At 53.6% G+C, this 922,746-nt stretch carries 842 protein-coding genes, 16 tRNA genes, 1 other RNA gene, 16 pseudogenes, 1 CRISPR repeat array, 1 riboswitch and 1 other annotated feature (2 of these 878 cut by a window edge); of the genes and pseudogenes, 392 read left to right on the forward strand and 483 right to left on the reverse strand.

Going from position 1 to position 922,746, the window contains the following annotated elements; translation table 11 throughout:
- Both RHJ31_RS00550 and RHJ31_RS00555 read left to right on the forward strand, forming a co-directional pair.
- Positions 1–1,920 carry the 3' portion of an ATP-dependent Clp protease ATP-binding subunit gene (locus RHJ31_RS00550; RefSeq protein ID WP_149817189.1) on the forward strand. The gene continues 555 nt to the left of window position 1, outside the view, so the window shows 1,920 of its 2,475 coding nt (coding positions 556–2,475); its start codon lies off the left edge, out of view; it ends in the stop codon at positions 1,918–1,920.
- Positions 1,921–1,934: 14 nt separating this feature from the next.
- On the forward strand, positions 1,935–3,656 hold the full coding sequence (locus RHJ31_RS00555) for a transglutaminase domain-containing protein (RefSeq protein ID WP_302676971.1): 1,722 nt from the start codon (positions 1,935–1,937) through the stop codon (positions 3,654–3,656).
- A 6-nt stretch (positions 3,657–3,662) separates the two neighbouring features.
- Here the strand turns inward: RHJ31_RS00555 and RHJ31_RS00560 are convergent, their stop codons facing one another.
- Positions 3,663–3,818, reverse strand: a complete 156-nt coding sequence (locus RHJ31_RS00560) for a hypothetical protein (protein WP_206201713.1) — start codon at positions 3,816–3,818, stop codon at positions 3,663–3,665.
- Between the two features lie 10 nt (positions 3,819–3,828).
- Positions 3,829–5,640 (reverse strand): translation elongation factor 4, encoded by a 1,812-nt coding sequence (gene lepA, locus RHJ31_RS00565; protein WP_181496686.1) that lies wholly within the window; start codon positions 5,638–5,640, stop codon positions 3,829–3,831.
- 103 nt (positions 5,641–5,743) lie between these two features.
- Here lepA and RHJ31_RS00570 point away from each other — a divergent pair.
- Together RHJ31_RS00570 and RHJ31_RS00575 are read left to right on the forward strand one after the other, a co-directional pair.
- Positions 5,744–5,817, forward strand: a tRNA-Pro gene (locus tag RHJ31_RS00570).
- 87 nt (positions 5,818–5,904) lie between these two features.
- Positions 5,905–7,266: a TrkH family potassium uptake protein gene (locus tag RHJ31_RS00575; RefSeq protein ID WP_315862967.1), complete on the forward strand. Its 1,362-nt coding sequence runs from the start codon at positions 5,905–5,907 to the stop codon at positions 7,264–7,266.
- On the opposite strand, the gene RHJ31_RS00580 is transcribed toward RHJ31_RS00575, so the two are convergent.
- Both RHJ31_RS00580 and RHJ31_RS00585 read right to left on the reverse strand, forming a co-directional pair.
- On the reverse strand, positions 7,263–8,339 hold the full coding sequence (locus RHJ31_RS00580; RefSeq protein WP_206200615.1) for an isocitrate/isopropylmalate dehydrogenase family protein: 1,077 nt from the start codon (positions 8,337–8,339) through the stop codon (positions 7,263–7,265). The genes RHJ31_RS00575 and RHJ31_RS00580 overlap by 4 nt on opposite strands.
- 198 nt (positions 8,340–8,537) lie before the next feature.
- Positions 8,538–8,837 carry a 30S ribosomal protein PSRP-3 gene (locus tag RHJ31_RS00585; RefSeq protein ID WP_149817201.1) on the reverse strand — a complete coding sequence of 100 codons (300 nt, stop codon included), beginning with the start codon at positions 8,835–8,837 and terminating at the stop codon, positions 8,538–8,540.
- A 91-nt stretch (positions 8,838–8,928) separates the two neighbouring features.
- Between RHJ31_RS00585 and RHJ31_RS00590 the strand changes: the two genes are divergently transcribed.
- Positions 8,929–9,726, forward strand: a complete 798-nt coding sequence (locus RHJ31_RS00590) for a TIGR01548 family HAD-type hydrolase (protein WP_302676973.1) — start codon at positions 8,929–8,931, stop codon at positions 9,724–9,726.
- Here the strand turns inward: RHJ31_RS00590 and rnhA are convergent.
- From rnhA to secE, 7 genes are all read right to left on the reverse strand, one after another.
- Positions 9,659–10,138, reverse strand: coding sequence for a ribonuclease HI (rnhA, locus tag RHJ31_RS00595; RefSeq protein WP_302676974.1), 480 nt, complete (start codon positions 10,136–10,138; stop codon positions 9,659–9,661). The genes RHJ31_RS00590 and rnhA overlap by 68 nt on opposite strands.
- A 79-nt stretch (positions 10,139–10,217) precedes the next feature.
- Complete coding sequence (rplL, locus tag RHJ31_RS00600; RefSeq protein WP_149817205.1) at positions 10,218–10,616, reverse strand: 50S ribosomal protein L7/L12; 399 nt, start codon at positions 10,614–10,616, stop codon at positions 10,218–10,220.
- 75 nt (positions 10,617–10,691) lie between these two features.
- The gene (gene rplJ / locus RHJ31_RS00605) at positions 10,692–11,219 is read right to left on the reverse strand and encodes a 50S ribosomal protein L10 (protein WP_149817208.1); all 528 of its coding nucleotides are present in this window, start codon (positions 11,217–11,219) and stop codon (positions 10,692–10,694) included.
- 18 nt (positions 11,220–11,237) lie between these two features.
- Positions 11,238–11,370 (reverse strand) — a sequence feature (ribosomal protein L10 leader region).
- 27 nt (positions 11,371–11,397) lie between these two features.
- A complete protein-coding gene (gene rplA / locus RHJ31_RS00610; protein WP_190278287.1) occupies positions 11,398–12,114 on the reverse strand; it encodes a 50S ribosomal protein L1 in 717 nt (238 codons plus the stop codon).
- Between the two features lie 84 nt (positions 12,115–12,198).
- A complete protein-coding gene (gene rplK / locus RHJ31_RS00615; protein ID WP_206200619.1) occupies positions 12,199–12,624 on the reverse strand; it encodes a 50S ribosomal protein L11 in 426 nt (141 codons plus the stop codon).
- Positions 12,625–12,638: 14 nt separating this feature from the next.
- The gene (nusG, locus tag RHJ31_RS00620) at positions 12,639–13,322 is read right to left on the reverse strand and encodes a transcription termination/antitermination protein NusG (RefSeq protein ID WP_302676975.1); all 684 of its coding nucleotides are present in this window, start codon (positions 13,320–13,322) and stop codon (positions 12,639–12,641) included.
- A 30-nt stretch (positions 13,323–13,352) separates the two neighbouring features.
- On the reverse strand, positions 13,353–13,568 hold the full coding sequence (gene secE / locus RHJ31_RS00625) for a preprotein translocase subunit SecE (RefSeq protein WP_149817217.1): 216 nt from the start codon (positions 13,566–13,568) through the stop codon (positions 13,353–13,355).
- Positions 13,569–13,663: 95 nt separating this feature from the next.
- On the opposite strand from secE, the gene RHJ31_RS00630 reads away from it, so the two are divergent.
- The gene (locus RHJ31_RS00630; RefSeq protein WP_302676976.1) at positions 13,664–14,545 is read left to right on the forward strand and encodes an alpha/beta fold hydrolase; all 882 of its coding nucleotides are present in this window, start codon (positions 13,664–13,666) and stop codon (positions 14,543–14,545) included.
- 6 nt (positions 14,546–14,551) lie between these two features.
- Here the strand turns inward: RHJ31_RS00630 and RHJ31_RS00635 are convergent, their stop codons facing one another.
- Positions 14,552–15,346: a hypothetical protein gene (locus RHJ31_RS00635; RefSeq protein ID WP_302676977.1), complete on the reverse strand. Its 795-nt coding sequence runs from the start codon at positions 15,344–15,346 to the stop codon at positions 14,552–14,554.
- A gap of 128 nt (positions 15,347–15,474) precedes the next feature.
- On the opposite strand from RHJ31_RS00635, the gene RHJ31_RS00640 reads away from it, so the two are divergent.
- Entirely contained in the window at positions 15,475–18,531 is a 3,057-nt protein-coding gene (locus RHJ31_RS00640; protein WP_310445711.1) for a glycoside hydrolase family 38 C-terminal domain-containing protein, read from the forward strand.
- 157 nt (positions 18,532–18,688) lie between these two features.
- Here the strand turns inward: RHJ31_RS00640 and RHJ31_RS00645 are convergent.
- The 11 genes and pseudogenes from RHJ31_RS00645 to pseF all read right to left on the reverse strand — a co-directional run.
- Positions 18,689–19,027 (reverse strand): annotated as a pseudogene (locus RHJ31_RS00645) (transposase); the annotation flags it as partial.
- Positions 19,028–19,095: 68 nt separating this feature from the next.
- Positions 19,096–19,839: pseudogene (pseI, locus tag RHJ31_RS00650) on the reverse strand (pseudaminic acid synthase); the annotation flags it as partial.
- Between the two features lie 53 nt (positions 19,840–19,892).
- Positions 19,893–20,717, reverse strand: coding sequence for an amidohydrolase family protein (locus tag RHJ31_RS00655; protein ID WP_302676979.1), 825 nt, complete (start codon positions 20,715–20,717; stop codon positions 19,893–19,895).
- Between the two features lie 30 nt (positions 20,718–20,747).
- A complete protein-coding gene (locus tag RHJ31_RS00660) occupies positions 20,748–21,410 on the reverse strand; it encodes a class I SAM-dependent methyltransferase (protein ID WP_302676980.1) in 663 nt (220 codons plus the stop codon).
- On the reverse strand, positions 21,397–22,116 hold the full coding sequence (locus tag RHJ31_RS00665) for an RraA family protein (RefSeq protein ID WP_302676981.1): 720 nt from the start codon (positions 22,114–22,116) through the stop codon (positions 21,397–21,399). Before RHJ31_RS00665 ends, RHJ31_RS00660 begins: the two co-directional genes overlap by 14 nt.
- Positions 22,109–23,299, reverse strand: a complete 1,191-nt coding sequence (locus RHJ31_RS00670) for an ATP-grasp domain-containing protein (protein ID WP_302676982.1) — start codon at positions 23,297–23,299, stop codon at positions 22,109–22,111. Before RHJ31_RS00670 ends, RHJ31_RS00665 begins: the two co-directional genes overlap by 8 nt.
- On the reverse strand, positions 23,296–24,336 hold the full coding sequence (locus tag RHJ31_RS00675) for an N-acetylneuraminate synthase family protein (RefSeq protein WP_302676984.1): 1,041 nt from the start codon (positions 24,334–24,336) through the stop codon (positions 23,296–23,298). The genes RHJ31_RS00670 and RHJ31_RS00675 overlap by 4 nt, the downstream gene beginning before the upstream one ends.
- Entirely contained in the window at positions 24,327–25,058 is a 732-nt protein-coding gene (locus RHJ31_RS00680) for a PIG-L deacetylase family protein (protein ID WP_302676985.1), read from the reverse strand. Before RHJ31_RS00680 ends, RHJ31_RS00675 begins: the two co-directional genes overlap by 10 nt.
- On the reverse strand, positions 25,051–25,704 hold the full coding sequence (locus tag RHJ31_RS00685; RefSeq protein WP_310445827.1) for a formyltransferase family protein: 654 nt from the start codon (positions 25,702–25,704) through the stop codon (positions 25,051–25,053). Before RHJ31_RS00685 ends, RHJ31_RS00680 begins: the two co-directional genes overlap by 8 nt.
- A gap of 38 nt (positions 25,705–25,742) precedes the next feature.
- Positions 25,743–26,798: a UDP-2,4-diacetamido-2,4,6-trideoxy-beta-L-altropyranose hydrolase gene (gene pseG, locus RHJ31_RS00690; protein ID WP_302676987.1), complete on the reverse strand. Its 1,056-nt coding sequence runs from the start codon at positions 26,796–26,798 to the stop codon at positions 25,743–25,745.
- A gap of 269 nt (positions 26,799–27,067) precedes the next feature.
- Positions 27,068–27,775 (reverse strand): pseudaminic acid cytidylyltransferase, encoded by a 708-nt coding sequence (pseF, locus tag RHJ31_RS00695; protein WP_302676988.1) that lies wholly within the window; start codon positions 27,773–27,775, stop codon positions 27,068–27,070.
- A gap of 86 nt (positions 27,776–27,861) precedes the next feature.
- Here pseF and RHJ31_RS00700 point away from each other — a divergent pair, with 86 nt between their 5' ends.
- A complete protein-coding gene (locus RHJ31_RS00700; RefSeq protein WP_302676989.1) occupies positions 27,862–28,794 on the forward strand; it encodes a histone deacetylase in 933 nt (310 codons plus the stop codon).
- Here the strand turns inward: RHJ31_RS00700 and RHJ31_RS00705 are convergent.
- The 5 genes from RHJ31_RS00705 to RHJ31_RS00725 are packed head-to-tail and all read right to left on the reverse strand — an operon-like array spanning position 28,791 to position 33,617.
- Entirely contained in the window at positions 28,791–29,645 is an 855-nt protein-coding gene (locus RHJ31_RS00705; protein ID WP_286626157.1) for a hypothetical protein, read from the reverse strand. The genes RHJ31_RS00700 and RHJ31_RS00705 overlap by 4 nt on opposite strands.
- Positions 29,646–29,700: 55 nt before the next feature.
- Positions 29,701–30,510, reverse strand: coding sequence for a class I SAM-dependent methyltransferase (locus tag RHJ31_RS00710; RefSeq protein WP_286626159.1), 810 nt, complete (start codon positions 30,508–30,510; stop codon positions 29,701–29,703).
- A gap of 18 nt (positions 30,511–30,528) precedes the next feature.
- Positions 30,529–31,467: a glycosyltransferase family 2 protein gene (locus RHJ31_RS00715; protein WP_302676990.1), complete on the reverse strand. Its 939-nt coding sequence runs from the start codon at positions 31,465–31,467 to the stop codon at positions 30,529–30,531.
- Positions 31,457–32,503, reverse strand: coding sequence for a glycosyltransferase family 2 protein (locus RHJ31_RS00720; RefSeq protein ID WP_310828497.1), 1,047 nt, complete (start codon positions 32,501–32,503; stop codon positions 31,457–31,459). The genes RHJ31_RS00715 and RHJ31_RS00720 overlap by 11 nt, the downstream gene beginning before the upstream one ends.
- Before the next feature lie 46 nt (positions 32,504–32,549).
- Complete coding sequence (locus tag RHJ31_RS00725) at positions 32,550–33,617, reverse strand: hypothetical protein (protein ID WP_302676992.1); 1,068 nt, start codon at positions 33,615–33,617, stop codon at positions 32,550–32,552.
- A gap of 146 nt (positions 33,618–33,763) precedes the next feature.
- On the opposite strand from RHJ31_RS00725, the gene pseB reads away from it, so the two are divergent.
- The 6 genes and pseudogenes from pseB to RHJ31_RS00755 all read left to right on the forward strand — a co-directional run bounded on the left by pseB (position 33,764) and on the right by RHJ31_RS00755 (position 40,708).
- The gene (gene pseB / locus RHJ31_RS00730) at positions 33,764–34,792 is read left to right on the forward strand and encodes a UDP-N-acetylglucosamine 4,6-dehydratase (inverting) (RefSeq protein ID WP_302676993.1); all 1,029 of its coding nucleotides are present in this window, start codon (positions 33,764–33,766) and stop codon (positions 34,790–34,792) included.
- Complete coding sequence (gene pseC / locus RHJ31_RS00735) at positions 34,793–35,956, forward strand: UDP-4-amino-4,6-dideoxy-N-acetyl-beta-L-altrosamine transaminase (RefSeq protein WP_302676994.1); 1,164 nt, start codon at positions 34,793–34,795, stop codon at positions 35,954–35,956.
- Positions 35,957–36,119: 163 nt separating this feature from the next.
- A pseudogene (locus RHJ31_RS00740) lies at positions 36,120–36,224 on the forward strand (IS630 family transposase); the annotation flags it as partial.
- A gap of 102 nt (positions 36,225–36,326) precedes the next feature.
- On the forward strand, positions 36,327–38,069 hold the full coding sequence (locus RHJ31_RS00745; protein WP_302676995.1) for a M48 family metalloprotease: 1,743 nt from the start codon (positions 36,327–36,329) through the stop codon (positions 38,067–38,069).
- A 24-nt stretch (positions 38,070–38,093) separates the two neighbouring features.
- The gene (locus RHJ31_RS00750) at positions 38,094–39,521 is read left to right on the forward strand and encodes a YdiU family protein (protein WP_302676996.1); all 1,428 of its coding nucleotides are present in this window, start codon (positions 38,094–38,096) and stop codon (positions 39,519–39,521) included.
- Positions 39,518–40,708, forward strand: a complete 1,191-nt coding sequence (locus RHJ31_RS00755; protein ID WP_302676997.1) for a lipid-A-disaccharide synthase-related protein — start codon at positions 39,518–39,520, stop codon at positions 40,706–40,708. Before RHJ31_RS00750 ends, RHJ31_RS00755 begins: the two co-directional genes overlap by 4 nt.
- Before the next feature lie 76 nt (positions 40,709–40,784).
- Here RHJ31_RS00755 and psbC read toward each other — a convergent pair whose 3' ends face one another.
- From psbC to RHJ31_RS00770, 3 genes are all read right to left on the reverse strand, one after another.
- Complete coding sequence (gene psbC / locus RHJ31_RS00760; protein ID WP_190278038.1) at positions 40,785–42,170, reverse strand: photosystem II reaction center protein CP43; 1,386 nt, start codon at positions 42,168–42,170, stop codon at positions 40,785–40,787.
- The gene (gene psbD, locus RHJ31_RS00765) at positions 42,154–43,212 is read right to left on the reverse strand and encodes a photosystem II D2 protein (photosystem q(a) protein) (RefSeq protein ID WP_206199695.1); all 1,059 of its coding nucleotides are present in this window, start codon (positions 43,210–43,212) and stop codon (positions 42,154–42,156) included. The genes psbC and psbD overlap by 17 nt, the downstream gene beginning before the upstream one ends.
- 400 nt (positions 43,213–43,612) lie before the next feature.
- Entirely contained in the window at positions 43,613–43,747 is a 135-nt protein-coding gene (locus tag RHJ31_RS00770) for a hypothetical protein (RefSeq protein ID WP_302676998.1), read from the reverse strand.
- Between RHJ31_RS00770 and rbfA the strand changes: the two genes are divergently transcribed.
- Positions 43,746–44,132 (forward strand): 30S ribosome-binding factor RbfA, encoded by a 387-nt coding sequence (gene rbfA / locus RHJ31_RS00775; RefSeq protein WP_149820016.1) that lies wholly within the window; start codon positions 43,746–43,748, stop codon positions 44,130–44,132. The two genes, RHJ31_RS00770 and rbfA, sit on opposite strands and share 2 nt — an antisense overlap.
- Here rbfA and RHJ31_RS00780 read toward each other — a convergent pair.
- The 3 genes from RHJ31_RS00780 to RHJ31_RS00790 all read right to left on the reverse strand — a co-directional run bounded on the left by RHJ31_RS00780 (position 44,129) and on the right by RHJ31_RS00790 (position 46,324).
- Complete coding sequence (locus RHJ31_RS00780; protein ID WP_302676999.1) at positions 44,129–45,016, reverse strand: sulfite exporter TauE/SafE family protein; 888 nt, start codon at positions 45,014–45,016, stop codon at positions 44,129–44,131. The two genes, rbfA and RHJ31_RS00780, sit on opposite strands and share 4 nt — an antisense overlap.
- Positions 45,017–45,019: 3 nt before the next feature.
- The gene (locus tag RHJ31_RS00785) at positions 45,020–45,562 is read right to left on the reverse strand and encodes a rhodanese-like domain-containing protein (protein WP_302677000.1); all 543 of its coding nucleotides are present in this window, start codon (positions 45,560–45,562) and stop codon (positions 45,020–45,022) included.
- 63 nt (positions 45,563–45,625) lie between these two features.
- Positions 45,626–46,324, reverse strand: a complete 699-nt coding sequence (locus tag RHJ31_RS00790; RefSeq protein WP_024124642.1) for an MBL fold metallo-hydrolase — start codon at positions 46,322–46,324, stop codon at positions 45,626–45,628.
- 186 nt (positions 46,325–46,510) lie between these two features.
- Between RHJ31_RS00790 and RHJ31_RS00795 the strand changes: the two genes are divergently transcribed.
- From RHJ31_RS00795 to RHJ31_RS00815, 5 genes are all read left to right on the forward strand, one after another.
- Positions 46,511–47,974, forward strand: a complete 1,464-nt coding sequence (locus RHJ31_RS00795) for an FAD-linked oxidase C-terminal domain-containing protein (RefSeq protein ID WP_302677001.1) — start codon at positions 46,511–46,513, stop codon at positions 47,972–47,974.
- A gap of 4 nt (positions 47,975–47,978) precedes the next feature.
- Complete coding sequence (gene cobW, locus RHJ31_RS00800) at positions 47,979–48,995, forward strand: cobalamin biosynthesis protein CobW (RefSeq protein WP_302677002.1); 1,017 nt, start codon at positions 47,979–47,981, stop codon at positions 48,993–48,995.
- Positions 48,996–49,001: 6 nt separating this feature from the next.
- The gene (locus RHJ31_RS00805) at positions 49,002–51,338 is read left to right on the forward strand and encodes an NAD-binding protein (protein WP_302677003.1); all 2,337 of its coding nucleotides are present in this window, start codon (positions 49,002–49,004) and stop codon (positions 51,336–51,338) included.
- 276 nt (positions 51,339–51,614) lie between these two features.
- Entirely contained in the window at positions 51,615–52,268 is a 654-nt protein-coding gene (locus tag RHJ31_RS00810) for an FHA domain-containing protein (protein WP_302677004.1), read from the forward strand.
- Positions 52,268–53,170 (forward strand): tRNA (5-methylaminomethyl-2-thiouridine)(34)-methyltransferase MnmD, encoded by a 903-nt coding sequence (locus tag RHJ31_RS00815; RefSeq protein WP_302677005.1) that lies wholly within the window; start codon positions 52,268–52,270, stop codon positions 53,168–53,170. Before RHJ31_RS00810 ends, RHJ31_RS00815 begins: the two co-directional genes overlap by 1 nt.
- Here RHJ31_RS00815 and RHJ31_RS00820 read toward each other — a convergent pair.
- Together RHJ31_RS00820 and infC are read right to left on the reverse strand one after the other, a co-directional pair.
- Positions 53,163–53,906 carry a M50 family metallopeptidase gene (locus RHJ31_RS00820; RefSeq protein WP_302677006.1) on the reverse strand — a complete coding sequence of 248 codons (744 nt, stop codon included), beginning with the start codon at positions 53,904–53,906 and terminating at the stop codon, positions 53,163–53,165. The two genes, RHJ31_RS00815 and RHJ31_RS00820, sit on opposite strands and share 8 nt — an antisense overlap.
- Before the next feature lie 17 nt (positions 53,907–53,923).
- Positions 53,924–54,418 carry a translation initiation factor IF-3 gene (infC, locus tag RHJ31_RS00825; RefSeq protein WP_225901679.1) on the reverse strand — a complete coding sequence of 165 codons (495 nt, stop codon included), beginning with the start codon at positions 54,416–54,418 and terminating at the stop codon, positions 53,924–53,926.
- 277 nt (positions 54,419–54,695) lie between these two features.
- Between infC and RHJ31_RS00830 the strand changes: the two genes are divergently transcribed.
- The 3 genes from RHJ31_RS00830 to RHJ31_RS00840 all read left to right on the forward strand — a co-directional run bounded on the left by RHJ31_RS00830 (position 54,696) and on the right by RHJ31_RS00840 (position 61,544).
- On the forward strand, positions 54,696–55,904 hold the full coding sequence (locus tag RHJ31_RS00830; RefSeq protein WP_206200649.1) for an efflux RND transporter periplasmic adaptor subunit: 1,209 nt from the start codon (positions 54,696–54,698) through the stop codon (positions 55,902–55,904).
- A 6-nt stretch (positions 55,905–55,910) separates the two neighbouring features.
- Positions 55,911–59,045 (forward strand): efflux RND transporter permease subunit, encoded by a 3,135-nt coding sequence (locus RHJ31_RS00835; RefSeq protein ID WP_302677007.1) that lies wholly within the window; start codon positions 55,911–55,913, stop codon positions 59,043–59,045.
- Positions 59,046–59,108: 63 nt separating this feature from the next.
- Entirely contained in the window at positions 59,109–61,544 is a 2,436-nt protein-coding gene (locus tag RHJ31_RS00840) for a DNA topoisomerase (ATP-hydrolyzing) subunit A (RefSeq protein ID WP_302677008.1), read from the forward strand.
- Here the strand turns inward: RHJ31_RS00840 and tilS are convergent.
- Together tilS and ccsB are read right to left on the reverse strand one after the other, a co-directional pair.
- On the reverse strand, positions 61,465–62,499 hold the full coding sequence (gene tilS / locus RHJ31_RS00845; RefSeq protein WP_302677009.1) for a tRNA lysidine(34) synthetase TilS: 1,035 nt from the start codon (positions 62,497–62,499) through the stop codon (positions 61,465–61,467). The genes RHJ31_RS00840 and tilS overlap by 80 nt on opposite strands.
- Before the next feature lie 13 nt (positions 62,500–62,512).
- Positions 62,513–63,472 (reverse strand): c-type cytochrome biogenesis protein CcsB, encoded by a 960-nt coding sequence (ccsB, locus tag RHJ31_RS00850; RefSeq protein WP_302677010.1) that lies wholly within the window; start codon positions 63,470–63,472, stop codon positions 62,513–62,515.
- Positions 63,473–63,655: 183 nt separating this feature from the next.
- Here ccsB and RHJ31_RS00855 point away from each other — a divergent pair, with 183 nt between their 5' ends.
- On the forward strand, positions 63,656–64,438 hold the full coding sequence (locus tag RHJ31_RS00855; RefSeq protein WP_190278036.1) for a YaaW family protein: 783 nt from the start codon (positions 63,656–63,658) through the stop codon (positions 64,436–64,438).
- Here RHJ31_RS00855 and RHJ31_RS00860 read toward each other — a convergent pair.
- The 4 genes from RHJ31_RS00860 to RHJ31_RS00875 form a co-directional block, all read right to left on the reverse strand.
- Positions 64,435–67,434 (reverse strand): DEAD/DEAH box helicase, encoded by a 3,000-nt coding sequence (locus RHJ31_RS00860; protein ID WP_302677011.1) that lies wholly within the window; start codon positions 67,432–67,434, stop codon positions 64,435–64,437. The two genes, RHJ31_RS00855 and RHJ31_RS00860, sit on opposite strands and share 4 nt — an antisense overlap.
- 9 nt (positions 67,435–67,443) lie before the next feature.
- Positions 67,444–71,241, reverse strand: coding sequence for an EAL domain-containing protein (locus RHJ31_RS00865; RefSeq protein WP_310445714.1), 3,798 nt, complete (start codon positions 71,239–71,241; stop codon positions 67,444–67,446).
- Between the two features lie 251 nt (positions 71,242–71,492).
- Positions 71,493–72,215, reverse strand: a complete 723-nt coding sequence (gene trmD / locus RHJ31_RS00870) for a tRNA (guanosine(37)-N1)-methyltransferase TrmD (RefSeq protein WP_302677013.1) — start codon at positions 72,213–72,215, stop codon at positions 71,493–71,495.
- Positions 72,215–73,324 carry a S49 family peptidase gene (locus tag RHJ31_RS00875; RefSeq protein WP_302677014.1) on the reverse strand — a complete coding sequence of 370 codons (1,110 nt, stop codon included), beginning with the start codon at positions 73,322–73,324 and terminating at the stop codon, positions 72,215–72,217. Before RHJ31_RS00875 ends, trmD begins: the two co-directional genes overlap by 1 nt.
- 159 nt (positions 73,325–73,483) lie before the next feature.
- Here RHJ31_RS00875 and pipX point away from each other — a divergent pair, with 159 nt between their 5' ends.
- Entirely contained in the window at positions 73,484–73,765 is a 282-nt protein-coding gene (gene pipX, locus RHJ31_RS00880; protein WP_302677015.1) for a transcriptional coactivator PipX, read from the forward strand.
- Between the two features lie 47 nt (positions 73,766–73,812).
- Entirely contained in the window at positions 73,813–75,198 is a 1,386-nt protein-coding gene (gene gor, locus RHJ31_RS00885; protein WP_302677016.1) for a glutathione-disulfide reductase, read from the forward strand.
- Here the strand turns inward: gor and ctpA are convergent.
- The 3 genes from ctpA to RHJ31_RS00900 form a co-directional block, all read right to left on the reverse strand.
- A complete protein-coding gene (gene ctpA / locus RHJ31_RS00890; RefSeq protein WP_302677017.1) occupies positions 75,185–76,423 on the reverse strand; it encodes a carboxyl-terminal processing protease CtpA in 1,239 nt (412 codons plus the stop codon). The two genes, gor and ctpA, sit on opposite strands and share 14 nt — an antisense overlap.
- 65 nt (positions 76,424–76,488) lie before the next feature.
- On the reverse strand, positions 76,489–77,352 hold the full coding sequence (gene truB, locus RHJ31_RS00895) for a tRNA pseudouridine(55) synthase TruB (protein ID WP_302677018.1): 864 nt from the start codon (positions 77,350–77,352) through the stop codon (positions 76,489–76,491).
- Positions 77,352–78,791: a TolC family protein gene (locus tag RHJ31_RS00900; RefSeq protein WP_302677019.1), complete on the reverse strand. Its 1,440-nt coding sequence runs from the start codon at positions 78,789–78,791 to the stop codon at positions 77,352–77,354. Before RHJ31_RS00900 ends, truB begins: the two co-directional genes overlap by 1 nt.
- 147 nt (positions 78,792–78,938) lie before the next feature.
- Here RHJ31_RS00900 and RHJ31_RS00905 point away from each other — a divergent pair, with 147 nt between their 5' ends.
- From RHJ31_RS00905 to RHJ31_RS00930, 6 genes are all read left to right on the forward strand, one after another.
- Entirely contained in the window at positions 78,939–79,577 is a 639-nt protein-coding gene (locus RHJ31_RS00905) for a class I SAM-dependent methyltransferase (protein ID WP_302677020.1), read from the forward strand.
- A 164-nt stretch (positions 79,578–79,741) separates the two neighbouring features.
- Positions 79,742–80,617, forward strand: coding sequence for a class I SAM-dependent methyltransferase (locus RHJ31_RS00910; RefSeq protein WP_302677021.1), 876 nt, complete (start codon positions 79,742–79,744; stop codon positions 80,615–80,617).
- A gap of 231 nt (positions 80,618–80,848) precedes the next feature.
- The gene (gene gcvP / locus RHJ31_RS00915; protein WP_302677022.1) at positions 80,849–83,719 is read left to right on the forward strand and encodes an aminomethyl-transferring glycine dehydrogenase; all 2,871 of its coding nucleotides are present in this window, start codon (positions 80,849–80,851) and stop codon (positions 83,717–83,719) included.
- Positions 83,720–83,821: 102 nt separating this feature from the next.
- The gene (locus tag RHJ31_RS00920; RefSeq protein ID WP_315862968.1) at positions 83,822–85,267 is read left to right on the forward strand and encodes a cytochrome ubiquinol oxidase subunit I; all 1,446 of its coding nucleotides are present in this window, start codon (positions 83,822–83,824) and stop codon (positions 85,265–85,267) included.
- 11 nt (positions 85,268–85,278) lie between these two features.
- Positions 85,279–86,292, forward strand: coding sequence for a cytochrome d ubiquinol oxidase subunit II (gene cydB, locus RHJ31_RS00925; RefSeq protein WP_206200665.1), 1,014 nt, complete (start codon positions 85,279–85,281; stop codon positions 86,290–86,292).
- 176 nt (positions 86,293–86,468) lie between these two features.
- The gene (locus tag RHJ31_RS00930) at positions 86,469–87,299 is read left to right on the forward strand and encodes a Tab2/Atab2 family RNA-binding protein (RefSeq protein WP_302677024.1); all 831 of its coding nucleotides are present in this window, start codon (positions 86,469–86,471) and stop codon (positions 87,297–87,299) included.
- 1 nt (position 87,300) lies between these two features.
- On the opposite strand, the gene RHJ31_RS00935 is transcribed toward RHJ31_RS00930, so the two are convergent.
- The 4 genes from RHJ31_RS00935 to RHJ31_RS00950 all read right to left on the reverse strand — a co-directional run bounded on the left by RHJ31_RS00935 (position 87,301) and on the right by RHJ31_RS00950 (position 92,220).
- Positions 87,301–88,791, reverse strand: coding sequence for a hypothetical protein (locus RHJ31_RS00935; protein WP_302677025.1), 1,491 nt, complete (start codon positions 88,789–88,791; stop codon positions 87,301–87,303).
- Between the two features lie 9 nt (positions 88,792–88,800).
- Positions 88,801–89,847 (reverse strand): PstS family phosphate ABC transporter substrate-binding protein, encoded by a 1,047-nt coding sequence (locus RHJ31_RS00940; RefSeq protein WP_302677026.1) that lies wholly within the window; start codon positions 89,845–89,847, stop codon positions 88,801–88,803.
- Between the two features lie 80 nt (positions 89,848–89,927).
- Positions 89,928–91,292, reverse strand: a complete 1,365-nt coding sequence (locus RHJ31_RS00945; protein WP_302677027.1) for a glycosyltransferase family 2 protein — start codon at positions 91,290–91,292, stop codon at positions 89,928–89,930.
- Complete coding sequence (locus RHJ31_RS00950; RefSeq protein WP_302677028.1) at positions 91,213–92,220, reverse strand: radical SAM protein; 1,008 nt, start codon at positions 92,218–92,220, stop codon at positions 91,213–91,215. Before RHJ31_RS00950 ends, RHJ31_RS00945 begins: the two co-directional genes overlap by 80 nt.
- Positions 92,221–92,513: 293 nt before the next feature.
- Between RHJ31_RS00950 and RHJ31_RS00955 the strand changes: the two genes are divergently transcribed.
- The 3 genes from RHJ31_RS00955 to RHJ31_RS00965 all read left to right on the forward strand — a co-directional run bounded on the left by RHJ31_RS00955 (position 92,514) and on the right by RHJ31_RS00965 (position 97,481).
- Positions 92,514–92,789: a Mo-dependent nitrogenase C-terminal domain-containing protein gene (locus RHJ31_RS00955; RefSeq protein ID WP_310445828.1), complete on the forward strand. Its 276-nt coding sequence runs from the start codon at positions 92,514–92,516 to the stop codon at positions 92,787–92,789.
- A gap of 66 nt (positions 92,790–92,855) precedes the next feature.
- Positions 92,856–95,645: a preprotein translocase subunit SecA gene (gene secA / locus RHJ31_RS00960; protein ID WP_302677030.1), complete on the forward strand. Its 2,790-nt coding sequence runs from the start codon at positions 92,856–92,858 to the stop codon at positions 95,643–95,645.
- 102 nt (positions 95,646–95,747) lie between these two features.
- Entirely contained in the window at positions 95,748–97,481 is a 1,734-nt protein-coding gene (locus RHJ31_RS00965) for a phosphodiester glycosidase family protein (RefSeq protein ID WP_302677031.1), read from the forward strand.
- On the opposite strand, the gene RHJ31_RS00970 is transcribed toward RHJ31_RS00965, so the two are convergent.
- The gene (locus tag RHJ31_RS00970; protein WP_302677032.1) at positions 97,478–98,632 is read right to left on the reverse strand and encodes a M23 family metallopeptidase; all 1,155 of its coding nucleotides are present in this window, start codon (positions 98,630–98,632) and stop codon (positions 97,478–97,480) included. The two genes, RHJ31_RS00965 and RHJ31_RS00970, sit on opposite strands and share 4 nt — an antisense overlap.
- 45 nt (positions 98,633–98,677) lie before the next feature.
- Complete coding sequence (locus tag RHJ31_RS00975; RefSeq protein WP_302677033.1) at positions 98,678–100,003, reverse strand: cobyrinate a,c-diamide synthase; 1,326 nt, start codon at positions 100,001–100,003, stop codon at positions 98,678–98,680.
- 156 nt (positions 100,004–100,159) lie between these two features.
- On the opposite strand from RHJ31_RS00975, the gene RHJ31_RS00980 reads away from it, so the two are divergent.
- Together RHJ31_RS00980 and RHJ31_RS00985 are read left to right on the forward strand one after the other, a co-directional pair.
- The gene (locus tag RHJ31_RS00980; protein ID WP_206200674.1) at positions 100,160–102,358 is read left to right on the forward strand and encodes a phosphoketolase; all 2,199 of its coding nucleotides are present in this window, start codon (positions 100,160–100,162) and stop codon (positions 102,356–102,358) included.
- Between the two features lie 6 nt (positions 102,359–102,364).
- Positions 102,365–103,555: a Coenzyme F420 hydrogenase/dehydrogenase, beta subunit C-terminal domain gene (locus tag RHJ31_RS00985; protein ID WP_302677034.1), complete on the forward strand. Its 1,191-nt coding sequence runs from the start codon at positions 102,365–102,367 to the stop codon at positions 103,553–103,555.
- Between the two features lie 74 nt (positions 103,556–103,629).
- On the opposite strand, the gene psbA (RHJ31_RS00990) is transcribed toward RHJ31_RS00985, so the two are convergent.
- Both psbA (RHJ31_RS00990) and psbA (RHJ31_RS00995) read right to left on the reverse strand, forming a co-directional pair.
- Positions 103,630–104,712, reverse strand: coding sequence for a photosystem II q(b) protein (gene psbA / locus RHJ31_RS00990; protein WP_181494996.1), 1,083 nt, complete (start codon positions 104,710–104,712; stop codon positions 103,630–103,632).
- A 312-nt stretch (positions 104,713–105,024) separates the two neighbouring features.
- The gene (gene psbA, locus RHJ31_RS00995) at positions 105,025–106,107 is read right to left on the reverse strand and encodes a photosystem II q(b) protein (protein ID WP_149819936.1); all 1,083 of its coding nucleotides are present in this window, start codon (positions 106,105–106,107) and stop codon (positions 105,025–105,027) included.
- A 263-nt stretch (positions 106,108–106,370) separates the two neighbouring features.
- Between psbA (RHJ31_RS00995) and RHJ31_RS01000 the strand changes: the two genes are divergently transcribed.
- Positions 106,371–107,558 carry a TRC40/GET3/ArsA family transport-energizing ATPase gene (locus tag RHJ31_RS01000; RefSeq protein ID WP_302677035.1) on the forward strand — a complete coding sequence of 396 codons (1,188 nt, stop codon included), beginning with the start codon at positions 106,371–106,373 and terminating at the stop codon, positions 107,556–107,558.
- Between the two features lie 19 nt (positions 107,559–107,577).
- Positions 107,578–108,279, forward strand: coding sequence for an ABC transporter ATP-binding protein (locus RHJ31_RS01005; RefSeq protein ID WP_315862957.1), 702 nt, complete (start codon positions 107,578–107,580; stop codon positions 108,277–108,279).
- Here RHJ31_RS01005 and RHJ31_RS01010 read toward each other — a convergent pair.
- Positions 108,276–108,569, reverse strand: a complete 294-nt coding sequence (locus RHJ31_RS01010) for a DUF3082 domain-containing protein (protein ID WP_206200680.1) — start codon at positions 108,567–108,569, stop codon at positions 108,276–108,278. The two genes, RHJ31_RS01005 and RHJ31_RS01010, sit on opposite strands and share 4 nt — an antisense overlap.
- Positions 108,566–109,870, reverse strand: a complete 1,305-nt coding sequence (purD, locus tag RHJ31_RS01015; RefSeq protein WP_302677037.1) for a phosphoribosylamine--glycine ligase — start codon at positions 109,868–109,870, stop codon at positions 108,566–108,568. The genes RHJ31_RS01010 and purD overlap by 4 nt, the downstream gene beginning before the upstream one ends.
- 601 nt (positions 109,871–110,471) lie before the next feature.
- Between purD and RHJ31_RS01025 the strand changes: the two are divergent.
- Positions 110,472–111,090 (forward strand): annotated as a pseudogene (locus RHJ31_RS01025) (transposase).
- A 260-nt stretch (positions 111,091–111,350) separates the two neighbouring features.
- Here RHJ31_RS01025 and RHJ31_RS01030 read toward each other — a convergent pair.
- A complete protein-coding gene (locus RHJ31_RS01030) occupies positions 111,351–114,194 on the reverse strand; it encodes a UPF0182 family protein (protein ID WP_302677038.1) in 2,844 nt (947 codons plus the stop codon).
- 102 nt (positions 114,195–114,296) lie between these two features.
- Between RHJ31_RS01030 and RHJ31_RS01035 the strand changes: the two genes are divergently transcribed.
- Positions 114,297–114,836 (forward strand): peroxiredoxin, encoded by a 540-nt coding sequence (locus RHJ31_RS01035; RefSeq protein ID WP_302677039.1) that lies wholly within the window; start codon positions 114,297–114,299, stop codon positions 114,834–114,836.
- Between the two features lie 4 nt (positions 114,837–114,840).
- Here the strand turns inward: RHJ31_RS01035 and RHJ31_RS01040 are convergent, their stop codons facing one another.
- Positions 114,841–115,686, reverse strand: a complete 846-nt coding sequence (locus RHJ31_RS01040) for a lipopolysaccharide assembly protein LapB (RefSeq protein ID WP_206200691.1) — start codon at positions 115,684–115,686, stop codon at positions 114,841–114,843.
- Positions 115,687–115,821: 135 nt separating this feature from the next.
- Between RHJ31_RS01040 and RHJ31_RS01045 the strand changes: the two genes are divergently transcribed.
- The 3 genes from RHJ31_RS01045 to RHJ31_RS01055 all read left to right on the forward strand — a co-directional run bounded on the left by RHJ31_RS01045 (position 115,822) and on the right by RHJ31_RS01055 (position 117,604).
- Positions 115,822–116,049, forward strand: a complete 228-nt coding sequence (locus tag RHJ31_RS01045; protein ID WP_302677040.1) for a hypothetical protein — start codon at positions 115,822–115,824, stop codon at positions 116,047–116,049.
- Between the two features lie 21 nt (positions 116,050–116,070).
- On the forward strand, positions 116,071–117,096 hold the full coding sequence (locus tag RHJ31_RS01050) for an ABC transporter permease (protein WP_302677774.1): 1,026 nt from the start codon (positions 116,071–116,073) through the stop codon (positions 117,094–117,096).
- Positions 117,097–117,166: 70 nt separating this feature from the next.
- Positions 117,167–117,604, forward strand: coding sequence for a peroxiredoxin (locus RHJ31_RS01055; RefSeq protein WP_206200694.1), 438 nt, complete (start codon positions 117,167–117,169; stop codon positions 117,602–117,604).
- A gap of 68 nt (positions 117,605–117,672) precedes the next feature.
- On the opposite strand, the gene RHJ31_RS01060 is transcribed toward RHJ31_RS01055, so the two are convergent.
- A tRNA-Ser gene (locus RHJ31_RS01060) sits at positions 117,673–117,759 on the reverse strand.
- A gap of 70 nt (positions 117,760–117,829) precedes the next feature.
- Here RHJ31_RS01060 and RHJ31_RS01065 point away from each other — a divergent pair.
- From RHJ31_RS01065 to RHJ31_RS01075, 3 genes are all read left to right on the forward strand, one after another.
- Positions 117,830–118,123, forward strand: coding sequence for a hypothetical protein (locus RHJ31_RS01065; RefSeq protein WP_302677041.1), 294 nt, complete (start codon positions 117,830–117,832; stop codon positions 118,121–118,123).
- A gap of 83 nt (positions 118,124–118,206) precedes the next feature.
- Positions 118,207–118,536, forward strand: a complete 330-nt coding sequence (locus RHJ31_RS01070) for a class I SAM-dependent methyltransferase (protein WP_302677775.1) — start codon at positions 118,207–118,209, stop codon at positions 118,534–118,536.
- 357 nt (positions 118,537–118,893) lie between these two features.
- On the forward strand, positions 118,894–119,856 hold the full coding sequence (locus RHJ31_RS01075; protein ID WP_310828359.1) for an IS4 family transposase: 963 nt from the start codon (positions 118,894–118,896) through the stop codon (positions 119,854–119,856).
- Positions 119,857–120,024: 168 nt separating this feature from the next.
- On the opposite strand, the gene cbiD is transcribed toward RHJ31_RS01075, so the two are convergent.
- From cbiD to RHJ31_RS01095, 4 genes are all read right to left on the reverse strand, one after another.
- Complete coding sequence (cbiD, locus tag RHJ31_RS01080) at positions 120,025–121,128, reverse strand: cobalt-precorrin-5B (C(1))-methyltransferase CbiD (protein ID WP_302677042.1); 1,104 nt, start codon at positions 121,126–121,128, stop codon at positions 120,025–120,027.
- A gap of 5 nt (positions 121,129–121,133) precedes the next feature.
- Positions 121,134–121,814, reverse strand: a complete 681-nt coding sequence (locus RHJ31_RS01085; RefSeq protein ID WP_302677043.1) for a HEAT repeat domain-containing protein — start codon at positions 121,812–121,814, stop codon at positions 121,134–121,136.
- 107 nt (positions 121,815–121,921) lie between these two features.
- Complete coding sequence (ppsA, locus tag RHJ31_RS01090; RefSeq protein ID WP_302677044.1) at positions 121,922–124,360, reverse strand: phosphoenolpyruvate synthase; 2,439 nt, start codon at positions 124,358–124,360, stop codon at positions 121,922–121,924.
- A 360-nt stretch (positions 124,361–124,720) separates the two neighbouring features.
- A complete protein-coding gene (locus tag RHJ31_RS01095; protein WP_302677045.1) occupies positions 124,721–126,016 on the reverse strand; it encodes a glutamate-5-semialdehyde dehydrogenase in 1,296 nt (431 codons plus the stop codon).
- Positions 126,017–126,137: 121 nt separating this feature from the next.
- Between RHJ31_RS01095 and glgA the strand changes: the two genes are divergently transcribed.
- The 5 genes from glgA (at position 126,138) to RHJ31_RS01120 (ending at position 132,193) form a co-directional block, all read left to right on the forward strand.
- Complete coding sequence (gene glgA, locus RHJ31_RS01100) at positions 126,138–127,562, forward strand: glycogen synthase GlgA (RefSeq protein WP_302677046.1); 1,425 nt, start codon at positions 126,138–126,140, stop codon at positions 127,560–127,562.
- A 20-nt stretch (positions 127,563–127,582) separates the two neighbouring features.
- Positions 127,583–128,881 carry a recombinase family protein gene (locus RHJ31_RS01105; protein ID WP_206200702.1) on the forward strand — a complete coding sequence of 433 codons (1,299 nt, stop codon included), beginning with the start codon at positions 127,583–127,585 and terminating at the stop codon, positions 128,879–128,881.
- 136 nt (positions 128,882–129,017) lie between these two features.
- Positions 129,018–130,076 carry a heat-inducible transcriptional repressor HrcA gene (gene hrcA / locus RHJ31_RS01110; RefSeq protein ID WP_302677047.1) on the forward strand — a complete coding sequence of 353 codons (1,059 nt, stop codon included), beginning with the start codon at positions 129,018–129,020 and terminating at the stop codon, positions 130,074–130,076.
- A 93-nt stretch (positions 130,077–130,169) separates the two neighbouring features.
- Positions 130,170–131,318: a glutamine-hydrolyzing carbamoyl-phosphate synthase small subunit gene (gene carA, locus RHJ31_RS01115; protein ID WP_206200704.1), complete on the forward strand. Its 1,149-nt coding sequence runs from the start codon at positions 130,170–130,172 to the stop codon at positions 131,316–131,318.
- Positions 131,315–132,193 (forward strand): carbohydrate ABC transporter permease, encoded by an 879-nt coding sequence (locus tag RHJ31_RS01120; RefSeq protein ID WP_302677048.1) that lies wholly within the window; start codon positions 131,315–131,317, stop codon positions 132,191–132,193. The genes carA and RHJ31_RS01120 overlap by 4 nt, the downstream gene beginning before the upstream one ends.
- On the opposite strand, the gene RHJ31_RS01125 is transcribed toward RHJ31_RS01120, so the two are convergent.
- The 8 genes from RHJ31_RS01125 to RHJ31_RS01160 all read right to left on the reverse strand — a co-directional run bounded on the left by RHJ31_RS01125 (position 132,186) and on the right by RHJ31_RS01160 (position 141,770).
- Complete coding sequence (locus RHJ31_RS01125; protein ID WP_302677049.1) at positions 132,186–134,213, reverse strand: IMS domain-containing protein; 2,028 nt, start codon at positions 134,211–134,213, stop codon at positions 132,186–132,188. The genes RHJ31_RS01120 and RHJ31_RS01125 overlap by 8 nt on opposite strands.
- 226 nt (positions 134,214–134,439) lie before the next feature.
- On the reverse strand, positions 134,440–134,898 hold the full coding sequence (locus tag RHJ31_RS01130; protein WP_302677050.1) for a hypothetical protein: 459 nt from the start codon (positions 134,896–134,898) through the stop codon (positions 134,440–134,442).
- 25 nt (positions 134,899–134,923) lie between these two features.
- Positions 134,924–135,454, reverse strand: coding sequence for a hypothetical protein (locus RHJ31_RS01135; RefSeq protein ID WP_302677051.1), 531 nt, complete (start codon positions 135,452–135,454; stop codon positions 134,924–134,926).
- Between the two features lie 42 nt (positions 135,455–135,496).
- Positions 135,497–136,090, reverse strand: coding sequence for a 2OG-Fe(II) oxygenase (locus RHJ31_RS01140; protein ID WP_206200709.1), 594 nt, complete (start codon positions 136,088–136,090; stop codon positions 135,497–135,499).
- 33 nt (positions 136,091–136,123) lie between these two features.
- Positions 136,124–137,353: an LPS export ABC transporter periplasmic protein LptC gene (gene lptC, locus RHJ31_RS01145; RefSeq protein ID WP_310445716.1), complete on the reverse strand. Its 1,230-nt coding sequence runs from the start codon at positions 137,351–137,353 to the stop codon at positions 136,124–136,126.
- Positions 137,340–138,035, reverse strand: a complete 696-nt coding sequence (locus RHJ31_RS01150; protein WP_149821272.1) for an NYN domain-containing protein — start codon at positions 138,033–138,035, stop codon at positions 137,340–137,342. The genes lptC and RHJ31_RS01150 overlap by 14 nt, the downstream gene beginning before the upstream one ends.
- Before the next feature lie 65 nt (positions 138,036–138,100).
- On the reverse strand, positions 138,101–139,690 hold the full coding sequence (gene metG / locus RHJ31_RS01155) for a methionine--tRNA ligase (protein ID WP_302677054.1): 1,590 nt from the start codon (positions 139,688–139,690) through the stop codon (positions 138,101–138,103).
- A gap of 13 nt (positions 139,691–139,703) precedes the next feature.
- Entirely contained in the window at positions 139,704–141,770 is a 2,067-nt protein-coding gene (locus tag RHJ31_RS01160) for a hypothetical protein (RefSeq protein WP_302677055.1), read from the reverse strand.
- Between the two features lie 60 nt (positions 141,771–141,830).
- Between RHJ31_RS01160 and pxcA the strand changes: the two genes are divergently transcribed.
- The gene (gene pxcA, locus RHJ31_RS01165; RefSeq protein ID WP_302677056.1) at positions 141,831–143,216 is read left to right on the forward strand and encodes a proton extrusion protein PcxA; all 1,386 of its coding nucleotides are present in this window, start codon (positions 141,831–141,833) and stop codon (positions 143,214–143,216) included.
- Here the strand turns inward: pxcA and RHJ31_RS01170 are convergent, their stop codons facing one another.
- Entirely contained in the window at positions 143,217–143,633 is a 417-nt protein-coding gene (locus RHJ31_RS01170; protein WP_302677057.1) for a heavy metal-responsive transcriptional regulator, read from the reverse strand.
- 123 nt (positions 143,634–143,756) lie between these two features.
- Here RHJ31_RS01170 and RHJ31_RS01175 point away from each other — a divergent pair.
- Positions 143,757–143,837 (forward strand) — tRNA-Leu (locus RHJ31_RS01175).
- Positions 143,838–143,842: 5 nt separating this feature from the next.
- Here RHJ31_RS01175 and cax (RHJ31_RS01180) read toward each other — a convergent pair.
- Entirely contained in the window at positions 143,843–144,913 is a 1,071-nt protein-coding gene (cax, locus tag RHJ31_RS01180) for a calcium/proton exchanger (protein WP_206200715.1), read from the reverse strand.
- A 12-nt stretch (positions 144,914–144,925) separates the two neighbouring features.
- Here cax (RHJ31_RS01180) and folB point away from each other — a divergent pair, with 12 nt between their 5' ends.
- Genes folB through RHJ31_RS01200 form a run of 4 tightly spaced genes read left to right on the forward strand, consistent with a single transcriptional unit; the run spans position 144,926 to position 148,990 of the window.
- Positions 144,926–145,309, forward strand: coding sequence for a dihydroneopterin aldolase (folB, locus tag RHJ31_RS01185; RefSeq protein ID WP_255521478.1), 384 nt, complete (start codon positions 144,926–144,928; stop codon positions 145,307–145,309).
- Complete coding sequence (locus RHJ31_RS01190) at positions 145,293–147,329, forward strand: thioredoxin domain-containing protein (RefSeq protein WP_302677058.1); 2,037 nt, start codon at positions 145,293–145,295, stop codon at positions 147,327–147,329. The genes folB and RHJ31_RS01190 overlap by 17 nt, the downstream gene beginning before the upstream one ends.
- Positions 147,322–148,398, forward strand: coding sequence for a glycine cleavage system aminomethyltransferase GcvT (gene gcvT / locus RHJ31_RS01195; protein WP_302677059.1), 1,077 nt, complete (start codon positions 147,322–147,324; stop codon positions 148,396–148,398). The genes RHJ31_RS01190 and gcvT overlap by 8 nt, the downstream gene beginning before the upstream one ends.
- Before the next feature lie 49 nt (positions 148,399–148,447).
- Complete coding sequence (locus RHJ31_RS01200) at positions 148,448–148,990, forward strand: hypothetical protein (RefSeq protein WP_302677060.1); 543 nt, start codon at positions 148,448–148,450, stop codon at positions 148,988–148,990.
- Here the strand turns inward: RHJ31_RS01200 and RHJ31_RS01205 are convergent.
- The 9 genes from RHJ31_RS01205 to RHJ31_RS01245 all read right to left on the reverse strand — a co-directional run bounded on the left by RHJ31_RS01205 (position 148,987) and on the right by RHJ31_RS01245 (position 157,786).
- Positions 148,987–149,454, reverse strand: coding sequence for an EVE domain-containing protein (locus RHJ31_RS01205; RefSeq protein ID WP_302677061.1), 468 nt, complete (start codon positions 149,452–149,454; stop codon positions 148,987–148,989). The two genes, RHJ31_RS01200 and RHJ31_RS01205, sit on opposite strands and share 4 nt — an antisense overlap.
- Positions 149,455–149,477: 23 nt before the next feature.
- Positions 149,478–150,425, reverse strand: a complete 948-nt coding sequence (locus RHJ31_RS01210; protein WP_302677062.1) for an NAD(P)-dependent oxidoreductase — start codon at positions 150,423–150,425, stop codon at positions 149,478–149,480.
- Entirely contained in the window at positions 150,425–151,456 is a 1,032-nt protein-coding gene (hemE, locus tag RHJ31_RS01215; RefSeq protein ID WP_206200720.1) for a uroporphyrinogen decarboxylase, read from the reverse strand. Before hemE ends, RHJ31_RS01210 begins: the two co-directional genes overlap by 1 nt.
- Positions 151,457–151,613: 157 nt before the next feature.
- A complete protein-coding gene (locus RHJ31_RS01220) occupies positions 151,614–152,192 on the reverse strand; it encodes a hypothetical protein (RefSeq protein ID WP_302677063.1) in 579 nt (192 codons plus the stop codon).
- A gap of 105 nt (positions 152,193–152,297) precedes the next feature.
- Positions 152,298–152,897 (reverse strand): hypothetical protein, encoded by a 600-nt coding sequence (locus RHJ31_RS01225; RefSeq protein ID WP_302677064.1) that lies wholly within the window; start codon positions 152,895–152,897, stop codon positions 152,298–152,300.
- 304 nt (positions 152,898–153,201) lie between these two features.
- On the reverse strand, positions 153,202–154,905 hold the full coding sequence (locus tag RHJ31_RS01230) for a R3H domain-containing nucleic acid-binding protein (protein ID WP_302677065.1): 1,704 nt from the start codon (positions 154,903–154,905) through the stop codon (positions 153,202–153,204).
- The gene (gene ldpA, locus RHJ31_RS01235) at positions 154,898–155,926 is read right to left on the reverse strand and encodes a circadian clock protein LdpA (protein WP_302677066.1); all 1,029 of its coding nucleotides are present in this window, start codon (positions 155,924–155,926) and stop codon (positions 154,898–154,900) included. The genes RHJ31_RS01230 and ldpA overlap by 8 nt, the downstream gene beginning before the upstream one ends.
- A 19-nt stretch (positions 155,927–155,945) precedes the next feature.
- Positions 155,946–156,731: an RNA polymerase sigma factor SigF gene (locus RHJ31_RS01240; RefSeq protein WP_302677067.1), complete on the reverse strand. Its 786-nt coding sequence runs from the start codon at positions 156,729–156,731 to the stop codon at positions 155,946–155,948.
- Positions 156,732–156,964: 233 nt separating this feature from the next.
- Complete coding sequence (locus tag RHJ31_RS01245; RefSeq protein WP_286668757.1) at positions 156,965–157,786, reverse strand: undecaprenyl-diphosphate phosphatase; 822 nt, start codon at positions 157,784–157,786, stop codon at positions 156,965–156,967.
- A gap of 134 nt (positions 157,787–157,920) precedes the next feature.
- On the opposite strand from RHJ31_RS01245, the gene RHJ31_RS01250 reads away from it, so the two are divergent.
- From RHJ31_RS01250 to folE (RHJ31_RS01265), 4 genes are all read left to right on the forward strand, one after another.
- Entirely contained in the window at positions 157,921–158,769 is an 849-nt protein-coding gene (locus tag RHJ31_RS01250; RefSeq protein WP_302677068.1) for a hypothetical protein, read from the forward strand.
- A 15-nt stretch (positions 158,770–158,784) separates the two neighbouring features.
- Complete coding sequence (gene recG / locus RHJ31_RS01255; protein WP_302677069.1) at positions 158,785–161,172, forward strand: ATP-dependent DNA helicase RecG; 2,388 nt, start codon at positions 158,785–158,787, stop codon at positions 161,170–161,172.
- Between the two features lie 61 nt (positions 161,173–161,233).
- A complete protein-coding gene (gene ftsH2, locus RHJ31_RS01260) occupies positions 161,234–163,129 on the forward strand; it encodes an ATP-dependent zinc metalloprotease FtsH2 (protein ID WP_302677071.1) in 1,896 nt (631 codons plus the stop codon).
- A 183-nt stretch (positions 163,130–163,312) separates the two neighbouring features.
- Positions 163,313–163,963: a GTP cyclohydrolase I FolE gene (gene folE, locus RHJ31_RS01265; protein WP_310437911.1), complete on the forward strand. Its 651-nt coding sequence runs from the start codon at positions 163,313–163,315 to the stop codon at positions 163,961–163,963.
- An 87-nt stretch (positions 163,964–164,050) separates the two neighbouring features.
- Here the strand turns inward: folE (RHJ31_RS01265) and RHJ31_RS01270 are convergent, their stop codons facing one another.
- From RHJ31_RS01270 to psaA, 3 genes are all read right to left on the reverse strand, one after another.
- Entirely contained in the window at positions 164,051–165,658 is a 1,608-nt protein-coding gene (locus RHJ31_RS01270; RefSeq protein WP_302677072.1) for a mechanosensitive ion channel, read from the reverse strand.
- Positions 165,659–165,974: 316 nt separating this feature from the next.
- The gene (gene psaB / locus RHJ31_RS01275) at positions 165,975–168,200 is read right to left on the reverse strand and encodes a photosystem I core protein PsaB (protein ID WP_302677073.1); all 2,226 of its coding nucleotides are present in this window, start codon (positions 168,198–168,200) and stop codon (positions 165,975–165,977) included.
- Between the two features lie 23 nt (positions 168,201–168,223).
- On the reverse strand, positions 168,224–170,431 hold the full coding sequence (psaA, locus tag RHJ31_RS01280; RefSeq protein WP_399364942.1) for a photosystem I core protein PsaA: 2,208 nt from the start codon (positions 170,429–170,431) through the stop codon (positions 168,224–168,226).
- Between the two features lie 414 nt (positions 170,432–170,845).
- Here psaA and RHJ31_RS01285 point away from each other — a divergent pair, with 414 nt between their 5' ends.
- Entirely contained in the window at positions 170,846–171,244 is a 399-nt protein-coding gene (locus RHJ31_RS01285; protein WP_302677075.1) for a RidA family protein, read from the forward strand.
- On the opposite strand, the gene RHJ31_RS01290 is transcribed toward RHJ31_RS01285, so the two are convergent.
- The 6 genes from RHJ31_RS01290 to RHJ31_RS01315 all read right to left on the reverse strand — a co-directional run bounded on the left by RHJ31_RS01290 (position 171,231) and on the right by RHJ31_RS01315 (position 175,504).
- Entirely contained in the window at positions 171,231–171,749 is a 519-nt protein-coding gene (locus RHJ31_RS01290; RefSeq protein WP_302677076.1) for a DUF4330 domain-containing protein, read from the reverse strand. The two genes, RHJ31_RS01285 and RHJ31_RS01290, sit on opposite strands and share 14 nt — an antisense overlap.
- Before the next feature lie 49 nt (positions 171,750–171,798).
- Positions 171,799–172,806: a WD40 repeat domain-containing protein gene (locus RHJ31_RS01295; protein ID WP_302677078.1), complete on the reverse strand. Its 1,008-nt coding sequence runs from the start codon at positions 172,804–172,806 to the stop codon at positions 171,799–171,801.
- A gap of 486 nt (positions 172,807–173,292) precedes the next feature.
- Positions 173,293–173,676, reverse strand: a complete 384-nt coding sequence (locus RHJ31_RS01300) for an FHA domain-containing protein (RefSeq protein WP_302677080.1) — start codon at positions 173,674–173,676, stop codon at positions 173,293–173,295.
- Positions 173,677–173,745: 69 nt separating this feature from the next.
- Complete coding sequence (locus RHJ31_RS01305) at positions 173,746–174,375, reverse strand: response regulator transcription factor (RefSeq protein WP_302677081.1); 630 nt, start codon at positions 174,373–174,375, stop codon at positions 173,746–173,748.
- A gap of 18 nt (positions 174,376–174,393) precedes the next feature.
- The gene (locus RHJ31_RS01310; RefSeq protein WP_206200739.1) at positions 174,394–174,741 is read right to left on the reverse strand and encodes a YbaB/EbfC family nucleoid-associated protein; all 348 of its coding nucleotides are present in this window, start codon (positions 174,739–174,741) and stop codon (positions 174,394–174,396) included.
- A 61-nt stretch (positions 174,742–174,802) separates the two neighbouring features.
- Positions 174,803–175,504 carry a lipid-binding SYLF domain-containing protein gene (locus RHJ31_RS01315; RefSeq protein WP_302677082.1) on the reverse strand — a complete coding sequence of 234 codons (702 nt, stop codon included), beginning with the start codon at positions 175,502–175,504 and terminating at the stop codon, positions 174,803–174,805.
- Positions 175,505–175,776: 272 nt separating this feature from the next.
- Between RHJ31_RS01315 and RHJ31_RS01320 the strand changes: the two genes are divergently transcribed.
- From RHJ31_RS01320 to RHJ31_RS01340, 5 genes are all read left to right on the forward strand, one after another.
- Entirely contained in the window at positions 175,777–177,756 is a 1,980-nt protein-coding gene (locus tag RHJ31_RS01320; RefSeq protein ID WP_302677083.1) for an NAD(P)H-quinone oxidoreductase subunit 5, read from the forward strand.
- Between the two features lie 49 nt (positions 177,757–177,805).
- Positions 177,806–179,389 carry a photosynthetic/respiratory NAD(P)H-quinone oxidoreductase subunit D1 gene (gene ndhD1 / locus RHJ31_RS01325; protein ID WP_302677084.1) on the forward strand — a complete coding sequence of 528 codons (1,584 nt, stop codon included), beginning with the start codon at positions 177,806–177,808 and terminating at the stop codon, positions 179,387–179,389.
- Complete coding sequence (locus RHJ31_RS01330) at positions 179,386–180,207, forward strand: alpha/beta hydrolase (protein ID WP_286649692.1); 822 nt, start codon at positions 179,386–179,388, stop codon at positions 180,205–180,207. The genes ndhD1 and RHJ31_RS01330 overlap by 4 nt, the downstream gene beginning before the upstream one ends.
- An 84-nt stretch (positions 180,208–180,291) precedes the next feature.
- Positions 180,292–181,881 carry a glucose-6-phosphate isomerase gene (locus tag RHJ31_RS01335; protein ID WP_302677085.1) on the forward strand — a complete coding sequence of 530 codons (1,590 nt, stop codon included), beginning with the start codon at positions 180,292–180,294 and terminating at the stop codon, positions 181,879–181,881.
- On the forward strand, positions 181,881–182,927 hold the full coding sequence (locus RHJ31_RS01340) for an extracellular solute-binding protein (protein ID WP_310445830.1): 1,047 nt from the start codon (positions 181,881–181,883) through the stop codon (positions 182,925–182,927). The genes RHJ31_RS01335 and RHJ31_RS01340 overlap by 1 nt, the downstream gene beginning before the upstream one ends.
- Here the strand turns inward: RHJ31_RS01340 and RHJ31_RS01345 are convergent.
- Both RHJ31_RS01345 and RHJ31_RS01350 read right to left on the reverse strand, forming a co-directional pair.
- Positions 182,924–184,204 carry a CCA tRNA nucleotidyltransferase gene (locus RHJ31_RS01345; protein ID WP_302677087.1) on the reverse strand — a complete coding sequence of 427 codons (1,281 nt, stop codon included), beginning with the start codon at positions 184,202–184,204 and terminating at the stop codon, positions 182,924–182,926. The genes RHJ31_RS01340 and RHJ31_RS01345 overlap by 4 nt on opposite strands.
- The gene (locus RHJ31_RS01350) at positions 184,204–185,511 is read right to left on the reverse strand and encodes a pentapeptide repeat-containing protein (RefSeq protein WP_302677088.1); all 1,308 of its coding nucleotides are present in this window, start codon (positions 185,509–185,511) and stop codon (positions 184,204–184,206) included. Before RHJ31_RS01350 ends, RHJ31_RS01345 begins: the two co-directional genes overlap by 1 nt.
- Before the next feature lie 92 nt (positions 185,512–185,603).
- Here RHJ31_RS01350 and RHJ31_RS01355 point away from each other — a divergent pair, with 92 nt between their 5' ends.
- Positions 185,604–185,876 (forward strand): YciI family protein, encoded by a 273-nt coding sequence (locus RHJ31_RS01355; RefSeq protein ID WP_302677089.1) that lies wholly within the window; start codon positions 185,604–185,606, stop codon positions 185,874–185,876.
- Here RHJ31_RS01355 and RHJ31_RS01360 read toward each other — a convergent pair.
- From RHJ31_RS01360 to RHJ31_RS01370, 3 genes are all read right to left on the reverse strand, one after another.
- Entirely contained in the window at positions 185,873–187,078 is a 1,206-nt protein-coding gene (locus RHJ31_RS01360) for an argininosuccinate synthase (RefSeq protein WP_302677090.1), read from the reverse strand. The two genes, RHJ31_RS01355 and RHJ31_RS01360, sit on opposite strands and share 4 nt — an antisense overlap.
- Before the next feature lie 84 nt (positions 187,079–187,162).
- Positions 187,163–188,161, reverse strand: coding sequence for a 2-hydroxyacid dehydrogenase (locus tag RHJ31_RS01365; RefSeq protein ID WP_302677091.1), 999 nt, complete (start codon positions 188,159–188,161; stop codon positions 187,163–187,165).
- A gap of 212 nt (positions 188,162–188,373) precedes the next feature.
- Entirely contained in the window at positions 188,374–189,528 is a 1,155-nt protein-coding gene (locus RHJ31_RS01370; RefSeq protein ID WP_302677092.1) for a DegT/DnrJ/EryC1/StrS aminotransferase family protein, read from the reverse strand.
- Between the two features lie 119 nt (positions 189,529–189,647).
- On the opposite strand from RHJ31_RS01370, the gene RHJ31_RS01375 reads away from it, so the two are divergent.
- The gene (locus RHJ31_RS01375) at positions 189,648–190,997 is read left to right on the forward strand and encodes a pentapeptide repeat-containing protein (protein ID WP_302677093.1); all 1,350 of its coding nucleotides are present in this window, start codon (positions 189,648–189,650) and stop codon (positions 190,995–190,997) included.
- On the opposite strand, the gene malQ is transcribed toward RHJ31_RS01375, so the two are convergent.
- The 7 genes from malQ to RHJ31_RS01410 form a co-directional block, all read right to left on the reverse strand.
- A complete protein-coding gene (gene malQ, locus RHJ31_RS01380) occupies positions 190,994–192,550 on the reverse strand; it encodes a 4-alpha-glucanotransferase (RefSeq protein ID WP_302677094.1) in 1,557 nt (518 codons plus the stop codon). The genes RHJ31_RS01375 and malQ overlap by 4 nt on opposite strands.
- Positions 192,551–192,573: 23 nt before the next feature.
- Positions 192,574–192,906 carry a DUF3007 family protein gene (locus RHJ31_RS01385; protein WP_206200753.1) on the reverse strand — a complete coding sequence of 111 codons (333 nt, stop codon included), beginning with the start codon at positions 192,904–192,906 and terminating at the stop codon, positions 192,574–192,576.
- Positions 192,907–192,911: 5 nt separating this feature from the next.
- On the reverse strand, positions 192,912–193,142 hold the full coding sequence (gene ndhL, locus RHJ31_RS01390; RefSeq protein ID WP_181495109.1) for a photosynthetic/respiratory NAD(P)H-quinone oxidoreductase subunit L: 231 nt from the start codon (positions 193,140–193,142) through the stop codon (positions 192,912–192,914).
- Between the two features lie 31 nt (positions 193,143–193,173).
- A complete protein-coding gene (gene ndhK, locus RHJ31_RS01395) occupies positions 193,174–193,887 on the reverse strand; it encodes a photosynthetic/respiratory NAD(P)H-quinone oxidoreductase subunit K (RefSeq protein WP_302677095.1) in 714 nt (237 codons plus the stop codon).
- A 120-nt stretch (positions 193,888–194,007) separates the two neighbouring features.
- The gene (locus RHJ31_RS01400; protein ID WP_302677096.1) at positions 194,008–194,934 is read right to left on the reverse strand and encodes an isoaspartyl peptidase/L-asparaginase; all 927 of its coding nucleotides are present in this window, start codon (positions 194,932–194,934) and stop codon (positions 194,008–194,010) included.
- A gap of 76 nt (positions 194,935–195,010) precedes the next feature.
- Positions 195,011–196,162: a hypothetical protein gene (locus RHJ31_RS01405; RefSeq protein WP_302677097.1), complete on the reverse strand. Its 1,152-nt coding sequence runs from the start codon at positions 196,160–196,162 to the stop codon at positions 195,011–195,013.
- A gap of 249 nt (positions 196,163–196,411) precedes the next feature.
- Positions 196,412–197,911 carry a cryptochrome/photolyase family protein gene (locus RHJ31_RS01410; protein WP_302677098.1) on the reverse strand — a complete coding sequence of 500 codons (1,500 nt, stop codon included), beginning with the start codon at positions 197,909–197,911 and terminating at the stop codon, positions 196,412–196,414.
- 101 nt (positions 197,912–198,012) lie between these two features.
- On the opposite strand from RHJ31_RS01410, the gene trpC reads away from it, so the two are divergent.
- Positions 198,013–198,939 (forward strand): indole-3-glycerol phosphate synthase TrpC, encoded by a 927-nt coding sequence (gene trpC, locus RHJ31_RS01415; RefSeq protein WP_206200758.1) that lies wholly within the window; start codon positions 198,013–198,015, stop codon positions 198,937–198,939.
- 11 nt (positions 198,940–198,950) lie between these two features.
- Complete coding sequence (locus tag RHJ31_RS01420) at positions 198,951–199,664, forward strand: HAD family phosphatase (RefSeq protein WP_302677099.1); 714 nt, start codon at positions 198,951–198,953, stop codon at positions 199,662–199,664.
- Here the strand turns inward: RHJ31_RS01420 and RHJ31_RS01425 are convergent.
- The 4 genes from RHJ31_RS01425 to RHJ31_RS01440 form a co-directional block, all read right to left on the reverse strand.
- Positions 199,661–201,061: an NAD(P)(+) transhydrogenase (Re/Si-specific) subunit beta gene (locus RHJ31_RS01425; protein WP_302677100.1), complete on the reverse strand. Its 1,401-nt coding sequence runs from the start codon at positions 201,059–201,061 to the stop codon at positions 199,661–199,663. The two genes, RHJ31_RS01420 and RHJ31_RS01425, sit on opposite strands and share 4 nt — an antisense overlap.
- A 5-nt stretch (positions 201,062–201,066) precedes the next feature.
- Positions 201,067–201,345, reverse strand: coding sequence for an NAD(P) transhydrogenase subunit alpha (locus tag RHJ31_RS01430; RefSeq protein ID WP_206200761.1), 279 nt, complete (start codon positions 201,343–201,345; stop codon positions 201,067–201,069).
- Positions 201,346–201,369: 24 nt separating this feature from the next.
- Positions 201,370–202,524 (reverse strand): Re/Si-specific NAD(P)(+) transhydrogenase subunit alpha, encoded by a 1,155-nt coding sequence (locus RHJ31_RS01435; RefSeq protein ID WP_302677101.1) that lies wholly within the window; start codon positions 202,522–202,524, stop codon positions 201,370–201,372.
- A gap of 369 nt (positions 202,525–202,893) precedes the next feature.
- The gene (locus RHJ31_RS01440; protein ID WP_302677102.1) at positions 202,894–203,226 is read right to left on the reverse strand and encodes a hypothetical protein; all 333 of its coding nucleotides are present in this window, start codon (positions 203,224–203,226) and stop codon (positions 202,894–202,896) included.
- Between the two features lie 85 nt (positions 203,227–203,311).
- Here RHJ31_RS01440 and RHJ31_RS01445 point away from each other — a divergent pair, with 85 nt between their 5' ends.
- Entirely contained in the window at positions 203,312–203,743 is a 432-nt protein-coding gene (locus RHJ31_RS01445) for a universal stress protein (protein WP_181495099.1), read from the forward strand.
- A gap of 3 nt (positions 203,744–203,746) precedes the next feature.
- Complete coding sequence (locus RHJ31_RS01450) at positions 203,747–206,227, forward strand: HAD-IC family P-type ATPase (protein WP_302677103.1); 2,481 nt, start codon at positions 203,747–203,749, stop codon at positions 206,225–206,227.
- Here the strand turns inward: RHJ31_RS01450 and RHJ31_RS01455 are convergent.
- Together RHJ31_RS01455 and gpmI are read right to left on the reverse strand one after the other, a co-directional pair.
- Positions 206,224–208,035: an ABC transporter ATP-binding protein gene (locus tag RHJ31_RS01455; RefSeq protein ID WP_302677104.1), complete on the reverse strand. Its 1,812-nt coding sequence runs from the start codon at positions 208,033–208,035 to the stop codon at positions 206,224–206,226. The two genes, RHJ31_RS01450 and RHJ31_RS01455, sit on opposite strands and share 4 nt — an antisense overlap.
- Before the next feature lie 76 nt (positions 208,036–208,111).
- A complete protein-coding gene (gpmI, locus tag RHJ31_RS01460) occupies positions 208,112–209,707 on the reverse strand; it encodes a 2,3-bisphosphoglycerate-independent phosphoglycerate mutase (RefSeq protein WP_302677105.1) in 1,596 nt (531 codons plus the stop codon).
- Between the two features lie 282 nt (positions 209,708–209,989).
- Between gpmI and chlP the strand changes: the two genes are divergently transcribed.
- Positions 209,990–211,198 carry a geranylgeranyl reductase gene (gene chlP, locus RHJ31_RS01465; RefSeq protein ID WP_206200768.1) on the forward strand — a complete coding sequence of 403 codons (1,209 nt, stop codon included), beginning with the start codon at positions 209,990–209,992 and terminating at the stop codon, positions 211,196–211,198.
- A gap of 25 nt (positions 211,199–211,223) precedes the next feature.
- On the opposite strand, the gene RHJ31_RS01470 is transcribed toward chlP, so the two are convergent.
- From RHJ31_RS01470 to rpsD, 3 genes are read right to left on the reverse strand one after another with little or no spacing between them, the layout of a single operon-like run.
- Positions 211,224–211,493 carry a YciI family protein gene (locus tag RHJ31_RS01470; protein WP_302677106.1) on the reverse strand — a complete coding sequence of 90 codons (270 nt, stop codon included), beginning with the start codon at positions 211,491–211,493 and terminating at the stop codon, positions 211,224–211,226.
- A gap of 9 nt (positions 211,494–211,502) precedes the next feature.
- Positions 211,503–212,597 (reverse strand): peptide chain release factor 1, encoded by a 1,095-nt coding sequence (prfA, locus tag RHJ31_RS01475; protein WP_149821148.1) that lies wholly within the window; start codon positions 212,595–212,597, stop codon positions 211,503–211,505.
- Positions 212,598–212,615: 18 nt separating this feature from the next.
- Positions 212,616–213,224: a 30S ribosomal protein S4 gene (gene rpsD, locus RHJ31_RS01480; RefSeq protein ID WP_181495092.1), complete on the reverse strand. Its 609-nt coding sequence runs from the start codon at positions 213,222–213,224 to the stop codon at positions 212,616–212,618.
- A 186-nt stretch (positions 213,225–213,410) separates the two neighbouring features.
- Between rpsD and RHJ31_RS01485 the strand changes: the two genes are divergently transcribed.
- From RHJ31_RS01485 to pgl, 9 genes are all read left to right on the forward strand, one after another.
- Complete coding sequence (locus RHJ31_RS01485; RefSeq protein WP_225901682.1) at positions 213,411–213,587, forward strand: transposase family protein; 177 nt, start codon at positions 213,411–213,413, stop codon at positions 213,585–213,587.
- A 243-nt stretch (positions 213,588–213,830) separates the two neighbouring features.
- Complete coding sequence (locus RHJ31_RS01490; protein ID WP_310445831.1) at positions 213,831–214,001, forward strand: hypothetical protein; 171 nt, start codon at positions 213,831–213,833, stop codon at positions 213,999–214,001.
- 29 nt (positions 214,002–214,030) lie between these two features.
- Positions 214,031–215,002: an L-histidine N(alpha)-methyltransferase gene (gene egtD, locus RHJ31_RS01495; protein WP_302677108.1), complete on the forward strand. Its 972-nt coding sequence runs from the start codon at positions 214,031–214,033 to the stop codon at positions 215,000–215,002.
- A gap of 92 nt (positions 215,003–215,094) precedes the next feature.
- Entirely contained in the window at positions 215,095–215,691 is a 597-nt protein-coding gene (locus tag RHJ31_RS01500; protein WP_225901614.1) for an ATP-dependent Clp protease proteolytic subunit, read from the forward strand.
- Between the two features lie 46 nt (positions 215,692–215,737).
- Positions 215,738–216,148: a hypothetical protein gene (locus tag RHJ31_RS01505; RefSeq protein WP_302677109.1), complete on the forward strand. Its 411-nt coding sequence runs from the start codon at positions 215,738–215,740 to the stop codon at positions 216,146–216,148.
- A 12-nt stretch (positions 216,149–216,160) separates the two neighbouring features.
- A complete protein-coding gene (locus RHJ31_RS01510) occupies positions 216,161–216,634 on the forward strand; it encodes a Tic20 family protein (protein WP_206200775.1) in 474 nt (157 codons plus the stop codon).
- Between the two features lie 64 nt (positions 216,635–216,698).
- On the forward strand, positions 216,699–216,815 hold the full coding sequence (locus RHJ31_RS01515; RefSeq protein WP_011056917.1) for a photosystem II reaction center protein I: 117 nt from the start codon (positions 216,699–216,701) through the stop codon (positions 216,813–216,815).
- A gap of 68 nt (positions 216,816–216,883) precedes the next feature.
- Positions 216,884–218,833 (forward strand): DUF3769 domain-containing protein, encoded by a 1,950-nt coding sequence (locus RHJ31_RS01520; RefSeq protein WP_302677110.1) that lies wholly within the window; start codon positions 216,884–216,886, stop codon positions 218,831–218,833.
- 12 nt (positions 218,834–218,845) lie between these two features.
- Positions 218,846–219,571: a 6-phosphogluconolactonase gene (gene pgl / locus RHJ31_RS01525; RefSeq protein WP_302677111.1), complete on the forward strand. Its 726-nt coding sequence runs from the start codon at positions 218,846–218,848 to the stop codon at positions 219,569–219,571.
- Here the strand turns inward: pgl and mutY are convergent.
- Positions 219,568–220,674, reverse strand: coding sequence for an A/G-specific adenine glycosylase (mutY, locus tag RHJ31_RS01530; RefSeq protein WP_302677112.1), 1,107 nt, complete (start codon positions 220,672–220,674; stop codon positions 219,568–219,570). The two genes, pgl and mutY, sit on opposite strands and share 4 nt — an antisense overlap.
- Before the next feature lie 3 nt (positions 220,675–220,677).
- Positions 220,678–221,004 (reverse strand): DUF760 domain-containing protein, encoded by a 327-nt coding sequence (locus RHJ31_RS01535; protein ID WP_024124133.1) that lies wholly within the window; start codon positions 221,002–221,004, stop codon positions 220,678–220,680.
- A 185-nt stretch (positions 221,005–221,189) separates the two neighbouring features.
- Between RHJ31_RS01535 and deoC the strand changes: the two genes are divergently transcribed.
- Positions 221,190–221,843 carry a deoxyribose-phosphate aldolase gene (gene deoC, locus RHJ31_RS01540; protein WP_302677113.1) on the forward strand — a complete coding sequence of 218 codons (654 nt, stop codon included), beginning with the start codon at positions 221,190–221,192 and terminating at the stop codon, positions 221,841–221,843.
- Here the strand turns inward: deoC and RHJ31_RS01545 are convergent, their stop codons facing one another.
- On the reverse strand, positions 221,844–223,136 hold the full coding sequence (locus tag RHJ31_RS01545) for a TldD/PmbA family protein (RefSeq protein ID WP_302677777.1): 1,293 nt from the start codon (positions 223,134–223,136) through the stop codon (positions 221,844–221,846).
- A 191-nt stretch (positions 223,137–223,327) separates the two neighbouring features.
- On the opposite strand from RHJ31_RS01545, the gene RHJ31_RS01550 reads away from it, so the two are divergent.
- Together RHJ31_RS01550 and RHJ31_RS01555 are read left to right on the forward strand one after the other, a co-directional pair.
- Entirely contained in the window at positions 223,328–223,657 is a 330-nt protein-coding gene (locus RHJ31_RS01550; RefSeq protein ID WP_302677114.1) for a hypothetical protein, read from the forward strand.
- 14 nt (positions 223,658–223,671) lie between these two features.
- Positions 223,672–224,307, forward strand: a complete 636-nt coding sequence (locus tag RHJ31_RS01555; RefSeq protein WP_302677115.1) for a ribonuclease H-like domain-containing protein — start codon at positions 223,672–223,674, stop codon at positions 224,305–224,307.
- Here RHJ31_RS01555 and RHJ31_RS01560 read toward each other — a convergent pair.
- Genes RHJ31_RS01560 through RHJ31_RS01570 form a run of 3 tightly spaced genes read right to left on the reverse strand, consistent with a single transcriptional unit; the run spans position 224,272 to position 227,508 of the window.
- Complete coding sequence (locus RHJ31_RS01560; protein WP_302677116.1) at positions 224,272–225,042, reverse strand: PD-(D/E)XK nuclease family protein; 771 nt, start codon at positions 225,040–225,042, stop codon at positions 224,272–224,274. The genes RHJ31_RS01555 and RHJ31_RS01560 overlap by 36 nt on opposite strands.
- A 3-nt stretch (positions 225,043–225,045) precedes the next feature.
- A complete protein-coding gene (locus RHJ31_RS01565; protein ID WP_302677117.1) occupies positions 225,046–227,109 on the reverse strand; it encodes a zinc metalloprotease HtpX in 2,064 nt (687 codons plus the stop codon).
- 18 nt (positions 227,110–227,127) lie between these two features.
- Complete coding sequence (locus RHJ31_RS01570; RefSeq protein WP_149821117.1) at positions 227,128–227,508, reverse strand: DUF2237 family protein; 381 nt, start codon at positions 227,506–227,508, stop codon at positions 227,128–227,130.
- A 134-nt stretch (positions 227,509–227,642) separates the two neighbouring features.
- Between RHJ31_RS01570 and clpS the strand changes: the two genes are divergently transcribed.
- From clpS to RHJ31_RS01585, 3 genes are all read left to right on the forward strand, one after another.
- Entirely contained in the window at positions 227,643–227,927 is a 285-nt protein-coding gene (gene clpS, locus RHJ31_RS01575; RefSeq protein ID WP_206200784.1) for an ATP-dependent Clp protease adapter ClpS, read from the forward strand.
- Positions 227,928–228,036: 109 nt separating this feature from the next.
- Positions 228,037–229,752 (forward strand): diflavin flavoprotein, encoded by a 1,716-nt coding sequence (locus RHJ31_RS01580; protein ID WP_302677118.1) that lies wholly within the window; start codon positions 228,037–228,039, stop codon positions 229,750–229,752.
- A gap of 43 nt (positions 229,753–229,795) precedes the next feature.
- Positions 229,796–229,877: transfer RNA gene (locus RHJ31_RS01585), tRNA-Leu, on the forward strand.
- 130 nt (positions 229,878–230,007) lie between these two features.
- Here the strand turns inward: RHJ31_RS01585 and RHJ31_RS01590 are convergent.
- The 6 genes from RHJ31_RS01590 to RHJ31_RS01615 form a co-directional block, all read right to left on the reverse strand.
- Positions 230,008–230,081, reverse strand: a tRNA-Val gene (locus tag RHJ31_RS01590).
- 29 nt (positions 230,082–230,110) lie between these two features.
- The gene (locus tag RHJ31_RS01595; protein WP_206200786.1) at positions 230,111–230,599 is read right to left on the reverse strand and encodes a Ycf51 family protein; all 489 of its coding nucleotides are present in this window, start codon (positions 230,597–230,599) and stop codon (positions 230,111–230,113) included.
- Positions 230,599–231,084, reverse strand: coding sequence for a Fe-S cluster assembly sulfur transfer protein SufU (gene sufU, locus RHJ31_RS01600; protein ID WP_206200787.1), 486 nt, complete (start codon positions 231,082–231,084; stop codon positions 230,599–230,601). Before sufU ends, RHJ31_RS01595 begins: the two co-directional genes overlap by 1 nt.
- A gap of 50 nt (positions 231,085–231,134) precedes the next feature.
- Positions 231,135–231,545 carry an MAPEG family protein gene (locus RHJ31_RS01605; protein ID WP_302677119.1) on the reverse strand — a complete coding sequence of 137 codons (411 nt, stop codon included), beginning with the start codon at positions 231,543–231,545 and terminating at the stop codon, positions 231,135–231,137.
- Between the two features lie 3 nt (positions 231,546–231,548).
- Positions 231,549–232,421: a 6-carboxytetrahydropterin synthase gene (locus RHJ31_RS01610; RefSeq protein ID WP_206200789.1), complete on the reverse strand. Its 873-nt coding sequence runs from the start codon at positions 232,419–232,421 to the stop codon at positions 231,549–231,551.
- Between the two features lie 93 nt (positions 232,422–232,514).
- A complete protein-coding gene (locus tag RHJ31_RS01615; protein WP_206200790.1) occupies positions 232,515–233,570 on the reverse strand; it encodes a phytoene/squalene synthase family protein in 1,056 nt (351 codons plus the stop codon).
- Positions 233,571–234,057: 487 nt separating this feature from the next.
- Between RHJ31_RS01615 and RHJ31_RS01620 the strand changes: the two genes are divergently transcribed.
- Positions 234,058–234,708, forward strand: coding sequence for a hypothetical protein (locus RHJ31_RS01620; RefSeq protein ID WP_302677120.1), 651 nt, complete (start codon positions 234,058–234,060; stop codon positions 234,706–234,708).
- A 28-nt stretch (positions 234,709–234,736) separates the two neighbouring features.
- Positions 234,737–236,149, forward strand: a complete 1,413-nt coding sequence (locus RHJ31_RS01625) for a serine/threonine-protein kinase (RefSeq protein ID WP_302677121.1) — start codon at positions 234,737–234,739, stop codon at positions 236,147–236,149.
- Here RHJ31_RS01625 and RHJ31_RS01630 read toward each other — a convergent pair.
- On the reverse strand, positions 236,115–236,612 hold the full coding sequence (locus tag RHJ31_RS01630; protein ID WP_206200793.1) for a GNAT family N-acetyltransferase: 498 nt from the start codon (positions 236,610–236,612) through the stop codon (positions 236,115–236,117). The genes RHJ31_RS01625 and RHJ31_RS01630 overlap by 35 nt on opposite strands.
- A gap of 11 nt (positions 236,613–236,623) precedes the next feature.
- Positions 236,624–236,857 (reverse strand): preprotein translocase subunit SecG, encoded by a 234-nt coding sequence (secG, locus tag RHJ31_RS01635; protein ID WP_149821094.1) that lies wholly within the window; start codon positions 236,855–236,857, stop codon positions 236,624–236,626.
- Between the two features lie 109 nt (positions 236,858–236,966).
- Between secG and RHJ31_RS01640 the strand changes: the two genes are divergently transcribed.
- The 3 genes from RHJ31_RS01640 to radA are packed head-to-tail and all read left to right on the forward strand — an operon-like array spanning position 236,967 to position 239,179.
- Positions 236,967–237,287, forward strand: coding sequence for a phasin family protein (locus RHJ31_RS01640; RefSeq protein WP_149821092.1), 321 nt, complete (start codon positions 236,967–236,969; stop codon positions 237,285–237,287).
- Entirely contained in the window at positions 237,281–237,769 is a 489-nt protein-coding gene (locus RHJ31_RS01645; RefSeq protein WP_302677122.1) for an FKBP-type peptidyl-prolyl cis-trans isomerase, read from the forward strand. The genes RHJ31_RS01640 and RHJ31_RS01645 overlap by 7 nt, the downstream gene beginning before the upstream one ends.
- A gap of 18 nt (positions 237,770–237,787) precedes the next feature.
- On the forward strand, positions 237,788–239,179 hold the full coding sequence (gene radA, locus RHJ31_RS01650) for a DNA repair protein RadA (RefSeq protein WP_302677123.1): 1,392 nt from the start codon (positions 237,788–237,790) through the stop codon (positions 239,177–239,179).
- Between the two features lie 39 nt (positions 239,180–239,218).
- On the opposite strand, the gene cobU is transcribed toward radA, so the two are convergent.
- The 13 genes from cobU to cutA all read right to left on the reverse strand — a co-directional run bounded on the left by cobU (position 239,219) and on the right by cutA (position 251,649).
- Positions 239,219–239,776 carry a bifunctional adenosylcobinamide kinase/adenosylcobinamide-phosphate guanylyltransferase gene (cobU, locus tag RHJ31_RS01655; RefSeq protein WP_302677124.1) on the reverse strand — a complete coding sequence of 186 codons (558 nt, stop codon included), beginning with the start codon at positions 239,774–239,776 and terminating at the stop codon, positions 239,219–239,221.
- 16 nt (positions 239,777–239,792) lie between these two features.
- The gene (locus RHJ31_RS01660) at positions 239,793–240,623 is read right to left on the reverse strand and encodes an ABC transporter permease (RefSeq protein WP_302677125.1); all 831 of its coding nucleotides are present in this window, start codon (positions 240,621–240,623) and stop codon (positions 239,793–239,795) included.
- 7 nt (positions 240,624–240,630) lie between these two features.
- A complete protein-coding gene (gene argF, locus RHJ31_RS01665; RefSeq protein WP_302677126.1) occupies positions 240,631–241,545 on the reverse strand; it encodes an ornithine carbamoyltransferase in 915 nt (304 codons plus the stop codon).
- Positions 241,546–241,698: 153 nt separating this feature from the next.
- Entirely contained in the window at positions 241,699–242,334 is a 636-nt protein-coding gene (gene plsY / locus RHJ31_RS01670) for a glycerol-3-phosphate 1-O-acyltransferase PlsY (protein WP_302677127.1), read from the reverse strand.
- A 10-nt stretch (positions 242,335–242,344) separates the two neighbouring features.
- Positions 242,345–243,313 (reverse strand): DUF3086 domain-containing protein, encoded by a 969-nt coding sequence (locus RHJ31_RS01675; protein WP_206200799.1) that lies wholly within the window; start codon positions 243,311–243,313, stop codon positions 242,345–242,347.
- The gene (locus tag RHJ31_RS01680; RefSeq protein ID WP_206200800.1) at positions 243,303–243,707 is read right to left on the reverse strand and encodes a DUF3119 family protein; all 405 of its coding nucleotides are present in this window, start codon (positions 243,705–243,707) and stop codon (positions 243,303–243,305) included. Before RHJ31_RS01680 ends, RHJ31_RS01675 begins: the two co-directional genes overlap by 11 nt.
- Before the next feature lie 9 nt (positions 243,708–243,716).
- Positions 243,717–245,060, reverse strand: a complete 1,344-nt coding sequence (locus RHJ31_RS01685; protein WP_302677128.1) for a hypothetical protein — start codon at positions 245,058–245,060, stop codon at positions 243,717–243,719.
- 70 nt (positions 245,061–245,130) lie between these two features.
- Positions 245,131–245,835: a biotin--[acetyl-CoA-carboxylase] ligase gene (locus tag RHJ31_RS01690; protein WP_302677129.1), complete on the reverse strand. Its 705-nt coding sequence runs from the start codon at positions 245,833–245,835 to the stop codon at positions 245,131–245,133.
- 9 nt (positions 245,836–245,844) lie between these two features.
- The gene (locus RHJ31_RS01695; RefSeq protein ID WP_302677130.1) at positions 245,845–247,371 is read right to left on the reverse strand and encodes an NYN domain-containing protein; all 1,527 of its coding nucleotides are present in this window, start codon (positions 247,369–247,371) and stop codon (positions 245,845–245,847) included.
- Between the two features lie 75 nt (positions 247,372–247,446).
- Positions 247,447–248,916 (reverse strand): glycosyl hydrolase family 57, encoded by a 1,470-nt coding sequence (locus RHJ31_RS01700; protein ID WP_302677131.1) that lies wholly within the window; start codon positions 248,914–248,916, stop codon positions 247,447–247,449.
- A 3-nt stretch (positions 248,917–248,919) separates the two neighbouring features.
- Positions 248,920–250,101, reverse strand: coding sequence for an ABC transporter permease (locus RHJ31_RS01705; protein ID WP_302677132.1), 1,182 nt, complete (start codon positions 250,099–250,101; stop codon positions 248,920–248,922).
- Positions 250,102–250,171: 70 nt separating this feature from the next.
- Positions 250,172–251,338, reverse strand: coding sequence for a DarT ssDNA thymidine ADP-ribosyltransferase family protein (locus RHJ31_RS01710; RefSeq protein WP_302677133.1), 1,167 nt, complete (start codon positions 251,336–251,338; stop codon positions 250,172–250,174).
- A gap of 2 nt (positions 251,339–251,340) precedes the next feature.
- Entirely contained in the window at positions 251,341–251,649 is a 309-nt protein-coding gene (gene cutA, locus RHJ31_RS01715; protein ID WP_315862970.1) for a divalent-cation tolerance protein CutA, read from the reverse strand.
- A gap of 84 nt (positions 251,650–251,733) precedes the next feature.
- Between cutA and RHJ31_RS01720 the strand changes: the two genes are divergently transcribed.
- On the forward strand, positions 251,734–252,828 hold the full coding sequence (locus RHJ31_RS01720; protein WP_302677135.1) for a beta-ketoacyl-ACP synthase: 1,095 nt from the start codon (positions 251,734–251,736) through the stop codon (positions 252,826–252,828).
- Here the strand turns inward: RHJ31_RS01720 and dxs are convergent.
- The 3 genes from dxs to RHJ31_RS01735 all read right to left on the reverse strand — a co-directional run bounded on the left by dxs (position 252,825) and on the right by RHJ31_RS01735 (position 256,014).
- Entirely contained in the window at positions 252,825–254,738 is a 1,914-nt protein-coding gene (gene dxs, locus RHJ31_RS01725; protein WP_302677136.1) for a 1-deoxy-D-xylulose-5-phosphate synthase, read from the reverse strand. The two genes, RHJ31_RS01720 and dxs, sit on opposite strands and share 4 nt — an antisense overlap.
- A gap of 104 nt (positions 254,739–254,842) precedes the next feature.
- Complete coding sequence (locus tag RHJ31_RS01730) at positions 254,843–255,421, reverse strand: hypothetical protein (RefSeq protein ID WP_206200810.1); 579 nt, start codon at positions 255,419–255,421, stop codon at positions 254,843–254,845.
- Between the two features lie 77 nt (positions 255,422–255,498).
- Positions 255,499–256,014: a cofactor assembly of complex C subunit B gene (locus tag RHJ31_RS01735; protein WP_302677137.1), complete on the reverse strand. Its 516-nt coding sequence runs from the start codon at positions 256,012–256,014 to the stop codon at positions 255,499–255,501.
- Between the two features lie 147 nt (positions 256,015–256,161).
- Here RHJ31_RS01735 and RHJ31_RS01740 point away from each other — a divergent pair, with 147 nt between their 5' ends.
- Complete coding sequence (locus RHJ31_RS01740; protein WP_315862971.1) at positions 256,162–257,580, forward strand: sugar transferase; 1,419 nt, start codon at positions 256,162–256,164, stop codon at positions 257,578–257,580.
- On the opposite strand, the gene RHJ31_RS01745 is transcribed toward RHJ31_RS01740, so the two are convergent.
- Positions 257,533–260,061, reverse strand: coding sequence for an EAL domain-containing protein (locus RHJ31_RS01745; protein WP_302677139.1), 2,529 nt, complete (start codon positions 260,059–260,061; stop codon positions 257,533–257,535). The genes RHJ31_RS01740 and RHJ31_RS01745 overlap by 48 nt on opposite strands.
- Positions 260,062–260,377: 316 nt before the next feature.
- Here RHJ31_RS01745 and RHJ31_RS01750 point away from each other — a divergent pair, with 316 nt between their 5' ends.
- Positions 260,378–261,871 carry a pitrilysin family protein gene (locus RHJ31_RS01750; RefSeq protein ID WP_302677140.1) on the forward strand — a complete coding sequence of 498 codons (1,494 nt, stop codon included), beginning with the start codon at positions 260,378–260,380 and terminating at the stop codon, positions 261,869–261,871.
- Between the two features lie 118 nt (positions 261,872–261,989).
- A complete protein-coding gene (locus RHJ31_RS01755; RefSeq protein WP_302677141.1) occupies positions 261,990–262,352 on the forward strand; it encodes a hypothetical protein in 363 nt (120 codons plus the stop codon).
- 154 nt (positions 262,353–262,506) lie between these two features.
- On the opposite strand, the gene RHJ31_RS01760 is transcribed toward RHJ31_RS01755, so the two are convergent.
- The 5 genes from RHJ31_RS01760 to RHJ31_RS01780 all read right to left on the reverse strand — a co-directional run bounded on the left by RHJ31_RS01760 (position 262,507) and on the right by RHJ31_RS01780 (position 267,964).
- Entirely contained in the window at positions 262,507–263,313 is an 807-nt protein-coding gene (locus tag RHJ31_RS01760) for an ABC transporter substrate-binding protein (protein ID WP_302677142.1), read from the reverse strand.
- Positions 263,314–263,546: 233 nt separating this feature from the next.
- On the reverse strand, positions 263,547–266,432 hold the full coding sequence (gene infB, locus RHJ31_RS01765; protein ID WP_302677143.1) for a translation initiation factor IF-2: 2,886 nt from the start codon (positions 266,430–266,432) through the stop codon (positions 263,547–263,549).
- Positions 266,433–266,632: 200 nt separating this feature from the next.
- Positions 266,633–267,184, reverse strand: coding sequence for a ribosome maturation factor RimM (rimM, locus tag RHJ31_RS01770; RefSeq protein WP_302677144.1), 552 nt, complete (start codon positions 267,182–267,184; stop codon positions 266,633–266,635).
- Positions 267,165–267,779 (reverse strand): precorrin-8X methylmutase, encoded by a 615-nt coding sequence (locus RHJ31_RS01775; RefSeq protein ID WP_302677778.1) that lies wholly within the window; start codon positions 267,777–267,779, stop codon positions 267,165–267,167. The genes rimM and RHJ31_RS01775 overlap by 20 nt, the downstream gene beginning before the upstream one ends.
- Complete coding sequence (locus RHJ31_RS01780; RefSeq protein WP_302677145.1) at positions 267,779–267,964, reverse strand: hypothetical protein; 186 nt, start codon at positions 267,962–267,964, stop codon at positions 267,779–267,781. The genes RHJ31_RS01775 and RHJ31_RS01780 overlap by 1 nt, the downstream gene beginning before the upstream one ends.
- A 1-nt stretch (position 267,965) precedes the next feature.
- Between RHJ31_RS01780 and RHJ31_RS01785 the strand changes: the two genes are divergently transcribed.
- The 3 genes from RHJ31_RS01785 to mtnA all read left to right on the forward strand — a co-directional run bounded on the left by RHJ31_RS01785 (position 267,966) and on the right by mtnA (position 270,593).
- Entirely contained in the window at positions 267,966–268,457 is a 492-nt protein-coding gene (locus RHJ31_RS01785) for a CGLD27 family protein (RefSeq protein ID WP_302677146.1), read from the forward strand.
- A gap of 43 nt (positions 268,458–268,500) precedes the next feature.
- The gene (locus RHJ31_RS01790; RefSeq protein WP_302677147.1) at positions 268,501–269,448 is read left to right on the forward strand and encodes an asparaginase; all 948 of its coding nucleotides are present in this window, start codon (positions 268,501–268,503) and stop codon (positions 269,446–269,448) included.
- 77 nt (positions 269,449–269,525) lie between these two features.
- Complete coding sequence (gene mtnA, locus RHJ31_RS01795) at positions 269,526–270,593, forward strand: S-methyl-5-thioribose-1-phosphate isomerase (RefSeq protein ID WP_302677148.1); 1,068 nt, start codon at positions 269,526–269,528, stop codon at positions 270,591–270,593.
- Here mtnA and RHJ31_RS01800 read toward each other — a convergent pair.
- Positions 270,590–270,937: a hypothetical protein gene (locus RHJ31_RS01800; RefSeq protein WP_206200820.1), complete on the reverse strand. Its 348-nt coding sequence runs from the start codon at positions 270,935–270,937 to the stop codon at positions 270,590–270,592. The genes mtnA and RHJ31_RS01800 overlap by 4 nt on opposite strands.
- 88 nt (positions 270,938–271,025) lie before the next feature.
- Here RHJ31_RS01800 and RHJ31_RS01805 point away from each other — a divergent pair, with 88 nt between their 5' ends.
- From RHJ31_RS01805 to ilvD, 3 genes are read left to right on the forward strand one after another with little or no spacing between them, the layout of a single operon-like run.
- A complete protein-coding gene (locus RHJ31_RS01805) occupies positions 271,026–271,331 on the forward strand; it encodes a hypothetical protein (RefSeq protein WP_206200821.1) in 306 nt (101 codons plus the stop codon).
- Positions 271,321–272,298, forward strand: coding sequence for a stage II sporulation protein M (locus tag RHJ31_RS01810; protein ID WP_302677149.1), 978 nt, complete (start codon positions 271,321–271,323; stop codon positions 272,296–272,298). Before RHJ31_RS01805 ends, RHJ31_RS01810 begins: the two co-directional genes overlap by 11 nt.
- Positions 272,299–272,339: 41 nt before the next feature.
- Positions 272,340–274,022, forward strand: coding sequence for a dihydroxy-acid dehydratase (gene ilvD, locus RHJ31_RS01815; protein WP_302677151.1), 1,683 nt, complete (start codon positions 272,340–272,342; stop codon positions 274,020–274,022).
- Here ilvD and RHJ31_RS01820 read toward each other — a convergent pair.
- The 9 genes from RHJ31_RS01820 to RHJ31_RS01860 all read right to left on the reverse strand — a co-directional run bounded on the left by RHJ31_RS01820 (position 273,985) and on the right by RHJ31_RS01860 (position 280,477).
- Positions 273,985–274,776, reverse strand: coding sequence for a cobalt-precorrin-6A reductase (locus tag RHJ31_RS01820; RefSeq protein WP_302677152.1), 792 nt, complete (start codon positions 274,774–274,776; stop codon positions 273,985–273,987). The two genes, ilvD and RHJ31_RS01820, sit on opposite strands and share 38 nt — an antisense overlap.
- A complete protein-coding gene (locus RHJ31_RS01825) occupies positions 274,777–274,953 on the reverse strand; it encodes a hypothetical protein (RefSeq protein ID WP_206200825.1) in 177 nt (58 codons plus the stop codon). It abuts the gene before it with no gap.
- A 21-nt stretch (positions 274,954–274,974) separates the two neighbouring features.
- The gene (locus RHJ31_RS01830; protein WP_302677153.1) at positions 274,975–275,937 is read right to left on the reverse strand and encodes an aldo/keto reductase; all 963 of its coding nucleotides are present in this window, start codon (positions 275,935–275,937) and stop codon (positions 274,975–274,977) included.
- Between the two features lie 24 nt (positions 275,938–275,961).
- Entirely contained in the window at positions 275,962–276,228 is a 267-nt protein-coding gene (locus RHJ31_RS01835; protein ID WP_302677154.1) for a diguanylate cyclase domain-containing protein, read from the reverse strand.
- Positions 276,225–276,782 (reverse strand): 16S rRNA (guanine(966)-N(2))-methyltransferase RsmD, encoded by a 558-nt coding sequence (gene rsmD / locus RHJ31_RS01840; RefSeq protein ID WP_302677155.1) that lies wholly within the window; start codon positions 276,780–276,782, stop codon positions 276,225–276,227. Before rsmD ends, RHJ31_RS01835 begins: the two co-directional genes overlap by 4 nt.
- 171 nt (positions 276,783–276,953) lie before the next feature.
- Positions 276,954–277,484 carry a non-heme ferritin gene (gene ftnA, locus RHJ31_RS01845; protein WP_206200829.1) on the reverse strand — a complete coding sequence of 177 codons (531 nt, stop codon included), beginning with the start codon at positions 277,482–277,484 and terminating at the stop codon, positions 276,954–276,956.
- Positions 277,450–277,698, reverse strand: a complete 249-nt coding sequence (locus RHJ31_RS01850; RefSeq protein WP_206200830.1) for a FeoC-like transcriptional regulator — start codon at positions 277,696–277,698, stop codon at positions 277,450–277,452. Before RHJ31_RS01850 ends, ftnA begins: the two co-directional genes overlap by 35 nt.
- Positions 277,699–277,700: 2 nt before the next feature.
- Entirely contained in the window at positions 277,701–279,998 is a 2,298-nt protein-coding gene (gene feoB, locus RHJ31_RS01855; protein ID WP_302677156.1) for a Fe(2+) transporter permease subunit FeoB, read from the reverse strand.
- 14 nt (positions 279,999–280,012) lie between these two features.
- The gene (locus tag RHJ31_RS01860) at positions 280,013–280,477 is read right to left on the reverse strand and encodes a ferrous iron transport protein A (RefSeq protein ID WP_302677157.1); all 465 of its coding nucleotides are present in this window, start codon (positions 280,475–280,477) and stop codon (positions 280,013–280,015) included.
- Positions 280,478–281,598: 1,121 nt separating this feature from the next.
- On the opposite strand from RHJ31_RS01860, the gene RHJ31_RS01865 reads away from it, so the two are divergent.
- The 3 genes from RHJ31_RS01865 (at position 281,599) to RHJ31_RS01875 (ending at position 282,604) form a co-directional block, all read left to right on the forward strand.
- Positions 281,599–281,672, forward strand: a tRNA-Pro gene (locus RHJ31_RS01865).
- A gap of 57 nt (positions 281,673–281,729) precedes the next feature.
- On the forward strand, positions 281,730–282,383 hold the full coding sequence (locus RHJ31_RS01870; protein ID WP_149821016.1) for a DUF3318 domain-containing protein: 654 nt from the start codon (positions 281,730–281,732) through the stop codon (positions 282,381–282,383).
- 2 nt (positions 282,384–282,385) lie between these two features.
- A complete protein-coding gene (locus RHJ31_RS01875) occupies positions 282,386–282,604 on the forward strand; it encodes a hypothetical protein (protein WP_206200833.1) in 219 nt (72 codons plus the stop codon).
- 69 nt (positions 282,605–282,673) lie between these two features.
- On the opposite strand, the gene RHJ31_RS01880 is transcribed toward RHJ31_RS01875, so the two are convergent.
- The gene (locus RHJ31_RS01880) at positions 282,674–283,765 is read right to left on the reverse strand and encodes a chlorophyll a/b binding light-harvesting protein (protein WP_302677779.1); all 1,092 of its coding nucleotides are present in this window, start codon (positions 283,763–283,765) and stop codon (positions 282,674–282,676) included.
- A 228-nt stretch (positions 283,766–283,993) separates the two neighbouring features.
- Here RHJ31_RS01880 and RHJ31_RS01885 point away from each other — a divergent pair, with 228 nt between their 5' ends.
- Together RHJ31_RS01885 and RHJ31_RS01890 are read left to right on the forward strand one after the other, a co-directional pair.
- On the forward strand, positions 283,994–285,670 hold the full coding sequence (locus RHJ31_RS01885; protein WP_302677158.1) for a diguanylate cyclase: 1,677 nt from the start codon (positions 283,994–283,996) through the stop codon (positions 285,668–285,670).
- Positions 285,671–285,738: 68 nt separating this feature from the next.
- On the forward strand, positions 285,739–286,383 hold the full coding sequence (locus RHJ31_RS01890) for a response regulator transcription factor (RefSeq protein WP_206200835.1): 645 nt from the start codon (positions 285,739–285,741) through the stop codon (positions 286,381–286,383).
- 48 nt (positions 286,384–286,431) lie between these two features.
- On the opposite strand, the gene RHJ31_RS01895 is transcribed toward RHJ31_RS01890, so the two are convergent.
- From RHJ31_RS01895 to RHJ31_RS01905, 3 genes are all read right to left on the reverse strand, one after another.
- Entirely contained in the window at positions 286,432–288,858 is a 2,427-nt protein-coding gene (locus RHJ31_RS01895) for a sucrose synthase (protein WP_302677159.1), read from the reverse strand.
- A gap of 82 nt (positions 288,859–288,940) precedes the next feature.
- Entirely contained in the window at positions 288,941–290,371 is a 1,431-nt protein-coding gene (locus RHJ31_RS01900; RefSeq protein WP_302677160.1) for a sodium/glutamate symporter, read from the reverse strand.
- A gap of 54 nt (positions 290,372–290,425) precedes the next feature.
- Positions 290,426–291,346, reverse strand: coding sequence for an alpha/beta fold hydrolase (locus tag RHJ31_RS01905; RefSeq protein ID WP_302677161.1), 921 nt, complete (start codon positions 291,344–291,346; stop codon positions 290,426–290,428).
- A gap of 83 nt (positions 291,347–291,429) precedes the next feature.
- Between RHJ31_RS01905 and sat the strand changes: the two genes are divergently transcribed.
- Positions 291,430–292,626: a sulfate adenylyltransferase gene (gene sat, locus RHJ31_RS01910; RefSeq protein ID WP_302677162.1), complete on the forward strand. Its 1,197-nt coding sequence runs from the start codon at positions 291,430–291,432 to the stop codon at positions 292,624–292,626.
- 756 nt (positions 292,627–293,382) lie between these two features.
- Here sat and RHJ31_RS01915 read toward each other — a convergent pair.
- On the reverse strand, positions 293,383–293,526 hold the full coding sequence (locus RHJ31_RS01915; RefSeq protein ID WP_181495457.1) for a hypothetical protein: 144 nt from the start codon (positions 293,524–293,526) through the stop codon (positions 293,383–293,385).
- A gap of 349 nt (positions 293,527–293,875) precedes the next feature.
- Between RHJ31_RS01915 and RHJ31_RS01920 the strand changes: the two genes are divergently transcribed.
- The 3 genes from RHJ31_RS01920 (at position 293,876) to rlmB (ending at position 297,741) form a co-directional block, all read left to right on the forward strand.
- Entirely contained in the window at positions 293,876–295,435 is a 1,560-nt protein-coding gene (locus RHJ31_RS01920; RefSeq protein WP_302677163.1) for a glycoside hydrolase family 3 N-terminal domain-containing protein, read from the forward strand.
- Positions 295,436–295,520: 85 nt separating this feature from the next.
- Entirely contained in the window at positions 295,521–296,831 is a 1,311-nt protein-coding gene (locus RHJ31_RS01925) for an META domain-containing protein (RefSeq protein WP_302677164.1), read from the forward strand.
- Positions 296,832–296,859: 28 nt separating this feature from the next.
- Positions 296,860–297,741 (forward strand): 23S rRNA (guanosine(2251)-2'-O)-methyltransferase RlmB, encoded by an 882-nt coding sequence (rlmB, locus tag RHJ31_RS01930; RefSeq protein WP_302677165.1) that lies wholly within the window; start codon positions 296,860–296,862, stop codon positions 297,739–297,741.
- On the opposite strand, the gene RHJ31_RS01935 is transcribed toward rlmB, so the two are convergent.
- The gene (locus RHJ31_RS01935) at positions 297,738–298,946 is read right to left on the reverse strand and encodes a 4-hydroxy-3-methylbut-2-enyl diphosphate reductase (RefSeq protein WP_302677166.1); all 1,209 of its coding nucleotides are present in this window, start codon (positions 298,944–298,946) and stop codon (positions 297,738–297,740) included. The genes rlmB and RHJ31_RS01935 overlap by 4 nt on opposite strands.
- Positions 298,947–298,988: 42 nt before the next feature.
- The gene (locus tag RHJ31_RS01940; protein ID WP_302677167.1) at positions 298,989–300,176 is read right to left on the reverse strand and encodes a 1-deoxy-D-xylulose-5-phosphate reductoisomerase; all 1,188 of its coding nucleotides are present in this window, start codon (positions 300,174–300,176) and stop codon (positions 298,989–298,991) included.
- Between the two features lie 116 nt (positions 300,177–300,292).
- On the opposite strand from RHJ31_RS01940, the gene RHJ31_RS01945 reads away from it, so the two are divergent.
- Entirely contained in the window at positions 300,293–301,471 is a 1,179-nt protein-coding gene (locus RHJ31_RS01945) for a DNA double-strand break repair nuclease NurA (RefSeq protein ID WP_302677168.1), read from the forward strand.
- A 2-nt stretch (positions 301,472–301,473) separates the two neighbouring features.
- Here RHJ31_RS01945 and RHJ31_RS01950 read toward each other — a convergent pair whose 3' ends face one another.
- Positions 301,474–302,964, reverse strand: coding sequence for a hypothetical protein (locus tag RHJ31_RS01950; protein ID WP_302677169.1), 1,491 nt, complete (start codon positions 302,962–302,964; stop codon positions 301,474–301,476).
- A 117-nt stretch (positions 302,965–303,081) separates the two neighbouring features.
- On the opposite strand from RHJ31_RS01950, the gene RHJ31_RS01955 reads away from it, so the two are divergent.
- Both RHJ31_RS01955 and RHJ31_RS01960 read left to right on the forward strand, forming a co-directional pair.
- Positions 303,082–303,783, forward strand: a complete 702-nt coding sequence (locus RHJ31_RS01955; RefSeq protein ID WP_206200846.1) for a YggS family pyridoxal phosphate-dependent enzyme — start codon at positions 303,082–303,084, stop codon at positions 303,781–303,783.
- Between the two features lie 83 nt (positions 303,784–303,866).
- A pseudogene (locus tag RHJ31_RS01960) lies at positions 303,867–303,971 on the forward strand (IS630 family transposase); the annotation flags it as partial.
- 23 nt (positions 303,972–303,994) lie between these two features.
- Here the strand turns inward: RHJ31_RS01960 and RHJ31_RS01965 are convergent.
- The 5 genes and pseudogenes from RHJ31_RS01965 to RHJ31_RS01985 all read right to left on the reverse strand — a co-directional run bounded on the left by RHJ31_RS01965 (position 303,995) and on the right by RHJ31_RS01985 (position 309,194).
- A complete protein-coding gene (locus RHJ31_RS01965; RefSeq protein WP_302677170.1) occupies positions 303,995–304,375 on the reverse strand; it encodes a GxxExxY protein in 381 nt (126 codons plus the stop codon).
- Positions 304,372–305,313, reverse strand: coding sequence for a GDP-L-fucose synthase (locus tag RHJ31_RS01970; protein ID WP_302677780.1), 942 nt, complete (start codon positions 305,311–305,313; stop codon positions 304,372–304,374). Before RHJ31_RS01970 ends, RHJ31_RS01965 begins: the two co-directional genes overlap by 4 nt.
- A 2-nt stretch (positions 305,314–305,315) precedes the next feature.
- A pseudogene (locus RHJ31_RS13205) lies at positions 305,316–305,825 on the reverse strand (GDP-mannose 4,6-dehydratase); the annotation flags it as partial.
- Between the two features lie 1,032 nt (positions 305,826–306,857).
- A pseudogene (locus tag RHJ31_RS01980) lies at positions 306,858–307,433 on the reverse strand (GDP-mannose 4,6-dehydratase); the annotation flags it as partial.
- A 3-nt stretch (positions 307,434–307,436) separates the two neighbouring features.
- Entirely contained in the window at positions 307,437–309,194 is a 1,758-nt protein-coding gene (locus RHJ31_RS01985) for a TolC family protein (RefSeq protein WP_302677171.1), read from the reverse strand.
- A 225-nt stretch (positions 309,195–309,419) separates the two neighbouring features.
- Here RHJ31_RS01985 and RHJ31_RS01990 point away from each other — a divergent pair.
- From RHJ31_RS01990 to RHJ31_RS02000, 3 genes are all read left to right on the forward strand, one after another.
- Positions 309,420–309,511 (forward strand) — tRNA-Ser (locus tag RHJ31_RS01990).
- A 137-nt stretch (positions 309,512–309,648) separates the two neighbouring features.
- Entirely contained in the window at positions 309,649–309,855 is a 207-nt protein-coding gene (locus RHJ31_RS13130) for an NAD(P)H dehydrogenase subunit NdhS (protein ID WP_315862972.1), read from the forward strand.
- Between the two features lie 3 nt (positions 309,856–309,858).
- Complete coding sequence (locus RHJ31_RS02000; protein ID WP_302677172.1) at positions 309,859–310,461, forward strand: HAS-barrel domain-containing protein; 603 nt, start codon at positions 309,859–309,861, stop codon at positions 310,459–310,461.
- Positions 310,462–310,544: 83 nt separating this feature from the next.
- Here RHJ31_RS02000 and RHJ31_RS02005 read toward each other — a convergent pair whose 3' ends face one another.
- The 13 genes and pseudogenes from RHJ31_RS02005 to RHJ31_RS13140 all read right to left on the reverse strand — a co-directional run.
- The gene (locus tag RHJ31_RS02005) at positions 310,545–310,670 is read right to left on the reverse strand and encodes a hypothetical protein (protein WP_302677173.1); all 126 of its coding nucleotides are present in this window, start codon (positions 310,668–310,670) and stop codon (positions 310,545–310,547) included.
- A 2-nt stretch (positions 310,671–310,672) separates the two neighbouring features.
- Complete coding sequence (locus tag RHJ31_RS02010) at positions 310,673–311,503, reverse strand: M48 family metallopeptidase (protein ID WP_302677174.1); 831 nt, start codon at positions 311,501–311,503, stop codon at positions 310,673–310,675.
- 204 nt (positions 311,504–311,707) lie between these two features.
- Complete coding sequence (locus RHJ31_RS02015) at positions 311,708–315,688, reverse strand: DNA-directed RNA polymerase subunit beta'' (protein WP_302677175.1); 3,981 nt, start codon at positions 315,686–315,688, stop codon at positions 311,708–311,710.
- 19 nt (positions 315,689–315,707) lie between these two features.
- Positions 315,708–317,576, reverse strand: coding sequence for a DNA-directed RNA polymerase subunit gamma (locus RHJ31_RS02020; RefSeq protein WP_302677176.1), 1,869 nt, complete (start codon positions 317,574–317,576; stop codon positions 315,708–315,710).
- Between the two features lie 77 nt (positions 317,577–317,653).
- Entirely contained in the window at positions 317,654–320,980 is a 3,327-nt protein-coding gene (gene rpoB, locus RHJ31_RS02025) for a DNA-directed RNA polymerase subunit beta (RefSeq protein ID WP_302677177.1), read from the reverse strand.
- Positions 320,981–321,215: 235 nt separating this feature from the next.
- On the reverse strand, positions 321,216–321,860 hold the full coding sequence (locus RHJ31_RS02030; protein WP_302677178.1) for a Uma2 family endonuclease: 645 nt from the start codon (positions 321,858–321,860) through the stop codon (positions 321,216–321,218).
- Between the two features lie 41 nt (positions 321,861–321,901).
- Positions 321,902–322,597, reverse strand: a complete 696-nt coding sequence (locus RHJ31_RS02035; RefSeq protein WP_302677179.1) for a DevA family ABC transporter ATP-binding protein — start codon at positions 322,595–322,597, stop codon at positions 321,902–321,904.
- 9 nt (positions 322,598–322,606) lie between these two features.
- Positions 322,607–323,761 (reverse strand): ABC transporter permease DevC, encoded by a 1,155-nt coding sequence (gene devC / locus RHJ31_RS02040; protein ID WP_302677180.1) that lies wholly within the window; start codon positions 323,759–323,761, stop codon positions 322,607–322,609.
- A 9-nt stretch (positions 323,762–323,770) separates the two neighbouring features.
- Positions 323,771–324,934 (reverse strand): ABC exporter membrane fusion protein, encoded by a 1,164-nt coding sequence (locus RHJ31_RS02045; RefSeq protein ID WP_302677181.1) that lies wholly within the window; start codon positions 324,932–324,934, stop codon positions 323,771–323,773.
- Between the two features lie 91 nt (positions 324,935–325,025).
- Positions 325,026–325,625 (reverse strand): pseudouridine synthase, encoded by a 600-nt coding sequence (locus RHJ31_RS02050; RefSeq protein WP_302677182.1) that lies wholly within the window; start codon positions 325,623–325,625, stop codon positions 325,026–325,028.
- A gap of 10 nt (positions 325,626–325,635) precedes the next feature.
- A non-coding RNA gene (gene ssrS, locus RHJ31_RS02055) (6S RNA) lies at positions 325,636–325,822 on the reverse strand.
- Positions 325,823–325,859: 37 nt separating this feature from the next.
- Positions 325,860–327,938: a helix-turn-helix domain-containing protein gene (locus RHJ31_RS13135; RefSeq protein WP_315862973.1), complete on the reverse strand. Its 2,079-nt coding sequence runs from the start codon at positions 327,936–327,938 to the stop codon at positions 325,860–325,862.
- A gap of 21 nt (positions 327,939–327,959) precedes the next feature.
- Positions 327,960–330,350, reverse strand: a pseudogene (locus tag RHJ31_RS13140) (ATP-binding protein); the annotation flags it as partial.
- A 126-nt stretch (positions 330,351–330,476) separates the two neighbouring features.
- Here RHJ31_RS13140 and miaA point away from each other — a divergent pair.
- Positions 330,477–331,379, forward strand: a complete 903-nt coding sequence (gene miaA, locus RHJ31_RS02065; RefSeq protein ID WP_302677184.1) for a tRNA (adenosine(37)-N6)-dimethylallyltransferase MiaA — start codon at positions 330,477–330,479, stop codon at positions 331,377–331,379.
- Here miaA and RHJ31_RS02070 read toward each other — a convergent pair.
- Entirely contained in the window at positions 331,358–332,101 is a 744-nt protein-coding gene (locus RHJ31_RS02070) for a type 1 glutamine amidotransferase (RefSeq protein ID WP_302677185.1), read from the reverse strand. The genes miaA and RHJ31_RS02070 overlap by 22 nt on opposite strands.
- A gap of 6 nt (positions 332,102–332,107) precedes the next feature.
- Complete coding sequence (locus tag RHJ31_RS02075; RefSeq protein ID WP_302677186.1) at positions 332,108–333,703, reverse strand: DUF6930 domain-containing protein; 1,596 nt, start codon at positions 333,701–333,703, stop codon at positions 332,108–332,110.
- Positions 333,704–333,745: 42 nt separating this feature from the next.
- Between RHJ31_RS02075 and RHJ31_RS02080 the strand changes: the two genes are divergently transcribed.
- The 5 genes from RHJ31_RS02080 to RHJ31_RS02100 all read left to right on the forward strand — a co-directional run bounded on the left by RHJ31_RS02080 (position 333,746) and on the right by RHJ31_RS02100 (position 338,859).
- Entirely contained in the window at positions 333,746–334,177 is a 432-nt protein-coding gene (locus RHJ31_RS02080) for a resolvase (protein ID WP_302677187.1), read from the forward strand.
- Positions 334,178–334,215: 38 nt separating this feature from the next.
- Positions 334,216–336,252, forward strand: a complete 2,037-nt coding sequence (locus RHJ31_RS02085) for a ribonuclease catalytic domain-containing protein (protein WP_302677189.1) — start codon at positions 334,216–334,218, stop codon at positions 336,250–336,252.
- 5 nt (positions 336,253–336,257) lie between these two features.
- A complete protein-coding gene (locus tag RHJ31_RS02090) occupies positions 336,258–336,641 on the forward strand; it encodes a YkgJ family cysteine cluster protein (RefSeq protein ID WP_302677190.1) in 384 nt (127 codons plus the stop codon).
- A 67-nt stretch (positions 336,642–336,708) separates the two neighbouring features.
- Complete coding sequence (locus RHJ31_RS02095) at positions 336,709–337,062, forward strand: hypothetical protein (protein ID WP_302677191.1); 354 nt, start codon at positions 336,709–336,711, stop codon at positions 337,060–337,062.
- A 27-nt stretch (positions 337,063–337,089) separates the two neighbouring features.
- Positions 337,090–338,859 (forward strand): ABC transporter ATP-binding protein, encoded by a 1,770-nt coding sequence (locus RHJ31_RS02100; RefSeq protein WP_302677192.1) that lies wholly within the window; start codon positions 337,090–337,092, stop codon positions 338,857–338,859.
- A 113-nt stretch (positions 338,860–338,972) separates the two neighbouring features.
- Here RHJ31_RS02100 and RHJ31_RS02105 read toward each other — a convergent pair whose 3' ends face one another.
- Entirely contained in the window at positions 338,973–339,116 is a 144-nt protein-coding gene (locus RHJ31_RS02105) for a hypothetical protein (RefSeq protein WP_206200871.1), read from the reverse strand.
- Positions 339,117–339,265: 149 nt separating this feature from the next.
- On the opposite strand from RHJ31_RS02105, the gene RHJ31_RS02110 reads away from it, so the two are divergent.
- A complete protein-coding gene (locus RHJ31_RS02110; protein ID WP_302677193.1) occupies positions 339,266–340,015 on the forward strand; it encodes a pseudouridine synthase in 750 nt (249 codons plus the stop codon).
- Here the strand turns inward: RHJ31_RS02110 and RHJ31_RS02115 are convergent.
- The gene (locus RHJ31_RS02115; RefSeq protein WP_302677194.1) at positions 339,985–342,321 is read right to left on the reverse strand and encodes a heavy metal translocating P-type ATPase; all 2,337 of its coding nucleotides are present in this window, start codon (positions 342,319–342,321) and stop codon (positions 339,985–339,987) included. The two genes, RHJ31_RS02110 and RHJ31_RS02115, sit on opposite strands and share 31 nt — an antisense overlap.
- 226 nt (positions 342,322–342,547) lie before the next feature.
- On the opposite strand from RHJ31_RS02115, the gene eno reads away from it, so the two are divergent.
- Together eno and rsmA are read left to right on the forward strand one after the other, a co-directional pair.
- On the forward strand, positions 342,548–343,828 hold the full coding sequence (gene eno, locus RHJ31_RS02120) for a phosphopyruvate hydratase (RefSeq protein ID WP_206200874.1): 1,281 nt from the start codon (positions 342,548–342,550) through the stop codon (positions 343,826–343,828).
- 3 nt (positions 343,829–343,831) lie between these two features.
- The gene (gene rsmA / locus RHJ31_RS02125) at positions 343,832–344,668 is read left to right on the forward strand and encodes a 16S rRNA (adenine(1518)-N(6)/adenine(1519)-N(6))-dimethyltransferase RsmA (protein ID WP_315862974.1); all 837 of its coding nucleotides are present in this window, start codon (positions 343,832–343,834) and stop codon (positions 344,666–344,668) included.
- On the opposite strand, the gene RHJ31_RS02130 is transcribed toward rsmA, so the two are convergent.
- Genes RHJ31_RS02130 through pheT form a run of 3 tightly spaced genes read right to left on the reverse strand, consistent with a single transcriptional unit; the run spans position 344,603 to position 348,937 of the window.
- On the reverse strand, positions 344,603–345,391 hold the full coding sequence (locus tag RHJ31_RS02130; RefSeq protein ID WP_302677196.1) for an E3 ubiquitin ligase family protein: 789 nt from the start codon (positions 345,389–345,391) through the stop codon (positions 344,603–344,605). The two genes, rsmA and RHJ31_RS02130, sit on opposite strands and share 66 nt — an antisense overlap.
- A 60-nt stretch (positions 345,392–345,451) precedes the next feature.
- Positions 345,452–346,462, reverse strand: coding sequence for a biotin synthase BioB (gene bioB / locus RHJ31_RS02135; RefSeq protein WP_302677197.1), 1,011 nt, complete (start codon positions 346,460–346,462; stop codon positions 345,452–345,454).
- A gap of 9 nt (positions 346,463–346,471) precedes the next feature.
- Positions 346,472–348,937, reverse strand: coding sequence for a phenylalanine--tRNA ligase subunit beta (pheT, locus tag RHJ31_RS02140; RefSeq protein WP_302677198.1), 2,466 nt, complete (start codon positions 348,935–348,937; stop codon positions 346,472–346,474).
- Positions 348,938–349,256: 319 nt separating this feature from the next.
- Between pheT and RHJ31_RS02145 the strand changes: the two genes are divergently transcribed.
- A complete protein-coding gene (locus RHJ31_RS02145; RefSeq protein WP_302677200.1) occupies positions 349,257–349,814 on the forward strand; it encodes a transposase in 558 nt (185 codons plus the stop codon).
- 201 nt (positions 349,815–350,015) lie between these two features.
- On the opposite strand, the gene RHJ31_RS02150 is transcribed toward RHJ31_RS02145, so the two are convergent.
- The 4 genes from RHJ31_RS02150 to RHJ31_RS02165 all read right to left on the reverse strand — a co-directional run bounded on the left by RHJ31_RS02150 (position 350,016) and on the right by RHJ31_RS02165 (position 354,423).
- Complete coding sequence (locus RHJ31_RS02150) at positions 350,016–350,660, reverse strand: ribonuclease HII (protein ID WP_206200878.1); 645 nt, start codon at positions 350,658–350,660, stop codon at positions 350,016–350,018.
- A gap of 2 nt (positions 350,661–350,662) precedes the next feature.
- On the reverse strand, positions 350,663–352,042 hold the full coding sequence (locus RHJ31_RS02155) for a UDP-glucose/GDP-mannose dehydrogenase family protein (protein WP_206200879.1): 1,380 nt from the start codon (positions 352,040–352,042) through the stop codon (positions 350,663–350,665).
- Positions 352,043–352,056: 14 nt separating this feature from the next.
- Entirely contained in the window at positions 352,057–353,013 is a 957-nt protein-coding gene (locus tag RHJ31_RS02160) for a UDP-glucuronic acid decarboxylase family protein (RefSeq protein WP_149820594.1), read from the reverse strand.
- A gap of 99 nt (positions 353,014–353,112) precedes the next feature.
- Positions 353,113–354,423, reverse strand: coding sequence for a dihydroorotase (locus RHJ31_RS02165; protein ID WP_302677201.1), 1,311 nt, complete (start codon positions 354,421–354,423; stop codon positions 353,113–353,115).
- Between the two features lie 190 nt (positions 354,424–354,613).
- Here RHJ31_RS02165 and nuoH point away from each other — a divergent pair, with 190 nt between their 5' ends.
- The 11 genes from nuoH (at position 354,614) to RHJ31_RS02220 (ending at position 362,691) form a co-directional block, all read left to right on the forward strand.
- Positions 354,614–355,732, forward strand: coding sequence for an NADH-quinone oxidoreductase subunit NuoH (gene nuoH, locus RHJ31_RS02170; RefSeq protein WP_302677202.1), 1,119 nt, complete (start codon positions 354,614–354,616; stop codon positions 355,730–355,732).
- 29 nt (positions 355,733–355,761) lie between these two features.
- Positions 355,762–356,352, forward strand: a complete 591-nt coding sequence (gene ndhI, locus RHJ31_RS02175) for an NAD(P)H-quinone oxidoreductase subunit I (protein ID WP_302677203.1) — start codon at positions 355,762–355,764, stop codon at positions 356,350–356,352.
- Between the two features lie 11 nt (positions 356,353–356,363).
- Positions 356,364–356,966, forward strand: coding sequence for an NADH-quinone oxidoreductase subunit J (locus RHJ31_RS02180; RefSeq protein ID WP_302677204.1), 603 nt, complete (start codon positions 356,364–356,366; stop codon positions 356,964–356,966).
- Between the two features lie 9 nt (positions 356,967–356,975).
- On the forward strand, positions 356,976–357,281 hold the full coding sequence (gene nuoK / locus RHJ31_RS02185; protein ID WP_011056517.1) for an NADH-quinone oxidoreductase subunit NuoK: 306 nt from the start codon (positions 356,976–356,978) through the stop codon (positions 357,279–357,281).
- Positions 357,282–357,356: 75 nt separating this feature from the next.
- Positions 357,357–358,526, forward strand: a complete 1,170-nt coding sequence (locus RHJ31_RS02190) for an HhoA/HhoB/HtrA family serine endopeptidase (RefSeq protein WP_302677205.1) — start codon at positions 357,357–357,359, stop codon at positions 358,524–358,526.
- 1 nt (position 358,527) lies between these two features.
- Positions 358,528–359,541, forward strand: coding sequence for a DUF3326 domain-containing protein (locus RHJ31_RS02195; protein ID WP_302677206.1), 1,014 nt, complete (start codon positions 358,528–358,530; stop codon positions 359,539–359,541).
- Positions 359,542–359,571: 30 nt separating this feature from the next.
- On the forward strand, positions 359,572–359,856 hold the full coding sequence (locus RHJ31_RS02200) for a DUF2887 domain-containing protein (protein WP_206200886.1): 285 nt from the start codon (positions 359,572–359,574) through the stop codon (positions 359,854–359,856).
- Positions 359,857–359,859: 3 nt separating this feature from the next.
- Entirely contained in the window at positions 359,860–360,054 is a 195-nt protein-coding gene (locus tag RHJ31_RS02205; protein WP_206200887.1) for a hypothetical protein, read from the forward strand.
- A gap of 116 nt (positions 360,055–360,170) precedes the next feature.
- Positions 360,171–360,881, forward strand: a complete 711-nt coding sequence (gene cysH / locus RHJ31_RS02210; protein ID WP_255521485.1) for a phosphoadenosine phosphosulfate reductase — start codon at positions 360,171–360,173, stop codon at positions 360,879–360,881.
- A gap of 4 nt (positions 360,882–360,885) precedes the next feature.
- Complete coding sequence (gene glyQ / locus RHJ31_RS02215; protein WP_302677207.1) at positions 360,886–361,773, forward strand: glycine--tRNA ligase subunit alpha; 888 nt, start codon at positions 360,886–360,888, stop codon at positions 361,771–361,773.
- Positions 361,774–361,797: 24 nt separating this feature from the next.
- A complete protein-coding gene (locus tag RHJ31_RS02220) occupies positions 361,798–362,691 on the forward strand; it encodes a polysaccharide deacetylase family protein (protein WP_302677208.1) in 894 nt (297 codons plus the stop codon).
- Here RHJ31_RS02220 and RHJ31_RS02225 read toward each other — a convergent pair.
- On the reverse strand, positions 362,688–363,194 hold the full coding sequence (locus RHJ31_RS02225; protein ID WP_302677209.1) for a hypothetical protein: 507 nt from the start codon (positions 363,192–363,194) through the stop codon (positions 362,688–362,690). The two genes, RHJ31_RS02220 and RHJ31_RS02225, sit on opposite strands and share 4 nt — an antisense overlap.
- Before the next feature lie 103 nt (positions 363,195–363,297).
- Between RHJ31_RS02225 and RHJ31_RS02230 the strand changes: the two genes are divergently transcribed.
- The 11 genes and pseudogenes from RHJ31_RS02230 to RHJ31_RS02285 all read left to right on the forward strand — a co-directional run bounded on the left by RHJ31_RS02230 (position 363,298) and on the right by RHJ31_RS02285 (position 380,716).
- A complete protein-coding gene (locus RHJ31_RS02230; RefSeq protein WP_286625515.1) occupies positions 363,298–363,918 on the forward strand; it encodes a flavin prenyltransferase UbiX in 621 nt (206 codons plus the stop codon).
- Entirely contained in the window at positions 363,918–364,433 is a 516-nt protein-coding gene (locus RHJ31_RS02235) for a hypothetical protein (RefSeq protein WP_302677211.1), read from the forward strand. The genes RHJ31_RS02230 and RHJ31_RS02235 overlap by 1 nt, the downstream gene beginning before the upstream one ends.
- A 30-nt stretch (positions 364,434–364,463) precedes the next feature.
- Positions 364,464–365,126: an SDR family oxidoreductase gene (locus RHJ31_RS02240; protein WP_302677212.1), complete on the forward strand. Its 663-nt coding sequence runs from the start codon at positions 364,464–364,466 to the stop codon at positions 365,124–365,126.
- A gap of 10 nt (positions 365,127–365,136) precedes the next feature.
- Positions 365,137–365,805: a glycoside hydrolase family protein gene (locus tag RHJ31_RS02245; protein WP_302677213.1), complete on the forward strand. Its 669-nt coding sequence runs from the start codon at positions 365,137–365,139 to the stop codon at positions 365,803–365,805.
- Positions 365,806–366,468: 663 nt separating this feature from the next.
- Positions 366,469–370,020, forward strand: coding sequence for a methionine synthase (metH, locus tag RHJ31_RS02250; RefSeq protein WP_302677214.1), 3,552 nt, complete (start codon positions 366,469–366,471; stop codon positions 370,018–370,020).
- A gap of 241 nt (positions 370,021–370,261) precedes the next feature.
- Positions 370,262–371,593 (forward strand): four-carbon acid sugar kinase family protein, encoded by a 1,332-nt coding sequence (locus RHJ31_RS02255; RefSeq protein WP_302677215.1) that lies wholly within the window; start codon positions 370,262–370,264, stop codon positions 371,591–371,593.
- A 125-nt stretch (positions 371,594–371,718) separates the two neighbouring features.
- Positions 371,719–372,093 carry a cytochrome c gene (locus tag RHJ31_RS02260; RefSeq protein ID WP_302677216.1) on the forward strand — a complete coding sequence of 125 codons (375 nt, stop codon included), beginning with the start codon at positions 371,719–371,721 and terminating at the stop codon, positions 372,091–372,093.
- 92 nt (positions 372,094–372,185) lie between these two features.
- On the forward strand, positions 372,186–372,401 hold the full coding sequence (sipA, locus tag RHJ31_RS02265) for a regulatory protein SipA (RefSeq protein ID WP_302677217.1): 216 nt from the start codon (positions 372,186–372,188) through the stop codon (positions 372,399–372,401).
- A 37-nt stretch (positions 372,402–372,438) separates the two neighbouring features.
- Positions 372,439–373,455, forward strand: a pseudogene (locus RHJ31_RS13210) (glycosyltransferase); the annotation flags it as partial.
- A 61-nt stretch (positions 373,456–373,516) separates the two neighbouring features.
- A CRISPR array of direct repeats spans positions 373,517–377,336; the repeat unit is 36 nt; unit sequence GTGCTCAACGCCTTACGGCATCAGAGGTAGAGGCAC.
- Positions 377,337–377,801: 465 nt separating this feature from the next.
- Positions 377,802–378,815, forward strand: a complete 1,014-nt coding sequence (rlmN, locus tag RHJ31_RS02280; RefSeq protein WP_302677782.1) for a 23S rRNA (adenine(2503)-C(2))-methyltransferase RlmN — start codon at positions 377,802–377,804, stop codon at positions 378,813–378,815.
- 59 nt (positions 378,816–378,874) lie between these two features.
- Positions 378,875–380,716 (forward strand): NYN domain-containing protein, encoded by a 1,842-nt coding sequence (locus tag RHJ31_RS02285; RefSeq protein WP_302677219.1) that lies wholly within the window; start codon positions 378,875–378,877, stop codon positions 380,714–380,716.
- Here the strand turns inward: RHJ31_RS02285 and RHJ31_RS02290 are convergent.
- On the reverse strand, positions 380,713–381,441 hold the full coding sequence (locus tag RHJ31_RS02290; protein WP_302677220.1) for a response regulator transcription factor: 729 nt from the start codon (positions 381,439–381,441) through the stop codon (positions 380,713–380,715). The genes RHJ31_RS02285 and RHJ31_RS02290 overlap by 4 nt on opposite strands.
- 482 nt (positions 381,442–381,923) lie before the next feature.
- Here RHJ31_RS02290 and RHJ31_RS02295 point away from each other — a divergent pair, with 482 nt between their 5' ends.
- Positions 381,924–383,591 (forward strand): DUF3370 domain-containing protein, encoded by a 1,668-nt coding sequence (locus tag RHJ31_RS02295; RefSeq protein WP_302677221.1) that lies wholly within the window; start codon positions 381,924–381,926, stop codon positions 383,589–383,591.
- Between the two features lie 11 nt (positions 383,592–383,602).
- Positions 383,603–384,358 carry a metallophosphoesterase gene (locus RHJ31_RS02300; protein ID WP_302677222.1) on the forward strand — a complete coding sequence of 252 codons (756 nt, stop codon included), beginning with the start codon at positions 383,603–383,605 and terminating at the stop codon, positions 384,356–384,358.
- On the opposite strand, the gene lspA is transcribed toward RHJ31_RS02300, so the two are convergent.
- On the reverse strand, positions 384,355–384,831 hold the full coding sequence (gene lspA / locus RHJ31_RS02305; protein ID WP_302677223.1) for a signal peptidase II: 477 nt from the start codon (positions 384,829–384,831) through the stop codon (positions 384,355–384,357). The genes RHJ31_RS02300 and lspA overlap by 4 nt on opposite strands.
- A complete protein-coding gene (locus RHJ31_RS02310; protein WP_149820305.1) occupies positions 384,828–385,907 on the reverse strand; it encodes an Mrp/NBP35 family ATP-binding protein in 1,080 nt (359 codons plus the stop codon). The genes lspA and RHJ31_RS02310 overlap by 4 nt, the downstream gene beginning before the upstream one ends.
- On the opposite strand from RHJ31_RS02310, the gene RHJ31_RS02315 reads away from it, so the two are divergent.
- From RHJ31_RS02315 to RHJ31_RS02330, 4 genes are all read left to right on the forward strand, one after another.
- Positions 385,906–386,118: a hypothetical protein gene (locus RHJ31_RS02315; RefSeq protein ID WP_302677224.1), complete on the forward strand. Its 213-nt coding sequence runs from the start codon at positions 385,906–385,908 to the stop codon at positions 386,116–386,118. The two genes, RHJ31_RS02310 and RHJ31_RS02315, sit on opposite strands and share 2 nt — an antisense overlap.
- Complete coding sequence (guaA, locus tag RHJ31_RS02320; RefSeq protein ID WP_302677225.1) at positions 386,115–387,722, forward strand: glutamine-hydrolyzing GMP synthase; 1,608 nt, start codon at positions 386,115–386,117, stop codon at positions 387,720–387,722. The genes RHJ31_RS02315 and guaA overlap by 4 nt, the downstream gene beginning before the upstream one ends.
- Positions 387,723–387,783: 61 nt before the next feature.
- The gene (locus RHJ31_RS02325) at positions 387,784–389,589 is read left to right on the forward strand and encodes a hypothetical protein (RefSeq protein WP_302677226.1); all 1,806 of its coding nucleotides are present in this window, start codon (positions 387,784–387,786) and stop codon (positions 389,587–389,589) included.
- Positions 389,534–389,758 carry a hypothetical protein gene (locus RHJ31_RS02330; RefSeq protein WP_302677227.1) on the forward strand — a complete coding sequence of 75 codons (225 nt, stop codon included), beginning with the start codon at positions 389,534–389,536 and terminating at the stop codon, positions 389,756–389,758. The genes RHJ31_RS02325 and RHJ31_RS02330 overlap by 56 nt, the downstream gene beginning before the upstream one ends.
- A 67-nt stretch (positions 389,759–389,825) precedes the next feature.
- Here the strand turns inward: RHJ31_RS02330 and RHJ31_RS02335 are convergent, their stop codons facing one another.
- The 5 genes from RHJ31_RS02335 to RHJ31_RS02355 all read right to left on the reverse strand — a co-directional run bounded on the left by RHJ31_RS02335 (position 389,826) and on the right by RHJ31_RS02355 (position 393,343).
- Positions 389,826–390,584 carry a ChaB family protein gene (locus RHJ31_RS02335; RefSeq protein ID WP_302677228.1) on the reverse strand — a complete coding sequence of 253 codons (759 nt, stop codon included), beginning with the start codon at positions 390,582–390,584 and terminating at the stop codon, positions 389,826–389,828.
- A gap of 102 nt (positions 390,585–390,686) precedes the next feature.
- The gene (gene dnaB, locus RHJ31_RS02340) at positions 390,687–392,036 is read right to left on the reverse strand and encodes a replicative DNA helicase (RefSeq protein WP_302677229.1); all 1,350 of its coding nucleotides are present in this window, start codon (positions 392,034–392,036) and stop codon (positions 390,687–390,689) included.
- Positions 392,037–392,050: 14 nt separating this feature from the next.
- Positions 392,051–392,509 (reverse strand): 50S ribosomal protein L9, encoded by a 459-nt coding sequence (rplI, locus tag RHJ31_RS02345; RefSeq protein WP_149820295.1) that lies wholly within the window; start codon positions 392,507–392,509, stop codon positions 392,051–392,053.
- Between the two features lie 176 nt (positions 392,510–392,685).
- A complete protein-coding gene (psaJ, locus tag RHJ31_RS02350; RefSeq protein ID WP_011058244.1) occupies positions 392,686–392,811 on the reverse strand; it encodes a photosystem I reaction center subunit IX in 126 nt (41 codons plus the stop codon).
- Positions 392,812–392,848: 37 nt separating this feature from the next.
- On the reverse strand, positions 392,849–393,343 hold the full coding sequence (locus RHJ31_RS02355) for a Photosystem I reaction center subunit III (protein ID WP_206200909.1): 495 nt from the start codon (positions 393,341–393,343) through the stop codon (positions 392,849–392,851).
- A gap of 344 nt (positions 393,344–393,687) precedes the next feature.
- Here RHJ31_RS02355 and RHJ31_RS02360 point away from each other — a divergent pair, with 344 nt between their 5' ends.
- The 5 genes from RHJ31_RS02360 (at position 393,688) to RHJ31_RS02380 (ending at position 398,710) form a co-directional block, all read left to right on the forward strand.
- The gene (locus tag RHJ31_RS02360) at positions 393,688–394,857 is read left to right on the forward strand and encodes an adenylate/guanylate cyclase domain-containing protein (RefSeq protein ID WP_302677230.1); all 1,170 of its coding nucleotides are present in this window, start codon (positions 393,688–393,690) and stop codon (positions 394,855–394,857) included.
- Positions 394,858–395,094: 237 nt separating this feature from the next.
- On the forward strand, positions 395,095–395,499 hold the full coding sequence (gene psbU, locus RHJ31_RS02365; RefSeq protein WP_302677231.1) for a photosystem II complex extrinsic protein PsbU: 405 nt from the start codon (positions 395,095–395,097) through the stop codon (positions 395,497–395,499).
- 31 nt (positions 395,500–395,530) lie between these two features.
- Positions 395,531–397,171: an L-aspartate oxidase gene (gene nadB / locus RHJ31_RS02370; protein ID WP_302677232.1), complete on the forward strand. Its 1,641-nt coding sequence runs from the start codon at positions 395,531–395,533 to the stop codon at positions 397,169–397,171.
- A 41-nt stretch (positions 397,172–397,212) separates the two neighbouring features.
- Complete coding sequence (locus RHJ31_RS02375; RefSeq protein ID WP_302677233.1) at positions 397,213–398,421, forward strand: MlaD family protein; 1,209 nt, start codon at positions 397,213–397,215, stop codon at positions 398,419–398,421.
- 103 nt (positions 398,422–398,524) lie between these two features.
- The gene (locus RHJ31_RS02380) at positions 398,525–398,710 is read left to right on the forward strand and encodes a hypothetical protein (protein ID WP_302677234.1); all 186 of its coding nucleotides are present in this window, start codon (positions 398,525–398,527) and stop codon (positions 398,708–398,710) included.
- An 83-nt stretch (positions 398,711–398,793) separates the two neighbouring features.
- Here RHJ31_RS02380 and RHJ31_RS02385 read toward each other — a convergent pair whose 3' ends face one another.
- From RHJ31_RS02385 to RHJ31_RS02400, 4 genes are read right to left on the reverse strand one after another with little or no spacing between them, the layout of a single operon-like run.
- On the reverse strand, positions 398,794–399,477 hold the full coding sequence (locus RHJ31_RS02385; RefSeq protein ID WP_302677235.1) for a hypothetical protein: 684 nt from the start codon (positions 399,475–399,477) through the stop codon (positions 398,794–398,796).
- 10 nt (positions 399,478–399,487) lie between these two features.
- The gene (locus RHJ31_RS02390; protein WP_302677236.1) at positions 399,488–401,317 is read right to left on the reverse strand and encodes a hypothetical protein; all 1,830 of its coding nucleotides are present in this window, start codon (positions 401,315–401,317) and stop codon (positions 399,488–399,490) included.
- A gap of 27 nt (positions 401,318–401,344) precedes the next feature.
- Positions 401,345–404,545 (reverse strand): tubulin-like doman-containing protein, encoded by a 3,201-nt coding sequence (locus RHJ31_RS02395; RefSeq protein ID WP_302677237.1) that lies wholly within the window; start codon positions 404,543–404,545, stop codon positions 401,345–401,347.
- A gap of 55 nt (positions 404,546–404,600) precedes the next feature.
- The gene (locus tag RHJ31_RS02400; RefSeq protein ID WP_302677238.1) at positions 404,601–405,668 is read right to left on the reverse strand and encodes a hypothetical protein; all 1,068 of its coding nucleotides are present in this window, start codon (positions 405,666–405,668) and stop codon (positions 404,601–404,603) included.
- 128 nt (positions 405,669–405,796) lie between these two features.
- Here RHJ31_RS02400 and RHJ31_RS02405 point away from each other — a divergent pair, with 128 nt between their 5' ends.
- A complete protein-coding gene (locus RHJ31_RS02405; RefSeq protein ID WP_206200915.1) occupies positions 405,797–406,330 on the forward strand; it encodes a tetratricopeptide repeat protein in 534 nt (177 codons plus the stop codon).
- A 109-nt stretch (positions 406,331–406,439) separates the two neighbouring features.
- Here RHJ31_RS02405 and RHJ31_RS02410 read toward each other — a convergent pair whose 3' ends face one another.
- The 6 genes from RHJ31_RS02410 to pyk form a co-directional block, all read right to left on the reverse strand.
- Positions 406,440–406,556 (reverse strand): photosystem I reaction center subunit VIII, encoded by a 117-nt coding sequence (locus RHJ31_RS02410; protein WP_149820283.1) that lies wholly within the window; start codon positions 406,554–406,556, stop codon positions 406,440–406,442.
- Positions 406,557–406,606: 50 nt separating this feature from the next.
- Positions 406,607–407,074: a photosystem I reaction center protein subunit XI gene (locus RHJ31_RS02415; protein ID WP_302677239.1), complete on the reverse strand. Its 468-nt coding sequence runs from the start codon at positions 407,072–407,074 to the stop codon at positions 406,607–406,609.
- Between the two features lie 162 nt (positions 407,075–407,236).
- The gene (gene moeB, locus RHJ31_RS02420; protein WP_302677240.1) at positions 407,237–408,409 is read right to left on the reverse strand and encodes a molybdopterin-synthase adenylyltransferase MoeB; all 1,173 of its coding nucleotides are present in this window, start codon (positions 408,407–408,409) and stop codon (positions 407,237–407,239) included.
- Between the two features lie 70 nt (positions 408,410–408,479).
- Positions 408,480–409,832, reverse strand: coding sequence for a DUF3370 domain-containing protein (locus RHJ31_RS02425; RefSeq protein WP_206200918.1), 1,353 nt, complete (start codon positions 409,830–409,832; stop codon positions 408,480–408,482).
- 9 nt (positions 409,833–409,841) lie between these two features.
- Positions 409,842–410,564 (reverse strand): SIMPL domain-containing protein, encoded by a 723-nt coding sequence (locus RHJ31_RS02430; RefSeq protein ID WP_310828515.1) that lies wholly within the window; start codon positions 410,562–410,564, stop codon positions 409,842–409,844.
- Between the two features lie 67 nt (positions 410,565–410,631).
- The gene (pyk, locus tag RHJ31_RS02435) at positions 410,632–412,065 is read right to left on the reverse strand and encodes a pyruvate kinase (RefSeq protein ID WP_310445724.1); all 1,434 of its coding nucleotides are present in this window, start codon (positions 412,063–412,065) and stop codon (positions 410,632–410,634) included.
- A 127-nt stretch (positions 412,066–412,192) separates the two neighbouring features.
- Between pyk and RHJ31_RS02440 the strand changes: the two genes are divergently transcribed.
- From RHJ31_RS02440 to RHJ31_RS02450, 3 genes are read left to right on the forward strand one after another with little or no spacing between them, the layout of a single operon-like run.
- Positions 412,193–413,917, forward strand: coding sequence for an ABC transporter permease subunit (locus RHJ31_RS02440; RefSeq protein WP_302677243.1), 1,725 nt, complete (start codon positions 412,193–412,195; stop codon positions 413,915–413,917).
- A gap of 9 nt (positions 413,918–413,926) precedes the next feature.
- Complete coding sequence (locus RHJ31_RS02445; RefSeq protein WP_302677244.1) at positions 413,927–415,063, forward strand: anhydro-N-acetylmuramic acid kinase; 1,137 nt, start codon at positions 413,927–413,929, stop codon at positions 415,061–415,063.
- Positions 415,060–416,565 carry an NAD(P)H-hydrate dehydratase gene (locus tag RHJ31_RS02450; protein WP_302677245.1) on the forward strand — a complete coding sequence of 502 codons (1,506 nt, stop codon included), beginning with the start codon at positions 415,060–415,062 and terminating at the stop codon, positions 416,563–416,565. The genes RHJ31_RS02445 and RHJ31_RS02450 overlap by 4 nt, the downstream gene beginning before the upstream one ends.
- On the opposite strand, the gene gatB is transcribed toward RHJ31_RS02450, so the two are convergent.
- Entirely contained in the window at positions 416,548–418,050 is a 1,503-nt protein-coding gene (gene gatB / locus RHJ31_RS02455; RefSeq protein WP_302677783.1) for an Asp-tRNA(Asn)/Glu-tRNA(Gln) amidotransferase subunit GatB, read from the reverse strand. The two genes, RHJ31_RS02450 and gatB, sit on opposite strands and share 18 nt — an antisense overlap.
- Before the next feature lie 272 nt (positions 418,051–418,322).
- Positions 418,323–419,471, reverse strand: coding sequence for a citrate synthase (locus tag RHJ31_RS02460; RefSeq protein ID WP_302677246.1), 1,149 nt, complete (start codon positions 419,469–419,471; stop codon positions 418,323–418,325).
- 199 nt (positions 419,472–419,670) lie between these two features.
- On the opposite strand from RHJ31_RS02460, the gene bchB reads away from it, so the two are divergent.
- The 10 genes from bchB (at position 419,671) to RHJ31_RS02510 (ending at position 432,929) form a co-directional block, all read left to right on the forward strand.
- Complete coding sequence (bchB, locus tag RHJ31_RS02465; protein WP_302677784.1) at positions 419,671–421,197, forward strand: ferredoxin:protochlorophyllide reductase (ATP-dependent) subunit B; 1,527 nt, start codon at positions 419,671–419,673, stop codon at positions 421,195–421,197.
- Positions 421,198–421,269: 72 nt separating this feature from the next.
- Positions 421,270–421,653, forward strand: coding sequence for a hypothetical protein (locus RHJ31_RS02470; RefSeq protein WP_302677247.1), 384 nt, complete (start codon positions 421,270–421,272; stop codon positions 421,651–421,653).
- A gap of 51 nt (positions 421,654–421,704) precedes the next feature.
- A complete protein-coding gene (ahcY, locus tag RHJ31_RS02475) occupies positions 421,705–422,994 on the forward strand; it encodes an adenosylhomocysteinase (protein WP_302677248.1) in 1,290 nt (429 codons plus the stop codon).
- A gap of 354 nt (positions 422,995–423,348) precedes the next feature.
- The gene (locus RHJ31_RS02480; protein WP_302677249.1) at positions 423,349–424,911 is read left to right on the forward strand and encodes a ferredoxin--nitrite reductase; all 1,563 of its coding nucleotides are present in this window, start codon (positions 423,349–423,351) and stop codon (positions 424,909–424,911) included.
- A 22-nt stretch (positions 424,912–424,933) separates the two neighbouring features.
- Positions 424,934–426,253, forward strand: a complete 1,320-nt coding sequence (locus RHJ31_RS02485; protein WP_302677250.1) for a CmpA/NrtA family ABC transporter substrate-binding protein — start codon at positions 424,934–424,936, stop codon at positions 426,251–426,253.
- Between the two features lie 12 nt (positions 426,254–426,265).
- Entirely contained in the window at positions 426,266–427,111 is an 846-nt protein-coding gene (gene ntrB, locus RHJ31_RS02490; protein ID WP_302678762.1) for a nitrate ABC transporter permease, read from the forward strand.
- Between the two features lie 65 nt (positions 427,112–427,176).
- Entirely contained in the window at positions 427,177–429,171 is a 1,995-nt protein-coding gene (locus RHJ31_RS02495; RefSeq protein WP_302677251.1) for a nitrate ABC transporter ATP-binding protein, read from the forward strand.
- 19 nt (positions 429,172–429,190) lie between these two features.
- Positions 429,191–430,006, forward strand: coding sequence for an ABC transporter ATP-binding protein (locus tag RHJ31_RS02500; protein ID WP_302677252.1), 816 nt, complete (start codon positions 429,191–429,193; stop codon positions 430,004–430,006).
- Positions 430,007–430,013: 7 nt separating this feature from the next.
- Positions 430,014–432,437 carry a molybdopterin oxidoreductase family protein gene (locus RHJ31_RS02505; RefSeq protein ID WP_302677253.1) on the forward strand — a complete coding sequence of 808 codons (2,424 nt, stop codon included), beginning with the start codon at positions 430,014–430,016 and terminating at the stop codon, positions 432,435–432,437.
- Positions 432,438–432,473: 36 nt separating this feature from the next.
- The gene (locus tag RHJ31_RS02510; RefSeq protein WP_206200933.1) at positions 432,474–432,929 is read left to right on the forward strand and encodes a nitrate reductase associated protein; all 456 of its coding nucleotides are present in this window, start codon (positions 432,474–432,476) and stop codon (positions 432,927–432,929) included.
- Positions 432,930–432,933: 4 nt separating this feature from the next.
- On the opposite strand, the gene RHJ31_RS02515 is transcribed toward RHJ31_RS02510, so the two are convergent.
- The 12 genes from RHJ31_RS02515 to gltB form a co-directional block, all read right to left on the reverse strand.
- The gene (locus tag RHJ31_RS02515; protein WP_302677254.1) at positions 432,934–434,073 is read right to left on the reverse strand and encodes a putative sulfate/molybdate transporter; all 1,140 of its coding nucleotides are present in this window, start codon (positions 434,071–434,073) and stop codon (positions 432,934–432,936) included.
- On the reverse strand, positions 434,074–435,126 hold the full coding sequence (locus RHJ31_RS02520) for an anthranilate phosphoribosyltransferase family protein (RefSeq protein ID WP_302677255.1): 1,053 nt from the start codon (positions 435,124–435,126) through the stop codon (positions 434,074–434,076). It lies immediately after the preceding gene.
- The gene (locus RHJ31_RS02525) at positions 435,107–436,015 is read right to left on the reverse strand and encodes a LysR family transcriptional regulator (RefSeq protein WP_206200936.1); all 909 of its coding nucleotides are present in this window, start codon (positions 436,013–436,015) and stop codon (positions 435,107–435,109) included. Before RHJ31_RS02525 ends, RHJ31_RS02520 begins: the two co-directional genes overlap by 20 nt.
- Positions 436,016–436,381: 366 nt before the next feature.
- Positions 436,382–436,885 carry a molybdenum cofactor biosynthesis protein MoaE gene (locus tag RHJ31_RS02530; protein WP_225901625.1) on the reverse strand — a complete coding sequence of 168 codons (504 nt, stop codon included), beginning with the start codon at positions 436,883–436,885 and terminating at the stop codon, positions 436,382–436,384.
- 7 nt (positions 436,886–436,892) lie between these two features.
- Positions 436,893–437,147 carry a molybdopterin converting factor subunit 1 gene (moaD, locus tag RHJ31_RS02535; protein ID WP_206200937.1) on the reverse strand — a complete coding sequence of 85 codons (255 nt, stop codon included), beginning with the start codon at positions 437,145–437,147 and terminating at the stop codon, positions 436,893–436,895.
- A complete protein-coding gene (gene moaC / locus RHJ31_RS02540) occupies positions 437,131–438,189 on the reverse strand; it encodes a cyclic pyranopterin monophosphate synthase MoaC (protein WP_206200938.1) in 1,059 nt (352 codons plus the stop codon). The genes moaD and moaC overlap by 17 nt, the downstream gene beginning before the upstream one ends.
- 4 nt (positions 438,190–438,193) lie before the next feature.
- Positions 438,194–439,159, reverse strand: a complete 966-nt coding sequence (gene moaA, locus RHJ31_RS02545) for a GTP 3',8-cyclase MoaA (RefSeq protein ID WP_302677256.1) — start codon at positions 439,157–439,159, stop codon at positions 438,194–438,196.
- A 5-nt stretch (positions 439,160–439,164) separates the two neighbouring features.
- The gene (locus tag RHJ31_RS02550) at positions 439,165–440,340 is read right to left on the reverse strand and encodes a molybdopterin molybdotransferase MoeA (protein ID WP_206200940.1); all 1,176 of its coding nucleotides are present in this window, start codon (positions 440,338–440,340) and stop codon (positions 439,165–439,167) included.
- A 13-nt stretch (positions 440,341–440,353) separates the two neighbouring features.
- Positions 440,354–441,031, reverse strand: coding sequence for an urease accessory protein UreF (locus tag RHJ31_RS02555; RefSeq protein WP_206200941.1), 678 nt, complete (start codon positions 441,029–441,031; stop codon positions 440,354–440,356).
- Positions 441,021–441,455 carry an urease accessory protein UreE gene (ureE, locus tag RHJ31_RS02560; RefSeq protein ID WP_302677257.1) on the reverse strand — a complete coding sequence of 145 codons (435 nt, stop codon included), beginning with the start codon at positions 441,453–441,455 and terminating at the stop codon, positions 441,021–441,023. The genes RHJ31_RS02555 and ureE overlap by 11 nt, the downstream gene beginning before the upstream one ends.
- Positions 441,455–444,637, reverse strand: a complete 3,183-nt coding sequence (locus tag RHJ31_RS02565; protein WP_302677259.1) for an ATP-binding protein — start codon at positions 444,635–444,637, stop codon at positions 441,455–441,457. Before RHJ31_RS02565 ends, ureE begins: the two co-directional genes overlap by 1 nt.
- 61 nt (positions 444,638–444,698) lie before the next feature.
- Positions 444,699–449,324 carry a glutamate synthase large subunit gene (gltB, locus tag RHJ31_RS02570; protein WP_302677260.1) on the reverse strand — a complete coding sequence of 1,542 codons (4,626 nt, stop codon included), beginning with the start codon at positions 449,322–449,324 and terminating at the stop codon, positions 444,699–444,701.
- 380 nt (positions 449,325–449,704) lie between these two features.
- On the opposite strand from gltB, the gene gyrA reads away from it, so the two are divergent.
- From gyrA to RHJ31_RS02590, 4 genes are all read left to right on the forward strand, one after another.
- Positions 449,705–452,266, forward strand: a complete 2,562-nt coding sequence (gene gyrA, locus RHJ31_RS02575) for a DNA gyrase subunit A (protein ID WP_302677261.1) — start codon at positions 449,705–449,707, stop codon at positions 452,264–452,266.
- Complete coding sequence (hpnA, locus tag RHJ31_RS02580; protein WP_302677262.1) at positions 452,263–453,252, forward strand: hopanoid-associated sugar epimerase; 990 nt, start codon at positions 452,263–452,265, stop codon at positions 453,250–453,252. The genes gyrA and hpnA overlap by 4 nt, the downstream gene beginning before the upstream one ends.
- 49 nt (positions 453,253–453,301) lie before the next feature.
- The gene (locus tag RHJ31_RS02585; protein ID WP_302677263.1) at positions 453,302–454,384 is read left to right on the forward strand and encodes a class I SAM-dependent methyltransferase; all 1,083 of its coding nucleotides are present in this window, start codon (positions 453,302–453,304) and stop codon (positions 454,382–454,384) included.
- Between the two features lie 119 nt (positions 454,385–454,503).
- Positions 454,504–454,953: a hemerythrin family protein gene (locus RHJ31_RS02590; protein ID WP_302677264.1), complete on the forward strand. Its 450-nt coding sequence runs from the start codon at positions 454,504–454,506 to the stop codon at positions 454,951–454,953.
- Between the two features lie 9 nt (positions 454,954–454,962).
- Here the strand turns inward: RHJ31_RS02590 and RHJ31_RS02595 are convergent, their stop codons facing one another.
- The 6 genes from RHJ31_RS02595 to RHJ31_RS02620 form a co-directional block, all read right to left on the reverse strand.
- Complete coding sequence (locus tag RHJ31_RS02595; RefSeq protein ID WP_302677265.1) at positions 454,963–456,699, reverse strand: diflavin flavoprotein; 1,737 nt, start codon at positions 456,697–456,699, stop codon at positions 454,963–454,965.
- A gap of 141 nt (positions 456,700–456,840) precedes the next feature.
- Positions 456,841–457,296 (reverse strand): hypothetical protein, encoded by a 456-nt coding sequence (locus RHJ31_RS02600; protein ID WP_302677266.1) that lies wholly within the window; start codon positions 457,294–457,296, stop codon positions 456,841–456,843.
- Complete coding sequence (locus RHJ31_RS02605; RefSeq protein WP_302677267.1) at positions 457,274–458,143, reverse strand: DNA adenine methylase; 870 nt, start codon at positions 458,141–458,143, stop codon at positions 457,274–457,276. The genes RHJ31_RS02600 and RHJ31_RS02605 overlap by 23 nt, the downstream gene beginning before the upstream one ends.
- Positions 458,143–458,436, reverse strand: a complete 294-nt coding sequence (locus RHJ31_RS02610; protein ID WP_315862959.1) for a YggT family protein — start codon at positions 458,434–458,436, stop codon at positions 458,143–458,145. The genes RHJ31_RS02605 and RHJ31_RS02610 overlap by 1 nt, the downstream gene beginning before the upstream one ends.
- A 27-nt stretch (positions 458,437–458,463) precedes the next feature.
- Positions 458,464–458,787, reverse strand: coding sequence for a metal-sensing transcriptional repressor (locus RHJ31_RS02615; RefSeq protein WP_149820521.1), 324 nt, complete (start codon positions 458,785–458,787; stop codon positions 458,464–458,466).
- Between the two features lie 11 nt (positions 458,788–458,798).
- Positions 458,799–459,566, reverse strand: coding sequence for a transposase (locus RHJ31_RS02620; protein WP_302677269.1), 768 nt, complete (start codon positions 459,564–459,566; stop codon positions 458,799–458,801).
- A 323-nt stretch (positions 459,567–459,889) separates the two neighbouring features.
- On the opposite strand from RHJ31_RS02620, the gene RHJ31_RS02625 reads away from it, so the two are divergent.
- The gene (locus RHJ31_RS02625; RefSeq protein ID WP_206200953.1) at positions 459,890–460,345 is read left to right on the forward strand and encodes a hypothetical protein; all 456 of its coding nucleotides are present in this window, start codon (positions 459,890–459,892) and stop codon (positions 460,343–460,345) included.
- Here the strand turns inward: RHJ31_RS02625 and holA are convergent.
- Positions 460,282–461,289, reverse strand: coding sequence for a DNA polymerase III subunit delta (gene holA, locus RHJ31_RS02630; RefSeq protein WP_302677270.1), 1,008 nt, complete (start codon positions 461,287–461,289; stop codon positions 460,282–460,284). The two genes, RHJ31_RS02625 and holA, sit on opposite strands and share 64 nt — an antisense overlap.
- A gap of 60 nt (positions 461,290–461,349) precedes the next feature.
- Here holA and RHJ31_RS02635 point away from each other — a divergent pair, with 60 nt between their 5' ends.
- Genes RHJ31_RS02635 through RHJ31_RS02650 form a run of 4 tightly spaced genes read left to right on the forward strand, consistent with a single transcriptional unit; the run spans position 461,350 to position 464,780 of the window.
- Positions 461,350–461,796, forward strand: coding sequence for an LptA/OstA family protein (locus tag RHJ31_RS02635; protein ID WP_302677271.1), 447 nt, complete (start codon positions 461,350–461,352; stop codon positions 461,794–461,796).
- On the forward strand, positions 461,756–462,544 hold the full coding sequence (lptB, locus tag RHJ31_RS02640) for an LPS export ABC transporter ATP-binding protein (protein ID WP_302677272.1): 789 nt from the start codon (positions 461,756–461,758) through the stop codon (positions 462,542–462,544). Before RHJ31_RS02635 ends, lptB begins: the two co-directional genes overlap by 41 nt.
- A gap of 2 nt (positions 462,545–462,546) precedes the next feature.
- Positions 462,547–463,683, forward strand: coding sequence for an LptF/LptG family permease (locus RHJ31_RS02645; RefSeq protein WP_206200956.1), 1,137 nt, complete (start codon positions 462,547–462,549; stop codon positions 463,681–463,683).
- Between the two features lie 35 nt (positions 463,684–463,718).
- Entirely contained in the window at positions 463,719–464,780 is a 1,062-nt protein-coding gene (locus RHJ31_RS02650; protein WP_310437983.1) for a 3-deoxy-7-phosphoheptulonate synthase, read from the forward strand.
- Between the two features lie 27 nt (positions 464,781–464,807).
- On the opposite strand, the gene RHJ31_RS02655 is transcribed toward RHJ31_RS02650, so the two are convergent.
- Positions 464,808–465,146 (reverse strand): STAS domain-containing protein, encoded by a 339-nt coding sequence (locus RHJ31_RS02655; RefSeq protein ID WP_206200958.1) that lies wholly within the window; start codon positions 465,144–465,146, stop codon positions 464,808–464,810.
- Positions 465,147–465,347: 201 nt separating this feature from the next.
- On the opposite strand from RHJ31_RS02655, the gene RHJ31_RS02660 reads away from it, so the two are divergent.
- Together RHJ31_RS02660 and RHJ31_RS02665 are read left to right on the forward strand one after the other, a co-directional pair.
- Entirely contained in the window at positions 465,348–465,578 is a 231-nt protein-coding gene (locus RHJ31_RS02660) for a photosystem I reaction center subunit IV (protein WP_011057407.1), read from the forward strand.
- Positions 465,579–465,589: 11 nt separating this feature from the next.
- Positions 465,590–466,444 (forward strand): DNA-formamidopyrimidine glycosylase, encoded by an 855-nt coding sequence (locus tag RHJ31_RS02665; RefSeq protein ID WP_302677274.1) that lies wholly within the window; start codon positions 465,590–465,592, stop codon positions 466,442–466,444.
- Here RHJ31_RS02665 and RHJ31_RS02670 read toward each other — a convergent pair.
- The 3 genes from RHJ31_RS02670 to RHJ31_RS02680 form a co-directional block, all read right to left on the reverse strand.
- On the reverse strand, positions 466,414–467,652 hold the full coding sequence (locus RHJ31_RS02670) for a sensor histidine kinase KdpD (protein WP_302677275.1): 1,239 nt from the start codon (positions 467,650–467,652) through the stop codon (positions 466,414–466,416). The genes RHJ31_RS02665 and RHJ31_RS02670 overlap by 31 nt on opposite strands.
- Positions 467,653–467,728: 76 nt before the next feature.
- On the reverse strand, positions 467,729–469,051 hold the full coding sequence (rimO, locus tag RHJ31_RS02675) for a 30S ribosomal protein S12 methylthiotransferase RimO (protein ID WP_302677276.1): 1,323 nt from the start codon (positions 469,049–469,051) through the stop codon (positions 467,729–467,731).
- Positions 469,052–469,070: 19 nt separating this feature from the next.
- A complete protein-coding gene (locus tag RHJ31_RS02680; protein WP_302677277.1) occupies positions 469,071–469,727 on the reverse strand; it encodes a Mo-dependent nitrogenase C-terminal domain-containing protein in 657 nt (218 codons plus the stop codon).
- A gap of 127 nt (positions 469,728–469,854) precedes the next feature.
- Here RHJ31_RS02680 and RHJ31_RS02685 point away from each other — a divergent pair, with 127 nt between their 5' ends.
- From RHJ31_RS02685 to RHJ31_RS02710, 6 genes are all read left to right on the forward strand, one after another.
- Positions 469,855–470,490 (forward strand): chorismate lyase, encoded by a 636-nt coding sequence (locus RHJ31_RS02685; RefSeq protein WP_302677278.1) that lies wholly within the window; start codon positions 469,855–469,857, stop codon positions 470,488–470,490.
- A 98-nt stretch (positions 470,491–470,588) separates the two neighbouring features.
- Positions 470,589–472,022: a 15-cis-phytoene desaturase gene (gene pds, locus RHJ31_RS02690; RefSeq protein ID WP_302677279.1), complete on the forward strand. Its 1,434-nt coding sequence runs from the start codon at positions 470,589–470,591 to the stop codon at positions 472,020–472,022.
- The gene (locus RHJ31_RS02695) at positions 472,006–472,941 is read left to right on the forward strand and encodes a phytoene synthase (RefSeq protein ID WP_206200965.1); all 936 of its coding nucleotides are present in this window, start codon (positions 472,006–472,008) and stop codon (positions 472,939–472,941) included. Before pds ends, RHJ31_RS02695 begins: the two co-directional genes overlap by 17 nt.
- Before the next feature lie 5 nt (positions 472,942–472,946).
- Positions 472,947–473,465, forward strand: a complete 519-nt coding sequence (locus RHJ31_RS02700) for a phosphoribosyltransferase (RefSeq protein ID WP_149820490.1) — start codon at positions 472,947–472,949, stop codon at positions 473,463–473,465.
- Positions 473,462–474,457, forward strand: coding sequence for an aspartate carbamoyltransferase catalytic subunit (locus tag RHJ31_RS02705; protein WP_302677280.1), 996 nt, complete (start codon positions 473,462–473,464; stop codon positions 474,455–474,457). Before RHJ31_RS02700 ends, RHJ31_RS02705 begins: the two co-directional genes overlap by 4 nt.
- Entirely contained in the window at positions 474,454–474,699 is a 246-nt protein-coding gene (locus RHJ31_RS02710) for a 2Fe-2S iron-sulfur cluster binding domain-containing protein (RefSeq protein WP_302677281.1), read from the forward strand. Before RHJ31_RS02705 ends, RHJ31_RS02710 begins: the two co-directional genes overlap by 4 nt.
- Before the next feature lie 17 nt (positions 474,700–474,716).
- Here RHJ31_RS02710 and RHJ31_RS02715 read toward each other — a convergent pair whose 3' ends face one another.
- Positions 474,717–476,066 carry an ArsB/NhaD family transporter gene (locus tag RHJ31_RS02715; protein WP_302677282.1) on the reverse strand — a complete coding sequence of 450 codons (1,350 nt, stop codon included), beginning with the start codon at positions 476,064–476,066 and terminating at the stop codon, positions 474,717–474,719.
- Positions 476,067–476,153: 87 nt separating this feature from the next.
- Positions 476,154–476,292: riboswitch (cyclic di-AMP (ydaO/yuaA leader) on the reverse strand.
- A 115-nt stretch (positions 476,293–476,407) separates the two neighbouring features.
- On the opposite strand from RHJ31_RS02715, the gene RHJ31_RS02720 reads away from it, so the two are divergent.
- Both RHJ31_RS02720 and RHJ31_RS02725 read left to right on the forward strand, forming a co-directional pair.
- Positions 476,408–477,355: a bifunctional riboflavin kinase/FAD synthetase gene (locus tag RHJ31_RS02720; protein WP_310828523.1), complete on the forward strand. Its 948-nt coding sequence runs from the start codon at positions 476,408–476,410 to the stop codon at positions 477,353–477,355.
- Entirely contained in the window at positions 477,348–478,256 is a 909-nt protein-coding gene (locus RHJ31_RS02725; protein WP_302677284.1) for a MoxR family ATPase, read from the forward strand. Before RHJ31_RS02720 ends, RHJ31_RS02725 begins: the two co-directional genes overlap by 8 nt.
- Before the next feature lie 343 nt (positions 478,257–478,599).
- Here the strand turns inward: RHJ31_RS02725 and RHJ31_RS02730 are convergent.
- The 3 genes from RHJ31_RS02730 to serS form a co-directional block, all read right to left on the reverse strand.
- Positions 478,600–478,671 (reverse strand) — tRNA-Asn (locus tag RHJ31_RS02730).
- 48 nt (positions 478,672–478,719) lie between these two features.
- Positions 478,720–480,063, reverse strand: a complete 1,344-nt coding sequence (murF, locus tag RHJ31_RS02735; protein ID WP_302677285.1) for a UDP-N-acetylmuramoyl-tripeptide--D-alanyl-D-alanine ligase — start codon at positions 480,061–480,063, stop codon at positions 478,720–478,722.
- Positions 480,060–481,352 carry a serine--tRNA ligase gene (gene serS, locus RHJ31_RS02740; protein ID WP_302677286.1) on the reverse strand — a complete coding sequence of 431 codons (1,293 nt, stop codon included), beginning with the start codon at positions 481,350–481,352 and terminating at the stop codon, positions 480,060–480,062. Before serS ends, murF begins: the two co-directional genes overlap by 4 nt.
- 197 nt (positions 481,353–481,549) lie before the next feature.
- On the opposite strand from serS, the gene apcD reads away from it, so the two are divergent.
- Entirely contained in the window at positions 481,550–482,035 is a 486-nt protein-coding gene (gene apcD, locus RHJ31_RS02745; RefSeq protein WP_190278062.1) for an allophycocyanin subunit alpha-B, read from the forward strand.
- A 1,252-nt stretch (positions 482,036–483,287) separates the two neighbouring features.
- Here the strand turns inward: apcD and RHJ31_RS02755 are convergent.
- The 4 genes from RHJ31_RS02755 to RHJ31_RS02770 form a co-directional block, all read right to left on the reverse strand.
- Positions 483,288–484,427, reverse strand: coding sequence for an AI-2E family transporter (locus tag RHJ31_RS02755; protein ID WP_399375672.1), 1,140 nt, complete (start codon positions 484,425–484,427; stop codon positions 483,288–483,290).
- A gap of 84 nt (positions 484,428–484,511) precedes the next feature.
- Complete coding sequence (locus RHJ31_RS02760; protein ID WP_302677288.1) at positions 484,512–485,606, reverse strand: metallophosphoesterase; 1,095 nt, start codon at positions 485,604–485,606, stop codon at positions 484,512–484,514.
- 9 nt (positions 485,607–485,615) lie between these two features.
- Positions 485,616–487,172, reverse strand: a complete 1,557-nt coding sequence (purH, locus tag RHJ31_RS02765; protein ID WP_302677289.1) for a bifunctional phosphoribosylaminoimidazolecarboxamide formyltransferase/IMP cyclohydrolase — start codon at positions 487,170–487,172, stop codon at positions 485,616–485,618.
- Between the two features lie 45 nt (positions 487,173–487,217).
- Positions 487,218–488,252, reverse strand: coding sequence for a ribose-phosphate pyrophosphokinase (locus RHJ31_RS02770; protein WP_149820465.1), 1,035 nt, complete (start codon positions 488,250–488,252; stop codon positions 487,218–487,220).
- Positions 488,253–488,325: 73 nt separating this feature from the next.
- Here RHJ31_RS02770 and RHJ31_RS02775 point away from each other — a divergent pair, with 73 nt between their 5' ends.
- Complete coding sequence (locus tag RHJ31_RS02775) at positions 488,326–489,222, forward strand: sugar ABC transporter permease (protein WP_315862960.1); 897 nt, start codon at positions 488,326–488,328, stop codon at positions 489,220–489,222.
- On the opposite strand, the gene RHJ31_RS02780 is transcribed toward RHJ31_RS02775, so the two are convergent.
- The 5 genes from RHJ31_RS02780 to RHJ31_RS02800 form a co-directional block, all read right to left on the reverse strand.
- On the reverse strand, positions 489,219–489,338 hold the full coding sequence (locus tag RHJ31_RS02780; RefSeq protein ID WP_315862977.1) for a photosystem II reaction center protein J: 120 nt from the start codon (positions 489,336–489,338) through the stop codon (positions 489,219–489,221). The two genes, RHJ31_RS02775 and RHJ31_RS02780, sit on opposite strands and share 4 nt — an antisense overlap.
- A gap of 44 nt (positions 489,339–489,382) precedes the next feature.
- Positions 489,383–489,496, reverse strand: coding sequence for a photosystem II reaction center protein L (locus RHJ31_RS02785; protein WP_149820459.1), 114 nt, complete (start codon positions 489,494–489,496; stop codon positions 489,383–489,385).
- Between the two features lie 12 nt (positions 489,497–489,508).
- Entirely contained in the window at positions 489,509–489,646 is a 138-nt protein-coding gene (gene psbF, locus RHJ31_RS02790) for a cytochrome b559 subunit beta (protein ID WP_099798824.1), read from the reverse strand.
- 7 nt (positions 489,647–489,653) lie between these two features.
- The gene (gene psbE, locus RHJ31_RS02795) at positions 489,654–489,908 is read right to left on the reverse strand and encodes a cytochrome b559 subunit alpha (protein ID WP_149820457.1); all 255 of its coding nucleotides are present in this window, start codon (positions 489,906–489,908) and stop codon (positions 489,654–489,656) included.
- Positions 489,909–490,047: 139 nt separating this feature from the next.
- Positions 490,048–493,128, reverse strand: coding sequence for a CHASE2 domain-containing protein (locus RHJ31_RS02800; protein ID WP_302677292.1), 3,081 nt, complete (start codon positions 493,126–493,128; stop codon positions 490,048–490,050).
- Positions 493,129–493,333: 205 nt separating this feature from the next.
- Here RHJ31_RS02800 and chlG point away from each other — a divergent pair, with 205 nt between their 5' ends.
- A complete protein-coding gene (gene chlG / locus RHJ31_RS02805; protein WP_302677293.1) occupies positions 493,334–494,329 on the forward strand; it encodes a chlorophyll synthase ChlG in 996 nt (331 codons plus the stop codon).
- 9 nt (positions 494,330–494,338) lie between these two features.
- Complete coding sequence (locus RHJ31_RS02810) at positions 494,339–495,268, forward strand: RluA family pseudouridine synthase (RefSeq protein WP_302677294.1); 930 nt, start codon at positions 494,339–494,341, stop codon at positions 495,266–495,268.
- A 127-nt stretch (positions 495,269–495,395) separates the two neighbouring features.
- On the opposite strand, the gene RHJ31_RS02820 is transcribed toward RHJ31_RS02810, so the two are convergent.
- The 8 genes from RHJ31_RS02820 to RHJ31_RS02855 form a co-directional block, all read right to left on the reverse strand.
- The gene (locus tag RHJ31_RS02820; RefSeq protein ID WP_206200981.1) at positions 495,396–495,815 is read right to left on the reverse strand and encodes a type II toxin-antitoxin system VapC family toxin; all 420 of its coding nucleotides are present in this window, start codon (positions 495,813–495,815) and stop codon (positions 495,396–495,398) included.
- Complete coding sequence (locus RHJ31_RS02825) at positions 495,812–496,807, reverse strand: hypothetical protein (RefSeq protein ID WP_310828524.1); 996 nt, start codon at positions 496,805–496,807, stop codon at positions 495,812–495,814. Before RHJ31_RS02825 ends, RHJ31_RS02820 begins: the two co-directional genes overlap by 4 nt.
- 335 nt (positions 496,808–497,142) lie before the next feature.
- On the reverse strand, positions 497,143–497,550 hold the full coding sequence (locus RHJ31_RS02830) for an N-6 DNA methylase (RefSeq protein WP_302677296.1): 408 nt from the start codon (positions 497,548–497,550) through the stop codon (positions 497,143–497,145).
- Between the two features lie 23 nt (positions 497,551–497,573).
- Positions 497,574–500,108 carry a GIY-YIG nuclease family protein gene (locus RHJ31_RS02835; protein WP_302677297.1) on the reverse strand — a complete coding sequence of 845 codons (2,535 nt, stop codon included), beginning with the start codon at positions 500,106–500,108 and terminating at the stop codon, positions 497,574–497,576.
- Positions 500,109–500,365: 257 nt separating this feature from the next.
- The gene (locus tag RHJ31_RS02840) at positions 500,366–500,707 is read right to left on the reverse strand and encodes a GIY-YIG nuclease family protein (protein WP_302677298.1); all 342 of its coding nucleotides are present in this window, start codon (positions 500,705–500,707) and stop codon (positions 500,366–500,368) included.
- Positions 500,708–501,065: 358 nt separating this feature from the next.
- Positions 501,066–502,688, reverse strand: a complete 1,623-nt coding sequence (locus tag RHJ31_RS02845) for an Eco57I restriction-modification methylase domain-containing protein (RefSeq protein ID WP_302677299.1) — start codon at positions 502,686–502,688, stop codon at positions 501,066–501,068.
- On the reverse strand, positions 502,672–503,328 hold the full coding sequence (locus RHJ31_RS02850) for a DNA methyltransferase (protein ID WP_315862961.1): 657 nt from the start codon (positions 503,326–503,328) through the stop codon (positions 502,672–502,674). The genes RHJ31_RS02845 and RHJ31_RS02850 overlap by 17 nt, the downstream gene beginning before the upstream one ends.
- A gap of 207 nt (positions 503,329–503,535) precedes the next feature.
- Positions 503,536–503,608: transfer RNA gene (locus tag RHJ31_RS02855), tRNA-Ala, on the reverse strand.
- Positions 503,609–503,804: 196 nt separating this feature from the next.
- On the opposite strand from RHJ31_RS02855, the gene RHJ31_RS02860 reads away from it, so the two are divergent.
- From RHJ31_RS02860 to RHJ31_RS02870, 3 genes are all read left to right on the forward strand, one after another.
- Complete coding sequence (locus RHJ31_RS02860; protein WP_302677301.1) at positions 503,805–505,115, forward strand: PrsW family glutamic-type intramembrane protease; 1,311 nt, start codon at positions 503,805–503,807, stop codon at positions 505,113–505,115.
- Between the two features lie 97 nt (positions 505,116–505,212).
- Positions 505,213–506,463, forward strand: a complete 1,251-nt coding sequence (locus RHJ31_RS02865; RefSeq protein WP_302677302.1) for a branched-chain amino acid ABC transporter permease — start codon at positions 505,213–505,215, stop codon at positions 506,461–506,463.
- Positions 506,453–507,265, forward strand: coding sequence for an ABC transporter ATP-binding protein (locus tag RHJ31_RS02870; RefSeq protein ID WP_310445728.1), 813 nt, complete (start codon positions 506,453–506,455; stop codon positions 507,263–507,265). Before RHJ31_RS02865 ends, RHJ31_RS02870 begins: the two co-directional genes overlap by 11 nt.
- A gap of 118 nt (positions 507,266–507,383) precedes the next feature.
- On the opposite strand, the gene RHJ31_RS02875 is transcribed toward RHJ31_RS02870, so the two are convergent.
- From RHJ31_RS02875 to RHJ31_RS02890, 4 genes are read right to left on the reverse strand one after another with little or no spacing between them, the layout of a single operon-like run.
- Entirely contained in the window at positions 507,384–508,217 is an 834-nt protein-coding gene (locus RHJ31_RS02875; RefSeq protein ID WP_302677303.1) for a YwiC-like family protein, read from the reverse strand.
- A 14-nt stretch (positions 508,218–508,231) separates the two neighbouring features.
- The gene (locus RHJ31_RS02880) at positions 508,232–508,678 is read right to left on the reverse strand and encodes a CopD family protein (protein WP_302677304.1); all 447 of its coding nucleotides are present in this window, start codon (positions 508,676–508,678) and stop codon (positions 508,232–508,234) included.
- The gene (ric, locus tag RHJ31_RS02885) at positions 508,678–509,394 is read right to left on the reverse strand and encodes an iron-sulfur cluster repair di-iron protein (RefSeq protein ID WP_302677305.1); all 717 of its coding nucleotides are present in this window, start codon (positions 509,392–509,394) and stop codon (positions 508,678–508,680) included. Before ric ends, RHJ31_RS02880 begins: the two co-directional genes overlap by 1 nt.
- A gap of 34 nt (positions 509,395–509,428) precedes the next feature.
- Positions 509,429–511,720 (reverse strand): nitric-oxide reductase large subunit, encoded by a 2,292-nt coding sequence (locus RHJ31_RS02890; protein WP_302677306.1) that lies wholly within the window; start codon positions 511,718–511,720, stop codon positions 509,429–509,431.
- Positions 511,721–511,832: 112 nt separating this feature from the next.
- Between RHJ31_RS02890 and RHJ31_RS02895 the strand changes: the two genes are divergently transcribed.
- Positions 511,833–512,510, forward strand: coding sequence for a Crp/Fnr family transcriptional regulator (locus RHJ31_RS02895; protein ID WP_206200993.1), 678 nt, complete (start codon positions 511,833–511,835; stop codon positions 512,508–512,510).
- A 98-nt stretch (positions 512,511–512,608) separates the two neighbouring features.
- Here the strand turns inward: RHJ31_RS02895 and dnaG are convergent, their stop codons facing one another.
- Positions 512,609–514,687, reverse strand: coding sequence for a DNA primase (dnaG, locus tag RHJ31_RS02900; protein ID WP_302677307.1), 2,079 nt, complete (start codon positions 514,685–514,687; stop codon positions 512,609–512,611).
- A gap of 192 nt (positions 514,688–514,879) precedes the next feature.
- On the opposite strand from dnaG, the gene RHJ31_RS02905 reads away from it, so the two are divergent.
- Positions 514,880–515,989 (forward strand): ATP-dependent 6-phosphofructokinase, encoded by a 1,110-nt coding sequence (locus tag RHJ31_RS02905; RefSeq protein ID WP_302677308.1) that lies wholly within the window; start codon positions 514,880–514,882, stop codon positions 515,987–515,989.
- Between the two features lie 11 nt (positions 515,990–516,000).
- Here the strand turns inward: RHJ31_RS02905 and miaB are convergent, their stop codons facing one another.
- On the reverse strand, positions 516,001–517,353 hold the full coding sequence (gene miaB / locus RHJ31_RS02910; RefSeq protein ID WP_206200996.1) for a tRNA (N6-isopentenyl adenosine(37)-C2)-methylthiotransferase MiaB: 1,353 nt from the start codon (positions 517,351–517,353) through the stop codon (positions 516,001–516,003).
- Positions 517,354–517,368: 15 nt separating this feature from the next.
- The gene (grpE, locus tag RHJ31_RS02915; RefSeq protein WP_302677309.1) at positions 517,369–518,055 is read right to left on the reverse strand and encodes a nucleotide exchange factor GrpE; all 687 of its coding nucleotides are present in this window, start codon (positions 518,053–518,055) and stop codon (positions 517,369–517,371) included.
- 326 nt (positions 518,056–518,381) lie between these two features.
- Between grpE and RHJ31_RS02920 the strand changes: the two genes are divergently transcribed.
- The 8 genes from RHJ31_RS02920 (at position 518,382) to cobJ (ending at position 525,579) form a co-directional block, all read left to right on the forward strand.
- The gene (locus RHJ31_RS02920) at positions 518,382–518,828 is read left to right on the forward strand and encodes a hypothetical protein (RefSeq protein WP_302677310.1); all 447 of its coding nucleotides are present in this window, start codon (positions 518,382–518,384) and stop codon (positions 518,826–518,828) included.
- A gap of 147 nt (positions 518,829–518,975) precedes the next feature.
- A complete protein-coding gene (locus RHJ31_RS02925; RefSeq protein WP_149820418.1) occupies positions 518,976–519,671 on the forward strand; it encodes an aldehyde oxygenase (deformylating) in 696 nt (231 codons plus the stop codon).
- 44 nt (positions 519,672–519,715) lie between these two features.
- Positions 519,716–520,744: a long-chain acyl-[acyl-carrier-protein] reductase gene (locus RHJ31_RS02930; protein ID WP_302677311.1), complete on the forward strand. Its 1,029-nt coding sequence runs from the start codon at positions 519,716–519,718 to the stop codon at positions 520,742–520,744.
- A gap of 23 nt (positions 520,745–520,767) precedes the next feature.
- Positions 520,768–521,742, forward strand: a complete 975-nt coding sequence (locus RHJ31_RS02935; RefSeq protein ID WP_206201000.1) for an acetyl-CoA carboxylase carboxyltransferase subunit alpha — start codon at positions 520,768–520,770, stop codon at positions 521,740–521,742.
- Positions 521,739–522,446 carry an SDR family oxidoreductase gene (locus RHJ31_RS02940; protein ID WP_206201001.1) on the forward strand — a complete coding sequence of 236 codons (708 nt, stop codon included), beginning with the start codon at positions 521,739–521,741 and terminating at the stop codon, positions 522,444–522,446. The genes RHJ31_RS02935 and RHJ31_RS02940 overlap by 4 nt, the downstream gene beginning before the upstream one ends.
- Before the next feature lie 47 nt (positions 522,447–522,493).
- Positions 522,494–523,168 (forward strand): GTP cyclohydrolase I FolE, encoded by a 675-nt coding sequence (gene folE, locus RHJ31_RS02945; protein WP_225901689.1) that lies wholly within the window; start codon positions 522,494–522,496, stop codon positions 523,166–523,168.
- A gap of 89 nt (positions 523,169–523,257) precedes the next feature.
- The gene (locus RHJ31_RS02950) at positions 523,258–523,746 is read left to right on the forward strand and encodes a TM2 domain-containing protein (RefSeq protein WP_302677312.1); all 489 of its coding nucleotides are present in this window, start codon (positions 523,258–523,260) and stop codon (positions 523,744–523,746) included.
- 3 nt (positions 523,747–523,749) lie between these two features.
- On the forward strand, positions 523,750–525,579 hold the full coding sequence (gene cobJ, locus RHJ31_RS02955) for a precorrin-3B C(17)-methyltransferase (protein WP_302677313.1): 1,830 nt from the start codon (positions 523,750–523,752) through the stop codon (positions 525,577–525,579).
- Here the strand turns inward: cobJ and RHJ31_RS02960 are convergent.
- Both RHJ31_RS02960 and RHJ31_RS02965 read right to left on the reverse strand, forming a co-directional pair.
- Complete coding sequence (locus tag RHJ31_RS02960; RefSeq protein ID WP_206201004.1) at positions 525,576–525,935, reverse strand: phage holin family protein; 360 nt, start codon at positions 525,933–525,935, stop codon at positions 525,576–525,578. The genes cobJ and RHJ31_RS02960 overlap by 4 nt on opposite strands.
- Positions 525,936–525,952: 17 nt before the next feature.
- The gene (locus RHJ31_RS02965) at positions 525,953–526,165 is read right to left on the reverse strand and encodes a hypothetical protein (RefSeq protein ID WP_302677314.1); all 213 of its coding nucleotides are present in this window, start codon (positions 526,163–526,165) and stop codon (positions 525,953–525,955) included.
- 140 nt (positions 526,166–526,305) lie between these two features.
- Here RHJ31_RS02965 and RHJ31_RS02970 point away from each other — a divergent pair, with 140 nt between their 5' ends.
- On the forward strand, positions 526,306–527,553 hold the full coding sequence (locus tag RHJ31_RS02970) for a site-2 protease family protein (protein WP_302677315.1): 1,248 nt from the start codon (positions 526,306–526,308) through the stop codon (positions 527,551–527,553).
- Between the two features lie 11 nt (positions 527,554–527,564).
- On the forward strand, positions 527,565–528,248 hold the full coding sequence (locus RHJ31_RS02975) for a type I restriction endonuclease subunit R (RefSeq protein ID WP_206201007.1): 684 nt from the start codon (positions 527,565–527,567) through the stop codon (positions 528,246–528,248).
- Here the strand turns inward: RHJ31_RS02975 and RHJ31_RS02980 are convergent.
- The 3 genes from RHJ31_RS02980 to RHJ31_RS02990 form a co-directional block, all read right to left on the reverse strand.
- Positions 528,249–528,321 (reverse strand) — tRNA-Trp (locus RHJ31_RS02980). It lies immediately after the preceding gene.
- Positions 528,322–528,329: 8 nt separating this feature from the next.
- Positions 528,330–528,692, reverse strand: coding sequence for a 50S ribosomal protein L19 (rplS, locus tag RHJ31_RS02985; protein ID WP_302677316.1), 363 nt, complete (start codon positions 528,690–528,692; stop codon positions 528,330–528,332).
- A gap of 65 nt (positions 528,693–528,757) precedes the next feature.
- On the reverse strand, positions 528,758–529,354 hold the full coding sequence (locus RHJ31_RS02990; RefSeq protein ID WP_302677317.1) for a nucleoside triphosphate pyrophosphatase: 597 nt from the start codon (positions 529,352–529,354) through the stop codon (positions 528,758–528,760).
- Between the two features lie 113 nt (positions 529,355–529,467).
- On the opposite strand from RHJ31_RS02990, the pseudogene RHJ31_RS02995 reads away from it, so the two are divergent.
- The 5 genes and pseudogenes from RHJ31_RS02995 (at position 529,468) to RHJ31_RS03015 (ending at position 535,061) form a co-directional block, all read left to right on the forward strand.
- Positions 529,468–531,445, forward strand: a pseudogene (locus RHJ31_RS02995) (long-chain fatty acid--CoA ligase).
- 5 nt (positions 531,446–531,450) lie between these two features.
- Complete coding sequence (locus RHJ31_RS03000; RefSeq protein WP_399375675.1) at positions 531,451–531,897, forward strand: YlqD family protein; 447 nt, start codon at positions 531,451–531,453, stop codon at positions 531,895–531,897.
- A gap of 65 nt (positions 531,898–531,962) precedes the next feature.
- Entirely contained in the window at positions 531,963–533,237 is a 1,275-nt protein-coding gene (locus RHJ31_RS03005; RefSeq protein ID WP_302677320.1) for a dihydrolipoamide acetyltransferase family protein, read from the forward strand.
- 3 nt (positions 533,238–533,240) lie between these two features.
- The gene (locus RHJ31_RS03010) at positions 533,241–533,888 is read left to right on the forward strand and encodes an energy-coupling factor ABC transporter ATP-binding protein (protein ID WP_302677321.1); all 648 of its coding nucleotides are present in this window, start codon (positions 533,241–533,243) and stop codon (positions 533,886–533,888) included.
- Positions 533,889–533,891: 3 nt separating this feature from the next.
- The gene (locus RHJ31_RS03015; protein WP_302677322.1) at positions 533,892–535,061 is read left to right on the forward strand and encodes a glycoside hydrolase family 10 protein; all 1,170 of its coding nucleotides are present in this window, start codon (positions 533,892–533,894) and stop codon (positions 535,059–535,061) included.
- Here RHJ31_RS03015 and ilvB read toward each other — a convergent pair.
- From ilvB to efp, 3 genes are all read right to left on the reverse strand, one after another.
- Complete coding sequence (ilvB, locus tag RHJ31_RS03020; protein ID WP_302677323.1) at positions 535,058–536,866, reverse strand: biosynthetic-type acetolactate synthase large subunit; 1,809 nt, start codon at positions 536,864–536,866, stop codon at positions 535,058–535,060. The genes RHJ31_RS03015 and ilvB overlap by 4 nt on opposite strands.
- A gap of 176 nt (positions 536,867–537,042) precedes the next feature.
- Positions 537,043–537,522, reverse strand: a complete 480-nt coding sequence (gene accB / locus RHJ31_RS03025; RefSeq protein WP_302677324.1) for an acetyl-CoA carboxylase biotin carboxyl carrier protein — start codon at positions 537,520–537,522, stop codon at positions 537,043–537,045.
- Positions 537,523–537,533: 11 nt separating this feature from the next.
- Positions 537,534–538,091: an elongation factor P gene (gene efp / locus RHJ31_RS03030; RefSeq protein ID WP_149820380.1), complete on the reverse strand. Its 558-nt coding sequence runs from the start codon at positions 538,089–538,091 to the stop codon at positions 537,534–537,536.
- Positions 538,092–538,274: 183 nt separating this feature from the next.
- Here efp and RHJ31_RS03035 point away from each other — a divergent pair, with 183 nt between their 5' ends.
- The 5 genes and pseudogenes from RHJ31_RS03035 to RHJ31_RS03055 all read left to right on the forward strand — a co-directional run bounded on the left by RHJ31_RS03035 (position 538,275) and on the right by RHJ31_RS03055 (position 543,649).
- Complete coding sequence (locus tag RHJ31_RS03035; protein ID WP_206201015.1) at positions 538,275–538,517, forward strand: NifU family protein; 243 nt, start codon at positions 538,275–538,277, stop codon at positions 538,515–538,517.
- A 29-nt stretch (positions 538,518–538,546) separates the two neighbouring features.
- Positions 538,547–539,029 (forward strand): CRR6 family NdhI maturation factor, encoded by a 483-nt coding sequence (locus RHJ31_RS03040; protein WP_206201016.1) that lies wholly within the window; start codon positions 538,547–538,549, stop codon positions 539,027–539,029.
- 15 nt (positions 539,030–539,044) lie between these two features.
- The gene (locus tag RHJ31_RS03045) at positions 539,045–540,304 is read left to right on the forward strand and encodes an FGGY-family carbohydrate kinase (protein ID WP_302677325.1); all 1,260 of its coding nucleotides are present in this window, start codon (positions 539,045–539,047) and stop codon (positions 540,302–540,304) included.
- A 186-nt stretch (positions 540,305–540,490) separates the two neighbouring features.
- Positions 540,491–541,174 (forward strand): annotated as a pseudogene (locus RHJ31_RS03050) (IS630 family transposase).
- A gap of 186 nt (positions 541,175–541,360) precedes the next feature.
- Positions 541,361–543,649 (forward strand): hypothetical protein, encoded by a 2,289-nt coding sequence (locus RHJ31_RS03055; protein ID WP_310445731.1) that lies wholly within the window; start codon positions 541,361–541,363, stop codon positions 543,647–543,649.
- 1 nt (position 543,650) lies between these two features.
- Here RHJ31_RS03055 and RHJ31_RS03060 read toward each other — a convergent pair whose 3' ends face one another.
- Positions 543,651–544,082: a YcjF family protein gene (locus RHJ31_RS03060; RefSeq protein WP_302677785.1), complete on the reverse strand. Its 432-nt coding sequence runs from the start codon at positions 544,080–544,082 to the stop codon at positions 543,651–543,653.
- On the opposite strand from RHJ31_RS03060, the gene RHJ31_RS03065 reads away from it, so the two are divergent.
- The 4 genes from RHJ31_RS03065 (at position 544,063) to RHJ31_RS03080 (ending at position 546,648) form a co-directional block, all read left to right on the forward strand.
- Positions 544,063–544,599, forward strand: coding sequence for an HD domain-containing protein (locus RHJ31_RS03065; protein WP_302677327.1), 537 nt, complete (start codon positions 544,063–544,065; stop codon positions 544,597–544,599). The genes RHJ31_RS03060 and RHJ31_RS03065 overlap by 20 nt on opposite strands.
- Positions 544,600–544,693: 94 nt before the next feature.
- Complete coding sequence (locus tag RHJ31_RS03070) at positions 544,694–544,897, forward strand: DUF751 family protein (protein ID WP_149821311.1); 204 nt, start codon at positions 544,694–544,696, stop codon at positions 544,895–544,897.
- Positions 544,898–544,906: 9 nt separating this feature from the next.
- Entirely contained in the window at positions 544,907–545,509 is a 603-nt protein-coding gene (locus RHJ31_RS03075; RefSeq protein ID WP_302677328.1) for a DUF3038 domain-containing protein, read from the forward strand.
- On the forward strand, positions 545,509–546,648 hold the full coding sequence (locus RHJ31_RS03080) for a DUF4335 domain-containing protein (RefSeq protein ID WP_302677329.1): 1,140 nt from the start codon (positions 545,509–545,511) through the stop codon (positions 546,646–546,648). Before RHJ31_RS03075 ends, RHJ31_RS03080 begins: the two co-directional genes overlap by 1 nt.
- Positions 546,649–546,652: 4 nt before the next feature.
- Here the strand turns inward: RHJ31_RS03080 and RHJ31_RS03085 are convergent, their stop codons facing one another.
- The 7 genes from RHJ31_RS03085 to RHJ31_RS03115 form a co-directional block, all read right to left on the reverse strand.
- Positions 546,653–548,071 (reverse strand): protein kinase domain-containing protein, encoded by a 1,419-nt coding sequence (locus RHJ31_RS03085; RefSeq protein ID WP_302677330.1) that lies wholly within the window; start codon positions 548,069–548,071, stop codon positions 546,653–546,655.
- A gap of 42 nt (positions 548,072–548,113) precedes the next feature.
- Positions 548,114–548,758 carry an FHA domain-containing protein gene (locus RHJ31_RS03090; RefSeq protein ID WP_302677331.1) on the reverse strand — a complete coding sequence of 215 codons (645 nt, stop codon included), beginning with the start codon at positions 548,756–548,758 and terminating at the stop codon, positions 548,114–548,116.
- Positions 548,759–548,932: 174 nt separating this feature from the next.
- Complete coding sequence (locus RHJ31_RS03095; RefSeq protein ID WP_302677332.1) at positions 548,933–549,730, reverse strand: phosphate ABC transporter ATP-binding protein; 798 nt, start codon at positions 549,728–549,730, stop codon at positions 548,933–548,935.
- Positions 549,731–549,788: 58 nt separating this feature from the next.
- Positions 549,789–552,980, reverse strand: coding sequence for an efflux RND transporter permease subunit (locus RHJ31_RS03100; RefSeq protein ID WP_302677333.1), 3,192 nt, complete (start codon positions 552,978–552,980; stop codon positions 549,789–549,791).
- Positions 552,981–553,071: 91 nt separating this feature from the next.
- Positions 553,072–554,406 carry a GGDEF domain-containing protein gene (locus RHJ31_RS03105; protein ID WP_302677334.1) on the reverse strand — a complete coding sequence of 445 codons (1,335 nt, stop codon included), beginning with the start codon at positions 554,404–554,406 and terminating at the stop codon, positions 553,072–553,074.
- Between the two features lie 3 nt (positions 554,407–554,409).
- Positions 554,410–555,240 (reverse strand): alpha/beta fold hydrolase, encoded by an 831-nt coding sequence (locus RHJ31_RS03110; protein WP_206200477.1) that lies wholly within the window; start codon positions 555,238–555,240, stop codon positions 554,410–554,412.
- Positions 555,241–555,395: 155 nt separating this feature from the next.
- Positions 555,396–556,031 (reverse strand): Uma2 family endonuclease, encoded by a 636-nt coding sequence (locus RHJ31_RS03115; protein ID WP_302677335.1) that lies wholly within the window; start codon positions 556,029–556,031, stop codon positions 555,396–555,398.
- A gap of 136 nt (positions 556,032–556,167) precedes the next feature.
- On the opposite strand from RHJ31_RS03115, the gene RHJ31_RS03120 reads away from it, so the two are divergent.
- The 3 genes from RHJ31_RS03120 (at position 556,168) to RHJ31_RS03130 (ending at position 558,837) form a co-directional block, all read left to right on the forward strand.
- Positions 556,168–556,983: an FAD-dependent thymidylate synthase gene (locus RHJ31_RS03120; RefSeq protein ID WP_302677336.1), complete on the forward strand. Its 816-nt coding sequence runs from the start codon at positions 556,168–556,170 to the stop codon at positions 556,981–556,983.
- Positions 556,984–557,047: 64 nt separating this feature from the next.
- Positions 557,048–557,182 carry a hypothetical protein gene (locus tag RHJ31_RS03125; RefSeq protein WP_255451743.1) on the forward strand — a complete coding sequence of 45 codons (135 nt, stop codon included), beginning with the start codon at positions 557,048–557,050 and terminating at the stop codon, positions 557,180–557,182.
- Between the two features lie 32 nt (positions 557,183–557,214).
- Positions 557,215–558,837: an MBL fold metallo-hydrolase gene (locus RHJ31_RS03130; RefSeq protein WP_302677337.1), complete on the forward strand. Its 1,623-nt coding sequence runs from the start codon at positions 557,215–557,217 to the stop codon at positions 558,835–558,837.
- On the opposite strand, the gene RHJ31_RS03135 is transcribed toward RHJ31_RS03130, so the two are convergent.
- The 3 genes from RHJ31_RS03135 to RHJ31_RS03145 form a co-directional block, all read right to left on the reverse strand.
- The gene (locus tag RHJ31_RS03135; protein WP_302677338.1) at positions 558,834–560,252 is read right to left on the reverse strand and encodes a hypothetical protein; all 1,419 of its coding nucleotides are present in this window, start codon (positions 560,250–560,252) and stop codon (positions 558,834–558,836) included. The two genes, RHJ31_RS03130 and RHJ31_RS03135, sit on opposite strands and share 4 nt — an antisense overlap.
- A gap of 73 nt (positions 560,253–560,325) precedes the next feature.
- Entirely contained in the window at positions 560,326–561,501 is a 1,176-nt protein-coding gene (locus tag RHJ31_RS03140) for a SpoIIE family protein phosphatase (protein ID WP_315862934.1), read from the reverse strand.
- A 47-nt stretch (positions 561,502–561,548) separates the two neighbouring features.
- Positions 561,549–562,685 (reverse strand): ABC transporter permease, encoded by a 1,137-nt coding sequence (locus tag RHJ31_RS03145; protein ID WP_302677340.1) that lies wholly within the window; start codon positions 562,683–562,685, stop codon positions 561,549–561,551.
- 421 nt (positions 562,686–563,106) lie between these two features.
- Between RHJ31_RS03145 and RHJ31_RS03150 the strand changes: the two genes are divergently transcribed.
- From RHJ31_RS03150 to RHJ31_RS03160, 3 genes are read left to right on the forward strand one after another with little or no spacing between them, the layout of a single operon-like run.
- On the forward strand, positions 563,107–563,508 hold the full coding sequence (locus tag RHJ31_RS03150; protein WP_302677341.1) for an AbrB family transcriptional regulator: 402 nt from the start codon (positions 563,107–563,109) through the stop codon (positions 563,506–563,508).
- The gene (locus RHJ31_RS03155) at positions 563,489–564,253 is read left to right on the forward strand and encodes a pantothenate kinase (RefSeq protein ID WP_302677342.1); all 765 of its coding nucleotides are present in this window, start codon (positions 563,489–563,491) and stop codon (positions 564,251–564,253) included. Before RHJ31_RS03150 ends, RHJ31_RS03155 begins: the two co-directional genes overlap by 20 nt.
- The gene (locus tag RHJ31_RS03160) at positions 564,253–565,014 is read left to right on the forward strand and encodes a carbon dioxide-concentrating mechanism protein (RefSeq protein WP_206200469.1); all 762 of its coding nucleotides are present in this window, start codon (positions 564,253–564,255) and stop codon (positions 565,012–565,014) included. Before RHJ31_RS03155 ends, RHJ31_RS03160 begins: the two co-directional genes overlap by 1 nt.
- On the opposite strand, the gene RHJ31_RS03165 is transcribed toward RHJ31_RS03160, so the two are convergent.
- The 3 genes from RHJ31_RS03165 to RHJ31_RS03175 form a co-directional block, all read right to left on the reverse strand.
- Positions 564,948–566,225, reverse strand: a complete 1,278-nt coding sequence (locus RHJ31_RS03165) for an NAD(P)/FAD-dependent oxidoreductase (RefSeq protein WP_302677343.1) — start codon at positions 566,223–566,225, stop codon at positions 564,948–564,950. The two genes, RHJ31_RS03160 and RHJ31_RS03165, sit on opposite strands and share 67 nt — an antisense overlap.
- Positions 566,225–567,958: a mechanosensitive ion channel family protein gene (locus RHJ31_RS03170; RefSeq protein ID WP_302677344.1), complete on the reverse strand. Its 1,734-nt coding sequence runs from the start codon at positions 567,956–567,958 to the stop codon at positions 566,225–566,227. Before RHJ31_RS03170 ends, RHJ31_RS03165 begins: the two co-directional genes overlap by 1 nt.
- 83 nt (positions 567,959–568,041) lie before the next feature.
- On the reverse strand, positions 568,042–568,278 hold the full coding sequence (locus tag RHJ31_RS03175; RefSeq protein WP_206200467.1) for a hypothetical protein: 237 nt from the start codon (positions 568,276–568,278) through the stop codon (positions 568,042–568,044).
- A gap of 260 nt (positions 568,279–568,538) precedes the next feature.
- Here RHJ31_RS03175 and aspS point away from each other — a divergent pair, with 260 nt between their 5' ends.
- Positions 568,539–570,344, forward strand: a complete 1,806-nt coding sequence (gene aspS / locus RHJ31_RS03180; protein ID WP_206200466.1) for an aspartate--tRNA ligase — start codon at positions 568,539–568,541, stop codon at positions 570,342–570,344.
- On the opposite strand, the gene RHJ31_RS03185 is transcribed toward aspS, so the two are convergent.
- From RHJ31_RS03185 to RHJ31_RS03200, 4 genes are read right to left on the reverse strand one after another with little or no spacing between them, the layout of a single operon-like run.
- Positions 570,341–570,763: a gamma-glutamylcyclotransferase gene (locus tag RHJ31_RS03185; protein ID WP_302677345.1), complete on the reverse strand. Its 423-nt coding sequence runs from the start codon at positions 570,761–570,763 to the stop codon at positions 570,341–570,343. The two genes, aspS and RHJ31_RS03185, sit on opposite strands and share 4 nt — an antisense overlap.
- A gap of 39 nt (positions 570,764–570,802) precedes the next feature.
- Positions 570,803–571,444: a MarC family protein gene (locus tag RHJ31_RS03190; RefSeq protein WP_206200464.1), complete on the reverse strand. Its 642-nt coding sequence runs from the start codon at positions 571,442–571,444 to the stop codon at positions 570,803–570,805.
- A 25-nt stretch (positions 571,445–571,469) separates the two neighbouring features.
- Positions 571,470–571,889 (reverse strand): hypothetical protein, encoded by a 420-nt coding sequence (locus tag RHJ31_RS03195; RefSeq protein WP_206201709.1) that lies wholly within the window; start codon positions 571,887–571,889, stop codon positions 571,470–571,472.
- A 34-nt stretch (positions 571,890–571,923) separates the two neighbouring features.
- Positions 571,924–573,969: an NAD(P)/FAD-dependent oxidoreductase gene (locus tag RHJ31_RS03200; protein WP_302677346.1), complete on the reverse strand. Its 2,046-nt coding sequence runs from the start codon at positions 573,967–573,969 to the stop codon at positions 571,924–571,926.
- A gap of 112 nt (positions 573,970–574,081) precedes the next feature.
- Here RHJ31_RS03200 and RHJ31_RS03205 point away from each other — a divergent pair, with 112 nt between their 5' ends.
- Positions 574,082–574,351 (forward strand): hypothetical protein, encoded by a 270-nt coding sequence (locus RHJ31_RS03205; protein ID WP_206200462.1) that lies wholly within the window; start codon positions 574,082–574,084, stop codon positions 574,349–574,351.
- On the opposite strand, the gene ruvC is transcribed toward RHJ31_RS03205, so the two are convergent.
- Genes ruvC through psb29 form a run of 4 tightly spaced genes read right to left on the reverse strand, consistent with a single transcriptional unit; the run spans position 574,301 to position 577,386 of the window.
- The gene (ruvC, locus tag RHJ31_RS03210) at positions 574,301–574,780 is read right to left on the reverse strand and encodes a crossover junction endodeoxyribonuclease RuvC (RefSeq protein WP_302677347.1); all 480 of its coding nucleotides are present in this window, start codon (positions 574,778–574,780) and stop codon (positions 574,301–574,303) included. The two genes, RHJ31_RS03205 and ruvC, sit on opposite strands and share 51 nt — an antisense overlap.
- A 5-nt stretch (positions 574,781–574,785) precedes the next feature.
- Positions 574,786–575,973, reverse strand: coding sequence for an NAD(P)/FAD-dependent oxidoreductase (locus tag RHJ31_RS03215; RefSeq protein ID WP_302677348.1), 1,188 nt, complete (start codon positions 575,971–575,973; stop codon positions 574,786–574,788).
- Between the two features lie 11 nt (positions 575,974–575,984).
- Positions 575,985–576,731: an HAD family hydrolase gene (locus RHJ31_RS03220; protein ID WP_206201708.1), complete on the reverse strand. Its 747-nt coding sequence runs from the start codon at positions 576,729–576,731 to the stop codon at positions 575,985–575,987.
- Complete coding sequence (gene psb29, locus RHJ31_RS03225; RefSeq protein ID WP_302677349.1) at positions 576,718–577,386, reverse strand: photosystem II biogenesis protein Psp29; 669 nt, start codon at positions 577,384–577,386, stop codon at positions 576,718–576,720. The genes RHJ31_RS03220 and psb29 overlap by 14 nt, the downstream gene beginning before the upstream one ends.
- Positions 577,387–577,457: 71 nt before the next feature.
- Here psb29 and RHJ31_RS03230 point away from each other — a divergent pair, with 71 nt between their 5' ends.
- A complete protein-coding gene (locus tag RHJ31_RS03230; RefSeq protein WP_302677350.1) occupies positions 577,458–577,823 on the forward strand; it encodes a DUF309 domain-containing protein in 366 nt (121 codons plus the stop codon).
- 13 nt (positions 577,824–577,836) lie between these two features.
- On the opposite strand, the gene RHJ31_RS03235 is transcribed toward RHJ31_RS03230, so the two are convergent.
- The 5 genes from RHJ31_RS03235 to RHJ31_RS03255 all read right to left on the reverse strand — a co-directional run bounded on the left by RHJ31_RS03235 (position 577,837) and on the right by RHJ31_RS03255 (position 582,629).
- Entirely contained in the window at positions 577,837–579,642 is a 1,806-nt protein-coding gene (locus tag RHJ31_RS03235; protein WP_302677351.1) for a DNA polymerase III subunit gamma/tau, read from the reverse strand.
- A gap of 125 nt (positions 579,643–579,767) precedes the next feature.
- Positions 579,768–580,028, reverse strand: a complete 261-nt coding sequence (locus tag RHJ31_RS03240) for a TM2 domain-containing protein (protein WP_206200456.1) — start codon at positions 580,026–580,028, stop codon at positions 579,768–579,770.
- Positions 580,029–580,158: 130 nt separating this feature from the next.
- On the reverse strand, positions 580,159–580,611 hold the full coding sequence (gene ndhN / locus RHJ31_RS03245) for a photosynthetic/respiratory NAD(P)H-quinone oxidoreductase subunit N (protein WP_149821379.1): 453 nt from the start codon (positions 580,609–580,611) through the stop codon (positions 580,159–580,161).
- Positions 580,612–580,680: 69 nt separating this feature from the next.
- Positions 580,681–581,352: a DUF1614 domain-containing protein gene (locus RHJ31_RS03250; RefSeq protein ID WP_206200455.1), complete on the reverse strand. Its 672-nt coding sequence runs from the start codon at positions 581,350–581,352 to the stop codon at positions 580,681–580,683.
- A 32-nt stretch (positions 581,353–581,384) separates the two neighbouring features.
- Positions 581,385–582,629: a protein kinase domain-containing protein gene (locus tag RHJ31_RS03255; protein WP_302677352.1), complete on the reverse strand. Its 1,245-nt coding sequence runs from the start codon at positions 582,627–582,629 to the stop codon at positions 581,385–581,387.
- Positions 582,630–582,887: 258 nt separating this feature from the next.
- Between RHJ31_RS03255 and RHJ31_RS03260 the strand changes: the two genes are divergently transcribed.
- From RHJ31_RS03260 to RHJ31_RS03275, 4 genes are all read left to right on the forward strand, one after another.
- A tRNA-Thr gene (locus tag RHJ31_RS03260) sits at positions 582,888–582,960 on the forward strand.
- 99 nt (positions 582,961–583,059) lie between these two features.
- On the forward strand, positions 583,060–584,556 hold the full coding sequence (locus RHJ31_RS03265; protein ID WP_206200453.1) for a serine/threonine-protein kinase: 1,497 nt from the start codon (positions 583,060–583,062) through the stop codon (positions 584,554–584,556).
- 10 nt (positions 584,557–584,566) lie between these two features.
- A complete protein-coding gene (locus tag RHJ31_RS03270) occupies positions 584,567–585,322 on the forward strand; it encodes an MBL fold metallo-hydrolase (RefSeq protein ID WP_302677353.1) in 756 nt (251 codons plus the stop codon).
- A gap of 2 nt (positions 585,323–585,324) precedes the next feature.
- A complete protein-coding gene (locus RHJ31_RS03275; RefSeq protein ID WP_302677354.1) occupies positions 585,325–585,816 on the forward strand; it encodes a phosphate-starvation-inducible PsiE family protein in 492 nt (163 codons plus the stop codon).
- On the opposite strand, the gene RHJ31_RS03280 is transcribed toward RHJ31_RS03275, so the two are convergent.
- A complete protein-coding gene (locus RHJ31_RS03280; RefSeq protein WP_315862978.1) occupies positions 585,793–586,653 on the reverse strand; it encodes a prephenate/arogenate dehydrogenase in 861 nt (286 codons plus the stop codon). The two genes, RHJ31_RS03275 and RHJ31_RS03280, sit on opposite strands and share 24 nt — an antisense overlap.
- A gap of 155 nt (positions 586,654–586,808) precedes the next feature.
- On the opposite strand from RHJ31_RS03280, the gene RHJ31_RS03285 reads away from it, so the two are divergent.
- Both RHJ31_RS03285 and RHJ31_RS03290 read left to right on the forward strand, forming a co-directional pair.
- Positions 586,809–587,936, forward strand: a complete 1,128-nt coding sequence (locus RHJ31_RS03285) for an HhoA/HhoB/HtrA family serine endopeptidase (protein ID WP_149821393.1) — start codon at positions 586,809–586,811, stop codon at positions 587,934–587,936.
- Position 587,937: 1 nt separating this feature from the next.
- Positions 587,938–589,200, forward strand: a complete 1,263-nt coding sequence (locus RHJ31_RS03290) for a phospholipid carrier-dependent glycosyltransferase (RefSeq protein ID WP_302677356.1) — start codon at positions 587,938–587,940, stop codon at positions 589,198–589,200.
- Between the two features lie 2 nt (positions 589,201–589,202).
- Here RHJ31_RS03290 and RHJ31_RS03295 read toward each other — a convergent pair whose 3' ends face one another.
- The 5 genes from RHJ31_RS03295 to RHJ31_RS03315 form a co-directional block, all read right to left on the reverse strand.
- Positions 589,203–589,565 (reverse strand): response regulator transcription factor, encoded by a 363-nt coding sequence (locus tag RHJ31_RS03295; protein ID WP_206200447.1) that lies wholly within the window; start codon positions 589,563–589,565, stop codon positions 589,203–589,205.
- A 116-nt stretch (positions 589,566–589,681) separates the two neighbouring features.
- Positions 589,682–590,557, reverse strand: a complete 876-nt coding sequence (locus RHJ31_RS03300) for an energy-coupling factor ABC transporter ATP-binding protein (RefSeq protein WP_302677357.1) — start codon at positions 590,555–590,557, stop codon at positions 589,682–589,684.
- On the reverse strand, positions 590,544–591,332 hold the full coding sequence (gene cbiQ, locus RHJ31_RS03305; protein WP_302677358.1) for a cobalt ECF transporter T component CbiQ: 789 nt from the start codon (positions 591,330–591,332) through the stop codon (positions 590,544–590,546). The genes RHJ31_RS03300 and cbiQ overlap by 14 nt, the downstream gene beginning before the upstream one ends.
- 7 nt (positions 591,333–591,339) lie before the next feature.
- Positions 591,340–591,645, reverse strand: coding sequence for an energy-coupling factor ABC transporter substrate-binding protein (locus RHJ31_RS03310; RefSeq protein WP_206200444.1), 306 nt, complete (start codon positions 591,643–591,645; stop codon positions 591,340–591,342).
- Positions 591,638–592,414 carry an energy-coupling factor ABC transporter permease gene (locus tag RHJ31_RS03315; RefSeq protein WP_225901591.1) on the reverse strand — a complete coding sequence of 259 codons (777 nt, stop codon included), beginning with the start codon at positions 592,412–592,414 and terminating at the stop codon, positions 591,638–591,640. The genes RHJ31_RS03310 and RHJ31_RS03315 overlap by 8 nt, the downstream gene beginning before the upstream one ends.
- Positions 592,415–592,651: 237 nt before the next feature.
- Between RHJ31_RS03315 and RHJ31_RS03320 the strand changes: the two genes are divergently transcribed.
- Both RHJ31_RS03320 and RHJ31_RS03325 read left to right on the forward strand, forming a co-directional pair.
- A complete protein-coding gene (locus RHJ31_RS03320) occupies positions 592,652–592,957 on the forward strand; it encodes a cell division protein SepF (RefSeq protein WP_149821405.1) in 306 nt (101 codons plus the stop codon).
- Positions 592,958–592,964: 7 nt separating this feature from the next.
- Complete coding sequence (locus tag RHJ31_RS03325) at positions 592,965–593,351, forward strand: hypothetical protein (protein WP_302677359.1); 387 nt, start codon at positions 592,965–592,967, stop codon at positions 593,349–593,351.
- On the opposite strand, the gene recF is transcribed toward RHJ31_RS03325, so the two are convergent.
- The 4 genes from recF to RHJ31_RS03345 are packed head-to-tail and all read right to left on the reverse strand — an operon-like array spanning position 593,290 to position 596,845.
- Positions 593,290–594,429 (reverse strand): DNA replication/repair protein RecF, encoded by a 1,140-nt coding sequence (recF, locus tag RHJ31_RS03330; RefSeq protein ID WP_302677360.1) that lies wholly within the window; start codon positions 594,427–594,429, stop codon positions 593,290–593,292. The genes RHJ31_RS03325 and recF overlap by 62 nt on opposite strands.
- Positions 594,430–594,439: 10 nt before the next feature.
- Positions 594,440–594,928, reverse strand: a complete 489-nt coding sequence (locus RHJ31_RS03335; RefSeq protein ID WP_302677361.1) for a DUF427 domain-containing protein — start codon at positions 594,926–594,928, stop codon at positions 594,440–594,442.
- Between the two features lie 47 nt (positions 594,929–594,975).
- Complete coding sequence (locus RHJ31_RS03340) at positions 594,976–595,629, reverse strand: response regulator transcription factor (RefSeq protein WP_302677362.1); 654 nt, start codon at positions 595,627–595,629, stop codon at positions 594,976–594,978.
- 7 nt (positions 595,630–595,636) lie between these two features.
- Positions 595,637–596,845: a M20 family metallopeptidase gene (locus tag RHJ31_RS03345; RefSeq protein ID WP_302677363.1), complete on the reverse strand. Its 1,209-nt coding sequence runs from the start codon at positions 596,843–596,845 to the stop codon at positions 595,637–595,639.
- A gap of 268 nt (positions 596,846–597,113) precedes the next feature.
- Between RHJ31_RS03345 and RHJ31_RS03350 the strand changes: the two genes are divergently transcribed.
- Positions 597,114–597,335, forward strand: coding sequence for a DUF4327 family protein (locus RHJ31_RS03350; protein ID WP_024123956.1), 222 nt, complete (start codon positions 597,114–597,116; stop codon positions 597,333–597,335).
- 44 nt (positions 597,336–597,379) lie between these two features.
- On the opposite strand, the gene RHJ31_RS03355 is transcribed toward RHJ31_RS03350, so the two are convergent.
- Both RHJ31_RS03355 and RHJ31_RS03360 read right to left on the reverse strand, forming a co-directional pair.
- Positions 597,380–597,733 carry a hypothetical protein gene (locus RHJ31_RS03355; protein ID WP_302677364.1) on the reverse strand — a complete coding sequence of 118 codons (354 nt, stop codon included), beginning with the start codon at positions 597,731–597,733 and terminating at the stop codon, positions 597,380–597,382.
- 58 nt (positions 597,734–597,791) lie between these two features.
- Positions 597,792–599,333, reverse strand: a complete 1,542-nt coding sequence (locus RHJ31_RS03360; protein ID WP_302677365.1) for a bifunctional pantoate--beta-alanine ligase/(d)CMP kinase — start codon at positions 599,331–599,333, stop codon at positions 597,792–597,794.
- Between the two features lie 349 nt (positions 599,334–599,682).
- On the opposite strand from RHJ31_RS03360, the gene RHJ31_RS03365 reads away from it, so the two are divergent.
- The 4 genes and pseudogenes from RHJ31_RS03365 (at position 599,683) to cobO (ending at position 603,820) form a co-directional block, all read left to right on the forward strand.
- Positions 599,683–600,003 carry a hypothetical protein gene (locus tag RHJ31_RS03365; RefSeq protein WP_206200436.1) on the forward strand — a complete coding sequence of 107 codons (321 nt, stop codon included), beginning with the start codon at positions 599,683–599,685 and terminating at the stop codon, positions 600,001–600,003.
- 71 nt (positions 600,004–600,074) lie between these two features.
- A pseudogene (locus RHJ31_RS13145) lies at positions 600,075–601,911 on the forward strand (flotillin family protein).
- A 355-nt stretch (positions 601,912–602,266) separates the two neighbouring features.
- The gene (locus RHJ31_RS03380; protein WP_302677368.1) at positions 602,267–603,214 is read left to right on the forward strand and encodes an RNA polymerase sigma factor, RpoD/SigA family; all 948 of its coding nucleotides are present in this window, start codon (positions 602,267–602,269) and stop codon (positions 603,212–603,214) included.
- Positions 603,215–603,217: 3 nt separating this feature from the next.
- Positions 603,218–603,820: a cob(I)yrinic acid a,c-diamide adenosyltransferase gene (cobO, locus tag RHJ31_RS03385; protein ID WP_206200433.1), complete on the forward strand. Its 603-nt coding sequence runs from the start codon at positions 603,218–603,220 to the stop codon at positions 603,818–603,820.
- Here cobO and RHJ31_RS03390 read toward each other — a convergent pair.
- Positions 603,817–604,614 carry a PhzF family phenazine biosynthesis protein gene (locus tag RHJ31_RS03390; RefSeq protein WP_302677369.1) on the reverse strand — a complete coding sequence of 266 codons (798 nt, stop codon included), beginning with the start codon at positions 604,612–604,614 and terminating at the stop codon, positions 603,817–603,819. The two genes, cobO and RHJ31_RS03390, sit on opposite strands and share 4 nt — an antisense overlap.
- A gap of 55 nt (positions 604,615–604,669) precedes the next feature.
- Between RHJ31_RS03390 and ndk the strand changes: the two genes are divergently transcribed.
- The gene (ndk, locus tag RHJ31_RS03395) at positions 604,670–605,122 is read left to right on the forward strand and encodes a nucleoside-diphosphate kinase (RefSeq protein WP_302677370.1); all 453 of its coding nucleotides are present in this window, start codon (positions 604,670–604,672) and stop codon (positions 605,120–605,122) included.
- Here ndk and RHJ31_RS03400 read toward each other — a convergent pair.
- A complete protein-coding gene (locus tag RHJ31_RS03400; protein ID WP_206200430.1) occupies positions 605,097–605,837 on the reverse strand; it encodes a TerC family protein in 741 nt (246 codons plus the stop codon). The two genes, ndk and RHJ31_RS03400, sit on opposite strands and share 26 nt — an antisense overlap.
- A 389-nt stretch (positions 605,838–606,226) precedes the next feature.
- Here RHJ31_RS03400 and RHJ31_RS03405 point away from each other — a divergent pair, with 389 nt between their 5' ends.
- Positions 606,227–607,216: an FkbM family methyltransferase gene (locus RHJ31_RS03405; protein ID WP_302677371.1), complete on the forward strand. Its 990-nt coding sequence runs from the start codon at positions 606,227–606,229 to the stop codon at positions 607,214–607,216.
- Here the strand turns inward: RHJ31_RS03405 and RHJ31_RS03410 are convergent.
- On the reverse strand, positions 607,213–608,100 hold the full coding sequence (locus tag RHJ31_RS03410) for a Sll0314/Alr1548 family TPR repeat-containing protein (protein WP_302677372.1): 888 nt from the start codon (positions 608,098–608,100) through the stop codon (positions 607,213–607,215). The genes RHJ31_RS03405 and RHJ31_RS03410 overlap by 4 nt on opposite strands.
- 25 nt (positions 608,101–608,125) lie before the next feature.
- On the opposite strand from RHJ31_RS03410, the gene RHJ31_RS03415 reads away from it, so the two are divergent.
- From RHJ31_RS03415 to cysW, 6 genes are all read left to right on the forward strand, one after another.
- The gene (locus tag RHJ31_RS03415; protein ID WP_206200427.1) at positions 608,126–608,791 is read left to right on the forward strand and encodes an ABC transporter ATP-binding protein; all 666 of its coding nucleotides are present in this window, start codon (positions 608,126–608,128) and stop codon (positions 608,789–608,791) included.
- A gap of 128 nt (positions 608,792–608,919) precedes the next feature.
- Positions 608,920–612,900 carry a magnesium chelatase subunit H gene (locus tag RHJ31_RS03420; RefSeq protein ID WP_206200426.1) on the forward strand — a complete coding sequence of 1,327 codons (3,981 nt, stop codon included), beginning with the start codon at positions 608,920–608,922 and terminating at the stop codon, positions 612,898–612,900.
- Between the two features lie 123 nt (positions 612,901–613,023).
- Complete coding sequence (locus tag RHJ31_RS03425) at positions 613,024–613,350, forward strand: hypothetical protein (protein WP_190278112.1); 327 nt, start codon at positions 613,024–613,026, stop codon at positions 613,348–613,350.
- 115 nt (positions 613,351–613,465) lie between these two features.
- Positions 613,466–614,482: a sulfate ABC transporter substrate-binding protein gene (locus tag RHJ31_RS03430; protein WP_255451678.1), complete on the forward strand. Its 1,017-nt coding sequence runs from the start codon at positions 613,466–613,468 to the stop codon at positions 614,480–614,482.
- Entirely contained in the window at positions 614,482–615,333 is an 852-nt protein-coding gene (gene cysT / locus RHJ31_RS03435) for a sulfate ABC transporter permease subunit CysT (protein ID WP_206200424.1), read from the forward strand. Before RHJ31_RS03430 ends, cysT begins: the two co-directional genes overlap by 1 nt.
- Positions 615,320–616,159 carry a sulfate ABC transporter permease subunit CysW gene (gene cysW, locus RHJ31_RS03440; RefSeq protein WP_206200423.1) on the forward strand — a complete coding sequence of 280 codons (840 nt, stop codon included), beginning with the start codon at positions 615,320–615,322 and terminating at the stop codon, positions 616,157–616,159. Before cysT ends, cysW begins: the two co-directional genes overlap by 14 nt.
- Here cysW and RHJ31_RS03445 read toward each other — a convergent pair.
- Together RHJ31_RS03445 and RHJ31_RS03450 are read right to left on the reverse strand one after the other, a co-directional pair.
- Positions 616,156–617,442 (reverse strand): homoserine dehydrogenase, encoded by a 1,287-nt coding sequence (locus RHJ31_RS03445; protein WP_255521468.1) that lies wholly within the window; start codon positions 617,440–617,442, stop codon positions 616,156–616,158. The two genes, cysW and RHJ31_RS03445, sit on opposite strands and share 4 nt — an antisense overlap.
- Before the next feature lie 45 nt (positions 617,443–617,487).
- Positions 617,488–619,011, reverse strand: coding sequence for a bifunctional aminoglycoside phosphotransferase/ATP-binding protein (locus RHJ31_RS03450; protein ID WP_302677373.1), 1,524 nt, complete (start codon positions 619,009–619,011; stop codon positions 617,488–617,490).
- A 121-nt stretch (positions 619,012–619,132) separates the two neighbouring features.
- On the opposite strand from RHJ31_RS03450, the gene panB reads away from it, so the two are divergent.
- On the forward strand, positions 619,133–619,918 hold the full coding sequence (gene panB / locus RHJ31_RS03455) for a 3-methyl-2-oxobutanoate hydroxymethyltransferase (RefSeq protein ID WP_310445842.1): 786 nt from the start codon (positions 619,133–619,135) through the stop codon (positions 619,916–619,918).
- 1 nt (position 619,919) lies between these two features.
- Here panB and RHJ31_RS03460 read toward each other — a convergent pair whose 3' ends face one another.
- Positions 619,920–620,861: a DnaJ C-terminal domain-containing protein gene (locus tag RHJ31_RS03460; RefSeq protein ID WP_302677375.1), complete on the reverse strand. Its 942-nt coding sequence runs from the start codon at positions 620,859–620,861 to the stop codon at positions 619,920–619,922.
- A gap of 114 nt (positions 620,862–620,975) precedes the next feature.
- On the opposite strand from RHJ31_RS03460, the gene RHJ31_RS03465 reads away from it, so the two are divergent.
- Positions 620,976–622,076 (forward strand): histidinol-phosphate transaminase, encoded by a 1,101-nt coding sequence (locus RHJ31_RS03465; protein WP_302677376.1) that lies wholly within the window; start codon positions 620,976–620,978, stop codon positions 622,074–622,076.
- Here the strand turns inward: RHJ31_RS03465 and RHJ31_RS03470 are convergent, their stop codons facing one another.
- A complete protein-coding gene (locus RHJ31_RS03470) occupies positions 622,077–622,490 on the reverse strand; it encodes a pentapeptide repeat-containing protein (protein ID WP_302677377.1) in 414 nt (137 codons plus the stop codon). It lies immediately after the preceding gene.
- Positions 622,491–622,630: 140 nt separating this feature from the next.
- On the opposite strand from RHJ31_RS03470, the gene RHJ31_RS03475 reads away from it, so the two are divergent.
- Genes RHJ31_RS03475 through RHJ31_RS03485 form a run of 3 tightly spaced genes read left to right on the forward strand, consistent with a single transcriptional unit; the run spans position 622,631 to position 625,647 of the window.
- Positions 622,631–623,362 carry a PspA/IM30 family protein gene (locus RHJ31_RS03475; RefSeq protein ID WP_206200417.1) on the forward strand — a complete coding sequence of 244 codons (732 nt, stop codon included), beginning with the start codon at positions 622,631–622,633 and terminating at the stop codon, positions 623,360–623,362.
- Between the two features lie 9 nt (positions 623,363–623,371).
- Entirely contained in the window at positions 623,372–624,274 is a 903-nt protein-coding gene (locus RHJ31_RS03480) for an energy-coupling factor transporter transmembrane protein EcfT (RefSeq protein WP_302677378.1), read from the forward strand.
- Positions 624,172–625,647, forward strand: a complete 1,476-nt coding sequence (locus RHJ31_RS03485) for an anthranilate synthase component I (RefSeq protein WP_399375693.1) — start codon at positions 624,172–624,174, stop codon at positions 625,645–625,647. The genes RHJ31_RS03480 and RHJ31_RS03485 overlap by 103 nt, the downstream gene beginning before the upstream one ends.
- Here the strand turns inward: RHJ31_RS03485 and RHJ31_RS03490 are convergent.
- The 3 genes from RHJ31_RS03490 to RHJ31_RS03500 are packed head-to-tail and all read right to left on the reverse strand — an operon-like array spanning position 625,644 to position 628,047.
- A complete protein-coding gene (locus tag RHJ31_RS03490; RefSeq protein WP_302677380.1) occupies positions 625,644–626,120 on the reverse strand; it encodes a DUF3122 domain-containing protein in 477 nt (158 codons plus the stop codon). The genes RHJ31_RS03485 and RHJ31_RS03490 overlap by 4 nt on opposite strands.
- A gap of 12 nt (positions 626,121–626,132) precedes the next feature.
- On the reverse strand, positions 626,133–626,708 hold the full coding sequence (locus RHJ31_RS03495) for a DUF3365 domain-containing protein (protein WP_302677381.1): 576 nt from the start codon (positions 626,706–626,708) through the stop codon (positions 626,133–626,135).
- A 40-nt stretch (positions 626,709–626,748) separates the two neighbouring features.
- On the reverse strand, positions 626,749–628,047 hold the full coding sequence (locus tag RHJ31_RS03500; protein WP_302677382.1) for an NAD(P)/FAD-dependent oxidoreductase: 1,299 nt from the start codon (positions 628,045–628,047) through the stop codon (positions 626,749–626,751).
- Between the two features lie 178 nt (positions 628,048–628,225).
- On the opposite strand from RHJ31_RS03500, the gene RHJ31_RS03505 reads away from it, so the two are divergent.
- Both RHJ31_RS03505 and RHJ31_RS03510 read left to right on the forward strand, forming a co-directional pair.
- Positions 628,226–628,663: a single-stranded DNA-binding protein gene (locus RHJ31_RS03505; RefSeq protein WP_206200411.1), complete on the forward strand. Its 438-nt coding sequence runs from the start codon at positions 628,226–628,228 to the stop codon at positions 628,661–628,663.
- Between the two features lie 530 nt (positions 628,664–629,193).
- Positions 629,194–629,999, forward strand: a pseudogene (locus RHJ31_RS03510) (IS630 family transposase).
- On the opposite strand, the gene RHJ31_RS03515 reads toward RHJ31_RS03510, so the two are convergent.
- A complete protein-coding gene (locus RHJ31_RS03515) occupies positions 629,952–630,338 on the reverse strand; it encodes a HEAT repeat domain-containing protein (RefSeq protein ID WP_302677383.1) in 387 nt (128 codons plus the stop codon). The pseudogene RHJ31_RS03510 and the gene RHJ31_RS03515 sit on opposite strands and share 48 nt — an antisense overlap.
- A 63-nt stretch (positions 630,339–630,401) precedes the next feature.
- Between RHJ31_RS03515 and RHJ31_RS03520 the strand changes: the two genes are divergently transcribed.
- Positions 630,402–630,475 (forward strand) — tRNA-Asp (locus RHJ31_RS03520).
- A 19-nt stretch (positions 630,476–630,494) separates the two neighbouring features.
- Here the strand turns inward: RHJ31_RS03520 and RHJ31_RS03525 are convergent.
- Positions 630,495–631,073 carry a M23 family metallopeptidase gene (locus tag RHJ31_RS03525; RefSeq protein ID WP_206200409.1) on the reverse strand — a complete coding sequence of 193 codons (579 nt, stop codon included), beginning with the start codon at positions 631,071–631,073 and terminating at the stop codon, positions 630,495–630,497.
- A gap of 107 nt (positions 631,074–631,180) precedes the next feature.
- Between RHJ31_RS03525 and RHJ31_RS03530 the strand changes: the two genes are divergently transcribed.
- Complete coding sequence (locus RHJ31_RS03530; RefSeq protein ID WP_149819902.1) at positions 631,181–631,444, forward strand: DUF3493 domain-containing protein; 264 nt, start codon at positions 631,181–631,183, stop codon at positions 631,442–631,444.
- Here RHJ31_RS03530 and prmC read toward each other — a convergent pair.
- The gene (gene prmC / locus RHJ31_RS03535; RefSeq protein WP_302677384.1) at positions 631,441–632,316 is read right to left on the reverse strand and encodes a peptide chain release factor N(5)-glutamine methyltransferase; all 876 of its coding nucleotides are present in this window, start codon (positions 632,314–632,316) and stop codon (positions 631,441–631,443) included. The genes RHJ31_RS03530 and prmC overlap by 4 nt on opposite strands.
- A 78-nt stretch (positions 632,317–632,394) precedes the next feature.
- Between prmC and RHJ31_RS03540 the strand changes: the two genes are divergently transcribed.
- The gene (locus RHJ31_RS03540) at positions 632,395–632,754 is read left to right on the forward strand and encodes a hypothetical protein (protein WP_302677385.1); all 360 of its coding nucleotides are present in this window, start codon (positions 632,395–632,397) and stop codon (positions 632,752–632,754) included.
- Here RHJ31_RS03540 and RHJ31_RS03545 read toward each other — a convergent pair.
- On the reverse strand, positions 632,744–633,658 hold the full coding sequence (locus tag RHJ31_RS03545) for a DMT family transporter (RefSeq protein WP_225901586.1): 915 nt from the start codon (positions 633,656–633,658) through the stop codon (positions 632,744–632,746). The genes RHJ31_RS03540 and RHJ31_RS03545 overlap by 11 nt on opposite strands.
- The gene (locus tag RHJ31_RS03550) at positions 633,645–635,444 is read right to left on the reverse strand and encodes an aspartate kinase (RefSeq protein ID WP_206200405.1); all 1,800 of its coding nucleotides are present in this window, start codon (positions 635,442–635,444) and stop codon (positions 633,645–633,647) included. The genes RHJ31_RS03545 and RHJ31_RS03550 overlap by 14 nt, the downstream gene beginning before the upstream one ends.
- Positions 635,445–635,580: 136 nt before the next feature.
- Between RHJ31_RS03550 and ftsH the strand changes: the two genes are divergently transcribed.
- The 4 genes from ftsH to purB are packed head-to-tail and all read left to right on the forward strand — an operon-like array spanning position 635,581 to position 642,136.
- Positions 635,581–637,509 (forward strand): ATP-dependent zinc metalloprotease FtsH, encoded by a 1,929-nt coding sequence (gene ftsH, locus RHJ31_RS03555; protein WP_206200404.1) that lies wholly within the window; start codon positions 635,581–635,583, stop codon positions 637,507–637,509.
- A 14-nt stretch (positions 637,510–637,523) separates the two neighbouring features.
- Positions 637,524–639,668 carry an ATP-binding protein gene (locus tag RHJ31_RS03560; protein ID WP_206200403.1) on the forward strand — a complete coding sequence of 715 codons (2,145 nt, stop codon included), beginning with the start codon at positions 637,524–637,526 and terminating at the stop codon, positions 639,666–639,668.
- Between the two features lie 31 nt (positions 639,669–639,699).
- Complete coding sequence (locus RHJ31_RS03565) at positions 639,700–640,788, forward strand: LOG family protein (protein ID WP_206200402.1); 1,089 nt, start codon at positions 639,700–639,702, stop codon at positions 640,786–640,788.
- Between the two features lie 52 nt (positions 640,789–640,840).
- A complete protein-coding gene (gene purB / locus RHJ31_RS03570) occupies positions 640,841–642,136 on the forward strand; it encodes an adenylosuccinate lyase (RefSeq protein WP_206200401.1) in 1,296 nt (431 codons plus the stop codon).
- Here the strand turns inward: purB and pyrE are convergent.
- Both pyrE and cysS read right to left on the reverse strand, forming a co-directional pair.
- Positions 642,133–642,702, reverse strand: coding sequence for an orotate phosphoribosyltransferase (gene pyrE, locus RHJ31_RS03575; protein ID WP_302677386.1), 570 nt, complete (start codon positions 642,700–642,702; stop codon positions 642,133–642,135). The genes purB and pyrE overlap by 4 nt on opposite strands.
- A gap of 14 nt (positions 642,703–642,716) precedes the next feature.
- Positions 642,717–644,183 (reverse strand): cysteine--tRNA ligase, encoded by a 1,467-nt coding sequence (gene cysS / locus RHJ31_RS03580; protein ID WP_302677387.1) that lies wholly within the window; start codon positions 644,181–644,183, stop codon positions 642,717–642,719.
- A gap of 98 nt (positions 644,184–644,281) precedes the next feature.
- Between cysS and rpsN the strand changes: the two genes are divergently transcribed.
- From rpsN to RHJ31_RS03595, 3 genes are all read left to right on the forward strand, one after another.
- The gene (rpsN, locus tag RHJ31_RS03585) at positions 644,282–644,584 is read left to right on the forward strand and encodes a 30S ribosomal protein S14 (RefSeq protein WP_011057663.1); all 303 of its coding nucleotides are present in this window, start codon (positions 644,282–644,284) and stop codon (positions 644,582–644,584) included.
- A gap of 43 nt (positions 644,585–644,627) precedes the next feature.
- The gene (locus tag RHJ31_RS03590; RefSeq protein ID WP_206200398.1) at positions 644,628–644,915 is read left to right on the forward strand and encodes a 4a-hydroxytetrahydrobiopterin dehydratase; all 288 of its coding nucleotides are present in this window, start codon (positions 644,628–644,630) and stop codon (positions 644,913–644,915) included.
- Positions 644,916–645,001: 86 nt separating this feature from the next.
- Positions 645,002–646,639 carry an acetolactate synthase large subunit gene (locus RHJ31_RS03595; RefSeq protein WP_206200397.1) on the forward strand — a complete coding sequence of 546 codons (1,638 nt, stop codon included), beginning with the start codon at positions 645,002–645,004 and terminating at the stop codon, positions 646,637–646,639.
- Here the strand turns inward: RHJ31_RS03595 and RHJ31_RS03600 are convergent.
- From RHJ31_RS03600 to RHJ31_RS03620, 5 genes are all read right to left on the reverse strand, one after another.
- A complete protein-coding gene (locus RHJ31_RS03600; protein WP_302677388.1) occupies positions 646,636–648,375 on the reverse strand; it encodes an FAD-dependent oxidoreductase in 1,740 nt (579 codons plus the stop codon). The genes RHJ31_RS03595 and RHJ31_RS03600 overlap by 4 nt on opposite strands.
- A complete protein-coding gene (gene lepB, locus RHJ31_RS03605) occupies positions 648,372–649,019 on the reverse strand; it encodes a signal peptidase I (protein ID WP_302677389.1) in 648 nt (215 codons plus the stop codon). The genes RHJ31_RS03600 and lepB overlap by 4 nt, the downstream gene beginning before the upstream one ends.
- 132 nt (positions 649,020–649,151) lie before the next feature.
- On the reverse strand, positions 649,152–650,009 hold the full coding sequence (locus RHJ31_RS03610) for a fructosamine kinase family protein (protein WP_302677390.1): 858 nt from the start codon (positions 650,007–650,009) through the stop codon (positions 649,152–649,154).
- A gap of 11 nt (positions 650,010–650,020) precedes the next feature.
- A complete protein-coding gene (locus RHJ31_RS03615) occupies positions 650,021–650,248 on the reverse strand; it encodes a Calvin cycle protein CP12 (RefSeq protein WP_011057657.1) in 228 nt (75 codons plus the stop codon).
- A 127-nt stretch (positions 650,249–650,375) separates the two neighbouring features.
- The gene (locus tag RHJ31_RS03620) at positions 650,376–651,977 is read right to left on the reverse strand and encodes an NAD(P)H-quinone oxidoreductase subunit 4 (RefSeq protein ID WP_302677391.1); all 1,602 of its coding nucleotides are present in this window, start codon (positions 651,975–651,977) and stop codon (positions 650,376–650,378) included.
- Between the two features lie 312 nt (positions 651,978–652,289).
- On the opposite strand from RHJ31_RS03620, the gene RHJ31_RS03625 reads away from it, so the two are divergent.
- The 9 genes from RHJ31_RS03625 to RHJ31_RS13215 all read left to right on the forward strand — a co-directional run bounded on the left by RHJ31_RS03625 (position 652,290) and on the right by RHJ31_RS13215 (position 656,936).
- Positions 652,290–652,631 carry a cation:proton antiporter subunit C gene (locus tag RHJ31_RS03625; RefSeq protein ID WP_149819866.1) on the forward strand — a complete coding sequence of 114 codons (342 nt, stop codon included), beginning with the start codon at positions 652,290–652,292 and terminating at the stop codon, positions 652,629–652,631.
- Positions 652,632–652,640: 9 nt separating this feature from the next.
- A complete protein-coding gene (locus RHJ31_RS03630; RefSeq protein ID WP_302677392.1) occupies positions 652,641–654,065 on the forward strand; it encodes a cation:proton antiporter in 1,425 nt (474 codons plus the stop codon).
- Positions 654,062–654,451 carry a Na+/H+ antiporter subunit E gene (locus tag RHJ31_RS03635; RefSeq protein WP_206200391.1) on the forward strand — a complete coding sequence of 130 codons (390 nt, stop codon included), beginning with the start codon at positions 654,062–654,064 and terminating at the stop codon, positions 654,449–654,451. The genes RHJ31_RS03630 and RHJ31_RS03635 overlap by 4 nt, the downstream gene beginning before the upstream one ends.
- Positions 654,448–654,708 (forward strand): hypothetical protein, encoded by a 261-nt coding sequence (locus tag RHJ31_RS03640; RefSeq protein ID WP_181495024.1) that lies wholly within the window; start codon positions 654,448–654,450, stop codon positions 654,706–654,708. Before RHJ31_RS03635 ends, RHJ31_RS03640 begins: the two co-directional genes overlap by 4 nt.
- 14 nt (positions 654,709–654,722) lie before the next feature.
- Positions 654,723–655,001 carry a monovalent cation/H(+) antiporter subunit G gene (locus RHJ31_RS03645; protein ID WP_181496944.1) on the forward strand — a complete coding sequence of 93 codons (279 nt, stop codon included), beginning with the start codon at positions 654,723–654,725 and terminating at the stop codon, positions 654,999–655,001.
- On the forward strand, positions 654,994–655,524 hold the full coding sequence (locus RHJ31_RS03650; protein ID WP_302677393.1) for a DUF4040 domain-containing protein: 531 nt from the start codon (positions 654,994–654,996) through the stop codon (positions 655,522–655,524). Before RHJ31_RS03645 ends, RHJ31_RS03650 begins: the two co-directional genes overlap by 8 nt.
- A complete protein-coding gene (locus RHJ31_RS03655; RefSeq protein ID WP_302677394.1) occupies positions 655,521–656,180 on the forward strand; it encodes a Na(+)/H(+) antiporter subunit B in 660 nt (219 codons plus the stop codon). Before RHJ31_RS03650 ends, RHJ31_RS03655 begins: the two co-directional genes overlap by 4 nt.
- A gap of 11 nt (positions 656,181–656,191) precedes the next feature.
- The gene (locus RHJ31_RS03660) at positions 656,192–656,683 is read left to right on the forward strand and encodes a DUF2887 domain-containing protein (protein ID WP_302677395.1); all 492 of its coding nucleotides are present in this window, start codon (positions 656,192–656,194) and stop codon (positions 656,681–656,683) included.
- Positions 656,684–656,843: 160 nt separating this feature from the next.
- Positions 656,844–656,936: an IS630 transposase-related protein gene (locus RHJ31_RS13215; protein WP_399373406.1), complete on the forward strand. Its 93-nt coding sequence runs from the start codon at positions 656,844–656,846 to the stop codon at positions 656,934–656,936.
- 49 nt (positions 656,937–656,985) lie between these two features.
- Here the strand turns inward: RHJ31_RS13215 and hisH are convergent, their stop codons facing one another.
- Positions 656,986–657,603: an imidazole glycerol phosphate synthase subunit HisH gene (gene hisH / locus RHJ31_RS03665; RefSeq protein ID WP_399375694.1), complete on the reverse strand. Its 618-nt coding sequence runs from the start codon at positions 657,601–657,603 to the stop codon at positions 656,986–656,988.
- Between the two features lie 65 nt (positions 657,604–657,668).
- Positions 657,669–658,280: a cation diffusion facilitator family transporter gene (locus tag RHJ31_RS03670; protein WP_302677397.1), complete on the reverse strand. Its 612-nt coding sequence runs from the start codon at positions 658,278–658,280 to the stop codon at positions 657,669–657,671.
- 149 nt (positions 658,281–658,429) lie between these two features.
- Between RHJ31_RS03670 and RHJ31_RS03675 the strand changes: the two genes are divergently transcribed.
- The 5 genes from RHJ31_RS03675 (at position 658,430) to fumC (ending at position 670,656) form a co-directional block, all read left to right on the forward strand.
- Positions 658,430–662,068 (forward strand): helicase-related protein, encoded by a 3,639-nt coding sequence (locus RHJ31_RS03675; protein ID WP_302677398.1) that lies wholly within the window; start codon positions 658,430–658,432, stop codon positions 662,066–662,068.
- 143 nt (positions 662,069–662,211) lie between these two features.
- Positions 662,212–665,451 carry a DUF1156 domain-containing protein gene (locus tag RHJ31_RS03680; RefSeq protein WP_302677399.1) on the forward strand — a complete coding sequence of 1,080 codons (3,240 nt, stop codon included), beginning with the start codon at positions 662,212–662,214 and terminating at the stop codon, positions 665,449–665,451.
- 71 nt (positions 665,452–665,522) lie between these two features.
- Positions 665,523–665,774, forward strand: coding sequence for a Uma2 family endonuclease (locus RHJ31_RS03685; RefSeq protein ID WP_302677400.1), 252 nt, complete (start codon positions 665,523–665,525; stop codon positions 665,772–665,774).
- Between the two features lie 53 nt (positions 665,775–665,827).
- Positions 665,828–669,145: a Swt1 family HEPN domain-containing protein gene (locus tag RHJ31_RS03690; protein ID WP_302677401.1), complete on the forward strand. Its 3,318-nt coding sequence runs from the start codon at positions 665,828–665,830 to the stop codon at positions 669,143–669,145.
- Between the two features lie 107 nt (positions 669,146–669,252).
- Positions 669,253–670,656 (forward strand): class II fumarate hydratase, encoded by a 1,404-nt coding sequence (gene fumC / locus RHJ31_RS03695; RefSeq protein ID WP_302677402.1) that lies wholly within the window; start codon positions 669,253–669,255, stop codon positions 670,654–670,656.
- Here the strand turns inward: fumC and RHJ31_RS03700 are convergent.
- From RHJ31_RS03700 to psbB, 4 genes are all read right to left on the reverse strand, one after another.
- A complete protein-coding gene (locus RHJ31_RS03700; RefSeq protein ID WP_302677403.1) occupies positions 670,608–671,873 on the reverse strand; it encodes a dihydroorotase in 1,266 nt (421 codons plus the stop codon). The two genes, fumC and RHJ31_RS03700, sit on opposite strands and share 49 nt — an antisense overlap.
- Before the next feature lie 3 nt (positions 671,874–671,876).
- On the reverse strand, positions 671,877–673,169 hold the full coding sequence (locus RHJ31_RS03705; RefSeq protein WP_302677404.1) for a histidine phosphatase family protein: 1,293 nt from the start codon (positions 673,167–673,169) through the stop codon (positions 671,877–671,879).
- A gap of 260 nt (positions 673,170–673,429) precedes the next feature.
- Positions 673,430–673,528: a photosystem II reaction center protein T gene (locus RHJ31_RS03710; RefSeq protein WP_011057371.1), complete on the reverse strand. Its 99-nt coding sequence runs from the start codon at positions 673,526–673,528 to the stop codon at positions 673,430–673,432.
- Between the two features lie 19 nt (positions 673,529–673,547).
- Complete coding sequence (gene psbB, locus RHJ31_RS03715) at positions 673,548–675,080, reverse strand: photosystem II chlorophyll-binding protein CP47 (protein ID WP_149819834.1); 1,533 nt, start codon at positions 675,078–675,080, stop codon at positions 673,548–673,550.
- A gap of 189 nt (positions 675,081–675,269) precedes the next feature.
- On the opposite strand from psbB, the gene RHJ31_RS03720 reads away from it, so the two are divergent.
- On the forward strand, positions 675,270–675,596 hold the full coding sequence (locus tag RHJ31_RS03720) for a 2Fe-2S iron-sulfur cluster-binding protein (protein WP_302677405.1): 327 nt from the start codon (positions 675,270–675,272) through the stop codon (positions 675,594–675,596).
- A gap of 28 nt (positions 675,597–675,624) precedes the next feature.
- Here RHJ31_RS03720 and RHJ31_RS03725 read toward each other — a convergent pair whose 3' ends face one another.
- The 3 genes from RHJ31_RS03725 to RHJ31_RS03735 are packed head-to-tail and all read right to left on the reverse strand — an operon-like array spanning position 675,625 to position 678,242.
- The gene (locus RHJ31_RS03725; protein ID WP_302677406.1) at positions 675,625–676,752 is read right to left on the reverse strand and encodes a DUF4350 domain-containing protein; all 1,128 of its coding nucleotides are present in this window, start codon (positions 676,750–676,752) and stop codon (positions 675,625–675,627) included.
- Entirely contained in the window at positions 676,749–677,372 is a 624-nt protein-coding gene (locus RHJ31_RS03730) for a DUF4129 domain-containing protein (protein ID WP_302677407.1), read from the reverse strand. Before RHJ31_RS03730 ends, RHJ31_RS03725 begins: the two co-directional genes overlap by 4 nt.
- Positions 677,373–677,387: 15 nt before the next feature.
- Positions 677,388–678,242 (reverse strand): universal stress protein, encoded by an 855-nt coding sequence (locus RHJ31_RS03735; protein ID WP_302677408.1) that lies wholly within the window; start codon positions 678,240–678,242, stop codon positions 677,388–677,390.
- Between the two features lie 278 nt (positions 678,243–678,520).
- Here RHJ31_RS03735 and RHJ31_RS03740 point away from each other — a divergent pair, with 278 nt between their 5' ends.
- From RHJ31_RS03740 to RHJ31_RS03750, 3 genes are read left to right on the forward strand one after another with little or no spacing between them, the layout of a single operon-like run.
- Complete coding sequence (locus RHJ31_RS03740) at positions 678,521–679,042, forward strand: photosystem I assembly protein Ycf3 (RefSeq protein ID WP_149819824.1); 522 nt, start codon at positions 678,521–678,523, stop codon at positions 679,040–679,042.
- A 10-nt stretch (positions 679,043–679,052) separates the two neighbouring features.
- Positions 679,053–679,346 carry an Asp-tRNA(Asn)/Glu-tRNA(Gln) amidotransferase subunit GatC gene (gene gatC / locus RHJ31_RS03745; protein WP_302677409.1) on the forward strand — a complete coding sequence of 98 codons (294 nt, stop codon included), beginning with the start codon at positions 679,053–679,055 and terminating at the stop codon, positions 679,344–679,346.
- A gap of 11 nt (positions 679,347–679,357) precedes the next feature.
- The gene (locus RHJ31_RS03750) at positions 679,358–679,828 is read left to right on the forward strand and encodes a hypothetical protein (RefSeq protein WP_302677410.1); all 471 of its coding nucleotides are present in this window, start codon (positions 679,358–679,360) and stop codon (positions 679,826–679,828) included.
- A gap of 3 nt (positions 679,829–679,831) precedes the next feature.
- On the opposite strand, the gene RHJ31_RS03755 is transcribed toward RHJ31_RS03750, so the two are convergent.
- Complete coding sequence (locus tag RHJ31_RS03755) at positions 679,832–680,791, reverse strand: ARPP-1 family domain-containing protein (RefSeq protein ID WP_302677411.1); 960 nt, start codon at positions 680,789–680,791, stop codon at positions 679,832–679,834.
- Between the two features lie 162 nt (positions 680,792–680,953).
- Here RHJ31_RS03755 and RHJ31_RS03760 point away from each other — a divergent pair, with 162 nt between their 5' ends.
- Positions 680,954–681,553, forward strand: coding sequence for a hypothetical protein (locus RHJ31_RS03760; RefSeq protein ID WP_302677412.1), 600 nt, complete (start codon positions 680,954–680,956; stop codon positions 681,551–681,553).
- On the opposite strand, the gene folP is transcribed toward RHJ31_RS03760, so the two are convergent.
- Genes folP through RHJ31_RS03775 form a run of 3 tightly spaced genes read right to left on the reverse strand, consistent with a single transcriptional unit; the run spans position 681,550 to position 685,336 of the window.
- On the reverse strand, positions 681,550–682,392 hold the full coding sequence (folP, locus tag RHJ31_RS03765; RefSeq protein ID WP_302677413.1) for a dihydropteroate synthase: 843 nt from the start codon (positions 682,390–682,392) through the stop codon (positions 681,550–681,552). The genes RHJ31_RS03760 and folP overlap by 4 nt on opposite strands.
- Positions 682,389–683,822 carry an MFS transporter gene (locus RHJ31_RS03770; protein WP_302677414.1) on the reverse strand — a complete coding sequence of 478 codons (1,434 nt, stop codon included), beginning with the start codon at positions 683,820–683,822 and terminating at the stop codon, positions 682,389–682,391. Before RHJ31_RS03770 ends, folP begins: the two co-directional genes overlap by 4 nt.
- 35 nt (positions 683,823–683,857) lie before the next feature.
- Positions 683,858–685,336 carry a phosphoglucomutase/phosphomannomutase family protein gene (locus RHJ31_RS03775; RefSeq protein ID WP_302677415.1) on the reverse strand — a complete coding sequence of 493 codons (1,479 nt, stop codon included), beginning with the start codon at positions 685,334–685,336 and terminating at the stop codon, positions 683,858–683,860.
- 192 nt (positions 685,337–685,528) lie between these two features.
- Here RHJ31_RS03775 and RHJ31_RS03780 point away from each other — a divergent pair, with 192 nt between their 5' ends.
- From RHJ31_RS03780 to cofG, 5 genes are all read left to right on the forward strand, one after another.
- Entirely contained in the window at positions 685,529–686,131 is a 603-nt protein-coding gene (locus RHJ31_RS03780) for a superoxide dismutase (protein WP_149819807.1), read from the forward strand.
- A gap of 203 nt (positions 686,132–686,334) precedes the next feature.
- Positions 686,335–687,327, forward strand: coding sequence for a CHAD domain-containing protein (locus tag RHJ31_RS03785; RefSeq protein WP_206200371.1), 993 nt, complete (start codon positions 686,335–686,337; stop codon positions 687,325–687,327).
- Positions 687,328–687,446: 119 nt separating this feature from the next.
- The gene (locus RHJ31_RS03790) at positions 687,447–687,692 is read left to right on the forward strand and encodes a ferredoxin-thioredoxin reductase variable chain (protein WP_302677416.1); all 246 of its coding nucleotides are present in this window, start codon (positions 687,447–687,449) and stop codon (positions 687,690–687,692) included.
- A gap of 11 nt (positions 687,693–687,703) precedes the next feature.
- Positions 687,704–687,937: a hypothetical protein gene (locus RHJ31_RS03795; protein WP_149819801.1), complete on the forward strand. Its 234-nt coding sequence runs from the start codon at positions 687,704–687,706 to the stop codon at positions 687,935–687,937.
- Between the two features lie 58 nt (positions 687,938–687,995).
- Positions 687,996–688,943, forward strand: a complete 948-nt coding sequence (gene cofG, locus RHJ31_RS03800; RefSeq protein WP_302677417.1) for a 7,8-didemethyl-8-hydroxy-5-deazariboflavin synthase subunit CofG — start codon at positions 687,996–687,998, stop codon at positions 688,941–688,943.
- On the opposite strand, the gene rsmI is transcribed toward cofG, so the two are convergent.
- Genes rsmI through RHJ31_RS03815 form a run of 3 tightly spaced genes read right to left on the reverse strand, consistent with a single transcriptional unit; the run spans position 688,924 to position 690,875 of the window.
- On the reverse strand, positions 688,924–689,769 hold the full coding sequence (gene rsmI, locus RHJ31_RS03805; RefSeq protein WP_302677418.1) for a 16S rRNA (cytidine(1402)-2'-O)-methyltransferase: 846 nt from the start codon (positions 689,767–689,769) through the stop codon (positions 688,924–688,926). The genes cofG and rsmI overlap by 20 nt on opposite strands.
- The gene (cbiT, locus tag RHJ31_RS03810) at positions 689,769–690,371 is read right to left on the reverse strand and encodes a precorrin-6Y C5,15-methyltransferase subunit CbiT (RefSeq protein ID WP_302677419.1); all 603 of its coding nucleotides are present in this window, start codon (positions 690,369–690,371) and stop codon (positions 689,769–689,771) included. Before cbiT ends, rsmI begins: the two co-directional genes overlap by 1 nt.
- An 18-nt stretch (positions 690,372–690,389) precedes the next feature.
- Positions 690,390–690,875 carry an RNA-binding protein gene (locus RHJ31_RS03815; protein ID WP_302677420.1) on the reverse strand — a complete coding sequence of 162 codons (486 nt, stop codon included), beginning with the start codon at positions 690,873–690,875 and terminating at the stop codon, positions 690,390–690,392.
- A 341-nt stretch (positions 690,876–691,216) separates the two neighbouring features.
- Between RHJ31_RS03815 and bchI the strand changes: the two genes are divergently transcribed.
- Positions 691,217–692,284, forward strand: coding sequence for a magnesium chelatase ATPase subunit I (gene bchI / locus RHJ31_RS03820; protein ID WP_302677786.1), 1,068 nt, complete (start codon positions 691,217–691,219; stop codon positions 692,282–692,284).
- Between the two features lie 13 nt (positions 692,285–692,297).
- Here bchI and RHJ31_RS03825 read toward each other — a convergent pair whose 3' ends face one another.
- Together RHJ31_RS03825 and ylqF are read right to left on the reverse strand one after the other, a co-directional pair.
- Positions 692,298–693,806 (reverse strand): hypothetical protein, encoded by a 1,509-nt coding sequence (locus RHJ31_RS03825; protein WP_302677421.1) that lies wholly within the window; start codon positions 693,804–693,806, stop codon positions 692,298–692,300.
- A complete protein-coding gene (ylqF, locus tag RHJ31_RS03830; RefSeq protein ID WP_302677422.1) occupies positions 693,806–694,663 on the reverse strand; it encodes a ribosome biogenesis GTPase YlqF in 858 nt (285 codons plus the stop codon). Before ylqF ends, RHJ31_RS03825 begins: the two co-directional genes overlap by 1 nt.
- A 413-nt stretch (positions 694,664–695,076) precedes the next feature.
- Here ylqF and RHJ31_RS03835 point away from each other — a divergent pair, with 413 nt between their 5' ends.
- From RHJ31_RS03835 to RHJ31_RS03845, 3 genes are read left to right on the forward strand one after another with little or no spacing between them, the layout of a single operon-like run.
- On the forward strand, positions 695,077–696,504 hold the full coding sequence (locus tag RHJ31_RS03835) for a form I ribulose bisphosphate carboxylase large subunit (protein WP_149819787.1): 1,428 nt from the start codon (positions 695,077–695,079) through the stop codon (positions 696,502–696,504).
- Between the two features lie 53 nt (positions 696,505–696,557).
- Complete coding sequence (rcbX, locus tag RHJ31_RS03840) at positions 696,558–696,938, forward strand: RuBisCO chaperone RbcX (RefSeq protein ID WP_302677423.1); 381 nt, start codon at positions 696,558–696,560, stop codon at positions 696,936–696,938.
- A gap of 30 nt (positions 696,939–696,968) precedes the next feature.
- Positions 696,969–697,325, forward strand: coding sequence for a ribulose bisphosphate carboxylase small subunit (locus RHJ31_RS03845; protein ID WP_206200361.1), 357 nt, complete (start codon positions 696,969–696,971; stop codon positions 697,323–697,325).
- 134 nt (positions 697,326–697,459) lie between these two features.
- On the opposite strand, the gene RHJ31_RS03850 is transcribed toward RHJ31_RS03845, so the two are convergent.
- From RHJ31_RS03850 to RHJ31_RS03870, 5 genes are all read right to left on the reverse strand, one after another.
- Positions 697,460–700,189, reverse strand: coding sequence for a valine--tRNA ligase (locus RHJ31_RS03850; protein WP_302677424.1), 2,730 nt, complete (start codon positions 700,187–700,189; stop codon positions 697,460–697,462).
- Between the two features lie 25 nt (positions 700,190–700,214).
- Positions 700,215–700,952 (reverse strand): 3-oxoacyl-[acyl-carrier-protein] reductase, encoded by a 738-nt coding sequence (fabG, locus tag RHJ31_RS03855; protein WP_302677425.1) that lies wholly within the window; start codon positions 700,950–700,952, stop codon positions 700,215–700,217.
- Positions 700,953–701,081: 129 nt separating this feature from the next.
- Positions 701,082–702,083, reverse strand: a complete 1,002-nt coding sequence (locus tag RHJ31_RS03860) for an Rpn family recombination-promoting nuclease/putative transposase (RefSeq protein ID WP_302677426.1) — start codon at positions 702,081–702,083, stop codon at positions 701,082–701,084.
- A gap of 3 nt (positions 702,084–702,086) precedes the next feature.
- Entirely contained in the window at positions 702,087–702,980 is an 894-nt protein-coding gene (locus RHJ31_RS03865; RefSeq protein ID WP_302677427.1) for an Rpn family recombination-promoting nuclease/putative transposase, read from the reverse strand.
- Between the two features lie 3 nt (positions 702,981–702,983).
- Positions 702,984–703,853 carry an Rpn family recombination-promoting nuclease/putative transposase gene (locus tag RHJ31_RS03870; RefSeq protein ID WP_302677428.1) on the reverse strand — a complete coding sequence of 290 codons (870 nt, stop codon included), beginning with the start codon at positions 703,851–703,853 and terminating at the stop codon, positions 702,984–702,986.
- Positions 703,854–703,985: 132 nt separating this feature from the next.
- Between RHJ31_RS03870 and RHJ31_RS03875 the strand changes: the two genes are divergently transcribed.
- Positions 703,986–704,306: an MgPME-cyclase complex family protein gene (locus RHJ31_RS03875; protein ID WP_302677429.1), complete on the forward strand. Its 321-nt coding sequence runs from the start codon at positions 703,986–703,988 to the stop codon at positions 704,304–704,306.
- Here RHJ31_RS03875 and RHJ31_RS03880 read toward each other — a convergent pair.
- Complete coding sequence (locus RHJ31_RS03880) at positions 704,303–707,794, reverse strand: AAA-like domain-containing protein (RefSeq protein WP_302677430.1); 3,492 nt, start codon at positions 707,792–707,794, stop codon at positions 704,303–704,305. The two genes, RHJ31_RS03875 and RHJ31_RS03880, sit on opposite strands and share 4 nt — an antisense overlap.
- 10 nt (positions 707,795–707,804) lie before the next feature.
- Positions 707,805–708,611 carry a helix-turn-helix domain-containing protein gene (locus RHJ31_RS03885; protein ID WP_302677431.1) on the reverse strand — a complete coding sequence of 269 codons (807 nt, stop codon included), beginning with the start codon at positions 708,609–708,611 and terminating at the stop codon, positions 707,805–707,807.
- Positions 708,612–708,751: 140 nt separating this feature from the next.
- Between RHJ31_RS03885 and purC the strand changes: the two genes are divergently transcribed.
- Complete coding sequence (gene purC, locus RHJ31_RS03890; RefSeq protein WP_302677432.1) at positions 708,752–709,483, forward strand: phosphoribosylaminoimidazolesuccinocarboxamide synthase; 732 nt, start codon at positions 708,752–708,754, stop codon at positions 709,481–709,483.
- A gap of 13 nt (positions 709,484–709,496) precedes the next feature.
- Positions 709,497–710,480 carry a glucokinase gene (locus RHJ31_RS03895; RefSeq protein ID WP_206200352.1) on the forward strand — a complete coding sequence of 328 codons (984 nt, stop codon included), beginning with the start codon at positions 709,497–709,499 and terminating at the stop codon, positions 710,478–710,480.
- Positions 710,481–710,483: 3 nt separating this feature from the next.
- Here the strand turns inward: RHJ31_RS03895 and RHJ31_RS03900 are convergent, their stop codons facing one another.
- Positions 710,484–711,419: a DUF1517 domain-containing protein gene (locus RHJ31_RS03900; RefSeq protein WP_302677433.1), complete on the reverse strand. Its 936-nt coding sequence runs from the start codon at positions 711,417–711,419 to the stop codon at positions 710,484–710,486.
- Positions 711,420–711,582: 163 nt separating this feature from the next.
- On the opposite strand from RHJ31_RS03900, the gene RHJ31_RS03905 reads away from it, so the two are divergent.
- Both RHJ31_RS03905 and RHJ31_RS03910 read left to right on the forward strand, forming a co-directional pair.
- Positions 711,583–712,050: a DUF4079 domain-containing protein gene (locus RHJ31_RS03905; protein WP_206200350.1), complete on the forward strand. Its 468-nt coding sequence runs from the start codon at positions 711,583–711,585 to the stop codon at positions 712,048–712,050.
- Positions 712,051–712,317: 267 nt separating this feature from the next.
- On the forward strand, positions 712,318–713,388 hold the full coding sequence (locus RHJ31_RS03910; RefSeq protein WP_302677434.1) for an ABC transporter ATP-binding protein: 1,071 nt from the start codon (positions 712,318–712,320) through the stop codon (positions 713,386–713,388).
- Here RHJ31_RS03910 and RHJ31_RS03915 read toward each other — a convergent pair.
- From RHJ31_RS03915 to glgP, 17 genes and pseudogenes are all read right to left on the reverse strand, one after another.
- Positions 713,385–715,619: a transglycosylase domain-containing protein gene (locus RHJ31_RS03915; RefSeq protein WP_302677435.1), complete on the reverse strand. Its 2,235-nt coding sequence runs from the start codon at positions 715,617–715,619 to the stop codon at positions 713,385–713,387. The two genes, RHJ31_RS03910 and RHJ31_RS03915, sit on opposite strands and share 4 nt — an antisense overlap.
- A gap of 54 nt (positions 715,620–715,673) precedes the next feature.
- Positions 715,674–716,036, reverse strand: coding sequence for a single-stranded DNA-binding protein (locus RHJ31_RS03920; protein WP_302677437.1), 363 nt, complete (start codon positions 716,034–716,036; stop codon positions 715,674–715,676).
- Positions 716,037–716,169: 133 nt separating this feature from the next.
- Positions 716,170–717,177, reverse strand: a complete 1,008-nt coding sequence (locus RHJ31_RS03925) for an ABC transporter permease (RefSeq protein ID WP_302677438.1) — start codon at positions 717,175–717,177, stop codon at positions 716,170–716,172.
- Positions 717,178–717,180: 3 nt separating this feature from the next.
- Positions 717,181–717,474, reverse strand: a complete 294-nt coding sequence (locus tag RHJ31_RS03930; RefSeq protein ID WP_190278328.1) for a DUF2103 domain-containing protein — start codon at positions 717,472–717,474, stop codon at positions 717,181–717,183.
- 1 nt (position 717,475) lies between these two features.
- Complete coding sequence (locus tag RHJ31_RS03935; RefSeq protein WP_302677440.1) at positions 717,476–719,011, reverse strand: hypothetical protein; 1,536 nt, start codon at positions 719,009–719,011, stop codon at positions 717,476–717,478.
- Positions 719,012–719,023: 12 nt separating this feature from the next.
- Positions 719,024–720,160 (reverse strand): 5-(carboxyamino)imidazole ribonucleotide synthase, encoded by a 1,137-nt coding sequence (locus tag RHJ31_RS03940; RefSeq protein ID WP_302677441.1) that lies wholly within the window; start codon positions 720,158–720,160, stop codon positions 719,024–719,026.
- A 72-nt stretch (positions 720,161–720,232) separates the two neighbouring features.
- On the reverse strand, positions 720,233–722,950 hold the full coding sequence (locus tag RHJ31_RS03945) for a bifunctional acetate--CoA ligase family protein/GNAT family N-acetyltransferase (protein WP_302677442.1): 2,718 nt from the start codon (positions 722,948–722,950) through the stop codon (positions 720,233–720,235).
- 78 nt (positions 722,951–723,028) lie between these two features.
- Positions 723,029–725,215: a glycogen debranching N-terminal domain-containing protein gene (locus RHJ31_RS03950; protein ID WP_302677443.1), complete on the reverse strand. Its 2,187-nt coding sequence runs from the start codon at positions 725,213–725,215 to the stop codon at positions 723,029–723,031.
- 160 nt (positions 725,216–725,375) lie between these two features.
- Positions 725,376–727,841: an ATP-binding cassette domain-containing protein gene (locus RHJ31_RS03955; protein ID WP_302677444.1), complete on the reverse strand. Its 2,466-nt coding sequence runs from the start codon at positions 727,839–727,841 to the stop codon at positions 725,376–725,378.
- A gap of 124 nt (positions 727,842–727,965) precedes the next feature.
- Positions 727,966–728,565 carry an efflux RND transporter periplasmic adaptor subunit gene (locus tag RHJ31_RS03960; RefSeq protein ID WP_302677445.1) on the reverse strand — a complete coding sequence of 200 codons (600 nt, stop codon included), beginning with the start codon at positions 728,563–728,565 and terminating at the stop codon, positions 727,966–727,968.
- A gap of 113 nt (positions 728,566–728,678) precedes the next feature.
- Positions 728,679–729,365 (reverse strand): annotated as a pseudogene (rppA, locus tag RHJ31_RS03965) (two-component system response regulator RppA).
- Between the two features lie 12 nt (positions 729,366–729,377).
- Positions 729,378–730,232 carry a hypothetical protein gene (locus RHJ31_RS03970; protein WP_302677446.1) on the reverse strand — a complete coding sequence of 285 codons (855 nt, stop codon included), beginning with the start codon at positions 730,230–730,232 and terminating at the stop codon, positions 729,378–729,380.
- Positions 730,229–730,450 carry a hypothetical protein gene (locus tag RHJ31_RS03975; RefSeq protein ID WP_302677447.1) on the reverse strand — a complete coding sequence of 74 codons (222 nt, stop codon included), beginning with the start codon at positions 730,448–730,450 and terminating at the stop codon, positions 730,229–730,231. Before RHJ31_RS03975 ends, RHJ31_RS03970 begins: the two co-directional genes overlap by 4 nt.
- 35 nt (positions 730,451–730,485) lie before the next feature.
- A pseudogene (locus RHJ31_RS03980) lies at positions 730,486–731,358 on the reverse strand (efflux RND transporter permease subunit); the annotation flags it as partial.
- Between the two features lie 59 nt (positions 731,359–731,417).
- Positions 731,418–731,900 (reverse strand): hypothetical protein, encoded by a 483-nt coding sequence (locus RHJ31_RS03985; protein WP_302677449.1) that lies wholly within the window; start codon positions 731,898–731,900, stop codon positions 731,418–731,420.
- Complete coding sequence (locus RHJ31_RS03990; protein ID WP_206200334.1) at positions 731,894–732,199, reverse strand: nucleotidyltransferase domain-containing protein; 306 nt, start codon at positions 732,197–732,199, stop codon at positions 731,894–731,896. The genes RHJ31_RS03985 and RHJ31_RS03990 overlap by 7 nt, the downstream gene beginning before the upstream one ends.
- A 12-nt stretch (positions 732,200–732,211) precedes the next feature.
- Complete coding sequence (gene glgP / locus RHJ31_RS03995; protein WP_302677450.1) at positions 732,212–734,803, reverse strand: alpha-glucan family phosphorylase; 2,592 nt, start codon at positions 734,801–734,803, stop codon at positions 732,212–732,214.
- A gap of 38 nt (positions 734,804–734,841) precedes the next feature.
- Between glgP and RHJ31_RS04000 the strand changes: the two genes are divergently transcribed.
- Complete coding sequence (locus RHJ31_RS04000; RefSeq protein ID WP_302677451.1) at positions 734,842–735,969, forward strand: hypothetical protein; 1,128 nt, start codon at positions 734,842–734,844, stop codon at positions 735,967–735,969.
- Here the strand turns inward: RHJ31_RS04000 and RHJ31_RS04005 are convergent.
- Both RHJ31_RS04005 and RHJ31_RS04010 read right to left on the reverse strand, forming a co-directional pair.
- Positions 735,873–736,877 carry an RsmB/NOP family class I SAM-dependent RNA methyltransferase gene (locus RHJ31_RS04005; RefSeq protein WP_302677452.1) on the reverse strand — a complete coding sequence of 335 codons (1,005 nt, stop codon included), beginning with the start codon at positions 736,875–736,877 and terminating at the stop codon, positions 735,873–735,875. The two genes, RHJ31_RS04000 and RHJ31_RS04005, sit on opposite strands and share 97 nt — an antisense overlap.
- Positions 736,855–737,595: a DUF561 domain-containing protein gene (locus RHJ31_RS04010; protein WP_302677453.1), complete on the reverse strand. Its 741-nt coding sequence runs from the start codon at positions 737,593–737,595 to the stop codon at positions 736,855–736,857. The genes RHJ31_RS04005 and RHJ31_RS04010 overlap by 23 nt, the downstream gene beginning before the upstream one ends.
- A 109-nt stretch (positions 737,596–737,704) precedes the next feature.
- On the opposite strand from RHJ31_RS04010, the gene RHJ31_RS04015 reads away from it, so the two are divergent.
- The gene (locus tag RHJ31_RS04015) at positions 737,705–738,649 is read left to right on the forward strand and encodes a GTP-binding protein (RefSeq protein ID WP_302677454.1); all 945 of its coding nucleotides are present in this window, start codon (positions 737,705–737,707) and stop codon (positions 738,647–738,649) included.
- Here RHJ31_RS04015 and RHJ31_RS04020 read toward each other — a convergent pair.
- Complete coding sequence (locus tag RHJ31_RS04020; protein WP_302677455.1) at positions 738,646–740,235, reverse strand: iron uptake porin; 1,590 nt, start codon at positions 740,233–740,235, stop codon at positions 738,646–738,648. The genes RHJ31_RS04015 and RHJ31_RS04020 overlap by 4 nt on opposite strands.
- A gap of 136 nt (positions 740,236–740,371) precedes the next feature.
- On the opposite strand from RHJ31_RS04020, the gene recJ reads away from it, so the two are divergent.
- Entirely contained in the window at positions 740,372–742,660 is a 2,289-nt protein-coding gene (recJ, locus tag RHJ31_RS04025) for a single-stranded-DNA-specific exonuclease RecJ (RefSeq protein ID WP_302677456.1), read from the forward strand.
- Positions 742,661–742,679: 19 nt separating this feature from the next.
- Here the strand turns inward: recJ and psb30 are convergent, their stop codons facing one another.
- Complete coding sequence (gene psb30, locus RHJ31_RS04030; RefSeq protein WP_149819710.1) at positions 742,680–742,820, reverse strand: photosystem II reaction center protein Ycf12/Psb30; 141 nt, start codon at positions 742,818–742,820, stop codon at positions 742,680–742,682.
- Positions 742,821–742,973: 153 nt separating this feature from the next.
- Here psb30 and larE point away from each other — a divergent pair, with 153 nt between their 5' ends.
- Positions 742,974–743,786: an ATP-dependent sacrificial sulfur transferase LarE gene (gene larE / locus RHJ31_RS04035; protein WP_302677787.1), complete on the forward strand. Its 813-nt coding sequence runs from the start codon at positions 742,974–742,976 to the stop codon at positions 743,784–743,786.
- On the opposite strand, the gene RHJ31_RS04040 is transcribed toward larE, so the two are convergent.
- On the reverse strand, positions 743,758–745,254 hold the full coding sequence (locus RHJ31_RS04040; RefSeq protein WP_310828529.1) for a helicase C-terminal domain-containing protein: 1,497 nt from the start codon (positions 745,252–745,254) through the stop codon (positions 743,758–743,760). The two genes, larE and RHJ31_RS04040, sit on opposite strands and share 29 nt — an antisense overlap.
- A gap of 17 nt (positions 745,255–745,271) precedes the next feature.
- Entirely contained in the window at positions 745,272–746,765 is a 1,494-nt protein-coding gene (locus tag RHJ31_RS04045; protein WP_302677458.1) for a UDP-N-acetylmuramoyl-L-alanyl-D-glutamate--2,6-diaminopimelate ligase, read from the reverse strand.
- Between the two features lie 347 nt (positions 746,766–747,112).
- Here RHJ31_RS04045 and RHJ31_RS04050 point away from each other — a divergent pair, with 347 nt between their 5' ends.
- Positions 747,113–747,418 (forward strand): hypothetical protein, encoded by a 306-nt coding sequence (locus RHJ31_RS04050; RefSeq protein WP_302677459.1) that lies wholly within the window; start codon positions 747,113–747,115, stop codon positions 747,416–747,418.
- A 37-nt stretch (positions 747,419–747,455) separates the two neighbouring features.
- Positions 747,456–749,336, forward strand: a complete 1,881-nt coding sequence (gene glmS / locus RHJ31_RS04055; RefSeq protein WP_302677460.1) for a glutamine--fructose-6-phosphate transaminase (isomerizing) — start codon at positions 747,456–747,458, stop codon at positions 749,334–749,336.
- A 129-nt stretch (positions 749,337–749,465) separates the two neighbouring features.
- Here glmS and RHJ31_RS04060 read toward each other — a convergent pair whose 3' ends face one another.
- Together RHJ31_RS04060 and RHJ31_RS04065 are read right to left on the reverse strand one after the other, a co-directional pair.
- Positions 749,466–749,792: a 2Fe-2S iron-sulfur cluster-binding protein gene (locus RHJ31_RS04060; protein ID WP_206200323.1), complete on the reverse strand. Its 327-nt coding sequence runs from the start codon at positions 749,790–749,792 to the stop codon at positions 749,466–749,468.
- Positions 749,793–749,999: 207 nt separating this feature from the next.
- Complete coding sequence (locus tag RHJ31_RS04065; RefSeq protein WP_302677461.1) at positions 750,000–750,740, reverse strand: FHA domain-containing protein; 741 nt, start codon at positions 750,738–750,740, stop codon at positions 750,000–750,002.
- Between the two features lie 315 nt (positions 750,741–751,055).
- Here RHJ31_RS04065 and RHJ31_RS04070 point away from each other — a divergent pair, with 315 nt between their 5' ends.
- Positions 751,056–751,193 (forward strand): hypothetical protein, encoded by a 138-nt coding sequence (locus RHJ31_RS04070; RefSeq protein ID WP_024125599.1) that lies wholly within the window; start codon positions 751,056–751,058, stop codon positions 751,191–751,193.
- Here the strand turns inward: RHJ31_RS04070 and RHJ31_RS04075 are convergent.
- Positions 751,190–753,952: an SMC family ATPase gene (locus RHJ31_RS04075; protein ID WP_302677462.1), complete on the reverse strand. Its 2,763-nt coding sequence runs from the start codon at positions 753,950–753,952 to the stop codon at positions 751,190–751,192. The two genes, RHJ31_RS04070 and RHJ31_RS04075, sit on opposite strands and share 4 nt — an antisense overlap.
- 442 nt (positions 753,953–754,394) lie before the next feature.
- Here RHJ31_RS04075 and RHJ31_RS04080 point away from each other — a divergent pair, with 442 nt between their 5' ends.
- Complete coding sequence (locus RHJ31_RS04080) at positions 754,395–754,754, forward strand: hypothetical protein (protein ID WP_206200320.1); 360 nt, start codon at positions 754,395–754,397, stop codon at positions 754,752–754,754.
- Positions 754,755–754,765: 11 nt separating this feature from the next.
- On the opposite strand, the gene menD is transcribed toward RHJ31_RS04080, so the two are convergent.
- The 3 genes from menD to ftsH3 form a co-directional block, all read right to left on the reverse strand.
- Positions 754,766–756,454 (reverse strand): 2-succinyl-5-enolpyruvyl-6-hydroxy-3-cyclohexene-1-carboxylic-acid synthase, encoded by a 1,689-nt coding sequence (gene menD / locus RHJ31_RS04085; RefSeq protein WP_302677464.1) that lies wholly within the window; start codon positions 756,452–756,454, stop codon positions 754,766–754,768.
- Positions 756,455–756,616: 162 nt separating this feature from the next.
- Positions 756,617–756,687 (reverse strand) — tRNA-Gly (locus RHJ31_RS04090).
- Between the two features lie 55 nt (positions 756,688–756,742).
- A complete protein-coding gene (gene ftsH3, locus RHJ31_RS04095) occupies positions 756,743–758,581 on the reverse strand; it encodes an ATP-dependent zinc metalloprotease FtsH3 (protein ID WP_302677465.1) in 1,839 nt (612 codons plus the stop codon).
- Between the two features lie 110 nt (positions 758,582–758,691).
- On the opposite strand from ftsH3, the gene RHJ31_RS04100 reads away from it, so the two are divergent.
- Positions 758,692–759,519 carry a pentapeptide repeat-containing protein gene (locus RHJ31_RS04100; protein ID WP_206200317.1) on the forward strand — a complete coding sequence of 276 codons (828 nt, stop codon included), beginning with the start codon at positions 758,692–758,694 and terminating at the stop codon, positions 759,517–759,519.
- Here RHJ31_RS04100 and hisB read toward each other — a convergent pair.
- Both hisB and RHJ31_RS04110 read right to left on the reverse strand, forming a co-directional pair.
- Entirely contained in the window at positions 759,516–760,148 is a 633-nt protein-coding gene (gene hisB, locus RHJ31_RS04105) for an imidazoleglycerol-phosphate dehydratase HisB (protein WP_206200316.1), read from the reverse strand. The genes RHJ31_RS04100 and hisB overlap by 4 nt on opposite strands.
- Positions 760,149–760,154: 6 nt before the next feature.
- A complete protein-coding gene (locus RHJ31_RS04110; protein ID WP_302677466.1) occupies positions 760,155–760,775 on the reverse strand; it encodes a hypothetical protein in 621 nt (206 codons plus the stop codon).
- Positions 760,776–760,902: 127 nt separating this feature from the next.
- On the opposite strand from RHJ31_RS04110, the gene RHJ31_RS04115 reads away from it, so the two are divergent.
- Complete coding sequence (locus RHJ31_RS04115; RefSeq protein ID WP_302677467.1) at positions 760,903–761,817, forward strand: cell division protein FtsQ/DivIB; 915 nt, start codon at positions 760,903–760,905, stop codon at positions 761,815–761,817.
- 49 nt (positions 761,818–761,866) lie between these two features.
- Positions 761,867–762,598: a peptidylprolyl isomerase gene (locus tag RHJ31_RS04120; RefSeq protein WP_206200313.1), complete on the forward strand. Its 732-nt coding sequence runs from the start codon at positions 761,867–761,869 to the stop codon at positions 762,596–762,598.
- Here the strand turns inward: RHJ31_RS04120 and RHJ31_RS04125 are convergent.
- A complete protein-coding gene (locus RHJ31_RS04125; RefSeq protein WP_302677468.1) occupies positions 762,558–763,094 on the reverse strand; it encodes a DUF2062 domain-containing protein in 537 nt (178 codons plus the stop codon). The two genes, RHJ31_RS04120 and RHJ31_RS04125, sit on opposite strands and share 41 nt — an antisense overlap.
- A gap of 78 nt (positions 763,095–763,172) precedes the next feature.
- On the reverse strand, positions 763,173–764,384 hold the full coding sequence (locus tag RHJ31_RS04130; protein ID WP_310445737.1) for an MFS transporter: 1,212 nt from the start codon (positions 764,382–764,384) through the stop codon (positions 763,173–763,175).
- A gap of 309 nt (positions 764,385–764,693) precedes the next feature.
- Between RHJ31_RS04130 and RHJ31_RS04135 the strand changes: the two genes are divergently transcribed.
- A complete protein-coding gene (locus RHJ31_RS04135) occupies positions 764,694–766,097 on the forward strand; it encodes a BCD family MFS transporter (protein ID WP_149819674.1) in 1,404 nt (467 codons plus the stop codon).
- A 6-nt stretch (positions 766,098–766,103) separates the two neighbouring features.
- Here RHJ31_RS04135 and RHJ31_RS04140 read toward each other — a convergent pair whose 3' ends face one another.
- Complete coding sequence (locus tag RHJ31_RS04140) at positions 766,104–767,354, reverse strand: hypothetical protein (protein WP_302677470.1); 1,251 nt, start codon at positions 767,352–767,354, stop codon at positions 766,104–766,106.
- Between the two features lie 296 nt (positions 767,355–767,650).
- Positions 767,651–768,055 (reverse strand): hypothetical protein, encoded by a 405-nt coding sequence (locus RHJ31_RS04145; RefSeq protein ID WP_302677471.1) that lies wholly within the window; start codon positions 768,053–768,055, stop codon positions 767,651–767,653.
- A gap of 139 nt (positions 768,056–768,194) precedes the next feature.
- Here RHJ31_RS04145 and RHJ31_RS04150 point away from each other — a divergent pair, with 139 nt between their 5' ends.
- The 3 genes from RHJ31_RS04150 to cobA all read left to right on the forward strand — a co-directional run bounded on the left by RHJ31_RS04150 (position 768,195) and on the right by cobA (position 770,195).
- On the forward strand, positions 768,195–768,635 hold the full coding sequence (locus RHJ31_RS04150) for a DUF29 domain-containing protein (RefSeq protein ID WP_302677472.1): 441 nt from the start codon (positions 768,195–768,197) through the stop codon (positions 768,633–768,635).
- 103 nt (positions 768,636–768,738) lie between these two features.
- Positions 768,739–769,380: an L-threonylcarbamoyladenylate synthase gene (locus RHJ31_RS04155; RefSeq protein ID WP_302677473.1), complete on the forward strand. Its 642-nt coding sequence runs from the start codon at positions 768,739–768,741 to the stop codon at positions 769,378–769,380.
- A 53-nt stretch (positions 769,381–769,433) separates the two neighbouring features.
- Positions 769,434–770,195 carry a uroporphyrinogen-III C-methyltransferase gene (cobA, locus tag RHJ31_RS04160; protein WP_302677474.1) on the forward strand — a complete coding sequence of 254 codons (762 nt, stop codon included), beginning with the start codon at positions 769,434–769,436 and terminating at the stop codon, positions 770,193–770,195.
- On the opposite strand, the gene RHJ31_RS04165 is transcribed toward cobA, so the two are convergent.
- Positions 770,175–772,055: a chloride channel protein gene (locus RHJ31_RS04165; RefSeq protein WP_302677475.1), complete on the reverse strand. Its 1,881-nt coding sequence runs from the start codon at positions 772,053–772,055 to the stop codon at positions 770,175–770,177. The genes cobA and RHJ31_RS04165 overlap by 21 nt on opposite strands.
- Before the next feature lie 77 nt (positions 772,056–772,132).
- Positions 772,133–772,813 carry an NnrU family protein gene (locus tag RHJ31_RS04170; RefSeq protein ID WP_399375696.1) on the reverse strand — a complete coding sequence of 227 codons (681 nt, stop codon included), beginning with the start codon at positions 772,811–772,813 and terminating at the stop codon, positions 772,133–772,135.
- 175 nt (positions 772,814–772,988) lie between these two features.
- On the opposite strand from RHJ31_RS04170, the gene RHJ31_RS04175 reads away from it, so the two are divergent.
- Positions 772,989–774,056, forward strand: coding sequence for an AI-2E family transporter (locus tag RHJ31_RS04175; protein WP_302677476.1), 1,068 nt, complete (start codon positions 772,989–772,991; stop codon positions 774,054–774,056).
- Between the two features lie 114 nt (positions 774,057–774,170).
- Here RHJ31_RS04175 and RHJ31_RS04180 read toward each other — a convergent pair whose 3' ends face one another.
- The 7 genes from RHJ31_RS04180 to accC all read right to left on the reverse strand — a co-directional run bounded on the left by RHJ31_RS04180 (position 774,171) and on the right by accC (position 779,762).
- On the reverse strand, positions 774,171–774,359 hold the full coding sequence (locus tag RHJ31_RS04180; RefSeq protein WP_302677477.1) for a nucleotidyltransferase substrate binding protein: 189 nt from the start codon (positions 774,357–774,359) through the stop codon (positions 774,171–774,173).
- 3 nt (positions 774,360–774,362) lie between these two features.
- Positions 774,363–775,025 (reverse strand): Uma2 family endonuclease, encoded by a 663-nt coding sequence (locus RHJ31_RS04185; protein ID WP_302677478.1) that lies wholly within the window; start codon positions 775,023–775,025, stop codon positions 774,363–774,365.
- A gap of 15 nt (positions 775,026–775,040) precedes the next feature.
- Positions 775,041–775,721, reverse strand: a complete 681-nt coding sequence (locus tag RHJ31_RS04190) for a Uma2 family endonuclease (protein WP_302677479.1) — start codon at positions 775,719–775,721, stop codon at positions 775,041–775,043.
- 79 nt (positions 775,722–775,800) lie between these two features.
- Positions 775,801–776,826: a phosphoribosylformylglycinamidine cyclo-ligase gene (gene purM, locus RHJ31_RS04195; protein ID WP_302677480.1), complete on the reverse strand. Its 1,026-nt coding sequence runs from the start codon at positions 776,824–776,826 to the stop codon at positions 775,801–775,803.
- Complete coding sequence (locus RHJ31_RS04200) at positions 776,826–777,320, reverse strand: low molecular weight protein-tyrosine-phosphatase (RefSeq protein WP_206200300.1); 495 nt, start codon at positions 777,318–777,320, stop codon at positions 776,826–776,828. The genes purM and RHJ31_RS04200 overlap by 1 nt, the downstream gene beginning before the upstream one ends.
- A 10-nt stretch (positions 777,321–777,330) precedes the next feature.
- Positions 777,331–778,401: an undecaprenyldiphospho-muramoylpentapeptide beta-N-acetylglucosaminyltransferase gene (gene murG, locus RHJ31_RS04205; RefSeq protein WP_302677481.1), complete on the reverse strand. Its 1,071-nt coding sequence runs from the start codon at positions 778,399–778,401 to the stop codon at positions 777,331–777,333.
- On the reverse strand, positions 778,401–779,762 hold the full coding sequence (gene accC, locus RHJ31_RS04210; RefSeq protein WP_286625194.1) for an acetyl-CoA carboxylase biotin carboxylase subunit: 1,362 nt from the start codon (positions 779,760–779,762) through the stop codon (positions 778,401–778,403). Before accC ends, murG begins: the two co-directional genes overlap by 1 nt.
- Before the next feature lie 135 nt (positions 779,763–779,897).
- Here accC and speA point away from each other — a divergent pair, with 135 nt between their 5' ends.
- The 7 genes from speA (at position 779,898) to RHJ31_RS04245 (ending at position 786,829) form a co-directional block, all read left to right on the forward strand.
- Complete coding sequence (gene speA / locus RHJ31_RS04215) at positions 779,898–781,832, forward strand: biosynthetic arginine decarboxylase (RefSeq protein WP_399375680.1); 1,935 nt, start codon at positions 779,898–779,900, stop codon at positions 781,830–781,832.
- 8 nt (positions 781,833–781,840) lie between these two features.
- A complete protein-coding gene (locus RHJ31_RS04220; protein WP_302677482.1) occupies positions 781,841–782,227 on the forward strand; it encodes a hypothetical protein in 387 nt (128 codons plus the stop codon).
- A gap of 49 nt (positions 782,228–782,276) precedes the next feature.
- A complete protein-coding gene (locus tag RHJ31_RS04225; protein WP_302677483.1) occupies positions 782,277–783,395 on the forward strand; it encodes an S-layer homology domain-containing protein in 1,119 nt (372 codons plus the stop codon).
- A gap of 60 nt (positions 783,396–783,455) precedes the next feature.
- On the forward strand, positions 783,456–784,280 hold the full coding sequence (sppA, locus tag RHJ31_RS04230) for a signal peptide peptidase SppA (RefSeq protein WP_302677484.1): 825 nt from the start codon (positions 783,456–783,458) through the stop codon (positions 784,278–784,280).
- Between the two features lie 30 nt (positions 784,281–784,310).
- Complete coding sequence (gene aroH / locus RHJ31_RS04235) at positions 784,311–784,742, forward strand: chorismate mutase (protein WP_149819637.1); 432 nt, start codon at positions 784,311–784,313, stop codon at positions 784,740–784,742.
- Positions 784,743–784,744: 2 nt separating this feature from the next.
- Positions 784,745–785,215, forward strand: a complete 471-nt coding sequence (locus RHJ31_RS04240) for a CBS domain-containing protein (RefSeq protein WP_302677485.1) — start codon at positions 784,745–784,747, stop codon at positions 785,213–785,215.
- A gap of 96 nt (positions 785,216–785,311) precedes the next feature.
- Complete coding sequence (locus RHJ31_RS04245) at positions 785,312–786,829, forward strand: CapA family protein (protein WP_302677486.1); 1,518 nt, start codon at positions 785,312–785,314, stop codon at positions 786,827–786,829.
- Between the two features lie 710 nt (positions 786,830–787,539).
- Here the strand turns inward: RHJ31_RS04245 and RHJ31_RS04250 are convergent.
- A complete protein-coding gene (locus tag RHJ31_RS04250; RefSeq protein ID WP_310445850.1) occupies positions 787,540–787,734 on the reverse strand; it encodes a hypothetical protein in 195 nt (64 codons plus the stop codon).
- 225 nt (positions 787,735–787,959) lie between these two features.
- Between RHJ31_RS04250 and RHJ31_RS04255 the strand changes: the two genes are divergently transcribed.
- Positions 787,960–788,364 (forward strand): NIL domain-containing protein, encoded by a 405-nt coding sequence (locus RHJ31_RS04255; RefSeq protein WP_206200291.1) that lies wholly within the window; start codon positions 787,960–787,962, stop codon positions 788,362–788,364.
- 1 nt (position 788,365) lies between these two features.
- Here RHJ31_RS04255 and RHJ31_RS04260 read toward each other — a convergent pair whose 3' ends face one another.
- The gene (locus RHJ31_RS04260) at positions 788,366–788,947 is read right to left on the reverse strand and encodes a Uma2 family endonuclease (RefSeq protein WP_302677489.1); all 582 of its coding nucleotides are present in this window, start codon (positions 788,945–788,947) and stop codon (positions 788,366–788,368) included.
- A gap of 62 nt (positions 788,948–789,009) precedes the next feature.
- Here RHJ31_RS04260 and RHJ31_RS04265 point away from each other — a divergent pair, with 62 nt between their 5' ends.
- The 3 genes from RHJ31_RS04265 to RHJ31_RS04275 all read left to right on the forward strand — a co-directional run bounded on the left by RHJ31_RS04265 (position 789,010) and on the right by RHJ31_RS04275 (position 791,733).
- Positions 789,010–789,663, forward strand: coding sequence for a TIGR02281 family clan AA aspartic protease (locus tag RHJ31_RS04265; RefSeq protein WP_302677490.1), 654 nt, complete (start codon positions 789,010–789,012; stop codon positions 789,661–789,663).
- Positions 789,664–789,666: 3 nt separating this feature from the next.
- Entirely contained in the window at positions 789,667–790,251 is a 585-nt protein-coding gene (gene rdgB, locus RHJ31_RS04270) for an RdgB/HAM1 family non-canonical purine NTP pyrophosphatase (RefSeq protein WP_302677491.1), read from the forward strand.
- A gap of 282 nt (positions 790,252–790,533) precedes the next feature.
- Complete coding sequence (locus tag RHJ31_RS04275) at positions 790,534–791,733, forward strand: hypothetical protein (protein ID WP_302677492.1); 1,200 nt, start codon at positions 790,534–790,536, stop codon at positions 791,731–791,733.
- Here the strand turns inward: RHJ31_RS04275 and RHJ31_RS04280 are convergent.
- The 11 genes from RHJ31_RS04280 to RHJ31_RS04330 all read right to left on the reverse strand — a co-directional run bounded on the left by RHJ31_RS04280 (position 791,730) and on the right by RHJ31_RS04330 (position 804,191).
- Complete coding sequence (locus RHJ31_RS04280; RefSeq protein ID WP_310445738.1) at positions 791,730–793,856, reverse strand: glycosyltransferase family 2 protein; 2,127 nt, start codon at positions 793,854–793,856, stop codon at positions 791,730–791,732. The two genes, RHJ31_RS04275 and RHJ31_RS04280, sit on opposite strands and share 4 nt — an antisense overlap.
- Positions 793,857–794,375: 519 nt before the next feature.
- The gene (locus RHJ31_RS04285) at positions 794,376–796,583 is read right to left on the reverse strand and encodes a glycosyltransferase family 2 protein (protein WP_302677494.1); all 2,208 of its coding nucleotides are present in this window, start codon (positions 796,581–796,583) and stop codon (positions 794,376–794,378) included.
- 3 nt (positions 796,584–796,586) lie between these two features.
- Positions 796,587–797,840, reverse strand: a complete 1,254-nt coding sequence (locus tag RHJ31_RS04290; protein WP_302677499.1) for an HlyD family secretion protein — start codon at positions 797,838–797,840, stop codon at positions 796,587–796,589.
- Positions 797,837–798,337 carry a gamma-glutamylcyclotransferase family protein gene (locus RHJ31_RS04295; protein ID WP_206200283.1) on the reverse strand — a complete coding sequence of 167 codons (501 nt, stop codon included), beginning with the start codon at positions 798,335–798,337 and terminating at the stop codon, positions 797,837–797,839. Before RHJ31_RS04295 ends, RHJ31_RS04290 begins: the two co-directional genes overlap by 4 nt.
- Complete coding sequence (locus tag RHJ31_RS04300; protein ID WP_302677500.1) at positions 798,337–798,798, reverse strand: tRNA (cytidine(34)-2'-O)-methyltransferase; 462 nt, start codon at positions 798,796–798,798, stop codon at positions 798,337–798,339. The genes RHJ31_RS04295 and RHJ31_RS04300 overlap by 1 nt, the downstream gene beginning before the upstream one ends.
- 27 nt (positions 798,799–798,825) lie before the next feature.
- On the reverse strand, positions 798,826–799,632 hold the full coding sequence (gene lpxA / locus RHJ31_RS04305; protein WP_315862932.1) for an acyl-ACP--UDP-N-acetylglucosamine O-acyltransferase: 807 nt from the start codon (positions 799,630–799,632) through the stop codon (positions 798,826–798,828).
- Between the two features lie 12 nt (positions 799,633–799,644).
- Positions 799,645–800,106 (reverse strand): 3-hydroxyacyl-ACP dehydratase FabZ, encoded by a 462-nt coding sequence (fabZ, locus tag RHJ31_RS04310; protein WP_206200282.1) that lies wholly within the window; start codon positions 800,104–800,106, stop codon positions 799,645–799,647.
- 62 nt (positions 800,107–800,168) lie between these two features.
- Positions 800,169–801,026 (reverse strand): UDP-3-O-acyl-N-acetylglucosamine deacetylase, encoded by an 858-nt coding sequence (lpxC, locus tag RHJ31_RS04315; protein WP_302677502.1) that lies wholly within the window; start codon positions 801,024–801,026, stop codon positions 800,169–800,171.
- Between the two features lie 11 nt (positions 801,027–801,037).
- Complete coding sequence (locus tag RHJ31_RS04320; RefSeq protein ID WP_302677503.1) at positions 801,038–803,074, reverse strand: BamA/TamA family outer membrane protein; 2,037 nt, start codon at positions 803,072–803,074, stop codon at positions 801,038–801,040.
- A 116-nt stretch (positions 803,075–803,190) separates the two neighbouring features.
- A complete protein-coding gene (locus tag RHJ31_RS04325) occupies positions 803,191–803,772 on the reverse strand; it encodes a thioredoxin family protein (RefSeq protein ID WP_302677505.1) in 582 nt (193 codons plus the stop codon).
- A 182-nt stretch (positions 803,773–803,954) separates the two neighbouring features.
- A complete protein-coding gene (locus tag RHJ31_RS04330; protein WP_225901576.1) occupies positions 803,955–804,191 on the reverse strand; it encodes a hypothetical protein in 237 nt (78 codons plus the stop codon).
- A gap of 173 nt (positions 804,192–804,364) precedes the next feature.
- Between RHJ31_RS04330 and surE the strand changes: the two genes are divergently transcribed.
- A complete protein-coding gene (surE, locus tag RHJ31_RS04335; RefSeq protein WP_302677506.1) occupies positions 804,365–805,168 on the forward strand; it encodes a 5'/3'-nucleotidase SurE in 804 nt (267 codons plus the stop codon).
- On the opposite strand, the gene xth is transcribed toward surE, so the two are convergent.
- Positions 805,154–805,939 (reverse strand): exodeoxyribonuclease III, encoded by a 786-nt coding sequence (gene xth, locus RHJ31_RS04340; RefSeq protein WP_302677507.1) that lies wholly within the window; start codon positions 805,937–805,939, stop codon positions 805,154–805,156. The two genes, surE and xth, sit on opposite strands and share 15 nt — an antisense overlap.
- 102 nt (positions 805,940–806,041) lie before the next feature.
- On the opposite strand from xth, the gene RHJ31_RS04345 reads away from it, so the two are divergent.
- Together RHJ31_RS04345 and cax (RHJ31_RS04350) are read left to right on the forward strand one after the other, a co-directional pair.
- Positions 806,042–807,481 (forward strand): DUF3084 domain-containing protein, encoded by a 1,440-nt coding sequence (locus tag RHJ31_RS04345; RefSeq protein WP_206200276.1) that lies wholly within the window; start codon positions 806,042–806,044, stop codon positions 807,479–807,481.
- 97 nt (positions 807,482–807,578) lie between these two features.
- Positions 807,579–808,646 (forward strand): calcium/proton exchanger, encoded by a 1,068-nt coding sequence (gene cax / locus RHJ31_RS04350; protein ID WP_206200275.1) that lies wholly within the window; start codon positions 807,579–807,581, stop codon positions 808,644–808,646.
- Here cax (RHJ31_RS04350) and RHJ31_RS04355 read toward each other — a convergent pair.
- Positions 808,643–809,488, reverse strand: a complete 846-nt coding sequence (locus tag RHJ31_RS04355; RefSeq protein WP_206200274.1) for a transglutaminase family protein — start codon at positions 809,486–809,488, stop codon at positions 808,643–808,645. The two genes, cax (RHJ31_RS04350) and RHJ31_RS04355, sit on opposite strands and share 4 nt — an antisense overlap.
- A gap of 244 nt (positions 809,489–809,732) precedes the next feature.
- Entirely contained in the window at positions 809,733–810,038 is a 306-nt protein-coding gene (locus RHJ31_RS04360; protein ID WP_149819587.1) for a DUF3155 domain-containing protein, read from the reverse strand.
- A 272-nt stretch (positions 810,039–810,310) separates the two neighbouring features.
- Here RHJ31_RS04360 and RHJ31_RS04365 point away from each other — a divergent pair, with 272 nt between their 5' ends.
- Both RHJ31_RS04365 and RHJ31_RS04370 read left to right on the forward strand, forming a co-directional pair.
- Positions 810,311–810,484: a hypothetical protein gene (locus RHJ31_RS04365; protein WP_149819585.1), complete on the forward strand. Its 174-nt coding sequence runs from the start codon at positions 810,311–810,313 to the stop codon at positions 810,482–810,484.
- A complete protein-coding gene (locus RHJ31_RS04370; RefSeq protein ID WP_302677508.1) occupies positions 810,485–811,687 on the forward strand; it encodes an anion transporter in 1,203 nt (400 codons plus the stop codon).
- On the opposite strand, the gene RHJ31_RS04375 is transcribed toward RHJ31_RS04370, so the two are convergent.
- Together RHJ31_RS04375 and RHJ31_RS04380 are read right to left on the reverse strand one after the other, a co-directional pair.
- Entirely contained in the window at positions 811,684–811,962 is a 279-nt protein-coding gene (locus tag RHJ31_RS04375; protein ID WP_149819581.1) for a hypothetical protein, read from the reverse strand. The genes RHJ31_RS04370 and RHJ31_RS04375 overlap by 4 nt on opposite strands.
- A 68-nt stretch (positions 811,963–812,030) precedes the next feature.
- Positions 812,031–812,255, reverse strand: a complete 225-nt coding sequence (locus tag RHJ31_RS04380) for a replication restart DNA helicase PriA (RefSeq protein ID WP_149819579.1) — start codon at positions 812,253–812,255, stop codon at positions 812,031–812,033.
- A gap of 553 nt (positions 812,256–812,808) precedes the next feature.
- Here RHJ31_RS04380 and RHJ31_RS04385 point away from each other — a divergent pair.
- A complete protein-coding gene (locus RHJ31_RS04385) occupies positions 812,809–814,494 on the forward strand; it encodes an N-acetylmuramoyl-L-alanine amidase (protein WP_302677509.1) in 1,686 nt (561 codons plus the stop codon).
- Here RHJ31_RS04385 and rfaE1 read toward each other — a convergent pair.
- Positions 814,491–815,513, reverse strand: a complete 1,023-nt coding sequence (gene rfaE1 / locus RHJ31_RS04390) for a D-glycero-beta-D-manno-heptose-7-phosphate kinase (protein WP_302677510.1) — start codon at positions 815,511–815,513, stop codon at positions 814,491–814,493. The two genes, RHJ31_RS04385 and rfaE1, sit on opposite strands and share 4 nt — an antisense overlap.
- 183 nt (positions 815,514–815,696) lie before the next feature.
- Between rfaE1 and glmM the strand changes: the two genes are divergently transcribed.
- On the forward strand, positions 815,697–817,067 hold the full coding sequence (gene glmM / locus RHJ31_RS04395; protein ID WP_206200268.1) for a phosphoglucosamine mutase: 1,371 nt from the start codon (positions 815,697–815,699) through the stop codon (positions 817,065–817,067).
- Between the two features lie 55 nt (positions 817,068–817,122).
- Positions 817,123–818,055 carry a methylenetetrahydrofolate reductase gene (locus RHJ31_RS04400; protein WP_302677511.1) on the forward strand — a complete coding sequence of 311 codons (933 nt, stop codon included), beginning with the start codon at positions 817,123–817,125 and terminating at the stop codon, positions 818,053–818,055.
- Here the strand turns inward: RHJ31_RS04400 and RHJ31_RS04405 are convergent.
- A complete protein-coding gene (locus tag RHJ31_RS04405) occupies positions 818,009–818,293 on the reverse strand; it encodes a DUF427 domain-containing protein (RefSeq protein ID WP_302677512.1) in 285 nt (94 codons plus the stop codon). The two genes, RHJ31_RS04400 and RHJ31_RS04405, sit on opposite strands and share 47 nt — an antisense overlap.
- A gap of 28 nt (positions 818,294–818,321) precedes the next feature.
- On the reverse strand, positions 818,322–819,044 hold the full coding sequence (locus RHJ31_RS04410; protein WP_302677513.1) for an ABC transporter ATP-binding protein: 723 nt from the start codon (positions 819,042–819,044) through the stop codon (positions 818,322–818,324).
- Between the two features lie 111 nt (positions 819,045–819,155).
- Here RHJ31_RS04410 and RHJ31_RS04415 point away from each other — a divergent pair, with 111 nt between their 5' ends.
- Together RHJ31_RS04415 and RHJ31_RS04420 are read left to right on the forward strand one after the other, a co-directional pair.
- Positions 819,156–820,277 carry a polysaccharide biosynthesis/export family protein gene (locus tag RHJ31_RS04415; RefSeq protein WP_302677514.1) on the forward strand — a complete coding sequence of 374 codons (1,122 nt, stop codon included), beginning with the start codon at positions 819,156–819,158 and terminating at the stop codon, positions 820,275–820,277.
- Positions 820,278–820,293: 16 nt separating this feature from the next.
- Positions 820,294–822,522 carry a polysaccharide biosynthesis tyrosine autokinase gene (locus RHJ31_RS04420; RefSeq protein WP_302677515.1) on the forward strand — a complete coding sequence of 743 codons (2,229 nt, stop codon included), beginning with the start codon at positions 820,294–820,296 and terminating at the stop codon, positions 822,520–822,522.
- Between the two features lie 7 nt (positions 822,523–822,529).
- On the opposite strand, the gene RHJ31_RS04425 is transcribed toward RHJ31_RS04420, so the two are convergent.
- The 7 genes from RHJ31_RS04425 to RHJ31_RS04455 all read right to left on the reverse strand — a co-directional run bounded on the left by RHJ31_RS04425 (position 822,530) and on the right by RHJ31_RS04455 (position 829,279).
- On the reverse strand, positions 822,530–823,600 hold the full coding sequence (locus tag RHJ31_RS04425; RefSeq protein WP_302677516.1) for a RuBisCO accumulation factor 1: 1,071 nt from the start codon (positions 823,598–823,600) through the stop codon (positions 822,530–822,532).
- Between the two features lie 52 nt (positions 823,601–823,652).
- Entirely contained in the window at positions 823,653–824,558 is a 906-nt protein-coding gene (gene thrB, locus RHJ31_RS04430; protein ID WP_286625156.1) for a homoserine kinase, read from the reverse strand.
- 3 nt (positions 824,559–824,561) lie between these two features.
- Positions 824,562–825,224 (reverse strand): uracil phosphoribosyltransferase, encoded by a 663-nt coding sequence (gene upp / locus RHJ31_RS04435; protein ID WP_149819559.1) that lies wholly within the window; start codon positions 825,222–825,224, stop codon positions 824,562–824,564.
- A gap of 58 nt (positions 825,225–825,282) precedes the next feature.
- On the reverse strand, positions 825,283–826,032 hold the full coding sequence (uppS, locus tag RHJ31_RS04440; protein ID WP_206200260.1) for a polyprenyl diphosphate synthase: 750 nt from the start codon (positions 826,030–826,032) through the stop codon (positions 825,283–825,285).
- A gap of 22 nt (positions 826,033–826,054) precedes the next feature.
- Positions 826,055–826,933 (reverse strand): diadenylate cyclase CdaA, encoded by an 879-nt coding sequence (gene cdaA, locus RHJ31_RS04445; protein ID WP_206200259.1) that lies wholly within the window; start codon positions 826,931–826,933, stop codon positions 826,055–826,057.
- 20 nt (positions 826,934–826,953) lie between these two features.
- Positions 826,954–828,306: a diaminopimelate decarboxylase gene (lysA, locus tag RHJ31_RS04450; protein ID WP_302677517.1), complete on the reverse strand. Its 1,353-nt coding sequence runs from the start codon at positions 828,304–828,306 to the stop codon at positions 826,954–826,956.
- Positions 828,307–828,439: 133 nt separating this feature from the next.
- A complete protein-coding gene (locus RHJ31_RS04455) occupies positions 828,440–829,279 on the reverse strand; it encodes a prohibitin family protein (protein WP_302677518.1) in 840 nt (279 codons plus the stop codon).
- Between the two features lie 106 nt (positions 829,280–829,385).
- Here RHJ31_RS04455 and RHJ31_RS04460 point away from each other — a divergent pair, with 106 nt between their 5' ends.
- Entirely contained in the window at positions 829,386–830,042 is a 657-nt protein-coding gene (locus RHJ31_RS04460) for an ATP-dependent Clp protease proteolytic subunit (protein ID WP_206200256.1), read from the forward strand.
- On the opposite strand, the gene RHJ31_RS04465 is transcribed toward RHJ31_RS04460, so the two are convergent.
- The 5 genes from RHJ31_RS04465 to RHJ31_RS04485 form a co-directional block, all read right to left on the reverse strand.
- Positions 830,039–831,400, reverse strand: a complete 1,362-nt coding sequence (locus RHJ31_RS04465) for an LCP family protein (protein WP_302677519.1) — start codon at positions 831,398–831,400, stop codon at positions 830,039–830,041. The two genes, RHJ31_RS04460 and RHJ31_RS04465, sit on opposite strands and share 4 nt — an antisense overlap.
- A gap of 190 nt (positions 831,401–831,590) precedes the next feature.
- Entirely contained in the window at positions 831,591–832,562 is a 972-nt protein-coding gene (gene sds / locus RHJ31_RS04470) for a solanesyl diphosphate synthase (RefSeq protein ID WP_011057594.1), read from the reverse strand.
- Positions 832,563–832,656: 94 nt separating this feature from the next.
- Entirely contained in the window at positions 832,657–833,730 is a 1,074-nt protein-coding gene (locus tag RHJ31_RS04475; protein ID WP_302677520.1) for an ABC transporter ATP-binding protein, read from the reverse strand.
- Positions 833,731–833,733: 3 nt separating this feature from the next.
- Positions 833,734–833,892, reverse strand: coding sequence for a chlorophyll a/b-binding protein (locus RHJ31_RS04480; protein WP_206200252.1), 159 nt, complete (start codon positions 833,890–833,892; stop codon positions 833,734–833,736).
- A 57-nt stretch (positions 833,893–833,949) separates the two neighbouring features.
- On the reverse strand, positions 833,950–834,939 hold the full coding sequence (locus tag RHJ31_RS04485) for a succinate dehydrogenase/fumarate reductase iron-sulfur subunit (protein WP_302677522.1): 990 nt from the start codon (positions 834,937–834,939) through the stop codon (positions 833,950–833,952).
- Positions 834,940–834,993: 54 nt separating this feature from the next.
- Here RHJ31_RS04485 and RHJ31_RS04490 point away from each other — a divergent pair, with 54 nt between their 5' ends.
- The 5 genes from RHJ31_RS04490 to RHJ31_RS04505 all read left to right on the forward strand — a co-directional run bounded on the left by RHJ31_RS04490 (position 834,994) and on the right by RHJ31_RS04505 (position 837,203).
- The gene (locus tag RHJ31_RS04490) at positions 834,994–835,326 is read left to right on the forward strand and encodes a YnfA family protein (RefSeq protein WP_206201697.1); all 333 of its coding nucleotides are present in this window, start codon (positions 834,994–834,996) and stop codon (positions 835,324–835,326) included.
- A 261-nt stretch (positions 835,327–835,587) separates the two neighbouring features.
- Entirely contained in the window at positions 835,588–835,941 is a 354-nt protein-coding gene (locus RHJ31_RS13220) for a sodium-dependent bicarbonate transport family permease (protein ID WP_399372920.1), read from the forward strand.
- A gap of 11 nt (positions 835,942–835,952) precedes the next feature.
- Positions 835,953–836,705 (forward strand): sodium-dependent bicarbonate transport family permease, encoded by a 753-nt coding sequence (locus RHJ31_RS04495; protein ID WP_399375682.1) that lies wholly within the window; start codon positions 835,953–835,955, stop codon positions 836,703–836,705.
- A 40-nt stretch (positions 836,706–836,745) separates the two neighbouring features.
- Positions 836,746–837,078, forward strand: a complete 333-nt coding sequence (locus tag RHJ31_RS04500; RefSeq protein WP_181494899.1) for a P-II family nitrogen regulator — start codon at positions 836,746–836,748, stop codon at positions 837,076–837,078.
- A gap of 53 nt (positions 837,079–837,131) precedes the next feature.
- Positions 837,132–837,203: transfer RNA gene (locus RHJ31_RS04505), tRNA-Gly, on the forward strand.
- Positions 837,204–837,255: 52 nt separating this feature from the next.
- Here the strand turns inward: RHJ31_RS04505 and uvrC are convergent.
- From uvrC to RHJ31_RS04560, 11 genes are all read right to left on the reverse strand, one after another.
- Positions 837,256–839,142 (reverse strand): excinuclease ABC subunit UvrC, encoded by a 1,887-nt coding sequence (gene uvrC, locus RHJ31_RS04510; RefSeq protein WP_302677523.1) that lies wholly within the window; start codon positions 839,140–839,142, stop codon positions 837,256–837,258.
- Positions 839,143–839,155: 13 nt separating this feature from the next.
- Positions 839,156–840,931: a M61 family metallopeptidase gene (locus RHJ31_RS04515; RefSeq protein WP_302677524.1), complete on the reverse strand. Its 1,776-nt coding sequence runs from the start codon at positions 840,929–840,931 to the stop codon at positions 839,156–839,158.
- A gap of 30 nt (positions 840,932–840,961) precedes the next feature.
- Positions 840,962–841,276, reverse strand: a complete 315-nt coding sequence (gene rpsJ / locus RHJ31_RS04520) for a 30S ribosomal protein S10 (RefSeq protein ID WP_149819531.1) — start codon at positions 841,274–841,276, stop codon at positions 840,962–840,964.
- A 99-nt stretch (positions 841,277–841,375) separates the two neighbouring features.
- The gene (gene tuf / locus RHJ31_RS04525) at positions 841,376–842,605 is read right to left on the reverse strand and encodes an elongation factor Tu (RefSeq protein WP_149819529.1); all 1,230 of its coding nucleotides are present in this window, start codon (positions 842,603–842,605) and stop codon (positions 841,376–841,378) included.
- Between the two features lie 17 nt (positions 842,606–842,622).
- Positions 842,623–844,698: an elongation factor G gene (fusA, locus tag RHJ31_RS04530; protein WP_302677525.1), complete on the reverse strand. Its 2,076-nt coding sequence runs from the start codon at positions 844,696–844,698 to the stop codon at positions 842,623–842,625.
- Between the two features lie 74 nt (positions 844,699–844,772).
- Positions 844,773–845,243 carry a 30S ribosomal protein S7 gene (rpsG, locus tag RHJ31_RS04535; RefSeq protein WP_149819525.1) on the reverse strand — a complete coding sequence of 157 codons (471 nt, stop codon included), beginning with the start codon at positions 845,241–845,243 and terminating at the stop codon, positions 844,773–844,775.
- A 71-nt stretch (positions 845,244–845,314) separates the two neighbouring features.
- Positions 845,315–845,719, reverse strand: coding sequence for a 30S ribosomal protein S12 (gene rpsL / locus RHJ31_RS04540; protein WP_149819523.1), 405 nt, complete (start codon positions 845,717–845,719; stop codon positions 845,315–845,317).
- A gap of 56 nt (positions 845,720–845,775) precedes the next feature.
- Positions 845,776–846,510 (reverse strand): 16S rRNA (uracil(1498)-N(3))-methyltransferase, encoded by a 735-nt coding sequence (locus RHJ31_RS04545; protein ID WP_302677526.1) that lies wholly within the window; start codon positions 846,508–846,510, stop codon positions 845,776–845,778.
- A gap of 11 nt (positions 846,511–846,521) precedes the next feature.
- Positions 846,522–848,012 (reverse strand): leucyl aminopeptidase, encoded by a 1,491-nt coding sequence (locus tag RHJ31_RS04550; protein ID WP_302677527.1) that lies wholly within the window; start codon positions 848,010–848,012, stop codon positions 846,522–846,524.
- A 55-nt stretch (positions 848,013–848,067) separates the two neighbouring features.
- Positions 848,068–848,487 carry a VOC family protein gene (locus RHJ31_RS04555; protein ID WP_315862980.1) on the reverse strand — a complete coding sequence of 140 codons (420 nt, stop codon included), beginning with the start codon at positions 848,485–848,487 and terminating at the stop codon, positions 848,068–848,070.
- A 9-nt stretch (positions 848,488–848,496) separates the two neighbouring features.
- On the reverse strand, positions 848,497–849,783 hold the full coding sequence (locus RHJ31_RS04560) for an efflux RND transporter periplasmic adaptor subunit (protein WP_302677529.1): 1,287 nt from the start codon (positions 849,781–849,783) through the stop codon (positions 848,497–848,499).
- Between the two features lie 145 nt (positions 849,784–849,928).
- Between RHJ31_RS04560 and RHJ31_RS04565 the strand changes: the two genes are divergently transcribed.
- The 5 genes from RHJ31_RS04565 to RHJ31_RS04585 all read left to right on the forward strand — a co-directional run bounded on the left by RHJ31_RS04565 (position 849,929) and on the right by RHJ31_RS04585 (position 854,905).
- The gene (locus RHJ31_RS04565) at positions 849,929–851,230 is read left to right on the forward strand and encodes a valine--pyruvate transaminase (RefSeq protein ID WP_206200242.1); all 1,302 of its coding nucleotides are present in this window, start codon (positions 849,929–849,931) and stop codon (positions 851,228–851,230) included.
- A 36-nt stretch (positions 851,231–851,266) separates the two neighbouring features.
- Positions 851,267–852,172: an Rpn family recombination-promoting nuclease/putative transposase gene (locus tag RHJ31_RS04570; protein WP_302677530.1), complete on the forward strand. Its 906-nt coding sequence runs from the start codon at positions 851,267–851,269 to the stop codon at positions 852,170–852,172.
- Positions 852,173–852,175: 3 nt separating this feature from the next.
- The gene (locus tag RHJ31_RS04575) at positions 852,176–853,141 is read left to right on the forward strand and encodes an Rpn family recombination-promoting nuclease/putative transposase (RefSeq protein ID WP_302677531.1); all 966 of its coding nucleotides are present in this window, start codon (positions 852,176–852,178) and stop codon (positions 853,139–853,141) included.
- A gap of 103 nt (positions 853,142–853,244) precedes the next feature.
- Positions 853,245–854,525, forward strand: coding sequence for a glutamyl-tRNA reductase (locus RHJ31_RS04580; protein WP_149819508.1), 1,281 nt, complete (start codon positions 853,245–853,247; stop codon positions 854,523–854,525).
- Between the two features lie 5 nt (positions 854,526–854,530).
- On the forward strand, positions 854,531–854,905 hold the full coding sequence (locus RHJ31_RS04585) for a YraN family protein (protein ID WP_206200237.1): 375 nt from the start codon (positions 854,531–854,533) through the stop codon (positions 854,903–854,905).
- A 5-nt stretch (positions 854,906–854,910) separates the two neighbouring features.
- On the opposite strand, the gene RHJ31_RS04590 is transcribed toward RHJ31_RS04585, so the two are convergent.
- The 5 genes from RHJ31_RS04590 to queC all read right to left on the reverse strand — a co-directional run bounded on the left by RHJ31_RS04590 (position 854,911) and on the right by queC (position 859,887).
- Positions 854,911–856,338 (reverse strand): mechanosensitive ion channel domain-containing protein, encoded by a 1,428-nt coding sequence (locus RHJ31_RS04590; protein ID WP_302677532.1) that lies wholly within the window; start codon positions 856,336–856,338, stop codon positions 854,911–854,913.
- Between the two features lie 125 nt (positions 856,339–856,463).
- Positions 856,464–856,763, reverse strand: coding sequence for a TMEM165/GDT1 family protein (locus RHJ31_RS04595; RefSeq protein ID WP_206200235.1), 300 nt, complete (start codon positions 856,761–856,763; stop codon positions 856,464–856,466).
- A gap of 10 nt (positions 856,764–856,773) precedes the next feature.
- The gene (locus RHJ31_RS04600) at positions 856,774–856,938 is read right to left on the reverse strand and encodes a hypothetical protein (protein WP_011057571.1); all 165 of its coding nucleotides are present in this window, start codon (positions 856,936–856,938) and stop codon (positions 856,774–856,776) included.
- 205 nt (positions 856,939–857,143) lie between these two features.
- The gene (gene dnaK, locus RHJ31_RS04605) at positions 857,144–859,060 is read right to left on the reverse strand and encodes a molecular chaperone DnaK (protein WP_302677534.1); all 1,917 of its coding nucleotides are present in this window, start codon (positions 859,058–859,060) and stop codon (positions 857,144–857,146) included.
- A gap of 125 nt (positions 859,061–859,185) precedes the next feature.
- Positions 859,186–859,887, reverse strand: coding sequence for a 7-cyano-7-deazaguanine synthase QueC (queC, locus tag RHJ31_RS04610; protein WP_206200233.1), 702 nt, complete (start codon positions 859,885–859,887; stop codon positions 859,186–859,188).
- A gap of 143 nt (positions 859,888–860,030) precedes the next feature.
- On the opposite strand from queC, the gene RHJ31_RS04615 reads away from it, so the two are divergent.
- The 3 genes from RHJ31_RS04615 to RHJ31_RS04625 are packed head-to-tail and all read left to right on the forward strand — an operon-like array spanning position 860,031 to position 862,152.
- Positions 860,031–861,065 (forward strand): Gfo/Idh/MocA family protein, encoded by a 1,035-nt coding sequence (locus tag RHJ31_RS04615; RefSeq protein ID WP_149819497.1) that lies wholly within the window; start codon positions 860,031–860,033, stop codon positions 861,063–861,065.
- A 60-nt stretch (positions 861,066–861,125) separates the two neighbouring features.
- Positions 861,126–861,563, forward strand: a complete 438-nt coding sequence (locus RHJ31_RS04620; RefSeq protein ID WP_225901575.1) for a hypothetical protein — start codon at positions 861,126–861,128, stop codon at positions 861,561–861,563.
- Positions 861,564–861,573: 10 nt separating this feature from the next.
- A complete protein-coding gene (locus tag RHJ31_RS04625; protein ID WP_310445742.1) occupies positions 861,574–862,152 on the forward strand; it encodes a 4'-phosphopantetheinyl transferase superfamily protein in 579 nt (192 codons plus the stop codon).
- A 54-nt stretch (positions 862,153–862,206) separates the two neighbouring features.
- Here RHJ31_RS04625 and ribBA read toward each other — a convergent pair whose 3' ends face one another.
- Positions 862,207–863,850 carry a bifunctional 3,4-dihydroxy-2-butanone-4-phosphate synthase/GTP cyclohydrolase II gene (gene ribBA / locus RHJ31_RS04630; RefSeq protein WP_302677790.1) on the reverse strand — a complete coding sequence of 548 codons (1,644 nt, stop codon included), beginning with the start codon at positions 863,848–863,850 and terminating at the stop codon, positions 862,207–862,209.
- Positions 863,851–864,082: 232 nt separating this feature from the next.
- Here ribBA and RHJ31_RS04635 point away from each other — a divergent pair, with 232 nt between their 5' ends.
- Positions 864,083–865,057, forward strand: coding sequence for a methyltransferase domain-containing protein (locus RHJ31_RS04635; protein ID WP_302677536.1), 975 nt, complete (start codon positions 864,083–864,085; stop codon positions 865,055–865,057).
- Here RHJ31_RS04635 and RHJ31_RS04640 read toward each other — a convergent pair.
- On the reverse strand, positions 865,054–865,689 hold the full coding sequence (locus tag RHJ31_RS04640) for a YqiA/YcfP family alpha/beta fold hydrolase (protein WP_302677537.1): 636 nt from the start codon (positions 865,687–865,689) through the stop codon (positions 865,054–865,056). The genes RHJ31_RS04635 and RHJ31_RS04640 overlap by 4 nt on opposite strands.
- A gap of 380 nt (positions 865,690–866,069) precedes the next feature.
- Between RHJ31_RS04640 and RHJ31_RS04645 the strand changes: the two genes are divergently transcribed.
- On the forward strand, positions 866,070–866,489 hold the full coding sequence (locus RHJ31_RS04645) for a photosystem I reaction center subunit II PsaD (protein ID WP_149819488.1): 420 nt from the start codon (positions 866,070–866,072) through the stop codon (positions 866,487–866,489).
- 30 nt (positions 866,490–866,519) lie between these two features.
- On the opposite strand, the gene RHJ31_RS04650 is transcribed toward RHJ31_RS04645, so the two are convergent.
- The 5 genes from RHJ31_RS04650 to RHJ31_RS04670 all read right to left on the reverse strand — a co-directional run bounded on the left by RHJ31_RS04650 (position 866,520) and on the right by RHJ31_RS04670 (position 873,798).
- Positions 866,520–867,608 (reverse strand): patatin-like phospholipase family protein, encoded by a 1,089-nt coding sequence (locus tag RHJ31_RS04650; RefSeq protein WP_302677539.1) that lies wholly within the window; start codon positions 867,606–867,608, stop codon positions 866,520–866,522.
- 2 nt (positions 867,609–867,610) lie between these two features.
- Positions 867,611–868,552 carry a diguanylate cyclase regulator RdcB family protein gene (locus tag RHJ31_RS04655; RefSeq protein ID WP_302677540.1) on the reverse strand — a complete coding sequence of 314 codons (942 nt, stop codon included), beginning with the start codon at positions 868,550–868,552 and terminating at the stop codon, positions 867,611–867,613.
- A 160-nt stretch (positions 868,553–868,712) separates the two neighbouring features.
- A complete protein-coding gene (locus RHJ31_RS04660) occupies positions 868,713–870,143 on the reverse strand; it encodes a dynamin family protein (protein ID WP_302677541.1) in 1,431 nt (476 codons plus the stop codon).
- A 168-nt stretch (positions 870,144–870,311) separates the two neighbouring features.
- Positions 870,312–871,274, reverse strand: a complete 963-nt coding sequence (locus RHJ31_RS04665) for an IS4 family transposase (protein ID WP_302676102.1) — start codon at positions 871,272–871,274, stop codon at positions 870,312–870,314.
- A 121-nt stretch (positions 871,275–871,395) separates the two neighbouring features.
- Positions 871,396–873,798, reverse strand: a complete 2,403-nt coding sequence (locus tag RHJ31_RS04670; protein WP_302677542.1) for a dynamin family protein — start codon at positions 873,796–873,798, stop codon at positions 871,396–871,398.
- Positions 873,799–874,126: 328 nt separating this feature from the next.
- On the opposite strand from RHJ31_RS04670, the gene RHJ31_RS04675 reads away from it, so the two are divergent.
- The gene (locus tag RHJ31_RS04675) at positions 874,127–874,429 is read left to right on the forward strand and encodes a DUF3181 family protein (RefSeq protein ID WP_206200224.1); all 303 of its coding nucleotides are present in this window, start codon (positions 874,127–874,129) and stop codon (positions 874,427–874,429) included.
- Between the two features lie 2 nt (positions 874,430–874,431).
- On the opposite strand, the gene acsF is transcribed toward RHJ31_RS04675, so the two are convergent.
- Complete coding sequence (acsF, locus tag RHJ31_RS04680; protein ID WP_302677543.1) at positions 874,432–875,496, reverse strand: magnesium-protoporphyrin IX monomethyl ester (oxidative) cyclase; 1,065 nt, start codon at positions 875,494–875,496, stop codon at positions 874,432–874,434.
- A 274-nt stretch (positions 875,497–875,770) separates the two neighbouring features.
- Between acsF and RHJ31_RS04685 the strand changes: the two genes are divergently transcribed.
- The 3 genes from RHJ31_RS04685 to RHJ31_RS04695 all read left to right on the forward strand — a co-directional run bounded on the left by RHJ31_RS04685 (position 875,771) and on the right by RHJ31_RS04695 (position 878,876).
- Positions 875,771–876,499 carry a heme oxygenase (biliverdin-producing) gene (locus RHJ31_RS04685; RefSeq protein ID WP_302677544.1) on the forward strand — a complete coding sequence of 243 codons (729 nt, stop codon included), beginning with the start codon at positions 875,771–875,773 and terminating at the stop codon, positions 876,497–876,499.
- 38 nt (positions 876,500–876,537) lie between these two features.
- Positions 876,538–877,920 (forward strand): oxygen-independent coproporphyrinogen III oxidase, encoded by a 1,383-nt coding sequence (gene hemN, locus RHJ31_RS04690; protein WP_302677545.1) that lies wholly within the window; start codon positions 876,538–876,540, stop codon positions 877,918–877,920.
- A 107-nt stretch (positions 877,921–878,027) separates the two neighbouring features.
- Positions 878,028–878,876, forward strand: a complete 849-nt coding sequence (locus RHJ31_RS04695; RefSeq protein WP_302677546.1) for a fatty acid desaturase — start codon at positions 878,028–878,030, stop codon at positions 878,874–878,876.
- On the opposite strand, the gene RHJ31_RS04700 is transcribed toward RHJ31_RS04695, so the two are convergent.
- A complete protein-coding gene (locus RHJ31_RS04700; RefSeq protein WP_206200219.1) occupies positions 878,868–879,617 on the reverse strand; it encodes a DUF928 domain-containing protein in 750 nt (249 codons plus the stop codon). The genes RHJ31_RS04695 and RHJ31_RS04700 overlap by 9 nt on opposite strands.
- A 370-nt stretch (positions 879,618–879,987) precedes the next feature.
- Between RHJ31_RS04700 and RHJ31_RS04705 the strand changes: the two genes are divergently transcribed.
- From RHJ31_RS04705 to RHJ31_RS04735, 7 genes are all read left to right on the forward strand, one after another.
- Positions 879,988–881,667, forward strand: coding sequence for an alpha/beta hydrolase (locus tag RHJ31_RS04705; RefSeq protein WP_206200218.1), 1,680 nt, complete (start codon positions 879,988–879,990; stop codon positions 881,665–881,667).
- Positions 881,668–881,681: 14 nt separating this feature from the next.
- Positions 881,682–883,163, forward strand: coding sequence for a cobyric acid synthase (locus RHJ31_RS04710; protein WP_302677548.1), 1,482 nt, complete (start codon positions 881,682–881,684; stop codon positions 883,161–883,163).
- Positions 883,164–883,259: 96 nt separating this feature from the next.
- Positions 883,260–883,613, forward strand: a complete 354-nt coding sequence (locus RHJ31_RS04715) for a hypothetical protein (protein WP_302677549.1) — start codon at positions 883,260–883,262, stop codon at positions 883,611–883,613.
- Between the two features lie 38 nt (positions 883,614–883,651).
- A complete protein-coding gene (gene trpD, locus RHJ31_RS04720) occupies positions 883,652–884,671 on the forward strand; it encodes an anthranilate phosphoribosyltransferase (protein WP_302677550.1) in 1,020 nt (339 codons plus the stop codon).
- Between the two features lie 10 nt (positions 884,672–884,681).
- Positions 884,682–885,539, forward strand: coding sequence for a carboxylating nicotinate-nucleotide diphosphorylase (nadC, locus tag RHJ31_RS04725; protein WP_302677551.1), 858 nt, complete (start codon positions 884,682–884,684; stop codon positions 885,537–885,539).
- 53 nt (positions 885,540–885,592) lie between these two features.
- Positions 885,593–887,236 carry an iron ABC transporter permease gene (locus RHJ31_RS04730; protein ID WP_302677552.1) on the forward strand — a complete coding sequence of 548 codons (1,644 nt, stop codon included), beginning with the start codon at positions 885,593–885,595 and terminating at the stop codon, positions 887,234–887,236.
- A gap of 72 nt (positions 887,237–887,308) precedes the next feature.
- A complete protein-coding gene (locus tag RHJ31_RS04735) occupies positions 887,309–887,890 on the forward strand; it encodes a DUF1997 domain-containing protein (RefSeq protein ID WP_206200212.1) in 582 nt (193 codons plus the stop codon).
- Between the two features lie 7 nt (positions 887,891–887,897).
- Here RHJ31_RS04735 and RHJ31_RS04740 read toward each other — a convergent pair whose 3' ends face one another.
- Both RHJ31_RS04740 and RHJ31_RS04745 read right to left on the reverse strand, forming a co-directional pair.
- On the reverse strand, positions 887,898–889,073 hold the full coding sequence (locus RHJ31_RS04740; protein ID WP_302677553.1) for a hypothetical protein: 1,176 nt from the start codon (positions 889,071–889,073) through the stop codon (positions 887,898–887,900).
- Between the two features lie 13 nt (positions 889,074–889,086).
- Entirely contained in the window at positions 889,087–889,506 is a 420-nt protein-coding gene (locus RHJ31_RS04745; RefSeq protein WP_206200210.1) for a hypothetical protein, read from the reverse strand.
- 203 nt (positions 889,507–889,709) lie between these two features.
- Between RHJ31_RS04745 and RHJ31_RS04750 the strand changes: the two genes are divergently transcribed.
- Positions 889,710–890,615 (forward strand): polyphosphate kinase 2 family protein, encoded by a 906-nt coding sequence (locus RHJ31_RS04750; RefSeq protein ID WP_302677554.1) that lies wholly within the window; start codon positions 889,710–889,712, stop codon positions 890,613–890,615.
- A 43-nt stretch (positions 890,616–890,658) separates the two neighbouring features.
- Here RHJ31_RS04750 and radC read toward each other — a convergent pair whose 3' ends face one another.
- A complete protein-coding gene (gene radC, locus RHJ31_RS04755; RefSeq protein WP_302677555.1) occupies positions 890,659–891,408 on the reverse strand; it encodes a DNA repair protein RadC in 750 nt (249 codons plus the stop codon).
- A gap of 309 nt (positions 891,409–891,717) precedes the next feature.
- On the opposite strand from radC, the gene RHJ31_RS04760 reads away from it, so the two are divergent.
- The 5 genes from RHJ31_RS04760 to RHJ31_RS04780 all read left to right on the forward strand — a co-directional run bounded on the left by RHJ31_RS04760 (position 891,718) and on the right by RHJ31_RS04780 (position 897,469).
- Positions 891,718–893,478 (forward strand): iron uptake porin, encoded by a 1,761-nt coding sequence (locus RHJ31_RS04760; protein ID WP_302677556.1) that lies wholly within the window; start codon positions 891,718–891,720, stop codon positions 893,476–893,478.
- A 162-nt stretch (positions 893,479–893,640) separates the two neighbouring features.
- Positions 893,641–893,949 (forward strand): hypothetical protein, encoded by a 309-nt coding sequence (locus RHJ31_RS04765; RefSeq protein ID WP_149819447.1) that lies wholly within the window; start codon positions 893,641–893,643, stop codon positions 893,947–893,949.
- Positions 893,936–894,616, forward strand: coding sequence for a 16S rRNA (guanine(527)-N(7))-methyltransferase RsmG (gene rsmG / locus RHJ31_RS04770; protein WP_302677557.1), 681 nt, complete (start codon positions 893,936–893,938; stop codon positions 894,614–894,616). Before RHJ31_RS04765 ends, rsmG begins: the two co-directional genes overlap by 14 nt.
- Positions 894,617–894,790: 174 nt before the next feature.
- Positions 894,791–895,081 carry a DUF1816 domain-containing protein gene (locus tag RHJ31_RS04775; protein WP_302677558.1) on the forward strand — a complete coding sequence of 97 codons (291 nt, stop codon included), beginning with the start codon at positions 894,791–894,793 and terminating at the stop codon, positions 895,079–895,081.
- 102 nt (positions 895,082–895,183) lie between these two features.
- Positions 895,184–897,469: a ComEC/Rec2 family competence protein gene (locus RHJ31_RS04780; protein ID WP_302677559.1), complete on the forward strand. Its 2,286-nt coding sequence runs from the start codon at positions 895,184–895,186 to the stop codon at positions 897,467–897,469.
- Here RHJ31_RS04780 and RHJ31_RS04785 read toward each other — a convergent pair.
- The 3 genes from RHJ31_RS04785 to RHJ31_RS04795 are packed head-to-tail and all read right to left on the reverse strand — an operon-like array spanning position 897,466 to position 899,284.
- A complete protein-coding gene (locus tag RHJ31_RS04785; RefSeq protein ID WP_302677560.1) occupies positions 897,466–898,674 on the reverse strand; it encodes a GTPase family protein in 1,209 nt (402 codons plus the stop codon). The genes RHJ31_RS04780 and RHJ31_RS04785 overlap by 4 nt on opposite strands.
- Entirely contained in the window at positions 898,643–898,924 is a 282-nt protein-coding gene (locus RHJ31_RS04790) for a DUF2973 domain-containing protein (protein WP_149819439.1), read from the reverse strand. Before RHJ31_RS04790 ends, RHJ31_RS04785 begins: the two co-directional genes overlap by 32 nt.
- Positions 898,925–898,960: 36 nt before the next feature.
- On the reverse strand, positions 898,961–899,284 hold the full coding sequence (locus RHJ31_RS04795) for a DUF2605 domain-containing protein (RefSeq protein WP_286625093.1): 324 nt from the start codon (positions 899,282–899,284) through the stop codon (positions 898,961–898,963).
- 184 nt (positions 899,285–899,468) lie between these two features.
- On the opposite strand from RHJ31_RS04795, the gene RHJ31_RS04800 reads away from it, so the two are divergent.
- Complete coding sequence (locus tag RHJ31_RS04800) at positions 899,469–900,005, forward strand: phycobiliprotein lyase (protein WP_206200202.1); 537 nt, start codon at positions 899,469–899,471, stop codon at positions 900,003–900,005.
- Positions 900,005–900,358: a VOC family protein gene (locus RHJ31_RS04805; RefSeq protein ID WP_302677561.1), complete on the forward strand. Its 354-nt coding sequence runs from the start codon at positions 900,005–900,007 to the stop codon at positions 900,356–900,358. The genes RHJ31_RS04800 and RHJ31_RS04805 overlap by 1 nt, the downstream gene beginning before the upstream one ends.
- On the opposite strand, the gene sfsA is transcribed toward RHJ31_RS04805, so the two are convergent.
- Entirely contained in the window at positions 900,355–901,080 is a 726-nt protein-coding gene (gene sfsA / locus RHJ31_RS04810) for a DNA/RNA nuclease SfsA (RefSeq protein WP_302677562.1), read from the reverse strand. The two genes, RHJ31_RS04805 and sfsA, sit on opposite strands and share 4 nt — an antisense overlap.
- A gap of 346 nt (positions 901,081–901,426) precedes the next feature.
- Between sfsA and RHJ31_RS04815 the strand changes: the two genes are divergently transcribed.
- Genes RHJ31_RS04815 through RHJ31_RS04835 form a run of 5 tightly spaced genes read left to right on the forward strand, consistent with a single transcriptional unit; the run spans position 901,427 to position 905,642 of the window.
- Positions 901,427–901,762: a rubredoxin gene (locus tag RHJ31_RS04815; protein WP_302677563.1), complete on the forward strand. Its 336-nt coding sequence runs from the start codon at positions 901,427–901,429 to the stop codon at positions 901,760–901,762.
- A 25-nt stretch (positions 901,763–901,787) separates the two neighbouring features.
- Positions 901,788–902,795: a photosynthesis system II assembly factor Ycf48 gene (locus tag RHJ31_RS04820; protein ID WP_302677564.1), complete on the forward strand. Its 1,008-nt coding sequence runs from the start codon at positions 901,788–901,790 to the stop codon at positions 902,793–902,795.
- Between the two features lie 39 nt (positions 902,796–902,834).
- On the forward strand, positions 902,835–903,908 hold the full coding sequence (locus RHJ31_RS04825; RefSeq protein ID WP_302677565.1) for an aromatic ring-hydroxylating dioxygenase subunit alpha: 1,074 nt from the start codon (positions 902,835–902,837) through the stop codon (positions 903,906–903,908).
- Positions 903,909–903,965: 57 nt separating this feature from the next.
- Entirely contained in the window at positions 903,966–904,745 is a 780-nt protein-coding gene (fabI, locus tag RHJ31_RS04830) for an enoyl-ACP reductase FabI (RefSeq protein ID WP_206200197.1), read from the forward strand.
- A gap of 51 nt (positions 904,746–904,796) precedes the next feature.
- Positions 904,797–905,642: a PspA/IM30 family protein gene (locus RHJ31_RS04835; RefSeq protein WP_206200196.1), complete on the forward strand. Its 846-nt coding sequence runs from the start codon at positions 904,797–904,799 to the stop codon at positions 905,640–905,642.
- Between the two features lie 6 nt (positions 905,643–905,648).
- On the opposite strand, the gene RHJ31_RS04840 is transcribed toward RHJ31_RS04835, so the two are convergent.
- The 6 genes and pseudogenes from RHJ31_RS04840 to RHJ31_RS04865 form a co-directional block, all read right to left on the reverse strand.
- Positions 905,649–905,720: transfer RNA gene (locus tag RHJ31_RS04840), tRNA-Lys, on the reverse strand.
- A gap of 54 nt (positions 905,721–905,774) precedes the next feature.
- Positions 905,775–906,557, reverse strand: coding sequence for an HAD family hydrolase (locus RHJ31_RS04845; RefSeq protein ID WP_302677566.1), 783 nt, complete (start codon positions 906,555–906,557; stop codon positions 905,775–905,777).
- Between the two features lie 17 nt (positions 906,558–906,574).
- A tRNA-Gln gene (locus RHJ31_RS04850) sits at positions 906,575–906,646 on the reverse strand.
- Positions 906,647–906,716: 70 nt separating this feature from the next.
- Positions 906,717–907,727 carry a sulfate/molybdate ABC transporter ATP-binding protein gene (locus RHJ31_RS04855; RefSeq protein ID WP_206200194.1) on the reverse strand — a complete coding sequence of 337 codons (1,011 nt, stop codon included), beginning with the start codon at positions 907,725–907,727 and terminating at the stop codon, positions 906,717–906,719.
- A gap of 217 nt (positions 907,728–907,944) precedes the next feature.
- A pseudogene (locus RHJ31_RS04860) lies at positions 907,945–908,563 on the reverse strand (transposase).
- Between the two features lie 98 nt (positions 908,564–908,661).
- A complete protein-coding gene (locus RHJ31_RS04865) occupies positions 908,662–909,048 on the reverse strand; it encodes a hypothetical protein (RefSeq protein WP_149819415.1) in 387 nt (128 codons plus the stop codon).
- 448 nt (positions 909,049–909,496) lie between these two features.
- On the opposite strand from RHJ31_RS04865, the gene RHJ31_RS04870 reads away from it, so the two are divergent.
- From RHJ31_RS04870 to RHJ31_RS04890, 5 genes are all read left to right on the forward strand, one after another.
- A complete protein-coding gene (locus RHJ31_RS04870) occupies positions 909,497–910,036 on the forward strand; it encodes a spore coat U domain-containing protein (protein WP_206200193.1) in 540 nt (179 codons plus the stop codon).
- Positions 910,037–910,218: 182 nt separating this feature from the next.
- Positions 910,219–910,794 carry a spore coat U domain-containing protein gene (locus RHJ31_RS04875; RefSeq protein WP_206200192.1) on the forward strand — a complete coding sequence of 192 codons (576 nt, stop codon included), beginning with the start codon at positions 910,219–910,221 and terminating at the stop codon, positions 910,792–910,794.
- A 1-nt stretch (position 910,795) separates the two neighbouring features.
- On the forward strand, positions 910,796–911,566 hold the full coding sequence (locus tag RHJ31_RS04880) for a molecular chaperone (protein WP_302677567.1): 771 nt from the start codon (positions 910,796–910,798) through the stop codon (positions 911,564–911,566).
- Between the two features lie 10 nt (positions 911,567–911,576).
- Complete coding sequence (locus RHJ31_RS04885) at positions 911,577–913,841, forward strand: fimbria/pilus outer membrane usher protein (RefSeq protein WP_302677568.1); 2,265 nt, start codon at positions 911,577–911,579, stop codon at positions 913,839–913,841.
- Positions 913,814–914,305, forward strand: coding sequence for a spore coat U domain-containing protein (locus tag RHJ31_RS04890; RefSeq protein WP_302677569.1), 492 nt, complete (start codon positions 913,814–913,816; stop codon positions 914,303–914,305). Before RHJ31_RS04885 ends, RHJ31_RS04890 begins: the two co-directional genes overlap by 28 nt.
- A 14-nt stretch (positions 914,306–914,319) precedes the next feature.
- On the opposite strand, the gene RHJ31_RS04895 is transcribed toward RHJ31_RS04890, so the two are convergent.
- From RHJ31_RS04895 to RHJ31_RS04925, 7 genes are all read right to left on the reverse strand, one after another.
- On the reverse strand, positions 914,320–914,553 hold the full coding sequence (locus RHJ31_RS04895) for a DUF370 domain-containing protein (RefSeq protein ID WP_149819402.1): 234 nt from the start codon (positions 914,551–914,553) through the stop codon (positions 914,320–914,322).
- Positions 914,547–917,849, reverse strand: a complete 3,303-nt coding sequence (gene carB, locus RHJ31_RS04900) for a carbamoyl-phosphate synthase large subunit (protein WP_302677570.1) — start codon at positions 917,847–917,849, stop codon at positions 914,547–914,549. Before carB ends, RHJ31_RS04895 begins: the two co-directional genes overlap by 7 nt.
- 120 nt (positions 917,850–917,969) lie before the next feature.
- Positions 917,970–918,476, reverse strand: coding sequence for a DUF6790 family protein (locus RHJ31_RS04905; protein WP_149819398.1), 507 nt, complete (start codon positions 918,474–918,476; stop codon positions 917,970–917,972).
- A gap of 186 nt (positions 918,477–918,662) precedes the next feature.
- Positions 918,663–919,310 (reverse strand): type II secretion system protein J, encoded by a 648-nt coding sequence (locus RHJ31_RS04910; RefSeq protein WP_206200187.1) that lies wholly within the window; start codon positions 919,308–919,310, stop codon positions 918,663–918,665.
- A gap of 12 nt (positions 919,311–919,322) precedes the next feature.
- Positions 919,323–919,829: a GspH/FimT family pseudopilin gene (locus RHJ31_RS04915; RefSeq protein ID WP_302677571.1), complete on the reverse strand. Its 507-nt coding sequence runs from the start codon at positions 919,827–919,829 to the stop codon at positions 919,323–919,325.
- Positions 919,807–920,598 (reverse strand): prepilin-type N-terminal cleavage/methylation domain-containing protein, encoded by a 792-nt coding sequence (locus RHJ31_RS04920; RefSeq protein ID WP_302677572.1) that lies wholly within the window; start codon positions 920,596–920,598, stop codon positions 919,807–919,809. The genes RHJ31_RS04915 and RHJ31_RS04920 overlap by 23 nt, the downstream gene beginning before the upstream one ends.
- Before the next feature lie 17 nt (positions 920,599–920,615).
- Complete coding sequence (locus RHJ31_RS04925) at positions 920,616–922,337, reverse strand: hypothetical protein (protein WP_302677573.1); 1,722 nt, start codon at positions 922,335–922,337, stop codon at positions 920,616–920,618.
- 382 nt (positions 922,338–922,719) lie between these two features.
- Between RHJ31_RS04925 and RHJ31_RS04930 the strand changes: the two genes are divergently transcribed.
- A protein-coding gene (locus tag RHJ31_RS04930) for an NCS2 family permease (RefSeq protein ID WP_302677574.1) crosses the window boundary here: on the forward strand, positions 922,720–922,746 show its 5' end (the start). Its footprint extends 1,278 nt past the window's final position; the window shows 27 of its 1,305 coding nt (coding positions 1–27); the start codon lies at positions 922,720–922,722; its stop codon lies off the right edge, out of view.

Raw genomic sequence — 922,746 nt, forward strand, 5'->3', positions numbered from 1 at the left:
AAAGAAATTGAGCGGGTGATTCAAATCCTTGGCCGCCGCACCAAAAATAACCCTGTGCTGATCGGTGAACCGGGGGTAGGTAAAACCGCTATTGCTGAAGGCCTTGCCCAACGCATTGCCAATAAAGATGTCCCCGATATTCTGGAAGACAAGCGGGTGGTCACCCTCGATATTGGCCTGTTGGTGGCGGGCACGAAGTACCGCGGTGAGTTTGAAGAGCGGCTGAAGAAGATCATGGATGAGATCCGCCAAGCCGGTAATGTGATCTTGGTGATTGACGAGGTACACACGTTGATTGGGGCTGGGGCCGCTGAGGGTGCCATTGATGCGGCGAATATCCTCAAACCCGCCTTGGCTCGTGGTGAGTTGCAGTGCATTGGTGCCACCACGTTGGATGAGTACCGCAAACACATTGAGCGGGATGCTGCCTTGGAGCGCCGCTTCCAACCGGTGATGGTGGGTGAACCCTCCGTTGAGGAAACCATTGAGATCCTCTACGGCCTGCGGGAACGCTACGAGAAGCACCACAAGCTGAAAATTTCCGATGAAGCCCTTGAGGCGGCAGCGAAGCTGTCTGATCGCTACATTAGCGATCGCTACCTGCCCGACAAAGCCATTGACCTCATTGACGAAGCTGGCTCACGGGTGCGCCTGATTAACTCGCAACTACCGCCTGCGGCCAAGGAATTGGATCGCGAATTGCGGCAAGTGCTCAAAGAAAAAGATGATGCTGTGCGTGCCCAAAACTTTGACAAAGCGGGTGAATTGCGCGATCGCGAGATGGAACTGAAAGCGCAAATCCGTGCCATTGCCCAGCAGAAAAAATCCGAAAGCGCCAATGGTGAAGAGGAAACCCCCGTCGTTACCGAAGAGGACATTGCCCACATTGTTGCCTCTTGGACAGGTGTGCCTGTCAGCAAGCTCACCGAAAGCGAATCGGAAAAACTGCTGCACATGGAGGAGACCCTGCACCAGCGGGTCATTGGCCAAGATGAAGCGGTGAAAGCCATCTCCCGTGCCATTCGCCGTGCCCGTGTCGGTCTAAAAAACCCCAACCGTCCCATTGCTAGCTTTATCTTCTCTGGGCCAACCGGTGTGGGTAAAACCGAGCTAACGAAAGCCTTGGCCGCCTACTTCTTTGGTTCTGAAGAGGCGATGATCCGCTTGGATATGTCCGAGTACATGGAGCGGCATACCGTCTCCAAGCTCATTGGTTCGCCCCCTGGCTATGTCGGCTACAACGAGGGCGGTCAACTGACCGAAGCCGTGCGGCGGCGTCCCTACACGGTGGTGCTCTTTGACGAAATCGAGAAAGCCCATCCCGATGTCTTTAACCTGCTGCTGCAAATCCTTGAGGATGGTCGCCTCACTGACTCTAAGGGGCGTACCGTTGACTTCAAGAACACCCTCTTGATCATGACCTCGAACATTGGCTCGAAGGTGATTGAGAAAGGCGCTGGCGGTCTTGGCTTTGAGTTTGGCACTGAGGATGCTGCTGAATCGCAATACAATCGCATTCGGTCCTTGGTGAATGAGGAACTGAAGCAGTACTTCCGTCCAGAGTTCCTCAACCGCGTGGATGAGATTATTGTCTTCCGCCAGCTGACCAAAGACGAGGTCAAGCAAATTGCTGACATCCTCTTGAAGGAGGTCTTCTCACGCCTGACCGAGAAAGGAATCACCCTAGAAGTGACGGATCGCTTCAAGGAGCGACTCATTGAAGAAGGCTACAATCCCAGCTACGGTGCGCGACCCCTGCGGCGGGCCATTATGCGCCTCTTAGAGGACACCTTGGCTGAGGAAATGCTCTCTGGCCGTATTCGTGAAGGGGATACTGCCCTCATTGATGTGGATGAATCAGGTCAAGTGAAGATCCAAGCTCAACCTCGGCGTGAGCTACTGCCCCAAGCGGTTGAGTAGGGTATTGACTTCCTATGCCAGACACACCGCAAGAGGTTTATGGGGACTCCCTCAGCTCCCGAGCGCTGGATCACGACTGGCGCACCATTTATCCCTTGGGTGCTTACCAAATCCACGGTCTGGCATGGGTCGATCCCCAAGCCCTGTGGCTACGTCAATTGCCCCGTTTGCCCTTTTGCCAAGCAACCCTTGGCGCCAGTTTTTTGGCCTTGGACCGGGTACGGGGCTTTATTTTGCTCATCAATGGCGAAAATGACCACAGTGAGATTCTCAATCCCTACGATCTAGAGCCATTTCTCGATGCCGATGGCCTCTGTCTCCATCGCGAAACCCTCTGGTTTTGCCGGGACACATGGCTCTATCGCTGTCATCTGCCTGACTGGCATGTAGAAAAGGTGTTGGCGTGCCGCTATCCCATTTACGGTGTGGCGGTGGATGACACAGGCATCTATGTGGCCTGTCAAAAATCGGGTTACATTCACTGTTTTGACGAGACGGGTCGAGAGCAGTATCGCCTCAGTGCGCCGGGCATTGGCTGTGAAAATTTAGCCCTTAAGGATGGCTATCTGTGGGTGAGCGATCGCTTAGAGCAATCCATCTATTGTCTCGATCGCCAGAGTGGCCGTGTTGAATGGGTGGCCTTGACGCCCTTTGCCCAGCCAACGGCGTTTACCTTTGATGCGACGGGGCGACTGTGGGTGGCCTATGGCGGCGAAGAACCCTATTTGCGGGATAATCCCAACAACCGCGAAGCCCCCCTCGAAATTGATCATCGCGATATTTGCCTGATTCATCCTCTGCTCTATCAGACCCACAAAGAGCAGCATTATACGGTCTCCAATGGCTATCTGATTGAGATGGCCTACGTGGAGGAAATGTCTCCCCTTGATGCGCTGCACCTAGATAACCTAGAGTGGCGAATTGCTCTGCCCGCCAATTCCCTGCGCCAAAAATTGCTGCGGGTTGAACCCGTCGGTACCCCCTTTCACTTGGAAACCGTGGGTGATCAGCAGGTGGCGGTGTTTGATTTTCCTGAAGTGCGTCCCTACGAAGCCCGTCTTTTTGGTTGGCGTGCTTGGCTAGAAGTGAGAGGTATCAAGTACCATCTCAGCTTTGACGACATTGATGAGACGCTACCGCTGCCACCAGAATTTGCAGCACAGTATCTAGTGGATAACGATGAGTTGGCGATGGATCAACCCATTGTCCAGGAGGCGGCACGGCAAGCTGTGGGCACAGAGACCAATATCCTGCGTAAGATGCTCAAGATTCGTAACTATGTGTACGATCGCCTGAGCTATGCCATGCGACCCACGATTGAAACCCCCGATTTGGTTTTGAAACGGGGAACGGGGTCTTGTGGTGAGTACGTGGGGGTGCTCCTTGCCTTGGCGCGATTAAATGGCATTGCCTGCCGTACGGTGGGTCGCTACAAATGTCCCCCCCATCCCCAAAAGCGGGGTATTCCCCTCCAACCCACCTATAACCACGTTTGGTTGGAGTTTTATGTGCCGGGGGTTGGCTGGTTGCCCATGGAGTCCAATCCCGATGATGTCGTAGAGCGCGGCCCTTATCCAACGCGGTTCTTTATGGCACTGCCTTGGTACCACGTGGAAGCGGGTAAAGGGATTCGCTTTGAGAGCATGAATTATCGCGATCGCGGGCTACGCCTTGGAGATTTAGCCCTCAATCATGTGCGCTTTACCATTCATAGTGAGCTGCCCCCAATTGCCTAAACAGTTCTAAGACAGGAGCACTCGCAGTAATCCCAAAGGAGCCGGCTGCCAATCGCCGCGCCAATCCAAAAGCTGTACTAACACCAAGTAGCCAATTCCCAATAACAGGGAAATGACACCGGTGACGATCGCCACCCATTTGCCCGATGACCGTTGAGACACCCTGAGCCTCCTATTCATTCTTGAGTCGCAATACTGCCATAAAGGCCTCTTGGGGGACATCCACCCGCCCGATCGCCTTCATCCGTTTTTTACCCGCTTTTTGTTTTTCGAGGAGCTTGCGTTTACGGGTCACATCGCCGCCGTAGCACTTGGCCAAGACATCTTTGCGTAAGGCGGGAATACTTTCACTGGCAATCACCCGTGAGCCAATGGCCGCTTGAATGGGAATTTTGAACTGGTGGCGTGGGATCAAATCCTTGAGTTTGCTGACAAGGGCACGTCCCACATAGTAGGCCTTATCGCGGTGAACAATCGCTGCCAAGGAATCCACTGGGTCGTTATTGATCAGGATATCCAGTTTCACCAGATCATTAGGACGGTAGCCAATCAGGTGGTATTCCATACTGGCATAGCCCCGCGATCGCGACTTCATTTCATCGAAAAAGTCCGTCACAATTTCCGCCAAGGGCATTTCATAGACCAAGGTGGTGCGCCCTTGGGTGAGGTAGCGCATATCCTTAAAGATGCCCCGCCGCGACTGCGCCAATTCCATCAGCGTTCCCACATAGGTTTCGGGGGTAATCATTTCCAGTTGAACGTAGGGTTCCTCAATTTTTTCGCGGTATTGGGGTTCCGGTAGCAGGCTGGGGTTATCAATCGTCAGCACTTCCCCTTTGATGGTGGTGACGCGATAGACCACCGAAGGGGCAGTAATGATTAAGTCCAGATTGTATTCCCGCTCTAGCCGCTCTTGGATAATTTCCATGTGCAGCAGCCCCAAAAAGCCACAGCGGAACCCAAAGCCCATGGCACTGGAGGTTTCCGGCTCGTAGTGGAGCGAAGCATCGTTGAGCTTCAATTTTTCAAGGGCTTCCCGCAGATCCTCAAACTGATCGGCATCGGTGGGAAAAAGACCACAAAAGACCATCGGTTTGGCCTCGGTGTAACCCGGAAGAGGTTCCTTGGCTGGGTTTTGTGCCAATGTAATCGTGTCGCCGACACGGGCATCGCCAACGGCTTTAATGGCGGCTGCGAGGTAGCCCACTTCCCCGGCATGGAGACTGTCCACGGGTTTTTGGTTGGGGGCGAGGACGCCGAGTTCATCAATTTCGTATTCTTTGCCAGAGGCCATCAAGCGAATGCGATCGCCCTTGCGAACCACACCATCCATGACCCGAAAATAGACAATCACCCCTCGGTAGGCATCGTAGTAGCTATCAAAAATCAATGCCCGCAGGGGTTGATCTACCGTATCGCGGGGGGGTGGCACCAAATGCACAATCGATTCCAGAATTTCCTCAATGCCAATCCCTTCCTTGGCAGACGCTAGAACCGCTTGGGAGCAGTCGAGGCCAATAATCTCTTCAATTTCGGCCTTCACGCGATCGGGCTCGGCGCCGGGTAGGTCAATTTTGTTGAGGACCGGAATAATCTCTAAATTATGCTCCAATGCCAGATAGACATTGGCCAGTGTTTGCGCTTCTACCCCTTGGGAGGCATCCACAACGAGGAGTGCCCCTTCACAGGCAGCCAGCGATCGCGACACCTCATAGGAAAAATCCACGTGGCCGGGGGTGTCAATCAAATTCAAAATATATGTTTCGCCATCGCGACTGGTGTAGGTCATGCGGGCAGCTTGCAGCTTAATCGTAATTCCTCGCTCCCGCTCCAGCTCCATATTGTCAAGAAACTGTTCCTTCATTTCACGGGGATCCACCGTGCCTGTAAATTGCAGCAGGCGATCGGCAAGGGTCGATTTGCCGTGATCAATGTGGGCAATGATCGAGAAATTGCGAATGTGGGAAACGGGGACGTCGGTCATACCAGCGAGGGCAACCTTAACAAAATGAAAAACTCCTTTCTTGATTCTAAGCGTCCCTGTCCGATTGTGCTGAGAATTCAGTGGTAGGATAGAAATTAACTGCCGGGATGTAGCGCAGCTTGGTAGCGCATCTGCTTTGGGAGCAGAGGGTCGCAGGTTCAAATCCTGTCATCCCGATTCGGAACCGTAAACCTAGAACGATTGTTGCCCATACAATCCTGCGGTAGATTAACCTCAGGCCTTTTGGATACGTATTCATTGATGCTGACGGTTCCACGGACAATTTGCCTTGGATTTTTGGCGGTGATTACGCTGGGGACGCTGCTGTTGTGGCTGCCTTGGTCCACTAGTAATGGGGAATGGAACCCCTTTATCGTTGCGCTATTTACCGCAACATCGGCCGTTTGTGTGACCGGCCACATTATTGTGGATACGGCAACCCACTTTTCTCCCTTTGGTCAACTGGTGATTCTGCTGTTGATCCAAGTGGGTGGTCTGGGGTACATGACGGCGACCACCTTTTTGATTATTTTGCTGGGACGCAAGTTTAACCTGCGGCAAAAAATAGCGGTACAGCAAGCCTTGGATCGGCGGGGCATGCAGGGGGCACGGCAATTGGTGCGCTCGATTTTGGGTCTCACGTTTCTCTTTGAACTGACGGGTGCCTTGTTGCTGTGGCTGATTTTTCGCCAAGACTTTAGTGATCCACGGGCACTGTGGCTCGCGGTGTTTCACAGTATCAGTGCTTGGAATAATGCCGGGTTTAGTCTGTTTAGTGACAGCTTGATGGGGTATCAAACCTCTGTGCCCCTGAATTTCGTGATTTCACTGCTGATTATTTTTGGCGGCATTGGCTATGAGGTGATCTTTGAATTTTATCTTTGGCTGCGGGAGCATCTGCGCCACTGGGGTAAACCCGCCTATCTAATCCGCAAGGCGAGCCAGATGACGTTTAGCCTCAATTTCAAAATTGTGACGAGTACAACGGCGATTCTCCTCATCTTGGGAACGGCGATGCTGTTTGCGACGGAGATGCGATCGCCAGAACGGTTTGGTCTTTTTTCCTTTGATCAGAAGCTCCTCTTGGCGTGGTTTCAGTCGGTCACGGCGCGCACGGCTGGCTTTAATACCGTCAACATTGGTGAATTCAATAATGGCGGGCTATTTATTATGATTGCCCTGATGTTTATTGGTGGTAGCCCCGGTGGCACGGCAGGGGGCATTAAAACAACCACGTTGCGGATTTTGGCAGGGATTACCAAGTCAGCTCTGCAAGGGAAAGAGGTGGTGCTGCTCTACCGCCGTCAGGTGCCCCCCTCGCTGATCATGAAAGCGGTCGCTGTCGCCTTTGGCTCAATGTTTACGGTGCTGGTTTCCACTACCCTCATCGCGATCGCTGACCCCGAAGAGAATTTCATTAACATTCTCTTTGAAACCGTTTCCGCCTTTGCCACCGTTGGTCTCTCCACCGGTATTACCAGTGGGCTAACCGCCTTTTCCAAGTTGGTCTTGATTGTAACGATGTATGCCGGACGGGTGGGTATCCTGCTGCTGATGGCGGCAATTATCGGTGACCCCCAGCCTTCTAGCGTCCAATATCCTGAGGAAAACCTGCTGGTGGGTTAGGGGGCGGCGTACTCGGCAATGGCGGCAGCCATCTCTTGGGTACCCACGGGTTCTTTGCCCGCTGCAGCCAAATCATAGGTGACAAAGCGCCCCTCAGCAATGACTTTTTCCACAGCTGCCTGAAGACGCCGTGCCGCTTCCATTTCACCCAAGTGTTGCAACATCAACACACCAGAGAGAATCAATGCCGTAGGATTGGCTTTATTTTGGCCGGCATATTTAGGTGCTGAACCATGAATCGCCTCAAAAACGGCATATTCATCGCCAATATTGGCGCCGGGAGCCACCCCAAGGCCACCAATCATCCCTGCACAAAGGTCAGAAAGAATATCGCCGTAGAGGTTGGGCATCACCATCACATCATAGAGTTCAGGCTTCTGCATCAACTGCATGCACATGTTATCGACGATGCGATCCTCAAATTCAATTTCCGGATAGCGGCGGGCAATCTCACGGGCGCGCTCTAGGAAGAGGCCATCGGTAAATTTCATGATATTGGCCTTGTGAACGGCGGTCACTTTCTGGCGATGGTTGGCCTTGGCATATTTGAAGGCAAACTCAATGATGCGATCGCTCCCCAGCACAGAAATCGGCTTGACACCAATGGCAGCATCCTCACGGATCGGCTTACCCGCTAGATCACTCAAAAAGGCACGGGCTTTGGCCGCCTCGGGACTGGTGTATTCAAACTCAATCCCGGCATAGAGGTCTTCGGTATTCTCGCGAACAATGACAAGGTCAATGTTTTGAAAATAGCTTTTCACCCCAACAATGGATTTAGCCGGCCGTAGGTTCGCATAGAGATTGAGCCGCTTGCGGATCTCAACATTCACAGAACGAAAGCCGGTACCCACGGGGGTGGTAATCGGCCCTTTGATGGCAGTTTTCGTGCTTTTGATCGCATCGAGAACGTGTTCGGGCAAGGGGGTACCATAGCGTTCCATCATGTCCACGCCGGCATCCACCACCACCCAATCAATTTTGACGCCCGTAGCATCAATGGCCGTGCGAGTGGCAGCGGCAACCTCAGGACCAATACCGTCGCCGCGAATTAAGGTAACAGCGTGGGACACGAGTTCTCTCTCCCTATGCAGAACTGAAAGACAAGGTATTAGGAGGGTATGATGCCGCTAAATGAGCTTCACCGTACGTAGCGTGTGAAACAAAATTGTCGCCAAGGCGATCGCGCCCGCAACAATGACAAAGTACAAAACAATTCCCATCATGTTTCTCCTCAACAGGTAGTGATTTACTTCGGAATTCAGAATACCCTAGGCTGTGCCTACAAAACTAACATCACTAAAGCGCTTTTGTGCCTCGCTGACAGGACGATTTTTGCCTTCCTCTTGCCAGTAGTTAATAATTTCGGTGGCACGGTTGAGGAGTTCAATCCGCTCGGCTTCCGTAATCCAAGATTTCTTCTCTAACTCCGCCTTCAGGAGTTCCCAAGCATCGGTGCGCGGCCAAAAGAAGTAGGAGGTGAGGGGGCTTGTCCCTTTGCCAACAATTTGATCGACAGCGATCGCCACGTCTTTTTCTAACCAAAGTACTCTCAGGGTAAAGCGGGACAATTCTAACCTCCTAAAACTCGTTTTTCACAAAAAGCCATCCTTTATAATAACCAATCAGGCCAACTGCATACAAGTTTCTGGAGAGCTACCGTTGAGTACCCCCTGCGCCTGTGTCTTTTTTGATATTGATGGCGTGATTCGCGATGTCAGTCGTTCCTATCGCCGTGCCCTAGCGGATACCGTCGAGCATTTTACGGGGGGTGCCTATCGTCCCAGTCAAAAGGAAATTGACAACCTCAAGGCGGAAGGCTGCTGGAATAACGACTGGGAAGGGTCGCGTGAACTCATTTATCGCTACTTTGAACGCCAAGGGAAACCCCGCTGCCAAGTGCCCTTGGACTATGAACGCCTAGTGATCTTTTTTGAGGAGCGCTATAGTGGCGAAAATTGGTGCGGCTATATTCAAGATGAGCCACTGCTGGTGGATGCTGCCTATTTTCAGGCTCTTGATCAGGCACAAATCCGCTGGGGGTTTGTCAGTGGTGCGACGCGGGACTCGGCAGAATATGTTCTGAAACACCGCTTGGGTCTCGATCAGCCCCTTTTGATCGCCATGGAAGATGCCCCCGGCAAACCCGACCCCACAGGACTCCGCATGGCCTACCGTCAGGCCGCGGCTCAGGAAACCATTCCTGCCTTTTATGTGGGGGATACAGTGGCGGATATGCAGACCGTTGTCAATGCCCGCAAAGAACAAGCAACAACGCCGTGGATTGCCTTAGGGGTGATTCCTCCCCATGTCAAAGGGGCAGATCGCAGAGAATATGGCGATCGCTTGCGCTCAGCGGGAGCCAGTGCAGTTTTTGAACACACGCGCGACATTACCCCAGCGATGGTGGCAGCGTTCTTAGGGCAATTGGCTGCCCACGACTCAAACTGCGGGCAATAAGATCACAGCGTTCATTGCCGACATCGCCACTATGGCCACGCACATGGTGCCACTGGACTAAGGGATCATTGAGGGCATCTAGCTCCTGCCACAGGTCTTGGTTGAGAACAGGCTTTTTGGCGGCTGTTTTCCAGCCCCGCCGTTTCCAGTTGTGGATCCACTCCGTAATTCCCTTGAGGACATATTCGCTGTCGGTGTAAAGGGCGATCGCGCTCCCCGGAGCCAGTTGGCGCCATACCTTGAGGGCTTCAATGGCCGCCTGCAATTCCATGCGATTATTTGTGGTCGCGGGGTGATGTCCTCCCAGTTCCTGCACAGAGCCGTCGGCAAAGTAAATGACCACGCCCCAGCCCCCCGGTCCCGGATTGCCTTCGCAGGCACCATCGGTATAAATGGCACGAATCTCGGTCATGAGTCTCTATGCTCTCCAAAGGTTGCAAATAAAAAAGGGTGGCCACAAGACCACCCCCGAAGCAAATGGATACCAAAGACTATTTGATGCTGACTTTGGCGCCGGCTTCCTCGAGTTCTTTCTTAGCGGCTTCGGCGTCTTCTTTGGTGGCACCTTCTTTCACGGGTTTGGGCGTGGATTCCACCACTTCCTTGGCTTCCTTGAGACCCAAGCCGGTCAAAGAGCGCACCACTTTGAGCACGGCAATCTTCTTGTCGGCGGGGACTTCTTCGAGAATGACATCGAAGGCGGTTTTCTCTTCGACTTCTTCTGCGGGAGCAGCAGCCCCACCACCCACAGGAGCGGCGACCATCATGCCACCGACCGGCGCAGCGGCACTGACACCAAAGGCCTCTTCAATTTGCTTGACCAGCTCAGCGGCTTCCAGCAGGGTCAAGGATTTCAACTTTTCGAGAATTTCATCGGTTGCAGCAGACATTGTCAACTCCTATCGTTTCAAGGTTGGAAAACAAGAACAGGTGGCTTCCCAAGGGAAACCGAAAACAGGATCGATCTATGCCGCACCTTTGTCGGCGATCGCCTGGGTTGCCCGCGCCAAGGAAGCAGGAACCTCCTTGATGCCAATGGCAATCTTCGCTGTGACGGCATTGAGGGCACCAGCAATCTGCGCCATGAGTTGTTCTTTTGAGGGCAGATCACCAATGGCCTTCACTTGCGCTTCATCAAGGGCCCGTCCCTCCATGACCCCACCGCGTAGGGTGGTTTTTTTCGTGGCCTTTTGGAATTCTTGGTAGGCCTTGATCGTGCCGCCAATGTCGTCCTTGACCAAGAGGAACGCCGAAGGTCCCTTGAGGAATTGGGTCATGGGTTGCCAAGTGTCACTTTCTTTGACCGCCAATTCCATCAGCGTATTTTTAGTGACCTTGCAACTGGCATTGCACTTGCGCAAGCGTTGCCGCAAATCCTTCATCTCAGCATCGGTGAGACCTTGGTAGTCAATCACCAGTGCCATTTGTGACTCGCTCAGGCGTTCCTTTAGCTCCGCCACAATTTCTTTTTTGTTTGCTAGCGTGCGTCCCACGCGCATCACCTCCTGTAGTCAGTGAAAGAAAAACCCCAGCAGTGGTGCCGGGGCGATCGCCCAATCCCAACGGATGGACTTCGCAAACCTCGGCAGGAAGATTATGTCTGAGCCAGACCCCTGCGGTCTTCGGTTTCAGTCTTGAGTTGTCCAGTATTGGGCAATAGACAAGTCCTCCTTAGGCGGCTTCGGCCAGTTTTAGCTCCCGCAGGGCGTTGATGTCCACTTGAATGCTCGGCCCCATGGTGGCGGCCACATAGACACTGCGCCAGTAGCGACCCTTGGCACCACTCGGGCGGTTGCGGTCAATACTCTCTTGTAGTGCCTTGAGGTTAACGAGCAAGTCTTCGGCGCTGAAGCTAGCTTTGCCAAAGAGCACATGGACAATCCCGGTGCGATCGGCGCGGAATTCCACTTTCCCCGCCTTGAACTCTTGAATCGCTTGGGGCAAGTCAAAGGTCACCGTACCGGCTTTGGGCGATGGCATGAGCCCCCGCGGACCCAAAATCCGACCCACTTTGGCCACTTGGGGCATCATATCGGGGGTGGCAATGAGGAGATCAAAGTCCATCCGCCCCTTTTGAATTTCGTCAATGAGTTCCTCTGAACCCACAACATCGGCACCGGCGGCACTGGCTTCAGTCACTTTTTCACCCCGAGCAATGACCGCCACGCGAATCGTTTGACCGGTGCCTTTGGGGAGCGCCACAGTGGTTCGCAATTGTTGGTCGGTATATTTGGGATCAATGCCCAAGCGGATGTGGGCTTCTGCCGATTCAGGAAATTTGGCTGTGGCCGTTTCCTTCAGCAGTTGCAAGGCCTCGAGGGGAGCGTAGGGACGATCCTCCACCTTGGCATAGAGTTCGCGCAGTCGTCGCGAGAGTTTACGCATCAGAATTTACCTCCACGGGGTACTAACGAAACGCAGTTTCTCCCCCAACACAACAACGGACTCAACAGGAACACACGAAGGCAAGCTTTAGTCGGCAATGGTCACGCCCATATTGCGAGCGGTGCCTTCGATAATCCGCATGGCCGCTTCAATATCGTTGGCATTAAGATCCGGCATTTTCTTCTCAGCAATTTCCCGCAGTTGGGCACGGGTGATCCTGCCCACTTTTTTCTTGTTGGGTTCGCCGGAGCCTTTTTCAATGCCCGCAGCTTTTTGAATCAGCACGGAAGCGGGCGGCGTTTTCAAAACAAAGGTGAAACTGCGATCTTCATAGACCGAAATTTCAACGGGAACCACCATCCCCACTTGATCGGCGGTGCGAGCATTGTACTCTTTGCAGAACATCATGATGTTCACACCGTGCTGACCAAGGGCTGGACCAATGGGGGGAGCAGGGTTGGCTTTACCCGCTTGAATGGCAAGTTTAATAACTGCGACGACCTTTTTCGCCATAGTGAGTTAGCGTCCTAATCTACTTTTTCCACTTGAGTCACTTCGAGTTCGACCGGCGTTTCGCGGCCAAAAATCGAGAGTAATGCTTTCAGTTTGCTGCGCTCAGCACTGACTTCAATCACCTCTCCCTCAAAGTCCTTAAAAGGACCATTGAGAACTTTGATTTTATCACCACTATTGAGATCAATGCGGTGAACCGGTTCTTGTTCTTGGGCTTTGCGGAAGATGCGATCCACTTCGGCCGCACTCAGGGGCATGGGCTTGACGTGACCGCGGCCGCGGCCTGTACTGCGGCGTTGCTCGGCACCCACAAAGTTAATCACATTGGGGGTGTTTTTAATCACCTGCCAAGCTTCATCATCAATTTGCCATTCACCCGTTTCGGGGGACTGCTGTGCCCGCACTTGGACAAGAACATAACCGGGAAAAACTTTTTCCTCAATGGTTTGCCGCGAGCCATCTTTTTTGATTTTGATGACGGGGGTTTGGGGAATTTCAATGCGAAAGATGCGATCGGCCACATCCAGCGTATGGAGCCGCTGCTCGATGGTGCTTTTCACTTTTTTTTCGCAGCCAGAGGCCACCTGCACGGCATACCAAAACCGTTTGACCTTACCCGCTTGATCCCCTTCGGCCACTTCAACGGTGTCGTCAAGAGGATCGTTCAGATCAGAATGATCAGTAAATTCACTCACCATAGGCGCGTACTCGTAGGAATCTTTGGCTGTCTAGAAAATCAGTGTGGCCAGCCAACGAAAGAGTTCATCCACTAGGTAGATGACCGCAGCCGAAAGGGAAACGATGAGAATGACTGCCGCAGATTCGCCAATCAGACGCTGGCGATCGGGCCACACCACTTTGCTGAGTTCTTCCTTGGTTTCGCGGAAAAACTCGGTTAGATTAAAGCCACTAGTGGGCTTTTCGCCTTCGGTACTCTTGGTCACGGCGGCACTCCTTAGGGCGGGGGCAGCCCGTTGCTACCCGTTTAATTCAGCGCGATTTATTATCATAGCAGGTTTCTTCTTTTTAGGAAATCCCAATGTTTGATTGCTTGCGATCGCGCACCCTCACGACGGCTATGGGTGAGGTGGCCTACGTTACCAATGATCTCGGCAATGTTAACCCTGCTCGGCCGCCTTTATTTTTTTGGCATGGTTTTGGTGGTGGCTCGAGCCGCTATGAATGGTCGGCAGTTTATCTGGCCTTTTCAGCCGAGTATCCCCTTTTTGCTTTGGATTTGCCCGGTTGGGGCGCCTCTGAGCATCGCGATCAACCCTATACGGTGGCGGCTTATGTGGATCATTTGCTAGAGTGCCTTGGTCAATTGACGGCAGAACCAGCGGTGGTGATCACGTCGTCACTGACGGCAGCCTTTGCCATCCAAGGGGCGATCGCCCATCCCCAACGCTTCCGTGGCCTGATTCTCACCTGCCCAACGGGGTTGAGTGATTTTGGTCAAGATTACCGCCAGACCCCCCTTGCCCAGATTGCCCGCCAGTCCTATGTGGATATCGCCTTTTATCGCCTCGGCGTGGCCAATTCCCTGAGTGTGCAATCCTTTATGGCCAATCAACAGTTTGCCCGACCTAGCCGCATCAGCCCGGAAATGGTTGCCACCTATACGCAAGTAGCGCAGTCGGCGGGGGCAGAATTTGCCGCGTTGGCCTTTGTGCGGGGTGATCTCTGCTGCGATCTCAGTCGCTTTTTACCCCATTTGACGGTGCCGACCTATATCGTTTGGGGAGAGCAGGCAAAACTCCCTCCCGTGGCCGTGGGTCAACGCTTGGCACTGTTAAACCCCGAGGCGATTCGTGCCTTTGATGTGATGCCAGAGGTGGGACTAACGCCGCAGTTGGAGTGCCCTGCGGTGATGATTGGCTGGATTGATCGCTACCTTGGCCAGTTGCTGGCCTCCCCTTGAGGTGATCTAACGCTGGGCATTGGCAGTGGCGGGTAGGGTTGTGCCATAGACACGGGGGCGATCGCCCTGGGCCAATTGGGTGCTGCCTTGAGTATCCACTGCCCAAATGGTGGCTTTGGGGTTCCCCATGGTTTGGGTTTGAAAGAGCACCCGCTGCGGATCCGTTGTGCTCCAGCCCAAGAGGGTGGCAAAGTCGTATTCATCAGCGGTGGGATAAACCGTGGCCACATGACCCACCCCCGCCTGCCAAATCCACGCGCCATCGCTAATTAAATCAGTGGCAAACAAGCCGCCAAGCTGGCGCACCAAGAGACGATTGCCCGTTTCTGACCAGCCAACTGGAACCAGTACTGCAATCAGACCTTGAGCTTGGGGCACCTCTGCCAAAAACTCAGGCGGCATTTCTTTGAGGCTTTCAATGCGCTGCTGACTGCCGCTCTGGCGATCGCGAATTTCAAGAACGCTCACCAGTTGTTGCCGTTGCGCCTCGGGATCAGCCGTGAAGTAGAGGGTGGCCTGTGCCACATAGCGGCCATCGGGAGAGAGATATTGGGGCGTCTGCTGAGTCAAGCGGAGAGATTTCTTAGCCTTTAGAGCAGCGGCGTGGCCGTCGTCAATCCATTTCCAAGGGAGGGGGAAAGGACTCTGAAGCGGATCTGTGACTACTGTTTCTACGGGTTGATCGGGGGCTGAGGGTCGCTGGGCTTGGGCAGGCGTTACTGGGGCGATCGCAAGGGCTGTCAATATCCCACAGACTGAGGAGATCAAAAAGCCCCGCCACGGCGCAAATCGGGTTACCATGAGGTCACTCCTCTGAAATAAAGTTTGCTTATTTTATTGACAGTTTGGTTAAACGAATGATGACGGCTCCTCACACCTCTAGCATAGCAATTGGCCTAGGCCGATCGCAGGAAAATTAACGAAGTTTTATGCTCTTGACAGAATTAGTCAAAAAATCTCGTGACTATTTGCAGTCATTGGCAGTCATTGAGATTCATTCCCAGTGGTTTCCCCTCAGTTCCCCCTCGCTCAAAGATGCGGCGACGACCCCCTATGCAGTGAATGCTAAAGGGCATTTGGCGTGGCCCAAGGGTCGGCACTCCCTCTGGTTGGGGCAGCGAATCACGGTACCCGCGACGGTTCAAGGCTATAGTGTGGCGGGTTTAACTCTACGCCTTGATCTCACGTGGTGGGCGGATCAGGCAACGGTGTATGTCAATGGTCAGGCGGTGCGTCAGGGGGATTTATTTGATCATTCGGTGAGTCTGTGCCTAGGGGAGGCGGTGACCCCCGGCCAAGCGTGGGAGGTGGTGTTGCATCTTGTGAGTCCCGGCCACGATGACGGTGCTTTGGTGAGATCAGGCCTGCGGTTTGAATCGCCAACGGGGATTGATCCGGACTTTGTTGCCACTGAGTTGGACATTTTGGCGATCTTTGGTGAAACCCTCAACCTGCAACCCCTTGAACCCCTGCTGAAGGACGTTTTAGAAAGTCATGGACAGCGCCCCATCTTAGATCCGTTGCTGGCGGAGATCCACGAGAAAATGCAGGCGATCGCCACCCCCTTGCGGGACTTCACCATGCACCTGTGTGGCCATGCCCATCTGGACTTGGCGTGGCTCTGGCCGATCGCTGAAACGTGGCAAGTGGCACAGTCCACTTTTCGATCTGTCTTGCAGCTTAAGGAACGCTATCCCGAACTCACCTTTACCCACTCCACTCCCGCCCTCTATGCCTATTTGCAGATCCATGCCCCAGAACTTTTTGGGCGGATTCAGGAAGCCGTGGCAGCGGGTTGGTGGGATGTAGCGGCAGGCCTTTGGGTCGAACCGGAACTGAATCTGATTAACGGTGAATCTATTGCCCGCCAGATTCTCTATGGCCAGCAGTACGTACAGGAGGCCTTTGGTGGCATTAGCCCCATTGCTTGGTTGCCCGATACCTTTGGCTTTCCAGAACGGCTCCCCAGTTTCTTGGCTCAGGGGGGCATTCGCTACTTTGTCACCCAAAAATTGCGCTGGAATGACACCACGCGCTTTCCCCACGGTTGGTTTGTCTGGCGGGATCTGGCGGGGGCGGAGGTGAATGCCCTGATGTCAGCACCCATTGGCGAGGGGATTGCTCCCGTGAAAATGGCTGCCTATGCCCAAGAGTGGTGGCAACAAACGGGATCGCGGCGCAGTCTCTGGCTCCCTGGTGTCGGCGATCATGGCGGTGGACCAACGGCAGACATGTTAGAACGGGTGCGACGCTGGCAACACCTCGGTGGTATTGGGCCGCAGTGGCAATGGACAACCGTGCAGCAGTATTTGGATCAACTTGCCCACGAAACACCGCCGACTCCCCATTGGCAAGGGGAACTCTACTTGGAATTCCATCGCGGCTGCTACACCAGCCATGGCGATCAAAAAGCTGCCCACGATCGCGCCCAACGCCAACTGCAAGAGGCGGAACGCTGGTGTGCCCTCGCGGCAATCACAACTTCTTTTTCCTATCCTAGAGAAGAACTCAAAGCCTGTTGGCAACAACTTCTCTTTAACCAGTTTCATGATATTCTCCCCGGCTCCTCGATTCCAGAGGTCTATGCGGAGGTGGCACCAACGTGGCAGCAACTCCTGACCACGACAGAGACAGTCCTAAGGGAAGCACAAACAGCGCTGTGCCAGTCCATTGACGGCGGTGAACCGCCGGTGACAGAGGCAATTCCCGTTGTGATTTTCAATGGATTGGTGGGCGATCGCGCCGGGGTTGTCCACATTGACTTGGCGCAGCTACCGCAGGAGGTTTCCTCTTGGCGGGTTTATTGTCCACGGGGCGACTACGATTTACCAGCGCAGTTGAATGCTCCCCAAGGTTGCTTGACGTTTCGTACCCCTGAGGTGCCGGGAATTGGCTACACACTGCTGTGGCTCTGCCCGCGATCGCGCCCTGATACCTTACCAACCCCACCCTTGGGCTATGTCTTAGAAAATAACTATCTCCACGTTGAAATTGATCCGTCAACAGGGGAAATCACCAATCTGTATGACAAGTTGAATCATCGTCCCTGCTTGGGCGATCGCGGTAATCAACTGCAATTTTTCCGTGATCAGGGGCAATACTGGGATGCTTGGAACATTGACCCCAACTATGGGCAGCATCGACTGCCGGGGGCGACCCTAGAGGCTATTGAATGGGTGACGTGGCATCAACTGGAGCAGCGACTACGGGTCAGATGGCGCTTTCAGTCCTCGCAGATTCAGCAGGAGTATGTGTTGCAGTATCAAACCCCGTGGCTGCGCATTGATACGGTGATTGACTGGCAGGAGGAACATATTCTCCTCAAGGCGGCTTTTCCCTTGGCAATCAGTGCTGAGCAGATCACCTGTGAAACTCCCGGCGGCGTTACGCTGCGCCCGACCCTTCCCAATCCCCACCTCAGCGCCCATGAGCAAACAAAATGGGAGGTGCCCTTTTTAACGTGGGTGGATCTGAGTACCCCAGAGTATGGGGTGAGTCTTTTCAGCGACTGCAAGCATGGCCTTGATGCCCAAGCGAATCAACTGCGATTGACCCTGTTGCGATCGCCCACTTGGCCGGATCCGACGAGCGATCGCTGTCAGCACCGCTTTAGCTATGGTGTGTTTCCCCACAGTGACTCGTGGCAAGTGGGCGGTGTCCCGCAGCAGGCAGCTCAGTTTAATCAACCTCTGAGGGGAGAAATTGCCCCCGCCAACCCATCAGGATCATTACCGCCCCACGCTCAGCTTCTCCATTGGTCGGATGCCCGCATTCAATGCCTTGCCCTCAAACAAGCAGAGGATGGACAGGGTTGGCAATTGCGAGTCGCAGAAGTGGCTGGGGAAGGGGGCACCTTGGAACTGCACTCAACGCTAATCCCATGGCAGATCAAAGCATCGCAAACACTCTTGGAGACGCCCACAGAGAATACCAACACAGTGACCCTCAGCCCATGGCAAATTCAAACCTTCCGACTACACCCTTGACCTACAATTGCGCCTTGAGGATTCTTGGCGATTCTCAGACAAATCTCCCTCACTCAAGCAGGGCAGCTTGTTGACATTACAGCACATCAATCGTCGGGAAAGCTGTTGAAACATGACTCAAGTCTAAACTATAGCTATTCCAATAAAGAATGAGATATCATCCAGCACAATACTTGCGAATCACTTCATCAATCGAACTGTTTGACCCTGCATACATCCGCGCTCGCTTCAGCGCACTAAAGTCGTGCTCAATCACATTCAAATCAGGAGAGTATTTCGGTAAAAATAACACCTCGTGACCCGCCGCTTTCACCACTGCCTGAATCACCCCTTTTGGATGAATCGGTACATTATCCATCATCAACAACGAACGTTTCTCTAACGCCGGCAAACAGTACTGACTCAGTCAGCTTACAAACCCTACCGCATTCAAATATCCGCAAAACAGCATTGGGGCGATGAAGTCTTTCTGGTGTCTATACCGTCCTGCTACTAATACTAATATCATCTAAAAAACCATATTATTTGCTTATTATGGCCAATACTACAACAGATAGTACAAACTCAGCCAATATGCTCCCATGAAACAGCCGTACCCCGCTCAATGGCCTGATTCACTCGCTTGCCCAGCAGTACCTCATAGTATTTAGGAGGCAACCCATACCCGGGGCGAATGGAACGAATACACTCTGGCGTAATCACTTCCCCCGCCACCATATCTTTGACAAAGTACAGTGAGCGGCGATACACCAGCGACTTTTTCTCCGCCTCCGTAGGCCCATAGTGCACCCGCCCCAGCGCTTGATAAGCCCGCTGCGTTTCCTCCACCAGCAGTTTCATTTCGTGGGGTTCCAAACTAAAGGCGGCATCTACCCCGCCCTCAGCACGACTCAGCGTAAAGTGCTTTTCAATGACCGTTGCCCCTAGAGCCACCGCCGCTACTGCGACACCGATGCCCAGCGTGTGATCCGATAGCCCCACTTCACAGCCAAAGAGTTCCCTTAGGTGCGGAATTGTCCGTAAGTTAGAATCCGTTGGACTCGCAGGATAAGTGCTAGTACATTTGAGCAAGACAATCTGATCATTGCCGGTTGCCCGAATTGTTCGCACCGCTTCATCCAGTTCCGCAAGAGTTGCCATACCCGTGGACATAATAATCGGCTTACCCGTTTGGGCAATTCTTTGAATTAGGGGTAAATCAACTATCTCAAAGGAAGCAATTCTGTACATCGGTACATTGAAACTTTCTAGAAAATCTACTGCCGTTAGATCAAAAGGAGTGCTAAATGCGATTAAACCTAATTCCTTAAATTATTTGTCGCAAGGTATAGCCTTGCCAAACTTTTTTGCCAAACATGAAATTAATCTTTGCAATCAACAATGCGAGCGGCGTTGTAATAAAATACATTCTGTTTCTCCGAATCACTAAAGTAGGCCTTACCTAAGACTCTATCAAGGACAGATATTGCTTCCTCAATGCGTACATAGGGAAAATCACTAGCAAAGAGAACTCTCTCTGAACCAAGTTTACGATAGGTGAAGGCAAATAAATCCTCATACACAGACTCGGCAAGATAGTTTAGTGAGAAGGAAGTCTCTAGATAAATATTAGGACAATAATCAGCAAGGACTAAAGCCTCTTTAAAGCGCATTCCACCACTATGTAGAAGAATAACAGGAGTATTTTTAACAAAATCACAAATTTGAGCAGCCAATTTCAAATTGTCATAATCAAATAACTTGGTTGTGCCATAACTTGTATCTATACATATATAAAATCCCATTTCAGATGCTCGTTTTGCGATCGCAACCACATCAGTAAATAAAGATTCTGATATTTTTTGGTTATAGCAATGAAACTTAATTCCTTTGACGCCAAATTGCTTAAGATTATCAAGATAACAAAAAGCTAGCGCCTTGCTTATTGGAGTTGTTGCCGTAATAGAAGCTAGGTTAGGACATACATTGTATAAACTTTTAAGGAATTCTTGAATTCCATTTGTCATGAAGAAGTAATCGTTTAGGATCATCAAGTTAATTGAAGTTGCACTTGCTAGACTTGGCTTGTAGCTGTCAAGAGTGGCTAAAACTGACTCTGGAGTTACCTCCGTTTCTGAAAGATGAATCGAATGTAGATTGTACTGTAAAGAGACAGCGTGAACATTAAAGTCAAAAATTCTACTCATACTTAATTGTCGTAAGGGTACATAGCAATCCTATTTTAGCAAAGCAACCATAAACTCTTTTTGAGGTATACAAGGATAGTCATGCGCCAAAATAAAGTTTTGCGTATGTGTGGATACTAACTGAATTACTTCAGAAGGATCGTGATAAAAAACGTTGGCTTCAGGAGGATAAGAAGGATCAAGATTCGAAGAAAGAAAGTCAACAATACACATATATCTAGATAGAAGAAAAGCTTTGTTTATCATAAATTTAGTAAATTGAATGTTTTTTTCTTTGCTGCCTAAATTCCAATTTAATAACCCTAACATAATGGAAACATCAGCTATCGGTTGAGAATTTATCGGTAAAGTGATGATGTCGCATACTTCAAATCTACTCTTGCTGTTACTGTGTCTAGACTTAGCTTCTGCAATAAAGTAATCAACAGTATCCCATCCTATATAGTAGCTATAACTGATTAAACGATTATCCAAAAAGCTGAGAAAGTCACCAAAGCCACATCCAATATCTAATACTTGTTTTCCATTGAGATTAGCTATTTTAGTAACCTTTTCAAATCTAGTAATTTGATGATCTCTGGAATCCCAGCCCAAACTAAGAGGTGAGTAGCCGTGCGTTTTGTACCTAGTGGAATACCTTTCTCGAACATCCTTCGATATTTGTTCTAAGTTCAATAAACTATTCTGATTCATCGGGCATAACCTCCTTTAGTTTTGTTTGCAAGTTTGCAGGAAGGACGAGTGAGTTATTCATATATGATTTTCTACAAATCGTTTCATAAGTTGACCATTTTAGAGTATCTATACAGTAAAACCATATGTCTTCTTGCAGTTCAACAAATTGAAGCCTCTGTTTTAGACTTTCATTGATCTTCTCCTTTTCTATCAGAACAACACCGGAATCATCTGCTACGATGATGGCATTTTCAAACCTAGCTCTTGATTGATTTACTTGCTCATTGACATAGTCGTTTGACTCTGGTAGGCTGTTCGAGCAACCGATTGGAGTAATACCAAAAGACCAAATTGGATATCTTTCCTTTAACAAGGAATGAACATCGCGAACTAAGCCACCCACTATGATAGCTTTACACCGTTTGTAGAGAAGCAAGTATTTAGCAACTAATTCTCCGAAGAGAGCCTTGCCTTCACAGTTAAAGGCTTCGATATATACAATCGATCCTTCTGGTACATTTTCTATTTGTTGATGTAAATGATAGTTTGAGTTTGAATGGGTATATACATAGCTAACTAAACCCACTTTATGATAGCCATATACTAGAGGGCGAAAATTATTAAGAACTCCTGCCTTATTCAGAGCATCAGAAACTTGGCTGGTCGATATTCTATTTCTTTCAATAATGTTTATTACTTCTAGTACGACAGAAGAATCATTCATAGTCTATACTTATACCCCGATGTAGTGTTTCAATGAAGATGTTTTCGTCTTCTGACTCATCCAATTGAATTATAGCAAAACCATGCCTATGAGCATCGCTTTTGACAGGCGAAACTGCTTGTGATGGTTTTACAAACAGCTTTAACTTGACTAATCTAGGATCATTAACCACCTTAGGATCAATTCTAATATCCTTTATCACTCCTAAAGGAAAAGAAAAAAAATAAAGTATGACCTTTTTTGCACCACGAGGAAAATAATCAACTAAGTTATTATCTTGTGTTTGTCCCAAGCAATCATTAATGTAAATACTGGGCAAATCAATTCCAGTAAACAAAGGTACAATTAATGAAGATGTATAAACTCCTCCACCTCGGTTAGCCATTTCTATAAGATAGATATTATCATATTTGTCAATAATATATTCAGCATGAATCATTCCAAAGTTAAATCCTAATTTCTGGGCAACTAGTGAGTTATATCTAAAAATCTCCTTACAAACATTAATTTTTGAAGAATACTTTATAACATTTGCCACACACTGATTATCTTTATAATGAGATTTTTTAGCTACTGCTAATGATGTAGGATGACCGTTAAAGCAGTAACCATCAACAGTGTATTCTTCCCCTTCAATATACTGCTCAACTAAAACAAGTCTCGAGTGAGACATCATAAGCGATTTATAGAATAGCTCTTTCAGATAGCTTTCGTTTTCAACCTTGAATACACCAAAAGAACCTCTATTATCTATAGGTTTTAGTACTAGAGGGTAAAGGATTTCTTTTGATGCATAAAGTGCTTCTTCATATGTAGAAGCAAGAGAAAACTGCGGTACTTTTAGCCCACTGTCTTGGGCTTTACGTCTTTGGTAATATTTATTTGTTGCAACCTGAGCTTGATGTAGTTTAGGTCCGGGAATTGAAAGAAGCTCAGATAAAAAAGCTTGTGCAAAATAAGAGTAATCACATGCATCTGATACAACAGCATTTATAGAATTCTTCTCTGCAAATTCGCTTATTCTGTATAAATCTCTTATGTCACCGATACAGATATCCTCGTAAGTAAAATCAGCTTCGTAATCATTACTGAAGTGATAACCATATATTTTGTGACCTTGATCTGCAAGCTTTGCCAAGAGAGGTTTTTGTTCCCAGCCTAAGTTAATAAATAGAATATTCATTCTCTAAAACCTCCTTCTAAACAACTTTGTAGCATTGGGAATTCAAGAAGGCTCTCAGATTCTATATCGCAGCCTGCAACAAAATTCTCTATAATTATTGGCTCTAGAGAACAATCTATACCTCCTTCAGCTCTCTTATAACTGAAATCGGAATGTAAAAAAATGTCTCCCTTTTTCTTTGGTTTATTAATTACTAACTTATACCTAACTTTATCTAACAAATCTATTTCTTCATTCTCAAGATGCGTTCTTGGATTGCTTTGAGATGCAATTTCTATATCTCTTATTGATTTTGTCATATTTAAAAACTCATTTGGAGTCAGTGAAACACAAGCATCAGGTGTGCTGATTTTTCTATCTAAAATAAAATGCTTCTCGATAGCTTTGGCGCCCATAGCTACTGCTGCAAGTGATATGTGTATTCCTTGAGTATGATCAGAGAACCCAACAAATGCGTTAAACATTTTTTCATAAATCTTTATTCTTCCTAAATTAACTAACTTTGCAGGGGTAGGATAAATGGTATTGCAGTGCAGTATGATATACCTGTTGTGAAACTGAGTTATTATATTAACAGCTCTTTGCACTTCGGAATAAGTGGCAAGTCCAGTCGAAAAAAGTATTGGCTTTCCTGTTTGAGCGACTTTTTCAATCAATTGAGGAAAGCAAGCAACCTGAGGCGATGCTATTTTGTATAAATTTACGTTTTTCTTTTCAAGAAAGTCAACAGCACTCAAGTAAGTAGGAGCCGTAAATATTTCTATACCTATAGCATCGCTAAATTCTTTAATTTCTTCAAAAAAGTTGTTAGATATGTCTATAAGCTTATGCAGAGCAATTATTTCCTGACTCGGACAATGATAAACATGTCCTAAACTTAAGGTCTGAAACTTTACAGCATCTGCACCGCTTTCTTTAGCGGCATGAATAGTTTCCTTGGCAATATCAATATTCTGACAATGATTAGAGCCAATTTCAGCTACAATGAATACCTTACTTTGACTTTCCTTATTATCATTAAATAGATTTAAAGCCATTTAACCAACCTCCCAACCTGAAATGCTTCCGCACTAAAAAGACCCACAGATGAGCCACGAATATAGGCTAGGTACTTTACCACATCTATAGAGCGATAGTGAGGATATTGACGCATCTCTTTAGAATATATGTCCAATGCTCTCAACTTAAGGTCAAGTGCATTTTCAGTATCATTAACTTTCTCGGATAAATTCACAAAGTACTGCGGAATAAAAGTATTAGAAGCCGTTGGTGTATTCCATCCAGTGGCAGAGGGTACCTCAAAGAACAAAATCTGCTTTACTGAACTACCGGGCAAGGGGCGTGCTGCTGTCATAACTGCTTCATGGGTAATACGGTGATCAATATTGAGATCGCCATAGTGATGAGTATAGATTATTTCTGGGCGAATGTCATCTATTACTCCCTCAATTACTTTCACAACATCCAGCAAGTCCACGCTGTCCATCCGATTATCTGGAAAGCCACCAAAGCGCACATCCCTACACCCTACCACTTCCCCAGCCCTTCGTGCTGTTTCCTTCAGTTGCTCCAGTCCCTCCTCCCATTCTTCAATATCTCGCTTGGTACTTCGACTGGTTAGGCCTTCGGCCAAGATTAGAGTAGTCACTTTATCCCCGTGGGCAGCATGTAAAGCTATCGTGCCACCACAGCCAAGAATTTCATCATCAGGATGGGCAGCAACGACTAATACCGATCTTTCTCTAAAATAACTAGTCATTTTTCATTGGACTAAATTTTGATATTTTTAAGATGTAACGCTGGCCTCTATAATTAAAAAAAGCAGGATACTTTTCATTATCTACAATTCTAAAAAGATTAAATTGCTCATGAAGCGTTTTCGATATATCCAAACGAGAATCCTCTGGTGTTCTCTTCCTATAATATGTTACCTCTCCTTTTTGAGGAATTCCCTTTTCTAAAATATCTGGATAGGATTCGATAAATTTTTTACATAGTTCTATTGTTTTCCTTGCTTGCTTCTCCCTTATTTCATCAATAAGTTCATGCCCTTCTAATTCTATTTGATCCCTCAAGTAAATCTCACCTGAGTCAACTTTCTCAGCTGCCCTAAACAAAGTGATTGGAATTATATTCTTGCCTTCTAAGATTTGCCAAGCTACCGGAGACCATCCACGACCTTTTGGTAAATCACTTTCATGAACGACAACAGCTGAGGAAAATTGTTCAATATACCTACGAGCAACTATGCCCCAAAAAGATAATATAAAAAGAATATCACCCCCCTTCAGTGCATCCTGCTGATGCACCCAACTAATCTCATGTTCACCAGATAAATCCAATACCCACCTACTTAAGTAATCATTAATCCATGATTCTTTCTGAGATAAGATACTAATCTTCATAACCCACAACTAGTTTTTTTCAAGAATTTATCATTATTTTAACTATAGCTTATTACCTTAGCTGAACGGTAACATCCTTTTGCATCTACAAATTCACACCTCTTTCCCAGTCTTTCAAAACTACTTTTATCTTTGATCATTTGATTAAAAAATTCTAAAACAGCACAAGATGATAAATGGAAGCACAGTTTATGGAAGTCTTTCTCCCATAAAGCTTCACAGAACTCTACTTGGTCATCAGACGTCACAACAACAATTCCCGTCAAACCAAGGCACATTCGCTCCCATGTAATAGAACCTCCAGACCCCAAGTACCATGAGCACCTTAACATAATGTCGGGCATTTGATCTGTTTGAACATGCAACTGTCCTTCAGGGAAATACTGCATTTGCGATTCCACTTCCGCACGGTGAGGGTTGGCTCCACCAATCACCACTTCAGGGGCAAAATCCCCAATTTCCCGCAGGATTTGCAGGGCTCGGGTTGTGTAGTTCTGGGGATCCATCCCGCCAAAAAAGACCAGTACCTTACGTGGATCAAACGGTGGGCGTCCTTGTCGCTCCAATTTTTCGCGGGCAGCAATGAACTCTGATCTGAGGAGAGCGTACTCAGGCCCTAGCAACTGGCAACAGTGCGGAGGAACTAAACCGACGTAGCGATCCCAGCGATGCGTATAGTTTTGATCCAGCAAGACATCACAATCATGGAAGCGGTTGGCAAGGTCATCAATGACAAAAATTTGCTTGACCACTGGGCGCAACTGCTGCTCCCACGCTTTGTCAATGCCGTAGTGATCGACAACCAGCCAGTCAGGGGTTGCCTCTAGACTTTCGATAATTTGCTTGGTTTGTGCTGCATCCACTTCTTGAGGGACGCCTAGGTCAGCCGCTGTTGTGGGTTCAGCTCCCCTTGGCAGCTCATAGACTCTAAAGCCCTTTTTCTGCACAAGGGCGATGATATTGTTTGGATGGTTGCGACAAACGAAAATACAGGTTGCTCCTTGCTCACGGAGCGCTGTTGCTAGTGTCATACACCGCATGATGTGCCCAGTGCCAATGTGGGTTGCCGAGTCGGTGCGGAAAACAATGAGCATTTCCTAGCCATCCTCCCTAGTTGAGTCTTCGCATCCTTGCATGGCAGACTGGTTCTTTCAATTACTTCTTAGCAAGCATGAAATCAGGATACTTGCTTGCCCAAATTCCATTCTCAATTCGTAAACAGTGTCCTAGGCCGATCTCTGAGTTAGCCTCTACTCTAATCGCAATATTACCTAATCTTCGCATATAAATAATGTTTCCTGAACAATGGTATTAGTTTTGTTTTTCAAACAGCCTAGATAAGAAAAGCACTAGTAGAAAATGACTACCATGAATCTTGCACCACTTCAGTAGAGTACAGTACTTTATACAGGAGTTCGGCACGCTGCCAATCCTCCAAAGTGTCAATATCTACAACCCGCCACTGGGGAATAACAAGACCAATACCTTGCTGATGAATACTGATGTCTGCAAGCCATGCTTGAGTTCTGCCCCAGTAGAACTGACCTGCATCATAATAAGCAGGCTCTAAATCCTGAGTACGTTCTTGCTCATACTCTGGATAAAAAGGCTCCATCTGACCAGATGGATGTCGTCGTAAAGCTCGCTGTATGGAAGAGGGAAAGCTCGTCACGGGAAAAACATAGGGAGCATTAGAACTCAGTAGTATGTTTAAGGCAGCTTTGAGATCATCAGCCTGTAGCAAAGGAACAGCGGGGTAAATGCAGCACACTAGTTCAGGATGACAACCCTGCTCTTGCAATACTTGAATACCATGAGCAATGACTTGTGTGGTGCCTGTATAGTCATCAGCTAGGGAAGCTGGCCGCACAAAAGGAACCTCTGCACCCCATTGAGAAGCAACAGTGGCAATCTCTGGGTCTTCAGTAGAAACAACGATGCGATCAAATAAGCAGGAGTCTTGAGCGATCGCGATCGCGTAAGCAATCATTGGCTTTCCACAGAAATTACGGATGTTTTTACGAGGAATTCGCTTGCTTCCTCCTCGCGCAGGAATAATCGCGACTTTCATTATGTTAGGGTTGCGGTATAGTTCGTCAGTAGTTTACTGGTTCTCTTTATGAGCCATCCTGCGCTCTACGATACCAACTTCTATGCATGGACGCAACAGCAGTGCCAACTCCTGTCTTTATCTATAGCGATCGCTTCCTAGAACACCGCTGCCGCCAGTTTCACTTTGAGCGACCCGAACGGTTAGTGGCCATCCGTCAACATTTACAGGTGGCATTTCCACGAGCTGAGTGGCGAGAACCTACCCCTGTCGGAGAAGGATTGACACCTTGGCTAGAAAAGGTTCATAGTCGCGTGTATTTAGACCAGTTAGGGCGGATTGCAGCAGAAGGGGGCGGCTGGCTAGATCCCGATACCTACCTCAATGACCAGAGCGATCGCGTGGCGCGGTTAGCAGTACAGGCGTGGCTCGATGGGGTGGATTTAGCTGTGCAGCGGCAGCAACCGATTTTTGTTTTGGCACGCCCCCCCGGCCACCATGCGTTGCGGGAGCGGGGAATGGGCTTTTGCCTACTAGCGAATGCAGCCATTGCTGCCCACTATGCCCTCAGTTTGCCAAGGATAAGACGAGTCGCAATTCTCGATTGGGATGTCCACCACGGCAATGGTACCCAAGCACTGGTTCAAGATCATCCTCAGATTGCCTATTGTTCACTTCATGAGTTTCCTGCCTATCCCTGTACGGGGGATGGGGGCGATCGCGGGCACCACAACAACGTCCTCAACTTACCCATGCCCACAGGCTCCACTGGAGCGGCCTATCGCACTGCTTTTCAAGATCAAGTCATGCCCTTTTTGCAGCAATTTGGCGCAGATGTGCTCATCATCAGTGCGGGCTACGATGCCCACCGCGATGATCCCCTTTCTAGCATTGAATTACAGGAGGCAGACTATGGCTGGATGATGCACCAATGCTTGCAGATCACTCACTGTATTGTCATTGGCTTGGAGGGAGGGTACAACCTTAATGCCTTGGGGCGATCAGTAGTCAGTGCTGTCGAGGTAGTTGCTCGCCTCTAAAATCGTCCAAAAAATAAAGCCATTACAGACTTAATAAAATCCTTAAGCCAAAGCCTAACCAAGCCCAAATGAGTTGCATAAATTGAATGTTCAATAACTCTAGCATTAATAAACCTAGGATTAATAAAAATACGTCCCCCTTTTTGTTTTATTTGCCTGTGAAGCTCAACATGTTCACATACTTCTTCGTTATTTTCATTTGTTCCACAATATAAAACATCTAGCAAAATATGTTTCTTATAAATTGCACATCCACCAAATGCAGAATCGACTTCTATCCAATCCTTGCATTTAGATATGTTTAACATTCGGCTATATACAGCAGAGGTTAAAGCTGTATACCTACTAGAGCCGTGGTTTATTAGGAATTGGTAACTCTTCCAGCAGTCATTGGGAGACCATAAATAATGACGCAATGCCCAAATGTCATAATAGGGTCCATTTTGGCAAGCACAACAAACATCCCAATCGCTTCTCTCGAAGCAACTAGAAATAGATTCTTGGGTTAGTTGATCACCTACTTCATCTAGATCAATAACCATGATATATTCAATATTCTCATACTTAGGTGATTCTTTTAGCTTCTGTAGGTATAAATTTCTGCAGTAAGCAAGTCGTTGTGTTCTAAGAGGTATCTTTTCCTGTAGTCTTCCTAAACTAATAAATTCGAAATTTGAAACCAGTTGTTTTAGTTTCAATAACTCAACAATAGTGTCATCTTCACTATCCGATTCAATAATTAACCATTTTGTATCAAAAGCAGATTTTAGATTCTTTTCTAGTTTTAATACTCTTTTTAAGATACTATTTCCAACGTTACGGACTGTTCCAGTGATTAACAGGTTTATCATTGCTGATCACCTTAGTTAGAATTCTTAAAGTTTGAATTAGTTTTCTTGAGGTTATTTAATCATTAAGCATTAAGTAATGATCAGGTAAAGTTCTTGACTGCATTAGTTTCTTGATTATTAAGAATGATGCAAGGCTGATAAATCTAGTTGTTAGAAGGTGAAAAGCAAGTCTATTCAAATTTTTACGAGTAAACATATGTATACCGTTTGAGCTATAAAAGTTCATATTAAGTAAACTTGCTAATTTAGCAAGAGTTTTTGCTTGAAAAAAGCTAATATGCTGGCCTGTTTTAAATACATAATACCACCAGCTGATTGGTGGAGGTGAATCTCCGGAAAAAAGCTCAGTTGTGAAAATAATTGTTTCGGCAGAACTCATTGCAATTGTTTCCTTCATGAAAGTTAATGGATCAACCAAATGTTCCATTACTTCAATAGCTATGACAGCCTTACAACACCCTAGCTCACTAGTATATTCAAAACCGCGTGCAAATAAATTTTGGCAGTACTTATCATTCCAATAGCAATCAAAACCAATATCACGCATTAAGCGAGTTAGTATACCATATCCACCAGCAATATCTAGATACCTGCCTTCCCCTCTTTCATTAAAAAGCCAGTATAAAATTGATGCAACTTTAGGAAGTAAAGATAAATTACGGATCAGAATTCCTGTATCTGCTTTACTTATGGCTGATGAATATGCTTCACCTAACCAAAAGGGATCATCAGCTTTTAGATAGCCACATGTTTTACAGAAGTAATATTTAGCAAAATACTTATCTAATACTTGATGAGAAAAGCAAAACTCTAGGCTACTCCCACAAATAGGACATATTTTATTAAGCTGATAATATGTACTCATTTTTACAATTACTACTCCCTAAGAACTTGATTTAAAAAATAAAAAACGATAAAGTTTTTCCTTGAATAGCCTAATTACACTCAATGGCGAGTGTATAAACTTACCACCAAAATGCTCATTGAAGGTATACTTATCTGCTTCTACATCAACAGCCACTTCACTTGGATGTTGAATCTCTCCTATTGGAAAAACGGGCAAGTTTGCATGAATATGACCTGCAGTCTTTGTATGAGTTGCATCAGAACCAAAACCAATATTACTTACAAGATTAACATTGGGTGTTGCCGTTAACCCGCCATGATACCAGACACAGGCCGTCCATTGATAGTCCCATGTATTAATCTCACTTGAATACACTCGATTAAAAATCTTACGCCAGTATCCCTCCTCAACAGAGTTAAAGTGAAGATTTTGCCACGCTGATGATTTGCTCCACGCCGGCCAAAATGAGATGTTTACGTCGTATTTAGACCATGCCCGTTTCCACGTAGCCCAACCCCAGCAGTGATTATATTTAGAGAAATAATAGCTAGCTTTTCCACGCCACTGCCCATCCTGAAAGTTGTTTCCCGTGATAACCCAAACCCGTTCGTCTTGTTCGTAGTATTCAAGCAATTCATCACAAAATCTAAAAAAGTCAAGATGGGGCAAACAGTCATCTTCCAGAATAATCCCCTTTTCTTCGTGCTCAAAAAACCAAGTAATAGCACTACTGACCGCTACCTTGCATCCTAGGTTCTTCTCTCTAAAAAGAGTTTTAACTTCACAAGGCCAATCTACTTGCGTAACAATCTCCCTGACCTGTCTAACTTTCTCTGCTTCACCGTCATAGTTAGGTCTAGGACCATCTGCAGCTATATATAACCTTCTGGGTTTCACTTGACAAATCGCTTCAAACACTTTTGCAGTGGTTTTGGGGCGATTAAACACTACAAGTAATACCGGGCTACTTACCATAGGTCAAGACTCGTAAATTCCGAATAAATTTTAAGATAAATCGAAATAAAATCAAATCAATGTAGCTTATCACGACTGCTAAACGAAATGTCAACCTTTGCTTTGTAAGGTCATTGACATTCCTTATATCTACTAGAGATAGACCGGAACGGATAACATTCTTAATTTGGTTTCGGTAATTCTTAGTTTCTTCTATAAGGATAAAGATTTTTTTAAGGTAATGAATATAAGTACTTGTAGTTCTTTTGTCATAATCAATAGATATATTAGTGCAAATAGTAATAGCCTTCATGTAGTCGGTGTACAGCCGGATTTTCCTTTCGTAATCTGTTGTTCCCCACGCTTCCCAGTGACACCTATTAAGAACTGTATGAACAAACCAATTTCTATTAATGAAGAAGCAATTATATTTTAATAGTAAATCAAAAAAATAAATGACTGGAAAATAAGCATTTTCAATATTTTCATTCCACAAACTAAAGTTTATCAGTTTGGGCTTGAAGAAAAGCCCAGTTAATATAAATCCATTATGTAAATAGCGAATTGAGTTTATGGTTCCACATGGTATTAAGGTATCTCGCTCAAATGGCTTACACACTACACAATGAAGAGAACCATCTTCTAAGTATGAATATCTTGGCACAAAAAATGAACCTATTTGTACATTTGTGTTATTTTCGTAGCTAGTTAAGTTATCTATGAAATTAATTATATCAATTAAGACGTTCGGCTGTAAGTAGTCATCATCAGTTAGGATGCACGCGAAGTCAGCAGAAGATTCAAAGACCATATCACGAATATTTAGGCTCATACCTTTGTTATAAGTATTAGTCCTTATATCAACTATTTCTGGTAATATATTGATTTGCTTTCTTATGTCATCACAGCTAAAGTTTGGAGTACAGTCATCAACAACTACAATACTTACTTTGTCAGCTAATTCAAATTGTTTGACTTGAGTTGTTATAGACTGTATCGCTCTTACTAGTGTTTGTGGTCTTTTATATGATGGAATAAGAAACTCAAGTTTTTTCATTGGATACATGGCTACTATAGATAAACTTACAGTTAACATTTAAGAATCAAAATAGGGATTTTATCCTAAAAAATAACTTAGATTTCAGCCTGAGTAGGATATTTAGATATGCTATCGGTAGAAGCCTGATCATCTCAACAACAAATATTGTCCTTAGTGTTTTAGCGATTGCTGGCAAGTCCAATTCTAACCCTAATACATCACTTACAAATTGCTTTTTCTCGTAACTGTTTTCTGGAGGTAAGCTAGAGAATAATTCTTTCTTGATTTGATGCGATATCATTGCCACTTCATCTCTTGGCTTAATCACACCCAATGGATTTTGAGGATGAGAAAAATTGTAGTAGACTGGCTCTTTACCAAGTATAAAGTATTTAACTCCTATTTCTTCACAATAAAACAACTCACTACCACCTGTTGGTGATGTTGCATAAAGAAAATTGGAGACTAAGTCATAAAACCTATCTACAAACAGCGGACTTAGTGTTTCGCCTGCGCTGACTATTGGTATATTGTACTTTCTAAGCTTCTTATGGTAACCCTTTTTCACATCATGCATATGCATACATATAACAAATGGTTTATAGCGATCTTCTAATGATTCCAGATTGTGGAAGTACTCATCCCAATCATAATCTATGATCTCAATTCCATCATTGGAATGTGGATAAAAAATCAAAGTGCCTTTTGCTTTTTCCTTTAGATTATAACCAGCTATTTTTCTATAGATCACCCATGGATGTGTTATATGAACCACCTTCTTAATTTGGTATCTTTCAATACCAATAACTCTCTGTTTATACCAAGATAGGTAGTAAGCAGCTTTATTATTTATCTCATGTTCCTGAAGCTCCCCTGAAAGTGCTACACCATGATCTCCGTAGACCGGTATTGGTAATATATCAGGCCACTTTAACCATAAACGATAGCAACGACCAAAACTATAAAGCTCTGTAGGCCAAAATAAAGCAGGAAGTCTTGCAAAATTACTCTTAATTCCAGTATCTACTTTTTCCGAACAGATATATTCGAGATATGCATCATCAAAACCCTCGAAAGGATTTATATCCTCATAGTTTGGCCAAATTTTTTGAGGTTTGATAGGCTTCTTCATGCTTTATTTACGTTATGATAATTAAAATAACTCGATTTAACCAATTTTCAAGGCAGTTGTCAAGAGCAAGCTCGCCGTGGTCGCTCGATGGGATTTTTTGCGATTGATGGATTGAAGCATAGAAGTAGTGGAGAGGATCTACAAGAATGCCTGAAGGATTAACGAAAGAGAGCAGCGTACTTGTGACGGGGGGCACAGGGTCGTTTGGCCGTGCGTTTGTCAAGGAGGTGTTGCGGCAGTTCCCTGATATTCGACGTCTCGTCATTTTCAGCCGTGACGAGCTAAAGCAGTTCGAGATGGCTCAGGAGTTCCCCTACCAAAAGTATCCAGGTATCCGCTACTTCATTGGCGATGTTAGGGATCGCGATCGCCTACGCCGGGCTCTGAACAAGGTCGATATTGTGGTTCATGCGGCTGCCCTGAAGCAAGTGCCAGCGGCTGAATATAATCCCATTGAGTTTATTCGCACCAATGTCATGGGGGCCGAAAACGTCATTCAAGCCTGCCTCGACACCGGTGTCAAGCAAGTCATTGCCCTCTCCACCGACAAGGCGGCTGCCCCCATCAACCTCTACGGGGCAACAAAGCTCTGTAGTGACAAACTCTTCATTGCTGCCAATAACTTTGCGGGTCGTGATCTGCGGTTCAGTGTGGTTCGCTACGGCAACGTTATGGGGTCACGGGGGTCAGTGATTCCTTTTTTCTTGAAAAAGCGCTGTGAGGGCTGCCTACCAATTACGGATCCAGCCATGACTCGCTTTAATATCTCCCTCCAAGAGGGGGTAGAAATGGTACTGTGGGCACTGCAGCACAGTTGGGGGGGCGAAATCTTTGTGCCGAAAATTCCCTCCTACCGCATTCTCGATGTTGCAGAGGCCATTTGCCCGGAATGTGAGCAACAGTTTGTGGGTATCCGTCCAGGGGAAAAGATCCACGAAGAGATGATTACCACTTCCGATTCTTACACTACGGTTGATTTAGGCCAGTACTATGCCATTTTGCCCATTCAAGGGCGCTTCACGCTAGAAGAGTACTGTGCCCAAACAGGGGCAACACGGGTTAAACCGGGCTTCAGCTATAATTCTGGCACCAACGATCGCTTCCTTAGTGTCGAGGAGCTGCGCACTCTGATTCGCCAACACGTTGACCCGAACTTTATCCCAGGCAGGGGCTAAATGGGCACAATTCCCTACGGTCGCCAAGACATTACGCCAGAGGATATTGCGGCTGTCGTTGACGTCCTGCAATCGGACTGGCTGACCCAAGGCCCCAAGGTTCCCGAGTTTGAAGCAGCACTGGCCAGTTGTTGTGGTGCACGGTATGCCGTTGTGGTTAGTAGTGCCACAGCAGCGCTTCACCTCGCCTGTATTGCAGCGGGGCTACAAGGGGGCGATCGCCTGTGGACCTCGCCGATTACCTTTGTTGCCTCGGCAAATTGTGGCCGCTACTGTGGTGCCACGGTGGATTTTGTTGATATTGACCCCCACACCTATAACCTGAGTGTTTCTGCCCTTGCCGACAAGCTAGCAATTGCCAAAAAGCAAGGGACGCTTCCCAAGGTTGTCATTCCTGTTCACCTCGCCGGACAATCCTGTGAGATGGCTGCCCTTGCTGAACTTGCACAGACCTATGGCTTTATACTCATTGAAGATGCCTCCCATGCCCTTGGGGGTCAGTACCGTGGCCGACCCATTGGCTGCTGTGAATTCTCGACGATGGCGGTTTTTAGCTTTCATCCCGTCAAGATTATCACCACGGGTGAGGGCGGTGCCATTCTCACCAATGATCCAGACCTCTATCAGCAACTCATCCGTCTGCGCAGCCACGGGATTACCCGCGATCCCCAACAAATGGTGAGCGACGCCCACGGCCCTTGGTATTACCAACAACTGGAACTGGGCTTTAACTACCGCATGACCGACCTGCAAGCGGCCCTCGGCCTACAGCAACTGCAACGCCTCGATCAGTTTGTCGAGCGGCGGCGTTTTTTAGCCCAACGCTACCATCAATCTCTTGCGGATTTGCCCCTCACGCTCCCCTTTCAGCATCCTGATACCCGCTCCAGTTGGCATCTCTACATCATTCGCCTGAAGCGAGACCAAATTCAAGCTTCCCATCGCGAAGTCTTTGAAGCCCTTCGTTCCCTTGGAATTGGGGTGAATCTCCACTACATTCCTGTGCATACCCAACCCTACTATCAGCAATTGGGCTTTCAATGGGGAGACTTTCCCAAGGCCGAGGCCTACTACCAAGAAGCGATGAGCTTGCCTCTGTACTATGGCCTGACCCTTGCCCAACAGGATCAAGTCATTCAGGCGCTCAAGCAAGTCTTGGCTTAAGACCGCAACGCAAACAGCCCCTCCCCTATGCGAAAGTAAGCCTGCATCAACCGCTCAAAGCGATCGCCCAAGTCCCGTTTTGACTCTGCTGGCGATCATCTCGCCCTAGGGGCTTTTAAGGTTTGAGGCCTCTTGCCTTCAAGAATTGTAGGAGGTCACTCCTTTGAATGTGATTGAGCACGACTTCAGTGCGTTGAAGCGAGCGTGGATGTATGCAGGGTCAAACAATTCTATTGATGAAGTGATTCGCAATTATTGTGCCGAATAGCGTCTCATTCTTTATTGGAATAGCTATAATTCTAACGAAGACCCAATTCACCCATGCCTAGTGATTAGACTATAAAGCATCAGGTGGCTTGAGGACAGTTTCATGGTGCAAGATGGGTTACGCTACTGGCCGCTGGGTATTGTTCTTCTTTTAGGGGTGGCTCTTGAACCGGTTAGAGCAGCAGAGATGTCCCTACCCCAAACGGGTGTAGCAGAGGAGGAGTTGATTGCTCTCATTAAAGAAGACCCCTTTGCCCAAGCTCGCCTGCCGCAATCTGAAGGCTCTGCTGTCGATCTATTGCCGCTGCCACCCCAACCCCCCCCAGCAGTCGTTCCGCCTGTAGAATCCCCTGCTCCCCTACCCACGAGCACTGAGATCAAGGATGATTCAGCAGCCCCCTCTGTGGAACCTGCACCAAGAACGACTGACAATTCTTCAGGAGCTCCAACAACAGTGGAACTGACCGCAGAGCAAGCCGCACAGGAGGCGCGGTTAGCACTTCTACGGGAGGGCGATCGCCACTGGCAATTAGGAGACACCGTCACAGCCCAAACCTATTACCAAAAGGCCAAGGCTGACCTAGATTTGCCACCCCCTCGTGTCACCCCCCCCGCTGTACTGGAAATTAGTCAACTGCCCCCCGCTGCCCAAGTCTATTGGCGAGAAGTTCAAGGGGGTTCCCAACTCTACAGTGCCCAAGCCGTGCCCCTGCGGCTGTTGGTGGAGCAATTCCCAGAGTTTATCCCCGGCCAAGTGCGCTTCGCTGAGTTTCTAGCGCAGCAGGGTTCCCTCAAAGAGGCCTATGCCCATCTCGAAAAAGCCGCCAGCCTCTATCCTGATCAACCCGATATTCAACGTAGCCTCGTCACCCTCTACGATCGCCAGCAACAGTGGCTAGAAGCGGCCCTTGCCGCCCAACGTTTTGCCCTACTGAATCCTGACCACCCCGCCACACCCGAATTTCAGCAACTAGCCGCAGAGCGAATGCAACGGTTCCGTCGTCGCCTTCAGGGACAACTGCGCGAAGGCATGATTGTCGGCGCCCTCACTGGACTGGTGGGTGTGGCACTCACGGGCAATCCCTTACTATCCTTGGACTCGATTCAAATGATGGCCTTGATGATGCAGGGAGAATCTCCCCTAGGCCGTTCAGCAGCACAGCAAATTAGCCGCCAAGTCAAGCTCCTTGAGGATCCTGAGGTTCAAGCCTATGTCAATGAAGTGGGGCAACGCCTCGCCAAAGTGGCCGGTCGCAATGAGTTTGAGTATGAGTTTTTCGTGATAAAAGATAATGATCTCAATGCCTTTGCCCTGCCAGGAGGCAAGATTTTTATCAATTCCGGTGCAATTCTCAAAGCCAATACGGAGGCAGAACTTGCAGGCTTACTGGCTCACGAAATTGCCCACGCGGTGCTCTCCCACGGTTTTCGCTTGGTCACCCAAGGCACGGCCACTGCCAACTTGACGCGGTTATTACCTGCTGGTGGCTATGTGACAGGGATTCTCGTGACTAGCTATAGTCGAGAAATGGAGCGAGAGGCGGATATTTTGGGCACACGGATTCTGGCGAAGGCAGGCTATGCCGCTGATGGCCTACTTAACCTCATGCACACCCTCAAGAAGGAATACCGTCATCAGGAGCCACCGTTACCATGGTTTTCTACCCACCCGCCGACCAATGAGCGCATTCGCTATATCCGTGGTTTGATGCGCGATCGCGGGTACACCCCCTTTGCCTTTGAGGGGGTCGAACGCCATCAACAAATTCAAGCGCGCTTGCGTACCCTTGTGGATCCCCCCAATCCCAAAAAGTCCAAACGGGAAACTGCCAAGACGCCGCAATAGCTGAGTCCGCTTTGAATGTTCTGAATGTCTCGACATTGCTTTCAAACCCTTGAGTACGAACCCGCATTTCTCTCCCTAGGGGAAGAGTACTGGGACGAGGTACAGGCGGCAACTTTTCCGCAGCATATTCTGCGTTTTCGCAATGATGCCCTCTTACCCCTGATGGGTCTGAATCCCGCCAAGGTAACCGATGCTGACTTTATTGCGGCCTTTGGCCAGTTTCAGGGGCGTGAACCTTTTTTAGCGATGCGTTACCACGGCTACCAATTTGGGGAATACAATGCTCGCTTGGGGGATGGCCGAGGGTTTCTCTATGGTCAGTTTCGCGGTGTGGATGGTCAACTGTATGACCTTGGCACGAAAGGATCTGGCACCACACCCTATTCGCGGGGGGGAGATGGTCGGCTGACGCTCAAAGGCGGTGTCCGTGAGGTTTTGGCCAGTGAACTGCTGCATCGCTTGGGGGTGAGCACCTTTCGCAGTCTCAGTTTGGTGGAAACGGGAGAATCCCTCTGGCGGGGGGATGAGCCATCGCCGACGCGATCGAGTGTCTTAGTGCGCCTTGGCCGTTCCCATATTCGCTTTGGTACCTTTGAGCGGCTCCACTATCTGCGGCGACCGGACTTGATTCGACGGTTACTCGACCACGTCATTTACTACTACTACCCCCACTTGCTAGAGATTCCAGACCCCAAGGAACGGGATTGTACCTTTTATCGTGAGCTAGTGGCACGCACAGCGGATCTGGCGGCGCAGTGGTTGGTGGCGGGGTTTTGCCACGGTGTTTTGAACACCGATAATATGGCCATTACGGGCGAGAGCTTCGACTATGGTCCCTATGTCTTTTTGGAGCACTATGATTTGGGGTTTACAGCCGCCTACTTTGACTACTATGGCCGCTACGCCTACGGCAATCAACCAGCAATTTGTGCTTGGAATTTGGAGAAGCTGCAAATCCCTCTGTCTTCAGTAATGCCCCTTGAGGAAATGCAAGCTGCCCTAAAGACCTTTGGCGATCGCTGCCAAACCACCTACTTGAAACTCATGCTCAAACGCCTCGGTTGGGCAGACCTTCCTCTAGAAATTGGCCATCCCTTGGTGGCAGAAACCCAAGCTTTTCTCAGCCGCAGCACCATCAGTTATCCCCAATTCTTTGTCAGCCTACGGCAGGAATTTTCCCCCCAATGGGCCGTAGATGTGGGTTACATCTTTTGTGAAAGCCCAACACTCCCACCCGCAGATCAGAAATTGCTAGAGGTTTGGAAAAGAACCTATTTTGAGCTACTTCAGCAAGCCAGCCCACGGCAGCGGGCGGCAATTCCCCAAACCCTACAGGCAGCCAATCCCCTTGTCATCCTCACTCGTTCCCAGATCGAACACATTTGGCAGGCCATTGATCAGGCGGATGATTGGTCACGATTTACTACAGCCCTTGAGTTGATGCAGGCATGAAGCGACTCCTTTGCCTGAGTAATGGCCACGGTGAGGATGCGATCGCTAGCTCGATTTTGCAGGCCTTGCGGCAGCGGTGTCCACACTTAGACCTAATGGCGTTGCCCTTGGTGGGCTTAGGGTCTGCCTATACGCGGCTGGGAATTCCTGTATTGCAGCCTGGAAAAATACTCCCCTCTGGGGGCTTTATCTACATGGATCTGCGACAGCTATGGCGAGATCTCAAGGCAGGTTTGCTGGGACTCTTGGGATCACAGATTCGCGCCATTCAAGCTTGGCAGCAATCGGGAGGACATCTGTTGGCGGTGGGGGATATTGTGCCCCTACTGCTGGCCTATGGCACAGGGGGAACCTATAGTTTTATCGGCACTGCTAAGTCTGACTACTACCTATATGACACGACGGGGCGTCCCTATCGTTGGGGCATGGGCTGGGCGGGGAGTGACTACCTGCCTTGGGAGCGATGGTTGTGGCGATCGCCCCGCTGTCGAGGCATTTTTGTCCGCGATCAGTTAACCGCCAGCAGCCTGCAGAAGCTGGGCTATGCCGTCTCCTACTGTGGCAATCCCATGATGGACTTAGTGATGCCACCCCCTGAGCGATCGCCTTTTACGACTAGAACCATTGTGCTACTGCCGGGGTCTCGTGCCCCTGAGGCCTACCGCAATTGGCAACAGATCCTACGGGTACTGGCGCCCTATCCCGATCAGCCGCTGACCTGTCTTGCCGCTGTCAGTCCCAACCTTGATTTACGGATGCTTGAGCAAAGCCTTGAGGGTTGGCAACCCATCGCCAGTGCATTACCCCAGACCAGCGCATGGCAGTTGGGTCAGCAACAACTGATTTTAAGTTCACATCACTTTCGTGAATTTCTGCATTGGGCAGAAGGGGGCATTGCCCTCGCCGGCACAGCCACAGAGCAGTGTGTGGGCTTAGGAAAACCCGTGATCACCTTTGCGGGTGCAGGCCCCCAGTTTACCCGTGAGTTTGCTAGTCGCCAAAAACGCCTTCTCGGAGACTCGATTTTCCTACTCGATGATCCTCAAGAGGCCATCCCGACCCTTTGGCAGATTTGGGAAGATGCGACTTTACTTGCGCGAATTGCCGCCAATGGCAAAGAACGCATGGGCGACCCCGGAGCGAGCGATCGCATTGCTGAGCAACTGTTAAAAATACTCGGCAATTGAGTCCTGCTAAAAAAAGACCCCCATCTGTAGATGGGAGCCTAGGAGGATTGAGTTTGGTTAGATGAGGTCAGTGACTCTAATCAAGGCTCGGCATCGAGAGTACGGGTTCAGACTCACGGTCAATCCCCTTTTCGAAACCAGCCGCCGCCGCACGGGCACGACCAGCATGCCACAGGTGACCCACTAGGAAGAAGAAGGCCAAGACAAAGTGGGACGTAGCCAGCCAAGAGCGGGGTGACACGAAGTTCACCGAGTTGATTTCGGTGGCCACACCACCCACGGAGTTCAAAGAACCCAGAGGGGCATGGGTCATGTACTCAGCGGCACGACGCTCTTGCCAAGGCTGAATGTCATTTTTGATCTTGTTGAGGTCAAGACCATTGGGACCGCGCAACGGCTCCAACCAAGGACCACGGAAATCCCAGAAGCGCATTGTTTCACCACCGAAGATAATTTCACCCGTGGGAGAGCGCATCAGGTATTTACCAAGACCGGTGGGGCCTTGAGCCGAACCGACGTTCGCACCCAATTTTTGGTCACGGATCAAGAAGGTCATTGCCTGAGCCTGAGAGGCCTCTGGACCCGTAGGACCATAGAATTCACTGGGATAGACCGTGTTGTTGAACCAAACAAAGCAGGTGGCAATGAAGCCCATCATGGACAGGGCGCCCAAGCTATAGGACAGATAGGCTTCCCCAGACCAGATAAAGGCACGGCGTGCCCAACCAAAGGGCGTCGTCAGAATGTGCCAGATACCACCAGCAATGCAGATCAAACCGATCCAAATGTGACCACCGACAACGTCCTCAAGGTTGTTGACGCTGACGATCCAGCCCTCACCGCCAAAGGGAGACTTCAGCAGGTAGCCAAAGATCACTGTGGGGTCAAGGGTGGGGTTGGTAATGACGCGGACATCGCCACCGCCGGGTGCCCAAGTGTCATAGAGGCCACCAAAGAACATGGCTTTGGCCACCAACAGCAGGGCACCAATACCGAGAACGATCAGGTGGAAACCGAGGATCGTCGTCATTTTGTTTTTATCTTTCCAGTCGTAGCCAAAGAAGGAGGAGTATTCCTCAAGGGTTTCAGGGCCACGAATGGCATGGTAAACCCCACCAAAGCCGAGAACAGCAGAGGAAATCAGGTGCACCACCCCGACCACAAAGAAGGGGAAGGTGTCCACGACTTCACCCCCAGGGCCAACGCCCCAACCAAGGGTGGCAATGTGGGGAATGAGGATCAGCCCTTGCTCGTACATTGGCTTCTCAGGAATGAAGTGAGCCAACTCGAACAGGGTCATGGCACCGGCCCAGAAAACGATCAGGCCAGCGTGGGCGACGTGAGCACCCAAGAGTTTGCCGGAGAGATTAATCAGACGAGCATTACCGGCCCACCACGCGAAACCGGAGGATTCTTGGTCGCGATTGGTGGCAAAAATCGAGTTACTAGAGAGCGTTACCACGGGGGAGTACCTCTTCTGGGAAGACAAAGTTTTCATGGGGTTGGTCTTGGGGCGCCATCCAAGCGCGAATGCCCTCGTTCAAGAGCAGGTTCTTCGTGTAGAACGTCTCAAACTCAGGGTCTTCCGCTGCCCGAATCTCCTGCGAAATAAAGTCGTAAGACCGCAGGTTCAACGCCAGACCCACCACGCCAATCGCACTCATCCACAGCCCCGTCACGGGCACAAACAACATGAAAAAGTGCAACCAGCGCTTGTTCGAGAAGGCAATGCCAAAAATTTGGCTCCAGAACCGGTTGGCCGTCACCATCGAGTAGGTCTCTTCCGATTGGGTGGGGCTAAAGGCACGGAAAGTGCTGGCGCCTTCGCCATCTTGGAAGAGGGTGTTCTCCACTGTGGCACCGTGGATGGCACACAACAGGGCACCGCCGAGCACACCGGCCACCCCCATCATGTGGAAGGGGTTCAAAGTCCAGTTGTGGAACCCTTGGAAGAACAGGAGGAAGCGGAAGATGGCAGCCACGCCAAAGCTGGGGGCAAAGAACCAACTGGATTGCCCCAAGGGATACATCAAGAAGACGCTGACAAAAACGGCAATGGGGGCACTGAAGGCAATGGCGTTGTAGGGACGGATGCCCACCAAGCGAGCAATTTCAAATTGCCGCAGCATGAAGCCAATGAGGCCAAAGGCGCCGTGGAGGGCGATAAAGGTCCACAGACCGCCCAGTTGGCACCAGCGGGTGAAGTCCCCTTGGGCTTCAGGCCCCCAGAGGAGCAGGAGGGAGTGCCCCATGCTGTTGGCGGGGGTGGAAACGGCAACGGTGAGGAAGTTGCAGCCTTCGAGGTAGCTGGAGGCGAGGCCGTGGGTGTACCAAGAGGTCACAAAGGTGGTACCGGTCAGCCAGCCACCGAGGGCAAGGTAGGCGCAGGGAAACAGCAGGATGCCTGACCAGCCGACAAAGACAAATCTGTCACGCTTGAGCCAGTCGTCGAGGATGTCGAACCATCCCCGTTCTGCTGGCGCTCGTCCAATTGCGATCGTCATGGAATTAAATCCTCTTGCAGATATAGATGCCAGATTTAGAACCTTACAGTTGCTGGTAGGGCGTGATCGGCTCTCTAAAACTTAGGAGCGATCGCTCCAGCATCCTGTTAATTTGGCTTCATAAATAAGAAACCCATCCCTCGCTAACGCTTGAGCTAGTAGGTGGTTTTACCTAGTTGCTGTTGGCGTTCACCAAGGGTAGGTTAAGCTTCCCATCAGCATTTGCTGCGGGAGAACTATATTAACGTGATAGCGGAATTCTTACGAAATATCAAGGTGATTGTTGCCTAGCTTCTCAGCTTTCTCATTTTTGAGCAGGGGTGGCAATCTGGCAAGAGAGCAGGAAATTCAGGCCTCAACTGGCAGAGAACGTCAGCAAGAAATGTTAACTTTTGTAACACTACTGCCAGCGGTTGCTGCCATAAAAGTCTTGAGCGATCGCCCACCCGCCAGAAACAGAGGGATAGCTGTCTTGATAAGATAGGAGAGGTGCAGGATAGTCTTTGCCAACAACCGAGAAAAGGAGGCCCGCCATGGCGACCGAACGACGGGTGGCACGGGTAGCAGAATTAATCAAACGGGAAGTGAGCCAGTTGTTAATGTATGAAATCCGCGATGAGCGCGTGGGGGCGGGCATGGTCAGTGTCACCGATGTGGAAGTTTCCGGTGATTTGCAGCACGCCAAGATCTTCGTCAGTATCTACAGCACCGATGAGGTACGGCGCTCAACCATGGCCGGCTTGAAAGCGGCTTCAGGCTTTGTGCGACGGGAATTGGGGCAGCGCATTCGCCTGCGGCGGACACCGGAGGTCGTCTTTATTGAGGATCGATCGCTGGAACGGGGCAGTCGCGTTCTTTCGCTACTGAATCAAATTGGGCAACAGCAGAGTGCTGCAGAGACTCCTGAAACAGCGTCTTAGGTGCGGCTTGGTCTTGCGGGAACCGATGCAGTAAGGTAGTGCCTCGGCGGTAGGGAGGAGCTTTTGCTGCGCTGGGGAGGTGCCAGTAGGGTTTTCAGGATCACAAAGGCCGCAATGCCAATTAAGAAGTAACCAAAGCCCTGCTGAAGTCGCTTGGCAGAAATGCCGTGACTGAGATAGCTACCGATAACAGAACCGCTAGCGGCGGCTAAGGTGAGGGTCAGGGTTAAGCGGGGATCCAAGCTAACCGTGCCCAGATAGCCCCAAACCGCAGCCACGGAATTGGCGGTGATAATCAGCAGTGAGGTGCCGATCGCCTGCCGCATTGGAATTTTGCCCAATAAAACAAGGGCAGGCACAATGGCAAAGCCCCCACCAACCCCCACCAACCCCGTCAGAATACCCACACCAATGCCTTCGGTGGGTAGCCACAGCCAACAGTACTTACAGACTGGAGGAGCATAGAGCTGGCTCTCAAGGGAACGTTCCGGCGGGGTGAGTTCAGGGGCAGGGGGACGCTGTTGCCGCCGAATCATTAAAATAGCCGCCACCATCATGGCAACGGCAAAAAGTAAGAGTTGCACCGTATCGGTAATCCAAGGCAAGGCTGCCAGTCGTGCCCCAAGATAGGCACCCATCATGGTTGCCGAACCAAAAATCAGTGCCAGACGCAAATTAACGTAGCCGCGCCGCCACTGGGGAATGACTGCCAGTAAACTGACGCTGCCGACAATCACAAGCGTCATCGGGATCGCGACCTTGGTTTCAATGCCCATGACATAGACCAGCACTGGCAGGGCAAGGACAGAACCGCCGCCCCCCAATAGACCCAGACTCAAGCCGATGGCGATCGCCAGCCCATGCCCTATCCAGTAGCTCAGCATGGGTTATTTCACCTGTGGGCGATTGAAGGGCAGCAGTGCCAAAACCCGCGCTAGGGCACAGGTACCGGTGACACCGGCAAAGACCAAACCGGCACCGACAAAGCCCGACAGGAAGAAGAATCCCGGATTGACGGTAAAGCCCAAGATCACTCCCGTGAGAATCAGACTGCCGGCCACAATTTGCACCTGCCGCATCAGGCTGATGGGCGCACTAACCGCACCCGTGATCGGATAGCCCCCCTGTTTCCAGCGTTGAATGCCCCCTTCAAGGTTTTTCAGATTTGCGAACCCCCGACTGGCAAGGATTTCGCAGGCCATGCGCGATCGCCGGCCAGATTCACAGTAGAGCACCACCGGGGTGTCAGAATTACAGGCGGGTTCAAGTTCCTTCACATTGGCCAAAGGACAGAGCAGCGCTCCCGGAATGTGGGCATTGTTGTATTCGCTTGGCTCCCGCACATCAATGAGCAGTACCTGCTGGCGTTGCAGGGCATCGTGCAGTTCAGCCGCAGAAATGAGGGGAGACTCAGTCGTTGTTGTGGTCATCGTCGTTGGTTCTCAAGTGGTTACTCAAGGTTGGCTAGACAGGAGCGATCAGGGGTCAAAGGACTAGACGGCAGCGGCAACCATGCCACACTGTTGGTTAGCGGGCACCGCTTCCATAATTTTCTTAGGATCCGGCAAGTTCAGGTTGGCCATGAACTCAATGAACTGCTGGCGATCGCGACCGACAAAGCGGGGATTAAAGCGTTTTTCTTCACCAATGGTGGAAACGGTGTGACCGCGATAGTCATGGCCGGGATAGACCAATGTGGTGTCTGGGAGCGTAAAGAGCCGCTGTGTTACCGCATCGTACATTGCGCCTGCATCGCCACTTTGGAAGTCAGTGCGCCCACAGCCACGGATAAAGAGGGAATCCCCCGTCAGCAGGTGGGTACCATTCACGAGGAAGGCCATGTGGCTATCGGTGTGCCCCAAGGTGGCGATCGCCTGAATCGGAATGCTACCGACGTGAATCACTTCACCGTCTTTAATATAGCCATCGGCGCAGTCCACATGGGCATTTTCGGGCACAAGGGTTTTGCAGCCTGTGCGTTCGCGGACTTTGCCCGCCCCGGTAATGTGGTCGGCGTGGACATGGGTTTCGAGGCAGTAGCGCAGTTTCAACCCCAATTGCTCAATTAACTGCACATCCCGATCCACCTGCTCAAGGACACTATCCACCAAGGCGGCCTCACCCGTGGCTTCATCGGCAATCAGGTAAGAATAGGTCCAAGTGTCGTAGTCAAAAAGTTGGCGAAACAGCATAACGGACTCCTTATGGGGTATCGCGTGAGGGGACTCGTTCAGACTTAAAACGGTGACGACTTTAGCCTAGTCAATCTAAATATAATTTTATAACTATCTAGTAAATAAATGTCAAATGCCCCCTAGTCCCATTCCTGAGGCAACAGACCCATTTACGATAGGAGAAGGCGGTTTAGAGCACTGGGGATGTCCACACTACAGCAAATTACCCCTTGGCAGCGGGTCACAGAGGAGCTAACAGCCATTGTCGGCAAGGGGAGCGTCATCAGTGATGCAGCAGAAGCCCTTGTGTATGAGTGCGATGGGCTATCCATGTATCGGCAACGACCCAAACTGGTCGTGCTACCGCAAACCACTGCCCAAGTCTCTGCCATCCTCAAGGTGTGCGATCGCTATCGGATTCCCTTTGTTGCCCGCGGTTCAGGGACAGGGCTATCGGGGGGAGCCTTACCCCACACTGAGGGGATTCTCATCGTCACCTCCCGCATGAACCAGATTCTAGAGATTGATCTGGCCAACCAGCAGGTGGTTGTGCAGCCAGGGGTAATCAATGCTTGGGTAACGCAAGCCGTTGCCGATCAGGGCTTTTACTATGCCCCGGATCCCTCCAGTCAAATTATTTGTTCCATTGGCGGCAATGTCGCTGAAAACTCTGGGGGCGTCCACTGCCTGAAGTATGGCGTGACCACGAATCATGTGCTGGGACTGACGGTGGTGTTGCCCAATGGTGAGATTGTTGAACTGGGGGGTGCGGCTCCAGAAATGCCCGGCTACGATCTCATGGGTGTCTTTGTTGGCTCCGAAGGGACGCTGGGAATTGCCACAGAAATTCGGCTGCGGATTCTCAAACAGGCGGAGGCGATCGCCGTGCTATTGGCGGACTTCACCACGATTGAAGCAGCGGGAGAAACGGTTTCCGCGATTATTCGGGCGGGGATTATTCCCGCTGGCATGGAAATCATGGACAACCTCAGTATCAATGCCGTTGAGGATGTGGTGGCCACCAATTGCTACCCCCGCGATGCTGGCGCCGTACTCCTAGTGGAAGTGGATGGCCTAGATGCCGAAGTGCCCATTTTGCAGGAGCGCGTCACACGCATTTGCTATGAACAGGGGGCACGCCAAGTTACCGTGGCCACAGAGGCTGAAGATCGCCTCCGCCTTTGGAAAGGGCGCAAAGCGGCTTTTGCGGCTGCTGGTCGTCTCAGTCCCAATTATTTTGTCCAAGATGGGGTGATTCCTCGCAGTCAACTGGCCACCGTCCTCAAGGAAATTGAACAACTGAGTCAGCGCAGTGGCTATCGCATTGCCAATGTTTTCCACGCTGGGGATGGCAATCTGCATCCCTTGATTCTCTACGATCAGGCAGTGCCGGGCGCCCTTGCCGAGGTGGAGGCTCTAGGCGGTGAAATCCTCAAGCTCTGTGTGCGCTTGGGGGGCAGCATTTCCGGTGAACACGGGATTGGTAGCGATAAGGCCTGTTTCATGGGTGAGATGTTTAGCCCAGCAGATTTAGAAACGATGCAGCAGGTGCGCTCCGCTTTTGATCCCAAACGCCTTGCCAACCCCGAAAAGGTGTTTCCCACACCCCGCACCTGTGGCGAAGCCGCCCATCAACTTCAAGATTTTGCCGGTATTGAGGCCTTTTAGCAAAATGAGTGCAAAAATTCCAGTCACGATTATCACGGGTTTTCTAGGGAGCGGTAAAACCACCCTAATTCGGCAGTTGCTTCAGAATGCAGCGGGCAGGCGCATTGCCGTGATTGTGAATGAATTTGGTGATGTCGGTATTGATGGCGAACTTTTGCAGTCCTGTTGCGATCGCACAGCGGGCATCTGGGAACTCACCAATGGGTGCCTCTGTTGCACAGTGCAGGAGGAATTTTTGCCCACCATGCAAACCCTCTTGGCACGGCGGCAGGAGATTGATCACATTGTCATTGAAACCTCTGGACTTGCCTTACCCAAGCCGCTCGTGATGGCTTTTCGTTGGCCGCAGGTGCGCCATGCCGCAACCGTCGATGGAGTGGTGACAGTGGTAGATGGCGTTGCCTTGGCAGCCGGTCAAGTGAGTGCTGATCTGGAGGCGCTCTTTGCCCAAAAGGCAGCCGATCCTAGCTTGGCGCATGAGGACACCCCCCTTGAGGAACTCTTTAACGATCAACTGGCCTGTGCCGACTTGGTCATCCTCAGCAAGGCGGATCAACTGACTCCCGATCAGGTAGAGCTGCTCATCGCTGAACTGCGCACTCAATTGCCCCCACGGATTAAGCTGCTGGCGGCTCACCAAGGACAGGTGCCGGCGGATCTGCTGCTGGGATTTAATGCAGCGGTGGAGGAAGACTTGGGGCAGCGACCCAGTCACCATGATTTTGAGGAGGATCATGAGCACGATGCAGAGATTCAAGCCATTTGTTTAGAGCTGGGCAGTTGCGATCTTCAGCGCCTGCGGCAATCCCTAGAGCGCTTGCTGCAAGTACCTGACATTTACCGCATTAAGGGATTTGCGGCCATTGAGGGCAAACCCATGCGTCTGGTGGTGCAAGGGGTGGGTCAACGGTTAGACTTGTTTTACGATCGCCTGTGGCAAGTGGCAGAGCCACGCCAAACCCGTGTGGTGGTGATTGGTCGTCAGTTGGATCAACAGGAGTTGCTGTCCCATTTTGGCTAGGAGGCTATGGCCAGCCTTGAGGATGTCATTGACCGCCAACTGCACCAACTATTGGGTAGCAGGGCAACGTGGTTCATTGATATCGGCGATCGCCACCTCAGCATCTGGGTTGAATCGACCACTTTAGAGCCAACAGATTTAGATCGCCTATCTAGGTGGGGCAAGACCCTTTGGCAGCAGTGGCAACGGGGTAGTGTTCTGATTTTTGCTGCTGAGCCTCGTCAACCGTTTCCCTACTGGTGGACATCTTGGTCTGTTGCCTCAGCCACACCGCAGGCCACTCAAATAGGTGAAACGACTGCGGGCGATCGCTTTATTATCTGCGGCCTTGGCAGTTTGGGGCAATTTTGTATCCAAAGTCTGCGCCGCTTTGCCGGTGAGCATTTGGCTCTAGAGATTCGTGCCATTGAACGCCACGCCAACATTGAGTGGGAAATTCCGCAGTTGACGGAGTTGCTCAGTGAACCTGTGATCATCGGTGATTGCCGGCAGGAGGCGGTTCTGAAAGTGGCTGGGATTGATCGCTGTCGTACCTTACTGGCGGTGACCAGTGATGAGGCCACCAATATTGCGACGGCGATTGTGGCTCGGCGCTTAAATCCCGATGTCCATCTTGTGGTGCGCTCTAGTCGCGATAATCTCAATGCCCTCCTAGAGAAAAAACTAGGGAGCTTTGTGGCGCTCAATCCTACCGAACTACCAGCTCCTGCCTTCGCCCTTGCAGCCCTTGAGGAAAATATCCTTGCTGCGTTTACGATTGAGGGGCAGCAGTTTCGCGTCTTTCAACAACCCATCACCGCCGACAGTCCTCTGGTGGGTACCCCTGTCCATCGCTGGCAACGCCGTCACCAACGCCTCATTAGTGTGCGCTCGTGCCATGCCCAATCCTCAATCTTCCAGCCAACGCGCCCCCACCGCCTCTTTAACCATTGGCCGCCGGATTTGTGCTTTGCGGTGGGCGATCGCCCGATTTGGATTGAACGGGTAGAAGTGGTGAAATCCTTGCCCATCCCTGACCCCAATCCCATCCAGCGCCGCATTCAGCAGGTGCGCCAACTGCCTGAGCAGGTAGAACAATTCTGGCAGTGGCTCCATGGCGATCGCTCTCGTGAGTTGATCTTCAATGGCCTTTGGATGGGCAGTGGTCTGTGGCTTGTGACCGCGATCCTGCTGCGCTACAACGTCCCCGAACTCACATGGCAAAAGGCCTTTGCTGCCGGCTTTATTCTCCTGCTGGGGGGCTTTGGCGATGTCTTTGGCGGGCTAGAAAACGATCCGATTCCCCCTTGGCTGCTGGTGGTCTGTATTTTGGTGGCGATCGTCAGCCTCCTCTTTATTGTCGGTGTCTTGGGACTTTTGGCGGAAAAGCTGCTGCAAGCGCGGTTTGACTTTCTCAAGAAACGTCCCCCCCTGCCCACGGCGGATCACGTGATTGTTGTTGGCTTAGATCGCATTGGTCAACAGGTGGTGCAAATCCTACGTGCCTTCCGTCAACCCCTTGTGCTACTGGTGGACAACCCAGAGCAAACTCAGCTTTTTGAAGACCTGCCCATGCTCCTTGGCAACATTCCAGAAAAGCTTCCCCAAGCCCATTTGGAGACCGCCAAAAGTGTGGTTCTCACCACTGCCGATGAAATGTTGAACCTAGAGGCAGCCCTCATTGCTCGTCAAGCCACGGAGCAGCGGGAATCCCCCATTGGGTTGGTCATTGGCATCTATGATCCCAGCCTCACTAATGATCTGCGGGATCTCCTACCGCGTGCCCGCCCCCTCTGTGCCTATGCCCTTGCTGCTGAGGCCTTTGCCGGTGCCGCCTTTGGCGAAACAATGTTGGGTCTGTTTCAAATTGACCAGCAGACGGTACTGATTGCCGATTACACCGTTACTGCCGGCGACACCCTTGAGGGCAAGTTGATTGGTGAGGTGGCCTATGGTTATGCAGTCATCCCCATTTTCTACAATCGCCATGAGCAGTTTCTCGGCGGTGAGATCAGTCATCAGTTTTTGCCCAGTGATACGCTGCAACTCACGGTGGGCGATCGCCTGATTGTTTTAGCAACCATTGATGGCCTACGGCGCATTGAACAGGGCAAAATGGCGCCCCGCCGTCTCTGGCGGCTTTGGGTCGGTCATCCTCGCAACGCGGAAGCTGCCCTAGAAATTGGCAATCTGATCACCAAGATTACGGGTCTGCCCCTGCCGCGATCGCGCACCTTTATCCAGCAACTGCCTGCGACACTGACTCTTGTACTTTATGAACCCCAAGCCTTTCGCCTCGGTCAACAATTGCAAGCCCTCGCCCCCGTGCGCCTCTTTCCCTTGGTGGATCAGGAAACCGCGTAGGTGAAAATCGGCTTCACCTTTTCACCCCAACCGATGCCATGGGGGAGGGCTCATGCGTTTGTTGTGTTGGTTAGGACACTATGCGCCGTCAGCCCCTCTATCTTGAAGGCACAACCATTGGCACAGCGGCGTTAATGCCACACCGTAGGTTCTAGTTTCTGAGCCTCTTATTGATACGGGATGATCGTTGCCCTTAGCTTTTGTAGTATCTTTGGGAATTCTAGCCCTCAGGCTAAGATATTGATTAACAATCGTCAATTAATCTAAGTTGTTCCCATGAGTGGTAACCGTCAGCACCATCTACTCAACATTGAGGACGAAACAGGTAAGCGCACGATCCCTTTGGAGGCGGCAACCTACTCCATTGGCCGCGATGTCACCAATGCGATCGTGATTCATGGTCACGGTGTCTCACGGCAACACGCGCTGCTGCTGCGGATTCCTTCACCAAATGGCTATCGCTACCGCGTCGTGGATGGCAATGCTGAGGGTAGACCCAGTGCCAACGGTATCCTAGTGAATGGCCAGCGGGTGCAAAGTCATGAGCTAAAAGATGGAGATGAGATTAACTTTGGCGGTTCCGTTAAGGCGCACTATGCCACTGTGTCCATGGGGGAGGCGGAGTTTATCAAGTATTTGAAGAGCGTCAACTATCACAGCATTAAGGCCGTGCCCATGACCTCAACGATTACCCAAGCTGAGGAAGGTGCAGACGATAAAAAATCAGAAGAAGAAACGGAATTTAATGCCACGCCCCCATCGCTGCCAGCCAATGCTACCCCAGCGTCAGCACCCGCCCCTAAATCCTCTCCCCCTTGGTTACTGATTGTTGGCGGCATCGTCGTTGTTCTTTTGATCGCGGGAATTGGCGTTGTGATCATAAATCGACCACCTGCCCCCCAACCGGAAACTCCCACGCAAGTGCAGTGATGGCCTATTCCCAAAACTTAGCTCCTGCCCTAAACTCAATCTGGCAGCCGCAACCAACGGCGGATGGTTCTTTTACGTTTTTTTCTCCAGAGTTTGGCGAAACGTTCCATAGCCTTGGGGGAGCGCGTCAAGAAGCCTTTGAAAAGTTCGCGATCGCCACCGATTTGCCCCGCAAAGCCCAAGCGTCTCATCTGCGCCTTTTGGACATCTGCTATGGTTTGGGCTACAACACCGCCGCTGCGTTAGAGGTGATTTGGCAGCACAATCCCACCTGTCAAGTTACAGTTATTGGCTTAGAACTGGATCTGGGCGTTCCCCAAGCAGCCTTAGCAGTCATGCCCCCTTGGCCAGCATCGGTTCAAACGATTCTTGAGGGATTGGCTCAGCAACAGCAGGTGACCACCCCCCACTGTGAGGCACAGCTTTTAATTGGGGATGCTCGCCAAACCATTCAAGAGCTTGTTCGCCAAGGATTCCAAGCAGATGCCATTTTTCTTGATCCCTTTTCACCCCAGCGCTGTCCGCAACTCTGGACAGTGGAATTTCTGCGTCTGGTGGCTCAGTGTCTGGCACCAACGGGGCATTTGGCCACCTACTGTCGTGCCGCAGCCGTCCGTGCCGCTTTACAGGCAGCGGGGTTACACATTGGAACGCTACCACTTGTTGCCCCCCAGCAGAGTCATGAGTGGGCACAGGGCACCGTGGCTCGCTGGCAAGCCGATCAGCTTATTCCGCTGTCGCTGATGGAGCAGGAACATTTGCAAACCCGTGCGGGTATTCCCTACCGCGATCCCCACCTGCGGGATAGTGCGGAGATGATTCGATCGCGCCGCCAAGCGGAGCAACAAACCGCTAACCGTGAATCCACCAGTCGTTGGCGACACCGCTGGGGCATTACTTAGGGCGAGTATAGGCCACCTTGAGACTCCACAGCAGCAACCCCAAGGTCATCACAGAAATCAGCGCCCCCCACAGCCAATAGGGGAGCCAGAGGTACCGTTGGAGAAGCCCTGTATCGGAAAGCTGCCCCCCCGGCATGGCATAGGTAAAGAGGTAGTCCACCTGCTGAAATGTGCTAATACAGGCTTGCACCCCAAGGAATTGAATCGAAATCCCCTTGAGCCAGCGATTGCCGCGATAGGCCACCAGCAGAATGGCAATCCCCACCAATGTCATGAAGACAATGCCAAAGAGCGATCGCACCCACAGCAGCACTGAGGCGAGAATAATGATTCCTAGGGCTTTGAGGCAAATATCTGTGGCGCGATGAGAGCGGCTCGACAAAATAAAGACACTGCCAGCGATCGCGGGTCCTAGAGGTCCGCCAATGGCGACTAAGCCATGTCCCAAATTGCCCAGCAGCACCTCGCCCCCATAGCGCGCAAATCCTGAACCACTGGGATAGATGACTAATTCGCGAAAGTAGCCCCCCAACAGAATCGCCGTGAGGCCATGCCCCATCTCGTGGAACCATGTGGCCAAGATTGTAAAGGGATACAGCAGATAGTTCCCCAAGGGAATCTGCCAAAGAAGAATCGTGACAAGGGCGGCGATCGCTAGCAGCAGTGCCGAACGAGGTTTCTCAGGGTCTGAAATATCCAGCGGGGTAGATTTGGGGTCTGGACGATAGCCAAACATACGCTCCCCAGCATGGATTACCGCTTCGGTGCCAAAAACATGATCATATTGCGCCCCTCTTGCTTGGGTGCCTGCTGCACTTCGGCCACCGCTTGCAGGTCATTGGCCATACGGTTGAGGAGTTCTTCGGCTAGGTGGGCGTGTTGAATTTCCCGCCCGCGAAAGGTCACAGTGGCCTTCACCTTGTCTCCAGCCTTAAGGAAACGCTCGGCGCGGTTGATGCAAACGTTGTAATCGTGTTCTTCGATTTTGTAGCGCATCTTCACCTCTTTGACATCGGAGGTGTGCTGCTTTTTGCGGGCTTCCCGCGCCTTCTTCTCCTGCTCAAAGCGAAACTTGCCGTAGTCAATAATTTTGCAAACGGGTGGATCTGCCTTGTCACTGACGAGAACAAGATCAAGCTCCTTTTCACGGGCGATCGCGATCGCCTCTTGAGACGACATAATCCCCAATTGGGAACCATCACTATCCACCACCCGCACCCGAGGAAAACGGATGCGCTCATTAATCATGGGTTGTTCTTGCTGTGTTTTCTTGGTAAGAGCCACTGGTACCTGTACTGTCGTTGATAAAGGTTGGTGCAAGGACTGTCCTAGCCTCTAAGGTGAGCCAGCAATGACCCCCTGCCCCTTGCTCTACATCTTAGCGGAGGATTGCCAATAGGAGCTATTCTCGATTTCGCCTAGATACACAGAAACTAATTATTAAAGCAGCACTCGCCATAGGGGCCTCTAGGCTAGACTGAGGATATTTATTGCCCACTCTGGGTGACATTGTAAGGTCTGAGGTATGGTGCAACGGCAACTGTTCACGTCAGCTCTCCTAGGCAGTCTTTGCTTCCTTGCTACCGCCTGTGGCCAACCAAAGGCAACGGCTCCCCCACCAGCGGCACGGGTGAAACTTGCGGCGGTTCAAACGGAAACCCTTTCGCAAACCGCTGTTTACAATGCCTCTTTGCAATCCCGTGAGTCGATCACGCTACAACCCCAAGTTTCGGGTCGAATCGCCCAAATCAATGTTCAAAACGGCCAGTTTGTCACTCAAGGCCAGCCCCTCATTCTTATTGACCCCTCAGAACAGCAAGCCGTTGTGGCCAGCAATTTAGCCGCAATTCAATCTGCCCAAGCCAATGTAGAGAATGCCCGCTCGATCCTCCGCGCCCTTGAAGCCCAGCGCCGCTCCAATCTGGCCACCGTAGAGTTCAATCGGATTCAAGCGCAACGCTATACAGCACTCTTTGAAGAAGGGGCTGTTTCCAAAGAACAAGCGCAATCCTTCATCACCAGCTTTCGCACTGCCCAAGCAGCACTCCAACAAACCGAGGCGGATATTCGTGCCCAACAGGCTACCATTGCCCAGTTAGAAAAAGCTCTCTTGGCTGCCCAAGCCAATGCCCAGCAGCAGGCCGTTGTCCTGAATTGGTTTCAGGTGCGTGCTCCCTTTAGTGGTGTTGTCGGCAATATTCCCCCCAAAGTGGGCGATTTTGTAACGCCCCAAACCGACCTCCTTACCCTGACTTCAAATCAACCCCTAGAAGTCTATATCCAAGTGCCCATTGAGCAAATCCCCCGCATTCGGATGGGGACGCCGGTGGAATTAATAGACATGAATGGCAATGCCGTCGGTACGAGTTCTGTCTTTTTCATTGCCCCCAATACCACAAACAATACCCAAACCATTTTAGTGAAAGCGCTCTACGACAATACGCGGAATAATCTCCGTGCCGATCAACAAATTCAAGCCCGCATTATTCTCGATCAGCAACCGGGGATTTTGGTGCCGACCACGGCGGTATCCAATCTTGCCGGGCAAAACTTTGTCTTTGTGGCCGAAAAAGACGCCGAGGGCAAAATGATTGCCAAACAAAAGCCCATTCAAGTGGGGGCAATCCAAGGAAATAGATATCAAGTTTTTGAAGGCCTCAAACCGGGAGAGCAAATTGTTGTCTCGGGAATTCAGCGCTTGCGCGATGGTGTGCCCATTACTCCTGAGTCCTAAAAGAGCATGATTAGCGATTTTTTTATTAAGCGCCCGGTTTTTGCCACGGTTTGTTCTCTGCTGATTATTTTGGTGGGGACGATCGCGCTGCCAACGCTGCCCATTGAGTATTACCCTAACGTTACACCGCCAACAATTCAGGTGTCTGCCAACTATGCAGGTGCCAACGCTGAAACCGTTGAAACGAATGTCACCACGATCTTAGAAACGCAAATTAATGGCGTGGAGGGGATGGATTACATTGACTCCACCAGTGACAGCTTTGGCAACAGCAATATCACGATCACCTTCACTGAGGGCTATGACCAAAACATTGCAGCGGTGGATGTGAATAACTTAGTGGCATCAGTCACCTCCCAACTGCCACCAGAGGTCATCAACACTGGGGTAAATGTCAGCAAATCCACAAATCAGATTGTTTTGGCCTTAGCCCTATACCCAGGGGAGGGATACAACTACGACGCCACATTCATTAGTAACTACGCGACCCTCTACGTGGTGCAACCCCTGCAACGTCTGAACGGGGTAGGGCAGGTTCAGGTCTTTGGTCAACGCACCTATGCCATGCGGATTTGGCTTGATCCCAATCGCTTAGCCAGTCGCGGTCTGACGGCTCAGGATGTGGTGCGTGCCCTCTCCGATCAAAATGTCCAAGTGGGAGCCGGGATTATTGGTGCCCCCCCAGCACCAGAGGGACAGGAGTTTCAAATTTCCATTCAAGCCCAAAGTCGCTTGGCCTCAGAAGAAGAGTTTGCCGACATTATTATTCAGCGCGGCGACGATGGTTCTGTGATTCGCATTCGCGATGTCGGTCGCACCGAGCTAGGGGCACAAAACTACAACACCAACTTTCAGTTTGATGGCCGTGACGCCGTTGGGATTGGTATCTATCAACTCAGTGGTGCTAATGCCCTCGACATTGCCCGCGCTGTCGAAGCGGAGATGGCTGTTTTAGCTGAGAAATTTCCCCCCGGTCTGAAGTGGAGCGTGGGATTTAGCACCACGGATGCGGTACAGGAATCAATCAAAGAGGTGGTCATTACACTCATTGTAGCCATCATCCTTGTCATTGCCGTGATCTTTTTGTTCTTGCAGGATTGGCGTGCCACGATCATTCCCTCGATCACGATTCCCGTTTCCTTGGTGGGCACCTTTGCCTTTATGAAGGCTTTTGACTTCTCAATCAATAGCTTGACCATGTTTGGTCTGGTGTTGGCCACGGGGCTGGTGGTGGATGATGCCATTGTGGTCGTGGAAAATGTCACCCGTCTCATGGAAGACGAGGGCATGACCCCCCAAGAAGCTGCCAGTCGCTCGATGGAGGAAGTGACAGGGGCACTGATTGCCACCTCGTTGGTAATGATGGCGGTCTTTATCCCTGTGGCCTTTTTTCCGGGGGTCACTGGGCGGCTCTATCAGCAGTTTGCTTTGACGATTGTTTTTGCGATCGCCCTTTCTACGTTTAATGCTTTAACCCTCTCTCCCCCTTTGTGCGCCCTGCTCCTGCGGCGGGAACGCCCCCCGATGGCGAACTTTATTTTGTTTCGCTGGATTAACCGCTTTCTCGATACAATGCGGCGGGGCTATGAACGCAACCTGACTGTGGTCGTGCGCCTAAAATACTGGGTGCTGGCAGGCTTTGTGGCACTGCTGGGGGTGACCTACGGGCTATTTCAGATTGTTCCCGGTGGCTTTGTCCCCCAAGAGGATCAAGGTTATTTTGTTACCCTTGTGCAATCGCCTCAGGGGGTGTCCCTCGAATACACGAGCAATATTGTCTTCAAAGCAGCGGACGCGATCGCCCAAAATCCAGTGGTCGAACATACCTTTGCCATTGGCGGCTTTAGCTTCTTCGGCATAGGTTCAGACAAGGGGATTATCTTTACGAGTCTCAAGCCTTGGTCACAGCGGCCAACCCTTGATCAGTTGCTGCCCCAGTTTCAGAAGGCCGTCGTGGGTGAACTCGGAGCAGTGGTGTTTTCATCCAATGTGCCGACCATTAACCTTGGTGGCAGCGGCCTTGGCGGCTTTGATATGCAGGTGATGGATCAGCAGGGTATCGGCCTTGAAGCCCTTGCGAGTTCAGTGAACGAGCTAATCCTCAAAGCCAATGCAACCCCCGGCCTTGTGTCAGTGAATACCCCCTTTGCCATTAATGCCCCCCAGTTAAATGTAACGGTCGATCGCACCCGCGCCCTTGCCTTGGGGATTCCCCTCAAGGACATTTTTAATGCCATGCAGATTTACTTGGGGTCGTTATACGTTAACCAATTCACGATTTTTGCCCGCAGTTACCAAGTGATTGTGCAGGCGGATAAGCAGTTTCGCGCGAATCCCGATGACATCAACCGCATCTATGTACGCTCGGAGCAAAATGCGCTCATTCCCCTCAGTAATCTTGTCACGATTGAACAGGTCTCGGCACCGCCGATTATTTATCACCATAACTTGTTCCGTTCGGCGGAGGTGACTGGTCAAAATGTGCCACCCCTCAGTGATAGTCAAGCGATGATGACAATGGCATCCTTGGCTCAGGAGGTTCTCCCCAATGGCATCGGCTATAGCTGGACGGGGTTATCCCTAGAGTCCACCCGCTCCGCAGGCCAAGCACCGTTGATTTTTGGCCTTGGTCTCGTGTTTGTGTTCCTCGTGCTCTCGGCGCAGTACGAAAGCTATATTGACCCCTTGATCATTATCCTTTCGGTGCCTTTGGCGATCATGGGCGCTTTGTTGGCACAGTGGTTGCGGGGGCTGAGTAATGATGTATTTTGCCAAATTGGTTTGGTGATGCTGATTGGCCTCGCCAGTAAGAATGCAATTCTGATTGTGGAGTTTGCCAACCAAATTCGCGAAAGCAAGGGCACGTCCATTGTCAAGTCGGTGATCTATGCCGCCGAGGAACGGCTGCGCCCCATTTTGATGACGGCCATCTCCTTTATTCTGGGCATCTTCCCGCTGGTCATTGCTACGGGTGCTGGGGCAAAATCCCGTCACTCCTTGGGAACAAGTGTCACAGGCGGCATGCTTGCAGCCACATTTCTCAGTTTCTTTGTGGTGCCGATCATTTACATCCTCATTAAGGAACTAGTGGCGCGGCTGACCAAGGAGAAGCTTGAGGAAGCAACCCCAACGGAGTCTTAACTTACTTTACAATTCGCAAAACTCTTGTATCGTGGGGAATGATCCTTTGGCTCGCTCGTGATCATGCCCAAACAACTGGATTTGCTGACCTCTGGACAGGTGATCCCAACACCACTGCACAGTGAAATGCAACGCTCCTATCTGGAGTACGCCATGAGTGTGATTGTGGGGCGGGCACTACCAGATGTGCGGGATGGGCTAAAACCAGTGCATCGGCGGATTCTCTATGCCATGTATGAGTTGGGGTTGACGCCCGATCGCCCCTTTCGCAAGTGTGCACGGGTGGTGGGGGATGTGCTGGGGAAATATCACCCCCATGGGGATCAAGCGGTCTATGAGGCACTGGTGCGCTTGGTGCAGCCCTTTAGCAGTCGCTATCCCCTCTTGGCAGGGCATGGCAATTTTGGCTCCATTGATGATGATCCTGCGGCGGCAATGCGCTACACGGAAACGCGCTTGGCAGCGATCGCCCACCGCACGCTACTGGAGAATATCAGCGACGCCATTGTGGATTTTGTCCCCAACTTTGACAGTTCCCAAGAGGAGCCATTGGTGCTGCCGGCGCAACTGCCGATTTTGCTGTTGAATGGCGCAACGGGAATTGCTGTGGGCATGGCCACAAACATTCCACCCCACAATCTGGGGGAAGTGGTGGATGCTCTGATTGCGCTTATTGACCGTCCCCATCTCTCCCTAGAGGAACTGCTCACCCACCTGCCGGGACCGGACTTTCCCACGGGGGGTGTGATTGTGGATGGGGCAGCATTGCTGCGCGCCTACGCCACGGGTCGAGGGACGATCACCCTGCGGGGGGTGGCCACCCTTGAGGATATTCAGCCCGGACGCGGCCGCCACCGTCGCCAAGCCATTGTGGTGACAGAGCTACCCTATCAGGTGAATAAGGCGGCATGGATTGAGAAGGTGGCGGATTTGGTGAATCAAGGTCGCCTTGAGGGCATTGCCGATCTGCGGGACGAAAGCGATCGCGAGGGGCTGCGGGTGGTCATTGAACTGAAGCGGGATGCCTCAGCGGCACAACTCTTGGAGCAACTCTACCGCCTGACGGCCCTACAAGTAACCTATGGCATCAACTTGATGGCACTGGTGGGCAATCAACCCCGCCAACTCTCCCTCAAGGAGATTCTCAGTGAGTTTCTGCAATTTCGCGAGCAGACCCTGCTACGGCAATATCGCCATGATCTCGAAACAGCTCAAGCCCGCCAGCATGTGGTGACGGGACTCTTAATCGGCCTCAATGCCGTGGATCAGGTGATTGAGATTTTGCGATCGGCAGCGGATGGCAGTACTGCTCAGCGGGAATTGATGACCCGCTTGGGTTTGAGCGATCGCCAAGCCAGTGCCCTGATTGCCATGCCCCTACGCCGCCTCACTCAACAGGAGCGCCAAGACCTAGAACGGGAACAGGCGGAGCTACAAGCGCGGATTGCCCAGTTGGCAACCCTGATTAGCCAGCGTCCTGAGCGCCTCAAGGCACTGAAGAAAGAATTGCGGCAGTTAAAGAAAGCCTTTGCCGATCCCCGCCGCACTCAAATCCTCACGGCAGCGTCGCCGCCCCCCACCGCCGTGGAGACCAATGATCGTGACGATACGCCCCTCTGGGTCGAAGTGAATCATCGCGGTTACGGGCGCTGTCTGTCCCAGCGCAGTCGGGGGAGTCTCCAGTGGCAAACGTGGCTACCGTGGTCAGAGCCATTGCCCTTGGCCTTCTCGGTACAGGCTAGCGATCGCCTGTGGGTGTTTACGGAAAGTGGCAAGGTGTATCCATTGCCCGTAGAGCGATTACCCGTTACCAGCCGCCGTGAGAGCGATCGCGGGCAACCGCTGCTGACTCTCTTGCCGGAGTCGGCGCAAGGGGAAACCCTCCTGACGGTCGTGCCCAGTCAACCCCCAGCAGAGAAGCTGATTTTGCTGACGCATCAAGGCCGCATTAAGGTCATTCCAATCTCAGATCTGCAAGACCTGAGCGGACGGGGTCTGCAACTCACAAAACTTAAGGCGGGGGATGCCCTCGGTTGGGTACTGCCTGCAGATACGGATCACTTAGTGTTGGCCACCTCGCGGGGGCGGGTCTTTCACTTTTTCATCCCCGACATTCCCGCTTTGGGGCGGCTGAATCCAGGTCAAGCGGCGGTGCGCCTCAGTGGGCAAGAAACCTTGGTGGGGGCGATCGCCCTGTCGGAACTGGAGAATGTGATCCTCATTACTGCTTCAGGCCTTGGTAAACAAGTGCCGCTGCCCCTAATGGAAGTTGTGCCCCTTGGTCATTTAGGCCAGTTGGCGATGCCCCTGCGGCAAAAAGCGGATCGCTTGGCGGGCATTGGCCGTGGCGGTAGCCCCCTGGCACTGGTGACGAACCAAGAGCGAGCTTGGATCACCAACGGCGAGGAGATCCCCATCCTCAATAAAGAGGCGGTGGGGGTGGCGATCGCTCCCCTTGATCCGCAGGAACAGATTCAGGCGGTGGTGCCGTTGGCCTGATCAGTTCAAGCCACTGACCACAGACCCGCAGGTGGTACCCCCCCGGCAGCGTTGAGGTTTGGCTGCCATTACCTGCCGTGATCAGAGGACGCACCGCTTCAATTAGGCTGAAATCAATGCCCCGTTTCAGGTGCTGACGCAAAAATTGCTGGATCAAGCGGCGTTGCAGCGCAAGGGGCAATTCCCGTAGGCGCAGCCGCTCCAAGGCAGGGGGATGCTCGCGGATCACGGTGGGGGAAAGACGCTCCACCTCAGCTTCGAAATAGGCGCGATCGCTAGCCAGCAGTTCAGCGGTTTGGGCAAGCACCTCTTCCACATTCGGATTAAAGTGCGCTTGCAGATAGGGAATTAACTCCAAACGCAGCCGATTGCGGCGATAGTTGAGATGGTGGTTCGTTGCATCCTGCCAGACGGGTAACCCGTAGGTTTGGCAAAAGGCAGCCGTTTCCGCTCGCGTCATCCCTAGGAGTGGACGTACTAACCGAATCGCACCCAAAGCACGGCTAGGTAAGAGGGTGGCTAGGCCATCGGGGCTGGTGCCGCGCAGTAGATGTAGTAGGAGACTTTCGGCGCGATCGCTCTGGGTGTGGGCGGTCACCACATGGGTGCAATCCAACGCCTTGGCCACGGTCTCAAAGACTTGGTAACGCCATGAACGGGCTGCGGCCTCAGTTTTGGGCATCTCAGGGGCACTCACCACCTCACAGGGCAGGTGCCATTGCTGCGCTAGCGCTTGGACAAAATTTGCATTGGCAGCGCTATCTGCCCGCCAGCGGTGATCACAGTGGACAACCACCAAAAACCACTGCCAGTAGGGCTGTAGATCCAATAGCAGGCGCGTTAAACAAACGGAATCTTGCCCCCCCGATAGAGCAATCAGAATTCGTGACCCCACAGGGAGCCATTGTTGGGTTTTTAAGGTGGTATGCAGGCGGGCGTGGTAGATGCCCCACACGGGCAAAAAACCGCTAGAAAAACCAACCGTAGGAGTGCAGACCTTTCCCCAGCAGGTTCACCCCCAAGTAGCACACCCAGACCACCCCAAAGCCAACGGTGGCGAGAATCGCCGGCTTGCGCCCCTGCCAATCACGGGTAATACGGGCATGGAGATAAGCAGCATACACCAGCCAGACAATCAGTGCCCAAGTTTCTTTGGGATCCCAACTCCAAGGCGCCCCCCAAGCCTCATTTGCCCAGACCGCACCAGAGATAATGCCGATGGTTAGCAGTGGGAAGCCAAGACCAATCATGCGGTAGCTCAAGTTATCGAGGGTCTCAGCCAAGGTGAGGCGTTGCAAACTCAATTGCAGGGTGGGTTGGGTGAGTACCGTGGTGCCGCCGCCCCCAGTCGAGGGTTCTAAGGAAGGTTCTGGCGCGCGACTGCGGAAGCTGCCTGTGCCCACAGAGCTGCCCTTAAGGCTGACGGGTTTGCCCCATGTGACCACTAGGAAGGCGATCGCCAGCAGTGACCCCACCATCAACGTGGCATAGCTGAGCATCATCACACTGACGTGCATCATTAACCAGTTCGACTTCAGGGCAGGCACCAGAGGCGCTGACTGCTGCATTTCCGGGGGGAGCGAGAGAGCCGCAAAGGCAGTAATTCCCATGGCAACGGGTGCAGTAACAACCCCCACAAGGCGCTGGCCACTGATGGACTCGGCGACAAAGTGCATGGCTGTCAAACCCCAGCACAGGAAAAAGAGGGATTCATAGAGATTGCTGATGGGAAAGTAGCCCCCCTCAATCCAACGCGCCGCCAGCAGGCCCGTAATACAGAGATTGGCGATCGCCATCCCCGTGCGACCCGCAGCCGTGAGAACAGGCCATTGGGGAAACGCTGCCCCACACCAGTAGAGCAACATCGTGATCAAAAGCACCGCAAAGGCACTGTTATCGAGCCAACCTTCTAGGGTTAATAAATCCATAGCTTTTTATTTTGCCAGCCTGCTACTCTTTTGTATTGTACTGTCCGAACCGTGCTTTTCTGGGATAGTGGCGCATTTCCCATTCTTGTGAAAAGGGCTGTACCACAATTTCAGCCTGAATCCCTATAATCAGGGGTGAAGAATCATCATGTTCTATTGTGCTGCTGCTGGAGCGAGAACCCCATGAACGAGCTACGGGCTGCGCTGGAATTGGCGACGGAGGAGGAGTTGCAAGACCTAACAGAAATTCTGTTTCGTCGTCGGCTCAATCCCTTGGACTATCTCACAACGCCGGATCCCATTGCCGTCCAAGCTCAGGATCGCCAAGCATGGCTCGATGATATTGAGGAGCGGTTTCGCTTTTTGGCGGCAGATGGTCTGACAGTACTCAAGGGCAAAGCACAGCAAATCAGCTATCGGCAAACGTTGATGCGGGTCTGTCGCTATCTGAAAATTAAGTTTTCCCCCAGTTGGACAGTCCCCGAACTGGAAATGGAAATCTTCTTGAATGTGTTGCAGCGGATGTGGAAAAAGCTGGGGGATGAGGATCGCAAGGTCTTGGCTGCCCAAATCCAAGATAGCTTGCCCGAACTGCGCAACGGCCACCCGATTTCTATGGAAACTGTACGCCTGATCCTAGAGGGAGGCGCGGCGATCGCCATCAGTTCTGTTGTCCGCTCCATGGTGGTGCAGCAGGTGGCTCGTCAATTTGCCATTCACTTTGCTGGGTACAAGCTCTCCATCACTCCCTTGGTGTCTCGGGGCGCTGCCGTGGGAGCCGCTAAATTTGCCCTCGGTCGCAGCGTCTTAGCCTTTGCCAGTACAGCTTTGTGGGTGTGGTTTATTGCCGACTTGGGTTGGCGTGCCATTTCCACCAACTATGCGCGCATTATTCCCACCATTTTCGCGATCGCCCAAATTCGCCTCCTACGCGGTGAGCAGGCATCCCAGTGGGCAATGGCCTAGAGTGTGATCATCCGCTCTTTGTCCAGGGTGAGCAGTTGCCGCAGTTGATCGAGGTTGAGTTCGGTTAACCACTGTTCGCCACTGCCCACAATCATGTCCGCAAGCGCTTTTTTCTGCTCAATTTGCTCGTGGATCTTTTCTTCAAGGGTACCCGTGCAGACAAATTTGTGGATTTGGACAGTGCGGGCTTGGCCAATGCGGAAGGCGCGATCGCTGGCCTGATTTTCAACCGCGGGGTTCCACCAGCGATCGTAGTGAAAGACATGATTGGCACGGGTGAGATTTAAGCCCACGCCCCCCGCTTTTAGGGAAAGGATAAAGACCGTGGGTGCCTCAGGATCGTGCTGAAAGCGTTCCACCATGAGTTCTCGCTGCGCTTTGGGGGTGCGTCCCGACAGGAAAAAGATCTCCTGCTGTAGCGCCTTTTCGAGATAGGTTTTCAGGTGGGTGCCAAATTCGGCAAATTGGGTAAAGACAAGGGCGCGATCGCCCACTTCCTGAAGCTCTTGCAACATTTCTATCAGGCGTTGCAACTTGCCCGAGCGATCGGGGGCATAGTCTTCCTGCTTGAGATACTGGGCGGGATGGTTACAGATTTGCTTGAGTTTGGTCAGCGTAGCCAAGATATGGCCGCGCCGCTGGATACCTTCACTATTTTCAATGGCAGCAAGGGAGTCTTCCACCACCGCAGTGTAAAGCTGCATCTGCTCTAGGGTGAGACCGCAATAGACCAGCATCTCCTGTTTTTCGGGCAGGTCTTGGATAATGCTGCGGTCAGTTTTCAGGCGCCGTAGAATGAAGGGCTGAACATAGGTGCGCAGGGCGTTGAGGGAGGTAGTGTCACCATAGCGTTCAATGGGTCGCACATAGCGGTGCTGAAAGTAGGTGCGATTGCCCAAGTACCCCGGATGCAGAAAGTCCATAATCGACCAGAGTTCAAGGAGACGGTTTTCTAGGGGGGTTCCCGTCAGGGCAATGCGAAACTGGGCGGAGAGTTCCCGTGCCGCTTGGGACTGCTGGGTGTTGGCATTCTTGATGTTTTGGGCTTCATCGAGGACCAGATGCTGCCATGACACCTGTTGCAAGGTGGCGCGATCGCGCTGCAGGAGGGCATAACTGGTGAGAATCAGATCGTGAGTTTCGACGTTTTTCAGAAATGCCTTGCCCTTGGGGCGATCGCTGCCGTGGTGGACGTAGGCACGCAATGTCGGTGCAAATTTTTGGCACTCCCGTAGCCAGTTGCCCAGTACCGAGGTGGGACAAATCAACAGTGTCGGTCGGTAGGCACGTCCTGCTTCCTTGAGGTGGAGCAAAAAGGCCAACAGTTGAATCGTTTTCCCTAAGCCCATATCATCGGCCAAGCAAGCCCCCAACCGCCAGCGTTCCAAGAAACTCAACCACGCCACCCCTCGCGCTTGGTAGGGACGCAGTTCACCACAAAATTCCTGCGGTGTCGGCACTGGATCAAGGGTTTGTTTACCCGTGAGGCCATCGAGTAGTGCCTGAAGGGCAGCATTGGCGTCTAAACCAAGAATGGGTAACTTGGCCACCGTTACCGTATCCCCGGTGGCAATGCGCAGCGTATCGGCAAGGGAGAGCTGGGTCTTTTGGGGAGACTGGAGAAACTCTTGAGCGGCCTTGACCTCTTGGGGACGCAGCAGCACCCACTCACCATTGAGATAAACAAGGGGACTCTCTTGGCGGCGCAGTTGATCAAAATCTGCTTCCGAGAGGGGATGCTGCCCCAACTGTAATTGCCACTGAAACTGCATCAAGCTCTCAATACTCAAGCCGCTGGTGGCGGTGGGCGGCAATGAAGCAATCATCCTCAGACCCAAGCGATGCTGGGCGCTATTGCGGCGCAAACTCGGCGGCACAATAATTGCAACCCCCTGCTGCTCAAGGAGCGGAATGGCACTTTGCAAGAAGGCATAAACTTCCGTGGTTTGCAGCGTCAGACCCACAGGGGAGGGTTCTTGGAGACTGCGATCGAGGGGACGATAAATGCGTGAGGCCAAACCCAGTCCCCGCAGCAGGGTTTCTTGGGGCTGCCAGAGCACTTGTCCGTGATAGAGGAGGGACTCTTGCGTACATTGCCAAATCTCGGCTGCCGCCAGCATCGTTTCCGTTTCGCCCTCCGTTTGTAGGCCAAAGGCCAAGCGCCAATCACCCTCGGCAGTATCTGGGGGCACCAGTTGCAGTGCCAAGCGCCATTGGGGGCGCAGATCCAACTGCTCGCGGTAGGGTTCTTGCCAACGTTGGAGCCGTTCCACAAAAGAAGGCGGCAGTTCCGTTGCTTGCCCTGTTTTGAGGAAAGTCAGCCAGTGACTATGCTCCTTAGCCAAGCCCACTTTGGGTAACTCTAGGGCGGCAAGGGCAGTGTGGAGATAGCCCTGCAAGGTGTGGTGCAGAAAATCTGCCAATAGATCGGTGGCATGGGGCGGAAACCGCAGCGCCGTGGCATCAGTTTGATAACAGCGACATAAATGCGGCATCCGTTGGCTAAATTGCCGAAAGCGATCGCGATCGCCCCCATGGGTGAGCAGAATCCGCCACCCTTCAGCCGTAGGCAAGTATTGGCCGCGCACAATTAAATCCAGTAACCAGCGACTAACGTGCAGCCAATAGCGCAGATCATCGCCAATAGCAGCGCTTTCGCGACCCTGAAGACCCAGTTGATGTAGTTGCTCTAAAACCCCTGAGGCAGGAATCGCCCAACCCGGCACCTGCCAGAGAAACAGCGGTTCGCCGTTGACTTCCGCTAGGGGAGGCGGTAATAGGTGATGCTCCTGAATCTGTGCGGGCAAAGCAGCATAGGCAACACTCGGACTGGCCTTGACCAGCGGAGGTGTCTTCAGTTGGGTGGCATAGGGATAAACAGGCACAGCAGTCGGAACCCAAGGCGTGATTGCCTGAGTGAGCGATCGCCATTCTTCTGCCCATACAAAAAAGCGCGGCGTCGGCGTTGCCAGCCACGTCCCATGGAAAACAGCCATGCCAATATTTTAGTGGGCTTTCAAGAGGGATGCGAGTGCTTCAGCAGGCATGGGTCGGGCAAAGAGATACCCTTGACCATAATCACACCCCAGTCGCTGCAGGATGTGCAGTTGGTCGCGGGTTTCAATCCCTTCGGCAATAACGCGGTAGCCCAACTCCTGAGCAAGGACTAAAATCATCTTGGTAATTTTGAGGTTGCGCTGGTTGTCTTCCAATTGCTGGACAAAGGCGCGATCCACCTTGAGGTGGTGAATCGGTAGGCTGTGGAGATAACTCAGGCAGGAATAGCCCGTTCCAAAATCGTCAATACTAATTTCAATGTGGCGCTCCCGCAGTGACTCTAGGAGACTCAGCATTTCACTGCCCAATTCAAGGGCGATGCTTTCGGTGAGTTCTAGAACCAACTGTCCTCTGCCCAAGGGATACTGTTGCTGAATGCGGCTAAGGTGGTGGAGGAAACTGGGGTGCTTCAGTGTCTTGGCCGAGACATTCACACTCAGGATCAAGTTGGCTGCCCCTTGGAACTGCTGTTGCCACAACCAAAACTGTCGACAAGCCTGCTCCAAAACCCACTTGTCAAGGTCAACAATCAGCCCTGTATCCTCAGCAATTGAGATGAAAGCACCCGGCAGAATCAGTCCGCGTTCAGGATGTTGCCAACGCACTAGGCTCTCCATGCCCACCAGTTGTTGATCTGCCAAATTAAAAAAGGGCTGATAAAACAGCTGCAGTTCTCCATGGCTGAGGGCATGGCGCAGATCGTGTTCAAGGTGGAGGCGCTCTAGCACCTGTTCGTACATCTGGGCGTTAAAGATGGCGTAGCGTCTTGTGGAGTGGGCTTTCGCTTGATACAGGGCAATATCGGCATCCCTAAGGACAGCAAAAGCCGTTTTATACTCATTTTGGGCAAAGACGACACCAATACTACTGCTGAGGAAAATTTGCCGCTCCTCTACGACCAAGGGTTCTTGGAGGCAACGGGTAATTTGCTCGCAAAGAGCAATGGCACTCTCCAAGTTGGGTAAAGCGGTTGCCAAAATCACAAACTCATCTCCGCCGAGGCGAGCCACAATATGCCTATTTTCGATGAGACGCCGCAGCAAAGTGGCAAAGGCAATGAGCAGGCGATCGCCCACTGCATGGCCGAGGCTGTCATTGATCACCTTAAAGCGATCCACATCCAAAAACAGCACGGCATAGTGAAGCTCAGGATTCCTTTGAGCTGCGGCAATTGTGGCTGCCAACTGCTCCATGAAGTAGAGGCGGTTGGGCAACCCTGTCAGGGGATCGTGATAGGCCTCATGCTCTAGCTGCAATTGCACCTGTACCCGACTGGTGACATCGCGGGAACTGGTCTGCAACTGTTGCAATTGTCCCTGACTGTCGTAGCGGGGCTTGAAGAGGGTTTCTAGCCAGAGCAACTCCCGATTCGCTGTACAGGCTCGATGGGTGATGGGCCAAAACCGCTGCTGCTGAATCATCTGTTGCAGTTCCTGCTTGACCCGCGATCGCTCATCGGGATGGCACAACTGCGTAAAATGCTGACCAATGAGCCTCCCAGAAGACCAACCCAATAGGGTTTCATAGGAGGGACTAACATACAAACACCGGCCTTCCCGATCTAAAAGGCACACAATATCGGTCATGTTTTCCGCCAGCAGTCGATAGCGTTCTTCGCTTTCGCGCAGCGCCAGTTCAGCAGCTTTGCGGTCTGTAATATCAATATGGGTACCCACCACCTTAGAGGGGCGACCTTGGGCATCCCGAATTAACACGGCATTGCTGTGGAACCAGCGGTAGGTTCCATCGTGGTGGCGCAGGCGAAAATCAATGTCATAGTCCGCTTCACCGCGCAGAAATTGCTCGTAGGCCGCAAGGGCGCGATCGCGATCCTCGGGATGGAGTTGCTCCTGCCAATCTGCGCAACTGAACGCTTCAGTCCTAGGCAGGTCGCCCAGCTGGGCTCTGTGGGTTGGCGAAACAAGCATGGTTCCCGTAGAGAGGTCATGAAAATAAAAGCCAATCTTGGAAGCACGGATAGCCACCTCTAGCTGGGCCTGCTGCTCCTTGAGGCGCTCTTCGGCCAAATGGCGCTCAGTGACATCCAAGATCACGGTGTACCAGACCACGACCCCATTAGCCGCCAGTGTGGGCTGTCCGGCACCCTCTAGCCAGCGCACTTCACCGCTGGTGGGATGAATAATGCGCCATTGCCAAAACCATGGCGTCAAATTTGCCGCAGAATAGAGAACCGATTGCCATGTGGCTTCCCGATCCTCTGGATGTACCAGCTGCCACAAACTTTCACCATCCTCAGCAGCCACCGCCGCCGGGATGCCCCAAAGACGTTCGCACATTGGATTCAGATAAAATACCCGATTGCGACCATCGGGGTACTGTTCATAGCGAAACAGGGCACCAGGTAGGTGAAGAGCTGTCAAACGAAACCGTTCTTCACTCTTGCGCAATGCCGCGGCAAGACGGGAACGTTTAGCCAGTTCTTTGCGGGCTTGGGCGTATAGATTGGCCTGGTAAACCGCCACCTCCAGTTGGGTGGCAATGGTACGCATAAAATTGATTTCCACTTCTGACCACGCATGGGTTTGGTGCGGCACAAACAAACTCAGGCTGCCCCAAGGGCGCTCTTTAACAATCAAAGGCACCAGTAACCATGCCCCCGGCAATTGTTCCGCAAGGGCTCGATTCACTGCATCGGTCAGTTGGCAGGTGTCGGCGATGGCAACCACTTCTCCTGCCTTCAGCCGTGTGGCCAAGGGATTGTCCTGATCTGGGATTTCAAAGCCCAGAAACTGGGGGGTATTGGGATCGCTGTGATATTCAGCAACCGGCTGCCACACCTGCCTTTGCGGAAGGTAGCGAACCACACAGGCATCCCATCCCAGCCCTATTTCCACAATTTCCCGCACAGCGGTGTCAAAGATGGTTTCAAGGTCAAGGGAATTGCGGATGGCTTGGATGACACGATTGAGAGCCTGCTCGCGCAGTAGTTGATTTTTGAGCGTGGTCACATCTCGGCCAACGGATTGAATCCCACTGAGGGAACCATCAGCCGTAAAAACCCCTGAATTCAGCCACTGGATCCAGCGACTCCCTTTTTGGGGATGAGGTAGGCAACTTTCGCAGGTAAATAGGGGCGCAGCGGGTGTAAGCTGCATCACCTGCGCTTGGAAACAAACGGCATCTTCACAGCAGACGAACTCCCCTAAGGGGCGACCAATGACTTCAGCAGCAGAACAGTTAAAGAAGCGGCAAAAGGCCTCATTGGCAAATAGGATGGTGGTATCTGGGTGCAGGGATAGAAGAAAGTCACCTTGGTCTTGGAAGATGCCGGAGTCACACTGCCTAGAATCAGGCTGCTGCTGACAAGAACAGGCAAGCCCTTGGGGCTGTATTTTCTGAGGTTGGCGCCCAGTAATGTCCTGAAACGTGAGCACAATGCACTGCAGATTGCCGCTGGGATCAACAATGGGGCAGCCTTGGATTGCTAGGGTTAATCGCCGATCGCTCAACAGCAGATCTACGGCCACAGAACAGGGTTCTAAACGCTGGTGGACTTGCCTATTGGGCAACTCTTCCTTGGGATAGGGGCGATCGCTACCGCAGTAGTAAACCTGCAGATTTGCCCAAATGTCGGCTGCCGCCGCTTGGGGATCCGTCACCGCCAAGAGTCTTTGGCCAAAGGGGTTAATGTAGCTAATTTCCCCCGCGGGATCAGCAAGAGCCACAGCAATTGGTAACGCCCCTAGGATTGCTGTTAGGTAGTGCCCCCCATCACTTTTCCCCATTCCATCTGACCGGTCGATCACTGAATCTGCACCGCCACTGGCATTGGGGGTGGCAGGCCTTAGGAAAGTGGGGAACAAACTATCCATAGGATTAATCGTAGGAAGTTACTGGGGCTCCTGACTAAAGCTAAGCGCAGCAGCTTTCTGATTACATATTCGTAATAATTACGATGGTACTTGCTATTATTTTTTTTTTTTTTGACATATAACTGATTTATAACTGATTTTCTTAAGAAGTATAAAGTAATTTCCTATTCTCCTTCCTTGGTTTTGAGTGTGGCTTCCCGCTGAGCCAGCCAGCGCGCATACAGATCTGGGCGGCGTTGGCGAGTGCGTTCAATTTGCTGTGCCCGCCGCCAAGCAGCAATTTCCCCATGGTGACCAGAAAGTAAGACCGGCGGTACCGTCCACCCCCGAAACTCTGCGGGTCGAGTGTAGTGGGGATAGTCCAATAAACCGTCCTCAAAACTGTCTTGATGCAGGGAAGCCGCTTTGCCCACCGTGCCGGGCAGCAGTCGCAGCACACCATTGAGAATCACCAGAGCTGGAATTTCCCCACAAGTGAGAACAAAGTCGCCAATGGAGATCTCTTGGGTCACCAAATGCTCGACGACCCGCTCATCCACGCCCTCATAGTGACCACAGAGAATCACTAGTTGATCTCGCTCCTGCGACCAATGCCAGAGGTGCTGTTGGGTCAGGGGTTGCCCTTGGGGGGTGACATAGATCACTTCACGGCGGGGCAAGGAGGGCAGCGATTCCACCGCCGCAAAGAGGGGTTCAGGCTTCATCACCATGCCCACACCCCCCCCGTAGGGTTCATCATCCACCCGCTGGTGCTTATCAGTACTAAAGTCACGCGGATTCGTCAGGACGACCTCGGCAATCCCGCGTGCCAAGGCTTTGGCCATTAAGCCACTGCCGAGGGGGGAGGCAAAGAACTCTGGAAAGAGGGTAATAATATCGAAACGCATTACTGGCGGTGGCAAGAGAGGGAACCATAGTAGGCAAGGGCGCGCAATTGGCTGAGGGCACACAGTTGCTCTTGTTTCCACACCTGCTGGGTTTCTGGTGCTGGGGGAGGTGACTGGACACCAAAGAGTTGATTGATCAAAGGGGAGCGATCGCGCCGAAAACGTACGACCGCATACTCTCCTTCTTTGAGCTTGGCAGCACTAGCAAGGGCACTGAGGGTGTCTGGACGGCTGCGGGTACCATCAATGAGGCGGTAGCGCTGCGCCTGCTCATTACTGAAAATCATTGCTCCCATTTTGTTGCGAATAACACTGGGATCAATGCCCCGTGCCTGCGCCACATGATTAATAAACTTGCTGTACTCCTGTTCAAGGCCGGCTTGGAAGACCTCAATTTCTTGGGGGGTGAGGCGACGGAAGGGATTGCCAATATCTTTGCTACGACCGGCGCTCAGTGTCCGTTCTTCGATACTGTTGGCAGTAACGCCTCCCATCAATAGGCCATTATCGAGACTGGTGGGGCGATCGTAGTAGAAAACACTAGGGCCGAGAATGCCAATACTGCCAATCATGCTGCCGTGATCAGCGTAGATCCGATCCGCTGTCACCATAGCCCAAACGCCACCGGAGGCAGAAATGCCCTCAATAAAGGCATAGACCGGTTTTTGGGTGGCTGCGCGGTAGCTCCTAATGCCTTCGGCGATCGCCTGCGAGCCAAAGATCGTGCCGCCGGGAGTGCTGATATTGACAAAGACAGCCTTAATCGTTTCGTCCTTAGCCGCCTCTGCCAACTGCCGCTGCACTTCATAGCCGTAGGTGACACCGACAAGGGGCGCAAAGAAGCTATCTTCTTCGTTTTGCGGGCTGCCGAGAATTGGCCCAGTAATGTCAATTCTGAGAATGCGATCGCGACTGCCCTCCTTGCCGCTGACGTGCTCGTAGGGACTGGTTTCACTGGCGGGCGCCAACAAGACCCCGAGGAGGGCAAAGAAGATCGTGGCACTGAAGCCCACCACCCCCAATGTGAAAAAAAAGGTTAGCGTGCCAAAAAAGATCACACCGCAGCGGTGAAACACACTGGGCCAAAAGGGGGGAAGGGAGCGCGTCATAGAGGAGGAAAGGGTTGAGTATAATCTGAAAAGTTTTCAGTCAAATGTTTTACTTATTTTAGCCGCCCCCTGCGGTTTTCTCCTGTTTTTGCCCCTCACAAGCCACCCTTGCCGTGTTGACCTGTCACGATCCTTTTGCGAGGTAGGTTCTCTCTACGAATGAAACCCTCGATGACCGCTGAGCAGTATCTCAATCACCCCACCTTTGGCTTGCTTTATGGGGTGTGCCCTATTGATGAGCATCGGCACCTTTTTACCACGTTGTATGCACAGCGGCTGTTCTTCATTGTCAGCCAACGGCCGGCAGGGATGGCGTTTGAGTCTATTAGTCGCACCGATGCGCGGATGCTCATTGAACAGCGGTTGCGATCGCTGCGCCGTCTTGGCAAAACTGCTGAATACCAAGCCCTACAAGCGATTCATCGCCAAGCCTTCATGTAACCCGATCCAGATTTCGCTAGACTGAGGCTAGGTTTTGGGGAGCAAGGATGAGCTACGACTATGACCTATTTGTGATTGGTGCCGGCTCCGGTGGCTTGGCGGCCTCAAAGCGGGCAGCTTCCTACGGCGCTAGGGTGGCCATTGCCGAAGGGGATAAAGTCGGCGGTACCTGTGTGATTCGGGGGTGTGTCCCTAAAAAGCTCATGGTCTATGGCTCCAAGTTTAGCCACCTCTTTGAAGACGCTGTCGGCTATGGCTGGCGCCCCGTTGCAGCCAAGTTGAACTGGGAGCGACTGATTCAAGCAGTGAACCAAGAGGTAAATCGCCTCAGTCAACTGCACATTAGCTACCTTGCCAAAGCCGGGGTCGAACTGCTGCCCTTTTTTGCCCGCTTTGCTGACCCCCACACCCTAGAACTCGTGGATCGCCAAGGACAGGTGCAACGGCGAGTGAGAGCGGCGAAAATCTTAATTGCTGTCGGGGGCGAAGCGATTAAGCCCAATGTGCCGGGCATTGAACACAGCATTACCTCGCGGGAGATGTTTTTGTTGCCCAAGCAGCCAAAGCGCATGGCTATCCTTGGGGGCGGCTACATCAGTGTTGAGTTTGCCGGCATTATGCAGGGACTCGGCACGGAGGTCATTCACTTTCTGCGGGGCGATCGCCCCCTGCGCGGCTTTGATCAAGACATTCAAGATGGTGTCTATGAGGGGATGATTCGCCACGGCATTGATGTCCGTCCCCAGTGCCACATTACGGGCTTGAAGCTCACCAAGAAGGGCAATATCCGCATTCGCTACGAACAGCAGGGGCAAGCCTGTGAAACTAAAGTTGATACAGTGCTGTGTGCCGTGGGGCGTGCGCCCAACTTGCAGGGGCTAGGTCTTGATCAGGCGGGGGTGCATCTTACGGCCAATAGTCAAGGGATTGTCGCCATTGCTGTGGATGAATACTACCGCACCAATCAAGAACACATTTTTGCTGTCGGGGACTGCACTAACCGCGTCAACCTCACTCCCGTAGCCATTGCCGAAGGACGCGCCTTTGCTGATACACAATTTGGTAATCTACCGCGCACCCTCAGCTATGAGAATATTCCCTCGGCGGTGTTTTCCCAGCCGGAGGCGGCTTCGGTGGGGCTGTCTGAGGCGCAGGCCAAGGCGAAATTGGGGGAAGAGAATGTGGCAATCTACCGTGCGGCCTTTCGCCCGATGTACCACAGTCTCACGGGTCGAGATGAAAAGGTGATCGTCAAATTGGTGGTGGAGAAAAATACGGAGTGGGTGCTCGGTGCCCACATGGTGGGGGATCATGCGGCTGAGATTATTCAAGGGATCGCGATCGCCCTCAAAATGGGCGCCACCAAGAAGGACTTTGATGCCACGATGGCCATTCATCCCTCGACGGCGGAGGAGTTTGTCACCCTGCGTTAGTGGCCACTTGCACCGGACTGTGGAGCAGCTCTAGGGCCGCCAGATATTGGGGATCTGCTGCTGTACCCATAGCCATGAGACTCTCGGGAGCATCGAGAACCCGCCGATCTGGCTCAATCCCCACTTTGTTGATGTTGTGGTGATTAGGGGTTTCGTAGTGGGCAATGGTAACCGCAAGGCCAGAGCCATCACTGAGGTTAAAGAGGGACTGAATCGAGCCTTTACCAAAGGTGCGATCGCCCACCAGTCGAGCACGGCCATGATCTTGCAGGGCACCGGCTAAAATCTCGCTGGCACTGGCGGTTCCGCCATTCACGAGGACGACGAGCGGATCATGGGTGAGGGCACCGCCACTGGCATTGAGGCTATCCACAATCCCTTGGCGATCGACGGTATAGACAATGACCCCCGAATCCAACCACAGTTGAGCAATTTCCACCCCCGCCTGCAACAGTCCCCCCGGATTATTGCGCAGATCAAGAATGTACTCCTCCGCTCCCTGCTGCTCTAGCATTTGAATGGCTTTGCGCATTTCTGTGGCCGCCATAGCGCTAAATTGACCAAGGCGAATATAGCCAATGGTGTGTCCCTGCACTTGGCGAACCTCAGCCATAACCGGATTAATCTCAATGTGTCCCCGTTTCAGGGTGATTTCTTGAGGAGCTTCACTGCCCCGTTGTAACAACAAATGCACAGCAGAACCGGCGGCTCCCCGCATTCTTTCGGCGGCTTCATCAAGGCTGAGCTGGGTGGTGGAGACGCCATCAATGGCAAGAATGCGATCGCGGGGTTGAATCCCCACTTGGGCAGCAGGGGAGCCATCAATCGGGGCAATGACTTCGAGGATACCGGTTTCAGGGTCAGTGCTAATTTGCAAGCCGACACCAGTGAGTTCCCCAGCCGTGGTGGTTTGCAGGCTACGAAATTGGGCGGGGCGCAGCAGCCGTGTAAAGGGATCCTCTAAACTCGCCAACATGGTTTGAATGGCCTCATAGGTCGCCTCGCGATTGGGTAGGGGACGTTTCAGCGCCTTTTCGCGCACCAGCCACCAGTTTTGGCCATTAAAAGAGGGATCCACGTAGGCTTGGTTGACAATGCGCCATGCCTCGTTAAAGAGTTTTTGTTCCTCCGTTAGGGCGATCGCCGAGTCAGTGGGGAAAATGCCCCAGACCCCCACAAGGACAACTAAAAAACAAGTGAGACGTTGCAGCCAACGAACCCCCATTCCTTCACCTGCTGATTGCTTCTTTTTCCTAAGCTAGCACTAGAAAAATGCTTCGCAAGACACCGTTATGCCTTGAGAACCACCTTGGGATGCAGGCGATCGCCCCCACTCACTCCGATCCCCACACAGGTAGCGGCAAAGGTGACGCCCACGAACCTCTCCGCCGGCGGTAGCCCCTCACCAATCACGGCGCGGCCATGATACCAGTCGTTGAGTTGTACTTCATTGAGTTCAAGCCACGGTAGATGTGAGAGAACCGCTTGGGGCGGGCGCAGTGGTAAATGCTCTGGCGAAATGCTTTCTAGGGAATGGCTCTCCTCAATCCTCAGGCCACCACTTTCAATCCGTTGCAGGGCTGCCAGCGTTCCCCCTACCCCCAGTGCCGCCCCCAAATCGCGGGCAAGGGCGCGAATATAGGTGCCACCGCCACAGGTAATGCGCAGGGTCAATACTGGGTAGCATCCTGCTTGCCAATCTAAGACATCAATGCTGTACACCTCAACGATCCGCGGCGGCACGCTCACGACTTCACCCGCACGGGCACGGGCATAGAGCCGCTGGCCATCCACTTGAATCGCACTATAGGCGGGGGGATATTGCTCAATCTGGCCAATGAATTGGGGAAGCTGTTCCTCAATGGCCTCAAGGGTGAGGTGACTGGCAGATTGTTCTTGGCAAATGTCACCCGTAATGTCATCCGTGGTTGTGGTGATGCCAAAGCGCACCGTGCCAATATAGGCCTTGCGATCGCTCAAATAGGGGAGGAGTCGCGTCGCTGCACCAAGGGCGATCGGCAACACCCCTGTGGCCATTGGATCTAATGTGCCCCCATGACCAATGCGCTTGAGCCGCAGCCGCTTTCGCAGTTCGTTAATGCAGTCGTGGGAAGTGCAGCCGGGGGGTTTATTGAGATTCAAAAAACCAAACATCAAGGCGTTGCCGTCAAGGGTAAGCCACTCACAAAGCGTTGCAGGGCAGCGATCGCTCGGTTGTAGTCAATGGTAGAACTCAACAGGTTGCTCTGGGCTTGAATCAGAGCCGTTTCTGCATTGCTCACCTCCGCTTGCGTGCCAATCCCTGCTTGGAAACGCAGACGGGCAAGGCGCAGTCCCTCCGTGGCTTGGCGCACTGCCACTTCATTGGTGCGGATATTTTCCTGACTGGATTTGAGCGTGTAGTAGGCCTGCTCCACTTGAAAGCGAATTAAGTTGCGAAAGGCGGCATACTGGGCTTCAGCGATCGCGGCAGCGCTTTCCTGCTGGGCGGCACTGGCACGGGAGACCCCGCCATCAAAGAGGGTCAGGTTCATTTGACCCCCAACGGTATATCCCCAACGGGGTGCCCTCCCATCTGTGAGGCTATCAAGGGTGTTAAAACTTCCGCCGGCCACCAACTGCGGCCCTAGATTCCCCAAGGCCACCCGGCGCTGCTGCAGTGCTGCATTCCGTTGGGTCAGTTGCTGTTCCAATTCCACACGATTCCGAAACGCCAAGGCAATGCTCTCCTCAAGGGAGAGTTTCCATTCCCCAACTACCCGAATGGGGTCAGCGGCGCGCACATTGACCTTGTCATTGAGACTGATCAGCTGTGCCAGTTGGCGTTGAGCGGTTTGCAGTTGGCTTTGGGCTTGCACGAGTTGCTGTTGGTTATTGGCCAGTTGCACCTGTGCTGTGAGGACATCAAATTGTGTGCCTAAGCCAGCCCGTTCGCGGGCGATCGCATCCCGTAAGCTGATTTGGGAGTTTTGTACCGCTGCTTCACCAATGCGCACCAGCGCCTCCGCCTGTTGAATGTTGTAGTAGGCATTGGTGACATCCTGCCGCAGTTGTTCAAATTCTCGCTGCAGATCCAGTTCGGCATTGCGCACCTGTTCCTGTGCTGCTTTGATACTGCCATCCCGTTGGCCAGAGGTGAAAATGTTGTAGCCCAGTTGCACCGTGCTGGTCCAAGTATTGCTGGTGGGATTGGCCTGCAAGGGGGGTGGTAGTTGGGCATTTTGCAGGCGAATCGCCGCTGAATCCGTGCGACTAATCCCCAATTGCAAGGAGATGCTGGGATAGAGAGCCGCCTCCGCTTGGCGCAGAACCGCCCGACTTTGTTGCAGTTGCGCCTCAAGGATTTGCAGTTGGCGATTATTCCGCCGCGCCAGTTCAATCGCTTCATTGAGGGTAATGGGGCGATCCAAATCAATTTTTACTTGATCGGGACGACTCGGGAGATAGAGGGGATCGGGATTGGGATTGAAGGGCAGGAGATCGGTGGCCGTAGGGTTGGGTTGGGCGATCGCCCCCCCGCTCATGGTGATCAAGACCCCCACAAGGCTCCCCAGCAGCCGACTGCTTTGCTGGCAGATGGATTGTTGACCCATGCTCACTCCCGACACCGTTACAACTACGGATTCTCGCTACCACATAAGACTATAACAGTCCTTTCTCAAGGAATCGTTGCCAAAAAGGCGGTACACTGACACTCAACTGGTTCCAATTCTGCAAAATTCAAGGCTTGATCCAGCGCTGTGGCAACCATTTTACGCACTTGGAGCTATCAATATCCGTGGCTCTACGACACCATTAGTGCCCTCGCAGCAATAACGGTGGGGGGGAGCGATCGCCTGCATCGGTTGGCTTGGCAAGATTTGGACTTACCCCGCAGTGCCGTGGTTTTAGATCTCTGCTGCGCCCATGGCATTGTGACTCAAGCCTTAACTCAAGCCTTTGATCAGGTCACGGGACTAGATGCTTCCCCGAAGGCGATCGCCCGTGCTCGGCAGCGCGTGCCCCAAGCCACCTATGTGGAAGCCTTTGCGGAGAAGATGCCCTTTGCCGATGCCACCTTTGATCTGGTACACACCAGCATGGCGCTGCACGAAATGACTGCGGAGCAACTGCGTGCCATCGTGGCGGAAGTGTGGCGGGTTCTCAAGCCCGGTGGCTGGTTTGCCCTGATTGATTTTCATCGTCCCCAAGTGCCCCTCTTTTGGCCGGGGATGGCCCTCTTTTTCTGGCTCTTTGAAACGGAAACCGCTTGGCAACTGCTGCAAACGGACTTAGCTGAGCAGCTACGGTTACAGGGCTTCACTGTGGAGCGGCAGACCTACCACCTCGGGCGCAGCTTGCAGGTTCTCCATGCCCGCAAACCCTGCCCAAAGAATTAAGATATATGAACGATTTGCAACACGAGTGCGATAGCGATGGTGGTATCAATTTATCTGAAGATAATGCTAGTATAACCCTTTTCAGGAGAATTGAACTTTCTCAGAAAGGTCAAAGGCTCTGTATAATATAATCAACACTATTTTAGGAAGGTCTATAAATATCTATGAAAACCCATTCTTATTGTTTACTTTGTCAATCTTCTAACATTCAAAAAATGAGAAGATACTACACTACACACAGACTTATAAAGTGCCAAGAATGTGGTTTTATTTTTATGGAGAGGGTTCCATCAGAGAATGAACTGAAAGAATACTATTCTACATATAGCTACGCAGAAGACAGGCCAATTTCACCAATTACGCTTAAACGATATCAAGAGCTTCTCAAAGAATTTGAAATTTATCGTCAGAGTAATCGAATTCTTGAGGTGGGATGTGGCAAGGGTGATTTCTTGATAGAAGCAAAGAAAAATGGTTGGGAAGTAGAAGGCACTGAACTTTCAGAAAAGGGAGTAGAATGGTGCATTCGCAAAGGAATCAAAGCTCAATACACTGATTTGAATGAAAGACTGTTTCCTCGCGATTATTTTGATATCATCATTGCTATAGAGGTAATTGAGCATATCAATAAGCCTAGAGAGTTTGCTCGTCAGATTGCTAGTTTTTTACGCCTAGGGGGTCTTTTCTACTGCACCACTCCTAACTTTAATTCGTTGGCAAGGTATTTTCTTCAGGAGAACTATTCAGTAATTCATTATCCAGAACACTTATGTTACTACACGCCAAAGACTCTTAAAAAGCTAATGTCTGAACATTCTCTTTTTCCTAAAAAAATAAAAACAACAGGAATTGACTTTGATAGACTATTTCCAAGAAAGGAAGCAGCACCTCTAAAGTTTGATAATGAAACTATTAGACACCACACGGAAAGTAGTTGGATTCTGAAGATGACCAAACGAACCGCTAATTTTATGTTAAATATCACACGCTTAGGTGCGACAATTAGAGGCTACTTTATAAAATCCTACAGTTCAGAATAGATTTTAATCATAAAATACTTTGAGATACAATAAAAACCGTGAAAATCTATTGTACAGCGATCTTATCCATTTTAATGTGTTTAATTCATGGGAAAAAGGCTGTGACATACGTTTGAAGCAGACCTACCACCTCAGGCGCAGCTTGCAGGTTCTCCATGCCCGCAAACCCTGCCCAAAGAATTAAGAAAGAATTAAGATATATGAACGATTTACAACACGAGTGCGATAGCGATGGTAAGTTCACTGCCCCAACTGGAGATCAACTTAGAGACCGATGCTGAATTTGTCGCGCGGCACATTGGCATTACGCCCACCGATCTACCCAAAATGTTGAGCCTGTTGGGGTATGGCAGCCTCAAGGAGCTGATCACTGCCGTCATTCCCCCGGAAATTCGCTTGCAACGCCCTCTCGCTCTGGGTGAAGGTCTCAGTGAAACAGCAGCCCTGCAAAAATTACGCACCCTTGCCCAGCAAAACCAAGTTTGGCGCAGCTACATCGGCATGGGCTATTACAACTGCATTACGCCGGCAGTGATTCAGCGCAACATTCTGGAAAACCCCGGCTGGTACACCCAGTACACCCCTTACCAAGCGGAAATTGCCCAAGGACGCCTCGAAGCCCTCCTCAACTTTCAAACCCTTGTCAGCGATCTAACGGGCTTGCCCATTGCCAATGCCTCTCTCCTTGATGAGGCGACGGCTGCCGCTGAAGCCATGACGCTGAGCTTGAATGCCTGCCGTCAAAAGGGAGCCAACCGCTTCTTGGTGGCGCAGGATAGCCATCCCCAAACCCTAGCAGTGCTGCGCACCCGTGCCCTGCCCCTTGGCATTGAGATTGTACCCATTGACCCGATCGCCAGTGAATTGCCTTGGGAGAATGCCTTTGGCCTGCTCTTGCAATATCCCGCCAGCGATGGTGCGGTGCGATCGCCCGAAGCCCTGATTGCCGCTGCCCATGAACGGGGACTCTTGGTGACGGTGGCCACTGATTTGCTGGCCTTGACATTGCTGACACCGCCGGGAGAATTGGGGGCAGATATTGCCGTCGGCAGCTCCCAGCGTTTTGGTGTGCCCTTGGGCTATGGGGGGCCTCACGCCGCCTTCTTTGCCATCCGGGAAGACTTTAAGCGGCAATTACCCGGACGACTAGTGGGGGTTTCCCACGATGCTCTTGGTCAAAAAGCATTGCGCCTTGCCCTGCAAACCCGTGAGCAGCACATCCGCCGCGAAAAGGCCACCAGTAACATCTGCACTGCCCAAGTCCTGCTGGCGGTGGTGGCCAGTATGTACGCCGTCTATCATGGAGCCGCGGGGCTGCGGCAAATCGCTGAGCGCATCCATCAACGGGCAGTGACCCTAGCAGCAGGCTTAGCAGCAGCGGGCTATCCACTCTACCATTCTGAGTTTTTTGACACCCTACGCATTGGCTTGGGGAACCTGCCAGTACAGGTGCTCAAGGAGCGGGCAGCAGCGGCGCAAATCAACCTGCGTTACTTTGAGGATGGCAGTGTCGGCATCAGCCTCGATGAGACCACCACCGAGCAAGATGTGGCGGATTTACTGGCGCTCTTTGGCACAAGTCCTGCGGCAGTTGCCGCGGGCGATCGCCTACCGCCAACCCTAAAACGCCAATCTGCTTACCTGCAGCACCCCGTCTTTCAGGACTACCACAGCGAACACGCCCTGCTGCGCTACATTCACCGCCTTCAGGCCAAGGATCTCTCCCTCACCACCTCGATGATTCCCCTTGGCTCCTGCACCATGAAGCTCAATGCCACGGCGGAAATGCTGCCCATCAGTTGGCCAGAATTCAATCAACTGCATCCCTTTGCCCCTGCCGAGCAAGCCCAAGGCTATCAGCAGCTGTTCCGTGAGCTAGAGGCAATGCTGGCAGAAATTACCGGCTTTGATGCCATTTCCCTACAACCCAATGCCGGTTCCCAAGGGGAATATGCGGGACTCCTAGTGATTCGCCAGTACCACCACAGCTGCGGCGAAAGCCAGCGCAATGTGTGTTTGATTCCCACCTCTGCCCATGGCACCAACCCTGCCAGTGCGGTCATGGCTGGCATGCAGGTGGTGGCAGTCAATTGCGATGCCCAAGGCAATATTGATGTGGCGGATCTGGCGGCCAAGGCCGAAACCTATGGCGATCGCCTAGCGGCCTTGATGATCACCTATCCCTCGACCCACGGCGTCTTTGAAACGGGAATTCGCCAAATTTGTGAGATCATCCATCGCTACGGCGGTCAAGTCTATATGGATGGTGCCAATATGAATGCCCAAGTGGGGCTGTGCCGTCCGGCGGACTTTGGTGCCGATGTCTGCCATCTCAACCTCCACAAAACCTTTTGTATTCCCCACGGCGGCGGTGGGCCGGGGGTGGGACCCATCGGGGTCAAGGCGCATTTAGCCCCCTTCTTGCCAACCACGCAGCTGATTCCCCAAGGATCGGAAATTGGCCCGGTGACTGCCGCCCCTTGGGGCAGTGCCAGTATTTTGCCGATTTCGTGGATGTACATTACCCTGATGGGGGGGGTGGGGTTGACACGCGCCACCGCAATTGCCATCCTCAATGCTAACTACATTGCCAAACGCCTTGAACCCTACTACCCGGTTCTCTACAAAGGTGCCCACGGTTTGGTGGCTCACGAGTGTATTCTCGATCTGCGTCCGCTGAAAAAATCCGCGGGAATTGAGGTAGAAGATATTGCCAAGCGGCTGATGGACTATGGCTTCCATGCCCCCACCATTTCTTGGCCGGTGCCAGGCACGCTGATGATTGAACCGACAGAAAGTGAAACCAAGGCGGAATTGGATCGCTTTTGTGAGGCGATGATTGCCATTCGCGCCGAAATTGCTGAAATTGAGGCGGGCGTCAGCGATCGCCAGCAAAACCCCCTGAAAAATGCCCCCCATCCCGCCCTGATGCTGGCCACAGAGCCATGGCCTTACCCCTATTCACGGCAAGTGGCTGCCTACCCCGCCCCTTGGCTGCGGGAGTACAAATTTTGGCCAGCGGTTGCCCGCATTGACAATGCCTATGGCGATCGCCACCTCGTGTGTAGTTGCTCAGTGCCCATCACTTCACCAGAGTCTTAAGCAAAGCTGAAATTTTTGCGGCAGTTGCCGATTTGCCTTGTCGAAGCCAAAAAGGGGTTGCTAAAAGTAAGGCAGATCAACCCCTAGGGTGGTGTTATGACACTGGATAGCCTCGATACCATTGTTCTCTCCCGTTGGCAATTTGCCCTCACGGCCATTTTCCATATGCTCTGGCCGGTCTTGACGACGGGCATGAGTATTTACCTCGTGGTCATTGAGGGGCTATGGCTGAAAACCAAGAACCTGACCTACTATCACCATGCTCGCTTTTGGTCAAAGCTGTACATCCTCAACTTTGGTATTGGCGTGGCTTCGGGGTTGCCCATGGCCTTTCAATTTGGCCTCAACTGGGCACCCTTCTCGGAAGCAGTGGGGGATTTCTTCGGCACTGTCTTGGGGTTTGAGGGCACCATGGCCTTCATGCTGGAAGCCAGCTTCTTGGGCATTATGATTTTTGGCTGGCAACGGGTACCGCCAGTGATGCACTGGATTTCGACCATCTGTGTCGCCTTTGGTGCCAATCTCTCCACCTTCTGGATTCTCTCGGCCAACTCATGGCTCCAGACACCAGCGGGGGGCGTCTTTGTCGAGGGTAAGTTCCGCGTTCAAGACTACTTCCAAGCCATTGCCAACCCCTTTATGGTCAAGAGTTTTTTCCACATGTTCTTTGCCACCCTAGAAACCTCGCTGTTTGTTATTGGCGGCATTAGTGCTTGGTATCTACTGCAAAATCGCCTGCCCAATTTCTTCACCAAATCCCTGAAGGTGGTGTTGGTGATGGCCTTGGTGATTGCTCCCCTACAGGTGTTTGTTGGCCACCTCAGTGCTGAGCAGGTCTATCATTACCAACCCGCCAAATTAGCCGCCATGGAAGCCCTGTGGGAAACGATACCCGCAGGCACCCCTGCCGATTGGAGTGTGATTGCCTTACCCAATGAGGCCGCCCAAGCAAATACCTTGGAAGTGAAAATTCCTGGCCTGCTGAGCTACCTACTGGAGTTGAAACCGCAGTTAGACACACCGATCTTGGGCTTGAAGGAGTGGAACGCTAGCGATCGCCCCCATTTGATTGGCCTGATTTACTATTCTTTTCGCCTGATGGTGGCCATTGGTCTGTACCTCGCGGCTCTCGCGATCGTCACCGTTTTTGTCTGGTGGCGCACAGGCCTCGAGGGCGATCGCCTACGCAATTACCAGTGGCTCTGGTGGGGCTGGATCTTTGCAGGACCCTTGGGATACCTTGCCGTCGAAGCCGGTTGGATTGTCCGCTGTGTCGGGCGTCAACCGTGGATTGTCTATGGCCAGTTGCGGACGGCAGAAGCGGCCTCCAATTTACCGCCCCAAGTGGTGCTCTTTTCCCTTAGTGGCTTGGTTGCCCTGTACACCATTTTCTTCTTTGCTGCCCTCTTCTTTGGCAGTCGCATCATCCAAAAAGGCCCCAATGTTGCCTTGCCGGTGCCGGGGCTGCACAATGCTGAACAACTGGAAATCCGCATCAAACTAGCAGAGCACCAACCGGATCGCCGTCCCCTAGAAACTCAACAATAAGGGAGTACACCATGGAACCGAATCCCCTTGCACCCTTGGAGCACTTTTTGCCGCAGGTATGGTTTTTTATCCTAGGGTTGTTTCTCTTTCTCTACATTCTCCTAGATGGGTTTGACCTGGGCATTGGCATTCTTTCTCTCACCAGCAGTAACGAACGGCGCCGCAATATCCTCATGACCAGCCTTGGCAATGTTTGGGATGCCAATGAAACATGGCTGGTGCTGATGGGGGGGTCGCTGTTTGGTGCTTTTCCCTTGGCCTATGCCACCATCCTCAATGCCCTTTACCTACCCGCAGTGATTATGGTGGTGGGGCTAATTTTGCGGGCAGTGTCCTTTGAGTTTCGCGAGAATGCCAATAATAAACGGGTGTGGAACCTTGCCTTTGGCATTGGCAGTTTTTTGGCTGCCTTGGGGCAGGGCTTTGCGGTGGGCACTGTTTTTGAGGGCATCAAAGTAGATGCTGCGGGTCACTTTGCTGGAGGCATGTGGGATTGGTTGACGTGGCACTCGGTGTTAGTGGCACTGACGCTGATTCAGGGCTATGTGCTGATTGGGTCAACCTATCTGATTTACAAAACCACGGGTGAGTTGCAGCAAACCCACTACCGCACGGCCACGATTGCAGCTTGGACAACGTTTATCGGTGCTGTGTTGATTACCATTAGCGCCCCCATTTTCCATGAGCACCTGCGTGCCCAACTGTTTCAGCCACCGCTGTTCTACATTTTTGCCGCCATTCCCATTTTGGGTATCTTGCTGATTTTTCTATTGCTGCGTAGTTTACAAAAACGGGAAGAAGTCATGCCCTTAGTGTGGACGTTTTTACTGTTTCTCCTGTCATTTATTGGCTTGGGCTTTGTCATTTTTCCAAACATCATTCCCCCCAGCGTCACCATTTACGAAGCCGCTGCCTCTCCTAGCGCTCAAGTCTTTATGCTGATTTTCGTCGCTTTCTTAATTCCAATTATGCTGGCCTACAATCTCTACAATTACTTAGTGTTTCGTGGCAAAGTTGTGGCCTAGGTATTGAAAAAATTCAGGCCTAAAACACCCTAGCAGAGGAGGCAAAACAAGGCACAATAGCAACAGATAGCCTTTTTCTCTCGCTTGAGGACGCATCAGCAGAATTAGCGGCAAGCTTAGCGGCTTTCAATGGTTGTGAAAAGGCTGTTAACTTCCTTTGCTGCTCATTTCCGTCCATGTCCTGTTGGCAAGTTGACCTTTACCGTCGGCCGTTGCGTACCCCCAGTGGTCTTGATCTGTGGGAACTTGTGATTTGTGACCCTGAGGAAAATTTTTACTACACGGCTTTTTGCCCAGAACCCCTCGTGAGCAGTTCATGGCTGGCCACAGAGTTTAAAAGTTGCGGGCAGCCCCTGCCGCAGCGAGTGCAGGTTTTTCGTCCCCAGAGTTTAGGCCTCGTGGAAGTGGCTTGCCAAGAACTCAACCTTCCCCTCGAAGCCACCCGCCGCACTCCGGCTCTGAAGCACTACCTGTGCCAACGCACTCAGGAATACCAAAGCCTGAAAACCTACACCGGTGAAGCCTATGATCCATTGGCCATTGAGCAGCCGCCGCCATTGCCCCTGCCCGATGATATTTGGGGAGATTCTTGGCAGTTTGCAGCAATTACCCCCCCCGACTTGGCACAACTGATGCAATATCCACTGCGGATTCTGGCCTTTGAAATGGCAATGTTGCCAGAGGCTTTGGGCTTGGCTCCCGATACGCTGATTCCAGGCATTATTCTCTATGGCGGTCGCAAGTCCCTGAAGCTGGCGCGGTGGTTCCAAGAGCAGGTGCCCTATCGCTTAGAGTTTGTGCCGGGGCGACCCTGTGGGGTGGTGTTGCACAGTGGCTTGCGCGATCGCTGGGTCTTTTTGACGTTTGAAGATACTGACATTGCTCGGGCAGGGGAAGTGTTTCGCGATCGCCTGCGCTCCACTCAGGGTCTGCACTTTCTCCTCATTCAACCGACTCCCAATGACACCACCTACACGGCTCTCTGGCTGCTCCAACCTCTTGAATAGCCTAAGGTTTGAGCCGTCCCTGTTCTAAGCTTTCCTGCAGGGCACGGGTTTCATCCAAAACCGTTTCAATGCCTTCAATGTGGGTCTGGCGCACAAAATTAATTTTGATTTCCTCTAGCCACATCACCAACAGATCTTGAATCACCTTGCCCACCTGTTCCTCTTGGAGTTCGGCAGTCAGGGTTTGGCCAAATTTTTGCGCCAGTTGACTCGCCAGTAATGCGCCTTCGCGGGGTGGATTGCCTTGGTGTTTGCTCGCTTGCTCCAATAGCAGAAAGAGGCGATCGCTAATCTCCTTGGCAAGGGATTGGTGCCAGTGGCGCGGTAAGGCCTCAAGGGATGGAATTTCCAATAACCGCCGATAGGGGGGCGCTTGCCGTAGGACTTGATCGACACTGTAGGCCACTAAGCCTTCCACTTCTGGTCGCAGTTGGGGGATCACGCGGTAAATGACTACCTGCACAACTAAGGCTGCCAGTTCCCCCAGTTCATCAATGTCATTGAGCGTCTTGCTCCCTTGGCCGCCAGAGACACGCGGTAGCCAGCGACTCAATTGGCCGCGACGGATTGCTTTTTGCAGTTGGGTGAGGACTTGCAGGACAACCACTTCCGAAATATCGGTGGCGATCGCTGCCACAACCCCCTGCGACGCCTGCCGCTCAAGGGTATCAAGGCAGATAATCTCCGCTTGATCCAAGCGAATGGTCACTGGGATAATCCGCAGCCATGCCCACGTCGGTGCCAACCACCAAAAGGGAAAAAAGAGAAGCACATCATACCAGCGCCAAAACATGGCATCTCGCCAGTGATAAGCGCGATACTGGCGACTCAGCCAAAACGTCCGCCCCAAAAATTCAACAAAGAACAGGAGAGTGAAGGGAAGATCAATGGCATCAAAGCGGTCAATAAAATTTCCATCCTCACCGTAGCGGCGCCAATAGTTGGTAGCCATCAGGGGAATGATCTGCGCCTCAAACCAAGCAAGGCTGGTCTGCCAGTCCCGTTCATTGATGTACTCCGGACTCCAAAAGCGCTCAAAGGACTGTTTAGAGGAGGCATTGCGATCGCCAAAGACCCGCAACCGCATCAGGTTCTTGATTCGCTCAAGGGTGCCGGTTTTATTGGCAAGGGCAAAGGGGTCGGTGTCTACCATGGTTTTACTCTGCTCGCGCAACTGAGCTAGGAGTGCTTGCGTCGCCGCGGCATCCACCCCTTCAGTGGTAATCGTTTGCCGGAGTTGGTTGACCGTGTTGATGTACCGCTCCGTTGTCCGGTGGGGTTCGATTCCCTTAATGGGGTCATAAAGGGCAGTCATCGGCAAGGGCTGGGGCAGATAAATCACCCGCTGAATCAGGGGAATGCGGACCTTTCCCAAAAGCCAGAAGTCCCGTAGGGGAATATAGGTGAGATCAAAGAGCACCAACAGAAAATTGGTGCTGGCAATGGCCACCATGATCCGCTCATAGGTTCGATTCAATGGTTTATCAAACATCTGGCTCCTCTAGCGCAAGCGGACATAGCCGGCTTTTTCAATTGCGGCTTGACCCTGATCCGTTAATAACAGGTCTGCATAGGCACGACCGGCTTGGGCATCCGGGCTATTGTCATCCTTAGTAATGACAAACAGACGACGGGTGAGGGGGTAACTGCCCTCCTGAAAGGCGCGATAGTTCAGCGTATTCCGTCGCTGTGGACATTGAGACGGATCCACATAGGGCTCCTGATAGGGGGGAACATACTGATTGGGCTGCCGTCCCAAGGGCAAGGGTCGCACACTACACTGACCAACAATTTCCGGTGCCGAGGCATAGTAAATGCCGCCGGGGGTCGCCCCCACCCGCCGTAGGGCATCTGTGGTATCCCGCACCATCACCACCTTGGGACTGAATGGCTGGTTCCCCAAGACATCTTGGACGAAAAACTCTACCGTTCCGCCATCTTCCAGCCGCCGTGAAAAGGGAGTAATGGCTAGATTCGGACCGCCCACTTGGCTCCAGTTCGTGAGTTTTCCGGTATAAATATCAACCACTTGCTGTACCGTGAGGCCAGGAATCTGGAGGTTGGGATTGACAGCGATCGCGATGCCATCGATCGCCACCGGTAGTTCCAGCAATTTTATCCCTTGGCTCTGCGCCTGCTGCCGCTCCTGTGGATTGAGGGAGCGCGAGGACTGGGCAAAGGCAAGTTGATTATTGAGAACCATGCGAATGCCACTGCCTGAGCCTGGCGTGCCGGTGGGGGGATTGGTGTAGCGCAGGCGAAAATTCGGCCAAGCTAACTGAATCAGGGGATCGACATCGCGGCGAATCGGTGCCCACGTCGTACTGCCCCCGTATTGAAACGTACCACTGGGAACATTGCTGACATCGCTGAAATTCGCAGCCGCCATCTCTGGCGTACTCTGGGGTACCCCCAAGTTTTCAGTCACCTGTTCAAGGGGATTTTGATTGCCCAGTAACCGAACCACGAGCACCGCCCCCACCCCCAATAGACCACAGGTGAGGACAAGAGACACCAGCAAAGGCAGCAGGTTGCTATTGCGAGACATGGCAGAATCAGTCAAAACTCTGACCCTAGCCTAGCTCAAGGTTGTCCCCGCACGGATCTTTTTTTAGCCAATGTTTAGGTTTAGACGCCGTGGTGCACGGTTTTTACCCACTTGAGACGCTTCGCCCGTACGGCCATACGCAGCGTCGTCGTACTCACCACTGGTAACCAATGGAGCATATAGAGGGTTCCCCGCAAACTTTGCCAAAAGAGTTGCCAGATGCTCACCGATTGTGCCTGCGGAATGCCCCGCAACATCCCCACCATCGAAATCGTAAAGCTCAGTGTCGTCAGGGGTACTAGCATCGGGCTGCGGTGACGCAGTAGAGCCATCAGCAGGTCGGGAATTGTGGCCGTGGGAATGGCGTATTTGAGCAAAAACCAGCAGAGCACATCCCAACTTTTTTGCCAGCCAAGGCGATTGCGCAGCAGCGGTTGCCAGTAGTCCAAGTAGCTTTGATAGCCCCCTTCAGCCCAGCGGTTGCGTTGGTGCCACAGCGCCACGAGTGTGGTCACCCCCTCCTCCTGTACCGCTGGATTCATCAGCACGTCAATCTGCCAGCCATGGAGATGCAGCTTCAGACTGAGATCCAGATCGTCAGTAATGGTTTCTTCATTCCAGCCGCCACAGCGCTCTAGAGCTTGCCGCCGCACAAATTGGCCATTGCCCCGCAATTCCCCCATACCCCCGCAGGCGACCCGCTGCTGTTGATAGTAGGCATCGAGGATCATTTCTGCCGCTTGGCCTTGGGTCAGCAAATTGATGTCGGCATTACTAATTGCTTTGCGCACTTGCACCGCGCCAACGCTGGCCACCTGAAAGCGGTTGACCACCTCTTGCAATAAATCTTGAGGGACGGTGGCATCGGCATCAAAGACACCAATAATCTCCCCCCGCGTCAGGGGCAGGACTTGATTGAGGGCACCGGACTTACCCCCGCCCGCCCCCGGCAGCCGCCGCAGCACTTTGAGGTGAGGATATTGCTTTTGTAGTTCACTCAAAATATCGGGGGTGCGATCGCTACTGTTGTCATCAATAATCCACACCTCGTAGTGGGGATAATCCAAGCGGCAAAGGTTTTTGACGAGGCGACCAATCACCGCCTCTTCATTTTTCGCCGCTACCACCAAAGACACCATTGGCTGCACACTTTCTGTGGCCTCTAATGCAGGTAGCGTTTGTGGCTTGGCTCGCCAGTAGCGCAGTGTTTGCAAGCTCATTAGCAGCGTTAGGGCATAGATCAGCCAAATGCCACCCACAATCAGATGCAGGGCGATCGTGCTCCCCCAAATCAGAGAAAGCGCTAGGAAAGCCTTGCGACGGCGACCCTCAGAACGCGGTTGTAATGGAGGACTCTCTGGGGCATCAACCCACTCCGACAGGAGTTCGTCGAGGGGATCGGCTTCGTTGTAGAAACTGTTTTCGGGCCAGGAATTCTCCGGCATAGGTCACCTGATTGAGAAACCAGTACTTATCCACTCCCTTAAAGAAGCTGGGAATGAGATAACACCACACTGTGCAGCCTTCGCAGACGGAGAGTCGGCCTTGGGAGCGGCGATACTCCTCTACCACCTCGGAGGACTTGTACAGCTCGTACAGGCGACCATTGATGGGGACTCCCTTCTGCGCAAAGTGGTAGCACGGTAGCAGCAACTCATCGTTGGGGGAAATGGCAATGACTGCATCCACCGCCTTGCAACGGGGATTTTGGGTATGGTTTCCCCCCGCACGGATGAGGGCTAATGCTGCCTTATTGTAACCAACATTGTTATACTTCTTCGCATTTTGTTCAATGTGGTCGGCAATTTCAGGGGTGGGGTTCTTCTTGTCGTTGTAGTGTTCATGGGCGGTAAAAGCGGGATTCAACCAAACCCGTACCCCTAGACTTTGGGCAAATTCGGCCACCTCACCAATCCGTTCATAATTTTGGGCAGTGACGGTGTGATTCAGCACTGGATATTCACCAAGCTCAAGGGCAATTTTGACGGACTCCACCAACGTGTCAAAAATTTTCACGCCCCGCGACTGATCATGGGTGGCCGCATCAGGCCCATCGAGGGAGAAGTTCAAGAAATCCACCAAGCCCTGAATTTCCCTAGCACGGCGGGGGTAGAGAATCGTGTTGGTCGTCATACTGGTGATGAAACCCAGACGCTTGGCTTCACGGTAGATGGCTGGGGCATCAGCACGCAGCAGCGGTTCACCCCCCGTAAAGTCCACATATTTGACCCCCAAACGTTTCAAATCGCGGAGATTGGTTTGGATGGCACTAAAATCAGCTTCTTTGCCCGGTTCCAGTGCCCAAATGTCGCAAAAGTGGCAGCGGGCGTTACAGCGGTAGGTCAGGTAGTAGTTAGCAACCAGTGGACGCATTGAGTCTCTTCCTTAACGAATTCAAGCAAGGCCAAAATGAATAAAGCAGTCAATGAGTTTATGCAAGCAATTGAAAAATTTCTAGACAAAACTTCATCAGAGTTTGAGTTGCTGAACAGTTTAGCACTCTGCTGAGCTGAGGAATGGAGATCTATCCCTGAAGCGGCTGCAAGTTTAGCAATGCTTATTATTGATAAAGATTTTTTATATTAAAAGCGTGTTTCTATTTGCCTAGATTATTTTTTACCGTGAGGGTATGCGCAATTGTGAGGATAGCCCCATGAATCAACGCCTTGCCCAACGCACGTCTACTTCATTTAACGACCAAAATCCGTCAGTGGCTAATGACTTATCCGATCACAACGCCAGCGATCGCCCACCGCATTTGCCGCCTTATTCCAGCCCAATCTCCCTATGCCCGCACCCTCTCCCTCTTTGGTCGGCCAGTCATCACCATTCCCTCTCTGTGTAAACTCAATCCCTTTTATGAAGAAGTCGTGATGCTGCGGTTTCGTGCCCTCACCGACCTCAGCAATGTCTGCCAAGAGGACATCAGCCAATACGTCTAGGCAGCGAGGAACTTGCAATTGCTATACGATTAAAATGTATAGCTTTGTATCCATGGTGCCCGTCGCATGCTGAAAGCCCTATTTGGCGATCCCAATCAGCGCAAGGTTAAAAAGTATCAACCCCTTGTGGTCGAGATCAACCTGCTGGAGGAGCAAATTCAGCCCCTAAGCGATAGTGAGCTACAGGCAAAAACGGCTGAGTTTCGGCAGCGACTCGACAATGGCGAGACCCTCGATGATTTACTGCCCGAGGCCTTTGCCGTGGTGCGCGAAGCCTCACGACGGGTACTGGGGATGCGCCACTTTGATGTCCAGCTCATCGGTGGCATGATTCTCCACGATGGCCAGATTGCCGAAATGAAAACGGGGGAAGGGAAAACCCTCGTGGCCACGCTGCCAGCCTACCTGAATGCCCTGACGGGGAAAGGGGTGCACATTGTTACAGTCAACGACTATCTGGCACGGCGGGATGCGGAATGGATGGGGCAGGTGCATCGCTTTCTGGGTCTGACGGTCGGGCTGATTCAGCAGCACATGGCTCCCCAAGAGCGGCAGAAAAGCTATGCCTGCGATATCACCTATGCCACCAACAGCGAGATTGGCTTTGACTACCTGCGGGACAATATGGCTACGTCCATGGCTGAGGTGGTGCAGCGTCCCTTCAACTACTGCATCATTGACGAGGTGGATTCGGTACTGATTGACGAAGCCCGCACGCCCCTGATTATTTCAGGTCAAGTGGAGCGTCCCACCGAGAAGTACCTCAAGGCGGCTGAAGTTGCCCGCCTCCTGAAAAAGGACGAGCACTACGAGGTGGATGAAAAGGCTCGTAATGTCCTCATGACCGATGAGGGGTTTATCGAAGCTGAAAAACTATTGGGGGTGAGCGATCTCTATGACCCCCAAGACCCTTGGGCACACTATATCTTTAATGCCATCAAGGCCAAGGAACTCTTCCAGCGGGATGTGAACTACATCGTCCGCAATGGTGAAGTGGTGATTGTCGATGAATTCACGGGACGAGTCATGGTGGGTCGCCGCTGGAGTGATGGCCTGCATCAGGCGATTGAAGCCAAGGAAGGCCTAGAGATTCAAAATGAGTCCCAAACCCTCGCCACAATTACCTACCAAAATCTCTTTTTGCTCTATCCCAAGTTGGCGGGGATGACGGGGACAGCCAAGACCGAAGAGGCAGAATTTGAGAAAATTTACAAGCTGGAAGTGACGGTGGTGCCCACCAATCGCCCCAGTCAGCGGCGGGACTTTCCCGATGTGGTCTATAAAACGGAGCGGGGTAAATGGCTGGCCGTGGCCTCTGAATGTGCCGAGATTCACGCTACGGGTCGCCCAGTGCTCGTGGGTACCACCAGTGTTGAAAAGTCGGAGCTATTGTCCCAACTGCTGCGGGAGTTGGACATTCCCCATAACCTGCTGAATGCCAAACCTGAAAATGTGGAGCGAGAGTCGGAGATCATTGCCCAAGCCGGCCGCAAGGGCGCAGTGACGATCTCAACCAATATGGCAGGCCGCGGCACCGACATTATCTTGGGGGGGAATGCCGACTACATGGCACGCCTCAAGGTGCGGGAATACTTTATGCCTCGCATTGTCATGCCCCCCAGTGACGACCCGATGATGCTGTTGGGGCTGAAAATGGATCGTGGCGGTGGCCAAGGCTTTAGTCAGGCGGCGCAGAAAAACTGGAAAGCCTCACCGGGACTCTTCCCCTGCGAAATTAGTAAGGATGCGGAAAAGCTGCTGCGCCATGCGGTGGATGTGGCGGTCAAGACCTATGGTGAGCGCAGTCTGCCCGAGTTGCAGGCGGAGGATATGCTGGCGATCGCCTCGGAGAAAGCACCGACCCAAGACCCTGTGATTCAAGCCCTGCGGGATGCCTTTAACCGTATCCGCGAAGAATATGAGTTGGTCACCAAGAAAGAACATGAAGAAGTGGTCGCCCTCGGTGGTTTGCACGTGATTGGGACAGAACGCCATGAATCGCGGCGGATTGACAACCAGTTGCGGGGACGGGCAGGACGCCAAGGTGACCCCGGATCCACACGCTTTTTCCTGAGCTTGGAGGATAACCTACTGCGCATCTTTGGGGGCGATCGCGTCGCCAGTATCATGAATGCCCTGCGCGTTGACGAGGATATGCCCATTGAGTCGGGACTCCTTACCCGCAGCTTGGAAAATGCCCAGCGCAAGGTGGAAACCTACTACTATGACATCCGTAAGCAGGTCTTTGAATACGACGAGGTGATGAATAACCAGCGGCGTGCCATCTATGCTGAGCGGCGGCGGGTGCTGGAAGGGGAAGACCTCAAGGATCGGGTGCTGGAGTACGCCGAAAAAACCATGGACGACATCATTGCCGCCTATGTCAATCCCGATCTGCCGTCAGAGGAATGGGATTTAGAGGGCTTGGTGGCCAAGGTGCAGGAATTTGTCTATTTGCTGTCGGATCTGCGCCCTGAGCATCTTGCCCAACTGAGTGTACCGGAGATGCAGGCCTTTTTGCATGAGCAAGTGCGCACCGCCTACGAGCAAAAAGAAGCAGAAATTGAGCGCATTCAAACGGGTCTGATGCGACAAGCGGAGCGGTTCTTTATCCTGCAGCAGATTGATCTCCTTTGGCGGGAGCACCTACAACAGATGGATGCCCTGCGGGAGTCGGTCGGCCTACGGGGCTATGGTCAAGAGGATCCCTTGGTGGAGTACAAACGGGAGGGCTATGAATTGTTCTTGGACATGATGGTGATGATTCGCCGCAATGTCGTGTATTCTCTCTTCCAGTTCCAGCCCCAAGTGGCACCGCCCCCAGAGGAGGTGTCCTCGTCCTCAGATCAGGCCTAGCCGAGTTGCCCAAAATTGATCCTTGTTGCTCTGGAGCAATCTGTAGCGCTACGGGGTCAACTATACTGGCAGAGTTTCAGTGGGCAGGGTGTGGCGTTAAGCGTGTTGGCAAGATCGGCTTCTCGGGTTGTTGGCAGTGGGATTGCACTTGCGATCGCTAGCTCCAGCGCCAATATCGCATTACCTCAGGAAATTCAAGGCGATCGCCTGAACTTAAATGGCCGCGACTACCCCGTGGCTTGGCAGCAGTGGCGTGATAACCAAAATCAACTGCGCATAGGGATTAGCGATGGTGGCCTTGCCAATCGCTTGGGGGTGCTCCTTGGGGATACTACAGACCCGTTTCAGCAACCAGTGGCTTGGTTTCAGCCGCAATTTAGCCCCTTGGCGGTGCGCTTTAGCCCCAACGGCATGTATCGCTACTTGGACATTACACCGTGGATTGAGCAATATCAGTGGCAGGTGCAACCCCAAGGGAATACGCTCCAGATCAGTACCCCCCCGGCACGGATTCTCAGTTGGCGGCAGGGACGACAACCTTGGGGCGATCGCTGGGTCTTTGAATTAGACCGCCCCACCCCTTGGCAAGTGAATCGGCTCACCTTTAGCCGCACAGGTCTTACCCCTCGCGATCTTAGCCTGACGATTGAGGCGACGGGACAGTTGGCCACGATTCCCAATGTCAAAATTACCGCTACCCCCAATCGCACAGTACTGGAAACACAAATTCCTAGCACGGCTCGCCCAGTGGCCTCAATGCTGCTCAATCCACCGCGTCTGGTGATTGATTTTCGCAGGGATGCGCCCCCCCCGCGTACGATTCAATGGGCACCGGGGCTACGTTGGCAACAGCAAACCGTGACCCTCGGCAGTCGTCAGTTTCCTGTGGATCTGCTGATCATTAACCCTCAGCAGCCGGGGCTGCGTCTGCGTCCCCTCGGCATGACCCCCACAACCTTGGTGGGCTTAGCAACGGTGCCCGAACTGGCTCAACGCTGGCAAGCCGCCGCCGCCATTAATGCTGGATTCTTTAATCGCGATCGCCAAGCTCCCTTGGGGGCCATTCGCAGTGAGGGCAACTGGCTCTCAGGCCCGATTCTCAATCGCGGTGCCATTGGCTGGGACGATCGCGGCCAGATGGTTGTCGGTCGCCTGAGTTTGCAGCAGCGGGTGAGGACGCCGGCCGGTACGGTGCCCATTGTCACGTTCAATTCTGGCTATGTCCAAGCCGGTCTTGCCCTTTATACCCCCAGTTGGGGCGCGAGCTACCAAGGGAAAACGGGCAGTGAAGTGGTGATTACGGTGCGCAATCAGCAGGTGGTGGGGCAGCAACCGATCCATAACAATCAAGCGATTCCTATTCCCGCAGATGGCTTTCTACTGGTGGCGCGTAACTTTAATTCCGCCTTGGCCAACTTCCCACCGGGAGCTTCCGTGCAACTGGAAACCACGGCTGTGCCCGCTGTGTTTAATAGCCTTCCCAATATTGTTGGTGCAGGTCCCCTACTGGTGGATCAGGGGCGAGTGGTCTTGAATGCGGCACTGGAGCAATTTGGAGCAGGTTTAGATGCGCAGGCAGCCCCCCGCAGTGCCATGGGCAACCGCAGTGATGGCAGCATTGTCTGGGTCACCACCCACAACCGTATTGGGGGTATGGGGCCAACCCTCGCCGAATGGGCACAAATTGTGCGGCAGTTGGGCTTGATCAATGCCGTCAATCTGGATGGTGGCAGTTCCACGGCTCTCTACATTGGTGGGGTCTTGGTGGATCGCCATTCGGTGACAACAACGCGGGTCAATAATGCCATTGGGGTCTTTTGGCAGCCAACCCCCTAAAGATAGGCCAAGGGATCGCTGGGTTCGCCATTGACGCGCACTTCAAAGTGGAGGTGGGGGCCTGTTGAGAGTCCCGTCGAGCCAACTTCAGCAATGGGCTGCCCCTGTTGCACGAATTCACCTTCTCGTACGAGCAATCGCTGGGCATGGGCATAGAGGGTCGTCATGCCGCCGCCATGATCCAAAATCACGGTTTGGCCGTAGCCCCCTGACCAACCGGCAAAGATCACGGTGCCTGCTTCAGCAGCAAAGATGAGGGTGCCAAAATCTGCCCCAAAATCCACCCCAGCATGAAATCGCCGTGTGCCTAAAATTGGGTGAATCCGCCAACCAAAGGGACTGGTCAGCGGTGCTTGAATGGGGTAGGCAAGACGACCACTGCGGGGAAGGGGTGGGGCGCCCCTAGGGACATAACCGAGGCGTTGGTTAATGAGCTGCTGAATGGCGGCACTATCACGGGCGAGTTGGGCTTCAATGGAGGCAAGGGCTTGGCGATCGCTCCGTAGGCGAGCAATGAGTTGCCGTTGGTTTGCAGCTTCGCGCTCATAGATGGCCTGTTGCTGTTGCAGTTGTTGGCGTAGGGCTTGAATGAAGCGCTGTTGCACTTGAATTTGTCGCTCCTGCTGCTGAAGTCGCTGGCGATCGCGAACCAAGGCGGCCAAGTGCTGGCGATCGCGCTCATAGACCTGACGCAGACGCCCCTGCTGCTCAAACCAATCGTTAAGGGTTTCCGCCTCAAAGACCATTGCCCACTGCGGAATCTCGCGGTAGCGTTGGAGCCGCCGCAGGCGATCGCTAATCACGGCCACGCTGGCTTCGTAGCGCTGGCTGAGGGTTTGTTGCTGTTCCTTGAGGTCTTTGAGCAGTTTTTCCGCTGCTTGCAGGCGATCGCTGGCCGCCATTAATTGCTGCGTTGTTGTGTCCACATTGGTTTCCAAACTCTCAAGGCGATCGCTCGCCGCTGCCTCAAGGCGTTCGAGTTGTTGACGCTGCTGACCCACCGCCTGCTGGTGCTGCTGATGTTGTTGGATCACCCGCTGCCAATACGCCAAGTTTTGGGAGGGCGCCGTTGCCCAAGCCACTAAAGTGGCGCTGAGGGTCACAAGTACCCCAAGGCAAACGTAGAGGCTATAGCGGTATCGCATCGGCATTGAGCGCCCTCAAATACTGCAAACATTACGTTGCCGTGAGTGGCATTATCCAACCTTTGCTGCCTGCTGCAGAAAGCGAATCGCCCACTGTGGATGGCCGCCCCAATGGAGATGGAGATAACTGGCGTGGAGTTGAGAACTGCCCCAGCCCTCGGCTTGACCGTCCAATTGCCACAGCGGCGTTGGCGGCGGCACACTCAAACAGGAATAGTGAAATTCATGGCCTTGAACCGTCTCTCCTGCCCGCAGACACACCGTTGTTTGTAAAGCCGTGGCTTGGCGATAGCCGAGGGTGAGTTTTTTACCCATGCGGGCAACCGTCGGCAAGTATCCCACCAAAGGATAGTAGTGTCCCTCGCAGGTTTGGATGCCTTGGCTGAGGTACATGAGGCCACCACACTCGGCATAGAGAGCTAAGCCCCCTTCAATGGCCTGCCGCAGTGATTCAAGAAACGAGTGATTCGCCGCTAGCTCTGGGGCAAACACCTCTGGAAAGCCACCCCCCAAGATCAACCCCTGTAGACCGGTGGGCAAGGGGGCATCCCGCAGGGGTGAGACCGGAATTAACGTTGCCCCTAAAGCGTGGAGCAGATCAAGAGTGTCAGTGTAGTAAAACTGAAAGGCGGCATCTTGGGCAACGCCAAGGGTGACTGGGGTCAGGGGGGAAACGCTAAAAGGGGGGGCTGCGGGGGTGGGGGCTGGGGCAAGGAGTGGCGTGAGGCGCTCCCAGTCAAAACAGGTGTTTCCTAAATGGGCAAGGCGATCGCCGAGGTGATGAAATTCCCCTGATTCGTGGGGCGGCACTAAGCCGAGGTGGCGACTGGGGAGTGCCAAGGCCTGATCGCGATAGATGATGCCGAGAATGGGCACCCCAAGGGGGGCAAGGGCAGCTTCTAACATTTGCCGATGGCGATCGCTGGCCACCCGATTCAAGACCACGCCAGCAATCTGGAGGGAGGGATCATAGTGGCAAAAGCCATAGACCAAGGCCGCCACGGAAGCTGCCTGTTTTTGCACATCCAAAACCAGTAGGATGGGAGCCTGCAAGAGTTGGGCAATGTGTGCCGTACTGCCCTCATGGCTGCCCCCTCGGCCATCAAATAGCCCCATCACTCCCTCAATGAGCACTGCATCCATCCCCTGACTGTAATAGCCCACACAGGCGCGGACATAGTCAGCACTGGTCAAGACCACGTCAAGGTTACGGCAAGGCCGGCCACTGATAGCACTGTGAAACAGGGGATCAATGTAGTCAGGCCCCACCTTAAATGTTTGGACGCGCTGCCCCCGTGCCGTTAAGGCTGCATTCAAGGCCAAAGCAACCGTTGTTTTGCCGACACCACTGCGATCGCCCGCTATCACCAATGCCATCGTTAATCCCGTTCCCCAAGAAAAATCAATCTATGGCCACAATCCATCGCAATGCCTGCATTTCAGGGAGATTCCCTGCCCCAGCCGCCGTGAGAGCGCCCCCCACCCCTGTAAGATAGGAGACTAAGCGTGCAGTCAACAGTTGGGTCAGGGTCTATGACAGCGGTAACTTCGGTGCCCAGTTTCTGTGAAGGAATCCAGTATTTTGGCGACGATTGGCCAGACTGGGATCGCTATGGTCAAACACCGCTTCTGAATGCCCAACAGCCTGCCCTTACCGACTTAGACGCCACCGAGGCCGCTTATCAAACGCTGCTCTATGCCGATGCCCTCCGCTATCTGATCTTACAGATGACCGGCAGTAAAGCCTCAGGTCACCCCGGCGGGTTTGCCAGCCAAGCGGAAGCCTATGCCGCCCTAGTGATGTTGGGGCACAAGAATATCATCACGGAAGTGGGGCACCATGCCCCCGGCTTCTATGCCGCCATGTTCTTGGATCGCTCCCTCGAAAAGATGGGCATTTATACGGTTCAAGACCTGCGCGATCGCTTCCGCGAAAAACATGGCCTTCTGGGTCATCTCTCTGGCTATATTCCGGGGATTCTTGCCCCCGCCGGCCCCCTCGGACAGGGGCAGCATTTTGCCATGGCCGCTGCTTGGTTGCACCGCCAGACCCTCTTTCCCTTCACCTTAGGCGATGGCGGTCTGGGGGAACCCTACGTCATGAGCAGTATGGCCCACTTCCACACGGCTTTCCCAGAGGTGACCAACTTCCTGCCTGTCCTCGTGTGGAATGGCTTTAGCCAAGAGCACCACAGCATGGTCTCCCGCAAAACCAATCCCGAAATGATGGCCTACTGGCACGGCAATGGCTTCCAAGAGGTGGTGCTGGTGGATGCCAAGGACTTTGATGATAGCGACCAAGAGGGGGATTACGTTGATAGCACGCTCTTTTCCTTTGGTCAGCGATTGGCCTTCATGCAGGCGGTGCTCAAGGGGGTACAGGAGGCGGCGCGATCGGCTCTCTCCGGCAAGTTAACGGTCTTTATCCTCAAGCAACTGAAAGGCGCCGGCGTGCATGCCAAGGGGGCAAAATCCCATAACCTCTATGCCCAGCACACCCTCGACAACCCCGATATTGTCAATGCCCTGAAAGCCCGTGCCCTGTCTCCCGCTGCTTGGGAACTGGTGCGCCAAAACTGTGTTGCTGCGGCCGGTGGGCCTGCGGCAGAGGTGGTGGTCACTGAGCAGGTCTTAGATTTACCGCCCCTTGGGGAGATTTCCCTTGAGGCCTATGCCTTGGGGGAAAACAAAGTAGCCACAACGGCGATGGGGCGCATGGTGGCAGAAGTGGGACAGCGCGATCGCCGCTATCTGGTCACGAATGCCGATGGCAATGAGGCCTCTGGCATTGGCAACATCAACCAAGCCCTGAAGATCATTCACCCGACCACGGATCCCCTCTACAATCAAGTGCCCAATGGCCAAGTCTATGAACCCCTCAGCGAAGATGCCTGTGCCGGTCTAGCGGCAGGGCTTTGCTTGATGGGCAGCCGCAGTCTTTGGTGCTCCTATGAGTCCTTTGCCATTAATGGTCTCCCCATTTGGCAAACCGTCACCCAAGCCATGGCAGAGCTGCGCCGTCCGACACCAGCCACAGTAACCCTCTTTACCGCCGGTGCCCTTGAGCAGGGGCGCAATGGCTGGACGCACCAACGCCCAGAAATCGAAGCCTACTACGCTGCCCTATTGCGCAATGGCAATGTCTTTGTCCTCTTTCCGCCGGATGCCAACAGCATTCAAGTGTGCTACCGCTGGGCACTCACAGCACAAAACAAGGGGATTGCCATCTTTGCCAGTAAAACACCGCTGCCGGTGCGCACCACGTTTGCCCAAACCGAACAGGCCCTTGATGAGGGCGCGGTAACCCTCTACGAGTCTGCTAGTGGTCGTGCCACATTGGTGCTAGCGGTGCTAGGGGATATGATTTTGCAGCCCGTGTATAGTGCCCTACCCCAGTTGGAACAGCTCGGCTATCGGGTGCGCATTGTCTCGGTCATTAACCCCCGCCGCCTATATCGGCCTACGGATGTGGCTTGGCAAACCTGTGCCGAACCCGATGGTGGCTTTGCCGATGAGGCCACCTTCCAACGACTTTTTGGTGGTGATGCCCTTTTGGGAGTCACGGGCGGGCCTGCGGCACTGTTGGAGCCAATTCTTTTGCGTGCCACCTGTCCCCGCGATGTCTTGGCTTGGCAACGGGGAGAAACGACGGCTAGCCCCGCCGAACTCATGGCCTACAATGGCCTCACTCCCGAAGCGATTTGCGATCGCGCCCGTTCACTGCTGAAGTAAGTGCCCATGACTGCTGCCCATCAAAAAGCCCGTGCCCTCAAGCCCGGCAGCCCTCGCCCCGCCAAAGCCCTCTGTAGCGAGTGTGGTCTTTGCGACACCTACTATATCCACTACGTCAAAGAGGCCTGTGCCTTCCTCAATCAGCAGTTTGAGACTCTCGAGCAGCAAAGTCATGGCCGTGCCCGTGATCTTGACAATTGGGATGAGTGCTACTTTGGCGTTCACCAGCAGATGATGGCGGCTCGCAAAACCGAACCCATTGCGGGGGCGCAGTGGACGGGCATCGTCAGCAGTATTGCCATTGCCATGCTGGAGTCGGGGCGGGTTGAAGGGGTGGTCTGCGTTCAAAATAGCGAGAGCGATCGCTTTACCCCCAAGCCCGTGATTGCCCGCAGCCGTGAAGAGATTCTCGCTGCTCGCGTCAATAAACCGACCCTGTCTCCCAATCTATCGGTTCTCGAGCAGGTGGAACAATCTGGACTCAGGCGGCTGTTGGTGATTGGGGTTGGCTGTCAAATTCAGGCGCTGCGAGCCGTACAGGACAAACTGGGTCTTGAAAAGCTCTACGTCCTAGGCACTCCCTGCGTGGACAATGTCACCCGTGCCGGTCTGCAAAAATTCCTAGAAACCACCAGCCGATCGCCGGAAACCGTCATTTACTACGAGTTCATGCAAGACTTTCGGGTGCATTTCAAGCACAGCGACGGCTCCACGGAAACCGTGCCCTTCTTTGGCCTCAAGACCAATCAACTCAAGGATGTCTTTGCCCCCTCCTGCATGAGTTGCTTTGACTACGTGAATGGCCTTGCCGATCTGGTCGTGGGCTACATGGGCGCCCCCTTTGGTTGGCAGTGGCTGGTGGTGCGCAACGAGCTTGGCCAAGAAATGCTTGACCTCGTGCGCGATCAGTTAGACATTCAGCCTGTTACGAGTGCCGGCGATCGCCACGCTGCCGTGCAACAAAGCATTCCTGCCTACGATAAAGGCGTCACGCTCCCCATGTGGGCGGCGAAACTAGTCGGCCTAGTAATTGAGCGCATTGGTCCCAAAGGGCTTGAATATGCCCGCTTTTCCATTGACTCCCACTTCACCCGCAACTATCTCTATGTGCGGCGCAACTATCCCCAAAAACTGGCCGCTCACGTGCCCGCCTTTGCCAAAAAAATTGTTGATCAGTATCAACTCCCTGCTCAATAATCGCAACAAAAAAAGCCCCCCCTGTGGGGAGCGATATTTGGACTTATCACTAGAGCGGTTTAGGAGCGACCTGTTTAGGCTTCAATGCTTGGGGCAATCATCGCCACAGGAGCCGATTCACCGCTTGCCAAGTCGAGGGGGAAGTTGTGGGCATTGCGTTCGTGCATCACCTCAATACCAATGTTGGCGCGGTTGATGATGTCAGCCCAAGTATTGATGACATTCCCTTGCGCATCCACAACGGAGTGGTTGAAGTTGAAGCCATTGAGGTTAAAGGCCATCGTGCTAATGCCAAGGGCAGCAAACCAGATACCCACCACTGGCCAAGCCGCGAGGAAGAAGTGCAGCGAGCGGCTGTTGTTGAAACTGGCGTATTGGAAGATCAGGCGCCCAAAGTAACCGTGAGCCGCCACGATGTTGTAGGTTTCTTCCTCTTGACCAAACTTGTAGCCGTAGTTGGTGGATTCGGTTTCGGTGGTTTCACGGATCAGGCTGGAGGTTACCAGAGAACCGTGCATAGCGGCAAACAGGGCACCACCAAAGACACCCGCCACACCCAGCATGTGGAAGGGGTGCATGAGGATGTTGTGCTCAGCTTGGAACACAATCATGAAGTTGAACGTACCGGAAATGCCCAGCATCAGGCCATCGGAAAAGCTGCCTTGACCAATGGGGTAGATCAACAGCACAGCCGTTGCCGCTGCCACGGGAGCCGAGAAGGCCACGGGAATCCAAGGCCGCATCCCCAGACGGTAGCTGAGTTCCCATTCCCGACCCATGTAGCAGAAAATGCCGATCAGGAAGTGGAAAACAATCAGTTGATAAGGACCACCGTTGTAGAGCCACTCATCGAGGGAAGCAGCATCCCAGATCGGGTAGAGGTGTAGCCCAATGGCATTAGAGGAGGGCACCACTGCCGCTGTAATGATGTTGTTGCCATAGAGCAAGGAGCCAGAGACAGGCTCACGGATACCATCAATATCCACGGGGGGTGCCGCAATAAAGGCAATGACAAAGCAAATCGTTGCGGCAAGGAGCGTCGGGATCATGATCACCCCAAACCAGCCAATATAAAGGCGGTTTTCTGTGCTGGTAATCCAATCACAAAAACGCTCCCACAGATTCGCTGTCTGACGACGTTGCAGAACTGTAGTCATAGTCGTTATGAATCCATGAATAACAACAGAACTTAAGCAGCAGCAATGAACGCTGCAAGCTCCTATTTATTGATTATATGGTTATATTTCTGAGCGGCAAGGGGTTTGAGGTCAGCTTTTATAGAATCAAAAAACCTTTATCTATCCATTGACTTTTATCAATCTTTTAGATTGACGTTGAGCGGGTAGCAGCGTCTCTGAGACTTGGTTTTTTACCGTGTTGAGCGTGTTAATGCCTGTGGGCTATAACGCAATAAAAAACCGCCCCTAGTGCAGGAGCGGCTGTGTCAAAGTTCAGCAGATGAGCGTTACTTAGCCGTTGATGCTGGGAGCAATCATGGCCACAGGAGCAGACTCAGCGCTGGCCAAGTCGAGGGGGAAGTTGTGAGCATTACGCTCGTGCATCACTTCCATACCCAAGTTGGCACGGTTGATGATGTCTGCCCAAGTGTTGATCACGTTGCCCTTGGCATCAATGACCGAGTGGTTGAAGTTAAACCCGTTGAGGTTGAAGGCCATCGTGCTGATACCCAGAGCGGTGAACCAAACCCCGACCACCGGCCAAGCGGCGAGGAAGAAGTGCAGCGCACGGCTGTTGTTGAAGCTGGCGTATTGGAAGATCAAGCGACCAAAGTAACCGTGGGCAGCCACGATGTTGTAGGTTTCTTCCTCTTGACCGAATTTGTAGCCGTAGTTGGTGGATTCCGTTTCGGTGGTTTCACGGATCAGGCTGGAGGTCACCAGAGAACCGTGCATGGCGGAGAACAGTGCGCCACCAAAGACACCGGCCACACCCAATTGGTGGAAGGGGTGCATCAGGATGTTGTGCTCAGCTTGGAACACAATCATGAAGTTGAAGGTACCGGAGATACCGAGGGGCATCCCGTCAGAGAAGCTACCTTGACCAATGGGGTAGATCAAGAAGACCGCAAAGGCAGAGGCCAAGGGAGCGGAGTAGGCCACGCAAATCCAAGGCCGCATACCGAGGCGGTAGCTGAGTTCCCACTGGCGCCCCATGTAGCAGGAGGCACCCAACAGGAAGTGGAAGACAATCAACTGGTAGGGGCCACCGTTGTAGAGCCACTCATCGAGGGAAGCAGCTTCCCAAATGGGGTAGAAGTGCAAGCCAATGGCGTTGCTGGTGGGCACCACTGCACCAGTGATGATGTTGTTGCCATAGAGCAAGGAGCCAGAAACAGGCTCACGAATGCCATCGATGTCCACAGGGGGAGCAGCGATGAAAGCAATCACAAAGCAAATGGTTGCGGCCAGCAGGGTGGGGATCATGATCACACCGAACCAGCCCACATAGAGGCGGTTATCGGTGCTGGTCACCCAGTTACAAAACCGCTCCCACAAATTCGCGCTTTCGCGACGTTGGAGAGTTGTGGTCATAGTCGTGATAAGTCCAAATATATTTCCCGTTACAAACCCTTGAAAACAGTTATAAACTGCAAGGGCTTAAGCATTAACTTAATATTTGCCCCAAGGGATCGGGGAGAGGCCTAAATTATTGTTAATAAAGCTAAATAAGCAGTTGTATTTATTTATTTTTCTTAATGATTTTATTTCCATTGATTGCGAGCGATCGCCCCCCCTGAGGACAAGCTCAACGGTTAAGATATTTTAAGCAACCGTGTTTAGGGCAGGGCCTTCCCATGCGCGTAATTTTAATGACTGGCAAAGGTGGCGTTGGTAAAACCTCAGTGGCGGCAGCAACGGGGTTACGCTGTGCTGAGTTGGGGTACAAAACGCTGGTGCTGAGCACCGATCCCGCCCACTCCCTTGCCGATAGTTTTGACCTTGAATTGAGGCATGTCCCTGTGCCCGTCGCCGAAAATCTCTGGGGAGCGGAACTCGATGCCCTCATGGAACTGGAGGACAACTGGGGTGCGGTGAAGCGCTACATTACCCAAGTCTTGCAGGCGCGCGGGCTAGAGGGCGTTCAAGCTGAAGAATTGGCGATTTTGCCGGGGATGGATGAAATTTTTGCCCTTGTGCGCATGAAACGCCACTATGACGAAGGCCAATACGATGTCTTAATTATTGACTCTGCCCCCACAGGTACGGCACTGCGGCTGTTGAGCCTACCCGAGGTCAGCGGCTGGTACATGCGCCGCTTCTATAAACCCCTACAGCGGATGTCCGTGGCCTTGCGACCGATTGTGGAGCCAATTTTCAAGCCCTTGGTGGGGTTCTCTTTGCCCGATCAAGAGGTGATGGATGCGCCCTATGAATTCTATGAGCAGATTGAAGCCCTCGAAAAAGTCCTCACCGACAACACGCAAACCTCAGTGCGCTTGGTCACCAATCCAGAAAAGATGGTGATTAAGGAGTCGCTGCGCGCCCATGCCTATCTTAGCCTCTATAACGTGGCCACCGACTTAGTCATTGCAAACCGTATTCTGCCGAACACGGTACAGGATCCCTTCTTTGCCCGCTGGAAAGAAATGCAGCAGCAATACCGTCAAGAAATTCACGACAATTTCCGCCCGCTACCGGTGAAGGAAGTGCCCCTGTTTGCTGAGGAACTCTGTGGTTTGGCGGCACTGCACCGCCTGAAGGAGACCCTCTACGCTGATGAAGATCCAGCTCAGGTTTATTACCAAGAGCAAACGATTCGGGTGGTGCCCAGTGATGGCCAGTACAGCCTTGAACTCTATCTACCGGGGGTACCCAAGGAAAAAATTGAACTGAACAAGACGGCAGATGAGTTGAATATCCGCATTGGTAACCATCGTCGTAATATGGTGCTCCCCCAAGGATTAGCAGCACTGCAACCGGTGGGCGCGAAAATGGAGGCGGACTACCTGAAAATCCGCTTTGCTAGTGCCACCAGTAGCTAATTCGGCTAATCAATGACTGATGAGACTTGCCACTGTGACAACAACTGGGCTGGCGATCGCCACCACCAATCTGACTAAAGTTTATCGTTCTGGCCATCACGAGACCCCTGTTCTTCAGGGCATTAACCTGCAAGTCCAGCGCGGTCATATCCATCTGCTGATGGGACCTTCGGGTTCAGGGAAAACCACCCTGCTCTCGATTTTGGCCGGCATTCTTGCCCCCACCAGTGGCCAAGTGGTTGTCTTAGGCCAAGAGATTACGCAACTGTCCAAGGCTGCACTGGCAAAATTCCGGCTGCAAAATATTGGCTTTGTCTTTCAGAGTTTTAATCTTTTCCCCGCCTTGACCGCACTGGAAAATGTGGAACTGGCGCTCAATCTCAAGGGAATCAAAGGCAAACAGGCCAAGGAACAGGCGGCAGCCCGTCTAGAGGAAGTGGAGTTGGGTCATCGCCTCGACTTTGTGCCCGCAAATCTCTCTGGGGGTCAGAAACAGCGGGTGGCCATTGCGCGTGCCCTAGCGGGTGAGCCGCAGATCATTTTTGCCGATGAACCGACGGCTTCCTTGGATTCCCAAAATGGCCAACAGGTGATCAAAATTCTCTACAAGCTAGCAAAGCAAAAAGGCTCCACAGTGTTGATTGTTACCCATGATCCACGGATTACAGCCATTGCCGATCGCATCACCAAAATCGAAGATGGCAAAATTAGCGACGGTTAAGCCTGCTCCCGTTGTACCCAGCGTTCCCAAAGCAGTTGCAGCGTCAGCGCCACCAGACCCACGGCAATAATGCTAAAGACCCCCGTTGCGAGGGTACACAAGCCCACCACAAGGGTGCGCACGGCCACCGCCAAGCTATAAACCAGTTGATTGTGGTAGCTCACTGCGTGAGTGGCAAAGACGTAGGCGATCGCCCCTGTTAGCCGATAAAGGAGAATCCCAAGCGTGCCAGCAATCAGCGCACCAGTTAAACAGCGTAATGGGTTAGTTTTTGGGGGGAGGAGGGTCATGGATGGTATTCACCTTTGTGAGCCGATGATTCCAGAATACGGTAGCCAATGTCACGACGATAGTAGCAGTCGGCAAATTCAATGGCGCTGACGCCCGCATAGGCCTTGGCTTGAGCCGTGGCAAAATCAGGAGCCAAAGCGGTAATGTTCAATACCCGACCGCCATTGGTGTACCATTGCCCCTCTTGCCAGCGCGTTCCAGCATGGAAAACGAGAACCCCTTGGGCGATCGCTGCGGGAATACCCTGAATCACATCCCCCTTGCGGTAACTCCCCGGATAGCCCCCCGCCGCCATCACGACGGATAGAGCTACCTCATTGCGCCATTGCAACGCTCCCAAACTGGCTAAGCGTCTCTCGACACAGGCCAAGAGCACCTCAATCAGAGGGGTTTCCAAGAGGGGGAGGACGACTTGGGTTTCAGGATCACCAAAGCGACAGTTAAATTCCACCACGTAGGGATCCCCTGCGGACGTCACCATCAGACCGGCATAGAGCACCCCACAGTAGTGGATTCCCCGATCCTGCAACGCCCCAAGGGCAGGTTCAAGAATCGTCTGTTGAATTCGTTGCATTAACTCTGGTGTCACCCAAGGGACAGGGGCATAGACCCCCATTCCTCCAGTATTTGGACCTGTGTCCCCTTCGCCAATGCGCTTGTGGTCTTGGGCGGGCAGCAGCGGCAGAATGGTTTTGCCATCCGTAACGGCGAGTACGGAGACCTCTTGCCCCTCTAGTACTGATTCAATGACCACCTGTTGACCAGCGGCGCCAAATTCACCCCCAAAAATCCGCTCGAGGGCAGCGATCGCCTCCCCTTCTGTGGCCGCTACCGTCACTCCTTTACCTGCCGCTAAACCATCGGCCTTAATGACAATGGGTGCCCCTTGGGCTTGAACATAACGAGAGGCCGCCTCATAATTGTCAAACACTGCTGCTTTGGCCGTAGGAATCTGAGCCGCCTGCATGAGCGCCTTTGCCCAAGCTTTACTGGCTTCAATTTGTGCCCCTGCTTGGCTAGGACCAAAGACAGGAATCTTTAGTGCCTGTAGGCGATCGCTTAAGCCGGCGGCAAGGGGAACCTCTGGCCCGACAACCACTAAATCAACGTTATTCTCTTTGGCAAATTCACCAATACCCGTGAGGTCGGTGGCTGCAATGGCCACATTCTCACACCGCTCCAGGCAGGCTGTGCCCCCATTACCGGGGAGACAATAGACCTGTGTCACGCGAGGAGAATCGAGTAATTTCCAAGCGATCGCGTGCTCTCGACCACCACTGCCAACGACAACGACCTTCACAGATGCACTCCAAAAAGATAAGCCATATTTTGAAATCAATCTTCAGGAGACTATCAAGTTTATCAGTCAATAGGCAACGTTCTCTCCAAAGGTAAAATGATTGGCTTATTCCTTTGCAGAAGTATTGAACAACAGTTTGAAGAGGTAGGAAAAAGAGAAGAAATATTGTATTCTTCCCTTAAAAGATTAAAAAACAGTCAATTTACTATGGCATCTTTTGGAGCTATTGTCAAGTCTATTCTCAGGCGCCTCAGCCCTTGCGACTATCCCGTCCTGAACTCACAACTGCTCTTCAAAATCTGGCTGACGTACATTTTGGACGCCAGCTTAAACAGTATGAGAGCCTTGTTTTATCGGCTCAATCAGTCAGGAATAACAGCCGTTTTCACAAGGATGACGAGAAACAGTAGTCTGGCTATGGCGTAAAGTTACGTCCTATCAAGATATTGACCCGAATAGGAAACGGCTGTTCAGGTAGATATAGCTATTTCGAAAGGGAGTGAGATATTTTCAAGAGGGATAGGCTATACTCAAAGCGTCATGAATGTTACTCAAGAATATGAGCTATAGCTTGGACTGACGAGAGCGGGTTGTCTCCTATATCAAGCAAGGTGGCAAAATCAGTGAAGCGACTCAAATTTTTCAGGTCAGTCGCGCCACCATCCATCGCTGGCTGAAGCGAGAGGACTTAGCGCCCACGGTTGTCCCCCGTCGTCCTTGGAAACTGGATTGGGCGGCCTTAGCAGCGGATGTTGCTACCCATCCCGATGACCGTTTAATCGACCGTGCCCAGCGATCGAGTGGAGTCTGAGTATGGGTGGTCAGCGCGAGGCGAACGAATTGATGGAGAGCGAGCGGGGAAGCGTCAGAAAAGAGAGAGTTTAGTTGCAGGACGGTATAGACACCAGAAAGACTTCATCGCCCCAATGCTGTTTTGCGGATACTTGAATGCGGTAGGGTTTGTGAGCTGGCTGAGTCAGTACTGTTTGCCGGCATTAAAGAGACCTTCGTTGTTGATTATGGATAATGCACCGATTCATCCGAAAGGGGCGATTCAGGAAGCGGTCAAAGCGGCGGGTCACGAGGTGTTATTTTTACCGAAATACTCTCCTGATTTGAATGTGATTGAGCACAACTTTAGTGCGTTGAAGCGAGCGCGGATGTATGCAGGGTCAAACAGTTCGATTGATGAGGTGATTCGCAAGTATTGTGCTGGATAATGTCTCATTCTTTATTGGAATAGCTATATGAGTCGGATTCTGGCAGCCTGCACTAGCTTCCAAGAGACAGACGGTGAAATAACAGGCTGAAGCCCAGCAGTCGATTGGTTATTACAGACCCCTCCTCTCGCCATTTAGTCAACCAAGGGGAAAAGCCCACTCCGAAACCATGGAATCTGTCACTGCTGATGAGAAATCAGGTGCTCCCATTACGGAAGTAATACCAATTAAACTATCTTTCAACGTTTCTGCGATGAAAGTTAATCAGGAAACAGTTTTTGCAAAGCCTCCTCTAGGGTAGGTGCCATCACAATCCGCTGGTTATCCATAACAATGACCCGTGCCAAGGTGGGCAGTTGATTTTGATCGGCTTCGAGGTAAATGGGTTCGACGTAGAGGAGCGATCGCTCGATGGGAATAATGAGGAGATTGCCCTGCACCGATCTTGACCCTTGGCGATTCCAGAGGGAAATTTGCTGTGAAATCATTGGGTCTTGATTGATCCGCGCCTCCATTTGTTCAGGGCCAAAGACCAGTTCTTGCTTGGGAAAGACGTACAGCAGGAGCTTGCCATAGTTTTGACCATCGGAGCGAGCCGCTAGCCAACCAATGAGGTTGGGACGATTCACGGGCGTAAAAGGAACAAGCAGAATAAACTCCTCAGTGTAGCCAATGGGCAGCTTGGTAATGAGATAGTAAGGGGCAACGGCTTGGGGCTTTTCGCGGTAAATCTCCTTGGGAATTTGCCAGAGGTCTTCGCGGTTGTAAAAGACCACGGGATCCGTCATGTGGTATTTCAGGAGTTGTTCCGACTGCACCTGCATCAAATCAATGGGATAGCGAATGTGGCGGTAGAGGCGGTGGGGCATGGCACTCAGGGGATGAAAGAGGGTTGGAAAAACCCGCTGCCACGTGCGAATTATGACATCGTCGGGTTCCACCACATAAAACGTGACATCGCCGTTATAGGCATCCACCACCACTTTGACAGAGTTGCGAATGTAGTTAAAGGAGTGCTCGCCGGGATCGCCATAGGGATAGTAGCGACTGACGGTATAGGCATCAATAATCCAGTAGAGATAGCTCACCCCTGTGGCGCTAGGACTGGCGGCAATGTCCTGTTCAGAGCGTGGATCGGCGACCACAAGGTAGGGTTCACTGTCAAAACGTAAAAAGGGGGCGATCGCCCGCACCCGCTCTTGAATTAAGCGACGAAAAAGTACCCGTGAGTCCGGTCGTAAATTGGGGGTCAACAGCAGTTGCCAGTCACCAAAATAGACACCGTAGACCAAGCGCCGCCACCAACTGGCAATGGGAACCCCCCCCGTACCGTCGTAGTGGTTATAGACATTTTCGGCGCCACGGGGAAAATCCAGCTCTGGAACCGCCGAAGGGGCAAAGACATAGGTATGGGTGAGTTCACCGTAGTAGATCCGGGGGTAGAAAAAGGGAATGCTTTCACGGATTTGCGGCGGATCGACCAGTAGCTCACCCGTATCGCCAATATCGCGGACAAAGTATTTGGGCAGACCATTGGCTTCGGCGGTATTCACGGGACTCATGGTGAAGCCATAGCCGTGGGTAAAGACCAAGTGCTCGTTAATCCAAGTACGGGCAAAGCGCTGAACCGCACTGTAGTCCACTTCGCGAGCGGCAATGAGGACTTGGCGAATTTCTGATTGGTCTTGCTCAGGGGATAGTTTGAGATAGTAGCGATCCAAAAAGGCCGCTGGAAACCGATAGTAGGAGCGCAGTTGTTGCAGTTGCCGGTTCGTTTCTAAAAGGGGGCGGGTATCCCAAAGGCGGATATTGCGGGTGGTGGCGGCGTTGGCAGCAATGATCTCGGCGTTGAGGTTATTTTCCGGCTGAAAGGGTTCGACCCGCATTTTTTCAAGGTTAAAGCCTTCGCGGGTGTGGGTAATGGTGCGTTGAATGTAGGGGAGTTCCCGTTGCAGTTGATTGGGTTGAACAATGGCCGCTTCAATGGCTGTGGGCAGGAGCCAATCGGCAATCAGGATGACCACCAAATAGCCCAATGTAAAGCCAAAGAGGCCGGGGGCGATCGGTCCTAGCCGCCGCTGCCCTTCACCGCCCCGTCGAATTGCTGACCAAGCCAGTAAACAGGCGACGCCAAAGGCCGAGGCTGAAAGCCAACCATAGAGGGGTAAGCGTACAGTGACGTCGGTATAGCCGGCGCCAAAGGCAGCCCCATTGGTCGAATAAAGAAGTTTGTAGCGTTCTAGCCAGAAGCTAAAGGCCACTGTGGCAAAGACAAAGGCACTTAAGCCCTGTAAATGCCGCCGTTGCGATCGCACGAAGCCGAGGAATTTGCCATGACTGAGACTTTCATTGGCAAGGAGATAACCCAAGGCCGTTCCCCCTAAGCCGACAACACTGAGGTTCACCAGCCATAGGCGCAACAGTTCCCACAGGGGGATTTCAAACAGGTAAAAGCTAATGGAATGGCGAAATAGCGGTTCCGTATGGGGATCACTGGCGGCAAACAGTCCCTTGAGCACCACCGGCCAGCTCAGGCAGGCGATCGCCCCCATGGCAACGCTCAAGAGAATTGCAACCCCCTGAAAGAGGCGCAGGGGCAACCACAACCCCAGTACCAATGCCGCCAAACTCGGCACGAGTAGCCAAGGATTCTGCACCACTAGCAGTGATAGCTCTGCCACCCGCCAGACACTCAATTGCGGCAGCAGAGGGCTGTTAAAGGTGATTTCTGAACGCTGTTGCCACAGTTGCAGCGCGATCGCCCCAATGTGGTAAGTAGCAACAATTAGCAGCCAAATGAGACCACTGGCACACAACAAAAGCCGCCACAGCCCCAGCCCCCGATAGGTACTCTGGGCGGTCAGGGTGGGATCGAGGGTCACGGTGCGTTGCCGCAGGAGCCAGTGTTGCTGCCAGCCATAGAACAGTGCCGATGCCCCCGCAACCGCCAGAAACAGTAAAGCTTGGACACTCCAGCGCTGCCAGACCACCGCCAAATAGCCCAGTTGATCAAACCAGAGGCTTTCGGCAATGAAGCGACACAAGCCAACCCCAAGGGCGATCGCTAGAACCAGACCACCCAGCCAGCGCAGCCAGCGGGGCATCAACTGTACAAGAGGGAGTGACGGCATCAACCTCGAAAAATCGTTAAAACTACGGTACAGTGCAGCTAGATGCTTTCCTAAGGCCAGTTTAGCGATTTAACCATGTTCTTGCGCTCACTACTTGTTGCCCTTTTGAGTTTGATTCTGTTTCTGAGCCCATCAGTTCCCAGTTGGGCTCTCGGGGGTGAATTGCCGCCCCTCAATGCCCCAGCACCCGACTTTTCTCTTCCCAGCAGTGTCGATGGCCAGCCGATTTCCCTGAAGGATTATCGCGGCAAGTGGGTGGTGCTGTACTTTTACCCCAAGGACTTTACCTCTGGCTGTACCCTCGAAGCCCAACGCTTTCAGCGGGATATTGAGCAATTTCATGCCCACAATGCTGAAGTCATTGGCGTCAGTGCCGACTCCGTGGACTCCCACGAAGATTTCTGTGACAGTGAAGGCTTGACCTTTCCCCTCCTCTCTGACCCCGATGGCCGCGTCAGCAAGGCCTATGGCTCTTGGTTGGGGTTTGTCTCGCTGCGCCACAGTTTCATCATCGATCCTGAGGGGATATTGCGCGAGCGGTTTGTCAAAGTGAATCCCGCGATCCACAGTCAGGAGGTACTGGCTCGCCTAGAGGAACTGCAACAGCAAGTTTAGGCCTCTATTGCTGTGGCGGGGGTTCAGGGGTTGCTGGAGATTCCTTTTGCACCTGCTGCGCCGCCTGCTGAATGGCATCTTTATACTTGGCGGGTGCAAGTTCCACGGCTTTGGCATACAGAGGCGCAGCTTCTGTCTTTTTCCCCTGTTCCGTCAGTGCCATCGCTTGGGCAAGCACCGGGCGAAAATCGTTGGGGTTTTCTTTGCCCAGATTTTGGAAGAGGGTCAGCGCCTCATCGTAGCGTTTTTGCGCCATATAGACATCGCCAAGGAGAAGTTGTACCGCCGTGACATCGACGCTCCCTGGTTGGACTTTGTTGGCTTGCTCTGCCCCTTGCAGGGTCTCTTCAATGAGGCCAATGGCCGCTTGGGGGCGATTTTCCTTCAAGTAGAGATCCACTAAAGCCCGCAGGGCATTGAGATTGCCGGGGGATTTGGCCAGAACCCCTTGAAAGGTTTGGGCAGCCCCCTCGCGATCGCCCGTTTGCTGCTGTGCCTGTCCCAGCAGAATCGCATAATCGGTTTGTTCGGGGCGCTGAGCAGCTAAGCGGCGCAGGGGGTCAATGACGCTAGCAATTTCTCCTTTGCCCAGTTGAATCAGTTGCAGCCGAGCCAGCACCAACCCTTCTAAGGCTGTGGCATTGTTGGGTTCACGTTCCAGCACCAGTTGGTAGCCTTTTTCTTGGGCTTGCAGTTCGGCAACTTTGTCAGTGGCGGCAGGACTGGTCACGGGGCTTGGCGTGGGTTGCGCTGGGCTAAAGGCACTGCTGAGCAGGGGCATCACCGAAATGGCAATGAAAGGAACCACGCCCAACAGCAAAACCAAAAGGGTGAGCCACTTCTTGCGCATTGTGCCTCCTTGAGGGTGCCCAGCATTTCCAGTGCCAGTATGATTCTAGCCTAGGAGCCGAGGGGAATCACGGCCAATTTTCAGGTCGGCCACCTTCCCCCTGTTAAAATTTGAGCAATTCCTCGGAGAGCTGCCATGGGTGAACTAACGCCAGAAACCATCAATTGTGCAGAGGCCTGTGTCAATGGCTGTGTCTTGGGCGATCGCTGTCCCAACCGTGAGTACATTGCTGCCGCCAGCAAGTTTATGAATGATACGCCCCTCGATCAAATTCTGCAAATTGCAGCGGATAGCTATCCCAAACGTCTTTTGGCCGCGATTGAGCGCGATCGCCAGCGAGCGGCGAACCCACCCCAAGAATAGCTATTTCCAGATGCTGTGATCATGTCTCGTCTGCGGGCATTGCAGGGGTACCTGCTCCTGCGGCTTTTACTTGCGCCGCTGATGCTGTGGACGATTGTCACCGTCGTCTTTTTGCTGCTGCGAGCCACGCCGGGGGATCCCGTGGATGCGATTTTAGGTCCCCGTGCCCCGGTGGCTGTCAAGGAAGCCTTGCGAGAACAATTGGGCTTGGCTCAACCCCTGTGGCAGCAATACTTGACTTACTTAGGGCAACTCCTGCGATTTGATCTGGGAACCTCCCTCACCAGTCAAGGGGAAGCCGTCACGAGTATCATTGCTCAGCATTTCCCTGCAACGGCAGAATTAGGCCTTGCGAGTCTGGCGATCGCCTTTGGTTTAGGGGTGCTCATTGGCAGTCTGGCTGCGGTCAAATCTGGCACTGCTTGGGATATCGGAGGGCGTCTCTTTGGCATCATCACCTATGCCTTGCCCCTCTTTTGGCTGGGGATGCTTTTGCAACTGCTCTTTGCGGTGAATCTGCGTTGGCTTCCCTTGGGTACCCGCTACCCAATCACGGAAACACCCCCCCAAGGTCCCACAGGGCTGTACCTGCTGGATGCGCTCCTGAATGGTAATCTCCACCAACTGGGAACTGCTTTTAGTTACTTGCTCCTGCCTGCGTTGACGCTGGCGATCGTCCTCAGTGGTATCTTTGAGCGCATTGTGCGGGTGAATCTCAAGCAAACCCTAGTGGCCGATTATGTGGAAGCCGCCCGTGCCCGTGGTATCCCTGAGCATCGGATTCTCATTCACCATGCCCTCAAGAATGCCTTGATTCCAGTGATCACGGTTTTGGGGCTGACCCTTGCCAGCCTCTTGGGGGGAGCCGTGTTGACAGAGGTGACGTTTTCTTGGCCGGGGCTGGGTCAGCGACTCTACGAGGCCATTGCTCTGCGGGACTATCCAACCGTACAGGGCATTGTGGTTTTCTTTGCCGTGATTGTGGTTGCCGCCAGTATTCTCATTGACTTGCTCAATGCTTGGATTGACCCCCGCATCCACTACTAACTTTTTGGCATCTGCCGATAAAATAAAGAACAAGCACGTAATAAAACTTAACATTAGGAGGTTATCCCCCATGGCTTTAGCCGTTGGTACACCCGCCCCTGCCTTTACTGCCAAAGACACCCATGGCAATACGGTGTCCCTCAGCGACTTTGCGGGCAAAACTGTGGTGCTCTACTTCTACCCTAAGGATGACACCCCCGGCTGCACCAAAGAGGCCTGTAGCTTCCGTGACAACTATGCTGCCTATCAGGGCAAAGAGATTGTCGTTTTGGGGGTGAGTACCGACGACGAAACCTCGCACCAAAAGTTCACTGAAAAATACAACCTCCCCTTTCCCCTCTTGGCAGATGTGGATAAATCCATTATCAAGGCCTACGACGTGGATGGTGGCGGCTACGCCAAGCGAGTCACCTATGTCATTGACGGCAATGGCATCATTTCCCATGTCTATACCAGCGTCAAAACCGATACCCACGCCACCGACATTTTGGCGGATCTCGGCTTATAGGTGACTCTAAAAAGTCATCATTGGGTCAGGCGGCTGGAGAGGTTCTGGCTGCCTTTTTGTTGATTGAACGGAGAGAGAGGGATTCGAACCCTCGGTGACATCACTGCCACACTCGATTTCAAGTCGAGCGCATTCGACCACTCTGCCATCTCTCCCAGTATCCTATATTGTAACCTCAGCTAGGATAAGGTAGAGCCACAAGAAGTCGCTGCCGGAAATACTCCCATGAGTTTTAGCCCAGAATATTTCATGACAACAGAAGCCTTAGCCCATAACCAGAAAAGAATGGACGGCTATTTTGGGGATTTTTTTGGCCTGATGCGGAAGGCACTCGTTGCTGGTGGCTCAGAGCTGGGGTTAGGAATGACCCTATTTTCTCTAGCCGTAAGTATTCGCGCTACTCGGATCATTGAAATTGGACGTTTTAAGGGCTTTTCAACACTGTGTTTAGCAAGTGCACTAAGATTTATTGATATTGCTGGCAGGAACCGCAACAGCACAAGCAGCGACCTGACATAGACTACAGGGAGTTCGAATCACCCAAAAAGCGACAACTCCTCTCAATTGATCCTTTTCCAACTCGGGAAGCTGAGCAGTTAATCATTGAAGCAAACCTTGAAAGTTATGTTGATTTTATTAATGCCCGTTCAGATGAAGTCACGATTGACGGTTTAGTTGATCTCATTTTCATTGATGGTGATCACAGTTATGAAGGGTGCAAAGCGGATGTCTTCAATTATGTACCGTCGTATTTACGACCGGGTGGCTACTTTATTTTGCATGATTACTATGGCTGGTATGATGCTGAAGGTAATAATAACTCACCCGTGAAGCAAGTTATCGATGAATTGATTGCAGAGGAACTATTTGAGCATATCTTAATTGATACTGGCTATCAATCTTTTACCGTCTTTAGAAACTCCAATCCTTAGTAGACTACTTTTCTTAGCTTCTATGAGATCAACCCTAACTCTGAGATAGATATTCGTTAATGTTCAGTTCATCACTAACATTGATATTGGGATTTTCCTCATCGGGATAGAATACAATTTCTAATCGCACTCTACCCTTATGCCAACCCGTCTTATCGAGCATCATAACTCTTGCTGAGCAACCTCTAACTAATGGTGGAATCAATCTAGCATCATTAAAAATAAGATTTAGAAATTCTTCTAGATAAGTAATATCAGTATTACGCAGAAGTGTTGAAAGATAGTTTGAGAGGCTAGAAAAAAGGGAAGAAATGTCATATTCTTCCCTTAAAAGAAGAAGAAAACAATCAACTTACTATGGCATCTTTTGCAACTCTTGTCAAGTCCATTCTCAACCGGCTCAGCCCCTGTGACTACCCCGTGCTGAACTCTCAATTGTTCTTCAAAATCTGGTTGACCTATGTTCTCGACCAAGGGTTAACCAGTATGAGAGCCTTATTTTATCGCTTGAATCATGCAGGGATTACAGTGGATATGTCCACTTTTTCCAAAGCCAACAAAACTCGGACAACCCGCTTATTGGAGGGGATTTACACTCAACTGATGTCTCAAGCTCAAAAGAGACATCGTACTTCAAGCATGACGCTGTTTCCTATCGATTCAACCATCATTACCCTGACCAGTAAACTCTTTTGGTTCTATAAATATCATCAAGTGAAGTTACTTACGGGATTTGATTTAACAGAGAACATCATAGGTAAAGCGGTGATTTCTTTTGGGGAGAGACATGACTTGAGCTTTCAAGAGGAGATTCTAGAAATGATCCCTGAGAATGCTGTTGTAATCATGGATAGAGGGTTTGCGAGCTGGCAATTTTTAGAGCGACTGAGTGAGAGGAAGTGCTCATTTGTTGTACGTATCAAGAATAACATGAGAATGAAGCTCAATCATGAGAGATATCGCGTGGTTCAATTTTTTGACGAGAATCAAACGGAGTTTCGTATAGCGACAAATCTAAAGGAGCTGAGTGATGAGGAAGTGAGTGAGTTATATCGGCATCGGTGGGCGATTGAGAACCTATGGAAATTTCTGAAGATGCATTTATCATTAGACAAGTTGATTACGAAGAGTTTGAACGGGGTGATAAATCAGATTTATATGGTTTTAATTGCCTATTTAATTTTAGAGCTGGTGGAGATACCTGAATACTTTGGGAAGAAGCTATTAGACAAATTGCGATATTTGCAACTGGAACTCAGTCGTCGCTGCTCGATAGTGCATTGGAGCTTTGATTGGCAGCCAGAGCTACTGGTCACTTAAAATGTTAAGTTTTGTTGCAGGATTCAACACTTCTGCAGTATTACGGTGTTTGTAAATAATTCTTGAGTTATCATCTTCATTCGGGATAAAACGAATGACCTCTTCGCGATCAAGAACATGGCAGTTTGTATTCATAAGTACTGGTACACATTTTATTGAGTCTTTCACTTAGTATAGCCTAATCCTTGTCAAAATTAGGTTTCCTGCCTCGCTGATGGCAACAATTTGGCGATCGCGCCCAAACAAGGCACATCCCACCTGTAATGACCGCCCCATGGGAGCAGCACAATGGGCATGGATATAGGTAATGGCGCGCTCATCAATGCGGTTGGCAATGTGGCTGAGAATCTCAGGTAAGGCTTGGGGAGCCATTGTTGCTAAAAATTTGAGGGCAGCCTCAACCGTTGGTGCTTGCCACACCTGATGCAGAGTCTCTGGGTCTAAGCCTGCAAGGGCACAAAAGGCGGTGAGAATTTCGTGGCGAGCATCCGCAAGGTGGTGATGGGTATGGAAAATGCCGCCAGCGAGTTTAATTAATTTGCCGTGGTAACCCAAGAGGAGCAACTGTTGAACCTTGTGTTGAGCAGCGGCCACCAGCATTGGCCCTAGCCAATTGGCAGTTTTTACACACAGGGAAGGGGGAATCTGGAGTTGCTGCGCCACCTGAAGGCCGTTCTCGCCAATACAAAAGACGAGGATGGGAGATTTTGCTGCCTTCTGGGCTAAGTCCTCGCGATAGCGATCCAGTTGCTCCGAGGCTGTGAGGGGTTGGGCTAAGGCAGTGGTTCCCAGTAGGGAGAGTCCCTCAACAATGCCAAAAGCCGCATTCGAGGTGCGCTCTGCCAAATCTCGCCCTTGGGGCAGGAGAATCGTGACGGCGATCGCCCGCTCCTTAGGACAATAGAGCAACAGGTTAGTGGTTAACAACAAGCGGGCATAGCGGTAGATAGCTGCCTCGCCCGTGGCGCGATCGCGCCCAACCCCAAAGCCTCCCTCAATGTGAATTTTGGGAGCAGTTGCAGGGTCTTGCCAGCGCACCCAAGCCCAGATCGGGGTATGGCGGGTGAGATCAAGGGGATCACTGGGTTCACTGTAGGTAATGGCCAAAGCCTGTTGGTCATCTAAGCATGCCCCTTGGGCAATCCTAAAGGTTTCACAGCGATTGGGGCGCAGCAGCGCAAGGGTGATTTCCTTAGGACAGGTTCCTTCCGTAAGGCAACGCAATGCCGCCACCGCCGCCGCCGCCGCAAAAACTGGTAGCGTATAACCCACGGGTGTTAAGTAGTTAACTGAGCCAAACTAGTGCGAGCCGCTTCGGCAACCGCTTCCGCAGAATCAGTGGTCAACTGTTCCAGCAGGGGGCGAGTCTCTGGAGTGCCAATTTGGCCAAGGGCGATCGCTAGCCGATGGCGGACTTGCCAATCGGGATACTCGACAAACTGCCGCAGCTGGACAATGCTTTCTGGTTGTTTCAGTTCACCCAAGGAACCAATGGCGGCTAATTTCACCAATTCTTGGGGATTATTGAGGGCTTCCGTGAGCAGCCCAACAGCAGCAGGATTGCCTAGGGCACCCAAGGCGGCAATGATACTAAACTGCAACAGCCAATCATCGGTACTGTGGTAGGCCGTTTCTAAATCTTCAAGGGCAAAGGGAACTTGTAGGGCAGCCATCGCATCCGCTGCAGCAGCACGGACATCCGTTTCGCTGTCATGGAGCAGGCGATCGCGCAACAGGTCATGGGCTTGATTGAGATTGACGTGCCCAAGGCTGGCAATTTGACTCACCGCAGCGTAGCGGACACGGGAATTTTCATCTTGGCTGAGGGGTTGAATGAGCCGAAAGGCATCGTTGGGGTCAAGGCTACGCAGTTGATTGATGCCCCGCAGGCGATCGCCCACATCCGCTGAGGTAATGAGTTCCTGAATTGCTGCTGTGTCCACGCCAATATTCTCCACCTGATTCCTTTGATCCTACTGGGTTGCGTCACCCACAGAAAAGGGCAGAGCGATCGCGGCTTCGATTCCCTGCCCTCAGCTTAGACGTTGTCACTGGGTTGTGCACTCTAGGTCTGTTTTTCAGCCTCAGCAATTTGCAGCAGGGTCTTCAGGACGGAGTCGGGGTTGAGGCTAATGGAGTCAATCCCTTGCGCCACCAAGAATTGAGCAAACTCAGGATAGTCACTGGGGGCTTGACCACAGATGCCAATTTTGCGCCCCTTGGCCTTCGCCGTTTGAATCGCTTGCGCCACCATGCGTTTGACCGCTTCATTGCGTTCATCAAACAGGTGCGCCACCAAGGCCGAATCGCGATCCAACCCCAGTGTGAGTTGCGTCAGGTCATTGGAGCCAATGGAGAAGCCATCAAAGACCTCGGCAAAGGCATCCGCCAACACCACGTTGCTGGGGAGTTCGCACATCACATAGACTTGCAGACCATTTTCCCCTTGCTTCAGCCCATGTTTGGCCATCTCTGCCAGTACTCGCCGTCCTTCCTCTGGGGTACGACAGAAGGGAATCATCAGAATCACGTTCGTCAGCCCCATCTCATCGCGGACTTTCTTCATGGCGCGGCATTCAAGGGCAAAGCCTTCGGCATAGTTGGGGTCGTAGTAACGGGAGGCGCCCCGCCAGCCAATCATTGGGTTTTCTTCATGGGGTTCAAACTGGCGACCGCCCAAGAGGTTGGCGTACTCATTGCTCTTGAAGTCGGACATGCGCACGACCACAGGCTTGGGATAAAAGGCAGCCGCGATCGCCCCAATCCCCTGAGCCAACTTATCGACAAAGTATTCCGCCTTGTCGGTGTAGTTTTGAGTCAGCTCGGCAATTTTCCGTTTTGCCCCTTCATCAGTCAACTCATCGTAGTGCAACAGCGCCAAGGGATGGGTCTGAATGTGGTTAGCAATAATAAACTCCATGCGTGCCAACCCCACCCCATCATTGGGGATTGCCGCCAAGCTGAAGGCTTCCTCGGGGTTACCGACATTCATCAGGATTTGGGTGCGGGTACGCGGCAGATTTTCCAGAGCCACTTCCTCCACATGGAAGGGCAGCAATCCCTGATAGACATGCCCCTCTTCCCCTTCTGCACAGGAAACTGTGACCTCAACACCATTGGGGATGGTTTCGGTGGCATCGCCACAACCGACAATGGCAGGAATGCCCAACTCACGGGCAATAATCGCCGCATGGCAGGTGCGTCCCCCCTGATCGGTGACAATGGCACTGGCTTTTTTCATGATGGGCTCCCAATCAGGATCCGTGCGGTGGGTCACCAGCACTTCCCCCGCTTGGAACTGATCGATATTGCGGACATTGAGAATGACGCGGGCACGGCCTTGGCCAATCATTTCGCCAACTGCCCGACCTGTGGCAAGGAGCGTTCCTTTTTCTTTGAGATGGTAGCTGCGCAGCACGTTCGTGGCTTTTTGGGATTGGACGGTTTCGGGGCGTGCCTGCACGATAAAGAGTTCACCTGTGAGGCCATCCTTTGCCCACTCAATATCCATCGGGGTGTAGGTTCCCCGCAGAGCAGAGTAGTGCTCCTCAATGAGGCAGGCCCAGCGGGCTAGGGTGAGGATTTCTTCGTCGCTGAGGGCAAATTGTTTCCGCAGTGGCTCAGGCACGGGTTCATTGCGGGTGAGCTTCGTTCCGCCAAGGGCGTAGACCATGCGAATTTCTTTGGTGCCGAGGGCTTTTTTCAAGATGGGTTTATAGCCCGCCTTCAAGGTTGGCTTAAAGACCAAGTATTCATCGGGGTTGACGGCGCCTTGAACAACGTTTTCACCCAAGCCATAGGCGGCCGTGATCAGGGCAGTGTCCTTAAAGCCCGTTTCTGTGTCAATGGAGAACATCACCCCAGAGCAGGCCAAGTCGGAGCGCACCATTTTTTGCACCCCCACCGACAGGGCCACATTGAAGTGGTCAAAGCCTTTGATCTGGCGGTAGGAGATCGCCCGATCCGTAAAGAGTGAGGCAAAGCAGCGATGACAGGCGTCGAGAACGCCCTTGAGACCATGGACATTGAGGTAGGTTTCCTGCTGACCGGCAAAGCTAGCATCGGGCAAATCTTCAGCGGTGGCACTGGAGCGAACCGCCACGTCCGTATTCGGGCCATAGCGATCGCACATTTTTTGGTAGGCGGCAGCAATCGCATCCGTCAATTCTTGGGGAAACGGCGTGTGCAAAATTAGCGAGCGAATCGCTTGCCCCACGCGGTGGAGTTCTGTGACATCCTCGACATCGAGACCTTCAAGGAGCCGCCGCAGTTGGGTATCAATATTTCCCGCTTGGATAAAGTAACGGTAGGCATAGGCTGTGGTCGCAAAACCATCGGGGACATTAATGCCTTTGGGCGTCAGTTGTTGGAGCATTTCCCCCAAGGAAGCGTTTTTGCCCCCCACTAGGGGCAGGTCTTTGCAGCTCAAGGAATTCAGTTCTAAAACAAACGCTGTTTCCCGATGGGTCACTTCACTGGTTGGTCTAGGGATGGATTGAGTCATTGTTATACTCCCAAACATTAAGTTTCATTGATTAAATTGCCGTTTGCTGTCCCTCTGGGGATGCAACAGCAGTGCTTGAGCCGTTAAAGTTTTGAGTGTCTTTGGCTCCCTTTGCTATCGTGAATCTGTGAATCACCTAACTGCACGCAATTCCCAAGTCAGACTTGTCCGTTGACAAACGCAGGCTGCTCCTTTGCTCAGACACTGGGTAAAGCACGCAATACATTTCCAACGGAGACTGGATAGGCAAAGTTTGCAGCGGTCATCATCTGCACGGTGGTTAAATCACTATTGCCCTATATCTCCATTCTGAAACAGAAAAATTGGCTGTGTTTGTTGCTTAACAATCCCTTAAATTCGTTAGGATTCCAAATCACGATGGGTAAAGGGTTTGGCATTGGCGCCGCTATAGGTTGCCACAATGTGACCATTCCCCACCAGTTGGTATTTGTAGGTAACTAATCCCTCTAGCCCCACCGGGCCTCGCGGCGGTAGTTTGTGGGTACTGATACCGACTTCAGCGCCAAAACCATAGCGGAAGCCATCAGCAAAGCGGGTGGAGCAATTGTGAAAAACGCCAGCGGCATCCACCTCTTGCAGAAAACGGGCGGCGGCGGCAGCATCCTCGGTAACAATGGCTTCAGTGTGCCCCGATCCATAGGTGGCAATGTGATCCAGCGCGGCATCGAGATCGGGAACAACTTTGATGGAGAGGATCAAATCGCAGTATTCTGTCGCCCAGTCGGCTTCACTGGCAGGGGTCATGGGCACAAGGTGGCAGGCGATCGCGTCCCCCCGCAATTCCACCCCTGCTTTCTCAAGGGCAGCAGCCACTTTGGGTAAAAAGGCCTCGGCAATGCCCCGATGGACAAGAAGCGTCTCAATGGCGTTACAGGCAGCCGGGTACTGGGTTTTGGCGTCGAGGGTAATGGCGATCGCCTTCTCCAGATCCGCAGCGACATCCACATAGAGATGACACAGACCATCGGCGTGCCCCAGCACAGGAATCCGCGTGTTGTTCTGGATATAACGTACAAATTCATTGGAACCCCGCGGAATGATCAGATCAACCCATTGATCCAGTTGCAGCAATTCCGTAATTTCTGCCCGCCGCATCAGGAGGGCGATCGCCCCAGCGGGCACTGCCGACTTTTCTAGCCCTCTGTGAATGGCCTGCATAATCGCTTGGCACGAGCGACTCGCCTCCTGTCCTCCCTTGAGAATGGCGCCATTCCCCGATTTAATTGCCAAGGAAGCGATCTGCACGACGGCATCGGGACGCGCTTCAAAAATTACCCCCAGCACCCCCAAAGGGCAGGTGACGCGACTGAGAATTAAGCCTGTATCCAATTCGCGATGGAGTTGGCGCTGACCTAGAGGATCCGCAAGGGTCGCCACTTGACGCACCCCGGCGATCGCCGCCGCTAGCTTACTGGGACTCAGTTCCAACCGCGCATAGAGAGAAGGATTGAGCTGATTGGCCTTGGCCTGCTCACAGTCGGCAGCATTGGCCGCCAGAATCTCCTCCCGCGCCGCTTCAAGGGCACAGGCCACCTGCTCTAGGGCATCATTGCGGGCAGTGGCATCCAGCTGAGCCAACAGACGCGCCTGCTCATGAACTTCTTTGACCCGTTGCACGAGGGGAGAATCTGCCATAGGGGTTGCCAATTCCAAAGACGTATAAGAGCGATCGTACGCCAAATTGTCCCGCACTTGTGGTAGGTTAACGGCAATTGCGTTGCCCTAGAATTGGCCAAAAAACAGGTTCAGGAGGATCATGCGAATTCTATTTGTTGCTGCTGAGGCGGCACCGCTGGCGAAAGTGGGGGGCATGGGAGATGTGGTGGGTTCCCTGCCCAAGGTGTTACGCCGCATGGGACATGATGTGCGCATCTTTATGCCCTACTATGGCTTCTTGCCCGACAAGGTGGAGATTCCCAAGGATCCGATCTGGATTGGCCATGCCATGTTTCAGACGTTCCATGTCTATGAAACGGTGTTGCCGGGGTCGGACGTGCCCCTTTACCTGTTTGGCCATCCCTGCTTTAATCCCCGCCGCATCTACTACGGGGAGGATGAGGACTGGCGGTTCACCTTCTTTGCCAATGGGGCAGCAGAATTTGCTTGGAACTACTGGAAACCCCAGATTATCCATTGCCACGATTGGCACACGGGAATGATCCCAGTGTGGATGCATCAGGATCCCGACATCACCACTGTGTTCACCATTCACAACTTGGCCTATCAAGGGCCCTGGCGGTGGCGCCTCGAGCAAATTACTTGGTGTCCGTGGTACATGCAGGGGCACAATACGATGGCAGCAGCACTGCAGTATGCCGATCGCGTCAATACGGTTTCGCCCACCTACGCCGAACAGATTAAAACCCCCGAATATGGTGAGAAATTGGAAGGGCTGCTGTCGTTTATTAGTGGCAAGCTCTCCGGCATTCTCAATGGCATTGATACAGAGGTCTTTGATCCCAGTACCGATCGCGCCCTTGTGCAAAACTACACCGTAGATACCCTTGAGCGGCGTAAGGCCAACAAAATTGCGCTCCAAGAGGAACTGGGGTTGGAGGTGAATTCCGGTGCTTTCTTGGTGGGGATGGTCACCCGCTTGGTGGAGCAAAAGGGGTTGGATCTGTTGATTCAGGTGCTGGATCGCTTTTTGGCCTACACCGATAGCCAGTTTGTCCTCTTGGGAACGGGCGATCGCTACTACGAAACCCAAATGTGGCAAATTGCCTCACGGTTTCCGGGGCGCTGTAGTGTCCAGTTGCTCTACAGTGATGTCCTCTCACGGCGGATCTATGGCGGTGCCGATGCCTTCATCATGCCGAGTCGCTTTGAACCCTGTGGCATTGCTCAGATGATTGCCCTGCGCTATGGCTGTGTGCCGATTGTCCGTCGCACGGGTGGCCTTGTGGATACCGTCTCTCACCATGATCCAGAGCGGCAAACGGGAACGGGCTACTGCTTTGACCGCTATGAACCCCTTGACTTCTACACCTGTCTAGTGCGGGCTTGGGAAGGGTATCGCTACAAACGGGAGTGGCACACCCTCCAGCAGCGGGGTATGCGCGAGGACTTTAGCTGGACAAAATCAGCACTAGCCTACAATGCCCTCTATAACTCCATTTATGGCTTGCCGCCGCAGACCATGCCCAATCCTAGTCCAACCCTAGTACCGGCAACGACCTGATCCTCAGGACGATGTAATGTGTGGTCATTATTGCCTACGAGTACATTGATCCCCTCTGGCAGCCCCTCCCCGATCCCCAAGGGTGGGGGCAGGAGATTGACCACTGGGTACTGGATGTGGAGGCTGCTCGGCCGCAGTTGCGGTACTGGTTGCAGCGGTTAGCACCGGGCTATTGGCTGTTGCACCAATTAAGTGCCCTTGGCCAAACGGTGATGGAAGTGAGCGATCGCCTGCGGCAACTGGAGGCAGCGGGTATTATGGTGATTGCCCTAGCCGAAGGCTACGTGAGCGATCGCCCCCCCAGCGGAGATCAGCTGCTATCCCTTTGGGATCAAGTAAAGCAGCAACTCCATCACCACACTCTCTGCCATGGCCATGCCCGCAATCGCCTCAAGCACCGTCCGCCGCCGGGTCGTGCTCCCTATGGCTATCGCCGGGGCAAAGAGCACTATGTCATTGATCGAGCGGCAGCCGTTGTCGTCAAGGATTTTGTCGAGCATTTTCTCCTTTATGGCTCCCTCAGTGCAGCGGTGCGCTTTATTGCCACCACCCACCACAAGCAGATTAGCGTAGCGACCGGTCGGCGCTGGTTGACCCACCCCGTCTATCGCGGCCATCTGTACTACCAAGGGAAAACGGTGATTCCTCAGACCCATGCCCCCCTGATTGCCCCCGATGAAGCGGCTCAGGTGGATCGGCTGTTGCGACGCCAACGCTCTCTGCCTCGTCGCAGTGCCAGTGCCCCCCATCCTCTGGCAGGATTGGTGATTTGCCGCCAATGTCAGCAACGCTTTGGCCGGACTCAGGTGCAGCCTTACCGCCAACCGAGCCAATATGCCTACTTGCGTCCCCTGCACTGTCCCCTCTCCCCCAAGTGTCGCAGCATTCCCTACGACGCGGCCTTGGCTGCTGTGATTGATCAAATTGCTGAGCGCCTGCCGCCCGCGATCGCCCAACTGTCGCTGCCGCCGCCACCGTTGACGGCTCAACTGCAAGCAATTGAAACCCAACTGCACCGCCTTGCCGAACTAGAAGCCCAAGGCCTCTTGGATCCCGAAACCGCTCAACTGCGCCGCTATAAACTGGCTGGGGAACGGGCACAAATTGAGGCACAGCAGGCCCAATTGCCCCCTAGTAATCTTTTGCAACTGGCGGTGACCCTTGGTCAGCCACAATTTTGGTACCAACTCTCGGCAGCAGAGCAACGGTTCTATCTACGGGAGTTTTTACATGCCATAGCGGTCACCAGCCGCCCGCCACAGCCTTGGTCGATTCATCTGCAATTTATTTGGGAATCCCCCATTGGCAGTACTGCTTAGCCATTTCTAGCTGAGTTTTTAGTCACAAAAGACCAATCGCCATAGCCGCAAGTTGCAACTCAGAATTGCTGAAATACAAAGGCTAGTTTATAGATAGATAAAAAACACAGATAACAAGTCACAGGTGTAAGGGGTTATGACGATTGAACTCAGCGATCGCCAAAAACAAATTCTTGGCGCCACGATTAACCATTACATTGCCACGGCAGAACCCGTCGGCTCAAAAGCGATCGCCACGGAATACAACCTCAACGTCAGCCCGGCCACGGTGCGCAATACGATGCTGCTCCTCGAAAAAAGTGGCCTGCTTTACCAACCCCACACCTCCGCAGGGCGGGTGCCCTCTGATTCTGGCTATCGCGTCTATGTGGATGAACTGATCCAGCCCATTCCCGATGTGGCTCGCAAAGCCGAGAGTCTCTTGAGTGAGCGGTTTATCTGGGGACAACAACGCCTTGAGGTGATCTTGCGGCAAGCGGCGCAGTTGCTCTCGGATCTCAGTGGTTACATTACCCTGATTACGCTCCCCAATCGTTTGGAGCGGCAGATTCGGGTGATTCAACTGGTCGCCTTGGATTCCCAGCAGGTGATGGTGATTCTTGTGCTCGATACCTACGAAACCCAGTCGGCACTGATCCAATTGGGGCAAGGGGAAGAGGATCCTGAGCTACGGGAGCGCACCCTCCAGGTACTGACTAACTTCCTCAATCATCAGTTGCAGGGGCGATCGCTGGTGGAACTCAGTGCCATTGACTGGCAAAAACTGGATTTGGAGTTTCAGACCTACAGTCAGCAGCTTCAGACCCTACTGCGGCAGTTGAGCGATCGCTACAGCCACCAAGGCACTTCCTTTGTCATCAGTGGTCTTGCCGATGTTCTGCAGCAGCCGGAGTTTTCCCAAGTGGAGCAGGTACAAATGCTACTGCATCTTCTCGAAGACCAACAGGATCAACTGGCTCCCTTGATCAGTAGCGATAGCCAAGCCCCCTCGCAGGTGCAAATCCGCATTGGCAGTGAAAATACCTTAGCGCCGATGCAGTCCTGTACACTGGTTTATTCCTGCTATTGCTATGGGGACTCCCCCGTGGGCAGTATTGGCATTCTAGGGCCGACGCGGATGCCCTATGCACGGATTATTCCCCTAGTGGCCACAGCGGCAGATTATCTAACCGAACAGGTGAGTCGCCGCAAGTAAGAAAATCAAAACATCCGAGAATTCTTGTGCAGTCAACGGCCGGCTTTATCATGCACAATAAACTATTGGGCTTTCCCAGTTGGAGATATTGAAATGCCGACACCCGCCTTGCTGGTTCTTGCCGATGGTTCAGTCTTTCGCGGTTTTTCCTTTGGGGCACCGGGAACAGCCATTGGCGAAGTGGTCTTTAATACCGGCATGACGGGTTATCAAGAGGTACTCACTGACCCAAGCTATTGTGGTCAAATCGTGACATTCACCTACCCTGAGTTGGGCAATACTGGAACCACGCCCGAAGACGATGAATCCGATCGCCCCCAAGTGCGCGGTGCGGTTGCTCGCCATATCTGTGACATTCCCAGTAACTGGCGATCGCAACAATCCTTACCTGATTACCTCAAAGCCCATCGCATTCCGGCCATTTACGGGATTGACACCCGCGCCCTCACCCGCAAAATTCGTACTGTCGGTGCCATGAATGGCGGCATCTCCACGGAAATCCTTGATCCCGTTGAACTGCTGCAAAAAGTCCTTGCCGCTCCCAGTATGCAGGGACAAAATCTAGCCAAGGTGGTGACCACCCGCACCCCCTATGAATGGACAGAACCGACGCCCCCGGCTTGGGAATTTCGTCCCCAAACAGCCACCGAAGAGCCACCCTTGACGGTTGTGGCCATTGACTTTGGCGTGAAGCGCAACATTCTCCGTCGCTTGGCTAGTTATGGTTGCCGTGTGATTGTTGTGCCGGCGGATACCCCAGCGGAAACGATTCTCAGCTATGACCCCGATGGCATTTTCCTCTCCAATGGCCCCGGCGACCCTGCGGCGGTTCAGGAAGGCATTGAAACCGCACGCAAATTACTGGCGGCTCAGCGTCCCATGTTTGGCATTTGTCTGGGGCATCAGTTGTTGGGACTTTCTTTGGGGGCGGAAACCTTCAAGCTGAAATTTGGTCACCGCGGGTTGAACCAGCCCGCTGGCCTGACCCGGCAAGTGGAAATTACCAGCCAAAACCACGGCTTTGCCATTACTGAAGAATCCCTTGCCCAAACCCCCGTTGAGATTACCCACTTTAACCTCAATGACAAAACCGTTGCCGGTCTGAAGCACCAAACATTGCCGATTTTCTCAGTGCAGTACCACCCTGAGGCCAGCCCCGGCCCCCACGATGCTGATTATCTCTTTGGCGACTTTGTGGCGCAAATGCGTGCCTATCGTCAACAACACCCCCGCAGCCAATGAAAGGGCGATCGCTCACCCCCTATCTCTTTCTTGCCCCTGCCTTGGGGCTACTCACACTGACGGTCTTTTGGCCAGCCCTACAGGCCTTTTTCCTGAGTTTCACCCGCTATGAGATGGATCTCCTGAGTCCGCCTGTGTGGGTGGGATGGGCCAACTTTGCGCAATTGTGGCGCGATGGTGTTTTCTGGAAAACCTTGGCCAATACTTTCCTCTATTTAGTGGTCGTGGTGCCGATTCTGGCGATCGCCCCCCTGCTGTTGGCGATTCTGGTCAATCAACCCCTGCGGGGCATCCACTGGTTTCGTGCTGCCTACTACAGCCCCGTGATTATCTCAATGGTGGTGGCGGGGATTGCTTGGCGCTGGCTCTATGCCCCCAATGGCCTCTTCAATCAACTGGTACAGGGTCTGCATCTGCGGGACACCCCGATTCCTTGGCTGACAAGTCCCCAACTCGCCCTCTTGAGTGTCATGGCCGTCACGATTTGGAAAGGCTTGGGCTACTACATGGTGATCTATCTGGCGGGACTTCAGGGGATTAGTGGTGAACTCTACGAAGCGGCAGCACTCGATGGCAGTGACGGCTGGCGACAGCATTGGGATATTACCCTACCGCTGATGCGTCCCTATATTCTTTTGGTGAGCATTATCTCAGCAATTTCTGCCACGAAGGTCTTTGAAGAGGTCTATGTCATGACCCAAGGGGGGCCGCTCAATAGCTCCAAGACCATTGTTTATTACATCTATGAGAATGCCTTTCAGCGCTTAGAGATCAACTACGCCTGTACGATGGGATTGGTCTTATTCCTATTTATCCTGTCGTTGTCTCTCTTGAATCTCAAGTTTGGCCGACAGGTGGAAATGCCCCTTAGCTAACCACTTGCATGCGTTGAATCAACCATTGATTGCCGCGACGGGTAAAGGTGTAAATGACGCGGTAGGGATCGCTATAGGAAATATCATTGCGTAGGGTTCCCTGTTCATAAAAACGGGCATCCTCATTGACTTCCGCCAATACATCCACGCGATCGCTGCCTCGGGGACGGACTTCCTTCACCTCTAGGTTCCGCAGGGTATAGACCCAATGGCTGCCCTCAGATTTTAAGCTCTGTGCCCGCGATCGCCAGCGGCTGAGTTCTGGCTCCGCCAAAATCGTTGCTAGTTTGTCCATCTCAAATGCCGTGCCAAGGGCTTGGGCTTTAATTTGCTGCCACCTGCGGAGGCGATCGCGTGCCATCTCCGGCGTTAAGGTGGTGGCTAAGGTCGTTGGTTGTGGCGTTGGGGTTGGCGTTGCCACAGGAGTTGGCGTCGGGGTCACTGGCGGTGGTGGTGGGGGGGCTTCAGCCGTTTTGGCTGGCCAATAGACTTTTGCCAAGGCGCCTAACCCAACAAGAACAACCCCTGCACCCATCCAAAACCAAGTCTGACGTTTTTTGTGGTGACTGGTTGGAGGGCGGCGCCGTTTGCGAGTGGATGCTGGGGGCGTGTCGGTCTCCGTTGCGGTTGAAGAGCGGGTAGCAGCCGCTGCCGAAAAGCCTTGACCCAGCCCAGTATGATACTCCAAGGGCAACGTTTCCGCTGTGAAGGAGACGGGCGGCGGCACGGCCACCGTTGGTCTAATGACTTCGGGGAGGGCAGAGGCAGTGGTGCTGGGCGGTTCAGGGGCAAAGGAGTCGTCACTGAGAGCCTCTAAGTAGGTTTGGATATCGGGATCCGCAAAGTAGGCATCCAAGGCCACCGGCGTTTCCCCTAAATCCCGAAAAGCAGGATAAATTTCTTCCCGTAGCCATTGCTCTGTGTAGTAGTACAGGCCCGGCAGCAGATCGCTGGAGTCATGGGAATGACGGCGGATAAAGGCGAGACTCTGCTGATCTTGAGATTTATCGAGAGCGGCCAAGGCCTCAGCAGGTTGTCCCAACAGCAGTAAACAACTGGCCAGTTCGAGGTAGATGTCTTGATTGGGGGAGAGTCGCTCTAGTAAATCCTTGGCGCGGCGAATATAGCTCGGCTGAAGTTCCTGTACACCCCGTGCCACCAGCGCATGCACTGCCAGATAGGTCGCTACTGCTGAGGGACGGCGGGATTCTCGTTCAAAGAGTTCCTGTTGCTCTGCTACGGTGAGATGACTGCGCAGTTGCAAAATAAATTTGAGAAAATCCTCAACCCCTAGGCCAGAGTGATCGTCATGGCGACCTTCAATGCCCCCGCGATCGCTGAGCATCTCCCGCAGCAATAAAATACCCCGCTGCCGATTCACACTATCGGATAGCGGCAGTGCCAGTAACTCCAGAATGTGGTAGGGACGTAGGCGATTCAGTTCCGTCTGAAACTGCTCTTGGAGTTCAGGAAACAGGTTCGCCCGCTGAAGTACCCCTAGACCGGCTTCGAGGCGAGAGGCGGCTGCTTGGTAGGACTGCCGCTGCCATTCCTCGCGTCCCAATTCCAAATAGGCCAAAGCGACGGTGAGGGTAATGTCAGCAACGACGGCAGAGGAAGTATAGGGGCGGTTGAGATCAAAAGCATCCCCCTTTAGGAATTGTTCTCCCAGTTTGACCACTTGGGAGTAGTTCCCCAGTTCATAGAGCAGGAGGAGCGCCCCCGAAAATTGCTGATCACTAATTTCAAGGTGGGGAGCGGTGGTATCGGGATCCAACTGGGCAATTAAATCATCGGGGTCAACGGCACGGCGGTGGCGATCGTAGGCATGGCGCTGCTCAGGTTCTCGCAAAACCGCATAGGCTTGCTCAATGAGTTCACGACGGGTGGCAACGGTGGTGGGGGAGTGTTGATGGGTGGGCAGTTGCAACAGCCGATCCTGAAACGCTTGCTCGATTTGCTCCGGCGTTGCCTGAATTGGCACACCCAGCACTTGGTAATAGTCGAGGGGAATGCGCACCTGAACCCAAACCTCTAGAGATAAACCAGTCCATCAACCGCAACACGTGCCTTGATTTAGGAAGAACAGGGAACCCCTCCAAAAATGGCTAAGGGTTTAGAAATGACACCAGAACCCTTTGGGAATAACGCTACAGAGGATTCCCAGAAAAAAGGGAGCATCAAGCGTTCTAGGGTATCACAATTTTTGCTCCTCAGTGCGAGTTTGCGCAGAGAGACTTGGTGGCTTAGCCGCGCACTTTTGCCGTAAAACCAGAGGCCTTAAATTGCTCCAACTGCAAAGGTGTTGGTTGGTCGTAGGGCACGCTAATGCGAATTTCAAAATCGCTAATGCCGGGTGGAATCACATCAATTGCCCCAACCCGTGTGCGGTTTTGCAACACTGGATTGCCATTGGCATCGTAGATGCGGCCAAAGACATCGGCATCCACCACTGTTTTGCCGGATTTATTCTCTGCTTTGCCAGTAATCAGGTAGCAGTTGGCCTTGAGGGTCGTGCCCCCGGGTGTGACTGAACCTTCACCAATTTCTGGCGGGCATTCGTGGTAACTGAGGTCAAAGAGCCGCACTTGAATAGCGGCGATCGCCGGCAGCGGGGCGATACTTGACCAGCACAGGACACTCAGGAGCAAACACACCACTCCTCGACGCAGATATGCCACAAACCGATTCGCACTCATGGTCATCGCTCAGCACTTCAACACGCCCCTATTATCCCACAGTGGTCAAAATCCACAGATCAACCGCTCCCAATAGCAGCGTAAAGACGGCCAAAATACCGTACATCCAAGGCTGAGCAAGGGGCTTAATCACCTCTGTGGGCAATCCCGTATGAGCTTCAATGGCACGCATCATTTGGGCAAACCCCGCCACTCGCATCGGCAGAAGATACCCCTGACCTGTGGCAGTGACTAGATAATAGACCAAGCCCCCTTGGCTGGTACTGCGGGGCTGAAGCCCTTGAATCTCTGACCAAGCCAGTTGCCACTGCCGCCGCAGGAAGGGGGGCACCCAACCGGGATAGGTGAGGCAAATCCCTTGCGCGTCCAGTTCTACCCGCTGACTCAGTGCCCCCCAGAGCAAAATGCCCCCACAGGCGATCGCCCCCCAAAGCAGCAGGGGTGAAACAGGCGCCGCCGTCTGTGCCGCCAAAAAGGGGAGAGGAAGTGTGAGTGCGCCATAGAGGGCAATGAGCGTTCCAGAAATCAGGGGCGAGGTTTTGAAGCGCAGAGGTTCAGTCATGGTTGTTGCTGAGTTATTGCCTCAAGGGTTCATGATCATCCATCAATAGAATAGCCAAGTGGCAAAGGCATATTTAGTCCCCTGCACCACGGGCAAAGCCGTATGGGGATGGGTGTAGTAGGCGGGAAAGACAACGACATCACCGGTGCGGGGTGTGACCTTCACCCCTTGGCGATCGAAATAGGTTTCTCCCCCCTGAAAGTCCTCGTTGAGATAGCCCACTAAACTCACATCCCGTGTTGGGATACCTTGCGCCAGTTCCATTTGCCGACTGGCCAGCAGCAGGTTGTCCACATGGCGGCGATAGCCCTCGCCCACGCGATAGCGCAGGATCGAGAAGTTCTCAATTTCAGGAAAGCGAATGCCATAGTGCTGGTAGAGAACAATCTGAATCGTTTGTGTGGCTTGAAGCAGAATCTGCCGCATTGTCGCCTGTTGGGGATCTTGGGGATCAAAGCGGAGCAAACTGCCGCCGCGCACTGAGCGATCGACCGTCCCCATGAGAATTTGTGCATCCTCAAACCCCACCTTCTCAGCCGTAGCAATCACCTGCTGACACTGGTGAGCCGGAATCAAACGCTGAAAAAGGAGAATCTCACCCCCCAAGTCAAGAATTTGCAATGGTGCAGCACTCATAGGGCAAAGATTGTTGCTATCTCTACCATCGGTTTAGGGGAGGCGTAGTTGCAGCGGTACTTCACTTCGGGCATTGCCACTGACAATCACCTCTTGGCGATCGAGCCACCCCTTTGCCCGCTGTCCCTGAATTTGAATGCGGGGATTGCGCTGGCGGTAAAAGACGCCCCCTTGGGCTTCCACTTCCTGTTGAGGAATCCGCCAAATCAGTTGAGCCGTGCGCAGGTGGGCATTGGGGCGCTGAATTTCCACTTGACCGCTGGCTTCCACCCGCTCTTGGGGAATCCACCAATTGAGGCGTTGGGCACGCAGTTGTGCCTGTTGAGGTTGGCTATTGATCTGGGCATTGTCAAAGATGGCGCGGTTTTCAGCCATCAGGAAGACACCACGATTGGCCTGCCCTTGAATGCCTTGAGTGGAGTACTGCACCCGCACCGGGCGATCGCTCACCAATTGCTGCTGCGGAATCAACCAGCGTACCGTTTCTCCTTCAACCCGTAGGGCAGGGTTGGGAAGCTGCACTTGAACACCCCCCTCAAGGGTAACTACCTGATCGCTAATCGACCAGATGGCTCTTTGGGCTTGCAGCCGCTGCCCTTGGCGATCGCCCGCCACACCGCGGACGGTGACCCCCCCTTGACCAATCACCCCTGCCAACAGTCGATTGGGTTGCTGCTGCCACACTAGACTCTCCGTACTGAGTTGCAAATCCTTGGCCTCCTTGGCTGACGAGGTCACCTGAACGGCATTGAGGGCACGCAGTTCTTGGCGTTGGCTATCGGCTTCGAGGCGCTTAGCAGTAACAGTGACTTGGGGATAGCGGGCTTGCAAGTTTTTCTGGGCAATGAGAACGCCGCGATCGCCCTGCCAGACCAATTGATCGGCCACAATCGTCCCCTTTTGCTGGAGATCAGTGACGGTGGTGCGGCCTTCAATCCAGAGTTGCCCATCCCGCTGCCGCACATTGACTGCCTTAGCTTGCACCTTGTAAGCAGTTTTGCCCTCTGCCTTTAATTCCCCCGTCAGGTTTTGAATCTCCAATTGCTGGCGATCGTCATCGCGATAGCGCGCTCCCGCCGCTTGTAATAACCAGAGAAGTTCACCTTTGGCATTGGTTTGCCGTAGGGTCAGATTTTGCAGCTTGACATCCCCCGTGATTTCTGGTTCTGGTGAGGGTTCCTCGCCCACCCATTGATCCACCCAGCCGCAGCCTGTCAAGGCCAGTACAAGGCAAAGGGGGAGGAGGGGTCTAGGCAGAGGCATTGTTGTCTAGGTTCTCTAGGGTCTCGGGTGACTTATTGGGCGCAGCTTCATCTTTCCCTTCGGCGGTATCTTGCTCCCAATGGGGAGTCACAATGGGGGGCGGCGTCAGGCTACCCGTGACGGGGCGATAGGTATAGGTTGGGCGGGGTGCTTTTTGGATTTCTTCGCGGATGCTTTCGAGATCAATGTAGCGATCGGCAACGTTAATCAGGCTATCGCTCGTCATCGATCGCAAGCTCACCACCTCGACCCGTGCCCCCCGATAACTCACAGCATCCACCGCATAGGCCAAATCCCCATCGCCGCTAACCAAGATGGCCGTATCATAGCAGCCCACCAGTGCCATCATATCGACGGCAATTTCCACATCAAGGTTGGCCTTTTTCGAGCCATCCGGCAGCTGCACCAGTTCCTTGGAGACGACACGGTAGCCATTGCGGCGCATCCACAGCAAAAACCCCTGCTGTTTTTCATTGGTGGGGTCAACCCCTGTATAGAAGAAGGAGCGAAAGAGACGGGAACCTTGGGTCAAGTAGCAGAGGAGTTTTGAATAGTCAATTTCAATGCCCAGTTGCAGTGCTGCATAGAAGAGGTTGGAGCCATCAATAAAAATGGCAACGCGCCCGCGATTTTGTAACACCTGTTCTGGCGTGTAAATAGCTGAAGACGAAGATGTAACCATGTAGAAATCATCTCAAAAAAAGTGTGTTATCGAAATATGAAGTCATACCTCTAGCGTATCGCGCGTCAAGGGGAATCAGCGACAGTTGCAGGCAGCGACAGTTTTTGGAAAATCGGCTCTGGATTGGCCAGAGGTTGTGACGCAGGTAAAACACCCCACTGGGCTTGGCGATCGCCCAAAAGGTCGGGGGCAACTGATCCGTTAAATTTAATACTATAGCCCAACTGCCTATAGATAGCCTCACTCAGTTGGGGGATAATCGGGGCAAGGACATAGGCCACAAGGCGCACTGACTCCAATACACAGTAGAGAATCTCCGCCACCGCTTGCGTTTCCCCAGCCTTATAGCGTTTCCACGGTGCCTCTTCATCAAGGAACTTATTCCCCGCCCGTGCCAGCGTCAGTGCCTGTTGACACACCTCATGGAAGGCCAGTTGCCGATACCCTTGGCCATAGGTTTGGCAGAGGTGCTCCGCCAGTTGCCGCAGGGGATGCTCGCGCGGAATCGCTGACCCTTGGACATTGGGTACTTTCCCATCGGTATATTTCCAAGCCATTTTCAGCGTGCGATTGAGCAAATTGCCCAGATCATTGGCCAGATCCGCATTGAGGATATTGACAAAGCGGGTCTCGCTAAAGTCACCATCGCGGCCAAACTCCACCTCTTTCATGAAGTAGTAGCGCACGGCATCGGCACCGTATTGCGCCACCAAGGCAAAGGGATCAAGGGTATTCCCCAGACTTTTGCCCATTTTTTGACCATCCTTGGTGAGAAAGCCATGAACAAAGATCTGCTCTGGCAACGGCAAGCCCGCCGACATCAACATTGCTGGCCAAGAGATGGCATGGAAGCGAAGAATATCCTTACCGATCATGTGCAGGTTAATCGGCCACCAAGTTTTGAGGGCATTGGCTAAGGTTGGCTCATCTTCTGGTTCCAAGAGGGCAGTGACATAGCCCAAGAGGGCATCAAACCAGACATAGAGGGTCTGATCTGGATCCGTGGGCACGGGAAACCCCCATGCCAGATTCACCCGCGAAATGGAAAAGTCCTGCAGCCCCCGCTCAATAAAACTCAGCACCTCATTGCGACGGCTAGGGGGCTGGACAAAGTCAGGATGTTCAGCGTAGTAGTCCAAGAGCGCCGGCTGATACTTCGAGAGGCGGAAAAAATAGTTGCGCTCATCTCGCCATTCCACCGTCCGATTCACATGGATCGGGCAGCGCCGACCCTCAAGCAGTTCGCGTTCCTCCTTGAATTCTTCGCACTCGACACAGTACCAACCCTGCTGCTGACCGAGGTAAATGTCGCCGTTGTCCCATACCCGCTGAAAAAACTCGTTGACAATGGCGTGGTGGCGAGGACTGGTGGTGCGGCTAAAGCGATCGTAGTGGATATTCAATTGTTGCCACAGGGCTTGAAAACCAGCGGCAATCTCATCGCAGTGGGCTTGGGGACTGAGACCCCGCTGTTGGGCGGTGCGCTCAATTTTTTGGCCATGCTCATCGGTACCGGTAATGAACCGCACCTGATAGCCCTGCAAACGATAGAAGCGAGCGAGCACATCGGCAGCAATGGTTGTGTAGGCACTGCCAATGTGGGGAAGGGCATTGACGTAGTACAGGGGAGTAGTGAGTGAAAAGTGCGGTGACAAGCAGTGTTTCTCCCTAGGAGGACGAGCAAATCGCGTTATTTATCATAGTGCCATCGGTAACAGCTTGGAGGCGATCGCCCACCGCCAGATCTACCCATACGCTGAGGGTGCCCTCCTGTTCCCGGCCATTGGCTGCCAAATCACTGTGGCAGAGGTACAGGCGATCGCTCACCCGTGAACATAGATCCACCAGTAAATGCTCCAGACGTTCTGACTCCAATTGCCACACCCGTGCACTGGGACTCGCCGCCCCCTGCCGCAAAAAGATCGGCGCCTGCCAAAGGCATTGCAAGCCGCCATCCTGCCAACGCGGACTGCCGACATCTAACCAAAAATGCCAGCGATGAGCCAGCTGGGCACTGCGGTATTGAAATGTGGTGGCAAGGAGCACCCCTTGGGATTGCCGCAGGGGTGGAGCGGGATCAGCGGTTACAATTCCCCGCCGCAGTAGGGCGATCCATTCCCGTAGTCGCTCAGCCGTTGGCGTAGCTCGGTGTTCTGGGAGGTGATCATAAATTTGCCAGTAGGCGGCTGTGCCCTCAAGGAGCGATCGCAGGGGTGCCAATTCACTGGCTGTCAGGTTGTGTGGCCAGAGATAGCGTTGAATCGCCGCCTCTAGGAGATACACAGGCATTTGGCTAGGATCTAGCGTGCTCAGCCAATGACGCAAGTTCTCATAGGCGTCCGTGGCACGATGGCCAAAGCGATCCCAATGGCTGTACTGGGTTGTGCTCAGCAGTTCAGCTTTCTCCAGCCCCGGCTGAAAACAATAGCAAGAGAGCAGGCCTGCCCGCACAGGGTCAATCGCTCGCGGCAGCAAAACCGTTAACATCTCCGCAACCGCCGTTGCCTCTGGGATCATTCCCGTTCGCGGATAAACAAACAGCAACAGCGTCAAAAGGGCACGCACAAAGGGGGATTGAATCAGAGGGCGCTGCTCATTCCAGATCACCAAGGGAATGCCGCGTTTTTTTAGCTCAGTGCTAAAGACATGGCGGGCAACGCTATCTAAACCAGGGGCAAGGATGGCGATCTCGTTTGGTTGCACCATCCCTTGATGAATGGCGGTGGCGATCGTTGCAACCACTTCCTGCAACAGTTGCATCCGCGAAGTGGTTTGAATAGCCGCGATGTTTTCGGGCAGCGTGGCTTGGGGCGTAGTGAGGCGTTCTTGAATCTCAGTTTGGAGAGGGGTGTTGCCAAAAATCGTTTCGGCAGGGCAGGGTTGCTCAATGACGGTGGCTTGGTTTTTCAGGCTGAGAAACGCATCGGGATCAGCTCCCAGACCGAGACGGACAGCGCCAATGGGTTGGTGAGTCAGGACAATCTTGATCCCCTGTTGGTTGAAGCGGGCGATCAAATCCGCCATCACCGCTGGATAGTTGTGGGTGTTGTCAGCCAAAAGACACTGAAACCGTTGCCCCAAGGAGGCTTGGTATCGAGGATGGTCAAGGAGAACTCGGCCAAATAAATCCGTGGTGATGCCGTAGGTGAGAAGGCTGTGGGCAGTACACCAACTTTGCCACTGTTTCAGGGCAGTGACGATCGCCCCCACGGTTTCTGAAGGCATCTCAAGCGGATGATCCCAAATGAGTTGGGGTAGATCATCGAGGCTGAGGCGGGCAAAGGCAGCCAATTGAAAAATATCAAGCAGATGGCGAGTGGCGCGATCGCGATTTTCACTGAGGACAGCAAACGTCTGGTTGGCAAGCCAAGGCTGCCACAACCGCTGTGCCCATACCAACTCCGTTTCTGGTTTCAGACGCAAAGGGGGATGCGGATCAACGGCCTTCGCCTGCACCAGTAGTGGCCAAAAAAGTTCCACCTCATCCTGCATGAAGCCCACTGGCGTGGTGATATAAGGTCTGTAGCCACTGCCCAACTGTGACTCAATTTCCCGTTGGATGGCTTGGCGGCCTTCTACGCTATCCGTCAAAAAGAGGAGCGATCGCTCACGGGGAATCACGGACTTGTCCTGCCCGACCCACTGGGCAAATTCCCTTACCAGTGCACAGGTCTTGCCACTGCGACTACCGCCACTGATCCACTGCAACACCGCCACAAAAGCCTGCAAAGTCAATTTGCTACGATTCTATCTATCCTATCGATTTATTGCTGCTGCGGTAAGAGAACAATAGCAATGTCCAGCAACCCCTTTATTCGCCTCAGAGACTGGATCAAGCGTGCAGAGCAGTGGTATCGCACAACTCCGAACCGCGCCCTACAGGAAGCCTATGAAGCCGCTCTGAAAATTCGCGCCATCGAACTGGAACACTTTGACGGTCAACCCATTAGTCCCCTCAATCTACCCGTGGGAGAAGTCTCTAGCTATTTCGAGACAGAGCTAAAACAACTGCTAAAAACCATTCGTATGCGGATGATGGAGTTTCGCGCCAGCCGTCAAATTTTGCCCCTTGCTCCCCCCCAAAGCCCCCCCACTCCGGTCAATGGCAGTATGGATGACGCAACAGCAACCTATACGGTGACGGCTACCGTCAGTAGCACGACCGAGGAACCCAGCGTTTATGAAAAGCTGCGGGTGATTGATGCCACCCTCAACCGCTATAAACGGCAGCGTGAAAAGGAACTCAATGCCCTTGCCCGTCCCAGCCTCAGTCGCCAAGATCCCCAACAACGCCAGCAGGCGGCTGCCCTCGACAAAATTGAGGATGATTCCCTTTATCTCTCGGAATATATCAGTGATGATCTCACCGATGATTCCAAGCTGGACAGCAGCAGCTTTATTCCGCGCTCGATTTTGCGCACCGCCGATCGCTTTCGCCGTGAACTCAATTCCGATGAAACCACCGAAGCTGAAGTCGTTCGTGATTTTCGCACCTCAAAGCTGCGCACCCGTCTGGCGGTTCGTTTTATGCTCTTGCTGGTGATTTTGCCCCTGTTGACCCAGCAAATTTCCAAGGCACTGATTGTGAGTCCCTTGGTCAACCACTTTAAGGCGGTAGGGCAGATTGAACGCATCATTAACTCACAATTGGAAGACAACATTCTCGATGAACTGGCTCGCTTTGAAAATAAAATTCGCTTTGAAAGTCTGGTGAGCAATGTTCCTGTTTCTGCAGAGGAAATTCAAGCCCGCATCCGCGAGAAGGCGATCGAGCTATCCACGGAATACCAAAAGGAACTGATTGAACCCCTGAAAAACATCCTTTCCGATGCCTTGGGCTTTACGGTCTTTTTGGGCCTGGTGTTTACGGGTCAACGGCAACTGGCGATTGTCAAAGCCTTTTTGGATGAAGTGGTTTATGGCCTCAGTGACAGTGCCAAAGCCTTTATCATTATCTTGTTTACAGATGTATTTGTCGGATACCACTCCCCCCACGGCTGGGAAGTGTTGGTGAACAATGCCCTCGAGCACTTTGGCTTTCCGCGCAATGAGGACTTTATCAATATGTTTATCGCCACCTTTCCCGTGATGCTCGATACGGTATTTAAGTATTGGATTTTCCGTTATCTCAACCAGATTTCCCCTTCGGCAGTGGCCACCTACAAGAATATGAACGAGTAGTTAGGAGCGCACCACTGGCTGGAGAATGGGACAGATCCTGCCCTGTTGGAGTTGCGCGGGCGATCGCCAGCCGGAGAGGAGGCCTTGCAATTCCTGTTTAAGAATCTGCAACTGCTGAATTTGTGCCTCAATGGCCGCCAATTTTTCCTCTAACTTTTCCTTGATGTGATCACAGGGAATCTCACCGCGATCGTATACCTCAAGCAAGGCTTTGATGTCGCTCAGGGTGAGGCCAAGGGACTGGGCACGTTTGATAAAACTTAGGCGAGCAAAGACATCCTCAGCAAAGAGGCGATAGCCCCCACTGGTTCTGCCAACAGTTCGCAACAGCCCCAATTCCTCGTAATAGCGAATAGTCTTGACGGGCAGGCCACTACTGTGGGCAACGGTACCAATCAAGTAAGCGGCTGCATTCATGGCAGTTCTCCCAAGATCAGCAAGACAGCGATTTTAGAGAAGGGCACTTTAATTTTCTGCCATCGAGAGGCCAGATCACCACTTTCAGAAATTCAGCCATCTGCGCTATAATCATAAAGCTACGCGGATGTGGCGGAATTGGTATACGCGCACGTTTGAGGGGCGTGTGGCTTTGCCTTGCGAGTTCGAGTCTCGCCATCCGCATTTTTTTATGGGTGAATAAAGAAGGCGATCGCTAGCACGAGGTAAGTCATTATTAGCAGGACGCCCTCTAGCCAATTGCTGCGCCCATCACTACTAATGGAGTTAGTGATCGCGACAGCAGCCACAACTGCCAGCAGCTCAAAGAGGTTAAAGCTCAGGTTCATCTCCCGTTGTCCCAAGAGCCAGCCCACCAGCACAAGCACCGGCGCCACAAAAAGGATAATCTGCAAGCTAGACCCAATCGCCACCGCCACTGCCCCTTCCATACGATTATTGAGGGCAAACTTGATACAGGTGATGAACTCAACCACACTGCTGAAAATGGGAATGAGAAACACACCTGTAAACAATTGGGTCAACCCGATTTCACTAATGCTGTCCTGCAAACTATCCACGAGGATGTCGGAAACAAAGACCAGCAAAATCGTACCCACCAGCAGAATGGCAACGGGCACCTTGAGATTGACAGTGGGGGAGGGTTCCTGACCAGCGATCGTCTCATCCATCAGGTAGAGGTGACGATGGGTTTTCATAGAAAAGAGCAACATCAGACCGTAAAAAATCAGCAGCAAAATCGCCGACGCATAGGAGAAGTGATCAATCAAGTGAAGCGGCACACTGGGCGCCGCCGCCTGAATCGCGGTCGGGGTCATCAGCACAATCACCGATAGGGTGAGGGCAGAGGCATTAATGCGTGCCACAGGTGCTGAGAACTGCTGCTCTGGAAATCGGATGCCCCCAACAACAATGGCCAGACCCAATCCCAAAAGCAAATTGGCAATAATGGCACCGCTGAGACTGGCTTTTACCACCTCTGCCAGACCCTGACGCAGGGCGACAATGGCGATAATCATCTCAGTGACATTGCCAAAGGTGGCATTCAAGAGTCCGCCAAGGGCAGGGCCAATGACTTCGGCGATCGCCTCTGTGGAATTGGCAATCCCAGCCGCAAGGGGCACAATGGCGAGACCACTGAGGATAAAGCTCACCATTGGCGGCATTTTGACGATAAAGTTAAGGAGGGCAAGGGGCACAAAAATCAGTAGGCCCAGCAGAATTTTTTCCTGTGTTGTCATGGATCGATCCCCTTGAGCGAATCATCAACTGACTGTCTCCACCTCTCGGGAATTCGCTACTACGGCTATACGGGCGCCCTACCAGAGGAACAAATTCTCGGCCAGTGGTTTGAGATTGATATTAAGCTCTGGTTGGATATGGCACAAGCGGCGGCCAGCGATCGCCTCGAGGACACCCTTGACTATCGCCCCCTCTTGCAAGCCATCGAGCAGTTAATGCAGCAGCAACGCTTTCACTTAATTGAGACCCTAGCAGCAGCAATTATGAAACTGTGCCTAGCGCCCCCCCAAGTGCAGCGAGCTGCTGTGCGTGTAACCAAACTTGCCCCCCCCGTGCCCAATTTTACGGGTCAAATTAGTGTTGAAATGGTGCGCTGCCATGCCGAATCGCCTTAGCCAGTGCCAAAGTCTCTATTTGCGCAAGCATGCCGAAAACCCCATTGACTGGTGGCCGTGGTGTGATGAAGCCCTTGCCAAAGCAGCGGCAGAGGATCGGGTGATTTTTCTCTCGATTGGTTACTCCAGTTGCCACTGGTGCACTGTCATGGAGGGGGAAGCCTTTTCGGATCTGGAGATTGCCGCCTATCTCAATGCCCATTTCCTGCCGATTAAGGTGGATCGCGAGGAGCGACCCGATCTGGACAGTATTTACATGCAGGCACTGCAACTGATGACGGGTCAAGGAGGCTGGCCGCTCAATGTGTTCCTGACGCCGCAGGATCGCCGTCCCTTTTATGGTGGTACCTACTTTCCTGTGCAGCCGCGCTATGGCCGTCCGGGCTTTTTACAGGTGTTGCAGGCGGTGCGCCGCTTCTATGACCAAGAAAAGGACAAGCTCGCTGCCCAACAGGCCACGCTCTGGCAATATCTCGCTCCCCCCCCTGAGATGGGAGAAGCCGTCCCCTTGACTGAAGAACTCCTAAGGGCAGGGATTCGCCAAGTGACGCCGATTTTGCGCGATCGCCCCCAAGGTACTTGCTTTCCGATGATGCCCTATGCCCAAATGCTCCTACAGGGGCTGGCGTTTAGTCCCGATCCCCCAGAACTGTTGCAGCTGTGTCAGTTGCGGGGACACAACCTCTTGCGGGGGGGGATCTATGACCATGTGGGCGGTGGTTGGCATCGCTACACCGTGGATCCGCAGTGGACAGTGCCCCACTTTGAAAAAATGCTCTACGACAATGGCCAAATTGTGACCTATCTAGCGCGGCTGTGGCAGCAGGGCGATCGCGCCCCCCAGATTCCCGCTGCAATTGCCCAAACAATTCAATGGCTTGATCGCGAAATGACGGCCCCTGAGGGGTACTTCTATGCAGCACAGGATGCCGATAGCTTTATCAGTGCCAATGATCCTGAACCCGAGGAGGGCGCCTTTTATTGCTGGCAATATGCAGAGCTAGAGCAGACCCTAACCCCAACGGAATTGGCACAACTGCAAGCCCACTTTGACATCTCTCCCAGGGGCAACTTCGAGGGCAAGATTGTGCTCAAGCAAGTGCGCCCGCCGGCGAATCCTGAGGTGCTAGCACCGATTCTGCGTAAATTCTTTGCTCGCCGCTATGGTGCCGATACGCCCATGGATCAACCCTTTCCCGTGGCCACGGATAATGCAACCGCAAAGGGACAGGCTTGGCCGGGACGGATTCCGCCGGTCACTGATACAAAAATGATTTTGGCTTGGAATAGCCTGATGATCACTGGCTTAGCAACGGCAGCCCAAGTCTGGAGAGAGCGCACCTACTGGCAGCGAGCGGCTAAAGCGGCACAATGGCTCCACGAGCATCAATATCAAGAAGGCAAACTCTACCGCCTCAACTATGGCGGCACCGTGGCCGAAGTGGCGCAGGCCGAGGATTATGCCTACTGGATCCAAGCCCTGCTTGCCCTGCATCAAGCCAGTTTAGCGGTGGGGGAGGCGGCTCAGCCGTGGTTGGAATTGGCCACGCAGTATCAAACCCTCTTTGATCAGGAATTGGCGGCAACAGAGGGGGGCTACTACAATGCACCGGAGCGCGCCGATTTGATTGTGCGCCAGCGGGAAGGTCTCGATAATGCTACACCTTCTGCGAATGGGGTGGCGATCGCCAACTTGGTGCAACTCTTTTTGCTTACAGAGAATCCTGCCTACCTCGAACAGGCAGAAAAGGGATTGCGTTTCTTTAGCCCGTTGATGAAGGAGTCTCCCCAGAGTTGTCCGAGCCTTTTGGCGGCGTTGCAGTGGTATCTACGTCCTGTCTGTGTGCAAGCGCGGCCTGATCAGGTTACAACCCTCTGGGAGCGCTACTTGCCAACGGCTGTCCTCAAAGTTCGCGATGACCTCGAGCCAGTCGCCCTTGTCTGTGAAGGCTTGCGCTGCCGCGAACCGGCACTGACCCCCACCCAACTACAACAACAACTGGATAATCTCTATGGCTGAAGCGTTGCGTCGTACGCCCCTCTATTCCCTGCATCAAGGGGCACGGTTTACCCCCTTTGGCGAGTGGGAGATGCCCTTGCAGTACAGCAGCATTTTGCAGGAACACCAAGCGGTGCGGCAGCGGGTGGGGATGTTTGATATTTCCCACATGGGCAAGTTTCTGCTGCGCGGTTCTGAGGCGATCGCGGCACTCCAAGAACGGGTACCCACCAATCTCAGTCGTCTCCAGCCCGGCCAAGCGAAATACACCGTTCTCCTGAATGAGGCCGGGGGCATTGTCGATGATGTCATTCTCTACATAGGCGAGGGTCAAGTGCGTTGTATTGTCAATGCAGCCACCACTGCCAAGGACTGGGCATGGTTGCAGACGTATTTACCCGCCAGTATTGAGTTCATTGATGAGTCAGCGACACAGGTACTGATTGCCCTTCAAGGCCCTGCCGCGACAGCGACCTTAGCTCCCCTGTGCGATCGCCCCCTAAATGACCTCAAGGCCTATCGCCATGCTCAAGTGAACCTGCTGGAACAGCCCGCTTGGATTGCGCGTACGGGCTACACCGGCGAAGACGGTTGGGAAATTCTTGTGGCACCAGAATTGGGGCAACAGTTGTGGCAAACCCTGCTGGCGGCGGGTGTGACTCCCTGTGGCTTGGGGGCGCGGGATACCCTGCGCTTGGAGGCGGCCATGCTCCTTTACGGCCAAGACATGGATGAGCAAACCACCCCCCTAGAGGCGGGTCTCGATTGGCTGATTGATTGGCAAAAGCCCGATTTTGTGGGTCGTGCGGCTCTCTTAGCCCAAAAGCAGCAGGGGATTGAGCGGCAATTGGTGGGGTTAGAACTGGTGGGCAAAGGCATCGCTCGCCACAGCTATCCTATCTATGCGGGGGCACAGGCTGTGGGGGAGGTTACCAGTGGCACCCTATCTCCCACCTTGGGGAAGGCGATCGCCCTTGGCTATGTCTTTCCAGAGTTTGCCCACATCGGTCGGGAACTGGCGGTACAGGTGCGCGATCGCCAAGTCCCAGCCGTGGTGGTTCCTCGCCCCTTCTATCGCCGTCCTCGGTAGCCGCTGCAATTCCGCTAAAATTTGATTCATCAGTCGTAAAGTGCAACGAATGCTGGAAATTTGCCCTCGCTGTGGTGCTCGTTTAGGAAAGCCCTTGTCCTCTGGCCGCCAAGTGTGTAGTGCCTGCGGTTGGAGTACAGTGGTTATTGAGCGATCGCCGCCACCGCCCCCCACGGGATTACCCCTGCTTTTGAGTCAAATCGGGCGGTTGGTCAAGCGTTTTTTCCAGTATCTAGGAGGACAACTGCAACGCTTGTGGCGATCGCTGACCGCTCGTTCGCAGCAGCAACAACCGCGCCGCAATCTCTGGGAAAGCCTCGTCACCAAGCTCAAACACCTCGAGGAAAAAATTCCCACCGGTGATCCCAGTAAGGAGTGGCTGACTCCTGAAGAGGCCTTTCAACTCTTGGGCGGCAACCCAGATAACCCCAACTCCAAGGTGAGTACCCTCGATGGCAAGCGGCGGATTGGCTTATCGGCCTTTCGGCGACTGGTGAATACCGCCGAATATGCGGATTTTGGCTTTCAATACTCTAGCGATCGCCACCTGAAAAATTTACCCTATTTGCGCCGTCTGCCTCGCCAACCCTAGGGCGATCGCAAACCGAGAATAATCTGCCACTCCTGTTCGGTGACCGGTTGTACTGAGAGACGGCAGCCCTTTTGCAACAGCAGCATCCCCTCTAGGCCGGGCGTTTGCCGCAGTTCTGGAAGTGTAATTGGCGGTGAAAAATCGCGGCGATACTGAATATCCACCATGAACCAGCGGGGATTGTCAGGCGTGCTTTTGGGGTCAAAGTAGCGACTGTCCGGATCCCAAGCAAAGTGGTCGGGATAGGCGGCCTTGACGACTTCGGCAATGCCCATGATGGCTGGTGGGTTGGCATTACTGTGGTAAAAGAGCACGCGATCGCCCACCTGCATGTGATCGCGGATAAAATTGCGAGCTTGGTAGTTGCGTACCCCTTCCCAACAGGTGGTTTGTTGTGGGGCTGCCTGCAAATCCTGCCAAGAAAAAACGCTTGGCTCTGACTTCAGTAACCAAATCCCTGCCATCAAAGATTCCGCAATGGTTAAGTTTAGAGGTCTGCCGTGCCCAAGCTACAGCGTAGCAAATCCTCAACGGTTGCACAGTAGGGAGTTAGCCCCAAGGTTTGAGGATTAAGCACGGTGTCATAGGTGAAGTTACGATAGTTCAAGCAAAAATAATCCCACGGCGACATTTGCACTCGAAATACCCGCACAAAGAAGTTGATCACTGGCAGCGTCAAGGGGACTTGCAAATAGATGGGCAGCTTTGCCGCAGCGCACAACTGCGCCAACATCTCATTGACAGTAATTGGCGGGTTACCCAGAGCCACCCGACGCGGTACGGGATACTCAGGATGCTGCAACAGGTAGAGAACCACTTGGGCAATATCGCGGGCATGGACAAAGTGAAAACTGGCATCAGCACGGAAAAAGCGAGCCAACCACAGCCACTTGAGCACTTCGCGCATGCCCTCAGTGATGAACGAGGGTCGCTTGCCATCGGCGCCACCACCAAAGACCATCGTGGGAAACAGTTCAATCACGCGATCGCCCACCGGCAACTGCTCAATGGCATGGAGACACTCATACTTAGAGCGAATATAATCCGTTCCCAAGGTGCCTGCTTCCGGCAGCGGTTCCATTTGATGATTGAGGATACTTGCCGTTGAAAAATAAAAGACCCGCTGGCAGCGTTGCGGATCCAGTTGCTTGAGGAGATGGCAGGTTTGCTCGTAGTTGATGGCAAAGACATTATTCCCTCCCCAAGCGGTTGCCGTTAGGATCGCAAGATCGAGGGTGGGCAGTAGCGGTTCCAAGGGGGTCAAATCCATGAGATCCGCCTGAATCACGTTCACCCCGGCCCTTTGGTGAGGATCAATCTGCAACCGTGCTGGATCCCGCACCAGCAAAAAGAGTTCATGATCCGTCTCTTGGATCAGCGCCTCAGCGATGTACTGGCCAATGCAACCACTGGCACCCGTGATTAAGATGCGCATTAGCCGAGGGACTTCACCAGATCAAAGAGAAAACCCACATTCTCCTCAGGGGTTCCTTGGAGAACGCCATGGCCAAGGTTAAAGATATATTTGCCCTTGCGACCCGCTTCGATAATGGCTAGCGCTCGTTCCTTGAGCACTGGCTGGGGGGCAAAGAGCGTAACGGGGTCTAAATTCCCCTGCAGACCGACACTGGCAGGAAACTGCTGGCGAATCGTGCCAATGTCCACAGTCCAGTCAAGGCTGACAATATCTGCCCCAGTTGCTGCCATGCGATCGACCACTGCGGCACTGCCATTGATATAGAGGATGATTGGCACATCGGGATAGACGGCTTTGACCTGCTGAACCACCTGCTTTTGGTAGGGGAAGGCAAAGGTATCGTAGTCCTGACGGCTGAGTTGACCCGCCCACGAATCAAACAGTTGCACCACTTGGGCACCACAGTCAATTTGATAGCACAGGTAGTCGGCAATGGCAGTGGCCAAATGGTTTAAAAACTTGTGGAGCAACTCTGGCTCACGGTAGGCCATAGTTTTGATTTCAATGTAGTCCTTGGAGCTTTTGCCCTCAATGGCATAGGCGGCAAGGGTCCAAGGGGCACCGGCAAACCCCAGCACCGTGGCGCGATCGCCCACCTCTTGGCGCAGGGTCGAGAGAATTGGACGAATAAAAGGACAGGCTACTTCCGGTTCCAAGGGATGGAGTTGTTGCACCTGCTCAAGGGTACGGATGGGTGGATCAATGATCGGCCCTTTACTCTCGACAATGTCAAAGGGAATACCAATCCCCGGCAAGGGCGTGAGAATATCCGAAAAGAGAATCACACCGTCGGGGGCAAAGGCACGAAAGGGTTGGAGTGAAATTTCAATGGCCAGTTCGGGGATTTCCGATCGCTCACGAAACGAGGGATAGCGATCGCGCAGGTCACGGTAGACCTTCATGTAGCGTCCAGCTTGCCGCATCAACCAAATGGGGGGACGCTCAACACTTTCACCACGGGCAGCACGTAGGAGTAAAGGGGTGGTCATCCTAAAATGTGTAATTCCAATCGTTTTCAATGGCTCTGGAAGACTCGCTCAGCAAGCCCTATTGAGTCAGGTGTTGCCTGCGATTCACAGAGTTTAACCCTACAATCATACCCTAGGGGGCGATCGCTCCCACACCTCAGAGGAAAATTCCCTTGCTTTACCACGCGCGGGGCTGAAACTGGGCATCATTGAGAATGATCACCCCATCCCCCGACTGTGCCAACACAAATAGACCCTGCCGATAGGCATAGCGAGCCACCTCAGGCGGCACAATCATCCCCGCCACGGCTCCCAAGAGTTTTGTACCCCGATACTGATGGGCCAAACGGCGAAATTTGGCAATCCGCTCTAGGTGTTCATCCACATCACTTTGGCTGAGCTTGGTTTTCACCTCAACGAGAACGGCTTCATCGGTGTTAACGACCAACAGATCAATCTCTAGGCTCTCGTTCCCATCTTGGAGAATCACATCGCTGTAGAGTTGAGAGACAGCAATGCCCCGACTCTGAAATAAGCGCAGCACGGCTGGACGTACTTGCCATTCCACAAATTCCCCAAGACGGTTGCCCAGTTTGCCAATTTGTTGGTTAAGTTGGCGAGCTTCTTCTCGCAGTAACCGTTCAGTCTCTTGAAAACGCCGCTCAGTTTCTTGAAATCGGCGTTCTGTTTCCTTTTGAGCTTCCAGCAGCTCTCCCAATAACCGCCAAACATCCTCAGGGGTATGGGCTTGTGTCATGATCTTGGTCGGGTTTTCTAGGCTACAGCTAACCCTCTCATCATAGCCTAGGAGGCGCTCAGAGAATTTCCATCATAAACTGCGCAAGGGCACTGCCACTGTGCTTTACCACGCGCGGGGCTGAAACTGCAGGTCGTTGAGAATTGCCACGCCATCTCCCGACTGCGCCAACACAAATAGACCCTGCCGATAGGCATAGCGAGCCACCTCAGGCGGCACAATCATCCCCGCCACGGCTCCCAAGAGTTTTGTGCCCCGATACTGATGGGCCAAACGGCGAAATTTAGCAATCCGCTCTAGGTGTTCATCCACATCACTTTGGCTGAGCTTGGTTTTCACCTCAACGAGAACGGCTTCATCGGTGTTAACGACCAACAGATCAATCTCTAGGCTCTCATTCCCATCTTGGAGGATCACATCGCTGTAGAGTTGGGAGACAGCAATGCCCCGACTCTGAAATAAGCGCAGCACGGCTGGACGTACTTGCCATTCCACAAATTCCCCAAGACGGTTACCCAGTTTGCCAATCTGTTGGTTAAGTTGGCGAGCTTCTTCTCGCAGTAACCGTTCAGTCTCTTGGAAACGGCGGTCAGTTTCTTGAAAACGCCGCTCAGTCTCCTGAAATCGACGTTCTGTTTCCTTTTGGGCTTCCAGCAACTCCCCCAATAACCGCCAAACATCTTCAGGGGTGTATGCTTGTGTCATTGACTTGATTATTGACTTGATTATTGACTTGATTGAGGATTGCCGCCAAGCTCAGGTATTTTCTATACGATCATAGCCTAGGGAATAGAACCCATGAATGATCCACTACTCGCACAATTTCTAAACCTCAGCCGCTGACAAACAGGAACCTGCATTCATGCCCAAACTATACTTACTGCGCCCAAGATGCGGCCACCCGTGTCATTTTTGGCGTCCTCAAGCAGGCCATTGCCCTTGGCGGTTGCAGCATATTTTGCCCATTGAGCGCAGAGGTGCCTTTTTGCAGGCACTGGTCAATCCCTGATTAGCGTGATAGATTCGGGTAAATCCGCAGCCGCCGATTCGGCTCTTCACCAAAGCTACAGGAGGTCAACTGGTAGTGCTCAATCAACTCATGTTGCATTCGCCGAATGTTGGCCGATCGCGGGAGTAGCTCCACCACTTGACCCTTGGGAATCACAATTTCTTCCACAGCTAAACGCGCCTCCTCAAGGGCTTCCAATTCATCATCGCTGCCCGTTGGACTAAAGAGGGAGAGATCTGCTGACTCGGCTGGACTGGGGTCTTCCATGCCAAGCAAATGCCGTAACCCCCGCACAATTTGCGCCATACTATTTGTCTTAATGGCATGGACGGGGAGATGGTGAATATGGGCAAGGTGCCGCAGCTTGCTTTCCCCCTTGAGATGGGAGCGCAGCGTCAAAATCACATCCGCTTGATCAATATCCTTAGTGACAATAATGGGTAGGTTGAGAGTGCGAATGGCTTGCTCTAAATGATGGCGGCTGACGGCATAGGGAAAGACGTGGAGGGGGAGTTCTTCGCCATTCGGCCCAACCGTGGGGGCATCCAATGTGGCTTCGAGCAGTTGGGCAAAGTTGGCTCGCAGAGGTTCTTTGTTGGCATCGACGACGGGTAGCATCTGGCCACTCTCACGCCAAGAGGGACGCTGAGGCACAGATTTGACCTCCGATCGCTGGGAAGGAGGCTCAGGACGACTAATCACCACTGAGCCATCGGCAGCAACACTGCGAATTTCAGGTGAGGGTTGGCGACCCCGCAGTAGGAGATCCACACTGGCGGCCACATCGAGATGCACAACCCAGCGATCGCGCTCCAGCATTTCCACTGCCATTTGAAACGTGGGTGGAGCTTTGCGTTCAAGAACACTCTTTTGGGTGCCGCGCCGCCGTGCTTCTTCATCCCCAAGGGTGACCGATTGAATGCCCCCCACCAAATCCGCGAGGGTCGGGTTTTTCATCAGGTTCTCAATTTGGTTGCCGTGGGCAGTACCAATCAGTTGTACCCCCCGCTCGGCGATCGTCCGTGCAGCAAGCGCCTCTAGCTCTGTGCCAATTTCATCAATGACAATCACCTGCGGCATGTGGTTTTCCACCGCCTCAATCATCACCTGATGCTGAAGTTCCGGACGCGCCACCTGCATTCGTCGTGCCTTGCCAATCGCTGGATGGGGAATATCACCGTCGCCCGCAATTTCATTAGAGGTGTCAATAATCACTACCCGTTTGTGCAACTCATCGGCCAAGACGCGGGCAATTTCCCGTAGTGCCGTTGTTTTACCAACACCGGGGCGACCTAAAAGCAAAATAGACTGGCCACTTTCGACCAAGTCGCGAATCATACCAATCGTGCCAAAGACGGCTCGCCCCACCCGGCAGGTCAAGCCAATAATCGTTCCTTGGCGATTGCGCAGGGCACTAATGCGGTGCAGCGTACGCTCAATCCCAGCGCGATTGTCACCACTAAACTCACCCACCCGATCCACGGCATATTGCAACATCTCACGGCTGACGGGCGTCTCGGCAAGGTATTGGGTGCTGTGGATAAACCGTGCTTCCGGCAATCGCCCCAAATCGAGAACGATTTCTAAGAGTTCTTCCCGCTGTGGATGATCGGTGAGGGACTGTCCAAGGGGCGGCGGTAGGATCGCCAATAATTGATCGAGATCGTCAGTGACTTGGCGTTGTCCAGCAGTCAATTCAACCATAGGGTACAGAGGGTGACGGGACAGATTTCAAAGGAGACACAAGGGTAGCTGCTTCAGCAACAGCCGCTGCAAGGACGGCAGGAACAGTTTGCCAGGGTTGGTCGGCGATCGCGTGGAAAGGGGCAAGGCGTTTGCGAGCATAACTACCATAGGCAACACCAGCAATTCCCTGTGGATCTAGCAATCCCATTGCCCTGAGTTTAGCAACCGTATGGCCATTTGTGCCGCCCGCCAACTGCACAAATCCGGGTAAATTTGCCCCTAAAATGGCTTGACCCAATTGAATGGTGGCTCGTGTTGCACCATCGCCAATATCGCCACTCATGGGACGACCATCCGCCTGCCAAATGAGGGCACACTGCAACGGTTGAATCTGCCCATTGATCCAGCGCAAATAGTCAATTACTCCCTCGCCTTGGGGACAACTGATGGCTAGCACCTGTAAATAGCGCACCCAAGGCCGCACTCGCTGCCAAAGCTGGGTAAAGGCACTGTAGCGCTGGGGTTGGGTGTGGATTTCTAGGGCTTGAATGGTGCCTTGGGCAATGAGGGGAGTGATCTGCTCAAACACCGCTGGCTGCTCATAGGTGGAAATCAAACCCAAGGGGCACAGGGGTAAACAGCGGCCACAACCATAACAGCGATCGCGCACCACCCCCTGCACCTGTTCATCAAAGCGAATGGCGGCAGCAGGACAAATGCGTTCACAGGGGCGATCGCACCTTGGGGGACAGCGACTCGGATCAAACGTGGCCTTACGAAAATGCGGGTCAGCCCCATCATTAATACTCACCATCAGCAGGGGGCGAGTGGCCCCAAGGCTTGCCGCAACTGTCAAAGCGTGATTAGCCGCGTAAATCACGGCAGGGTCGGCGGCCACATCAATACAATCAGCCCCTGCCAGTGCATAGGCCAACGTCAAGTTATAAATTTGGGCAACATCTTGGAAACTGGCACCGTTAATGAGTTTGAACCAACGATGTGCCGCTAAAGCCGCTAGGGGGGCAGCAAAATTAACCATAAATATATTTTATGCGTTTTCAGGATTCAGCGTCGTCGTGACTCATCATCCGTTGTAGGGCTTGCAGGCCTTTTTTAATCTGGCGAGAAACTGTGACCGCACTTAGACCCAAGAGTTCAGCAGTTTCTTTTTGACTCAAATCGTGCAAAAAGACAAATTCCAGAATCTGACAGGTGCGGGCTTCTAGTTTTTGCAGACACTGCTGCAAACGAATGCGATCTTCTTGGGCGAGTTGAAAACTTTGGTACCGTTGATCGGGCACGATGTCACCGAGGGAAACGGCATCTTCCTCACCCTCAAAGGCGGGGGCATCTAGGCTGACCGGGGTGGTGTGGTAGTTGGCAAATTTTGCCGCTTGCCATTCTTCAAGGGGGACATCGAGCGCTTGGGCAATTTCGTTATCGGTGGGGGGGCGATGCAGTTGTTGGCGGAGTTCTTGAATCACCCGCTTTCCTTGGCTTTGGAGGGTTTGCCAACGGCGGGGGACGCGAATTTGCGGACTTTTATCCCGCAGGTAGTGTTGAATCTCACCGCGAATGTAGGGAATGGCAAAGGAACTGAAGGCCACTCCCTTACTTGGATCAAAGCGTTCAATGGCGTGAATGAGGCCAAGGGTGCCCACTTGCATCAGGTCGTCAAAGCTTTCTTGGGTGCACTGTACCCAGCGATGGGCTTCCTTGCGTACCAGTCCCATGTTCAACTCGACAAGGCGATTCCGCAATTCGCGTGCAGGGTTGTCTTGGTATGCCTGCAACAGCGAGAGGGTGGAATGCTTGAGGTCAGTATTGGCTGTCGTGCTGAACATAGAACACACCGTACCTTAAATCCCCCACAGCTTCAAAATGAGCAGATCAATGAGCACATCCTACGGTCTTCTTGGGTTATTGAACAACAACTTAAATAGATACCTGAACTAGATATCAACTGCGACTATGAAATCGCCTATTCTTACGATTCCACATCTAGTATGGCAAGGCATCCGTAGTTTCCCTGTGATCTCGACCACAGGTTAGGTTAAATTTTGCTAAATGTTGTTCCTTAGGTTCGCAGACTACCGAGGGCGATCGCGCCCCACAATGCAGTTCCCAAGCCAATGCGATACCAGATAAAGACCCAAGTGGAATGGCGTTGCAGGAATCGCAGCAGCCAAGCGATCGCCAAATAGGAAAAAAACATGCTCGAGAGTGTGGCAATCACAAGAGGAATAAACAGCGTCCCCTCATCAAAAACATCTTTGGCTTGGACAAGGGTGGCGATCGTCAGTGTGGGAATGCCCAACAGAAAAGAAAAGCGCGCCGCTGTTTGCCGCTCCAGCCCTAAAAATAAAGCTGTTGTTAGCGTGGAGCCTGAACGCGAAGCCCCCGGCAGCAGGGCAATCATCTGGCCACAACCCACTAGAAAGCCATCTAAAATGCCAATGTCTTGATAGGTGCGTTTGCGGGAACCCCATTTTTCTGCGAGTCCCAAAAGAATTGCCATGGCGATCGCCATCGTGGCAATGATCTGAGGCCGATCCAACTCAACTTTGGCCCATTTCAGAAGAAGTCCTGCCGCTAGTGCGGGAATCGTGCCCACCGTGATCCCAACCAACAGTTTCCATTCTTCCCGCTGCCAATCCCGCTGTTGCCATGCCTGCCAAGCCCCTTGGACAATTTGGCGAATATCCTGCCAGAAATAGCCAAAAACCGCGATCACGCTACCAAATTGCATCGCATCTAGGGCAGTTTTATGCCAGACACTTTTCCACCCCAAGAGGTCACTAAAGAGAATCAAGTGAGCGGTACTGCTAATGGGCAAGAACTCTGTAATACCTTGCACGAAGCCGAGGATGACTGCTTGCAGCCAGAGAATAATATCCACGTTTCTGTCTCACCTTTGCAACCTCACCATCTTGCCATGAGTCGGTGAACAGGCTATCCTCGCCAAGATGTTGTAATAGATTGTAGAAACAGTCTTCTTAAACGCAGCAGCACTGTTTTGCCAGTTAGGCGTGTATGTCGGGTAACTTAGAAGCCGTTGAGCGGGAAATTTTAGGGTTACAGGGGATGCTATTGGCCGCCTTGGCGGAAATGCGTCAGCTTTATGATGTTTATCTAGAAATGCTCGCCCCCATTGCCCGCCAGCAGTTGATCACCGTCAGTTATCAGGTGTGCACTCAAGTCTTTCCAGAGAAATTTTTGACCCTTGAAGACCCAGAGCGACAGGACCTTCAGCGTCAGATTGTTGAACTGGCGATCGCCTTGGAAACCACAATTTTAGGCCTACAGCCCCGTCGCCAAGAAGACTCAACTGCAAGGCAAGAGGCGACGAATGGGGAAGAAGACGCAACCAAGGAACAGGAACCCCCCTCCCTATCGGAGCAATTGAGCCAAGTTCTTTATCAAAGTTCGCTCAAGATGAACCATCTACTGCAACGGGCGGCTATCTTACCGCCTGCCCCAATCGCGGTCATTTTAGAGATTGCCAGTAAGGCGGAAAATCGTCCCCTTGGGCGGATTCCCCATTTGTTGACGATGATGCTAGATGAGCAGAAACTACAAGAGGAGGGCGAAGAGGAGCGAGACACCAGTGAGTCCCCAAGGGAATCTTCCAGTCATCACCCCATGGCAGCCATTTACCTGCAACTTGAGGAACTGGAGTTTCAGCATCCTCCCCTCGGCAATCAGCGCAGTCAAATTCGCCAACTGGAAGCACGTCTGGCCACCCTCCAGAAGCAACTGCATAAAAAACAGCGGCAATATCTGGTTCTCAAGGCCAGTCGGGCATGGTGGCAAACGTGGAAAGCCAATGAAGCCGCAGACGCGACCGCCAGTGTCCCCGAAGCAATGGATGGTGAGCAATAGGGAAGGAGGCCTGCTGTGTCCCTTGACTGGCCACGCCTACAACGCGCCCTTGCCATTGAAACAGAGCGGGGTTTTTGCAACCTTCAGGGCAATACCTATCGGTTTAATGAGTATTTACACGCAGCGTTAACGCAAGCCCCTCTGCAACAACTCCCCCTTCAGGTGCGCGATCGCTGGCAGGAAACGGCGGCAGCCTATGCCCACTACAACGATCTCTCCCCCAGCCAACGACAACACCTCGTGGTGAAAACGCGCCAACTGCTCCACGATGTCCACAAACAACTCACAAGTCCGCCCCCGCGCCCCCGTCCCCTCGATCAAGCGCTCAAAACAGTGAATGGGATTGGTGAGCGCACTGCGGCGAAACTGGAAAAACTCGGGCTTTATACGGTTGCGGATCTCATTTACTACTTCCCCCGCGATCACATTGACTATGCCCGCCAAGTGCCGATTCGGCAACTCCAAGCTGGGGAGACCGTCACCCTTGTGGGTAAAGTCCGCCGTTGCAACTGTTTTACCAGTCCCCGCAATGCCAAGCTGACGATCTTAGAAATTGTTCTTCAAGATCGCACCGGGCAAATTCGCCTGAGTCGCTTCTATGCGGGTGCCCGCTATGCCCAACGGGGGTGGCAAGAGCAGCAAAAACGCCTCTATGCCCCCCAGACCATCGTTGCTGCCTCTGGCCTCGTGAAACTGACGAAGTATGGCCTTACCCTTGAAGATCCGCAGTTGGAAGTGCTGGATCATGCTGGGGCAGAAATAGACTCCCTCACCATTGGCCGTATTGTGCCGGTCTATCCCTTAACGGAGGGAGTATCTCCCGATGTGATTCGCCGTGCGGTCGATCGCGTTCTGCCCTTGGTGCAGGGCTATCCTGATCCCCTACCGCAGGCGCTGCGCCAACGTCATCAACTCATGCCCCTAGATACGGCGCTGCGTCACATTCACTTTCCGCCAGATCAAACGCAACTGAGTCTGGCACGGCGGCGGCTGATTTTTGATGAATTCTTTTACCTGCAACTGGGGTTACTGCAACGGCGGCGCCAGCAGCAACAGCAGGCCAGTGCCCCCCTCAATCCCCAAGGGGAACTGATTGAGCAGTTTTACCAAGGGCTGCCCTTTCAACTCACAGGGGCGCAGCAGCGGGTGGTGGCCGAAATTTTGGCAGACTTAGAGCGATCGATTCCCATGAATCGCCTTGTCCAAGGAGATGTGGGGTCCGGCAAAACCGTTGTTGCCGTGATTGCCCTATTGGCGGCAGTGCAGTCCGGCTATCAAGGGGCACTAATGGCACCCACAGAGGTTCTGGCAGAGCAGCACTATCGCAAGCTCTTGGAATGGCTCACCCCTTTGCATGTGCCGGTGGAATTGCTCACAGGATCGATACGTACAGGCAAGCGCCGCCAGATTCTGGATCAATTGGCAACGGGGGAATTGCCGGTGCTGGTGGGCACCCATGCCCTGATCCAAGAGGGGGTGACGTTTCAGCAGTTGGGTCTGGTGGTGATTGATGAACAGCACCGCTTTGGGGTGGCACAACGGGCAAAGCTGCAAGCCAAGGGACTCCTGCCCCATGTGTTGACCATGACGGCGACACCGATTCCCCGCACGCTTGCCTTGACCCTCCATGGAGATTTGGATGTGAGTCAAATTGATGAATTGCCCCCCGGTCGGCAGCCGATTCAAACCACGGTGTTGGGACGGGGCGATCGCTCCTGCGCCTACAATTTAATCCGCCGTGAAGTGGCCCAAGGGCGGCAAGCGTACATTGTCTTACCTTTGGTTGAGGAATCGGAAAAACTGGATCTGAAATCCGCCATTGCCGAGCACGAGCGATTACAAACGGAGGTTTTTCCCAATTTTCGCGTCGGGCTGCTCCACGGTCGCATGGCATCGAGTGACAAGGATGCCACGATTCAAGCCTTTGCCAAGGGGGAATTGGATATTCTGGTGGCTACCACGGTGGTTGAGGTGGGGGTAGATGTCCCCAATGCCACGGTGATGCTCATTGAACATGCTGAACGCTTTGGCCTATCCCAACTCCATCAACTGCGGGGGCGGGTGGGGCGGGGTGCCCAACAATCCTATTGTCTGCTGCTCAATAGTTCTCGCAATGATGCTGCCAAGCAACGGCTGAATGTGCTGGCGCAGTCTCAGGATGGCTTCTTTATTGCAGAGATGGATCTGCGGCTGCGCGGTCCGGGGGAGGTTTTGGGGACGCGGCAATCGGGATTACCGGACTTTGCCCTCGCTAGCCTCGTTGAGGATCAAGATTGCCTAGAGGCGGCGCGATCGGCGGCCAGTGAACTGATCGCCCAGGATCCTGAGTTACGGGGCTATCCTCTGCTGCAAGCAGTTCTCCAGCAACGGCGCGATCGCCTGCTTGAGGGCATGATGAACTAATACTCCCCCTTTGGGAGGGATATGTTAAATTTAGTTAAGAACCTGATAAAAAGCGCCGCCAATGAAAGTCTCTTGGAAAACTGTTCTCCTTTGGTCAATCCCCCTACTGCTCATGGGGGTTCTCCTCTGGCAGGGGGCGAGCAACTTTATGCTCAATCAAAGTCAGCCTCCTCTGAATACCGCCAGTACGCGCATGAGCTATGGGCGATTCCTCAACTATTTAGATGCGGGTCGCATTAGTAAAGTGGACATTTTCGATAATGGTCGCACCGCCATTGTGGATGTCTCTGATCCGGAACTGATTAACGGTCGCCCCCTGCGGGTACGGGTAGATATGCCGGGGACGGCTCCAGAAGTCATTAGTAAACTGCGGGAGCAGCACGTAGAAATTGATGTCCATCCCGCTCGCAATGATGGTGCCCTGTGGGGACTCTTGGGTAATTTACTCTTCCCCGTCTTGCTCTTGGGAGGACTCTTTTTCCTCTTCCGCCGCTCCAGCAACGTGCCCGGAGGCCCAGGTCAGGCGATGAACTTCGGTAAGTCTCGCGCCCGCTTCCAAATGGAGGCCAAAACGGGTGTCATGTTTGACGATGTTGCTGGTGTCGATGAAGCCAAGGAAGAACTACAAGAGGTGGTCACCTTCCTGAAGAAGCCCGAGAAATTTACAGCGGTGGGTGCTCGCATTCCCAAAGGGGTTCTCCTAGTAGGTCCCCCCGGCACGGGGAAAACGATGCTCGCCAAGGCGATCGCGGGTGAGGCAGGGGTACCCTTCTTCTCCATCTCGGGTTCAGAATTTGTCGAGATGTTTGTTGGTGTTGGTGCCTCCCGCGTCCGGGACTTGTTCCGCAAGGCCAAGGAAAATGCTCCCTGTCTCATCTTTATTGATGAAATTGATGCTGTGGGTCGCCAACGCGGGGCTGGCATTGGCGGCGGTAACGATGAGCGGGAGCAAACCCTCAACCAACTGCTGACCGAAATGGATGGCTTTGAGGGGAATACCGGCATCATCGTGATTGCGGCAACCAACCGTCCGGATGTCTTGGATGCGGCTCTCCTGCGTCCGGGTCGCTTTGACCGACAGGTGGTGGTGGATGCGCCGGATATTAAGGGTCGCTTGGCGATTCTCAAGGTGCATGCCCGCAACAAGAAATTGGCGCCCGAAGTTTCCCTTGAGGCGATCGCTCGCCGTACCCCCGGCTTTACGGGTGCCGATTTGGCCAACCTCCTCAATGAAGCGGCGATTCTCACGGCCCGGCGGCGGAAACCCGCGATCACAATGCTGGAAATTGACGATGCCGTGGACCGGGTTGTTGCTGGTATGGAGGGCACACCGCTGATTGACGGCAAGAGCAAGCGCCTCATCGCCTACCACGAAGTGGGTCATGCCATTGTCGGTACGCTGCTCAAGGATCACGATCCTGTGCAAAAAGTGACATTAGTGCCTCGTGGTCAAGCCCGTGGCCTGACTTGGTTCATGCCTTCAGAGGATTCCGGATTGATCTCGCGATCGCAACTGATGGCGCGGATGGCTGGTGCCTTGGGCGGTCGGGCTGCTGAATACGTCGTCTTTGGCGATGCTGAAGTCACGACTGGTGCTGGCAATGACCTGCAGCAAGTGACAGCGATGGCACGGCAAATGGTGACCCGCTTTGGTATGTCAGATCTAGGGCCTCTCTCCTTGGAAACCCAAAACGGTGAAGTGTTCTTGGGGCGGGACTTGGTGTCTCGAACAGAATACTCCGAAGAAATTGCGGCTCGCATTGATGCCCAAGTGCGGGAGTTGGTGCAGCACAGCTACGAACTGGCCATCAAGATTATCCGGGACAATCGCGTGGTCATTGACCGCCTCGTCGATCTCCTAGTAGAGAAAGAAACCATTGATGGTGAAGAGTTCCGGCAAATTGTTGCTGAATACACCGTTGTTCCCGATAAAGAGCGCTTTGTACCGCAGCTTTAGATAAGCTAAATTAGTAGATTCAATCGCCCTAACCCCTCTCCCAATGCGGATGAGGGGGATTTTATTTTGACTGCTTTTCCTCTGTAAATTCTATGCTCAACTAAACCGACTTTCATATCAGTTTCCTTGACACCATTTCCACCAGTAAATAGAATGATAATCGTTATTATTTTTAGGTACCCTATGTCCCAGCAATCCCGTAACCAGTTGTTAACCGTGCAAAGCAGCCTTGAAAGTATACCCACCTGCGTCTCGACCCAGGTGTCAGATGCTGAGATGGAGCAGGCGGTTCGCACACTCCTCATCGGGCTAGGGGAAAATCCTGATCGCGAAGGCCTGCGGGATACCCCCAAACGGGTTGTTCAAGCCTTGAAGTTTTTAACCAGTGGCTACCGCCAATCCTTGGATGAGTTGCTGAATGGTGCCGTTTTTTACGAAGACACCAATGAGATGGTCTTGGTGCGCGACATCGATCTCTTTAGTTGTTGTGAGCACCATATTCTGCCAATCATTGGGCGAGCCCATGTCGCCTACATTCCCAATGGCAGGGTCATTGGCCTGTCAAAAATTGCCCGCATTTGCGAGATGTATGCGCGGCAGCTACAGGTGCAGGAGCGCCTGACCCAACAAATTGCAAATGCTTTGCAAGGACTCCTGAAACCGCAAGGGGTGGCTGTGGTTGTTGAGGCCACCCATATGTGTATGGTGATGCGAGGCGTACAAAAACCGGGCTCTTGGACGGTCACCAGTTCAATGCAAGGGGTGTTTGCTGAAGATGCCCGTACCCGCCAAGAGTTCCTAGATCTGATCCGCCACCAACCCTCCTTCCGCTAGTCTGATTACCAGACGAGGGGGAGAGGACACCTTTCTCCCCCTTTTGTGGGAAAAACTGAATCCCTAGGCCAGCTCTTGCTACTTGCCTCAATTATTTTCAGAATTTCTGCCTTTGAGCAAATTCAGCCATTCCTCAACTTGAGCCGCTGCAATTTGCCGGCATCCCAAGCCAAAGGCAAGGGCGATCGCCACCGCAATAGAACCAAAGAGCAAGCCAAAGGCTAAATTGACAATGCTCGTTGCAATGCCCATCTGCTGCAGAGCCATTGCCCCCACAAACGTCATCGTTGCTAGCCGTGCCGCCTGAGCGAGAAAACGCCCTTGGGAGGTGCCAGAACTAGCAACAAGCCGAAATACTAAATTGGCAAAGTACAACCCTACCGCTAAGATCAGCGTTCCGACCAACACCCGACCAATCACCACTACTAGGGCAGTGACAAAAGCACTGAGAGCAGGAATATCCAGTACATCAACGGCAGCGATCGCTCCAAATAACAAAACGCCAACAAGGGCAACGATGCCCATCACTTCTGAGGGCTGTCGCCAGCGCTGCTCGGGTGCCTCCGCAGGCTGAGACTCCTGAGAATCCACCATCGGACGCTCTAGACCTAGCCAGACCAACACTTGATCAAAGCCGATGGTTTGCAGGAAATTGGTAACCGTCTCCGCCACAAAGCGGCCAATTACATAGGCCAGCAGCAGAATAATGGCTGCAGTAAAAATTTTCGGCAATGCCGTCAGCACTTGGTTTAGCATTGCCGTTGCCGGTTCCGTAATGGCCACGATTTGTAGCGCATCAAGGCTAGCGATCGCCGTCGGAATCAAGATTAAGACATAGACAATCGTACCGATGACCGTTGCTAGGGATTCCCCTAAACTGGTTTGCCCTAGACCGAGGCGCTGACCAATGCGCTGAATTCCCATGGCCGTCATTAAGTTAATGACTAAACTGCGGACAATACGGGCAATAAACCAACCGACAACCGCGATAATCACCGCCTTAAAGACAAAAGGCAGTGCTCCTAGAATATCATTCAAGAGATTTTGTACAGGCTGCAATGAGCCTTGCAGATCAAGCACCCCCAAAATTAGGGGCAGGAAGAAAAGAAAAACAAACCAATAGAGGGTATTTCCCAACATCTCAGCCACAGACATGGTGGCCGGCCCCTCTGAGGAACCATTCCCCTCAGATTCGAGGGGGAGTTGACGATCCAAATTCAAAGAACGGGCAGACTGAGTGACCACCATTTTCGATATAGTTGCTACTACCCAAGCTACATCCGCCAGCAGGATCGCTGCCCCCAGCTTTGGCAGGAAACTAAAAACTTGATTGAGAAACGCATTGAGGGGCTGTGACACTGTCGTCAAGCGCAGGGCATCTAAAAAGGCCACCACCGCCAGCAAAAGAATGACCCAGAAAACTACTGCTGCCAGAATCGCAGTCACTGATATGCCTTGGAGCGACTCATTTCCACCAAAGAATTGGGTCAATCGTTCATCAACCCGCATTCGTTTCAAAACCGAGCGTGTTATCTTTGCCAGAATAGTGGCAACAATCCAGCCAATGAGCAGCAAAGCAACTGCAATAATGACTTGCGCTAAAAGGCTCCCCAAATTGTTGAGATCAAAAGCTGGATTCACTGAATTTTCACCGACAATTTGGGAAGTTTCTTCAGTATTAACTTGAGCCAACAAGCCTTCAATAGGGTTCTTAGATGAAAACCTTAAAATAGCTAGGTTAAATGTATCACGCATTACAACCGTCCTCAATTCAGACACACCCTTATCAATGCAAAATTCAGTCCTAGGATATCTAAAAAGTAGCGTGATGTCATTGAAAAACGTTTTTAGGTACTGAGATATTGAGATATGTTAAAAAATCCTAACTGTGGTCACTAGCAAGGAATCAGTTGGCTCGCTCTGAAACAAGCAGCTACAACTTGTTATCAAACACAAAAATCCCCCACCTAGAGGCAGGGGAGCTGACAAAATTTAACTTAACTTAAGTAGATCAACCGAACTTGGCTGCGGTTGAGGCAATCAGGAAGGCCGCATAGGTCAAGATGTAGCCAACGCTGAAGTGTGCCAGACCCACCAAACGGGCTTGCACAATCGACAGCGCCACCGGCTTGTCTTTCCAACGCACCAAGTTGGCCAAGGGAGTGCGCTCATGCGCCCACACCAAGGTTTCAATCAGCTCTTGCCAGTAACCACGCCAGCTAATCAGGAACATGAAGCCTGTTGCCCACACAAGGTGACCAAAGAGGAACATCCATGCCCATACCGACAGGTTATTGGTGCCGAAGGGGTTGTAGCCATTGATGAGCTGGGAGGAGTTCAACCAGAGGTAATCCCGCAGCCAACCCATGAGGTAGGTAGAGTTTTCGTTGAACTGAGCCACATTGCCTTCCCAGACACCAAGGTGTTTCCAGTGCCAGTAGAAGGTAACCCAGCCAATGGTGTTCAGCATCCAGAACATGGCCAGATAGAAGGCATCCCATGCAGAAATATCGCAGGTACCGCCACGGCCGGGGCCATCGCAGGGGAAGGCATAGCCGAAGTCTTTCTTATCTGGCATCAGTTTGGAGCCACGGGCATCCAACGCACCTTTGACCAAAATCAAGGTGGTGGTGTGCAGACCCAAGGCAATGGCGTGGTGCACCAAGAAGTCCCCAGGGCCAATCGTCAAGAACAGAGAGTTGGTGCCACTGTTGATGGCATCGAGCCAGCCGGGTAGCCAGACATTGCCGTAGTTCGGCCAAGCGGTGCTAGCAATGCTATCGGGGTTCGACAGCAGCGTATCAAAGCCATAGAGCAGTTTGCCATGGGCCGCTTGAATGAACTGAGCAAACACCGGCTCAATGAGGATTTGCTTTTCGGGGGTACCAAAGGCCACCACGACATCGTTGTGGACATAGAGACCCAAGGTGTGGAAGCCCAAGAAGAGGGACACCCAGCTTAGGTGGGAAATGATCGCCTCTTTGTGTTGTAGTACCCGATCCAACACATTGCCTTTGTTTTGGGCTGGATCATAGTCCCGCACCAAGAAGATAGCCCCATGGGCAAAGGCACCCACCATCAAGAAGCCAGCAATGTACTGGTGATGGGTATAGAGGGCAGCCATCGTGGTGTGGTCTTGGGCAATGAAGGCATAGGGTGGCAGCGAGTACATGTGCTGTGCTACCAAGGAGGTGATCACGCCCAAGCAGGCCAAGTGCCAACCCAACTGGAAGTGTAGCGAGTTGTTATAGGTTTCATAGATGCCTTGGTGAGGCATGTTGAAGGGACCTTCCACCTTCGTGCCAAAGAAGTCCTTGGCATCCATCATCTCTTTAATGCTGTGGCCAATCCCAAACTGGGTGCGGTACATGTGACCCGCCACAATAAAGAGCACCGCGATCGCAAGGTGGTGGTGCGCCATATCCGTGAGCCACAGGGACTCCGTTTGGGGATGGAAGCCACCCAAGAAGGTGAGAATCGCCGTTCCAGCACCCTGTGCTGTGCCAAAGATGTGGCTAGCCGTGTCAGGGTTTTGGGCATAGACACCCCAGTTGCCCGTAAAGAAGGGCGCCAAACCAGCGGGGTGGGGCATGGTGCTCAGGAAGTTATCCCAGCCCACGTGCTGACCACGGGACTCGGGAATGGCCACGTGAATCAGGTGACCGGCCCAAGCCAAGGAGCTAACCCCAAACAGACCCGCCAAGTGGTGGTTCAACCGCGATTCGGCATTTTTGAACCAAGAGAGGCTAGGACGGAATTTGGGTTGTAGGTGCAGCCAGCCAGCAAAGAGGGCCAGCGAAGCCAGAATCAGTAGGAAGATGGCACCTTGGTAAAGGTCACCGTTGGTGCGCATACCGATGGTGTACCACCAGTGATAGACACCAGAGTAGGCAATGTCCACAGGGTTAGAAGCCCCCGCTTGGGTGAAGGCATCCACTGCGGCTTTGCCAAATTGAGGATCCCAGATCGCATGGGCGATGGGACGGGTGTTGACAGGGTCTTGAATCCATTGTTCAAAGTTCCCCTGCCACGCAACGTGGAATAGGCTACCAGACACCCACAGGAAGATGATGGCCAGATGCCCAAAGTGGGAGGCAAAAATCTTCTGGTAAAGATTTTCCTCGGTCATGCCATCGTGGCTTTCGAAGTCGTGAGCCATGGCGATGGCGTACCAAATCCGGCGTGTGGTCGGATCCTGTGCGAGGTCTTGGCTAAACTTCGGAAATTTAGTTGCCATAGTTGGTTATCTCCTCCTCGCCCCTATCCTACAGAAATAATCCGAGCTAGGAAGAATGCCCAAGTAGTGGCAATCCCCCCTAGGAGGTAATGGGCTACACCGACGGCACGGCCTTGAATAATGCTCAGGGCACGGGGCTGAATGGCCGGTGCAACTTTCAGCTTGTTGTGGGCCCAAACAATGGACTCAATCAGCTCTTGCCAGTAGCCACGACCACTGAAGAGGAACATGAGGCTGAAGGCCCAAATGAAGTGAGCACCCAAGAACAACAAACCATAGGCGGATAGGGCTGAACCATAGGAGCCAATCACCTGAGAAGCTTGTGCCCACAGGAAGTCCCGTAGCCAGCCATTGATGGTGATGGCACTTTGGGCAAAGTTACCGCCCGTGATGTGAGATACCGTGCCATCGGGAGCAACAGTACCCCAGACATCCGACTGCATCTTCCAACTGAAGTGGAAAATCACAACAGAGATGCAGTTGTACATCCAGAACAGACCCAAGAAGACGTGATCCCAACCGGAGACTTGGCAGGTACCGCCACGACCGGGACCATCGCAGGGGAAGCGGAAGCCCAAGTTGGCTTTATCGGGAATGAGGCGAGAGCTGCGGGCAAAGAGGACGCCCTTCAGCAGAATCAGCACTGTCACGTGGATCGTGAAAGCGTGAATATGGTGCACCATGAAGTCGGCCGTTCCCAGAACAATGGGCATCATGGCGACCTTGCCACCGACTGCAACCACATCACCACCAAAGGCAACACTAGCGGTGGCAGCAGCATTGGGAGCCGTACCACCGGGGGCTAGGGTGTGCAGGTGTTGTACCCATTGGGCAAAGACAGGCTGAAGCTGAATGCCAGTGTCGGAGAACATATCTTGGGGACGACCAAAGGCACGCATCGTGTCGTTGTGGACGTACAGACCAAAGCTGTGGAAGCCCAAGAAGATGCACACCCAGTTCAGGTGGGAAATGATGGCATCGCGATGGCGCAGTACCCGATCCAGAACGTTGTTTTGATTCATGGCCGGATCGTAATCACGCACCATGAAGATGGCACCGTGGGCAGCACCACCCACAATCAGGAAGCCGCCAATCCACATGTGGTGGGTAAACAGCGACAGTTGGGTTGGATAGTCGGTGGCCAAGTAAGGATAGGGGGGCATTGCATACATGTGCTGCGCCACAATAATGCTCAGCGAACCCATCATGGCTAGGTTGATCGCCAGTTGGGCATGCCAAGAGGTGGTCAGCACTTCGTACAGACCTTTGTGGCCGGCACCGGTGAAGGGGCCTTTGTGGGCTTCAAGAATCTCTTTGAGGCTGTGGCCAATCCCCCAATTGGTGCGGTACATGTGACCGGCAATGATGAAAAGGACAGCGATCGCCACGTGATGGTGAGCCGTATCCGACAGCCACAGGCCACCGGTAACAGGGTTCAAGCCGCCGTTAAAGGTCAGGAAATCCGAGTAGGCAGCCCAATTAAGGGTGAAGAAGGGAATGACGCCACTCAAAAAACCCCAATCCACTTTGGGATATAGGTCGGCCATCAAGCTGGGGTTAAGGATAAACTCGTGGGGCAAGGGAATATCCTTAGCAGCAACCCCTGCATCCAAGAGTTTGTTGATGGGTAGCGAGACGTGGATCTGGTGACCTGCCCAAGCCAAAGACCCCAAGCCAAGCAAGCCGGCGAGGTGGTGGTTGAGCATGGATTCCACGTTTTGGAACCATTCCAGCTTAGGAGCGCGCTTGTGATAGTGGAACCAGCCTGCAAAGAGCATTAAGCCAGCCATGACCAAGCCACCGATTGCGGTGCAGTAAAGCTGGAACTCATTGGTGATCCCAGAGGCACGCCACAGTTGGAATAGCCCCGAGGTGATTTGGATGCCGTGGAAACCACCGCCGACATCACCATTGAGAATGCCTTGACCCACAATGGGCCAGACCACTTGAGCACTGGGCTTGATACCGGTGGGATCGGCCAGCCAAGCCTCATAGTTTGAGAATTTTGCACCGTGGAAGTACATCCCACTCAGCCAGATGAACACCACAGCCAGATGGCCGAAGTGTGCACTGAAGATCTTGCGGGAAATATCTTCAAGGTCGCTCGTGTGTGTATCAAAATCGTGGGCAAGAGCGTGGAGGTTCCAAATCCATGTGGTGGTTTGGGGTCCTCTGGCCAAGGTGCGGTCAAAATGCCCGGGTTTTGCCCATTTTTCAAACGATGTGGGCACCGGGTCATTGTCAACCACGACTCTGACCTTTGGCTCTCGCTCCGGTGGACTGATGGTCATCGAGTCTCTCCTCTCTCTTAGGCAAGGAAGGAACGAGGGCATTCACCTCGGTAATATAGAAAGATCTTTAGATCAATGATTGTGAAGAATCGTGAATCTAAAGACCCAGAATGGAACGATAAAGCCCGTTCAGGAGGCGAATGCTCAATTCAGCATTATAGAAGGGGAGTACAGACTTTGCCGATAATTAACATTATTTAAGATGCTTGAATTCTTGACATGATTGTGAGGGTATAAATGCATAATATATGCGCTATCATATCCATTGATTTAATACAGGTGGCCGTGGCTCAATTCCCTGTAGAATCGGCTTTTGGGGCGATCGCCCCCGATATGTAAATTGTTTTAAGTTTTATGACAAAAGTGATTATTTGTACCACTGATGCACCTAAGCCGGTCGGTCCCTATAGCCAAGCCGTGCGGCAAGGGGAATGGGTCTTTCTCGCTGGACAAATTGCCCTTGATCCAAAAACTGGCCAGATCGTTGGTGGTGAAGATGTCAAGGAGCAAACCCGCCAAGTGATGGATAATCTCAGTGCTGTCCTCAAGGCCGCCGGTAGCGATTGGTCACAGGTGGTGAAAACAACCGTGTATCTTGCAGACCTCAATGACTTCGCCGCCATGAATGAAATCTATGCTCAGTACATGGATGCCGAGACAGCGCCTGCCCGTGCCTGTGTGGAAGTATCGCGCCTGCCGAAGGGAGTCAAAGTTGAAATTGACTGCATTGCCTACTGTCCTACAACGGCCTAACGGCAATCACCGAGGCACGGAAATTATACTCTTTGCCCTCTAATTCTACGGGCGTCCCTACTTTGATGCCAGTATTCCCCAGCACAGGCCCATTGTTAGTGATTTGGCCTCGGCCTTCTAGGGTCAGGAGTAAGTTGCTACTATAGGCCATCTCTGGGCGGGGATCTGGCAGCGCTTTAACCGACCCATCGGGCTGAGAAACAGTAACTGTGCGGGGCAGAACCTGGACATTTTTCACAGTGATTTGGCCGTAGGGCTGGTTGCGAATAATAAAGTTGGCGGTACTGCCCTTGGGAATCAGGGCTTGGGGAGTGGGAGTACTCAGACCCAGAACGAGAACATCTACTTCAATGGGTTGGGCAGCGGTCATTTGTGCCAACGAGGTGCCCGATCGCCCCGGCAGAAGGAACAAGCCCGCCAAAACGCACAGGAGAACAAGCCCTGCCCCAAGGTCTAGAAGACTCAGCTTGCCAAAAAGACGGCCATAGCGATCAATGAGTTTCATCGGCACTCTAGCTTAAACCCGCAGCAACATCCTACCACACGGGTTCTCCCTAACTGGCTTGCCAAACCCAGAGTTCCCCTTGGGTGCCCCCGGCGGCTAAATACGATCCCTTGGGGTGCCAAGCAAGAGTTGTGAAGTATTCTTGGGCACCTTGCAGTAACTCCTGCGGTTGAGTTTTCTGCCAATAACACAGCCATCCCTCATCGCCACTGGACACGAAGCCTTGACCTTGGGGATGAATAGAGAGGGCGCGCACAGTGCCACGGTGCAGATCCAGCACTTGGGGTTGCCAGCCGCTTGCATCCTCGCTGAGGCGCCAAAGGATAATCCCCTCTTGGGAACTGCTCAGGAGCTGGGGGGCTTGGTTGGCGGTTTCCAACCAGTGAAGATGCCGCACTTTACCGGGAAAGCCCTGCATGTGCCACGGATACTGATCGCCCCAACGCCAGACAAAAAGGGTGTGATCCATGTTGCTGGCCGCGAAATATTCCCCTGTGGCGGACCAGGCTACGCCCACTGTTGCAGACATAAACCCCAATTCTTGGGGATCGGCATCCCAATCTTTAGCCGACCACACCCGCACACCGCCATAACCGGCAACGGCCAAAGCATCACCCGTAGGTTGCCAAGCCAAAGCCAGCACTGACGAGGCCGCAAAATCAAGGGTGGCAATGACATCGGCTTGAGCCGCATCCCAAATCTGGACGTAATGACCAAGACTAAAAGCAACCCAAGGCAATGTGGGATGCCAAGCCAGTTGATCAATCCAGTGGGAACCGTAGTGGAGCACCTGAAGATTCTCAGGGTGAGCTAAGGAACCAATGAGTACCCGTCCCTGCTCTCCCGCCGCTGCCCACCACTGGCGATCGCTGGCCACCGCGAGGATCGTTAAGCTTTGATCGGTTGCCGTTTGCAAGATGAGTTGCTCACCCACCTCTGGATCAATGTGATAGACCTCTCCTGCGGCGGAAGCGGCCAACAGATGGCGATCGCCCCACGCCAAGGCGGTGACGTACTCTTGAAGTTGGGTTTGCCCTAGTGGGATCAGAGAATTCACCAGTCACGCCCCTAGTGGAGGGTGTCGAAATAGATCTGAATGCCGACAATCATGGCAAACATGAGGACAATAAACAAGCTGATGATCAGCCAGTGCCCCGCTACATTCACGTCAAAGATCTCACCATAAATGCCGTAGAGCCGGTCAATAATGCCTTCTGCTTGGCCAATGGCTTTTTCTCGCTTCAGCATCCAGTTAGAATACCGTTCCTGCCAAATCTGCAGATCATCCTTGTAGTTGGTCATCTCCTCTTGGAAGGTGGCAAAGGCGGCTGGGGGGGTTGGCGTTCCTGGTTCCGTGGGCTTTTGCGGTTCGGCCTCATCAAGGGCTGGGGTGTAGTAGCCACGAACCCCCGGGAAGTAGCAGGTCTTAAAGAGTTGGGCACCCGTGCAACGACAGCTTTCGGGGGGATGGGTTTCATTGGGTTTCGTCCAGCAGGGATCCAAAGCGACATCCTTGCCCACTTTTGTAATTGTGACAAAGGCTTCAAAGGGCCACTTGGTTAGGGTAAAGACATTCATGACTTGGCCAATCGGATTCATCTGAGAGGGGGCAATAATCCCGCCCCCAAATGTGACTTGGGGAATAATAAAGAGAATTAACAACAGGGGGGCGATCGCCATAGACCAGACCGAGCTTACTGTCCAAGTCACGGATGCGATAGCCAGTGTCCGTCTTAACAATTTCAAAGTGATGCCGCGAAATGGTCGGATAGGAAATCACAATTTCGTTGTGGGGCGATCGCCCTACCCGTACCGTGGGTTGCAAGAGTGGAAATTCCTCGACGGAAGCGGGCGTACTCATTTGCAGAAAGGGGGATGATTCTTGATCCGAGGCTAAAACCGTTGCCTCATTGCTATGGGATGCCATGGGACACAGGATCAACACACCGACGGTTCCCCTTCACGATAACAAGTGTCCTTGAGTCTTGGGGAAGGCCTAGACTAAACCGTTACGAAGTGCAACAACCGCCGCCTGCACACGGTCATCCACCGCCAACTTGTTCAAAATACCCCGCACATGGGTCTTGATAGTATTTGGACTGAGAAACAGCTTACTGGCAATTTCAGGGTTACTATAGCCTTCCACCATCAGCTTCAGGACATCCAGTTCTCGCTGCGACAGGTGATAGTCCATTGTCGGTTGGGGCGGATGCAGGTGCTGGATCACATGGCGGGCAATCTGGGGATCAAGGTAAGTGGCTCCTTCTTGGGCAGCAGCGATCGCCATCAGTAATCGCTCAACGGTTTCTCCCTTGATACAGTAGGCATCGGCACCACTAGAAAGGGCAGCAACAGCTTCAAGAGCCGATTGGTGGGAGGTAAGCATCACCACATGAATGTCAGGAAATTCTCGCTTCAGCCGTTGGGTGGCGGCAATCCCGTCTAGCCTTGGTAGGCCAATGTCCATAATGACCACTTGCGGCTGCAACTGCCGTGTCATATCAATGGCGCCATAGCCATCTTCGGCATAACCCACCACAGCAAACTGCTCTCCTAGGGCTTGCCCTAGCCCCAGTTGCATCATTGGATCATCTTCCACAATCAGGAGCCGCAGCTTGGGTGCCATGGTGGGCGGGGAAGTGCATTAACCGAGACCCGGAACGTTCAAGCCACCTGTTAACTCTTCCATCCGTTCCCGCATGGTAGCGGTGGATTTTTGGTAGGCATCGCGCATGGCAGCGGTCACCAAATCAGAGAGCACTTCAGCCCCTTCACTCAGGAGATCTGGGCTGATTTCGACGCGGCGGGGTTCTTGGGTACCACTCATAATCACTTTGACGGCACCCCCCGCTGCTTGACCCTCAATGTCCATTTTTTCGAGGTCTTCTTGCAGCTTCTTGGCGCCTTCTTGAACTTGTTGTGCTTTCTGGATGGCTGCGGCCAGCTCCTTCATTTTGCCAAGACCGAAGCCAAAACCCTGTCCCTGTGCCATAGTGTTCCTTCTATACAGTGCGGACTATTGACTGCTATCTTATCACTGTCTTGATGAGGGATTAGCGGGCAGCACGGGCAAGGGCGTTGTACAGACCGTTGAGAACTGGGGGTGAGGGCAGGGGTGGTGAATTCTCAAAAATTTGCATCGGAGTAAGATTGGGTCGACCATAGAAGCGGCTGCTGCTTCGGCGGTCAAAACTAATATTGGCGCCTTCTAGGGCAACACCGGCAAACAGACCCGCACTGCGTGTGTAGGAAAAGACTTGGGGACTCGGATCCGTAGGACTGACGACTTCGCCACCCACAGGGCCTGCCGCAACGGAGACATTGCCGCCTAGACGAAAGGACTGCGCCAAGCTGCGCATGACGACGGATTTATCCATGAAGGCCAGCACCACATCCGTGGATTGGGCACCAATTTGCAGGCCAAAGCTGCCCCCCGTCAGGGTAATAAAGGCAGGCTTACTCCATTCATTATTTTCATTGCGCACAAGCAGAATACCGGCCCCACGGCGGCCCCCAAAGAGAAAGCCCGCTTGAACGACATTGGGAATAATGGCAATTCCTTGAGCGCGCTGGACAATCCTCGGTGGAATGCGGTTGTTGTTGTTAAATGTAAACTCGCCAAGGACAAATGTGGCATTCTCGACCCGTTGCACCATGCGAGAATCAGGGGCATTTTGGGCAAGGGTGGTATGGGGGATGAAAATCAGGGCGATCGCCCCTACAATTGCAGCGCCGGCTCGGTGAAATCGTGCCATAGGAAAACTCAATTCCATCGCAGTTCCTCTTATTTGTGCGTCAATGCATCGTTAGACGAGCCAACCTTATCTGCCTGTTCCCTGACCTGTCATGCCCTAGTTGGCAGTAACAAACCTGAAGAAAACCTGTTTTTTGATTTTCTGCAACCGATTTCCGGCATCTGTTGTTAAAACGGATGTGGCAGAATGTAAAGGGTTTTGCCTGCACTAGTGATTCATACCTAGTTCGTCTTTCCAAGCAGGCAGCTCTCATGGAAAGTTAGGTGGCACGCATGGAACCCCTGTATCAATACGCTTGGCTGATTCCCGTTTTACCCCTGTTGGGAGCGCTGATTGTTGGCTTTGGCTTGATTGCCTTTTCAGAGACCACCTCGAAACTGCGGCGACCCAGTGCCATTTTCATCATGGCGTTGATGGCGATCGCCATGGTGCATTCTCTGAGCCTTTTCTGGAGTCAAGTCCAAGGCCACGCCCCCTATACGCAAATGATTGAATGGGCAGCGGCGGGCAATCTCCACATTGCCATGGGCTACGTGATTGACCCCTTAGCGGCATTGATGTTGGTCATCGTCACAACGGTGGCCTTTTTAGTCATGCTCTACAGCGATGGCTACATGGCTCATGATGCGGGCTATGTTCGCTTTTTTGCCTATCTCAGCCTGTTTGGCTCCTCGATGCTGGGGTTGGTCGTCAGTCCCAACTTGGTGCAGGTCTATATCTTTTGGGAATTGGTGGGGATGTGCTCCTACCTGCTGATTGGCTTCTGGTATGACCGCAAAAGCGCGGCGGAAGCAGCACAGAAGGCATTTGTTACCAACCGTGTCGGTGATTTTGGCCTTTTGTTGGGCATGGTGGGGCTATTTTGGGCGACGGGTACCTTTGACTTTGGTGGCATGGGCGATCGCCTGACGGAACTGGTCAATACCAGCCTACTTTCCCCTAGTCTTGCCGCCATTCTTGCCATCTTGGTCTTTCTCGGTCCTGTGGCCAAATCTGCCCAGTTTCCCCTGCATGTGTGGCTACCAGATGCGATGGAAGGTCCGACCCCCATTTCTGCTCTGATTCACGCGGCAACCATGGTGGCAGCCGGGGTCTTCCTGATTGCGCGGATGTTCCCTGTGTTTGAGCAATTGCCCCAAGTGATGACGATCATTGCTTGGACGGGGGCCTTTACGGCCTTTATGGGGGCAACCATTGCCATCACCCAAAACGACATCAAAAAGAGCTTGGCCTATTCAACCATTTCCCAACTGGGCTATATGGTCATGGGGATGGGCGTGGGTGCCTACAGTGCTGGCCTTTTTCACCTGATGACCCATGCCTACTTCAAAGCGATGCTCTTTCTTGGATCGGGGTCAGTCATCCATGGCATGGAAGGGGTGGTTGGCCATAACCCAGACTTGGCTCAAGATATGCGCTACATGGGGGGGCTGCGCAAGTACATGCCGATTACGGGGGCAACATTTCTAGTGGGGTGCTTGGCCATTTCTGGCGTGCCTCCCTTTGCTGGCTTTTGGTCAAAGGATGAAATTTTAGGTGCCGTTTTTCATGCCAACCCGGCAATGTGGCTGCTGACGTGGCTCACGGCGGGCTTAACCGCCTTTTACATGTTCCGCATGTACTTCATGACCTTTGAGGGCAAGTTCCGTAATGTGCCCCCAGAGTTACAGGAGCACTATGATCACAATGCCCACCACGATCAGCACGCTGCTGAACCCCATGAATCTCCTTGGACAATGACCCTACCCTTGGTGGTGCTAGCGATTCCCTCGACGTTGATTGGTTTTGTGGGTACCCCCTTCAACAATCTCTTTGAGGCCTTTATCCATGCTCCCGGTGAGGAGATGGTGGCGGAGCACGCGGTGGATTTGACGGAGTTTCTCATCCTTGGCGGTAGCTCTGTGGGCATTGGCCTGCTTGGCATTACCTTGGCCTCCCTGATGTATCTCAAAGGCACTCCCAGTCCGCAGGCGATCGCCAAAGCCATTCAACCGCTGTACCAGTTCTCACTGCATAAGTGGTATTTCGATGAACTCTATGAAGCGGTCTTCATTAAAGGCTGTCGTCGCTTGGCGCGTCAGGTCTTGGAAGTGGATTACAACGTGGTGGATGGCGTGGTCAACCTCACGGGCTTTGTCACGATGGTCACCGGTGAAGGACTGAAATACTTCCAAAATGGCCGTGCCCAATTCTACGCCCTCATTGTGCTGCTGGCGGTGTTGGGATTTGTCATCTTCTCGGTGCAAGCCTAACCCCGGTCATGGTTCTTTCCCAACTGCTGGAGGAGTAAACACGACTGCCATGAGTACGTTTCCTTGGCTGACAACGATTATCCTGTTCCCAATTGTGGCTTCCTTGGCGATTCCCTTCATTCCAGATGCCACAGGCAAAGGACGCCCAATCCGCTGGTATGCCCTGACGGTGGGGTTGATTGACTTTGCCTTGATTGTCTATGCCTTCACGAATTTCTATGACCTGAACACCCCCGGCATGCAACTGTGGGAAAGCTATGACTGGATTCCCGAAATTGGCCTGCGCTGGTCAGTGGGGGCAGATGGCCTCTCGATGCCGCTGATTTTACTCACGGGCTTTATTACCACGCTGGCGATTTTGGCGGCTTGGCCAGTGACCCTGAAGCCGCGACTGTTTTATTTCTTAATGCTGGCGATGTATGGTGGCCAGATTGCCGTTTTTGCCGTGCAGGATATGCTGGTCTTTTTCCTTGCGTGGGAACTGGAGCTGATTCCGGTGTACCTGCTACTGGCCATTTGGGGGGGGCACAAGCGTCAATACGCGGCAACAAAGTTCATTCTCTACACGGCTGGTAGCTCCCTCTTTATTTTGGTGGCGGGCTTGGCCATGGCCTTCTATGGCGACACGATTAGCTTTGATATGCAGACCTTGGCGGCCAAGGACTATGCCATTGGTTTTCAACTGCTGGTTTATGCCGGCTTTTTGGTGGCCTACGGCGTCAAGCTGCCGATTGTCCCCCTGCACACGTGGTTGCCGGATGCCCACGGTGAAGCAACAGCGCCGGTGCACATGCTGCTGGCGGGGATTCTCCTGAAGATGGGCGGCTATGCCCTGATTCGCATGAATGTCGATATGCTGCCGGCAGCCCATGCCAAGTTTGCCCCCGTTTTGGTGATTTTGGGGGTGGTCAACATCATCTATGCGGCGCTGACTTCCTACGCGCAGCGCAATCTCAAGCGCAAAATTGCCTACTCCTCGATTTCCCACATGGGCTTTGTGCTGATTGGGATTGCCTCGTTTACCAATTTGGGCATGAGTGGGGCAATGCTACAAATGGTCTCCCACGGCTTGATTGGGGCGAGTCTCTTCTTTTTGGTGGGTGCCACCTATGACCGTACCCACACGCTGATCCTTGAGGAAATGGGCGGTGTTGGCCAGAAAATGAAGAAGATCTTTGCCATGTTTACGGCCTGCTCCTTGGCCTCCCTTGCCCTGCCGGGGATGAGTGGCTTTGTGGCTGAACTCATGGTCTTTATTGGCTTTGCCACTAGTGATGCCTATTCTTTGCCCTTCCGCGTGATTGTGGTCTTTTTGGCGGCAGTGGGGGTGATCTTGACACCGATTTACTTGCTGTCGATGCTGCGGGAAATTTTCTACGGCCCTGAAAACAAGGAACTGGTGGAGCATGAAGCCCTTGTGGATGCTGAACCCCGCGAGGTGTTTATCATTGCCTGCCTGTTGGTGCCGATTATTGGCATTGGCCTCTATCCCAAGCTATTGACGCAAATTTACGATGCCACCACGGGGCAGGTGATTGCGCGAGCGCGGGAAGTGGTACCGACACTGGCTCAGCAGGTGGATCAACCCTTAGGGACACTGGTGGCACCGAGCCTGAACTCTCCCTCTAAATGAGTTGGCTGCGAGACTGGGTACTGGGGGAGTGGAGCTGGCTGCGCTTGGGGCGATCGGCACTCCTGATTTATCTGATCATTGCGGTCTATCTCTACTTTGGCGCCGATGCCCTCATCTTCCATCCACCCCGTCCTACCTACTCCCTTTCTGAGGAGATCCGGCTGATTCCAGTGGGGCAGGGCGATCGCCTTGCGGTGCGGTATGTTGCCAACCCAGATGCTCACTTTACGCTGCTGTTTAGTCACGGCAATGGGGAAGACCTCGGCATGGTGGAACCCTTTCTACAGACGCTGCGGCAGTGGGGGTTTTCCGTCCTCGCCTACGACTATCGTGGCTACGGCTTGAGTTCGGGTCGCCCTAGTGAGCGTCATGCCTACGCAGATGCTTTGGCAGCCTATACCTATCTCACAGAGGAACTGCGAGTCCCCCCAGAGCGGGTGATTCTCTATGGCCGTTCCCTTGGCGGTGGGGTGGCGACGGAACTGGCAACACAGGTTGCAATTGCGGGGTTGGTCTTAGAAAGTACCTTTACTTCCATCTTTCGGGTGGTGGTACCTTTCCCGTTGTTTCCCTTTGATCGCTTTATCAATCGAGATAAACTGCCGCAAGTCAAGGTGCCGCTGTTGATTCTCCACGGTACTGCCGATAGCATCGTGCCCTTTCGTCATGGCCAATACCTTTTTGCCATTGCCCGTGAGCCAAAATTTTCCCTCTGGGTCGAGGGTGCCGATCACAATGATTTTGTTGAGGTGGCGGGCGATCGCCTGCGGATAGCGTTAGAGGAATTTGCTGCTTTTCTAAAGGCACAATCTGCCTAGGGTGTTTATTAAGGGAAAGCTGATGTTCCCAGTAAGGGACAGTTGTTGAGGTACGCTGAGATCGTAGCGCGAAAAGATTTTCTTATGGATGCTTTGGCTCTTTGGCAGCATTACCAAGACTGGTTGTACTACCACCCTGAGTTAGAGTTCTATGTGGATGTCAGTCGTATGGGGCTGACCCCAGAAGTGGTACGTCGCCTAGAGCCAGCTTTTGAGCGCGCCTTTCAGCAAATGAAGGAATTGGAAGCAGGGGCGATCGCCAACCCCGATGAGGGCCGCATGGTGGGGCACTACTGGCTGCGGGATGCCGATTTGGCACCAACTCCAGAACTGCGTGCCGAAATTCGCGATGCCATTGCCCAAGTGAAGCAGTTTAGCCAGCAAGTCCACAGTGGCGCCATTGCTCCACCCCAAGGGGGTCGCTTTACCGAGATTCTCTCCATTGGCATTGGGGGGTCTGCCCTGGGTCCGCAGTTTGCGGCGGCTGCCCTTGCCCCTGTGAATCCGCCCCTGAACATTCACTTTTTGGACAACACCGACCCTGCCGGGTTTGAGCGGGTTTTTGCGGAACTAGGCGATCGCCTGCGGACGACATTGGTGATTGTCATTTCCAAATCGGGGGGGACACCGGAAACCCGCAATGGCATGCTAGAAGCCCAAGCCCGCTTCCAACGTGCCGGCCTTGCCTTTGCCGATTACGCCGTCGCCGTCACCCTGCCGGGCAGTGGCCTTGCCCAAGTGGCGGAGTCCAACGGTTGGCTGGCCATTTTCCCGATGTTTGACTGGGTGGGGGGGCGCACCTCGGAACTGTCAACGGTGGGTCTATTGCCCGCTGCCCTGCAAGGGATTGACATTGATGCCCTCCTCGCGGGAGCAAAATTGATGGATCAGGCAACCCGCGTGCCGAAGATTCGCCAAAATCCCGCTGCCCTACTCGCCTTGGCCTGGCACCATGCGGGCAATGGTCGGGGTGAAAAAGATATGGTTGTCCTGCCCTACAAAGATAGTCTGCTCCTGTTTAGCCGCTACTTGCAGCAGTTGGTAATGGAGTCCCTCGGCAAGGAAAAAGACCTCGACGGCAACATTGTCCACCAAGGGATTGCGGTCTATGGCAACAAGGGAACCACGGATCAGCATGCCTATGTGCAGCAGTTGCGGGATGGCCTACCTAACTTCTTTGTCACGTTTATTGAGGTGCTGCGGGATGGCCAAGAACCCGCCATTGACGTGGAGCCGGGGATTACTGCGGGGGATTACCTCAGTGGCCTACTCCTCGGCACTCGCCAAGCTCTCTATGAAAAGAATCGCCCCTCCCTGACGGTGACGATTCCGGACGTGACCCCGAAAACCGTGGGTGCCTTGATTGCCCTCTATGAGCGAGCGGTGGGTCTTTATGGCTTCTTGGTGAATATCAATGCCTACCATCAGCCGGGGGTGGAAGCGGGGAAAAAAGCAGCGGCGGCCAACTTGGCGCTACAACGGCAGATTGTTAAAGTCTTAGAACAGAGCGACGAACCCCTAGACTTGCAGGCGATCGCCGACGCTGTCAATGCGCCGGATCAACTGGAGCGGATTTACCTGATCCTGCGGCACCTTGTGGCCAATGATCGCGGCATCGAGCAACTGGGGGATCCAGGGCAGCCAAGTCAATTGCAGTTTCGGTGGCAACGCTAATGCAGCGGCGGCAATTTTGTCAGGGGTTGTTTGCCTTGGGGGCGATCGCCCTCAGTGGGTGTCAAGCCACTGCCAATACAGGACTCACCGTCTATTTACTGCGAAAATCCTTACCCCCCCAATTGATTCAGCGCTTTCGTCAACAGGCCGGCGTGGGACTTCAGCTGCGGCTGCGGGAAACCCCCCAAGAGTTAGCCAACACCTTTGCAGCGGGAATCCTCGGGTCAGCCGTCCTCAGTCTCGGGGATGCTTGGATAGCTCAGGCCGTGGCGCAGCGACAGATTGCCCCTATTCCCAAACCACTGATTCAAAACCGGTGGGACTGGGCTGAACCGTGGCAGCCATTACTGCAACTCATTGGCAAAGACGATGCTCTCTGGGGTCTGCCCTATCGCTGGGGGGCAACAGTCCTCATTTATCGCCGCCAGTTCTTTGCCGATTTGGGCTGGGAACCCACAGATTGGGATGTCCTATGGCATCCAAGCGTTCAAGGCCACTATAGCCTGTTAAATCAGCCGCGGGAAGTGATTGGGTTGACGCTGAAATCCCTAGGGCTATCCTACAATGCCCCACCCACCCACCCTGAATTACGGCAACGCTTGCAGCGTCTCCGCCAAGGGTGTCGTTTTTTTAGTTCTGACGCCTACCTGCAGCCACTGATGCTGGGCAGTACACAATTAGCAGTGGGTTGGTCAACGGATGTACTGTCGCTGCTGAAGCGAGATCCGCAGACCTATGCCGCCGTGTTTCCCGCCAGTGGGACAGCGCTGTGGGTGGATTTGTGGGTCTGTGGCCAAAACCCCGATGCGGCAGCCTTGGCTTGGTTGAACTACTGGTGGCAACCGGAAGTTGCTGAGCAACTCAGCCAGTTTAGTGATGCTCCCTCGCCGCTGGTGAGCGATTTAAGACGCACTCTCTTGCATCGCTATATTCCCCTAGCGACTCCCACCGCCTTTGCCAAGAGTGAACTCCTGCTCCCCCTCGATGTGGCTGCCCAAAAACGCTATGACACCCTTTGGCAGGAAATGTTTTTGCCCCTCTCCTAAGTGTGCCGCGGTTGCCTTGAACCACCTAGGATTTCTGCCACATAGGCGAGGGCTTGGGGGCGATCGCGAATTTCTCCCCGCGCTTGCGCCGCTTCCACAGCTCGCAACAATTCACCCACACGCGGCCCCGGCGAGACCTGAAACACTTCTACCAGATCGGCACCCCGCACCAATTGGGGGGGATGGGCAATGGCATCCTTGGGGTCTAACCACCCTTTGACCAAGGGCACTAGATGCGCTTTGGGGATGCCCCGGCTCAGGGCAAGGGCAACAAAGGCTGGAAAATAGCTACCCGCCGCGCGGAATAGATAGAAGGCTTGCTCGCGGTTCAGGGGGTGTTCGAGGGGGACTAGCCAGTGGTTGAGCAATCGGCACAGGACTTGGACAATGCGAATTTCATCAGTGGTGTACGTAAGAGCCGTTAATTCCTCGGCAGCGCGGCGATCGCTGGCATTCACGAGGCAGGTGAGCTTGGCCAAAGCCGCTAGGGTTCGCCGTTGGGGTTCGCCGGGGGCAGTTGTTGCGGCAATAGATGTCGTTAGCGCCGGCCAAAGGGCTGGGAAGGGAAAATTCCCTAGGGTGGATTCAAGGGCATGGTAGTGGGTAATCCGCTCCTCGGTGACCGACGGCAGCCACACCGCCAACACCCCATCCCGAAAAGCAAGGGTGAGATAGGGGGCACTCTCAAGGGCACTGAGAAAATAACTGAGTTCCACCCGCACCCGTTCTGGGGCGACTCGTCGCAGTTGGGGGGCAAGGGTTTGGATCACCTGCCGCGTTTCTGGGGTGATGGTGAATTGCAGTTGGGCAGCTTGGCGATAGGCGCGTAGGAGTCGCAGGGGATCAGCAGCGAGATTTTCTGGTGCGACATAGTGAATTTGGCGGCGTTGCAAATCCAAAAGGCCACCGAGGGGATCGATGATGTGGTGGTGGTGAATGTCGTAGGCAATGGCATTGAGGCGAAAATCGCGATCGCTCAAATCGGTCAAGAGGGTTTCTCCGTGCCTCTGGGCAATATCCACCGTTGTATTAGCAAAGACTAAGCGGGCAATCTGCCGCTGCCGATCCAAAACCACTAAACCAGCCTTGTACTTATCCGCTAGTTTTTGGGTCAGGGCAATCGCATCCCTCGGCACAATAAAATCCAAGTCGGGGCACGAATTGATCCGGCCTAGGAGCGCATCCCGCACCGCTCCCCCCACGAGGTAGGTATCGGCCGGTAAATCACTGACCGCGATCGGCCAGCGACTAAAATCAAAGGGTTGAAGGGCGACCATTAGAGCTGGTTGAGAGCGATCGCTTGCCCCCCAAGGGTGACCCTCAAGTTTTCCCCCTGCACACAGACAAGCCCTGCGGCGGTTTCAATGGTGAGGCAGTTATTTTCAAATTTGAGTAAGCCGTTCCAAGGCGGGACTGCTGGGGCAGAGGTGGTGGGCAATCCAGACGGGACACTTTCTAGCCAAATCAGCGAGGCATCCCCAGAAAAGTGGCGATCGCCCATCGCCGTTTTGATTATCAGACCACCGCCCGCCGACGGTGAAAAGGCAATATCGCAAATGGGCTGCCACTCCTTGCCCACCAACAGTTGCAATTGCTGTGGCTCCTGAGGTGTGGCAGTGGACTTGAGCAGTAACCACCAAGTTTTCCAAAGTTGCCGTGCCGTTCCCCAACGCACCACCTGCCCCGACGGAATGGCGACCTGTTCGTAGTGCCACGCCGGTACGGGTTCACCGACGTATTGTGTGGGCAAGAAGGAATGGGCTTGGAGGACACTGGCGACCACATCGGCAAAGGGCGCCTCGGCAAAAAGGGTTACTTTTTCATTGGCCACACTCTCACCTTCTACCACCGCCACCACCGTTTCCGTGACCGTGCGCAATTGATAGCAGTGATTGCCGAGGCTAACCACCTTCAAATCAGCACTTTGGTAGGTACTGGGCAGGGGGTGTTGTTGCAGGATCAGCATTTGAATCACCTGCTCATTCGTCCACTCAATCACGGTGGTTTCGTTCGCAGTGGCCATTGGCTTAGCCATTGGCGTTGGGGCGGGCAACGGAACCTCTTCCATTTCCCCAGCCTCAAAGACCACTTCGCCATTGGGCAGGATAGTTCCTGAGAGCTTGGCTTCCTCTAAGTCTTGGCGGCGGGCGATCGCCCCGGTCAGATCCGCCTCTGAGAGATCTGCCCCCACCACATTTGTATCCTTCAGATTACTGTCGTGGAGCACCGCCCCCTTGAGGATGGCCCCACTGAGCACCGCCTGCTGCAAATTGGCGCGTGAGAGGTAGGCACCCACTAGGATGGCGCCACTGAGCATGGCTTCCTGCAAGTTGGCATCGGTCAGATTAGCACCACTCAGATCTGCGCCAATCAGATTTGCCCCCCGCAGATTGGCATTGGCCAAGTTGGCCTTGATCAAATCCGCTCCACTCCAGTTGATGCCCTGAAGATCCGCCCCCGCTAGATCCACATGGCTCAGTTGCACCAGAGGGAACACACTGCCCGCCAAATTCACACCCCGGAAATTCCGCACCCCACGGGCAAATTCGCTTAACAAGGTTTCAAGGGTAATTGCTTTGCTCATAGCCGCTCACTAGCAGGGCACCACAGAGTTTTTCAAGCCCACTGCTATAGCTATTCTAGGTCTTGATTCCCATCCAGAGGAGCCAGTCAGCGATGCCATGGTTTGTCAAAATTGAACGCGGTATTGTGGACAAAGCCACCTTTGATCGCCACGTTCCTGCCCACCGTGCCTATGTGCGCGCCCTCATTGCCGCAGGGCATCAAGCCCGCACGGGATACTGGGCTGAGCGCGGGGGTGGCATGTTGTTGTTTCAGGCGGATTCCCGGCAAGCCGCTGAAGAAATTGTTGCCCGCGATCCCCTCGTCCAACACCAGTGTGTGCACTACGAACTCCATGAGTGGTGTATCGTCGAAGCCCCCGATTAGCCTTGGCGCAGTTTTTCTGCCCAGACACGGGTGGGTAGCCCCCACACGTAGATAAAGCCCTCGGCGGCCTTGTGATTAAATTGATCCTCGGCACCATAGGTGGCCAAATCGGGCGTGTAGAGGGAGTAGGGAGATTGCCGCCCCACCACCCGTGCGGTTCCCTTAAAGAGCTTGACGCGCACGGTACCCGTCACCCGCTTCTGGGTCTGTTGAATAAAAGCATCCAAGGCTTCCTTGAGGGGGCTGTACCAGAGGCCGTTATAGACCAAGCGGCTGTAGGTCTCTTCAATCCCCCGTTTGTACTGCGTCACATCGGCGGTCAGAGTTAAACTTTCCAAATCGCGGTGGGCGTCAATGAGCACCAAGAGGGCAGGGGCTTCGTAAATTTCGCGGGATTTAATGCCGACTAGGCGATTTTCAATCATGTCAATGCGACCAAAGCCGTGGCGACCCACTCGCTCATTGAGTTCACTCACCAGCGTTACGGGATCGAGGGAGCGGCCATCGAGGCTAACGGGAATTCCGGCCTCAAAGCCAATATCCACATACTCCGGGGAGTTGGGGGTATTTTCAATGGCTTGGGTCATCAAATAGATTTCCTCAAGGGGTTCAATCCACGGATCCTCAAGGGGGCCGGCTTCAATACTGCGTCCCAAAAGATTGCGGTCAATGCTGTAGGGGGAAGATTTTTTCACAGGCGCAGGAATGCCAAAGCGTTCGCCATAGGCAATGGTTTCTTCGCGGCTCATGCCCCATTCGCGAGCGGGTGCTAGGACCTTGAGGTTGGGATTCAGGGCGGCGATCGCCACATCAAAGCGCACTTGATCATTGCCTTTACCCGTGCAGCCGTGGGCAACGGCATCGGCACCATACTCAGCAGCCGCATCCACCAAGAGCTTGGCAATCAGAGGGCGAGCAAGGGCCGTCGAGAGGGGATAGCGATTTTCGTAGAGGGCGTTGGCCTGAAGAGCGGGAAAGGCATAGTTGCGGATGAACTCAGCTTTGGCATCGACCACCAGCGAGGCACTGGCACCCGCATCAAGGGCTTTTTGGCGAATGGGTTCCAGTTCATCCCCCTGTCCTAAATCAGCGGCGAGGGTAATGACTTCCTTCACGCCCCACTCGTGCTTGAGATAGGGAATACACACGGAGGTATCCACTCCCCCCGAATAGGCCAAAATGACTTTTTCTGCACGCCCCATGATTCTTTCCTGAAATAAATGCGATCGCTACTATAGCGGATCTGTTTGCCAGAAACGTTATAGCAATAACCGTTTCGCCGAGCCTTACATCTGTTTCACTTCGTTTGCTAGGGGCAGGCCTTGCTCAAAACAGGTCAGATTTTCAATTGTCGTACGGGCAATATCCGTGAGGGCATTGCGGGTAAAGAAGGCTTGGTGAGCAGTAATCACCACATTGGGGAAGGATTGCAGGAGTTGGAAGGTGTCGTCTTGAATAATCGTGTCCGAAAGATCTTGGAAAAAGAGGGAGTCTTCCTCTTCATAGACATCAATGCCCAGATAACCAATTTGGCCGCTTTTAATACCCTCAATGACTGCTTTGGTGTCCACCAGCTTGCCACGACTAGTATTGATCAACATGACACCGCGCTTCATTTGGGCGATCGTGGTCGCATTGATCAGGTGTTCATTTTCGGGGACAAGGGGGCAATGAAGAGTGACAATGTCCGATTCAGCCAAGAGGGTTTCTAGGGTTGTGTAGGTGCCTATCTGCTCAAAGTCTTTGTTGGGGTAGGGATCATAGCCGTAGAGGTGACAGCCAAAACCATGCATAATCCGGGCAACAACACGCCCAATTTTGCCTGTGCCAATGATGCCAACGGTGCAGCCGTGCAGGTCAAAGCCCATCAGCCCCTCTAGGGAAAAATTATCATCGCGCACGCGGTTGTAGGCACGGTGGAGTTTGCGGTTTAGCATCAAGATCAGCCCCACTGTATGCTCCGCTACCGAATAGGGGGAATAAGCACTGACGCGGGTAACTGTGATGCCCAAGCTGGCCGCTGTTGCCAAATCCACATTGTTGAAGCCCGTACAGCGCAGCGTCACCAGACGCACCCCCAACGCTGCCAGCCGTTTGAGGGTCTCTGCCCCCAGATCATCATTGACAAATACACAGACGGCCTCATGTCCCTCGGCAAGGGAAACTGTTTGAGGACGCAGCAGCACATCGTAGTAGGTGAGGAGATGGGGATGACCTTGAGCTTCATTGGCGGCATTCAGAAACTGGCGATCGTAGGATTTGGCACTGAAAACGGCAACTTTCATAGCATGGCTCTCCTAGCCCAAGTGACATTACAGCCCTTTTCACTAGGGTTGAACACTCTGAATCCTGAGAACGTTAATGGCGGACAGCATGCCGATGTGTCCTGTCTGTTAACCCCATATTTCACAAAAGAGCTGTAGTTAGCTTAGCGAGTGTCAGCTTAAGGTTGTGTTAAGGGAGGACAAATACCCAGACAACTGCTTAGGGGATGCCCTTAGCGCTTACGAAAAAACTGGCGAATGGTTGCGGCAATATGCTCAATGGTGGCATCGCTCAATTCAGGCCAAATGGGTAAGCTGAGAACCTCGCTGGCAAGGCGATCGCTCACAGGATTGGGTGGAGATTGCCCCTTATACATCGGAGAGTGATCTTGGGGAATCGGGTAGTAAATCATCGAACTAATACCAGCCTCCTTGAGGTAAGCCGCGAGCGCATCCCGCTGGCCATTGAGCACCCGAATGGTATATTGATGAAACACATGCCCTGGTGAGACTGCTGGGGTCACCACCGCCTCAAGACCCGCCAAGGCTTGGTTATAGGTTTGGGCGACTCGCCGTCGCTCTTGATTCCAGCGATCGATATGGGGTAGCTTCACCCGCAGAATTGCCGCCTGTAGGCTGTCCAAGCGAGAATTGTAGCCAATCATTTCGTGGTGGTAGCGTTGACGGGAGCCGTGAACCCGCAGCATGCGCGATCGTTCGGCTAAATCATCATCATTGGTGGTAATCAGCCCCCCGTCGCCATAGGCACCGAGATTCTTGGTGGGAAAAAATGAAAAGGCTCCCATGGTACCGATCGCCCCCGTGAACCGATGAGCTAAAGCCTCTTGAGTTGCCGTTTCACATTGACAGTTCTCACAGGGCGGACAATAGCGGGCACCAAAGGACTGGGCACAATCCTCAAGAATGGCTAACCCATGGGCTTGGGCAATTTCAACAATTGCTCCCATAGCAGCTGGCCGCCCAAATAAATGAACCGGCAAAATCGCCTTGGTGCGGGGGGTAATGGCTGCGGCAACTTTACTGGGATCAAGGTTAAAAGAGTCCAGTTCCACATCCACAAAGACCGGGCGGGCACCCACCAAACTAATCGCCTCTGCCGTCGCAAAAAACGAAAAGGGGGTGGTAATCACCTCATCCCCAGCACCTATTCCCAAACTGCGCAGGGAAATCACCAGTGCATCTGTCCCTGAATTAACTGCTACCGCATGGCGCACCCCTAAATAGGCGGCTACCTCTTCCTCAAAGGCCTGTACCTCTGGCCCTAGAATGAACTGACCGGATGCCAGTACGCGGGCAACTGCGCGATCGATGTCTGCTTGCAGGAATTGATATTGGGCCTTGAGATCAAGAATAGGGATGGTATCCATGAGAGAGCGCAAGTCTTTATTATCATCCTCTCACGAGCGTAGTGTGGTTTTAGCGAATTAAGCTAGGCTTAGAGTGTAGAGCCGTTCTCAAGGGCGGGGTTCCAGACCCGTTTTTTTTGATGAATCCCCAAGAGTTGTTAAAACGCTATGCCAGCGGTGAACGGGACTTTAATCGTGCCAGTTTGACAAATGGCGAGTTTATCAACGCTGATTTACGGGGGATTATTCTCTCCCGTGCCGACATGGAGTGGGTCAACCTGAGCGGAGCCAATCTCAGTGGTGCGGTGCTGTGTGGCGCAGAAATTGTTAATGCCATGCTCATCAAGGCAGAATTGGTGGATGCCAACCTCGCTGGCGCAAACCTTAGCCGCAGTGATCTCAGTTGGGCAAACCTGACGCGAGCCAATCTCAGCCGCGCTGAACTTAGTGAAACCACCCTGCGGGGAACGGTGCTTCAGGGTGCCAATCTCTCTCGTGTGGACTTGGCGAATGCGGATCTACGGGGATTGACACTCGACGGCGTTAACCTTTCGGGGGCAAATTTACAGGGCGCGAATTTGCATGGCACGGATCTAAAGCAGGCGAACCTAACCCGTGTGGATTTAATTCAGGCGGATGTCAGCAATGCCAATCTCAGTGGTGCGAACCTCAGCGGTGCCAACCTGAGTGGCGCGAACTTAACGGCGGCGAATCTCACGGGAGCCAATCTCAGCCGCGTTGATCTCACGGAAGTCAAGCTCAGTGAAGCCAACCTTGCCAAGGCCAACCTTGTCGGCGCGGAACTGGCCAAGGCGGATCTGTCCTCCCTAGAACTTTCAGATGTCAACCTCAGTGGTGCCAATCTCAGTGGCGCGAACCTGAGCCATACCAACCTTAGCCGCGCGGATCTCAGTGGGGCAAATTTACGGGGCGCCAACCTCAGCCATGCCAAACTGGTGGGCACCAATCTGCAGGGGGCGAATCTCCAAGGGGCAAACTTGCAGGGGGCATTGCTGGACAATGCGGATTTGAGTCAAACGGATCTACGCAGTGCCAATCTCAGTGGCCTCGTCTTTAATGGCGTGAAGCTGCGGGGTGCCAATCTCAGTGGTGCCAATCTTCGCGAAGTGGAGTTAACGGAAGCCAACTTTAGCCGTGCCGACTTGGTAGAAGCGAATCTCAGCCGTGCCCGCTTGGTGGGAGCCAACCTGAGTCGTGCTACTCTCTCAGAAGCGAATCTCAGCCGCGCCACCCTCAGTGGAGCTACCCTGAGCCGGGCAACGTTTAGTGGCAGCTTACTGGGAACTGTAGATCTCAGCGGTGTTAACTTGAGTGGGGCAGACTTAGGGGACGCCAACCTCTCAGGCTCTAACCTGTCGCGGGCGGATTTGACGCGGGTGAACCTGACTGCTGCGGATATGAGTGGTGCCAACCTCAGTGAAGTGGATTTGCGGGGTACGATTATGCCCGATGGCCGACGGCGAGCTTAGGCGGGGTCTTTTTCGGGGACGGCTTCTTCGGCAGCTTCAACCGGCTGGGGTCTCGGTGGCGCTTGACGGCCAAAGAGGTGCACCAAGTGCTTCAAATGAGCGGCAAGTTCAGGGGTAAGTTGACCCGCAGTTAGGCGCCACGCCCAGTTGCCTTCGCTCGTACCGGGGAAATTCATGCGGGCATGACTATCGAGACCGAGCAAATCTTGAACGGGAAGAATGGCTTGGTTGGCAACGGTTCCTAGGGCCATGCGAATCAAAGCCCAGTGGGGTTCGCTGGGGGTATAGCCCAAATAGTCAATGAGGCGCTGCTGTTCCCAGTCACTGAGGGTGCGGTACCAGCCGACAGTTGTGTCATTGTCATGGGTGCCGGTGTACACCACACAGTTGCGCTCTTGATTAAAGGGTAAAAAGGGATTATCCGAACCACCGCCGAAGGCAAACTGGAGAATTTTCATCCCCGGAAACTGAAACTGATCCCGTAGGGCAATGACATCGGGGGTAATATCCCCTAAATCCTCGGCGAGAATAGGCAGTCGTCCCAAAGCAGCTTGCAAGGTTTCAAAGAAGGCAGCACCAGGACCCAGTTGCCACTCACCGTTGACGGCTGTTTCCTCTCCTTCGGGCACTTGCCAGTAGCCCTGAAAGCCGCGAAAGTGATCCACACGGATAATGTCCATGTAGGAGAGCAGGGCACGGAAGCGCTCAATCCACCAAGAGTAGCCATCGGCAGCAAGGGCTTTCCAGTTGTAAATGGGGTTGCCCCAGAGTTGTCCTGTGGCACTGAAGTAATCTGGAGGCACACCGGCCATGAGGGCAACCGCACCCGTTTCTGGATTGAGTTCAAAAAATTGGGGAAAGGCCCAGACATCGGCACTGTCGTGGGCAACATAAATGGGAATATCACCAATAATCTGAATCCCCTGTTGATTGGCGGCTTCCTTGAGGGCGTGCCACTGCTGGTAAAAGAGAAATTGCTGAAACTCGTACTCAAAAATGCGCTCTTTGAGAACGGCTTGGATCGCGGCAAGGGCGGTGGGTTCGCGATCGCGCAAAGGGGCGGGCCATTCATACCACGGCTGTCCCTCGTGGTGATCCTTCAGCGCCATAAAGAGGGCATAGGTGGGCAGCCAGTAGTGGGCAAGGGCTTGAAAGTCGCGAAAGGCCTGCCAGTCTTCTGGGGTGGCTTGATTCTGAAAGCGTTGAGCAGCAAGGCGGAGCAGGGGGAGTTTTTGGCTAATGACAGCCTCGAAATCGACGCGATCGCTATTCTCAAACCTAAGTCCTGCCAAATCTGCTTCCGTTAACCAGCCCTCCTTGACCAGTTCATCCAAGCTGATCAGCAGTGGGTTGCCGGCCATCGCGGAGTAGCACATATAGGGGGAATTGCCAAAGCCCGTTGGCCCTAGGGGCAAGACCTGCCAGTACTGCTGATCACTGGCAACCAAAAATTCCAAGAAGTCATAGGCGGCTGACCCCAAGTCACCAATGCCGTGGCCATCGGGCAGGGACGTGGGATGAAGCAGTAAACCACAGGAGCGGGGAAAGTGCATTGCCAAACTAGGGGAAAACTGAGCTAATTATCGCCCAATTCTGGATCGGCAATCTCGCTGGATTCCGCTAGAATTTCTGCTTCAAGGGCGGCTAGCTCCTCTGGCGACATCCGCGCAAGGCGATCGCTCATCACGGCCTCCTCATAGTCTTTGAGTTGCTGGTGGTAGGTCATCCGTCCTGTAAAGACCCGCAGGAGATAGGTGGAGAGCCAACCCAGAACCACCAAGACAAAAATGGCTTGACTCCAAATCCCGGCTTGAAGCGGCTCAACCCCCGCAATGCGCAACAGCAGATAAACCAAGCCGCCCGCAAGGAAAACACCAATACCAATCCCTAGAACATCAATGCGGCGCATAGCACCTAGGAATCGAGAGAGCGCGGTTGGGGACGAAAGTTAATAAAGGGTGCCAGCAGGAGTAATCCCGGAAAGAAGAACGTCACCAGAAAGTACATAAATGCCCGCTCAAAGGAGCCAGCCACATACCAGCGAGCATTCAAATAGGCATAGACGATCGCCGGCACCACCAGCAGATACAGCCCTGCCAAGGCGCCATAGACACCGAGTACCAAAAGCTCTGTTGAAACTGCCATAATTGCTACCTCTTCACCAACGATGACCAAACTACTCTGCAACGGTGCGGGTTTCGCTCACGGCTTCCCCAAGGGCAGGAACGGCCATTCCCATGGCTTGCGCAAGGGCTGGAGGCGGCGCTTGGCGGCTGGGGGCATTGAGATATTGACCGGTGAGAATAGGGGGCACCGGCTTCATCTTGTGCTTGGCGGTAAAGAGGCGATGGGTTTGGGCAAGGTTGCCGCGCTCACTGATATGCTCATTGGCAATTTTCTTGCGCAGCTTGACAATCGCATCCATGATCGCTTCTGGACGGGGCGGACAGCCGGGCAAATAGACATCCACGGGAATCAGCTTGTCCACACCACGCACGGCGGAATAAGAATCAGAGCTAAACATCCCCCCTGTGATCGTGCAGGCACCCATCGCAATCACGTACTTGGGATTGGGCATTTGATCGTAGAGGCGCACCAAGGCGGGTGCCATTTTCATCGTGATGGTGCCAGAGGTGATGATCAAATCCGCCTGACGGGGGCTGTTGCGGGGCACCAAGCCAAAGCGATCGAAATCGAAGCGCGAGCCAATCATGGCCGCAAACTCAATGAAGCAGCAGGCAGTGCCATACATGAGCGGCCAGAGGCTCGATAGCCGTGCCCAGTCATAAACATCGTTGAGGGAAGTAAGGATGATATTTTCCGCAAGTTCTTGGGGAACTTCAGGACGAGCAATTGGATTGAGGATGGCAGGCGAGGTCGTATTGGTCATAGGGTTCCCTCAAGGGACATCGGCCAAATGTAAAAACACTTAAAATTATAGGCCTTTACCCTAACAGATGCAGCCAATTGCATTGAGCTGGCAATAAAAAAACTTGACAGCAAGGATAAATTATTTTTGGCCGCCCACCTGCAGGCCGGGGGGTAGGTCTAAGGTGTCACCAATGGTGATGCCATTCCAGTAGGCCGCCAGCAGGACATCACAGGTTTTGCCCCAGGCGATCGCCCCTTGATGGTCGAGGCCAATGGCGCCAAAATCCCGTTGCCGACTCGCGGCTTCCCGAAAGGATTTTTCAAAGGCCGCCTCAAGGGAAAGCCCATCGGTGACGCGCACCACAATCCGCGTGGCCAGCGCCTCATCCAGAATATCCTCACCAATGCCAGTACAACTGACTGCTGCTAAGCTGTTGGCATAGGTGCCGGCTGGCGTTGCGGAGTCACTCACCCGCCCAATACGCTCAAAGCCCTTGCCGCCAGTGGAAGTCCCCACGGCCAAGTGTCCCTGCTGATCTAAAACCACAACACCAATCGTGCCCCGCCTTGCCTCCTCGGCCACGACTCCGGCCATCGATGTTTGGAAATTGCCTTTGCGTTCCTCGAGCCACTCGTAGAGTCGCTGATCCGTGAGGGGTTGATACACAGGAAGCTGCAATTCACGAGCGAGCTCTGCTGCTCCCACATCGGACAAAATGCGATCGGGGCACTGTTGCAACCAATGCGCAAGGTCAATGGGATTTTTCACCCGTGAGACATTAATGACACCGCTGAGGCGCTGCCGCTGCCCATCCATGAGCGAGGCGCTCATGCGAATTTGACCGTCGGATTGCAGCACAGACCCCGTGCCTGCATTAAAGCGCGGTTCATCCTCTAGGAGCCGACACCCCAAAACCACTGCCTCAATCGCCGTTGCCCCTTCTTTTAGGGCCTGAACCACTTGGGTAACAATGGCATGCAGGGATTGGCGGACGGGAATGAGACCGCCTTTGTCTTGGAGCGAGCTGCCGGCGCCGCCATGGAGAATCAAAGTGGGTTGGGGCATCCTGAATAGGCGAGATAGAAATCAATGGACTAAATTCACGATACCCCGCGGCGAGGGTCTAAATCCACGGGCTGCCCTAAGCAACTGCTGCCGCTGGCATGGTCTCTGTCTGAGTCGTGGCTTCCTCAGTATCCAGTAGCGCTTGTAGTTCTTGGATGGCTTGTTGGGTATCCTCCACTTGACTGAGGAGCGATCGCGCGATTTTTTCCCCAGAGGCGGTGGACTCTACAACCTCGCGAATGTGATGGCGAAAATGATTGGCCATTTCCTCTACTTGTTGGTTGGCAAAGACCACTTGGTTGGCCAGTTTGTTAATTGCCTCACTGATAAAATCGAAACCAGCCATCTGCTGGCCACTGCGACTGGCAATCAGCCCCGCCTGCACCGCAAGGTGTTTCACCTGACGGGTAATCTCAGCAATTTGATGGGTGGCTTGGTCGATAATTTCCACGTCCTGTTTTAGCCGTTCGCTGAGGCGATAAACCTCCGCTGTGTGACGGCTAATTTGGTTAACCCCGGTGAAGGTTTGCTGAAAGGCTTTGCGCCCCCGCTGGGAAAGAACTTGGCTAATGGAGACGAACCGTTGATTGAGTTGGGCAATCCGCTCCGCTTGCTCACGCACAGAGCGCTCCTGCTGCTCTAGGGCTTCGTTCATCTGTTGGGTGCGGGTCAGCTCGCTTTCAAGGCGCTTGGCATAGTCTTGGTTCCGCTCTTTTTCGACCTTTAACTTCTCAAGGAGTTGCTGGGTGTGGAAGTGCTGCTGCTGAATGAAGAGATTTTTCTTGCTCAGCACTTGCGCTTGGGCAATCAGGATCACCCGCATATCCACCAACACCAGTTGCTTGCCCTTACGCACGACCACGGGTTCGTAGACAAAGGCGGGGGGGCGACTCAAGGCCTGTTCCACGGCTTCTTCCACAGGAGTGCGTGCCATCAAAACAAGGGGAGGTACTTGGGGTGCAGCAATTTCTGGAATCAATTTGATCGGGCGCGGCAAGTAGAGATCGCGACCAAACTGCTTGCTCATGCGCTCAAAAAACTTGACCTTGGAGATCATGCCGATGACGCGATCGCCTGCCACCACCAGTACCCCCGGTAGCTCAGGATAACGTTGAAATTCGTCAGCCACTTTTTCAGAGATGGTTTCAGGGGAAACCTGATAGGAAAAATAGGGTAAGTCAGCCAACGTAGCGGCTGCAGACAGTTGGATATTGACTGTCTCATTCATTTGATTGTCCCCCAGAATGAGTATTCAATTGTTTTAGCGTGAAGACTGTACTCTGCTTTACCTCACTTAAATTATCTCGACTTAAGAGTAGGAGGAAATTATTTTTTGGTTATCTTTTGGTTAAGTTCGATTCCCACTAGATTTCAAAATACCCGAATTTTTCGTTTATTCCAGATTCACTGACTTCGGATTAAATTTAAGACGTATGGCAAATGAATGTTATGTAGAATACACTTTTTATTTTCGAGGCTATGAATTTTCAGCATACCACTGCTGCACCTGCTGTTGAATGGCTGCCGTTTCTGTGGCACTCAGTTTATCCAAATTTTTGAGGATAATGCTCATGCGTCCTTGGCGACTCAAGATTTTGCGGTGCCGGGCTAGAAAGTGCCAATAAAAAAAGTTAAAGGGACAGGCGCGATCGCCCACTCGTTGCTTGGGATCATAGGCGCACCCTTGGCAATAATTACTCATGCGCTGAATGTAGTTAGCAGACGCCGCATAGGGCTTGGAGGCCAACAGCCCGCCATCGGCAAATAAGCCCATTCCCAAAACATTGGTTTGCATCACCCAGTCGTAGGCATCAATAAAGACACTGTGGAACCAGTTTTCCACTTCTTGCGGAGACAAGCCAGTAATCAGGGCAAAGTTGGCGAGGATCATCAGCCGTTGAATGTGGTGGGCATAGCCTGTGCGCTCAATTTGCTGCAGAACGTTGCGCAGACAGTTCATGGTGGTGCGATCGCCCTGCCAAAAGAACGTCGGTAAGGGGTGAGTGTGCTGAAAGAAATTATGCTGGCAGTAGTCGGCGCCAAGGTAGTGATAGAGACCATACATATACTCGCGCCAGCCGAGAATTTGGCGAATAAAGCCCTCCACACTGTTGAGGGGCAGCGGCCGTTCCCTATAGGCGGCTAAGACAGCATCGATCACTTCTTGGGGGTGCAATAGCCCTAGGTTCAAATAGGGGGACAGCAAACTGTGCCATAGGCTCTCTTCTCCTGCCACCATGGCATCTTGGTAGGGGCCAAACTGGGGCAAGCGGTATTCAATAAAGTTTTCCAAGACCTGCAGCGCTTGGGCGCGGGTGACTCCCCAGTCAAAGGGTTCGATGTGGCCGTAGGTGTCAAAGTTCCCTTGGCGCACTGTCTCAATGACTTCTTGGCTGATCTGATCGGGAGAAAAGCGCAGCGGTGGTGGCGGTTTGAGGCGAGTAGGCGGCGGTTGGCGATTTTCGGCATCGTAGTTCCACTTGCCACCCACGGGCGATTTGCCGTCCATGAGAATTTGAAACCGTTGGCGACCGGCGCGGTAGAAATACTCCAAGACCAACGTTTTGCGACCTGTCGCCCAGTCCTGAAATTCTGCTTCTGACCAGAGAAAGTGATTGTTGGGCAAGAACTTAATGGTACAGGGGAGATCGAGGGTAGCGATCAGATCCCGAAAGGGGCGATCGCTGGGCTGCATGATCCGCAGTTCGTGGATATGGTGAGCTTCAATCCACTGTCGCAAGGGGGTAGCAAAGTCGGAGGCGATCGCGTAAGTCACCGGCCAACCGGCTGCCTCGAGTTCTTGGGCAAAGTGGCGCATGGCCGACCAGACCAGCACGAGTTTTTGGGCATGGTAGCGGCGTTGTTGCACCCATTGGCGGGACTCAATGAGGATGACGGGCACAGGGGTTGGACAGCTTTGCAGGGCTGATTGCCCTTGCCACAGTTGATCGCCTAAAACCCAAACGCCAATGGCCATCCGAACTCAGATTGTAAATAAGGACTAAGGGAGAATGGTTTAGTACAGCCAATGTGATTTATCTTAGTGTTCAACTGTTGCAACTCCATACGACACTCATCATGCAAATTCGCCGGCGTCCCCCTAATCCCGCTGTAACCGTTCGCAACCTCCACTACCAAGTACCGGTGGCCGATGAGGCTCCCCGCAATATCCTTGAGAAAATCGTTTGGCACAAGGAACAGGAGGTAGAGCAACTGCGGGAAGTGCTCCCCCTGCCGGACTTGCAACGTCAGGTACTCGATGCACCACCCGTACGCTCCTTTTTCGCCGCGCTGCAAAACCCTGTCACCCAGCCAGCACTGATTGCCGAGGTCAAGAAGGCCTCTCCCAGTAAAGGGGTGATTCGCCCCAACTTTGACCCGGTGGCGATCGCCCAAGCCTATGTTGCCGCTGGCGCGACTTGCCTTTCCGTCCTAACGGACAGTGAGTTTTTCCAAGGCAGTTTTGAGTACCTAGCTCAAATTCGCCAAGTGGTGGACGTGCCACTGCTGTGCAAGGACTTTATCATTTACCCCTACCAAATGTTCTTAGCGCGGTTGCGGGGCGCTGATGCGGTTCTCTTAATCGCTGCCATTCTCTCGGATCGCGATCTGCGTTATTTCCTGCGCATTGCCCATGGCTTGGGGCTAACCGCATTAGTGGAGGTGCACAGCGCCGAGGAGATGGAACGGGTACTTGAGCTGGAGGACGTACAGTTGGTGGGCATCAACAATCGCAATTTGACGGATTTTAGTGTTGATCTAGCCACCACTGAACAGCTTTTGGCCACCTATGGGGCGCAACTGCGCGATCGCGACATCCTCGTGGTCAGTGAATCGGGCATTCATCAGCGCGCCGATGTTGAGCGGGTGACCCAAGCGGGAGCCAAGGCAATTTTGGTGGGAGAATCCCTCATGCGACCCCCAGCAGAGATGGCGCACCTCAGCGCTGCGGAGCAACTCCAAGCACGGATTCAGCAGTTATTCCCAGAGTTGGCACACAAGTAGCGCAGTTAACTATGCCCCTGAAGGCAGTCTTATTGGATTTCAATGGGGTGATCCTTGATGATGAGGCGATCCATGCCGCCCTCATTGATGAGATTCTGCTGCAAGAGAACTTGCGACCCCAGCGGGGGGAATACGATCTCTTTTGCTTGGGACGCAGCGATCGCGCCTGTTTGGATAATCTCCTCAGTCGCCGCGGCCGGGTAGTGACGCCGGCCTATCTCGACAAACTGGTGGCACAAAAGGCAGCTGCCTACCGCGCACGCCTAGCCAATATGGAGCCTTTTCCCTTCTTTGCGGGGGCGATCGCCCTGCTGGCGAAACTCCATGCTGCGCAATTGAAAATTGCCATTGTCACCGGTGCCCTGCGATCCGATGTGGACTTGGCTCTTGAGCGGGGAAACTTGACTGGCATTGTGGACTGCATTATCAGTGCCGAAAGCGTAGAACGCGGCAAACCCTATCCCGACCCCTATCTCCGTGCCATTGCAGCCTTGCAAGCCCTAGGGGGCGATCTCACAGCCGCTGATTGTCTGGCGATCGAGGACACCTTGGTGGGGGTGCAATCCGCCCGTGAAGCTGGTGTCAAAGTCTTGGGGGTCGCGCACACCTATCCCTTTCACATGCTCCAGCGTCGTTGTCACTGGGTGCTCGATCGCCTTGATCAGTTTGACCTAGCAGAAATTGCCCCTGTTTTTGACCGTCGCGTGGCCAAGGCAACTGCCTAAAGGTGTTTGACCTCAGCAATGAGTTGATTGAGCACTTCCTTGGCATTGCCAAACAGCATTAGAGTTCTGTCCTTGTAGAACAACTCATTGTCAATACCGGCAAAGCCCGGATTGAGACTGCGCTTGATCACAATCGTGTGTCGTGCCCGATCCACATCGAGAATGGGCATCCCATAGACAGGGCTACCGGGGTTCGTGCGCGCGGCTGGATTCACGACATCATTGGCACCAATGACCAGTGCCACATCCACATGCTCAAACTCTGGATTAATGTCCTCCATGTCCTTGAGTTGGGGGTAGGGGACATTGGCTTCGGCAAGCAGCACATTCATGTGACCGGGCATGCGACCTGCCACCGGGTGGATCGCGTATTTGACATCCACACCCAGCCGCTCCAGTTGATCTGCCAGTTCTTTGACACTGTGCTGCGCTTGGGCAACCGCCATCCCATAGCCGGGAACAATGACCACAGATTTGGCATAACCCAGCATCATCGCACTTTCTTCGGGGTCAATGGTGCGCACTGACTTCGCGGTGGCATGAACACTACCCTCAGCACTGCCTGTGGTCGAGCTACCAAAGCCACTAAAGAGCACATTGGCCAAGGAGCGATTCATGGCCTTGCACATAATTTGGGTCAGAATCAGCCCCGCAGCCCCCACCAAGGCACCCGCGATAATCAGCATACTGTTGCCAACGATGAAGCCCGCAGCACTGGCAGCCAAGCCCGAAAGGGAGTTCAAAAGGGAAATCACAACCGGCATATCAGCACCGCCAATGGGCAGGACAAAGAGCACCCCCAAAATGCTGGCGATCGCCACCAGGCCCCAGAAAATCGGCATCTGACTTGGATGCAACCACACCCAGCCACTGGCCACCCAGAAAGCCACCAGCAAGCCGAGGTGAATCGCCTGCTGCATCGGGAAAATGATCGGGGTTCCCGAAATCAATCCCTGAAGTTTACCAAAAGCCACAAGGCTACCAGTAAGGGTGACACCCCCAATCAGCACCCCCAAAAGAATGGTGATCAGCGTACTGGGGGTCAGCGGTTCACCCAACGCAACGATGCGGCAAAATTCCCCAATGCCCACCAAGGCAGAGGCCGCCCCTCCTAAGCCATTGAGTAACCCCACCATCTGGGGCATGGCCGTCATTTCCACTTTGTAGGCAGCGATCGCGCCAATGACACTGCCGAGGCCAATGGCCGCTAGGATGCCCGTATAGCTAATAATCTGGCGATCGAGGAGCGTGACCACAATCGCAATCAACATCCCCAAGGCGGCAAGGCGATTTCCTTGACGGGCCGTGGCCGGAGACCCCAGTTTTTTCAAACCGAGGATAAAGAGCGCCGCAGCACCCAGATAGCTCAATTCTTCAATGCGTGTTAGCCAATCCATGGTTCCTACCGCTTAAACATCTGCAACATGCGATCCGTGACCAAAAAACCGCCCACCACATTAATCGTGGCGAGCACTGTCGCAATAAATCCCAAGACCACCGTTAAAGTGGTGTGCCCACTCCCCGCCATCAGTAGGGCACCAATTACGGCAATCCCCGAAATGGCATTGGAACCAGACATCAAGGGGGTATGCAGGGTGGGGGGAACTTTGTTAATCACCTCAAAGCCAATGAAACTGGCCAAGACAAAAATCATCAGACCGACAAGAATGGGATCTGTCATAGAACGAATCCTCTAGGGACATCTCTAAACCGTTGTTGCCAAGGTTTGGGCAGGATGCAGCAGTTGCAGTACCCGTGGGTTGCGAACCTGCCCTTCATGGGTGACACAGGCGGCATCCACAATGTCATCGCCAAAGTTCAAGACCAATTCCCCTTGGGGGGTGAGGTACTTCAGAAGGGTCGAAATGTTTTTGGCATACATTTGACTGGCATGCACCGCCATTGTCGAGGGCAGATTAATTGGGCCAATAATGGTGACCCGCTGATGACAAATAGAGCGCCCCGGTTCTGTGCAGGCACAGTTGCCCCCCTGCTCAGCGGCTAAATCCACAATCACCGAACCCGGTTTCATGCTGGCCACCATCCGTTCTGTCACCAAAAGAGGGGCAGGCTTGCCGGGAATTTGAGCAGTGGTAATGACCACATCGGCACTGTGGACATGGGCAGCGATCGCCTCTTGGGTTTTGTGCTTCGCCGCCTCAGAAACCTCTTTGGCATAGCCGCCGGCAGCAACCGTATCCTCCTCAAGGTTGACTTCGACAAATTTGGCACCGAGGCTTTGTACTTCCTCCTTGACCGCTGGGCGAATATCAAAGGCTTCAACCACAGCTCCCAAACGCCGCGCGGTGGCGATCGCCTGCAAGCCAGCCACCCCTGCCCCAATCACAAACACCTTGGCGGGGGGAATCGTACCCGCTGCCGTCGTCAACATCGGGAAAAAGCGCGGCAAATGGGAAGCGGCCAATAACACCGCCGCATAGCCTGCCACCGCTGCTTGGGAAGACAAAGCATCCATACTCTGGGCGCGACTCGTGCGGGGAATGCACTCGAGGGCAAAGGCAGTAATCTGCCGCTCTGCCAAGTGTTGCATCTGCCATGGATTGCCCAAGGGATTGAGAAAACTAATTAAGGTGGTGCCGGGTCGAATCCACTCCACCTCGCGATCGCGCAGCGGCGCCACTTTGAGCAGCACATCCACACCGCCCCAGACCTCTTCAATGGAGTAACCAATTTCCGCACCTGCTGCACGGTAGTCATCATCGCTGAAGTGAGCCATATCCCCTGCACCAGACTCCACACAGAGGTGATACCCCTGCTGCACCAGCTTGGCAACGACTTCGGGAATCAGGGCAACCCGTTGTTCACCCACTTCGCGTTCCTTAACGACCCCAACTTTCATAGGCACTCTTGGATAGGGTTTGCAGTCTTGACAGAACAATTCCTTGGTGTACTCATCCGGGCATTTTTATAACCGCCCGACACCGTCACAACACATTCACCTGCTGTCCTGTACTGATCCTCACGCTACTGCGATCCCCTTAGGAATGCGAGGAAATGTCAGCATTTCATGGGGATTCTCCACAAGTCTTATGATCCCCAGTAACGTTTGTAACAAATGTTGACATTATCATTGAGTACTTTTACTTAATTTCCCCTCATCATCCTTTTGTATGCTCAAAGGAGCTATACCTCATTTGGGGTTGCCGATGGAATTTCCTAGTAATAGCGACTAATTGCCTTATCAAAGGGATTACGTTCAAAGCAAAACTTAAAGTTCAAAGCAAAACTTAAAGTAGTTATGCCAAATGTCGGGATTAATCGCGTTGTTAACTTCGGCAGCCGTGAAGTGATTGTTACACTTGCGCTTAGGCCCCTGATAAAAGAGAGCGAGCCAGTCTGACAACCGATAGTCAACCAAGGGAGCACGAAAATTGCGAGGCTCTGGATAACCCAATTGACGACGGATGCGCTCATCCTGCCAGCGAATCGGTGTGATGACATCCTGACTACCACAAAACTGGGAGAGGGCAATTTCAATACTGGTGCCAGCAGTTTTACGAGTTTTTAGGAAAATAAACCGATAGGTGTGGTTAATAATCATTGCGAATAGCTATCCAGAAGGGCAGTTTGACCGCTACTTGCGCTCTTGTGGCAGACTAGGAGATTGCAAGTACAGAGTCACAGGCATGTTCAAAACAATTTTAGTGGCCCTCGATACCAGTGAGCTATCGGCACGGGTGATGGCAGCGGTGACCCAGTTAAATCTTGACCCAGATGCCCAAGTGATTCTCAGTCATGTGATTTCACCGGTGGAGTCGGGGTTTGGGGTCAGTGCCGATCGCCCCTCGTTGCATCCGCAAATGGGCACCTACCGCAGTATTGAGCAGCATTTACAACAGTTCCAAAGCCACCTCCCCTGTGACTCGGAAATTGAAATTGTTACCGGTGACCCCGTCGAGGAAATTTTACGCTTGGCCAATATCTATGGGGCAGACCTGATTGTGCTGGGGAGTCGCGGCCTCACGGGGGTTGAGCGGGTTGTGCAAGGCTCAGTAAGTGGCGCCGTTGTGGCGGATGCCCCCTGTTCGGTGTTTGTGGTTAAATCAGCGGAAACTTAGGGTATGACAGCACCATTGACGGGTCTGACAGCGGCGGAAGTGGCGGAGCGGCAAGCCAGAGGTCGCATTAACCGTCAAGCGAGTGAAAGCAATCGCACCTATGGCGACATTTTGCGGGAAAACCTCTTCACGTTTATCAATGGGGTTTTTGCTTTTATTAGCGTCATTTTGCTCTTTTTAGGTCGTCCGGGAGATGTGGCCGCCATCATCGTGGTGGTGTTTCTCAATGCCATCATTAGCATCCTGCAAGAAATTCGCGCCAAACGGCAGTTGGATGAAATTAGCCTCCTCACCCGTCCCCGTGTCAAGGTGCTGCGCGATCGCCAAGAGGCCATTATTGATCCCGCAGAAGTCGTAGAAGGGGATATTCTCCTTTTGGAGCCGGGGGATCAAATCGTTGCCGATGGCACTGTCGTTGGTGATGGACAGATCCAAGTGGATGAGTCCTTGCTCACAGGGGAGTCGGATCTCATCTCCAAGCAAGCGGGCGATCGCCTGTACTCTGGGAGCTTTTGTGTGCGCGGTGCCGCTGCCTATGTCGCCGAACAGGTGGGGGAAGCCAGTACCGCCCATCAACTAACTGCTGCCGCCAAAACTTACCACCACAAACTGACCCCCCTGCAACGGGAAATTAACCTGATTATTCGCGTCATCCTTGCCCTTGCCATTTTCCTGTGGCTATTGGTGTTGCTTTCGCTGTTGGTACGCCTGACCACCCTACAAATGAGTGTACAAACGGCGGCAGTGGTGGCGGGTCTTGTCCCCGTGGGCTTGTATCTCACCATTACCCTGACCTATGCCTTGGGGGCATTGCGCATCTCCCGTGCCAATGTCTTGGTGCAGCAGGTGAATGCCATTGAGTCCCTCAGTGGCGTCGATATTCTCTGCCTTGATAAAACAGGAACCCTTACAGCCAATGCCCTTGAACTCCATAGCTGGTACGCCCTCACCGAGACAGAGGAAAAGACAAAAGCAGCTCTTGCCACGTTTACCGCCAGTGTTAGTGCTCCGAACCGCACCCTTGTTGCCCTCACAGAGGCCTTTGAGGGAACTCCCCAACCCCTACGCCTTGAGATTCCCTTTTCCTCGGCCTATAAGTGGAGTGCCGCAGCGTGGCAGGACTCGGAAACGTTTATCTTGGGGGCACCGGATGTTCTCTTTACAACCGATGATCTTCCTTCTGGTACGACTGAGTTGCTGCGGCGCGGACGGCAGCAGGGACTGCGGGTGCTTCTTTTTGCCCGTAGTCGCAGTGATCCGCAATGGGATGAGCGGCAGGAGACTGCCCTCTTGCCCCCAGACCTAGAACCCTTAGCAGTGATTTGGGTGGGCGATCGCCTGCGACCCCAATCCCGTGAGGTTCTAGAACGCTTTCAGCAAGCCGGAATTCAAATCAAAATTATCTCCGGCGACCACGCGGAAACCGTTGTTGCCCTTGCGAAACAAGTGGGTCTCGATGATGGGGCGATCGCCATCTCCGGTGCAGAATTGGCCGCCATGGATGATCCCAGCTTTGATCAAATGGCCGAGAAAGCCACGGTCTTTGGTCGCATTACCCCCGAGCAAAAGGCGAAACTCGTGACTCGACTACGCGCCCTTGGGCATCAGGTGGCCATGATTGGCGATGGTGTCAATGATGTGCTGTCCCTGAAGCAGGCCAACGTGGGAATTGCTATGGAAAGTGGCAGTGCCATTACCCGGAATGTGGCTGATATTGTATTGCTTGCGGATTCCTTTGCCGCCTTACCAGCCGCCTTTCGGGAAGGACAGCGCATCTACAACGGCATTCAAGATGTCACGAAGCTCTTTCTGGTGCGGGTGTTTAGCTTTAGTTTGCTTTGTCTAGTCACTGTCATGGCAGGGCGCGCCTTTCCGCTGCTGATTAAGCACAATAGCCTGCTCACCCTGTGGGGAGTGGGTCTGCCGACCTTGGCGGTGGCTTTTTGGGCAGTGCCGGGGCCGCGTCCCCATCGATCGCTGATTCGTTCATTGTTGCACTTTGTCATCCCCGCCACCCTAAGCCTCGCACTGTTGGCCATTTTCATGTACTTGGGGGTGTTAGCACGGGAACTGACGCCCCTTGTGGAATTGCTCCAAGGACGCTTTGATCCAACGCTGTTGAATGGCCGCGAGGTGCTCTTAGAACTGGGGCAGAGTGTGGCGATCGCCCGCACGGCCTTGGTGACGACCCTGATGCTGGCCTCCCTTTGTTTAGTCCTGTTTCTCAAACCTCCCCATCCCACATGGGTTGGCGGTGCGCCTTTAGTGGGCAACTGGCGTTATGTTGCTGTGGTTTTAGCCCTGCTGGCTGCCTTCCTGATCATCAGCTTCTCCCCGACCCTACGGGCAGTGGCCGAGTTGGAACCCCTGTCGTGGTCGCTATGGGCATTGATTGTACTGATTGTCTTGCTATGGGTGGTGGTCTTGCGGGCTTTTTGGCGCTATCGGCTTTTGGATCGCTTCCTTGGTGTCGATCTCAGTTAGGCATGGGGGGCGCGATCGCGCTGAATCGAGTAGAGATGGGCATACACCCCCCCTTGGGCGAGGAGTGTCTCATGGTCTCCCTGCTCGCGAATCGTCCCTTGATCCAAAACCACAATTTGATTGGCGTCCCGTACCGTACTGAGGCGGTGGGCAATCACAATCATTGTGCGAGTGCCGGTAATGGAGCGCAGGGCCAGTTGAATTTCCCGCTCTGATTCATAATCCAGACTTGAGGTGGCCTCATCAAAAATCAGGACATCGGGATCTGCTAAGAGGGCACGGGCAATCCCTAGGCGCTGCCGCTGTCCCCCCGAAAGCCGCAACCCCCGTTCACCGACAATTGTGCGATAGCCCAAAGGCAACTGCTGCACAAATTCATCCACCCGCGCAATGGCACAGGCCTCATAGACGGCGTCGGCACTGACCTCGGGGTTGGCATAGGTGAGGTTATCCCAGAGGGTGCCATTAAAGACATCCACCTCTTGGTGGACAATGGCCAAACGACGGCGATAGGCGCGGACATCGAGGGTTTGAATATCTTGGCCATCAATGAGAATCTGCCCCTGATCCGGCTGGAAGTAGCGAAAGAGCAGCTTGATCAGAGTGGATTTCCCTGAACCCGATCGCCCCACTAAGGCCACCGTTTGGCAGGGTTCAATGAGTAAGTTAATATCCCGCAGAATGGGACGCCCCGGCGTGTAGCTAAACCAAACGTGCTGAAAATCCACTTTGCCGGAAAACTTCAGGCTAGGAATCTCCTGTTGCTCCAAATCAATGGCATCGCGACCGGGGGGCAATTCCATAAATTCATGGAAGCGCAAAATGGAGGCATAGCGGCGCGCAAACACCTCAGATACCTGCGAGAGGGGGGTAATTTCGGCATAGGCCATACTGGCAAGGGTGTAAATCGTCATAAAGTGACCAATGGAGACCCGGCCGGCGATCGTGGCCGCTAGGGAAAACCCCAACAAACTGAAAAGACAGAACTGGACTACGGTTCCCTGCCAAGTAATCAGGTGCATGTAGCCGCGATGGATGCGGTCAATGACCATCTTGAACTCGCGATCGAGACGCTGCTGTTGACGAGCGAGTTCACGGGCTTCCGTGGCAAAGGCCTTGACGGTTTTGATATTGGTAATGATTTCTGAGGTGCGGCTTTCTGTGCTTTCGATGTGGCTGTCGAGAATTTCTTCCTTTTGAATGATCCGTCGCAGGGTGCGCAGGGTCAGCACCAGAATCACAGTAAAGGAGGTCAACAACCCAAGGGCGATCGGCCAATCAAGCCACCAGACAATCACGCCAATCCCCAGCACCCGTACCAGTTTGGGAATCAGTTGACCGGCAATTTCGGGATAGCTCCACGTATGGTTGGAAATCCCTTTGCTAACACGGTTGGCAATGCGACCCGGGTTGTTTTCCTCAAAGAATTCTAGGGGCAGCGTCAGAATTTTCTCGACGGCTTTGCGAGTGTGGTCGCGGCGGGCAGCCAAGGCAATCCACCAGTGGAACCATACCCCCAGCCACGGTTGAATTGGGGCACGCACCACAGTGGCCAAAAAGACAATACTGCCGAGAACGGTGAGATTGACGCCAAAGGCATTGTTCCAGCCCGTCCATGTTTGCAGCGTATGGGCGATCGCCACCACTGGCGGATCGAGGGGTTGTTGCGAGAGCAGGTTGAGAATTTGACCAATGGCATAGGGCACGAGCAAATCCACCAGTTCGCAGAGACTAGCTGCGGTCATACTGGCGATCGCCATCCCCCGATAGGCGCGATAGTAACCCAGAATGGAGCGAAACGTGGCCATAAAAACAGGACAAGCACTGTTCCTATTTTAAGATTTCTTAAAATTTTCTGCCGTCGCTCTTGGGTTGAGAATGCCCTTAGACCTTCACAGAGACTGGGGTGCGATTGAGGCGCGTTTCATAGGGGGCACTGGCAATCAGCGATCGCCCGGTCATCTCAGGGGGTTGAGGCAGCCCCAAAATTTCCAGAATTGTTGGCGCAATATCCGCCAGACACCCATCCTCTCGCAGGCTCACATCTGTAGCATGGCCGGGGATTTTGCGTTTCTCCCCTTCCACCAAGATGAAGGGAACGGGGTTAGTGGTGTGAGCCGTCCAAGGGTTACCGTCCTCGTCAATCATGTACTCAGCGTTGCCATGATCAGCGGTAATCAGCAGCGTGCCCCCCACCTTTGTTGTTGCTTCCACCAATACGCCTACACAGCGATCCACGGTTTCAATGGCTTGAATTGTTGCCGCTAATTGCCCCGTGTGCCCCACCATATCGGGGTTAGCAAAGTTCACCACAATTAGGGCATATTCCTGTTTCTCAATGGCCTCCTTAACCGCTTCTGTGACGGCAAGGGCAGACATGGCTGGCGCTTGATCGTAGGTGGCCACCATTGGACTGGGGATGAGAATGCGATCTTCGCCGGGGAAGGGTTCCTCAAGGCCGCCATTGAAGAAATAGGTGACGTGGGCATATTTTTCTGTTTCCGCTGCCCGCAATTGTTTCAGGCCATGCTCGGCAATCACTTGCCCTAGGATATGGTTGAGGTTTTGGGGTGGGAAGGCAACACCACAGTTAAAGTTGGCATCGTATTGGGTGAAGGTCACGTATTCCAAGGGCGTAATTAGCGTCCGTTCAAAGCCGCTAAAGTCAGGGTCAATAAAGGCTTGGGTGAGTTGGCGGGCGCGATCGGGACGGAAATTAAAGAACACCACGCCATCGCCGGGTTCAACGGCTCCTTCAGCAATGCGCGTGGGGACAATAAATTCATCGCCAATATCTTGGGCATAGGACTTACTGGCCACATCCACCGCCCGCAGGGGTTGAATATTCTCATTGCTGATCATGACGCGGTAGGCCGCCTCGGTACGATCCCAACGGCGATCGCGATCCATGGCATAATAGCGACCACTCACCGTCACAATTCGTCCGCAGCCAATGGTTTTCAGGCGTTGCTCCAATTCCTGAAGGACACCTGCTGCATCGCGGGGGGGTGTATCGCGACCATCGGTAATGGCATGAATACAGGCCGGTAACTCATGGCGCTTGGCCAGTTCCACCAAGCCGTAGAGGTGATCAATGTGGGAATGCACCCCGCCTGCAGAACACAGGCCGATAAAATGCAGCTTGCCCTTGCGCTCCTTCACAGTTTGGCAGAGCTTCACAAGGACGGGATTGCTAAAGAGGCTACCATCTTCAACGGCATCGGAAATGCGCACCAACTCTTGGGGAACAATGCGCCCAGCACCGATATTTAAATGCCCCACCTCGGAGTTACCCATTTGACCTTTGGGGAGTCCCACCGCCTTCCCAGAGGTGTAAATCAATGTATGGGGGTAGGCTTGCCACAAACTGTCCATGACAGGCGTATTGGCGCTAGCGATCGCATTACCGTAGGTCTCTTCGCGATAGCCCCAGCCATCCAAAATCATCAAAACAACGGGCGCAACAGGAGACGATGCCATGTGAATGCCCTACCTTAAACTTCTCTGGGAAATGGTGTAAATTGTACAACCTCGCAAATGATACCATTCTCCACCGCGAGAGACAAATTGGGTAGCTTCTGCTACAGTCCGCACGCTGGATCAATTCTGAATCCATAGATAGATCTATCCTAACGGATCAACGATGGCCAAATGTTGAAAACTGTTACAGATGCGGCTTTTCGGGATTAAATCCTTGAAGACAAAAAATTGCCGTGATAGTATCCAAACTGTTGTTTGTTAGCCAAAATTGGGAGTCGTCCGTTGTCACTTCGGGTAGCAGTGGTCGGTGGTGGTCCAGCGGGTTCCTCAGCCGCCGAAACCTTAGCCAAAGCCGGAATCCAGACCTATCTCTTTGAACGTAAATTAGACAATGCCAAGCCCTGTGGCGGTGCGATCCCCCTGTGCATGGTCAGTGAATTTGACTTGCCGCCGGAAATCATTGACCGCCGCGTGCGCAAAATGAAGATGATTTCCCCCTCCAATATCGAGGTGAACATTGGCCATACCCTCAAAGACCACGAGTATATCGGTATGTGTCGCCGCGAAGTCCTCGATAGCTTTATGCGCAATCGGGCGGCGGATTTGGGCGCCAACTTGATCAATGGCACCGTCTTTAAGCTGGAGCAGCCCGCCACCAGCGATCAGCCCTACACCCTCCACTATGTCCAAGAGGATGGCACAGCTCAGACCCTTGAAGTGGATGTGGTGATTGGTGCCGATGGGGCAAATTCCCGCATTGCCAAGGAAATTGATGCCGGCGATTACAACTACGCCATTGCCTATCAGGAGCGCATCCGCCTGCCTGAGGACAAAATGACCTACTACAACGAGTTGGCAGAAATGTACGTGGGGGATGACGTGTCCCCAGACTTCTATGCATGGGTTTTCCCGAAATATGACCATGTGGCCGTGGGCACTGGCACCATGAAGATTAACAAAGATCGCATTCGGGAGTTGCAAGCGGGAATCCGCGCCCGTGCTGCTGCCAAACTGGAAGGGGGGCAAATTATTAAAGTGGAGGCTCACCCCATTCCTGAGCATCCGCGGCCGCGGCGGGTGGTCGGTCGCGTGGCTTTGGTGGGAGATGCAGCCGGTACGGTCACCAAGTCTTCTGGGGAAGGCATTTACTTTGCCGCCAAGTCAGCCCGCATGTGCGCTGAAACCATTGTCGAGACCTCCAACAGCGGTCGCCGTATCCCCACCGAAGCAGATCTCAAGCTCTACCTGAAGCGCTGGGACAAAGCCTACGGCATGACGTACCTAGTGTTAGATCTGCTGCAACGGGTCTTTTATCGCTCCGATGCCACCCGTGAGGCTTTTGTGGAGATGTGTAGCGATATTGATGTACAGAAGCTCACCTTCGATAGCTACCTCTACAAGACGGTGGTGCCGGCTAATCCCTTAGTGCAGTTGAAAATTACGGCAAAAACGATTGGTAGCCTGATGCGGGGCAATGCCCTTGCGCCCTAAGTGAGTTGCGGATCCGCCCTCGCCCCTAGAGGGCTTGGATCCACTCATGAATGCTGTACTCTATCCACACCTGATGCTGCCAGTAGGGGTCGTTTTCAATCAATTGGCGCACGGTCTCTTCGCTATCCGCCGCGTAAATGGCAAAAAAGTAGCGCAGGTCTTTCGTAGGACCAATGGTGATGAGCACCCCTTGGGCTTTTTGAGCCGCAAGGCCGTCGAGGTGTGCTTGGCGATGGGGGGCACGCCGTTCGAGGACATCCTCACAGTAGCGTCCCCAAGCCACAAATTTGGTCATTTGATCCTCCTAGGCTTGTTCGGCAGCCAGTTGTGCCAGTTGTTCCTGCTGATCACGGCTGATGCAGGCTTGAATAATGGGTTCTAGATCTCCTTCTAGGACACTGCTGAGGCTAAAGTTCTGTCCCAAACGGTGGTCGGTGACGCGATCGTCTTTGTAGTTGTAGGTGCGAATTTTTTCGGAGCGATCGCCCGTACCCACTTGGGAGCGACGCATTGAGGTAATGGCTTCCTGCTGTTCCCGCAGCTTCATTTCGTAGAGTTTTGCCCGTAGGATTTGGAACGCGCGCTCCTTGTTTTTCAGTTGGCTACGCTCTTCGGTGCAGAAGATGCGAATACCCGTCGGCTTGTGGAAGAGGTCAACGGCTGTTTCTACTTTGTTGACGTTTTGGCCACCGGCACCCCCGGATCGCGCTGTGGTGAGTTCAATATCCTTGGGATCAATTTCTACTTCCACTTCATCCACTTCGGGCATTACCGCCACGGTGGCCGTAGAGGTGTGAACTCGCCCCCCCGCTTCGGTGACAGGCACCCGCTGCACGCGATGGACACCGGATTCAAACTTCAGCTTGCTATAGACGCGATCGCCCTTGATTTCGAGGATGGCTTCCTTGAAGCCCCCCATTTCCGCGAGGGATTCACTGACTAAGCTCACCTGCCAGCCTTGGCTTTTGGCGTAGCGGGAGTACATTCGCACTAAATCCCCTGCCCAAATTCCCGCTTCATCGCCCCCAGCACCCGCTCGAATTTCGAGCATGATGTTTTTATCATCATTGGGGTCACGGGGCAGCAGCAGAATTTTTAGGCGTTCCTCCAGTTCGGCAATGCGGCGGCTGAGATCCGCGACTTCTTCTTCAGCCATCTGGCGTAGCTCGGGTTCATTGACTGCTTCTTTAAGCAGTTGGCGGGCATCCACCAGTTGCTGATTGAGGGACTGCCATTCGTGATAGGCATTCACCGTTTCCTCTAGGGCAGCACGGGAGCGAGCCACCTTCTGAAATTCGGTTGGGTTGACCGCCACATCGGGATCCGCCAAGCGACGGGTAAGTTCCGTAAAGGTTTGCTCGACAGTGCGGAGTTTTTCCAGAAGATAGGCTTCTGCCATAGGAAGGGCGGCGATACTCTAGACTTTGCGGGAGTAGTACTCAACCACGAGGAGTTCATTGACTTGGAGAGCAACCCATTGCCGTTCGACAATACCGGTGACTCTGCCGGTGAGGGTGCTTTTATCCAGTTCCAAGTGGCTGGGAAGATTGGCAAGACCGGGATTTTGAAGGTTGGTTTCCACCAAGCGGCGCGATCGCTCATTGTCGCGGACGGTAATCACGTCCCCCGGACGGCACTGATAGCTGGGAATAGACACACTGCGGCCATTGACCAGAATATGGCCATGATTCACCAGTTGGCGGGCTGCTGGAATCGTTGGTGCCATCCCAAGGCGGAAAACAGTGTTATCCAGCCGCATTTCCAACAACTGTAGAAGGGTTTGCCCCGTGGAACCACTGACCCGACGGGCTTTGCGCACATAGCGTACAAGTTGCCGCTCCGAGACCCCGTAGTTGAAGCGCAGTTTTTGCTTTTCATCAAGGCGCAGGGCATATTCCGAACGCTTTTTGCGGGCTTGGCCGTGTTGACCGGGGGGATAGCTCCGTTTAGGGGCTTTACGGGTGAGACCAGCCAGTTCACCCAGACGACGGACAATTCTCAAACGAGGGCCACGATATCGAGCCATGCAACTATACCCAACCTACAGTGATGATGGTGTCCAACCAAAAAATGTGCAAAAAGTACACTGATTTGCCGAGGGCAACTTAATCAGCTTGCCTAGTATATCAAGGGGATGGGCGCGATCGCAACCCTAGGACGAGGATTTCTAGGGCAAACGCATAGTAGAAAAGTAAGCCAATCGTTTGTGGGAATGCCACCATGCCAACCCTCTGCCCGTCTGCTCGACCACGTCAAAACCCTAGAAGACCCCCGCGCAGAACACTTGCTAGAGCATCAACTCCTTGACATCATTGGTTTGACCATCTGTGCCGTCCTCTGTGGTGCAGAGGTGTGGGTGGCGATTGAGGACTACATGACTGGACTGTAGTGTACGATAAAGAGTTAATCTCGTCCCCATCGTAGCTGGCTTCCGCGTCGCGGTGGCGAATCGATAAGTGCGGGGAGTCCATGTAACTCACCTTTTAGGTAGAGCGCGGGACTGATAGCTCCCTGAACCCCTCATTAAGTTAGAGCAACAGGTGTAACCCAATCTCTTCGATGGAACTGATCCAAGCTGCCCTGCCGGCCTTTTTGCGGGGAGCACTAAATACACTCATTTACTATTGTCAGTGTGATTGCCGGCGTGGACTTAACCTCAGTGATGCGGGTGTGGGTGATTCGCAACAGTAGCCAGCCATTTCCTCTGTATGCGCTGGCCTTAATTCTCTACCTGCTAATGAGTTTGCCGATCGCGTGGTGGGGACGGCGTTTGGAGCAGCGGCTAAAGGCTAAAATATCTTAAGGTCTGCACATTCTGGAGCCGCTTTCCCTGTGAGCGATCGCCTGCACCTGACCCACTTACCCAGTCTCGCCACAGAACGGGACGGCCAAGATGTTATCCGAGGTCTGACTCAGCAACCCAAGTCTCTTCCCTCCTACTACTTCTACGATGCTGCGGGATCACGCCTCTTTGAGCAAATCTGTGAGCTGCCGGAATACTACCCCACCCGTACAGAATTGGGCATTTTAGAGACCGCCGCCGGGGCGATCGCCCAACTCACGGGCGCCTGTGAACTCGTGGAACTGGGCAGTGGCAGCGATCGCAAGATTCGCCTTCTCCTATCGGCCTATGCCCACATACAACCTCGGCTGTACTATCGTCCCATTGATGTCAGTGGCTCGATCCTCAAAACCAGTGCCATGGCTCTTCTTGCCGACTATCCGCAGCTCAGTATTTATGGTCTTGTCGGTACCTATCAAGTGGGATTAGAGCACCTACCGCCCCCCTTGGCACCTCGGCGCTTGCTCTGCTTTCTCGGTAGCACCATTGGCAACCTCTCCCCCAGCGAATGCCAGACCCTTTTTCAACAGATTCATCGGGTTCTTAGGGACGGGGACTATTTCCTGCTGGGCGTGGATCTGATCAAAGACACGAGTATTTTGCTCCCTGCTTACAACGATGCCCAAGGGGTGACGGCTGCCTTTAACCGCAATCTCCTCCATCACCTCAACTGGCGCTTTCAAGGAAATTTTCAGCCCGCAGCCTTTGCCCATCGCGCCATCTATAACCCGATTGCCCAGCAAATTGAAATGTATCTCGATTCACAGCAGCAGCAAACCGTTACCTTGGCTGCCCTTGATTTTCAGTGCACTTTTACTGTGGATGAACCGATTCTCACCGAAATTTCCCGCAAGTTTGATCTTGCTGCCCTCAAGGCGGCATTAACGGCTGCTGGATTTCGATGGATCAAGGCCTTTACCGACCCTCAGCAGTGGTTTGCCCTCTGCCTCTGCCAGGTTTAGAGCGAAGGCCTTTGGAATAGGTTAGAATCAGGGAGAAAAGCCGCCTTCATGGCTCAGGTTGCGGCATTGATAGCTCAGCGTGGAAGGATTCTATGCCCATCGGAGTACCCAAAGTCCCCTACCGGATGCCCGGTGAACCCTACACCCAGTGGATTGACATCTACAACCGTCTCTATCGCGAGCGGATTATTTTCCTTGGTAAAGAAGTCGATGATGAGATTGCCAACCAAATTGTGGCGGTGATGCTCTACCTTGACTCCGAAGATCCGGGCAAAGACATCATGCTCTACATCAACTCCCCCGGTGGCTCCGTCACCGCTGGCATGGCAATCTATGACACGATGCAACATATTAAATCCGATGTCGTCACCATTTGTGTGGGTCTGGCTGCCTCGATGGGGTCTTTCCTCCTTGCAGCCGGTACCAAAGGCAAACGGTTGGCATTACCCCACTCCCGCATCATGATTCACCAGCCCTCTGGTGGTACCCGTGGCCAAGCAACGGATATTGAGATCGAAGCTCGCGAAATTTTACGGGTACGGCGACAACTCAATGAGCTATACGCCCACCATACCGGCCAGCCCCTCGAAAAAATTGAGCGGGATATGGATCGTGACTTCTTCATGTCCGCCGAAGAGGCAAAAAACTACGGCTTGATTGATCGGGTGATTGAGGAGCGTCACAGCTAGTTTGCTGGCACATTGGCTGAGAGTTCAAATGAACATGAGGTTGAACATGTTGCAATTGCTCAAGTCGGCTATCGGCATTCCCCTTGTGATAGGTGGCATCCTTGTCCTAGGAGTAGGTCAACCAGCGCGTGCCCAAGGCGCCAGCCCGCTGCCTCCGGAAATGATGAAGACCATGGTTGAGCAGCTGAGTGATTCCTTGGCAAAATATGTGTCACGGGCAAGTTGTACAGATATCGCCCAGTTGCTCAAAATGCTACCCACCAATGGTACTAACCCAGCTCCCGATTCCGGTTCCATCATCGGTGCTGCTATCCTGTCAGTCAGAAATAATCCGGAGCTGCAAGGGATCATTGTCTCGCGAGTGGGGCCACCGCTGGTCAGTAAAGTTGTGGAATGCAACATGATTTCGGCGGATCTACTGCTGAAGGCCATGAGTCAATCCCCCTCCAACCCCTAAAAGGAGCAACCCATGACTTGGCGTGCCACGACCACTGCGTTAGATCGTATCTTTGCCAGCTTAGCGTATCTGCTGCCGCTCTTCTACGTCATGCCCTTTGGTGGCTTTTTGTTTGATTTGTTTCCACCACTGCAAGCACTGGTGTTAGTGGTTTTACCGGTAGCCTTGATCTACTCCATTCCCTTTGCTGGCCTAATTGTTTTTATGCTGTTGTACCTGCTGGTGGTGCGCAACAGTCGTATCAGCCTTTTTATTCGCTATAACACGATGCAGGCACTGTTGATGGGGATTGTGCTGTTTATTGTCCAACTACTGGTACAACTGCTGATCCGCGTTGCTAGTTTTGACCTGCTGATTAAAGTGCTCTTCAACTTTGTCTTTATTGCCACGGTGATTGGCGTCGTCTATGCGGTGGTGCAGTCTGTACGCGGCATCTATGCCGAAATTCCCACGCTGTCGGATGCCACAAAAAGCCAAGTGTTTTAGGGGATGCGAGGGAGTCCCTCATCCCGTATGATCAGAAGGTGACGCTACGAAAAACGACAACATCATGGAAACACTCAAAATTACCGTTTATATCGTTGTGACCTTCTTTGTCCTGCTCTTTGTTTTCGGGTTCCTCTCGGGTGACCCAGCTCGTAACCCCAAGCGTAAGGATCTCGAGTAATCCTCGCCAAAGGGGGTGGGCATCGGGTAACGTAACTAGGCAGTGGTCGTGAGGAAGTTTGGCCGTTGTTGTTTTTACCCCTTTTTGCTAGTCTGCCCCCCCCGACACAACCCGCAGAAATTGCTGAGGTCAGTGGCGCATCACCAGCGGAGCTACTTGGAACAACGGTAGCTCCTGATCTCAGCAGTACAACGCCGATCAGCCCTAGGCCCACACTGGATTTTACAGCCCCCCTCCGTCTTGGGGAGGCCAATGCTGAAACGCCCGTTGTCCGTGATCAACCCTTAGAGGTGACAGCCGATCGCCAAGAGTTCGATCTGATGCGGCGCTTGTTTAATGCCATTGGCAATGTTTTCCTCCGCTTCAAGGAAGCTGAACTCACCGCTGATCGCATTCAAACCGATATTGACGCCCAAATTCTGGTGGCGGAAGGTAATGTGACGATTACGCGCGGCGATCAAGTCTTGCAGGGCGATCGCTTGGAATATAACCTCAGACTCGATCAAGGCTCTCTCACCAATGCTCGCGGCGTCGTCAATACCGCTAGGGTGGATCAAGACCTGAGCCTGACCCGCTCTCCTAGCCCCCCACCCCTTAGCCCTCTCCCCGGTCTTGACGAACAGGGCACAGATCTCCAAGCAGAAGTGACAGAAACCTTTGATCGGTTGCGCTTTGAGGCCGATCGCCTAGAGTTTGATGGCCGCCGCTGGTTGGCGACAAACCTGCGAATCACGAATGATCCCTTTAGTCCGCCAGAGCTGGAGGCACGGGCTCAGGAAGCCACCGCCGAACCCCTCAGTGCCGATGAAACCCTGCTCAAGGTACGACGGGGTCGTGTGGTCTTTGATCAGCGGGTGGCCTTACCCATTGTGCTGCGGCGGTTTGTTGTAGGTCGTCCCTACGAAATTCTCCCCTTTGAGTTTGGCTATGATGAACAAGATCGCGGCGGCGTATTTCTGGCCTATCGGTACAGAGCAATCAATACCCCCAATACCCAAATCACCTTCCTGCCATCCATCTATTTAGAACGGATCATCAACAATGACTTTGATGTTTTTGATGCTAAAAGCTACGGGGCGGCGATCGAGCTAGGCCATCGGTTCACGCCGCAGACTCGTGTGCGCGGTTACGGCTTCTTGAATACGCTCAACCCTAACGACTGGCCGAGTACGTCACGCGCAGGGGTAGACTTGTTCCACAATTTTGATGCCCGCAATCTCCTAACGGTTTCTGCCCTTTATCGCCAGCGGGTCTTTAATCGTTCCCTTGGGGAGCAGGAAATTACCAGTAGCTTTGGCGGCACGTTCAGTGGTACAGGTATTCCCTTAACTCAGGGCCTAACACTCAGTTATCTTCTGGGAGGTCAATACGTCACGGCAGCCAGTGATGATCCCTCCTTACCCCCTAAGCCAAGCCTAGGTCGTCTTCAAGCTGCCGCAAGTCTTAACTGGGTGATGCCCATTTGGCGGGGCACTCCCTTACCGCCGACGCGAACCCAAGGCCTGCGCTATAGCCCCCGTCCTGTACAACCCTTCTTGCAGTTCTATAGTCAGGTAGGCGGTGTAGCGAACTACTATACCAATGGCAGTACCCAACCCGCGTTAGTTGCAGGGGCAGGGTTTCGGGGTCAAGTGGGTCATTTTTCTCGTCATTGGTTTGACTACACCAGTTTTGATGTGGGATTTACACAGACATTGAGTGAGCCATCCTCCCCCTTTCTCTTTGATCGGATTACTGACTTTAGTGTGCTCAACGTGGGATTGTTGCAGCAGATTTACGGTCCTTTGCGTGCTGGTACCCAAATGCAAATTAATGTGGACACAGGGAGAGTTTTTGATACAAACATTATTGTGGAATATAGCCGTCGCACCTATGGGGTGGTGTTTCGCTATAACCTCGATCGCCAGTTGGCGACGATTCTTTTGCGCATTAATGGGTTTAACTGGCGCGGCAATGCTGATCCCTTTTCCAGTCCCGGACTGGGTACGGCGACCGATGGTGTGATTCGCTCCAATTAGGATGATGCTTCTATGTCAACACCCAATGTACGTGTTTTTCCAGATTTGGCTGCCCTGACGGCGGCGGCAAAGCAGTTTGTTCTTGAGCAGGCCACTGGGGCGATCGCCCAACGGGGGCAATTTATGCTTGCCCTTGCCGGCGGCAACACGCCTAAACCGTTGTATGAAAGCCTTGTCTGTGCGGATACTCCTTGGTCACGGTGGCACATTTTCTGGGGTGATGAACGCTATGTTCCCCTCGATCATCCCGACAGCAATGCGGGGATGGCCTTTCAGGCGTGGCTCAATCATGTACCGATTCCCAAAAATCAGATTCACCCAATGCCAACGACGGATGCGGATCCGCAGACCGCTGCCGATCGCTATGAGCAAATCCTGCGCCAAACCTTTGGCATCCGTGAAGGAGAAGTTCCCAGCTTTGATCTGATTTTGCTCGGTATGGGATCCGATGGCCATACGGCCTCCCTGTTTCCCCACACAGCAGCCCTGACGGTGGGCGATCGCCTGATTACCGTGGGCAACAAGGATGGCCAGCCCCGCCTCACCTTCACGGTGCCCCTGATTAACCATGCCCGTCAAATTCTCTTTCTTGTGACGGGTGCCAATAAACAAACTGCTCTACGTCATATTTTCTCTGGGACGACTGATCCCCATCTCTATCCGGCACGGCTGATTACTGGCAATGCCCTTTGGTTTTTGGATGCGGCGGCGGCTGAGGGTGTCGTTGCAAACACCTAGGCTGTGGGTCTGCCCCGTTCGTGAATGGCCTGAATAATTGCAGTATTGGCTTTCGGAAAGGGAAACTGCTCCAATTCCTCAGGGGTCACCCAACGGATGGCATCGCACCCCAAGGGCTGAGGACTTCCTGAAAGATGCTGGCAGTAATAGACATGGAGCGTCACCCGAAAATGGGTGTAGGCATGATCAATGTCAATCAAATGCTCACCAACACTAATCTCAATGCCCAATTCCTCACGAATTTCCCGCTGAATACACTCCTGAACCGTCTCATTGGGTTCAATTTTGCCCCCCGGAAACTCCCATAGTCCCCCCAATAGACCTGTTGGTGGCCGCCGATCAATGAGAATCTGACCTGCCGCATTCCAAATCACCGCGACACCAATCTTTTTATGGGGTAAGGGGGAACGGTTCATTTTGCGAGGAATCTCATGGGTTAACTGCTGTTGGTAAGCGACGCAATGGTGTTGCCAAGGACAAGCATGACACAGGGGTTGGTGGGGTGTACAGATCGTTGCCCCCAGATCCATCAGGGCTTGATTAAAATCGCGGGGGGCTTGGGGACACAGCAGTTGCGCCGACCACTGCCAGAGTTGGGCTTCCGCTTGCTTGGGGGGGATCGTGAGTCCATAGAGACGGGCAAGCACCCGTTTGACATTGCCATCGAGAATCGGCTGGGGCTGATTAAAGGCAGCACTGAGGATCGCACCTGCGGTACTGCGACCAATTCCCGGTAATGCCACCACGGCCTCGTAGGTGCAGGGAAATTGCCCCCCATGATCGGCCATGATCTGTTGAGCCGCGCGGTGCAAATGGCGTGCCCGTGCATAGTAGCCCAATCCCTGCCACAGTTTCAAGACGGTTTCCAAATCGGCAATCGCTAAGTCGGCGATCGCGGGAAAGGTGGCTAGCCAACGCTGATAGTAGGGAATCACCGTGGCCACTTGGGTTTGCTGGAGCATGATTTCTGAGACCCAGATGGCATAGGGATCGCGCGTGTGCCGCCAAGGTAAATCCCGCCCCTGCTGCTGATACCACTGTAAAAGTGCAAAACGAAGGGCAGGTAGTGTATACCCGCCCCCACTGTCCTGTACCGTTGGCATGGGTTATTTGCTGTCTTCCGCTTGGGCAGCCGCTTGGAGCGATCGCTCGAATTCAAGACGTTGCTCGGCACCGCGCAAGAAGTAACCGCTCATCATTGCCGAAGCCAAGAGACGCCCAAGGTGCTCCCGATTCGTGGTAATGGAAACCTCAAACCCCTCCGGTGGCAAGTAGCCCAGCAGGTTACCAATGTGGCGTTCCATCACAATGGCCATTTCTGGCGACGCGGGACGGGACAGGCGAGCCACCACTTCTGCATCCAAACTTTGCAGATAGTTCCAGAGGGAATCAGCACTTTCTTGAAGATTGCGAGGGTTCATGGTTGGCTCCATAGAGTGTCCTCCCAAAAAGGTAGTCTGGCCAACAGGTCAGCGTGCCTGTGATAGCCTAGCTTTAATCTAGCAAGGGTGAATTTTAGGTGGGGGGTGGGAGAACCGATCTCCCAAGGTCTCATTTTCCGTCCCCGTTTTTATTATTATTTAGTTAATAAAAATAGGGTTGTTCTGGGTAAATTCCTATGACGGAACGTGATTTGTTTGACCTTGCGCCCTACATTGATCATACCCAGCTTGACCCCTTGGCAACCACAGCGGACATTGAACGATGCTGTGCTGAAGCAGAACAATGGAAATTTACCGCCGTCTGTGTCATGCCCGTCTGGGTGAAGACGGCAGTTCAGTTGCTCCATCGCACACCCGTGAAAGTGTGTACCGTCATTGGCTTTCCCAGTGGTGCCCACACCAGTGCCACGAAACTCTATGAGGCGCAGGAGGCGGTTGACAGTGGTGCGACAGAGTTGGATGTGGTGCTCAACTTGGGTTGGCTCAAGGAGGGCAACACCGAGGCCGTCTATCGCGATATTGCCCAAATCTGCGCGGAAACAGGGGTGACCGTCAAGGCAATTTTGGAAACCACGGTGCTGACAGAGGAAGAAAAACAACTGGCAGTGGATATTTGCTTGGATGCGGGGGTGGCTTTCCTGAAAACCAGTACGGGCTGGCGCGGGGGTGCCACGGTTGCAGATGTGCGTCTGCTCAAGCGCCTGAGTCGCGATCGCGTGGGCATTAAGGCCTCTGGCGGCATTCGTACGCGGGAGCAAGCCCTTGAACTGATTAATGCGGGTGCCACTCGCTTAGGTACATCCCGCAGCCTCGACTTGATGCAGGTTTAGCTATTCCCCTGTAATCGCAAGGGGACTCACCCACACTGGCGGACAACAACCATAGGGGGTGACTTCAACTTCAGTGCCCAGATGGAGAATACTTTTCAGCAGGCTGCGAATATCGCCGGCCACGGTGGCCGCTTCAATGCTAATGGCTTCGCCGTTGCGCAACAGCCAACCGTCAAAGGGGAGGGAAAATGAGCCTTGAAGGGCTTTCACGCCCGCGTGGAGGGCATGGAGTTCATCAATCCAAACAAGGCCATCGGCGCGATCGCCCCCTTCACCCGCTGGGACATCGTAGAAGTAACCACTCACTGTCACCTTTGCCCCTAAGTTGGCATGCCCCGTGGGCTGGGTTTGAAAGCGACGCGCCGTACCGGCACTGTGGTAGAGACCCGTGAGAATGCCCTGCTCAATCAGAGGGGTGCGGCGGGTGGGGGTGCCTTCGCCATCAAAGAGGGGCTGACCCACATTCTGGGGATGGCGGGCGTCGTCGTACACGCTCAAAAGGGGGCTGGCGATCGCCTGATGGAGGGATTCTGGCGTCGAAAGGCTCTGGCGATCCAAAATGTTTTGGGCATTAAAGAGATTGCTAAAGGCATTGAGCAGGCTGAGGAATGCCGAGGGTGAAAAAAGCACTGGGTACTGGCCAGAGGCAATCGGTTCATAGGCCAAGTGGCGAATGGTTTTGTCGGCCACTTCATCAATACAGCCCGCAATGTCTAAGTGCTCAAGATCGGGACTGATGCGAATGGCACCGGCACTGCGGGGTTTGCGACCCGCCTCATCGGTTTTGCTGTAGAGATAGAGCGTGGTTGTGGTGCTGGTTTGCTGGCGATTGGCACCCTCGCTGTTGAGATAAAACCGTTCTATGCGCCGCTGGCTGAGACCATTGTAGGGAACGCTAGCGATCGCTGGATGTCGCCCCAACAGCTCTCGTTCCGCAGCAATCAGTTGATCTAGGAGGGTTTTTGCCGAGGCAAGGGGCAGATCCGCCGTTGTAAGTGTTGTGTCACCAAGGGGGGCGGTGGCCAAGGGACTAAAGTCGGGGATGTCCTCTGTAACACCAAAAGCACTGGCTTCTTTGGCCATTTCTAGAGCCGTCTCTAAACCGCGATCGTCCAATTGGGTGGTGCTGGCGACCCCTAGGCGACCCGTTGAGTTCCACACCCGCACGGTAATCCCCGATCGCTGCGAGGCCTTCACCTGTTTGGGTTCCCCCTGCTGCACTTGGACACTCACCTCATCCACATGGGAGCCACCAAGGTCAAATTTCTCAATGCCAAGGCGGCGGGCGATCATCGCGACCCGCTCGTGGAGAGTGGATGCAGGGGTCAAGGTTACCGTCATGGTGTTCGGTTCAATGTAATTAACAAATCTTAAAACCATTCTAACCCTATCCTCGGCGTGGTGGGCGATCGCCTAGGTAGGTTAAAAATCACATCATTTCTCGCTAAGATTTTTGGAGCAATGTTGATCGCGAGAAGAAAGCCATGGTGCAACCATCCTTGGGGCTTGATGGTAACGGCGAGTGGTTGGGGGGAAAATCACCCCAGTGGTCTGAGCGCCGCGCCCGCCTTGAAGAACTAATTGCGACCCTGCGAATTGCCGATGAACTGGCGGCTGGGAAGTATTTGATTACCAGTGGCGAATTAGCAGAGTTAATGGATGTCCATACCAGTGCAGTTACTAGCCGCGGTGAAGAATGGATATGGCGTAACTGGCAAATTTCCCGCGTGCGCCGCGAAAGCAACCAAATTCTCTGGCAGTTAGAACGCATTGATATCGCCAAAGAGCAGCCCTCAGAATTGCCCTCGACCTAGATTGTGAGCCAGTCATGGATCTCGATTTTCCTTTGGAGTGTTTTGACTACGATTTAAGTGCGACGGCCTTGGCCCACTTTCTCAATGCGGATCAGTTGGCCGTAGATACCGAAACCATGGGCTTGAATATTCCCCGCGATCGCCTGTGCTTGGTGCAGGTGTGCGACCCAGAGGGACAAGTAGCAGTGATCAAAATTGCCCGTGGCCAGAAAGAGGCTCCCCACCTGCAGCAACTCTTGGAGCACCCCCGCATTACCAAAATTTTCCACTATGCCCGCTTTGATTTGGCCACCTTGCGCTACCACTTGGGGATTCGGGTTCACCCTGTCTTCTGCACCAAAATTGCCAGCAAGATTGCCCGTACCTATTCCCCCCGCCACGGCCTCAAGGACTTGGTCTTGGATTTGTTGGGCATAGAAATTGATAAATCCGCCCAAAGTTCCGACTGGGGGAATGCCATGGCCCTGCGGGAGGATCAAATCCGTTATGCCGCTAATGATGTGCGCTATTTGATTCCCCTGCGGCAGCAGCTCACAGCCATGCTGAAACGGGAAGAACGCTTTGAGTTATTCCAAACCGCCCTGAGTTGCTTACCCGCGATCGTCGATCTGGATTTAGCGGGCTACACCCAAGTCTTTGAGCACGGCTAGAAACGGCTCCATGGTCGAGACAGTGCTTGGCTGGCAGCGCTGGCACCGTTCGCAAAAGGGGCACTCATAGCAGTATTTCCGAATCTGGGTTGGGGGCACTTGGGGCAGCTCCTGTCCTTGCTCATAGGTTTGTAACCATTGGCGCAGTTGGTTAAGGCACTGCTCTAGGGTGTGGTGGATTTGCTCGTGGATGGCCTCACTGTAGGGAAAGGTGTAGAAATTTGCTCCCTTCTCTCCTTGGGCAAACCAATAGGTCATGGAAATCTGGCTGGGGGGGTAGGGACTGGTGGCTGCTAGGAGATAACAGTAAAGGCGAGTCTGCCAATGACGGGCTAAGGTGTCTGGGGCGGGTGGGTGGGCATGGGTTTTCCAATCGAGAATCTGCGCTTGCCCTTGGCCAAAAATCACGTAGTCATACACGCCCACAAGGGTGAATTCCTGCCAGCCCAGACTGCGGACATGCTCTGCTTCCCTTTGACCCTCAATCATGGGCGGTGGCATGGTTTGAAAGGCTGCAAACCACGGTTGTAATTCGGGCTGCGCCTCAAGAATTGGGCAGATATCGAGTCCTTGAAAGTGCTGTTGCATCAGGCGGTGGAAGTCGCGACCCTGCTTTTGGGCAGTGGTTTCCGTTAATTGTGTGGCCTCTGGCAGTATCAAGCTGTCAAGATAGCGGTACTGATATTGCCGTGCACAGGTTTGCAGGGTACGCAGATGGGCTTGGGAAAGTTGCATCGTCTAGATCCAACCCAATAGTGTCATGAGGCCGTAGAGGATCCAGAGCGTGGCCACTGCCGTTGCCCAATAGGGGGCAGCCCAAGATTGCTTTTGCTGTAAATCTGGGGAGTGCCACTCACTCACCTCAACAAAGGGAACTGTCCCACGTCGAAACCAGCCACGTACCACTAGCGATCGCCCCGCCAAGGTTTTCAGATAGGCTGGCTCAAGGATTGGCCAAATCGGCCCCCAAGCTCGATGGCAGCGCAGGGGAAACAAGCCCTGATCCGTCTCCAGCCACAGGTGCTGTCCTAGACCATTGCGCAAGCCTGTCACTGCCCGTAAATGCCCCTTTAGTTCGACAACGGGACTATCGAGGGGCAAAAGACGATGAAGAAGCTGACCCAAGGTGTAGGTTTGGGGAGGCCGAGGCGGGTAGTAGGCATTCAGGCGTAAAAAGAGACCTAACCCAAGGCCAATGGGAATGAAACCCCGTGCCAAGGTAGACCAATCCGCCAACCACCACAGAGGAAAGGCGATCGTCCCCGCCCGCAGTGCAAATTGACCAACGCCCGTGAGGATAATCGTCGTGATGACTCCTGCGATCGCTCCCCAGAAGGGAGCCAGTTGTTGCCAAGCCCGTTGACAGCGAAGGGAGGAAGTCGAGGGCAGGGAAAGCAGGGGTTCCAATCGCCATTGCCGCGCATAGGTCATCAGGGTTTGCAGGCGCAGTCCAAGGGGACGATGGGAGGAGGTCAAGCGAAACCAATACCGCAGGGGATGGGCGGTATCCCAGCGGAGCAGCATTGGCCAATCGAGGGGTTGATTGCCCCACAGGGCAGCTTGGGTTGGATTTAGGGGTAGAAGCAGGCGCAAGGATTCTAGGGGGATACCAATTTCCCCTTGGGCACACACCGTCGTTGCTGTGGCTGCCATGAGGCGAAACCAAGCCATCACAAGGGTATTGGGATTACCGATCAAGGCTGCCCCTTGGCGATCGCTATAATACTGCCGCAACTGATTGCTCCAGAAGCAGAGCATCTCCAGCCCACGAAAGAGAAGATAACTCCCTTGACCGACCATGGCGCAGAGGAGATAGAGGGTACCCCTGATGATCCGCCGTCTCCAGTGCTTGCCATAGGGAGGGGCAAAGCGATCGCCCCAACGGCTACACCAACAGTACAGGTCATAGGGCACTTGCAATAGGAGCACCAGTGGCGTCACCAAGGTATTCAAGCCCAGCCGCAATTGGGCAATTTCACTGGCCATTAAAGCCAGCAGTTCCTCGCCAGAGAGCGATCGCAATAGACCTTCGCTGACAATAATGCGGCGCTGCCAGCGTCCATAGCTAAAAATGATCGGTGCTGCCGTCATCAAGCAGCCTATTTGGGGACGGGGTTGCCACCACGACCACGACAAACGCCCCAAGAGCATCACCGTTTCGGGACTATACTCCTCAAGTTCGCCAAGACTCACAGGACGCAAACCATAGCCAGCTCGCAATCGCCATGACCACAGCCAACTGCCAGCGCTGAGTAACCCCAATCCCAAGCAACCCACTAAAAACCAAGCTATTACCCCTTCCCAGCCCCGCAGGAGTGCCAGTGGATCATTGGCGTAGTTGAGGAGGCCTGCAATCAAAACCTGTAGCGGTTTTTGGAGTAGCCACGCGATCAGCAGCAGTGTTGCCCCCTGACTTAGCCAGAGATAAATGCGAGGCACCGGTCGCAGTTGCATAGGCGGCCTTGAACTCGGCGCTGAAACACACTCAAGGTAGGAGGAAGTGGGTTCCTCATCCAAATAGCGTTCTAACTCTGGCAGATGTTTTTGCGCCCAAGCCCGAATGGAGGGGAGGGGCGATCGCGCTAGGAGTTGACACAGATCAATGGCCTCTTGCCACTGGCGGGTGTGGGCATAGGCTTTAATCAGGTGCAGATGAGCCTTGAGACCTTCGCGGCGTTGACCGTGGCTGGCAATGACGGCTTTGAAGGCGGCGATCGCCAGTTGATAATCTCCGCGATTAAAGGCCGCTAAACCCGCAATATAGCGAGGATCTAAGCGAAAATCGGATTCTGGATCGGGCATACTTGAGTATTCCCCAGATCACGGTTGCTGGTTACCACCAAGGGCGTGGGCTTTCAAATCCTCTAGGGAGACATACTCAAGGGCACTGACATGGGTTGCTTCCAGAATTACTGGGGGAGCTACGTCAGCCTCTAGGGCTTCCCGCCAGCGGGAGGCACACAGACACCAGCGATCGCCCGGTTTCAGCCCCGGAAATTGATAGGCGGGCACTGGCGTCGAAAGATCATTGCCCCGCGAACGGGTAAAGGTGAGAAATTCAGCGGTCATCTCCGCACAGACCACATGCGCCCCCACATCCCCTGCCCCTGTGCGACAAAAACCATCGCGATAGAATCCTGTGAGGGGATTTTGACAACAGCACACCAAGGGTGTGCCCAACACATTCATTGCCGTCATTATTGATGCCCCCAAGTTTTTCACCCTAAGTCTAGCTATAGCATAAGCCTATGCCCAAGAGGCCTATTGCAGCCAGTCCTTGGCCAATGCGCTAAACTAAAACTCAGAACTAGTATTGTTGTTGTTTTGTTTGGCCTATGCCTAGTGTTGTTCCCCAAGAGCGGCAACAGGTTATTCGCAAGCACTACCCCAACTACAAAGTCATTGTCCTCAACGATGACTTCAATACGTTTCAGCACGTTGCTAACTGTTTAATGAAATATATTCCCAACATGACCAGCGATCGCGCGTGGGAATTAACGAATCAAGTTCATTACGAAGGCCAAGCCATTGTTTGGGTGGGGCCCCAAGAACAGGCGGAACTGTACCATGAGCAACTTTTGCGGGCGGGGCTGACAATGGCACCCCTCGAACCCGCATAGGCATTGCCCTTTGTAAAGCCTGTTATCACCGCTATTAAAAACTTTGAATCCTGTTACCTTTCTTCATATGTCAGGATAAAAGGTAGTTTCAAAGATTGAGGAACTGCCTATGGCCGTCATGACTGCCAAGCGTCCACCGCGCTTAACCCTGCAGGTGTTGGAGATCGCCGCTGATACGACGGCAATTCGCTGTCTAGATTGGGATCGCGATCGCTTTGATATTGAGTTTGCCCTTGAAAATGGCACCACCTACAATTCCTTTCTGATCAAAGGGGAACAGATTGCCCTCGTAGATACGTCCCATGCCAAGTTTGGCGATCGCTACCTCGAGCAACTCTGGCAACGGGTGAACCCCAGTGACTTGAACTATCTCATCGTCAGCCATACCGAACCCGACCACAGTGGCCTCGTCAAGGACGTATTGGCAAAAGCTCCCCATGTAACCGTGGTGGCCTCAAAGGTGGCGCTACAGTTTCTGGCGGATCTGATCCATCAGCCCTTTAGTCAGCGCCAAGTGAAAAATGGCGATCGCCTTGACTTGGGGAAAGGGCATGTCCTTGAGTTTGTGATGGCCCCCAATCTCCACTGGCCCGACACCATCCTCACCTATGATCACGGCACCCAGACCCTCTTTACCTGTGATGTTTTTGGTGCCCACTTCTGCAATGATGATCCCTTTGACACAGAACCTGAACTGCTAGCGCCAGATTTCAAGTTTTACTACGACTGCCTCATGGGACCCAATGCCCGCTCCGTCCTCTCCGCCTTCAAGCGCTTGGAACCCCTGCCTCCCGTGCAACTAGTTGCCACAGGTCATGGCCCACTGCTGCGCCATCATCTCCCGCAGTGGCTAGATTCCTACCGCAACTGGAGTCAAGAGCAGGCCAAAGCAGCAACAACGGTGGCCATTTTCTATGCTGCTAACTATGGTTATGCCAATGCTCTGGCAGAGGCGATCGAACGGGGAGCCGCCAAAACTGGGGTTGTTGTCGAAAAAATGGATCTGCTCACCGCTGAACCCCAAGATATTCGCGAACTCACTGAGATTGCCGCTGGGATCATTATCGGTACACCGCCCACCACTGCCGTTGCTAAAACTGCCCTGAGTACGATTCGTGCGGCTGCCCATGCCAAACAGGCCATTGGGGTCTTTGAAAGTGGTGTGGCCGACGCTGAACCCGCCTATCCGCTGCTGAATCAGTTTCGGGATGCGGGACTGACGCCCTCGTTTCCTGTGATTCGGGTCACAGCAGCACCCACTGAGGCACTGTTCCAAGAGGCGGAAGAAGCGGGTACTGACATGGGTCAATGGCTGTTGCGCGATCGCACCGTCAAGCAGATGAAAGCCTTGGATACTGACCTCGATAAAGCCTTGGGTCGCCTGAGCGGTGGGCTATACATTATCACCGCCCAAAAAGGTGCCATTAACAGTGCCATGTTGGCCTCTTGGGTGGCCCAGGCCAGTACCGAACCTCTTGGGGTTTCCATTGCGGTGGCCAAGGATCGGGCCATTGAGTCCTTTCTACACGTGGGGGATACCTTTGTCCTCAATGTTCTTGAAGAAGGGAACTACCAGCCCCTGATGCGCCATTTCCTAAAGCGATTCCCACCGGGCGCCGATCGCTTTGCCCATGTGAAAACCTATCCAGCCAGTAATGGCAGTCCCATTTTGGCCGATGCCCTTGCCTATATGGAATGTACCGTTGTCAGCCGTCTGGATGCCCACGATCACTGGATTGTCTATAGTACTGTGGATAGTGGTCGCGTCTCAAAGCCCGATGGCATGACTGCTGTGCACCATCGCAAAGTGGGGAATCACTACTAAACTTGGGCACTCCCTACCCAAAGTGCGCTAAACTAAGTTTGCTGCGGACGTGGCGGAATTGGCAGACGCGCTAGATTTAGGTTCTAGTACCGCAAGGTGTGTGGGTTCAAGTCCCTCCGTCCGCATTCAAAAGCTTAGCAATTGAGGGCACAGTTTGCAGTTCGCAGCCAAGAAAGCATTGGCAAAAACCTTTCCCTAAATCTTTTTGGGGACTTGACTGGGATGTTTTTCTTTGAAGTGAAGATTTTAGGAGGATGGACACAACTGGACTCGAACCAGTGACCCCCACGATGTCAACGTGGTGCTCTAACCAACTGAGCTATGCGTCCTCGGAATTCCTAATATAGCATACACAAGGCTAACCTTTAAGTAGTTTGACCGTCACATTTGTATCGGTGCGATCGCTCAACGAACGAGTGGCCACCCCTAAAACCACTGGCTCAGTCACCCCCGGTTCAGGATGTTCGATGGTTCGTGCAATCACGGTCAGGCGATCGCTCCCTCGGCCGAGCCGTCCCAAGGAAAATAAATCATTCGCTGCCTGTACCAGCGTTGCCTCAAGGGTACTGCTCTCAATGTCCGGGGGCACTGTGATCACAACTTGCGTTGCCCCGTTGTCATAGACGAGGGTGTATTTGCCGGCACCGGGCACTGGGGAGTGCACAATCGGTACAATACTCAGGGCAAAGAGTCCCACTGTCACAACACCGAGAAACCCCGTAATACCAACAAAGCGAAAGCGCACACCCCAGCGAAAAACAAATGTGAGTGCGGTTAAGCCAGCCATGACAAGGGTGGCAATGCCAGCCCAGCGGCTATAGGTGGCAAAATCGGCGGGGGTCAGCATTACTCTTCCTCCTCATTACTGACAAAACCATTCACAGGGGTTTGATCCTGCTGCAACGCTGCCCGGAGGGTATGCCATGTCAATGTCGCACACTTAATCCGCACCGGGAACTGAGCCACCCCCTGCATGACATTGAGCTTGCGAAACTCCCGAGGGAACTCAAACTGCCCCTTCATCATCGCTTGGAACTGCTCCACCATTTGGAGGGCACGACTCACGGGTTGCCCCCGCAGGGCATCGGCCATCAAATCCGCTGAGGCCATGGCGATCGCGCAGCCTTCCCCCTCAAACTGAATATCCTGAATGATTGTCTCCCCCTGCTCATTGGTGCCTAGGGCAACGGTTAAATCAATGGTGTCGCCACAGGAAGGGTTATGTCCCCGCTGCTGACGATCCACAGGCTGCGTGCGGCCACGGTGGCGAGGTTTCTTGTAGTGCTCTAGGATGACTTGCTGGTAGAGCGTGCGGAGATGATCAAGAGACATTTAGAATACTCTATGCTCAGTGCATTTCCTCAAGGATTTTATAAACTATATTAACGGCTAAGGGCGGTGAGACTTTGCCAAAAAAGCGTCAAGGTGGCTGCTGTGCCGACACCAAACATGAGGGAGCGACCAAGGGGAAAGTTGGCAATATAGCAGATGCTGTACAAAAAGCGAGCCGCGACAAAACTCAGGCTGGCGATCGCCACCGTTGCATTATCCACCCCGGCAAAAAGGGTCAGCAACACTGCTGCTGCAAAGGGCATAAAGGTTTCAAAGCTATTTTCGTGTGCCCACACTGCCCGCTGCGCAAAGGGGGGCAGTTTCTCAAAGAGGGCACGGGGAGCCGCCATATCAAAGCCCGCTTGCCAGCGCCCCACCACAACAAAAATGTAGGGGAAATAGATCAGCAGCGTTGCTGTCAGTAAACTGGCGGCTAGTAGCCAAGGGATATTGCTCAACATCACCTAGACTCGCTCCAACACTGGCAGCGCACCACTGAGCACCCCATCCCGAGGGGGCAATTCCTCACAGAGAATTTCGCAAGAGTTATTGGGACTTTCAATCAACTTCACCTTATGCAGCGTCGCCCCCAACTGGCGAATCGGTTCCTGTAACAACTGGGCAATGTAAATGGCGATGTTCTCTGCTGTGGGCACCACCGTCGCAAAATAGGGAATATCTTTATTCAAAAACGTGTGATCCAAAGGTTCAATCACCTGTTCCTTGAGCACCTCCTCGAGCTTGACCAAATCAACAATCATGCCCGTCCGCGGATGGATTGCCCCCTTGACCGTAATCTCCACGTGGTAGTTGTGGCCATGGCCGTGGGGGCGAGCACACTTGCCATAGATGCGGCAGTTTTCTTCGTAGCTGAGATCCTCAAGGGCTAGACGATGCGCCGCACTAAAGTGAGCACCAACAGAAAGATAGGCTTCCATAGGGTCTCCCGTGTAGTCCGCCCAAAGGCGGGGGTGTTCAAACAGTTGAATGCGCACAAGGGGTAAATGGGGAGAGAGTCGATCCCAAATCACCCGTGCAATATGTTCAGTCGTGGGTAACGTGGCTTGAAACTCTGGCCACACCTCATTGAGATAGGAAAAATTCAGGGGTTCAATGACTTCACGGCGAATGATGTGCTTGACATCCGATAGGTTCAACACCATGCCAAAGTCATCAACAACGCCGCCCATTGAAACAAACAACTCATAGTTATGACCGTGGCCGGGAAAGCGACTATTGGCACCAAACCGAGCCAAATTCTCTGCTTCAGACCATTCTGGCAACCAGTAGCGATGACTGGCGGCAAACTCAGCACGGCGGTGAATAATACAATTCATGTCAAGTTATGAAGATTTGCAACAATTCAGCAATCTCCCCCTATCCTAACGGATTCTGGTTCCCCCAACCATTGGCTTTTTTGGCACATTTCCCTAAAGTCCGCCAAGGATGAAAGGCTTTTGCCGTACTTGGCCAATCAGCCAGCGCAGACTGTGGTTACTGAGAATCGATAAAGGCCCCATGACCATCAGGGATTTCACCTCTGCACGGCTAATTTTAACTACCCCTCCCGGTTGCAGCATCGCCGTCGAGTGAGTGAGTTCCCGCAGGGTGGCATAGGCAAAGAGCAAGGGCAGCACGCAAAAGAGACGAATCGGAATTGCCGCCTTGGGCACGGATAGCAAGTAGGCTTGGGCTTCATCAAGATCATGCCAAGCAAGGGCAATCAATTCCTTAATGGCAGCGTGGTTTTGCTGAAGATGCTCAGCACTGAGGATGGACTGGTGGCTACTGCCTTGGAGCAGCAGAGATTCATTGGGGATATAGATCGAGTTTTCGTGCTCCGCATCCCAAGCAATATCCTTGAGAATGTTCACCGTTTGCAGCGCTTCACCAAAGGCAGCGCAGCGCTTGAGGAGTACTTGGTATTCATCGGCACCAATGCTGGGGGAATGCTCGTACCACAAATCCGTCAGGAGATAGCCAACGGTACCCGCGACGTAATAACAGTACTCTTTATATTCATCGAGGGTTTGAATGCGAATGCCATTGGGATAGAGGTTAATAAACTTTTTCATCCCATGCACCATTTCGCTCACCCAGCGTTGGACGTGCTGTTGGGACGTGAGGGGCAAAGAACGGTAGAGGGCAAAGACGAGTCCCGTATTTTTCACCAGTTGCACATGGGCTGGCTCCCCCTGAACCCCCCGTGCGGTTTCACCATAGCTATTGGCTAGATCGGCACTGTCAAAACACTCCAGCAGGTGATCCAAGAGAGCGGTTTTTGCGGGGATACTGGCAACCGGATCATCCTCAACGGTATCGGCAATGCGACAGATGAGATAGGCCACCAGAACCGCCCGACCCAAATTTCCGGGGAGGAAGCGAATACTGAGGGCAAATGTGCGCGAGACTTGGGGGAGTATCTCTTGGCAAAAGCGCTCAGCATCCTTGACGGAAACTGGGTTCTCCAGCACCATTTGAATCATATGGGGGTTCACTCCTACACGCATTGATCGATAGTTGAGTCAATCCTCGACCGTTCCTCAGGCCAACACTCTAGGGCAGTCAATTCACGATTCTCCAAAAGGGTCTCGCGATCGCAACCCAGCAGGGGACGACTTCCACAAACAAGGATTGAGCAAAATCTATAGCTATCATGCTCATTTTTGTTTGTCTAGGTGGCCTGTGACAGTTGCCGAGATTGCCTGAGGTAGAATGGTGGATAGCTCACAATTTGCCAGAACAATAACATAGCTTCAACAATTAACAACAATTAACAACGGTATCAGATTTGGCGGAAAATGCCTCTCGTCCACCATAGCGGACGCTTGAGTGTGACACTCTTTCCATTGGTCAGTTTCTAAATTGCCCGCGATCGGTCTATCCAAAAGTTAAGACGGTAATCAGCTCGAAAATGTGTACTCCCAGCGTAGCGGTTGTGTCAACAGGCCAGCACAGCAAAGTTCATTAACAATGACTCCATGCCTCGTCCTTGTGCCCCAAGGGGCAGAATATCAAGCGGTACAACGAGGGCTACAGGCGTCCAATGTGGTGATTATTCCGATCCGAGCAGGGGCAGCCACAGTGACCACACCGGCATTGATCAGTGCCCTTGAGGAATCGCCTGCCATGGTTCTCATTTTGGGGGTTTGTGGGGGCTTGCATCCCGATGATCGGGTGGGTGAAGTGGTTGTCTATACTACTTGTCAGGATGAAGCAGGGCAAATGTATTCTTTAGACCAGACGTTATCGGCAAAATTGGCGCCTGCGTGGCGACGGGTGAAAGGCATCACAACGGCGAAAACCGTTTCTAAGGCCCAGGAAAAACAAACCCTTGCGGCTCGCGGGGGGGTGGAGGTGGTGGATATGGAAGGGGTGCCACTCCTCAAGGCTTTAGCGGGAATGCCGGTGGTGATGGTGCGGGTGATCAGTGATGGTGGCGATCGCGACCTCCCCGATTTGAGTCAAGCCTTTGATGCTCAAGGCAATTTGCGGCCGGGGCCACTGGCTATCGCAATGCTGCGCAACCCCCGTGCGACGGCACACTTGATTCAAGGTAGCCTCAAAGCCCTCAAGGTGCTCACAAGAATTGCCCCAGAGATTGTGCAGCAACTCAATGGCTAAGATAGGGGTAGCCAGCTTGGAGAACGCTGTGGCGCAGCTTATTGGTCAAATTTTGGGCGATCGCTATGAACTCCTGCGCGAACTGGGGTCTCATCCGGGGCGGCGCACCTATCTGGCGTTGGATCGGCGGCGCTATGAACAGGTGGTGCTGAAGCTGCTGCTTTTTGGTGGCGGCATGACATGGGACGACTTTAAGCTCTTTGAACGGGAAGCGGCTGTGCTGCAACCCTTGGATTATCCGGCCATTCCCCGCTATCTCGACTACTTTGAAATCAATACCCCTGATCTCAAGGGCTTTGCTTTGGTGCAAACCTACATTGAGGCAAAATCCCTCGCCACATGGCAAGCAGAAGGGAGAGTGTTTAGTGAAGAGGATTTGCGGTTACTGGCCGATCGCCTGCTGGATATTTTGATCTATCTCCATGGCCGTCAACCGCCGGTGATTCACCGCGATATTAAGCCGACAAATATTCTTTTGGGCGATCGCTCCGGTCATGATCTTGGCAAGGTCTATCTTGTGGACTTTGGGGCGGTACAAACGGCGATCGCAGGCAGCACCCGAACCGTGGTGGGTACCTATGGCTATATGCCCCCGGAACAATTCGGCGGTAAAACCCTACCCGCCAGTGATCTCTACGCCTTGGGCATGACCCTCATCTACTTAGCAACCGGCACTCCCCCCGATGAGCTGCCGCAAAAGGAACTGCGGGTTCAATTTCAACCCTTGGTCTCCTTGAGTCCCCCTTTTATCCGCTGGCTCGAAAAAATGGTCGCGCCCGCCCTTGAGGAGCGATTTGACTCCGCGACTGCGGCTCGCCAAGCCCTAAAGCAACTGGACACCTCACCCCACGAGGCCTCACTCATAACAAAAACGCCGCCCTACGGTTCCCGCCTACAGGTGAGAGAAACACCCCAAGGGCTACTGGTGCAAATTCCCCCCGTTGGATTTAATGTCAGTCTCTTCTTCCTGATTCCCTTTGCAGTGGCTTGGAATGGGTTTTTGGTCGTCTGGTACAGTCTAGCGATTAGTTCTGGCTTTTGGCTGATGGCTGTTTTTGCTACTGGTCATCTTGCTGTCGGTTTAGGCCTCATTGGCGGCATTCTTTACATGCTATTGGGATGGCAGGTGTTGATGGTCACCCGTAAGGATCTGCGCTTCTATGAACATATCCTTGGTTTCCGCTGGCGTCGTCCTAAAGTCCTGCCGCTTGAAGTGATTGAACAGATTGAATTTCAGCCCCACAGCACGTACCGCGATCGCGAGGGCGATCGCCAAGAGCTATCGAGCAAACTGGTGATTCGTGCCGGTAGCCAAGCGATCGAACTGACTGAAAATGCCCTTAGCGTGACCTCAAGGGATCTGGAATGGTTGGCCTACACCCTTGGCCGCTATCTGGGGCGACGGGTCACACAGGCTTGTCAGGATGTCCGAAGTGCTTGAGAACATCACCACTGAGGCGGCAGATACGCCAGTCAGGTAGCACAGTCGCACCCATGCGCTCATAGAATTGAATCGCAGGAGTATTCCAGTCCAAGACGCTCCACTCGATACGGCCATAGTCGCGATCGCTGGCTAGCCGGGCTAATGCCTTCAGCAGAGCAGTGCCCACCCCTTGACGCCGATAGGCAGGGAGGACAAACAAATCCTCTAGCCAAAGGCCGGGGCGGGTGAGGAATGTGGAGTAGGTGGTGAAAAACAGGGCGTAGCCAATAACGTCTGTGGGGGTATGGGCAAGAAGTACCTCGGCGTAGGGGCGATCGCCAAACAAATGCTGCCGTAGCGCCTCCTCTGTGCCCGTTACTGCGTGGCTGAGCTTTTCATAGGCCGCAAGCGCTTGGATCAGTTGGAAGATGATTGGAACATCCGCCGGGGTCGCTGCACGAATCGCAAAGGAGAAAGACACGCTAACCCAAACTAAATTGAGCGCAGCCAACCGGCACTCAGAGCAACGGTAAGCGCCATAAACAACACTGTCAAAGTCCACGTGGCACGGTTTAAGGTCGCTTCTGCACTTTTGGTGCTGGTAAAGAGCTGGGCTTGACCGCCAATACCACCGAGGCCATCCCCCTTGGGACTGTGGAGCAAGACCAATACAATCAGGCCAACTGCTGAAAATGCCCACAGACCAATGGCAATTTTTTCAATCATCCTCAACCTCGCTGGCGATGCGAATCTATACAACTTGACCTCTCCCTCATCTTACCGCAAGCCTAGGAGCCAATGGCACAATACAAGATAGGCGTTTTGAACGTGCCCCATGAACCAGCAAAATCTGCTTCAGCAATTGCTTTTAATTGGTGTTGGCACCACCTCCCTTGTGGCCGAGAAGTTGCGTCAAGTGAGCGACCAATGGGTGAAAGAGGGACGCCTCAATGCCGATCAGGCCAAGGCAATGGTGGATGAAGTCCTTGCTCACCTCAAAGAAGATGCCGCCTCCCTCGATGAAGCGGTGCAACGACAAACGCGCCAGTTTCTAGAGAGCTTGGGTGTGCCACAACAGTCAGAAATTGATGAACTGCGGGGACGCATTGATCGCCTAGAACGGGATGTTAGGGAGTTAAAAAATCGCTCATGGTAAGACAACGGGTGCATCGAGCCTACGGCTGGCTCCTCTGTGGTATTGTCCTAGTAGTGGTATGGTTGGTGGCCGCTCCGATCGCGATCGCCAGTGTGCCGCTAGAGGCGTCAACGGAGGCTGCGGGACTTATGGGGAATCCAAAGGTGGTAACCACTCCTTCAGGTTTGCAATACGAAGATATGGTTGTTGGCTCAGGGGCGCAGCCTCAAGTGGGCGATCGGGTGACGGTACACTATACGGGCATGCTCACCGATGGCCGCATTTTTGATAGCTCCCGCGATCGCGGTCAGCCCTTCCAATTTCAAATTGGTGTCGGTCAAGTCATCAAAGGCTGGGATGAAGGGGTTGGCTCAATGCACGTCGGGGGGCAGCGGCGGCTGATTATTCCCCCAGACTTAGGCTATGGTGCACGCGGTGCGGGTGGGGTCATTCCCCCCAATGCGACGCTGATTTTTGACGTTGAACTTTTGGGTGTGCAATAGGATTGAACTCGGCAAGGGATGCCCAAGGCCAAGGTACTGTACATCTGCCGCGAGTGTGGTGCCGAGTCTCTGCAATACTTTGGTCGCTGTCCCAACTGTGGTCAGTGGAATACCCTCGATGAGCAGGTGGTTACCCCTGTAGAGAGTTCTACTCGAGGTACCACACCCCGAAAATCAACCACTCCCCACCCCCGCAGTGCCAAGGCCCTAGGAGAGATTAGCGAACAGACACAGAGCCGTTCTGCCTCCGGATTTGCCGAGTTGGATCGGGTTTTGGGAGGGGGGATTGTGGTTGGCTCCCTCGTGTTGGTGGCCGGCGAACCGGGAATTGGCAAGTCCACGCTTTTGTTGCAGATGGCAGCCACCTTAGGGCAACAGCAGCGGGTGCTCTATGTCTGTGCTGAGGAATCGGCGCAGCAGGTGAAATTGCGATCGCAACGCTTGGGCATTGCCGCCTCCCCCTCGCTCTATCTTTTGGCGGAGACGAATTTGGAGGTGATCCTGCAGGAGCTGACCCATCTGCAACCCCATCTGGCGATTATTGATAGCATCCAAGCGGTGTATCTGCCCCAATTGACGGCTGCCCCGGGATCTGTGTCTCAGGTACGCGAGGGCACAGCCGCCTTGATGCGCTTAGCCAAGCGGGAGCAGATGAGTCTCTTTATTGTGGGTCATGTTACAAAGGAGGGGGCGATCGCTGGCCCGAAGGTGCTGGAACATTTGGTGGATACCGTGCTCTACTTTGAGGGCGATCGCTTTGCCAGTCACCGCCTCGTACGCGCTGTCAAAAACCGCTTTGGGGCTAGTCAAGAAATTGGCGTTTTTGAAATGGGCGCGCAGGGCTTAGCCGAGGTCACAAATCCTTCGGCGCTGTTTTTGGGCGATCGCGAGCCAACCCCCGGTACCGCCACCATTGTGGCCTGTGAAGGCACCCGTCCGCTTGTGGTTGAGTTGCAAAGTTTAGTTAGCCCCACCAGTTATCCCTCTCCACGCCGCACGGCCACGGGCATTGAGTACAATCGCTTTTTGCAAATTCTGGCCGTCCTAGAAAAACGCCTAGGCGTGCCCCTCTCGAAGCTAGATGCCTATGTGGCGTCCGCTGGCGGGCTGAATGTGGCGGAACCCGCTGCTGATCTGGGGGTGGCAGTGGCTGTTGTGGCTAGTTTTCGCGATCGCTGGGTGCACCCCCAAACCGTGATCATTGGCGAAGTGGGCTTAGGGGGGCAAGTGCGAGCGGTTTCCCAGTTAGAATTACGGCTGCGGGAGGCGCTGAAGTTGGGATTTCGCCGTGCCATTATTCCCGAAAGCCAAGCCTGCACCATCACTGGCTTAGAAATTTATTCAGTGCGCCGCGTAACTGATGCTATCGTTACTGCCCTTGCCCCACTCACCTCTGATGAATCTTTGTAAAAACTCGTGGCAAGGACGGTCGCACTGGATTTAGCCCTGTCAGTCGAGATGGCTCCCAAGGGGTTTGAGGGGAATGGCCCATTTGTGTAGCGGCAGCGCAAACCCAGCAGTGACCAGATACACTTCCGCCATCAACGGACTCAATTGCTGACACAGTTCGCCAAGGCGATCGCGAAAACAGCGACCACTGGCATAGGCAGGAACGACTCCCCAGCCCACCTCTTCGGCAACAAAAATGAGCTGAGCGCCACAGGCTTGCACACTGGCTAGGAATTCAGTAACGGTTGCTTGCCATTGATCTTGGGATTGCTCTAGGCAATTGGCCACCCAAGTTCCCAATGAATCCACAAGGGCGCAATGTTCAGGCGGCAGGTTACGCAGCAGGGCAGCCAGTTCGAGGGGGCACTCCCGCAATTGCCACTCAGCGGGGCGGCGAGCACGGTGCTGTGCAATCCGCTGCAACCATTCTGTATCCTCTGGGGGCGCGATCGCCGTCGCAACATAAATCACTGGTTGTCCGCTGTGGGTAGCAACGGCTTCTGCCCATTCACTCTTGCCACTGCGACTCGGACCGGTCACCAAGACATGATCAGGCATGATTAGGCACTGTTGGTTAACTCAACTGTCGGGGATCAAGACGTTCTCCCAAGCCCTCACCAAGGAGCGACAGACCCACGACCAGCAATGTCATGGCTAGCCCCGGAAAGAGCGTCGTCCACCAGATGCCCACCGACAACCCATCCAAGGCCTGTCGTAGATCCTGCCCCCATTCGGGTACCTGCGGCGGCAACCCTAAGCCCAAGAACCCCAGCCCTGCCAAGGTCAGGATGGCATCGGCGGCATTGAGGGTAAAGAGCACGGGGATACTGGGAAGCACATTCACCAAAAGATACCGCTGTAGAATGCGGGGGGTCGAGGCGCCAAGGGCGCGGGCAGCTTCGATAAAGACCTCATTTTTTAGGCTCACCGTGTGGTTGCGCACAACGCGATAGTACTGGGGAATATAGGCGACACTAAGGGCGATCGCGGCATTGAGCACCCCCTTGCCGACCACAAAGGCCACCGTCACCGCTAGGAGTAGCCCCGGCAACGTGTAAATCGTATCCATCAAAAAGAGCAACCCGCGATCGAGCCAGCCCCCGCGGTAGCCACTCAATAATCCCAAGGGCACCCCCACCACCAAGCTCAACAGCGTTGCCACCAAGACCACCTGCAAGGCTGCTTGGGCACCAAAAATCGTGCGGGAAAAGACATCATAGCCCAAGCGATTCGTGCCAAACCAGTGCTGCGGCGAAGGCGGCGCGTGAATCGGAAAGTCAAGAAATTCTTGGGGATTGGCAATCCAACCGAGGGCTTGGCCAAGGGGAGCAAGAACCGCCAGCAGCAGAAACCCCCCACAAATAATTGCCCCCACCAGCAACAGCCGATCCGAGAGGCTAATCATGCATGCCCTATCCCAACAAACTGGCTAGCAAAGCTTTCTGCGCATGGAGACGATTTTCCGCCTGCTCCCAAACGCGAGACTGCGGCCCTTCAAGGACACTGGCGGTAATTTCCTCCCCACGGTGAGCCGGCAGGCAGTGGAGAACGATCGCCCGTGGATCCGCAAGGGCTAGCAGTTGATCATTAATTTGGTAGGGCTGAAAAATGGGCTGGCGATCGCCCGCTTCTGCTTCCTGTCCCATACTCGCCCAGACATCCGTGTAAAGCGCATGGGCACCCTTAGCCGCGGCCTGCGGATCCGTGAGAACAGTCACTTCACTCTTACCGCCACTCAATGCCTTGGCTTGCGTCACAATATCGGGCAAAGGGGCAAACGGCGGTGGCGAAGCCACCCGAATATTCACCCCCAAGAGGGCACAGCCCAGTAGTAAGGAATGCGCCACATTATTGCCATCGCCAATGTAGCAGAGGGTCAGTCCCGCCAATGTGCCAAAGGATTCCCGTAGCGTCAGCAGATCCGCCAAAATCTGACAGGGATGCTCGCGATCAGTGAGGGCATTAATCACAGGCATCCGTGCATAGTCAGCAAACAGTTGCAGTTCTGCCTGACCATAGGTGCGAATCGCCACCGCATCCAAATAGCGATCCAATACCCGTGCTGTATCGGGCAACGGTTCACCACGCCCCACCTGCATGGATTGGGGGTTCAGGTCAATAACTTGGCCGCCCAGTTGGTACATCGCCACCGTAAAGCTGACACGGGTACGGGTCGAAGCCTTCTGAAACAGCAGCCCCAAGACCTTAGGACACTGGGGAGCCACCTTGCCGATTTTCATCTGTGCTGCTAAATCCAGCAGATATTCTGCCTCTGCCCGTGAGAGGTCGGCGATGCTCAGCAAATCACGCCCCCGCAGTGTTTCCATCACAAATCTCCCCACCAAAACTGGTATCCACTCATGGTAGCAACCTCAGAGGTCTTCCAAATGTACAAATACAACCCTTTTCTCAAATCTGGGGGGCATTAAGGAACGCCGAACCCGTCCAAAAGTCACCTTCTAAGTCACCTTCTAAGAGGTCTATCCTTCCGAGGCGCCCAACCGTGGCTCTGTCCCTGCAAGCAGGCGTTGGATATTACTCTGGTGTCGCCAAATCACAAAAGCACCTGCAATCACACTAAAACCGACAAACGGCCACGACTGCGTAAAGAACCAAAACCAGAAGGGCAAGGAGATAGCAGCAGTGATTGAACTCAGGGAGACAATGCGGCTGACTGCCAAGACCACGAGAAACACCCCAAAGGTGGCCAAAGCTGTAGGGGCATTGAGGGCAAGGAGCACCCCTAAACCAGTGGCAACGGATTTGCCGCCGCGCCAGCCCAACCAAATCGGCTTACTGTGAGCCAAAACCGCAATGAAGGCGATCGCCAGCAGGACAAATTCCAACCAAGTGGTCGGTACCGTACTCCAAGATTGCCCCAGAACCCATCGCGCCAAAAGAACTGCCCCTAGTCCCTTGGCCACATCGACTAAAAACGTCACCAGTCCGGGGCCTTTGCCCACTACCCGCAGCACATTGGTCGCCCCTGTTGAGCCAGAGCCATGCTCACGAATATCAATCCCCCGCAGCGCTTTGGTCAAGAGGTAGCCCGTGGGAATTGAGCCGAGCAGGTAGCTAATGAGCGCCAGCAGTCCAAGGATGAGTGCAGTGGTCACAGGAGCCTCCCTACTCAAAGAAATCAGAACTACGGCTAGGACGCAACTGGGGTTCAGGGGCAAAGCCCAAGAGCAAGGGATATTGCAGTAGTGAAAGGCTGACTTGGGGTTGGGAATCATCAATAAGAATTAGAGGGATGTAGTCCTCCTGCTCGAGGCGATCGGCACGAAAGGCCAAGGCATCCGCAGATTCAAAGAGCGCCACCCCCTGATCGGGACCAAAATCTTGGCGACTAATGCCCAAGCAATCCTGCAAGCCGCGTCGCCAGTCTCCCAGCCGCTCAGGGGAATCGGCCAAGACCAACACCCGCAACATATCGCCATAGAAGTCCCGCAGGATTGAAATGATTGCCGAGGCAACAAGGATATTTTGCAACCGACTGGGGAGCGATCGCAGGGCACCCCGTCCCCCGAGATCAAAGAACCAACTTTCTACCCGCTCAGCATGAACTTGCTCAAAGGTGCGTCGCAACTGCCAAGGAGGGCCATAGTAATTGGGGCTACTCCGATATTGCTCTAGCAAACGGCGAATCCGATCCGCTTCCTCCTGAAATCCCTCATCAAGAACTAACTTGGGCGGCGTTGTCGCTGTTGCTGCTGGAGCAGAGGCAGTTTCCACGACAGCGGGCGTCGGGGGCAGCAATTCCATTTCCTCAACGGTGGCCGCCAACTCCTGCATGCTCTTGACGAGAAATTCCTTGAACCCCTGCACTCGAATCGCGAGTTCTTGGGAGGCACCCACAAAGTTGCGGCGGAGCTCCTGTTCGATGCGTTCCTTGCGCCGTTCTAGTTGCTCAATGGTGAGTTGCAGACTTTGTTGCCGCTCTTCAAGGGACTTGAGGCGATCGTGCACAAGACGATGAAACTCAGCATCAAGGGCTTGAATTTCAGCTTTGAGGGCATCCCGTTGAGCTTTGAGGGCAGTTAGTTCCTCTGGGGTAGGTTCAGAGGCATCAGTCACCGTAGGGTCATCCGTCATTGCGAACCGTGGAAATAAAGGCTGTGCGTGGGCAGCGTTCTTGGAGGCATTGTACTAAAGTTTTGGCGTCAAACAGAATCGGCAGAAAGTGGATATTCTTGACCTCCCGAAAATAAAAGAGCACGGGAAAGGCTGGCCAAAAGACCTCCCAATGCTGCCATTGCTGATAGGGAAAGTGGCGAATTTGTCGGCTGCCGCGATAGACATCTAGTGCTGTTGCCGTAAATTCTAGTCGCAGGGTAGCCGCCTGCACAGCCAAGAATAGCGCAAACAGGGAGATGGGCAAGCCCAGCCACCAGCGCAGCCACCACAGGGGCAGACTTAACAGCAGAACCCCCAGCGGAACAGCAAATGAGGGTTGAAGACGTACTGTGGCCAGTGAGGTTCCTTGCATGGTTTTACTCTACTCGTGAGGGGTCGTCGGTTCTTCTAATTGTGGCAAATCCTCTAGAGTGGGAGGAGTTTCCTGTTCAGTGACCTCAGGTGCAGTGGTCTCTAGAGTCGGTTGCTCCAAAGGTGGGGATGGCTTGGATGGAACTCGCGGGCTAACGAGAACAGAACGAGTCGGGCTTTCTGCTTTCTTAAAGGGATTCAGGCGCTGCCAGAAGGGCTTTTGCGGCGTGGGGGGCGGTGTCTTTTCGGCTGCTTTGACGGTGGGTTTTGGGGTTGGCTCTGGTACAACGGGCGTTTCCTCTACAGGTTCAACGGTGCGTGTTGGTGCCTCTACTGCCGACGTTGGTGTAGGTTCCTCAGCAACGGGGGTCTGAGCGGCAGATTCTTCAACAACAGCTGTTGGCTCTGGGGTCGGCTCGGAGGGAGCGGCGGATTCCTCAACGACAGGTGTTGGCTCTGGGGTCGGTTCAGGAGGGAGGTTGCTGGGTAGATCCGGACTGAGGCTACTTTGAAGATTTTTGGCGGCCAGTTCTCCCCGCAGCAGGCGCGAGAGGACATCCTTGCCATTGGGTTGATAGGTCACAAGGCGGGTAATGGGATTATAGGGAGAGGGGATACGCTGACCATTGCCATCCAGAAGTTCGAGCCGTACCCAGTTATCTCCCGGCTGGAGTCCAGTGAGATAGTAGGCCTGCCAGCGATCGACCGTGAAGGATTGACCATTGATCGTGCAGCGCACCTGCCAGACTTTCTCATTGTTTAATTGTTGATCCAACGGCAGGTTGCTGAGATAAAAATCAAGGAGCACTGGTTCAGCGCCATAGGTGCCGCTGGGCTGATTGTAGGTGAGCAGGGGAAGACTAGCAGATCGAGTGTCCTCATCTGCAGTGTAAAGATGAAAGGCCGTTTGAGCATAGGCAAGGGGATGTTTCAGACTTTCACCCCAAGGGTACACAACAAAAGCACGCAGAAGGTGCGTTCCCGGCTCAAGGTTCGTAAATTCAATGGGGGTGTTCAGATCATAGACACTGCGGCTGGGCAGATCATCGAGCACCACCTCCACATGGGGGCCTAACCCTGTGCGCTGATCTTGAAACAGGCGTAGCCCTTGGACACTTAGCTTGACGGTGACGTTGCGGCTTTGGAGGGTTTGGTTGGCTTCGGGGGTGAGAATTTTCAGCCGCGGTTCATAGCGATCGAACCAATCCTTCATATCCTCAATGGCCACAGGAGCCGCCACCTCTGCCAGCGAGCCACTGGCTTTTGCCGTGGCGATGTCCCCCACTGACCACAGGAGAACGATACTGAGAACCAAAGCGATCGCCCGTTGCCAACAGACCTGCCAACCCTTCATGCACACCTCAGATGGTTGTAGTACCAAGGACAATTTTCGCAGACGGACTGCCCACTTCCGCAATCAATATCTAAGCGTTGTAGATCACATGGCCACTGCTAAATTCCCGCACTTCGCCATTGCTGAGACGCACCTGCAATGTCCCGCGATCGCTAATGCCCACACCGATGCCCTGCCACCTTTGTTCTCCTTGGACAAGAGTGAGCGATCGCCCCCGCAAAAAATCCCGCTGCGCCGTGATCTGAACCCCCTGGGACTGTTGCCAACACCACAGAAGCTCAGCGCGAATCGCCGCTAGCAGTTCCAGATCCGTAGGCACCGCTTGGGGAGAATGAAGCAGCGTGTGGAGGCTAATGGCCTGGGGAAGACCCATTGCTTCAACGTCAACACAGCGGTTCAGTCCCACCCCCACCACCAGCCAAGGGGAACGGCGTTCACAGAGAATTCCCGCCAGTTTCTTGCCCTGAGCCATCACATCATTCGGCCACTTCAATTGCAGATGGCGTTCCACCGTTGGTCGCAGCCCACTCAACGCCCGCATCACGGCTATCCCGGCTTGGACACTGGGCGCAACGATCGCCGCCGACTGCGGCAGGATAAAGGAGGCCGTCAACACCCCCTTTGGGGACTGCCAAGTACGGTTGTACTGACCTCGCCCCCGTGTTTGTGCCTGAGTGTAGATGACTTGACCGCCATAGAGTTGATCGGCATGGTGCAATGCCCAAGTATTCGTGCTCTCACAGGTCTCTAGCCACACTAACCAAGGAAACTCCATGGCGATCGCTTACTTGGGTACAGAAACAGATGGCTCAATGAGTGCCCGCAACAGTTCTGGTTTCGGATGCGCCCCTACCCGTTCAAAAAACACCCGAAGGGTCTGATCTAGCCACTGCGCCAGTGCTGCATAGCTTGCGGGAAGGGTTGTGATTTTCGCAGCAACGAAATAGCGATCGCCACTGTGGGGAGCTGGCACAAGAATATTGGCCGCTTGGCAGTTATTCAAGGCACTTTCAATTTGACTGCGACCAATCTCCGCTGGGGCGGTTTGCTCAATCATGGCGGCCAGTTCTTCTAGGGTGGCAGCGCAATCGCGATGGTCAAGGAGCCACGCTAAAACATAGGCTAAGGCTGGGGGTTGGGCGATCGCCACCCGTTCGTGACTGAGCAAAGCGCGATAGGTTGCCAGACTATGGAGGGGACGCTTTTCAAAATTGGCCATCACCACAGCACTGGGGGGAAGATGCTCCCGTAGGCCAAGACGCAGTTGATTGGCACTGCCCTGCCGATGAAAGACGCAGAAGATCGTGTTTTTACAGACGTAGCGCAAGTATTCCGAGAACTTGACCATCCCCAACTGCAAAATGTCAAAGTTGGGCAGCAGGGCTTGTACCGCCCCTTGGACTTTACTAATGGGTAGCCCTTCCTCCCGCAGGAGCTTGCCACACTCCGAATCACGGCGGTACCAATCGAGAATCTGCCGCGTTTTGGCGATCGCCCCCTCGGCATGGCGAGCCAAACTGACACTCAAGTCCGCACACAAACGACGATTATCAGGATCTAAGGGAATGGCGGAGGGTGGGATGCTGGGCGGCGGCGCTTCAATGGGGGGAGCGGGACTGGCGACAGGTGGGCGGGGTTTTACGGTTGGATCAGGGATGTGGACAAAGGTATCACAAATGGCCTGAAAACTCTTGCCAGCCGCATCTTCGTAGGCGCAGCCAATGACTGTTTTGCCGTACTGCCGTAACTTCTTGGCAAGGGAGCCAAAGCCACCATCGCCGGAGACAATCACAAACGTATCAAAGCGGTCATCTTGAAAAATCAAATCCACCACATCAATCGCCAATTGAATATCAGCAGCATTTTTGCGATTTTCGTAGGAAAAACCAAAGACCTGTACAGGCTCAATGCCCAATTGGTGCATTTCCCGGCGCAGTGACCCAAGGCGAGCATCACTCCAGTTGGCATAGGCACGTTGCAGCAGCACCCGCTCGATGGGGTAGGCTTGGCGAATATGGGCTTGGATGGCAGCGAGGGAAATTTTGGCCACATCTGCGGCTTTGATGTTGTAGCCTTTGATCAGGTTTTCAATGTCGTAGAAAATAGCGGTACGACGCGAGCCATTCCCAGAAGTGCGGGTTTCAAGGTGTTGCAGTCTTTCCTCTAAACGTTGGAGGAGGTCTTCGATCTGGGGGGTTAGGGAATGACGTTGACGATCTTGTACCCAAGTGCCCACCAATGCCCCCGCAGAACTGACCGCCACCACAGGAAGCGGTTCACGGGTAAGGGCGACGGCGAGGGAACCCGCCACAATCGCTCCTAAAGGAGGTATGCACCAGTTCTGCCATGCCATAACTTATTTTACGAATTCTTGGAAAACTCCCTCTCAAACGCTGGTTTCTTGCAACAGTGCCATCCCGCGATCGCAAATCGTTTTTGCATAGTCTGTCCAGCGGCCACTGCCCCAGTAGCGAAAACAACTGGTTTGCGATGTCAGCACATAGAGGAGCGCTTCGCGGTAGGCAGGGCTTTGGGTCACTTGCGGGTCAGCCGCCACCAAAGGATCATAGATGCGGTGAAACTCGGCACTCAGGCGTTCCATCGGTTGCAGAACGGTCTCATAGCCCTTGACCCAACTGAGGTGATTCGTCCAAGAGGCACCCTCCATGGAGAAGTGGGGATTGGTTTGTTCAAGGTGGGCGATCGCTGCCGCAACCCTTTCTGGCGTTATCGGGCTATCCCCTAAGGTCTGCCAGAGTAGATGTTGGTGTACCGCCTGACAGCGAGGAAAGCGATCGCTAGTCACCCCCTGAGCCGCCAAGAGGGCAAGGTACTCACTGCCATTGAGACCCACCACCCCTGCCTGCGGATTCGCTTTTATCTCATGCCACACCGGCATAAAATCGCGGGGATATTCATTCATCATCACACCACTGTTTTCACCATCGGCAATTTGACTCACACAGGGGGGACCGAGGGGAGCCTGCCAGTGAGTGGCCAGATGCTTAGCTTCGTGATAAGGCTGCATTTGCGCCACAAGTTTCGTATCCGAGCCTTGGGTTTTAATCAGCACCGTTATTTCCGCCACCTCTCCTTGGGAGTTGCGCGCCACAAGGACATTCGGTACATACTTGGCAGCGTAGGGTAGCGGCGACCCATCCAACTGTTCAACACTGTGCTCCTGTACCAGCAACCAACTATATCCACAGCGTTTGAGGCAGGTCACCAAGGTAAAGAGCGTATCCGGATGGTTGGGCAAATGCATTTCTGGCAGTGAAAAGCCCTGTACCCTTTGCAGCGCTTCAACGCCAAAGAGGGCTACAAATTGATGCTGCCAAGCGCGAATATGCAACTCAATGTCAGCGATTGGAGTGGAGGGAATCACCGCATGTCCCCAGCAGGTGCCCAGCCATTCCACGTAGGGAGCATAGGCATCCACAGTAATCCGCCGCAGGGCGTCCAGTACCTCCTCCTGTCCCATCTGCTCCAGCCCCCAGAGGAGGTTGCCGGAGTAATCGAGCATAATCCGCGGTTGACAGCCCTCAGCCACCAACTGGGGAATCCAGTCCCCCATGCGCCGATAACACCAGAGAAATTGGGTCGCGTTGTGATTGTCCCCCTCGTGGGGATGCATCAGCATATACTGCAAGTGACTGATGAGGCTGCCGCCCTCCCCCGCTGGAATGGTCGGCTGGTGCATATGGAGGGCACAGGCAAAGGCGGCGCGAATAGAGGGGAGCATTTGGGGGGGCAAGGGGGGGCAACGGGGCACTTCACTCAACGCCTGTTCCCAACCACTGAGGACAGGTTCTCCTTGAGGCGGACAGGTTGACCAAGGGAGGGTAGGGCGGGGCATGATTCAAGCTCGAAAAACTTGGGCGGGATCAAGGCGCATCACTTTTTGAATCGCCAATAGGGAAGCACTGACACACATGGCGACGGTGGCACTAAAAACGGCGAGGGCAAGTTGGGGAGTCATGATAATTTGGATGGCACGGGCTTGCATGGTCCACATCCCCAGTCCCCAGCACAGGCCTAAACCGGGCAGATAACCCAGTACGGCCATCCACAGGGCTTGCTCAATAATAATGCGATACAAGTACCCGTCAGAAGCCCCCATTGCTTTGAGGGTGCCATACTCCTGTAGGCGATCGCTCACCGAAGAATAGAGAATTTGACTGACAATGACCACCCCTACAACCACGCCAACCCCTGCCCCCAGTCCTAAGATAAACCCCACACTGGTACTGGCTAGCCAATAGCGCCGCGTCATTTCAGTCAGGGCAGCACGACTCAGCACTTGATAGTTGGGAAAGGCTGCCCGTAAGCGTTCCTGCACCTTTGCTAAATCCTCCCCCGACTTGGCTTTCACCATGACATAGGTGATGCGAGTACTGGGGGACACCAACGGCAGAAATTCGGGTACCGGCTCACTGGTATCAAACCGAGGGAAGTTTAAGTAAAGGTTCGCAGTTTCCAGCGAAGTAAAGACATAGGGGCTAGAGACAATGGATTTGACACCGCGCGTCCAGCCAATGACTGTCGCTGGGTAGTTATTCACGCGACCTTGCTCCCCTAGAGCCGTAAGGGAAAGGGCATTAAGGTCAATGCGATCCACGATGACACTGTAGGGTTCTTCTAGCTCCGTCAGGGTTGCACCAGCAACTGTCGTCAAGGGCAGCAAGGTGCCTGTCGGTTCAATACCCACCACCTGCACTGGATCGATCGCCTCTGTCTCTGAACGGCGCCACATCGCTGACTGGATCAACAGAGGTTCTGCGGCTGCAACCCCTGCAACTGCTTGGGCATCGAGGACAACTTGATACTCAATAGGCAACGTTAAGCCAAAATAGCGCAACTCACTGGAGGCAATCCAGAAATCCGCTTGACTTTTGTTCACCAAGAGTGTGGCCGATCGCCCAAAGCCCTCAAGGAGTCCAGTTTGAACTGTGACCAGACTGACGGCAAACGTGATGCCTAGTTGAGCCACGAGAAAGCGGCTAAAGTCTTCTAAGAGATTTTTGCGGGCAAGGGAAACCATTTTTCTATCTTAAGTTTGCGATGGGGGCATGTCTAGACCGTGCTAGGCAGTTGGGGAAAAAACGGCCACCTTAGGCGGCTAGTAAAAAATCCCTAGTTAAAAACTCTGCTGGTACCTCTTGTTCTTGGGGCAAGTAAATAGCCACTTGAATCTGCATTTGTGAAAGATAACGACACATCAGGGGTCCTGTTTCCCGCCAGTCTAGACCCCCCAAGCCACAGCCAAGGGCGGGAACAGCAAGAGATTGAATGCCTTCTGCTTGATAGCTATCCACTAACCATTGCAAACCTCGCTCAATTCCTGTAATGTCAGACGATTGTTTCCAGTGAGTTTTAGTCGGAAAGAGTAAGAACCATTTATTGGCATTTAAGTTGGGTAAACTCAAAGGTTCATCCGCTAGATCGCTGTCTAGAGAAGCTTCACGCTTATACAAATAGGGTTTCCCCATTGTAAGTTGCTTTTTCTTGCAGACATCTTGATAGACGACGTACATATCCGGAAATTGATATTTTGCCCGTGAGGCTAATCCCTTACCCATTACACCGACGGTATTGACACTGATTGTTAAGGTTTGCATTTGGGAGAAGAACATATCTCCATCCACCCAAGATAGATGACTCGTAATTGCAGCACGTCGTCGGGGTTGGAAAAACATGTGGGGTTCAACTACGACTTCAACAGAACTGAACTGTTGTCGAAGGCGCTCTGCCATCTCCTGACTTGCAACATAAACAGAATGAATCTCAGTGGGGGGAACCACTTTTGGAACCAAGCATTCCGCCATAATTTTTCGCTTTGTACCATCTTCAGTTTTCCACCAGTCATTATTGAGAATGCTCCAATAATCGCGATGGATGATTTGTAGTCCAGTTTTAGCATCGCGGATTTCAGTAACGGAGTGGGCTGCATTCCCTAAAGCAATGAAGGTTCCTTTGATATCTAGGACACGGGGTTTAATTCCTAAAATGACAACATTGTTTTTATTGATTTCACTTAATACTTTATAAAGCATGGGATTTCGGGGTTGAAAATAGAGGTTGGCATATTGCCATAGACTCTGACCATTTGGTGTGAGGCGGTCTTGCCGACGCGCAACGATGTCTGCGTTATAGATAGGTGTCGGGGAAAGACCGCGTTCTACGACTTGCTCATGTGCAAGAATGCCGTGTTGGAATATAGAGGAGAGGTTGTCGATATGGGTAATGTAATATAAGCTTTTGATCTTGGGTTCAGGCATTCTTAACCTCTAGAGATTTTTTGAGTTTGTTCTTTGACCCAACTCAAGTAAGCAGGAGAACCGGCAATGATTGGCAGGGCAATGATCTCTGGAACTTCATAACTGTGTAATGCCAGCAGGCGATCGCGCACTTGCTCAAACAGGGCAGTGCGGGTTTTAATGAGCAGTTGCCATTCGGGATCGCGATGTACGGTTCCTTGCCAGCGGTATATTGATTGAATAGGCAGAATTTGCACACAGGCAGCGAGGTGCTCAGCCACGAGTTGATTGGCTAAAGAGAGTGCTTCAGTTTCCGTAGCAGTGGTAACCATCACCACACAGTACTCTGTTGCCGTTTCCAAGCCTAGGATCCTCGCGTCACGATGTCGATGATCATATCTTGAACCAATTGGGCAGTGAATGTTGTTATTACTGGGATTGGGCTGTGGACAGCGCTGGGGGACACCGCGATCGCCACGTGGCAGCGCTACTGTCAGGGGAAAACGGCACTCATCGCCACGCCTGACGGACTGGTGGGAGCAACGACCTTACCGATTGAGAAAATTATTGCAACGACAACGACTCAAGCGCTCAACGATGCAAAATTAACCCCTCCTCTAGACAGTGCTGGGGTAGTGGTCGGGTCAAGCCGTGGCTTCCAAGCGCAGTGGGAAACATGGTTACGGCAGCCTTCTCTATCGCGAGAAACATGGTTACAAACCTTGCCAGCAACTGTCTCGCAGCAGGTAGCACAAATTGTGGGCATTCAGGGGATAGTTCTCAACCCCACAGCGGCCTGCGCGACGGGACTGTGGGCGATCGCCCAAGGGGCACTGTTGATTGAGCAGGGTTATTGTGATCTGGTGTTGGCGGGAGGGGTCGAGTCCGCCGTCTCGCCCTTAAGCTTGGCCGGGTTCCGCCAGTTAGGGGTGTTGGCTCAGGCGCGGGCGGCTCCCTTTGATCGCCAGCGGCAGGGATTTGGCTTAGCGGCCGGTGGTGCCATTGTCGTCCTAGAATCCGAGGCACGGGCGCGATCGCGGGCTGTTACACCCTATGCGCGAATTGCTGGGGTAGGTCTCAGTGCCGATGCCGAGCATATGGCTGCCCCCAGTGTCCATCAAACCGGTGCTCTCCTAGCCATTCAAAAGGCCTTGGCTCAGGCGGGGTTAACACCGCACCAGATCGACTGTATCCATAGTCACGGTACGGGCACACGGCGTAACGATGCCGCTGAAGCCACTTGGATTCAAACCCTTTTTGGTCAAGGGGTTGCGGTCACCAGTCACAAAGGTGCCCTTGGGCATACCCTAGGTGCTGCTGGCGCGATCGCGATCGCCCTCTCCTGTCTGTCATTACGGGCACAGGAGATTCCCCCCTGTGTTGGCTGTGAGACTCCCGACTTTGACCTCGACATTGTCCAACACAGCCGCACTGCCCCTTTAGGCCACATTCTCTGCTGTAGCTACGGCTTTGGTGGTCAGAATGCCGTGATTGTTCTAGCGCATCCCTAGGAGGCAGTGACCACCCTTCGTTGAGCAACCCCAAACTTTTGCATGATCGTTTTAGCCATTTGTGGGGGTGTGAGTCCTAAGTCAGCTTTTGATTCCTCAGGACTAGCGTGCTCAACCAAGATATCCGGTACCCCCAAACGCAACACAGGCAGCAGAATATCCGCCTCTTGGAGTGCCTCGAGTACCGCCGAGCCAAAGCCCCCCATCAGGCAGCCTTCTTCTAAGGTGACCACGCGGCCAATTTGTTTCGCCAAAGGCAGAATCAACTCAGTATCTAGCGGTTTGGCAAAGCGGGCATTGATCACTGCGGCACTCATGCCGTGTTCCTTGAGGATTTCTGCCACTTGCATCGCCGGATAGACCATTGAGCCGTAGGCCACCAAGAGAATATCTTCACCGGGGCGCAGGAGTTCCCCTTTGCCGATTTCGAGGGGTTCCCAGCCTTCCTCCATGAGGGCGACACCATAGCCATTGCCCCGGGGATAGCGTAGGGCGATCGGGCCATCGGTGTAGTTGATGCCCGTTACAATCATGCGTTGCAATTCCGCTTCATCCTTGGGTGCCATCAGCACCATATTGGGTAGGCAGCGCAAATAGGCAATGTCGTACATCCCTTGGTGAGTGGGGCCATCGGCACCGACAATCCCCGCCCGATCCATGCAGAAGAAGACGGGTAGCTTTTGGATGCAGACATCGTGAACAATTTGGTCGTAGGCGCGCTGCAAGAAGGTGGAGTAAATCGCCGCTACGGGGCGCATGCCTTGGGTGGCCATGCCGGCGGCCATTGTTACGGCGTGCTGCTCGGCAATCCCGACATCAATATATTGGTTGGGCACCCGTTTTTGGAGGATATCTAGCCCTGTACCCGTGGCCATCGCCGCTGTAATGCCAACAATGCGCGGATCGTTTTCTGCGAGTTTAGTCAGGGTTTCGCCAAAGACTTTGGAGTAGCTGGGGGGCTTGGGTTTGCTGGAGGGTTTGGCCTTACCAGTGACGAGATCAAAGGGGTTTTGTGCATGGTAGCCCACCTTGTCTTTCTCGGCGATCGCGTAGCCTTTGCCCTTAACCGTTGCCACATGAACCAAGACAGGACCGGGAATCGTATGGGCATGTTGGAATGTGGTAATGAGTTCTTCCAAATTGTGGCCATCCACCGGACCAACGTAAGTAAAGCCCAGTTCCTCAAAGACGGCGCCCACCTTAGGAACCGCAAGGCGTTTCATGCCCTCCTTGATGCGCTGCATCTCCGGGGTTAGGTTTTCACCAAAGAAGGGGATATGTTTGAACTGCTCTTCGAGGTTATCAGTAATAAATTGCACCTGCGGCGAGAGGCGGATTTTATTCAGATAGCGGGGAATCGCGCCCACATTGGGGGAAATGGACATCTCATTGTCGTTCAGCACCACCATCAGGTTGGTGTGGGGCAAGTGGCCGGCGTGGTTAATCGCTTCTAGCGCCATCCCCCCAGTTAGGGCACCATCACCAATAATGGCCACGACTTTGAACTTCTCTCCCTTGAGATCGCGGGCGATCGCCATCCCCAAAGCTGCCGAAATACTCGTGGAGGCATGACCAGCGCCAAAGTGATCAAAGGGACTTTCGCGGAGGTTGAGATAGCCAGCAATTCCTCCCTTTTGCCGCAGGGTATGGAAGTTGTTGTAGCGACCCGTCAACATTTTGTGGGGGTAGGCTTGGTGCCCCACATCCCAAATCACGCGATCTTTATCTAAGTCAAGGGTTTGGTAGAGTGCGAGGGTGAGTTCGACAACCCCCAAGCCTGGCCCAAGGTGTCCTCCCGTGGCCGCCACCGTTTCCAAATGTTTGTCGCGGATTTGGGCGGCAATTTGACTCAATTGGGCAATGGACAACCCATGCAACTGGTTGGGATGGGTGAGTTCACTTAAGTGCATAGAAACCCGACCTCGCAAGATACCTAGGAGCGATAGCCTACCGCTGACCACAGAAAAACTATCTGTTGACTGATTCTAGCAAAGTCCCCGACCGAAGTTGGGCATTATTTCGCCCCTAGACGCGGTGAAAAGCCGCAATAATCCCGAAACAGTTGATCATAAATTTCTAACGCTGTTTCATAGAGTTCGCTCAATTCACGAATTTCTTCCGTGGATTCATTGGTGTAATTTTCCACCAACCAAATCACCCATTGGTAAAATCGCTCCCGACCCCACTGTTGCCAATAGTTGGCGAGAATTCCCCGCGCAAGGTCAGTTCCCAACCGTTTGGGGTAACCGTGGCTTGTGGCCAAGTCTTGGAGATCCCCTAGGAAGCGTTCGGTCATCGCACTGAGGTGACTCAGGGACATCTGAGCACATTGACAAGCCCGCTCAAAGGCGGCGTTGGTCTCTAGGGAACTGGGCTTGACCGTTTCAGCCATCAAGCGACCATGACTATCTACCTGACGCTCGACAGCGCAGTGGGGAACTTTAGTGAGGGGGTAGCCTTCACAGGCGAGATACACCCGAAAGTTTTTCTCTAAACAATCCACTTCTTTAGGACTGAGGTGGATGTCGAGTTCAAGCAGGAGTTGACCAAAGGTACGCTCATCAGTGGTGGTGGTGGTTTGCGAGTAGGTCATCGCGAAGTCCCTCACAGGTCGTCAAAAGATTATCCTGTGATCTTTTTTTGGTTATGCACCTCAGCCAAGAAGGCAGCCTACAAAGCTCCCAACACCGTGTCCTCGAAAGTCATTAGTTCATCGCGGTGTCCCTCTAGGGTGACTTGGGTACCGATCGCATGGGGTTGCAAAGAGAGTTTGACGGTTTCGAGCCGCTGGGCACCTCGCCAATAGAACCAAGGGGCAATGGGGGTTAGACCAATGAGACCAAAGGCCAAAATACCGCGATCGGGAAAGAGGACGGTCAACACAAGGGCGATCGCTGTGGCACCGGAGACGGCAAGGCCAAAAAGCAATGCGGCCAAAAAGGGACTAGCGGCAACATTTCCCTGAAACGTCACTTCACTGCCATCAGCACTGACGGTATGCAGGCGGTAGCCCCGCTGCTGGAAATACTGCTTGAGGCGGGGAGCAAGTTCAGCAATGGGCTGGGCAATGAGCCATTCTTTGGTTTCAATGCGTTCTTTGGTGGAGGCACGAATAAAAAACACAAATCCGACGGCCAAGAGGCTGGTGAGCAAGAGGGTGGAAGGGTAGATTAAATCACTGGACATGGGGTCTTGAGGGATTTTAGTTCATGGGCTGTCTATCCTTCATTCTCAAGCATTTATTGGGGTCTGCAAAGAGATATTGCACCGCGATCGCCCCTTGGGGTTCTGCGGAATACTAAACCCTAGCCATTGTTGTTGTGTTGCTCCATGATGCGGTCTCAAGCTTCCCCCCGTGATATTCGGGCACCTCGCTGCCGTCGGGTCTGGTTGCGCTCAGAAACGGCCTTTGCCCTGCTGCTGTTGACCAGTGACCTCGTGGGGTTGGTGTTGGCTTGGAAGTTGGGCTTACAACTCAATCGCTTCTATGCACCCTTGCCCCCTGATTTAGCAGCGTGGTTCTGGCTGGGATTGCCCAGTGTCTTTTGGTTCTTTGCCACTGGTCTATTGTTTTTGATTGCTGTGAGTGGGCTATATCACCCGCGCGGCCATTGGAAAAATTATCTGCGCCTTGCTAAGGTGTTGAGCCTGGGCTATTTGTTGGCGCTGGCGATCGCCTACTTCTATGACCCCACCGTAGATTTACCCCGCTCGCTGTTTTTTAGTGCTTGGGGTCTCAGTGTGGTTTTCGCGGTGATCTTGCGCTTAGCCGTGAGTCTGGCGTTCAAAATTTGCACCCTACGGCAACCGATTCGCGCTTTTCTGGTGGCGCCCCCGGAGCGACAGGAGCATCTCAGCCGCCTACTAGAGCAACGCTCGAACTATAAGATTGTCGGCAGGGCGATCGCCACTATGGCCAATGAACCCGAAACCGTGACCGAGATTCTCAACTGTCAAGCCCAAGAGGTGATTGTAGAAGGCCTCCCCCCAGCCCATCTCGCTTCAGCCCTCTATTGGCAACTACGCCAACATGGCATTGCCCTACGGTTGATCCCCTCCAGCTTGGAAATGCTTTACCGCCGCGGCACCCCGGAAATTGTGGCGGCTTTGCCCACCCTGCGGGTAGATATGACGTATCTCAATGGTTGGGAATATCGGCTGAAGCGCTATTTGGACGTGATTTTGGCACTCGTTGGCATTGTGGTGCTGGCACCCCTCTTTATTGTGGTGGCGATCGCCATCAAACTCACCTCCCCAGGGCCTGTCTTTTTCCGCCAAGAGCGGGTAGGACTCCACGGCCAAGTCTTTCAGATGTGGAAATTTCGCACCATGCGAGCCGATGCCCCGCAACTCCAAGCGCAGTTGGAAGCACAAAATGAATCCGCCGATGGCATTCTCTTCAAGGTCAAAAACGACCCCCGCCGCACGCGCCTCGGCAGTTTCCTGCGCAAGACCAGCATTGATGAACTGCCGCAACTGTTTAATGTCCTTTGGGGAGACATGAGCTTAGTGGGGCCGCGGCCGCTACCCCTGCGGGATGTTGCCCGTTTTCATTCTTGGCACCATATTCGCCATCAGGTGATGCCGGGGATTACCGGGCTGTGGCAAATTTCTGGCCGCTCTCAAATTGGCAATTTTGATGAAGCCGCCCGCCTTGACCTTTACTACATCGATAACTGGTCTTTGAATCTGGATTTGGAAATTCTAGTGGAGACCGTGCGCATTGTGCTCTTTGGTAGTGGGGCGTATTAGGTGCGGCAACAATTGGCTGGCAAATAACTGTTCCACCTGTTGAGCTGAGAGGGGGCGGGCAAAGAAATAACCTTGGCCATAGTTACAGCCGAGGGCTTGGAGCACACGATATTGTTGACGGGTTTCGATGCCCTCCGCCACCACCTTTAGTCGCAAAGAATGCGCCAGCATGAGAATCGTGTGCACAATTGTCGCCGAAGATTCCTCACTATTGAGGGCGGAAATAAACGTGCGATCAATTTTTAGTGTATCAATGGGAAAACGGTGCAAATAACTCAGGGAAGAATAGCCCGTGCCAAAATCATCCATATACAGGCCAATGCCCATGGCGCGAATTTCCTCAAGGGTGGCGATCGCCACCTCCTTGTTGTCAATCAAGATGCCCTCGGTCACCTCAAGGCGCAGTCGCTCAGCGGGAAATTCTGTTTCTGACAAAATTGATCTTAAGTTGAGCAGCAGATCCGCTTGCTGGAAATGACGACCGCTGAGGTTGACACTAATGCTTAAACTGCGACTGCGGGGAAACACCTTTGACCAGCGTTGCATTTGCCGACAGGCTTCTGCCATCACCCACCAACTAATGGGTAGGATCAGACCCGTTTCTTCGGCGACAGTCATGAATTCACCGGGGGAGACGATTCCCCGTTCGGGATGTTGCCAGCGCAGCAGCGTTTCAAAGCCGACAATATTGAGCGTTGATAGATCAACAATCGGTTGATAGTACACCAAAAATTCATCGCGCTCTGCCGCCCGTCGCAGATCAGTTTCCATTTGCATCAGGGCAATGCTCTGGGCACGCATCGTCATGCTAAAGACTTCATAGCGAGCTTTGCCCAAGGATTTCGCGCGGTACATGGCGGTATCCGCATCTCGCAATAAGTCCTCAGCCGTTTTGCTTTCCTCGCTGGGGAAGGCAATGCCAATACTGGCACTGGTAAAGACTTCATGCCCCTCAAGGAGAAAAGGACGGCTCAGAGCCACTAGCACTCGTTCTGACACTTCGATCGCTTGGGCGGGAGTCGTTAACTCCTCCAAGAGAATGGCAAATTCATCACCCCCAAGGCGGGCGATCGTGTCCTCAGCGCGGGTACAGGCCGTCAGTCGCTGGCCAATGCCAATCAGGAGTTGATCCCCAGCTAAGTGCCCCAAGCTATCGTTGATCACCTTAAAGCGATCCACATCTAAAAACAGCACCGCAAAGAGGGAGTTGGGGCGCCGCACGCGGCGGGTAATGGCTTGCGTCAGCCGATCCATAAAGAGCACCCGGTTGGGTAGCCCCGTCATGGCATCGTGGAGGGCATCGTGGAGAATTTGCTCCTGAATCAAGTGGTACTCTGTGACATCGGTCATCGAACCGGCCATGCGATAGGGCTGCCCCTCTTCATTGCGCAGGGCTTTGCCCCGCGATCGCATCCAACGGTAACTGCCATCGGCGTGTTTAATCCGAAACTCACACTCAAAATGGGGACGGGTACCGAGAAGATGCTCCTTCATGCTCTGGCGTAGCCGCTCTAGGTCATCGGGGTGGACACGCCGCCACCATTCCTCGATGGTGGGTTGTAGGGTACCGGGGGTTTCGCCAACCAGCAGTTCCCAGCGGGGAGAATAATACATCGAGCGATCGCTAATCTGCCAATCCCAAAGGCCATCATTGGCGCCCTCAGCCGCCAGAGCATAGCGTTCTTCACTAATGCGCAGGGCGAGTTCAGAACGTTTGCGTTCAGTAATATCGGTAATGTAGCAGCGAATTAATTGGCTCTCCCGCAGCAGATGGATTGTCACTTCGTAGGTGCGATCGCCAACGTTGATTTCTTCAACAGAAAATCGCTTTTCCTGCAACGACCAGCTTTTGAGGCGCGATAGCAGCGGATGCTGCACATCTGGTTCCCCAAGATCGGGAAATTCCTGAATGGCCGCTGGGTTGAGATAGGTAATTTGGCCATTGGGGGCCAGTTCAATGATCGGATAGGGACTTAACTCTGGAAAGGAGGACAACCGCAGCAGTTGGATTTCGGTCACCTCAGACATTTCACTGCTGACGAAGGCACCCCCCCAAGAGGCCACGTCTTGATCTGAGATACTTGATGCTTCGAGGGCGCGGGTGTAGCGATTGAACCCGGAGTCAGAAATATTGGCGATCGCGTGGTAGCGGGCACGCACATCACCGCCAAAGACGATCAAATCCTTATGCTGGAGAATGTGGGATTGACAGGGCTTGCCATTGACCGTCAGACCATTGACACTGCGCTTCCCTTGTAAATCGCCATCAATGAGGCGAAAGAAAAAATTACCACTGCTGGGATCCAAAACCCGTAGCAAAACAGCGTGCTGACGGGAAACCATTGGCGACTTAAGAACAATCGTATTGCTAGGATGTCGCCCAATTGTATAGGTACTGGCTTCCAAGGGAATGGTACGCCGACCCTCTTGATCCTCAATAACGAGGAGATGGCGCCACTTCTTCGGCGGATCAGACTTCACATCAATGGCCTCGGCAAATTGTTATGAGGAAACGGTTTTCACTAGAAACTCCCCAATTAAACCGGTATTGATGAAGAGACTCACTTCCTATTCTAGGACGTGAGATTTTATCCTGTTTACAGAAAATTTACTGGGTTGCAGTGCAGTCTTTATCCTGACAATACTTAGAATAAGTTAAGCATTTCTTAACAGTGTAATGTGATTTTCATGGGTGGCAGTCTTTTTCAGATCGATGGAACACACTTAAAACTGTGAAAGCTGCTCTGGGAGAGGATGATATCCCCCTCACATATCCCATAATTTGGAAAACCGTTATATGTTGGCTTCATCCTATCGGATTATTTTTATTCTTTTTCTCTCGATGGCTGTCTGGCTCCAAAGACGCCGTCCAGTGGGGCGATCGCTTTGCCTTGGACTCGTAGCGGCTCTCCTGCTATGGTTGATCCCACCCCCTTTGGCAGCAGCCATGACCCCCAAGCACTACACTGAGCTGACATTTCCCCCCTTACCGGAAATTCAAGTGCCGGCCTATGAACGCCGTCAGTTGGCCAATGGGATGGTGGTCTATCTCCTAGAGGATCACGAGTGGCCCTTGGTGCGAGGCACCTTAATCTTTCGGGCAGGTAGTCGTTGGGATCCGCCGGCTCAGGTGGGTTTGGCAGAAGTCAGTGGCGACCTGATTCGCACGGGTGGCACCCAAGTTCATCGTGCCGCTGAAATTGACCAATGGCTTGAGGATCAAGCAGCAGCCATTGAATCGGGTGTCGGCAAAAGTTTAGGGCGGATTAATTTCAACAGCCTCAAGGAACACAGTGAAGCGGTTCTAAGCCAACTAGCGGAGATGCTCCAAGCGCCAGCAGTAGAACCAGAGCGATTTGAACTGGCGATTCGGCGCCGACAGGGGATCATTCAACGCCGCGATGATCAACCCAATGCCCAAGCAGAACGGGAATTTTACAAGCTGATCTACGGTGCGGAGAGTCCCTATGCCCGCACCCAAGAGTTAGAGACCCTTGCCAAGATCACACCGGCGGATGTGCAGCAGTTTTACCGCAGGTACCTCGCTCCCTCCCGCTGTATTTTGGGCTTGGTGGGCGACTTTGATGCCTCGCAAATGGGCGATCGCCTTGAAGCAATTTTTGGCTCATGGCAAGATCCACCGAATTTACCTCCTTTGCCCCCCTTACCTAGGGTAACAGTTGATACGTCGCCAACAACGGTGGTGATTAATCGCCCCCATCTCTCCCAAAGCTACATCTACACGGGGCAATTGGGGGGGACGCTCAAAGATCCGGACGTGTTTAACCTCTATGTTCTCAATGGGGTTCTCAATGGCTTTGGCGGGCGTCTCTTCAATGAACTGCGATCGCGCCAAGGCTTGGCCTATAGTGTTTATGCCGCTTGGAGTCCCGAATTTGACTATCCAGGGGTCTTCTATGGGGTGGGACAAACCCAAACCCAGACTACAGCCAAGTTTCTCAGCGCCCTACGGCAGGAAATCCAGCGACTGCAACAGGAACCCGTTAGTGCCGCAGAACTGAACTACGCCAAGGACAGTATTCTCAACTCCTTTGTCTTTAATTTTCGCGATCGCCTGCAAATTCTCAATCGTCTCCTGCGCTATGAATACTATGATTTGCCCAAGGATTTTATCTTCCGCTATCAGCAAGCGGTTAAAGCCGCAACGGCAGCGGATCTGCAACGGGTGGCACAAACCCGCCTAAAACCAGAACAGTGGCGTACCCTGATTGTGGGCGATCGCATCCCCTGCCCTACGACAAATTGCCAGCAACGACAATCTCAATCCTAAGAGCAAGATGAGCTTTCGCATTCAGAATATTGCGCGGCTGCGCCAAATCAAGCAATCATCGTTAGACTAGCGATACAGACCTTTTCCAAAATCAAGTAACAAGTTGTGAGGAAACCCTATGTCAGCTTTGCGTCTCGCTCTTTTAGTCAGCCCTACCTTTTTGGCATCCGTCCTGAGCTTGGTCCCATTGATTGCACCTGCCCATGCCCAACTCAGTACCCCCATTCCCGTGCCACCTCCAGAAAGCAGTGAGTGTGTCACTAATCCCCACCAGAAGTTTCAACTGGTCTGTACTCGCCTAGGCGCTCAGGAAACGAAACTGCAAGCTAGCCGTGATAATGGTTCGCTGCCCCCTCCTGTACTAGAGTTTACTGAGGAAGAAAGTAATACCGCGATCGCGCTATTTGGCTGTGATTGTCCCCTGTGTCTAAATGCCCTACGGCAAATGCGTGGCCAGCCTCCCCTCAATCAACTGGGTTAATACTGGATACAAGGGAGTAGGATCCAAGTATGAGCCGCTGGATTAACCTGCTTGCCCTGCTCCCTAATACCATCCTCACAATTTTATTTAGTCATCCCTTGCCCCACAAGCGAGAAGTGAGGTTGAAAACCGTAGGGTCAGCGTCGGGAGGATGTCACACAATCCCAATTTGGGTCTGTTGATCATTCCATATTTTCCATTTTTCGTAGATGCGGCGTAATGTGCCGTCCTTCTTGAGGATGTCGATGGCTTGATCAACTTCTGTTTTGAGGGTTTCTCCTTTGGGGTTGTTCTTATTAAAGGCAATCACATAGTTATCCAAAAAGATCGGGACACCAATTGGGCGCAGGCTATTGTTCACTGTGCCCCCCGGACCGGCACCAAGAACGTAGTAGGCCACTATCGGGAAGTCGACGAGCAGAGCATCAACATGCCCGATGGCTAGAGCATTCATAAACCCCGTTGCATCATCATAGAGACGGGTTTTGATGCGGGGGTCTTTCTCTAGAATTTCCTGCGCCTTGTAGCTCATACCAGTGCCAACGGTCATGCCAGCCAGATTGGCTAGGGTAACTTCACTGGTGGCAGTGTATTTTTCGAAGCGGGGGTCATCTGCTCGCACTACAATCTGTTGGCCGTAGCGGTAGTAGGGCTGGGAAAACCATTGGATGCGCTTGCGATCAGTGGTGATTTCCCAACCGTTAAGAATCATGTCAAAGCGATTGGCGGCAAGGGCAGCGAACAGTTGATCATAGGACACCTTAAAAAAAAATGCCCTGACTCCCATCAGGCGTGCGATTGCTTCAGCAATTTCCACCTCAAAGCCAATCAACCTGCGGCGATCCGCTGGATCGTAAAAAACGTAGGGGGCACCCTCAATCGGATCCGCCCCCCAAGTCAATGTACCGGGACTGAGCAGGCCATTGCTTGAGATGATCCCTGTCGCCGTAGATCCAGACAAGGAATCCCCCTTCCCGCCACAGGCCGTCAGCAGGCTCTTGCTGGCTGTGGCAATTATAGATATCGCGATTCCTTGAGAGACATGGCGCAAAAAGGTACGACGCTGCCATCCCATACCGACTTTCATCTCTGCAGTTGATCGAGCTTGAGGCTACCCATTGCTCAACCCCAACTCAGTTTAGCACATCGGCAGGCAGCACCCCCCGCCAGAGAATCCATGGAGGCTAAGGGGTGCTACTTTTTATCGCTACTGCCGCCAAGACTACGACGTTTTGTTACTGTTTGGAAGGCGTAAATAATATCTCCTTCCTGCCATTGTTGAAAATCATCCAAGCGCACACCACATTCGTAGCCCGCCGCAACTTCGCGGACATCGTCCTTCATGCGTTTTAGCGAACTCAAGATGCCTGTGTGAATGACGCTTTGCTGGCGCAGCACCCGTACTTTGCAGTTGCGCACGAGCTTGCCATTGAGGACATAACAACCGGCCACAGCTCCTTTGCTGAGGGGGAAGATAGCCCGCACTTCGGCTTGACCCAGTTCTTCCTCGACCAGTTCGGGTTCCAGCATCCCCTCCATTGCCCCTTGAATATCATCGAGGAGCTTATAGATGATGTTGTATTCGCGGACATCAACGTTGTGCTGCTCAGCCGCTTGGCGTGCCCCTGAGGCAAGGGTGGTATTAAAGCCAATGATGACGGCACTACTGGCGGCGGCAAGGTCAACATCGGTTTCAGTAATTTCGCCGGGGGCAGCCAACAAGACTCGCAACTGTACTTGATCTTGGGGCAGTTGGTTGAGGGCCGCCAAAATCGCCTCGACGGAACCTTGAACGTCGGCTTTGAGAATGAGATTGAGTTCCTTGAGTTCCCCTTCGCGGGCTTGACTGGACAACGAGGTAAGGGAGACCCGCCGGGCGGCTGCGGCCTGGGCAAGGCGGGATTGGCGTTGAGCGGCGGCTCGCTCCTCCGCAAGGGCACGGGCGGCTTTTTCATCGCTGAGGACTTCAAATTCATCCCCGGCAGCAGGGACATCCGCCAGACCCAAGACTTCGACAGCAAAGGAGGGGGTTGCTGCCTCGACACGCTGCCCGCGATCGTCAATCATGGCGCGAACCCGACCAAAACAGGCACCTGCCACCAGAATATCGCCGACCCGCAGGGTGCCGTTTTGTACCAGCAATGTGGCCACAGGTCCTCGTGCCCGATCCAAGTGGGCTTCAATGACAGTGCCTTTGGCGGGGCGATCGGGATTGGCGTAGAGATCCTCCACCTCAGCCACCAGCAGGATCATTTCTAGGAGCGTATCGAGATTTTGCTGTTGCAGGGCACTGACAGGTACCATAATCGTGTCGCCGCCCCACTCTTCGGGCACCAAGCCGTATTCAGTGAGTTCCTGCTTGACCCGCTCCGGTTGGGCAGACTCTTTGTCAATTTTGTTAATGGCGACAATGATCGGCACTTTAGCTGCTTTGGCGTGGCTAATGGCTTCAATGGTTTGAGGTTGCACCCCATCATCGGCAGCAACCACGAGAACAGCAATATCGGTGACCCGTGCCCCCCGTGCCCGCATGGCGGTAAAGGCTTCGTGACCGGGGGTATCGAGAAAGACTACCTGATGTTTTTCGCCGTTGTGTTCGACATCCACGTGGTAGGCGCCAATGTGTTGGGTGATGCCGCCTGCTTCCCCTTGAGCCACTTTGGCATTGCGAATGGCATCGAGAAGGCTGGTTTTGCCATGATCCACGTGACCCATAATCGTGACCACGGGTGGACGCCGTTGCAGGTGATCGAGGTCGCTTGACTCCAGCATTTCGGTGACTTTTGTGGCCTCGGCTTTCTGCTGTGCCGTTTCCACCGTAATCCCCAATTCCTTGGCCACGAGTTCAATTGTTTCCACCTCAAGGGTTTGGTTGATGGTGGCGGCAATTCCCTTAAAGAAGAGAATTTTAATGATTTCCGCTTCGGGGCGACGCACTAAACTGGCCAACTCCTGCACTGACATCGGGCCTTCAATCGTAATGTGATCGGGCGGTGGTGCTTCGGCTGGCTCTTCGTGACGGCGATCGCGATGGCGGGGTTGTTTTTTCTCGCTGCTTTTTTCGGTTTTCGCCGCTGGTGTAACGGGACGGGCGGGACGAGGCGCCTTGGGCTTGGGTGGCCGTTGCAGCGATTGGCTGACATCAACGGTTACTTGGTGTACCCCGACCAAACGGCTGGTGAGTTCTAGTTCTTCCTCTTCGTCAATGACTTCTTCACGCAACTTGACGACGCGGGAGGATTTCCGTTTGTTCTCCTCATCATCAAAGTCTTTGTGACGGTGGCGGTCTTTGATGACTTTGCTAACGGACTTGTCATCGAGTACCTCAACGGTTTCGGTGACGGGCTTGGGTGGATTGGGTGCCCGCAGGACTGGCGCAACGGGTTTGGGTGGCGGTTGTAGCTCTGGTAAAGCTGGCTTGGGCGCCATTTCCGGGGGGTTGACGGGTGCCGGGGGAACTGCCCGCTGGACAATTTCAATGCGATCTTGACTGCTGGGTTTCGCAGGAGCGATCGCCACCTTTTCTTTTTTGGGGGGTTCCTTTAGCTCTTTGCGGGGCGGGGGAGCCGCAGCGACTTTTTCCACTTTCTTGGTGGGGCGGGCGGGCGGGGGGACTAAAGTAGGCGCTGGACGCGGTGGTGTCGGTTCGGGTTTTGCGGGAGGTGTAGGGGGTTTGGGCGCCACAGGTTCCACTGCCTTGGTGGCAACTGGTGCAGGGGGTGTGGGTCGCGCAGGGGGCTGCGGTGCTTGGGGACGAGCGGGAGGTTGTTGTAATTGAGGCTTGGGCGCTTCCGGCGTCCCAGAGCGGGGTTGAGTGTGGACAGCAACAATTTGCTGCGTTTTTGGAGGGGCTGGGGCTTTCTTCACAGGAGGAGGTGTTTTTGAAACTTTACGGGGTGAGGCACTATGGGGTTGATAGGTTTTGGCAGCTTCGCGAATGCGATCGGCATCGGCATCGGAAATTGTGCTGCTGTGACTTTTATAGGCAATTCCCAACTGTTCACAGATGGCCAATAAATCTCGATTATCCAGGTTGAGTTCTTTTGATAGGTCATAAATGCGAACTTTACCAATGCTCATGCTGTCTCTCAAAGGCTCTGAAATCTCTACGAAGGGGCAAACGGTAGGGCGATCGCGATCGCTCAGGTAAAGGCTACCGTCAAGGTGGAATTAATGGGTTTTAAGGGATGGGTTGGGGCAACTCACTCAACAACAATCTCAAGAGTCGGGGCTAAAAAAATAGAAGTATCCCTATTATTAACGATTTTGGTAGGGATTGATCAGGGCAACAGCCCCAAGGGGGGATCAATTTCAATTCTGCGGGCTGCTAGATCAACCACCGGCACGATGGCTGGCACAAAGGGAATATACACTGATCGGCGGGCTTCTTGCGCTGGGTCGAGTAACTGCACTTCTAGTAAGTCATTGCCGGCATTGACCAAGCCCACCACTTCGCCAACTCGCTCACCGTGGTGATACACGGCGAGTCCAATCAAGTCCATGAGGTGGTATTCATTTGCGGCAAGGGGTGGGCGATCGCTGGCGGGGACTAAAATTTCTGCCCCCTTGAGTGCCTCCGCTGCGGTGCGATCGCTGACTTCGGCAAAGGTAACCACAAACTGTTCGGCACGGGGTAAAAGTCGCCCGCGCACGAGGGTCACCGCATAGGGTTGGGGCTGCCGGGGCGATCGCAACCAACGAGAACCCGCCACGGTAAAGCGTTCGGGAAAATCGCTAAAGGGCTTGACCTTGACCTCCCCCCGCAGGCCGTGGGCACCGACAATTTGGCCGATACAGAGCCATTCACTTGTCTCAGGGAAGGGGGTCACCATAGGCCGTCCAAGCCAACTTGAGTAAACCGTTCATAATTGCTGTGGCAACGCTCACGCCCCCCTTGCAACCCTTAATGGAGATGTGGGGCACCCAAGACTTTTGCAGGCGATCCAAAATGGGGGGGAGAAAATTGGGGGCAGCGTCAATAATTAAGGCAGGGCGAATTTCCTGAGCCTCCACTAAAGTCAGGAGGGGTTCTAGGGCTGAATGATCACTACTGAGGACAAAAATAGCCGTGGGATGGCGTCGTGCCAAGGTTTCTATGCCAAAAGCAATGCGGGACTTTTCCTGCTGCGGACGGGTGAAGGTTTCTGCCCCACAGTAAATGGGATTGCCAAAGGTGTTTTGGGTGTAGGAGAGCACCCCCACCTGCACCATCGTCACATCCACCACAATCGGGGTATGAGCGGCAAGGGCAGCCACACCGGATTGCAGGGCCTGCTCTGAGTAAATAATCAAATTCAGATACTCTAAATCCCCCGTCGCATAAATCACACGGCGCGTAATATCGTATTGTGCTGGACTCAGGTTGTGCCCGGCCAGCAACTGGTCAATAACCCGTAGTTGTGCAACGTCAGACTGGTGCCATTCCATCAAAGGTGCCGCAAGGGAGCTAGGGAATAATCAATATACCAACAAAATTTCTGCCCCACTAGGCGAGGTGGAGCCGTGACATCCTCTAGTGTACGAGGCGATCGCCCGATTTCATGCATGGTGTGGCGATCCACGATTTCAGCGAGACTGGTATGCTGAAAACAGCGTCCTTGAACTTGTGCCACTGTGTCTCAGATTTTCTGTCCTGTCCCGGCAGATCAACGACCGATCAACGAATATCGTGACCTCAAAGCCTCTTGGTTTTTTGAATGGTCGAGTTGGCCGCGGCCGCGTTTTCAAAAGCGTTTGCTACTGCTGTGGGGGATGGCTTGGCTCATTAGTGGTCCGGTGGCGATCGCCAGCTTTTCTCTGAAAGAGGCACCCATTCACACCTTCTTGGCCGGTGCCCTAGGCGCCAATTTCCTGCTGTTGCTCATTCTCCTGCGCCTTGTGTTGGGTTGGGCCTACGTAGGCGATCGCCTGTACCGTCCCACCGTCATTTATGAGGAAACGGGCTGGTACGACGGTCAGGAGTGGCAAAAACCCGAAACTGAATTGGCTCAAGATCGCCTGATCTATACCTACGAGTTGCGCCCGATTTTACAACGGTTACAGGTAACCCTTTTGGCGCTCGTGATCTTTTCTTTGGGACTGACCCTTGCTTGGGCACTCCTGTAGCTGCTGCTGATATTGTTGCTCATTAACCTGCATGACCGAACCTATGTCCAAACGCACCCAAGCCCCTGTCCTCGATGTTTGCTTACTGCGGGAAGGGATTGTTGAGTCGCGCCACCATGCCCATGCCGTTGTCTGTGATGCCCGTGGCCGAATTCTTGCCCTTGCAGGTAATGCGGAAACCGCTGCTTTTATCCGCTCTGCCCTCAAGCCCTTTCAAGCCTTGGCAGTGACAACAACGGGAACGATGGAGCGGTTTGATTTGAGCGATCGCGACCTCGCGATTATCTGTAGTTCCCACCAAGGGCGTATTGAGCAAGTCCGCCAAGTCTTTAACATCCTCTGGCGTGCCGATGTGGATCCCACTGCCTTGCAATGTCCCGTTCCCCCCGGCCGCCAAGGGGCACTGCAGCACAACTGTTCGGGTAAACATGCGGGGATGTTGGCGGTTTGTCAACAGCGCAATTGGCCATTGGCAAGTTATCTGCACAAAAATCACCCCGTCCAGGCTCTGATCCTCTCCAAGGTGGCAGAACTACTGAAGATGCCCGCCGCAGAATTTATCTGTGCCCACGACGACTGTGGGGCGCCCACGTACTTGATGCAACTGGTGCAGATGGCCACCCTTTACGGCCAACTGGCCTCGGGCAATGACTGGGCAATGGAGCGCGTCGTTCGTGCCATGACCCACCACCCTGATTTTGTTGCCGGTCCCGGTGCCTTTGATAGCGAGCTGATGCGCCTCACGGAGGGGGAAATCCTCAGTAAGTCCGGAGCTGAGGGGATTCAGTGTGTGGGTCGTGTGGGCGAAGGGATGGGATTGGCGATTAAGGTGAGTGATGGTGCGAAGCGTGCTAAGTATGCCGTTGCCATTCAATTGTTGAAGCAACTGGGCTGGATTACTCCCAGTGTGGCGGAAGCCTTGGGGGAGCAGTTTCTGATTCCCAACCAATTTACCCGTCTCGAGGTGAATGGTGAACTGACCTTTGCCTAGGGGGCTAAATTCTAGCCTGAATAGGTTCTCCCTTGGGTTATGATTTGTATTCAATTTTAGTGAGCACGGAGGCTGTTGTGGCTGTCACAGCAAATGTCGGAACCATCTTTCCTGTGGTGTGGGCGGGCGATCGCGTGCAGTTAATTGACCAAACCCGCTTGCCAGAACAGTATGAACTCAAGGACATCACCACCGCAGCGGAGATGGCCACCGCCATTCGGACAATGATTGTACGGGGTGCGCCAGCGATTGGGGTTGCCGCTGCCTTTGGCATGGTCTTGGGGGCACGGGAATACACAGGGAGCGATCGCGAGGGCTTCTTGGCTCACCTAGAGAATGTCGCTTCCGAATTGCGGCAAACCCGCCCAACGGCAGTGAATTTATTTTGGGCCATCGATCGCATGCTTGGGGCAGCCCAGCAAGCCACAGCCAGCCTTGAGGAACTGCAGCAGCACCTTCTTGAAACCGCCCAAACCATTGCCCGTGAAGATGTGCAAACCTGTCAAGCCATTGGTGAAAACGGCCTTAGTGTCCTGCCGAAAACGCCCGAGAAATTGCGCCTGCTTACCCACTGCAATGCCGGTGCCCTAGCGACAGCAGGCTATGGAACAGCGTTAGGGGTGGTTCGTGCGGCTTGGGCGGCGGGTCGCTTGGAGCGAGTCTATGCCGATGAAACTCGTCCTCGCCTTCAGGGAGCGAAATTAACCGCTTGGGAATGTGTGCAAGAGGGCATTCCTGTCACCCTGCTGGCGGATACGATGGCGGCGCACTGTATGCAGCAGGGGATGATTGATGCCGTGGTGGTGGGCGCCGATCGCATTGCCTTGAATGGGGACACCGCCAACAAAATTGGTACCTATAGTGTTGCCCTCGCCGCCAAAGCCCACAACATTCCCTTCTTTGTCGCCGCCCCCCTTTCTACAATTGATACTAAAATTGCCACTGGGGCGGAAATTCCCATTGAGGAGCGCCACCCCCAAGAAATTTATCAGGTGGGGTTTAGCCGCATTACACCCGCTGGGGTAGATTTTTACAATCCGGCTTTTGATGTCACCCCTGCCCATTTAATTAGTGGCATTATTACAGAGCTAGGGTTTTTTGCTCCTGCTGACCTTGCACAGGGTATTGGTGCAGCAGCAGGTTAACGGCGGCAGACTGCACGGGCAATATCACCCGCTATCGTACCGGGAGGATAGCTTTTGGTTCCCGTCCAATCCCAACCGTAATAATCACTCTTAACATCGTAGGGATTACAGGACGCCGTTGCCCGATGCCAGTAATCGTCGCCAAGGGTCGAGAGGCTAAAATCCACTTGGATAATGCCATTCCTATTTCTATAAAAGCGACGGGAATCCATATCCACAGTGTAAACACGGCCTCTACTGTCGCGAGCCACTTCCACTTCCATTTCTGCGAAACTAGGCGGGGCGATCGCCAGGCTGAGGCTCAACGTTGCTGCCCCCACAAGGGCAACAGGTGTCCGAAACATGGTCACAAAACCTCTTTTTTTGCTAACACGATCGTAGCAACTGTGGTAGAAAATCGTTATTCCCAATTCAAAAAGCTTTATAGAAAAGATGATTTCCTCGCCATCCTCTTTAAGTACAACCGACCTCAACGCCCTTGCTGAACGGATCCGTATCGCGGCTGAGCGAGCCAATGGAAATGTCCATGACCTGTTGGCATTGCTGCGGCTTTTAGAGCAATTGCATCGCGAAATTTGTGACAATCAGTTTCAAGCGGCCTTGCCCACCAACCGCCAAGCGCTCTATCAACTACTGCGGGATATTGAAACCAATGGCGGCTGGCCCTACATTCCCCGCAAACGCCTAGAGTCTTTTTTGGGGGCAATTCAAGAGGAATCGGATAGTCATGAATGTTGAACGCTGGCTGATCCGCCAAGAGCCGCAGTGGCTAGAGCTAGAACACCTCCTCAACCGTGCTGAGACAGAGGGGATTCAAGCGCTATCGGCAACGGAGATTTGCCGCCTCAGTCAGTTGTACCGCTTGGTTAGTGCGGATTTAGCGCGGGCAAAAACTCGCCGCTTGGGCAGTAGCATCGTCAACTATTTGCAGGGTCTCACCTTGCGGAGCTACAGCCAAGTCTATCAGGGTCAGCGCTCCCAAGATTGGCACAAAGTTTGGTGGTTTTTCCAGCGGGGCTTCCCAGCGGTTGTCCAGCAAACATGGGTCTATACGGCCTTTGCCTTGGGGGTATTTCTGGTGGCGGCGGCGATCGCTTGGTGGTATGCGTGGAGCGATCGCCAATTTTTGGAACTAGTGGTACCCGCAGACATCCTTTCCCTTGTGGAAGAGGAGGGCAAGCTCTGGATGGGATCGATCGTCGGGGTTGAACCCCTAGCCTCCAGTGCCATTATGACCAATAACCTGAGTGTGGCTTTTGCAATGCTAGCGGGAGGTATCCTAGGGGGGCTAGGGACGCTTTATATCCTCTGGAACAACGGTCTGCACATGGGAGCGATCGCTGCCTTGGTGGCTCAAAACAATCTAGGGTATCCCTTTTGGGCTTTTGTCAGTCCCCACGGTGCTTTGGAGCTGCCTGCAATTTTTCTGGCCGGTGCTGCGGGTCTGTTGTTGGGGCAAGCGATTCTCTTGCCGGGGCGTTACCGTCGCCTGAGCGCACTCAAAGGCAATGGCGCCTTGGCAGCACAACTGATGTTTGGCATTGTTCCCCTCTTGGTGATTGCCGGTATTATCGAGGGCTTTTGGTCGCCCAATCCGCTAATTCCCAACAGCGTTAAATATCTGTCTGGCTTAGGGTTATTTGCGGCTTTAGTGCTCTATTTGGCTTGGCCGCTAGAGCGATCGCCCACGGGTGAGGGAAAATAGAAGGATGCTTTATTGACGTTTAGGCCGATCGCGAGAACACTATGGCAGAAAACTGGCGCAGTCGCATCATTACAGAAGGCGTTCAACGCACCCCCAACCGAGCCATGCTGCGAGCCGTGGGCTTTGGCGATGAGGATTTCAACAAGCCGATTGTTGGGGTGGCCAGTGCCCACAGTACGATTACCCCCTGCAATATGGGGATTGCTGCCCTTGCCAGTCGTGCCGAAGCAGGCATTCGGGCAGCGGGGGGAATGCCGCAGTTGTTTGGCACAATTACGGTCAGCGATGGTATTTCCATGGGCACGGAGGGGATGAAATACTCCTTGGTCTCGCGGGATGTGATTGCTGATTCGATTGAGACCGCCTGTAATGCCCAAAGTATGGATGGGGTGCTGGCGATCGGTGGCTGCGACAAAAATATGCCCGGCGCGATGATTGCCATGGCACGGATGAACATTCCCGCCATTTTTGTCTATGGGGGCACGATTAAGCCCGGTCATTGGCAGGGTCAAGACCTGACGGTGGTTAGCGCCTTTGAAGCGGTGGGTCAGTTTAGTGCCGGCAAAATGGATGAGGCGACGCTCCATGCGATTGAACACCATGCCTGTCCGGGGGCGGGTTCCTGCGGCGGTATGTTCACGGCCAACACAATGTCCTCAGCCTTTGAAGCCATGGGCATGAGCCTAATGTACTCGTCAACAATGACAGCGGAGGATGCTGAAAAAGCCGACAATACAGAGTTGGCGGGCAAGGTGCTGGTGGAGGCGATTCGTAAGAATATTCGACCCCGTGATATTATCACCCGCAAATCCATTGAAAATGCCCTCAGTGTGATTATGGCGATCGGTGGCTCGACAAATGCCGTGCTGCACTTTCTGGCGATCGCCCACAGTGCCGAGGTTCCCCTCACCATTGATGACTTTGAAACCATTCGCCAGCGGGTGCCCGTCCTCTGCGATCTCAAGCCCTCGGGTAAATACGTGACTGCGGATCTACATCGGGCAGGGGGCATTCCCCAAGTAATGAAAATGCTCCTCAATGCTGGCCTACTCCACGGGGATTGCCTCACGATTACGGGGGAAACCATTGCCGAGCGGCTGCGGGATGTGCCCGATACCCCCGACCCCAACCAAGAGGTGATTCGTCCGTTTGACAAGCCTCTCTACGCCACCGGCCACCTGACCATTCTCAAAGGGAATTTAGCCACTGAGGGCGCTGTCGCCAAAATCTCTGGGGTAAAAAATCCGCAGATTACCGGTCCGGCGCGGGTCTTTGACTCTGAGGAGGCCTGTTTAGAGGCCATTTTGGCCGGCAAGATCAACCGCGGCGATGTTATTGTCATTCGCTATGAAGGCCCCGTTGGCGGTCCCGGAATGCGGGAAATGCTGGCTCCCACCTCTGCCATTATTGGTGCCGGTTTAGGGGATAGTGTTGGCCTCATTACCGATGGTCGCTTCTCTGGTGGAACCTATGGCATGGTCGTGGGTCACGTGGCTCCGGAGGCGGCAGTGGGTGGCACGATCGCCTTTGTGGAAGAAGGAGACTCGATCACCATTGATGCCCATCGGCGGCTGCTGCAACTGAATGTCAGTGAGGAAGAACTGGCAGCGCGGCGGGCTAAATGGCAGCCCCCGGCACCTCGCTATACCCGTGGGGTATTGGCCAAGTATGCCAAACTCGTGTCTTCTAGTAGTCTGGGGGCAGTGACTGATCGCTTTGTTTAGAGGTGGCTAATTCCTGCAAAAAGGCCTCGATACCGGCGCGATCGCTCGTTTGGCGCGGATAAACCATAGGCGGGCGTTGCAGGGTAATCAGCTTCACCCCCAGCTCACGGGCAAGGGTCTGCTTGATCTGCTCACTCTCGGTACCCGAGGCCTTGGTCACCACCGTTGTAATCTGCCACTGTTGCCAGAGGGCACGCTCTAGCTCGATGGACACGGGGGGGAAAATGGCAATTAACCGTTGGCGATCGAACCCCGCCGCCAAGGCAGTCTCCAGTGCGCTTGTTGTGGGCAAAATCCGTGCAAAGAGGGTAGCCTGACGCTGGAGGGGCGCAAAAGTTGCCAAATGTTTGACTCCTAGGGTCAGCAACACCCGCTCACCCATGAGGAGATCCCCTTGCAGCAGTGTTGGCAAATCAGTATAGATGCCAAGAGCTGGCGGAAATGCTGGGCGTTCAAAGCGCAGGTAGGGCAAGCCAAATTCTTGGCTGATGGCAATGGCAAGGGCAGAGATTGCCACCGCAAAGGGATGGGACGCATCCACCACGGCTTGAATCGAATGTTGCTCGATAAACTCACGGGCACGCTCAGGGGTCAAGCGCTCGATATGGCAACTCAACAACGGATGCGCGTCATAAAGATGGCAGGCCGCCGCTGTGGTCACGCTCACCCAGCAGGGAAACCCTTGGCAGACAATTAATTGGGCAATCCAGCGACTCTCTTGGGTGCCGCCAATCAGCCAAATCGCTCCAGTCACCTAGCCCAGCAACGCTCGGCGAAAGTTTTCTCGATAGGACTTATTCATCAGTAGCGGTAGCCACAGCACGCTGAGAACAAAGCGCGATTGTGTGTAGTAGGTGCGGTGAAACCCTTGCCAAAAGCGCAGCGCAATCAAGAAGTAGAGAACAATTGCACCCAGACCGAGGAGTTCCATAAAGACGTTAGTGGATCTGAACTACCACTTCCACATTACTGGATTCTCCGGATCAAGGGTAGCAATGACCGGCCGGCTAATTTCATCGAGCATGGCCAAAATGGACTTATCTAACTGAAGGTCAGCCGCTTTGATATTTTCTAGCACTTGTTCCGGATGGCGGGCACCAACAATGGCACAGGTTTGCGGTTGATGCAGTAGCCAAGCCAACGCCAAATTCCCGACACTGCTGCCCAAGCTCTGGGCAATCGGTTTCATCAACTCAATCGCTTCAAGGGCACGGTCGTAGGTTTCTCCCTGAAAGAGTTGATTTTTGGCCCGGTTATCCTCAGGGTCAAACTGGTGGCCGGGACCAAAGCGACCCGTGAGCAACCCTTGGGCGAGAGAGGAGTAGGCCAAAACGGTAATCTCATGCTCAATACAGAAGGGGATGAGTTCTGTTTCTGCCCAGCGCCAAAAGAGGGAATAGGGGGGCTGGACACTCTCAATGCGTCCGTACTGCATCGCCTCCGCCAGTTGAGCACGGGAAAAGTTGGAGACCCCAATGGCACGGATTTTGCCCGCCACTTGCAACTCCACCATGGCTTGCATGGTTTCCTCGATGGGCACGATTTCTGAGCCAAAGGAGCCGGCAGGCCAGTGAATTTGGTAGAGGTCAATGTAATCAGTGTTCAGGTTGCGCAGCGATCGCTCGCAGGCGGCAATCACCTCCTTGTAGCGCAAGTGGTTAGCAAACACTTTCGTTGCATAGACACAGCGATCGCGCAAATCACCGACCGCTGCGGCCACAATCTGCTCTGAATGCCCATCCCCATAGACCTCAGCCGTATCAATGGTGGTCATCCCTGCTTCGACAGCGGTACGAATCGTGCGAATGGACTCCTCATCTTCAATACCGACCCACCAACGCTTGCCCGCTTGCCACGTGCCAAGAATCAGCGGCGTAATTTGGATATCTGTACGACCAAGGGGACGAGTTTGCATAACATCCTTCTCTTAAAGGAACAGCTAGTGGGGGAGGGTGGGAGACTGCACAATGGGTTTGCCGATGAGGCGATTGCGCCCTTGGTGCTTGGCTTCATAAAGCACCTGATCCGCTGCATTGAACAACTGCAAGGGTGAATTATTCCCCCTAGGAATGAGTGAAGCTACCCCAAAGCTCAGGCTCACACAACAACCCGCTGAAGAATATTCATGGACAATGTATCTCGCTTGAATAGCCTCCTGCAACTGCCGTGCCACCAACTCCGCACCACCAATGTCTGTAAATGTCAATTTTTGCAACAAACCAAGAAGAGTACTGTCGTGCTGCCATAGGTTTTAATGCGTTGCTGCTGCCAGCCGATCGCCAAGATCGCCTCTAAATCTGGTGGATTTTTGGTGCGACACTCAACAGCAATTTCCCCCTTAGGGCTGAGACGCTCCTCCTGCCAAAGCAACTGGAGAACGGGTAGATATAAGTCACTATTATAGGGAGGATCAAAGTAGATGAAGTCAAACTGAGGCACAGGGACTTGGGTCAATTTCTGGCGCACATCTCCCCGCAAAACTAAAGTGTGCTGATGGGGCTGGGCAAGGGTTGACCAGTTTTGGCGGATGACTTGACAGGCTTGGGGAGACTGTTCGATCGCCACCACCCATTGGGCACCCCGCAGCAGGGCTTCTGCTCCCATGGCACCGGTACCAGCACACAAATCCAGCCAGCAACATCCTTGGAGGCGACCCTGCCAAATATTGAAAATGGCTTGGCGAACTTTGGCACGGGTGGGACGGGTACTGTGACCGGAAAGGGTTTTGAGCGATCGCTGGCCAGAAATTCGCAGAGGCATACGCTTAAGGTAACGGCTTTCGCCCAAAATAAAAAGCCCCGGGAGTCTTGCCGTGTTTCGACCCCAGGACTTTTGTTTGCGAATCACTCCTCACTACCTACAAGATACTCTGAGTCCTTGGGAACTCCTGTAGCGACACATGACACTTTCTCAAGCGGCACCCTTTTGGCTTTAGGCTGCGGGCGTTGACTGCATTGTCGTGGTTCCTTTGGTTTGGGCAAGCCTGCCAATTTCCTGATCAATAAAGAAGAGTCCTTGCCCCTCCGTGCCAATCAGTTCAATCTTGTCAAGGATACTCTTGAACAAAAACTCTTCTTGGTGCTGCTCGGCCACATACCACTGCAAAAATTGCAACGTCGCATAGTCAGGCTCCGTATCCGCTAACTGCACTAACTCATTAATTTTGTGAGTTACAAACTGTTCATGTTCATAAACTTTACTGAACATCTCCCGCAGGGACTGAAATGTGTGTGGGGGAGCTTCCATACCGCCTAGGATTGCCAAGGCACCGGTTTCATGCATGTAGTTCAAAAGCCGCCGCATGTGTGCCATTTCTTCATCAGCATGTTGACTGAGGAACGCCGCACAACCCTCAAGGGCTTTGTGGGCACACCAGGAACTCATCTGCAAGTACAGATGTGCTGAATAAATCTCAAGGTTGATTTGCTCATTGAGCCGGTTGGTCATTGCTTGGGATAGCATTGTTGATTCTCCATTCGTAAAGTTCAAGAGGGTAAAAGCCGCACTGATGACAGCCGCCACAGTGGCTAGGGATGATTTTTTTCACCCGTCCTTTGCGGATGAGTTGGCTAAGGATCAGTTCAATCATCGCTGGCGGTACCTGAAAATGGGCAACCAATTCTTCCAAGGAAACCACGTGGTGCTTCTGAATATAGTCCTGCAGTTGCAAGAGCATAATTATGTCCCCTGTGGCGAGGAAAACCGCTGGCGATCGCCCCAATATTTCAAGGCCATGATTACCATCCCCATCACTGCCCCTAGAGCCAGTAACCAAATTAGCGAGAACATCGGATGCGCCGCAAAGGTCATGAGTTGGTAGTAAGCAGTGGCGACCCAGTAGGCCAATCCCGTTGTCCAAGCCGCTACAAAGATGGTCCAGCCCAAATTGGTTTCTCGATAGACGGCGGCAGTGGCCGATACACAGGGAAAGTAGAGCAAAACAAAGAGCAGGAAGGCGATCGCTGCCGTTGTCGTGCCAAACCGTTGTGCCATCTGGCCAAATGTTGTGTAGTGCACGCTCTGAAGTTCAGCTGCGGCTTCGGGGTTATCTGCCTCTTGCAACACATGGAACCCTAAAGGATCAAGCACCCGTTGCCCCAGCTCACTGAGATTTTTGGGAATGCTGAGCACCGCTTCCTTCAATCCCCCCCAAACTGAAAAGGGTTCTTCTGGTGTATCCCCAGCTTCAGTGCTTTGGGCTTCTTGGCGAGCTAACTCTGTATAGAGGGCATCCATCGTTCCCACCATCACTTCCTTGGCAAAGATCCCCGTAAAGAGTCCTACGGTTGCTGGCCAGTTGTCGGACTGAATCCCCATTGGCGAGAAAATCGGCGTAATTTGGCGACTAAAGGCGCTCAAAATTGATTGAGTACTATCCTTTTGGCCAAAGCGACCATCGGTGCCGACAGAGTTGAGCAGTCCGAGAATGACCACAAGGACGACAATCATCTTGCCCGCTCGACTAATAAAGGTTTTTAGCCGCTCCCAAGCCCGCAGGAGTACCCCTCTGAAGGTGGGTAAACGGTAGGGGGGCAATTCCATTACAAACGGAGCAATCTCTCCTTGAAAGAGGGTGCGCTTCAGCAAGAATCCCGTGAAGATGGCTGCGGCAATTCCCACCATATAAAGCAAAAACACGATATTTTGGCCGCTGCGGGGGAAGAAAGCAGCAACAAACAGGGCATAGACCGGTAGGCGGGCACCACAGGACATAAAGGGATTCATCAAAATCGTCATCAGGCGATCGCGCCGATTCTCGAGTGTGCGGGTGGCCATAATGCCGGGGATATTGCAGCCAAAGGAAACCATCATCGGTACAAAGGACTTACCGGGTAAGCCCAGCCAGCGCATCAACCGATCCATGACAAAGGCTGCCCGTGCTAAATAACCAGAGTCTTCAAGAAGTGTGAGAAAAATAAAGAGCAAGCCAATTTGAGGAATAAATGTTGCCGTTGTTTGGATACCGCCCCCCACTCCCTCTGCCAGAAGACCAATGAGCCAACCGGGGGCATTAAATGTTTCCAGCACTTGGGTCGGCCAACCCACGACCAGCGTTCCGACACCAATATCAAAAAAGTCAATAAAGGCACCCCCCACGTTAATTGAGATGAGAAATATCAAGTACATGACGGCCAAGAAAATGGGAATTCCCAACCAGCGGTTGAGTGCAATGCGGTCAATGCGATCAGAGACTGTTGTTGTCAGGCGATCGCCCTGTTCCAGAACCTCAGCCATTAGGTGCTGAATCCAGCAATAGCGACTATCGGCAATTACAAGGTCTATGTCTTCTCCTAGGGTCTGGTGAATCCGCTCTCGCCATTGGCGCAGTGGTGCTACAACATCATTGGGAACTGATTCAATATATTGCAGCCAAGCCAAGGCCTGTGCCCGATTTTTGAGGCCTTGAGTCAGCAAATCAGCAATAGCCTCTTCAATCACAGGGGGTTGGGGCACACTAACGCTAGAAACAGGTGGTGCTGCCAAGGCAGTGCGAATAGTTTGCCGCAGTTGAGCAAAATGCTGTTGTTGTTTGGCACAAAAAGGCAGCACCGGTAGACCTAAGCGCTGGCTCAAGGCTGGGATATCCATCTTGATTTTGGTGGCACGAGCCACATCCATCATGTTGAGGACAAGGATGAGGGGGACTCCTAGATCAAGCAATTGTGATGTGAGGTAAAAATTGCGCTCTAAGTTAGCGGCATCCAGAATATTCACTACCAAGTCATATTCCCCCGCCAATAGAAACTTGCGGGCAATCTGCTCGTCTAAGCCAGTGCTATCCTCAGCATCGAGGGCATAGACCCCCGGTAGATCCACAACTTGGACAGTGATGTCGCGATCCCGATAGCGGCCTTCCTTGCGCTCAACAGTAACTCCTGGCCAGTTCCCTACCCGCTGATTTGCCCCCGTAAGACCATTGAAAATTGTTGTTTTGCCACAATTTGGGTTACCAATTAACGCAATTGTTGCTGCCATGTCACACTCCTTTGCTAGAGCAGATGGACTTTGAGGGCATCAGCTTCATCCTTACGCAAGCTCAAATGAAAGCCTCGCACCTTAATATCTGTGGGATCACCCAAGGGGGCATGGCGGACAACCTCAACTTCGGTGCCGGGGGTTAAACCCATGGCTAATAATTTGCGTTTGTAACTGGGGGTGGTAGGGGCATAGCCGATAATGCGCAGGCGAGCACCAATGGGGGCACTGCGTAGGTTTACAGCTGCCAATTCCAGCTCTTTGAGCAAGATGTTTTGGGCTAGCTCGTGGTTCACACAAAACCGCTTTGAGTCAAGAGCCACCATGACTGCCCCGCGATCGCCCCGATGTAAGATGCTAATTATCGCCCCCGGTGCCAGACCCATCCCCAACAGTTGCTGGGTATTGCTGCACATTAACTTCACAATGCAGTAGCGATCGCCCACCTTAGCTTCAGCAAGGGAAATCAGATTAGACATGCCTCGTCTCCATCGCTGTCTTCGAGAATGGGGGTCGGCGATATAGGTAAAGGGTGGCCACAAAGGTGATGACATATTGCATTTAATGATTTTTTGAAAGCTAGTTATTGCATATAATTCTCAATTTATAGCACAGCTTTGCAGTGGCACCGTGACTTTAGCAAGTCTTAACCTATCTCCAATCATCCTAAGAGCTGGGTCTATTTGAAAGTTTTGGTGTGAATTTTGTCTTAAGTGAGATATTGAGACTTGTAAAAAGTCTTTTATTAAGATATTTAATCTCATAAGAGATTTTACAAAGAGCGTTTTTTATGGATGCGCAAAGCTCCTGCAAGTCACGGCGATCAAACCCGCTCAAAACGACGAAAGTCCCTATGGGTTAACGACGAAAGTCCCTATGGGTTTAGAAATCACCCTTGCTCATAAAGGCAGCTTGAAAATTTGCCTAAGTTTTGTCGTTAGCCAAGTTTTGATGCTGTTTTTCTGCGATTGGGTCATCTCCGCCTCGATAAAACAAATAAACAGGCCAGCGAGGTCAGAGCTTGTGATGTCCAAGTAGCGTTTGAACTCATTGGGTTTTTCAGGTCAGTGGGGTAAGGTGTCATCCCCCGTTCCCAGCGCTTTGGCAGCAACGATTAAATCGTAGTAATCGGTGTACCACACCTGCGGATCGTCCATGTCGGGAAAAAGCCGAGCGTTGTCAATCAGGTAAAGAAGAGCGACCAGGATCGTTTTTCTGGTGCGGTAGAGCTGTCTCGGCGGGCAATGTTCTGCTGTGAGCAGATGAACAAGACGAATCAGGGCAAACACGCGACTTAAGGTGATCTCGAAGTCTGACCGTACTTGAGAGGGGGGATGTTCTTCTCCTTAAGGTTTACAGTTGCCATCCCCAGAGACAAGCGTTGCTATTAAACCCTTGGAAAACGGCTCTACCTGACTGGTTCTGTTTGACCGATTGTGGGTGCCGCAATAGAGCAGATTTTTCAAACTCCCTTCTGAAGAGGGTTTTCACTGCCTTAGTTTGAACTATGGACTAAAACTGGACTAAATTTCCTAGGTTGTGCCAACCGCTCCATCGCCATTGAGGAAAACCCCAGCAAGTGTTATCTTAGATAAGTTGTCGGGATGTAGCGCAGCTTGGTAGCGCACTTCGTTCGGGACGAAGGGGTCGCAGGTTCAAATCCTGTCATCCCGATTGGTTAGCCTTAAACTGTTAAGATAGGTAAGAAATACCCTTGGATTTTCTTGTGCTATGACCTCGGCTGCATCCTCAGTTGCCCGTTCTGACTTAGCAGAATTGCGTCGTCTCAAGTCTCTCTTGCCACCAGAGCTACAAAGCTGGGTGATGATTGAACCAGCCAGTGGGGTGAATCCTCCCCTCATTACCTGTGAAGAAATTGGCAAGGATGAGGTGGAGATTCAAATTGATTTAGCCCGTTGGGATCAATTGGCCAAGGATCAGCGCAATCTCCTCTTTTGGCATGAGGTCGCCCGCATTCAAAATGACACGATTCCCCGCGATGGCTGGGAGATGGCAGCACTGGCGATTGGTTTAGGGGGTGCTGTGGGAGAACTTTGGGTGCAGGATGGCCTGTTGCTACTGCTTGCCCTTGGGCTGTGTGGCTTTTCGGGCTGGCGGCTCTACCAGCGCAATAATGGTGAAAAGGTTCTCAAGGAAGCCATTGCTGCTGATGAGCGGGCGATCGCCCTTGCGACTCGTTTTGGCTATGAACTCCCTAACGCCTACAAAAGCCTTGGCAGTGCCCTCAAGCTCCTAATTGAGCAAGCCCCCAATCGCCGCCAACGCAAACGCTATGAGATGCGTCTGCAAGCCCTGAAAAAAAGTGCGGCCAAAGCCAAAGCCCGCATGCAGGCCATGCAAAACGACACTCCAGCAGAATCTTAATCATGGCTCGGCCAAAACGCCAACTGCTGCTGCCAACCCTCATTCTCCTATGGACAGTGGCCAGTCTAGGGTTTATGGCGCAGTGGGATTTACATCCTGTTCTGCGGTACTATGGCTGGGTCTTCACGGCGCAAGTTGCCTTTTTGATTTTCTTTGCGCCAGCGATCGCCCGACAGCTCAGGGGTACCAAACGTTCCCAAAAAAATGAAAGCCTGCCTTGAATTCATAAAAAACCCTCGATCGCTCTGACCGAGGGCAGCACCTATGGCTCAAGAGGGGAATTATTGCAATTAATTTTCAAGAGCCGGATTGAGAAAAGTCTCCAATTGTTTGAAATTGAATCCCATGGCGCGCAGAGCATGCCAAAGGTGACCCTGTAGGAAGAAAAAAGCAAGGAAGAAGTGAGCATTGGCCAACCAAGCCCGCGGGGTATGCTGCCCAAGGGGTAAATCAATGGTGTCCGCAAAGTAGGGAGCAATTCCCAGTTTCACTTCTAGGGGTGGTCCGTAAAACTCTACGGGATAGGCGAGGGTATTCACCGCACAAAAATAGGCCGCCACAAATCCCGCGAGGGCAATGCCGCCAAGGGAGTAGGAAAGGATAGCTTCAGCATTAAACATCAGCACTTTCCGTGCCCAATTCAGCGGCGGCACCAAAATATGCCAAATGCCACCCGCAATGAGCAAGAGGGCAACATAGATATGCCCGCCCACGAGATCTTCCAAATTGTCAATACTGGCGAAGTGGGTTTGATAGCCATAGATGACAAAGGGATCCAAGGTGGGCTGGGTGACAAGGCGTACCGTTTGCAAATTGGCATCGTACAACCCGCCCCAGATAGTTGCTTTGAGCACTAATAGCAAGGCACCAAACCCTAAAAAGAGCAAATGATGCCCCAAAATAATCCCCAGTTGTTTCGGATCGTCCCAGCGGAAATGGAAGCGCCGCGCCCGCCCTGTGGCGGTACTGAGATCGTGAGGGGCACGAAAGGTATGAAAGAGGGCACCCGCACCCAGCACGGCTGAGGAAATGAGATGCACAGCGCCAATGACAAAGTAGGGGTACAGATCCACAACTTTACCGCCCTCGCCAATGCCAAACCCTAAGGTCGCTAAATGGGGCAGCAAAATCAAGCCCTGTTCCCCCATGGGTAGATCGGGTTTGTATTGGGAAATTTCGTAGAGCGTAAAGGCACCCGCCCAAAAGACAGTTAGCGCTGCTTGCGCCACATGGGCAGCAATAAATAGACCCGACAGGTTCACGAATCGGGCATTGCCTGCCCACCAGTCGTACTTGACATTGGCTTGGCCATAGGTTTGTAAACCTGCACCTGTTGGTGGTGGTGTAGTCACAGAGGTTGGGGATTCACTGGCGATCGCCATACATTCCTCCTTCGATAAACGCATAATATCGACGCTGAACTTATTGAGGATAAATCTCAATAAAGCCTAGGCCTACTATAGCACCACTATTGAGAATTATTAGCATCTGGTAAGGATAAAATGTAAAGATATGTAACTCCCCTCCAGCGGCAATCTGTATCTCCGAGAACTTGAGCAAGATCAAGCCAAGGCAGTAGGGTAATAGCAATAGGCTGTTGGCGGGCAAGTATGGCCATTTTGCTTTATCACGACGACGTGGCAACGGCAGCAACGTTGGTCTCCATCTTGACCACTGCGGATCATCGGGTGGATGTCGTTGCTCGCTCTGAAGACCTCTGGGGACTATTGGCCAGTAGTCGCTATCACCTATTGATTGTGGATGAGTCCCATTTAGGCACGGCAGTTGAGGCCTTTTGCCAGCAGGTGCGCGATCGCGGGTTTCAAGAGCCAATTTTGATTCTTACCCGCAAGGATTGGCCAACCCAGCCAGAAACCCAAGTGATTTATTACCACTATCCCTGCTCCCCAGCAGCGCTCCTTGAAATCGTCCAGCAGCTCCTCAGCGCGATCGCCACCTCCAAGCCTGACAATCATAACGACTCAGGCCTGCCCCTTGTCCTGCACATTGATAACGACGCCGAGTTAATTCGCTCCCTTGAGGCGCACTCCGTTGATGGTGGGTTCCGCTACGTCGCAATGGATAGCTGGCCGCTGGTCAACACCTTACTTGAGGAATGCTGGCCCAATGCTGTCATTCTCAATCCTGAAGTGATGCCTGATGAGGTAACCACCCGCGAGTTCTTGCAGCAGTTGCGGCAACATCGTCCCCCCATCCCCGCCCTAGTATTTACTGCCCGTGACACCTGGCGCGATCGCCTCGCCGCCATTCGCCTTGGATCGCGGATGACCTTGAGCAAGCCTGTTGATGTTGAGCGGCTCTTGCAGACTCTCGAACAGTTACTGCAACCTCAAGAAATGACCTCCGCTAGTATCCTGACCGTGGATGATGACGCCGTCACCCTAGCCATCTTGAAACGGCTCTTGGAACCCTGGGGAATGAGTGTCACCTCCCTTCAGGATCCCGATCAATTTTGGGATGTCCTAGAGGCCACCAACCCCGAATTGGTGATTCTCGATGTCCAAATGCCCGGCATTAACGGCCTAGAACTCTGCCAAGTGGTGCGCAATGATCCCCACTGGAATCAGCTGCCAATTCTTTTTCTTACCGCAACCACCGATCCAGCCCTTGTCACCCAACTCTTTGCCGCTGGCGCCGATGATTTTGTTAGCAAGCCAATTGTCGGCCCTGAGCTAATGACGCGGATCATCAATCGCCTAGAGCGTACCCGCCTCCTGAAACGCTTGGCAGAGGTAGATCCCCTCACGGGATTGAGCAATCGTCGTAAAGCCACAGAAGAGATTGAACGCTTTTTGACCCTTGCCAGCCGCCAACAACAAACCCTCTGTATTGCCGTTTTGGATTTAGACCATTTCAAACGCATCAATGACACCTATGGTCACGACGTTGGCGATCAGGTATTGGTCACCACTGCCCGCATGCTGCGACAGTCCCTACGGATGGAAGATGTGGTTGCTCGCTGGGGTGGCGAAGAATTTTTAATTGCCCTCTATGATATTTCCCTTGATGTGGCCAAACACCGCCTTGCCATCTGTTTACAGCGATTGCGGAATCACACCTTCCACGCCCCCAACCATGACAGCTTCAAGGTGAGTTTTAGTGCCGGCATCAGTCAGTTTCCCACCCACGGGGAGACCTTACTGCAACTAGTGAAGATAGCCGATGACGCCCTCTATGCCGCTAAGGCAGCAGGACGTTCTCAGATTGTCATCGCACCAAAAGAGGCTGCCCCAGAATTTGCCAACGCTTCCTCCCCAGAGGAATAAGCTATCCTAAAGGAGCACACTGATTCTCAGTAAAACCTTGCACCAGCACCGTTGACTCTCCTAACTGTATGAACCTTGAGGCGTCCCCTGCGCAAAATGCCACGATTTTACTGGTAGATGACGACCCTAATCTTGTCCTCTTGGTCAAGGATTACCTTGAGATGCAGGGGTATCGTGTACTGACGGCAGCCCATGGCAACGAAGGTCTGGCAATTCTGCAGCAGCAAACGCCCGACTTAATTATTTGTGATGTGATGATGCCCCAGATGGATGGCTATAGCTTTGTCAGTGCGGTGCGACAACAAACACACCTCAGTTGGTTACCGGTGCTCTTTCTCTCGGCCAAGGGGCAAACCCACGATCGCATCAAGGGGTTGCAAACCGGCGGTGATGTTTACCTAGTCAAGCCCTTCGAACCGGATGAACTCCTCGCCCAAATCCAAGCCCTCCTCAAACAAACGGCTCGCCTACGGGAAGCGCAACGACTGCAATCCCCTCCTGCGCCTACACCACCCCCCGGTGTCGAACTCACTCCCACAGAAACCCGAATTCTCCAATACGTTGCCCGCGGAATGTTGAATCGTGAAATTGCGGCAGAACTACATGTCAGTCAGCGTACCGTAGAAAGCCATGTCAGCAATATTTTGGGTAAAACCGGCTGCCATAATCGCACTGAATTGGCTCGCTGGGCGATCGATTACCATTACGTGTAACATACTCTCGACGATCGCGGGGCTTCCCACCTAGTCGCTAAACCCATATCACCGCTGCATGTGCTCTGCCAATAGGGCTTGGGCGCGGGGTTTATAGAGCAGATAGAAGAGTGCCTCCATGTAGCGCATCATGTCTTCGCGGTTTTCTTGGGAAGAGAAGTTCCAGAAGCCGTAGATCTTGGCAAGGGAAAGCAGGCGTGTACAGTGAATTTTCCAAGTGTAGGTGCTATAGACCCGCTGGATACCCGCTTTGGAAATTCGTTGCCACTGCTGCGAATCGCGATCGCAAGCCTCTATAAAGCGGCGGATAGTCTCCGCCATTTCTTCTAGGTGGGTTGGGTTGATATAAAAACCATTCACCCCATCTTGGATAATTTCCAGAGGGCCACCAAAGCGGGTACCAAAGGTGGGCAGACCACTGATCATGGCTTCCAAAATCGTCAGGCCAAAAGCTTCAAACAACGCCGGCTGGACAAAAATCCCTTGGCGATCGGCAATGATGCGGTAAACTTCCCCCGAATCTGCTTTCGGTAAACGAATCCCTAGCCAGCGAATCTTACCGTGGAGATTGTACTCGTGGATGATTTGATAGAGCTTCTCAATTTCGGCGATTTCCTCGCGATCGCTGGAGTCTTCGGTACGCAATTTCCCTGCCACCAAAATTAAATTACACCGCTCTTGCAGTTCTTTGCTGCGGCCAAAGGCTTCTGCCAGTCCTGTGAGGTTTTTAATCCGATCCAGCCGTGCCATCGAAAAGAGAGGGCGTTTGTTCGGATTTTCTAAGTAACCATAGATCTGCTGCGGATCCTCAAGGGTAAAGAGCAGTTCTTCTAACCGCTGGCGATCGCCCTCTAGCCGCTCCGTATAGTGGTAGTAGGGAAAGTAAACCTGTTCATTCACCCCCGGTGGCACCACATTAAATTTCGGGCTAAAGAGTTCAATGCCATTCACCACATGGTACAGGTCAGGCATCGTAAAGGATTGATAGGACTCGTACTGGCCAATACTGTCGGGTGTGCCCACAATCTCTTGGTAGGTGCTGCTGATGATAAAGTTGGCAGCATTCATGGCAATCAGATCCGCCGTAAATTGCATTGAGAAGTGATATTTATCCTCTAAGTCCTGCCAGTAGAGGTTACTAAAGAGGTACTTGGATTTCTCGAGGGCATGGGCAATGTTGCATTGGGTCACCTTCATTCGCCGCGCCAGCAAAAAAGCCACCAAGTTGCCATCGGAATAGTTACCAATAATTAAATCGGGGACATGGCCAAACTCGGCTCGCAACTCCCGCTCCGCATCAATGGCAAAGGTTTCCAAATAGGGCCAGATTTCAAAGCGAGAAATCCAGTATTGCGTCACCTTGGGATTGAATTCCCGAAAGGGCACCCGCAGGATCCAAGCATCATTGGTGCCGTAGATTTTCTCTAGGCGTTGGTTGCACAGCGTCCCTTCGGCATTGGGAATCAGGCGAGTCAGGACAATAATTTTAGGCCGTACCTCCAGTACCCCCAGCCCGGCCAGTTCTAAATCCTCGCGCATTTGTTTTTCAAGGCTTTTCACTTGGTCGAGGATATAGACCACCTGCCCACCGGTGTCGGGTCGCCCCAGCACCCCTTCTTGGCCAAACCAGCCGTGGGGAGAAATGAGGGCAATGCGAAAGAGCATCGGAATCCGCGAGACAAAGGCCTCTAGCACTTGGTGATCGGGCGAATCCAAGAGTTGATCTAAAATTTCTAGGGTGTCGCGTACCCGTGCTGCCGTATTGCCCCAACCCGGTTCAAAGCCCAGATTTTGCAGTTCAAAGCGAAACTCACTGTAGGCCTCGTCAGAGGCGCGATCGCTCAAGGCCACAAGAGCTTGCTTCACCTGTTCTGAGAGGTGTTGAGGAGAGCGAATCCGCTCATTGATCAGAAGTTGATAGCCATTGTAGCGGTGAATTTGCAAAAAGTTAAAGAGGTTCTGCTGCCACTGGCGCGGGTCTTGGAAAAGCTTGCTGGATAAATAGCGATTGAGAAATTCCACCCCCTTACCGATATTCTTGGCATCACGGATAATTGGCGAGTAGTCATAGAAGGGCTGGACATCAATTTCAAAAACATCCCCCTCATTGGGATGGTACCGATTGACTAGGCGATCGCGCAGATCCAGTAGCTCTGGAATTGTCATCGGCACGATCGTCAAATCCTCCACCAGCAGCCGACACACCTCCTGCTGCGCAATCCGTGGCCGAATAATCCAACACAGACTTTCGTTGTCAACAATGATCTCTTGGGTATAGAACACCAGCTTGCTGAGGCGGGATTCGAAGGGTGTGGGGACAGGGCGATCGAGGTCGCGACAGTAATCTGCAAAGGCGCCCAAAATATCATTGCGCAGGAGATAGCGTTTTTCCCCTAGTTGCAGGATGCGTGAAAATTGGCGCAGATCGGCACGTTCATCACTTTCAACAACGGATTTGAGGAGCACAGAGGTCATCGGCAAACTCACAACACGGCTTTTACCTGAGACAGCACAGCGGCTCAAGTCGTTTCTATTCTAGGGTTCTCCCTGAATGGGGTCAATTTTGCGCCAAGGATCGCCGGATTTGGCCATAGTTCCACAATCCAAACACTAACCACAGGCCTAACAGCCCGCCCGTGAGCGCCAGTACAGGCACCACCCCAAAATTACGGATCAGAATTGGTGCCGCCGCCGTAAATAACCCACCGCCGACAATCGGCTCAAAGAGAATCTGTTTGTAGGCAAAACTTTCCAAGGCGCCCGATTGGTTGTGGGGATCCACCATACGAATCAGCAATAGCCCAGTAGATGTCACCCCCATCGATTGCCCCATGTCGCCAATTCCCCGCTCAAACCAGAACATGGGCAAAATTCGCGGCGCTAAATAGAGCATGACAAAGAGATTCCAAGCAATTCCCCCCACACTCAAGAGGAGAAAGGGAATGAGATTTTCACCAATGGCGGCTAAAGAGAGGGTGGCCAAGGCGGTAATAATCGTCACATCCAAGGCGACACCGCCAATACGGTTAATCAGTGGCCGGCTAATCAGGTACTGTTTGCGCCAACGGGTCAGGATGAGCTGCACAATAATGCCACCGATCAGCGCCAAGGGAAATAGGGGCACATAGGCCATGAGCTTCAAACCCGTTTGTCCCCACGTGAGACGCTCTAGGAGTCGCAGCGCTTCAAGAATCACCCAGCCCACAATAATCGCCAAGCCCACAAAACAGAAATTTAATGACAAAGGATCAATGAGTAACTCCCGCAGCAGTTGTCGCCGCCGTTGCTGTGTTTCTAGGTCATCGTGGGGATGAGGGTCGAGATTCTCCGCGGTTTCAGAGTCCACCAAGGGTTTGATCTGCAAGCGCCCTGTGCGCCGTGCCCAGTTGATCAGTGCCACTCCAAAAACCACCCCAGAGACTAAGCCCACAGTGGCCAAGCCCAAGGCCATATCAGCCCCAGCGGTAAAGTTTAACTCCCTAAAGGTATCGGCCATGCCAGCAGCAGTACCATGCCCCCCCTCAAAGGTGATCTCAATCAGGGCACCAGCAATTGGATCGATGCCAAATACAGGAGTGAGAACGAGCAACGTCAGCAGCAGCCCCACCATGTATTGCCCCCAAGCCAAAATCTGACCAAAGGCGACCTGCGGTGAAGCTTTCTGCCAAATTTCCCGAGGGCTAGGGATGATCTCCCCTAGAAATAGACAGGCAAAAACTATGTTGATGAAAATACTGGGAGACTGTTTCCAAACTTCGCGGATGTCTTCGGCAAAAAGACCGTTCCCTAAACCGGAGTTGGGAGCAATTTGACTGGCGATCGCCCCAAGGACACTAGGGCCAAGAATGAGTCCCAAAACGCCCGCAATGACTGAACTGGGCATATAGAGCGATCGCATCAGTGCCCAACGCTGCCGCACAATTCGCCCCAACAGCAGCAAAACACCAATAAAAATAAACGCCCAGAAAACCGTAATCAGCCTAAACATCTGCCATGCCAACTCTGAAGATTGTCGTGATCATAGAGCCTGCAACCGTAGGACTCAACCCCTCCCAAGTTCGTGGCTGCGCAACCAATCCAAAAGCAACGCATTGACGCGATCGGGCTGCTCATCGTGGGGACAGTGCCCCGTGTGATCCAACTCCACCACCTGCATCCTTGGTTGTACCTGTTGAAACTGCTGGCTCAGCATTGGCGGGATGAAGCGATCCTGTCGTCCCCAAATCAGCAATAGGGGTTGGGGCACGCTCTTGAGCATTGTCTTGGCACTCGGCCCAAAGTCCGTGCGGCTCATGGCGCGAATGATTTGCCCAAAGGCGCGATCGCTACCATCGTCATAGGCAGGCGTGAGCAGGATGTCCAGCAATTCATCATCCACACAGTTGGGGTTGGCGTAGGCCAATTGTGCCCAACGCTTGACAATGAAGGGACGGCGAATCGTGTAAAAAAGGGTGCGCAGCAGCCAAGGAGCCGTAAAAATCTGTTCAATTCCGCTCACAAGGGGAGCGATCGCCCTCGGAATCAACTCCTCGCGCACCGCTGGATCCGGCAGACTTAGCATCACCACCCCCGCCGCCATCTGCGGATAGCGATAAGCACAGGTCAGGGCAATCAACGCCCCAATGGAGTTGCCAACAATCACCGCTGGCTGCCCGACAATCTTTTGCCAAAAGGCATGAACCTGAGCCGCCCAAAACTCAGCCCCATAGGCCGCAATGGGCTTTTCTGCTGCCCCCAATCCTATTAAATCGAGAGCATAGGTCGGCTGATAGTCTCCCAAAACCCGAAGATTGTATCGCCAATGCCGTAGAGACGCCCCAAAGCCGTGGAGCAAAATCACTGGAGATCTCCCCTTCTTCTCATCTACAGCAGCAGGCCACCAAAAGCTATAGCGACTCTGCCATCCTCGCCAGCACCACTCCCGCTCGACGCCATAACGATAGGGGTCTACCAGTTGTCTCATGCACCTATTCGTCCAATAATGACTTCTATCTTAGTTATGAAGTTTTGCAACAGGTTCATCCAACCCCAAAAAGGAGTTCCACATTGAGTCCATCACCGACAGTACAGACAAAGGATGCGATCGCCCCCCACGGCGGTATCCTCGTCAATCGGATTCTCTCCCCCGAACAAAAACAGGCGTGGCTCGCCCGTGCCGATCAATTGCCCCGCATTACCCTTGATGAGCGCGCTGTCTCCGATTTAGAACTCATCGCCATTGGTGGCTTTAGTCCTCTGACGGGGTTTATGGGACAGGCCGACTACGAGCGGGTCGTTGAAGAAATGTATCTTGCCAATGGTTTGCCTTGGTCAATTCCCATTACCCTCTCCGTCAGTGCGGAGGTGGCTGCTCGCCTAGAAATTGGCCAAACCATTCGCCTCGATAACGCAGCGGGTCAGTTTTTGGGTATTCTCGAACTCACCGAAAAATATACCTATGACAAACGCCGTGAGGCGCGCTGTGTCTATCGCACTGAAGATGACAAACACCCCGGTGTCAAGGTGGTCTATGAACAGGGAGAAGTCAACCTTGCAGGCCCGATTTGGCTCCTAGAGCGGCATCCCCATCCCCAATTTCCCAACTACTGCATTGATCCGGTGGATTCCCGTGCCCTCTTCCGTGAAAAAGGTTGGCGCACCATTGTGGGGTTCCAGACCCGCAATCCGATCCACCGCGCCCATGAATATATCCAAAAATGTGCCCTTGAAATCGTCGATGGTCTCTTTTTGCATCCCCTCGTAGGTGCCACCAAGGAGGATGACATTCCCGCCGATGTGCGGATGCGCTGCTATGAAATCATGCTCGAGCACTACTTCCCCAAAGATCGGGTGATTCTGGCCATTAATCCGGCAGCGATGCGCTATGCAGGGCCACGGGAAGCCATTTTCCATGCCCTCGTCCGTAAGAACTACGGCTGTACCCATTTCATTGTTGGTCGCGATCACGCGGGTGTGGGGGACTACTACGGCACCTACGATGCCCAACATATCTTTGATGAATTTGATCCAGCAGCCTTAGGCATTATTCCCTTGAAATTTGAGCATGCCTTCTACTGCACCCGCACCCAGTCTATGGCCACCAGTAAAACCAGTCCCAGCAAACCCGAAGAGCGCATTCACCTCTCAGGGACAAAGGTACGGGAAATGCTGCGCCGGGGCGAATTGCCACCTCCAGAGTTTTCGCGTCCAGAAGTAGCAGCAGAACTGGCACGCGCCATGCGACAACCGCAACTCACGCCATAGCCTAAACATAAAACGAGGGGGTCAAGCTGATGGCAGCAAGACCCCTAACGAAGTTAGCAATGACGAAGTAACTCAACAACTAACGTGGACAAAACGTGGTTTTAGCTGGCGATCAAAACCCCCACTAGGCGATCTCAACCGATCAAGCTTGGAGCATGGACACTAGGTAATGGATTGCTGTCAACGTTGACGACCTTGGATACTAGGAGGTTACCTAGCTTTGCCTTAACTCCCATGGACGACAGGATGGGGACTTCGGCAGTAACCACACAAACGATAAGGCTGGATAAAGCGAGAGGACAACTATACAACGGTGAAGCTCAAAGGATTGGTTTTGATATTACTCGCAAGACAGGAGTGAGATTTATCTTGGAGTAACTTTGCTTTATCCCGAACTCAAGGACTGGGAGGCACAAGCCTTAAGTTCACTCTTATCGTTAACCTTTCTTTCTGTGCCTACTTTTAAGTTAGCATAGGCCTTTGGGAATGCTCAAATGTTAACGGGAAATTCAATATCTGAAATATTCCTTAACTGATTCTGAAATATGCCGTTAGATTCAGTGGTTGCAACCTTTTGGTGGTACCCTTAGCGCTGAGCGTTATTTCTAGGTTTTAACAGTTTGGGCGATCGCCCCAAGCTCATAAAAAACTGCACCAGCCCCATGATTGCCGCTATAGCGGAGCTGATGCGGAAGGAATACCAGTTATTTTTACCTGTAAAGTCTCTACAGGGATTCTGCTTGCGGAAGACAGTAACTAACTCTTACGGGAGGGTGTTCCCGTGAAGGGCTGTGCTCCTGTGGAAGGATAGTGATCATTGCGAGGGGTGAAGATGCGCCCAAATGCCTCCATCAAAAAGACCATCATACTTTGCAGTTTCTCACGTAGTGCTTTTAACATAGGTCAACTCCTAAAGAAAGCGATTTAGGCTTCAGCCTTTGGCTTAATGATTGAACACCGCAGGAAAAACTTGAAACTTGCTCTACCAGAGCAACGGAATCGGACTTTGCCTCAAGATCATTAGGTACAGCCCTTTTCACATGAATGGAACACACTCAAAACAAGTAAGGCTCCTATAGAGGAGGTTCATTTCCCCTTCTGCAGCCCGTACTTAGAAAAGGGCTGTAAAGGCTGTACTTTTAGTATAAAAAATCAGACCAGTGACCTGAGGGAGTTTGAGACAATTTTTTATATGCTGAATAAGAAAGTTATTCATTTGTGAAATTTTGCTCTGAATGAGATCACACCCATGACATTTATTCCCCCTCTTTCTGATCTTTCACTGCGGGCACAGGTGGCGCAGATGGTGGTTGTACGAGCCAGTGGCTACCTCTACGACAGCCAGATTCAGTATCCCGCTTGGGAGCCGCCCCAAAACACCTTAAAACACTGGATTAAAGACTGGGGAGTTGGTGGGGTGATTCTCTTGGGGGGCAGTGCCGTCGAAGTGGCAGAACGCTGTCGGCAACTCCAATCTTGGGCCACGATTCCACTATTACTAGCAGCGGATATTGAGGAGGGGGTTGGTCAACGCTTCAGTGGTGCCACACAATTTCCCCCGCCAGCAGCTTTAGGCGCCATTGCCCAAAAGAACCGAAAACGGGCGGTTGACCTTGCAAAGGAAATGGGAGCTTACACCGCAGCCGAAGCTTTAGCCATTGGCTTGAATTGGGTTCTCGCCCCGGTGGTGGACGTGAATAATAATCCCGCAAACCCAGTGATTAATGTGCGCGCCTTTGGCGAGGAGCCAGACATTGTGAGTGCCCTTGCAACCGCGTTTATTCAAGGGGCACGGGCCTATCCAGTGCTCACAACGGCAAAGCACTTTCCCGGCCATGGGGATACAGCCACGGATTCGCATTTGGAACTGCCCGTGATTCCCCACGATCGCGATCGCCTGCAAGCCATTGAATGGCCGCCCTTTGTTGCTGCCATTGCCGCCGGGGTGGATACCGTCATGAGTGCCCATGTCCACCTACCCACCTTGGATGCCGAGCGACCCGCCACCCTGTCTCCTCCGATTCTCACGGGAATCCTGCGCCAAGAGATGGGGTTTAAGGGTCTAATTGTGACCGATGCCCTAGTCATGGGGGCGATCGCCAACACCTACGGTACCGCCGAAGCTGCCGTCAAAGCCGTAGAAGCAGGTGCCGATATTCTGCTCATGCCCTTGGATCCGCCGGCAGCCATTGAAGCGGTGGTTGCCGCCGTTGAGTCAGGGCGGATTCCTCCTGAGCGCATTCAGGCCGCTGTAGCCCGCATTCAAGCTGCGAAGGCTCGCCTTCAGCCTCTAGCATTACAGTTGGACTATTTCCAAACGACACCAGCCGTTGAGGTGGCCACCACCATTGCCCAAGAAAGTCTGGAACGTGGCGGCTCAGCCTTGCAACCTGTGCCCTTAGGGGTGAATTGTCTGATCGTGGATGATACTCTGCACGCTAGCTTTTTGAACCGTACCTGTCCCGCATTGACACTGCCCCCCACTTGGGGCTTTGACCAACGGGTGGTGATTGATCAGCAAACGCCCCTCACCCTGATTGAGGGCTTCCCCAAGGCACCGACCTTAGTGCAGGTGTTTAGTCGTGGCAATCCCTTCCGCGGCAAAGCGGGTTTAAGTGCGCCAGCGATCGCCACCCTCGAACGACTGCAAGCCCAAAATCAACTGGCGGGTCTGGTGGTCTATGGCAGTCCCTACGCCTACCGCGAAATTGCCCAGCATCTGCACTCCGATGTGCCCCGCGTTTTTAGCTATGGGCACTACAGCATCGCCCAAGGTCTGACCCTAGCGTCCTTGCTAAAGGTTTCTTGATCTTTTGCGAGGGAATCGATAGGGAACCCCTATACTCTCTGTACGTCCCTAGAGATACCCCCATAGAGCTTGGTCTTTCATCACCATGATTCAGTTTCCCACTGCGGTTGGCTTGGCAACGCTCTACACAGTCACCACAACGCTGGCGATCGCCCCCATGAGTTTCGCCGCCCCCCAGTCTTGGCTCGATCAACCGCCGCGCAACTGGAATCCCAACCTTCCTATCCTAGAGATTCCCCCACGGGGCAATCCTGATCCCAGTGAGTTGAACCGCTGTCGCAGCACCCTACGTTCTCCCCAATCCATGGCCGATCGCCTGATCCAACAGCGAGGCTGGTATCTCGTGGGCACCCCCATTCGCCATCAGAATGTGGAAATTATTCTTGGCAATAGTCGCTTTGATGGCATGTGTCGCCCGATGGGGTATCAGGCCTTTGTTTTTTCCGGAGGACGTTACTTGGGAACGCTATCGCCGAATCTCATGGATTCCCGCGCTGATGGCTCATTCCTAGGCGAGGTCAAGTTCCAAAACGATGGCACCTTCACCGCAGCCTTTGCCCGCTACACGCCCAATGATCCCCTCTGTTGCCCCAGTCGCATCAGTACTGTCACCTATCGCCTCGAAGGGGGACTCCTACCCCTGCCGCGCTTGGTGCCTGTGGCGATTTCCACACAAGCAACAGCAAATAACCCTCCCTCCCAACCCCCAGAACTGAGCCTCAGCGGTCAACGCTGGCGTCTCAGACGCATTGGCAATCAAGCCGTGCCAGTGGATACCGCCTTTATTGAGTTTGATAGTGCTAACCGCCGTGCCAATGGTTTTACGGGCTGTAATAGCTTTAATGGTGGCTACACCGCCAACGGCCCGCGGCTGCTTTTTGCCCCCTTAGCCACCACCCAACGCCTCTGCGGCCAAGAACCCCTTCAGAGTGTGGAAACCCAGATGCTACAGGGGCTAAGTCGCACCAATCGCTACCGCGTTCAAGGAAATACGCTGCAACTCTTTGAGGGCAATCGCCTGCTATTAACCTTTGAAGCGGGTGCGACGGAAAGTCCCCTCAGTGGCCGCTGGCAACTGCAGCGCCTAGCCAATATGCCGATGCCACCGCGCAATCCCATGAATACGGCGTTTATTGAGTTTGATAGCAATGCCCAGCGAGCAACGGGCTTTAGTGGCTGCAATAACTTTAACGGTGGTTACAGCGTCAATGGCCAGCAATTGCGGTTTTCGGCAGTGGCGACAACGCGGCGCGCCTGTATTGGTCAACGGGCACAAAGGATGGAGATGTCGTTTTTACAGACCCTTGAGCAAACGAACCGCTACCGCATTGAGGGAAATACATTGACGTTCTATGATGGCGATCGCCCCCTTGCGATGTTTCAGCGAACACCCTAGGGAAGATCTGCAATCTTAGTGACTTTTCATGACCGAGAAACCTCGTCCCCGCAAAAAAAACCGACCGACCGCGACCCGCCCTCCTCGCCCCCAGCGACGCACCCCAGCTCAACCAATTCGGAAAGCACCCCCAACTGCCGAGGATGTCCCCGAACTCCTCTATGGTCGCCATGCCGTGCTCTCAGCCCTTGAAAGTGGCCGTCCCTGCAACCGTATTTGGGTGATTCCCTCGCTGCGCTATGATCCACGCTTTCACCAACGCTTGAATGAAGCTAAACAGCAAGGAGCGATCATTGATACCGTGACCCCCGAACGCCTCGATCAACTGTGCCAAGGGGGGCGCCATCAGGGGATCGCCCTTCAGGTGGCTGCCTATCACTACTGGTCTCTTGAGGATCTCTTGGCCAAGGCCGCAACCGTGAATCAACCCGTTCTTCTAGCGGCAGATGGCATTATGGATCCGCAAAATCTCGGTGCCATGATCCGCACCGCAGAAGCCCTAGGCATGCAAGGGGTGATTATTCCTCAACGGCGAGCCGTGGGCATTACTGCAACAGTGGCCAAAGCCGCTGCAGGGGCGCTGGAGTATTTACCGGTGGCACGGGTGATTAACCTCAATCAAGCCCTTGAAACCCTGAAGGCGGCGGGCTATTGGATCTATGGCCTCTCGGAACGTGGCGCGGTGCCCCTACCGAAAATTACCTTCGATCGCCCCACCGTCTTTGTCGTTGGCAGTGAAGGGGAAGGGATTAGCCTGCAAACGCAAAAGCACTGCGATGAAATTGTCGCCATCCCCTTGGCGGGGCGCACCAATAGCCTCAATGCCTCAGTGGCGGTGGGCATTGCCCTCTACGAGATCAGTTGTCAGCGATCGCCCGCTTGGGATTTGACCCAAGCATCAGAGGCCTAGGAAACCGCTACCACAGACCGCAGGGCAAAAATTTTATTGAGAACCGCCTCGACCACCTTATCGGGAGTGGAGGCACCGGACGTAATGCCAATGGTGATTGGGCGATCGGGCAGCCAGTTCTCGATAACAGTGAGAGCGTGATGCAGCGGTTTGTGTTCAATGCGATTCCCCGGCCCAATGCGATCGGCAGAATCAATGTGGTAGGAAGGAATCCCATGTTCAATGGCAATTTCTTGAAGGTGGGTGGTATTCGAGGAGTTGTAGCCACCGATCACCACCATCAGATCTAAGGGTTCCTTGACCAAGTTCAGCATCGCATCTTGGCGTTCTTGGGTGGCATCGCAGATGGTGTTGAAGCTCATAAAGTGCTCATTGAGGCGATCGGGACCGTACTTTTGGATCATCGTGCGTTCAAACAATTTACCGATTTGCTCTGTTTCCCCCTTGAGCATCGTTGTTTGATTGGCAATGCCGACCCGCACCAGATCGCGATCGGGGTCAAAGCCCGCAGAACAGGCCTTGGCAAACTTGGCCATGAAGGCCTCGCGATCGCCCCCTTTGAGGATGTAATCGCAGACATAGCGGGCTTCTTCGAGGTTGAGCACAATCAAATAGGTGCCCGCAAAGGAACTGGTGGCGATCGTTTCTTCGTGGTTGTACTTACCGTGAATGATCGAGGTGAAATTGACCTTTTTGTGCTTTTCAACACTGTGCCACACCTTCGACACCCACGGGCAAGTGGTATCGACAATCGTGCAGCCCCGCTCATTCAGCAGTTGCATTTCTTGGACACTGGCACCAAAAGCGGGCAAAATCACCACATCCCCTTGGCGCACCTCACTAAAGTCCTTTGCCCCATTGACCACCGGAATAAATTCCACGGCCATTTGCCGCAGGCGCTCATTCACCGAGGGATTGTGGATAATTTCATTCGTGATCCAGATGCGCTCGGTGGGAAAGTGGGTGCGGGTTTCATAGGCCAAGGCAACGGCACGTTCTACCCCCCAACAAAAGCCAAAGGCCTCCGCCAAGCGAATCGTTACATCCCCCTGTTGCCAGCGATAGCCATTGGCGCGGATTTGTTGAATCAGCGAACTTTGATACTCCCCTTGCAGCTGCTGGTTTACTTCCTCACCGTGACCAAAGCCTTTGCGGTGGTAGTTTTCGGAACTGTGTAGCGATCGCTTGAATGCGCGGGTATCCATTGGTTTTCCTCTGAAGCAATCTGTATGGTATTTTGACACACTCTATAGCGCAATCATGGGGCGAACTCCCCGTTGTGCCAACTCCTGTACCGTTTCTCGCGCCCAGCGATCGGCGGCCAAAATGTCCTCTAGGGTAGGCTTGTTAATGTTTTGGGCAGAGTAGCGATCGCAGGTCATCTCAATCAGGCGGGGAATCTCAAGGAACGAAATCGCCTCGGCAATAAAGAGCGCCACCGCCTGTTCATTGGCAGCATTCAGGACTGCCGGCATGGCTCCCCCAGCGCGACCCGCCGCATAGGCCAGCCCCATACAGGGATACTTTTGGTGATCCGGCGATCGAAAGGTTAAATCCCCCGCCTTCACCAGATCCAGTGCCGACCAATTCGTGGGAATTCGCTCTGGCCACGAGAGGGCATACAACAGCGGCAACCGCATATCTGGCCAGCCCAACTGCGCCAGCACGGAGGTATCCTGCAACTCAATCAGCGAGTGGATAATGCTTTGGGGATGGATCACAATCTCGATATTGTCGTAGTCCATGCCAAAGAGGTAGTGGGCTTCAATCACCTCTAGGCCTTTATTCATCAGGGTTGCCGAGTCCACAGTAATTTTGGGTCCCATTGACCAGTTGGGGTGTTTGAGGGCATCGGCCACCGTCACTTGCGAGAGTTTTTCCACCGGCCAATCACGAAAAGCGCCTCCGGAAGCAGTGAGAATAATTTTCCGCAGTCCTCCCTCGGGCACCCCCTGCAAACACTGAAAAATCGCCGAGTGCTCAGAATCAGCGGGCAAGAGCTTGACACCGTACTCCTGAAGCAGCGGCAAAACCACGGGCGCACCGGCAATCAGCGTTTCCTTATTGGCCAAGGCAATATCTTTACCCGCTTTAATGGCGGCGATCGTCGGCACCAGACCGGCACAACCAACAATGCCGGTGACCACAACATCGGCATCCCCATAGGCCGCTACCGTCGCAATACCGGATTCCCCCGCCACCAGTTGCGGTTTTTGGGGCAGATCGGCCAGTGCCGCCTCTAACTCTGGTAGTTGCTTGGCATCGGCAATACTGACAATCTCCGGCTGAAATTGGCGAATTTGCGGAATCAGTCGCTCCAAGTTACGACCCGCCGCAAGGCCAACGACACGAAAGCGATCGGGATATTGGGCAACAATGTCAAGGGTTTGGGTACCAATGGAGCCAGTGGAGCCAAGGAGAGTGAGTGCCTTCACAGTTTTTGGGGAGGGTCAGTGGACACCTTAATATCTACCGCAGGAGGGGACACAAGGCAAACCCATACCTATTCCGTTGAGAATAGCAAGAGGCGTTTCTCTAATCTTTCCCAGTCATGGTGTTACCCCTTTCCCAATTGGTGCAGCAACTAAATCATAAAAAGGCCGAATTTCTCAGCTATGACACCGCCTTGGCTCAGGTGCGACAGGCCTATCAACAGGCTCTCAAGACATGGCAGCAGCAAACCATTCCCGACATCACCGCTGCCATTGATCCGCAGATCCCAGATTGGGGGGCACGTCCTATTGAACCATGGCATCAGGGGTGGCGCATTCCCTTGGGGGTACAGTGGCCCCATCGTCAGGCGGCGCGGGAGTGGGCAATGACTCAACTCATGGATGTCACCACTGTGGCGGTGGATGGTTCCCAGATTGTGCCCAGTGAAGAGCTATTTTTGCCCGTGGGTGTGGTACAGGCGGGGTGGTTTCTCAATCCCCATCGGCGCGATCGCCCCTACGCCAAGGAAATTGTCCTTGAACTAATTACACCAGCGGAACTGCGCCAAGCGGAAGAACAGTTGCGACAGCCGCAAATTTATCGCTTCCACGAACGCTATATCCACCTGCGCCGCTTTGAACTGGAACTAAAAACCCTTCGGGAGCGCATGGCCGAGGTAACCGCACCCGCATTGCTATTGTTTGATGGCTCCTTTGTGGCCACGTTTGCCGAGTCCTATGCCCCCGAGTGGCAGAGGCGATATGTGGCGGCACTGTGCCAAACCCTTGCCGCGAGCCGGCAACACCAGATTCCCTTGGTGGCCTATATTGATAGCTCTCAGGCACGGGATTTGGTGACCCTTTTAGGACATCTGGAGCAGCTGGCGCCGAGTCCCCACCTCTCGGATGCCCAACTGTTGAGCACGGTGTTGACCCAATGGGGCGATCGCTCCCCTGTGTTTATCTGCGATCGCGGCGGCATCCTTGAAAATTACGGTGCTTGGGCCAAGGGCATTGGCTTTTGCTACCTCAAGGCCCATCAAGGCTATCCCGTGCGCCTCGAACTCCCTCTCTGGCTCTACGAAGCGGGCTTACTGGATCAGGTGATTCGCTGGCTCTGCGGGGAGCTGATTACCGGTCAAGGCTATCCCTATGCCCTTGGAGCTGCCGATCAATTGGCCGTTCTCCAAGGGAGCGATCGCCAAGCCTTCCTCAAGCAATTGCAAGTCTGGGCAGAGAGCGTCGGCATGGAACTGCGCTTTAGTCGCAAATGGGTGAGTAAGCAGCAGCGGCGTTAGCTCTATTGGGACGAATTTTGCAGCGCCTTCAGTGCCTGTTCCAATTCCCCTTGCGACCTCGGCATCCAGTCTTTGCCCCGCAATCGCCGCAACATTTCTAGGGCTTCCTCACGGGTTTGACCGGTATTTTGTTGGTGCCGTTGCCAGAAGTCGTCCCACCAGCCGGGGGGTTCCTGCTTGCTGCCTGTGTATTCCGTGGGGCGCCCAGTGTCGCCATCAGTCACGAGGCTGCCGACATCATCGGCATTGCTATAGACCTTGGCAATTTGATCATGGATGTGGCGCATATCCTCGGCAGCAACAACGCCATTATCGGTGGCTTTATAAAATTGCACCGTGACGCGGATGGGGAAGCGGGGATCCCGCTCGATCGGCAGGTTATCAATTTCAGTGAAGGGGCCTTCCACCTTGCCATAACTAATGACTGCCGCCTCGACATTGGAGCGACCAGCGCTAGGTGCTGCCTCCATGAGGGCGGGGGCGGGCATCGAGAAGGAGGGCATAAGCGATCGGGGCCGAGGGGCTTGCTTCAGGGGCACTTGGATCAGCATCACCATATTCATTCCTGCTGCCTCCGCTTGGGCAGAGGTGATCTCGCCACCGCCGCTTCTCACTCCAAAATCACTGGCGCGTTGTCCCACTAGGCTCGCCCGTTCGCCATTCTTATTGAAAAATAATCGCTGTCCCCACGTCCTGCCGGCTTCAAAGGCATCCCGCTTGTTGTCAATAACGGTGGCACTGGTACCTTGGCGCGTGACCAAAATGGCTAAGACGGCTGGGTTCTTTTCATAGCTTTGGTAGTTAAACAGCACAGGGTTAAAGGTGGCTTCCCCTTGGGAGGGAATGGGTAGGAAACAGGCTTGGGCACTGACGAGGACATGGCTATCGCGATCGGCCAAAAGGGAGCGACGATTTCCTGCCCACGATCGCGGGTTGTGGAGATACTTGCGGAAGTTACCAAGAAATTCCTTGAGGTTGACCCGTTGGAGTGGCTTGCCCTTTTCATTGCCCACAAGGATAAAGAAGCGCTCAAGGGGAATATCCGCTGTGCGATCGCTAAAATTGGGAAAGCGAATCACGGGCATCAGACTCAGTTCATAACCCTTGGTGCGTGGGTTGTACTGCTGAATTTGAATCGTCATGTCACTGATATTAGGGCCGACGGCAGAGTTGTGGTAGCGAGCGGTGTCCTCCCATGTGATGTCAAGAATGTTCAAGCCATATTGCTCGGCAAGCCGCCGCGCTTCTGAGTTGTGGATCATGCTGCGGGTGCGCTCAATGACTTGGCGATAGCGATCATAATCAGCCACAGAAACGCGCGGTGGCGGTTCAGGTTTAGAGAGTGGCGAGGGGTTTGATTCAATTCCCCAATTGGGTTGACCTTGGGCAGAGGACATAAAGTTTTCTCCTGGGGAGAGCAACTTCCCCGCTAAAAGGGTACCGAGAGCGAGTAAACCAATGAGGCCAAGGGAGAGTTTGAGGGGCACAGCCATAGTAGCGTTCTGAATCCTACCCTCTAGCCTAGTCAAGGAGACTGAAAATCCTGCCATGGTTTCACTTTTTGCAACAGGGTTTTAGGATCAAAAAGCATCCTTGCCCGCAAATTGCCTGTGTTATCCGCTGCTGAAATTCGCGATCGCGCCACCCACCTCAAATCAACACTTCCCCCCCATGTCCGCCTGATTGCCGTGAGTAAGTTTATGCCAGCGGCCGCGATTCGGGCTGCCTACGAAGCTGGCATTCGGGATTTTGGCGAAAGTCGCGTCCAGGAAGCAGCCAGCAAACGCGCTGAATTGGCTGACCTCACGGATATTACTTGGCATCTCATTGGCCACCTGCAAACCAATAAAGTGCGGCAGGCGCTGCAACTCTTTGACTGGATCCACACCGTTGACCGCTGGAAATTGGCCGAGCGCATCAATGCCATTCTTAGGGAAACCGACACTCCCAGTCCCCACTGTCTATTGCAGGTGAAGCTGCGCCCCGATCCCCAAAAACACGGCTGGGAAAGATCCGAACTGGAAGCAGCCCTGCCCCAACTCGATGCCCTCTCCCATCTGCGCTGCTGTGGCCTAATGACGATTCTGCCCTTGGGGTTGCCTCCCGCAGAACAATTGCAAGTCTTTCAGGAATTGCGGGCTTGGGGCGAGGAACTGCGTACAAAACCGTGGCAGCAGCTGCAGTGGCAGGAGTATTCCATGGGTATGACGCAGGACTATCCCCTTGCGGTACAGGCCGGGGCAACCATGGTGCGCATTGGCACGGCGATTTTTGGCGATCGCCAAGCAACGCTAGAAATTCACCACGAGTAATGCCCTTGGAAGGGGTTGGCTCGGGAATCATCACCGGTGGCGGAAAGAGGGGACTGCCCGGCGACCAAAGTTCAACACTATATTTGAATGTGATTGAGCACGACTTTAGTGCGCTGAAGCGAGCGCGGATGTATGCAGGGTCAAACAGTTCGATTGATGAAGTGATTCGCAAGTATTGTGCTGGATGATGTCTCATTCTTGATTGGAATAGCTATAGGTTCACTTCAATAATTTGCGGCCGATCCCCTGCTGTAGAAGTGGAAAAGTTGACGACAACCCCTACAGGAATTTTGAGGGTTTCCATATACTTCTTGACTTGCTTGACTTCCTTATCGCCAATGTTCTGAACAGCCTTGAGTTCAACGACTACAACCGCTTGGCCATTGTCACGCACAATGAGATCGGGAATGGCCTCCCCCACAAAATAACCGTGAAAGAAAATCGGTACCTTGCGTTGTTCTTCGTACTCAATTTGCCGTTCCCGCAGGGCAACCTCAAAAGCTTTTTGATAGATGGCTTCGCTGAAACCACTGCCTAATTCTTGGAAGATGTCTTGGGCAATCTCCTGAATAAGCTGGATCCAGTGTCTCATAGGGACGTAGCGTGCTGACGGTACCAAGCAATTGTACGTTCTAAGCCTTCTTTGAGGGGAATTTGGGCACGAAACCCAAAGGCCTCTTTTGCCTTAGTGGTATCTAGGCAGCGGCGGGGTTGACCATTGGGCTTATCGGTTTGCCATTCAATCTGGCCTTGAAAGTCCATCAGGTCGCAGATGAGTTCAACTAAATTCTTAATGGTGATTTCTTCACCCGTACCGAGGTTAACCGGATCAGGATGATCGTAGGCTTGGGTGGCCATGACAATCCCACGGGCAGCATCTTCAACATAGAGAAATTCGCGGCTAGGGCTGCCATCCCCCCACACGGGAATCACCCTCTCCCCCTGTTGCTGAGCAATGTAAACTTTGCGAATTAAAGCAGGAATCACATGGGAACTCAGGGGGTCAAAGTTATCCCCCGGCCCATAAAGATTCACGGGCAAGAGATAGATACCATTAAAGCCATACTGCTGCCGATAGGCTTGCAATTGCACGAGAAGGGCTTTTTTAGCAATGCCGTAGGGGGCGTTGGTTTCTTCGGGGTAGCCGTTCCAAAGATCGCTTTCTTTGAAGGGAACAGGGGTAAATTTGGGATAGGCGCAAATCGTCCCCACACAGACAAATTTCTCGACTCCCGCGCGATAGGCACAATCAATGAGTTGTGCCCCCATCATCAGGTTGTCATAAAAAAGTTCAGCGGGCTTGACTTGATTGAGGCCAATTCCCCCCACATGGGCAGCAAGGTGAATGATAATATCTTGGTTTTGAACGACGGCTTGGCAAGCAGAGAGTTGGCGTAGGTCGTAGTCGCGCGATCGCACCACTGTGATTTGCTCAGGCACTGCCCCGGCGTTTTGCAACTGCGCCACCACTTGGCGTCCCAAAAATCCCGCCCCACCGGTGACAAGAATCCTTTTTTTACTGAGATCCATCACTAGTCTGCCTTACTGATAAACTGCCGCTGGGCAATGAGATCCAGCACGGTGTCGGAGGTGGTTTTGGGGGTTGTTCCTTGAATCCCCACGGCATGGAGATCCGCTTCCACCATCAACGCCACCAGTTCCGGAAAGGTAACCGAGGGCTGCCAGCCCAAAACGGTTTTGGCTTTGGTTGGATCCCCCAAGAGTAAATCCACCTCTGTGGGACGCAAATAACGGGGGTCAAATTCCACATAGTCCTGCCAGTTGAGACCGACATGACCAAAGGCGAGTTCTAAAAATTCCCGCACGGAGTGGGTTTCGCCTGTGGCCACCACATAGTCATCGGGTTGCTCCTGTTGCAGCATCAGCCACATGGCACGCACATAGTCCTTGGCGTAGCCCCAATCTCGCTTCGCTTCTAGGTTCCCCAAATACAGCTTGTTTTGCTGGCCAGCCACAATGCGGGCAACGGCACGGGTAATTTTGCGGGTCACGAATGTTTCACCGCGCCGCGGGGAGTTATGGATCCAACCTTGGCCAATACCGGCATGAAAGGTGCCAGAGGTGGTTGCCAAATCGAATACCCATCCTTCATGGGCGATCGCGTGGGCTTTAATGACTTCGTCCTTGGGTTTACAGAGATGCTGTCCCGATTGGGTGGTCTGGGGACTGTTCAAATTCAGCTTGTAGTAGGTGCGATCGCCCCGTTCTTCGAGGCCAAGGGTAATACGCTGCTCCAAGGTGGTGCTCACTAGCCAATAGAGGCCTGCCGCCAATACGGGTGAAGCCGTGCAAAAGCCCTGAAATTCATAGGTACAAGGGGTAGTGCGCAAACCATCCCCAGCGTTAAAGCCCTCAAGAAACGCCAAGCGAGCCGCATGATCAGCGTTGAGAATGCGTTGGGGAATCCGCTTGTGACCCTCACGGGTATAGATTTGGGGGTAGAGGTAGCGGCCATAGTCGCAATTGCCATTGAGATGCAGTTGGGTCACAGGCTGAGCGTTTGGGAAGCTGCTCGCAGCAGTGTACTCACTGGTATAGCCTGCGGCAACTTTTCGCCATGTGGCACTGACCCGCGCCAATAATTCTGGGTCTTGGCTAGCGACTTTCACTTTACCGTCAGGGGTAAGATGCCCCTCTGCAACTAGAATCCCAAGGAGCCAAGCTTCGCTGGGGCTGACATCCACTTGCTCCGTAGGGGGGGGCAGATCAATGAGGGCAAGGCGATCGCCCACCTGAACCTGCTGTGTCTCCTTCGCACAGGGGGTTTCCCTATCGAGGACAAAAACTTGATGATCAGCAGTTGTTTCGTAGAGAGCCGCCCCTGCCATGATCCGATGAACGGTTTTATCGCCGCCATTCCAAGTGGCCGTCATGCAGGTCACACTGGTCCAGCCTTCGGCATCCCAGACCTCAAAGCGATCCTCGGGTGCCAAGTCGGTTGTGTAGCGTTTACCCTGCTTGGGATCACTGCGATGGGGAACAACATCGGCAATGGGCAGAATATCCATCAGTCCCCGCCGCCGCAGAATCACTGGTGTGGTGCCAGTCACACACTCATGGTTAAAGAGAATCCCATTACAGGCAAAAAGATTATAGGCCTCGCGATAATTCACCGTTTGCCAGTGGGCATAGACCTTGGCACAGGCATAGGGACTGCGGGGATAAAAGGGGGTCGTTTCCCGCTGCGGCACTTCCTGCACAAGGCCAAACATCTCCGAGGAACCCGCTTGGTAAAACTTCACCTGTTTGCCCGTGCGCTCTTGGTATTCGCGAATCGCCTCTAGGAGTCGCAGCGTCCCCATGGCCACCGTTTCGACGGTGTATTGCGGCGCATCAAAGCTCACCCGCACATGGGATTGCGCTCCCAAATTGTAAATTTCATCGGGCTGGCTCAGTTCTAAAATGCGCCGTAGGGTACCGCCATCGGTGAGATCGCCATAGTGCAGGCGCAGGGCAGCGCCCTCTTGGTGGGGGTCAACGTAAATGTGGTCAATGCGATCGGTGTTAAAGGTGGAGGTGCGGCGAATAATGCCGTGAACTTCATAGCCCTTTTCAAGCAGGAGTTCACTCAAATAGGAACCATCTTGACCTGTGATACCCGTAATTAATGCCCGCTTGCGATCGCCCATCCTTTATTGCCTTGCGCCTAAACGTGTTTGTTCTGGATAGCCCACAGCCCGCTTTAATGCGGCTAGGGAGCGATTATAGTTCAAAATGGCAGCAAGAAGGTTCCCTTGGGCTTGGGTCAAATTCGTTTCGGCATTGGTGACTTCTTGTTGCGTTCCTACCCCCGCTTGAAAACGCAGCCGAGCGAGGCGCAGCCCTTCAGTGGCTTGGGTAACCGCTGTCCGTGCTGTAGCAATGTTTTTCTCATTGGCTCTGAGATTGGTGTAGGCTGTTTCCACCTCTAGGCGGATGATGTTTTTCTGATTGGCATACTGTTCCTCAGCGGTTGCTGCAAGGGCTTCTTGGCGAGCCGCACTGGCGCGGGCATTGCCGCCATCAAAGAGGGCTAATTGCATTTGCAGTCCTACCCCATAGCCAAAGCGAGGTGCCAGATCATCGGTGATCTTGTCCAGCAGATTGCCACTGGCAAAGAGACTCAGTTGGGGACGGGTAGCCGCCAATACTACCTGACGATTGTTCAGGGCAATCGTGCGCTGTAGCAGCCGCTGCTCTAGCTCAACACGGTTCTGATAAGCAAGGAGAATACTATCCTCAAGGGAAAGTGACCATTCTTCAGCGGGTTCAACGCGGTCAGCGATCGCCACATCCACCGTCTGATTCACATTCAATCGCTGTGCCAACTGTCGCCGAGTGGTGATTTCCAAATGGCGCGCTTGGCTCAAGTTTTGTTGGGCATTGGCAAGGTTCACCTCGGCAGTTAACACATCCAATAGAGTGCCAATCCCGGCTTGCTCAAAGGCTTTAGCATCCCGCAGAGTCACTTGGGCGTTGGTTACCGCCGCTTCAGCAATTTGCACCTGTACCTTGGCCTGTTGTGCCAAGTAATAGTCATTGGTTACCTCAAGGATCAGTTGCTGGCGTTGACGCTGTACCTCTAGTTCACTGAAGCGCACTTGGTTGCGAGCTGCTGCAATGGCCGCCGATCGCCCGCCCCCCGCAAACAACGTATAGTTCATCACTAGGACTGCATTCGATGTTGCCCCACTCGTCGCCCCAAAAAGATTGGTGAAAAAGTTCGTAAAATTGAGTTGATTTACTGGTGCAAGGGTAATGGGAGTGAAGTTGGAGGGGGTAGCCGCCTGACTGGCACTATTTTGCAGTTGTTGCAGTTGCTGTTGCAGCTCAAGGTTTTGCTGATCCGAAAACGCCGTGAGTTGGGGGCCTTGAAATCGCTGTTGTAGTCGTTGCACCTGAGTATTCAAAATACGGCTGGCAGCCAGTTGCTGCGTGAGAAGCTGTTGCTGCGCCTGTTGCTGTTGCTGCTGTTGCAAGGAGAGTTGCTGCTGAAAGTTGAGGGGCAGGTAGGCAGGCTGGCCACCGGGGGAGGTATTTTGGCCAATGCTGGCTTGAAACGCAAGGGTGGGATAAAGCTGTGCTTGCACCTGTCGCAGTTGTGCCCGTGCCTGTTGTAGTTGTAGCTCACTAATCTGGAGGCCAATGTTATTGCGAATCGCCACCTCAATCGCTTGCTCGAGGGTGAGGGGTTGATTGAGATCAATCTTGACCGTCTCAGGAAGCGCCAGTCTATCGGGATTGGGGTTGAGGGGCGTGAGGACATCCAAGGCTGGCGTTTGGGAAGATGCCTGTGCCACTGGAGTCGTGGTGGGTGTGGCTTGAACCGAGCTAGACAGCGTCACGGGGGCGATCGCGAGGAGTCCGGCCATCAGCATTGTCTTGGGATTCAAGGCAAGAGCATTCATCATGAGGACTTAGACGCACAACCTACTCAACTCAGCCCCTAGAGGAATTCGCCTAAGCACCGCTAAAGCTTGCCAGCATCCAGCCATGTGCTTCACTCCCACAACACACCCATTCTGCAAAACTCTAGCATGGATTCTCGATTGCGATCGCCCCCTAGAGCAACAGCCGCAGACCACGAGGATTGAAAAGGGGGAGAAAACTGATCTACAATAAGGAACCCTCAAAAAGGAGAGGTGGCTGAGTGGTCGAAAGCGGCAGATTGCTAATCTGTTGATAGGCAGGTAACTCCTATCCGAGGGTTCGAATCCCTCCCTCTCCGTTGAAGAAAAGATCATCAAACCAATAGCTGACACTTATCCTTTGCTACCCCTCAGCAAAGCGCGAACGGGGCAAGGGCAGGAGATAATAAATTCACATAAACATCTTTGGGATGAGACAATGGCCAGCGACTTAGCAATGACAATTCTCCCCGGTATGACCGTGAAGGTCACCAATCCCAACGATACCTACTACCAATTTCAGGGGATTGTACAGCGGGTTACAGATGGCAAAGTGGCAGTGCTCTTTGAAGGCGGGAACTGGGATAAATTGGTTACGTTTCAGCTCAGTGAGCTAGAGCCAGTGGTGACCACGCCCAAGGGAAAAACGAAAGCGAAAAAGTAAACGATGGCGCGGCGATCGCCTCTCTCCCAACCCTTTGCGGAAATTATCCAGACAGCAACGGATCACTGCATTGCGCAGTGCCACGAACCCGCTAGCCTCGATTTTCCCGTGGTGCCCGCCTTGGGTAGTTGGGTGCGGATTCCTGAAGGCGATCGCGTGATCTACGGCGTTGTTGCCTATGTGGTGACGGCTCCCCTCGACACCATTCACCGTGCCACCGCCTTGGGGCTATCCCTAGAGCAACTACGGCAGGAGCAGCCCCATATTTTTGCCATGTTGAAAACTGAGATCACGATCGCCATCACTGGCTTTCAGGAACAGGAACGCTTTTATCACCATTTGCCCCCCCGCCCACCCCAAATGCACCAGCAGGTCTATGGCTGTCCTGTTGAGGAAGTGATTGCCTTCAGTGGCACATTGACCTTTTTGCGCACCCTATTAACCCTGCGGTATGGTCCTGGGGATGCCTTGGTGGCGGCAACGCTGCGTTCCTTGTATCAACTCCGCCAGCGCGATCGCCAGTGGCTGGTGCAGGCAGCCCAATACCTGAACCGACTCCTCAAGGATGACTACGATCGCCTGCGGGGCATTATCGAGCAGTTATGATAGCGGGCAAAACAAAAGCAATCACAATCCCCAGCAAAATAACAATTTCTAGGCTCAACAACACTTGATTGGAAGGCTTGAGCCTACCGCCACGCCACCAGTTCCCGATCCGCCGCTCCTCTGGAATGAAAAGCAAGGAGTGCCAAAATCGCGATCGCCCCATGGGCAAGGCGCAGCAGAAGGGGTTGATAGGGAATCGGTTTGGCCATCGTTATTGACGAGCGGGATGTAATTGCTTGACGAGGCGATCGTACTGCTGCGTTTCCGCCCAATCTAGAATTTCCCGTGCCCGCAGCACCGGTAGTGGGTGAGTCAGTTGACTGGCCTGCAATTCCTTGAAAAGGTTGTACCAACCCCGATCAGCGGCCTCATAGTCACGTGCTTGGGCAATGAAGGCATCGAGATTCAGGCGATCGCTCCACTGGGGCGAGCCACCACAGAGTTTCATCAGCACCGAGGCCACAACCCGCGGGTCTTGGGTCACCAACAAGGCCGCGCGATCGCAGGTGAGTTCAGCACAGCGCAACCAATGCATCAATTGGGTTTGCAGTCCTTGCGCCAAGAGCAAGCCCCAAGGGGAGAGTTGACTGGTGGCAAACAGCAGCAGGTTGGCGATCGTCAGATACACGCCATGCTCGCACTTGAGATGTCCCAACTCGTGCGCCAGTACTGCCTGCAATTCCTTGGGTGTCAGCAATTCCACAAGGGAGGAGTGCAGTACCACAAAGGGCTGCTTTCCCCGCATGGCAAAGGTATAGGCATTGGGGACAGGATGCTGTTTCAGATACAGTTGGGGTGGCTCTAGGCCTAAGATACGGCAAGCCTCGATATGAAGCCCGTAAATGTCTGGAAGTTGCTGTTCACTTAGGCGCAGACTGCTGCCAATATTTTCAAGATAAAAGGCCTGCTCCGCCACCGAACCTAGGAGCGATCGCACGAGAAGATCTAACCCCGGCAGTTGTTGGAGGGCTTGGGTGGCCTCGCGATCGCAGGGATGACGAAACTGATCAGCCCTCAGGCTGGAATACGCTGGAACAGGCATGAAATCGTGATTTTTACTTTGACCCCTCTACTGCCAATTTTAAGGTATGGCACAGGTTTCTCGCATCCCTGCCAAAACGTTCGGCAGTGTTCGGCATGATCTGCGACCTGAGACCAAAAAAAGCTACGGCAAGTGCACCCATCGCTTGCTCCTAGATTAGGTGCTCACCTCTACCGTAGCCTTCTTTAGTCAAGGGAGTTTTAGTTAAAAGGCGTCATCCTCCTCTTCCTCCCCATAGTCATCGTCCTCGTCTAGGAGTTCGTCCTCCTCATCGTCAGCATCACTACTGGCGAATTCAAAATCGCGAGTCCGTCCAGTGATTTTTTCAATCACGTGGGGCGCTGTTTCATCGTCAATGAGGACATCCTCACCGAGGTCAGCGGTCACATTGACCGTCATTGAGGGGGGTTCGGGTTCAGGGCTGATAACGTGGGTTTGACCCAAGCGATCTTCACCCTCTTCCCACTCTTCGTCGCCGTTGCTACTTTCCTCGTAGCTGTTGAAGCCGGTGCCCGCTGGGATGAGACGGCCAATGATGACGTTTTCCTTGAGTCCCCGCAGCCAATCGGACTTGCCTTCAATGGCTGCTTCCGTGAGTACCCGTGTTGTCTCTTGGAAACTGGCGGCTGAAATAAAGCTATCGGTATTCAGCGAAGCCTTGGTAATCCCCAAGAGGACAGGGGTATATTGGGCAGGTGCACCACCGGTGAGTGCCATGGGTTCGTTGGCTTGCTCCGCTTGGCGCAGACTCATGAGTTCCCCAGAGAGAACAATTGTATCGCCGGCATCATCAATCCGTACTTTCGAGGTCATCTGGCGGACGACCACCTCAATGTGTTTATCGGCAATCTCAATCCCTTGGGTGAGATACACCGACTGCACCTCATTGACCAAGAAGGATTGCACCTTCTCAAGGCTAATTTGGGCGGCTTTGAGCAACCCTTGGGGTTTGTAGTACTCAAAGTAAATGGAGAGGATGTCGTGGGGATCCACAGGGCCATCGGTGAGGGGGTCAGCGAGATTGACCTTTTGACCATCCACCACCAAGGGGTTTTGACCCGGCAGGACAGGGTATTCCTGAATCGTGCCATCCTCTTCAATGACTTTGATATCTACGCTGTCATCACTGTTGTAGGTGACTTGACAGGTGCCGGGGCGCACAGCCAGCACGCATTTTTCCTTGGGATGGCGCGCTTCAAGGAGTTCTTCAATCCGAGGTAACCCCTGAATAATGTCCCCCGTTTTCGCCCGCTCAAACACCAACAGGGCGAGGTTATCCCCGCGCTGCACAAGGTCACCGTCCTCAATTTGCAGCACTGCCCCCGGCGAGACAAGGTAGGGACGAGCTAAGCGCAGGATCACGTGGTCATCGGCCACCGCCATGACCGCTGCTGTTTCTGGGGCAGTCACCCCCTTGGCCAGTTCATCGCCGGGACGCACGAGATCGCCAACTTTGACCGTGGGTTTAGCCCCGTTGGTCTCGATCCGCAGGCGATCGCTCTCAGTAACGACCAAAATACGGCGAACCGATTCCCCACTGCGCAAGATCCCCTGCACTTCACCTGCCTGCTTGGCTTTGATGTCCGTGCGGGCAATCACGGCACCGGGGCCAATGTGATCGCCATCCTTGACCAAGAGGGAAGTAAACGTACTGCCTTGGGTTTGATCGGCAGCAATGTCACGGCGAATCACCAAGGATTCCAGAATCACCAGTTGGAGGCGCTGGGCTTCTGGATCCACCTCATCCGTCACAATTTCAATGTCAGCAGCCAGTTGGGGGGCTTCGCTGCCAATTTCAAGGACTAACTGTGTCCGCAGCAGATCAACGCCATCAACGGACTTAACTCGCTCATCGTGTTTGTAGGGCAACCGCTGCACAGCCCGCAGGCGAATGGACTGCCCTGAGCTATCACTGGAGTCTTGGCTGGGTACCGATGGCTCATCAGGCACGCTAAATTCTTGGACGGGGCGCAGCAGAATCGCTGGTCCTTCGGGAGTGTCCTCCAGATAATCCACTTGCGAGAGGGTTTCGACCACAAGGCCGGGGAGTACCTCTTCACCCGGACGCGCCAACACACCATGCTTCAGCCGCGCGGCTTCCGGATCATCCACAAGGTGCAGTTCGCCGGGCTTGATAATAATTTCCCGCAGGATGTCGTTTTTCTGGATGACTTCGACGACACCGCTGTTTTGACAGAAGATGTCCTTGACAACCTCCGTCCCTGCTTCGACGTATTGGTTGTCCTCGACCATGAGCAGCGAGATGTCTTTATTGACCTCATGGGTTTCTTCGGGAATCCACAGGAGCGTCCCTCCCTTGAGGACTTCGTAGCCCTGCTTGGCTTTGCCTTTTTTGGCCACTTCAATGTCGGCATATTTGAGGATACCGCCAGTCGTGGTGTGGTAGCGATCGTCAATGAGTTCGGCCACCACTTGACCATTGGCAACTTTCGTACCGGGGGCAGCTTTCAAGGAGAAGCGCTGACCAGTGGCGGTTTCAATAATGTAATGCTCGCGTCCCTGCTGGGTTTCTTTGAGCACCTTGGCTTTATCGAGCATCACCGAGGCAGTAATAATTTCCACCTCGCGACCGCCTTTGCTGTCCTGTTGCTCAGGGAGACGCACGACACCGCCATGCTCGGTTTTCACCGTGGTTTCTGCCAGCACGGCCCCGGCTTCAATGCGATCGCCATTTTTCACCACCGGCTCCGCACCGGGGGGCAGGTTATAGACTTCCCCAGACAGTACCCAAATCAAGCCACCTTTGGGGGCAATGCGCGTTGTGGTGCCTTGGCGATCGCGCTTCTCCTCTGCTTCGAGGTTGACGAACTTCACTTGACCCGCCAAATCCGAGGCCACATCCTTGGTCACTTTCTCCGTGGACTTGCGGACACTGCGGGCGGCCTGCGCCACTTCCGCCAACAATTGACCCGCTTCAACGGTTTCACTCTCTGCCACTAGCACAATTGACCCTTGGGAGAGGTCAAATTCTTGGCTTTGCTGACCACCTTTGATCACAAGCTTGCCAGCGGTTTCGACAATAAAGGCATCATCCCCGTGACGAGTGCGGTAGGGACGTACCCGTAATTTCTTGCCGTACTCCACCGTGCCAGCAAAGGGAGCGCGTTCTTGGCGAGCCACTTCCCCCGTAAACACCCCACCGGTGTGGAATGTGCGCATGGTCAACTGCGTACCGGGTTCACCAATGGATTGAGCCGCAATAATCCCTACGGCTTCCCCCATATCCACCAGTTGGGCATGGGCAAGGCTCCAGCCGTAGCAGAGACGACACACAGAGCCAGTGGCCTCGCAGGTAAGAGGCGATCGCACCACCACCTCTTCGATACCCGCATCAACAATTTTCTTCGCCAGATCAGCGGAGATGGCTTGATTTTTGGCCACCAGCACTTCGCCCGTTTCCGGATGGCAGACATCATTGAGCACCACTCGACCCAAAAGCCGATCCTCTAGCGCCAGTACCTTATCCCCCACCGTCATACTGCGCAGCGTAATGCCCCGCTCCGTTTCACAATCCTCTTCGCGGATAATCACATCTTGAGAGACATCCACCAAGCGCCGGGTCAGGTAACCGGAGTCCGCCGTCCGCAGTGCTGTATCCACCAGTCCTTTACGCGCACCGTAGGAGGAGATAATGTACTCCGTCACCGTCAGCCCTTCGCGGAAGTTGGTTTTAATCGGCAGGTCAATGATTTCCCCTTGGGGATTGGCCATTAACCCCCGCATTCCCACCAACTGGCGCACCTGCGAGAGGTTCCCCCGTGCCCCCGAGAAGGCCATCATATACACGGAGTTGAGGACATCAGTATTACGGAAGTGCCGCACCACCTCGTTTTTCAGTTCTTCGTTGGTGGTGTTCCAAGTGTCAATCACCTTCTGGAAGCGTTCTACCTCCGTAATTTCACCCCGCGAGTAGCGCTCTTGAGCGGTTTTAATTTCCTTTTCAGCAGCTTCGAGGAGTTCCTGTTTTTTCGGGGGCACGAGCAGGTCATCAACACTGATGGAGACACCGGCGCGGGTGGCATAGCGAAAGCCAAGGTCTTTGACTTTGTCGGCCATTTCCGCTGTGCGGGCGGTGCCAAAGTTGCTAAACGACCAAGCAATTAGGTTCCGCAAGCCTTTTTTGTCAATGATGCGGTTAAAGAAAACAAGCTTTTTCTCAGTCATGGTGTTGGGGTCTCCCAAATTAACTGGCTAGGGCTTCTTGAATCGTTTGGTTGTAGATGATGCGACCGGGGGTGGTGCGGATGTATTGGGAAATCAGTTGACCGTTAGCATCCTCCTTGACCCGCCGCAGGGAATACTCCAGTAAACGGGAACCATCTTCATAGGTCGTAATCTGAGGTTCACTGGTATCACCATCGTCCACCTCACCGTCGTAGCGCACCCAGACAAAGGCATGGAGCGGCAAGTGTCCCTGTTCGTAGGCCATGACCACGTCTTGGAAGTTGGCATAGTAGCGATCGCTATAATCTGGCAGCTTCGGATTTTCTGCCGTCAAGTAATAGCAACCCAAAACCATGTCTTGGCTGGGGGTAATAATCGGCTTGCCCGTGGCCGGCGACAGAATATTATTTGAGGCTAGCATCAGCATCCGCGCCTCCGCTTGGGCCTCAATCGAGAGGGGCACGTGCACCGCCATTTGGTCACCGTCAAAGTCCGCGTTGAAGGCAGGACACACCAAGGGATGCAGTTGAATGGCACGCCCTTCCACCAGAATTGGCTCAAAGGCCTGAATCCCCAAACGGTGGAGGGTTGGGGCACGGTTGAGCAGCACGGGGTGACCCTCAATCACCTCCTCCAGCACATCCCAAATTTGGGGGTCATTGCGCTGGATCATCCGCTTCGCTGCCTTAATGTTGTTGACAATTTGTTGGCGAATCAAGCGGTGAATCACAAAGGGCTGGAAGAGTTCAATGGCCATTTCCCGAGGCAGGCCACACTGGTGCATTTGCAGTTTTGGCCCCACCACAATCACCGAACGACCGGAGTAGTCCACCCGTTTCCCCAGCAGGTTTTGGCGGAAGCGACCCTGTTTCCCCTCAATAATGTCAGACAGAGACTTCAGAGGACGGTTATTGGCGCCCACTACCGTACGACCGCGACGGCCATTATCAATCAGGGCATCCACCGCCTCTTGAAGCATGCGCTTCTCATTCCGCACAATAATCTCGGGGGCGAGAATCTCTTGCAGGCGGGCAAGGCGGTTGTTGCGGTTAATGACGCGGCGGTACAGGTCATTGAGGTCAGAGGTGGCAAAACGCCCGCCATCTAACTGCACCATTGGCCGCAGATCCGGTGGAATCACGGGAATGACCGTCAAAACCATCCACTCTGGCTTTGCTCCAGTGGCAATGAAGTTGTCAATGACCCGCAGCCGTTTGATCAGCTTGGCGCGTTTTTGCCCCTTGGAGTTGAGGATTTCCTGCCGCAGTTGGTCGGCCTCCGCTTGCAGATCTAAATCCTGAAGCAGGCGTTGAATGGCTTCAGCCCCAATACCCACCTCAATACCCTCTAGCTCCGAGTCTTCGCTGTAGATCTCTTCTTCAATTTCCTGCCACTGATCTTCGCTTAGGAGCTGCTTGTAGCTGAGACCGGGGTGATTGCCCGGATCTAGCACTACATAGGAGTTGAAATAGACAATTTGCTCTACATCCCGCAGGGGCATATCCAGCAGGATCGCCATGTAGCTGGGAATCCCCTTCAGATACCAGACATGGGTCACTGGGGCAGCCAACTTAATGTAGCCCATGCGATGGCGGCGCACCCGCGATTCGGTGACTTCAACGCCACAACGTTCGCAGACAATGCCACGATGGCGCACCCGCTTGTATTTACCGCAGTGGCACTCCCAATCCTTAGCAGGACCAAAAATCCGCTCGCAGAAGAGGCCGTCCATCTCCGGCTTGAGGGTGCGATAGTTAATGGTTTCTGGTTTAGTCACCTCGCCCACCACTTGACCGTTGGGGAGCGTGCGCTGCCCCCATTGGATGATGCGCTCCGGTGACGCGAGAGACACTTTTACATAATCAAAGCGTTGCTCGATTCTGGGCATAAACTCACAAATCCTTTGGCGGTGAATGGATCAAGGGGGCGATCGCCCCCCAAACAAGCTGACTCAGTTCTAAGTGTTTAGAATGTCGTTGCCCCTTCTTTGTCGTCCGTGTCGTCGAGGGCACTGTAGTCAATTGTGGGTCGTGCCGGGGTACGGCGAGGGCTGACATCCACCATCAAATCCACCTCGGGGTCAGGTTTCATTTCGCCATCGTCATCAAAGCTGGGAATACTGGCCTTGCGCACGGAAATATCCAAGCACAGGGATTGCAGCTCCCGCATCAGTACCTTGAAGGACTCTGGCGTGCCCGGTCGTGGAATGGATTGCCCTTTAACAATGGCATTGAGGGCTTCATTGCGTCCTTGCATATCATCGGACTTGACCGTCAGCAACTCTTGGAGAATATAGGCGGCACCATAGGCCTCCAATGCCCACACCTCCATTTCGCCAAAGCGCTGACCCCCTTGCTGGGCTTTACCACCGAGGGGCTGTTGAGTAACCAAAGAGTAAGGCCCTGTGGAGCGGGCGTGGATCTTATCGTCCACCAAGTGCACGAGCTTCAGCATATAGGCCATCCCCACCGTCACTGGCCGGTCAAAGGGTTCACCGGTGCGGCCATCATAGACGACCATTTTGCCCGGATCCTCAGGATTAAAGACCCAATCTTGACCCGTGACTTCTTTGGCCTCTTGTAGCTTGGCATGGACGGTTTCACGGGATTTTTCCTTGCCGTGCATTTCATCAAAGGGAGTAATTTTGAACCGACGACCAAGGCACTCCCCAGCCCAGCCCAGCAAACACTCATAGACTTGCCCCACATTCATCCGTGAAGGCACCCCCAAGGGATTGAGGACAATATCCACGGGGCGACCATCGGGCAGGAAGGGCATATCCTCCACCGGGAGAATGCGGGAAATAATCCCCTTATTGCCGTGGCGGCCGGCCATTTTGTCCCCCACCTGAATTTTGCGCTTCTGAGCCACATAGACCCGCACCACCATATTGGCACCGGGGGGTAGTTCATCTCCCTGCTCACGGGTAAAGACGCGCACATCGACAACGCGCCCTTTTTCACCATTGGGTACCCGCAGGGAGTTATCCCGCACATCCCGCGCCTTTTCACCAAAGATGGCACGCAGGAGTTTTTCTTCGGGGGGCTGATCCGATTCCCCTTTGGGGGTGACTTTACCAACGAGAATATCGCCCGCCTCGACAAAGGCACCGATGCGGATAATGCCGTTTTCATCCAACTGCCGCAAGGCATCCTCGGACACGTTGGGCACTTCGCGGGTAATTTCCTCTGGTCCAAGTTTGGTTTGCCGCGCCTCGATCTCGTACTTCTCAATGTGGATGGAGGTATAGACATCCTCTTGAACTAGCCGCTCGCTGATCAGGATGGCGTCTTCGTAGTTGTAGCCTTCCCAAGGCATATAGGCCACAAGGATGTTTTGGCCAAGGGCTAGTTCGCCCCCCTCAGTGGCGGAGCCATCAGCAATCACTTGTCCTGCCTGCACGCGATCGCCGACAAAGACAATCGGTCGTTGATTCAAGCAAGTATCTTGGTTGGAGCGCTGGTACTTTTGCAGCGTGTAGGTCATCTCAGGGCCGTTATCGGTTTTGACGCGAATTTGATTGGCATCCACATAGGTGACCACACCATTGGTCTGGCTGAGAATCACCATCCCAGAGTCCCGTGCTGCCTGAGCCTCTAGACCTGTACCCACTAAGGGACGGTGCGGTCGCAACAGGGGGACTGCCTGCCGCTGCATGTTGGATCCCATGAGGGCACGGTTGGCGTCATCGTGCTCTAGGAAGGGAATTAGCGAGGTGGCCACAGAGATAATCTGTACTGGCGAAACTGCCACGTAGTCCACCTGATCGGGGGTGGTGGTGGTGAAATCTTGACGATAGCGTACCGGCACCACATCCCCAAGGATGTAGCCGTTTTCATCGGTGGGCACATCCCCCGGTGCTACCCGCTTATCATCTTCTTCGTCAGCGGTCATGTAGATAGGCGGCTGATCCCTCAGGACGCGACCATCTTTCACCGGATAGAAAGGCGTCTCAATAAAGCCATATTCATTGACGCGGGCATGGGTGGCCAAGGAACCAATCAACCCAGCGTTGGGACCTTCAGGGGTTTCAATGGGGCAAATGCGACCATAGTGACTCGGGTGAATATCCCGCACCGCAAAGCCCGCCCGCTCACGGGTGAGTCCCCCAGGGCCTAGGGCACTCAAGCGCCGTTTATGGGTGAGTTCCGCGAGGGGGTTGGTTTGATCCATGAATTGGGAAAGCTGGCTAGAGCCAAAGAATTCCTTAATGGCCGCCACCAATGGCTTCGGATTCACCAGCGAAGTGGGCGTCAAAGAATCCGTGTCAGACACCGTCATCCGCTCGCGGATAATCCGCTCTAGGCGATTAAGGCCAACGCGCACTTGGTTTTGCAGCAATTCACCCACAGAACGGACGCGGCGGTTGCCTAGGTGATCAATGTCATCAATCGTGCCCAGATCAAACTCGAGGTTAATTAGATAATCAATGGCCGCAAGAATATCTTCTGGGGTGAGGATGCGTACCGAGTCGGGAATATTCAGCTGCAACTTGCGGTTGAGCTTATAGCGACCCACCCGGCCAAGGTCATAGCGTTTGGGATCAAAGAAGCGCGACTCCAGAAGCTGTTGTCCCCCTGAAACCGTGGGCGGCTCCCCTGGGCGTAGTTTTTTGTACAATTCAATGAGGGCGTCTTCTTCGGAGAATTTGCCTTCTTTTTCAACAGTTTTTTGGTAGTACTCGGGGTGACGCAGCCGCTCTAGAATTTCGCTATCGGTTAACCCCAAGGCCTTGAGGAGAACATGGGCTGAAAGCTTGCGGGTTTTGTCAATGCGCACCCACAGCAAATCATTCTTGTCGGTTTCAAACTTCAGCCAAGCCCCTCGGTTAGGAATCAGGCTGGCATTGTAGGTACGGCGACCATTTTTGTCGGTTTCTGATTTGTAGTAAACACCAGGACTGCGGACAATCTGGTTGACAATGACGCGCTCTGCACCATTGATAATAAACGTGCCGCGATCGGTCATCAGGGGCAGATCGCCGATGAACACATCTTGGTCAATGATATTGCCATTTTCTTTGTTAATGAGGCGAGTCGGGACATACATTTGCATTGAGTAGGTGGCATCCCGCCGCTTGGCCTCATCGACGCTATACTTCGGCTCCTTGAGTCGGTAGTCCTTGGCCAAAAAGTGCAACTCAATTTTGCCGGTATAATCAGTAATGGGGGAGAAACTCTCTAGCTCTTCAATGAGTCCTTCTTCCAGAAACCATCGGAAGCTGGCCCGCTGAATCTCGACAAGGTCTGGCAAGGTAAAAGCGGGTGGCGTGTAAATCTGATTACTAGCCATGTATATCCTCTAGAGGGTATCGCTAAAACGCGGATCTTGCATCTTAAATGAAGAGGCGTTGCCCTGTCAAGCACACCAAAAGCTCCGCTTACGGCAAACACTGCCGCCGGAGACCTCTGGCAAGATAAAGCTGTTGGAAACGAGAAGAGTTGACAAGTGCCACTGCCGCGCTTGCAAGCCGCTACCTATGACCATAGCACAGAGTTCTTACAGTTAAGCGACAGTTCACTAATAGTTATGGGGTTTGCTGCAACTTCAATCCTGTGTGCAGGGTTTCCAAAACAAGCGTTAAATGACCGTCTCTTAGGGCTGGCCAGTGTAGCCACAATCCAGAGAAGTGCCCACTGCGAAAAATGCCGTGGTCATCGGGCGCTTGACGGCGGTAGCTTGTTCCTTCCCTGAGATACCAGTGAAAATCCTGCTCCGGTACCACCCAGACCAAGTATTCCCGAACCCCACAGCGACAATAAACCTCTAGTTTGTCGTGGAGATCGTAGGCGGCACTGCTACTGGCAATTTCGACAATGAGTTCAGGCGCCCCTTCAAGATAATCATCCTCGCTGATACAGGAGGTGCCATTGACAAGGCGCAGCAGGGCATCGGGTTGCACCACTGTTTGGGCATCTAAGCGGACGGTGGCATTATCGAGCACCATGACGTTGGCTGTTGCCACTTCAAAGGCCATCAACCAGCCCATGACGAGACTGTGGGGACGGCTGTGGGAATTCACCCGCACAGGGGAGGCCACGTACACGACTCCGTTAATGAGTTCAGCTTTTTTAATATGGGGACATTGGGCATACAGGCGCTCAAAGGCCTCGCGACTGAGGCGATCGCCACTCTCCAACATTGGCACTGTCCCCTGCGGAGCTGCAAACATGATCAGTGGATTTGCCCTGCACTGCTTGCCTCTATTCTAGGCTAGGCGGAAAGGCCAATTGTGGTTTCTGAGAGGCGGCCATCTTCCATGTGAATAATGCGATCGGCGACATCAAGAATACGGTTATCGTGGGTCACAATTAAAATGGTGCAGCCCTGTTCGCGAGCAAGGGCACGCATAATTTCCACCACATCGCGACCGGATTTTTTATCGAGGGCAGCCGTGGGCTCATCTGCTAGAACAATTTTGGGATGTCCCACCAGCGCGCGGGCGATCGCCACCCGTTGCTTTTGCCCCCCCGAAAGTTCATGGGGATAGTAGTCAAGGCGCTCTCCAAGACCAACGGCACAGAGCATGGCTTCCACCCGCTCTCGGACTTCCTGTGGACTGAGGTGGGGTTGCAAATCCAGCGCCATTTGCACATTTTGGCGAGCCGTCAAAGCATGGAGCAGATTGTGCCCTTGGAAGATGTAGCCCGTTTGCCGCCGAATTTGAATCTGCTGCTCTTTTGTGGCGTTGCGTAGCTCCTGACCCAGAACCCGCAGACTGCCCTCTTGTGCCGATCGCAAGGCACCGATCAGGGTTAACAGTGTGGTTTTCCCTGACCCCGAAGGCCCCGTCATGATCACAATTTCACCCGCCTCAATGCGAGCGCAGAGATCAAAGAGAATTTGCTTGCGCAGTTGCCCCTGACCAAAGTAGTGATTGAGGCCTTGAATGTGGATCACTGGCTCCATAACACCATCCTAGAAAATATCGGCAGGATCAGCCGCTTGGATCCGCCGCATGGCGATCGCCCCCGAAAGGGTACACATTAAGACCGTGAGGGTAAAGACCAAACTGGCGCGCTCTACGGTCATCCACACTGGCAGTGACGTGGCTCTGGCAATCAGGATGTAGAGTAAAAATGACACGATAAAGCCTGGAACATAGCCCATACAGGAGAGAATCAAGGACTCCTGCATGACCACGCCATAGAAGAAGATATCGCGGTAGCCCATGGCCTTGAGGGTGGCATACTCCGCCAAGTGATCCGTGACATCGGTGTAGAGAATTTGATAGACAATCACGGAACCAACGATAAATCCCATCAGGGCACCAAGGGAGAAAATAAAGCCAATGGAGGTACTCTTTTCCCAATAACTGCGCTCAAACTCAGCAAACTCCTCACGGGTCATCACCAGTACATCATTGCCGAGGGAAGCATTCATCCGCCGTGCCAATGCTTTCGTATTCACCCCCGGCTGCACCCGTACTAAACCCACATCGATTAGCCCCGGATGACGTTCGGGGAAAAGGCGCAAAAAGTTCAAATCACTCGTGAGCAAATTACCATCGGCACCAAAGTTGGCTCCCATGCGAAACAAGCCTGCCACGGTGATTTTGCGGCCAGAGACTTCGGTCGTGACCTCTTCCCCCTGGCGGTATAGCTCAGGAATCGGGCCAAACTCAGCGCGGGATTGGGCATCAAAAAGAACATGGTCCGCTAGCTTAATCGCATCTTGCCAGTGGGGGGTATCGGATACGGAAATGGACACCGCCAGCGGATCGACGCCAATCACCATCAGTTGGCGAGTACTTTTGTTAATGGGATTGCGCCAGAGACCAAAACTCAGGTAGAGGGGAGAAACCGACTCGACCCCTTCAAAGCCCGCTGCTTGGTAGAGTCGCCGCCGCGGGAAGCTGCGCATGGCAATCAGCGCCGTGGATTGGGGACTAATGAGGACAATATCGGTGTTTAAGCTCTCGTGGAAGCGCACTGCCGCCTTAAAGAGGGCATCGCGAAAGCCAAACTGCATCAGCATCAGCACCACTGCAAAGGCAATGCCCGCGATCGCCACCAAGAGCCGAATGCGCTCTCGAATCAGTTGTAGCCAAGCTAAGGGAATTGCAAAAATCATCCTTGAACCTCAGCGCGGATCAATGGCAATTTCCACTTGCATATTTGTTAAACCCGCCACCGGCTCACTGTTGTCAAGGCGAATTTTCACTTCCACAACCCGCGCATCGGTTTTTGCGGCTGGATCCGTATCAGTCACGTCATTCTTGGCCACCACCAAACCCACTTGCGCCACGCGGCCGGTAATGGGGGCCTTCAAGGCACGACTGCGAATTTCCGCGGGCTGACCCACCCGCACACGAGGAACATCGGTTTCATAGACTTCAGCAACGGCATACATTTGATCGGTGTTGCCCAGTTCGAGAATCCCGCGTTCGTTGATGGTTTCGCCGGCTCTGGTGTGAATCCGCAGCACCCGACCATTGCGGGGGGCGCGAATAATGGTGCGCTCAAGGCGGGCTTCTGCCAGTTGCAGATTGCGCTCTGCTGAGAGGAGCTGCACTTGGGTTTGCGCTCGTTCGAGATTGGCTTGGGCGGCTTCGATCTGAGCAGTGGCGGTGGCAAGTTCCGTACGCCGTTCCTCCTGTAGGCGAACAAGGTTGGCTTGGGCGTTGCGCAGTTCTTCCTGTAAGCTCCGGACGCGAACCGTGCGATCGTCGAGATCCTGTTGCGACACTGCCCCATTGGCAAAAAGTTGGGCAAAACGCTGATATTCGCGGTTGGCGGTCTCGAGTTCCGCTTGAATGCGTTGAATCGTAGCCTGCTGGGCTTGAATGGCAGCAATGGCCGGTTCATTGGCGCGATCGCGCCGCCGCTCGGCTTCGGCAATTTGAGCAAGGGCGAGGCGGGTTTCGGCCTCATAGCGCAAGCGGGCTTCCTGCAACTGACTGACCGCCAAATCGCGTTCGGCTTTGCGCTCCGGATAGGTATCTAAATAGGCAAGGGGTTGACCGGCCACCACGCGATCGCCCTCGCGCACTAACAACTGCCCTAGCCGTTCGGTCATTGAGGGAGCACTGACGGCCACAACTTCCCCTTCGGGTTCCAATCGGCCCAAGGCGGTAATGCGATCGCTCATGGGATTAGCAAGGGCTGCCTGAATTGCCTGTTCTTCATTGACCCGTTGACGTTGCTGCCAATAGTTCAAACTGAATGCCAAGCTGCCTAATCCGATGGCGATCGCCCCCCCGATCAGCCATGGACGACCAACTTTGCTGAGAAACGGCTGTCCCATGGGACGACCTCGTGAATGCAGTGCAGTCAAAAATAACAAGTGTTACCTCATCTTAATATAGACGCCCTCGGTTATTAAGGAATGCTAAGTGCTAAGCAAGTCGAGGCGGTCGCCGACCACAGGCTCGCCAAAGGGTTTGCCGTTCTTGGGGCAGAACCTCGCGCCATTCTCCGGGGGCAAGGCCACTCAATTGCAAGTTGGCGATCGCCACGCGTACCAAGCGCAGCGTAGGTAACCCTACCGCAGCCGTCATGCGGCGGACTTGGCGATTGCGACCTTCCCGCAACGTCAGACTCAGCCAATGGGTGGGAATAGAACGACGATAACGAATGGGTGGCTCCCTAGGGGGTAAGGAGGGTTCCTGTGCCAGTACTTGGACAACCGCAGGTCGCGTGCGATAGCCTTGGATGACAACGCCTTCGGTCAACTGCGTCAGGGCTGCTGTATCCGGTTCCCCTTCTACCTGTACCCAGTAGGTGCGCGGATGGCCATAGCGGGGATCCGTCAAGCGGTGTTGCAACCAGCCATCATTGGTGAGGAGAACCAGCCCCTCGCTGTCGTAGTCGAGGCGGCCAGCGGGATAAACATCGGGAATGGGAACATAATCCTTGAGGGTCGATCGCCCCTCTTGATCTTGAAACTGACAAAGCACCCGATAGGGTTTGTACAGGAGAATGTAGCGATGGTTCATGGTTAGGAAAAGTCTAACCGCGACGCCGTTTTACCTCAGTTTATGACCTAGTAAAGACTAGGGGGGAATGCTAACCGTAGACTTAGAAGTTTCTGGCTCAATGGCCAGTCTACTGCCGCCCACAGTGTTGATTCCCAAATGTTTTGCAATTGTAGATCACAAAACAATATTGGCAGTCACCAACGTCGCAGCCAAACTAGAGCTACTATAGCACATCTACTCTGGGGGCTGGCTTTAGATATCGAGGTTTTCTAGAGCCAACTGGGGGCCATAGGTCTCGATAAATTCGCGACGAGGTGCCACGCGATCGCCCATCAGGATCGTGAAAATGCGATCGGCCTCAGCAGCATCTTCAATTTCCACCCGTTTGAGAATGCGCGTCTCTGGGTTCATCGTCGTTTCCCACAACTGCTCAGGCATCATTTCCCCGAGACCCTTAAAGCGCTGGATCGTGTAGTTGGCATTTTCCGGGAAGGCGGCAATCTGCTGTTGCAGCTCGCGATCGCTATAGCAATAGAAGTGCTGTCGCCCGCGTTCAACCTTATACAGGGGTGGGCAGGCAATATAGACAAAGCCTTGGTTAATCAATTCCTGCTGATAGCGATAGAAAAAGGTCAGCAACAAGGTGCGAATGTGGGAACCATCCACATCAGCGTCTGTATTGTGGGCACACAAGCCACCGACACCGCAAATAAAGTTTTCATCCCCCTCCACTGAGAAGTCATAGACATACTCACCCACGGGTGGAATTTCCGCAACTTGCGTCACCTCTAGCGCCATTAAGTCTTCACTAATAGGGGTAAAAGCCAGTGGCTTGTGGTGGGGCGAAGCCAGATAGGCCGTCAGGGATTCACTGTGGGGATGACGCTGCCAAATGAGCCGAGCAGCTTCCAGTTGGGGTTTACCGCTCAGGGTGAGGCAATGCACTTCGTGGCGGGTTTGTAGCTGTGAATTCGCCACTGCTTCTGGTTTTAGCGTTGTCCAGCTTGCTACCCAGCCCAACTGACCAAACAGGTAGAGGAGGCCATCTTTGAGGGTAGGAGAAGTGGTGGTCATAGAGATGTGGCTGCGGGCGATCGCCCCATCACCGAGGAAATACCCCTCCAAAAAGGCCAACTGTAGCTCTAGTGGCACCCGCCACACCAAGGAGGGCAGGCACTTCTCGTGGGCTTTGCCCCCCACCCCCAAGGCTTTGAGTAAACAGGCTGCCAAGACACTGTGGAAGTAGAGTTTTTGTCCTTGACTTTCAGAGTCAGCATCGCAGTGAGGAGACTCGCCAAAGAGGGTCTCAATGGTACAGCAGAGTTCAGGGATAAAGGGCTGGTCTTTTCGCCCCAAGCTGAGGCTAACTTGATGTTGACTCAGGCTTCCCTCGGCTACATACCAGCCTAAAAACCACAGTAACTCCCGATTGACCTCTAAATATCGGCCAAAAGCTTTGTCATGGTGGGCATGGGGCACGAGTTGCACCTCCCCAGTGAGGCACTCTAGTTCCGCAAGGGTAAAGCTATCGAGGGGCTGATAACCGCTGATTTGGCGGTAGGAGGCATTTTTGCTGTCGTCACTTTGATGCTGCATCCTCTCAAGCCGCGACGGTAACGTTTGGTATTGGAGTGGCTGATGCCACTGAATGGCCTCTAGATAATTGAGGAAGTGTTTCAGTGTGGGCGTGGTTTGACCCCGTTCCCATTGGGAAATAGTGATGGCTTGGTTTACCCCGACTTGGGCAGCAACGGCCTGTTGACTGAGCCCTTGGACTTGACGCGCTTGCCGTAGGGGTTCCCACAGCTGGGGATCATAGGCAACACGCGGTTCTTGCCCCTCCGAGGAGCACTCGACCCGTGCTAGCAGTTGTTGGCCACACAGGGCTTTGACACCTTCCCCCTTGAGATACAGCCCCTCCGTGAGACCCGCTTGGTAAAACAAGTGCAGCAGATCAATGCGCTCAACAATTGGGGGACGCGGTAAACGACGACTGGCAACGAGGCGATCGCCCACTCGAATCTCATTTCCTTTTTTCAACTTGATCTGACCGTCTTCATAAACATAGACACTGTGGGAGGCCGTCACCTTAATGGAGCGATGGTAGCGGGTTTGAATCGCATACATTGGCTCTTCATGGGAATGGCGAATCACTGCCTTCAGGGGTTGAAAGCGAGTCTGACCCGTCTTGGGATCAAAGGACATCACCTGATAGTGCTCAGCAATCCGTTGCCCCTCAATGCAATGATCAATAAACTCGCCAATTTTGACCAATTCCACTTGGCCGTAGGCATTCATGACAAGGGTGGGTTCATCCCCGGCCACACTCATAATAATGATGCGGTGATAGCGCAACTTGGCAGGATCAAACTCCTCTCCCTTCACGCCCAGACCAAGGGCAGTAATTAAGGACTGCACCTCATTATTCTTGTAGATTTTGGCATCATCGGTTTTTTCAATGTTGAGAATCTTGCCCCGCAGTGGCAAAATTGCTTGGAAGCGGCGATCGCGCCCTTGTTTGGCACTGTTGTGAACAAAAACGCCACTGGCCAGCGCAAAGTTATGGGTTCCCGGCACTTCTAAATCGTAAACATCAATCTTTTCATCCATAACCTCAATTGAGACAATGCGATGGTTATAGTTTTTGATTGCTTCTAAGGCACGATTTGAATCGCCATCAAAGTACCGATTACAGAAAGTTTCAAAGTGTAGGAGCGACTTATCACGTATTTGGCAACGATATTCGCGATAAGACTCTAAATCAATATTACCTTGTTCTAACTCAATTTTCTTTAGGGCTTTAATTGTCTTGTCAAAGTAGGTCTTTGATAGTGCTTCTTTCCACTTCTGACGGCACTTCTCCTTAACTTCAGGACGATGTAAGGTTTTATCAATGTGCTGGCGATGAAGTTCAAGATGTGCATCAGCAGACAGACGAATCAGATTCGTGGGATTATTGTTTCGCTTGTTGAAGTCAACATGATGACAATGCTCACCACTTTCTAAGGCGTATTTTCCTTGCCAGCGGTTATACCAATCTGCAAGCATGTGGGTAAACAGCCAAGAATTTGATCGAGGATCCCAAACCCTTTCGTAGCCATCGATCGTAATTCCTGAATCAGCGCTGCTAGATGCTTTTCGATAAAGTGGCATTAGGGAATCATCGGGAGTTAACGCCTGTGCCTCTTTATACTCACCATTGCGGAGCATGAAACGGTGATCGGGGGTGCAGATAATCACCTCGCCGTTGTCAAGGGTGAGCTTAATGACTTCAGCATTTGTTTTGGTTTTGCGGACGTTGACCAGTCGCTCAATACCAATCGTGCCATCGTGGCGAACTGTGTAGCCAAAATGCTCCTTGCCTGCCGCTTGTTCTGCCATTAACTCCACAAAACTGAGGCAACGGCCATCGGCGAGAGCCACCTTTGTATCACCAGCAAAGCAGCCACCGGCAGAATCACCTTCGACAATGAAAATTTCCGAGACAGCGGGATCCCGTGAACTGCAATCCGCCAATTTCCCCGGCAGCGTCGAAGACTCCAGCACCGACTTGCGCCGTACCATTTCCCGTGCCCGCCGCGCCGCTTCAGCCGCATTAAAGGCTTGGATGGCTTTTTCCAAGATCGTGTCGGTGACGGTCGGATGAAAGTCAAGGTATTCCGTTAGGGCTTCGCCCACAATGGCATCCACAATGCCGCGTACTTCGGTATTGCCGAGTTTGGTTTTTGTCTGCCCTTCAAATTCAGGGTTGGGCACCTTTACTGAAATAATGGCGGTGAGGCCTTCGCGAATGTTTTCCCCCGCCAAATTGGCGTCCCCCTCCTTGAGTTTATTGCGCTTGCGGCCAAGGGCATTGAGCGTCCGCGTTAGGACTGCCTTTAGCCCCTCCATGTGGGTACCGCCATCAATGGTGCGGATATTATTGGCAAAGCCTAGCAGGTTTTCACTGTAGGCATCGGCACACCACTGTAGGGCTGCTTCCACCTGCACATCGTTTTTTTCCCCCTGAATGTAGATGATCTCTGGGTGAAGGGGTTCCTTTTCCTGCACCATGTAGCGAACATATTCACGGATACCGCCTTCATAGCAGTAGGTTTCACTCAAGGGGGGCGTAACGCGCAAATCCTTGAAATCAATACGAATGCCGGCATTGAGATAGGCCAGTTCCCGCAGCCGTGTCATCAGCACCTTGGCGTCAAATTCAATCGTTTCTGTGAAAATCTGGCGATCAGGAAAGAAGGTCACTGAGGTACCCCGCCGTTCCTCACTATCGGGGGTCTTTTCGAGGGGAGTAATGGGAACCCCCCGTTCATAGCGCTGATGATGGACAAAACCATTGCGCCACACCGTCACTTCTAACCATTCCGAGAGGGCGTTGACCACAGAGACACCCACACCGTGCAACCCCCCTGAGACTTTGTAGCCACCATCGCCAAACTTGCCCCCGGCGTGGAGCACCGTCATCACCGTCTCAACCCCAGAGACGCCGGTATCGGGGTGAATATCCGTTGGAATCCCGCGCCCATTGTCGGTGACCGTGACGGAGCCATCAGCATTGATCTGAACTAGAATGGTGGAACAGTATCCCGCTAAGGCTTCATCAACGGAGTTGTCCACGACTTCATAAACCAAGTGGTGGAGTCCCTTGGGGCCAGTGCTGCCGATGTACATCCCCGGTCGTGTCCGCACGGGTTCAAGGCCTTTGAGTACCCGCAACTGGGCAGAGGAATACTCGGCGGTCATGGCAACTCCCTAACTGCTATAGAATCGAGGCAAATGCGTCTTCACTTGCCTAAATGTCAAATCTGACCTAAATTTTAGCACATAAGGGTTATAGGCGATTCTAGGAAATTTTCAGGCTGTATTTGAGTGGGGGATGCAGGGCTAATTGTTATTGGGGGGGCAACGGCCACCGGCAAAACGGCACTGGCGATCGCCCTCGCGCAGCAATTGAACAGTGTGATTTTGAGTGCCGACTCCCGCCAAGTCTATCGCGGCTTTGATATTGGCACCGCCAAGCCCACTCCCGCCCAGCAACAGCAGGTGCCTCACCACCTCATTGATATATGTGACCCCCGCGATACTTTGACCCTAGCGATTTACCAAGCCAAAGCCCAAGCCCTCATTGCCCACTACCACGCCCAAGGGATCACACCCCTCTTGGTGGGGGGGACAGGATTGTACATCCGCAGTATTACCCAAGGGCTAACAATGCCCCAAGTCCCACCGCAACCACATCTACGGGCACAGTTGATGGCGCTGGGTCAGCAGGAATGCTATCAATGGCTTCAGCAGGTGGATCCTGTGGCGGCGCAACGCATCCATGCCCACGATCACGTGCGTACCCTGCGGGCTTTGGAAGTCTATTACGTCACGGGGGTACCCCTCAGCCAGCAGCAGCGGCGCGAACCGCCTCCCTACCCGATTTGGTACTTTGCCCTGCCAGGGGGCGATCGCCAACAGCAGCGGGCACGGATTGAAGAACGCACCCAGCAAATGCTGGCCATGGGATGGCTCGATGAAATTCGGCAACTGCAAGCGCAGTACGGTGATGAACTGCCCCTATTAGATACACTGGGCTATCGCGAGATGCGCCAATATCTGCGGGGAGAACTCACCCTTGAGGCGGCGATTGCGCTCACGGTACAGCACACCCAACAATTTGCCAAACGGCAGCGGACGTGGTTTCGGGCAGAACCCGGCATCCATTGGCTGCAAGCCACCACCCTAGAGGAGCAACTAGCAGAGATTCAAGCACAACTGGGAATATAGCCCAGCACCACCTCAACAAAGCGGCGGATCAACTGATTGGCGTAGGGGGTAGGACGGGCTGTTTGCTTGAGTTTTTCCAGTTCGGCAGTGCCCAATTGATAGCGATCGCAATAACGGCTAATGCGGGCAATCAGGTCGCGATCGTCCACCTCGGGATGAAACTGAAAGCCATAAAAGGGCTTGCCCTCCAAGCGAAAGGCATGGTAGGGACACAACTCACTGTAGGCCAGTAAGGTCGCTCCCGCTGGCAGGGTCAAGGCGCGTTCCTGATGTCCGGAAATGGCCAAAAAGGGATTGGGAAAGCCAGCAAACAATGGATCCGCAACCCCTGCTGGGGTAAGATACAAAGGGTAGGTGCCCATTTCCATGGCCTCGCGATCTACAATCACTTGCCCTCCCAAGGCCTGCACTGCCAATTGAAAGCCAAAGCAGGAGGCCAACACGGGGATCTCCTGCTCAATACAGGCCAAAATTAAGTCCATTGCCGACGGTACAAAGCGATAGATCTCTGGCTTGAGCACTGTGGCATCACTGGAGCCACCGATAAAAAGGGCATCAAAGCCTTGAATACAGTCGGGGGTAAAGTCAGCACACTCAAAGCCATTGAGCACTGTAAATTGCTCGGCGGCCAAACCGCTCAAGCGGATAAATTCTGCCAATTCCTCCTGCTGCGTAGTGCGATCGCCCCGTGCCTGAAGCAGTAGAATCCGTAGGGACTTCACCGTTCTCTAGCGTTTAGAAATCTCAATGGGCTGAGGGGTCGGTGGACGTTGGGTGTCCACGAAACTAAAAACCAGAGACGTTTCAAAAAGTCCCACGATTTGCTTGAGGGTTGGCTGCATCCGCGTTTTGCCCGTCATGCCATAGGCCACAGCAAGGCCACAGGCGCCCTCAAGGTCATTGACCTCCTTGATCCAATCGAGGAGCAGCGAACCACTTTCGGGGTCAAAGGTATCCAAAAGCCAAAGATGGTTGGCATTGGTTTGGGCAAGGAGCATGACTATTTGCTCGGGACCTGAGAGGGGAAAGACCGTTAGATGGTGAATGCCGCCCTCCTCAGCAATTTTGGCGGCGAGCGCCTCCGCTGCGGCTTTTTTGGTTTGAATCGTCAACACGGGATAGCCCTCAAACGCCTCGGGAATCTCCCCCCGTTGATGGTAAGAGACGGCTGCTTGTAATTCCTGTAGCTCTTTCGGCGGAAACAACTTAAAGAGGATATAGGCTTCCCCCGGAATTGCTTCCGTATCAATGGGAATCTGGTGCTGTGATTCGCTCTCCTCAGGGTCACCATTGATTTCTGCCATCATCGCTGGCACTGTTGCCACGTGCACCTGATAACTAAGGGCAGAATGGCGGGGTGAAGGAATCTTGAACCTCAGGTCTAGTTCAGGGCACTCCTCCTTCTCAAACTGTTTCTTGGTCTTTTTCCAGAATTTGATCAGAGCCTCGATTGCCACATAGACCATTTCCGCTTCTTCAGGGGCGTAAAAGGGTCGCATTCCCTCCAAAGGATGGATGACACCCGGTTCAATGGTGTAAAGATGCCCCTTGAGGACAAAAGAGAGATCATTGCCTAAATCCCCTTCGTCAACCTCGGAAAAATTCAAGAAGAGACAATCGTTGCGCAGAACCGTTTCCTCTAAGCGCTCATCATCGTCTTCGTCAATGTAGGGATATTCTTGATCAATCTGCTGCCAAAAGTTGCGTAGTGCCTCCTCCCCGCGGTAGAGCATTAGACCAAAGTCACGGTTGGCCCCTTGGGGGTTCACCAGTACCGCAAAGAGGGTGGGAGAGTCCCAAGCGTCGCAGTGGAGTTTAAGGGGGGTAAGACTGTCTAGGCGCCGCCAGATGTCCAGTTGAGCAAATTCCCTAATTTTCTGTTTGTACAGAGAAACATATTCAGGGGGGAGCACCTCGATATCTTCATCATCACTGGTGAGTTCCGCCGCAATGAATTCAAAAAATTCAGCCAGCAGGGGAATGTGGGCTTGATACTCCACCTGAATATCGAGGGGAGCCACCACACCGCGCAGAAAAAATTGCAACTCGCGGTCATCAACGATGATGGTGTGGGGACGGCAGGGCTGAGCTTGGTGATGGCGGGGATATTCGATCGCCTGCACCAACAGCCGCATCAGTTGCTCTGGGGTGGGTGGAAACTGACCCACCTCCATGCTGCGTACCCCCTGATCCTTGGGATCGAGCCAAGCCGCACAAAAGACCTCGTCGTTCTCGCTGTCCAGCCTGCGGCCGCCACCGACCCAAATGGCGGCAACTTGCGGTACATTCAACAGACGACGGATGGTCGCAGCGGGTAGGCTCACAGGGCGATCGCTCCCAATTCGATAACCTTTCCACTCTAGCAAATGACGCAAATGGGTCGCACTAAGTATTTATTGGGGTTTGATCCAGGGCGGGACAAGTGTGGGTTAGCCCTTGCCCTTGGTCAAGAAGTGGTGCGCTATGAAGTGGTGGCCAGCGATCGCGCGATCGCCCGTGTCCAAGAGTGGCATCAAGCCTACCCATTTGAACAGGTGATTATGGGCAATCAAACCACCTCCCGCCAGTGGCAGCAGCAATTGCAAGCGGCTTTGGCTGTAGAAATTATTCCAGTGGATGAGCGCAATAGTACCCTAGATGCCCGCGATCGCTATTGGCAACTCTTTCCGCCCCACGGTTGGCAGCAGCTGATTCCCAAGGGGTTGCGCCTGCCCCCCCGACCCATTGATGATATTGTCGCCATTGTGCTGTTGGAACGCTACTGTGGTTATCCCCTGCTGCTCAGTCAGAGGCAATAAACTTTATAATTGTCAAGTTATGGTACAGCACGGCAGCCGTGGAGAAAGGCACCCTCATTGAATTTCGGGTCAATAACCAGCGTCGCTTGGCGGTGATCGATCGCCCCGAAGGTAAAAAGCATTGGATTGCCATTGATCAGCATTTGCAAGCCCACACCATTCATCCGCGCCAACTGACCTTTACGGTGCCCGAGCAGCGGTTTCGTCCCCAAGAGATTCCCACATTTTGGCGGCAGGTGCAGCCGCTCTTGGATGCCGACAGTCTAGAAGTGGCTTGGGAAATTATCCGCGAGGAAAACCGCCCCATTACGCCAGCGGATCTAGCGGAGCTGCTTTTTTCGGAGCGATCGGCGGTGGCCTGCTATGCGGCCTACTATCTCCTGAGTGAGGATCGTTTCTACTTCAAGCTCAAGGGGGAAACCTACGAGCCTCGACCGGCTGCCCAAGTGGCAGAACTCAAACATCAAAGCGAGCGGGAAGCCCAACGCTTAGCGGAGGAAGTTAGCTTCCGTGAACATTTGACCCAAGCCCTGAAGGGGGAAACTGTGGCGTGGTCTGCCAGCGATCGCAAACGCCTTGAGCAGTTAGAACGTTATGCTATAGCCATTGAACCCAGTGGCCAACACCAAGCAGCCATTGACCTCCTCAGTGAATTGCAGCGTCCCACCCAACCCTTGGGCGCTTTCCAACTGTTGGTGGATCTCGGCCTCTGGTCAGAGCACGAAAATCTGTTCCTGCGCCGGAGTCAAATTGACGTTGAATTCTCTGCCAAGGTACTTGCTGTGGCCCATGAACGCCTCACCTCACCCCCTACAGATATTGACGCTCCCCTGCGCCGCGATCTCACCCATCTCAAGGTCTATACCATCGACGACGAAAGCACCCAAGAAATTGACGATGGCCTCAGCCTCGAAGTCGTGGGCGATCGCCAAAAGCTGTGGATTCACATTGCTGATCCCACCCGCTGGGTGATGGTGGATGATGTCTTGGATCAGGAGGCTCGCCGCCGCGCCACAACGGTCTATCTACCGACGGGGATGATTCCCATGTTTCCCACGGAGTTGGCTACAGGACCGATGAGTTTGGTCGCGGGACAAACCTGTTGTGCGCTGAGTTTTGGCATTCTTTTAGCCGACAACGGCGAAGTGCTGGAGTACGAAATTTGCCCCAGTTGGATTCGCCCCACCTATCGCCTGAGCTATGACGATGTGGACATGATTTTGGAGCAGGGGGTGACCGGGGAAGCGGATCTGCTGGCGATCGCCCAATGGGGACAGCGGCGTAGTGAGTGGCGACAACAACGGGGAGCGATTCGCATTAATATCCCTGAACCCAACATTAAAGTGGCTGGTGAAGAGGTGGAAATCTCGCCCCTCCATGACTCCCCCGCCCGCCAACTGGTGGCAGAAATGATGATTCTTGCCGGTGAAGTAGCCGCCCATTTTGGCGCCCGTGAGGGCATCCCTCTGCCCTTTCGCAGTCAATCACCGCCAGAACTGCCCCCAGAGGAGGAATTGTTGCAACTGCCCGCTGGAATGGTGCGGGACTGTGCCATTCGTCGCTGTATGCCCCGCAGTGAAATGAGTACCCAACCCAATCCCCACGCCAGTCTGGGTCTTGATGCCTACTGCCAAGTGACCTCCCCGATTCGTCGCTACACGGATCTGCTGGCACACCGTCAGATTAAAGCCCACCTGCGGGGAGAAAGGCCGCCCCTGACACCAGAACAACTCAATGAAATTTTATTGGGACTGATGTCTTCGGTTCAGGAGTCCGCTTTGGTGGAGCGGCAGACCAATCGTTATTGGTGCCTAGAGTACTTGCGGCGGCATCGCGAAGAGGTGTGGCGGGGCATTGTGCTGCGTTGGTTGCGTCCGGAGGAGGGACTGGGGCTAGTACTGCTGGAGGATTTGGGGCTAGAACTGGCCATGCGCTTTCAACGGCAGGCAAAGTTGGGAGAATCGGTACTGGTGCGGGTGAGTCGGGTTGATCCGCGAGGCGATCAAATTTGGCTGGAGGAAGTGCCCCCAGATGCACTGACCTCAACAGAAACGGTCGCTTTATCTTCAACATGATCCCGATGAGAAAATGGCAATGCATGCAGGGGTGTGGCGCCTGTTGTTACCTTGAGTTGCGCGATCGCTCAGAAGTGCCCACCATTCTCAATGCAGAGGAATTTGCCCTCTACCAATCCCTCATTGGTGCCGATGGCTGGTGTATTCACTTTGACCCCTTCAGCCGCCGCTGCCGCATCTACGAGAATCGCCCCCGCTTTTGCCGCGTCACGCCAGAAGTCTTTGAGGATTTGTATGGGGTTACGTCCGAGGAACTCGACGAATTTGCCATTCAGTGCTGCTGCGAACACATTCGCGATCGCTACGGTGAGCGGAGTTTTGAACTGCTGCGCTATGAATATCTGGTGGGTCAGGGCGTAGATCCCCCACAGGGGGAGGAGGCTCCCTAGGGCTGTCCTTTGTGAACGGACACCTATAATGACAGCAAATGACAACAGTTGTGTGCAGCCAGAGCCTATGGATGACTATCGGATGCGGGTGAACTTGGTCGAAGGCTCGGTGAGTTTTCGCTTCTCTCGGACAGCCGCAGAGGCCCTACGGCAAGAGATTCAGGCTTTAATGGAACGCATGCGGGCGATCGCCCATGCCAAAGCCAGCGGTACTCCCCTGTCTCCCCAAGCGGCCATGGAATATCAGCACGTGGGCGAGGTCTTCCTCGAAGTGTTTTGTAATCCCAATATCTGGCCCAATCCCTATGCCGCCAAGGTTCTATTGACCGTGCGAGATGATCGCATGCGCCTGACGACAGAGGCAGAGCTAAATCGTCTCGTGGAAGACCTCAACCAGTTTCTCGAAAGCGCTCCCCCCTAGGGGGACAACATCTGTTAGGTTGAGGATATGGTTACTCTTCCTAAGGCTGGCCGCTCTGGCCGTTTTCGTCGCCTCTTGGCTTATTTGCGTCCTCACCAAACAAAAATTTGGGGGGGGATTGTTGCGCTTTTTATCGTCAACCTTTTGGGCACCTATTTGCCCCTGCTCATTGGTACTGCGGTTGATGAATTGCAGGCCAAGTTTGACTTGCAGCGGGTGGTGTTCTATGCCCTGCTGCTGATTGGCCTAGCCTCCCTGATGTGGCTCATTCGCATGGCCTCGCGCCTCTGGATCTTTGGTGCTGGGCGATTGGTGGAATTTGACCTCAAGCAACGGCTCTTTGAACATCTGCTGCGTTTAGAACCCAGTTACTTTGCGGAGAATACCCCCGGGGATCTCATTAGCCGTGCCACCAGTGATGTGGATAATATTCGCCGTCTGGTGGGTTTTGCCCTTTTGAGTGCGGCGAACACCGTGTTTGCCTACGGTATGACCCTGCCCGTGATGTTAGCCATTCATCCGGGCTTGAGTTTGGGGGCGATCGCCGTTTATCCAGCGGTTCTTTTTATTGTCCAAACCTTTAGCGATCGCCTGCGGGCAGAGCAGCTCGATGTGCAACAAAGCCTCGCGGAACTCAGCGATCTCATTCAAGAGGACATGAGTGGCATTGCCCTGATTAAAATCTATGGCCAAGAAGCCAATGAACAACGCCAATTTGACCAGTTAAATCAAGACTTACTCCGCAATAACTTGGTCTTGGCTAAAACTCGCAACATTCTCTTTCCCCTCTTGGGGGGGATGGTCAGCTTTAGTTTGCTGATTTTGCTGTGGTTTGGCAGCCGCATGATTGCAGCCAACACAATTCAGGTGGGGGATTTTATTGCCCTGCTGCTGTACATTGAGCGGTTGATTTTCCCGACGGCACTCTTGGGCTTTACGATTACCACCTACCAACGGGGGGAAGTGAGCATTGACCGGATTGAAGCCATCTTGAGCGTGGAACCCCGCATTACCGATGCCCCAGATGCCATTGCTTTACCCCGCGATCGCGTTCAGGGACACCTGCGTTGTCAGAATCTAACTTTTACATATCCCAATCGCCGCACCCCTGCCCTCAATCAACTTAGTTTTGAAATTCAAGCGGGGGAAATGGTGGCGATCGTTGGCCCCATTGGCTGCGGCAAATCCACACTGGCCAGTGCCCTGCCTCGACTCTTGGAGATTGCCCCGAATCAGATTTTTCTGGATGGCATCGACATTACGCAGCTGCGCCTTGCTGATCTGCGGGGGGCGATCGCCTACGTGCCCCAAGAAAGCTTTCTCTTTAGCACCACAATCAAAAACAACATTCGCTACGGCGAACCCGATGCCACGGAGCTAAAGGTGATTGCCGCCGCCAGCCAAGCCCAAATTCACAATGAGATCCTCAACTTTCCTAAGCAGTACGACACCCTTGTGGGCGAGCGGGGCATTACCCTCTCTGGGGGACAGCGTCAACGAACCGCCTTAGCCCGTGCCCTACTGGTGGATGCGCCGATTTTAGTCCTTGATGATGCCCTCGCCAGCGTTGATAACCAAACCGCCAGCCAAATTTTGCAAACGCTGCGGCAGCAACAGCGCACACGCACGGTGCTCTTTATTTCCCATCAATTGTCGGCAGCGGCAACCTGCGATCGCATTCTGGTCATGGATCAAGGGCGCATTGTTCAACAGGGTACCCATGATGAACTGGTGGCAGCAGGGGGGCTATATCAATCCCTTTGGCAGCAGTATCAGTTAGAAAGCTCCCTTGGATAACTGGATCGCCTGCTGGAGAATGCCAATTTCCCATTAGAAGGGGGCAACCCTGACGGCTACCCCTAGCTTCAGTATCATTAAGAATAGACAATATCGCTAAAAGCTAAAAGGAACTACTGCCCTGGTGTTTGCGGACTGGGGGACTCGGTTGGCGTTTGGTTATCGGTACCACCGCCGCCACCACCACAGGCAACCAGCGTTGTCGAAAAGCCCACTAAAATTAACCCTAAGGCGGCGAGTTTGTAAAGAAATTTCATAGAACTCCTCACGGCAGATAATTAGGCAAGGATTGGACAGTTCTTTTCTACCAATTCTGCTCGGGGATTGGCAACTCTGTGGCAACGATTGGTCTATAGAGATTTCCCTCAAAAGTGCCACCACATCCTAGAAAGCAACTATACCCCCTATGACAACTGAGCGATTACAAAAAGTCCTTGCCCATTGGGGAGTGGCCTCGCGACGCCATGCAGAAATACTCATCCGCAGTGGTCAGGTCTTCGTGAATGGTCAGCGGGCAAAATTGGGGGACAAAGTGGATCCCACGCGCGATCGCATTGAATACAAAGGACAACCCCTGAACCCGCCCCGCCCACCCCAACGGCTCTACCTGCTGCTCCATAAGCCCAAGGGGGTTCTCTGTACCTGTCACGATCCCCAAGGGCGCACCACCGTTTTGGATCTTTTGCCGCCTAGGTATCAGCAGGTGGCCGGTCTTCATCCTGTGGGTCGCTTAGATGCCGACTCTAGCGGTGCCCTGCTGCTCACCAATGATGGGGCTTTCACCTACTATCTCAGTCATCCCCGCCATCACATCCCCAAAACCTACCGCGTTTGGGTGCAGGGACAGCCTACGGAAGGGGTCTTGCAACACTGGCGAGAGGGCGTTCCCTTGGACGGGGTGATGACACTACCCGCAGCCGTTAAGCTCCTGCGCACCGAGGGCGATCGCTCCCTCTTGGAAATCATCCTGCACGAAGGTCGCAACCGCCAGATTCGCCGTGTGGCCGATCAGCTAGGTTATCCTGTTGTTGCCTTGCAACGGATCGCGATCGGCCCAGTTCACCTCGGCAATCTTCGCCCCAGAGCCGTTCGTCCCCTCAGCCGCCGTGAATTGGCCGCCCTTGCTTATCCAGCCAACCGCGAAGGCTCAGCCTGAGAGCCAGTCATTTTGGGTGGAATATGCTGCACCGGATGATCGGGATGGGTGGCTTCCCATTCGGCAAGAAATTCCTGTGTGTCTTTGACGGGCGGTAAGGGCAACGAGCCACCGGGACCTGCCAAGGGGCGCAATCCATTCAACTCCGCTAAGATGGCTGTGCCGTTGTTAATAACCACCGCCAAAATCGGGTCAAGGGCAAAGAAGACCCCCGACAGCAGCGCACCAATATTAGGAATGGCCACGATCGCTGTATTTTGCCAGACAATTTCCATCGCCTGCTTGGCAATCCGAATCGCAAGGGTCAATCCCCGCAAGTCATCCTCCATGAGCACCACATCGGCGGTTTCACGGGCAATATCGGTTGCCCCGGCAAAGGAAATAGAGACATCGGCATAGGCAAGAGCGGCAGAGTCATTGATACCATCGCCACAGAAAGCCACGACTTTACCGCTGTCATGGAGGGCACGCACCACCTCCACTTTCTTTTCCGGGAAGGCTTCGGCGTAGATATGCTCAGGGGCAATGCCTAAGTCTTTGGCCACCGCCCGGGCAACGCGGCCAATGTCACCCGTCAGCATATGGGGAGTAATGCCTGCCCCCTTGAGTTCACGGATGACTTCAGGACTTTCATTGCGGATTGGGTCACTGTAGAGAATCACCCCAATCAAACGCCCATCCCCGGCCACATAGACAATTGACGCCCGCCCAGAATCGAGATCGGGGAAACGTTCATTGAGATCAATCAGGCAAATGTTTTCCTGCTCCATCATGCGGCGGCTGCCCACCCGCAGATCCACACCCCGCACTTTTGTGGCCACACCGAGGCCAACGCGGTATTCCCAGTCTTCACAGTCAAAGAGGGGCTGATGGGTTTCGCGAGCATGGCGGACAATGGCTTCAGCCACAGGGTGGGTGAGTCCCTGCTCGGCACTAGCGGCCATACTGAGAATGTCATCGGCACTGAAGCGCGGATCCATGACTTTAATATCCGTCACGCCAGCATGACCTTGGGTCAGGGTGCCCGTTTTATCAAAGACAATCGTGTCAATTTGCGCCAGTTTTTCAATCGCCCGGCCACTGCGAATGAGAACACCATGTTGAGCCGCATAGGTGAGCGCCGACAAAATCGTGGTAGGCACCGAGACCCGAATCCCTGTACCGAGGTCAAGGGTCAGCAGGGCGATCGCCCGATTGAGATCCCCTGAGAGTAAGCCAACACCTGTGCCAATGGCCAAGGTTGGAATGACGGCTTGGTTGGCCACCATGGCAGCATAGTTTTCAATGCGCGTGTCATGCACCGGTGCCGACTGCATTAAGTTCACAATCACACCTGCACGGGTATTGTTGCCTACTCGCTCCGCTAAGATCACCAGTTGCCCCTCGACCAGCAGCGTTGACGCAAAAACCTCCATTCCCTCGCTGCGCGTTACCGGCACCGATTCACCCGTCAGTTTGCACTGATCAATGAGACCTGTACCCCGCAGGATGATGCCGTCAACGGGAATTTGATCCCCTGGATAGACAACCACGCGATCGCCCTCCACAAGGTCTTTCACTTCAACTTCAACCTCAACCCCGTCCCGTTCCACAAAGGCGGTTTTGCCGAGGCAATCCAGCAAATCAAGGTTGGCGCGCTCCGATCCCCGTGCCGTGAGGTCGCGGATCACTTCCCCCCCCTCAATCAGACCCAGCATAAAGGAGGGGGCAAAATAGTGCCCTTGCATGGTGTGGAGGGAAATTGCCAAGCCATCGAGGAAGTCAATCGTTAACTGTTTCTCCTCTTGAATCGCTTCCCATGCTCGCCGAAACACCGGCATTGCCCCGGCAATCACCACACTGGCAATCACATAGCCGGGAATCGGTACCCCCATCAGGGAGGCCACACTCAACCCCAAGCCCAGAGCCGGTAAGCCCAAGCGTTCCCAATAGTTAATTTCGTGAGCTTCCGCCGCAGGGGTGGCCTTCTCAGTACTTAGGGCGGGAAGATCTGGATTGGCCGCCACTTGAATCGACTCAAAAATTTGCCCTTGAATCGTTGCTAGGGCTTCCCCAAAGAGCTTGGGATTATATTCCACCACAAGGGAGCGGGCAGGGGGGTTAATGCGTGCCGTTGTCACCGCGGGTAAACTGCCCACAATGTAGAGCAGCCGTGCCCCATATTCAGCATCAAAGCCCAGTCGCGGAATGCGAATCCGAAAGCGACCCCTAATCCAATGCACAACTTGATAGTGAACGGTCTCTGTGGTGATAGGGTGGGTGAGTACTTCAGACTGCGGGGAACGACTTCGGGCAATAGTGGTCATAATGGATTCCTACGAATGGTCGGGCAAGTGAAGCTGGCTAAAAGTCTTGGTAATCGTTTTCCCCCAATTGTGGATGATAGACACCAAAATTGAGTCAAATTAAACCAGTCTCAGACAAGAAAGGCAATGCAATACAGGACACTTTATAGCTTAGGTCATCCTTAAGCCATTTCAGTTTTATCGGGCATCTATCGTACAATCTAGCTGCATATTGAGGAACAAGCAGATGATGGATACGGCGATCGCAACGATTCGTGCCCGCGAAATTTTGGACTCGCGGGGGCGCCCCACGGTAGAAGCAGAAGTTGAACTGGATTGTGGCATTGTCGGACTCGCCCAAGTCCCCAGTGGTGCCTCAACGGGGAGTTTTGAAGCCCATGAACTGCGGGACGGCGATCCCAAGCGCTATGGTGGCAAAGGTGTCCTCACAGCGGTGGAAAACATTGAAACCACTATTCTCAGTGCCCTTGTGGATCTCAACGCCCTTGATCAGACAGTGATTGACCAGTGCCTCTTGGAACTGGATGGCAGTGAGAACAAATCCAACCTTGGCGCCAATGCCATTCTTGCGGTTTCCCTTGCCACGGCCAAAGCAGCTGCAGAATATCTCGGTCAACCCCTCTACCGCTATTTGGGGGGGCCGCTGGCCAATGTCCTCCCCGTGCCGATGATGAATGTGATCAACGGGGGTGCCCACGCGGCCAACAACATTGACTTTCAGGAATTCATGATCATGCCCATTGGTGCCCCTAGTTTTCGGGAGGGACTGCGCTGGGGGGCAGAGGTTTTTGCCGCTCTGAGTAAGGTGCTAGCTGATAAGGGTTTGCTGACCGGGGTGGGGGATGAAGGGGGCTTTGCGCCTAACCTCGACTCCAACCAAGCGGCCTTGGATATTTTACTTCAGGCGATTGAAACCGCAGGTTACACCCCCGGCACTGACGTTGCCCTTGCCCTCGATGTCGCCGCCAATGAATTTTATGAAGATGGCAAATATGTGTTTGATAATGCCAGCCGCACCGGCTCTGAGTTAATTCGCTACTATGAAGAATTGGTGAGCAACTATCCCATTGTCTCGATTGAGGACGGCTTGCAGGAGGAGGACTGGGATCACTGGGCACTCTTGACCGAAACCCTTGGCAGTCGTATTCAACTCGTGGGGGATGATTTGTTTGTCACCAATCCCAAACGCTTACAACGGGGGATTGACAATGGCGTGGCCAATGCCATCTTGATTAAACTCAATCAGATTGGTTCCTTGACAGAAACGCTGCAAACTATTGATCTGGCGACTCGCAAGGGCTACCGCTCGGTGATTAGCCACCGCTCTGGCGAAACCGAAGATACCACGATTGCGGATTTGGCTGTAGCTACCCGTGCGGGTCAAATTAAAACCGGTTCCCTCTGCCGCAGTGAACGGGTTGCCAAGTACAATCGCCTGTTACGCATTGAAGCGGAACTAGGGGATCAGGCAGTCTATGCGCCCACGGTGGGCTTGGGGCCGCGCTAGGTGATTCGTGCCCGCAAACGGTTTGGCCAGCATTGGCTGCGTAGTGAATCGGTTTTAGCTCAGATCATTGCAGCGGCTGAACTGCACGCGGGCGATCGCATCCTAGAAATTGGTCCCGGTCGGGGTGCCCTCACTCGCCCTCTTCTAGCCAGTGGTGCTGAGGTGGTGGCCGTTGAACTGGATCGGGATCTCTGTGGCCAATTGCAACGGCAGTTTGGCAGTGAGCGGTTCCAGTTGATTGCGGGGGATATTCTGCGGCTGGACTTAGCGCCCTTGGGGTGCAACAAAGTGGTGGCCAATATCCCCTACAACATCACAGGGCCGTTACTGGGGCATCTGCTTGGCAGTATTGCCCGACCGCATCGCCCGGCCTTTGAGCGGTTGATTCTACTGGTGCAAAAAGAAATTGGCGATCGCCTGATGGCCACCCCCGGTAGCAAGGCCTACGGTGCCCTCTCCGTACGGGTGCAATTTCTGGCCACCTGTGAGAAGGTATGTGCAGTGCCCCCCCGCGCCTTTCAGCCGCCGCCTAAGGTGGATTCTGTGGTGATCTGTCTGCGACCCCACGCGACACTGCCAAGGGTGCGATCGCCCCAATGGTTAGAAACGCTGCTGAAACAGGGGTTTGCCACTCGCCGTAAGATGCTGGCCAATGCCCTCAAGTCCCTTGTCGAACCCGATCAAGTGCGCCAAGCGCTGCTTCAGTTGGGGCGAGATGTCAATAGCCGCGCCGAAGCCCTCAGCCTCGAGGATTGGCTAGCCCTCAGTGAACTGCTACAGCAGCCCCACCAAGATCAACAAAATCCCCAACCCACCACAGGCGGCAGCGCCAATGGTTGAATAGAGCACGGCATTACTGGTGTCTTGACTCAGGCTGTCTTCTGATTTCAGGGAGACAAAGAACTTTTGTCCCTTGACGGTGGGACGTTCAATGCGTAGCGTGCCCGTTTGATCACTGGCGGTGCCCACCACCAACACCTGCCGATCCACTGGCGTGATCCATTCCTGATAGCGATAACCAATGGTATTGCCACTGCCAAAGGTGAGGCTGCCCACGTTTACTTGGAAGCTGCCAAAGCCAAAGCGGGCAGTGTTATTGGCGGGTCGAAATTCATCGAGGACTTGGACTGTTTCCATATCAGCCCCCCGCGGATCCACTTCAATCTCGCCGTAGCGATCGCGCACGCGGAAGGGAATGGTTTGGCTATTGCTGCTAATCGTGTCGGAGCGGCGTTCAGTGCGCCAGCGGGTGCGGCCTTCACTATCGGTTTCGCGCACCTGTTCTTCATACTCGCGGCTGACACACATGCGGTAATGGACGCAGGGCACCTGCTTTAACTCCGAGATCAGGGGCTGATCGACAACAATCTGACCAGAGACCTTCACATATTCCCGTAGGTTGCCACCGCCAATTTCCTGCGCCACCTGCTGTTGGAGCTGATGGAGATCCGCCGTGGTGGATGGCGTGGCTAGCTTAAGACTACGCAGCTTCAGGCGATAGTGGCGCTGTACAAAAAAGAGGGCAATCGCCGCAATTAGCAAAAGGCCACCAAAAATGCCCATCGGAGACTCCGCAACAGTAGCGCCGCCAATCCCTAGTTTAGCGATGGGTAGCCCATTATGTTATGGGGCGATCGCCCGCCCTTCGGGGTCTTCAAGGACAAAGCCAGCATCGGCAATCATTTGCCAGTCTTGGTGGGGGGCTTGGCCGGGGGTCGTTAGATAATCGCCGACAAAAATGGAGTTGGCAGCATAGAGGCCAAGGGGTTGCAGCGATCGCAGATGCACTTCGCGGCCACCAGCAATGCGGATCTCTTGGCGCGGCAAAAGCAGACGAAAGAGCACGAGAATGCGTAAACAGTGGCGCGGATTGAGGTTGTGCTGTGTCCCAAGGGGTGTCCCCGGAATGGGAATCAGAAAATTCACTGGTACACTGGTCACCTGACGCTGCCGCAGGGAAAGGGCAAGATCAATGACATCGTCATCGGATTCCCCCATACCCAAAATGCCGCCAGAGCAAGTTGTAATTCCAGCGGCTTGGATATTGGCCAAGGTCTGGTCGCGATCGCTAAAGGTGTGAGTGGTGCAAATTTCGCCGTGGAAGTTTTCCGAGGTATTTAGGTTGTGATTGACGCGATCGACGCCTGCTGCCGCTAGCCGTGCCGTTTGCTCAGCGGTGAGTAAGCCCAAGCAGGCACAGATTTTCAGGGGATAGCGCTCCTTAACTGCCCGAATAGCAGCAAGTACCTGCTCAAAGACCTTCTCATTGGGCGATCGCCCGGAAATGACCATGCAAAAGGTACCAGCCTTGAGTTGGGCAGCGCGATCGGCCGCAGCAAGAATTTTTTCCTGCGAGAGCAGGGGATACTTTTCAATCTCAGCCGTGGAGATTTTTGATTGTGAGCAGTAGTGGCAATCCTCTGGACAGAGACCACTTTGGGCATTGAGCAGATAGTGCAGCCGTACCCGATTCCCCCAGTAGTGGTAGCGCACCCGATAGGCCGCCGCCAGTTGATTCAGGAGTTCAGTATCCGCGGCTTGTAACACCGCCTGCGCTTGATCGCGGCTGAGGCATTCATCGGCAAGGGCTAAATCGGCAAGGTGCTGCCAATCGGTCGTCAATACTGTGTTCATGGTTTTTTCTTAGCTACGGAGGGTCACGGCGTATTTTTCCACAAGGCTGTCGCGAATGCGCTGATGTAATTCATTCACCTCGGCCTCGGTGAGGGTGCGATCGCTGGCGCGGTAGGTGAGGCGAAAGGCCAAACTGCGCTGACCTTCGGGAACACCAGTGCCACTGTACTCATCAAAAACCTCGACACTCTCAAGGAGGGAGTCGCGCCCGCCTGCAGCTTTCCAAATGGTGCGGCTGAGTTCTGCCACAGTGAGATCCGCCGGCGCAAAAAAGGCGAGGTCGCGATCGCTGGCGGGATAAGTTGAAAAGGGCTGAAAGATAATCTGGCGATAGCGTTCCTCAAGGCGGCTCAGGAATACCTCCAGATCCAGTTCAAAGACATACACCGCCGCCGGCAGGTCGAGGGTCGCCGCATACTGCGGGTGTAACTGGCCAAAAATACCGAGCCGCTCTCCATTCAAACAAAGGGCCGCCGTCCGCCCCGGATGCAAGCGTTCGTCTTGGCGATCGCTCTGATATTCCACATGCAAACCAAACCGCTGAAAGACACTCTCGAGAATCCCCTTGGCTTCATACCATGTGAGGGGTTGGGCTTGCTGTGAGCGGCGTACCCATTTCCCCTGCCACGGATCGCCACCGATGATGCCTCCAAGGCGATCGCTTTCCCAGAGACCCTCTTCATCTTGACCAAAAACACGGCCAATTTCAAAACCATTGAGGGGCGGATTCCCCTGTTCTTGGTTGTAGCGGAAGGCCTGTACTAGACCCGTAATTAGATCCGTACGCAGCGACGAAAACTCCGCCACTAGCGGATTCACAACGGTGACTTGGTTGGGCTGACCACCTTTTACCCAAGAATAGTGCATCAATTCCGTCAGACCCGCCCCGCGAAAGGCCGCCCGTAGCTCCCGCAGTAGGGTGAGTTCCAGCGGTAGTGCTCCCAACTCCGATTGAGCGGGCAAGGTTTCCTCAAAGCGGTCGTAACCGTAGAGCCGCGCAATCTCCTCAATCAGATCCACCTCTCGCTCAATATCCCGGAAGCGGTAAGGGGGCACCGTCACCGACCACACCACTAACTCGTCCTCAAAGGTTTCTTGACGGCTGAGGTGAAAGCCTAGGTGGCTGAGTAGCTCTTCAACGGTCTCTGCGTCCAAATAGGTGAGTTCCTCGCTCTCCGCTTCATCAGCAACCACGGCCCCCAAGAGCCGGTGCACTTGTTCCAGCCGCAGGGTGAGGGTACGTTCGAGGGGCGGACGCTGATCCGCTAGTGTAGTGTAGGTCACTGTCCCTTGGGCAATCTCGGTCAATAGGGCGATCGCTTCAGCGGTGGCCGCCTCTAGTTCTGCGGGGTTCACCCCCCGTTCATAGCGAGCCGAAGCTTCCGTGCGTAATCCTTGGGCGCGAGCCGATCGCCGAATCACTGGACTGGCAAAGAGTGCCGCCTCAAGGAAGACATTCTGCGTACCCTCGTAAACTTCAGTCTCTTCGCCCCCCATTACTCCGGCAAGGGCAACGGGCACATCCCCGGCGGTAATCAGGAGATTGTCGGCACTCAGCACCCGCTGCTCACCATCGAGGGTTTTCAGGGTTTCCCCGGCCTTGGCAAAACGCACGCCGACACTCACTGGGGTTTGGGTAGCAACCCCTTGCAACCGATCCCAATCAAAGGCATGGAGGGGCTGACCCCACTTCAGCAGGATGTAGTTGGTGATATCCACCACATTATTGATGGCACGCAAACCGGCAGCCTCTAAGCGTTGCTGGAGCCAAGGGGGCGAAGGGGCAATCTGGACATTGGTGATCAGTGTGCCACAGTAGGCAGGGCAGGCTTGGGGATCAGCGATCGCCAGCTGTACAGGCACCTTAGCACGAGACTTTTTGGGGGCGATCGCCTTTGGGGCGGGTAGCGTCAGGGGAGCACCAGTAAGTGCGGCCACTTCACGGGCAATGCCTACCATACTCAGGGCATCCGCACGGTTGGCAGTTGAGGTCAGGTGCAAAATCACATCATCCAAGCCGAGGAGAGGACGTACATCTTCCCCGACGGTTACTGCATCAGCGAATGTGTGAATGCCCTCAGACGCTTTGGTTAGCCCCAACTCAGCAAGGGAGCAAATCATCCCCTCAGATTTCACGCCCCGCAGTTTTGCCGGTCGAATTTTCAGATCAATTTTGGCCAGATATGCCCCCGGTAGTGCCACAGGTACATACAAGCCTGCGGCGGCATTGGGTGCCCCACAGACAATCGTGCGGGGTTCCCCTTGACCCACATCCACTTGGCAGACCCGTAATTTTTGGGCATTGGGATGGGGTTCACAGGCCAAAATATGACCCACCACAACCCCTTCCGCCCATGTGCGCCGATCTTCAATTTCTTCGACTTCAAACCCCGCCATCGTCAGGCGATCGGCCAAAGTCATCACATCGAGATCAACAGCCACTAATTCCCGTAGCCAGCGAAGGGAAACCCGCATGGAATCCTCAACAAAACGTCATACTTTGCCATTCTTCTTCAGCCTACCAAAATTCGCCGCAGTGCTCCGCCTATACCGCAAAGCGGTTAGGTGGTAGTGAGGTGATAGGCGACCATAGGGAGCAGTCACTCAATCTCAGCTTGTTGCTGGATATATTGAGCTAGCACCGAACATCGAGCGCGACTAATAGCTATAATCCACTCATGCTCACCCTGACGTACGAGTACAAACTAAAACTAACCCAGCAGCAGGCCAAGCGGATCGACCACGATCTAGAAGTGTGTCGCCAAGTGCGGATGCCCCTTACCCCAGCTTCAACGTGCAGTGCCAACGATTGACTCAAGCAAGGCAGACCAACCCTAATTTAGCGTCGGTTAACGCCCAAGCATTGCAGCAAGTCTTGAAGCGGGTGGTTGGCCTCGATGTTGGCCTAGAATACTTTCTCTCCACCTCGAACGGACTTCAACTAGCACGACCTAGGTTTTTCGTAGAGATGCAACACAAGCTTCAATTGCTGCAACGCAGGCTGAAGCGGAAACAGATTGGGTCAGCCAACTGGAAGAAGATTCAACGCAAGGTGGCGAAGCTGCATGAACAGATTGCCCGCACCCGCAGGGACTTTCACTTCAAGGTCGCTCACCAGCTTTGCGACGGGGCTGATGTGATTGTGGTGGAGGATTTGAATCTGATTGGCCTCAGTCGTGGGACGCTGGGCAAGCGCATGCTGGATGCGGGTCATGGGCCATTCCTGAACTCGGTGTTGCCTTGGGTGGCCTGCAAGCGTGGCAAGGTGGTTGTCAAGGAGAAAGCAGCGGGCACCTCTCAAGCGTGTCCCAACTGTGGCGAAGCAGTCTGCAAAACGCTATCAATCCGTTAGCATGAGTGCCCCTGTGGCTGTTCAATGCCTAGGGATATTGCCGCTGCATTCGTGTTGCGGAATCGATTGATAGGCGGTGGGGCGCACCGTCTTGAAAATGCCCCTGGAGAGGTTCTGGCGGGGATGACTTTCGGGTCATCTAGTCAAGACTCTGTGAACGGGGAATCTCCTGCTATACGCCTAGCGTTAGCGGGATGAGCGTCAATGTCCTGTGATGGCATTACACAAGTGTAAGTCGGTATGAAGCAAGGATTTCAAGAACGATCGCCGATGCCAAGGGGTCAGGCCGTACTGATCAAGGGCTTGACGGTGTTGGGGGGTGCCGTAGCCCACATTGCGTTCCCAGCCATACTGGGGATAACGCCGAGCTAAGCGTGCCATGAAGCGATCGCGCCGTACCTTGGCAATAATCGAGGCACAGGCAATACTATAGCTGTGGCGATCGCCCCCAATAATGGCCGTTACCTTTTCAAAGGGCGCTGTTTTTGTTAGTTTGCCGTCAATCAGGGCATGATCCCAAGGGGCAACCCGCGCTAGGGCACGCGCCATGGCTCGATAGGTAGCTTGCAGGATATTCACCTGATCAATTTCCGCCACACTGGCACTACCAATGCCAATGGCGATCGCTTGGTTATAAATCTGCCCAAAGAGGCGCGATCGCTGGCGGGCACTCAACTGTTTGGAGTCGCGCACCTCTGGAAGAGGCACACAGTCTACTGGTAAAATTACGGCTGCTGCCACCACTGGCCCCGCCAAACAACCCCGACCCACCTCATCCACACCGACCACGCGACAATAGCCCTGTTGCCAGTAGGCTTGCTCATAGATCAGGCTGGGCGGTTCCATGCTTAATGGCCAATCCCCACATAGCGGAAGCCGAGTGACTCTAGCCCCTTGCGATCCAAGAAGTTGCGGCCATCAATGATCACGGGTTGGTGCATCACCTTGGCCAGTTCCCCATAATCCACCTCTTGGAACTGTGGCCAGTCGGTCACCAGCACCAAAGCATCACAGCCATCGGCGAGGTGCAGCAGATCCGTTTCCACAATCACATGGGAGAGACCCGATCGCAGACCCGACTGGGACACGAGGGGGTCATAGGCCTTGACCTTGGCACCCAAGCGATACAGTTCCTCGATCAAATTGAGCGCAGGGGCATCCCGCAGATCATCGGTGTTGGGCTTAAACGTTAACCCCAAAAGGCCAATGGTTTTACCCTTGAGGATTTTTAGCACCTGTTGTAGTTTTTCAATGACAATAAAGCGTTGCCGCTGGTTGACTTGAACGGCTGCTTTGAGCAACTGGGCATCGTAGCCGTAGTCTTCCGCCGTGTGGATGAGCGCCGAAACATCCTTGGGAAAACAGGAACCACCCCAGCCCAAGCCCGCTTGCAGAAATTTCTCGCCAATGCGGGAATCTAGGCCAATCCCCTTGGCCACTTGAACCACATCCGCCCCCACGCGATCGCAAATATTGGCAATTTCGTTGATAAAGCTGATTTTAGTGGCCAAAAAAGCATTGGCAGCGTACTTAATCATTTCCGCCGAACTGAGATCCGTCACCAACACCGGCACGGGGGGCAAGGTGGGATCAGCCGCATACTTACGTTCAATGATCGGCGCATAGAGTTCCTGCATGATTTGAATCGCTTTGCGGCTACTACTACCCAAGACAATGCGATCGGGATTAAACGTGTCATAGACCGCTGAACCTTCCCGCAGAAATTCAGGGTTGCTGACCACATCAAAATCCAACGGCGGATGGGTCGCCCCCCCTTTAATGGCATCCGCTAGATCCGGTTCGCGCTCCACCACACCATCGAGAATAATCATTCGCACCCAGTCTCCTGAGCCAATCGGCACTGTGGATTTGTTGACAATGACTTTGTACCCCAAATGCAAATGGGCACCAATACCGCGGGCAACCGCTTCCACATAGCGGGTATCGGTTTCACCATTGGGTAAGGCGGGTGTACCGACGGCGATAAAGAGCACGTCACCAAACTCCACCCCAGCGCCAAGATCACTACTGAAGCGAATGTGGCCACTGGCAATGCACCCACGGAGTAACTCCGTCAGACCGGGTTCATAAATGGGGGATTCCCCCTGTTGCAGCAGCTTAACTTTATCAATGTTGTTGTCAATGCAAATCACCTCATGGCCGATATGTGCCAAGCACACTCCCGTCACCAAGCCCACATAACCGGTGCCAATCACACATACCCGCATTCCCTGTGGCCTCCCTAAACTTCCACCATCATAGGCGTATAGGGCACGCCCAACCGCTCGGCAAAGTCAGGAATTGTGCGCTGTAATCCCTCGAGGAGGGGGACGGTCGGTTGCCAGCCCAACACCGTGCGAGCAAGGGTAATGTCAGGACGACGGCGCTGGGGGTCATCACTGGGCAGGGGCTTAAACTGAATTTCCACCCCCGGATTAATCAGGGCTTGGATTTTTTGGGCTAGCTCCAGCACGGTGTATTCATCAGGGTTGCCCAGATTCACAGGGCCAATGTGATCGCTATTCATCAGCCGAATTAACCCTTCCACCAAGTCGCTGACATAGCAAAAACTGCGGGTTTGGGAGCCGTCGCCATAAACGGTGAGGGGAATGCCCTGCAAGGCTTGAACAATAAAATTGCTGACTACGCGGCCATCGTTGACTTGCATTTTGGGGCCATAGGTATTAAAAATCCGTGCCACTCGCACATCGACATTGTTTTGGCGGTGGTAGTCAAAGGTGAGGGTCTCTGCCACCCGCTTGCCTTCGTCGTAACAGGAGCGGATACCAATGGGGTTGACATTCCCCCAGTAGGACTCAGATTGGGGATGCACCAGCGGGTCACCATAGACTTCTGAGGTGGAAGCAAGGAGAAACCGTGCCTTTACACGTTTGGCCAACCCCAGCATGTGGAGGGTACCCATGACATTGGTTTTAATCGTTTTGACGGGGTTGTATTGGTAGTGAACTGGCGAGGCGGGGCAGGCCAAGTGATAGATTTGATCCACCTCAAGGCGAATCGGATCGGTGACATCATGGCGGATCAGTTCAAAATTGGGGTGACCCATCCAGCGCAGAATGTTGCGCTTTGTACCAGTGAAGTAGTTGTCTAAGCAAATGACCTCATGACCCGCTTCCATCAGCCGATCAACTAGATGGGAACCAATAAACCCAGCACCGCCAGTAACCAGAATACGCATTGTGTTGCCTAAATAGAGTTACGCTATTCCTTTGCCTCAGATTAGCACGAGTTCATAGGAAGCCAGTAATGTCTCATTCCAGTTCGCGATCGCTCCCCCTTAGCCGCCAAATTGAAGGGGGCGGCCGCGCACAGCGGTATTCACCCGCCCTTGGCTAAAAACAATCTCACCATTGACAAAGGTGTAAACTGGCCACCCCGTCAATGACCAGCCCTCAAAGGGACTCCAGCCACACTTGGTGAGCAGTTCCTCGCGGCGCACTGGGCGATAGGTCTGCAAATCCACGAGCACCAGATCCGCATCGTCACCGGGGGCAATTTTGCCTTTATTGGGAATGTCGTAGGCCGCAGCAACGGCAGTGGACATCCAACGCACCACTTGGGGCACCGTACAGCGACCGGCCATTGCTTGGGTCAACATCAGGGGCAAAGAGGTTTCCACCCCCGGCATACCCGAAGGGCTTTGGGGATAGGGCTGCGCCTTTTCCTCTAGGGTGTGGGGAGCATGATCGGTGGCAATAAAGTCAATCACCCCATCCAATAGTCCCTGCCAGAGTTTTTCATTATCTCCTGCGGTGCGTAGGGGCGGGTTCATTTGGGCAAGGGAGCCAATGTTGGCATAGGCCTCTGTGGTCAGCAATAGGTGCTGGGGGGTAACTTCCACCGTTATCCAAGGAAGCTTGTGCTCGCGCAGAAAGTCCACTTCAATTCCTGTAGACAGATGGAGAATGTGCAGGCGGCGTTCGTATTTACGGGAGAGCTTCACTGCTAACTGGGTGGCGTTGAGGGCAGCAATCTCGTCTTGAATTTGCGAGTGTACGGCCACATCGCTAATGCCAGCAAATTGTTCGCGACGGGCACGGACTCGCCCTTGATCTTCGGCATGGACAGCAATGAGGCGTCTGCCCTCACTAAAGATACGGTCTAAAATTGGCTCCTCATCCACCAAAAGGGGGCCGTGCATTGACCCCATGAAAATCTTGATGCCACAGACGGGCTGGACGCTGTTGAGGACGGCAAGGTTATCCTTAGTGGCGCCAATGAAAAAGCCATAATTAACAACACATTTGGCGGCAGCACGGGCGAGTTTATCGTCGAGGCTGGCCTGATCAATGGTCAGTGGCCGAGTATTGGGCATTTCTAAAAAACTGGTGACCCCCCCCTTGGCACAGGCACAACTGGCAGTAAATAGATCCTCTTTGTGCTCTAAGCCCGGTTCACGAAAATGGACTTGGGGGTCGATCACACCGGGCAAGAGAGTGAGACCAGTCGCATCAATAACCGTATCCTCTGGGTGGACGGTGACAGTTTCTGCGACTTCGGTGATGCGATCGCCCTCAAGGCGTACCTGTTGTTGTCGCAGCTCTCCCTCTGGGGTACAAATCACCGCATTTTGGATTGCGATCGCCACCCTGTTCTCCTTCAAAATTGGCTCTCTCCCTTGATCCTACTGACATCTGAGACCCAAAGACAGGCGGTATAAACTATAAACATCTGTAATACCTGTGGTGATAAAAATTTGCCCCAGATCTATCTTCGTAACGGAAATAAAACCCTTATACTGTAGAGCGTGTCTGTAGGTGGGGCGCGATCGAATCGCTATGGAATCTGGTATTGACTTACAGGGGCAGTTTATTCGTGCGTTGGAATCCCTTGGCCTCTCCCATGATCTGGCCAAGTTGCTATGGTTACCCCTGCCAATGTTAATGATGCTCATTGTGGCCACCGTGGGCGTACTGGTGGCCGTTTGGCTAGAACGGAAAATTTCTGCCGCTGTGCAACAGCGTATTGGCCCTGAATACATTGGTCCATTGGGGATTTTGGCACCCTTAGCCGACGGCCTAAAACTCATTTTTAAGGAAGATGTTCTCCCCGCGAATACCGATCGCTGGCTGTTTACCCTTGGGCCGGCGGTGGTCGTGATTCCCGTCTTTTTGTCCTATATTATTGTCCCCTTTGGCCAAAACCTACTGATCTCCAACTTGGCGATGGGGGTCTTTCTCTGGATTGCCCTCTCCAGTATTGCGCCCATTGGCCTGCTGATGTCGGGCTATGCCTCCAACAACAAATACTCCCTACTGGGGGGACTGCGGGCAGCGGCACAATCCATTAGCTATGAAATTCCCCTTGCCTTGGCGGTGTTGGCAGTGGCCATGATGTCCAATGGCTTGGGTACGGTGGAAATTGTCGAGCAGCAGTCGGAGTATGGCATCCTGAGTTGGAATGTCTGGCGGCAGCCCATCGGCTTTTTGATCTTTTGGATTGCAGCTCTGGCAGAGTGTGAGCGCCTCCCCTTTGATTTGCCGGAAGCCGAGGAAGAACTCGTGGCTGGTTACCAAACAGAGTACGCTGGCATGAAGTTTGCCCTCTTTTACCTCGGTGCCTACGTTAATCTTGTGCTTTCGGCACTCTTGGTCAGTGTTCTTTACTTTGGGGGTTGGAGCTTTCCCATTCCCCTAGAAACCATTGCTAATCTTCTTGGGGTGAGTGAGAGCAATCCCTTTTTGCAGATTGCCTTTGCGGTGCTGGGCATCACGATGACCCTAATTAAGGCCTACTTCTTTGTCTTTTTGGCGATTCTGCTGCGCTGGACTGTGCCCCGTGTGCGCATTGACCAACTCCTAGACCTTGGTTGGAAATTCCTATTACCCGTGGGTCTAGTGAACTTGCTGCTGACCGCTGGCTTAAAGCTCGCCTTTCCCGTAGCCTTTGGCGGTTAAGAAACTCCCCATTTCCATGAGGTGACACCATGAAATTCCTCCATCAGATTACCAACTATGCCAAAGAGGCAGTGCAGTCCGCTAAGTACATTGGTCAAGGCCTCTCCGTGACCTTTGATCACATGCGGCGGCGGCCGGTGACGGTGCAATATCCCTACGAAAAACTCATTCCTTCGGAACGGTTTCGGGGACGGATTCACTTTGAGTTTGACAAGTGCATTGCCTGTGAAGTGTGTGTGCGCGTCTGCCCGATTAACCTGCCGGTGGTGGATTGGGTCTTCAACAAAGAGATCAAGAAGAAAGAACTGAAGCACTACAGCATTGACTTTGGTGTGTGCATCTTCTGTGCCAACTGTGTGGAATACTGCCCCACCAATTGCCTCTCGGTAACAGAGGAGTACGAACTGGCCACCTATGATCGCCATGAGCTGAACTACGACAGTGTGGCAATGGGACGCATTCCCTATAAAGTGACCCAAGATCCGATGGTGACCCCGATCCGCGAGTTTGCCTACCTGCCGGCGGGGGTAATGTCTGGTCATGATTTGCCTGCGGGTGCCCAACGGGCGGGAGAGCGTCCAGAGGCGATCGCCAACACTGCTGAATCATCTGAGAACTAGGAGTTGTTGCTGTGGACTTAGCCACCCTGACCCAAACGATGACCTTCTTTGCCCTTGCCGCTGCAGTGATTGTTGCTGCCCTTGGCGTTGTGCTCCTGAACAATGTTGTCTATTCTGCCTTCTTGCTGGGGGGCGTGTTTCTGAGCATCTCTGGGCTGTATATCCTCATGAATGCTGACTTTGTCTCAGCGGCACAAATTCTCATCTATGTCGGCGCGGTGAACGTTCTCATCCTCTTTGCCATCATGCTGGTCAACAAGCGCGAGGCCTATACCCCAGTGCCGGGGCGTTGGCTGCGTCAGGGGGGTGCCGCAGTAGTCTCCCTTGGCGTCTTTGCCCTGCTGACAAAAATGATTTTGCAAACCCCTTGGCAACTCAGTTCCCTGCCGCCCACGATTGACAGCATCACAACGATTGGCCAGCACTTTTTTAGTGACTTTCTTCTGCCCTTTGAGTTGGCCTCAGTCTTGCTGTTGATGGCCTTGATTGGCGCAGTGGTTCTCGCCCGCCGCGAACTGGTCTTGGAACCTGAACCCATCTTAGGGGAAGAGGTGGTACCCCCCTTGGAGTTGCCGGAACGTCCCCGTGAACCTGTAGCCTTGTCTGAAAAATAGGGGAAGACGATGCAGTTAACCTATGTTTTGATCTTGGCAGCACTGCTGTTTTGTATTGGCATCTATGGCCTCGTCACCAGTCGCAATGCTGTGCGTGTGCTCATGTCCATTGAGTTGCTTTTGAATGCTGTCAACCTCAACTTGATTGGGTTTGCCAACTATCTGGATGGCCAGCAAATCAAAGGGCAAGTCTTTGCCGTGTTTGTGATTACGGTAGCAGCCGCCGAAGCAGCCGTGGGTTTAGCCATTATTTTGGCCATCTATCGCAACCGTGACACTGTTGACATGGAGAAATTCAACCTCCTGAAGTGGTAGACTAGAAATTGGAACTTGCTTCCCTCAATTGCCGTCTACTTTCAAGAACCAGTGTCAGCAAAAGGGCAATCACCTATGACAGTGCGTCTTGGTAAATCGGTCACTTATCTGTCGTTAATGGCATTGGGGGCAGCCGCTGCAATGTTTGCCACCCACCTGATGCCAGCGTCATCGCCCTTGGTGACCCCCAGCTTGGCGCAGTTACCGGCACCGCTACCAGCGGGAAATGACATTAACTTTATTGCCCGTGCTGTTGACCAAGTCGGCCCGGCGGTGGTGCGGATTGATGCTTCCCGTACGGTGCAGACCCGTGTGCCCGCCATCTTTAACGATCCTTTCTTTCAGGAATTTTTTGGGCCAATGATGCCCCCCCGCAGCCGTGAAGAACGGGGTCTTGGGTCTGGCTTTATCATTAGCAGTGATGGCTTGATCCTCACCAATGCCCATGTGGTGGATGGTGCTAACCGGGTGCGAGTAACCCTCAAGGATGGCCGCACGTTTGAGGGGCAGGTTTTGGGTCAAGACCGTCTGACGGATGTGGCCGTAGTCAAGGTGAATGCCAACAATTTACCGGTGGTGCGCCTTGGCAATTCTGATCATTTACGTCCCGGTGAGTGGGCGATCGCCATCGGCAATCCCTTGGGTCTCGATAATACGGTGACTGCGGGCATCATTAGTGCGACGGGACGTTCCAGCGGTGATATTGGCGTGCCCGATAAGCGGGTGGGCTTCATTCAAACCGATGCGGCCATTAACCCTGGCAACTCTGGTGGCCCCCTGTTGAATCAACGGGGAGAAGTCATTGGCATGAATACCGCGATTATTGGTGGTGCCCAGGGCTTGGGATTTGCCATTCCCATCAACACGGCTCAACGAATTGCCAACCAACTGATTGCCAACGGTCGCGTCGATCACCCCTTCTTGGGTATTCGCATGGCCAATCTCACCCCTGAGGTGCAGCAACGTCTCAACGCCAATCCCAATAGTCCCGTCCGCGTCCAAGAAAGTTCGGGGGTTTTGATTTTTCAAGTCCTGCCTAACTCGCCAGCCGCCCGCGCAGGTCTGCAACCCGGCGATGTGATCCGTCGTATCAATGGCCAAAACATCACCAAAGCGGATCAAGTGCAGCAAATGGTGGAAAGCACAGGCATTGGTCGCACCATGGAACTGGAAGTGCGCCGTAGGGGTCAAACGGTGACCGTGGCCGTGCAGCCGGCTCCCCTCCCTGCCCAAGCTAGTCGCTAACGTGCTGACGGCCGTTCTGATCATTCCAACGGGTATTGGGGCTGCCATTGGTGGCTATGCGGGTGATGCGATTCCCGTTGTTCGTGCTTTGGCGCAGGTGTGCGATCGCCTGATTACCCATCCTAACGTTCTCAATGGGGCGATGCTCTATTGGCCGCTGCCCAATGTTTGGTATGTGGAAGGCTATGCCCTTGATGAATTTGCGGTTGGCCGTTGGGGATTGCTGCCACCGCGTCCAAATCGTATTGGCCTGTTACTGGATGCGGCGATTGAAGGGGATCTGCAACTTCGTCAGCGTCAAGCAGCGGCGGCCTGTTCTGCCACCTTGGGTCTAATGATGACTGAACCTGTGATTACAGATGAACCCTTGGGCGTGCAGTTGCAAACCGCTGCCTCGGGGGCAACCTGGGGGACTCTGGCGAACCCCGCTAGTTTATTGCGGGCGGCAGAAAAGCTGATTCAAGTGGCTCAGGCAGAGGCGATCGCGATTGTCACCCGCTTTCCGGATGATCCGGGCACAGACGCATTGCACCACTATCGCAGTGGCCAAGGTGTCGATCCCCTCGCCGGGGCAGAAGCGGTCATTAGTCATTTGGTTGTCCAGCACTTTCAGCTTCCGGCAGCCCATGCCCCCGCCCTGCAACCATTGCCCCTAGAGGAGACTGTGCACCCCCGTGCCCTTGCCGAAGAAATTGGTTATACCTTTTTGCCGTCCGTGTTGGTGGGGTTGAGTCGTGCTCCCCGCTATAGCCCAACTGCCCCGCAGGCGCTGTGGCGACAGGAGGTGAATGCGGTGATTGTACCCGCCACTGCCCTTGGTGGACGGGGAATTCTGGCCTTGGCTCAGCAGGGCGTCCCCATCCTAACGGTGACTAACAATACCACAACCCTTAATGTTACAGCTGTCGATTTGGGGATAGAGACAATCCCTTGCCAGTCCTATGCCGAGGCCATTGGCGTGTTGAGTGCGATGAAGGCGGGCGTGTCTTGGCAAACGGTTACACTGGCAACCTGAAAAAATTTTTGCTTCTATCCCCATCGTCAAGTGGAACAGGTGTCCTTTGAACCCTATGAGGTGTTGGTGAATAGTCATCACCTGCATCGGGTCTATCTGAATGAATTGGGGTCACTTGAGACATTGCCATTGAGCCTAGCGCTGATGCAACTCACTGTGTTACCCGAAGCAAAAATGCCGACAGCAGCACGGTTGTTGGCAGAGCGAACTCGCACAGAGGCAGTGCCAAGGCCAAAAGTCATAATAGAGTTATATGGCTATTCCAATCACTGGAACGGTGGTCGGGGTGCCCCTGCTGGACAAGTGATGCTCTGAAATGTGGAAACGCGGCAAGTGGTGGGCACATGGCCTGCACGGCTGGAAAATCGCTACTATTGGGTCGTGCAACCCGAAATTGTGGTAGCGCCGGGGCGGTATGCAGTGTTGACCTCCAGCCCGCAAACGTGGTCTTATAATGCGACTTCCAAAAATGCTGGCATGACTTGGATTGAAGGGTACCCAATGCCTCGCTAGTGTCAAAGTTGGAGAAAGTGTTGGCAGGGGGGCGATCGCGAGTCGCAGGGCGAGGCTTTAGACCCAATTCTTTGGTAAGCTAAAGAATGCTTTCTAAAACCGTGCTAAAACCTCCTATGGCTGCATCCGTAAGCTTTGACCTCGACGCCCTGAACCAACGCTTTGAGGGGGCACATCCCCGTGAAATTCTAGCGTGGGCAGTGGCTGAAATTCCCCAAGGGCTGGTGCAGACCAGTGCCTTTAATGTCGATGACATGATGATTACGGATTTGCTCTACCGTGATCTACGCCCCAATCCGCCGGTGCCTGTTCTCTTTTTGGATACGCTGCATCACTTTCCAGAAACCCTTGAATTTGTGCAGCAGGCCAAGGAAAAATATGGTCTGGATTTGCGCACCTACAAAACCCCCGATGTGGACAGTCGTGAGGCCTTTGCTGCTCGCTATGGCGACAAGCTTTGGGAAACCAATGTTGAGCAGTTTCACCATCTCACTAAAATTGAACCACTGCAACGGGGCTTAGCAGAACTCAATACGGTGGCTTGGATTACGGGACGGCGTCGCGATCAGGCGGTTACCCGCGCCAATATGCCCTACGTGGAACTGGACAAGCAGGGTCGTCTGAAAATTAATCCCCTCGCTGCTTGGACACGCAAACAAACATGGGCCTACGTGATGGAGCACGGAGTAATTTACAATCCCCTCCACGATCGCGGCTATGCCAGCATTGGCGATGAACCCCTCACTACCCCTGTAGCCGAAGGGGAAGACGAACGGGCAGGTCGCTGGCGTGGCATGGGCAAAACCGAGTGCGGCATCCACATCTAAGCCCATGTACTTTCAGGACGTTATTGCCACACTGCACCAGTTTTGGGCGGCTCAGGGATGCCTGATTGCCCAGCCCTACGACGTGGAAAAGGGCGCCGGTACCAAAAGCCCCCATACCTTTTTGCGTGCCCTCGGCCCTGAGCCTTGGGCAGTGGCCTATGTCGAACCCTGTCGCCGACCCGGAGATGGCCGCTATGGCGAGAATCCCAACCGCTATCAGTACTACTACCAGTACCAAGTGCTGATTAAGCCGTCCCCTGAGAATATCCAAGAGATCTATTTGGAGTCGCTACGCGCCCTTGGCATTCGCCCCCAAGAGCATGACATTCGCTTTGTCGAAGACAACTGGGAGGATGCGGCCGTTGGCGCGTGGGGTGTGGGCTGGGAGGTCTGGCTCGATGGTATGGAGGTGACGCAGTTTACCTATTTCCAGCAGTGTGGTGGCTTAGATTGTCGGCCAGTCTCCATTGAGATTACCTATGGCTTGGAACGGTTGACCATGTACCTCCAGGAGGTGGATGCGATCGCCAGTATCCGTTGGAATCCCACGCTCACCTATGGCGATGTCCATTTGCAAGGGGAAATTGAACAGTCCACCTACAACTTCGAGGCCTCAGATCCGGAACGATTGTTCACCCTTTTTAGTCTCTACCAGCAGGAGGCGGAGCAGCTTCTGGAAAAGCAGTTGGTACTACCCAGCTTGGATTATGTGCTCAAGTGTTCCCACACCTTTAACCTGCTGGATGCCCGTGGTGTGATTTCGGTGGCAGAGCGCACTCGCTATATCGGTCGCATTCGTGGACTGGCACGGCGCGTCGCCCAAGCCTATGTCCAACAACGGGAAGCCCTAGGATTTCCACTGCTGAAGGAGCCAACGCCGATCGCCCCCTAAGTCACCATCACTCAAGGAGTATCCATGGGACGGCAGTGGTACCTGTCGGTGGTCTTGGCCTTGTTTGCAGCATCGGCAACGCTAGCAGCGGATGTGCCACGCTTTCTCAGTCCTAGCAAGTTTTGGGGGCAGTTGGTCTCTCAAGTCAAACCCTTGAAGCCCGAAAAAGTGGTGGCGCTGACCTTTGATGATGGCCCTTGGGGAACCTCAACCCGCCAAGTGCTGCAAATTCTCAAGGAGGAGGAGGTCAAAGCCACATTTTTTGTGATTGGTAAGCACGCCCTCATGTACCCCGATATCATTGCTGACATTGTCAAAGCCGGTCATGCCGTTGGCAACCATAGTTGGAGTCATCCCTATCAGCCCGTTGGTCCTGAAGTCGCCAAGCAAGAAATTGAAAACACCTCTGCGCTCATTGCCAAGCAAAGCCAAGCGCAAACGCGCCTGTTTCGGCCACCGGGGGGCAATCTGACCACGGGGCTAGTGGATTATGCCAAGTCGAAAAACTACGCCATCATCCTGTGGTCGGTGGATACCCACGACACCCGCCCCAACACCACAGCAGCGGACATTGTTGAGCGCACCCTCAAGGAAGTGAAACCGGGTAGTATTATTTTGCTTCACGATGGCGGCGGCGATCGCGCCACTACCCGCAAAGCTCTCCCCACGCTGATTCGTCGCCTGCGGCAAAAAGGTTATCGCTTTGTCACTGTGCCGGAACTGCTGCAACTGGCAGTTAAAGCCCCCACGCCGAAGCCTCAACCTACAATCACTCCGACACCCACACCAACACCCACCCCGGAACCCAGTCCAAGCCCACTTCCCACCCCAGAAAGCCTGCCCAGTCCTGAGCCAATACCTACCCCTCCCGTCCCCAGTGAACCGCAATTGGAGCCGCCACGCATGCCCCCTAACTAAGGCTCTAGGGGAAATTCACTAATCTGTGGCGTCGAGGTACCATTGAGGGTTTCCCCCAGTTGATGGAGGGGTTCATAGACCGGTTCTAAACTGGCTTGGGTGTGGGCGATCGCCTGCAGTAGTTCAGCCGTGAGGTATTCCAAGGGGTGAGGCGGAGGTGGTTGACGGCGGCGGTATTTGGGAGTGGGCACAAACTCACTGGCCACGGCCTGAAGCTGGTAGGCCAATGCTTTCACCTTGGCAAGGTAGGTCAGGGTTTCCTCAAGGTGCTGGGTAATTTGCTGGTGTTGGGCTTGCAGTTGTTGCCACTGTTCGGGGGCGATCGCACCCGCTGCTGGTTTGAGATCGAGGGGAGTCAAATCCTGAAACAGTGCTTCTATATCTGGGGTTTCACTACTCACGAGTCCCTCCAACAAGGCCGCATCAAATAGCTCCCTGAGCACTTCGGGAGAGACGGCTGCCCACTCACTGGGGGAAGAAAATGCAGGGTCAGGCGCTGTCATGGGCATTTACCAAGTCGCGTTGGGCGGGATTGCAGTGCATCAAAAGGGGACGGTTGCCCTAACTTTGTTAACCTTATAACGGTTTTGTTTGGTGATCGCGGTTGTGACCTCCTCTTCTTTGCCAATTGTTTTGGGTGTAACGGGTGCATCGGGTCTCATTTACGCAGTGCGTGCCATTAAATTTCTATTACAGGCGGACTATCCTATTCAATTAGTGGCATCAAAGGCCGTGCATCAGGTGTGGCAAGCAGAATATGGCCTCACCCTGCCGATTCAGCCCGATAAGCAGGAACTGTTTTGGCGTGAACAGGCGCAAGTCTGGGAAGGTTCGCTCACCTGTCACCGACCCACGGATGTGGCAGCGGCGATCGCCAGCGGTTCCTTTCGCACCTTGGGCATGGTGATTCTCCCCTGTAGTATGAGTACGGTCGCTAAGTTGGCGGCAGGACTGAGTTCGGATCTCCTAGAGCGGGTGGCCGATGTCCACCTCAAGGAACACCGTCCATTAGTGCTGGTGCCCCGCGAAACGCCTTTTAGTCTCATTCATCTGCAAAACCTCACCCAATTGGCAATGGCCGGGGCGCGAATTGTACCCGCCATCCCTGCATGGTATCACCGGCCGCAGACCATTGAGGATCTAGTGGATTTTGTCATCGCCCGTGCCCTTGATCAGTTAGGGTTAGATTGTGTGCCGCTGCAACGTTGGCAAGGACCCCTTTCCTAATGCGCGCTTGGATTTATCTGGGGGCGATCGCCCTGCTCACGACACTGGTCGTCCAAAATTGGCAGCCGCTGGTCTCGCTGCGCTTTTTGGGACAGCAAACTCCGGCGCTCCCCCTTGCCGCTTGGCTTGTGGTGGCAGCCCTCTCAGGAATCGTGGCGGGGCAGTGTTTACTCTGGCTAACCGCAGAAGCGCCAGTAGCGCGGCCAACCCCGCGATCGCAACCCCCTGAACCAGAACTGGATGCCTCGATGCGTCCGCCGAAGGATGAACCAGAGATCGATACCAGCGATGTGGAGGATTGGTTTAGCGAGCCTGAGCCAGCCCCCCGCGAACCAGAGATTCAAGATCGCCCCCGCACGACCTACTCGTACCAATATCGCCCTTCCCGCAAAGCCACCGCCAAAGCCCCGCCACCCCCAGAAGAGGTTGTGGATGCCGAATACCGCATTCTGACGCCGCCACCCCCCAAGGACTCTACCCCTGAGGATGAAGAAGACTGGGATATTCCCCTATGATCAAAGGCGTTGCCATCGGAGGAACAGCTTGTGAAAGTTGCCGTGGTTGGTGCCACAGGTCGCACGGGTCATCGCATTGTGAATGCCCTACAAGCGTCTGAGCATCAGGCGATCGCTGTTGTGCGCAATCCCGCCAAAGCCCAAGGGCGCTGGCCAACGGTAGAGATTCGCACCGCTGATGTGACCCAGCCGCAGACGCTGCCCCCAGCGCTCAAAGAGTGTGAAGCAGTCATCTGTGCCACGGGAGCCAGCCCCAGCCTCAACCCCTTGGAACCCCTAAGTGTGGATTATCTGGGCACCAAGAATCTGGTGGATGCCGCCAAAGCTGCCCATGTGCAGCAGTTTATTCTCGTCTCGTCGCTGTGTGTCTCGCAATTTTTCCATCCTCTGAATCTTTTTTGGCTGATTTTGTATTGGAAGCAGCAGGCAGAACGTTATCTCCAAGAAAGCGGTCTAACTTACACGATTGTGCGGCCGGGGGGTCTGAAGGAAACCGATGACGGTGGCTTTCCGATCATTGCCCCAGCAGATACCCTCTTTGAGGGGAGTATCGCGCGATCGCGGGTGGCGGAAATCTGTGTGGCAGCCTTGGGCGAGCCGAGTGCCTACAACAAAATTTTTGAGGTGGTCAGCCGTCCTGATCAAACCCCAGCCGCCTATCCAGAGTTATTCCGCTCAATTGCGGCAGTGTGAGGATCAGTTGGTGCGGTTTTCCCGTTGGTTGCTGGCGATCGCTCTCCTTGGGGGCATAGGTTATGCCTTTTTGGCGCCTCGTTCGAGTGCTCTGTGGTGGTACTGGTACCGCTGGCAGCCGGGTCAAATTGCCCCCTTAGTCATGCAGGGGGGTGATCCCTATGTACGGGCACTGATGCGCACCATTTCTGCCAGTGAGGCCAATGACGCCAATCCCTACACCCTGCTCTATGGTGGCGAGCACATCCAAGACCTCAGCCAGCATCCCGATCGCTGTATTCCCATTCGCCGCGGTCCCAATCAGCACCTATGTACCACTGCCGCAGGCCGCTATCAATTTCTCACCACCACTTGGGAAGAAAAAGCCGCCCGCTATCATCCCCAACCGCCGAGCTGGTTTTGGCAGGGCTATAGCTTTGCCCCAGAGTATCAAGATCAGGTGGTCTATCGCTGGCTGACAGATCCTGCTGCTTGGAATGCCGATATTCCCCAACTGTTGCGGGAAGGTCGAGTGCAGGAAGTTTTTGCCCTACTGTCGGATACATGGACTAGTCTGGGCTACGGCCTTGAAAGCAACCTGATCACACCCCACCTCGAAGAGATTTACCAGCAACTGTTGGCTCAAGAATTAGCCGCCTCCCAGACCGCACAATCTCCGGGGAGGAATGCGTTACGCTAGTCAATTTTCTCTGCCGACAGATCTATTCAAGTGCCCCAATTTCTGATTCTTGCGTAGAATCCCTCGGAGTCGCTCTAGAAGAGGGTTTGAGTATTTTCAGTGGCTTCGTAGAAAATGATTTGACACCCCTCGCAGGGGATCCCTCGGAACAGGGGGTTGCAATCCGCTCAGGGAGAGGCTATATTGAAGATTCTCTTGCTTCCCTTCGGGGAAGCAGATTAAGTGGAAACGTAACTAAAAAAGTAAATAAGTCGTAAACAGAATTTAATTTCTTGCTTCCCTTCGGGGAAGCAGACTAAATGGAAACAATTAATTAGAAAAACTTCTTTAAGGAGGTAACCAATGTTGGGATTCTTTAGGTTCATTGAGAAGATCTTCGAGGCTGTTACATACGCGATGAAGGGCTTCAAGTATTTTATGATGGCAGCAAAGGTTTTTGCCTAACATAGCAAGAACAGGGAAATACTGTCATCAAAAACAGGCTGAGTACTCAGTTTTTTGAAGGGGGGTGTTGAATTCTATTTTTTCTGCACCCCTAATTTTTTTGTCGCAAGAAGTGTCAAGGCCGAGCTGTCAGTTCCATCCGTGAGCAAAGGGCTGTACCGCTCCCGGAGAGATTAAAATCAGAAAAACCCTCTGGTGCAAATCGGCTGGCCTTGGTGGATGTCTATGTCGTTTCTTGAGTATCTCCATGCAGAACCGCGGCGCGTCATTGTCTTTGATGGCGCAATGGGCACGAATCTTCAGGCGCAAAACCTGACGGCAGAGGACTTTGGGGGCAAGGCGTACGAAGGCTGCAATGAATACTTGGTCATCAGCAAGCCAGAGGCGGTGGCCAAGGTGCACCGGGATTTTTTGGCAGCAGGCGCCGATGTCATTGAAACCAATACCTTTGGCTCATCCTCGATTGTTCTTAGTGAATACAATTTGGGCGATCGCGCCTACGAAATTAGCAAGAAAGCCGCCGAACTGGCCAAGTCCGTGGCCGCTGAATTTAGCACCCCCGAAAAACCCCGCTTTGTTGCTGGCTCAATGGGGCCTGGTACCAAACTCCCCACCCTTGGCCACATCGACTACGACACCCTCTACACTGCCTTTCGCGAACAAGCGGCGGGTCTCTTTGATGGCGGGGTTGACCTATTTATTATTGAAACCTGCCAAGACGTGCTGCAAATCAAGGCGGCACTCAATGGGGTAATGGCCGTCTTTCGGGAGCGGGGAGAACGCCGCCCTCTCATGGTCTCCGTGACGATGGAGCAGCAGGGCACGATGCTGGTTGGCTCGGAAATTGGTGCTGCCCTGACGATTCTGGAACCCTATCCCATTGATATTTTGGGACTCAACTGCGCCACAGGGCCTGACCTGATGACGGAGCATATCCGCTACCTCTCGCAGCACTCCCCCTTTGTGATTTCCTGCATTCCCAACGCCGGCTTGCCTGAGAACATTGGTGGTTGTGCCTACTACAAATTAACACCGATGGAACTGCGGCTAGCCCTCACCCGCTTTGTCGAGGACTTTGGGGTGCAAGTGATTGGCGGCTGTTGCGGCACTCGACCGGATCACATTGCTGCCCTTGCCGAAATTGCTGCCACCCTGACCCCCAAGGCGCGATCGCCCCAACGGATTCCCGCGGCTGCCTCGATCTACAGCCCGCAGCCCTACGACCAAGAGAATTCCTTCCTGATTATTGGTGAGCGGCTCAATGCCAGTGGCTCGAAAAAATGCCGCGATCTCCTCAATGCCGAAGACTGGGATGGCCTCGTTGCCCTTGCCCGTGCCCAAGTGCGTGAAGGTGCCCACATCCTCGATGTCAACGTGGACTATGTGGGGCGCGATGGCGTGCGGGATATGCACGAGTTGGTGTCGCGGTTGGTTACCAATGTCACCCTGCCCCTCATGCTTGACTCTACGGAGTGGCAAAAGATGGAAGCGGGGCTAAAGGTGGCGGGGGGCAAATGCCTGCTCAACTCCACTAACTTCGAGGATGGTGAACCCCGTTTTTACAAAGTTTTGGAACTGGCAAAAACCTATGGCGCCGGTGTTGTGGTCGGCACCATTGATGAAGAGGGGATGGCACGAACGGCTGAGAAAAAGTTTGCCATTGCTGAACGGGCTTATAAAGCCGCCCTTGACTACGGCATTCCCCCCTACGAGATTTTCTTTGACCCTTTGGCACTGCCGATTTCCACAGGGATTGAGGAGGATCGGGTCAACGGTCGGGAAACCATTGCCGCCATTCGCCGTATCCGCGCTGAACTCCCCGGCTGTCATATTTTGCTGGGGGTCTCGAATATCTCCTTTGGTTTGAACCCAGCGGCGCGGCAAGTCCTGAACTCGATGTTTCTCCATGAGGCGATGCAGGCGGGCATGGATGCTGCCATTGTCAGTGCTGCCAAGATTCTGCCCTTGGCGAAAATTGAGCCAGAGCACCAAGAAGTGTGCCGTGATCTGATCTATGATCGGCGGCGATTTGAGGGGGACGTGTGTGTCTATGACCCCCTTGCGGAACTGACCCGCCTCTTTGAGGGCAAAACCACCCAACCGGATCGCTCGCAGGTGGAGAACCTGCCCATTGAGGAGCGGCTAAAGCGCCACATTATTGATGGCGATCGCTTGGGGCTGGAGGACACCCTCGCCAAAGCCCTTGAAACCTATGCTCCCCTTGAAATTATCAATACCTTCTTGCTCGATGGCATGAAGGTGGTGGGTGAACGCTTTGGCGCTGGGCAGATGCAACTGCCCTTTGTTTTGCAGTCCGCAGAAACGATGAAGGCCGCCGTCGCCTACCTCGAACCCTTTATGGAGAAATCTGCCACGGGGGACACCGCCAAGGGCACGGTTGTGATTGCCACGGTGAAGGGGGATGTCCATGATATTGGCAAAAACTTGGTGGATATTATCCTCACCAACAATGGCTATCGGGTGATTAACTTGGGGATTAAGCAACCCGTTGAAAATATCATCCAAGCCTACAAAGAACATCAGGCAGACTGCATTGCCATGAGTGGCCTCTTGGTGAAATCCACCGCCTTTATGAAGGAGAATCTGGAGGTCTTTAATGAGCGGAGCATTACCGTTCCCGTGATTCTGGGGGGGGCGGCCCTCACACCCAAGTTTGTCTACGAGGATTGCCGCGCCACCTACCACGGTCAAGTGATCTACGGCAAGGATGCCTTTGCCGATTTGCACTTTATGGATCGGCTGATGCGGGCAAAGGCCGCAGGGCAGTGGGACGATCGCCAAGGATTTTTGGATGGCACAACGGTCTCTCCCCCAGAGGCAGAGGCCACACCGGCGATCGCCCCCGAACCCCCCTCGGTGACTGAACCCGAAACGCCAGAAGTAGTAGATACACGTCGTTCTGACGCTGTTGCGGTGGAGATTCCCCGCCCCACACCCCCCTTCTGGGGCATTCGTCACCTTAAGGCGGATCAGATTCCCCTTTCTGAGGTCTTTGCCTATCTGGATCTCCAAGCCCTGATTGCCGGTCAGTGGCAGTTTCGCAAACCCAAGGATCAAGACCGTGCCACCTACGACGCCTTCCTTGCCGAGAAGGTCTATCCCATCCTTGAGGAGTGGAAACAGCGCATCCTTGCGGAAAACCTACTCCATCCTGAACTGATTTATGGCTACTTCCCCTGCCAAAGTGAGGGTAACACGGTCTATCTCTACGATCCGCAGCGGGTTGGTGACAAAAGTGCCTGCATCCCTGAGCGGGCGATCGCCCAGTTTACCTTCCCCCGCCAAAAGAGTGGCCGCCGCCTCTGTATTGCCGACTTTTTTGCCCCTGTGGCATCGGGCATCATTGATGTCTTTCCCATGCAAGCGGTGACCGTTGGTGAAATTGCTACCCAAGTGGCGCAGGAGCTATTTGCGGCCAATCAATACAGTGACTACCTCTACTTCCACGGCATGGCGGTGCAAACGGCGGAAGCCCTCGCAGAGTGGTGCCATGCCCGCATTCGCCGTGAATTGGGCTGCACTCCCGATCCAGAGTCGATTCGCGATATTCTTGCCCAGCGCTACCAAGGCTCCCGCTATAGCTTTGGCTATCCTGCCTGTCCCAATATGCAGGATCAATATACGCTGCTGCGACTCCTCGAGAGCGATCGCATGGGGATGTATATGGACGAGAGTGAACAACTCTACCCTGAGCAATCCACCACGGCGATCATCTGCTACCATCCCACCGCCAAGTATTTCAGCGTCTAAGCCTCAGCTTTCTGCGTGCTAAAACTAATCATTCAAAAGACGCTGCCATGGGTACACCAAGGGCATCCCCTAAACAGGCACCCAATAATCCATTGACAACGTGTTCAGCATTCATAGGGAGCAACCAGATCGGATTTTTCAAGAGTTCTCAAGAATTCTTATCACCCTAGGTACCCCATGTTTTAGAAAAGAACTGTCGCGATCGCCCCAATGATAAACTGCAAACGAAAGAGTGTCGGAGATGCCCTCGGTGACGCGCCCAAAAATTATTGTTCTAGATGATGACCCCACCGGTTCGCAAACAGTGCACAGTTGCCTGCTGTTGACCCGCTGGGATGTGGATACCCTCTGTCGTGGCCTCACCGATAGGGTGCCCATTTTCTTTATCCTCACCAATACCCGTGCTTTGCCTCCAGAAATCGCAGCGGAGGTCACGCGCACCGTTTGCTGTCATTTGAAGGCGGCGATCGCCCAAACCGGCACCACCGATTTCATGGTTGTCAGCCGTTCCGACTCCACCCTCCGCGGCCACTACCCCCTTGAAACCGATGTGATTGCCGCTGAACTGGGACCCTTTGATGCCCATTTTCTGGTGCCTGCCTTTTTAGAGGGGGGGCGCATTACCCGTGATAGCCAGCACTATCTGCTTGTTGCAGGTCAGCCGGTGCCCGTTCATGAAACGGAGTTTGCCCGCGATTCCGTCTTTGGCTATCACCACAGCTACTTACCCGACTATGTGGCCGAAAAGACCCAAGGGCGCATCCCCGCCGCAGCCGTAGAGCGTTTTGTCCTTGCCGATGTGCGCAATCCAGAGACCCTGCGCAGCCGCTTGAGTCAGTTACAAGGCAATGTCTGTGGGGTGGTGGATGCCGAGAGCCAAGAGGATTTAGACCAGTTTGCAGCAGCAGTGCTTGAGCTTGCCAGTCAAGGAAAACGCTTTTTGTTCCGCAGTGCTGCCAGTTTGCTCACGGCCTTAGCGCAGCTGCCGCCCCAGCCCACCCCCCCAGAGGCAATGGCCACCTATTGCCGCCCTGGCCGCTATGGTGCGATTTTGGTGGGTTCCCACGTGCGCAAAACCACTGAACAACTGACCGCTTTGCTGGAGGAACCCGATGTGTTTCCCATTGAAGTGCCCGTGGCTCGATTGCGCGACAGTGGGGCGGCTGAACCTGACATTATCAACGAAGTCTTGGCGGCAGTGGATCAGGCGATCGCCAGTGAGAAAACCCCCGTCATCTTTACCAGTCGTGAGGAACTCACCTTCGCGGATGCAGCGACACGGTTAGCCTTTGGGCAGCGAGTCTCGGAAGTGCTGATGGCGATCGTCCAGCAGTTGCCCGCCGATTTGCGCTACCTGATCAGCAAGGGGGGCATCACCTCCAACGATGTGCTGAGTAAGGGCTTAAACTTAGCCACGGTTCGCCTCTTGGGGCAAGTGATTCCGGGCTGCTCCGTGGTGCGCACGGGTGCTGATCATCCCCGTTTTCCCGCATTACCAGTGGTGCTGTTCCCCGGCAATGTCGGCGATCGCGAGGCATTGCGCATGGTGTATCGTCGCTTTCACAGTCCTTAGTGGATAGCTCAAGCCCTTGCTTTTGTCTAGGAATTTTTACTTAGTGGCTTGAATCTCGCTGAGCTCAGGGTTTAGAATGCAGTTGTAACAATAATAAACAATTTTTAATCTTTCCCGATAAGTGAATGAGTTTAGTCAACACAGTTGGGGTTCGATCAACGGTATGGCGCTGGCTGCTGCCTGTCTTGGTCGTGCTGGTGGTGGGTGGCGGTTGGGGGGTTTCTCTGCTATTGCCCCTGCGGGATCCCTACATTCAATCGGTACGAGCAGCGGTGGGCGATCCGAGTCGCGGCGAGCAAATTTTTATTCTCAACTGTGCGGCTTGTCATGGCATTGATGGCAAGGGCGAAGTGGGTCCTAGCCTTGTGCAGATTAGCCACCGCCGATCGCAAGCAAAGCTCATCCAGCAAATTATTAGCGGCAATACCCCTCCCATGCCCAAGTTTCAAGCCCAACCCCAAGACATGGCCGACCTATTAAGCTACTTGAAGACACTCTAAAACTTTTGACAAAAATCTCACAGGCGAAACCAGTATATTAAATTGAAAATTGTGCTACCAGAATTACGCATTTCGAGCATTTTTTGGTGGGAATGGAAGAAGCCTTTGCGGTGGGCGATCGCGTTCGCCTTGTGGAACTGCCCCCCTATGTGAAAACAGCGGAGCCAATGCCAATGTTGCGTCCCGCCAGTATCCTCACCCTCGGTGAAGAGGGGGTGATCCTCGGCCAGCAACCGGGGAACTATTGGGTCGTGCGCCTAGCGCGGGGTGCCTTTTTGCTGGAAGCCAAGTATCTCAAACGGCTGTAGTGCCTTCGCTGCTATGGCTCCGCTGCTGTCTCTGTGCATGATTGTCAAAAACGAAGCCCATCAATTACGGCGCTGCTTGCAGTCGGTGCAGCCTTGGGTGGATGAAATCATTGTTGTGGACACGGGTTCCACCGATGGGACGATCGCCATTGCCCGCGAGTTTACCCCCCATGTCCATGCCGTTGTCTGGCAAGCAGATTTTGCTGCCGCCCGCAATGCCTCCCTAGCCCATGCAAGCGGGGAGTGGGTCTTTTACATTGATGCCGATGAGGAATTGGTGGTTACAGATCCCCAATGGCGAGACCAGTTGAGCGCTGCAAGTGGGGATGCCATCAATCAGTGGAGTCTGCTGCGCCGTGAACAGGCGAGCGATCGCAACTGGAGTGAGTTTTGGAATGTCCGCTTTGGCCGCCGCTTCCCTGATCTTCACTTTGCCGGGGCACTCCATGAGCAACTGTACTATCGGGAGCGCCCAGCGGTGGTGGGTCAGTTGCAGGGGGTCTATCTCATTCACCACAACCAACAGACGCCAGATCAGTTTCTGGCAAAGCTTCGCGATCGCAATATTCCCATCCTCGAAAAAATGGTGCAGCAGGGCGATCGCCGACTGCAAAACTTGGTGTGTCTTGGGGATCACTATGCCGCCTGTGGCGATGGCGATCGCGCCCAAGCTTGGTATGAACAAGCCCTTGAGCAAATTGCCCCTGCCGTGGCACAGGGAATTCTGCCTCAGGAGACGACTTGGCTGCGCCATCTTCTTTTTTGGGTGAGCTACCGCGCCTTTGAGGCCAAGGACTACGAAACGGCTCAGTATTACCTCAGCTATGGCCTACGCTTCTTTGATCGCTATCCGCCCCTACTCTATGTGGCGGGGTTACTCATCTTTGAATTGGGCTTGCATCGCGGAGCCTTGCCCTACTTTCACCGCTGTTTAGATCTCTTTGAGCAGGGAACCTACGATCGCGCTGAACCCTTCGATCGCCAGTGGATGACCACCCAACCTGCCTATAGTCTAGGTTTTACCTACATGACCCTTCAGGAGCGCGATCGCGCCATCGCCTATTTTCAAAAGACCCTTGAATTTAACCCTGACTATTCCCCTGCGCAGATGTACCTGCAACAACTGTTGACGGCATCGGCAAATCAAGGGTGATGCGAGTTCCCGCCCCTGCTGCCGAGCGAATCCAGTGCTCAACGCCTTACGGCATCAGAGGTAGAGGCACCGCTTTCTTTCAAAGCTACCATTTGCTCTAAAAGTGCTCAACGCCTTACGGCATCAGAGGTAGAGGCACCTGCTACAGCAGGAATACAGGCCATTTCAATATTGTGCTCAACGCCTTACGGCATCAGAGGTAGAGGCACTCGTAAACATTATTTAGCGCCACATCATGTCGCTTTTGTGCTCAACGCCTTACGGCATCAGAGGTAGAGGCACTCTTATAGAAAAAACGAAAACTAAAAAAGGCGAAGTGCTCAACGCCTTACGGCATCAGAGGTAGAGGCACTAACACTCAAAATACTAAAGGCTCTTTTAGGTCTGTGCTCAACGCCTTACGGCATCAGAGGTAGAGGCACAAGGGCTGAGGGCAGAGGCGGCGGCACAAGGAGTGCTCAACGCCTTACGGCATCAGAGGTAGAGGCACACAACTCTTGAACCGCCGCAATTTGAGTATCATACGGTGCTCAACGCCTTACGGCATCAGAGGTAGAGGCACCATCATTCCCATTCCCCGTCCTGCAATGGCGCAGTGCTCAACGCCTTACGGCATCAGAGGTAGAGGCACATAGTCATAGACTTCAACTGGAAAAGCCTTCACATTGTGCTCAACGCCTTACGGCATCAGAGGTAGAGGCACAGGCGGCCACAGGAGAGGCCACGGACAGAGGCGGCGTGCTCAACGCCTTACGGCATCAGAGGTAGAGGCACCCATTTGTTGCCGCTCTTGCACATTGGTCTGCAGCAGTGCTCAACGCCTTACGGCATCAGAGGTAGAGGCACGAAGGGCTGAGGAAGGGCTGAGGAAGGGCGGCGGGTGCTCAACGCCTTACGGCATCAGAGGTAGAGGCACTCGAATATAGGGATCATTAGAAATAGCGCCATTAGTGTGCTCAACGCCTTACGGCATCAGAGGTAGAGGCACACGAGAATGACCCTAATTATACAGCCAAAGAGGGCGCGTGCTCAACGCCTTACGGCATCAGAGGTAGAGGCACAATAGATAGGAGGATGTAAATGTTCGGCGCATTTATAGTGCTCAACGCCTTACGGCATCAGAGGTAGAGGCACCCTCTGCCCTCTTGTCTTTGAGCGCCCGTGGCTGTAGTGCTCAACGCCTTACGGCATCAGAGGTAGAGGCACGAATTCTGCAGTACTGACATACATTGGCCGCAAACTGTGCTCAACGCCTTACGGCATCAGAGGTAGAGGCACGGGCAATAGGGCAGAGGCGGCGGCACGCTGAGGGGTGCTCAACGCCTTACGGCATCAGAGGTAGAGGCACGCCCTCTGTTGCCCTGTAATATTAAGGTCAAGCTTTGGTGCTCAACGCCTTACGGCATCAGAGGTAGAGGCACCCCTCAGCCCTTCAGCTCCTCAGCTCCTCAGCCCTTGTGCTCAACGCCTTACGGCATCAGAGGTAGAGGCACAAGGGCGGCAAGGGCGACACATATTAATAGGGCGGGTGCTCAACGCCTTACGGCATCAGAGGTAGAGGCACTCCTCAGCCCTATTAATACGTGTTGCCGCTCTCAGCCCTGTGCTCAACGCCTTACGGCATCAGAGGTAGAGGCACCTCCAAATCATCCTGACTACGCTAATTTTGTATCTTTGCGTGCTCAACGCCTTACGGCATCAGAGGTAGAGGCACGTTTTCATCTACTAGATTTTGAGCTGGACGAGTGTTTAGTGCTCAACGCCTTACGGCATCAGAGGTAGAGGCACCACAGGGCGGTCACGGGCAGAGGGCAGAGGGCGGCGTGCTCAACGCCTTACGGCATCAGAGGTAGAGGCACAAGCCTAGCTCAGTTTATACAATTAATTCTCAAAATGGTGCTCAACGCCTTACGGCATCAGAGGTAGAGGCACGGGCAGCCTTCTATTTTATGGGGCTCGCCACCAGTGCTCAACGCCTTACGGCATCAGAGGTAGAGGCACAACCAATATAATGCTCGTAAAATTACTCTAGAACTAGTGCTCAACGCCTTACGGCATCAGAGGTAGAGGCACCTCTTGTGAGTCAATTACTGTTTCTAGAATTTCTTTGTGCTCAACGCCTTACGGCATCAGAGGTAGAGGCACAATGATCTGCCTCGTCATTAATCCAATTCTCATAGTGCTCAACGCCTTACGGCATCAGAGGTAGAGGCACTTGCAATGCCTCTAAGTCTGAGGCGTCGCAAGAGTGTGCTCAACGCCTTACGGCATCAGAGGTAGAGGCACTTTTCCGCAAAAGTAACAACCCTACTTTGTTTGTGCTCAACGCCTTACGGCATCAGAGGTAGAGGCACCTATTACAGCACAGGCAAAAGCAGGCAATATAGCGTGCTCAACGCCTTACGGCATCAGAGGTAGAGGCACATTGAAGAAATGGGAGATCCTTCAGACCTTACTAGTGCTCAACGCCTTACGGCATCAGAGGTAGAGGCACAGCTGACCTTCTGTTGCGCTTTCAGGGCGTCCTAGTGCTCAACGCCTTACGGCATCAGAGGTAGAGGCACAATTTGGGGTTTACTTTTATGGGGGAGCCTTGTGAGTGCTCAACGCCTTACGGCATCAGAGGTAGAGGCACGGCCAAGTTTGAGGTTTTAACTGGCTGCAAAGCCTGTGCTCAACGCCTTACGGCATCAGAGGTAGAGGCACCTACTGCAATCCTCGATCGAGTTGCGCTATTCCGATGTGCTCAACGCCTTACGGCATCAGAGGTAGAGGCACCTCTGCCCGTGGCGCCCCCTCTTTGGTATAATTGAAGTGTGCTCAACGCCTTACGGCATCAGAGGTAGAGGCACTTGATTAGTGTCATTACGCATTGCCGCTTGAGAGTGCTCAACGCCTTACGGCATCAGAGGTAGAGGCACAGTAGTGGATAGACATATGACTGAGTTCAATATTTAGTGCTCAACGCCTTACGGCATCAGAGGTAGAGGCACATCAAAGTTAATTATATTCTTCCTTCTACTGCTTCTGTGCTCAACGCCTTACGGCATCAGAGGTAGAGGCACGCCCGAAGAGGAATTAATCAAGTGGATACTGGTTGTGCTCAACGCCTTACGGCATCAGAGGTAGAGGCACGGGCTGAGGCGGGCTGAGCGGCAAGGGCGGCGGGCTGTGCTCAACGCCTTACGGCATCAGAGGTAGAGGCACCCGCACTCGTTTACCGCAAGAAGAGAAGAAGAATGAAGTGCTCAACGCCTTACGGCATCAGAGGTAGAGGCACAGCCATTAGCTCGTCTTGAACAATCTGATGTTTGAGGTGCTCAACGCCTTACGGCATCAGAGGTAGAGGCACTATTAAACGACAAAAATGGCGCTTTATAGGCTTTATGTGCTCAACGCCTTACGGCATCAGAGGTAGAGGCACATCTTTTCGACCGTTGAAAGGTTTTCAGCGGCCAAGTGCTCAACGCCTTACGGCATCAGAGGTAGAGGCACCTTGTGTACTTTCCATTTTCCTTCTGGAATAGGTCGGTGCTCAACGCCTTACGGCATCAGAGGTAGAGGCACAAAAGTATCTTCAGATACACTAGCTTTTTCACCGAGTGCTCAACGCCTTACGGCATCAGAGGTAGAGGCACAATGTATCGTCCTCACTAAAGTCAAACAAGTAGTTTCGTGCTCAACGCCTTACGGCATCAGAGGTAGAGGCACGCAAAGGCAAGCCCACGGCAAAGGAACGCCAACGGGTGCTCAACGCCTTACGGCATCAGAGGTAGAGGCACAGCGGCGCCCTAGAAATGCCTCTAGGACTAGCTTAGCACAGTCACTTTTCAAGCACCTCTGGCACTTGGTTTTTTTGTGACTGTAAAATTTTTAGCCTCGGCCAGTATTCAGTTGTCAATCCCGCTCTGGGGAATAGGTTCAGAGATTTTCAAGCACCTCTAAATCTAACAAAAACTCTCAAACCAAGTCAAGGGGCTATCTTTGAATATCAGCCGTATCAGAGAATATTTGAATCCAGAGGTGCTTGCATGCGCCACAATCTTGGACAAAACTCAGCTGGCATTCTCTGGGGTCTCGCAAATTTTAGTGCTGCTGACCCGTCAGCAAGAGAAAGATTAACTGCTCTTAGCAAAACTGCAAAGCAATTGTCCCAGCGCCTCAGCGTTCTTTCTTGTGCCCCTATTCCAGAAAAGAGCAGGTTGGCAGTTTGTTAGGATCAAGGGGAAGTGAAGCGGTTGAACACTATGGCGCTGCTGGGACAGTCTGCAGCAGAACTCAAGGCATGGGTGGAAGCCCAAGGGCAGCCTAGCTATCGGGCACAACAACTCCATCAGTGGCTCTATCAAAAGGGGGCGCGATCGCTCCAAGAGATTACAGTTTTTCCCAAACGGTGGCGTGATACCCTCGCAGGAGTAGAGATTGGCCGCTCAGAGATTCGCTATCGCCATGATGCCCAAGATGGCACTGTAAAGCTTTTGTTGACCTTAGCCGATGGCGAAACCATTGAAACGGTGGGCATTCCCAGTGGCGATCGCCTGACGGTGTGTGTGTCTTCCCAAGTGGGCTGCCCCATGGCCTGTGATTTTTGTGCCACCGGTAAAGGCGGGTATCGCCGCAATCTGGCTTGCCATGAAATCGTCGATCAGGTGCTAACGATCCAGAGTGAAATGAGGCGGCGCGTCAGCCATGTGGTGTTTATGGGTATGGGAGAGCCACTCTTAAACTTAGCGGCTGTTATCCCAGCGGTCACCTGCTTGAATCGCGATATTGGCATTGGTCAGCGGCACATTACCCTCTCAACGGTTGGTATTCCCCAACAAATTCAGCGACTGGCACAATATCAGTTGCAAATCACCCTTGCCGTCAGCCTCCATGCCCCCAACCAAGCCCTACGGCAGCAGCTCATTCCCAGCGCCAAGCACTATCCCCTCAGCCAACTGATTGCCGATTGTCGTGCCTATGTGCAGCAAACGGGGCGCCGCGTCACCTTTGAATATACCGTTCTGGCGGGGGTCAACGATCGCCCCCAGCATGCTGAGGAGCTAGCGCAGCTATTGCGGGGCTTTCAGAGCCATGTAAACCTGATTCCCTACAATCCCATTGCAGAAGCAGCCTATCAGCGTCCCAGTGATCAGCAATTGCGACAATTTTTGGCTCAACTGCACGCCTTAGGGGTAACCGCCAGCATTCGGCGATCGCGGGGTCTGGATCGGCAAGCCGCCTGTGGCCAACTGCGCCAAGCCCAACTCAGTGCCTAAAGATTTTTTGCTATCATGATTCTCTAATTCATGTTATTCCTATCACATTTCCCTTTTGAATGAAGCCAGAGCTTTGGTTGATTGCTCCTGTTAGCGCGATCGCCCTCGGTGGTATTGCCACACTGATTCAACCCCAACAACCCTTAGCAACCCTTTTAGGGAGTGGCATCGGTGCCCTTGCAGGTGCACCCCTCATTGAAAAGAACCAACGCCGTAGCGATCGCCTCATTCGAGACATTCACACCGTCCTCTCCTCCTCCCCAGAGACCACCGAACTCAAAGCACTTCTGCTGCAAGAACTGGCACAACAACGCCAACAACTCACTCACCTTGAACAGCACCTGCACCAAGCACTTCCTGAAGCCCTGCACCCGATGCGTAACGAGATCATGCAGAGGCTGGAAACCCTCAAGGACAATCAAAGGGACGCTGCTGTTAACACGGCGACGGCGCAGCAACTTGAACCGCTCATTGAAGCCATTCATGCCCAGAGTGCCGCTCTGCAAACCATTCAAACCCTTCTGCAAAGACCCCAACCCCCAGCAACCACCCTAAAAACCGCTGTCCTCTACGATATTGAAAACTTAGTCTTTAACCAAGGGCAGCGACTAGACCCGGCCAAAGTGAATGAGCTTGTTTCCCTAGACAACATTCTAGAGGCAATTAAAGGCACCATTGATCTGGGGGAAATTGTCATCAAGCGTGCCTATGGGAACTGGCAAAATCAAATTCTCCAAGCCCTCAACGCTCAACTGGAGCGATCGCAAATCGAGCGGGTTGGCGTCTATGGTCGCAATCACAATCAGCGTAATGCAGCGGACATTCAACTTGCCCTTGATGCCATTGATCTAGCCTACCAACATCCCGACATCAATACTTTTGTGCTCATCTCCGGGGATGGTGGCTTTGGCTCCATTGCCCTGCGCCTGCGGGATTACGGTAAAACCGTGATTGGCTGTGCCTACCGTAACGCCGCCAGTGACAGCTTTCAGCGGGTGTGCCACCAATTTATTTTCCTTGAGAATCCTTTCATTCATTCTGCTCCCGCCACCAATGGCAGAAACGGCACGCCTCCCCCGCGTCAACCCAATCGAGAAAATCGCACCGCGCCATCCTCACCTCGGCGTCTTCCCATTGAGCCGTTGAACTATGAACAAATTCCGCCATCGGCGATTCAACAACGGGAAACTGAAAAACTTTTGGAGCTATTCTCCTACTACACCACTGATGCAACAAGACGGCGAGAATTGGCCAAGGGTATGGTCTTTAATACCGTATTTTTAGAAATGAGATCCGTTGCCCCCCAATTGGATCCGCTGCGATTTGGCTTTTGCAAGCCCTCTGAATTAGTGGCCTACTTAACCACACACCATCAGTTACAAATTGGTGTTGCGGTGAATGGTCAATTGGGTAGGACGATTCTCTGCTGGCGCAATAACCTACCTGAGCGCTACACCCTGCGCACCTCCAGTCCCCAAACCATTCACACCGTCTCGATCTATCGTGGTATCTTTGCCGATGAAGTGGCGGCAGATTTTTTACTGACTCAGGTGGGACAGTGGTTAATTGCCCATCGTCCCCGCAATGCCCCCTTTGAGAGAATGATAAATATTATTCTTGAGCAAGCTCGTCGGCGGCAGCAGCGCATTGGTCAGCAGGGGATTAAGCGGGCGATCGCCAACTATGTCAAGGCGGGCATTCTAACACGAACAGGGAACACCCTCACCCTCAACCCTGCCATCACGGACTTTTCTAGTTTGGCGATCGAGCTACAAACTCGCTTTCGCCAAGCCGTGGCAGAACGCCTCAGCAAGATTGGTGAAACCATCAATGAGCAGGTCTTTGCCCAAGCGGTTCCCCTCAAGCCTCTACAACTACCGACTGCGAACAACCCAACCTAGGATGCAGATGGTGGCTCAATCTGACTGGGCAGTTCTAGACAGTAGCCAGCCCCATAGACGGTTTTGATATAGCGCGGATTCCGCGGATCCGGTTCTAGTTTTGTCCGCAGGTGGCGGACGTGGACGCGAATAGTTTCAATATCATCATCGGGGTCATAGCCCCAGACTTCCTTGAGAATTTCACTGGGGGAGACCGTTTGGCCATGGCGTTGCAGCAGGCAGTGGAGCAGCTCAAATTCAAGGCGCGTCAGCTTAATAATTTTGCCAAACCAAGAGACCTCAAATCGTTCAGGCACTAGTGTCAATGGCCCATAGCTGAGGATTTCGCGATGGCCTGCCGTGGCGGGAATGCGATCGGTGCGGCGCAAGAGGGCGCGTACCCGAGCCAGCATTTCCTCCAATTCAAAGGGCTTGGTGAGATAGTCATCGGCACCGGCATTAAATCCTTCCACTTTATTATGGGTTTGGCTGAGGGCCGTCAACATCAAAATCGGAATATCTTGAGTACGGGGATCGCGGCGCAGGCGTTGGCAAATTGTAAAGCCATCCACTTGGGGCAACATCAGGTCAAGGAGAATCAGATCGGGAGAGAGTTGCACGGCGAGGGCTTGCCCTTGCATCCCATCTAAGGACTTTGTGACCTCGTAACCCGCCATTTGCAGGTTAATTGCCAAAACGTCAGCGATCGCAGGGTCATCATCAATGATTAAGATGCGGGGCTTCATAAAATTGACAGTACTCAATCCTCACGGGCGGCCAACTACCGCTTCTGAGAGAATTATAAACATGGCGGCAAAAACCTTAAGACTTTGTTGAGTTTCTTTAGATTTTCTCAATATTTGACGCCAATCTAGGGATACAGAGCTTACTCTAAAATAAGGAATACCTCCAGCAGATCAGAGGCTATCCTGCATCAACTTGTCCAGTGCTGAGCGTGGCCAATCTATAGGACACTGAACGATCGAGAATTGGCCTAGACCACTTTCTAATCAGCACTTGGCGCAGTCTGAAACCCAGTTCTAGGCTGGCATTACGCGCAGCAAGCTAAACCGGAATTACGTTCATGCCGCGAGCTCTATGCGGTCTTGAGCGGATTTTCTACAAACCTAGGCTATACTTTGGGAATGCAACTTTTGGGCAGAAACGATGATCCTGTCCTGACTTTTGCGAACTGCTCACTCATGTAATGCTGTGGTTTGGATCGAATATGCTTGCTCCCATTCTTGTGGCACAAGCCGCTCTAGCAACTCCACCCCAACATGCATCCACTCTGGTACAGGGATATTCGCTTCGCTCGAATGTTGTTGTCCAAGCCAATACTGTACCCGCCAATCTAAGACCCCCTGAAGTCCCCTCGCCACCTGCGGCAACGGCCTACGTCACACCCACCAATTTTGCCTACTTCCCCCAAGACATTCGTCCTTTACCCGGCAAGTTGGACGATGTCCCCGTGTTTAACAGCAATAGTCCAGAGATGGTGCGCTCTGAGGGGATTCTCCTCTCCACCTTTCCACCCCACGGGAAATGGCAACCGGCGGCTCACCTCAACTATCCCTTGGAGGGACGCTTTGATGTCTTTGCCCACCACATTACCCAATCCAATCGGGCGGTGAGTACGCCTACGCTCTATCTAGGGCTGCTGGCCTATAACCCAACGGATCGCTATGTCACGGTGAGATTTCATCAAGCCGCTAGTTTTTTAAGTACGCCAGATGCTCCCTTCCGCAATTTGCCCGCCATGCTCGATAACCCCACGGGCTTTGTTTTTTCAGGGCCTGGGAGTCGCGTCACCAACCAAGTGCTGCGGGGGGTACGGCAGACATTCTTTCCCTCACAGATAACCATTCCCCCTCGCGAAGCGCGGATGCTGGCGAATTTGCCGCTGCCGTTGCCCACTCAATTTCCCAATGCGGTACTCAATCGGGTTCGGGCAGAGTTTATGCTCAATGCCGATGGCAGCGTCGGCCCCAAGTTACCCCTAATCCCGGATACAAATCCCTTTGGTGAGGTCTCCTCCTCCAATGGCCGTTCCACCCTGATGTATTTAGAAAGTAGTGGCCCGATTTACTTAGCGCAAATGTCAATGTTTGCCCGCATGAACGAGCAGGGCACCGAACGGGCACCCACCCTAGAGGAATGGTGGGCAATGCTCCATCGCGGTCAACTGGTTACCCCCCGCGACATTCCACCCACGCCCCCCAATAGTGGTCAGTTTGGGCGCTTCTTTTATGGCCGTGTGGCCGGTGTCAGTCAAGGCTCTCGCTGGCAAGCCACCCTCACCGATGGCCAAACCCATGGACAGGCTTTAACGATTCCGGCACCGGGGCGAGCCATCTCCTATGGCATTAGTACGCTGCACCGCGGCACCCTTGGCACGGGTCAAATTCAAAGTGCCCCCATGTTGGTACGCTATCCAGACACCGCCTACTACGCCCATGGCAATTATGGTGTTCACTATAGTTTGACCTTGCCCTTGGTCAACAATACCCGTCAGTTCCAGTCGGTGGTGCTAACGCTGCAAACCCCTCTCAAACAAGATCACCGCAGTGTCGTCCTCCAATTTTTGGAACCCCCGGCTCCCCAAGTGTTTTTCCGGGGAACGGTGCGTGTTCGCTTTACCGATGATTTAGGACAGGTGCAAGAGCGCTATGTCCATTTGGTACAGCGGCGGGGTCAGCGGGGAGAACCATTAGTGACATTAAATATGCGTCCAGGTGAAAAACGGGATGTTACTGTGGATCTACTCTACCCACCCGATGCCACTCCACCCCAAGTGCTGACAGTAGCGACATTACTTGGTCCTAGCTATGAGAACACGACTCAAGTGCCGGCCGCTCCCAATTCTTTGTCCCTCACACCCGTGACGACACCCTAGGAGTGACGAGAGTGGGCGATCGCGGAGCATCTCCAGAGGACAGTCGCCTAATTCTGATTGGGGATGTCCACGGTCACTATGAAGGCCTGTGCCGTTTACTAGATCTCGTTTCACCTCGCGTGGGCGATCGCCTGTACTTTCTTGGCGACCTTGTGGATCGAGGGCCGAGTAGTGCCGCTGTCGTGGAATTCGTGCGTCAGTGTGGCTATGGTGCTGTGCGCGGCAACCACGAAGACATGATGCTCCTCACCTTTGAGAATAAACAAATCAATCCAGCGCGGCTCTTTGTCTGGTCGAATAGTGGTGGGGATGAGACCCTTGCCAGCTACACCTCCACAGAGTTGCTTTGGCAGCACCTCGACTGGCTGCACAGAGTGCCTTTTTATCAGGATTTGGGAACGGTGTTTATCGTCCATGCGGGGCTTGATCCAACACTGCCCTTAGCACAGCAAACTAGTAAAGAGTGCTGCTGGATCCGTGAGCCGTTTTTAGGCCACCCCACCCCCTACTTTGCGGATAAAACGATTGTGATTGGCCACACAATTACCTTTACGTTTCCCGATGTCCAAGCAGGACAAATTGTGCGGGGTGCTGGCTGGATAGACATTGAAACCGGTGCTTATCATCGCCGCAGTGGCTGGTTGACGGCGCTGGATTGGACGAATCAATGGGTCTATCAAGTGAATGTCCTCTACGGCGGTACCCGCCAAGGGGAACTGGAAACATTCCTTGTGGATTTGGCAGATTTCTCTTGGAGCACGAGCTAGCGCTGGCGCCATGCCGACCACAAAAGACACGCAATGCCGATATTAATGGCAATATCCGCCACGTTAAAGACGGGAAATTGAATCCAGCGAAAATCCAAGAAGTCAACGACTTCGCCCGTGAGAAAGCGATCAATGCCATTGCCTAAGGCGCCACCCAGTAAACAGCCATAGCCCACTTGCTGCCAGCGATCTAATCTCGGACCGAGCACCGCCCAAGTGATCAGACCCAAGCTCACGATGAGAGACAGCCAGCGCAACCAGACACTGCCATTGGCAAAGAGGCTAAAGGCCGCCCCAGTATTTGTAACGTAGGTAATGTGAAAGACACCGGGGATAATGGGCGTTGTTTGCGGCGGTACTGTTAGGGCATAGGTGGCCACAATCCATGCTTTCGTCAGGCGATCGCTAACTAAGGCGAGGCCAGTCGCCCACCAAAAAAGGGGATTCTTGATCTTGAGCCGCTTACTGCTCATCCCACAGGACTAAGGGCGGCCACTGAGACCCGTGCCGCCACCTGTTGGGCGATCGCCCGTAGGGCTTGCGCCGAAGCAGACTGCGGATCCGCAATGAGAATCGGTTGACCCAAATCTCCCCCTTCCCGCACGGGCAATTCCAAAGGCACCTGTCCTAAAAGGGGTACACCCATTTCCGCTGCCAAGGCTTCGCCACCGCCACTGCCAAAAATGTCATAGCGACGATTGGGCAAATCGGGGGGAATAAAGTAGCTCATATTTTCCACTAGCCCAAGGACTGTGACTCCCAACTGCTGAAACATCCGCAATCCCCGCCGCGCATCCCCAAGGGCAACGGGTTGGGGCGTTGTTACGATCACTACACCTGCCATTGGTACCGCTTGCGCCAGTGTGAGTTGGGCATCCCCAGTGCCGGGGGGCAAATCCACAATCAGATAGTCCAATGCGCCCCAATCGCTTTGGTAGAGAAATTGGCGAATAATGCCATTGAGCATGGGACCGCGCCAAATGACCGGCTGATCACGATCAATCAGGAAGGCCATCGACACCACTTTCAAACCATGAGCTACCGGAGGTAACAGGACATCGCCTCTGGCTTCCTTGCGCACTTCGACAATGGCATCCTCTAGCCCCAGCATCGTGGGAACATTCGGCCCATAGATATCCGCATCAATAATGCCAACGGCAGCCCCCGCTTGGGCAAGGGCAAGGGCTAAATTCACCGCAACGGTACTTTTGCCGACCCCCCCTTTACCACTGGAGACGGCAATAATGTTCTTGACTCCTGCTACATCGGTGCGATCGGGCAGGCTCTTTTGCTGCGGCGTTTCAGCGGTAACCGCCACTTGCACATCCATCACCCCCGGCAGAGTAAAGACGGCCTTCTTGCAATCCTCAACAATAAATTCCCGTAGGGGGCAAGCCGGGGTTGTCAGTACCAGTGTAAAGCGAACCGTGCCATCCTCAATGGCAACATCGCGGATCATGTTGAGTTCCACTAGCGATCGCCGTAACTCGGGATCTTCCACAGGACGGAGAACGGCCAACACAGACTCAACAGTAAGGGGGGCACTCATGCAGGTGATTCGTTACATTCGCTACTTAGATAGCGATCGTACCACCGTTGGGCAGATTCCTCCGCCAGCCACAGCAGCGATACAGCCAACGATGCAAGCCAAGACCGCTCTCAGACGGGATTACACCCCCATTTGCCTACACCATATTTCAGAAAAGGGCGGTATTCTGGAAAGTATGAGCCATTTGGGATCAGAAGGATTGCAACGTTGACTCACTCCACCCTCCACCAACCCGCCACAGCCGCCGGCCAAGGCCTGCAACGCCAACTTATTGTCATTCTTGATTTTGGGTCGCAATACTCCGAACTTATTGCCCGCCGCATTCGTGAGACCCAAGTCTATTCCGAGGTCATTTCCTACCGCACCACTGCTGAGCAACTTGCCCAATTAGCCCCCAAGGGCATCATTCTCTCCGGTGGCCCCAACTCCGTCTATGACGAGAATGCTCCCCAATGTGATCCAGAAATTTGGAACCTCGGCATTCCCATCCTTGGTGTGTGCTATGGCATGCAACTGATGGTGCAACAGTTGGGGGGAACTGTGGAGCGAGCCACCGCTGGCGAGTATGGCAAGGCAGCGCTCTTTATTGACGACCCCACGGATCTGCTCACGAATGTTGAGCAAGAAACAATTATGTGGATGAGTCATGGTGATAGCGTCACCGAGTTACCCCCCGGTTTTCGCGTCTTGGCGCATACCCACAACACGCCAATGGCAGCGATCGCCCATCCAGAGCGGAAACTCTATGGCGTTCAGTTCCACCCAGAGGTGGTGCACTCCGTGGGCGGTATTGCCCTGATCCGCAACTTTGTCTATCACATTTGCGATTGTGAACCCACTTGGACAACGGCTGCCTTTGTCGAAGAAGCGATCCGTGAAGTGCGCGCCAAAGTGGGGGACAAACGGGTACTCCTTGCCCTATCGGGGGGGGTGGATTCCTCGACACTGGCCTTTTTGCTCCACCGCGCCATTGGCGATCAACTCACCTGTATGTTCATTGACCAAGGGTTCATGCGCAAAGGCGAACCGGAGCGACTCCTCAAGCTCTTTCAAGAGCAGTTTCACATCAAGGTGGAGTACGTCAATGCCCGCGATCGCTTCCTTGCCCAACTGGTGGGCGTCACAGACCCCGAAGAAAAGCGCAAACGCATTGGCCATGAATTTATCCGCGTTTTTGAAGAAGAGTCGCAGCGGCTAGGGCCTTTTGACTACCTTGCTCAGGGCACGCTGTATCCCGATGTCATTGAATCGGCAAATACCAACATTGACCCGCAAACCGGCGAGCGCGTAGCGGTGAAAATCAAGAGCCACCACAATGTGGGCGGTCTGCCGGAGAACCTGCGCTTTAAGCTGGTGGAACCCCTGCGCAAGCTCTTCAAGGATGAAGTGCGCCAAGTGGGGCGATCGCTGGGTCTGCCCGAAGAAATTGTGCGGCGGCATCCTTTTCCCGGTCCCGGTTTAGCGATTCGGATTCTGGGGGAAGTGACCCCGGAACGCCTAGAGATTCTGCGGGATGCGGATCTGATTGTGCGGCAGGAAATTAACCGCGCCGAGATGTACCACGACTTTTGGCAAGCCTTTGCGGTGTTGCTGCCGATTCGCACTGTGGGGGTAATGGGCGATCAGCGAACCTATGCCTATCCAGTGGTGCTGCGGTTTGTCACCAGTGAAGATGGAATGACCGCTGATTGGGCACGGGTGCCCTACGATCTCCTCGAGCGCATTTCCAACCGCATTGTCAACGAGGTGCCGGGGGTGAATCGGGTGGTCTATGACATTACCTCCAAGCCACCGGGAACCATTGAGTGGGAATAAATTTGCCAGAAAGGGGAGCGATCGGTTTAACTGGGAGAGATGCTGGTGTGAGTGATGTGGCATGAATGGCAAATGGACGCTAGCCCTTGGCTTTAGTGCAGGTGTATGGCTGCCCCTCGCGGCAACGGCGCAATCTAGCCCGCCCCAATGGCAAATTGAGGCTCGGCCAATAACTCACCCCACCTTTGAAGTGGCACCAACGGTGGAAGCACTGCCCCAATGGCAAGCCGTTCCCGAACCTAGGGGCGATCGCCCGTGGCAGCCAGCAACGCCAGAAGAACTGGCGCAACCCATTTTGCCCCCTGTAGCTGAGCAGGCACCGACACCCGTCATTGCCGAGGAACCCCAGTATCGCATTCCTCCCTTAATGCGTCCGCCCACCCGTCTCTTTAACTTGGAGACCGCCAATATCCTGCCGGAGCAAACCCTTGAACTACGGGGGGGAATTCGCAACTATGATCCCCAAGTGGCTGGGGGCGGCGGCGGTCTGCAAATTTTCTATGGCTCCATTGACTATGCGATCAATCATCGCTTACAAGTGAGCTTTAGTGGCAATTACTACGACGATCCCTTGGGACGCTTGGTGAAGGGGCTACAGCCCGACCTTCAGTTTGGGGCGATCGCTGCTGGTCTCAAATATCAAGTGCATCGCGGCGAGAATCTATCGGTGGCTGTGGCTGGCTCCCTAGAGGCAGTACGGGTGCGATCGGACAATTTCCTCTTTGTGCCGGGTGCTGCCCAAGCAGGTACTTGGACGGTTGCCGCCTCATTGCAAGCGCCAATGACCTATTCCTTTAATCCCCAGTTGCAGTGGCACTTTACGCCCAACCTCACCTATTTTCCCGACACAGTGAACAAGGGAGGAGAATTTTACGGCACGAACTTCAACTTTGGCACAGGCATCAGTTGGCAGCCCCATCCTCGCTTTAATCTTTTTGCCGATGTCAATATGCCCGTCGGTCCGGGGGGCAATGCCGTGCGCAGTAGCGATGGCGCGATCGTCAACCTGCCCGTGTGGAGTGCCGGTGTGCGCTTTCTAGTGAACCCTTCAGTGAGTATTGATTTGGCAGCCACCAACGCCTTTGGCATTACACCTGCAAGTCGTACCTTGGCTTTTTTGCCCGGTGCGGATCAAGTGGGTGTCATGGCGGGATTAAGCTATACCCCCAATATGGGGCCTGATTTTGCGCCACCCTTTTTGCCCAGTTTTCGCAGTGGGCCTCGGCAACCCCTCACGGATCGCGATCGCCAGCTTTTACTTAATGGCCTCACCCTTACCTCCCCCAGCACCCTTGATCCGGGGATGCTGCACCTGCGGGGCAATAGCGGCACCACAGGAACCGGTTTTCAGGTGGGCTTTGGTCTTGCCTACGATGCCCAATTTGCCATTGCCGTTGAACAGTGGGAACGCGGCGAAACCCTCATCGAAAACATCAACTACAGCGGTAACTTGCAGTTGGGGCTAGCAGCGAAGTTGCGTTTCCTCGATCAGGCTCAAGGGGATCCCTTTTCTTTGGCCTTTCAAGGCTCATTTAATCGTGGCATTAAGCAGGGGGGAGGTGGCAGTCGTTCCCTAGGCGGCTTGGAACTGGCCTTTATGTATGAGCCAACCAAGAATGTGGCACTCCTGTTGAATCCCAAGTTGGGCATCTTTAGTCCCAGCCAAAAAATCGTCGGTGGTGTGGGGGTCGGCCTCAATGTTGAGGTAGTCCGCAACCTCCAATTTATTGCCGAAGCCACGCCGGTCTTTGGGCAAATGGGGGTCTATAGTGCCGGCTTGCGTTACGTCGTGCCCCAGTGGGGACTAGGCATTGATCTCTTTTATTGCCGAAGCCACGCCGGTCTTTGGGCAAATGGGGGTCTATAGTGCCGGCTTGCGTTACGTCGTGCCCCAGTGGGGACTAGGCATTGATCTCTATGGATCAACGGCAGTCGGCAGCAGTATTCCCAATGCAGGTCTTGTCGGTCAGGGGTCGCCGGGGGTGGGGGTCAACCTCCATTGGCTGTTTGGCGGATCGCGGCCACAGGAGAATTAAAGTCATGCAAACTCAATAGTTGTTAGTCCCCCCTCAAGCGCAATGAAGGGGAAGCAGGGGCTAACACCTAACTGCCGTAGATGCCTTTATCATCCCGTTGGAAGAGGCGTTTGATGTGCTCCCACGCCTTAATGAGGGCATTTTTTTCATCGTTGGACTCCTTCAGCGCCTCGTTGTAGGCTTCGACAAATTTAGACTGAGCGGCCTCCGAGAGATCTGCGCGTACCTCTGGGGAAATATCCTCTGGCCCAGACAACTGCCCCTCAGGCTGACGCGGAATTTGCATCTCCGTAATGGCTGCCTCTTGACCGCCAGCGGATTGCAATAGGAGAAAAATCTCGCCGGCTTTGTCCTCAGGGACTTCAACGACCAGCAAAAATTCACCTGCCTGTACCCGCGTTTGATAAATGGCAGCTTTGTCCTGCGGCATCCCCAAGGAAATCAGTGCGGATCCTAGGCCGGCGCCCAAAGCACCATAGAGCGCACCACTGGTCGCCCCCAAAAGGGCAGCCGCCAGAGGGCCAGCAGCAGCCACAACGCCAATAAAAGGAATAAACAGAACGCCGACTCCGGTCAGCAAACTCAGCAGTGAACCAAACACCGAGCCATAGAGGGCACCCGTGGTGACGCCATCCAAAATAATATCTTTCTTAGTAATAAATCCACTAATGCGGGCTTCAGACTGAAAATTGCGGCCAATGATTGAGATATTTTCCTTGAGCACACCGCGATTCAAGAGTCGTTCGATCGCCTCTTTGACTTTGGCCTCTTCCTTGAAGGTGGCCGAGACACATTTTGTTGCTGGTTGAGCAAAAGTCGTACGCATTGATGGGTTTCCTCATCAGGACATGACCCCAGTATAGATACGAGCAATTATCGTTGACACCGAACCTCCAAGGTGAGGAAACAGAACGCTCTCCCCACTCGACTAATCGCGGGCAAGGTTTTCAAAGCGAGTGTATTGGGGGTCAAAGAGGAGCTTGACGGTGCCCACTGGGCCATTGCGGTGCTTGGCAATCAGGAGTTCACAAATGCCGCGATCGGGGGTGTCAGGGTTGTAATATTCATCGCGGTACAGCAGAATCACTAAGTCGGCATCCTGTTCAATAGAGCCGGATTCGCGCAAATCAGACATCAGGGGGCGTTTATTTTGCCGTGATTCAACACTGCGGCTGAGTTGGGAGAGGGCAATGACAGGGACATTGAGTTCCCGCGCCAGTCCCTTGAGGGAGCGGGTAATTTTGGAGAGTTCCTGCACCCGACCTTCGGTAGTTTCTTCGCCACCCATTAGTTGCAGATAGTCAATCAAAATGAGGCCGAGGCCATTGGGATGCTCGGCATGGAGACGACGGGCAGTGGAGCGAATCTCCCCAAGGGTGGGATTGGGAGTGTCGTCAATGTAGATGGGCAGTTGCGAGAGAATACCGATCGCCCGACTCAGGGGTTCCCACTGGTGTTGGCTAATGCGCCCCGCCCGTAAATAGTTGCTGTCAATGCGGGCTTCGCTGGCAAGGAGACGTTGCACCAGTTGCTCCTTGGACATCTCAAGGCTGTAGATCGCCACCCCCAGATTATGAATTTCGGCAATGCGACGGGCAATCTGTAGGGCGATCGCCGTCTTGCCCATTGAAGGACGACCGGCAATGATAATCAAGTCCGATCGCTGGAAGCCTTGGGTCATGTTGTCCAGATCATAGAAATTGCAGGATAGGCCCGGCTGAATATGACCGATCGCCCGCTGCTCCAATTCCGTAAACGTGCGGGTAAGAATTTCATCGGTGCGGGTCAATCCCTGCTGAATCCGATCCTGCGTCACACTAAAGATCTGCTGCTCGGCCTGATCCAAGATCACATTCAATGAGAGGCTGTTATCGTAACCCAGCTTCACCACATGGGTACCGGCTTCAATAAGCTTACGGCGCAGGTATTTTTCCTTGACCAAGAGGGCGTAGCGATCGATATTGATCGCGCTCACTGTGCGCTCTACCAGTTCCGCCAGCTTGGTGTGCCCCCCAACTCGTTCCAATAGCCCCTGATCCTGTAGCCAAGCGGTAACGCACAGCAGATCCGTGGGGCTGCCGCGACTGTGGAGCGAAACCGCTGCCCGATAGATCTCGCGGTGGGCACTGAGGTAAAAGGCCTCAACCGGCAAAATATCCACCACGCGGTTGATGGCTTCCGGGTCTAAGAGAATACCCCCCAAGATCCACTCTTCCGCTTCGAGGTTCTGGGGGGGAATCAGTTGGCTATCGAGCTGAAAACTTGGCTCCTGAACCATCAAGGAGGCTAGCCCTAATCAGCAACGACTTGGATATTGAGTTTGACACTCACTTCGGGGTGAAGCTTGATTTCAGCCGTGTAGGTGCCCAATTTGCGAATCTCAGGCAGAATCATTTCACGGCGATCAATGGTTTCGCCGGTAATGGCTTGGATGGCATCGGCCACATCTTGCGGTGTAACGCTGCCAAAGAGCATATCTTTTTCGCCCACGGGCATTGAGATGGTAATGGTGGCCAGTTTTTCGAGGGTGGCTTTTTGTTTTTCAGCAACGCCTTTGAGTTCGGCAAGCCGCTGCCGTTCTTTTTCTTGGAGCCGCTCTACGCGCCGCAGGGCACTGGGGGTTGCTGGCTCGGCAATCCCTCTTGGAAATAGGTAATTACGGGCATAGCCGGGGGCGACTTCGACAACTTGACCCATTCGCCCGAGTTTATTGACGGTTTCATTCAAGACAACTTGCACCCGCTTTGCCATGGGGATCCTCTTTCATTGAACTGGATGGGTTAACAGCAAGCGTCAGCGCTGGTGGCTACGGCTGCTATTTTAGGACAAATAACTATTCTATAGCCTCTCGGCAGCAATTGCGACAAAAAAAGGGCAGAACGCTGTTCCACCCTTGTACCGAGTTTGTTCCAAAGTTAAGGGTTCACTTAGAGGGGATGGAAGAGCAAGTCGGGATAGAAACGATTAAACTCAATCAAAATCCCAGCGGTAATCGTCATCCAAATGGCGGCCAGCACGGGCGCGGTGGAAAGATAGGTCAAAAAGTGTTTCATGGTACGTCGTCCTTATGACAGTCAACAAACAGTGAAGCTAGCGAGGGGAAACGGTGATTTCGTTGTCTTTGGCGGTGAGTTCACCCGATGCCAGCTCCTTGAGGGCAGCCAATGGCCAAGCAAACCCCGTGAGCATGCATTTGATGGCAAGGGGCACATCAATAATGATTTCTTTTTCATTGGCCTCACCGCTGTTGCGCACAGCAATCAAGTAGGCGCGACCCACCCAACCAATCCAGCCGGCAATGTACAGGAAGAGCACACTGGGAATGAGAAAATCACCGGCACGGCTGAGGCGACCATCCACAACGAGGTGGGGCAAACCATCTTGGCCGCATAGGGCTTGGCTGTAGCGCTCAAACCGTTTTTGACCGGAGGCGGGATCAGCGGTGGTATTCACAGCAGCGGCAGCACGTTTTTGAAAGGCAGGAGAATCTTTGCAGGGGACGAGTCCTGCCACATCAGCGGCGGCTAGAGGGGTAAAACCTAGCCACAGGGTCAAGACAAGGAGTAGGGCTAACAATCGACGCATGGAGTGTTGTCCTCAAATGCAGACAGGTCAAAGTGCATTCACGGAGAGAGCAATCCCTCCCAAAGCTGCCATCATTTTAGCGGATGGGCTTCAACCCAACCCTAGGGGAAAGGTTAATAATTTTTACAAGCATAAAGGCTGACCTAATGCTTCCTCTGGCGATCGCTCTATGGTTAATCGCTGCTGCACAGACGGTGTCTATTGAGGCAGACAAAGCTCCTTTGCTAGACTGGATCTATTGCTGGATTTGACTTTGAAACATCTACACATCGGTGGCGCTGGGGGGAGAGCTGACCCACTGTAATTTCTCAATGATGAAAAGTGTTTCTCCTATTTTACCCCCCATGGATGCTGACCTGACGTTTAACTTGCCCGACCAAAAGATCCTCGAGACCTTACCTGCCCAACAGTTAGTGGCGATTATTTTGCGTCAGCAGCAAATTATTAATCAACTCCGCCATACCCTCTCGCAGATTCCCGGCGCCCCTGAGGTCGTTCACCCTGAGACCCCACCCCCCTCAGAACCCCATCTGGCACTGGTGAGTGAGGACACGGTTTGTTATTTTCCCTTGACAGGGGGGAACTGCTGGACCATTGGCCGCAGTGAAGACAATTCCATTGTGCTCAGCGATCGCTGGATGTCACGGAACCATGCCATGATTCAGCGCATGGGACAGGGGGAGTTTTATCTCATTGATCTCGGCAGTCGCAATGGCACGTTCGTCAATGGTCGCCGCGTCAGTATTCCCGTTGCCCTGCACAATGGCGATCGCATTACCTTTGGCCAAACGGAACTGGACTTTTTTAACGAACCCTTTGCCTCCCTATTTGCCGAAAATGCCACTCTGTCTTTGCCTCAATCCGAAGGCTCCTCCACAGCACTGCTCCATGTCCGCCGCCTGTTGACGGTTCTGGTGGTGGATATTCGTGACTTTACCAAGCTGACGCGGCAACTCGAAGAGGAGCTACTGTCGGAGCTAATTGGCACGTGGTTTCATCGGGCGGGCGAGATTATTCGTCAGTACGGCAGTTGGGTTGATAAGTACATTGGCGATGCGGTCATGGCGGTTTGGATCCACGAAAGCGAGGAGATTGGCTATCAAGAAATTTGCCACACCCTCTCTGCCTTAGAGGATTTACGGCTGATGACAGGAGAACTGCACCAGCACTATCCCTTGCCGTGGCCACTGCGCATTGGTTCTGGTTTGAATACGGGCTATGCCATGGTGGGTAATACGGGGAGTGGCGATCGCCCCGACTATACTGCTCTGGGAGATACCGTTAACGCCGCCTTTCGCCTTGAGAGTGCCACCAAAACCATTGCCGCTGATCTGGCTATGGGGGCAACCACCTACCACTACCTTGTGCAGTCTTGTCCAACCGTTGTCCCCTTTCGACCCCAAGTGCTGAACCTCAAGGGCTATGATGCTCCTGTACCCGCCTATGTGGGCAGCTTTGATGACCTCCATCGGTTCCTTGCCCAAGCCATCAAAGGGAGGGACACCCTGCACTAAACACCTGAAAAAAGGGATTAAGGGACGGCCTCCCTCTGATATTATTGAATCACCTGTAGGGGGCAGTCTAGACATCAGTCTATTGTGGGCGTGATGCCTCAGTTTCCTCTGTCACCCTGCTGGCGATCGGCTACCGCCGCCTGCGCTCGCTGTGCGATGTGGTCAGTTCTTTGCTTTGACTCTTAATGAACCGCTGTTTTTTGTAATGACCTGTGAGATTTGGGAGGTAAAGGAATTATGCAACGTTTGGGCCGCTGGCTAGCACTGGCTTACTTCGTGGGCGTTAGCCTGTTGGGCTGGATCAACTGGAGTGCCCCAACCTTGGCGGCAACTGCATCCACCGAGGAAGAACTGGTCAATGTGATAGATGAGAAACTTGGCACTGCCTATGGTGAAAAAATTGACCTTAACAATACCAACATTGCCGCCTTTATTCAATACCGGGGGTTATACCCAACCCTAGCTAAGTTAATCGTTAAAAATGCCCCCTACCAATCCGTTGAAGATGTCCTGAATATTCCCGGCTTGACGGAGCGGCAAAAGGAAATTCTGCGGGAAAACTTGGATCACTTTACGGTGACCGAGGTGGAAACGGCTCTCGTTGAGGGTGGCGATCGCTATAATAATGGGCTATACAAATAACTACCCTCATTAGATCAACTTTGGGTTAGCGTTGACTCCCGCAACTTCTGGATTTGATGTCTTAATCATTGGCAGTGGTGCTGCGGGTCTCAGTGCTGCCCTTGCCCTTCCCCCTAGCTATCGCATTGGCCTGATTACCAAAACTGACCTTCGACAATCTGCCAGTGGCTGGGCACAAGGCGGTATGGCTGCGGCCATTGACCCGGCGGATTCTCCCCTACTCCATGCCCAAGATACCCTTGCTGCGGGGGCTGGCCTCTGTGATCCAGTGAGTGTCCAGTTTTTGGTTGAGCAGGCACCGGCACAGGTGGAGCGGCTCTTGGCGATGGGGGTAGCTTTTGATCGCGTGGGCGATCGCCCGGCTCTGACCCTCGAAGCGGCTCATTCTCGTCCTCGGGTACTTCATGCCGCTGACACCACAGGTCAAGCCCTGATTACAACACTGCTCGAACAGGTCACTGCTGCACCCCATATCACGCTTCTGCCCAATAGCTTTGTCTTTGATCTGTGGCTAGAGTCGGGGCGATGCTGTGGGGTGTGTCTGTTGCGTCAGGGACAACTTCAGTGGCTGCGCTCGGGGGCAGTTGTTCTCGCCACGGGGGGCGGCGGTCAAGTTTTTGCCCAAACCACGAATCCCCCCTTAAGCACTGGCGATGGTGTGGCAATGGCATGGCGGGCAGGAGCACACATTCGGGATGTCGAGTTTTTCCAATTTCATCCCACCGCTCTTGCCGTTGAGGGAGCACCGCGATTTCTGATCAGTGAAGCAGTGCGCGGTGAAGGGGCACATCTCATAGACCACACAGGGCATCGCTTTGTGGCGGACTACCATCCTGCTGGCGAGCTGGCACCACGGGATATTGTCAGTCGCGCCATTTACCGTCACCTTCAGCAGAGCCATGCCCCCCATGTCTGGCTGGACTTACGACCGATTTCTCGCGATCGCCTGCACTACCGTTTTCCGAAAATCATTGCTGTCTGTCGGCAGTGGGGCATTGATGTTGAACAGCAACCCATTCCCGTGTCTCCAGCAGCCCATTACTGGATGGGAGGAGTCGTCACCGATTTACAGGCCAAGACCAGCCTTCCCGGCCTCTATGCCGTTGGTGAAGTTGCCAGTACTGGTGTCCACGGTGCCAATCGCCTTGCGAGTAACTCCCTTTTGGAATGCTTTGTCTTTTCAGCTCAACTGGCACATCTGCACCCTCAGCCCCTTCCCTTGGCGGTGTCCCCTGTTAGCCAGCAAGCCCTTGAAATTGAGCCAGTGAGTTTTCGGCAGTGGCGCCAAGATTTGCGGGAACTCCTGTGGCAAAGTGCTGGCATTTGTCGCGATGCTCCCACGCTGATGGCCGCTCTTTCCCAAGTGAAGGAATGGCGCCAAGAATTGCTGGCTCATCCGATTGCGATCGCCCTTCGTGAACTCAACCCCAATCACTGCTATACCCTCAGCAATACAGCCGCCCAGACAACTCTTTGGGAATGGGGCGAGCTACGCAATCTCTTGGACATTGCCTACTTAATTCTCAAAAGTGCCCTCTTTCGGGAGGAAAGCCGCGGAGGCCACTACCGTCAAGACTACCCCCAACCCGATCCCAATTGGCAAATGCACACCCTAATTTGGGGAGAGCACTGGCAAAAAGCGGCGATTCAAGGCGTCCAGAGTAAACTATAGTTGCTATAGATTCCAAAAATTTTTTGCGGTGATCTATCCCTATGATGCAGTCACGGCGTGTGCAGGAAAGTTTGGTGGGTCTGGTGATCCTTGCGGGCTTAGCCACATTAGGGGTCGGCCTACTCTGGTTGCGGGGCAACCTTGCTGGTACCAATAGCTACACCCTTGAGGTGGAATTGGATACAGCACCCGGCTTAGCGGTGGGGACACAGGTGCGCTATCGCGGTGTCCAAGTGGGTCGCGTCACGGCCATTGGGTTTGACGCCAATGGTGTCCAAGTGAGTGTGCGCGTCAATAATGTGTTGATTCCCCGTAGTGCTGTACCGGAGATTCGCCAGTCGGGCTTTATTGGTCAGGCTTTCTTGGACTTTACCCCCAAGGAGCGAGTACCGGAGATTCCCGAGGGCGTCACTGCCTTTGCCCCCAAGTGCCAACCAGACTTAATTTACTGCAATGGCGATCGCGTGACGGGCGTCCGAACAGCCAGCCTCGAAGACCTCATACGGGCAGCTACCCGCTTTACCCTAGCGCTGGAAGAATCAGGGATTATCAATAACGCCAATACCCTCATTCTGGGCGCAACCCGCACCGTCAATCGTGCCGATCAATCCCTAACGAAGGTGACCACTGCCCTCGATAGTTTCAACGCCCTCAGTAATGAAGCCCGTGCTGAACTACGGAATTTTGGCACAGCCTCGCAAGCGGTGACCCGTGCGGCCAACCAGATCAGTGAAATGGTTGAGGTCAACCGCAACACGATTAACTCCGCCTTGCGCAACATTGATGGCGCGGCCCGCGATCTGAGAACCACGCTTCATGCCCTTCGTCCCCTGACCAAGCAGCTGGAGCAGGGGGAATTATTGGCCAATTTGGATGCCCTCATTAAAAATGGTGCTGAAGCAGCAGCCAATCTCAATAAAGTCTCTGGGACACTGAGCAGTCCTATCATTATGCTGTCGATCGCCCAAACCCTAGATGCAGCACGGGCAACATTTATCAATGCCCAAAAACTCACGAATGACTTGCTCAAACTCACGGGCGATGAATCGTTCCAGTCTGATTTGCGACGCCTCATTAAAATCCTCAGCCGCCTACTGGCTTCGAGTGAGGAGCTTGAGCAGCAATTCTTGGCACTCCATGCCACTTCCCTAGGAGAAACTCAGCCACCACCCCCCAACCCTGCCCCGAGTCCAAGTGGGGCGGCAACGCCCCCCAAAGAGGAAGAAGCTGCCACGACCACTGATCCTTAGGTTGGCAATTGGTTGAGCGGGCGGTTTCTGTGCTACCCATACAGGTAAAGCGCACTTCGATACGACGCCGGGAAGCATCTGGATTGCGGTTTGCTGGTGCGAGTTGACCATTGAGCAAGTAGAGCTGCCCCGCAGAGTAAGCGCGAAATTTCAGGCCAGCCAGTTGGGGTTGTTTTGCTTGCACCTTGCGCAGTTCGTTGGCGATCGCCAGTGCCCGCATCAGGCCGAGATCAGCATTCGATCCGGGGGTCAAGCGGTTCAATGTATGGGTGGCTACCGCCTGCTCTAGCAAGGCAAGGATTGGCGTTTAGTACAGCCCTTTTCCAAAATATCCCGTGCCCAATCCCGACGTAAAAATCCGTAACGTTGATTTTAACGAGCTGTTCGGGTTTCTCCTGTGCGGGTAAAGCGCACTTCGATACGACGCCGGGAAGCATCTGGATTGCGGTTCGCTGGTGCGAGTTGACCATTGAGCAAGTAGAGCTGCCCCGCAGAGTAGGCGCGAAATTTCAGGCCAGCCAGTTTGGGTTGTTTTGCTTGGGCCTTGCGGAGTTCGTTGGCGATCGCCAGTGCCCGCATTAGACCGAGATCAGCATTCGAGCCGGGGGTCAAGCGGTTCAATGTATTACTGGCTGCCGCCTGCTCTAGCAATGTATCGAGATTACTGCCACTGCCTTGATTGGGCTGGCCGTCGGTATGGCCAATGATTTCCACGGTGTCAATACCATACTTTTCACGGGTATCCATAACCATTGAGGCTAAATTTACCCAAATGTATTGGCGAAACGGTTCAGAGAGTTGCGCACTGCCCGCAGGGAAACGAAATTTTTCATTATCTGGAATAAAGAGAATCGGCGGCGGTCCTTGGACAGTCTGTTGGGTTTGAAGCTGTTTTCTCAGTTCATTCACTTGTTTTTGATTAACAATCATAAAAATCATCATGAAAAACGTGATTAAGCTCAAAATCAGCAAGCTGCCAGACATCAGATCCGTGTAGGACATCCAAGGGTTGAAGTCCTCTGATTCCTGTTGCCAAGAGCGACGGAGTGGGCGCATAGACAATTACCTAAGTTTGCGTGGGAGCGGGTGTAATTTTTTGGGAGAGAGTCACCAAGTTGCCATTGATTTGCTCAAGGGATTGAACGGCTTTGGTCATTGATTGGCTAGAGTCTTGGCTGTGTTTCTTCAATTGGCTTAACTGCTCGTTGACCACTTGGGTAATTTGATCCGTCACTTGCTCTAGGCACTTCTCAAGGGCTTTGATCTGGCTCTGGCGATCGCCATCGCTTGCGGAGCGTTGCTTGCGATAGTTTTCAAAGCTATTTCTGAGAGTTGTTAACTGGTCGGTGAGGGATTTATATTGCCGATCCAACTGCTCTGTGACACGGGAAATTTGGTTTGCGGCTGTACTCAGTTGTTCGACATGGGAGGTATTCTTCCTCAAAAGAGTGAGCAACTGCTCTTGACTGGTTTTGTTCTGCTCAATAATATTGGACACTTCCGTGCAAAACTTGCTAACACCAAAACGCACTTGCCGCAGTTCCTCATTCCCTTGGAGGAGGTGTTGGCCAACATCATTACTAAGTCGCTCCATAGAGCGCAGCATCGTTAGGAGTTCCTGTTGATTTTGGCTCAGGGTATTTTGTGATCTTTGGGCGATCGCCAGCAGTTCCGTCAGTTGATCTGCGACTTGTGCCAGTTCCGTGGACTTCTGCGCCACTTGCCGATTCACCTGCTCAATCTGGTTGACCAAGCCCAAAACCATGTCGTGAATATGTCTAAAGGTGGTCGTGGTGGTGCTGAGATCGCTGGCAATTTCCTCAAAATTCACGTGGGTGCGATTGACCCGCTCTAGGGTTTCTGAAACCTTGGTGGTCAGGGCAATCACTTGACTATTCAGTTCTTGCGATCGCGCCGCCGCTGTCGTCAACTGATCAATAAACTGCGCAAGTTGCTGTGTTGCCGTACTAAATTTCTCCGCAAACTCGCTATTTTCCAATGTCTGCACTGCGGTCTGAAAGATATTTGCCCCAGACACAAGATTGCCCGCTGCGTTATCGATTCTGGCAAAGACCCTCTCCGCTAGCTCAATATTCCTGCTGTACATTTGCCTAAGATTGGCCAATTCCCGCTCGAGGGGTTCTCTAATTGCGCTAGTGACAGTTTCATGGAAGTTCTCTAAAAAGATAGAAAAGTTGTCATCAATGGATTTAATCAACCGTCCAGTGGGGTTTCGTTGTTCACTAGCTAGTTCATGATCCAGATACAGTTCTACAGCTGTGAAAAAGTGCCGCCGTGCCAAAGTGGTATTCCAAATAGAATTGATAAAGGTTAGCAAAATTCCCAGCGAAAGGCTGACCAAACTCGACACAAAGGCCAGCGCCATTCCCCGCAGCGGCTGACGGAACCGAGTGAACAATTCCTGAATCACAACATTCTGTTGGGCAGGATTTTCCCCTTGAAGGGCAGAAATATCCAGTGTTCCCAAGTTGTCGATGATGCTAAAGACATTGATCGTGATTCCCAAAAACGTGCCCAGCAACCCAATCGCAATCAGTAAGTTGGGGGTTACCCGTGTCAGGTACTCAATTTGTTCTAGGGACATGCCCCACAGCCGTTCTTGGCCAAGCATGTAGTCCACCAAGGTAACTGTATTGATCTCGTCGTACTTTTCTAAGCAGCGCGTCATCCGCTGCCGCAGGTTCTGAATGAGAACGGGCGCTTGTGTCGTCTCACTGGCCACAGCCCACTGCCAGCGGATAAACTCCATTAACCGTAAAAAAAGGCGCCACCGCAGCACAGCACTCATAAAGGCAATGAGGATCGGCGTGCCAATAAAGAGTTGGAGGATGGGCGAACCCTGCACCTCTTCTAGAAACAGGCTAAACAGCTCCATTCTTTTTACCTCAGGGAAAACAATGCGTTATTGCTCTAGTTTGTCTTGATCATCCTCATCTGCCGCGTCAACATCTTGTTGCTCAGGGGGTGGTGACTGATTGAGTAGGCGATCGCTCCGAGTTGTACCCGAGGTCAATGTTCGGCTCCAGCGATCCTCAATGCGTTTGTCCAGTTCCTCAATCAACTCCTCAAGAATGCCCTTTTGGGCAATCTCCGTGAGACCTTGAATCTCTGTCCCTGCCACAATTGGCACCATGGCAAAGTTAATGTGATCGGGTGGATAGGCGCGAATTTCCTCAATGAGTGTCATCACATGTGGCCGATAGTCCTTTTGCCATTGCGGGGGATTACTCACTAGAAGCTCAATTACCCCATTCAGTTGTTGGTGAAGGACATCTGTTAATGTCATGGTACGTTGATCTTGGTTGCGAATCTGCACCCAAGTTAATTGATCAATAACGACTGACCAATCATTCCCAAAGGTAATTTTCCTGCCCTTGTTTTTAGGATCAAAGACAAGATTATCGCCCTCTAGGGCAAACATTCTCAAGCCGAGGCACTTAAAGAACAGCTCCTGCACTTCCCGCACCACTTCTGGCGGGGGCGGCAAAATATCCGTGAGCGTAATCGTTTTATTGGTATGCAGGGCGTCAAAATTGCCCGCGTCGCCTCGGTTTTCGTAGGCATACTGGAAATTCTTGGCCGTCAAATCATTGATCAACCGCAGGGGAAAGCCGGCATACTCCGTCATGAAAATCACTTGATGCTGTTCTGACGCCGGCAATTGCACCCGCTGTGCATTCCCCAGTATCCCTGTTTCCGTCAGCAGTTGGGTAAAGGCCTGCACATAGGCATCCTCTGTGGGGGGTTGGTGATAGGCAATGAAGACCGTTCGCTTATGGGGGGCGTTGTTAAAATAGCCGTCATTAAGATTCAGAGGCAGCAGAATGTCCGACTGATTCTTCAGCGATGTTAAATACGCAATCAACTGCTCGCGGCTGCCCATTTCCATAAAACGCTGAATTGCCGATCCCCGCAGTGCCAGCATCAAGGTCGAAATCCGTCTGTCCACCACTTGATCAAGGGCAATGGGAACTTCCGCTGTAAACTGGGGTTTGAGGAAGCGTTCTAAGCTCGGTGGCGCCTCTGTGCTGACAACCACTGCTTTTTGAATCACCTCAGTAGAAAGCTGTTCCAGAGCCAAGCGCCGCTCCCCTTCCTTGGGGGGCAACACCGCATTAATCGCATTTTCGGTGTCTTGGGGATTGACAATGGGCAAGCCAATTCGCTCTTGAACATTGACTTCCGAGAGCTTTTCACCCCGCCGTTGCAGTACGAGGATATTTTCTTGGATGAAGTTGCGTAACTGCACCAACTGGGCAATTTTTTGATTCGTAAATACAATCAGGTCTTCTGTAGCCACCCGGGCTTGACGACTCACCTGCGATTGGTAATTTTGGCGAGCGAGGGTCAGCACTTGATCCACAGCCACCCGAAAGGCAGTTTGAATTTTTGCCGTTTTGCCAAAGGGAAGAAGCTGCCCCTGAATTGCCTGCACCTCATTTTGCAGTTGGGTAGTGATATTGCGCAGTTCCGCATCAGCATTTTGGGGACGATTCGCCTCGTATTGAGCACGGACACGCTCGAAGTTAGTCTTGAGTCCCTGTAGCCAGTTAATGGCATTGTCGAGGCCAAAGAATTGGTGATCTGGTTGCAGGATTTGCTCTAGAAATTTTTCAATACTGGCTTTGATGTCATTGGTCACGTCTGACGTGTGCTCAACAATTGGCGTGAGCCAAACCCCCCGTTCTTTGCTGTTCTCTGCAGGGCGCACATAGTTCAGCAGTGCCATGGCATTCTGGGGAAATTGCGTTTTTAACAGATCTTGTTGCCCACGGGATTGGGCTGCACTAATTTGACTATATTGATCGTTGCGCCAGCGTTCTAAATTGGCACTTAGCGTTCCTCCCTGCACGGGGACTTTTTCTAACCGTTGTTTCAGCAGTTGCCCTAGATCATCCGTCCCCCAGTCAAATTGACTTGTATAGAACTGCTGCATTTGGCTGTTAGTGGGGGCTTGACCAAGACCATTTTTCCAGAACTCTAACACTTGAATTTTGATTTGGTTGGCGGCCAGCAAATTGATCTTGTCTTGGGGGAAGTAAATGCTCGCCAGTCCAGTGGCCATGTAGCGCTGGCGATTTGGGCGGGGGTGTTTATCGTATTCTTCGGTGGCATCAATGGAACGCAAATTGTCACGGGCAGAGATTGCAGCGGCAGCCGTCGCACTACTACTCAAAAAGAGGCAAATTTTCTGAGCAATGGTGTTGGCGATTTTGCCCTTGGCGTTGGGATCCGTTGGGGGAATGATGAATGTGCCGCCGGGGGTGGCGTTGGACATCAAGTAGATGTAGTCGTAGGGCGGGCGAGACTCCCCTAGACGGCGTTCGCCGGGGTATTGGGCATTAAAAATGGTGCCCTTGCGGGTGTAATAGTCCAATTCCTTGAGGGCAGCGTAGCAGTTGGCCTTGACGACATCGTTGCCACCGTAGAGATCGGGACTGACGACAAAGTAGCCGTAGGTTTCAAAGTTGGGCACACTTTCGGCAAAGAGCCGCCGCAGAATGTAGCCGATATCGAGAAACAGGCCGCTACCGGTACCGCCGCACAGGGAACCCGCCACAAAAACCCGTAACCCCGGCCTGACTTCGATGCCACGGGCAATCAGGGCACCCGCATCAGCACCAACCACACGGCCATGGGCTAAGTTCAAGGTTCTCACCACCCGATCATAATTTTTGAAGAGGGCAAAACGACCCACTGCCCTCACGGCACCTGCTCCCTGCTCAATGGCGCTGAGGTTGCGAATCAGTTGATCGGGAAACCATTCAAGGATATGGTCGTCGGAATTTTGCACATAGGTATTTTTTTTCCGCCGTTCGTAGTTCTGCTTAAATTCATTGACTTCGTTGAGGGAAACGCGGATATGGACTTCCTCAGCCGGGGTAAATTCAATGCTTTGGCCTCGGTAACTGGGAATGGGCCCCCCGCGATCGGTATCAATTTGCACAAAACTGACGATGGGTAGATCGGCCAAGGAACCAAATTCTTCAATGATATTTTGGCGAATGCGTACCAGAACATCTCGCCCGGTGCCCCCTAGCCCTACGCAGATAACGGGCATAACGGTCAAATTATTGTTTTCTGCGGTATCTGTGGTAAACATCCAGCCCCCTATGAGTCTGCTGCTAAACGAAAGAGATCAACCTTAAGGAATCACTTTATAGGGTTATCCTGATGATTTTATCCTTGTATGCAAGGAGAGCAAAGCTACGCTGTTTAGGAATGGTGATCGAGCCAAAGATTGGCTGACCATCACAGGTGAGTTCTCCTGATTCTAGGGCATGAATGATCAGGTTTTGATCTCGCCGTTCAAGGATGGCGATCGCCATCATACTGGGCAAAGGCACCACCAAGAACGTACCAGCGACACTACCGCCGACACCAATTTTTTGGCCATGCTTGAGGGCAAAGCGATACTCTTGATCCCCCACCTGAACAGTGACAGACCAAGGAATTTGCTGCCGCAGCCAATGCACAGCGAACCACAAGCCAGCCCCAAGAACCAACACCCCCAAGACACTCGCCAGCAGAATCTGCCACCCCAGTTGTCCCCGAAGATAGGCGTCCACTAGACAGATGTCGCCGCCGCCGGGTTTAGGGGTACAAAATTCCTGCACTGTGGCTGGCACATCGACAACGGTTAGCTGAAAGTTGCCGGGCTGAATACTGCGCTGCTGCATTGGTAGAGCCGCAAACCATTGGCTGCGCTCTTGGGCTTCTGGGGTATCGGCTAGACCACAGACACTATTGGGGACTTCTATCCATTGATCCGCTTGCCCTTGGGGAAGGTTGAGGGGAGCATCCGTAATCCAAATCACCGACTGGTTTTTGATCGGTTGCTGATTGTGGAGGCGGTCTTGGTTGAGTTGCGCCAAATAGCGATAGACAAAGAGTTCGGCACACATAATATCGGTACCCTGCTCAGTGCCGGCATTCATGGGCACCGCTTCTAAAATTTTGGGAATATCCACAGACCCTTGGTATTCAAAGACCACGGGCGATCGCACCGTCATGGCAAAGGGCAGAATATGAACGGTGTCCCCCTTGGTTAAGGTTTTTTCAATGATCTGCCGTAGGTGGAGCCGCCCTGGATCATTGAGGCCGACACTTTCCGTGAGGTCGATCGCCAGCACCACATCCCGACCGCCCCAACGCCCAACCCACGCCAACCCGTCCTTTTGCTGGGGGGTGAGGGGACGATTGCCGGGAACCACAGGTGGATTCATAGTCAGTGGCTTAAATTGCGAGATTTCTAGGGTTAAAGGGGTCGCCTCTGTTTATCATAGACCTAAGGAATAAATGCGTAGAGCCTCAATTTTAGAATGATCGGTTGTTACTGGGGATACGACTTACCATGGAGAATGCCTTACCTGCGGTTTATTTAAGTGTGTTGATTATTCTACTCGGCGTCTCAGCTTGGTTTGTGGTCAAACAAATCCTCAAAACCCGCCGCATTGAATCTACTTTGGCACGCCTGCAACGAAAACTCAAGCAGGAACCAGGGACCACTCAAGAATACTTTGAACTCGGCAGCATCTACCTGACAAAGAAACTGGCCAGTCAAGCGATTCCCCTGTTTCAAAAAGCCCTGAAGGCGGCTGAAAGTGAAGGTGAAACCTATGTGGCTCCCATCTACAATGCCCTTGGCTATGCCTATTTCATGCAGGAGCAGTATGATCTCGCAATTCGCCAGTACAAGGAGGCTCTGAAAAATCAGCCTGAGTACATCACGGCTGCCAACAACCTAGGCCATGCCTATGAGAAAAAGAATCTAGCCCAGCCAGCCCTTGAGGCCTATCAGCACACCCTGAAATACGACCCCAACAATGCGATCGCCCAACGGCGGGTGAATTCCCTGAAAAAACGGCTGAGTGGCGCGGCGGCTTGAGGATCCCTCGCCAAACAAAAACTGGTTAACAATAAAAAACTGGCTAGGACATTCCCCAACCAGTTCGCAATTCACTCTGTGTATTTAGCTGGATAAGCTACCCCTCGGTTTAGGCGTCTCCTTCGATGTAGAGGAACAGCAACCCCATCACCACCGTGGGCATCAGCCAGCACACTACGGGAATAAAAATCCAAGGCAAAAAGGATGCAGCGTAAGATCCCATCATAATCAGCGGTTCTCCTTCTGGGTGATCAAAAGTAAAGTGTGACCAAGGCCCTAGTTAAAGAGGCCGGTCATGATGCCATCCACAACAGCAAAGTTTTCGAGGAGGAAGAAGGCAACAAAGGCACCACCCATAGCCCCCACAAAGAAGCCAGCCGTAAACTGACTCCAACCCTCACCGGTTTTCAGGGGATCGCTGCTGCTGCCACCCTTTTGAAAACTCACAAGGCCATAGGCGGCTAGGCAAGCTGTGGCAATCAAAATCAGGGCGATACCAGAAATCAAACCGCCCAAGTTGGCCACATCGGAATCCCGCAAGGGACCGAGCTTGACCCAAGGACCAATGACAAAGTAGCCGTGAGCCATCCCTACTTCTAGCCCCCGCAGGATGGGCGAGAGGCCTTGACGATAGGCGGGGAGATTGCCAATAAAGGTCTTGACTAGGCCAGAGTCAGAAATGGGTGTAGATAGGTGACCGATAAAGGGATCACCATTGTATGGCTTAACCAGTTCTTCTGCCATGATTTTTATTTCCCTAGCATTCCGTCATGTCCGCGCACAGGCACGAACCTAAGTGGTTATTCTAGGCAAGGGCGGGCGATCGCGCGAGAGAGAGCGTTCATCTCTTTAAGAAAGTTCATGTATCGCAACATCCCCTTACGCAGCCCCGCCCTCAAGTTGGGGTTAGTAGGTGGGTACGCTGGGATCGACTTCCTGACTCCAAGCGTTGATGCCCCCTTTGATATTGATCCCCTCAATGCCAGCCTGTTTCAGTATGCCCAAGGCTTTGGCAGAGCGACCCCCCATCTTGCAGTGCACCAAGAGGCGATGGCTATTCACCAGATTGCGGATTTTCTCCACACCGGGGCCATTTTCAATCTCCGAGAGGGGAACGAGTACAGCGCCGGGAATCCGAGCAATTTCGTACTCGTTGGGGTTGCGCACATCCACAAGAACGTAATCTTGGGCACCGCTGTCCATGAGGGCTTTGAGTTCCTGGACGGTCATTTCGGGAATTTCTGCCATTTGGGCGGCCTCCTGTGCTTTGGCTTGGCGAATACCACAGAATTCTTCGTAGTCAATGAGCTTGTCAATGACTGGCCGTTCGGGGTTTGGGCGCAGCTTGAGTTCACGGAATTTCATCTCTAGGGCGTTGAAGAGCAAGAGGCGGCCACTGAGGGTTGTGCCTTTGCCAAGAATAATTTTAATCGTCTCCGTGGCTTGGATGACGCCAATAATACCCGGCAGAATCCCAAGAACGCCCCCTTCCGCACAGGAGGGCACTAGGCCCGGTGGCGGCGGTTCCGGATAGAGATCACGATAGTTGGGGCCGCCTTCATAGTTAAAGACCGTGGCTTGGCCCTCAAAGCGAAAGATGGAGCCATAGACATTGGGCTTATTCAGGAGCACACAGGCATCGTTCACCAAGTAGCGGGTGGGGAAGTTATCGGTGCCATCCACCACAATGTCGTAGTCCGCCATAATCTCAAGGGCATTGGCGGCGCTCAAGCGAGTTTCGTAGAGATCCACTTGGCAGTAGGGATTGATCTCAAGGATGCGGTGCTTCGCCGATTGAATTTTCGGCTTGCCCACCCAAGAGGTGCCGTGGATCACCTGCCGTTGCAAATTGGAGCTATCCACCACATCAAAATCTACAATGCCAAGGCGGCCAATACCGGCAGCGGCGAGATAGAGCAGCAAAGGCGATCCCAATCCACCCGTGCCAATGCAAAGCACGCTGGCAGCTTTGAGGCGTTTTTGACCCTCAACACCCACCTCTGGCAAAATCAGATGGCGGGAATAGCGTTCATAGTCGTCTTTCGTGAGTTCAATCGTAGAAAGGTCTGGATTTAGCATGGTAGCCCTTCATAAAAAATGTGGCTGATCTAACCCGATCAGCAAGGGTGAGGGGATTTTCTTATTTTACTTAGGGGCGCGACAGAGGATCTGCCAAGGTTTCAATTGTCAACACTTGCGGGGGGGTGGCATCCGGCGGATAGAGCAGGGTGAACTGTACCCAGCGGATTTCTTGGGGTTGTAGCGTGAGCCGCACCAGATCGTCCCCCTGCTGGCCTTGGCGTTGGACAAGGTGAATGATCCGACTTTGGGGGGTGCCTTGATCATCGCGGAAGCGCAATCGGACACTGCCTCGGAAAAAGATGCGGTTGGGTGGTTCAGCAAAGAACCGTAAGCCCCTGGCGGGGGCGTCGAATTTGATGGGGGTTTGGAGGGCAAGGCGCAGGGTCTGGGGGCGATCGCTGGTGTTTTGTAGCGGTAGCACCAGATCATATTCAATGCCATAGTTGCCATGGGCAGCATAGGCCGTATCGGGATAGCGCACCACGAGGGGAGCCGTTTGCACTTGTCCTGTGCCCAAGCGCCCTGCCACTAACGAACTAATGGGATAGGAGAAGGCGGTCCCCGCGGCGGGAATCGGAATTGGTTGTTGTTGGGGATTGTGCCAGCGGGAGCCAAGGGCGACACCCGCCACTCGGCCATAGATAATGCTGCCCCCTTGATCGGGGGGGGTGGGGGCGCGATCGCGGGGGGTGACCAATTCCCCTGCCGTCAGTGTCTGCTGCCATTGCTCTAGGGTCGGCGGTTCATTGCCAAAGCGGGCTAAACTGGCGAGGTAGAGGTTGCCACTACTGCGGGCACGAATCAGCAGCGAACGGCCATTGAGGGGGGGGTCGAGTCCCTTGACCGGAATCGGTAAATTGGCGATCAGGGCATAACTGCGCGGGGGAATCATGATTTGTGCGGGCCATCCCGATTGCCGCCGTTGTCGCAAAATATCCAGCATGACGCGATCGCCCGGACCAGCAAAAACTTGGCCGAGATCATTGGCCTGCTGGTTGGGCAGAGGACGAAAGGGCGCATCCGGCTGACTCAAGTAACTGGCGGCATGGATCAAATTCACCGTTACCGGTTCAGAACTGGGGTTGTAGGCGAGAATCCCTAGGTAGAGGGTCGTGAGATCCTGCGGGTCGAGGGGCTTCGCAATATGGTGGGCAAAAATATCAAAGCGATCGCGAAAAGCAAAGTTCAAGTGGGCACTAGGAGTTGCTTTGCCCTCTGGCGGAAATGTGGACAGGAGAATCCCTGATCGCTGCACCACCTCTGGGCTATTGCTATTCAACACAGGCACCCGATCAAGGGCACCCGGCAAAGGGAGCACTTTTTGCGGTTTTTCAATTGTTGCCGGCGCCTGAGCTAGCACTGGGGAAATGACAACCAAGGCCGCACCGCTCGCCAACCACCAACGGAAATCAACAGACATTACCGAGACCTAGTAGCTCATTTGCAGCGTTACACTCGCCTCTACCTGTAATTCCCCGGACACCACAGGGGTGCTATCGGCCATGTTTGCTGCGCGAACGGCAAGGGGTCTTGGCGGGGGTGCCGCCTGATTAATTTGAATGCTCACCACTTGGCGCGGTTGGAGATTGAGGGCACTGAGTACCGCTTGGGCTTGACTTTGGGCATCTTGGGTCGCGCGCTGCAGGGCAGTGCGTTGGGCAGCGGCAATCGTCGCCTCTGGTGCGGTGAAGCTAATATTGTCAATCGTGGTTGCGCCAGCTTGGACAGCAGCATCAAGAAGGGACCCTACGCGATCGCTAGCAATGCGAAAACTCACCGTATTGCGCCCGATATAGCCCACCAGTATCCGCTGATTGTTGGTGTACTGATAATTGGGACTGAGGCTCAGCCCCGTGGTTTGCAGTTGACTGACTTCCCGTGCCCGCAGAACCGCCAAAACGGCATTGGCTCGCCGCGCCACCTCTTGCTGTACCTCTTGAGCCGTGCGACCTTGCACCTCGACCCCTAGGCTGACTTGGGCAAGGGTTGCTGAAATGGCTTCTGTCCCTCGACCTGTAACCGTCAGGGTACGTTGGGCTTCTTGGCTCACGGCGGGTCGCTCAGCAACCACCACAGATCCCCCAACAAGAAGCGCGGCAAGACTGAGGGTATAAAAAGGCGTTAACGGATGTTTCACAGCGGTATTCACCACAGCTCAGCAAAAAACTCATGAACCTTGTTTCTCTCCAGACCGCCTCCCACTCGGATTCTGTTCCCCTTTAGGCGCTAATCGTATGAATTTTAATAAAATTCGTTCCTTGGAGAGTTTGGGCAGGAATGCCGCCCAGAATCAAAATTTTATCGCCCTCAGTGACCATCTGGCGCTCCTTGAGTTGGTTTTCAGCCACGGCAATCATCCCTTCAAACGTCATAGGCAGCGTTTCCAAAAGAATCGGCTTCACACCCCAGAGCAAATTCATCCAGTGATAAACGCGGGGGCGATCGGTAAAGGCGACAATCATGGGTTTCACCCGTTCCCCAGAGGCAATGGTTGCGGTATAGCCCGTTTCCGTAAAGCAGGCGATCGCCCGCAGATCGAGGATTTGAGTAATGGTGGTTAAGGCTTCACCTAGGGCATGGGTCTCATCATTGCGGTAGGCGGGCATATTGTCAAACTCAAGGTGCGGCTCCACATCCGCTGCAATCCGCGCCAACATCTTCACCGCCTGCCCAGGAAAAGCCCCCACAGCAGATTCGCCCGACAACATCACCGCATCTGTACCATCAAGAATGGCGTTGGCGACATCACTGGCCTCTGCCCGCGTCGGACGGGGATTGTGAATCATGCTCTCTAGCATTTGGGTTGCCGTAATCACAGGAATACTGCGGTAGTTGCACTCGCGAATAATTTGCTTTTGCAGCAGCGGCACCTTCTCTACCCGCATCTCCACACCGAGATCGCCCCGCGCAACCATGATTGCATCGGCCACCCCCAAAATCGCTGAGAGATTTTCCACTGCTTGGGGTTTCTCAATTTTTGCCAGCACGGGCATATCACTGGCACCGTGGGCCGCCAAGTACTCCCGCAACTCCCAGAGATCCTCAGCTCGGCGCACAAAACTCAGGGAGATAATATCAACCCCCTGCTCAATGCCAAATTGAATATCCTGCTTGTCTTTGTCTGTGAGGGAAGGCAGCCGCAGATTGAGATCCGGCAAGTTTACCCCCTTACGACTTTTGAGCGTGCCCCCCTGCACCACCCGGCAGGTGACCCGATCTCCCGCAATGGCCTCGACCACCAATTCCAAGAGGCCATCATCCAAGAGCACCTGCATCCCCGGCTGCGCCTCTTCGGCAAGATAGGGATAATCAATGCCAATGCCTTGTGTCTCTTCCTCAGTGAGCGGCACGAGGTGGACTTGCTCCCCTTCCACTAATTCGATGCTCCCTTCAGGAAGCTGGCCAACGCGAATCTTCGGCCCTTGCAAGTCTTGCAGCAGGGTTAAGGGGGTTGCTGCTTCATTGGCCACTTGTCGTAGCAGAGTAATGGTTTCGGCATGATCTTTATAGTCACCATGGGAGAAATTTAACCGTGCCACATTCATGCCGGCGGTTAGCATCTGCTGAATCACTTCCCGCGATCGACTGGCAGGGCCAATGGTGGCCACAATTTTGGTGCGACGAAACAGCATAGGAGAGGGGGATAACTTCATGCTCTCCTAAATCTTAGGCATAGGTCAGGGAATCCGGTGGTGTTCTGGCTTGCATTGGACATTAACTTTTGTGGCTACAGGGATGTGGCTATAATTTGCCTCGTGGAGACTACCGCTGGAGGCCGCGATGGCACGCCCCCTTACCCCCGATAATCAAACGCTGAATCGTGCTTGGACTTGGCAAGATGGCCTGATTATTTTGGCCTTGATTGCCCTGATCTTTTGGATTGTCAACACGGCGGCGCAGTTTACAGGACAGTATGACCCCACGATCACCATTGAGCTGAGTCCAGCGGTCTTGCCCAGTTACACCGCTCAAACGCTGCTGCGGATGCTGATTGCCTACATCATCTCCTTGGTGTTTAGCATCCTCTATTCCTATATTGCCTACTACAATCGCACTGCTGAAAAAATCCTGCTGCCGCTGCTGGATATTCTGCAATCAATTCCCGTGCTGTCGTTTTTGCCGGGGGTGGTGCTGGCACTGATTGCCCTCTTTCCGGGGAGCCGTATTGGCGTGGAATTGGCGGCCATTATCCTCATCTACACGGGAATGGCTTGGAATATGACGTTTAGCTTTTATCAGTCTTTGATTAGCGTGCCTCGGGAGCTGCGGGAGGTGGCAAAAATTTATCGGCTGGGGTGGTGGCAGCAGGTGTGGACGCTGGATTTGCCGGCAGGTGCCATTGGCCTGATCTGGAATAGTGTGATGTCAGTGGCGGGGGGCTGGTTTTTCCTGATGGCGATCGAGTCCTTTACCATTGGCGAGAAAACCTTTACGTTGCCGGGGTTAGGTTCCTATCTGGCGGAAGCAGCCAACCAACAGGACTATGCAGCATTGGCCTACGGTCTGGCGGTATTAATTGGCATCATTATTGTAATTGATATTCTGGTGTGGCGCCCTCTCATTGCTTGGGGCGAAAAATTCAAGATGGAAATGGTCGAGGCGGAGAATGTGCCTAAATCCTTCGTTCTTGATTTCCTGCGGCGATCGCCCACGTTGCGAGCCTTCCACCAAAATATCTTTGCCCCCGTCTGGGAACGACTGGATGAGCAGTTGCGCCCCAAACACCCACGTCAATCCGTTGCCCCCCAGAATGACCAAGGCAACTGGCCGATAACCCCCATCATTTTGCTGATTTTTGCCGCCTTCGTGGGTTGGGGAGCGATCGCCTTTTTGCGGCAAATGTTTGGTGTCAGTTGGCAAGATTGGCAGCAAATTGGTCTAGGGGCGGTTCTGACCACGGTGCGGGTAGCGGTGGCACTGGTTCTCTCCCTACTGTGGACAGTTCCAGTGGGAGTGGCGATCGGTCGCAATCCCCGTGCTGCTCAAGTGTTGCAACCCATTGTCCAAATTGCGGCATCGGTACCGGCTACGGCGCTGTTTCCAGTGCTGCTGTTGGCGCTGGCCAATGTGGGTGGGGGTTTGGAGATTGGCTCTGTGGCACTGATGATGCTGGGCACGATGTGGTACATCCTCTTTAATGTCATTGCCGGTGCCCAAGCGATTCCCACGGAATTATTTGAAGCAGCGGTGGTCTATCAACTCTCTTGGTGGCAGCGGTGGCGCACCCTGATCCTGCCCGGCATTTTTCCCTATTTGATTACGGGCATCATTACGGCGGTGGGCGGCGCTTGGAACTCCAGCATCGTCAGTGAATATGTGGAATTTCAGAATCAAACGGAGCAAACCCTTGGCTTGGGGGCCACGATTTCTGAGGCTAGCGTTCGGGGGGATTTTCCCCTACTGATGGCTGCCACGGCAGTCATGTCACTATTGGTGGTTTTGACCAACCGCTTGGTTTGGCGCCCCCTCTACCGCTTGGCGGAAACCAAGTATCAACTGCTGTAGGCGGTGAAGATGCGCGTTATTGGCCTCATGAGCGGTACCTCGGTGGATGGCATTGATGCGGTTTTAGTGGAGCTACAGGGGGGCGATCGCGACCTTGAGGTACAGGTGCTGAATTTTTGTACGGTGCCCTATCCCACAGCCCTACGGCAGCAGATTCTCGACATTTGTGGCGCAAAACCTTTGACCCTTGCAGCGTTGGCGGAGTTGGATGAGGCGATCGCCGAGGCCTTTGCTTTGGCAGCACAAACGGTTCAACAGGGATATCCCCGCGCAGATCTCATTGGCTCCCATGGCCAAACGGTCTTTCATCGCCCCCCCACGGGCGATCGCCTCGGCTACAGCCTACAACTGGGACGGGGAGATTGGATTGCTTGGCGCACGGGGATTACCACCATTGCTAACTTTCGTGCTCAAGATATTGCCCTAGGCGGCCAAGGAGCGCCCCTTGTGCCTCGGATCGATTGGTGTCTTCTCAGTCATCCCACGGAAGTCCGCTGTGTGCAAAACATCGGTGGCATCGGCAATGTCACCTACTTGCCGCCTCAACGAGAGGATCCTGAGGGCAAAGGGGTCATGGGTTGGGATACAGGTCCTGGCAATGTGCTGCTTGATCTGGCCGTAACGGAGTTATCGGGGGGTGAATTCACCTACGATGCCGATGGGGCATGGGCGCGGCAGGGCAAAATTATCGATCCACTGGTAGAGCACTGGTTGCAAGACCCCTTCTTTCAGCAGCCGCCGCCAAAGTCCACAGGGCGAGAATACTTTGGTCTGCCCTTTTGGCAGCGATGCCGCACTGAGGCTGCTGGTCTGGCGCCTGCAGATCTGCTGGCCACACTGACGGAATTTACGGCTCGCAGTATGGTTGAGAGCTATCGCCAATTTTTGCCCCAAAAACTGCAGCGGCTCTTCCTCTGTGGCGGCGGTGCCCACAATCGTTTTCTCAGGGAGCGCCTTCAGGTGCATTTAGGAGACATTCCCGTGGAAACCACTGCGACGGCGGGCGTACCGGTGGATGCCAAAGAGGCGATCGCCTTCGCTATTCTCGCCTACTGGCATGAGTTGGGCTTGCCGGGGAATTTGCCCCAAGTCACAGGTGCGCGCCAAGCGGTTCCCTTGGGTCAGTGTTGGCTGGGACAGTCATGAAAACACCCTTTCCAGCCATTGTCACCACGGCTGAAATGCAGGCAATCGAAGGGGCGATGTTCAATGCCGGCTTTCCAGTGGCTGCCCTGATGGAAAAGGTGGGACAACGCCTCAGCGACTTTCTCCAGCGTCAGTTTCCACCGTATTCCCGTGTTGGGGTTTTGGCCGGTCCGGGGCACAATGGCGGCGATGCTCTGGTGGTGGCGCGGGAACTATGGCACCGCGGCTATGGGGTGAAGGTCTGGCAGCCCTTTGAACGTTTGAAACCCCTGACGGCAGATCATGCCCGCTATGCCCGCTTTCTCGGTCTGCCCTTTGTCGAGACAGTGGACAGCTTGCAAGAGGTTGACCTGATCGTGGATGGTCTTTTTGGCTTTGGCCTAGAGCGGGAACTGACGGGTGACCTTGCCGCTGCCATTGACCAAATCAACACGTGGCGGCAACCACGGGTGAGTATTGATGTCCCCTCGGGGCTACACAGTAATACCGGGGCAGTTTTGGGTACGGCAATTCAGGCCGATCGCACCCTCTGTTTAGGACTCTGGAAGCGGGGGCTACTGGTAGAGGAAGCACAGCCTTGGGTGGGGCAGGGGGTGTTAATTCCCTTTGATATTCCCTCGACGCTGATTGAAGCGGTGTTGGCGACTGCGCCTCGGCGATATTGCTTAGATGCTTCCTGTTGGCAAGAATTGCCCCTGTCGCGATCGCCCATTACCCACAAGTATCAGCAGGGACAACTGTTACTCATTGGCGGCTCTGCCCAGTTTGGCGGCAGTATTCTCCTCAGTGCCCTCGCCGCACGCTGTACGGGTGTGGGAATGCTGGTGGTGGCGGTGCCCCAGTCCCTGAAGTCCCTTGTGCTCTCACGAGTCCCCGATGCCATTGTTGTTGGCTGTCCAGAAACAGCGAGGGGGGCGATCGCTGGCTTGCCGGAACCACTAGACTTGAGCAAGTTCTCAGCCATTGCCTGTGGGCCGGGGCTAACCCCTGAGGCGGTGCCCGTTGTGGAAACCGTTCTCGGTGCCGGGCAACCCCTTGTCTTGGATGCCGATGCTCTGAATATCCTAGCGACGCTCTCGCCATGGCCGCTGCCAAGTCCGACCATTTTGACCCCCCACTATGGCGAATTTCGGCGGCTCTTTCCAGACCTTGTCACCGGCGATCGCCTTGATCAAGTGACCGCCGCCGCGAGCCGCAGTAATGCCATTGTTCTTCTCAAGGGCGCACGCACAGCCATTGCCTCTCCGAAGGGTGAGCTTTGGATCAACCCCCACAGTACCCCTGCCCTTGCCCGAGGGGGTAGTGGGGATGTTCTCACTGGCCTCATTGGTGGCCTTTTGGCGCAGCAGGAAGCCCTCAGCGCCACCTATGGTGCGGTTTGGTGGCATGCCCAAGCCGGCCTTCAGGCAGAACGAGAGGCCACTGCCCTAGGGGTCTATCCTGAACAACTGATTGCCCACCTGTTACCGACGCTGCACGCTGCTCTAACTGCTGGCGTTTAGCTTTTTGGCCAAGAGTTGATTCGTCAGCTTGGGATCGGCACGTCCACCCGTTTTTTTCATCATTTGGCCAACAAAGAAGCCCTGAAGTTTCGTTTTACCCGCGCGGTATTGCTCCAGTTCATTGGGGTGTGCCGCCAGCACCTCATCAATCATTGCCTCTAGGGTAGCCACATCGGAGATTTGACTGAGGCCTTTTTGCTCCACGAGGGCTTTCGGGGAGCCACCTTGAGCCAGTAATTCCGGCAGCAGATCCTTGGCCATTTTGCTACTGATAGTGCCCGCCTCAATGAGTTGGATCAATTCCGCCAATTCAGCAGGTTTCAGAGGTAGTGCCTCGATCGCCAGTTTTTGTTCCTTGAGATAGGCGGTAATATCCCCCATGATCCAGTTGGCCGCTAATTTCGGGGGTGCCCCGGCGGCAACGGTGGCTTCAAAGTATTCGGCAACGGCTCGCTCATCGGTGAGCACACGGGCGTCTTGGGGGGGCAAGCCCCACTCGGTTTCGTAGCGGTGCCGCTTTTGCGCTGGCAGTTCGGGAAGCTCGGTACGCCATGCCGCTAGTTGCTCCGCACTGACTTCAATGGGTCCGAGATCGGGTTCAGGAAAGTAGCGGTAGTCACTGGAGCCTTCCTTGACCCGCATGGTGCGTGTTTGCTGCGTGGCCTCATCCCAGAGGCGGGTTTCTTGAACGATGGCTTCGCCCGCTTTCACAGCAGCGACTTGCCGCTCAATTTCATAGTCAATGGCGCGTTGGATGGCACTAAAGGAGTTCATGTTCTTAATCTCGACCTTGGTGCCAAAGGTGTTGCTGCCCACGGGGCGCACGGAGATATTCACGTCGCAGCGCAGCGACCCCTCCTGCATATTGCCATCGCAAACCCCCAAGTAACGGAGAATACGCCGCAGTTCTTGGGCATACTCGGCAGCTTCTTGACCCGTGCGCAGATCTGGCTCAGAGACAATTTCCACAAGGGGCACCCCTGCCCGATTCAAGTCCACTAGGGAGTAGGTGGAGCCAGACAGGCGATCGCTCCCCGCGTGAACCAGTTTGCCGGCATCTTCCTCCATGTGCAGGCGAGTAATGCCAATTTTTTTACGGTGGGCGGTGCCGTTGTCATCCACCAGTTCAATCTCAAGGTAGCCATGCTGGGCAATGGGCAGGTCGTACTGCGAGATTTGATAGTTTTTCGGCAAGTCGGGATAAAAATACTGCTTGCGATCGAATTTGCTGTAGGGGGCAATCTGACAATTGAGGGCTAAGCCCGCCTTCACGGCATACTCGAGCACCTTTTCATTCAAGACGGGGAGTGTCCCCGGCAAACCCAAACACACTGGGTCAATGTTGGTATTCGGGGGTGCCCCAAACTGGGTCGAGCTAGACGAGAAAATTTTGGTTTGGGTACTCAGTTGGCAGTGAATTTCAAGGCCAATCACCGCCTCGTAGGTGAGACTGGCGGGATCCACAGGGGTGGGTTCAGGCGCAATGGTTGCTGCCTGCTGCGTCGAGGTTGGTGGGGTGGATTTCGCCGTTTTTGCTGTTTTTGAGGTTTTCGATGCTTGCCGTTTGCTTGATTTTGCCTTTGCCATCAGAAACTCCACAAGGGTACCGCCACTATAAAGCAGCTTACAGCCCTTTTCCCAAGGATGGAACACGCTCAAGGCTGTGAAAGCAAGTACAGGAGAGTATTTGATTGCCCTAGGTCTATATGCATTTTCAGAAAAGGACTGTCTTCAGGGGGGGAATTGAGGATCAAGAGCTAGGGGCGATGATTGCGCTCCTCCATGGGCACATAGGGCTGATTGTGGGCACCCGTATAGACTTGGGTGGGGCGATAGATGCGATTGGCCTCCAGTTGTTCTTTCCAGTGGGCTAGCCAACCGGCCACGCGGGCGATCGCAAACACTGGCGTAAACAGATCACTGGGAATGCCCAACCGCCGATAGACAAGCCCCGAGTAAAAGTCCACATTGGGATAAATCCCCTTGTAACTGAGGTATTCACCCACCACTTCTTCCAGTTTCAGGGCAATGTCGTAGTAGCGATCGCCGCCAAACTTATCAAACAACTGTTCCGCCAACTTCTGTAAAATCGTGGCGCGGGGATCCTTGACCTTATACACGCGGTGGCCAAAGCCGGCAATTTTGATCTTATTCTGAACGCACTTTTCCACATAGGGACGGACATTCTCAACGCTGCCGATTTCTTCGAGCATATTGATCACCTCTTCATTGGCGCCCCCGTGGAGTGGCCCTGCCAGTGTACCCACCGCTGAAGCAACCACGGCGTAAGGATCTGTCAATGTCGAGGCCGTCACCCGCGCCGAGAAGGTAGAGGCATTCATCGTGTGCTCGGCATGGAGAATCAGGCAAATATCAAATACCCGTGCCGCAAAGGGATCGGGACGCCGCTCATTGAGCATGTAGAGAAAGTTGGCCGCATAGTCCAGCTCATCACAGGGCATGACCGGATCATTCCCCTTGCGAATCAGTTGAAACGCCGCCACCATTGTTGGAATTTTGGCCAAGAGGCGGATGACTGCTGCCCGAATGTACTCCGGATCGTCGAGAGCCCGCCGCGAATAGAACAATCCCAAGGCGCCCGCCGAGGCCTGTAGGGCATCCATGGGGTGGCCACTGTCGGGAAAGCATTTCATCATGTCGCGAATGCGATATTTCACGCGGCGATGGTAGGTAATATCGTGCTCAAAGGCCGCCAACTCCTCCTTGCTCGGCCAGTAACCCCAAATCAAGAGGAAGGCAGTTTCCAAAAATGTGCTTTTCTCCGCTAGTTCCTCAATCGGGACACCGCGATACTCAAGAACGCCTGCTTGGCCATCCACATAGCTAATGGCCGACTGAGCAACGGGAATACCTTCAAGACCAGGGCTAAATTCGCAAGCAACCATGCGTGGGTGTCCTTAAAAGGGGGCAAACTGAATCGCAATTGCAACATCTATCAATTTTAGGGGAGAGGGGAAAGATGTTGAGATGTTAAGCTGCATTCCCGCTTCCTTGAAGTTTTCCAACGTTTTGTCGGGCGAGGGAAAGAGCCTCGCTACGATCGCGATCGGACATCAAAATGCCTTTGCCCAAGGAGTTGACGCGATGAAACTTGCCTACTGGATGTATGCAGGGCCGGCTCACATTGGCACTCTGCGCATTGCCAGTTCCTTCAAAAATGTTCATGGCATTATGCACGCGCCCCTTGGAGATGACTACTTCAACGTCATGCGATCGATGCTCGAGCGAGAGCGCGACTTTACGCCTGTCACCGCCAGTATTGTCGATCGCCATGTCTTGGCACGCGGCTCCCAAGAAAAAGTGGTGGACAATATCACCCGCAAAGACACTGAAGAGCACCCTGATTTAATTGTGCTCACCCCCACCTGCACCTCCAGCATTCTTCAGGAAGACTTACAAAACTTTGTCCAACGCGCCAGCCTCAGCACCACTGCCGATGTCCTCTTGGCGGATGTCAATCACTATCGCGTCAATGAATTGCAAGCCGCCGATCGCACCCTTGAGCAAATCGTGCAGTTTTATATTGACAAAGCCCGCCGCCAAGGCACCTTAGTGACCAACAAAACCCCCACCCCTAGCGTCAACATTATTGGCATCACCACCCTCGGCTTCCACAATCAGCATGACTGCCGCGAGCTGAAACAACTCATGGCCAACCTTGGGATTGAGGTGAATCTGGTGATTCCTGCCGGTGCCAGCGTCCACGACCTTGCGCGCCTGCCCCAAGCTTGGTTTAACCTAGTTCCCTATCGAGAAATTGGCGGTCTCACCGCCCAGTACCTAGAAGCCGAATTTGGCCAGCCAAGCGTCAGCATTACGCCCATGGGTGTGGTGGAAACCGCCCGCTGTATCCGTGCCATTCAAGCGGTGCTTAATGCTCAAGGTGCCCCCGTGGACTATGAGGCCTTTATTGAGCACCAAACTCGCGAGGTGTCCCAAGCCGCTTGGTTTTCCCGCTCCATTGACTGCCAAAACCTCACCGGTAAAAAAGCAGTGGTCTTTGGGGACAATACCCACGCAGCGGCAATGACCAAAATTCTTAGTCGGGAAATGGGCATCCACGTTGTTTGGGCGGGGACGTACTGCAAATACGATGCCGATTGGTTCCGCGCAGAGGTGGCGGGCTTTTGTGACGAAGTACTCATTACCGATGACCACACCGTGGTGGGGGACGCGATCGCCCGCGCAGAACCTGCAGCCATCTTTGGCACCCAAATGGAACGCCATGTGGGCAAACGCCTCAACATTCCCTGTGGTGTTATTGCCGCTCCCATCCACATCCAAGACTTTCCCGTGGGCTATCGCCCCTTCTTGGGCTATGAGGGCACGAATCAACTGGTGGATTTAATCTACAACTCCTTCACCTTGGGCATGGAAGACCACCTGCTAGAGATTTTTGGTGGCCACGACACTAAGGACGTGATTCACAAGGGGCTTTCCGCCGACTCGGATTTGACATGGACCGCGGATGGGCTAGCGGAATTAAACAAGATTCCCGGCTTTGTGCGCGGCAAGGTGAAGCGCAACACCGAAAAATTTGCCCGCGAACAGGGGATTAGCGAGATCACCGTAGAAGTGCTCTATGCTGCCAAAGAAGCCGTGGGGGCTTAAGTTTCACCTCTGGAACCTGCATGAACCTGACCCTTGCAGCGTATAGCGATTGGCATTTAACAAGCAATTGCTATGGTATTGCTGAAACGTTTCATTGCCCTTGGTTTACTGGCAGCAGGGGTTGGCTTTGCGCCGAGTGCCCTTGCGCAGCGGCTACCCCGTTTACGCCAAGGCATGAGCTACGCCGATGCCCGCCAACGCCTCCTTGATCGCGGTTGGCAACCCGTGGTTAATCCGGCAATGGTGAATCCGACAACAACGACCCCGATTGTGGCCTATCTCCTCAGTCAAGGCTATAGTGAACTGATGGGTTGTCAACTAATAGGGGGGGTAGATCTCTGCACCTTTCAGTTTCGCAATCGCAAGGGGCATCTTTTGGAAATTGGCACCGTGAATTTGCTCATTTTCCCCGGCGGCACGGTGACCAGTTGGGTACTGCGGAAGAATTCCCCCTAGGCGATTCTTGCGTATAATGGGGAGCCGTAACCTTTTTTAAGGAACCGCAGTATGGTGTCTTCTCCGATTAAATCTGAAGCCCCTGTTCGTCACGATGTCAAAGACTTGAGCCTTGCACCCTTAGGGCAGCAGCGCATTGAGTGGGCCAGTCGGGAGATGCCGGTACTGCGGCAGATTCGCGATCGCTTTGAGAAAGAAAAGCCCCTTGCCGGTATTCGCTTGGCCGCCTGTTGCCATGTGACCACAGAAACCGCCAATCTAGCGATCGCCCTCAAAGCCGGCGGTGCTGACGCGGTGCTGATTGCCAGTAATCCCCTCTCCACCCAAGACGATGTCGCCGCTAGCCTAGTGGTGAACTACGGCATCCCGGTCTTTGCCCAAAAAGGGGAAGACACCGCCACCTATATGCGCCACGTCAATATTGCCCTTGATCACCGTCCCAACATCATCATTGATGACGGCTGTGATGTCGTCGCCACCCTCGTCAAAGAACGCCAGCACCAACTCAGTGACATTATTGGCACCACCGAGGAAACCACCACTGGCATTGTCCGCCTCAAGGCCATGTTCCGCGATGGCGTCCTCACCTTCCCCGCCATTAATGTCAACGATGCCGACACCAAACACTTCTTTGACAACCGCTACGGTACCGGTCAATCCACCCTCGATGGCATCATTCGGGCAACGAACATTCTGCTTGCCGGTAAAACCGTTGTCGTGGCTGGCTATGGCTGGTGCGGTAAAGGGACAGCGCTGCGGGCACGGGGCATGGGTGCCAATGTGATTGTGACGGAAATTGATCCTGTGCGAGCCATTGAAGCAGTCATGGATGGCTTCCGGGTCATGCCCATGCTTGAGGCGGCGCCCCTTGGGGATATTTTCATTACCGTGACGGGGAATAAGCATGTGATTCGCGCCGAGCACTTTGCCGTCATGAAAGATGGGGCAATGGTAGCCAACTCCGGTCACTTTGACATTGAAATTGACCTTGCCACCCTGAAAACCCTCGCCAAGGAAGTCCGCGTCGTGCGCAACTTCACCGAGGAATACATTCTCCCCAGCGGTAAATCCATCATTGTTTTGGGTGAAGGCCGCCTGATTAACCTTGCGGCTGCTGAAGGCCACCCCGCCAGTGTGATGGATATGAGCTTTGCCAACCAAGCCCTTGGCTGTGAATATCTCGTCAAAAATAAAGGTCAGTTGGCAGCCGGCATCCACCCCATTCCCACCGCCGTGGATCAAGAAATTGCCCGTTTGAAACTCCAAGCCATGGGCATTGCCATTGACACCCTCACTCCCGAACAGGTGGAGTACATGAACTCTTGGACCTCTGGCACTTAGACCCCCCATCCACCTGCAAAATCATTAGAACGTTGCGTGCTGCATCCTAGCTAGGGCTAACCTCAGGGTGCAGCTTTTTATTTATCGCTTAATTTATTGTCATCAACAGCCTTTTTCTAAAATAGTGGCTACCGCTACCGGCTGTCATCTTGTTATAGAGCAATTTGGGCTGTTTTAGTTGTTTGGGCAGATTTAATCCCCCGCCCTGAAGTTAAGGTTAGATACAGCTTTGGCATATTTTTAATACGAAAACTGTATAGCGACAAGAAAAATGTAGCAAGATTTACAAATGTTTATGGTTCAGGTGCCTAAATTGGATGTTCAAGTAACCCGTTGAAGACAAGGGCAACAACCGTGAGCAACAAAATTGAAGCCATTAAAAAAGAGAAAGATGGCTTAGCGGTTAAACGAGAGCTAGAGAAATTCGCAGCCATGGGCTGGGAAAACATGCCTGAAGCTGACCGCGATGTCCGCCTCAAGTGGCTTGGGATTTTCTTTCGCCCCGTTACCCCCGGCAGGTTCATGATGCGGCTGCGGGTACCCAATGGGATTCTCACCAGTCAACAACTGCGAACCCTTGGCGAAATTGTGGATCGCTATGGTGAGAACGGCAATGGTGACATTACCACCCGTCAAAACATTCAGATTCGGGGTCTGCCCATTGAGGATATTCCCGAAATCATAGAGCGGCTGCAAGCCTGTGGCCTGACCTCCATGCAATCCGGCATGGACAATGTGCGCAACCTCACTGGATCGCCAGTGGCGGGCATTGATGCGGCGGAACTCATTGATACTCGCCCCCTGATTATGAAATTGCAGGCGATGATTACCAACAATGGTCAGGGGAATCCGGAATTTAGCAATCTACCCCGCAAATTCAACATTGCGATCGAGGGGGGGCGGGATAACTCTGTCCATGCCGAAATTAACGATGTGGCCTTTGTGCCTGCCTATCGGCAAGGGCGTTTGGGCTTCAATGTTTTAGTCGGTGGTTTCTTCTCTGCTCGGCGTTGCGCTGCCGCTATCCCCCTCAATGCTTGGGTGCCTCCCGATGATGCTGTGGTGCACCTCTCACGTGCCATCCTTGAAATTTTCCGTGACCATGGTCTACGGGGCAATCGCCAAAAAGCGCGGCTCATGTGGCTGATTGATGAATGGGGTATCGAGAAATTCCGGGCAGGAGTGGCCACTAAACTCCCCTTTGAACTCCTCAGTGCCGCTCCCAAGGATGAAATTGACTGGGACAAGCGAGATCATCTGGGGGTGCATTGCCAAAAACAGCGGGGGTTGAACTATGTGGGACTGCATGTGCCCGTAGGGCGCCTCTATGCCACTGATTTTTATGAGTTGGCACGGCTAGCTCAAGTCTATGGCCAATCGGAAGTGCGGCTGACAGTGGAGCAAAATCTGATCATTCCCCATGTGCCTAGCGCTGTTTTACCAAGCCTGCTGCGTGAACCCCTCCTCACTAAGTTTCGGCCGGAACCACCGCCTTTAGAGCGCGCCCTCGTTTCCTGCACGGGTGCTCAGTTTTGCAACTTTGCCCTTATTGAAACCAAAAATCGTGCCCTTGCCCTTGCTCGCTGGCTGGATCAACAACTGGTGCTCCCCCAACCGGTGCGCATTCACTGGACCGGGTGTCCCAACTCCTGTGGTCAACCCCAAGTGGCTGATATTGGCCTGATGGGTACAAAAACCCGTCGTAATGGCGAAACCGTGGATGCCGTGGATTTGTACATGGGTGGCAAGGTCGGTAAGGATGCCAAGCTGGGCACCTGTGTGAAAAAAGCGATTCCCTGTGATGAACTGCCGGAGGTACTGCGCCAACTGTTGATTGATCACTTTGGTGCTCAGCCCATCAGTTCACATACGCTGCAGGTTCCGATACACGCTGAATTAGCCTTGTCGATTGTTTAGGAATTAAAGGATTTGTAAACCAATGGTGACTTTCTCCCGGCGTCACTTTCTCGTGACCGCTGCGGCTACAACGGCCGTGACATTGATCTCCCACGGTTGTGGTAATAGCCAGCAAACTAGTGATGTTGCCCAACCCACCACCCTAGCGGAAACTCCAGAAGTAATGGGAGCGAAACTGGGCTTTATTGCTCTGACGGACGCGGCTCCCCTGATTATTGCCAAGGAAAAGGGCTTGTTTGCCAAGTATGGGATGCCCGATGTGGAGGTGATTAAGCAGGCTTCTTGGGGCGTGACCCGCGACAACTTGGTCTTGGGTTCTGCCGGGGGTGGCATTGATGGTGCCCACATTCTCACACCAATGCCCTACCTGATGACCGTGGGAACCATTACCGGTGGCAAACCTGTACCCATGTATATCTTGGCGCGGTTAAACACAAATGGTCAGGGAATTGTCTTGGCCAATGCTTACAAGGATCTCAATATCAGGACTGACAGTAGCCCCCTGAAGGAGGCCTTTGCTAAAACCCGTGCTGAACGGCGTGCCCAGAATCAGCAAGAGCAGATCAAAGTGGCAGTGACATTTCCAGGGGGCACCCATGATCTGTGGATGCGCTACTGGCTGGCTGCCGGCGGCATTGATCCTGAGAAGGACGTTTCTGTGATCGTTGTGCCTCCTCCGCAAATGGTGGCCAATGTGAAAACTGGAACCATGGAAGCTTTCTGTGTGGCTGAGCCATGGCCACAACAAGCGGTGAATCAAAAGGTGGGGGTTGATGCTATTACCACGGGTGAATTTTGGCAGGATCATCCTGAGAAATCGCTGACTTTGCGGGCGGATTGGGTTGATCAGCATCCGAAGGCCACTAAAGCTCTATTGATGGCTGTGATGGAAGCACAACAGTGGTGTGATCAACCTGAAAATAAACCAGAAATGGTCAAGATAATTGCCCAGCGGCAATGGTTGAAGGTACCCGAGAAGAATATTTTGGATCGCTCCCTCGGTAAGTTTGACTTTGGCAATGGCCGTACCTTTGACAACCCCGATCTAGCGATGAAGTTCTGGCGAGACAATGCCTCTTATCCCTACCAAAGTCATGATCTGTGGTTCCTGACGGAGGACATTCGCTGGGGGTATTTGCCGCCGGATATGGACACTAAAGCTCTCATCCAAAAAGTGAACCGTGAGGATCTGTGGCGCGAAGCCGCTCAAGCGATGGGGGTGCCGGCAGCGGAAATTCCCACCACCACCTCTCGGGGCGTGGAGACCTTTTTTGATGGTGTGGCCTTTGATCCCCAAAATCCTCAGGCCTACTTGAGTGGTTTGGATTTGAAAAAAGTTTAGAGGTAAAGAGCAATGGCAAGTTCTTCTATGGGTTTCACTCAATCTCGACGGCGGCGCTGGTTAAAGCATCTCAAGAAGTCAGCGATGTTCCGCAAAGTGGTACTGGGTAGTTTGGGGGCGCTGTGTTTCTTGGTCATTTGGCAGTTTGTCTGCATGGCGGGGCTACTTCGCCTGCCAACGCCCCTCACTGTTATTACTGAAACTTGGGGGTTGATAGTTGATCCCTTTTATCAAGGGAGTGGCACGGATGTGGGGTTGGGGTGGCAAATTCTCTCCAGTCTGCGGCGGGTGGCCGTTGGCTTTTCCTTGGCAGCAGTCATTGGGGTGGGGCTGGGGATGCTGATTGGCTCTAGTCGAGTGCTCTACGATGCAGTGGATCCCATTTTGCAGGTGTTGCGTCCGGTGCCCCCCCTTGCGTGGTTGCCCATTTCCTTGGCGGCTCTGCGGGACAATGAACCGGCAGCGATTTTTGTGATCTTCATTACCGCAATTTGGCCGATTATCATCAACACGATCGTTGGTGTGCAGCAAATTCCCAAGGACTACAAGAATGTGGCACGGGTGTTGCAGCTCTCCCGCAAGGATTATTTCCTGAATATTCTCGTACCAGCAACGGTGCCCTATGTGTTTACGGGGCTGCGCATTGGCATTGGGCTGTCTTGGTTGGCGATTGTGGCAGCGGAGATGCTCATTGGCGGTGTCGGCATTGGCTTCTTTATTTGGGATGCCTGGAACAGTTCTCTGATTAGTGAAATTATTGTTGCCGTGATCTATGTCGGCATTGTCGGCCTGGTTCTGGATCGCTCGGTGGCCTTTGTGGGTCGCCTGCTCAGCCACGGTGAAGAGGCGCATTCCTAGCTCCCTCACGTAACCCATCCTCCCCTCTTTTCCCCTTACTGTCGAACATTAGGTTGTTTAACCCTATGGCCAAGTCTTTACCGTTTATTGAAATTGACCATGTGGATCAGGTTTTTGATCTGCCCGGGGGCGATCGCTACATTGCTCTCAAGAATATCCACCTCGAAATCCAAAAAGGGGAGTTTATTTCCCTTGTCGGTCACTCTGGCTGCGGCAAGTCCACGCTCTTGAATATCATTGCTGGCTTTCAGCGGCCTAGCAGTGGTGGCGTGGTGATGGCAGGACGGCAAGTGACGGAACCGGGTCCCGATCGCATGGTGGTGTTCCAAAACTATTCGCTGTTGCCTTGGAAAACGGTGTACCAGAATGTGGCCTTGGCGGTAGCGGCGGTGCTGGGGCATTTGAGCAAGGCAGAGCAACGACAGCGGGTAGAGGCGGCGCTGGAACAGGTGCACCTCAGTAAAGCCCGCGAGAAGTTCCCTGCCCAACTGTCGGGGGGGATGAAGCAACGGGTGGCGATCGCCCGTGCCTTGGCGATTCAACCGGAGGTGCTCCTGCTGGATGAACCCTTTGGTGCCCTTGATGCTTTGACGCGAGGCTCTTTGCAGGATGAGTTGATGCAAGTGTGTCAAGGCAGTCAAACCACCTGCATTATGGTCACCCATGATGTGGATGAGGCACTACTGCTCTCTGATCGCGTGGTGCTGCTCACCAATGGCCCTGAAGCCCACATTGGCCAAATTCTCAAAATTCCCTTTGCCCGTCCCCGCAATCGCCATGACGTGCTCAACCATCCCAGCTACTATGGCCTGCGCAATGAGATGATTGCCTTTCTCAATCAGCAGAAACGCCGCCGCCCGCCTTTGGAGGTGCCCATGGTTGCACCAACAGTGCCGGCAGGTCTGACCCTTGGCTTTATGCCCCTGATAGACAGTGCCCCCCTCATTGTCGCCAAGGAAATGGGCTTCTTTGCTAAGTATGGTTTGGAGCCAGTCACGCTGCATCGCGAAGAAAGCTGGCAGGACTTGGTGATGGGGGTGATCGCGGGTCGCTTGACGGGCGCTCAACTGTTGGCGGCCATGCCCTTAGCCATGACCTTGGGGTTAAACGGTCAGCCTTCACAACCGCTGATGACCTCGTTGGTGCTGAGTCGCAATGGCAATGCCATCACCTTTAGTCGCCAGTTGTGGCAGCAGGGGGTGAAGACTGCTGAAGATCTGCGCGCCTATATTCAGCGCACGGGCGATCGCCCCCGGCTGGGAGTGGTTCATGCCGCATCAATGCACAACCTCCTGTTGCGGTACTGGCTGGCCGCCGCTGGCATTGACCCCGATTACGATGTCGAGTTGTTGGTGATTCCCCCCTGCCAAATGATCTATCACCTCAAGGCCGGCCATATCAGTGGCTTTTGTGTCGGTCAACCGTGGAATTCCCATGCAGTGCGCGAGGGTATTGGGGTGATTGTCGCTACGGATTTGGATATTTGGTCGGGGCACCCGGAAAAAGTTGTGGGTATGCGTTCCGATTGGGTGCAGGCCAACCCGCAGCTACACCAAGCGTTGGTCAAGGCATTGATCGAAGCCTGTGAGTACTGCGATACGATCAAACATCGCCCCGAAATTGCCCAACTGCTTTGTCGGCCAGAGTATGTGGGGTGTACTCCTGAGGATGCCTATGCCGGCTTTGTGGATCCCCTTGATTGGGGGGATGGCATTGTTGCTGCTTTTCAACCCCGGTTTCACCAGTTCTACGTGGATCGCTCTCCCTGTCCTGGGCGGTTGGAAGGGCTGTGGATCATGACCCAATTGGCTCGCTGGCAACTTACGCCCTTCCCAAAAAACTGGCTAGAAATTGTTGAGCAGGTGCGGCGGGTAGATCTCTTTGGGGCGGCAGCGCGGGAACTGAAGGTTGTAGATAATGAGCCAGATCGTTCTGCCTTTGCTCTTTTCGATGGACTGCCCTTTGACCCCGATAATCCCCTTGGCTACATTGAGGCGGCTGCGATTCGCCGTGGCCTTGATATTCGCACTGTTGATCCCCAAGAGGTTGTTGCTGTCTAGGTATTTTTGAGAGAAGTCTATGGAAACCCTCTATCGTCTTGACCCCCATTTAACGGCCACCCAGCATCTACGCATTGATGGGGTGAGCAAAGCCTACCCTACGGCTAATGGCGACCAGGTGGTACTTGAGGATATTCACCTTGAGGTGAGCAGCGGCGAATTTGTCTGTTTCATTGGCCATTCCGGCTGCGGCAAAACCACACTCTTGAATATGGTTGCGGGTTTTACAGCGCCAACACGAGGGGAAATTACTCTCAATGGCGTGCCCGTGCGCCGTCCGGGGCCGGATCGCATGATGGTGTTTCAAAACTACGCGCTGCTGCCTTGGCTGACGGCCTATCAAAATATTGAGCTAGCAGTGAAGTCTGTCTATCCCCAGAAAACTCGCCAACGCCGGCGCCAAATTGTCGAGGAGCACTTGGAACGAGTGGGGCTAACAGCGGCTGCCCACAAACGCCCTGCTCAACTGTCGGGGGGCATGAAACAACGGGTGGCGATCGCCCGCGCCCTCGCCATTCGCCCTGAAGTGTTGATTTTAGATGAACCCTTTGGTGCCCTCGATGCCATCACGAAGGAGGAGTTACAGGATGAACTCTTAAAGATTTGGTGCAGCCACCGACTGACGGTACTAATGATTACCCACGACATTGATGAGGCGCTGTACCTCGCGGATCGGGTGGTGATGATGACCAATGGCCCTGCCGCCCGCATTGGCGATATTGTGAAGATGCCTTTTCCGCGGCCACGGCGGCGATCGCAACTCCTTGAGAATCCGCAGTACTACGATCTCCGCAACCAAGTGGTTGACTTTCTGTACACGCGGTTTGGGCACTAAGTAGCGTATGAGTACCCCACGGGTTGGCTCGTTAGCCGTTCAGTCCAGTCGTTACCTCTGCTACTACCGCAATACCAGCGAGAGCGTTCAGCAGATTTATTTGTCAAATCAGCCCACTTGGCAACGGGTGGTGTTTCCGAGGCAAGAGCTTTTTTTCCATGGCGATGCTACAGCGGATCTGATCATTTGCTCAGAGCAAGGGGTCAGGTGCTGTTCCTGTGAATTCCTGCGGTTTGAGGAAAAAGGGCGTGCTGTGCCTGAACCAAGTGAGCCAGTGTCCTCGCTGTGTCCCTACTGTGGGGTGGGCTGTGGCTTAGAAGCAGTCCCTCAAGGCAAGGGAGCCTATAAAATTCGGGGCGATCGCCAGCATCCCTCCTCCCAAGGCATGGTCTGTGTCAAGGGGGCAACTATTCTAGAAGCCCTTGATCGCGATCGCTTGGTTTACCCCCTGTGGCGGGAGCGTTTGGATCAGCCCTTTACGGTCATTTCGTGGGACGAGGCCATGACCCGCCTTGTGGAACGCATCCAATGGGTACGCTGTGAGCGGGGCGCCGATGCCATTTGTATGTACGGTTCCGGTCAATTTCAAACCGAGGACTACTATGTGGCGCAAAAGCTAATCAAGGGCTGTTTGGGTACGAACAACTTTGATGCCAACTCGCGGCTATGTATGTCCTCGGCAGTGTCGGCCTACATGGCTAGCTTCGGCGCTGATGGCCCCCCCTGCTGCTACGACGATTTGGAGGCTACCGATTGTGCGTTCCTTATGGGTACTAATACTGCCGAATGCCATCCCATTGTCTTTAATCGTCTGCGCAACCACCACAAGCGCGATCGCCGCGTCAAGTTGATTGTTGTGGATCCGCGGCGCACCCCGACAGCGGAAGTGGCGGATCTGCACCTTGCCATCCGACCTGGCACGGATATTGATCTGCTCCACGGCATTGGCCATTTGCTACTGCAATGGGGACAGATCGATGCTGAGTTTATAGAGGAGTGTACCCAAGGCTTTGCCGAGTATGTAAGGCTGCTGGCGGCCTACACCCCAGACTGGGTAGCGGAACGCTGTGGCATTGCTCAAAGTGATCTAGAACAGGCGGCTCGCTATTGGGGGCATGCCCAAGCGGTACTCTCCCTTTGGTCAATGGGCATTAACCAGTCTGCTGAAGGGACGGCCAAAGCTCGTTGTCTCATCAATCTCCACCTGTTGACGGGGCAAATTGGCCGCCCAGGGAGTGGTCCTTTTTCGCTGACGGGGCAACCCAACGCCATGGGGGGGCGCGAAGCCGGCGGCTTGAGCCATCTGTTGCCCGGCTATCGCCAAGTGACCAATCCACAGCATCGCCAAGAGGTAGAGGACTTTTGGGGACTGCCGCGAGGACAAATAAGCGATCGCCCCGGTCGCACGGCATGGCAAATTGTCGAAGGTCTAGAACAGGGAGAAGTGGGTCTGCTGTGGATTGCGGCCACCAATCCTGCGGTTAGTTTTCCCCATTTAGAGCGTGCCAAGGCGGCCTTTCTCAAATCTCCTTTTACCGTCTATCAGGATGCCTACTTTCCCACTGAAACAGCAGCCTATGCCCATCTGATTTTGCCGGCGGCGCAATGGAGTGAGAAAACAGGTGTGATGACTAACTCTGAACGCCGCGTCACCCTTGCCCCCGCCTTTCGATCGCCCCCCGGTCTGGCTCGCCCTGATTGGGAAATTTTTGCTGAGGTGGGGCGCCGCTTGGGATATGGGCATCTCTTCCCATTTGCCGATGCCGCTGCCGTCTATGCCGAATTTGTCCAACTCACTGCCGGTCGCCCCTGCGATCAATCGGGTCTGAGCCACGAACGCCTTGCCCGTTTAGGCGCCTTGCAGTGGCCCTGTCCTGCCGGTATGGATGATGAAGAAGCCCGCAAACCCAAACGCCTCTATACTGACTGGCGATTTCACACACCCAATCAACGGGCATATTTTTGCCTTGCCCACAGTCAGGGCGTGGCGGAACCCACCGATCACATCTATAGCTTTACCCTGACAACGGGTCGTCTCTACGGCCACTGGCACACTCAAACCCGTACCGGTCGCATTGCCAAAATTCAAAAAATGCACCCCGATCCCTTTGTGGAAATGCACCCCGACGATGCCGCAAACTTACATCTCAAAGACGGGGATTGGGTGGAGGTGCGATCGCGTCGCGGTCAAGTGTGCCTGCCGGTCATCCTCACCAAGGCCATTCGTCCGGGCACTCTCTTTGTACCCATGCACTGGGGCTTTCTCTTTGCTGATAGCGGTGAGGCAAACCAACTGACCCATCCCATTGCCTGTCCGGTCTCAAAGCAGCCAGAACTCAAAGCCTGTGCGGTGCAGGTGCTGCCCCTGAAGTTGCGGCAGACGCCCCATACCCCCACCATGCAGGAAAGCGGCACTGCCCTCAAGCAATAATAGAATCTGATTCCCTAGGGAGGGTTATGGCTATTGATGTCCCACTTCTTTGCGTTTGAGGCTGAGTTCACGGCTTCGTTACGCTGTATTCCAATGATTGTTCGCTATAAGCTAGATTTATGTGGGGTCAAGCTGAAGCTGCTCCACTGGCATCAACTTTCCCAAGAACAGCGACAATGGCTTGTGGTGACTCCCTGCGACACCCCCGAAGCTCAGGCAGACTATCGTCAGCAACTGCGGGATTGGGTGACCCACACCCATGGAACCCCACCGAGTGATATAGAGATTCGCCAACCCTACCCTTGGGACATCACCACTGAACTGCCAGAGACAGTGCAGCAACAACTGACCAAGGTACCTCACCACAGCCTGACGGTGGAAAAATGGTCAGCCCTGACCCCCCTGCAACGCTTTGCCCTTGTGAAGCTCAGCCAGCCCGGCCACGAGAATCGCAATTTTTGGCCAGCATTGCAGGAATTTGGTCTGGCCTAGAGGGCTAGGAGAGTTGTAGTGGCATTTTTCTGCTGAGGTAGTACAGAGTTGTACCAACAAGGGTGCCCACTAAGAAGCCTTGGGGCACACTGAGGGCGATCGCCCCCACTAAGAGGGTAATCATCCAATTTGCGGGCATGGCGGCTTGATCTTTAATAAAGCCCATGAGTACCCACGCTTCAAACAAAAGAATGACCCCCAAAATCGAGAGGGGAAAAATTTCCAGCAGCTTATCCACACTGGAACCAAAAAAGAGACCCAAGAGAAGGTAGAGACTGCCATAGATCACCACCGCCCCACCTGTGCGGGCACCAAGGGCATAGTGTCCTGCCAAACCGCTACAGCCATGGCAGAGGGGGACACCACCAAAGAAGGGCAGGATCAAGTTGGTGAGGCTATACGTGAGGCCAATTTGGCGAATCGAGAGGGGGCGATCGGGAAAGAGATCGTGGGCAGTTTGCTGGGTTGCAATCACTGCATTGGCGATCGATAGGGGTAACTGCGGCAGTGCCAATAGCACGAGTCCGGGAATCAAGGCCTGAGGATCTAAAGGCTGCAGGTAGGGAAGCTGCCAAGCAATGGTTAACTGCAATTCTGTCTCAGCCAGAACACGGCTAATCGCTACACCCACCCCCAGCAACACCACCAGTAACCCTGCGGGAACTCCCCGTTCCTTGGGTAAAAGGAGCAAGATCAAAAAGCCCATGGCACCCAACAGATAACCAAAGAGGTCACCCGCGGGCAAGTAGGTCTTGAGGGCAACGGTGGCTAGGGACAGTCCCAGTCCCAATTGACACCCCCGCACCACGGGTTGGGGAATCCAGCGAGCCAGTCGGGTCAGGATTCCGGTGGACGTTAACACCAACATCATTGCTCCTACCATCAGTCCCCCTGCCCAAAGGATAGATCCAGTGAGTTTTTCCGTCATCACAATTACAGCCATTGCCTTTAGGGGTTGCATCGGCATGGGAAGGCCATAGAATACCCCCGTGAGAATTTGTGCCACGCCAAACAAAGTGAAGACGTTAGCACTATCCAACTGGGCAGCCATGATCATCCCCACCAATAGGGGCAAATCCGTACCCAAATCACCAAAACTGCCACTGAGTTCTTGCCAATTAAAGCGCAGTCGCTCCCGCAACATCTATATCTTCTCCAACATGGTTTGCAATTTCTGTAGGTGTTGAGCCACCCGACCACTACGGAGGAGTTCGCTGCTGAGTGCGAGTCCGGAATTGAGACTATCGGCTTTGCCCCCCTGCCACAAGTAAAACCCACTGTTCCAGATAACGGAGGTGGTGAGGGGCTGCTCCTCGGCAGCTAAGACGGCAGCCATCATTTTTGCAGCAGTTGTTGTGTCCGCTGGCCAAGGCACATTACTGCTGGCCATACCATACTCTTGGGGATGGAGACGCAGGCGTTGCCAAGGAGGGTCTTGATCACGGGCAAGGCCGATAATGGCGGTGCGTTCGCGGGGCAAATCACAACCGCCTTCAAGACCTTTGACGGTAGTAAATTCATGAACACCGTGGAGATAGAGGGCATCGCGCATGATCCCTTCCGTCGGCGGATGAACAAACCCTGCTACGAGGTGACTGCGCCCTTGGTAAGGATTCCAGATTAATTCCAATGTGGCAATGGGGGGACGTTTACCAATTTGCTCCCGGTAGGGGACTAGCCCTTGGGCTGCTGGAAAATGACGCGGGAGATAGACAAAACCTAAACCCGTTTGCTCTAGGCAGTGGGTGATTTGTTCTAGGGTTAGGGTTGACCAGTCCACCCCTAAACATCGCCATAGCTCAATGAGGGGAATGCCTTCTTTGGTGGGTATGCGATCGCCCCCGTGTTGAAGTACTGGAATCCCAGCAGCCGCCAAAACCAATGCTGTTAAAGGACTCAGGGGAAACGTGCGATCGCGACCATCATAGGGCTGACTGAGGATCATCACGGGGCAACTGGTCTCAACTGCTGGAATCTTCGGCCCTAGCTCGTTGTAGGCATCGAGCATACCCGCCATCTCTTCCGAGGTGGGTCGCTTAATCCGATGAGCAATCAAAAACGCCCCAATTTGGGCAGGGGTTGCCACCTGCTCCAGCATGAGTTGCAACGCCAAGGCTGCCTCGGCGCGGCTCAGGTCTTTGTGGGTGTGGGCACCACTGCCGACTTTTTTAAGGAGATCACGAAAAAGAGGACTCATGGGCAGCCTGCTGGCGGATCAACGTAAGCAACTGGGCAACGGGCGGTAAGGTCAGGCGATCGCGGGTGGTAATGGCCAACACCTGACGCAGGGGCAGTGGCGTGGATAAATCACGAATCCCTAGGGCAGGATCGTGGAGCGCTTCCTTGAGGGCAGAGCGCGGCAGCAAGGCAACCATCTCACTTTCGCGGATCACAGCAATAAACGCATCAGGCGTGTTGAGTTCAAGAGCGGGTTGCCAAGGTAAACCCCGACGGCTAAATTCTTCAGCCACCAAGCGGCGCATGCCATAGCCATCCTTAAATACCACATGGGGAAAGCGAGCTAGTTCTTGCCATGTCAAGGTCTCATTAACAGCGAGGGGATGTTCAGCCGCCATTAGCACTTGCACAGGCTCACTGTACAGCGGTTCAATCACCCATTCCGCCTGTTTTAAGAGGTGGCGATCGCCCATGACAATTGCTAGATCTACTAGGCTATCCTGCAAGACTTTGAGGGCGCGATCGCTCCCTAGGGCAGTCACCCGCAACTGCATTTGGGGAAATGCTTGGCAAAACGTCGGTAACAGCGTGGGCAAAAAGTAGCGGCAAATGGAGTGAATAGCGGCAATGCAGAGTTCCTGCTGCTGGCCATTTTGCATGGCTTTGAGTTCAGCATTGGCGGCCTGCCACTCTTGCCAGATGCGATGGGCACGGCGCAAAAACAAGTCCCCCGCCACAGTTAACTTGGCGCGATTCGAGCGGTGAACAAGTTGCATCCCCAAACTTTCTTCTAGAGCTTGAATTTGCCGACTAATTGTGGGTTGCGTCACCCCACACCGCCGCGCTGCCGCTTGAAAACTCCCCGTTTCAGCAACAGCTAAAAAAGATTGAAACTGATCAAGTCGCATAATACTTGCTGTGTTCTCCCTCTGCGTCTATGTCTATTGATGCAATTGTGGCTCTTGTGGCTCTTCATCTTATGCAACTTTCGGATAGTAAAGGGTGTTAATTGATACAGTTTCTTGAGAATGTCCTACAGCATACCCTCTTGGTTCCAGCGCTGAATGAGGTAAACTGATTGGTCATACTTGCCCTCCCATGCCAGTTCTGTTTCTTCTGTGCGCATTTGAGAGGTTAGGCTATACTCAAAGCGTCATGAATGTTACTCAAGAATATGAGCTATAGCTTGGACTGACGAGAGCGGGTTGTCTCCTACATCCAGCAAGGTGGCAAAATTAGTGAAGCAACTCAAATCTTCCAAGTCAGTTGCGCCACTATCCATCGCTGGCTGAAGCGAGACGACTTAGCCCCCACGGTTGTCCCCCGTCGTCATCAAACAGACCGTAATGGTGATGCTCACGGCAATACACCCAAGTAGCTGGCTCATTTAGATAGTATTCCTTTTTCCAAATGGGTAGGCGGTGTTTAATTTCATCAATGATGTAGGCCGCACCAGCAAAGGCTTGTTGGCGATGAGGCGCCGTCACCCCTACCCACACAGCAATCTCGCCAAGAGTTAGCGTTCCATAGCGATGGCTGGCGATCGCCCCCAGCAAGTCAAATTTCCCAATGGCTTCTGCTAGGATCTGTTCTCCTTCTTTAAGAGCCAAGGCAGGATAGACCTCGTATTCTAGGGCAGTGACGATCTTGCCGTGGTTGTGATTGCGCACCCAACCCTCAAAGCTAACAAAGGCACCGGCTCGCAAGTTGGCTAGGGGCTGCCACAACTGAGCTGGCTCTAGGGGAGTATTGGTTAGGGAAAATTGCTTGATCACCATCGCTTAGTTAACCCCCGGCAACAGGGGGAATAAAGACGACCTTATCTCCAGCTCGTAGGGGTTGATCCAGTGTCACAAACGTATCATTAGCCGCAACCTTAACATGGGTCAGATCAAGGGTAAACCCGTACTGGGTCTTTAGTTCTTGGTATAGCTCGCCATAGGTTTGGGCGGTGGTCACTCGCTCCTCCTGTTCCCGTTGGCTTTGCTCGCGTAACTGGGCAAAGTAGCGTAGATGAATAGTTTTAGGGCCGTCGGACATGGTGTAGGGCTTCCAGATAATCTTCAGGGGTGTTGATGTTGGCAGTAATGGTCGGCTGGGGTGGGGCAATCCGCTGGCAGGGCGATCGCTGGAGAATTTTCACAGGGCAGTAGATCCCTTCTGCATAGGCGGCCTCAAATACCGGCAGAGCTTGGGGGGTATAAATGGCACACAATGGCTCTGGGAAACCCTCTTGGGGATGGTGATAGCAGGTGGCCACCACATCTTCGCGGTAATGGTGCAACAGGGGCGCAAGGGTTTCTGTGGTCAAATAGGGCAAGTCACAGGCCACCACTAACCAGTTCACGTGGGGATAGGCACGTAAAGCTGTTAGGATGCCGGCAATGGGGCCAATCTGAGGCAGGGTATCGGGGAGGGTTGGCAAATCGGCAAGGGGAGTCCCCTGCCATTGATTGGGTTGCGCTGAGAGAAAGACTTGTTCGCAGGATTGAGCCAACAAATTGTAGAGGTACTGGGCATGGGGTTCGCCGTAGTAGTCTAGCAGGGCTTTGGCCTGACCCATGCGCTGACTCTGGCCGCCAGTGAGCACAAGGCCGTAGAGGGGATATTGGCCGAGGGTTTTCTTGCCACCACTTTTCGCCAGCAGGCGCACCTCGCGAATCACAATATGGGGGCTGAGGGCTTTGGCCATGTCGTAGATTGTGAGGGCTGCGATCGCCACCCCATGCAGGCTTTCCATTTCCACCCCGGTGCGATCGCGGGTTTTGACCTCACAGCGCAGGCGAATTCTAAGGCCACTCTCAAGTGACTCGATATCCGTCTCAAAGCGACAACTGGTAATCGGCAGCGAATGGCAAAAGGGAATGACTTCAGCGGTGCGTTTTACCGCCATTGTGCCAGCAATAATCGCCGTTTGCACCACAGGCCCTTTCGTGAGAAAGAGATCTCCCCCTTGCACATAGGCCTGAAAGACTGGTGGCAATTCAATCAGGGCTTCTGCCACCGCTCGGCGATCGCTCACGGCCTTCTCGCTAATATCCACCATCTGGGGTTGCTGGTTCTCATTGATGTGGGAGAGCATCCTCCTAGCCTCCAATCTGGTGCATCGCATGGTGAACTTCTGTTCCGCGCAAGCTGGGTTTCATGCCCAACACTTGCTCATAGGCGACATACCGCTCCCTTTGACTTAAGCCCCGTAGGGACACCCCCGCCTCCTTAAACAGGCACGCTCGCAGGACACCATCCGCAGACAAGCGCCAACGGGAGCAGTGGCCACAAAAGGGTTGGGATTCTGAAGCGATAAAACCAATCTGCCCGCCACAGGCCGTCTCAAAGTTAAACGAAGTGGAATCCAAAGGACGTGGCACAGGTCGCAGATCATAATGCTGACGCAAGCGCTCAATCATCGTGGCAGCACTAACAAAGCGATCGCCCCCCAAGTGGCAAGCATAGCCAATGCGCATCAGCTCCAAAAAGCGCACCTCAATCCCCAACCCCTTGGCGTACTCCACCATCGGCACCAGTTCGTGATCATTGACACCCGCCATAACCACCATGTTCAGCTTCACCTGAAACCCTTGGTGAACCGCAGTGGCCACCGCCGCCTTCACCGTTTCCAAGTGGTGGCCATGACTAATGGCGGCAAAGGTTTCGGGGTCTAGGCTATCCAGACTGATATTCAAACGCCGTACCCTATATTGTTCCAAGAGGGGCAAAAAGGGCACCAAGCGAATCCCATTCGTGGTTAAGCTTAGCTCTGGCACCCCCACTGCCACCAAGGCTGCGACAATCTCAGCAAACTCGGCTCGCAGGAGCGGTTCACCCCCCGTTAGGCGCACCGACTCAATCCCCAGTGCCACCAGTTCAGCCACAATCGTGGCATACTCTGTGGGGCTTAAATAGGTCTGGGGGGGCATAAAGGCGGCATCCACGGGCATACAGTAAGTACAGCGCAAATTACAGCGATCGGTAACCGACAGGCGCAACTTGCGAATGTGTCGCCCTTGGTTATCCAGCAAACGTTGGCTAGGGATAGCTGTGGTGACAACCATCCGCCCTAACTCCACGGAAAATAGCGATAGCACTCCCCAGCGGCAAATATCCCTTGCGAGGCAGGTAGTTCCAAGAAGCCATCACTGTCAGCCAAGGCCAAAAAATCACCAGAGTTTTGCATCGGACGGGGGTGGGCAATCAGTTCAGCAGTTTTCGTGGTTTCTAGTTTAACGGGTAAAAAGTAGGTTAAGGGCTTCTCAAAAGAGAAGGGAGTGGCCAAGCGGGCATAGAGGCGTGGCATGTCCAAAATATAGCGGTGTAAACACACCAAACTGGAGACGGGGTTCCCCGGCAAGCCAAAGACTGCCGTTTGCTGCGTGTGATCCACCCCAAACCAGAGGGGTTTTCCGGGGCGCTGAGCGACACCGTGGATATATTGCTGCACGCCATGATCGCGCCACAGTTGCGGTAAATAGTCAAACTTGCCCTTGGAAACGCCGCCGCAATAAATCAGGAGATCGTACGCTTGGCTCGCTTGGCAGTAGTGGGTTGCCAGTTGCAGCGGATCATCGGGTAAATGGGTGATGCTGACGTGGCTGTACCCTTGGCGCTTGAGGGCAGCCATTAGGGCGTAGGCATTGGAGAGGCGCAGTTGATGGGGTTGAGGTACGTGGTCTGGCGGAATCAGTTCATTGCCGGTGGCAACAATTTGAGTGCGGGGGGTGCGCTGGACACAAACTTCGCTCTGCCCCACAGAGGCAAGAATGCCCCAAGCCGGACTGTGTAGAGGGGTACCTGCCGCCAGCACCTGTTGACCCGCCGGCGCATCACTGCCACAGCGGTGAACAAATTGATAGGGCGACCACAGTTCGGCGTGGCGGATATGGGCAATGCCGTCACGAATTTCCAGAGCCTCGTAGGGAATGACCAGATCGCAGTTCTGGGGCAACGCGGCACCAGTCATCACTTCCAAGCAGGCCTGTGGATCCGTCAACGTGGGGGGTACCTCACCAGCAGGGACAACCCCCAGAATCGGGAAGGCACGCTGACCAGATTCATAGGCGGCCCACCGCAGGGCAATACCATCCATCATGATGCGGTCAATGGGTGGGTAGGGGCGATCGCTGGTAATGGCTCCTGCTAGTCGGCTGTACTGAGGCTCAGTCAAAGAGATGGTCTCTGTGCCCCAATCGGGCAAATGCTGCTGAATCAGGTCAACGGCTGTTTCGACGGAAATCATTTTCTAGACAGGATTAACTGCGAAATAGGCGGCAGTAGAGCGTTTCGTGCTGCATACTGGCGAGGGCTAAGCCCAAGGTACAGCTTTCTAAATCATTGTCAGTCACATTTAAGCTCTGCTGCACGGTTTGCTGAATCTGGGGCTGAAGTTGGCGCAGAAGCACTTGACCCGCCGTCTGACCAAGGGGAATCAGTTTCACCGCTGCATTGATCAGAGTAGTGACCCAACTATGGAGATAGCCTAGAAGTGCGGTTTCTAGGGGAATGTCGGCAAGGGCAGCGGCAATGCAAAAGGCAACACTGACATTCCAAGGGTAGGGCTGACCAGTCTGAAGTTCTGGCGGTAGGCGATCGAGGGCAGCGACGAGGTTGATCAATGCTGTTCCCATTTGCCAATTTTGGGCACGCAGTTCGGCGCTTTCGCGGGCAGCCGAGAGCCACGCATTCCACTGGTGAACAGCGTCAAAATCGCCCTTGGCGATCGCCCCATAGACCCGCCCCATCACTGCTGTTTCCAAGTGAGCACTGCCAAAAGCCAGTTCAAAGGTGAGCCAATCCTGTACGGCGGCTGCTGAGGTGATCTTGCCTTGGGCAATCAGGGTCTCCAAGCCCTCGGAGTAGTTAAAGCCGCCAATGGGCAAAGCGGGACTCACCCACTGCAACAAGGTTAACAGCGCTGACTCAGTGAACATGGTAGGCATCGCGCTCGGGACAAAAGGGCGCGACTTCAAACGTTACTATTAAGCCCCGCTGTTCCAGCATGGTTTGCAACACGGAATCTGCCCCCAAGCGGAGATAATCGGTGTGAATTTCCAAGGGGACGTGGCGATTCCCAAGGTGGTAGGCGGCCTGTAGAAGGTCAAGGGGAGTGGTAGCCATCACCTTTAGCGTGGGTTCGGGTTTGGCGTGAACCGTGACGACTACTGTGCCGTCCTCGTCCTGAAGGCGATCGCCCGGCTGTAACGTCATCCCGCGCGGCAACTTCAGATAGAGAGATTCCCCTTCATCACTGTAGCAATGGAGACGACTGCGACAGCGTTCCTCTGCGGTCAATGAGAGGTGCAACTGACGGGCATTTTCCAATGTTGTAGGGCAAAGTTGCGTCAGCCTGAACATCAAACCAGCGTCAACTCGACAATTTTATCAAAGCGGAATGTTTTCACCAGTTGCTGAAGACCTGCAATCAAGGCGGCTTCTTCGGGTGGGATTTCAGCAATCAGTTCGCGAATGCGCTTGGCATTGAGCTTTTTGGCCGCTTCTTGGAGTTCAGCAATCCAAGGGCGGGGCATCACCATTAGGGCGGCTGGATCCAGCACCTGAGGACGGGGAGCACTTGCGGGGGGCAGAGCATCCTCGTAGGCATACTCTAGATTTAACTGGGCGGCGAGTCGTTCAAAAATCGTTTGCGGACGGAAGGGCTTGGCAATGTAGTCATCACAACCGAGATTCAGCAGTTCCTGTTTGTCCTGCTCAAAGCCACTGGCGGTCACCGCAAGAATTTTCGGGGCGCAGACGGCTTCGCCGCGTCGGAGGCGATCGCTCACTTCTTTCTTGATCTGTCGCGTTGCCGTTTTACCATCCATCACGGGCATGCGAATATCCATGAGAATTGCATGGGGCTGCCATTCTCGCCAGATCTGCACCGCCTCTTGACCATTGCCGGCTTCTCGACAGCGAAAGCCGACAGGTTCTAGGAGCTGGGTCAATAATTGCCGATTTTCGGGCAGATCATCCACCACCAGAATGCGCACTGCTGAGGTGGGCGATCGCAGGCCAACAACGGTTTGTGCCCTTTCCTCCTCTAGCGCTTGGGGATCGCCAAGGCCAATCTTGATCTCAAAGTAAAAGTGACTTCCCTGCCCCTTGGTGCTGCGCACCTGAATATCACCCCCCATCAATTGCACAAACTGGCGACTAATGGCCAACCCCAGCCCAGTGCCTTCACTGACTTTTTTACTGCTATCGGTTTGAACAAAGGGCTGGAAGAGCATTTTCAACTCTGCCGCGGTCATGCCAATACCCGTATCACTGACTTCAAAGGCGAGTCGCGGGGGTTCTTGGGCTTTATAGCTGACCTTGAGGGAGACGCCCCCCTCTTTGGTGAATTTAATGCCATTGCCCAAGAGGTTCACCAATACTTGGCGCAGCTTCATTTCATCAGTGGTTACCGCCACCGGCAGATTGGCGGGCAAATCAAAGACCAGACGCAACCCTTTAGCTTCAGCTCGCACCTTGAGCATTTCTTCGAGGGTTTGCAGCATCCGCCGCAGATCAAAGGTGGTTTCCTGAAGCGTGATACGCCCAGCTTCAATTTTGGCCATGTCAAGGACATCGTTAATCAAACCCAAAAGGTGTTCACCGCTGCGGTTGATCTTTTCAAGGGTTTGCCGATGCTGCAGTGCAAGGGTGCGATCGCTGAGCAAAATTTGACTAAAGCCGAGAATGGCATTGAGGGGGGTGCGCAGTTCATGGCTCATGTTGGCAAGGAAAATACTTTTGGCTTTGTTGGCTGCCTCTGCTGCCTCTTTGGCCTTGAGTAACTCCCGCTCCGCTTGATGACGTTGATGGGCTGCAAGGGCGATTGTGACAATATCCGCCACATTGGAGACAAAACTGCGTTCCTCCACCAGCCAAACCCGATGCTCGCCAATACTCTCAACACAGATCACCCCCAATAATTGACCATTGAAGATGATCGGCGCATCAATCCGAGAATACACCCGCTGAAGTTTGGCATAGTCCCGCAGTTCGTGGGTGCGCGGATCCGTGAGTAAATCATTGACCACGAGGGGTTCCCCGGTGCGCAGCAGTTTCAAGTACTCTGGATAGGGGGGCTGGGTGAGGTAGGTGGATTGAGTAGGGTTGTTGGCGGCAGGGTCGTACTGGACAACACATTTGAGGCGATCGCCCTGGAGTTCCCATGCCGAAGCCCGCTGGACGCGCAGTGTTGTTGCCGTCACTTGGATAATCTCCTGCAACGCCATACGAAAGTGTCCCTGTTGCACATGGGGAGATTGGCTCAGCTGCACCAAAGCAACATTGTGGTCATGAAGTACCCGTTCTTTTTCGGTCAGTTGTCGATTGGCCGCTTCAAGGGCAGCCGTCCGGTGCGCCACTTCCTCTTCGAGGCGTTGATTAAAGCGGTGGAGTTCACTAAAACTTTCCTCTAATTGCCCTGCCATATCCACAAAGGTGCGACCGAGGTTGCCCAACTCATCCTGAGTTGCGGTGTCCACCTCAGCGGCAATGTCTAGATCACCCACTGCAATTTTGTGGGCTGCAGCATTCAGCCGCTTCAGGGGGCGGACGATGTAGCCTGTCACTCCCCAAGTCAGCAAACTAATCAAGCCAAAGGACATCCCCAAAATCCACAGACCCGCCCACGTTTCTTCATGAATAAAGTCAAGCAGTGTGTCTTCATTGATACGAATGGCCAGACTCCAGCGTGCCTCGGGAATCGGCGCATAAAAGACCCATTGGCGCTCTTGGGAAAGCCAATCAGTGACCCATTGCTGTCCCCTTTGACCCGCCACCATTGCTCTGCCTAGGGCGGCAAGATCGCCGTGGTTGTTTTCCTTGGCAATGTAAAAAATAGATTGACCAATGAACTGGACATCGTTATGAAAGATAATCCGTCCCTTGCGATCCAAGACAAAGAACTGGCCTTCTTGGAGGGCTTGAATGTTCATGGTCTGCTGCAGGCTTTCTAGAGCCACATCCACCGTGGCGACTCCCCGAATTTGACCTTGGCGGCGAAAGGGCACCGAATAGGTTACCATCCAACTATCCCCCGCCCCCCGATCAAAATAGGGATCACTCCAGCGGGGCTGACCGCTTTGAATTGGCTCTGTGTACCAGTTCCATTGGGGTTGGGTGTAGTCGTAAATTGTTCCCGTATCCTTTTGCCGCCATGTGCCCCCCTGCCGATAAATATAGGGGCAAAAGAGACGCTTGCGGGGAGAAAAGCTATAGGGAGTAAAGGCAATCGCCGATCCATAGACCAAGGGATTGACAGTGACATTGCGGCGCAAAAATGCATACAGCTGCTGTTCATCGACCTTGGGGAAGGTTTCTAGGGCATAGGCAGTGGTGGTTGCCAGTTGCGCCACCTGCGCCAGTGAGTCGTTAAATTGATCGGCGTAGAGGGACACCAGCGTTCCCTGCCACTTTTCATAATCGGCAGTACTGCGGCCAATCAGGCGCGCCCGAATGTAGAGGAAAAGGCCGGTGTAGATGACAACAATCGGCAGGAGCGTCCCCAGCAAGAGCTTATGGCGAAAGGATAACTTGCTGAGCATGACGGCCTCGCCCTCCCTAGGCTTTCCCCTTAATTTTAGGCTGCCTAAAAAGACCAATCCTCTAGGAAAGGGGACTGAGCACTTTGCTGTCGCTGTCAGTGGCCACTTCACCCACCACTTCCGGGGTATTGGCTTCCGAAGGCGGCACCACCTGCCAGAAGAGGGGTAAATAGTGCTCCCACTGCTCCAGAATCATTGCGGCCTTGGCACTCCCCGTGCGCTCGTGGTGGGCAGTAATCAGTTGTTTGAGTTGGGCGGCACCAATGGCAGAGGTGACCCGCTGGAGTTTGACAATCTCGGGGTTGACCTTGGCGGGGAAGTTGCCGGCTTCATCCAAGATGTAGGCTAAGCCACCGGTCATACCGGCACCCACATTGCGACCCGTAGTGCCCAAGACCACGACCACCCCACCGGTCATGTATTCGCAGCAGTGATCCCCTGTGCCCTCGACAACGGCAGAGGCTTTGGAGTTGCGAACAGCAAATCGCTCACCGGCACGGCCATTGGCAAAGAGGAACCCACCTGTGGCGCCATAGAGGCAGGTATTGCCAATAATGACGTTGTCCGCAGCCGCATAGGGAGCATTGGCCGGCGGCTTGATAATGATTTCACCCCCATGCATCCCTTTGCCGACATAGTCATTGGCTTCGCCTGTGAGGTTGAGGATCATCCCCGGCAGGTTGAAGGCGCCAAAGCTCTGGCCAGCGCTGCCGCGGAAGTGGAGGGTAATCTGACCTTCAAAACCTGTGTTGCCATACTTTTTGGCAATGGCACCGGCAATACGTGCCCCGACAGTGCGATCGGTGTTGACAATGGGCAGCTCTAATTCAACGGTTTGCTGCTTCTCAATGGCGGCTTGCACCTCTGGGCGTGCCAAAATTTCATCATCGAGAACGGCACCGTTACTGTGCACTGTTTCGTGCTGCAACCACTGGCGATCGTGCCGCGTGTCGGGCAACTTCGTCAAGCAATCCAGATTTAGGGGTGCAGTTTTTGCAAGGGTAACATCCTGGCGCGGTACCAGCAAATCCGCCCGGCCAATGATCTCGTTCAGGCTGCGGTAGCCCAGTTGAGCCAGAATTGAGCGCACCTCTTCGGCAATAAAGAGGAAGAAGTTCACCACATGCTCAGGCATACCGGGGAAGCGCTGGCGCAGTTCTTCTTTTTGGGTGGCCACGCCCACGGGACAGTTATTGGTGTGGCAAATCCGCGCCATGATGCAGCCCTCGGCAATCATTGCCACCGAGCCAAAGCCAAATTCCTCGGCACCCATCAGAGCCCCCATGACCACATCCCAGCCACACTTGAGGCCACCATCCACCCGCAGAATCACGCGATCGCGCAGTTGATTTTCCAAAAGAACGCGGTGCACCTCCGTCAGCCCCAATTCCCACGGACTGCCAGCATGCTTAATCGAACTCAGGGGCGAAGCACCGGTGCCACCATCGTGACCGGAAATTTGAATCACGTCGGCGTTGGCTTTTGCCACCCCAGCAGCAATCGTACCAATACCAATTTCGGCCACCAGTTTCACGGAGACTTGCGCTTGGGGATTGATCTGGTGCAGATCAAAGATCAGTTGCGCCAAATCCTCAATGGAGTAAATGTCATGGTGGGGCGGCGGCGAAATTAAGGACACGCCCGGCTTTGATCGCCGCAGCATAGCAATGTAGGGGCTGACTTTCGTGCCCGGCAGTTGACCGCCTTCCCCCGGTTTCGCGCCCTGGGCAATCTTGATTTCAATTTGCTGGGCATTGATCAGGTACTCCGGAGTAACGCCAAAGCGCCCAGAGGCCACCTGTTTAATGGCGGAACTGGCGGTATCACCGTTGCGCAAGCCCCGCAGATGGGGAAATTGGGGAGAGTGCCCCTCACCATCCACATCCGTCAGCACTTGGAAGCGAATCGGATCTTCGCCCCCCTCGCCAGAGTTGGATTTGGCACCAAGGCGGTTCATAGCGATCGCCAGCACCTCATGGGCTTCCCGCGAGAGGGCACCCAAGGACATCCCCCCTGTGCAGAAGCGTTTGACAATTTCACTGGCGGGTTCAACCTCTTCGAGGGGAATACTGGGGCGATCGCTCTGGAAGTCCAGCAGATCCCGCAGTGCCGTGGGTACCCGACCGGTGAGTTGACGGCGATAGACCTCGTAATGGTCATAGCTCTTGCTGCTCACAGCTTTGTGGAGTGCCTTGGCCATCTCCGGATTATTCATGTGGTACTCGCCACCGGGACGGAATTGGACAAAGCCAAAGTTCTCCAGTTTCTTGGCGGTGAGTTCGGGGAAGGCCTTGTGGTGAAAAGCAATTGTTTCTTGAGCCAAGTCTTGAAGCGTCAGACCCCCCACCCGCGACGTAGTGCCAATGAAGGCCTTGTTGAGCAGGTCATCACCAATACCAATGGCCTCAAAAATTTGGGCACCGCGATAGCTAGCAATCAGAGAAATCCCCATTTTGGAGAGGATTTTTAGGAGTCCCTCCTCCACGGCTTTGCGATAGTTGGCCTGCACCTGTTGCAGTGTCAGTTGCGGCAGTTTGCCCTTGGCCATCAGGTTTTGGGTGCGATCGCTATGCCACCACTGGCGAATTGTTTCCCATGTCAAGTAGGGACACACTGCTCCGGCGCCATAGCCAATCAGGCAGGCAAAGTGATGGGTACTCCAGCATTGGGCTGTTTCCACGACAAGGGAGACGCGACGGCGAATGCCTTGGGCAATCAAATGGTGGTGCACTGCCCCCACCGCCAATAGGGGTGGGATATAGGACGTGTCGGCATCCAAAAGATGAAGCTCCCCCGCAAGATTGTGGCGATCGCTGAGCACAAGGATTTCGGCGCCTCCTTTGACAGCGGCAGCGGCCTGCTCACAGAGCCGATTCACAGCGGCCTCAAGCCCCGCAGGCCCTTGGGCGATCGCAAACTGCGTTGAAAGGCGGGTCGTGCCAAAGGGTGCTCTGAGAATCTCCTCTAGCTCCGCTTCGTTGATGAGGGGTGAGTTGAGTTGCAGCAGGCGGGCATCTGCTGGGCTTTCAATGAGCAGATTCCCACGCTTACCCAAGCGAGTCACCAGCGACATCACCAGTTTTTCCCGCAGCGGATCAATGGCCGGATTGGTGACTTGGGCAAAGCGCTGCTTGAAGTAGTCGTAGAGTAGGTGGGGTTGTTGCGACAGCACCGCCAAGGGAATGTCATCCCCCATACAGAAGGTGGGTTCCTTGCCATCCTTGGCCATGGCCTCAATGATCATTTCCACATCTTCGGCACTAAAGCCAAAGGCCATTTGCTGTTGTAGGCAGGTTTGGCTTTCGAGGGTGGGGGTTTCGCCATAGGGTTGAGGGGCAAGTTCTTGGCGATAGGTTTTCAGCCATTCGCCGTAGGGTTGCTGCTGTGCCACCCGCTGTTTGATTTCCCAGTTGGTGAGCAGCTCTTGGTGTTCTAAGTCAACGGCAATCATCTGCCCAGGGCCAAGGCGGCCTTTTTCAATCACCGTTGCTTCATCAATTTGAATGCTGCCCGCCTCGGAAGAGACAATCACCAGATCGTCATTGGTGAGGGTGTAGCGTGCAGGTCGCAGGCCATTGCGATCAAGGGTAGCGCCGACAATTTTGCCATCAGCAAAGGCCACTAGTGCTGGACCATCCCACGCCTCTTGAAGGCCACTGTAGTATTCGTAAAAGTCCACCACCTCGGGGTGATCCGCCAAATCGGGCTGATTTTGATAGGCCTCGGGAATCAGTATCATCATTGCCTGCAGGGACTGCCGTCCCGATTGCACCAGCAATTCCAGCACATTGTCGAGGTTGGCGGAGTCGCTATTTTCGGCATTGACAATGGGCATGAGATCCGCAAAGGCTTCGCCCCAATAGGGATGGCTCAGTTGGGCGGCTCGTGCCCGCATCCAGTTGATATTCCCCAAGAGGGTATTGATTTCGCCGTTGTGTCCCAGCATCCGCATCGGTTGTGCCAAGGGCCACTTGGGCATGGTGTTGGTACTAAAGCGGCGGTGATAAAGGGCAAAGGGGGTGAGGTAGTTGGGATTGCGCAAATCCTCATAAAACTGGGCCAGCACTGCCGAGCGCACCATGCCCTTATAGACAATGGTGCGGGTGGAAAAAGAACAGATATAAAAGTCCTGTCGCCAGTCCGCCTTGGTTTGGGCGATCGCCCGCTCAATGCGCTTGCGCGCTAAGTAGAGCTGCCGCTCCAGTTCATCACCACTGGCTTTACTGGAAGCCACAAAGAGCTGTTCAATTTGGGGCTGATTTTGCCTTGCTTGGCGCCCTAAAACACTGGGATTCACGGGCACTGCTCGCCAGCCCAACAGGCGCAGTTCATTTTCACTGAGCACCCGTTCCACAATCCCCTTTGCCGCTGCCGTTGCCGCCCCTTGGGGCAAAAAGATCATCGCCACCCCAATCCGCTGCCGCGGCACGCCAAACTCCGGCAACAACTCCCACGGAATCGCCGTCATGATGCCAGCCCCATCCCCAGAGTCGCGATCGGCACTACAGCCCCCGCGGTGTTCAAGGCAGGTCACTCCCTCAAGGGCTTGGGTCAAGACGCGGTGACTGGCTAGGCCTTTGCGATGGGCAACAAAACCCACACCACAGGCATCTCGCTCGGCCACAAGCCAAGGCTGTCCATGGTAACCAACTTGATGCACGGGGGAAGAAAAGGCGGATTGTTGCATGGGTCTGAAAGCGTTCAATCGACTGAGGAGGCCAACGTTGTCTTGACAACAGCAACCGGCTCTAGGGACTGAAAAACGCCACGACTCGAAAAGGGGAGCCTAGGCGACAGTATAGAGAGATTAGAGAGTGCTGGTGATGGAGCAACGTATAGGGTCTTTCGCTATTATAGGGGCTTCGCTTGGATCCAGAAACGCCAAAGCAAGAGATTGTTAAGGTTGGGCCATAGGAGCCGGCAAACCAGCGATCGCTGAGGCTGACTTGAGGGCTAGAACGCCGCAGCAGAGAGGGGTTAAGGTTGGCGTTTAGGCTGGCGTGATATCATTAAATTTTCCAACTGAACAACAAGGCTTCCCGATTAATTGCTTGGTAAAACACGCCCATGAGCTTTGCTGCTGATTCTTCTCGGATCATTCCCACTGAGTTGCGGGACGAAATTTCGCGCTCGTACCTTGAATATGCCATGAGCGTTATTGTTGGGCGTGCCCTTCCCGATGCCCGCGATGGTCTCAAACCCGTACACCGCCGCATTCTCTATGCCATGCATGAGTTGGGGCTGACCAGCGATCGCCCCTTCCGCAAATGTGCCCGTGTGGTGGGGGAAGTGCTAGGGAAATATCACCCCCACGGTGATTCAGCGGTCTATGATGCCCTCGTGCGGATGGCGCAGGACTTTTCTATGCGTCACCCCCTCATTGATGGCCATGGCAACTTTGGCTCGATTGACAATGATCCGCCGGCAGCGATGCGCTACACCGAGTGTCGGCTGCAAGCCTTGGCCACAGAAGCCCTCTTGCAGGACATCGAGCAGGAAACCGTTGACTTTGTTGATAACTTTGACGGCTCGCAGCAGGAACCCCTAGTTTTACCGGCGCGGATTCCCCAGTTGCTGCTCAATGGCACCTCCGGCATTGCCGTGGGGATGGCGACGAATATCCCGCCCCATAATTTGGGAGAACTGGTGGATGGGCTGGTGGCTCTTATCCATAACCCCCAGATCAGCGATCGCGAGCTAATGCGCTACATTCCGGGGCCAGATTTTCCCACTGGGGGGCATATCCTCGGCCAAGGGGGCATTGAAGAGGCCTACACCACCGGTCGCGGCTCGATTACACTGCGGGCAGTGGCCACGATTGAAACCCTTGAAGCACCGGGTCGCCAACCCCGTGAGGCGATTATCGTGACGGAGTTGCCTTACCAAACCAACAAGGCAGCGCTGATGGAAAAAATTGCCGAGTTGGTCAACGAGAAAAAAATTGAGGGCATTGCCGATCTGCGGGACGAAAGCGATCGCGACGGCATTCGGGTGGTCATTGAGCTAAAGCGGGATGCTTACCCACGGGTGGTGCTCAACAATCTCTACAAGCAAACCCCCCTACAGGTGAATTTTGGTGCCAATATGCTGGCGATCGTCAACGGCGAGCCGCAATTGCTGACCCTCAAACGCAGTTTAGAGGTGTTCCTTAGTTTCCGTGAAGCGGCGATCGCCCGCCGTACCCGCTATGCCCTGCGCAAGGCTGAAGAACGGGATCACCTGCTCCAAGGGTTGCTGGTGGCGCTGGCCAATCTCGATGCCGTGATTCAACTCATTCGCAGTGCGAGTGACACGACCCTTGCTCGTCAGCAATTGATGCAAACCTATGCCCTCAGTGAAGCCCAAGCCGATGCCATTTTGCAGATGCAACTGCGACGCCTCACGGCCTTAGAGGCGGAAAAAATTGAGCGGGAGCACGCAGACCTTCAGCGGCAAATAGCCGATTATCGCGATATTTTGGCCAATCGCCAGCGGGTACTGGAGATTATTGAAAAAGAAGTCACCGACCTCAAGGCCAAGTTTGCCACGCCCCGCCGATCGCTGATTGTGCAAGCGGATGGCGAGATTAGCGACACCGATTTAATTGCCAACGATAAATCCGTCATTCTCGTTACCCAGCAGGGCTACATCAAGCGGATGCCCGTGGATACCTTTGAAGCCCAAAGTCGCGATGGGCGGGGACGCAAAGGGGCAGAGATTAAAGAGGATGATGCCGTTGAGCACTTCTTTAGCTGTAATGATCACGATCGCATTCTTTTCTTTAGCGATCGCGGTTTAGTCTATGCCTTGCCCGCCTACCAAATTCCCAGTGGCTCGCGCCAAGCCCGCGGCACCCCCATTGTCCAACTGCTGCCCATTCCCCGCGAGGAAAAAATTACCTCCGTCATTGCCGTCCAAGAGTTTAGGGAAGATGAGTATCTGGTGATGCTCACCCGCAAGGGCTTCATTAAGAAAACGGCGCTAGCGGCCTTTAGCAATATCCGCACCAATGGCCTGATTGCCATTTCCCTTGAGGAGGGGGATCAACTGCGGTGGGTGCGGCGTACCCGCGAAGAGGACACCATTATCATCGGCTCGCGGCAGGGCATGGCGATTCACTTTCGCGCCAGTCACGATCAACTGCGCCCCCTTGGCCGTGCCACGCGGGGGGTCAAATCCATGAGTCTGCGGCCGGGGGATGAACTAGTGGGGATGGATATTCTGCCGGCGGCGATCGCCAACCGTTTTGCTACCCCCCCGGAGGATGACAGTGCCGAGATGGAAGACGTTGAGGAGACGGTGGCGCACAGTGAAGGCCCTTGGGTACTGGTGATTACCACCAATGGCTACGGCAAGCGGGTACCCGTGCAACAGTTTCGGCTGCAAAACCGCGCCGGCATGGGCATTACCGCCACCAAATTCAAAGCCAAAAGTAACGAGGATCAACTGGCGGCTCTGCGGATTGTCAATGCCGAGGATGAATTGATGATTGTCACCAGTCGCGGCATCATTATTCGCCAAAAGGTGATGGATATTTCCTCGCAGTCGCGATCGGCCACGGGCGTCCGTCTGCAACGCCTAGATGAGGATGATGTGATTGTCACGGCAGCCGTCTTGCCCCCCGGTAGCATGGAGGCCGCGGAAGATTGAGCACCACCGCCTTTCTCACGGGTGCCAGTGGCTTTGTCGGTACCCATGTGGCACAAGTCCTTGCCGAGAGGGGGTATCGTGTCCGTGCCCTTGTGCGCCAACCGCAGCAGGCTGCCCATCTCAAAGCGTGGGATGTGGCGTTGGTGCAGGGGGATCTCCGCACCAGTGACTTAGTGCCCTTGATGCAAGGGTGCCAAGTGCTCTTCCATGTTGCCGCCCATTACAGTCTGTGGCGGCGCGATCGCCCCCTCCTCTATGCCGTCAATGTAGAGGGCACCCGTCGCATCTTAGCTGCTGCCCGTGAGGCTGGCATTGAGCGCACCGTTTACACCAGTTCCGTGGCCGCCATTGGTGTGGATCCCAGTGGCCAACCCACCACCGAAGCCTACCAAAGCCCCCCCGAAAAGCTGATTAGCGAGTACAAGCGCTCCAAGTACTGGGCAGAGCAGGTGGCTCACGAGGCGATCCGCCAAGGGCAAGATATTGTCATTGTCAATCCCAGTACCCCCATTGGCGCTTGGGATGCGAAGCCCACCCCCACTGGCGAGATGATCCTGCGTTTTTTGCGGCGACAGATGCCCTTTTATGTCAACACGGGGTTGAACCTGATCCACGTGCGGGATGTGGCGATCGGTCATCTCTTGGCCTTGGAAAAGGGCAAAACCGGTGAACGCTACATCCTTGGCCACCAAAACCTCACACTGGCAGAAATTCTAGGGCGCCTAGCCACGATTACTGGATTGCCGCGTCCCCTTGGCGAAATTCCTGTGGTGATTCCCCTCGTAGTAGCCTGGTTCGATGAAGTGGTGCTGGGGGCTTTGGGAAAACAACCAACCATCCCCGTTGACGGAGTGCGCATGGCACAGCAAAAAATGTTTTACGATGCCCGCAAAGCCGTGGCCGAATTGGGCTTGCCCCAGACGCCGATTGAGGAGGCGCTCCGAGACGCCGTGACTTGGTACCGCGAACGGGGGTACTGCCCTTAGGGTTTGCGATATAGTGAGGAATGGAAATTATGAAGTTTAGTTAAGAGCTATGTTGGTTGCGCCCTTTGCCTCTCAGTTGCCCTTTGTGGAAGAGACGCTGCACAGTGGTTATCAAGCCTTGCAATGGGGCAAAAACATTTTTGCGATCGCCCACAAAACCCTGAGTGCGCGTCTTTTGAATACCCTCTTTCCCACCGAAGAGCGGACGCAACCCCTTAGCCCTGAGTTGCAAGCATGGCTCAAGGAACGTTATGAAGCCCTACTCCAGCAGGATTGGCAGGATGCGGCGGCTGGCTTGTATCCCCCCACACTTCTCTTTGATGCCCCTTGGGAAGAGTTTTTGCGCTTTTATCCAGTGCTGTGGCTAGATTTGCCGCGAATGTGGCAGCGGGCGCGATCGCGCCAATTTCAGGAATTTGCCAAGGACGTGCGCCTTGAGGACTATCCGCAGTATTATCGCCAAAACTTCCACTACCAAACCGATGGCTACCTCAGTGAAACCTCCGCCAACCTCTACGATGTTCAAGTGGAACTGCTCTTTGGCGGTACGGCAGATGCGATGCGGCGGCGCGTGATTGCTCCCATTGCCCAACATTTCGCCACTCATCCTCCTACGCCACCTGTACGCATTCTCGATGTTGCCTGTGGCACCGGTCGCACCCTAAAACAACTGCGCTATGGCTTCCCGGCCGCAGCCCTCTTTGGCATTGATCTGTCGCCCACCTACTTGCGCAAAGCCAACTCCCTACTGGCCACCCAGACGGGTGATCTGCCACAACTCATTCAAGGGAATGCCGAGACCCTACCCTACGTGGACAACTACTTTAGCGCCGTCACCTGTGTCTTTCTCTTCCATGAACTGCCCGCCCCAGTGCGCCAAAACGTGATCAATGAATGCGCCCGCGTTCTTCAGCCGGGGGGCGTCTTTGTCATCTGTGACTCGATTCAAGCCCTGGATTCCCCGGAGCAGCGCCCGATGATGGAAAACTTTGCCAACCTTTTCCACGAACCCTTTTACCGCAACTACATTGAAGATGATCTCAACATCCGCTTAGAAAAGGCGGGTCTGGTGGTTAAAGAGGTGCAGCACCACTTTATGAGTAAGTATTGGGTGGCCGTTAAGGCTTCTTAGCCAACAGCGCCAGTCCGCTACACTTTGTAACGGTGCCCAGCTCCTGCGATGCAGGGCTGCTAGGCTGAACACAGTACGTCAAAATGTCTTTTCCCTGTGGCAGTCTGGAGGGTTAATTGATGGATGGGCTGGCATGGCAAGCGGAGTTTGTCTCTGGCTTGGCGGAAATCGATCAGGAACATCAGGCACTGCTGGCGATGTTACAGCAATTACGCTCGGCGATCGCTGAGGGAGCAACCTTTTCGCAAGTGAAGCCGCAATTACTAGAGTGCGCCAGCGAAACGGGACGCCACTTCCAGCACGAAGAAACTCTGATGGCTGCTGCCAACCATCCCCTCTATCTCTCCCACCGTGCGGCTCACCAAAATCTGCTACGGGATTTGAGTGGGGTGCTTGAGCAGGTGCAGGGTCATCCCGAAAAGCTGACGCCAGAGACGATTGAGGCGATTGGTGCCCTAGTCGTGCGCCATATTCGCGAAGAAGATCTGCCAATGCTCTACCTGCTCACCCATCCCGAGGAGCTAGCACAGCAACAAGCGGCTGAATTAACGGCTGAAAATGCGTTTTAGCTCCCTGTGCTAACTGCTGGTTTTGCGATGTTGGATTGCCGTTAAGCCACTGCTTTGCAGCAATTCACCACTCTCGACCACGGCATAGATCAGCGAGTGGTTGCCACAGTTCATGCGGGACTCTACAGTACATTCCAAATAGGCAAGGGCATCGAGCAAAATGGGGGCACCGCTCTCAGCGCTTTTGAGGCCAAGGGTGGCTAATTGTTGCTCACCAAGGCGTTGTGCCTGCTGAAATTGGCGCACGAGGGGACTGCCTTCCTTGAGAATATTCAAGACAAAGCGATCGCCCACCAAGCAGAGGCTTTCTGCCCATTCCTGCGGCAAGGACACTGTGATACCGGGGGGATTAAACGAGGCTTGGGAGACCGACGACACCAAAATCGCTGCCGCTTGGGTGAGGTGAAAACACCCTTCCGGTAGGGTGGTCAGAACACACAGGGAACCCACGACCCGATTCACTGCCTGCTCGGTGCGATCCACCTGTGCCTCCACGAGACTGGGGGGGCGGACGGTGCGACTCTTGCGCAGTTTCTTCAGGGCTTGGGCAAACTCGTTGGCCGCAATTTGGCATTTTTCAAGATCGCTCGCCGTGGGGGTAAACTTCACCCGCAGCGTTTCAAAGCCAAGGGTATAACCAGCATCAAGCAACTTTTGTTCAATGTCATCAATGGCCTCGCCACTCCAACCATAGGAGCCAAAGACCCCCGCCAGCTTGGTTTGGCTGCCCTCCGCCAAGATGAACCCCAAGGCGGTCTGCACCTGTGTCGGCATGTGTCCCCCTAGGGTGGGCGAGCCAATGATAAAGCCGTCGCTACTGTGGATCAGGGCTTGCATTTCTGCTGGGGGTGTGGTTTCACAGTTAATGGCCTCCACTTGCACCCCGGCGGCGGTTAAGCCTTGGGCGATCGCGTTGGCTAGAATTGCTGTATTGCCATAGGCAGAGGCATAGAAAAGTGCCACCTTGGTGTCCTGTTCCGTTTGGGCTTGGCACCAGTCGCGATAGTCCTGAAAAAGGCGGCTACGGCTAAACTTGACGATCGGGCCGTGGGCGGGGGCATAGAGGCGCGGTGGCGGTGTCAGTTCTACCAAGCGATCCAAAATGCTTTCCACTTGGCGGGTTTGCGCCGCATGCAAACATTCAAAGTAGTAGGCACGATCCGCATCGAGTTTTTTCCACTGCTCATCGTAGAGGCTATCGCCACAGACATGGGCACCAAAGAGCTTATCGGTAAACACAATTTGATTCTGAGGATCAACGGTGATCAAGCCATCGGGCCAGCGGGGCGTAGCAGCAGCAATAAACTCCAGTTGGCGATCGCCCCCTAACTCTAGGGGTGTTTCCGCACGGGGAATCCAGAGATTCAATTGCTCGCCAAGGGTGGAGCGCAAGGTTACTGCCCCTGCCTTAGAGCAGACGATAATGATCTGGGGCGCTTTTTCCAGCAAAACCTTGACGGTCGCCAGACGGTTGGAGTTGACATGACTGAGAATCAGGTACCGCAGTTGACTCAGATCAATGTGCTGCTGGAGTTCCTGCAAATAAATTTGGGTAAAGGATTCCCCTGGCGGATCCAGCAGGGCGGGTTGGGGTGCTCGGATCAGGTAGGAATTGGAGGTGGTTCCCTGCTGACGGCCGTACTCCACTTCAAACTTCAGCCGATCCCAAGTGCGCGATCGCAAGACCAAAACCCCGGGCGCAATTTCTGCGACTTGAACATCACGGGGACGAGTTTCCGTGAGCATTGGACACCTCCTGAAAACCTATCTGCGGTACTGCTATCGAAAATATCGAAATAGCACTGCCACTATAACGTAGTTTAATCGCCTAGGGAATTACCAGTAAAATTTTTATTCTTGATCATTGATGTTTTATTTGATCATTTTTCAAATCGCAGGGTTATTAAGAAGGCTATTAAGTAATTGGAATTCAAGAAATTGGTTAACGCTTAAAAACTTTAATAATTTTTTTAATCTTATCAAATAAAGGAATTCAATATTATGGTTTTTAATCTTTGTTTTTATATTTGCTTTATAATACCAATTCAATTTGAAGATAGGGTTAATAAAGGCTGTGTAATAAATGACCAGCCCGTCAAAGAACGAATCACTGCCGTCGTCAGTTGTAACAATACAGCTTGCAGGTTTTGACGCAGGGCTTCCAGCGCCTCGAACGACTGCCATGCTCATGCTGCTCGCAGATGTTGCCACAACCGCTCCATGGGATTGACCTCGGGGGCAAACACAGGCACAACATTCCGTGGCTTCTTGAGTGATATTCATGAATTTTTGAGTATAGCTTATCCCTCTTGAAAATATCTCACTCCCTTTCGAAATAGCCATAGGTGACAACCAGCAGCTCGCTAATCTTACCGCGTTTGTGGCGATTGGAGTTGATCACACGGCTGGCCTTGAGTTCAATACAGTGCCAAGATCGATACAGGTGCAGCATGGGTTCAACCCAAGCATTGCTAAGCATGACGTAGCATCCCCGTTGAGCCAACTCAGCGACAACGTTGGCTAGGGCAATCTGTTCTGCTTCGCCAAAAGGCTGATCAGTGTAACTGGTGAAGCTGGCTGTTTTAGAAAGAGGATAGTAAGGTGGATCAAAGTAGATAAAATCCCCCGCCGTTGCCCAAGTTAAGACCTCTTGAAAATCCGCCACACTCAATGTCACCTTTTGCAGAGCAAGGCTCGCTTGGCGCAGAGCCTCTGGATCAAAAATTTGGGGATTACGATAACGACCCATGGGAACGTTGAACTGCCCGGCACGATTAACACGATAGAGGCCGTTAAAACAGGTTTTGTTCAGATAGATGAAGCGAGCCGCTCGCGTAAGAGGATCAAGTTGCTGCTGATCTAAGCTACGAATGTGGTAGTAAAAAGCTTCGCTGTGCTGTTGGCGATATGCCGTGAGTTCTTGAATTAAGTCCTCCACGCGATCGCGCACAATTTGGTAGCAGTTCATTAGTTCAGGGTTGCGATCGCTCAACCGCGCCTGCTGAAACTGAAACTCGCCCCGCTGGGCTTGACCAAACAGATACCAGTAGAGCGCCGCGCTCCCACAAAACGGCTCAGCATAACAGCGACATTGATGGGGTAAATAGGGAGCCATTTGGCTCAACAATTGCGACTTGCCCCCCGCCCACTTGAGAAATGGTTTCGGGCTGAGGATTGTTGCTGTCCCCACTAGGCCGGTGGAAACAGAATGAACAACAGTCCCTGCTGCCCCACGAGCAATTCCCGTAGGAGCGTGACAATACCCACCCAGATAATGGGACTAATATCCACTCCCCCAAGGGGCGGCACGACGCGGCGAGTTGGTGCCAGTACAGGCTCTGAAAGCCAGTAAATCGCCTTTAATGGCCCTTGGGTGAGGTTGATCTGGGGGTACCAAGTGAGGACAATCCGCACCAGAAAGATCAGGGTAAAAATGGCGAGGATGATTCCCAGTACCCAATTGATGACAACTACAACAGGCATTGGCATTGCTTACACTATCCCAAATCATTATCCCAAAAAATGATCAAGGGCAGCTTTGAGTTCTGCGAGTTCCTGATCAATGCGTCCCTCTTGAGCGGCACGAGTCACACATTCATTCAAATGCTCATCGAGAATCAGCCGTGCCACCCGATCCAGCGCTCCCCGCACTGCGGCAATTTGAATCAGTACCTCTGGGCAAGGGCGACTATCCTGGACCATCGTTTTGATACCACGCACGTGCCCTTCAATGCGCGAGAGCCGATTGACGATCGCCCGCAGCGATTCCTCACTGTGATGATGGGGATGGGAATGCAGGGAAGGGGAAGAATGGGAATGGGATTCAGTGCCCACGGCAAATAGTCCTAAACAATCAGTACAACAATCAACCTATTCAACAGAATATTCAACAGATTAGGAACTAGGGTTGTGTTGCTCCCTTTGATAACCGCCTTGCCACGCTTGCAGGCCACCCAAGGCAACACCACGTTCAGGAATGACCCATGACCCGCATCCAGCATGTGCTTGCCCAGCGTCCCACGACTGAGGCCAATCAGATTCAAGTCCTCCACCACAATCACGTCAGCCCCGTCGCAAAGCTGGTGAGCGACCTTGAAGTGAAAGTCCCTGCGGGTGCGGGCAATCTGTTCATGCAGCTTCGCCACCTTGCGTTGAATCTTCTTCCAGTTGGCTGATCCAATCTGTTTCCACTTCAGTCTGCGTTGCAGCAATTGAAGCTTGCGTTGCATCTCTAGGAAAAACTTGGGTCGTGCTAGTTGAAGTCCGTCCGAGGTGGAGAGAAAGTATTCTAGGCCAACATCGACGCCAACCACCCGCTTCAAAACTTGCTGCAATGCTTGGGCGTTAACCGCCGCTAAATCAGGGTTGGTCTGCCTTGCTTGGGTCAACCGTTGACACTGCACGTTGAAGCTGGGATAGGGGGCATCCGCTGGGATAATGTACTCGCTATGCACAGAGCAGGCATTGACTGGACATTTGCGCGAAGCAATCCAGTCTTTGCGCTCCCTCAGCGCGGGATTCCAAACCCTGCGGCACACCTCTAGATCGTGGTCGATCTGCTTGGCCTGCTGCTGGGTTAGTTTTAGTTTGTACTCGTACGTCAGGGTGAGCATGAGTGGATTATAGCTATTAGTCGCACCCGATTTTTGGTGCTAGCTCAATATATCCAGCAACAAGCTGAGATTGAGTGACCGCTCCCTCTGGTCGCCTATCACCTCACTACCACCTAACCGCTTTGCGCTATAGACGGAGCACTGCGGCGAATTTTGGTAGCAAACTTGCTAGCTGCGCTTGGTTTTGGCCATGAATGTTACGGCTCTTTCCTAAATTTTCGAATGGGCGTTTGCCTTGGGCGTCACTCCCGTAACTGTTGTCCCTAGGGAAGTCGTGATAGTATCGGGACACATCCCCCGCAGGATTCAGTGGACGAACCAACGTGACAGAACCAATTTTTTGGTTGGCGGTGTCACTGGTATTAGTGGCCGTATGCTTGGCAGCCGTTCTGGTTGCTGCGATTCCGGCGTTTATGGAATTGGCACGGGCGGCGCGCAGTGCCGAAAAGCTCTTTGATACCTTGGGGCGTGAACTGCCCCCTACCCTAGAAGCAATTCGCTTGACGGGTCTAGAGATTAGCGATCTCACCGACGACATTAGCCAAGGGGTAGAAAGTGCAGGCAATGTCGTCAAGCAGGTGGATCAAGGAATTGCAGCGGCAAAACGCCAAGTTCAAGAGGCGAAAGTGACCACCCGTAGTGTTTTTGCCGGGGTAAAAGCCGCATGGCAAACGTGGAATCGTCCCAGTCGCAAACCTTCGCGGTTGCCGCCGAGTCAATTGTCACCGCCGCCAGAGCGATCGCCCCAAGAACGCCGTGAGCAGGCCAAGGAAAGCTGAATCATCCCTTGGCGTAGAGTCGCCACTGGCTCAGCCCCTAGCTTGAGTTGATACTCTGTGGTTAAGAGAATCTGCAAACAGGCTTGAAGGGCCGGCAAAGCAACAGCGTTCACTTCTTTTTGCAGGAAATAGACCCGTTTCGGATTTGCCACTTCGGCGAGCTTGGCAATGCGTTGATTGTCGCGCTCATGGCTGAGCAACTTGACCCACAACCACGTGCGAAATTGTTTCGTCAGGGTGGCCAAAAGGCGCAAGGGGGGTTCATTTTGGAGTAGCAAGTCCTCCAGTTGGCTCAGGGCAGTGGCTGTGTCTCCCCGCAGCAGGGTACTGGCAAGGGTGAGGCTACTTTGTTGGGTGGCATGAACAAGGGTGGTGATGTCTTCAGCGGTAAGGGGGCGATCGCCCGCAAACAAGGCCAATTTTTCTAATTCATTGTGGAGTTGGCGACTGTCATTACCGACGGCTTCGGCAAGCAGTTGTATTCCTTCTGGGGGCAGGCGAACTGGATAGCGTTGAGTCGCCTCACGGATCTGCTGTTCAATCTCAGCGGTTTTCCAAGCGGCAATCGGACTAAATTCCTGAATCTTGCCATGCTGTTGCAGCAGCTTGACGGCTTTACTGCGGCTGTCGGGTTTTTGGCTACTGGTGAGCAGTAAATGACAGTTCGGGGGAACTTGCGGCAAGGTGAGTTCTAAATCTGCGAGTAGTTCCGCACTACAGCGTTGACCCAAGGTCGTATTCACTAGCCACACCAAGCGATCGCCTTCTCCAAAGGGCGGCGTCATCACCTGCGCCAACGCGGCTTGAACGGCCTCAGCATCCTCCCCAGCAAATTTTTCGAAGTTAAAACTCTCCCACAGGGGATCGACCACTTGTTGCCGTAGGTCTTTCACGGCCTGCTCGATTCGGAATTGATCCTCCCCCCAATAGAAGTAAACGGGCATGATGCGGAAATTTTCCCTTATCCACTAGGATAAAGACATTGTGGCGGAGACTTTAAGGAAATGTTGCACTCTTGTTCCCGATGGCCATCCCGCCTTTTGGCGCTGGGTACACTGGGGGTAGGGTTAGCAATCGCTCCCCTCTTCTGGCAGCCCGCAGACTCCCAAGAAACGCCTTCCCAAGCACTTACCATTTTGGCCGATGTGCAGCAGGCGAATGCCGTCACAGGCGTGATCACGGCACGGGGCAATGTGCAACTGCGTTATCCCGCCCGCCAAATTCAGGCCACGGCGGCACAAGCACAATACTTTAGCCGGGAGGGGCGCATTGTCCTCAGTGGGAATGTGTATGTTTTGCAACAGGGGAACAGTCTCCGCGCTGACACCATCACATATCTTATTGAGGAAGCAAAATTTGTCGCTCTGCCCGCCCCCAGCCGCCAAGTCGAATCTATTTTAATGATCCCCGATGACCCTAACCAACAAATTCTTACACCTGTGCAGCCCTAATGGGCGGTTTGCGCTACCGACCACGCTTCGCCTAGAGGGGGTATGTAAACGGTATGGCAGTCGTTGGGTGGTGGATCACGTCAGTCTCTCGGTGGCTCGCGGAGAGGTGGTGGGTCTGCTGGGGCCCAATGGTGCAGGGAAAACGACAACCTTTTACATGGCAACGGGGATTGAACGACCGGATGATGGCCGAGTATGGCTGGATGATGAGGATATTACCCAAGCTCCCTTACATCAGCGAGCACGGCGGGGCATTGGCTATCTGCCCCAAGAACCGAGTATCTTTCGCCAGTTGACGGTTGCTGAAAATATTCTCTTGGTTTTAGAGGAGACGGGAGTGCCGAGGCGGCAGTGGCGCGATCGCTTGGATCAACTGCTCACGGAATTCCGCCTCACCCACATTGCCCACACCCTCGGTCGGCGAGTCTCAGGGGGAGAACGGCGGCGCACCGAATTAGCCCGTGCCTTGGCAGCAGGTAAGCAAGGCCCCAGTTTTTTACTGCTCGATGAACCCTTTGCGGGCGTGGATCCCATTGCCGTGCATGACCTCCAGGACATGATTGCCAAGCTGCGCGATCGCCAAATGGGCATTCTCATTACCGATCACAATGTGCGGGAAACGCTGGAAATTATTGACCGCGCCTACATTTTACGGGAAGGGCAGATTTTAGCCGCAGGGAATAGCTGGGAATTGGCCCAGGATGCCAAAGTGCGGCAATACTACCTCGGTGAGGATTTTCGCTTCTAGACATGATCAGAGCACTGCGGCGGATCTGGTTGCCGACCCTTCCCAAGTTAGATCAGTATCTTCTCTCGCTACTGCTGCCGGGGTTTGTTTTTGGCGTTACAATCTTTACCACTTTGGCGCTGACCGTCGGCACGATTTTTGATTTGGTGCGACAAATTGCCGATGCTCAACTGCCCCTAACGATTTTGCTGCAATTGATTGGCTATCAACTGCCCAGCGTCTTGGTCTTGGTGTTTCCGATGGCCGTGTTGCTCGCGGTTGTGGGGGCGATGAGTCGGCTCTCAGAGGAGGGGGAGTGGATTGCGCTGCGCAGTGTGGGGATTTGTCTGCGCCGTGTCCTCGTCCCTGTGGTGGTTTTTGCGTTGTTTGTGAGTGGGTTGACCCTTGCGCTCAATGAAATCGCCGTACCCATCGCCAAGTATGAATCGCAAAAACTCATGCGGGAGTTACTGCAACAGGAGCGTACCCTCGGCTCAGGCACCGATATTTTCTACCCTGAGTACGATCGCCAAGGAGATGTGCGGCGACTGTATTATGGGCATCGCTTTGATGGCAGCCGCATTCAGGGAATCACGGTTTTGGACTTTTCACAACCACAGGTGACTCAGGTCATTAGCGCTGAATCCGCTGAGTGGAATGTGCGTGAGAGTCGCTGGTTACTCTCTCAGGGGGTAGCCTATTTGATTACCCACACGGGAGTCAGCCGCAATCTCTTGCAATTTGATCAACAGGAGATCCGCTTGCCGCGGCCTGCCCAATCTCAACAACTGCGGCCAACAGATGTGGATGAACTCTCGATCACCCAAGCACGCCGTGCGCTGCAACGTCTCGATCCCAATCAAGAGCCAGAACTGGTGCGTGCCCTCAAGGTTCATCTGGCTCAGGCCTATGCTCAGCCCTTCTTGGCGGTGGTGTTTGCCCTTTTGGGGGTGGGGTTTGGCCTCAGTCCCTCCCAACGGCGGGGGCGCCAAGGATTTGGCATTAGTGTGGCAGTGGTGTTTGGTCAGTACGTGCTCACGTTTTTTCTCGGTGCACTGGGGACGATTGGCACCCTCTCCCCCCTTGCAGCAGCGTGGTTGCCCCACGGTATTGGCTTGGTGGTGGCGATCGCCCTACTGTGGCGTGCGGATCGTAGCTAGAGAGGTATGATGAAAAAAGTGCTGATTGCTGATCCATGCCGCAAACGTTTGATCTTCACGTTGTTGAGACGCGACCCTTGTTGACGCCTGCTACCCTGCTGGCGGATTTGCCGCTGACCGAATCCCAAGCCACCCTTGTGGCCACAACCCGCGATCGCATTCGTGACATTTTCAAGGGGCGCGATCGCCGACTGCTGGTGATTGTGGGGCCTTGTTCAATTCACGATGTCAAGGCAGCCTTGGAATACGGGGAAAAGTTGGCACAGGTGCGCGATCGCCTGCGGGATAGTCTTGAAATTGTCATGCGGGTTTATTTTGAAAAACCCCGCACCTCTGTAGGCTGGAAAGGGCTGATCAACGATCCGCACCTCGATGGCAGCTATGATATCAACACCGGGTTACGCCTCGCACGGAAGCTGCTGCTGGATTTGGCCAACTTGGGGATGCCCGCCGCTACAGAATTGCTCGATCCAATCATTCCCCAGTACATTGCTGACGTTGTGAGTTGGACCGCCATTGGTGCTCGTACGACGGAAAGCCAAACCCACCGTCAAATGGCGTCGGGTCTCTCGATGCCCGTAGGCTTCAAAAATGGCACCGATGGTCACTTAGATTCGGCAATTAATGCCATGATCGCGGCACAGCAGTCACACCATTTTCTGGGAATTAATGCTGAAGGCCGTGCCAGTATTGTTGCCACCACTGGGAATCCCGATACTCACCTTGTACTGCGCGGCGGCAAAGAGGGCCCTAACTATTCTGCCGCTCACATCGAAATGGCGGCTGCCCTCCTAGAGCGTAAGGGACTCACCCCCCGCCTGATGGTGGATTGTAGCCATGCCAACGCTGCCAAAGATGCCCAACGCCAAGTGCTGGTGTGTGAAAATCTTGCCCAGCAGGTACAGCAAGGTTCCCGTTATTTGGCGGGTGTGATGATCGAGAGCCATCTCAAGGCGGGTAATCAACCGATTCCCAAGGATCTCTCGCAGTTGGTCTATGGTCAAAGTATTACCGATCCCTGCGTGGACTTTGCGACAACAGTAACGATGCTCGAACAATTGGCTAGTGCGGTGGGGTCACAACTGGTTGCCAGATAACTGAATCGCCTATTGTAGCAGGGGAAGCTAGTTACTTGCCCCTTGGGAAGGTAGATTCAATGAAAAGAACTCTTCCTCATTTTTGAGGATGTGAAAGACCTTATCCATGCTCGTGAGTTCAAAGAGCATCATCATCTGCTTGGGAATATTGCATAGGTAAAGCTGTCCCCCACCTGCCCGGACGGTTTTTAGGGCAACAACAAGAGCGCCTAAGCCAGAACTGTCAATGAAGGTGACCTCACCACAATCCAGCAATAGGGCTTGAGTCCCCCCTTGAACCAGCTCACCAATGGTTTGACGAAATTCCTGAGCTTGGGGGCCACCAAAGACCCCAGACAGCTTAATCACTTCGACAGTATTAGCCATAACAGGATGATGGAAAGGAGTTCCCCGCTAGTATACAGCCTTTTTTTCACCGAGATTCGTCACGCGACCAACCCATAACCGCCCTTTGCTGGGTTCCAGAGATGGGGTGCTCTGTGAAATTTTGTGGAGTGAGCGTAACAAGCCGTAGTAGTCATAGTAGGCTTAACTCTAGCCGTTGAGAAATTTTTAGGACGATAACTCATGGTGCAACGTGGTTCTAAAGTCAAGATTCTCCGCCCTGAATCCTACTGGTACAACGAAGTGGGCACCGTCGCCTCTGTGGATCAAACCCCCGGCGTCAAATATCCTGTGATTGTGCGCTTCGACAAAGTCAATTACACGGGCTACAGCGGCAGTGCCAGCGGTGTGAACACCAATAACTTTGCGCTGCACGAAGTGCAAGAAGTGGCTCCGCCCAAAAAAGGTAAATAGTTTCTGAGACCGTGCCGGAATTACCGGAAGTTGAAACCGTACGTCGTGGGCTAGAGGTGGTCACCCTTGGGCAACCCATTGTGGGGGTGGAGGTGCTTCTAGCCCGTTCTATTGCGCTTCCTGAAGAGCCGCAAGCGTTTATTGATCACCTGCGCGATCGCTCTATTCAACAGTGGCATCGGCGGGGCAAGTACCTTTTGGCCGCCCTCAATGACGGCAGTCGCCTCGTGATTCATCTGCGCATGAGCGGCCAGTTGTTGTGGCTGACGACTCCCCAGCCTCCCTGCCCCCATACCCGTTTGCGCTGGTTTTTCGCAACGGGGGCAGAACTCCGCTTTGTGGATCAACGCACCTTTGGTCGCTGTTGGTGGATTCCTGCACACTGCCGCCCCGAAAAGGCGATTCCCACACTGGCCAGCTTGGCACCAGAACCCCTGAGTGAGGCCTTTACAGTTTGGTTCTTGGCGGAGCGGTTGGTGCATTATCGTCGCGCGCTAAAAACGGCACTTTTGGATCAAACCGTTGTTGCCGGCATGGGGAATATCTATGCCGATGAAAGTCTTTTCTTGAGTGGTCTGCACCCCGCCCTACCCACCTACACCCTAACGATTGAGCAGATCGTTCACCTCCATCAGGTGATTCGCCAAGTGCTGAGGGAAGCGATTGCAGCGGGCGGTACGACAATTCGTAGCTTTGTCACTCCGGCGGGGGTGAATGGTCGCTATGGGGGGCAGGCATGGGTTTATGGTCGCAAGGGGGAAGCCTGCCGCGTCTGTGGCACAACGATTGAACGGCTGCGCTTAGCGGGACGCTCCAGTCACTATTGTCCTCGCTGTCAGCCACTCTCTTCCGCAATGGGCAAATAAAGGGTGAGAATTTCGCCCGCTTGGCGATCGCGCCGTTGAATGACCTTAGCGCCGACTGCTTCTATTAAGAGTTTTGCCGCCTGAAAGTTGAGACTCAGTTGCCCGGTTGCGGGATGCCACAGGAGCAGGTGCCCCAAGGCGGCCAGATCGCTGCGGTGTTTGTACTGGGGCGATCGCAATTCTAGCTTCACGTGCTGCCCTGCCCGCTGCACCACCAATTGCAGTTCACTCTCTGGGGCAAGGGTTTGGCTATAGTATTCCACTAACCCAGTCAAGACCTGATCCAAAGACGCTGGATCACTGAGAACAAGGGGTAAATTGGGCGGATAGTCGAGAACCAATTTGACTTGACGACGCGCCGCCTGTTTTTGCCAGCGAGCCAAGTTGGTCGTGAAGAGTTCCGTCAAGTGGGTTTGCCCAAACGCAAGGGGGGGTTTGGGGCTAGGACTAGTGAAGATTTCGGCGGCATCACTCAGGAGATTAAAGCGGGTGATTTGATCCTGAATCTCTTGACCAATCTTTTGCAGATACTGGTACGTGCGCTGCGGTAGATTCTCTTGCCGTTGTAGCAATTGGATAAAGGTATTGATGGTGGTGAGGGGAGTGCGCACCTCGTGGGAAAGGGCTTGCAGCAGGCTAATATCCGCAGCCATGGGGGTAGAAGTCACAGTCAGGGGCGTGGCCGCCGGTTGACTATAGTCCAGCAGCCATTGAGCAAACTGACTCACCAAACGATAGCTGGGGGGCACCATCTCGACACTGGCCAGCCACTGATCAATGGGGTCGAGATTGGCTAAGGGAAGTTGCTGCCGCAATTGCTGCCAAAAAGCATGAATTTCCTCAGGGGCAAAGGAAAAGTGCAGTCCGCGTTCCCCTTGATAGATCAGTAAAAGATTGACCTCTGGACTCAGAAGCAGGCAAAAGGGATTCATGCCTTCTCGCGCTGCGGGCAAAAGGGTCATTGCTGGCAAAGCAGGATTGGCGTCTGTAGGGGGCAGGTAGGGCAGCGATCGCCCTTGGGGCATGAGGACATAGGTTTTTAGGGGACAATCTTGAAGAATGAGGCTGGGGAAGGAAACTAAAAAGCCCTCAATGGGATGCGTGACTGCCAATAATCTTTCTAAAGCAGCAACCCCCGCTTGCCACTGCCAAAAGCGATCGCCAGCACGGGTATCATACCGATCAATGGTGGAATGCGAGCGTCCCATAGCAGCCGATGCAACGTCCCCAACTGCCTTGACCATAGCCCCAATGATTCCAATCTGCCTAGGAGTAAAACCGTACTTAGGCAGGGATGATGCCGTACAGATCGTAAATATCAGCAGCAGTAATCTTCACGGGGACAATTGTGCCCAAGGTGGCTCTTCCCTTCACATAGACCACACCATCAACATCGGGGGCAAATCGGGGCGATCGCCCAATCAATTCCCCAGTTTGTGGGTTTTCCTGCTCAATGAGCACAGGTACGGTTTTGCCCACTTCAGCAGCATTTTTGCGCTGGGCAATGGGTTGTTGCAGTTGCATCAGGCGATCGCGCCGCGCCATTTTGATCGCCTCTGGAACCTGATCCGGCAGATCATAGGCGGCAGTCCCTTCCTCAGCGGAGTAGGTAAAGACCCCCACATGGTCAAATTCATGGCGCTGCACAAACTGGCAGAGATGCTCAAAGTGGTGCTCAGTCTCACCGGGGAAGCCGACAATAAAGGTCGTGCGCATCACTGCTTCGGGTAAGTCCTGCCGTAACCGTTCAATCAGGCGATCGTTCACCCCCGCTTGCCAAGGCCGATTCATCGCCCGCAGCACCTCTGGGTGGGAATGTTGCAACGGCAAATCCAGATAGGGCAAGATGTTAGGAGTTTCCCGCATCGCTGCAATCACCTCAGGCGTTAGCCCCGTGGGATAGGCGTAATGCAAGCGAATCCAAGGCACATCCACCTCCCCAAGGGCACGGATCAGCGCCGCGAGTTGGGGTTGACCATAGAGATCAATGCCATAGTTGGTGGTAATTTGCGAAACAATAATGATTTCTTGGACGCCCTCGCTGGCGAGTTGATGGGCTTCACTGACAATGGATTCAATGGAGCGCGATCGCTGGTTGCCCCGCAGATGGGGAATGATACAAAAGGCACAGCGATAGTCACAGCCCTCAGCAATCCGCAGATAGGCCACCGGTTCCGGCGTGGTGCGGTAGCGAGGAACGGTTTCATCGGCAATGTAGGTGGGCACAGCACTAATTTGTTGCACCCGCTCACCCGTTTCTACCCGCTCAATCACCTCAACAATGTGCTGGTAATCGCCACTGCCAACGACGGCCACCGCCTCAGGAATCTCTGCTAGGAGCTCCCCTTGAAAATGCTGCGCTAAGCAGCCTGTGATCACAATCTTTTTATTGGCTTCTGCCAGTTCTACCAGTGTGCGCACCGACTCTTCGCGGGCGGCTTGGATAAAGCTACAGGTATTGACAATAACGTAGTCGGCTTCGGTTTCATCGGTACCCACCCCATAGCCCGCTGCCGCCAGCAGGCCAATCATGTGCTCCGTATCCACGCGGTTCTTATCACAGCCAAGGTGGGCAAAGGCAATTTTCGGTTTGGTTGGGTTTGGCATCTAAACGGGTCAGCACCATCTAACAGTAGGGGGTAATATCTTCACCACACTCGTTGGCCAAATAGCTGAGCGAGCGGAAGCGCAACCCCACTAATTGATCATAAAGGGGATTGAGTTTACAGAGGGGGGGAATATGGACAATCTTGCGACCAAAAAGGGTAATGTCGCGCTCAAAGGGGCATTGGGGGGGAATCAGGCGGCAGAGAAAGCGAGCCACCTTGGCATCTTTGACCTCTAAACCATCCAGCCAGTGGCGCACGGGATCCAATAGGCGCAGGGTTTGTTCATTGCTCTCGTGCTGACCATCAAGGGTGTGCTTCAGGGACTCAAGGGCAGCAATTTCCAGTCCCAAGGCGTTGCAAAAGCGTTGCAGTTCGGCATCCTCTGGTTGGGAGTAAATGCCATTGGCAAGCGCCACCATCACGGCTGTACGCACGAAATTTTCCGCAAGGGCGCGATCGCCGCCAAAGGTGGCCACCAGCTCTTCATCGGTGACCGGGGCAAAATGTTCAAGATCTATTTCTGGGGCAATTTCCTCGCGAATCAGGCTCGCAATCAGTTGCTTCTCTTCGGGATCAAAGTGACCATCGGCGCCGGCAATGCTCAAGAGACCCTTAATCCAAATGGCCGTTTGTTCCGGTGTCAGTTCTAGGGTAGATGCTGCGGTGGTTGCCATAGAGATTGCCCCAAGATTGCTGCTCACTACGACTGTACTCTAGGTCTGGGTCTTTCGTGCCATCCTGAAGGACGGATAAAATCCTTGCTACAATTGACGAAGTTTTGTTAAGCACTGTGTCCCGTCCTTGACTGTTTCGCTGTTGCCCTCCACCTGCTCCACCCCTTGGTATGCCCTTGATCCCATTTGGCAGGGGGACGCGGTGGCGATCGCCCAAGGATTACCTCATGATCTTTTAGCGCCGGCGTGGCAAATCCTGATTCTTGGGGATGGCTCCCCCACCCGCCACTTGCAACTGCTGACGGGTGAAACCACGGAAGTGGACGTGATAGATATGTCGGCCATTGGCCATGCCAGCGATCGCGCCCCGGCACAACTGCAACTGATTCCCGGCCCGCGGCTGCGGCGTCAAGTGTGGCTACGCACCGCTTCAGGTCAACGTTTGGCCTACGCCACCTCTTGGTGGGAAGCTGCCCATGTGGATGAGTATTTACAAAACCGTGCCATGCCCATTTGGACGAACCTCGCCCAACGCAAGGTGGAGCTTTATCGCGACATTCAGGCGGTGTATCTCGGGCACTCTGAAACCTTGGCGGCAGCCTTTGGCGAGGCGGGGCCTTTTTGGGGGCGGCATTATCTCTTTTGGCACGATCGCCGTCCCATTACGCTGATTTATGAAGTCTTTTCGCCCTACCTCTGCCGCTACCTTGGTCCGATGGGAAGTACGGCCTATTTGGCAAATTCAGGCCCAACATTAGGCTAAAGCGGGTGTCTCCGTAACGTTTTGTAAATATAATATGAACAGCTTTTTGTCCCCCTAGGGGGTTGCGTTCATCTTCGTCAGTTAGGGTAGCGTCATTCATGCGAGTTGCAATTGCCGGTGGTGGCTTAGCGGGCTTAGCTTGCGCCAAGTATCTAGTGGATGCAGGACATACCCCCATGGTGTTTGAGCGTGCCAATGTCCTTGGTGGCTTGGTGGCGGCATGGCAGGATGCCGATGGGGATTGGGTGGAAACGGGCTTGCACGCCTTTTTTGGTGCCTACCCCAATATGCTGCAACTCCTAGCGGAATTGGGGATTAGCGATCGCCTGCAATGGAAACGCCATGCCCTGATTTTTAATCAACCGGAAAAGCCGGGGGTGCTCTCGTGGTTTGATGTTCCCGATATTCCTGCGCCTTTTAATGTACTGCTCTCCATTTTGCGCAACAACGATATGCTCACGTGGGAGCAGAAATTCCGCTTTGCCTTGGGGCTGTGGCCAGCGATCGTGCGCGGCCAAAAATACGTCGAGGCAATGGACAAGTACACCCTCCTCGAATGGCTGCAACGCCAAGGGATTGATGAGCGGGTAAACTCCGACATTTTTATTGCGGCCTCAAAGGCACTGACCTTCCTGAACCCCGATGAGGTCTCGGCCACGATTCCCCTGACGGCGATGAACCGCTTTCTGCGGGAACGTTATGGCTCAAAAATTGCCTTCTTGGATGGGGCACCCCCCGAACGGTTGTGTCAGCCCATTGTGGACTATGTGACCGCGCGGGGCGGTGAAGTGCACGCCAATGTGGCTCTGCGGGAGATTGTCCTCAATGAGGATCTCTCGGTGCAGTCCTTTGTCATGGCCGATCGCGAGGGACAACAGCGCTTTGAAGTCACAGCGGATGCCTATGTCTCAGCGATGTCGGTGGATGCCATTAAACTGCTGCTGCCGAAGCCGTGGCAAGACCTACCCTTTTTCCAGAAACTCAATGGCCTCGAAGGCGTCCCGGTGATTAACGTCCAAATCTGGTTTGATCGCAAATTGCCGACAGTGGATCATCTCCTTTTCTCGCGATCGCCCCTGTTGAGTGTCTATGCCGATATGAGCGAAACCTGCAAGGGTTATGCTGATCCCGACAAGTCAATGCTAGAGCTGGTATTGGCGCCTGCTGCGGAGTGGATTGGCCGCAGTGATGAGGAGATTGTTGAGGCGACCCTTGCGGAACTGGCCAAACTCTTCCCCAATCACCTACCGGAACCTGCTAAAGTGCTGAAAACGGCGGTGGTGAAAACCCCCCGCTCAGTCTATAAAGCCACCCCCGGTCGCCAAGCCTTTCGTCCGGATCAGGCCACACCCATTCCCAACTTCTTCCTTGCGGGGAGCTACACGATGCAGCCCTACCTAGGGAGTATGGAAGGTGCGGTACTTTCTGGTAAGCTGACAGCGCAGGCGATCGCGAAGCGGCTCGCAGAGAGCAACGCCCCGCAGCCCCCTAAAACCTCTATTCAAACTGCCGCCAATGCTGCAACTGCCTAGAGCCGAGTACGTCCCTCCCCTGATTTCCCTCGACGAGGCCTACGAGTTGTGTCGTCAGGTCACTGCCGCCTATGCCAAGACGTTTTACCTCGGCACGCTGTTGATGCCCCCCGCCAAGCGCCGCGCCATTTGGGCAATTTACGTCTGGTGTCGGCGCACCGATGAACTGGTGGATGGCCCCCAAGCCGCAACGACAACCATGGCCACCCTTGATGAGTGGGAAGCGCGCCTTGAGGACATTTTTGCTGGACGTCCCCACGATGGCATGGATTTAGCTCTAACGGCAACGCTGGAACAGTACCCCCTCGACATCCAGCCCTTTCGGGACATGATTGCTGGCCAGCGCATGGACTTGCACCGCAGTCGCTATGAAACTTTTGCTGAACTAGAACTCTATTGCTATCGCGTGGCCGGTACCGTCGGCCTCATGTCCCTTGAGGTGATGGGGGGAAACCCCTACAGCGATCGCCTGTGTTCCCCCTGGGTGGATCCCTATCAGGCCAAAGGCACCCTCAAGGATCAAGCGATCGCCCTTGGCATTGCCAATCAACTCACCAATATCCTGCGGGATGTGGGCGAAGATATGCGGCGGGGGCGGATTTATCTGCCCTTAGAGGACTTGGCTGCCTTTAACTACACCGCAGAAGATTTGCAGCGGGGAGTGATTGACGATCGCTGGCGGGCATTGATGCGCTTTCAAATTCAGCGGGCACGGCAATTTTATCGGGAAGCCGAAGTGGGGGTGGCCTACCTAGAGCGGGATGCCCGTTGGCCCGTGTGGTCGGCATTGATGCTCTATCGCCAGATTCTTGATGTCATCGAAGCCAACGATTACGATGTCTTTAATCGGCGCGCCTTTGTCTCTGACTGGCGCAAGCTGCTGTTTATCCCTATTTCTTGGTTCAAGGCCAGCTTTTAGGCACCATGGCAGATCTCTACGTGGATTGGGACGAGTACCATCGCACCATTGAACAGTTGGCGATCGCTATCTATGAATCGGGATGGCAGTTCAATCAAATCCTCTGCTTGGCCAAGGGGGGGCTGCGGGTAGGGGACATTCTCAGCCGCTTGTTTAATCAACCCCTCGCGATTCTGGCGGTGTCCTCCTATGGCGGTGTCAATAACCAAGAGCGGGGTCGCATCACCTTTGCGCGAGATTTAACCATGACCACCGCTACCCTTGGCAGTCATGTCCTCTTAGTGGATGATTTGGTAGATTCTGGCCTTTCCTTGCAGAAAACCCTGCGCTGGCTAGAGGTCAAATATGGCTTTGCGGTGGAGGAAGTGCGCACTGCCGTTCTCTGGTACAAAGCGGCCTCTTGTATTCGTCCGGACTACTATGTTCATTACCTGCCGGAAAATCCGTGGATCCATCAACCCTTTGAACGCTACGAACAACTGACAGCGGCTGATCTTGCTCAAACCCTAACCCCCTGTCCATGACGCCTACCCTCACTCCCCCCCTCCAATGGCAGCGTCGCCACGTCCTCTCCCTGCAAGACTTTACGGTGGCGGAGCTAGATATTGTGCTGCAAACAGCGCTCAGTTTTCAGGAAGTCCTGAATCGTCGCACCAAAAAAGTCCCCACCCTGCAAGCGCGGGTGGTTGCTAATCTTTTCTTTGAAAGCTCGACGCGCACCCGCAATAGCTTTGAACTGGCGGCCAAACGTCTTTCTGCGGATATTCTCAACTTTTCGCCCGGTACCTCGGCCCTGAGTAAAGGGGAAACGATCCTCGATACCGCTAAGACCCTGTGGGCGATGGGGGCAGAGTTCATGGTGATTCGCCATCAGCAGTCGGGGGTGCCCCATACGATTGCGGCGGAAATGGATCGCCTTGGCGCTCAGGTGGCGGTTCTCAATGCCGGTGATGGCTTGCACGAGCATCCCTCCCAAGCCCTGCTAGATTTGTTTACCCTTTGTCAACTCTACGATCCGCGTCAGCCCCGCTGTGCCCTGTTGCAGGGGAAGAAAATTGCCATTGTCGGGGATATTCGCCATTCCCGTGTGGCGCGATCGAACCTCTACAGCCTCAAGACCGCTGGTGCCGATGTTCACTTGGCAGGGCCACCCACCCTCTTGTCGCCAGAATTTGCAGACTATGGAGCAACACTCCACTGGACACTGGAACCCGCCCTTGCTGATGCCGATATTGTGATGACGCTGCGCCTGCAACGGGAACGTATGGATCAGCACCTGATTCCCAGTTTGCGGGAGTACCATCAGCAGTTTGGTATCACTCATGAACGGCTGCGCCTATGCCGACCCCAGGTGCGGGTTTTGCATCCGGGACCGGTGAATCGCGGCGTGGAATTGAGTTCGGCATTGCTGGATGATCCGCAGTTTAGTTTAGTGAATCAGCAGGTGACCAGTGGGGTGGCGGTACGGATGGCGTTACTGTATTTGATGGGAACGTATCATGAAGGCAGGCCATGATTAAGGTCACCTTTGTGCCGGATCAGGTTTCCGTTGAGGCCGAAGTGGGTGAAAGTTGGCTGAGCGTTGCAGCGCGCGCTGGGGTCGACATTCCCACGGGTTGTTGCATGGGCAGTTGTGGTGCCTGTACGTTGGAATTGGAGGATGGCGAGGAAATTCGCGCCTGTATTTCTACGATTGCGGGCGATGGCGAGGATGGTACCCAGATTACTGCCTATGTCTTTCGAGATCCCACGTGGTGATCACAGGAATCAAACCCTTAGCGCCAAATGAGAAAGCGCACAGTTAGAAAGAGTGCTGAGACCCCCAACTGCAAGGCCGTAATCGGTACCCCATAACGCAGGAAGGTTTTGAAGCTAATCCGGCGGCCATGGAGTTCCGCAATCCCGGCACCAACAATGTTGGCAGAGGCGCCCACCAGCGTGGCATTGCCGCCCAACGTTGCCCCTAGCATCATGGCATAGAACAGGGGCAGCACCTGGGGGGGCAAATCACCCCCATAACCAGGGTGGAGAATTTCTGAACCTGCTAGACCCACATCGACAAGGTATTTTTTCAGCAGTGGCACCATCGCCACCACAAGGGGGATATTGGAAATGACGCTAGAGAGAATGCCAATCGCAAATAAGAGCAGCAGGGAGCCAAAAAAGATATTTTGGCCAATGAGAATGGCGAGGAGGTGGGAGAGTTGACCAATGATGCCGGTTTTTTCTAGGCCACCGATCAAGACAAAAATGCTCATAAAAAAGATCAGGGTGGCCCAGTCCACATCCCGCAGAATGTGGGTCACCGTATCGATTTTGCTTTGATGGGACAAAAGGAGTGCAAGGGCAGCCCCCATTAAAGCGACCGCAGGGGGAGACACTTTGACGACCATGCCATCGCCAATAACAAAGAAGGTCAAGACAAAGACGATGATCACACAACCCACCGCTAGGGTGCGGGGATGATTAATTTTGGGGTGGGGCAAGTGATCAAGGGAGTTGAGTTCTTTGCGCCAAATGCGGCGAAAGAGAACCGGCAGACAAAAAACAATGACAGCGATCGCCAGTACACCCCCCAAGCTGAGACGCAGGAGATAATCGGCAAAGCTGAGATTAATGGCATCCCCGACAATATAAGTCGCTGGATCCCCGACAAGGGTCAGCAAGCCAGCGCTATTGGAGACAATCACCATCAAGATAATCAGGGGGACAAAGTCCACCCCCACTTCAGCCGCCATGGGGGGCAACAGCGGCGCAAGCAGCATAACGGTGGTGGCATTGGGCAGAAAGGCACAGATGGAGGTTGTGAGCGCAACAATTCCCAGCAGCAAGCGTTTTCCTTGACCGCGGGCAAGCAGAACCATTTGGGTGGCCAGATACTCGAACACCTTAGTGGGTTCAAAGGCTCGCACCAGAACCATGACGCCGAAAAAGAGGGCAAGGGTGCCATGACTGCGGCCAATGTAGCTAATGGCCTCCCCAAGGGTCATAATGTTGAGAAAGACAAGGAGAATCGCACCCAAAAAGGCAGCAACCGTGATGTTGATCCACTCGGTGATGATCAGGACGATCACGCCTAGGAAGATCGTGCCAGCAGCGAATGTATGCCAGTGTTCAATCAGCATTGGGCTTCCTAAATGTTTCTAAGGTAACAAATTCGGTCAACACCACGAAACCGAATCACTGGAACACTGAGCAGTTGTGAAAAACAGCCAGTCTCCAACTGAATGCCGACGAAGTTAGCTGACGGGCTAGGATTCAGTGGTATCCTTTCTCGGTGGAGAATGCGCCCCTGATTCGTTGGTTCCTCCGCTCCAAGCTGCCAAGGCTCAGATTAGGCATAATCAAAGATAAATTGCTACTCAACGTAGCATAGGCCTCTTGGGGGATTCAAGAGAAGTTCTTCTATGACGTGAATAGAAAATCTTAATGAAAGCTTTCCCAGACTGTTGCGCCGCGGTTAAATGTGTCAAAATGTTTCCTGTGTCAATTGAATAGCGGCCTACCCTTGCAAACTCCTACGGCGATCGCCCTTGGCAATTTTGACGGTGTCCATCGAGGGCACCAAGAGGTTATCCGTACGCTTGTTGAAGCAGCGCCTCCCGACTGTTACCGGTCAGTGATTACGTTTTCGCCCCACCCGCAGGCATTTTTTACGGGAGAAGAGCGCCTGCTGCTGACCCCAGAGGCGGAAAAACGTGCCCTTTTGAACCACTATGGCATTGAGCAGGTGATTGTCCTGCCCTTTACCCATGCTCTTGCCCAACTGTCGCCCTTGGAGTTTGTTGAGCAGATTTTGGTACAGCAGTTGCAGGCCAAGGTATTGAGTGTGGGTTTTAATTTTGGCTTTGGCCGTGGGCGATCGGGGACAGCGGCGGATTTGCGCACCCTTTGTGCTGCCTTTGGTATTCCAGTGCATATTGTGCCCCCCTATTGTCGGGGGAGCGATCGCGTCAGTAGCTCAGCAGTACGAGCCGCCCTCGCCGACGGAGATGTGGGCTTGGCACGGGAGCTTTTGGGACGCCCCTACCAATTGAGCGGCACCGTGATTCAAGGGGAACAGTTGGGACGGCAGTTGGGATTTCCCACCGCCAATCTAGCCCTCCCCCCAGACAAATTATTGCCTCGCCACGGCGTTTATGCTTGCCGCGTTACGGGGGCAGCGTTTGCGACTGAGCAATTGGGGGTGGTGAATATTGGGATGCGACCGACGGTGACGGGTCGGCAAGTGACCACAGAGGTGCATCTATTTAACTGGCAGGGGAATCTTTACAATCAAGAGATCACACTTCATTTAGAGGCCTTTATTCGCCCAGAGGTACGGTTTCCCAGTTTGGCTGCCCTACAGGCGCAAATTGCTGCCGATTGCCAAGTAGCGGCTGATCTTCTTGAACGAGTGGTCTCCTATGCGTGAACCCCTACAGCGACTGGTCAATAACCTTGGACAGGTCATGGTGGGCAAAGAAGCCGCCATTGAACTCATGCTAGTGGGGTTGCTGGCGGGGGGACACGTTTTGCTGGAGGATGTACCGGGGGTGGGAAAAACCCTCTTGGCCAAAGCCTTGGCGCGATCGCTGGCGGGTACCTTTCAGCGCATCCAAGCCACACCCGATCTCCTACCCACGGACTTATCGGGCACCAATATCTGGAATCCCAAAACAGCGGAGTTTGAGTTTCGCCCAGGTCCTGTCTTCTGCAATATCCTGCTGGCGGATGAAATTAACCGCGCCACACCCCGCACCCAATCGGCACTCCTAGAGGTCATGGAGGAGTACCAAGTCACCATTGATGGCGTCACCTACCCCCTGCCCCAGCCCTTTTTTGTCATTGCCACCCAAAACCCCGTGGAATACCAAGGCACCTTTCCGCTGCCCGAAGCCCAGTTGGATCGCTTTGCCCTGTGTTTTAGCTTGGGCTACCCCACCGAGGAAGAGGAACTACAAATGCTGCAACGGGTGCAGGGGGGCTTAGATGTCAATCAACTGGAACCGTGCCTCAGCTTGGCGGAGATCCAACAGTTGCGGCAGCAGGTGCTACAGGTGCGGGTAGATTCAGTGTTGCAAAAGTACATTCTTGCCCTTGTGCGGGCGAGCCGCGAGAGCGATCGCATTACCTTGGGGGTGAGTCCTCGCGGTACCGTGATGCTCCAGCGCACAGCTCAGGCCTTGGCCTTTCTCAATGGCCGTGACTATGTCCTCCCCGATGATGTCAAGCAATTGGCGCCCCATGTTCTAGCTCATCGTCTGATTACAGCAGCAGGGCGCTCAGGGCGGGCCTGTGTGGCAGAATTATTGGAAACGGTAGCCGTTCCCTAGGGAGAGTTGGCGCGACTGTTCTCTATGAACATTTCTGCGATCGCCAACCTGTCATTGTAGTGTTAAGTCTTTTTAACATCGCGATCGCCCTCGCAACCGTCGAAGGATTTAGGCATTGATGACAACGATACTCATGACACAAGCCCTCCAACGGCAGGGAGAAATTTGGCACAACATCCTCAGCAGTCAAAACCTTACGGTCATCTGGGAAAACCTTGATGCTGACATCCTTGCTGTGCTAGAGGGCATGGAGACGGCTGGCCTAGCGTTGCCCCAATTGCTGCTGTTAGATATGGGCATGATGGGCAGCGCCGCCGTCGCTATCGTGGCTCAAGTTATTAAACTCCCCAGGCTGGATTCGAACCAGCGACCAATCGGTTAACAGCCGACCGCTCTACCGCTGAGCTACTGAGGAATATTGACGATTTTTTAATGTAGCGTAGTTCACCGCTCTTGGCAAGTCTCAACCGGACTGAAGTTTTGGCCAGCGCTGCTGCAGTTCATTCACTACGCGATCCAAGGCAACGGCATGGGAGGCCTTAAAGAGGAGGCGATCGCCCGGCTGTAAATGCTGCAGCAAATAGGCCACCAATTCTTCATGGGAAGCAAATTGCTGACTGGGAACGCGCCCTGCCCCCCGCGCAAGAGCTGCTCCCTCATCGCCCTTATCGAGAATTAAAAGGCCATCGAGGTCTAATTGGGCAACCGTGGCTCCCACCTGCTCATGGAAGGCAACCGCAAAGTCCCCCAGTTCCCGCATGGGGCCAAGAACTGCCAGATGCCGCTGACCGGGGAGCGATCGCAACAGGTGCAAGGCGGCGACCATCGATTCCAAGCCTGCATTGTAGGTTTCATCGAGTAGCCAAATATCGGGTTCGAGGTGATAGCGACCGCCCCGACCACTGGGCAATTCTAACGTCAACTGTCGGGGCAGGCGATCGCTCTTTAAGTCCAAGGCTTGCAGCACCCCAAGGGCAGCCAGAAAGTTCAGGGCATGGTGTGCCCCCGCAAGGGGAACGGTGTAGGTGCGTCCAGCCACGTGGAGGGTTTGGGGCGGTTGATAGATTCCCCGTAGGGTGCCCCCCTCAAGGCCATAGGTAATCGTGAGCCCTGACCAGACCTGCGCCGCTGTCGGCAAAAGTAGGGGACTATCGGCATTGAGCACGGCTGTTCCCCCTTGGGGCATTTCGGCCAGCAGTTCGCATTTGGCTTGGGCAATGGCTTCGCGGGAACCGAGGCGGCCAATATGGGCAGTACCCACATTGGTAATCACGGCAACATCCGGTTGGGCAATCTGGCTCAAAAGGGCAATTTCACCGCGCGCCCGCATCCCCATTTCAATCACGGCAAATTGGTGGTGGGGTTCCAGTTGTAAAAGGGTTTTGGGCACGCCAATCTCGTTATTGAAGTTGGCTTCGGTTTTGAGGACGGCGCCATAGTGACTCAGAACAGCGGCAATCATTTCCTTGGTGGTGGTTTTGCCCACGGAGCCAGTGACGGCAATGACTTTGGCTGGACATTGCTGCCGCCACCACTGTCCCAAGCGTTGATAGGCACTCAGGGTATTGGCTACCTGAAGTTGCGGCAGAGCAGAAGACACCGGCACCTCGACAATTAGGGCGATCGCGCCGGCGGCGGCGGCCAGATCGACAAATTGATGGCCATCAAAGGTTTCCCCCCGCAGAGCAACAAAGAGATTGCCAGTTGCGATTTGGCGGGAGTCAGTGGAAATGCCTGTGATTGGCAGATCTGGATGAGTTGTATCTAACCCCAAAGCTTGGGCGATCGCCCCGAGGGTGGTGTTCACGATTTTGCCCCGCCAATGTGGCTACACTTCAAGTAAGGTTGCAGCACCGCTGGTACCCGCACCGTCCCATCGGGTTGTTGGTAGTTTTCGAGAATGGCTGCCATGGTTCGTCCAACGGCTAGGCCAGAGCCATTGAGGGTGTGGACAAACTGTGTCCCTTTTTGCTTGGCAGCTTTGAAGCGAATCTTGGCACGCCGCGCTTGGAAATCGCCAAAGTTCGAGCAACTGGAAATTTCGCGGTAACAGCCGGCAGCGGGCAGCCACACCTCTAAGTCGTAGCACTTCATGGCGCCAAAGCCCAAATCGCCAGTACACAGTTCAATCACTCGATAGGGCAACTTCAGGGCTTGGAGAATAAACTCGGCATCGGCCACAAGGGCTTCATGTTCAGCGGCAGAGGTTTCTGGGTGAACAAACTTGACCAACTCCACTTTGTTGAATTGGTGTAGGCGAATCAGGCCGCGTGTATCTTTGCCATAACTCCCCGCTTCACGGCGAAAACAGGGGGTGTAGGCACAGTGGTAAATGGGCAATTGATCGGCAGCTAAAATTTCATCGCGGTAGAGATTCGTCACCGGCACTTCCGCTGTCGGAATCAGCCAGAGATCATCATCGGCACAGCGAAAACTTTCCTCGGCAAACTTGGGTAACTGCCCTGTTCCTGTCAGTGAGGCACTATTGACCAACAAGGGCGGCAAGACCTCCACATAGCCGCGATCGCGGTGCGTATCAAGCATAAATTGGATCAAGGCTCGCTCAAGGGCAGCCCCCATGCCCAAGAGGGTAACAAAGCGACTCTGCGCTACTTTCACCGATCGCTCCACATCCCAGAGTCCCAATTGAGTGGCAATGTCCCAGTGGGGCTGACAAGGCTGGCTCGGTTTATACTCCTCACCCCAGCGGCGTACTTCAACGTTTTCAGTTTCATCGCGGCCAATGGGGGTGGTCTCACTGGGGGGGTTGGGAATCGTTAGCAGCAGGCGTTCCAATTCCTCCTTGAGTTGCCGTTCTTGGGGTTCAAGATCACTGAGTTGCTGCTTGAGATCGTTGGCCTCGGCCTTGAGGGCTTGAATTTCGGGGTCAGTGGCGGCAACGCCGGACTTGATCTTTTTGCCGACGAGGGCACCAATTTCGTTACTGCGGGCTTGGAGGCGCGATCGCTGTTGTTCCAGCTGACGCTGTTGCGCATCCAACTCTAAAATGCGGTCGAGGTCAAAGTCACCGCCGCGCCGCCGCAGGCGATCGCCAAAGGCTTGGGGATTTTCTCGCAGTTGTTTGAGATCAATCACAGGTGAACGAAAACCAGTGCAAACCGCATTGATCCTATCACCAAGGGAGCAGATTGGCTCTAGGGGGCTGTCTTGCTGTGGTTTGCCATCGACACCGCTAAATTCCTCTATCAACCGTCGAGATTTTGATCAGGAGTGGCGTCAACAAGGGGTCGCCGTCCTCTAAAATGAGGGATGTATTAAGCGGTGTTAGCAATATGAGTGTCATTAGTCAGGTTCTTCTTAAAGCGGACGATGAATTGCGCTACCCCACCACGGGCGAACTCCAGACGATTAGTGACTTTTTCCAAACGGGTGAGCAACGCCTCCGCATTGCCACGACACTGGCCGAAAATGAGAAACGCATTGTTGAGCAAGCCAGCAAACAACTGTGGCAGAAGCGGCCTGACTTCATCTCACCCGGGGGCAATGCCTACGGCCAGAAACAGCGTGCCCTCTGTCTGCGCGACTATGGCTGGTACATGCGCCTGATTACCTATGGCATCCTCGCGGGTGACAAAGACCCCATTGAGCGCACGGGTATTATTGGGGTGCGGGAAATGTACAACTCCCTTGGTGTGCCGATGACAGGGATGGCAGAAGCCATTCGTTGCCTCAAGGACGCCTCCTTGGCACTGCTAAGCACTGAAGATGCTGAAGTGGCGGCACCCTACTTTGACTACATTATTCAAGAAATGTCCTAGGAAAACTGCCGGCAGCCAATTTTGCATTCAAGGGGAACATAACCCATGACATCTCCCCTTGAAATTGTGGTTGTCAGCAATGGCCCCGGTGAACTGGCCACTTGGGTGTATCCCTTTGTAACAACGCTGCGGCAACAGGTCAAAGAGGGGCTGCGCGTTTCAGTGGTCATTGTTCCCTGTCCCCATGCCAGTGGTCAAGAAGCGGAGATTGCGCGTCGCTATGCGGGGGTGGATCGGGTGCTGGCCGCGGCAGAGTTCTGGCACCTCCTGCGTACAAAGACCACCCGTAGTAATTGGGATTGGTTTGCCCAAGGGGTTGTGGTCTTCTTGGGGGGCGATCAACTCTTTGCGGTGCTGTTGGCCAAGCGTCTGGGCTATCGCTGTGTGCTCTACTGTGAGTGGCAGGCACGCTGGCAAGGGTGGGTGGAGGGCATTGGGTTGCGGCGTTCGCTCCCCGTGGGCAAAACAAGAGCTAAGGTGGCGGTGGTGGGGGATCTGATGACCGATGTGCAAGCCCTTGCCCTCGATTCGCTACCCGATGTGCGCCAACAGTTAGGCGTTGCTTCAGATGCTCCCCTTGTGGGTCTGATGGTGGGTTCCAAGCCCAATAAGCTCAAGCTAGGAGTGCCCCTTTCGCTGGCGATCGCCGACCATTTAGCTGCTGCTCATCCCCCGATTCAGTGTGTGATTCCCGTGGCACCCACCCTGACGCTCAAGACCCTCAGTTGCTACGCCGATCCCCGCTTTAACCCCGAACTCAAGCACGTTGAGGGCACGACGGCGACACTCATCCAACCCAGTGAGGGGCTACCCTATCTGGAGACGCCGAGGGGTACGAAGGTCTATCTCTGGCAGCAGTTACCCAACTATCCCCTGCTGCGGCAGGTTGCCCTCTGTGTGACAACCGTTGGCGCCAATACCGCTGAACTGGCCGCCTTGAATGTGCCGATGATTGTTCTTTTGCCGGCTCAACAACTGCGGGTACAGCGGGCCCACCCTTGGGATGGGTTAGCCGGGTTGCTGGTGGGCTTGCCAGCGATCGGGCGACAGTGGACGGCATTGGTGTTTTGGGCACTGGTGGCCAAGGGATTGGGCTGGCGGCGGTTTTGGCAGTTGTGGCGATCGCCAGAGATGGATTGGGACTTAGTGAAACAGGGTCTCGGCTACAAGGCGTGGCCGAATATCTGGGCAAGCAGAGAAATTGTACCAGAACTGGTGGGTCCGATTGAGCCGGCGGTGGTTGCTGATCAGATTAAGTCTCTATTGAGCCATCCTCAGAAATTGCATCAGATGCGGCAGGATTTGCGGCAGCAGGTGGGGGCGGCGGGGGCAGCGGCAAAATTGGTGGAGTTGACCCTGCAGGTGGCGGGCTGGGCTGCCAGCGATCGAGAATGTCCTTGAGCACAATTTCTGTAAACCAAATTTGACCCACAATCACCAGAGGCAGTGCCAGCAGTAAGCCCAGAAAGCCAAAGAAAATGGCAAAAATAATTTGTGAAACCAGCGTCACAGCGGGCAGTAGAGCCACCTGTTTGGCCATGACGACGGGCACCAGCAGGTATTGCTCCAACTGTTGAATCACAATGTAGGCAATGAGAACGGCCACCGCCCGCCACGGATTGTCAATAAAAGCAATGATCATCGGCGGAATCACACTCAGGGCAGGGCCAATATTGGGAATCGCCTCCAGCAGACCGGCCAGGAAAGCATTGGCCAAGACCAACCGCACCCCCAGTAGCGCAAGAGCAATGCCACTGACCACACCAATGACCAGCATATTCAAGCCTGTGCCCGCCAGCCATGCCAAGAGCGCCTGTTCACTTTCGGTGAGAATCGTGTCAATGCGAGACCGATAAAACGCTGGAAAGAGGCGAATGAATCCCCGACGGTAGGACTGAGGATCAATCACTAGCATCACCGTCAGCACCAAGACCAACAGCGTATTTAGTAAGACCGCCAGTGTATTGGAAAAGAGGGCAAGGAAGTTATTAAAGATTTGCTCAAGGAATGGCTCTAACTGGGTAATCAGCCGATTAATGACAGGGGTATCATCAAAGCCGCTACTTGGCAAAAGGTAAGCCATCTCATCCAGCCATGCTTCCACCCGTCCTAACCCCTTGGGAATCAATACACCCAGTTGCTGCGCTTCCTGCAAAAAGGGGGGAATGATCATCCAAAAGAAACCAAAGATGATCAGGAAAGTCAAGCTAATACTGATGGCGATCGCCCGGCCTCGTTGTAGTCCCCAGCTCTGGAGTCGCAATTGCAGCCAGTTGAGTGCCGTTGCCAAGACCACCGCCAAAAAGACCAAGAGTAACACTTGGCGAATTTCCCAGAGGATGTAGAGACACACCCCCAGTACCAGCAAGCCAATCCACTGACCAAACGTCACTACTTTGCGTCCAATTCGTGCCTCAACCCCCTATTAGAGCAGGTTTTGGGACTCTACCATCCCAACCAAAGGAATTGCGAGGTGCTAAATGACAAAGACCGTATTGTTGTCCCGCAGCTGGGGATACTCCGCTGGTGCTCTGTGGTTAAACTGGGCAAAGTAGGCGGCCAAGGGTTCGGGTAGGGTCGGTAGTGTGACTTGGGTATCTCCTTGGGCAATTTCTGGCCAGAGGGACGATAGGGCTTGGGCGAGGGGCTGGGCCTCAGTTTCCGATAAATTAAAGGGCGGTAAGGTGAGAAAGCGCACCATAAACCCCGCACCCCGCTGCAGCATCCATTGGCGGGAGAGATCACTCAAGGTGGGATAGGTCTTCAGAGATTCAATGCGGTAGGATTCCACATCCACTTGCCAGCCCCCTTGGGGATGTTGCTGCAAAATGAGCCGGCGATAGGGATGGGGATAGCTGACGAGGGAACCCGTCGTTAGATCAAACAGCCCCTGCTCATAGGCAATGTCTTGGACATGAAGATGTCCGGTTAAGACCAAGGCCACCCCCGCCGATCGCAGGAGGTTGAGGAGTTCCACCCGATTCTCCAAGAGGTAGCGCTGCCCCATTGGACTTTGGCTCTGTTGTGGCCAATGCTCAAGGACATTGTGGTGAATCATTACAAGGCGCAGTCCGGCAAAAGGTTTTGCCAATAGAGCCGCCAACCATGCCAGTTGTCCTTGATCGACTGCCCCCATCTGCTGACCTGTCGGGCTAAATTGGTTGGAATTCAGGGCAATCAGTTGTAGGTTGTCTGCAAGCAGGGTTTGATAGTAATGCTTGGCGCCCTTGCCATAGCCCGCATGGGGATACCACTGGGGAAAGTCAGCCCAACCAATACGCTTGTGATCTCCTAGCGGCAGAGGCACATCGTGATTCCCCGGAATCACATAACAGGGAATGGGCAGGGTTTGCAGATAGTGACTGAGCCAGCGGTGGTTAACGACTTCGCCATCCCGCGTCAGGTCACCGGGCATCAACAAAGCATCAATACCCAGATCAAGAAGATGAGTGACGGCTGCTTCAAAAGCAGGAATACTCACTTCATAGAGAAAAATGGGGGGATGATCCGTCGGAATCGTCTCCGGCAGAGCAATGTGGGGATCACTGATAATACCGAGCCGCACCGCCATCGCTATTTCCTAGTGGCGGAAGTGTCGCCGGTTGGTAAAGACCATGGCAATTCCCGCTTCATTGGCTGCTTGGATAGACTCATTATCCCGCAAACTGCCCCCCGGTTGAATAATCGCCGCAATACCAGCAAGGGCAGCGGCTTGCACAGAATCGGCAAAGGGGAAAAAGCCATCACTGGCCAGTACAGCGCCGCGGGCAGCCTCACCGGCCTCCCTGAGGGCAATGTGTACAGCACCCACCCGATTCATTTGACCGGCGCCAATGCCGCGGGTTTGGCGATCGCGACTGACCACAATGGCATTGGACTTAACGTGTTTCACCACTTTCCAAGCAAAGATCAGTTCGGCCATCAACTCTGGACTGGGTGCGGTGGCGGTGACCACTTGCCACGCCTCTGGATCAATGGGGACGGGGTGAATATCTTGGACAAGAAAGCCGCCAGCAATGGTTTGAATCGCCGTCGTGGGAGCCGTCTGCAACTCAGGTAAGGTGAGAACCCGCATCTTGGGTTTGGTTTTCAGGATCGGTAGCGCTGCTTCCTCACAGGCGGGAGCCACCACACACTCTAAAAAGGTACGGGTGAAGGCTTCAGCGGTGGCCACATCCAAGGGGCGATTCAGGGCAACAATGCCGCCAAAGGCAGAAACACTGTCGGCAGCCAAGGCACGTTCGTAGGCTTCCACAAGGGTTTTGCCCTCAGCCACGCCACAGGGATTGGTGTGTTTAATAATGACGGCAGCGGGGGCACCCTCCCCTAAAAATTCACTGATCACTGCCCGTGCCGCTTCTAGATCTAGCAGATTGTTGTAACTGAGTTCTTTGCCCTGAAGCAGGTCGGCGGCTGCCCAACCACTGGGGTGTGCCCCACTGATGTACCAAGCAGCCCGTTGATGGGGATTTTCGCCATAGCGCAAGACTTGTTTTTGCTGCCCCGTCAGGTGGAAGACCGGCGGCAGAATTTCTGGTTCAGTACCAGGGGACGTGATTTCTTGGAGATACTCGGCGATCGCCTGATCGTAACTGGCCGTCAGCGCAAACGCCCGCTGGGCACAGGCAAGGCGAAAAGCAGGTTGAGCTTCCCCGTGTAATCGTAATTCCTGAAGGTAAGTTTCATACTGGCTGGGATCCACCAATACTGTCACATGGGCATGGTTTTTGGCAGCAGCGCGAATCAGCGTTGGCCCACCAATATCAATTTGCTCGATCGCCTCGGCAAGGGTCACGTTGGGCTGGGCAATTGTTTCGGCAAAGGGATAGAGATTGACAACCACCAGATCAATCGGATGAATCCCTTGGGCTTGCAGATCAGCCGCGTCTTCGGGGCGATCGCGCCGTGCCAAAATACCGCCGTGAATTTTGGGATGCAGGGTCTTGACCCGCCCACCAAGGATTTCCGGTGCTCCTGTGTACTCCGAGACCGTTGTCACGGGAATCCCCGCTGCCTGTAAGGTCTTTGCGGTGCCACCACTACTCAGGAGCGTAAAGCCAAACTCCTGCACCAAGGCCGTAGCCAACGCCACCAGTCCCTGCTTATTGCTGGTGCTGAGTAAGGCCATTCGCCCCATGCCTGCAATCCTCCTAGGCGACTAAGAACACCTATTTTAGCGGTTTTAGCGGAACATACTGCTCACAGAGCTATCTTCATGGATGCGCCAAATGGTTTCGCCGAGAATACTCGCCACCGACAGCACCGTGAGTTGGGGAAAGCGTTGCGTCTCCGGTACAGGAATCGTGTTGGTAACAATCACCTCTTCAAAATCGCCTCCTTGGAGTCGCTCGATCGCTGGCGGTGAAAAAACCGCATGGGTGGCACAGGCATAGACTTCCTTGGCACCTTCCCGCCGCAGTAACCGTGCTCCTTCTAAAATCGTGCCGGCCGTATCAATCATGTCATCCACGAGCACCGCTGTCTTGCCCTTAACATCCCCCACCACGTTCATCACTTCAGCCACATTGTGGGCTTGGCGTCGTTTATCAATAATGGCTAGGGGCGCATCATCAAGCTTATTGGCAAAGGCACGGGCACGAGCCACCCCACCCACGTCGGGGGACACCACCACAATATCCTCAAGATTTTTGCTGCGCAGGTAGTCAAGGAGCACGGGTGAACCATAGACATGATCCACGGGAATGTCAAAATAGCCTTGAATTTGCGCTGAGTGCAGATCCATGGCCAGAACGCGACTCGCTCCCGCTTGAGTAATCAGGTTGGCTACTAGTTTAGCGGTAATGGACTCGCGGCCAGCGGTCTTGCGATCGGCACGGGCATAGCCATAGTAGGGAATCACCGCAGTCACTTGGCGGGCTGAAGCGCGGCGGCAGGCATCCACCATGATCAGCAGTTCCATCAGGTGGTCATTGACGGGTCGGCAACAGGGCTGGATCAGATAGACATCACAACCGCGAATGGATTCTTGAATCTGCACATACAGCTCGCCATCAGCAAATCGCTTGCGCACCATTGGGCCGAGATCAATACCGAGGTAGCGGGCAATTTCCTGAGCAAGGGCAGTGTTGGCAGAACCCGAAAACAGCTTTAGACGACTATGATCAGAAATGTGAGAGGGGGTAGTCGTGGGCAATGGCGCAGTGTGAATCACAGCATCTCCCCAAGATGGCGTGCATTTTGATTTTGATCTTATCATTTCCAATTTCGGGAGCCACTACCCTAGGATTGAATTTATAGAAAGGCGAATTTTGAGGTCATCATCTTTGCCAATGGCGCGATCGCAACTCCCACGATTGGGGGATGTTTTTTTGTCACCGATAGGAGTCGCTTGGTTATTCCTTTTACCTGCACTTTTGTTTCTGACAATTTTTGTTTTTTTGCCGATTTTGTACCTTGTCTATCTTAGTTTTACGACGGGGAGTTTTAGTCAAGAAGGGGTGCGTTGGGTTGGCCTGCAAAATTATCAGCAATTGCTTCTGAGTCCAGACTTTTGGCAGGTGATTGGCAATACCGTTTATTTCACAGGGGCAACGGTGCTCCCCACGATTGTGCTGCCCTTACTCTTGGCGGTGGGTCTCAACCAAGGGATCAGGGGACGCGATCTGCTGCGCACGGCCTACTTTTTGCCAACAATGACCTCGATTGTGGCGGTGGGTTTAGGGTTTCGTTGGCTGTTTCAAACCGATGGCCCCGTGAATCAACTGGTGCAAACCTTAGGGGGGCAGCCGATTGCTTGGCTGAGTGATCCCACTTGGGCAATGCCAGTGCTAATTTTGCTCAGTAGCTGGAAGCAGTTGGGGTTTAATTTAGTGGTCTTTTTGGCGGGGTTGCAAACGATTCCTCGCGATCGCTATGAAGCGGCACTGCTCGATGGTGCCAATGCTTGGCAACAGTTTCGCTACATTACGCTGCCGGGGTTGCGACCCACCTTAATTTTGGTGTTTGTCACAACAACGATTTTCACATTGCGCAGTTTTGAACAGGTCTATGTGGTGACCGGTGGCGGCCCCTTAGATACAACAAACCTGCTGGTATTTTATATTTACCAACAGGCGTTTGCGTTATTTGACTTTGGCTATGCCGCTGCCGCAGCAACGGTTCTTTTGGGAGTCACCCTAGGACTGATCTGGCTACAATTGCGTACGCGCCAAGACCCCAATCGTTAGAGAGAGGAGCCAAGACCAGCGTAAGCACCGTAGAAGAACAGCCCGACAATGACAATTATCCCCATGCCAGCCACCGTGGCCACAACCCACAGGGGAATGCGTCCGCCTTCAGACAACATGATCAATTCCTCCTAAGCAGATTCAGTTATAGAGAAGAAATTTAGTTAAAGAAGTAGCTTGAAAAGAGCAACGCAAGGACGAAGATCAGCAACAACCCTAGGTACAGGGATGTGCGATTCAGTTCGACCGGCTGACGATTGGGATTCGGTTCCATGGCTGCACCTTCCTAACGTTGGATAAACTGCATAGCCGCGATCGCCCCGAGGAAGAAAATCGTGGGCACAGCAAGCGTGTGAACGGCCAACCAGCGGACCGTAAAAATCGGGTAAGAAACGGGTTCTTGATTGGGGGTATTACTGGTCATGGCAATCCTACTTCACCTGTTCTAAGAAGGTTTCAACTTGTTGTTTAGCTTGAAAGCGATCGGTCACCAGAGGAATCGACCGCTGTTCCTGAGCATAGTAGCTATCGGGGCGTGGTGTGCCAAACACATCATAGGCCAAACCGGTGCTGACAAAGAGCCAGCCAGCAATGAACAACGCCGGAATGGTGATGCTATGAATCACCCAATAACGGACACTGGTAATAATGTCGGAAAATGGTCGTTCTCCTGTCGTTCCAGCCACGTTGCGATGCCTCCAAAGTGTCTAATGTTAAAAAAAGGAAACGGTACTATCTATCATACAGCCTTTTTTCACAACGATTGAGCCGCATAAATAAGAACTGCGAACCCCCTCTACAGCGCTAAAACTTGGGTCTATAGGCCTAAAGTCCAGCCTTGGTCAAATCGGTGAGCACCTCTGCAGCACTCTGGTAGCGATCGCGAAAGTTATACTTGATCATTTTATTGATAATGGCAACAAACTGCGGCGAAAGATGCCGTCCCGGCTGCCAAATCATATCACCCGTGTTGCGATCAGAGGGCAAATCCATCGGGGCGAGCCCCGTCAGACCTTCAACAATAACCATACCCAAAGAGTAAATATCACTGGCAATCACCGGTCGTCCTGCCATTTGCTCGCTAGGGGCATACCCACGGGTACCAATTGAGATCGTATATTTGCCGTGCTGGAGCAACTCCTCGGGCTGGACATGGCGTACCGCCCCAAAGTCAATCAAAAACAGTTGTTGATCACTGCGGCGGCGCATGATATTGGCAGGCTTAATGTCGCGATGCACCACCCCAAACTGGTGCACATACTGCAAAATCTCCAGAATGCTCTTGAGAATGGTGAGGGCTTCGACTTGGGAGAGGGTAATTTTCTTTTCAAACTCCTCCTTGAGGGATTCCCCATCCACATACTCTTGGGTGAGATAGAAATATCCCCCCTCTTCAAAGTAAGCCAGTAATCGAGGGATACGCTCATGTTGACCCAATTGGGCTAAGGTTTTTGCTTCCCGCTGAAAGAGGCGACGGGCAATGGCCAAAAAACGTTCATCCTTACGGGAGGGCACCAACTGCTTGACCACGCAGATCGGATGATCTGGCAGATGTAAATCCGCAGCCAAGAACGTGCGCCCAAATCCCCCTTCGCCGAGTTGACTGAGGACACGGTAGCGTCCCCCCACAGTTTGTGGTAAGGGTTCACTGGCTTTTTCGCTGATGTCAGAAATGACGGTGGTTTTGGGTTGGGTGCCGCTCGGTGTTTGCGTCTCTGTCGTTGGGGGGGGCGGCGAGGGGAGTGTCGTGCTGGAAATCACCTCTGGCCGCTGGGTGGGATCCACAGGCGCCGCGGTTAAGGGGTCAGGGTTGGATGGCTGGGTTGCTGGTAGGTCTCCCTTGGGGGTGGATGGGGTTGACAATTGGGTTTCGGGCAAATCTGCGCTGGTTGTAAATTGGGTGGGTGGAGTTGAGGTGATGTCCAGTGGTGTTTCAGGGGTGTCCCCATCGGGAGTTGAGGTGACTTCTGCTAGACTCACGGCCTCAGGTACTGATAGTTGGGTTTCAGGCAAGTCCACACTGGTTGCAAATTGGGTTGAGGGCGTCGAGGTCAGTTCTGGGGTCGTTAGTGGCTCAGGTAGGGTGAGTTGCGTTTCGGGTAAATCAACAGTAGGGATGCTAGGGGTCTCTGGCATCGTTGTTAAGGCTTCGGGAACCGTCAGTTGGGTTTCTGGTAAATCAGGGCGCAGTGTCGAGGGGATCTCTGAGGGAACTGTTGGCTGCGGGGTAGGAACCACCCTCTGGGTTTCAGGAAGATCAATATGGGTAGGTTCAGGAGCAGTTGTGGGAGTTTCTGGCAATTCGGTGGCGGCAGTGGCAGCATCCTCAGGGTGAACCACTAAGAAGGTTTCCCTCTCAGTGATGGATTGTGGTGGTGTCTTGCGGATCTCTGTGGGGGGAATTTGATCAACGACGGAGGTGAGGAGGGTAGGTGCGGTGTGGGGTTGATCTCTAGGGGGTGGGGTAGGTTCGATGGGGGTAAAGGAAATTGCTGTTTCCGGTTGCAGCACCGTTGCATTGGCATCCGTCTCTAGGCGAGAGACTTCTGTTGGCGAGGTTTCGGGGATTTCCAGAATGGGGGCTGATTCAGGTGTGGTTGATTGACTGATGCCTTCAGTCATGAACTCCAAGGGAGTTGCTGAGCGGCCACTGGGAACAGCCGTCGGTGTAGAGGGGGTAGGGGTGGATTCTGCAGGACTGAAGGCACGATAGCCCAGCATCAAAACCGCCGCACTGCCAAAGCCAACCAGAGGTGCCACCAGCGGAATCCAACTCCCCTGTAAAAAGAGGAGGAATGTCAGGCCACTGAGACCCAGTCCCCCAGCAACCAGCAGCGGCACAATCACCCAGCGCTGTCCCTTGGCGATGATCAGGGCACCAAGGCCAGACCAAGCCAGAATCCAAAGGGCGATCGCCCCCTGCGGCCATGTACCCATAGGAGAACGGTTATCGAGAGCCGCTGCTAGCAAATCTTCAAGGATCGCTGCTTGAACCACAACACCGGGGGTCAGGCGGTTGGTTTGCCCCGGCAGTGTCATTGGAATCAAAAACTTATCGTTACTACTACTGCCAGTGAGGCCAATGAGGACGGCGCGATCGCGCACCTTAGAGGGCAAGACTTGCCCCTTGAGCACCTCGCTCAGGGTCACGGTTTCATAGGGCTGGGTTGGGCGGGCGTAGTTGATCAGGATTTGAAACCCGGCTGCATCTAAGTGGCTGTAGCCTCCCCAGTTACTGGTTAAGGCTTGAAAGCGAGCCGTTCCCAAGTCAAGGCGGTTCTGAGTCACTGCTTGGGGATTCACCCCTAAAAAAAGACGCGCCAAAGCTAAAGCGAAGGATTGAGGGGTAGAGCAGCGATCGCTGGCTTCGGGTTGAGTTGCCAAAATCGCCCGCCGCACCACACCATCCTCATCAATGGGAATGTCTGCAAATCCCACCTGATCATTTAGCAGTCCAGCGGGTGGGGCAATTCCGGGATCTGTTTCGCCCCCCACTTTACAGACAATAACGGTGTTGGGCTGGGTCATCATCACCCGTCCGAGGGAGGGCAGCACATCGGTTGGCAGCTTGAAGCGATCGGGCACCGGAAAATCGCGAAAAATGTCAATGCCAATGACCTTGGGTTGGTGCTCCTGCAATTCATTGACAGCTTGAATGAGCACCTCGTCGGGAATGGGGTACTGCTTGAGGGTTTGAATATCAGCCTCGGTAATTTCAACAATCAGCAGTCGCTGGGACGTGGCCGGTGTCGATCGCCAGCGCAGCCATTGGTCATAGGCTCTTAATTCCAACGGTTCGAGCAGACCCCCCACTCGCAGTGCAAGGACACCCACCGTGGCGATCGCCGTGGCAATGGCCGCCGGTAGAGCGCGTTTAAGATAATCAGGGATGGAGACAGGGGTCATGGCACAATCTGCGGTTGTTCCACTGACGCTGAAGGATTCTAAAAGGAGTTTCGCTTCTATCCTGACCTACACCACGGGCGATCGGCAAATTTACGAGGACAACTTTTAACATCCTGCCCACGCTAGAGGGCAACATGATCCCCCTAGGTGGCGGAAGGTGAAACGACTATAATCATTGAGGTGATTGCTGAGCACAACAAGCGCTATGACGGAAACCCCCGATTCAACGACGACTTCAACATCCACGGAAACCACTACTGCAGCCGCACGGCAACTGCTGGGCATGAAGGGTGCCAAAAGCGGCGAGACCAATATCTGGAAAATTCGCCTGCAACTAATGAAGCCGATTACATGGATCCCCCTCATTTGGGGCGTGGTCTGTGGTGCAGCCTCGTCGGGGGGATTTACCTGGAGTCTGGAGGATGTGCTCAAGGCAGCAACCTGTATGCTGCTGTCGGGGCCTTTGATGGCGGGCTATACGCAAACGCTCAACGATTACTACGATCGCGAGATTGATGCGATTAACGAACCCTACCGTCCCATTCCTTCAGGGGCGATTTCCCTTAACCAAGTGCGGGCGCAGATTATCTTCCTCGTTGTCGCAGGTTTGGGTCTAGCTGTTCTACTCGATCTATGGGCTGACCATCCCACGTTCCCTGTGACCAAAATTGCTTTGCTGGGAGGCTTTTTGGCGTATATTTATTCCGCACCGCCCCTGAAGCTGAAAAAGAATGGTTGGCTGGGAAATTATGCCCTCGGAGCCAGCTACATTGCTTTACCGTGGTGGGCAGGTCACGCCCTTTTTGGCAAATTGACACCGACGATTGTGATCTTGACGTTGATTTACAGTTTGGCGGGCTTGGGTATTGCCATTGTCAATGACTTCAAAAGCGTTGAGGGCGATCGCCAACTCGGCTTGGCTTCCTTGCCGGTGATGTTTGGCGTTACTACCGCCGCATGGATTTGTGTTCTGATGATTGACATTTTCCAGTTGGGGATTGCGGGCTACCTGATGGCGATTCATGCCAATCTTTATGCAGTGCTGCTGATTTTGCTGATTATTCCCCAAATCGTCTTTCAGGATATGTACTTCCTGCGGGATCCCTTGAAAAACGATGTGAAGTACCAAGCCAGTGCTCAGCCCTTTCTTGTCTTAGGGATGCTAGTGGTGGGTTTAGCCCTTGGACATACGCTGGTGTAATTGGGGGGCATGACGACATCGCTAACCTTCAAGGTAGAACAGGGGGGCGATCGCCTCGATACGTTTCTTGCACAGCAGCATCCTGAACTCTCGCGATCGCGCTGGCAGCAGCTGATCCAACAGGGCTATGTGCGGATTAATGGCCAAGTGTGCGATCGCAAAAATCAGCCCCTCAGTGGTGGTGAGGTACTGCAGGTGGTGCTCCCTGAACCAGAGCCGTTGGATTTAATCCCTGAACCCCTACCCCTGAGTATTCTCTATGAGGATGATGAGTTACTGATTCTCAATAAACCCGTGGATCTAGTGGTGCATCCTGCCCCCGGTCATCGCCACGGCACCCTGGTTCATGGTCTGTTAGCCCATTGCCCTGAGTTGACAGGCATTGGCGGTGTCCAGCGACCGGGGATTGTGCATCGCCTAGACAAAGACACCTCTGGGGTGATGGTTGTTGCCAAAACGGAGTTTGCCCTACACCATCTGCAACAGCAATTGAAAGCACGGCAAATGCGGCGCCATTACCTTGGTGTCGTCTATGGCCAGCCCCCGCAGGACAGTGGAACGGTAATTACGCCCATTGGTCGTCACCCGGTGGATCGCAAAAAGATGGCGGTGGTGCCTCCAGAAAAAGGCCGCACAGCAATTACCCACTGGTACGTGCAGGAGCGCTTCCGCCACTGTGCCCTTGTGGAGTTTCGCCTTGAAACCGGTCGCACCCATCAAATCCGCGTTCATGCCGCCCACTTGGGTTGGCCGCTGTTGGGGGATCCTGTCTATGGCCGCGGTGCACCGCTAAAAGTAAAACTGCCCGGCCAAGCGCTCCATGCCCATCGCTTAGCGTTGCAGCATCCCCGTACAGGTGAGGAGATTGTGGCGATCGCCCCTCTGCCAGAGCATTTAGAAAAACTACTGCGGATATTGCGCCAGAATAACACCTCGTGACCCGCCGCTTTCGCCACTGCCTGAATCGCCCTTTTCGGATGAATTGGTGCATTATCCATCATCAACAACGATCCCTAACGCCGGCAAACAGTATTGACTCAGCCGAATACTGTGATGGCAAACGTGGTCATGGTGTCTGACCACCTTGCTGTGTGATTACGGAAAGGTTGGGTATATTCTGGAAGTCTTTCTCGTTATGAGTAACGAGCGGCACCTGATAGCACAGTGCACAAGCAGCGATCCAAGCATCGGCAAAGGAAATCGGCTTACCGATACGCTTTCGTCCTGCAACAATCTCGCCGTACTTTTTTGCGATTTCGTAGTCATAAGGAATCACCACAAAGTTACGGAGCACGCTCTCAAGCTTCTTTCGCTTCTGCTCTCCCCACCCAGCGTATTCTGCCCCTGCCCAAAGTTCGCCAACGGTGATGAAGGAAATCGCCAAGGTTTTGCCGAAGAGATGATTCTCATAAAGCCTTGCCTCTGGCGCACCTTTCATGATGTATGAGAGAATGTTAGTATCCAAGAGCAGATAGGCGGATGTCACGAGCCATGCCTCCCGATGACATTGCCTTGTCGCAATTCTTGAATAAACTCCTCAAAGCTATCGTTGCGTTCGCCGGGCCAAGTGCCATATAAAGTAGCAAGATTAGCTACAGGCTGGACGCCCTGCATTTGGGCAAGTTCTTTCAGTGTTCTTGAAGTCCAGAAATCATAAACTTCTGCTGGAGCGAGCGGAATTTCCTCTATCGCCTCCGTGAGTTCCTCTAAAGGTTCGATGTCGTGGATACGCACTCGGTTAATCTTGCCGGTCTCAGGATCGCTGAGTGCTTCACCGATTATGCGGACGCGACGCAGAAGATTCTCAAGTACCTCTTCCTTTTGCTCCTCGTCGAACACGCATACGACTGGATCACCAACAGGAGGATGAACCCGTAACCGCATACCTTCTTCTTTGAAGTCCGCCATAAGCAAGCGGCCTTCAATGGTGGTGAGGTGAGTTTTGGGTCCCTGAATCCGCTGCTGGATTACTTGGAACGCTTGGGGGGTGTACTGAACCTGTAGCGGACTCGGACGATGATTGAGTTCAAAAGTTATTGAATATACTTCTTTCTGGAAAAGCCTGCCGACATCACGCCATGCAAGTAAGACTCCCCGATCAAATCCACGAGGAAGGACATCACTCGGCTCCTGGACTTCGTGTATGCCTGTAAGAGCAGTCTCTAAGATGTGAAGTAAAAAATCCTCTTCGGGGAACAAGCTTGGTTCAGCTCGCCTGTCGAAGCGGAGTAGGGTTGATGGGCTTCCGTGGTTAATCTCAATAAGGTCTAATTCCAGAAGCTGCTTGAGCTGTTTCGACTTGGGTCCTTTGCGAATACTATCGGTTTCGCCTAAGAGCACTTGGCCGGTTCGGTAAAAGACTTTTTGAAGGCTCGACAAAAGCTCTGAAAGCTGTGAAACAGCTATTCGACCTGAGCGGACAAACCTGCCTTCTAAAATCAGGGTCAACAGTGAAGTTTTCCCGTTCATGGTGCGCACCTCCTCATGACTAAGCTAATTTATTAAGCATTTATCATTAAGCATTTATCGAGCGTTGTGAACTGCTGACAAAATTATTTCCCGATACCATCGCCAGAAGCTGGCGCAGGTCTTCAGTATATTTCCTCCTCTAGCTCCAGCAGGCGATTGATGAGCACCTCCGGCTTTTCGTGCTCGACGGCCTCGGCTTGGTGCCGGCAGTAGCGGCGTGCGGTCGGGTTGTCGTCGATCGCGCGAATCTGGTCTATCGTTGCCCACTAGGATTTTTCGCTTTCAAACTGCTTGAGGTCATCGGCTTTGAGGATCGCCCTTACACCGCTGTCCTTTTCCTGCCGCTAGGTGTAGGGCCAGAGCGAAACCATGTGTGCGAGATCCCCGTCGGTTGCAAAATCGGGTAGCGGGCGGCGGGTGGCGCCGAGGTCACGCCCGTCACTTTCCACTCGATAGAACCACACCTCGGAAGTGCGCACATTGTCCCTGCCGAGGGGTTTGCGGAAGACCACGATGCTGGTCTTGGCTCCGCTGTAAGGGTTGAAGACGCCGTTGGGCAGGCTGATGACCGCCAAGACCTCGAACTGCTCCACAAGCTTGCGGCAGATGTGGCGCAGCATCTTCTTGGAGTCAAACAGCAAGCCTTCCTTGAGCACCACAGCGGCGCGCCCAGCGGGGCGCAGGGCATTCATCATGTGCTGGATAAAGAGCGCCTCATAGAGCTTGATGTGGTATTCGAACTGCGCCAGCAAGCGCTCACTTCCGAGATCAATTCCTATAAATTGCTAACTTCAGGCAGGGATGAGGGGCAATTTCCTCGACAGAGGACGGTATCATACAAGCCGATCTCTTTCCCTTCATGCTTATTAATCCCTGTGTAAGCCAAGCTCGGGTCTTCATATCTTTTGAACTTATACACCGCATCGTTCATCAACGCGCTGTTGAATACCCCCAAGCTGACGAGCAGTTCAAAGTCTTTGACCGTCAACCCTGTGACCTTCTTGAACAACCTAGGCTCCAATTGCGTGATCACATCCCGCAGCGTTCGTTCCCGGTAATCGGTCAGGTACATGAAAATAGGGATGCGGGTGGCAAGTTTGATCAGTTTTTCTTGAATTTGCTTGCGCTTGCTCTTGAATTCCTTTTCTTCTTCTGTGAGCTGCTTTTTCTTTTGAGAGGAAAGTTTCTGGTCATTTGCCTCTTTCTTCGCCTTCTTGACCGCTTCGGATTTGTTGATGATGGTTTCGATCTCCTGATTGAGATTGCGAAACCCCTCGATGCGCATCAATGCCTGCATCGCCTCTTCATTGTTCATCAGCCGCCGCAGGGTGTCGTCGTCCACGTTCACTAGCAGGGCGCTTTCCCAGCGGCGGGCCAACAGGGTTGCCGTGGTCCCGGCCATCGCCATATCGAGCACCCCGGCGGCGTCAATCTGCTTCATGGAACTGCCGTCGTAGGCCAAGACCGGCAAAAATTGGATAAATTCCGCGACCTTTTTTTCTGGGTCTTCCTCACTGACGTTCAGGCGGCAACTGTAGTCGGCAATCTGGCGCAAGGCGCGATCGGGCGCAAAATCGAAGACGTAGCACTCCTCTTTAAGGATCAGCTCCTCATTAGGCGAAACGCCGTCGGGATTTTTGATGGTCCAAGGGCTTTGCACGCGAAAGGCGGCCTGAAAGTAGGTCTCTGGGCTGGAGGTGTTGCGCAGCATAAAAATCCCTGTCCAGGGCCGCACCGTCACGCCGGTGGTGAGCTTGCCGCAGGTGAGGGTGATGGTTTTGGTCTTGAGGGGATCACTGGTTTTGGTCTTGAGGGGATCACCCATTGCTTCAAGAACAGGCGGCAGAGCATTGACCCCAATACCCGCGGCTGCACCGGCAGCAACGATGACTTTGTAATCGTGGTAGAATTTATTTTGGCTCTTTGCCAGCAGATTTTGCATAGCGTAGCAAGAGGCAACGCTGGGCAAGAACCACAGGGTGTGCGAGAGCACATTCAGCAGCCTCACGTCCGAAAACGGCAGTGGCGGTTTCTGCGCACCCAGTTTTAAGTTGTCTAAACTCGTGGGGAGATAGGCGCCGCGGATCAGATCCAACCACTTTTGAACCTCATCCTCGTACGTGAACCGCGCCTGCTCGCCGACGCCCTCTGCTGAAAAGAATACGTTCAGATCAAATTCGTTGAATTCGCCTTTCATCGCCACTTCGCGGATGGCGTCTGGCAATTGATAGGTCATCAGTACCATACGTGGCAAGGCGGCGTAGGGGTTATTGTCTCCCTGCCACTCTTCTTTAGCTTTCTGTTCGTCAGAATAGGTCCAGTTGTAGATCTGCTCCTCGATGAACTCGCCGGTGGCAATAGCCCGAAACGGTGTGCCCGACAGGTATAGATAGTGATCTGCTGTGATGGGCAGAATGTCTTCATTGAAGTAGTCAATGGCTTCGCCTTCGGCCGCTTTTCTTTCTTGTTCGTCTTCGGATTCAAAAAGGTCTTTGGCCTTCTCACGCCAAGCACCGAAGTGATATTCATCGAACATCACGCAGTCCCAATGGGTAGCGTGGACCCATTCATTTTTCGTCTTAATCCCGTTCGTGCTCGGATTGCGCCCTAAGTAATCCTGAAATGAGCCAAAGCAAACAACAGGCTTATTTTTATCTGCCTGTTCGTAAGTCAGCCCGCCCGGCTTGATGAACTGCCAGCCCTGAAAATCCACATGGCTGCGCAAATCTTCTTCCCAAGCACTTTGCACCGCCGGCTTGAAGGTAAGCACCAAGATTTTCCGCCAGCCCATTCGCTTGGCAAGCTGATAAGCGGCAAAGGTCTTGCCGAAGCGCATCTTGCAGTTCCACAGGAAATGGGGCGGCTTGTCGTTTTCCCGGCGGTAGGTCTGGAAATATTCGACGGTTTTTTGAATCGCGGCTTCCTGCTCGGGACGCAAGCCGAAACGAAGCGATCGCTGTTCTTCCATCAATTGACCTGTCCGCACAGCTTGAATGGCGGCCTTGACCTGCTCCACGGTGCAACGAAACCACTCGCCGCCGGCCTGCGGGATGTCGTTGATGCGCAGCATGCGGTGCACATCGTGGTCGGTGAACCCCGTGCCGTCGTTGCGAATGGCCGGCTCCTCCAGCACGATGCGATAGGGCTTCTCGCCAGGACGGAGCGTGGGATACTGCTGCGCCACCCGCTCCTGCACGCTCTTCGTGGTGTAGCCGATCTTGAGCAGACCCGCATACTGCGGGTTGGTGTCCTCGTAGGCGTAGATTTTCGGCTCGATTTTGGGACGGGGCGGGAAAAAATCTTTTGTCATGGTTTCATCTTAGCAATTCTCATTCCAAGCACAGCGTACGTCATTTCGACCAAAGCGAGAAATCCTCACACTCTAGGCAAGATTTCTCAGTCGCTGCGCTCCTGCGCAATGACAAGGGTGTGTTGCGCCATTCGGGCCGTGCGTGCGTCATTTCGAGCGAAGCGAGAAATCGTCATGCCACGATGGGTAGGATTTCTCAGTCGCTGCGCTCCTGCGCAATGACAAGGTCGCTGCGCTCCTTCGAAATGACATGGTTGCTATTGCTCTTTCGAAATAGCGGTGTTGCCTTGCTCCTTCGGTGTTGCTTTCCATTCCAAACTCAAGTCCTTCCACTCGGGGTTCGTGGTCATAACCAATTGGTTCTTTTTTTCTCGCCGCCATTTTTTGATTTGTTTTTCTCTGGCAATTGCGGCGTAGACGTCAGTTGTGTGCTCGTAATACACAAGTTTGTTCACGTTGTATTTTTTGGTAAAACCATCCACCAGTTTGTTTTTGTGTTCGTATATTCGGCGTTCAAGGTTGTTTGTCATACCAACATACATGACTTTGTTATTCCAGTTAGTAAGGATGTAGACGTAGAAGTGATAGTCTCTTTTCATGAGCGCTCCTTGCTTTGTGATTTCAAGAGAGGTTCATCCTTGTGGGTTCGATCGCAGTGTGCGCCATTCGAGCCGTGCGTGCGTCATTTCGAGCGAAGCGAGAAATCGTCATGCCATGATGGGTAGGATTTCTCAGTCGCTGCGCTCCTTCCAAATGACATGGTTGCTGTGCTCTTTCGAAATGACATGGTTACTGTGCTCCTGCGCAATGACAAGGGTGTGTTGCGCCATTCGAGCCGTGCGTGCGTCATTTCGAGTGAAGCGAGAAATCGTCATGCCATAATGGGTAGGATTTCTCAGTCGCTTCGCTCCTTCGAAATGACATGGTATTCTCCTTCGGGCGCGGGGGAGGAAGGTGTCAGGCATCGCCAGGCTCCATTGCTTCGTTCTCTGCGCCGTTTTCGTCATCGGCAGGCATCGGGCGAATTTTTGACTCGATAAAGGCAATTTCTTCTTCTGTAAGCCCATACCGCTCGTAGAGTTTTTCGTCAGTCCATTCGGTGTTCATGTCGAGGATGGGCACGAAGGCGTAGGCATCCTTTGTAATGTGATGCGAATACATGAACTGCGATACCAGGAAACGAAATAGCCGCGTCTTCATATAGGCCACCAAATGTTCAGCCTGCTTTTGGGAATCATAAGCTCCAATGACCAGATACGTTTCTGTGCAGATGGTTTTCGGAGGTAGTATGTCTATTTTGGAAAAAACCCTTCTCCTTCCGTCTGTTCCGGGATTTCCGGCATGGTCATGGCCCACGTAGGATGTAATAACTTTCCATTTGTCGATCATTTCCACGCCAACGGTTATATCCTCCCTTTTGTACGGTCCTTCGCCGTTTTGCCAACGCAGGATGAGGTCGCCAGATTCCTGAGGTCGAGCATTGGTAGGTAATCCGAAAGGTTTCCTGCTTGACACCTGTTCGCTCATCCTCGTTTCTTTCTTGGCGAGGACTTTTCTCACAATGGAAACGGCCTGACTATGGCGGATGAAGGTTGGGAATTCATCGAGTTTTCGTGTCGAAACGACCTTTTCTCCTTTATGCACATTGGTCACTTCGCAAGTCCCACGCGCGTCCCGTTCCCAAAGGAAATAACACACACCGCCAGCAATATCTACGCCGGGGAAGACCTCTGATGCATCCTCGAAGTCCACCAGTTTTCGGATGCGATCATCGCCAAGCATCTCGGCTCGGAAGGAATCCAAGCCCTTACCGCCAGCAAACCAGCGGGAAGGGATGATCATCACCAGATAGCGTGGATTCAGTTTTTTTGCTTGATGGACAAACTTGTTGTAAATGGGCGTTGCGCTTCTACCAAACCCCCCGTCGCTCAACTGATACGGCGGATTGCCGATGATGACATCGAATTTCATCGATTTCTCCTCGCTGTGCTCGTCGAAATGACATGGCTCGCTGTGCTCGTCGAAATGACATGGCTCGCTGTGCTCGTCGAAAAGACGGAGTGGGTTTTCCGTATGGATGAACTCATAGGCGTGGGTTTCCAGTTCCTCGCCACGGGCGTAGTTGGCTTCGTTGGCGCCGCAGAAGAGGCAGCGGCCGTTTCGCCAGGTGTGTTCGGTGCGCCGGTAGCGAATGTTGCCCTCCGGCGTATCGAAGGCCGTGCACACCGAATACTTGCCATTGGCAGTCTTGGAGCAGTAGAGCGAGCGCCGCGCGATGAGCGCCGTCAGTTCGGTGATGGCAATCCCATAAAGCTGGCGGGTCATGATGTGGTTGATGCGCTCTTGGCGATCGGGGATTTGGGTTTCCAGACCTTTGTCCAACCGCTTGGCGATCTCGCGCAAAAACACCCCCGACTTGCAGGCCGGATCGAGAAAACGGGCGTCGGGGTTACTCCAGAGATCGGGCGGCAGCAGATCCAGCATCTGGTTAGCCAGCGCCGGCGGGGTGAAGACCTCGTCGCTGGAAAGGTTGGCCAGGCACAAGAGCACGTCGGGGTTGTGGTTAGTCATCGTAGGCATGGGCGACCTCTAGGAAATGCACCGGCGGGTAGTCTTTGACCGGTTCGGGGATGAATACCTCCTCGCCGGCATCCGAAAAGAGCGGCAACTCCCGCATCGCCCCCTGGTTCACCAGTTCATGGAAGGCAAAGTCCCGCCGCTTGAGCAGGCTGCCATTGACCAGCGACCATTCGGGGAAAATAATCGGTTGGGGGTTGGCCCCCACGGTTTTCAAGGTCAGCGCGTCACCGTGGACGATGTTTTTGCTGAGGATATAGCGCACTGTTTCTTGGCATGGCGCTTTGGCCTTGTCTTTGAAAAGCCGCGTGTAGGCTTCATCAAAAACGGCAAACAGCCGCTGCCGGCATTCCGCAGCGTTGTCTTCCAGAATGTCAATCCCGTAGAGCGACGACACGGCCAAGATGGCGTAGCGCTCGTATTCCAGTTGGACCCTAGCATAGCGCGCTTCCACCACGCGTAGTTTCCGGTTCAGGATTTCGACGAGAAAGTTCCCCGTGCCGCAGGCTGGCTCTAGGAAGCGCGAATCAATCCGCTCTGTTTCCTGTTTAACCAGATCGAGCATGGCGTTGACGATATGCGGCGGCGTCAGAACCTCGCCGTAATCCACAACCCGCTGTCTGGATTTTGTCATGGTTCTCATCGCTCACCAACATGGAAGTCAAACCTGAATCTCGACCTGTGGGCAACGGTTCGGCCTGTGGGTCGGTCTGGAAGGGAGGATTAAGCGCTCCTTGTTTCGGAAGGATGCGATCGCGGGTGCCATGGTTCATTGCAGTGCTAATTTGAAGTGACAGCCTATACTGACTGCACCCATCGGTCTAACAAAAAGCATGATTTGCGTTTCCACTGGAGCTAAGCGGATTCGAACCGCTGACCCCTTCAATGCCATTGAAGTGCTCTACCAACTGAGCTATAGCCCCGAACCAGCAGAACTTTATCATTGCGCAAAATGCTGCCCCTTGTCAACTCCTGCCCCCAAAGTCACCCTCTGCTGAGGATGGACAACCATGGTTTCCCCTCGCGATCGCCCTCTCGCTCAAAGGAAGTATCAAGTACCCAGTGTATAGTGGGTGTGAGTGCTGAGCAGGTCGGACTTTGGGAGTCTCATCGTCCCCCTTGCAGTTGATACGGGTACCAATGAATCGCGATCGCTCCCCCCTCCATCCAACGCTGAAGTATGCGGGTGTGCTGCGGCAAGTTTCCCCTGAAGTGGGGCAGTTTTGGCTGTCTCAGGAGGAGGTGACCATTATTGGTCGTGACCCCGCTACCTGCCACATTGTCCTTGACGCTCACATCTATACTTCTGTTTCCCGCCACCATGCCCAACTCACCTGTCAAAAGCGTGGCAGTATTCCCGTGTGGGCGATCGCTGACCTCGGCAGTGTCAATGGCACCTATGTCAATCAACAGCGAGTAGAGAGCTTAACTGTGCTCAATGCCGGCGATCGCATTCAATTGGGGCGCCAAGGGCCTGAATTTGTCCTAGAATATCTTCCCCTCACCGAAGTCGTGAGTACCCAGCCCGATCAACCCCTCACCCTTACCCAACTCCTGCCTATTTTTGCCATTCATCCCGACTGGGTACGCAAAGCCTATCTGGTACCGGGGATTGTTACGGTTGTTGCGGTTATCCTCCTTTTCGCCACGGCTGGCTCCCCCGATGCCTTCAAGGTCATCTTGGCGCTCTATTTGGGCAGTGCTGCCTATTACTTTATCTATCAACTCTGTGGCAAACGCAAACCCGCATGGGTTCTACTGGGCACATTGACGCTGGAAATGTTGATTCTGCAAAGCCCAATTTTGCCAGCCATGATCTATCTCTTTCGCACCATTTTACCCGGCCAACTGCATCCGCCCCATCCTTCATTTTGGGTGTTATTCAGCCGCAACTTCATTGGTGCCGGCTTAATGGAAGAACTCCTCAAGGCGTTACCCATTGTTGTGGCCTATGGCTTAGGGCGATGGCTGCCGAGTCCGTGGAAACAAAAGGTGGGCGTATGGGAACCCCTCGATGGCATTCTCTTGGGAGCGGCTGCCGGCCTCGGTTTTACTTGGATAGAAACCCTTGGGCAGTATGTCCCTAGTATTGCCGGTCAATTTGGTAATTTAGCTGGTCTGCAAGTACTGATTCCTCGGGTCTTGGGATCCCTAACGGGGCACATGGCCTACACGGGCTACTTGGGCTATTGTGTGGGATTGAGTGTATTGCGCCCCCATCGAGCGCCCTTGATTTTAATGGTTGGCCTAGGTCTAGCGGCCTTTCTGCATGCCCTTTGGAATACGGCTGCCGCCCGTTTTGGTCCGATGGGTTTGGCAGTGGTGGGGATTTTGGCCTATGTATTTCTCACCGCCGCGATTTTGAAAGCGCGTCAACTGTCCCCGACGCGATCGCAAAACTTTGCCACCCGGTTCTATGGTTATCGCTAGGCAGGTGTATAAAATATATTCATTTTGATTCCTTCATCCACTGGCGCGATCGCAACAGCGCAGCGCAACTGTCTCGCCCTTAACTTCGATGATCTAAATGGTTGGCTATCTCATTTCCCTTGGTATCTTTACTGCCACCTTTGCCCTTTTTAGCTTGGGGCTGAATTTGCACTGGGGCTATACGGGGCTAATTAACTTTGGCCATGTTGGTTTTTTGGCTATTGGTTCCTACACCACGATTTTGTTGGGGATTGCTGGCGTCCCCCTGTTCTTTGCTGTCCTTGCTGGCGTGGTGCTGGCGATGGGACTGGGCTTTTTAATGGGGATTGCGACGCTGCGGCTGCGGGAAGATTACCTCGCGATTGTGACGATCGGCATGGCGGAAATTGTCCGCTTGATTGCCCTCAATGAGGATTGGCTAACCCGAGGCGGTCGGGGGGTGTATGGGTTTCCGCTGCCCCTTGCTCAGTTCAATCCCAATCTGCCGACCAAACTGGGGATGATTGCTCTTTTTTGGGTTGTGGTGGGGGCGGCTGCAGGGCAGTGGTGGCAATGGCTACAGCGGCAGTATGGGCGATCGCACCCCCGCTGGTTACTGCCTAGCTATGCAGCTTTATTCATTGCCGGTACCCTCAGCCTTTGGGCCACGTTGCTCCCCTTAAGCTTAGGCCGGGGAATGGCCATTTTTCCTCTTGGGTTGACACTGGTGACGCTGGGTGGGGCGATCGCCCTTGTGAGCTATTATTGCCATCCAGAAAAACGAGCTGTGGTTCCCATTACCCTGAATACCTTGGCCGCTGTTTTGGTGGGTCTGGTGGTCAAAGCCCTGACCCTTGGTCTGTGGGATTTTAGTTACCGCGCTGGCTTGTTGTGGCTGTTGGTCTTGGTTTTGGCCTTGGTAGTGTGGCAGTTGGAGCGTTTGATCCGTTCTCCTTGGGGACGGGTGCTCAAAGCCATCCGTGAGGATGAAGAAGTGGCCAAGGCCTTGGGTAAAAATGTCTTTGCCTACAAAATGCAATCCTTCCTTCTGGGGGGGGCGATCGCGGCGGTGGCCGGGTCGTTTTATGCGTGGCAGCTGACCTTTATTAACCCCGACGGCTTTGTATCCCTGATTACATTTCAGGCGTGGACCATTGTGGTTTTGGGGGGCGCAGGCAATAACATGGGTACCCTCCTCGGCGCTGCCCTCTTTTGGGCCTACACTGCCCTGACCCGCTTTATTCCCCTTGATGGCGGTCGCCTAGAGGCCTTGCGGATGATGCTCATTGGCCTTGTCCTCATTATCTTGATGATGTGGCGACCCCAAGGTATTTTGGGCAAAAAGGAGGAACTCAGCCTTGGTCGATGAATCTTCTCTTGCGCCCGTCTCTAGCGGTGTCAGTCAAGTCTTGCCTTCGGATCTCCTAGTGGCCACGGGGCTGTGCAAAAGTTTTGGTGGTATTCGCGCTGTCGATCATGTGGAAATTCGGGTTGCCCGCGGCAGCATCACTGGTCTCATTGGCCCCAATGGTGCGGGCAAAACCACCCTATTCAACCTGTTGTGCAACTTCCTCATCCCCGATCAAGGCCGCGTGATCTTTGACGGCGTCCCGATTAGCCATTTGCCCGCCCACCAAGTTGCTCTCCAAGGACTCCTGCGCACATTCCAAGTGCCCCGTGTGCTCTCGCGCCTCTCGGTTCTCGAAAATATGCTCTTGGCCGCGCCGCTGCAAACAGGGGAGAAATTCTGGAATAGTTGGCTACAACCGCTGCGCATTCGTCAAGAGGAACAAAAGCTGCGGCAACGGGCGTGGGAGATTTTGGAGTCTGTGGGGTTAACCGCTAAGGCCCATGACTACGCTGGCGCCTTGTCGGGAGGGCAACGCAAACTTTTAGAAATGGCACGGGTGATGATGCACCATCCCCGCATGGTGCTCCTCGATGAGCCAGCAGCAGGTGTTAACCCCACCTTGATCCATCAAATTTGTGAGCACATTGTGCGGTGGAACCAACAGGGCGTGACATTTTTGATTATTGAACACAATATGGACGTGGTCATGTCCCTGTGTCAGCACATCTGGGTCTTAGCAGAGGGGAAAAATCTGGCTGATGGTTCCCCCACTGAGATTCAAACCAACCCTGAGGTTCTGACCGCTTACCTCGGACAGTAGTTCCTACTCCCATTAAGGGCTAAAGCCTTGGGGATCGTTGGCACCCCTGAGGCTCTCCACAGCTTTGAATCCTCCCCCTCCTGAAGGGCGGCGCATTGGGCCAAAACCGCTAAAAAAGCTAAGGTCGAGGCAAATGGGCAGGCAACAGCGCCGCAAGGATCAGGCTGAGAAATAAAAATGCTGAGCCTGTTTCCAGCAAAGCAACGTTTTTTATGGCTGTGTTTTTGTACCAGTTGGCTTGCCAAACAATGAGGCCAAACTTGAGCAGTGCAATGGCAAAGGCCGCCGCTGCCAAGGGGGGCAACCACCCTAGCCACCACAGAAGACCAATGAGGAGAGCGGCAACACTGTGATAAATCAAACCAGGGAGCCAAAAGGCGGTTTTGTGCTTACGCAGCTTCACAGCAAAAATCGCACTGCCAAAGAAAAGGGTATTCAACAGCCATAATCCAACAGACAGGAAAGAGGCCTCTTCAGTAGTGGCCATCTCCGTTAGGGGAGCCACCAAGCAGACCCCTGCAAAGGTGAGTAACTCGTTCCAGATGGCTTTGCGTTGACGATAAACTACGGCAATACTATCAATCACAAAAATGGCGATCGCCCCTAGGTAAATCCAAAGTAACCGTGGCACCTCAAGGTAAAGATAAAAAGCAAGGCTAAGGGCAAGGGCACTGTAGACGCCTCCCCACATCAGGCAACGGGGTTTCCAACTTCGCCGCTGCTTGATTTGTAGTGTTAAGGGATGCTCCGCCTGAAAGGCACTAAAGGCAGTCACCAGAGCCAGCGTGGTTCTCCAACTCCAGTGCTGCGCTGCTGCTGCCCCCGTGAGAAACGCCACAATCAACATCACATAAACCCCATGTTCTGGGGAGAAGGTGGGCACGTACCAAGGTGTTCCCCTCCTTGCTGCTGATGCAGTTTCCGTAACCGCTGATGACTCTGAAATGGTCATAATTGCATCCTCCACTAAACCAATCCCCCTAGACGAATACCAACACCAAAAATAGTCAACAGAACAGCCAGAACTGTGACCCCCATAATGTGAAACCCCAGCCGGGGCAGTGTTTCTGCTGTCAGCTTGGGCAAAATGAACCACCGAGCCTGTACAGCGAGGGCAAGGGTTGCCAGCAGCAGTCCCAACTTTACGAGAACATATTGGGAGACCACAGACTGCGGTGGCCAAAATCCCACCCCGCCGGGAAAATAAATGAGGGTTAGGGCAATACCCGTCAGCACCTGCAGCAATAATGCCCCCAGACCCAACCTTTCAAAAGGCTGCTCAAACTGCTGGATGGGCGTTGCATCCTGCTGCCTGAGGGCCTTGGGTAGAACGGTTAGGGCAAGAATAAGGTGCCCGCCCACCCATACAGTTGCGCCGAGGGTATGGAGAATCACCAGGAGTTTGAATAACATCACGAGGCACAGGCTAGACGTTTGGCTTCAAGGAGGGCGATCGCCTTGGGAAACAGGAGATTGTTTTCCTTGTGGATATGCTGGTGCAAGTCTTTCTCAAGGCTCAACAACCCTGCCAAAAGCACGCGGTACGTATTGCAGGCCCACTCAGGAGGCGTAAAACCATCGCTAAGGCGCTGCAACTGGCTGAGGGCTACGCCCGTCTCTTCATGCTCCCGTTGCATACAATCAATCGCAGCTGAGATCAAGACATCGACTGCCCGATCATAGCTTTTCTCCAGCTGCCGCAGCCTGGGGAACAGAACTTGCTCCTCTTTTTGGAGGTGGGGTTTTAGCTCTGCGGCCAAGGCCACGACGGTTGCGTGCAGTTGCTGGAGACGGGCATCCCGCGAGCCGTGAACGGCTGCCACCTTCTCCGCCTGCGCCTCGAGGCGGGGGAGTTCCCGCTGCAAGTAGGCATGGTGCACTGTTTCAATGTGGTCAACGAGGGCGGTCAGTGAAAGGTCAGCGATCGCCGGCTCAGGAGCAGTTTCTATGGCAGCTTCTAGCTCCTTAAGGAAGGTTTGGGCATCGATGCCCCGCTGGGCACAGGCTTCAGCAAGGGTTTGCCGACCGCCACAGCAGTAATCAATCTCTGCCGTCTCAAACAAGGCCGCTAAGGAAGGGTAATCCCGCACAAGGGCACCCACCGTATCCGTCAGTTGTAAAGATGTCATGGTCAGGCCTCCAAATACAAGGTGGAGAGAGAATCTAGGAGCTAAGGTCGAGGGAGACCGCAACACTGGGCTGCCGCCAAATCCCCCAGAGGGCGCGTCCTACGCCATAGATGAGCAGTCCGGCACCAACGGCAAAGATGACATCCCCAGGAATCCGCAGCCAGACGGTCCATTCCATCCAGGGGGAGTGAATGACGGCTCCACTGCGGGCATACCAAGTACCGTGGTTAATGGATTGCACCAGCTGATAGAAGCCATTGGGAATCAGACCGAGCACCAGCATGCCCACCAAGCCACCGTTGAGCCACCAAAATGCCCAGTTGAAGGTCTTTTCATCCCAAGCAGTTTCCGGGGTGATTTCCCGCAGAACAAAGAGCATTAAGGCGATCGCCAGCGAGCCGTATACGCCGTAGAGGGCGGCATGCGCATGAATTGGCGTCGTATTCAGTCCTTGGGAATAGTAGAGAACTATCGGTGGATTGATTAGAAAACCAAAAACCCCTGCCCCCAGCAAATTCCAAAAGCAGGTAGCAATGAAAAATCGCAGGGGTAGCCGATAGAACCCTTGGGCTTCTTGGGAAAGCTGCAGCGACTTCAGAACCTCAAACCCAATCAGGGTCAAGGGAACCACTTCCAACGCTGAGGCCACAGCGCCCAAAGCAGTGATCAGAACCGGTGTACCCGCAAAATAGAGGTGATGGAGTGTGCCAATGACACCACTGCCGAGGTAGAGAATGGTGGTCAAGTAGGTGGCCCGCAGAGCTGCGGAGCGCCTTAGGAATCCCAGTTCACTGCACAAGTAGGCGATCGCCACCGTGGCAAAGACCTCAAAGAAGCCCTCTACCCACAGATGAACCACCCACCAGCGCCAATACTCAGCCACACTGAGAGGGGTATGGTTGGTGTACATCAGCCCTGCCCCATAAAAGAGGGGAATGGTAATGGCGCTGTAAAGGAAAAAGTGGTTGAGGCCTGTCTTGCTCCCTTCTGCCTGAAGGGCAGGTCGCAGCGCCCGAAACATCAACCATAACCAAAATACCATGCCACCAATCAGCAAGAGTTGCCAAAGTCGCCCTAGCTCCACATACTCATAGCCCTGATGGCCCAACCAAAAACTCTGGGCACCCAGATAGCCCTGAACGGCTGCCCAAGCTCCCCCAAGGGAACCAAGAACCACTACGGTGAGGGCAATCAGAAGCCCCATGTTTCCCCAAGCCTGAAACTTCGGTTCATGGCGCGCAAAGCGAGGACCAAAGTATAGACCGGCCGCCAGCCAGCAGGTGGCAATCCAAAAGACCGCCAGTTGCACGTGCCATGTCCGTGAGGCAGCGTAGGGGAGATACTGCTGAATTGGCACACCATAAAATCCATCTCCTTCCACGGCATAGTGGGCAGTGACCATGCCCATGAGGATCTGCAGGAGAAACAGACCCATGGCCACCCCAAAGAAAAGGGTAGTCACTTTTTGGCTGGGGGTGGCAAGGCGGATGGCGGGGCGCTCTGTTACCGCTTGAACCGCATCCTCCCCTTGGAGCAGATAGACAACGAGAAAGCCGGCGATCGCAGCAATTAACACAACGACTGAGACAATCGACCAAATGACAAACTGCCCTGGGGGTTGGTTGCCCACCAGTGGATCATGGGGAAAATTCGCCGTGTAGGAAAAGGGCGCCAAAGGACGAGTGGCGACTGCTGCCCAAGCGGTCCAAGCAAAAAAAGCAGTCACATCGCGGATTTGCGCGGGATCAGTAAACCAGTTGCGCGGAATAGAGTGCGCCGCTGCACCTTGGGATAGCAGTGTTTTGTACTGCTCAAAGACGTGGCGCAGTCCTTGGGCTTGAGCACGGGTGAGCGTCAGCACTCCTGTTTCAGGATTGTAACGGTTGGGCTTAAATTGCTCTTGGACTTGCACCTGTAGTTGAGCCCGCTCAGAGGCAGAGAGTGCCTCCCAATCTGCTTGGCTAAAGCTCGCATCGCCGCGGTAGAGAATTCCAGCGGTGGCTAGACCCCAGCGGTGCAGCACATCCGCTGTCCAGTCTGGAGCCAGATAACTGCCATGACCCCAGATGCTGCCAATGTGCTGGCCGCCCCGTGCCAGATACAGTTCTTGACCTCGCTGTATGTTCTCACGGCTAAAAAGCACCTCCTGTTGGGGCGAGACAATCGTTGTCGGTATTGGCGGGGCATGCCGGTAAATAACGGCGCCTGCTGTCAGCAGCACACTAAAGGTAATGACACAGACTAGCACTAACCAAGCGGGTAGCCGCAAGTGCCACCCTCGCTCTAGGTGAGCTGCTTGAGTAATATTGAAGGGGACGTTTGCCATAGACACTTCCTCTCGGCAGCTATTGAGACTTAAGGTAGCTGCGGCTTGGGGGGTAGCGCCTTGACTTAGGTCAAAAGGAACCTTGAGAAATATTTAACTTTTACGGTGGGTCATGAAAGCGGGTATTGAGGAATGTCTGCGCCAGTCACCAATGTTTAGTGAACTTTCGCCACCCCAGCTAGGGCGGTTGGTTGCAATTTCGCAGTTACAGACTTGGCAACGGCAGCAAATCATTTTTAGAAAAGGCGATGCCGCTGCGGGGTTTTTTGTTGTGAAAACCGGGCGGGTCAAGGTCTTTAATCTCTCAGCGGCAGGGAAGGAGCAAATCCTGAATATCTTTGAACCGGGCGACAGCTTTGCGGAGGTGGTGGCCTTCGATAACCAGCCCTATCCTGCCTCGGCAGAAGCAATTGAATACGTTGAACTGATCTTTTTGCCGCGGTTCGCTTTTTTGAATTTGCTCCACCAAGATGCGGATCTAAGTGTTCGTTTGCTAGCTAGCTTTGCTAGGCATCTGCGTCATTTGGTGAGTCTTATAGAAGACCTTTCCTTTAGACAGGTGCCCCAACGCCTAGCAGCCTATTTGTTGCAACGATTGGCCACTAGCGATCGCCCAGATAGTATTACCCTAGATTTGAAAAAAACAGAGCTGGCCGCTTTGCTAGGCACTATTCCTGCAACGCTGTCGCGGGCGTTTTACGACCTGAATACCCAAGGCATTCTGAAGGTAGAGGGCAATGAGATTACCATCTGCGATCGCCAGCGGCTACAAAGATTGAGTGAAGAATAGTCGAGCTTTTTCCCCAAGGCTCAACCGGCTCAAAACTTTCAGAAACAATTTTGGGCAGCGATGAAGGGGCTCAGTATTGAACAGCGCCAGAACTAGACCTAGGTATAGCTGCGAATTGCGGCCAACGGCGGACAGCGCTGCTGATCCAATTGCTGCAGGTATTGGCGATGCTGGTAGTAGTCACGGCGCAGTTGGGCAAGCACTTGCAGTCGCTCTGGCGCCACACCGGGGATGTCGTCAATCGCAGGTTCGTTGTCGGTGAGTAGGCGATCCAAATACTGGCGCAGGGCTTCGCTGGCAAGGGATTCACTTAAAATCAGCGCGACAGTTTCCTGCCAAGTCCGGAGAATATAGCGACATCGCTTTTCAACAGCAATGCGCTCAAGGGCTGCTGCCGCTGCTTGGATCACGAGTTCAGGACGATCCAGACTCACGGCAGTCGTTTCATCCAAATGGAGTAGTGGAGTAATGAGGGCGGCCTCCTCTGCCTCATCGAGGCGATCAAAAAGGTGCGTGACCAAATCTAAATCCGTGAGTTGGGTTCCTGTTTCCGTGGGCGAATGAAGGGGCCACTCAGTGGTATAGGGATCATCGGGCGCTGGCAGACCGGCACAGTACGCTTCTTCAATGGCCAAGATCTGCCGCCACAGCCAACGATGGTGGGAGAGGCTAAATTCAATGTCCCGCGCTTGCAGGGCTTGGCGAATCAGGGGACGATAGTCGCCGCAGTGGAGGTAGAGGCGCAGCAGTTGTTCTTCCGCCGCTTGACGGAGGTTATAGTCCGCCGGACGTTGCCATTTTTGCGATCGCCCCTGCCAACGTTGACCCCGCACCTGTTGCCGCAGGGATTCTTCTAAACGGAGAACGAAGCGACTATCATGGCCTCCCAATAGCTCAGCACAGTGGTGAATGTAGTGGCTGCGCAGTGTGGCATTGGGCAGTTTTCCCAACAGTTGGCTCAGGGCTTGGCTCGCCTGCTGAAATTGATCACTTTGCTTGAGATCGTACTGCTGCACAATGGTTTGCATTTGCCAATCCAGCCACAGGGGCGCTTGATCCAAGAGAGCTTGGTAGTGCTCCCGCTGTGCTTCACCCGCGCTGAAAAAGTCAGCCGCATCTTTGCCCGCTGGTAATGTGAGAATTCGCAGTTGCAGATCACCCCGATAGGCCAAATCGGCAGCCTCACCAATGGCGCGATCGGCCGCCCGTTCTCCCGCTGGGTCGGCATCAAAGTTGAGAATAATTTGCTTCGACTCGGTGTAGCGCAGCAGTAATTTAATTTGAGCTTGGCTGAGGGCCGTTCCTAGACTGGCCACCGCTTGGGAAAACCCCGCTTGGTGCAGCGCCATCACGTCAAAGTAACCCTCGACAACAATTGCTTGATCTTTGCGGGCGATCGCCTGCCGCGCCTTATCCAGCCCAAAGAGCAACTGCCCCTTGTTAAAAATCGGGGTTTCTGGAGAGTTGAGATACTTTGGCTCTTCGTTGCTGAGGGTGCGACCGCCAAACCCCACCACCCGTCCTTGGGCATCCATAATCGGGATCATCAGGCGATCGCGAAAGCGGTCATAGTAGCCGTCCCCTGTCCGCCGAGGCATAATCAAACCGGCCTGTTCTACCAGCTGAGGGGGATACCCTTTTTGCTCCACAAGGTAGGTGTAGAGCACTTGCCAACCCGCAGGGGCATAGCCCAAGCGAAATTGCTGAATCGTCTCCTCTTTGAGATGGCGTTGCCGCTGCAAATAGTCTTGGGCGGCTTGGCCAATGGGTTGCCGCAGGGCATGTTCATAGAAACTGGTGGCGATCGCCAGAATCTCGTAGAGTTGCTCTTGAAGGGAGAGCCGCGCTTGTAGGGCCTGTTTTTGCTCACTATCGAGGGTGCGCACTGGAATCTGATGGCGTTGGGCAAGGTCGAGTACCACCTCGGCAAAGGAGCGTTTTTGCAGTTCCATCAGGAACTTAATGGCATTGCCGCCCGCCCCACAGCCAAAACAGTAATAAAAGCCCTTCAGGGGACTCACCGTAAAACTGGGGGTTTTTTCCTCATGAAAAGGACAACAACCCACGTATTCTTGCCCACGCTTGCGTAGGACAACGTGCTCGGCCACCACATCGACAATGTTGACCGCTTGGCGCACCGCCTCAATCGTATCGGGGTGTAGGCGAGGAATTTCCATAGATCACTAGTCTAAGCGATCCCCCTAATCAGAGATTCCCCGCTGCAAAATTCAACGATTCCTAAGGATGTTGCAAGCTCTTAACTCAAGCAGTCAAGGGCGATTGACCTTCGCTAGGATGTTGACGGTGTCGTTGTTAGGCGCAGAGGCAGGCTTTGAGGCCATAACCGTTCACATAGGGAGCAAGGATTCATGAGTACCAGCCGCAAACGACTTGGTGTGTTTACGAGTGGCGGAGATTGCCCGGGTCTAAATACGGCCATCCGTGCTATTGTTGCCCATGCTACCTTAAGTTACGGTTGGGAGGTGCTTGGCATTCTCCACGCCACTCAGGGGTTAATTGAGCGGAAGGCGATCCCCCTCAATGCCGAGGGTCTCGGGGGAATGGATGTACTGCTCAACATGGGGGGAACCATTCTCGGAGCAATTAATAAGGGCGATACCCTTGGCCATGCCGATGAAGTCATTGCTGGGTACTATGAATTGGGCTTGGATGCTCTTATTGCCATTTGTGGCGATGGCAGCTTGAAGATTTTGCATCAACTGGCGCAAAAAGGAAATTGGAACTTCCTTGCCATTCCGAAAACCATTGATAATGACGTTGCTCTTACGGATCGCGCCATTGGCTTTGATACCGCCGTCAACATTGTGGTGGAAGCCCTGAGTCGGATTACCTCCACCGCCGCTAGCCATGATCGCGTCTTTGTGGTGGAAGTGATGGGGCGCACTGCCGGTCACTTGGCTCTGTATTCGGGGATTGCTGGGGGTGCCGATATGATCCTCATCCCAGAAATTCCTTACTCCATTGAAGGCATTTGCCAGCATCTGCAAAAGTTGCGCGATCGCTGGGGACGTAAGTTTGCCCTCATCGTCGTTGCCGAGGGTGTCAAAGAACTGGAGCAGGACGCCCACCAGCGCCGCCATTGCAGTATTGGTCAGTACATTGCCGATAAAATCGCCCAGCACAGTCCCATCCCCATTGAGCTGCGGGTTTCAGTCCTAGGTCACATTCAACGGGGCGGTGCCCCCATGGCCATAGATCGGCTGTTGGCAGCGGGCATGGGCCATACCGCTGTGGATTTAGCCGCTCAAGGGACATTTGATCGCATGGTAGCTTGGCAGGCAGGACAGGTGGTCACTGTTCCCATTGCCGATGTGGTGGCTCAATGCCCACGCCATGTAGATCCCAATAGCTTTTTAATTCGCACAGCTCAAGGGCTGGGCATTTATGTCGGGGATCAGCCGATGCTGCCCTATGTTGATCCCACTCTTTGCCGCGATGAAGTGATTTGTGCGATCTAGACCCCACGGAATCAGCCAACCAAGGAATGAGCTGTAAGAGGCACGCCACTGAGGCTAAAGGCTCGCGCCTCGGTAATGCGGACCCGCACCAGTTGTCCCCGTAGGGTCTCAATCTCACCGGGTAAGTAGGTCAGGCGGTTGCCATCCGTGCGGCCATAGACTTGTTGCGGATCCTTGGGATTGACCCCCTCCACCAGCACCACCTCTTCCCGTCCAAGATAGCGTTGGGAGCGATCGCTGGCGATCGTAGCCACTAAATGATTCAGCCGTTGCAGACGATCTTCTTTAATCTCTTCCGGTACTTGATTGTCCCAGGTGGCCGCTGGCGTATTCGGGCGCGGTGAATAGGCTGCCGTATTCAGTTGGTCAAAGCCCACCTCCGCCACCAGATCTAGGGTGCGTTGGAATTGGGCTTCTGTTTCGCCGGGAAAGCCGACAATGGCATCGGCACTAATGGCGGCATCTGGCATATAGCGGCGAATCGTTTCAATGATTTGTAGGTAACGCTCGCGAGTATAGCCCCGTGCCATTGCCCTAAGAATCTCATTATCTCCCGACTGAAAGGGAATGTGGAAATGCTTACACACCTTGGGCAGTTCGGCACAGGCTCGAATCAAGCGTTCTGTAAAATAACGGGGATGGCTGGTGGCAAAGCGAATCCGCTCAATGCCGGCCACATCGTGGATGTAATAGAGCAGATCCGTAAACGTGTGCTGTCGTCGCCCCTCTGGGGTAATTCCCGGCAAATCGCGACCGTAGGCATCAATGTTTTGCCCAAGGAGCGTCACTTCCTTGTAGCCTTGAGCCGCCAGTTCCTCAATTTCGGCGCGGATTGCCTCGGGGCGGCGGGATTGCTCTTGCCCCCGTACCCCCGGCACCACACAGTAGGTACAGCGTTCATTACAGCCATAGATCACATTGACCCAAGCAGTGACCGTACTATCGCGGCGGGGTTTGGTAATGTCCTCAACAATGTGCAGTGGCTCCGTTGCCACCACTTGGCTGCCATTCCACACCTGCTCCAGCAGCTCGCCAAGGCGATTGGCATACTGCGGCCCCATCACCAGATCCACTTCAGGCACTCGCCGCAGCAATTGTTCCCCCTCCTGTTGAGCCACACAACCGGCCACAATCAGCGTTAGGTTGGGGTCTTGATGCTTGCGCTTGGCTTGCCGCCCTAGGTAAGAATAGAGTTTCTGCTCGGCGTTGTCGCGAATCGTGCAGGTGTTGTAGAGCAAGACATCGGCCTCATCCGGCTCGGCCACCGGTTCTAACCCCATTGCTTCTAAGACCCCGGCCATGCGCTCGGAGTCGGCCTTGTTCATTTGGCAGCCAAAGGTGGTGATGTAGTAGCGGCGTGGCATTCCCTTGAAGTGCCCCTATACGTCCGTCACATCATTGGTGGGATTCGTGTCACTGGCACTACCCTCTTCAGGAGGAGCGGCCACTTTGACCATGGCATGGCGCAACACGCGATCGCCCAGCATATACCCCCGCTTGAGTTCTTCAATCACCGTGCCTTCAGGGTGCTCATTCGTTGCTTCCCGCAGCACAGCCTCATGGAGATTGGGATCAAAGGGCTTGCCTCTGGCCTGCATCGCCGAAACACCAATGCGCTTGAGGCACTCCACCAGTTGCTTGTAAACCCCCTGATAGCTGCGGTGAATTTTTTCTTCCGCCTCTGTTTCGGTTTGAATGTGGGTGCGGGCTAGCTCAAAGCTATCCACCACCGGCAGTAAATCAGCAATGACGCTGCACTTAATCTGTAGCTCTAGTTCCTCTTTTTCTCGCTGGGTGCGTTTGCGGAAGTTTTCAAAGTCAGCGGCAAGGCGCATATATTGGCTATTGCGCTCCTCCACCACCTGCGAAAGACTAGCCTTGGCAGCTTCAAGGGCAGCAATTTTCTCTAGCAAGTCCGCTGCATCCGCAGGAGTATCCGTAGAGGTCGCCTCAGATGCTTGACCCTCTTCGCTCGTGGTGGCCTCTGCATGATTCTCAACGACATCGGGGGTAATTTCGCCTTCTTGGGCTTCAGCAGCGGGGTTGGTTAGGGTTTCATCACTCATAGGTTGACTCAGGTTATGCCCTCTAGACTGTGGATTGCGCACCGCAGTGCGTTTAACTCGTGCAATCGTTTTAGCCTATCACTTTACCCATTGTATCAATAGGGGCGAGGCATCCGTCTATTACGGACTTCTCTACTACGGCTCTTTTCCCAAGGCTGGCACGCAGCCAAAAACCTGAGGGGCACTATGGAAGAGGATTGCCTCCCCTTTATGGATCCCCTATTTTAGGACAAGGTTCATATTGGGTTTGGAACTGAAAGATTCAGTTGCTCGTCACTTAAGGGCATGACTGCCAAAGCAAAGTTTAGGAGTGGGAGTTTGCGTTGATGTCCTTTCACCCCATGACATTCAGCCTGATTCTAGCGTGCGCGTTGACAGGTATCAGTCCAGTGCTGGCACAGACAGAGCCACCACCACGGGAAAACTTTAATCCCTTTGGGGTAGATAATCCAGTCCTCCAGCGGGCACGGAATTGGGCACGACAGGCAGCAGAGCGGGCGAATGGCGGGTTGAGTCGCTACCGCGCTGAAGCATCCATGTTTGGGCCTGCGAGTCAATCCCCCTACGTGGACAATGGTGATGGTACGTTTACCTTTCGCTTTCTAGGGGGGGCACCTGCGGAACCACCAACTATTGAAAGTATTGTCACGGTCAACCCCGACCCCAGCAATCCGATGATTCGCATTGACTACAATGGCCCTATTCAGTCGGTCGCTCCTCCCCCTCAGCTGTTGCCAGAAGTGCCACCCCCAAGCAATATGGGCAGTTTCTAGTGCTATCGGTGCATAGAGATTCGCCTATTCAGGAACTCGAAAATCTCTGGCACGCTGCCCCTCGTCAGGGGATCGCTGCTGCGCTATGATAACGGAAGCCCTGCTACCTCATAACTTCTAATAAATTTGTGTTTAGGAGAGTTTGCAATGACAACGGCTACCGCTACCCCTGAGTTGGACTACCATAGCGATCGCTACAAGGATGCCTACAGCCGCATCAACGCCATTGTCATTGAAGGTGAACAGGAAGCTCACGACAATTACATTGACCTAGCCAAGCTGCTGCCCGAGCACCAAGAAGAACTCACCCGCCTTGCCAAGATGGAAGCCCGCCACAGAAAGGGGTTTGAGGCCTGTGGTCGCAACCTGAGCGTGACCCCAGATATGGAATTTGCCAAGGCCTTCTTTGAAAAACTGCACGGTAACTTTCAAGCGGCACTCGCAGAGGGGAAAATTGCGACTTGCTTACTGATTCAAGCTTTAATCATCGAGTGCTTCGCGATCGCCGCCTACAACATCTACATCCCGATGGCAGATCCCTTTGCCCGCAAAATTACTGAAGGTGTGGTCAAAGATGAGTACAGCCACCTCAACTTTGGCGAAATCTGGTTAAAGGAAAACTTTGAGAGCGTCAAAGCCGAAGTTGAAGAAGCCAATCGCGCCAACCTGCCCTTGGTCTGGAAAATGCTCAACCAAGTGGAAGCAGATGCCAAAGTGCTTGGCATGGAAAAAGACGCCCTTGTGGAAGACTTCATGATTCAGTATAGTGGTGCCCTAGAAAATATCGGCTTTACCACCCGCGAAATTATGAAGATGTCGGTTTATGGCCTAACTGCGGCATAAGGGTGGCTTAACATATCGTTACATTTTAGTCACCGCACGCTTGTATGTTTGGATTAATTGGTCATCTGACGAATCTGGAGCACGCCCAAGCCGTTGCCCACCAGTTAGGCTATCCCGAATACGCCGATCAAGGCTTGGAATTTTGGTGTATGGCACCGCCGCAGATCGTCGATGAGATTACGGTGACAAGCGTCACGGGCAAAACTATCTATGGCAAATACGTCGAGTCCTGCTTCTTACCGGAAATGCTGGCCAACCAGCGGGTGAAGGCGGCGACTCGCAAAATCATTAACGCCATGGCCCATGCCCAAAAGCATGATATTGACATTACGGCGCTGGGGGGCTTCTCCTCGATCATCTTTGAGAACTTTGATCTGGAGAAAATGTCCCACGTTCGCAATATCGAGCTAGACTTTCGCCGCTTTACCACGGGGAATACCCACACCGCCTATATCATCTGCCAACAAATTGAGCAGGCGGCGCCCCAAGTGGGGATTGATTTGCGTCAGGCAACTGTGGCTGTCTGTGGGGCTACTGGGGATATTGGCAGTGCTGTCTGCCGTTGGTTGAATACCTGCTTGGATGTGCAGGATCTCTTACTGGTGGCACGAAATCGCGATCGCCTGCTAGATCTACAGGCGGAATTGGGACGGGGGAAAATTCTAGACTTAATGGATGCCCTGCCCCTTGCCGATATTGTGGTTTGGGTGGCCAGTATGCCCAAGGGCGTCGAGCTGAGCGTTGAGCAGTTAAAACGCCCCTCGCTGATGATTGATGGCGGCTACCCGAAAAATATGGGCACTAAAATTCAGCACCCGCAGATCCATGTTCTCAATGGTGGCATTGTCGAGCACGCCCTCGATATTGACTGGAAAATTATGGAAATTGTGAATATGGATGTGCCCTCACGGCAGATGTTTGCCTGTTTTGCGGAAGCCATGCTTTTGGAGTTTGAGGGCTGGCACACCAATTTCTCTTGGGGGCGCAATCAAATCACGGTGGAAAAGATGCAGCAAATTGGTGAGGTCTCCCGTAAACACGGATTTCAGCCCCTACTGTTGAACCCTCAGTAAAACCAAAAGGAACCCAATCGCCTATGGCAAACGAACGTCGCACGCTTCTGTTGGAGTTTGAAAAGCCCCTTGTGGAGCTAGAAGCCCAAATTCAGCAGGTGCGGGATAAGTCCTCGGAGTTTGGCGTTGATGTCTCGGAGCAAATCCGTGAATTGGAAGAGCGTGCCAAGCAACTGCGCTATGAAATTTTCAGTAAGCTGACGCCGGGGCAAACCCTGCAGGTGGCTCGTCATCCGCGCCGTCCCAGCACGCTGGATTACATCCAAGCCATTAGCGAAGAGTGGATTGAACTCCATGGCGATCGCCGAGGCAGCGATGATCCGGCCATTGTCGGTGGTATTGGTCGCCTCAATGGTCAACCCGTCGTGATGCTGGGGCAGCAAAAGGGTCGCGACACCAAGGATAATGTGGCTCGCAATTTTGGTATGGCCTCACCGGGGGGCTATCGCAAAGCCCTGCGTCTGATGGAGCACGCGAACCGTTTTCAGATGCCCATCCTCACCTTTATTGATACACCAGCGGCTTGGGCTGGGGTAGAGGCGGAGAAGTTTGGCCAAGGGGAAGCGATTGCCTACAATCTGCGGGAGATGTTTCGCTTTGAGGTGCCGATCATCTGTACCGTGATTGGTGAAGGTGGCTCAGGGGGAGCCTTGGCCATTGGTGTCGGCGATCGCCTGCTGATGTTTGAGCACGCCGTCTATAGTGTGGCGCCCCCAGAAGCCTGTGCCGCAATTCTCTGGCGCGATGCCCAAAAAGCGCCCCAAGCGGCGGAAGCCCTGAAAATTACGGCTCGCGACCTGCTGAAGCTGGGGATTATTGATGAAATTGTGCCCGAGCCTGTCGGCGCTGCCCATAGCAACCCCGTAGAAGCGGCGGAAAATCTCAAGGCGGCTCTCCTGCGAAATTTGGCGGCAGTGCAAGCCCTCAGCAGTAGTGAACGGCGGGAGTTGCGCTATCAGAAGTTTCGGCGCATGGGCGTCTTTAGTGAAGCGATATGACCCAACAAGTCTTAATCACGGGCGCCAGTAGTGGCATTGGGGCCGCCACGGCCATTGCCTTTGCCCAAGCGGGGTTTAATGTCGTGCTGTTGGGGCGATCGCCCGCCAAACTTGCTGCCGTTCATGCCCAAGTGGTGGCCTGTGGGGTTGAAGCCCATACCTTTAGCGTGGACTTTAGCGATCCTGAACCCCTGCGATCGCGCCTTGATGAGATTCTCGCTCGTGTTGGCGATGTCCATGTACTGGTGAATAATGCGGGGATGGCTAGGACTGCGCCCCTGATTGATCAACCCTTGGCGGACTGGCAGCAAATTCTTAACGTCAACCTCACCAGTGCCCTCATTTGCTCGCAAGCGGTACTGCCGCAACTGCGATCCCGCCAGTGCGGTACGATAGTAAATGTTGTTTCAATTGCTGGACGCCAAGTTTTTCCCGACTGGGGCGCCTACTGTGTCTCGAAGTTTGCCCTCATGGCCTTGACCAAAACGATGGCGGCTGAAGAACGCGCCCACGGTATCCGCGTGATTGCCATCTGTCCCGGCGCCGTTGATACCCCCATTTGGGAAGACGTAGCAGGAAACTTTGACCGCACGGGGATGTTAACCCCTGAACACGTTGCTAACACGATTTTGTACACGACTCAATTGCCGCAAACGGCTTTTGTGGAAGAGCTAGTGGTGATGCCCCTTGGCGGAACCCTCTAGGCTCCCTTTGTCCTTCACTTGTCACTCTTTCTATGACAACGTTCAATATGCCCGATTCGATCATCAACGGTAAAGCGACCACTCCGGCAATTCTGCCCGATCGCAACACCCACCAAGGCAAAGAAGCGATTCCCCACCCACCCCCCCCTGAGGTTGCCAAAGAAGAAATGATGGCCGCAGTGCGCACAATTCTACTCAATGTGGGTGAGGATCCCGATCGCGAGGGGTTACTGAAAACCCCCAAGCGGGTTGCTGAAGCGATGCAATTTCTCACCAGTGGCTATAGTCAATCCCTTGAAACCCTTGTCAACGGCGCGATTTTTGATGAAGGCCACGATGAAATGGTCTTAGTGCGCGACATTAACTTCTTTAGCCTCTGTGAGCATCACATGTTGCCTTTCATTGGCAAAGCCCATGTGGCCTATATCCCCAATCAGCGGGTGATCGGCCTGAGCAAATTGGCACGAATTGTCGAAATGTATGCGCGGCGGCTGCAAGTGCAGGAGCGCCTGACCCGTCAAGTGGCCGAAGCCATTGAAACCGTTCTCGATCCGAAGGGGGTGGCTGTGGTCATGGAAGCCAGCCATATGTGCATGGTGATGCGCGGTGTCCAAAAACCCGGCTCTTGGACGGTGACCAGTTCGATGCTGGGGGTTTTCCGTGAAGATCAAAAGACCCGTGAGGAGTTTCTGAATCTGATTCGTCATCAGCCGAATTTCTAGGACGTATCCTTGGGGGGCGATCGCTAGCCCCCGCAGTGGTTTTCAGAAACTTAGGTTAGGATGAGAAATAGTAGAATCCTCCTGAGATCATGGGGCAAACACTCTCCTTTTCCAGTCATCGCCAACGCTGGCAAACGCAGCCAAAATTCCTCAAGGTGGGGGTTGCCTATCTGCTGTGGTGCTTGAGCTTTGGGGGTTTCTGTGGCCTGCAACGCTTCTATGTCGGCCAGCCGATGATTGGCTTTTTGTACCTGATCACCTTTGGCTTTTGTGGCATTGGCCAATTCATTGATCTCTTTTTAATTCCGGGGATGGTAGATCACCGCAATACCTACCTGCGGGGGCGCTATCTGACCGCATGGGAACAAGCCGACCTCAGCCCCACGACGCCCATGCACCGCTTACTGCAAGTGGCTAAGGAACACGGTGGCGTCCTTTCTGCCGCCCAAGCCGCACTTTATACCCATTTTGATGCCCAAACCGTTGAGGAACTGCTCTTTGAAGCCCAACGCCTCGGCTACGCCACAGTATTTAACGATCCAGAAACGGGCGCAGTGCGCTATCGCTTTGATGTCTAGTTCATGCCACGGTTAGACCAGTTTCAACCCATTGGGGCGATCGCCACCACTGCCCAAGGGCTGGCTCAACTGCAACGCCTTGTTGACACGGGGATTCCCCTGAACATCTGGGTACCCAGCCATTTAGCATCCACTCACCCTAGGGTACAAACCTACGATCGCCCCCTTGCAGCCCATTTGCAGGAACACTGGTGCCACTATCGCGCTTGGATCTTTGCCCTAGCCTGCGGCGCGGTGGTGCGGTTAATCGCGCCCCTGTTGACCCACAAAAGACAGGATCCTGCGGTCTGCGTTCTGTCTGAGGATGGTCAATGGATCGTGAGTTTGCTAGGTAGTCATGGGGCTGGGGGCGATCGCCTGTGTCAAATGCTCAGCGCCGCCATTGGTGCAACACCCATTCTCACGGGAGCAAGTCATGCCCAAGGCTACTTTGCTGTGGATACGTGGGGGATGGCCTTGGGGTGGCAACGAGGCAGCGGCGACTGGAACGCGATCGCCCGCCAACAAGCTCAAGGAAAACCGCTGCAAGTGTATCAAACCTGCGGTAGCTCTTTGTGGCGCACGGCTCTTAGTTCAGATCACCCCCTTGAGTTTGTCAGCACCCCACCCCTAGAAAATGCGGTTTGGATTACCGAAAAAGCGTTGCCCGCCTCTTTGACTTCAGGTGTGGCTTGGCATCCACGGGTACTGTGGCTCGGCATTGGCTGTGAACGGGGAACATCGGCAGCCCTGATCCAGCAGGCCATTGATCATACCCTTGCCCAAGCCGGGTTAAGCCCGCTGGCGATCGCCGGCCTTGCCAGTATTGATCGCAAAGCCGATGAAGTGGGGTTATGTCAGGTGGCTGCGGCGCACCATTGGCCAAGCCGCTGGTTTTCCGCTCAAGAATTGGCGCCTGTTAGCGTACCCACCCCCTCAACCATTGTCGCCGCAGAAATGGGAACGCCCAGTGTGGCTGAAGCCGCAGCAGTGTTAGCCAGTGAGGGGGGGGGTTTAATTGTTCCTAAGCAGATTTACCGTCAAGGGGGTGAACCCGGTGCGGTGACGATCGCCATTGCCCAGTCTGAACGGGAATTCATTCCCCGCCAAGGTGCCTTGAGCCTGATTGGCACTGGTCCGGGAGCCTTGGATCAACTCACCCTCGCAGCCCGTTCTGCCCTTTTGGCCGCCGATATTCTCGTGGGCTATGGGCTTTACCTAGAATTGCTGGCCCCCCTGCGGCGACCGGGACAGATGGTTGCTGCCTATGCCATTACCCAAGAGCGACAACGCGCCAAAGATGCCATCGATCTAGCCCAGTGGGGACTCAATGTCGCCGTGGTCTCTTCTGGGGACTGTGGCATCTATGGCATGGCGGGTCTGGTGCTAGAGCTATTGGCAGAAGCGGGTATCAGCGATTTACCCGTAGAGGTGTTGCCGGGGGTGAGTGCCGTGAATGCTGCCGCTGCCCGCCTAGGGGCACCCCTGATGCATGACTTTTGTACCATTAGCCTCAGCGATCGCCTGACCCCTTGGCCAGTGATTGAGAAGCGCTTACGGGCGGCGGCTGAAGCCGATTTTGTGACCGCCCTTTATAATCCGCGTTCGCGCGATCGCCAGCAGCAATTGGTGGACGCCAAAGCCATTTTCTTAAAATATCGTTCACCGCAAACACCCGTGGCGATCGTCCGTGCCGCCTATCGCCCTGAGGAGCAGATCACCCTCACCACCCTTGGCGCCTTGAAACCGGAAACGGTGGATATGTTCAGCTTGGTGCTGATTGGCAATGCCAGTACCCGCCGCTTCCATGATTGGCTGATTACCCCTCGTGGCTATCTAGGAAAGGCATCCTAGAGCAAGCCGGCCTGACCCAGCAGACTAAAGCAAGCCCAGTTGACAATACTGAGGGCGATCGAGCCAAAAAAGGCGCTCCAAAAGCCATTGCGTAGTCTAAAGCCATCGACAAGGGCTGCTGCAAGGGCAAAAATGGCGGCATTGATAATCAGCGCAACCAAACCAAACGTCAGAAAAATAAAGGGGAATGCAAAGAATTTCAGGATAGCCCCCAACGTGGCATTCAAAAAGCCGAAGACAATCGCCGACCACAGCGCGGTTGTGAATTTATCAATTTCCACGCCCAAAAATGAGAGGCGCGACACAATAAACAAACTAATACTGGTCACAATCCAAGTAATGAGTAAACCCCACATACGCAGCTCCTCACCAGTTAAACAACAATCAAAAAGAAGGGCAGTACGGGTATCCCAAAAGTCACGCTAAGCCAGTAGCTGATCAAACTGAGGAGAAGGCTCAGGAGCAGTGAGAGACACAATGACCACAGCAAATGGGAGCCAAACTCCTGCAACCCTTGCCAAAAGGGATCAAAGGGCACGTCTAGGACATGGCCATTGGCAGACACCAGTACAGGGGCTTGAGACATCGCACCATCCTCTAGCAGCGTTGCCTTTATTTTAGGCCAGAGATGGGAAGGTCACGTTTTGAGACGCAAATTTTTGTAAATCATGTGTATTCAGAATCTGGGGCGATAATGGAGATAGAGCGCGATGCACTGAGGTGGGCATGGGACAAGGTTGGCAAGTGGGGCGTGTCTTTGGCATTCCCCTCTACATTGATCGGTCGTGGTTTCTGGTGATTCTGCTGTTTACCTTTCTCAATGGCAGTGACTGGCAAGCCACCTACCCGCAGTGGGGAGCACTGGCATGGGGAATGGGATTTGTCGTTTCCCTGCTGTTGTTTGCCTCAGTCTTGCTCCATGAATTGGGACACAGCTTGGTGGCACGTTCCCAAGGGATTACGGTGCGCTCGATTACCCTCTTTCTCTTTGGCGGCATGGCGGCCATTGAACGGGAATCCAATACCCCCGGTCAAGCTTTTCAGGTGGCGATCGCGGGGCCTTTGGTGAGTTTTGCCCTTTTTGCCCTGTTGCAAGGGGCAGCCGTGGTACTGCCGGGGGATCATCCCCTCCATGAACTGTTGCTCTATCTGGCCAATATCAACTTTGTCTTGGGGGTTTTTAACCTTCTGCCGGGACTTCCCCTCGATGGGGGTCAAGTGCTCAAGGCAACCGTTTGGAAATTGACAGGCAATCGCTTTCAGGGGATGCGTTGGGCGGCGAGATCGGGACAACTGTTGGGCTGGTTGGCCATTAGTTTTGGGCTGTTTGTGACCCTCCTTGGCAGTGGTAATGGCCTGTGGTTGGGACTGTTGGGTTGGTTTGCCCTGCAAAATGCGATACTCTACCACCGTCTCAGCCAGCTCCAAGAAACGCTGCTCACTCTAACGGCTGCCGAGGCCATGACACGGGATTTTCGCGTCATTGAGGGCACGCTCTCTCTGCGGGAGTTTGCCGATTGCTATCTCCTCCTAGCTGATCGCCAGCCCACAGCCTACTTTGTCGCCACCGATGGTCGCTACCGCGGTTATTTGGATCCCCAAGCCTTGAACCATGTGGAGCGCAGCCGCTGGGAAGTGACGCCAGTCGAAGAGTTAGCCGTCCCCCTGCGGGCGATCGCCACCGTCAAAGAATCAGACTCTCTCGCCAAGACGGTTTGCACCCTAGAGGAGCAGCAACAGCGCTTTGTTACGGTTTTAACCCCTGCCGATGCCGTGGCGGGCGTCATTGATCGCGGCGATGTCCTACTGGCTCTAGCCAAACGGTTGCACTGGCAACTGGGGAAACAGGACATTCAACGCCTCAAGCAAGAAAGGCACTATCCCCCTGAACTGCAATTATTGGAACTGGCAAAAACAGCGCTGCAATTTCAGGGGAGCGATCGCGGCACACCACTCGTTTCTCAAGTTCGCTAAGAATTTTAACAATGGCTACTGCAACGGCGATCGCTCGAGCAATCATCAACTTTCGGGATTTAGAGACCAAATTAGGTCTCGTTAAATCCACCAACCCTAACTTTTTTCCTGAGTGGCAATCGGAAACAGCACAGCTCAGCGATAGGGAAATAGAGGCATTAAACCGCTTATCCCAACGGTATTTACTCTACTTAGAAGAAAGTGAAGTGAGCGAGGGAACGCTAAACATTATCTTGCTATCCCCCTTACTAGACGCATTAGGCCTGTGTGACCCCCCCTATCGCATTCGCGGTGAAACATGGGTAGAAATCCAAACGGAAGTTGATAGTGAGGAGGGCAAAGTCAGCCTAGAGGGACGGATAGATGCGCTGACGATTCGGGACAACTTCTGGCTAGTCGTGATTGAAGGTAAACGGAGTGGCTTTAGTGTCTTACGGGCTGTGCCCCAAGCCCTTGCCTATATGTCTGCCTGTCCCGACCGCAATCTCCCTATTTTTGGCTTGGTGACGAATGGCTATGACTATCTTTTTGTGAAACTCATTGGCAATGAATTTGCGCTATCTCATAACTTTACTTTGCTTTCCGATAGCGATCGCAATCTCATCCGCGTCGCCCAGATACTCAAGCATTTAGTCCAGTACATCCCTGTTGCAAAGGACTTTAAGACACCAAAACCTTCAGATCAGATTAACTAACGCGCCCTGGAGGACTCGAACCCCCGACATCCGGTTTTGGAGACCGACGTTCTACCAACTGAACTAAGGACGCAAGGCTGTTTACAGAGGGCGATCAAACCGTGCTTTGATGCGCGAGGCTTTACCCACGAGGTTGCGCAGGTAATAGAGTTTGGCACGGCGGACTTTACCCCGCTGGATTACTTTTATACTATCAATTCGTGGCGAATGTAGCAAAAAGACGCGCTCAACGCCCACTCCTTGAAAGACACGGCGCACGGTAATGGTGCGGTTAATGCCCGTGTTGCGCATGGCAATCACATCCCCTTCGTAGGGTTGGACGCGCTCTTTACCGCCTTCTTGAATTTTGACACCAACCCGAACGCGATCGCCCACATGAATCACGGGCAAGTCAGTCTTCATTTGCTCCGCTTCAATCGAGCGAATAATGTCTTGGGCGTTCATGACAGTTCCTTAACTCGCAATCTCTTAGTATACCCTAAGCATTTAGACTTGTCTAGGCCAGTTTTTCATTTCTTGCTTTGCACATCGCCAAGGGTGTATCCCAAGCTCAGCAGCATCTGCCGCAGTAGGGGCAAGCTCAAGCCAATGACATTACTAGGAGTCCCGACAATTTTCTCGACAAAGGCACCACCTTGGCCATCGAGGGCAAAACAACCAGCACAGGCAAGGGGTTCACCAGAAGCGACGTAGGCAGCGATTTCGGCATCGCTAATATCGGCAAAAACCACTTGGGTGGACTCGACCTCAACACAGGTGCGCCCCTGTGCCAAGTCAATCAAGGCATGGCCTGTCAGCAATTCTCCCGTTTGACTGCGCATTTGTTGCCAGCGGGCGATCGCCACCTCTGGCGAGGCTGGTTTACCATAAATTTCTCCCCCTAGAACCAGCACAGAATCACAGCCCAAAATGAGGGCGGGGGGTGGGTAGGTTTGAGCCACTGTTTCTGCCTTACACCGTGCCAGTAATCGCACCAGTTCCGTGGGAGTAGTTGCCTGAATCACGGATTCATCAAAGTGACTGGGTTGAATAATGGGATCAATGCCAACCTGTCGCAGCAGTTGGCGGCGCGCCGGCGAGGCAGAGGCAAGAACAAAGGGCACCATAGGACTGCTTGCTAAGTAACCGATTCTTATGATCTCACATTGAAATTGTTAAACCTGCATGAGGTGTCCCATTGAGGGTTTATTATCTAGGTGTTGCGTCTGGAGCCAAACCAATGACCAGTGCGGCCTACACCTACACTCCCCCCGGCGGCCTCCCCCAAGATGCCTCGTTGCCCAATCACTTTTTGGCCTACAAAACCCTCCAGTCGCTGCCGGAAATTTGGCCTCTCCTAGCGCAACGCCATGGGGAGGTGGTTGCTGTTGATGCGCCCTACGAAGAGCCGGCCACTCGCATTACCTACAGTGAACTCTATCAACGCATTCAACGCTTTGCTGCTGGCCTACAAGCGCTGGGTGTCGCTGCCGGCGATCGCGTGGCCTTATTTGCTGACAATAGTCCCCGCTGGCTGATTGCCGATCAAGGCAGTATGATGGCCGGTGCCATTAATGTGGTGCGCAGTGGTACCGCAGAGGCCCAAGAACTGCTCTACATTCTCCGTGATAGTGGGGCAACCCTGCTGCTGATTGAAAACTTGGCCACCTTGCGCAAACTTCAAGAGGGTTTAGCAGAGACAGGGGTGGAAACTGTTGTGCTCTTAAGTGCAGAATCCCCAGAACTTGAGCATTTTCCCCTGCGGCTCTTGAATTTTGGTCAAGTCTTTACGGAAGGACAATATGGCACAGTGCGGGCAGTCGCCATTACCCCCGATGACTTGGCAACGCTGATGTACACCTCCGGTACCACAGGTCAACCCAAGGGCGTGATGGTCACCCATGGGGGGCTACTGAGTCAAATTGTCAATCTCTGGGCAATTGTGCAACCGCAGGTGGGCGATCGCATTCTCAGTATCTTGCCTATTTGGCATGCCTACGAACGGGTGGCCGAATACTTTCTCTTTGCCTGTGGTTGTAGCCAAACCTATACTAACCTCCGTCACTTCAAGAATGACTTAAAACGGTGTAAGCCCCACTACATGATTGCCGTACCTCGTATCTGGGAAGGCTTTTATGAAGGGGTGCAAAAGCAACTGCGCGATGCCCCGGCCACAAAGCGGCGTCTTGCCCAGTTTTTCCTCAGTGTTGGCCAGCAATATGTCCTGCAACGGCGACTGCTCACCGGCCTCAGCCTGACCAACTCCCATCCCAGTGGTTGGCAAAAATTGGTTGCCCGTCTGCAAACCTTTTTCCTCAAGCCTCTCTACGAACTGGGGGAGAAGCGTGTCTATCGCAAAATTCGTGAAGCCACGGGCGGTGAAATTAAACAGGTGATTAGTGGTGGCGGTGCCCTTGCCCCCCATTTGGACACATTCTATGAAGTCATCAACCTAGAAGTGCTAGTGGGCTATGGCCTCACAGAAACGGCTGTGGTACTGACCGCTCGCCGCTCTTGGGCAAATCTACGCGGCTCCGCCGGCCGTCCCATTCCCGATACCGCGATTAAGATTGTGGATCCCGAAACTAAAGCCCCCGTTGAGTTTGGCCAAAAAGGGCTGGTGATGGCCAAAGGTCCCCAAGTCATGCGGGGGTACTACAACAAACCCGAAGCCACCGCTAAAGTCCTCGATGCCGAAGGCTGGTTTGACACGGGCGACTTGGGCTACCTCACCCCCAATGGCGATCTGGTACTAACGGGGCGGCAGAAGGACACGATTGTTCTCAGCAACGGCGAAAATATTGAACCCCAGCCCATTGAGGATGCCTGTGTCCGCAGCCCCTACATTGACCAGATTATGCTGGTGGGTCAAGATCAAAAAGCCTTGGGTGCCTTGATTGTGCCTAATTTGGAAGCGCTGGAACAGTGGGTGGTTGCCAAGGGGTACCGCTTGGAGTTGCCAAACCGCCCAGCCCCAGCGGGCACGGGTGAACTGGTGACGCTGGAGAGCAAAGTGATTATTGATCTCTACCGCCAAGAACTGCTGCGGGAAGTGCAAAATCGCCCCGGCTATCGCCCAGATGATCGCATTGCCACATTTCGCTTTGTCCTCGAACCCTTTACGATAGAGAATGGTCTTTTGACCCAAACCCTAAAAATTTCGTCGTCATGTCGTGAGCGATCGCTACCGCGATATGATTAACGCCATGTTTGAGTAATCTCCATGACAGACCCTATGGATACTAAACTGCTCCTGCGGCGCCAGATTATGGTGAAAGCAATCGTCACTCCCGAGTGGAAAGACGATGCCCAAAGGCAGCTTCAGACACAACTAAATCAAGTGGATAGCCAAATTCAGCAGTTAGATTTTCAATTGCAGCAGGTGATTGAGGAACTGCGCAAAAGCACTGAAGCGCCAGACGTAATCAATGCCCGCATTCAAGAGGTTCAAGGGCAAGCCAACAATCAAAAGGCGCAACTGTTGCAGCAAAAAAATCTGATTCTGCAGCAACTCGATCAGGTACAGCGCCTCCAAATGGGTCAGGAAGTCGATCAAGGGCAGGTGGATAACTTCTTCTATGTCACTAAAGGAGACAACTTGATCCAAAAAATGCAGGTGGAGATTCTCCTGCGCAATGGCGTCATCGAAGAAATTCGCGGCACGCTCTAACTTTTACCTTTCATTTTTAGTGAATTTGACTCCCTCTCGATTGCCAACCAAGGATAGCAGCCTCTATGATTCGTGAACTGTTCATGCCCGCCCTCAGCTCCACCATGACCGAAGGCAAAATTGTCTCTTGGGTGAAATCTCCCGGCGATAAGGTGGCCAAAGGGGAAACTGTGCTGATTGTAGAATCCGACAAGGCCGATATGGATGTGGAGTCCTTCTACGACGGTTATTTGGCGGTGATTACCGTGCCTGCTGGCGAAGTGGCACCCGTCGGTTCCACCATTGGCCTTGTGGCAGAAACAGAAGCAGAAATTGCGGAAGCAGAGGCAAAGGCGAAGTCCCTTGGTAGCGGCACGAGTGCTGCGACTCCGACGACGACAACCGCGGCGGCCACCACGAATGGCTCCGCAACGGCTCCTGTGGCAGTGGCTTCTCCCACCAGTGCTGTCGCTGCAACTACTGGGCGAGTGATTGCTTCCCCCCGTGCCCGCAAATTGGCCAAGGAACACAAAATTGATTTGCAGACGCTCAAGGGAACGGGCCCCAATGGTCGGATTACCGCCGCTGATGTGGAAGCCTTGATTGGTGCGCCTGCAACTCCCGTTACACCAGTAGCGACACCCCCTGTCCCCACAGCCCCCCCTGCGACTGCCCCGGTCGTCGCCAAAGAGGATCTGGTGCCCCTGACAACGCTACAAAATGCCGTTGTGCGGAATATGGTGGCCAGCCTTGGCATTCCCGACTTCCATGTGGCCTACACGATTACAACGGATGCGTTGGATCGGCTGTACCAGCAAATCAAGTCAAAAGGGGTGACAATGACGGCGCTCCTTGCCAAGGCGATCGCCCTGACGCTGCAAAAACACCCGATCATGAATGCCTATTACACAGAGCAAGGGATTCAATACCGCCGCGACATTAACATTGCTGTGGCTGTGGCGATGCCGGGAGGGGGGCTGATTACACCGGTGTTGAAGAACGCTGATCAAATTGACATCTACAGCCTCTCGCGCACTTGGAAAGACTTGGTGGAGCGGGCGCGCGCCAAGCAACTGCAACCTGAGGAGTACAGCACAGGTACCTTTAGTCTCTCCAATTTAGGCATGTTCGGGGTTGACTTCTTCGACGCCATTCTCACCCCCGGTCAAGGAGCCATTATGGCGGTGGGGGCGTCGCGTCCAACGGTGGTTGCCACCGAGGATGGCCTGCTGGGGGTGAAACGGCAGATGAAGGTGAATATCACCTGTGATCACCGTGTGATCTATGGTGCCGATGCTGCCGCTTTCCTTCAGGATTTGGCGAAACTGATTGAAACCAATCCCCAAGCCCTGACGCTCTAAACTGTGACTGCCCTGCTGGAAATCAGGGATCTCCATTTTGGCTATGGGGCAACCCCCTCACTACTCCAAGGGATTGATCTCACGGTGCAGGGGAGCGATCGCCTAGGCATCATGGGGGACAATGGTTCTGGCAAAACCACACTTCTGCTGCTCTGTGCGGCTGTTCTTGCGCCACAGCGGGGAACGATCACCTGCTTGGGACAGTCAGTGGTGGCTGGACAGTTTCAACCGGCGGTGGGGGTCGTGCTGCAACATCCAGCGGATCAGTTAATTGGGGCTACCGTGGCCGAGGATGTCGCCTTTGGCCCTGAAAACTTGGGCTGTCCGACCGCAGAAGTGCAGCAGCGAGTTGACCAAGCCTTGGTCAAGACAGGAACCAGTCACTTGGCCAATCGCATGCCCCATCAACTGTCGGGCGGCGAACAACGCATGGTGGCGATCGCGGGCATTTTAGCCATGCAGCCCCAGTTGATTCTCTATGATGAACCCACGGCCTTTTTGGATCAGCGAAGTTGTGGCACGTTGATCGAGTTTTTGCAGGCGGATACCACCCCCGGTCTCATCGTCAGTCATGACCCTGCATTTTTACGCAGAGTCTGTACTCAGATTTTTCTCCTAGAGTCAGGACATCTCCGTCCACTGGCGTTGTAAGCTATGCTGCATCGTCGCGTTTGGCTGTTATTTTTTCTCTTCTGTTGGAGTTTGTGTTGGACGATTTGGCCAGTACAGGCAAAAAACTCAACGCTGATTCGCGGCGTCTGGCTGACAACCAATGATTTACCGATCCTGCGCGATCGCCCGCGGTTGGAGGCAACCCTCAATGATTTACAGCGGTTGAACTTCAACACTCTCTATCCCGTTGTTTGGAACTCTGGCTATGTCAGTTTCCCCAGTGCCACGGCCAAGAATCTGGGCATCCAACCCTTTGTCCTGCGGGGAATCCAAGACTACGACATTCTCGGAGAACTCACCCAGCAGGCGCACTGCCGTAATCTCTTGGTCATTCCTTGGTTTGAATTTGGCTTCATGGTGCCAGAAACCTCAGAACTCGCCCTTGGCCATCCAGACTGGCTTACCCAAGGGGTCAATGGTCAAACCACTCGCTTAACGGCGGCCGGGGAAGTGGCGTGGCTCAATCCCTTTCATCCGCAGGTACAAGCCTTTCTCACTAGTATTGTCCTTGAGGTGCTGCGGCAGTATCCCGTGGATGGTGTACAGTTTGATGACCACCTCAGCCTGCCCGTGGAGTTTGGCTATGATGACTACACCCGTGCCCTCTATCAGCAGGAAACCCAAAACCCCGTTCCCGATAATCCCCGTGATCCCGACTGGATGCGCTGGCGTGCCGACAAACTCACCGCCTTTGTGCAAACGTTGCGGCAGCAGGTCAAACAAGAATTTCCCAATGCCATTTTTTCCGTCTCACCGACCACATTGCCCACCGCCTACCAGACATTTCTCCAAGATTGGCCGCAGTGGGTCGCCCTCGGACTCCTCGATGAAGTGATTGTACAAGTCTATCGCTACAATCTTGCCAGCTTTGTACAGCAGTTGACTCAGCCGGAGATGCTCCACGCCCAAGCCAAAATTCCCACCGCCGTTGGTGTCCTTACAGGGCTACGTACCAACCCTGTGCCCATCGAACTGGTGGATGCTAAGGTAGAAGCCGCGCTGCGATCAGGGTTAGGGGTGTCCTTTTTCTCCTTTGAGACGTTATGGGGGCGTGGTCCTGAACCGCGCGATCGCCGCCAAAATACACTTCGCTTCCATTTTCGCCAGCCCCTGCCAAGGCGATTGTTTGCTCAAGCCTGTCCAACTCCCTAGAGCTTACTGCCGCACTCTGGACAAAAGCGATGGGTCGAAATTGTCTTTGCCCCACAGTTGGCGCAGTAGATCAATTCGGCAGCCTTTTCCAGCACCTTCCGTTCCGGCAGCCCCAGCATTTGGGAGTTGGCCTTGCCGGGGGCCACCATCGGGTAGCAATTTTCATCGCGGGTGACATGGGCATCCAGTAGCACGGGGCCATCGTAGGCCAAAACCTCTTGGACAATTGCATCCAAATCGTGGCGATCGCTCACCCGCAACCCCTTAACCCCGTAGGCCTCCGCCAATTTCACAAAATCGGGCATCCCCTTGGCCATATTGGAATGGGAATAACGCTCCTCGTAAAAGGCTTGCTGCCACTGGCGCACCATTCCCTGCCAAAAATTGTTAATAATCACCGTCTTGACAGCAATACCGTACTGAGCCAATGTGGCCAACTCTTGGGAATTCATTTGAAAACTGGCATCGCCACTAATACAGATCACCTGTTGATCGGGTAGTGCCACCTTCACCCCCATTGCTGCGGGCATGCCAAAGCCCATCGTGCCCAAGCCAGCACTGGAGATCCAACGCCGAGGGCCATTTTTCAGGAATTGCGCTGCCCACATCTGGTGCTGACCCACATCAGTCGTGTAGTAGGCATCAGGCGCATGGCGGCCAAAGGCAACAATCACCTCTTGGGGTGAGAGTTCACCACTGGGCTGCGGCACGACAAGGGGATAGTCCTCTTTCCAGACCTTGATGCGCTCGAGCCACGCTTGGGTGACGGGTTCAATGGCTTCACCACTGTCTTCAATGTGCTTGAGGAGTTGCTGCAGCACCGGTTTAACGCTGCCAACAATCGGCACATCCGGCACGCGGTTTTTGCCCACCTCGGCAGGATCAATGTCAATGTGAATCACCTTAGCGCGGGAGGCAAATTCATCCAGCTTACCGGTGACGCGATCGTCAAACCGCGCCCCCACGGCAATTAATAGATCACACTCACTGACGGCAAAGTTGGCATAGGCGGTGCCATGCATCCCCAACATACCCACGGAGAGGGGATGGGACTCAGGAAACGCCCCCTTGCCCATCAGGGTTGTTGTCACCGGAATCTGGAATAGCTCGGCTAACCTGAGCACCTCCTCGTGAGCACCCGCTGTAATTGCACCGCCGCCCACATAGAGCAAGGGTCGCTTGGCCTCACGAATCAGTTGAACCGCTTGGGCAATTTGGCGGACATTGCCGCGAATCGTGGGACGATAGCCCCTTAGCTTGACTTGCCCCGGCTCGATCGGTTCATACTCACAGACTTCTAGGCCGACATCCTTGGGAATATCCACAAGCACAGGCCCTGGCCGACCGGTGGTGGCAATGTAAATGGCTTCAGCAACAATCCGTGCCATGTCCTTGGCTTCGCGCACGACGTAGGAGTGCTTGACAATCGGCAGCGTAATGCCAAAGATATCCGTTTCCTGAAAGGCATCGGTACCAATGGCGGAGCGAGGCACCTGACCGGTAATCACCAGCAGCGGAATGGAATCCATGTGGGCTGTGGCAATGCCTGTCACTAAGTTCGTCGCCCCCGGCCCTGAAGTACCAAAACACACCCCCACTTGACCTGTGGCACGAGCGTAGCCGTCAGCGGCATGGGCTGCCCCCTGTTCGTGGCGTACCAGAATGTGCTGAATGATTCCCTTTGACTCAGCACGGTACAGTTCATCATAAATCGGTAAGATTGCGCCACCAGGATAGCCAAAAATATGCTTAACGCCGTGACGGCATAGGGTATCAATAAGAATGTATGCTCCAGTTGCTTGCACAGGCCAACCTCGTCAGGCAGTGGTGGTAGATGTTTCTAAATTCTAATTTTTCAATTAGGGTCTCGGCAAGAGCGCAAAGGCTTGAAAGCATTGAATTCTTGGCCTTAAACTCCTCGATGCTTAACATATCTTTACAATTAGTAGCTGCCTCTCCTTGCTGAAAGAACGCTGTTGATTTAGTTAGGTAAAATGCGCATTAAGGTTTGGCCATACTCAATTGGTTCAGCATTTTGCACCAAAATTTCCACCACTTGGCCATTAACTTCGGCTTCAATTTCATTCATCAGCTTCATGGCTTCAATGATGCAAACCACTTGGCCTTTTTTGACTGTATCGCCCACTTCGACAAAAGGGGGTTCATCGGGAGCAGGGGCACGATAAAAGGTACCTACCATTGGCGCCACAATATCCACGGTTTTACGGTTGGCGGGAGGTGGCGTTGGTTCCGGATCGGGGGTAACGGCTGGAGGGGGCACAGGGGTGGGCGTGACGGTTGATGCAGGAGCTGGAGCCACAACCACGGGGGTGCTGCCACTGATCTGCTCACGCTTGCGGAGTTGAAGTTCCAGTTCGCCACTCTTAAGGTTGAGTTCGGTGACGCTGGTTTGGTCAAACATTAGTAGCAGTTCGCGTACTTGGTTGAGGTCAAGCTCCACACCCATTACTCCTATTCGCGGCCAAGATACGTATCTGAGCGAGTATCAATGCGAATCCGCTCGCCGACAGAGATAAATAACGGTACCATGACTTGGGCACCGGTTTCGACAATGGCGGGTTTCGATCCACCAGTGGCAGTATCCCCTTTAACCCCCGGATCGGTTTGCACCACTTCTAAAACAACGGAGTTGGGTAGCTCCACCTCAAGGACTTGCTCACCCCATTTGACAATATTGACTTCCATGCCTTCTTTGAGATACTTGGCGCGATCGCCCATTTGTGCGGGCGTGAGGCGAGCCTCTTCATAGCTTTCCATGTCCATAAAGACATAGTCTTCGCCATCTTTGTAGGTATGCTGCATGGTGCGTTTTTCAAGGGTGGCTTGGGGAACGGTCTCGCCGGCGCGGAAGGTGCGCTCAATCACGTTGCCCGTTTGCACATTCTTCAATTTTGTGCGCACAAAGGCTGAGCCTTTACCGGGTTTGACGTGCAAAAATTCGACGACTCGCCAGACGGCACCATCCAGCTCAATACTTACACCGGGGCGAAAATCATTACTGGAAATCATGTCCTACCGTGCAGTTCACCAAGCTATTATTGTATCCTTGAGCGTTGCCCTTCCTAAACATTGTTCAGCAGATTTCCCTAGAGTCAGATCCATTGCCATCCCTTGCAATTCCCAAAGGGCGATCGCCCATGGGGATGATAAACTGAAGCTGTTAATCTCATTCATGATCCAAGGACACTAACAATGGCTGCAACCCTTGAACTCAGTCAAGAAAACGTCGAAAAAGTCCTTGATGAGCTCCGTCCTTACCTGATGGCCGATGGCGGTAATGTGGAATTGGTGGAAATCGAAGGGCCGGTGGTACGGCTGCGCTTACAGGGTGCCTGTGGTGCTTGTCCCAGTTCGACGATGACACTGCGCATGGGTATTGAGCGCAAGTTAAAAGAAGCGATTCCAGAGATTGCTGAAGTCCAACAGGTTCTTTAATCTCGCTGGCTGCTGGGGAGAGATAGAACGTGGCGATCGCGATCCAGTTAACGCCAGATCAGATTGATCGTCTCGATTTATCTCCCCTGCAACAAGTCCTTGCTCCTCTGATTGCAGAGCGGCGGCTTTTAGAGCATCACCAAGCGCTGCGTTTTCTTATTGATTATCCTCGGCCAGCGGATGAACCTGATCTAGAGCTTTCGGAATTGCCAGCTGTGCGCCTTTGGTTCATTCGTGCTGATGTCTGCTACCCATGGTTGCCCTATTTACTGGATTGGTCAGCAGGTGAGTTGGTGCGCTATGGGGCAATGCTGGTGCCCCACGAATTTCATCCGCAGCAGGGTATTATCTTCAACCCCCAAGCCCTTGATATTTTTGTGATGGCCAAGGTCTTTACCCTTTGGCAATGGCTTCAGGGACAGGGCTATCCTGCTGCTGAAAAAATTAAAGGCATGGCAGCGATGTTTGGCTATGAGCTAGATACGGCTCTTTTTGACCTCCTTGAGTTTTGAAGGCTCCCTAGCGCTATGGCGGTCATCGCACTGGGGATTGATTTTGGTACCTCGGGAGCGCGGGCGATCGCCATCGATCCTGAAGGCAAGATTCTCGCCACTGCCCGTCGTCCGTTGCACCAGCCCGATCGCCCCCAAGAATGGGCGGCAACTCTGCGGGCGTTGATTTTAGATATTCCAAGCGCTATCCGTCAGCAAATTCAGCGGATTGCTATTGATGCCACCTCTAGCACCGTTTTCCTCTGTGATGCTCAGGGGCAGCCCTGCTCACCCGTTCTCCTCTACAACGACGATCGCGCCCAAGATCAGGTTCAAACGCTGCGGCAGATTTTAACCACGGATCACCTAGTCCTGAGTGCCACCAGTAGTCTCGTTAAGCTGTTGTGGCTCCAGACCCACTACCCCACGGTCAACGCTGTTTTGGTACACCAAGCGGATTGGCTGGCCTTTTTGCTCCATGGTCAACTGGGCATTTCCGACTGGCACAATGCCCTGAAGTTGGGCTATGACCCGGCAAAGGAAGCTTACCCCGACTGGTTCAGCCACCCCACGCTTGCGTCCTTGCAGCCCCTGCTCCCTAAGGTCATTCCCCCCGGTACAGTTCTGGGAAAGGTCACAGCCACCGATTTAGGCTTGTCTCCAAAGTGTGAGGTGTGTGCCGGTACCACCGATAGCATTGCCGCCTTTTTAGCGAGTGGTGCCTCGGAGGTGGGTGAGGCGGTGACATCTTTGGGGTCAACCCTTGTGCTCAAGCTCTTGAGTGCCTCTAGGGTAGAGGATTTGGCAGCAGGTATCTACAGTCATCGCTTGGGCGATCGCAGCTCGCGCGCCGTAGGCGATCGCTGGCTAGTCGGGGGTGCCTCCAACTGTGGCGCCGCAATTTTAGCCCAGTTTTTCACCCCAGCGGAACTAGAGCGCCTCAGTGTCCAAATAGATGTCAATCAACCCACGGGCTTAGACTACTATCCCCTCTTGAAGCGCGGCGAACGCTTTCCCATCAACGATCCGCATCTTGAACCGCGCCTAGAACCCCGACCCGACGACCCTCGCCTCTTGTTGCAGGGACTCCTCGAAAGTCTCAGCCGCATTGAAGCCCAAGGCTATCAACAATTACAACGTCTGGGTGCCTCGCCCTTGAAACGGGTCTGGACGGCGGGGGGCGGTGCCCGTAATCCCGCATGGTTAGCCCTCCGCCAGCAATACCTAGGGGTTCCCGTGGCCGTTTCACCTCAAACAGAGGCCGCCTATGGAACAGCTCGTCTCGCTCAATCATAAAGTTATGTTTGTTTTTTGATAAATTACAACCCTTTTCTTAATTATTTGACAAAGATTGGATACATATAGCCATTTCGAAAGGAGATGAGATATTTTCAAGAAGGATAGGTTATACTCAAAGCGTCATGAATGTTACTCAAGAATATGAGCTATAGCTTGGACTGACGAGAGCGGGTTGTCTCCTATATCAAGCAAGGTGGCAAAATCAGTGAAGCGACTCAAAGCATCCCGATGACCGTTTAATCGACCGTGCCCAGCGATTTGGCGTCTAAGTTTCCACCATTAGTTACGCCCTCGACCAAATGGGCATCACCCGAAAAAAAACAGATACGTTACCAAGAACGGTGTGAAGAAGAGCGACAAGCGTATCAACAGCAGCTCGACATATGAGTAGAGAGCCATGGGGAGGAAACGGTGGTGTCTATCGATGAGAGGGGGTTTGACTCTCAAGTGGAGTCTGAGTATGGGTGGTCAGCGCGAGGCCAACGAATTGATGGAGAGTGAGTGGGGAGGCGTCAGAAAAGAGAGAGTTGAGTCGCAGGACGGTATAGATACCAGAAAGACTTCATCGCCCCAATGCTGTTTTCAGGATATTTGAATGCGTTAGGGTTTGTGAGTTGGCTGAGTCAGTACTGTTTGCCGACGTTAAAGAGACCGTCGTTGTTGATGATGGATAATGCACCGATTCATCCAAAAGGGGCGATTCAGGCAGTGGTGAAAGCGGCGGGTCACGAGGTGTTATTTTTACCGAAATACTCTCCTGATTTGAATGTGATTGAGCACGACTTCAGTGCGCTGAAGCGAGCGCGGATGTATGCAGGGTCAAACAGTTCGATTGATGAAGTGATTCGCAAGTATTGTGCTGGATGATGTCTCATTCTTGATTGGAATTACTATAAAAGTTGAGCACATAAAATGAATGTCATCCTCTTCTAGGGTGACTTGTGCGGTTTTGTGTGTCTTCTATCCTTGTCAAAAGAGCTGTATCAGACTTTGCGATAGTGACAAAGGATCGTCTATCCTCAAAAAAAGTAGAACTTCTATGTTCTGAAGATCATGTCTTTCCTAGAAGCTATGCGCAGAAAAATTCTGTTTGAGTTTACTGCTACCCACCTCGAATCTGTTTTTATACCTAGCTTCCTCAAACGCTGGATTGTTCACCAGCATGATTGCCCTATATTCCTTCAAGAGACCCTAGCTAGAGATACTCACTGGCAAGTGCGTCAAGCAGCAGCAACAAATCCGGAATGTTCACCTTTACTCTTGGAAACCTTGGCTAAAGATACTGAATGGCGAGTCCGACGAGCAGTTGCTGCCAATCCTAATTGCCCTCAAATCTGTCTTGAAACACTGGCAATGGATAGCTATTTTCAGGTGCGTCAGCAGGTCGCAGCTCATCCTCAATGTCCCCCCGCCATTCTCAACCGCTTTGCTCAAGATCAATACTATCAAGTGCGGCAGGCTGCTGCTAGCAATCTGCAAAAACTTACCTCTTCTTCCCTTGAGCAGCTAGCACAGGATGACTACTGGCAAGTACGAGCCACTGTTGCCGCCCATCCCAACTGTCCCGAAACTATCCTAGCTCAGCTTGTTAAGGATCAGTACTGGCAGGTACGTATAGCTGTCGCTCGAAATGCTCAATGCCCCCTTAGCCTGAAGCAGACTTTTGAACATGACAGACGAGTTTTTATTCTTCACCAAATACTAAACAGAAACTTAAGTTTACTGGGTTTTTCTCTCTTTGTAAAACGGTTGCTTGCTGGGTGCAGATATTGTCCTCTTTGGATTATTGAGGAGCTAGGAAAGGATCAACATTGGAGAGTGCGTCAAGCTATTGCCAAACATCCCAAATGTCCCCTATCTGTTTTAGAGAATCTAGCCAAGGACAGCTCATGGCAAGTGCGTCAGGCTACTGCTAGTCATCCTCAATGTCTTTCTTATCTTCTAGAGACGCTTGCCCAAGATAAGAGCAGTGAAGTGCGTCAGTCTATTGCACAGCGATCTGACTGTCCAGCACATTTGTTAGAAAGACTTTCCCAAGATATTTGTTGGCAAGTACGACAAGCAGTTGCTGAAAATGTAAACTGCCCTTCTACTGCTATAGAAATTCTAGCAAGAGAACGGTTTTTATGGTTAGAGGTGTCAAGGAATCCACAGTGTCCTCATCAGCTTTGGGAAGCGATGCTCAATCAGGAAAAAACTATTCTTTTGGATCGGTTTCTACAGAAATACATCTATTCTTTTTTAAGGTGGTTACCATTTTTTCTCAAAGAAAAAGTAGCCAATTGGGTGATTAAAAGTTCCAAGGGATGGTCTGAGGCTTTGGTGAGAACATTAGCGAAAGATCCAGATCAAAGGATGCGGTTACAGGTAGTCAGAACCCTGCCCTTTTGGTCTGAAGTGCTACACACTCTTATTCAAGATAAAGACATTAACGTTCAACTAGCTGTTGTCCAGCGCCCAGACTGTCCACCGCAGACATTGGCTATAGGTGCTCAGACGAGTGACTCTTGGTTTGTCCGCAAGACTATTGCTCGGCACCTGAATTGTTCACCTTCTGTCCTAGAGATATTAGCCGCTGATACCTCTGCTAGAGTACGCTTAGCCGCTATTCAAAATCCGAATTGCCCTCCCAATCTTTTAGAGGTATTAGTTAAAGGTGCGCATCAGCCTTTAGATACAGTGATAGCGAGTGGAAATGTATCTACCCCCCATCCATTTCAGATTCTGACTGACGATGAGAAGCTGAGCTTGTATTTGGCAGTTGCTCATCATACCAATTGTCCCCCCTCTCTTCTTGAGGGTTTATCTCAGAATACTAATTGGCACGTGCGCCAAGCAGTTGCTAGCAGTTTGAATTGTCCCTTATCACTCATAGAGAAGCTAGCGGTAGATCAGGATGCCCATGTTCGAGCAGCAGTAGCTAAGCGACTCGATTGTCCTGCCAACATTTTGTTAGCCCTAGCCCAAGATAGCTGTCGTGAAGTTTGGCGAGCAGTCATTAGCAATCCGGAGTGTTCTGAGCAGATTTTATGCTCTTTTGCTAAACATCCAGATGTGGTTGTGCGCGAACTTGTAGTGAAAAACCCGAAGTGTCCTCCTCAAATTTTAGCTACTCTTACCCAAGATAAGGAAAGTCAGGTAAGGCGAGCAATCGCAGAACGAGTAGGATTCTTATCCCACCTGCTAGAGACTTTGGCTAATGACCAAGACTGGCAAGTGCGATTAGCCATAGTGAATAACCCCCAATGCCCTAGCCATCTTTTGCAGGCTCTCAGTCAGGATATTCACGCAGAAGTAAAGCGAGCAGCCACCAAACGCTTGCAAGAATGCACTAAACACTAGACTAAGCTAAATTCAAATGAGCCTGAATTTCTGACTTCAGCCGATTGAGGATATGGCGCTGATCCAACTGGCTGAGGATTTGTTGCACTACGGTTTTCGGCCCAGCAGTTCCCCAGCCTGCGCCGTTGGCAAAGTAGGTTTTGGCTACTTGTCCCATCGTATAGGAGGCAAAGCCAGCAATCCCCGCTTGGGTCATGGCGACTGAGAGGTAAGGGCCAAAGGCAATGCCGCCACTCATGGGTGTAGCTAATCCCAACAGTCCCTTGAGGGAACTGAGTCCTAAGTTGACAGCAAATTCCCCTAAACTGATGCTGCCCATGGCGAGGGCGATTGTTTGTAATAGCTCCCTGGCGCCTGCTTCTGTGAGTTCAATGCCGTAGAGGCGCGAGAGTAGTTGAATCGTGGTCAAGTCAATGACGGCACTGCTGACCATATCGAGCACGGTAACAGGGTTGAGGGCGATCGCCAGCTTGCTCCATGATGCTGTTGAAGATCAAGGGGGACTGCTGACCCTAGAGGCTATTCGTGAGCGTTATGGCGATCGCGTTGCTGCAATTGTCCGCGCCTGTTCTGATTCAGTGGCCAATACCCTAGAAGGAGATGCAAAATTGCCTTGGGCAACTCGCAAACTAGCCTATATCAAACACATCCAACAGGGCACCACTGCCGATCGCGACACTCAACTGGTCTCCGCCAGTGATAAATTGCACAACCTACTGTGCATTCTTAGAGACTATGGCAACATTGGTGGTGATGTTTGGGCACGTTTTCGGGCGGGTCGAGAGGGGGTTCTTTGGTACTACCGCGAGTTGATTGCTGCCTTTGAGGGTGCTCATCTTATTCCTCTAGGCCTGTTAGAGCAGTTGCAACACACCTACCAAGAACTGACCCGTGCCGTTGTGAGTCGGGAGAGCTTTGTACTGCCGTCTAGTTATGTGCCTATGGTATAGGCCAAGGGTGTTGCTTCCCTAGAGTCTCCGCAGGAGTAGTATCATGAAAGCAATTTCAAGCCCACTGGCGTCACCAAGTTAGGAGCATCAATCAATGGATGGCTTTTGGGAAAATGTCCTGCGCTACCAACGGTACTTTGTTACGGTTCTCTTGGGCGTAGTGTGGAATGTCGTTGAGCCATTGGTGCCTCTTTTGAAGCGTCCGCTGAGCGCGATCGCCCTTATTGGCCTCATGGTGGGACTCCTCACATTTGTGGCATTGACGTTACGCGCAATGTTGGGTTTAACCGCTGCATAAGGTGGCACGATGACCTCTTCCCTGCCCATCAAGGCACAAATTGACCTGATTTTGCTGAGTCTCGAAGCCTTGGCTCATGTGGGTTCGGCAGAGGTACTAGCATTGGCAGAAGTCATGGGGTTTGAGGCCTATTTGCCCGATCGCGTGGGGTTATGGCGACTGCGGCAATCAAGTCCCCTGCGGCGAGGTCGTAATGGGCGACGCAAATTGGATGTGGATGAAGCCCGTGCCTTGGCCTTGATCTGCACCCGCTTAGCGCAGCAACACCAGCAAACCATCCGCACCGCCATTGAACGCTGGCAACAGCAGACGAGTCAAGGTCGCCCGCCCCACTTAGAACCCATTCTCGGGGATTACATTGACCGCTTCACCAATTTGTATCAAGAGCGAATGGCCGACAACAGCAGCGATGGTCGTGAATTGGCACAACTGGCCTTAGATTTACTCGTGGATTTGCTCTTTTACAGTACGCCCCAAGGGGCACGTCGCCTTTGGATCACCCTGCTAGAACGCACTACTCCCGCGCCCCCCTCACTATCGTTGGTGGAACCTGAACCAATACCTGCACCAGCTCCTGAATTGCCCACCCTGTTTCCCCATTCCGATGTCTAATGAGTACCACCCTCAGCTACTCTCAACCCACCTGCCAATTGGATGTTGCTGCTGAATTTTTGCCCTTCAGTCAGAAGCGGCGCCGTGCGCCGGTGCGATCGCTCCACTTTACACTGGCTGTCGGAGAAAAACTCTGCTTTGAGGGCAACGATCGCCAGCTCTATCAACTCAAAACGCTGGTCAACGAGTATATTGAGGCTTTCCTGAGTCATCACCAAACACCGACAGAAGTAACCGCAGAGGGCTTTGTCCTGCGATCGCGATCGCCCCTCGAACATGAACTCCATCTACCCGATGGGCGGGTAATTCTTCTGCAACTGACAGAACTATACGATTTGGTGACGGTTCTTGATGACTGGTCTGCCGTGATGGAGCCGTTGCCGGAACTGGTGGAGCGCGCCCAATCAATTGTTGCTCAAATCCCAATCTGGGCCAAAAGTGCAGCGGTGGCCGTGGGTGTGGTTGCTGCCTTCACCCTTGTTACCCAACGTTGGCTCATCCCCCCCGCTTCAATGGTCGTCACTTCCTCTGAGGCCACCCGTGAGGAACCTAACTTGCCTCCCCTAGCGATGCCATCCCCTTTGCCAGAATTGCCAGAACCTGCGGAAACCCCACAACTGGCTCCCCTACCTAGCCCGCCGCCAGCTGCCCCTGAAACATCTACCCTTGTGCCGCTGCCCTCACCGCCAGAAATGCCGCCCCCCGCGATCGTGCCACCCCCGCCCCCTGTTCCCCAAGAGGCACCTCCCCCGCAACCCCCTGATCAAAATAACGTGGTGGTGCAAGCTCCCGCTGGCCGCGCGCCCGCCAGTATTGAACCTGCCCCAATGATCACCCCTCCAGCCGAAACCACCCCCGTCCCTGCAACCACCCTGCGGGAGGTGAAAACCTATTTTCAAGACCGTTGGCGCCCACCGGCCAGTTTAGACACGAGTTTGGAATACCGCATTGTGCTCAACCCCGATGGCACCCTTGCTCAAGCGCTGCCCCTCAATGGTGCAGCCGTTCGCTTTATTGATCGCACCCCAATTCCTTTACAGCAAAGCCCCCTTGCCAGTCCCTTGGGGGGCGATCGCCCGATTTTACTGCGGTTAGTGTTGATGCCCTCTGGAAGCGTGCAAGTGTTTGGTGAAAATTGATGTTCTATGAGGCACTTGAAGAGACGGCGGGGGTAATCGTCGCAATTTCCTGCAAGCGTTTCTTGACTTCGGCGGCGTTGGGATAGCGTTCCCGAGGATCAGGATGGGTCAAGCAGTTAATTAAATCCACCATCAGCGGATCCAAATGGGGAATGTCCTCGGCATAGAGACGATATTCACGGGTGCCCCAGCGGAAATAGGTTTCTGGTTCATAGCCCGTGAGCAAGTACACCATCGTTGCCCCCAAGGCAAATAGATCGGAAGCGGGTTCGGGTTTTCCCTCCTGCTGTTCTGGCGCCGAATAGCCCACTGTCCCAATAAATGTCCCTGAGTCAGAGGTTAAGACGGATGCTTTGCCCCAGCCCACAAGCACGAGTTCTGTTGTTTCCCGTTTAACGTAGGGATGAATGAGATTGGAGGGACGAATGTGTAAATGCAACACAGGGGGGGCTTGCTGGTGCAGCACCTCAAGCAATTCACACACAGGAATCAGCCAACGACTGACCTCAATCACGTTCATTGGCCCTTGATCCTGAATCCGCTGTTTTAGGGATTGGCCATAGATCATTTCTGAGACCAAGTAGGAATCGCTGCCGCACTGAAAGGCCTCCCAAAACTGGGGTAAGACCGGATGCTCGATTTTGCACAATTGCCGCGCTTGGCGCTGAAAGGCACGGATTTCGTTGCGTGACGCCGCAAGACTATGTCCCTTAATCACTGCCGTTAAGCCACTGCGCCAGCCCAAATAAATGTTGCTTTGACCAAGGGCACGAATAATCTGGTAGTTGCCGAGGGTTTTCCAGACGCGCAGAGGCACACCGCAGTCAATGCAAAAAACATCGTTCTCTTGGGCATGGTTGTGCTGGCAATCGGGGGGAGCACGCCACTCGCTGAGTAAATGAACCGGTAGTTGGCCTGTCACCGCAAACTCAGCCTCTTCCTCCGCTTGGGCGGTGGCACTGCTACTACTGGTGGTGGGGGTGCTTTCTTCAGCACGGGAGGTGGGTTCGGCGGCTGTACCGATGGCTTCTTCTTCCCCTGAATAGGTGCCCTTCTCAACATCCACCAAGCGACCTTCGGGCACCGTTTCCATGCGGGCATTGGGAGTGGCGGGACGCTGATCAGAACCGAGGCGAATTTGAATATTGGGTCCAGAGCGAGCCAAACGCAGGATGCCACCATCCATCAAGGTTGCCTGTTGAATACGTTTGCCATCCAAATAGGTGCCGTTGGTGCCAAGATTGACCACTTCCCATTGCAAGCCATTACGACGGAGTTCTACATGGTGACGCGACACCACCGCGCTATAGAGCACGACGTGATTATCGACTGCTCGGCCAATACGGATGACATTTTCATTCTCAAAGGTCCAGCTTTGGACTGGGGTGGCTTGAACGGGATGGAGTAATGTCAATGTAATCACGTTGTCTAACCGCCTCTTCGTACCTGAATACACTCTAAAGAACTAGGAGATGCGTTCATAGATAAAAGTGACTAAATCTCCCTTGCCTAAGGCAATGCGATCGCCCGATTGCAGGCGGTGACGATTGCCCGGATAAAGGGGAGTATTGTTAATGTAAGTTCCATTAGCACTTCCCACATCTTCAATATAGTGGGCATTCCCCTCAATCCGCAGATCTGCGTGGATACGGGAGACAATTTCTGAGTTGGGAAAGCCAGCCACATCAATATCGGGGGGAATCCGATCATTGGGCTTGCCAATATGAATGACGGGACGCCCTGTGGGAATTTGCAGTTCTGTGCGAGTTTGCACATGAATCAGCTTGGCTTCAATGGTGGCAATCTCAACCGAGAAGACATGGGCCGGTGGTGGGGGCGGCGGGGGTAGCGTTGTCAGGCGGCCTTGATGGGCAACGGCTTCCACGGTTGGTGCAGCACTGGCTGTGTGTTGCATTACCTCTGGCATTGGGGGTGCACTGACGGCAAGGCGACGCAGATTGAAGCCACACTGGCCACAAAAACTAGCGTCTGGTTGAACTGGGGCACCGCAATTTGGACAAGGAGTCATACTGGGCATGGGCGAAAAGCACGCTTCACATTGAACAGCACCAACGGGATTGGGATGGAAACACTCGGAACAGATCATCATAGAAATGATGTCCTATGCCACTGCCGATCCAACCAACCTAAGATTAAGGTACCCATCGTTTCTCTCTACTTCCCAGAGTAAAGCTAAAAAAGCTAGCTGCCTCTATATTTAGGTTAGCTTTTACACCCCAATTCTATACGGGTTCATTGCCAAACTGCTGCTCAGTGAGAATGATTAGAAACGACCACTGACATAATCGCAGGTTAAGGGATGCTGTGGCCTTTGAAAAAGTAAGCGCGTGGGAGCGTACTCAATCAGTTGACCCACTGTCTGTCCCTGAGGATTGGTTTGCAGGGCTAAAAAGGCTGTCCAGTCGGAAATCCGCGCTGCTTGTCGTAGGTGATGGGTTGCCATGATCAGGGTGTAGGTTTGTTTGAGGTGGCACAGACACTCCTCCATGCGGCGGGTCGCAGTAGTATCAAGCCCCCTGCAGGGGTCATCCAGTAACAGAATCTCCGGTTGCAAGGCGATCGCCCGTGCCAGACAAAGGCGTTGTTGCTGCTCTAGGGATAGCTCTAGTGCCGGCTCGCCCAAATGATTCTTCAGAGTTTGCCACAGATTCACCTGTTCCAAGGAAGATTGCACAAGGGCATCGAGATCCCCTTGATAGCCATGCACCCGAGCACCAAAGGCAACATTTTCATAGATTGATGTTGGAAAGAGACTCGGTCTGCTGAAAATCATCGGCATACGACAGCGCAGTTGCAACGCATTCCACTCCTTGAGGGCGTGCTGCCGATAGTGAATTTCGCCAGTCACATGGAGATTTGGAAAAAGTTCAATCAAGCGGTTCAAACAGCTTAACAGTAGGCTCTTGCCAGACCCAGAGGCACCGATCAAGGTCACCAGTTGGCGCGGCTGAATCGTGAGGCTGACATTGCTGAGCAGCGGTTGATTGCGGTAAAACACGCTCAGTTGGCGTACCTCAAGGAGAGTATGTTGGCCAACGGCAAGCGGGTCAACAGCAGTCATCGGCAGGACTTGGGCAGAGGCGTCACTACCACTCTAAACAGTAATGTTGGCCTACAGCTTAGCGTTCCTGAAGCTCCTCAGGGGAGGGACTCGTGGGGGGAACGACTGGTGCTGGTAATGGCTCAGGAAGACTGCGCTGGGCGATACGCTCAAAGCCGTGCAGAATCACATAAAAACAGGGAATAAGAAAGAGGGTGAGCAGTGTTGCCACAGCCAAGCCAGAAAACACAACAATGCCAAGGGGCTGCAAAAATTCTGAGCCTTCACCTAGCCCTAATGCCAAGGGGAACATCCCCACCACCGTTGTAATCGTGGTCATCATAATCGGGCGCAGACGGGCAGGGGCAGCTTTGCGAATGGCTTGGCTACGGCTACAGCCCTCCTGTCGGTAAATCTCATTCGCCAACTCCACCATGATGATGGCATTGTTGACGACAATCCCCACAAGCAAAATGGCACCGACAATGACCGTGGCGCCAATGGCCGTCCGTGTCAGGTACAAGCCCCAAATGCCACCGGCCAAGGCCAAGGGAATGGTAAACATAATCACTAGGGGGTCAAGCAGCGAATTGTACTGTACCGCCATGACCACAAACACGAGAAAGGCCGCCAAACTACCCAAGACCACTAAGGCCTGTTGCAATTGCTGATTGGCTTGAGCCGCCGTACTTGGCATTAGGGACACCCCCGGCGGAAACTCCAGATCGTTGAGAATGTCATTCACTTGGGCAAGGGCAGCACTGAGACTGGCACCTTCAACAAGATTGCCCGCTAGCATAAAGACCTGCTGCTGGTTAATGCGGCGGATTTCACCGGGGGCTTGACTGGGTTCGATGCGAGCGACATCCCCAAGGCGGAGGGGACGGTTATTGGCGGTAAAAAGGGGAATCGTTGTCAGGTCAGCGGGCGTTTGAATGCTTTCACTGTCCAGTTGGACACGAATATCCACTAGGCGATCGCCCCGTTGCAGGCGGGTGGGCACAAACCCCTCCAAGGCGGTTTGAATCGTCTGGCCAAGGTTGAGGGTATTCAGCCCCAGTTCACTGACGCGCTCCCAATCCGGCAGAATTTCAATTTCTGGCTGGCGAGGATCTACATCGGGACGAAAGCGCACCAATGTGGCCTTTTCATCAAGGACTTGGAGGACTTGGCGACCAAAGCGGTTGAGGGTCTGCTCATCACTGCCCCGCAGCATCACATCCACATCGGCACCGCGTACAGGTGAGTTGGTGAGAATAATGCCGCGCACTTGGCCGGGACTCAAGCGCAGCCGCACCCCCACGAGGTTAAGTTGATCAAGGGCTTTTGTTGCTTCTGTAATGTAGCGATCCACATTCACCCCACGCCGTAGAATGATGTTGCTATTAGCTCGCAGCGGATTGGCAATTGTATTCGTGCCAAAGAGGGCACCCCCCGTTGTGGTAAAGACGGCCTCTGTGCCCGGTTGTGCCATCAGCACCTGATCCACTGCCGCCATGACCCGCCGACTGGTGGGCAGGGGGGTTCCCGGTGGAAAAATGGCCATGAGGTTGACTTGACCCGTATTAATGCGCGGCAGCAGTTCTTGGGGAATTTGCTGAGCCAAAAGCCAACTGCCTCCCCCTAGAAGGGCGATCGCCAGCCCCACCACCAGCCAGCGTGCCCGTAGCACCTGCCCCAAGGCCCATTCATAGCGCCCCGTCAGCCAGAGGAACTTTTCATTAAAAAGGCGAATAAACGCGACCTGCCGTAGGCGATTTTGCACCGGCACCCCCAAAAGGCGGGAGGCCAAGGCCGGCACGACCGTGAGTGCCACCAGCAGCGATGCGGCAACCGCAAAACTAATCGTTAGAATCAACTCATTAAAGAGCAGCGCAATCAAGCCCCCCAGCAACAAAAAGGGCAAAATAGCGACCAAGTTAGTGAGGGTAGAGGCCAAAAGCGCTGATTCGATGCCTTGGCTACGCCGTTTTACCTCCTCAAGGTACTGTTCTTGGCTCATGTGGTGGGGGTCAATATCCGCCAAGGTTTCCAACATCACAATGGCGTTATCCACAACGATGCCAACCCCAAGGGCGAGTCCACCCAAGCTAAACACATTGAGGGAGAAGTTAAATAGCCCCATCAGCAACATCGCGGCCATCGTTGACAGGGGAATGGCCAGCAAAATAATCAGGGTTTGCCGCACCGAGCCAAGGAACAGCAGTACCGCGATCGCCGCCAACAGGGTTCCCGTCAGGCCTGCCGTGATCACATTGTTCAGGGAGTTGCGGATATAAACCGACTCATCAAGGACAGGAATGATCTGCGCATCGCGGGGCACGAGATTGGCTGCCTGTAACTCGGCTAAACGGCGCTTGATACCATCAGCCACTTCCACCGTATTGGCTTCCGGCTGCTTAAGAATACTGACTTTGACGGCAGGTTGGCCATTGAGGGTCACAAATACCCGTTGCTCGGCACTGCCATCTATGACTTGCGCTACATCTCGCAGATAGACTCGCTGACCATTGGCACCCGTCAGCATCACCTCCTCAATTTCACCGGCATTGCGAAACCGTCCCACTGTGCGGGTTAAGGGTTCTGCCGTTTGGCCGCGAATGCGTCCCCCTGAGACATCTTGGTTGCGATCGCTCAAAGCAGTTAAAACTTGATTTAGCCCCACCCCCGTGGCCTGCAATCGATCCAGATCCACCAGAATTCGCACTTCTTCGGTTGTCCCCCCAGAGACATCGACTCCCGCCACGCCGGGGACAACACTCAGCTCTCGATCCAAATCTTCGTCAGCAAAGACCCGTAACTCACGGCCACTGAGGGTTGCTGAGGTTAGGGCAAACTCATAGACCGGCAATTGCGACGGATCAAACTTAAAGAGGCGCGGCGACTCAATAATATCGGGCAACCTACTGCGGGCACGATTAAAAGCAGCAGTGGCTTCATTTAAGGCTTGATCGACATCGCCACCGGGTTCAAAAAATAAATCAATACTGACTTGACCTTCACGGGTTTGGGAATAGACCTGCACCACTCCCTCCGTGCGACTCAGGGCTTCCTCAAGGGGCTTGGTCACCTCCTCAACAGCAACACTAGGCACCACCCCCGGAATATCCAGCCGTACCCCAATGCGCGGGTACGTAATCGCCGGCAACAAATCCACTTGCAGCCGCATGAGAATAAAGACCGCCAACACAATGACAGTCAGGGTCAGCATCAGGGTGCCGATGTGGCGGGTCACCGCCAAGCCGCTAAAACTAAACCGTGGGGAGGTCATATCAGTTTAACTGGTGTACAAGTCATCCTTTAGACACCGCTACTCTAACAAATCGTTTCTGAGCTTTCATCCCAGTCAGTGGGGTAAAGTGTCATGCCCAAACCCAGCGATCGCGCCCCCCATGTTTCGCCTTATACAAGGCCTGATCCGCACGAGGAATCGAGTCACTGAGCACCTGTTCACCGGGTCGAAAAAGCGTGCCACCCAAACTAATGGTTGCAGTCAAAAACTGCTGATCCCCTAGTTCAATTGGTTGGCTTCTCACCACAGCGCAAAGTTCCTCGGCAACGGATTTAGCATGGTCTTCATTGGTGGCAAAAAACAACAGCACAAATTCTTCGCCTCCCCAGCGAACCAAAATACTATCTTTACAGGCCTCTATCACCTGCTTTGTCCTTGCCGCCAATGTGCGCAGAACCACATCGCCCTGATCATGCCCATAGGTATCGTTGATGCGCTTAAAGTGATCAATGTCGAAAATCATGACGATTAGCAGCGCGTCCCCTGTCGCTGCTTGGGACTGATAAGCCTCAACCCGACTCAAGAGAAAGCGGCGATTAAACGCCCCAGTCAAGGGATCCAACCAAGCCAAGGCCAAAAGTGCTTGCTCTCGCTGGCGCATATCACTGATGTCAGAAACGATCCACACACGCCCTAGCCGACTGTCGCCTCGCACGGGGTGGGTATCAATGAGGAAGGTTTTCTCGCCCATCAGACACTCCCCCTTTGCACTAAAGTTGGCATCGGCACTCAGCCCTTGAAAAATTCTGGTTAACTCATCGCGGTTATCGCATCTCTGGCGTGCTTGTTTCATGTGCTCGGCAACAATCTGAACCGGATGGCTTCCGGCTGGCAGTTGCAACCATTGACTGGCATAGGCATTAACCATCGCTGTAGAGCCATCCCCCTTGATCAAAACCAAGCCCAGCGGCACGGTGTCGAAAATATCTTGGAATTGCACTTCAAAGATGAAGCTGTTTTGCCGTTGGCGATGATGAGCCAACAGTTGCCGGTAAAGAGCTGCAATGTAGCCTTTTTGTTCTGCGAGTTGGCACAGCAGCCCCTCTACGGGATTCACCAATAGCAACCCTTGCCGCCACTGCTCTGGCTCACCGCAGGGAATATAAACGATTCGCTCAACCTTATCCAAAAGGCAGAAAAAGATAGAAGGCAGTTTTAGAAAAGGCGTGATATCAATGACAGCCTCCTCAACCAAATCTGGCCACGGAGCAATAATTTCGACGTTGGGAAATCGGCTGGTGCTGGTTGTGGTGATAATCTCTGCCCGATTGCCATGTTCATCGACTGTTAAGGCTAAGACAAGCTCAGACTGCGACCAATTAGCAACTAGATGACAAAATGCTGTAATGGCATCGGGAGTAGGGAGAAGTTGGCGGGCGAGGTGTTCGTGCAAACTTTTGAGCATGCCCTAATCAGAATGGATTATATATTTTTTGAGTAAAGAGCCAACGGCCTCAGGATGAGTCATGTGGGGAAGATGGCCTCGCGCGTCGATCCAATCAAGTGTACTATTTGGCAGTTTCCCCTGCAGCCACAGTGCCACAGGTTGGGGAACCACAAAGTCGTCACGATTGAAAATGAGGTGCACGGGTTGAAAGACTTTGCCCACAAACGCCCTTGTATCAGAATCAAAAATGACCTGAAGTGTGCGCAATGCAACACTTGGCTGCAATCGAAAGAGGGTTTTTGAAAAATCAGCTAGCCGGTGATCCTCGGTCAGGCCAAACATCAGGGGAGCAAAACCCGCAGCCCATGTTTGGTAGTTGGTGACCATGGCGTCATAAATGGCCTGTAGGTCTTCGGGGGTGAGGGTACCGGGATAATTCTCATCTTTGAGATAGCAAGGGGAGGGGTTGAGCCAGATATGTCGTCGAAACAAGTCAGGTCTGGCGATCGCGGCAATTGCGCCAATCATGCAACTGACGGAATGACCAACATATATGCAGGATTGGACACCAAGGCTATCTAGTAATTCAATGAGATCGTCAGCATAACCATACAAATGACTGTGTCTTTGCAGGTCGTAGCGGCGCAACGTGTCTTCGTCGGAGCCACAGCCTGCAAGATCATAGCGAATATAGGTGAAGCCCTCAGGGAAGAAAGGCATTAGGTAATCCCAAGCGCTTTTATCGGTACCAAAACCGTGTCCTAGAACAACGGGAACTGTCCCCCACTGGTCAATCTGGACGTATGGCTTGAGAGACTCGGGAAGACCAGCAACTTGATGCGTGATTTGCATAAACGTTTCGCACTACTCAGCCAATTAATTAAGTTTTTTTAATTTTCAGTGGATAAATTGAGTTCGAAACTTGAAGGGCAATACTAGAAAAAACATAGCACCTAGATGATCTTACAAAACTCCATTCACCTGAGAAAGAAATCTTTAACAATTTGCTATTGACCGGCGAACCGTTGCCGCAACCGTCGCAGCGCAGCCCCTGTGCCTTGGGTTGCCGCCTCTTCGAGGACAGCACTCATCAACGCTACTAAGTTAATGTCTGGAAAATAGCGGCTTTTGGATCGAGGGACATAGGTCTGGCCATCGAGAGCATAAATGCTCAAGTCCGTTGACGTAAAAAGCCACACTTCAGGAACACGATAAAGAAGGTAGTCCTCAGCCGCCGTATAGGTGGTGACATCAATTTCAATCACCAAGTCGGGTGGCGGATCGGTTTGCCAATCAATACGGTCTTTGCCGACGGCTGCCGTCCAGTTGTCAATATAGAAGCAATAGTCAGGCTCAATGCCACCCATCTCAGGAATCTCCATGGTGATCGGCGTAAAGGCTTCGTAATTGCGCTCCTCACTATCCAGCAAAATTTTGACAACATCGGCAACGATATTCGCTTCGCGGCCATGACGGGGTAAGGGACTCATGAGCAAAATTTCCCCCCGACGAAACTTGATGCGGGGAATCGAACCATCGCCACGGCTGTTGCGGAGGCAACAGTAATCTTGCCACGTACCGGGCATGCGTAGGACACTGCCGGGGGGAAGAATAATTTTGGCTGGAGAAACAACCGCATACATGGCAAGGTATATCCACAACAGGTCTAGTTCCACTGTGCCACAGCATCAAGGTTGACGCGCTTTGCGGTTGCGAATCGCGCGGACAGTGTTCCCCTTGCACTAGCCTAGAAAAGGCAGAGATTCAGACGAGACAAAGATGCAAGACGGGCGTGTGATTGCCGATTCAATTTCGCCAGCAGGGGTGCGCTTGGTGACGCTGCAACTGACGTACCCGCGTTTTATCCATAGTGAACTGCTCACCCATCGCGTGTTTTCCCGTAATTCCGCTAGTTCGCGAGCGGTGCCTGTGGCCAAAATGATGGAGCAAGTCGAACACAACCCGGTCATTCCTTACCATTGGGGAAAAAACCAGCGGGGGATGCAGGCGCGCCAAGAAAGTGAACATAAGGAGGCTGCCAAGGAAATTTGGCTGAAAACTCGCCTCGCGGTTCTTGAGGGGGCACGCCAACTCCATGAACTAGGCATTCACAAGCAGGTGGTGAACCGCATGCTGGAGCCGTGGCTGTGGATGCAAACGGTGGTGAGTAGCACGGAGTGGGATAATTTTTTGCGCCTGCGCAACCACCCCGATGCCCAGCCCGAAATGCAAGCCTTGGCTAAGCTGATTCAGCATTTGCTGGAAACCCATGAACCGACACCCGTGGCGGTGGGGGATTGGCACCTTCCCTATATCGATCCCAGTGAGCGCGAGCAATATAGCCTTGAGGAGTGTAAGTACATGTCCGTGGCTCGCTGTGCACGGGTGTCCTACTATCTGCGGGATGGCCAACGCAGTGACCCCGCCTCTGATCTGGCGCTTTATCAACGCTTGGCGGGGGCAGAACCGAAGCACCTGTCGCCCCTAGAACACGTGGCAGAATGCATGGGCGATCGCCAGCCCTATGCCAATTTTGTGGGTTGGCGGCAGTTGCGTTACTTTGAGGAGAGAAAATCAGCACATGCCCCCCAATGATCCACGATACACTGAGTAGCAGAAGACACCATTGACTGAGTTGACAAGAGCGAGGAGTGCAGCCATGGACGTTGCTATTAACGTGAAACCCATTCTACTGGCCATTACGCCGGTGTTTATTGTGCTGTGTTTGGTCTTTGGCACCCGCAATGGCTTCTACGACACCGATAACTACCACGGCAACGGTTCTGCTCACTAAAGCTAACCAAGGAGGGTGACTGTTCGTCATTCATGATCGAGTGCCTCAACTATGGGGTGGGTCACGCAGATGAGGGGGTGTGCATTGGCTTAGGAATTGGCACCTATCGGATTTTGCTGGACTGTGGTGTGCCGTCCCTTGATGTTTTGCCCCTTGATGAAATTGAACAGCATCCCTTTGACTTGGTGCTCTGTAGCCATGCCCACGCGGATCATGCCCAGAGTCTATTGGCACTCCATCGCCGTTTTCCCCATATTCCCATCTATGCCAGTGAGGTCACGACCCAGCTTTTGCCCCTCAATTGGCCGGATGAAACGGTTCCCCCTTTCTGTCGTGCTTTGCCTTGGCGATCGCCCGTTGAGTTTGGGGATGGCCTGACCGCCGAACTCTTTCCTGCAGGGCATTTACCGGGGGCTGCTGTTTTTGCCCTCACCTACCAAGACCCCAACCCAGAGCAACCGCCCCTGAGCGTGGTCTATACTGGGGATTTTTTCCTGTCCCATACTCGCTTTACGGAAGGACTACCCCTTGCGGATCTGCGAGGATTGCAGCCGGATGTGCTGATCATTGAGGCCAGCTTGGGCACCGCGCGTCATCCCCACCGCCGTCAACAGGAAAACCAACTGGCAGAACGCATCCGCACGGCGGTTGATCAAGGCTACAATGTCCTACTGCCGCTGCCGCCCCTCGGTACTGCTCAAGAAATTCTCATCCTACTGCGCAGTCATCATCTTTTTACGGGACAGCCGATTCAAATTTGGGTCACGCCAGCGATCGCTCGCGGCTGTGATGCCTACCTCACGGTGTTGCCCCATTTACCCACGGCCATTCAAAATTTTGCCCAACACCAGTCCCTCTTTTGGGATCAGCGGGTCAAACCCCAAGTGCAGCCCTTAAGCGATTTGGCGCAAATTCGAGGCGCAGCCCCCACCATTGTCCTTGTGGAGGAGGATCAAGACCTGCGTCCCTACCTAGCTCAGGGGAAACGGCCTTGGCTGGTACTCTATCCACGTCTGCGCTATGGTCAGCCTTTTCGGGGCGGTGATCCTACCTTAGCCAGCTTGCCCAATGTAGAGGTGGATACGTTTTTACTTTCCCTCCATGCCGATGGCCCTGCAACGACGCAACTGATTCACAATATTCGCCCGCAGCATGTGGTGCTTATCCACGGCGACCCCAACTACCTTGCCGATTTAGCCAGCCTGAATGAATTGAGCAACCGCTACCATCTGCACACCCCCACCAGTGGCTCAACGATTCAATTTCCCATTGGCCAACTGACGCTTTCGACGCCGAGTTCGTTGGTGCAACTGGCCTATGAGGGGGAGGTGAGTGAGTGGAACGATGAAGCGATGATTCGCCTACCCGCTTCTATTACCACAGATCCACGCTGGCGACGGTTGGCGGATACGGGCTTTGTCCTTGCCTCATGGCAGGGGGAGCAGTTGCTGATTCGCGGCATGACCCCCAAGGAAGTGCTGGGTGGAACATCGACCCCGATCGCCCCCGATCAGGAGAGCTGTTTTAATTGCCAGTTTTATCGCGGTCAGCGCTGCTGGAACGAGGCTTCTGCGCTCTACAACTTCAAAGTGGCACCAGAGGGCTATTGTCCAGCCTTTGAGCGGGCAGAAACACAGCCGGAACCCGAAAGCTAGGCCCCTTGGAGCTGTCGCCGCAGGGTGACCGTCGGACTTTCCGCGCCTGTTTTGGGGTCAATGGCGATCGCCATCAGGGCAATGGAACGCACACTCGCGGGCACGTCAATGTGAAGCACGGTTTGCCAGTAGTCCCCATAGCGATAAAAATCAAACTCCACGAGCCAGCGGGGGCCAGCAATTAACTCTCCTGTTTCGCCATTGGTGATCCACACCTTCACAGAGCAACCCCGTTGTGTTGCCGGCAAATTCACCTTGAGGTGCAGCGGCGATACCAGTGGCTCCGGTGACAGCAGGAGCTGGGGGGGGGTCAATAGATAGGGACTCTTAGGATTCGTGGATACTGGCGGTGTGGGTTCAACGGGGGGCGCTAATTCCGCTAACTGTTGCAATCGCGACCAAAATCGCTCTTGGCGATCAATGGGCAAATCCCGAGGTGGCGGCACGGTAACGGCAGATAGGGGCTGGCAAAAGCTAGGCAAATCCACGACAACAGGGGCTTTTACAGGCTTCAGTTGGGGCGGTAGGGAAAAGCCGCTCACTGGCACAGGTTCGAGAGTCTTATCCCCTAAGATGGGCAACTGCGGGCCAGTGGGTGTTTCGCTCTTAGGTGGGGCGGGTTGGCGGGGCGCAGAAACGGCAGGCATCTCCGGTGCCGGTAACACCGTGACCATAAAGGCTTGCACTTGGCGAAGATCGCTGTGCTCTAGGGGTTGGTTGGGCAGGAGGCGGGCTTCCCCCACCATGACTGGATAATCGGCCAAGGGGGTGAGTGTACAGTGAAACCCCCATTTCCCCTCGCGGGCGATCGCGGGCACTGAGTGCTCCTGCACCACATCGCGGGTGACGGGATTGCGCAAACGAATCACCACCGTACCGGGAACGGCAACTGTGCCCTCTAAAACCAGCGTTTCATCGGCAAAGATCGTATAGGCACTTTGGGGCAGCTCAATGAGCGTCGTGGGCAGCTCAGCAGGGGAGGGTGCTTGCGGCTTAGGGGGGTCGGCAGCTTTCACCGGCTGCTCTGGAACCGCAGGCAAGGTTTCTGGTGCCAGCAAATCCCACTCTTCGCTTTGGGCAAGGACATCAAGGGCGATCGCAAACACCTCTGCATCCAGCACCCCCTCTTGGGCCACACGGCATTGAAATTCCCAACGCCCCGCCTGCAAATACGTAAAGGGCAGAATACCCATGAGTCCTGTGGAGCTGCTGCGGTGGGTGCGGCGTTGGTAGCGCTGCTTGGGCACCCCCTGATCATCGTAAAGATGGGTAATTTGCACTTCCACCGAGGTTTCGGCAACCGGACAGCGCGCCATCAAGCGGTAACTGCCCTCCAAAACTTCCGCCGAGGGTGGTTCTAGGGGCAACCAAGCACGATCGCCCTCCTTTTGCAGTAAAAACTCCCATCCGCCCATAGCTCATTTTCACTCTCCCACTGCTTAGGATATTGCACAGAAAAGGCCACATTATGCAATCTCAGATGCAAAGTTAAGCCGATGGAAAGGCCACTTGCACCAATGAAACATCATCACTGCCAAAGGCATCGGGCGCTGCATGGCTCTGCACTTGGGCAATCAACTGGGGCAGCGCCGGCACAGGGTCTTGGGTGTGGGCAGCAATGAGCAACTCCCTAAAGGCTTCGAGACCCCAAACCCGATTGTCGGTTGTTTCAAACTCATAGATGCCGTCACTAAAGAGGTAGAGAACTGCCGAAGGGGGGACTTCAATCGTGGCTTGGCTAAAGGCCATGTCAGCAAACATGCCAATGGGAATGCCCGGTGTCTTGAGGAGAGTCGCTCGCCAGCCATCAGCCTCAGGGGTGAGGAGCAGTGCCGGCGGGTGTCCACCACTGGCATAGGTCAACTGCCGTGTTTGGCGATCGTACACGCCGTACCAAATCGTGAAATACTTCTCGTGCTGATCCGTCATTTGAAAGCCATTGTTGAGGGCTTCGAGGACTTGGGCAGGGTGCCGATAGTCAAATGTGCCGCTCGTTTGCTCTCGCGTGGTGCTGCGCAGGAGGTTCAAGACGGAGACCGAAGGCAGAGCCGCCCCCAAGCCATGGCCTGAAACATCGAGAATGTAAAGCACTAAATAGCGATCGCCCACCCCAAAAAAGTCAAAGCAATCGCCGCCCAACTGACTCGACGGCAAAAAGTAGTAGTTAATTTTGCAGGGGGCTTCTTGGGGAGCCGGTAGGAGCGATCGCACATAATCCGCAGCCTCGTGCAGTTCCGCCTCTAGGAGTTGTTTCTGCTTGAGCAGATCTTGGTTAAGTTGATAAAGGCGCAGACCCGCCTGAATCCGTGCCCGCAGTTCATTGGGGTCAATGGGCTTGGATAAGAATTCATCCGCACCAGCATCTAAGCCCTGAATGCGATCCTCCAGTTCCCCCTTGGCGGTCAGCAGCACAAAAAAACTGCGGGAGAGTTCCTGATCCTGCTTGATTTGACGGCACACCTCTAGGCCGTCCAGTTCGGGCATCATCCAGTCGCAGATGATCAGGGCGGGTTTCTCAGCGGTGGCGATCGCGATTCCCTCGCGGCCATGGCTAGCAACCGAGACCTGGTAGCCCAGATCCTTTAGGGTTTTGCGCAGCAGCAGTCGGCTAGTAGGGTCATCATCAATGACGAGAATTCGATAGGGCTGGCGATCGCCGCTCATAGCTTCAGCCTGCAAAATCTCCCCCTAGTGTATCCCAAGGCTCTTGGCTATTTTGGGGTTTGCCTCGGATCAAGGGCATCCCGCAGGCCATCGCCAACAATGTTGAAACACAGCACCGTCAGTACAATCAGTGTGGCGGGTGCCCAGACTAACCATGGCTGCAACACTAAGATTGAGGCATTCGTTGCCAACGAGAGCATATTGCCCCAAGAGGGATCCGGCTGCTGAATTCCTAGACCAATGAGACTGAGTACCGATTCCGCCACAATAAAGCTGGGAATCGAGAGCGTTGCGGCAATCATCACGTAGGTTGCTGTCTGGGGAATAATGTGCCGCACAATAATATAGAGCGATCGCCCCCCCATTACCTGCGCCGCTTGGACAAAGGCCATTTCTTTGATCCCCAGCACCTGACCGCGAATCACCCGTGCTAGCCCCGCCCAACTCACAAAGGATGTGATTACGGTAATTAGCAAAAATCGCTCACCACTACTGAGTCCCGTGGGGAGTACTGCCGCCAAAGCCACCAGCAGATAGATGGTCGGCAGCGTCATCAGCACCTCAACGCCCCGCATCAAAACGGCATCGAGCCAGCCGCCAAAGTAGCCAGAAATTGCCCCCACCAGAATGCCAATCGGGAAGGCGATCGCCACCCCCACTAGGCCAATACTGAGGCTAATGCGGGCACCAAAGAGCAGCCGACTGAACTGATCGCGTCCTTGGTCATCCGTGCCCAACAGATTCAGATAGCCCTTACCCACCGTGCCAAAGAGATGGCGATCGCTGGGGAACCCGGCAAAGATCGTACGTGGTTCAATTTGTGGATTGGTGAGACTCCAGCGAGTCGGTAGGGGCAGGGTAATTTCCAAGAAGCGATAGGGGCTGCCCTTGACAAAGAGGCGAATCGGCGACGGTTCCTGCCAGTCTACAATCAGAGGACGTTCCCCTGTTTCCAAGTTCACAGGCCCCAAGCGGGTGGGATAGACATGGGGGCCAAGCCACTGACCGTTGGGGGTGCGCCAGTAAATGCGGGTAGGGGGCAGCAGCGCACCCTCCACTTGAAAGGTATAGGGACTGTAGGGAGCAATAAAATCCGCGGCGATCGCCAGCAGGTACAACGTCAGCAACACCCCCAAACTGACCATCACTAAGGGGTTGCGCCGCAACGCTTGCCAAGGGGTCATTCGTCACTCATCCGCTAGGGTACAGCCACTATACAGCCTTTTTGCTATCCTAGGGCTGCTCTGACAGACTCAATGCCGACATGTCTTCCCTCTTTTTAGAGAGGCATGATGCTATAGATAAATTTGACTCAAAAATCAATAAGTGATAAATAAAACTTAACAAACTAACATCAAATTCCTTTTCTTGTTAAATAGATTCGGTATCACTATATGATTATACTGATTGCTTCAAACTAACATATTGTTAAAAAAATACTTTGTGTTTCAAATAAAGTGGTAACTTGATTAAATCTAATGATTTCTAGTCAGATCATTCTCGCAGGCTCCCTTTTTCTCTCTAGTGCGGGTACCTGTTGATTAAAGAACAATTGAGTTGCTTTATTCATTTGAATAGTGTTCTGACAGAGGAAATATAGAGCGAATGGAAAAACCAAAGCCCCTAACTGGTAAAGCGCTCTTGCAGCGATTAAGTGAACTGGGTTCTGCATCCCGTAAAGAAGCCGCAAAGCTCTGTGGCTACTATCGCGTCACAAAATCTGGTGAGGTGCGTGTTAACTTAGGGAAATTTTACGAAGCGGTACTCGCTGCCGGCGGACTAGAAGTCCAGTCATCAGAAAAAGACGTCAATGGTCAATCAGGACGGGGGCGATCGCCCTCCTATCGAGTGAAGGTGCACCAAAATGGCCAGATTGTCATTGGTGCTGCCTATACCAAAGCCATGAACCTAAAGCCGGGGGATACCTTCAAAATTAAGCGGGGGTATAAACATATTCATCTCTATCTCATCGATCCAGAAGAAGTGGATGGTGCCCCCACAGAGTAATCAATGGTTTGCCCTAATGATTGGCAATAGTCGGCAGCACTGGGCTCTCTTTACGGGTGAACACCTCAGCCGCACTTGGCACCTCACCCCTGAGGAATTTGCCTTTAATCCTGCCCAAAACTATCCCAACCTCCCCTGCTGGGGTGCGAGTGTTGGTGCTGTGTCCTTGCACCAAGTCTATCCGACGGCGATCGCCCTCACCCTCGAGGATATTCCCATTCCTCGGATGTACCCCACCCTAGGGATTGACCGTGCCCTTGCCCTCTGGGGAGCGCTTCAGGTTTATGGGGCACCAGTGTGTGTGGTGGATGCGGGAACTGCATTAACGCTGACCCTAGCCAACGATCGCGCTGAATTTGCGGGCGGTGTGATTCTCCCGGGTGTTGGGTTAATGGCACGAGCACTGGCGGACTATACGGCGGCGTTACCCTATGTGACGCTTCCCCCCGAACCACCCCCCCGTTGGGGAACCACTACTACCACAGCAATTGAAAGCGGTCTTTACTACGGTACTGCCGCCATGTTGCACGCCTATCTGGGCGCCTTTTTTCAGGCGTTTCCCCAAGGTACGGTGATTGTGACCGGGGGCGATCGCCCCTTTCTCAGTGAACTGTTAAAGACATTTTTAGATGCCGATCGCTGGCATGAAGATGATCATCTGGTTTTTTGGGGGATCCGCGCCCTCCGCAACCCAACCGTTAAGATAGAAATGCACCCAATGAACAGGATTGACGACTTCCGCTAATGGAGCGACGGGATGACTTTACGGATTTAGCCTTGGGACTGGTTTCAGCCCAGAGCTTTCCGGCGATAGTGGGCATTGCCGATCACATGCTCAAATCCGCCGATGTCCTCCTAGTGGGCTATGAAAAAATTGGCAGTGGCCACTGTACCGCAATCGTGCGCGGGCGAATTGCCGATGTGCGTCTAGCTGTGGAAGAGGGCGCTGAGCGGGCACAGCAGTTTGGTCAAGAACTCAGTACGTTAGTCATTCCCCGGCCTGACCCCAACCTAGAGAAAATTCTTCCGATTGGCAGTCTCCTCGCCCAGATTGCCTCTAAAAGTCGCGGCCATCGCCTCAGTAGCCACGCGGTTGGCCTATTGGAAACGCGAGGATTTCCAGCCATGGTGGGGGCAGCGGATGCCATGCTCAAGGCGGCAGATGTGATCCTAACGGCCTACGAAACCATTGGCGCCGGTCTATGTACGGCCATTATTCGCGGCACGGCCTCCAATACCGCGATCGCCCTTGAGGCCGGGATGGCAGAAGCCGATCGCATTGGTGAACTCCATGCAGTGATGTTGGTACCTCGTCCCCTTGAGGATTTGGATCAATCGTTGCCCTTGGCACCCGCCCTACAACGGGAACTGCAACCCCTGCGCCTACCCCTCACCCTCAAGCAAAAAGAAACCGAACCCCTTGCCCTTCAAGGTGCGGCTCAAGAGAGTGTGGCCGTGGAAGCGCCTGCCGAAACGGTGCCCGTCGAACCCTCTGCCAATCCCTGACCGGCAATCCAGCCCGTTGTCCACGCACTTTGCAGGTTAAAGCCCCCCGTCACGCCATCAATATCGAGAACTTCGCCCGCAAAGAATAGCCCCTCACAGCAGCGGCTGGCCATGGTTCTAAAGTCCACTTCCTTGAGAGCCACCCCACCACAGGTGACAAACTCCTCTTTGAAGGCGCCCTTGCCAGCGATCGCGAAGGTACCTCGGTGCAAGGCCTCCGCCAGTGCCAGCAGTTGTTTTTTACTGAGGTGTGCCCAAGTTTGCTCAGCCGGAATCCCCACGCTGGTTGTCCAGTAGCTCCAGAGGCGGCGCGGCAGCGGAAAGGGACAATGGCTAGCGATCGCTCGCTTCGGGGTATGGCTACGACAGGCTGCCAACTCCCCTTGAATCTGCGGCAGTGACAGATGGGGGAGCCAATTCACCACCAAGGTGCCGCGATAGTTCTGCGCCGCTAAGGCACGTGCCCCCCATGCCGAGAGTTTCAAGACCACAGGGCCACTCAAGCCCCAATGGGTAACGAGAATAGCACCGGTTTGGGTTAAGGGCGGCTGCTGCAACAGTTTGAGGGTTGCTTCCACGGGTTCGACACTGAGGCCTGAGCGCTCTTGCAAGAGCGGGTCATCAATGTGAAACGTAAACAGCGAAGGGACGGGGGGAATAATGGTGTGTCCCAATTGTGCCGCCAAGCGATAGCCTTGGGAACTACTGCCGGTGGCCAGAAGGACGCGATCGCCCACAAGGGGTTGAGGCTGCTGAGCAACCGTGACTTGAAACTCATTGCCGACTTTCACCATCTCCTTCACCGCTGCGCGGGTACGGAGGCGAATGCCCAGAGCCGTTGCTTCTTGCACCAGACAGTCAATAATGGTTCCTGAGTCATCACTGACGGGAAAGACTCGCCCATCGGCTTCGGTTTTCAACTTCACCCCCCGCGCCTCAAACCAAGCGATCGTGTCTTGGGGTTGGAAGCGACTAAAGGCACCCCGCAAGGCCTTGCCACCACGGGGATAGTGCTGCACCAATAGCGCTGGATCAAAACAGTGGTGGGTGACATTGCAGCGACCACCACCAGAGATGCGGACTTTGCTCAGCAGCGTTGCCCCAGCTTCTAAAATCGTGACGAGATTGCGAGAATTAGCCGTCGCACAGGCGATCGCTCCAAAAAATCCAGCGGCACCACCGCCGATGACCAAAATGCGCTGACCTGCCATCAAGATTCCAAAGGATGAGTACTTTCGCCTTTGCCGTTGCGATCGCGCGCCAAATGCAGCTGTTGATGCAGCCGACCCACGGCAATCCCCTCTGTGGCCATCAGGTTGAGCACCCGCCGCCGAAACTCCCGCCCCACGACCCATTGTTGTCCCGGTTGGGTCCTAATCCAAATGCGCACGAGTAAGCCACTGGCGGTAATCTGATCAATTCCTAGAACTTCTGGCCGCTCCAGCATCTTCAGGTGCCACTCCGGTTCTTCGTAAAAGTGGATACTCAAGTCATTCAGCAACGACAACAGGCGATCGGGATTGGTTTCAATATCCACCCACAGTTCGAGATTAACCCGTGACCAAGTGCGGGTCAGGTTGGCTACCTTGGTAATCGTACTATTGGGAATTGTAATCAGCTGACCCTCGGCATTGCGCAACTGCGTAATGCGCAAATTGAGATTTTCCACTAAGCCGGAGTAGGGTTCAATTTCCACCACATCGCCAATGCCGTACTGATCCTCCCAGACAATGAGCAGACCATTGATAATGTCCTTCACCAAGTTCTGTGACCCTAGGGAAATGGCCAAGGCTAAAAAGCCCCCCACAGCGAGAATGGAGGAAACAGGTACCCCTAAGGAACCCAAGATAACCACTAGTCGAATCAAATAAATGACAACGGTCTTAAAGCCGCGCATCACTTCCACAGTGGTACTAATCCGCAGGGTTTTACGCTGGGTATCAGCAAACTTGAGCAGATTATTTTGCTCCCAGAAAACACGAATGCGATCAAAGGCCAAGTCAGCAAATTGATTCAGCAGCCCCGTGCCAAACCAGACCACCATCCACAGAATCGGCAAGCCATAGACTTGGGAACTCAGCCAGCGGGTCATGGGGAAGAGGCGTAGAATTGCCGCTAGGCCGAGTAGCCACAAAGCCACTTGTCCCCACAACAGTAGATACCGAACGAGACTAATGAGCTTGATGCGCTGCTTGAGAAAAAAGTGGTGCCGCAGATGGGGCAGAAGCGGCAAAACCCACTCTGGTTCCGTCGTTTGAGTGGTCACTGTGTCCAGTTGCCCTTGTAGATGCTTGCGTTGGCGGATCAAGAAGCGTTGCACAATTAAAATGACGAAACTACCTGCCCCCACCTTGATAAAGATCAAGACAGCCTCCTGAATTTGCGACATCAGGGCTGTGTCGGTGCGTTCCTGAATCGCTCGGTTCATCTGCTGTTGCAAAATGTCTCGCCACTGCTGGGCAAGGGTTTCAGGGGGCAGTTGATGGTAGTCGCTGTCGGCCTCTGTCACCGTCAGGAGGCGAGTGGTGCGTTCCGCTTGGCCAATGCGGGCACTGATCACCAACACATTATTGAGGCGAGCCACACCAATGTTTACAAGTTCGGGCGATCGCCGTCGCTGGCGGATAGCACTATGGAGGACGCGCCGTAGATTTGACTCAATGAGTTCAGCGCGCACTTCAACGGGAATGGCCTCACTGGGATGAGTGCGATCGCGCACCGTCGGCGCAGCAATTGTAAAGAGTGTATTGCCATCAAAGCGGACATCGGCAATTTCCAGTTCGCCAATGCGGGTAACACCGGGAGGTGGGGGGGTGACTGCGGTTTGACTGATGCCGGGTACGGCGAGCTGAGCCACACTTGGCCAAGGAGAGAGAATGGCTAGCAAGAAGGTCACAAGGGCGATCGCTCCCCACCGCCATAATCGCTGATACCCGTTGATCATTCGCACGTACTGATATTCTGCACGGCAACACGAACTAGGACTATCCTCTCACCTTTTGAAGGCTGAACTCAGTTCACGGTTCCCTAGGGGCAGTCGACCCTAGCTTGCAGCACCTGCTCCCTTGCCACATCGCGGATTAACGAGAGACGCGAGGAAATGTAGCGTTCCAGATGATAGCGCTGGTTATGCTCTAAAGGATAAACGTCACTAAACTGCGTCACCAGCCACCCCTGTAGGGCGTGATCATCCATACTCAACAATCGTCCCACCTGTACTTGCTCAACAAAGTGCCAGAACTGCCGGAGGAGAGAGGGGGTCATACTTGCCCTCCTTTTAAGGTTTTCTTTAGATTTTACCTATCTACTACCATACGTTGCCCCTCGGAAATTGGGGCGCAATCTGCTGAAGCTGCAACTAAAGTTAGGGAATCCACATGAAGTCCTGCAAACTTCTGTTGCGATTTCTAAAGTGCAGCCCTCCTGCAAACCTGTGATTCTTTGGGGATGCTCCGCTAACGGTAGGGCGGTGAACCGCTAAAATAGTAAGGCTTTACCAACATACTCACAAATCATTGGGGTCTATGCGCACACACTACTGTGGCGATGTTCGGCTAACGGATGTCGGAACAACCGTCACCCTCTACGGTTGGGTGGATCGGCGGCGTGATCATGGCGGCGTGATCTTTATTGATTTGCGCGATCGCTCCGGCATTGTCCAAATTGTCAGTGATCCCCAGCGCACTCCCGACTCCTATGCTCAAGCCGATCGCCTGCGCAGTGAGTATGTGGTGAAAATTGTTGGCCGTGTCAGCAAGCGCCCTGCGGATTCGGTGAACCCAAAATTGGCCACGGGGGACATTGAGATCTACGCCGATCACATTGATGTCCTCAATACGGTGCGCCAGCAACTGCCCTTTGCCATCTCCAGCACCGAGAATGAGCCAGTGCGGGAAGAGGTGCGGCTGCGCTACCGCTATCTTGATCTACGGCGGGAACGGATGGCACGGAATTTGCAGTTACGCCATCGCGTTGTCCAAGCCATGCGGCGCTTCCTCGAGGATGAGGCGGGCTTTATTGAGGTGGAAACTCCTATTCTCACCCGCTCGACCCCAGAGGGGGCTCGCGATTATCTAGTGCCCAGTCGCGTGAATCCGGGAGAATGGTTTGCCCTCCCTCAATCGCCGCAATTGTTCAAGCAGTTGTTGATGGTGGCGGGGTGCGATCGCTATTACCAGATTGCTCGCTGCTTTCGCGATGAGGACTTAAGGGCCGATCGCCAGCCAGAATTTACGCAACTGGACATGGAAATGAGCTTCATGGATCAGGATGAAATTATTGATCTCAACGAAGCACTCATCTGCCACATTTTCAAAACCGTGAAGGGCATTGATCTGCCGCGCCCCTTTCCCCGCCTGAGTTACCAAGAGGCCATGGATCGCTATGGCACCGATAAGCCCGATACCCGCTATGGCCTTGAACTGGTGGATGTCTCCGATATTCTGAAAGACTCTGGTTTCAAAGTTTTTAGTGGCGCGATCGCCCAAGGGGGCGTGGTGAAAATTTTGCCGATTCCCAATGGTAACGACCGCATCTCGAACGTGCGCATTAAACCCGGCGGCGATCTCTTCCAAGAGGCCACCACTGCCGGCGCCAAGGGGCTGGCTTATATCCGCGTTCGCGACAACGGCGAGATTGACACCATTGGTGCCATCAAGGATAACCTCTCCCCAGAGCAGAAAGCCACGCTCTTAGAGCGCACGGGTGCCGAGCCGGGGCATCTCCTCCTGTTTGGGGCAGGGGATACGGCAACGGTGAATAAAACCCTTGATCGCCTGCGCCAGACCATTGCCCGTGAATTTGACCTCATTGATCCGACGGCAACCCATCTGCTGTGGGTGGTGGATTTCCCCATGTTTGAGTGGAATGCCGAAGAAAAGCGCCTTGAGGCCTTGCACCATCCCTTTACGGCACCCCATCCCGCCGACCTTGAGGATCTCAAAACTGCCCGTGCCCAAGCCTACGATCTGATCTTCAATGGCTACGAAGTGGGCGGCGGCAGTCTGCGTATTTATCAACCGGAATTGCAGCGGCAAGTTTTTGAAACCATCGGCCTTGATGAGACGGCTGCCCAAGAAAAATTTGGCTTCCTTCTCGAGGCCTTTGAATTTGGTACCCCTCCCCACGGGGGTATTGCCTATGGCCTAGATCGCTTAGTCATGCTCCTTGCCGGCGAAGACTCCATTCGCGACACCATTGCTTTCCCGAAAACCCAACAGGCGCGTTGCCTTCTTACCGGTGCCCCCAGCAGTGTTGAGCCACAGCAACTCAAGGAACTCCATGTGGCTTCCGCCAAGCCCGCAAAAACCACTGCTAAAACCCAAGTCTAGGCACGTAGGTCTGTTGGCCGATTCCACACCCCCTCTAGCAGCCATTCGCCGTTGACATCCCGCACCCGCTCAGTGCTCATCATATAAGCCCATGCTGTGCCCAAAGGTTGATGATTCAAGTCATACACTGGCACCTCTTGGCGATGGTAGGCATTTACTTCGGGAGCCAAGTTGGGATGGTAGCCTTCAAAGGCATCCAGCCGCGCCAATACGCTGGGAGGTGGATCATGAAAGATCAGTAACTCCCCCTGCACCCAACCTTCCTCAGCCGTCAGACCGGGATACCCCATCGGTAGGTGATAAAGGCGACCTCTCACCAGCGCTGATTGATGGGCACTCAGCCAAGGCCGACAGAGGATTTCATGGGGTTGATAGCCGGGTTTAAGGGTGCCATAGACAAAAAGGCGCAATAGGGTCATGTTGAAAATCAATTAGGTTCATGCCATCAAGGGCTTAGTTTAGCGACTTTCACATAGCTTTGTCCTCATCAATTCCAGACTGCCATCGGCGATAAACTGCACAGCGATCGCCAGAATCAGGAATCCGAGAATACGGGTTAATGCACCGACACCCGTTTTGCCCCACTTTTGCATCACAGATTCACCTAACAAAAGACAAAGATAAACTACGCCACTAAACAATCCAATTCCCAATAGACAACCGAGGTACTCTTCCCAAATTTGGCAGCGTGTTGATAACGTCATCGTCACCCCGATCGCCCCTGGGCCACTAATCAACGGAACCGCCATGGGTGTCAATGCAATATCGTCTTTATCAATGGCTTCGGCGTGCTCCTGAAGCGTTAAGCGCTGATGCGAAGTGACCATTTGCCAAGCGGTGTGAGCGACAATTAAGCCCCCAGCAATGCGCACCACTGCTAAGGAAATCCCAAAAAAGCCAAGGATAAACTTACCCACGAGAAAGAAGGTGACTAAAACCGCAAAAACGTTCACGGCCGTTTCTTTGGCTTTCTGCCGACGGTATTTGAGGGGATGTCTAGCTGTTAGGGCACAAAAGACAGGCACTGCACCAATGGGGTCTGCAATTGGAAACAATGCAGCCAAGGTTCCCACCAGAAAGGAGACGGTTGGATGTAGCATTGCCGAAGAGTTGCTGCCCTACAAGTTAAGTATTTAAGACCGCAAGGATTTTTTGACTAATCGAGCGCAGTTGCTGTTGGAGGTCTTCGCTGGGCAGATTGTTACCACTGAATACGCCAGCACCAATACTACTGAACCGCCACTGCTCACTCATATAGCTAAACCCCACGATGTCTAGACCAATGGCACGGCGCTGGGGAGAGTCTGGATCGCAATAGAGGCGAATTTGCAGAAGCAAACTGCGGGCTTGCCAGCGGCGACTCCAGCCCGGTAGGTGAAAACCAATGTCAATTGAATCGGGATCCACTAGGTTGCGGGTATGGGGGTCATCGGCCCAAGGGTGCAGGTCTGCCCGCAGATCCGCATTGCACTGCTTAAAGAGGTGGACGATCGCCCCCAATTTGCTGGCCATCTGCACGGTCACTGCCTGCTCTGCTGCATTCACCGTCATTCTCTCCGCAACACCTTTGTTCCCAAGGTTAGCGAGGGGAAACCGCTTGATCAACTCTAGGGGTTGGCAGCGGTGCCAAAGGACGCTCAAGGCGGGGTTGCCCCACGGAGTAGCTCAGGGCATAGCTTTGCACCAAGAGCCAAAACCAAAGTTGCGGTGCCATGGGTTCTAGCCACGGTTGACAACGACGCACCAAGGGGGGCAGCCAAAAGCCAAAGAGGGCATGGTACAGGGCATCCAAGCTAAAACTGAGGTAGCTTTGCAGCCAGCGCAGCAGATCCCAAGGCCCCACCATTTCGTAGATCCACCAAAGGAGGCCGGGGTTTTGCCAAGCAGCTCGCAGTGCCATACGGTTAAAGGGGAGCCAACCCGCACGGTCTTTGATAAAGCGATCGGCCAATTCGGGGGATTCCTGGGCGAGGATGCCAAAAAAGGTGTTCAACGTGGCATTGACGCGCTCTGGGGGCAGGGGGCGATCGCTGGGCACCATCATTCCCCGTGAAAAGAGCCATGTCACCGCTGTATTGCTCTGATAAGCGCGAATTTGGTTGAGGAATTGCTTTTGCACAAGGTCATGACGCAGGGCGGTGTCCAGTAGATCCGTCAAGCGGGGCAGGTTGCGCACCAGGGAGCCAAAACCAGTAAACACCAAGGGAGACTGGAGTGAGGCGGCATCGCCAATGGCCAAGACGCGATCAAAGGCCACGGCGCGATCGCCCCGGTGGTGGCTAAAGTAGCCGGGGATGTAACCAAAGGTGGGTTTGACCCAAGTGAGTTGATCGAGATCGCAGCGGCGGTACTCCGGCAGGATGGTAAAAAAGTCCTCGTACAGTTCCAGCAAAGAGCCGGGAAACTCTGGCTGGATGTGGTGGTAGTGAAAGAGATAAATGGTGCGCTCTTCCCCCGCTCCCGGAAACAGTTCCCAAATGAGTTGCCGTCCCCGCGAAATATCGCCGTGGCTAAAGAGCACATCGCCATAGTTGCCATCCCAAACCTCTGGGACAATGCCCTTGACGATCGCCCCCACCGTCGGACAGACGCTATCATAGGCACGACCGCCGTTCAGTTGACGGGCAATGGGGGAGGCGGTGCCCATCGCATCAATGAGGACACGGGCGATCGCCTGTCGCTGTTCTTGGGTTTGGCGGTGCTGGGTTTGCAGAACCACACCATTGGGATGAATCGTGGCTGTCTCAAATTCTGTCCAATCCCAAATCTCACCCCCCGCTTGGCGCAGTTTCTCACCGCACAGATGCAGGAATTTGGCCGAGTCAAGGGCAATATTGAGAACCGTCGGGGTGTGCAGTACGGGTGCCCGACAATGGGGAGGACTAGTGGCATCAAAGAACTTGTTAAAGCCATCGCGGTACTCGCGGGCAATCAGGCTCTCAAACTCCGCAGTCGTAAACAAGCCCAAATCAATCAGACTCTGAAATTCCATGCGGGAGATATTCCACTCCCGATTCATGCGGCCAAAGGGCAACCGCTCGATCACCAGAACCCGATAGCCCAACCGCGCCATCACCGCTGCGTGGATCACCCCCAAGGCACCCCCCACATAAACTAGGTCATAGCGAGGGGGATCACAGGGTGTCGTTGCAGTGTGCAAAACAGGAACCGGGGGCGTGGGCTGTTGTACCCCTTGGCGCCAGCGTTGCTCCCACCAATAAACCCGCTCTAAATCCGCCTCACCTTGGGGCATGTGTTGGAAGTATTTCACGGTCAGCGGATAGCGATCGGCCAAAGCTTCAAAAATTGTCTTGCCAGCCGGCCAAGGGGGAAGCGCCTCAGGTTGCAGTGGAAAGGCCAAACGCAAATGCTGTTGAAGGTGTTGGAGACAGGCACGCTCCTGAGGGAAAGGCCGCTCTCCCCAGCGCATCACCTTGAGGTATGTGGTTCGCTGCAAGCTCCACAGGAAAATGGCCAGTTCCGTGGGCGCCTCAGGAACCTGCCAGCAACCCCCGGTCGGTTTTGGCGCAATGGTGCCAATGCGCGGCTCAAAGGTGTGGTGCAGCCAGTGAATCACCGCTGCGGTATCGGGAGTGGGCACCTCAAGGTATAACAGTTCTTGCATTTTGTTTCAAAAGTCCGCTAAGGAGCTTGACAACGGCACGATTTGGCGTAAACTTCACTGTACTAAACAGTTTAAGAGAGTTTACGGTTTCTCAGAATTACCCTGTTGCCCTATGCATTATCCCATTCCAAGGAGTCTCGAAGAAATAGCAGCCCTCAGCCAGCAGCCTGTCAGTGAAGAGGTGGTGGCGGCAGCGATCGCCGGCGTGATTACGATTTGCCGTGCCGAAGGCCACAGTTTGGCACAGGTGCAGGAATGGGTACTCGCCGAGGATGATCTGCTAGATCGCAAAACCCGCCAATGGCTCAGTGAAGCGGTGGCAATGGCTTGGTCAAGTGTCGAGGCAGGGGCAGTGACGACTGGCCGTGAGGGCGATCGCTAGGGCATCGGCAGCGTCATCGGGCTTGGGCAGCGTGCTGAGATTGAGTTCCCGTTGCACCGCCTGTTGAACGTCTATTTTCGCGGCCTTGCCATAGCCGGTGAGGGCTTGCTTCACTTGGGGAGGGGTGAATTCCATTAGGGGACAGTGCAGTTGACTCAGGACTAAAAGAATCACGCCCCGCGCTTGAGCAACCACAATCGTATGGCTCATTTTGTAGAAAAAGAGGCGCTCCAAAGCCACTAAATCTGGTTGGAGGGCAGGAATTAACGTGTGCAGATCGCTGTAGAGACTCTGGAGGCGATCGCCCGTGGGCATATCCGCAGGAGTGGTAATCACACCAAAATCACACACTTGGCAGGTGTTGTTCTGCACCTCAATACAGCCATAGCCAAGGGTAGCAAGGCCGGGGTCTAGGCCAAGAATGCGCACACGTTCTAGTTCACGGTGCCGGTCAACAGATCCAAAATTGGTTTCGCCATCCAGTTCAGCCCCACCTTCAGTTGATGTTCAAAGGTGGGCATGCGGTAGAGGTAGGCCAGTCGCCGTGCCAAGTAGGCCAGAGGGCCATCGAGGGTCAGTCCTAGCCCTGCCAAGGCGGCGCGATCAGTTCCGAGGGTGAGCATCTCACCGAGATGGGAATAACGACAGGGCAGTAGCGGGCGATCGCTCAGACTGGCCCAAAGATTCCAAGCCGCATAATCCGCCTGTTGAAAAGCCGCCTGTGCCGTATGGGGAATCGGTTGTCCCTGTTCATCTACCGCATCCGCGGCATCCCCAAGGCCAAAAATCTCTGGATGATCAACGACTTGCAATGTGGGCATCACCTGCAGGCGCCCCGTGGAGGTTTTGGGCAAATCAAGGGCAGCAATCACGGGTGAAACGGCTGTACCGACCGTCCATAGGACAATATCAACGGGCAACTCATCCACGCGGTCTTTGTATTGCAGGGAAATCTGATCCGCAGTGACAGCAACCGGGGTTGTTTCCAAATCAATCCAAACCCCCCGCTCTTCAAGGGCACGCAGAGCTGCCTTGCGATTAAATTCTGGAGAAGACTTGAGAATCTCGGTGTTGCGATCCACCAAACGAATGCGCCCGCGGCTGCCCAAGCGCTCCGCTAGTTTACAGGCCAATTCCACGCCACTAGGACCAGCACCGACCACCACCACGCGGATGCGATCGCGATCGGAGCGCTCCCGCCGTTGCAACGCTTCTTCGAGACGGTAGGCATCACTGAGAATTCGGAAGGTCAAGGCATACTCTGCGACACCGGGAATGCTGTTTTTAGGGGTTTCCCCTCCCAAGGCGAGAACCAGTTTGTCGTAGGTGAGCGGGGTGCCCTCAGTCAAGTGCACCGTTTTTTCCTTGAGATCCACAGCGCTCACGGTTCCCTGATGAAAGACGACCGGGGTCTCCTTGAGCAACTCAACAAAGGGCGGGGCAATTTCCCACGCCTGTAGCTCCCCTGTAATTAATTCGTAAAGGAGGGGAGTAAAGACAAAGCGATCGCTCTGATCCACAAGGGTGATCTCTGGAGGCGCAGACCAAGGAAATTGGGCAAGGCGGAGGGCGGTATAAAGGCCGCCAAACCCACCACCTAGAATACAAATTTGGCTTGTCACCGCTGATTCCGTTATGACGCTTTCCCACTCAGTATAACTTGCGCCTCTGAGAGGTCAGCAATTTGTGGCACTGCTCGGGTCTCCTTGATACTTGGATCTGGCAAGAGCGGGCGATCGCGCCGCAGCCAAATCGCTTGCAGACCAGCACCTTGGGCACCGAGGACATCATCCTCCCAACTGTCACCAATGTGCCAAACCTGAGAGGTCGCATAGGGGGTCACCGCCCGCTCAAAGATCAGCCGATTCGGTTTCGCCGCCCCCACCTCACTGGAAATCCACACCTCCTTGAAAAACGGCGCTAACCCCAAGGCCTCGAGGACACCATACAAACGGCTATCAAAATTGGACACCACCCTCAGGGGAATATCCTGCGTTTGCCAATTCTTCAAAGCAGGCAAGACATCCTCATACAGAGACCAAGGTTCAGCCGTGGCATAGTAGGCAAAGACTGGAGCAAAAAACGTCTCAAAATCAGCAAATTGATCCAAGACGCCCGCGCGGCGAAATGTGTCTGCCGCAACCCCTTGCCACCACCGCAATTCTGCCTCTGCCCGTTGTGAAGCCTCAAGATCAGGGAAAGCGCAGGGCGGGGTAGCCCTAAAGGCCTTAAAGAAGGCCACATCTAATGCGGCTGAATCAACCTGAACCCCGACTTCAGCAGCAAAGCGACCATAAACGGTACCCACGGATTCCCGTAGGCCAAAGAGGGTGCCGACCGCATCGAGGGTAATGAGTTGGGGCGGATCAGGCCGGTGCATCGGAACTAGCATCTACAGCGGGTGGGGGAGAGGTCTCCTGAGCACGGCGCTTGCGTTCTTGCTCCACAAGTTCTTTCATCAGACTGCGAGCCTGATTGATTTTGTCGAGGTTGCTGCGGTAGAGTTCGAGATCCCGCTTGACTTTCTCGATCGGCAGCTTAATGACGGGAGCCAGTTGATCCAGTGTCTCGTTGAGATTCGTTGTCAGATCCCCCGCCAGCTCCTCAAGGAAGGCATACAGTCCTACCGCATGGAGGCGGCTATATTTGCCCTCGTGGTTGAGGCTGTTGAGGGGGGCACTGGGTTGACCCCTGTTGAGTTCATCGAGGATTTGACTCAAGGGGCGGCCTTGGTACTGTTGCCAACTGGCGGCATCCGCCTGCAGCTGTTGCGGGTTCATTTCCTCAGCCCCGCAGAGGGCATGAAAAATACTGGCGCGATCGCCCTCAGGCTGATACCCCTCCATAAACTGGTCAAAGGCGGTCACGACCCCAAGGGCAAATAGGGGAGAGTAGCGAAAATCTACATTGACGCGCAGCAGGTGGATTTCGACCAGCAGTTCTTCAATAAAGCGACGGTAGATCGAGTGAATCGGTCGCGTGTGAGCTGCATAAAAGGCGCGTTTGGTATCAGAGACAGTTCGAGGATTTTGCACAAGCTCTGCCGATATTCGTTAAAAAATGTCATGATTCTTTACTATTATCGCCCATTGCGCTTTCCCAATCAATGATGCGTCCTGAGCTTGCCCTAGCCATCACTCAATTCAACAGCGGCGAATTCTATGCCTGCCATGACACCCTCGAAGCCCTCTGGTTAGAGGCCAGTGAACCTGAGCGCACGTTTTACCAAGGTCTGCTACAAATTGCCGTGGCCTGCTATCACCTGAGTCGGGGCAACCAGCGGGGGGCGATTTTGCTGTTGGGGGAAGGGCGGCGTCGTCTAGAGCAGTGTGATCCGAACTTTTGCGGCCTAGATTTGACAGCCTTTTTGACGGCAGTGGCGGCGTTACAGGCGCAGCTTCAGACCCCCCTTGACTCGGAGCCAAAAATTCAGTTGCATCTTGCTGTTGCGCAATCCCTCGATCAAGCCTAGACCCCGACAGCCCTTAAAACTCAAGCTCATCCTCCTCAGAGGCTTCAGCAATTGGGGTGTCTGGACTTTCTCCCTCATCGGGTAAGCGAATAACCACCCCGTTAAAGAATCGTGCCAGTTTTTCGGCAGATTCACGCACAGGATCCGGGGCAGTGGTGAGAGGGGGCGGGGGTGGAGTAGAGGTTGGTTCTATGGGGGGTGGCGGTGGCTCTTCCCGTGGCTGAAAGGGAACGACGACAGCGGAGTGCGGCGGCTCCTTGGCTTTTGGCACAGGCGTGGTTTTGTGGGGTAGGGGGGCAATCTCAAAGGCGACTTTGATGCGGCGGCCTAGAACTTGGGCAAAGGCGGCTTCAATTTTGGCTTGGTTATTCTTTGTCAGATTTAACAAAGTTTGATTAACAATGCCGATGTGCACCTCGCGATCGCTCATTTGTCGTAGATGACCATGCTGCGAGAGCAGAGCATAGGTGCTCATTTGCATCTGCTGCAAGACCTGTAGTGCCTGTTCCCACACAGGTTCGGTATGATCTGCCCGCGGTTCAGGGGTTGGCTTGGGTTCAGGAGCTGGAGCAACCGTGTCTTTCGTGTCTTTAATTTGAATATGTTTGACTGGTGACTCTGACTCCTTGGGGGGTGCCGCGATCGCTGGGGGGTCAGGCTGAGGGGGCGAGACAATCGTGAGCTTCGGAGTGGCAGTAGGCGCTACATTGGACACACTGGATTGGGGTGCCGTTTCCGTCATCAACCCCAGAATGCTAATTTCCAGCCAGAGACGGGGTTGATTGCTCTGTTTGATTTGGCTTTCACAGGTGCGCAGATGTTGTTGGGCATGCAGAATCTCCTCAACGGACCATCCCTCAGCAAAAGCAATCAAAGCCTGCCAAGTTTCTGCTGTCAGGGCTACCAAGTCCTGCCGTTCAGGGACGGTTTTCGCCAAGAGCAAATCACGGTAGAGACTGGCCAGATTTTGCAGAATTGTCAGCGGATCGCGACCCCGTTCTAGTAATTGGCGGGTGTGCTCAAGAACCGCCACCGCATCCCGACGGGCGATCGCCCCCAGCAATTGCCGCAGATCCTGTTCTGGTACTGCCCCGGCCAGTTGCCATACATGTTCTACGGTGATCCGTTCAGGATATAAGCTCAACTGATCCAGCAAGCTTTCAGCATCCCGCAGTCCCCCTTGGGACAATTGCGCCACCAGGGTCAAGGCCTGCGGCTCAATGTCAATTTGCTCCTTATCGGCAATGTGCTGAAGGTGGGCAACCATCTCCCCCAGGGGAATCCGCCGAAAATCAAACCGCTGACAGCGGGAAATAATTGTTGGCAAGACTCGCTGCGGATCTGTGGTGGCAAGGACAAAGACCACATGGGGCGGCGGCTCCTCTAGGGTTTTGAGGAGGGCATTGAAGGCCGACACACTGAGCATGTGGCATTCGTCAATCACATAAACTTTGTAGCGACACTGTACTGGGGCAAATTGTGCCTTCTCAATCAGTTCGCGGATATTGTCCACCCCCGTGTGGCTGGCAGCATCAATTTCAATCACATCTAAGCTGTTGCCGTTGGCCACCTGACGGCAGACTTCACACTGGCCACAGGGATCGGGGGTAGGCTTGGCACTCCTCAGGCAGTTGAGGGACTTAGCCAAAATACGGGCACTAGAGGTTTTACCCGTGCCGCGAGGACCACAAAAAAGATAGGCAGGGGCAATGCGCTCCTTGAGTAGGGCTTGGGTAAGCGTGGTGGCGATCGCCCCTTGACCCACTAGATCTGCAAAGCGTTGGGGACGATATTTGTGATGCAGGGGTTCGTAGGTCACTGCTGGGCTGCAATGGATATGCCAGAAGACGCTGATGGGTAAATGCCACGCATGTTATTCTAACAGGCCAACGATGGCCATAGGCTGACCCCCTGATGCGCCTGCGATGGAACCAGCCCTAGGATCTAAAACCAGCCTTTTTTGTTAGCAATGTATGTTCTGTGAAATTCTTGATCACTTTTTGTCAGGTAAATAATGCCCTCAATGAGGCCAATAATGGCTATGACAGGGGCAAGCAGGCCACAGGTCAAAAGACTCACCAGTAGCATGATCAAGCCCTCCGTGTTGTAGCCGAGAACAAACTTGTGAATGCCCAAGGCACCCAAGAGAATACCGCAAATGCCGGCTGCAGTTTTTTTCCCTGAAATATCGGAATTCGAGGTCATTGTCCCTTCCCCAATGGTTATTTTTGATACAGCGCGATCGCGCTCTCTTGACCTATATCCTTCAGGGTTTCAGGGGAACCGTCAAGGGGCAAGTAGGCAGTTTATTGATTGACGCAAGACGTGTCTGGTCTTAAGCGGCAGCGACCCAATCAGCAAGGGGTTCCCAGCGCACAGTGCGATCGCCCCCCACTTCCACCACCACTTTGAACTTCGGTAGGGTCTGGGTTAACTGTGCCAAGTAGGCAAATTCTTGCCTTGAGAGCCGCTTGCCATCAATCAGCCAAAGCACCAGTCCCTTGGCATTGGGGGGCAGGTTTTCCAAGTGGTAGGTCACTAGGGGGGGCTGGAAATAAACGCGAATGTCTTCCTTGCCCGTGTGAGCCGGACGAATCCCGTGCGCTTGGGTCAGGTAGGCTGCTAAATCCCCCAAACCCGGTGCGCTCATGTGCAAGGTGGTATAGCCCTTGGAACGCAGTCGCCGTTGATAACGACCCTCAAAACCACCCTCCGGGGGAACAAAGAGTGCCAATGCCCCAGCGGATTCTAAATCCTTGACAAATTGATAGCCAGCCAGCAGACCCATAGATCCTTTCTCACAGGTTTTAGCATTCCATCCAGCACTTTATCACGGTCATTCCTACTGCGGGTATGCCTAAGTTAATAGCAGTGCAAATAGCCCACATAAGGCAATACCATCAAAAACACCCGCACCACCAATACTCAGCACTCCCGCCGACATCCGCTCAATTTCCCGTAGGTGGAGTAAATCTGCACCAATCAGGGTTCCCAGCACACCTCCGGCAAAGGCAATGGGTGCCGCCGCTACGCCGCCAGAAATCAAAATAGCTGTCATTGCTGCTGTCAGGGGCGCGACCAAGGCATTCATTTGAATACCAATCCCCGGTACCACCTGAGCAGAGTAGTAACTGACAGCGGCCACAATTGCCGTCACCAAGAGAATCGCCAAGGGACTGACGCGGGTAAATTGATAGAGGGCTAGCACCGTCGGGATCAAGCCGCCCCCCACATTCAGTGCCACAATCGTCTTTTGCTCAATTTTGCGCAGGGGAATGCCCCAAAACCGACTGAGCCAGAGTTCTTCAAAGTCGGGAACAATGGCCACCGTAGAAACCCGCTCATAGAGGGGGATATTAATCGTGCTGCCGAGAATCACAAGCAGCAGTAAGACCGAAGCAGCAGTAGGTGAAAAGCCCAACTTGGCAACGGCCACTTGTACAGCATCGAGGGCGATCGCTAGCCAAAGGAAAGGCAGCGACAGTAACAGCAGCACAAAAAGTAGAGCAGTAACAGGCAGATAAATCATAGAAACGCAAAATGACCTTAAAAACTTGGGACTCAAACGTGGGAGGACGCCTGGGACACTGCCGCCAGAGCCTCCCTCAGCGCTTTGGCCAAAGCAATCGCGGAAGGATAGCGATCGGGCAACAGAGGAGCCGTAGCGCGGTGCAACACCTGTTTCAAGGGGTCGGGAATCTCGGGGCGATCCGAAACATCAAGGCGATGAAAGCCATCACGGTGGTGATAGAAACGAATCGGACTATCCCCCAACAGCAAAAAAGCTAGGGTTGCGCCCACTGCAAATAGATCCGACTGGATGGTGGGTTGACCCATCATCTGTTCCGGAGCACTGTAGCCCTCCACGGCAATGCGGGTGCCACCGGGGGAATGCCCCAGTTCTTTGACCGCCCCAAAGTCAATCAAAACAATTTGGTTATCGCGCGATCGCACCAGTAGGTTACTGGGTTTGAGATCCCGGTGAATCACGGGTGGATCCTGATTGTGCAGATAGTCCAAGACACCGCAGGTTTGAATCATCCACTGCACCGCCTGAGGAATCGGCACCGTGCCATTGCGCAGTACCCAGCGCTCTAGGTCAATGCCATGAATGAGTTCCATCACCAAATAGCTTTTACCATCTTCCACAAAAAAGTCATAAAAGCGGGGAATCCCTGCATGGTCAAGGAGCTGTAAGATGCGAGCTTCCCGTTCAAAGAGTTCCTGTGCCTTTTCATTGTCCTCCATATCAGACCGCAGTTCTTTGAGAACCCACACCTCCGGTACCTTGCCAGTCCATCCCCCGGAGGGTTGCGCTTCACAGGCCAAGTAGGTTGTGCCAATGCCGCCATGCCCTAAAAGGCGCAGGATGTGATAGTTGCGTACGGTGCGCTGCACATTGAGGGGTTGACCACAGTGAATGCAAAACAGATTCCCCGGCATATTACCGGCATGGGTACACTCACTGAGGGTGGGCGCACTGCGGCGAAAGGTTTGCTCATGGAATTCAAGAATTGGGCCTGTGGGGCCTAGCTGAACGAGACTGCCACTGGCAAGTTTGCTCTCATCAACAAGGCGACCATCAACAAACGTCCCGATCGCCCCCAAACTTTTGAGATACCAACGCCCGAGATTTTCTGGATCCCGATAGCAACACAGTTCAGCGTGATAGCGACTAATGAGAATATCATTGAGAATCACATCATTATCTGCGGCACGACCAATACGGATGGTCGTTTTAATCGGGAAACGCCATGTTTTGATCGGGGTACGTTTCCAAGGGTCTAACAGGTGCAGAATAATCACGGGTGTGGAACTGCCACAGCAAACTACAACCCCTTTCCCGTGGATGGAACACGTTCACAACAGTGAAAGCCAGTGATGTATCCCATCTTGTAGAACAGGGCTGTAATCAGAATTTAGCTTATTTTCCTCGGCTTTGCGGATGCTCGTTGTAGTTCGCAATGATGAAGGGTGAATAAGTAAAAGATAATGATTTCCAGTTTCACTTGCAGATGCTCAGGGTTCCTGCTGCTGCCAAAGCGTAGTACACTAAGGAATAGTGCTGGTGTAGCTCAGTTGGTAGAGCAACTGACTTGTAATCAGTAGGTCGTCGGTTCGAGTCCGACCATCAGCTTTACTCAGTGTTCGCCCAAAAAGTATTGGGTCTTTGGCTTAGCCTTGCCTGCCATGACGGCACTATGATGATCAAGGAAACGATCTTGCTACCCTTGCCATGCTTGTCTATTGCACCCGTCCCCACTGTCGTTGTCCCCAAAACGATGTTCCAGACTTAGACAACCCCAACAAACGCTACAGTCGCGTGGCGGAGCGATTTTGTACGGCCTGTGGGATGCCCTTGATTCTACGGGGACGATACGTTGCAGAGCGGGTTCTGGGTCAGGGGGGGTTTGGGGCGGCCTATCTAGCACGGGATTTGGATACCCCTGGTCGGCGTGAGTGTGTGATTAAGCAATTTCGTCCCAACGTGTCCGATCCCCAGAGTCGGCAAAAAGCTCAGGAACTCTTTGAGCGAGAGGGTGAAGTTCTCGACCAACTGGGGCAGCATGCGCAGATTCCTGATTTACTAGCATTTTTTGCTGAAGAAGTCCCCAGTGTGGATGGACAAGGGGTAGAGCAGTATTTCTACTTGGTACAGGAATATATTGACGGCGAAACCCTCGAGGATGAACTGGCTCAAAAGGGATGCTTTAGTGAGGAAGAGGTGCGGCAGGTGCTGCGGGAACTCCTACCCGTGTTGCAGTACGTCCATGACCACGGCTCGATCCACCGTGATATTAAGCTCTCAAATATTATGCGCCAGCACCCCAGCAAGACAAAGTTTCCCGGCCAAGGGCGGCTCTATCTGCTGGATTTTGGTGCGGTGAAGCAGATTTCCCAAGCGGGGGGACAACAAGGACACTTTACGGGTATTTATACCCAATACTATGCGCCACCGGAACAAGCACGGGGGGAACGGGTCTATCCCAGTTCAGATCTCTATGCCTTAGCAGTGACTTGTATCATATTGCTGACCGGCAAAGATCCCAGTGAGCTATTCGACGCTTATAACAACCGCTGGCATTGGCATTCCTATGCCCAAGTCAGTCCACAACTGCAAGCCATTCTCGATCGCATGCTACAACCGGCGCCTAGCGATCGCTACCAATCAGCGGCAGAGGTCTTAGCGGACTTAAATGCTTACTCTACCCCCGCCCCACCACCGCCTCCACTGCCACAACCAGTAACAGTAGCACCCCCTTCCCCGCCACCCGTAGTGTCACAACCGGCACCCCCTCCTTCACCTGGACCGGTGATGCCACCGACCAGCACACCACGTCCGAAAGCAAAACCGCCCCGCCAGCCTGCGCCTCCCTTACCGGCATTGAAAATTCTCATTGGTGCTGGCTTTACGGGCTTTGAAATGACGGCCTTGGGGTTGATGATTTTTAGTTTGATGACCGCTTGGCAGTTGCCTGTTGGTGTGAGTGCGGGGTTGATTGGTGCTCTATTTGCCTTTTTGGTGTTTTTGCAGTACAAACGCTGGATTGAACACTGGGAGCAGTTGATCATTGCAGTCATTTCAGGGGCAGTTCTTTTTTTTGTCCCCCTCTTGCAAGCAGGCCTAGGGGGTGTGACAGCGCTGCTCATTTGTGGTTTAGTGGGGTTGGGTTGCATGGTTATGGGCAACATTTTTTTGCTAATTTACAATATCTTGGCGCGGTTACTGTAGGAGCGGGGCAATGCAGTTAACGTGGTTGGAGAGCAATACTTGGTTGTGGAAGTTAGGTCATACGCGGATTTTGGTTGATCCGTGGTTTGTGGGGGCACTGACTTTTGGCAACACGCCTTGGCTGTTTCAGGCGGAGCGATCGCGCCCCTGCCCCATGCCAAGCGATGGGGATGTCATTTTGCTTTCCCAAGGGCTACCAGATCACTGCCATGAACCTACCCTGCGCACCTGCGATCGCGCCCTACCGGTCATTGCCTCCCCCAGTGCCGCCAAAGTTGCTCAAGGTCTTGGCTTTGAAACAGTGATTGCCCTTAGCCCCCACCAAACCTACACGTACCGCGATCTCACAATCCAAGCCACCAAGGGCGCCAGTATCGGCCCTCGTCAACAGGAAAATGGTTACATTGTGCGCTGGGGCACTCAAAGTCTCTACTATGAACCCCACGGCTGTCATGATTTGTGGCTGCGCACCTACGGCAAGGTGGATGTGGTGATTACGCCGCTGTTGGATGTCTGTTTACCCGTGGTGGGTGCGATTCTCAAGGGGGGCAAAACGGCATTGGAATTGGGGCAATGGCTTCAGCCCAAGGTGATGATCACCACCGCTGGCAATGGTACCCTCCGTCTTCAGGGATGGCTACCGCGACTGCTCTCGGTCAAAGGCACCCTTGAGGAACTGCAAGTGTCGTTTCAGCGGCTAGGCCTCAACACTCGTTTGGTGGAACCAGTAGCCTACACTCCCCTTGTTCTTCTGGCTGAGGTCTAGGGATGCGATGCTGGCTACGGCCTTTGATTCTCTTTTGGCAAGAGGTAATTCTTCTACTTCAGGACAATCAGCGGTTTTTGCAGTTGCTCAGTCAGATTGAGGGGATCGCGACCCGGGTGCTGGCGATCGGGATGCTGCTGGTGGTCATCGTCGCCATTATTGATTTGGGGCGGATTTTGACCGTGGAGCTATTCTCACCCCCCTTGGGACAGTTTAGCCTTGAACTGGTGAAAATCTTTGGCCTCTTTCTCAATGTGCTTGTGGCTCTGGAGATTCTTGAAAATATCACCGCCTACCTGAAAACCCACGTCTCGTCGCAAATCGTTGAGCTAGTAATTGTCACGTCTCTAATTGCCATTGCCCGCAAAATTATCATTCTGGATATTGGCCAACCGGAAACGGTGGCAAAGCTCTTGGGGCTGGCGATCGCCATCTTGGCCTTGTCTGCCAGTTACTGGATTGTGCGTCGTTTAAACTACCGGCGGCGTCCCTGAGGGATAGACCTGCTCGCGGTAGGCTTGCGCCTGTTCTAGGGTTGTTTGCAGCCGCTCCCAGTCCTCCTGCTCCACTTGGCGAATCAGATCATCAAGGGTGGCACGGTAGTGGATCAGGCAGTGGCGCAACGCCGCGCGGTTATATTCCGCCATCATCCGTCCCAACTCTGGATTGCCGCCGCCAACACGGCTGGTATCGCGAAAGCCGGAGCTAGCCAACTGCTGGGCAAGCTTCCGAATCGGCTCATTGGCTTCTTGGGCATTCGCAAGAATCAGTGCTGCACTCACGAGGACGGGAAGGTGGGAAATCCAAGCAACAGCGCGATCGTGATCCGAGGGGGTGGCATAGAGTAGCTTGGCGCCGAGATCATTGACCACACCAGTCACACAGTCAATGGCCGCACTGTCAGTGTAGAGGGTTGGGGTGAGAACATAGGGGGCATTGTCAAAGAGATGGGCTTGCGCCGCTTCAATGCCGGATTCTGCGGTACCGGCCATCGGGTGCCCACCGACATAGCGAGGCCAGAGTTTTTCGAGGGCGGGGACAATTTCTCCCTTGACGGATCCCACGTCTGTCAGCACTGTTTCTGGACTGAGGTAGGGGGTAATATCCAAGGCGACACTGAGAATGCTGCCAATGGGGGGACAGAGAAACACCAGATCAAGGGCACGCAAAATTTCTGGCTCCGTACTGCCCCAGTCAATGGCACCCTTGGCGATCGCCCGCTCACAGGTTTCAGGACGCCGACTCAGCCCAACCACATAGTGCCCCTTTGCCCGCAGATCAATGCCCAGTGAACCACCAATGAGTCCCAGCCCGACGATGCCAATCCGCAGCATAGTGCCCCTAAACTTGAATACCTTTACGATTGTGACATTGATTCTTGTTCTGAGGGACATTCCCCTCCTATGCAGATTTGTGCTTTGGATTCACAGCCAGAGGGGGGGCTTCGATACAATCAGAAATGACTCTGTTGCGCTTTAGGCCACCAATGATGAAACGCCTTGCCCATTTGCTTCAGCAGACCCTCAAATGCTGCCTTGGCCTTGCTCTTGTTTGGTGCCTCAGTAGCGGTACACCGGTGTGGGCAGCAGCAGCTCACCATAGTTTTGTGGCAGCCGCAGTGGAGCGGGTTGGCGATGCGGTTGTTCGCATTGATACCGAACGCACGATTGTGCGCCCAGCGGATCCCCTCTTGAGTGATCCCTTCTTTCGCCAATTTTTCCCCGGTTTAGCCTTGCCCCCCCAAGAGGATCGGCTGCGGGGTCAGGGGTCGGGGTTCATCATTGATCCCAGTGGCATTGTCATGACCAACGCCCATGTGGTGAGTCAAGCAGATACGGTGACGGTGCGCCTCAAGGATGGCCGGGTCTTTGAGGGAGAAGTGCGCGGCGTGGATGAGGTATCTGATCTAGCGATTGTCAAACTCAAAGGGGTCACCGAACCCCTACCCACTGCGCCCCTCGGCGATTCCAGTGACGTGAAAGTGGGGGATTGGGCGATCGCCGTCGGGAATCCCCTTGGCCTTGATAACACCGTCACATTGGGCATTGTCAGTACACTCCACCGTTCCAGCGCCCAAGTGGGTATCCCCGATAAGCGCCTTGATTTTATTCAAACGGACGCGGCCATCAACCCCGGCAATTCTGGGGGGCCTTTGCTCAATGAAGAGGGGGAAGTGATTGGCATTAACACTGCCATTCGTGCCGATGCCATGGGGATTGGCTTCGCGATTCCAATTAATAAGGCCAAAGCCCTGCAAGAGCGCCTGATTCGCGGTGAAAAAATTCAACACGCCTACATTGGCATTCAAATGACCACCTTCACGCCAGCAATGGCCAAGGAAAACAATGCTAATCCCAACTCACCAGTGATTCTGCCAGAGGTCAATGGCGTTCTTGTCTTGCAAGTGTTGCCCAATACACCGGCCGCAAAAGCTGGTCTGCGCTGGGGGGATGTGATTACAGCCGTGGATGGGGAACCGATTACCAGTGCCGATCAGTTGCAGGGGATTGTTGATAGTGCCGCTGTGGGGCAAGTTCTCAACCTGACCGTTCAACGGGGCGATCGCAGCCAACGGATTGCGGTGCGGACAGCGGAGTTGCAGGGAGCGGCTTAGGATGCCCTTGGGGCTACTGCTGCTGTGGCTCTTTGCCCTTGCCACCCGCTTTTGGGGGCTGACTCGCTTTCCCACACTGGTATTTGATGAGGTCTATTTTGCCCGCTTTGGCCGCAACTATCTCGCCGCTGTTCCTTTCTTTGATGCCCATCCGCCTTTGGGAAAATACCTGATTGCCCTGAGCATCTGGCTGGGGGGCGGCTTTCACCCTTGGGGCTATCGCTGGTTGAATGCCCTGATGGGATCACTGATTCCCATAGCAGTGGCGGTGTTGGCCTATCTCCTGACGCGGCGATCGCGAGTGGCACTGCTATCGGGACTCTTTGTTGCCCTCGATGGCCTCTTTTTGGTGGAGTCTCGCTATGCTCTCATCAATATCTCCCTTGTGCTTTTGGGTGTGGTGGCACAGATTCTCTGGCTGTGGGGGTTGCGCTACCAAGGAAGTGCGCGATCGCTCTGGCTGATGGCCGCAGGCATTGCCTTTGGCGCCTGTGGGGCAGTGAAGTGGAGTGGCTTGGGATTCCTGTTGGGGGTAGGACTTTTCTGGCTTCTCCAGCAGAGGTTACCGCTGCCTGCTGAATGGAAGACCACTTACCAGTGGTGGCAGATGTGCCTGCTACTCCCCGTTGTCGCCTTTGTGGTTTATACCCTGCTCTGGCTACCCCATCTCCAGTTTCATCCCCACCAGAGCCTACTTGACCTCCATCGCCAAATGTTTAACTTTCACCGCAGTGTGGCCAGTACTGCCCATCCCTACTGTTCGCCGTGGTGGTCTTGGCCGCTCCTGCTGCGCCCCATGAGCTACTTTTTTCAGCGGGTGCAAACCCTCAGTGAACCCGTGCCCGTCATTGGCCCGCCCCTACCACCGGCAGATACCCAATGGGTTTATGCCGTCTATGCCCTCTTCAATCCCCCCCTCCTGTGGCTGGGGACCTTGGCCACGTTGGCTCTTATCCCCCTTAGATTGACGACAACCGCAGGCCGTTTTGTGCTCTTAAACTATGCTGCCAATCTCTTGCCCTGGGCACTGGTGAGCCGCTGTGTCTTTATCTATCACTACCTCCCCGCTGCCCTCTATAGCTTTATGGCCTTGGCCTTGCTCTGGGAAGCCAGCCACGATTGGGGAGCTTGGGCACGCTGGGCAGGCATTGCCGTCCTAGGGGTGGTTGTTGGGGGCTTCCTCTACTGGCTCCCCCTGTATTTAGGACTACCCCTGACGCCCCAAGACTTTTTGAGGCGGATGTGGTTGCCGTCTTGGATTTAGGACTATCCTAGGAGTTGTTTAACAGTGGCAATGAGTTCTGCAGGATCAAAGGGTTTGGTGATGTAGGCATCCACCCCCTGCTTTTTACCCCAGTGAATATCAAACTCTTCGCTTTTGGTGGTGCACATGATCACGGGCACACTTTGGCAAGCCGCTTCACCCTTAATCCAGCGGCACAGTTCGTAACCATTCATGCGCGGCATCACCACATCCAGAATCACCAAATCAGGACATTGAGCCTTGATCTTTTCTTGGGCTTCGATACCATCCTCAGCCTCAACAACGTCATAGTTCTGCTCTTTCATCAGCTGAACAATCATTGCCCGCAGGGTGGGGCTGTCATCAACAACCATAATTGTGGCCATAAAGGTTCTGCCTGATGCCGCAAATAATACGCTGGTAATTAGTGAACAGTTGGATATTCTACCCATCGCCTAGCTTATCATTTTCACCGGAGTCCTGAACATCGGCACCTTGGTCTTTAGGGGCGATCGCTCCTTTGGAATTCCTGAAAGAGAGCAGCCAATTCTTGACTCAAGGCTAGGGGGGTGCGGGGCAAGGGTCGCTGGCGACGCCAAAAGGGCGGAAATTGTTGCCACAGGTGCAGTAGGGTAGGCGTTCCCAATTCAGGGGCAAGGGTCGGCCACTGCCCAAAGACATGGGAAGCGCGATCGCTCACGGTGACCTGACCATTGACCAGCACCATAATCCAGTCTGCCCAGCCATAGGCAAAATCAAGATCATGGGTGGCAATCATAATCGTGGTTCCCTGCTGGTGAATGTTCTCTAGGGCCTGCTCCAGTTGCTGCCGCTGCTGATAGTCGAGATAGGTGGTGGGTTCATCAAGCAGTAATAGCGTCGGTGCTAAGGCCATTACCCCAGCCAGTGCCACCCGCCGTTTTTGCCCCAAACTCAAATGATGCAGGGGGCGATCGGCAAGCTCCACTAAATCAAAGTTCTCTAGGGTTTGGTACAAACGCGCTTCGATTTCGGCGGTGGGTAGGTCTAAGTTACACAGCCCATAGGAGATGTCCTCCGCCACGGTGCCTGCCACCAGTTGCTGTTCGGGGTCTTGAAAGGCCAAGCCAATGCGTTGCCGCCACTGCCGCAGTCGCTCTGGTTGATGGACGAGCCGTTGCCCTTGCCAGTAAATTTCACCGCGATCGCGCCGATAGAGGGCCGCTGCCAGATAAAAGAGCGTTGATTTGCCTGAGCCATTCAGCCCCAAAAGGGCAACTTTCTGTCCCGCCTCTAGCGTAAAGGAGCAGTCTTGCAGCACGGGGGTAGTGGTATTGGGATAGCGAAAGCCAACCTGATGAAATTCCAGTAGCGGCACAGACATCTCAGGTGATTGCATTCAGCAGAATGAGGGCACCGCCACCAATGACGATTTCAAGGCCATACCGTTGCGAATAGGCATAGGACTGGGGACGCAATACCCGAAACTGCCCCTGAAAGCCCCGACTGAGCAGGGCAAGGTTCACCTGTTCATAGCGGTACAGAGACTGCCGCAGGAGTTGAGCCGCCAACAGGCTCACACTAACGAGCCAGCGCGATCGCCGTTGATAGCCGCCCCGTGCCCGCTGCGCCAATTGCAGCGTGAAAGCGGTTTCTAAGAGGGTGAAGATATAGCGGTACATCAACATCAGAATATCGAGGATGAAATGGGGAACCCGCCAGCGCTCGGCCACACTCAACAGGGCTGGAAAGGGGGTCGTCAATAAAATCAATAGTAAACAGGTGCTGGCAACCATTGTCCGCAGTCCTAGGGTTAAGCCTTGGTGCAATTTCTCGGCACTGATAAAGAACGACCAGCCCATTAGGGAGATGTCACTGAGAACCACTTGCCCCGAAGCCCGTAAAGTCTCCGTCGGGATGATTTGTACCACTAACCCTGGCAAACTCACCAGCCAAAACGCAGCAACTGTGGCTAAGAGGGTGAAATAAACCCGCCACGGAATGCGGGCATAGCCGAGAATCCAAAGGCTCAGCCACAGCCAAAGCAAACTCTGGACAAGGGGGCGAGCAAAAAACGTCAATAACAGGCTGGCGATCGCAAAAATCAACTTTTGTTCAGGGTGCAGATGCCGCAGACCATTGGTGTAGGCATAGGTATCGAGGTGATGGTGCATTGACTGCTCAGGACTGTTGCGATTTTGAGGCGGCGGTTGCCCTTTGGCGATGGCGTTCGCGGTACTGACCCAAGATAAACCCCATGACCCCCGCCCCTAGAGCTGCTTGCACAGCAAACAGCAGGGATTCAATCTCACCACTGGGCGGTTCAAACAATGGCTCTGCCCAAGGTTCAAAGTCTGGCGCCACCTCGCTGATTAACGCTTCGGCTTGGGCATCGGCACCTTCAAAGTCACCCTTAACCAGCAGTAGGGGAAGTGTACTTAAGAGAATTGCGCCGCCCAATAGGAATGCCACTGTTTTTTTATTCATTGGATTCCCCTCCAGGCAAGAGTTTTAAGGTTTGCAATTCGGCTGTGCAGTACGTGGTCAACCAGTTCCACACCAACACCGTGAGTAACCCTTCACTGATCGCCAAGGGAATCTGCGTCACAGCAAAGAGCGCCGCAAACTTGGCAAAAGCCGTCGCCACCCCACCCATACTATCGGGAAAGGCCAATGCCAATTGTAAAGAAGTCACCGAGTAGGTGGCCAAGTTACTGATCAGAGCAGCACTAAAAATCGCGATCGCTGGCTTAGCCGTGGCACGGGACATCCCCCAATAGGTCAACCCAGCCAACCAAGGTCCCACCACCGCCATCGAAAAGCCATTAGCGCCTAGGGTGGTCAGGCCGCCATGGGCAAGGAGCAGGGCTTGAAAGAGCAGCACCAATGTCCCCAGCACGGCCATCAGCGGTGGCCGAAAGAGAACGGCTCCCAAGGCAATCCCCATCGGATGGGAAGAGCTACCCGTAACGGAAGGAATCTTCAACGAAGAGAGGACAAAGGCATAGGCACCGGCTAAGGCAATCAGCAGGGTTGACTCTGGTTGCTGTTGAATCTGTTGTCGCAGTGCCCATAGTCCCCATGCCAAAAAGGGTAAAAAAACCAGCCACCAGCCCACTGCCCAGCCAAGGGGCAAAAACCCCTCGCTAATGTGCATCGCCAAAGCGGGGTGAGGACTCGCGACCACGAGATACGCGCTCAGAAGGGCGATCGCCCCAAGGGAGCCATATCGCTTCGCTTGGCTACGTTTGATCATTGAGATAGTCCTAAACCTAAGTGCGCCTATTCTAGTGCGCAACCAGTAACTTGCCTATGCCCAGTGGGGGCTGCAACCGATATTAGAAAGAGCTATGCCTGCTCAAAAATTCACGCAGTGCCAAGACTGTAAGGCTGGAATTTGCATAAATTTTGATGTAGTCGGTATAACAGGATGAAGTCTAATGTCATTATTGAATCGTAGGTACTGTTGCTATGTTCCCAGGGGGGAGTTGTCATGAGTGAACTGACTGCCTTTGGTCATTCCTTGAGTAGTGGCTATGAAGTAGTGGTGATCAAGCCGCAGTCCCTCAGTGATACGACCCTGATCGTTCAAGCGCTGCGGGCTGACAAGGCAGTGATTCTCAACCTAGAGCACCTCGATGTCACCGAGGCACAGCGCATTTCTGATTTTGCCGCTGGTAGTACCTATGCCATCAATGGCCATCAATCGCGCCTTGGGGATGGGGTCTTTCTCTTTACGCCCAACGTGATTAATATCCAAGAATCCACAGCGGCACCGACACCCGCTGGACTGGCCTAAGCCGTTCATGAATCCTGCAGATCTGCTCACCGTCAGTGAGTGTCAAGAGATTGATCAACTGCTCTTACCGGCCGCAGATCGCTTTGCCATTCGAGTAGCGGTGTATGCCCAGCGCTATTTGCGAGCTAAGACTGAGGGAAACCCCCTCGAAGACCTGACGGAAGCCCAAGTCTATGAACTTGTTGCTGCCGATCCCCAGTTGCAAGTAGAGGAGCAGCGCCAAGGGGGGTTTATGACATGGTATGGCCAAATTTTAATCAGTGCCCTCAAGCAACTGCGGCAAATTGCTGCAAGGGAGGGGGTGCCCATTGCCGAGCTAACCATTCCCCAGATTAGTCACTGGTTTCAGCAGCAGTGTCAGGCACGCTTGCGATCGTCCCCGCCGTCACCTTAAGAATTTGTGCTTGTTGCCGCCAAGGGGTGGCAAAGGGGGCAAGGTGGGTGGTGGTAATCAGCGTTTGGTAGCGATCGCCCATCACCTCTAATAAAATTCCCTGCCGCTGCAAATCCAATTCGGCGAGGACATCATCCAACAACAAAAGGGGAGTGTCGCCCACCACACTTTCCACAAGAGCCAGTTCCGCCAGTTTCAGCGCCAATACCAGCGTGCGCTGCTGCCCTTGGGAAGCAAATTGACGGGCACTTTGCTCATTGAGGCACAAGCCCACATCATCACGGTGCGGTCCCACCAGACTGGTTTTTTGCAGCAGTTCAATAGTGCGGCGAGCGGCCAAGGCCTCATTAAAGGCAGCCACAATCACTTCAGAAGTGCCATCCCCAAGGGGCACATGGCTCTCATAAGTCAAGGTGAGTGTCTCGCGATCGCCACTCAACACGCGATGCCAATCCTGTGCCAAGGGAGCCAAGCGTTCAATGAGGCGCTGTCGGCGGCGGATAATGCGAGTGCCATTGATCACCAATTGCTGATTCCATGCCTGCCAGAGGGTTTCATCCCATCCTTGGCTGCCGGCCTGTTTGAGGAGAGCATTTCGTTGGCGCAGGGCTTTTTGGTAGGTTTGCAGCAGTTGGCTATAGAGGGGTTCCAATTGCACCAAAATCCGATCCAACCAGTTGCGGCGAATGGCCGGTGTGCCCCGCACCAGTTCCAAATCCAAGCAGGAAAATTCCACCGCATTGAGTTGCCCCAGAAATTCCGCCGTGCGCTTAACGGTACAGCCATTCACCCGTAGGACACGGCCTGCGAGGGGGCGCAAACTCACCGCCAGATCAAGGGGGACGCCTTGGCGCTCTAGGGTGGCTTCAATTTGGGCACTCTCTTGTCCCTGCTGAATAAGGTCGCGATCGCGATGGGTGCGATGGGATTGCAGTGTGGCCAGCCACTCCACAGCCTCTAGCAAATTGGACTTGCCTTGGGCATTGTCCCCAACGACGATGGTTTTTGGCGCAGCAAACGTCACCGATTGCTCGCTGTAGTTGCGAAAGTGGCGCAGATGGAGTGATTTGAGAAACACTTAGCAGCCCTTACCAGCCCCAAGTCCCCGGTGCCCCCTTAAACGGGCCGACAATGTCCGGAGTAATCCAGCCGCCATAGAAGCCCCCCGGTTGCGGAATCACCACCACACCATCCACGGTGCATTCATCCATCAAAGCAGCATAGAAGGCAATGTAGTTGCAGATTGGCGCAAAAGCAGGGGTAGGTTTGGGATAGTACCAGGCTGCATTATCCGCTTGGCGATCGCCCACCTTGACATGGTAGTAGGCGCCTTGTCCTTTCCACTCGCAAAAGGTTTGCCGTACTGAGGGCACCAGATACTGCGCCTGTACATCCTCTGGCGGAAAGTAATACACTGGGGGATGACTGGTTTCTAGTACCCGCTGTCCCCGCTGGGTGTCGGCAATCACCACACCATTAAAGACCACCCGCAGGTGTTTTGAGGTGGGTTCAACACGGGGCGGACGGGGATAGTCCCAAACCGATTCTTGGCCGGAGGCAGGGGGAATCCGTTGCATCGGGTTTCAGTTCCTCAACACTCTTCCTTGACGGTAACAGCTATGGCTCAAGCTTGGGAACTGGTTTGTCGCTCCACCAAGCCCTGTTCAATGGCCAGTCGCACCAGCTCAGCTCGATTGTGAACCGCTGTTTTTTGAAAGAGGCTACTGACGTGCTTTTCAATCGTTCGGGCGCTCAAGTGCAGGCGATCGCCAATCTGGGCATTGGAGAGTCCTGCCACGAGTAACCCTAGCACTTCCTTTTCCCGTTGAGTGAGATCAACGCTGAGGGTTCGTGTTTTCGGCGCCGCAAAGGGTTGCTGTCGTTGCTGCCACTCCATTTGTACCAGTTGTGCCCGATCCAACAGGTTACGCACCACCGCTGCCAACTCATTGAGGTCAAAGGGCTTGGAGAGATAGACATCGCCCCCGGTGCGATAGGCGCGAATCCGCTCTTCTAGTTCTGTGCGTGCGGTGAGGTAAATTACTGGTAGTAAGCGCAATGAGGGATGCTGGCGCACCTGCCGCACCAACTCATAGCCATTCATGTTGGGCATGGCAATGTCCGTAATCAGCAGATGGGGCTGATAGCGGTGGATCATTTCGAGGGCCTGGGCACCATCTCCCGCCGTCAGACAACAGTACCCTTCGGATTCCAAAAAGTGACTCACCGACAGGCGGATGCCGGGATCATCATCGGCAATGAGTACCGTGAGGGACATAGGAAATTTAGGTCTCCACTAGACCACAGTATTTCTCCACACAGCGGACAAACAGCTCAACCCCAATACTTAAAACAGTTTCGTCAAAGTCAAAGCGGGGATGATGGTGGGGAAAATCTAACCCCAGTGTGCCATTGGCTGACCCCAAAAAGAAGTAGCAACCCGGAACCGCTTGCAGGAAAAATGACATATCTTCCGCCGCCATGGTTTGACAGTGGGACGTGACCCCAGCCGGCACCTCAACCACCGATTCAGCAACAGAGCGCACTAATTTCGCCATCTTGGCATCGTTGACGGTGGGGGGATACATCCGCTCATAGCGAAAGTCATAGGTGGCGCCATGACTCTGACAGATACCCGCAATCACCTGTTCAATGCGCTGGGGTAGCCAGTCCCCCAACTCTGGCTTAAAGTATCGCACTGTTCCCCGAAAGGTCGCGGTATCGGCAATCACGTTCTTGGCGGTGCCCGCATGTACTGCCCCCACGGAAATCACCGCTGTCTCTAGGGGATCCACGTTGCGCGAGACGATAGTGTGCAAGGCCGTAATGATCTGGGCAACAACGAGAACCGTATCCACCGTAAATTGGGGTAAAGCGGCGTGTCCCCCCTTGCCGTGTACTTCACACTCAAAGAATTCCGCTGCCGCCATCAACGGCCCACTACGCACCCCCACCGTACCAACGGGCAGAAAATTCCAGAGGTGCAGGCCAATAATGCCATCCACTTTCGGGGCATCGAGAACTCCCGCTTCAATCATGGGTTTAGCCCCACCGGGACCTTCTTCCGCTGGTTGAAAGATGATTTTGACCGTACCAGCAAAATCGCGGTGCTCAGCAAGGTATTTCGCAGTCCCAAGGGCGATCGCTGTGTGACCATCGTGCCCGCAGGCGTGCATTTTCCCCTCATGGAGAGAGCGGTAGGGCTTATCGTTTTCCTCCTGCACTGGCAGCGCATCCATATCGGCGCGAATCGCCAGCACTGGCCCCGGTCGCGCTCCCGGAATCACGGCCACAATTCCCGTTTCCGCAATACCCGTGCGATGCTGAATGCCCCATTGCCGTAGTTTCTCACTGACAAAGGCCGCCGTCAGGTGTTCTTGAAAGCCCAATTCTGGTCGCTGGTGCAAATAGCGTCGCCACTGCACAAGTTCGGTTTGGAGGGCAGCCACCTCTGGACGCAGTTGGCAGCTCAATTGGGGAAGATGGAAAGCCATGGGGCAGTCTTTAGATTTTGTTTAGCATTGCCTTTCTCTAGGATAAACGATGCTCTGGGGCAGTGACAGTCAATGTAACCTCAAGAACAGGTGACGCGCCACTCGCTTCCACCAGTAGTAGGATTTTTTGGTCAGAACCCCCTGACTTAGGAAACATTTGTTATTATGACAGGTAGCTCCCTAGGGCAAAAGTTAAAATAGTTCAGTATTGGATATTACACTTTGCCAATTCTGAATCCTAGGGTCTCTTCAGCCAAACGAGGATGTTATGGTTCAATCCCTTCAATACTCCATCGAACTCGTCAAAGATGAAGCACGACGACTGGTGGCCAAAGGTGTGGTGAGTCGGCAGCAGCCCATTTACACTCTCTGCCAGTTTGTGCCCGTTCGGGAGTGGCCCCTCATTGAGGCAGAGCTAGAGCGCTGTGATTTTATGCTGCGCGATCGCATTGGCGACCTCATTGGCCGTGAGTGCTGGGACAACGACTAAAGAGCCATCATTCAGGGCACCGACTTCCCAATAATGCGCAAATCCTAGGACGTGGGTGCCTGCGAATCCTGCTGTAGGTCTTGGCGAATGGCGCGCAGCGTTTCGAGAAGCGTTTGAATATCTGCGGCTAAGTCAGCACTCTCGCGAGGAGCAGGCTCAGGGGTCGAAGAGGATTGCTGCTGTTGGGCAATGAAGGCTTGAATCAGTTCCCGTGCTTGCGCTTCGGTGAGGCGGCCTTTCTCAGCACAGACGGTGGCCAATTGGCGGGCATCCACCCGCAGTTGCGTCAGGTATTCTTGGCGCTTGGCCTCATCCTGTAGGGATTCAATGGCAGCAGCCGCCGCTCCAATACCGGTGTAGTAGAGTTGTTGTACAAGATCGAGGGGATTGCGATCCATAGAAATGTGCTCGGCGTGAACTCTCCTCTGCTACTGTACGGGAAATCTCCCTTGCTCATCAAGGTTGAGGAAAGCGACTGCGGTAGAGATGGACAATTTTACTCACCACCTCATCGATCCCCAAGTTGTCCGTACAGACTTCTATGGCATCGGCAGCTTTGCGAAAAGGGGCGTAGGTGCGTTGCTGATCCGCTGTGTCGCGAGCGGTAATCTGAGCGAGCAATTCCTCGTAGGAGAGGTCGCATTGTCCTTGTTGTTGTAACTCCTGCCAGCGGCGCTGGGCACGCTCTTCGGGCGAGGCCGTTAGGAAAATTTTCAAGCCTGCCTCGGGAAAGACATGGGTACCAATATCACGACCTTCGGCAGCAATGCCCCCATTGGCTCCGATCGCCCGCTGTTGTTGTACCATGAGTCGTCGCACACCCCGCAGGGCGGCAATTTGGGACACTCGCTGCGTCACCTCTAGGGAACGAATCGCTTGGCTGACCTCGCAATCGTTGATCCACACCCGTGTGGGTTGAGGGGGATCGCTGCTCTCAAGACGCAACTGACAATGGGCGATCGCCTCTACGACGGCTGGCTCATCCCTGAGATCAATGTTATTGTCCAAGCACCACCAAGTTACCGCTCGATACATGGCACCGGTGTCAAGGTACTGCAACCCTAGGGCTTGAGCCGCCAGTCGCGTCACGGTTGACTTCCCCGCGCCGGCAGGGCCATCCACAGCCAGAATCGGCAGGCGGCGATCCAATAGGCAATTGTCAATGAGGCGCGTTTGCCCCACCCAACCCGCGATCGCCAATAGCCCCACGGTCTCAATGCGTTCCAAGGGCACTAGGGTCTGGGGATGCACCAATTCGGCATAGTCGAGGCGCAACTGGGGAAACTGGCGCAGATGGTGGTGCACCTGCTCTAATAGCTGCTTAGCTTCAAAGCAGCCCTGACGGAAGGCGGTGGTGGCTACCTCTAGGCTCTGACTTAGGGCTAAGGCGGTGGCGCGATCGCCTGCACTGAGGTATTGATTACGGGAACTGAGGGCAAGGCCATCGGCATCGCGGACAATGGGGCAGCCAATGATCTCCACGTCCAGATTCAAATCCGCCACACAGCGGCGAATAATTGCTAACTGCTGGGCATCCTTTTGGCCAAAATAGGCGCGATCGGGCTGCACCAAGTGCAAGAGCTTCAGCACAATTGTTGCTACCCCGCGAAAATGGCCGGGGCGCGATCGCCCACAGAGGCGTTCCGTTAACTCCCTTGGTGGCTCAACTACCGTCAGACTCTCCATCCCCGCTGGATACAGTTCAGCCACACTGGGCACAAAGAGCAGATCCACCCCTAACTGCTGACAAAGTGCCGTATCCGCCTCAAGGGCACGGGGATAGCGCTCCAAATCCTCTTGGGGGCCAAACTGAAGCGGGTTGACAAAAATACTGACAACGACCACATCACACTCTTGCCGTGCCCGCTGGATCAAGGCGGCATGCCCCCCATGCAGTGCCCCCATTGTCGGCACAAAACCAAGGGTGGTTGCGGGAGGTAATGTGCCAAGGGCAGCCTGTAAACCCGCCGTGGTGGTCAAACGGTAAAACTTACCCATAGAGTGCTTCGGGGGCGATCGGTGCAGTTTTGATACAATCTGTCATATTACAGCCCTTTTCACACCGAGAGAAGACACGCCAGCTTCTGAAAGCCACGATCAGAGAGGCGGGTTTGGTGGATCCCAATGTTAGAAAAGGGCTGTCCAATGCCCGTGCCCGCTTTTTCTAACCAAAGTTTGTACATTTGTTGCAAGGGCTTTAATCTTGGGGGCAGGTTTTCTAAAATTCAGGTACCTTCGTTTCTCTGTACTTGCCAACCCTGTCACGCAACCTCCGTTTTACTCCCCCTGAGCCAAAAGCTTATTTTTTAACTGGAACTGTTCAGCATACGCCGCGAGGATAGCCCCTATGGCCAATGAACTACAAAACAGCTTACAAAAATACCGTTTCGTCTGCACCCTCACCTTCGGGGATATTTATGGCCAAGTCATTGTTTGGCTGATTGTGATCTTTATTGGTTTGGCCGCATCCCTCACCCTCTACAACAATCCCGTGCAGGCGTTTCTGGTCGGGGGGCTAATTTTGGTCTTAACCTTGCCCTTTTTGCTCTTTGCCTTTGTCACGACACTACTCAATCATATTGAAATGCGACCTGTGACAGTCACAGAGAAGAAAAAGCGCAAAGATGCCGCCGTGGCCTCAACCACTGAAGTGGCTCCAGCGAATTAAAGAACCCTTAAAAATAGCGGGCGATCGCCCCCAAAATGCCACACTGAAATTAACGCTGAGGGGGCAGTTCTATGCTTTACTGGCTGACATTTTTGCAGGCATTACCGACACCAGAATTGCCAGCACCTCCCCGCACCCAAACCAAAGCCACAGTACTGGCGGAGTCTCCCCCCATTGTCATGGGTAATCTGGGTGGGCTGCTCTTTTTTCCCGGTGTGATTGCCGGCATTGTGATTTTACTGCTCCTGAGCATTTGGGCTTACACGCGCGTCTATGTCATTACCCCCAACAACGAAGCCTTTGTGCGCACGGGGGGGATTTTTGTTAAGAAAAAAACAGTCATTCTCAATGGTGGCTGCATTGCCCTGCCGGGGTTCCATGAGTTGACACGGGTACCGCTGCGGGAAATCTCCATTGACGTAGAGCGAACGGGCAAATTGGCGGTGCGTACCCAAGATTATCTGCGGGCTGATATGCGGGTCACCTTTTATGTCTGCATCAATGCCACCGAAGAGGATGTCCTCACTGCCGCCGCTCGCCTTTCCCAAAATAACCGCATTACCCCCGAAGACATCAAGAATGCCCTTGAAAAACGGGCGGACGATGCCATTCGCGCAGCTGCAAAACACAAGTCCTTGGCTGAAATTGACTCCGACAAACTGGGGTTTGCCCAAGAGGTACTCAACCTGATGCAGCAGGATCTGCAAAAAGTTGGACTCACCCTCAACAACATTGCCATCTCAGAAGTCCAAGAGAGTGACACCTACGACGAAAACAACTTTTTTGATGCTCAGGGGGTGCGGCTGCGCACAGAAACGATTCAACGCTCGATTCAACAAAAGCGGGAAGTCGAACTCTCAACCCGGGTCGCGATCGAACAAAAGGAACTGGATGCCCAAAAACGCTCCCTGCAAATTGAAGAGGAAAAAGAAGCGGCACTGTTAAGCCAACGCCTGAAGGTGGAAGCCCTAAAAGCGCAGCGGGAAAGGGAAATTGAGGAGGCCAAAGCAGCAGAGGCAGCCGCGATTCAGCGGGCAAAGTTGCTCCAAGCCCAAGCGGTTGAGGAAGAAGAAATCCGCAAAAGACTTGCCATCCAACAGAAGGAAATCGAGGCCAGCATTGAACTGGAGGAAAAAAAATAAACTCCTGAAGGTAACGCAAGCCCAGCAACAGCAGGAGGCAGAAATCGCCGAGATCAGTCGCCAGCAGCAGGTGGAGGCCAACCGTTTGCAAGCACAGGTGGCCATTGCGGAGTCCGAGCGTCAAGCGCGTCTTGCCCAAGAGGATGTGGCGATCGCCGTTGCCACCAAGAAAAAAGAAAGTCTGATTGCCGAAGCCGAGCGGGCACGGGCAGAATCTGCGGTCACCACCGCCATCGAAGTGGAAAAAGCCAATCGCCAGAAAAACCTAGCGATTATTGCCGCAGAGCGGGAAGCGGCGGAAAAACGGGTGCTAGAGCAAAACGTTGTGGAAATTGATGCCTTTCGGCGGCGGCGGCAAGCGGAAATTGCCCAACAGGCAGCGGAACTGGAGGCGGAAGCGATTCGCACCCTTGCGGCGGCCAACCGTGATAAAGCCCTTGCTGAAGCTGAAGGGATGGAGGCCATGCTCGCGGCCAAAAATGTGATTAGCAACGCTAACTTGACAGCTCAAGTGATTACAGCCCTCTGGCCAGAACTGGCACCGCAACTGCCACAAGTTCTCCAAGCCCTTGCCCCGCAACCGGGGGTGATTGGCGATGCCAAAATTTATACCTTTGCCAACGGGGGCACCCCTGCTGATCTCAATAAACTGCTCCTATCCACCAGCGGGCTAGCCCTGATCAATGCCCTTTTTGAGGAGGGGAAACTGGGGCAGTTGTTAGCACAAATTAAATCCCTACTCCAAGAAAATACGTCTCATTCCTAAGACGCGACTGCATACCCCTAGCCGCAAGAATGGATAACTCTTCAGTAGGTCTGAGGCGTGAACCAAAGATTTATTAACTCCATCTGTATTTTCAAAATTCATAGAGATTTTTCAATGGGGTAAATATAAAAAAAAGATTAAGAACCGCCAAAGGTCGGTGTTAGTATTCCGATGAACAGATTTAGAAATGTTAAGATTCTTAATATATGTAACGTATCTACGAAAACGCTGTTAAAGCACCGTTGGCTTGGCCGCGATCTTTAGCAGGGGCGATCGCCCATCCTATAGAGAAAACGATATTCCTAGGCCTTGGACGAATCACTGCTGTCAACCTTGAGAACGAGCGATAGGGACTATGGATACTTCAAAAGATTTAGTGCGCACTTACCTACGGGAGATTGGCCGTGTGCCATTGCTCACCCACGAACAGGAAGTGATCTACGGTAAACAGGTGCAGCAGCTTACCGCCATGAACGAGATTCGCGAAAAGCTCGCGGCAGAACTCAACCGTGAACCCACCCGTGCTGAATGGGCCGCCGCCGCCAACATGAGTGAAGCAGAATTAGAGACAATTATCGAAAATGGCGAGCGCGCCAAACGCAAAATGGTGGAGGCCAACCTGCGGCTGGTGGTTTCGGTTGCCAAAAAGTACATCAAGCGCAATGTGGATCTGCTTGATCTAATCCAAGAGGGCACAATCGGGATGCAGCGGGGGGTAGAAAAATTTGACCCCACCAAGGGGTATCGTTTCTCCACCTATGCCTACTGGTGGATTCGCCAAGCCATTACACGGGCGATCGCTGAAAAGGGGCGCACGATCCGTCTGCCCATCCACATTACCGAAAAGCTGAACAAAATCAAAAAAGCCCAGCGACAACTGTCCCAACGCCTCGGTCGCGCTGCCACGATTAATGAACTGGCGGCAGAACTGGAATTAACCCCTGCCCAAGTGCGGGAATATCTTGAACGGGCGCGACAGCCCCTCTCCCTTGATGTCCGTGTCGGCGATAATCAGGATACGGAGTTGGGGGAATTGCTCGAGGATCCGTCCATTTCACCGGAGGAGTTTGCCGCTCAATCCTCGTTGCGCAGTGACCTTGAACGGCTGATGGCGGATCTGACCCCGCAGCAACGCCATGTGCTCTCCCTACGCTTTGGCCTAGAAAACGGCCAGCCCCTCACCCTTGCCAAAGTGGGCGAACTGCTCAACATTAGTCGCGAGCGGGTGCGGCAAATTGAGCGGGAGGCCCTCAGCAAACTCCGCAAACGCCGCGGCGATATTCACGAGTACCTTGCCAGCTAGCCCATGCTCACTGACGAACAGCACCGCCAAAAAATGCAGCAGCGCAAAGCCGTGCAGGCGCAACGCCTCGCGGAGCGCACCCGTGAAAAAGGTCTCATTATTGTCCATACGGGCAACGGCAAGGGCAAAACCACAGCGGCACTTGGCATGGTGCTGCGTTCCTTGGGGCATGGCTATCGCGTGGCAATTATTCAATTTATCAAGGGGGCGTGGGAGCCAGCGGAAAAAGCGGTTCTTAGCCATTGGTCAGACCAACTGGCCTTCCATGCGATGGGGGAGGGCTTTACATGGGAAACCCAAGACCGCCAGCGGGATATCGCCTGTGCCCAAGCGGCTTGGGAGCTGGGTCTGAGCTACATCACCAACCCCGAGTACCGTTTGGTACTGCTCGATGAAATTAATGTCGCCCTCCAGCTGGACTACTTAACTGTGGCACAGGTGCTCGAGGGACTTGCCCGCAAGCCAGAAATGACCCATGTGATTCTCACCGGACGCGGTGCTCCCCCAGCCCTGATTGACGCCGCAGATCTGGTGACGGAAATGACCCTTGTCAAGCATCCCTTTCGCGAACAGGGCGTTAAAGCCCAGCCGGGGATTGAATTCTAAAGCAGGAGTTCGCCAGCGAAAATCGTAACCGCCTGACCCAATAGCCGCAGGCGATCGCCCCTGTGGGGGTGAATTTTAATCACGCCCCCCCGCGCTGAGGCTTGATAGGCCAATAACTTGTCCTTCCCCAGTTTTGCTCGCCAGTAGGGATACAAGCTACAGTGCGCCGAGCCAGTGACCGGATCCTCAGGGATGCCCAGTTGGGGGGCAAAAAAACGGGAGACGATGTCATATTCCGCGCCATTGGCCTGGGCGGTCACAATCAATCCTCGGCAAGGCAGGCGGGCAATTTGGTCAAAATCGGGTTTCAACTGGGCTACAGCACTGGCATCGACCAGATCCACCAGCAGATCGCTGCCCGCTTGCCCCATAAATATGGGTGGTGTCCCGAGCGCTGCAATGATTGAGGCTTGCACCTGCTGATCCGCAAGGGGCATTACGGGCTGCTGCGGAAAATCAAGGGCGATCCAATCCCCAAGGCGCTGGGCACGCAGAAGACCGCTGCGGGTGTGAAATTCTAGATCCCCTACCACCCCCTGATGCTGCCAGAGGACATGGGCCGTTGCGAGGGTGGCATGACCACAGAGATCCACTTCTGCCACAGGGGTAAACCAGCGCAGGTGAAAGCCACTGGCCAGCGGTACGACAAAAGCCGTTTCTGAAAGATTCATTTCGCGGGCGATCGCCGCCAAGGTTGCATCCTCAAAAAACGTCCCTAGGACACATACGGCCGCCGGGTTACCCCGAAAGGGTTCTGGGGTAAAGGCATCAACTTGGTACAGTGGTAGCGGCATCCGACCCCCGAAAACCGTAAAATCAATCCTGTAGATCGAGCAGAGGACATACTGCGTGGAACGGACATTTCTAGCCATTAAGCCCGATGGCGTTCAGCGTGGGCTAGTGGGGACGATTATCCAACGATTTGAACAAAAAGGCTACACACTGGTCGGCCTCAAACTGATGCGGGTCAGCCGCGAATTGGCAGAGCAGCACTACGGCGAACACAAAGATAAGCCCTTCTTTACGGGGCTAGTGAATTTCATTACCTCTGGACCGGTGGTGGCCATGGTCTGGGAAGGCCGGGGGGTGATTGCCAATGCCCGCAAACTGATTGGTGCCACTAATCCCCTCAATGCGGAGCCAGGAACGCTCCGGGGCGATTTTGCTGTAGATGTGGGACGGAATGTAATTCACGGCTCCGACAGTCCCGAAAATGCCGAGCGGGAAATCAATCTCTGGTTCCAGACGCAGGAACTGGTGCCTTGGGAGCCGGCCTTCACCTCTTGGGTGTATGAGATGTAGGTTCATGGGTTGACTTGGGAAGGGTTGGGGGGGTGTCTGGCTCCTCCACCTCCCGCTTGGAAAAGCCCCACGTAAAGCAAAGGGCAATCAGGCTAATCATCACCCAGTCCGAGGGTACCAGCTGGGGATTAATCACGCGAATGAGCAGCCGCAGACCCACCAGCATCACTGTAAAATAGCCCGCATCCTCAAGTCGAGGAAATTCTTTTAGCCAGCGGATAAATAGCTCCGCCATAAAGCGCAGCATAATCACGCCAATCGTGCCGCCGAGTAATACCAGCCAACGCTCATCCGACAGGGCGATCGCCGTTGTCACGCTATCGAGGGAAAAGGCCAAATCCGCTAAGGCCAGTAGAGGTACCGCCTGCCAAAAAGAACGAATCACCCGCTCGTGCTCATGCTCTGGCTCGGTCGTAAAGAAAAAGTACTTTGCCGATAACCACAGCAGATAGAGTGCCCCCGCCAACTCAAACTGCCAGAACCGCAAGACCCAAGTCGCTGTGAAAATCAGGCCAATGCGAAAAACGTAAGAAATGGCCAGTCCCAGATTGAGTGCCCGCCGTTGTGCATCTAAATCTTCAATACCCCGTACTAGGGCGGCTAGGGCGATCGCATTGTCCGCTGAGAGAACCGCTTCCAGTGCCAACAACACCACAAGTAACAACAGGGTATCCAGTCCCCAGTTGGGCGAGAGTTCCAATAGTTCATCAATCATCGGGTGAGGGAAGTTCTCCAGATTTTTGGCTGCTTATATTTATCGTCGCACAGGAGCGGTACAGCCCTTTTCCCAAAGATGGAACACCCTCAAACCCAGACGTAGGCGCAACCAAAAATGCTAGTGACCTGACCGTTGGGCTGACGGTAGGCCTTACCCACATCCAGTCAGCGGACAAGCGATTCCCCTTTGGTTCTGGCGTGCATAGTCCTGCATCCTGTCGCATTTTCACCGTTAACCTATCACGAGGACTGAAATCTTGGGGAGCCAAGGGGGTGAAAATTCTTGGATCGCTTGCTTTACCAAGGTGGCGATGATTGAGCAAAAGGCAGTGTTCGCTGGGGCATAATTCAGAATTGTCGTTGACGTCGTAGAAATTTTACTTTGCTATGGGACTCGTTAACAATACGCTAAAAGCGGCAGGCAAGCTCGATCCGATTTCTTTAACGCTGTGCATCGTTGGCTCTCGCAAAATCTATCATGAGGATGATTATGCCCAATCTCCATGGCATATCTTTGCCCCCAATCTCAGAATTTATGGTTTTGATGCGGATGCCGACGCCTGTGATGAGGCCAATACCGCCTTAGCCGCCCAAGGAATCACTTGGTTTGAGCGTCACTATCCGCTGACGCTGGGCAAAGAGGTGGGAGAATCAACCCTTTACATTACCAACGCCATTCATTGCAGTTCTTTATATCCACCAAATTTGAGCTACACATCGCGATTTCAAGGATTTAATCCTAGCCTGAATGTGGCGGCAACTGTTCAGGTGGAAACAACCACCCTTGACGCATTTGCTCAAGCTGAAGGCCTTGAGAGCGTAGATGTCCTGCAAGTGGATGTCCAAGGTGCAGATCTAGATGTGTTGCAAGGCGGTGAGCGGCTTCTGGTAGCCAGTACTTTAGCAATCATGGTTGAAGTTGAGTTTTCGGAGGTTTACAGAGGGCAGCCCCTCTTTGGGGATATTGATGCATATTTGCGCGCTCAAGGCTTTGTGCTCTTTGACCTACTCACCAATGATGGTTGGTGCCGATTACCGCGCTACGTTTCCCCATTTCACTCCCAACGGCGAGGGGGTCAACTGCTATGGGCCGATGCAATTTACCTGCGGGATTTGCTCAATGAGAATCAACAGCAGCAAAACCAGCACCTACAGAGCCCTAGCCACTTGCTAAAACTGGCGGCAATTGCTGATGCACTGGACTTTCCTGATTATGCGCTGGAAGTTTTAACGCAACTGACGCTTCGCTATGGCAAAATCCCTCAGTGGAACTGCCGCAAAGAAATTTGCGCTATTTTGGAACAGGTTCAGCCCCTGCTCGGCACAGATATTGCCAAGCTGCCAATTTTAAAGCTGCTGTCTGAGCCAACAACCTAGCCTTGGGGCAAAAGGCGACGGCTAAACTGCTGAATTTCCTCGCGAATCCCTCGCGGCAATTGGCTCTGTTTGGCTAGGGCTTGCTGGAAATATTGCTGTGCCTGCGATCGGTTGCCACTGGCGGCCAAAATTTGTGCTTTCAGATAAAGGAGTTCTGGATTGTGGGGGGCAAGTGCCAAGGCTTGATCAACTGCGTTTAAGGCTTGCGGCCATTGCTTGCGATCGCGATAGGCCAAGGCCAAGCCTCGATAACTCAGGTAATTGGGAGCGGCGTAGGTTTGCAGGGTTTGAATGGCCCGATCCATGCTGACAAAGCCCACATTACTGGCAATACCCCACTCCATAAAGCCACGAACAAGATTCAATTCCGGATCGCGAGGATTGACAGCTTCGGCTCGCCCCACATGATCGAGAACCCGCTGTACCCGCAACAGAGCGGCGGGGGCACCAGCCACAGGCCCCGATCCGGCATCGGAAATTTCATAGCCAGCCATCAAGAAATGCCCCACGGCTTGGTAAAGGTTCCCCCGCAAAGGATCGCGACTGGTCAGCGCTTGGGCAGCGCGCAGGGTCTCCTCAGCGTAGCGTTTGTACCCTGCCCAGTCTTCATTAAGATAGGCAATGGCAGCAGCCAAGGTCAGGGTTAGGGGTTCTTGGCGATCGCGCTCCAAGGCCGCCGGCAGTAACTCTTTACCTTTGACATAGTTGCCATCGCGAAAGAGGGCAACAAAGACAGCTTCCGTTTGATCGGAAATGGGTCGTGCTTGAGCGCCCGTACGGAAAGGATCCCCAGCAAGGGCAGCGGTACTCAGTACCCAGGGGGCGATCGCTCCACTAAGATAGAGAGCAAAGCGTTGCCACAGGCGCAGTTGACGTGTTTGCACGGTCGTTACCTCCGGAGTCTGCATCTTGTTTTCGGTTCACCATCTCAGCTACCACCCCGCCGCCACCCCCCAGCCCATTTTGCGGGACATTAATTTAGACTTGGGTATGGCTGAACTGGGATTAATTATCGGACCCAGTGGATCCGGCAAAACCACCCTACTAGAGATTTTAGCGGGCTTGGCCACCCCCAGTCGGGGAATCATTCGATGGCAGGATCAGGTTCTCACACCCGATCATTTACAACAGTTGGCCGGATTGGTCTTTCAGTTCCCAGATCGCTACTTCTGTGGCAGTACCATTCTCGAAGAGCTGCGCTTTGGCCACCCAGAAATTCCCTACGAAAACTTTTACCGCGCCCTTGCCGATGTGGGTCTCGATCATTTGCCTTTGCACACCCGCCCCGAATCCTTGAGCGGTGGTCAGCAGCGTCGCCTCGCGCTTGCTGTGCAACTGGTGCGCCAACCCTACCTGCTCTTGCTCGATGAACCCACAGCGGGTCTGGATTGGTCAATGCGCCGCCAATTGGTACAGGTGCTGCGCCGCCTCAAGGAACACTGGAGCCTGCTTGTGGTCACCCATGAGGCCACTGAATTGCGGGAGATTAGCGATCGCACGTGGCGATTGGAAAACGGTTGTCTAGTGCCCTTGATTTCCCAGCGATCCAGTCCTGTAATAAGTTTTAATACTTAGGTAGCAATACTTTGCAATTTGTTACCACAGAACCGCAAAGTCGCTTGCCAGCTTGATTTTCTGCTACAACCACAAAAGGTATATCCCCCTTGGGGTTTGGTCTCGATCGTTACAAGGAGTTTGAACGCATGTTCACCCACGTCAAGTCCACGATTCGGCATATCGCGCCAGCGGCGTTAAATGGGCGATCGCTGTTGCGAGTGGTGTATGTGGTACTTGAAGCCCAATACCAGAGCGCGCTGTCGGCAGCGGTTCGCAGCATTAACGATACCCATCCACAGGTGGCCATTGAAATCAGTGGCTATCTCCTTGAGGAACTGCGCAATCCCGAAAACTATGCCGCCTTCTGTGAGGACGTGGCGCGGGCAAATGTGTTTATCGCCTCCCTGATTTTCATTGAGGACTTAGCGGATAAGGTGGTCGAGGCGGTTCAGCCCTATCGCGATCGCTTGGATGTAGCGGTTGTCTTCCCCTCGCTGCCCCAAGTGATGCGCCTTAACAAAATGGGCAGCTTTTCCTTGGCTCAGATTGGCCAATCCAAGAGCGTCATTGCCAACTTCATGAAAAAGCGCAAGGAGAAGTCAGGTGCCGGCTTCCAAGATGCCATGCTCAAACTCCTGCGAACCCTGCCCCAAGTGCTGAAGTACCTCCCCATTGACAAGGCTCAGGATGCCCGCAACTTCATGCTCAGCTTCCAGTATTGGCTGGGCGGGTCGCCAGAGAACCTAGAAAACTTCCTCCTCATGCTGGCCGATCGCTACGTCTTCAAAGGTCAGCCAAACAGCAACCTCAGCTACCAAGAACCGGTCACCTACCCCGACACCGGTATTTGGCACCCCCTTGCACCGCAAATGTTTGAGGATCTTAAGGAGTACCTCAACTGGTTCAACAGTCGCCGCGATATTGGCGCTGATCTCAAAGACCCTCTCGTGCCCACCATTGGCCTGCTGTTGCAGCGTACCCACCTTGTCACCGGTGATGACGCTCACTATGTCGCCATTGTGCAAGAGTTTGAATCCCAAGGGGCGCGGGTGATTCCCGTCTTCTCTGGTGGGCTGGACTTTTCGACGCCCCTAGAAAAATTTTTCTACGATCCCGTCAACCCTGAGAAACCCATTGTTGATACCGTTGTCTCTCTCACGGGATTCGCCCTTGTGGGGGGGCCTGCCAAGCAGGATCATCCCAAAGCTGTAGCGGCACTGAAAAAACTCAACCGTCCCTACATGGTGGCACTGCCCTTGGTGTTTCAAACCACTGAGGAATGGGAAGACAGCGATCTGGGGCTGCACCCGATTCAAGTGGCGCTGCAAATTGCTCTGCCGGAACTGGATGGTGCCATTGAGCCAATTATTCTTTCCGGTCGCGATGGCATGACCGGTAAGGCGATCGCCCTCCAAGACCGCGTCGAAATGATCGTACAGCGGGCACTGAAGTGGGCCAATCTGCGCCGCAAACCCAAGGTGCAAAAGAAAGTCGCCATCACCATCTTTAGCTTCCCGCCGGATAAAGGCAATGTTGGCACCGCCGCCTACTTGGATGTCTTTGGCTCCATCTACAAAGTCATGGAAGCCCTGAAAAACAACGGCTATGACGTGCAGGACATGCCCGAGAGTGCCGAAGCCCTGATGCAGGAAATTCTCCACGATGCCCGTGCCCAAGTGGGGAGTCCTGAACTCAACATTGCCTACCGCATGAGCGTGCCGGAATACGAGCGCCTCACCCCCTACGCCAAGCGCCTTGAAGAAAACTGGGGCAAACCGCCAGGGCACCTGAACAGTGACGGCCAAAACCTGCTCATCTACGGCAAAGCCTACGGCAACGTCTTTATTGGCGTGCAGCCCACCTTTGGCTACGAAGGGGATCCAATGCGGCTGCTCTTTTCTCGCTCTGCCAGTCCCCACCACGGCTTTGCTGCCTATTACACCTTCCTCAACCACATTTGGCAGGCGGATGCAGTGCTCCACTTTGGCACCCACGGTTCTTTGGAGTTCATGCCGGGCAAACAGATGGGCATGTCTGGGGATTGCTACCCCGATAATCTCATTGGCTGTATTCCCAACCTCTACTACTACGCTGCCAATAACCCCTCTGAAGCCACCATTGCCAAACGCCGCAGCTATGCCAACACGATTAGTTACCTCACGCCCCCCGCGGAAAATGCCGGCCTCTACAAAGGGCTGCGGGAACTCAGCGATCTCATTGGTTCCTACCAAACCCTGAAAGATAGCGGTCGGGGGGTTCAGATTGTCAACACGATCATGGACAAGTGCCGCCTAGTCAATCTCGATCAGGATGTGGCTCTCCCCGCTAAGGACGCGGCAGATCTCACTGCCGAGGAGCGCGATACCCTCGTGGGCAAGGTCTATATCAAGCTGATGGAAATTGAAAGCCGCCTCCTGCCCTGTGGCCTGCACGTAATTGGCAAACCGCCGACAACGGAAGAAGCAGTGGCTACCTTGGTCAATATTGCCAGCTTGGATCGCTCTGAGGACGGCATTAAGAGCTTGCCCAGGCTCATTGCCGAGAGTCTAGGGCGGGACATTGATGAGATTTATCAAAATAGCGATCGCGGGGTACTGGCGGATGTTGAACTGCTGCGCCAGATTAACGAGGCGACCCGTGCTGCCGTCAGTGCCCTCGTCCAAGCCCAAGCCGATGCCGAGGGTCGTGTGTCGCGGGTCTCGAAGCTGAACTTCTTTAACATGGGGCGCAAAGAGCCGTGGATTGAATCCCTCCATGGTGCAGGCTATACCCAAGTGGATGCCGCTGCCCTTAAGCCCCTGATGGAATACCTCGAATTCTGTTTACAGCAGATTGTGGCCGACAATGAACTGGGGGCACTGCTGCAAGCCCTTGAAGGCGAGTACATTCTCCCCGGCCCCGGTGGCGATCCAATTCGCAATCCTGAGGTCTTGCCGACGGGCAAAAATATCCACGCCTTGGATCCCCAAGCCATTCCCACTGCCGCTGCTGTGCAGTCTGCCAAAGTTGTGGTCGATCGCCTTCTAGCGCGGCAAAAAGCGGAAAACAACAACCAATGGCCAGAAACCATCGCCATGGTACTCTGGGGCACAGATAATATCAAAACCTATGGCGAGTCCCTTGCTCAAGTGCTCTGGCTAGTGGGGGCACGTCCTTTACCCGATTCCTTGGGACGGGTCAACAAAGTGGAACTCATCCCCCTAGAAGAGCTGGGGCGGCCACGCATTGATGTTGTCGTCAACTGTTCTGGGGTCTTCCGCGATCTCTTTATCAACCAGATGGCGCTCATTGACCGTGCCATCAAGATGGCTGCCGAAGCCGATGAACCCCTTGAGCTAAACTTTATCCGCAAGCACGCCCTGCAACAGGCTTCAGAATTGGGGATTGACCTGCGCCAAGCGGCCACACGGGTCTTCACCAATGCCTCCGGTTCCTACGCGGCGAATGTCAACCTAGCGGTGGAAAATAGCTCTTGGGAGCAGGAGTCGGAACTTCAGGATATGTATCTCTCCCGTAAGTCCTTTGCCTTCTCGGCAGATTCTCCGGGGACGATGCAGCAGGCGCGGGATTTGTTTGAAACCGCCCTCAAAACCGTGGATGTAACCTTCCAGAATCTCGACTCCTCAGAAATTAGCCTCACCGATGTCAGCCACTACTTTGACTCAGATCCGACCAAGCTGGTGGCGGCACTGCGCAGCGATGGCAAGCAACCCAAGGCCTATATTGCCGATACCACCACAGCCAATGCCCAAGTGCGGACGCTCTCGGAAACCGTTCGCCTCGACAGCCGAACCAAGCTCCTGAATCCCAAGTGGTATGAAGGGATGCTCTCCCACGGCTACGAAGGGGTGCGCGAGATCTCGAAGCGACTAGTCAACACAATGGGCTGGTCGGCCACCGCAGGAGCTGTGGATAACTGGGTTTATGAGGAGGCGAATGCCACGTTTATTCTCGATGAGCAGATGCGGCAGCGGCTTCTGAATACCAACCCCCACTCCTTCCGCAAAATGGTGAGCACCTTCCTCGAACTTCACGGACGCGGCTATTGGCAGACCAGTGAAGCCAATCTGGAACTGCTGCGGCAACTCTATCAAGAGGTCGAGGACAAGATTGAGGGCGTTGAGTAAACAACGTTAATAGCATGGGGGAAGCTCTTCCCCCTTTTTATTTGGACGCCGATGTGATCGGAACCCACCCTGCTCCTTAAGCGTCAGACCCCGCAGTACGTTTTTTCTGTGGAGGAGTTGACGATGTTGAAGACACTTCAAGTCGTTGGCCTATCGTCCTTGACTGGTTTGGCGGTTCTTTCCTTTGTGGATACCGCCGCGGCTCAACTGAATGTCAACGTGAATCTTGGTGGTTCCCGTCAGCCGGTGTATGTGGTGCCCAGTCCCTCTAGCCAACCCGTCTATGTGGTGCCTACCCCTCAAACACAACCCGTGTATGTGGTACAGCCAAGAGTGGTTAGTGTTCCGCCGGCCTCCCCGCGATCGCGCCATCACCGCAAAAAGCCCCATCGCAATCAACCGCAGTATGTGATTCCCGCGAATCCGAGTGGGGTGCTGATCACGTTTTAAGAATTCCAGTCAGAATCGCCGCCCCTTCTGCTAAGATGGATTACACATCAGTATTCCGACCGATTTATCGTAGATTGATGGCAGAATGGTCAATTGGCGGCGTTTTAGGGTTTGGTTGAGCTTGTTCTTACTAGCGGTAGGTCTCAGTGGTCTCACCGCTGCTTGTCAATTTCAGGCCACTCTGCCCGATGGTCGCCCTGCTCAGGTGAATCTAACCCTTTCTTCGTTCTCGGTCACTAAAAAAGCGCACGAGGCTATTATGCCCCTGTTTGCTGCTCAATGGGAACAGGAACATCAACAAAAAGTGCGCTTCCGAACGAGTTATGGTCCCTCGGGCAGTCAGTCACGGGCGGTGATTGATGGCCTAGAAGCCGATATTGTCCACTTGTCCCTTGGTTTAGATGTCGATCGCATTGCCAAAGCAGGGTTAATTCGCCCCGATTGGGCTAGCCAAGCCCCCCACAACAGCATTGTCACCACTTCTGTCGGTGCCCTGATTACCCGTGACGGCAACCCGAAAAATCTGCAAACATGGCAGGATCTCACCCGTGAGGGGGTGACATTTGTGACTGCCGATCCCAAAACCTCTGGCGCGGCTCGCTGGAACTTCCTTGCGCTGTGGGGATCGGTCACGGAAACAGGGGGAACGTTTGATCAGGCGCGGCAGTTTGTGACTGAAGCCTTTCGCCATGTGGCCGCTCTCCCCCGCGATAGTCGTGAAGCCACTGATGCCTTTTTGAAACAGGGACAGGGGGATGCCCTGATCAACTATGAAAATGAAGTGATCTTGGCTCGCCAAAAGGGCAAGACCCTTTCCTATATCCTTCCTCCTGTGAATATCCTGATTGAAAACCCGATCGCCCTTGTGGATCAATACGTGGATAAACATGGCACACGGGAGGTAGCACAGGCCTATATTGACTTTCTCTATACTCCCCAAGCTCAGGAGATCTTTGCCCAATATGGTTTTCGACCCGTGGATGCCACCGTCCTTGCCGCCCATCAGCAGACGTTTCCACCCGTGCCCACCCTCTTTACCGTGGCAGATTTAGGGGGCTGGGAGAAGGTGCAAGCCCAATTTTTCGCTAATGGCGCCCTGTTTGATCAAATTCAGCAGGAGAATCAAGCCTGATGACCGCTACCCACCCCATTTCGCCGTCACTCTCTCCTCAGAAACAGCGCTGGCAGTTTCCTTGGGTTTGGAGAATCACGGTCTTTTACTTACTCGTGATGCTGGCTGTACCCATTGCTGCCCTCTTGAGCCGTGCCAGTAGTGCTGGGCCACTGCATTTTTGGCAGGTGGCAACGCGGGCGATCGCCTTGTCGGCCTATGAAGTCACGTTTGTGACTGCCCTCATCGCAGCGCTGATCAATGGCGTCTTTGGTACCCTGATTGCTTGGGTGCTGGTGCGCTATTCCTTTCCGGGGAAGCGCTTCTTTGATGCTGTCGTGGATCTACCTTTTGCATTGCCAACGGCGGTGGCGGGTCTCACCCTCGCAACGGTCTATAGCGAAAATGGCTGGATTGGTAGCTTACTAGCGCCCTTCGGAATCAGAATTGCCTTCAGCCGCTGGGGAGTGGCGGTGGCGATGCTCTTTATTTCCTTACCCTTCGTGATTCGCACGGTGCAGCCCGTCCTCACTGAAATGGAAAAGGATGTGGAGGAGGCAGCATGGTCGCTGGGTGCTACTCATGGGCAGACCTTTTGGCGAGTGATTTTGCCACCTTTGATGCCCGCTATTCTCACAGGCGTTGCCCTAGGCTTCTCACGGGCAGTGGGGGAATTTGGCTCAATTGTGATTATTTCCTCCAACACTCCTTTTCGGGACTTGATTGCCTCAGTGCTGGTGTTTCAGAGCTTAGAGCAGTATGACTATGAGGCAGCAACCATTATTGGTACGGTGATGCTCTTGGTATCCCTAGCGATTTTATTTCTGATTAATCTGCTGCAAGCGTGGGGGCGGCGCTATGCGGAGCGTTAAACCCTCGCCCACCCAAGAAAAGCCATGGCTACATGCCCTTTTGATTGTTATTGCCATCGCCTACTTAGCCCTTGTGCTTTTGCTGCCGGCGGCCAATGTCCTTTTCCAAGCCTTTCACAAGGGAGTCATGCCCTTTCTGGAAAATTTGCTGGAGCCGGATTTTCTGCATGCGGTGTGGCTGACCTTTGCCCTTGCCTTGGTGGTGGTGCCCTTAAACACGATCTTTGGTCTCTGTGCCGCTTGGGCGATCGCCCGCCATCGCTTTGCGGGACGCACCCTTTTACTGAGCATTATTGACCTACCTTTTTCCATCTCCCCCGTTGTTGCCGGACTGATGCTGGTACTGGTCTATGGCCGCAATGGCTGGTTCGGGGGCTGGCTGCAAGCTTTAGATATTCGCGTTATTTTCTCTTTTCCGGGGATGGTGCTGGCAACAGCCTTTGTGAGTTTGCCCTTTGTGGCGCGAGAAGTCATCCCTGTCCTAGAAGAAATCGGTACCGAGCAGGAGGAAGCCGCAAAAACCCTAGGCGCCAATGAGTGGCAAACCTTTTGGCGAGTCACCCTACCCAATATCCGCTGGGGGCTGCTCTATGGGGTCCTGTTGACCAATGCGCGAGCGATGGGGGAGTTTGGCGCTGTGGCAGTAGTCTCTGGCAATGTGGCGGGTCTGACGCAAACCCTGCCCCTCTTTGTGGAGGATGCCTATAAAAACTACAATACGGAGTCCGCCTATGCGGCAGCGGTGATCCTTGGCTTGCTAGCGCTTGTGACGCTCGTGGTTAAGGAAATTTTGGAGCGGAAAACAGGGATCAAGCCCAATCCCTAGGAGGTGCCGAGGACGCGCAAAATCGAGGGCACGGCTTCAATATCGGTCATTTGGGCAATCTCGGCCATAGCTTGACGAAACTCCCCTTCGCGCACATGGTGGGTGACAATCACAATTTCTGCCAGTTCATTGTGGCTGCCAATTTGCACAAGGGATTCCAAGCTAACATTGTGGTTGCCAAAACAGGTACCCAGTTTCCCTAGGACTCCCGGATGATCTTGGGCATGGACACGGGCATAGAAACGACTATCCACCTCCGCCATCGGTAGCAGCGGCATAAACTGATCGTGCTGGCAGGTGAGCAAGGGATGGCTGGCACGTCCTTGGGGGAGAAGGGCGGCAATGTTGATTAAATCCGCCACGACGGCACTGGCGGTTGCCCCTGCACCGGCACCGGGACCATAGAACATTACCTGACCCAAAGGCTCTGCCTCTAGGAGAATGGCATTAAAGACGCCATTGACGCCGGCAAGGGGGTGCTCAAGGGGCACGAGCGTCGGATGAACGCGCACCTCTAGGGGCTGGCCACTGAGCTGGCGGGCGATCGCCAGCAGTTTAATGCGAAATCCGAGTTTTTCCGCATAGGCAATATCTACCGCCGTGATCCCACGAATGCCCTCGCAATACACTTCCTCGCGGCGAATCCGCCCCCCAAAGGCAAGGCTGGCCAGAATGGCAATTTTATCCGCGGCATCCCATCCCTCAATGTCAGCACTGGGATCGGCTTCGGCATACCCTAGGCGTTGGGCATCGGCAAGGATGGGGGCAAAATCCCCCTGTTCCTGCTGCATGCGGGTCAGGATGTAGTTGGTGGTGCCATTGAGAATGCCGCTGACACTGTGGATACGATTGGCACCTAGGCTCTGTTTCAGGGCTTGAATGACAGGAATGCCACCGGCCACGGCCGCTTCGAGCATCACATAGACCCCTTGGGCATTGGCCGCATCAAAAATTTCAGCACCATGACGGGCAATGACGGCCTTGTTGGCGGTGACAATGTGCTTGCCGTGGGCAATGGCTTTGAGGATGAGCGATCGCGCCGGTTCAATGCCGCCGAGGACTTCCACCACAATGTCAATCTCAGGATGAGTCACAATGCGTTCTAAGTCAGTGGTCAGGAGCTTGGGATCAAGGGCAACGGCACGGGGCTTATGGATATCCCGTACCCCCACTTGGGCGATCGCCAGTTCCTTGATCAGCGGATGGCGCCCCGCTGGATCCGCCAAAATTTGCGCCACACCGCCACCAACAGTGCCCAACCCCAGTAAACCAATGTGATACATCAGACCCGTCCTATTGCACTGTTCCTATTATCAGTCGCGCTCGTCCTAGTCACACACATGGCGAACATAGGGTTCCTCCTCAGGCAAAAAGGATTCAAAACTCGCCACTTGAGCAGCAATGAGATCGGGCGTGGCCTCGGCAATATCCCCTTGGCGATCGCTCAGACGACGGCGCAGTTCCTCAGGCGGTGCATTACAGAAGTGAATCTCCAAGGGCACCTGCAATTTCTCAGCTAAAGCAATCACGGGTTGGCGCAGCGCCACGCGATCGTATTTCGCATCCAAAATCACCGTTTGTCCCTGACGCAGCAACAATTCTGCATAGGCCAAGAGCTGATTATAGGTTTTTTGGGTCATGGCCTCAGAATAGAGATCGACCTGCGGGAAATCACTGCTGCGGCGGTCAAGGGGTAAACCCGCCAAGTGCTTACGCACGGCATCGGAGCGGATTTGAATGGCTTGCTCGGCTTGGGCGAGACCCCGTCCCCGTGTACTTTTGCCTGCCCCAGAGAGACCGCACATGACATAGAGCTTGGCTTGACGTGGTTGGGTGTAGCGATAGGCCGCCTCATAGTAGGCCGCAGCCGTGGCTTGAATCTGTGCCTTTTCGGCCTCGCTAATAGCGGGATCGTTGAGGGCCAAGGCGTTCACATTGCCGCGAATATAGGCTCTGATGCAAAGGTAAAGGGGCAACAGCACCGCCCCAGCGTAGTCCCCACTCCACTCCAAGTAGGTATTGAGGAAGAGATTGGCCAAGTCCCCGCGACCCCGAAACTCCAGATCCATCAGCAAAAAAGCGGCGTCATAAATGACATCAATGTTGCGAAATTCTTCGTTGAACTCAATACAGTCGAAAATTTGCACCCTGCCGTTGTAGAGGCAGATATTGTTCAGGTGCAGGTCGCCATGGCACTCGCGAATTTTGCCTGCGGCTTGCCGCTGCACCAACCACTCCTGATGACGGGTCAGAAAGTCATCAGTAAAAGCCTGAATCGCCGCGTACTGCTCTGGGGATTGACAGCGACCGACAAACTGAGCCGCCAAGGCATGGCAATTGTTAATCACTTGGGCGATCGCCCGCGGGGAGCCAAATTCACTAATGTGGGGATCTGTGGCAGCGGCGCGGTGAAAGTGAGCCAGTTCTTTACCGAGGGATTCAATCAGGCTGGGGGTGACTTGGTTGGCTGCAAAGAGGTGCGAAAACAGTTGCGACTGATCAAATTGCCGCATTTGCACGGCATAGTCAATCACCTCAGCTCCCGCAGGTAAGTCTTGGGGATCCGCCACAAAATAGCGATCGCCCACCGCCACAATGGGCACCACCGCCAAGTAGAGATCTGACGCCAAACGGCGATTCAGCCGTAACTCTTCCTGACAGTAAAATAGCCGCTTTTCTAGGGTTGTAAAGTTCAAAAAGCCAAAATCCGCCGGCTTTTTCACCTTATAGGCATAGTCCCCCGTCAGAAATACGTAGGAAATATGCGTTTGCAGCAGTTGAATTGGGGAGGTTACCGCATGGGAGTAGGCAGCAGGCGTTAATAGGGCTTCGACAAAGGCAGGCAAAGACATGCGTATTGTGGCTAACATCGCGCCCCAATCATATCACTAGACTCTATGCCTGTGGCTAAATTGACGTTTTGAACGTTCCTTTAGAGGATGGGGATACAACCCTCTGATGGTGCATGGAACTATGGTGCGTCGCCCCGTCACATTACCCCAACTCCAACAAAAAAAACAGCAGGGAGAGCCAATTACCATGCTCACGGCTTGGGATTATTTGTGGGCACGCCTATTGGATGCGGCGGGGGTGGATGTGATCCTTGTCGGGGATTCCCTTGGCATGGTTGCCCTTGGCTATCAAACCACCTTGCCGGTGACCCTTGATCAGATGATTCACCATGCGCAGGCGGTGCGGCGGGGCGTCAGCCACAGTTTCCTCGTGTGTGACCTGCCCTTTTTGAGCTACCACGAAAGCCCAGAGCAGGCCCTGCGCTCAGCGGGGCGTTTAGTCAAAGAAGCAGACGTCCAGGCAGTAAAAATGGAAGGTGCCTCTCCGGTGGTGCAGGCAGCAACGCGGCGCTTAGTGGAGGCCGGCATCCCGGTGCTGGGTCATGTGGGTCTGTTGCCGCAGCGGGTGCATCAGTTGGGGGGATGGCGACAACAGGGGAAGACGCCACAGGGGGCGGAAGCAATTCTCGCAGATGCCCTTGCTCTGGCCGAAGCAGGTGCCTTTGGCATCATTTTGGAGCATATTCCTGCGGATTTGGCACAGCAAATTACCGCCAAGCTGGAAATTCCCACGATTGGAATTGGCGCCGGCCCCTACTGTGATGGTCAGGTGTTGGTAACGGCAGATGTTTTGGGCTTAAGCCCGCAGGTGCCCCCCTTTGCTAAGGTGTATGCCGACTTGGGCACTCAGGCGATCGCTGCCCTTAAGAGCTACTGCCAAGCTGTAAAATCGCGGCAATTTCCCTAACTTAGAGCGGCCAATGGGCACGGGGGTTAAAGGTGCGCAGCGATCGCAACTTTTCGTAGAGTTCTTTTTCTTGGGCACTCAGGGATTTGGGGGGCACAATTTGCACCTTGGCAAGGAGATCGCCAGCAATGCCGCTACTACTGCGCCACCCTTTGCCCCGTAACCGCAGCGATTGCCCAGATCGCGTACCAGGGGGCACATTCAAAACCACAGTCCCAGAGGGCGTCGGTACCGTGACTTGAGCACCCAAGGCAGCTTCATCCGGGGTAATCGGCAAATCAATCACCAATTGATCCTCTTCAAAGCGGAAGAGGGGATGGGGCGCCACCTGTACCGCGAGATATAAATCCCCTCGCTGTTGGGTGTAGGGGTTATATTGACCTTTCCCCCGCAGTCGTAACTTCGTCCCCGGCTTAATACCAGCGGGAATCGTCACAGTCACCTGTTCATTGCCAATCTTGAAGGTTTTTTGGCACCCCTCAAAGGCCTCTTGGAAACTAATTTGTACCTCTAAATCAATATCGGTACTCCCAAATGGCGATGAATCAAAGCCAGCGCTGCTCCAAGTGCGAGTACGCCCTGTGGTCGTGCCGGTGGCAAATCGCCCCAGCAACTCGTTGATAAAGTCTTCAAAGCTGCTAAACTGACTAAAGTCAGCGCCAAAGTCACCAATATTGACATTAAAGCCACCAGCACCCGCCGCACTGGCCTGTTGCCAATACTGACCAAATTGATCGTATTTGCGTCGTTTTTCCGGATCTGAGAGCACTTCGTGGGCTTCGTTAATTTCCTTGAAACGAGCTTCTGCCTCTTTGTCCCCCGGATTTAAGTCGGGGTGATACTTGCGCGCGAGGCGGCGAAAGGCTTGCCGAATTTCGGCATCCGTGGCATTTTTGCTGACCCCGAGGATTTGGTAGTAATCTTTGAAGTCGGTACGCGCCATAGGAACATTCGCCTCTACGTAATCAAAAGATGAAGATTTAGTGTCAGGGCTGGCAGCAAATTAAGGCAAAAAGCTCAGTGCTATTATAGTTGAATCCCTTTATACCGTCTTGGCATGGCGACGTTTCTTCGTCCAGAACTGAGCAACCTCCGCGCCTACTCCACCCCCAGCAGTGACTCCCTACCCCTAGAACTGGATTACCTCGATACCAATGAGTTTCCGTGGGATTTGCCCACTGCCCTTAAGGAGGCGTTAGCTCAACAGTATGTCAGCACCCTCGCCAGTCATCGCTATCCTGACAGTCATCATTGGCCTTTGCGGCAGGCGATCGCTCGCTATGTCAGTGAACACAGCCCAACGGAGATCTCCCCACACCAAATTGCGGTTGGCAACGGCTCCGATGAGCTAATTCGCTCGATTTTACTGGCCACTGCGATCGGGGGCTACGGTTCTATCCTAGTGGCAGAACCGACATTTTCCATATACGGGATCCTCGCCCAAACCCTAGGGATTCCCGTCCAGCGATCGCCCCGCGATCCTGACACCTTTGCCGTGCAAATTGCTGAAGCCAATACCCTCATTGCCCAAGCGGCTCCCCCCGTGCGCGTTCTCTTTATGCTGCAACCCAACTCCCCAACAGGGAACCCCCTAACCGCAGCGGAGGTGGACTGGCTACGGCAGCTTCCTGAGGACATTTTAGTGGTGATTGATGAGGCCTATTTTGAATTTTCGGGCAAGACACTGGTGGGGGACTTGGCAGCGCATCCCAACTGGTTGATTCTGCGTACGTTTTCCAAGGCCTTTCGACTCGCCGCCCATCGGGTGGGCTACGCCATTGGCAATGCCGAGGTGATTGCGGTTTTAGAAAAGGTTCGTCTGCCCTATAACCTGCCTACGTTTTCTCAAGTGGCGGCGCAGGTTGCCCTTGACCATCGGCCGGCGTTGCTGGCAGAGATTCCCACGGTGCTAGCGGAGCGGGAGCGCCTCTATGAACGGCTTCAGGGTTGCCCCCAACTGCGGGTATGGCCGAGTGTGGCCAATTTCCTCTTTTTCCGCTTGCAGGAACCGCAATACACCCAGCCCCTGTGTGATGCCTTGCGGCGTCAGGGGACTCTTGTACGGGCGATCGCTAGCGGCATTCGGGTCACCATTGGCACACCAGCGGAGATGGAGCGCTTTTGGCAACGGCTGCAAGCTTTTTTGCACCAGCTTTAGCTAATCGGACAAGCGGCCATTGGGCAGGACTGTTCCCCGCAGGGTTGCCGTGGCTAAAGACGTGTAGGTCAGTGTGGCACCCCGCAGGTTGGCGCGACTCAGGTTGGCTTGGCGCAATTGCACAGCCGTCAGTTCAGCATTGATCAGCTGAACTTCAATCAGCTTGGCATTGGTCAAATCCACGTTGGTCAGTGTGGCATTGCTTAAATCCGAGCCACTGAGATCGGCCCCTGCCAAATTCACATCTTCTAGGTTGACACCGCGCAAATCCAATCGCCGAAAGTCACGCCGCCCTTTGGCATAGTCTGCCAGCATTTGATCAGCTCTATTTTGATTAATGATGGCTGGGGCGTAGCGACTGAGAAAACCGTGTTTATCAAAGGCGTCTGAAGGTTGCCCCGAAGAAGCAGACATCACTAAAAGTAGGATCAGGGTTCTGATGATTTTACTATAGTTTAAGCCTAGGGCAGCGACCGTTTTTGGAACTCGTGGCCAAAGGGTCTAAGGAAAGTGGCATACTGCTATAGATAAGGAACCAATAGGGAGATAACGCTGTGGGACTGTTTGATCGCGTCAGCCGTGTGGTTCGCAGTTGGCTCAATGCGCTGGTGGGTGCTGCTGAAGATCCCGAAAAAATCCTTGAGCAGACCATGATTGAAATGCAGGACAATCTGGTGACCCTGCGGCAAGCCGTCGCCCAAGCGATCGCCTCCCAAAAGCGGTTAGAGCAACAGTTCAACCAACATCAACAGCAGGCGGCTGAGTGGGAGCGCCGTGCCAAAATTGCCCTGCAACATGGGGATGAGCAACTAGCGCTTGAGGCCTTGAGTCGCAAAAAAACAGCACTGAATGCAGCCATGGCTCTCAAAGGGCAATTGGAGCAGTCCGTGACCCAAGTGGAAGCCCTCAAAAAACAAATGCAGCAGCTTGAAAGCAAAATCGCGGAAGCGAAAACCCGCAAAGAAATGCTGGTGGCACGGGCACGGGCAGCCAAGGCCTCAGAGCAACTGCAACAAACCTTTAGCAGCCTCAACACCAATGCCCCCATGGCCGCCTTTGAGCGCATGGAGGAACGGGTTCAGGAAATGGAGGCTCGCTCCCAAGCCGTGGCTGAACTCAATAGCGATACCCTCGAAGCCAAGTTTGCCGCCCTCGAAGCCGGCAGTGTGGATGACGATTTGGCACGGCTGAAGGCAGAATTGGCCAACCCGCAACTGTCACCCAGCAGCACCCCTGCCTACGATCCAGAGTTGGAAGCCCTGCGGCGGGAACTGGAGAAGAACTAGTTATTTTCCATGGATCTCCTGCGATCGCTCCCTTTGGGGCTATACCTTGAACAACCGGTGACTTGGCTGCACCGCCTTGATCCGCGGGTTAAGTTGGCATGGTTGATGACGTTTCTGTTGGCACCTATTTTGGCGGATGTCAGTTGGCGGTTGGGGCTAGTGGCCAGTTTAATTCTCCTGACCCTCCTAGGGGGGATTCCCGCACGGGTGTGGCGGCGGCAACTGCTGTGGCTCCTCTTGGTGGGGAGTTTAATTCTAGTCATCACGGCTTTGATGCCCGATGGGATGGCGGTCACCTATCAACCCCGCCGCCCTTTGGAAGCCACCGCTCCGCCCACGAGTTACAGTTATATCCTGTGGCAGTTTCGTGCCCAAGTGGGTCAGTTTCCGATTCATCTGCAAGTTTCCCAGCGATCGCTGGATTTGGGGTTACGCCTGAGTACCCTCCTGTTTACGCTCCTTTACAGTACGCATCTGTTTTTGCTGACCACTGCCCCAGAAGAAGTCACCGCTGGCTTGGAAAATCTGATGCAGCCCCTGAAACGCTTTAAGCTGCCAGTGGCCGAAATTGCCCTGACCTTGACGCTGTCGCTGCGGTTTATTCCCTTGGTTTTAGAAGAGGTGCAAAACCTGAGCCGCTCAGTGCGGACGCGTGCCATCAATTGGCGACTGGTGGGCATTAAGGGCAGCATCAAGTTGTGGCTCACCTTAGCAGTACGGCTGTTGGACAATTTACTCCTGCGGGCAGAACAGGTGGCCTGTGCCATGCAGGTGCGGGGCTTTCAAGAACCGGGAACCTACGATAATCCCTGGCACCATCTGCGACTGCAGCGGCGAGATTGGTTGGCTCTGGGGGGCATGGGGTTATTTTGGTTGGTTCGTTTGGGTTGGTTGGGGGTGACACACCATTGATGTTCCCCTGTCAGCCGTGGCTATGGTGCTGTTTGCCGCTGCGGCGTCGCACGGGTCGCGCTATTTTTCAGCAATTGTTTTTGACTGAGCCGATTGCCGTTTTACTGGAAAGCCCAGCCCAAGCCCCGACTCCCCAAGCGCGCTATTCCATTTGTGCGGGGTCACCACGGCGCGATCGCCAGTGGCCACTCTCCTTGGGTCAAGTCCTGCCGACGCTACAACGCTTTCCCCAATGTGAAGCGGTTCCTGAAGCGGTGCGCCATCTGCCCTTTACTGGTGGCTGGTTGGGATGGCTGGGGTATGAGTTGGCGTGGGAAATTGAAGCCCTGCCGCCTCTGAAGCCTGATCCTCTCCCTTTTCCAGTGGCCTTTTGGTATGAACCCCAAGCCTTCGCGGTTTTAGATCATCAGGAAGATCTCCTCTATCTAGCAGCTTCCACCGAGGCAGAGTTAACCCTTCTCCAACAGAGCCTAGAGCAAACGTCCCCTGCCCTTCATCTGCCCCTACCCGATCGCCCCGGCAGCATTGAACTAGCCGCTGGCTGGCAACCCGATACCTACCAAGCAGCGGTGCGGCAGATTCTCCGCCATATTCGTGCCGGGGATATTTTTCAGGCCAATCTGTCGGCCCGCTTTTGCCATTACGGGCGCGTTGATCCTTGGCAACAATACCTGCGGCTGCAGCAGATTAACCCGTCTCCCTTTGCCAGTTTTTGGCAGACCCCTTGGGGCTACATTGTCAGTTGCTCACCGGAACGCTTGGTGCAAGTGCAGGGAGATAGGGTGCAAACCCGACCCATTGCTGGTACCCGTCCGCGCGGCCAAACCCCAGCGGGCGATCGCGCCCAGGCCGAGGAACTCCTCAGCAATACCAAGGAACAGGCAGAACACATGATGCTCGTGGATTTAGAGCGCAATGACTTGGGGCGAGTGTGCCAGTGGGGCAGTGTGGTGGTGGATGAACTCCTAACGCTGGAGTACTACAGCCATGTGATTCACTTGGTGAGCAATGTTCGCGGCACGTTGCAGCCGGGGCTGTCTCCTGTGGATGTGATCCGTGCCCTCTTTCCCGGTGGCACGATTACCGGCTGTCCCAAGGTACGCTGCATGGCAATTTTGGCCGATTTGGAACCCTTTCCCCGCAATTTGTTCTACGGTTCCTGTGGCTACTGGGATCAGCGGGGGCATTTGGACTTGAATATCCTCATCCGTACTCTTTTGGTGGCGGGCGATCGCCAGACGACTTGGGGGCAAGTGGGCGCCGGTATTGTGGCCGACAGTGATCCAGAGCGGGAATGGCAAGAATCCCTGAGCAAAGCCCAAGCCCTACTCCTTGCCCTTGGGACACCTACGCCCATCAGCCCCCGTTCCTAGACTCCCTCCATCAGAGCGTGCCATTCAATTACCACAGCCGCAGGCACAGCAATCTCAATCCCCTGCTCCTCTAGGGGCGGACGCAGTACCAAGGGTTCACTCTGGGGCAAGCGCGGTACAAGGGGCAACAGGTCAAACTGTCCCACATTGGCAACGGAGTCTGCCTTGGGAAAGTCATCTACGGCTGTGAGGGTTTGACCCTTCGCCGTGATCAAGAGCAAGGGATCGGGATGGCGAAAGTGGTACTGCTCGGGAAACCCCACCAAGCGTAATTGCAACTGGTCACGACGGGAAAAGAGAATCACCTGCCACGTGAAGCCACGATTATCGCGCAACTGATGCCGCGACTGCACCACCACTTGATTGGGAGCCTCTTCAATGGTGCGAATCATGGCAGGGCTACTGGGGGACACCGCTAGCCACAGGGGAATGACGAGCAGGATCACAAGTAACCAACCCTGCCAACGTTTCATTGAAGTTCCTCTCTAGGGTGAGGTTTGGCGTGCCTGTTGAATTTGCGGAATCGTCACAGCGTACATGCCCCGCAGATCACCAACACGGAAGCCATAGGCGCGATCGCTGGGATATTTTTCTTGAATAAAGGCAGGCCGCCGATTTTTCGCCCCATGACAGGCAAGGCAACTGACTTGGACATCAATGCGACGGAAGTAGTGCACCCCTTCAGCATCGGTTTGCCAAAAGGCTTGGAGTTGACGATTGTTATCAAAGCGATTGAGGGCTTGCACTTCCAGCGCTGTGCGCGGGGCATGGTTGGGGTTGCGGTACTTGAGGGCTACCTGACGCAGTTGCCAGCCATTGGCAGCAGCAATTTCCTTCGCTTTCTTGCCCACGGGGGCACAAACAGCCTTAAAGGTGTCAAGGGTGGGTTCGGTGGTACTGCCCTCTAGGGTAGAGGCAAGACCAATGCGCATTTGATCCAATTGTTCAATCGCAGTTACGGCTTTCCCCAGTTCATCGGGATTCACACTGGCCAAGGTGGCCGGGGAATTCTGGAGCCATAGGGACACCATCAACAGACCCATGAGAAAGATGCGCACCATAGAAATTGCTCCTTTATGAAATTTTGTCAATGTTTCTCTATCAAACTTTCATAGTTGGTTGCTGCTCTGGGAACACGGTGGGTTGAAGGGGACGCACAAGGGAGAGGCCAAAGAAGAGCCGCAGTCCCCACTGTTCAAACCAAGGAACACTTAGCCCCCATCGCATTTTCAGCAGGAAGTAGCGTTCAAAGGCGGCCTTGACCCAACTCACCCACAATCCTTGAATGGCGTAGGCCAAGCGGCGCTTCTGCCCGAGGGTCTCAGGAATCACAGGAGCGGCAATATAGGCAATACCCGTGTCGCCAAAGTCGGCAAAACAGAGGGCATCCAGTGTCGGCACCACAGGCTCAGCCGCTAATTCCCCAAGGGCAACGGCAATGTTGTGGCTCGCAGCCATCGCCATCTCCTCGGTCATTTGACCCGTCTTGGGCAAGCCCATAGGCACAGGGGTGACTTCTATCGGCGGCAGGTGAACACTAATACCGACCCCATAGATTTCAGGATAGTCGGGGTGCTGAAGGGTGGGCAGCAGGGGCAAAAATCCCTTTTCATTGCCAAGACCCGAGGCACGCACAAAGGCTGGCCCGCGAAAAGGTGGCAAAATCATGCTGTAGCCAAAGGGGATTACCCGTCCATCCCGCAACAAAATCCGATGCGGCTCAATGGCCGTGATCTCGGCATTTGTGATGGTTTCAATGCCCCGCTGTGCAATCAGGTCTAGGGTGAGTTGATCACTGTTGGCCAAGCCACCAATCCCCAGATGGCCAATGTAGGGTTCAGGGGTAATGAATGTCATCTTGACGCGATCGCGCAACCGATGACGCCGCAGGGCATACTCCGCCAAAAACAGAAATTCATAGGCAGGTCCAAAGCAACTGGCTCCCGGCGCCGCACCCACAACTAAGTCCTTGGGGTCTTTGAGGAATGCTTGCCATGCTCGATGGGCGGCAACTGCGTGGGCGGGGGTACACACGGAATGACTGTGAACGCCAAGGCCGGGAATCAAATCGAGGGCGAGTTCTGCCCCTGTGGCAATCACTAAATAGTCGTAGTCAAGGGTTTGCTCAGGCAAATAGACTTTCTTAGCTTTAGGGTCAATCTGCTGAACTTTGCCTTGCACCCATTGCAACCCATGGCGACGGCTCACGATCCCTAGGGGTACTTGCAGGCGTTCGAGGGAATGGTGTCCGAGGGCAACTGCCACTAGTCCTGGAATAAATGTAAAGCGATCCACATCGGAGACCAACACCACTTGATGGCGATCGCCCAAACGATGCCGCAATTCGTAGGCTGTGGGCAATCCGCCAATGCCCGCCCCAAGGACAACCACCCGTGCCATGACCGTGTCCTCTGTAAGTTTATTTAATTAACTATATGGTAGTATAAGAAGATACAATTGGCTACAGCCGTCTGTGCTAGGGAGAACCCCAGCGTCGCGCTGTATTGATCCTGTGGCCTTGTCGCGGCAGCCGTTGGGACTATACTGGAAAGAACACGACCTGTTGGAAGCTCATCGGATGAATAGTTGCGTCCTCTTTGCAGAAGTGATTCAAGCGCCAGAACTGCGCTACACCCAAGAAAATCAGATGGCGGTGGCCACAATGGTGGTGCAGTTTGCTAGCCTGCGCAGTGAAGAGCCACCCATGAGTTTGCGAACAGTGGCGTGGGGCAATTTGGGGCAAAAAATGCAGGCAGAATGCAAAGTGGGCGATCGCCTGATCTTAGAAGGTCGGCTAAAAATGGACACCATTGACCGCCCCGAAGGTTTCAAAGAAAAACGCGCCGAGTTGGTGGTAAGCCGCTTCTACACCGTTGAGGGCAATATTGTGGATCATCCGGCACAGCCGGCAACCACCCCCATGGCCACACCCGCAGCCACTGCACCTGTCACACCGAAGGTGGCACCCCCACCCCCCGAACCCGAAGATATTAACCTAGATGAGGTACCTTTCTAGGGATTGCAGTTTTTAACATGGACAGATCCTCTCACCTCATCTGAAATTCCGCCCTGTATCCTCTCTACTAAAATTAAAACATTTGCCCTCTCTTACAGTACCGTCGGGCATCAGAACAACAAATGCTTCAATCCATGAGCTATGCATACCCTCATGATAAGGCCATGCAGCCGGAGCGTAACCAAAGATGACCTTTGCAACTGTCGGACAGGCATCAAAAATTCGCCTTGCATAGCTAGCACGTAGTCGAGGACTATTGCTAAGGTCTCGGACTTTTGCGTCTATAAGCTTACTGCGTCCGCCGTATAAAGCAATCCATGCATCCACATTACGACTTAGAAAAGGTGTGTCTACTAGTGGATACTCATCTCTAACCCTTCCCTGAGCGGGGATGCCTAGTCGCTCGTATATATCTATTTCGAAAGGGAGTGAGATATTTTCAAGAAGGATAGGCTATACTCAAAGCGTCATGAATGTTACTCAAGAATATGAGCTATAGCTTGGACTGACGAGAGCGGGTTGTCTCCTACATCCAGCAAGGCGGCAAAATCAGTGAAGCAACTCAAATCTTTCAGGTCAGTCGCGCCACCATCCATCGCTGGCTGAAGCGAGAGGACTTAGCGCCCACGGTTGTCCCCCGTCGTCCTTGGAAACTGGATTGGGCGGCCTTAGCAGCCGATGTTGCTGCCCATCCCGATGACCGTTTAATCGACCGTGCCCAGCGATTTGGCGTCCAAGTTTCCACCATTAGTTATGCCCTCGCCCAGATGGGCATCACTCGAAAGAAAAACAGATGCGTTACCAAGAAAGGTGTGAGGCAGAGCGACAAGCGTATCAACAGCAGCTCGACACATGGGTAGAGAGCCATGGGGAGGAAACGGTGGTGTCTATCGATGAGAGGGGGTTTGACTCTCGAGTGGAGTGTGAGTATGGGTGGTCAGCGCGAGGCCAACGAATTGATGGAGAGCGAGTGGGAAGGCGTCAGAAAAGAGAGAGTTGAGTCGCAGGACGGTATAGATACTAGAAAGACTTCATCGCCCCAATGCTGTTTTCAGGATATTTGAATGCGTTAGGGTTTGTGAGCTGGCTGAGTCAATACTGTTTGCTAGCGTTAGAGAAACGTTCGTTGTTGATGATGGATAATGCACCGATTCATCCAAAAGGGGCGATTCAGGCAGTGGTGAAAGCGGCGGGTCACGAGGTGTTATTTTTACCGAAATACTCTCCTGATTTGAATGTGATTGAGCACAACTTTAGTGCGTTGAAGCGAGCGCGGATGTATGCAGGGTCAAACAGTTCGATTGATGAGGTGATTCGCAAGTATTATGCTGGATGATGTCTCATTCTTGATTAGAATTGCTATAAACTGCAACAGCCAATCATCGGTACTGTGGTAGGCCGTTTCTAAATCTTCAAGGGCAAAGGGAACTTCTAGGGCAGCCATCGCATCCGTTGCGGCAGCACGGACATCCGTTTCGCTGTCATGGAGCAGGCGATCGCGCAACAGGTCATGGGCTTGATTGAGATTGACGTGCCCAAGGCTGGCAATTTGACTCACCGCAGTGTAGCGGACACGGGAATTTTCATCTTGGCTGAGGGGTTGAATGAGCCGAAAGGCATCGTTGGGGTCAAGGCTACGCAGTTGATTGATGCCCCGCAGGCGATCGCCCAGCAAGGCAAATTTAACCAGTTGACAAGGCCATGATTTTCCTGATAGTCTAAAAATCGCTCAAAAATTGGGACTGTAGTTCAATCGGTTAGAGCACCGCCCTGTCACGGCGGAAGTTGCGGGTTCGAGCCCCGTCAGTCCCGTTAGTTTTTAATCAGAAAGTTATCGTTGGGCTTGGCTACCATACATGGCCTGTAGAACCACGGCAGGGTTGACCAATTGCCCTCGGTGGCGGAGCGTCCAGTGAAGGTGAGGTCCGGTGGTGCGGCCTGTCATGCCCACTCGACCAATACGTGCCCCCGTGGGTACCCGCTGCCCCTCTAGGATGAAAATGCCACCGGCGCGATCGACCATGGCTCGTCCTTGCGGGGTCTGCTCAACCCGCCCCATCATGTGGCAGTAAACGTGTTCCCAAGCCCCCGATTGAATTCGTACCAGTGTGCCACAGGCGGTGTGATCGGAAACTTCAATCACCTGCCCGACCCACCAATTACGGATATAGCTCCCTTGAGGAGCGGCAAAATCAAGGCCATTGTGAAATTCGGTCGTGGGTTCCCCCGTGGGCGATCGCCGGTAGCCAAAGGGAGAGGTATAGCCTTGGAAATTTTCCACAGGAAAGGAAGCATCGCTCCAGCGGAGTGTCCCTGCACCAGTATTTTGGGAGGGTTGACTGAGTTGGGGAATTGCAACCGTGCTACCCAAGGCGATCGCCAGTGCTACACTGATTCGCTGCCAATGCATATCAAACTCCTCACATCTTTTTTGGCCTACGGCCTTAGACCGTTATTGATGCACACCGTTCCCCATTGTAGGGACGTAGGATATTTTCAGGTGATGGGAAAATCAAAATGGCTACTCACAAACCCCAGCAACCGGCTGAAGTGACTCAATCAACCCTGCGCGATCGCCTGCGAGCCGAGGCAGCCGCTCCCTATCGGGGACTACGGCGCGTTTTCTATGCCGTTTTTGCCGCTTCCGGCCTCATGGGTGCCTTTATCCTTGGCCTCAAGGGATTGGCGGGCACCGCTGGTAACGATTTGGTGTGGAATCTGGCATTACAAATCGGAGTGGTTGCCCTGATGGTTGCCCTCTGGCGCTGGGATCGCGGCTAAACTGCTTGAGCGAGCAAAAAGCGATCGTGGCCACTGAGATCCCGAAGAATTTCCACTCGTTCATAGGCTTGGCTGGCCATTGCTAGCGCCGCCACAGCTTCCCCTTGGGTTGCCATCAATTCGATAAAGAGCCAGCCTTGGGGCTGAAGATACTCTGGTGCCGTCTCAACAATCTGACGAATCGCCTGCAAGCCATCCGCACCACCATCGAGGGCAATAGGGGGTTCATGGCAGCGCACCTCAGGTTGGAGAGTGGCTACTAGGCGGGTGGGAATATAGGGAGGATTACTGACAATGCCCTGCACCTGCCCTTGCAGATGGGTAAGGGGGGCAAACCAACTGCCAACATAGCAACGCACGCGATCGCCCAAAGCGTACTTTTGAATATTGACTTGCGCGACCTCTAGGGCCTCAGGACTGCAATCGACAGCATGAACAACCACTTGAGGAAATAACCGCGCTAAGCGGATGGCGATCGCCCCACTCCCCGTACCCAAATCCAGCCAATGCCCCTGTTGGTGCCAAGGGGGTACCGTTACTGCCACCACTTCTAGGAGTTCCTCTGTTTCTGGCCGAGGAATCAACACACTGGGGGTGACAACTAATTCCAGATCGTGCCAGTGAACCGTACCAATGAGATATTGCAGGGGAACCCGCTCCTGCCAGCGGCGTTGCCAACGCTCTTGGAGTTCTGCAAGGGGCAGTTTTAGAGGAATCTCGGGCGGAAAGCGGCGCAGGGTGATGTCAAGGGGACTCAACTGTGTGAAGGCACTGAGAAATTGTTTTAACTCGCGTAGGCCACTCTCGCGCTCAGGGGCTGGAATGATCGCCTGTGCCCAGTGCCACCATGCTTGGAGTGCCTCGCTACTCACGAATATATCTTGACCCTTGTTTTCTGAGGATACTCGTATCAAAATAGCCCTAGAATTTCTAACTGTGCCTTATCCACTGTGGCAGATTTTCAGGAACAGCTTCAACGTCTGCAAGAGCAACTGCAACGGGCGCAGGCGCGAGCAAATGAACTGCCGTCACTGGTTCCTGAACCGCCCCAACCGCCTGTAGATCCCGAAGCCCCGGAATGGGCGGACGAACGGGCACGGATTGAGGCTCGCGTGCGCAGTGAAACCTCTGTTGCCGAACTTCAGGCACAACTGATTGAAGCCCTCTTGGACAATGAACGGCTACGGCGTGCCCTAGAGGAGGAACGGCAAAATCATGCCCGTACCCGTGAGGGACTCATTACCGCCTTGGGGGATGCTTTGGATACCCTCAAACAGCGGCGGCGATCGCCGAACCCCCCTAGGGACTAGGCCACAGTGCTACACTTAAACCCACCAGCACCAGACTGCCCCCCGTCATCACTGCCGTTGTCGGCACCTCACCAAAGAGCAGCAGGGCAAAGAGACTCGCAGCAATCGGTTCTGCCAACACCAGAAGAGTTACCCATGTAGGGGAAAGCCAACGCACCCCCCAATTGAGACTGGTGTGCCCCACCAACTGGGGGATCAAAGCCAGCAGGAGAATCGCACCATAGAGCTTCAGCGGCCAACCTCCGTAAGTCAGACCCAGCAGTGGCGGCAGGGGCAAGAGAACCAAGGCAGCAGTGGCATAGGCCACAAGGGCGTAGTGGTGAATCGCCAGACCCGCCTTTTGAGCCGCTTGACCACAGATAAAGTAGGCACTGACCGCCCACGCCGCCGCGATCGCCAGCGCATTTCCGAGTAGGGGGTTCCTTGCCACAGCACTCGTCGGTTCTGCCGTCCCAATTAGGGCGCTGCCGCCAAGGGCGATCGCCATGCCCACCCAAGCACGGGGTTGAAGGGTTTGTCGCTGCCAAAGGTACCCGACGAGCGCCGACCAGATGGGCGTTGTGGTCACCAATGTGGTTGAGGCTGCCACCGAGGTGTAGTGCAGTGAGGTGAACCAGAGACTAAAGTGCGCCGCAAGGGCAACCCCAGCCGCCAGTGCCCAACGCAGATTTTGGCGAGTCAGGTCTAGCCACGGCCACGTGTAAAGTTGCGGGATCAAAAAGAGAGCAGCCAAACTCAGGCGACCACTGGCCAAGAAAATGCTCAACCCCACGGTCATGCCTAGGGAATCGGTGGCTAAATCAGCAACACCCCAACGCACCAGCACAGCAGCTGTAGAAACCGCCAACACGCCCACGCCGAGGACAAGGGCAATTTGCCAATAGGGCGGTCTATTTACCGACATCGGGAATGACGACGGGAGCCTCACCATCTAAACCAAAGGCTGTATGCACCGCCCGCAGCGCCCGCACCCCCTCCGATTCTGCCACCACACAACTCACGCGAATTTCCGAGGTAGCAATCATTTGAATGTTGATGTTTTCACGGGCAAGGGCCGCAAACATTTGGGCAGCAATCCCCGGACGGTGGATCATCCCCACACCAACAATGCTCACTTTGGCGATCGCCGTATCTATGAGGATGTCGCCGTAGCCCAATTGGCTCTGAACCCCCTTGAGTAGTTCCGTGGCTCGCTCGGCATCGGCAGAGGCCACCGTAAAGGCAATATCGCGGGTCATCACACCCCCCAAGGAACGCGATCGCTGGGATTGGATAATCATATCCACGCTAATGGCGGCATCCGCAAGGGTCTGGAAAATTGCCGCCGCCATACCGGGGCGATCGGGCACATCGCGAATCGCAATCCGCGCCTGCTTGGGATCAAGGGCAACGCCCCGCACCGCTGGGGCATCGGGGGTCTCTTGGGGGACAGTGGTGGCGGCTTCCACATCAAAGGTTTGGGAGAGAACAGCGATCGCTCGACCTGCATCCGCTGCGGCCACTGTACAACTGACATTCACTTCAGAGGTGGAAATCATTTGTAGGTTAATGCCCGCTGCCGCCAAGGCCGAAAACATCTGAGCGGCCACCCCCGGTCGGCCAATCATCCCGGCACCGGTGATACTCACCTTGGCAATGTCGGCATCCACGAGCACATCCGTCTCTTCAACCCGTGGATTCAAGCGGGGATAAAAGGCCACAGCAACAGCCTCGGCTTGTTTAAGAACGCGCTTTTGCACGGTGAAGGCAATGTCGTTCGTCTGACCTTCGTGAATGGATTGGATAATTAAATCCACATCAAGATTTTGCCGTGCCAGTTCGCCAAAAAGCTGTGCCGCAACGCCGGGGCGATCGGCCACCCGCAGTAGTGCCACCTTCGCCTGATCCGTATCCAGCGCCACCCCATCCACAGGTTTGCCCAGTTCCAGATTTTCCACGGGACGCGGCGGCCGCGACGGTGCAATGACACGGGTACCGGGATCATCCGTCCAACTGGAGCGCACCACCAAATCCACGCCATAGTTGCGGGCAATCTCCACGGCGCGGGGGTGCAAGACCTTGGCTCCTAGGCTCGCCAACTCCAGCATTTCATCGCAGGTAATCTCACTCATGAGTTGGGCATTGGGCACCAGTCGCGGATCCGTGGTCAAAATGCCGGGGACATCGGTGTAAATTTCGCAGCAATCCGCCCGCAGCGCCGCCGCCAAGGCCACAGCCGAGGTATCGGAACCACCCCGCCCAAGGGTGGTGACTTCAAAATCCGCAGCAGCAGTAATCCCCTGAAAGCCGGCCACAACCACCACTTGTCCTTCTTTGAGGTGCCGTTCGAGGCGCTGGGTTTCAATGTGGAGAATGCGGGCACGGGTGTGGGCCGGTTCGGTGACAATGCCCACTTGGGCACCGGTGAGGGAGATGGCGGGTTCCCCCAAGGCATGGAGCGCCATCGTCAACAGGGCGATCGAGACCTGCTCCCCCGTGGAAAGCAGCATATCCATTTCCCGCTGACTGGGGCGATCGCTAATGGCATAGGCCAGTTGCACCAAGCTATCCGTGGTTTTGCCCATGGCCGAGACCACCACCACTACCTGATGTCCCGCTGCCACAGTTGCCTTGACTCTGCGGGCTACCGCTTGAATGCGCTCGACACTACCGACGGACGTGCCGCCATACTTTTGTACAATCAGTCCCATGGGCGTTCTAAAGAGAATGCTGTCCTATTTTATATTTAGGGCGGTGATTCTTGGCTGTGGCTGATCCAGGGCGCTAGGGAACTAAAAAATCGCTGTTAAACTGGAAATTAGAACTGAATTTCGGAAACGGGTGCCGATGAAATACGCTCAACGCCTTTCCCAACGGCTGAGTCAACTGGCTTTGGTCGTGGGTCTCTCGTTAGCTCCCACTCACATTGGTTTAGCGCAATCGAGCAATAACAACACCGTTTCCTACAGTCAATTCCTCAATGCCCTCAAGGCGGGTGAAGTCAGCTCCGTCGAACTCTATCAGGAACAGGGGCTAGCCAAGTTTCGCCGTAAAGATCAACCCGAACAATCTCCCCCCCAAGAGGTACGGCTCTTTGATCGCAATCCTGAACTTGTAGAACTGCTGCGCCAAGTGAGTACCCGCTATGACACGACGGTGCGGGTGGTGCCCTCTAGCAGTGATGGAGCGGTGGTTGGCGTCATTTCTAACTTGATGCTGGGCTTCTTTCTGCTGATTTTATTCCTGATGATTTTGCGGCGGGCGAGTAATGCCCCCGGCGGCCCTGGGCAGATTCTTAACTTTGGTAAATCCCGCGCCCGCTTTCAAATGGAGGCACAGACGGGGGTGACCTTTGGCGATGTGGCTGGGATTGAAGAGGCCAAAGAAGAGCTGCAGGAGGTTGTGACCTTTCTCAAGAATTCAGAGAAATTTACCTCCATTGGTGCCCGTATTCCCAAGGGGGTGCTGCTAATTGGGCCACCCGGGACGGGGAAAACGCTTCTTGCCAAGGCGATCGCCGGTGAAGCCGGGGTTCCCTTCTTTTCCATTTCTGGTTCTGAATTTGTGGAAATGTTTGTGGGCGTCGGTGCCTCCCGTGTGCGGGATCTCTTCAGAAAGGCCAAAGAAAACGCCCCTTGTCTGGTGTTTATTGATGAAATTGATGCCGTCGGTCGCCAACGGGGTGCCGGCATTGGCGGTGGCAATGATGAGCGCGAGCAAACCCTCAATCAACTCCTCACCGAAATGGATGGCTTTGAGGGCAATACCGGCATTATTGTCATTGCGGCAACGAACCGCCCCGATGTTTTGGATGCTGCCCTCCTGCGTCCGGGCCGCTTTGACCGCCAAATTACCGTGGATTTGCCCAGCTACAAGGGACGCCTGCAAATTCTCCAAGTCCATGCGCGGCACAAGAAAATTGCTCCCGAGGTGTCCCTAGAGGCGATCGCCCGCCGTACCCCCGGCTTTTCGGGTGCCGAACTGGCCAACCTCCTCAATGAAGCCGCAATTCTCACTGCTCGGCGTCGCAAACCGGCCATTACCAATGCGGAAATTGACGATGCCATTGATCGCGTGACGATTGGCATGACGCTCACTCCCCTCCTCGACAGCAAGAAAAAGTGGCTGATTGCCTACCACGAAGTGGGTCATGCTCTACTGATGACGCTCTTGAAACATGCGGATCCCCTCAATAAAGTGACCATTATTCCCCGGTCTGGGGGCGTTGGCGGCTTTGCCCAGCAGATCTTTGATGAAGAGCGGGTGGATAGTGGCCTCTATACCCGTGCATGGCTCCTCGATGAGATCACCATTCTATTGGGGGGGCGCGCTGCCGAAGTGGAAATCTTTGGCGATGCTGAAGTCACCGTGGGTGCCAGTAGCGACTTGCGAGCAGTGGCCAATCTGGCGCGGGAAATGGTAACCCGTTACGGCATGTCGGATTTGGGACACTTAGCCCTTGAAACGCCGGGCAACGAGGTCTTTCTGGGTCGAGATCTCATGCCGCGCGCTGAATATTCTGAAGCTGTGGCCGTGCAAATTGACCACCAAGTGCGCGAGATTGTTATGCACTGCTACGAGATTGCCCGCAAACTGATCCGCGAGCATCGGGTGGCCATTGATAAGCTGGTGGAGCTGCTCCTTGAGAAGGAAACCATTGACGGTGATGAGTTCCGTGCCTTGGTGCGCCAATATACTACCCTACCTGTCAAAGAACCCACTTGGAAGGCGACAGCGACACCAGTATCCTTTCGTCAGGGTGCCCAGCCGTCCTAGGCAAGGAGGCAACGGTGAGCCACGAGCGGCAGGCAGTCCGCCACCTGTTAGTCCTCGAAGACAGTGAGGGGCGGCGACCTATTTTGCTAGAGGCAGCCACTTATTCCATCGGTCGCGATCCAACGAATTCAATTGTGCTTCACTCGAAGATGGTCTCACGGCAGCACGCGATTTTGTTACGGGTGACCAGTCCTGAAACCAATAGCCATCTTTTTCGCCTCATTGATGGTGATTTGCAGGGCAAGCGCAGTACGAATGGCACTCTGGTCAATGGCCAGCGGATTGTTGCCCATGATTTGCGTGGCGGTGACATGATTGTGTTTGGCGGCGATGTGCGTGCCCGCTACTTGACCTTGACGAACATGACGGATACGGAGTTTCAGGATTTTTGCCGCAGTACCGATGTCTTAGGATTTCTCTCCAAAAGCACCAATCCCTTTGCAACACTTGTCCCCCTCAGTGAAGGTAATATCGAGAATTTTAGTGAAGCGGCCTTAGTGCGCTTGGCCTCCTATCCGGAGCTGACGCCCAACCCAATTTTGGAAGTGGATTTAGAGGGGAGGGTGACGTATCTCAATCCAGCGGCAGTGATGCAGTTTCGGGATCTACAGCAACAGAAGTTGACTCATCCTCTATTGCTGGGATTGCCGGAACTCGCACGCTACATGAAGCAAACCCAAGAAAAAGTGCATGTGCGGGAGGTGGAGTACCAAGGGCGCATCTACGAGCAATCCATTCACTACATCTATGAAAGTGAGCTGATCCGCAGCTATGTCATGGATGTCACCGATCGCAAGCGAGCCGAGGAACAACTGCGCAACCAAGCCCGCCGTGAGGCCATCATTAACCGCATCATTCAAGCTATGCGTACCACCATGGTGGCAGCGGAAGTTCTGCAAATTACCGCTGATTTACTCCTAGAAGCCTTGGGATCGACCCTCTGCCTGATTACGCAAACCCATGCGCCCAATAGCCCTACCTATGCCAGCCGTCCTCAATTTGTCAGCTTACCTAACCACTTGATTGCTCTCAACCAGCAGGCGATCGTCCTCTTTGAATCTACCCTTCGCAGCGGTGAACAGGTGGTCTTAGCTGCCAGTCGCCCAGATCTGCCAGAGCCGCTGCAAACGGATCTCAGAACCTTAAATGTCAATGCCTTGGTGATCACTCCCCTAGTTTACCTTGGCCAACTCCTCGGCCAAATTACGCTCCTCGATTGGGAGTGGGAACCCAGTGAGGCAACGTCCGTTTTGGCAAGCGATCGCCAGCTTTGGCAACAAACCCTGCCCAAGTCTTGGACACCAGAAGATTTAAGCCTCGTCAAAACCATTGCCGATCAGTGTGCCCTCGCCATTCACCAAGCGCAGCTTTACCAACAGGTACAAGAACTCAATGCGGATTTGGAGCGCCAAGTGCGCGCCCGTACTGCCGAACTGGAACAGAAAATGCAGGAGCTAGAGCGGCTCAATGCCATTAAGGATGATTTCTTGAGTACCGTTTCCCACGAGTTGCGTACCCCCATGGCCAATATGAAAATGGCCATCTATATGCTGAAGCAATTTGCCACCGACGATCGCCAGAAACGCTACCTCGACATTCTCGCCAATGAGTGCAACCGCGAAACGGAATTGATCAATGATTTGCTGGATCTGCAACGCCTAGAGGCAGGGCGCAGCCAGATTCAACAGGAGGTGATTGATCTCGACAGTTGGCTGCCCTCGGTGCTCGAACCCTTCCGCAACCGCATGCAACAGCGGCAGCAATCCCTTGAGATTTTGCGCCCCGCCACGTTGCCGCCCCTCCTCTCCAACCGCCATGCCTTAGCCCGCATCTTGGCAGAGTTACTCAACAATGCCTGTAAGTACAGCCCTGCTGGCGCACAGATTGTTGTCCGTTTTGATCCAATCGGGGGCGATCGCCTGCAAATTCAAGTGAGTAATCCCTCAGAGATTCCTAGTGAGGAGCTACCGCGCATCTTTGAAAAGTTTTATCGCATTCCCAATGCCGATCCGTGGCAACAGGGGGGAACGGGTTTAGGCCTTGCCCTCACCCAAAAACTCGTGGAGCAATTGCAGGGTGAAATTAGCGCCGACAGTGAAGCGGGCATTACCACCTTTACCCTCAGCCTACCCACTGCATCAGGTGATCCCGCTGCCTGATAAAATAGGGTGCTAACGTTCTTAGGGTGCCATGACCCTTTCGCGAGTCGCTTTAAGTAGCCTACAGCAAGACCTTGAACAGTTAATTCGTCGCTTGGATAGGGTGCCCCACGGCGACGTGATTTACCAAGCCCTGCAACTTTTTCTGGATATTGCCGATGAGGAACTGGAACGACTAGATTGGAAGATTCTGCGTTCCTGCCTGCGGGATATGCACCAAGCCCTGCGGGTCTTTGCCCCCTATCGCCATACCCGCAAAATTTCGATCTTTGGATCGGCACGCACTCCCTCCACGGCGCCAGTCTATGAAATGGCGGTGGCCTTTGCCCAAGCGGCGAGTGCCACGGGGTTTATGATTATCACCGGTGCCGGGGGTGGCATCATGGAGGCTGGCAACAAAGGGGCAGGCTCCAATAAGTCCTTTGGCCTGAACATTGAACTCCCCTTTGAGCAGGGGGCTAACCCCTATATTGAAGGGGATCCGCGTCTGATTCACTTCAAGTACTTCTTTACGCGCAAGCTCTTTTTGCTCAAGGAAACCGATGCCATTGCTGTATTTCCCGGTGGCTTTGGCACCCAAGATGAAGCCTTTGAATGCTTGACTCTCTGTCAAACGGGCAAAGCCCCCCCTAAACCCTTGGTCTTGATGGACATTCCCGGCGGCACCTACTGGCAGCATTGGGATCGATTTATTCGTGAAGAACTGGCAGCCAAGGGACTAATTAACCGTGAAGATCAGGAACTCTACCGCATTTGCACCAGTGTTGAGGAGGGGTTGGCTTACCTCAGTGGCTTTTATCGTGTCTATCACTCTAGCCGCTATGTGGGCGATCGCTTGGTGCTGCGGTTGAACCAAGACATTAGTGATGCCGCCTTGGCAGAACTCAATCGCGATTTTCAAGACATCCTCGTGTCGGGGCAGATTGAACGCGCTGAACCGTTGCCTCGGGAAGTGGAAGACGAGCAACCCATTAACCGTCCTGCCTTGACTCACACGCTCCACCTGCCGCGATTGATCCTGCACTTTAACCAGCGGGACTACAGCCGTCTTTACCAACTCATCTATCGCCTCAATGGCTTTGCCACGGCGGAAACTGTGTACCATCCCGAACGCAAATAGGCGATCGCCCCCAGATGACCGTTTTTGATCACCCTTAGAGATACATACGCCCATGATCGAACGCTATACCCTTGCCCCAATGGGGAATCTCTGGACGGATGCCTACAAATTAAAAACATGGCTCGATGTTGAGATTGCGGTCTGCGAAGCCCAAGCCGAACTGGGACATATTCCTGCTGACGCCGTCGCTGAAATCAAAGCCAAGGCCAAGTTTGACCCCCAACGGGTGCTGGAAATTGAGGCAGAGGTAAAGCACGATGTCATTGCCTTCCTCACCAATGTCAACGAACATGTTGGCGATGCCGGCCGCTATATTCACCTTGGCTTGACCAGTTCCGATGTCCTCGACACCGGTTTAGCCCTGCAATTGGTGGCCAGTCTGACGCTGATTCAAGAGCAGTTGGAGCAGCTCATTCAGGCAGTACGCCACCGTGCCCAAGAACATCGCTATACGGTGATGGTGGGACGCAGTCATGGGATTCATGCCGAACCCATTACCTTTGGGTTCAAACTCGCGGGTTGGCTGGCGGAATTGCTGCGCCATCGCGATCGCCTGTGCCAATTGCAGCGCACCGTGGCCGTAGGCAAAATTTCGGGGGCAGTGGGCACCTATGCCAATGTGGATCCGCGGGTGGAGGCGATCGCCTGCCAAAAACTCGGTCTCCAACCCGATACCGCTTCAACACAGGTGATTTCCCGCGATCGCCATGCCGACTATGCCCAAACCCTTGCCCTCTTGGGAGCCAGCCTCGAGCGCTTTGCTGTTGAGATTCGCAATCTTCAGCGCACCGATGTCCTTGAAGTCGAGGAATTCTTCTCGAAGGGACAAAAAGGCTCCTCTGCGATGCCCCACAAACGCAATCCCATTCGTTCCGAACGACTGACCGGTCTAGCGCGGGTGCTGCGGGGGAATGCTTTGGCTGCCCTTGAAAATGTTGCCCTCTGGCATGAGCGGGATATTTCCCACAGTGCGGTGGAACGGGTGATTTTGCCCGATAGCTCGATTCTCAGCCACTTTATGCTGGTGGAAATGACTGACTTGGTGCAGACGCTGCAGGTCTATCCCGAAAATATGCGCCGCAATATGAACTGCTACGGCGGTGTCATCTTTAGTCAGCGGGTGCTCTTGGCGCTGGTGGAGAAGGGGCTGAGTCGCGAAGCTGCCTATGCCTTGGTGCAAAAACATGCCCATGCCGCGTGGAATCAACCCAACGGTGACTTTGCTGCCAACCTCAAAGGGGATCCAGAGATTCAGCGCTACCTGACACCAGAGGAACTCGAGGCCTGCTTTAACCCTGAACATCACCTCAAGTACCTCGAGGAAATTTACCAGCGGTTGGGAATTTAGACCGCATTGAGGTAGGCTTCGAGGTCGCTAATCCGAAAGAGCGATCGCAGGGGTATTCCTTGAGCGGCAAAGGCAGCTTCCCCGCCCGCTTGGCGATCGACAATGGCCAGAACCTCATTGACCACATAGCCTGCCTCTTGGAGCCGCAGCACCGCCTTGAGGGCAGACCCCCCCGTCGTGATCACATCCTCAAGCACCGTAACCACCGCCCCTTGGGGCAAGGGAGGACCTTCAATAAAGCTCATCGTGCCGTGGCCTTTGGCTTCCTTGCGCACAATCAGCGCTGCCCGATCCTGCCCGTGCACATTGGAGAGCACGCTCACTGCCACCACCAAGGGATCCGCCCCAAGGGTGAGACCCGCCACCGCCACCGCTTCAGGGGCTAACTGCGCCAAGAAGAGCCGCCCCACAAGGTAAGCGCCCCGCGCTGATAGGGTCACGGGTTTGCAGTTGATGTAGTAGTGGCTTTTTTGGCCAGAGGAAAGGATAAACTCGCCGGCACGGTAGGCATCGCGGCACAGAAGCGCCAAGAGTTCCTGACGCAGGTCAGCAAGGGAATCGTGCATAGTGTTCTCCACAGTTAGGGGGTTGAGCCAGCGGGCACGCGAAACCAATGGGTGGTGCCGTCCTTTTGATCCACGAGTTTGACCCCTTGAGCCAAAAGGAGATCCCGCAGGCGATCGCTCTCCGCATAGTTCTTGGCTTGGCGGGCAGCGGTGCGAGCAGCAATTAACTCTCGAATCTCCTCATCGGTTAGGCCAACCGTTGACGCAGCTTGTGCCTCTGCTTTTGCCTCTAGACCCAAAACCTGAGCAAGAGTGACTAGGGTGTGCCAGTCGCGGCTGATTTCAGCGGGCGATCGCCCCCAGTCTCCCCCGTGGAGATAGCGATGCTGCTCACGATTCAGGACTTTGGCCAGTTCAAAGATGACCGCTAGAGCTGCTGCGGTGTTCAAGTCCTCATCCATAGCTTGACAAAAGGCTTGGGTAGTGGGGTGAGCTTTGACCCCCTCTGGATCAATGACGGGCAGGGAGAGCTGCCGATTGAGCTGTAGCGCCTCCTTCAGGGTTTGCCAGCCCTTGGCAGCGGCGGTCAGTGCCTCTGGCGTAAAGTCCAAGGGTTTGCGGTACTGAGCCTGCAAAACCAACAGGCGCAAGGCCATGGCATCCACCCCCTGAGCCAGCAGATCACGAATGGTTGTGAAATTCCCCAAGGACTTGGACATTTTCTCTGTGTTGACGGTAACAAAGCCGTTGTGGAGCCAAAATCGGGCTAGGGGCTGTTGCGTCACCGCCTCCGATTGGGCAATTTCATTCTCGTGGTGGGGGAAAATTAAATCCATGCCACCGCAATGAATATCCACCGTTGCCCCAAAGGCCTGTCGCACCATTGCCGAGCATTCAATGTGCCAGCCGGGGCGCCCTTTACCCCAAGGGGCTTCCCACGGGTCATAAACAGCCATTTCCTCCGGCTTTGCGGCTTTCCAGAGGGCAAAATCAAGGGGATGGCGTTTGCGCTGCTCCTCCTCTTCCTCAATGCGGCCACTGGCACCGGCCATGAGTTGCTCAAGCTGGCGCCCGGAGAGCTTGCCATAGCTGGGAAATTGTGCCACGGCATAGTAAACATCCCCGCCGGCCACATAGGCATAGCCGCGATCCAGTAGCCCTTGAATGAGGTGAATAATTTCTGGAATCACCTCTGTTGCGCGGGGATAAGCAGTGGCAGGTAGGATATTCAAGGCCGCCATGTCCTCGTGGTAGGCGGCAATGTAGCGATCGCTCACTGTGGCCATCGTCTCGCCGTTTTCATGGGCGCGGCGCAAAATCTTGTCATCAATATCGGTAAAATTTTGCACATAGTGCACCACGTAGCCCAAGAACGTGAGATAGCGGCGCAGCACATCCCAAGCCACATAGGAACGGGCGTGCCCCAAATGGCAGTAGTCATACACCGTGACACCACAGGCATAGATCGTCACCCGCTCTGGGTGCAGGGGCGAGAAGGGTTCAAGGCGGCGAGACAGTGTGTTGTACAGATGTAAGGGCACAGAAACACCCCGCAAGGATCAACAGTTGCAGCAGCAAATCGCTCTTTGATAGGATATAGAATACCAAATTCATCATTATCGAGGACAAACACACCCCCATGGCCAAAAAAAGCATGATCGAACGGGAAAAAAAGCGGCAACGGCTTGTTGCTAAATACGCCAGCAAACGCCAAGAACTCAAGGCTCAACTGGCCAGCGCCGAAACCCAAGAAGAGATCATGAGCATCCATCGTCAACTGCAACGGTTGCCCCGCAATAGTGCCCCTTCGCGGCTACGGAATCGCTGCTGGTTGACAGGTCGTCCTCGTGGTTATTATCGTGATTTTGGCCTCTGCCGCAATGCCCTGCGGGAAATGGCTCACCAAGGGTTGCTGCCGGGGGTGGTCAAGTCCAGTTGGTAAATTGCCTCTGCTACTCTAGAGCTAATAGGGTTGAGGCACAACCATGGCAGAGCGACTCTCTCCAGCCGATATTGAGGCACAACTAGCAAACCTAGCGGGCTGGAAATTGGCGGGCGATCGCCTTGAGCAAACATTTGTTTTCAAGGATTTTCTTGGCTCCATTGCCTTTGTCAATCGTCTGGTGGATCCCGCTGAGCAAGCTGGACATCACCCTGATTTATCCATTTCTTGGAATCGGGTGACGGTCTGCCTTACGACGCATGATGCCGGCGGCATTACCCAAAAGGACATTGATCTGGCCAAGGTGATCTCCGATCTGGCCGCGGCATAACTTTCGTCAGCATTTGCCAATATTTAAGGATTGGGCGAAAAAGACAGAACTACGATAAGGAGTAGTGCCCGCGATCGCCCATCCTTATGAATACCGCCGAATTACTCGTGAAATGCCTTGAAAATGAAGGCGTAGAATACATTTTTGGTCTGCCGGGGGAAGAAAATCTTGATGTCCTGCAAGCGCTGCGTCGCTCCCCCATTCAATTTATCACCACCCGCCATGAACAAGGGGCGGCCTTTATGGCCGATGTCTATGGTCGTCTCACCGGCAAAGCGGGGGTGTGTCTTTCTACTCTCGGTCCCGGTGCTACGAATTTAATGACCGGTGTTGCCGATGCTAACCTCGATGGTGCTCCTCTTGTGGCCATTACAGGGCAGGTAGGCACCGATCGCATGCACATCGAGTCCCACCAATATCTGGACTTGGTGGCCATGTTTAGCCCGGTAACCAAATGGAATGCCCAGATTGTCCGCCCCAGCATTACGCCAGAAATTGTCCGCAAGGCCTTTAAGATTGCCCAGAATGAAAAGCCAGGGGCGGTTCACATTGATGTGCCCGAAAACATTGCCGCCATGGAAGCTGAGGGCTATCCCCTCAAGCCTAGCCCGCCCGAAAAAACCTATGCCTCGTTCCAGAGCATTCTCAAGGCCGCTGAACTGATCAATGCTGCTGAGAACCCCCTGATCTTAGTGGGGAATGGCGCTATTCGTGCCCACGCTGCCGCTGCCCTCACCCATTTTGCCGAAAAGCTGAATATCCCCGTGGCCAATACCTTCATGGGTAAAGGGGTCATTCCCTATCAGCACTCCCTTGCCCTGTGGACGGTGGGACTCCAGCAGCGGGATTACATTAGCTGCGGCTTTGATCATGCTGACTTAGTGATTGCCGTTGGCTATGACTTGATTGAGTATTCCCCGAAAAGCTGGAACCCCGATGGCCGCTTGCCCATTATCCATATTGCGGCCACCCATGCCGAAATTGACAGCAGCTATATTCCTGTGATTGAGGTGGTGGGAGATATTTCTGACTCCCTCTATGAAATTCTCAAGCGGGCCGATCGCCAAGATAAGCCCACCCCCTATGCCGTGCAACTGCGCCAAGACATTGTGGCGGACTACTGCCAATATGCCCAAGATGAGAGTTTTCCCGTCAAGCCGCAAAAGCTCATCTACGACCTGCGTCAAGTCATGGGGCCAGAGGATATCGTCATTTCTGATGTGGGTGCCCACAAGATGTGGATTGCCCGTCACTACCATTGCGATCGCCCCAATACCTGCCTGATTTCCAATGGCTTTGCCGCAATGGGGATTGCCGTACCAGGGGCAATAGCGGCGAAATTAGTCTATCCGCAGCGGCATGTGGTGGCAGTCACCGGCGATGGCGGCTTCATGATGAATTGCCAAGAACTGGAAACCGCGCTGCGCATAGGAACCAACTTTACAACCATCGTCTTTAATGACGGCGGCTATGGCCTCATCGAGTGGAAGCAGCAGCGCTACTTTGGTGAATCTGCCTATGTCCACTTTGGTAACCCGGACTTTGTCAAGTTGGCCGAGAGCATGGGACTCAAGGGGTATCGCATTGAAGCCACCGCTGATTTTATCCCAACGTTGAAAACTGCCCTTGCGCAGTCTGTGCCCAGCATTATTGATGTCCCCGTGGACTACAGTGAGAATCTGCGTTTTAATCAACGCCTTGGGGAGCTAAGCTGCGAAACTTAGGCCACGCACGCCACCCGAATCCAAGGGGCGTAGGGGTTCATAAACCCCGTTACTGTGATTCGCTGCCCACTTTGATAGGTTTGCAGTTGCTCGTTGACGGTGGGGTGGAGTGTTACCAAAGGCCAAGACCACTGATCCGTGCGGAGTTGATACGCCTGTTCCCCTAGTTTCACAAATTCGCCGCTAACCGTTTGCATGCCGGCGCTCACGATCATGGGTGTCGGTTGGGCGATCGCCACCGTCGGCGGTAGGGGAACTGTGGGATCAAATGTATTGAGTGTCTGGAGTTGCCAAGCTTCCCATTCGGGATGTTGCGGCGGCAGGTTAAAGAAGGGAAAGATTGCCTGTCGGCACTCCTGAATCAGGGGCTTCAGATCAAGGGTGCCCACCAGTTGGTGCAGCGATTTCCCTTGGCGAATGGCTGTGGCGGCTAGCCACCCTGCCCCCTGTCCAATGCCCATTACCAGCGGTTGCAAGCGAGTGGCACCATTGGCAATATGGGTCACCGAGATATTTTTCTCTGCCACTAGAAAGCCCTCTACCGTCTGGGGAATCAACGACGTATAGGGAATCACGAAGGGCGTCCCCGTCCAACGACCGCCCCAACGAATGGACTTAGGGACAAGGGGGAGTTCCATCCCCGGATAGTGGTGATCGTTCGGATAGTTGCCGATGGCAATGCCCGTGTAGTGACCTTGGGCATCAACGGGCGGTGGCGCAGTGGGGAGAATATCCTGCTCGTGAATTGTGGTGACACCCATCAGGCGCCGACTTTCGCGGTAATAGGGATGGAGGGCATAGGCACCGCCCCCCAGTTGGTCAGGGAGTTGGGGAAACGTCTCTTCCGCTAAACCATAGCGGCGACCCAACTGTTGCTGCACATAACGGGCAAAATCTTGGGCGTGCCAGCGTGCCTCTTGGCAAAAGGCCTGTCGCTCTTGGGCAGAGCCAATCAGCCGTTCCAGACCCACCCCATAGTCATTCCCCTGCTGCGGCCAGTTGAGGATAAAGCGGTTTCCCGGCAGGCGGCCATAGTTGAGAAAGTGCAGCGGGTCATAGCCTGCCCAAGCACCGTTAAACTTGTGCTCATCCCAAAGGGGAGAAGGGGGAATCTCTGGGGCAGTGGCACCCTCACCGTAGTCCTGTAAAACGACAATCCATGTGGGGGCTTGAACGGGATAGGTTTGAGTCAAGGCTGTGGGTGCTGGGGGGGCTGAGGGTTCTTGGGTGTCTGCCTGCCACTCCCACCCCCAGCGATGGGGAATTTCCCCCAAGGCAAGGAGATCCCCGAGTTCTGTGGCGTCAATCGTGATTTGGGCATGGAGGGTGAGGGTGGTCAATTCCACCCCGAGGACGCGATCGCCTTGGCGCAAAACCGCTTGGGGAAGTTCACCGACAAGCCACGTCAGGTTGGGGGTTGCCTTGACCCACTCGGCAAAAAGATCAGCGGCGACCTTTGGCTCAAAGGTAAAAAAACTCACCCAAGCATGATCTAGCCCCCCCACTTGGCGTTGGGCGATCGCCCGCAGAAACTCACCCCACAGCCCGGTTTGCCACGCCATGAGTTCATTGCCATCGGGCGCCGCCACCCCAGCACTGGTGAGCATGCCCCCTAGCCACGGCGTTTCACTGACAAGCACCGTTTGCGCTCCCATGCGAGCCGCCGTTAAAGCAGCAGCTACCCCCCCTGTGCCACCACCCACAACGAGTACCTCGGTGCGCAGGGTTTGCCTCACTGTTGCGGTTCCTTGGGATCGGTAATCAACCCCCAACGATCGGGGGGCCAAAAGCGAATCGCCGCACGACCAATAATGTAATTGCGCGGTACCACGCCCCAGCAGCGGCCATCAAAGCTGTTATTGCGGTTATCCCCCAAGACCAAGTAGCTGTTGGCAGGAATCACCTGCGGTTGAGCCAGATAGGGCTGAATACCGGCACAGGTATCGACGGAGGTCAATGTCGAGGGAGCTAGATAGGGTTCGGGTAGGGGTTGATTGTTGATATAGACGCGGCCTTGGCGGAGTTCCACGCGATCCCCAGGCAAGCCCACCACCCGCTTGATAAAGGCATCACGAAAGCCTGCCTGTTGCAAGGCCGGAGTTGGATTGAAAACAATAATGTCGCCGCGATGGGGGGCATGGAAATAGTAGCTGATCTTTTCAATAATCAGGCGATCGTTAATCAGCAGGGTTTCTTCCATCGAGCCGGTGGGAATATAGCGCGCTTCTGCTACAAAGGTACGAATACCAAAGGCCAACAGAGCAGCCAGCCCCAAGGTTTTGGCCATCTCCAGCCACCAAGGTTCTGTCGTCTTTTCGGCCTTGGCTGTCACTGATTCAGGGGTAGAAGCATTTGTGGGTGGCACTTTGCCATCGGACATAGGAAGGAATCTCGCAAACACTCAAAAATTGAAGCCATGCACTCCACGATACTACAGGGATGTGAGGCGAGGGAGCACTGTTTGATTTTAGAGTGCTTTGGCAAGCGTTCTGTTCCACAGGGCAGCTTGTAGTTAAAGGATCTGCTCAATCATGTACTGGGCTTGAGTCCCATAACTGCCGCCAAAGAGATTGAAGTGATTGAGGATGTGGTACAGGTTGTAGATGGTTTTCCGTTGCCTATAGCCAACTGCTAAGGGATAGGTGGCGTTGTAGCCCTCATAAAAGGCCGCAGGAAAGCCACCAAAGAGTTCACTCATGGCCAAGTCCACCTCGCGATCGCCATAGTAACTGGCGGGGTCGAAAATGACGGGTTCCCCCGTACGACAAAAGGCAGCATTTCCCGACCAGAGATCGCCGTGCACTAGGGTAGGGGTTGGCTCATGGTTCAGGAGTTCTGGAATGGCTGCTAGGAGCTGCTCCGCCTTGGGAAAGTGTCCACCCCGACGGCGAGCCAGATCAAACTGATAACGCAGGCGAGCATCGCGGAAAAACTCCCCCCAGTTGTCTGACCAAGGGTTGATTTGAGGAGTGGCACCAATGGTGTTATTCTCCGACCAGCCATAGCGATCGCCAGTGCTCTTGAGGTGCAACTGTGCCAGCTCTACCCCCATTTGCCACCAATCTCCGGCACTGGTGAGGGGCAAGTATTCCAACACTAAAAAACTCGCGTCCTCAACCACTCCCCATAGCAGGGGAAGGGGAACGCGAATCGCTTGAACCTTGGCGATCGCCCGCAGGGCATTGGCTTCGGCAGCAAACATGGCCTGCCGTTCAGGGCGATTGAATTTAACAAAGAGGGGTTGCTCAGGATGTTGCCACACATAGGTGGTGTTGATACTGCCGCCCCCTACCGCAAGGGCTTTACCCTCATGGAGCCGCTGACCCGTCGCTGCGGCAAATTGATCCCACAACTGTTGCCAGCGACCCACACCCTCAACCCTTAGTCGTCGTAAATGCGGCACTCAGCAGCATCAGGATTGTCATCACAGTACTGCTGGAAGGAGGTTTTGTGATCTTGCTGCTCAGCGCGTTGGTGGGCAGCTTCCGCTTGCAGTTCCTCAAGGGCATCCCAAGCGGCGGCACACTGTCCAGAGGTTGCCCCTTCGGTGTCACAGATTTTGTGGGCTTCCTCGCGGGCTTGTTCAATTTGTTTCTCGAGATTACTCATAGAGCCTTTATTGAATCACCGTATTCAGTTTATGCAATCTGCCCAAGGGCAGGAATGCCGTTACTCCACTCTAGCAATGAATGCCCTGAACTGCCAGTTGGAGACGGTGCATCCCCACCCCTTACCCCTAGAGGGTACTGTCGGCAACGGTTGCTTCACTAACTAGGCTGGGGGCGGATTGGGTCAGTTGGGCATAGAGGGGCAGATGGTGCTGCGCTACCGCCGGCAGAGCCGCATGGACATGGCTAGCGATCGCTGTCGTGGTCACATCGTAGGTTTGGGTGGCTAGCTTGGGATACATCCCCACGGCAATAATCGGCACCAACAGGGACAGGGCAATGAAGGTTTCACGGGGATTGATGTCCAACAGCAGTTTGTCAAACATATCGCCCGCTTGTTTGCCCGTAAAGACACGGCGCACCATCGAGAGCAGATAGACGGGCGTAATAATCACCCCAACAGCGGCAAGGAAAATCACCCCCACTTTGAAGGTCGTGGAGTAGGCATCACTGTTGGTCAAGCCCAAAAAGACCGTCAGTTCACTGACAAAACCACTCATACCGGGCAGTGCCAGCGAGGCCATAGAGCCAGCAGTAAAGAGGGCAAAGGTTTTCGGCATGGATTGGGCAATCCCGCTCATTTTTTCCATGGCCAATGTGTGGGTGCGATCGTAGGTCACCCCGGCCAAGAAGAAGAGAACAGCCGCAATCAAACCGTGGGAAAGCATTTGCAGCATCGCCCCATTGAGACCAATGCCATTGAGGGCACCAATGCCCAGCAGCACAAAGCCCATGTGGGAAATCGAGGAGTAGGCCAGCCGCCGCTTCAGGTTTTCTTGGCCAAAAGCAGTCAGGGCACCATAGACAATATTCACGACCCCAAGGGCAATCAGAACAGGGGCAAAGTAGATGTGGGCATCCGGCAACATTTGCAGGTTGAAGCGAATCAGGCCATAGCCCCCCATTTTCAAGAGCACGCCTGCCAGCACCATTGACACGGGCGCCGAGGCTTCACCATGGGCATCGGGTAACCAAGTGTGTAGCGGAAAAATCGGCAGCTTGACACCAAAGGCAATCAGGAAACCACCATAGGCCAGCAGTTCCAGCGCCAAGGGATAGTCCTTGAGACCCAAGGCCGCCATGCTGAGCGTAAAGTCCCCCCCATAGAAGGCCATCCCGAGGCCAGCAATGAGGATAAAGAGGGAACCAACGGCAGTGTAGAGGATGAATTTTGTAGCGGCGTATTGGCGTTTGGCTCCCCCCCAGATGGAAATGAGTAGATAGACGGGCACCAGTTCCAATTCCCAAATCAGGAAGAAGAGGATGAGGTCTTGGGCGGCAAAGACGCCAATTTGGGCACTGTAGAGCGCCAGCATCAGGAAATAAAATAAACGCGGCTTCTGCTTTACTTGCCAAGCCGCAAAGATTGCCACTGTGTTGACCAGACCCGTCAGCAACATCAGGGGGACGGCAAGGCCATCAACCGCTAGGGACCAGTTCAGGCCGATTTGCGGCAGCCAAGGCACGGTTTCCACCATTTGGATCTGGGCGGATTGGGCATCGTAGTGCTGCCAGAAAACCATTGCCGAGAGGCCAAATTCGAGGAGGGCGATCGCTAGGGCATACCAGCGGACTGTCTTCCCCTCACGGTCGGGCAATACGGGAATGAAAAAGGCTGCCACTAAAGGCAGCAGTGTTAGTACAGTCAGCCAAGGAAATTGGACATTCATCAGACAACCCCCCAAGGGACGAGTCCAGTACTCTGTTCACGCATCTGAATAAGAATATATACCTATTTGCCAAATGTTGCAAATTGTTAAGCATTTTTCTAAATTATAAAGTTTGTGACACTTCTATTGACAAAAATCTATTCTATAAAGAATTAATATTGATCTGAATAAAGTTAAGATGGGGGTTGACGGGCTTAAGGTTCCTCACCGTTGGTTGCGGCAGTGCAGTTTTATAGCAACAGGCAAGGTGTAACGGCAAAGCAGAATGTTACAGTTTGTTCTAAATACCAGAGTGTCTGGGGGTGGGGTCTCATGATTTTCTTGGAAGCCAGTGTTTTTGTCACTATCCTCGTCGGGTTTCTAGCAACGATCGTCAAGAAAAACCTGCTAATGAAGATTGTGACGATGGATGTCATGAGCACCGGCGTAGTGGCTTTGTTTGTGGTCATTGCCACCCACAGTGGTCTGGTCACGCCCATTGCCCGTGGCGGAGCCTTTGATGCTGCCTATGCCGACCCCGTACCCCAAGCCGTGATTTTAACCGCGATCGTGATTGGCCTTTCGATTCAAACGCTGATGCTGGTGGCAGCAATGAAGCTAGCGCGGGATAACCCGACGTTGGAAACCCCAGAAATTGATCAAAAGTACCTGTAGGGAGCGGCAATGACGGCGCTGGCGATCGCTTGGATTTTGTTGCCCTTTGTGGCGGGTTTAACGCTTTACTTATTGCCCCCCTTAGCGCGGGGTCTGCCGCTGGCGATCGCCCTTGTTTCCCTCTGTGTCGGCTTAGGCATCACCATTAACCAAGTCAACACTGCGTTTGTCCTACTCGATAGCTTTGGCATTTCCCTGAGCATTGACCCCCTCAGTGGCTACTTTATTGTCACCAATGCCCTCGTCATTTTGGCAGCACTGTTACATACGTGGCAGGAGGGTTATAAAGCGTTCTTCTATGTGCTGCTGTGTCTGCTCCACGGCTGTGCCAACACCGTCTTTATTTCAGCGGATTTCCTCAGTCTCTACGTCAATATTGAGGTGCTGGGGATTGTTGTCTTTTTGTTGATTGCCTATCCCCGTAGCGATCGCCCCCTCTGGATTGGCCTACGCTACCTGATGGTGAGCAACGTGGCCATGCTCTTTTATCTAATGGGGGTGGCGCTCGTCTATCAGACAAACCATACCTTTGCCTTTAGTGCCCTGATGCAGGCACCGCCAGAGGCTGTGGCGCTAATTTTGATGGCATTGTTGGCCAAGGGCGCCATTTTCATCAGTGGGCTTTGGTTGCCCCAAACTAACGTCGTTGCTGCTCCCATTGTTGCTGCTCTCCTGGCCGGCATTGTCGAAAATGCTGGGGTGTTTAGCCTTGCTCGCGTCAGTCTGCTCCATAGCAACATTGCCGATATTGTGCAGCTGTTTGCCCTCGCCTCGATCTTTTTTGGCTCAATATTTGCTTTGGTGGCCGATGATGTACGACGGATGCTCAGCTTTAGTACCCTTGGCCACCTAGGATGGGTGATCATTGCCCCACCGGCAGCGGGTTTGTATGCTCTGATGCACGGCTTAGCCAAGGCCAGTCTTTTTTTGAGTGTGGGGGAACTGTGCCACTATCGTCTTAGTGAATTGCGCCAAGAGGGTCTGCCGCGCCCAGTGGCGATCGCCCTGATTATTGCCGGTTATGGCATTATCGGTGTGCCCTTCCTTGCTGGATTCCCCGCTAAGGCCTTGACCCTGAGTTACCTTGATCCGTGGCAGCAGGGACTGCTCTATGGTGCTGGCTTTTTGACCGCCACAATTTACAGCAAATTCCTCTTTTTGCCCCGCTATCCTAGCAAGACCCCTATGGGCTATAGTGCCGCCACAATGGTGCTCTTGGGTGGGCTATTTCTGGCCAATGCCGGCTACATGGAAGCCTACAGTAGTGGCATGAGTTTGTTACGCGCCTTTTTGCCGCCCTTGGTGGGGTGTGGCCTAGTGGCTTTGGGGGTCTCCCGCTGGGAATCCGCTTGGCGAGGGGCTTGGGAGCGCCTAGAGCATCTTCTAGGGGTGATGCTGTTACTCTTACTTGGCTTGGTGGGGTTAGCGCTATGAATTATTTGAACTTTGCCCTGCGCCTGACGATTTGGCTGCTGCTGACGGCGGACTTTGGCTTGGTCAATCTGGCGATTGGGATTTTGGTTTCGCTCCTGCTGCCCCAAGGGCGAGGGGGTGTGGCAACACTGCGGCAGTGGCTGAGTACCCTAGGAAAAGTGGCGATGGCTGTTCCCCGTGCCTACTTTGAGACAATTGAAATGATGGTGCGTCCCCATCGTCATGAAGCGATCGTCCGTGAACCCGTTGATCCTACCCGTGCCCCCGGTCTGATTTTTCTGGATATTTTTACGATTACCTTCACCCCCAAGACGATCGTGCTGCACTACGACGAGGAGGGCTGGTTTGAAGTGCATCAACTAGTGGAGCACAGACCCGAAAAATGACCGCCTTTTTAGTCATCATGCTGTTGATTCTGGGCATTCCCCTCTATGCTGCTTGGAAGGGGGAGCACATCTGGTCGAAGATGTTGGCCTTTGCCAGTATTGCCACAAAGGCAGCCATTATGATCTTGCTGGTGTCGGTGCAGCGGGATGATTGGATGATTGGCATTGTGGGGGTGATCATCCTTAGTGTGGGCAATGGTGCCCTGATGCTCTTGGCGCAGATTCTGCGGCGACTACGGGATGTCGCCAATCTTTAAGGAGGGGGTCAGTGATTTTACAGTGGATCAGTTATGCCTGTATTAGTTTTGGTCTCTTTCTTTGGCTGTGGGGAACATGGCCGCTGGTGGGTCGGCGATCGCCCCTCTATAAACTGCATTTTTTGTCAGTCTCCGATACCTTAGGTTCGATGGCAATCATGATCGGCGTCTTGCTGCGCATTCCCCGCGAATGGCCGCTTCTGGTCTTGGCGTTGATCTCCCTCGCCCTCTGGAACACCATTCTGGGCTACGTTTTGGCCTACTGCTCCCAAGGGGAGGACACTGATGGATAGCTGGCTCATTGCTGTCACTGCACTCTTGCCTCTAACGGCTCTGATGCTGGTGTTTCAGGAGAATCCCTACCACGCCCTTGTCATTCGTGGCATTATTGGTGCGGTGGCGGCCCTGCTCTATGCCATTCTCGGCGCTGCCGATGTGGCGCTGACCGAAGCCCTTGTGGGAACAATGCTCTCAATTATGCTCTACGCCGTTGCAGTACGCTCTTCCTTGGTGCTGCGATTGGGCATCTTAGCTTCGGCACTCTCCAGCGATAGCTTGGATCACTTACTGGCAGCCATTCGTGAAGCCGTTGCTCCCTATCATTTGCGTGTTGAATTAATCATTTATCCCACCTTTGAGCAACTTAAAATAGCGCTCCGCGATCGCGAGATTCATGCCCTATGTGCTGAAGAAACCACTCAATTATTAACGATGACTCGTGTAGCACGCCTTTACACCATCCTCAAGCCCCACCTCACTAATCTCACAGAACTCGTGTATTACCCCTTGCCCAGTGAAGAGGAGTCAGCGACATGATTTGGCTCTATGGCATTGCGGCAGTGCTGCTGCTGGTGAAAATGCTGATGATCCCCACCTTATCTGCGGTACCAACGCTTCCCATTGTCGAAACTCTTGTTAACCAGAGTGGCATTCCCAATGCCGTTACGGCTGTGATTTTGCGCAATCGCCTGTACGACACCATTTTTGAAGTGGTGGTCTTTACCCTTGCCATCATGGGGGCGCAGTATTTGCTCAGCAATGAAAAACCCCTTGGCCACGTTAGCCGCTTTAATGATCAGCCCTCGATTGTTTTGGCAAGATTTGGCGCCACCATTTGCTCCCTTGTGTGTATTGAGTTGGCCTTGCGGGGGCACCTGAGTCCAGGGGGTGGATTTGCGGCTGGCGTTGCTGGCGGGACGGCGATCGGGCTTGTGGCCATTACCTCAGCTCCAGAATGGCTAGAGAGCATCTATCGTCGCTTCCATGCCGCCAGATGGGAAAAAATCTCCGTGATTGTTTTCATTCTCTGCGGTGCCAGCCTGTTGATGGGGGTGGCCTTGCCGGCGGGTCAGTTTGGCACGCTCCTCAGTGGTGGCTGGATTCCTTGGCTGAATATCCTCATTGCCCTGAAAGTGGCTTTGGGGTCGTGGGCGGCAGTGCTGACATTTATTCGCTATCGCGGCCTGCTTTAATCCATGCTCCCGTGATATATTCCCTAGCCCATGCGCCGCGACTCCCTCTTTTACCAACTTTTGCTCAACTGCCTCAGACGCTCTTTGAGCTGCTTGGAATTGACTATCCTAGGGGCTACCGCTTTGACTCCGTTGAACTCAAGCAAACCGCCTTCCGCATTAACGGTGTCTTTGTCCCCCCTGATCCCTCAGGAGTGGTCTATTTTTGTGAAGTCCAGTTTCAAAGAGATAATACCTTCTACGAACGCTTCTTTGCTAAAATCTTTCTCTATTTGCGTCTGTATCGCCAGACCTTCTCTGATGGGCAAGCCGTGGTCATTTATCCCAATCGATTACTTGCGCAGCGGAGTCAGACAGAAACAGACCTGAAGCAGCAAGCCATAATAGAGTTAATCATAACAACTGTCCTGTACAAGTTCACCACACTAAGTCGCGAGGAGGTGCTGCGGATGCTGGGGTTTACGACTGAAGAGCTGAAGCGGACGCGGTTTTATCAGGACTGACCTTGGGGAAGTGTCTGATTGGCTTGATTTCTATGCTTAGCCCATGCCCCCTGACTCCCTTATGAGCTATAGCTCGGACTTACGAGAGCGGGTTGTCTCCTAATATCAAGCAAGGCGGCAAAATCAGTGAAGCGACTCAAAGCATCCCGATGACCGTTTAATCGATCGTGCCCAGCGATTTGGGGTACAAGTTTCCACCGTTGGTTACACCCTCAATCAGATGGGCATCACCCGAAAAAAACAGATGCGCTAGCAAGAACGGTGTGATGAGGTGATTCGGAATTATTGGACTGGATAATATCTCATTCTTGATTAAAATGGCCATACTGGTGTTTGACGAGAGTGACAAAGTTGCGCAGTAGTTGCAGGCCGATCTTGCCCGACTTTTCGGGGTGAAATTGACAAGCAAAGACATTGGTGCGGGCGATCGCGGCTGTGACAGTTTGCTGACCATGACGGACGGTGGCGGCCACTAACTCTGGATCCTCAGGGGCGACAAAGTAGGAGTGAACAAAATACACCCAAGGGGTTGGCGGTAAATTCTGCCAGAGGGGACAGGCGGGTTGCGTCAAGGTCAGTTGGTTCCAGCCCATGTGGGGGATTGGGAGACCGGGTTCAGATTGAAAGCGTTTGACTTTCCCCGCAAAAATACCAAGGCCGGGTTCTCTGCCTTCTTCACTGCACTCAAACAAGACTTGCAGACCCAGACAAATCCCCAAAAAGGGCATCCCCTGCTGAATCACCCGCTGAATGACAGGCACCAGTTCCCGCTCGTGGAGATGGGTCATGGCGGGGTCAAAGGCACCGACACCGGGGAGAACCACGGCATCCGCAGCACAAATGTCACTGGCGCGATCGCTCACTAAGGGTGTTGCCCCCACCACATCAAGGGCTTTACTCACGGAATGCAGGTTGCCCATATCGTAGTCAATAATGGCGATCGCGGGTGTGCTCACAGAAAGCCTCTCCCAAAGGGTAACCCTACCTATTCTACAGGGGTACTCATCCCTGCTTGCCTTGCATCCCGAATAATGCGAATCCCGCCCCAAAGCACAAGGCTGGCGATGCCAAACCCCACAATCAAATCAGGATAAGGAGACTGAAAAATGGTCACTAGCGCCCCTGCTCCAATCACGCTGACATTGGCAATGACATCGTTTTGGGTAAAAATCCAGCTCGCCCGCATATGCACCTCCCCCCGCCGATGTTGGGCAATCAGATACAGACAGCAAGTATTGGCTACTAGCCCAAGGAGGGCGATCGCCATCATCCAATCTGCCTCTGGGGCACTACCGCTGACAAAGCGACGGATCACATCCAGCAAAATTAGGGCGGCTAGCGTTATTTGAAACAGGCCACTTAGACTTGCTGCACGGGTTTTCTGCTTGAGCGATCGCCCCACGGCATAGAGGGAGAGGCCATAGACGAGAGCATCGGCCAGCATATCAAGAGAATCAGCAATCAAGGCAGTGGACTGGGCAAGGACGCCAGTAATCACCTCCACAAAAAACATGAGCACGTTGATCAGCAGCACAATTCGCAGGGTTTTGCGCTCCGCCGCATTTCTTGCTTCGATGTGGCAACCACAATCGGACATGGGCTATTCCCAAACGTATCTAAATATCATGGCTGAAGTAGCTATAGGGTTGCTAGACCTCGAATAGCACAATTGTTTGGTTAATGAATGCTGTAAATTAGCTAATAATAATAAGTAATATTAGAACCTCTTAGCCTGCCGCATCACTTATGGCAAAGCTTGAAGACCTGACCCACGGTACAGCAGTCAAAGGCCTTCTTCCGAATCAAATTGTCACAGTGATTGACGCAACGTGGTATGGAAGTGACGTCGTTGAATTGACTTATAAAGATTTCAATGGACAGCCTCACACAGAACTGCTGTTTCGCGATCGCGAGCCAGCCTTGGAGATTGTTAGTGCAGCTCGCCGCTGGAGTTTTGACGGGGACGGGGCATTATTGCGGTTAGTGTCTGAAGCTCATCGCATTCGACTAGCACACTTATTTGATCCGTTGCTAGCGGTGCATACCTCATTGGTAGAACCTTTACCCCATCAAATTACAGCGGTGTACGGCCAGATGCTGCCGCGTCAACCGTTGCGCTTTCTCCTAGCGGATGATCCGGGGGCAGGCAAAACCATTATGGCAGGGTTGCTGATTCGAGAATTGCTGATGCGGGGGGATTTACAGCGATGCCTGATTGTTTGCCCCGGCAGTTTGACAATACAATGGCAGGAGGAGTTGTCCCAAAAGTTTCACCTGCCCTTTGAGATACTCACCAATGACCGCATCGAAGCGGCGCGTACCGGGAATGTCTTTACAGAAATCCCCCTGCTGATTGCTCGCTTGGACAAGCTCAGCCGCGATGAAAATCTGCAACTCAAGCTCAAACAAAGCGATTGGGACTTAATTGTTGTTGATGAAGCGCATAAACTTTCTGCCTCCTTCTTTAGCGACGAGGTTAAAGAAACCAAGCGTTATCGATTAGGTAAGCTACTATCTACCCTAGCGCGTCATTTTTTGCTGATGACGGCAACACCCCACAATGGCAGAGAAGAAGATTTTCAGTTATTTCTGGCACTCCTAGATGGCGATCGCTTTGAAGGACGCTTTCGCGACGGTGTACACACTTGTGATGCTTCCGATTTAATGCGGCGAGTCGTCAAAGAAGATTTAGTCAAATTTGATGGCAGGCTCTTATTTCCAGAACGCTTAGCACACACCGTAAAGTATCTTCTGTCTGATCTGGAAGCAAAGCTTTACCAGCAAGTGACGGATTACGTCAGGACAGAATTCAACCGCGCAGACGCCTTAGGGAGCGATCGCCGTAAAGGAACTGTGGGTTTTGCCTTGACGATTTTGCAACGCCGCCTTGCCTCCTCGCCCCAAGCAATTTACGAATCCCTGCGTCGCCGGCGGGAAAGACTAGAGACACGACTGCGGGAAGAAAAACTTCGTCGACGAGCAGACAGAACAAGGAACTCTTCTCAGCCCCTTTTCCCTGATTCTCTGAGTTGGTCAAATGATTTAGATAAGGAACTGCAGGATTTACCTGCCGAAGAACGGGAACAATGGGAAGAAGAACTCGTTGATCAAGCAACCGCTGCTCAAACCATCACTGAACTGGAGGCAGAAATTCAGCAACTGCGTCAACTAGAAGAACTGGCATTACAGGTGTGGCGCAGTGGTCAAGACCGCAAGTGGGAGGAATTATCCAAACTCCTACAAAACCAGAAGGAAATGTTTGATGCGGGTGGTCATCGGCGCAAGTTAGTCATTTTTACCGAGCATCGGGACACATTGAACTATCTGGTTGACAAAATCAGCAATTTGTTGGGTTCTAAGGAAGCTGTCGTTGCCATTCACGGCGCCATGGGTCGCGAAGAACGTAAAAAAGCTGAAGAAGCCTTTAAGCAGGATGTAGCAGTACAGATTTTGGTTGCGACCGATGCGGCCGGAGAAGGGATTAACCTACAGCGGGCACATTTGATGATCAACTATGACTTGCCTTGGAACCCTAATCGCTTGGAGCAACGGTTCGGGCGTATCCACCGCATTGGTCAAACCGAAGTGTGTCATTTGTGGAATTTGGTTGCTGAGGAGACTCGTGAAGGGGATGTGTATTTAGCCCTACTGAAAAAGCTAGAAATTCAGCACCAAGCACTAGGGGGCAAGGTTTTTGATGTTTTGGGCAAGGCGATCGCCGGTAAAGAGTTGCAGGAGTTAATGATCGAGGCCATTCGCTACGGCGAGAAGCCACAGGTGAGGGCGAAATTAGAAAGGATTATTGACAATCGCTTGGATATTAACCAGCTACGAAAACTGCTAGAGGAACGGGCACTAGCTCGTGATTGCATGGACATCAGTCAAGTCCAACAGATTCGCCAAGAAATGGAACGGGCTGAAGCTCGCAAACTGCAACCTCACTATATTGCTGCTTTTTTCCTAGAGGCATTTCGGCGCCTAGGGGGTAGCATTCGCCAGCGCGAACCAAATCGCTATGAGATTACCCATGTGCCAGCGCTCATTCGCGATCGCGACCGTCTCATTGGCATGGGTGCAGCGATTCCAAAACGGTATGAGAGGGTTTGCTTTGAAAAAAGCTTGATGAGTGTTTGCGGTAAACCCTTGGCAGAATTGATTTCCCCTAGTCACCCTTTACTGAGTGCCACTATTGACTTGATTCTGGAACAGCACCGGCATATTTTGCGCCAAGGGGCCATTCTGGTGGACGAAAATGATCCCAGTGAAGAGATCAGAGTTTTAGTCTATTTAGAACATGCCATCCAAGATGGCCGCATTGGGCAAGATGGTCAACGCCGAGTCGTCTCGCGGCGGATGCAGTATGTGGAGATGCGGGCCAGAAGAAGTGAGGATATAGAAGAGGGAAGAAGTGAGCAACAAAGCTACCATTTATCTCTCTCTCCTCGAAACGCAGGTTATGCACCTTACCTTGACTATCGCCCCTTGGCTGAAACGGAAAAACCTCTATTAGCGCCGCTGCTGGCTCAACTGCCCACTGGCGACGAGATTGAAAAGACTGCGACGAGCTATGCCGCTTGCCATCTTGTGCCTGAGCATCTCCAAGAGATCCGCCAACAAAAGGAAAAACTGATTGACAAGACGATCAGAGCAGTCAAAGATCGCCTCACCAAAGAGATTAACTACTGGGATCATCGGGCGGCAGAGTTGCATTTACAGGAGCAAGCAGGCAAAACCAATGCCAAGCTCAACTCTGTCAAAGCCCAACAACGAGCCGACGAGTTGTCTGCACGTCTGCAAAAGCGTCTAGCAGAGTTGGATCAGGAACGCCGATTATCCCCCCTGCCACCCGTGGTTGTGGCTGCGGTGCTAGTGGTGCCCATTGGGCTGTTGCAGCGGTTAGAGGGAAAACGAGAATCGACAGCCGCTATCTTTGCTAAGGAAACTAGGCGGGTAGAGCGAGCGGCAATTGCAGCCGTCATAGCGATGGAGCGATCGCTGGGGTATGAACCGCGAGATGTGAGTGATCACAAGTGCGGCTATGACATTGAATCCGTGGTACTGGGCACGGGGCAGTTACGGTTTATCGAAGTCAAAGGTCGGGTTGAAGGTGCTGAAACAGTTACCGTTACTAAAAACGAAATTCTGACGGCGCTGAACAAGCCCGATAGCTACATTTTGGCATTGGTGCAGGTGCCAGTGAGCCGCAATTTCCCTGAAGGAGATGCTTTTGCCCTACGTGAAGCGAGTGGAGAGTATCAAGTTGCGGAAAAAAACTGTGTGGTGCGCTATGTTCGTCAGCCCTTTCAACGAGAACCAGATTTTGCCGCTAGTAGCGTCAACTACAGTTGGAAGGAACTATGGAATCAAGGCAGTGAGCCAAGGTGAGGTATGGTTATGATGATTATTACCTGAAATAGCTTAAAATGTTGGCAAGAAACAAGGTTCTCAAGGCATTGCGCCAGTGGGTACGAGAACAAGTAACAGTGTCTTGAACTCAAACCATCAAATATTAAGATAATTTGCAAGTGATGACCTACCGCAAAAAACTCATTGAAGTTGCCCTGCCCCTAGAAGCCATCAACCTCGAATCGGCCCGTGAAAAATACATCCACCATGGCCATCCTTCCACGCTGCATTTGTGGTGGGCGCGGCGACCCTTAGCAACCTGTCGCGCTGTCCTATGGGCATCGTTGGTGGATGATCCTTCGAGTTGGCCAGACAAGTTCCCCACCGAAGAGGAGCAACAGCGGGAACGGCAGCGGTTGTTTGATATTTTGGCTCGGATTGAGGTGGTGCGGGATCGGAAAGGCAATGCAAAACAGGTGGTGCGGGGCTTGGTGTCTTGGGATGATGTCAATGATCCGAACTCTGGGGTGCTAGAGGCAGCGCAGCGCGAGATTGCCCGCTGCTTGGCGTGGGATAGAGGGGAAGAGCCGCCAACCGATCCCAAAGCGGTGCGGGAATACATTGCCCAGTATGCGCCACCAGTGTATGACCCCTTTGCCGGTGGCGGGTCGATTCCCTTGGAGGCGCAGCGGTTGGGGCTGGAAGCCCATGCCAGTGATTTGAATCCCGTAGCGGTGTTGATCAATAAGGCATTGATTGAGATTCCGCCGAAGTTCAAGGATCAAGCGCCGGTGAATCCGGTGGATTGCCCTCACCCCCCAACCGCCTCTCCCAGAGGGCGAGGAAGAGAAAGGGCAGGCTTAAATCGCTGGTATGGAGCACAGGGACTCGCGGCGGATGTGCGCTATTACGGAGAATGGATGCGAGATGAGGCGTTTAAGCGGATTGGGCATCTGTACCCGAAGGTTGCCCTCACCCCCCAACCCCCTCTCCCAGAGGGCGAGGAGGAGCTAGAGAAGTGGGAAATTTCTGTTCTGCCTCACCCCCCAACCCCTTCACCCCCCAGCCCCCTCTCCCCAAAAGAGCGAGTGGGAGAATCAGAACCCTCTCCCTCTGGGAAAGGGCAGGGTGAGGGAAAAGCAACGGTGATTGCGTGGCTATGGGCAAGAACGGTCAAATGCCCGAACCCGGCCTGTGGCTGCCAGATGCCGTTGGTACGGAGTTTTCAGCTTTCGACCAAGAAGGGGAAAGAGGCTTGGGTGGAGCCGGTAATTGATCACCCTCATCCCCTAGCCCCTTCTCCCATCAAGGGTGAGGGGACTCAAATCCGGTTTGTGGTGAAGTCGGGCAAAGGCAGAGCACCAGAGGGAACGGTAGACCGCAAAGGGGCACGCTGCATCGCCTGCGGAACGCCCGTACCGTTGGAGTATGTGCGATCGGAGGGCAGAGCCGGACGCATGGGACAGCAATTGATGGCCATTGTTGCTGAGGGACAAAATGGACGGGTGTATCTCGCACCCACCCCAGAACAGGAAGCCATTGCTAATTCGGCGCAACCCACTTGGAAACCAGAAACAGAGCTTATTTGTAAATCTGGGGTGATCAATGCACCGCTTTACGGCATGACCAAACACGCCGATCTCTTCACCCCGCGTCAACTGGTGGCGCTGACCACCTTCAGCGATTTGGTGGGGGAAGCACAGGCAAAGGCGACTCAGGATGCCATTGCTGCTGGGCTACCGGATGATGATGTGCCGTTGCATGAGGGCGGAACGGGGGCTAGAGCCTATGGAGAGGCGATCGCCACTTATTTGGCGTTTGCTAGTGACAAAATGGCAGATTATCACTCCAGTCTCTGTAGCTGGAACTCAGGACGTGACACGATTAGAAACACCTTTGGAAGACAAGCCATTCCAATGGTTTGGGACTTTGCCGAAGCTAATCCTATGAGTGACTCGACTGGCAACTTTAATGGTGCAATTGAGTGGGTCTACAAAGTAATTGAGAATGCATTTCCCAATTTCCAATCATACGTTACTCAACACGATGCCACTGCCCCCCACCCCCACGACACCACCCCCAAACTCATCTCCACCGATCCACCCTACTATGATGCCGTGCCCTATGCAGACCTCTCAGACTTTTTCTATGTCTGGCTGCGTCGTTCTATCGGTACAATTTATCCCAACATTTTCAACACGGTTTTAGTTCCTAAAGCCCAAGAATTGGTTGCGGATAACTTCCGTCATGGCACCAAGCAAAAAGCAAAGGAATTTTTTGAAGAAGGACTCGGCAAAACCTTTGAGCGTCTCAATAAAGTTGTTCACTCAGACTATCCATTAACGGTTTACTACGCCTTCAAGCAAGAAGAAGACCCCTCACCCCCCGACTCCCTCTCCCAAAATGGGCGAGGGGGGGAAGAAGACATCGACACCGCTCTAATTCCCCTCTCTCGCTCTAGGAGAGGGGCTAGGGGTGAGGGCAGCAGAGCTTCAACCGGTTGGGAAACCATGCTGGAAGGCTTAATCAAAGCTGGCTTTAGTATCGATGGTACTTGGCCCATGCGTACCGAACTCGCCAGCCGCATGCGTGGACAAGCCTCCAACGCCCTCGCCTCCTCGATCGTCCTTGTTTGCCGTCTCCGCCCCGCCGACGCAGCCAAAATTACCCGTCGCCAATTCCTCAGCGAACTCAAACGCGAACTTCCCCCCGCCCTCAAAACCCTGCAGCAGGGCAACATCGCCCCCGTAGACTTTGCCCAAGCCAGCATTGGCCCCGGCATGGCTGTCTTCTCCCGATATGCCGCCGTTCTGGAAAACGATGGCACTCCCATGCGCGTGCGCACTGCCCTGGAACTGATCAACCAAACCCTCGACGAATACCTCACCGAGCAAGAGGGCGAATTCGACAGCGACACCCGCTGGGCTCTCATCTGGTTCGAGCAACACGAATTCAATGAAGGGCCATACGGCGATGCCGAAACCCTCAGCAAAGCCAAAAATACCACCGTCCAAGGCATGGTCAATGGGGGCATCCTCGAAGCCAAGGGCGGCAAAGTGCGTTTGTTGACAAGAGAGGAAATCGCAAAGAGGAACGGGAAACGCCAAAAGAGAAAGGAGAAAAGAGAAGAGAGGAATGAACCGTCCACCTCGCTCCTCACTTCTCCCCTATGGTTGATCACCCAACTGCTGATCCATGCTTTGGATAAACAAGGGGAAACTGGCGCTGCCGAACTCCTCGCTCAACTGGGCGATCGCGCCATTTTTGCCCGCGATTTGGCCTATCGGTTGTATAGCCTGTGCGATCGCAAGAGGTGGAGCCAAGAGGCTCTCGCTTACAACAGCCTTGTGAGTTCTTGGCCAGAAATGACCCGTCTAGCTGCCACGATGCAAGCATCTACGCAGATTAACCTACAATTTTAGGCCTATTGTAGGCGTAATAAACTGCACACCAACTCCTTAATGATTGAATGATTAATGATTAAAGTAACCCCATGATTGCCCTGAACCTACGCCCCACTCTTCAACTCACCGACAACCTTGCTTTTCTCCAAGCCAAAATGCAGGAGTATATAGATAATGGTGCTCATGGTGCTCAGCTGGGTTGGTTAATTGCTCCCGAAACCCGACAAGTTTATTGCTATCAACCCCAACAAGCCGTAGAAGTTTTAGAACATCCATCTTGCCTTTCAGGAGAACCTCTGTTACGCCACTTCGTGATGGATTTAACCCTGATTTGGGATTAGCTATCATAGTCTTACAGCTCTTGCTTGATCAGCCCTCTTGCCATAATCACACGATGAGCATTAGTAACTACGAACGAGTGGGACGCTCCCTAAATTTGCTTCTCGATGGGCTTTACCCCTTTGTGGAACGGGAAATGAAAGCCAGCTATGGCGATCGCTGGTTGCAAGAGGCTGCTCAATGCCTACCTGAGTATAACCAATACAACAATCCTGCAGAGGTCCTGCAGCAAGATGTATCTGCCCTGCTGATCGTCATTTGGGAACGGTGGAATGAAGTCTTCAAAACGATCTTAGGAAGGGCAGAGCGGACACTGGTCAGTGAGTTACGCGAAACTCGTAACAAGTGGGCACATACCAACACTTTTTCGACCGATGATGCCTACCGCGCCCTCGATAGCGTCAACCGCCTGCTCAGCGCTATTTCCGCTCCTCAAGCTGCCGAAGTTGATAAACAAAAGCAAGAATTATTGCGCATTCGCTTTGAGGAGCAAGCCCGCAATATCACCCGCCGCACCACCACCACACCGACGGAAGGGCAACCTATGGCCGGACTCAAGCCTTGGCGGGAAATTGCTACCCCCCATCCTGATGTTGCCTCCGGTCGCTTTCAACAAGCCGAATTTGCTGCCGACCTCTGGCAGGTCTATCTGGATGAAGGCTCTGACGAGTACCGCAATCCCAGCGAATTTTATCGCCGCACCTACATCACCGAAGGACTGAAACAACTGCTGGCCAACGCTCTACGACGGCTCAGCGGTCAGGGCGGCGATCCGGTGATTGAGCTGCAAACCAACTTTGGCGGTGGCAAAACCCACGCCATGCTGGCTCTGTACCATCTGTGTCATGCAAGATCAAGTGCTGACTTGCCGGGGATGGAGCCGATCTTCCAAGAAGTAGGGCTGACGACACCGCCTCAAAATGTCAGTGTGGCAGTTTTAGTGGGCAATAAACTTCAGCCCAGCGGCATTGTCCCCTATAGACCCGAACACCAGCGCCAAAATCGCCCTTTGATTAAAACCCTTTGGGGCGAGCTGGCTTGGCAATTGGGTGGAGCCGAAGGCTATGAACTGGTGCGGCCAGCCGATGAAACCTCCACCAATCCGGGTGATGCTCTCAAGGTGCTGTTCAATCGCTTTTCCCCCTGTCTAATTTTGATTGATGAATGGGTGTCCTATGCGCGGCAACTGCATGAGCACAGTGATCTGGCCGGAGGGAGCTTTGATACCCAGTTTACCTTTGCCCAAACGCTGAGTGAATCGGCTAAGAATGCCAAAGATACCCTCTTGGTGGTCAGTATCCCCTCTTCAGATATTGAGATTGGGGGCGATCGCGGGAAAGAAGCCCTAGAGAGACTGAAAAATGCCATTGGTCGGGTGGAATCTCCTTGGCGGCCGGCAAGTGCCGAAGAAAGCTTTGAAATTGTCCGCCGCCGTCTGTTTCAGCCCATCACTGACCCCAATTTGTTTGTGCAGCGGGATGCGGTTGTCAAAGCCTTTATGGACATGTACCGCCACCAAAGCCAAGAGTTTCCTAGCGAGTGCAAAGAACCTGACTACGAGCGTCGCCTAAAAGCGGCCTACCCGATTCATCCGGAACTGTTTGACCGCTTGTATGCCGACTGGTCCACGCTCGATAAATTTCAACGCACCCGCGGCGTACTCCGCCTAATGGCCAAGGTGATTCATTGCCTGTGGGCACGAGAAGACCGCAGTTTGATGATCCTGCCTGCCCATGTGCCAATGGATGATCAGCAGGTTCAGGCGGAACTGACTCGCTATCTTGAAGACAATTGGCTACCTGTCATTGACAAAGATGTGGATGGTGCCAATTCCCTACCATTGACCCTCGATCGCCAAAACTCCAACCTAGGGCGCTACTCCGCCTGCCGCCGTGTTGCTCGCACCATCTACATGGGATCTGCCCCCACCCTGCGTGCTGCCAACCGAGGCATTGACGATCGCCGCATTAAGCTGGGCTGTGTGCAACCCGGTGAAACCCCTGCTACCTTTGGCGATGCCTTACGCTATTTGACGGATCGTGCCACCTACCTCTACGTGGACGAAAGCAAACGCTACTGGATTTCCACACAACCTAACGTTAACCGCACTGCCCAAGAACGGGCAGAACAAATCCTCAGCGATCGCGACCCCGTTTGGGCAGAGGTCATCCGACGGCTCAAAAACAATCAAAATCGCGGCGAATTCAGCGCCGTCCATGTTGCTCCCGACTCCACGGCGGATATTCCCGACGACTGTACTCAAGGGGTTCGGCTGGTGGTTCTGCATCCCCAACATGCCCACAGCAAAGGCAATCCTGACAGCCCTGCCCGCCAATGGGTGGAAGATGCCCTCAACCACAGGGGGAACAGTCCCCGTTACTACAAGAATACCCTGCTTTTTTTGGCAGCCGATAAAACCAAACTGGAAAACTTAGAACGCAACACTGCCCAATACCTAGCGTGGAAGGGAATCGTCGATGAAAAGGAAATTCTCAACTTAGATACCTTCCAGACCAAACAGGCAGAGACGAAGCTGAAACAGTTTGATAACGATGTTACGACTCTCCTCAACGAGACCTATCAGTGGCTTCTCGTGCCTCAACAACCTGATCCCCAGGGCAAAATTGAGTGGAGAGAAACCCGACTACAAGGGCAGGCTTCCCCCATTGTGCAAGCCAGCGACAAAGCCGTGCATGAAGGGGATCTATTACCGAATTACTCCGCCACTAATCTGCGACTTGAAGCACTTGATAAATATCTCTGGCGGCAAAGCGACCACATTGATCTCAAACAGACATGGGAATGTTTGACACGGTATCTCTATCTGCCGCGTTTGAAAAATCAAGAGGTTTTGTTAAAAGCAGTGCGCAGCGGTGTGGCCTCAACGGTGTGGGCAGATAACTTTGCCTATGCTGAAGGCGTTGATGACCAGACAGGCAAGTATCTCGGTCTGCAAGTGGGAACAGGCATTAACCCTAGCATTAGTCCCCAAAGCCTGCTAGTAAAGCCAGAAGTTGCTCAAGAACAGCTCAATAGAGAGAGGAGAGAGAATCCAGAAGAGAGAAAAGAGACTGCAGATGGTAGCTCAGTTTCCTTCACGCCTCACGCCGCACCGCTCACTCCGCCATCCTCTACCCCTATCCTCCGCAGATTTTATGGCAATGTGGAGCTTGATCCAAAGCGGCTGAACCGAGATGTGGCTACGATCGCCAGCGAAGTGGTTCAACACCTGATTGCATTGGATGGTACCGTTAAAGTTACCCTAGAAATCGAAGCTGAGATTCCTAGAGGGATTCCAGAAGAGGTTGTGCGTACCGTCATGGAGAATTGCAAAACACTCAAATTTAAGAATCAATCCTTTGAGCAGAGTTAACAGGGGAGCGCGCTGGAGGCAAGGTAGGGTTTAACGGCTGCAACTGTTGCTCCTGCTGCAATGATGCAATGATGAGAGATGGGTTTTCCCCCTCGGTATGACGAATCATGACAATTGCAACTCGCCTAGAATACGACTCCCTCGGTGCCATTGAGGTACCAGCGGACTGCTACTGGGGTGCCCAGACGGCGCGCTCCCTAAAGTATTTTCCCATCAGTCACGAGCGCATGCCCCTCGAGGTTATTCATGCCATGGCACGGCTGAAAAAGGCAGCCGCGATCGCCAACCGCGATTTCGGGGTTTTAGCTGCCGATAAAGCGGCATGGATTATGCAAGCAGCCGATGAAGTCATTGAAGGGCGCTGGGATGATCAGTTTCCCCTCTCCATCTGGCAGACGGGTAGTGGTACCCAAACCAATATGAATGTAAATGAGGTGATTGCTAACCGTGCCATTGAACTGGCGGGGGGGGTGAAGGGGAGCAAAACGCCAATTCATCCCAATGACCATGTGAACTGTAGCCAGTCTTCTAATGACACCTTTCCGGCGGCGATGCATATTGCCACAGTGATTGAGCTGCAGGAGCGACTGCTGCCGATGGTGCGGCACTTACTGGCCGTATTGCAGGAAAAGGTCACCACTTTTGCCGACATTATTAAAATTGGCCGCACCCACTTGATGGATGCCGTGCCTCTCACCCTTGGCCAAGAATTCTCGGGTTACGCCAGTCAAATTGCAGCCTGTCAAGCCCATATTGAGTACGCACTCCAGCATCTGTATCCCCTCGCCATTGGCGGTACGGCCGTGGGGACGGGTTTGAATGCCCCCGCCGGTTTTGGCGATCGCGTGGCGGCAGAATTAGCCCAAATGACGGGGTATCCCTTCTGCAAAGCCGAGAACCCCTTTGCTGCCTTGGCCGCCCATGATCCCTTGGTGATGCTCAGTGGTGCCCTGAAAACCTTGGCCGCAGCAATGATGAAAATGGCCAACGACATTCGCTGGCTGGCTTCAGGCCCCCGTTGTGGTCTAGGAGAACTGATCTTACCTGCTAATGAGCCGGGGTCGTCGATTATGCCGGGTAAGGTCAACCCCACCCAATGTGAAGCCCTAACGATGGTCTGTGTGCAAGTGATGGGCAACGACGCCGCAGTGGGCATCGCGGGCAGTCAAGGAAATTTTGAACTCAATGTTTATAAGCCCCTGATCATTCACAATGTGCTGCGATCGATCAAACTGCTGAGTGATGCCGGTCAAGCCTTTACTGAGTTTTGTCTAATCGGCCTTGAACCCAATCGGGAGCAAATTCAGCGCCATTTGCAGCGATCGCTCATGTTGGTGACGGCTTTGAACCCCCACATCGGCTATGACAAGGCAGCAGCCGTCGCGAAAAAGGCCTACAGCGAAGGTAAAACCCTGAAGGAAGCGGCGGTGGAATTGGGGTATCTCACGGCTGAGGAATTTGATCAGTGGGTGCGGCCAGAGTTGATGCTGGGTGAAAAGGACACTAATTGACCCCGCAGGGAGTGCTGCCAAAAGGGCGTATTGCGAGCGCGCGATCGCAGGCTTTGGTGCGTCACTGTCCAAGTCACCGTCGGATCAAAGAGCACAAAATTGCGACTGTGCAGTTCGAGACGGGGTGGCTCAATGCTCAAAATCCGCGCCGGTGCCGTACTGAGGGCATGCCACAGGTCAAGGGCACTCAAGTATTCCTTGGCAACCAGTTCCTGCCAGAGGGCGGGTAGGGCTAATTCGAGGCCAATGGCACCGGGGAGTGCCTCGGCAAAGGAAACCATTTTTTCTTCATAGAGCAAGGGGGTGTGGTCAATGGCGATCGCCTCAATAACCCCCGTTTTGAGTCCTTCGATCAGGGCTTGGCGATCGCTGGCCGTTCCTAGGGGCGGGTCAAGGCGCAGATGCGGATCGTAACTGGCTAGATCCTCAACCGTAAAGAGCAAATGTAACCACGACACACTGGCACTGACCTGTTCAGGTTTGTCCTTAGCAAGAATCTCGACACTGCGAGCGGTTGACAGGCGCATGAGGTGAATTGAGGTTGAGACGGTGCGGGCCAGCTCCAAAATCGCCAATAGAGGAATGGTTTCACAGCAGACCAGTTGCTCCACCAATCCGAGACGAGTGGCTACCCCACTTTGCCGTGCCACCCCATTGGCGGCCAAGGCCGGGTCAAAGGGCCAAAGGGCAACGGGTTTGCCTAGGGGCTGGACATAGGTGAGTGCCCGCTGCACCAAAGGCCAATGGGTCAACCCCCGATCATCACAAAAGCCAACTACCCCACTGGCGGCCAGTTCCGCTAAATCGGTTAAAGCCGTCCCTTGGCATCCTTGGGTGAGTGCCCCCCAAGCCCGAACCTGTGACCAAGCGGTGGTTGGTATCTGCCGTTGTAATCCTTGCCAAAGGGCAGGATCATCAATCACGGGGTTTGTAGTCGGTAAGAGGGTTAAATGCTGCACCCCACCGGCAGCGGCAGCGGCCAAGAGTGTCTCAAGGGTTTCTCGCGCCTCATAACCCGGCTGACCACTGTGGCTATAGAGATCTACCAAGGGGGGAGCCAACACCCATTCTGAGGCATCAATGATTTCGGCGTCAGCAGGTACCTCTTGGGGGGCGATCGCCACCAATTGATCCGCCGCCAGCAGCACATCGGCGCGATAATCTTGGCGGTTGACCGGATCCAGCAGCCGCACCTGTTGCAACAGTCGCCACACCATCGCCTACAAGGCTCCCGCCGCCGTCCGATCCAGCACGCCCCCCAAATGGGTGGTGATATTCACTGCCTGCAATCGCGGCAGACCGCCCTTGAGGGGATAGTCAATTACCGTGACGCTGCCATTGCCCTGCTTAAAGAGCCAGAAGTTTTCAATGCCTAGGCCAACAATGTGGCAGAGCAAGACCTTATTAGTGGCATCATGAGCCACAACCAAAACATTGTGGGGGGTGGGAGCATTGGTTTTCCAGCGCTTCAGCCACTCTTCCCATGCCTTAACCACGCGATCGCGCACCTGTTCGAGGTTTTCCCCATTGGGCATTTGCACCAGAGCCGGGGTGGTACGCCAGCGTTCCAGTTCCCCCGGATAGGCCGCCGCCACCTCCGGTTCAAACTTGCCCTCCCAATCCCCGTGGCTAATCTCGGCAAGGGCTGGTTCTAGCTCTAGCTCGACATCAGGGTGATACTGCAAAATCGCCAAGGCCGTATCCTTGGGCCGCCGTAGGGGACTACTCAAGGCATGGTGAAAGGGCACCTCCTTGAGGAACTCGGCCACCGCCGCCGCTTGGGCACGGCCATTTTCATTCAGGGGCACATCAATTTGCCCTTGGAAGCGTCCCTCGCGATTCCAGTCCGTTTCACCATGGCGTACCAGAAAGATGCGCAGCGTTTGCTCCTTGAAACGGGGTTGCGGAAAAGGATCATTGAGATGGCTCGTGAGATTGAGGGCTTCTAGTTGTGCGGGTTGCCGCAAGCCATTGCTGAAATTGAGGACACTAATGCCGCCATTGGCCTGCTGGAGCCGTAAATAGCCCTTGACCCCCAAGCCGAGACCCGTGCAAATCAGGGCACGATTCATACCGCTGTGGCCGACAATGACAATCGTTTCATTTTCGTGAGCCGTCAGCAGCGCTTCCAAAACCATGCCCGCGCGATCGTAGAGATCCAATAGCGGAAAAAACTCTTGGGTTTGGCCACTCTCCGTGGTGATTTTCATCATCAAGGTTTCTGGGGCTTCCTGCCAGCGGCGATAGTCCTCGGGAAACCGTGCCTTCACTTCGGCAAAGGGCAGATCTTCCCAAGCGGGCAGCGCAATCTCTTTGAGTAAATCAAGGGAATGGGGTGGCTTGAGTTGCGGGTCTTGGAGCTGAGCATGGATGCCCTCTGCGGTTTCCTTTGCCCGTTTCAGGGGACTGGTGTAAATCTTGCGGATGGGAATGCCCCGCAGGGCCAGACCCACTTGGGCTGCCATCCAGTGACCGCGCTCCGTCAGTGAAGAGGCATCACTGTGACCTTGCACCCGCTCTTGGACATTAAACGTGCTTTCACCGTGGCGGACAATGATGACTCGGGTACTCAGAGGTTTCTCCTTAACAATTCACAGACAACAAACTTGGCCATCCCACCTTGCCATACAGACTTTAGCAGAAACTGTGGCTTCAGGAGCGACAGATTCGAGAATTGGCGGGCATCATCTCTTGAGCATCACATAAAAATCAAAAAACCGACCGCAGGGGCGATCGGCAAGTATTAAAGACCTATTCGCTGATGGATCAGAGGCTACTTCTTGGTGATCCGAGGAGGCTCACGGAAGAAGATGGCAAAGAAGAACAGCGCGATAATGCAGGCAAAGATGAAAACGTAGGTGATGGTTTCCATAGTAGTCCCCTAGGAATGACTAGACAGCTTCTTTGCGACGAGTGGTGACATCGCCCACTTTTTGGTAGAAGCCCCATTCCACTTGCTCCGGCGACAGTTCGGGATCAATCCCAGAGAAGACATCGCGGAACAGCGTGCGGGCACCATGCCAAATGTGACCAAAGAAGAAGAGCAAGGCAAACACCGCATGGCCGAAGGTAAACCAGCCACGGGGACTGGTGCGGAAAATCCCGTCGGAGTTGAGGGTTTCCTTATCGAATTCAAAGATCTCACCGAAGATAGCTTTACGGGCATAGCTCTTGACGGTGGGTGGATCGGTGAAGGTTTGGCCGTTCAATTCACCACCGTAGAAGCTGACGGTCACACCTTGTTGCTCAAAGCTATACTTCGACTCGGCACGACGGAAGGGAATGTCGGCTTTGACAACGCCATTCTTATCGGTGAGGATGACGGGGAAGCTTTCAAAGAAGGCAGGCATGCGACGGACAAAGAGTTCTTCACCCTCTTTGTTGCGGAAGACGGCATGGCCTTTCCAAGCTTGGGCAATGCCATCCCCTTTGTTCATCGGGCCAGTACGGAAGAGACCACCTTTGGCGGGGTTGTTGCCAATGTAATCGTAGAAGGCCAGTTTCTCTGGAATGGCTGACCAAGCCTCTTCAAGGGTGGCGCCACTGGCGAGGGAGGCCTGCACACGGCGGTTAATTTCCTGTTGGAAGTAGCCACTGTCCCACTGATAGCGAGTCGGCCCAAAGAGTTCAATGGGCGTGGTGGCACTGCCATACCACATCGTGCCGGCAACGACAAAGGCAGCAAAGAAGACGGCAGCAATACTGCTGGAGAGTACCGTTTCAATATTCCCCATGCGCAGAGCTTTGTAAAGTCGTTGGGGTGGACGTACCAGCAGGTGGAATAAACCAGCAATAATACCGACAATGCCTGCGGCAATATGGTGAGCAACCACACCACCGGGGTTGTAGGGATTAAAGCCATCGGGTCCCCATTCGGGTGCCACAGGCTGGACACTGCCCGTCAAGCCATAGGGGTCAGAGACCCACATCCCAGGACCAAAGAGACCGGTCAGGTGAAAAGCACCAAAGCTAAAGCAGAGTAAACCGGCAAGGAACAGGTGAATGCCAAACATTTTCGGCAAGTCGAGGGCAGGCTCACCGGTGCGAGGATCGCGGAAGAGTTCCAAATCCCAATAGACCCAGTGCCAGCAGGCCGCCAAGAACAACAGACCTGACAGGACGATGTGAGCGAGGGCAACCCCCTCAAAGCTCCAAAAACCAGGGTCAATCCCTGTTTCGCCAGTAATACTCCAACCGCTCCAAGACCCCGTGACCCCCAACCGTGCCATGAAGGGCAAGACAAACATTCCCTGCCGCCACATTGGGTTGAGAACGGGATCACTGGGATCAAAAATAGCTAGCTCATAAAGAGCCATCGACCCTGCCCAACCGGCGACCAATGCCGTGTGCATCAGGTGGGCGGCAATCAACCGTCCTGGATCGTTGATCAGGACAGTGTGGACTCGGTACCAGGGTAGTCCCATTGACTACGCTCCTCCTATACAAAAATTTAGCGTTTGCATGAACAAATTTTATTAAGCAGCCGGATCACGGTAACAACCGCTTCCCTACTAAGAGTTTAACGGCCAATTTACCCGTAACTTCAGCTACGGTTGGGCAGTTTTTCTGCCAAAATGAGAATGTATTAAGAATGGTAACTAGCGTCGGTTCCTATGGCAAGCAAAGCTGAATTTGTGGGCACAAATATTAAGTTTGTTAACGAAAACAAAGAAGTAATCGCTGCCGACGGCGCGAATCTGCGCTTAAAAGCAATGGAAGCGGGGGTTGACCTCTATACCCTCAAGGGCAAGCTCTTTAATTGTGGGGGCTATGGCCAGTGTGGCACCTGTATTGTTGAGATCGTCGAGGGTATGGAAAACCTCTCCCCCCGCACACCAGTGGAAGAACGCAAGCTCCGCCGTAAGCCAGAGAATTATCGCTTGGCTTGCCAAACCCTTGTCTATGGGCCGGTGGGTGTGAAGACGAAGCCCAAAAGCTAGGTGAGGCTTGCTGATGGGGTCAATTAGACTAGTCAACCGTTTGCAGAGCCTGCACAACACTGGTGGCCTGCTCTAGCCACCTGAGTAACTGAGAATCGTCGAGGCTGTTGGTCACACTGAAGAGATCTTGCAGGAGTTCGGGCGATCGCCCGGTGGTGCGTTGCCAAGCTTGTAGGAGTTCAGCATCCTTGGGCAGATCGGCAGCAGTGGTTGCAAGGCCTAATTGGTTTGCCAGATCATAGCGGAGACGATCCTGAAGCTGTTTTAGAACAAACGTCCGCTGCTGTGCCCGTTGCAAAACGCCCGCGAGGGCTTCAATGTAGGCGGCACTATTACTGGAGACGGGTTCTTTCTCCAATAAGGGTGGGCCAAAACGTTGACTTTGCTGCCATAGCAAAAAGAGGACCAAGAGGGCAAGTTGCAACCCCACCGCCAACCAAGGGGTACGACTGAAGTAGTCGAAGAGGGTTTGAGGCACTGTCTCCCTGACCACATCCTCTGGGGAGCGTTGGCGATAGCCGTGGAGCCATTCATCAAAGTAAATCGTTGCCCCCGGCGTAACCACGTTCTGCAAAATCTCGGCCACAACGGCAAAGTTCGCAAGGGGGGGGTCACCGCCATAGACATTGGCCACCAGCCAAGGATAGACCCCAAGGATTCGTTGTCCATGGGTCTGGGGACTAGTGGCTTCCCTGAGATAGACAATTGAACCATGATCATCCTTGAGCAGGGGGCGATCGCCCCGCTGACGGGGGACGCGGCGGCGCGTTTCAATCAACACCTTGCCCTGGGGAGTGGAGAGCCGTTTCTCAAAGGGGGCTGCGGTGGGTTCCCCATGCCAGTAAAAGCGCACCAGCGTATTGCCCTGAGCCAGCCACTCCAAAAGAGGGGGTGACCAGCCAATGGGACGACTACTTATTTGAATGAAAACGTGCCCCTCACCCTTGAGGTTGGCATAGTCCCGCTGCCAACGCGCCACTTGGAACCCCTGCTGTTGTAGATACGCATAAAATTTCTGCGTGCCCCAAGGGGAGGGATCAAAGGAGGAGCCAGCGCGTCCACTCGGCGCGATCGCCAGAATCAGGATACCGACTACCAGCAGCACAAGGACAGCGAAAGCGAGGAACACCCCTTGGCGGCGGTTGATCGAGATCATGGTTGGGTCTCCCGCAGGAAGGGTTCCACCTCAAAATAGGCGGCTTGACAGGTGGCTAGGGTTTGGGCATCCACCACTTCGGCGCCATAGTAACTGCGACTGTGAACTTGAAAGAGGTGCTGAATACTCCGCCGCACGGCTGGCGATCGCTCCCCCAGTTGAAAGAGTCGCTCCAATTCCCGTAGATAGTCGCCATTGGTGCAGTGGGGCTGTAGCCGTAGCCAGCCCGCCTCCTGCAGCCGATAGAGCAAGGCCATGTAGAGGGCACGGCAGGCCCCTCGGTAGTCTCTCGCCAATTGTAGGCTTTGGGCCAGTTCTAACCATTCCCGTACGGGTCTGGGGCGCTCCTCAAGGGTAGAAGCCAGTGTTGCTGAGGAGGATCGCGATCGCCGCTGCCACCATCGCCACAGGCTGCGCCCTAGGAAATAGAGGGCGAGTCCAAGGCCAACGAGCAAGACCCCTTGCAAGAACCAGCGTAGCCATGCCTCTAAGGAGGGGGAGTCCTGCCAAAATGGCTCCGTTTGCTGGCGAAAGAGTTGGAGAAAGCTGTACTCAAGGGCTTCACCCAATTGTCGCCACTGGCGATCGCCCTGCCAGTGCAGATCATCGAAAAAGGTCACCGTCGCCAGACCAGACTACGCCTCCGATTGTCGCACAAAGAGCACGGGGCACTCGGCATAGACCCGCACATAGTCAGACAGGGAGGTGCCCAAAAGGCGATCCAAGTCGGGTAAACTGCGAGCGATGGACGGACGCCGATCCGGGGAACCCAGAACGAGGAGATCGGTATTGGTGTCAACCGCAATGCGGCAGATTTCTTCACCGGGCTTGCCGGTGGTCAGGACACACTGGTATTCCACACCCCGCTGCTTGGCCACCGTTGCGGCTTCCGAGAGAATCGGATCTTTTTCAGCAGCCGTGCTAGGGGTATCAGCATGACCCTTGAGGTCGGGATTGACGTGGGCAAGAATGAGTTTGCCCCCCTTGACCCCCTCTATTAGGCGCACGGCTAAGTCCAAGGAGGCCTTGGCTGCAGCAGAATTATTGAGCGCTACCATGATGCGGTTGATTTTCTTCACAAAGAGGTCATCGCGCACCAGCAACATCGGTCGGGAAGACAGTTGAAACACATACTGGCTGACAGAGTTTTCGAGAATGGATTGCAGGCGCTTGAGTCCCCGCGATCCCATGATGATTAAGTCGGCATTGATTTCATCGGCCACGTGCAACACGGTATCTTTGGGATCCCCCTCCCGCAGCATGGTATTGACACTAATGACGGGGTCAAGATGCAGTCGGGCAACGGCTTCCGCTAGGAGTTTGGCACCCGCTTGACGTTGTTCGGCCATCTCCTCGGCAGTAATTTTCGGTGGAATCACGTGCAAAACAGTGACGGCAGCGCGTTGAATCGCTGGCAACTCCATCAGCGACTTGAGCATTTGTTCGGATTGTCCAGTTCCTGAGTCTGCCAATAGAATATTTTCAATCATAAATCTTAAACTCCCAACATCTGGTGAGCATCAGGGCACGGATGGCCACTACAGCCCTTTTCCCAAGGATGGCACACGCTGAAAACAGTCAAAACTGCTGGAGGATAGGATGCTCTCCTTATTCGTACACGCCACATCTCAAGAAAAGGGCTGTATGACGATCTTAGGTCTGGGTTAGGGGCTTCTTGGTGGAACGCTACAAATCTTAGGCATTGGCTAGGGGGCGCTCTTGGGAGTGCTTTTGATACACTAGGCAAGAGACCGTTCAAGGAAGCCCTATGCCGCGATCGCAACGGAACGATAACTTTATTGACAAAACCTTTACGGTCATGGCTGACCTCATTCTCAAGGTCTTGCCCACCAGTTCGCAGTCAAAAACCGCCTTTGCCTATTATCGCGATGGCATGTCTGCCCAAGCGGACGGGGAATATGCTGAGGCACTGGAGAACTACCAAGCAGCCCTAGAACTAGAGGAAGACCCCAACGATCGCAGCTACATTCTCTACAACATTGGCCTGATCCACGCCAGTAACGGCGATCATGAAAAAGCCCTAGAGTATTATCACCAAGCCCTTGAACTCAATCCCCGCATGCCCCAAGCCCTTAATAATATTGCGGTGATCTACCACTACTTGGGCACACAGGCAGAGGAGCAACAGCGCTCCGAGGAGGCTGAACAACTCTTCGATCGCGCCGCAGACTACTGGAAACGGGCGATTCAACTGGCGCCCAATAACTATATCGAGGCGCAAAACTGGCTGAAGACCACAGGTCGCTCCAGCATGGATGTTTATTTCTAAGGGATTACCCATGGCAACAAAAGTTATTACCGCAGAGGATGTGCGCAAGGTGGCTCACTTGGCTCGCCTCGCCCTTGAGGAAAGCGAAATTGAAGCCCTCACCCAGCAATTGGATCGCATTCTCGACTATGTGAATCAACTCAGGGAACTGGATGTCACGGATATTCCACCGACGACCCGTGCGATTGAAGTCAGTAATGTAACCCGTCCCGATGTGTTGGAGCCTTGGCCAAATCGGGAGGATCTACTGGCGATCGCCCCGGATCGCGAGGATGACTTTTTCCGTGTGCCCAAAATTATGTAAGGCATCAGGCTGTGCGGCGGCGTCAATCCCACCATTTACAATTGGACTTATTTCCCTTCCTCTCGATCTTGGCCTGCACCATTGGCACGCTGATCCTGCTAGTGGTGGTGATTAGTGCTAGTAGCCTTGGGCGAGAACGTACCAATGTGCAAATTTTGGCACGGGAAAATGCCCAAAATGACGGGCGTACCCCCCGCTATCTGGAGTGCCGTCGCGAGGGGGTGATCATTCATCCGCGAAAGGTGCTTGTGCGGGCAGCAGATCTGGCCAAACCGACCTCACCACTGGCCATTTTGTTGGCCAATCTCCGCCGTCAGAGCGATCGCGAGTACATTATTATTGCCGTGCGCCCCGATGGCTTTGACTGCTTTGAGGAGGTGCGCTACCAAGCAGAACGGGCGGGGGTGGCTCTCGGCTACGAACCCTTCAATGCGGAATGGGAGTTGTGTGTGCCGGCACCGGGGCGCAGCAATTGTCCCTAGGACTTAAATTTCCCAACCTGACCGCCGGCGTTTGGACTGGGTGATCTCGGTGGGAAAGGCGCTCAAGTGCACCACCCGCTCCTTGGCCACAAGGGCACTACCAATGACTTCGGGATGGGTGAGCCGCACATCCGTGCCTTCGGCCAAGGCCTCAAAGGTTTCAGCCGTTGCAGCCGCCACAGTCGTCAAAAAGGCTTTAGCATCGGCAGTTGTGACTTCTGAACCGTGAGAAAGAGAGGGTTTCAGGGCTTCAAGGCCGTAGCTGCGGCTGAATTTGGGGAGCAGTTTGCCAAAGGTAGCAGGGAAGTCAAAGAGTTCCAAGCCCAAAATTTGACCGTGCACGACGAAAAGCGCACCAATCTGCTGGGCGATCGCCCGAAATGCTTGGACGTACTCATCGAGGGAGTGGGCTTCTTTTTCATAAACATCAGCGAGGGCATCGGTGGTGGACTTGCAAGCAAAGAAAAGCAGATGGTCATCGACATCCGCCCAGATTTCCCCCTGATCAGCACGGCGGCTTCCCCTGCGTTTCAACGACTCTGTAACATGGCGGAGTTTCTTGGCGCGCCCTGTGGCATGGTAGGCGCGATCAGCAGCGGCAAACTCACGGCAGCGGTAGTGCCAGCGACCCCGTTCAACACAGGAAACGGGAATTTTCAGATCAGTGTGGGCGGGCACCAGTACTGTGAGGTTAAGAATACGGTTTTGCTTGGCACCGACGAGTTCTTCCCCATCCACAAGCAGTACCGAGCGATCGCTCCAGTTATGGCACAGGAGTTCAGGCACATGCCCCCCTTCAGACACCTCGGTAATCTTCAGCAGGTTTTGGTTCATTGCTTCCGTCAGCGTCCAATAGTCGGGTTCTGCCGCGATCGGGCGCAGCAGAGGAAACAGCGTCATGCCACCAAAGGTTTGGGGGGTGCTAATTTCAACGGTTTGTAGGAGTTCTTGGAGAAGATTCATGGGATCACCTCGCAAGGGTGTACATCTGGTTATCCATTGCTGTTGTTAGGGATATGCATCCACCCAGAAAATTTGCGATCGCCCCGCCAGACCATCCTAATTAACAGGTGCCTTTGTCCTTAGAAATCGCTTATGCTCAGGGTGAATTCTTGAGAGGTTCCAATGCTCCCAGTCGCGATCGCCTCCCTACTCTTTGGTTTTGCCACCAATATGGATAACTTTAGCGTGGCCGTTAGCTATGGTCTGCGCCGCTATCGTATGAGTTGGCTGGGGAATGCTCTGATTGCGGCTCTTTCGGGTAGCAGTACCTTTTTGGCCATGGGGTTGGGTGGGTGGGTGCAGCAGTATGTGCCGTTGATTTGGGCACAGCGGCTTGGCAGTGGCTTACTGATAGTCATGGGGGCATCGGCACTGGGGGGAGTCTGGCTCAACTTGAATCATCCCTCTAAAACCACAAAGCCGAACTTATTACCAATTCTTGACTATGCCTATGACTTCACGCTCTACCAGTCGCTGCTGTTGGGTTTAGCATTGACCCTGACGAACTTTGCTACAGGGGTAGCTGCGGGTTTGGCACAGTTACCGATCGCTAGTGCTGTAATAGCGAGTACAGTGACCAGTTGGCTGTGCATCGGCAGTGGCTTTTGGTTGGGGCAGCAACTCCGCGAACAAACGCCCTTGCGCTTTGGCCCTTATTTAGAGGGCTTGGCGAGTCTTTTTCTTATAGCGGTGGGTGTCCTCAAGTGGTTTGAGTCTCCCTAGGGCGATCGCCAGAGCACATCGGCCATCCGACACACCTGCACCATGGCCGCCACATCATGGACACGCACCATATCGACCCCTTGGGCAATGGCATGACAGCAGACCGTTGCAGTACCCCAAACTCGGTCTTTAGGATTGGGCAGGTTCAGCACGTCACCAATAAAGCGTTTGCGCGATGGCCCCAGCAGGAGAGGATAGCCAAGGCTGTGAAATTGTCGCAGTTCTCGTAAAAGGGTGAGATTCTGGGGCGTGGTTTTGGCAAAGCCAATACCGGGATCAATCATCAGATGCTCGGGGGGAATGCCGCTGGCGATCGCCCGCTGCGTTTGTTCCTGAAAATAGCGAAGCAAATCACCAATCAAATCCTCGTAGTCTGTTAAGTGCTGCATGGTGGCTGGCGTTCCCCGCCGATGCATGAGGATATAGGGCACCCCCAATGCCGCTACCGTGGCAAACATTTCCGGATCCGCCTGCCCGCCGGAGACATCGTTGACAATATTCGCCCCTGCCTCAACCGCTGCGCGCGCCACCACCGCATGGGTGGTATCAATGGAAATGGGAATCTGCGACTGCTGACGGATGCCCTCAATCACGGGCAACACCCGCGCTAACTCAGCACTAATGGGCACTTCACTGGCGCCCGGACGGGTGGACTCACCGCCGATATCAATGACATCAACCCCTGCCGCCACCATCTCAAAGGCATGGGCAACGGCACTGGCGGGATTAAAAAAGTCACCGCCATCGCTAAAACTGTCAGGGGTGATATTTAAGATCCCCATGATGTAGGTGCGCTCCCCCCAAACAAAAGCGCGATCGCCCACGTACCAGCCCTTCATGCACTAGCCTCTCCTTGCCGTTTAGCGTGCAGCTTTAAGAGAATCTCTTGGTGTACCACTTGCGTAATCGGATAGAGGTAGGCCAAAACAATGCCAATAATGAGAAAAAAAGTCGGCAAAGGTCCAATGGCAATGCGGATTGCCAACAGTGCCGAGGGGGGCTGAACGGGGCGCGGTTCACCGGCAACGCTGGAGAGGTAGCCTGCCCACTGCAAGGCCTGACCGACGAGAAATAACCCCAAGGCAAGACCAATTTTTTGCAGTAGCACCATAAAGGCATAGAAGATCCCCTCCCGCCGCTGGCCACTGTTGAGTTCATCGAGATCAATCACATCGGGAATCATTGACCAAGGGACAAGGTAGGCCGTCGAAACCCCAAACCCCGCCAGAATCGCGCAGATATAGACCAGCGTTGTTTGTCCCGGCTGCAATAAAAACAAGCCAGCTTGGGCAATAATCCACAGTGCCATGCCCATGTAATAGACCGCCTTCTTGCCAATACGCCGACTCACCGCACTCCAAACAAAAAGCATGATCATCGCCGTCGATTGCACCGCCAGCGCCACTTGCGTATATTCAGCGGGGGACATTTGCAACCAATCGCCAATAAAAAAGGGAATCAGTGAGGCAGTAATTTGCACCGCCAGCCAAGAACAGAGGTAAATGCCCATCACGAATAGGAAGGGCCGATTGCTAAAGACCAACCGCAGTTGCGTCTTCAAGGGTAAAGGGCTTTGGCCACTGCTGGGGGTATGCCGTTCAAACTCGCGCACCCGTCCCCGTGTGCCCCAGACACACCAATAGATGGGCAGCACAGATAATACAGCGGCAATGCCCCCCAGGACAATGTACTGAGTTTTGGGTTCCTGAATGACTTGGAAGAGAATTTGCGCCAATAGGAGTGAGCCAATACTGCCGCCAATGGAAAAGGCAAAGCGAAAACTATTCAGACTAGTACGTTCGTTGTAGTCTTCTGTTAGTTCTGGTGTTAGGGCGCTGTAGGGTAGGTTGACTGCGGTGTAAAACGTGTTAAAGAGGAGACCCATGAGAACGTAGTAGCCAAAGAGCAACCCTTGATCCGTCGTTGGTACCCACCAGTTCAAGAAAAAGCAAATGCCAAAGGGAAGGGCTGCTAGGATCATCCAGATGTGGCGGCGTCCCCACTTGCCCACAGGGGTGCGATCGCTGAGGTAGCCGATGATCGGATCATTGATGGCATCCCAGATTTTGCCAATCATCAACACACTGCCTGCCAAGCCCGCATTGAGGCCAGCCACATTGGTCAAGAACACCATCAGGAAAAACACCTGTAAATTGGCAGTGATGGCGGTTCCGAGATCACCGGCGCCAAAGGCAAGTTTTGTCCATAGGGAAAGGGGCGAACGGGCACTGGTGGCAGCGGAATTTGGGCTGGATGGGTCTAGTGGCATGATGCGTTGTCCATTACGATTGTTTTTTTTAACGATTAGCTAGCCACTGCAACTGCCCATTGACTTGCCCATTCTAAAATGCGCTGCACTTCTTCAGGCGTTTTCCCTTGGCAGTAGAGGCGCAGCAGGGGTTCGGTGCCGCTAAAGCGAATCAGTAACCAACCGCCATCAGCTAGATGAAACTTGTAGCCGTCAATGCTCTCCCAGTGGCTCACGGGGCTATCCAAAATCTGGGTGAAGGGATGCGCTGCTAGGATTGCTTCTAGTTGTTGTCGCTGCGCTAAGGACGCGAGGGTGAGATCAACGCGATCGTAGGCACTGTAAAAGTTCGTGGTTACCTGCAACTGTTGATAGTATTCCCCTACGCTCAAGCCAGATGTCACTAGGGCTTGTAGTAGGTACAGTGCTGAGAGTAAGGCATCTCGCTCAGGAAGATGATGGCCATAGCCGATTCCCCCCGATTCTTCACCACCTAAGAGGACAGCTTCCCCTGCCAGCATGCGATCGCCAATGTACTTAAAGCCAATGGGCGTTTCAATCACCGCTAAACCATGGTGGGCGGCCACTCGCGCCACCAGATCAGAACTGCTAATGGATTTGATCACAGCCCCTCGGTAGCTACTGTGTTGTGCCAGATGATCAATCAAGATGGGAATAATTTCTTGGGCAGTGTACAGCACCCCCTTGCCATCAATGACTGCTAGGCGATCGGCATCACCATCAAAGACGAAACACACTGTTGGGGTGGCACTGTGTTGTTGCCGCAGTTGCTCTTGGGTTGCAGTTAAATAACGGCCAATGGGTTCAGGAGCACCTCCCCCAAAGAGGGGATCGCGATCGCGCCGAAACTCTGGTATGGCTAAATCCAACAAGCGCCCTAGCCCTCCTGCGGCCACCCCATGCATAACATCGGCACAGACTTGCAGCTTACCGCTGGCGATCGCCTCACGAATGGGTCTTGGATCAACATGAGTGCGCAAGGCCGCACAATAGCTGGGCCACGGATCAAAGGCTTGATAGTCTGTTTTGGCCTCACCCACGGGTGGCGGCTCTCCCTGAGCTAACTGCGCTTCAATGGCTTGGGTGACGGTCGTGGGTACGGAGCCACCAAAGGCGCCTTTCACCTTGAGTCCTGCATAGATGGCGGGATTGTGACTTGCCGTCATTACCAAGCCGCCAATGGCTCCCTCTGCTTTGACGGCCCAACTAAAGGCGGGGGTCGGTGCCGCACAATTTGAAAGCCACACCTCATAGCCTTGGCTCGCCAGTAATTGGGCAACGGCTGCGGCAAACTGTTCCGCTAAAAACCGGCGATCGTAGCCCACAATGATCCGAGGCGTTGTGCCCTTGCCATAGGTTTGATGGAGCACTGCCGCCGCTGCCTTGGCTGCCCGCAGCAAACGGTTAAAAGTAAACTCAGCGCCAATGATGCCGCGCCAGCCATCGGTACCAAAGCGAATCGGGGCATCCTCAGGAATCAAAACCTGATCTAGGCGAAGGACAGAAGCAACCATAGAACCCAAGACCCAAGAACCCCTCTGAACATATCATGCTGCGAGACAGCTCTTTTCTGAAGCGGAAAGGAGGATGATATAATTATTGCGAATTGTTAATTAGGCGATGGGCACTGCTGCTAGGTGCCTTTTGGCGATGACTGATCTCTAGTAGCCTAAACCTGCATCACCTTTAGAGAGGTATTGAGCACTATGGCATTTGTACAAGAACCCCTTCCCTTTGATCCGGGTGCCCTTGAACCCTATGGGATGTCTGCGAAAACCTTTGAATTTCACTATGGCAAGCACCATAAAGCCTACGTGGACAACCTCAATAAACTGACTCAAGATACGGAACTCGCTGACAAATCCCTTGAAGATGTCATTCGCATGACCTATGGCGATGCTGCCAAGGTGGGCATCTTCAACAATGCGGCTCAAGTGTGGAATCACACCTTCTTCTGGAATAGCCTCAAGCCCGGTGGCGGTGGCGCTCCTACGGGTGATGTGGCCGCCCGGATCAACAGTGCCTTTGGTAGCTACGACGAGTTCAAGTCCCAGTTCAAAAATGCAGCGGCGACCCAATTTGGTAGCGGTTGGGCATGGCTGGTGCTCGAAGCGGGTACGCTGAAAGTGACCAAAACCCCCAATGCCGAAAACCCCTTGGTTCACGGTCAAGTGCCCCTCCTGACGATTGATGTTTGGGAGCACGCCTACTATCTCGACTACCAAAACCGCCGTCCAGACTTCATTGATAACTTCCTCAACCAACTGGTGAACTGGGACTTTGTTGCTAAAAATCTAGCGGCTGCCTAAGTTTCCCAATTTTTTGTTCCGCTCTTACTGAATGACTTCACTGATTTCACTGATCCCCGTTCTGATCGAGCGGGGCTTTTTTTGCTGAGCCATGATTCAGCCACAACTATGGTTAAGTTAAAATTAAGATAAAAGTAACCTTGGTTAATAAACGTTAATTTAATAGTGGTATTCCTTTGGGCGTTGAGCAGGGAGGGGGTCTTATGGAAACCCTAGGGCATATCGCGTACGCCGCTTTTGAAAAGTACTACCGCAAAATTAGCAAACACGAGCCGGGGGTGATTCGCGATCGCGATGTTGAGGCAATTCACCAGATGCGGGTGGGCTTGCGCCGCCTGCGAACGGCTCTGGAGGTCTTTTGTAATACCGTACGTTTGCCCAAGGGAGTCTCCATTCAGCGAGTACGGGCGATCGCCGGCAGTCTCAGTCCCGTACGGGATTTGGATGTGATGATGCTGGCGCTCAAGGAGCAGTATTACCCTCACCTACCTCGCCCTGAGCAACAACAACTGGCAAAACTGATCAAAAAACTCGAAAAGCAACGGACAGAACTGCTACAAAAAGCCCTTCAATTGCTGCGCAGCGATCGCTATCGCAAATTGCAACAGGGGCTAGAAGAATGGCTAGCTGCCCCTCAATATCGTGAGATTGCTAACTTACCCACAGAACTGATTGCCCCAGATATTTTGTTGCCCTTGGTGTGTCAACTGTTGCTGCATCCGGGGTGGCAAGTGGCCATTGAATGGCAGGGCGATCGCCCCCTTTTCCTTGCGGTGAGTAACCCGCCCCAGTGGCTGCAAACAGCGGGTGAAGATCTCCACGATCTACGCAAGCAAACCAAGCGGGTACGCTACCAAATGGAACTCTTTAGCAGTGTCTATGGAGACACCTTCACTGAACAGGTAGATGCCTTTGCTCAGTTGCAAGAACTCCTAGGCACACTTCACGATGGCGTTGTCCTCCATGACTTTTTCCGTACCCAACTTGGACTCAATCTTCGCCAAGCCTCTCCTTGCCTCGCAGAAATGATTGCCCTTGAGCAAACACGCCAGTGGCAAACTTGGCGCTCCGTCCAGCAGGAATACCTCAGCCCCGAAAAACGCCATCAAGTGCGCTCTCTACTCCTCATGCCACCAATGACAATAAGCGCCAATGGCAACTCCCTCGGTCATCCGATGATCTCCTCTGCCAACTGACAGAGGTCGGGCGGCAATGGTAACAATTGATGTTCAATTGTCCTAGGGCGATCGCCCTTGCCGATCCGTATGCGACGATAAAAATAAAACCCTTGCCGGTTCAGGAGAACAACAAGCAAATGAGCGTTGTAGAGCAACCAACCCTAAGTGTAGGCCTGCGGGTACGCGTTAAGACCCCTACCATCGTCTATCACCACCCTGATCACCGCAATCAGCCCTTTGACATTCAAGGAATGGAAGGAGAGATTTTCGCCATTCTCAGCGACTGGCAGGGCCGTCCCATTAGTCCCAACTACCCGATTCAGGTGCGGTTTAGTCCCAAGTTCATTGCTCATTTGCACCCCGACGAGCTGGAAGTGATTTAGGTACGCTCTATATGCCTCCCCGTTGGCCCCGTAAGCCCGATCGCCGTGATCCGAGCTATCGCCGTTTGGACGATCGCATGAATTTTGCGGTTCATGTTGCTCTTTTTGCTGCTTTTAACTCTGGTGGCTGGTTTTGGCATCAGGTGCAACCCACGGCAGTACCCTTTATGCCAACGGTAACGCTGGTGTGGTTAACGTTATTGGCAGGCCATGCCCTCTACGTGTTCGCGATCGCCCGTTATTGAGAAATTATCTCCTTGAACGCAGTGGTGCTGAGATAAGAGCACTTTTTCGTGAGTCTCCATGAGCGATCGCACCATCACCTATAGTCCAGCTTTTACTCTTGTACCGACGTACGAGTGTTTTAATCGCTGTACCTACTGCAACTTCCGTCAGGATATTGGCACGAGTGGTTGGTTGAGTTTAGAGGCGGCGGCTCAACAGTTGGCAGGGCTTGACCCCCAACAGGTGCGAGAAATTTTGATTCTCAGTGGCGAAGTTGCCCCCAACAGTCCCCAGCGTTCCCAATGGTTAGAGCGTCTCTATGATCTAGCCGCCTTAGCCTTGGATCAGGGATTTCTGCCCCATACCAATGCGGGTCCCCTCAATCGAGCAGAAATGGCCGCTCTCAAGGCGGTGAATGTCTCGATGGGACTGATGCTAGAGCAATTAACACCGAAGTTGTTGCAAAGCGTCCATCGCCATGCCCCTAGCAAGGATCCGCAACTGCGTTTACACCAACTGGAACAGGCCGGGGAACTGGGTATTCCCTTCACTACGGGCTTGCTCTTGGGCATTGGTGAAGAGCCGCAGGATTGGGCAGAAACGCTCACGGCCATTGCTGAGTGTCATCGGCGGTGGGGACATATTCAGGAGGTGATTTTGCAGCCCCACAGTCCCGGCCAGCAACAGGAAGCAGCGTTGCCCCCCTTTGATCTGAGGCAATTACCGAACGTGGTACACTGGGCGCGATCGCTCTTGCCTGAAGACATCACGATTCAAATTCCTGCGAATCTCGTCACAGATCCAGAGGTCTTTCGGGCGTGCCTAAACGCAGGCGCTCGCGATTTGGGGGGCATCGTTCCCTTGGATCATGTCAATCCAGACTATCCCCATACCGATGTGACAGCCCTAAGGGAACAATTACAGGCGTGGGGATGGGAATTAGTGCCACGACTCCCCGTCTATCCCCAGTTTGTGGATGGGTTGCCGCCGCCATTGAGGGGGAAAGTCAAGGGGATGCCTGTTTGAGCTGGAGTCCCAGTTGATAGATGTCGCGCCGCGAAAGCCCTGTGAGATCTGCCAGTTGACGGCTGGCTTGGGTAAGGGAAAGGCCTTGGCTGAGAAGTGTCGCTAACTCGTCCGCGAGATGATGGGGATTCACGGCCACAGAGTGTTCAGGGGCACCGCCTAAAACCAGTGTGTATTCGCCGCGGGGGGAATGCTCCTGTAGATAAGTGCAGGCAGTACCGAGGGTACCCCGCCAAAAGTCTTCATGGCGCTTGGTGAGTTCACGGGCGAGGACGAGGGGGCGATCGCTCCCCAAGATTTGACGTAACTCTGTTACCGTTTGCAGCAAGCGATGGGGGGCTTCGTAGAGAAGAATTGTGCGCGTTTCCTGTTGCAGTGCTGCTAATCGCTGCTGGCGATCGCGCCCCTTGGGAGGCAAAAACCCTTCAAAACAAAAGCGATCCATGGGTAAGCCAGCAGCCATCAAGGCTGTTAAGGCAGCATTCGCGCCGGGAATCGGTGTGACCGGAATGGCTGCGGCAATACAGGCCGTGATCAGTTCATAACCGGGATCCGACACCCCCGGTAACCCTGCATCGCTAACCAAGGCAATCTGTTGACCCGCCTCTAGGCGCTGAAGCAGTTGGGGCACGCGCTGTTGGGTATTGTGCTCATGGAGACTGATTTGGGGTGTGGTAATGCCAAAATGCTGTAACAGGCGGCCGGTGTGGCGTGTATCCTCCGCAGCAATGAGATCCACCGCCTTGAGAATGCGCAGGGCACGAGCGCTTATATCCTCAAGATTGCCAATGGGGGTACCCACCACCCACAGTTGCCCGCTGCCCATTAGGAAATTTTCTCGCCACTGAGAATAAAGATCGGTTCCACTGCTGCAAAAATTTGGTGGCCGCCCCGCGTTTCTAGGCGATTGATGACCGATTGCACCACCTCTAGGCTGCGGGCTTGGACTGTCGCAAAGCCTTCAGAGAGAGCATAGAGATTTTCTAAACTGCTGGCGATCGCCACCAAGCGACCACCGGGCGCAAGATACTCCCACGCTTGCAGCAAAACTTCCTTAATCGGGCGCCCCCCCTCGAGACAAATCCGCTGCGGTGTGCGACGTAACTGGGGAAAGCAGTCTGGAGCCGAACCGGCAACAATCTGCACATTCTTGACGCCAAAGCGATCGCAATTGCGCTGGATCAGATCAACCACTTCCTCATCCCGTTCAATGGCAATCACCTGTCCCCGCTTCGCCAAGCGTGCTGCCTCAACAGCGATCGTACCCGTGCCCGCGCCCACATCCCAAAGACAAGAGTCCGGCTCAAGCCGCAAATAGGAAAGCATCAATAATCGCGTTTCCCGTTGGGTGAGGGGAATACCTGGTAAGCGCTCAAAGAGATCATCGGGGATACCCGAGGTCACAAATGGCCAGGGATCCGCCGTCATAGAAACTACCTAAAACCTTTAAGCGTTGCTGCTTTGGGCAAGGAGCCGTTCCTTAAGCTGTGCTAAGGCATCTGCCCAGCGGGGATCCGGTTGAGCCGCCTCGGTATCCATGGAGCTATATTCAGCCGGCGCCGAATTGGCTTGGGTACGCCGCCCATTGTTTTTATTGTTTTTGCGATTATTGCGGTTGCTGGGAGTGGGTTTTTCGGCCACTGTTTCTTCTTTTTCCTTATTTTCCTTAGCTTCAGATTTGGGCTTGTCGTTGGCCTTCTCAATCTTGAGGGGATTGTCCTTAAAGGTGTAGCCGTTGAGTTTCTCAATCACCTGATCCGCCACTTCCTCGGATTCAACGGTGACAAAGCCGAAACCGCGGCACTTACCAGTCTTGCGATCGGTAATCAGTTTGGTAGTGCCTACTTCGCCCACTTCTTGGTTAAATAGGGCTTCTAGCTCTTCGCGGCTCAGTTCACGCGGCAGATTGCCCACATATAAACGCACGGACATAAAGAAACCTCCCTTAAGCAGCTTAAAAACAACACGATTCAAAAATGGACAGTCGGGCGTGAGAAACCGCTCGCAACTGAGGCCTACGTTCCCCAAGGGTACGCAAAGCCCCTGCCTTGATTAGTGGTGTAAAATAACTGGATGGGTTCACAGCGATTGTTGCTAATTGAGAACCTGCATGGATGTAATGGAGCAAAAGCAATGAGAGCGCTTAGCTCCTTAATTGTTCCTACTTAGGGTATCACAGTTCCTCCACCTAGGGCTAGGATTTTGCGGAAAAATTTTGCTGTGGCAGCGCAAGCGCAATGTGGCACAATAATCAATGCTGTTTTTGCGATGTGATGCCTGTGACTGCGACTGCTGTCCCTCGTCGGCCTGTTTTTCCCTTTGCGGCAATTGTCGGTCAGGACGAAATGAAACTGTCATTGTTGCTCAATGTCATTGACCCCAAAATTGGTGGGGTGATGATTATGGGCGATCGCGGCACGGGCAAATCAACCACCATTCGCGCCCTCGCGGATCTGCTGCCGGAAATCGAAGTGGTGGCCGATGACCCCTTCAACAGTCATCCTAGCGATCCGGATTTGATGAGTGACGCGGTCAAGGTGGCGGTGGCGGCGGGGGAACCCATTCACACCATCAAGAAAAAAGTGCCGATGGTGGATCTGCCCTTGGGGGCAACCGAGGATCGGGTCTGCGGCACCATTGATATTGAAAAAGCCCTAGCGGAGGGGGTCAAAGCCTTTGAGCCGGGACTCTTGGCCAAGGCCAATCGCGGCATTCTCTATGTGGATGAGGTGAACCTGCTCGACGACCATTTGGTGGATGTGCTGCTGGATGCGGCGGCCTCTGGCTGGAACACGGTTGAGCGCGAAGGCATCTCCATCCGCCACCCCGCCCGATTTGTCCTAGTGGGCTCTGGTAACCCAGAGGAGGGGGAACTGCGGCCGCAACTGCTGGATCGCTTTGGCATGCACGCCGAGATTCGCACCGTTAAGGATGCAACCCTGCGGGTAGAAATTGTTGAGCAGCGATCGCAATTTGATCAAAACCCCGAAGCCTTTTTAGCCAAATACCAAGCCCAACAGGAGGCACTGCAGGCCAAGCTAGTTGCTGCCCAAGCCCTCTTGCCGAGTGTCACAATTGACTACGAACTGCGGGTGAAAATTTCCCAAGTGTGCGCCGAGCTAGATGTGGATGGCCTGCGGGGAGACATTGTCACCAACCGCGCTGCCAAGGCCTTGGCCGCCTTTGAGGGACGCACGGATGTTACCGTCGAGGATATTTCACGAGTGATTGTCCTGTGTCTGCGGCACCGCTTGCGCAAAGATCCCCTAGAGTCAATTGACTCCGGCTACAAGGTGGGCAAAGTCTTCCAAGAGGTCTTTGGCGTGGAGATTGCTGCTTAGGCTGGGATTGGGATTACTTCAGTTGCTCTAGTCCCCACTCGTAGAGCGATCGCGCCACCCCTTTTTCTGGCATTTGTTCTTGATTGAGAACTTGGCAAAGGACATTTAACAGCCCTTGATGAATTTCTGCTGGGGATGTCTCTGGGGAAACACCGGCCAACTGAGTCAACTCTTTACGGCCGATCGCTCGATTGCGGTGAACCACACTATTGCGATATTCATTCACTTTTTCCAGTTTTTTGGCAAAGGGATCAGTGAGCGATCGCTGCTCCGCTTTTGCCCAGGCTCGCCACAGCACCCCCAATGTCGGATCACGATAGTTGCCCTCCTGCAAGAATTCCTCACCTAAGTGCCCCTGCGTGCGCCAATCTTCCTGTTCGCATCGCCAAAACAGGAGCCGTTCAAGCATCTGGGCAAATTGCATAAAGGCGAGGGTATAGTTCGCCTGCTGCAAGCTCAGATCAATCAATAGCTCAAATTCCCAAATTTTCAAGAACTTGCTGGTGGCCGTTTCACTATTGGGACAGCGAGTGACCGTCGCCTCGCGCCACTCCTGCCGTTGATCTTTGCGAGCCACTGCTCTCGTAGACCCTTGATCCAGCCAGCGTTCCCCCTGAATTCCCTTGAGAAAATCTTGAATACTCCAGTTTGTTGCTAAGGCAAGGCGATCGGCCAACTGATAGAGCGCTTCATGGCGATCGCGATGGGCTTCAAGGAGTACCTTTGCGGCAGCAAAGTCGCCCCGTTTCCATGCTGTGGCAATCCGCTGGCGTTCCAGTGGCCAAAAGACCTCACCTAAAGACACCTCTTCAAGAGATTCAGCACTGCGAGCAGACTGATTGCTTGGATCAAAGAACGGTTTTGGCTCTGTCGGGATAATTTTCCTAACGGGATACTGACGCATGAGAACTGCCGCAATCATGTTCAAAGCATCTGCCATTTGAGGGACAGACCCCTTTGTTTGAATTTGCAACTGCCAATTGCCAGCCGCGTTCTCTGGCAGACGCTTAATATATTGCTCTAACTGCTTTTCCGTGAAGTCCCACAGGGCTTGCCTCTGATTCACATCAACCGGACAGTTCCAAACCGTGACGTTGAGGTGGGGATAGCGCTGCCGAATCGCCCCTGCCATCAACTGCGCCAACCAGCAAGTATCCATGGCGTAAAATTGCCAGCCGACCGACTCTGGCTGATCTGTTCCCCAGAGAATCACCTCCGCAGGTTCCGTTGGCGTGGCATAGTGTTCCACCAAGATTTGCTCATCAAGAAGCAGCACCAGCTGCGAGAAATCGCTCTTTGCCTTACAGTAGCGATACACAATCTCACTCAAATAGCGCAGACTGTGGCGGTACTTTTTCTCAGGATCATGGAAATCTCGCTTAATGCCAAATTCCTGATACAGTTCATCAAGATGAGGTGGCTCTTTGCGACTGCCATCGGCTCCAAAACTGCGAATAATGCCATCGCGGCAGCGCCAGCCGACTTGCCGGTTCCCGACAGTAATAATCAGTGTTTTCATCATTATGCTACGCCCTTGCTTTCATTTTGAGGGGGATGCTCAAGGGCGATCGCCCCCAAGTAACCGCGGCGATAGTCTTGCAACAGTTGTCGGGCTGCCCGTTCTAAGTCCCCATGGTAGCGGCGAGTGGCAAGGTCGTAAAGATAGGTTTCACCCGTGTCGGTGACGGCTAAACCGTAGCGATCGCTGAGGCGATCGGCGTGTCCCAACTGGTGCAGTAGCTCAACAAGAATCGGCGCCACCCGACAAGGATCATAGGCAGCTTGGCCAATGTCATCACAAATGGCCAGTTTTACCGCCGCCTCTTGATTCTTAAAATTCATCGGCAAGACCCCGGGGGCATCCAAAAGTTCCAAGGTGGGAGACAAACGTACCCAGCGCAGTTGCCGGGTTACCCCCGGCCGAGCGGCACTCTCGACCACCCGCTGCTGCAAAAGGCGATTAATCAGTGCTGACTTGCCCACATTGGGAAACCCCAGAACCACAGCCCGTACGGCTCTTACTTGCATGCCCCGCTGTTGACGGCGTTGATTCATGGCGGCACCCGCCTGAACCGCTGCCTGTTGGAGGCGGCGAATGCCTTCCCCCCGCTGGGCATTGGTAAAAAAGACGGTTTCTCCTTGGGTCTCAAACCATGTCAGCCACTGCTGGCGATCGCGATCGCTAATCCTGTCCATGCCATTGAGCACTAAGAGGCGGTGCTTGCCACTGGCCCACTGACGAATTTGGGGATGACAACTGGCCAGGGGAATCCGTGCATCCCGCACTTCCAAGATCACATCCACCTGTTTCAGTTGTTCCTTGAGGGCGCGTTCTGCCTTGGCAATGTGGCCGGGATACCATTGAATGATCGGACTCATAGAAATTCCACCCCCTTTTTTGCAAAAACAATAGAGCGATCGCCCCCCATGAATGCCATTCAATTGATTTCAGATAATCCTCAATCGTTTTTGAATAGACAGAGCACTATAGTTGTGCGCCTCTGATTAGAAACCTATAAACAACTCTAAAGATTGATAACCCAAACCTATAGAATAATTAAGAATCTCCAAAGCAAAAGTTATTGCATTGGGTATCAACTAAGCTGATGCTTAAGCATAAGACCTACGACGATATCACAGGCTTGCGGATGGTTGCATCATCTCGCTGAGTTTTGCATTGCTCAATTTTGCCCCATTTTGGGGGAATCGTAGCGTTCACACTACCCATTGCAAAGGTTGCCCGTAGAGATTGCTCTATTCGGCACAGTCACTGTTAAAGAGGAAAAACGTCTATGGCCTATACGCAATCCAAATCCCAGAAAGCTGGGTATCAGGCAGGGGTAAAAGACTACCGCCTGACCTATTACACCCCTGATTACACCCCCAAAGATACCGATATTCTAGCGGCCTTTCGTGTGACCCCGCAGCCGGGCGTGCCCTTTGAGGAAGCTGCCGCCGCCGTTGCCGCAGAATCCTCGACAGGGACATGGACCACCGTGTGGACCGACCTGCTGACCGACTTGGATCGCTACAAAGGTCGCTGCTACGACATCGAACCCCTGCCGGGTGAAGATAATCAGTTCATCGCCTACATTGCCTACCCGCTGGATCTCTTTGAAGAAGGATCCGTCACCAACATGCTGACCTCCATTGTGGGGAACGTGTTTGGTTTCAAAGCCCTCAAAGCGCTGCGTCTAGAAGACCTGCGGATTCCGGTGGCTTACCTGAAAACCTTCCAAGGCCCCCCCCACGGGATTCAAGTGGAGCGCGACAAATTGAATAAATATGGTCGTCCCCTCTTGGGCTGCACGATCAAGCCGAAACTGGGTCTGTCGGCGAAAAACTATGGCCGTGCCGTTTATGAATGTCTGCGCGGTGGTCTGGACTTCACCAAAGATGACGAAAACATCAACTCCCAGCCCTTCCAACGCTGGCGCGATCGCTTCCTCTTCGTTGCCGATGCCATTCACAAAGCCCAGGCCGAAACTGGCGAAATCAAAGGCCACTATCTCAACGTAACCGCTCCCACTTGCGAGGAAATGCTGAAGCGGGCAGAGTTTGCCAAAGAACTGGAAATGCCCATCATCATGCATGACTTCCTGACCGCGGGGTTCACTGCCAACACTACCTTGGCCAAATGGTGCCGTGACAATGGCATGCTACTGCACATTCACCGCGCTATGCACGCTGTGATTGACCGTCAGAAAAACCACGGCATCCACTTCCGGGTCTTGGCCAAGTGCTTGCGGATGTCTGGTGGTGACCACATCCACACCGGTACCGTTGTCGGTAAGCTGGAAGGGGATAAAGCCATCACCCTTGGTTTTATCGATCTGTTGCGGGAAAACTACATTGAGCAGGATCGCTCTCGTGGCATTTACTTCACCCAAGACTGGGCCTCGATGCCAGGAGTGATGGCGGTGGCTTCTGGTGGCATTCACGTCTGGCACATGCCCGCACTGGTGGACATTTTTGGTGATGATTCTGTGCTGCAATTTGGGGGCGGCACACTTGGTCACCCGTGGGGAAATGCACCGGGGGCAACTGCGAACCGGGTCGCCCTTGAAGCCTGCATCCAAGCCCGCAACGAAGGTCGTGACCTGATGCGCGAAGGCAGCGACATCATCCGCGAAGCCGCTCGCTGGAGTCCAGAACTGGCTGCTGCCTGCGAACTCTGGAAAGAAATCAAGTTCGAGTTTGAAGCGCAAGACACGATCTAGGTGGTGCAGTTGGGGTTCAATCGGAGCTACGGCAACGATTTCCCCGTAGGTCTATGGATGTCAAGCACATTGCGAAGCAAACCACCAAAACCCTGATGAGTTATCTCACCTATCAGGCCGTGCGAACCGTGATTGGGCAACTGGCCGAAACCGATCCACCGCGATCGCTCTGGCTACACCAGTTCACGAGTCAAGAAAGTATCCAAGATGGTGAACGCTACTTGGAAGCCCTCTTTCGCGAACAGCCCGATCTCGGTTTTCGCATCCTCACGGTACGCGAACATCTCGCGGAAATGGTGGCGGACTATCTACCAGAAATGTTACGTGCGGGCATCCAGCAGGCCAACTTGCAACAACGCTGTCAACAACTGGAGCGGATGACCCAAGTGTCGGAAGCCAATGTTGAGAGCAGCCATCCAGAAACTCCTGAATAATTTGTTGACTGTGAACCAATTGAGGAACCTATGAAAACACTGCCCAAAGAGCGTCGTTACGAAACTTTCTCCTACCTGCCTCCCCTCAGTGATGCCCAAATTATGCGGCAAATCCAGTACGCGATTGATCAGGGTTACCACCCCTGCGTAGAGTTCAACGAAACCTCTGATGCTGAGATTCACTACTGGACGATGTGGAAGCTGCCCCTGTTTAACTGCACCAATGCCCAAGAGGTGCTCAACGAGGTGCAGCAGTGCCGCTCGGAGTATCCTAACTGCTTTATCCGGGTGGTGGCCTTTGACAATATCAAGCAGTGCCAAGTGATGGGCTTTATTGTCTACAAGCCCAATCAGGCCAACAGCGGCTACGGCGGCTATCGCTATTGAGGCTGAGATTTTCTCAGTCCATTTTAGGGGGGGGAAACACCCCCCTATTTTTTATTGCACGTTAATGAGGCGAGCGATCACACAAGTAGGCTTCAACTGCTTGCGGTGCTGTTTTCTACTGATCAGGATTGGGTTTAGGCATCGGCACTTAGCGACTGGAGTCGGCGCTGAATAATCGCGAGTTGCTGTTGGGCAGCGGTCAGTTGCGCCTGAGCCGTAGCCACCACCTCTGGTTGGGCTTTGTTAACAAAATTGGGGTTGTTGAGGCGAGCCGTTAAAGATTGAATGTCTTTGGTCAGGCGATCGCCCTCCTGCTGGAGTTTGGCCACCAAGGCTGCCACATCCACGACCCCCGCTAGGGGAATGAGCACCTCGCTTTTGCCAACCACACCACTAAACACCTGCTGCGGAATTTGCAGGTCGGTGCCAATGGTTAACGACTCAAGGCGCGCTAGGTGTTGAATATCTGCCGCCCCAGCCTCAAAGATCGGTGCTTCCTCAGCACTGGCCTCAATCAAGGCCGTAATATACAATCCCGGCTTAATCCCTGCCTCTGCCCGCAGATTGCGAAGGGTGCGGATGGTTTCAATCAAAAGGCTAAATTGGGCTTCAAGGTCAGGGTCAATGGCGCGGCGATTCACTTTCGGGTAGGGTTGTACCGCTAAAACTTCACTGTCTCCCACCTGATGCAGCGTGTGCCAAATTTCCTCGGTGATGTGGGGCATGAAAGGATGGAGCAGCTTCAGGATACCATCGAGAACCGTGGCTAGCACCTGTTGCGCCGTGCGCTTAGCTTTGGCGTTTTCCCCTTGCAAACGGGGTTTCACCAGTTCAATGTACCAGTCGCAAAAATCCCCCCAGATGAATTCGTAGAGTCCCTTAGCCGCCTCCCCAAGGCCATAGCTTTCAATGCGTTCGCGGGTGGTTTGAATGGCCGTGTGGTAGCGACTGAGAATCCAGCGATCGCTGGCCGCCAAGTCCCGCCGCTGTGGTGTCCCCAACTGGCTGGGGGTTTGTCCCTCTAGATTCAGCAACACAAAGCGAGAGGCATTCCAGAGCTTGTTGGCAAAGTTGCGAGCCGCCTCGACGGTTGCCGATTCATCGGTTTTGCGGTTGTAGGCCAAGCGAATATCCTGACCGGCGCCCACCACTTCCTTGACCAAGCTATAGCGCAGCGCATCAGTACCGTATTTTTCAATTAAGATCAGCGGGTCAATGCCATTGTTGGCAGACTTGGACATTTTCTTGTTGTTTTCATCCCGCACCAAGCCGTGGATATAGACATCGCGGAAGGGGATTTTACCCGTGAAGTACTGCCCCATCATAGTCATCCGCGCCACCCAGAAAAAGATGATGTCAAACCCGGTCACAAGGGTGGTGTTGGGGTAATAGCAGCGATAGTCTGGCGTATCATCGGGCCAGCCGAGGGTAGAAAAGGGCCATAGACCAGAGGAAAACCACGTATCCAGTACGTCCTGATCCTGCTGGAGCTGAATCTCCTTGCCAAATTGGGCGATCGCCTTGGCGCGGGCAGCGGCCTCATCCATGGCCACCACAAAGGGCGTGTCATCGCGCACTTCGCCTTCGGTTTCACTGACCACATACCAAGCGGGAATTTGATGTCCCCACCACAGTTGCCGTGAAATACACCAATCCCGTAAGTTCACCAGCCAATCGCGATAGACCTTTGCCCAGCGATCGGGGATAAAGCGGGGGGAGTGCTTTTTATCCAGTGCCTTGAGGGTGGCATCCGCGAGGGGACGAATTTTCACAAACCATTGAGTAGAGAGGAGCGGTTCAATGGGGACTTTGCCGCGATCGCTATAGGGAACGGTGTGTTTATAGTCCTCCACCCGTACCAAAAAGCCCTCTGCCTCTAGGCGAGCCACCACCTGTTTACGCGCCACAAAGCGATCCAGACCTGCAAACTCGCCAGCATTCTCATTGAGGGTGCCATCCTTATTCATCAGGTTAATCATGGGTAGGTGATGGCGTTGCCCCATGACAAAATCATTGGGATCGTGGGCTGGGGTGACTTTCACACAGCCGGTGCCAAAGGTCGGATCTACTAAGGGATCGCCAATAATGGGAATTTCCCGATTCATCAGGGGAAGCCGCAGCGTTTTGCCAATCAAATGGCGATAGCGATCGTCCTCAGGGTGAACCGCCACCGCTGTATCTCCCAGCATCGTTTCTGGCCGGGTCGTCGCCACCTCCAAATATCCTGAGCCATCCGTCAGCGGATAGCGAAAATGCCAGAGATGCCCCTGTACTTCACGGTTTTCCACTTCTAAATCCGAGACTGCCGATTGACTGGCGGGGCACCAGTTCACCAAATACTTACCGCGATAGATCAGCCCTGCTTCATAGAGGCGATTAAAGGCGGTCAGCACCGCCCGCGACAACCCCTCGTCCATGGTGAAGCGTTCGCGCGACCAATCCACCGACAGTCCCAAGCGACGAATTTGGCCGACAATCGTATTGCCCGATGACTCCTTCCACGCCCAAGCCCGCTGGAGATAGGCCTCTCGTCCCAAGGCAAAGCGGTTGGTGCCCTCCGCGTGCAACTGTTGATCCAAAATCGTGCTAACAGCAATACTGGCATGGTCTGTCCCCGGCAGCCAGAGGACGTTGCGACCAATCATGCGGTGATAGCGAATCAGCACATCAATCAGGGCGTGCTCAAAGGCGTGACCCATGTGCAAACTGCCGGTGACATTCGGAGGCGGAATGACAATGCAATAGGGCTTGCCAGGGTGGTTGGGATCGGCGTGAAAGACACCACTGCTTTCCCAAAGCTGTTGCCATTTGGCCTCGGTTTGCTTGGGATCGTATTGACTGGGGAGGGTAATCGCGTCGGTCATGGGTTGCTGCACTACTCCAAGGCGCCTAGGCCATCACCATACCACCATCCACATTGAAGACTTGCCCCGTAATGTAGGCGGCTGCCGGATCCAAGGCCAAAAAGCGCACCATCCCTGCCACCTCTGTGGGTTCGCCATACCGCCCTAGGGGAATGAATTTAAGAATGTCCTCTGCCTTGAGTCCAGCGGTCATCTCAGTGGCAATAAAACCGGGGGCAACGGCATTCACGGTAATGCCCCGACTGGCGAGTTCTTTGGCCACAGTTTTGCTAAACCCAATCACGCCTGCTTTGGCAGCACTGTAGTTGGCTTGGCCAGGGTTGCCCATTTGCCCGGCTACCGAAGCAATGTTGATAATTCGTCCCCGCTTTTGCTTGAGCATCAGTTTACTCACCGCACGGGTACACAGGAAGACCCCCGTCAGGTTCAAGTTAATCACCGCCTGCCAATCCTCGAGGCTCATGCGCAGCAGCAGCGTGTCGCGGGTGATGCCGGCATTGTTGACCAGCACATCGACGCGGCCATAGGTGTCCACCGTTTTGGCCACAAGGGTATCGACCTGCTCAGGGATAGATACATCGGCAGCAATCGCGATCGCTGTTCCCCCTTGCTGTTCAATCATTTGCACCACTTCAAGGGCAGCTTCAGCAGAACGGGCGTAGTTGACAACTACAGTGGCTCCTCCTTTCGCCAGTTCGAGGGCGATCGCCCGACCAATTCCCCGTGAGGCACCAGTGACAATGGCAACGGCTGCTTCGCTCAAATCAGTTCTCTCCTAAGGGCAAAAATGCTGCACGTATGGATAGTCCATCACAAATTTTAACAGCCGATGTTACCCCTCTTGGGTCTAGGGCATGTCAACCCAAATAGATCAACAGGCGAGGCAGTATTTTTAGGCGGAGTGATCGAGCCAATCAGACACTGCCTCTAGGTCAGTGAAGTCTAGAAGTGCTTCTGCCAACGCTTCGATTTGATCGGGAGAGAGCTGACGAATCCGTTCTTCAAGGTCATTGGGCACACTGCCAAACCGCCGCCTTAACTGCCGCAGGACAACGGCTGCTTCTCCTTGCTGTAGTCCTTGTTGCAATCCTTGTTGCAGTCCTTGCTGTAGTCCTTGTTGCAATCCTTGTTGCAATCCTTGTTGCAATCCCTGCTGTAGTCCTTGTTGCAATCCTTGTTGCAATCCCTGCTGTAGTCCTTGTTGTAGTCCTTGCTGTAGTCCTTGCTGTAATCCATCCTCTCGTGCCTCAGCATAAACCTCTTGATAAAATCGCGTCCGCTTTAGTTCTTCAGTGGTAAACCCCAGCATGCGCAGCACCTCCTCGCGACTCAGCTTGGTGAACTTGTAGAGCACAATGGTTGTGATTAACTCCATTATGACTTCTGGCCTTGGCACTGCCTCTGTGCGAGTGCGCTCTGCCAGCAACCGTGCTGCTGTCGGCATTTCTGCTTCGGGTGACACGGTGAGCTGCATCAGGGCTAGGCTCAATGGCAACGCCTCAAGTGAACCAAGTTCATTCAAATACACCCGACGCAGGCGATCGCTATTCACTAACAATTGATACGGCTCAAAACACTCTTGTTCAGCTTGGCGATTGGGATAAATAACCACCGCTTGCCAATCAGAGAAGGTTTGGCGATACAGACGCAAGTAGAGAAAGATTTCCGCAAAGAATCGTTCGTAGAAGGTGTTGTCCCGCTGAAACTGCACTTCACAAAAATAGACTATTCCCGAGGGGTCAGGGGGCACGAAGACGCCATCAATGCGAAAGGCGGTTTGCTTCAACTCGACTGAGTCAAAACGATACCCCTGAGGGGTGTCTATGCCCAAAAGGTCAAAGAGGGTTTGGGGCAGCTGGGCAAAGAGTTGGTAAAAGAGGGAGTCGCGGTGCATGGGCTAGGAAGAGCGATTTAGCCACGCAAACACTTCCTCTAGGTCAGTGAAGTCTAGAAGTGCTTCTGCCAACGCTTCGATTTGATCGGCAGAGAGCTGACGAATCCCTTCTTCAAGGTCATTGGGCACACTACCAAACCGCCGCCTTAACTGCCGTAGGACAACGGCTGCTTCTCCTTGCTGCAATCCTTCTTGCCGTCCTTCTTCTCGTCCCTCTTGTCGCCCCTCTTGTCGCCCCTCCTCTCGTGCCTCAGCATACACTTCTTGATAAAATCGCGTCCGCTTTAGTTCCTCAGTGGTAAACCCCAGCATGCGCAGCACCTCCTCGCGACTCAGCTTGGTGAACTTGTAGAGCACAATGGTTGTGATTAACTCCATTATGACTTCTGGCCTTGGCACTGCCTCTGTGCGAGTGCGCTCTGCCAGCAACCGTGCTGCTGTCGGCATTTCTGCTTCGGGTAACACGGTGAGCTGCATCAGGGCTAGGCTCAATGGCAACGCCTCAAGTGAACCGAGTTCATTCAAATAGACCCGACGCAGGCGATCGCTATTCACTAACAATTGATACGGCTCAAAACACTCTTGTTCAGCTTGGCGATTGGGATAAATAACCACCGCTTGCCAATCAGAGAAGGTTTGGCGATACAGACGCAAGTAGAGAAAGATTTCCGCAAAGAATCGTTCGTAGAAGGTGTTGTCCCGCTGAAACTGCACTTCACAAAAATAGACTATTCCCGAGGGGTCAGGGGGCACGAAGACGCCATCAATGCGAAAGGCGGTTTGCTTCAACTCGACTGAGTCAAAACGATACCCCTGAGGGGTGTCTATGCCCAAAAGGTCAAAGAGGGTTTGGGGCAGCTGGGCAAAGAGTTGGTAAAAGAGGGAGTCGCGGTGCATGGGCTAGGAAGAGCGATTTAGCCACGCAAACACTTCCTCTAGGTCAGTGAAGTCTAGAAGTGCTTCTGCCAACGCTTCGATTTGATCGGCAGAGAGCTGACGAATCCCTTCTTCAAGGTCATTGGGCACACTACCAAACCGCCGCCTTAACTGCCGTAGGACAACGGCTGCTTCTCCTTGCTGCAATCCTTCTTGTCGCCCCTCTTGTCGCCCCTCCTCTCGTGCCTCAGCATACACTTCTTGATAAAATCGCGTCCGCTTTAGTTCCTCAGTGGTAAACCCCAGCATGCGCAGCACCTCCTCGCGACTCAGCTTGGTGAACTTGTAGAGCACAATGGTTGTGATTAACTCCATTATGACTTCTGGCCTTGGCACTGCCTCTGTGCGAGTGCGCTCTGCCAGCAACCGTGCTGCTGTCGGCATTTCTGCTTCGGGTAACACGGTGAGCTGCATCAGGGCTAGGCTCAATGGCAACGCCTCAAGTGAACCGAGTTCATTCAAATAGACCCGACGCAGGCGATCGCTATTCACTAACAATTGATACGGCTCAAAACACTCTTGTTCTGCTTGGCGATTGGGATAAATAACCACCGCTTGCCAATCAGAGAAGGTTTGGCGATACAGACGCAAGTAGAGAAAGATTTCAGCAAAGAATCGTTCGTAGAAGGTAGTGTCCCGCTGAAACTGCACTTCACAAAAATAGACTATTCCCGAGGGGTCAGGGGGCACGAAGACGCCATCAATGCGAAAGGCGGTTTGCTTCAACTCGACTGAGTCAAAACGATACCCCTGAGGGGTGTCTATGCCCAAAAGGTCAAAGAGGGTTTGGGGCAGCTGGGCAAAGAGTTGGTAAAAGAGGGAGTCGCGGTGCATGGGCTAGGAAGAGCGATCGCTCCGACCAGAAACCTCAGAAAACTTCAGAACTAGAGTGTTATGGAGGCAGGGGTTCCCCCTATGCTAAGCTGAGGACTGTATAGAATATGTTGTGGTTTTGCATAGATTCCCATGGCGACGTACTATTACATTCTCGCAAGCAAAAGGTTTTTGACTGAGGAAGAACCCCTTGAGGAAGTGTTTCGCGAGCGCCAGCGTCACTATCGGGAGCAAGGCAAAGAGATTGATTTTTGGCTAGTACCAGAACCAGCGTTTCTAGAGCAGCCCCAGTTTGCTGAACAGAAGGCGCGTTGTCCACAGCCCGCCGCAGCCATTATTTCCACCAACCCCCAATTTATCCAGTGGCTGAAACTGCGCTTGGAGTATGTGCTGATGGGGCAATTCACCAGCGAGGAGGTTCCGAATCCCCTTGCTTCCCTTGCAAGCGTTTAGGGACAGGCTTGAGCAACATCGGGATTTTGTTGACGGTAGTCCTTGAGCCAGTCACAGGCGCTGGTTAATAACTGTCCTAGGGTGGCCAGCGGGCTAATCAAGACCTCGTCATCCTCGGTACCAATCGCCACATAAAGTTCGTCTTGGCCACTCACATCAACGCTGTAGGGAATGGCAGAAATACGATCAATCAGTGTAATGAGCTGGCCTCTTTGGTTCCAAACCCGCACACTGCGATCGGGGGAGGCGGTGGCAATCATTTCACCATCGGGGCTAAGACCGAGACTGACAATACTGCGCTGGTGAGCACGAAACACACGGGGGTTGCTGGGGGCATTCTTGCCGTGAATTGACCACAAATAGACGGAGCCACTTTCGCCAGCCGCCGCTAGGAATTGGCCGTTGGCACTAAATTCAAGGCTAGCCAGCCATCCTGCATCAGGGTTCAGGCGGTAGGCAAGGCGATCGCCCTCAAAATTCCAGACCTCAATTGTGCCCGCAGACCCCGTACTTGCCAGCAGGGGGAGTGTCGGATGGAAGCTGAGGCTCCAAATTTCCCCTTCACTTTTGCGCTTTTGAATGTTCTCTGGCCGCTGGAGGTCAACAAGATAAATGGTGCCTTTTTCATCGCCTGCGGCTAAGTACCGTCGTTGGGGATCCATGGACACGGTGTAGAGGGTAGCCTCGATGGGCAGTTGCCAGATTTGCTGGGAGCGATCCGCAAGGTTCCAGATCACTAATTTTCCCCCTTTGGTGGCGATCGCCACCCGTTGGCCGCTGGGACTAAAGAGCACTTGGTTGATGCCTTGAGGATCGAGAACTGGGGTTGTGGCAAGGAGCGTGCCATCCCGTCGCCAGTACTTGACGCGACCATCTTTGCCCCCCGTGACCACTGTGGCTGCTTGGGGATCTAAGGCCACTGTCCAAATACTCTCTTGATCGGCAAACCAGTGTTCCGTGCGGTGATGATCGAGGTACCACAGCGTCATTTGCCCCCCGCGATCGCTACTGAGGAGCACTGACCCCGTTGGATTAAAGCTGACGGTATTGATCAGGCGTTCATGACTCCCCAACTCAGCAATCAGTTCACCCGTTGGCTGCCACAGACGCATCGTGTTATCTGTGCTCAGGGTCAATAGACGATAGCCCACAGGAGACGTACCCACAAAATACACTGGGGCTGCACTGACACGCCATTGATTGATTTGTTGCCCCTTGGTGTTCCAAAGGCGGAGGGTGCCATCTTTGCCTACCGTCGCCAGTTGGCCATTGCTGAGATAGGTCAAACTGGTTTGGGGAACGGGAAGATCGGCTTGGACTTGCCATGCTTGGAGCAGTTCCCCCTGACGAGACCAAACCCGAATCCAGCCTTCTTCATCGGCAGTGGCCAAGCGATCGCCCCTGATGGCATAACTCAAGCTATTGATACTCTGGCTAGGGGTGGGAATAGTGGCCAGTAATTCCCCTTCAAGGCTCCAACGCAGCATATCCCCTGTAGTTGTGGTGGCCGCCAACTCCTGCCCCTCTGGACTAAAGCGAAAGTTATTGATCGGTAAGGCAGGCAAACGCCGTTCAAAGATAAGTTTTTGCAGTTCGACACGCCACAGGGAAATTTCGCCCTTATTATTGAGCAGACCCACGCGATCGCCCCTAGGGCTGATCCGTGCCAGTTTGACATTGCCAATCTCCAAAGACTGGGCACTCAGTCGCTCGCCGTTCACTCGCCAAAATTCGACAAGGCCGCTTTCACTAATGCTGAACTGCTGACCATCAGCCGTCAAAAAGGCCGCCATCAGGGGGGTATTGTCACTCTGCCATTGGTTGCGGGCTTGAATGTGATCGAGGAGAAAATTAAGCACAAAGAGGGGGCGCGTCGTAGGGTATTGACTCAGGGGGCGATCGCCCACCAGTCGTTTTAAGTGGCGTCCTGCCTCAATACCTGCTAAAAGGGCGGGTAACTCTTGGGCTTGAAACTGTTCCAGAAGATCATTACTGGTTTGCTCAAGGGCTAGACTTTCTTGGGAGGCTTGTAGATCTGCATAGGTTTTTGCCAAAATTGCCGCTACCCCCAGAGAAATCACAGAAACAATACCAAGAGCCATGAGGGCGCGGCGGGTCAGACGACTGGCTTTTTGGCGAGCTGCCTCGAGAATGCGGTTGGCAGCACTGATCGTCTCCTTTTCTTGGCGCTCGAGCAGTAACGTGTCTTGAATCGCTTTCTGGTTGGCCTCCTGACTGGCAGAAAGATACTGATAATCCAGATCACTGAGACTTTTGCCACTGGCCCAGATCAACGCTTCCTCAAGGGCTTGTCCCCGCAGGAGACGGGAGCTATCACTGCCCCCAGAGCGCAGCCATGCTTGGAACTCCTCACTGTAGGGGCGCAGTTGTGCCAACTGTTGCTCAACCCACTGGGCATCAAAAACTTGGGCATAGATGGGGTTAAACACCTGCAATTTGCCTTGGCGCTGGCACACCAATCCCGTTAGAGCGAGGGCTCGCTGCTCACTACTGCCATCAAGGGGAATACCCCCCGTTTCTAAAACCCGCTGATAGAGACCCAAGAGACGACCGATGCGCTGTTCATCGGCCAGCAAGCGATTGCGAATGGTCTTGAGGTGTTCGGGTTCATCTTGCCGCTCCCAATCCTGAAGGATATGCTCTTGGACAAACTGGGCTAACTCATGGGAGAGGGTTGACGCCGGCATAAATGACCCGTGGTGTTGCAGCAGGCGACAGAGTTTTTGGGTCAAGAAGGGTTGGCCACCCGTCCAATTGAGAATTTCCGCCAAGAGTTGATCGGGGTTGTCGCTAAGATGGGCAATGCCCTTGAGTAGGGGGGTGGCTTCCGCAAGGGTAAATCCCTGTAAATCAATGGCACAACCAATGTTAAAGGGGGTGCGTTGCTTATCTTGAATCAGTTGATCGGGGGTGGCCACGCCAAAGAGAGCAAAGGTTAAGCGCTGATATTCGGGATAATCTGCCCGTTGGTTGTAACAAGCGCGGATCCAAGCAAAAAAATCATCGGTGGAAAAGGGCAGACTCAACAAACTATCAATTTCATCAATAAAAATGACAAGGGGTTCACAGGTGTGGGCAAGCAGCACCGTTTCTACGAAATCACTGAGGCGCTGAATGGGTGACACCAGCTGGCGATCGCGCCACCAAGAGCGCAAGGAGACCACATCAGTTAACTGAAATCCCTGAATGAGGGCACCCACAAAGCTGGCATACCACTGCTCGGGTTGAATATTTTGGCTGCCAATTTTGGTAATGTCGAGGGCAGCACAGCGGTACCCCATTGTGATCAATTGCTGTGTTACTTGCACCCGCAAGCTGGATTTGCCCATTTGCCGCGAATTGAGAATATAGCAAAACTCACCAGCGGTCAGGGCAGCCAACAGATCCGCATCCGCTTGCCGTCGGACATAGACTGCCGATGTGGTCGGTAAACTGCCCCCCACTTGATAGGTGGTTGCTGCATCCATTGAGGGTGACCTAGTTGGAAACGGTACGCTCCGGTGCTGTTGACGTGGTTGCCCTCTCTGAAGTGGCCTGACTAGCAAGAAATTCTTTTTCTGTCACTTCTCCCAGTTGCCCCATCGGTTGGGACGGACCATTATTGACACTCACCTTGACAGCGCCAGCATTCCCCGTGCGGACAATTAAACGCTCCTTGGCTTGCCAACTGCGCTCTGTTCCCGACTCCAAAATACCAGCATAGACAACTCGACCATCGGCTTCCACCTCGAGCCACGAGGCATCGGAGAGGGACAACTTGACCTCAACCGTTTCAGGGGTCGTGGGGCTGGGCGTCGGTGTTGCCGCTGCTGTGGGGGTGGGTGTGGGACTGGGGGACGCGGTAGGGGTCGGTGCGGGGGCTAAATCGGTGATGCTTTGGGCTTGAGGACGAAAGAGATAGGCCAACCCAGCCACTGCTGCTGCCACGAGGGCAAAGTACATTAGGTAGAGGTGAATTGGGCGCAACTGCCAACCTATATCGCCCCTGGGAAGACTGGGTTTATCGGGGCGCTCCACAGGGTCAGCCACTGTTGGAAAATTGGCGGCAATACTTTTGCCATCAAGGCCAAGGGCATCGGCAAAACGGCGAATAAATCCTTGGGTATAGACGGGTTCGGGCAACTCCTCAAGGTTGGCATTTTCAATGGCTGCAAGGATTGACTGGCGCACCAACGTTTTGGCGGCCACCTCCTCAAGACTTAGACCCACTTCCCCTCGCTTTTCGCGGAGGAAGGCACCAATTTCTGCCAGTTTTTCTGCCTGTTGATTACTGAAGTGAGGCATCGCTATCTATCTCCTGCCGTCAGTCTATGCCAATTTGCCGAAGAGGGGTTTAGCCATTGGGATTATCCTATAGCAAGCTGCTGTGGATTGGGGGACTGCCTTTGCTAGGCTAGATCTGGCTTTTAGACGCACCTCTTTTTATGACTCAGTTCTCTCCCTTGTACGAAGGCAAGGCAAAGATTATTTATGCCACAGCGGATCCAGACATCTTGCTGGCGGAGTTCAAGGATGAGGCCACCGCCTTTAATGCCCAGAAGCGTGGCTCGATCCAAAACAAGGGAGTGATGAACTGCGCGATCGCCAGCCATTTGTTTCAGTATCTAGCGGCTCAGGGCATCCCCAACCATTTTATTGCCCAAGTGGCGCCAAACAAGATGCACATTCGGCGAGTAGAGATTATTCCCCTTGAGGTGGTGGTGCGCAATCGGGCAGCGGGAAGCCTTTGTCGGCAGACGGGATTGCCCTTGGGATTAGAACTCAATCCCCCCTTGGTGGAGTTTTACCTCAAGAATGATGATCTTGGTGACCCGCTCCTTACAGGCGATCGCCTGCGCCTATTGCAGATTGCTACAGATGAGGAAGTTGCAACGATCAAGGAAATGGCCTTGGCCGTCAATACCCATCTCAGTCGCTTTTTTGCGGAGTGTGGCATTACCTTGGTGGACTTTAAGCTGGAGTTTGGCCGCAGTCCGACGGGGGAGATTCTTTTAGCGGATGAAATTAGCCCCGACAGTTGCCGCCTCTGGAATCAAGATGAAAGTGATCCTAAAAAGCGCATTCTCGATAAAGATCGTTTTCGCCAAGATTTGGGCGCCATTGAGGATGCCTACGCCCTCGTGATGCAGCGAGTGTTAGCCCATAGCGTGAGTTAGCAAGGGGTGGGCAATGACCGTTGTACTTGGCGCCGATGTGGGTGGCACAAAAACTCTCATCGAATTATGGGATGTGGTGGGCAGTGATTGGCATTTGCTTCACAGGGCGAAATACGCCAGCCGCGATTTCCCTGACTTGACAACTCTTTTGCAAACGTTCCTCAAGGAGAGTCCTGCCCATCCACAGCGGGCTTGTCTGGGGATTCCGGGGCCTGTGATTGACCAAGTGGCTCAGGTCACCAATTTGGGCTGGCGGGTCAGTGGTGCCGAATTAGAAACGGCATTGCAGATCCCTTGCGTGACGCTGCTGAATGATTTTGCAGCCGTAGCCTATGGTGCATTAGTATTACCGCCGACGGATTTTGTTGTCCTTCAGGAGCGGCCACGGCGTCCCCAAGCGCCTATTGCCCTATTGGGAGCGGGTACTGGCTTGGGGGAAGCACTGATGATTTGGCAGGGCGATCGCTACCAAGTGATGCCCCTAGAGGGTGGCCACACCGACTTTCCACCCCGCAATGAACAGGAAATGGGTCTATTGCGCTATTTGTGGCAAACCTACGAGCGAGTTTCTGTGGAACGGGTGGTTTCTGGCGCGGGGCTAGTGGCAATTTACGAGTATCTCAAGAGTGTCCACTTTGCTCCCGAATCAGCAGTGGTTGCAGCAGCCATGGCAGAGGTGGAGGATCGCGCCGCCGTGATCAGTCAATACGGCCTTGAGGGGGATCCTCTGTGTGCAGAAGCCTTACGGATGTTTGTGGATGCCTATGGGGCAGAGGCTGGCAACCTTGCCCTGAAAAGTTTGCCCTTGGGGGGGGTGCTGATTGCCGGAGGGATTGCCCCCAAAATTCTGCCGAAAATGACCGATGGCACGTTTCGCCAAGGGTTTGTGAGTAAGGGACGATTTCGCCCCCTGATGGAGCAGTTGTACGTTGCAGTGATTACGAATCCAGAGGTGGGATTGCGGGGCGCGGTACATTTAGCCGCTCAGGGGGCCTAGGGGTTAGAGGTGCTTCAGTTGTGGATAGGCCATTAGCAACTCATCGGCAGTGAGGGTGTCACCAATCGCTTGGGGTTGCCAGAGCAATTCGACCGCCAGTAGGCGATCGCTACCAATGCCTCCCAACTGTTGCAGCGCTTGCCGTAGCTCTAGGTCATTATTGACTGCGGGCAGTTTCAAGCGACCCGTGGCAGCCACCACCAAAGTTACAACAATATATTCACCCACATCATTGCTGACAATGGGGGCGATCGCCATCTGCTTAATCTCACGGCGGTAATTGGAGAGGGTTTCAGCGCTCAGCTTACTGCGCTCCGCAAGTGCCAGTTGGTTAAAGGCGGTTTCTGCTTGCAACAGCTTGGTTTCTTGGCTACTGGCATGGGCATAGACCCAGTATTGGGGATGGCGCAGCAGGGCAAGGGTTGCCTCTTGAAGCACTTTGGTCAGACCTTCGGGCGTTGCGGTATCGGCAGTGAGGGCTAGTTGATTGAGTTCCTCTTGGAGTTCGCGAGCTTGGGCGAGGAGTCCCACCTGCAGCGTATGTAGCGAGACAACAGGATTCTCTTGGTATATCTCTGACTCATCACTGCTATTGCGGAAGTTGCGGAAGGTGGAGATCAAGATATTGGCCAGCACACCAATCATAATAATCGTGAATAGGCCGCCAAAGCCACCGCCAAAACCAAAGAAGGGAATCAGGAAGGGAAAGCCAAAACCACCGCCATAGACTGGAACGGGCTGAGCATAGCCGCCGTAATCACTGCGGGGGGCACCGTAGGAACGGGTGGGCGCCGGACGACTAAAGGAGCCACCCCCGACACGTCCACCACTGCGGGCGGCCCATGCGGCACCACTATCAAGGATAAGATGGGCAATCAATACCCCCACTGCCACAATGGCGGTGACAGATTTGAGACGTTGCCAAAAAGTTTTCATCATAAATCGTGTTCCCAAGGATTGACACACCGAAGGAGAGGTCCTGCTCTCAGTCTAACGTTTTGTCATCTTTAGAGCAGATGGGGAACTCCGACCAAAACCTGTAGGATATGAGAAGCAAACTCTCGATAGATTCTTTGCCTGCCGAGTTCTGTTTACGAAAACAATGATTGAAATTCCTGAGCCTCTTAAGCCGGTGATCACCTTTGCCCACCCGGTGCTGATGTGGATTCTTTTTGCGCTCACACTTTATGCCATGTATTTAGGGATTCAAACCCGTCGCCTGCGCTCCCTCAGTGGCGAGGAAAAGAAAGCGCTGATCCAAGCCAAGGTGAACGTCAAACACCACCAAGTTGGCGCCATCTTACTCGCCCTAATGGTGATGGGCACGATTGGCGGTATGGCTGTGACCTATATCAATAATGGCAAGCTCTTTGTCGGGCCCCACTTGATTGTGGGTCTGACCATGACGGCTCTGATTGCCCTTTCCGCTAGCTTAGTTCCCTTTATGCAAAAGGGCAGTGAGACGGCTCGAGCCCTGCACATGACCCTCAACCTGTTTCTGGTGATCCTCTTTGGTTGGCAGGCGGTGACGGGTCTGCAAATTGTGCAACGCATTCTCAATGCTAGTTAGATGCGGATGGCAACCTAGGCAGCGAGTGTAGCAATTGCAAAATCTCTGCAACAAGCGAGGACTTTTGTGCCAGAATATGAGGAGCACTAATTACAGCCCTTTTCACAGGGATGAATATGCTTAGCACTGCGAAAGCACGTGTGGGTCAGCATTTCACTTACCTGACGTACCCGATATTTCAGAAAAGGGCTGTACTGCAAATAATTCCTAATGCAGTGGGTGCTCCTTCGCTTTACTGAATGCAGACAGTTCGCTTTCTGGGTGATCATGACCACACTTCCCCTGATGCCAACGCTTCAAACAGCCGTCCAAGTTGAGCACTTACATAAATCCTTTGGCCGCTTTGCTGCGATTCGCGATGTCAGCCTCTGGGTTCAGGAGGGGGAAATTCTGGGTCTATTAGGACCCTCAGGCTGTGGCAAGACAACCTTACTGCGCTTAATTGCGGGTCTGGACACGCCCGATACCGGGGAAATTAGGGTAGGCGATCGCTGTGTGGCCGCGGCCAATGTCTTTGTGCCCCCTGAGCAACGGTCTTTGGGCATGGTCTTTCAGGACTTTGCCCTGTTTCCCCATTTAACGGTGGCGGAGAATATTGCCTTTGGTTTGCAACAACAAGGCCTGAGCAAGCAGCAAATTCAGGAGCGGGTGGCAGCAGTTTTGGCTCTAGTGCAGCTGGCGGATCTGAAAAAGCGCTATCCCCATGAATTGTCGGGTGGCCAACAGCAACGAGTTGCCTTGGCGCGGGCGATCGCCCCCCAACCAGCGGTGATTCTTCTGGATGAACCCCTGAGTAATCTGGATGCCCAAGTGCGGCTGCAACTGCGGGAAGAGTTACGCCGAATTCTCAAGGGCACAGGGACAACGGCAATTTTTGTGACCCATGATCAGGAGGAAGCCCTGAGTCTGTCGGATCGCTTAGCCGTCATGGGCGAAGGAAAAATTGAACAGGTGGGCACGCCTGAGGAGATTTATTGCTGCCCGGCCTCGCGATTTGTGGCTGGGTTTATTAGCCAAGCCAACTTTTTGCCCGCCTGTGCTGAAGGTTCTCAAGTGCTCACGGATGTTGGCGTGTTTCCCCTGCCGGAAGCACTCCCCAAGCGGGAAGGGGAGGTGATGATTCGGGAAGAGGATGTGCAATTGCAGCCAGACACTGCGGCAACCAGCTGCTTTGTGATTCGCGATCGCCAGTTCCTTGGTCGCGAGTATCGCTACTGCATTCAACTGCCCTCCGGTCAAGATTTCCATGCCCGCCAGCCCCTTGCTGTGAATTTACCCGTTGGTACCCCTGTGAAAGTGGCCGCGCAAGCGGTGCGTTTCTTTCCCAAGGAACTCTAATTTAGGGCACGCCCCATATATTCGCCCCAAAGAGCAGCAGCCAACCCACTACTGCCTTGGCTGGGACTATTATCATCATTGCCCAGCCAAATTCCGGTGAGAACATCGGCAGTGGGCACATAGCCAATAAACCAAAGATCGCGACCATCATTGGTAGTGCCGGTTTTGCCAGCGACTGGACGACCAATGGCAGCGGCACGACCCGTTCCCCGGCTGACAACAGCTGTCAGCAAATGCGTCATTTCATTGGCGATCGCTGGATCGAGCACCCGTTGAGGTCTTTCATCACTCGCGGCATAGATCAGGCGACAGGTCTGCCAGTCGTTTGTACTTTTACAATCACCGCCATCGCGCACCGAGAGAATGGCATGGGGGGGAATGCGCTGTCCTTCATTGGCGAGTACGGCAAAGGCACCACTCATTTCAAGGAGGGTCGTCTCACTTTGACCGAGAACAAGGCCGGGCACCGCTTGCAGAGGCGTCGTAATCCCCATTGCTCTGGCCAATCGAATGGTGGCCTCCAAACCAACGGCTTGGGCAAGACGTAAAGCAATCGGATTTTCCGAAAGAGCTAAAGCGGTGGCCAGATCCATGGCACCACCCCCCCCACGGCAGCCCTCGAACTGTTGCCCCTGCCAGAAGACGGGCGCGCAGGAAAAGGTTTCACCAGCCCTATGGCCTTGCAGGAGGGCTTCGGTATAGACAAACACCTTGAATGTGGAGCCCGGTTGACGCAGGGCAAGGGTGGCACGGTTAAACTGGCTTTTTTGGTAATCCACGCCACCCACGAGGGCAAGAATCAGACCATCCCTCGGCCGCAGGGTAATCAGTCCCCCCTGATGAACCCCATAGGCGCTGCCAGTGCTGGTGATAAAATTGCGCAGACTGGTTTCGGCCAGTTCTTGCCAGCGGGGGTCTAGGCCTGTCTCCACAATCAGGTTGCCCTCTTGGGCGAGTTCATCGCCAAGGAGTTGAGCCAGTTCTTGATAGACATGGTCGGTGTAGTAGGGAAAACGTTGGGCAGTGAGCAATTCTCGTGCCTTTGGGCTAATTTCAATACGGGAGCGACGGGCGCGATCGCCCTCTTCTTTGCTGATGTAGCCCTGCTGCACCATGCGCAAAATGACCCGATTGCGATAATCCACCGCCGCATCGTAGTCGCGCACCGGGTTAAAGCGGTTCGGTGCCGGCAGAATCCCCACTAGGGTGGCGGCCTCATTGAGTGTCAAGTCTTTGGCAGGCTTATCAAAGTAGAATTGCGCCGCATCCTCAAAGCCACGATTGCCCATACCCAGATAGACACGGTTGAGGTAGGCCAAGAGCAACTCATCTTTGCTGTAGAAAAATTCCAACTTGAGGGCAACCGCCATTTCGCGCCACTTGCGGCCGAGGCTCTCATCCATCCCCACATGGGAACGAAAGAGTGTACGTGCCAACTGCTGGGATAGGGTACTTGCTCCTTCGCGTGTTTGGCGGGTTAATAGGTTGGTAACTACCGCTCGCGCCATGCCCAGAGGATCAACACCAAAGTGCCAGTAGTAGCGCACATCCTCAGAGGCCAAGACCCCATGGACTAAGTAAGGGGAAAACTCATTGAGCCGTTGCAGTTCGCGGTGGGGGCGATCTTCGACTGGATTGATCAGTTCCCCTTGGCGATCAAGGAGAATAATCGGACCTTGCTCAAGGGGTGGCAGGGGACGCACCGCCACTTTGTTGGCTTCCACACTCACCAAGCCAATCCCAAGGGCGCTAATGCCCATAATTCCCCAAATGCCGTAGGTGAGAACCGCAACCCATAGCGGGGGGGGATTATGGAAGCGGAGGGTAACGGCGCCTTTCACCTCCGGTGGTCCAAGGGTGATCACATCGCCATGGTGTAGCTCATCCGTTTGCAGTCGCTTGCGTTGGCGATAGAGGCCATTGGTGGAGTCCAAATCCTGAATTTGAAAGACCCCTGTGGGGGTGAGGCGTTTGAGGCGGGCATGGGTGCCACTGACAATTTCGGCATCGACAATAATATCGGCGCGGCTGTGGCTACGACCAATAATATAGCGATCGCCCACCAAGGGAAAGACTTGGCGTTGACCTTTGAACTCCACCCATAGTTCGGGCGTGCGGGCATTTTCCCGCAGGGAGACCTGTTGCCAATCAAAGCGAGAGTGTACCGTCTGTACCGCTTGGGTGACGGTTTGAGTCATGGACTGCCAAAGATCGCGGGCAGGATTGGGCATGGCAGCAGCTATAGGGACAGTGTGATTTGACGAACAGGTAACTCGATGGTATCCCTACATTTCTGGCACATAGCCCGCTGGCACGGCACTGGGATCCGTATCCCGCTTGGAACTGAGAATATCCATTCGGTCAACTAAAATGACCGGCGAGGAGCGATCGGCCCCCGTGTTGCGGTCTTGCCAGCGATCGAACTTCAGACTGCCCTTGATACCCAACAGCGTTCCTTTGCGCACATAATCAGCAGCCACCTGAGCGGTTTTTCCCCAAATTTCCAAGTTAAACCAATCGGGCTGATCCTCCTTGGTGGGGCGATTCACGGCCAAGGTCAGCCGACACTTCACACTCCCCGACTCAAAGTAGCGCACCTCAGGATCACCACCAACACGACCCACCAAATGAACCACGTTTAGACCCATGGCTGACTAGCCTCAAACTGCTCTTTGCCCCATTGTACATGGTTCCATTGGTGCTACTGCCTCAAAGCCCAGCCAGCGCCTTGCTCAGCTGTTGCCTCTCTATAGATTTTTGTAAAAATTGGGTTCTGCGGGGTTACCGAATGCGGGGATCAGCCCATTTCAGGAGTAAATCTGCAAGGAGGTTGCCAATAATCAGCATCACTGCCCCCATCATCAGGCTGGCCATGACCACGTAAATATCTTGGGCAGTTACCGCCTGTAAAATTAAGCGCCCCAGACCCGGCCAGTTAAAGAAAAACTCGGCAATAAAAGCACCACTGAGGAGGCTGGCAAATTCAAAACCCAACAGGGTAATGAGGGGGTTCACCGCATTGCGTAGGGCATGGACGTAGATCACCCGCGATTCTGGGAGTCCCTTGGCTCGTGCCGTTTGAATGTAGTTTTGCCGCAGCACATCTAGTAAATTACCCCGCATCAACCGTTGTAAACCCGCAAAACTGCTGAGGGTGAGGGCGATAGTCGGTAAAATCAGGTGCCAAGCAATATCCAGAACTTTGCCCCACCAAGGGAGGTCGTCGTAAAACAAACTGGTCATGCCCCCTACGGGAAACAAAGGCGTACTTTGCGCCAGAAACAGGAGCAACAGAGCCGTAATAAAACTGGGAAAGCCTTGGCCAATGTAGCTAATGACCCGCAGCAGGCGATCGCTCCAACGATCTTGCGTCACCGCTGCCCAAATACCTAAGGGAATGGCTAATCCCCAGGTGAGCAGAATGGAACTTACGGACAACAGGAGGGTGGCGGGTACCCGCTCCCACAATAGGGAGGCCACCGATCGCTGGTAGACAAAACTAGTGCCAAAGTTGCCATAGCGAATAATCTGCCACAGCCAGTGCAAGTATTGCTCTACGGGCGACTTGTCAAGACCAAATTGCCGCTCCAATTCCTGCAAGCGTTCCAAAGAAATTTGGGGATCCGCCTTGAGATTGTCCAGATAGTTGCCCGGTGCCAACTGCATAATGGCAAAACTTAACGCCGAGGCCAACAGCAGCGTGATCAGGGCTTCCCCCAAGCGTTTGAGAACAAGGCGGCTGGTGTCATTCCCAAGGGGTTCAAAGCGTTGGCCAATGGATTTGAGCATGGATCATTTGGAAGCCAGCACGGCATCAATAGCAGCCTTGAGTTCTGCTTCACTGAGTTGGGTAATGACAAACACCTCCTGCACGGTTTTGCCTCGCCGCGCAATCACCTTAAACCCACCTTTGATGGGCACCGACACCCGTAGATGCAGATGGGGGGATTTCCCTTTGACGGGAGCAATGACACCGGGCGTGAGGGTACTAATGCCTGCCACCTTGGCCAATTTTTCCAAGACGGGAATGAGACCTTCAATGTGAGTGGAGTGATTGAGGACGACCCGACCCGTTCCTGCTGCCATGTTAGGGTAACCACCGTGCGTGCAAGCCGGGTGCCAAAGGTTCTGGCATCCCAACAGCAATTTTATCTTGATTTAATTCTAGGGGGAAAAGCCAAATTTGATGTTGTTGGGGGGAAAGTTGACGCGGTGGCGGGGGGGGTGCTTGGGGGTCAGTGGGCAGTTCTGCCAGATCACTGGGACTGGGGTTGACGGGGGCAGTCTCGCTATACAGATCGCTATTATCCACCACATCGGGCATTTCCCGTCCCTCAACAGCGTCAACGGCCAATGTACGGCCATCGGGTGCCAAGCTGAGGTAAAGTTCTTGCTGCGGGTCAAAATCTTTGAGCTTGAACAGTTCCTTGGTTTTCAGATCAAAGAGGGCAAGATAGGGAACTTCGCGGTAAGAGCCTTCCCCTTCAATGCGGGTGAGGATGGCATAGAGAAATTCCCCCTTGGGGTCAAATTGGCCGGCAATGATTGAGCCATTGATGGTTAGCAGTTCCCTATGCTCGCCAAAGATGTCCACCACATAGAGCGATCGCGAGAAGTTGGGGTTAAACTTCACCGCTGCCACTTGCCGGCCATCGCGGCTAAAGTCCAGCACCATGCCATACTGGGGCAAAAAGTCAAAGTCACTCTCACCATTGCCGGCTTCTAGGGGCACAATCGCTAACCCCTGCCCTTGGGCAATGATTAAATGCTGGTTGTCGGGGGCAATGCGAAAATCACCGGCAGCCGCTTGGTTGAGCCGCCGAGGCTGAAAATTTTCATCGAGGAGCCACAGGGAGCTATCCGCAGGCTGGAGACGATTCACCCGCTGAACCACGATTTTGCTGCCGTCATTGGCCAACTGAAAACGCAGGTTTTGATACTCACTATTGTCAAGGATCAGGGAAATTTCGCCCACGGGTCGAGGTTGCCGCCGGGGGGTTTCAGGGGCATTGAAGTATAGCCCGGTAGTCACGGTGTACAGTTGGGGGTCAAAGCCCATTTGCTCGCCGCGCTGACCGGCACTAAAGAGAATGCGATCGCCAGCAGGATAGGGCTGAAAGTCAAAGACCCTTAGATTGGCAGGTGTAAGGAATATCTTCCGTTGCAGCGTCAAGTTATAGAGGATCAGCCGCCCCTCTTCGACCCCGGAGCCAAGATAGACCAGCACGCGATCGCGACTGCGAAACTGTCCCTGAAAGGGTTTGATTGGTTTCCCTTGGGGCACAGAAACGGCATCCTCGAGGGAGACTTTGAAGGTTTGACCGTAGGGAATCGGCTGTGTCAGCGTGTAGGCAAAACGACGCCCCGACCAACTGGCCTTGCCCTCAAGGGGTGGCTCAATCTTGAGATGCGCCGCCACCGATGACCAATCCATCAGCCGATTAAAGGCAAGGATAAAGGCGCGATCGTCGGCGCCCACATCGCAGTTTTGCCATGTAAAGTCCCGCACTTGGGCTTGGGTGCGATCGCCCCCCCACAACAGCAAAAGGGTCAGCACCAGCGCCACAAGGAACACACTCAAAGCAGCGCGATCAAGGGGCTGAGGGAAGGAGTGAGAACGCATTAGCAGGAACGGTCACACAGCAACAGGCGTACTATACCAGAGGGCTTCAATGTGCTGGATCATGGGTAGTGCTGCCGCTGGTTCTGCCAACAGCACTGTAAGATGACCCAACTTGCGACCCGCGTAGGTTTGACTTTTACCATACCAGTGAAGGTTCGCGTGGGGGAGAGCCGCTAGGGCCTGACATTTTGCCCCATAGTCAACCTGCGGTTCGGCTAAGCCCAAGAGATTTACCATCACCGCTGCCGGTACCTGCATGGCGGGACTGCCCAAGGACTGGCCACTAATGGCGCGCAAGTGCTGCTGAAATTGACTCGTGACGCAGGCATCGATGGTGTAATGCCCAGAATTGTGGGTGCGGGGCGCAATTTCATTCACGAGTACCTCACCCGTGGCTGTGAGGAAAAACTCAATGCCAAAAATACCCACAGCATCAAGTGCCGTTAGGATTTGGCGGGCAATCTGCTGAATTTGCTCACTCACTTGGGGGTCAACCGGCGCAGGGGCAATCACCCAGCGACAGATGGCAGCCACCTGCTGCGTTTCCACCACGGGGTATAGGGCAATGTCTCCTTGGGGCGATCGCGCTGCCATGATCGCCAGTTCTTTGACATAGGGCACAAAGGCTTCCACCAAAAACCCTTGGGGCGGAATTTCTGGCCAACGCTGCTGAAACTGCTGCCATGCCTGCTCATCGGAGATGACAAATGTGCCTTGGCCGTCATAGCCGTGGCGACAGGCTTTAATCACACAGGGAATGCTGGGCGGGCGATCGCCCAAATAGCCAAAGGCCGGTACAGGAATCCCCAGTTGTTGCAAAAAGTGGCGCTGCTGGTACTTGTCCAAAAGGGGGGCTAGGGAAGCAAGGCGGGGATAAAAACAAATCCCCTGCTGTTCAAGGCGCTGCAACCCTTCAAGATCGACAAACTCATTCTCAAAGGTAATCACATCAACCTGCTTAGCCAGTTGCGCTGTCGTTGCCACATCGGCGATCGCCCCATAGCAGACCCCCGCAGCAACCGCGACGGCTGGATCCGTTGCCGCAGACGTTTGTACCCACAGCGAGAGTCCCATTTCCTTGGCCGCCAGCCCCAACATCCAAGCCAACTGACCACCACCAATCACCCCAATCTTGGTTACTTTGTTCACGCTTCCTCTAATCGACTCAACGGAACCTATTGTCCTACACCAATGATCCTAGGGTTCTATGCTTTGTATCCCCTAGAGGGCAAGCTGCACAAACCAAACGCTGGGATCATCACCCGCAGCAAACTCAAAGTTCAATTTGCGGCAAATACGCATCATCCCCTCGTTATCCTTGAGAACATAGGCGTGGATGGCACTTAGCCCCTCATCGCGGCCAATTTGAATCAAGCGGTGTAGTAATTCAGTGCCAAGGCCTTGCCGCTGCCAGCGATCGCTAATCAACATCGAAAACTCGGCTGTATTGCTAAAGTGATCCTTACTGAGGCGAGCCGCACCAATAATTTGCGGTTCACTGGCGCCTTGATGCTCCACCACCAGAGCCATCTCGCGATCGTAGTCCACAAAACAGATGCGCACTAGGCGATCGTGGGCAACCCGCTGCGACAACTTCATCAGGTGGAAATAGCGCAAATAGACACTCTGCTCCGAGAGGGTGGCATGGTACTGCCGCATTAGGGGTTCATCCTCTGGCCGAATCGGTCGAATCAGCACTGGGGTACCATCGCGCAACTGCCAAGGACTCACGTATTGGGTGGGATAGGGACGAATCGCAGGCTTGACAAAGGTGCTTTCCTCTTTGTGGAGCACAATGCGGGCATCCAAGGCCATCAGGCGATCCGGGGGTGCCACCAAGAGGGGGTTGATGTCAATTTCCTTAATCCACGGCTGCTCCACCACCAGCAGGCTAAAGCGCACCAGCAGATCTTCTAATAGGGCAAGGTTGACGGCTGGCCAGCCCCGCACGCCGGCAAAGGCACGGGAGATTTTCGTTTGCTGAATCAGACGGCGTGCCAAGGTGGTGTTCAGGGGGGGAAGGGCGATCGCGGTGTCTTCGAGGACTTCCACCAACTGTCCCCCCGTACCAAAGAGAATCACCGGCCCAAACTGAGCATCGGTGGAACTGCCCAAAATGAGTTCAAACCCCTTCCATGGGATCATCGGCTGCACGGTGACACCAGCAAAATGATCCGCACCAGCAGCAGTGGTGACATTTTTCTCAATCTGTTGGTAGGCGGTAATGACCGCAGCCGCATCGGGAAGATTGAGGGCAACACCCCCGACATCCGTTTTGTGGGTAATTGTGGGCGAATAGAGCTTGAGAACTACAGGATACCCTAGGCGATCGGCAGCAGCCACTGCCTCTGCTTCACTGCGGGCAATACAGGTTTCCACCACCGGTAGGCCGTAGGCAGCAAGAACCGCCTTGGCTTCCCACTCCGTCAATAGGGTACGCCCCTCACTGCGCACGTGCTCAAAGAGTTGACTGACAGCATTCCGATCCGGGGGGGTGGTGGTTAAGGGCAGCGAGGGGGTTTGGTAAAGCGCCTGCAGGTGATCGCTATAGCGCCACATATAACTAAAGATGCGGGCAGCAGTATCGGCATAGGCATAGGTGGGAATGCCCGCCTGATTGAGAATGGCTTCCCCTTCTTTGACCGTTGTGCCCCCCATCCAACTGGCCAGAATCGGCTTGGCACCACTGGGACGGTTTTTGGCATAGGTAGCAAGACCTTGGGCGATCGCCAGCGGATCCGTCATTGCTTGGGGGGTGAGCACCACTAGTAAGCCATCACTATTAGCATCGGTTTCACAGTGTTGCAGTGCCTTGAGGTAGCGATCAGCAGTGGCATCCCCCAAAATATCCACGGGGTTACCGTGGCTCCAAGCGGGGGGGAGCACTTGATTCAGTGCCTTGAGGGTCTGCGCAGATAGGGGACTCAGTTGACCACCCGCCCGAATCAGGGCATCAGTGGCCAAGACACCGGGGCCGCCGGCATTGGTGAGAATCGTCAGATGGGGGCCTTTGGGGCGCGATTGCTTGTCTAAGACCTCTGCCATGTCAAACAAATCTTGAATGGTTTCCACCCGCAGCACCCCACAGCGTTCTAGGGCCGCATCCACCACTGCATCGGATCCCATCAATGCCCCGGTGTGGGAAGCGGCGGCCTGAGCGGCGGCGGCAGTGCGTCCTGCTTTGATGACAATAATTGGCTTGACATAGGCCACTTCCCGCGCTGCCGAAAGGAACGATCGCGCATCCCCCAGAGATTCCATGTAAATAACAATGCAGCGGGTTTGCGGATCATCGCCTAGGTAGTAAATGAGGTCGCCCCAGCCCACATCCAGCATCGTGCCAATGGAAACAAAAGCACTAAAGCCGACATTCTCCTGCAAACTCCAGTCCAAAATCGAAGTGCACAGGGCGCCACTTTGACTGAGAAAGCCGACATGACCCGATCGCGCCATTGTCGCGGCAAAGGTAGCATTCAGCCCCGTGGGCGGACACATTATTCCCAGACAATTGGGACCAATAATGCGCATCCGCGCCTGACGGGCGATGGCTAAAATCTCTTCTTCGAGGGCAAGACCCGCCGCCCCCACTTCCCGAAATCCCGCCGAGACAATAATTGCCCCCTTCACACCCGCTGCTGCACACTCGGCAACCACCGCTGGTACTGTAGCCGCAGGGGTAGCAATGACTGCGAGATCAACCGCTTCGGGGATCGCCGTCACACGGGCATAGGCCTTGATGCCCAACACCGAACTGCGGCGCGGGTTGACGGGAAAAACCGTTCCGCCAAAGGGGGTTTGAATCAGATTCCAGAGAAGGGTGCGGCCAACACTGCCTTCTTTTTCACTGGCACCGATGACAGCAACACTTTTGGGGGCAAAGAGGGGGCGCAGGGGTTGATGACCAGCGCGCCAAATGTCGTAGGCGGTGGTTCGGGTCATGCCGTTGCTTGCGTTACAGAGGTTGGGAACTGAGCCACCTCTACTCTAGCGAGGGCGATCGTCCCGAGTTACGATTCGTTACGCCGGCTGTACTTCCCAGTCACAGCCCTTCTCGCCCGTGCGCCAAAGCCGCAGGTGAAAGCGAGTGTCACCGACCCGCAAATTACGGAGGTGGAGTTCCTCGATACTGTTGGGCAACAGGGGCTGATGCACCAAAAACTTGCCTTGGGGCACATCCACCAGCGGCCAAGCCATGATCTGAATGAATTGAAACAGACTGCCCGTTGCCCAAGCTTGGGGAGAGCAGGCCACGGGATATTGCACCGGTTGGGGATAGGTCTGGCGATCGAAGCCACAGAAGAGTTCCGGCGGGCGCAGATCCGGTTGGCGACACACCATCTCAAAGAGCGTCTCCACCAAGGTCAGGGCAAAGTCACTATCACCAATGGCGCGCAGCCCCAAGGCAATCAGACCCGTATCGTGGGGCCAGACCGACCCCAAGTGATAGCCAATGGGATTGTAGGCAGGGGAGGTGCTGCTGAGGGTACGAATGCCCCAACCATTGAATAGATCTGGCAGCCGCAGACGTTGTCCGACCCGTTGGGCTTTTTCGGGGTCACAGATTCCTGTCATCAAGCACTGACCTGCATTGGACGTGAGGCTATCAACGGGGCGACCCTCGCCATCGAGGGCTAGGGCATAAAATCCCTCCGGTTCAAGCCAAAAGTCGCGGTTAAAGCGAGTTTTGAGATCCGTTGCTTGCTGCCGCCAGCGATCGCCCCACTCGCCATAGCCAAAGTCTCGAGCAAGGGCACTCAGACGGGTTTTGGCGGCATAGACGTAGCCTTGAACTTCACAGAGGGCAATGGGACTGTGAGCCAGTTGACCGCGACGGTTGACGATACAATTGCCAGAATCTTTCCAGCCTTGGTTGTCAATGCCTTTGGCTGCTTGGCGATCGTAGGTGAGGTAGCCCGTGGCGGCCATTTGTTGATCCACCCAGTTCATTGCCGCAAGGGCATGGGGCCAGAGCGCCTCGACCGTGGTGCGATCGCCCGTCCATGCGTAGTAGTCGGCATAGAGCATCAGCCACAGGGGGGTGGCATCTACCGTACCATAGTAGGGGGTATGGGGAATCTCGCGGTTGCGCGCCATCTCGCCAAAGCGCAGTTCATGGAGAATTTTCCCCGGCTGCTCATCGCGCTCAGGACAGACCTGTTTCCCTTGGTAATGGGCAAGGGTGCGCAGCGTATCACGGGCGATCGCTGGATTGAGGATCAGTGTCTGCATGGCTGAGATGATCGAGTCACGGCCAAACAGGGTGGCAAACCAAGGAATGCCAGCCGTCAGCACCTTGCCATGGCCAAAGGACTGCAAGAGCATATAGAGATCTGCCATCCCCCGCCGTAGGATGCGATTCCACTGCGGATTTGAGGTGACAATCTCCGTGCAGTCTGACCACCACTGTTGCCGCTCCTGTTGGGCCGCTTGATCGGCAGCCGCTAGGGATGAAGGCACAGGGACATGGGCTGTGGGTGCCCCATTGGTAAAGGGGCGGATGCAATAGTGAATGCTGTGGTAGCCTTGGGGTTCTAGCTTGAGACGCCAGAGGGCGGTGGTGTCATCAAGACGATCCGGAGGGGTGCCCAAGAACTGCACTTGGGTTTCCATAAGGGCGCCATCAAGCCCCTGGTAGGCAAAGCACAGATCCGCCCGTCCTTTGGTGTGGCGCAATTCACAACTGACAGGTTGCAGCGTTTTTCCCCGCTGTGGGCGACCACCGCCGTATTGGCGAATTTCAAATAAATCTTGAAAGTCTGCCGCAAAGGTTAAACGAATCTCCACGCTGGCCGGCTGCGCCTGATGATTGGTGATGAGAATCGTTTCAAAGAGGGCACCCCGCACCACTAGGAATCGTTCAATTGCTAAGGCCTCCGCGGGCAGAGAAGGTTGCTTGGGATTGGTGCACACCACCTTGAGCGCATGGCTACCTGTACAATGAAAACTCAGCAGAATCGGGCGATCGCCCCCCACGCGCAATTCCGCCTGACTGAGGAAGCGGGTATCCTGACAAAATAAACCTGTAATAGCCGTTTGCTGCTCGTCATTACAGATATTGCCCAATTCATCACAAATGAGCAGCACATCGTTGTCCTTGAGCACCGGAACCGTTTTCGGGTGAGTTCGAATTTTAGTAGCCGGCGGGGGCGGGGCGACAATGGGGATATAATCGCGCCCATACAGGGAAACAACATCGCTCTCCATGGGTGCGGCAGCAGTCTATGTTCAATAGGAACAATTTTGGGTCATTTGTTAGATCATCTCGCAGGACAGCCATAATTGCAATAAGTAAATATGCACAATTGTAATGAGTCAATATGCGGTTGAACCCTGCCTCTGGTTGGAAGATCAACCCCCGATGGCCTTAAGGTGGCGCTTTGCGCCATTGCAAATAGGTGGCCACGCTCGTGTAAATGAGGCTGTGGAGGATCAGCAGTCCCCAATTCAGCAGCAGGTTGCCCCAAGTGGGGGCATAGACAGGTGTTGGATCAAAAGGCTGAGGAGGGGGTTCAAAAAGGCCAAAATCGAGGGGCGGCGGTACCATGCCATTCACGTCAATCAAGGCACCATAGGCACCCATTGTCCAACGGCCAATCGTCAGCCAAGAGAGGACAGTCGCAACGCCCGTGAGCTTAAAGAGGACGCCAGCAAAAATAATTTGCGGTAGGAGCAATGGCGGTAAGATCTTGCTGGCTTGATCACTGTTATTCACGGCAGCAGAGATTAGTAATCCTAAACAGAGACTGGCCACTAGGGTCAGGAAGGTGGTGATGCCAAACCCCACCGGCCAAGGGAGGAAGGTACCCTGCGGCAGACCAAAGGCCAACAGTGCCACAAGGGTAATGAGCAGTGTTTGTACCAAAGCCATCCCCTTACCAAGGGTGAGTTTGGCTGCCATGTAAGCCCAGAGACTGAGATTGGCAAGACGTTCGCGGCGGTAGATGGCTACCTCTGTAATCAAGGCTTGCGCCCAGCCGGAGAGTCCCACCCAAAGACAGGCACAGGTAAAGACAAAGAGAATGCGCAGGGTTTGAGCCGCTTGCAGCAGGCCGGGGGGATCTTGGGGGACAAAGGGGGAGCGATCAATAGCAAAGCGGGTGAGCAGCAGGGCAATGGGGACGCTGATCAGATTCAAGACAAGGCTGAGGCGATCGCGCCACAGGAGTTGCCACTGGCGTTGACACAACACCCGCCATTGATAGAGGTGAGGGGGTGCTGGCTGTTGGGGAGAGGATTCGGCACTGGCACGGTTTTCGCCCCCCAAAACACTGGTGCTCTCATAGTGCTGCCCCATGCTGAGGTGGCTGGCAAGGTAGCGTTGATAGTCTGTGGATTGGCGAAATTTTTGACTCCATTCGGCACTATTTTCGGGAGTCAAGAGGGCATAAATTTCAGCCACGGAATTCAGGGGGCGATCAGGGCTAAAGAATTCACAAGCGCGATCGCTAGGGCCAAAATAGCAAAGACGCCCACCCGAGCCTAGAACCAGCAGGCGATCGCACAAATGCACATGACTCGTAGCATGGGTCACCAAGACAATCGTGCGTTCTTCATCTGCCAATTGCCGCAGCAACTGCATCAACAAAAAGTCTAGCCCCGGATCCAGACCCGAGGTGGGTTCGTCAAGGAAAAAGAGCTTGGGGTTGGCCAATAGCTCAACGGCAATACTCACCCGCTTGCGCTGACCGCCACTGAGACTCGCCACCAGTTGATCTTCAGTTCCCGTTAACTGCACCTGTTCAAGAACTCGCTGAATGGCGGCTTTGCGGTTTTGGGCATCGGTATCCGCTGGTAAGCGCAGTTGCGCCGCATAGCTGAGGACTTCGCCCACGGTTAGGCGAGAATGCAAAATATCCTCTTGGGGAACATAGCCAATCTGGTGGCGGTAGGCAGCGATATTACGATGCAGATTGAGACCATTGAGCAGTACTTGGCCTTTTTGGACAGGGGCAAGCCCCATTAACACCTTGAGCAGTGTGGATTTACCAGTGCCGCTGCCTCCAACGATCCCCACAAGTTGCGTCGGCTCCGCCACAAAGCAGACATCCGCTAAGAGGGGGCGATCGCCGGCAGCCGTTTTCACCCATCGTTCCAATCCCCAAGCATCAATGCGAATGTGGCTGCCCTGATCCGTAATCTCCAAGGTCTCGTGGCGGTAGAGCAGGACAAAGGGGCCAATGCGAATTTGATCGCCATTGCGCAGCGTGTAGGGTCCCCTCAGCAATTGATCATTGACATAGGTGCCATTGGTACTGCCCAAATCTCGCAAAATATAGAGACCCGCACCCGTGCGATCAATACTGGCATGGCGTAGGGAGACCGTGGGGGCAGCCAATTGCCAATGCTGATAGCTGTTGCTGGTTTCGCGCCCTAAAGTCAGCGGCCATTCCTTGAGGGCTTTGAGGACAAGGCGGCGCTGCTGGGGCAAAGGAGGTGGACTCGCCGCTCCCAAAGACTGGATCTGCACCAGTAGTTGCACCTTATTTCTGGGGTTTTGGCCAATCTCTAGACGTAGGGTTTCCCCAAGGGCAAAGCCCTCTTCAATGCCGATGCGGCGTTGGTGGTAGAACGTGCCATTGGTGCTGCGGCGTTGATGGCCATCTCCATCCCAAAGGTAGTAGGTTGCCCCCTGTTGCTTAAAAACGGCATGGCGGTTGGAAATCACTGACCAGAGTGGCTCATCGGGCACTACTAAATCTGCCCATTGGTAATCGCGTCCAAGGCGATGCTCCGGTTGGGTCAGGGAATAGGTCAACATTTTCCCCTGACTTTCGAGGGTGAGAGTGACGGTGGGGAGATCAACAACCGTTTTTTGGGGGGGCGATCGCATCACTATCTGCCTGTTCAAGGTGTTCAAAACTCTAACTAATATCTTGCCTAGTTTGGCAGACACCCTGTCCTCGTGACACACAAACCCCTCAGAATGGAGAAGATCGAGTGGCATTTTGCGATTTCTAAGGGTTGACCTTCGTGGGGGTAGAAGATTGAGAGGGTTCGGTATGCGCTGCGGAATTCAGCCGTTGTGTTCGATAGGCTTGCCAACCTAGACCTGCCCCAAATAGAGCGATCGCCCCAACAGCCGCCCCCAACCAAATCCACGGTGGAGAGTCTGTTTCCGGTTTTGTGTCTGAAGTAGCGGTTGAGGTATCCCCCCACAGAGATTGGGCATAGAGTTGCATCGTACCTTGGGTAACAATACGATCGCCCCCATAAAGACCGCTAATCACTTCTACCTGATCGCCAACTCGCTGGCCAAGGGTCACTTCGACAGCTTCAAAGGCAGTACCATTCTGCACAAACACAAGGGGGGGCTGATCGACTGGCTCCACGATCGCGGACTGGGGAATCATCACGGTATTGCGGGTTTGGCGATCGTCAAAAATTTGGACAGTCGCAAAGCTACTAGGTTTGAGTTCTTGGCTGGAATTAGCCAAGCTGGCGCGTACCGCAACTCGCTGCGTGGCGGGATCAACGACACTATCAATGAGTTCAATACGACTGCGGAAAACACGATTGGGAAGTCCTGCAACAGTGATATTTAGAGCTTGACCCACAGCCACCTGTGCTCGCTGTGCTTCTGTAGGGTAAGCAACCGTTGAGAATAGCGCTCATGGTGAGGCCATACCAGAGGGCAAGACGACTGCGGCTGTGGCGGAAGAGCTTATGATCAACCATGATCGACAACAAAGCGATAGCCTAACCCATGGACGGTTTCAATGCAGTGCTCTTGACCAAGGAGGGCGAGTTTGCGGCGCAGCAGGCGAATTTGTGCTGCCACTACATTACTACTGGGTTCACTGCCTACTTCCCAAAGCTGCATCATCAGTTGGTCGCTACTGAGAATCCGCTGGGGGCGTTTCATGAGGTATTCCAAGGTCTGGAATTCCTTAGCGGTTAACTGCACCTCAGTACCCGCCCTATTTCTCAGGGTGAAGGTACCATAGTCTAACGTTAATGCCCCTTGACACAATTGCTGGGGTTGGAATTGGGGCGATCGCCGCAGTAAAGCCCGCAGCCGCGCCAGCAACTCAGCCATTGCAAAGGGCTTAATCAAATAGCCATCTGCCCCCGCATCTAATCCCTGAACGCGATCGCTGAGGCCATCCCGTGCCGTCAGCAACAAAATGGGCACCGTGTAGTGGTGGATACGCAGTCGCTGACAAACCTCCAACCCCGACAGCCGAGGAACCATCCAATCCAAAATCGCAACACCGTAGTCCACCTGCAACTGCTCAACGTAGGCTCAAACCAGTTCCCCCTCCTGCGCCCAGTCCACCACATAGCCTTCCCGTTGCAACACGCGCTGAATGGCGGCTCCTAAATCCGGTTCATCTTCAAGCAGCAACACCTTCATCCGTGCAATCCCCTAATTCACCGTCACCCAAAAGGGAGCAGTAACAATTTGCTCACCCCGCTGGAACTGTCCCCAGAGCTTGTAACGTCCGGGCACAGGAAACTGGGTCATAAAACGGATCACCTCCTTAGGTTGATGATCCACGGCATGGGCATGGAGATAATCAGCAGGTTCGAGGGGAGTCGTGTCTCGCAAAATCACCAGATGCCCTGCTTCGCCAAGGTAGGGGCGCAGATCCCTAAGGGGTTGCTGGGTGGCAGCATCCCGTAGGCGAAAGGCCACTTCCACCGCTGATCCAGCCTTGAGGGGTTGAGGGAGTTTTAGTTCGACTGCCGTTGTGCCAATCACTTGGGTGGTTTGAGCGGTTGGCGTACTCGATGCGGGCGGCGTTCCTTCAGCCGCGATCGGGATCATCGCCACCGTTTCGTCAGCGCCAGCGGGTTTATAATCGGCAATGAGGGTGTAGCCTCCCCCTTGGGGCAATGGGGTTGTGACTTGAAACTGACCTTCACCCAGATAGCGGGGATGCAGGTGCTGAAACACTTGAAAATCATCACTGACGATGATCAGGTGCATTAGCGCCTCTTGAAAACGCTCAAACTGCGTCACTGCTTTACCAGTGTGGGTGCGAATCGCCAACGTAAAGGTGGTTGGTTGTTGAGGCGTAGGTGCGGGCGCATTCAGCAGTTCCATATGGGTCGTAGCAGAGCCGTCTGCGTGCTCATGGTTGGGACTGTGGTGCAGGTGATGGTGGTCATGAAGCATAGGCATTTGCCGTTGCTGGGCAATCCCAAGGGTGGCGATCGCCCCACTCAAGAGCATGGCCAGTCCCAAGAGGGTGGGTTGGATAAAGCGTGGTAGCATCATTCTTGTCTTCCTCCCTGATTGAGTTCATAACGAAAGCGAAAACGACTGTTAATGGGTTGACCATTGATGGTGCTAAGGAGAACAATACGATAGTCTCCTGCCACGGGATTGGCTAGCCGTGCGATGTAGTGTTTGTCCTCAGGGGTATAGGTCATCGGTAGAGTGACCCGATCGCCCGTTGGCGTTTCAATATCAGCAGTAACGGTAGCAGTACCCACGGGAATATGGTCTTCTCCCTCTTGGATATAGAAGTCAATATAAGGATAATTGCTCGCTGTCCATTAACACTGCCATCTCCCCGCGCTAAGGCAGGCCCTTTCGTGACTGTTGCCACATTCTGCACGCGAATTGGTTGGCCATTGCGGTGCGCCACCAACGCCACCGCTAAATCAGCGACTGATGTTGCCCGACCAATGCCCCGCACAATTAACCCCTGATCGGGAGTGACAATGACCCCACCCGCTGCATTTTCATTGGCGCCACTCACCCCCGCCACCACGTCCTGCAAGGAGACCTGTTGTGCGGCGAGGCGATCGGGATGAACCAGCACCTGATACTGGGGCACATCTCCACCATAGGCAATCACTTGGGACACCCCCGGCACTGCCAAGAGGCGATTCACCACCTTTTGATCCACAAGCTGTCGCAGTTCCATGAGGGAGGTGGCATCTGGGGCAGTGGGCACCTTGGGGGCAAGGGCATACATCAAAATCGTGGCAATGGGGGAGGTAATCGGTGAAATTTGGGGTGAGGCATTAGGTGGTAGGCGATCGCGCACCTCCTGCAACCGCTCGGTAATCAGTTGCCGTGCTTGATAGATATTCGTTTGCCAACTAAAAACTACCTTGACAACAGATAAGCCAAGAGACGATGCAGAGCGCACAGTTTCAACCCCTGCCGTACCATTGACGACACTTTCAATGGGCAGCGTAATCAGCGATTCCACTTCCTCTGGTGCTAGGCCCGGTGCCTCCGTTTGAATTTCCACTGGGGGGGGCGCAAACTCTGGCAGTACATCAAGGGGCATTTGCCGCAGTTGAAAAATACCGAAAATCGTCAGGGCGATCGCCCCGAGCACCACCAACCAACGTTGGACAATTGACCACCCAAGAATTCGATTCAGCATTACCACAGTGTGTTACTAAGGCTGATTTTGGCAAAGGCACATGAAATAAAGATGAAAAGCTAGGAGTTGCCGGACGATTTGTGCTTTATTCGTTGGCAAAACCGAGTTGCAGTTTCAATCAGGACAGGAACAAACTCGTGGGCAGCTTGCAAACTCGTGGCTAAAATGGCTGCATCTCGAATGTAGTCGTGAACCATTTGATTGCGCAGTTGCCGCATAGTAAACCAAGCGTCTGCATCAGGCACAAGGCCGAGTCGCTCAGCACGGTCAAGGTTTTCCAAAAAAGTTGCCACTGGTTCGCCAAAGGCACTCAGATAGGCGGGCAACAGCTTGCTCCCTAGGGTATCTTGAAGGCGACCAAAGCGTGCCACAAAAGCATCCACCCGCTCCGCTAGGTCAATATCCTCCTCCAATTGTGCTGCCCGCCGTGCCGTAAATGGCTCCTGAAAGAGGCGTTGATCCGTCACCTGTAGGTGTGCCACTTCTCGCTCCACCAGTTGGCAGAGGTGATGTAGGCGTTCCTGAAGTTGAGGACTCAACATTGAAGGCGAACTCCCGTTTGTTGGGCCCAATCGTGAATCGGCTGCCGCTGGAGATTGGGTGCCCAGAGGAGAATATCCACTTTACGACCTGCCATGGCGCGGCTGATTTTGGCACTGAGTCGAGCACTGACAAGGGCAGGATTCTCAACGGGGTGAGACAGCCGGATCAATAAATCCACATCGCCGCCCTTCAGGCGATCGTCCACCCGCGAACCAAACAACCACACCTCAGCCTCGCTACCCACCAGCGCCGCCACTATCTGGCAAATTTGCTGCACTTGCTGATCCGTTAATCGCAACCTGATTCTCTCCTAAGCCCACAAGACCAGTCCCATTTCATAGGGATGACTCAGATAGACGTGGCGCGGTAGCAGTTGGAGGGCAATGCCTTGGTGGCCACTCGTGTCGTAGCTCATCTCGGCGGTGTACAGGCTATAGCCTTCAGGGGTAGTACCCACAAACGTCATCAGGGTAGGACAAGCCTCCTCTAGGGTACCGGCGTCATTCACCCGCCCTTGGAACAAAATCACCTGTACGTCATTGGGGGAGAGCGCACCGAGGGCAATCACAGCTTTGACTTCAACTATTTCATTGACTTCGAGGTTGTGCTCAGCCGAGGTTTCAACACTGATGATCTGAATTGAGTACCAGTGTTCAAAGATATGGGCTTTCCAGCGTGCCAGTTCCTTGGCTGCAGCATAGTTATTTTCCTTGAGCGTAAAGTAGCGATCGCTGGCGGGGAAATAGCCCCGATGGGCATACTCGCGCACCATTCGCGCGGTGTTAAACTGAGGCGTATTGAGAGCAAGGGCTGCCTTCATTTTTTGCACCCAGCCGCGCGGCACCCCATTTTCATCGCGATCGTAAAACAGGGGAATGACATCCCGCTCCAACCGTTCATAGAGCGCATTGGCTTCCACCAGATCTTGATAGTGGCGATCGTCATAGGTTTCGCCGTGGCCAATCGCCCAACCCGTTTTCACATAGTCCGCCTCGTCCCACCAACCGTCCAAGGTACTCAGATTGGGTAAGCCATTCATGGCCGCCTTCATGCCGCTGGTGCCGGAGGCCTCCTGAGGCCGCAAAGGGGTATTCAGCCAGACATCACACCCCGCCACCATCATTTTTGCCACGTGCATATCGTAATCCGGGATAAAGGCAATGTGGTTGGCCATGCCCTCTTGGCGCGTAAAGTGAATAATTTCCTGAATCAGTTCTTTGCCGGGGTTATCCTTGGGGTGCGCCTTGCCCGCAATCACAAACTGGACAATCGGCCGCCGCTGCTTCGCCCCCGTTTTCACCGGTACTGATCCCAATAAAATTCGCCGCAGCCGTTCCACATCCCGCAAAAAGAGAGTGGCGCGTTTATAGGTAGCAAAGCGACGGGCAAAGCCAATGGTCAAGGCGGTCGGATCCAGCACTTCTGCCGCTTGCGTCAATTCAGCACTAGAGGCGCCCTGCTCTTCAAGCATCCGTTGTAGGCGCGATCGCACAAACATCACCAACTGATAGCGGCAAATCTCATGGATACGCCACAACTCCTCATCGGGAATACTGCTGACCCGCGACCAGAGGGGATCCGCCAAGGGCGCATCAGACCACTGCGGCCCAAGGTAAATATCCAGCAGGTATTGCAATGGTTCAGAAACCCGACTGCGAGCATGGACGCCATTGGTAATCGAGGTAATCGGCACCTCCGTCGGCGGCAGATTGGGCCACAAGCCTTGGAACATTTGGCGGGAGACTTCACCGTGGAGCGCGCTCACCCCATTGACAAAACTGGCGGTATGAATGGCTAGGTTCGCCATACTAAAGGGTTCTTGAAAAGCCCCTGGATTCACACGGCCAAGGGAGAGAAACTCCTGCTGCGAAAGGTTAAAGGCCTCCGCATAGTGGCCGACATAGTACGTCACCTTATCGGCAGGAAACAGATCAATCCCCGCAGGCACGGGGGTATGGGTGGTAAAGAGTTGGCTGGCCTTGACCACCTGCAAGGCTTCATCGTAGGTAAGCTGCTCTTCGGTGATCAGTTGACGAATCCGCTCTAGGGACAAAAAGGCCGAGTGCCCCTCATTCATGTGATAGACCGTTGGCCGCAACCCCAAGCTGTGGAGCAGGCGTACTCCCCCAATGCCTAGGAGCATCTCCTGATGGATGCGCAGATCCATATCGCCGCCATAGAGGTAATCGGTGATCTGCTGATCGTAGGCGCTGTTTTCTGGCAGGTTTGTGTCTAAAAGATAAAGGGGAACCCGACCCACCTGAACTTGCCAGATCCGTGCTTGCACGTCCCGATTGGGGTAATCAACCCGGATGCGGAGTTCTTGGCCTTGGGGAGTCGTGACGAGTTTCAGGGGCAGGGTATAAAAATCATTGCTGGGATAGCGTTCCTGCTGCCAGCCATCGGCACTGAGGTACTGCGAAAAGTAGCCCTTTTGATAGAGCAGCCCCACCCCCACCAAAGGGAGTCCCAAGTCACTAGCAGATTTGAGGTGATCCCCTGCCAACACCCCCAACCCCCCAGAATAGATCGGCAGGCACTCTGTCAAGCCAAATTCAAGGGAAAAATAGGCAATACACTCGCCGGGAGGCGCGTCCGTGCGCGTTTGCTGGTACCACGTCTGCACAGGCTGGGCATATTCTTGAAATTGGCTGATCACCCGCTCCATCTGTGCCAAAAAGCCGTTGTCGGCCGCCGCATCCAAGAGGCGATCTTGGCGAATACGTCCCAACAGGGCGACGGGATTGTGGTTGGTTTGCTCCCACAGTTCTGGGTCGAGACGGCGAAAGAGGGCGATCGCCTCCGTGTTCCACGTCCAGTAGAGGTTGTAGGCCAGTTCCCGCAGGGGTTCCAAACGTTGCGGCAGGTGAGGACGAACGTTAAACGTGCGGATGGGCTTCATAGGAGCTGCCAGTGTCGTCGTTTCTATCTTAATTTCCTATGCGCTTTGAGTATGATTTGCTGATTGTGGCGGCGAGTCCTTTGGCATTGGACATTGCCTATCGGTGTGCGGCCTTGGGGCGGATTGGCCTAGTGATCCCAGCCGCTGATGCGCAGTGGCAATGGCAGTGGCAACGCTGGTGGCTGTCGCAGTTTCCCCCTCAAAGATTGGATACTCAGCAGTGGCAGCACTTTCAAGCCCACCTCAGCCACGGACAGCGCCGCTATGCCCCTAGGGTCTTGGAATTGGTGGGGATCGATGTGATCACAGGGGCGGGGGAATTTGTCTGGCAGCCCCGCTGTCATTTTCAGGTGGGGGGCGATCGCCTCTATGCGCGAGGCTATTTCCTCCTTGATGCGCCTGCGGCAATGGATGCTCAGGATATGGACGCCCTCAGCAGGATTGAGCTGGCCTGTTGGCACCACTGGTCTGGCAAAGCCTCGCATCCCGATGCACAAGGTCTGCCGCTTGTGGCCACAGAAGATGCGTGGTTCAACGATCGCCTGCATGCTGCCCTGAGTGGCCTCGGTCTAGGGGTTCCCCCACTGGGAAGGCGCAAAGCCCCCGATCCAACTCCTTTGAACCTGCACCGCCTCCAGCGAGATGCTCAAGGGTGGCTGCGGATCAATTCCCAGGGGCGCACCAGTCATCCCCAAGTCTATGCTTGTGGCGGTTGGCAGCGGGGGTACCATTTGCCCTCCCTGACCTACTTTGAGGCCTTTGCGATCGCCCGCCAGATTTTGCAGCGGAAACCCATGCCCCTCGACTACCGTTGCCAGCCTTGGTGGATTGCCCTACCTGTTCCCATTGCCCGCGTCGGTTGGAATGCGCGGCAAGCCCAGCAACGCCTCAGGGAACCCGTTCAACTGTGGGAGATTCAGCAGTTTAGTCCTGAGGGTCAGAGCTTGGGTCAAGTGGTGATCAATCGCCAAGGGCAGCTTCTAGGTGTAACCCTGATGGGACGCGCAGCGATCGCCAGCAGTCGCATTTTCGGGCGGTGTTTAGATCAAAATGCCGTTGCTGCCATTACCTATGCCGGTTGGGAATTCGATTGCCAGCGCCAGCGATCGCCCAAGGCGCAACCTTCACCCAATTGCGGTAAAGGATTGGCTTCCCCAGACCCCTGATGCTGCCAGAGGATCGTAAAGGCGCCCGCTCCTTCCCCTTGGTGGGGCCACAGCCGATAGCAGGGAAAGGCTGCTAGATGGGATTGATAGGCCGCTAGTGCCGCCACAGGTTGAGGAACCCACTGCGGAAACCTTGCCATCAGCCAAGCCGCCACATCCTCATTTTCATCCTGACTAAAGGTGCAGGTGCTATAGAGCAACCATCCCCCCGGGCGCACCAAGGCTGTTGCAGTTGCGAGAATGCGTTTTTGCCGCCGTTGGTTGTGGCGAATCGTCAATGGATGGAAACACCCTTCAGCTTTTTGCCCCTTGGCCAGCAGCGATTGCCCAGAGCAGGGAGCATCCACAATCACCACATCAGCAGCGCCTTGGAACTCAGCAGCCAGCACTTCACTATCCCAAGCGGTGACGCCCACTGGATGCACTCGACAGCGTTTGAGATTGCTAATCAGCATCCCCACCCGTTTGCCAATGGTTTCATTACAGATGAGGTAGCGGGGTTGCAGCGATCGCCACGCAAAGAGGCTCTTGCCGCCGGGCGCCGCACACACATCAATCACCAATGACGGCTCTTGGGGCAGCGTCAGCAGCGGAACCGCCGCAAACACCGATGAGCTATCCAAGCAATAATAAGCCCCGGCCTCATGGAGAGGGTGTTGACCGGTACGGCTGCCGGGGGCAAAGCGACTCACCCAAGGGGGCTGCCAAGAAAGTGGCGGCAATGGCTCAAAGGGTAAGGGAGACGCTGGCTCGCGACACCACAGCACCGTGGCAGGGTAGGGCGGGGGAGTGGTGAGAGCCTCTAAAAAACGCTCCCGATCGCTGGCAGCCTCAAAAAGGCGGTTGGCACAGGCCACAGCCAATCGGGAGAGCTTCACCACAGGCTTAGCGGTGGACGGCGATGGCACCTTTGACTGCTTCGGCGAGGGCACGCACACTGGCCACCATGGCCACTTCACTATTGAGTTGGTTGACGGCAGAGCCGACCCCGACACCCGCAGCCCCAGCAGCGATCGCCAAGGGAATCGTCACTGTCGAAAGCCCCGAAGCACACAGCACCGGCACCGCAACGGCGCGGGAAATTTCGTAGGCTGCCGCCAAGGTGGGCGCTGCCTTTTCGATCAGCCCCAACGTGCCACTGTGGTGGGGTTGGCTACTCGTCCCCCCTTCGGTTTGAATCACATCGGCGCCGGCGGCCACCAAGGCCTCAGCGAGGGCAACCTGTTGATCCAAGGGCAGCGTGTGGGGCACTGTGACCGACAGCATGATTTGGGGCAACAACTCGCGCGTTTGGCGCGTCAATACCAGCACTTCCTCAGCGCTAAACACCCGCCCTTGGGCATAGAAGCTATCGTAGTTGCCGATTTCCACCAGATCGGCACCAGCAGCAACGGCATTCAGCAGCAGTAATGGCTCCACCGCAGACACACAGACCGGCAGTGTCGTCAGTTCCTTGGCAAGGCGCACCAGCTCAGGATCGGCAGCAATATCCACAAAAGTGGCACCCCCTTGATCGGCAGCAGTCACCACCGCCCGCACGCGATCGCGATCAAAATTGTTGAGGCCACTAATAATCTTGAGAACAGAACGCTGCTCAAAGGCAGCGGCTAAACGCGGATGCAGCATAGACTTGAAACTTTCCGTAGTTGTGCATTTTTTTATCCTACAGCCCTTTTCACAACGACTGTAACGGATATTTAATAGGCTCAAAGAGTCTCTAGCTGTTGTCCAGCCTATGACCGTTCCCGTTACAGTGCTCACTGGCTACTTGGGTGCCGGTAAAACCACACTCCTCAATCGCATTCTCACCCACGAACACGGCAAGAAGGTCGCTGTGATTGTCAACGAGTTTGGCGAAGTGGGCATTGATCATCAACTGGTGGTCAATACCGATGAAGAAATTTTCGAGATGAATAATGGCTGCATTTGCTGTACGGTGCGCGGCGACTTGATCCGTATCATTGGCAACCTGATGAAGCGGCGGCACAAGTTTGATCACCTTGTTATTGAAACCACGGGGCTTGCCGATCCCGCACCCGTCATTCAAACCTTCTTCATGGATGAGGACATCCGCAGCCAAACTCACCTAGATGCCGTGATTACCGTGGTGGATGCCAAGCACATTCACTACCACTGGCAAGCGGACGAAGCCCAAGAGCAAATTGCCTTTGCCGATGTGATTTTGCTCAATAAGATGGATTTGGTGAGCGAAGCAGACCTCGCCCAGTTGCGCGATCGCATTCATGCCATGAACCCCTTGGCCAAAGTGTATTGCACCCAGCAGGCCGCCATCCCCATGGAGCACATCCTCGATGTGGGGGGCTTTGACCTTGAGCGGGCCCTCGAACTCGACCCAGACTTTCTTGGCGAAGATCACCATGAACACGATGAATCTGTGGGTTCTGTGGCCATTGTTGCTGAGGGCAAATTGGATGGTGCTAAGCTGCAAACGTGGCTGAGCCAGTTGCTGCAAACCCAAGGCCCCGATATTTTCCGCATGAAGGGGATTTTGCACCTCGCGGAGCAGCCCCAGCCCTTTGTTTTTCAGGGGGTGCATATGCTCTTTGATGGTCGTCCCCTCGATCGCCCCCTTGGCCATCAGCGCAATGAACTCATCTTTATTGGCCGTAACCTTGATGAGCACCAGCTCCGCCAAGCCTTTAGGGCGTGTCTGATTTAGAAACTAAACGTGGTGCGGATCAACCCTTGGAAAATGGGGCTATTGGTAGCGCTATTGTTGGCATTGGTGATTGCCATAAACACAGGCGTAATTGAGATATTGTCGCTGAGGGGATAGCGGAAAAAGAGTTCATAGTTGGTTTGGGTAGCATCATTGATCCCGGGTTGTGATGCCAACGAGTTAATAAAGGGCTGACCCACCGCCGCTGCTAGCAATGATCCTTCCGCCAACAAGTCCCGATAGGCCAAACCCGCCATCCATGTTTGCGCAGTGGTCTTCACTTGGCCACCAGCGGGAATGACAAAGACCCCCGGATCCACAGCAAACGGCCCCAAGCCATCAATCTTTGCTCCATCGCCATAGAGTTTCATATCGGAGTAAGCATAGCGGCCAAAGAGGCCAAACTTACCGAGGGTGAGTTCCACATTGACACCGCCGGCATTCTGGGAAATATTCAGGGTTGAGGAGTTGGTATATTGCAGGCGCACCGCAAAGTTGTTCCGTTCATTGGCACCAAAGGCACGGGCAAACTCCAGTTCCACGGTTCCCTGATAGGGATCGCCAAAAAGACCTCCTCCCGTAGGGATACCCGTCGGTGCTCCCGCTGCAGCGGCCACATAAACACCGCGCAGTGTGAAGAATCCGCCTCCCGGATTCCATTCAATACTGACACCCGCCCCACCGGGATCATTGACGGCGTAGGGCACAATCAGCGGGTTGTTGATAAAGAAATTGGAACTAAAATCCGTGAAAGAATCGTTGGCATAGCTATTGGTATCCACAATATCACTGGGATAAAATTGCGGCCCAACACCAATCGTTAAATCCTCTGTGGGCTTGAAGCTGTAGAACAGTCGAGATAATTCCACATTTGCGCCAACGCCACTGTAATCGGCAGCGCCACCGGCAATCAAGCCGTCAGTACCAATCCCCGTTGCCCCAAACGTATCTAACCCGTTGTTACCCACTTCGAGGGTCGTGGTCAGTAAATCCGTACCGCGAAAACTGGTATTGAGGTTAATCTCCACCTTGCTAATCACCGTCGGATTGTAGCTGCCCCCAGTGAACGTATTCCCAGAGATGGGGTCAACGACTTGGCGAGTATTGCCACCGGCTTGAAAGGCCATCACGGCATCCACAGAGAGCTTGGTGGTTGTTGAAAATTGCGTGGCCTCCAGAGTAGCAGTACGGGCTTCGAGGTTGTCCACCCGTCCGCGTAGGGTGGCCAGTTCGGCGGCAAACTCCTCCCTAAGCCGTTGCAAGGTGGCTAAATCTTCCTTGGTGGCAAAGCGATCGCTAATCACATCCAAGCAGGCATTCAAAGCAGCCGCCATTTCAAACCGCGTCAGGGCACGGTTGCCCCGAAAGGTGCCATCGGGATAGCCAGCAATACAGCCGTACTTTTCCACAAGGGACGCAAGGGCTTGATAGGCCCAATCGGTGGGGCGCACGTCAGACAGTTGGGAGACAGAGGTCACCTGTCCGATGCTGGCGGGAGCGGGCATCCTAGGTTCAGCAACAGCGGCTGGACTGAGTAGTGCAAGGTGAATGGCAGCCACCATAACCGTTGTTAGGGATTTTTCCATCACTGACCTCCTTACCTCACACCAAGACACGGCCTCGGGAATTCACCAAGGCTAAATGAGAATGGTAACGATTATTATTCTATTTTTTCGGTCTGTCAACCGAAGCCACGCTCAAGTTAGCATTGGGGTTATCGCTTTGCCTATCTCCCCCCGCCGCATTATGGGTGCCCTTCCCCAGCAACGTTGGCTCTTGCCACCCATTGATCTCGAGTCTTGTGACGCCTTGAGGCAGGCCTTGGGTTGCCCCGCATCACTAGCGGAAATTTATCTGCGGCGGGGTCTGACGACTCCAGAAGCGGTACAGGCCTTTCTCGAGCCGGAAACTCTAGCGCTACCGCCACCGCAAACGGTCTTTCCCGACCTTGATCTGGCAGTGGAACTCCTGCAGCAGGCGATCGCCCGCGGTGACAAAATGACCATTTGTGGCGATTACGATGCTGATGGCATGACCAGCACTGCCCTTCTATTACGTGCGCTGCGCCATTTGGGAGCCGACATTGACTATGAAATTCCCTCCCGCATGCAGGAAGGCTACGGCATTAATGAGCGGATTGTTCAAGACTGCTACGAGCGCGGTGTGAAACTGATTCTCACCGTGGACAACGGCATTGCTGCCCACCAGCCCATTCTCAAGGCACGGGAACTGGGGCTGACGGTGATTGTGACGGATCACCACGATGTGCCGGAGCAACTGCCCCCTGCCCATGCCATTCTCAATCCGAAACTGGTGCCGCCAACATCCCCTTACCATACCCTCGCTGGGGTGGGGATGGCCTATATCCTTGCTCTGTCCCTAGCACAGCGACTGGGCAACTGGCGCGAACTGGTGCGGCCTTTGCGGGAACTGTGTACCCTAGGCACGATCGCGGATTTGGCGCCCTTGATGGGGGTGAATCGCCGCTGGGTCAAGCAGGGGTTACAAACAATTCCCACCTCTTCTCTTGTGGGGGTGCAAGCGCTGATGCAGATGGCGGGTTGTTTGCCAGCCCAGAATACCGCCCTCAAGCCCACAGCGGTAGGGTTTCGGCTGGGACCACGCATCAATGCCATTGGCCGCATTGGTGATCCCCAAGTGGTGATTGACCTGCTGACCACCGAGGATCCGCAGCGTGCTCAGGAACTGGCAGCTCTGTGTGAGGAAACCAACCGTCGCCGTCAGGAACTCTGTGCTGAGATTGAGAGACAGGCGATCGCCCACCTTGAAGAGACGGGCTTTGATCCCCAACAGGAGTGGGTCTTAGTGATCGTCCAGCCCGACTGGCACCATGGGGTCATTGGCATTGTTGCCTCGCGGCTCGTGGAGCGCTACGGCGTACCGGTGTTTATTGGCACCTATGAAGATGAGACAACCATTCGCGGCTCAATTCGCAGTATTCCCGAATTCCATGTCTTTGAGGCCCTTGAAGCGACCAAGGATCTGCTCTTGAAATATGGCGGTCATAGGGCAGCCGGGGGGTTTAGCCTACGGGCAGAGCATTTAGCGACTTGGCGCGATCGCCTGCGAGCCTTTGCCCAAACCTGTCTCAAACCAGAGGATCTGCGTCCCCTTGTTACCCTTGATGCCGAAGTCTCCTTTGAGCAGCTGACGTGGGACTTTTACGCCCAAGTGGAGCAACTGCAACCCTTTGGCAGTGAGAATCCGCAGCCAATTTTCTGTAGTCGCGGGGTCAAGATTCTCGAACAAGCACCCATGGGTCAGCAGCGGGAACATCTGCAACTCACCCTAGAGCAGAATGGGCGGCAGATGACCGCTAAGGCTTGGCGGTGGGGACAATTTTTTCCGTTGCCCACCACGGTCGATATTGCCTATCACCTCACAGCCCACACTTGGAATGGCGAAACCCAGTTGGAACTCGAACTCAAGGGGGTCAAACTCTCACTGGCGTGGTACGTCCCTAATCCTCCCAGTCACCCGCTTCCCCATTGGCAACCCCTACCGCCTTTGACAACGCTCCTGCCACAGTTGCGGGACAATGTCTTGCTCTATGGCTATGGCCGCCCTGAGGTTCCCCCGAACTTAACCACAGCAGCCATTCACTACGATCGCCCCCGCGATCGCTGTCGCACCCTCATTCTCTGGTCACTGCCGCCCTCTGCCACCCACTTGCGTTGGCTCTTGGCCATTGCCCAACCAGAAATGGTCTATGTAGGGTGCCAACGACCGGCGATCGCTCCGCTGACAACCCTCATCCTCTCAATTCAAAATGACCTCAAAGAACAGACTAAGGTGAATCTTTTAGCCTTGAGTCAAACCTATTGGATTGCTCCCTGTACGCTTGTAGCGATCCTGCGCCATTTGGGCTATGGCTGTGAAGGATTTGCTCCCACCCTGAGCATTACCGCAGAACTAACACGATTGCAACGCTGGTATCAGCTGCAAGCTAAGGATTTGGCACGGCTAGCGCAAAGGTGGGAGACTTCCTAATTCTTGGCAAAACAATGGCCTACAAATTGCCGCGCCGCACAGCCAGTAGGAAGATAATTGCCGGCCCTGCAATGCCAATCATGGCAATCATGGTCAGTTGGGCAATCACTTCAAAGTTGATATTGCTAAGAAACTCAATAATGCCATTGAAAATTCCCATAGGTTCTCCCGAGCAATCAGCGGTTATTAGTTCGTGATTTTATTGTAGAGCAGGGGGGAGCACTCGCAGCATTTGCTTAATGGGCGCTTGAGCTTGCTGCGTCTATCCCTAAGCTACACTGTAGGAGCAGAATTCTCGGAACATTGGTCGGTGATGGGCGTGGACAAACTAGCGGCCTTACGGGATCTCATTGGCGAACTCGATCAAGCCTTGATTGCCTACTCTGGCGGCATTGATAGTACGCTTGTGGCCAAAGTTGCTCAGGATGTCTTGGGCGATCGCGCGGTGGCAGTCACGGCGGTGTCCCCCTCGCTCTTTCCAGCGGATCTAGAGGATGCCCGCATTCAGGCGGCGGCCATCGGCATTCGCCATGAACTCATTGAAACCCATGAACTGGACAATCCCAACTACGCCACGAACCCGGTGAATCGCTGTTATTTCTGCAAAAGTGAACTCCACGATCGCCTGCGGGAACTGGCACAGGCGTGGGGCTATGACTACATTCTCGATGGTGTAAATGCTGATGACCTCCAAGACTATCGCCCCGGCATTGCTGCGGCCAAAGAGCGGGGGGTGCGATCGCCCCTTGCCGAGGTGGGGATTACCAAGCTAGAGGTGCGCGAAATTGCCAAATCCTTGGGTCTGCCGTGGTGGAATAAACCTGCTCAACCCTGCCTGAGTTCGCGCTTTCCCTACGGTGAGGAAATTACCCTTGCCAAGCTGCAACGGGTGGGTCATGCCGAATACTACCTGCGCAAGCAGGGCTGGGAACTGTGCCGCGTCCGCAGTCATGGCGATACGGCGCGCATTGAGGTGCCCCAAGCGCAGATTGCCCACTTTGTGACGATGACGGATCTGGAGAAGCTGGTGAACCACTTTCAAGCGCTGGGGTTTACCTATGTCACCTTGGATCTAGAGGGCTTTCGCAGTGGCAAACTCAACGCGGTGATTGGGCGCGATCGCTAACGCGGTTGTAGGGACTGAGACTCTGGAGAATTTCCCGGCCATAGCTGCGCTCCGTGAGCCGCCGATCCAAAATCGCCACCAGCGTTTCATCCTGACGCACAGGGGCAAGGGCACGATCCAGCACCGTCAAGCACTCTGGCAAGAGATACTGGCGAAACCAATCCTGTTTTTGCTGCTTGTGCCATTCAATGCGGGCACTTACCACCGCTTTTTCCGGCGAGGGCAAGGGCAGTGTGGTCAAGACAAACAGCGCCGGGCAAGGCAACTGCGCCCCATGACGCAGCCAAAAGGCTTCCCCCGTCACTAAAATCGTGTTCGTATCAAGGGTTGGCGTCTCCACCTGTACCCGTGAACCGTAGAGGGCAGCCAATTGGGTGGCCAACTGCTCCCGCAGCGGCACATCACTCACAAGGATCACCGCCCGCCGATGGCCAATCGTGCCAATGAGATCGTAGAGACGCCGCAGGACGGCTGGGGCAAATTCCGGGGTGTTGGGGAGAGGTAAGTCTTCGGAGATCGCAAGGGTAATCGCTTCACTGTGGCGATCGCTGGCAAATTTAATCGTCGTTTGGTGCGGAATCCCTAGTTCCTGCTGCACATAGGCTAGAGGGGAGTCTGTATCGGGGCCGCTGCCGATGAGGACAAAAGGCGCTTGCGACCAAAGATCCTCAAAATAGGCGCGGAAACTGAGGGGGTGTCCTTGGAGGCTGAAGTACCCCACCGTGGGGTGGCGCCGTCCCCAAATCACCGTGTCACTGCGGTTGAGGTAGTCCCGCAATTGCGACCATTGGGGAGGCAGCGCCTGCGGCCATTGATGCAGGAGTTCAAGGAGCGGTTGCTGTTCTGTAGAAGTGAGCAGATAGTCGCCGTAGGGATTCTGAGGCCGCTGAAAGAGGTGCTGCACCAACTGGGCATAGACTTGGCGAATGGCACCAACGGCACTGGGAATCGCGAGTTTCAGGTGCTCCCAATCACTGGTGGTAATGGTGCAGGTCATCTGCTGCTGGGCAATTTGGGGCAAGGCTTCAATGCCATCAATGATCGTAACAACGTTGGGATGGGCGGTGGCGTGGCGACACCAGTCCTCGAGGCTCATTACAAGCACCCCCTCAAAGGCTGGCTGCGGGTACGGGCTATGCTGAATCGGTTTCGCAACCGCAAGGAAGGTGAGGAGTTCAGGAATTTCTTGGTGCAGTAGTCGTGTCAGTCGCTCTTGGGGGACGACGAGCAGGGCAGGTTCAGGATACAACAGCAGCGGCAGCAGATAACTCAGGCCATAGCGATGTTGCAACACTGCCCGTTGAGTGACTTGAAGTAAACACCCCCGCTGCAACCGTAGGGCACGGGCAACCAGCCGCGCCAAGGTGAGATGGTGAGGCCACCGGCGATCGCCACTGCTGCGTAAAAATGCCCGTAATTGGCGGTGAACCTCTGCCTCAATCACAATCTGCTCGCTGTGGAACAACAATCCCCTATTGTGGCACGTTAGCCTTGATTCAGTTGTTGTTTGCGTCGCTGTTCGAGGGCAGTACGGGCTTCCTCGCGATCGTCGAAGTGAACTTTTTCAGTGCCCAGAATTTGGTAGTCCTCATGACCTTTGCCAGCAATGATCACCCCATCACCCGGCGCTGCGCTCAGAATGGCTTGCAGAATCGCTTGACGGCGATCGGCCTCAACGATCAGCGGCGTTTGCGGTGGGATACCAGCAAGGATGTCATCAAGAATGCGGCGGGGATCCTCGGTGCGCGGGTTATCGGATGTCACCACCACTTGATCCGCAAGGCGAGCGGCAATGGCTCCCATCTGGGGACGCTTGGTACGATCGCGATCGCCCCCACAACCAAAGACACAGATTAGCTTACCGGGAATAAAGGGACGGGCAGCTTTTAACAAGTTCTCAAGGCTATCGGGGGTATGGGCATAATCCACAAGAACCGTAATCTCTTGGTCTGGGCTAATGCGCACCTGCTCCATCCGCCCCGGTACCCCCGCAAAGTCACGAATCGCCTTCAGCATCGATTCTAGGGGGAGTCCTACCGCTGCCCCCATGGCGATCGCCGCCAGCACATTGGCCACATTAAACTGTCCCACCAACGGCGAGTCTAGGGTGCCGCTACCGATAGGGGTATGAACCGTGCCCGTCACGCCATTGACACGATAGGTGAGATGCTCAGCCCAAAAATCGGCATCTTCGCTGAGGCCATAGGTCCAGTAGCGATCGCGCGGCAACTGTTGAGCCAGTCGCTGGCCAAAGGGATCATCGCCATTGAGAATTGCTCGACCCTTGAGATAGTCAGCAGTAAAGAGCTTGGCCTTAGCGGCAAAATAGTCCTCCAGATCGCGGTGATAATCCAGATGATCTTGGGTCAAGTTGGTAAAAGCCGCCACCTCAAACTGACAGCCCCACACCCGATCCTGCGCCAAGGCATGGGAACTCACCTCCATCACCCCAAACCGACAGCCCGCTGCGACTGCTGCCGCTAATTGTTCCTGAAGGATCACCGCAAAGGGCGTGGTATGACTGGCAATCTCACAGTGTCCCGGCCAGCGACTGTAGAGCGTTCCCAAGAGTGCCGTTGGATAGCCCACACTGTTGAGGAGATGTTCCACCAAGTGGGTGGTGGTTGTTTTGCCGTTGGTACCCGTAACCCCTAGCAGGCTGAGATGCTGGCTGGGGTAATGATAAAAAGCAGCCGCGAGCCGACCACAGGCACGCTCAATATCAGGCACCACAATCACACAGGCATCTCCCTCACGGGGTTTGGCTTGCGGAGACACCACAGCCGCGATCGCCCCCGCTGCCAAGGCACTTGGCCAAAAATTGCCCCCATTCACCCGCGTGCCAGGCATGCCAATAAACAACGAGCCACGCTGACACTCCCAAGAATTCGTACTCAGGGACTTCACCTCTTGATCGAGGGCAGGATGCTCAAAACTCGGCGTAATCTCTGCCGCCGTCAGGAGTTCCCGTAGGTTCATGGCTGTGCATCTCCAGTGATAGGCCGTTTAGGGTATTGTGGCACTACGGCACTTGGCTGTAAAAGATACGGCAATGAACGACCCCACTGTATGAATGAGGAATTCTGCGAGAGGAGATGCAGCCTAGGCACGTACCAGTTTGTGAAGTGTCTTGAGTTGCACTGAAAGCGCATGAACCTTAGCGGATTGGCGTAATTGCTCAACACAGCAGGTGACGGGAGTTACAGGCTGTCCCCCTAGCATCCTGTGACAATTTTTGCCCAAAGCTTGCCTTTTGTTAAAATTCCGATAATCTAGTTCATAAAAATCCGAATAATAACATGTCATTAAGGTGTGGGTGTTGGGTGATGAGTGAGTGGCACAAAACAGACTGGAACATGGATGATCAAGAATGGCAAGCGATCGCCAATTCTCGCCGCCAGATTGAAACCTCTTGGCACAGGACAGTTCACCGCGTTCAGGCTACCTCCAGAACCGCCTCGAAACCCTTAGACGCGATCACCATGCCAGCAGTTTCCCATCCGCGTTCGATTCAACCCATTGGCATTCAACCGTGGCAAGCCGAATTCACCAAAGAACGCTTTGCCTCCCGTTCGCGACTCCCCCTCAAACGGTCACAGGTGGAACTGCCGCAATTTGCTAGCCGTCGTTAGAGCACTCCTGTTTCTCCCAGCTTACGAGGTCTAAATTATGTGTGGCATTGTTGGTTATATTGGCCCACAGCGAGCAGCACAAGTCCTGCTTCAGGGGCTGCAAAAGCTGGAATATCGGGGCTATGATTCCGCTGGGATTGCCACCCTCAATGAGGGTGAACTCCTCTGTGTGCGCGCCAAAGGCAAACTCCACAACTTAGCCGAAAAAGTTGAACAGCTCGACATTGTTGCCCATGTTGGCATTGGCCACACCCGTTGGGCGACCCACGGTAAACCAGAGGAACACAATGCCCACCCCCATCGCGACAGTCGCGATCGCCTAGCCGTGGTGCAAAATGGCATCATTGAAAACTACCGTGAACTGCGGGAGCAACTCCAAGCGCGGGGGCACATTTTCCGCTCCGAAACCGATACAGAAGTCATTCCCCACCTGATTGCCGAAGCGTTGCCTGAGACCCCCACCGCCAATGGCCTCCTAGAAGCGGTGCGTCAAGCTGTGCATCAATTGGAAGGGGCGTTTGCGATCGCCGTTATCTGTGCAGATTATCCCGATGAATTGATCGTGGCCCGGCAGCAAGCTCCTCTTGTGATTGGTTTTGGCCAAGGGGAATTCTTCTGCGCCTCCGATACCCCAGCGATCATTCCCTATACCCGTGCTGTATTGCCGCTGGAAAATGGCGAACTGGCTCGGTTGACGCCCACAGGGGTTGAAGTCTATGACTTTGCGGGGCAGCGCCTGCGCAAAACCCCCCGCACCCTCAACTGGAACCCCGTCATGGTGGAGAAGCAGGGCTTTAAGCACTACATGCTCAAGGAAATCTATGAGCAGCCGGGGGTGGTGCGCACCTGTTTAGAGGACTATTTACGAGCCGATTGGGATGAGAACAGTTCCTTTAGCCCGGTGCAGTTGCACCTAGACCCCAGCCTCCTCGAAAATCTGCAGCACATTCAAATTGTTGCCTGTGGCACCAGTTGGCACGCCAGCCTTGTGGGCAAATATCTCCTCGAACAGGTGGCCCAGATTCCCACCAGTGTGCAATATGCCTCAGAGTTTCGCTACGCGCCGCCGCCCCTGCTACCCCATACCCTGACCATTGGTGTCACCCAGTCTGGGGAAACAGCCGATACCCTTGCCGCTCTAGAGATGGAGCTAAAACGCCGCCAAGGACTCGCGGGCGCTCTCCAACCTCGTTTGCTGGGGATTACCAATCGCCCAGAAAGTAGTCTTGGGCATCTGGTGCCCCACATTATTGATACCCGTGCCGGTATTGAAATTGGCGTAGCCGCCACAAAAACATTCGTTGCCCAGTTGATGGCCTTCTATCTGCTGACCCTAGAATTGGCATGGCAGCGGCAGTCTTGCGATCGCTCCCGCTTGGCGGAACTCGTCACTGGCCTGCGGCAATTGCCTGCCCAGATGGAGCAAATCTTAGAGAGCCAAGAACGCTATATTGAAGCTCTCTCCCATGACTTTTCCGAAACCCAAGACTTTATCTTTTTGGGACGCGGCATCAACTTTCCCATTGCCCTCGAAGGTGCCCTCAAACTCAAGGAAATTAGCTATATCCATGCCGAGGGGTATCCTGCGGGTGAGATGAAACATGGCCCGATCGCCCTCCTCGATGCCAAAGTACCGGTGGTCACGATCGCCATGCCCGGCAGTGTCTTTGAGAAAGTCCTCTCCAATGCCCAAGAAGCCCGTGCCCGCGATGCCCGCCTCATTGGTGTCACCCCCCTCGACGGAGCCGAAGCCCAGCACACCTTCGATAACCTTTTACCTGTACCCGAGGTCGATGAGCTTCTCTCCCCCATCCTGACGGTGATCCCCCTGCAACTGTTGGCGTATCACATTGCTGCCCGCCGTGGCTTAGATGTCGATCAACCCCGCAACCTCGCCAAGTCAGTAACCGTTGAATAACCTTGTATTACACCGACGGCAATGCCAATAACTAATAAAAGATAAAAGACCACATAGAAAAACTTGTGGTTCTGCTCCTAGGGGGTACTTAATTTTTGAGCGATAATAATGACGAAATTAACTAAAAGATTAAGTCAAGTTCAGTAAGTTATCTTCTTCGTGGGTTGAGATCACGCAATCGGATGTGGGATAGGCCGCACACAGCAGCACAAATCCAGCATCCAACTCCTTGGGCTTTAAAAAGGAGTGATCCGACTGATCCACCGTCCCTTTGATGATCCGACCAGCACAGTTGACGCAGGCACCGGCGCGGCAGGAGTAGGGCAAAGCAATACCCTGGGCTTCGGCAGCATCAAGAATATACTCGTCAGCATGAACACGAATGGTTTTATTCAAGCCTCTTGCTTCATTGACCAGTGTGACACTATAAACTTTGCTATGATCCCGCTTTGTCATTTAAGCTCTCCTAAAACTGGCTTTTGAAATGTCTGTCTGTTTGTCCGCTTAACTCATGACTTTAGAGCGATCGCAACCCCACAGGCAGTTGTAGAACGCATTCCATATTGCTTTCATTTTAGCAAAGGCACTCAGGGGAACGACTGTTATACGGAATTGTTTATACTTTGAAACTATTTATCAAAGCAATGCAGGATCTGGGTTGAGCTAGTTGCCGGTTTGAGTGGCAGGTGGTGTACCCTGCGGTTGACTGGGGGAGAAGCCCGATCGCCAGACGGCTCCTGCGATAATGGCAACAACCACAAGGGCGATCGCCCCTAGACCCACGAGGCTGGTTTTTGAGCCTTGGCTCTCTTTTTCATGGACGGTTTCTTTGTTGTTCCCCTGCGGCTCCCTGTCGCTCTCACTGGTCAAGGTCTCTTTTGCGGGTTCGGCTTCAGGGTGTAACTGCGTGACTGCTGCTGCCACCAATTCACGGCTCGGGGTTCGCCGCAGTTCGCCACTTAGCTCCATACCCACAAGGGTTTCCTTGGCACCCCGCAGATCGGATTTAATGCTTTGGAAGGCAATGGATTGCAGATATTGGCTGAACTCGGTATCCGCCATCGAGAGCATGAGATAGGAAGCCTTGGCTTTACGACCAAAGAGAATCACATCGCCGTGCTGCAATTCATGGCTACTGATGCGCTTGCCATTGACAAAAGTGCCGTTGGTACTGGGCTTACCATTGGCATTGCCATCCACCAAACGATAGCGATAGCTGGTGGTACCGGGGACAGGTACCCGCAGGAGAATGGCATGCTGGCGAGAAACCGTTTCAAAGTCAATCACAATGGCATTACTCTCATCGCGCCCAAGGGAGTAGGCCGCTGCTTCAAGGGCGATCGCCCGCCGGCCACCCACGGTATTCAAAATTAAGACGTGACGTTCCTGTTGCAGGCTATTCATTACCTCTATCCCCCGTGTTTCAACAGCCCTCAAGAAATCATCCCCTCTGCAAATCTGAATCCTCCCCCCTTCATCTTGAGTTAGGGCAGGAGCAACGTTACAAAACGTGACACTTCAACACCTAATCTAGGCTATGTGCTTACTTCTACCTTTGCCTGTCTCACTTGAGATGGCTGTGATATTGATCACATTTAAGAGGGTTTTTAGAGAGCGCTATAAATTGTAATAAATCGTTATCCTTAACCCCACTGCCAGAAAAGCAGCCTAAAATTAATTTGGTTACTGTGGATTCAATGGTGCTTGGAGTTTATTCCTATGGCCACGGATTTTAATCGCGGCATTATGAAGTTTGATGGTGCTGACAGCCCAGCGATGATCGCGATTTCTGCCGTTTTGATTCTTGGCTTTATTGCGGCACTCATTTGGTGGGCACTCCACACGGCCTACGCCTAAGGGAGCGATCGCTCCAGATGGATCGTGTGCTCGGTGAGGGCTTCAAAGGTTGCATCGTGGCTAATCACAAAAAGTTGATGAAAACTTCTGAGATTGCTCAGGCTCTCGGCCAGTTGTTGGCGGCGCATCTGATCCATATTGGTGGTCGGCTCATCAAAAAAGGCAATGTCGGTGTTGACCAGTACCCGCAACAAGGCTAAGCGCACCGCAAGAGCCGCACACATTTGCTCACCGCCGGAGAGGCTTTTGAAGGGTCGCCAGTAGCCGCCTTCATTCACCTGAATCTCATAGTCCGATGTCCACTGGAGTGCCACATCGGGACGGTTGAGAAGTTCGCGCAGCAGGCGATCGGCTTCGCTGGAAACGGTGTGCAGATAGGCTTCACTAACGCGGGGGCCACTCTTTTTGAAAATCTCGCGGGCCGTCTCAATCAGAGAGTGGTGTTTCTGTGCCGCTACCAGCTTTTGCAGCGTCTTGTCCTTTTCGGCGGCAACTTCATCAAGATGCTTGAGGGTGGCAAGGCAGCTTTGGTACTGCTTTTCTTTTTCAGGAATCGCACCAAGGAGCCGTTGATACTCGCGGTGTAGGTTTTCGTAGCGATCGCGCACGGCTTCCAGAGCGGCTAAATCCACCCGCTGCTCTTGGGCGTTGTACTCTGCTTGGGCTTTGGCAAGGGCAGCTTTTAAATCATGGGCGGCTTGCATAGCTGTTTTCAGAGCCGCTTCATAGCTTTCTACTTGGGCGGCCTGCTGCTGGTGTTGGAGATAGGTATCATAGCTGGGACGTAGTCTAGCTAGCTCATCGCTAAGCTGTTGCCGCTGTTCCTCAAGGGTGGCATAGTGTTGGCGTTCCTCATAGAGGGGGGTGAGGCGAGCTTGTAGGGTGGCCTGTTCGGTACCCAAACGTGCGTAGTCGGCTTCCAGTTGGGGGGCTGCTGCCTGCTGCTCCAGTAACAGTTGGCGCTGGGCATGGGGTTGGCCAAGGTTGGCGCGTTCTTCCCGTAACTCGTTCAAGCGGCGTTCTAAATCAGTGAGTTCTTTGCTTAGGGGTTCTATGGTTTGCTGGCGATCGCTCAACTGCTTAAGCTCTGCTGCCAAACGGCTGCGTTCCTCCTCAAGGGCTTGGGCTTGCAAGAGGGATCGTTCTGCTGCGGCAGCACGGGCAATGTCAGTTTCTAACTGTTTTAACGTTTGGTTGAGGGCAGGAATAGCGGCAGGATCCGTGAGGGTTTGTCGCAGTGCCGTGAGTTGATCCAAAAGCCAACGGTAGTTCTCCTGCAGCTGTTGGAGTGCCGTTAGCCCCTGTTCAATGGCAGGGCGAACTAGAGCAAATTGCTGAACGGCAGTGAGTTCGGCGATCGCCGCCGCTACAAGGGGATCCGTTTCCGTGGCTTGGGTTTGCGCTCTCTTGAGAATGGGATCGAGGGTAGCAGCAAAGGCATGGGCAGCAGTGGCGTGGCTAAGTTGGGCTTGCAGTTGCTCCCGTTCTGCCTGTTTAGCGCTCAAGGTGGCGGCGAGGGGACGCTGTTGCTCTAGGGCTTGCACCTGTTGCGCAATTTCCTCAAGGCGGGCTTGCAACGTTGCCGCTTGTTGCTTGAGGTGGCGCAGTTCTTGATTTGCCTGTTGGGCTTGCTGGTAGCGCGCCTCAAGGGGGACAATTTCGGCATCGAGGGCGTCAGCAGCAGCAATTTGGGGTTCAAGGGCAGCAAGTTGACTGGCAATGGTGGCGATCGCTTGGCGTTGGCTTTCAATACTAGCTAATTGGGTGGCCAGCTTTTGTTGCTGCTGCTCTAGCTTGCGAATGTTCTGCTCAAGGGCAGCTCGTCCCCGTAGTTGCTGCTCAAGTTCTTGGTAGCGGCTCTCTTGCTGCCGATAGCGATCATAGTCGGATTGCAGTTGCTGGCACTGGGCTTGGCTATTGCGAGCTGCGGCCAACTGGCGCTGGCGATCGCGACAGAGTTCCTCCTGCTGACGCAGTTGGGCTTCGAGGCGCTGACAGGTTTGCGCAAGACGGTTCAGCGTTTCAACGGCAGCTTCATATTGCTGTTTTTCGGCAGCTAAGGCCTGACATTGTTGGTGTAATTCCTCGCACTGCTGGCGATCGCGCTCTAGCTCCGCTGCCAAGGCGGTTGCCTGTTGTTCATATTGCGATCGCGTGGCCAGTTCCTGTTTTTGCCCAGCCAACTGCCGCTCTAGGGACACCACTTGCTCTTGGGAAAAATTGACGAGGGCAAGGGCATTGTCAAAGGCTTGGCGATAGTCACTGACTTGCAAAATCGGTTCAAAAACTTGCCGCCGCTGGGCGGGTGGCTTGAGAAAATCCGCCGTGATCATCCCTTGGGGAATGCCAATGATCTGCTCAAAGAGATCCCGAAGCGGAAAGGCACTGCGGATACCGAGGTGCTCCTGCAACCACATCTGCACATCTTCACGCAACGAAAGACCGAGGTCTCCCACTTGGGGGTCATAAATCGCGTACCCCGTTTGCGTATTGCGCCGTACCACATAGGAGCGACCATCTGCTGCCGAGATAAACTGAACTGTGGCTTCGGCGCGTTTAGCGCCCTTGCGAATAATCGCCTTATTAAAGCCACTGCCATAGCCCGAGGTGGCATCAAAGAGAACCCAAGCAATGGCTTCAAAAATACTGGTTTTGCCTGCACCATTCTCGCCACAGATGACATTCACACCAGGCAGAAACTCAAACGTGCGATCGCGGTGGGTCTTAAAGTTTTTTAGGGTTAGTCGCTGAATTTCCACCGTCTGTCTCCAAAGGCTAGGGCAGTTGATAGAACGTTGATCAACCCATATCAAACAACAAGTGAGAGAGTTAAAGCTAGCTACCCTCGCTCAGCCAAGTGTGAAGTTCTTTAGGAATATTACTTGTCGGCAGGTGTTCTGCATTGATAAAACAATCCATACTTTTACAAAAGTTTACTTGGTCTTAAGTCTTTTTGAAAAAGTTGCCATTAGCCAGTGACTTTCCCTAGGCTGGATCTATAGCAATACCCTTGTTTCTCGGCAAGCTTGGTCTCCGCACTCGATGCTCCTAGCTCTAGGCACCCTACGCTGGGAGAAATACCTAGTTTATCTTATCAAGCGTATTTCCAGTGCCTAGGGTTAGCGATGCCGTGCACCGCTACTTTCTCCAGAGGCAGTTGAGTTGACAATTACAGCATTTCACCACGAGAGGATTTGGCCTGTGGATTTATTACATAAGCAGATTCTGGTTCTGAGTAACAAAATTGATGCCCTCTACCAGATCGTTGAACAACTCAACCAAAAGGTTTCTAAGGCTCTAGAGGAGGGGCGGCTCAAGCCTCTGCCCGTAACCCCTACTGAGCAGAATCCTCTGCCCAAACCGCGTCCTTTGGTGAGTACCCCAGAACACAAGGATATTCTGGTGGATGATGACTATAGCCAAACACGCAACCTCAGTGGCGATCGCCCCCTGAGTCCAGAGGTGCAAATTCAACGGCTGACGGCACAACTCACGGCGGCCTACAATCAGATTGCGGCGCTAGAGGAGCAGTTGCTCTCCCACCACATCCATAGCCACTGAGGTACCGCAAGTTAAATTGTGAGGTGAGCCAGTACCTGCTGGCGCCATTGGGCATTTTGCTGGCGATCGCTCTTAAATTCCAAAAGTCGTACCTTTGGCCAAGGGGCAAGGGAAAGTTGGGTTTTCACATCCGCCCAGTCCTGTAAGCAGTGATAGGGAATGCCGTAGGCCGCTGCAAGCTGGGCAAAATTGACCGCTTGGGGGGTGGCAAAAAAGCGCTCAAAGGGTGGATCAAACCGCCGAATCGGTAGATGCTCAAAAATACCACCGCCGTTGTTATTGATCAGCAGTACGGTTAGACACCCTTGAAACTGGGGCGTGATCAGCCAGCCATTGGTATCGTGCAAGCAGGCCAAATCCCCCGTGATCAAGAGGGTGGGCTGACCGCGATGGGCAACCCCAAAGGCACTAGATAATGTGCCATCAATGCCGTTGGCGCCTCGATTAAAGTAAAAACGATGGTGGCGATCGCTCGCCCGCCAAACACTCTCAACATCGCGCACGGGCATACTACTGGCCACAAAAATCGCCGTTTGCGATGGCAACCACTGCGGCAGATGGTAAATCAGCTTGGCCTCACAGAACCAATCAATGGCCTCCAAGGTTCGCTTCAGTTGCTCATGTACTCGTTGATCGTGGTCTTGCCAGTCCTTGAGGTAGGGGTTGGGGGGCAGGGGGTCGGGGGGGCAGTCCAGATCTTGGGGGGCGATCGCCAGCGTCTGACAGCGGCCATGGAGGGGATTGTTGTTATCGCCCGTGGGGTCAAGGCACCAGATCAGCGGATCGCAGGCACTGAGCCATTCCCGCAGGGCTTTACTGGTGGGCAGCGGTCCCAGTTGAATCACTGCCTCAGGACGCAAGGATTCCCGTAGGTGGCCATTTCGCAGCAGCAGATCGTAATGGGTAATAGCGTGGGGTAGTCCCCGTGCACAGGAGAGGGCATCGGCAAGCACTGGCCACTGCAGAAACCGACTCAGGCGATCAATCGCGTCCGCTTCCGCCAAAGGCTCCACCCCATGACTGGGTCCTGCAATAATCAACCCCCGCTGCATCTGTTGCCATGTTTGCCAAGGGAGAGCGGTGACAACCCGAGGCGGCACAAAGGGCTGCACCTGATCAAAGAAGTTTTCAGGAAGTGCCCCATGAAAATTGGCCTCAGAGCGCAGGTCAAGGGGATCCCGTAGAGGAATATTCAAATGTACTGGGCCTGGATCTGGCCAGAGGGCAGTTTGCCAGCTATGGCAGAGGGTTTGCCGCAGGTAGGGCAGCAAAGCAAGTTCCGGCAGACTTAGTTCGCGATAGTGACGTACGGCATGACCATAGAGATGCACCTGATCAATGGCTTGTCCCGCTTGGCAAAAGCGCAATTCGGGGGGGCGATCGGCGGTCAGCACAATTAACGGTAAATGACTAAGGCTTGCTTCAATAATCGCGGGATAGAAATTGGCCGCAGCAGTACCTGAAGTGCAGACAAGGGCAACGGGTCGTCCCTGCTGTTGGACAAGGCCAAGGGCAAAAAAAGCTGCCGAGCGTTCGTCAAGAATCGGCAGAGCCTCAAGATGGGGATGGGCAGCAGCCGCGATCGCCAATGGTCCCGAACGTGATCCCGGCGAGAGAACGACTGTCCGCAGTCCCAAGCGATAGAGGGTTTCAAAGAGGACGCTCGCCCAGAGGACATTGAGATTTTCAGTGAGAATCATTCATCAATCCAGAAGCGCTATCCTAGCCGAAGTGGCTGAGCCATAGGCCACCAATAGAATAGGGTGCTAAATCCAGTTTGAGCCTATTTTGAGACTTTGAAAGAGCATTGCAGAGTCTTTGCAATACGCCAAAATGCAGGTTCTTCAAGGAGTTGAGTGTTAAGCGGGCAGCGGGAATCGAACCCGCGTCTCTAGCTTGGAAGGCTAGGGTTTTACCATTAAACCATGCCCGCAGTCCCAAGGAATACTACATTAGCACGACCCTTGGGGCGATCGCAAAGGACAAGCCTAGGGAATCGTTGCCATCTTCACATCGTTGCGATCCAAGATGCTTTGGAGTTCCTCAGCATCGATCGTTTCTTTTTCAATCAGCACTTGGGCAATTTGGTCAAGGACGTGGCGGTTGTTCACCAAGACCTCTTTGGCACGACGATAGGCTTGCTCGACGAGATTGCGCACTTCGTCATCAATGGTGGCAGCCGTTTCCTCGGAGAAGTCCCGTTCTGCCATAATGTCGCGGCCAAGGAAGACATTCCCGGTTTGCCGTCCCAAGGCCACAGGTCCTAGGCGATCGCTCATGCCAAAGCGGGTAACCATTTGGCGAGCCACCCGTGCCACCTGTTGCAGGTCGTTTGAGGCACCGGTTGTCACCTCCTCTTCACCAAAGACAATTTCTTCAGCAATGCGACCCCCAAGGGCAACGGCCATTTGGTTTTGCAGGTAGGCACGGCTATAGAGACCCGAATCCATCTGATCCTCGTTGGGAGTAAACCAAGTCAGACCACCTGCCCGCCCGCGGGGAATGATGCTCACTTTTTGAACGGGATCGTAGTCGGGCATCAGGGCACCGACAAGGGCATGACCCGCCTCATGGTAGGCGACTAACTTCTTGCGGCGATCGCTCATGACACGGTCTTTTTTCTCAGGCCCAGCGAGGACGCGATCGATGGCATCGTTAATCTCATCCATGGAGATTTCAGTCAGGTTGCGGCGAGCTGCCAGAATGGCCGCTTCATTGAGTAAGTTCGAGAGATCCGCACCGGTAAAGCCGGGGGTACGGCGGGCAATTTTATCGAGATCCACGTCCTTAGCGAGGGTTTTGCCACGGGCATGAACCTTGAGAATATCGAGGCGACCTTTGTAATCCGGACGATCCACCACCACTTGACGGTCAAAACGCCCCGGACGCAATAGTGCTGCATCCAAAACATCCGGACGGTTCGTTGCAGCAATAATAATGATGCCCGTATTCCCCTCAAAGCCATCCATTTCCGTCAGCAGTTGGTTGAGGGTTTGCTCCCGTTCATCATTGCCCCCCCCCAGACCAGCACCGCGCTGGCGACCGACGGCATCAATCTCATCAATGAAGACAATACAAGGGGCATTGGCTTTGGCTTGTTCAAAGAGGTCGCGCACCCGTGAGGCACCTACCCCAACGAACATTTCCACAAACTCAGAACCGGAAATTGAGAAGAAGGGAACGCCCGCTTCACCAGCCACTGCCCGCGCAAGCAGGGTTTTACCCGTTCCGGGAGGCCCGACAAGGAGAACCCCCTTGGGAATTTTGGCGCCCACTTCGGTAAAGCGATCGGCGTACTTGAGGAATTCCACCACTTCACCCAGTTCCAGCTTGGCCTGATCAATGCCAGCCACATCATTAAAGGTCACTTGGGTTTGGGGTTCCATCTGTACCCGTGCCCGTGACTTACCAAAGTTCATCGCTTGGTTGCCAGGACCTGCTTGGGCACGCCGCAACAGGAAAAAGAGCAGTACCAGCAAACCAATGGGAACCAGTAAGCTGCTCAGGGCGCGGAACCAGAAGCCATCGTTGCTTTGGGGCAAGACGGCGATGTCCACATTGTTGCTAATGAGAATGTCCAACAGTTCAGGATCGTTGGGAAGATTGACCAGCACCCGCGTGCCATCTTGGGTAATCGCTTGTGCCTGCGAGCGGTCAGGGGTGATACTGACTTTGGTGATTTGCTGATTTTCGACCTGTTGGATGAACTCACTGTAGGGCCATGTCTGTTTGGTCGTGGGTTGGCGATCAAAGAAGGCAGTGGCCAAGGCCAGCACCACGATTGCAAGAAGAACATATAAACCTGCGTTTCGCCATTGTTTATTCACCGATCGCCATCCTCCGCTAGGAAAAGTGAAAAGTCTTTACATAAGTTCATACTAACGCATTCTTTCGCAACCCTAGGTGAGCAGTCCCGTGGTTAAGATCATCAATATCCATGATAAGCCGTCAGAAAATGCTCGATTTAGACACCTGCTACCGGGTACTGGAGTTGGAGCCGGGGGCAACCCTCGAGGAAGTGAACCGAGCTTATCGGGATTTGGTGTTTATTTGGCATCCCGATCGCATCCCGAAGGACAACACACGGCTAATCGAGAAGGCACAAGAGAAAATTAAGCAGTTTAATGAAGCGCGGGATCAACTGCGGCAACATATTGCCCGACACGGCAGCCAAACCTCCCAGCGGACTGCTAGCCAGCGGCAAACCTATCGTTCCTCGCCGCCACCCCCACGCTATCAATCCAATCCCTACACCTATCGCAGCTATCATGCGCCCCGTGAGCCGCAGCAAACGACGCACCAGACCTATAGCCAACACCACAACCACACCTACGGCACCTATCAGCGCCAACGCACAGCCGCGCCCCCGCCCCCAGAACCACCCCGCACGACGCCTCCCCACAAGGATATGTCGGGGGTGAATTTACAGGGAGCCAACCTGAGCGAAAAGGACTTTGAGGGGCGCAATCTCAGCCATGCCAATCTCAGCTATGCCGATCTCAGTGATGCCTTTTTGCACCGCGTGATTCTCCACCGTGCTAACCTGCGCCACGCCAATCTCTTTCGCGCCAATTTGCTGCAAGCAGATCTCAGCTATGCCGACCTGCAAGAGGCTAATCTCATTGGTGCTGACTTGAGTGGGGCTGATCTGCGGGGTGCCGATTTACGGGGAGCAAAGATGAGCCAAGGCAATCGCCTCCTAGTGAAACTGACCGGGGCACGCCTCACGGGAGCGATTATGCCCGATGGGCACGTCCACACCTAAGCTTGGATCACCCCCTTAGAACTGGGAATGTGCTGACTGCGGCGCGGGTCAATGGCGATCGCCATGCGTAGGGCACGGGCAAAGGCTTTGAATGTCGCTTCAATAATGTGGTGGGAGTTAATGCCATCCAATTGGCGAATATGCAGCGTCATGCGGCTATGGTTCACCAAAGCAACGAAAAACTCCCGCACCAGTTGCGTATCATAGGTGCCCACCCGCTGCGTGGGAATCTGCAACCCATAGCTAAGGTGGGGACGCCCCGAGAAGTCTAGGGCAACTTCCACCAAACTTTCATCAAGGGGGGCCACAAAGTGACCAAAACGATGAATCCCCCGGCGATCGCCCAAGGCTTGATCGAGTGCCATCCCCAAGGTAATGCCCACATCCTCATTGGTGTGGTGGTCGTCAATATGGGTGTCGCCTGTGGCCTGCACCCGCAAATCCACAAGGCCGTGGGAGCAAAGCTGATCCAGCATGTGATCGAGAAAGGGAATCCCCGTGTGATTGTCCGCTCGACCATTGCCATCGAGAACCAGTTCAACGTGAACGCTAGTTTCTTTGGTCTGGCGATCGACCGTGGCTTGGCGCAACCGAGGCGCGTGGCCATTACTGAGGAGAGAGTCGTTCATGAAGCGTTACTGACGCGGTTGGGGATTGGCAGAGGTGGCTGGCGGTGGACTCGCCGCAGGCGTTCCGGAAGGAATTGCCCCCGTACGCGGAAAGGGCACATCCACAAAACCTAATTCTAGCAATTGCTGATAGGCCTTTTGTCCCAGTTCACGGGTGGGGTTTTGGCTGCGGATAATTTCTACCAAAAGGGGCACGGCAAGCTCAGGTTGGTTATTAGCGCGATAGACCAAAGCCAGTTGAAAAGTCGCTTGATCTCGCAGTTGTGCTGCTTCTAGGGCACGGCGACGGTTGCTATCGGCAGCCGCAGTATCAATCCCCAAAAAGCTAGAGTTGAGGGACTGGTAAAAGTTCGAGAGTTGGTTCATCACCGTACGGGCTTCTAAGAGCTTGCGAGCGGCGACGGCATAATTTTGGCTATTGACTGCGGCGGCAGCCTCATCCATCAAGCGCTTGCCCCCCTCAAGGGTATAGATTGAGGAGCTGGGTGGGGGTGTGGGATTCACAATCTGGACATTGGGGCTAGAAGATTGATTCTGAGCAAACACCGCCCGCGGGAGTACCCCCAGTAGTAACACCGCGAGGAGCAGGGATGATCTTGAGCAGTGAGCAAACGTATTCAGGGGCATGGTGCGAAGCCTTTACTAAGATAGAGGCAGTCAAGCGGACAATCAACATCGCGTATCTTACCACCAAGTAATGACAGCCCGTGCAGGATCCTAAGTTCCAATTTTCCTCAAGACTGAGGCCGTGGCCATGGTAAATCCCACCCCTCAGGGGACAACGACTCATGATGCCATTCGGGAACGGCGCCGCCAATTGCAAAGTAAACGCCGCTGGCGGCAACTGGCAGGGCTTTGGCGTACCAGTGTCCTCTTGACCTTAACAGGGGGACTGGTTTGGGGACTGACGCTGCCGGACTGGGTTATCCGCCGCCCGGAGCAAGTGGTGATTCGCGGCAATCAACTGCTGAAAACGGAAGCGTTGCAGGCACAATTGCCCCTTGAGTATCCGGAGTCACTGCTGCGTTTGCGGCCACAGGAGATCATTCATGCCCTAGAAACGACGCTGCCTCTGCAACGGGTGACGATCGCCCGCCAACTCTTTCCGCCGACACTGATTGTCGAAGTCCAAGAACGCAAGCCTGTCGCAGTCGCCACCTGCAATCAATGCTGGGTAATGAGTGCAACCGGGCAGCTGCAAGGGCCTGCCAGTCGCTGGTTGGTGGATGGCCTCGGATTTGTTGCCCCGCTGAGTAGCTATCAAGCCAGTGCCGTGAAGCCAATGCCCACACTCCAATTGCAGGGGTATTTTGTACCCGTTAAGGATGCACCGCGCCCGCAAACATTGGCTGTGGATGGCGATCGCCAGCAGCAGTGGCAGCAAATTCACCAGATTCTCCAGCAGCAGGATTTACCGATTACGGGTTTAGATTGGCGCAATGAACAGAATCTAATTGTCCAAACCCCCCTCGCGCCGGTTCACCTTGGGGTGGTGCAGTGGCATAGTCCCACATTGAAGAAACAACTCAGTGCCCTAGCCAGCCTCAAGCAGTTACCTCAGTACTTGGATCCCCGCCAAATGGTCTTTATTGACTTGGTGAACCCCGATGAACCCTTAGTGCAACTGCGGCAACAGCCAACACAGCAACCCCTTCCCCGCAGTAATTAAGGCGCAAGGGCACGGCATAATAGAACGGTTAGCTTGGAGTGGCTGGTCAATGAAACCCCTGAAGTTCGGCACAAGATTGCCCCGATTTCTGCCACAGTTGGTGATGGTGCTCGGTGTGCTTCTGCTGGTGAGTTGCGCGTCACTCTCCTCAGTGGCTGACACCAGTTCAATTCCAGGAGCACAAAGCCCAACCCCTATGGCCAATTTACCTCGACTCAATGGCGATGCAACGGTTGTACTGACAGTCAACGATCGCCCAATTACGATTCAAGTGAAGGGGGATGCTGCCCCGATTACCGCTGGCAATTTTGTGGATTTAGTGCAGCGGGGGGTCTATGATGGCACGATTTTTCACCGTGTGGTTCGTGAACCCCGACCCTTTGTGGTTCAAGGCGGGGATCCCCAAAGCAAAGACCCCAGTGTGTCGCCGCAACTCTATGGCACGGGTTCATTCATTGACCCCGCGACCAATCGCCCCCGCTACATTCCCCTAGAAATTCTTGGTCAGGGCAGTGACACCCCCACCTATAGCCAAGCGGGCAAAGTCTCACCCGTTCTGAATCATACGCGCGGTGCGGTGGCCATGGCGCGATCGCAACTCCCCGATTCGGCCTCAGCCCAGTTTTATATTGCCCTTGATCAACTGGATTTTCTAGATGGCAATTATGCCGTCTTTGGCTATGTCACCGATGGTATGGACGTGGTGGACAGGATCCAACAGGGCGATCGCCTGCAATCCGCTAAGGTTGTGGCCGGTTTAGAAAATTTACAGCAGCCATAGCAGAACGCCGCCGAAAGCGTTGTCGCAGGGTGGGTAGCAGTCGCAAACACAGGGCGTAGGTGAGGAGTCCGGCAATCACGCCCACCCAAACACTGCCAAAAATCAGAATCGTTGCCATTTGCCCCCCCTGTTCGAGGAGCTTTTCCCAAGATTGCCACTCACCAAAAGATAGGGCAGGCTGCCCCATCAGCCACCAACCCACCTGAAAGTTAAACCAAAACAGGGGGACATAGGTGAAGGGGTTGCTCACCCAAGTGGCAAGGGCAGCTAAGGGCTTGTTGCCGCGCACAAGGAGGGCCACCGTGACGGCAATAAGTATTTGCCCCCCAAACAGGGGCAGCATGCCAGCAAAGACCCCTGCCCCAAGGCCACGGGCAATACTCTCAGTGCTACTGTGGGAGCGCATCAAGCGCAAATAGTGATAGCGGAGCGATCGTCGCCAAGCATGGAGCCAGCGGGGCTGTCGAGAAGGCTGAGGAAAAGACAACCGCATCATAGGTGAGCGTCGAGAGGGTTTAAAGGTTGAAAAAATGGGCGAATAAAGGTCTTTGCTTAGCAGTTTGACATATTTTGCTTAGAGAGTGCTAGGGGTCGCATCCTTGGGCTTGCCCAATCCCAGCGCCAAAAAGCCAAGGGCGATCGCCATCATCACACTGCTTTGCCAAGCGGGCGCCACCCCACCCCAGCGATCGAAGACCCACCCTGCCCATGCCGGTCCAGCAATCCCCGCCACACTTTGGAGTGATTGGCTAGCGCCAATAATTTTCCCCTGATCTTGATCTCGCACCCGATTGGAGATCACCCCTCGCAGCGAGGGCAACATGATTCCCACGCCAAAGGCCAAACCCACCACACACCCATAAAGCAAGGGCGTACTAAAGCCGCCCGCACTGGGCACCGCCGCAATCCCCAACAAGGCCAAGGCCACTAGGAGCAATCCCCCCAAGCTCAAGCGCTGCTCACCAAAGCGAGGAATCAATGAGCGAATCAAGCCCGCCTGCACAATCGTACTCACCACGCCAATAATCACAAAAATGATCCCCGCTTGGGCAGGTCCCCAACTCAATTGCCGCTTCAAGAAGAGGACGAAGATACTGGTAAAGCCAGCAAAGGCAAAGTTGAAAATAAAGAAGGCCATGAGTAAGGCTTGGAGGGTGCGTTGATTGAATAGCTCCAACCACTGTTGCTGCAAGGCAAAGCTCTTTAGGGTCAGGGGCGATCGCTGGGCTGCGGGCAATGACTCTGGCAAGATGAAATAGGCCAACACCACATTGACCAGTGCCAAAACAGCGGCAAACCAAATCGGCAACTTGAGATCAATGGCTGCTAGACTGCCGCCAATGGCCGGCCCAAAAATGAAGCCAATGCCAAAGGCTGCCCCCGTTAAACCAAAGTTCTTAGCCCGATCTGCTGGAGCAGAGGTGTCGGCAATATAGGCCTGAGCCGTTGAAACCACGCCCCCCGTGAGGCCATCAATAATCCGCGAGACAAAGAGCAGCCAAGGCACCGTTGCCACAGCAAAGAGAATGTAGGATAGGGCAGTACCGGCAATACAAATCAGCAACACCGGACGGCGTCCCCAGTGATCCGAGAGGGCACCCAAAAGGGGAGCAGCAATGAATTGGGCAGCAGCAAAGGCAGAAAATAACAGCGTCAAGCTCAACGCATCAAAGTTAAATCGCTCCACGAGGAAGGGCAAAATGGGGAAAATCAGACTCTCACCCAAACGGTCGATGACAATTGTGAGTAAAACAATGAATAATGGTGAGCGTAGGTTGATCCCCATTGATGTGATACGTCCTCAAGTGATGGATGCCTGCCCTGTACGGTTTTGACCCCCAGAAAAAGGCAGTACAATAAAAGACTACAACTTAACACAATACAGTCCTTTTCCCATCGATTGGACACAGCCCAAAACATCCTACTGATGAGGTGATGCCACCCATGTCTGCTTATACGGAATCTTTGAAGCGATCGCTCTTTTTGACACTGATTGCCCTAGTTGTATCATTGACGATTTCCTTCTTGATGGCAATCTAAATTTGCCCTGAAAATCATTTATCATCTTCTATCAGTGATGTGAGTTGAGTGAGGTATGGCCACTCGTTCTGCCGCTGCACCCCCGCCGCTGCCCCTGTGGGTCATGTTTCGCTTGGGTCTGTTTCAGATGGCACTGGGGATGATGTCGATTCTGGTGTTGGGGGTGCTCAACCGCATCCTGATTAAAGAACTGGCGGTGCCGGCCACATTGGTGACGCTGACGATCGCCATGCATCAATTTGTCTCACCGGTGCGCGTGTGGTTTGGCCAGCTCTCCGATGCCCATCCCATTGGCGGCTATCATCGCACGGGGTATGTCTGGGGTGGGGCTTTGGCCTTTACGTTGGTCACCTACGCGATTGTTCAAGTGATCTGGCAGGTGGGGCAGAGTTTAGATCAAGCGGGCTGGAGTCTCGTCACCCAAGGGTGGATTGGCCTATTGGGATTGCTCTTTGCCGCCTATGGCATTTGTGTCAGTAGTAGCTCGACCCCCTTTGCTGCCCTGCTCGTGGATGTCTCCGAAGAGGAAGATCGAGGCAAATTGGTGGGCATTGTCTGGTCCATGTTGACCGTGGGCATTGTTGTCGGTGCCATTCTCAGTAGTGTGCTGCTGCGGCAGTTGGAGCTAGACACCCCCATTGAACTGCTGCAACAAAGTGTGAATCGCCTCTTTTTGGTGGTTTTGACAGTGGTCTTTGCCCTCGCGATCGCCAGCACCTGGGGGGTTGAGGCCAAGTATTCCCGCTACCGTGTGCGCAGTCGTGCCTGTGACAACCCGGAAAACATTACCCTTGGTCGCGCCCTGAAAATTCTCACGGCCAACTCCCAAACGTGGCGCTTTTTTCTCTTCCTTGTCCTGATGACCCTGAGTTTATTTATTCAGGAACCGATTCTGGAACCCTTTGGCGGGGAAGTTTTTGGCATGACGATCGCCGAAACCACCCGCTTGAATGCCTACTGGGGCATGGGTACCCTTGTGGGTCTAAGTTTCACCGGATTTTTGATTGTGCCCCGCCTCGGCAAGATCCGCACCACCACCTATGGCTGTTGGGGGGTGGCCTTGATGTTCTTGCTCTTGATCATCTCAGGCGTCACGCAGCAGGTGTGGCTCTTTCAGTTGCAACTCTTTCTCTTTGGCATTGCCGCTGGGGTGACAACAACGGGTGCCCTCAGTCTCATGCTGGACTTAACGGCGGCGGAAACAGCGGGGACATTTATTGGCGCTTGGGGCTTAGCGCAGGCCATTGCCCGGGGATCAGCGACTGTTGTCGGCGGAACGGCCCTTGATATTGGGCGTCAACTGTTTGGCGTGCCGATCCTCGCCTATGGCTTTGTCTTTTGTCTGCCGATGCTGGGAATGCTGGCCGCTGTCTTGCTTTTGAAACGAGTGGATGTCAGTCAATTTCGCCAACAATCTCAGGTGGCGATCGCCAAGGTCTTGGCTGAGGACTTGGAATAGAGTCACCTACCAGCGGGCAAAGAAGGAAAAATCCAACTTACCAAAGTGGGTGACATGGGCGATATTAAAATGCTCTAGGCAATTCACCAGCCAGCGTACCTTGCCGCGACTAAAGGACTGATAGTGGTTAAACAGGATCGCAAAGCGTTTTTCAAGGTAGGGTTTTACTTTCTTGCTGAGGAGCACAACCTTGAGCAATAAGCCAATCGTTGCCGCTGTGCCGATGGTATTGAGCAAGTCAACAAAAACCAGATGGTTAGGATTTTGGGCGCTATCCACCACTAAGTAGTTGAGGGTTTGGCTACAGGTGCGCACAATCGTAAATTCATTCAGAGGTTGTGGCTGCTGAAAGAGGGGCAGCGTTTCCAAATACTGGTAAAAGCGCTGGCGAAAGCGGCCCCGCCCCACATCCGCTGTGGTGTCCGTCAAGTAGTGGAAGAAGGCATCCCGAAAGTCGCGGGTGGATTTCAAGCGTTGCAGCCGCTGTCCAAATTGACTGGCCAAGTCGCGATAGGTGTGGCGGCCATCCACCTTACCGACAAAGTGTTGAATCGAGGTTCTGACTTCCTCAGCAGAGAGCAACGTGGGATTTTTCACCAGTGGGATATTGTTATGCCCCTGAGCACGGCGAAACTCACTCGTGAGGTATTGACTCAGGTTCATTTCAAACTGCTGAGTGGCCTTTTGCTGAAAGTCTTGAATGTAGCGCAGGTCTTCGGGTGTCGTGTCATCGCCCACCAAGCAGTGGTTATAGAGATAGGGATAGCGGCGAATTAAGGTGGCAAGGGGGCGATCGCTATTTTGCTGAATCTGTGAAACGTCTTGGGCATCTTCTTGCAGAAATTGCACCATGCGCTGGAGCTTCTGAAAGGCTTCACTCTCTAAATAATCCTTGAGGAGCAGCCGCAGCTTACGCACAATCGGTGCCCGGCTCAGACCCCCCGCCGGCATCGCCACAGGCGTTTGCAGCATAGCCAGAAATTCAGGAACTGCCCCTTGGAGCAAAGGACGCGACTGCCAGCGGTTAATCAAAATGTGGCAGCAGCGGTTCATAAAGGGACGAAAATTATCTGCCAGCCGTGCCCCCGTCACAATCCGATCCATCACCTCTTGAATCTGGCGATCGGGATAGGTATAGCCCATGAGAAAAAGGGCACGAAACCGCTCAATGACTTGCTGTGGACTCTCGTGCTGCACGCATTCCAGCAAGTGTTCATAAATCAGTTGGTAGTCGTTTGTCTTTATCCAAGTATTCATAGGGGATAATGCGCTCCTAAGCCACGCCGCTACCGACCGTGCTGGAATTCAGGGGCACAATTGAGAGGGTCTAACATACCTGCATCATAGAAGGCAACATATCGTTAACTGGTGATCGAAAGCACGTTTTTCCCGTGATCCTAATCACAAGAATGACTTAGGTACCTTTGATCGCTGACTAGCGCAAACGCCCTACTACTTTTTGATGATAAACAACAAGACAATCAATTGACAACCGACGATAAAAATTGGTGCCAAGTTCTCTCCTCATAAAGAGTTTTTAGGCTTTGCGAGCATTAGCGCCCCTGATACCCCGAAAGCTGAGCTAGACCCTCTAGGGGATAGACCCCCTCATAGCGTTTACCGTTGATTTCCCATGTGGGATAGGCACGGATATTGGCCTGTTTGCACAGTTCAGGTTGGCCATTGGTACCGCGTGGATCGCACTCAATATAGTTGATACTTTTGAAAGCGCTGCCAAAGAGTTCTTTTTGCTTCATGCAAGCGGGACACCAGTAGGCACCGTACATCTTGGCATTGATTTTCTTGAGGTGGTTCGCCAGCCCTTGGGGGGAAATGGTCTGACTGGTTCCCTGCGCCATGACCATATCGGGAGATTGAAAGATGGACAAACGGGGCACAAGGGCGATCGCCAGCCCCACACCCAAGCCAAACAGGAGATAGCGCAAGGAGTTTTTCATTGAGAACCATCCACTAACCGAATCTAGTGTACTGTACTCCACATAGTGCTAGAGCTAAAGACCGCGAGTACCGTCTTGTAGTTCCGCTATTCTGAAAATTGCATCTAAGAATCATGCTGGCACGCCTTATCTAGGAACAATGAAGCAGCAGTACGACCAAGATTACAGTGCGTGGATTGCAGAAACAGTGGCATTATTGCGAGAAGGACGATGGCAAGAGTTGGATCTGCCCCATCTCATTGCTGAGGTAGAGGACTTGGGCAAAAGTGAACGGCGCGCCATCAATAGCCAGTTAACTCGTCTGCTGCTACACCTCTTAAAGTGGCAATATCAACCCCAGCGCCGATCCGATAGTTGGTTGGATTCGATCACGGATGCCCGCACTCAAATTGAGCTGACCATAGCTGATAGTCCGAGCTTGCGGGATTATCCGGCCAGCCAACTTGCCATAAGCTATGAACGCGCTCGCCGCCAAGCAGCAGAGCAAACGGGTTTACCGCTGAGCACCTTTCCTGAAACCTGCCCTTATCCCCTAGAGAGGGTTTTGACCCAGAGTTGGCTCCCCGAAACGGACACTTAGCTCAAAACACTAGATGAGGTGCATTAGATGAGGTGCATTCGCCCGTGCTATTGCCGTTAAACTAAAACTACGTTATAGCGGCAGTGCCCTTGCGGATCTTTGAATGGCAGCGATTTTTGAGCTTCATCCGGTTAACCCCCAGCCCCGCACGATCGCCCAAATTGTTGAGGCTCTCAAGGAAGGGGCAGTCATGCTCTACCCCACGGATACCGTCTATGCCATTGGCTGCGACATGAACCACAAAGGAGCGGTGCAACGGGTACGCCAACTCAAGCAACTCTCCAACGATAAACCCGTCACTTTTTTGTGCTCTTCCCTCTCCAACATTGCCCAGTATGCCTATGTCAGCGATGCTGCTTATCGCCTCATGCGTCGCCTGATCCCAGGCCCCTACACCTTTTTGCTCCCCGCTACCAAACTGGTGCCCCGCCTTGTCCAAAATCCCAAACGCAAAACCACAGGGATTCGCGTACCTGACCACGTTGTGAGCCAAGCGCTATTGACCGCCTTGGGGAATCCGATTATTTCCACCTCAGCACGACTGCCCGACGACGAGACGTATTACGTGAATACCGCAGATCTCTTCGATGCCTTTGACAAACGGGTGGATTTAATGATTGATACCGGCGAACCCCCCGGACAGCAAATGTCGAGTATCCTTGATCTCACTGTGGAGCCGCCGCTACTGGTACGCAAGGGACAAGGGTGGGAAGCGCTACCAGCAGAACTGGTGACTGTTGAGTGAGCCACTCCAGCTTTTCAGCAGATAGAAACTGTTATACAAGGTTTGATTTAAGAATGAGTTCATCGCAATTAATTGGCAAAGTATATTTAGTGGGTGCAGGCCCCGGCGATGTGGGGCTACTGACGGTGCGTGCCAAGACACTGCTGGAGTGCGCGGATGTGGTACTCTACGATGCACTGATTAGCCCCGAAATTCTTAACTTGATCAACCCCCAAGCGGAAAAAATTCATGTGGGCAAGCGGCGGGGCAACCATACCCTCTCCCAAGCGGAGATTTGTCGCCTGTTGATTGACTTGGCTCAGCGCCATGCGGTGATTGTGCGCCTCAAGGGGGGTGATCCCTTTGTCTTTGGCCGAGGGGGTGAAGAGTGTCTTGCCCTTGTCGAGGCTGGCATTACTGTCGAAGTGGTGCCGGGGGTCACCAGTGGGGTGGCTGCACCTGCCTATGCGCACATTCCCCTCACCCATCGGGATTTTAGTTCTTCGGTGGTTTTTGTCACGGGTCATGAAGCTGCTGGCCGCTATCAACCGCGCGTCAATTGGTCGGCTCTGGCTACGGCGGTGGATACGATTGTGATTTACATGGGACTCCATCATCTGGGGGAAATTGTGCCGCAACTCTTGGCGGGTGGGCGATCGCCCCAGACGCCCTTGGCCTTTATTGAATCAGGGACAACACCGCAACAACGGGTGGTGGTGACAACCCTAGAGCGAGCGATCGCCACCTATGACGAGGCACAGATTCAAACGCCTGCCTTGATTGTCATTGGCGAGGTCATTCACCTGCGCTCCCAGTTAATCGGAAGTCTCCACTAGGTCTGAAGAAACAGGTTCTAGGGACACCGACAGCATTGCCCGCTCCAAATAGGGCAAAAGCTTACGTCGCGTTTGATCCAGAGAATAGGCAAGGCGGATATTCTCTCTGGTGAGTAGGCCTAACACCCGTTGCGGGTTCTGGCGATCGACCACGGGCAACTGCCTTAAATCCCGCGCTGCCATGCGATCGAGGGCGTCCTTCAGGGGTTCATCCCCATAGGCCAGTAACAAGTCTCGCGTACAGACACTCCCCACCATTTGCGTTTGATAGGCGGTTGTTTCCTGATCCGCTTCCCAACGGGTCAGCACCCGATTAATATCCCCAAGGGTGACCAACCCCATCAAGTCCTGCTGACTATCGGTCACAAAGGCGCAGTAGGCTTTTTTTTCAATCAGTTGCAAGCCAGCTTCAACCACAGGCATTGCTTCGCTAAGAAACAGCACCTCCGATTGCATGGCTTCCGCCACAGAAAGATTGGGGGGACTTTCCTCCTGCTCCTCCTTCTGGGTCTGAGCGCTGGGTGCCAATGCGGGCAGTTCGCCCCGTTTTTGAACACTCAAACTATTCACTAGCCAGACACTCAAGCCCACCGCTGCCATCAGAGGCAAAATAATGCGATAGTCCCGCGTCATTTCAAAGAGTAGCAAAATGGCGGTTAAGGGGGCATTGACGCTAGCGGCAAGGACGGCGGCCATTCCCACCGTTGCGTAGGCGGCAGGAGCAGCAATACTGTTGGCAAACATGGGTAGCAGGATGGGCAACACTTTACCATAAGCGGCACCAAGGGACGCGCCCAAAAAGAGCGCCGGTGCAAAGATGCCCCCCACTAGACCACTGCCTAAACTCACTGCTGTTAAGACCATCTTGGTCAGTAGCAAGATCAACAGCAAGCCGAGGGAAAAATTCACATCCCTGAGAATTGCTTCCACCGTTTCATAGCCAATGCCCAGCACTTGCGGTAGATACAGAGCAACAAGGCCAACGCAGAGGCCACCCACTAGGGGACGCAGCGCTAGGGGAATACGACCTAAAAACTGCATGGGTGGAATTTTCCCCTGAAAGACTTGGGGGAGCCACTGAAGTAACTGGGTATAGACAATGGCAACGCCGTAGGCCAACAGTCCTAAGCCCAAATACAAGGGCAACTCAAGGGAACTGCGCACCTCATAGGTGGGCAAATCAAAGGCGGGTTGTGCCCCCAAGCCAATTTGGGTAATCAGGGCAGAAATCACAGCAGCCAAAAGCACCACACTCACAGCCGTTGTTTCAAACGTGGTGCCCAATACCACCTCTAGGGCAAAGAACACGCCAGCGATCGGGGCATTGAAGCCTGCTGCCAACCCTGCCGCCGCCCCTGCACCGAGGAGCAACTTTTGCCGTTCTCGGGAAACCTTCAGCGCTTGACCCAAGAGAATGCCGATGTTGGCACCCACTTCCACACTGGGGCCTTCTGGACCAAGGGACGCACCTGTACCAAGGGAAATCGCCGCCGCAAGGGTTTTGGCAATGGGGCGAATGAAGGGAATTTCCTTGCCTGCTTCTACGGCACCCATCAATGACATCAGGTTGGGACTAAACTCTTGGACAAACCAGCGGATGATCCCCACCAGCAAGCCCCCCAAGGCCGGAACACAGGCCAGTGTCCAAGCGCCCCATCGACCAATAAGCCCCATCAAGTCTTCAAGGGTCATGTGATGAATTGTCTCAATCAGGTAACGAAACAGCAGCACACTTAGCCCGGCACTGCCGCCAATGAGTACTGCCAAGACCAGTACGACGGTTTCCGGGGGCGGTTGCAATTGATTGAAAAGACGAGTGAGGCGAGATTCAGCAGCAAAAAGGGGGGAGAGGGAGGACACTGGTGGAAAAAATTTGCCTGAAACGGGATAGCTCTAACTTAATTATGCGCAATTATGCGCAATTTCCACGGGAGACGCTAAAAGGGCAAGAGTTGCGGTGTCACACGGTAAAAGTAGGGATGCAGCCACCACAGCAAGGCGACAAAGATGGCTACTCCCCCATAGGCGGGGCGCAAAAATTCTTGCCACACCAGTTGTTGCTTGCCCTGCCAAATGGCTTTGAAGGGAATGATTGAGGTGCGGGCTTTCAGGGCAGTAAACGCTTCTCCATGCCGTGCGTACCAGCGGCGATCGCCATGCCAAACTCCAAAGCAGTGATGGGCAATCAGCCCAAGGGAGGTCAGCAGTGTAAAGGACGTGCCCAACCACAGCGTATGCGCCACACACCAGATCACCTGTCCCCATAACTGCGGGTGGCGGGTAATGCGAATAATGCCCGTTTCGTAGAGGTGCACTTCTGGCTTTTGTACAGCGGCAATCTCTAGCAAGTTAAATGTGGCCGGATAAAGAAAGAGAAACGAGATCGCCGATAGCCCCCACACGAGCGCCCCCATCCCCGGTACCCCTTGGAGTTGCCACAGTTGCACGCCGTCGTAGCGATGGGTCAAAAAGTAGAGAATCAAGGTTGTCGCTAAGGGCAGACTCACTAGGGCAAAAAAAATGCGATAAAGGCGGGCACCGACGCGCTTTTCTGCCCAAGGACGTAAGCTTGCCAATCCACTGTGGGCGATCGCAAACAAGAGCAATAACCCCACCATGATCCACTGCGAACTGGTTTGCCAACTGTGCTGATCCACGCCGATCTACTCCGTACGATTAAAACCCCATCCCATGATCCCAAAGGGTCAGACGCTTTGTAAAGTAATGTAACTGAGCCGCAAAACGCAGCCTATGAGCTATAGTCAAGGCGTTGAGGGCATCTGACATCAATCTATGTTCAATTGGCTCGATCGCCTCGAAAACCGCCGTCTACTGCGCCTGCTGCTGCTCTTTGCTCTTGGCTGGATTGGCGTGCAACTTTTGCACTACTTTGCCTACGTCTTACTGATGTTTCTTTTTGCAGCCATTCTGGCGTTTTTACTCAACTATCCCGTGGGCTGGCTCAAGCGTTACTTGCCCCATGGTTTGGCGGTTACCATTGTGTTTCTCGGGACATTGGCAATTCTAATCGGCTTGGGGATTACCCTTGGGTTGGCGATCATTGGCCAGTTGCAGGACTTGATCACCAATTTGCCCAGCCAAATTGATCTGTGGATTGACTCCCTTGAGAGGATGCAGCAGTTTCTGGCGCGATGGAATCTAGACATCAATTTCCAGCAACTGGAGTCAGAATTACGCAACTTTGCCCTTGCGGGTCTGCAGTTTGGTTTTGGCAAGTTGCAGTCTGTCTTTGCGCTGTTGCTCAGCGGCATTATTCTGGCTGTGATTACCTTCTTTATGCTGCTGGAGGGGGAACGGCTATGGCAGTACCTACTGAGTTTTTTGCCCGACCCGTGGCGCGATCGCGTGCCCCAAGCCTTAGAGCGGAACTTTTTGGGCTTCTTTAGTGGCCGTTTGCTTCTCTCTCTCTTCTTTGGTACCGCCACATTCCTTGTCTTGCTGGTGTTACGTGCCCCCTATGCCCTTGCCCTTGGGGCGATCGCCGGTGGCTTGGATCTCATTCCAGGGATTGGCTCAACGATGGGCATTTCCCTCATCTGCTTGATCCTGCTGCCCAAGAGTATTGCCCTGAGTGTACAAGTGCTGATTAGCTGTATTCTGCTGCAACAGGTGGAAGAAAATATTCTCATGCCCCGTGTCATGCGCAACACCGTCAACCTGAATCCAGTGGTTTTATTTTTTTCCCTCCTAGTAGGGGCAACAGTCGCAGGAATTGTCGGTATTTTCCTTGCCATTCCGATGACGGGGACGATCGTCAGTTTGCTAGATCTCAAAGCCTTGCAGGCAAGCAGTGAGGCTGCTCCGAAATCCTCGCAGGGCAAACGCATACTCAGGCAGTAGCAAGGAGATGAGCGAGATAGTCATCGTCCCATCCTGCTCTCAAACGTTTTGCCTTGACGCTGACCTTCACAAAGGTGTCCTGACGCATTCACAGTTATTGTGCTGGATGATATCTCATTCTTTGTTGGAATAGCTATAGTCCCTGAGCAGGTTCCACGCCAGTTCAAACGTGTACTCAAATCCTTGAATCACTCCCTGCTTTTCTATATTGCTCAAGGGGCGAGTACGGCACAGTTCCACCCCTTCCTGAAGCCTCTGAAACGCTTTTTTATAACTCTTGAGTCGCCACTGCCAGCGTTCCATGATCTATCCTTCACTGAGGGGGTGATCACTTCTTGTTGACAACCCCTGTTGCAATGTGAGCATCACCTTTTTCATATCCCCTTGTAAAAGGGCAGGCACGTTCAGCCAGAGGCCGGCAAATTCCTGACTACGCAGCACTCCCTCGCGATCGGGCTGTTGTTGAACGTAGCTCCCCTGCTCTAGGTAGTACCAGTAGAAGGCCTGTTCTGAGACCACCCACACCAGATATTCCTTGACGCCAAAGCGGCAATAGAGGTCTTTCTTGTCGTGGAGATCGTAGGCGGCACTGCTAGAGGCAATTTCAATCACTAACTCTGGTGCCCCTTCGATATAGTCATCGGCACTAATGCGTGATTGTCCCCCCGCCGATTCTTCGAGGCGCAATAGCACATCAGGTTGCACTTCATTGCTGTCATCCAGCCGTACAGTAGCATTGTCACACATCATCAAACTGGGCATCAGTGTCGCATAGGTACCCAGCCACACAACCATGTGTCCGTGAGGTTGAGCGTGCTTTCTTACTCTAATTGGGGAGGCCACAAACACGACTCCATTGATGAGTTCCGCTTTTTTGATGTGGGGAGAGTGCTCATAGCGGTATTCAAATTCCTCGCGGGTCAGGCGATCGCCACTTTCAAGGGGGATGCTATTAACTAATTGAGTCATTCCGTAGCCTCAACGCTAAATTGATTGTGATTGCCGCTTTAAGGCTTCAGCAAACCGTTGGCATTCAGGGGAAGCTAGCCCCTGTTGTAATGTGATCATTACGCTTTTCATATTCCCTTGTAAAAGGGCAGGCAAATTCAACCAGAGACCGGTAAACTCTTGACTGCGAAGCACTCCCTCGCGATCGGGCTGTTGCTGAACGTAGCTCCCCTGCTCGCGGTGATACCAGTAGAAGGCCTGTTCTGAGACCACCCACACCAGATATTCCTTGACGCCAAAACGGCAATAGAGGTCTTTCTTGTCGTGGAGATCGTAGGCAGCACTGCTAGAGGCAATTTCAATCACTAACTCCGGTGCCCCTTCGATGTAGTCATCAGCACTAATGCGCGACTGACCCCCCGCCGATGCCTCAAGGCGCAATAGCACATCGGGTTGGACTTCATTTTGGTTATCAAGCCGGACTGTGGCGTTATCGCAAACCATGAAGCCGCTAAATTCAATGCTGTAGTGAAAGAGCCAGCCAAGAATGTTGCTATGGGGCTGGGCGTGGTTTCTAACCCGAATTGGTGAGGCCACAAACACGACTCCATTGATCAGTTCAGCCTTCTTAATGTGGGGAGAGCGGCCATAGCGGTCTTCAAATTCCTCGCGGGTTAGGCGATCGCCACTTTCAAGGGTGAGGAGAGGAGCCGTCATTTTTCGCAACCGTCCGTGATAGCAGCCAGCACCTTTATTCTAGGCGTCAGCGAAATGGTGAATGGTACATGCGCATCAACTAAGCAGCAGGTAATCCCAGTACCTCACTGGTGCCCGCAACAACGGTGCCAATTGGCCAACTCTCAACCCCCCACTCGGCAAAGCAGGCCTGCGCCGCTGCAACCGCTGACGGCGGTAAAACCACGGTGTACCCAATCCCCATATTGAAAGTGTTGAAAAGTTCGCCCAAACTGACCCCTCCCATTTCCCCTAGCCAGTGGAAGAGTGGCGGAATCGGCCAAGCCTGAGGATCCAGTTGTGCGGATTGCCCTTGACCCAAGCAGCGGGGCAAATTTTCCGGCAGACCACCGCCGGTGATGTGAGCCATGCCGTGGATGGGAATCCCTTGCGCCAAAGCAGCACGAATGGGTTGGACATAGAGGCGCGTCGGTTCTAAGCACAGCTCGCCAAGGGGGGTGGAGCCAAGGGGGGTATCCTGCCAACTGAGCTGGCGATCGCTAACAATTTTACGCACCAAACTAAAGCCATTGCTGTGCAGCCCAGAACTGGCCAATCCCAAGACCACATCCCCCACCTGCACCTGGGTGCCATCCAGCACCTGATCCTGCTCAACGACACCAACACAGAACCCCGCAAGGTCATAGACCCCTTCGGCATAGAATCCCGGCATTTCCGCTGTCTCCCCCCCCAAGAGGGCACAACCCGCCGCTTCACACCCTTGGGCAATACCCGCCACTACAGCGGTCATCATCTCTGGCGCCAGACGACCACAGGCAATGTAGTCCAAGAAAAAGAGCGGCTCAGCACCACAGGTGAGGACATCATTGACGCACATGGCCACCAGATCAATGCCAACCGTATCGTGGCGATCGAGGGCTTGAGCCAGTTTTAGCTTCGTGCCCACTCCATCAGTTCCCGACACCAAAAGGGGTTGACGATAGCCCTTGGGAATTTGACATAGCCCAGCAAAGCCTCCCAGTCGTCCCACTACTTCCGGTCGTTGGGTGCGCTGCACCAAGGGGCGAATCTGCTCGAGAAAGGCACGGCCAGCGGCCACATCTACACCGGCACTGCGGTAGTCCATCAATGCTGCTCCTGTAGTTGGGGGTAGTGAGCCTTGAGATACTCTAGGAGGCCTTCACAGGCATCGGTGAGCAGATCCAACACCTTCTCAAACCCCTGACGGCCACCGTAGTAGGGGTCGGGCACTTCCCTCGCGTCGTGGTGACGGCAAAAATCACACATTAACCGCACTTTATCGCGGTATTTCCCTTCGGGGTCAAGGCGCAAGATATCATAGTAGTTTTCCCGATCCATCGCCAAAATCAGATCAAATTCCTCAAAGTCGGCGGCATGAAATTGGCGTGCTCGATGGGTCAAGTGCAGTCCCCGTTGCCGTGCCGTCATTACCATGCGGGCATCCGGTGGATCGCCAACGTGAAAGTTGCTGGTGCCGGCAGAGTCACACTGAATCTCATACTCTAAACCTGCCTTTTTGATCAGATCTTGCATGATCCCTTCGGCAGCAGGGGAGCGACAGATATTACCAAGACAAACAAAAAGAAGACGGATGGGCATAGGACATTTCCTAGGGGGCGGGAATCAACGTACGGATGAGATCAGCGACCTGCTGACTGCTGTTGGGCATGGCCAATTGGCGGGCATTCTCGGCCATGGCTTGTAATTTTTGCGGCTGCCCTAGCCATTCTAAAATGATCTGCCCGAGGCGATCGCCCGTCAATGCCGACTGCGGGATCATTTCAGCAGCGCCGGCACTCACCAGCACTTCAGCATTCACCGTTTGGTGATCTTCAGCCGCATAGGGATAGGGAATCAACAGCGCTGGGGTTCCTGTGAGGGTTAGTTCCGCCAAGGCACTGGCGCCAGCTCGACTAATGACGATATCCGCGCGGTGCAGCAGGGGTCCCATGGGTTCAAAGAAGGGAAAGACGAGATAGTGGGGATGCTGAACACTTTGGGCATCGGGATCATTGTTGCCCGTGAGATGCACCACCCAAGCCCCCGCCTCGAGCCAGCGGTGAACCGTTTCCCGTACAAGGCGATTGATGGCCACTGCTCCTTGACTCCCCCCCATCACTAGAATCAGGGGTACCTCCTTGGGAATCGGCAACTCCAAGTCGCCGGGATGGAGAATATCGGGACGCACCGGGGTGCCCGTGACCCGTAGGTTCAGCCGTTTGGATTTGAGGTAGGCTAAACTCGCGGGAGTACCCAAGGCAACCAGCGTACACCAAGGCGCCAGCCAGCGGGTGACTTTGCCCGGTAGGGCGTTGGATTCATGGAGCAGGGCGACACGCCCCAAACTGCGAGCTGCTAAAATAGCTGGCGCTGCAATGTAGCCACCGGTGGTAAACACCCCTTGGAAGTGTCCCTGTTTTAACAACTGGCGCGTTTGCCAAAAAGCTCCCCAAAATTGCCAGAGGGGGCGCAGCCTTGCCCAAGGGGTCTTGCCTTGGACACCAGCGAAGTTGATCGTATGCAGGGGGTAATGGGGCGGAATTAATTTCTGTTCAAGGCGATCGCGCACCCCCAACCAATGGATGTCATATTCAGGTAACTCTTCTGCTACTGCTAGTGCGGGAAAGAGATGCCCGCCGGTACCACTCGCTGCAATCAGTAGTTTCCTTTGCCCAAGCATTAAACATTCCAGCCCAATGTGGTCATGAGCTTATCGACAAAGTTGGTATAGACAATACCGCTGCGAAACTCTGGTGTGTCCATCACCTGCTGATGAAAGGGAATGGTGGTCGGCACCCCCATAATCGCACATTCTCTTAGGGCACGCTTCATGCGGGCAATGGCAGCGGGGCGATCGCTCCCCCACACCACCAATTTACCGATCAGCGAATCATAGTAGGGGGGGATTTCATAGTCGGTATAAACATGGGAGTCCATGCGCACCCCAGGGCCACCGGGGGGCAAGTAACCGCTAATACGACCGGGATGGGGACGGAAATTGCGCTCCGGATCCTCGGCATTGATGCGGCACTCGATCGCGTGTCCGCGCAACTCAACCTGCTCTTGGGTCAAGCTGAGGGGTTCCCCTTGGGCAATGCGAATTTGCTCCGCAATCAGATCCAGCCCCGTAATCATTTCTGTGACGGTGTGCTCCACCTGAATGCGAGTATTCATTTCCATAAAGTAAAAGTTGTCTTGGCCGTCGAGGAGAAATTCAATGGTGCCGGCACCGACGTAGTTAATGGCTTTGGCAGCAGTGACAGCAGCAGCTCCCATCTTGGCACGCAGTTCCGGGGTGAGGGCAGGGCTAGGCGCTTCCTCAAGGAGCTTTTGATGACGCCGCTGTACAGAGCAATCGCGCTCCCCAAGGTGAATGACATTGCCATAGCTATCCGCCAGAATCTGGAACTCAATGTGGCGGGGATTTTCAATAAATCGCTCCAGATAGACGCCGGCATTGCCAAAGGCGGCTTCCGCTTCCCCTTGGGCGGCACTGAGGGCCCGTCCTAAATCTTCAGCAGAGCGCACCAAGCGCATCCCCCGGCCACCCCCCCCAGCCGTGGCTTTAATCATCAGGGGATAGCCAATTTTGCGGGCGATCGCCCGAGCAGTTTCCTCATCCTGCACCAGTCCATCACTGCCGGGAATTGTCGGCACCCCCACCTGTTGCATCGTCGCTTTGGCGGTGGATTTATCCCCCATAGCACGCATGGCAGCGGGACTCGGCCCAATAAAGGTAATTTTGTGGTCGGCGCAGATCTCGGCAAAGCGGGCATTTTCCGCCAAAAAGCCATAGCCTGGGTGAATCGCCGAGACATGGCGGGTGAGGGCAGCAGCAATAATGTTGGGAATATTGAGATAGCTGCGGCTACTGGGGGCTTCGCCAATGCACACCGCCTCATCGGCCAATTGCACATGCAGGGCATGGCGATCTACGGTGGAGTAGACGGCAACCGTTGCAATGCCCAATTCCTCACAGGTACGCAGAATCCGCAGTGCAATTTCGCCACGATTGGCAATCAAAATTTTCGTAAAGGCCATGGCGGTCAACGGTAGGGGAAGCGATCCCTAATGCTACCATGCCAGCCGAACGCTTCCGAAAAGGCGACGGCAATTGCATTGGTGCCACTGGCAAAAACAAGTTAGGATCAGCAGGGTTTTATTTGGGAGCGCACTATGGCTGCTGTGTCACCCACGATGGCCTTGACCGTTACGAAAACCAGTAATTGGACAATTGAGGACAGCGAGCAGCTCTACCGCATTCAGGGCTGGGGCGAACCCTACTTTGGGATTAATGCTGCGGGTCATGTCACCGTCTCTCCCAAGGGCGATCGCGGTGGGTCATTGGATCTCTATGAATTGGTGCAGGCGCTCCAACAGCGCAACATTGGCCTCCCCCTGCTACTGCGGTTTTCCGATATCCTTGAGGATCGCATTGAGCGACTGAATGCCTGCTTTGCCCGCGCCATTGCCCGCTATGGCTATCAGGGAGCCTACAAGGGGGTCTTTCCCGTTAAGTGCAATCAACAACGCCACATCATTGAAGCCCTCGTGCGCTTTGGCCAGTCCCATCAGTTTGGCCTAGAGGCAGGATCAAAACCGGAATTGCTGATTGCCTTGGCCATGCTCAATACACCGGGGGCACTGCTAATCTGCAATGGCTATAAGGATCGCGGCTACATTGAAACGGCTATTCTGGCGCGTCGCCTTGGCCACACCCCGATCATTGTCCTTGAGCAGCCCGAAGAAGTCGCGGAAGTGATTGCTGTCAGTCAGGCTTTGGGCATTGAACCCATTGTGGGGGTACGGGCAAAACTGAGCACCCAGGGGGTAGGGCGTTGGGGCACTTCTGCGGGCGATCGCGCCAAGTTTGGTCTGACGGTGCCAGAGATTTTAACGGCAGTCGAACAACTGCGAGAAGCAGGAATGCTCAATTCCCTGCAACTGTTGCACTTTCACATTGGCTCGCAAATTTCTGCCATTAGCGTCATTAAGGATGCGATTCGTGAGGCGGGGCAAATTTATGGCGAGCTGGTGCGCCTCGGTGCCAATATGCAATACCTCGATGTGGGCGGCGGCTTGGGGGTGGACTACGACGGCTCCAAAACCAATTTCCATGCCTCGAAAAACTACAGCATGCAAAACTACGCCAGTGATGTCGTGGCCGGCATTAAGGACGCCTGTCGGCAGCGGGGCATTCCCGATCCCATTCTCATCAGTGAGAGTGGCCGCGCCATTGCCTCCCATCAATCGGTATTGATTTTCAATGTCTTGGGGGTCAGTGAAGTGCCCAAAATTACCCCCGAACCGGCCACGGAGGACGAGCACCTGATTATCCGCAACCTCTACGACACCTACCAAACGATTGATGAGAACAACTACCAAGAGGCCTATAACGACGCCCTGCAATTCAAGGGGGAGGCCATCAGTCTCTTTAACTTTGGCTACTTGAGTTTGCCAGAGCGGGCACGGGCAGAAAGTCTCTTTTGGGCCTGTTGTGCCAAAATCCTCGGCATTGCTCGCCAGCAGGAATATGTGCCCGACGATCTCGAAGATCTTGAGAAAATCATGGCTTCGATTTACTACATCAATCTGTCGGTGTTTCAGTCGGTGCCTGATAGCTGGGCGATCGATCAACTGTTTCCAATCATGCCAATCCACCGCCTCGATGAAGAACCCACAGAACGGGGCATCCTTGCAGATCTGACCTGCGACAGCGACGGCAAAATTGACCAATTTATTGACCTGCGGGATGTGAAATCGGTCTTGGAACTGCATCCCTTTCGCCTAGGGGAACCCTACTACCTTGGTCTCTTTCTCAACGGTGCCTATCAGGAAATTATGGGCAATCTCCACAATCTTTTTGGGGATACGAATGCCGTCCATATCCGTCTAACTCCCAAGGGTTATGAAATTGAGCACCTGGTGCGGGGCGATACAATGCAAGAAGTCCTCGGTTATGTGCAGTACCAAGGGGATGCCCTGTTAGAAAAAATTCGCCGTCGCACTGAGGCAGCGCTGGCAGAACAGCAAATTACATTGGCAGAAGCGCAGCACCTGCTAGAAAACTATGAGCGGAGTTTGCGCAGCTACACGTATCTATCCTCTTAGGGAAAGCGATGCTGGGAACATTTCAGTCAAGCCATTTGCGCATTGAGGTGCCGGCCACCGCAGACCAACTGCGGCAGTACTTGACGCAGCCAGCACAGTTACGGCAGTGGTTGTGGCCCCTACAGGTTCAGACGACGGGCGATCGCCTGCAAGTGGGGGATACCTTCACCAGTGAATTCCTGTGGTTAAAACTGGAACATCGCGTGGAACTACTCACAGCAGAGCGACTGGTATTGGTGCTGCGGCAGGCCATTGAGGGCTGGCAAGAATGGTCGTGGGGAGAGGGCTGGGTACAGTCCTGTATTGAGGGGGTAACACCGCTGCCTCTAGAGTTGGGGCAGACTTTCCTCCTATGGCGGTTGAAATCAGTGCTGAGTGAAACGGTAGCAAGCTGAGGGTCGAAGAACGTTGAAGCGATCGCGCCAATTGGGATGGATCTTATTCTTGAGTGCCCTGCTTCTCAGCAGTTGTGAGGGCAGTGGGCTACAAAGTTGGTTTGCTGCTGACCCCAATGCTGATCAATGGGCAGGGAAGGCACCCACGCCAGAACCGACGACAACGCTACCAGAGAATTTACGGTTTCCTAATGCGATGCTTGTAGCCAATCAGCCCCAAGCGGGGTCACCCCAGACGACGGAAACCCGCTGGCAAGCACCCGCGCCGGCGATCGCCATCCAGCAATTCTATAGCCAACAATTTCAACAGTCGGGCTGGCAACTGGTGGAGCAACAGGTAGCCGACAATACGATCACCCTCAAGGGGCGCAGTGCTGAACTGGAAGTGAGCGTCACCATCAACACGGTGCCAGAAAATAACCTGACAACCTTCACCGTGGCCTACACAGCCGTCAATAGCACCACGGCCACACCGTCTCCCCAGCCCACCCATTCCTCCCCCCAAACGTTCGCTGATCTAGAGGACGCCCCTGCCCCCCTACAGCCGGCCATTCGTGACTTGGCAGAACTGGGGGTTCTCAGCACCACGGGCGATCGCCTGCAACCCAATACCCCCATCAGTCGTGCTCAGTTTGTGCGTTGGTTGGTGACCACCTACAACCGCTTTTATGCCGATCGCCCCGCACGCCAAATCCGCTTGGGCAGCCGCAACGACACACCCATTTTCCAAGATGTGCCCCGTGATCATCCCGACTTTCCCTATATTCAGGGACTGGCGATGGCAGGATTTTTGCCCAGCCCCCTCACCGGCGATACTAGTACCCTCTTTCGCCCCAATGCTCCCCTTACTCGCGAAACGCTGTTGCAGTGGAAAGTGCCCCTTGATCAACAGGGGCGGCTCAGTCCCAGCACGATTGACCGCATTCAGCAAACATGGGGCTTCAAGGACAGTCAACGGATTGCTCCCCCCGCCATCAATGCCGTGGCCGCTGACTATCTCGCGGGGGATCTCTCAAACATTCGCCGCGTTTGGGGAGAAACCCTCTTGCTCCAGCCCCAAAAACCCGTCACCCGCGCCGAAGCCGCAGCAGCCCTGTGGTATATCGGCAACGGGACCGAGGGACTCTCAGCAGCGATGGTGAAGCAAGCACCGCCCTCTGCCTCCTAGAACCTTGCTAGATTAGAAATCCGAGTCAATTGTTACGATTTGCGGAACTGATTGCTGCCTATGCCTTGGCCCTTATCCCGTGGTTACCATCGTCAAATTGCCCGCCTCGAAATTACGGGGGCGATCGCTGGGGGTACTCGCCGTCGTGTCCTCAAAGCCCTGAAAACCATTGAAGAACGGGGCTATCCGGCACTACTGGTGCGCATTGACAGTCCCGGCGGAACCGTGGGGGATTCCCAAGAAATCTATGCGGCTCTCAAGCGTTTGCAGTCGAAAATGAAAATCGTTGCCAGTTTTGGCAATATCTCTGCCTCTGGCGGGGTCTATATCGGTATGGGGGCACAGCACATCATGGCCAACCCTGGCACCATTACGGGCAGTATTGGCGTCATCCTGCGGGGCAACAATTTGCAACGGCTCCTCGACAAGGTGGGGGTCTCATTCAAGGTGATCAAGTCTGGCCCCTACAAGGACATTCTTGCTTTCGATCGCGACCTTACCGAGGAAGAAATCCACATTCTCCAAGACCTCATTGACACCAGCTATCACCAATTTGTCCAAACCGTGGCCGAAGGCCGTAACCTCGATGTGGAAACGGTACGCAGTTTTGCCGATGGCCGTGTCTTTACCGGTGAACAGGCCCTTGCTCTCGGACTGGTGGATCGCTTGGGAACCGAGGAGGATGCCCGTCGCTGGCTGGCGGAATTGGCAGGACTTGACCCCGACAAAACCAAGGTGCAAACCATCGAAGAACCCAAGTCGCCCTTGGCTCGGCTGTTTCCGCGTCAGCAGGAACGATTCCCCTTTCCGTGGCAAGCGGGTCTCGACTGGTTGGAATTTGAAATGGCCACCAATGGACTTCCCCTATGGCTCTATCGCCCCTAAGCTGGATACAGTACCCTTGCGGATATCTTGATGGAGGAGCACACTGTGGGCTGGCGCGTCCGAGCAATTCGTGGAGCAACTACCGCCACTGAAAATTCAATTCCAGCAATCCGTGAGGCGGTTTTGGAACTCCTCGGCGAGATTGAGCGGCGCAATGCCCTCGATTTCTCGGAAGTGATTAGTGTGACCTTCTCTGTGACCCGTGACCTCGATCAAATCTTTCCGGCAGCGATCGCCCGTGAATGTCCCCATTGGCGCAACATTCCTCTCCTCGATGTTCAACAAATGCATGTGGAGGGAGGCTTACCCCGCTGTATCCGCTGCTTGATTTACTTCAACACCCCCAACCCCGATCAACCGATTTACCATGCCTACCTGCGCCATGCCCAGAGCCTCCGTCCCGATCTGGCAATGCACGGCGACTACCATCCCCTCCATCTGTCCTCTCATTCCCTAGGTTAACTATGACCGCTCTTGTCCGTGACTACATGACCCCCAACCCCTTTACCATTCGTGCCGATGCCCCGATTTCTGAGGCAATTCGCCTGATGGAAGAAAAACAGGTGCGCGGCCTCCCCGTGGTGGATGATAAGGGCAAATTGGTGGGCTTGGTGTCTGAAGCTGACCTGATCGTGCGCGAAGCGCCTCTTGAGCCACCGTTGTACATTACGTTCCTCGGCAGCATCATTTACTTTGAGTCTCCAGAATCCTTTCATCAACACCTCAAGAAAACCCTTGGCCAACAGGTGCAGGATGTGATGACCCCTAACCCCCACACCATTGGGGTGGATGCCCCCATTGCCGAAGCGGCTCGCCTCATGGTGAATCACCACATTAGTCGCCTGCCGGTCTTGAATGCCCAAGGAGAATTGGTCGGCATTATTAGCCGTCATGATCTGTTGCGCGCCCTGCATACCCAAGAAACTTCTGCGTGACGTTTGTCAAATTGGCCTGACACTAACTTTCAAGATTGGTGACTTCCCATAGAATAACCACAGGTTCGCTCGCGATCGCCTGAGGGTTCTTTGATCATGACCGCTTCCCTTGATTTGATTTGGCAGCAGGCACGGCAGGGTCAAGCAGAGGCCATTGCCCATTTGATGAACCGTGCCCTTCAAGCCAAGGGAGTGCGTGCCCTCGTTCGGCGACGGGGTGACTGTTTACAAATTATGTTTGAAGCGGCGCGATCGCTCCCTCCCCAAGTCTGCGTTCAGTTTGTTTGCCGAGGCCTCAAGCAATTGGCGCCCCAAGGCGTTCTACGTGTACGGCTCCATGCTCGGCTCCTTGGCGAAGAATGGCCAGAATGGACACAGACTGTTGACTTACAGGAGACCTTACCAGCGGCGCCGTCTGTCCAGGCAAGCTCAAATCCAACAACACCTGCCACCACGCCATCCCATCAAGCGGTCAGTGCTTTTGCCCTCAGTTTACTGGCGATCGCGGGCACGAGTGCCGTTGCCCTTACCCTGCAAAATCAACTCAGTGTCGATGCCCCGCCGAGTGCGGAACCCAGTCCAGCCATTACAACCCCTGAACCCGACGTTCCCCTTGTGCCCCCCCCACCCGCCCCGAGCGATCGCCGGCTGCGGATTAAGGCCGTTGGCGATATTGTCCTTGGCACCAATTTTCCGAGTAACCGCTTGCCTGCGGATCCACAAAAGCTCTTTGCCCAAGTGAAACCCTATCTTCAGGGGGCAGATCTCCTCTTTGGCAATTATGAAAGTACCCTCACCGATCATCCCCATCCCTTCAAAAACACCAGTAGTGGTCGCAGTTTTGCCTTTCGCTCACCCCCCAGTTATGCACAGGTGTTGCGCCAAGCTGGTTTCAATGTCCTCAACATTGCCAACAACCACAGCTACGACTTTCATGAGCAGGGATTTCGCGATACGATTCGCCACATCAACGCGTCTGGCATGACCGCCATTGGTGATCTCAATCAAATTACCTACCTCGAAGTCAATGGCCTGAAAACCGCATTTATTGGCTTTGCCACCTACTACGGCCAAAATCGCATTCAAGACCTCAAGGCCGGTGCCGCTCTTGTACAGAAGGCCAAGCAAAACGGTGATATTGTGGTTGTTAGTTTCCATGGTGGCGCCGAAGGCAGCGATCAAATTCACACCCGCGATCGCACTGAGTACTTTTATGGCGAAGACCGCGGCAATGTGGTTCAGTTTGCCCGCACCATGATTGATAACGGTGCCGATTTAATCTTAGGTCATGGCCCCCATGTCCCCCGTGCCCTTGAATTGTACAAAGGCCGCCTCATTGCCTATTCCCTAGGGAACTTTGTCGGCTATCAGACCCTGAGCAGTCACGGCACCCTTGGCAAGTCCTTAATCCTAGATGTTGAACTCGACGGTTCTGGCCGCTTCCTTCAAGGTAAAGTCATTCCTGTACGCCTCGATGCCAAGGGGATTCCCCACATTGATCAAAACTTTGCCAGTGTGCAACTGATTCGCCGTTTAACCCAAGCCGACTTTCCCAACACTCCCTTGCAGATTGAACGCCTCGGTGAAATTGTCAGCACCGATTCCCAATCCTAGTCTTCCTCTGGTCGATGAGACAACTGTTGGTGCTCAATTTTGACCGGTAGAAACTTAGGAATTTGTGTAATAAGGGATTCGGCTATGGCATCGTTACACCCTTGATAAAGAGGCACTCTGCGAGGAGGCCCCGGCACATTAAGAGTGAAGTAAATCTTGAAATGATTCTGTTCCCAAGAACGGCCATGCCTGCCTTGTATCACTTCGACATATTTTTGGACAATCATTGCCTCTATATCGGGAAAATCATATTCTCTGCGAAATTTGGTTTTCGGACTCTCCCATATAATCTTTCTTGTAGATCGATCAATGATTAATGTTTCCTTATATTTCAACGACTCTGACATACGAGGATAGTAGAATCGCTGATAAGAGACTGCTAAGAAGTTAACCGTCAAAGGAAAAGTCAAAATAGATATAATTGCACTCGGTAACCAATCACGGTTTCTATAGGTATACGTCTAGGTTTCTCGATTAGACTGCAGGAATCTTGATAATTAGTCTTGTGCCGCTTTCATCGCACCACGATCTCCCCCACCCCATCCACCAACATAGGAACTCCCATGATCCTCTAGGCTCCAAGAAGCGCAATATTTCCGTCGGTGACCACATCGAACTATTTCCTCTTTGATTTCAATGTTACTCCCTGAGACGTATTCAACTAATATTTCATTTCGTTTATACAATCCCCAAAACCAATATTCTTTAACTCAGCGCTGGGCAGTGGCGGTCATATCTTTCGTTTCAGTGCGCTGACAACTCAACTGTACTGAAAGGATGGAAGAAAAGTATAATTTTAAGAAAATGATTATCAAGCCAGCAAGCATCCATAAAAGAGCCATTTCATCAGCAACGGATGAACCTTCTAGCTTGATTTGAGATTCGTTTTTCTTTGCGATGTTCATTTTTAATAATTTATTAAATTTTGACAAAAATTCTCTATCTCATCCCTATCTAGCAGGGTAACAATTTCACCTTGGAGATGGCTTTTAGGTTTATAGACTAGTAAACAAAATTTAGTGGTTTTTCATTTTCAATTCCTATGAAAAGGGCTGTGCACTAACTTTCACAGCGTTGCGAGTGTGCGATACTTGTGGAAAGGGCTGTACTGCGATGCAAAGCTTCAACCAGTGAAAAAGCGAGTCACATTGACATTCCCTCGACGGACGATTCAAATGCCCGTCACCTATCGCCTAGCCAAGGACTTTAACATTGCTGCCAATATCATTCGCGCCCAAGTGGCACCTAACCAAGTGGGCAAACTGGTTCTAGAGTTGGCTGGGGACATTGATCAAATGGAGGCCGCCCTAGAATGGTTGCGGCAACAGAATATTGAGGTTTCCCTTGCCAGCCGTGAAATTGTGATTGATGAGCAGGCCTGTGTCCACTGTGGCCTCTGTACGGGGGTATGCCCCACTCAGGCGCTGACGCTCCATCCAGAGACGTTTCAACTCCAATTTACCCGCTCCCGTTGCATTGTCTGTGAGCAATGTGTGACCGCGTGTCCGATGGAGGCGATTCACACCAACTTTTAATTCAACTCCTCAACTCCTCCTCAAGGGTCACGTCTTGATAGATATCAGACAAGTGGCCTTGCCAAGCGATGCTCTTGAGTTCAACCGAATTTTGTGGCGGGGAATAGGCCTGCCAAACCCATAAGCCCGAGGTACTGCGACGAAAGGTCTCTAGCCGCTGCTGACGAGTATTGACCAGCACGTATTCCTCTAGCGTCTCAAGGCTTTGATAGTCAAGGAACTTATCGCCGCGATCAAAGGCCTCTGTTGAAGGAGAGAGCACCTCAATCACCAAGCAAGGAAAAGATTTATAGAGAGAGGTTTGCCGATCCCGTGGATCGCAGGTAACAAAAAGATCCGGATAGTAAAAGCAATTTCGCTGCTCCAGACGCACTTTCATATCTGAAATGTAGAGACGACAGTCCCGTTGGCGCACCGTTGGTTGTAGCAGAGTTGCCAAATTTAAGGCTAAGGTGACATGGGCATCGCTTGCCCCTGCCATTGCGTAGATCTGACCGTTGATGTATTCGTGCTTGACCCGACTTTGGGTTTCCCGTTGCAGATAGTCTTCAGGACTCAGTTGTGGCGAAGGTTGCGTGCTCATTGGCAGCCTAGAATAGCCAGCGCTTATCTCGCTACTATTGATCCTAGGGTACGAAGAAAATTATGACCCAACAACACGGATATTGGGCACTGGCAACGCTGGCGGGGATGATGCTCCTGATTGCCCCGGCCAAGGGGGTGCCTGCGGTGGCACTGCCAGAAAGTTTTTATCGGGCGATCGCCAGCCAAGACTGGGCAACAGCGGTGCAAATTCTCGATCAGGTCATTCGTGCCCATCCCCAACAGGCGCCAGCCCTTACTAGCTATCGTCAAGAATTGGTGCGGCTGCAACAACTTCCCCGAACCCCTGCTCCGCCCATGGCAACAGTGATCACCCAGCCCAGTGGCATCGTACCGATTCTGCGGCGGCAGGGAGGAATTCCCGTTATCCCAGTGATGTTTAATCAACGGTTACGGTTTGAGATGCTAGTGGATTCAGGCGCCAGTATGACAGTGATTACGCGATCGATGGCACGCGCTTTAGGCATTACCCCCGCTCAAGTGGTGGATAATCGCGTGTTTCATACCGCGAATGGTCAAGTGGTGCTGCCGGTGGTCTATGTCCAATCCATCAGCGTCGGCGGTTTTCATCGGAAGCAAGTGCCCGTTGCTGTCGCTGGGCCTGAAATGACCATTGGCCTATTGGGGCAGGATTTTCTCCAGCACTTTGATGTCAGTTTGCGGCAAGATCATATTCAGTTGCAGCGTCGTCCTTAGGCAATGCCCATTCTCGCCCAAGCGGTCTTAGCCAGTCACAATGCCGGTAAAGTCAGAGAGTTTCAAGGCTGGTTACAGCCATGGATTGGGGAGTTGCTGCCCCTGCCAGCCACGATTGAGATTGCTGAAACTGCGGATTCCTTTGTGGGCAACGCCTGTTTGAAGGCCACCACTGCCGCTCAGGAGCTGGGAACGTGGGCGATCGCTGATGATTCGGGGCTAGCTGTTCATGCCCTTGGGGGCGCACCAGGGATCTATTCGGCGCGCTACGGTGCGACGGATGCTGAGCGTATTGAGCGTCTATTACGGGAAATGGCCGGTGTCAGCGATCGCGCCGCTGAATTTATTTGTGTCATTGCCCTCGCGCGTCCCGATGGCACGATTGCCGTTACGACCGAAGGACGGTGTGCAGGCGAGATTTTAACGGCGCCCCGCGGTCAGAGGGGGTTTGGCTACGATCCTATCTTTTGGGTGCCCAGTCAGCAGCGTACCTTTGCCGAGATGAGTCCCACTGAAAAGCAACAGGTCAGTCATCGGGGTCAGGCATTGCAGCGGCTGCGGGAGTATTTGCAAACCTTTGATCCGTAGATTCACGGTTGTTGGCAGCAAGCTTTTTGTCCTACACTGACGCCAATAGTGTTCCTCAACCAACCTGTGGCTCCTATGCAAGAACGGGTCTAGCATCACAAAGTTGCATTAGACAATGCTTCCTATAGAAAGAAATTCACAGGGAATATAATGAGAACAAGGGGGCACGTCCCCTAGGCCCAGTGGCTGGCAGTCTTCTTGCCGTGATTCAAAGCAAAAACTATGGGCGATCGCGAATTAATAGACCAATTTATTAAAGACTTGATTCAGAAAAATTCGCGAATGCTCTCGAATCGGCACCTGCGCGTAGAAACCACCTTTGATGAAGTTCAGTTAATTTCCTACAGGGATGGCATTGTTGCTCGGGTGAAAACAGATGCCCCTACCCTTGCCATTGAAGTACGGGATGCCTCCCCCTATCGGCCTCTGATTCAAGAGGTAATGGTGGATTATGAGATCTTCCAAGTCGGCGTGGCTCAGACCCCCGGATGTTTGCGTTACGAACATCGCACCGTTCCCGAAGGCTATGTGATCCAATATACCGAAGCAGGAGTGCTGTGGAAAGACCGCTGGGCACGGGGTAAGCGACGCGGTGCTCTTACGGGGGGCAACTCCCTTGGCATGGATGCGATGATTCTCTATCGGGGCACTTGGTATCCCATTCAAAGCGTCAATGCGGCCAATGGCTTTGTTGCCATTCGTACCTTGGGCGGGGAAGCCACCTACAGTGCCTCTGACTTTTTGGTGTGGCTGAAAAAAGAGGAAAAAGACACCGCCGAGAGTCCCAGTCAGATCAGTGCCTACAAACGGGGAGAACGCATGGGAGACATTGACAGCGCCCCCACCCAAATCCTTGAGGCTACGGAAATGAGGGCTGCCAAGGCCAGTGGCACCCCATCAACGCCAATTGCCTCCCCTGCTGGCGAACCGGAGAAGGAAGAAGATCACGCCGTCATTTTGCCGTCAGCGCCACCGGTACCTGCGGTTGCAGCAACAGTTTCAACGCCCCCTGAGCCTGCGCAACCGCTTGAAGCCACCCAAGGGTATCCAGCGGCCAACTACGAGCATTCTGTGGGCTATCCCCACCCCAACTACGATTATTCCCAAGGGTATCCAGCGGCCAACTCCAACTACGAGCGTTCCGTGGGTTATCCCCACCCCAACTACGACTATTCCCAAGGGTATCCAGCGGCCAACTACGAGCATTCTGTGGGCTATCCCCACCCCAACTATGACTATTCCCAAGGGTATCCAGCGGCCAACTACGAGCACTCCGTTGGCTATGCCCATCCCAGTTATGGTCAGCCCTACCCGCCCCAAACCTACCAGCACATTGATCCCAACATTCAGATGGCGCTGACGTATCTCCAATCTAGCTTGGCCTATCTGCTACAAGTGGAGCCAAAAAACGCCAATATCCATGCAGCCATTCGCGCTACCAGTATGGCGATTCAAAATCTCCTCACCCTTCTCAATGGTTAGCGGCTCTCGGCGAGGGGATGCAGGCGAAGGACACTTTGAATCATTGCCCAAGCGGTTTTAATCTCAGGCACACGAACTTCATCCCATTGGCCGGGTTGACAGTAAAGATAACGAATAAAGCGACGTTGCTTTGGCAAAGAAAAGGGAAGAAACTGCACACCAATCTCTAGAGCCGTGGCGTTTTTTCCTAACGCCACCATTCTTGACCACCGCAGTTGGATCGGTAAGCGCAAGTAGACCAAAGGGCTCGGCGCCAGAAAGTGCAGTTCCCCTCGGGGGTCATCTAACAACTCCGCCGGCAACCTATTGAGGCGTATTCGTGCCCCCTCCTCAGACAGGTCAACCGTTTGTCCGCCATAGCAGTTGTCCCCAACGATGAGTTCACAGGGTTCAGAACGCAGGAACCGCGGATGTCGTCGCTGCGGCACATCAATGGCCACTAGAGCACAGACCAAAATCAAGAGAAAGTTGTAGCTAGACCAGACCATGTTAATGGCCAAACTATCGGGATTGACCAGCGTCTCTTGCAAAGGCGAACTCCGCCAAATGAGACCAAACATCATCAGAGCGGCAATGATTAACAAGGGACGAATGACTGGCCAATTAACATTGATGCGATGGGGATCCACAATCCCCTTAGGCGTGACTTTGAAGGTTTTGCCCCTCGGACTGATCAGGGTGCGAATCACTGTGATGGCCATGGGAAAGGCAATGATGGTTTCATAAACATCGGACCAAAAGGCGGAGCGGCGGCCTTCGGTAAGCCAGGAAAAGGCCATGATATTGCCCAAATAGTAGGGACAGTAAAAGTACACTACCTCGTTAATTGTGGCGCGCAGGGGCGCAAGACCAAACAGTAAAAAGGCCAAAGGTGCCAAGAGAAAAATCACGCGGGGGATCGACAGCAGCCAATAGAGCACCCCCAAGCTATGGTAGAACCGCTGCATCAGGTTCAGGTTGGGAATGGTCAAGAAATTGGACTTCAAAAAGAGCATCTGTAGCGTTCCTTGCCCCCAGCGCAGCCGCTGGTTAATGTAGGCACCAATCGTTTCTGGGGACATGCCCGCAGAGAGAGCTTCGTTGAGGTACTTGACGCGATAGCCGCGCCCTTGGAGGTACATAGAGGTCAAGTAATCTTCGGTAATGCTGTCGGTAGGGATGCCGCCAATCTCATCAAGGGCACTGCGGCGAATGACAAAGCACGTCCCACAGCAAATCACGGCATCAAAGAAGTCCCGACTGGGTTGGATAAAGCGAAAGAAAAGGGTCTGCTCGTTGTTGAGAATACCCTCAAGGCCAAGGTTGACGGTGATGGGGTCTTCGTTGAAAAAGTGCTGTGGCGTCTGCACCATTGCGGTCTTGGGGTCTTGGAAAAAGCCGACGGTGCGAGTCAGGAAGTTGCGGCTGGGGACAAAATCAGCATCAAAGACTGCTATCAGTTCGCCCGTGAGGGTGGGGAGAGCATGGTTAATGTTGCCGGCTTTGGCATGGCGGTTGTCGGGGCGATCGCGATATTCACAGCCCAGTTCTGCTGCTAGGGCACGCACCGCCGACCGTCGGGTATCGTCCAGCAAGTAGATGCGCTTGTGGGGGTAGTCCATGGCTTGGCAGGCAATGACTGAACGCCGCAAAATGTCCACCCCTTCGTTGTAGGTGGGCAGAATCACATCCACCCAGGGCAAATACTCCCCCCGAATCACGGCTTGGCTCAGGCGATCGGCCTCAGGGCTGCGGCCTTTGGAAAAGATACACAGGGCAAAAAAGCAAATGGTATTTGTTAGGGTCAGTAGTTCAGCGATAAATAACAGAATCGAAATCGTGCCATTGAGGGGATCATCTAGGTTGAGGCTGTTAAAAAAACGCCAGAGGATATACCGCAGTGCCAACAGGGTCAGCCCCAAACCCACAATTAAACGCGACCAAAAATTGGGCTTGGGGGAAATCTCCTTCAGGAAGAACGTAATGGCAATCCAGACTAGTGTGGGCAATAGGAGTGCTTGAAGCGTCGTGCCGTCAGCCCGCAGCAGCGCTTTCCCCTCGTGCCAAAGACCGACTAAGTTGGGTAGAAAGTTTTGCCAATCCAGTTGACTCAGCAGGACGGCCAGAAATGCGCCACTGCCCAACAGTAAAAGCCACAGATCAGGGCTAATACGTCGCGATCGCGCAGCTGCCTGTGGCGTAGGCGGCCTCGATGGCTGAGAAACCCTAGGGGATAGGTTGTTAGTTTCAAGTAGCTTCATGGGAACACAGTCAGCTGGGATGAAGCTCTACATCCTGTACTCACTCAGAGTTGAACAACACCACGACCTCAAAATTACGATCGGGTAAACAACTCTTTAGATTTCAACTATTTTCAATGCTTTGATCAATGAGTCTTGGATGTAGCAGTCGTGTTAATTGATTGGATGAATAACAACGCTTCTAAATGCAAGACTAATTGTCAGCAAAATTTCTGACTGCCTAGAATAATTGCAGCGAATTCGTAGTCTAAAAAATATGGCCGCTTTGGCTTGGCAAGAATGGGACAGATGTAATTTTTCACCATGGTGCTAATCCATTTAGGGAACTTACCTCTAGTGTACTCAATGCTTTAGCAAAACTAAGCCTACACCGAAAAATTAAAGCAAAAATTCAACAATGGGCTAGCGACTTTCGGCAAGGGGATGCAGGCGAAAGACACTTTGAATCATTGCCCAAGCGGTCTTAATTTCAGGCACACGAGTTTCATGCCATTGCCCCGGTTGGCAGTAGAGGTAGGGGATCAGGTGACGGTGCTCTGCCAAGGATAGATCCACAAAGCGAATGCGCATTTCGACAGGGTTGCTGCTCGCCCCCTGCTGAAGTTGAATCAGGCGCTCCTGATCGTGCCAGCGCAGCTCTGCCGAGAGCCATAGATCTGCGAGTTCGCTAGGAGGCAAGAGGCGAAATTGGGCACTATAGGTTCGCAATCCCTGCGGCGAAGCATGGTTTTCCTGACAAGTGTCACAGCGGCGGATTTGTAAGCGGGCGCCCTCTTCAGAAATATCCACAGTTTGCCCGACGTAGCGATCGCCCCCAACAATGAGTTCACAGGGTTCAGCCCGCAGAAAGCGAGTAAAACGGCGCTGCGGTACATCAATAGCCACCAGCATACACACCAACAGCAGCGACAGATTATAGATTGACCAGACGATATTTACCGCCAAGCTATCGGGGTTGACAATCGTATCCTGCAGGGGAGAACTGCGCCAGATCAGGCCAACAATCGTCAAAATGGCAATGATCATCAGGGGACGAATCAGCGGCCAGTTGATATTGATGCGATGGGGATCCACCACCCCTTTGGGGGTCACTTTGAAGGTTTTACCCCTCGGACTAATGAGTGTGCGAATGACCGTGATCGCCATCGGAAAGGCAATAATCGTTTCATAGACATCCGACCAAAAAGCGGAGCGGCGACCTTCGGTGAGCCATGAAAAGGCCATGATATTCCCCAGATAGTAGGGAAAGTAAAAGTAAAGAATCTCGTTCACCGTTGCTCGCAAAGGAGCAATACCAAAGAGCAAAAAGGCCAACGGTGCCAAAAGAAAGATCACCCGCGGAATGGAAAGAAACCAGTAGATGATACTCAAGGAATGGGAGAGGCGCTGCGTTAACCGCAGAGTAGGGGCAGTAAAAAAGTTTCCCCCCAAAAAGAGCATTTGCAGTGTGCCCTGCCCCCAGCGCAGCCGTTGGTTAATGTAGGCACTAATCGTCTCCGGGGACATACCCGCCGCCAAGGCTTCATTGAGGTATTTGACGCGATAGCCAAGGCTTTGCAGCTTAATGGTTGTCATGTAGTCTTCGGTGATACTGTCTGTGGGAATGCCACCAATTTCATCGAGGGCACTACGGCGAATCACAAAACAGGTACCACAGCAGACAACGGAGTCCCAGTAGTCACGACTGGACTGAATAAAGCGGAAGAAAAGGGTTTGCTCATTGTTGAGGATGCCCTCAAGGCCGAGATTGACGGCAACGGGGTCTTCATTGAAAAAATGCTGCGGCGTCTGCACCATTGCCGTCTTGGCATCTTGGAAAAAGCCAACGGTGCGGGTGAGGAAGTTGCGGCTGGGGACAAAATCAGCATCAAAGACTGCTATGAGTTCACCACTAAGGGTGGGCAGCGCATGGTTAATGTTCCCTGCTTTGGCATGGCGGTTGTCGGGGCGATCGCGATATTCACAGCCGAGTTCTGCAGCTAGGGCACGCACCGCCGGCCGTCGGGTGTCGTCCAGCAAGTAGACGCGCTTGTGGGGATAGTCCATGGCTTGGCAGGCAATCACCGAACGCCGCAAAATATCCACCCCTTCGTTGTAGGTGGGCAGAATCACATCCACCCAAGGCAAATACTCACCGCGAATCACTGCTTGACTGAGGCGATCGGCTTCGGGTGTGCGGTCAATGGAGAAAATACAGTGAAAGAAAAAGGCCACACTATTGAAAACCGTTAGCAATTCTGCCAAAAAGAGAACGACGGAGATCGTGCCATTGAGGGGATCATCCAAGTTGAGGCTATTCAACAGGCGCCAGAGTTCATAGCGAATCCCCAATAGGGCAAGACCCACACTGACAATCAGCCGTGACCAGAAGGTCGGTTTAGGGGAGAGTTCCTTTAGGAGAAACGTGATTGCCAACCAGACAAACGCCGGCAGCAGTAAAGCCTCAAGTGTGGTTCCTTGGGGGCGCATGATGGCTTGTCCGCCCTGCCAAAAACCGACAAGATTCGGCAGCAAATCTCGCCAATCCACTTGCCACAGCAGTACCCCTAGGAGGGTAAGAATGCCTAGGAGCAAGAGCCAGCCATCGGTTTGCAACGACTTGAGGCGCATGATTTAGCTTCTAAACACCACTTCGACACTTTGGCCCACACCACAGAAACGCTCAGCGGTTAAGTCCTCTGGTAGGTTGTAGAGTTGAACATCAACCGCCAGTTCATTGCGCACTAGATCGGGGGGGGGCACAGCCACATTTTCACCCACTTCGACTTTACCTGGCCCGCCGCGAATGGCACGGACAATCCCCGTTAGCCGGCGATCGCTCCCATCCAATAAGCGCACTGTTGCTTCCTGACCCACCCGCAGGCGAGGATTATCCCGCTCCGCCACCAAGCCCGTTGCCCAAACATCGCTACAGTCGAGAATTTTAACGATCGGATCCCCTGCGGTCAGGGGAATACCCAAATCCCCTGTTTTGTGGATCACTGACCAAACCACTGCGGTCGTCGGTACTGTCACGGGGGCAAGGCGTTGCAGGGAGAGTTGCTGTTTGATATTGGCAATTTCACGGCGTAGCTCGGCAATCGTTGTGGCCACTGCCAAGCGTTCAACCTCAATATCGACCAGTTCAACTTGCAAATCAATCAAACGGATCTGGGGAAAACTAAAGGTGCGTGATGCATCGAGTTGCAGTCCTTGGCGAGCCGCTTGTAGGGCTGTTTGTTGGCGGCGCAGTTCGGCCTGTTTACTCTCAACAAATTTCGCTGCTTGCTTGGCACGGGAAACGGCTTCATCGGCAAGTTGGCGCGCCACAGCCCCTGTTTCCACTAAGCTGGTATAGCGATCGGCTTCAATGCGGGCAATGGCCAGAGCTTCTTGGGCTTGGCGCAGTTCCCCTAGGGTACGCTGCACTGCCTCTTGGGCAAAGCGAACTTCAAGGGTTTGCTGACTCTGCTGATAGCGATCGAGTTGAGAAATCAGAGCCATACGGCTGTTGCGTTTCTGTTGCAGTCCCTGCTGCTGGGAAAGGGCGACATTGAGTCGAGTTTCTAGATTTTGGCGATCGGTTTCCAGTTGGGGATTGCGATCGTTGCGGATGGTACCAATTTCCGTACCGGCATTCAGGCGTTCGCCAGGGCGTAAGTCTTTTAGGGTTAGGGTGCCGGGGATCGTGGCATAGAGGGTAATCACTGTGCCATTGAGGTAGCCGACACGACTGACCACATTCCGCTGTCGCCACCAGAGGAGATAGACCGCTAAGCCAATAAGCGTCACCCCCAAGCCAATCCGCACTATCCGAAAAATGCGGCGCCGTTTCTCAGTTTGTGGGGGTTTGGTGGCAACTGCACTGGAAGATGATGAGGTATTCATATTCGGTTTTTCCACTGCCACAGCTCAGCAACATACTCAACAGGAAACCCATGCTCCTTTGCCCCTTGGAGAATTGTCTCTAAATAGTCGGCTGAAGGCCACAGGGTTTCATCAATAAAATCCTCCCCTGCCACATAAGTCAGAGCTGTTATCGCCTGACCCGTGGACGTTATGACTCTAACAAATTCATGGCGGTAATGTCCCCACTTAACACCTTCGTAAAAATCTAAGCGTTCAATGTCTGCTTCTGTGCAGCGATAAATCACACCCCAAACAGAACGGTGAGGATCAGGGACAACATTTGCTTTGCCAGTGCCATCATTACTGCGTTTATTGAACACAAGGCGATAGCCCCGCAGTTCAGCAACTTCAGCAGTGGGGACGGTACCGATGCGACGTTTTTTTTGGGCGGTACAGAGGTTGCTGCCGTAGGCAAAGTACCAGATACAGCCGTTGTCTAAAATATGGGAATCATCAAGGGGGAGTGATTCGGTCATCAAGCAGTTGAGGAATAGAGTTGGCGGTAAACTTCCATGAGGGCGATCGCCACCGAAGCCGAGAGATTCAAACTGCGCACCGCCGGCTGCCACATGGGAATTTTCAAAAAGGCGTCACAGGTCGCTAAGACATCGGCGGGGATGCCATCGGGTTCGCTGCCAAAGACCAGCCAATCGCTCGCAGCAAAGCTAAAGTCCCAGTAAATCTGCTGGGCTGAAGGTTCAAAGGCAATCAGACGCCCCCCGCTATGGGTAGTTTTGAGGAACGTCGGCCAGTCGGGGTGGCAGTGCAAGGTGACATAGGGCCAGTAATCAAGACCAGCTCGCTTGAGGTAGCGATCGCTGAGTTCAAAGCCCAAGGGTTCAATCAGATGCAGCGGTGTGTGGGTGGCAGCACAGGTGCGGGCAATATTGCCTGTATTCGGGGGAATTTGGGGATGGACAAGCACCACAGCAGGCATGGCGTTGAGTCAGTGGCAACTAGAGACTTAATCCGTTGTCGCCCGGCCACTGGGGGTTAAGCCGCGCCGTCCCTCTTCGCGGGCATAGGTTAAAAAGCGCTGTAGATGCTCTAAATACTCAGAAGGGGGTAGGGTTGCTAATTGGGCGATCGCCTGAGCAAGGGGCAAGTCCCGCCGATAGAGAATCCGAAAGGCTTCCTTGAGGTTGCGCATTTCTGCCTCCGTCACCCCAGCTCTTTGCAGCCCCACTTGATTGAGGGCACGAACCCGTGCGGGATGACCTTCCACCAGCATATAGGGGGGCACATCGCGATCTACCCGTGCCATGGCTCCCACCATCGCTAAGCGGCCAATATGGACAAACTGATGAATGCCCACCATACCGCCAATGCGGGCCTTTGATTCAATGCAAACATGGCCAGCGATCGAGGCCGCATTTGTAATCACCACCTGATCCTCAATCACACAATCATGGGCCACATGGACATAGGCCAGCAACAGATTGTGGTTACCAATAATTGTGGCATCCCCTTCGCCGTTGGCACGGTTGATCGTCACAAACTCGCGAATCGTGTTGTAGTCACCAATGCGCAGGGCACTATTGGCACCCGTATATTTTTGATCCTGAGAAGCCGTGCCGATGATCGCTCCCGGAAAGATACGATTACCTACCCCCACCTCCGTTGGCCCTTCAATAATCACGTGGGCACCAATTTCGGTATGGGCACCAACGCGCACCTGTTCGCCAATCACGGCATAGGGGCCGACCCGAACTGTGGGATGTAGCTCGGCACTGGGATGAATGACAGCAGTAGGATGGATCAGTGTTTGCATCATTGATTGTGACTAGTCCACCAGCGAGAACATCATCTCGCCCTCACAGACCAATTGACCATTCACCTCAGCCCGTCCTTGCATTTTGCCGATGCGCTGCTGCTTGACAACAAGAAGCTCGGCCCGCAGGATTAACTGATCGCCGGGGAGGACGGGACGGCGAAAGCGCACCTTATCAATGCCCGCAAACACAGAAAGCTTATCCTTTGCCCAGTTCATCTGCATCAGGACAACCCCTCCCACTTGGGCAAGGGCTTCCACAATGAGCACCCCCGGCATAATTGGGCGACCGGGAAAGTGCCCTTGGAAAAAGGGTTCGTTGATCGTGACGTTTTTCAGCCCCACGGCATACTTTTCTGGAACATAGTCAATGATCCGATCCACCAGCAGAAAGGGATAGCGATGGGGAAGCAACTGCTGAAGATCAGTAACCGTCAGCACAGTGGTGGGTGGGGAGTCAGTCAACGTTGGCATAGGGATAGGGGTCAGCTTCACATCAAAGATATACACAAATCATAGGGGAGAATGGTTGCCGACTAAACCATCTGTTGGGCGATCGCCCGTGCCAATTGGGTATGCAGATGATGACTCGCCCGATAGGCGACATAATGCGCGATGGGGGGTGTCCCTAGGAGGGCTAAATCTCCCCAAAGATCGAGTAACTTGTGGCGAACCGGTTCATCGGCAAAGCGTAACGGCGGGTTGACCCAACCACTGGCACTGCACACCAGAGCATTCTCTAAACTGCCCCCCTGAATCAGGCCTTGGCTGCGCAGATACTCCACTTGTTCAGCAAAACCAAAGGTACGGGCAGGGGCAACGGCCACCGCTAGTTCTGAAGGGGTAAAGCTACACCACTGGCGACCAATCGCCGCATAGGGGAAGTCAATACCATAGGTGAGGCGTAGCTCAGGAGCAGGAATGGCACTGACAAAGGCTGCTCCTTCGTAAATGGTGACAGGTTCCTTCAAGATGACTGCTGGTCGAGGAATCTCCTGAGGGACAACACCGACCCTTTGAATGCCTTCTAACCAAGGTTGCGCCGAGCCATCGAGCACCGGCACCTCAGAGCCTGTGATCTCAATCCTGACATTATCAATACCAGCGATCGCCAGCGCTGCCAAGAGATGTTCAACCGTGCGCACACTGGCGCCATTGGCGACCAACTCCGTTGCCAACTGAGTGGATTGAACCGCATCAATCTGAGCAGGAATCACGGGCTGTCTCTCCAGATCAAGGCGCACAAACTGTCGCCCCGTGTTGGCGGGTGAGGGTTTCAAGGTCACTTCAACTGATTGACCAGAATGCAAACCTACCCCTGACCATTGGGCAGCCTTTCCAAGAGTTTGCTGTGCAGTTGCAGTCGGTGCCGTTGGTACAGAGGTCGTTACCATGGGTATTTCTCCTAGAAGCGCTCGCCAATGCCAAAGCTGAAGGCACTGCCCCCTTCATTATTCCAGCCAAAGTCAATGCGGATATTGCCTAGGGGGGTATTCACCCGCAGCCCTGCCCCGTAGCCTAGCCCCTCTCCGGGTTTACCGCGCACAATCCCCGGCTGACCGGGTACGCTGCGTTGGGTACCGAGCAAACTGGCTCCATCCACAAAGAGGGCGCCACCAACAATATTAAAAATGGGGAACCGATACTCTATTGTCCCTTGCACAAAGGCGCGCCCGGAGCCGATCGCCCCCTCTTCCCAACCGCGCACGGAGTTGGCACCGCCAATCGTAAAGGATTCATAGGGGGGCAAATCACCAAAAATGTTGCCCGCTTGGATATTGAAGGCAAGGGTTTGTGGCCCCTCAATGCGCAAAAACTTCACTGGAATATAGAAGCTATAGCTGCCCCGCACCCGGTTCATTAAGATGTTGCCTGCCCCCACAGGGATTGACTGATCCACCCCTAAGCGAATCACCTGACCACTGGTTGGCCGCAGCGGATCATTGCGCAGGTCTCGCAGAATTGCCGCCTGCACCGTAAACAGGTCATTAAAACCACGGCAAACACCATTGTCTGGAAAGGTTAAGCAGTTGCCTGAAGCATCCGTATTAAAGCGGCTAAAACCACTGTCTAGGGAGGTAACCCGCTGATATTGCAGCCCCAAGGAACCGGTCCAAGCGGTGCGTATCTGATCCCGATCCTTCGTAAAGGGTCGCGTAAAGAAAACGGCACTCCCCAAGCGGTTAATCCGCGGAAAGTCACCATTGGACAAGCGAACATCAATTGGGCCATTGGTGAAGGTGGTGGGCACTGTCAGGCGGTTAAAGGCACTCACGGTGTAGGAGGTGCGATAGGGATCCCCCTTAATCCAAGGATCGGTAAAGTTAATGTCAAAGAGAAACTCCCCTTCCGTCCCCCCTTGGGCTTCAACACCAAATTTCCAGTTGCGACCAAAGAGGTTGTTTTGTTGGAATGCCACTGTGCCAAATAGCCCCGCAGCGGAACTATAGCCCGCCCCAGCAGAAATACTGCCCGTATTGCGCTCTTTGATATTCAAAATCAAGTTAACCTTGCGGGGATCTTGACCGGGTTCAAGGGCAACTTGTACATCCTCAAAGAGTCCCAATTCAAAGAGGCGTCGCAAATCTGCTTGCACGGTATTTTGGTTGAGAACCACGCCGGGCTGGGTGTCCATTTCACGGCTAATCACAAAGTCACGGGTACGCTGTTTTGTCGGCTCTCCTTCTTTATTCAGGAAGCGATAGGTGACTGCTTCAACCACCCCTTCAGCCACCTGCAATGTCACAACCCCATCGGGATCGACTTGGGGTGTACCAACCACCTGCCCCAAGATATAGCCATTGTCCCTATAGAACCGGTTGATTTGCTCAATGCCAGACTGTAGCTCTCTTAGATTGAGCGTGCGACCAATTTGCGGGGCAAAAATCTCGTTGACTTTTTCTGGGGTGAGCACTTGGTTGCCCGCTACTTGAACGGCTCGCAGTACTGGATAGGGGCGCACGACAAATGTAATCCGCACACCGAGGGGGGTATCGCTGGGGACGGCATTGACATCAGCAAAAAAGCCCGTGGCAAAGATAGCGTTGGTATCTTCTTGTAGTTGCGTGCGGGTGGTGGTACTGCCAGGGCGAGTGCGAATGACTTGATACACCAATTGCTCAAGTTCGGGTGTGGCGCCTTCAACCACCACTTCCGCAATGAGAACTTGGGGTTCATCAGCGGGGGGCTGGCTCACAGGCGGCGGGGTGGGCGGTGCTGGGGTTGCTGCGGGAGGGCTTTCAGGCGCAGGCTCTGCCGCTGGTGGCGTTGGGGATGCTGGAGTTTCCGCAGGTTGGTTTTCAGGAGGCGTGGGGGCTTCTTGGCCACGGCTGGGACTCAAAGGACCGAGGGCGATCGCCACGGTTGCCATTGCCACCGCTACCGTTTTCAGGGCAGCCCCCATTGGCTGCATTCGCACTGGCGAAAAAAGTTGGTTATTCACTGCTCACACCTAAAAAAAATCGCGTCAATACAGCCAAACCCATTGGCATTCTTATAACAGTAGGTTAATGACTCAGAAGTGGCAATAAAAGTGCCCCTCTCTTTGCCTTACCAACATTAGCCGTAATAGGCGGGTTCATTCCCCGGTTTCCACTTGATATTACAGCCAAGACTCGGTTTTTGATCCTCGCTGGGGGTTTGACCAGCTAACACGGCATCAATGGCAGCCCGCAAGTCTTTCCCAGTCACCGGTAAGCCATTCTGGGGGCGGCTATCATCGAGCTGTCCACGATACACAAGCTTGCGATCGCCATCAAACAGGAAAAAGTCCGGTGTACAGGCTGCCGTGTAAGCCTTGGCCGTTTCTTGGCTCTCGTCGTAGCAAAGCGGAAATGTAAACCCTAGTTCAGTGGCCATCGCCTTCAGGGACTCTGGGGCATCATCGGGATAGTTGGCAGCGTCATTGGCACTAATGGCAACAATCCCTAAGTCTGTGTCTTTGTAGTCGCGCCCCAGCTTCGCCAGTTCCTCTTGGACGTGTTTTACGTAGGGGCAGTGGCGACAAATAAACATCACCAGTAGGGCTTTCTTATCGGCAAAGCTACTGAGGGAAATCGTTTGCCCACTCACCACATCGGGCAGCTGAAAATCGGGAGCAACAGTACCAAGGGCAAGCATCGTGGACTCTGTCCGCGCCATAAAACCTCCTGAGAACGCTGGCAAGAGTGTTACAAATAGCAATATCGTCCCTAGTGTACTCTGTTGCGATCGTTCCTCAAAGTGGTGAGAGGAGCAACTCCCCCAACGAACGCAAAAAGCAGCAAGATCACTCCTGCTTAGATATCATCGGTTTTAATTTTTGAGCACAGAGAAAAATTGCTTTAGCCAATATAGCTTTGACGGGAGACGTGCTTCTCAAAGGTGGCTTGGGTTTGATGGAGAAGTTGCTCGCGGCTGTCGCTGGTGTGTTTCAGGGCAGGCACCAAATTGCGCGCTTGGAGTGCCATGTGCAGTTGCAAATGGGCAACGTATTCGCTGAGGTCTTCGCGGAGTAGCGGATGACTTTGATGCACAGACACAGTGTTCTCCTTCAACTGATAGTTCAGTAGGCGTTCCATAGATCCTGTCAATCCCCAAAAGCGGTCATGTCAGGAATGGTGCGTTCAAACTGTTCGGCAGGGTGGGGTGCGTCACTTAACCCTTTTAGAGGTTAACATTTCTCAGGGAGGGTGTTGCGATTTGCAATCAACTGTAATGTTTTGCCAATACTTCACGATTCAGGGGGCAGGAAATGCGGTTACTCATTGCTAATGATGATGGGGTCTTTGCCCCCGGTATTCGGGCGTTAGCAGATACGCTGGCGATCGCTGGCCATGAAGTCGTGGTTGTGTGTCCGGATCGCGAACGCTCTGCTACAGGGCATAGCCTCACGGTCTTTGATCCGATTCGCGCCGAAGTCGTTAGCGATCGCTTTCACCCCAGTATTAAGGCGTGGGCCTGCTCCGGTACCCCCTCTGACTGTGTCAAACTCGCCCTTGGTGCCCTCCTAGAGGAACCCCCAGATTTTGTTGTTTCTGGGATTAACCAAGGCTCCAACCTCGGCACGGATATTCTTTACTCCGGCACGGTGTCTGCTGCCATGGAGGGGGTGATTGAGGGAATTCCCAGTATTGCCATTAGCCTCACCAGTTTCACAGTTCATGACTTTCAGCCAGCCGCTGACTTTGCCAGTCGTCTCCTCAAGGCGCTGGAAACCGCCCCCCTGCCCCCAAAGATGCTCCTCAATGTGAATGTACCGGCGCTGCCTGCCAGTGAAATTGCTGGCGTTGTCATTACACGACAGGGGATTCGGCGCTACCATGACCTGTTCCAGAAGCGCATTGACCCTCGCGGCAAAACCTACTACTGGCTCGCTGGTGAAGTGGTTGAAGAATATCCCCAAGACCCCAATCAAGCCCCCACGGATGTGGAAGCCATTGCCCAAAACTTGATTAGTATTACGCCGTTGACCTTTGATCTTACCTACGGTCAAGGGGTGCAGGATTTAACGGAATGGCTGCGCCAACCCACTGTACAGCCTCTATTCAATCTCTAGAATCACGGGTGCATGATCACTGGGCTTGGGTAAGCGCCGCGGGGCAATATCAATGTGACAGTTGCAGGCCCGGGCTTTGACAGCGGGGGTAATGTAGAGGTGATCAATACGCCAGCCATGATTGCGGCGAAAGGCACCCGCCCGATAATCCCACCAAGAGTAGTGCCCAGGCTCCTCGGTAAAGTGGCGAAAGGCATCGTGGAAGCCAAGATCGCGAATGGCCGCTAAAAGGTTGCGTTCGGCATCGGTGGCTCCCACTTTTGTGGCGCGATCGCTGGCATCAAAAAGGTCTTTATCTTCTGGAGCAATATTAAAATCACCACAGAGAATCACCTCCCCTTGGGCAGTGAGCTGCTTGAGATAGACATGGAGGGTTTTTAACCAGTGCAGCTTATAGTGGTATTTCTCACTGTCGTACTCTCCACCGTTGGGAATATAGACATTTACCAAGGTGACATCAGGAGCTAATTGGGCGCGAATCAGTCGTTTTTGCGTATCCAACTCACTGTGACTGGGTAATTGGGGGGCAAAGCCTGCTTCTACGCCCGCAAGAGGCTGACGACTGAGAATGGCCACCCCGTTGTAGGCCTTTTGGCCACTACAATAAACTTGATACCCACGATCCAGAAAGGGCTGACGCGGGAACTCAGCATCTGTGACTTTGGTCTCCTGAAGACAGAGATAGTCCACTCCAGTGGTGTCTAACCAGTGGCACACATGGTCAAGGCGAGTGCGAATTGAGTTGACGTTCCAAGTAGCAATTTTTGGCATCGGTTGATTTCGGTCAAAGTGATTTGCCCAAACCGTTATTAGGGGCAGCATCGGCACATACTGTAGAAAGTATAGTTGGGGAGTGGCAGCAGTACCCGAAATATGGCTGGGTATGTTTTGGTGTTGGCTGTGATTATTCTTGGGGGCGCGATCGCGACGGTGGGCGATCGCCTCGGCTCAAAAGTGGGCAAAGCCCGATTGAGCTGGTTTAATTTGCGGCCTCGACAGACGGCTGTCCTGATTACCATTCTCACAGGCAGTTTAATTTCTGCCTCCACCCTTGCCATCCTCTTTGCCCTCAGCCGTGAATTGCGCGATGGCGTGCTGCGCATTGATACGATTCGCCGTCAACAAGCGGCGGCTGAACAAGAACTCGCCGAAACCCGTGCCCAAAAGGATGAAATTGAGGCGGAACTGGCACAATCCCAAATTGAACTGGCCAACATTCGCCAACGCCTTAGTCAAACCAACCAAGTCCTAGAGCAGGCCGTCAATCGTCAAACCCTCACAGAAGCAGAACTCAAGCAACTTCAAGACCGCTACACCCAAGCCCAAAAAGACCTCGAAAACTTTGAAGCCCAAGGGGCACGCCTGCGGCAAGAAATTCAGCGTTTGCAACGGGAGCGACAAGCCATCCAAGGCCGCCTCGAGGATGTGGCTAGCCAAAAAGCAGCCCTAGAAACCGCCATTCGCACGGCTCAACAGCGCCTTGCCGAGGTGGAAGGTCAAAAGGATCGTCTCCAAGCAGAGATTGATCGTATTCAGGATCAACTGGCCGTTGCCAATCAGCAGCAGCAGGTGTTACGCAATCAACAGCGCACGCTTCAGCAGGAAATTGCTGCCCTTGAGGCCAGTCGCCAACGCCTTGAGGAAAACGTGAGCATCCTGTTGTTGGGACTACGGCGGGGGACGATCGCCATTCGCACGGGGCAAGTCTTGGCCTCTGCGGTGATTCAACATGTCAAGGATCCGGCTCAGGCCACCCAAGTCATTGAAGAACTCCTGCGGGAAGCGCGGCGCAATGCCATTGTCCTGAATCGTCCCCAGAACCTCAAACCGACGGATCAGGTAATTCAAATTACCACCGAAGATGTGAACCGCCTGCGCAGCCAAATTAGTGATGGCCAGCCCTATGTGGTGCGCATTTTAGCAGCGGCCAATTATCTACAGGGGGAAAGTAATATTCTTGTGGTGCCCCAAGTGGCGCGCAATCAGGAGGTTTTCCGCGAGGGTGAGAATCTGGCTACCATTTCCTTGGATCCGAGCCAGATGACCGATGAGCAAATTTTGCAACGCTTGGATCAGTTGTTTACGGTCAGTAATCAGCGGGCGATCGCCTCGGGTGTCCTCCCCGATCCTGTGACTGGCAGTGTTGGCTCCTTTCGCCAAATTGAACTGGTGAAATTTGTCCTCGACCTCAAAGATCACCAAGGGACAATTGATATTAGCGCGGTCACTCCCACGTCTGTTTATACCGCTGGCCCTCTCACCCTTTCCCTTGTCGCCCGCCAAAATCAGCGGGTGATCCTGCGCAGTGGTTAGGCATCAGCATCATTTCCCGCGAATTGGGCTGGATTCATCAAACCACAGGCTAGGATAGAGGAGATTTTTCTCCGTTCACCACGTAAGGGGTGCCCCCATGAAGCGACTGGTTTCGATTGGTTTTTTGGTGTTTATTCCCCTCTCTATTGCCGCTGAAAAACTGGCATGGGGCGCCCTCACGGTCTTTATTTTGGCAGCACTGGCGATCGTGCCCTTGGCGATTTGGTTGAGCACCGCAACAGAGGAGGTGGCGCTGGCCACGGGGCCGACGATCGGTGGCCTCTTGAATGCCCTCTTTGGCAATGCAACGGAACTGATTATTGCTATTGTGGCGCTGCGAGCGGGTTTAGTAGATATTGTCAAAGCCAGTATTACGGGCACCCTGATGGCGAACCTTTTGCTGGTGATGGGGTTATCCATGCTGCTGGGGGGCATTCGCTACAAGGAGCAATCCTTTGCCCCAGTGGTGGCACGGGTGAATGCTTCCTCGATGACGGTGGCGATCGCCGCGATTCTCCTACCGGCAATGGTCATTTACACCTCCAGCAGTGTGCCGCCAACCGCAATTTCCAAAATGTCAGTCGTGGCCGCAATCATTCTGATTCTGGTCTATGGACTAACGTTACTCTTTTCTTTGAAAACCCACAGCTATCTTTACGATGTCAGTCAGGTGGAACTGGGGGACGAAGCGGGGCACCATGAAAAGCCGAACCTGCCCCTGTGGATCACGGTTCTAATGATTGCCACGATTGGCGTAGCCTTTGAGTCAGAAATTTTTGTCGGCGCAGTTGAAGCAGCAACGGAGGGCTTGGGTCTAACGCCCCTATTTACTGGGGTCATCCTCTTGCCGTTGGTGGGCGGTGCAGCGGAATATGTGACTGCGGTGGGGGTTGCCCTGAAAAACAATATGGATTTGTCCGTGTCCATCGCCTTGGGTTCATCCCTCTTGGTGGCGCTCTTGGTGGCACCTGTGCTGGTGCTGATTGGCCAGTTTATTGGTCAGCCGATGGATTTAAACTTTAGTCTTTTTGAAGTGGTGACGGTGATTATTGCGGTCGTGATTGCTAATGTGATTAGCCTAGATGGCCGCTCCAACTGGCTGGAGGGGGCGCTGCTGTTGGCCACCTATGGGATTCTCGGCACCGCCTTTTTCTTCCATACCTAGGAGAGGCGCTGAATCTGTAGTTGATAGGTCATGGTTGAGGTCACCCCTTGTCCCCGCAGGGTACCTTGAATGGGGGCAGCATCCGTCGGATCAGCGGCAGCCACAAGGGCAATGTGGCGATCGCTCACCGCTAGGCCGTGGGTGGGATCATAGCCGCGCCAGCCTGCCCCCGGCAAATACACTTCTACCCAGGCATGGAGGTGCCGTTCAGGATTATCCAAGTCTCCTTCCTGATAGCCACTGACAAACCGCGCCGCTAAGCCCACAGCCCGACAGGCATGGATAAACAAGACGGCTGTATCGCGACAGGAACCCATTTGTTTTGCCCAAGTCACACAGGGGGGCCAAGGGGCACCGGTTTCACGAATTTGGTGCTGACAGGTACGGTAAATTTTGTTATTGAGGTCACTGAGAAATGTGAGGACACTGCCATCGCCACTGGCTAAAATTTGCCAAGCCAATTCATAGGCAACAGGATCCACTGACGGTGATAGATAGGGATGCAAGCTAGTTGCCAGTCGCTGCGGATAGTTAAAAGGGAGGGTGACTGCCCACGAGTCAAGCAGATAGTTAAAGGGGTTGTCGCAATAGGTTTCTACTTCAGAGGTGACCTGAATCATCAGGGAGGTGGTGGGCTGTGGTGACCACCAGTAGCGTTGAATGTGATTGCCATGGACATCGAGGACAGTACTTTGGCCTTGGGGAGTTGGTAAAATTTGGAGGGAGAGCGATCGCAGGCGTTGGTGGCCATCACTACGCGGGATCAAGCGTAAATCATGGGGGGCAAGGGCAACAGGGGCGCTGTAGGTGTAGCTAGTTTGATGATAAATGCGGTATTCCATTTCATATCTAAAAGGAAGCCGCCCGAACCAATAACTGTCCAGGCGGGGTGTGGTGTGAGGAGTGAACGGAAACGTGCGTCTCCGCTATTTCTATTGTAGGGGACAGTTTCCAAATTGCCATAAGTAAATGGCGTAAAAAGATCAAATCTTTAGACCACACCCTAGATCCTCTCACTACCAAAGCAAAAAGAGTCAAGAACAGATCCTGACTCCTCAATAAAACAGATGTTTGTAAAAAAACAGCCTAACGAGTCGTGGCTGCCATTTTCTCTTCTGCCAGTTCCCTTAGGCTAGGGAATAAAAAGTGGTTTTCTTCAACGTACTGCGCACCAAACAAGCCCTTTTCTGCCCAGAAGTAGCGATCGGTGGTGTGCTCATTCCGCTTAACAAGAAGTAAAGCGGGTGGGGTGATCCCCTTGGCTTGAATAAATTTTCGTGCCGCTGTCACAGGTTTATCTTCGCCACTTTCGATGCTATATTGAGGTACGCACTCAAGGATTTTGCGTCCTTCGAGACGCCGCCGGCTCTTCCGCTTCCGTCTTCTGGCCAAGTTGCCTTACCTCCTTTGCCTTCAAAGAACTGTTATTGAGTTTACAAAAGTCGCCCTTTAGTATATCTGGTGTATTCTAGAATTTCAACTTTCCTTAATTTATCGAAACACGATTTATTGACGGACAACGATCCCCAGCTTAGGATCAACGCTTTGCTGATCCCAGTGACCCCACTATAGCAAATTGTGCCACTTGAGAAAGGGGTTCCTTCCATTTGCCCCACAGCCAATGGGCTACCCTAGAGAACGACTGTCTAAGCTGCTGAACCCCTATGATGATCCAACGCTTAGTGCAACGGGTGCTCGAAACCCAAGTGTTAACCTCAGCCATTGAAAACCAAATTTCCCAACTGTTGTGGAAGCGGGAATATGACGGTGATGACATGGCGGCGCTTGGGGAATTGCTCGATGCCCTAGAGGCCAAGAAAATTCAAACCCAACAGTAGGTGCTGCGGTCTCTCCTACAACTTCTGATCCTTGCCCTCAGCTACGGTGCCTTAGCCCTTGGGGGGGTGCCGGGGCTATGTCTGAATCGCGCAACGATCGCCCTTGTGAGTGCGGCTCTTTTGATTGCCTTAGGGGCGATTGATCTACCAGCCGCTTGGCAAGCCATTGATCCCCAAACCATCGTGTTCTTGCTCAGCATGATGATTGTCAATGCTTATCTGGGCTTGAGCGGCTTTTTTCAAATAGCGATGGTGACGGTGGTGCGCTTTAGTGGCAGTCCCTTGGGGTTGTTGGTGTTTCTCGCTGTGGCGACGGGAATGCTATCGGCGGTCTTTCTGAATGATACCCTTGCCCTTGTGACGACGCCTTTAACCCTGCGCATTACCCATGTCTTGGGCTTAAATCCAGTGCCCTATCTGCTGGCGATCGCAGCGGCAACGAATATCGGTTCTGTGGCCACCCTCAGCGGCAACCCCCAAAATATCCTCGTGGGATCGTTTTCCGAGTTAGGATATCTGCCGTTTGCCCAAGTGATGGTTCCTGTCGCAGTGCTGGGGTTAGGGCTGCAAGTGGCTTGGTTGGGGTGGCTCTATCCGGAGGTGCGATCGCGCCAACCCTGTACATTGGCTACGCTCCAACCGGTGCAGGTGCAAAAAGGGTTACTCCACAAGACACTGATTGTCTCTGGGCTGATGTTTTTGGCCTTTCTGCTCGGCTTTCCCTTGGCAGAATCCTCTCTTTTGGCGGCAGCAGCTTTACTGGTCACCCGTCGGGTGAAGCCAGAGCGCATCCTTGCTCAGGTGGATTGGTCACTATTGGTTCTGTTTGCGGGTCTGTTTATTCTTACCCGCTGTATTCAAAACTTTGATTTATTAGCCGTTTTGCGCCCTTGGGTGAATCAGCCCTTGCCCCTCGTGGTGATTACGGCACTGCTGTCAAATTTAATTTCTAACGTGCCTACGGTGCTGCTGCTCGCACAGTTTATCCCCAAAGGTGCCGATCAACTCTGGTACCTACTGGCAGCCACAAGTACCCTCGCGGGCAATCTTACGCTTTTTGGTGCTGTGGCTAATTTAATTACAGTTGAGGCCGCTGCTAGCTCAGGACAGCGGTTTTCCTTTTGGCAGCACTTGCGCTTTGGTGCACCGCTCACAGTGTTGACGCTGGCGATCGCCTACGTTTGGATCGTGAGTCAGACCTAGGGGCTAAAGGTTGGGGTCGTTGCTCCAGAGGCACTCTCAAAGTAGGCCACATCAGACATAATGACAGGCGCATCGGATTCAGGAATGGGCTGCCCTTGACTGAGATAGCCGACACAGCCATTCATCAGGCTATAGACAAAAATCACGCCTCCCGCTGAGATGGCCACGAGGCCACTGGCCAGCAGTAAGGAAAAATCCCGGAGGCGATAGGCACCGTGGAGGAGTCGCACCGACCACAGCACCAATGCCAGTACCAGTAGAAGTAAGATAGCCATATGTAAACTATCTTAACAACTCTCAGGATTTTCCTCATCAATCTTTAGATTCTTCTAATGAATTCTTGCTAGCACAGTGCCCGTGTTCGCTCTATGGTGCAGGTGAGGTTGGCGCCATACTGACCCACATGGGTAATTTCAGGCGTGTAGGCCTCTAACACCCGTCCTGTGCGATCGCACATCGTTAGGACGTAATCACAGTGGGGACACTGGGTGTGACTCACGGAGCCATAGCGTTGGCGAAGGGCTAATTTACCACAGTGAGGACAGTGAATCGTTTGCATGGTAACCATAGTTAAATAATCCTTAAATTCTTTTTGGTGTGTAGGAACTTGTGATAAAGGGCGTTGCGCAAATCTGCGTTTCAAAACAACAAAACTCAACAAATAGTATTGCGCAACATTAAGGGAGTTTATGAGAGAGGACACTTTTTATTATGGATGGATTTTCTAGCGATGGCAATGATCCCAATGTTAAAAAATATGCTAATTCGACGGGGATCAAGGAATTCTACAAATGGCCTTAGAGAAACTTGCTTCGCTTTTCTGAGAGGTGATTGACCTTTATTACAGCCCTTTTCACAAAGATTGAAGAAGATCAAGCTAGGCAAAACTGCCCTCGAAAAGTATTACATTCTCTTTACGTCCTCCCTGCTTTGGAAAAGAAAGGCATCTACCTTACTTGCATTTCTATTCAGCGATGTTTACTTAATGTAATGGTCTGTAACTCTGATCATTGACAACTCAATAGTAATAATCTGAAGAAAATATTAAGAAGTTGAGTGCATGGGGGTAGCCAGTGAAGTGGTTCAGCCTTGGTCTATTAAGTGGATGTTTCGTTGGCTCAATGACCTCAGCAGTAGCACAGGGTTCTCTGCAGGTGGTTTATCCGCCGCGAGAGCACACTACAAGCGCACCCCGGATTTTCTTTATTGGTACAGCACCGCCACAGGTCGTGGTGACACTCAATGGTCGAGTGATTGGCGATCGCTCGCCAGCGGGACACTTTGCCCCCAGTCTTCCCCTGCAACCCGGATTGAATCACATCACCCTGCAAGCAGGGGATCAACGCCTTGACTTTGCCATCACCCGCACGGTGCCCCAAGTACCGACCACCCTACAACCCCTAGAGCCAACAGCCGATTTAGTGCGTCTGCCCAATGAAATTGTTTGCTTTACCGCTGCTGCCCCCAGCGATCGCGCCGTGCAAGTCCAAGTGGGCCAGCGCATTCTGCCCCTAGAACCCCTACCGCCCCAAGTGCAACTGCCCTCTAATCTGGCTGCGCTGATTCATCAAGCGGAGGTGGTCACTGCTCGCCCTTCTCTCTATCGCAATTGCCTCCAGCTCACCGAAGTGGGCGACTATAGCCCGATTCAATGGCAATTAGGAAACCAACGCCAACTGGGTGCCCGCATTCGTGTGGCTGAGCCAACGCAATTACCGGTTGTGGAAGTCACCCGTTCCCTTGGGGGGGTGGCACGCACAGGTCCTAGCACTGACTATTCCCGGCTAACGCCACTGCCAGTGGGAACACGCGCACGGGTACGCGGACAAACGGGGGATTGGCTGCATTTGGACTATGGGGGTTGGATCCGCGCCAATGAAGTGCGGTTCCTCTCCAGTGCTCTGCCGACAACAGCCACCATCCGCAGTATTACCAGCCGTCAGCTTGCGGGTTGGACAGAAATCAGCTTTCCTTTGGATGTGCCCGTACCGATTTCGATTCAGCAGGGCGATCGCCAGTTCACCCTAACGCTCCACAACACGATTCCCCAAACCGACATCATTCGCCTCGATGCCGATCCCGTCATCCAGCGCCTTGACTGGTACCCCCTTGATCAAAACCGGGTGGAGTATCGTTTGACGCTGCATCATCGCCAACAGTGGGGCTATCGTGTGGCCTATGAAGGCAATCGGCTGGTGCTGCAACTGCGTCATCCACCCCAACTCCAACGGGGGACACAACCCCTGCGGGGGATTAAAATTCTCCTTGATCCCGGCCATGGCGGGCCTGAGGACTTGGGAGCACGCGGCCCAGATGGTACGCCAGAGAAGGTCGTCACATTGGCACTGGCCCAAAAACTGGCACCCGAGCTAGAACGCCTTGGGGCAACAGTCATTTTGACGCGCACAGAGGATATTGATCTGGACTTGCCCGATCGCCTTCTCGCCATTGAATCAGCCCAACCCACCCTTGCCCTCAGCTTGCACTACAATGCTCTCCCCGATGCTGGCGATGCCCGTAATACCCAAGGGATTGGCACCTTTTGGTATCATCCCCAAAGCCATGACCTTGCCGTTTTCCTAGAGGGGTATCTCAGTCAGCGACTGCGGCGGCAGCAGTACGGTGTGTTTTGGAATAACCTTGCCCTGACTCGTCCGACAATTGCCCCTGCGGTGCTGCTGGAACTGGGCTTTATGATTCACCCTGAAGAGTTTGAGTGGATTGTTAACCCCCAAGCCCAAGCCGAGCTTGCCCATACCTTGGCTCAAGGGATTCTGGAGTGGTTACAGCAGGCGACGCGGGATTAATCTTCCAGCAAATGGTGAAGGGCTGCCGCCATCTCGGCGGTGGATGTGGTGGCTGTGCCAAACTGACGTACGACAATACTGGCAGCCAAATTGCCTAAAACTGCCGCCTCCCAAAGACTGGCACCCGCCACAAGGGCAAGGGTTAAAGCAGCAACAACGGTATCGCCTGCGCCAGTGACATCAAAGACATCCGTACGGTTAAAGGCGGGTAAATGGTAGGGCGCCGCCTCGCGACTAAAGAGGCTCATACCAGCATCCCCCCGCGTAATCAGCATATATTTAGCCGCCGTCAACTCCAGCAGGTCTTCCCCAGCTCGCAGTACCTCGGCCTCTGTGCGAATTGGGTAGCCCACCGCTGCCTCTGCTTCTGGCAGGTTTGGCGTAAATAGGAAAGCACCGCGATAGCGAGCTAAATCCCGTTGGGTATCAACAATCGTGCGCTCATGCTCTAGGGCAGCCGCAATCACAGGGGGTGTAAAGACACCATCGCCATAGTCGGAGCAAACCACGGCATCGGCAGTCCCCACCTGCTGACGAATAAAGGCCGCTAGCGCCTCCTGAAGGGCTGGGGCAGGCAGATCATCGGACTTGCGATCCACGCGCACAATTTGCTGCGTCACCGACTGGCGAGCATGGCCAGAAATACGGGTTTTCGTCACGGTGGGGCGATCGCCATCCTTAAAGATGCCCCGCGTATCAATCCCTGCCCCTTGAAAAATGCTACAAAGCGCCTCCCCCTGCGGATCTACACCCACCAGACCCACCGCCTGCACCTGAGCACCCAACTTGGCCAAATTGTAGATGGCATTGGCACCGCCGCCGGGCACTTGGCGGGTAAACTCATGGCGCAAAATCAGAACGGGGGCTTCCCGCGAGAGACGCTCCACCTGACCCGTGAGAAATTCATCGAGGGTGAGATCCCCCACCACCAGTACCCGTGCTGAGGAAAAGGACTCCAAAAGGTGTAGGAGTCGCCCTTGGGACGATTGCAATTGCTGGCGCAGGTCGGGTGGTAACATTTGGCTTTGCCTCAATTCCCGCTGATCCAGAATACTCCTGTGGGGGGACACCCATGCGCAGGGCAAGGTTCACAGAGATGATATAGTCCAAAAAGGGTAAATAAATGTTAAGAATCGTCTCCTGCATAGCCAAGGGGATCGACTAGAAAATAGTGAGTATTGGTGTGGCGTGAGGAATCAACCATGACTGGGCAGCAGCCGATTCGGTTCGGAACCGATGGCATTCGTGGACGGGCGGGGGAGTTGCTAACCCCCAACTTGGCCTTGAGCTTGGGATATTGGGTGGGGGAAGTGCTGCGACAAAGGACGGATGCACCCCAGCGCCCCTTTATCATTGGTCAAGATTCCCGCAACTCCAGTGATATGTTGGCCACAGCCTTGGCCGCCGGCTTAACCGCCGCTGGTTTTGAAGTGTGGAATGTGGGCCTGTGCCCGACCCCCTGTATTGCCTACCTAACGGCCACCACAGAAGCCATCGGTGGCGCCATGATTTCCGCCAGTCACAATCCCCCCGCCGATAACGGCATTAAAATTTTTGGCAGCGATGGCAGCAAGCTCAGCCCTGATCTGCAAAAAGAAATTGAAGCCCACCTAAATGCTGGCCTATCCTTGCCCCATACGGAGCACTGGGGGCATTTGCATCATCGTCCCGAATTGCTTCAGCGCTATCGCCATGCGGTGCAAGCGCCCCTTGAGGATCGTCAACCGCTGCGGAGACTGCGGGTGGTGTTGGATTTGGCTTGGGGATCTGCGGTGGCGGTGGCACCGACGGTGTTCCATGCCCTAGGGGCTGAGGTGATTGCTCTCCACGATCGCGCCGATGGCGATCGCATTAATGTCAACTGCGGTTCCACCCATTTAGAACCATTACAACAGGCTGTCCGTGAAACCCGTGCCGCTATGGGGTTTGCCTTTGATGGCGATGCCGATCGCGTGCTGGCGGTGGATAGTCAAGGACGAGTGGTTGATGGCGATCACATTCTCTACTTCTGGGGACAACGGCTTCAGTCGCAGGCACAACTCCCCAAGGATTTGATTGTCGCCACTGTGATGTCGAATCTCGGCTTTGAGCGAGCTTGGCAAGCGCGGGGTGGACAACTGGTGCGGGCTGCTGTGGGCGATCAATACGTCCATGCAGAGATGCTGCGCCACGGTGCCATGCTGGGGGGAGAACAGTCGGGACACATCCTCTGCCGTCACTATGGTGTGGGGGGGGATGGCTTGCTCACAGCGGTTCATTTAGCGACCCTAGTTCAGGATTCCCGTCTATCCTTGGCACAACTGCGAGACCAAAGTTTTACCGCCTACCCGCAAATTCTTCGCAATGTCCGTGTTGACGATCGACAGCGACGACTCCACTGGCAAGAATGTGAGCCTTTGCAACAGATGATTACCAAAGCGCAACTGGATATGGGCGATCGCGGGCGAGTCTTGGTACGTGCCTCTGGGACAGAACCCGTTATCCGCGTCATGGTGGAAGCTGAGCAGCAAAGTGTTGCTGATTATTGGACAGAGACCTTGGTGCAGACGGTGACTGCTTATTTAGCAGCCTAGGAACAGGCGTCACTAGCTTGTATGATAATTGCCTAGTCGCGCTCTAGCCATTTCCTTGTCAGTCTCGCGTTTTCAAGCTGCCTGTGAGCAGGGTGAGTTTCTCATCACCGCAGAGGTTTGCCCCCCTAAGGGTAGGGATGCCAGTACGATGTTGCGCCAAGCAGCCCATCTCAAGGGGCGAGTTCATGCGGTCAATGTCACCGATGGCAGTCGCGCTGTGTTGCGCATGAGTTCTTGGGCAGCCGCCTATTTGTTGCAACAGCAGGGGTTTGAACCCATTTGCCAGATCGCCTGTCGCGATCGCAACCGCATTGCCCTGCAAGCGGATCTCATGGGCATTGCCGCCCTTGGTTTACGCAATATTTTGGCACTCACGGGCGACCCCGTCAAAGCAGGCGATCATCCCCAAGCCAAACCCGTCTTTGATTTGGAGTCTGTGCGGCTATTGCGCGTCATTGGCCAACTGAATCAAGGGGTGGATAGCGAGGATCGCCCCCTAGCCGATGGAGCGACGCAATTTTTTGCCGGGGCAGCGGTTGATCCTCAGTCTGCCAGTTGGTCAGGACTGCAACAACGGTTTGAACGCAAATTGGCAGCGGGTGCTCAATTTTTCCAAACGCAGTTGATTACAGATTTTGATCGGCTAGCCAAGTTTATGGATCAGATTGCGGCGGGCTGTGGGCGACCCATTCTTGCTGGAATTTTTCTCCTCAAGTCGGCCAAAAATGCTCTGTTTATCAATCGCGCTGTGCCCGGTGCACTGATTCCCCAGCACCTTATTGATCGCCTTGCCGCTGCCGCTGATCCCCTCGATGAAGGGATAACTATTGCTGCCGAGCAAGTACAACAGGCGCGGGAACTCTGCCAGGGGGTGCACTTAATGGCGGTGCGCCGTGAGGATTTGATTCCCGAAATTCTCAACCGAGCGGGAATTGCTCCCCTTAGCGCGTCACCTGCACCCCGCGCCAAAACGCCACATAGCCCTTGATATTGGCTGCCGCCGGCTTGGGATCGGGGTAGTACCATGCCGCATCACGATTCACCTCACCATTGACAACAACGTGGTAGTAGCTGGCTGTGCCTTTCCAACCACAAACGGTGTGGGTATTGCTGGGCTGAAAATAGGCCGGATTGAGTGCCTCTGGCGGAAAATAAACATTGCCTTCGACCACTTCATAGCGATCGCTCTCGGCCAAGGTTGCGCCTTTCCAAACTGCTTTTGCCATTGCTTTTTTTTCTCAGTCGTTCCCCTTCTTAAGATAAAGCAGGTGCCGTCAGCGGGCTAGGCACATTGGGGCGATCGGAACGAATTTGACCGTCACGAAACTGAATAATGCGGTGCGTGACAGCCGCCACATCGGGTTCATGGGTCACCATAATTACCGTCATGCCGGCCGCATTGAGTTGCCCAAAGATAGCAAGAATTTCCGCCGTGGTGTGGCTATCAAGGGCACCGGTAGGTTCATCGGCGAGCAGGAGTAGCGGCTGATTGACAATGGCGCGGGCGATCGCCACCCGTTGTTGCTGTCCTCCCGAGAGTTGATTGGGACGATTCTCAAGGCGGTGACCCAACCCCACCTGTTCCAATGCAGCGATCGCGCGATCGCGCCGTTCCTTGGGGGGAACTTGGGCATAGACCATGGGTAGCATCACATTTTCCAGTGCCGTTAGCTGCCCCAGCAAGTAAAACTGTTGAAAGACAAAACCAATCTTGGCATTGCGAATATGGGCGAGTTCATCATCACTGAGGTGTGCCACATCTTGGCCATCGAGAAAGTAGCGGCCAGAGGTCGGGCGATCTAAACAGCCAATAATATTCATCATTGTGGACTTCCCTGACCCCGAAGCCCCCATAATTGCACAGTACTCTCCCCGCTGAATGTTGAGATTCACCTCCCTAAGGGCGTGAACTTCCGTTTCCCCCTGGCCATACACTTTAGAAATCTGTTCTAGGCAAATGAGCGGCGGGTTCAGCATTACAATGAGGTGACAAGGCCATTTGCACTCATTCTAAAGCCTTTTTTCATAACCTTGGTGGCGAATAGATGGCGTATGGTAGAACAAACAAGTGAGTGAGGAGAATGAACCATGGGGTGCAAATCATTGCCAAGGCTACACAACACCGTCATCACCCTGGCGATCGCCAGTGGATTCACCCTTGGGGCAACACTGATGGTACCCCGCTCGGCCACTGCTCAACCCATGCCCGTCAGCCCAAGCTCCTATAGTTTTACCAGCATTAACCCCCTTCAGGACTATCTCCTGGGTGCAGGGGATGTGCTTTTCATTGAAGTGGTCAACCTGCCACCAACAGTTACTAATCAACGACAATTCACTGTTAATCTCGATGGCTCAGTCACCCTACCTTTGGCAGGGCGCGTCATGGTGGGCGGCTTAACTCTCCCCCAAGCGGAGCAGGTGATTCTGAACGCCTATAGTAAAGTCCTCCGCTTTCCAGCAGTAACGGTTACATTGCAGACGCCGCGCCCCATGAAGATTTTAGTGGCAGGTGAGGTGAGCCGTCCAGGCTCCTATGTTGTTCCTTTTACTTCTGTATCAGCTTCTGCCCCCGGTATCGGCCTTTCCGGTGGCTTAACATGGCCTCGCCTGAGCCAAGTCCTTGCTCAAAGCGGTGGAATTACCCAAGAGGCCGATATTCGCAACATTGAGATACGCCGCCAACTGGGGAATGGCCAAACAGCCGTAACCAGAATTAATCTTTGGGAGATGATTCAGTCGGGGGATGCGAACCAAGATATCACGCTGCGCAGTGATGATGTGATTGTGGTGCCCAAGGCGAAGGAAGTGAATGCGGCTGAAGCGGTACGGGTGGCCTCGGCAACGTTTTCGCCACAGGTGATTCGGGTGCAGGTTGTGGGCGAAGTATTGCGACCGGGCTTGGTCGAAGTGCCAGCGAATGCCACGCTCACTCAGGGAATTGGGGCGGCTGGCGGATTCAATGTGCAACGTGCCAATATGTCTAGGGTGACGCTGGTGCGGCTGAATCGCGATGGTACGGTCAGTCGGCGACGGATTCCCTTTAGCTTGGCGGCTCAACCCAATGCCAACAACAATCCGGTGTTGCAACAGGGGGATGTGATTGTGGTGGAACGGTCAGGGCTAACGCAGGTGGGGGATACGATTGGGAATGCCCTGCGGCCTATCGGCGCCTTAGGAACCTTAGGGATTATCATCAATCTATTGAATTAAGAATGGCGTACTACTGATGTCGCTCCCACAAAAGATACCCAATTTACGGGTCGTTGATCGCGAAGCGCGTCCTGCGGGCGATCGCCAGCGAAATCCATCACGGTTCAGCACCAGAAAGAGTTCTCAAAAGGGTGGGCTGCAAGCTTTTAGCGATCGCTGTCGGCGACGGTGGCGACTACTGTCAGGAACGGTTTTACTCTCATTCTTGGTCATGGGGGGGTATGTTTTCTGGCAACCCGAAATGTACGAGGCCTATTTTCGCCTCCTGATGGAACCAGTGAAGGAACCACAGCCTGCGCCAACCCTGACCCCCCGTGATGGCATTGCCAGTACCCTCCCCTCCCCGCCGCCAACCACACCCCCTCCAGTGGATGTGGGGTCACAGATTCTCGTTCTAGAAAGTGACAAAGTACTGGCTCCCATTGCCCAGAAACTACAACAGCAGTATCCTCATCTGACCACGCGGGTTTTAGCTGAGCATCTGGAAATTCGACCAGTGGTTAGTTCCGCCACAGAGCAACTGCCGACCCAAACAAAAGTACTAGAAGTGGCCTATCGCGATCGCCAGCCAGAAATCGTGACCGCAGTATTAAAGGCTGTGGCAGAGGCCTTTGTTGACTACAGCCAGCGCGATCGCCAAGAACAACTCAATCGCACCCTAGAGCAACTGGACAAAGACATCAATCAGCACCTTACAGAATTAGAGCAACTCCAGCAGCAACTCCAAGCCAGCCAACCCCAAGGCACGAGCCTGCAACCCTCAGAACAACTGCGCTTTTTAACAGAACAGTATCGCCAAATCCACAACCTGCGCCAAGCGGCTCGCCTGAAGGCCGTGGAAGCCTACGGTCGTTTTCAAGGGTTTCAAGAACAACTCAAGATGACGCCCGCAGAAGCCCTAGCAGCAGCGAACTTAAGTACCTCCCCTGCTTATCAGCAACAACTGGCACGCATTCAAGAACTGGATCAAGAAATTGCCAAGAATCTAGCCATTTTTCGGGAAGGGACACCCGTTATCCAAGCTCTTGAGGAACAGCGGCGAGTTTTGGTGGAGCAATTGCAGGCGATCGCCCGCCAAGTGATTGGTGAGCAATATCAAGTGGACAACCCCACGACCCTAGGCTTTCAGGGAACAGTGTCACAAACGCTGATTACCAACTACATTACGGCGTGGATTGAATACGAAAACCAGCGGCGCTATGATGCTGAGCTTGCGGCTCCCCAAGCGGCGGTTGCCCAACAATTACAACAACTGAGTAGCCAACTCCCCGCCATTGATCGCCTTGAACATCGGATTCGGACGGCCAACCTCTCCCTTGAGATGCTCAATCAAGCCCGACAGGCAGTGCAACTACAACTGGCGCAGAATCACTTTGCGTGGCAGGTGTTGACGGATTTAGAGAATCCCGCTGTCCAACCCACCTTCCCGCGCTTACTGCTTTTGGCGCTAGGGGCGATCGCCAGCCTTGTGTTGGGGGTTCTGGCTACTTATGTTGCAGATGCAGTCGCCAATACGTTTGTCAGTCCAGCCCAAGTGGAAGATGCCCTCGGCTTGCCCCTCCTTGGCAAAATTCCCAAGGCAACCCCCCAAACCAATCTCCGCTTAGAGCGCGCGGTGAAGGGCAATTCAGGGCTGTGGCAGGTGACTCAAGTCCTACCCTTTGTCGGGGAATGGGTGAAGTTTCAGGAAACCTTTCACCATGTGTTTGCCAACCTCCAGGCCGTGGGTTTGGGGCATTCGTTAGCCGTGATTTCAGCCCTACCCACCGATGGGCGCACCACCGTTGCTCTGCATCTTGCCCTTGCTGCCGCAGGCACGGGGCAGCGGGTTCTGCTGATTGATGGGGATTTACGGCGACCCCAGATTCACCGCTATCTCGGCCTGACGAATGAACAGGGCTTGGCGGATTGGTTAATTCATCGGCGGCACTGGTATAGCGTTGCTCAGGCGCGGCGCGGTCTGGCAATTTTAACCGCTGGTGAGTTGCGGCAACAGCCGATGCGGCTCCTCAGCCAAGACACGCTCAAACAGTTCATGGCTCACCTGAAAAACTATTTTGATCTGGTGATTGTGGATACACCCCCCTTGGCCAACTTTGCTGATGCCAAACTCTGGTCGGGACTGGTGGATCAGACCCTTGTGGTAGTGAATCTGAAGGCACCCCAGCAGCCTGTGCGACTAGCCTTGGCAGATTACAGTTTGGGGCGTGGTAGCGCTCTGGGCGTTGTGGTGAATCTTGCCTAAAGTTAAGCTATTCCTCAAAGAACCAAAGTTCCTTGTTGATACTCTCATCCAGCACTTGGGGGGGGCGTAAGACGAGCAGGAGTTGGCCAAGAATTGGCGCTGTAGGGGGTTCAGGAAACCAAGCCAGTTGGACAGGATCGCTGGCCCTAGGTGCAATCAACAAATAGCGATCGCGATCCCATTCTGGAAGACCACGATCCACTATCAGGAGCACTTGTTCAATGGGGAGTCCCTCAGGCGTGGGCGGTAATTCTGCGGGTAGGTCTGCCACTGGCCAAAGCACCGCGACTGGGTCAACAGCATTCAGGAGAACCTGCCAACTGGGGAGAGCCACGAGGGTCATGGGTTGAGGAACAGCGACTAATTGCAAGGCGCCTGTAGAAGTTAACTGGGGCACTTGATTAAAGGCTGCAGCAGCGAGCGGAGCTGTTCCTGCGACCGGAACGAGGTAGGGCAGGTCTTCAGCGGAATCCAAGCGGTAAAGGGGGAGTCGGGGTTGGCTAGCAGCGGGAACCACGGTAAAGTCCGTCAGCAGTTTTTCAAGCGCTTGGCGACCTGTGGCGGATTCAACAAAGCGAAAGCCTTGGGCAATGAGGCGCGATCGCTGGGCTAAATCGCGTTGCTGCCGCGCCAGTTGCCAATAGTAGCGACCAATGCGATCGCCCACACTCTCACCAAAACCTGCACTCTCATCCTTTTGATAGCTCACGGCCTTGAGGGCACGGCAGACCTCATGAACCGCAGTGACATCCAGTTGTTTCTCAACAATGAGTGTGGCTGCTGCAAGGCGATCGCTCCCTGACAACACCCGCAGTTCATAGAGCAGATCGCTGCCCCGCGTTTGAAAATAGGCACGCACCGCTTCCGGCGCCTCGCGCAGGCTCTGACTCACTTGCAGGGCAATGATCAGTTGATTTTGGTGGATGGGTTCAATGCCCGTGGCCTCAAAAATCGCTTGGGGAGATAGCCCTTGTTTTTGCAGTTGCTGGCATCCGGCTCCCCAATCCTGCCAAGTGCCCTCCTTGCGGCGTAGGCGTTGCAGCACTTCCGTTGTCAGGGCATCCTGTTCTTGACTCATTTAATCACCTCCTATTGACAGGGAAGCATGCTATACAATTGCCTAAGATTGCCTAGCGATCGCGCACCGTTGTCCCTTGGCGTTGAATGGCCAGCACCTCCACCCGTGCCTGCACATCAAACTTTGCCCAAGTCTCCTTGAGGGCAGTGGCAATGGCGGAAGCGGTAACGGGATCCCCGAGGGCTAAAAGCGTGGGTCCTGCGCCACTAATGACCAAACCGTGGGCACCCGCCTCAAGAGCCGCCCTGTGGAGGTCGGTATAGCCTTTGATCAGACTTTGGCGGTAGGGTTGATGCAGGCGATCGCCCAAGGCCAGTTGCAGCCACTCCCGTTGACCCGTTTCCAAACCCCGCAGCAGAGCACCAAGGTGACTGATATTAAAAACTGCATCACCGTAGGTACAGTGGGGGGGCAGCACTTGCCGCGCTGTTTCCGTGGCTAGCTCAAAGTCTGGAATCGCCACAATCGGCACCACATCCTGATCCCAAGGAATCTCTAGCCAATGCCATCCCCCTGCACTCCCTTGGACAGCAAGACGACAGCCCCCTAGCAAGGCCGGCACCACATTATCGGGGTGGCCTTCCATTTCAATGGCCAATTCCAGAACCTCGGTATGACTGAGGGGAAAGCCCGCCAGCCGATTTGCCCCTACTAAGCCGCCAATAATTGCGGTTGCTGAACTGCCGAGGCCCCGTGCGAGGGGAACCCCCAGATCAATCTCTAAATACACAGGTGGGGCTTCACGCCCTAGATATTGATAGAGACGGTGGTAGGCACGATAGGCCAAATTGTCGGAGCTACTGCTGACACCGGCTGCCTCAGTGCCCCGCACATTGACATGGGGGCGATCGCTCAAGGAAAAGGTGAACGTATTGGTGAGGGTCAGAGCGGCTCCTAAGCAATCAAACCCCGGACCCAAATTAGCCGTTGTTGCTGGCACAGTCACCACTGTCATCATCGGTTACACTTCCTCCCCGGTACCAAAGGCGCGATCCCCCGCATCCCCTAAGCCAGGCACAATAAAGCCCTGCTCATTCACTGTCTCATCAATCGTGGCTGCATAGACTTGCACTGCGGGAAAATGGGCACCGAGTTTCTGCAAAGCTGGCGGCGCAGTGACCACGGAAATGATTCGCACCAAGGCTGGGTCAATCCCCCGCTGCACCAGTTCCTGCATTGCTGTCATGATTGAACCTCCCGTCGCCAGCATCGGCTCACTAATCAGGACACGGGTTTGCGGGTCAAACTGCGGGGGCAACTTATTGAGATAGCAACTGGGTTCAAGGGTGGCCTCATCCCGCACAATCCCTAAGTGGTACGTCTTTGCTGTCGGTAAGACCCCTTGGGCACCGTCGAGCAAGGCCAAACCCGCCCGCAGAATGGGTACCACCACGACGGGTACTTGCGGATTCACCACCAGCGCTGCACAGGGGGCAAGGGGCGTTTCAACCACTGTTTCCACCGTTGGCAACCATTCCCGCGCCGCCTCATAGGCCAACCAGCGACCTAGTTCTGTCATGGCTACGCGAAACAGAGGGGTGGGCGTGTTGCGATCGCGAGCCACCGTTAGCCAATGTTGAATGAGGGGATGAGGGGGGACATAAATGCGCAATTGGGGGGTCACAGTATCGCTCCAATACGTACCCGGCGAGCTTTCCTATTCTCCACTGAAATCGTCCCCTTTAGACACGGCCAAATCGCCGCTGTCGCTGTTGGTAATCCCGGAGCGCCTCATGGAAAGCAGCGCGGTCAAAATCCGGCCAGAGGGTCTTGGTGACGTAAATTTCTGAATAGGCCACCTGCCACAGCAAAAAGTTACTGACGCGCATCTCGCCACTGGTGCGAATCAACAAATCGGGATCCGGTAGGCCGCCCGTATACAAATGGCGTTCAAAGAGTACCTCATCAATATCGGCGGGGTCAAGGCGTCCCGCTTTCACTTGGGCTGCAATCGAACGGCAAGCGTGGATAATTTCCCGTCGCCCACCATAGTTGGTTGCCACCACAAATTTAATTTTTTGGTTATTGGCCGTAGCGGTCATCGCTCGCTCAATTTCCGCTTGTAGGGAGTTCGGCAAACACGCCAAGTCACCCACAAAGTGAATTTGCACGCCCTCGGCAACCATTTCCGCCAGTTCCCGCCGCAACACTCGCTCAAAGAGGGTCATCAGAAAATCCACCTCCGGCAGGGGGCGCCCCCAGTTTTCTGTGGAGAAGGCGTAGGCGGTCAGGGCTTCAATGCCCCAATCTTTGCAACAGCGCAGCAGATCCTTGAGGGTGTCCACCCCGCGTTGGTGTCCCATAATTCGCGGTAAATTGCGCTGCTTTGCCCAGCGGCCATTGCCATCCATAATCACCGCCACATGGCGAGGTAGGCGATCGCGATCTAGATCTTCGGGTAACTCAATGAGTGAATGGGGCTGTAGCGTCATGGACACATCCTATTGGCGGAAATTAGCGCAGTGGCCATACAGTCTTCCAAAATTTTAAGCTGTGCCGACGTTGACGGGGTTGTGAAGTTGCCGTCCCTTGATCCTGCACATATTGCCGCAACAATTCCCCTAGTTTACTGCTTGTGAGGGGACGTTGAAGCTCCCCCTTAAAGGCAAGGGAAATTGACCCCGTTTCCTCAGAGACCACTACACAGACACAGTGGCTAATGCGTTCGGTAATCCCTAGGGCGGCGCGATGGCGAGTGCCCAACTGCCAAGGCCCCGTGCGATCCGAGAGGGGCAGGATCAACTTTGCCGCAATCACTTCAGCCCCCCGCACCCAAATTGCGCCATCGTGCAGGGGGGAACTCACCTGAAAAATTGAGGTAATGAGTTCCGGTGAAAGGCGGGCATTGAGGGCGATCCCTGCATGGGTAAAATCTTGGGGGCTGAGCTTTGTATGGGTTTCCAGCAGAATGAGTGCCCCCGTACGATCTTGAGATAATCCCTTCACGGCCGTCACAATCAAATCAACGGCATCATTGGTCAGGCTCGACTCGGCCACGGGCTGCATAAAGCCGAAAAACTGTCCTCGTCCCAACTGTTCCAGAAAAATGCGAATTTCCGATTGCAGAATAACGGCTAAGGCCACCGCAGAGCCAATCACTAAGTTGTGCAGCACAAAGCTCAAAAACTGTAGCTCAATGGCACGACTGAGGGAGGTTGCCAAAAGGAGGAAGATAAAGCCCCGTATCATCCAGAGGGTTCGCCGCTCGGCCACAACCCGCAAAATAGCGTAGGTTAGGGTCAAGACCAAAACCACATCCACGACTGTTCGCACCTTGGCCAGTGTCTGCGAGGACAGCAGCAGCCACGACAAGTTACCTAGGAGGCTTATCATCCCATCGTGCTCGTCACCTCCTAGGGGGCGGGGGTGCTCAATCGCAGGGGCAAGACATCATGGGCCACCAAATCAGCGTAGGTTTCCCGTTGCAGGATCAGGTTGGCTTCCCCCTCACAGACCACCACCGCCGCCGGCCGGGGCACACGATTGTAGTTGGAGGCCATGCTGTAGTTGTAGGCACCCGTACTGGCCACCACTAAAATATCATTGGCTTGCAGGGGGGGTAGGGTGACTTGGGGCAGCAGAATATCGCCCGATTCGCAGTGCTTACCGGCAACACGCACGGTTTCTGTGGCGGCAGTGGTCATGCGATTGGCACACAGGGCTGTATATTGCGCCTGATAGGTAATCGGTCGTGGATTATCGGACATCCCCCCATCGACAGCGATATAGGTGCGTAGCTCAGGAATCACCTTACGGCTGCCCACCGTGTAGGCCGTCACTGCCGCAGGTCCAACGATGGAGCGACCCGGCTCACAGATGAGTTTGGGTAAGGGAAGATGGCGTTGCTGACAGGCTTGGCTCAGTTGATGACTAATGGCCTTTGTCCAGTGGGCGATCGCCGGCGGGTTATCGGACTCGATGTAGCGAATGCCAAGACCACCCCCCACATTCAGTTCGCGCATGGGTAGCATCGCTTCACGGGCTTGAGCCAGCCAATCCACAAGGACATCACAGAGGTCTAAATGGGGTTGTTCCTCAAAAATCTGTGAGCCAATGTGGGCGTGGAGTCCGACCCAGTCCAGTTCGGGATGCGCCTTAGCAAACTGAAGCAACTCTGGAAACTGTTGCGGGTCAAAGCCAAATTTGCTGTCTAGATGTCCAGTGCGGATATATTCGTGGGTGTGGCATTCAATCCCCGGTGTCAACCGCAACATGACGCGCGGTGGGGCCGAGAGATCATGCTCCTCAACGTAGGCAGCAAGGCGCTCTAGTTCTAGCCAGTTATCGGCAACAATCGTGCAATTGACCTCAAGGGCATAGAGGAGTTCTTGGGGGGACTTGTTATTACCGTGGAAGTAAATGTGGCTGGCGGGGACGCCGGCACTCAAGGCAGTGTAGAGTTCACCCCCGGAGGCCACATCAATCCCCAAGCCTTCACTGTGGGCAAGGGCACAGGTGGCCAAGCAGTTCCAAGCCTTTGAAGCGTAGAGCACCAAAAATTCACCACCGTAGGTCTGCTGGAGGGTGTCTTGGTATTGACGGCAGGCGGTGCGAAAGGTGAATTCATCAAGGATGTAGAGGGGAGAGCCAAACTGAGCCACTAACTCCACCACATCACACCCACCAATGGTGAGATGGCCTCGGGCATTGGTTTGCGCAGTCAGGGGTAAAATTTGTTGATTGGCAGCAAGCGGGGTGGAGATCATGGGTCAGTATCGGCAGAAATTAGGGGAATATAAAGAACAAATCGCTATTCTTAATTCTAGGGGGATTTGGGCGATCGCTCCCTTCATCTGTTGAGTCTCTGCTGAACCTGTAGTTCATCGAACCGTCCCTCAGCTATTTTGCTGCTGTCCCTGTCCAATTGAGGAAAAAGGGGGGTAGCCCTTCTTGGCCGTTGATCACAATCACTTGGGGCACTTGGGCACCGCCTTCACGCCATGCTTCGATCGCTTCCTTTTGCAGCACTAACTGGCCACCAGGTGCATTGAGGGTTTCCGCAAGCAGGCGTTGGGCTTCCGCTTTGCCTCGGGCACGGTTAATTTCCGCCTGCGCCTGTTGAGCCGCCTCTTGGGCGATATAGACCGCCCGTTGTGCCCGCTGCTCAGCAATTTGCTTATCCTCGACGGCCTTGGAAAATTCCTCGGAAAAGTCAAGGTTAACGACACTGGTATCCAGTACGAGAATGTGGTACTTGGCTAGGCGATCGCCAAGGGCATGATCAAAATCCTCCTTAAGTTCATCCCGCTTGGTAATAGCCTCCTCCGCCGTGCGACGGGCAGCAGCAATTTTGAAGGCCTCTTGGGTCTGGGGAGCAATGATTTTGGCGACGATATTTTCTAGGGTCCCTTGGGTGCGGCGCACATCCACGATGGCCATGGGGTCTAGGCGAAAGTTGATGGCAAAACTGGCGGTAATGTCCTGCAAATCTTTGGTGGCACTTTCCGCTGGCACTTCAAACTTCTGTACAGTTACGTCATAGACATCCACACTGGCAATAAACGGCGGTTTCCAGTGAATGCCCTCGAGGAGGGGAGTATCCTGAGCTTTACCCAAAATACTCAGCACCCCTGCTTGGCCGGGATTAATAATCACCACGGCATTCAAAAGGACAACCAGCAAGACAATGGCGATCGCCACCACTGAGGAGGTGAGCCGCGAACTGAGGAGTTGATTCATGACCCAAGAATTGGATTTCTGCTTTGATTATAGGCGGTGCTTGCCGCCGATCCGGAAGGCAATTCCTTGCTAGAGTACAGATAGTCTGTCATTTGCTGAGCGTCCTATGCGGTTGCCCCTTACTGCTGCCCAAGCGGCCTACTATGGTGATGCCTACTATCGCACCCCACCCCCCGATCTCCCTTCACTGCTGTTGAAGGAGCGGATCGTCTATCTCGGCATGCCTTTGGTGCCAGCGGTTACGGAGCTGATCATTGCGGAACTGCTCTATCTGCAATACGACGATCCCGAAAAACCCATCCGCATTTACATTAACTCGACGGGAACCTCCCGCTACGATGGCGAACCCATTGGCTTTGAAACAGAAGCCTTTGCCATCTGCGACACCATGCGCTACATTAAGCCCCCTGTGCATACGATCTGCATTGGTCAAGCGATGGGGATGGCCGCCATGTTGCTCTCAGCAGGGACAAAGGGGTATCGAGCCAGTTTACCCCACGCCACGATTGTTCTGCACCAAACCAAGAGCTATGCCCAAGGACAGGCCACCGATATTCAAATTCGTGCCAAGGAGGTTCTGGCCAATAAGGCAATGATGGTGGAGATTTTGGCGCAAAATACCGGTCAACCCCCCGAACGCATTACCCGCGATATGGATCGGCTGCTTTATATGACGCCGCAAATGGCCAAGGAATACGGCATTATTGACCGCATCCTCGAACCCGAAGCGATGACCAAGAAACTGCCCGCCACTCTCACCTAGTGCAAGACGGCTGCCCAGTCGCGGCCAATGCGAATCGTAATATCCGAAGACAGCACCCCCGTGGAGTTGGCGGATACTCGCCCCATGCCAAGGACAGAACGAATCATTTGCGCAGCCCCAATATCCCCTTGCTGTGCCACAATCTCTGTTTCGGGGGTTTGCTGATACCACTCTTCACTGATGATCACATTGGTATAGCCGTGGTGGGCGAGGAAATCCGCCATGTCTTGGGCAGCGTCACTGCTACCGGAGGCATTTTGCAGCGCAATGCGTAGCGTCCCTGTTTCACGCCACGTATGGTCAACCAGCTTTGAGGGGCGATCGCTAAAGTGCTCAGCAACCACCCGATCAATGCGGTCATAGTCAGGAAGCCAGTAGCTGACCTCATAGCCATCACCACTAAAGCGTCCCGGCAGCAGAATCAAACGCAGGTTGTCTGGCTCAATGCGCAAACTAAATTGGGCGATCGCCATCAGTTCGGCAAAGGTTAAATCCGTATCCACATATTTTTGCAGGACGCTGTAGATTTTCGGCACCTGGGTCAGCATGACGGGATTGGCCAGTTTCTTTTGCAGCGCCTTGATCAGCATTTGCTGCCGCTGGGCACGACCAATATCCCCCAGTTCATCGTAACGAAAGCGAACAAAGCCCTCTGCTTGCTCCCCGTTCAGGGTTTGCAGCCCCGGTTGAAGATCAATGTAAAGTTTTTGGGTGTGATCGGTATAAACCATCCGCTTGGGCACGTTGACCTCGACACCGCCCACCAGATCCACCAATTCTCGAAATGCATCTGTATCAATGCGAATGTAGCGATCAATGGGGGTATAGTTGAGGATTTCGCTGACCACCCGCACCGTTAGATCGACCTCTCCATAAACATTGGCCGCATTAATTTTGTCGATGCCATGTCCGGGAATTTCCACACGGGTATCACGGGGAATGCTCAAGACCGTAATCGTGCCATTTTCAGGGTTAAACCGCGCCAGCAGCATCGTATCCGTGCGACCACGGAACCGTTTCGGAGAACCTTCAGGGGCATCCAAGACGTTATCTACCCCCAGTACCAAGAGGTTCACTGGCCGACTCATGCCATACTGGAACCCCCGTGTCATCATTTCCAGCCAAGAGAGATCCCGTTGGCCACGATGGTTCGTGCCCTGAAAGGGTGACATCAAAACAAATGTCATGCCCGCAAAGGCAGAAACCAAGGACACACCACTAAAGGCAGCAATCCAGCCTAGGGTACGCCATGGCGAAGGGCGCGATCGCTGACCCCTGCTTTTTTGAGATACTTTTTGCCTTCCCCGACCACCCACAGTAGAACTCACCGATTTACGCTGTTGAACGCCTCTTGCCACAAACTCACTCCCGAAATAAAAACCAATCGTGGGCTAGTCGGGTGGACGCAATCCCTGTCTTTAGTGTAGGGGATTGATTACTGATCCCGCACTTATACCTATTGGACTCCCTCATGGAAGTCTTGTTTCTGTTTTTCGCCCAGTTCCTGAAATTTATGCGCTGGGCATTGGAAATTTTGCCGCTGGCAGCTTAATAGAGCCGCTCAAGGACATAATCGGTCAACTGGCTGAGGGCCTGACGCGGTTCCGACGGAGGCAGCACTTCAAGCGCCGGTAGAGCCGCTTGGGCATATTCCTTGGCTAAATTGCGGGCGTCTTCAATGGCACCACTTTGGCGCACTAGGTTGAGGGCGGTTTCCAAATCCCCTTCTTCACTAAACTCTCGCTCAATGAGGGTATGCAAGTAGGGCGCTTTGGGTAGGGCAAAGAGAACCGGTGCAGTTAGGTTGCCATCCCGCAGATCTGAGCCAGCGGGTTTCCCTAGTTCTGCGGTGGAGCGGGTGAAGTCAAGGATGTCATCGACGATTTGAAAGGCTAGACCCAAATTTTTGCCGTAGGTGTACATGGCCTCGATGGTTTCTGGCGGCGCTTCACTGAGAACCGCTGCCGCCTTGGCACTGTTGGCAATGAGGGAAGCCGTCTTGTAGTAGGTTTTCAGTAGATAGTCGTCTAGGGTAATGCTGGTGTCAAAGCGGTTAAAGCCTTGGCGAATTTCCCCTTCAGCAAAGTCTTTGATCACTTGGGAGAGGAGCTTCACCACTTGCAGGTTATCCAAATCCGCTAAGTACCAAGAGGCTTGGGCAAAGAGAAAGTCTCCTGCTTGAATGGCCACCCGATTGCCAAAAACACTGTTGACCGTGGGCACACCGCGCCGTAGTTGCGCTTGATCCACCACATCATCGTGAAAGAGACTGGCGGTATGAATCATTTCCGTAATTTCTGCCAAGCGGCAGTGCCGGGGAGTAATCCCCTGATCGGGCAGCGTGGCTCGCGACACCAAAAAGACAATGGCGGGTCGAATGCGCTTACCACTGGCAGCAAAAAGATGTTCGGCGGCAGCAGAGAGTACGGCGTGTTGTGCTCCAATCAGTGCCTTCAGGTTCTCCGTTAGTACACAGAGATCCGCTTCGACAGGTGAAAAAAGAGAGGTTACCGAAGTCATGGACGGGCTGGCCGCAGAAGTTACGAAATTTTACAGAATCCTAGTTGTATTCTAAGCGAACCCTCCAATCTTGGGTAAGGGTTCCGATGAATTTTCAGCTAGGCTCAAAATTGAGAGCCACCCCGCTCGTAGGGTCAAACAGATAAAGATGGCGAGCCTGCAACTGGAGAGGGTCACCCATTTGAGGGATTTGGTGATTAGGGGCTAACCACAGCAGTTCTTGGGAACTATCCATGAGGCGACAGCGGACAATGGCTTCGCGGCCTAGGGGTTCAACGAGGGTGGCGATCGCTCCCAAGCCCTTCTCACTGATAGACAAATGCTCTGGGCGAATGCCCACGGTGAGGGGTTGTTCACTTTTTAGCGGCCAATGGGGGGTGTCTGGACAGGGCAAGGGCTGCTGCGCTATCCACAGGCGGCTGCCATCCCAGCGAGCGGGCAGTAAATTCATCGGTGGGGTGCCCAAAAATCGCGCCACCATGGTATTGGCGGGTTTGTCGTAGAGATCAGCAGGGGTGCCAATTTGCTGGATTTGACCGCGATCCAGCACCACAATGCGATCGCCAAGGGTCATGGCCTCCACTTGATCATGGGTGACATAGAGGGTGGTAATGCCCAGTTGTTGATGTAATTGTTTCAGTTCAGCACGGGTTTGTTCCCGCAATTGGGCATCAAGGTTGGAGAGGGGTTCATCGAGGAGAAACACTTGGGGCGATCGCGCCAAGGCCCTTCCCAAGGCCACCCGCTGTTGCTGACCACCGGAGAGTTGACGCGGTTTGCGCTGCAGCAGGGACTCAATCCCCAGGAGCTTAGCCACTTGAAGAATCCGTTGCTGCCGTGTGGCCGGATCAACACCGCGCATTTTCAGACCAAAGCCAAGGTTTTCGGCCACGGTCATGTGGGGATAGAGGGCATAGTTCTGAAAGACCATTGCCACATCGCGATCGCGCCCACTCAGGCCATTGACACAGGTCTCCCCAATATAAATCTCGCCACTGGTGGGCTGCTCTAGGCCAGCAATAAGCCGCAACAGGGTAGATTTGCCACAACCCGAAGGCCCGACAATCACCCAAAGCGCCCCTGCGGGCACAGTTAGAGAGAGTGGACCAATTCCCACTCCTGGAGCAAATCGCCGCGTGACTCCCTCTAAGCGCAGTGTGGCCGCCACAACCTATCGCCAGCCCACCCACGTAAAGAAATCTTGGCCAGTGACCCACTCCAGCACCAGCAGGGCAATAAAGCCAACCATGGCAAAGCGGCCATTGATCAGCTCTGCATAGCGCGACCAACCAAATTGTGGGGTCAAATCATCAGGTGTCGGTTCACTCATGGTGTTTAGGTATGCAAAACAACTTCTTTAGCTTGGCATAGAGCCTTCACTTTGTACTCACATTTTAGAAGAGGGCTGTTTCTGCTGTAGGGCGGTGATCACTGCCTTAATTTGGGCTTGACCAGCAGACTTTGCAAATCGCAGCGGAAACTTACCCCGTCGCAATAACCGCCAGCCCAAGGGGGCAAGGCTTGCCACACCCTTGAGATCTCGAAAACGATTGCCCACTACTTGGAGGCCAAATTGTCGCTCATCCACCCAGCCGCCTTCTTTCACCAGTTCCAAGAGCACTTGCCGATGGCGGAGGGGTCGCTCTTCATTGCGGCTTGCCCCTGTTGAGCGGGCTAAAATGGCCTGCTTGATCTCACTAATGCGATCGAGGGGTTGTACGCCCACGGGACACACGGTGTTGCAATTAAAACAACGGGTACAGCCCCACACGCCACTGGTGGCAGTGTTGTATTGGTCTAGGCGTTGGTCAGTTTCGCTATCGCGGGTATCGGCCACAAGGCGAGCCGCTTTGGCAAGGGCATGGGGACCGACAAAGTTGGGATTGACTTCCACGGCATTGCAGGCACCGTAGCAGGCGCCACAGAGAATACAGTTACCCGCAGCATTGAGTTTGGCGCGATCGCTGGGGGATTGGAGAAACTCCCGCTCAGGCACTTGTCGTGCCGCTGTACCCACATAAGGATTAACGGCTGAAAGTTTTTGCCAAAAATCGCTCATGTCCACGACAAGGTCTTTGAGGACAGGCAAATTCCCCAAGGGGGCGATCGCAATTTGGTTGGGAACAGGACTATTGGCTAACTCGGCGCGAATACTTTGCTGACAGGCAAGGGCAGAACGACCATTAATGGTCATCGCGCAACTGCCGCAGATGGTGTTTCGACAATTCTTGCGAAAGCTAAGACTACCGTCTTGGTATCCCTTGATTTGAATGAGGGCATCAAGAATGGTGAGGGAAGGATCAATCTCTAGTTCAAAGGTTTGCCAATAGGCGCTCTTGTTGGGTGCTTGGCGGCGAATCGTCAACTGAATTGTCATATGCTGGCGTCAGCCCAGTGTAGTTTCCAGTGTATAGCAAGCACTGCGGCGATGATGAAAGTTGCAAAATCCCTACTTTACTTTCTGATCACAGGCCTCCTAGAGCTGGGGGGAGCCTATCTTGTCTGGCTGTGGCTACGGGAGCATAAAAGCATTGGGTATGCCTTAGCGGGGGCGATCGTCCTTTTTATGTATGGCATGGTACCGACGCTGCAACCTGCGCATTTCGGTCGTGTTCAGGCTGCCTATAGTGGCATTTTCCTGCTGGTGGTTCTGTTTTGGGGTTGGGGAATTGATAAGGTGCGCCCCGATAAGTTTGATTTGCTCGGTGCTGGGGTTGCCCTCCTAGGAACGCTGATTATCATGTACGCGCCAAGAAGCCATTGACAGCGTCGCGATCGCCCCAAGGTCACTCTATAAGCTGGGCTTATTTAATCTATTTGAAAGTAATGTTTATTAAATGTGTGTGTTGCTGAAGAATTTACTATAGAGTAAGGCAAGCAAATCAAAAAGCTTGAATAGATAAAAGACTATGTTTGCGCCGTTGACCAACGGATGCAGGGAGGGCGATCGCCCAAATAGTCTTCTATCAACTTCAACATCTACAGCCCCATGGATAGCCCCTGATAATTAAGGAGGAATAGTACTGTGGATTTTCTCGGTCAGTTTTTGCAAGATTTTGTCAAGCAATTACAGTCGCCTACCCTTGGCTTCTTGCTGGGGGGCATGGTCATTGCAGCGCTGGGCAGTCAACTTCAGATTCCCGATGCCATCTATAAGTTCATTATTTTTATGTTGCTAATGAAAGTCGGCCTCAGCGGTGGGATTGCGATTCGCAGTTCCAACCTACAGGAGATGCTCTTGCCAGCACTCTTTGCTGTGGCGATGGGGATTCTCATTGTATTTATTGGCCGTTATACCTTAGCAAAGCTTCCGAAGGTCAAAACCGTGGACGCGATCGCTACCGCAGGTTTATTTGGGGCTGTAAGTGGTTCGATGTGAGTGGTTCGACCATGGCAGCAGCACTAACGGCTCTGGAGGCGCAGAAAATTAGCTATGAACCTTGGGCAGCCGCACTGTATCCGTTCATGGATATTCCGGCTCTGGTGACAGCCATTGTCGTTGCCAGCATTTACCTCAAGAAAAAACAGGAGAAAAAGGCGCCGGCTGCCCTCAGTGCCGTTGGTGCCGATGCGGGTGCAGGGAGCGCCACAGGTTATGCCGGGAGCACGAGTGAGTACCGCAGTCAACAAAGCAAACGAGTCAGAATCTGGCCGATTGTCAAAGAAAGTCTGCAAGGGGCAGCCCTTTCGGCACTGCTGCTGGGCGTTGCCTTGGGCATCTTTACCCGTCCCGACAGTGTCTATGAGAGTTTTTACAACCCTCTGTTTCGCGGTTTACTCTCGGTGTTGATGCTCGTTATGGGGATGGAGGCTTGGTCACGCTTGGGTGAGTTGCGTAAAGTTGCTCAATGGTATGTGGTCTATGCCGTGGTGGCGCCCCTCGTTCATGGCCTGATTGCCTTTGGTTTGGGAATGATTGCCCACTATGTCACTGGCTTTAGCCTTGGGGGTGTGGTGATTCTAGCCGTGATTGCCTGCTCTAGTTCCGATATTTCTGGGCCGCCAACATTACGGGCAGGGATTCCCTCCGCTAACCCTTCCGCCTATATTGGTGCTTCCACCGCGATCGGGACTCCCATTGCCATTGGCCTAGGAATTCCGCTTTACCTTGGCCTTGCCCAAGCAGTCATGGGCGGCAGCTAGTGACCCAAACGCGCCAATTTCACTCAAGGAGGTACTCAGAATGGCCAAGCCAGCAAAGAAGCTCGTGATTGTGACCGAGAAGATTCTCTTGAAAAAAATTGCCCAAATCATTGATGAGGCTGGGGCGACTGGCTACACCGTGATGGAAACCGGCGGCAAAGGGAGTCGCAATGTGCGCTCCTCTGGTCAACCCAGCGTTTCCGATACCCAAGCCAATATCAAGTTTGAGGTACTCACCCAGACACGGGAAATGGCCGAAAAAATTGTGGATCGGGTGGCAGTCGAGTTTTTCAACGACTATGCAGGCATTGCTTACATCTACGATGCCGAAGTGTTGTACGCCCACAGCTTTTGTGGTCCTGAGGGCTGCTGAAATTTCTGGGGCTTGACAAGACGCCTCCTAATTTTTTAAGCTAAGAATCTGTTGCGGGTATAGCTCAGTGGTAGAGCGCAACCTTGCCAAGGTTGATGTCGCGCGTTCGAATCGCGTTACCCGCTTTTGAAATAGCAAGCGATCGCCCTCTTCTTTTGAAAAGCACTTAGCTCTTTGCTAATCGGTATCAGCATGAAAATAGCGGTAAATTTTTTCCGCTAGACGGGGGCCGACCCCATGTACCTGCGCCAACTGTTCGGGCGTGGCCATGCGGATGTAGTCAATGGAACGAAAGGTGGCGAAGAGTTCCTTTTGGCGTTGATAGCCCAAGCCGGGAATTTGGTCGAGGTGCGATCGCCGTTGGCGTTGGGCGCGTTTTTGACGGTGGAAGTTCAGGGCAAAGCGGTGAGCCTCATCGCGGACGCGGCGTAGCAATTGCACCCCCGGTTGCTCTGGATCGGTCGGCAGAGGCTGGCGGTGGTGGGGTAGGAAAATCTCCTCCCGCTGTTTGGCCAAGCTGAGGAGGGTGAGATCTCCTAGGAGCGGCTCCAAGACCTGAACTACGGCGGACAGTTGCCCCTTGCCGCCATCAATGAGGACAATATCTGGCCAGTCATCAGCCTCTGGAGGGTCACCCTTGCCCTCAAGATAGGGGGCAAAGCGGCGGCGGAGAATCTCGGCAAGACTGGCAAAGTCGTCGGAGTGGCCAAGTTTTACTTCAGGGTTGCGGATGTTGTAGTGGCGATAGTGCTGCTTGGCGGGCAAGCCATCAATAAAGACAACCCGTGAGGCCACGGCGTCAGACCCTTGAATGTGGGAAATGTCGTAGCCCTCAATGCGGTGGGGCAGGGTGTCAAGGCCAAGGAGTTGGGCTAAGTCTTCAAGAGCCATTTGGGTGCGATCGCTGGCCTGTTGAATGCGTGCCAATTCTAATTCTGCATTGCGTTGCACCATGGCAATGAGTTCTGCTTTTGCCTGCCGCTGGGGGACGGTGAGGGTGACGGCGCGGCCTTTCTTTTCGCTCAAGTAGGTACGCAGCAGATCCGCCTCGGGGAGGGGATGTTGCAGCAAAATTTCACTGGGAATTTCTACATCATCCACTTGGGCATAGTGTTCTTCAAGCACCCGCTGCAAAATCGTGCCCACACTGCCACTTTGAGCATCGGCAACGAAGGCCAAGCGTCCCACCAAGCGACCCGCACGAATTTGAAAGAGTTGAATGGCAGCATGGCGATCGCCGAGGGCAAGGGCAATGGCATCCCGTGACACCGTATCGTCCGGCAAGGACACCTTTTGATCCACTCCTAAATGCTCAAGGCCACGAATTTGATCCCGTAGTCGTGCCGCCAGTTCAAAATTCAGATCCGCCGCCGCTTGCGCCATTTGTGCTTGGAGCTGTGCCACGAGTTCCCCTGTGCGTCCCTGAAAGATCATGGCCACCTTGTGCAGCGTTTGCCGATACTCCTGCAGTGAAATCAGCCCTTGGCAGACCCCCGGACAGCGACCAATATCGTAGTTGAGGCAAGGGCGATCCTTAAAGAGGGGGCGGGGACGTTGCCGCAGCGGAAAAAGCCGCTTCACAAGGGCAAGGGTTTGACGCAGGCGAAAGCTATCGACATAGGGGCCATAGTAGCGATCCTTGGGGGAATCACTGCGAGTATCGCCGACATTACCCAATTGGCGTTTGCGGGTAATGAAAATGCGGGGGTAGGGTTCTGACCACGTAATACAGACGTAGGGATATTTCTTGTCATCCTTGAGGAGAACGTTGAAGTGGGGCTGATGCTGCTTGATTAAATTGGCTTCGAGGGCAAGGGCCTCGGCTTCCGTATCGGTGACGATGAATTCAATGTCCGCCACCTGATAGACCATTAATTCAAGGCGCGGCCCCAGTTGGGCTGGCTCACGAAAATAGGAGCGCACCCGCGATCGCAGGCGTTTGGACTTGCCAATGTAGAGAATTTGATCCGTCTTGTCCTTGAAAAAATAAACGCCGGGAGTCAAGGGCAGTTGCCGCAAGATCTGTTCCAAGCGATCGCGATCCTGAATCAAGGGCTGAAGCATGCTGCCACCTCCCCTAGAGCTTTGCCGCTGTGGCTCCTAACCAAGCCTCCAAATGTGCCCGCTGACTCGGCGTGGCATCGGCACGGCACTGCACCTGATAGCGGGGCTGAGGGTCTCCCAACATCAATGTTCCTGAGTACAATTGCTGATCATGGAACCATGTCAAGTGAATCGTCTCTCCCACTGGGTATTCCCGCAATCGCTCTGACCAGTCCTCCGCCTTGACGCGCCACCCATTGAGGGCAATGATTTCATCCCCAGCCACCAAGCCTGCCTGTTCAGCCGGGGAGTTCCGCAGCACTGCCTTGATTTGCAGAGCGCCGTGTTCCTGCTTGAACTGAAGTCCCGTATAGGGCAGCGCGTCTTGGGGCACCAGTTCCAAACCCACTTTAGCCAACCACTCCTGAAGGGGGAGTTCTACGGTTCCTTCAATGAATTGCTCGCGCCATGTGCCAAGGTTTTCATCGGCAACGGTTTCAATCGTTTCCCACAGCTCATCGGGGGTATAGCCCTGACCTGTCTCGCAATACTGCTGCCACAACCACCGCAGGACATCGAGGAGCGATCGCTGGTGATTAAAATTCAGGCGAATCCGCAAATCCAGCAACAGTGCCACCAACTCCCCTTTGAGGTAGTAGGACATCTGCGAATTGATGCTATTTTCGTCAGGGCGATAGAGCTTAATCCAAGCATCAAAACTAGCAGCACTCAGGGATTGCACCCAACGACCGGGGGTATGTAGGTAGCGATTGAGGCTTTCGCTCAGTAGTTTAAGATAGGCCTCTGCATCAAAGCATCCTGCCCATAGGGGAATCAGTTGATCGAAATAACTGGTCACTCCCTCTGCAAACCAAAGGCTGGTGGTGTAATTCTCACTGTCGTAGTCAAAGACCTCGAAGGCTTGGGGCCGAATCCGCTTGACATTCCAGAGGTGGAAAAACTCATGGGCCACTAAACAGAGGAAGCGGCGATACTGCTCCGCTTGCTGAAAGCCAAAGCGATGGAAGATCAACGAGCAGCTATTGAGATGCTCCAGACCGCCGTAGCCCTTGTGGGTAAGGTGCAAAATAAAGACATAGCGATCGTAGGGCAGGCCGCCAAAGAGACTTGCCTCGGTGGCAATGATCCGCTGCATATCGGCGATCGCCCGCTGCGGCTCAAAATTGCCCTTGCCCCACACCGCCAATTCATGGGGTTTACCGTCCACCTCAAAGGCATAAACAGGGTGGGTACCCACCTCAAAGGGGCTATCCACCAGCAGATCGTAATTTGCTGCCCAAAAGGTGAAGCCATCCTCGCCAAAGGGTTCAAGCGGAGTCGTCACCCGCCAGTCCGGCGGTGCCACAATTGTTACTGTTAGGGGCTGATCGCGATATTCTGGCACATAGAGGCAGACCGCTGCCGGATTGAAGTAGGCATGGCTGCTATCAAAGTGGTTTGTGCGTACCGAGAGTTCATGGGCATAGATGGCATAGCGCACTTCCAGTTCTTGACCGGGGGTGCAAGCCACCTGCCACTGATTTTTACAACACTTCCACCACTCAAGAGGAGTGCCGTCAGCGGCCGTTACCGTAAAGTCCTGAAGATGCCGCGCATATTCGCGCACAAGGTAGGAACCCGGCGTCCACACCGGTAAGTGCAGATCAAGAACATCGGTTTGCGGTGCCGTTAGCCGCAGCGTTACCCATAAAAGATGCGTGTGCCCCTGCTGGCAGTTGATTCTGTAGGCCATGGCAGGGGGCTGAAGAGAAGACTCAGAGGGGGAAGGATGAATGATCGTATGCGTCATACCCCTCAGTGTAGTGAACTTTGGCGACGCTTACAATTTCACTTCAATATCTACGCCCGCCGGCAAGTCCAACTTCATCAGGGCATCAATCGTTTTCGGTGAAGGTTGGTAAATGTCGAGTATGCGACGGTGGGTACGGGTTTCAAAATGCTCCCGTGAGTCCTTGTCCACGTGGGGCGATCGCAGAACGCAGTAAATTCGACGGCGAGTGGGTAGGGGAATTGGGCCAACGGGGGAAGCGCCGGTTCTTTTTGCAGTATCGACAATGCGATCGCAGGAAGTATCGAGCAAGCGATGATCAAAGGCCTTAAGGCGAATACGAATTTTCTGTTGTAGAGCAGCCATAGGAATCTTCCTTACTTGTCAAGGTTCAGAGACAATCCGACAAAATTCAGACAAAAAAGGCCGCCAACACCACAGAAAGGCTAGCGGCCATAAGATCAACTACTTCAGGATTTTGGAGACAACACCCGCACCAATCGTCCGGCCACCTTCACGGATGGCAAAGCGCATCCCCTGCTCAATAGCAATGGGCTGGATCAGTTCCACGGTCATTTTGATGCGGTCACCAGGCATCACCATTTCAGCGGCGCTACCATCATCAGCGGTGAAGGAGGTAATCGTACCGGTCACATCGGTGGTACGCACATAGAACTGCGGACGGTAACCAGCAAAGAAGGGGGTTTTACGGCCACCCTCTTTTTCAGTGAGCACGTACACTTCACCCTCAAATTGGGTGTGGGGCGTAATGGAGCCGGGTTTGGCAATCACCATTCCCCGTTCCACATCCTCTTTTTTCAGACCGCGCAGGAGCAAACCAGCGTTGTCACCGGCAATCCCCTCTTCGAGGCTCTTCTTGAACATTTCAATACCGGTGACCGTCGTTGTGCGAGTTTCCCGCAGACCCACGAGTTCAACCGTTTCGTTGAGCTTAATGCGACCCCGCTCAATCCGACCCGTGGCCACGGTACCCCGACCGGTGATGGAGAACACGTCTTCTACAGCCATCAAGAAGGGCTTATCCACATCCCGCTCAGGGGTAGGAATGTAGTTATCCACGGCATCCATTAGCTCGTAGATTTTATCGACCCACTCATTTTCACCGCGTTGGGTTTTCGGGTTGGCGGTCATGGCTTCAAGGGCTTTTAGACCCGAACCACGGATGATGGGCACTTCGTCACCGGGGAATTCATATTCGCTGAGGAGTTCCCGCAGTTCCAGTTCCACCAGCTCCAGCAGTTCTTCGTCGTCCACCATGTCCACTTTGTTCAGGAAGACAACAATGCTGGGCACCCCCACCTGACGAGCCAAGAGAATGTGCTCTTTGGTTTGGGGCATCGCACCATCAGTAGCGGCCACCACGAGAATAGCACCGTCCATTTGGGCGGCACCCGTGATCATGTTTTTCACATAGTCAGCGTGGCCGGGGCAATCCACGTGGGCATAGTGACGTTTTTCAGTCTCATACTCCACGTGAGCCGTGTTGATGGTAATCCCACGGGCTTTTTCCTCAGGGGCAGCATCAATTTCATCGTATTTGCGAGCTTGGGCTTTCCCTTGGGCAGCCAATGTCATGGTGATGGCTGCGGTCAGTGTGGTTTTACCGTGGTCAACGTGACCAATCGTACCGATGTTAACGTGGGGTTTGGTTCGTTCAAATTTAGCGCGTGCCATGTTGTTCCTCGTATAGACTATGCGTTCCCTTTATTTTTGGCAATGATCGCCTCAGCCACATTACGGGGGACTTCCTCGTAATGGCTAAATTCCATCGAGAAAATTCCCCGACCTTGGGTATTCGAGCGAATGTCAGTGGCATAACCAAACATCCGTTCGAGAGGGACTTTTGCCGTCACTTTGGCAATGCCATTTTCCACGGTTTGTCCCTCAATTTGACCGCGACGGGAAATGAGGTCTCCCATCACTGTCCCAAGGAATTCTTCTGGAACCTCGACCTCGACCTTCATCATTGGCTCCAGCAGCACCGGATTGGCTTTCATTACTGCCTCTTTAATGGCCATGGAGCCAGCAATTTTGAAGGCCATCTCTGAGGAGTCAACCTCGTGGTAGGAGCCATCCACTAATGTGACCTTGAGGTCAATCACTGGGTACCCTGCCAAAATCCCCGATTCACAGGCTTCCTTCATCCCCTGCTCAGCAGGTGGAATGTACTCTTTGGGGACGACACCACCAACAATTTTGGAGACAAATTCAAACCCAGTACCGGGTTCGGCAGGCTCTACTTCAATCACAACGTGACCATACTGGCCTTTACCGCCACTTTGACGGATAAACTTGCCTTCGGCACGGACGGGTTTGCGAATCGTTTCGCGGTAGGCCACTTGGGGTTGGCCAATATTGGCTTCCACTTTGAACTCCCGCTGCATCCGATCCACAAGGATCTCGAGGTGCAGTTCCCCCATCCCCGCAATCACGGTTTGGTTGGTTTCAGGATCAACGCTGACGCGGAAGGTGGGGTCTTCCTCAGAGAGGGCTTGCAGGGCTTTGGAGAGTTTTTCCATGTCCTGCTTGGTTTTGGGTTCCACAGCCACGGAAATCACTGGCTCTGGAATGTACAGCGATTCAAGAATCACGGGCGAGCTTTCATCGCAGAGGGTATCCCCCGTGAAGGTTTCCTTCAGACCCAAGGCAGCTCCTAAATCGCCGGCTCGCAGTTCATCTACTTCAATCCGCTCATCGGCTTTGAGCACAATCAAACGAGAAATGCGCTCTTTCTTGCCCTTAGTGGCATTGAGGACATAGCTGCCTTTTTTGAGAACACCAGAATAAACGCGCACGAAGGTGAGGCGGCCATAGGGATCCGACATGATTTTGAAGGCTAATGCCGCTAGGGGTTGATCATCGTCGGCAGCCCGCTCTACCTCTGTGCCATCGGGCAGATGACCTTTAATCGCTGGAATGTCAATGGGCGCTGGCAGATAGTCCACCACGGCATCAAGGAGCAATTGCACGCCTTTATTTTTGAAGGCGGAGCCACAGAGCATCGGCACAATGGTGCCAGCGATCGTCCCTTTGCGTAGGGCGGCGCGGATTTCCTCTTCTGTGAGTTCTTCCCCCTCAAAGTATTTTTCCATGAGGGTATCATCGGTTTCGGCAACTGCCTCGATGAGCTTGGTGCGATACGCTTCCGCCAGTTCAGTCATCTCGGCAGGAATTTCAGTGTCTTCGATTTCCTTGCCAAGGTCGTCTTTGTAGATTTTGGCGCGCATCCGCACCAGATCAACGATGCCTTTGAACTGATCTTCAGCACCAATGGGCAACTGAATCGGCACAGCATTTGCCCGCAGGCGATCGCGAATCTGGTCATAGACTTTGTAGAAGTTTGCCCCAGTGCGATCCATCTTGTTGACAAAGACGATGCGCGGGACGCTGTAGCGATCGGCTTGCCGCCACACGGTTTCTGACTGGGGTTGCACACCACCGACGGAGCAGAATACCGCAATCACCCCATCGAGAACCCGCATGGAGCGCTCCACCTCAATCGTGAAGTCCACGTGGCCGGGAGTGTCAATAATATTGATCTGGTGGTCTTTCCAAGAGGTGCTGATGGCGGCGGCTGTAATGGTGATGCCCCGCTCCCGCTCCTGTTCCATCCAGTCGGTAACCGTGGTACCCTCGTGCACTTCGCCAATTTTGTGCACCACACCGGAATAGAAAAGAATACGTTCAGTTGTGGTTGTTTTACCCGCATCAATGTGAGCGGCAATCCCGATGTTTCGCACTCGCTCTAGCGGGGTCGTCCGTGCCACAGCTACCTCCTTGTTTGTTGCATTACGTTAGAATTCTTAAATAATTGTATCCAACTCTTGAACCGTGTGACGGTTTAGTAGCGATAGTGGGCAAAGGCCTTGTTGGCTTCTGCCATTTTGTGGGTTTCTTCCCGTTTACGAATGGTGCTGCCGGTTTCGTTGGCGGCATCCATCAATTCATTGGCCAGCTTGGCGGACATCGAACGACCGGCTCGTTTGCGGGAAAATTGCACTAACCAGCGCAAAGCCAAGGCGACGCCGCGATCGGGACGAACTTCCATCGGCACTTGGTAGGTGGCACCCCCCACACGGCGGGCTTTCACTTCCACTAGGGGCGTTGCATTTTTTACTGCACGCTCAAAAATTTGCAGAGCATCCTCGCCGGTGCGCTCCTGTACGGTTTTCATCGCGTCATAGACAATGCGGCTGGCAAGGGATTTTTTGCCATTGAGCATAATCCGCTGGATTAACATATTCACCAGCACGTTGTTATAGACGGGATCAGGGGCAGTAGGCCGTTTTTGAGCGCGAGTGCGACGAGACATAGGTGTTTGCTGTTTGCTCTAGTGAAGTTCAAGATTTCAAGGGTGGACTCAAGGAGATAGGAGAACGGAAATTATTTCTTCTTGCCGGTAGCAGCAGCCTCACCGGGTTTGGGACGCTTGGCACCATACTTGGAGCGACCTTGTTTACGGTCTTTGACGCCAGCGGTATCCAACGTGCCACGGATAATGTGGTAGCGCACACCGGGCAAATCTTTAACCCGACCGCCGCGAATCATGACTACAGAGTGCTCCTGCAAGTTGTGGCCAATTCCCGGAATATAGGCGGTGACCTCAAAGCCAGAGGTGAGACGTACCCGTGCCACTTTGCGCAGGGCAGAATTGGGCTTTTTGGGGGTTGTGGTATAGACCCGTGTGCATACCCCACGCCGTTGGGGGCAGCTTTTGAGGGCAGGAGATTTTGTTTTCTTTTTCAACAGTTCCCGCTCTTGGCGGATCAGTTGCTGGATGGTGGGCATTGCTGCTTACGTTAATTTCACCGAACTTCTAGTGTATCGAGGTAGCCGTGGCGTTGTCAATGCTGTTGTGCCGTTGCGCAGTGCCTCTCAGTGTAATGGCTCACTAAGGTCAGGCTGGCGATCGCGGCGGTGACGGCTCTCAGGGTACGCCGCCCCAAGGAAAATGCTTGCCAACCAGCGGCCAAAACTTGCTCCACTTCTGAGGCTGTCCATCCCCCCTCGGGTCCGATCGCCAGATAAATTGGCTGAGATAGATTCATTTGGGGCAAGCAGTCCCACAGGACCTGTGAGGCATTCAAACTGGCAATGTAGCCCTTGGGGGTGAGGCTGACCATTTCGGCAACCGAGAGGGGATCGCTGAGGGTGGGGACATAAAGACGCTCACTTTGCTCGGCAGCTTCTTGGAGAATGCGTTGCCAACGCTGGTATTTATTGGCACTGGGTTGCAGGAGCGATCGCGCTGTTTGAATCGGAATAATACGCTTGACCCCCAATTCCGTTGCCTGTTGCAGCACTTGCTCAAAGTTTGCCACCTTCAGTAGAGCTAGACAGAGAATAATTTCTACACTGAGCTCCGTCTCTTGCTTTTCAGCTTCCAATAATTCGACAGTCTGCCCATTCACACCAAGCGTGCCCCGCCATCGCTGTCCTTGGCCATCCAAAATCGAGATGACATCGTTATCTTTTAAGCGCAGGACATGACAAAGATAGTGGGCTTGCTCAGGAGTGAGCCACACCTGTCGGTCTTGGATTTGTGAGGGTGAGACGACTAACCGCTGGGGCGATCGCATTCAATTTCTATCTAACTGAGACTGCATAGCCACTCCACCAATGTGCGCACAGGGTAGCCTGTCCCACAGGGATTATTGTAGCCATCCTCTTTTTCTGTCCAGACAGGGCCAGCAATGTCAAGGTGTGCCCAAGGGGTGTGATCGACAAATTGCTGAAGGAATAGGGCGGCGGTAATTGATCCGGCCGATCGCGGACCGGTGTTTTTCATATCGGCCACTTGGGACTTCATACCCTCAAAGTATTTATTTTCAAGGGGCATTTGCCAAAACTTTTCACCGGAGCGATCGCTGGCCTTTTGCAGAGCTTGCGCCAATTCTGAATTGTTGCTCCAAAGACCGGCAATATTATCCCCTAAGGCAACAATACAGGCACCGGTCAGCGTTGCCAAATCAACAATGGCATCTACGCCTAGTTTTTCGGCATAGACCAGGGCATCGGCAAGGGTGAGGCGGCCTTCAGCATCGGTGTTGTTGACCTCGATGGTTTTGCCGTTGGAGGCGGTGAGAATATCCCCCGGATGCAGGGCACGGCCACTAATCATGTTCTCGGTGGCGGCAATAATAAAGTGAACTTCAATGCCAGCGGGTTTGAGTTGACCGATGACCTTGGCCGTTCCCAAAACGGCTGCGGCTCCCCCCATGTCCATTTTCATGGTTTCAATGCCCCCTTGGGTCTTGAGATTGAGGCCACCGGAATCAAACGTTAACCCCTTGCCAATGAGGGCAATTTTCTTCTGGACGTTGCCGGGGGGAGTGTACGTAAGGTGAATAAATTTTGGCGGTAGATCAGATGCCTGGGCCACTCCCAAAAAGGCGCCCATACCAAGGGCAGCACACTCATCGCGCTCCAAAATTTTTGCGGTCAAGCCATAGGTGGCTGCCAGTTGCTGAGCCGTTTCCGCAAGGGTCACTGGGGTCACTTCATTGGCTGGGGCATTCACCAGTTCGCGCGCCAGAATCACGCCCTCATAGATCTGCTGAGCACGGGTCAAGGCCGCCGTTTGCTCGCCCAAACCCAACAGGGTCACGGATTCAGGGTAGGGCAGGAGTTTACGGGCATCTGGATCCGTCTTGAAGCGGACATCACTGTGGAGGGCAAGGAGAACCCCTTCCGCAATGGCTTGGGCAGCATCCCTTGCCTCGAGGGTCTCATGGGGCAGTGCCATGCCTAATGTTTTTGCACGTTCACGGCGAGCCGTACGGGCAATGGTCGCAGCAGTGCGGCGCAGGGTCTCTAGGTTAAAGTCATCGCGATTCCCCAAGCCCACAAGGAGAAGCTTTTTAATGGGGAAGTTGGGCAATAGGCGCATCAGAAGGGAGGTACCGGACTTGCCTTGAAATTCCCCTTCGTTGATCAGTTCCTGCAATAGACCGTTGAGGCGTTGATCAAGGGTCGTGTAGGGGTCGGTGAGGGTGAGGGTGCCTTCCGTTTGAAAGACGGCGATCGCCAGTAAGTCCCCCGACCAGTCGGGAATGGCTGTAGTAATTGTTTGCAGTTGCATGCCTATCTACGACCCAAAAATCTCTCAACCCCCTTATTTTATCGGGGTTTAGGCCTCAGCAGGAACCCAGACACTGCAAAAATTCAAGGGGCAAGCCATCGCAGTCACGCATAAAGGCGACGTGATAGAGGTGCGACCCAATCACTTGCTGGGTGGGCTTCAGCAGTAGCTCAAAGGGTAAATTCTGTGCCTTCAACGTTTGCGCCACCTGATTGAGCCATGTTTCAAGGGGGTCAGGATGGTTACTGAGATCAAAGGAAAGATGGTAGTAGCCAACATAGTGCTCATCGTGAAAAGGGTCAGCAGCAGGGTGGGGTTCAGGGACTTGCAGAAGTTCAAGGCGGGTGTGCCAGCCCTTGAGCCAACAGGCAAGGGTATAGCCCGTGGTAAAGCGGACATCCATCGTGAAGCCTAGGCATTCATAGAAGGCGATCGCCCGCTGAATATTGGCGGTGCGGATGGAAACGTGGTGCAAGCCCATAGACTACTCCTGTTTTGGCCGCAGCCGTTCCGGAAAATCAATAAAGACCCGCTCACCCGCCCTCAGGCCGCTGATAATTTGTGTTTGATCTTGCCAGCTACTGCCAATGGTGACGGGGCGGAATTTTGGCTGATTGTCTTCACCCACAACATAAACACCCGTTTGACCGCGCTCAACGGCAATGGCCACCGTCGGCACCAGCAGGGCATTGTTAATTTTTTGTCCCAGAAAATCTAAGTCCACATTCATCCCAGAACGCAGCTTCTGCAACCCAGTAACAAGGGAGACCCGCACTTGAAAGAAGGTGACATTTTGCTCCACCACCGCTTCGGGTGCCACTAAGCGTACTCGTCCTTCAAAGGTTTCCCCCGGATAGGCATCGGCACGGATTTCAACAGGTTGCCCCACAAGCACTTGGCCAATGTCCACTTCTGGGACTTCGGCAAGAATTTCTAGGCCTTGGGCAATGGCCACAATTGAGGTGGAAGTGGCAGAGGTCGTGGCAGAGGCGGTGGTGGTGGGTGTCACAAAGGCTCCCGGATTGGCGTACTTCTGGGTAATAATCCCCGTAAAAGGAGCGCGAATCACTGTATCTTCGAGGGCAGCACGGGCGGCTTGGACTTGGGCTTGGGCAGCAGCCACGGCCGCTTCCGCTTGACGGATCTCTTCAGTGCGGGAACCCCGCTGTAATAGTTGCAGGCGCTTTTGAGCTTCATTCAGGTTGGCGATCGCGCTATCCCGGTTTGCCTTTAGTTCATCAAGGGTATCGCGGGGAATCGCACCCTCAGCCGCGAGCCATTCATTGCGTTTCAGGCGTTCTTCTGCCAATTGAGCACGGGTGGCGGCTGCTCGCACTTGGGCTTCGGCTTGGGCAATTTCCTCGGCACGGTTACCGGCAACCACGCGATCGCGACGGGCAATGGCATCGGCGAGGTTGGCTTGGGCTTGAGCCAGTTGCGCCTGTTCATCGCGGTTATCCATACGGGCAATGATTTGACCCGCCTTGACCCGATCGCCCTGCTCGACGTAGAGTTCGGCGAGAAGACCTGCCCGTTTTGGACTGATATTGACGGTTTGCACAGGCACCACTTTGCCCGTGGCAGCAATGCGAGCGACTAAATCGCGACTGTCTTGAACGGGTACGGTGTAGCGATCTAAATCAAGGGGCGTTTGGCGCGATCGCCACAGCAGTAGGCCACCACTGCCAATCAAACCAGCAGCAATCACCCCAATCACGAGCGATCGCCAAGGGGAAGAAGGTTTACCAACAAAGGGGATAAACGCTGCCATGAATGCCTTACAGTTCTTGGCCTATTCTAACGTTATGTTACAGTGACCCACCGAATAGCAGCATTGACCGTATCTATTGGTTCCATCTGTCCCTCAATAGAAGCGCAGATGCTATCCTAACCAATACTGTCTATGTCCTTTGCCTATGAATCCTGCACTCTCCCAGATTGGCCAGCAAATGTCCCAACTGACGGGAGTTCGGGCAATCATGAAGGATATTATTGAGACGTTGCGCCTGAATCGCGGTCAAGACCTGATTAACCTGAGTGCAGGTAATCCCCTCATTGTCCCTGAGGTGGAGCAACTATGGCGCGACTGTACCCACGAGCTAATGGCCAGCCCAGAATTTGGCCAAGTGGTCTGCCGCTACGGCACAAGCCAAGGGTATGAACCGCTAATTGCTGCCGTTGTCGATGATTTTAATCGCCGCTATGGTTTGAACCTGACGGAGCGCAATGTCCTTGTCACCCCCGGCAGTCAGGCCATCTACTTCTTTGCTGCCAATGCTTTTGGGGGCTTTAGCGCCAACGGTGAATTAAAGAAAGTCGTTCTCCCCTTGAGTCCAGAATATACGGGTTATGGTGGCGTCAGCTTTACCCCTGATACCGTTGTTGCCTATCGTCCGCGCCTTGAGATTTTTGAAGCGGATCACACCTTTAAGTATCGTCCCGACTTTCAACAACTCCACATTGATGAGACGACTGGATGCGTCATCTTCTCTCGTCCCTGCAATCCGACGGGAAATGTGCTCACGGATGTCGAGGTGCGGCAAATTGCTGATCTCGCTGTCCCCTATGGCGTTCCAGTGTTGATTGATGCTGCCTATGGCCCCCCCTATCCCAGCTTGAACTTTACGGAACTAGCACCCGTTTTTGGCGGCAATATTGTCCACTGCCTCAGCCTCTCAAAAGCAGGACTGCCGGGGGAGCGGGTGGGGATTGCCATTGGCGATCGCGAGATTTTGAGTGTTCTCGAAGCCTTTCAAACCAATGCCTGTATTCATGCCTCGCGCTACGGTCAGGCGATCGCGGCCTTAGCCATTGCCAATGGTGCCCTAGCCGAAGTATCCGTCAATGTCATTCGTCCCTTTTATCAGCGCAAGTTGACAGTTCTCGAAGAAACCCTACGAACTGCTTTGCCCAACGACCTTCCTTGGTTTTTGCATCGCGGTGAGGGGGCGATTTTCGCGTGGCTATGGCTACGGGATTTACCCATGACAGATTGGGAATTATATCAACACCTGAAGCGAGCAGGGGTGATTGTGGTTCCCGGCAGCTCCTTTTTCCCCGGCTTGACCGAGCCGTGGCGCCACAAACAGGAGTGCCTGCGTATTAGTCTTACTGCCAGTGATGAGGAAATTGCCCTTGGCATGCAACGACTAGCCGCCACCATTACACAGGTGTATCAAGAGTTCCCTAGCCGCTCCTATTCTGATGTCCTCGCTTAAGCCCTCCTTCATGGGTGAGTACTTCCTCATTTCTCAATGCGCCGTGACTCCCTCTTTTACCAACTGTTTGCCCAGCTGCCCCAGACACTGTTTGACCTTTTGGGAATCAATCCCCCGCAGGGCTACCGCTTTGACTCTGTGGAGCTGAAGCAAACGGCCTTTCGCATTGATGGCGTCTTTCTGCCTCCTGACCCCTCAGGAACCGTCTATTTCTGTGAAGTTCAGTTTCAGCGCGATAACACCCTCTACGAACGTCTCTTTGCTGAGATTTTTCTCTATCTGCGCCTGTACCGCCAAACTTTCTCTGATTGGCAAGCGGTGGTCATTTATCCCCATCGCCAAGCCGAACAAGTTTCCTTTGAACCCTATGACGTGTTGGTCAAGAGCGATCGCCTGCGGCGGGTGTATTTGAATGAACTGGGGTCACCAGCGGAATTGCCCTTGAGCCTTGCCCTGATGCAGTTGATGGTGGTACCAGAGGCAGAGATGCCCAGAGTCGCCCGATTACTTGCCCAGCGCAGCCAGACCGAAAGAGCGCCAAACTTGGAAGCCATAATAGAGTTAATCACTACCATTGTGCTGTACAAGTTCACCAAGCTGAGTCGGGAGGAGGTGCTGCGCATGCTGGGGTTTACGACGGAGGAGCTGAAGCGGACACGGTTTTACCAAGAGGTCTATGCCGAGGCACAAGAGGAAGGGCTACAACGGGGCTTACGGCAGGGATTACAACAGGGATTACAGCAGGGATTACAGCAGGGATTACAGCAGGGAGAGGTACTTGTTGTCTTGCGGCAGTTAAGACGGCGGTTTGGCGATTTACCAACTAGTCTTGAAGAGCGCATTCGCCAGCTCCCTCCCCATCAGATTGAAGCGTTGGCAGAAGCTCTCCTTGACTTCACTGACCTTGAACACGTCTCTGCGTGGCTAGAGCGCTCCACCTAGCCCATGCGCCGTGACTCCCTCTTTTACCAGCTGTTTGCCCAGCTGCCCCAGACACTGTTTGACCTTTTGGGAATCAATCCCCCGCAGGGCTACCGCTTTGACTCTGTGGAGCTGAAGCAAACGGCCTTTCGCATTGATGGCGTCTTTCTGCCTCCTGACCCCTCAGGAACCGTCTATTTCTGTGAAGTTCAGTTTCAGCGCGATAACACCCTCTACGAACGTCTCTTTGCTGAGATTTTTCTCTATCTGCGCCTGTACCGCCAAACTTTCTCTGATTGGCAAGCGGTGGTCATTTATCCCCATCGCCAAGCCGAACAAGTTTCCTTTGAACCCTATGACGTGTTGGTCAAGAGCGATCGCCTGCGGCGGGTGTATTTGAATGAACTGGGGTCACCAGCGGAATTGCCCTTGAGCCTTGCCCTGATGCAGTTGATGGTGGTACCAGAGGCAGAGATGCCCAGAGTCGCCCGATTACTTGCCCAGCGCAGCCAGACCGAAAGAGCGCCAAACTTGGAAGCCATAATAGAGTTAATCACTACCATTGTGCTGTACAAGTTCACCAAGCTGAGTCGGGAGGAGGTGCTGCGCATGCTGGGGTTTACGACGGAGGAGCTGAAGCGGACACGGTTTTACCAAGAGGTCTATGCCGAGGCACAAGAGGAAGGGTTACAACGGGGCTTACGGCAGGGATTGGAGCAAGGATTACAGCAAGGACTGCAACAAGGACTGCAACAAGGACTGCAACAAGGACTGCAACAAGGATTGCAACAGGGATTGCAACAGGGATTACAGCAGGGAGAAGCACTGGTTGTTTTGCGCTTCCTCAGGCGACGGTTTGGGGATTTACCGGCTGACCTTGAAGCAGCAATTCGCCAACTCCCATCCACCCAGATTGAGACTTTGGCAGAGGCACTCCTTGACTTTGCGACCCTGGAAGACCTGAGGGACTGGCTCAGGAATCTCGGTTAGGGAGAATCCTCCTTTAGTAAAGACTTGCAAACAAGCGTGAAGGAGGCTCAAGAATCCTGATACAACAATTGATGGAGTTGCAGCCGAACGTCAACCGATTCCTATGAATATTGCTGTCATTGGCTTGAGTCACAAAACCGCCCCTGTGGATGTGCGCGAAAAATTGAGTGTGCCAGAGGATGTGCGGGAGCGGGCACTGCAACATCTATGCGGCTACGCCCATATTCAGGAAGCGACCATCCTTAGCACCTGTAACCGCTTAGAAATTTACATTGTTACTAGTGACACTGAGGTAGGCGTGCGGGAAGTGCATCAGTTTCTCAGTGAGTGGAGTCATATTCCCCTGCCCCAACTGCGTCCCTACCTCTTTATCCTGCTGCATCAGGATGCGGTGATGCACCTCATGCGGGTGGCTTCGGGTCTGGATAGCTTGGTGATTGGCGAGGGGCAAATTCTCTCCCAAGTGAAGCGCTGTCATCAGTTAGGGCAGCAGTACAAGTCCATTGGGTCTATTCTCAATCGCCTCTTTACGGGGGCGATCGCGGCCGGTAAACGGGTACGCACAGAAACCAGCATTGGGACGGGGGCGGTCTCCATTAGCTCAGCGGCGGTGGAACTCGCCGACCTGCGGTTGCAAAATCTCCAGAACTGCCGCATTGCCATTGTCGGTGCGGGCAAAATGTCCCGCTTGGTGGTGCAACACCTGATTGCCCGAGGGGTGAAAGAAATGAGCATTATCAACCGCTCCTTGGAACGGGCACAGGAACTGGCGCAGCAGTTTCCCGAAGTACGCTTTGAACTCTTTACGATGACAGATCTACTGCCGATTGTGGCAGCAATGGATTTGGTCTTTACGGGTACAGCAGCGACACAACCCCTCTTGGATCGCGAGAATTTAGGGTCAGTGCTCACGGGCGATCGCCCCCTATCAATCATTGATATTTCCGTGCCCCGCAATGTCCATGCCAACGTGACGGAATTGGCCTCCGTACAACTGTTTAATGTGGATGATCTCGAAGCAGTCGTCGCCCAAAACCAAGAGGCGCGACGCCAATTGGCTCAAGAGGCCGAGGGTATCCTTGAGGAAGAATTAGAGACCTTTTTGGCTTGGTGGCACGCCCTAGAAACGATTCCCACCATCCGCAGTCTGCGCCAAAAAATGGAAGCGATCCGTACCCAAGAGCTGGAAAAAGCCCTCTCCCGCTTAGGCAGTGAGTTTGGTGATAAGCACCAAGGGGTCATTGAAGCAATGACGCGCACGATTATTAACAAGATTCTCCATGATCCAACAGTGCAACTGCAATCACAGCGGGATTTAGAAAGTCGTCAACGCGCTATGCAGACCCTCCAAGACTTGTTTAATCTCGAACCCATTGAAGCCTAGGGCCTATGCGCCACGTGGGCGATCGCGGGGAAGCGGTAGTTGTCGCGTGGCTACAAACCCAGCAGTGTCAAATTTTGGCTCAGAACTGGTCTTGCCCTTGGGGTGAGCTGGATATTGTTGCCTGTGATCCGCGGGGGGTGGTGCGCTTTGTCGAAGTGAAAACCCGCCGTTCCCGCAACTGGGATTGTGATGGCCTCGGTGCGATTTCCCCTAGCAAGCAACGCAAACTCATTTTGGCCGCCCAAGCCTTCCTAGAACGTCAGCCCCAGTGGCAGGATCATCCCTGTCGTTTCGATGTGGCCTTGGTGCGATACCAAGCAGGTACCTATCGGCTGCATCAATACTTGGAGCACGCATTTACGCTGGACGCCACCGATTGAGCACTTTACCAACTCAGCAGTTTTTGCAGGCGATCGCGAATCCAGTTAATCGGACGACTTTGATCCGACCCTTGGCGACTCAGTTGCTGAAGCTCCTGTTGATGTTGCGCCAGCACATCCTGACGGCGGGCGATCGCCACCGCAATATCATCGGCAAGGGAAGGATGTTCTTTTAGCAACTGTTCAAATCCCTCCCGTGGTAGGACAAACAAGACCGTATCCGTCATTGCCATCATCGTTGCTGGGCAGGCCACCCCCAGCATCAGTGGTAGCTCGCCAAAGTGCTCCCCCGGATTAAACGTCATCATTGGCTTGAGTTCACCATTCTCCTCATAGACCGCCGCCATCTGCCCCTGCAATACGATGTAGAAGTTACTGATTGCCTCCTGAGCACGGAACAAAATTTCCTTCGCTGCCAAGTGCTTGCGGTAGCCCGATTCGATGAGAAAGCGTAATTGCAAGTCATTCATGCACTGAAAATAGCTCACCTGCTGAAGCAGCGACTTTAAAGAGGGCGTTGCCGGTGCCAAGGGCATGCCTACCGTTTCGGCTGGCTCACTGAGGGGAGAGAGCGCTGGCGCATTGCGGATCCAGATGTCCCGTTGCGGGAAAGGAATCGAGATATTATGCTGCCGAAAGTAATAATCAATCTTGAAATTGAGACTGCTCTTGATGAACACTCGCCGCTCAATGGCATCCGTCCATACCCAGAGTTCAAACTTAAGGGCAGAATCGCCAAATTCACGGAAAATCACCCGAGGGGCTGGCTCCCTGAGGACATCTGGTTCAGAATGCGCAATATTGAGCAAGACTTCCGTCACCAAAACTGGATCTGTCCCATAGGCCACCCCAATGGCAATATCAATACGACCGCGATGGGTTTCGTAGTACCAATTCAGCACCGGACTATCGGCAAGGTAGGTATTGGGCACCACCACATTTGAACCGTTAAAGGTTTGAATCACCGTGGCTCGCATCGAGACTTCCTGAACGTAGCCGCTGATGTTTTCAATTTCCACAAAGTCACCGACACGCACTTTGCGCTCAATCAGGAGCGTCAGGCCACTGATGAGATTGCGGGTGACATCCTGCAAACCAAAACCAATCCCCACCCCCAAGCCACCAATAATCACCGCTAGGGAATCGAGATTAATCCCCACTGCTTGCAAAACAATAATGTAGCCCAGTGCTCCCCCGGCACCACTCATCACAGTGGAAATGGCCTCACGGTTGCCTAAATCCAAACCAAGGCGCGGTAGGAGTTGATTTTTCAGCACCCCCTTGAAAAAGCGCGCCAAAATGGCAACGAGGATGAGCAACAGCACCACTTGAAACAGCCAACGCAGGGAAATCGTTTCCCGCCCAAGGCGAAACAACGGTGCATCGGCAATACTAACGAACGATGACCACAGTTCAATGACTTGGGATGGCATTCTCCACGGTCTCCTCAGGGGTTCACCAACTTAGACAGTGCCTAAGCTAACCCCCTCACTTTAGCAGGGGGCGATCGTCAACTGAAGGAACTTTCTCGCGCCATTAAGTGGCGATATTTTGGTCATCAAAGGCTTGGGTGCAGCATATCCCACAATAGCCAAAGGGCGATCGCCAAGAGACTACCACCCGTCAGTGTTTGTAATCGCTGTTCCGAGAGGTACTGTGATAGCCAGCGACCAATCAATACCCCAATCAAACTAGTGGTTACTAAGGCCAAAGCTGCTCCCAAAAACACCAACCAAGGGGAGGCAGCGCGGGCAGCCATGAAAAATACAGCAATTTGAGTTTTATCGGCAAATTCAGCCAAAAAAACGGTTAAAAACGCAACCCCGAACTCTCGCCATGGCAACGCGCGCTTAATCACCGACTGCCCTCTAGGCGTCCGTCATTTCCTCAACCGTCTCGGTGGTTTTCGTCTCTGGGCGATTCTCCGTATTTAGGCGGCGGCTGTAGCGACCCGAAGAACGCTTGCGAAACTTGCGAGCATAGGCTTGGTTACGAAGAGCTTTTTCTTTCTTGGGATTGCGGCGTTTGGCCATGCTTACCTCAATGGTGGGGTGGTCTCAGCACTCAACAAAAATTAAGGACAGAAACTTTATTCTATCGGAATTTCTCCCCTAGCACAAGAAGCCTGTGATCGAAAAAACTGTGACTATACCCCCTCACAAAAATGAGAAACCCCCTAAGCTTTCACCTAGGGGGAGGAGGAGTCTTGTTCTGGCAGAAAGTTGCGAATTTAAGGGACTACTTGGTTTCCGAAAACTCAGCGTCAATCACTTCGTCACCACCACCACTGCTACCGCTGCTGCTGGAGCCAGTTCCATCACTGGACTGCGCACTTTGATAAACACTGGAGCCGACGCTGTAGAGGGTTTGTTGCAGATCCTGCATCAGCGATTTCACCCGTTCAAAATTAATGGATTCAATGGGTTTTTTCTCGGCTTCAGTGCCGATTTCCGAGCGCAGGTTAGCAATGAGGGCGGTGAGGCGGTCTTTATCGCTGGTGGAGACTTTATCCCCCAACTCACTCAACTGTTTCTCCGCTTGGTAGCAGAGTTGTTCCGCTTGGTTTTTGGTCTCGATTTTCTCGCGTTTCGCTTTATCAGCAGCGGCATTCATTTCCGCTTCGCGCACCATGCGCTCCACTTCATCCTTAGGCAGCGTTGAGGCGCCGGTGATGCTAATGGACTGCTGTTTGCCAGTGCCTTTGTCGCGAGCAGTGACGTTGAGGATACCGTTGGCATCAATATCAAACGTGACTTCGATTTGGGGCACACCGCGGGGTGCCGGCGGAATGCCATCCAAACGGAAGGTACCGAGGCTCTTGTTATCGGCGGCCATTTCCCGCTCCCCTTGCAGGACGTGGATCTCCACATTGGTTTGACCATCAACCGCAGTAGAGAAGACCTCGGATTTTTTCGTCGGGATCGTGGTGTTGCGGGGAATAATTTTCGTCATCACGCCGCCAAGGGTTTCCACCCCCAAAGACAGCGGTGTGACATCAAGGAGAAGAATGTCTTTCACTTCCCCTGCCAGCACCCCAGCTTGAATAGCGGCACCCACGGCCACGACTTCATCGGGGTTCACAGTCTGGTTGGGGTCTTTGCCCAATAGCCGTTTGACCAGCTCTTGGATGGCGGGAATGCGGGTAGAGCCACCCACCAGTACCACTTCGTCAATTTGATCTTTGCTGAGTTTGGCATCCCTGAGGGCTTGCTCAACGGGTACGCGACAACGGTCAATGAGGTCAGAGCAGAGTTCCTCAAATTTGGCGCGGGTGAGCGTCATGTCGAGGTGCTTAGGCCCATCCTGCGTTGCAGTAATGAAGGGCAGGTTAATTTCCGTTTGCATGACGCTGGAAAGTTCAATCTTGGCTTTTTCTGCCGCTTCTGTCAGCCGTTGCAGCGCCTGTTTGTCTTTGCGCAGGTCAATGCCTTCTTGGGCACGGAAGGATTCAGCCAAGTAGTCCACAATTTTCTTGTCAAAGTCGTCACCACCAAGGTGGGTGTCCCCGGAGGTGGCGAGCACTTCAAAAACGCCATCACCGACTTCAAGGATGGACACGTCAAAGGTACCACCGCCAAGGTCAAAGACAAGGATGGTTTCATTGGCTTTTTTATCTAGGCCATAGGCCAAGGAAGCGGCGGTGGGTTCGTTGATGATCCGCAGCACTTCAAGACCGGCAATTTTGCCAGCGTCTTTGGTAGCTTGGCGCTGCGAGTCGTTGAAGTAGGCCGGCACAGTAATCACCGCTTGGGTGACTTCCTCGCCAAGGTATTTGCTGGCATCCTCTTTTAGTTTGCGCAGGACTTGAGCAGAAATTTCTTCGGGGGCAAACTGTTTGCCAAGGGCGGGGCAATCCAGCTTGACGTTGCCATTGACGTTCAAAACTTTGTAGGAGACCTCGGTGGCTTCGTGGGTCACCTCATCAAAGCGACGGCCAATAAAGCGCTTCACAGAATAGAAAGTATTTTCGGGGTTCATCACTGCTTGCCGTTTGGCAATTTGACCCACGAGGCGATCGCCATTTTTGGTGTAGGCAACAACGGAGGGCGTTGTCCGAAACCCTTCAGCATTGGCAATAACCGTGGGCTTGCCCCCTTCCATGACGGCCACACAGGAGTTGGTGGTCCCCAGATCAATTCCGACAACTTTTGCCATAGCGACGAAAACTCCCTTTGCAGGCTAACTTCGATGCGGGGCACAGCACCCATATTGGGCTTAACCCTCTCTCCTTCCTATAGTGCGATCGCTCCCGCTCTCTGCAAAAGGGGGATTTACCGAACCTACACAGGGTGGTCAGCCGCGTAGGGCAAAGGATCCACAAGCCCTAATTCGGCAAAGGCCGCTAAACGCAATCGACAGGCATCGCAGCGGCCACAGGCCTGTTGGCCATCGCTGTAGCAAGACCAAGTTTTTTCCCAAGGAACGCCGTACTCATTCCCCAGACGAATGATGTCTTTTTTGTGGAGTTCAATGAGGGGGGTGACAATTTCAATGGGCTGGCCTTCGCGCCCCTGCTTGGTACCCAAGCGATAGACCTCCTGCATTGCAGCAATATAATCAGGCCGACAGTCGGGATAGCCAGAGTAATCGAGGGCATTGACGCCAATATGAACCGTTTGCGCCCCTAGGGCTTCGGCATAGGCAAGGGCAACACTCAAGAAAATCGTATTGCGGGCGGGGACATAGGTAATGGGAATCTCTTGGCTCATGGTAGCCAGATCGCGATCGCGAGGCAAGTCAATCGTTAAATCAGTCAAGGCAGAGCCGCCCCACAACTGCAAATTCAAGGAGACCATTTGATGCTGAATCACGCCGGCGGCGGTGGCAATGGCGATCGCGGCTTCTAATTCGCGCCGATGGCGCTGCCCATAGTCAAAGGAAAGGGCATAGCAAGCATAACCCAGTGCCTTGGCACGAAATAACACCGTGCTGGAGTCTAACCCCCCTGAGAGCAACACGACGGCCTTTGGTGTCGTCATCATAGCTGTCTATCAAAACCTTTACATTTGGCAATGCTGTGGTAGCATCTTTCTGAAAATGTTCATTCTGTGAGTTGCTACTTACGGCGGGCGATCGCCAACACCAAGCCCTTCCCCGGTTGCGTAGAGGAGTGAAATAACTAGACATGAGTTCTGCCGTCCGTCCCCAGCCCGAACCACTGCGCATTGGCGTTATCGGTGTTGGCAACATGGGTCAGCACCATACCCGTGTTTTGAGTTTACTCAAAGATGTCGAACTTGTGGGCATTTCTGACGTGAATCTGGAGCGGGGCATTGATACCGCTAGCAAATATCGGGTGAAATTTTTTGAAAACTATGTGGATTTACTGCCCCACGTTGAGGCGGTGTGTATTGCCGTGCCCACCCGTCTCCACCATGAAGTGGGCATTACCTGCTTGCGCCACGGGGTACATGTCTTGGTGGAAAAACCGATTGCCGCCAGTATTAGCGAAGCAGAATCGCTCGTCAACGCAGCAGCGGAGTGCCAGTGCATCCTCCAAGTCGGACATATTGAGCGCTTTAACCCTGCATTTCAAGAACTGAGCAAAGTTCTGCGCACTGAGGAAATCCTTGCCCTTGAAGCCGATCGCATGAGTCCCTACTCCGATCGCGCTAATGATGTCTCAGTGGTTCTCGACTTAATGATCCACGATATTGACTTGCTATTGGAACTCACCAATTCCCCTGTGGTGCGCCTAACGGCCGCCGGCAGTCGCTCTGCCAACTCTGGGTATCTGGACTACGTGACCGCCACATTGGGCTTTGCCAACGGCATTATTGCCACCCTCACAGCCAGTAAAGTCACCCACCGCAAACAACGACGCATTGCTGCCCACTGCAAAAATTCCCTCACGGAGGCCGATTTCCTGAAAAACGAGATTCTCATTCACCGCAAAACCACCGCATCGTGCAGTGCCGATCATGGCCAAGTTCTCTACCGCCAAGACGGTCTCATTGAGAAGGTCTATACGAGCAATATTGAACCCCTCCATGCCGAGTTGGAGCACTTCGTCAACTGTGTTCGTGGTGGTCAACCTCCCTCGGTGGGTGGAGAGCAGGCACTCAAAGCGTTGCGCTTGGCCAGTCTCATTGAGCAGTTAGCCCTTGATGGCCACAGTTGGGGACAGTTGGATGCTTCCTTGGCGGCACTGATTCGTTAGCACGCATCGCCCTCGTTTCCTTGCGCTAGGGTAGTAAGTACAGCAGCGAGGGTTGTGTCAATGACGGATCTGGAAGGTTGTGCCTTTTTGGCAGCCCAAGCAAAGGTGAAGTCCTATCTCGCCTACTGGTTTCAGCTGGGCAAACGGCTGTGTATTTGGGGCGGAGCGCATACGGTGCTGCCGCAACCTGTCCTTCAGGGCGATCGCTACAGTCAAGCCTTTGAGGCCTGCTGGGTCTATGTGATCTCTGGTCAGGCAGGAGACTGCTTTCTTGAGGACACGGCGGAGACGATTACGCAACTCTTGAGCGACTGTTGGGACATTACCCCCTGTGCCCGCTGCCAAATGCCTGTGCCTCTACCCTGTCATGGGTTACCCCCTGTACACTGTCCCTGTGCCAGTCTGCCCAATTGGCCGAATTTTGAGTTACCGCTGCCCCGTAGCCCCATTAATCCCCGCACTCACCTATTGTCACTAAAAAAACGCCTCAGTCTTTAATGTGTGGGATTTGCCCCTACCCCCGATTGTTGCCCCTCAATGGCAGGCGCCACACGACAATCTCACCTTGTATTCCCATGCGCTGCATCTTTGGTGGTTAACGCTTCCCCCTGATGTGCCCCGTGAGGTTACCCTGCGCGCCTATTTACGACGCTATCAGCCGAATCTTGGCGAGCAGCCTCTACCGCGTACCGCTGGGGGTAAGCCCTATTTGGATGCTTTGGAATTTAATTGGAGCCATAGTGGTAACTTAGCGGTGTTGGCCGTGAGTGGCCGGGCAGCTGTAGGGGTAGATGTAGAAATATTGCGCCCCTGTCCTCAGCGTTCAGCCATTAGTCGGCGGTTTTTTGGGGCGGCTCTGCAACAAAGGATATTAGAGGGGAGCGATCGCTCGTTTCTACAGGCTTGGACATACTATGAAGCGTGGCTCAAGGCTCAGGGGATCGGGGTATGGCAGCGGACGGCGGCTCAGCCTTTAGAACATTGGGCAGTCAGTTTCCCCGTGGGCGATCGCGCCATTGCCAGTGTTGTTGTGCTAACGCCAACGCCGCTCCAGTGTGTCTTTTTTTGGCCAGAAGTAGTGGGATAAATGAATGTTCACACTTGAAAACGGCGTAGATGCTCCAAGATATTCATCGACGCTTTAACCTGCTACTGCTGACCATGAATAGATGAGATGAGGTTGCCACTCACTGGGGGGCTGTTGGGTGTAGGCTTGGCGATCGAGATCCATCGGTAGGTTGAGCATTGGATCGCTGCCGGTGGCCACGAGAAACTCAAATCCCTTCAGGGTTGGCCATTGGCAAAATTGCCGCAGCAGGGTTTGCACCGCCAAGACATAGGGATGTTCTGGCTGCTGATACCATTGGCGATCGGCCACATGGGGTTGGTCAAAGCCAAAGTGAACAATCAGGTCAGGATGTCCAAAGATGGCCTGCGCAACGGGCCGAGCTTCTTCGCGCACTAGCAAATGGACGCCTGCGGCCAGATGACGTATTTTTTCCAACCGCTCATAGCGATCGCCCGCATCTAATTGCGACTCCTGCCAGCGAAAGGCCACTGTGATCAGGTAAGTTTGTAGCAGTAGATGCCCCAGTTTCTCCGCCTTAGTCGTCAAGTAGGGGGTGTTGTAGGGCGTCGCTTCAATCAGCAGGGGCACCCGATCCACCACTTCGAGGCCATAGCCCTTGAGGCCAGCAATTTTACGGGGGTTATTGGTAATCAGGCGAATCTGCTTCACTCCCAAGTCATTGAGCATTTGGGCGCCAACGCCATAGTTACGCAAATCCGCTGGGAAGCCAAGGTGCTCATTAGCTTCCACGGTGTCCATTCCCAAATCTTGCAGGGAATAGGCACGTAGCTTGTTGACTAGGCCAATGCCACGACCCTCTTGGCGCAGATAAACCACCACACCGCGTCCTGCCCCGTTAATCATTTTCAGAGCCGCTTGCAGTTGCATCCGACAATCGCAGCGCAGTGAACCGAGGGCATCGCCCGTCAAACATTCAGAATGAACGCGCACCAGCACGGGTTGCTCGCTAAACGTGGCAGGATCTCCTTTGACAATGGCGACGTGCTCCGATTGATCGAGGGAATTGCGATAGCCATAGATTTGAAATTCACCGAACTCCGTCGGTAGCTTGGCCACAGCTTCGCGGCGGACAAAACGCTCATGCTGGAGACGATAGCTAATTAAGTCGGCAATGCTAATAATCTTCAGTTGGTGGGTGCGAGCATATTCAATGAGTTGGGGCAGCCGCGACATGGTGCCGTCGGGATTTTGAATCTCACAGATGACCCCCGCTGGGTAGAGACCTGCCAACCGTGTCAGATCGACGGCGGCTTCGGTATGGCCGGCTCGCTTGAGAACCCCCCCAGGGCGCGATCGCAGGGGAAAGACATGGCCGGGGCGACGTAAATCTTGAGGCTGGGTCGTCGGGTCAATGAGGGCTTGAATGGTGCGGGCACGGTCTTCGGCGGAAATGCCTGTGGTCACGCCCCAACGGGCACCGGCATCAACACTCACCGTAAAGGCAGTTTGGTTGCTATCAGTATTTGTTGTTACCATTAAGGGCAAATCCAATTCATCGAGGCGATCGCCCTCCATGGCGAGGCAAATCAATCCTCGGGCATGAACCGCCATAAAGTTAATCATGGCTGGGGTCACACGCTCAGCGGCACCAATGAGATCCCCCTCATTCTCACGATTTTCATCATCCACCACGACGATAACTTCACCCCGCCGCAGGGCATCCAACGCAGATTCAATCGAGTCAAACACAGGCACATCCGCCAAGGCAGTTCCTTCCAGAATTTTTAAGGCTCCTTATTATTAAGTTACAGCCTTTTTCACGAGGATTGGGTGCCCGCAGCACTAGCAGGCAGGATTGCACCAACTTTTCAAGATAGTATTGAACAGCGTACGATCTCCCACGAAAACCCATCTGTGGCTCTTTCCCTTGTGGAAATGCTAAAAACCTCGTCATCATAGTGAAAGGTTTCACCAGCCAATCTGCTGCATGTCTCATCTATTGCTCATACTGGTTATCATTGTTGGCGCGTTAGTCCTCCTAGGGTTAGCGCTTTATCTCCTGTTTCCTCGCAAGTACGAGTCTGCCCGCTCTGTCGCCGAGTCCTATGACGACTGGACCAATGACGGTATTCTTGAATTTTACTGGGGTGAGCATATTCACCTTGGCCACTATGGTTCGCCCCCCCGTCGTAAGGACTTTCGCCAAGCAAAGGCAGATTTTGTCCATGAAATGGTGCGCTGGGCGGGTCTCGATCGCCTGCCGCCGGGGACAACGGTTTTGGATGTGGGCTGTGGCATTGGCGGGAGCAGTCGTATGCTAGCGCGTGACTATGGCTTTCACGTGACGGGAATTACAATCAGCCCTGAACAGGTACGGCGGGCGCGGGAACTCACTCCTGCGGATCTCAATGTGCAGTTTCAGGTGGATGACGCTCTAGCCTTGTCATTTCCAGATGCCAGCTTTGACGTGGTTTGGTCAATTGAGGCCGGCCCGCACATGCCCGATAAACAGCAGTTTGCTAAGGAATTACTCCGTGTCCTAAAGCCGGGGGGGATTCTTGTGGTTGCCGATTGGAACCAAAGGGACGATCGCCAGCACCCCTTGAACCTCTGGGAGCGGCTCATTATGCGGCAGCTCTTGGATCAATGGGCACACCCCGCCTTTGCCAGTATTGAAGGCTTTGCCGAAGCCCTTGCCGCAACGGGTTTAGTGGTTGGAGAGGTGATCACTGCTGACTGGACACAGGAAACGCTCCCCTCGTGGCTAGATTCAATTTGGCAGGGAATTGTGCGACCAGAGGGGCTGATTCGCTTTGGCCTACCGGGGCTAGTGAAATCTTTGCGGGAAGTACCCACCTTTCTGTTGATGCGGCTTGCCTTTGGCATGGGACTGTGCCGCTTTGGCATGTTTCGCGCTGTGCGAGCAGAAATTCCTGCGGTCTCCCTTGACCCAGCCTCTTAAGTTAACTGCTGATAGATGATCGGATACATCATGCCCCAAATGGCCGGCTGTATGTCCTTGAGGGCGTGATCACTGTCCAATTCCACCCGACTCACCCAAGGGCGGCCTTCACAGTAGCGACGACTGGCTTCGATGGGAATCACCTCATCCTGAAGACCATGGAAAATGAGGGTGGGCACAGGCCGCTGCAGCTGGCGATCGTCGTACTCTAGTAAATCCTTGGCAAAGCCATAGCTAAGGGGGAGCAGGCGCTCTTGCGTGTAGTGATACACCTCCAGCACACCCGTTTCTTGCCAGCGGCGGTATTGATCGCCCAAGCGCGGCAGCCAATGGATCGCAAACTCAAAGGCAGGTGCCAGCAGAAACAGTTGCACCACTTGGGAATGCTTTTGCGCTAGCCAAGCAGCCGTCAGGCCACCAAAACTGGAGCCAATCAATGTGACGGGTTCCTCTGGGGCGAGCAGCGCTTCTACCTGGTCAATTTGACGACTTAAGGTCAAATGAAAAAAATCCCCCTGATTGAGATCAGGAATGAGTAGCGGTTGACCGAGTTCCGCAAAGCGATCGCGAAAATACTGAGCTTTACTTGAGCGCGGCGACGAGGCAAATCCATGGAGGTAGAGATATTGCATTGCTCAATAATCCCTTGTGAGGAGCGGACATATTTTTGTCGCACTTTGTCAATAATCTTAACAAATTAGCCCTTTAGCCATAGGTTGTTCAAGGGTGATCATTGAAAATAATTCAGAATGCTGATCAAACAGCTCAACAACAATTCCTTATTTTGAAGGAACTGTTACAGTTTCTCACAACTCGCATCAACACCGCGATTTCAATGCTACGATGCCGTTGAATCTGGCTACAGCCCTTTTCGCAAGGAGGGCAAACGCTCAAAACTGCGAAGGCCCCTATGGGAGAGGATTGCATCTCCCTTATGGTTCCCATCTCCAAGAAAAGGGGTGTATCTAGCCGATCTTAAGAATGAAAACGTGAGAGATTGAGGATCGAACGCATGACAACACTCACTGGGCAACCCCCGCTCTATGGTGGCAGCACTGGCGGCCTCCTCAGCGCAGCGGACACCGAAGAGAAATACGCCATCACCTGGACAAGCCCCAAAGAGCAGGTTTTTGAAATGCCGACGGCTGGGGCTGCGGTTATGCGTGAAGGGGAAAATCTGGTTTACCTTGCCCGTAAGGAGCAGTGCCTTGCCCTAGCCGCTCAGCAACTGCGTCCCCGCAAAATCAATGACTACAAAATCTACCGCATTTTCCCCGATGGTGAAACGGTGTTGATCCATCCCAAGGATGGTGTTTTCCCTGAGAAGGTGAACCAAGGGCGTGAAGCCGTCAACTCAGTGCCCCGCTCCATTGGCCAAAATCCCAATCCTTCGCAACTGAAGTTCACCGGCAAGAAGCCCTACGATCCATAGGTCGGTGCTGAGCTATCTCCTGATGACCCCCTATGGATCAACCATGGGGGGTATTGATTTTAAAGTAACGTTGTGATTGAGCAGTGCTGCTGTAGAGGTTTTTAACTCATCGGGATTCAAGAGTGCTGCCGTAGAAGCCTTTAACTCCCCATGGGTTTGGCGCAGGGTTCTCAGGTTCTGCGCAAGGGTGACGATCGGCTCAATGGCTGCCTTGGCATCGGCATACCCTTGTGCTTGCAGGGCGGCAATGCGATCGCTCCGGAAATCGAGCAAGCTTTCTAGACTCCCCAGTACAACCGTGTTTGAAGTATTCAGCACTGTCTGTGGTCGAATCTCAATGATCGTCAAATTAGGGAAGTCATAACGATTCCAAGGCACCCCATCCTCAAGGTGAATGACAATGGCATGGGTACAGCCCCGCTGCGCCAACGCTCCCAAGGGCACATTATCCTGAAGTGCCCCATCCACATAGGTTTGACCATTGACCTGTCGCTGCGGAAAGGCCAAAGGAACGGCCGCACTCGCCAGCAGCAAGTTCAATAATGTCTCTGGGTCATCCATATCCTGTGCCCGCAGCCACTCAGCTTTTGTGCCTGTCCAAACGCGACACATGTCAATCAATGTCATCAACAGGTTATAGCCCAGACCCGGAATTTGCAATGAGGGAAAAACCGTTACCCAAAGCTCCGTACCCCGTTTCAGTTGGTTGTAGTTTACATAGGAGTGCACAAGTTCTTCGATCGGGCGCGGGTCAAAGACGGAATGGCATTTGGGGAGAATCCCCGTCACTGTCAAAAAAGTATTGATCCATCCCCCAAATTCAGGTAAGGCAGATTGGATGCCATAGCTGATAAGAATGCTGAGCCAGTTGGGGTTGGCGGAGATGATATTGGCGGCACCAATCTCACGCCAAATCTCCTCGAGCTTGCTCACGCCCCGAGCCAATTGCTGGGGATAGCTGGCAATGATGGCGCCATTGAGGGCACCGATACTGGTACCTGCAATAATGTGCGGTTCAAATCCCTGTTCAGCGAGGTAGCGCAGTGCCCCCACTTGGTAAGCCCCTTTGGCACCACCACCCGTGAGGACTAAACCAACTTTTGAACCAGTGTTTAGCATAATCACTCCTTGGATTTCAGAGACTGGAGGGAATGCAACGTTGCAGCGGCAGTTTCATGAACAATCCGTTGAATGACTTCTTTGGCATCTAGGGTATAAGGAGGGTGCTGAGGGACAAAGGAAGGCTGCTGTTGGCAGTATAGTGTTGACATATTGTGCAGCAAGGAATAGGAGTCTGAATAGCGGCAACTCGCCAGAATGTCGTAAACGATCTCTGTATCCTCTTGTGCTGTTGCTTGCCGAGTTACTTTTAGCAGCGTTGCGGTACTGAAGAAATGCTTGGGTAAGTCGTGCCGCTGGTGCGCCAAAATTTCATTCACCAGTAGGTCGCGATAATAAGTGACTTGTTGTTCAAGTTCTAGGTAGGCAATGGAACTGTTGTAGATTTCGCGGGCTAAAAATAGGATTTGGATAGCCCAAGGGAGATCGTGATAGCTTTGGCCACTTCGCCAGAGAGAGAAAATGCGATCGAAATCTTCCCGTGCCGTCACTCGCCGTTCAAGGGTAGCAATACGTTTCTCTTGCTCTTGAAACTTGCGATCGCAGGTCTCAATTAAACTATTCAATAAACTATTCAATGCCTGCGTGTTGTGATTAAGCGCCTCACGAGTTTCTCGAAGAGAGTGCTGAGTAGCTACAAGACATTCACGAGTTTCTCGGAGAGAGTGTTGGGTAGTGACAAGGGCATACTCATTAAATTGCAGCTTTTCAATCAGTTCATTGGTAATGCTCAGTAATGCTTCCTGTCCTCGGGTCAAGTTTTGGGCAAGAAGGGTATCTTGCTGGTAAGTGCGACCTGTTAAACTATCCAGTAACCTACCCAAAAAACCTCGATTGGCGCGATACGCTATCAAAGACTGATTTGTGTGAATGCTGTTAGCTAAATCAATCAGTAGCTGATCATTGGCAAGAGGGATTCGCTCTTCAATGGCTAAGTAATTCATAAAATCTACAACGCAAAAAATTACTTTAATCGACTTAAATAAATCGGCATCATCAGCAGTCAGGGAGTACTGGGGGCTAGGTTAGCACAAAAGATAAAAAGTGTTGACACTGTAGGGTAAGGAAAGTCGAATCTGCAATAAAATTTAATAATTTGTCAACTCAGTATTCACCTTCAATACTGCTGATCAGAACTTGCTCTACTCGGCTCGAATAAATTGAAATATCACACTTCACTTTTTGAGCATCCTCCTCGAGCTGCTCTAGTTGCTTCATCACTTCTTTTTCAACCTCAAGTATACCTAGGGTTGCTTGATAGCTTCTTTTTCGCAAATTAATGTCTTCAAGAAGCTTATGAATAAAGCCGTGAGTGATGTTTAGAGATTCCCTGATTACTTTCGGTGCAGCAATTTTAATGAGTTCACTAATCACTTTAGTGAAAAACTGATAAAATCCTGAGCGTTCATACCACTGCTTTCTAGCTTTCTTAGTAAACGCGTCTTTGTCAATCTCTTTTAAGTTTTGTTCCCAGTCATCCCTAAGAATTTCTCTTGCCAAATCTCTGGCTTCAGGTCGAGTCCGCCAGTCTTCTCCTAAGTCATGCTGCTTCAGGAAACGAGCAGCACAGTAGGCTCGTTGGGCAGATACCTCGAAAACATGAGAGCTAGGAATTCTAAATTCCTGCTGCACAAACTCCCGCACTTCTGCAGGAGTCATATCCCCTCCGCGTCGTTGATCAACTTTGTTTACGAGGGCATAGATATTTTCAGTTCCACCACGAATCTCAGCAATTGCCTGAACGGTTTCTTGAACACTTTTAGCCGCTTCAGTCTTGAGTTGGGTAAAGTCTAGGACAACCAAAATGAGACTACTACGCTCAAGTTGTTCAGCAAAAATATTCTTGATTTCTAAGTTCTCGCCTGCTTCGTTAGGACCTGGAGTGTCAATAATGACAAGGTTGCCCACTGTCGTATTGATGGGCTGATCCTCAAGGGTAAAGGGCGCGACCCTAATTTGAGGCAACTCCTGCATTCGTTTTATGACATTACAGTTGGGAACAAGTTCACTCGCTAAACGCACGATGTCATTCATGGGATGCAAGACTGTGCGGATATTTTCAACGCCTTTTATCTGTCGCTCGAATAGGAAGGGGTTGCTAATAATGTTGATTAGTGTGCGGGTCAAATGAGGATATCGCTCGCGCAATAGTTTCTCAACGCCTGTGCGATCTGTTTGACATTTCCAGTGAATATGATCAGCAGTCTCGCGAAATAAACTGACCAGCCCTTCGGGAACCATCAGAATAGGTTCAGCAATATTAGGGTCTAAAATGATTTCTGTTGCAGTAGCCGTCATTGCCGTGTTGCGAGCCGGTAGGAGGGGTTGACCGACGACTGCATTGATAATCGTAGACTTTCCTGCCTTCATCGGAGCGACCACGGCCATGCGTAGAGCCATTTCCTCAACGTTGGCGAGGGCTTGTCGAATCGCTAGTGTACCTGAAAATTCTGTGCCTGTTGCTTTATGAAGGTTGTTGTAGCGTTCAACAATGTCAACGGCTTGTTTCAGCAAATGAATGACATCTTGGCGCAAGTCTTCTACTAGAGTTTCACTTGGCTGAATGTCTTGGGCAATGCCGGGGGGATAGCCGTGGCCATATTATCAGCAGTCAGGGAGTACTGGTGGTTAGGTTGGCACAAAAGATAAAAAGTGTTGACACTGTACGCAGAAGTGTTGAATCCTGCAACAAAACTTAACATTTTAAGTGACCAGTAGCTCTGGCTGCCAATCAAAGCTCCAATGCACTATCGAGCAGCGACGACTGAGTTCCAGTTGCAAATATCGCAATTTGTCTAATAGCTTCTTCCCAAAGTATTCAGGTATCTCCACCAGCTCTAAAATTAAATAGGCAATTAAAACCATATAAATCTGATTTATCACCCCGTTCAAACTCTTCGTAATCAACTTGTCTAATGATAAATGCATCTTCAGAAATTTCCATAGGTTCTCAATCGCCCACCGATGCCGATATAACTCACTCACTTCCTCATCACTCAGCTCCTTTAGATTTGTCGCTATACGAAACTCCGTTTGATTCTCGTCAAAAAATTGAACCACGCGATATCTCTCATGATTGAGCTTCATTCTCATGTTATTCTTGATACGTACAACAAATGAGCACTTCCTCTCACTCAGTCGCTCTAAAAATTGCCAGCTCGCAAACCCTCTATCCATGATTACAACAGCATTCTCAGGGATCATTTCTAGAATCTCCTCTTGAAAGCTCAAGTCATGTCTCTCCCCAAAAGAAATCACCGCTTTACCTATGATGTTCTCTGTTAAATCAAATCCCGTAAGTAACTTCACTTGATGATATTTATAGAACCAAAAGAGTTTACTGGTCAGGGTAATGATGGTTGAATCGATAGGAAACAGCGTCATGCTTGAAGTACGATGTCTCTTTTGGGCTTGAGACATCAGTTGAGTGTAAATCCCCTCAAATAAGCTGGTTGTCCGAGTTTTGTTGGCTTTGGAAAAAGTGGACATATCCACTGTAATCCCTGCATGATTCAAGCGATAAAATAAGGCTCTCATACTGGTTAACCCTTGGTCGAGAACGTAGGTCAACCAGATTTTGAAGAACAATTGAGAGTTCAGCACGGGGTAGTCACAGGGGCTGAGCCGGTTGAGAATGGACTTGACAAGAGTTGCAAAAGATGCCATAGTAAGTTGATTGTTTTTTTCTTCTTTTAAGGGAAGAATATGACATTTCTTCCCTTTTTTCTAGCCTCTCAAACTATCTTTCAACACTTCTGACACTGTACGGTAAGGAAAGCTGAATTAATCACTGATTAGAGGAATTTGCTGGTGAATCGCAGGAAGAACCATAATTTTCCAGAACTTCCTCTACTCGACGCGAATAAATTGGAATATCACACTTCGCTTTTTGAGCATCCTCCTCGAGCTGCTCTAGTTGCTTCATCACTTCTTCTTTTTCAACAGCAGACTTTCTCTGATATTCTTGGCTCTCAATCAGAGTTGTTCGATAATCCTTGAGATAGCTACTGAGATACTCGATGTATTGTTCTGCTTCTACTTTAAAACCTTTTTCTAAATAATTATTAACCTCTTGTTCTATTTGATTCGCTTGGGTGTCTATTTGTCGATTGATTTCCTCAACGACTTTATTGAGATAGACTACATATTCTTGAATAGTCTCTGTATAAATTTCATACAGTTTCTCATGAATTAGCCAATACAAGTGCCCCCAAAATATCTTTTTTCGAAATTTATTGACAGTCCTAGTTAAAGCTTCGGGTCGAAGTTCAGAATTGCCAAAACTAGCCTTTGAAACCTGAAAATCAGGAAGGCTTAATTGCACATTAAAAGTCATCTGGAGTCGTTCTCTTGCTTTTTCTAGGATAGGCTGAGTTTCTTCCTCTATTTCTTTCTTTAATCCAAGGATTTTTTCTCCTACAAATTTTTCAATCTTTTTCTGGGTATCACCAAAAAACTTTTCTGCTTCTTGTGAAACTAGGTTAAATATTTTTCCCTGAAAATCTTCAGCGTCATGCCTTGAGCTAAAAGGAATCCTTAAATGATCCTCACGAGACTTGTCGTTGGTTAATTTGTGTGCAAAGTCTGTGAGAAAAAGCATTACTTTTTTGAGAACATCAGCCTGCTCATACTCTTTTTGAGAAAAAAGATGACTAACGTCTGCTCTTGCCTTGTTCTTCAATTCAGAGACTTCACTGGCAATCTGATTCTTAATTTCTTTTTGATACTCCTCGATAATATTCAACAGATTAGCCGAATTTTCAATTTTCTTAATATCTTGATTTAGTTGCTTAATTTCATCCTCAAGTGTACCTAGGGTTGCTTGATAGCTTCTTTTTCGCAAATTAATGTCTTCAAGAAGCTTATGAATAAAGCCGTGAGTGATGTTTAGAGATTCCCTGATTACTTTCGGTGCAGCAATTTTAATGAGTTCACTAATCACTTTAGTGAAAAACTGATAAAATCCTGAGCGTTCATACCACTGCTTTCTAGCTTTCTTAGTAAACGCATCTTTGTCAATATCTTCTAAGTCTTCTTCCCAGTCATCCCCAAGAATTTCTCTTGCCAAATCTCTGGCTTCAGGTCGAGTCCGCCAGTCTTCTCCTAAGTCATGCTGCTTCAGGAAACGAGCAGCACAATAGGCTCGTTGGGCAGATAGCTCAAAAACATGAGAGCTAGGAATTCTAAATTCCTGCTGCACAAACTCCCGCACTTCTGCAGGAGTCATATCCCCTCTGCGTCGTTGATCAACTTTGTTTACGAGGGCATAGATATTTTCAGTTCCACCACGAATCTCAGCAATTGCCTGAACGGTTTCTTGAACACTTTTAGCCGCTTCGGTCTTGAGCTGGGTAAAGTCTAGGACAACCAAAATGAGACTACTACGCTCAAGTTGTTCAGCAAAAATATTCTTGATTTCTAAGTTCTCGCCTGCTTCGTTAGGACCTGGAGTGTCAATAATCACAAGGTTGCCCAAAGCGGTGTTGATAGCCTCGCCTTCAGAGGTAAAAGGTGCTACTCTGATCTGGGGTAGCTCCCGCATCCGCTTTACAGGGTTGTAGGCAGGAACTATTTGGCTGGCTAAACGTACCAAATCATTCATTAGTTGCAGGGCTTCACGCACACTTTCGACACCTGTTGTTTCTTCTTTGAACAAAGTGCCGTCATTCCTGATAATGTTTTCAAATGTGGTGTCAAGATGAGGATATTTCTGTAACTTAGCTTTAACGTTGTCACGATTCCTATTGTATTCTTGGCGGATTTTCACCGCTGCCTTTTTGAATAAAGCGAGGGTTTCTTCGGGGACAAAGAGAACAGGTTCAGGGTAGTTTGTATCTAAAACGATTTCCGTTGCAGTAGCGGTCATGGCAGTATTGCGGGCAGGCAAAAGCGGTTGACCGACAATTGCATTGATAATCGTGGATTTGCCGGCTTTCATGGGGGCGACCACGGCCATGCGTAGAGCCATTTCCTCAACGTTGGTGAGGGCTTGTCGAATCGCTGCTGTACCTGAAAATTCTGTTTTTTCTTGAGATGAATCCCTCTCTGCTGTTTTATGGAGGCTGTTGTAGCGTTCAACAATGTCAACGGTCTGTTTCAGCAAATGAATGACATCTTGGCGCAAGTCTTCTAGTAGGGTCTCACTTGGCTGAATGTCTTGGGGAATGCCGGGGGGGATAGCCGTAGCCATACAATCAGCAATTAAGAGCAATTAAAAGAGAACTGATGCCTATGGTAGCACAAAGAATAAAAACTGTTGTAATCTACAGCTCTTTCCTAAAAGAAAAAGAACATGCTCCCTGTAACCATTGATTTTGGCTGCTTTGAGCGCATTCAGGACTTAGGGAAAAGACTGTTAGGGTTTTAGTTCTTAACAAAAATTAATGATTGGCCTTCTATGGGTGAGCCTGATCCTTGTCCACAGGTGTTTTCCCGATTACTATCCCATGATCGGTCTGTTTTAGCGATCGCCCCCCTTGACTGGTACAAATAGAGTGAATGAAAAAGCGGTGACCTAAATGAGTCGTACCCCCTTAATTGAACGTCTTGCGGCTGAAATTGGCCGCGATATCTATATGGATGTGGCCAAATGGCATCTGTATCTCGCTGATGCCAAGCTGGCAGCCCCCCTTGCCGAAGCCTTTTTGCCCCTCCTAGAGCAGGGGGAGGTTAATTCGGCGCAGGTCACGAGTGTCTTGCAGGAGGTTTCAGTTCCCCTTGGCGGGGGTCAGCAGTCCCTTTCCCTCGATCGCCTGATTCCCAAGGCCAACCAAGAGCTGCTGGTAGAACTGCTCAACCGTTTTCGCCAAGAGGAGCTTTAGCCCTAGTGCACGGTGCCCCATTCCTGTTGGGCATTGACGGGGGGCAAGAGATACAGGCGTAACAGGTGGCCGGCGATCGCCAACTGGTGAGGAAGCTTCCGCAAGGCCTTCAGCCACTTGGGTTGCTTGCTGGCTTCAATGGCTTGGAGTTTTTTATGGATTTCGACACAGCGTTGCAGCCGCGGATAAAAGTCAGGGTGATCGACATTGAGCACCACCGAGAAGGTGCGAGCGGCCGTCTCATTGGTTTTGGCAATGACCTCGCGATCGAATTCCGTGGCATCAAGGCCAAGGGCTTCATAGAATTTGGCACGCTCATGCACCGTCAGCGTATGGGTGGCAAACACCGTCAGCAGGAAGAAGCGCATCCATAGTTTGGCACCCCAGCCTTGAATCAATTGGGGTTGGGAGTGGATCAAGGCCTTGAAAATATCGCCGTGGCGGTTTTCGTCTTGGCACCAACTTTCAAAGTAGTTAAACAGGGGATAGAAGGAATGTTCGGGGTGCTTTTCTAGGTGACGGTAGATGATGATGTAGCGCCAGTAGCCAATTTTCTCCGATAGATAGACGGTGTAGAGCACCCATGGCAGGGGGAAAAACGTGTAGGTGCGCGCCTTGGAGAGATAGCCCAAGTCCATGGCATGGCCAAAATCCATCATTGCCTTGTTGAGAAACCCTGCGTGCCGCGCTTCATCCCGTGCCATGAGGTGAAAGATTTCTGCCAAGAGGGGGTGGCGATTCTTCAGCTTGCGCGAGAGTTCCTTAAAGAGCAAAAACCCTGAAAACTCAGAGACACAGGAGCGCTCGAGGTAGTCAATAAAGGCTTTGCGGGTCTGTGCATCCAAGGTGTCCCATGTGCCTTTGAAGGCGTCGTCGCGGACAAAGTGATGGCGGTTGTAGTCTGCCCGCATTTCCGCCAACATTGCTTCGAGTTGTTCCTGCTGGCGACTCAGGTCAAGTTTTGCTGCCTGTTCAAAATCTGTTGTGTAAAAGCGGGGGGTTAAAAGGTTTTCGCGAATAGTTTTAACGCTCTGACTCGCATCGGGATTGGGGGCGATCGCCACCATAAGCCTTTCACTCCTATAGAACTAAACCTATGCAGGTCATACCGTTTTACTATACTATATCCCTCAGGACGGTCAATAACCGTCTTGACGATTTTGCAAAAGTAGGCAGTTTTGTAATGTTTTTTGAAGTTTCGCTTGACAGCCATATGGTCAAAAAGTAATACTCACCCTTAGTTTGCCCTTCTGCCCCCGTTCAGCCCACGGCCATTCGTCGTTGGCAGGATGAACTCATCTCAAAAAAGGTTGTTAAAAACTAATTTCAGGAGTTACAGGTATGACCGTGCTCTCCCTTGCGCTGCGGGAAGGAACTGCTGAGGCTCACACCTTGGCCGAACACACCGCCTTCATGAAATGTTTTGTCCGCGGGTTGATTACGCCGAGCCTCTTCCGCCAGTTCTTGGCCAATCTCTACTTTGTGTACACCGACCTCGAAGCTGCCTTAGCCAGTGCTACGGGCGATCGCCTGCGGGCGATGTATTTTCCCGAACTGAACCGCAGTGGCCAACTGGCCGAAGACTTGGCCTTCTACTACGGCGACAATTGGCGCGATCAGATTACCCCCCTCACAGCCACTCGCGTTTACCTCAGTCGCATTCATGACCTCGCCCAAACTGATCCTCTGTTGCTCATTGCCCATTCCTACACCCGCTATATGGGGGATCTCTCTGGGGGACAAGCTCTGAGTAAAATTGTGCGTTCCCAGTTAGCGCTCCCCGAAGGCAAGGGCACCGCCTTTTACGAGTTTCCAGCCCTGCCGACCCCAGAAGACAAGAAAGCCTTTAAGCAGCGGTATCGGGAAACCTTGGATAGCCTCAGCCTCGATGAGGTCGCGATCGCCCGCATTGTTCAGGAAGCCAACTTTGCCTTTACCCTCAACTGCCACCTCATGCACGCCCTAGAGTCGGAGCTAAAAGCCACCGTTGGCGAGCAGGTCTGGCAGTCCGTTGTTGAGAACCAACCGAGTCGGCGGGAGCAACCCCGTCCTGAAGCTGTTGCCGTTTAAGGCCCACTGTTGATCTTGTTAGGAGCTTGCAAACATCCATGAGTGTGGTTCAGCCAATTCAATTTGATGGGGCATTGCTGCAAAAATACGATCGCCCCTTGCCCCGCTATACCAGCTATCCCACGGCTGCCGAGTTTACTGCTGACTTTGATAGCCATTGTTTCCAGCGGGAACTGCTGCGGAGTAACGCAGGGCATCTGCCTCTGTCCCTATACGTGCATATTCCCTTTTGCCAAACCGCCTGCTATTTTTGCGGTTGCAATGTCATCGTCACCCAAAGCCAAACCATTGCCAAAACCTACTTGAATGCCTTAGCAGAGGAAATTGCCCAAGTGGCGGCACGGCTGGATCGCACTCGTCCAGTGATTCAAATGCATTGGGGCGGCGGTACCCCCAACTATCTCACCATTGACCAAGTGGAATCCCTGTGGCGGACGCTCACCCACCACTTTGAATTTGCCAACGATGCCGAAATTTCCATTGAGGTCAATCCCCGCTATATCGACCGCGAGTATCTCTTTCGCTTGCGCGATCTGGGCTTCAACCGCATTAGCTTTGGTGTGCAAGACTTTGATCCTCAAGTTCAGCTGGCTGTCAATCGGGTGCAGCCGGAGGCGTGGCTCTTTCAAGTGATGGAGTGGATCCGCGCTGCTGAGTTTGAGAGTGTCAACATTGACCTGATCTACGGCCTGCCTTTTCAAACAGTGCAATCTTTTGAAACCACGATTGCCAAAACAGTGCGCCTTGACCCCGATCGCATTGCTGTCTTTAACTTTGCCTATCTTCCCAATTTGAAACCCATCCAAAAGCGAATTGACCCCGCTACCCTACCCGATGGCACGACCAAACTGGCCATTTTGCAGCGGGTCATTGAAACGCTGACTAGCCAGGGTTATCAGTACATTGGCATGGATCACTTTGCCAAACCCACGGATGAGCTGGCGATCGCCCAAGCAGCAGGAACGCTCAAACGCAACTTTCAGGGCTATACGATCCTGCCCCCCGCAGATTTGATTGGCTTTGGTCTCACCTCAATTAGCATGTTGCAGGAGGCCTATGCCCAAAATCAGAAGCATCTAGCCACCTACTTTAGTGACATTGCGGCGGGGCAATTGGCTACAGAACGCGGGATTCAACTGCGCCCTGAGGATCTGCTGCGCCGCGCCATCATCATGACACTGATGTGCCAATTTACCTTGGACAAGGGGGCGATCGCTCGCCAGTTCCAGCTGGACTTTGATGCCTACTTTGCTCCAGAGTTGGCCGCACTCCAGGACTTGGCTGCCGATGGCCTGATTCATTTAGGGCGCGATCGCCTAGAGGTTACCCCCGTAGGCCGACTCCTCATCCGCAATGTGGCTGCCGTCTTTGATACCTACCTGCAACACAAATCTGGTAAGACATTTTCTAAGGCCATTTAGGCTCAGCCGAGGATTGCCCTGAGGATTGTCTTGGTGGCTCAGATTCTCTAGATTACAACTTGATTTCAACTTGCGTATAAATCTGCACACGGTGTTGAGGAGTGCCCATGTCATCATCCCTAGAACTCCAACCTGAAACTGCCCGCCTCAATTGGGCCTTTGTGCTTTTTTTAACGACGGTTCATGTCTTGGCCGTAGTTGCCCTCTTCTTTTTCTCTTGGTCGGCCTTGGCGGTCACCATCTTTCTCCACTGGCTCTTTGGCAGCATCGGCATTTGCTTGGGATACCATCGCCTCTTGAGTCACCGCAGTTTTCAAGTGCCCCAGTGGTTGGAATACATCATTGCTGTTTTGGGTGCCTTGGCCATGCAGGGAGGTCCCATTTTTTGGGTTGCCGGTCACCGCTTGCACCATGCCCACACCGAAGATGAAGTCAAAGATCCTTACTCAGCGCGGCGGGGCTTTTGGTGGAGCCATATGCTCTGGCTGGTCTATCCCCATCACCAATTTTTTGAGGCTGAGGAGTATGCCCGCTTTGCCCCGGATTTGGTGCGGCATCCCTTTTACCGCTGGCTGGATCGCTACTTTTTGCTGCTGCAAGTGCCCCTTGCTTTGCTCCTCTATGGCCTTGGGGGTTGGTCATGGCTGCTGTGGGGGATGTTTGTGCGGGCGGTCTTCCTCTGGCACAGCACGTGGTTGATTAACTCCGCCACCCACAAGTGGGGCTATCGTCGCTTTGAGACCGATGATAACTCTCGCAATCTTTGGTGGGCAGCCCTCCTCACCTACGGCGAAGGTTGGCACAATAACCACCATGCCTATCCCCACGTGGCCAAGGCCGGCTGGTACTGGTGGGAAGTGGATCCCACTTGGTGGGTGATTCGCACACTCCAAGGACTGGGGCTTGCCTCCAAGGTACAGTTGCCCCCCTCCACCGCCCTGTCTAAGTTACCGTAAATTGCGCCGGCTGCGGTGGGCGATCGCCAAATTGCTCAGGCGATCGAGGCCAACCTCCTCAGCGGTCATTAACTCTGTCCACAGGGCATTCACCTTGGGGTCAGTTGGCTGTTGCTGCCGCAGTTTGACCAATGTCTCGAGGGCATCGTACCACAAGCCATGGCTAGCCAGCAGGTTATAGCGTTCTACAGGACTGACCTGGGGCAGTTGCTTGTTCGGGATCCTTGGTAGTGTTACCCGCCGTACCCAGCCTTCCACAAAGCGAATCTGTGATGGATCAGGATCTCGGGGATTGCAAATGAGACTCACCGTCCAGCGGTAGTCCACCCCCTCCTGTAGGGGCGGTACGTCACCCGCCAACGTAATACTGTCTAGGCGCGGGCGATTGGCCATCGGAAACTGCTGCTTGTAAATTTGCACCTGCGTCCCGTCGGCAAGGTTCTGAAAGAGGGCAAACTCAAGAGCTTGGTAATTATTGGCGGGTAAATACCAGTAAAACGTGGGGCGATTAACTGCCGTTAAACCAATATTACTTGCTGGTACTAGGGCGATTAAATCCGGTTCGTTCGCCGCTGTTTGCACTCTACAGACGCCGCGGGTGGCTGCCCCCTCCCGATTCCCCGGCCGGGATAGGTTTTTGGGGGGCGTAAATCCCGCCCAACTCAGACCCGCATTGAGGATGAGTACGGCCAAACTCCAAGGAACGAAATATCGCAGTGACGTGAAAATAGGGCGTTTCATAGGTCAAGATCCTTAATGAAAAGCGGTAGCGGGAAGTGTTAGGGGGGCTTATCGTTAATCTTTGGTCATTTCCCTACCTGCCACACTACTACCATAGGAGTTGGGTGTGGGCTGCGGGGTGATAGCGCCAACGAGATGGTGATGATGTCCATCACGTACTGGTATTGCGCTGGCTCACAACCTGAGTAGTTTTCAAGACGAGGACAGCACCCTAGCAGTTCCAAAGTGGCGCGGGCATGATGTCAGCAGCAGGCATATTAGCAAAGGGCTATCTCTATACTGGAAAGTACCTATAGAATTTTTGCGCTGAGCGCTGTTCCCACTACTTTTCTAAATTTCTTGATCTAGTGGTGTTGCGTGACTCCTCGCTGTGAACACTCTCTCCCTTAAGTGGTTTCTCTTGCCCCCCTTCAGTGTTGTGGCGGGTCTCAGCATCTTTTTGGTGGGATCAAGGGGGCTGTCGGCAACGGCAGCAGAACGGATTATTTTTCGCTATGGCCCCTTCGAGCGATCGCTCCCCATTGCTGATTTAGAACGCTTTGCTACCACTGGCCAAGCCTCCCCAGAACTCGCCAGCTATTTACGGTTATTGCCGCCTGTGCATCAGCAGCAATTGCGGTTGGCCTTACAAGAACGGCTGCGCCTCTCGCCGGTGGCTGTTGCCCAACTCCTGTATTCCCCCCTTGGTCAAGAATTGATGGTGCAAGCGGGCCGAATTCTCGAAACTCAAAGCCGCCAAGAAAACGCCCGTGCCCTGCGATCCGCCCTGATTCTCGCTGCCACTGATCCCAAGGGTCTGACCGCGTTGAGTGTGATGCGCCATTACCCCTCCCCCAGTATCCGCTTTGATCTCAAGGAAGGACTCGCGATTCTCAAAAACTTCCAGCATACAATCCGCGAAACAGAGACAATTCTGGATGTTGTTCGTCAACAGGCGATCGCAAATCAGCCAGAATCTATTCCTGCCAGTGTGCAATCACTGCCCCAACCGGGGCCTTGGCGGTGGCTAGAGATGCCTTGGACAGCAGTGGATGCATCGCCTCGGCGGTTGCAGTTGACGGGACATTCCCGCCCCATTGCAGCGGATCTCTATCTACCCATCGTTCCTGCGGGACAGCGGGTTTCAGTGGTCATCATTTCCCATGGATTGGGAGCCAATCGCTACAGTTATCGCTATTTGTGTCAACATCTGGCCTCCCATGGGTTTGCCGTCATTGCCCTAGAGCATGTGGGCAGCTCCACCCGTCAGTTGCTGTCCTTTGCCATAGGCCATGTCACTCCTAGGGTGGCGGCTCAAGAATTTCTGGATCGCCCCCTCGATGTCACGTTTGTCCTCAATCGTTTAGGGACATTTCCTGAGCAACTCTATCCTTGGGCAGGGCGGCTAGATTTGGAGCGGGTGGCAATGATTGGTCAGTCCTTTGGCGGCTACACGGCTCTCGCCCTCGCGGGGGCACCGTTGGATTTTCAACAACTGCGGCGACATTGCACAAGAAGTGTTCTCGACTCGTTTAATGTGTCACTGCTGCTCCAATGCCAAGCGCAAGCTTTACCACCAAAGGTCTATTCCCTACAGGATCCCCGTGTGCAAGCGGTGATTGCTGTTAACCCGATTACCAGTGCTGTCTTTAGTCCTGAATCCTTGAGGCAGTTGAAAATTCCCGTTATGTTTGTGGCTGCCAGTGACGATCCGATCGCCCCAGCGGTCGAGGAGCAAATTTATCCCTTTACATGGCTGACGACGCCCGATCGCTACTTGGTGTTGATAGACGATGCCACCCATTTCTCAACCATTGGTGAGGCGGGTCAAAATGAACCGGTGCTGCCTGTGCCCCAGTCCCTTGTCGGTGCCATGCCCCCGCGATCGCGCACCTATCTGCGAGGATTAAGCTTAGCCTTTTTACGCTTGCACCTTCTAGGGGATGAACAGGCACGGCAATGGCTGACACCGGCCGCAGCAATGGCCTTGAGTTCGCCCACCCATGGCCTGAACCTGACTCAATCCCTAGCCCCGGAACTGTTGGAAAAGGTCCCACAGGCAGCGAAGTAATGATCAACTCGACCATGAATGCTAAATCCCTGATGGTGGTGGGCACCAGCTCCCATGCCGGTAAATCTCTCCTCACAGCGGTGATTTGTCGTTGGCTGGCGCAGCAGGGCTACCGTGTCACTCCCTTTAAGGGACAGAATATGGCCTTGAATGCTTACGTCACCCGTGAGGGCGGTGAAATTGGCTATGCCCAAGCAATGCAGGCCTGGGCGGCAGGGATAGAACCCGAAGTGGCGATGAACCCGATTCTCCTCAAGCCCCAAGGCAACATGACCTCCCAAGTGATTCTCAAGGGGCAGGTGGCGGGGGTCACCCAAGCAGCAGACTACTATCGGGACTATTTTGAGCGGGGTTGGCAGGCGATTACCGAGGCCTTGGCGGATCTGCGACAACGCTTTGACTGGATTGTGTGTGAAGGTGCAGGGTCACCCGCAGAAATTAATCTCAAGCACCGCGATCTCACCAATATGCGGGTGGCGACGTATCTTGGGGCACCGACGATCCTTGTGGCGGATATTGATCGGGGGGGCGTCTTTGCCCACATTATCGGGACATTGATGCTTCTTGATCCTGCTGAGCGATCGCTCATTCAGGGGATTGTCATTAATAAATTTCGTGGCCAGCGATCGCTCCTTGACAGTGGTGTGCAATGGCTAGAGGAGACCACAGGAGTACCGGTGTTAGGGGTGATTCCCTGGCTCGAGCGCCACTACGCTGCCGAAGATTCCCTTGATCTATGGGATCCGCGTCCCCAACGCCAAGGGGCAGACTTGAAAATTACAGTCATTCGACTACCGCGTATTGCCAACTTCACCGATGTCGATCCCCTGCTGGCGGAACCCAGTGTCTCCCTTGAGTTTCTACCCCCCCATCGTCCCTTGGGGCAACCCGATGCCGTGATCTTGCCGGGGACGAAAACGACGATTGCTGATCTCCACGTCCTACGGCAAACGGGGATGGCAGCGCAACTACAAGCCTACGCTGCCCAAGGGGGAACCATTCTCGGTATTTGCGGTGGGTGGCAGATTTTGGGTACCACCATCAGCGATCCTCTGGGCTTAGAGGGCTGCCCCGGCACCTATAGAGGACTGGGACTCATGCCGCTGCACACGCAATTGGGGGTAAGCAAATGTACCCAGCAACAACAAACCCAATCCATTTATTTCCCCTGTCCTGAGCCGATCGTGGGCTATGAAATTCACCAAGGCCAAAGTGAATACACAGGCGATCTCAACGGTTGGCAGCCCCTTTTTTCTGCCTCAGAACTCGGCCTTGTTAACACGGCGGGCACGCTTTGGGGCACCTACTTGCATGGGCTATTGGAAAATGGTGCTTGGCGTCGCCATTGGCTAAATGGGTTGCGATCGCGCCGTCAACTACCCCCCCTACCCACAGCCATTCCCCACTATGCCGAGCAACGGACTGTTGTACTGGATCAACTTACAGAAGCCGTGATGGCTCACCTCAACCTAGAGAGCATTTGTAAATTATGTTGATGTAAAAATTTCAAATTGTTAGCAATTGTCATCCCTTGCAAATGACTCCCCTAGACTGAGGAACGATGTGCTGATGATAGGGAGTGCAAAAGGACAATGGCAGTGGCTACTTCTTGGTCAGTGGGAATCTTAATTGTTTCAGCGATCGCCGCCCTGAGTGGCTTAAGCTGGCTCTTGTACACAGCTTATCAAGAGGAAAAACAATGTCCCCTGCGGGAGTCTTCCCCCCAAGAGGCCTATGGTGAAACCCTCTGGCGCATGATCTTTGTCTATTGGCTCGTCTATTGTGGTGCGCGGGGTCTGCAAATCGCTGTACCATTAGAAGGCACTGATTTAGGTCAAATGTGCAAAATCACCGCACTCTTGGCCTTTTTGCTCACCACCTCTTCGCTGCTTTGCTTACCGATGCACTATTGGCAGGCACGTCAGCGCCAGCAACAACTCAATTAACCCTCGATTCGTCTCCTCCAAGGTTCAATTAAGGTTCAATGTGGTCTGACCTGCTCCAACAACTCCTCGATCGCCAAGCCCTGACGCAAGAGCAGGCCACCCAGTTAATGCAAGGATGGCTGGCAGCAGAAATTCCCGATGCCCTCGCCGGTGCCATTCTCACGGCACTCCAGTTCAAGGGGCTGACGGTTGAGGAACTCACGGGCATGGCCAAGGTATTGTTGGCGCAGTCCGCTGGTGCGCCGCTAAATTTAGCCGAACCCCTCATTGATACCTGCGGCACTGGGGGCGATCGCGCGGGTACCTTTAATATCTCCACAGCGGTTGCCTTTGTTGTCGCAGCAGCCGGTGTCAAAGTGGCTAAGCACGGCAATCGTTCCGTCTCTAGCCGCGTCGGTTCAGCGGATGTCCTTGAGTGCCTTGGGATCAATCTTACTCACAGCGATCCCGCCTTTTTGCTCAAGGAAGTGGGGATTACGTTTCTCTTTGCCCCCGGTTGGCATCCCGCCATGAAAGCCGTGGCTCCCCTGCGCCGTACCCTGAAAATTCGCACCGTCTTTAATCTCCTCGGTCCTTTGGTGAATCCGCTCCACCCCACAGGGCAGGTGATTGGTGTCTTTAGCGATCGCTATCTTGAAGCCATGGCCGGCGCCCTCCAACGTCTCGGACGCCAACGCGGGATTGTCCTCTATGGTCGCGAAGGAGTGGATGAAGCCACCCTCGGCAATATGACCGATCTTGTCATGTTTAGTAGCCCTGAGGAATCGCTGCGCCAAGAAGTCCTTGATCCCCAAGCCTTGGGACTCGCCAGTGCCCCCCTGAGGGATCTGGCTGGAGGAGATGTCCAGACCAATGCCGAGATTCTTACCCAAGTTCTGCAGGGCAAAGGCACAACGGCTCAGCAGGATGTGGTGGCGCTCAATGCCGCCTTAGCTCTCTACGTGGCAGCAGTCGTTCAAGATTGGTGGGAAGGGGTGGATCGGGCAAAGGCAATTCTGGCCAGTGGTGCCGCCTGGGACAAGCTACAGGCACTTGTTACACTGTCTAACCAATCCTAGGAAAACCTCTGTGGTGTCTGCCTATTTGCCCCCTTGGTGTGTTTTAGATCCCCTCTTGGATCAATGGTTACAGGAGGACATCGGGCGGGGCGATCGCACCACCCAAGCCCTGCATCTCCAAGATCGCCAAGGAAAAGCCCATATTCGTCTCAAAAGTCAGGGAGTGATTGCCGGTCTGCCCATTGTGGAGCGGGTGTTCCAACGCCTGACAGCAGCAGTAGTGTTTACTTACGAGCAGGCCGAGGGCACCCTTTGTGAGGCGCCGACAATTGTTGCTCGCATTGAAGCTCCCCTAGAAACCTTACTCCTAGGTGAACGGCTGGCTCTCAATTGCCTGATGCGCCTCAGTGGCATTGCCACCCTCACCCGTACCTACGCCCAGCAAATTGCTGACTTGCCAACGCAACTCGTCGATACCCGCAAAACAACGCCCGGACTGCGCCTGTTAGAAAAATATGCAGTGGCGGTGGGGGGCGGTGTCAACCATCGCTTTGGCCTTGACGATGCAATTATGATTAAAGATAACCACATTGTGGCAGCGGGGGGCATCACGGCTGCGGTTGAACAAGTCCGCCAATCCAGTCCCTTTCCCTTGGCCATTGAGGTGGAAACTGAGAGCCTAGAGCAGGTGCGCGAAGCCCTCTCCTTGGGGGTAGAGGTGATCATGCTTGACAATATGCCGATTCCAGAGATGACCCAAGCCGTGGCGATGATCCGCACCGCAGCCCCCCACACTAAAATTGAGGCCTCTGGCAATATCACCCTAGAAACCTTGCGAGCAGTGGCCTTGACAGGGGTGGACTACATTTCTACGAGTGCGATAATCACGCGATCCCCTTGGCTAGACTTTAGTTTGACCATTCTTTGAGTCCTCTCTACCTCTTGCCCACAACGTCAGTACCTATTTTGGGAGGTTGCCCGATGTTGAAATCCATGAGAATGCCGCAGTTGGTGCAGCTCAAACCTTGGGAGTTAGTGGTGTCACTGATTGCAGTGGTCATTGCGATACCGATTTTGGTCATTCTCAGTCAACTCTTTGTGAATACGGGTGACACTTGGCATCATTTGGCCACAACCGTTTTACCCGACTATTTACTCAACTCCCTCTGGCTAATGTTGGGGGTGGGAGCAGGGGTGATTGTCATTGGTGTCAGTACTGCTTGGCTGGTCACCAACTGTCAGTTTTGGGGGGTGCGCTGGTGGCAATGGCTACTGTTAACCCCCTTGGCAGCACCCGCCTATGTTTTGGCCTATACCTATACGGAGTTTTTTGCCTTTGAAGGTTCGATTCAGGCATGGCTACGGGAACTAACGGGCTGGGGCTACGGTGACTACTGGTTTCCCAATATCCGCTCCCTTGGCGGGGCGATCGCCATGCTCACCCTCGTTCTCTATCCCTATGTCTTTCTCTTGGCGCGGGTAGCCTTTTTGGAGCAGGCCACCTGTAGCTTAGAGGCCAGTCGTTCCCTTGGCTGTGGGCCTTGGCGCAGTTTTTGGACGGTGGCGTTGCCCCTTGCTCGGCCAGCCATTGCTGCCGGCACCAGCCTAGCGCTCATGGAAACCCTGAATGATTTTGGTACTGTGCAGTACTTTGGCGTGGATACCTTTACCACAGGCATCTATCGCACATGGTTTGGCATGGGCAATCGCGTGGCCTCAGCTCAGTTGGCAGCTGTTTTGGTGGTGATTGTTTTTGCCCTGCTGCTCGTGGAGAAATGGTCTCGGGGCAAGGCACGCTATTACAATCGCGGGAGCGATCGCCCCATTCCCTACGTGCTCAAAGGCTGGCGAGCGGCTTTGGCTTGGCTGGCCTGTGCCCTACCGGTGTTCTTTGGTCTTCTACTCCCCGGCGGGTTGCTCCTCTACTTGGCCATCAGCTACCAACAACTGCACCTCAGCCGTGAATTTTTAGAACACGCCAGCCACAGCTTGATTTTGGCCACCCTCTCTGCGGTTTTGGCGGTGGGCATTGCCCTGCTCTTGGCCTATGGGCATCGCTTGCTGCCAACGGTTTGGGTGCGTTGGGGAACACAGATTGCGGCGATGGGCTATGCCATTCCCGGTACGGTGATTGCGGTGGGGATTCTCATGCCCTTGGGGTGGCTAGATAACATCATTAATGATGTCACTGAGCACCTGTGGGGGGTGGAAGTGGGCTTGATTCTCAGTGGCACAATCACAGCCCTGATCTATGCCTACTTGGTACGCTTTTTGGCGGTTTCCTTGGGCAGTGTGGAGGCCAGCCTAGTGAAGATTCGTCCGTCCTTGGATGAGGTGGCGCGGACATTGGGGCGATCGCCCTGGAATATTCTGCGCACGGTCCACTTGCCGCTGATGGTGCCCGGCCTTTTTACCGCTGCCCTGATGGTCTTTGTCGATGTGATGAAGGAATTGCCTGCAACATTGGTGATTCGCCCCTTTAACTTTGATACCCTAGCCATACAGGTTTACCGCTTTGCCTCTGATGAGCGACTTCCCGAAGCCGCCTTAAGTGCTTTGGCCTTGGTGGTCGTCGGTCTCATTCCGGTCATTTGGCTGGGACGGCAAACCCGCTGGGCAGATTAGGGAGTTCGGTTTACCGTTTACCAATCTTCTTAATAATTCGTTACATTAGAAACAACGTTCGCTAGGTGTGCTATGTACTTAGAATTTAAGGCCAGCCAATCTGTGCGCCTCAGTATTGCAACGCCCACGGCCCTTCTGCAGCACTACCTGCGCCAACCCCAGCGGCTGGTGTATGCCCTGACTGACCCAACACGGGTGGAATTTTTGGGTAGCGATCGCTTTCGCCTCAAGATGCGTCCCCTTAACTTTCTCATGGTCAGCTTGCAGCCCACGGTGGATCTGGCTGTCCATGCTAATAGCGATGGCTCTTTACAATTGCGCTCCCTCGGCTGTGAAATTCGCGGCGTGGACTACATTAATCGCCGCTTTCACCTTGCGCTCCAAGGCTATTTGTCTCCCCAAGCAACGGCAAACGGCACGGATTTGATTGGTCTAGCTGACTTGCAGGTGGGCGTGGATATTCCGCCGCCACTCGATCTCACACCGCGCCCGATTCTCGAAGCCACCGGCAATGGCTTACTCAAGAGCGTTCTGTTAACGATTAAACAACGCCTCAGTCAACACCTTGTCGCCGATTATCAACGCTGGCTCACGGAAGTGGAAACCAATGGCAGTGGCGATTGGCTCACGCCTGTCCCTGTCAGTTCCAGCTAAAATTTCCCTACAAATAGACCTGCTTGGTGCTGAGTAATTGCCCAAGGCCAAAGAGTCCCCGCTGGCAACCCCTTGCAGCAGCACCAATGGCCAAGGCATCCAAGCGCTCTAGTTGGGGGGGACGATTGACAAAAACAAGGGGAGTTTGCACCTGCTGATAAAAGGCACGGCAGTCTTCGTAGCTGCTGGCAATAATCCCACTGGCGGCGCTGCCATACTGGTGAATCCAATGCACTGCGGCGGTGAGATCCTCTTCGTAGTGCCACGCCAAGCGTTGATCCAGATAGGGGAGCGGCCACTCACTGGCGTCCACGAGGGGAATTTCAGGATAGTTGCGGTGTAAGTGCTCATCCACCCCCTGCTTGTAGCCCGCTTGGGTGAGTTCATTGATCACAAATGCCAGATGGGAGGGATTGACATTACCGAGCACAATGACCTTTTCAATGGCAAGGGCGCGATCGGGATTGGCTTGGTGGCTGTGCTGAATACAGTTGAGGACACTCTCTGGCGACACCGAACCATCCCAAACCAGATAGGTATTCCCAAGGGAAAGAGAGACCAAGGGACAGCGAGCAGCAGCGCGTTGCTCGGCCACAAAGCGGGAGCGGCCATAGACAAGAGCGAGATCAACAGCGACGGGATCCGCAAGCCAACTGGTTGGACTCAGGGAGAGGGTTTGAATGGTGGCTTTGGGCAGACTGGTTTTACTGAGGGCGGCCTCGATGAGACTGGCGATCGCCCCAGCAGTATAGCGGCTACTTTCACCACTCCAGAGCACAAGGGCATTTCCCGTTTTGAGGGCCATGCCCGCCAGCATCAAACTTAAAGTGGGTAGCCCTTCATAGACCAAGGCCACGACCCCCAAGGGAACGGCGTACTGAAACCGCTCGGGTCGCGTTGGCAACGGCTGCTGCCACGGATCTGGCGCGTGGTAAAGGTGCTCTAACCACTGCCGAATGCGGTGGAGGCGCTCATGGGTCAGCCGCAGCCAGCCAAGAACAATCTGGGACACTGCTAAATCGCGGCTAGATTCAAGATCGAGCGTATTTTGCTCCAACAGGAGGGGTTCTGCTGTTGCCAACTCCTCAATCAATCGCCGAAGAGCGTCCTGACGGAGGGCATAGCTGGCTTGGCTGAGGTGTGTACTGGCGACCCGCGCCCCCCTTAGCGGCTCAGGCAACATGGCCGCAGCGCATTCAACGACGGGAGAGGGCAATCCAGACTAGAAATGCCGGTGTCAGTGCAATCAGCAGGGAGGCAATAATCCATAGCAGCCCTTCAGGTTTTAAGGACAATTGTAGAAGTAAGGGCAGCCACAGGAGAATAGGCATCAATAAAAAGAAGCTCAGGCCAATCGCAAAATACCAATAGCTTTCTGAGAAGCCCCGCTGCAACTGATTCCACTGCAATCCTGTCCAATACCATGCGCGTTTGTAGGGATAGGTGGTGGCCAACTGCTCAATCGAATAGCCATCGGGACGGACGACAAAAATTTGCTGACAGCGCCGACAGCCAAAAGCTTCCGTGAGGGCGATCGGCATCAACTCCCCTTGGCGACGACAGGGACAGGGGTAACTTGCATCGAGATCCAGTTTGTGAGGTTTAATCGGAGCCACGGTGGCTGTCCAAAACGCAAACGACAGAAAATGATTCGATGGCGGGCGATCGCTCGCCTACTGATACAGCATACAAAGAGAATTCTGTTTTGCCTGTGACTTATACAATTTGTTAAAGATAGCCGCGAAAGGGGGATATTTTGATTTTTCTGCAATGAGAGAATGTAGGCTAGGATACAGTTCTGCCGCAACCCCTCCTGATCATGATTCCCCAAGATTTTCTCGACCAAATTAACCCCGATCGCTACATTGTTCCCGTGGGGGGGAAATTTCACTGGCAGGACTATGATCCTGCGGATACCGCTGGCCTCAAAAGCAAAGTCGAAGCCCAAGAACTCCTTGCCGCTGGCATTAAGAAGCTAGCCGCTTACCAAGATGTTCTCTATGCCCAGAATATCTATGCGCTGCTGATTATTTTCCAAGCGATGGATGCAGCGGGCAAAGACAGCACGATCAAACACGTCATGAGTGGCATTAACCCCCAAGGCTGTCAGGTGTATAGCTTTAAGGCACCGAGTGCCGAGGAGTTGGATCATGACTTTTTGTGGCGCGCCAACCGCGCATTGCCAGAGCGAGGCTGTATTGGTATTTTTAATCGCTCCTATTACGAAGAAGTTCTTGTGGTGCGGGTGCACCCAGAGTTGCTGAACCGTCAACAACTTCCCCCCGAAACCAAGACCAAGCACATCTGGAAAGAGCGCTTTGAGGACATTAATCACTACGAACGTTACTTAACCCGCAATGGTATTCTCATCCTCAAGTTTTTCCTGAATATCTCCAAAGCAGAGCAGAAAAAACGCTTTTTGGAGCGCATTCATCGCCCGGAAAAAAACTGGAAATTTTCCATTGATGACGTGCGCGATCGCGCCCACTGGGATGACTATCGAGACGCCTATGCCGATGTCTTTCGCCACACCAGTACCGAATGGGCACCGTGGCACATTATTCCCGCCAATCGCAAGTGGTTTGCCCGCCTCATGGTGGCTCACTTCATTTATCAAAAGTTGGCGAGTTTGAACCTGCACTACCCAATTGTTAGTGAAGCCCACAAAGAGCAGTTACTGGAAGCCAAGGCATTACTGGAAAACGAACCTGACGACGAGGAATAACGGCTGCCACTGCCTCCCGAAATCGAGGAGCTTGGGAACATCCTTAGGCAGCTCCATCCCCTTGGGGAACCTCTTGCCATAGGGAGGTTGTTTCCCGCAGACTTTGGTAATCGCCATTGCCGAGAATTAAGTGGTCAAGCACCGGAATGCCCATAATTTGTCCCGCTTGCAGAATTTGTTTTGTCAAATCCAGATCCGCTTGACTGGGGGCTAAACTTCCTGAGGGATGGTTGTGGGCAATGATCAGGCGGCTCGCATTGCGACGCACCGCTTCACGGAAAACTTCGCGGGGATGGACAAGGGTTTCTGTGGCGGTTCCCACCGTAATCACATGAGACCCCAATAGGCGATGGCGCACATCCAACAAGAGAACGGCAAAGCGTTCCGTCGGTTGCCACATGAGATCAGTACTGAGGACAGCAGCGGCAAGGGCAGGATTGTCAATGATCGTTTGCTCCCCCGGTCGCGACTGAAAGACCCGCTTCCCCAGTTCCACAGCCGCCAGAATGGTCGTGGCTTTGGCGGGGCCAACACCAGGGATGGCCATCAATTCCTCTGGGGTAATGTCGCGTAAAAGGCTCACGGCATCGGTACTGTTACCACTGCGCTCCCCCAACTGTTTGAGGATAAATTGTCCTAAGCCCACGGCTGAGAGTTTGCCCGCCCCTTGACCAGTCCCCAGTAAAATCGCCAACAGTTCTGCGGAACTGAGATAGCGGGCACCTTGGCTGAGTAGCTTTTCACGGGGGCGATCGCCGACGGGCAGATCAGCAACACGGAGGGAGTAGGACATGACAGCAGCGATCAAGGGAATTGCTAAAAAGCATATCAAGATTTGCTTGTGGCAGCGTTGGGACTGGTTTAGAGAAATTTGCAAGAAGTAGTTGACTTTTATTTGCAAATAGTTCAAGCTAAAGAAGGTAAAGAAACCGTTTTCCTCTGTTCAGCCTCAATGAACGTATTGCGAATCTACTCCTAACTTTTCCTAGGGGGCAGGTAAGAGTTGCCTGTTCAGAAGTGGTGGGGGCGATCGCCCGATTGCCCTTGAATATCCTATAAATCGAGGCTTGCAGATACTTTGATCATGATTGAGGAGTGAATAATGGCGAGATCGATCGCGGTCTGGCTGGGGCTAGCTTTGGCTCCTGCTTGGGGAATGTCAGCGGCATTAGCTGCGAATCAGTTGCAAGACACACCCCATACGAGTGATGTGAGTGCTTCTAGATTTCTTGATGATGACTTGCAACAAGTGACTCATTCAGTAAAATCACCCTTGCAAGTGGCACAAGTGCCAGCAGTGGCGGACTTAGAGGCTCAAGCTCCCCGACTCCCTGCCCCCGCGCCGTCTTTGGGAATGCAACGGACAATGCCGCAAGTAACCTCAGTGAATCAACTCTCGGATGTGCGCCCCACGGACTGGGCCTATCAAGCCTTGGCCTCACTGGTGGAGAAATATGGCTGTATTGCCGGTTATCCCGATGGCACCTTTCGCGGCAACCGTGCCGCCACACGCTTTGAGATGGCTGCAGCCTTGAATGCCTGCCTCGATGTAATTAGCGATCGCTTTGCCAGCAAGGAAGATCTGGCTACACTTCAGCGGCTGGCGCAGGAGTTTAGTAGCGAATTAGCCGTGATCAAGGGACGGGTGACGAATCTGGAAGGCCGCGTTGCTAACCTTGAAGCGACTCGATTTGCCACCACTACTAAACTACGCGCTTCAGTCATCTTCAATGTGTCCGATGTTCTCACGGGCACCCGAGCCGTTGCCGCTAACGCCTCTCCCAATCGCGGTCCCACTATCGAAGACAATCCCGTTGCTACTTACCGCGCTCGGCTGAACTTTGACACCAGCTTCTATGGCAAGGATGTCCTGCGGGTGCGCATTCAGGAGGCCAATATGCCTAACTACGGAACTGTTACCGGTACCAACATGGCGCGTCTTGGCTACGATACCAACACCAATGGGCAATTCCGAATCGACGACCTCTACTATCGCACCCCTCTGACCAAACGCCTGTTCCTTGCCTTTGACGCCGCAGCAGGAAACTTCGATAAGAATGTCTTCACCTTTAACCCCCTCTTGCAGTCTGCTGAAACGGGAGCCATCAGCCGTTTCGGTCGCTTTAACCCCCTCTATCGCTTCGGTGGCGGCGCTGGCTTAACACTGCGCTATACCCTCCTTGAAAATAAAGAGCGGGGCACTGGCCTAACCCTAAATCTGAGCTATCAGGCACCGAACGCAGCTAATGCAAATCGAAATACACCAAATACTAATGGTCTCTTCGGCGGTGCCTATGCCGCCTTGGCTCAACTCGACTGGCGACCTGCGAAGAACCTCGCCATGGGATTTACCTATGTGCGCTCCTTTGGTGTCGGTGTTGCTGGCGGAACAGGAAGCAGTGGGTTTAACGGCTCTGCTGCCAACCCCATTGGCATTCCCAATAATCCCAATGCAGCAGCCGATAACTTTGGCTTTCAGTTTACCTACCGCCCCATTCAAAAATTCAACATTGCAGGCTGGGTCGGCTACTCTAATGTCTATCAAGTGCAAAACTTTGCACCCCCACGGCCAGAAGCAGAAGTCTTAAACTGGGCCGCCACCTTTGCTGTACCGGACATCTGGCGCAAGGGCGATGTTCTGGGCTTGATTATCGGTCAACCCCCACAAACCATTAGCGTTCGTAATGTAGGAGGTGCACCGCCTGCAACCTTTAACTCCTACCACATCGAGGGGTTGTACCGTATTCCGATCTCGCGGAATATTTCAATTACACCTGGCCTCATTGCCGTGGTCAATTCCAACAGCAACAGTAACAACGCACCGCTGCTTCTGGGGGTTGTGCGAACGACATTTAGCTTCTAATGCCTTGCATCTTCCCTGCCCAATGGGGCAGGGTTTCACTTTAATCTTTAGGGGGTTAGGGCACTCTAAAAGGGCATCTGCTAAGGTAGGGGTACAGCCCTTTTCTGGGGCGCACAAAATAATTGCTAAGGTTGTTGAGTACTCACTTGGGAGCATTGCCCTATGTCCGAAGAACAAGTTTCGCCACCAGAGTCCCCGACTCCCGAACCTGAAACAGAAGCCGTCAGTCCAGAAGAGGTCACCGAAGCGGCAAAAGCTCTCCTTGCTGCTCTGCAACGGTTTGCAACTGCTCAACTCAAAGCCCTACCAGCAGATGTACAAAAAGCCCTTGAAACGGCGATCGCAGAGCTGAAGTCGAATGCTGATACCGTCTCTAGCCATGTCAAGGATTTTGAGGAGCGACTCAAAGCGGCGTGGGAGGTGCTAACAGCAAAGAAAGAGTTGCCCAGTGGTGGTGATGGCGAGTCCTAGTCCGTTATTGCTTGAGCCATTCCCTTGGCAGGAGACCCTCCAGTGGCAACCCACACCCCAACAGCAGGAACAGTTCCAACGCTTCTATGGGGCAATCCTCGCAGCCAACCAAGGGATCAACTTGACGCGGATTACGGCAGTCTCTGATTTCTGGGAGAAGCACCTCTGGGATTCGTTGCGGGGGATTTCGCCATGGCTTCAGCCTACTGGGGGAACACCTTGGGGAACTAAGATTCAACAGGTCATTGATATTGGCAGTGGCGGTGGTTTTCCGGGGGTACCGGTGGCGATCGCCCGCCCCGATTGGTCAGTGACGCTCCTTGAAGCAACCCAAAAGAAAGTCAAATTTTTGCACTCTCTCCCTTCAAGTGTTGGTTTGGCCAACATTCAGCCGCAATGGGGACGGGCAGAAGCCCATGAGCGCCGCTATGATTTGGCCTTGATTCGAGCCGTTGGTGATGTCGCTCGTTGTTGTGCCTATGGGTTGCCCCTATTGCGATCGGGGGGCATTCTAGTCCTGTACCGAGGCCAATGGAGCGACGAGGATACCCAGCATTTAGAGATCCTCTTGCCGCGATATCGCAGTCAACAGCTAGACATTCAGCCATTCACGACCCCCTTGAGTCATGCCCAGCGCCACTGCGTTTACCTTCAGCGTCAGGGTTGAATGAGTGATCTTGTCCTCGTGGGGACTCTTAATGTAAATAAATATGACAATTGATGGTTTGGAATTTTCGCCATACACATTTAGGGGGGGATCAGTTATACACAAATAGAGAGCAAACCAAGAGATGTATTGATTGGTTGGGGCAATTTGGTAAGTCTCGGAGGAATACTGTCAATGTTTAGCGACAATAATACAGGTTTTACAAGCTGGCTCACCGATCTCATCAATGGGATGGGTTTGGCATGGTGGGTCAAGATAGAAACGAAAACCCCCCCCTGCACCTACTACTTTGGCCCTTTTCTGACACCCATGGAGGCGGAAAAAGAGAAGGATGGCTACATTGAGGACTTGAAGGCTGAGGGCGCAGAGGGACTTGAGGTCAGTGTCGTGCGCTGCCGTCCTGAAGAGGTGACCATTGACGCCGAAAAAAAGACGCGGGTGCCCCTTAGTGTTGGCATGACATAGGTTAAAGTCTGAATTGGTTCTAAAACTTCTGTCCCTAAAGCATGGTGTCGTCTTAAAGTTTCTCCTGAAGTATCTCCACTGGACGCCAACCCCAACAAGGCTATGTTCAGCATTACCAAGGCGGATGGAATTCTCTGGGCGATCGCCTTCATTACGGGGTGTGTTTTCAGTTTCTTTCAGTGGGGCTGGCTGGGGGTCTTGGCTCTAGGCGGGATGCTTTACAGCGGGCGGCGCTGGGGCGGTAAGGTTTGGCTGCGCCTGCCTTCGAGTCAAAGTTTTGCGATCGCCACCGGGGTTGCCCTTTTAGCGATGGCCTATGTGTGGTTGCGCACGCCCCAGCCGGGGGTGAATGACATCAGCAGTTTAGTGCCGCGTCTTGAAGCGTTGAATCTACCGTCAACGGTGCTCGTCGAGGGGCGTGTTGAAACGAGACCACTGCCTAATCGCGCTGGGCGACGACGCTTTTTCCTAGGGGTGGAGCGTTATCAAAATCTCAGTCCAGTACCGGCCCAAAGTGGGGTGCTGCAAGGGAGAGCCAGTGGCCGCCTCTATGTGACACTGCCAGCAGAGGCAGGGGCAAAGCTACATCCCAGCCAACGGATCCAGATTTCGGGGCGGCTCTATCTACCTCGTGGGGGGGGCAGTGAGTTTTTTCGTGCCTTTAACTTTCGGCGGCAGCTTCAGTTACAGCACATCTTTGCCGGCTTAGCAGGCAACAAGGTCACCATTTTGGATCAGGGATCACCCTGGGGGTTGTGGGCACTGCGGCAGCGAATTGTCCAAGTTCATGCCCAAGGGTTGGGCGATCGCTATGGTACTGTGGTCTCGGCAATGGTGCTGGGGAACCGCGCGGTGGCCATTCCCTTTGAGGTGCGCGACAGCTTTCGGCGCGTGGGGCTATCCCATGCTCTGGCGCCCTCGGGGTTTCATACGGCGATTTTGTTGGCAGTTGTCTTGGCGGTGGCGCGTTTCCTGCCGCAGCAGTGGCGCTATGGTTTGGGGGCTGGGGTCTTGGTGCTCTTTGCCTGTTTGAGTGGGTTTGCCCCCTCAGCAATTCGCGCTGTGTTAATGGGCTTGGCGGGGTTAGTGGCTTTGGTGAATGGCCAAAAGGGGCAACCCCTCGTGATCCTGCTGGCGATCGCCACTGCCATGCTGATCTACAATCCCCTGTGGATTGAGGACATTGGCTTTCAGTTAAGTTTTCTGGCCACATTGGGTCTCATTGTCAGTGCTCAACCGATTAGCGATCGCCTCGATTGGTTGCCAACACCCCTACGCAACCTTGTCGCGGTACCCCTCGCGGCCACCCTTTGGGTACTGCCCCTCTCTTTGGGAATCTTTGGCATTTTTCCCGTGTATAGTCTGCTGGCCAATGTCCTTGCCAATCTGCCCCTTGTCCTCTTGACGGTTGGCGGCTTCATCAGTGCGATGGCCGGCCTCCTCGTTCCGCCTGTGGGATCGGCGCTTGCTTGGCTCCTCTACTATCCCGCGGCCTTCCTCCTGTGGCTGATTCAAACCATCGGTCAGTGGCCGGGCGCCACGATTGCCCTTGGGAGTCTGGGTTGGCTGCAAGTTGTTGTTCTCTATGGCCTGATTGTCCTTGTGTGGCTAAGTCCTCGCTGGCGGCGCCGTTGGTTTTTACTCTTTACCTTTGGCGTCACCCTTGTCCTAGTGCCCTTTATTCTGCGCCAAAACACCCTCTTTCAAGCTACGGTTCTGGCCAATACACAGGTGCCGACACTGGTGATTCAGCAACCAGCGGGGACAGTGGTGATCAATGGGGGGGATTCCCAAGGGCTAACGGCTTTCTTAGCTCAAGAGGGCATTAACCGCATTGATTGGGCGGTGGCCAGCGATCGCCAGTACCGTCAACAACAGGGCTGGCGCGAGATTCATGGGATCACCCCAATTCGCCAGTTTACGGATGTGCCAACGGCCAAGAGTGATCCTGCCTACCGGGAAATGTTGACCACCCTCAAGGTGCCCCATCAATCGCTTCCCCTGCGGCAACCCGTTCAACTGGGTCAGGTGAAAATTACTGTCCTGCGGGCGGATCCGGCTATCTTGACCTTGGAGATGGGCAACAGTCAGTGGCTCTTTGTCAGTGATCCCAGTCGCGATGCCGCTCAAACGGATTGGCTGGCCGTGACGCCCGTGGAGCCACCGCAGGTTCTCTGGTGGTGGGGGCGAAAATTAACGCCACGCCTCTTTGAGATTGTCAAGCCGCGCAGTGTCATTCTTAGTCGCAACGCCCTTGATCCCGCGATCGCCCGCTATCTAAAGGAGAAAGAAATTCCCTATTTTGTGGTCGGAGAAGCCGGGGAAGTGCGCTGGCAGGCCGATGGCTCCCTGAAGGCCAATGCCCCTCAAAACGATGGCTTGATTTAGGACTCGCTTTGGCGCAAGCGTAAATGTGCGGTTGCCAATGTTTCTTGGAGTACCTGCTGAATGCGCTGCGGATCGGGAGTTTTGCCCCCCATCACGTCGCCAAAATAGACACAGGCGGCTTCCCCCAAGGCCCAAGTATAGGCCGCCGCCCAAGAGGCAGAGAGCACCGATCCCAAACCTGGAATAAATTTAATCAACTGTTGCCCCACCAACCGCGCCACAAATCCGCCACCAATTGTGGTTAAGATGCCCGCGGCTTGGGAAGGCGAAAGGGTCTGACCGTACAATTGCCCCAGCAGCACCACCATCACCACCTGCACCCCCACAAGGACTGGCATCGTGGCAAAGGGCAAAGGCACTGCCGCCAAGGTTCCTGCCATCACTGCAAAGGGGGCAATGTAGCGCCGCCCCACCTGACGATAGAGGGGAGCTAGTTGATCACTGAGATGGGATTGGGCGATCAGCTCGCGGAGCAGTTGGGCTTCTGCTTTGGGCAGCACTGCCTCTAGGGTTGTAGCAAGGGCCTCAAAGCCATAAAAAACAGGGGTGTAGCCGTCTTCTGCCAACGTAAAGTCAAGGGGAATGACGCGATCGCTAATGTCAGCAAAGCGTTCCTTCAGGCCGGCGATCGCCAAGTTAACCTCAGGAGTGTCTGGCGGGTAGGGGGGATGGTTTTCTTGCTGGGGAGGATACAACTCGTGCAGACAGGTAATCGCCAGAATAAAGGGAATCTCTGGATGAGCCTTCTTCAGTGCCTTTGCCACTTGGTGCAGGCGATCGCCCGCAAAATCCGTTACCTTGACCGTCAAAATAATCACTCGTGCCCGTTGACTTTGCTGCAACAGGTGATCCAATTCCGCCACCACCTCAGCCGTTTGCGCTGGCGTTTCCCCCAAGCCCACTGTATCCGTGAAGGTGAGCAGTGGCAGTTCAGCTGTGGGATAGTCATAGCGCTGTGTTTGCCGCGTATGGGGACGAAACCCCGCCCCGACAATACTGGCATCGGCACCCGTCATTGCCCGCACAATCGAACTTTTCCCCGATTGAGGTTTGCCAATCAGCAAGACCTCCGTCGCCGGTAACTCCTGCCGTGCCCTAGCCAAGACCTCCGCCAGCGCCGTTGCATCCACCTGAAACCAGCGACTCAGGAACTGCCCATAGGAGCCTAAGAATTTAGGCTTGGGTTTCTCCACGGGCGTCGTCACCGTAGCTGGGGGATTCGCGGTAGATCGCATCCAGTTGGGCACGGGCATCCTCCACACTGAGAGAGCGCATCACCAACAGGGGCTCATCAATCACATGGCCATCGCTATCTAACAGTTCGGGATGGGTCACCCGTGGCGGTGAAAATTGGCGTTGTGATTCAATGCCGAGGGTCAACAAACTGCGAATCAGATTAGCCATGGCCAGTAGTGCCAAGACCGTAAAGGCAACAATATAGATCAACTGCAACATGAAGAGAGCACCTCCAAGCCAAGCGCCGAGAATGGTTTAAGCGTCACAAGATTTGGATAAGCGATAGTGGTGGGCAACCTGCCAGCACTCCATCAAGAGCGTATGCCACTGCATCAGTACCTGTGTATCAACCCCCACTTGGCCGTCCGTTGCCCGAAAGAGGCTTTGGGTAGCAATCACATCGTTGAGAGCCGTCTCCACCCGTTCAAGGAGTGCCTGCTGTTCCGCCACGTTCAAGAAGGGAATCACTTCTGTCTGCAAGAGCGATCGCGATCGCGTGAACCAGTACTGAAAATCTTCGAGTAGCGGCTCCAGCAAGACCTTAAGCAGTTGAGGTTCAGGTAAATTTGAGTGCAGCATAGGGATTGATGAGGGCAACCTACTTCTATCTTAAATCTTAAACTCGTTTACATATTGTTACATTGTTAATCTTTGACTGCATCTTTCCTCGGCGCGATCGTTTGGAAGGAATCGAAGAGACGGTGTACCCTAAAAAAAGACTCAAAAATACTGATCTTGTCCCCATTACATAGTGTGCGCAGGTATGGACATCCGCGACTTTTTTGCCCAAAGTGCTGGCCGCTGGTTTTCCCAACGTACCAGTCATCACTTGGCCTTTAAGCAAACTGAGTCAGGCAAGTCTCAGTTAACCATTGAATTACTGTCTGTGGATGATCCTGCGGTCATTGCCCTGTGTCAGCAATATGACATGGATCCGGCTTGGGCAGTGTGCGGTGCACGGGTCAGTTGGGACGGCACGATGGAATGGGATACCGAAAAGCACGAAGGCTCGACGGTATTGGTGCCGATCATGGATCAGGGGTCGCGGATGGAAGGCAAGCTCCTGCGGGAAATGGGCTATGCCGAAAAAGCACCGGTTGCCGGTCGCTTCAGTATGGGCAGTGATGGTGCCCTAACACTGATTACCGAATACGAAACCATGTACTCTGAGGAGCGACTCTGGTTTGCCAGTCCCAATTTACGCCTGCGCACCAGTATTCTCAAGCGCTTCGGTGGCTTTAGCATGGCCTCCTTTTGCTCAGAAATCCGCCTAGGGGTGACGCAACCCGCCAATTCCTGATGGTCTTTCTCCACGTTGCTATTAACGTCACGGATTTGCAGCGAGCTGCGGCCTTCTATGAAGGGTTGCTAGGTCTTACCCCCGTCGATCGCCCCCTGAAATTCCCCGGCCGCTGGTATCAAATCGGTACGGTGCAAATTCATCTCATCCCAGCAGAGCAGGTGGTCGATCGCTGTCAAGATCAGCGGTGGGGACGTAACCCCCACTTTGCCCTTGGCATAACTGATTTAGCCAGTCTCGAACAACGCCTAGTGGCAGCCCAAATTCCCTTGCAGCGCAGTACCTCAGGACGAGCCGCAATCTTTGTCGCAGATCCCGATGGCAATCTGATTGAACTCAGTCAAGTGTCCTAGAGTACCAGCTTGGCCGTTCCCAAAAACTGAATGCCCGTTGGCTCAATGGCAAAACGATAGGGCAAAATTTCCACCCCTTGGTTGTAGGCGGCGCGTAAGAGTTGTCCATAGGTGGGATCGGCACTGTCTCCCGGCGCAAAGCGATCGCAATCACCGCGATTAATAAAGTAGACCATACACACACGAGTGTCTGGCTGGGTTTGCCGTAGCCATTGCAGTTCCCGCAGATGCTTTTGACCTCGCATGGTCACCGTATCAGGAAACAGGGCTAACCCCCCTTGCGCCCAAGTGGTATTTTTCACCTCAACATAGGCAGGGGGCTGTTGGGGATGATCCGCCAAGTAAAAGTCAATGCGGCTGCGCTCTTGACCATAGGCCACCTCTCGCTGCTGAGTGCCGTACCCAGCTAGTTCCGGTAGGATGCCTGCCGCCAATGCCGAAGCAATCACCCGATTCGGCAAACTCGTATTTACCCCCACCCACGTGCCATCAACGAAAATCATTTCCCACGTATAGGCCAGCTTGCGCTTGGGATCTGCATGGTAGGAGACGTGAACGGGGGCACCCACTTGGCAGATTCCTGTCATCGGCCCTGTATTCGGGCAGTGGGCTGTGATGCGATCGCCAGAGGTCAACTCAATCTCCGCAAAAAATCGCTGATAGCGCCGACAGAGAATTCCTGCTTGGAGCGGTGGATAGTGCCAACACAATGTGGGAGTCACAGGCGACCCATAGAAAGTGCAGGCCTCTATTCTACCCCCAAAAGTAAAATGCCAGCCCCCTTGATGATATGGAAGCCAGCATTCTACGGAATATTAAAGGAGATTTAAGGTTAAGGTCTATATGGGCTGACCTCAATTGAATACCCTTATCATGGCATCACTTCTTGGCAGGGCTGGCTTCCCTAATCTTTTCTTTATATTTATGTTGCCAAGGTCTGATCTTTCGTTACATGTCTTAGAGTTTCGCAGTATTGTCCTGAAAACTCCCCTGCCCTCATCACAAGAAACGCCCCTAAATCCCGTAGTATTAAGATGTATGTCGCAAATCTTAAAAATTTCTTGAGGTATGACCGCCGAAACCCCTGATGTTGCGCCCTTAGATCGGTTTGAGTGCCGTGCCTGCGGCTACATCTATGAACCCTCAAAGGGAGACGAGAATCGCTCGATTCCGCCGGGGACAGCCTTTGCTGATCTCCCCGTGAACTGGCGGTGTCCAGTGTGCAGTGCTCCGAAAAAGCAATTTAGCAACATTGGACCTGTGGGATTCCCCTCAGGCTTCAAGGAAAATCTGAACTACGGCTTGGGTGTGAATCGCCTCACCCCCGGCCAAAAAAATATCCTCATTTTTGGTGGTCTTGCCCTTGCCGTTCTTTTTCTACTGAGTTTCTATAATGTTCGCTAAACAAATTGACAGTTATTGGCAAAAAATGAAAGGAATCAAGTTCCTGCATTGGCTACTGGTGACCGTTGTCCTCTGGATGAGCCTGAGTACCTCTGCCCTTGCCATCCCCGCCTTGGACTACAACCCTTGGGAAGCCATCCAACTACCAACCACCTCAACCATTCTCGATATGAGCTTTATTGACCGTAATCACGGTTGGTTGGTGGGTGCCAATGCCACACTGATGGAAACTCGCGACGGCGGTCAAACTTGGGAACCACGTACGCTGGTTTTAGATAATCCCGACTATCGCTTCAACAGCGTTAGCTTCCAAGGGAACGAGGGCTGGATTGTCGGCGAGCCACCCATTATGCTGCACACGACCGATGGTGGCCAATCTTGGAGTCAAATTCCCCTCAATCCCAAACTCCCCGGCTCACCCCGCCTGATCAAAGCCCTTGGCAATGGCGCTGCGGAAATGATGACCGATGTAGGCGCCATTTACCGTACCAAAGACAGCGGCAAAAACTGGCAAGCATTAGTCCAAGAAGCCATTGGGGTCATGCGCAACCTCAACCGTTCCCCCTCTGGGGAGTATGTGGCTGTCTCCTCGCGGGGGAGCTTTTACTCCACGTGGGAACCAGGACAAACCGCTTGGCAACCCCACAATCGCACCACCTCGCGCCGTGTCCACAATATGGGCTTTACCCCGGATGGTCGGCTCTGGATGATTGTCAATGGCGGTAAAATTGCCTTCTCTGATCCAGACAATTCCGAAAACTGGGGAGAACTGCTGAGTCCCCTGCGTCGCAATAGTGTTGGCTTCCTTGATCTGGCCTATCGCACACCCAATGAAGTATGGCTAGCAGGGGGTGCCGGCATGCTGCTCTGTAGCCAAGATGGTGGCCAAACGTGGCAGCAGGATATCGACGTCAAAGACGTTCCCTCAAACTTTTATAAAATTCTCTTCTTTGGCCCCGATCAAGGGTTCATTATTGGTCAGAAGGGGATCTTGCTGCGGTATGTGACTGACTTGACGGCTGCTTCGGCGTAACGTAGAAAATAATTGCCAAGCATCTGGTAGAGTCTGGTTATGAACTCCAGCAGCACTTCATTCTCCCTCCATGAGGGTAGTAGTTTCTTGCGCAATATCTGGTACTATGGCCTGCCAGCCGCTGATCTCAAGCCGGGTCGCTGCCAAGCCAAGGTGCTTTTAGGGGAGCCTATTCTCTTCTGCCGTACCACTTCAGGCAAGCCCTTTGCGCTGCGCAATCTCTGCCCTCACCGTGGCATTCCCCTGCACTATGGTCACTTTGATGGGGAAGAGGTGGAGTGCCCCTACCACGGCTGGCGCTTCAATGCCCATGGCCACTGTACGCTGATTCCCTCCCTGACCAGTGATAGCGATGTGGATCTCAAGCACTTTGGTGTGTTGAGTTATCCCGTACGCGAGGTGCAGGGCAATCTCTGGATTTTTTTGCCGGCCAATGAGCGCAATGTTAGTGAACCCACTCTAGAGGTTCCCCTTGTGCCCGGATTTAGCGCCGAGACCCAACCCCAAGCGGTGCAAAAATTCATCTTTCCGGGACATCTGGATCAGGTGTTTATTAACTTTATGGATCCCTCCCATGCGCCCTTTGTCCATGGGGCGTGGTGGTGGCGTAAGCGGGGCAAGCTCTTTGAGAAGGCAAAAACCTTTGATCCGTCGCCCTATGGCTTTACCATGCGGCGGCATCCCCTCCTGCGCAAGTCGTGGGCACACCATATTCTGGGCGGCCACCCGGAGGTGGAAATTATCTATCGGCTGCCAGGGATTCGCATCGAAACCAACTATAGCGATCGCCACACCTTTTGCTTTCTGATTACCCTTACCCCCATTAACGATCAGGAGACTGAACTCACCGCCACCTACTACTGGACCTTTCCATGGCTCGCCCCCCTGAAAACCTTACTGGCTCCCTTAGCGCGGGAATTTCTCAACCAAGATTTGCGCATTGTGGCCAAGCAAAGCGAAGGCCTAAAGTACAAGCCACCGTTGACGCTTATCAAGGAGGCCGATTACCAAGCTAAATGGTATTACCAGCTTAAGCGGGAGTACGAGAAAGCCACCCAAGAGGGACGGGAATTTGTCAACCCCTTGAAAACCCAAGTCCTACGCTGGCGCTAAAGGCAGCAGCCCCTCTGGTACGATCAGAGGGTTAGATCCTTCACACTGGCTGTACCTATGCTCCTAGACCTATCGGGAAAACGCGCCCTTGTGACCGGCATTGCCAATAATCGCTCCATTGCTTGGGGGATTGCCCAACAGCTCCATGCAGCAGGTGCTGAACTGGCAGTGACGTATCTTCCCGACGAGCGGGGAAAGCTGAAGCAAAAGGTCGAGGAACTGACAGCCCCCCTTGCCCCCAAGTTGCTCCTGCCGCTAGATGTGCAGCAACCTCAACAAATTGACGAGACCTTTGCGGCGATTCAATCCACATGGGGTGGCTTAGATATTTTGATTCATTGCTTGGCCTTTGCCCAAAAAGAAGATCTCAGTGGTGACTTTTCCGCCGTCTCCCTTGAAGGCTTTAATCTCGCTCTCGACATCAGTGCCTACTCCCTGATCTCTCTCAGCCGTGCCGCTAAACCATTGATGACCAACGGCGGGTCAATCATTACCCTGACTTATTTGGGGGGTGTACGGGTTGTGCCGAACTACAATGTCATGGGGATTGCCAAGGCAGCCCTAGAAATGAATGTGCGCTACCTCGCGGCAGAATTGGGGCCTCAGAAGATCCGTGTCAATGGTATCTCCGCTGGTCCAATTCGCACCTTGGCTTCCTCAGCAGTGGGGGGCATTCTCGACATGATTCACCATGTGGAAGCCACAGCTCCGTTGCGGCGCACGGTGACCCAAACAGAGGTGGGCAACACAGCAGCCTTTCTTGCCAGCGATCTAGCCAGTGGCATCACTGGTCAAATTCTTTATGTGGACGCCGGTTACTGCATCATGGGCATGTAAATAAAAGCCATGCGCTAGAGTAGAGTCAGCGAGTTATTGACGAGGCAAAGCATGGGTTTACTTGATCGTGTCGGCATGGTGATTCGCTCTAATCTCAATGCCATTGTCAGTGCTGCTGAAGATCCAGAAAAAATCCTTGAGCAAACAATTATTGACATGAACGAGGACTTGGTGAAGTTGCGCCAAGCCGTTGCTCAAGCCATTGCTGCTCAGAAACGACTAGAGCAGCAGTACGCCCAAAATCTTAAGGATTCCCAACAGTGGGAAGAGCGGGCACGTCTTGCCCTCAGTAGAGGAGATGAAGCCCTCGCGTTGGAAGCCTTGAACCGTAAGAAAACTGCTGCAGATACCGCTGCCGCCCTTAAAGCCCAAGTGGATCAAATGGCAGTCCAAGTAAAAACCCTTAAGGACAACTTGACCGCCCTTGAAAGCAAAATTTCTGAGGCGAAAACGAAGAAGGAAATGCTCAAAGCGCGTGTCCGGGCAGCCAAAGCCTCTGAGCAGATTCATCAAGCAGTCAGCAAGGTGGGTACCTCCAATGCGATGGCGGCATTTGAGCGTATGGAAGATAAAGTCCTGCAAATGGAAGCCCGCTCCCAAGCGATCGCTGAACTGAGTGGCGATACTCTTGAAAGTAAATTCCAAGCGCTCCAAAGCAGCGCCAACAAACAAGATGTGGAATTTGAACTGCTAGAAATGAAGCGGCAAATGGGCTTATTGCCCGATGCCCCCTCTGCGGGGACACTCCCCCAGACCTCCAGTGGCAGCAGTCAGTTAAATATTAATATCAACGTCTCTACCCCCGAAGTGCAGGACGCGCCACGCCCCAGTGCATCCTCTCAAAGTAAATCTATTGATGACGATATGGCAGAACTCCGCCGCCTACTGGATAGTTAACTCAAATGGGTCGCCTGGGATTCGAACCCAAGACCAATCGGTTAAAAGCCGAGTGCTCTACCGCTGAGCTAGCGACCCACGCTGTTTCGCAGCTTTTCCAGTATAGAGAAAACCACCTTGAAAGACAAGGGGTTAGGGGCAAAGCCAGTGGGGAAATTCACAAAATTGTTCTTGGCTGAGGAGATGGATGCGCGGATGTGCCTCGGCTTGGGCGCGATCGCCAGCAGTGGTATAGCCCCATATCGCCAAGAAGAGTTCTGTTTCCCCTAGCGCCGGCGTATCCGCAACCTGTAACAGTGCCCCAAGGCGATCCTCAACAAACCACAGGGGAGCGCCATAGGTTGACTGCAGCGCCTCAAGAATCACAGGCTTTGGCTGCCGTTGCTCTTTGCCATAGATCGCCTCTGGCGGAAAGGAAATGCCCGCTTGCTCTAGCAAATACGTAACAAAGCGCTGCTCCTTGGTGGTGACAATGGCGAGGGGTTGACCTTGGGCTTGCCAGCGTTGTAAAGCGGCTATGACACCGTCATAAAAGTCATGGAGTGCTAGCCAGCTTTGCCAGTCCGTTGCAATCCAGCGATCGCGCAGGCCGTCCACTCGTTCTCCCAAATCGGTGGCAGTGAGATGGTAGGTAGCAAGTAGGCGATCGCGCACCTTTGGCCAGTTTTGGAGAATCTCTTGAGTAGAGGTGCCTTCAACAATTGCTCGCAACAGGAGTGGCATTTCCCAACCCACCGTAATCACAGGGCGCAATTGACCAAATTGCCTTTCTAGTTCCTCTAGGGAAAGCGCAAGGGGCTGCTCAGGCCACACCTGCTGATATACCTGCCAACTGGTTTGAAAATATTCCCGCAGGCCATTGCAGAGGACGCCATCAAAATCTAAGGCCAGTAATGAGGGTAATATTTGTGACATTGCTGTCTAAAACCTAACTGGGGCGGGAGGATTCGAACCCCCGAATGGCGGGACCAAAACCCGCTGCCTTACCGCTTGGCGACACCCCATTGCGTTGCTTTGTTAGCATAGCAAGTTTGGCTTGGTTTGTTCAAGGGATGGACTGATTTTTTTTCGTGCCTAAATGCTGTAATACAGGGGAAAGGACTTTGCCTCCCGTGGCTTAATAAAGACCTGCTGTTGGGGTTCAAGGCGCAGCTCGTCAAATCGCTCTCGCGATAGGTGTGCCATCAATTCCTGCCCATCGTCTAGGCGCAGTTCCACCTGAATTTCCCAACCCAAGTGAATGATGCGGTGAATGCGAGCTGGGACGGTGTTACCATTGGGACTTGTCTCAATAATGATGTCGCGCGGGCGCAGAAAAATATCGCAGTGGGGGGCTGTGTCTTCGGTGGGCTGAAAAACACGGGAGCGCACGACGTTCACAGGGCCAATAAAGCTCATCACAAAGGGGCTAGCGGGATGGTCGTAAATTTCCGCGGGGGTACCCACCTGCTCCACTTGACCTTTGTTCATGACCACGATTTGATCGGCCACTTCCATGGCTTCCTCTTGGTCGTGGGTCACAAAGACCGTTGTCACATGGACATCATCGTGGAGGTGGCGTAGCCATGCTCGCAGTTCCTTACGTACCTTGGCATCGAGGGCACCAAAGGGTTCATCCAGCAATAGCACCTTGGGTTCTACGGCAAGGGCACGGGCAAGAGCCACCCGCTGGCGTTGTCCGCCAGAGAGCTGAGAGGGGTAGCGATCGCCCAAGCCAGCCAACTGCACCAACTCGAGCAACTCCTCAACCCGAGCTTTGATCTTGGCACGGGGCACCTTGCGCAGCTCTAGGCCAAAGGCGATATTTTGGCGCACAGTCATGTGCTTAAAAAGGGCATAGTGCTGAAAGACGAAGCCAATATTACGCTCTTGGACACTTTGATAGGTGGCGTCCTTGCCCGTGAGCAGAATCCGGCCAGTGTCGGGCATCTCTAAACCCGCAATCAGCCGCAGTAAGGTTGATTTGCCGGAACCTGAAGGCCCCAACAGCGCCACCAAAGAGCCACTGGCAATATCCAAATCCACCTGCTTGACCGCTTGAAAGGAGCCAAAGGACTTAGAAACGTTTTCAATAGTGATGCCCATAGCACTGCCAGCAATACTCTAGTTTCTCTATAAGATTACCGTAGTTTTGAAGCCCTGTGTCTTTGCCCACAGGGCAAACGCATACTCAGACAATGGCATGGCAACGCACCACCTGTGCCAACCGCTCTACCCCACCGTCAAGACTGAGTAGAATACAGGTGCCGTGGATTGCCCTTGAGGCTCAAAACATATAGCTATTCCAATAAAGAATGAGACATTATCCAGCACAATACTTGCGAATCACCTCATCAATCGAACTGTTTGACCCTGCATACATCCGCGCTCGCTTCAACGCACTGAAGTCGTGCTCAATCACATTCAAATCAGGAGAGTATTTCGGTAAAAATAACACCGCGTGACCCGCCGCTTTGACCGCTTCCTGAATCGCCCCTTTCGGATGAATCGGTGCATTATCCATCATCAACAACGACGGTCTCTTTAACACCGGCAAACAGTACTGACTCAACCAACTCACAAACCCTACCGCATTGAAATACCCGCAAAACAGCATTGGGGCGATGAAGTCTTTCTGATGTCTATACCGTCCTGCGACTCAACTCTCTCTTTTCTGACGCTTCCCCGCTCGCTCTCCATCAATTCGTTCGCCTCGCGCTGACCACCCATACTCAGACTCCACTCGATCGCTGGGCACGGTCGATTAAACGGTCATCGGGATGGGCAGCAACATCCGCTGCTAAGGCCGCCCAATCCAGCTTCCAAGGACGACGGGGGACAACTGTGGGGGCTAAGTCGTCTCGCTTCAGCCAGCGATGGATGGTGGCGCGACTGACCTGAAAGATTTGAGTCGCTTCACTGATTTTGCCACCTTGCTGGATGTAGGAGACAACCCGCTCTCGTCAGTCCAAGCTATAGCTCATGTTCTTGAGTAAGATTCATGACGCTTTGAGTATAGCCTATCCCTCTTGAAAATATCTCACTCCCTTTCGAAATTAATAGGAGCTGATGCAGGTGGTGTGTTCACCTGTTGCTTGAGGCCATCTATTTTTCGCTGAATACTGGAAACAGCAAAAAAGGGGAGTAACGGGATTGACCCCAAAAAGCCGATAACTAGGCAGCTAAAGACCACATCTTGCCACTGGTGTAGAATACCGTTCGCCACCAAAAATAGGGGAATAGCAGTTACACCAAGATACAGAAGAATAAATAGCCCCTGCAAAATCCTTGGCCAGACCCAGTTCCCTAGAGAAATGCCAACCACGATGACAATAATGCCCAGAACCGCCATTTCCCACTCGGTTAGGGTGTCAATATTACGCAAACTCTGAAGCAAAGCATCAAAACTTGGCAAGTCTGGCAACACAGCAATCACTCCAAATCAAAGGGCTACAAAATTTTCCTAGGCACTAGCATACACTCAAGTAAAATGGGGTCAATCAACATTACAAAAATATTTTTGAGACTGCCTTCGATGGCGATCGCATCCCATCAACGATGATCCTGACGCTTGGGGGTGCCAATCTTTAGATTAACTTTTGTTGCGTAGTTAAAATTCTCTGTTCATAAGTCCTGTAAGTGGTGTAAGATTGACAGTGTCCCTCTAACGGCTGCAATTGTGAATTCGCCGCACACCTTCACATTAGGCTTGCGTAAGCTTGGCCTACAAGTCATGACTGAGTGCTCTCCAAATTCATAATTAGCAATTTGTAGGGTTCACTCTAGCAATTAAAATACTGATGAACTGTTGGGAGAAGAGTCTTATGCATCACCCCTGTTTTCTGAGGCTAAAGCTCTACCCAATAAGTTTATTTTTGACTGCTGCCAGTGGTCTATTGCCACTCCTAACGGCTCAGCGCGCCCATGCTCAAACTTCACCTCAAACCAGTAACATCAACGTTCAGGCGACGGTGAAGGCAGCCTGTGTGATTAAGGGTGTTCAGGATATTAACTTTGGCACCTATGATCCCCTCGGTACCCACTACACCCAAGCGCTAGATGCCCAAGGTCAGGTGAGTGTGCAATGCTTACCGGGCACCCAAGCAACCATTCGGCTGAATCAGGGGAGTTATCCTGCTGCTTTGTCCAGTTGTCTTGTACCGCTGCGGCGTATGGCTTCTGGCTCCGCTCGCCTTCCTTATTTTTTGTATCGGGATAGTTCTTACTCCCCTCTTGACATTTGGGGCTGTAACTTCCTGAATGATGTGGACTACAGTGCGACCAATGCTAGCGTCAAAGACATTATCGTGTACGGTCGCATCCCATCGGGTCAAGCTCTTGCACTTTTAGGGACTCTGAATCAACTGACACCGGGTACTTATATCGATACGGTTCAGATTATTGTTTCTTTCTAAAGGAAAGATAAAACCTCCGTGAAATCACGGTAGGCAAGGGGGGGATGCTGTAGTATTGTTACTGCTAGTATGTGTTGCAAGCTCACCGCGAGTTATCCCTAAAGGTTTGCTACATTCAGTATTAGAGTAACATCAAAAATTGGGGTCTAAACTTTTTGCTGTTCTCATAAGGGGGTTTGACGATGACTTTCTCATTCCTGCTCAAACGGATTTTTCTCGGTCTATTTCTTACTGCGGCGGGGGGCGTACTGCCTCTGTTAATGGCACAGGCTGCCAAAGCCCAAACTTCGCCCCAAACCACAAATATCCAAATTCAAGCAAACGTCAACCCAGCCTGCAAAATTACGGGTACTCAAAATATCAACTTTGGTACCTATGATCCATTGGGTGCCCATGCAACAACGCCCTTGGATGCCCAAGGTGAAGTGAGTGTCAAGTGCTTACCTAAGACTCAAGCGACTATTAAGCTGGACGAAGGAAGCAACGCTTCATCGAGCTCTTCTTGTACTGCTCCTCTGCGCCAGATGGCCAATGCGGATGCTCGTCTTCCCTATGGATTATACAAAGATGCTGCGAGAAGTGAAGTTTGGGGCTGTGATCTCAGTAATGCTGTCGAGTACACAGCACCTAATGCATCTCCTGCAAACTTCCCCATCTACGGTCGGATTCTCGCAGCAGATAACTTACCGTCCGGTACTCTAGATCAGCTAAAACCCGGTGCCTATATTGATACGGTTCAAGTCACTGTCTCGTTCTAGCGTGCGCTTTCTATTGGGGTGGCGGTTTGCCCTGCTGGCCACAGTCATTGCCCTTGGCATGTCTTCAAGGGTGGGAGCACAATCCTCGGAGTTTTATCTGAATGCGGTGCAGGTGTTTCTCTCACCGCGTCAGCGAACGGCATTGTTGACCCTGACCAATACGGGGCAGGTGCCGATTAACTTTGAGATTAGTGTCCGCCGCTGGCAGCAAACCGCCGATGGCCAAGAGGAGCTAACGGAAAGCGATGGCAATGTCGTGGCTTTCCCTGTCTTGCTGTCGGTACCGCCAGGAGAACAGCGGACTTTACGGGTTGGGGTACGGCAACCGGCAACCACTGAAGAGCAAACCTATCGCCTCCTAGTGACAGAATTGCCCCCAGCCAATGTGCCAGAAACCCAAGGGGCTGCCATTCGCATTATCAAGACCTTTAGCCTGCCCGTTTTTGTCCAACCCGCCAATATCCAGCGCCAAGGCGAAATTTTGAATGGTCGGGTTGAAGGGGGCAAATTAAGTTTTGTACTCCGCAATCGTGGTAATGTTCACATTCAAACCCTTGGCATAACCGTACAGGGGCTGAATGAGCGGGGGACGGTTGTTTTCGAGCGGACGCTAGATTCTGTGTATGTTTTGGCCGATCGCGATCGCCCCTTTAGGAATATTCCTCTACCACAAACCAACTGTGCCCAAGTGCGCCAAGTCAAATTACAGTCTGTGGGCACCAACCCCTCCCTTACAACTGAAATTTCTACTCCCAACGGCGTTTGCGCTTAGTAACCTCCTGATGGCTGCTCCAGTCTCTGCCCAAGCAGAAGTCTCTGCCATTTATACCCTTGAGGTGAATCGCGTTACCAAGGGGGATGTGATTGTTTTGGTGCGTGGCGATGATGTGCTCATCCCTTTGCAAGATCTAGTGAATGCCGGTCTGAGGGAGATTGGCGGTCGCCGCGAAATCATCCAAGGCATTGAGCACGTCTCCTTGCAGTCGTTGGCACCGCAGATGACATTCCAGCGGGATGATGCCAACTTAGTGCTACGGTTACAGGTGGGAGCAGCCCAACTGCCACAAACGGTCATTGACTTTAAACCGAGTAATGAACCGCCGGGGATTCGCTATAGCCAACCCTTAAGTGCCTACCTGAACTATGGTGTTTTTTGGAATAACTTTGAACAACTGACGGCTGCCAGTGAAGTGGCGATTAGCTTTGGTGGCAATGCCCTCACCTCAACGCTGGGGTTGACTGCCGATGGCAACCTGCAACGGGGACTCACCGCTTTTAGATTGGATCATCGGCGCCATCTCACAACTTTGACCCTAGGGGATGCGTTTATCAGCAGTGACCTGTTGGGCGGGGGTGGCCTTTGGGGGGGCATTGTTTGGGAACGCAACTTTGGCCTTAGCCCTTACCTGATTCGCCAACCCGCCTTTGACTTTCGGGGTGAGGTAACCACCCCCAGCAGCGCAGAAATTTACCTGAATAACTTGCTGATTCGGCAGGTGACGTTACCGCCGGGGCCGTTTATTCTCAAAAATTTGCCCGCCTTTGGGGGCTTTAATCGCTTGCGAATTGTGATAAAGGATGCTGAGGGCAATCAACAGGTCTTTAGCCGTAATTTTGTCCAGTCGTTTACGTTATTGCGCCCTGGACTATCGGAGTTTATTGTGGCTGCCGGTGCCGAGCGGGAAAATTTTGGCACGGAGAATTTCAGCTACGGAGATCAGGTGCAATTTTTGGCGGCCTATCGGCAGGGCATTTTGCATAACTTGACCCTAGGGGCACGTCTGGAAGGCAATGGCGATCTTTTGAATGCGGGCTTGAACCTGAGTACGGCGATTCCCATTGGCACGCTGGATGTGGCGGCGGCGGTGAGTACCACTGAGGGAAAATTGGGGAGTGGGGTTGCTGTTGGCTACAACTATCCGGGGCGGCGGCTGGCCTTTGGTGGTGGGGTGCGCCTCCTCAGTGGCAACTATGTCAATACTGGCTTGGGTTTGGGGGACGATCGCCCGCAGTTAGAGGGCTTTGCCAATGCCACTCTGAATCTGGGGTCGCGGGTAACAATCAGTGGTCAGTACTTTTTTACCAACCCCCGCGATCAAGTGGTGCGGCAACAGGCAACGATTCTCGCTCAAGTGCAACTCCGCCGCAATCTCAGTCTATACCTGCAAGGTTCGCGCTTCCTTTCTGGCAGTGATCAGCCAGTGAACCAAATCAGTGTTACGTTTAACTACTTTCTGAACAATGCAGTGACACTTAACACTGGCTGGCTGCAACAGGGAAATCAGGGGGTTCCTTTCCTCAACGTCTCGCGATCGCTCCCGGTGGGCGTCGGCTATGGCTATCAGGGACAGGTGCTTCAGGCCAATGAGCAGGCCTTTGTCAGTGGCACATTTTCTTACAATGCCCCCTGGAGCCGCTACCAAATTGGCTACGCGCAGGCAGGGGATACAGGACAGGCGCAAGTGGTGGTGGAAGGGGGATTCGTCACAATTGGCGGTGAAGTTTTTGCCACGCGACCGGTGCAGGGGAGTTTTGTTTTGGTGGATGTGCCCAATGTGGGGGGTGTGCGCACCTACTTAAGCAATCAGGAAATTGGTCGCACGAATCGTCGCGGTAAAATTTTGATTCCAGACTTGCTGCCCTACTACGGCAATGCCTTGCGGATTGAGGATCAGGATATTCCCATTGATTTTGCCATTGGCCGCACCGAGCTACTGATTGCACCGCCTTTTCGTGGGGGAGCGATCGCCCGCTTTGATGTCCGCCCCAGTCGCAACTATGTCGGACGAGTGGTGATTTTGCGGGGCAGTGAGCAAATCATTCCCAATTTGGGACAACTCACCCTAGAACGCAACAAGGAAACAATCCTATCGCCCCTCTCGCCAAGGGGAGAATTTTACTTTGATACCCTAGAAGCAGGAACCTACACTGCTGAAGTGACCTACGAGCAACTGCGCTGTACGTTCCAACTGACACTGCCACCCAGTGACGATCTCTTTACTGATGTAGGGGAAGTCTCATGTTCGTTGCCCGACTCGCCACGATAGGATGCATCACTGGCCTCAGTTGCCTTGGGTATTGGGCAGCCGCACAGGCTCAGGGGACGGGTTGTCAGTTTCAAAGTGTGACCGGGTTAAACTTTGGGAGCTATGATCCTTTTTCGCCCATTCCTCTGGATACCACTGGTCAAGTCCAATTTGTCTGTGTGGGGAGTGGGGCTGGTAGCTTTAATAACCGACCCGTAACGGTTCAACTGAGCCAAGGGGGCAGCAATAGTTTTACACCGCGACAAATGAGCAGTGGGAGCGATCGCCTGAACTATAACCTCTATCTTGATGCTAATCGCAGTATCATTTGGGGCGATGGCACTGGGGGCACACAGCAACGGGGGCCGTTTATTCCCGGCAACAATGTCCTCAATACACTGATGATCTACGGTCGCATTCCTGCCCAGCAGTGGGTTGCCCCCGGCCTCTACACCGACTCACTGCGGGTGACGATTATTTTTTGATGTTTTAGAGGCGTCTAGGGGGGTGGGTTGAGTCGCGCCACCAACGTTTCAGGATGCAGCGCCGAGAGGACAACAATCTCCCCATCCAAGACCAGTACGGCACGAGTCCGCCGTCCGTGGGTGGCATCAATGAGGTGATGATGCTGCCGTGCTTCGAGAATTAGGCGCTTGATGGGAGCAGAGTCGGGGCTGACGATCGCCAGCAGTCGCTGCGGTGAGACGTAGTTGCCAAAACCAATGTTTAGCATTCTGCCCGATGGTAGTCCTGAAGTGCCCGTACCCCTAGGGTTGAGGTTTGCAGGGTTTTAATGGCGGCAGCCGTTGCCTTGGCACCGGCGATCGTCGTCACAATTGGAATCTTGTAGGCAAGGGCGGTGCGACGAATCAATTGGGCATCGGTACGGGCTTCCTGACCCGAGGGCGTATTCAGAATCAGGTGAATCTGCTCATTTTTAATCGCATCGAGGACATGGGGACGCCCTTCATGGAGCTTGAGGATGAGTTCAATATTACTCAGACCCGCCTCAAGCAGAGCATTGCGGGTTCCTTCGGTGGCAATAATCCGAAAGCCGAGGGACTGCAACTCCTGCACCACGGGCACAATCGCTGCCTTGTCGCGATCGCTCATCGATACAAAAACAGTTCCTTTCAAAGGTAACCTTTGATTGGCCGCCAGTTGAGACTTGGCATAGGCAGCACCAAAGGTCATGTCAATCCCCATCACTTCACCCGTAGAGCGCATCTCTGGCCCCAGTACCGTATCCGTACCGGCAAATTTTTCAAAGGGCAGAACCGCTTCCTTAACAGCGACATGGTTGGGAATCTTCTCATCGAGGAAATTGAGTTCTGCAAGCGTTTTGCCTGACATCAGGCGGGCAGCCATTTTAGCAAGGGGAATACCGATCGCCTTGGAGACAAAGGGCACCGTACGGGATGCCCGCGGGTTGGCCTCCAAAATATAGACCTGCTCCCCTTGTACTGCCAGTTGTAGGTTCATCAGCCCCACCACTTTGAGGGCCTTGGCGAGGGCAATACTCCACCTGCGAATGGTCTCCAACACGGTAGGAGAAAGGGATTGGGTGGGCAAACTACAGGCAGAATCCCCAGAGTGAATCCCGGCTTGTTCGATGTGTTCCATAATCCCACCAATCACCACGGTACCGCTGGCATCAGCAATGGCATCCACATCCACTTCAATGGCGTTTTCCAGATACTTATCAATGAGAATTGGTCGCTCTGGCTCCACCTGCACGGCTTCGTTCATATAGCGTTCCAGTTCGGCATCGGAATAGACAATTTCCATGGCGCGACCGCCGAGCACATAACTGGGGCGCACCACTACGGGGTAGCTAATGCGCTGGGCAATACTCAGGGCTTCGGCGTAACTGCGAGCGGTGCCATTGGGGGGTTGGGGGATATTCAGCTCCCGCAAGATTTTCTCGAAGCGTTCGCGGTCTTCGGCAATATCAATGCAGTCGGGCGAGGTGCCCCAGATTTGCGTTCCGAGGCGATCGCCATGGGTTTCGAGGTACTGCTGGAGGGGTAAGGCGAGTTTCAGCGGCGTTTGACCGCCAAACTGAATAATAATGCCGACGGGGCGCTCCACCTCAATAATGTTGAGGACATCTTCCTTCGTCAGGGGTTCAAAGTAGAGGCGATCGCTGGTGTCGTAATCCGTGGAAACCGTTTCAGGATTGGAGTTGACCATGATTGTTTCATAGTCATCCGCCCGCAGCGCGTAGGAAGCATGGCAGCAGCAGTAATCAAATTCAATCCCTTGACCAATGCGGTTTGGCCCTGAGCCAAGAATCATTACCCGCGGCTTGCGGGGGGGCAGCACTTCCGATTGCGGGGGCAGTAATTCAACATCGCCGGTATCGGGGTTAATTTGCTCCACCGGCCGCTCATAGGTGGAGTAGTAGTAGGGGGTGTAGGCTTCAAACTCTGCCGCACAGGTGTCCACGGTTTTATAGACGGGAACAACACCGAGGGATTGGCGATAGGCCCGCACCTGATCATCGGTGGTTTTGGTGGCGTAGGCAATTTGGGCATCACTAAAGCCCTGCTGCTTGACCCGCCAGAGATCATCAGCGGTGAGTTGCTCTAGTTTGCTGCGCTTGAGGAATTTTTCCGTTTCTAGGAGTCCCTGCAGCTGCCGCAGGAACCACGGATCAATGGCGGTTAGTTCATAAACCTCTTCAACGGTCATCCCCAAGAGGAAGGCGTGGCGAATGGCAAAGATGCGATCGGGATTGGGTGTGCGCAGTTTCCCCCGCAGTTGTTCAAGGCTGGGGAGTTTTTCGGGGCGATCGCACCCCCAGCCGGCGCGTCCGGTTTCCAGCGATCGCAGGGCTTTTTGCAGGGACTCTTGGAATGTGCGGCCAATGGCCATGGCTTCACCAACGGACTTCATTTGGGTGGTCAGCACCGGCTGCGAGCCGGGAAACTTCTCAAAGGCAAAGCGGGGAATTTTGGTGACCACGTAGTCAATCGTGGGTTCAAAGCTAGCGGGGGTTTTCTTGGTAATGTCGTTGGGGATTTCCGGCAGCGTGTAGCCCACAGCCAATTTCGCCGCCATTTTGGCAATGGGAAAGCCAGTTGCCTTAGAAGCGAGTGCTGAGGAGCGCGAGACACGGGGATTCATTTCAATCACGATCACTTCCCCTGTTTCGGGGTTAACGGCAAACTGAATGTTTGATCCGCCCGTTTCTACGCCAATTTCCCGAATGATTTTGATGGCAGCATCCCGCAGCCGCTGATACTCTTTATCCGTCAGGGTTTGCGCTGGTGCGACAGTGATGGAGTCCCCGGTATGGATACCCATGGGATCCACGTTCTCAATGGAGCAGATAATGACCACGTTATCGGCCATATCCCGCATGACTTCTAGCTCATATTCTTTCCAGCCAATCAGGGACTGCTCAATGAGAATTTGCGAGACCGGGCTAGCCTCCAGACCAGCGGCAGCAAGCTCTTCAAATTCCTCTTGGTTATAGGCAATGCCACCACCGCTGCCCCCCAAGGTAAAGGCCGGTCGAATAATCAGGGGATAAACCCCAATCTCTTGGGCGATCGCCCGCGCCTCTTCGAGGGTATTGGCCAAGCCCGACGGACACACCCCCACCCCAATGCGCTGCATTGCCTCCTTAAAGAGCTTGCGATCCTCGGCCATTTCAATGGCGGGTAATTTGGCACCAATCAACTCCACGCCATAGCGATCCAGCACTCCCGATTTTGACAGAGCCACCGCCAAGTTCAGCGCCGTTTGTCCGCCCATGGTCGGCAGTAGGGCATCGGGGCGTTCGGCGGCAATGACTTTTTCCACCATTTCCGGGGTGAGGGGTTCAATGTACGTGCGATCGGCGGTCTCGGGATCCGTCATGATGGTGGCGGGGTTGGAGTTAATCAGGATCACCTCGTACCCTTCCTCGCGCAACGCCTTACAGGCTTGGGTTCCCGAATAGTCAAATTCACAGGCTTGACCAATGACAATCGGACCCGAACCAATAATGAGAATTTTTGAAATATCGGTACGACGAGGCATAGGGACAACGCAGCCAAAGGATTTCAATCACGCCTTCCCTATCCTACACTCCCCCTTGAGATCGCGCCTGTTCTGTTAAGTTGAAAATCACTAGGTCACCAGCTCTGAGGGCGATTGGTGTTAGGATTTACTCACATTCCTATGAGGGTGGGACACATTCCAGCGACTGCGACCCCACAGCAATGTCAAGATCAACGACGGTACGCCAACATCGTAAAGCCAAATCCCCCAGCCAGCATTGTAGGGGGCAAAATTTCCCAGCAACATCTGTTGGTAGTGGCCATAGGCACATCCCAACACATAGACCGAGAAACCAATTCCTGTTGCTGACCAGAACAATCCTCGTTGCCAAATGCAGAGCAGGCCAAGAATCCCAAAGGCCAGATTCGCCATTGCGACCTCAAATTGGAAAGGACTCCCCGGTAACCAGCCAATTTTGCGAGCCGTCGCTGCAGCATCAAACGTATGCACCAACGCACTCATCACCCCCCCAATTCCCACAAAAATAACCAGTAGGTACAGCAAGCTGACATGGATGATCCCTGCCCGTGTACGCTGGTGAGGCTGTCGCCACAAATGCAGACCAATGCCAAGAATAGTCATCAGACTATAAAAAAGCCAAATCATGGTTGCATCCCTATAACAGCAGCAATAGAAAAACGATGACCCTTTTGTCAAACAGGGGGTACGTAAAGTAAAGGGGAGGTCATCCCGTTCCCTAGGAACTTTCACCGTTTTGAGCCTATTCTATCCGAGTGAAGAGGAGAAGCTATCAGTGTTCCCAAAAGTACCTCTCAAGGAATGCTGCTGCCGCTAGGGAGTGGGGGTCGCAGATCCGGATCGCACGGCGGCAAGGGTTTCTGCTTGGTAAACCGTACCCGTTGACTCCACCAAACCAGCAATGCAGAGCTTGACATTGCGATTGTGCTGAACGAAGACGCGAAACCCTCCTTTGTTGGTGCCACTGTCAACAGCGCCCGGCAAGTTATTGGTGCAGTTGGGACTCGTGTTGGCAATGCCATCAATCAACGCATTGGGGGTAGAGTCACCAATTTTTTGGCGATAGAGAATCATCGGGCCTCGCCACACCACATTGCTCGTCTTGGGACGGGTGTAATAGGCCACACGGGTCGTACTGGCGAGGGTGCCGTCGTTCTGTTCCTCTAGGTTATCCGCTGGTTTTTCTATAAACATCACCAACTGGTAGCCACCACTGGGAATGACCCAATCTGGGGGTGCCGTGGTTGAGATGCGAATGGCTGAGCGAATATCATCGGAGATAAAGTCGAGGGCGCGGCTCAGGTTCATGCGGGTAATTGCCTGCTCTTCAACACGACGATTGTTTTGCAGGATAGCCACCATTGCCCAACCACTCATGGCCACAACAATACTGCCAACGGCAGCCGCCACCAGTAACTCCGTCAATGTAAAGCCGCGATCGCTTCTGCGCCAACCCTGCATATCTATGCCCCTCTAGTTGCGTGCTTGACAGTTGTTGGCAGTCATACCCGTGGTGTCCGTTGCAAGGTAACTGCCCGTGCGCATAATCCCCAATCCCAAGGACACCACCAAACAGCGCTGAAGGGTGGGATTATTGGTAGAAGCAATGACAATAGTGCCTGTACTACTGGTGCGCCCCTGAAAGCCAAACCGTACGGCGGCAGTTCCTGTTCCTCGACGCAGGGTTACATTTTCCAGTTGGCGCGGCCCATTGGGCAGACATTGGGGTGGATCCCCCGCGATAGTGGGATTGGTGCCTGTGTTAATCGTCACTCGACAGGCTTGGTTGCGCCGCATTGCCTCCCGCTGCGCTTCCCGTAGTGCCCCCTCTAAGCTTTCAAGAGCTTGGTTGACCCACTGCGTTTCTAGCCAATAGAGAAAGCTCGGCGTGACAGCCACCGCTAAAATCGCTGCCACCGTCAGGACAATCAGGATTTCAATCAGGGTCATGCCCTGCTCACGGACAGCGGAAAAACGCATTGGGCACTACCTCGGTTGATAGTTGAGCAACGACGCGGTTGTTACTATTGCGCACAGAATAGGCCAGTTCTAGGGTTTGGAAAGGTGCCTCAGCACGGGTGGTGGGTGTGCGCGTCATCGTAAACGTGTCATTGACAATGGGGCGACTATTATTGCTGCTGTTCATCGGCGGAATCAAGGTTTGCAGGTAGGCACCAAAGCCACCATCAATGCCATTGGTTTCATTGGCTTGAATCCGACAGCGGGCATAGACACGAGTACCCGCCCCCCGATAGCCCCCTACTGGCGAGTCCAAGGTAATTGTGTTGGCTGACATAGAGAGAATACGGCGTGTGCCCGAGTCCGAACCAATGAGAACGCGATCGCCCACTCGAAACCCATCCGTGGGTGAAGTTACTGGACAGGCACCCCCGGTGCGATACTCTGGGGGCATGGCTTGATCGTAGTCACTTTCACCCGATTGAATGAGTGCCAGTGTTAAGGTGGTGTCATTGCCTTGGGCGGGTGCTGCCAGCTTGCGTTGGGCAAACTTGGTTTGGCAAAGATCGTAGGCAACAATTTTGATATTTTCCAGATCGTCTTGAATCCAGTGACTGGCCTCGGCAAATTTACGGGCATCCGCTTGGAAAAAGGCAGCGACAACAATGGCCTGCATCGCCGCTAGGGTAAAGAGGCTAATCACCAGAATGGAAGCCAAGACCTCCGCAAGGGTAAAGCCTTGGGAACGTTGCTGCACCAGCCAGTGGAAATAGAACTTACGACGAGTCATCAACATTACCTCCGAATTTAGTACTGGGCTAGGCGGTTCCAGTTGCTCGCTTCGGTGGTGCGTGCCACAACAATTGAAGCATTGACATAGTTGCCTCCCAAGGCTTCCGGTAGGCGATCGGGTACCCTGATTTCAGCATTGTTGGAGCTAGAACCATTCCACGTTTTTGCCCAAACTGCACCGAAGATATCTGGCTCGCGACTGCCGCCATTGATGCCTACCTTCGCATCAGGCGCATAAACAAAGACACTTCCTGCCGTGGCACCACCGCTAAGGGTGAATTCTTGGTCAGGTATCGCATTGGTTGGGTCTGGGGGATTGCCATAGATGCGTAGGCGATCGGGCGTGCCGACACCACTGGGAAGTCCCATATTAGCGTCGGTACCGCAGGTGGAACTATTGGGGCTACAGGTGTTGTCAATCCCTGCATTACCACTGAGGGAGATGTTGCCACTGACGTAGAGGCGAATGGCATAGTTCGTCGTATTAAATGTCACCCTCTCGTTACCACTGAGGTTAATGTTGCGAATGCGATAGGCGTAATAGACTTTCTCTGGGTTGACAATTCGCTTCTCGGGGCGTAGGGGATCAGGGATAAAGAAGGGAATGTTGGGGTCAGGGTCAACGTAGGGGCGATCGCCCGGACGGGGAAAGTTTTGGTCAGTTGTTCTACCTGTAATGTCCTGTGAGTCTTGGGGAGGATTTCGGCCTTGTCCTGGAATCGGAAAGTTGGCGTAGGCACCTTGACTGTAGCCGCCTGCCGCTTGCAGGGCTTGCTGAAAGTCGGTAATTTGACTGGATGGCAACCAACTGGGTAGCGTAGTCAGGGGAACACTCCCTAGCACGGAACCACCCACCGGATTGGGTGCTTCAGGAAAAGGCGGTAGGTTAATCTTGTTGATGGCGATCGTCCCCTCAATAATCGCGTTATTGAGCGCTCCGATGGCACTGCGCAGTCCCTGTTGGGTCGGCTGGCCATTTTGGCACTGGGCTTGGGGAACCACACAGTTGGCAGGATTGGTGCAGATCACGTTGCCGTTGACGGTGCCAAAGACATCATTGTTGCCGAGGTTAATGCTTTGTGCCAGCAGGCCAGGGAAGTTGGAGGGCACGCTGCGATCCGTAATTACCATCTTTTGCAAGATGAAGGCATTCGCCGGCGAGTTATTGGGCAAGCGACCTTCGATCAACAGGTGTCCGGTTTGCGTTGGCGCATCGTAGAGATAGGAGAGAATACGGTAATTGCCCTGCACAGGGGTGCCAATTGTGCCGTTGAGGACAATCGTATTTAGGTTATCGAGGGTAAAGCAGGGGGGCGCATCAGAATCAAGGCTCGCCGCTGTCCATTGGTCGACTGCGGGAACCTCAAGACCGGAGGTATTGGGTTGGCCAATCTTTGTGGCATCTGTGGTTCGATCAATAAGGTAGGGTCGGGAGGGATTAAAATTGGTATTGGTGTCAGGATTGTAGGTGCGGCGCAGCAGAATCTGGTAGTTGCCATTGAGTAAGCCAAGGGTACGAGCCATACCGCCTTCAGCCACCGCAAAGGCCTGCTGGGTTTGTTTTTGCAGGCTGGCAGTGGTCACATCCAGTTGCGATCGCGAGAGCAGGGTTAGGGCAACCACGATCATGATCAGTCCCATGCCCAAGACCAAAGGCAGAGTAAACCCCCGCTGCCGCCGCCGATACCCCGGACGGGGATAGCGATGTTTCAGTGAGCGCACCAGTTTTTTCATCATTGGCCTGTCCTCTATTGCCCCAACCTTTGCTCTATCAATATATCTTGACTACGAGAACTTCGTTGCTGCTGATGCTGAGTTGAATACGCCCTCAATTTTTGGCTTTTATACACAGTTGATATAATTTAACCGCAAACTTGAGAGAGGTGATGTAATCTCGCTCACATCCATGTCCTGCTCCCTATTATACCTTTTCCCAAAAGGCTCCATTTCAAGAGTACTCCAGTATATGCAGTGGCGAATCTCTCTGTTAGGGACAAGTCCAAGCCTTATCAAATTCACTCATACTGGGCTTCAGCGTAAATAAACTTGAATAACTCTCGCACAAAGGAGCAACCTCTTGAGGAGACATGGGTACTCACGCTTTAGGGATTGGTTTAATTTGCAGCAAGCACACACCTCACTCCCT

The organism is Thermosynechococcus sp. JY1331 (genome assembly GCF_031583475.1).
Classification (GTDB): domain Bacteria; phylum Cyanobacteriota; class Cyanobacteriia; order Thermosynechococcales; family Thermosynechococcaceae; genus Thermosynechococcus.

Bases quoted from the DNA above. Each gene is read 5' to 3' on its own strand.
- RHJ31_RS00555 (WP_302676971.1), top strand. From the start codon at position 1,935: ATGCCAGACACACCGCAAGAGGTTTATGGGGACTCCCTCAGCTCCCGA.
- lepA (WP_181496686.1), bottom strand. From the start codon at position 5,640: ATGACCGACGTCCCCGTTTCCCACATTCGCAATTTCTCGATCATTGCC.
- rnhA (WP_302676974.1), bottom strand. From the start codon at position 10,138: ATGACCGAGATTCGTGCCATTTATACCGATGGTGCCTGCGAAGGCAAT.
- rplL (WP_149817205.1), bottom strand. From the start codon at position 10,616: ATGTCTGCTGCAACCGATGAAATTCTCGAAAAGTTGAAATCCTTGACC.
- rplK (WP_206200619.1), bottom strand. From the start codon at position 12,624: ATGGCGAAAAAGGTCGTCGCAGTTATTAAACTTGCCATTCAAGCGGGT.
- nusG (WP_302676975.1), bottom strand. From the start codon at position 13,322: ATGGTGAGTGAATTTACTGATCATTCTGATCTGAACGATCCTCTTGAC.
- RHJ31_RS00630 (WP_302676976.1), top strand. From the start codon at position 13,664: ATGTTTGATTGCTTGCGATCGCGCACCCTCACGACGGCTATGGGTGAG.
- RHJ31_RS00635 (WP_302676977.1), bottom strand. From the start codon at position 15,346: ATGGTAACCCGATTTGCGCCGTGGCGGGGCTTTTTGATCTCCTCAGTC.
- RHJ31_RS00640 (WP_310445711.1), top strand. From the start codon at position 15,475: ATGCTCTTGACAGAATTAGTCAAAAAATCTCGTGACTATTTGCAGTCA.
- RHJ31_RS00655 (WP_302676979.1), bottom strand. From the start codon at position 20,717: ATGAGTAGAATTTTTGACTTTAATGTTCACGCTGTCTCTTTACAGTAC.
- RHJ31_RS00660 (WP_302676980.1), bottom strand. From the start codon at position 21,410: ATGAATCAGAATAGTTTATTGAACTTAGAACAAATATCGAAGGATGTT.
- RHJ31_RS00665 (WP_302676981.1), bottom strand. From the start codon at position 22,116: ATGAATGATTCTTCTGTCGTACTAGAAGTAATAAACATTATTGAAAGA.
- RHJ31_RS00670 (WP_302676982.1), bottom strand. From the start codon at position 23,299: ATGAATATTCTATTTATTAACTTAGGCTGGGAACAAAAACCTCTCTTG.
- RHJ31_RS00675 (WP_302676984.1), bottom strand. From the start codon at position 24,336: ATGGCTTTAAATCTATTTAATGATAATAAGGAAAGTCAAAGTAAGGTA.
- RHJ31_RS00680 (WP_302676985.1), bottom strand. From the start codon at position 25,058: ATGACTAGTTATTTTAGAGAAAGATCGGTATTAGTCGTTGCTGCCCAT.
- RHJ31_RS00685 (WP_310445827.1), bottom strand. From the start codon at position 25,704: ATGAAGATTAGTATCTTATCTCAGAAAGAATCATGGATTAATGATTAC.
- pseG (WP_302676987.1), bottom strand. From the start codon at position 26,798: ATGCTCATTGTTTTCCGCACCGACTCGGCAACCCACATTGGCACTGGG.
- pseF (WP_302676988.1), bottom strand. From the start codon at position 27,775: ATGAAAGTCGCGATTATTCCTGCGCGAGGAGGAAGCAAGCGAATTCCT.
- RHJ31_RS00700 (WP_302676989.1), top strand. From the start codon at position 27,862: ATGGACGCAACAGCAGTGCCAACTCCTGTCTTTATCTATAGCGATCGC.
- RHJ31_RS00705 (WP_286626157.1), bottom strand. From the start codon at position 29,645: ATGATAAACCTGTTAATCACTGGAACAGTCCGTAACGTTGGAAATAGT.
- RHJ31_RS00710 (WP_286626159.1), bottom strand. From the start codon at position 30,510: ATGAGTACATATTATCAGCTTAATAAAATATGTCCTATTTGTGGGAGT.
- RHJ31_RS00715 (WP_302676990.1), bottom strand. From the start codon at position 31,467: ATGGTAAGTAGCCCGGTATTACTTGTAGTGTTTAATCGCCCCAAAACC.
- RHJ31_RS00720 (WP_310828497.1), bottom strand. From the start codon at position 32,503: ATGAAAAAACTTGAGTTTCTTATTCCATCATATAAAAGACCACAAACA.
- RHJ31_RS00725 (WP_302676992.1), bottom strand. From the start codon at position 33,617: ATGAAGAAGCCTATCAAACCTCAAAAAATTTGGCCAAACTATGAGGAT.
- pseB (WP_302676993.1), top strand. From the start codon at position 33,764: ATGCCTGAAGGATTAACGAAAGAGAGCAGCGTACTTGTGACGGGGGGC.
- pseC (WP_302676994.1), top strand. From the start codon at position 34,793: ATGGGCACAATTCCCTACGGTCGCCAAGACATTACGCCAGAGGATATT.
- RHJ31_RS00745 (WP_302676995.1), top strand. From the start codon at position 36,327: ATGGTGCAAGATGGGTTACGCTACTGGCCGCTGGGTATTGTTCTTCTT.
- RHJ31_RS00750 (WP_302676996.1), top strand. From the start codon at position 38,094: ATGTCTCGACATTGCTTTCAAACCCTTGAGTACGAACCCGCATTTCTC.
- RHJ31_RS00755 (WP_302676997.1), top strand. From the start codon at position 39,518: ATGAAGCGACTCCTTTGCCTGAGTAATGGCCACGGTGAGGATGCGATC.
- psbD (WP_206199695.1), bottom strand. From the start codon at position 43,212: ATGACGATCGCAATTGGACGAGCGCCAGCAGAACGGGGATGGTTCGAC.
- rbfA (WP_149820016.1), top strand. From the start codon at position 43,746: ATGGCGACCGAACGACGGGTGGCACGGGTAGCAGAATTAATCAAACGG.
- RHJ31_RS00770 (WP_302676998.1), bottom strand. From the start codon at position 43,747: ATGGCGGGCCTCCTTTTCTCGGTTGTTGGCAAAGACTATCCTGCACCT.
- RHJ31_RS00780 (WP_302676999.1), bottom strand. From the start codon at position 45,016: ATGCTGAGCTACTGGATAGGGCATGGGCTGGCGATCGCCATCGGCTTG.
- RHJ31_RS00785 (WP_302677000.1), bottom strand. From the start codon at position 45,562: ATGACCACAACAACGACTGAGTCTCCCCTCATTTCTGCGGCTGAACTG.
- RHJ31_RS00790 (WP_024124642.1), bottom strand. From the start codon at position 46,324: ATGCTGTTTCGCCAACTTTTTGACTACGACACTTGGACCTATTCTTAC.
- RHJ31_RS00795 (WP_302677001.1), top strand. From the start codon at position 46,511: ATGTCCACACTACAGCAAATTACCCCTTGGCAGCGGGTCACAGAGGAG.
- cobW (WP_302677002.1), top strand. From the start codon at position 47,979: ATGAGTGCAAAAATTCCAGTCACGATTATCACGGGTTTTCTAGGGAGC.
- RHJ31_RS00805 (WP_302677003.1), top strand. From the start codon at position 49,002: ATGGCCAGCCTTGAGGATGTCATTGACCGCCAACTGCACCAACTATTG.
- RHJ31_RS00810 (WP_302677004.1), top strand. From the start codon at position 51,615: ATGAGTGGTAACCGTCAGCACCATCTACTCAACATTGAGGACGAAACA.
- RHJ31_RS00815 (WP_302677005.1), top strand. From the start codon at position 52,268: ATGGCCTATTCCCAAAACTTAGCTCCTGCCCTAAACTCAATCTGGCAG.
- RHJ31_RS00820 (WP_302677006.1), bottom strand. From the start codon at position 53,906: ATGTTTGGCTATCGTCCAGACCCCAAATCTACCCCGCTGGATATTTCA.
- infC (WP_225901679.1), bottom strand. From the start codon at position 54,418: ATGATTAATGAGCGCATCCGTTTTCCTCGGGTGCGGGTGGTGGATAGT.
- RHJ31_RS00830 (WP_206200649.1), top strand. From the start codon at position 54,696: ATGGTGCAACGGCAACTGTTCACGTCAGCTCTCCTAGGCAGTCTTTGC.
- RHJ31_RS00835 (WP_302677007.1), top strand. From the start codon at position 55,911: ATGATTAGCGATTTTTTTATTAAGCGCCCGGTTTTTGCCACGGTTTGT.
- RHJ31_RS00840 (WP_302677008.1), top strand. From the start codon at position 59,109: ATGCCCAAACAACTGGATTTGCTGACCTCTGGACAGGTGATCCCAACA.
- ccsB (WP_302677010.1), bottom strand. From the start codon at position 63,472: ATGGATTTATTAACCCTAGAAGGTTGGCTCGATAACAGTGCCTTTGCG.
- RHJ31_RS00855 (WP_190278036.1), top strand. From the start codon at position 63,656: ATGAACGAGCTACGGGCTGCGCTGGAATTGGCGACGGAGGAGGAGTTG.
- RHJ31_RS00860 (WP_302677011.1), bottom strand. From the start codon at position 67,434: ATGGCTGTTTTCCATGGGACGTGGCTGGCAACGCCGACGCCGCGCTTT.
- RHJ31_RS00865 (WP_310445714.1), bottom strand. From the start codon at position 71,241: ATGGGGAAAAGTGATGGGGGGCACTACCTAACAGCAATCCTAGGGGCG.
- trmD (WP_302677013.1), bottom strand. From the start codon at position 72,215: ATGCGTTTCGATATTATTACCCTCTTTCCAGAGTTCTTTGCCTCCCCC.
- RHJ31_RS00875 (WP_302677014.1), bottom strand. From the start codon at position 73,324: ATGACGCGCTCCCTTCCCCCCTTTTGGCCCAGTGTGTTTCACCGCTGC.
- pipX (WP_302677015.1), top strand. From the start codon at position 73,484: ATGAAACCCTCGATGACCGCTGAGCAGTATCTCAATCACCCCACCTTT.
- gor (WP_302677016.1), top strand. From the start codon at position 73,813: ATGAGCTACGACTATGACCTATTTGTGATTGGTGCCGGCTCCGGTGGC.
- ctpA (WP_302677017.1), bottom strand. From the start codon at position 76,423: ATGGGGGTTCGTTGGCTGCAACGTCTCACTTGTTTTTTAGTTGTCCTT.
- truB (WP_302677018.1), bottom strand. From the start codon at position 77,352: ATGTTTGGTTTTTTGAATCTCAATAAACCCCCCGGCTGCACTTCCCAC.
- RHJ31_RS00900 (WP_302677019.1), bottom strand. From the start codon at position 78,791: ATGGGTCAACAATCCATCTGCCAGCAAAGCAGTCGGCTGCTGGGGAGC.
- RHJ31_RS00910 (WP_302677021.1), top strand. From the start codon at position 79,742: ATGAAAACCCATTCTTATTGTTTACTTTGTCAATCTTCTAACATTCAA.
- gcvP (WP_302677022.1), top strand. From the start codon at position 80,849: ATGGTAAGTTCACTGCCCCAACTGGAGATCAACTTAGAGACCGATGCT.
- cydB (WP_206200665.1), top strand. From the start codon at position 85,279: ATGGAACCGAATCCCCTTGCACCCTTGGAGCACTTTTTGCCGCAGGTA.
- RHJ31_RS00930 (WP_302677024.1), top strand. From the start codon at position 86,469: ATGTCCTGTTGGCAAGTTGACCTTTACCGTCGGCCGTTGCGTACCCCC.
- RHJ31_RS00935 (WP_302677025.1), bottom strand. From the start codon at position 88,791: ATGTTTGATAAACCATTGAATCGAACCTATGAGCGGATCATGGTGGCC.
- RHJ31_RS00940 (WP_302677026.1), bottom strand. From the start codon at position 89,847: ATGTCTCGCAATAGCAACCTGCTGCCTTTGCTGGTGTCTCTTGTCCTC.
- RHJ31_RS00945 (WP_302677027.1), bottom strand. From the start codon at position 91,292: ATGCCGGAGAATTCCTGGCCCGAAAACAGTTTCTACAACGAAGCCGAT.
- RHJ31_RS00950 (WP_302677028.1), bottom strand. From the start codon at position 92,220: ATGCGTCCACTGGTTGCTAACTACTACCTGACCTACCGCTGTAACGCC.
- secA (WP_302677030.1), top strand. From the start codon at position 92,856: ATGCTGAAAGCCCTATTTGGCGATCCCAATCAGCGCAAGGTTAAAAAG.
- RHJ31_RS00970 (WP_302677032.1), bottom strand. From the start codon at position 98,632: ATGCCGATGCGATACCGCTATAGCCTCTACGTTTGCCTTGGGGTACTT.
- RHJ31_RS00975 (WP_302677033.1), bottom strand. From the start codon at position 100,003: ATGGCATTGGTGATAGCGGGCGATCGCAGTGGTGTCGGCAAAACAACG.
- RHJ31_RS00980 (WP_206200674.1), top strand. From the start codon at position 100,160: ATGACAGCGGTAACTTCGGTGCCCAGTTTCTGTGAAGGAATCCAGTAT.
- RHJ31_RS00985 (WP_302677034.1), top strand. From the start codon at position 102,365: ATGACTGCTGCCCATCAAAAAGCCCGTGCCCTCAAGCCCGGCAGCCCT.
- psbA (WP_181494996.1), bottom strand. From the start codon at position 104,712: ATGACTACAGTTCTGCAACGTCGTCAGACAGCGAATCTGTGGGAGCGT.
- psbA (WP_149819936.1), bottom strand. From the start codon at position 106,107: ATGACCACAACTCTCCAACGTCGCGAAAGCGCGAATTTGTGGGAGCGG.
- RHJ31_RS01000 (WP_302677035.1), top strand. From the start codon at position 106,371: ATGCGCGTAATTTTAATGACTGGCAAAGGTGGCGTTGGTAAAACCTCA.
- RHJ31_RS01005 (WP_315862957.1), top strand. From the start codon at position 107,578: ATGAGACTTGCCACTGTGACAACAACTGGGCTGGCGATCGCCACCACC.
- RHJ31_RS01010 (WP_206200680.1), bottom strand. From the start codon at position 108,569: ATGACCCTCCTCCCCCCAAAAACTAACCCATTACGCTGTTTAACTGGT.
- RHJ31_RS01030 (WP_302677038.1), bottom strand. From the start codon at position 114,194: ATGCCCCGCTGGCTGCGCTGGCTGGGTGGTCTGGTTCTAGCGATCGCC.
- RHJ31_RS01035 (WP_302677039.1), top strand. From the start codon at position 114,297: ATGTTCTTGCGCTCACTACTTGTTGCCCTTTTGAGTTTGATTCTGTTT.
- RHJ31_RS01040 (WP_206200691.1), bottom strand. From the start codon at position 115,686: ATGCGCAAGAAGTGGCTCACCCTTTTGGTTTTGCTGTTGGGCGTGGTT.
- RHJ31_RS01045 (WP_302677040.1), top strand. From the start codon at position 115,822: ATGGGTGAACTAACGCCAGAAACCATCAATTGTGCAGAGGCCTGTGTC.
- RHJ31_RS01050 (WP_302677774.1), top strand. From the start codon at position 116,071: ATGTCTCGTCTGCGGGCATTGCAGGGGTACCTGCTCCTGCGGCTTTTA.
- RHJ31_RS01055 (WP_206200694.1), top strand. From the start codon at position 117,167: ATGGCTTTAGCCGTTGGTACACCCGCCCCTGCCTTTACTGCCAAAGAC.
- RHJ31_RS01065 (WP_302677041.1), top strand. From the start codon at position 117,830: ATGAGTTTTAGCCCAGAATATTTCATGACAACAGAAGCCTTAGCCCAT.
- RHJ31_RS01075 (WP_310828359.1), top strand. From the start codon at position 118,894: ATGGCATCTTTTGCAACTCTTGTCAAGTCCATTCTCAACCGGCTCAGC.
- ppsA (WP_302677044.1), bottom strand. From the start codon at position 124,360: ATGACTCAATCCATCCCTAGACCAACCAGTGAAGTGACCCATCGGGAA.
- RHJ31_RS01095 (WP_302677045.1), bottom strand. From the start codon at position 126,016: ATGGCAGATTCTCCCCTCGTGCAACGGGTCAAAGAAGTTCATGAGCAG.
- glgA (WP_302677046.1), top strand. From the start codon at position 126,138: ATGCGAATTCTATTTGTTGCTGCTGAGGCGGCACCGCTGGCGAAAGTG.
- hrcA (WP_302677047.1), top strand. From the start codon at position 129,018: ATGACGATTGAACTCAGCGATCGCCAAAAACAAATTCTTGGCGCCACG.
- carA (WP_206200704.1), top strand. From the start codon at position 130,170: ATGCCGACACCCGCCTTGCTGGTTCTTGCCGATGGTTCAGTCTTTCGC.
- RHJ31_RS01120 (WP_302677048.1), top strand. From the start codon at position 131,315: ATGAAAGGGCGATCGCTCACCCCCTATCTCTTTCTTGCCCCTGCCTTG.
- RHJ31_RS01130 (WP_302677050.1), bottom strand. From the start codon at position 134,898: ATGACCATGAGTGCGAATCGGTTTGTGGCATATCTGCGTCGAGGAGTG.
- RHJ31_RS01135 (WP_302677051.1), bottom strand. From the start codon at position 135,454: ATGACTGAACCTCTGCGCTTCAAAACCTCGCCCCTGATTTCTGGAACG.
- RHJ31_RS01140 (WP_206200709.1), bottom strand. From the start codon at position 136,090: ATGAGTGCTGCACCATTGCAAATTCTTGACTTGGGGGGTGAGATTCTC.
- lptC (WP_310445716.1), bottom strand. From the start codon at position 137,353: ATGCCTCTGCCTAGACCCCTCCTCCCCCTTTGCCTTGTACTGGCCTTG.
- RHJ31_RS01150 (WP_149821272.1), bottom strand. From the start codon at position 138,035: ATGGTTACATCTTCGTCTTCAGCTATTTACACGCCAGAACAGGTGTTA.
- pxcA (WP_302677056.1), top strand. From the start codon at position 141,831: ATGTCCAGCAACCCCTTTATTCGCCTCAGAGACTGGATCAAGCGTGCA.
- RHJ31_RS01170 (WP_302677057.1), bottom strand. From the start codon at position 143,633: ATGAATGCAGCCGCTTACTTGATTGGTACCGTTGCCCACAGTAGTGGC.
- cax (WP_206200715.1), bottom strand. From the start codon at position 144,913: ATGACAACACAGGAAAAAATTCTGCTGGGCCTACTGATTTTTGTGCCC.
- RHJ31_RS01190 (WP_302677058.1), top strand. From the start codon at position 145,293: ATGCCGAATCGCCTTAGCCAGTGCCAAAGTCTCTATTTGCGCAAGCAT.
- gcvT (WP_302677059.1), top strand. From the start codon at position 147,322: ATGGCTGAAGCGTTGCGTCGTACGCCCCTCTATTCCCTGCATCAAGGG.
- RHJ31_RS01200 (WP_302677060.1), top strand. From the start codon at position 148,448: ATGCTGGAAATTTGCCCTCGCTGTGGTGCTCGTTTAGGAAAGCCCTTG.
- RHJ31_RS01205 (WP_302677061.1), bottom strand. From the start codon at position 149,454: ATGGCAGGGATTTGGTTACTGAAGTCAGAGCCAAGCGTTTTTTCTTGG.
- RHJ31_RS01210 (WP_302677062.1), bottom strand. From the start codon at position 150,425: ATGCGCATCTTAATCACGGGTGCCAGTGGTTGCATTGGCCAGTACATC.
- hemE (WP_206200720.1), bottom strand. From the start codon at position 151,456: ATGACCACCCCTTTACTCCTACGTGCTGCCCGTGGTGAAAGTGTTGAG.
- RHJ31_RS01220 (WP_302677063.1), bottom strand. From the start codon at position 152,192: ATGACACAAGCCCATACCCCTGAGGATGTTTGGCGGTTATTGGGAGAG.
- RHJ31_RS01225 (WP_302677064.1), bottom strand. From the start codon at position 152,897: ATGACACAAGCATACACCCCTGAAGATGTTTGGCGGTTATTGGGGGAG.
- RHJ31_RS01230 (WP_302677065.1), bottom strand. From the start codon at position 154,905: ATGGTTGAATTGACTGCTGGACAACGCCAAGTCACTGACGATCTCGAT.
- ldpA (WP_302677066.1), bottom strand. From the start codon at position 155,926: ATGGTTAATTTTGCTGCCCCCCTAGCGGCTTTAGCGGCACATCGTTGG.
- RHJ31_RS01240 (WP_302677067.1), bottom strand. From the start codon at position 156,731: ATGTTCAGCACGACAGCCAATACTGACCTCAAGCATTCCACCCTCTCG.
- RHJ31_RS01250 (WP_302677068.1), top strand. From the start codon at position 157,921: ATGTCGGGTAACTTAGAAGCCGTTGAGCGGGAAATTTTAGGGTTACAG.
- ftsH2 (WP_302677071.1), top strand. From the start codon at position 161,234: ATGAAAGTCTCTTGGAAAACTGTTCTCCTTTGGTCAATCCCCCTACTG.
- folE (WP_310437911.1), top strand. From the start codon at position 163,313: ATGTCCCAGCAATCCCGTAACCAGTTGTTAACCGTGCAAAGCAGCCTT.
- psaB (WP_302677073.1), bottom strand. From the start codon at position 168,200: ATGGCAACTAAATTTCCGAAGTTTAGCCAAGACCTCGCACAGGATCCG.
- RHJ31_RS01285 (WP_302677075.1), top strand. From the start codon at position 170,846: ATGACAAAAGTGATTATTTGTACCACTGATGCACCTAAGCCGGTCGGT.
- RHJ31_RS01290 (WP_302677076.1), bottom strand. From the start codon at position 171,749: ATGAAACTCATTGATCGCTATGGCCGTCTTTTTGGCAAGCTGAGTCTT.
- RHJ31_RS01300 (WP_302677080.1), bottom strand. From the start codon at position 173,676: ATGGCATCCCATAGCAATGAGGCAACGGTTTTAGCCTCGGATCAAGAA.
- RHJ31_RS01305 (WP_302677081.1), bottom strand. From the start codon at position 174,375: ATGGCACCCAAGCTGCGGCTCCTGATTGTGGAAGATGATCCAATGATG.
- RHJ31_RS01310 (WP_206200739.1), bottom strand. From the start codon at position 174,741: ATGGCACAGGGACAGGGTTTTGGCTTCGGTCTTGGCAAAATGAAGGAG.
- RHJ31_RS01315 (WP_302677082.1), bottom strand. From the start codon at position 175,504: ATGGCACGATTTCACCGAGCCGGCGCTGCAATTGTAGGGGCGATCGCC.
- RHJ31_RS01320 (WP_302677083.1), top strand. From the start codon at position 175,777: ATGGAACCCCTGTATCAATACGCTTGGCTGATTCCCGTTTTACCCCTG.
- ndhD1 (WP_302677084.1), top strand. From the start codon at position 177,806: ATGAGTACGTTTCCTTGGCTGACAACGATTATCCTGTTCCCAATTGTG.
- RHJ31_RS01330 (WP_286649692.1), top strand. From the start codon at position 179,386: ATGAGTTGGCTGCGAGACTGGGTACTGGGGGAGTGGAGCTGGCTGCGC.
- RHJ31_RS01335 (WP_302677085.1), top strand. From the start codon at position 180,292: ATGGATGCTTTGGCTCTTTGGCAGCATTACCAAGACTGGTTGTACTAC.
- RHJ31_RS01340 (WP_310445830.1), top strand. From the start codon at position 181,881: ATGCAGCGGCGGCAATTTTGTCAGGGGTTGTTTGCCTTGGGGGCGATC.
- RHJ31_RS01345 (WP_302677087.1), bottom strand. From the start codon at position 184,204: ATGGTCGCCCTTCAACCCTTTGATTTTAGTCGCTGGCCGATCGCGGTC.
- RHJ31_RS01350 (WP_302677088.1), bottom strand. From the start codon at position 185,511: ATGAGCAAAGCAATTACCCTTGAAACCTTGTTAAGCGAATTTGCCCGT.
- RHJ31_RS01355 (WP_302677089.1), top strand. From the start codon at position 185,604: ATGCCATGGTTTGTCAAAATTGAACGCGGTATTGTGGACAAAGCCACC.
- RHJ31_RS01360 (WP_302677090.1), bottom strand. From the start codon at position 187,078: ATGGGGCGTGCAGAAAAAGTCATTTTGGCCTATTCGGGGGGAGTGGAT.
- RHJ31_RS01365 (WP_302677091.1), bottom strand. From the start codon at position 188,161: ATGAAAGTTGCCGTTTTCAGTGCCAAATCCTACGATCGCCAGTTTCTG.
- RHJ31_RS01370 (WP_302677092.1), bottom strand. From the start codon at position 189,528: ATGGATACCATCCCTATTCTTGATCTCAAGGCCCAATATCAATTCCTG.
- RHJ31_RS01375 (WP_302677093.1), top strand. From the start codon at position 189,648: ATGAATCCCCAAGAGTTGTTAAAACGCTATGCCAGCGGTGAACGGGAC.
- malQ (WP_302677094.1), bottom strand. From the start codon at position 192,550: ATGCACTTTCCCCGCTCCTGTGGTTTACTGCTTCATCCCACGTCCCTG.
- RHJ31_RS01385 (WP_206200753.1), bottom strand. From the start codon at position 192,906: ATGCGCCGCATTGATGTTCTAGGGATTGGTATTGGTGTTTTCCTTGCG.
- ndhL (WP_181495109.1), bottom strand. From the start codon at position 193,142: ATGGCAGTTTCAACAGAGCTTTTGGTACTCGGTGTCTATGGCGCCTTG.
- ndhK (WP_302677095.1), bottom strand. From the start codon at position 193,887: ATGACCAATACGACCTCGCCTGCCATCCTCAATCCAATTGCTCGTCCT.
- RHJ31_RS01400 (WP_302677096.1), bottom strand. From the start codon at position 194,934: ATGCCCCAACCCACTTTGATTCTCCATGGCGGCGCCGGCAGCTCGCTC.
- RHJ31_RS01405 (WP_302677097.1), bottom strand. From the start codon at position 196,162: ATGAATGAGACAGTCAATATCCAACTGTCTGCAGCCGCTACGTTGGCT.
- RHJ31_RS01410 (WP_302677098.1), bottom strand. From the start codon at position 197,911: ATGGCCATTGGCGTTTGGGTTTTAGGCGATCAACTGTGGCAAGGGCAA.
- trpC (WP_206200758.1), top strand. From the start codon at position 198,013: ATGCAAATTCGCCGGCGTCCCCCTAATCCCGCTGTAACCGTTCGCAAC.
- RHJ31_RS01420 (WP_302677099.1), top strand. From the start codon at position 198,951: ATGCCCCTGAAGGCAGTCTTATTGGATTTCAATGGGGTGATCCTTGAT.
- RHJ31_RS01425 (WP_302677100.1), bottom strand. From the start codon at position 201,061: ATGGATTGGCTAACACGCATTGAAGAATTGAGCTATCTGGGTGCTGCG.
- RHJ31_RS01430 (WP_206200761.1), bottom strand. From the start codon at position 201,345: ATGACAGATCCCATTCTTGTCGGTCTGATGATTTTTGTCTTGGCCAGT.
- RHJ31_RS01435 (WP_302677101.1), bottom strand. From the start codon at position 202,524: ATGAAAGTTGGGGTCGTTAAGGAACGCGAAGTGGGTGAACAACGGGTT.
- RHJ31_RS01440 (WP_302677102.1), bottom strand. From the start codon at position 203,226: ATGATTATTAACCACACCTATCGGTTTATTTTCCTAAAAACTCGTAAA.
- RHJ31_RS01445 (WP_181495099.1), top strand. From the start codon at position 203,312: ATGTTCAAAACAATTTTAGTGGCCCTCGATACCAGTGAGCTATCGGCA.
- RHJ31_RS01450 (WP_302677103.1), top strand. From the start codon at position 203,747: ATGACAGCACCATTGACGGGTCTGACAGCGGCGGAAGTGGCGGAGCGG.
- RHJ31_RS01455 (WP_302677104.1), bottom strand. From the start codon at position 208,035: ATGGCCACGTTTCGCTCCATTCTGGGTTACTATCGCGCCTATCGGGGG.
- gpmI (WP_302677105.1), bottom strand. From the start codon at position 209,707: ATGGCATCGTCTCCTGTTGCGCCCGTTGTTTTGATGATTTTGGATGGC.
- RHJ31_RS01470 (WP_302677106.1), bottom strand. From the start codon at position 211,493: ATGACCAAATTTGTGGCTTGGGGACGCTACTGTGAGGATGTCCTCGAA.
- prfA (WP_149821148.1), bottom strand. From the start codon at position 212,597: ATGGCAGAAGCCTATCTTCTGGAAAAACTCCGCACTGTCGAGCAAACC.
- rpsD (WP_181495092.1), bottom strand. From the start codon at position 213,224: ATGGCTCGATATCGTGGCCCTCGTTTGAGAATTGTCCGTCGTCTGGGT.
- RHJ31_RS01485 (WP_225901682.1), top strand. From the start codon at position 213,411: ATGCCACCATGCCAACCCTCTGCCCGTCTGCTCGACCACGTCAAAACC.
- RHJ31_RS01500 (WP_225901614.1), top strand. From the start codon at position 215,095: ATGCCCATCGGAGTACCCAAAGTCCCCTACCGGATGCCCGGTGAACCC.
- RHJ31_RS01505 (WP_302677109.1), top strand. From the start codon at position 215,738: ATGTTGCAATTGCTCAAGTCGGCTATCGGCATTCCCCTTGTGATAGGT.
- RHJ31_RS01510 (WP_206200775.1), top strand. From the start codon at position 216,161: ATGACTTGGCGTGCCACGACCACTGCGTTAGATCGTATCTTTGCCAGC.
- RHJ31_RS01515 (WP_011056917.1), top strand. From the start codon at position 216,699: ATGGAAACACTCAAAATTACCGTTTATATCGTTGTGACCTTCTTTGTC.
- pgl (WP_302677111.1), top strand. From the start codon at position 218,846: ATGTCAACACCCAATGTACGTGTTTTTCCAGATTTGGCTGCCCTGACG.
- mutY (WP_302677112.1), bottom strand. From the start codon at position 220,674: ATGCCAACGGTACAGGACAGTGGGGGCGGGTATACACTACCTGCCCTT.
- RHJ31_RS01535 (WP_024124133.1), bottom strand. From the start codon at position 221,004: ATGGAGCCAACCATGAACCCTCGCAATCTTCAAGAAAGTGCTGATTCC.
- deoC (WP_302677113.1), top strand. From the start codon at position 221,190: ATGACGGAACGTGATTTGTTTGACCTTGCGCCCTACATTGATCATACC.
- RHJ31_RS01545 (WP_302677777.1), bottom strand. From the start codon at position 223,136: ATGATCGCCCGCCGCCTTGGCATTGAGAAATTTGACCTTGGTGGCTCC.
- RHJ31_RS01550 (WP_302677114.1), top strand. From the start codon at position 223,328: ATGGTGCAACCATCCTTGGGGCTTGATGGTAACGGCGAGTGGTTGGGG.
- RHJ31_RS01555 (WP_302677115.1), top strand. From the start codon at position 223,672: ATGGATCTCGATTTTCCTTTGGAGTGTTTTGACTACGATTTAAGTGCG.
- RHJ31_RS01560 (WP_302677116.1), bottom strand. From the start codon at position 225,042: ATGCAACTTTCCCAAGCCCATCTGCGTACCCTGCAAACCTGTGCACGG.
- RHJ31_RS01565 (WP_302677117.1), bottom strand. From the start codon at position 227,109: ATGCCCGATCCAGAATCCGATTTTCGCTTAGATCCTCGCTATATTGCG.
- clpS (WP_206200784.1), top strand. From the start codon at position 227,643: ATGCCTAGTGTTGTTCCCCAAGAGCGGCAACAGGTTATTCGCAAGCAC.
- RHJ31_RS01580 (WP_302677118.1), top strand. From the start codon at position 228,037: ATGGCCGTCATGACTGCCAAGCGTCCACCGCGCTTAACCCTGCAGGTG.
- RHJ31_RS01595 (WP_206200786.1), bottom strand. From the start codon at position 230,599: ATGCTGACCCCCGCCGATTTTGCCACCTATAGCCGCTGGGCTGGCATT.
- sufU (WP_206200787.1), bottom strand. From the start codon at position 231,084: ATGTCTCTTGATCATCTCCGCACGCTCTACCAGCAAGTCATCCTAGAG.
- RHJ31_RS01605 (WP_302677119.1), bottom strand. From the start codon at position 231,545: ATGTTGAGCAATATCCCTTGGCTACTAGCCGCCAGTTTACTGACAGCA.
- RHJ31_RS01610 (WP_206200789.1), bottom strand. From the start codon at position 232,421: ATGAATTGTATTATTCACCGCCGTGCTGAGTTTGCCGCCAGTCATCGC.
- RHJ31_RS01615 (WP_206200790.1), bottom strand. From the start codon at position 233,570: ATGATTCAAATGGTGCTGGAGAACCCAGTTTCCGTCAAGGATGCTGAG.
- RHJ31_RS01620 (WP_302677120.1), top strand. From the start codon at position 234,058: ATGACTCCATGCCTCGTCCTTGTGCCCCAAGGGGCAGAATATCAAGCG.
- secG (WP_149821094.1), bottom strand. From the start codon at position 236,857: ATGATTGAAAAAATTGCCATTGGTCTGTGGGCATTTTCAGCAGTTGGC.
- RHJ31_RS01640 (WP_149821092.1), top strand. From the start codon at position 236,967: ATGAACCAGCAAAATCTGCTTCAGCAATTGCTTTTAATTGGTGTTGGC.
- RHJ31_RS01645 (WP_302677122.1), top strand. From the start codon at position 237,281: ATGGTAAGACAACGGGTGCATCGAGCCTACGGCTGGCTCCTCTGTGGT.
- radA (WP_302677123.1), top strand. From the start codon at position 237,788: ATGCCCAAGGCCAAGGTACTGTACATCTGCCGCGAGTGTGGTGCCGAG.
- cobU (WP_302677124.1), bottom strand. From the start codon at position 239,776: ATGCCTGATCATGTCTTGGTGACCGGTCCGAGTCGCAGTGGCAAGAGT.
- RHJ31_RS01660 (WP_302677125.1), bottom strand. From the start codon at position 240,623: ATGATTAGCCTCTCGGATCGGCTGTTGCTGGTGGGGGCAATTATTTGT.
- argF (WP_302677126.1), bottom strand. From the start codon at position 241,545: ATGGAAACACTGCGGGGGCGTGATTTGCTGAGCATCGCCGACCTCTCA.
- RHJ31_RS01675 (WP_206200799.1), bottom strand. From the start codon at position 243,313: ATGACGGATGACCCTACGGTGACTGATGCCTCTGAACCTACCCCAGAG.
- RHJ31_RS01680 (WP_206200800.1), bottom strand. From the start codon at position 243,707: ATGCAAGGAACCTCACTGGCCACAGTACGTCTTCAACCCTCATTTGCT.
- RHJ31_RS01685 (WP_302677128.1), bottom strand. From the start codon at position 245,060: ATGAAGGGTTGGCAGGTCTGTTGGCAACGGGCGATCGCTTTGGTTCTC.
- RHJ31_RS01690 (WP_302677129.1), bottom strand. From the start codon at position 245,835: ATGGAGTTTCCTTGGTTAGTGTGGCTAGAGACCTGTGAGAGCACGAAT.
- RHJ31_RS01700 (WP_302677131.1), bottom strand. From the start codon at position 248,916: ATGCCCCGCCCTACCCTCCCTTGGTCAACCTGTCCGCCTCAAGGAGAA.
- RHJ31_RS01705 (WP_302677132.1), bottom strand. From the start codon at position 250,101: ATGGTTTCCCTTGCCCGCAAAAATCTCTTAGAAGACTTTAGCCGCTTT.
- RHJ31_RS01710 (WP_302677133.1), bottom strand. From the start codon at position 251,338: ATGCCTGAACCCAAGATCAAAAGCTTATATTACATTACCCATATCGAC.
- cutA (WP_315862970.1), bottom strand. From the start codon at position 251,649: ATGGTTACCACTGCTACGGAAACTGAAGCACTCTCTTTAGCCAATCAA.
- dxs (WP_302677136.1), bottom strand. From the start codon at position 254,738: ATGCACTTAAGTGAACTCACCCATCCCAACCAGTTGCATGGGTTGTCC.
- RHJ31_RS01730 (WP_206200810.1), bottom strand. From the start codon at position 255,421: ATGACCTACTCGCAAACCACCACCACCACTGATGAGCGTACCTTTGGT.
- RHJ31_RS01735 (WP_302677137.1), bottom strand. From the start codon at position 256,014: ATGTCCAGTGATTTAATCTACCCTTCCACCCTCTTGCTCACCAGCCTC.
- RHJ31_RS01740 (WP_315862971.1), top strand. From the start codon at position 256,162: ATGCGGTCTCAAGCTTCCCCCCGTGATATTCGGGCACCTCGCTGCCGT.
- RHJ31_RS01750 (WP_302677140.1), top strand. From the start codon at position 260,378: ATGTTGGCTTCATCCTATCGGATTATTTTTATTCTTTTTCTCTCGATG.
- RHJ31_RS01755 (WP_302677141.1), top strand. From the start codon at position 261,990: ATGTCAGCTTTGCGTCTCGCTCTTTTAGTCAGCCCTACCTTTTTGGCA.
- infB (WP_302677143.1), bottom strand. From the start codon at position 266,432: ATGAGCATTGGTAAAGTTCGCATTTATGACCTATCAAAAGAACTCAAC.
- rimM (WP_302677144.1), bottom strand. From the start codon at position 267,184: ATGGTGACCCCCTTCCCTGAGACAAGTGAATGGCTCTGTATCGGCCAA.
- RHJ31_RS01775 (WP_302677778.1), bottom strand. From the start codon at position 267,779: ATGGAATGGCACCAGTCTGACGTTGCACAACTACGGGTTATTGACCAG.
- RHJ31_RS01790 (WP_302677147.1), top strand. From the start codon at position 268,501: ATGTCCAAACGCACCCAAGCCCCTGTCCTCGATGTTTGCTTACTGCGG.
- RHJ31_RS01800 (WP_206200820.1), bottom strand. From the start codon at position 270,937: ATGTTTCGGACACCTGTTGCCCTTGTGGGGGCAGCAACGTTGAGCCTC.
- RHJ31_RS01805 (WP_206200821.1), top strand. From the start codon at position 271,026: ATGATTTCCTCGCCATCCTCTTTAAGTACAACCGACCTCAACGCCCTT.
- RHJ31_RS01810 (WP_302677149.1), top strand. From the start codon at position 271,321: ATGAATGTTGAACGCTGGCTGATCCGCCAAGAGCCGCAGTGGCTAGAG.
- ilvD (WP_302677151.1), top strand. From the start codon at position 272,340: ATGGCAGAAAACTGGCGCAGTCGCATCATTACAGAAGGCGTTCAACGC.
- RHJ31_RS01825 (WP_206200825.1), bottom strand. From the start codon at position 274,953: ATGGAACTCCTCGGTCTGGGTGCAATTGTTCTCTACTTCTTGATTGCG.
- RHJ31_RS01830 (WP_302677153.1), bottom strand. From the start codon at position 275,937: ATGCAAACTCGTCCCCTTGGTCGTACAGATATCCAAATTACGCCGCTG.
- rsmD (WP_302677155.1), bottom strand. From the start codon at position 276,782: ATGCCTCTGCGAATTTCTGGCCAGCGATCGCTCAAAACCCTTTCCGGT.
- ftnA (WP_206200829.1), bottom strand. From the start codon at position 277,484: ATGCTATCCCAAGCAATGACCAACCGGCTCAATGAGCAAATCAACCTT.
- RHJ31_RS01850 (WP_206200830.1), bottom strand. From the start codon at position 277,698: ATGCTCTTGCAACTGCAGGACTATATTCAGAAGCACCACGTGGTTTCC.
- feoB (WP_302677156.1), bottom strand. From the start codon at position 279,998: ATGGCAGCAACAATTGCGTTAATTGGTAACCCAAATTGTGGCAAAACA.
- RHJ31_RS01860 (WP_302677157.1), bottom strand. From the start codon at position 280,477: ATGTCTAATCTGATTTCCCTTGCTGAAGCTAAGGTGGGCGATCGCTAC.
- RHJ31_RS01870 (WP_149821016.1), top strand. From the start codon at position 281,730: ATGACCTCGGCTGCATCCTCAGTTGCCCGTTCTGACTTAGCAGAATTG.
- RHJ31_RS01875 (WP_206200833.1), top strand. From the start codon at position 282,386: ATGGCTCGGCCAAAACGCCAACTGCTGCTGCCAACCCTCATTCTCCTA.
- RHJ31_RS01880 (WP_302677779.1), bottom strand. From the start codon at position 283,765: ATGGCGATCGCCAGTGAATCCCCAACCTCTGTGACTACACCACCACCA.
- RHJ31_RS01885 (WP_302677158.1), top strand. From the start codon at position 283,994: ATGGCCATTTTGCTTTATCACGACGACGTGGCAACGGCAGCAACGTTG.
- RHJ31_RS01890 (WP_206200835.1), top strand. From the start codon at position 285,739: ATGAACCTTGAGGCGTCCCCTGCGCAAAATGCCACGATTTTACTGGTA.
- RHJ31_RS01895 (WP_302677159.1), bottom strand. From the start codon at position 288,858: ATGACCTCTGTGCTCCTCAAATCCGTTGTTGAAAGTGATGAACGTGCC.
- RHJ31_RS01900 (WP_302677160.1), bottom strand. From the start codon at position 290,371: ATGTTTAGGCTGATTACGGTTTTCTGGGCGTTTATTTTTATTGGTGTT.
- RHJ31_RS01905 (WP_302677161.1), bottom strand. From the start codon at position 291,346: ATGAGACAACTGGTAGACCCCTATCGTTATGGCGTCGAGCGGGAGTGG.
- RHJ31_RS01915 (WP_181495457.1), bottom strand. From the start codon at position 293,526: ATGTTAAAAGCACTACGTGAGAAACTGCAAAGTATGATGGTCTTTTTG.
- RHJ31_RS01920 (WP_302677163.1), top strand. From the start codon at position 293,876: ATGACATTTATTCCCCCTCTTTCTGATCTTTCACTGCGGGCACAGGTG.
- RHJ31_RS01925 (WP_302677164.1), top strand. From the start codon at position 295,521: ATGATTCAGTTTCCCACTGCGGTTGGCTTGGCAACGCTCTACACAGTC.
- rlmB (WP_302677165.1), top strand. From the start codon at position 296,860: ATGACCGAGAAACCTCGTCCCCGCAAAAAAAACCGACCGACCGCGACC.
- RHJ31_RS01935 (WP_302677166.1), bottom strand. From the start codon at position 298,946: ATGGATACCCGCGCATTCAAGCGATCGCTACACAGTTCCGAAAACTAC.
- RHJ31_RS01945 (WP_302677168.1), top strand. From the start codon at position 300,293: ATGGTGTTACCCCTTTCCCAATTGGTGCAGCAACTAAATCATAAAAAG.
- RHJ31_RS01950 (WP_302677169.1), bottom strand. From the start codon at position 302,964: ATGGCTGTGCCCCTCAAACTCTCCCTTGGCCTCATTGGTTTACTCGCT.
- RHJ31_RS01965 (WP_302677170.1), bottom strand. From the start codon at position 304,375: ATGAGACACTGGATCCAGCTTATTCAGGAGATTGCCCAAGACATCTTC.
- RHJ31_RS01970 (WP_302677780.1), bottom strand. From the start codon at position 305,313: ATGGATCTCAGTAAAAAAAGGATTCTTGTCACCGGTGGGGCGGGATTT.
- RHJ31_RS01985 (WP_302677171.1), bottom strand. From the start codon at position 309,194: ATGATGAATGCTCTTGCCTTGAATCCCAAGACAATGCTGATGGCCGGA.
- RHJ31_RS13130 (WP_315862972.1), top strand. From the start codon at position 309,649: ATGACAATTCTCCCCGGTATGACCGTGAAGGTCACCAATCCCAACGAT.
- RHJ31_RS02000 (WP_302677172.1), top strand. From the start codon at position 309,859: ATGGCGCGGCGATCGCCTCTCTCCCAACCCTTTGCGGAAATTATCCAG.
- RHJ31_RS02005 (WP_302677173.1), bottom strand. From the start codon at position 310,670: ATGGCCAAACCGATTCCCTATCAACCCCTTCTGCTGCGCCTTGCCCAT.
- RHJ31_RS02010 (WP_302677174.1), bottom strand. From the start codon at position 311,503: ATGCCTGTTCCAGCGTATTCCAGCCTGAGGGCTGATCAGTTTCGTCAT.
- RHJ31_RS02015 (WP_302677175.1), bottom strand. From the start codon at position 315,688: ATGACTGAGAAAAAGCTTGTTTTCTTTAACCGCATCATTGACAAAAAA.
- RHJ31_RS02020 (WP_302677176.1), bottom strand. From the start codon at position 317,576: ATGCCCAGAATCGAGCAACGCTTTGATTATGTAAAAGTGTCTCTCGCG.
- rpoB (WP_302677177.1), bottom strand. From the start codon at position 320,980: ATGGCTAGTAATCAGATTTACACGCCACCCGCTTTTACCTTGCCAGAC.
- RHJ31_RS02030 (WP_302677178.1), bottom strand. From the start codon at position 321,860: ATGTTTGCAGCTCCGCAGGGGACAGTGCCAATGTTGGAGAGTGGCGAT.
- RHJ31_RS02035 (WP_302677179.1), bottom strand. From the start codon at position 322,597: ATGGAGCCAGTGATCCACATTCAAGGCCTCAATCACTACTTTGGTCAG.
- devC (WP_302677180.1), bottom strand. From the start codon at position 323,761: ATGATTTTTGCAATTCCCTTAGCTTGGCTACAACTGATTCGAGAGCGC.
- RHJ31_RS02045 (WP_302677181.1), bottom strand. From the start codon at position 324,934: ATGGGACAGCCGTTTCTCAGCAAAGTTGGTCGTCCATGGCTGATCGGG.
- RHJ31_RS02050 (WP_302677182.1), bottom strand. From the start codon at position 325,625: ATGAACCATCGCTACATTCTCCTGTACAAACCCTATCGGGTGCTTTGT.
- RHJ31_RS13135 (WP_315862973.1), bottom strand. From the start codon at position 327,938: ATGAGTGTGGCCGGGGATGAACCCACCCTTGTCATGAATGCCTACGGC.
- RHJ31_RS02080 (WP_302677187.1), top strand. From the start codon at position 333,746: ATGACGCAAATGGGTCGCACTAAGTATTTATTGGGGTTTGATCCAGGG.
- RHJ31_RS02090 (WP_302677190.1), top strand. From the start codon at position 336,258: ATGAGAAAATGGCAATGCATGCAGGGGTGTGGCGCCTGTTGTTACCTT.
- RHJ31_RS02095 (WP_302677191.1), top strand. From the start codon at position 336,709: ATGGATGACTATCGGATGCGGGTGAACTTGGTCGAAGGCTCGGTGAGT.
- RHJ31_RS02100 (WP_302677192.1), top strand. From the start codon at position 337,090: ATGGTTACTCTTCCTAAGGCTGGCCGCTCTGGCCGTTTTCGTCGCCTC.
- RHJ31_RS02105 (WP_206200871.1), bottom strand. From the start codon at position 339,116: ATGAAATTTCTTTACAAACTCGCCGCCTTAGGGTTAATTTTAGTGGGC.
- RHJ31_RS02110 (WP_302677193.1), top strand. From the start codon at position 339,266: ATGACAACTGAGCGATTACAAAAAGTCCTTGCCCATTGGGGAGTGGCC.
- RHJ31_RS02115 (WP_302677194.1), bottom strand. From the start codon at position 342,321: ATGACCACTATTGCCCGAAGTCGTTCCCCGCAGTCTGAAGTACTCACC.
- eno (WP_206200874.1), top strand. From the start codon at position 342,548: ATGATGGATACGGCGATCGCAACGATTCGTGCCCGCGAAATTTTGGAC.
- RHJ31_RS02130 (WP_302677196.1), bottom strand. From the start codon at position 345,391: ATGGGCATTTTTGGTGGCCTTTTGCTAATTGCGGCGATTGCCCTCTTT.
- bioB (WP_302677197.1), bottom strand. From the start codon at position 346,462: ATGAACACAGTATTGACGACCGATTGGCAGCACCTTGCCGATTTAGCC.
- pheT (WP_302677198.1), bottom strand. From the start codon at position 348,937: ATGCGGGTTTCCCTTCGCTGGCTACGGGAATTAGTGGCTGTTGATCTC.
- RHJ31_RS02150 (WP_206200878.1), bottom strand. From the start codon at position 350,660: ATGGAACCGCCCAGCCTGATCTATGAGCAAGCCTACTGGCAACAGGGC.
- RHJ31_RS02155 (WP_206200879.1), bottom strand. From the start codon at position 352,042: ATGCGGGTATGTGTGATTGGCACCGGTTATGTGGGCTTGGTGACGGGA.
- RHJ31_RS02160 (WP_149820594.1), bottom strand. From the start codon at position 353,013: ATGCGTATTCTGGTTACTGGCGGTGCTGGGTTTATTGGTTCCCATCTA.
- nuoH (WP_302677202.1), top strand. From the start codon at position 354,614: ATGGAATCTGGTATTGACTTACAGGGGCAGTTTATTCGTGCGTTGGAA.
- ndhI (WP_302677203.1), top strand. From the start codon at position 355,762: ATGAAATTCCTCCATCAGATTACCAACTATGCCAAAGAGGCAGTGCAG.
- nuoK (WP_011056517.1), top strand. From the start codon at position 356,976: ATGCAGTTAACCTATGTTTTGATCTTGGCAGCACTGCTGTTTTGTATT.
- RHJ31_RS02190 (WP_302677205.1), top strand. From the start codon at position 357,357: ATGACAGTGCGTCTTGGTAAATCGGTCACTTATCTGTCGTTAATGGCA.
- cysH (WP_255521485.1), top strand. From the start codon at position 360,171: ATGGCTGCATCCGTAAGCTTTGACCTCGACGCCCTGAACCAACGCTTT.
- glyQ (WP_302677207.1), top strand. From the start codon at position 360,886: ATGTACTTTCAGGACGTTATTGCCACACTGCACCAGTTTTGGGCGGCT.
- RHJ31_RS02220 (WP_302677208.1), top strand. From the start codon at position 361,798: ATGGGACGGCAGTGGTACCTGTCGGTGGTCTTGGCCTTGTTTGCAGCA.
- RHJ31_RS02225 (WP_302677209.1), bottom strand. From the start codon at position 363,194: ATGACAGCGCCTGACCCTGCATTTTCTTCCCCCAGTGAGTGGGCAGCC.
- RHJ31_RS02235 (WP_302677211.1), top strand. From the start codon at position 363,918: ATGCGCGCTTGGATTTATCTGGGGGCGATCGCCCTGCTCACGACACTG.
- metH (WP_302677214.1), top strand. From the start codon at position 366,469: ATGTCTATGTCGTTTCTTGAGTATCTCCATGCAGAACCGCGGCGCGTC.
- RHJ31_RS02255 (WP_302677215.1), top strand. From the start codon at position 370,262: ATGCCCTCGGTGACGCGCCCAAAAATTATTGTTCTAGATGATGACCCC.
- RHJ31_RS02260 (WP_302677216.1), top strand. From the start codon at position 371,719: ATGAGTTTAGTCAACACAGTTGGGGTTCGATCAACGGTATGGCGCTGG.
- sipA (WP_302677217.1), top strand. From the start codon at position 372,186: ATGGAAGAAGCCTTTGCGGTGGGCGATCGCGTTCGCCTTGTGGAACTG.
- rlmN (WP_302677782.1), top strand. From the start codon at position 377,802: ATGGCGCTGCTGGGACAGTCTGCAGCAGAACTCAAGGCATGGGTGGAA.
- RHJ31_RS02285 (WP_302677219.1), top strand. From the start codon at position 378,875: ATGAAGCCAGAGCTTTGGTTGATTGCTCCTGTTAGCGCGATCGCCCTC.
- RHJ31_RS02290 (WP_302677220.1), bottom strand. From the start codon at position 381,441: ATGAAGCCCCGCATCTTAATCATTGATGATGACCCTGCGATCGCTGAC.
- RHJ31_RS02295 (WP_302677221.1), top strand. From the start codon at position 381,924: ATGCTTGCTCCCATTCTTGTGGCACAAGCCGCTCTAGCAACTCCACCC.
- lspA (WP_302677223.1), bottom strand. From the start codon at position 384,831: ATGAGCAGTAAGCGGCTCAAGATCAAGAATCCCCTTTTTTGGTGGGCG.
- RHJ31_RS02315 (WP_302677224.1), top strand. From the start codon at position 385,906: ATGCAGGTGATTCGTTACATTCGCTACTTAGATAGCGATCGTACCACC.
- RHJ31_RS02310 (WP_149820305.1), bottom strand. From the start codon at position 385,907: ATGAGTGCCCCCCTTACTGTTGAGTCTGTGTTGGCCGTTCTCCGTCCT.
- RHJ31_RS02325 (WP_302677226.1), top strand. From the start codon at position 387,784: ATGAATGGCAAATGGACGCTAGCCCTTGGCTTTAGTGCAGGTGTATGG.
- RHJ31_RS02335 (WP_302677228.1), bottom strand. From the start codon at position 390,584: ATGCGTACGACTTTTGCTCAACCAGCAACAAAATGTGTCTCGGCCACC.
- dnaB (WP_302677229.1), bottom strand. From the start codon at position 392,036: ATGGTTCAGGAGCCAAGTTTTCAGCTCGATAGCCAACTGATTCCCCCC.
- rplI (WP_149820295.1), bottom strand. From the start codon at position 392,509: ATGGCAAAGCGGGTGCAAGTTGTCTTGAATGAAACCGTCAATAAACTC.
- psaJ (WP_011058244.1), bottom strand. From the start codon at position 392,811: ATGAAACACTTTTTGACCTATCTTTCCACCGCGCCCGTGCTGGCCGCC.
- RHJ31_RS02355 (WP_206200909.1), bottom strand. From the start codon at position 393,343: ATGCGTCGATTGTTAGCCCTACTCCTTGTCTTGACCCTGTGGCTAGGT.
- RHJ31_RS02360 (WP_302677230.1), top strand. From the start codon at position 393,688: ATGGATGCTGACCTGACGTTTAACTTGCCCGACCAAAAGATCCTCGAG.
- psbU (WP_302677231.1), top strand. From the start codon at position 395,095: ATGCAACGTTTGGGCCGCTGGCTAGCACTGGCTTACTTCGTGGGCGTT.
- RHJ31_RS02375 (WP_302677233.1), top strand. From the start codon at position 397,213: ATGATGCAGTCACGGCGTGTGCAGGAAAGTTTGGTGGGTCTGGTGATC.
- RHJ31_RS02385 (WP_302677235.1), bottom strand. From the start codon at position 399,477: ATGCGCCCACTCCGTCGCTCTTGGCAACAGGAATCAGAGGACTTCAAC.
- RHJ31_RS02390 (WP_302677236.1), bottom strand. From the start codon at position 401,317: ATGGAGCTGTTTAGCCTGTTTCTAGAAGAGGTGCAGGGTTCGCCCATC.
- RHJ31_RS02395 (WP_302677237.1), bottom strand. From the start codon at position 404,545: ATGTTTACCACAGATACCGCAGAAAACAATAATTTGACCGTTATGCCC.
- RHJ31_RS02400 (WP_302677238.1), bottom strand. From the start codon at position 405,668: ATGAATCCACCTGTGGTTCCCGGCAATCGTCCCCTCACCCCCCAGCAA.
- RHJ31_RS02405 (WP_206200915.1), top strand. From the start codon at position 405,797: ATGGAGAATGCCTTACCTGCGGTTTATTTAAGTGTGTTGATTATTCTA.
- RHJ31_RS02410 (WP_149820283.1), bottom strand. From the start codon at position 406,556: ATGATGGGATCTTACGCTGCATCCTTTTTGCCTTGGATTTTTATTCCC.
- RHJ31_RS02415 (WP_302677239.1), bottom strand. From the start codon at position 407,074: ATGGCAGAAGAACTGGTTAAGCCATACAATGGTGATCCCTTTATCGGT.
- moeB (WP_302677240.1), bottom strand. From the start codon at position 408,409: ATGCTAAATCCAGACCTTTCTACGATTGAACTCACGAAAGACGACTAT.
- RHJ31_RS02425 (WP_206200918.1), bottom strand. From the start codon at position 409,832: ATGTCTGTTGATTTCCGTTGGTGGTTGGCGAGCGGTGCGGCCTTGGTT.
- pyk (WP_310445724.1), bottom strand. From the start codon at position 412,065: ATGAAGTTATCCCCCTCTCCTATGCTGTTTCGTCGCACCAAAATTGTG.
- RHJ31_RS02440 (WP_302677243.1), top strand. From the start codon at position 412,193: ATGGCACGCCCCCTTACCCCCGATAATCAAACGCTGAATCGTGCTTGG.
- RHJ31_RS02445 (WP_302677244.1), top strand. From the start codon at position 413,927: ATGCGCGTTATTGGCCTCATGAGCGGTACCTCGGTGGATGGCATTGAT.
- RHJ31_RS02450 (WP_302677245.1), top strand. From the start codon at position 415,060: ATGAAAACACCCTTTCCAGCCATTGTCACCACGGCTGAAATGCAGGCA.
- RHJ31_RS02460 (WP_302677246.1), bottom strand. From the start codon at position 419,471: ATGGTTGCTTGCGAATTTAGCCCTGGTCTTGAAGGTATTCCCGTTGCT.
- bchB (WP_302677784.1), top strand. From the start codon at position 419,671: ATGAAACTTGCCTACTGGATGTATGCAGGGCCGGCTCACATTGGCACT.
- RHJ31_RS02470 (WP_302677247.1), top strand. From the start codon at position 421,270: ATGGTATTGCTGAAACGTTTCATTGCCCTTGGTTTACTGGCAGCAGGG.
- ahcY (WP_302677248.1), top strand. From the start codon at position 421,705: ATGGTGTCTTCTCCGATTAAATCTGAAGCCCCTGTTCGTCACGATGTC.
- RHJ31_RS02485 (WP_302677250.1), top strand. From the start codon at position 424,934: ATGGTGACTTTCTCCCGGCGTCACTTTCTCGTGACCGCTGCGGCTACA.
- ntrB (WP_302678762.1), top strand. From the start codon at position 426,266: ATGGCAAGTTCTTCTATGGGTTTCACTCAATCTCGACGGCGGCGCTGG.
- RHJ31_RS02495 (WP_302677251.1), top strand. From the start codon at position 427,177: ATGGCCAAGTCTTTACCGTTTATTGAAATTGACCATGTGGATCAGGTT.
- RHJ31_RS02500 (WP_302677252.1), top strand. From the start codon at position 429,191: ATGGAAACCCTCTATCGTCTTGACCCCCATTTAACGGCCACCCAGCAT.
- RHJ31_RS02505 (WP_302677253.1), top strand. From the start codon at position 430,014: ATGAGTACCCCACGGGTTGGCTCGTTAGCCGTTCAGTCCAGTCGTTAC.
- RHJ31_RS02510 (WP_206200933.1), top strand. From the start codon at position 432,474: ATGTCCCACTTCTTTGCGTTTGAGGCTGAGTTCACGGCTTCGTTACGC.
- RHJ31_RS02515 (WP_302677254.1), bottom strand. From the start codon at position 434,073: ATGTTGCGGGAGCGACTGCGCTTTAATTGGCAAGAACTCAGTGGCAGT.
- RHJ31_RS02520 (WP_302677255.1), bottom strand. From the start codon at position 435,126: ATGAGTCCTCTTTTTCGTGATCTCCTTAAAAAAGTCGGCAGTGGTGCC.
- RHJ31_RS02525 (WP_206200936.1), bottom strand. From the start codon at position 436,015: ATGCGACTTGATCAGTTTCAATCTTTTTTAGCTGTTGCTGAAACGGGG.
- RHJ31_RS02530 (WP_225901625.1), bottom strand. From the start codon at position 436,885: ATGGTGATCAAGCAATTTTCCCTAACCAATACTCCCCTAGAGCCAGCT.
- moaD (WP_206200937.1), bottom strand. From the start codon at position 437,147: ATGTCCGACGGCCCTAAAACTATTCATCTACGCTACTTTGCCCAGTTA.
- moaC (WP_206200938.1), bottom strand. From the start codon at position 438,189: ATGCTCTCCCACATCAATGAGAACCAGCAACCCCAGATGGTGGATATT.
- moaA (WP_302677256.1), bottom strand. From the start codon at position 439,159: ATGGTTGTCACCACAGCTATCCCTAGCCAACGTTTGCTGGATAACCAA.
- RHJ31_RS02550 (WP_206200940.1), bottom strand. From the start codon at position 440,340: ATGATTTCCGTCGAAACAGCCGTTGACCTGATTCAGCAGCATTTGCCC.
- RHJ31_RS02555 (WP_206200941.1), bottom strand. From the start codon at position 441,031: ATGTTCACTGAGTCAGCGCTGTTAACCTTGTTGCAGTGGGTGAGTCCC.
- ureE (WP_302677257.1), bottom strand. From the start codon at position 441,455: ATGTTCAGGCTGACGCAACTTTGCCCTACAACATTGGAAAATGCCCGT.
- RHJ31_RS02565 (WP_302677259.1), bottom strand. From the start codon at position 444,637: ATGCTCAGCAAGTTATCCTTTCGCCATAAGCTCTTGCTGGGGACGCTC.
- gltB (WP_302677260.1), bottom strand. From the start codon at position 449,324: ATGCAACAATCCGCCTTTTCTTCCCCCGTGCATCAAGTTGGTTACCAT.
- gyrA (WP_302677261.1), top strand. From the start codon at position 449,705: ATGAGCTTTGCTGCTGATTCTTCTCGGATCATTCCCACTGAGTTGCGG.
- RHJ31_RS02585 (WP_302677263.1), top strand. From the start codon at position 453,302: ATGTTGGTTGCGCCCTTTGCCTCTCAGTTGCCCTTTGTGGAAGAGACG.
- RHJ31_RS02590 (WP_302677264.1), top strand. From the start codon at position 454,504: ATGGATGGGCTGGCATGGCAAGCGGAGTTTGTCTCTGGCTTGGCGGAA.
- RHJ31_RS02595 (WP_302677265.1), bottom strand. From the start codon at position 456,699: ATGCTCACGGAAACTCGTCCCCGTGATGTTCAAGTCGCAGAAATTGCG.
- RHJ31_RS02600 (WP_302677266.1), bottom strand. From the start codon at position 457,296: ATGGCTATTTCGAAAGGGAGTGAGATATTTTCAAGAGGGATAAGCTAT.
- RHJ31_RS02610 (WP_315862959.1), bottom strand. From the start codon at position 458,436: ATGCCTGTTGTAGTTGTCATCAATTGGGTACTGGGAATCATCCTCGCC.
- RHJ31_RS02620 (WP_302677269.1), bottom strand. From the start codon at position 459,566: ATGCTCACCCTGACGTACGAGTACAAACTAAAACTAACCCAGCAGCAG.
- holA (WP_302677270.1), bottom strand. From the start codon at position 461,289: ATGCCCGTTTACTTCTATTGGGGGGAGGATCAATTCCGAATCGAGCAG.
- RHJ31_RS02635 (WP_302677271.1), top strand. From the start codon at position 461,350: ATGTTGCACTCTTGTTCCCGATGGCCATCCCGCCTTTTGGCGCTGGGT.
- lptB (WP_302677272.1), top strand. From the start codon at position 461,756: ATGACCCTAACCAACAAATTCTTACACCTGTGCAGCCCTAATGGGCGG.
- RHJ31_RS02645 (WP_206200956.1), top strand. From the start codon at position 462,547: ATGATCAGAGCACTGCGGCGGATCTGGTTGCCGACCCTTCCCAAGTTA.
- RHJ31_RS02650 (WP_310437983.1), top strand. From the start codon at position 463,719: ATGCCGCAAACGTTTGATCTTCACGTTGTTGAGACGCGACCCTTGTTG.
- RHJ31_RS02655 (WP_206200958.1), bottom strand. From the start codon at position 465,146: ATGGCTAATACTGTCGAAGTGATTAAGCTGTCTGGGGTCTTTGGTGGC.
- RHJ31_RS02660 (WP_011057407.1), top strand. From the start codon at position 465,348: ATGGTGCAACGTGGTTCTAAAGTCAAGATTCTCCGCCCTGAATCCTAC.
- RHJ31_RS02670 (WP_302677275.1), bottom strand. From the start codon at position 467,652: ATGGGACGCTCGCATTCCACCATTGATCGGTATGATACCCGTGCTGGC.
- rimO (WP_302677276.1), bottom strand. From the start codon at position 469,051: ATGCCAAACCCAACCAAACCGAAAATTGCCTTTGCCCACCTTGGCTGT.
- RHJ31_RS02680 (WP_302677277.1), bottom strand. From the start codon at position 469,727: ATGGCAACCACCGCAGCATCTACCCTAGAACTGACACCGGAACAAACG.
- pds (WP_302677279.1), top strand. From the start codon at position 470,589: ATGCGAGTTGCAATTGCCGGTGGTGGCTTAGCGGGCTTAGCTTGCGCC.
- RHJ31_RS02695 (WP_206200965.1), top strand. From the start codon at position 472,006: ATGCTGCAACTGCCTAGAGCCGAGTACGTCCCTCCCCTGATTTCCCTC.
- RHJ31_RS02700 (WP_149820490.1), top strand. From the start codon at position 472,947: ATGGCAGATCTCTACGTGGATTGGGACGAGTACCATCGCACCATTGAA.
- RHJ31_RS02705 (WP_302677280.1), top strand. From the start codon at position 473,462: ATGACGCCTACCCTCACTCCCCCCCTCCAATGGCAGCGTCGCCACGTC.
- RHJ31_RS02710 (WP_302677281.1), top strand. From the start codon at position 474,454: ATGATTAAGGTCACCTTTGTGCCGGATCAGGTTTCCGTTGAGGCCGAA.
- RHJ31_RS02715 (WP_302677282.1), bottom strand. From the start codon at position 476,066: ATGCTGATTGAACACTGGCATACATTCGCTGCTGGCACGATCTTCCTA.
- RHJ31_RS02725 (WP_302677284.1), top strand. From the start codon at position 477,348: ATGCGTGAACCCCTACAGCGACTGGTCAATAACCTTGGACAGGTCATG.
- apcD (WP_190278062.1), top strand. From the start codon at position 481,550: ATGAGTGTCATTAGTCAGGTTCTTCTTAAAGCGGACGATGAATTGCGC.
- RHJ31_RS02760 (WP_302677288.1), bottom strand. From the start codon at position 485,606: ATGGCGGTGCGGCTCGGTATTATCAGTGATCCCCACATTGCTCTGCCG.
- purH (WP_302677289.1), bottom strand. From the start codon at position 487,172: ATGGGGCGAATGGCCTTACTCAGCACCAGCAATAAGCAGGGACTGGTG.
- RHJ31_RS02770 (WP_149820465.1), bottom strand. From the start codon at position 488,252: ATGATAAGATCAAAATCAAAATGCACGCCATCTTGGGGAGATGCTGTG.
- RHJ31_RS02775 (WP_315862960.1), top strand. From the start codon at position 488,326: ATGGCGCGATCGCAACTCCCACGATTGGGGGATGTTTTTTTGTCACCG.
- RHJ31_RS02785 (WP_149820459.1), bottom strand. From the start codon at position 489,496: ATGGAACCGAATCCCAATCGTCAGCCGGTCGAACTGAATCGCACATCC.
- psbF (WP_099798824.1), bottom strand. From the start codon at position 489,646: ATGACCAGTAATACCCCCAATCAAGAACCCGTTTCTTACCCGATTTTT.
- RHJ31_RS02800 (WP_302677292.1), bottom strand. From the start codon at position 493,128: ATGACCCCTGTCTCCATCCCTGATTATCTTAAACGCGCTCTACCGGCG.
- chlG (WP_302677293.1), top strand. From the start codon at position 493,334: ATGACGGAAACCCCCGATTCAACGACGACTTCAACATCCACGGAAACC.
- RHJ31_RS02810 (WP_302677294.1), top strand. From the start codon at position 494,339: ATGACGACATCGCTAACCTTCAAGGTAGAACAGGGGGGCGATCGCCTC.
- RHJ31_RS02835 (WP_302677297.1), bottom strand. From the start codon at position 500,108: ATGACAAAAGATTTTTTCCCGCCCCGTCCCAAAATCGAGCCGAAAATC.
- RHJ31_RS02840 (WP_302677298.1), bottom strand. From the start codon at position 500,707: ATGAAAAGAGACTATCACTTCTACGTCTACATCCTTACTAACTGGAAT.
- RHJ31_RS02845 (WP_302677299.1), bottom strand. From the start codon at position 502,688: ATGCCTACGATGACTAACCACAACCCCGACGTGCTCTTGTGCCTGGCC.
- RHJ31_RS02850 (WP_315862961.1), bottom strand. From the start codon at position 503,328: ATGAGAACCATGACAAAATCCAGACAGCGGGTTGTGGATTACGGCGAG.
- RHJ31_RS02865 (WP_302677302.1), top strand. From the start codon at position 505,213: ATGGTTGGCTATCTCATTTCCCTTGGTATCTTTACTGCCACCTTTGCC.
- RHJ31_RS02875 (WP_302677303.1), bottom strand. From the start codon at position 508,217: ATGACCATTTCAGAGTCATCAGCGGTTACGGAAACTGCATCAGCAGCA.
- RHJ31_RS02880 (WP_302677304.1), bottom strand. From the start codon at position 508,678: ATGTTATTCAAACTCCTGGTGATTCTCCATACCCTCGGCGCAACTGTA.
- ric (WP_302677305.1), bottom strand. From the start codon at position 509,394: ATGACATCTTTACAACTGACGGATACGGTGGGTGCCCTTGTGCGGGAT.
- RHJ31_RS02890 (WP_302677306.1), bottom strand. From the start codon at position 511,720: ATGGCAAACGTCCCCTTCAATATTACTCAAGCAGCTCACCTAGAGCGA.
- RHJ31_RS02895 (WP_206200993.1), top strand. From the start codon at position 511,833: ATGAAAGCGGGTATTGAGGAATGTCTGCGCCAGTCACCAATGTTTAGT.
- dnaG (WP_302677307.1), bottom strand. From the start codon at position 514,687: ATGGAAATTCCTCGCCTACACCCCGATACGATTGAGGCGGTGCGCCAA.
- RHJ31_RS02905 (WP_302677308.1), top strand. From the start codon at position 514,880: ATGAGTACCAGCCGCAAACGACTTGGTGTGTTTACGAGTGGCGGAGAT.
- miaB (WP_206200996.1), bottom strand. From the start codon at position 517,353: ATGCCACGCCGCTACTACATCACCACCTTTGGCTGCCAAATGAACAAG.
- grpE (WP_302677309.1), bottom strand. From the start codon at position 518,055: ATGAGTGATGAAACCCTAACCAACCCCGCTGCTGAAGCCCAAGAAGGC.
- RHJ31_RS02920 (WP_302677310.1), top strand. From the start codon at position 518,382: ATGTCCTTTCACCCCATGACATTCAGCCTGATTCTAGCGTGCGCGTTG.
- RHJ31_RS02925 (WP_149820418.1), top strand. From the start codon at position 518,976: ATGACAACGGCTACCGCTACCCCTGAGTTGGACTACCATAGCGATCGC.
- RHJ31_RS02930 (WP_302677311.1), top strand. From the start codon at position 519,716: ATGTTTGGATTAATTGGTCATCTGACGAATCTGGAGCACGCCCAAGCC.
- RHJ31_RS02935 (WP_206201000.1), top strand. From the start codon at position 520,768: ATGGCAAACGAACGTCGCACGCTTCTGTTGGAGTTTGAAAAGCCCCTT.
- RHJ31_RS02940 (WP_206201001.1), top strand. From the start codon at position 521,739: ATGACCCAACAAGTCTTAATCACGGGCGCCAGTAGTGGCATTGGGGCC.
- folE (WP_225901689.1), top strand. From the start codon at position 522,494: ATGCCCGATTCGATCATCAACGGTAAAGCGACCACTCCGGCAATTCTG.
- RHJ31_RS02950 (WP_302677312.1), top strand. From the start codon at position 523,258: ATGGGGCAAACACTCTCCTTTTCCAGTCATCGCCAACGCTGGCAAACG.
- cobJ (WP_302677313.1), top strand. From the start codon at position 523,750: ATGCCACGGTTAGACCAGTTTCAACCCATTGGGGCGATCGCCACCACT.
- RHJ31_RS02960 (WP_206201004.1), bottom strand. From the start codon at position 525,935: ATGTGGGGTTTACTCATTACTTGGATTGTGACCAGTATTAGTTTGTTT.
- RHJ31_RS02965 (WP_302677314.1), bottom strand. From the start codon at position 526,165: ATGTCTCAAGCCCCTGTACTGGTGTCTGCCAATGGCCATGTCCTAGAC.
- RHJ31_RS02970 (WP_302677315.1), top strand. From the start codon at position 526,306: ATGGGACAAGGTTGGCAAGTGGGGCGTGTCTTTGGCATTCCCCTCTAC.
- RHJ31_RS02975 (WP_206201007.1), top strand. From the start codon at position 527,565: ATGGCTACTGCAACGGCGATCGCTCGAGCAATCATCAACTTTCGGGAT.
- rplS (WP_302677316.1), bottom strand. From the start codon at position 528,692: ATGAACGCCCAAGACATTATTCGCTCGATTGAAGCGGAGCAAATGAAG.
- RHJ31_RS02990 (WP_302677317.1), bottom strand. From the start codon at position 529,354: ATGGTGCCCTTTGTTCTTGCCTCTGCCTCGCCGGCGCGCCGCCAACTG.
- RHJ31_RS03000 (WP_399375675.1), top strand. From the start codon at position 531,451: ATGACAGACCCTATGGATACTAAACTGCTCCTGCGGCGCCAGATTATG.
- RHJ31_RS03005 (WP_302677320.1), top strand. From the start codon at position 531,963: ATGATTCGTGAACTGTTCATGCCCGCCCTCAGCTCCACCATGACCGAA.
- RHJ31_RS03015 (WP_302677322.1), top strand. From the start codon at position 533,892: ATGCTGCATCGTCGCGTTTGGCTGTTATTTTTTCTCTTCTGTTGGAGT.
- efp (WP_149820380.1), bottom strand. From the start codon at position 538,091: ATGATTTCCAGTAATGATTTTCGCCCCGGTGTAAGTATTGAGCTGGAT.
- RHJ31_RS03035 (WP_206201015.1), top strand. From the start codon at position 538,275: ATGGCTGCAACCCTTGAACTCAGTCAAGAAAACGTCGAAAAAGTCCTT.
- RHJ31_RS03045 (WP_302677325.1), top strand. From the start codon at position 539,045: ATGGCGGTCATCGCACTGGGGATTGATTTTGGTACCTCGGGAGCGCGG.
- RHJ31_RS03055 (WP_310445731.1), top strand. From the start codon at position 541,361: ATGTCTTTCCTAGAAGCTATGCGCAGAAAAATTCTGTTTGAGTTTACT.
- RHJ31_RS03065 (WP_302677327.1), top strand. From the start codon at position 544,063: ATGACGGCACTGCTGACCATATCGAGCACGGTAACAGGGTTGAGGGCG.
- RHJ31_RS03060 (WP_302677785.1), bottom strand. From the start codon at position 544,082: ATGGTCAGCAGTGCCGTCATTGACTTGACCACGATTCAACTACTCTCG.
- RHJ31_RS03070 (WP_149821311.1), top strand. From the start codon at position 544,694: ATGGATGGCTTTTGGGAAAATGTCCTGCGCTACCAACGGTACTTTGTT.
- RHJ31_RS03075 (WP_302677328.1), top strand. From the start codon at position 544,907: ATGACCTCTTCCCTGCCCATCAAGGCACAAATTGACCTGATTTTGCTG.
- RHJ31_RS03080 (WP_302677329.1), top strand. From the start codon at position 545,509: ATGAGTACCACCCTCAGCTACTCTCAACCCACCTGCCAATTGGATGTT.
- RHJ31_RS03090 (WP_302677331.1), bottom strand. From the start codon at position 548,758: ATGATGATCTGTTCCGAGTGTTTCCATCCCAATCCCGTTGGTGCTGTT.
- RHJ31_RS03095 (WP_302677332.1), bottom strand. From the start codon at position 549,730: ATGACTGCTGTTGACCCGCTTGCCGTTGGCCAACATACTCTCCTTGAG.
- RHJ31_RS03100 (WP_302677333.1), bottom strand. From the start codon at position 552,980: ATGACCTCCCCACGGTTTAGTTTTAGCGGCTTGGCGGTGACCCGCCAC.
- RHJ31_RS03105 (WP_302677334.1), bottom strand. From the start codon at position 554,406: ATGCTCAAAAGTTTGCACGAACACCTCGCCCGCCAACTTCTCCCTACT.
- RHJ31_RS03110 (WP_206200477.1), bottom strand. From the start codon at position 555,240: ATGCAAATCACGCATCAAGTTGCTGGTCTTCCCGAGTCTCTCAAGCCA.
- RHJ31_RS03115 (WP_302677335.1), bottom strand. From the start codon at position 556,031: ATGTATGCGGTTGTTTCTCCAGCCAAAATTATTCTTCCCCCCGGCAGT.
- RHJ31_RS03120 (WP_302677336.1), top strand. From the start codon at position 556,168: ATGCAAGACGGGCGTGTGATTGCCGATTCAATTTCGCCAGCAGGGGTG.
- RHJ31_RS03125 (WP_255451743.1), top strand. From the start codon at position 557,048: ATGGACGTTGCTATTAACGTGAAACCCATTCTACTGGCCATTACGCCG.
- RHJ31_RS03130 (WP_302677337.1), top strand. From the start codon at position 557,215: ATGATCGAGTGCCTCAACTATGGGGTGGGTCACGCAGATGAGGGGGTG.
- RHJ31_RS03135 (WP_302677338.1), bottom strand. From the start codon at position 560,252: ATGGGCGGATGGGAGTTTTTACTGCAAAAGGAGGGCGATCGTGCTTGG.
- RHJ31_RS03140 (WP_315862934.1), bottom strand. From the start codon at position 561,501: ATGAGCGGCGATCGCCAGCCCTATCGAATTCTCGTCATTGATGATGAC.
- RHJ31_RS03145 (WP_302677340.1), bottom strand. From the start codon at position 562,685: ATGACCCCTTGGCAAGCGTTGCGGCGCAACCCCTTAGTGATGGTCAGT.
- RHJ31_RS03150 (WP_302677341.1), top strand. From the start codon at position 563,107: ATGGAAAAACCAAAGCCCCTAACTGGTAAAGCGCTCTTGCAGCGATTA.
- RHJ31_RS03155 (WP_302677342.1), top strand. From the start codon at position 563,489: ATGGTGCCCCCACAGAGTAATCAATGGTTTGCCCTAATGATTGGCAAT.
- RHJ31_RS03160 (WP_206200469.1), top strand. From the start codon at position 564,253: ATGGAGCGACGGGATGACTTTACGGATTTAGCCTTGGGACTGGTTTCA.
- RHJ31_RS03165 (WP_302677343.1), bottom strand. From the start codon at position 566,225: ATGGCAGGTCAGCGCATTTTGGTCATCGGCGGTGGTGCCGCTGGATTT.
- RHJ31_RS03170 (WP_302677344.1), bottom strand. From the start codon at position 567,958: ATGATCAACGGGTATCAGCGATTATGGCGGTGGGGAGCGATCGCCCTT.
- RHJ31_RS03175 (WP_206200467.1), bottom strand. From the start codon at position 568,278: ATGACCCCCTCTCTCCTCCGGCAGTTCTGGCACTTTGTTGAGCAAGTA.
- aspS (WP_206200466.1), top strand. From the start codon at position 568,539: ATGCGCACACACTACTGTGGCGATGTTCGGCTAACGGATGTCGGAACA.
- RHJ31_RS03185 (WP_302677345.1), bottom strand. From the start codon at position 570,763: ATGACCCTATTGCGCCTTTTTGTCTATGGCACCCTTAAACCCGGCTAT.
- RHJ31_RS03190 (WP_206200464.1), bottom strand. From the start codon at position 571,444: ATGCTACATCCAACCGTCTCCTTTCTGGTGGGAACCTTGGCTGCATTG.
- RHJ31_RS03200 (WP_302677346.1), bottom strand. From the start codon at position 573,969: ATGCAAGAACTGTTATACCTTGAGGTGCCCACTCCCGATACCGCAGCG.
- RHJ31_RS03205 (WP_206200462.1), top strand. From the start codon at position 574,082: ATGCATTATCCCATTCCAAGGAGTCTCGAAGAAATAGCAGCCCTCAGC.
- RHJ31_RS03220 (WP_206201708.1), bottom strand. From the start codon at position 576,731: ATGCACCGGCCTGATCCGCCCCAACTCATTACCCTCGATGCGGTCGGC.
- RHJ31_RS03230 (WP_302677350.1), top strand. From the start codon at position 577,458: ATGATGCGTCCTGAGCTTGCCCTAGCCATCACTCAATTCAACAGCGGC.
- RHJ31_RS03240 (WP_206200456.1), bottom strand. From the start codon at position 580,028: ATGACCTCGAATTCCGATATTTCAGGGAAAAAAACTGCAGCCGGCATT.
- ndhN (WP_149821379.1), bottom strand. From the start codon at position 580,611: ATGGGTCTGCTGGCTGGCTATCAATTTGTCAAGGATTTAGAATCCGCT.
- RHJ31_RS03250 (WP_206200455.1), bottom strand. From the start codon at position 581,352: ATGATTTATCTGCCTGTTACTGCTCTACTTTTTGTGCTGCTGTTACTG.
- RHJ31_RS03265 (WP_206200453.1), top strand. From the start codon at position 583,060: ATGCTTGTCTATTGCACCCGTCCCCACTGTCGTTGTCCCCAAAACGAT.
- RHJ31_RS03270 (WP_302677353.1), top strand. From the start codon at position 584,567: ATGCAGTTAACGTGGTTGGAGAGCAATACTTGGTTGTGGAAGTTAGGT.
- RHJ31_RS03275 (WP_302677354.1), top strand. From the start codon at position 585,325: ATGCGATGCTGGCTACGGCCTTTGATTCTCTTTTGGCAAGAGGTAATT.
- RHJ31_RS03285 (WP_149821393.1), top strand. From the start codon at position 586,809: ATGATGAAACGCCTTGCCCATTTGCTTCAGCAGACCCTCAAATGCTGC.
- RHJ31_RS03290 (WP_302677356.1), top strand. From the start codon at position 587,938: ATGCCCTTGGGGCTACTGCTGCTGTGGCTCTTTGCCCTTGCCACCCGC.
- RHJ31_RS03295 (WP_206200447.1), bottom strand. From the start codon at position 589,565: ATGGCCACAATTATGGTTGTTGATGACAGCCCCACCCTGCGGGCAATG.
- RHJ31_RS03300 (WP_302677357.1), bottom strand. From the start codon at position 590,557: ATGCAATCACCTGAGATGTCTGTGCCGCTACTGGAATTTCATCAGGTT.
- cbiQ (WP_302677358.1), bottom strand. From the start codon at position 591,332: ATGCACCATCACCTCGATACCTATGCCTACACCAATGGTCTGCGGCAT.
- RHJ31_RS03310 (WP_206200444.1), bottom strand. From the start codon at position 591,645: ATGAATAAAAAAACAGTGGCATTCCTATTGGGCGGCGCAATTCTCTTA.
- RHJ31_RS03315 (WP_225901591.1), bottom strand. From the start codon at position 592,414: ATGATCAAACGTAGCCAAGCGAAGCGATATGGCTCCCTTGGGGCGATC.
- RHJ31_RS03320 (WP_149821405.1), top strand. From the start codon at position 592,652: ATGAGTGAACTGACTGCCTTTGGTCATTCCTTGAGTAGTGGCTATGAA.
- RHJ31_RS03325 (WP_302677359.1), top strand. From the start codon at position 592,965: ATGAATCCTGCAGATCTGCTCACCGTCAGTGAGTGTCAAGAGATTGAT.
- RHJ31_RS03335 (WP_302677361.1), bottom strand. From the start codon at position 594,928: ATGCAACGGATTCCCCCTGCCTCCGGCCAAGAATCGGTTTGGGACTAT.
- RHJ31_RS03340 (WP_302677362.1), bottom strand. From the start codon at position 595,629: ATGTCCCTCACGGTACTCATTGCCGATGATGATCCCGGCATCCGCCTG.
- RHJ31_RS03345 (WP_302677363.1), bottom strand. From the start codon at position 596,845: ATGGCTTTCCATCTTCCCCAATTGAGCTGCCAACTGCGTCCAGAGGTG.
- RHJ31_RS03350 (WP_024123956.1), top strand. From the start codon at position 597,114: ATGGTTCAATCCCTTCAATACTCCATCGAACTCGTCAAAGATGAAGCA.
- RHJ31_RS03355 (WP_302677364.1), bottom strand. From the start codon at position 597,733: ATGGATCGCAATCCCCTCGATCTTGTACAACAACTCTACTACACCGGT.
- RHJ31_RS03360 (WP_302677365.1), bottom strand. From the start codon at position 599,333: ATGGGTAAGTTTTACCGTTTGACCACCACGGCGGGTTTACAGGCTGCC.
- RHJ31_RS03365 (WP_206200436.1), top strand. From the start codon at position 599,683: ATGGCCAATGAACTACAAAACAGCTTACAAAAATACCGTTTCGTCTGC.
- RHJ31_RS03380 (WP_302677368.1), top strand. From the start codon at position 602,267: ATGGATACTTCAAAAGATTTAGTGCGCACTTACCTACGGGAGATTGGC.
- cobO (WP_206200433.1), top strand. From the start codon at position 603,218: ATGCTCACTGACGAACAGCACCGCCAAAAAATGCAGCAGCGCAAAGCC.
- RHJ31_RS03390 (WP_302677369.1), bottom strand. From the start codon at position 604,614: ATGCCGCTACCACTGTACCAAGTTGATGCCTTTACCCCAGAACCCTTT.
- RHJ31_RS03400 (WP_206200430.1), bottom strand. From the start codon at position 605,837: ATGATTGATGAACTATTGGAACTCTCGCCCAACTGGGGACTGGATACC.
- RHJ31_RS03405 (WP_302677371.1), top strand. From the start codon at position 606,227: ATGGGACTCGTTAACAATACGCTAAAAGCGGCAGGCAAGCTCGATCCG.
- RHJ31_RS03420 (WP_206200426.1), top strand. From the start codon at position 608,920: ATGTTCACCCACGTCAAGTCCACGATTCGGCATATCGCGCCAGCGGCG.
- RHJ31_RS03425 (WP_190278112.1), top strand. From the start codon at position 613,024: ATGTTGAAGACACTTCAAGTCGTTGGCCTATCGTCCTTGACTGGTTTG.
- cysT (WP_206200424.1), top strand. From the start codon at position 614,482: ATGACCGCTACCCACCCCATTTCGCCGTCACTCTCTCCTCAGAAACAG.
- cysW (WP_206200423.1), top strand. From the start codon at position 615,320: ATGCGGAGCGTTAAACCCTCGCCCACCCAAGAAAAGCCATGGCTACAT.
- RHJ31_RS03445 (WP_255521468.1), bottom strand. From the start codon at position 617,442: ATGTATCACATTGGTTTACTGGGGTTGGGCACTGTTGGTGGCGGTGTG.
- RHJ31_RS03450 (WP_302677373.1), bottom strand. From the start codon at position 619,011: ATGTCTTTGCCTGCCTTTGTCGAAGCCCTATTAACGCCTGCTGCCTAC.
- panB (WP_310445842.1), top strand. From the start codon at position 619,133: ATGGTGCGTCGCCCCGTCACATTACCCCAACTCCAACAAAAAAAACAG.
- RHJ31_RS03460 (WP_302677375.1), bottom strand. From the start codon at position 620,861: ATGGCGCGTACCGACTTCAAAGATTACTACCAAATCCTCGGGGTCAGC.
- RHJ31_RS03465 (WP_302677376.1), top strand. From the start codon at position 620,976: ATGGCGACGTTTCTTCGTCCAGAACTGAGCAACCTCCGCGCCTACTCC.
- RHJ31_RS03470 (WP_302677377.1), bottom strand. From the start codon at position 622,490: ATGTCTGCTTCTTCGGGGCAACCTTCAGACGCCTTTGATAAACACGGT.
- RHJ31_RS03480 (WP_302677378.1), top strand. From the start codon at position 623,372: ATGGATCTCCTGCGATCGCTCCCTTTGGGGCTATACCTTGAACAACCG.
- RHJ31_RS03490 (WP_302677380.1), bottom strand. From the start codon at position 626,120: ATGAAACGTTGGCAGGGTTGGTTACTTGTGATCCTGCTCGTCATTCCC.
- RHJ31_RS03495 (WP_302677381.1), bottom strand. From the start codon at position 626,708: ATGGTGCGCATCTTTCTCATGGGTCTGTTGATGGTGTCCCTATGGCTC.
- RHJ31_RS03500 (WP_302677382.1), bottom strand. From the start codon at position 628,047: ATGGCACGGGTGGTTGTCCTTGGGGCGGGCATTGGCGGATTGCCCACA.
- RHJ31_RS03505 (WP_206200411.1), top strand. From the start codon at position 628,226: ATGAATAGTTGCGTCCTCTTTGCAGAAGTGATTCAAGCGCCAGAACTG.
- RHJ31_RS03525 (WP_206200409.1), bottom strand. From the start codon at position 631,073: ATGCATTGGCAGCGAATCAGTGTAGCACTGGCGATCGCCTTGGGTAGC.
- RHJ31_RS03530 (WP_149819902.1), top strand. From the start codon at position 631,181: ATGGCTACTCACAAACCCCAGCAACCGGCTGAAGTGACTCAATCAACC.
- RHJ31_RS03545 (WP_225901586.1), bottom strand. From the start codon at position 633,658: ATGTCGGTAAATAGACCGCCCTATTGGCAAATTGCCCTTGTCCTCGGC.
- RHJ31_RS03550 (WP_206200405.1), bottom strand. From the start codon at position 635,444: ATGGGACTGATTGTACAAAAGTATGGCGGCACGTCCGTCGGTAGTGTC.
- ftsH (WP_206200404.1), top strand. From the start codon at position 635,581: ATGAAATACGCTCAACGCCTTTCCCAACGGCTGAGTCAACTGGCTTTG.
- RHJ31_RS03565 (WP_206200402.1), top strand. From the start codon at position 639,700: ATGACCCTTTCGCGAGTCGCTTTAAGTAGCCTACAGCAAGACCTTGAA.
- purB (WP_206200401.1), top strand. From the start codon at position 640,841: ATGATCGAACGCTATACCCTTGCCCCAATGGGGAATCTCTGGACGGAT.
- pyrE (WP_302677386.1), bottom strand. From the start codon at position 642,702: ATGCACGATTCCCTTGCTGACCTGCGTCAGGAACTCTTGGCGCTTCTG.
- rpsN (WP_011057663.1), top strand. From the start codon at position 644,282: ATGGCCAAAAAAAGCATGATCGAACGGGAAAAAAAGCGGCAACGGCTT.
- RHJ31_RS03590 (WP_206200398.1), top strand. From the start codon at position 644,628: ATGGCAGAGCGACTCTCTCCAGCCGATATTGAGGCACAACTAGCAAAC.
- RHJ31_RS03595 (WP_206200397.1), top strand. From the start codon at position 645,002: ATGAATACCGCCGAATTACTCGTGAAATGCCTTGAAAATGAAGGCGTA.
- lepB (WP_302677389.1), bottom strand. From the start codon at position 649,019: ATGTCCGATGGCAAAGTGCCACCCACAAATGCTTCTACCCCTGAATCA.
- RHJ31_RS03615 (WP_011057657.1), bottom strand. From the start codon at position 650,248: ATGAGTAATCTCGAGAAACAAATTGAACAAGCCCGCGAGGAAGCCCAC.
- RHJ31_RS03620 (WP_302677391.1), bottom strand. From the start codon at position 651,977: ATGAATGTCCAATTTCCTTGGCTGACTGTACTAACACTGCTGCCTTTA.
- RHJ31_RS03625 (WP_149819866.1), top strand. From the start codon at position 652,290: ATGATTTTCTTGGAAGCCAGTGTTTTTGTCACTATCCTCGTCGGGTTT.
- RHJ31_RS03630 (WP_302677392.1), top strand. From the start codon at position 652,641: ATGACGGCGCTGGCGATCGCTTGGATTTTGTTGCCCTTTGTGGCGGGT.
- RHJ31_RS03635 (WP_206200391.1), top strand. From the start codon at position 654,062: ATGAATTATTTGAACTTTGCCCTGCGCCTGACGATTTGGCTGCTGCTG.
- RHJ31_RS03640 (WP_181495024.1), top strand. From the start codon at position 654,448: ATGACCGCCTTTTTAGTCATCATGCTGTTGATTCTGGGCATTCCCCTC.
- RHJ31_RS03650 (WP_302677393.1), top strand. From the start codon at position 654,994: ATGGATAGCTGGCTCATTGCTGTCACTGCACTCTTGCCTCTAACGGCT.
- RHJ31_RS03655 (WP_302677394.1), top strand. From the start codon at position 655,521: ATGATTTGGCTCTATGGCATTGCGGCAGTGCTGCTGCTGGTGAAAATG.
- hisH (WP_399375694.1), bottom strand. From the start codon at position 657,603: ATGGGCAACCTGCATTCCGTGAGTAAAGCCCTTGATGTGGTGGGGGCA.
- RHJ31_RS03670 (WP_302677397.1), bottom strand. From the start codon at position 658,280: ATGTCCGATTGTGGTTGCCACATCGAAGCAAGAAATGCGGCGGAGCGC.
- RHJ31_RS03675 (WP_302677398.1), top strand. From the start codon at position 658,430: ATGGCAAAGCTTGAAGACCTGACCCACGGTACAGCAGTCAAAGGCCTT.
- RHJ31_RS03680 (WP_302677399.1), top strand. From the start codon at position 662,212: ATGACCTACCGCAAAAAACTCATTGAAGTTGCCCTGCCCCTAGAAGCC.
- RHJ31_RS03685 (WP_302677400.1), top strand. From the start codon at position 665,523: ATGATTGCCCTGAACCTACGCCCCACTCTTCAACTCACCGACAACCTT.
- RHJ31_RS03690 (WP_302677401.1), top strand. From the start codon at position 665,828: ATGAGCATTAGTAACTACGAACGAGTGGGACGCTCCCTAAATTTGCTT.
- fumC (WP_302677402.1), top strand. From the start codon at position 669,253: ATGACAATTGCAACTCGCCTAGAATACGACTCCCTCGGTGCCATTGAG.
- RHJ31_RS03700 (WP_302677403.1), bottom strand. From the start codon at position 671,873: ATGGTGTGGCGACTGTTGCAACAGGTGCGGCTGCTGGATCCGGTCAAC.
- RHJ31_RS03710 (WP_011057371.1), bottom strand. From the start codon at position 673,528: ATGGAAACCATCACCTACGTTTTCATCTTTGCCTGCATTATCGCGCTG.
- psbB (WP_149819834.1), bottom strand. From the start codon at position 675,080: ATGGGACTACCCTGGTACCGAGTCCACACTGTCCTGATCAACGATCCA.
- RHJ31_RS03720 (WP_302677405.1), top strand. From the start codon at position 675,270: ATGGCAAGCAAAGCTGAATTTGTGGGCACAAATATTAAGTTTGTTAAC.
- RHJ31_RS03725 (WP_302677406.1), bottom strand. From the start codon at position 676,752: ATGATCTCGATCAACCGCCGCCAAGGGGTGTTCCTCGCTTTCGCTGTC.
- RHJ31_RS03735 (WP_302677408.1), bottom strand. From the start codon at position 678,242: ATGATTGAAAATATTCTATTGGCAGACTCAGGAACTGGACAATCCGAA.
- RHJ31_RS03740 (WP_149819824.1), top strand. From the start codon at position 678,521: ATGCCGCGATCGCAACGGAACGATAACTTTATTGACAAAACCTTTACG.
- gatC (WP_302677409.1), top strand. From the start codon at position 679,053: ATGGCAACAAAAGTTATTACCGCAGAGGATGTGCGCAAGGTGGCTCAC.
- RHJ31_RS03755 (WP_302677411.1), bottom strand. From the start codon at position 680,791: ATGAATCTTCTCCAAGAACTCCTACAAACCGTTGAAATTAGCACCCCC.
- RHJ31_RS03760 (WP_302677412.1), top strand. From the start codon at position 680,954: ATGCTCCCAGTCGCGATCGCCTCCCTACTCTTTGGTTTTGCCACCAAT.
- folP (WP_302677413.1), bottom strand. From the start codon at position 682,392: ATGAAGGGCTGGTACGTGGGCGATCGCGCTTTTGTTTGGGGGGAGCGC.
- RHJ31_RS03770 (WP_302677414.1), bottom strand. From the start codon at position 683,822: ATGCCACTAGACCCATCCAGCCCAAATTCCGCTGCCACCAGTGCCCGT.
- RHJ31_RS03775 (WP_302677415.1), bottom strand. From the start codon at position 685,336: ATGGTTGCTTCTGTCCTTCGCCTAGATCAGGTTTTGATTCCTGAGGAT.
- RHJ31_RS03780 (WP_149819807.1), top strand. From the start codon at position 685,529: ATGGCATTTGTACAAGAACCCCTTCCCTTTGATCCGGGTGCCCTTGAA.
- RHJ31_RS03785 (WP_206200371.1), top strand. From the start codon at position 686,335: ATGGAAACCCTAGGGCATATCGCGTACGCCGCTTTTGAAAAGTACTAC.
- RHJ31_RS03790 (WP_302677416.1), top strand. From the start codon at position 687,447: ATGAGCGTTGTAGAGCAACCAACCCTAAGTGTAGGCCTGCGGGTACGC.
- RHJ31_RS03795 (WP_149819801.1), top strand. From the start codon at position 687,704: ATGCCTCCCCGTTGGCCCCGTAAGCCCGATCGCCGTGATCCGAGCTAT.
- cofG (WP_302677417.1), top strand. From the start codon at position 687,996: ATGAGCGATCGCACCATCACCTATAGTCCAGCTTTTACTCTTGTACCG.
- rsmI (WP_302677418.1), bottom strand. From the start codon at position 689,769: ATGGGCAGCGGGCAACTGTGGGTGGTGGGTACCCCCATTGGCAATCTT.
- cbiT (WP_302677419.1), bottom strand. From the start codon at position 690,371: ATGACGGCGGATCCCTGGCCATTTGTGACCTCGGGTATCCCCGATGAT.
- RHJ31_RS03815 (WP_302677420.1), bottom strand. From the start codon at position 690,875: ATGTCCGTGCGTTTATATGTGGGCAATCTGCCGCGTGAACTGAGCCGC.
- bchI (WP_302677786.1), top strand. From the start codon at position 691,217: ATGCCTGTGACTGCGACTGCTGTCCCTCGTCGGCCTGTTTTTCCCTTT.
- RHJ31_RS03825 (WP_302677421.1), bottom strand. From the start codon at position 693,806: ATGATGAAAACACTGATTATTACTGTCGGGAACCGGCAAGTCGGCTGG.
- ylqF (WP_302677422.1), bottom strand. From the start codon at position 694,663: ATGAGTCCGATCATTCAATGGTATCCCGGCCACATTGCCAAGGCAGAA.
- RHJ31_RS03835 (WP_149819787.1), top strand. From the start codon at position 695,077: ATGGCCTATACGCAATCCAAATCCCAGAAAGCTGGGTATCAGGCAGGG.
- rcbX (WP_302677423.1), top strand. From the start codon at position 696,558: ATGGATGTCAAGCACATTGCGAAGCAAACCACCAAAACCCTGATGAGT.
- RHJ31_RS03845 (WP_206200361.1), top strand. From the start codon at position 696,969: ATGAAAACACTGCCCAAAGAGCGTCGTTACGAAACTTTCTCCTACCTG.
- RHJ31_RS03850 (WP_302677424.1), bottom strand. From the start codon at position 700,189: ATGACCGACGCGATTACCCTCCCCAGTCAATACGATCCCAAGCAAACC.
- RHJ31_RS03860 (WP_302677426.1), bottom strand. From the start codon at position 702,083: ATGCACCGCGACTCCCTCTTTTACCAACTCTTTGCCCAGCTGCCCCAA.
- RHJ31_RS03865 (WP_302677427.1), bottom strand. From the start codon at position 702,980: ATGCACCGCGACTCCCTCTTTTACCAACTCTTTGCCCAGCTGCCCCAA.
- RHJ31_RS03870 (WP_302677428.1), bottom strand. From the start codon at position 703,853: ATGCACCGCGACTCCCTCTTTTACCAACTCTTTGCCCAGCTGCCCCAA.
- RHJ31_RS03875 (WP_302677429.1), top strand. From the start codon at position 703,986: ATGGCGACGTACTATTACATTCTCGCAAGCAAAAGGTTTTTGACTGAG.
- RHJ31_RS03880 (WP_302677430.1), bottom strand. From the start codon at position 707,794: ATGGATGCAGCAACCACCTATCAAGTGGGGGGCAGTTTACCGACCACA.
- RHJ31_RS03885 (WP_302677431.1), bottom strand. From the start codon at position 708,611: ATGCCTCACTTCAGTAATCAACAGGCAGAAAAACTGGCAGAAATTGGT.
- purC (WP_302677432.1), top strand. From the start codon at position 708,752: ATGACTCAGTTCTCTCCCTTGTACGAAGGCAAGGCAAAGATTATTTAT.
- RHJ31_RS03895 (WP_206200352.1), top strand. From the start codon at position 709,497: ATGACCGTTGTACTTGGCGCCGATGTGGGTGGCACAAAAACTCTCATC.
- RHJ31_RS03900 (WP_302677433.1), bottom strand. From the start codon at position 711,419: ATGATGAAAACTTTTTGGCAACGTCTCAAATCTGTCACCGCCATTGTG.
- RHJ31_RS03905 (WP_206200350.1), top strand. From the start codon at position 711,583: ATGATTGAAATTCCTGAGCCTCTTAAGCCGGTGATCACCTTTGCCCAC.
- RHJ31_RS03910 (WP_302677434.1), top strand. From the start codon at position 712,318: ATGACCACACTTCCCCTGATGCCAACGCTTCAAACAGCCGTCCAAGTT.
- RHJ31_RS03915 (WP_302677435.1), bottom strand. From the start codon at position 715,619: ATGCCCAATCCTGCCCGCGATCTTTGGCAGTCCATGACTCAAACCGTC.
- RHJ31_RS03920 (WP_302677437.1), bottom strand. From the start codon at position 716,036: ATGGGTCTAAACGTGGTTCATTTGGTGGGTCGTGTTGGTGGTGATCCT.
- RHJ31_RS03925 (WP_302677438.1), bottom strand. From the start codon at position 717,177: ATGCTCAAATCCATTGGCCAACGCTTTGAACCCCTTGGGAATGACACC.
- RHJ31_RS03930 (WP_190278328.1), bottom strand. From the start codon at position 717,474: ATGGCAGCAGGAACGGGTCGGGTCGTCCTCAATCACTCCACTCACATT.
- RHJ31_RS03935 (WP_302677440.1), bottom strand. From the start codon at position 719,011: ATGCGTTCTCACTCCTTCCCTCAGCCCCTTGATCGCGCTGCTTTGAGT.
- RHJ31_RS03945 (WP_302677442.1), bottom strand. From the start codon at position 722,950: ATGACCCGAACCACCGCCTACGACATTTGGCGCGCTGGTCATCAACCC.
- RHJ31_RS03950 (WP_302677443.1), bottom strand. From the start codon at position 725,215: ATGGAGAGCGATGTTGTTTCCCTGTATGGGCGCGATTATATCCCCATT.
- RHJ31_RS03955 (WP_302677444.1), bottom strand. From the start codon at position 727,841: ATGCGATCGCCCCCCCAAAAAACGGTTGTTGATCTCCCCACCGTCACT.
- RHJ31_RS03970 (WP_302677446.1), bottom strand. From the start codon at position 730,232: ATGATGCTACCACGCTTTATCCAACCCACCCTCTTGGGACTGGCCATG.
- RHJ31_RS03985 (WP_302677449.1), bottom strand. From the start codon at position 731,900: ATGTTGAGTCCTCAACTTCAGGAACGCCTACATCACCTCTGCCAACTG.
- glgP (WP_302677450.1), bottom strand. From the start codon at position 734,803: ATGAAGCCCATCCGCACGTTTAACGTTCGTCCTCACCTGCCGCAACGT.
- RHJ31_RS04000 (WP_302677451.1), top strand. From the start codon at position 734,842: ATGCGCTTTGAGTATGATTTGCTGATTGTGGCGGCGAGTCCTTTGGCA.
- RHJ31_RS04010 (WP_302677453.1), bottom strand. From the start codon at position 737,595: ATGCTGCATCCGCGTTTAGCCGCTGCCTTTGAGCAGCGTTCTGTTCTC.
- RHJ31_RS04015 (WP_302677454.1), top strand. From the start codon at position 737,705: ATGACCGTTCCCGTTACAGTGCTCACTGGCTACTTGGGTGCCGGTAAA.
- RHJ31_RS04020 (WP_302677455.1), bottom strand. From the start codon at position 740,235: ATGGAAAAATCCCTAACAACGGTTATGGTGGCTGCCATTCACCTTGCA.
- psb30 (WP_149819710.1), bottom strand. From the start codon at position 742,820: ATGGGAATTTTCAATGGCATTATTGAGTTTCTTAGCAATATCAACTTT.
- larE (WP_302677787.1), top strand. From the start codon at position 742,974: ATGGGCGTGGACAAACTAGCGGCCTTACGGGATCTCATTGGCGAACTC.
- RHJ31_RS04045 (WP_302677458.1), bottom strand. From the start codon at position 746,765: ATGAACCTACGGGAACTCCTGACGGCGGCAGAGATTACGCCGAGTTTT.
- RHJ31_RS04050 (WP_302677459.1), top strand. From the start codon at position 747,113: ATGAGTGAGTGGCACAAAACAGACTGGAACATGGATGATCAAGAATGG.
- glmS (WP_302677460.1), top strand. From the start codon at position 747,456: ATGTGTGGCATTGTTGGTTATATTGGCCCACAGCGAGCAGCACAAGTC.
- RHJ31_RS04060 (WP_206200323.1), bottom strand. From the start codon at position 749,792: ATGACAAAGCGGGATCATAGCAAAGTTTATAGTGTCACACTGGTCAAT.
- RHJ31_RS04065 (WP_302677461.1), bottom strand. From the start codon at position 750,740: ATGAATAGCCTGCAACAGGAACGTCACGTCTTAATTTTGAATACCGTG.
- RHJ31_RS04070 (WP_024125599.1), top strand. From the start codon at position 751,056: ATGGCCACGGATTTTAATCGCGGCATTATGAAGTTTGATGGTGCTGAC.
- menD (WP_302677464.1), bottom strand. From the start codon at position 756,454: ATGATTCTCACTGAAAATCTCAATGTCCTCTGGGCGAGCGTCCTCTTT.
- RHJ31_RS04100 (WP_206200317.1), top strand. From the start codon at position 758,692: ATGATAAGCCGTCAGAAAATGCTCGATTTAGACACCTGCTACCGGGTA.
- hisB (WP_206200316.1), bottom strand. From the start codon at position 760,148: ATGAACGACTCTCTCCTCAGTAATGGCCACGCGCCTCGGTTGCGCCAA.
- RHJ31_RS04110 (WP_302677466.1), bottom strand. From the start codon at position 760,775: ATGCCCCTGAATACGTTTGCTCACTGCTCAAGATCATCCCTGCTCCTC.
- RHJ31_RS04115 (WP_302677467.1), top strand. From the start codon at position 760,903: ATGGTAAATCCCACCCCTCAGGGGACAACGACTCATGATGCCATTCGG.
- RHJ31_RS04120 (WP_206200313.1), top strand. From the start codon at position 761,867: ATGAAACCCCTGAAGTTCGGCACAAGATTGCCCCGATTTCTGCCACAG.
- RHJ31_RS04125 (WP_302677468.1), bottom strand. From the start codon at position 763,094: ATGATGCGGTTGTCTTTTCCTCAGCCTTCTCGACAGCCCCGCTGGCTC.
- RHJ31_RS04130 (WP_310445737.1), bottom strand. From the start codon at position 764,384: ATGGGGATCAACCTACGCTCACCATTATTCATTGTTTTACTCACAATT.
- RHJ31_RS04135 (WP_149819674.1), top strand. From the start codon at position 764,694: ATGGCCACTCGTTCTGCCGCTGCACCCCCGCCGCTGCCCCTGTGGGTC.
- RHJ31_RS04140 (WP_302677470.1), bottom strand. From the start codon at position 767,354: ATGAATACTTGGATAAAGACAAACGACTACCAACTGATTTATGAACAC.
- RHJ31_RS04145 (WP_302677471.1), bottom strand. From the start codon at position 768,055: ATGAAAAACTCCTTGCGCTATCTCCTGTTTGGCTTGGGTGTGGGGCTG.
- RHJ31_RS04150 (WP_302677472.1), top strand. From the start codon at position 768,195: ATGAAGCAGCAGTACGACCAAGATTACAGTGCGTGGATTGCAGAAACA.
- RHJ31_RS04155 (WP_302677473.1), top strand. From the start codon at position 768,739: ATGGCAGCGATTTTTGAGCTTCATCCGGTTAACCCCCAGCCCCGCACG.
- cobA (WP_302677474.1), top strand. From the start codon at position 769,434: ATGAGTTCATCGCAATTAATTGGCAAAGTATATTTAGTGGGTGCAGGC.
- RHJ31_RS04170 (WP_399375696.1), bottom strand. From the start codon at position 772,813: ATGGTGGGGTTATTGCTCTTGTTTGCGATCGCCCACAGTGGATTGGCA.
- RHJ31_RS04175 (WP_302677476.1), top strand. From the start codon at position 772,989: ATGTTCAATTGGCTCGATCGCCTCGAAAACCGCCGTCTACTGCGCCTG.
- RHJ31_RS04180 (WP_302677477.1), bottom strand. From the start codon at position 774,359: ATGGAACGCTGGCAGTGGCGACTCAAGAGTTATAAAAAAGCGTTTCAG.
- RHJ31_RS04185 (WP_302677478.1), bottom strand. From the start codon at position 775,025: ATGACTCAATTAGTTAATAGCATCCCCCTTGAAAGTGGCGATCGCCTG.
- RHJ31_RS04190 (WP_302677479.1), bottom strand. From the start codon at position 775,721: ATGACGGCTCCTCTCCTCACCCTTGAAAGTGGCGATCGCCTAACCCGC.
- purM (WP_302677480.1), bottom strand. From the start codon at position 776,826: ATGGACTACCGCAGTGCCGGTGTAGATGTGGCCGCTGGCCGTGCCTTT.
- RHJ31_RS04200 (WP_206200300.1), bottom strand. From the start codon at position 777,320: ATGCCCATCCGTCTTCTTTTTGTTTGTCTTGGTAATATCTGTCGCTCC.
- murG (WP_302677481.1), bottom strand. From the start codon at position 778,401: ATGCTTGGGCAAAGGAAACTACTGATTGCAGCGAGTGGTACCGGCGGG.
- accC (WP_286625194.1), bottom strand. From the start codon at position 779,762: ATGGCCTTTACGAAAATTTTGATTGCCAATCGTGGCGAAATTGCACTG.
- speA (WP_399375680.1), top strand. From the start codon at position 779,898: ATGGCTGCTGTGTCACCCACGATGGCCTTGACCGTTACGAAAACCAGT.
- RHJ31_RS04220 (WP_302677482.1), top strand. From the start codon at position 781,841: ATGCTGGGAACATTTCAGTCAAGCCATTTGCGCATTGAGGTGCCGGCC.
- sppA (WP_302677484.1), top strand. From the start codon at position 783,456: ATGCCTTGGCCCTTATCCCGTGGTTACCATCGTCAAATTGCCCGCCTC.
- aroH (WP_149819637.1), top strand. From the start codon at position 784,311: ATGGAGGAGCACACTGTGGGCTGGCGCGTCCGAGCAATTCGTGGAGCA.
- RHJ31_RS04240 (WP_302677485.1), top strand. From the start codon at position 784,745: ATGACCGCTCTTGTCCGTGACTACATGACCCCCAACCCCTTTACCATT.
- RHJ31_RS04245 (WP_302677486.1), top strand. From the start codon at position 785,312: ATGACCGCTTCCCTTGATTTGATTTGGCAGCAGGCACGGCAGGGTCAA.
- RHJ31_RS04250 (WP_310445850.1), bottom strand. From the start codon at position 787,734: ATGAACATCGCAAAGAAAAACGAATCTCAAATCAAGCTAGAAGGTTCA.
- RHJ31_RS04260 (WP_302677489.1), bottom strand. From the start codon at position 788,947: ATGAGCACGCAACCTTCGCCACAACTGAGTCCTGAAGACTATCTGCAA.
- RHJ31_RS04265 (WP_302677490.1), top strand. From the start codon at position 789,010: ATGACCCAACAACACGGATATTGGGCACTGGCAACGCTGGCGGGGATG.
- rdgB (WP_302677491.1), top strand. From the start codon at position 789,667: ATGCCCATTCTCGCCCAAGCGGTCTTAGCCAGTCACAATGCCGGTAAA.
- RHJ31_RS04275 (WP_302677492.1), top strand. From the start codon at position 790,534: ATGCTCTCGAATCGGCACCTGCGCGTAGAAACCACCTTTGATGAAGTT.
- RHJ31_RS04285 (WP_302677494.1), bottom strand. From the start codon at position 796,583: ATGCGCCTCAAGTCGTTGCAAACCGATGGCTGGCTCTTGCTCCTAGGC.
- RHJ31_RS04290 (WP_302677499.1), bottom strand. From the start codon at position 797,840: ATGAATACCTCATCATCTTCCAGTGCAGTTGCCACCAAACCCCCACAA.
- RHJ31_RS04295 (WP_206200283.1), bottom strand. From the start codon at position 798,337: ATGACCGAATCACTCCCCCTTGATGATTCCCATATTTTAGACAACGGC.
- RHJ31_RS04300 (WP_302677500.1), bottom strand. From the start codon at position 798,798: ATGCCTGCTGTGGTGCTTGTCCATCCCCAAATTCCCCCGAATACAGGC.
- lpxA (WP_315862932.1), bottom strand. From the start codon at position 799,632: ATGCAAACACTGATCCATCCTACTGCTGTCATTCATCCCAGTGCCGAG.
- fabZ (WP_206200282.1), bottom strand. From the start codon at position 800,106: ATGCCAACGTTGACTGACTCCCCACCCACCACTGTGCTGACGGTTACT.
- lpxC (WP_302677502.1), bottom strand. From the start codon at position 801,026: ATGGTAACGACCTCTGTACCAACGGCACCGACTGCAACTGCACAGCAA.
- RHJ31_RS04325 (WP_302677505.1), bottom strand. From the start codon at position 803,772: ATGGCGCGGACAGAGTCCACGATGCTTGCCCTTGGTACTGTTGCTCCC.
- RHJ31_RS04330 (WP_225901576.1), bottom strand. From the start codon at position 804,191: ATGGAACGCCTACTGAACTATCAGTTGAAGGAGAACACTGTGTCTGTG.
- surE (WP_302677506.1), top strand. From the start codon at position 804,365: ATGCGGTTACTCATTGCTAATGATGATGGGGTCTTTGCCCCCGGTATT.
- xth (WP_302677507.1), bottom strand. From the start codon at position 805,939: ATGCCAAAAATTGCTACTTGGAACGTCAACTCAATTCGCACTCGCCTT.
- RHJ31_RS04345 (WP_206200276.1), top strand. From the start codon at position 806,042: ATGGCTGGGTATGTTTTGGTGTTGGCTGTGATTATTCTTGGGGGCGCG.
- cax (WP_206200275.1), top strand. From the start codon at position 807,579: ATGAAGCGACTGGTTTCGATTGGTTTTTTGGTGTTTATTCCCCTCTCT.
- RHJ31_RS04355 (WP_206200274.1), bottom strand. From the start codon at position 809,488: ATGGAATACCGCATTTATCATCAAACTAGCTACACCTACAGCGCCCCT.
- RHJ31_RS04365 (WP_149819585.1), top strand. From the start codon at position 810,311: ATGATGATCCAACGCTTAGTGCAACGGGTGCTCGAAACCCAAGTGTTA.
- RHJ31_RS04375 (WP_149819581.1), bottom strand. From the start codon at position 811,962: ATGGCTATCTTACTTCTACTGGTACTGGCATTGGTGCTGTGGTCGGTG.
- RHJ31_RS04380 (WP_149819579.1), bottom strand. From the start codon at position 812,255: ATGGTTACCATGCAAACGATTCACTGTCCTCACTGTGGTAAATTAGCC.
- RHJ31_RS04385 (WP_302677509.1), top strand. From the start codon at position 812,809: ATGACCTCAGCAGTAGCACAGGGTTCTCTGCAGGTGGTTTATCCGCCG.
- rfaE1 (WP_302677510.1), bottom strand. From the start codon at position 815,513: ATGTTACCACCCGACCTGCGCCAGCAATTGCAATCGTCCCAAGGGCGA.
- glmM (WP_206200268.1), top strand. From the start codon at position 815,697: ATGACTGGGCAGCAGCCGATTCGGTTCGGAACCGATGGCATTCGTGGA.
- RHJ31_RS04405 (WP_302677512.1), bottom strand. From the start codon at position 818,293: ATGGCAAAAGCAGTTTGGAAAGGCGCAACCTTGGCCGAGAGCGATCGC.
- RHJ31_RS04410 (WP_302677513.1), bottom strand. From the start codon at position 819,044: ATGCTGAACCCGCCGCTCATTTGCCTAGAACAGATTTCTAAAGTGTAT.
- RHJ31_RS04415 (WP_302677514.1), top strand. From the start codon at position 819,156: ATGGGGTGCAAATCATTGCCAAGGCTACACAACACCGTCATCACCCTG.
- RHJ31_RS04420 (WP_302677515.1), top strand. From the start codon at position 820,294: ATGTCGCTCCCACAAAAGATACCCAATTTACGGGTCGTTGATCGCGAA.
- RHJ31_RS04425 (WP_302677516.1), bottom strand. From the start codon at position 823,600: ATGAGTCAAGAACAGGATGCCCTGACAACGGAAGTGCTGCAACGCCTA.
- thrB (WP_286625156.1), bottom strand. From the start codon at position 824,558: ATGATGACAGTGGTGACTGTGCCAGCAACAACGGCTAATTTGGGTCCG.
- uppS (WP_206200260.1), bottom strand. From the start codon at position 826,032: ATGACGCTACAGCCCCATTCACTCATTGAGTTACCCGAAGATCTAGAT.
- cdaA (WP_206200259.1), bottom strand. From the start codon at position 826,933: ATGATAAGCCTCCTAGGTAACTTGTCGTGGCTGCTGCTGTCCTCGCAG.
- lysA (WP_302677517.1), bottom strand. From the start codon at position 828,306: ATGATCTCCACCCCGCTTGCTGCCAATCAACAAATTTTACCCCTGACT.
- RHJ31_RS04455 (WP_302677518.1), bottom strand. From the start codon at position 829,279: ATGAATCAACTCCTCAGTTCGCGGCTCACCTCCTCAGTGGTGGCGATC.
- RHJ31_RS04460 (WP_206200256.1), top strand. From the start codon at position 829,386: ATGCGGTTGCCCCTTACTGCTGCCCAAGCGGCCTACTATGGTGATGCC.
- sds (WP_011057594.1), bottom strand. From the start codon at position 832,562: ATGACTTCGGTAACCTCTCTTTTTTCACCTGTCGAAGCGGATCTCTGT.
- RHJ31_RS04480 (WP_206200252.1), bottom strand. From the start codon at position 833,892: ATGAGTGAACCGACACCTGATGATTTGACCCCACAATTTGGTTGGTCG.
- RHJ31_RS04485 (WP_302677522.1), bottom strand. From the start codon at position 834,939: ATGACAATTCAGTTGACGATTCGCCGCCAAGCACCCAACAAGAGCGCC.
- RHJ31_RS04490 (WP_206201697.1), top strand. From the start codon at position 834,994: ATGAAAGTTGCAAAATCCCTACTTTACTTTCTGATCACAGGCCTCCTA.
- RHJ31_RS04495 (WP_399375682.1), top strand. From the start codon at position 835,953: ATGGCAGCAGCACTAACGGCTCTGGAGGCGCAGAAAATTAGCTATGAA.
- RHJ31_RS04500 (WP_181494899.1), top strand. From the start codon at position 836,746: ATGGCCAAGCCAGCAAAGAAGCTCGTGATTGTGACCGAGAAGATTCTC.
- uvrC (WP_302677523.1), bottom strand. From the start codon at position 839,142: ATGCTTCAGCCCTTGATTCAGGATCGCGATCGCTTGGAACAGATCTTG.
- RHJ31_RS04515 (WP_302677524.1), bottom strand. From the start codon at position 840,931: ATGACGCATACGATCATTCATCCTTCCCCCTCTGAGTCTTCTCTTCAG.
- rpsJ (WP_149819531.1), bottom strand. From the start codon at position 841,276: ATGGCTGCTCTACAACAGAAAATTCGTATTCGCCTTAAGGCCTTTGAT.
- tuf (WP_149819529.1), bottom strand. From the start codon at position 842,605: ATGGCACGCGCTAAATTTGAACGAACCAAACCCCACGTTAACATCGGT.
- rpsG (WP_149819525.1), bottom strand. From the start codon at position 845,243: ATGTCTCGTCGCACTCGCGCTCAAAAACGGCCTACTGCCCCTGATCCC.
- rpsL (WP_149819523.1), bottom strand. From the start codon at position 845,719: ATGCCCACCATCCAGCAACTGATCCGCCAAGAGCGGGAACTGTTGAAA.
- RHJ31_RS04545 (WP_302677526.1), bottom strand. From the start codon at position 846,510: ATGCGATCGCCCCAGCGGTTAGTCGTCTCACCCTCACAAATCCAAGAC.
- RHJ31_RS04550 (WP_302677527.1), bottom strand. From the start codon at position 848,012: ATGCAACTGCAAACAATTACTACAGCCATTCCCGACTGGTCGGGGGAC.
- RHJ31_RS04560 (WP_302677529.1), bottom strand. From the start codon at position 849,783: ATGGCAGCGTTTATCCCCTTTGTTGGTAAACCTTCTTCCCCTTGGCGA.
- RHJ31_RS04565 (WP_206200242.1), top strand. From the start codon at position 849,929: ATGAATCCTGCACTCTCCCAGATTGGCCAGCAAATGTCCCAACTGACG.
- RHJ31_RS04570 (WP_302677530.1), top strand. From the start codon at position 851,267: ATGCGCCGTGACTCCCTCTTTTACCAACTGTTTGCCCAGCTGCCCCAG.
- RHJ31_RS04575 (WP_302677531.1), top strand. From the start codon at position 852,176: ATGCGCCGTGACTCCCTCTTTTACCAGCTGTTTGCCCAGCTGCCCCAG.
- RHJ31_RS04580 (WP_149819508.1), top strand. From the start codon at position 853,245: ATGAATATTGCTGTCATTGGCTTGAGTCACAAAACCGCCCCTGTGGAT.
- RHJ31_RS04585 (WP_206200237.1), top strand. From the start codon at position 854,531: ATGCGCCACGTGGGCGATCGCGGGGAAGCGGTAGTTGTCGCGTGGCTA.
- RHJ31_RS04590 (WP_302677532.1), bottom strand. From the start codon at position 856,338: ATGCCATCCCAAGTCATTGAACTGTGGTCATCGTTCGTTAGTATTGCC.
- RHJ31_RS04600 (WP_011057571.1), bottom strand. From the start codon at position 856,938: ATGGCCAAACGCCGCAATCCCAAGAAAGAAAAAGCTCTTCGTAACCAA.
- dnaK (WP_302677534.1), bottom strand. From the start codon at position 859,060: ATGGCAAAAGTTGTCGGAATTGATCTGGGGACCACCAACTCCTGTGTG.
- queC (WP_206200233.1), bottom strand. From the start codon at position 859,887: ATGATGACGACACCAAAGGCCGTCGTGTTGCTCTCAGGGGGGTTAGAC.
- RHJ31_RS04615 (WP_149819497.1), top strand. From the start codon at position 860,031: ATGAGTTCTGCCGTCCGTCCCCAGCCCGAACCACTGCGCATTGGCGTT.
- RHJ31_RS04620 (WP_225901575.1), top strand. From the start codon at position 861,126: ATGACGGATCTGGAAGGTTGTGCCTTTTTGGCAGCCCAAGCAAAGGTG.
- RHJ31_RS04635 (WP_302677536.1), top strand. From the start codon at position 864,083: ATGTCTCATCTATTGCTCATACTGGTTATCATTGTTGGCGCGTTAGTC.
- RHJ31_RS04640 (WP_302677537.1), bottom strand. From the start codon at position 865,689: ATGCAATATCTCTACCTCCATGGATTTGCCTCGTCGCCGCGCTCAAGT.
- RHJ31_RS04645 (WP_149819488.1), top strand. From the start codon at position 866,070: ATGACAACACTCACTGGGCAACCCCCGCTCTATGGTGGCAGCACTGGC.
- RHJ31_RS04650 (WP_302677539.1), bottom strand. From the start codon at position 867,608: ATGCTAAACACTGGTTCAAAAGTTGGTTTAGTCCTCACGGGTGGTGGT.
- RHJ31_RS04655 (WP_302677540.1), bottom strand. From the start codon at position 868,552: ATGAATTACTTAGCCATTGAAGAGCGAATCCCTCTTGCCAATGATCAG.
- RHJ31_RS04665 (WP_302676102.1), bottom strand. From the start codon at position 871,274: ATGGCATCTTTTGCAACTCTTGTCAAGTCCATTCTCAACCGGCTCAGC.
- RHJ31_RS04670 (WP_302677542.1), bottom strand. From the start codon at position 873,798: ATGGCTACGGCTATCCCCCCCGGCATTCCCCAAGACATTCAGCCAAGT.
- RHJ31_RS04675 (WP_206200224.1), top strand. From the start codon at position 874,127: ATGAGTCGTACCCCCTTAATTGAACGTCTTGCGGCTGAAATTGGCCGC.
- acsF (WP_302677543.1), bottom strand. From the start codon at position 875,496: ATGGTGGCGATCGCCCCCAATCCCGATGCGAGTCAGAGCGTTAAAACT.
- RHJ31_RS04685 (WP_302677544.1), top strand. From the start codon at position 875,771: ATGACCGTGCTCTCCCTTGCGCTGCGGGAAGGAACTGCTGAGGCTCAC.
- hemN (WP_302677545.1), top strand. From the start codon at position 876,538: ATGAGTGTGGTTCAGCCAATTCAATTTGATGGGGCATTGCTGCAAAAA.
- RHJ31_RS04695 (WP_302677546.1), top strand. From the start codon at position 878,028: ATGTCATCATCCCTAGAACTCCAACCTGAAACTGCCCGCCTCAATTGG.
- RHJ31_RS04700 (WP_206200219.1), bottom strand. From the start codon at position 879,617: ATGAAACGCCCTATTTTCACGTCACTGCGATATTTCGTTCCTTGGAGT.
- RHJ31_RS04710 (WP_302677548.1), top strand. From the start codon at position 881,682: ATGAATGCTAAATCCCTGATGGTGGTGGGCACCAGCTCCCATGCCGGT.
- RHJ31_RS04715 (WP_302677549.1), top strand. From the start codon at position 883,260: ATGGCAGTGGCTACTTCTTGGTCAGTGGGAATCTTAATTGTTTCAGCG.
- trpD (WP_302677550.1), top strand. From the start codon at position 883,652: ATGTGGTCTGACCTGCTCCAACAACTCCTCGATCGCCAAGCCCTGACG.
- RHJ31_RS04730 (WP_302677552.1), top strand. From the start codon at position 885,593: ATGTTGAAATCCATGAGAATGCCGCAGTTGGTGCAGCTCAAACCTTGG.
- RHJ31_RS04735 (WP_206200212.1), top strand. From the start codon at position 887,309: ATGTACTTAGAATTTAAGGCCAGCCAATCTGTGCGCCTCAGTATTGCA.
- RHJ31_RS04740 (WP_302677553.1), bottom strand. From the start codon at position 889,073: ATGTTGCCTGAGCCGCTAAGGGGGGCGCGGGTCGCCAGTACACACCTC.
- RHJ31_RS04750 (WP_302677554.1), top strand. From the start codon at position 889,710: ATGATTCCCCAAGATTTTCTCGACCAAATTAACCCCGATCGCTACATT.
- radC (WP_302677555.1), bottom strand. From the start codon at position 891,408: ATGTCCTACTCCCTCCGTGTTGCTGATCTGCCCGTCGGCGATCGCCCC.
- RHJ31_RS04760 (WP_302677556.1), top strand. From the start codon at position 891,718: ATGGCGAGATCGATCGCGGTCTGGCTGGGGCTAGCTTTGGCTCCTGCT.
- RHJ31_RS04765 (WP_149819447.1), top strand. From the start codon at position 893,641: ATGTCCGAAGAACAAGTTTCGCCACCAGAGTCCCCGACTCCCGAACCT.
- rsmG (WP_302677557.1), top strand. From the start codon at position 893,936: ATGGCGAGTCCTAGTCCGTTATTGCTTGAGCCATTCCCTTGGCAGGAG.
- RHJ31_RS04775 (WP_302677558.1), top strand. From the start codon at position 894,791: ATGTTTAGCGACAATAATACAGGTTTTACAAGCTGGCTCACCGATCTC.
- RHJ31_RS04780 (WP_302677559.1), top strand. From the start codon at position 895,184: ATGTTCAGCATTACCAAGGCGGATGGAATTCTCTGGGCGATCGCCTTC.
- RHJ31_RS04790 (WP_149819439.1), bottom strand. From the start codon at position 898,924: ATGTTGCAGTTGATCTATATTGTTGCCTTTACGGTCTTGGCACTACTG.
- RHJ31_RS04795 (WP_286625093.1), bottom strand. From the start codon at position 899,284: ATGCTGCACTCAAATTTACCTGAACCTCAACTGCTTAAGGTCTTGCTG.
- RHJ31_RS04800 (WP_206200202.1), top strand. From the start codon at position 899,469: ATGGACATCCGCGACTTTTTTGCCCAAAGTGCTGGCCGCTGGTTTTCC.
- RHJ31_RS04805 (WP_302677561.1), top strand. From the start codon at position 900,005: ATGGTCTTTCTCCACGTTGCTATTAACGTCACGGATTTGCAGCGAGCT.
- RHJ31_RS04815 (WP_302677563.1), top strand. From the start codon at position 901,427: ATGACCGCCGAAACCCCTGATGTTGCGCCCTTAGATCGGTTTGAGTGC.
- RHJ31_RS04820 (WP_302677564.1), top strand. From the start codon at position 901,788: ATGAAAGGAATCAAGTTCCTGCATTGGCTACTGGTGACCGTTGTCCTC.
- RHJ31_RS04825 (WP_302677565.1), top strand. From the start codon at position 902,835: ATGAACTCCAGCAGCACTTCATTCTCCCTCCATGAGGGTAGTAGTTTC.
- fabI (WP_206200197.1), top strand. From the start codon at position 903,966: ATGCTCCTAGACCTATCGGGAAAACGCGCCCTTGTGACCGGCATTGCC.
- RHJ31_RS04835 (WP_206200196.1), top strand. From the start codon at position 904,797: ATGGGTTTACTTGATCGTGTCGGCATGGTGATTCGCTCTAATCTCAAT.
- RHJ31_RS04845 (WP_302677566.1), bottom strand. From the start codon at position 906,557: ATGTCACAAATATTACCCTCATTACTGGCCTTAGATTTTGATGGCGTC.
- RHJ31_RS04855 (WP_206200194.1), bottom strand. From the start codon at position 907,727: ATGGGCATCACTATTGAAAACGTTTCTAAGTCCTTTGGCTCCTTTCAA.
- RHJ31_RS04875 (WP_206200192.1), top strand. From the start codon at position 910,219: ATGACTTTCTCATTCCTGCTCAAACGGATTTTTCTCGGTCTATTTCTT.
- RHJ31_RS04885 (WP_302677568.1), top strand. From the start codon at position 911,577: ATGGCTGCTCCAGTCTCTGCCCAAGCAGAAGTCTCTGCCATTTATACC.
- RHJ31_RS04890 (WP_302677569.1), top strand. From the start codon at position 913,814: ATGTTCGTTGCCCGACTCGCCACGATAGGATGCATCACTGGCCTCAGT.
- RHJ31_RS04895 (WP_149819402.1), bottom strand. From the start codon at position 914,553: ATGCTAAACATTGGTTTTGGCAACTACGTCTCACCGCAGCGACTGCTG.
- carB (WP_302677570.1), bottom strand. From the start codon at position 917,849: ATGCCTCGTCGTACCGATATTTCAAAAATTCTCATTATTGGTTCGGGT.
- RHJ31_RS04905 (WP_149819398.1), bottom strand. From the start codon at position 918,476: ATGATTTGGCTTTTTTATAGTCTGATGACTATTCTTGGCATTGGTCTG.
- RHJ31_RS04910 (WP_206200187.1), bottom strand. From the start codon at position 919,310: ATGCAGGGTTGGCGCAGAAGCGATCGCGGCTTTACATTGACGGAGTTA.
- RHJ31_RS04915 (WP_302677571.1), bottom strand. From the start codon at position 919,829: ATGCGTTTTTCCGCTGTCCGTGAGCAGGGCATGACCCTGATTGAAATC.
- RHJ31_RS04920 (WP_302677572.1), bottom strand. From the start codon at position 920,598: ATGACTCGTCGTAAGTTCTATTTCCACTGGCTGGTGCAGCAACGTTCC.
- RHJ31_RS04925 (WP_302677573.1), bottom strand. From the start codon at position 922,337: ATGATGAAAAAACTGGTGCGCTCACTGAAACATCGCTATCCCCGTCCG.